The organism is Actinoallomurus acanthiterrae, from assembly GCF_054775715.1.
Map to the genome: position 1 here is coordinate 3,668,743 of NZ_BAAHCO010000001.1, position 907,857 is coordinate 4,576,599.

Consider the following 907,857-nt stretch of genomic DNA (forward strand, 5'->3'; position numbering starts at 1 on the left):
GTAGGCGGGATATAGAAAACGATTGCTGTCGAATGTAGGGACCAGTCACGGATAAGGCAAGAGGGGTGGGGCGGCTTGTTGTCGAGGCTTCCGTCAGGTCGTACCATGATTTAGAAAACGTTTTCTATCGTGTACGGAGGGCTCATGGCCGGCCGAAGCATCCTCGTGTACACCCGGACGACGGCCTACCGGCACGACTCCATCCCCGCGGGCGTCGCGGCCTTCCGCGAGCTGGGCGCGCGACACCGCTTCTCCGTGCACGCAACCGAGGACCCCGCGGCGTTCACCACGGAGCAGCCATCCTGGGACGCGGTCGTCTTCCTCTCCACGAGCGGAGACGTCCTGGAACCGGCGGGACGAGAGGTACTGCGGACGTACGTCGCCGAGGGCGGCGGATTCCTGGGAGTCCATTCGGCCACCTGCACCGAGTACGACTGGCCCGAATACGGCACGCTCCTCGGCGCCCGCTTCGACGGGCATCCGGAGATGCAACCGGGCCTGGTGAGGGTCCTCGACCGGACGCACCCGGCAACCGCCCACCTGCCGGAACGTTGGCACCGCACCGACGAGTGGTACGACTTCCGCGACGGGCCCGCACAGGTGCGAGTGCTGGCGACGATCGACGAGCACACCTACCGCGGCGGTCGCATGGGACCACACCACCCGCTCGTCTGGTGCCGTGAGTACGGCGCCGGCCGTAGCTTCTACACGGCGCTGGGCCACGCCGCGGAAGCCTTCGCGGAGCCGGACTTCCGCGAGCACCTGCTCGGCGCATTGCGCTGGGCCGCCGGCTGGACCACCGACGGGCCCGACGACCGCCCTGCCGTGGCCGACGCCGAGGCGCCGGGTTGAGCGGGGGCTCAGCCGGTGAAACCCGGGTTCGACAACGTCACCGACGTCCGGCTCGCGGTCACCCCGCCTGATCCGAGCACGAACTGATTCCCAGGCTTCAGCCGATCTTGGGGCGTGCTCGTTCGATGATGGCGCCGAAGTCGGTACCGGGCGGCAGTGTGCCGTAGCAGTGTCCCCAATCTCCGCCGAGGCGGGAGGCGCAGAAGGCGTCGGCGACCGCCGGGTGGCCGTGCCGGACCAGCAGGGAGCCCTGCAGCACCAGGGCGAGGCGCTCGACGACCCGCCGGGCGCGCGGCTCGATCGTCGCCACGTCGGTGAGCGAGTCCTTGACCTCGGCGGTGGCGGCGTCCAGCCGCGCGTCGGCGCCCGAGGCGAGGTCGATCTCGGTGAAGAACGCCTCCACCGTCTCCGGCTCCTTGACCATCGCCCGCAGCACGTCGAGGGCGGCGACGTTCCCGGACCCCTCCCAGATCGAGTTGAGGGGCGACTCGCGGAACAGCCGCGGCATGCCGGAGTCCTCGACGTAGCCGTTGCCGCCGAGGCACTCGAGCGCCTCCGCGGCGTGGGCGGGCCAGCGCTTGCAGACCCAGTACTTGCCGACGGCGAGGCCGAGCCGCTTGAACGCGGTCTCGCCGCGGTCGGTGGCCCCGGCCAGGCGGAGCATGAGGACGGTCGCGGCCTCCGACTCGACCGCCAGGTCCGTGAGGACGTTGCGCATCAGCGGCTGGTCGATGAGGTACCGGCCGAACACCTGACGGTGCGCGGCGTGGTGGGTCGCCTGGGCGAGGCCTTCGCGCATTCCGGCGGCCGCGCTGATGACGCAGTCGAGCCGGGTCATGTTGACCATCTCGATGATCGTGCGGACGCCGCGCCCCTCGTCGCCGACGCGCCAGGCGACCGCGTCCTCGTACTCCACCTCGGCGGACGCGTTCGACCGGTTTCCCAGTTTGTCCTTGAGCCGCTGCAGGCGAAGGCCGTTGCGCGTGCCGTCGGGCAGCACCCGGGGCAGCAGGAAACAGGTGAGGCCCTCCGGGGCCTGCGCGAGGACGAGGAACACGTCGCACATCGGCGCGCTGGTGAACCACTTGTGGCCGGTCAGCAGGTACGTGCCGTCGGGCCGGGGTACGGCACGCGTCGTGTTGGCCCTTACGTCGGAGCCGCCCTGCTTCTCCGTCATCGACATTCCGGCGAGGATGCCCTGCTTCTCCAGCGGTGGACGCAGGCCGAAGTCGTACGTGCCGGACGTCAGCAGCGGTTCGTACTGCCGGGCCAGCTCGGACGCGTGGCGCAGCGCCGGTACGGCGGCGTAGGTCATCGAGATGGGACAGCCGTGCCCGGCGTCCACCCGCCAGACGTAGAACTTCGCGGCGCGGGCGACGTGCGCACCGGAGCGTTCGGTCCACGCCCGGGCGTGCAGGCCGTGGCCCACCGCGACGCGCATGAGGTCATGCCAGGCGGGGTGGAACTCGACCTCGTCGACGCGATGGCCGTACCGGTCGTGGGTGCGCAGCACCGGCGGGTGCTCGTTGGCGAGGCGGCCCCACTCGCGCGCCTGCTCCGTGCCCCCCAGCCGGCCGAGCTCGTGGACGGCCTCGGCCGCCCAGCCGCCGCCTTCGCGGAAGAGCCCGTCCAGGAGGGCGGGGTCGTCGGCCACGTCATGGCCGACGAGCGGGGGGACCTGGTTGAAGACCTCATGTGTCGTCATCGACCGCTCCGATGCTGCGCTGGGCGAAGGTGATGAGATGAGCCATCAAGCCGGCCTGCGCGTCCGCCTCGCCGGGAGGATGCGCCTGCGCGTCCGTGCGGCCGGCGGCACGCGGCCGTACGTCCGCGTCGCCGACCGGATATGGCTCGGTGGAACTGCCGGCGCCGACCGCGAGGGGGCCGACGAGGGCCTCGCCGATGGCCCCGACGAGCGCCGCGGCGCTGACCTCGACGTTCTGCTCGGGGAGCTCGCCGGCGGCGATGCCGCGTCCGATGAGCCCGGCGAGGACGGCGGCGTACGCCCGGCGGAAGACCAGGCGCTCGGCGTCGACGGCGGGATCCACCGGCTCGGCGAGGAGCGCGTACGCGATCCGCGGGGCCCGCAGGGCTCGGCCCGCGAACGTCTCGATCACCGCCGCGATGCCCTCCGCCGCCGAGCCCTCCAGCGACGCGGCGCGCGCGAAGGCGTCGACCTCGCGCTGGGAGGCCACCCGGAAGACCTCCGCGACCAGGTCGGCCTTTGCCGGGAAGTGCCGGTAGACGCTGCCGGTCGCGACCCCCGCTCGCCGGGCGACGGCCGCGATCGAGCAGCCGGCGTAGCCGTGCTCGGCGACGACCGCCAGCGCGGCGGCGCGGATGCGGTCCCGGGAGGCGCTGAGCCGGGCCTCGACACGGGGCGTACGGCGGTACGGCACGTAAGAATTGAACCGTAGTTCATTCCTTCAGGGCAAGGGCGGCCGTCGAGAAAGACCGTCGGCGAGGATCGAGCCGCCGGAAGGGACAGGGCCGTCGGGAACGACAGAAAGGCGCGGGATCTCCTCAAGTGAGGGGATCCCGCGCCGTTCGGACCGGCAGGCGAGGGGGGGAGCGGGTGACGCCGTGCCGGTGTCGAGGGGGGTGGGTTACGCCTTGCCGGTGGCCGTGTCGTAACCGGTGCCCGAGTGGCGGTACACGCCGCCCTTGCCCAGTTCCAGGACCTGGAACTTGATCGTGACCGAGTTCGACGCGGTGCCGGAGAGGTCCTGCATCATCTTCTCCGACAGGTCGATGAGCGCCGGCGGGTTGTGCTGCGCGACCGCCCACTCGGCCGGGCCGAAGTCCTCAACGACGCCGATCGCGCTCTTGCCGTTGTAGGTGATCTTCACCTTGGTGCCGAGCGGCCAGTACGGGCTGGCGAGCGTGTGGTACGACATCGGCTTGCCGGAGGCCGTCGACGGGTCCCAGAAGGACGTGGCGGTCGAGACGCCGCCGGGCAGGGCCGCCTTCTTGGCGTCCTTCTTGATGTCCTTCTTGACGCTTACGAACAGCCGGTCCTTGTTCTCCGCGGTGACGCGCTTCTCGGTCTGCGGCGCCTGCTTGGACGCCTGCGCGGTGGAGGGCGCGGCGGCGCTCTGTGCCGAAGATGCCGACTCCGGAGCGGATCCGTAGGCGAGGGCGGTGGTCACGCCGGCGCTGGCCAGGGTGACTCCGGCGGCCGCGGTGGCGATGGCCTTCGTCGAGAACCTGATCATGGGATTCCTTTCGGGGGGCATGGGGGAACTGCGGGATGGGGGAATCCCGGGGCGATGACAGGGGGGATGCGTGGGACCGCCCGGGAAGGGGAGGTCGGCGCGGGCCACGTCGCTCGGCGGCGACGCGGCACGCGCCGACACGGGCGATTACTGGGCGTACTCCGGATAGCCGTAACCCACGACAGAGGAGGTGTTCCGGGTCCGGACCTTCACGGCGTTGTCCGTGTTGCCCTCGACGGTCTGGATGGTGCCGTCGTGGTTGTCCTTGATGACCAGGCCGACGTGGTCGATGGCGTCGACACCGCTGCCGTTCCAGGAGAAGAAGACGACGGCTCCGGGCTTGGGAACGTTGCCCCAGCGGCCCTGAGAGATGAACCACTTGGCGTGGGTCGGGGTGAACGCGTCGCCGCCGATCCCCTTGACGCCGGCTTGGGAGCCGGCCCACGAGACGAACATGTCGCACCAGTTGGCGTTGGCGTAGTCGCCGATGGACCCGCCGTCGCGCGCGACGCCTGCCTTGGCGAACGGCGAGGACATGAACCACTGGTTGAACTTGGTGCCGCCGGCCGCGTTCTCGGTGGTGCCGACCTGGGAGACGGCGAGCTTGAGGACGTCCGTGGCCGAGGGCAGCTTCTTCTGCACCTGCTTCGGTGCGGCGAGGGCGCGCAGCTGGGTGTGCGGGTCGTCGCGCAGGGCAGCGGCTTCGAGCGCCTTACCCGTACTGGGATTGGGTATCTGGGCGACGTGGTGCGCCCCGCTGGGAAGCTGCGCGGACAGCGCCGGCCCTGCGGAGGCCACGGTGAACGCGGCCGCGCCGGCGGCGGCGGTGCCGGCGATGACGCCGGCGAGGGTCTTGCGATCAAAGGTGAAGCGGGGTTTGGCGTGTCGAGGGGACACGGGGGGTACTCCTTCGGCTTCCATGCCGCTTACCGGGTTAGCTGACGGGTTCGGGCGTGGAAGCTGCCCTACGGCACAGGGGATGTGCCGATTCACCCCGGGACTTCTGGTGGGTCCCCGGCTCCGCTAGGTGCGGATTCAGCGGGTCGCCCGCTCACGCGGGCGGCTCGAACAAAGAGACACGTCTGCCGTCATCGGCTAGGGGTAGCGGTGACGGCCGGTATTCAGATCAGGGCGGACTCGCGGACAAGGTTCTGCTCCTTACTTCCAGTACGCCTACCGGGTTAGCTGACGGGTTCGGGCGTGGAAGTCGCCCTACGGCACAGGGGATGTGCCGATTCACCCCGGGACTTCTGGTGGGTCCCCGGCTCCGTGATCTTCACGGACTCGACGTTGCCGCTCTCGCTGCGAATGGATCTACGGGTGCTTCGCGGGAGTGGCGCGATTTGGGATATGAACCGTCTCGGCTCTGTACGGAGGCCCTCGCACGCGTCTTCGCGCCGCGCCATCTGCGCTGGTGGGCCGGCCGGGCCGGCGGATGTTCGGGCGGCGCATGGGGGGCGTCGCCGGACGTAGAGGAACATATCAGACAAATACCGACGTGCCAAATATGGCCACCGGACATTACTCACGTGATCGACGCCACAAAGATCGCCATAAAGATCGATCTGCGCGCCTTATGATCCACTTTACGTTTCCGGTCGAAACAATCTTGAACGACCGCAAAACAACGTGGAATCGCCAGATATCGCAACAGTCGGGTGCCGAAGGGTATTCCGCGCCCCGTCACGATGGGTGACCGCAGGCTCGTCGGGAGGCTCGCCGCACGCGCGGAGCGCCCGGAATCGACAGCAGGCGCGCCGGAGACACCGGAGCGCCGGGAAGGCGTCAGCAGGCGCGCCGGAGGCGCCGCAGCGCTGGGAAGGCATCAGCAGGCTCGCCGTACGTGCCGGAATCGGCAGCAGGCTCGCCGTAAGCGCCGGAGCGCCGGGAAGGCGTCAGCCCGCCGCCGCGACGCGATCGCCACGCGTCAGGATCTCGTGATAGCGCTGCGACGTGATCTCCGCCACCTCCGGCGCGGCGCCCAGCACGGGCGAGACCGCCACCGCCCCGGCCTCCAGGGACTCCTCACGGACCTTGTCCGCGAAGTAGCCCGGGGCCAGGAAGTAGGACGCCACCGCGACTCGCGGCGCGCCCGCGTCGTACAGCATGCGTACGGCCTCGGCAGGGGTGGGACGGGCCGCGGAGGCGTACGCGGGGACGACGGAGTGCCAGCCGCGCCAGGACCGCGCCATCCGGCCGATCGTCGCGTTCGCCGCCGGATCGCTGGAACCGGCGGCGGCGAGCACCAGAGCGGTGTCCGGGTCGGGGCGGACGCCGACGTCGGCGAGCCGTCGCTCCAGGGCCTTCGTCATCAGCGGATGCGGGCCCAGCGTCGCCCCGTAGTGCAGGGTCAGCCGCGGATGGGCGCTATGGGCGTCGCGAAGCGCCCCCGGGATGTCGGTCTTGCTGTGGTACGCCGCGGTGAGCAGCAGAGGGAGCACGACGGCCTCGTCGGCCCCCTCTCCGACGAGACCACCGAGCGCCTGCCCCGGGGCCGGGGGAGCGTGGTCGAGATACGAGGTCACGACCCGCACCCCCGATGAACGGCGAACAAGATCGAGAAGTTCCTCGATCGTCGCCGCCGCACGCGGATCCCGGCTCCCGTGGGCGACCGCGACCAGGGGGATCGCGGAGGTGCTCAGAGGTTGATGCCGCATTCGGTCTTTCCGGTGCCGGCCCAGCGTCCGCTGCGCGGGTCCTCGCCCGGCGCGACCTGCTTGGTGCAGGGCTCGCAGCCGATCGACGGGTACCCGTCGTACTGCAGCGGGTTCACCAGGATGCCGTGCTCCTCGATGTAGTCGTGGAGCTGGGCCTGGGTCCAGCGGGCGAGGGGGTTGACCTTGACCTTCCCGCGCGCGGCGTTCCACTCGACCACGCGCGAACCGCGCCGGTGCGAGGTCTCCTCACGCCGGATGCCGGTGATCCACGCTAGGTACGGCTCGAGCGCGCGGTTCAGCGGCTCGACCTTGCGCAGGTGGCAGCACAGATCCGGGTTCCGGCCGTACAGCCGGGGCCCGAGGTCGCGCTCCTGCTCGGCGACGGTCCGGGAGGAGGTGACGTTGACCACGTTGACCGGGTAGACGGCCTCGACGGCGTCCCGCGTGCCGATCGTCTCGGCGAAGTGATAGCCGGTGTCGACGAACAGCACGTCGATGCCGGGCCGGATCTTCGAGGCGATGTCGACCAGTACGGCGTCCTTCATGGACGACGTGACGCAGATCCGGTCGCCGAAGGTCGCGATCGACCAGCGGACGATCTCCTCGGCGGAGGCCTCCTCCAGCGCGTCGGCGGCCGATTCGACGATGTCGGTCAGGTCGAGCGCCGCCGTGGCGCGCTCGTACAGGAGTGTCATGCCGAGCCCTCCCGTCTAGGAGCGCCCGTGGCGCTGAGCGCGCCGAGCCCGATGAAGCGCAGCTTGAACGCGCGCGTGCACGCCCGGCAGTGCCAGCCGCCGTCGCTCTCGTACGGCTCCAGGTCCTCGTCTCCGCAGTAGGGGCAGTAGAAGGGGACGGCTCTCTCGGTCACTTCAGCTCACCTTCTTCCGCACGCTGCACCCACGTGGCGAAGGACTCGCCGTCGTGCCTGCCCTCCTGGAACCTGCGCAGCACCCTTTCCACGTAGTCGGGCAACTCGTCCGCGGTGGTCTTCAGCCCGCGGATCTTCTTGCCGAACTCCCCGCCGATCGAGCCGCCCAGGTGGACCTGGTAGCCCTCGACCTGGGCGCCGTTCGCGTCGGTGACGAGCTGGCCCTTCAGTCCGATGTCGGCGGTCTGGATGCGCGCGCAGGAGTTCGGGCAGCCGTTGATGTTGATCGTCAGCGGCTCGTCGAAGTCCGGCAGGCGCTGCTCCAGCTCCTCGATCAGGTCCATGCCGCGCTGCTTGGTCTCGACGATGGCGAGCTTGCAAAACTCGATGCCGGTGCAGGCCATCGTCTGACGGCGGAACGTCGACGGGCGGACCCGCAGGTCGTGTGCCTCCAGCTCGGCGGCCAGCGCCTCGGTCCGGTCCTCCGGGACGTCCAGGATGACCATCTTCTGCTCGGTGGTCGTGCGCACCCGTCCGGAGCCGTACTCCTCGGCCAGGTCCGCGATGACGTGCAGCAGGTCGCCGTCGACGCGGCCGACCTTCGGCGCGAAGCCGACGTAGTAGCGGCCGTCGCGCTGCCGGTGGATGCCGACGTGGTCGCGGCGGTCATCCCGGGGCCCTCCGGGCGCCGGTCCGTCCGCCAGCGCGTACCCGAGGTACTCCTTCTCCAGGACTTCACGGAACCGCTCCGGGCCCCAGTCGTTCATCAGGAACTTCAGCCGCGCGCGGTGCCGGAGCCGCCGGTAGCCGTAGTCGCGGAAGATGCCGGCGATGCCCGCCCAGACCTCGTGGGCCTGCTCCGGCCGGATGAACGCTCCCAGCCGCTTGGCGAACATCGGGTTGGTGGACAGGCCGCCGCCCGCCCAGACGTCGTAGCCGACCTCGCCCTTGTCGTTCACCACGCCGACGAACGCGATGTCGTTGATCTCGTGGACCGTGCACTGCGCCGTGCAGCCGGACAGCGCCGACTTGAACTTCCGCGGCAGGTTGGAGAAGTCGGGGCTGCCGATGTACCGGTCGTTGATCTCGCGGATCTGCGGCGTCGCGTCGATGACCTCGTCGGCGTCGATCCCGGCGAGCGGGCAGCCGAGGATGACCCGGGGCGTGTCGCCGCAGGCCTCGGTGGTGTCCAGCCCGACCGACTCCAGGGCCTCCCAGATGGCCGGGACGCTCTCGATCTCGATCCAGTGCAGCTGGATGTTCTGCCGGTCGGTGATGTCCGCCGTGCCGCGGGCGTACTTGGAGGAGACGTCGGCGATCGTGCGCAGCTGGTCGAGGTTCAACTGGCCGCCGTCGATCCGGACGCGCAGCATGAAGTAGCGGTCGTCGAGCTCTTCGGGCTCGAGGACCGCCGTCTTGCCGCCGTCGATGCCGGGCCGGCGCTGCGTGTACAGGCCGAACCAACGGAACCGGCCCCGCAGATCAGCGGGGTCGATCGAGTCGAAGCCGGCCTTGGCGTAGATGTCGATGATGCGACGACGGACGTTCAGCCCGTCGTCGTTCTTCTTGTTCTCTTCGTTCTTGTTGAGCGGTTCGCGATAGCCCAGGGCCCATTGGCCCTCGCCTCGTTTCCGCTGCTGACGGGGTGGCATCGTGCGCGTCCTCCGTGGTGATGGGGGACACGTAGCACGCCGGCAGGTCGCACTGCTGGCTCAACGCTGAGCTAAAGGGGTGACACCGGCATACCGCGCGCCCATGAGGCAGTGGCGGTGATCAGGCGTCAACGACAGATGGCGCTGCCCACACGGAGGTAGTCAACGTGCCGGCGCATCACCAGCAACGGATTCGCAGCAGCCATACACCGATGATGACATGTGGTTCGATGACTGTCCAACTCTGTCCGGAATGCGGACGAACGTCACATTGGCTCGCCGCGGCCTGCTTTGGGCGTGCCGATCTTCCGCGGCGGCGCTGACCCGTCGCGGCCGGTCTCAGCCCTGCCGCAGCCAGTTGACGTCCGGTTCGGTGCCGTCGCCGGACGCGGACCGCTCCTCGGCAGGGGAGGGCTCGGGCGGCAGGTGCTGGCACTCGCACCACGTGCCACCTCGGCACTCGTCGTGCCGCCGCTCGCGGCACGCTTGGCAGATCACCCCTTCATTGTGCCCGCCGCCACCCGCGTACGGCGACGACCGAACGCGGTTCTGTACGCTGGGGCTCGTGGCCGTTGCGATGGACGAACTGCTCAGCGATCTGCGCGAGGAGACGGGCGACCTCGAGCGACTCCTGAAGCCCGGGGCGTGGGACCTGCCCACCCCCGCCGAGGGATGGACCGTACGCGACCAGGTGATCCACCTGGCGTGGTTCGACGATGCGGCCGTACACGCCGTGCGGGATCCCGACGCCTTCCGCGAGGAGGTCCGCGCGCTGGTCGCGGAGGGCTTCGACACGGACCGGATCATCACCGAGCGGCGCGCCATGCCCGGCGACCACGTCCTGGACTGGTTCCGGACGGCCCGCAACCAGATGGTCGGGACCCTGGCGCGCCTGGACTCGAAGGCCCGGATCCCCTGGTACGGCCCTGACATGGGAGCGGTCTCGTTCACCACCGCCCGCCTGATGGAGACCTGGGCGCACGGACAGGACGTGGCCGACGCCGTCGGCGCCGTCCGCGCGCCCACCGACCGGCTCCGCCACATCGCCCAGATCGGCGTGCGGACGCTGCCGTGGAGCTTCACCGTCCACGGCAGGCCGGTCCCACAGGCGCCGGTACGCGTCGAACTCACCCTCCCGAGCGGCGCCCGCTGGGCCGCGGGACCCGAGGACGCCGCCGACCTCGTGCAGGGGCCGGCGCTGGACTTCTGCCTGCTCGTCACGCAGCGGCGGCACCGGGACGACGTGGACCTCACGGTCGCCGGCCCGGTCGCCGGGGAGTGGATGGAGGTCGCGCAGGCGTTCGCCGGGCCGCCCGGCAACGGGCGGCTGCCAGGGCAGTTCGCCTGACATGTGATGATCGTCACAGCTTGTCGGTGCGTCCGTCGCGCGAACCGGGTCATCTGATCGGAGATCCTTCGTTTCTCCGCGAGGGGCGGGGATCCCGGTCTCTCGGGGACCGGGGCGGCCGGCCGAAGGTGATCAGCGAGATGAGCCTCATGCACCACTCTGGGTGCGTAAGCCCCTACTGTAGATCGTCATGACCACCGCCTCCGACGCGCGGACCGGCGTTGCCGAGGCGTCCGTCGTCTCCCGTGCGCGCAGCGCCCTCTGGCAGATCCTCCGGGGCACCGCCGTGTCGGCCTTCCGCTACCGGGTGACCGGCCTGGCCGCGGAGGCGGCGTTCTTCACGCTCCTGTCACTGCCGCCCCTGGCCCTCGGGCTGATCGGCATGATCGGCCATTTCCGGAACGTCCTGGGCGCCGCGACGATCTCCGAGACCCGTGAGTGGGTGCTGGACCGTGCCGAGACGGTGCTCACCGACAAGACCGTGAAGTCCGTGGTCGAGCCCCTCCTCGACGAGGTCCTGCGCGGCGGCAAGGTCGGGATCGTCTCGCTGAGCTTCCTGATCTCCCTGTGGGCCGGGTCCCGGGCGCTCAACGTCTACGTCGACACGATCACCATCGCGCACGGCCTGTCGGGCGTCCGCGGCGTGATCCGGACCCGCCTGCGCGCGTTCTTCCTCTACCTCGCCGGGCTCGGCGTCGGCCTCGTCATCATTCCCGTCCTGGTCGCCGGGCCGACGCTGGTGCTGCACTGGGTCCCGGCCGGCGCCGCGGTCGTGCGCGTTCTCTACTGGCCGATCCTCATCATCGTCGCGATCATCTTCCTCGCGTTGCTCTACCACCTCAGCGTCCCGGTGCGGACGGCGTGGTGGCGCGAGGTCCCGGGCGGGGTCACCGCCCTGGCCATCTGGGCGCTCGGCAGCCTGGTCCTCCGGCTCTACCTGGACGGCTCCACGTCGGCGGTGTCGGTGTACGGGTCGCTGGGGGCGGCCATCGCCGTGCTCGCCTGGCTGTACGTCACCGCGCTCGCCGTCCTGATCGGCGCCGCCCTGAACGCCGAGATCGACAAGCTCTGGCCCGGGGAGTTCACCGCGCGCGCCCGCCTGGAGGACGACGCCTCCGGGAGCTGATCCGCCGCCGTTCGCGGTCGCTCCACCTGTCGCCGACGTGACGTCGGGCACCTCATCGCGCCGAGGGGTGGTCAGGCGTGTGCAAAAGTGGCAACCTAGCGATTGCTTGTTCAGAGCGGGGTTCACCGACGGAGGCTCCCGACATGATCGAATTTCATCCCGTAACACGGCACATCGGCGCCGAGGTGACAGGCCTGGACCTGCGCAAACCACCGTCGGACGAGGAGGTCGCGGAGATCCGCCGGGGCCTGCTCGAGTATCTGGTCCTGTTCTTCCGCGATCAGGAGATCACCGACGAGCAGCACCTGGCGTTCGCCGAGCGGTTCGGCACGCTCAACGAGCCGCCGATGAAGACGTCGGCGAGCGCGATCCACATCCTCGACCAGAAGGATCCCAAGGGCGAGGGCGGGGACTCCTGGCACAGCGACAACACCTTCATGAAGGTGCCTCCGATGGGGTCGCTGCTGCGCGCGGTGCTCCTGCCGGACGTCGGCGGCGACACCAACTGGGCCAACATGTACCTCGCCTACGAGTCGCTGCCGAAGTCGATCCAGCGGCTGTGCGACGAGCTCGAGGCCGAGCACGACCTCACGATGTCGGTGTCCAAGGCCATCGCCAAGGGCCACCAGCTGGACCTGGCCGAGATGCAGCGCAAGTGGCCGCCGGTACGGCACCCGGTCGTGCGCGTCCACCCGGAGACCGGGCGCAAGGCGCTGTTCGTCAACCGCAGCTCGACGACCCGCCTGGTCGGCCTCGATGACCGCGAGAACGAGGCGCTGCTTCCGCTCCTGCAGGACGCCGTCCGCTCACCGGAGTTCCAGGTCCGGCTCAAGTGGCGGGTCGGCACGCTCGCGTTCTGGGACAACCGGCCCACCCAGCACTACGCCGTCGCCGACTACACCCAGCGCCGCAAGATGCACCGCGTCACGATCAACGCGCCGGCCGAGATCGACGACGGTGTGCCCAAGGGGCCCCAGGCGTAGCTCAGGAGCCGATGCGGTCCATCGCGGTCGAGGGCGGCGTGAACGGCTGCGGCGGGGCCGTACGCCGCAGCGCGGGGGACGCCTCGCCGTCGTCCGCGGCCCGCCGCCGGGCGAGTTCGACGAGGGCGCCGGCCTGCGCCACCGGCGCCCAGGCGGCCAGCAGGTTCATGGCGTCGGGCAGGTTCTCGGCGAAGACGTGCTCGACGACGTTCCCGGCGTTGCCCTCGAGCTGCAAGAGGAACTGCAGCGGAGGCTTCTCGCGGGAGTAGACCGCCAGCATGACCGGGGTCGTGGCGAACTCCTCGTCGCCGATCCGGCACCACGCTTCGAAGCCGAGCGCGGCCATCGCGGCGTACACGTCGCCGCCCTGCGGATCGCACGCCGCCATCACCGGGTCCTCGCGCTCCGTCCACTCGCCGTTGACCAGGCACCATGCGGGGACGGGCTCCATCGCGATCACAGCGTCACGTTAGGACGCCGCCGGAGCGCTCGCGAGGACGCCACGCCATGAGGCCCGGAACCGGCACCCGTACGGGGGAAGCCCCCGCCGAGGCGGGGGCTTCCGGGAAAAGGGTGGTGAAGCTGGATCAGCCGGAGACCGGAGCGCCGGTCTTCGGGTCGAGGATCAGCTTGCCCGCACGCGGGTGCCAGAAGTTGAACATGCCCCACAGGCCGCCGGCCCGCTGGTCGAACGACGAGTCACCGATCCGGCCGGTGCCCCAGTTGTCCTCGATGAACTTCAGCACCGAGGTCTGCTCGGTGTAGCTGTGGTCGACGTGGTTGACCTTCGAGTACGGCGAGACGACGAGGAGCGGGAGACGCTGGCTGGGACCGCAGCGGTCCTGGTAGCCGCCGGCCACCTTGGCCTTGCCGCACAGCGCCGTGTCCACCGCGGAGTCCGTCGAGCCATTGAGGATCTTCGGAGCCTTGTGGTCGTACCAGCCGTCGGAGTCGTCGTAGGCGATGACGACCGCCGTGGACTTCCACTCCGGCGACTTCTGCAGCTTGTTGATCGTGCCCGCGATGAACTGCTGCTCGTCGAGCGGGTCGGAGTAGCCGGCGTGGCCGTCCTGGTACTCGGCCGCCTTCAGGAAGCTGACCGCGGGCAGGTTGTGCGCCGCGAGCGCCGAGTCGAAGTCGCTCAGGTCGTACTGGTGGTTGGCCTGGTCGGTCTGGCCGATCGCCGCCACGGAGGTCGGCGGCAGGTGCTTCTCGTTCGCCGTCGACTTGTAGTACTGGAACGGCTCGTGGTGCGGGCTGTAGTCGGTGGCCGCGATGCCGCCGACGTTCTGGTGCGACGCGCCGCAGACGGCGTACCCGTTGGCGTTACCGGTGGGCCGGAAGCCGCCCTGGAACCAACCCCAGCTGACCTTCTTCTTGTTGAGCAGGTCGCCGACGTTCTGCCCGGTCATCACGGCCAGGTTGTTCTTGGACGTGTGGTTCTTGTCGGAGCAGTCGTCGTACGCCGGGTCCGGGTCGTTGATGACCGTGCCGATGCCGTTCTTGTCCGGGGACTGCACGGCGTAGGAGTCGCTGACCTTCTCGTGCTTGACCGGGTCGACGGCGTAGCCGCCGTGGGTCTGGCCGGAGATGAGGTTGAGCGCACCCGGGGTGGAGGGCCCGAAGACGGTGTCCCAGGAGTTGTCGCTCATCGCGTAGTGCTGCGCGTAGTTCCACAGCCCGGTGACGGTGTTGCCGTCGTAGTAGTCCATGACCAGGCCGGGCTCGCCGAACAGCACCGGCTGGCCGGTGCACTTGTCCGTCTCGGTGTTCTGGACGAAGCTGTCCATCTTGCCGCCGTTGACGGCCTTCTGCTCGGCCCCGTACCCGTGGTCCTGGTCGCAGGTCATCGCCTGCTGGGGGGTGAGGCGCTTCGGGTTGTACTGGTTCGGGTTGTGCGTGAGCAGCTTCTTCGTCAGCCCGTCGATCCGAGGCGTGTGCCGAGCGGCGGTGAACTTCGTGCCGTCGGTGTTGGCGGCCTTCGGGTAGGTGCCGAAGTAATGGTCGAACGAGATGTTCTCGTCGAACAGCACGACGACGTGCTTGATCGGCGTGGCCGTGCGGACGGTGGACGCCTCGGCCGCGGTCAGCGAGACGCCCTGGTGCTTGTCGCCGCTCGCCCAGCTCGGTGCCGTGGCGAGCGCGAGCGCTCCGGCCGCGGCCACCGAGCCGGCGATCAACGCCGTCCGGCGGCCCTTCCACTTTCCGGGACCCATCGTGTTGCCTCCTGAAGTTGTGAAACGCCGGTCCTCCAACGGAGTCCCGGTCCAGCCGGGATCCCATCGAGTCGGGTCGACGATCACGCTGACGCTTGGTGACGGCGATGTGAACAGGTCACCATGGCTCGGTCAAGAATCTTTAGCTGATCTTTATCCGATCCCGGGGACCTTTGTCCCTGAAACGGAGTTATCTGCCCTCTTCAGGGCTTCATGCCCCGTACGAGGTCAGCCCAGGAGGGCGCGGGCGAAGAAGTCCGCCGAGTCGCGGACGCCGGGCAGTGCGAAGAAGTAGCCGCCGCCGAACGGCCGGATGTAGTCCGTGAGCGGCTCGTCCTTGAGCCTCCCCTGGACCGCCGCGAACTGTCGGGCGATGTCCTGCTGGTAGGAGGTGAAGATCAGCCCCATGTCGAGGTCGCCGACCGCGTCCACGCCCCGGTCGTAGTTGAAGCCGCGGCGCAGGATCCGGCTGTCGGCGCTCTGTGGCGTCCGGGGGTTCGCCAGCCGGATGTGACTCGTCAGCGGGATGACCTTGCCGATCGGGTCGTCGGTGTAGTGCGGCTCGTCCAGCTCGTGGTTCCCGTCGAGGGGCGCTCCGGTGTCGCGGCTGCGGCCGAACATCTGCTCCTGCTCGGCGAGCCCGACGCGATCCCAGAACTCCACGAGCATCCGGATGAGCCGGATCACGAGGTACGAGCCGCCGGCCGTCCAGGCGGGCTCCGGCGCGCTCCGGCCCTTCCCGGTGGTTCCCGGGGCCGCCCAGACCAGGCTGCTCATCTCGCGCGCGTCCGCGGGGTCGGGATTGGCGATGCCGTCCTTGAACCCCATGAGGTTGCGCGGGGTGCCGCTGGGCCGGGGCGGGCTGGCGAAGCCGTTCATCCGCCACCGCACCTGCATGGCGCCGCGCGTGTGCCGGGCGACGTCGCGCAGCGCGTGCACGACCGTGTCCTCGTCGTCGGCGGACAGTTGCAGGCTGAGGTCGCCGTGGCACCACGCCGACTCGAGCGCGTCGTTGGGGAACGTGGGCATCGCCGTCAGCCCGGGCGGTCTGCGGCCCGCCAGGCCGTACCGGTCGTCGAACAGCGACGCGCCGACGCCGACCGTCATCAGCAGCCCGCCCCCGGGCACGTCGGGCCCGAGCACTCCGGAGTCGGCGGGCGGCGCGGCGATGCCCGGGTCGCCCGGCGTTCCTCCGCCGGTCAGCGCGCGGGCGCGGTCGGTCAGCGTGCGGAACAGCTCGGTCAGCTCGCCGCGGCCGGAGGCGGTGACGTCCATGGACACGACGATGGTCCGCCGTCGCGGCCGCTCGACGATGCCCGCCTGGTGCTCCCCGTGGAACGGCCGCGTCGCCGTCTCGGCGGCTCCATCGGGCAGCGCCGCGCCGGCGGCGGACGGACCCGCCACGACCCCGGCCACACCGGCGGCCAGAGCGCCGCGCAGGAAGGATCGACGGTCGGTCATCGTCACCCGTTTCCCTGGGAGCGCCGCCGTGGGGCGCAGATCGTGGCGATCGAGGCGAGCCGTTCGAGGAGCTCGCCCGCCGTTCCGTTCAGGCGCTCGCGGTCGGCCTGCGAGAGCCGGTCGACGGATGTCCGTCCCTTCAGCGCCGTGGCCATCCGGTCCATCCAGGCATCGACCTCGGCCAGGCCCGGGTAACGGGGGCGCAGCAGCGGGCGGAGCACGCTCACCAGCTCCCGGGTGCCCTCCAGATTGGCCTCGGCCGTGCGGAGCGTGGTGCCGCTGCCCTGGTCCGCCTCGCCGGTGAGCTGGAACTGCAGCGTGTTCTCGAGGATCTCGTGCGCCCGCAGCGGCAGGTCGCCCGGGTCGATGCGCTCGTTCGGGAAGTCGGACCGCAGGGCCCGGACGTCCCGGGCGAGACGGTCCGTGACGCCGGCCAGCGAGGAGGCGGACTCGCCGTGCCACAGGCCGTACTCCACACGGTGGAATCCGGTGAAGCCGGGATCGCGTACTCCGCCGGGCAGTCCTTCCGGGCGGCCGTTGATCTGGCCGTCGAAGTCGCCGAACGTGCCGTACGCCGCCCCGAGGCGTTCGTAGGCCAGGTGCGCGGGGAGCCAGGCGGCGCGCGCCGCGTCGAGGTCGCCGCCGTCGACGGCCGAGCGGAGGGCGTCGGTGCGCTCCACCAGGCGGTCGAGGCCCGTGGTGACGTACGCCTCGTACGAGCGCGTGGGCGCGTAGAGGTCGTTCTGGGAAACGGGGACGATCCCGGGGGTGCCGTTTCCGGAGCCGGTGATCCGGGTCACGGGGCCGGTGACGGGCGCGGCGGGCCCGTCCTCGACGCAGCGGAAGGCGTACGCGCCCGGGCCGAGTGTGATCCGCAGCGTGCGGGTGGTCTTCGGCCCCAGGCCCTCGACCTCGGCGTAGACGGCGCCCGTCGCGGGGTCGACGAGGGTGACGCCGGCCGTGGTGGCGTCGTCGTTGCGCAGCGGCAGCTCCTGCGGGCCCTGTCGCAGCGCGGGCCGGCCCGTACCGCAGCCCGTCATCCCCGCCTCGATCGCGGGCGTGGACGGCGCCCGCGCCGCCGGACGCGCGAGGTCGCCGGCCGCGACGAGCAGCAGCGCCGCGCCGGCGACGAGCGCGGGAGCGTGCATCGAGACTTTCGTCACCATCGTCCTCAGCAAGGGCCTTACCACGGGGGGCGTGCTCCGCCCGCGTCGGCCGGCGGGGGCGATCCGGCGACCTCGGTCGCCGGCGGCGGCGCACGGGAGGACACTGTACGACGCCTGGGGCCGCGTTCTCGCGGGTATCCCCGGGCCCGGACGGGTGTGCGTCGTCGGTTCACCACCCTGTCACCGGCGCGTCACCAGGGCTCTTGGGTTTTCGGGGACGTTAGATCCGGCGGGGAATGGTTAGGTTAGGGTTACCTAATCGGATCGGCGTCGGCCGATCCCCGACGTCATCCGATCGACGGGGGACTCCTTGGCGGACCGCCGCTGCACCCATTGCCCCGGAAGCCACACCGGGGAGCGCCCGTGCCTGGCCAGTGCCACGACGAAGGCGCGCTCGTGGCTGCTCATCGAGCACCCGGGCCCCTGGGCCGAACGGATCGAGGACACCGACCTGCCCGATCCGATCGCCGAGGCGCTGGCGCGGGCCGCGCGGCAGGGCGTGCGTGCCCAGTTCATCCGGGTTTCCGGGCGGCGTCGTGCGACGCCTCCGCTGTGGGTGTTCACCGGGTTCTCCGGCGACACCGCCCCGGACGGCTGGCCCGTGACACCGTGGCTGGAGGGGCGGGAGCTGGCCGATCCGGCGGAGCTGGCAGGCCTGGACCTGGCGTCCGTTGCCGCGGGGCGCGCCCCGGGGTTCGGCGCGCCGGTCGCGGATCCGCTGCTACTGGTCTGCGCCCACGGGCGGCGGAACGCCTGCTGCGCGCGCACCGGAGCGCCGCTGGCCCGCGCCCTCGGCGAGCGCTTCGGCGATCAGGTGTGGGAAACGACACATGTCGGAGGAGACCGCTACGCCGCCAACCTCGTCTGTCTCCCGCATGGCCTTTACTACGGGGACCTGGACGAACAGCGCGCCGTGGCCGCCGCGCGGGCGTACCATCGCGGTGAGGTGACGCTCGACCGCTACCGCGGCCGGGCGGGTCTGCCCGAGCCCGTGCAGGCCGCCGAGCACTTCGTCCGCGCGCACACCGGGATCGTCGCGGTGGCGGGCGTGACGGTGGAGTCCATGATCGCCGACACCGCCGTCGTGCGCGCTGGCCTGGCGCGATACCGCGTCCGGGTCGAGCGGGTGCAGCCCGCCGCGTGCGGCCCGGGATGTTCGGAGAACCTCGCCACGTATGTTAAAAGGGAGGTGGCCCTTCTCAACGGGGCGGCCCTCGTGTAGCCTCTGCGAGGCCCTATTCGTCGTTCCCACGCGGACACGGCGGCTCTCAGGGAACATCACGGCCCTTCAAGACGTTGCAAGGTTTTGCGCGCGTTCTTACTGATATGGCGCCCGTGACCGAAATTTGCTCACCCAGCAAGCTACGAGGTGGTAGTTCTATGGCTCAGGTACGTCGGCAGGCAAACCTCCCCCGTCCCAGCTGGGGCTGGCAGGACGCTGCCGAGTGCCGGGGGGAGGACCTCATCCTGTTCTTCGGCCCTGACGGCGAGCGTCAGCCGGAGCGTGAGATCCGCGAGCGTAAGGCCAAGGCCGTGTGCATGCGCTGCCCCGTGCGCACCGACTGCCTTGACTACGCCGTCTCCCGGCCCGAGAAGTACGGCACTTGGGGCGGTCTGAACGAAGACGAGCGCGCGTCCGAGCGTCGCCGTCGCATGCGTCGCGCCAACGCCGCGTAGCGTTCCCTCCGCTACCCGCGGGTTCGCGACCACGGCCCGAACGCGGGCCGGTCGGCCAGAACGCCGAGCAATCCAGGATTTTTCACCCCCTCATATGGCGGGCGAACCAGTTTTCCGCGAGCCGGGCGACCTCCTCGAGAGCGCCCGGCTCGGCGAACAGGTGGCCCGCACCGGGCACCACGACGATCGCCTTCTCGGCCGACATCCGCGCGGCCGCTCGCTCGTTCAGCGAGAGCACTTCCAGGTCGCGTCCGCCCACGATCAATAGTGTAGGCGCACGTACGACCGCTAGCGCCTCGCCGGCGAGGTCGGGGCGGCCGCCCCGGGACACCACGGCCGCGACGTCGTCCGGGCACTCGGCGGCTGTGACCAGGGCCGCAGCCGCTCCCGTGCTCGCCCCGAACAACCCCACCGGCCGGGTCGCGGCCCAGCCCACGACGGCGGAAAGCCGTCGTGCGAGCAGCGGAATGTCGAAGCGCAAGCGGGCCGTCCGGGTGTCCTCGAGCTCCTCGTCCGGCGTGAGCAGATCGAACAGCAGAGTGCCGAACCCCGCCGTGTTCAGCGCGGCGGCGACCTGCCGGTTGCGCGGGCTGCGGCGGCTGCTGCCGCTGCCGTGCGCGAAGACCACCAGACCGTGTTCGCCGTCGGTCAGGTCCGCTTCGAGCGACACCCCCGCCGCCGGGATCTTCACAGGAGCCTCTGCACGTCTTCGTCGGACAGCTGGTCGAAGTGGACGTACCACTGGCCCACCGCGCGGAACGTCCAGGGGGCGGCCAGCACCACGATCTCGTCCGCGTCGCCGGCCAGCGCCTTGACCGTCTGGGCCGCTCCGACCGGCACGGCGAGCACGAGCCGGGCCGGATCTCCCGCCCGGACCGCGGCGAGCGCGGCACGCGCCGTTCCGCCGGTGGCCAGCCCGTCGTCGACGACCACGACGTCCCGTTCCTTGACGGGCGGCAGCGCTCGGTCTCCCCGGTACGCCGCGATCCGGCGCTGGAGCTCGGCCCGCTCGCGCCCTACCGTCTCCTCCAGATCCCGCTCGGTCAGGCCGACGCGGCGCATGAGGTCGGCGTCGAAGACCGGATCCCCGCCCTCGGCGATCGCGCCGACACCGAGCTCCGGCTGGCTCGGACAGCCGATCTTGCGTGTCACCAGGACCTCGAGCGGCGCTTCCAGGCGCTGCGCGATCTCGCGGGCCACCGGAACGCCGCCGCGCGGCAACGCGAGGACGAGCGGATCGGCCAGCCGCAGAGGCATGATCTGCTCCGCGAGCAACCGTCCGGCCTCCGCCCGGTCGGTGAAGGGCAGCCGTACTCCCTGACGGCTCCAACCCACGATGAACCACCCCGCGCTCGTCAGCGGCCTTTCTCCTTCAAGCCCTACCCCGCGGTGGAGAGGTGCATCCGGCCGTCCGCCGGGTAGGAGTACTTAAAGCACAATCCCCCATTAACCGGACAGATCCGCGTGGCTCTGCCCCCGGAGTGAATCGCGCGAAGGGGGGAGGCGTGTGAGCCGCGCCGAGGGACCGTACGGCGGCAACGTCCCGGCATCCGACCAATGGGGGCACCGCTTCGTCGACCCGATGCTCACGGACCGGACGCTCTCCGTCGACGATCTCGTCGAACCCTCGCACGAGCGGGTGGACACGCTCGTCCGCCGCCTGTTCGCGGTCGGCCTCGGCCTGAACGGCGCACTGGGTCATATCCAGCAGCACGTGGACGAGGAGGGCGCCGTCCGCATGATCCACCAGGCGATCGCCGACCTGGACGAGGCGATCAAGGACTTCCGGAGCGCGGTCCTCGACCTCTGGCCGACGGTCCGGGCCGCTCCCGGTGGCATCCGCTCGAGCGTCGTACGGGCGGTCGAACGCGCCAACGGGCAGGGCGCCGCGTACCCCGTGATCATCTTGAGCGGCGGGACGGACCTCCCGGACCGAGGGATCGCACACCAGGTCGGCGCGGTCCTTCAGGAGATCTTCGACCTGATTCCCGCCGACCGGCTGGGGAACTCGCGGGTGGAGATGGACTCCGACCCCCGCCCACCCGGCCGGCTCACCGTGCACATCGACGTTCCGGGCGCGGACCTGGGCGACGTCGCCGCCCGCCTCGGCACCGCCTCCGGGCCGCGCGTCACCGTCTCCAGCGAGGCCGTCACGGCGCCGGCGTCACGGTCGCACATCCACCTCGAATACCTCGCTCCGGCGCAGTGAATCCGGCGGGGTCCACCACGGACGACCACTGAACGGCCGTCGCACGCGGCTCAGCGGGAGCCGGTGCCGGCCGGGGCGTGCGCGAGGGCGCGGCGGGCGGCGGGGAGGGCGGCCTCCCGGTCCGCGGCGATGAGGCCGATCCGGGTACGGCGGTCGAGGAGGTCCGACTCATCGAGGGCGCCTTCGTGCAGGACCGCCCAGACCAGTTCGGCGCCGATGGTGGCCGAGCCCGGCGCGACGGGTTCCAGCAGCGAGGGGTCCGCCGCCGCGAGCGCGACGACGTCGGGCGCCTCCGCGCCGTAGCGCCCCACCAGGCGCGCCGGCGCGGTCAGCCGGCCGAGCTCCGGACCGGTCGCGGCGCCGATCAACGGCAGGCGGGCCGTACGGCAGGGCCCGGCCGTGAGGCCGCGCTCCTCGATCGCCGCGTCGAGCGCGTCCTCGGCCATCCGGCGGTACGTGGTGAGCTTGCCGCCGACGATCGTGACGACGCCGTTCGCTCCTCTCAGCACGGCGTGCCGCCGCGACAGGTCGGCGGTCCGGCCGCCGGGGCCGTCGAGCAGCGGGCGCAGCCCGGCGTACGCGCCCGCGACGTCGGAGCGGCGCACCGGCACCTCCAGCGCCGAGTCGACGAGGTCGAGGAGGAACCCGATCTCGGCCTCGGTCGGCTGCGGCACGTCCGGGATCGGGCCGTCCGCGGGCTCGTCGGTGAGGCCGACGTAGACCCGGCCGTCGTCCTGCGGCAGGACGAGCGCGAAACGCCCGGACGCCCCCGGCACCGGCAGGTGGAGCCCGGACAGCGGCGCGCCGAGCGCCTCGGCCCGCAGCACGAGGTGGGTGCCGCGGGAGGGGCGCAGCCGTACGCCCTCGGCGAGCCCGCCCGCCCATACCCCGGTCGCGTTGATCACCGCGCGGGCCCGGACGGCGAGCTCCTCCCCGGTCCGCTCGTCCCGGACGTGCGCGCCGTCGCCCTTGAGGGCCAGGGCCCGGCAGCGGGTGACGATCCGCGCGCCGTGCGCGGCGGCCGTCCGCGCGATCGCGGTGACGAGGCGGGCGTCGTCGGTGAGCTGGCCGTCCCAGGACAGGATCCCGCCGCGCAGCCCGTACGAGCGCAGCGCGGGTGCGAGACGCAGCGTCTCGACCGCGGACAGGCGGCGCGGCCGGGGGAGGACCGCCCGGGGCGTGCGCGCGGTCAGCCGGAGCAGGTCGCCGGCCCGTATCCCGGCCATCGCCGCCGCGGCCGAGGAGCCGGAGACCAGGGGCGTGAGCGGCAGCACGAACGGCAGCGCCCGTACGAGGTGCGGCGCGGTGTGCTCCATCAGCACGCCGCGTTCGACCGCGCTCTCGTGGGCCACGCCGACCTGCCCGGAGGCCAGGTAGCGCAGGCCGCCGTGCACGAGCTTCGAACTCCAGCGCGACGTGCCGAAGGCCAGGTCGTGTGCGTCGATCGCGGCCACGGACAGGCCGCGTGACGCGGCGTCGAGGGCGACTCCGGCGCCGGTCGCGCCGAGCCCGACGACCAGGACGTCGACGACCTCGCCCTCGGCGAGCGTCATGAGGTCGTGGGCGCGGCGGGCGGCGTTGAGGGAGGGCGTGGTGGGGGATGTCATGGGGCGAGGTACCTCTCGAGGATCTGCCGCAGCTCCTCGTCGAACGCCTCCGGCGACAGGTTCGGTACGCCGTCGGTGACGATGTGCCCGGACATGGCGAAGGACTGCACGATGAGCAGGACGGCGCGGGCCTGTCGTGCGGGGTCGTCGGCGCGGATGGTCCCGTCACGGTGGCCGGCGCGCAGGGTCTTCTCGAAGGCGCGCAGCATGGCGTCCTGGCTGGTGCCGCGCCGCTGGAGGAGGTAGGGCAGCAGGATCTCGGGGTCCACCTCGAGGATCTTGAGGAACAGCGGGTGCTCGCGGAGCGCCGCGACCCCGGCGACGAGGGCCGCCACCGCGCGGGGGCGGACCGGGCCGCCGTCGTCGGGCGGGACGACGGGGGCGACCACGCCGGCCCACTCGCGGGTCATGAGGTCGGCGACCAGGGTGCGCACGTCCGGCCAGCGCCGGTAGATCGTCATGCGGGACACGCCGGCGCGGCGGGCCACGTCGGTGAGCGTCGTGCGCGTTACCCCCACCGCGAGGACGCAGTCGCGGGCGGCGTCGAGCATCGCGTCCTTCTTGTGACGAATGGACGTCATATGTCACAGTGTAAATCGAGGGAATGTCCGGAAGGAAGGGGAAGAGGCCGTGCCGGCGATGCTGTGGAACGGCTGGGGCGATCCGGAACGGGCCACGCGACTGCCCGACTCCGTCGTCGGGCTGCTGCGCGAGCTGCTCGGCGTCCGGCCGGACCCGGTCCCGCCGGTGCCCCTGAACGACCTGGCGCCGCCCGCGCCGCGCGCCTCCGCACGGGCCGTGGAGGAGATCGTGGGCCCCGACCACGTGTGGACCGACGACGAGTCGCGGATCCGGCACACCCGGGGCAAGTCCACCCCGGACCTGCTGCGCATCCGCGCGGGCGACGCGCGCGACGCCCCGGACGCCGTCGTGCTCCCCGGCGACCACGAGGAGATCCTCGCGGTCCTGGAGCGGTGCTCGCGCGAGCGGATCGCGGTCGTCCCCTTCGGCGGCGGCACGTCGGTCGTCGGCGGGCTCACGGTGGAGGGTGAGTCGTTCGCCGGGGTCATCGCGCTCGACCTGCGCCGCCTGGACCGGCTCACCGCCCTCGACGACGTGTCGCGCACGGCGACGCTGCAGGCCGGCCTGCGCGCCCCGCGCGCCGAGGCGCTGCTCGCCGAGCGGGGTCGCACGCTCGGCCACTACCCCCAGTCCTACGAGTGGGCGACCATCGGCGGGTTCGCCGCGACGCGGTCGTCCGGCCAGGCGTCGGCGGGGTACGGCCGGTTCGACGAGATGGTCGCCGGGCTCACCGTCGCGACGCCGCGCGGCACCCTGACCCTCGGCCGGGCGCCCAAGTCCGCAGCAGGTCCCGACCTGCGCCAGCTCGTGCTCGGCTCCGAGGGCGCCTTCGGCGTCATCACGGACGTGACCGTGCGGGTCCGCCCGCTGCCGGAGGTCCGCCGGTACGAGGGCTGGCGGTTCGCGTCGTTCACGGAGGGCTCCGCCGCCGTACGGGCCCTGGCCCAGGACGGGCCGCTGCCGACCGTGCTCCGGCTGTCCGACGAGACCGAGACGATGATCGGCCTGGCCCGGCCCGACGAGATCGGCGAGGCGAACGGCGACGGCTGCCTGGCCGTCTGCGGGTACGAGGGCGCGGCGGAGGAGGTCGCCGGGCGCAGCGCCGGCGCGCACGCCGTCCTGCGCGCGCACGGCGGGGTGCCGCTGGGCGAGGGCCCGGGGGAGAGCTGGGCCGCCGGGCGGTTCTCCGCGCCGTACCTCCGCGACGCCCTGCTCGACGTGGGCGCCCTCGCCGAGACCCTGGAGACCGCCGGGTTCTGGTCGAACCTGCCCCGGCTCGAGGAGACGGTGCGGCTGACCCTCGCCCGCGAACTCCCATCCTCCCTGGTGATGTGCCACATCTCGCACGTCTACCGCGACGGCGCCTCGCTGTACTTCACCGTGGTCACCGCCCAGGGCGACGAGCCGCTCACCCGGTGGCGGCGGGCCAAGGCCGCCGTCAACGACGCGATCATCGAGGCGGGCGGCACGATCAGCCATCACCACGGCGTCGGCACCGACCACCGCGACCGGCTCGTCGACGAGATCGGACCGCTCGGCGTCGAGATACTCCGGGCGGTCAAGGACCGGATCGACCCGGCGGGGATCCTCAACCCTGGCGTCCTGGTCCCTCCCGCCCGCGGATGACCCGCACGACCCGGGCGCGGGCCCCGGGAGGCACCGGCGACCGCGCGACCCGGGGCGAGTATCGCGGCGTGCCGGTCCGGCGCGGGCCTCATGCCGTGCCGGCGACCCGTCTGGTCCGGTGCGGGCCACACGCCGGGCCGATGAGCCGTACGATCCGGCGGAGGGCCCGCACGCTGCCGGGCCTGCGGGTATCAGGAGAAGGGTGCTGAGGATGCGATCGTTCACCGCCGTGGTGAACCCTGCGGCGGGCGGGGACGCGGCCGCCCGGCTCATCCCCGTCGCGCGGCTGCTGCGCGAGGCCGGCGCGGAGATGACGGTGGAGTACAGCCGCAGCCTCGAGCACGCGGCCGAGCTCGCGCGCACGGCGGCGGACAAGGGCCACGCGGTCATCGCCGCGGGCGGAGACGGCATGGTCGGCGGGCTTGTCGGGGCGCTGGCGGGCACCGACGGCCTTCTCGGCATCCTGCCCGCGGGCCGCGGCAACGACTTCGCGCGCCAGCTCGGCCTGCCCGACGCACCGGACCGGCTCGCCGCGCTGCTGCTGGAGGCCGAGCCCCGGCGGATCGACGCCATCGAGGTGACGTCCCCGGACGGCGCCAAGCGCGTCGTCGCGGGCAGCGTGTACGGCGGGGTCGACTCCGTCGCCAACGCCCATATCAACCGGCTGACCCGGCTGCCCGGCCCGCTCGCGTACTACCTCGGCCCGCTGCGCGCGATCGCCACCTGGCGCCCGGTCTCGTACCGGATCACCGTGGACGGCGAGCTCCACGAGGAACGCGGCTACACGGTCGTCGTCGCCAACTCCGGGTACTACGGCTACGGCCTGCACATCGCGCCCGACGCGGCGGTCGACGACGGGCTGCTCGACATCGTGATCATCCGGCACGCGCCCAAGCGGCTGTTCTTCGCCGTGATGCGGGAGCTCCCGAACGGCACGCATGTGCGCCGCCCGGAGATCGAGGTCCTGCGGGGCCGCGAGGTGGTGATCGAGGCCGACCGGGAGATCCCGTACGGCGCGGACGGCGAGCTGCTCGGCGCGCTCCCGGCGACGGCCCGGGTGCTGCCCGGCGCCCTCAACGTCATCGCCGATCCGGCCTGACACTTGACGTGGGATTTACCGGTCCGAGACGGGGACGGCGGTACGTTCCCCGATGTGATCCGTGATTCGGGGGCGATCACCGTGAAGCACGCGCTGGCCGCGTTGGCGGGCATCGCGGTGGGTCTGCCGGTCCTGGCGACCCTGGCGTCCAGGCAGGACGGGCAGCCCGCCGGAGGGTTGCCCGCCCGATATGTCCCGTGGGCCCGGGTCGGGCACCGCGTCCCGACGGCGTTCCCGGACCGGCGCGCGCCGGAACACCCGCCCGCCCGCACACCCACCCGGTACGGGCCCGCGCGGGCGATGCCGGCCCCCTCGGTCCGGACGACGCTCCGCGGCCTGACGCCGTACCGCCGGCCCGTCCCGAGCACGTACCATGGCCCGGCCGACGACCGAAGCCCGAGCCAGGCCGCTCCGCGCGACGCCGCCCGGACGCCCGTGGAGGAGCTCGTCCGGACGCCGGACCCGAGCGGATCGCCCCCTGGTGAACGCCTGAAGCACCCGGTCGACCTGGAGCTGTCCATCGTCGCGCCGCCGACGGTCCGGCCCGGCGGCCGGTTCTCGTACTCGATCCGCCTGACCAACCACGGGCCCGGAACCCCCGGGCCGATCACGGTGCGCAGCGCCCTGCCGCCGCACCGTACGGACCGGCGCCTGGTTGCCGACCGGCGTCGACGGGTACACCAGCGCGCGGGAGGCCGCTCTCATCGTGCGCCGGCTCGAACCCGGCAGGTCGCTGGCCGCGCGGTTCGACGTCAGGGTGCTGCCGGAGGCCCGCGGCGAGCTCGTCGCGCGGGGCCGGATCGCCGCGATCGGGGGTGCCTCGGACCGCGACCCCGATGACGACGCGGCGCAGGTGTCCACCGTCGTGCGAACCCGCTGAGCCTCGGCGAGCCGCCGGGGAACCGGCGACGGCGGTCGTGCGTCTGACCGGATGACCGACTCGGGTCAAGAGGAGAGCGGAGCACATGCGGACGATCCTGAACGTCATCTGGCTGATCTTTGCCGGGTTCTGGCTGGCGCTCGGCTACTTCCTGGCCGGGATCATCTGCTGCATCCTCATCATCACCATTCCGTTCGGGATCGCGGCGTTCCGGATCGGGGTGTACGCGCTGTGGCCGTTCGGCAAGACGGTGGTGCGGCGCGGCGACGCAGGGGTGATGTCCGCGATCGGCAACGTGATCTGGTTCTTCGTCGCCGGGCTCTGGCTGGCCATCGGCCACGTGCTCACGGGGATCGCCCTGTGCGTCACCATCATCGGCATCCCCCTCGGGCTGGCGAACTTCAAGCTGATCCCGGTGTCGCTGACGCCGCTGGGGCGTGAGATCGTCTCCACCGACGACCCGCGGGCCTTCACGGTGGGCTGACGCGCCCGCACGGGGCCGACCGGGTTCCGTCTCCGCCGGGTGATAAAGATCATCCTCTTCGTCGGCGGTCTGGACAGGCGGTCGGCCGCAGGGACACACTTGGCCCCATGTCAGCCACGCCGTTGCCCAAGCAGGGCGACGTGTTCTTCGACTCCCGGGGATCGGACCGCGCGCTGCGGCTGAGCCGCCACCCCGACGCCGGCGTCGTCGTGCTGAGCCTCTGGAACGGCGGCGTGTGCCAGGGCACCTTCCGGATGCCGGTCGACGAGATCGCCGCGTTCGCGGAGACCCTGCTCAGCGTGGCGCCCGAGGCCAGGCCCCGGTTCCCGCAGACCGGTCAGTACGAGCCGCCCGCCGAACGGCACGAGTCCGGGCCCGGCGGCCCGTACCCGCAGTACGAACCGCCGCCCGCCGAGCGCTATGAGCCCGCGCCCGGCGGCCAGTACGAGCCGCCGGTCGCCGAGCGGTACGAACCGCAGCCCGCGGGCCACTACGAGCCCGGGCAGGGCGTCCAGTACGCGCCGTACGAACCACAGCCGGCGGGCCGGTACGAACCGGAGCCCGCGGGCCGCCGCGGACCGGAGCCGGTGGACGGGTACGGCCAGCCACCCGCCGGCTCACACGAGCCACCCACGATTCCCTGACCCGCCGGCCTCGGGACGGGCGTGACGAGCTGGCCGGAATGTGTCGAACACCGGTCATACAGGGACGGCCGCTGTTACGGTGCCACGGTGTCTCCCTCTTCCCGCGACTCCGCGGCCGATGCCGGGTGGACGTGCCGGGAGCCGGGGACGTACACCTCTCTGCTGCCGCCGGGCACCCGAAGCCTGTCCTGGAGGCGGCCGACGACGCTCTGGCGAGCGCGCAACGACGTGCTGGCGCGCTGGTTCGGCGACCCCACCGACGACGAGCGGGTGCGCTGGGTCGGTGAGCAGCTCGCGCGCGGTGCCGACCCGGAGTTCGCGATCCCGCGCGATGACCCCGACACCTTCTCGTTCATGATCCTCGGTGACACCGGCGAGGGCGACGGTTCGCAGTACGCGGTGGTGCCCGGCTTCGAGAAGATCGGCGCGGGCACCCGCTTCGCGATCATCGCCAGCGACGTGATCTATCCGACGGGGAGCGTGAACGAGTACCCCGCGAAGTTCTTCCGGCCCTACCAGGGCTACGACGCGCCGATCTACGCCGTACCGGGCAACCACGACTGGTACGACGGCCTGGGCGGCTTCATGCGCGTCTTCTGCGGCGCGCCGCCGCTGTCGCCGGACGGGCGGCCGAAGGCGCTGTCGGCCGCGTGGTGGCGGCGGCTGTTCTGGAAGGAGCCGGACGTCGTCGACGAAAAGCTTCTCGCCGCGGGGCAGGCCCTGCGTTCGGCGCCGGAACAGCAGGCGGTGCAGCCGGGCCCGTACTGGGTGATGGACGCCGGGCCGCTGCGCATCGTCGGCATCGACACCGGCATCCTCGGCGGGATCGACGCCGACCAGGGCGCCTGGCTGCGCAGAGTGTCGCAGGGCCCCAGGCCGAAGATCCTCGTCACCGGCAAGCCGCTGTACGTGGACGACGCCCACCATCCCGGCCCGATCGCGGGCGGCGGCACCGTGGACGACATCGTCCGCGACCCGGCCAACAACTACGTCGCCGCGATCGGCGGCGACATTCACAACTACCAGCACTATCCGGTGCGGGTCGGCGACCGCGTCATCGAGTACATCGTCTCGGGCGGCGGAGGCGCGTTCATGCACGCCACCCACACCATCCCGCGGGTGCGGGTGGACGGCGTCACCGAAGACGAGTTCCGCTGCTATCCGCTGCGCGGCGACTGCCTCGCCTTCTACAGCCGGCTGTACGGCAGGCAACTGCGGCTGCGGCGGTTCTTCGAACTGACCGAGGACCAGGCGGCGGCCGTGATCTCCCGGCGGCTCGAGATGCCGCCGAACCGCGCGACCGAGGCGGCGGTGACCTGGCGCGCCAGGATCGTCGCGTCGCTGCTCGGCGTACCGCCGCGCCCGCACCGCCGGTCGCGTCTGCGGCTTCCGGTGCGGCGCATCTACCAGCGGTTCCTCTCACCGGTGTCCGATTCGAACCGCCCGCCGCTGTTCAAGAGCTTCCTGCGTCTCGACGTGACGCCGGAGAGCCTGCGGATCCGCTCTTTCGCCGCCACCGGGTGCCGCGAGCACGAACTCGATCCCCCCGTCGAGGACGAGATAACGATTCACTTCTAGCGATAACGAATCACCGGGAACCTCGGCACCTCCGGGTGCGTCGATCAAAGATGTCCCTTACGGCCGCCCCGAGAACGGCCGTAATCCCCTATCCCAGGAGAACGCCTTAATGAGCAATCCCTATCCCCAGCCCCAGCAGTACCCCGGAGGCGCACCGCAGGGCCAGCCGCAGTACCAGGGTCAGCCCCAGTACCAAGGGCAGCAGCCGCAGTACCAGGGTCAGATGGTCCCCGCCCAGCACGGCGGCGTCGCGCACGGGCAGCACGCGCAGCACGGGCAGCCGGCCCTCATGGGCATCCAGATGAAGCGCCGCAACCCGGTCGGCGTCTGGCTGGGCCTGCCGCTGATCACCCTGGGCATCTACAACCTGGTCTGGTACTACTCGGTCCACGCCGAGTTGGCGAACTTCGACCGCCGCCGTCAGATCAGCGCCGGAATGGCGATCTGCTCGTTGCTGTTCGGGTGGATCACGCTGTACATCTGGCCGCTCATCTCGTGGATCAGCCTCGGCGGGCACATCCGCGAGGCGCAGCGGGCCGCCGGCCTGCAGCCCACCTGCAGTGGTGGCATGGGCTTCCTGCTGGGCCTCATCGGCTTCGGCACGCTGTACTACCAGATCCAGCTGAACAAGGTCATCGACCGGTACAACGGCGCTCCCACCGGCGCACAGGTTCCGCTCGCCGCCTGACCTGAGACGTCCCGGGGCCGGCCGGACCCGGCCCCGGATCGCTTCGACGAACGCTCTCGCCCCGCCGGAACGGCTTGCGGGCATCCGGCCCCCGTCGTGCGCGCCGCCACTCATCCGAAATCGTCGGTGGGTACGGGCAGAATCGACCCATGCGGATCGCAGTGGGCGCGGTGGGGGAGGGCGGTGTCCTGCAGCCCGTCACGGAGGACGGCGCCCTGGCCGGTCCGGCCGAGCCGGTCGCCGACCTCATCTCCGCGATCGCGCAACGCGAGGCCGCTGCGTCCCAGTCGGGCGGAGCGCGGGCTGACGCGGCGAGATCGCCCGGTGGGGCGCCGGGCGACACGACGGCGCCCTCCGGCGGGGCACGGGGTGACGCGGCACCGTCCGGTGGCGTCCGCTGGGTGTGGTCCTCGACCGCCGGCCTCTATCCGAGCCTGGTGAAGGCCGGGGTCCGCGTCGCGCGCTGCCACGACCTCGAACTCACCGAGACGCTCCTGCTGGGGTACGCCGGCCGGTTCGGGGAGCCGCGCTCGGTCGCGGCGTCCCTGGCCCGCCTGCACGGCCTGCCGGTTCCGGACGATCCGGTAGCCGGCGACCACCTACCGACGCTGTTCGACGAGGGCCCCTCCGACGACATCGACGCGATCGTCGCCGTCCACGCCGAGCAGCAGCGCCGGGTCGCCGAGACGGGTCTGCGGATGCTCGTCGCGGCCGAGTCGGCGGGCGCGCTCGTCGCGGCGGAGATGGGCCACGACGGTCTGCCCTGGCGCGCCGACGTCCACGACGCGCTGCTGACCGAGCTGATGGGGCCCCGGCCGGCGCCGGGCCTGCGGCCGCGCGGGCTCCAGCACCTCGCCGACGGGATCGGCGACGCGTTCGGCCGGCGGATCAACCCCGACTCGCCGTCGCAGATCGTCAAGGCCTTCGCGCAGGCGGGCGTGCGGATCCCCTCGACGCGGTCGCACGTGCTCCGGGAGGTCGAGCATCCCGCCGCCCGGCTGCTGCTGGAGTACAAGGAGCTGGCCCGCCTGTACGTCGCGCACGGCTGGGCGTGGGCCGACAGTTGGGTGCGCGACGGCCGGTTCCGCCCGGAGTACGTCGTCGGCGGCGTCGTCTCCGGCCGCTGGGCGACCAACGGCGGAGGAGCGCTGCAGATCCCCAAGGTGCTGCGGCGCGCGGTCGTCGCCGATCCGGGCTGGAGTCTCGTGGTCGCCGACGCCGCCCAGCTCGAGCCGCGCGTGCTCGCCGCGCTCGCCGGGGACCAGGCCCTCGCCGCCGCCGCGGGCGAGAACGACCTCTACTCCGCGCTGGCGGGCGCCTTCGGCGGCGCCCGCGACAAGGCCAAGATCGCGATGCTGTCCGCGATGTACGGCGGCACGAGCGGGGAGGCGCCGCAGCTGCTGGCGGTGATGCGCCGGCGGTTCCCCGCGGCGTACGACTATGTCGAGGCGGCGGCCCGCGCCGGTGAGGCGGGCCGGGTGGTGCGGTCCCGGCTCGGGCGCACCAGCCCGCCGCCGTCGCAGGAGTGGCGCGACCTCGCCGTCCAGGACGGCGGCGGCTCGGCGGTGCGCAGCCGCGGCCGGTTCACCCGCAACTTCGTGGTCCAGGCGAGCGCTGCGGACTGGGCGCTCGTGCTGCTGGCGGCGCTGCGCCGTAGGCTGACCGGCCTCGGCGCCGGCGACGCCTCCCGTGTGCCGCGGCTGGTCTTCTTCCAGCATGACGAGGTGATCGTGCACGCCCCTCAGGAGTTCACTGAGGCGGTGATCGCCGCGGTCCGGGAGTCGGCGGCGGAGGCGCGTCGCCTGGTGTTCGGCGACACACCGGTCCGCTTTCCGATGGAGGCCGTCGCGGTCGAGTGCTACGCGGACGCCAAGTGACCCGTGGCCGACCCGGCCGCCATATCAGTCGTGGATCGGGCTGACCGGGTCCCACGACTTCCGGTGGTTGAGGGCATCGGCGTCCATGTCGGTCGTCTTGTGCCAGGCGTCGCGCACGCCGGCGACCTCATCGGCGTCGAGAACGTCCTCGATCCGGGTGAACCCCTCGGGCGCGCGCTCGGCGATGAGTTCGAGCATCCGGTCCAGCGGCATGTCCCGGCAGGCCAGCACGACCGCGTTGGCCTCGGGCAGCCGGATCTCCTCGTACGAGCGCAGCCCGGCGACCGGGTCGGTCGCGAAGGAGGCCAGCTCGCGGGCGAGGATCCGGGCGTCGAGGATCGCCTGCGAGCCACCGTTGGAACCGACCGGGTACATCGGGTGGGCGGCGTCGCCGGCCAGCGTCACCCGGCCGCGGCTCCAGAACGGCAGCGGGTCGCGGTCGACCATCGGGTAGTCGAGGATCCACTCCGACTTCGCCAGCAGCCCGGGCACGTCGAAACCGTCGACGCGCCAGCCGGCGTAGTGCGGGAGCACGTCCTCCAGCCGGCCCTCGGTCGTCCAGTTCGCCATGGTGCTCTCGGCTTCCGGGTTCGAGGAGACGCGGACCTCGGCCACCCAGTTCACGAGGGCGCGGCCACGCTCGGCCGCCGCCTTGGAGATCGGGTACAGGACCATGCGGCCGGTGCTGTGGGCGCCGACGACCAGCATGGTGTCACCGGTGAGGAACTCGTCGACCTCGGTGACGCCGCGCCACATGCGGATGCCGTTCCACAGGGGGTCGCCCTCGTCCGGGTGCAGCAGCCGTCGGACGGCGGAGAAGATGCCGTCCGCGCCGACCAGCACGTCCGCGCGAAGGGTGACGACGTCCCCGCCGGCGTGGTCGCGCAGCCGCGCGGCGATCCCCTCGGAGTCCTCCTCGCATGACTCGAAGGAGAGCCCGGTCCGTACGGCGTCGTGGCCGAGCCGTTCGCGTACCGCGTCGAGGAGCAGCATCTGCAGCTCGCCGCGGTGGATGGAGTACTGCGGCCAGGCGTACCCGGCGTGGCGGCCGCGCGGATGAACCGCGATCCGGTTGCCGAACCGGTCCATGGTGATCATCTCGCGGGTCCGGATCCCGGTGGCGTCGAGGGCCTTGGCGAGGCCGAGCTCGGTCAGCTCCCGTACGGCGTGCGGCTGCAGGTTGATGCCCACGCCGAGCGGCCCCAGCCGCGGCGCCGCCTCGACGACGCGTACGCCGACGCCGGCCTTGTCCAGCGCGAGTGCGGTCGTCAGACCGGCGATTCCCGCGCCCACGATCAGCACGTCCACGACGGTTCCTCCCATGATGCGTGTTGTCATGAAGGAGCGGGCGGTCGCGTACGCCCCGCCCGGCCGGGGCCGGCCGGACCGGCCCCGGGAGCAGGGTCAGTCTCGCGCGATGCGGACGTCCACCACCGCGGCGCGCCCGGCCTCGAGGGCCTTCAGCGCGCGCCGCAGAGCGGGGATCAGCTCCGCGCGGTCGTCGACGCTCTCGCCGTGCGCGTGGCAGGCGCGGGCCACCGCCGCGAGGTCGGGCGGGCTCTGGAACCGTGTGCCGACCGCGTCGCCTCGCGCCGCCGAGCGCCCCTCGGGGAACAGCTCGAACACCGGGAGTCGGCTCGCCCGGTAGCCGTCGTTGTTGAGCACGACGGTGAGGACGGGCGAGTCCGCCTCGGCGGCCAGGCACAGTGCGGCCGTCGGCACCCCGAACATGAAGCTGCCGTCTCCGACCACGGCCACGACGCGCCGCTCGGGTGAGGCGAGCTTGACGCCGACGGCGCCGGCGAGCCCCCAGCCCAGTCCCGGGCTGCCCGTTCCGGCGAGGGTGCCGGGCATGCTGCGCACCAGGTTCTCGCGCAGCGCCGTCGCGTTGGTGACCGACTCCTCGACGACGATGTCGTCGGCCTGGAGGACCGCGTTCAGCGCCGCGAAGACCTCCGGCGCCTGGATGGGCCCGTCGGTAGTGGCCGTACCGGCCGTGGCGCCGGCGTCCAGGTCCGCGCCGGTCCACTTCGCCGCCGGGTCGACGTCCCGCAGTGCCTCCGCTACCTGGTCGAGCACGGTCGCGCCCTCCGCGGCGACCGCCAGGTCCGCGGGGAAGGACCAGAGCGGCATGTCCTCCCGCAGCGGATCGGCGGCGATCTGGACGATCGTCGCGTCCGGGGCCGGGCGGACGAACTTGGGTATCCACGGCACGTCGCAGTCGGCGACGACGATCAGGTCGGCCTCGGCGACGAGACGCCGGGCGGTCGCCATCGAGCGGACCCGCAGCGGATGTGAGGTGTCGATGTTGACGCAGCCGCTCTCGGGCATGTCGACGACGCGGGCCCCGGTGCGCTCGGCCAGCCGCGTGACGACGGCGAATCCGTCGTGGCGCCGGCCGGTCCGTGCCGTGATGAGCAGCGGCCGCTCCGCCTCCGCCAGCAGGTCCGCGATCCGCCGTACGGTCTCGGCGTCGGCGGCGGGCGGTCCCGGGACAGCGTAGCCGGTGGTCCGCCCCGCCTCCGTGGCCGGCGGGTCCATGAGGACGTCGCGGGAGACCATGAGGTAGGCGGGGCCGGGCAGTCCCCCGCGGGCCACCTGTACGGCGCGGCCGATCGCCCGGGGCAGGACGTCCGGGCGGGTGATCTCCAGCGTCCACTTGGCGTAGCCGCGGACGACACCCGCCTGGTCGGGCACGTCCTGCTGCCAGTGGATCGTGTGCGCACGCCCTCCCGGGGAGTCCGGCTCCTCCCCGTACGGGGTCTTGCCGGCGATGACGATGACGCCCGCCCGGTCGCGCAGCGCGTTGTGCATCATGGCGCCGAGGTTCTGCGTGCCGACGTCGACGTGGACGAAGACGGCCTGGGGACGCCGGGTCACCTGCCAGTATCCGTGCGCGGCGGCGAGGGCCACCGACTCGAACGTGCAGGGAATGATCCGCGGCATCCCGACGCCCGCCTCGGCGAGCGTGATCGCCGCCTCCTGCAGGGGAGCCGAGTCGGTGCCCGGATTCAGGAACAGATGGTCGACGCCGTGCTGGTGGAGGAGCCACAGCAGGTGCTCGGCCGTGGTGGTGGGTCGGAATTCGTCGCTCACGTGGTCTCTCCGCTGGGGGATGTGGGGCTGCGCGAACGGGATGCAGGTCTAGCCTCGTACGAGCCGGCCGACCTCGGCGCGCATATGCACGAACTCCGGCAGTTCCCGGGTGCTGATCTGGTCGCGTTTTGACGGCAGCCCGACCGCCAGGTCGGCGACGATCCGTCCCGGAGCCCGGCTGAGCACGACGACCCGGTCCCCGACGTAGACGCTTTCGTCGATGTCGTGCGTGACCAGCAGGATCGTCATGCCCTCGCTGCGCACCTGCAGGGTGAGGTCCTCCAGGTCCTCACGGGTCTGCGCGTCGACGGAGCCGAACGGCTCGTCCATCAGCAGCAGCGCGGGCCGGTACGCGAGGGCGCGGGCGATCGACACGCGCTGCTGCATCCCGCCGGACAGCTGCCAGGGGTACTTCTGCGCCGCGCCCCCGAGGCCCACCGCCTCGAGCACCCGGAGCGCGGTCGACTGCCGCTCGGCCTTGGACCTGCCGCGCCGGCGCAGCGGCAGCGCGACGTTGTCGCGCACGGTCAGCCAGGGCAGCAGGGAGCGGCTGTAGTCCTGGAAGACGACGGCCAGATTGTCGGGAACATCGTTGATCTGCACGCCGTTCAGCGCGATCCGGCCCTGCGAGGGCTTGATCAGCCCGGCGATGCAGCGCAGCAGCGTGGACTTGCCGCAGCCGGACGGCCCGACGATGCTCACCAGTTCGCCTTGGGAGATCTCGAGGTTCACATCTTCCAGGGCCGTGTGGTCGGCGTAGTAGTGACCGACCTTCTCGATCTCGAGCAAGAGGTTCACCTGGTCCCGGAGTCGTTGGGGGAGGAGTAGGCGGAGGACGTGCCGGCGGCCACGGACACGTCCAGGATGAACGGGCCGTCCTGCCCGAACGCGTGCGACAGCGCCTCGGCGAGGTCCGCGGCCCGGTCGACCCGGCGTCCCGGGCAGCCCAGCCCCGCGGCGACGGACACGAAGTCGATGCCGTGCAGGTCGGTTCCCGGCACTTCGGGGATGTCGATGCGGCGGCCGAGCGCCTTCACGGCCTCGTACGCCTGGTTGTTCAGCACGATGAAGGTGACCGGCGCTCCGTGCCGCGCCGCCGTCCACAGCGCCTGGATCGAGTACATGCTGGAGCCGTCGCCGACCACGCAGACGACCCGCTCGCCCGTCCCGGCCAGGGCCCGGCCGACCGCGACCGGAAGCCCCCAGCCGAGCGCCCCGCTGCCCGTGGTGAGGAATCCTCCGGGCCGGGTGATGGGCAGCCGGTCGTGGAGCACGTCCCGGTGGCTGGGGACCTCCTCCACCAGGACCGCGTCGTCGGGCATGAGCCCGCGCAGGGTCTCGACGACCAGCGCCGGCTCGATCGGATCGGTCACCGGGGGAGCGGCGAGCCGGGGCCGGGCAGGTGGGGCCGGCCGGTCGGCCTTGTCGACGAGTTCGAGCAGGGCGGTGACGCCGGCGTGGATCGTCGTGAGCACGCTCGTCCCCACCGGAGCCCAGGCCGTCTGCGCGGGATCGCAGTCGAGGTGGAACAGTCGTGCGCCGTCCGGCAGGTACGGGCCCTCGGTGTGCACGTGGTACGTGAAGATCGGCGCGCCGATCGAGACGATCACGTCGTACGGTTCGAGGGCGCGGGCGAGCTGGTCGCGTACCGGAGGCAGGAAGCCGCGGAAGAGACGGTGGTCCTCGGGGAAGCCCGACCGGCTGGACAGCGGGCTGATCCACACGGCCGCGCCGGTGCGCTCGGCCAGCCCGATGACGGCGGGCGACGCGCCGTCGTCGTCGACGCCGGCCCCGACGATGATCGCCGGGTTCCGGGCGGCGTTCAGCGCGTCCGCGAGCTCCCGCAGCGCACGGGGGTCGCCGACGAAGCCGGAGTGGACCTCGCGGGGTTCGACCGGGTGCGCGGGACGATCCCAATCATCCTCCGGGACCGAGATGAACACCGGGCCGCGCGGCGGCGTCATCGCCACGTGGTATGCCTCGGCGAACGCCGCCGGGACGTCCTCGGCGCGTTCGGGCTGGCGGCTCCACTTGACGTACGGGCGGGGGAACAGCGCCGGTTCGTCCGCGGACAGGAAGGGACGGGTCGGGAGCATCGCGCGCGACTGCTGCCCCGCGATGACGAGGACCGGCACCCGGTCGCGGTAGGCGTTGAAGACCGCGCCGAGCGCGTGTCCCACACCGCCCGCCGAGTGCAGGCTGACGACGGAGGCGCGGCCGGTGCCCATGGCGTGCCCGGCCGCGGCCGCGACCGCCACGGACTCCTGCAGCCCGAGGACGTAGGTGAAGTCCTCGGGCCAGTCCTGGAACATGCGGAGCTCGGTGGATCCGGGGTTGCCGAACAGCGTCGTCAGGCCGGCCTGCCGGAGGAAGTCGAAGACGGCGTCGCGGACCGTGAACTCAGTCGTGCTCATGCGGTCTCCGTTCTACGAGCCGAGCGGTGCCATGCCAGCGAGCGGCGTTCCACCGCCAGGAGGATCACGTTGAGCAGATAGCCGAGGACGCCGAGCAGGACGATGCTCGCCCACACCGTGGGCAGGTCCGACCGGCTCTGGGCGTCGTTCATCATGTATCCGATGCCGTTGGTGGTCCCGGGCAGCAGCTCGGAGAACACCATCAGGATCAGCGCGAGCGACAGGCTGAGCCGCAGCCCGGCGAAGACCTTGGGCATCGTGGACGGCAAGATGATCTTGAAAAGCCGGGTGGCCGCCGACAGCCTGAACACCCGGGCGGTGGCCAGCTGCAGCTGGTCGACGGAGCGCGCGCCGTCCGCCGTGTTGAGCAGGATCGGCCAGATCGCGCTGAAGATGATCGAGGCGAGCTGCATCGGGGTGCCGAACGTGAACAGCACGACGAACACCGGGGCGAGCGTCGGAGGCGGGATGACGCGGAAGAACTGGAACAGCGGGTCCAGGTAGGCGAACATCCGGTCGGAGCGGCCGAGCAGCAGCCCCAGCGCCACGCCGACGACGGTCGAGGCGGCGAGTCCGATGGCCATCCGGGCGAGACTGGGCAGGATGTTGTCCGTCGCCGCGGACGTCAGGAACAGGTGCGACACCGGCCCGGAGAACCACAGGTCGTACATCTGCTTGACGATCTTCGAGGGCGGCGGGAAGAACACGCTCTTCGCCGAGCGGGTGCCCAGTTCCCAGAGGACGACCACGACGATCAGGGCGAGCCAGCGGTGCAAGGCCCCGGCGAGCACGCCCAGGCCGGGGCGGGCCGGCCGGGGTCCGCGCCGGTGGTGGCAGTGGTGGTACTGCTCATGACCGGCCTCCCGACTGCGCGGCGTGCCAGCGGAACAGCCGCTGCTCGGCCTTGACGAGCAGGGCGTTGATGATCAGGCCGAGGGCACCCGCCCAGACGGTGCCGGCCAGTACGTCCTTCGCGCTGTCCGTCCCGTTCTCCGCCTGGGCGATGAAGATCCCGATGCCCTGGCCGAAGCCCGACAGGATCTCGGTGCCGACCGCGAGTATGAGGGCGACGGCCGCGGCCAGCCGGATGCCCGTCGCGATGAACGGGGCCGCGGCCGGGAGCGAGACCCGCCACATGACGGCCAGCCGGCCGAAGCCGAACGTGCGCAGGGTCTCCTTGGCCACCGGGTCGACGTCCTGCAGACCGTAGATGGTGTTGTACAACACCGGCCAGAGCGAGGCGTACACGATGAGGGTGCCCTCCGTCTTGATCCCCGCGCCCAGGATCAGGCCGACGAGCGGGATGAGCGCGACGGAGGGGATGGGCCGCAGGAACTCCAGGATCGGCCGGAGTGCGACGCCGACGGCGGGAACGCCGCCGATCAGGAGGCCGAGCGGCACTCCGCCGGCGACGGCGATCGCCAGCCCGAGGGCCCATGCCTTGATCGTGCTGAGGAGGTTCGTCTGGAAGTCCGGGTCGCCGGCCAGTCCGACGGCCCGCGCCAGGATGTCGGAGGCGGGCGGGAGATAGGAACGGTCGACGATCCCCGCCCGGCCGAGGATCTCGCTCGCGGACACGAGAATCGCGAGCCCGACGGCCCCGCGCAGCCACCTTCCGCTGCGCGAGAGCCGCCGGGATCGCGGGTTGTGCTCGGTCATACTTCTTTGATCACTTGCCTGAGGGGCTGAAGATGAGGCTCTTGGCGTCGATCTTGCTCTTGAGCAGGCCGTTCGTCTGCATGAGGTCGAGCAGCCGCTGGATGCGCGCCGGGTTGATGTCCGACGCGTAGCCGGGCAGGCTCAGGACGGACGCCGTCTGCGCGTCGACGTGCGCGTACCCCGGGAGCACCGACTCGACCTGCTTGCGGTCGCTCGACGCGAGCTGGTTCCCCTTCTCGAGCGCCCGCTGGAACGCCGCCGCGGTCTTCGGGTACTTCGTCACCCAGTCCTCGGTCGAGAAGTAGCCGCTGACCGGCAGGTCGGTGACCGGGGCGCCACCGGCGTCGAGGACCATCCGCGCGCCGAGCTTGCGCTGCATGTCCGTGCCGAAGGGCTCCGCGGTGAGCGCGACGTCGATCTGGTGCTTCTGCAACGCGGCGCCCATCTGCGGGAACAGGACCTGGACGTAGTGGACCTTCGAGGGGTCGACGTTGTTCGCCTTGAGGACCTCGTTGAAGGTCAGGCTCTGGATGTTGTTGGGAATGTGGACGGCGATCTTCTTGCCCTCAAGGTCCTTCGGCTGCTTGATGGGCGAGTCCTTCGCCACCATCGCCGCCATGAAGCGGGGGGCGGAATCGGCGGCGTCGCTGACGATGCGGATGTTCATCGCATGGGTGGCATACATCTCAATGAACGAGACGTAGTTACCGCCGGCGATGACGTCGACCTGACCGTTCTTCAGAGCCGGCACAGCGTCGGTGCTCTTCGCTACCGGCACCAGCTTTACGTTGAGCCCTTCGGCTTGGAAGAGCTTCTGCTTCACGGCGACATGCAGACCCGCGGAGTCGACCACGGGCAGGGCTGCGACTGTGACGGTCTTCTTCTCAAGGCCACTTCCTGAGGAGGAGGACTTTGAGCCGCCCCCGCAGCCCACGGCAAGGGCGGCGGTGAGAAGAAGACTCGTGAGGAGGGCGGGGCGAGACCCAAACCGTCTCATGGCGCTCCTTTGTAGGAGAAGAGGGGGAAGAGGGAGCGGGGGGGAGCGCGCGGTCAAGCGTCAGTCAACTCGACAAACCGCTTTTTGGCGCGAACAGGGGGGAGGTTACAGCACGAGTCCCTTGATGCGCAGGGGACAGAACCGCTCTTGTTTACGTTGCGTCAAGATTGATTCATCCCGATTTGTCCCATTTGTACCGATCTCACGGTGTTGCGACCCTCGAAGTACCGACTCTGCCCGTCTGGGACCCCGTGCGTGCCGATCCGGGGCGATCGTGACCGGCGTCGGCGGCTCCTGTGGTCGCCAGGCCAGGGCCGGTGTCCAGGCATCCGTGGCGGCCCGTCGCCGGCCCCTTGCGAACGGTGAAATCGCTGTGTTCCATTGCTGAGTGCGATGACTCCTGTCAACTGGCCGTCTAATATCACGCAGCATGAATGGCGAATTACGTTCCGTTAGTGTGGGTCGAACGAGTTTCGGTTACTGTGAGCGGCGGCGAGGTTACTCCGACATCAAACCCCGTTGCAGTATTTGGATCTCTTTGCGAGTGGTCCCCGCTGTGTGCTGCAATGTCGGACGCTGGACGGAAGACGCGATGGACCCCCTTGTCAGCGCCTCCTTTTCTAACCAGCACGGATCCTTACCGTGAGAGGGTGTAAACGCCAAGTGCGGATGCAACCAAACGACGAACCTGGTGATCGCACTCCACTGCCGATGGCGGTGGAGGATGGCGGCATCTCGCCTTCCGGGTCTGCGGGGCCCGGCAGCAGGTTCCGGCTGCGTAACTGGCGCGTGCGACAGCGGTTGATCGCCCTGATCCTGATCCCGACGATCGTCGCGCTCGCCTTCGGTGGACTGCGGATCGCCACCTCCGTCAGCCAGGAGCAGTCGTACAGCAGGGTCGAGCGGCTGGCGGAGCTCGGCAGCCAGATCACCGCTCTCGTTCACGCCCTCAGCAGCGAACGAGACCTGACGGCCGCCTACATCGCGGCCAACCGCGATCCCGGATTGCTCTCGCAGGTGGAGCAGGCGTATCCCAAGGCCGACGCTGCCGCTGTGCAAGTGCGGAAGCTCGCCGACGGCATCAACGCGTCGTACGGCACGCAGGTCGTCGCGAACACCACCCGCATGCGGAACCGGCTCGACACCATCAGCAACCTGCGCCAGAACGCCGCCAAGACCAAGATGCCGGCGTCGTCCGTGATCCTCGTCTACTCCGAGTCGATCCAGGACCTGCTGGCCTTCAACGACGTCATCTCCCAGGGCGTCGCGGACGAGAAGCTGTCCAACTCCGTCCGTGCCCTCGTGGCCCTCTCGCGTGCCAAGGAGCAGGCCTCCGAACAGCGCGCGGTCCTGTACTCGGCCGCGCTGGGCGGCTCCATCGGCGTCAACGACATGACGTCCCTCTCCGCGGCGGTGGCCCGGGAGGACAGCGAGATCGCCTCCTTCCGCGAGGCCGCGACGTTCGAGCAGGCCCAGCTGTACGACGACACCGTCATCGGCCCGCAGGTCGACAACTCGGCCGTGCTCCGGCAGCGGGCGATCTCCCTGGGGCTCGGCGGCAAGGCCGCCAAGCACCTGGACCTCGATCCCCAGACGACCGATGACGCCGGAGAGTGGCTCAAGGCGTCGACCGCGAAGATCGACCTGATGCGTCAGGTCGAGAAGAAGCTCGCCGATCAGGTCATCACGGGCAGCAAGGACCGCCAGGACACCGCCGTGCAGTCGGCGATCATCAACGCCGCCGCGATCGTCATCGTCCTCATCCTGGTCCTGATCGTCACCCTGGTGATGGCGCAGTCCCTCGTCAGCCCGCTCCGCCGGCTCCGCGCCGGCGCGCTGGACGTCGCGAGCCACCGCCTGCCCGAGCTGGTGCGCCGGCTGCGCGACCCGGAGGCCGGCAACGAACCGATCACGGTCGAGCCGATCGCCGTCCAGAGCACCGACGAGATCGGTGAGGTCGCCCGCTCCTTCGACGAGGTCAGCCGCGAGGCCGTACGCCTGGCGTCCAACGAGGCGCTGCTGCGAGGCAACGTCAACGCGATGTTCGTCAACCTCTCCCGCCGCAGCCAGTCGCTGATCGAGCGCCAGCTGCGGCTGATCGAGGACCTGGAGCAGAGCGAGCAGGACTCCGCCCGGCTGGAGGCCCTGTTCAAGCTGGACCACCTCGCGACCCGTATGCGGCGCAACGGTGAGAACCTCCTCGTCCTCGGTGGCCAGGAGCAGACGCGCCGCTGGAACAAGCAGGTCGCGCTGGTCGACATCGTCCGGGCCTCGCTGTCCGAGGTCGAGCAGTACGAACGGGTCACCCTGCGGATCCAGGACGACGTCTCGGTCATCGGCCGGGTCGTCAACGACCTCGTGCACCTGGTGGCCGAGCTGGTGGAGAACTCCACGACGTTCTCCCCGGAGCACACGAAGGTCGCGGTGTCCGGCCACCTGCTCAGCGGCGGCGGCGCGATGCTCCAGATCTCCGACAACGGCGTCGGCATGTCGCCGGAGGAGCTGGAGGAGGCCAACTGGAAGCTGGCCAATCCGCCGACCATCGACGTCTCGATCTCCCGGCGGATGGGCCTGTTCGTGGTCGGCCGGCTGGCACAGCGCCACGGCATCCGGGTGGAGTTGCGCGCTGCCCTCTCAGGCGGTCTCACCGCGTTCGTGATCCTCCCCGCGAACGCCATCCACAACCAGGACGGGGGCCAGCCGAGCCCCCGGCGCCTCGACTCGCCGATGGAGGCGGCCGTCCGGCGGCCGCTCGCGGCCGAAGCGCCCGCCGCACGCGGGCAGCTGTCCCGGGGCCCGGAGCCGGTCGCCGCGGCACCGGTGCCGGACACCCCGTGGGAGCCCGCGCGGAACTTCGCCGAGCAGGAACCCGACACCGCGCCCTTCGAAAGGCAGTCGCCGCGCGCCCCCAGGGAGGCGCCGAGGAACCCGGCCGAGCCGCCCCGGAACCCGTCGGAACCGGTCTGGAGCTCCCGGGAGTCCGCACGGCCGCAGGCGGAGCCGGCGCACGACCAGGCCGAACCGCCGCAGGGATCGCCGCTGCCCAAGCGCAAGCCGGCGAGCACCTCGCCGCCCGGACGGGGCACCGCGCCGTCGGCGCCGGGCCGCTCGGGTCCCCCGGCGGGCGCTCCGCCCGCGGCGCGTCCGGCGCGGCCGCAGAACCCGCCGTTGCCCCCGGCGCGGCAGCCGGCTCGGCCATCGGTGACGGGATCGACACCCGACGCGAGTCGTTTGGGCGACGAGAACGGAGGACGTTCCCCTATCTTCGAGGCAATGCAGTCGGAATGGTTCCAACGCCGCAAGACAGGATCAATGGCCAAGTCTGAGTCGCCTCCTCCTCCGCAGGAATGGTCCTCGCCGGCAGACGAGGGATTCCGTGCGGCGGAGACGGTGCGCGCCCCCGCGGTGGGTGGGAAGACCGCGGCCGGTCTGCCGAAGCGGGTCCCCGGAAACAACCGGATCCCCGGATCGGTAACCTCGGCGAGGCCGGCGCCACCACAGCCTCAGCAATCGGTCCAACAACCGGTCCAGCCGCCCGGCCGGCCTTCCAGCCGCCGGAAGCCGAAACGGTACGGAACCGATTCTCCAGCTTCCAGCAGGGCGTACGCAGGGGTCGCGCCGCGATCCGGCCCGAAGATGATGAACGGGAGAACCAGTGAACAGCCGCCAGGATCTCAGTTGGCTGGTGACCACATTCGTTGAGCGCGTCCCGCGTGTCGCGCACGCGGTCGTGGTGTCATCCGACGGCCTGCCGATGGCGTACTCCGAAGGATTCCCGGCCGACCGCGTCGACCAGCTCGCCGCGATCGCCTCCGGGTTGACCAGCCTCACGGCGGGTGCGGCGCGGATCTTCGAGGGCGGGGCGGTCACCCAGACCCTCGTGGAGATGGAGCGCGGTCTCCTCTTCGTGATGGCTATCAGTGACGGCTCGGTGCTCGGCGTCCTCGCCGCGCCCGACTGCGACATGGGATTGGTGGCCTACGAAATGGCACTGCTCGTCGAGCGCGTCGGTCGGGTGCTGACCCCGGCGTTGCGCGCGGAACCAGGGATCGGTTAAGGGTGGACGGCGGCCGGTACGGGAACCGGGACTTCGGCGCATATAACGGGCCGGGGTCCGGACCGCACCACAACCCGCCGCCGAGGCCGCCTTCGCCGCCCTCGGAGACGGGAGAATCGAGCTCGCTGGTACGGCCGTACGCCGTCACCGGCGGGCGTACCAAGCCACGGTACGACCTGCCCATCGAGGCGTTGATCTCGGCGGCGCCGTACCCCCGCCGGGATATCACCACTCTCACTCCTGAATTCAAAGCCATCATCGATCTATGCCGGAACTGGCGTTCGGTGGCGGAGGTGTCAGCGCTGCTGAGGTTGCCGCTCGGCGTCGCGCGTGTGCTCATCGCTGACATGGCACACGAAGGTCTGGTGCGGGTGCACCAGTCCCCCTTCACCGAGGGACAGCCCGACCTCCAGCTGCTGGAAAGGGTTCTCGTTGGACTTCGCAAGCTCTAGTCCGGGCGGCGCCGTCTCGCCCGGCATGACCTCCGTAAAGATCATTGTCGGAGGCGGCTTCGGCGTCGGGAAGACGACCTTCGTCGGCTCGGTGTCGGAGATCATGCCGCTGACGACCGAGGCCGTGATGACGTCGGCCAGCTCTGGGGTCGACGACCTTTCCGCGACGCCGGACAAGACGACCACCACGGTGGCCATGGACTTCGGCCGGGTGAGCCTCGACCAGGAGCTCATCCTGTACCTGTTCGGCACGCCCGGTCAGCACCGGTTCTGGTTCATGTGGGACGACCTGGTGAAGGGTGCGATCGGCGCGGTCGTGCTCGTCGACACCCGCCGGCTGGCCGACGCCTTCCCGGCGGTCGACTACTTCGAGGAGTCCGGCATGCCGTTCGTCGTCGGCGTCAACGGCTTCGACGGCGTCTACAACCACGGCATCGAGGACGTACGGGAGGCGCTGACGATCGGGCCGCACGTCCCGATCGTCACCTGCGACGCCCGGAACCGCGAGTCGACCAAGGTGACGCTCATCACGCTCGTCGAGCACGCCTTGACCATGCGGGCGAGGGGCGTACCCATCAACCACTGAACCCGGTTCGCCCCCTGATGCCTGCATGTTGCATCATTGTCGGACGTGACTGAAGCTTCGACGTACACCTCCTATGTCGCCATCGGCGACAGCTTCACGGAGGGCCTGGAGGACCCGGCCCCGGCCGCGGGCTACCGCGGCTGGGCCGATCGGCTCGCCGAGCACCTCGCCGCCGAAGGTCCCGGACTCCGCTACGCCAATCTCGCCGTCCGCGGCCGGCTGCTGCGGCAGATCGTCGACGAGCAGGTGCCCTCGGCGGTGGAGCTGCGGCCCGACCTGATCACGTTCGCCGGCGGAGGCAACGACCTGCTCCGGCCCGGCGCCGACCCGGACGCGCTCGCGGCGACGTTCGACGCCGCCGTCCGGCGGTTGCGCGGGACGGGCGCCGAGGTGCTGATCTTCACCGGCTTCGACCCCCGGGGCGTGCCCGTCCTACGCCGCATCCGCGGCAAGGCCGCCATGTTCAACCTGCACCTGCGCGCCATCGCCGATCGCCACGACTGCCGCCTCGTCGACCTGTGGTCGATGCGGCAGCTGCTCGACCCGCGTGCCTGGGCGCAGGACCGCCTCCACCTGTCCCCGGAAGGGCACCGCCGGGTCGCCCTCGCCGCCTGCGAGGCACTGGACGTGCCGGTGACGGGCGACTGGCGCGACCCCTGGCCGCCGGCGCCGCCGGTCGACTGGCTCACCTCCCGCCGGAACGACCTGCAGTGGGCCCGCGCGTACCTCCTGCCGTGGATCCAGCGGCGCCTGCAGGGCCGCTCGTCGGGTGACGAGGTCGCCGCCAAACGGCCGGACCTGCTCCCGCTCTGAGCCGGACCGTATGGCCGGGGTCCCCAGGGCCGCTCCGGGCCCGGCCGTACGGTCGGGGTTCCTGGAGTCGTTCTGCGCGGCCGTACGGGCGGGGCCCCCGGAGTCGTTCTGGGGCGGCTCCCGAACGGACGCGGTTCCGGGCGCCCGCTCCGAGCCGTTGTACGGATCGCCGCGATCGTGGTGATCTTTTAAGCTCTGGCGGTCTTGACGCATGCGTCCGATGATGAGATGACAACGTTGTCGTCTTATTGGACCGAGGGGAAGCATGCGGCCGACCATGAGGGACGTCGCCCGGCGGGCCGGGGTGAGTCTCAAGACGGTGTCCCGCGTCGTCAACGGCGAGGTGGGCGTCCGGCCGGACACCGCGGAGAAGGTGAACGACGCCATCGCCGCGCTGGGGTTCCGCCGTAACGACATCGCGCGGGCCCTGCGCGGCGGGAAACGGACCCGCAGTCTCGGGCTGGTCATCAAGGACGTCGCCAACCCCTTCTACTCGCAGATCGCGCGGGGCGTCGAGGAGGTCGCCCGCGCCCACGACCTGTTCGTGATCTCCGGGTGTTCCGACGAGGACCCCGCCCGCGAGCGGCACCTCATCCGCTCGCTTTGCGAGCGCCGCGTCGACGGGCTGCTCGTGGTGCCGTCCGCCGCCGACCACCGCTACCTGATCCCGGAGCTGAAGATGGGCACCGCGGCGGTGTTCATGGACCGTCCGCCCGAGGAGGCCCTCCAGGCCGACGTCGTCCTCATCGACAACGCCGGGGGAGCGCGGGCCGGCGTCGAACACCTGATCGCGCACGGGCACCGCCGCATCGCCTGCCTCGCCGACCTGCCCGGCATCTTCACCGCCCGCGAACGCCGCCGCGGCTACGACGAGGCCCTCCAGGCGCACGGCATCCCGGTCGACGAGTCACTGGTCCGCCTCGGCCCGCACGACGTGGCCGGGGCGGAGGCCGCGACCGCCGAGCTGCTGGCCCTCGGAGACCCGCCGACCGCCGTGTTCACCGGCAACAACCGGCTGACCATCGGGGCGCTGCGCGCCATCCAGGCCGCCGGTTCCCGGACGGCCCTCGTCGGGTTCGACGACTTCGAGCTGGCCGACATGCTGGCCACGCCCGTGACCGTGGTGGCGCACTACCCGGCCGAGATGGGCCGCCGTGCCGCCGAACTGCTGTGCCGGCGCATGGACGGGGAGGACCTGCCGCCCCAGCGCGTGCTGCTGCCGACCCGCCTGATCGTCCGTGGCTCGGGGGAGTCGCCGCCGCTCTGACCCTAGGGAAGGTGCACCGTTGACCGAACCACTGCTGGAGGCACGAGGCGTCACCAGGCGCTTCGGCCACGTCCAGGCCCTGCGCGGGGCCGCCTTCACCGCGAATCCGGGTGAGGTCGTCGCCCTGATCGGCGACAACGGTGCCGGAAAGAGCACCCTGGTCAAGACGCTGTCCGGCGCGCTGCGACCGGACGCCGGGCAGATCATCCTCGACGGCCGGCCCGTGGAGTTCGCGAGCCCGGTCGACGCGCAGCGGCGCGGCATCGAGACGGTCTACCAGGACCTCGCGCTCGCCCACGACCTCGACGCCGCCGCCAACCTGTTCCTCGGGCGGGAGCTGACCCGCTTCCCGTTGCTGAACCTCCTCGACCGGGGCGCGATGCGCCGGCGGGCGACGGAGGCGTTCGACGAGCTCGGCATCCGGCTGCCGGACATGTCCGCCCCCGTACGGCAGCTCTCCGGCGGGCAGCGCCAGTGCGTCGCGGTGGCACGGGCCGTGGCCTGGGCGTCGAAGGTGGTCTTCATGGACGAGCCGACGGCGGCCCTCGGCGTCGTCCAGCGCAAACAGGTGCTCGACCTGATCCGCCGCGTCCGCGACCGGGGCGTCACCGTGGTGCTGATCAGCCACAACATGCCGGAGGTGCTCGCGGTGGCCGACCGCGTGGAGGTGCTGCGGCTCGGCCGCCGTGTCGCCCGCCTCACCGCCGCCGACACCTCCGTCGAGGAGCTTGTCTCCGCGATGACCGGTGGCTTGGACCAGGGGGAGGCGGCGTGACCGCGAGCGACCCCGACGCAGCGAGCGGAGTGGGCGGTGAGGGACGATCCGCCCGCGGAGCGAGTGAGGAGGGTGAGCGAGCAGTCAGCCCGCGCGACCCCGACGCAGCGAGCGGAGTGGGCGGTGAGGGACGATCCGCCCGCGGAGCGAGTGAGGAGGGTGAGCGAGCAATGAGCACGGCGACGGAGACGTACGACGAGGCCGGGGAGAGCCGCAGGCGGGGCCCGGCGATCCTGCGCAGCAACACGCTGTGGACGCTCGCCGTCCTGGTCGCGCTGTTCGTGTTCTTCGCCGTGCTCAAGCCGGCGGAGTTCGCCACGACCTTCAACATCCGCAACGTTCTCACCGAGTCGGCGATCCTGCTGGTGCTGGCGGTCGGGATGACGTACGTCATCGTGACGGCGGGGATCGACCTGTCCGTCGGCTCGGTCCTGGTGTTCTCGGGGGTCGTGGCGGCCAAGACGATGGTCGCGCTGGGCGGCACGACGGCGGGCTGGGGCGGGATCCTCCTCGGTGCGCTGGCGGGGATCGGGTGCGGCCTCGGCTGGGGGATCGTCAACGGCCTTCTCGTGACCAAGGCCAAGATCCCCTCCCTGATCGCGACGCTCGGCACGCTCGGCGTCTCCCTGGGGCTCGCCCAGGTCATCACCAACGGGAGCGACGTCAACCGGATCCCGGCCAAGCTCTCCAACGTGATCGGGTTCGGCCTCGTCGCCGGCGTGCCGTGGCTGGTCATCATCGCGGGCCTGATCGCGGTCCTGTTCGGCCTGCTGCTCGCCTTCTCCCGGTTCGGGCGGCACACGTACGCGATCGGCTCCAACGCCGAGGCGGCACGGCGCGTCGGCATCAAGGTCGACCGGCACCTGATCAAGGTGTACGCGCTGTCGGGACTCCTGTCCGGAGTGGCGGGGGTGCTGTCCCTGGCGCACTACAGCACGACGACGATCGCCAGCCACACCTCCGACAACCTCGGCGCGATCGCCGCGGTCGTCATCGGCGGGGCGAGCCTGTTCGGCGGCGTCGGCGGGATCGGCGGGACGGTGATCGGCGTCCTGATCCCCGGTGTCCTGCGCAACGGTCTCATCATCCTCGGGGCACAGCGGTTCTGGCTCGACGTGGCGGTCGGAGCCGTACTGGTCGTCGCCGTCTTCTTCGACCAGTTGCGCCGTCGGGCGCGAGAACGCGAATGAGAAGGAGGTACTCGGTGAACAGGTACGTCGTCGTCGCATCGGTGCTCGCGCTGGCCGTGACCGGAGCCTGCGGCTCGGACTCCTCGTCCGGCGGCACGTCGGGCGGAGCCAAGAAGATCACCCTGATCCAGGGCATCGCGAACGAACCGTTCTACATCTCCATGTACTGCGGGGCGAAGGAGGAGGCGGCCAAGGAGGGCGTCCAGCTCAGCGTTCAGGCCCCCGCACAGTGGGACGTCGCCCAGCAGACCCAGGTCGTCACCTCGGTCGCGGCCTCCCGGCCCAAGGCGGTGCTGATCGCGCCGGTCGACAAGGACGCCATGGCCGGGCCGGTCCGGCAGCTCGCCGGCAACGGCAGCAAGGTGATCTTCGTGGACACCGACCTGTCCGACCAGTCCCTTGGCCTGTCCCGGATCTCCTCGGACAACAAGCTCGGCGGGCAGCTGGCCGCCCAGACGCTGGCCAAGCAGATCGGCGACAAGGGCAAGGTGGTCGTGCTTGCTCCTAAGCAGGGCATCGCGACCACCGACGACCGGGTCGCCGGGTTCAAGGAGGAGATCGCCAAGCACCCGAACATCAAGCTCGTCTCGGAGCAGTACCCCGGCGACGAGGCGGGCAAGGCCACCGAGATCATGAACGGCGAGCTGTCCAAGAACCCCGACCTGGCGGGCATCTTCGCGGCGAACCTCGTGACGGGCGAGGGCGCGGGCGCCGCGCTCAAGCAGGCCAAGAAGACCGGTGCCGTGAAGCTGGTCGAGTTCGACGCCAGCCCGAAGCAGGTCGAGGACCTGAAAGCCGGCACGATCCAGGCGCTGATCAGCCAGGAGCCGCTGGACATCGGCCGCCAGGGGATCGACCAGGCCGTCGCCGCCCTGGGCGGCAAGCCGGTCACCAAGCAGATCAAGACCCAGCTCGTGGCGGTCACCAAGGACAACGTCGACCAGCCCGACATCGCCAAGTACCTCTACAAGCAGAGCTGCTGAAACCCGCCGTACCGCTGCGGTCCGTCCGGCGCACCCCGGACGGACCGGGCGGCGCGGCCCGAGGGCCTGTCTCGAAGTCCCCGTAATTTGAGACAGGCCCTCAGCTCGCGGAGTCGAGCAGGGCGACGGCGGCCGGTGTGGGGCTGTGCATCGCGTACGAGCCCATCCGCTGCGTCGTGATGAGCCCGGCCTCGCGGAGCACGGTGGCGTGCTGGCTCGCCGAGGCGTTCGACACGCCGACGCGTGCCGCCAGCTGAGTGGTGGTGCACGCCTCGACGGCGAGCGTCGACAGGATGACGGCCCGGGTACGGCCGATCAGGGCGGCCAGGGAGCCGGTCGCCGCGCGCTCCGACTCGAGCGCGGACCGGGCGAGCTCCCTGGCGATCGGGAACACCAGGATCGGCTGCGGCCCCGGGTCCTTCAGCATGATCGGGTCTTTCCAGCAGAAGTAGGACGGCACGAGGAGCAGTCCGCGCCGTTCCAGGTACACGTCGCGATCGACCGGATACGGCAGTTCGAGGACCGGCTGTCGCCAGCGGGCCTGCGGATGCAGTCCGGTCAGCAACCGGGTGACGCCCGTGTGCCGCAGCGTCCGGCCGCGAGCGGCGAGGTCCGCGTGCACCTGCCGGTCGATCCGCTGGGCGAACGGCGCCACGGCGACCCGGTGGTACTCGCGGATCGCCTCGGTGAGCCGCCGCATGGCCCGCCGTGATCCATCGGCCAACGCCTGAACCGGGCTCGAGAGGCGACGCGCGGATGCCAACCTGGCGATGTCGGCCCGGATCCGCGGCACCGGAGTTGACAGAATCCGCTCCATTCCGTCATCCAGCCCGTTGCCGCCTGGAGTCAGGAAGTCGGGGGAGTAGCCCCGCGGCGGTGCCAGCTCCAAGAGCCAGTGCGCGGACGCCGGGAACCGCGCGCGGACCTGCTGCCGCCACTGGTCGAACACGACGGATCCGTCCTGGTCGGCGAGCTTGTGCAGGCTCAGAAGCACGTCCCACGTCGGGTCGGACCCGGTGGCGAGCCGGGTCCGGCCGATATCGTCGAGAGTGAAGTGAATCCGCAGCATAAGACCCCCGTGTGGCCGCTGTGTCGTCGGGCGATAACTTGACGCCCGCACTTCCGCACCCGGTGCCGACGTGTCCGGATCCGGCCACCGTTTCAGAAAACTTCGAAGCGTTCGACCCGGCCATCCGGCCGCCGCGCCATTCCGAACACCCGCCGGGCTCTCCGATCGCCCGCTTCCGAGGCTATGTCGTCGAAGTGCCCGCGAGAACGGCGCGCAGAAAGGTCGCGAACGTTCCGGGGTCTTCGGCGAAGCCGATATTCGCCGCTCACCGGCGAACTTCTTTCGGCGGAGCCGGGAGCCGCAGGGAAGCCCCTCTGGCCGGGCCGCGAGGAGACGCCTTCCGGGCGGTCAGCCGTACCGTCGGCGGCGGACGGCGTACGCCACCGTGACGGCCGCCAGCAACGGACCCCAGGCGACGAGCGGCAGGTAGCACCCGGCCAGGATCACGGCCTTGGCGCCGTGCGGCATCTCCTGATCGCCGCTCGAGGAGAACCCGAAGACCAACCGCGTCCAGATCAGCATCAGCGCGATCGACCCGAGCGACGCCGGGATGATCGCCGCCAGCGGGTGGACCCGCCTGCCCCGCAGGAACGGCACCCACCGCGGCCAGACCTCGCCCCACGGCCGGACGAGGCCCATGCTGAGGAACGCCACGGTCTCGGACACGGCGGTCAACGCGATGACGTACGGCAGCATGTACCAAGGGCCGTGCCGCGGGTCCATGGAGCCGGTGAACCCCGCCGGAAGGCCGAGCCCGAACAGGATCCGCCAGATCCCCGACGGGAGCGCGCACCACATGGTCGCCTGCGCGGCCCAGTCGGCCCACCGCGGCACCCTGCCTCTGATCCGCGGCCCGGCGGCGGCCGGCACCTCGACGGCGGTCATCGCACGCTCCCGGCGGTCCGGTCCGTGGCGGCGTGCCCGGGCTCGCCCGATCCGGTGGCCAGCATCGCTCCGGCGATCAGAGCCGTGAGCGCGGCGACCAGCGCCAGCTTGATCTTCAACTTTCGGGACATCGCGTACTCCTGCGTCACGGGGTCGGGCCATGCGCTCCACGATCCCGCCCGCCACCTCCCCGGCACCTCCCCCGTACGAGCCACCGGCCTCCCCCGGGAGGAGTGACGCGAGCTCGGGCGGCACGGCGGCTCTTGACCGTCCCGCGTACGCGTGTTCTGTTGTCATTGCTCCCCGAAACCGGAGACGGATCAGCATGGTCGAACACGTCGTGGTCATCGGTGCGGGCCTCTACGGCGCGGCGGTCACCGCCTCGCTGACGCGCAGAGGCGCCCGCGTGACCATCGTCGACGCGGGTGCGCCGGCGGGCGGTACGTCCGGTGCGACGTTCTCGTGGACCAACGCCTGCGGCAAGGAGCCGCGGCTCTACCACGATCTCTGTGTCGCGGGCATGGCGGCCCACCGGAGATCGGCGGCCGAGACGCCGCACGGCGACTGGTACCACGAGGGCGGCAACCTGGAATGGGCCGCCGACGACGCCGGGCGCGCGCGACTGCGGGCGAAGGTCGACGGCGTCCTCGGCTACGGATACGAGGCGCGTTGGCTCAGCCGGGCGGAGACGCTACGCCTCGAACCGGACATCGACCCCGCCCGGCTCCCGGCGGATGGGATCGCCTACTTCCCCCGTGAGGGCTGGATCGAGCCGACCCGCCTGATCGGCCACCTGCTGTCCGGCGCGGTCTCCCACGGCGCCGAGCTGGTGCCCGACGACGCCGTCACCCGATTGGAAGTCACCGCCGGCGTGGTGCACGCCGTCCGGCTCGCCTCCGGGCGACGGCTCTTCGCGGACGCGGTCGTGAACTGCGCGGGGCCGCAGGCCGCCCGGATCGCCGAGCTCGCCGGCCTGGTCCTGCCGATGCGCAACACCAGCGGCGTGCTCGTGTACACCTCGCCGGTCGCGGTCTCGGTGTCCCGGGTCGTCCACGCCCCGCGCGTCCACCTGCGCCCGGACGGCGCCGGACGGCTGCTGCTGCACACCCCCGAGGTCGACGGCGCGGTACGGGCCTCCAGCAGCGTCGAGCTGTCGGCGGTCGACCAGGTGCTGGAGGCGGCGCGTGCGCTCTACCCGGGGATCCGGGCCGCGACCGTGGAGAGCGTCCGAGTCGGCGAACGCCCCATCCCCGCCGACGGCCTGCCCGTACTGGGGCGCGCGGCCGAGCTGCCCAACTTCCACTTCGCGGTCTCGCACAGCGCAGCGACCCTGAGCGTCCACGCCGGCGACCTGGTCGCGGCCGAGGCGCTCGGCGAGGACCGGAGCGACGCCTTGGCCGCGTTCCGGTTCGAGCGGCTGTGACCACCGGAAAGGCCGGGCGGGTCGACGGTGGCCCGCCCGGCCGTACGGCGTGAAGTCACAGCTCCTTGTGGTCGACGTGGTCGAGGTGGACGTCGGCCACCGGACGGTTGGTCGTCACGGTGAAGTCGTCGACGGAGTCGAGCACGAAGGTCGGCGTGTCCGGCGCCTTGTCGATCTTGTCGTGGTGGAAGTCGGCGCGCTTGACATCACGCAGCACGATCGCCGGCCGGGTGTCCTGCTGCTGATATCTGACGTCGACGTTCTCGATGCTCACCTGATCGGCGTGCCGGATGAAGAAGCCGAACGCCGGCAGCGTGCCGAACATGGAGGGCTCGGGGTAGGCGTTCTCCAGCTCGGGCGGGTTCTGGACCGCGTCCCCGGGGGTGAGGCCGCCGACCATGATGTGCCGGACGTCGCTGATCCGTACGTCCTCGATGGGGTGTCCGGGAATGCCGGCGATCGTGGACGGATAGCGGGGGTCGGCGCCCGTGACGGTGACATCGCTGATGCTGACCCGCCGTAGCGTGCCGACCTGGAGATCGGACGGCCCGCGCATGCGGGCGCCCAGCCGGAGGAAGAACGGCATCTGCACGTCGCGCATCGTGATGTTGCTGACCGTGATGTCCTCGAGGTGCCCGCCGTCGACGGTCTCCAGCGCCAGCCCGCGGCAGTTGTCGAACACCACGTTGGAGATGGCGATGTTCTTGAAACCGCCGTTCGCCTCCGTGCCGCACTTGATGCGGCCGGTACGCCCGAACTTTCCTCTCTTGTACGTCCCGTCGTACAGCGTGCCGAGGTCGAACCCGCTGACGAGGCAGTTGTCGATGGTCACGTTCTCGGTGTCCCGGACCTGGTTGAGCGCGTAGGAGCTCTTGAGCACGATCGCGTCGTCGTTGGGCGAGTTGACCATGGTGTTGGAGATCCGGACGTTCTTGCAGCAGTCGATGTCGATGCCGTCGCGGTTGGTGTCGATGACCAGGCCGTCGATCCGGAAGTTGTCCACGCCGGTCGGCAGGATGCAGAAGTGGCCGCCGTTCAGCATGGTGACGTCCTGGATGAGGACGTTCCGGCACAGCTTCAGGGCGATCGCCTTGTTGCCCTGCAGCGGCTGGGACTCCTTGCTGCCTCCGCTCACCAGCCCCTTCCCGTCGATCACGCCGGGGCCGAAGATCGTGACGTTCGTCAGGCCTTCGCCCCAGATCAGGCTGTTGTGCCAGTGGCTGTGGCCGTAGTCCTGGTAGGAGTTGCCGGCGCCGGGCTCGGCCGGGTCGTACCCCTGGGTGGCCGTCGGGGCCGCGGCGAGCAGCGTCGCACCCTGCGCGATGTACAGCGCGACGTTGCTCTTCAGCCGGATCGAGTAGCTGGCATAGGTGCCGGCGGGCAGGTAGACGGTGCCTCCCGGTCCGCCGTCCCGGCGATCGGCCTTGGCCGCCGCGTCGATCGCCCGGTTGATCGCGGGGCTGTCGATCGTGACACCGTCGCCCTTGGCGCCGAATCGCCGGACGTCGAAGACCCGGCTCGGCCCGAAGGGGTCAGGTGGCACGGCGGGACTCGCGGCGGCGGTTCCCTCGGCCATCAGGGGGAGCGCGGCACCGGCCAGGCCCGCCGCGCCCGCGGTGACGATGCCGCGCCGGCTGAATGATCTACCCATGTCATCTCCTTACGCTGATGCCACACAAACAGCAGAGATCCAATGGGTCAATCGCTGAAAACCTTTGCCTGCTCCGATCGGCTCGTCGACCGGCTGATACATCCGATGTATTGCCGGATCCGGCCGTTGGGTTGACAGGGGCCGAGACAGGTCCTCGGCACCGGATCAGCGGTAGTCGATCGTCGTCGCGGCACCGACCGGCCGGGCGGAGACGGTGACCGTCAGCGTGCGACGGGCGTCGTCGTACGACCAGTTCCCCGCCGGCGCCGGTACGCCGTCGACCCTTACGGCCGCCGGCCGGTCCGCGGCGGAGAAGACGACCGTCCACTGCCGCCGCGCCACCTGCCCGGGGAACCGGCCGCGTGCCGGGGCGATGCGCAGGACGTGCTCGCCGCCGTGCTCGGTGTACCGGAGCGCCGTCGTGGCCGAGGGATGGGAGCCGGCCGACCGCCCGTCGTCCTCGTACAGCGCGAACGAGCCGTCGGCGCCTCCGGCGACGTTCACCGTGACCTTGGTCAGCGGGTTCTGCACGTCGTTGGTCACGTTGTCCGTCCGCGTCGGGAGGATGCCGCCCGCCTTGACGAAGACCGGCATCGAGTTCCAGTCGGTCGTGACGTCCCGGGTGGCGGGGCCGCTGTAGGTCTTCCCGGTGAAGTAGTCGGTCCACTGGCCGGGCGGGAACCACACCGACGTCGTCGCGGTGGCGCCGGGCGAGGTCGCCGGCGCCACCAGCACGTCCGGGCCGTAGAGGTACTCCCGGCCCGCCGCGTCATAGGCGCCCTGCTCGCCGGGGTACTCCAGGTACGTGGCCCGGGCGACCGGCACGCCGGTGTCCGCCGCCTCCTGGGACAGCGTGTAGGTGTACGGGACGAGGTTCTCGCGGAGGTTGAGGAACCGCTCCGCCGCGACGCGGGCCTGCTCGCCGTACTGCCACGGCAGCCGGTCGCCGTGGTTGCTGTGCAGCCGCAGGATCGGCTGGAACGCCGCCAACTGCACCCACCGTACGTAGAGGTCGTCGGCGAGCTTCGGACCGCCGTTGTGCCCGCCGATGTCGTGGCTGATCGCCGACAGGCCGGTGGCGGCCGACTCGCCCGGCGTGTACCCGGTCTCGAACCGCAGCGTCTGCCAGTCCGAGGTGGTGTCGCCGGTGAAGTGCAGCGTGGTGCGCTTGTCCGCCCAGGGACCGGTCGGCACCGCCGCCTGGCCGCTGTAGCCGCCGGCCTGCAGGGACCCGTACGCCCGGGAGAAGGCGAACCCGCGTCCGACGTTCTTCGCGGTGTCGGCGGCGTACCGCAGGTTGATCCACGCGTCGGGCGTCACGCCGGGCGTCGAGACCCGGGAGCCCTCACAGCACCAGTCCAGCCACCAGAAGTCCACGCCCTCCCGCTCCATGCGCTGGTGCAGGTCGAAGTAGGCCGCGAGCTGGTCCGGGTCGCCCCAGTCGAACGTGTGGCAGGTCTGCCCCTGCGGCGCGTTACAGCCGGAGGCTGCCAGCTTCCCCTTGGCCGTGGCCTGCGCCTGCGCGAAACTCGGGTCGCCGCTCATGATGCTCGGGTGGATGTTCAGCGTGGCGTGCAGTCCCTGCGCGTGCTCCCAGGCGAAGAACGCCGCCGCGTCGGGGAACTTGCGCCGGTCGATGCTCCAGCCGTTCCAGGTGCTGGGCCACTTGAAGTCCGTGTCGGTGACCAGGACGTCGAGCGGGACGCCTTCGGAGCGGAACTTCGGCAGGATGGTGTTCTGGTAGTCGGCGGCGGTGAAGTCGTAGTACTCCGAGAACCACACGCCGTACGCCCACCGGGGTAGCAGCATCGACGGTCCGGTCAGCGTCTTGAGGTCGGCGAGCCCACGCTTGTAGTCCTGGCCGTACCCGAAGAGGTAGCCGTCCTGGTACGGCTCGCCGCCGTGGCCGGGCCGCGCGTGGACGGTACGGGTCGCGGTGTCGAACATCGCGGATGAAGTGTCGTCGAGCAGGTACCACCCATCGCGGTAGAGCAGGCCGGGCGTGGTCAGCGCGCCCCCGTCCACGCCGTCGAGGCTGCGCCGGTACCCGCCGAGCGGGCTGTGCGCCGGCAGCACCGGGGACCCGGCCGGGGTGACGGCGACGGTGTCGAGGTTGACGTGACAGCTGTCCGCCGTCGGGCAGCCGATCGCGATCGTGTCGGACCCCTTGGTCAGGGTCACCGGGACGGTGGCCGTCGACCAGGTGTCCCAATCGGCCGTCGGCGGCAGGGACGTCGTCGCGGCCGTGCCGCCGTTCACCGCCGTCGAGACCGTTCTCGGCGTCCCGCCGCCGTTGGCGTACCGGATCTGCAGCGCGTACGGCCCGTCGGCGGGGACGTTCCGCACCGCGATCGTGTCGGACGCGCCGGCCCGCTCCAGCCCGGCGACGAAGGCGTCACCGGAGTGGCCGTTGTGGTCGGCGGCACGCGTCGCGCCACCGCCGAGCGTGCCCCCCTCGGCCTCGCACACGGTCCCGTAGTCGCACGGGACCGATGCCGGTGACGGGTACGGCGCGCCGGACGCCGTGAGCGCCAGGCTGTCGAGGTTCACGTTGCCCGAGTCGTTCGCGCCCCGCGAGACGACGAGCCTGTGCCGCCCGGCGGAGAGCTTCACGGCCGGGACGGAGACGAATCCCCAGGTGTTCCAGTCCGCGGTGGTCGGCATCGTGAGCGTCGTCGCGGCGCCGCCGTCGATCGCGGCGCTCAGCGTACGGGTCGTGTTCTGCCCGTCCCCGCCCACGCTGTTGGCGTACCGCAGCCGCAGGTCGTAGGTGCCGGCGGCTGGCACGTCGAGGGTGTAGGCGAGCGAGCCGCCGACGTCCTGGAACCCAGCGGCGAACCCCGTGCCGGTGTACCCGGTGTGGTCCGAGGCGACGGTCACCCCGCCCTCGAGCAGGGCCTGTTCCGCCTCGCAGAGCGTCCCGGCGGCGCAGCGGGCCGACCCGCGGAAGGCCGGATGCGCGGTCACGGTCTGCGCCCCGGTCCTCAGCCGTACGGACACGTTGTCCGCGGTGAAGGGCCCGGAGCCGACCTTGTACCGCAGGGTCAGCCGGCCGGTGTCGATGGTCAACCAGCCGCCCGCGACCTTCTTGCGGTACGGCGTCCGGCCGAAGCCGTCCCGCCCGACCGCGTTGAACGTCGCGGCGTCGGTGAACACGCCGTCGCCCGCGTACTCCATCCGGATCAACGTCGGCGAGAGCACTTCGAAGCGGGCGTCGCCCGACCGGACCGCCTGCCGGTCGGCCCGCCCTCCCGCCGCGGCCGCGGTCGCGGGCGGCGAACCGGCCACGACCAGGCCGGCCAGCCCGGCCAGCGCGACACCGGCTCTGACCGGCTTCGATCGCGGCCCGGCCCGCCGACCCGGGCGGGGAACAGGGATACCGGCGAGGCGCGTGCGGCGGAGGAGGCTCACGCCTGGACTATGAGCGGGATGATCACATTCGTCAATAGGCGATCAAAACCGATCGCCCGGCCCGGCCGTAAGCGGTCAAAAGCGCGTAGGCAGGTCCGGAGTCCAGTCCGCGCGTTCGAGGACATAAACGCGTACGTCTTCGTCATACGGGCCGATGATGTCGTCGTGGTGGCGCATGCCGATCTTGCGCATGATGTTGCCGGAGCCGTGGTTGGCCGGCTGGTAGCGCGCGGCCAGTCGTGCGGCGCCGTGGTCGGTGAACGCCTCGTCACGGATGGCGGTCGCCGCTTCGGTGGCGAGTCCCTGGCCCCAGTGGCGCGGGTCGACCCACCAGCCGATCTCGATCGCGGGCTCGTCCACACCAGGGAGGGGCTCGCGGAGACGGTTGAGCGCGGCGACGCCGATGACCGACTCGTCCTCGGCCTCGCGGAGGATGATGCCGCGCCAGCCGAAGCCGTGCTCCCGCCAGTGGTCCAGGATTTCACCATGTCGGGTGATGGCGCGCTCGGGGGCCCACGGCCGGCCGTCCCCCAGGAAGCGGGTGATCTGCGGATCGGCACTGAGCCGGCGGAGGTCCTTCTCGAAGCGAGGGTCCCAAGGCGGCAGGGTGAGCCGCTCGGTGGTCAGCGTACGCATCGTCCAACCGTAAACGCCGCCACGGTCGTGCTTCATCTGCTTATTGCCCGACTCCTGCGGTGCTTCCTTCCGCGTCGGTGGCCACCACGGACGCGGCCGCGCGTACGAAGGCGGCGATCGCCGGTGAGCGCGCGTCCTGGGGCCAGGCGACGGCCAGTGTGGCGGGCTCGAGGTCGCTGACCGGCCGGTAGACGATGCCGGGCAGCGGGTACCGGCGCGTCACCCAGGTGGGGAGAAAGCAGACGACGCCGCCCAGCTCGATCAGCCTGAAGATCTGTGTCAGGTCCGAGACCGGCTGCTGGGTCCCGGCCACGAGCTCGGACCGTGCCGCCTGGGGCCGCGTACGGTCGGCGGCGTCGTACGGGCGTGCGGGCCCGTCCTCGCCGGCGGGCGTTCCGTCGGGGAGCCTTCGGCCGGCCAGGTCGGCGAGCCGCAGAGACGATCGGGCGGCGAGCGGATCGGTCGCCGCGAGGACGGCCAGCCGGGGTTGGGTCAGTAGCGGCTCGACGTCCAGCCCGCGGTCGTCGAAGGGGCTGACCAGCAGCGCGACGTCGGCTCGTCCGTCGCGCAGCGCCTGTGCCTGTTCTCCCCGTCCGCCGAGCACCAGCTCCACCGCCGACGCCGCTTCCTCGCGCTGGTAGGTGGCGAGGACCCGCGGCAGCAGCCCGGCGTCGTTGTCGGCCTTGAGCGCGAGTCGCAGCAGCGGGGCGGGCCGGCCTGCGTTCCGGGCCCGCCGCTGCCGCGGTGATCGCGTCGAGTGCGGTCCGGGCGTCCCGCAGGAACACGTCGCCGGCCGCCGTCAGCGTCACCTGACGGGTGGTGCGCTCGAGGAGCCGCACGCCCAGCCGGCGCTCCAGCTCCCGGATCGCGCGGGACAGCGGGGGCTGCGCCATGCCCAGCCGCTGGGCCGCGCGTCCGAAGTGAAGCTCTTCCGCGACCGCGACGAAGTACCGGAGCTCCCGAGCCTCCAGGTCATTCATACTCCCAGGGTATCAATGGTGATCGGATCGGTCCTTCAGGTTCGCGCCCCGGCCGGATTGACTGCTCAGTGCCGTTCGCCGGTCCTCGTCGCCCAGCGCGCTGGACCCGGATGCGAACGCCCACTTCTCCTGGAGGTCTGATGATCGTCATCACCACGCCCACCGGCCAGATCGGCCGGCAGGTCCTCGACAACATCCTGGACACGGAAGAGGCGATCCGCGTGATCGCCCGCGATCCCTCCCGCCTGTCCCCGCGGGTGCGCGAACGCGTCGAGGTGGTGCCGGGGTCGCACAACGACCTCGGCGTCCTCACCGAGGCGTTCGCCGGGGCCGGCAGCGTGTTCTGGGTCGTGCCCCCGGACCCGCGCGCCGACAGCGTCGAGGGGCACACCCTGAGCTTCACCCGGCCGTTGTGCGAGGCCGTGACGAGCAGTGGCGTCCGGCGAGTCGTCGGCGTCTCGACCCTGGGCCGCGGTGTGGTGAAGAACGCCGGGCTCCTGTCGGCGGCACTGGCCATGGACGAGCTGATCGAGGCGACGGGCGTGAGCTACCGGGCCCTGCGGATGCCGGGCTTCATGGAGAACATGCTTCACCAGGTCGAGCCGATCAGGAGCCAGGGCGTCTTCTTCCTCGCGATCTCCGGGGACCGCAGGATCCCGACGTGCGCGACCCGCGACATCGCTGCCGTCGCGGCCGAACTGCTGCTCGACGACTCCTGGACCGGGCAGGACGGCGTGCCCGTACTCGGACCGGAGGACCTGTCCCCTGACGACATGGCGAAGATCATGTCGGAGGTGCTGGACCGGCCGGTCCGCTTCCAGCAGGTCCCCGCCGAGGCGTACCAGGCCACTCTCCTGCGGAATGGAGCGAGCGAGGCCTGGGCCCAGGGAATGGCGGACATGTCCGCCGCGATCGATCGGGGCGCCTACAACGCCGAACCGCGCACCCCACGGTCCACCACTCCCACCGGCTTCCGGCAGTGGTGCGAGGAGGTGCTGAAGCCGGCCGTCTCACAGCGGTCGTGACGGTCACCGTGGCCGGGCCGCGGCACCGCCCCACCAGGCTTCATTCAGGGGGCCGGGCGGCGGTGAGGAGGGTCTCGCCCGCCGAGGTACGGGTGTAGAGGACGTATCGGCCGGTTCGATAGGAGCTGACCAGGCCGGCGGACCGGAGGGCGGTCAGGTGCTGGGAGACGGCGCCGGCGGTCATGCCGGTCCGGTGGGCCAGGTGGGTGGTGGAGGCCGGGCCGTCCAGCTCGGCGAGCAGGCGCGCCTTCGACCGGCCGACGACGGCGGCCAGCCGGCCGGGCGTTCTCGCGTCGCGTCGTTCCCAGAGGGTGGCGATGCCGCGCGGCGGATAGCGCAGCGTCGGTTGCCAGTCCGGGCTCGTGATGGAGAACACGCGGGGCCAGACGAACACGGAGGGCACGAGCAGCAGCCCGCGACCGCGCAGGCTCCTGGCGCCGGAGAAGTGCCGGTGCCCGACGTAGAGGGTCTCTTCGTCCCAGGTCACGCTGGGGTCGAGGTCGTCCAGGAGACGCCGTACGCCACCTTCCGCGAGGATCCTGGCCCGGTGGAGGACGTCGCCCTCTAGCAGCGTCCGCATCCGCGGCCAGTAAGGCGCGAGCGCGACGTCCCAGTACGCCTCGATGGTCCGGACGAGATCCTCCAGACCGGCCACCGGGTCGTCGCGCAGGGCGTCGAGCCTCGGCGATCGGGGCGCGTACGGGCCGTCGAGACCCGCGATGACCCGGTCGGGGGAAGTGGCGCGCAGCGCAGCCAGTTCGAGACCGAGGTCGGGGATGGGGGTGGCCGGAGGCGGCGCGACGAACACCGGGATGCGGCGAGGCGGCGATGGGACCAGATCCGTCAGCAGCCGCCGGTCGAGTCCCGTCGCGGCCAGCCTCGGCCGGACCTCGTCGGCCCAGGGCCGGTAGAGGGGGTGTTCGGCCGGGTTCCTGAGCACCCGGACGCTCGCGATCACCTCCCACAACGGCGAGAGGGCGAACCTGGTGTGCGCGAGGTCGCGGGCGGTGAACGTCAGCTCCAGCAAAATGCCGCCCGTCCCTTCCACGGACTGATCGATTTAGCAAATACTAAATTCGTGGAGACGTCGCCCGCACCGGCGCGATGGTCGGCGCATGACGACGACAGATCCGTTCGCACGGCGGACGGCACCTTCCGGAGCCGCTTCGATCCCGTCGGCGACCCGCTCCCGGACCGCTCCCATCCCGTCGGCGAACGGTTCCGGAGCCGTGGACACCGGCGGCCGGACGGCCGGCTACGAGACCGTCTTCCGCGACGAGGGCTTCCGCCGCCTGTTCGAGGCCGCGGCGGTGAGCAGGCTGGGCACGTCCATCGGCTACCTGGCCGTGCCCCTCACCGCCGTGCTCGCCCTGCACGCCTCACCTGGGCAGGTCGGCCTGCTGGCGACCCTCAGCACGCTGGCCTTCCTCCTCATCGGGCTGCCGCGGCGCCTGGACGGACCGCCTGCGCAAGCGGCCGCTGATGATCGCCGCCGATCTGGCCCGCGCCGCGCTGTACGGTTCGGTGCCGGTCGCGTGGCTCCTCCACGTCCTGACCATGCAGCAGTTGTACGCGGTGGTGCTGGCCGCAGGGGTGTCCACCGTCTTCTTCGAGGTCTCCGCCCAGAGCCACCTGCCGCAGGTGGTCGGCCGTCTGCGGCTCGGGCAGGCCAACGCCCACTTGGTGACGCTGGACGCCGTCACGCAGATCGGCGGGCGCAGCGTGGGCGGCTTCCTGGTCGCCCTGGTCTCCGCGCCGGTCGCGATCGGGATCGACGCGGCCACGTACGTGTGGTCGGCGGCGTGCCTACTGCGCATCCGGTGGCCCGAGCCGCGACCCGACCACGCGGGTCCCAGGGCGCTTCGGCGGGAGATTCGTGAGGGCGTCCGCTTCGTGGCCGGTCACCCGGTGCTGCGGCCCATCGCCCTCGCGGGGGCCTGCACCAACCTCGCGATCCAGCTCTGCCAGACCATGCTGCCCGTCGAGTTCGTCCGCCTCGGCCTGCCGGGCGGCGCCATCGGCCTGTTCTTCGCTCTGAGCGGCGTCGGCGTCCTGCTCGGATCCCTGTCCGCCCGCCCGCTCGCCCGCCGTTTCGGGCCCGGCCGGGTGCTGTGGCTGATGGGCCTGGCCGTCGCGCCGTTCGGGGTCCTCATCGCGCTCGTCGACCGGGGCCCGGCGCTCTGGCTCGCCGCCGGAGCGTGGCTGGTCACGACCTTCAAGGTCGGCATCGACAACGTGATCAAGGTGAGCTTCCGGCAGGCCGTCACGCCGGACCGGCTGCTGGGCCGGATGAACGCCACCATGCGGTTCGTGCTGACCGGCGCGCTGGCGCTCGGGGCGGCCCTGGCCGGTCTGCTGGGCGAGTTCGTCGACGTCCGGGCGGCGCTGTGGGTGGGTGCGGCGCTCTTCGCCACGGTGTGGGTGCCGATGTTCTTCTCACCGCTGCGGACGAGGAACGATCTGCCCGCCTGAATGAGGGAGACCCGCGCCGTCAGGCCGCCTCGTCCAGGATCTCTTCGAAGATCTCGTCGACGGCCTCGGCGAGCTCGTCCAGGGCCTCGTCGGGGGCGTCGACGCGGGAGCGCACGAACCTGGCCGCCTCGGTCATCGCCGCCCCGGCCTCGGGGAGCATCCGGTTGAAGAACTGGAAGACGTGCATCTGGCCGGGCCAGACCTGAAGCTCGCAGGAGGCGCCGGCGTCGGTGAGGGCCTCGGCCAGATGCTCCGCCTCGGCGCGCAGCGCCTCGATGCCGCCGACCTGCACGAGGAACGGCGGCAGGTCGAGACCGGCGAGATCGAGCAGGGACAGACGCGGGTCCGACCAGTCCTCGTCGCCGACGTAGAGCCGGCCGAAGTGCTGGGCCAGTTCGGGGCTGATGAAGGGGTCCCGGCATTCCCGGTCGCCCAGCGCCGACAGCTCACAGGTGAGGTCCACCCAGGGCGAGAACAGCACGACGCCGGCCGGGGACGGCAGGCCGAGTCGGCATGCCTCGCCGACGACGGCCGCGGCCAGGTGACCGCCGGAGGAGTCGCCCACGACCACGATCTTGGAGGACGGGATGCCCTGGTCGAGCAGCCACCGGTACGCGTCGAGGCCGTCCTCGAAGGCGGCGGGGAACGGGTGCTCGGGGGCGAGGCGGTAGTCGGGCACCAGGACGGGCAGTCCGGTGTCGGCCGCGAGCCGGCCGGTGATCGCGCGGTGGGTGCTCGGCGAGCCGGAGGCGAACCCTCCGCCGTGCAGGTACAGGATGGCGCCGTCACCGGGCTCGGCCGGGAGGACCCATTCTCCGGGGAGCAGATCGTTCGACTCGTCCGCCAGGTCGTCCAGCTCGACGATGGTCACGGTCGAGTCGGGGCGCAGCAGGCGGGCGCCGGTGTCGAGCGCGGCGCGCAGCAGGGACAGGGCGTAACGCTCCGGCAGGCGGTCGGCGATCGGCCGGAAGCCGAGGCGCAGGGCGCCCGCCAGGGCCACCGCCGGCTCGAGCCGGTGACGCCCGCGCGGGCCGTCTGCGTCCTGCTGGAGATCACTTCGAACACCACCATCGATCTGGTTCACACCGATGATTGGATCGTGCCTCCGCGAGCAGGCCCCCGGTCAGGACCGATCTACCCGCATGCGTACCTGTCCGGGCGTACGTAGGTAGTGCCGGATTCGAAGCGGCAGTGTCAGCCGGCGTCCGTGCTCGCCGGTAGCCACTGGAAGTCGTCGGCCTCGTCGCGGGCCGGGGCGATCCAGCGGAGGTACGGGTCGGCCATGGCGAGCAGGGCGTCGTCGCGGTCTCCGGTGCCGAGCAGGGCGGCCCCGACGAGGAACAGCGAGTTGCGCCGGCCCACCGGGTCCGCCAGCTCGGCCAGGCCGGGGTCGGCGGTCGCGACGAGGCCTGGGGCCTCCGCGAAGACCCATGCCACCGGCCGGTGCGCGGCGGCCTCCCGGAGCTGGGCGGCGAAGGCCGCCCTGGCGTCGGCGCTGAGGTAGCTGAGCAGCGTGGCGGTGAAGACCACGACGGGTTCCCGCCCCGGCAACTCGCCGATCAGCCGGGCGGTGTCGATGGTCGCGTCGCCCGGGACGACGGTCGCGTCCGCGGTCGAGACGGCGAGGTCGATGGCACCGCGCAGGACCGCGAGGTCGTCGGTGTGCTCGGGCCAGACGAACGCCTCCAGCCAGGCCCGGGCATCGGGATCGGCCAGGTCCACCGGATGCCGGTCGATACCCAGCCGGGACGTGATCTCCGGGACCGGCCCGAAGATCTGGCCCGCGGGAACGCCGCCGCCCCGTACCTCGCAGGCGATCGTCACCGGCGAGGCCGCGGCCGAGGATGTCTCCTGGCCGCCGAGACGGTAGCGGTAGCGGTCCAGGAGCAGGTTCAGGCCCGCGCTGGCGCCGGCCTCGACCAGGGCGAGCGGTCCCGGCAGGCGCCGGGACACGTGATCGAGGCCCAGGCGAAGAGCCACGCAGCGGCGGATCTCGTTGGTCTGGGTGGACCTGCTGCGCAGCAGCGTGCCGAGCTCGTCAGGGTGCCCGGCGCAGAACGCGGCGAAGGCCGGCAGGAGCCCGCCGTCGATCGGCCGCCGGCCGCCGTGGACCGGGTAGTAGTCGGCCAGCGCCGAATCGGGGACTGCGGCCAGGAGCAGGTTCACCGCCGCGAACAGCAGGCTGGGCCGTCGCTGCTCGCTGGGGGTGGACATGAGCAGGTCCAGCAGCCCGTCGTCGCCGGCGACGCCCTCGCTCAGCGCCTCGTACACCGGGGAACGGCCACGGCACTGCGTGGCCGCGAAGAACCGGAACAGCCGCCGGAGCCGCTGAACCTCGACGTGCCGGTCGCCTACTGGGCCTGCCACGGCTCGTACCCTACCGCTCCTGTGGATCTTGTCCGGCCGCACGGACAAGATCCACAGGGCACTCCTAGCCGGGCTTGCGGCTGGTGATGATCTCGTCGATCAGGCCGTACTCCCGGGCGTCCTGCGCGGTGAGGTAGCGGTCCCGCTCGATGTCGGCGCGGACCTGCTCGACCGGGCGGCCGGAGTGCCGGGCCAGGATCGTCTCCATCTGCTCGCGCAGCCGGATGATCTCCCTGGCCTGGATCTCCATGTCGCTGGTCTGGCCGTACCCGCCCTCGGTGCTCGGCTGGTGGATGAGGATGCGGGCGTGGGGCAGTGCGGCGCGCTTGCCGGTGGCTCCGGCGGCGAGCAGCACGGCGGCGGTCGAGGCGGCCTGCCCGATGCAGGTCGTCTCGATCTCCGGCTTGATGAACTGCATCGTGTCGTAGATCGCCGTCATGGCGGTGAGGGAACCGCCGGGGGAGTTGATGTAGAGGCTGATGACCCGGTCCGGGTCCATGCCCTCCAGGGCGACCAGCTGCGCGATGACGTCGTTGGCGAGGGTGTCGTCGATGGGCGCGCCGACGAAGACGATCCGCTCCTCGAACAGCTTGTTGTACGGGTTGCTCTCCTTCATCCCGTACGAGGTGCGCTCGACGTAGGACGGCAGGACGTACCGGCCGGTCATGGGGCTGGTCACGGGGCGACACCTCCGGCCTCGAGCGCGCTGGTGACGACGTGGTCGATGAGACCGTATTCGCGGGCCTCCTCGGCGCTGAAGTAGCGGTCGCGGTCGGCGTCGTGCTCGATCTGCTCGTACGGCCGCCCGGTGTGCTCGGCGATCAGCTGCAGGAACCGGTGCTTCATGTGCACGCTCTGTTCCGCCTGGATGCGGATGTCGGAGGCCGTGCCCCGGATGCCGCCGGACGGCTGGTGCATCATGATCCGCGTGTTGCGCAGGGCGTAGCGCTTGCCGCGGGCGCCCGCGGTGAGCAGGAACTGCCCGGCCGAGGCGGCCATGCCGAGGGCGACCGTCGAGACGTCGTTCGGCAGGTACTTCATCACGTCGTACATGGCGAACATCGCGTCCATCGACCCGCCCGGCGAGTTGATGAAGACCTTGATGTCGCGGTCTCCGTCCTCGGCGGCGAGGAGCAGGAGCTGGGAGCACACGCGGTTGGCCAGGTCGTCGTCGATCTCCGCGCCGATGAAGACGATGCGCTGCCCGAGCAGCCGCTGAAACAGCTGCTCGGAGTGAACGTCCTTGGGCAGCTCGGTCACCCGGGCGCGCGGTTCGAGAGTCGGAAAGTCCATCTGCGCCTCCTCGCTGCCGCGCGTGTCCGCCACGCGCGGCCATGTCCACGTACCGGTGCGCTTCCGCCCACGCTCCGGCGCGTTCTGTACAGAATAGCAAGAACGTACAGAATGCTAGAATTGGCGTATGACACGAGAGGTCCCAGTGACGCAGGCCCGGGCCGAACTCGCGGAGCTCGTCAACCGTGTCGGGTACACCGGCGAGCGGATCGTCCTGACCCGGCACGGCAGACCGCTCGCGGCGCTGGTCCCGGTCGAGGACCTCGAGGCGCTCGAGCGCCGGCCCGCGGAGATCGGCTTCACGCTGCCCCTGCCCGCCGAGGCGGAGCCGGCAGGCCCGGAGCAGCTCGAACGCCCCGCCGGTCCGCTGCGCATCGCGGCGGAGCACCGCGACCCCGGCCGCCCCGGCTGGAAACGCTGACCGGGCGCGGGAGAACCTGGCCCCGGCCAGGGGCCGCCGGCCGGTGACACCGGCCTGGCAGGAGCCGTTCGGCGGGAAACGCCGACCCGGCAGGGCCTGTCGATGGCTGCGACCCCCCTCCGACGGGTCGTAAGGTCTACGTCGTGAGCCCCCCACGCCTACCGGAACACCTCGAACCGCTGCTGACGGAAGAGCCCGTCCTCGACGTGTACGCGCACGGCCCCTGGCGTGTGCCCGACGGGTTGTACGACGAGGTGCGCGAGCGCGCCCGCGCGTTCGACGCCGACGAGCGCGCCAGGGCGCTCACCGGCGGGCTCAGCGACTTCTACGCCCCGAACACCTCCGCGGCGGGCGCGGAGCTGTGGTCGTTGCTGACCTTTCTACTCGGCGCGTCGGCGATCCGCGCGGGTTCCCGCGGCGACGTGGACTACGAGCTGCTGGCGCAGTTCCTGGCCAAGCCCGAGTCGCCTGTGCGCGATCCGATCGCCTGGTTCAGCCAGGGCGGCCGGCTGCGGCCGCCCGGCCTGTGGCTGGTCGAGAACGCCGGGGACGACGTCGAGCTGCGGGAGACGATGTTCGCCCTCGCCCGCGAGTCCCTCGACGTGTTCGCCGGCATCACGCCGCTGGACGACCGCCGCCGGGCCCTGATCGCGATCTTCGACCGGCACGCGGAGGACCCCGAGCTGCGGGCGCGCGACCTGACGACGCCGCACGGCGACCTGGAGCGGGCGTGGGCGGCCGACCTGTCGGACGATGCCCTGTCCGTGCTGCCCGAGCTGGCGGGCCCTACGGCGTACCTCGCGTGGGCGTGCTCCGGCTGGATCGCCGCGCACGAGCGCCTGCTCGCGGCGGCTCCCGGCGGAGATCCCCTCGTCACCGCGCTGGCCCGGCTGCTGCTGCAGGCCGATGTGTCCGCCGCGCCCGCCGACCTCGCCTTCGCCGTCGGCGTCGAGCGCTACGAGAGCGTGCAGGAGCGCTTCCAGCACCTGCGCGAGGGCTTCCGTGCCGAGTCGTGGCAGGCGGAGGTGCGCTCCTGGCTGGCCCGCGGCCTCGTCGCGGGTGAGGCGGACGCCTGCCGGGCCTGGCTGGACATGGCACTGCGGATCACCGGGTGCGCGCAGGGGCTGCCCGACAGCGCGGTCAGCCCCAGAGCCGGCTGCCGGTCCGCGGGTTCCAGACGGACCTGCGCCGCCTGTTCCGCGCCCGTACGGTCGTCAACCCGCTCACCGCCGCGTTCGCCGGCACGCCGCCCGCGGAGGAGGCGCGCACCGCCCAGGTGGCGGAGGAGGCCGGCGCCGACCTCGTCGGCCAGCCCGAACTTGCCACCGCGCTCGCCGACGTCCTGCGCACCGGCACGTCCCCACGGCCGGTTCGCGTCCTGTTGAGCGGGCCGGAGGCGACGGGGAAGGGCACGGCCGTCCGCCTGATCGAGCAGCGACTCATCGAGCGCGGGGACGTCCGCGAGGCCATCTGGGTCTCCGACCAGGTGTTCGCCAACCTCCACGTCAGCGACACGATCCTCTACCTCCTCGCCCGCGTCCGCGAGTGCCTCGAGGGACGGCTGCTCGTCATCGAGGGGCTGGACCGCATCCTCGCCCTGGAGCACTGCGGCACCGCGTTCGCCGAGGAGCTGCGCCGCGTCCTCGAACGCCACCAGAAGCTCCACGTCGTCGCGGCGTGCCGGACCGGCGGCGACGGGCGGATCTTCGACGCGAACCCGGCCTTGCACCAGCACTTCCGGGTCGCCCGCACGCGTGAGTTCGGCGAGGACGACTACACCGAGCTGTTCCGGCGCGCCGTCGCCCGGCGCGGCCTGACCGCCGCGCGGGAGACCGCCGCCAACGCGGGGCTCCTGCTCTCCCGCACCCCGCCGCTGCTGAACCTGCGCGGCGCGCGCCTCGTGGAGTACCTCGCCGAGCAGTGCGTGACCGCGGTCACCGCGCGCGGGGAGACGGAGGTCGCCGTCGCGGACCTGCCGCAGCGGGTGATCCCCGGCGGAGCGGCCGACGCCGACCCGATGGCCGAGCTCGACGCGTGCGTCGGCCTGAAGTCGGTGAAGAACGAGGTGCGCCTGCTCGTCGCCGAGGCGGAGGCGGCCCGGATGCGCCGCGAGGCGGGCATGCCGGTCGCCGCCCGGCCACGGCACCTGGTCTTCACCGGCAACTCCGGCACCGGCAAGTCCAAGGTGGCGCGGATCCTCGGCCGGATCTACGCCGACCTCGGCGTCCTGTCGTCGGGGCACCTGGTCGAGGTCGACCGCTCCGACCTCGTCGGCGAGTACGTCAGCGAGAGCGGTCCCCGCGTCCGCCGCGCGGTCGAGCGGGCGCACGGCGGCGTCCTGGCCATCAACGACGCGCACAACCTCATGCCGGGCGAGTCACCGCGTAACCGCGAGGCGATGGACGTCCTGCTCGCGTGCGTGCAGTCCCACCCGGACGACCTCATCGTCGTCCTGTGCGGCCCCGACGGTGCGATGAACGGCCTGCTCAAGAGCGACTCGGAGCTGGCGGCGTTCTTCCCCAAGCAGCTGCGGTTCCCCGACCTCACCGAGGACGAGCTCATCGAGATCTTCCAGGCGAAGGCCGCCGACGCGGGCTTCGCGCTGCGCGAGGGCGTGCTCGACAAGGTCCGCGACCTCGTCCACGCCGGGGCCCGCGACCGGGCCGCAGGGAACGCCCGTCTGATGATCAACCTGCTGGACCGCGCCGTCGCCATGCAGTCCCGGCGCGTCCTCGACGACGGGGTGCTCACCGACGACGAGTCCCTCGACGAGATCTTCGCCGAGGACATCCCCGGCACGCTGGCCGCCGGCGGGCACATCGACCTGCCGGGCGACCCGCTCGCCGAGATCGAACGGCTCATCGGCCTGGACGCCGTCAAGCAGGAGGTGCGCCTGCTCGTCGCGGAGGCCAAGGCCGAGCAGCTCCGCCGCGACGCCGGCATCCCGATTGCCTCGCCCACCCGGCACATGGTCTTCACCGGCAACCCGGGAACGGCCAAGACCACGATGGCCCGCCTCCTGGCCGCCGTGTACGCCAAGCTGGGACTCCTGTCGTCCGGGCACCTGGTCGAGGTGTCCCGCCCCGACCTCGTCGGCGAGTACGTCGGGCAGACCGCGCCGAAGGTCCGCGCGGCGGTGGAGCGGGCGCTGGGCGGCGTGCTGTTCATCGACGAGGCGTACGCCCTGACGCCCGCCGACTCGGGCCGCGACTACGGCCACGAGGCGATCGCCGAGCTGCTCAAGCTGATGGAGGAGCACCGCGCCGACATCGTCGTCATCGTCGCCGGGTACGAAGGGCCGATGCTGCGGTTCCTGGAGTTCAACCCGGGCCTGGCGTCACGGTTCCCGACGGTCCTGCGCTTCCCCGACTACACCGACGACGAGCTCGTCGCGATCTTCGAGGTGATGGCGGCCGACGCGGGCTTCCGGGTGGCCGAGGGCGTGCTCGACGCCGTACGCTCCCGGCTGCGCACGGCGGCCCGCGGCGAGTCGTTCGGCAACGCCCGGCTCATGCGCAACCTCCTCGACCGGGCGATCGCCCTGCAGGCGCAGCGCATCACCGGCCAGGGGGTCACGGACCGCGAGGAGATCCGCCTGCTCCGCCCGGAGGACCTCCCGGAGACCGACGCCCCCAGCGACCGCGACGAACGCCTCGGGCACTACCTGTGACCGGCATGCCGGCGCCCGCTTGCGGGCGGGCGCCGGGGCCCCGGCGCAGCGTCGGGGGCCGGGCCTGCCGCCGCGCCGGGGGCTGAGTCAGGAGTCCACGCAGCAGGACCGCTTGCTCTCCTCGAGATAGTGCGGGTCGTGCCACCAGTACCGCCGGTTGGACGGATGGTCCGGGACGGGCGGCAGCATCCGCCCGGCGGGTGCGGCCGCGGCCGTCGCGGAGGTGGCGAACGGGGCGAGCAGTTCGTCCACGGTGTGCGCCTCGCCGTTGACCATCACCTGCCGGACGTCGGCTGCCTGGGTGATGTCCGTCAGGGGGTCGCCGCCCAGGAACGTGAGGTCGGCGTACATCCCCGGTTTGATCTGTCCGAGGGGTTCGCCGAGGACCTCGCCGGGCACCCGCGTCGCGGTGGTCAGCGCCTCGTACGGGGTGAGGCCGTACTTCACCATGGCCCGGAGGTTCATGTGGGTGCTGACCGCCATGTTGGCGATGGGGGAGTCCGTGCCCGTGATGACCCGCCCGCCGCCCCGGACCATGGCGGCGACCTGCGCGACCTGACGGGCGAGGTTCTGCAGGTTGACGGTCTGGTCGGTGGTCTTGGCCGTCGTCACCGCCGCCTGCAGCGCGGCGTACTCCCACGCCGGGTAGAGCGTCTTCACCCGCCGGTCCGTGACGAGCGAGGTGTCGTCCCGGAAGAGCGCCGAGGCCGCGAACAGCGTCGGCGTCCGGGCCGCGCCCGACGCGTTGAAGATGTCGATGACGTCGGCGTATCCGGTGCCGAGCGCGGTCACCGTGCGGGAGTATCCCAGCCGGTTGGTGGCGCCGATGTGCTCCATGCCGTCGCCGCCGAAGGCGAACGCCGGGTAGTGGTAGTGCGAGGTGGCGGGGACGCCGTGCCGGTGCGCCCACTCGATCACCGTCCGCTGCCATTCGGCGGGCAGCCGCACGTACGCCTTCATGAGGTCGTAGTCGAGCGCGCCGGCGCGCTCGAGTTCGAGGGCGAGCTGGTGGGTGTCGAAGGTCGGGCGCATGAAGTTGTAGAAGATGCGCGGCCCGTCGACCGCCTCGCCAGTGGCGAAGTACCGGGGTGCGACGCGGACGCCGGACTGGAAGGACTCGCGCGCCTCGACCATGTGGTACGCCGGGCTGCCCGGCGAGCGGGTCGTCGTGACGCCCAGCGAGAGCCAGAGCCGGCCCTGGCGGTCACCGTAGGCGTAGCCCTGCATCTCCCGGTGGTTGTGCATGTCGACCAGCCCGGGGATGACCACGGAGTCCCCGGCGTCGAGGATCCGGTCGCCCTGGCCGTGCCCGCGTGACTCGACGGCGACGATGCGGTGGCCCTCGACCACGATGTCCACGTCGCTGCGCAACCGCCGCGCGCTGCCGTCCCACATCCGCCGCGCGCGTACGACCGTGCGGCCCCGTGGCCGCGTGTTCGTCCAGGTCAGCGGGGCCGGGACCGTACGGGTGCGGTGGCCGTCGGCGGAGACGATTCGCAGGCGGCCGTTGCTCAGGTACAGCAGTTCGGAGGAGTCGCCGCTCCAGCTGACGGCGTCGGTGACCTCGTCGGTCACCTGCCGGGGCGTCCCCGACGGCGTGCCGTCGGCGTGGACGTCGACCACCCACAGCACGCTGGCCACGACGAACGCCATCTTCGTGCCGTCCGGCGACCACACCGGTCCGTCGTCGCCGCGCGTCTGGATCGAGCGCCCGGGCAGCGGGTCGACGTACGTGCCGGCCCCGGTACGGCGGTCGACGAGGAGGATCTTGCTCAGGCCCTCGCGGTACCGGGCCGAGTACGGCTTGATCGCCGCCAGGGCGATGACGTTCCCGTCGGCGGACCAGGTCGGGCGGCCCGGCTCGAACGTCGCCGAGTAGACGCGCTGCACGTCCCCGGACGCCACCGCGACCGTGTACAGCGCCCCGGTCTGGTCGAGGAACGCGAGGTGCGTCCCGTCGTGGGACCAGGTGCCCGAGACCGCCGCCGCTCCCGGCAGGTTCGTGAGCCGGCGGTCCTGCCCGGTGTGCAGGTCCCGGATCCAGATGTCGAGCTTGCCGCCCCGGTCCGTCGAGTAGGACAGGTAGCGGCCGTCAGGCGACCAGGCGGGGTCGCACTTCCACCAGTGGTCGCGGGTGAGCGGCCGTGGCGCCTGACCGATCTTCATCGTGTAGATGTCGTTCAGCGCCCGGAACGCGATCTGCCCACCGTCGGGCGACAGCACCGGGCTGCCGATGCCCACGACGGGTTTCGGCGCGGTGGAGTCGAAGTCGCGCCGGCGCCTGCGGTACGACGGGCCGGCGACCGTGACCGGCGCGGTGAAGGCGATGTCGCGCGCCCGCCCGCCGTCGAGGGACCGGCGGCGGATCCCGCCGTCCGCCGTGTAGACGAACTCCTTCGCCGAGGTCCACGACACCCGGAAGGGAAAGACCTCTTCACCGGTCACCAGCGCGTGGCCCGACCGCCACAGCTCGCTGCGGCCGTCCGCGATGAGGGTGTACACGATGTCCGCGCCGTCGGGCGTCCATGCCGGGCCGTGGATCACCTGGCCCGCCGGCACCGTCACGGCCGTACGGCGCGCGCCGGTCGCCACCTCGACGACGTCGATACGGGTGTTCGCGACGACGAACGCGATGCGGGCGCCGTCCGGCGACCACGCCGGTTCGTACTCCTCGTCCGCCGTGTCGGTCACGTGGCTGACGGCCCCGGTGTCGAGCCGAAGCGTGTGGATGCCGTAGCTGCCGGACAGGTCCGAGGAGAACGCGATCCGGGTGCCGTCGGGGGAGAACCGCGGCTCACGGTGGTCGTACGGCCCCTCGGTCAGCCGGTGCGGGCTCGACCCGTCGGCGTCGATCACCCAGATCTCGAAGACGCCGTTGCGGTAGGACTGAAAGGTGAGCCGCCGCCCGTCCGGCGACCACTCCGGCTGCGCGATGTCCATCAGGTCGTCGGTCAGTCGGCGCGCGGGGCCGCCGGCCACCGGAACGGTCCACAGCACGCCGACGAGGTCGATCGCGACGGTCCGTCCGTCGGGCGACACCTGCGCGGCCAGATCCGTGCCCTCCCGCAGCCGCACCCCACGGCCCGTCGGCTCCGCTTCGGGCACCCGGGGCGCGGTGGCGCCCTCCGCCGGGGCCGCGACGTTCACCCCGATGCCCGCGATCGCCGCGGCACCGGCCGCGCCCGTCAGGAGATCCCGCCGTCCGATGCCCGCCATGGGGCTCCCATCCCGGGCAGCCGCCTGCCCGAACGCCGCCGTCCGGGCGCGCCGCATCACACGCACCGGCCGCTGGGGTCACTCTTCCGCCGTCGCGTCACTCAGGTTCGTCAAGGACGCTAATCGCGCGGACGATCACGCGCAGCCGGTGTGTCCGGATTCGGCCAGAGGGCGGGGCTCAGGCGCCAGGCCGACGGAGGTAGTCGAGATAGAGGGGACGCAGCGCCTCGGCGACGTCGCTGTCACCCGAGTGGACCAGCTCGTTGAGCATCGCCGACAGATGGGAGATGTCGGCCTCCGCCTGGTCCAGGTGCCCCGAGGCCGCCTCGGCGGCGGGAATCGACTTCAGCAGCCGCCACAGGAACCCGACGTCGACATGGCGCACCGCGCGCTCGACGGCCCGGTCGTGCAGCTCCTTGGACGACAGCGTCTCCAGCTCCTCCACCATGCCCCTATTCGACCACGCCCCGCCGCCGCCCGCCCCGCCGGTCTCCGGCGGGGCGGGCGACGGTCACCATTTCACGTCGCGGCCGAGCGCGGTCTCCAGTTTCGGAAGGTCGAGGCGGCCACGGGCGACGATCCTGCCCTTGTCGTCGAGCACGTGGTACTCGCAGGTGCGCAACCGGTCCGCCGCGATCCCCACCTCGAACGTCGCGAGCCCGGTGGCGTCGGTCCGCCCCGCCGTCAGCATCGTGCCGTCGCTCCACAGCTCCACGCGCGCCCCCGACCTGCCCGGGACGTACACCGCGCCGATCGCGTGCTCCTGGTCGCCGGGGAAAGCCTGGGGAGTCGTCGCGGTCCAGCCGATGGGCCGCTGGGCGTCGGCGGCGTCGCCCATCCGTACCGCGTACCGGTCCGTGGTGCTGCTGCCGCCCTTCTCGGTGTAGGTGTTCTGGACGACCCGGATCTCGGGTCCGGAGGGGAGTCGTACGGTCGCGACCAGGGCGTCGACGCCGTTGGGGAGCCGGGCCCCCCACCACAACCGGTAGCCGAGCCGGTCGCCGGGCAGCCCGAAGTAGCCGGCCGTGCCGTCCAGGAGCCCGCGGGCCTGCTCCGTGTCGACGTGACCGGTCGCCCGGGCGGCGGCCTTGCCGACCGCGGGCCAGTAGCCCGGGGCGTTCTCCGCGGTCATGGTGTACGGCACGTCCTGCGCGTCGCCGTACCGGCCGTCGATGCGGAACTTGACGCTGACCTGCGCGGGCTGCGCGCCGGGGACGTCGGTGAGCACGGCACCCTGGTCGGCCGGGATCGTGCGCACGACGCGGTACGGGGTGCCGTCCTTGTGGCGTGCGATGGCCGGGGACACCTTGACCTCCGTCATGGTCGGCGGGCCGAGGATCAGGAGCGGGCCGGTACCGCCCGCGAACCAGATGATCGGCTCCGGGTCCAGGGGCACGCTGTCGTCGGCGAAGAGGTTGTCCTCCTTCAGCGCGCGTGGCGCTGCTCCGGACGGGCCGTACAGCACGTCGCCCCGCGCCGACCGCCCGCGTACGGTGACGACCACGGCGATACGGCGCCGTCCGTCGTCCTGCGCGTAGAGAACGTGCACCATGTCGCCGTGAGGGTGACGGCGCAGCGCGTCCTCGCGCAGCGCTCCCAGGAACGCCTTGTCGCCGGCGAGCGAGCCGCGCAGCGGCCAGCGCAGGGCGTCGCCGTGCCGTGCCGACATCGCGCCGACGCGGCCGCCCAGGTGGTCCAGCCCCGCGGGCACGCCGACCGCCAGGACCGCGCTCACCGCCAGGGCCCCGGCGACGACGGCCCGGCGGCGCCGGCGGGCGCGGACGATGCGGCGCGCGGTGGCCGGATAGGGGTCGGGGACGGTGGGGACGCTCTCGGCCCGGGCCGAGAAGGTCGCCCGCAGCTCGTCTTCCAGGTTCGGGCTCATCGGTCCCTCCGGGCGGTCTCGGGTTCGCGCTTCAACGCGACGCGCAGCCGGTCCAGGCCGCGCGAGGTCTGGCTCTTCACGGTGCCGAGCGAGCAGTCCAGGACACGGGCCACCTCCGCCTCCGGCAGGTCCTCGAAGTAGCGAAGGACGAGGATGGAGCGCATCCGCGGCGGCAGGGTCAGGACCGCCGACCACAGCTCGTCCCGCACGTCGTAGGCGGCGTGCGGATCGGCCGCGGGCGGCTCCGGCAGGACGTCCGTCACCTGCTCGGTGACTCTCTTCTTGCGCCATCGGCTGTTGTTGAGGTTGACCAGGATGCGCCGTACGTAGACCTCGGGGGCGTCCGACCGACGGATGCGCGTCCAGTGCCGGTGCGCCCATACGAGGGCCGTCTGCACCAGATCCTCGGCCTGCCCGTGGTCGCCCGTCAGGAGGTACGCCGTCCGCAGGAGGGCGTGCCACCGCGCGGTGACGAACTCCCGGAACTGCTCTTCGGCTTCCGCGTTCACACCACTTCCGACCGCGTGGGGAGGCGGAAAGGTTGAATCACACTCCGGAGAATGATGATCCGAATCGGGTGAATCATCCGCAAAGGTGACGCGAGCAGTGCTTTCTTGCCCCTACGGTAGGTGACCATGAGTAATCAGCCGGAGTACGGACGGGTGGGCGCGCCAGCGTACGCCGACGGGCCGGGATCGTACGACCACGACGTGGCGCCACGGCGGCGGCGGCCCCGCTGGGGGCGGCGCCTGCTGATCGCCTTCCTCGTCCTCCTGCTGCTGCTCGTGGGCGCCTACTTCTACCTGGACTCGCGGCTGCACCGCATCGACGTCTTCGAGGACTACGCCGGGCGACCGGGCGACACGCCGGGGACCAACTGGCTGATCGTCGGCTCCGACAGCCGCGAGGGCCTGTCGGCGTCGCAGCGTAGCGACTTCAAGACCGGCAGGGCTGCGGGCCGCCGGACCGACACGATGATGCTGCTGCACATCGGTGACCACGGCCAGACGCTGGTCAGCCTGCCCCGCGACTCGTACGTCCCGATCCCCGGCCACGGCTCGAACAAGCTCAACGCCGCCTTCGCCTTCGGCGGCCCGAAGCTGCTCGTCCGCACCGTCGAGCAGGCGACGAAGATTCACATCGACCACTACGCGGAGATCGGCTTCGCCGGGTTCGTCGGCATGACCGACGCGGTCGGCGGCGTGAAGATGTGCATCCCCGAGGAGATGAAGGACCACAAGGCGGGCATCGACCTCAAACCGGGCTGCCAGACGCTCAAGGGCGGTCAGGCCCTCGGCTTCGTCCGCAGCCGCGCCTTCGCCCGCGCCGACCTGCAGCGGGTCGAGAACCAGCGGAAGTTCCTCGGTGCGCTGGTGCACAAGGCCACCAGCCCCGGCGTGCTGCTGAACCCCTTCCGGCTCATCCCGTTCGCGCTGCGCTCCACGGACAACTTCGCGATCGACCAGGACGACCACCTGTACAACCTGGTGGGCTTCGCCTGGGCGATGCGCGGCATCACCGGCGGCGACGGCCTGACCACGACGGTCCCGGTCGGCGGCACCGGCTCGGCGCCCGGCGTCGGGGAGTACATCACCTGGGACACCCAGCGCGCCGGGACGCTCTTCCGCGACCTGCGCGAGGACCAGCCCGTCCCGCGGAGCTTCGGCACCCGCTGAGCTCGCCGGGAGCCCGGACCCGGGCTCCCGGCTCACCTCCTGCCGCCGCAGCCCCTTCGGAAACTTTTGCCGTTTCAGGTCACCGCTTTGCGGGGAGTCCCTGCTGGCCGTCCCCATAACTGGGAAGTTACTCCATGTATCTCACGCGATACGGGGAGTGACTCGCGATGAAGAAGACCTTGAAATGGGGGGGACTGGCGTTCCTGGCGTTCTACCTGATCAGCCGCCCGCACAACGCGGCGAACGTCGTGCACGGAGCACTGACCGGCGTCAGCGGCGCGGCGAACTCGCTGTCGACCTTCGTCAGCGACCTGCCGAACAAGTAGTCACGCGGACGGGGCGAGCAGCGCGGCCAACTGGGCCGCGTTGCGCTGTGCGTAGTCTCGGTAGCAGTTGTTCAGAAGCACGTGCGTCGTGTCGGCGTCCTCGGCGAGCCGCCGCAGCCGGGGCGCCCACTCCTTCAGCTCCCGTTCCTCGTACAGGTAGCCGAACCGCTCATAGATGTTCTTGCTGGTCCACTTGTCGGAGTGGCCGTGGAACCGCACGACCGCCAGGCCGGACGTCGCGGCCAGCACCGGCGGGATCGAGCTCGCGTGCCCCTGCGGCATGTCCACGCTGACGTACGGCACGTCGTACCTGCGCAGGAAGTCCAGGGTCTCCTCGCGGTTGCCCTCGCTCATCCAGGTGTGGTTCCGGAACTCCACGCAGACGCGCATCGGCTCGCACCGCCGTTTCGCCTGCAGGATGTACTCCTTGTTCGCCCGCCCGATCGGGAACCACTGCGGGAACTGGAACAGCAGGGCGCCGAGCGGCCCGCCTCGTGCAGCGGCCACAGCGACTCGAGGAACCGCCGCCAGACCTCCTCCGCGACGTCGTCCGGGACGTCCCGCAGGTACAGCGTCTTCTTGTCCGGCACCCGCTCCCGCAGCTCCTTGTACAGCGCGGTCGGCCGGGTGGGGTGCTGGGTGAGCAGGGAGAACGCCTTGACGTTGAACGTGAAGCCCGGCGGGGTGCGGTCACGCCAGTAGCCGACGGTCCGCTCGGCGGGCGGGGCGTAGTACGTCGAGTCGACCTCGACCAGCGGAAATCGCGACGCGTAGAACTTCAGGCGTTCCTCGGCGGTCCTGACGTCCGGCGGGTACCAGTCCGTCTCGAGCAGGGTCTTGTCCGTCCACGACGCGGTGCCGACCAGGATGTCGCCCATGGCTCCACACTAGGATCGCCATCATGTCGATTTATGACGTGGACATCGAGCGCCTTCAGGGCGGGCCCGCCGACCTCGGCCAGTACCGCGGCAAGACCGTGCTCCTCGTGAACGTCGCCTCCAAGTGCGGTCTCACCCCGCAGTACGAGGGACTGCAGCGACTCCAGGAGACCTACGCCGACCGCGGGTTCACCGTGCTGGGCGTGCCCTGCAACCAGTTCGCCGGCCAGGAGCCCGGCACGTCGGAGGAGATCGCCGAGTTCTGCTCGACGACGTACGGCGTCGACTTCCCGCTCACCGAGAAGGTCGACGTCAACGGCGACGACCGGCATCCGCTCTACGCCCAGCTGGTCGGCGTCCCGGACGCCGCCGGCTACACCGGCGACATCCGGTGGAACTTCGAGAAGTTCCTGATCGGCCCCGACGGCGCGGTCGTGGCGCGGTTCGACCCGCGCACCGAGCCGGACACCGACGAGTTCGTCGAGGCGATCGAGAGAAACCTCCCCTGATCCAGGTGGCGGTGTGCGGTCCCAGCGACTGCACCGACGCGGAGCGCGACGCGGCGCATGAGGTCGGCAGGCTGCTGGCCGCGCGCGGCGCGGTCGTGCTGTGCGGCGGATACTCCGGCGTCATGGCGGCGGTCGCCGAGGGCGCCCGCTCCGCCGGCGGCACGGTGGTCGGCGTCCTTTCCCGCGCCGACCGCGAGGGCGCCGCTCCGGGGCTGAGCGCGGCCATCGCCACGGGTATGGGCGAGGCGCGCAACGCCGTCCTGATCGCCTCCGCCGACGCGGTCATCGTCGTCGGCGGCTCGTGGGGGACCCTGTCGGAGCTGGCCCTGGCCATGCGGCGCGGCGACGTTCCCGTCGTGCAACTCGGCGGCTGGCAGGTGCTCGACGAACACGGCGAGCCACTGCCCGGGATCCGGCGTGCCGCGACCCCGGACGAGGCCGTCCGCCTGGCGAGCCGGTAGTCCACCGGAGCGCGATGACGCGCGGGGAGCCGTCCGGCCGACGGATCCGCGGTCTCTGACGCGCGGGGCGTGCGACGGCGCTGGATGAGCGGCGGCTCTGGTCGGGCCGTGTCAGGCCAGGAGCGCTTCGATCCGTGCGACCGAGTCGGGGCCGGCGAGCTCCACCGGCGGCACCGGCCCGTCGGCGAGCCGATCGGCCAGCGCGGAGACCGCCTCCGCGCGGCGGGCGACGTAGTCGACCTCGTCGTCTCCCGGCGGGCGGCCGTCCAGGAGGGTGGCCACCTCCACCAGCGCGAGGTGACCGGCGTCCAGCGCGATCCCGGGGCCGGTGGTGCGGCGCAGCCGTTCGTACGCGGCGACGAGACGCCGCACCGCGGGATGAGACACCTCGAGTGGCACACCGCGGTGCAGCGCCTTAGCGTGCCGCCGGAGAGCGCGGCGGCGCACCGCGCGCAGCACCGCCGCCTGCGCGGGCAGCACCAGTCCGAGCGCGAGACAGGCGACCGCCACGACGGACAGCCAGGCGGGCAGATGGGCGACGACGACCGCGGCGAGCAGGGCGGCGCCACCTGCGGCGAGCACCCCCTCGGGGACCCCCATCCCCTTCTCGGGTTCTTCGGCCGGTAGACGGCGGCCCTCCACCGCCGGCGCGTCGACGAGCGGGCCCGGCCGATGCGGGACGATGACCTGCGACGGCATGATCCGATTATCGACCGGGTCGGCCCTCGTCAAACGGATGCCGGTCCAGCATCCCGGGAGATCCCCGAAACCGAAACGCGTTCTAGTATGGTCCGCCAGTGGAGGTGGCGGACATGGCCAAGTGGACCACCGATGAGATTCCCGACCTCGCCGGGAGACGAGCCGTCGTCACCGGCGCCAACAGCGGCCTCGGCCTGTGCACCGCGCTCGAGCTGGCCCGCCACGGCGCCACCGTGGTCCTCGCCTGCCGAAGCGCCGAACGCGGTCGCGCGGCCCTGGACCGGATTCAGGCGGCCGCACCCGGGTGCGACGTCGTCCTCGGCTCCCTCGACCTGGCGGACCTGGCCTCGGTGCGGGCCTTCGCTGCGGAGCACGGGACGACCGGGCTCGACCTGCTCGTCAACAACGCCGGGGTGATGGCGCTGCCGCGCCGGACCACCGCCGACGGTTTCGAGCTGCAGTTCGGCACCAACCATCTGGGGCACTTCGCCCTCACCGGTCTGCTGCTGCCCGCCCTCCTCGACCGCCCCGGCGCGCGGGTCGTCACCGTCACGAGCATGATGCACTGGCTCGGAAGCCTCGACTTCGACAACCTCGACGGCGAGAGCCGGTACGGGAAGTGGGCGGCCTACTGCCAGTCCAAGCTCGCCAACCTGGTCTTCGCCAAGGAGCTCGACCGCCGCGCCCAGGGGCGCCTGACCAGCGTCGCGGCTCACCCCGGATACGCCGCGACCAACCTGCAGCAGGCCGGGCCCCGCATGAGCGGCAGCCGGATCGACGAGGTGCTCAATGGCCTGGCCAACACGCTCTTCGCCCAGTCCGACGCCGCGGGCGCCCAGCCCATCCTTTACGCGGCGACCGCTCCGGAGGCGCGCGGCGGGCAGTGCTACGGCCCCAGCGGGCCGGGTCAGAGCCGGGGCGCCCCGCGCCGCGTACCGACGCGGCGCAAGGCAGACGATCCCGAACTCGGCCGCCGCCTCTGGGAGGTCTCCGAGAAACGCGCCGGCGTCACCTACGGCGCGCTGAAGCAGGAGTGATCGGCCGGATCAGGAAGTCCCCGGTCAGCCGGCCGCCCGCTCGAGCCACAGGGTGAGGTCGTGCACGCCCATCTCGCCCTGGCGGGCGGCGTCGAGGATCTCCACCGCCTCCGACGGATCGACCTTGGGCAGCGGAACGTCGTTCAGCGCCAGGTAACGCAGGGCGATCAACCAGGCGAAGGTACGGTTGCGCCGGTCCAGCGCCTCGACGCGGAGCAGACCGTGCAGCAAAGCGGCCGCCTTCGCGGCGACCGTAGGATAGACGTCCTGCCCGAGAACGGCACCGGAATGCCGGGCCTCGGCGGCGATCAGTGCGCCGTAGTCGACGACGTGCGGCTCAGCGGGCATCTCCTCGGCGAGGATCAGCATCCGCCGTACGTCCATCGAGGTCACCGGCCCTCCAACTCGTCGAGCCAGTGGCCGTCCCGCTCGAGAACCTCGGCGACGAACCGTGCCGCCGCCGCGCGCTCCGTCTCGATGTCACGGCTGATGAGCGAGGTCACGTAGTCCTGCACGGACTGCCCATGCTCGGCCGCGCGAACCTTGACCTCGTCGAACACGGCATCGGGCACCCGAATGTTCAACTGCTTCACCCTCGCGATGCTAGCGGTTGCTAGCTCGCGGAGACATTATCGAACGGGCAAGCGAAAATCAACTCTGAGTAATCGTGGTACGACTCTACGTCGTCTAGGAGCGCGGTCCGGCGGAGGGGTCCCAGTCGAGGGTGGCGGGGATGGCGCCTTCCATGGTGAGGAGCCAGCGCTTGACCTCGACGCCGGAGCCGCCGCTGTATCCGCCGAGGCCGTCGGTGGCGACCACGCGATGGCAGGGCACGACGATCGGGATCGGGTTGGATCCCATGATCGAGCCGATGGCCCGCGCGGGCACGCCCGTGCCGCTGAGGTCGGCCAGACCGCCGTACGTCACCGTCTCCCCGTACTGCACGCCGGCGTACAGCTTCTCCAGGACCTCGCGCTGGGCGCCGGACGTGTGGCGCCAGTCGATCGGCAGGTCGAAGGCCCGTAGGTCGTCCGTGAAGTAGGCAGCCAGCTGTTCGCGCACCGGCTCCGTGCGCTCCGGGGCGTCGACCAGGGGGAGCCCGGCCCTCAGTTGGGCCCGGGCGCGGGGCGTGTCCCGGAAGGACAGCCCGCTCAGGCCTTCGGCAGTGCAGGCGAAGGCCAGCCGCCCCAGCGGCGTCTCCAGCGTTCCGATCGCGACATCCACCCTTCCTTCCTACCAATCCCCAGGGGCCGACGCTCGCGAGAATCCGACATCGTGGTCGCGCGGAGGGTCGCCCGGCGCCGCGTCCGATCAATGTTGATGCTTCGTCAACTACGGTGGCGGTCGTGACGGAGACGTCGGGTGAGTGGATCGACGCGGCCCGGGCGGCGGAACGGCTGGGGGTCAAGCCGGCCACCTTGTACGCCTATGTCAGCCGTGGAGTGCTGAGGCGGCGGCGCTCGCCGGACGGGCGGCGCAGCCTCTTCGACCCGGCCGAGATCGAGGAACTGGCCCGCAGAGGACGGCCGCGGCGGCCGCCCGGCGCGAGCGAACTGGTCATCGAGTCGCGCGTCACCGCGCTGGGCGACGACCGCCCGTACTACCGGGGACGCGACGCTCTCAGCCTCGCCGGTTCGCACGACTTCGAGGCCGTCGCCGAGTGGCTGTGGACCGGTGAGCCCTCGTCGGCGGGCGGCGAAGCGCGGCGTCCGGGCCCGCAGGCGAGCGGCGACGGGTCGAGTCCGCAGGCGAGCGGCGGCGCGCGGCAACCGAGCCCGCAGGCGGGCGAAGACGGGCCGAGTCCGCAGGCAGGCGGGGACGCGTGGCGGCCGAGTCCGCAGGCGGGTGGAGAGGCGTGGCGGTCGAGTCCGGAGGCGGTCGCGGTCGCGCGGGCGGCCCAGTCCGGCCTGCCGGGAGAGACCCTGCCGCTGGACCGGCTGCAGGTGATCACGACGGCGCTGGCTGCGGCCGACCCGGTACGCCTGGTCTTCGACGGCCCCGCCGTCGTCGCCCTGGGCCGGCGGCTCATCGCCGGGATGGTGGAGTCCCTGCCCGCCGCCCGTGGCGAGACCGACCCGCCGGACGGGGCGTCGATCGCGGCGCGTCTGTGGACGCGCCTCACTCCTCAGGAGCCGCGGCCCGCGGCGGTGCGCGCGCTGAACGCCGCCCTCGTGCTGCTCGCCGACCACGAACTGGCCGCGTCCGCGCTCGCCGCCCGCGTCGCCGCGTCCGTGCGCGCCGATCCGTACGCCGTCGTGACCGCCGGGCTCGGGGCGGCTGGGGGAGGCCTGCACGGTGGCGCCTCGCTCGGGGCGGAGGCGCTCCTCGCCGAGATCTCCACACCCGAGCGGGCCGCGCGGGTGATCGGCGAGCGCCTGCGCCGAGGCGAGGGCGTCCCCGGATTCGGGCATCGCGTCTACCGGCTCCGGGACGGCCGTGCCGGATGCCTGCTCGACCTGGTCCGCGATGCCGCGCCGGGCCACGAGCGGCTCGCCGTCGCCGAGGCGGTGCTGGAAGAGGCGCGCGGTCGCGGGCTCCCCGGCGTGAACGTCGACTTCGCGCTCGCGACGCTCGGCGCCGTGACCGGGATGGGGCACGGAGCGGGAGAGGCGATCTTCGCGGTCGCCCGTACGGCCGGTTGGCTCGCCCACGCCTTGGAGGAGTACGCCCGGGGCACGCCGCTGCGCCCGCGCGCCATCTACACGGGCCGTCCCCGCGACGTGTGACCCCGCCCGCCTCCGCCCGTCACGGGTGCGGGGCCGGTGCCCCCGTGATCCCGCCAGGGTGGCCGTGCGTCTTCGCACGTGCGGAGTCGGTCTTGTGCCGGGTGACCCCGCCGGGGCGGACCCAAGGCGGACCCGGGGAGGGCCTCGCCGCGGGGGCGGGTACGCTCAATGCGTGCGACAGTTCTTTCGGCCTGGTTGGCTCGGACTCCACCTGATCGCCATCGTGCTGATCGGGGTGTTCATGCTGGCCGGCTGGTGGCAGCTGACGCGTGCCCAGGGCGGCAACCTGCAGAGCTGGGCGTACGTCATCGAGTGGCCGATGTTCGCGATCTTCGTGGTCGCGATGTGGGTGCGGATGGTGCGGGACGAGCTGCGCGGCGAGACGAACGCCGACCCGGGCACGGTCACCCCGCCGGGGGCCGCGCCGTCGCGCCGGATCGATGACATCGACTATGGGGACGACGAGGAGCTGGCGGCCTACAACCGCCGCCTCGCCCGGCTGAACGACGAGGCGCCGCGCTGACGGCGCGGGCTTCACGGAGGGACGACCCGTGCAAGGAGCGGTGACCCGCTATCGCGTCATGGCGTACGTGACCGGCGTACTGCTGATCGTGCTGTGCTTCGTCGCGGTGCCGCTGAAACTCTTCGCGCACAACGGGGTGCTGTCGACCGCCGTCGGCATCCCGCACGGCATGGTGTGCTACCCGCTCTACCTGCTGACCACCTTCGACCTCTACCGCCGGGTCCGCTGGCCGCTGAGCAAGATGGTGGTGGTCGTACTGGCCGGGATCATCCCCTTCCTGACCTTCTACGTCGAGCGGCGGATCGTCGCCGAACTGCGTGAGCAGACCGCCCCGGCCCCGAGCACGGACGCCGCCGGGGTCTGATCTTTTTCGATCACCGTCTGGACCGAACGGGTCCGTACGATTATCTTTGACTGCGTCAACTTAAATGTTGAGGTGGTCAATGAAACCCGTCATGCCGTCGGACCGCGTCGCCGCCGTCCGCGCTTTCAACCGCTTCTACACCTCCGTCATCGGCGTGCTGAACGAGGGCCTGCTCCAGACGCCGTACTCGCTCACCGAGGCAAGGGTGATCTTCGAGCTGGCCCGCCGGGACGCCTGCGAGGTCGCCGACCTGCGCCGGTCGCTCGACCTGGACGCCGGTTACCTCAGCCGTATGCTGTCCCGCTTCGAAACCGACGGGCTCATCGTGCGCGGGCGCGCCGAAGACGACGCCCGGCGGCAGCTGGCCCGGCTCACCGAGCGTGGCCGCGAGGCCTTCCAGGACCTGGACGCCCGGTCGGCGGCCCAGATCGAACAGATCCTCTCCGGGCTCGCCGAAGAGGACCAGCGCCGGCTGCTGGGCGCGATGGGCGTGATCGAGGGGCTGCTGGGGGAGCGCCCGCGGTCCGCCTCGTTCGTGCTGCGGCCGCTCGGCCCCGGCGACCTCGGCTGGGTGATCCAGCGGCACGGCGCCCTGTACGCCGCGGAGTACGGCTTCAACGCGTCCTTCGAGACACTCGTCGCCCGCGTCGTCGCCGAGTACGCCGAGAACCACGGACCCGGCGACGACGCGTGGATCGCGGAGATCGACGGCGAGCCGGTCGGGTCGATCTTCTGCGTACGGGAGAGCGAGCGGGTCGCGCGGCTGCGCCTTCTCCTGGTCGAGCCGTCCGCGCGCGGTCATGGTGTGGGCGGCCGGCTCGTCGAGGAGTGCGTCAGGTTCGCCCGGCGGTCGGGGTATGACGAGATCGTCCTGTGGACCCACGACATCCTGGCGGACGCCCGCCGCGTCTATGAGCGTGCCGGTTTCGAACTGGCCGAGGAGGAGCCGTACGACGGCTTCGGGCCCGATGCGAAAGAGCAGACCTGGCGGATGAAACTCTGACACGGCACTGACCCGCGGCGTCGTATGGTTCGCCGCGGGCCAGTGGGACCGTTTCAAGTCGAGAGGGTTTCAGGCGTCAGGTCATCCGTGCTCCCTTCGTGCGTGCCGTGTCGGGCGATGGGTTGCCGGGCCGGCGGTGAAACTCGGGAACACCGCCGGCCCGGCCGGTTCGACGCCGATGCCGTGGGGGCGTACGGCACCCGCGCCGGAGGACTTGGAGGGCCGGGCGCCGCACACTCTCGCCCTGAACGGGTGGGGGGAAATCACCCGTCGGTGTCGTACGGTCATGCCGGCCCTCCTCGAATCGCAGACGATGGGCGGGGCCCGGAGTTCCCCGGCGTTCCCATCACGTGGCGTTGCGATCTCGTTACTGTGAGTACCCGTCATCCATGCGACCGTAAACCGAGGTCAAGCGAGAAATCTGCGCCGGAGCCCGTCGGGCAAAGATCACGTCACCTCGTCGCGGTGGTTCTCAGTGGCCGGCGGCGCGTTCGATGAGGCGCGCGCCGACGTCGGCGACGTCCGTGGCCGTCCAGTCGAGAGCGGGCGCCGCCACGGTGATCTCGGTCCTGGCCAGCCTGGGAATCTCCGTGTCCTGCCATCCGGCGGCGAACCAGATCTTGTCCTCCTCGGCGAGCGCCAGCGCCGCGTTGTTCAGCGCCTGGGCCGGATGCGGCAGCCACAGGCGGAACCGGTGCGTGTGCGGCGGCTCCGGGAACACCCGCGCGCCGGGCAGCGCGGCGAGGGCGGCGGCCATCGTTCCCGCGTGCCGCACGTACTCCGGGACGCGCGGCAGCTCGCGGTCCAGGCCGGTGAGGGCGGTAAGGGCGGCGGGCCACTGCTGGAAGACCTGACCGCCGTGGCGATGCCGCCAGACCCGGGCGTACGAGGCGAGGTCCCGGTCTCCCGCGAGCGCCGCCCCGCTGATCCCGCCGAGCGTCTTGTAGAAGGAGACGTACGTGCTGTCGGCGAGACCGGCGATCTCCGCGAGGGAGTGCCCGAGGTACGGCGCGGACTCCCAGATCCGGGCGCCGTCGAAGTGCACCCGCGCGCCGGCGCCGCGCGTGGCCGCCGCCGCGGCCGTCAGCTCGTCCCAGGTGGGGAGGACGAACCCGGCGTCGCGGAGCGGGAGCTCGAACACGACGGTGCTCACGGGCTCGGCGAGCGCGGTGATCTCCTCGGCCGTGGGGTTGCGGTGCTCGGTCGTCGGCCAGACGCCGCGCAGCCCGCTCAACCACGAGTACGCGTGCCGTTCGTACATCTCCTGATGGCCGAGCGGATGGAGGGCGACCGTCGGGTTCGCGGTGCGATCGGCGCCGTACCGCAGCGCCACCTGCTGGGCCATCGTTCCGGTGGGGAAGAAGACGGCTGCCTCGGTGCCCATGAGCTCGGCGACGCGCTCCTCCAGCGTGGTCACCGGGCCGTCGCCGTAGAAGTCGGGCAGCGCGTCCAGATCCCCGGCCGTCTCCAGGTCGGCGAGCCGCTCCCGCATGGTCGCGGGACGCGCCCCGGAGAGGACCCGGTCGCAGGCTCGCAACGCGGCCATGCGGCGTTCACGTGTGTTCTCGGGCATCGGCGGATCGTCCCATGGCGTCCAGAGTGTGTGCCATCCGATTTCCGCCGGGGCATTGGGCGCGATATTTGACCGATCGATCTAGATATCGCTAGGGTCCACAGGGTGCCGAGAGCTCAGCAGTCGCTGACCATTCGCCCTGAAACCAGAACGATCGATCTGAAAAGATCTGCCTTCGCGGTGCTCGGGGCCGTGCAGGTCACGCTGATCGCGACCATCACTGTGATCACCGTGGCGTTGCCCGCGATCCGGCGGGACCTGCGCCTGGACGACGCGGCGATGGTGCTGGTCACGTCCGCCTACGGCCTGGCGTTCGGAGGTCTGTTGCTCCTGGGCGGGCGGCTGGCGGACGTCTGGGGACGCCGAAGGGTGTTCGTCGTGGGCACGGCGGTGTTCGGCCTCGCCTCGGCCGCCGCCGGCCTGGCCCCCTGGACGGGTCTGCTGGTGCTCGCCCGGTTCGCCCAGGGGATCGGCGCGGCGCTGACGGCGCCGGCGGCGCTGGCACTGGTCGGTACGGTCTTCCCCGAGCCCCGGCGCCGGGCACGGGCCATGGCGATCTGGGGCGTGCTGAGCAGCGCCGGCGCCACCGCCGGGACCGTACTGTCCGGCGTAGTGATCACCTGGGTGCCCTGGCGGTGGGTGTTCGCCGCCCCGGTCGCGGTCTCGGCCGTCGCGGTGGCCGCGGTGTGGAGGCTGTTCCCGGCCGATCGTCCGCCGGCCGAGCGGCGAATCGACTGGCCCGGCGCCACGCTGGCGACCGCCGGTCTCGGCGCGATGATCTACGGGCTGGAGCGCTCCGGCTGGTCGGTCCTGGCAGGCGTCGTGCTCCTCGCACTGTTCGCCCTGGTCGAGCGGCGGTCACCGGCCCCGCTGATGCCCTTGCCGTTCCTACACGGGCGCCTGCTGCCCATGCTCGCCGTCACGCTCTGCGCGGCGTCCATGGCCACGGCGTTCTTCATGCTCTCCCTCCACCTGCAGCAGGTACGCGGCCTGTCGCCGCTGGGGACGTCGGCCGTCTTCCTGCTGCCGGCGCCGGCCCTCCTCGCCTCCGGTCCCGTCGCCGGACGGCTCGTCCCTTCCCTCGGAGCCCGCCGCACCCTGGCGCTGGGACTCGTCACGGCCGCCGCCGGTCTGGTCCTGCTCAGCCTCCTCGACGTGCCGTACGCCGGGCTGATCGTCTTCCCCTTCGGGGCCGGGACGACCTTCTCCGCCGCCCTGCTCGCCGCGATGCACGACGTGCGCGAGGACCAGACCGGCCTGGCGGGCGGCCTGGTGAACACGGCGATGGAGATCGGCCCGCCCATCGGCCTCGCGGTGCTCGTCTCCCTCGCCACCGCCCACTCGCCCGACCCGGCGAGCGGCTACGCGTACGCGCTGCGCGTCGCCGCCGTCGCCCTGCTGACCACCGCGGTGTACGCGGCGCTCCCGCGCCGTACCGAGTAACCGAAGGAGAACACGGAATGTCCGTTCGTTTCACCGGCAAGGTCGCCCTCATCACCGGCGGAGGCTCCGGCATCGGCCGGGCCACCGCCCTCGCGTTCGCCCGGGAGGGCGCGACCGTGGTCGTCGCCGGGCGCCAGGCCGAGCCGCTGGACCAGACCGTGGCGCTGATCGAGGCCGAAGGCGGCCGGGCGAGCGCGGTGCCGGCCGACGTGTCCTCCTCCGAGGACGTCGCCCGGCTCGTCACGACCACCGTCGAACGTCACGGAGGCCTGCACATCGCGTTCAACAACGCGGGAGTCCTCGCGGCCGGACCCCTCGCCGACCTGGACGAGTCCGCCTGGGACCGCCAGCTCGCCGTCAACCTGACCGGCGTGTTCCTCTGCATGAGACACGAGATCGCCCACATGCGCGCCAACGGCGGCGGCGTCATCGTCAACACCGCGTCCAACCTCGGAGCGCACATGCGGCTGCCGTTCCTCGGCGCGTACGCCGCGTCCAAGGCGGCGGTGAGCACGCTGACCCGCGCGGCCGCCAAGGAGTACATCGGGGAGGGCATCCGCATCAACGCCATCAGCCCCGGTCCCATCGAGACGTCCATGTCCCTGCGGCCAGGCGAGACCGAGGCCGACCGCGCCGAACGCCTCAAGAGCGCCCTGCCGATCGGCCGGGCCGGAACCCTCGCCGAGGCCGCCGCCGCGGTGCTCTGGCTCGCCTCACCGGAAGCGGGCTTCACCGTCGGCCACGACCTCGTCCTCGACGGGGGCGCCAGCGCCTGACCCGAAGGGACCTCCGCGGGCTAAGGTCCGACCATGCCCGTCCTGGAGATCTCCGACCTGATCGGCGCATGGGACCCGGTGACCGGAGACCGTGCGCCGATCGTCAAGCGCGACGTCATCGCGCGGCTGCGTGCGGCGGGGCACATGCGTGCCGTGCGGATCGTCGAGCGGATGCCCGCCTCGGGGGAGCTCCTGGAGCCCGCCGCCGTGGACCGGTTGTTCGTGCGCGTCCACACCGAACTGCAGCGGCTCGCAGAGGAGCTGCACATGGCGCGCCGGTTCGCCGAACTGCTGGCGCCGCTGGTCGCCGCCGCGCGCCGGGCCGGAGCCGGTCCGCCGCGGATCGTCGACGTGGGGTGCGGCATCGGGTACGTGACGAGGGCCCTGGCCGCGTCGGGCGAACTCGGCGGCGACGTCGAGCTGGTCGGGGTCGACTTCAACCCCGTCCTCGTCGCCGAGGCCGCCAGGCTCGCCAGGGCCGAGGGACTGACCTGCCGGTTCATCCGCGGTGACGCCTTCGACCTCACCGAGCCGGCGACGCTCTACATCTCCAGCGGAGTCCTGCATCACTTCCCCGCCGAGTCGCTGGCCGGGTTCTTCCAGGCCCAGGATCGGCCGGGCACCGCCGGGTTCGTGCACTACGACATCGCGGCGACCCGCCTGGCTCCGCTCGGGGCACGGGTGTTCCACCGCGCCCGGATGCGCGAGCCGCTGGGCCGGCACGACGGGGTCGCCTCGGCGAAGCGGGCGCACGGCGACCGGGTGCTCCTGGACGCCGCGTCGCGGGCGACCGGGATGCGCGTCTTCCTGTTCGAGCCGATCCGGCACACCAATCCGTTCTGCGCCTCGATGCGGCCCGTCGTCGGGCTGCGCCCCGACCTGGTCGACGAGGTACGGCGCGCGCTCGGCCGGCGGGCACGCGGCCTCGTCGGGGCCGACGGTGTGCGGGAGAGGGACCGTGGCGCGCGGGAGGCGGTCGTGCGGGGGGATGCCGACGACGGCCTTGAGGGGGCCGGCCGGTGATGGGGCTTCCGATTCCGGCCGTCATGGTCCCCGCGCTTCTGGCGGGCCTGGCCGTCGTCGACGGGGCCTTCGCCGGCTTCCGCGCGGCGACGGGGCGTAACGCGCGGATCCACAAGCGGGACTACGCCCTGGCGGCGGCCCGGCGGGGCGCGGCCGTGTCGGTGCCGGGCCTCGCCGTCACCGCCGCCGTGTCGTTGACCGGAGCGGCGGGAGAGGGGCACCGGTACCGGGATCTGGTCGAGGCCGGGACGAGGATGCTCGTCGTGATGGCGCCCTACGCCGCGGTCGTGATCATCTCGCTCGCGGCGTACTGGCTGCTGCCCATGCGGGAGAGCACGTTCGTGATCCTGGTCGGGCTCGGGCCGCTCACCCTCGTCCGCCCCGCCGTGGTGGCGGCGGCGGTGGCGGCCGCCGGCCTCGGCTCCCGGGACTGGCTCATCTGGACGGCGGCCCTCACGGCGGCCGTCGGCGTCCTCGTGGTGGAGCCATGGGTGCACCGCCGCTGGTACCGCGAACCGCTCTGACGCTCACCGGTGGAGCCGGAGTTCGAGCTCCAGCTCATGGCGGATCGGGATGCCGTCCAGGCCGACCTCGGGGATCGACGGCTTCAGCGCGCGCGACCGGGCGACGGCGTCCCGGTGCACGGCGACGAGGTCGAAGCCGTACCGCTGGTAGAAGCGCAGCGCCCGCAGGTTGTCGTTGGTCGTCACCAGCCACAGCCGGGCCGCCCCCGCCGCGCGGGCGGCCCCGGCCACGGCGTCCACGAGCGCGGTGCCCACGCCGGCGCCTTCCCGTACGGAGTCGAGCGTGACGAGCTCACACTCTTGCCCGTCGACCCGGTAGGTGGCCACTCCCGCCCGGTCCCCGTCGAGGTGGGCCATGAAGGCGGGCAGCGCCGTCGTGTCATGGGCGACGCCCCGGCTCACCGAGATCACGCCTCCCCAGCGCTCGGTGAAAACCTCCCGTACCCACGTGACGTCTTCGGCGGTCGACGGCCGTACGGCCGGCCGGTGCCGCTCCGCATGATCGAGAGATGTCATGGCGCCATCCTCACCGTCCGGGCGGCGCTACGTCTCGTCGCGCGGGGGGAGCAGGCCCGTCTCGTACGCGAGGATCGCGGCCTGGACGCGGTTGTCCAGGCCGAGGCGGGTGAGGATGCGGTTGACGCGGCTCTTCACGTTGGCCTGCGTCAGCCCGAGCGCATCGGCGATCTGCAGGTTGGACAGCCCCCGTGCGACGAGGATGAGGACCTCCAGCTCGCGTTCGGTGAGCGCGTCGATGAGTCCGCGATTCCCCGCTGCGGGGGCCGGCGCGCCGGGGAGGAGGCCGAGGGGCAACCCGGCGAACGTCGTGATGAGCCGCTGGGTGACGCTCGGGGCGAGCATGGCCTCGCCGCCGGCGACGACGCGGATCGCGTGCGCGAGCTCGTCGGGCGGGCTGTTCTTCAGCAGGAAGCCGTAGGCGCCGGCGCGCAGCGCGGAGTGCACGTACTCGTCCAGGTCGAAGGTGGTGAGCACGAGCACGCGGGGCGAGGGGTCGGGAGGCGGCCATCCGGTGAGGATCCGGCGGGTGGCCTCGACGCCGGTCATGCCGGGCATGCGGACGTCCATGACCACGACGTCGGGCCGCAGGCGGAACGCCGCGTCGACGGCCTGCCCGCCGTCGGCGGCCTCACCGACGACGCACAGGTCCTCGCGGCGGTCGATGACGGCACGGAGCGCCGCCCGGACCATCTCCTGATCGTCGGCGAGGAGCACCCGGATCGTCATCGGACCCCCTGGCAGGGGAGCGTGGCGTGGACCCGCCACCCGCCGTCCGGTCGCGGACCGGCTTCCAGGGCGCCGTCGAAGGCCAGGACGCGTTCGCGGACGCCCATCAGTCCTCGGCCGGAGCCGGGTACGGGACGGTGGACCGCGGCGGCCGGCCCGTTCTCCACCTCGACGGTCAGCGCGGCGTCGGCGACGCGCAGGCCGACCCGGACGTCGGCGGGCCCGGCGTGCTTGATCACGTTGGTCAGCGCCTCCTGCAGGATCCGGTAGGCCGAGACCTGGACCGCGGGTGGAACCGCGTCGATCGACGGCCCGAGTGTCGCCGCCACGCGGCAGCCGGTCGCCTCCGCCGCCGCGAAGAGCCGGTCGACGTGGCGAAGGGAGGGCTCGGGGCCGGGGTCCTCCCGCTGGGCGGCGAGCAGCCCGAGGATGCGGCGCATCTCGACGAGGGCGACGTCGGCCGTCTCGGCGATGCGCGTCACGCCCCGCACGGCGAGCCGCGGATCGTCCTCCAGCACGTCCTCGGCGGAGCGCGCCTGCACGGCGATCGCGCTGACGTGGTGCGCGACGACGTCGTGGAGGTCGCGGGCGATGCGGGCCCGTTCGGTGACGACGGCCTGCCGCGCGTTGATCTCCTGCTGCGCGCGGAGCCGGTCGCCCTGGTCCCGGAGCCGGCGGGCGTCGAGGTCGATCCGCCGTCCCCCGTACCCGAGAAGCCAGGCGACGGACAGGAACGCGACGAAGGCCGTCGCGGTGTCCGGTTCGAGGGAGTCGAGCCGGAGCGGCCCGGATCGGCCGGTGAGCAGCTCCGTCGTCACCGCGGTGGCGAGGGACAGCAGCGTCCCCGGCACGCTCACCGTCGCCGGGGCCCACCGGGCCAGCGCGAACACGGCGAAGATCAGGAAGTAGGGCCCCGGCGTCTTCCCCGGCACCGGGTCGATCACCTCGAAGAGGACGAAGCCCACGGTCACCGCCGCCAGCACCAGGCGAGGGCGGTGCCGCCGCCAGAACAGCGGGACCGTCTGCAGTCCCCAGAGCGCCAGTCCGGCCGCGCTCGGCGTCGGCGTCCTGCCCAGCAACGTCACCACGTCGAACACGGTGAGCCCGCCGCCGAGCGCGATGTCGGTCAGCCATGGTCTGCCGGTGATCCAGGCGCGCGCACCGCGCAGACCGGCCGTCACGTAAGTCGTCATGTCCGACGGCAACGCTAGGCGATCCGCGCGCTCACGTGCTCATTCCCGGGGCCGCATCCAAAGTTGCGCGGACCGGCGAGAGATCGGTGCCGCGGACGACGCCGAGGGCCCATCGGCTCTCCTACGTTCGAATCGCGTCCCACGAACCCTCCGAACCGACGCCATCCCACGCCGCCTGAAAGGACCGATGAAGAAATGGACGACGACCGGCGTACGACGCCGACATGGATGCGATATTCGCTGCTGGCGCTCGGCACCGCGGCGATGCTGTTCGCGGTCGGCGGCCGTTGGGACATCCCCCTCGCCGCCTGGATCTTCCCCGTCCTGCTGCTGCGGTTCGTCCGCACCGGCCGGGCCTGGTCGGGCGCCATATGGATCCTGCTGGCCAACGTCGCCGCGGCGGTCTTCTGGATATTCGAATCGGATATGGGCTTCAATCCCGTCATCGTCGCGGGAGCGGCCGGACTCGGCACCTTGCAGATGCTGCCGTTCCTTCTCGACCGGCTGCTCGTGGGCCGGTTGCGCCCCTGGATGTCGGTGCTGACGTTTCCGGCGGCGATCGCCGGATCGGAATTCCTCATCACGCTGCTGTCGCCGTTCGGCACGGCCTACGGCTCCCTGACCGTCACCCAGTACGGCGACCTGCCACTGCTCCAGGTCACCTCGATCATCGGGTCGTACGGGATCGGATTCCTGATCGCCTGGTTCGCGAGCGTCGTCAACCGCTTCTGGGAGAGCCCGTCGTGGCGGTCGGCCCGCAGCGGCGTCGCGTACGGGACCGTGCTGTCCGTCGTCATCCTCGGCGGCGGAGCCCGGCTCGCCTTCTCCCCGGGGAACGGCGCGACGGTCCGGATCGCCGGCATCAGCCCCGGCAGGGAGGTGATCGAGGCCCAGCAGGCGGCGATCGGGCGGATCCCCGGCAGCCGCCGCGACGTCGCCGCCGCGCCTCCCTCCGCGGTCGAGCCCGCCATGAAGGCGGTGGAGGACGACCTGCTCGCGGCCACCCGCCGGGAGGCCCAGGCCGGCGCCAAGATCGTGGTCTGGCCCGAAGAGGGGGTCAAGGCGCTCGAGGCCGATGAGCACTCCAGCATCGCGGCGGCGCAGGACGAGGCCCGCAGGTCGAGGATCTATCTCGAGATCGGCCTGGGCGTCTACAGCACGACCGCGCCCGCCTACGGGCGCGACGAGACGGTCTTCATCGGCCCCGACGGAAAGGTCCTGTGGACCTACCAGAAGGCCCATCCGATCACCGGTTCGGAGACGTTCACCCCCGGCGACGGGCGCGTGCCGGTCGTCGACACGCCGTACGGCCGGATCGCGAACGTCATCTGCTACGACGCCGACTTCCCCGACCTGATGCGGGTGCGGGCGGACATCATGCTCGTGCCCTCGCACGACTGGCGGCAGTACGGACGCGCGCACACCGAGAAGGCCGCGCTGCGCGCCATCGAAGGCGGGTACGCACTCGTTCGCCAGGACTCGGAGGGCGTGTCCGCGACCTTCGACCGGCAGGGACGCGTCCTGGCCACCACGGACTACTTCGCCACCGATCAGCAGACGACCGTGGCGTACGTGCCGACGCGCGGCGGAACGACGATCTACGACCTGATCGGCGACGCCTTCGCCTGGCTCTGTCTCATCGCCGTCGCCGCCCTCGCGATCGTCGGCGTCGTCCGTCCCGTACGAGACGGACGGCCCGCTCGTGCCGAGGGTGACCCGCTGCCGGTCACCGCGGACCGGCGACGCGGCGCGACGGCCCCGTACTCCGGTCGGCACTCATAGGCGTCGGCCGACGGTGAGGACGGACGACCAGTGGCGGGTGAGTCGTCCGTCCGGGCGGTCGGCGAGCCGGCGGCGTATCTCGTCGTAGAGGCGGTCGCGGGTGGCCGGCTCCATGGCGATGTGGCCGGAGAAGGTGTTCAGCAGGGCGATGTACTGCTCCACGGTGTAGCGCCGGGCCCAGAGATACCGCCGTGTCGCGGCGACGGTGAAGAGCCCGGACGCCTCGAACTCGGCGGCGAAGGGGTCGGGCTGCTCCTCGGGCCGTGGCGGCGGCCAGGGGGAACCGTCGCCTTCGCCGAGCTCGTCGTAGACCTGCTGGATCTCGGTGAAGAACGGGTCGAAGTCGGCGGGGAAGGCGTGCTCGGCGTTCCATACGGCCAGGTGGCCGCCTCGGGGGAGGACCGCGGCGGCCTGTGCGTACCTGACCTCCGGATCCACCCACTTCCATGCGGTGGCCGCGTAGACGAGGTCGAAACGGGCGCCCGCCGGCGGACTCCAGTCCTCGAACGATGAGGTGACCACCGAGACGCCGGGGAACTCGGCGAGCCGGCGTCGCGCCTCCGCCGCCAGCGCGCCGCCGAGCTCGATCGCGGTGATCTGGAAACCCCTGCGTGCCAGCGGCGGCGTGGCCTTCCCCGGGCCGCACCCGACCTCGAGCAGCCGCGCGAACGGCTCGACACTCGTGAGCGCGAGCAGGTCGGAGTACAGCTCGGCCGGGTAGTCCGGGCGTGCCTGTTCGTACAGGGCGGCGACGCCGTCGAAGGTGGCGCGCAGGCGGTGGCGGGACATGCGTCGATCCTGGCAGTTCCGCCGCGTGCCGTTCTATCACGAGGTCGGCTGCCGTTCTTGAGAGCGAGGGCGCGGCGAGGGGCCGGCGGACGAGGTCCGGCAGAGCAGCCGGCAGCCGAGCGCGAGGGCGGTGACGATGACCGGCACCAGCAGGTGCGCCAGCGCGAACGGCAGCGCGCACGCGGTCAGCAGCATCCCGGCCACGGCGATCCCTCGCGCGCGGCCCCGCAGGAGTTTGACCGCCGCCGCAGTGCCGGACAGATAGACGGCGATGACGAGCGTGGACGGCACGAAGACGATCTGCTGCGTCCCCCAGCCGCACAGCCACGCGAGGACCAGTCCGGCGGCGCCGACCGCGCCGACCGCGCCGACGCCGCCGACGGGAACGTTGTGCCGGTTCACCGCCCCCAAGGGCGCCGGGAGCCAGCGATCGCGGGCAAGCGCGTAGCAGAGCCGGGAGACCGCGGCGACGAAGGCGTTCGTGGTTCCGAGACTGATCACGAGAGCGGCGACGGCCGCCGCCACCCGTGCGCTGACACCGAATCCGTCCTGCAGCAGCGTGCCGATCGCCAGGTGGTCGATGGTGGTGCTGCCGTACGTGCCGGTGGCCACCACCGCGGTGGCGACCGCGAGGTAGAGCAGCGTGACGATCACGAGCGTGGCCCACGTCGCCCGCTTGACGTCGCGTGCCGGGTTCCGGAACTCGCCCACCAGGTGAGCCACCGCCTCCCAGCCGGCGAAGGCGAAGAACAGCACCACGATCGCCGACCCGACGCCGTGCAGACCGTGCGGTGCGAGCGGGTGCAGCCGCGACGCGCTCACGTGGGGGACGGCGGCGACGCTCGCGAGCACCAACACGGCGGCCACTCCGCCGGCGAGTGCCAGTTGCAGAGTGCGCCCGACGCGGGCACCGGCGAGATTCGCCGTGACGGCCGTGGCGAGGATTCCCGCGGCGTACAGGTACGCCCATCCCGCGCTGCTTCCGGCAGGATTGGGCGCGGCGCAACCTCGGGCGCGACATCGCCGTCAATGACCTCGCCCGGCACGCCCGAGTGAGCCATCGCAGCCTGATCCGGCAGTTCCGCGCGCACGCGGATGACCCCACAGCGATGGCTCGCCCGCGAACGGATCTTCCTGGCGCAGGAGCTCCTGGAGACCACGGACCTGCCGATCGACCGCATCGCCAGTCGATCCGGATTCGGGACCGCCGCCACCCTGCGTGCCCAGTTCCAGCGGCACCTCGGCACGTCGCCGTCGGCGTACCGGGCGACGTTCAACCTGAACGAACACGTCGGCTGAACGGCACGAGCGCGCGAGAGCCCGAATGAGCGATCAAGACCCGCTGTCGCAGCGTGTCCGATAGCCTACGGAGCGTGAAGTATTTCAACACCACGGGGCCATGTCTGGCCGACCGGCACTACCTGTTGCCGCCGCAGCCGCGGTTGCCGCAGGCTCGGACGCTCATCGACCAGGGCCGGTTCTTCGTGCTGCACGCGCCCCGTCAGACGGGGAAGACGACCACGCTCGCGGCGCTGGCCGGTCAGCTCACCCGCGAGGGTCGTCACCTCGCGGTGCGTTTCTCGTGCGAGCGGGCCAGGGCGGCGGGCGACGACTACGCGGCGGCCGAGCGGATGGTGCTGCAGGCGATCCGGGAAAGGGCGACCGCCGGCAACGTGCCGGCGGACCAGATGCCTCCGGATCCGTGGCCGGAGACCTCCCCGGGATCGATGCTGCGGCGCGGCCTGGCCGTCTGGGCTGAGCGGTGCCCGCTGCCGCTGGTGCTCTTCTTCGACGAGATCGACGCACTGCGGGGCGACAGCCTGATCAGTGTGCTGAGCCAGCTGCGCGACGGCTACACAGCCCGGCCCGCGCCCTTCCCGCATTCGGTCGTACTGTGCGGGCTGCGGGACGTACGTGAGTACAAGGCGGCCTCGGGAGGAGATCCGGACCGGCTGGGGACCTCGAGCCCGTTCAACATCAAGGCCGCCTCCCTGCGCCTCGACGACTTCACCGTCGATGAAGTGGCCGAGCTCTACGAACAGCACACGTCGGCCACCGGACAGAAGTTCACCGCGTCGGCGGTGCAGCGCGCGTTCGAGGCGAGCCAAGGCCAGCCCTGGCTGGTGAACGCGCTGGCCGACGAGACGATACAGGCGATGGGGATCGCGCCGCCGGAGCCGATCACCGACGCGCACATGGACCAGGCCGTCGAGCGACTGATCGTCACCAGGGCCACCCACCTGGACTCCCTGGTGGCTCGTCTCCACGAGCCGCGCATACAGCGCCTCATCGAACCTCTCATCGCGGGCGAGCTGCCCGACCAGGACGCCACGTACCACGAGGACCTGTCGTACGCACGAGATCTCGGCCTGATCTCCCGGGCTCAACCCGTACAGGTGGCCAACCCCATCTACCAGGAAGTGATCCTCCGCGTCCTGGCTGGGAACACCGAATCGATCGTCACCGCCGAACCGCGCAGCTTCGTCACCGCCGAGGGCCGCCTGGATTTCGGCAGGCTTCTGGAGGAGTTCGTGGTCTTCTGGAAGCTGCACGGGGAGATCCTGTCCAGCCGGGAGACCTACCACGAGGCCGCCTGCCAACTGGTCTTCCTGGGTTTCCTGCACCGCGTCGTCAACGGCGGCGGCTGCATCGACCGCGAGTACGGCGTCGGACGCGGCCGTATCGACGTCGTCGTCCGCTGGCCCTGCACCGACGCGAACGGCGAACCCACCTCGCAGTGGGAGGCCGTCGAACTGAAGGTCCACCACCCCGGCCGCCGCGACCCGCTGCCGGAGGGCCTGACCCAGCTGGACGGCTACCTCGACCGCCTGGGCCTGGACACCGGCACCCTCATCATCTTCGATCGCCGGCCGAACGCCCAGCCCCTGCCGGACCGCACCGCCCTCGGCACCGCCCGCACTCCGACGGGACGTCAGGTGACCCTCCTTCGCGCATGAGCGGGGCGCGGCACGCTTCTAACCTTGACCCCATGTCATCGAACGCCGGGCGGCCTGCGGCCGTCGCAGCCGACTACGCGTGGATCGAGGCCGACGAGGACGCCGGTCTGTTCTCGGCGTACTGTCTGACCCTCGTACGCGGAGTCACGCCGCGGGAGTTCATGGATCGGCTCGGTGCGCGGATCATGTTCGACGCCCTGGAGCTGGCCGAGGAGTTCACCGACCTCTCCTTTCAATACTGGGACGCGCCGCACTACGGCGACGTTCAGTTCATCGGCGCCATGACGGTGGCCGGGGACGGCGGGGACTGGACCCTGGCGCTGGAGGTGAACGGCCATCTGGGCGTGACTCCCTCCGTCGTGACACCGGTCTCGGCGGGGACCCGGCTGGTCTCGCACCGCTACAACGGCGGCAACGCCTTCGGCAGCTTCCACTGGATCGAGGACGGCGACATCCGGCTGGACTTCGAGCCCCTGTTCGCCTACCGCCGGGAGGGCAGCACCCCGGACGCCCTCCTCGAGGACATGACGCAGATCGGCTTCGACCTGGACGAGGACCGGGAGGACATCGGTCCGACCACGACGGCCGCCTTCGCGCTGGCCGAGCGGCTCACCGGAGTCCGCGTGACCCCGGCCATGCTCGACGGTGCCGTCTTCTTGTGCGGCACGGCCGCCGCAGGCTGACGGCGTCCCGGATACTCGATGTCACCGGCGGCGGCAGAAGCCGTTGTCACACGGCAGACCGACTTCGCTCTCCGGGACGCTACGCCTGTGCGGCTGCCTGGCGGAGATGGCGACTGACATCGCCGACGAGGCGGATGCGGACGCGGCGCTCCACGAATCGCCACCGGCCGTCGCGGCGCTCGAAGCGATCCTGATATCGGCCGGCGGCGATGGGTTGCAGCGGCAGATCGGACACCGCTTGCAACACGGTGACGTACGATCGCGCCGTCGCGGTGCCGGCCTCTTCGTCGACCTCGATGGCGAGGTTGGTGGTGACGTGCTGGGTCCGCGGCGTGCCGTCGTCGTAGACGATCACTGTGTCCCGGAACAGTTTCTCGATCTCACCGCGGCCGCTCACCGGTGCCGAGCTTCCCACGAAGGTCGCGTCGGCGAGCAGGCCGTCCAGCCCGGCGAAGTCCCCGTCGTCCACGAGTTCGGCGTAGCGCGCGATCAGGTTCTCGATGGCGCGGTGACTCGACGGGGGATCGGCGGGCATGGTCGGCCTCCAAGGCGAGCGGGGCGAGCCTCAGTATCGCCGGTGGTGTCAGGGTCTCCTGCGGCGACCCGTCACCACGGGTGAGGGCCGTCGTCTCCGAAGAACGTCCCGGTCGGGCCGTCCTCGCCCAGCAGCGCCGCCTGGATCGCCGGTGCCGCGCCCTGGGCGGCCGTACGGAAGCCGGTGTGGTCGTTCAGGTCCGTGGCGCAGTATCCGGGGTTGACCGCGTTGACCTTGATCGGGGTGTCCCCCAGTTCCTTCGCGTAGCACACGGTGATCATGTTCACGGCGGCCTTCGAGGAGTTGTACGCGAGCAGGTTGGCCTCCTTGAACGGCGACTCGGGGTCGCTGTTCAGGGTCAGGGAGCCCAGCTCGCTCGACACGTTGACGATCCGGCCGGCGGGTGCACCGCGCAGCAGCGGCAGCATGGCGTTGGTGACCGTGACGACGCCGAAGACGTTGGTGTCGTACGTGCGGCGCAGCAGGTCGACCGAGGTCTCGCTGGGCGCCACGCGGGTCAGCGACACGCCCGCGTTGTTGACCAGGACGTCCAGCCGGCCGTATTCGGCCTGGATCCACTTGGCGGCGGACTCGACGCTCGCCTGGTCGGTCACGTTCAGGTGGACGAACCGCGCCTCGATCCCTTCGTCGCGCAGCGCGCGCTCGGCGGTCCGGCCGCGCTCCTCGTCGCGTGCGCCGACCAGGACGGTGCCGCCGGCACCACGCGCGATCTCGAATCCGATTCCTTTGTTGGCTCCGGTGATCAGAGAGATGTTCATGGCCACGACCTTGCCGCCGGCCGGGAGCCGCCGGGAGAGACCCGAGGAGGCTGGGATCGCCGGTACCACCTTCGTGGCTCGCCACCAGGCCGTGCGTCGGTGATCCTGGAGAGGTGGACAAGCGAGAACTGGCGGTGTTCCTGCGGGACCGGCGCGCGAAGGTGCGGCCGGAGGACGCCGGGCTGCCCGCCGGCGGACGCCGGCGCACTCCCGGCCTGCGCCGTGAGGAGGTCGCCCGTCTCGCCGGCATCTCGGTCGACTACTACATCCGGATGGAGCAGGGGCGGGGCCCGCGCCCGTCCCGGCAGGTGCTCGGTTCGCTGGCGAGGGCGCTGCTGCTGACCGACGACGAGCGGGCGTACCTGTACCACTTGGCGGACGAGCAGCCGCGCCCGCCGGAGGGGCCTCCGCAGGACGTGCCGCAGGGCGTGCTGCGGATGCTCGATCGGCTGGATGACACGCCGGCGTACGTGATGGACGCCAAGTCCGACATTCTCGCCTGGAACGACCTGGCCGCCGCGCTCATCCGCGACTTCGCGGCGCTGCCTCCGCGCGAGCGCAACGTGATCCGGCGCTTCTGCCGCGACGGCGGTGGGCACGACGAGCGGTTCGTCCGTGACTGCATCGCCGACCTGAGGGCGGCGGTCGCGAAGTACCCCGGAGATCCGGGGATCAGGGAACTCGTCGCCGAGGTGAACGCGGTCCCCGCACTCGCCGCGATGTGGGCCGAGCGCGAGGTGCGGGTTCGCCGCAGCTCCGTCAAGCGGATCGACCATCCCGTCGTGGGCCGCGTCGAGACGCAGGTCGACTACCTGGTCGTACCCGACCGTGACCAGCGGGTCGTCCTGTACACCGCCGCTCCGGGCACGCCGTCGTACGAGGCGCTGCGCCTGCTCAAGGTGGTCGGCCCGCGACGGCTGCCGCCCGAGCGCGCGCACGACCTCCCGGAGACCTTCTCGGCGGTGACGCCGCAGGCGACTCACCGTCTCCCTGAGGTCCCGGTATGACCGGGGGTGCCGAACCGGAGTGGCTCCGCTTGACCTTGACACAGTGACAAGGCTTTCACTGTGGCCGAGGAGGTGGTCCCGATGACCATGCCGGAAGAGGACACGAACACGACGCGAGCTCTCCAGGGGTTGGAGAACAGCGGTTCGTCGGTGCGGATGCGGGCGGCGATGGCGGTCGGTACGACCCCGGACCCGAGGTTCGTCGACAAGCTGATCGAACGATGCGCGATCGAGCCCGAATTCTTCGTGCGCGAGATGCTCACGTGGGCGCTCACCCGCCACCCATCGTCGACGACGGTCCCGAAGCTCATCGATGAACTCCGCTCGGAGCGTGCGCAGGCACGAAGCCAGGCGTTGCACACGCTGTCCAAGATCGGGGATCGGCAGGCGTGGCCGGCGATCACCCGGGCGCTGCTGACCGACGCCGACGACGAGGTGGCGCGGAGCGCGTGGCGGGCAGCGGTCGTACTCGTGCCCGAAGGTGAAGAATCAGAGCTGGCCGGAGTGTTGGCGACGCAGCTCGGGCGCGGCGAGCGTGGGACGCAGTTGAGCCTCAGCCGGGCGCTGATAGCGCTCGGTGAAGCGATCATGCCGACCCTGCGCGCCGCGATGACGGATCTGGACCCTCGCGTGCGTCAGCACGCGATCGCCACGGAACGGCTGTTCCGCGACCCGGATGCCGGATTCGAGCTCGCGATCGAGGAGGCGAAGCGCGTCGTGGCCCTCGGCGCGACCGGCCAGGAGGGGTGATGGGCAGTGTTGATCGGTGATGTGGCACGACGGTCCGGCGTCAGCGCCCGCATGCTCAGGCATTACGAGTCGCTCGGCCTGGTGCGGCCCATGGGCCGTACCGAGGCCGGCTATCGCGCGTACTCCAGCGAGGACATCCGGCGAATCTTCCATATCGAGAGTCTGCGGTCTTTGGGACTGTCGCTGCGTGACGTCGGGTCTGCGCTGGACGATCCCGGCTTCAAGCCCTCGGAGCTCATCGACGACCTCATCCGCCAGACGCGAGAACGCATCGCGGCTGAGACGGAGCTGCTCACGCGACTCCGTCGGATCGATGCCGCGGAACCCGCCGGCTGGGAGGACGTCCTCCAGGTCGTCGCGCTCCTCCACGCCTTGGGGTCGGAGAGCGCCGGGAAGCGCCAGCGCGCGGCTCTATCTTCGGTCGAAGAGGTTCCGGTGCCGGTGGAGGCTCTGGTCGAGGCGGCGTTGAGCGAGACGGACCCGAATGTCGCCGGAGCCCTTCGATGGGCCCTGGCGCAATCGGGCGATGACGGCTTGGCGCTGCTGGCGGAGGGCCTCGGCTCACCAGTGGCCGAGGTGCGCGAACGCGCCGTCCAGTCCATCGCCGAGATTCCGGGCGGTGCGGCGACCGCGCTGCTGCACGACGCCCTCACGAACTCCCACATCGTGGTCCGCAGGCGCGCGGCCCTGGCGCTCGGAGCACGTGGAGTGGCCGACGCGGTTCCGACGCTCACCGACATGATCCTCGAAGAGGCGCACGACGCCGATGCGGCCGATGCGCTGGGCGCGCTGGCGAGTGATCCCGCGTTGGCGGATCAGATCGCCACCAGGCTCGTCGGCTGCCTCGCCGACGGCACCATGGAACCCTCCGCACGCCGACGGCTGACGGAGGCGCTCGCGGACATCCCGGGGATCACGACGTCACGCGCCCTCGTGGACCTGTCACATGACGAAGACCGTGCCGTCGCGCTTACCGCGACCTACATCCTCAAGCTGCGCAACGCACGATAAGAGATTGTCGCTACCGCGCTTCCTCTATCCTGCGGATTTCGCGACTGGAGGTGTGCGTTGAGGGTCGGTGACATCGCGGCGATGCCGTTGCCCCTTGGCGGGTACGGCGGTTGCCAGGTCACGATGGTGGAGGAGAAGAGACTCTCCGTGTGCCTCCTGGCCTGGTACTCGGACGGCGTACCAACTCTGGACGACCTGAGCGCGGCAGGGCCATGGTGGCTCGACCACCACGCACACCAAGGCCGTCCCGCCCATATCTCGATCGACTCATCGGCCCCGCAGCCGCCGGGGCTCACCTGGCTGGGCAAGGTGCCCCTGCACCCTGACACCCCGAACGAGACGTCGTCCTACAGCGGCTGGTCGTACCTGGCCCAGCAGGCCGTCCTGCAGAGAAGGTGGGACCAGCGACTGCCTCCTGAGGCGAAGCAGGCGTACAAGGCCGCGGAGAACCACCTTTCACAGCCAGTGGAGATCGACCTCGGCGAAGGACCAACAGAACGACCGACGGGCACGAACCTTCTCGACCTCCGAGACCACGGATCCGTACGCTGGGCGACCCTGGACGCGCTTCCCCAGCTCACCAAGCTCAGCTGGGAGGGGAAGGAACGCGGCCTGCTCGGCTTCCTCGTCGCCAAGCCCGTCGTCTCGGATCTGTACTGGACGGATCCGCCGACCGCGGTCGACCTCACCGAAACGGCCCTCACCGACCTCTCCTTTCACGGCAGCGCACCGAAATCCCTTCATCTGCCGGCCGGACTGATGCACCTCACCCTGCCGAACGCGCCGACCGAGGTCGTCGCCCAAGACGACGGCCGGTGGATCAGACTGACGACGTCCCAGCCCTTCATCCCGGCCGGGCTCACCGGCGTCCGAGACCTTCGCCTCAACGTCCAGGGGGAGGCCACGCTGACCGGCCTCGAAGAGCTCGCCGATCTGGAGAGCCTGCACATCCGATGGTCGGGACCACCCGGGACGCTCACCGACCCCGAGACCCTGGGCGTGTTCGACCATCTTGAGTCGCTTCAGCTGACGGACGCCTACGGCTTGGAGGACGTCGAAGCCCTTCCCGCGCCGGGTGTCCTCCGCCACTTCACGATCAACGGAGTACGGAAGAGCGTCGCGAAGGACCTCCGCGCCCGCTACCGGAAGTCGGCCACGACCCTCTCCCTACACGGCGCCAAGTCCGACACCTGGCTCGCCGTCAACCTGACCAACCCGTTGCGCGACTGGGTGGACGACGACGAACGCGCGGGCGCCGCCGCCTGCAAAGCCTACGGCGACGCCCTCCGCGGCATCGAGCGGGACTCCGGCACCGCCGAGGCGACGCTCCAAAGACTGGTCGAGAGGCTCAACGCGATCGACGAGCGCCACGGCATCATCGACACCCTGCGGCGCGAGCAGGCCGGCGACGCCTTCATGGACCTGGCCGCTCGAGCCGGCATCCCCGACGCCCGCGCCGCCGACTGGTTCGACGACTGGCGCGATTTCTAGCCGTGCTGACCCGTGAGCACGCCCGATGGCAGCCTGTATCCGAATTTGGCGGTCTTCGCCCGGAACGGCCAGGGGCGCGATTCGCGTGATCGCTCACGGCGAACAGACCTGCGGAAATTTATCGGGACTCTTCTTTCTTGAGTGTGAGTGACTCAAGCTTTGGAGGCCTGATGAGCAAGATCGTCACCCTGCCGGTGCTGCCGCTCGACGACGAGGTCGTACTGCCCGCGATGGTCGTACCGCTCGACCTGTCGGAGAGCGACGTGCGGGCGGCGATCGACGCCGCGCGCGCGACCGCCGTCTCCCGAGGCCCTGGCATCCGGTCGGAGGAGAAGCCGCGAGTGCTGCTGGTGCCCCGGCTGAACGGCAAGTACGCGGCCGTGGGCACGCTCGGCGTCGTCGAGCAGATCGGCACGCTGCCCGGCGGCGGACCCGGCGCTGTCGTCCGTGGTGTCGCCCGCGTCCGCATCGGTTCCGGGACGACCGGTCCCGGCGCGGCCCTGTGGGTCGAGGGGACCGAGGTCGAGGACACCGGTCTCGGCACCCGCGCCGAGGAACTGGCCAAGGAGTACAAGGCGCTCGTCGTCGGGGTGCTGGAGAAGCGCGGCGCCTGGCAGGTCGTCGACATGATCCAGCAGATCGAGGACCCGTCGGTGATGGCCGATCGGGCGGGCTACGCCTCGTACCTCAGCGCCGAGCAGAAGGTGCGCATCCTGGAGACCGCCGACGTGACCGAGCGTCTCGAGCTCACGATCGGCTGGACCCGGGAGCACCTCGCGGAGCTGGACGTCGCCGAGACGATCCGTAAGGACGTCGAGGAGGGCGTGGAGAAGCAGCAGAAGGAGTTCCTGCTCCGCCAGCAGCTCGCCGCGATCCGCAAGGAGCTGAACGAGCTCAACGGCGACCCGTCCTCCGAGGAGGAGGACTACCGGGCCCGCGTCGAGGCGGCCGACCTGCCGGAGAAGGTCCGGGAGGCGGCCCTGAAGGAGGTCGACAAGCTCGAGCGGACCTCCGACCAGTCGCCGGAGGGCGGCTGGATCCGTACGTGGCTGGACACGGTCCTGGACATTCCCTGGAATGAGCGGACCGAGGACGCCTACGACATCGCGGGCGCCCGCCAGATCCTCGACGAGGACCACACGGGGCTCGACGACGTCAAGGAGCGGATCGTGGAGTACCTCGCCGTGCGCAAGCGGCGTGAGGACCGCGGACTCGGCGTGATCGGCGGCCGGCGGTCCGGCGCCGTCCTCGCCCTGGTCGGGCCGCCTGGGGTCGGAAAAACGTCGCTCGGAGAAAGTGTCGCGCGGGCGATGGACCGGAAGTTCGTCCGTGTCGCGCTCGGCGGCGTCCGGGACGAGGCCGAGATCCGCGGTCACCGGCGGACGTACGTCGGCGCGCTTCCCGGCCGTATCGTCCGGGCGATCCGCGAGGCGGGCACGATGAACCCGGTCGTGCTGCTCGACGAGATCGACAAGGTCGGCGCGGACTACCGCGGCGACCCGACGGCGGCGCTGCTGGAGGTGCTGGACCCGGCGCAGAACCACACGTTCCGGGACCACTACCTGGAGGTCGAGCTCGACCTGTCGGACGTGGTCTTCCTCGCCACGGCGAACGCGCTGGAGACCATCCCCGAACCGCTGCTGGACCGCATGGAGCTCGTCTCCCTCGACGGCTACACCGAGGACGAGAAAGTCGCCATCGCGCGCGACCACCTGCTGCGGCGTCAGCTCGACAAGGCGGGCCTGACCGCCGACGAGGTGACGATCGGCGACGACGCGCTGCGGCTGCTCGCCGCCGAGTACACGCGGGAGGCGGGCGTGCGGAGCCTGGAGCGGGGGATCGCCCGGGTCCTGCGCAAGGTCGCGGCGAAGGTCGCGCTGGCGGAGAGGACGCTGCCGGTGACGGTCGGCGCCGACGACCTGCGCGACTACCTCGGCCGTCCGCGCTTCACGCCGGAGACGTCGCTGAACGAGTCCGAGCGGCGTACGGCGGTGCCGGGCGTGGCGACCGGGCTGGCGGTCACCGGAGCGGGCGGCGACGTGCTCTACATCGAGGCGTCGCTGGCCGACAAGGAGACCGGCGACACGGGCGTCACCCTGACCGGCCAGCTCGGCGACGTGATGAAGGAGTCGGCGCGGATCGCGCTGTCGTACCTGCGGTCGCGCGGCGCGGAGCTGGAGCTGCCCGTCGGCGACCTGAAGGAACGCGGCGTGCACGTCCACGTCCCGGCCGGGGCCGTTCCCAAGGACGGGCCGAGCGCGGGCATCACGATGACGACGGCGCTCGCCTCGCTGCTGTCCGGGCGGCTGGTCCGCGCGGACGTGGCGATGACCGGTGAGGTGTCCCTGACCGGGCGGGTCCTGCCCATCGGCGGGGTCAAGCAGAAGCTGCTCGCCGCGCACCGGGCGGGGATCACCACGGTGGTCATCCCGAAGCGCAACGAGCCGGATCTGGACGACGTGCCGGCCGAGGTCCTGGAGCAGCTGACCGTCCACCCGGTCAGCGACGTCCGGGACGTCCTGGACCTGGCGCTGGAGCCGGCCACGACCCGCGACGCCGTGGCCGCCTGACCCAGACAGAGAGAACGCGAACGGCGCCCCTCCGGACCTCCGGAGGGGCGCCGTCTCGTCTCGCGGGTCTTCAGCCCTGCGGCTCGCGGACCTCAGTCCCGCGGCTTGTGGGCCTCAGTCCCGCGGGCTGAGGCGGAAGACTCGCAGCTCTCGTCCTGACCGCTCAACGTACCTGCTGTACGTCGGCCATGTCTGGAGCAGCCGTGGCCAGACCTCGGCGCGCTCGGCGCCCTCCAGCAGCCGCGCGGTGACCGGGACCGTACGGCCCCGGTAGCTGACCTCCGCCTCGGGCCGGTTCAGGAGGTTGGTCGTCCACGCGGGGTGGTTCTCACGCCCGAAGTTGCTGCCGACCACCAAGAAGGAGCCGTCCGCTTCGGGCAGGGAGGCCAGCGGCGTCTGGCGGGGCAGGCCGCTGCGGTGCCCGACGGCCGTCAGCAGGAGGGTCGGCACGACGTACTGCCCCATGAGGAAGCGGCCGCCGGTCAGCCGGTGCACGGCACGGTCCAGCGGCGGTACCACCTTCGGCCCGACCTTCGCGAACCACGCGGATCCGGCCATCCGCGCGACCGGCGCGGTGACCATGGCCTTCATCCTGCTTCGTGGCATGACGGGTCCTGCCTTTCTGTCCGAGGCACTCGGAGTGCCGACGGGGGCTTCATGATCTGCCAGACGGCCGGCCCGGGCGGGGGAGAGGTGCCCGGCCGCGGCGAGCCAGCGCAGGGCGTCCGTCAGGCTCTCCTCCACCGGCCGGAGGGTGAGGCCGAGTGCGTCGACGGCCGGGGTGTCGTCGGAGGGCACGAGCGTGACCATGAACTCCGCGGCGTCCCGGGTCAGCGGGTAGTCGAAGGGGCGTACGCGCTTGACGGCGTCGAGAAGCGAGCCGAGCGCGAGCATGAGCCCCGCGGGGACGGCGAGCCGGCGGCAGCGTACGCCGGTGAGCGCGTCGCATCGGTCCGCCAGCCGCGGCCAGGTCAGGTAGTGCCCGCCGAGGGTGTACCGCCGCGGCCCGTGGCCGGGGGCGATCGCGCGGGTCAGCGCCTCCGCGAGGTCGCGGACGTCGACGAGCGACACGCCGCCGCGAGGCATCGGCCAGACCAGGTCGAGGGCACCGGCCAGTCCCTCCATCATCGCGTCCAGGCGCGGCTGCCGGGGTCCGATCACGCCGCCGGGGTAGAAGATCGTGACGGGCGCGCCGTCGTCCTGCAGGCCGCGCACGTAGCGTTCGGCCGCGACCTTCGACCGGCCGTAGTCGGTCCGTGGGCGCGCCAGTGGGTCGTCCGCCCGGATCACCGGCCCCGCGGGCGGCACGAACACCGCGATGGTGGACACGTGGATCACCGGGTCGAGACCCCGGGCGACCGCGCCGCCGACCACGGTCCGCGTGCCGGCGACGTTGACCTCCATGACGTCCGTACGGGCGTCGGTGACTCCGAGTGCGGCGGCGGCGTGCACGACGGCGTCGCACCCGTCGAGGGCGAGGGCGACGGCTTTCTCGTCGAGCATGTCGCCGGGGTACATCTCCACGGTCTCGGCCTCCACGCCGATCGCGCCGAGGACCTTGGCCGCCCGGCCGGGATCGCGCACCAGCGCCCGTACCTGATGGCCGGCCACGAGCAGGGCACGGATGGCGTACGAGCCGACGAATCCCGATCCGCCTGTGACGAGGACGCGCATGACGTCAAACTAGCGCTTGGTGAGAGACTTCGGTCACGGCGACGTTCGGTGAGACGACTCGGATGGCCGATAAATGTGTGAACTACATCACATAGCGGACGCCGATCGGGACGTCCTTCGTCGCGCAAAGGCGGCCACTGGGAGTGATGGCCTGTCCGGCTGGGTGTGACGGTGGGTCCCGCTCGGGTGCCGCGTGTCCTCACTGGTCAGGCCGCTGATATCAGGCCCTGCTCCGGGTGGATCGGTCCACCGGTCCGATATCGGAGATCAGAAAAATTCGATTCGTACCCGTCCTCCACTTCGCCAAACATGCGCCTCGTGATCTCGGGACAACCCACGGTCACCGCTTCGCTAAGTTCGTAACCCATGTCGTCAGAACAAGTTCGCAGGCCGTCCCCTCGCGCCTCCGTCGTCGACATCGGATTCGGTCCACCGCGTCTGGAGGACGGCCGACACCTGTGGCGTGTCGCCCGCGACTCCGGGACCCTCGACCTCAATTCCCCCTACAGCTACGTGCTCTGGTGCCGGGACTTCGCCGCGACCTCGGTCGTGGCCCGAGCCGAGGACGAGATCTGCGGCTTCATCACCGGGTTCTCCCGGCCCGAGGACCCCGGGACGCTGTTCGTCTGGCAGGTCGCGGTGGACGCCGAATGGCGGGGACGCGGGCTGGCACGCCGGATGCTCGACCACCTGACCGACGGCGGGCCGCGGTTCGTCGAGGCGACGGTGACGCCGGGCAACACCGCGTCGGACCGGCTGTTCGCGTCGTTCGCCCGCGCACGCGGTGTCGCGCTGCGGCGGACGCCTCTCTTGAACGCGGACCTGTTCCCCGGCGACCACGACCCCGAGGTGCTGTACCGAATCGGGCCACTCGACAGCTGAATCCACCAGGAGACGGGTGAGAAACCGCATGAACGTGTTCGAGTCCCTAGAGTCAGAGGTCCGAAGCTACTGCCGGGGATGGCCGACGGTCTTCGAGAAAGCCTCCGGCAGCCACTTGTACGACGAGAACGGCCGTGCCTTCCTCGATTTCTTCGCCGGCGCCGGAACCCTCAATTACGGCCACAACAACCCGGTGATCAAAGAACGGCTCATCACCTATCTCGCCGACGACAACCTTGTGCACAGCCTGGACATGCACACGGTCGCCAAACGCGACTTCCTGGAGACGTTCCAGGAGGTGATCCTCGCGCCGCGCGGCCTCGACTACAAGGTCCAGTTTCCCGGGCCGGCGGGCACCAATGCCGTCGAGGCGGCGCTGAAGCTGGCCCGCAAGTACACCGGCCGGGAGACGATCGTCAGCTTCACCAACGCCTTCCACGGCATGTCGCTCGGGGCGCTCGCGGTCACCGGAAACTCGATGAAGCGCAGCGGGGCCGGCATCCCCTTGAACCACGCCGTCCGCATGCCGTTCGACAACTACCTTGACGGACAGACCCCCGACTTCCTTTTCTTCGAGCGTCTGCTGGGCGACAGCGGAAGCGGCCTGGACACGCCCGCGGCCGTCATCGTCGAGACCGTGCAGGGCGAGGGCGGGCTCAACGCGGCCAGTCCGGAATGGCTCCGCGGACTCGCGGACCTGTGCAAGCGGCAGGACATCCTGCTCATCGTCGACGACATTCAGATGGGCTGCGGCCGGACCGGGCCGTTCTTCAGTTTCGAGGACGCCGGCATCGTCCCGGACATCGTGTGCCTGTCGAAGTCGCTCAGCGGGTACGGCCTGCCGTTCGCCGTCACGCTGCTCCGGCCGGAACTCGACGTGTGGGAGCCGGGCGAGCACAACGGCACCTTCCGCGGGCCGGGACCGGCCTTCGTCACCGCCGCCGCGGCGATGGACTTCTGGACCGACGAGGGCATGGAGAAGCAGACCCTCGCCAAGCGCGACCAGATCGAAGGCGCGCTCAAGAGCATGGCGGCGACCCACCCAGAGCGGATCACCGGCACCCGCGGGCGTGGCATGGCCCAGGGGATCGCCTTCGACGAACCGGAGAACGCCTCGGCCGTGTGCCGCGCGGCGTTCGACCGTGGCCTGCTGATGGAGACCTCCGGCCCGGAGGACGAGGTCGCGAAGCTGCTGCCGCCCCTCACCACGACCGCCGCCGAACTCTCCGAAGGCCTGCAGATCCTGGCCGACTCGGTCGACGCGGTCCTCGTCTGAGCCATCCCCTGATCCACCCGCACGCCCACGGAAGGAGCGGTCCAATGATCGTGCGCACGCTCGAGGAGATCACCGGAACCGAACGCGACGTCGAGGCGCCGACCTGGCGCAGCCGTCGGCTCGTCCTGGCGAAGGAGAAGGTCGGATTCTCGCTGCACGAGACCGTCCTGTACGCAGGCACCGAGACCCGGATGTGGTACGCGAACCACATCGAGGCGGTCTACTGCATCGGCGGTGAGGGCGAGCTCGTCAACGAGGAGACCGGTGACAAGTACCGGCTCGAGCCCGGGACCATGTACCTCCTCGACGGGCACGAGCACCACATCGTCCGCGCCCACACGGATCTGCGCACCGTCTGCGTCTTCAACCCTCCGGTGACGGGCAGAGAGGTGCACGACGAGAACGGCGTCTATCCGCTGATCACCGAAGAGACGTGAGCCGTCGTTGAACCGGAACGACGGAGCCGCCCTCTTCCATCCAGACCCTCGGACCACGCCACGATTGGAATGCAAGCGATGACAGAGCACGCCTGCCCCACCCCCGGCCCGAACGACCAGTACCCCACCCGCCGCGCCAGCGAGCCGGCCCTGCTCTACCGCACCGACCCGGTCGTCCACGGGAACGCCGACGGCCCGATCGACCAGGAGACCCTGGTCGCGTACGAGGCCGACGGCTTCCTGACCGTCGACGAACTGCTCGCCCCGGAAGAGGTCGAGCGTTACCGCGCGGAGCTGCGGCGGCTCGCCGACGACGAGGCCGTCCTGCGCGACGACCGGACGGTCACCGAGCGCGAGTCCGACGAGATCCGGTCGATCTTCGAGGTGCACAAGGTCAGCGACGTGTTCGCCGAGCTCGTCACGGACCCCCGCGTGGTCGGCCGCGCCCGGCAGATCCTCGGGTCGGACGTGTACGTGCACCAGAGCCGGGTGAACTACAAGCCGGGTTTCAAAGGCAAGGACTTCTACTGGCACTCGGACTTCGAGACCTGGCACGCCGAGGACGGCATGCCCCGGATGCGCGCCGTCAGCATCTCGATCGCGCTGACGGAGAACTTCGTCCACAACGGCGGCTTGATGATCATGCCGGGCTCGCACCGGACCTTCGTGTCCTGCGTGGGGGAGACGCCCGCGGATCACTACAAGGAGTCGCTGCGCGGCCAGGAGATCGGGACCCCAGACCCCGACAGCCTGTCGATCCTCGCTGACAAGCACGGCATCGAACTGTTCACCGGGCCCGCCGGTTCGGCGACGATGTTCGACTGCAACTGCATGCACGGGTCGAACGGCAACATCACCCCCTTCCCCCGCTCGAACGTCTTCATCGTGTTCAACAGCGTGGAGAACACCTGCGAGGAGCCCTTCGCCGCTCCGTCGCGACGTCCCGAGTTCATCGCCGCCCGCGACTTCACACCGGTCGGCGTGTAGCCGAAAAACCTCCCCGAACCACGGCCGCCGGCGACGCCCGGCGGCCGTGGCAGCCCCCGAACACTGGAGATGCCCCCCCATGACCTCACGACGCGACTTCCTCCGCAACGCCGCGCTGCTCGCGGGCGCCGCCCCCCTCGCGGCCGCCTGCTCCACCACCGACCCGAAAACGGAACGCTCGGGCGGCGGCACCCTGGCCCGTGCCAAGCAGCAGGGCTACATCCAGGTGGGCTTCGCGAACGAGTCGCCCTACGGCTACACCGACACGAGCGGCAAACTGACCGGGGAGGCCCCCGAACTGGCCCGGGTCGTCTTCAAGGAACTCGGCATCAACGATGTCAAGGGCGTCCAGCTCGACTTCGCCGGCCTCATCGGTGGACTGCAGGCCCGCCGCTTCGACGTCATCGCCGCGGGGATGTTCGTCACGCCGGAGCGGTGCGCGCAGGTCGCCTTCGCCGACCCGGACTACATCGCGACGACCGGGTTCATGGTGCCCAAGGGCAACCCCAAGGGGATCCTGAAGTTCGAGGACGCCGCGAAGAAGAACGTCAAGCTCGGCGTGCTCACCGGCGCCGTCGAAGGCGACTACGCCACGAAGCTCGGGGTGAAGAAGGCCAACGTCAAGACGTTCGCCGACCAGCCGAGCGCCTTCGAAGGGCTCAAGGCCGGCCGGATCGACGCGATCGCGCTCACCCGGATCTCCCTCGTCGACACGCTGAAGAAGCACGCGGGCGCGCCGTACGAGGTCACCCCGTCGTTCATCCCGATGATCGGCGGCAAGCCGCAGTACGGCGCCGGCGCGTTCGCGTTCCGCAAGGCGGACAGCGACCTGCTCTCCGCGTTCAACGGCAAGCTCACCGAACTGAAGCAGAACGGCCGGCTGCTGGGCATCATCCAGCCGTTCGGGTTCAGCAAGGCCGAGCTGCCGGGGTCGCACACCGCCGCCGAACTGTGCAAGGGCTGATCCGGTGTCGCAGATCCTGCACGCCTACCCGCTCCTGCTCAGGGGCGCCTGGATCACGATCCAGCTCACCGTGTACAGCGCCGTGGTCGCGCTCGTGCTCGCCATGGCCTTCGGGGTCATCGGTGCCGAGGGCGGCCGGGTGGCCAGGGCGATCGCCCGGGTGTACGTGGAGTTCTTCCGCGGCTCGGCCACACTCGTCCTGATGTTCTGGCTGTTCTTCGCGTTGCCCCTGGTCGGGTTCCGGTTCCAGCCCATGGCCGCGGGCGTGATCGCCCTGTCCCTGAACTACGGCGCGTACGGTGCGGAGGTCGTACGCGGCGCCATCAGGGCGGTGCCCACCGCGCAGTACGAGGCGACGGTCGCGCTGAACATGCCGACGTACCAGCGGGTCCGCCGGGTCATCCTGCCGCAGGCGGTCGCGCTGATGCTGCCGCCGTTCGGCAACCTGCTGATCGAGCTGCTCAAGGCGACGGCCGTGGTGTCGCTGATCTCGATCACGGACCTCACGTTCCGGGCGCAGCAGCTGCGCGCGGCCACCGGCCAGACGGCATGGGCGTTCGCGGCCGTCCTGGTGCTGTACTTCGTGATGGCGCAGATCCTCCAGCTGCTCGTCCGCTACCTGGAGCGGCGCACCGCCCGCATGCTCGGCCGCCGGCCGCCACGGAAGGCCGTGGCGGCGGTTCCGGTCGTGACCGGAACGGGGGCGGTCCGGTGATCTGGGACTGGAACTTCGCCGGGAAGATCCTGCCCGACCTGCTGAAAGGGCTGCGCGTCACCGTCGAGGCCACGCTTCTGGCCTACGTGCTCGCGCTGGTCCTCGGCCTGGTCTGGGCGGTGCTGCGGCGTTCGGGTGGCCCGGTCGTGGGCCAGATCGTCCGGTGGATCGTGGAGTTCGTGCGCAGCACGCCGCTGCTCGTGCAGCTGTTCTTCCTCTTCTACGTGCTGCCGAGCGCCGGAGTGAAGTTCAGCGCGTTCGTCACCGGCGTCATCGGCCTGGGCCTGCACTACTCGACGTACACCTCCGAGGTGTACCGCGCGGGGATCGACGACGTGCCCCAGGGCCAGTGGGAGGCGGCCACCGCGCTGAACCTGCCGCGCCACCGTCTGTGGTTCGCCGTCGTGCTGCCCCAGGCGATCCGCAAGGTCATCCCGACTCTGGGCAACTATGTGATCGCCATGTTCAAGGACTCGCCCCTGCTGCTGGCGATCACGGTGCCGGAGATGCTGGGCGCGGCGTACGCCGTCGGAACCCACTACTTCCGCTACCTGGAGCCGATCACGATCGCGGGGCTGCTCTTCGTGCTCGTCAGCGTCCTGGCATCCATCCTCACCCGACGCCTGGAGAGGCGCTATGGCAACAACTGACTCCACCCCCGAGGCCGCGCTGCCGCAGAACAACGCGCGCGGCATCCGCTTCGAGAAGGTCGTGAAGCGGTTCGGCGACAACGTCGTCCTGCGTGAGCTGAACTTCGCCGTCGAACCCGGCGAGCGGGTCACGCTCATCGGCCCGAGCGGGTCGGGCAAGACGACGATCCTGCGCCTGCTCATGACCCTCGAGCGGGTCGACGACGGCGTCATCTGGCTGGGCGGCGACTCGCTGTCGCACATGGAGCGCGGTGGCAAGCTGGTGCCCGCCGACGAGAAGCACCTGCGCCGGCTCCGCTCGGAGATCGGCATGGTGTTCCAGCAGTTCAACCTGTTCCCGAACATGTCGGTGCTGCGCAACGTGACCGAGGCGCCGACGCACGTTCTCAAGACGCCGAAACGCGAGGCCGCCGATCGGGCCCGTGAGCTGCTGGAGATGGTCGGCCTGGCGGACAAGGCCGAAGCCCATCCGTCGGAGCTGTCGGGCGGGCAGCAGCAGCGCGTCGCCATCGCCCGCGCGCTCGCCATGCAGCCGAAGGTGCTGCTGCTCGACGAGGTGACCTCGGCGCTGGACCCGGAGCTGGTCGGCGAGGTGCTCGACGTCCTGCGGCAGATCGCGGAGACCACGGACATCACGATGCTGTGCGTCACCCACGAGATGCGCTTCGCCCGTGACGTCTCCAACCGGGTGCTCGTGTTCGACAAGGGGCAGATCGTCGAGGAGGGGACCCCCGAGAAGATCTTCACCGATCCGGATCACCCCCGTACGCAGGAGTTCCTGCGCGCGGTCATCGACCAGTAGGAGTCCGCGGCGCCGCCGTGCACCCCGGCACGGCGGACCCGGTCACGTGACGGACGGGTCTTGCGGAGGTTGGTATTACCTCTTAATGTCATGACAACCGCGTCCCGATAATGGAGCGTTCCAACGGCGCTACCAGGCTCTTGAGTAGCACTCGAGGGTCCGGGCGCCGTACCGCTTCGTCGGCTTCGCGAGTGTCCAACGCGACATCGCCCACCGGGAGGACTCTATGAGAATCGGGCTCGCCGGAGCAGGCCGCATCGGTGCCCGGCACGCCGAGACCCTTGGCGCGCTGCCCTCCGTCGAATCCTTCGTGGTGGCCGATCCGGACGCCGATCGGGCACACCGGATCGCCGGGGAGCACGGGGGGCTCGTCGCCGACTCGGTCGACGCGCTCTTCGACGCCGGCCTGGACGGCCTGGTGATCGCCGCCGCGACGGACGCGCACGCCGAGCTGGTGACCCGTGCCGCGCGGGCGGGCCTGCCGACCTTCTGTGAGAAGCCCCTCGCCCCCGACATTAATGGAACGTTCCAAGTCGTTGAGGCGGTTCGTGCCACCGGGACCCCCGTCCACGTCGGCTTCCAGCGACGGTTCGACGTCGGGCACGTCGCGCTCCGGGACTCCATCGCCGCGGGCCGCCTCGGCCGGCTCCACACCGTACGGTCCTGCACGCTCGACCCCGCTCCGCCGCCCGCCGCCTACGTCCGGGTCTCTGGCGGAATCTTCCGCGACTGCGCGGTCCATGACATCGACGCCGTCCGGTTCGTCACCGGGCGGCAGGTCGTCGAGGTGACGGCGTCCGGAGCGAACAAGGGCGAGGACTACTTCGCCGAGAGCGGCGACGTGGACACCTGCGCCGCGCTCCTCACTCTCGACGACGGCACCCTCGCCATCATCTCCGAGACCCGCTACAACGGCGCCGGGTACGACGTCCGCTTCGAAGCGCTGGGGTCCAAGGACAGCCTCGCCGCGGGCTTCGGCGAGCAGACGCCGCTGACCGCGGTCGACGGCGGATCGGCGGCCGGAGCGCTCGGCGCCGTGCCGTGCCAGGGCTTCCTGGAGCGCTTCGGGCCGGCGTACGAGGCCGAGCTCGCGGCCTTCGCCCGGGTCGTCGCGGGCCAGGCCGACAGCCCGTGCCCGCCGGAAGAGGCGCTCGAGGGGTTCTACGTGGCCGAAGCGTGCGACCGGTCCCGCCGGGAACGCCGCACCGTGACGATCGAGGAGGTCCGGCGATGAGGATCGCGGGGGCGCCCATTTCCTGGGGCGTGTGCGAGGTGCCGGGGTGGGGCCACCAGATGGCCCCGGACCGGGTGCTGGCCGAGATGCGCGACACGGGCCTGGCCGCCACCGAGTTCGGCCCGGACGGGTTCCTGCCGGCCGATCCCGCCGAGCGCGAGGCGCTGCTGGCGTCGTACGGGCTGGCGGCGGTCGGCGGGTTCGTGCCCGTGGTCCTGCACGAGCCCGCGTACGACCCGCTGCCGGAGGTCGAGCGGGCGCTGCGCGGGTTCGGCGACGCGCGGATGCTCGTCCTGGCGGCCGCGACCGGCCAGGACGGGTACGACGAGCGCCCCGCGCTGTCCGCCGGGAACTGGACGACGCTGCTGGCCAACCTCGACCGGATCGCCGCGTACGCCGCCGAGGGCGGGCGCCGTACGGTCCTGCACCCCCACGTGGGCACGATCGTCGAACGGCTGGACGAGGTCGACCGGGTCCTGGCCGGCTCGGAGATTCCACTCTGCCTGGACACCGGCCACCTGCTCATCGGCGGCACCGATCCCCTCGAACTGTCGCGGGCGGCGGCGGACCGCATCGCGCACGTGCATCTCAAGGACGTCGACGCGAACGCCGCCGACCGCGTACGCGCGGGGGAGTCGACCTACACCGAGGCCGTACGCGACGGGCTCTACCGTCCGCTCGGCGCGGGCGACGTCGACACGGCCGGGATCGTGGCGGCGCTCGACCGGGCCGGGTACGACGGCTGGTACGTCCTCGAGCAGGACACGATCCTGGGTGCCGAGCCGGCCGCGGGCGGCGGCCCGGTCGACGACGTCCGGCAGAGCGTCGCCTTCCTCAACGGCCTGAAAAGCGTTGCCGACGTGCAACGTTAAGCCGCCGATCTACGGGGAATGATCGCCCGCGTCAGGATGGGCAAGCCTCCCCCCGGCCCATGTCCGAGATCGGTCGCGGGGGTTGTGCGGTGTTCACTGGGTTCGTCGGTTCTGGGTCCGGGCGTTCAGGCCGTAGGAGCTCGCCTCCAGGCCGGACACGCCGGCCGTCTCCCGGGTGCCGTTGGGTGGGCGTCGTCGCGATGGTGGCGCTCGGCGCCGCCGGCTGTTCCGACGACTCCCACCCGCATCGCGGTGCGACCTCCTCCCAGACGGCCCTGAAACCCGTCGCGGTCGAGGTGCAGGAGGCCGTCGCCAAGGTGTGGCCGGAGGCTCCGCAGATCTGGCCCGGGACCGTGCTCAAGGACCGGCGGATCATCCTCGGCGACGGCGGCCGGGCGCGGCTGATCAGCGTGGACGGCGTGTCGGACCTGAGCACGGCGGATCTGTCGAAGAAGAAGATCGTCATCCCGCACAGCGGCTCGTCCTACGTCACCTGGGACGGGCACCCGACCGTCGTCATGAACGTCGCCGACCCGTCGTACCGGTCGGACGCCGAGATGGCGCAGCAGAGCCTGTCCACGACCCTCTTCTCCGCCGCGACGGACGAGCTCTACCACGCCATGGAACAGAAGTGGAAGGTCCTGAAGAAGGGCAGCGAGCAGCGCGGCACGGAGTACCCGCTCGCCGTCACGCCCCGGCTGTACCGCGCCATGCTCTACAACGACCTGGTCGCGGCCTACCGCGATCCCAGGCAGCGGAACCGGTGGCTCGCCGGGGCGGCGTACTGGCGGTCGAAGTGGCAGAAGGAGTTCCCGGACGAGGCCAAGCGGGCCACCGCGCTCGACATCGGCGAGGGGGCGGCGGGCTACTTCGACGCGGTCGCCACGGCGATGGCGTCGGGAGCCGCTCGGGGCGACCGGGCGCAGATCCGCGAGAAGTCCCAGTTCCGGCAGCTGGACCAGGCGCTCGATCCCGGGCAGGTGACCCTCGACGGGGAGAGCACCTCGCTCGGCGGGATCGCCGGCCTGCTCCTGGACGAGACGCGCAAGGGCTGGAAGCCGGAGATCACCCGGACCCGCCAGACGCCCGTCGACCTGCTGCTCGCGGGCGTCACCCCGCAGGCCGAGCCGCCGTCCGACGCGCTTCGCCGGTCCATCCAGGACATCCTCAGCAAGTTGAACACCGACCTGATCCCACGGCTGAACCCGCTGGTCAGCGCCTACCAGGACAAGGCGCGCCCGCTGCTGCTCATCCCGATGGCCGCGTCCGACGGCGACCTGGACGCCGGCGGCTACTACGTCGCCCACGGCGTCCCGTACGCGATCCTGGCCCGGCTCAACGGGACCTTCCGGCTCCCCAGCGGCACGATCCAGGCGAAAGAGGCGTCCGTGCTCGCGGGCCTGGTCGGCGGCCATCCGTACCTGATCGTCCCCATCGGCGGGGCCGGTGACAAGAGCACGGTGGCGTCCAACCGCGTCCAGCTGAGCAGCGGGACCCTGACCGGATCCTCGCAGGTCACGGCCCGCCGGACGGACGGCCGCGAGGAGTACATCGCCCGCTGACCGCCGCGACCCGTGCGGGGGCGGGTACGAGGCCGCGGGCCGGTTCCGGGCGTCGTACGAGGCCGCGGACCGATGCGCGCTGACCGGCGCGGCCGGACGGTCAGCGCGGCGGCGGGGACGAGCGTGAATCGGATGTGCCGGTCGTCCGGGCGCGGATGTGGCCGATGCCGGACCGGGTGGCCAGCACGACCAGCCGGTCTTCCGGGATCAGCAGGTAGCCGTCTTGCAGGTCCCAGTCGAAGCGGGGCCGGCCACGGCGCCCGAGCGCCAGCACCCGGGCTTCTCCGGGGAGGTTCGCCTCGCGCAGCGGCCGTCCGTCGAGCTCGGAGCCCGCGCCGATCGGCATGTCGGCGATCAGCATCACGCTGCGGCCGACCGGGATCGTCCCGATGACCTGACGTTCCATCATGGCCGCGGCGAAGGCCGGGGCGGCGAGGAAGGACACGCTGCGCGACACCGGGATCTTGAAGTTGCGGTGGACGCGACCCGCCAGGTCGTCGTCGAACAGCCGGAGCACCACCCGCACGTTGTCGCGCAGCGCCCGGGAGCTCAGCCCGGCCTCGAGGTTGGTGATGTCGTCGCTCGTGACGGTGACGACGGAACGGCAGGTGCCGACCCACGCCGTCCGCAGAGTCTCCTCCCGGGTGGCGTCGCCGAAGATGATCGGCAGCCCCAGGCGGCGGGCGAGCGGCACCCCGACGGCGTCCTCGTTCCGCTCGACGCAGACCACCTGGACGCCGAGGTCGTGGAGCTGTGAGACCACCCGGAGGCCGACCTCGCCGAGGCCGACCACCACGACGTGCCCGGTGATCGGATCGCGCAGCCGTTCGAGCGGCCCGGCGAGCCGGGCCCGGACCAGCGCGTCGACGACCGCGGCGGTGATCGCGGGCACCAGCGCGAGGCTGGCGAGCGTGACGATCACCTGGGTCACCTTGGCGGGCGCGCTGAGCGTCGGATCGGGGTTGGCCGCTCCGGCGATGTCGAGCAGGACGAGGTACAGCGAGTAGGTGAAGCCGTGACCGTCTCCGAGGCTGAGCACGGCACTGCCCACGATGATCAGCGCGAGGAGCGCCACGACCACCTGGAGGAGCCGGCGGTTGAGGATCAACCGCACGGTCCGGGCGTACGTCGTCTCCCGCCGGTAGTCGACGGGAGGGCCGGCGAGGGACGTCCGCGACGTGCCGTCGGCGACCGCGAGCACCAGGTTGGCCCGGTCCTGGTCCACCGGCAGCAGGCGGGGGAGCCCGTCCGGGCGGCGGGTGTCGGCGAGCCCGCAGATGAGGTTGCGGACGCGGTCGCTGCGGTGGGCGACGTAGAGGGTGCGGCCCGCCACGCGGACGTGGCTGGGCGGCAGGTCGCCGAGGGCGGCGGCCACGAACGATGGCGCGGCGACCGCGCCATCGGACAGCACGGCGCAGTCGTTGAACAGCGTGCGGATGCGGTTGCCCAGCCCGGTGTTCGACATCCGGATGACCAGCCGGATGTCTGGATTGAGCTCCTGGACGCGCAGCGCGGCGTGGATGTTGCCGACCTCGCTGTTGCTGACGAGGGCGACGGCGCGCGCCGACTCGACGTGCACGGCCCGGAACGTCTCGTCGTCCAGCTCCGCCGCCTCGTGCACCCGCACGCGCGGCAGCCCTGTGATCTTGGGGCCGTGGTTGCGTCTCTTGGACGGCACGATGACGGTGACGTCCTGGAGATAACGCGTCGACAGTTCGTCGGCGAGCCGGTAGGCGAGCGGTGTGTCACCGCAGATGATGAGGCGGCCGCGGAGGGGGCTCCGAAGGCGGGGGACGACGGTCGGCACGCGGTGATCGTAACGTTCCAGGCTCTGACGCCGTGTGTCCGGGCGCACGCAGTGCGGATTCGGGGCGGCGGGGTTGCCCGTCCGGGGTTCGTTCTCTAATGTCCCAAGCAAGCGCTTGTGACGATGATGGGAGCGGTGCGTGCGGCGAGGCATCTGTCTGCTCGAAGAGGTCGAGTTCCACCCGATGAACTCGCGGAAGCCGCTGGAATACCTCAAGTGGCTCACCGCCTACAAGAAGGAGGACGAGGCGCTCGAGCCCGGGCGGCACGTGCTCACCAAGGGCGAGTCGATCCGCTCCCACGACATCGACCTGGTCGGCGCCTTCTACGCGGTCGGCATCACCGGGCACCCGCAGTTCAAGGTCGTCACCCTGTGGGACTGCCACGGCGGCTGGGACGGCGGCTGGCGGCAGATGCTGGAGATCTACACCGGCGTCAAGGAGAACCTCTTCCTGTCCACCATCGACGACCTGCGCTTCACCGCGTTCTCCCGGCCGCTGGGCGCCGTGCCCGGCAGCCCCGCGCTCGCCGACGCGACGGGAGCGGAGTTCTTCGTCCTGGAGAGCGCCCGCGTCCGACCCGGCGCGGCCCTCGACTACCTGGCGGCGGTCCGGGAGGAGCGCGTCCCCCTGCTCGCCGACCACGGCCACCGCCCCGTCGGCCTGTACGAGGTGCTGCTCTGCGACACGGAGGTCGTCACCGTCTGGGCGACCGACCTCGACTCCCACCTCGCGGTGCAGCGCTCGTACGACGCCGCGCTCGGGCTGGACGACGAGATCGACGCCGACGAACGCCTCCTCGCCTGGCGCAAGCGCGCCCGCGAGTTCCTCGACGGCACCTGGCGCGAGACGCTCCTGTCCCCGTACCCCGGCTCCCGCCTCGCGCCCGTCTAGGGGGCGTCCGGTGGACCGACCGAGGCGCGATACGGATCCAGGGTGGCGTTCAGCCACGAAAGCCCCTCCTCGTTGTCGAGCCGTACGGATGCCAGCCCCGATCCGCCGAACGCCTTCTCGTCGCAACGGTCGCCGAAGAACAGGGCGGATCGTTCCGGGAGGTCTCTGCGGGTGGTCCAGATGATGCCGTGTGCGTCCGGCGCGACGGTCCGCAGCCAGCCCGCCCAGTTCCGGGTTCGCCGGAAGGCGCGGTGCTCGCAGTGGATGAGCCATTCGTCCTGGCAGACGGCTGCCAGCGCGCGCGTGCTGGTCAACGTGATCATCCGGAGCTCCTTTGTGACCACGAGGGCGGACAGGTCGCGGTCCCGGACCGCCGCGAACGGCAGGATGCGATGCTCCCGGCGTTCGAAGGGCACGCTCCGCAGGAGGACCTCTGTGATGGCGGTCGACTGCTGGAAGGCCGCGTACATCGTCGGATAGGGATCGTCCTCGGATCCGTCGAAGCGGCCGTGGGCGAACCTCGCGTCGTACGGCTTGAACTCCAGAGGTGACCTCTTCCTGCGGTGGACCCTCCAGAGCACCGTCCGCGGCGGCAGGAGTTCGGCGTGCGGGGGGCCGACGTAGAAGTCGGGAAGTCCCTCGTCCGGCATCTCAGTCATCCTCCATGACGGCCTGCGCGGCGGCGATCAGGTCGTCGTCGTCGACGTCCCCTATCAGCAGCGCGGGCCGCCCGTCGAGCCACGCGTTGTCGCGGAGCCACCAGTCGGCGACGCCCCAGGGATCGGCGTCGGCGCTCAGGAGCCGGTTGACGGTCAGTACGACGTCGTGCGGCGCCCACCGAGAGGAGAACTGGAACGCCGGTAGGACCGTGCCGCGCAGCGGGTCCGGAAGCCGGATGAGCCCGGGAACCTCGGGGTCGCCTCCTTCGGACCGGAGCTCCTCCGGGGTGTGTCCGGGCTCGGCCAGCAGGGCGGTCCTGGCGTCCGCCGCGGATCTGACCGCCGGATGGAGCGCCGCGCGGAGCCGTTCGAACGCGGTATCCCAGTCCAGGGTCGTCGTGCCCGCCGCCCGGTCGCCGTGTGTCCGGATCGCCTGCCGTACCGGGTGTTCGACCGGCAGCCATTGGATGAGACGGTCGATCAGGTCGCGCCGGAGTACCCGTACGTCGAACGCCGAAGGGGCCTCGGCCATCCGATCGGCCAGATCCCGGAGTTCGGCCGCGCGAGTGACACCCACGATCCGGCAGACGTCCGCCCAGTACTCACTGAGCGCGAGGATGATGAGGTCGGATTGCATGTCACAGCCCTTGATGGGTGAAGGCCGCCCAGGCCGACGGGTCGTCGAGCCTCAGCTCCTGGTCGGCGAGGTCTTCGCGCAGCCACGTGGGCATCTCCGCCGGAAACTCGCGTCCGGGGTCGAGCATCCAGCACTGGGCGGCGCGCAGGGCATCGGCGGGGCGCGGGTGGAGGCGCCGCAGATAGAGGTGGAACATGAACGTCAGGGCGGCCGTCCGCAGGTCACCGACCTTCCACCGGGTGGCGATCACCGTGGCGGTGCCCGCGCTCAGGAAGGCCGTGGCGAGGGTGAGAGCCTCGTCATGGTCCTGCTCGGTCGCGTCGCTCTCGCACGCGGAGAGCACGACCAGCGCGCCCGGGGCGTCCGGCGGCCGGCCGCGGCCTGCCGCAGCACGTCGGCGACGGACAGTTCTTCGTAGGGGACCTCTCCCCGGGCCCCGGCGGTGCGCAGCCGAGGAGAGGCCAGTTGCAGGAACGAGGTCGTCGGGGTCGTGCCGGTGCGCGAGTGCACGGCCAGGTGCACCAGCGACGCGCCGAGCCGGTCCCTGGACGGCAGGTGGGCCAGGACCTCCTCCGGAAGCCCGTCTCCGGCGCTGTCCGGCTGCGCCGGGCCGTAGACGCACGCGAGCGGGTAGAACGCCTCGCGCAGGGCGGTGATCTCCTTGTCGGCCCAGAACAGGTCGAGCGTCGGGTCGGCCACCAGGACGGGATCCGCCGTCGGCGGGCGCGGCGTACGGCGGCAGATCTCGATCAGTTCGCGGCCCGAGGCGATGTAGGACAGCGTCGCGAACTCGCAGGCGTATCGCGGCCGTTGGGCGTCCGTGGGCGGCCGCGTACCGGAGGGCGTCCAGGAGTCGGCCGCGTGCCAGGGGATGGTGCCGAGCGTGCCGAGAGGCACGATCGCCAGGCGCGGATCGTGACCCGGACACGCGGAGTGGGACAGCAGGGCACCCATGACGGCCGACCAGGCCCACCGGCACTGGCCGGGCAGGTCGTCCGGAGGCCACGCGCCGGTCTCCGGCGGGACCGGCACGTCCGTGACGACGCCGTCCCGGAGAACGAGGATCCGGTCGACGGCGCGGTCGGCCCCGGGCACGAGGTACACGAGGGCGTCCAGGCCGGCCCGCCGGACGGCGTCCCCGATCGCCGCCGGCTCGGGATCCGGCAGCAACCGGCGGCCTTCCCCTGCCAGCGCGGTGAGCACGCGGTACCGGAGGTCGCTCGGGATCGGGGCGTCCGCCATGCTGGACAACAGCTGATCGACCAGGCCGCGCCGGTGGTCGTCCTCCTCCGCCGGGAAGGTCCAGGCGACGTTCTGCGTGCCGCCGGTGCGCCGCCACTCCATGGCCAGGTCGTGCTCGCCGAGCGAGTCGAGCGTGTCGGGGACGTCGGCCGCCGCGGTGGCGACGCCGAGGACGAGGCCGCGACCGCGTTCGAGGGCCGCCACCGCGTCCGGCAGGTCACCGTCGTCGAGGCACCAGCGCGCCACCCGATGGGCGAAGTCCGCCGCCTGACGCGCCGCCGTGAGACCGTGCTCCGGCCCTGTCTGCAGGATGACGTCCTCCTCGAAGGCGCGCAGCGCCCGTAGTCCCGCGTCGATCGCTCCGCGGCGATCACCGTCCGCGTCACGCGCGCGCAGCGCCTCGGCGAGCCGGGAGAGCACCCGCCCGGAGTAGGCGTGGCGGGATTCGTCGCCGATCGCCGTGTTCGCGGCGGTGAGGTGCCGTATCGCCGTCTCCAGGTCGGCCGGCTCGCCGTACATCTGATAGAGGTCGAGATGAACACCGCCCACCCCGTACCCGATCCGCGCGTCCTCGACGGCGGTGACCTCCTTCGCGGCCTCGGCGGCGGCCGCAAGCCTGGCCCTGCCCTGGGCGAGGAGCTGTGGGTCGTCATCGCTGATCATGGCGCTCAGCAGAAGGCCAAGGCCTCCGAGGAGGGTCATCATCGGCCGGACGGAAGCCATCGTCTCGATTCCGGACGTCTCGACCATGTCGGCCGCCTCGGCCAGCATCTCGGCGGCCGCGCGGACCTCCTCGACGTCGAACCTGTCGCCGCTGATCGCGCGCGTCAGCCGCGCGACGCACAGCCCGTTCAGTAGGTACGGTCTGAGCAGGTGACGTTCGGGCAGTCCGTCCAACACCGCGGTCAGTTCGTCGATGATCTGATCCAGCTCTCGAGGTTCGGTGTCCCCCTGGAGCAGCCGCATGACGGTACTCAGCCCCCGGAGGCCCAGGAGGTCCGCGTTGACCGGGTCCCCGCCTGGCCGGATCCTGTCGCGGACCAGTCGCAGGTAGAACGCGGACGCCTCGGCGTTCTCCAGGCCGCCCCGGCTCAGCCAGTCCTCGCCCAGCGACGCGCCGAGCATGCTGAGCGCGACCGGCCACAGCTGATGGTCTTGGTCGAGCCGCCCGGCAGCCCGCGCCAGCTCCTTGACGGCTCTGTCGTAGTCGTCGGACCGGCCCTGGAAGACGGCGTTCATGAGACCGGCCATCCCCGCCCCGAGATGGTCGGTGGAGGCCAGGTCCGGATCACCGGCGTCCTTGTCCACCATCTGTTCGTAGAGTTCCCGGGCGCCTTCGAGCAGGGCGTGGTTTCCCGAGACCATCCCGTTCAGCGCGGACGTCTCGGCATGACGGCGTAGCGTCTCGTTCCAGAGCGGGTGCCCCCGGAAGGCACGTATCTCGTTCCACGCCCTGCCCAGGAGCTCGCCCTCGAGCGTGATGCCGTCCGCGTCGTACCGGTGGAGCTCGCGAACGCGTGCCAGCTCCGCGGCGAACTCGGTCAGGAGCAGCGGCCTGAGCGGGTGCCCTTCCCCGAGCGACCCGATCGCCTCTTCGATCTCGGCGGCCAGCGCCGCGGCGGGCTCGCCCGCGGTCAGCCGCTGGGTGCAGCGGATCCACTCGATGATGGCCGCGAGTTCGGCGTGGCCGGGAGATGAAGGCGGCATGGCGGCGAGCGCACGTTCGATCAGGTCGGCCATCGAGGGAAGGTCGACGGTGCCGGGACGCTCCTGGAGCGTTTCGGTGAACATGCCGAGCACGTCGAGCAGCGCCAAGGGGCCGCCGCTCAGCTCGTCGGGCAGCGTCTCCTCCATCTCGTGGAGGCTCCGCAGGTGGGACCGGGCACGGGCGAGGTCGGCAGCGGCGTCGTCGGAGGGAAGGTCGGCGAACGCCGGCAGGTCGCGGGTCATCTCCGCGCCGGATCGGGTCGCCGGCGCGCTCACCCGGTAGATCCCCAGCATGCTCAGCATGCCGAGAGCCGCGTGCGCGACCGCGAGCGTCCGCTCGTCCACGCCCACGGCCTGGGTCACCTCGGTCAGCACCGTGATGGCGAAATCGCGGTCGGCGTCCGAGCCGCCGACCGTCAGGTAGCGGACGCAGAGCAGTCCGCCGAGGTCGGCGGTGACGGACGCCCACCTCGGGTCGTCGGGGGACAGGACGGCGCGAGCCTCCATCAGGGCCTCGGCGCCACGGCGCAGCGCGTCGGCGTCGCCCGCCTCCCGGAACCGGCGCTTGCACTCCGTGGCCACCGCGATGAGTTCGTCGGGATCGGCCGTGGCGCCGTCGGCGTCACTGGAACGTCTCTCAGGTTCGGTCATCGTCGCCCGCCTTGCCGGGGATCGAGACGTCGGCGGTCAGTGTCGAGGCGAGCCGGATCCGGTCTCCGTCGTGCAGCGGGGCCGGCACGTCCTTCCTGACCGCGACGTCGTTGCGGTAGGTGTGGTTGGTCGACTCGTGGTCGCGTATCCACGCGTGGCCGTTCGCCCGTACGCCGACGGTCGCGTGCTTGCGGGAGATGTTGAGGTGGCCGGCCAGCTTCTCGGCGTACGGCGACCACAGCGGGTCCCGGCCCAGCCCGACCTGCCGGCGCCCACCTCGACGGCCCAGCCGTCCTCGAACCTCAGGATCAGCGCCGGCGCCGATCCCGGCTCGAGAGAGGCGTCCTCGGCGCTCCGAGCGCCGGGCACCGGCCCGCTCTCGGCGACGGACGGCCCCGGTGCCCGAGCCGGGCCGGCGGCCGTCTCCACGGTCGGGTCGGACGGCGGGGGTTCGTCGGCGATCGGTGCGAACTCGGGCGACATGCACTGGGTGCATCGAGGCGCGCCGTCGTCGTTGACGTGCCCGTACGGGACGCAGCGCTTGCTCATCGCAGCTCCAGCCGTGCTCCGGCGGGGTCCGCGCGGAACGCGCTGACGGTGAGCGTGCTCCCGGCCCGCAGTTCTGGGAGGTCGAACAGCGCCGCGGCGAGGGGATGGACGAAGATGCTGACGATGGCGTTCTGGATGCCGCGTCCGCCGTTGGCCCGGTCCTCGGTGCAGCGCTCGCGGAGGTCCGCCCGGATCTCCTCGGGCACGCGGAGATCCACGCCGTGCTCGCGGGCCACTCTGTCGAGGACGCTCCGCAGCTTCAGCTCGAAGATCCGCGCGGCGGTGGGCGGGTCGATGAAGCCGAAGACGACGATGTTGTCGCCGAACCGGTTGAGCAGTTCAGGTCGGCCGATCTCCCGTACGAAGTGATCGCGGATGCCGTCCCTGACGGTCTCTTCCACGGTCTCGGGAGGATCGTCGGGGAAGACGGCGGGGATCCTTCGTTCCCCCTGACGGTCCTCCGGGTCCGGTCTCAGCATCCCGAGGTTCGAGGTGAAGATCAGGACCGTCTCGGTGAAGTAGGTGGTCTCGCCACGTCCGTCGGTGAGCCTCCCGTCCTCGAGGATCTGCAGGAACTTGTCGAGGATCTTCGGATGGGCCTTCTCCAGTTCGTCGAACAGCACCACCTGGAACGGGTTGGCGCGAACGGCGCCGGTCAGCTCGCCGCCGGCGTCGTGGCCGACGAATCCCGGAGGGGCCCCGATGAGCCGGTCGGCCGAGTGCTCGGCGGAGAACTCGCTCATGTCGAACCGGAGGGGCTGGGAGTTCTCCCCGAAGAGCGCCGCGGACACGGCCTTCGCGAGTTCGGTCTTCCCCGTCCCGGTGGGCCCGGCGAGCAGGAGCACGCCGCGGGGGCCGGACGCGGAGGAGGTGGCCTGGGAGCCCGACAGGCCCAGCGCGGCCGTCTTGAGGATGTCCAGGGTCTTGCTCACCGCCTTGGACTGGCCGAGGACACGTGCCGGGATCAGCGTCTGGGCCTTCCTGACCTGCTCGTGAATGTGACCTTTGCGCCACGGGTTGTCCCTGATCCCGAGCCGGTACACCTGGACCGCGTCGGGGAGGTCGGCGAACGCGATGTCCTGGTCCTCGGCCAGCCGCCGCACCTCGAGCATCGCCTGGAGGGTCATCCCGTCGGCCGCCTCGGCGAACCGGTCGGCCATCGTCGCCGTCGCCTCCTCGTCCGGTGCCCCGTCCACGGGGAAGAAGGAGGTCGTCAGGTGCGCGACGGTCTTACGCTCGCCGAGGTCGGGGAGGGGGATCGGGATGGTGCGCACCTTCTCGCTGCCCGACGTCAGCCACCTCGGCAGGTCGCCGTCGCTCTCACTCACCCAGATCACCGGATTGAACAGCCCGGGCCGCGATCCCGACGGCCCGCTGCCGGGCCCCGCGATCCGCGCCTGCTTGGCGCAGAAGCGGAAGAAGTCGCGCTCGGACTCGGCGAGCTGGGCGGGGTTCTGCACCAGCCGCGCCGCGTCCTCGACGACGAACGCGGCGCGCCCGGCGCTCGGAAGGGTCAGGTTCGCGATCGCGGTCGCCAGCCGCCCCAGCCGGACGTCCCGCTCACCGTCGTCCTTGGCGATCGGCGTGAACGGCGCTCGCTCGGCGGAGCCGAGGATCTTGTCGGCTGCGGCCTCCGCCTCACGGTCGTGCGGAGGATGGACGGTGTAGCCCTGCACCGGGTCGTAGACGACGAGACACGCGTAACCGTCCGGCTTCAGCGCCTCCCACAGCGTCTCGACCAAGGTGGCGAGCAGCGGCTCCGGCTTCGCCTCCGAGGTGAGGGCCGAGCGGTGGATCAGAAAACGGTCCCGTACGTTGCCGGTCAGGACGTAGTGGGAGTGCACCGCCAGCGTGCCGGACAGCTCGCGGGCGAACGAGGGCCAGGCGGCCGGATCGTCGGGGGCGGTCATGGCAGCGGCCTCTGTCTCTCGGCGGGCGGGGTGTTCTGAGTCTTCGGACGCCGCCGGCCGCCGTTCCCCGTGGAGTCCGGTGTGGCGGACGGTTCGGCGGGCTCGTCGACCGGGATCAACGCCAGGTCCGCGCCGCCGTCGGCGATGAGCCGCTCCAGGTCCATGCAGCGCTCCCTCCAGTCGGTGACGTGCCACCGCTGCAGCGAGGGATCGGCCTCTCGCGCGGGGTCCGCGGATTCGAGGTTCGCGGTGCAGGCGAGGTCGTCGTCGACGGACAGCCGCACCCAGTGATCGGTCCAGTCGGGGTGCCGGGCGCGGATCGCCCCGTCCCGCGCCGGGACCGTCGCGTCCACCTCGAACTCCATCGCGGTCAGCGCCGTACGGACCAGGTCGAGCAGGTAGCGGCGCTGTGCGTGCCGCTGCGCGGCCTCCCGGGCCTTCCGCAGCCGGGGCTCCGGGAGATCGTCGAGGGCCCGTCTGCGCGCCACGACCTGACGCAGCGCCGTGCACACCTCGGCCGTCTCGCCGTCGGGCGTGTCGGGGCCGAATCCGCCCTCGATGGACAGGAGCAACTCCTGCGCCCGCTGCGCGTCCAGCACGCCGCGGTTGGCGCTGCGGACCTGTTCCTCCACTTCGAGCACCCACGTGCTCGCCATCCCCGGAGCGCAGGATCGGGACTCGGCCACCGCGTTGAGGATCCGCTCGCGCTCGCGGCGGGTCGCCTCCGGGCGGAGCCGGGCGAGAGCCGCGACAAGCCGCTCCTCGTGGCCCGGACGCTCGGAGGGCACGCCTTCGCGCACCGTCTCCGTTCTGGCGGACGACTCCTCCGCGCCGTTCCGGGCCGCCGCCTCCAGGTCGGCGACGGCCGTCACCACCTTGGGCGGGTGCAGTTCGCGGATCCGCCGCATCGCGTCGTCCTGCCGTTCCCGGTGGACCTGCGCGGTGAGCCGCTCGATCTGGGCGTCGGTCCGCTCGCACCACGCGATGAGCCGGTCCAGGCTCGCCCCGGTGAGATCGGCTGGCGGGGGGACGGGCAGGTCCGGCCGGTCCGGCGGGACCATCTCCCGCAGTGTCTCGAGGCGCGCGTTGCGCCGTACGACCTCCGTGGCCATGCGCTGCCAGAGGCCGGCGGCCTCGCTTTCCTCGACCAGCCGCTCGCGGTCCTCGTCCAGCCGTGCCTTGAGCTCGATCACCCCGTTGACCGCCGCGTCGGCGGCGGTGGCGGCGGCGTTGGCCAGCAGGACCGCGCCGACCGCCGCGCCGAGCACGCTCGCGGCGGTGACGGCGGCGGACAGGGCATGAGTGCCGAGAGCCGCCGCGGCGTGCCCGCCCAGCGCGGCGTGGCCGCCCAGTGCCGCGTGCCCGCCGAGGGTGGTGGCTCCCTGGCCGACCGTCCCGGTGGAGGTGACGGCGAGGTGGTTGATCGCGAAGTACCCGCCCTTGGCCGAGCTCATCTCGTCCGCCCTTCGACGGCGGATTCCGGCCGGGACGCGGCCCGCCAGCGGGCGGCCCGCGTGCGCAGCCGCCACAGGTGGGCGCCCGTCGCGGCGACGGGGAGGACCGGTGGCGCGAACGCCATGCCCGCCGCCAGCGCGGTCAGCGCTCCCGAGATGCCGGCCAGGGCGATCCAGCGGTTCCCGCGCAGCGGATGCGCCAGGAAGGAACCGACCGCGACCAGGTCGTAGGCGAGCGAGTGCTCCGGGTGGTACTCGACGCCGATCCACGCCGCCAGCGGCACCTCGGTCGCGGCGATCACCAGCACGGCGAGGGCGGAGGCCACCCAGCCCGCGGCGATGGCGGCGGGCGAGACGTTCAGGTAGTCGGCGATCGTCATGGCGACGATCGCGACGATCGCCGTGACCAGCACGGCCAGCGCGGCCCACGCGAGCGCCGTCGGACGCTGGTTGCGGTCGAACCACTCCGCCCACGCGTTGATCCGGCGCTCGGCCGCGTACTCCCGCCACCGGCCCAGGAGTTCGTCGGCGTCTCTGAGGGCGGCTGCCTTGAGCAGGAGAGCGGCCAGCATTCCGACGTCGCCGCCCGATGAGGGCAACTCGTCGAACCACGGCACCGGGGCCTGCCGCCCCGCGAGCTCACGAGCGGCCGCGTGCGCCTGGGCGCGCAGGTCGTCGTGGTATCCGCGGCCGGCGCAGGCCAGGACGAGGAGTTCGGCCCGTACGGTCTCCGAGGCGAGGGCGGCGAAGGCCCGGGCGGCGCCGCGGTCGCTCCCCAGCCGGGTCTCGAGGGCCCGCCAGCGCGCCTCATGCGCCCGCCACCGGTCATCGGTCTCGCCGAGCCCGGAGCCGCCGGGGGCGGCGTCCAGCTCGTGCAACAGTCGATGGTGCCAAAGGTCCTCGACGACGTTGCGGGCGATCCCCGGATCGCTGCCGGCGGCCTGCGCGGCCAGCTGCCTGAGACCCGCGGTGGCGACCCATACGCCCCTGTAGTACGGCTTGCCGAACGGGTTCAACCAGCGGATCAGTCGTAGGTGGCGAACGTCGCGCGGGGCGGTGCCGTCGCGGACGTCGGCCAACGTGGCCGCGCGGCCCGGCGGGTGGGCTTCGAGCTCCGGAAACTGCCTGAGCCAGTCGCCGAGCGTGTCGACGTTCGCCCGGGCCCAGGACACCCCCGCCTCCCAGTTACGCGAGAGCGAGGCGGCCAGGGACGCCGGATCGGCGTGGTCGACGCCGCCGAAGCCGATCGTCCGCACCGGAGTGCGAAGCGGCTCGGGTTCGCCAGGTAGCACGGGCGGAACGCCGTCCAGCCACGCGCGCACCTGCTCGGCGCCCCAGCGGTCGTCGGGATTGCGGATCAGCAGGCCGCCGCAAAGCAGGCGGATGCCCGCGTCGGAGATCTCGCTCAGGTCGATCGGCTGCGTCCGCACGTGCCAGCGGGCCCGTGCGGCGTCCACGCGCAGCAGCCGTGTGCCCAGGAACAGCTCGGCGATCACCATGCCGAGTGACCACCAGTCGCCGTCCGGAGAGATCGCCTCAGGTGCCTCCGGAGCGAGGTAGTGCGGCCGGCCGCCGAAGACGCTGGTGAACAGGGCCTCGTCGCCGTCGCCGCGGCGGCTGATCCCGAAGTCGGTGATCGCCGTGTCCAGCGGGTCGAGCCGGCGTACGAGGATGTTCTGCGGGCTGACGTCACGATGCCGGATACCGAGTTCGTGGACCTCCTTCAGCGCCTCGGTGAGCTGCCGCACCACCTCCGTGATCCGGTCGATGGTGAGAGGGCCGTCGCGCTGGAGCAGTTCGCCGAGGTTGCCGCCCTCGACGAACTCGGACAGCTCGTAGGCCGTGCCGTCGTCCAGGACGCCGGTCTCGAAGGGGACGACGATGTGGTGTCCGGTCGCGCGGCGCAGCGCGCTCCACACCTTCTCGATGGACTTCGGCGTGCCCTGGTAGATCTTGAGGAAGTATTGCCGGTCGTCGTCGCCGCGGACGACGTAACCGACGGCCTGACCTCCCGCGCCGCGCGGCTCGACCACGGAGAACCGCTCGTCCAGCGGGCTGGGCAGGCCGTCGGGCGAGGACTGCCGGGCGCCGGCGGGCTCTTCGCGGATCGTCTTCGGCGGATCCAGCCAGGTCTTCTCGACCGCGGGCTGATCGGACAATTCGGCACCACCTTCATCGGTACGGGGTCGCGTGATGCTGCCGCACCGATCGTGGGCGAAGAACCGGTCTAAGAGCACGCCCGTGATTTTTCTCGCGGGTTAAAAGTCGTGAGTAGTGCGAGATGCGAAGTTCGGGCATTCGTCCGCTTACGATCGAGTCCCCCAGCCCCTCAAGATCCCCTTTCGTCACCGGATTCCTTGCGGCACCTGCCGGATGGTCGCGCCGCACGACCGGATTCCGGAATCGCATCCCAGACCGGCCGTGGAACGGCCTTCGGAAACAGAGGTGAGGATGGCGAAGAGCGAATCCATTCGCCCGGTCACGACCGTCGCCCGGGTGACCCGGCGTGACCTGCGGGCGGCGGCGGCCCAGGGCGCCGAGGACGGGCGGCGTGGCCTGCCCGTCCCGCCGGCCAGGCTGGACGAGCTCACCAAGCCACCGATGACCGGCTACCTCGGGGCCGTACGCGCCGCCGCCGACCAGGCGTCGTACGAGCTGCAGGCCGAGCTGCGCAGCAAGAGCACCGGAAAGATCACCGAGATCTACGCCCTCGGTGAGGTGCTCGTCTTCACCCACGACATCCAGCGACGGCCGAGCCCCGGCCACCGCGGCCGGTTCCTCGCGGCCATGACCGCGTGGAGCACGGAGGTGGAGCTCTGCCGTCGGCGCGCGGAGGCGGCCGTGCGCCATGCCGACCAGCTCGCGCAGTGGTACTGGACCCATCTGGTCCGCGAGCACCCTGCCCTCGGCGCGCGCACGGAGGGTGGCCTCGCGAGGGACTGGAGGCCGGCTCCCGTGGAACTCGACCCGGTCTGGGACAAGCCGGACCACCTGTTCTTCCTGAACGTCGACGCCGAGTCCGACCCGATGGCGGCGCGGATGCTGCGCACGATCGAGCGGGCGATGGCGATCCTCACCGAACACCTCTGAGGAAGAAGCCGATGCGAAACCTGTTCCCCCGGACCGCGGCGGCGACCGCCGCGGCGATGGTCGCCCTGGCGGCCGCGGGCTCCTTTGGCTGTGACCCGTACAAGGTGCCCCGCATGACCGCGCCATGCGGCGTCCTGGTCGACGGCTCGGGATCGGGCGCGAACTTCCACCCCGCCCAGCTGCTGACGGAGTACGCCGACGATTTCCTCTTCAAGAACAAGTGCCGCGACGTCGCGTTCGGGCCGATCACCGGCGCGTCGGAGGAGTCCACCTGTGAGATCCCCGCCGTCGACATCGACCCGGACGACCTTCCGCCCGGCGCCGACCGCGGCGCCGTCCGGCGGGGCGCCCGAACCGATGCTGTGAACGCGGCGAGGAAGATGCTCGCCTGCGCGCAGGGCAAGGGCCAGGTCAAAGGGTCCGACGTCATCGGCGGCGTGGCGAGGATCGTCCGGCAACGGCCCGAGGGCAGCGGGACCTACCACGTCCTGGTGGTCAGCGACTTCGCCGCCAGCGACGCCACCACCGACCTCTACACCGCGAATCTCGCCGATCCGGCCGTCCGCGGCGCCCTCGTGCGAAAGGCGGCCGGCCGGATGCAGGACCTGGCGGGCGTCGCGCTCACCACCCGGGGGTTCGGCGCGGGGATCAGCGCGCAGCCCGCCAAGTTCGGGCCGTTCACGCAGTTCTGGACCGAGCTGATCCGGGCCGAGCACGGAGCGGTTCCCCGGTTCACCTGAGGCCACGGTTCAGGGTCCTCAGCCCATCGTCCCCAGTGCCGAGTCCGCTGGACGGCGGCTCGCCGACATCGACCAGGAGCCGTCCATGGCGGGTTCACCGGACACCACGAAGCTCATCTCCAAGGCACGGAAGGAGGGGCGCAAGGCCGGACGTTCCAAGCAGTACGACCCGTGGTCGCTGATGGACGGCGCCGTGGTGCCGTACGTGCGAGAGCTCGAAAGCCGGCGGGATGAGGCGCTCGCCCGGATCGACCTCGCCGAGAACGATGCGGTGGCTAGGGAACGCGTACGGCAGGGCGAGCTTCAGGAACGGGTGGCGGTCACCGCCGAAGAGGCGGCCGCGGTCGAGGACGAGCTGGCGGACGTCCGGCGGTACATGGACGGCTGCAACGCCCAGCTGGACAGGCTGGCGATGCGCGAGGCGCGGATCGGCGACGAGGTCCGGCGGCGTCGCCGCCGGATCCGGCGCGGGGACCCCGACCCGGAGCCGCCGCCGCACCTGCCGCCGGGCTTCGTCTACGAGACCGGCTCGGTGGAGCAGGTGGACGAGTCGTGGCGCAACGCGCTGTGGGAGGGGCCGCACGGCCGTCGCATGAGGCTGCGCACGAAGCTGCTCCTGCTGGGAGTGCTCGCGCTCGTCGAGACGCCCATCACCATCCAGATCTTCCACTACCTCGAGTCGAGTTTCGCCCTCGTGCTGGTCTTCGCGCTGCCGGTGGCCACGCTGATGGTCTTCGTGCCGCACCTGGCGGGCACCCACTTCCGCGGCCGGAAGGCCACCGGTGCCGAAAGGACTCTGCGCTGGCTGCCCCTCGCCCTGATCGTTCCCTGGGCGAGCCTCGCCCTCATCCTGGGATCCCTGCGGCGCAAGGTCCTGCTGGTGACGCCCACCGACGCCCGAGGCCGCCAGTACCCCAGCCTGGTCGGCAACCTGCACCTCAATCCGCTCACGATCACCGTCATGTTCGTGGCCCTGCTCCTTCTGTCAGGCGGGCTGGCCTTCATGCTCGGCCTCGCCGACGACCATCCGCTGGTGGCCGCCTACCACGGGGCCGCCAGGCGGCAGCGAGATCTGCTGGACGGGCTGCGCGGCGACCGCACGCGCCTGGCCGCCGCCCGGCAGAACCTGGAGGGGCACGAGGACCGGCTCACCGCCGCACGCGAACGCGCCGCCAAGCAGCGGGAGATCATCATGCACTCCTACGACGCCGCGATCGCCGCCTATCTGGACGCCGTCGTCCAGGAGATGCGCGACCCGACCATCACCGAGGCCGTCACCGGCTTCCGCGAGCGTGAGGAGGGACGGGCCGAGTGAAGACGACCGCCCGTACGCTGCGCGTCGACCGGTACCACACCCCGGTGACCGCGCTCGGCCCCGGCCGCAGGATGGGGATCTGGTTGCAGGGCTGCCCGCTCGCCTGCCGGGGATGCATGTCCCGGGACACCTGGGACCCGCAGGGCGGTACCGCGATCGCGATCGCGGAGCTGCTCCAGGAGTGGCGGACGGCCGTCATCGCGGGCGTGGACGGGCTGACGGTCTCCGGCGGAGAGCCCCTGACCCAGCCGGCCTGGCCGCGCTGCTGCGCGGCGCGGACGCGATCCGGCGGGCCGCCGGCCGGGACGCGGACCTGCTCGTCTACACCGGGTACGAGCTCGCCGAACTCGATCCGGAGCAGTCGGCCGCTCTGGAGCTCGCCGACGCGGTCATCACCGGCAGGTATGAGGCGAACCGGCCGACGCGCCTGATCTGGCGCGGATCCGCGGGCCAGCGGCTGATTCCGAGGACCGACCTGGGTCACCGCCGCTACGCCCCGTTCCTCGACTACGAGCCGGAACGGACCCCCATCCAGCTCGTGGGGCTGGACGGGGAGCCGGAGATCTGGCTGATCGGCGTTCCGGCTCCGGGCGGCCTGTCCCGGCTGGAACGGATGCTGAGGTCGCTCGGCGCGGTTCCGGGCACCGTCACCTGGCGGGACGGCCGTGGAGCTTCAGGCGTAGACGGGACGCCTCCGCGGTGAGTTCGGCCTCCTCGTCGAGGGGCCAGGCGACCGGCAGGTCGCCGATGATCGACGCGAGCGCATGGTGGTCCCCGGCCGCCCAGGCCAGCCGGGCGAGGCCGAGGTCGGCGGCGATCCGCAGGGGATGGGCGCGGTCCAGCGCCCGGTTGCGGCGGATCCATGAGTAGTGCCGGCTCGCCGGCTCGGCCTGGTAGTCCGCCTCATGACACTCGGCCAGTTCCAGGTGCGTCGCGGCGATCGCGGGGTGATGGGGGAAGAGCGTGCCGGCGGTGACTCGCTCCCGTTGCCGCGCCGCGACCCGCGCGAGTTCCGCGTGGGCACCCTGGACGTCCTTCATGCCGCGGAGCGTCTGCGCGAGCGCCCAGCCGACCTCGTCGAAGATCGGGTCGGTGGGTGCGAACCATGTGCCGCCGGCCAGGAGTTTCTGGATGTGGAGGAGTTCCCGCAGGGCGTCGTCGTCACGTTGGTCGAAGCGCGGGATCTGCGCCGACAGGATCAGGAGCCGCATGGTGTCACGCGCGGAACGCTTCTCGGCGTACCAGATCCAGTCCTCGACCACCGGACGCAGTGCGGCCTCGGCGTCTTCGGGCTCGGCCAGTGCGAGGTGGCAGCGCACCTCGTCGGCGAGTCCGGCGAGATTCCGGCGGGGGCATGCCGGATCCACCTGCCGGAGCAGCGTCAGGGCCTCCCCGCATCGGCCCGACAGGCGCAGGGCGTGGGTGAGCAGGTACAGGTCCTCGTCGTCGGGCAGCACCGGATCGTCGTACAGCCGCTGCGCCAGGCGTACCGCGTGCGTGACGTAGCCGTACTCGCCGAGGGCGAGGGCACAGACCCGCTCACTTCGGCGGAGGCGCCGCCGGCCCGCCGCACCGGGCTCGTCACGGCGCCTGCGGATCGCCTGCCGGACCAGGCGGAGAGCCAGGTCCGGGCGCCCGCTCCTGGCGGCGGTGTCCGCGCGGTTCGACCAGGCCCGCGCGACCCGGGCGTCGGCCGGACCGATTTCGGCGACCGCGAGCCGCTCCGACTCCCCGAACAGGCGCTCGGCGGCGGGCCAGTCGCCGAACATCAGCCATGCCAGCCCGGCCCGGCTGAGCGCGTCGCATGCCTCCGCCCACCGCCCCTGGTCGCGAAGCCGGTCGGCGAACCGGGCGTAGGAGTCCGCCGCCGGCGGGAGATCCTGGCATCCGAGGAGGGAACCGGCCAGCCGGGCCAGCGGTTCGACCGGCACGCCGCCGGCGTACACGTCGTACTCCGCGCGCTCGCGTCGTTCGGCGGTGGATCCGGCCCGTCCGCAGACGCACTGGTCGTACCAGAACCGCCACAGCGTCGCGGCCTGGACGTTCACCGCGTCCTTCGCCACGACGTCCGTCCTGAGCTGCGTCTGGATCAGGAAGTGCGACATCCACTCGGCGTCGCCGCGCAGCTGGTCCGGGCTCAGCGCGAGGATCGGACGGGCCGCCCTGCCCAGGATCGGCGCCAGCCAGGGAGCGAAGAGCGCGCAGATGCCGTGCCGGACCGCCGCCCTCAGCACAGGTCCGACCTCCGGGTCGGACCGGAGCGGAGGCACCTTGATGGGGGCGACCGGCCCGTCGTCGTTGAGTTCGTGGACGGCGGCGAGCACGGCGTCGATCAGGGTCCGCTCGACGGCCGCGAATCCCAGCGGGACGGTGAAGGCGGCGCTGACGAGCAGGCGGGCGCCCCAGGTGGTGTCGACCGAGGCCGGGGCCGGGATCTCGGCGTGACGCGCCTGGAACTCGGTCCAGGCGGTCCAGCCGGCGAGCAGGGCGGCCCCGGCCTTGCCGCCCGTCTGCATCCGGACCCAGCCGTCGCTGCGGCCGGGCATCTCCGTCGGACGCCCCCGTCCGTTCTTCGGCAACTCCACGCGCTCACCGATGTGCTGCAGGGTCACCGACCTGTAGGGGCGCTCCCGGAAAACGGCCTGGGCCGCATGTCCGAGCGCCAATAGCTCTTCATCCACTGGAACCCCTCTGCGCGATTCGACCGGATTGCGGGACAGTTATCCTGTCGAAATAGACGCAGGGGCGGTTCATCTGGTTTTGCGGCGCCCAGGAATAGACCAGGGAACAACCGGAATGCGACCAAGTGCCGGGCCAGGTCCCCTTAGTGTGTCAATTCTGACGTATCGGGGAAATGTGCTAAGCGTCACTCATCTCGCGACTGTCCAGCGGGGACGGCACCGACATCCCGCAGCGCGGTCAGCACCGCCGCGCAGCTGGCGGCGCTCCGCGTCAGGAGATGGACGTCCCACCGGTCGTCGGCCAGCAGCTCTCGTCTGACCGGTTCCCAGAGGTAGGCCAAGGCCGTCTCCGGTGACAGGCCGCCACGACCGGCCCCGAACAGCGGGAGGCAGATGGAGCGCAGTGGCGGGTCGACGGTCGTTCGTTCCGCTCGTGCCAGGACGAAGACGTTGTGCACGGCGCGGATGACCCCGGCAGGTTCGACGTCGTAGTCATTGGTGCGCGGGCGTGGGACGGCGACCGCGGCATGGTAGATCCGTCTGATGTCGCACGACGCCAGCTCCCCGGGAGAGGTCGGCACAACCGTCCCCGGCGTGACCGGCATGCCCTCCCGGTGGTGGTCCGCCAACCAGCTGCGGAGCTCGCGCTGCAGGACGTCGTCGATCACCGCGCCGAGCGGGTCACGGCGCGCCGCCGCGCTCCGCAGGCTGGCCGAGAGCGAGGAGTGGAAGGTCTTCGACATCTCCAGGTAGACGTTCTCGGAGGAGACAAGGACGTCGATGTCCCGTATCGCCTCCACCGGCCTGCGATGGACCGTGACCCGCGGTGCGCGGCCGGCGGCGCCGGGCAGGACCAGGGTCGTGCTGTGCCCCAGCGCGAGTCCGGCCACGGGGGTCTGCTGCGACGAGGGCGGGTGCGGTGCCGCCGCCAGGCCCACGATCCGCTCCGCGATCTGTTCCAGGATGACGACCTCGTGGCTCTTGCGGAACCGTTCGACGCTCACCCCGTACACCTCAGCGGCCCGCTTGCGGCGGTCCTGCGCCGGCCAGTCGCCGGTGCCCGGCGCGACGCCGAAGGTGTAGGCGGCGGCCTCGGCCAGGGTGCCGTCCATTCCCTCCACGATCCGGCCGATGAGCGAGGCGATCGAGGACGGCGCCTCCGGCAGGCCCAGCCCCGCGGCGACCTTCGTCAGCTCGGGCAGGGGAGTGCCGCGGAGTCTGAGCAACCCCTTGACGCGAAGAGCGCGCAACTCCGCGACCACTTCGTCGTGTCGCTCCTCGCCGGAGCGCGGCATGGCGCCTGATGACTGTGACATGTCTCTTACAACTCCGGGACGGCCCGTGACGAACACCGGGCCTCCGGAGACCTCGGCACCGTCGCATCCTGACACCCCACACGCCCACGATTCAGCGGATTCGCCCGGACCGCAACCGGCGAACGCCCTCCACGCGCCCCAGGAGCGCCCCTGCCCTCCTGCTTTGCTCGATGGCGGGACGAGAACGGCGGACGGAGGAGGGCTGTTCGGTGAACGACTTCGGCGCGGATCTCGGCGTCACGCGGCGTCGGCTTCGCGAACGGGGCTGGGCCGTATGGCATGACGCGCCCTTCCCCGCTCGGGGGAGGCCGGACCCGCGGATCGCCGCCGCCGCGCTGACGGAGACGATCAGGAAGGCGTCGTGATGGAGGCGTTCCGGAGAATGGCGCGTAACATCCGGTCCCTCCGGCATCTGGAGGCCTATTCCGTCGTCGCGACCAGCATGGTGATCTCGGTCCTGTCGCTCGTCGACGGCGTGGTCTCCGACGGCCCACGGTGGTCGGTCCTGCTCGCCGCGGTCTGCCTCCTGGTGTATCAGGTCACGCTTCCGAAGACGTCGCCGGCCGAGGGCGGGCTGCTGCGCGACCGGTCGGCCTTCGAAGGCCGACCCTTCGCCGGCCGGCTCGCCACCGCGCAGGAGCTCTGGATCTTCGGCCCGTCCGCCGTCAACGTGCTGAGCCCGCAGACCTGTGACCTCATCGGCGCGACCGTGCTGAGGAGAGCGTCGGGAAGTGTCCGCGTGGTCGTGCTGGACCCGGACGCGGACGAAGCCGTGCGACTCGTCTCCCAGCACCTCGATCGCTCCTCCGAGAGGCAGCTACAGATCTTCTACTCCTGCCTCCTCGCCACGGTCCAACAGCTCCGCCGTCTCGCCGGCAGGCGGTCGACCGGCGGGTTCGAATATCGCCTGCTCGATTTCAATCCCGGGTTCAGCCTGGTGGCCATCGATCCCAGGAGCCGACACGGCGCGATCATCGTCGAGTTCCACGGCTTCCGGAACGAGCAGACGGCGGCTCGAATGCACGTCGAGCTGACACGCGAGATCAGCGAGCACTGGTACTCCTACTGGGGACAGCAGTTCGAGCGGCTCTGGGAGGGCGCCCGCCCTGCTGCCGGTTAGGCACCGGCGAGGCGGTCGACGACGGGGGTGAACGCGTCGAGGTCCGCCTCGTTGTGCAGGACGTAGTAGGAGAGGCCGAGGTCGTCGCGCCACCGGTGGAGGGCGTCGCACACGGCGCTGAGCTCACCGGTGAGCACCTGGGGGGTTCCGGCCTGGGCGGAGGGGTTCGCGGCGCTCCACGCTTCGGGCTCTCGCCCCAGCCCGATCCGCAGCACGGACGTACCGAGCTCGATCGCGTCGAACCGCGAACCCGCGGCGTCCCGGACGATGCCGACCTTCCGGCGGAAGGACTCCGGGCCGCCGTCGGAGGTGTCGGGGCCCGAGCCGTCCGCCCGTACGCGCATGGTGAGGTTGACGACGTCGGCCTCGCGGGCGGCCAGGCGCAGCATCCGGGGCCCGCCGCCGCCGAGGACCAGCGGGGGGTGCGGGCGCTGGACGGGGAGCGGCCGCTGCTCGAGCCCGTCGATCGTGTAGTGCTCGCCGCCGAACGAGAACGGGCCGCCCTGCCAGAGGCCCTTCAGCACGTGGATCGCCTCGGTCAGGCGCGTGATGCGGGCACCGGGAGGGTCGAGCGGCAGGCCGGCGCTCTCGTAGTCCCGGGCCATCCACCCGGTGCCCAGGCCGAGTTCGAGCCGGCCGTCGGACAGCAGGTCGAGCGTTGCCGCCTCCTTGGCCAGGACGGCCGGGTGCCGGAAGTCGTTGGCGAACACCATCGTGCCGACCCGCAGCCGGGTGGTCGCGCACGCGGCGGCGGTCAGCGCGGCGATCGGGGCGAACCGGGGGCCGACGAGATGGTCGGGGACGAGCAGGACGTCGAAGCCGGAGTCCTCCAGCCTGCGGGCCTTGGCCGCCCACGCGGCGGCCGAGTCCGCGTCGCGGATGACGGCGCCGAAACGGAAAGGTCGCTCCACCATCGCAGATTACCAAGCGCTTGCTCGCTATAGCGAGAGCGTCTATGGTCGCGGCAGGACGACGTTCCCGCGCCTGCCGGCCCGAGCGGTCACTCGAGAAGGCGGCGCCCGGCGTCGTCGTCGGCGGTGACGACTCGAGGCGGAGGCGATGGCTGCACCCGTACGGGATGTGACCGAGGACGAGGCCCGCTTCTTCCGCGAGAACGGCTGGGTGCGGCTGCCCGGCCTGGTCGCCCGGGACTTCGTCGAACGGCTCCGGCGGCGGGCGCTCGACCGGCTCGCGGCCCGCCGCGGGACAACGGGCGCCGGCTTCGTCGACCAGGCGTTCGGCCAGGACCGCGACATCGCCGAGCACGACGAGGACTTCGGCGCGCTGGCGACCGCACCGGCCCTCGCCCGCGGCGCGGTGCGCCTGCTGACCGGCGTGGAGCGGGTCCGCCTCCAGGTCACCAACCTTCTCGTCAAAGAGCCGGGGGAGCACGGGCAGACCGTCTACCACCAGGACTTCCCCTGGATGCCGATGGACACGTCCGCGATGCTCACGGTGTGGCTGGCGCTGGCCGACGTGCCCGCCGACATGGGATCCCTGCGGTTCTTCACCGGGTCGCACCGGTACGGCACCCTGGGACGCAGCTTCGTCCGGGAGGGCGACGACGCGCTCACCCGGCACCCCTGGCTACGGGACCTGGAGCTGTCCCCGCCCCTGGACCTCGCGGCCGGCGACGCCACCGTGCACAGCGCCCTGACGATCCACGGCGCGCCGCAGAACCGCCGCGAGGCCCCCCGCCTGTCGTTCACCGCGACCTACTTCGACGCCGCCGCGCTGTACACCGGCACGCCGTACGGCCAGACCGACGGGCTCGGCCTGGAGGTCAACCGGCCGTTCGACCACCCGAAGTTCCCCCTCGTCCCCGTGGAGTGACATGAACACGGTCAACCGGCCGTTCGAAGCGGGAGTGACATGAGCCCGGTGCAGACGGTGCGCGGCCCGGTCGCCGACCCCGGGGCGACGCTCATGCACGAGCACGTCTTCGGGCTGAGCCCGGAGATCCTGTGGAACTGGCCGGACGTCCCCGAGGGCTGGGACCTGGAGGAACGCGCCCGCGAGGCCGCCGAAAAGCTGAACGAGCTGAAGGCCGCCGGCATCGACACGATCGTCGACCTCACCGTGGTCGGCCTCGGCCGGTACGTCCCGGCCGTGCAGAGTGTGGCCGAGCAGACCGACGTCCACATCGTCGCCGCGACCGGCCTGTACACCTACGACGCCCTGCCGCCGTACTTCGGCAACCGCGGGCCGGGCACGCTGTTCGGCGGGCCGGACCGGCTGGCCGAGTTCTTCGTGCGCGACATCACCGACGGCATCGGCCGTACGGGCGTGCGGGCGGGCATGCTCAAGTGCGCCACCGGGCGGCAGGGGATCACGCCCGGCGTGGAGCGGGTCATGCGCGCGGTCGCCGAGGCGCACCGCGCGACGGGCGTCCCGATCACCACGCACAGCGAGTCGGCCACCCGCAACGGGCTCGACCAGCAGAAGCTCCTCGCGGCCGAGGGCGTGGACCTGGACCGCGTGGTCATCGGCCACGCCGGCGACTCCACGGACCTGGCCTACCTGGAGGAGCTCCTCGCGAACGGCTCGTACCTCGGCATGGACCGGTTCGGCATCGAGTTCACGTCCTTCGAGGACCGGGTCGCGACGGTCGCCGCGCTGTGCGAGCGCGGGTACGCGGGGCGGATGGTGCTGTCGCACGACTCGTACTGTTTCAACGACCGCTTCGATCCCGACGTCGTACGGCGGCGGCACCCGAACTACCACCTGCTGCACATCTCCCGGGACGTGCTGCCCGCCCTGCGCGAGCGCGGCGTCACCGAGGAGCAGATCCACCAGATGCTGGTCGACAACCCCCGGCGCATTCTGGGAGGCGGTTCATGAGCACGCCCGAGACGGCGACGGACTTCGACGTCACCGCCGACTGGCACGTCGCCGACCCGTACCCGTTCCTGACCCGCCTGCGGCACGAGCGTCCGGTGTTCTGGAGCGAGCACCTGCGCATGTGGGTCATCACCCGGTACGACGACGTGCGCGACGCGTACCGCGACCACCGGAGATTTTCCTCCATCGGCTCGCTCACCATCTCCCGTACGCTCACCGACCAGGTCAAGGAGTCGCTCGGTGAGCACCGCTCCTTCCTCGACAACTTCGCCGCGAACGTCGACCCGCCGCAGCACACCCGGATCCGCCGGGCGATCTCCCGGGCGTTCACCCCGCGCGCCGTCGCCGGCCTCGGCGACGCGTTCGCGACGCAGGTCGACGCGGTCCTGGACGCCGTCGAGCCGCAGGGGCACGGCGACCTGGTCGCCGACCTCGCGCATCCGCCGTCCGCCCGGCTGACGGCGGCGTTCATCGGCGTGCCGCCCGAGGACGAGGACCAGGTCAAGCAGTGGGTGTATTCCTGGTTCCAGCTGTTCCTGTCCCCGCAGCCGCCCGCCCGCCAGCGGGAACTGGCCCAGGACTTCCTCAAGTACCTCGACTACGTCGACCGGCTCGTCACCGAACGCCGCGCCGAGCCCCGCGACGACTTCGCCGGCCTCATGGCGGAACTCATCGACACCGGCCCGGACGGCCTGTCGCACCGCGAGGTCGTCGAGACCATCAGCGCGCTGCTGCTCGGCGGCAACGACACCGTGCCGAACGGCTTCTGCAACGCCGTCCACCGGATGCAGCGCGACCGCGAGTCCTGGGAGGCGGTCGTCGCCGACCCGGAGCTCATCCCCAACATGATCGAGGAGACGCTCCGCATCGACGGCGCCAGCCTCGGCAGCTTCCGCCGCACCACCGAGGACGTCACCCTGCACGGCGTCACCATCCCGGCGAACGCGGAGGTGTTCCTGCACGCCGACTCGGCGAGCCACGACGAGACGGTGTTCCCCGACCCCGAGCGGTTCGACGTCCGCCGCGCCAACGCCCGCGACCACATGGTGTTCGGCTACGGCATCCACCACTGCGTCGGCGCGGCCCTCGCCCGCCTCGAACTCCACATCGCCCTCGAGCGCCTCACCGCCCGGCTGCCCGGCCTGCGGCTCGCCCCCGGCCAGGAGATCGGCTACCGCAAGAGCCTGGTCGGCCGCGGGCTGCCGCGCCTCCTCGTCGAGTGGTGAACGCGGCGAGGTTCACCGGCCGCGTCGCGCTCATCACGGGCGGCGGGTCGGGCATCGGCCGCGCCGTCGCCGTACGCCTCGCGGCCGAGGGCGCGCGCGTCGCCGTCGCCGACATCCGGTACGACACCGCGCGCGAGACGGCGGAGATCCTGCGACAGGCGGGCGCCACGGCCCTGCCGCTGGCCGCCGACGTCAGCGACGAGGAGGCCGTACGGCGGATGGTCGCCGGCACCGTACGGGAGTTCGGCCGCCTGGACGTCCTGCACAACAACGCCGCGGCCCTCGGCCGCGACGTCTACGGCCGCGACCTCGACCTCATCCACATGGACATCGAGGTCTGGGACCGCACCCTCGCCGTCAGCCTGCGCGGGGCCATGCTGGGCTGCAAGTACGCCGTGCCCGCGATGCGCGACGGCGGCGCGATCGTCAACACGTCGTCGGTGTCGGGCCTGCTCGGCGACACCGACCACGCGGCGTACGGCTCCGCCAAGGCCGCCCTGACCTCTCTCACCCGCTATGTCGCGACCATGTACGGCGCGCGCGGCGTCCGCTGCAACGCCGTCGCCCCCGGCCTCGTCCTGACCGACGTCGCCCGCGCCGTGATGACGCCCGAACGCCTCGCGGAGAAGGCGGCCGAACGCGTCCTGCCCCACCCCGCCGAGCCCGCGGACGTCGCGGCCCTGGTCGCCTTCCTCGCCTCCGACGAGGCCCGCTGCATCACCGGCCAGACCATCGTCATCGACAGCGGCACCACCACACACCGCCCCGAACACGCCATCCGGCAGGCGCGACAGTGAGCCGGTTCGACGTGGGCTGTGTGTGATCACACACCCGCTGAGCGGCTCTGCCGCTGATAAAATCCAGACAGTTCGCGGTTGCGTCTAGGGTTCCGCGACGGCCCCGCCTCGACCATCACAATCAGGGTGCCGTCGGACTGGACCGAGCGGCGCCAGGGCCCGAGACCTTCGGCCTACACCTGACGGGATAAAAACCCTGAGGGGCTTCCATCAGCCTGCCCATCTATCGGCTGGGCCGGACCGCAGGGAGGCCCTTCCATGAACTCCGTCACGCACACACCCGCAGTCCAGGCGGTCCGGTCATGACCGGCCTCGGCGGCATCGCGTTGCTGGGCGCCGCAGGGCTGCTCGCCGGGGTGGTCGGCACCGCGGGCGGCATCACCTCGTTGATCTCCTATCCCGCCCTTCTCGCGGCGGGTCTTCCCGCCCTGTCGGCGAACGTGGCCAACATCGTCGCGGTCGTCGCCTGCTGGCCCGGCTCGGCCCTCGCCTCCCGGCCTGAGCTGGTCGGCCATGGACCATGGCTGCGCCGGTGGGTGCCGCTGTCGGCCCTGGGCGGGGCGGCGGGCTCTCTGCTGCTGCTGTTCACACCGCCGGGCGTCTTCGCCCGCGTCGTGCCGTTCCTGGTGGCCGCCGGTTCGCTGGCGCTGCTCGCCCAGCCTCGGCTCGCCGCCCGGCACCGGCGCGGCAATCCTTCAGGGGCGAGCGGTGCGGTCCTCCCGTTGGGACTGATCACGATGTCGGTGTACGGCGGCTACTTCGGCGCCGGGTCCGGCGTGATGATCCTCGCCCTCCTCCTGATCACCGCCGAGCCCCGTCTGGCCACCGCCAACGCCCTGAAGAACATGCTCATCGGTGGCGCGGCGCTCATCTCCGCCGCCGCCTTCGCCGCTTTCGGCCCCGTCGACTGGACGGCCGTGGCGCCGCTGGGACTGGGCATGTTCGCCGGCTCCACGCTCGGCCCCCGCATCGCCCGCCGCCTCCCGGCCACTCTGCTGCGCTGGCTGGTAGTCCTGATCGGCCTCGGCCTGGCATTGCAGCTATGGATCAAACCGAACGGCTGATCACCTCCAAGAGCGGTAACGACCGCCCACCGCCCCGTGCACGTCATCGGCCAAGCAGTCGAGACCGGACCGAGCGATCACTTAAAGTAAAGAATCAATCACGAAAGCGGAGATCGAGCGGGCCCGGCTCGCGATGGAGCGGTGCATCGCGGAGCAGCACACGGCAGAAGACGAGGAGGCCTCTATGCCCTCAAGGGGGGTCCAAACTCACCCTCCCTGGCAGCCTCCGCGCTTCCTAGCCTTCAGATGTGACCATCACTCTTGAGCTGAACAACGGTGTCGTCATGCCGGCATTGGGCTTCGGTGTGTTTCAATCGCCCCCGGAAGAGACCGCCGCCGCCGTCGAGGTGGCGCTGAAGACCGGCTACCGGCACATCGACACCGCCGCCGCGTACCAGAACGAGCGGGAGGTCGGCGAGGGCATCCGCCGGTCGGGCCTGGACCGCTCGGAGGTCTTCATCGAGACCAAGATCTGGGCCAGCGACTACGGATACGACCAAACCCTGCACGCCTTCGACAAGGCGGCTGGAAAGCTCGGCGTCGAGCAGATCGACCTGCTGATCCTCCACCAGCCCGTGCCGATGCATTTCGACACGACCGTCGCCGCCTATCGGGCGCTCGAGACCCTGCTGGCCGACGGCAAGGTGCGGGCCATCGGCGTCAGCAACTTCATGCCCCACCACCTGGCCGAGCTGATCGAACGCACCGAAGTCGTCCCGGTCGTGAACCAGGTCGAACTGCACCCCTACTTCAGCCAGCCCGCCGTGCAGCACGCCGATGCCCAACACGGCATCCTCACCCAGGCCTGGTCACCGATCGGCGGGATCACGTTCTACCCCGGCTGGGGCGAGGACCGGAAGAGCGTCATGGACGACCCGACCCTGCAGGAGATCGTCCAGCATCGTTGGAAGACTCCGGCTCAGGTCATGCTGCGCTGGCACCTGCAGGAAGGCCGCTCGGCCATCCCGAAGTCCACGAACCCCGCACGCATCGCCGAGAACTTCGCCGTCTTCGACTTCGAGCTCACTGCGGACGAACTCGCCCGCATCGACGGCCTCGACACCGGGGTGCGTGGCGGGCCGGACCCCGACACGGTGGACCAGACCAGCCGCGGGTTGGTCATCCCCGAGGCATGACGCCCGGAGCAAACGCGTCGTCCGCCTCGGCACCGGTCACTTCGCGTCCCTGCGGCACGAGGCGACGGGGACTCCCTCCGCGGCAGCCATGGGGCACCTGCCGCCCGGCCTCCGGCGAGGGAAGCGACGGGCTCGAACGTACAGGCACCCGCTCGCCGCGAGGCGAATGCGTACTTGGCCGTCGCGAGCCTCGCCGAATCTGACATCGTCGCCACACACCAGGAGTCACATTCATGAGCGAACAGAAGACTCGCGCTCTTACCCCTGACGTCGAGATCCCCTTGCTCGGGTTCGGCACGTACTTGATCCCTGATGCCGAGGTCGCGGACGCCGTGGAAGCCGCGCTCGCGGCCGGCTACCGCCATGTCGACACGGCGCAGGCCTATCAGAACGAACGCGGAGTCGGTGACGGACTTCGTCGCGGGATGGCCTCGAACGGTGTGGCCCGTACGGACATGTTCGTCACCACGAAACTGTGGCCCGGCGCCTCGGGCGGGTCCTTCAAGTCACCCGAGAAGGTAGTCCAGTCGCTGGACGAGAGCCTCGAGAAGCTCGGCCTCGACTACGTGGATCTGTACCTGATCCACGCGCCACTCGGTCGTGAGCAGCGCCTCGCGCAGTGGCCGGCACTGGTCGAGCTCCACGAGCACAAGAAAGCACGCGCGATCGGCGTGTCGAACTTCAACGTCGGGCACATCGAGGAACTCGTCGCGGCGGGACTGCCCCTGCCGCACGCGAACCAGATCGAGCTGCACCCGTGGTCGCAGAAACCCGAGCTCGTGAGCTACCTCGACAACAACGGCATCACGCCCATCGCGTACAGCGGCCTGGTGCCGCTCTCGACCTGGCGCACCGCGGCAGGGCACGGGAGCGGCAAGACCGACGCCATGCGCGCCGACGGAGAGCGCGCCGACTCGCCGTTCAAGGCAATGGCGGCGAAGTACGGCGTCACCGAGGCACAAGTGCTGCTGCGGTGGGGCGTGCAGAACGGCTACCCCGTGCTGCCGAAGAGCACCAACCCCCTTCGCGTGCGGGAGAACGCCGACTTGTTCTCGTTCCGCATCGACGACGCCGACATGGCGGCGATCAAGACGATGGACCGTGGCAAGGGCGTCGCGTGGGGCGCCTTCGACCCGACACAGTCGGCATGAGCGGTCTCGCGCAACCCTTATGACCACTGTCGTCGTGCTTCGCCGGATGACCGGTCGGGATCCGCAGGAGCCGTTTCGCTCCTCCACCCCGCTGGAGTTGTTGTTCGACCTGTGTTTCGTGGTCGCGGTCGCGCAGAACGGCGCCCAGCTGCACCACAGCCTGGACAGCGGTGACGTCGGGCCGGGGCTGCTGGGTTATGCCATGGTGTTCTTCGTCATCTGGTGGGCGTGGATGAATTTCGCCTGGTTCGCCGCCGCGTACGACACCGATGACGTTCCTTACCGGCTCCTCACCTTGGTGCAGATCGCGGGTGTGCTGGTGCTCGCCGCCGGGGTTTCGGCCGCGTTCGAGCATTATGATTTCCGCGCCGTCGCGGCCGGTTATCTGTTGATGCGGGTGGCCATGATCGGGCAGTGGCTGCGTGCTGCCCGGGAACACCCATCTGGCCGGCCGCGCCCTCCGCTATGCCATCGGTATCGGCGTGTTGCAGATCTGCTGGATGCTGCGGCTGCTGCTGCCGGTGCCGTGGAACTGGATTTCCCTTGTGATGCTGGTGATCGGTGAACTGTCCGTGCCGGCTTGGGCGGAGTTCCGCGGTTACGCGACGCCGTGGCATCCCGGACATATCAGGGATCGGTTCGGGTGTTTCACGCTGATCGTCCTGGGTGAGGCGGTGGCCTCGGCGATGAGCGCGGTGCAGTCGGCGATCACCGACCATGGATTCTCCGTGTCGTTGCTGCTGTTGGCGTTCGGCGGGTTGTTGCTGATCTTTGGGTTGTGGTGGTCGTATTTCGCTCACGAGGACACCGGTTCGTTGCGGGTGTCCCCGAGCCTGTCGTTTTTGTGGGGCTACGCGCATTACGGGATCTTCGCCGCAGTGGCCGCGCTGGGCGCGGGACTGTCGGCGGCGACCGACTCGGTGGCGCACGCGAGCCACTTGTCGTCGCTGGGCAGCGGCTTCGCGGTGGCGATTCCGGTGACCTGCTATGTGTTGCTCAGCGCCTGGCTGCGCCGCCGGATCTTCCGGCTGCCCGGGCAGATTCTCGCCTCGGTCGTGGTCGGGATGCTCCTGGTGCTCGCCGCTGCGCTGCAGGCGGCGGCGAGTGTGCCACTGGCGGTGGTGGAGATGGGCGTGGTGGTCGTGCTGGTCCTGGCGGCCAACCTGGTGATCATCCACCGTTCCGGCCGGACGGAAAATCGGTGATTCCGCCCTGGAAGTCCACATAGGTCATGGTCGAGGCCCGGATGCCCCGCAGTTGACAACGAACATGAGTTGTCGGCGCATTTGGCTTCGGGCGTCTTCGCGCGGACAGTCCACTGTGGCCTTTAGAAGGTGAGCACTACTCGCCCACGGAGGCTGCCCGTCTCCAGCAGCCGGTGTGCCTCCGTGGCCTGCTCGGCCGGCAGGTTCTGCGCAACGCGAGGAGTGAGCCGGCCTTCCTCGGCCAGCTGACGGAGGCGATCAAGCTTGGCGTGTTCTCGTGCGTACTGCGGCACGAACACGTTCTGCAGCGAGATGCCGCGCTCGTCGGGTACCTGGACGCCCCGGACCGACGAGACCACACGACCACCATCGCCCACCGCGCGGGAGGCGCGTTCGGCGATGCCGGCGGTGTCGACGAGTCCGTCGACACCGCCGGGCACCTCCTCGCGCACCAGTTCCGGGAATTCGTCACCGCGACGCAGCACCACGTCAGCGCCCACGCTCTTCACCAACTGCTCGTCCGTCGCGGCCGCGTCGGCGATCACTCGCAGGCCGTCCGCCTTGGCCAGTTGGACGGCATAGCCGCCGACCGCGCCGGCAGCTCCGGTGATCGCCACGGTGGCGTCGGCGGGAAGATCGAGCAGGTCCAGCGCCATGCGGGCGGTCAGCCCGCTCATCGGCAGCGTGGCGGCCTTGACGTCGGTCATACCTGCCGGAACGCGAACCACCGATTCGGCGGGGATGACGAGGCGCTCCGCGTATGCTCCGTGTGTTCCGGAAATGACCGCGATGGCCATGACGTGCTCGCCCACGGTGAGATCGGTGTCGGCTCCTTCGCCGATCTGCTCGACCACGCCCGCCGCGTCCATTCCCGGGACGTAGGGCGGCTCGGCGTCGGACACGAAGGCCAGTCCCCGGCGCACCAGCGTGTCGACCGGGTTGACCGCCGCCGCGTGGACCCGGATCAGAATCTCGCGCGGCCCGGCGGCAGGAACCGGAAGATCCAGGACCTGCAGCACCTCAGGACCGCCGAACTCGGTCACTCCTATGGCTTTCACGGCAGAGTTACCCCTAAGAATTTGGACGTGCAATTCTGGGCGGCATTCCCGACACTGCCATGTGTGTGACGCCCCGTGACAGCGAGAATGCCACCCCGGGAGCTGAGCAGCCAGGGACGAAATTCTCCCCCTTAGCCCAGTGCGGACGCGACCGCCCTCGCCCCGCTGACGTCGGCGTTTCCACCTGTGCGAAGCTGATGCCATGGCTCGCGAGTCCCAGCGCAACGACCTGGGGGAATTCCTCAGGGCCCGTCGCGCCGACCTCACTCCCGCCGCCGTCGGCCTGCCCGAGGGCCGCGGTCGGCGGGTGCCCGGTCTGCGTCGCGAGGAGGTCGCCGTTCTCGCGGCGATCAGCACGGACTACTACACCCGGCTGGAGCAGGGCCGCATCGAGGCATCGCCTTCGGTTCTCGCCGCTGTCGCCCGGGTGCTGCGCCTGGATGACCACCAGCGCGCCTACATGTACGAGCTCGCGGGCAAGGAGGCCTACCATCCGCCGCGTCGGCGGGCCGCCCGGCTCGGGGTCCAGCCCCAGCTGCAGCGCATGCTCGACGACATGGGGCACACGCCCGCGTGGGCCTTCGGGCCTCGTACCGAGGTCCTCGCCTGGAACGCCATGGGCGCCGCGCTGATCACCGACTTCGGGAGGATCCCGGAGGAACAGCGCTTCTACATGCGGTTGCTGTTCACCGACCCGGCCATGCGCACGTTGTATGCGGATTGGGAAGGGATCACCCGGTTGGGCATCGCGCAGATGCGCCGGCACAATTCCCAGCATCCCGATGATCCACAATTGAACGCGCTCGTGGCGGAGCTCTCCGCCGGCTACCCGGAGTTCCGGCAGTGGTGGGGCGACCACGACGTCGCCACGTGGGACGCGGGCCGCAAGCACCTGCGGCACCCGGTGGTCGGCGATCTGTATCTCGACTGGAGCGTCATGGCCTGGGCCGCCGACCCCGACCAGCAGATCATCGTGTGGACGGCCGAATCCGGGTCGCCCTCCGAGGACGGCTTGCGCCTGCTCGCTTCCTGGGCGGCCGACCCCAGTCGCTCGACCGACAATAGCCCGGCCTGACGCCACGCAGGCCACCGTCGTGACTGTTGTTCATCGCGACTGTCGACCCTGACAGTCGAGCGGCGACCACGCGGTCATCCCGAATTCGATCGGTCGGGAACTTAGCCGATTGTGCAGTAGCCGCACTGCAACGCGTCGTTGTCGATGAACGCCTGCTGCAACGGGTGCAGGTCGCCACCCTTGTCGGCGATGTCCTCGATGGTGGTGACGGACTGACCGCTGACCTGGACCGCCGGCGTCAGGCAGGACACCACCCACCGACCGTCCACATGCACCGTGCACGCACCGCAGTGGCCCTGGTCGCACCCTTTCTTCGTGCCGGTCAGCGCCAGCCGTTCGCGCAGGACGTCGAGCAGCGATTCTCTGGGGTCCAGCTCGAGTTGGACGTCCTGACCGTTGGCAGTGAAGGCCACTGCCGCTGCCGAGTCTTCCGCGGACATGCGTGACCCCTACCTCAGGCCGTTCGCGGTGAGCCGGGTCAGTCGTTGAGCGCTCGGTCGAGTACCAGGCTGTCGGCGGCCTGCCACAGGTGCACGAGCTTGCCGTCGTGGACCGTCCACAGGTGGATGAACCTGATATCCACGGTCTTTTCCGCGTTGGTCACGCCGTGGTAGTGGCCGAGGACGAAGACGTGATCCTCGTTGTCCGCGAAGTACTCCTCCGCCACCGCGTGCAGCGACTCGAACTGCGCACCGAGCGGAGCGAGGAAGTCCTGTCCCACGCTTGCGAAGCCCTGGTACACACCGCCACCCGGGAAGCCGGGCGTGATGTCCCAGACGACGTCCGTGTCCATGACTTCGGCGAGGACCGCCGGGTCGCCCTTGGCTTCGTACATCTTGCGGGCCACGGCGATGTTGGCGGAATCGGTCATGAGAGTGCTCCTTGACGACCTGACGGTGAAGGACGATGACGGGCCGGCATCAGGCCGCGAGGGCAGCCCGGCCGGCCAGGACGATCGTGGCTTGGCGGGCGACGCGGGAGCCCAGGTGCTCGGCGGTGGCGATGTCAGACTTGTGCACCGCCTCGGGGCCGGCGTCCGTGAAGGACTGCGCGGCGGAGCCGGCGAAGTAGCCCAGCCGGTCGAGTTCGTCCTCGCTGCCGGTGGTCGTGGCCCAGCCCGGCAGTAGACCGAGGTTGATCCACTGCATTCCGTGCTGGGCGGCCAAGGTGGCGAAATAGCCCAGGGTCGAGGACTTGTCGCCGCTCTTACCCCCGGAGTTGGTGAAGCCGGCGGCGAGCTTGTCGATCCAGGTCTGGACGGACCAACGCTCGCTGCTGGCTTCGGCGAAGGCGTGGAAGGCGGCGGAGGCCGTGCCCATGTAGGTGGGTGCGCCGAAGATGATCGCGTCGGCGGCGTCCAGTTGCGCCCACTGCTCGTCGGTGATCGTGTCCACTGAGATGGAGACCACGTCGGCACCAGCCTCGACGGCACCTCGCGCCACCGCGTCGGCGATGACAGCGGTGTGGCCGTAGCCGGAGTGGAACGCGATGGCCACGGTAGGACGGGGGTGGCGGACATGCGGTGCTGCTCCTGTCGGAATCTGTGGTGAGAGTCAGGATGTGTCGAACGGTGCCTCGGTGCCGGCGTGGGCCGAGGCGAGGACGCTCCACATCGGTTGGTCCCCGCAGCTGCGATCCCTATCGAACCCGCTACGGGCAGGGCGTGGAAGGGAGAGCTGAAGGGGGGTGCTGACCGTCCCCCCCCAGCCGCACCGCGCAGCGCCCACCCTTGGGCTGTGAATCAACACTGAAAACCGGACTTTTCTCACGTCTCGGCGCGCCAAGATCATGTCGGATCAGGCCGGTCTGATCGCTGGTGGCGATCGCCGGGCGGCTGGCGATCGCCGGGCCCAAGCCAGCCGTGGTTTCGGTGGTCCCCCGTCGCGCATGTCTGCGCTCGTCCTGGTGGGCGGCGCGGCTTCCTCTCCCCGTCCGCCGCCGCAGCTGCTGGTGCTGGGCGCCCGCTGGTACTCCTCATCGGTGACGGGTTCGAGCCAAGTGGTGCCATCGCCGTCGGCGGTGCCTTCGAGCACGGCGAGGTGGCATATGACGTTGTCCTGAACGACGGCGCCTTCAGTCAGGGTCGCGGTAGGAGCTTAAGGGTGGTGGCTCGGACGTTGGCGGCGATCATGGTGCTGACGTAGGTGCCGCCGTAGCGGCCGTATTTGGTGCGGTACGCCGTGTCGATCCGGTCGTTGGCGCCGGGATCGCTTTCTTCGGTGAGGGCGATGTCCTTCTCGATGCCGCCAGCGGTGATGTGGGCTTGGTGCGTGATGCGGGCGGTGCGGTACCAGGCACCCTCGTTACCGCGGTAGGAGCGGATGTAGAGGTCGTCGCCGTCACGGACGACCCAGATGGGCACCGGTGTGCGCGGTGTGCCGTCGTCGCGAACGGGTGCGATCCGCAGCTCGTCCGCCGTGCCGATACGGGCGAGCTCGTCGCTGGTCCATGCGGTCATGACGAATGTCCTTCCCGGGCGTGCTGGTGCGGTGTCGGCAGGTCACAGGCCGGTCATGCGTTCGAGGTGCTCGGGGTAACGGGCCCCTTGGATATCGATCTTGGCGGCGGCGGTGCCGATTCGTTCGAGGTCGTCGGCGCCGAGCTCGACGTCGGCGGCGGCGATGTTCTCCTCCAGACGCGGCATGCGGCGGGTGCCGGGGATAGGGGCGATCCAGGGTTGTTGTGCCAGGAGCCAGGCCAGGGCGATCTGCGCGGGTGTGACGTCCATACTCTTGGCGATGGCGCCGAGGAGGTCGACGAGTGCCTGGTTGGCCTCGCGTGCCTCGGGCGTGAAGCGCGGGATGCTCGCGCGGATGTCCGAGCTGTCGAACGTGGTGCTGGTGTCGACCTTGCCGGTGAGGAATCCCTTGCCGAGCGGGCTGTACGGCACGAAGCCGATGCCGAGCTCTGCCAGAGCCGGCAGGACCTCCTGCTCGGGCTTGCGCCACCACAGGGAGTACTCGCTCTGCACGGCGGTCACGGGCTGGACGGCGTGGGCGCGGCGGATCGTACCGGCGGCCGCCTCGGACATGCCGAAGTGCCGTACCTTGCCCGCCTGGATGAGCTCCCTGACCGTCCCGGCGACGTCCTCGATCGGCACCTGCGGGTCGACGCGGTGCTGGTAGTACAGGTCGATCGCATCGGTGCCGAGGCGCCGCAGCGAGCCGTCGGCGGCCTGCCGGATATGTTCCGGCCGGCTGGACAACCCGGTCTGGTCGCCGTCATCGTCGAAGGCGAATCCGAACTTGGTGGCGATGACGACCTGCTCGCGCACCGGGGCGAGGGCTTCGCCGACCAGTTGCTCGTTGACGTACGGGCCGTATACCTCGGCGGTGTCGAAGAACGTGACGCCGCGCTCCACCGCTGCCCGGATGAGCGCGATCATCTCCTCCCGGCTGCCCGGGTTGGGGCCGTAGCCCTGGCTCATGCCCATGCAGCCCAGGCCGATCGCCGAGACCTCGAGGTCATGTCCGAGGATTCGCTTGTTCATGGTCATCTCCTTCGCTAGGCAGGTGATCGCCCCACCGCTGCCGACACGGTCGGTCGCCGCCGTGGTGGCCTGGTGCACTTCCGTGGCGTCGTCGCACCGCAGCCGTAGCGGCCTGGTGAGTTGTGGTCGGTTCGAGTGCGTACCTCATGTCGTCGTTAGGGGGCCGATCTGAGCAGTCGGCTGGCGGCTGCGGCGGCCAGTGCGGCCGCGGCGGCGATGAGCAGGCTGGTGCGCAGGCCCGGTAGGAAGCCGGCCGGTTGGGCGAGCAGCGCGCCGAAGACGGCGACGGCCAGGGCGCCGCCGACCTGCCGGCTGGTGTTGAACACGCCGCTGGCGACCCCGGCACGGTGGTTCGGGACGGCGCTCAGCAGGACGGCGGTCACCGGTGGCATTACGAGCGGGCCGGCCAGTCCGACCAGGACCATCAGGGCGGCCAGCGCCCAGACCGGTATGGAGGTGGGCGCGAGGGCGAGCATCGCCAGGCCCGCCGCCATGAGGACCAGGCCGGCGGTGACGAGGGCCCGCGCGCCGAGTCTTTCGGCGATGCGCGCGCTGAACGGGGTCAGGGCGGTGCCGGTGAGCATCATCGGCAGGAACGCCGCGCCGGTGGCCAGTGCCGAAAGGCCCCGCGACTGCTGAAGGTAGAGGCTCATCACGAATGGCAGCCCGTAGTAACCGACGACGAACGCGAAGCCGACGACCACGCTGACCGCCACCGTGCGAGAGCGGAACAGGTCGAGGGGCACCATCGGGTGAGCGCCGCGCGCCTGGGCGGTGAGGAAGGCGGCAAGCGCCACGACCGCCACCGCGAACGCGGCGATCACCCGGGGCGCGGCGAAGCCGGCGGCGCCGGCCTCGATCGCGCCGTAGGTCAGGCCGCCCATCGCCAGCACCGCGGTGACCTGGCCGACCCGGTCGAAGGGGACGGGCCGGTGTGGCGAGCGCTCCGTGCGGGCGAGCAGGATCAGGGCCGCCGCGGCGACGGGCAGGTTGATGAAGAAGATCAGCCGCCAGGTGAGCAGGGTCAGCAGGCCGCCCAGGACGGGACCGCAGGAGGAGGCGATGGCGCCGCCCATCGCCCACACCGCGACCGCACGCCCTCGCCGGACCGGGTCCGGGTAGGCGTGGCCGATCAGCGCCATCGAGGAGGGCATCATCACGGCGGCCGCCGCGCCCTGGACGAACCGGGCGGCGACCAGCGCGCCCAGGTTCGGCGCCAGGCCACAGGCCGCCGAGGCGAGTGCGAAGACCATCAGCCCGGTGCCGAAGGCGCGGCGCGCGCCGGCGCGGTCGGTCAACGAGCCGGCGGACAGCAGCAGCGCGGCGAACATCAGCGTGTAGCCGTCGACGACCCACTGCAGCCCGGTGATGCCGCCGCCGACGTCATGCCGGATGGAGGGCAGGGCGACGTTGACGATGACGGCGTCGAGGGTGACGACGAAGAAGCCGAGCACGGCGGCGGCCAGCGCCGCACCGGAAAAGGCTCGGGACCGGGCGGCATCGATAACAGCGGTCGTGGAGACGGTGCGCGGCTTGGACATCATCGGTGATCTCTTCGAAAGGGAGAATGGGCGAACAGGCGGGTTACTCAGGGCTACGACAGCCGCTTGACGGCGGGGCCGAAGCGCGGAGCCAGGACGGGCAGCCGGTCCTCAGCGCCTGGGCATTCCCGAGGAAACCGCAGGTGGGGCGGGTGAGGGAGTCCCTGTCGTCCCGTGTACTGGCAGAACACCCCACGCTGCCCTTGGACTGGCCGGATGGGTCGCCTCCGGCGGCTTCAGCGACCGGGGGACACGGGCCCGGGGTGATCGCAGCGGTTTGTTGCCGGCGTTCTCTGACCTCACCTGGCGCCAGGACGCAGGAGGGCCTTGATGGCGCGGCGTTCGTCCATGGCGCGGTAGCCTTCGGCCGCTTGGTCGAGCGGGAGAGACAGGTCGAAGACCTTGCCCGGGTCGATGGCCCGGTTGCAGATGAGGTCGATCAGCTCGGGCAGGAACCGGCGTACCGGGGCGGGGCCGCCGTGCAGGTGCACGTGGGAGTAGAACAGTTCCTCGCCGGGCAGCTGCACGCTGTGGGCGACGCCGACGTAGCCGACGTGGCCGCCGGGGCGGGTGGAGCGGATGGCCTGCATCATCGACTCCTGAGTGCCGACCGCCTCGATCACCGAGTGCGCTCCCATTCCGCCGGTGAGCTCCTTGACCTTGGCCATGCCCTCATCACCGCGCTCGGTCACGATGTCGGTGGCGCCGAACTCTGTCGCGAGCTTCTGCCGGGATGCGTGCCGGCTCATCGCGATGATCCGCTCGGCGCCCAGCTGCCTGGCTGCCAGCACCGCGAGCAGGCCCACCGCTCCGTCGCCGACCACCGCGACCGTCTTGCCGGGCCCCGCCTGGGCGGCGATCGCACCGAACCAGCCGGTCCCGAGCACGTCGGAGGCAGCGAGCAGGCTGGGGACCAGGTCATCGGAGGGCGTCTTGGGGGTGGCCACCAAGGTGCCGTCCGCGAGCGGCACGCGCAGCAGCTCGGCCTGTGCGCCGCCGGCGCCGACGTACTCGCGGTGGACGCACGAACTCTGGTAGCCGGCCCGGCAGATCTCGCAGGTGTTGTCCGAGGCGAAGAACGAGCCGATGACGAACTGCCCCGGCTCGGCCTGACCCACCTGGTCGCCGACCTCCTCGACGACGCCGACGTACTCGTGCCCCATCGGCGTCGGCTGGGTGACGGGGTTGATGCCGCGGTAGTCCCATAGGTCCGAGCCGCACACGCAGGCGGCCACCGTGCGGATGATCGCGTCGGTCGGGTGAATGATCTTCGGGTCGTCGCGTTGCTCGACGCGCACGTCCCCGGGAGCGAACAGGACAGCTCCACGCATGATGAATCCTTACTTCTCGGTGCTGCAATCTTCAGAGACAGGTCGCCGCGATCTACGATCGTCGGCCCGGTCAGGTGCGGGCGCTGACGCGGGGGCCGGCGTACTCGGCGTCGGTTTCATGGTCGGAGGCTGCTTCAAAATCTCCATCGGGTCTCCTTCATCGGATGTACCGCCGCGCAGGCCACGGGCGTGCGGCGGGGTGGTCAGGCGGCCGGGCCGGCTTCCTCGACGATGCTTTTCAGCTGAGTGACCGCGCTCATGGCGCTGGGCCACCCGGCGTAGAAGGCCAGGTGGGTCAGGGCCTCGACCAGTTCGTCCTTGCTCAGGCCGTTCTTCAGCGCCGTACGCAGGTGGAAGTCGAGCTGATCGGTGCGGTAGAGCGCCGCCAAAGTGGTGACGGTGACCAGGCTGCGGTCGCGCGCCGACAGCCCCGGACGCTCCCACACGTCCCCGAACAGGACCTCATCGGTCAACTCCACCAGCTTGGGAGCGAAATCGCCGAGCAGCGTCCGGGCGCCGGAGGGCTGCGGACTCCCTGTGGTCTCTGTCATCGTCTGTGCCTTTCGGTACGTCGGTCATGGGCTCCGGCGAGACGGGCGGGGCCGCCCGCGCACTTCCGGCACTAGCCAGGAAACCTCTGGAGGCGACAGCGCGGGAGTTCCTGCTGTTCCGTGTACTGACAGAACACCCCACGGCGCCGGAGACCCGCCTAACCTCGGAAGACATGGACAACCGCAGTGAGGTCCGCGAGTTCCTGGCCTCGCGGCGAGCCAAGATCACACCCCGGCAGGCCGGCCTGCCCGCCTACGGCGCCAACCGACGCGTCCCCGGCCTACGCCGCGAAGAAGTCGCCATGCTCGCCGGGGTCAGTGCCGAGTACTACGCCCGCCTGGAACGAGGCAACCTCAGCGGAGTCTCCGAAAGCGTCCTGGAAGCCCTCGCCCGCGCCCTCCAACTGGACGAGGCCGAACGCGCCCACCTGTTCGACCTGGCCCGCACCGCGAACGCCACCCCCCGCACTCGCCGCCACCCGACCCAGCAGAAGATCCGGCCCGGCATCCAGCGACTTCTGGACTCGATGACCGACACGGCCGCGTACGTACGCAACGGGCGCCTGGACATCGTCGCGTCAAACCGGCTCGGCCGCGCCCTGTACGCACCGGTCTTCGACGACCCGGTCCGGCCGGTCAACCTCGCCCGCTTCCGCTTCCTCAACCCCCGCGCCCACGACTTCTACCCAGACTGGGAAGAATCCGCCCACACCACCGTGGCCTTGCTGCGCACCGAAGCAGGCCGCGACCCCTACGACCGCGCCCTGACCGACCTCATCGGCGAACTCGCCACCCGCAGTGCGGAATTCCGCACCCTGTGGGCCGCGCACAACGTCCGCCTGCATCACACCGGCGTCAAGAACTTCCACCACCCCGCCGTCGGTGACCTCACTCTCCCCTTCGAAGCCATGCCCCTGCCCGCCGACCCTGGCCTGACCCTCACCGCCTTCAGCGCCGAACCTGGCACACCCGCCCACGACACGCTCAAGCTCCTCGCCAGCTGGGCCGCCACCTCCGACGAGGCCGTGCCGGCCCACGAGAGCGACCAACGCACCCCGGGCAGCTGATTTGCGCCGACTGAGACGCCGCGCTCAACCACCGTCCGCCGCGGGCGTGAAGCTGGCGGCGATCTGGTCGAGGGTGCGGACGATGGCGACGGTTTCGTCGAGGGGCATGACGGGTGACTCGGTGAGGCCGGCTTCGAGGCAGCGGGCGACCTCCTCGGCCTGGTAGACGTAGCCGTGGCCCGGCAGGTCGACGGTGAAGGTCTCGGGCTCCGCGCCCGGCCGGTGCAGGGTCATGGCCGACGTCACCCAGAACGGTGCGGCGATTTCGACGCGGCCGGTGGTGCCGACGACCGTCGCGGTCTGCGGTGAGTCGGCGAGCAGGCCGCAGTGCAGCAGTGCCACCGCGCCCGAGGTGTAGCCGAGCAGGATGCCGGTGTTGGCGTCGACGCCGGTCGGGGCGCTCGTCGTGACCGCCTGCACGCTGTCGGGCTCGCCGAGCAGCATCCACGCGAAGGACACCGGGTAGATGCCCAGGTCGAGCAGTGCGCCACCGGCGAGTTCGGGCGCCCAGAGCCGGTGCTCCGGGTCGTACTCCGCGGCGAAGGAGAAGTCGGCGTACACCGCCTTCACCTCGCCGATGGCGCCGTCGGCGACCAGCTCGCGCAGCCGGGTGACGATCGGGTTGAACCGCGTCCACATCGCCTCCATGGCGAACAGGCCGCGGTCGCGCGCGAGGGCGACGAGCGCCTCCGCGTCGGCCGCATTCGTGGTGAACGGCTTCTCCACCAGCACCCCGCGACCGGCCTCCAGGCACAGGCGGGCCGCGTCGTAGTGGCCGCTGTGCGGCGTCGCGACGTAGACGACGTCGACCTCGTCGTCGGCGGCGAACTCGGCGTACGACCCGTACGCGTTCGCGATGCCGTAGCGGTCGGCGAACGCCTCGGCGGTGTGCGGGGCGCGCGAGCCGACCGCCGCCACCTTGTGGCCGTGCAGGAGCAGGTCCTCGGTGAACGTGCGCGCGATGCCACCGGTCCCGAGGATTCCCCACCGAATCGTCATGACCGGGATCGTACGGGTCGGCGGCCTGGGCGGGAATCCGCGGGGGCTCGGCCGACCCGGCGCATCGCGCGGGTTCAGGTCAGCCGCGGTCGGTGCATGCGAGGTGGGTTCTGGCCGCCGGTCGGTGCATCGGGCGGGGTTCAGGCCGCCAGCAGCCGGCGCACCGGGGCCGTGAGGAGGGGCTCGGCGAGCCGTACGGCCGGGCGCTCCGGTGCCAGCCGGGCCAGCAGCCAGCCCCAGGCGGCGACGACCAGCGGGCGGAAGTGCTCGGGCGCGCAGTGCGTGGCGTCGCGGACGATCCACACCGTCGTGTGGGGGCGGCGGGCGAGGCCGGTGGTGTCGCCGCGCGGGATGTACTGGTCGTGGGCGCCGTTGGCGGCGAGCAGCGGGGTGGTGCCGGGCCGTTCGGCGAGGCGGCGCAGGGAGAAGCGCTCCAGCAGCTTCGGCACCTCGTCCGGGGCGGGCAGCGCGTCGAGGCCCATGGCGTTCCCGACGATGCCCGCCATGCCGTACGGGAGGTTCAGGACGTCGACGGGCTCGTCGGCGAGACCGGTCGGGCCGCCGATGTCGACCGCGGCGTCGACGTCGCCGAGCATGGCCAGCTTGGCGGCCCAGTGCCCGCCGAAGCTCAGGCCGAGGAAGCCGATCGGCGCCGCGTACGTCTCGCGGAGCGCCGCGACCACTCCGGCGAGGACGCGGTCGCCGTCCCGGTCGAGCGGGACGCGGGACTCGCCGGTGCCGGGCATGTCGAGCGCGGCGACGAGCAGCCCCGTCGCGCGGGCGGTCGTGACGGCCAGCCGGTGCAGTTCGACCTTCCACGTGTCGACGCCGCCGGACAGCACGAGGATCCCGCGCCGCCTGCCATGGTTGCGTTCGAAGAGGTGGACCGGGACCGGGGTGGCGCCGTCGCCGTACGGGACCTCGAGGACCCGCCGCTCGAACCGCACAGGGAAGCGCACCCGGCGGTACGCGGCGAGCTGACGCTCCAGTGCCGCCTGCCGCTCCTCGGTGGCGAGCGAGGGGAACCGCGCGGCGCCCCAGAGCAGCGCGGCGCGCAGCCAGGCGCCGTCGCGTTCGGCGCGCTCGGCGTGGGAGGCCCACACGGGCACCCAGCCGCCAGGCCCGGTGCCCCACATGTCGTGGATGTCGGCGCGTGCCCGCGCGATCAGGTCGCGGGGGATGCCCCATGCGGCGAACTGCGGGGCCCGCTCGTCGAAGGTCGCCTGTGGATCGGCGGGAAAGGTGAACATGCCTCTAGAATGTGAGCAATCCTCAGTATCTGACAACTCGCATTGGACCCCTCATCCAGACGCCACGGAAAAGACCGCGCCAGCTGCGGTCCCAGGAGACCTACACGGCGATCCTCGACGCCGCTGCTCAGGTTTTCGAACGTCTCGGCTACTCCGCGGCGACCACCAACAAGATCGCCGAGCGGGCCGGAGTGTCCATCGGCTCGCTGTACCAGTACTTCCCGAACAAGGACGCCCTCCTGTACGCCCTCGGCGAGCGGCACGTCCACCAGCTCGCCGACCACCTGCTGGCGGTGTTCGCTCGCCTCAGGGAGACCGCTCCGCCGCTGGAGGAGACGGTGCGCACGCTGGTGGGCGCCGTCGCCGACCTGCACGAGATCGACCCGCACACGCACCGGCTGCTGTACGACCAGGCGCCCCGGCCGCCCGAGGCCGCCCACCGGATCCGCGAACTGCAGCTCACGCTCGCCGCGGAGGTGGAGTTCCAGCTGCGCCGACTGGGCACGGGCGGGCCGGACGAGGCCCTGACCGCGCTGCTGCTCGTGCAGGCCATCGACGCGCAGGTGCACGGCGCGGTGCTGGACCCTCCCACCGGGCGTACGCCGGGGGAGTGCGTCGAGGCGATCGTCGTCCTGTGCCTTCGCGCGCTTCGGTGACGGTGTTCCCGGGCAGTTCGCTCATCGGCTGATCGCGGGCTCGGCGGCGGGCTCCCGCGCCGAGCGGAACCTGTGACGTTCCGCCACCGTCAGGGGTAGTGGTAGTCCGTCGACTCGATCGGAGCGAGGCCATGTACCCGGGGACCCCGAATGCCTTCGATCCGGCCCAGGTGCGGCCACGGCGGGCGTGGTTCGTCGTCGCGGCGCTCTGCATCGTCGTCGGCGTCGCGCTCGGCGTGGTGATGCTGGTGTTCGGCATCACCACCGGCGCGGGATCCCGCGACAAGAAGTTCGGTGCCGGTGAGACCGTCACCGTGTCCCTGAAGCCGGACGCCGCCGTTTACGTGCCCGAAGGATCGTACGGCGGTGCGGACTGCCGGGTGGCCTCCGCCTCGGGCCAGGCCGTGTCCGTCACCCGGCCGGGTTACCGGTTCACGACGTCGAGCAACGGCGAGAGCTGGCAGGTGGCGGGCCTCGTCCACGTTTCGGCCGCCGGTGAGTACCGGGTGACGTGCACCGGAGGCGACGGGCGGTACGCGGTCGGCCAGGCCCCGCGGCCGTCCCGGCTCGTCGTCGGGATCCTGTCGTCGATCGGGTTCTTCATGGTCGGCATCTTCAGCGGCGTGGCCACGATCATCGTCGTCGCCGTGCGACGGAACCGTCACCGCACGCGGCTCGCGGCCCGGCCGATGGGCCCGTACGTGCCGTAGCGCGGCGGGCGCGGGAGTTCCTGGGGGCCTGCGGGCCGGGCTCACGATTGGAGCGGTGAGCGGCTCCTCCTCACTGTGCCGATCGCCTCGACTCTTTGTTATAGTTTTTCTATAACAAAGAGTCTGTGCTGGGAGGCGCGGTGATCTTGACTCTTGAGGTGGACGGCGATGTGCCGCTCTACCAGCAGCTACGCGATCGCATCGTGGAGGCGATCGCGGACGGGCGCCTCCACGTCGGGGACTCACTGCCCGCGACGCGGCAACTCGCGGCGGACCTGGGCATCAACATGCACACCGTCAACAAGGCGTACGACCTGCTGCGCCGCGAGGGACTGATCCGCCTCGCCCGGCGTACCGGGGCGGTCGTCATCCGCGACGCCTTCACCGGCCCGCCCCCGGCCGGCGTGGCGGACGAATGGGAGGAGCGGGCCCGCACGCTCCTCGCCGAGGCGGTCGCCAAGGGGCTCGACCCGAGTGACGTCACGGACCGCGTGCAGCGGATTCTCGACGGATTCCCCGCCGGATCGCCCGTCCGGCCGACCACTGAGAGGTAGCGATGACCGGCGTCACACTCTTCCCCGTCCTTCTCATCGGGGTCGTGCACTGGCTGATCCCGTCGCTCGTCCCGCCCACCCTGCCCTTCGGGGTCCGCGTGCCGCTCGACCACGCGCACGCGCCGGTCGTCGACGCCTGGCGGCGTCGCTACCGGGTCGGTACGGCGGTCGCCACCGTCGCCGCGGCGGTCGCCGTCGTCCTGCTGCGCGCCCCGATGGCCGGAACGATCGCCGTCGGCGCGCTCCTCGCGGTCGGGCTGGTCCTGTACCTGGCGGCCCACCGCGCGATCAGGGAGGCGAAGACCTCCGAAGGCTGGTTCACCGGCCGGCGGCAGGTGACGGTCGTCGACACCTCGCTCCGGACCGATCCCGAACGCTACCCATGGCGCTGGGCCCTCCCCTCACTCCTGCTCGCCGCGGTCACGCCCGTGCTCGGAGTCGTCGAATACCCGCGAATGCCCGACCGGCTGCCGACGCACGTCACGATGTCGGGGCACCCGGACCACTTCGCGGACAAGTCGATCGGGACGGTGTTCGGCTCGGTGATCGCCCAGGTCCTGGTGACCGCGTTGGTGGCGGTGATCGCGTGGGCGGCGCTCCGGAGCCGGGCCCGGCTCGACGCAGAGGACCCGCAGGCGGCGACCCGGCATCGGCGGTTCGTCTCCGCGATGGCCCGCGTGATGCTGGCCATGGGCGCCTTCCTGAACCTGACCTTCCTCCTCGTCGCCCTGCAGACCTGGCACCTGGTCGAAGCCGGGCCGGTCGTCGCGGTGGGGGTTCCCACGGCGACGGCGCTCGGCGTGGCGGTGCTGCTGGTCGTCGTCGTCCGCATGGGACAGGGCGGCAGTCGCCTCCGCCTCGGCCCCGCCCGTACCGGCGTCCCCGGCGCCGGCCGCCGTCCGGCACCGGTCAACCAGGACGACGACCGCTTCTACCGGTGGGGACTCGTCTACTACAACCGCGACGACCCGGCGCTGTTCGTGCCGAAGCGGTTCGGCATCGGGTGGACGCTCAACATGGCGCGGCCCCTGTCGTGGGTGCTGCTCGGCGCGACTCTCGTCCTGATCGCCGTCGTCCCCCTCATCGGCGCGTTCACCCGGTGACCCGTCCCGCACTCGATTCATTCCTCCATCGACCCTCTTTCCGAAGGAACGTCCCAATGCCGTCGACCACCATTTCCGGAATCCGTCGTGGCGTCATCGCGCTCACCGTGGCCCTGGCCTGCTCCTCGTGCGGTGGCCAGGGCGGCACCCATCGAGCCACGAGCGTGGCCCACGCCACCGAGACCGGAGATCTGACACGCGACCTCACCTTCACCAGCGGACCCGACACGCTGCCCGCGACGGTCCGGTCGCCCTCCAGTGCGGGCGGGCCGGTCCCCGGTGCACTGATCATCTCGGGCAGCGGGCCGACAAACCGTGACGGCAACGACCCGACGTACCCCCACCTGGACACGAACCGCAACTTCGCGGCGGCGCTTGCAGGCGCGGGTGTCGCCTCGCTCCGTTATGACAAGATCGGCTCCGGCGCCGCCGGGCTCGGTTCCCACGCGGGCGGCAAGGGGATCGACTTCGACCTCTACGCGCAGGAGGCACTGGACGCCTACCGGACTCTCGCGCGCCAACGCGAGGTGGACCGGCGTCGCCTCATCGTGGTGGGTCACAGTGAGGGCGCGCTGTTCGCCCTCTGGCTCGCCGACCGGCTCAGGGGCACGCCGGAGGCGCCCCGGGCACTCGTCCTCGCCGCGCCGCCCGGCCACCGCTACCTCGACGTGCTGTCGCGGCAGCTCACCGAGCAGTACCGCGCGGCGCAGTCGGCGGGCCGGTTGCCGACGGCGACCGCGGCGGCCTACATCCGTGATCTGCGGGTCGTGGTCGGCGCCATCAGGACGACCGGGAAGCCGCCGGCCCATTTCGCGGATCCGGCGTTGGCGTCGCTGTTCACGCCGGTGAACACGGCCTTCCTGGCCCAAGCCGACCGGCAGGATCCGTTCGTCCTGGCACGCCGCCTGCGGCCTGGCCTCCCGGTCCTCGTGCTGCGGGGGACGAAGGACGTCCAGGTGGACGCCTCCGAGGTCCGCCGCCTCATGAACGGTCTCGCCGGCGATCACAGGGCGGAGCGGGCCGATATCCCCGACGCCGACCACGTGTTCAAGGTCGTGACCGGCACGCCGAACCCCGCCACCGACTATCCGGATCCCAACCGACCCTTCGCGCCGCAGGTCGCCCCGCGGTTGACGGCGTTCCTGCGCGGCACGTTCGGCTGAGCGTGAACCCCGGCCGGGAGGGCGAACAGGGTCTTACCCGGCCGGGATCGGCGGGCGCGGTCCCTGCCCGGCCGGGATCGGTCCTCGCCCGGTCGAGCCGGGCGAGGACCGTCCATGGCGTCCTCGTCAGCCCATGCGGGCGATGGACTTGTACTCCAGGTAGGCGGCCAGGCCCTCGGGGCCGAGCTCGCGGCCGACGCCGCTGCCCTTGTATCCGCCGAACGGGGACGACGCCTCGATCATGTACATGTTGACCCCGTACGTGCCGGTGCGGACCTGCCGGGCGATCTCCAGACCGCGGTCGTTGTCGGCCGTCCAGACCGTGCCCGCCAGGCCGTACTCGCTGTCGTTGGCGATCCGCACCGCGTCCGCCTCGTCCTCGTACGGGATGACCGTCAGGACGGGGCCGAAGATCTCCTCGCGGGCGATCCGCATGTCGTTGGTGACGCCCGCGAAGACGGTGGGTGTGACGTACCAGCCGCGGTCGTACGGCCGTCCGGAACCACCGAGCGCGACCTTGGCGCCCTCCTCCTGGCCGGTCCGGATGTAGCCCTCGACCCGTTCCTGCTGGCGCTTGGCGACGAGCGGGCCGATCTCGGTCGCCGGGTCGGCCGGGTCGCCCACCTTCATCCCACGTACGGTCTCGGCGAGCGCGTCGACGACCTCGTCGTAGCGGGTACGGGACGCGAGGATGCGGGTCTGGGCGATGCACGCCTGGCCGTTGTTCATCAGCGACGCCATCTTGAGCCAGCCCATCGTCGCGGCGAGGTCGGCGTCGTCGAGGATGATCGCAGCCGACTTGCCGCCGAGCTCGAGCGTGCAGCGCTTCAGCTGTTCGCCGCAGATCGCACCGATCTTCCGGCCGGCCGCGGTCGACCCGGTGAAGGCGACCTTGTCGACGTCCGGGTGGCGGACGAGGTGCTCTCCGGTCTCCCGCCCGGCGGCGACGATGCTGACCACGCCCTTGGGCACGCCCGCCTCGTTCAGCAGCTCGCCGAGGACGTACCCGTCCAGCGGCGTCTCCGGCGCCGGCTTGATCACGATGGTGCAGCCGGCGATCAGCGCGGGAGCGAGCTTGAGGGCGATGATGAACTGCGGGACGTTCCACGGCACGATCGCGGCGACCACCCCGACCGGCTCGCGGCGGACCGTGACCGGCCCGAACATCCCCGCCCGCTCCTCCTCCCAGGCGAAGCCCTTGCCGAACTCGGCGAAGTAGCCGTAGACGGCGTGGGCCTGCCCGGTCTGGCCGAGCTGGGAGAACGTGATGGGGGAGCCCATCTCGGCGGTGATCAGCTCGGAGAGGTCGCCGAGGCGCTCGGCGTACAGCTCGGTCAGGCGCGCGACGACGGCGGCGCGCTCGGCCGGCGCCATGCGCGGCCAGGGGCCGTGGTCGAACGCCTCCCGCGCCGCCGCGACGGCCCGGTCGATGTCCGCCGGGGTCGCGTCGGGGACCCGGCCGATCACCTCTTCGGTGTGGGGGGAGACGACGTCGATGGTGCCGGTGCCGGCGGGCGCGACCCACTCGCCGCCGATGTAGAGCCGATCGTGTTCACGCATGCCGTACCTCCGGAGGCGGGAGGAGCTTTGACCGAGTGCTTGCTTGGTATCTTCTCCATCCGTTCCGCTCCTGTCCACCGTGGCCCTCGTCACGCCGAAGTCAAGCGTCGCGGCGGCGTAGGAGAAGGTGACCACCGGCACAGGCGGCCACGGCCCAGACCACGAGGATGCCCAGCGCGGTCCACGGCCCGAAGGGGCGATGGGAGATGAACGACTTCTCCGGCTTCACCACCTGCATCATCACCTGCCCGACCTGATCGGGAAGGAACTGCAGGACCGTCCGGATCTTCGGGGCGTTGCCGAGCCCCTGGGAATCGAGGAAGAGCAACGGGATCATGATCCCCAGCGAGAGTGCCGTACTGCGCAGCATGGTCGCCACGCCGATCGCGAAGACGCAGAGCAGCGTCAGATAGACGCATGCGAACACGACCGCGCGCAGTACTCCCGGCTCGCTGAGAGTGGTGCCGTGCTCGCCGAGCACGGCCTGTGACGTGAAGAACGTCACCAGGACGGTGAACAGGGAGAACACCAGGGCCAGTGCCGTCGTGGCCAGCACCTTGGCGCCGTAGAACATGCCCCGGTGTGGCACCGCTGCCAGGGAGGCACGGATCGTGCCGCTCGTGTACTCGGTGCTGACGCACAGTACGCCGAAGACGACGAGAGCGATCTGGCCGAGCGTCAGACTGTAGAAGCCGGTCGTGACGGGGTCGAAGTTGGCGCGTGCCCGCTGGTCCATCAGGTCGAAGCGGGAGCTTATGGCGAGGCAGAAGAGGACGCCGAGCCCCACGCTGAGGATGAAGGTCAGTGCGAGGGTCCAGACCGTGGATCGAACGGTGCGGATCTTGATGAATTCGGCGCCGAGGGCCGCTCGCGCGGAAACCATGTTCACCACTGCGGACCTCCAGCCCGGTAGTCGACGACGTCTCCAGTGAGCCGCATGAACGCCTCCTCCAATGAGGCGGTCTGCGTCGCGACCTCATGCACGATCAATCCCTTGGCGGCGGCGATCTCACCGATCGTCGCGGCCTCGGTCCCGACCGCCTCGAGCGCGCCGTCCGCGGCCTGCGCCACGGTGACGCCGGCCGCGCTGAGCACGTCACGCATCCGCTCCGGCTCGGGCGTCCGGATCCGTACGAACGAGCGGGTGTGGGTGGCCACGAACTGGGCCGCGGTGGTGTCAGCGAGCAGCCGGCCGCGGCCGATCACGACCAGATGCTCGGCGGTCAGCGCCATCTCGCTCATGAGATGACTGGAGACGAAGACCGTTCTGCCCTCGGCCGCCAGCCTCTTCATCAGGTTCCGGATCCACACGATGCCCTCGGGGTCCAGCCCGTTGAGCGGTTCGTCGAAGAGGAGCACCGGCGGGTCGCCGAGGAGCGCCGCGGCGATGCCGAGTCGCTGGGACATGCCGAGGGAGAATCCCTTGGACCGCTTCCGGGCGACGCTCTCCAGCCCGACCATCGCCAGGACCTCCCGAACCCGCGTCTTCGGGATCCGGTTGCTCCGCGCCAGCCACGACAGGTGGTCCTGTGCCCGGCGGCCACGGTGCACGGCCGTGGCCTCGAGCAACGCCCCGACCCACCGCAGCGGTTCGGTCAGCCGGTCGTAGGGCCGCCCGCTGATGAGGACCCGGCCCGCGGCCGGGCGGTCGAGGCCCAGCATCATCCGCATCGTGGTGGACTTCCCGGCGCCGTTCGGCCCGAGAAAGCCGGTCACCTGACCCGGACGGACGGTGAAGGACAGCCGGTCGACCGCGACCGTGTCGCCATATCTCTTGGTGAGGTTCTGCACTTCGATCACGGTCTCGACGCTTCCGTACGGCGGCCCTCCGGCGCTTCGGAGCAGCGGCCGAATCACGGCCTCCTCCGTGGCGCGTACGCCGTGTCCCGGCGAGCGGCGGCATCCGACCACGGGACGAGGGACTCGGGTAGGAGGCGGGGGCGCGTGCGTACGGCAGCGTCCGGAGTGCGGGGATCCGACCACGGGATGAGGGACCCCGGTCGGAGGCGGGCGCGGGCACGGGCCGGTACGGTTCGGGCCGTGCCCGACCTCGATCCACCGCCGGTCTTCCCACGGCGGCTCAGCCGCCGCCGGCTGATCGCCCTCGACGCCGCGGCCGCCGTCGGATCGACGCTGATCCTGCTCGTCGTCGCCCTCGCGCGGCCGGTGGACCTGCCGACGTGGGCGACCTGCCTGCTCGCCGGGGCGCTCGGGCTGCCGGTCGCCGTACGGCGCCTGTGGCCGCTGCCCGTCTTCGGGATCGTGTTCGCGGCGTCCGTGGCGGCGATGTTCCTCGGGATCGGGTGGAACGCCCTGTTCCTCCCCGCGTTCGCGCTGTACATGGTCGCGCTGACCGCGTCCCGGCATCCGCGGGAGCCCACGCTGGTCATCGCGGGGATCAGCGTGTTCGGCGTGCTCGTGGGGACGATGGCCGGGCCCCGCGACGGCAGCGGGATCGCGAACCTGATCCTCACCGGCCCGCCGGTGCTGGGCGGAGCGTGGACGATCGGCCGGGCCGTGCGCGAACGCCGCGCGTACGCCGCACGGGCGGCCGAGCAACTCGCCGAACGCGCCGTCACCGAAGAACGCCTGCGGATCGCGCGGGAGCTGCACGACGTGGTGTCCCACACGCTCAGCCTGATCGGCGTGAAGGCCGGCGTCGCCGGCTACGTTCTGCGGTCCCGTACGCCCGGGGACGAGGACGCCGAGGTACGCGACGCCCTGGACGTCATCGAGACCACGAGCCGGGACGCGCTCGTCGAGATGCGCCATATGCTCGGCATGCTCCGATCGGACGAGGCGTCCCCCGAGTTGCGGCCCGCTCCCGGCCTCGCCGGGCTGCCCGAGCTCCGCGAACGCGCCGCGATGGCCGGCGTCCGCGTCGACCTGACCGTCCACGGCGTGGACGGCCTGCCCGAGGGGATGGGCCGCTCGGTGTACCGGATCGTCCAGGAGGCGGTGACCAACGTCGTCCGGCACGCCGCCCCGGCGCACTGCCGGGTCGTGGTGGAGGGCGACAAGGACGAGGTACGGATCCGGGTGACCGATGACGGGCTGGGGGACCGCGTGCTCCCGGGGACGCCCGGGCACGGCATCATCGGGATGCGGGAACGCGCCCACATGCACGGCGGCACGCTGACGGCCGGACCGCGTCCCGAGGGCGGGTTCGAGGTATCGGCCCGCCTACCCCGCCAGACCTCGCAAGAGGCGCCTGCCCGCCTGCCCCACCACCCCTCGGAGGATCCGTGACCGCCCCTGTCCCGGTCGGCGACGCCCAGCCCGGAGGGCCTGTGACGGCCCCTGTCCCGGTCGGCGACGACCGGTCTCGCCATGTCCCGGAGGGCCTGTGACCGACCCCGTCCGCGTCCTGGTCGCCGACGATCAGGCCCTGCTGCGCGGCAGCTTCCGCGTCCTCGTCGACACCGCCGCGGACCTGACGGCGGTCGGGGAGGCGGGAACCGGCGCGGAGGCCGTCGAGTTCGCCTTCCGCGAGCGGCCGGACGTGGTCCTGATGGACGTCCGCATGCCGGAGATGGACGGTATCGAGGCGACCCGGCGGATCTGCGGCCCGGACGGGCCACCCGGCGTCCGGGTGCTCATCCTCACGACGTTCGACCTGGACGAGTACGTCCACTCCGCGCTGCGCGCGGGGGCCAGCGGCTTCCTGCTGAAGAACACCCCGCCCGCCGACCTGCTCGCGGGCATCCGGGTCATCGCCTCCGGCGACGCGCTGCTCGCGCCCGCCGTGACGCGGCGGCTCATCGCGGAGTTCGCCCGGAGGCCGCTGCCCGCCCGGCAGCCCGCCCGCGAACTGGAGGGACTGACCGGCCGGGAGCGCGAGGTGCTCGCGCTGATCGCGCGCGGCCTGTCCAACGGCGAGATCGCCGAGCATCTGCACCTCAGCCCGGCGACGGTGAAGACGCACATCGGGAACCTGCTCGCCAAGCTCGCCGCCCGCGACCGCGCCCAGCTCGTGATGGTCGCCTACGAGAGCGGACTGGTCACGCCGAACCCGCGCTGACCGCCTCGCCGGGGATCATTCCGACACGCGCCCCCGGTGACGCCTAAAACTCGTGTGACGTGCGATAATAGGGGTCCCTTCAGTCAAATTGTGATGTGCCAGTGGATACCGCCATGCCTAAGTTCCGCCGAGTCGTACACCGTCTCGTTCACCCCCGCATCGTCCCGCCCCATCGACTCGTGGAGAACCCCGAGCAGTGGGAGCGGCTCGCCACCCCTGAGGAGCGAGCGCAGCTGCTCGCCAAGTCCGACTTGGGGAAGGCGGCGTAACGACGGCCGGCCGCCGCTTCCGGGTGAAGCGGCGGCGCGTATCGCCGCATAAAGGACTTATGTCACCAAAGTGATGTCATGCGGCGTGTGCGGTCGGTGTTGTCGGTGGGGCCTGTTAGCTTGCCGGGCATGCCTCGGCTCCTGCACACGTCCGACTGGCACCTCGGCCGGTTCTTCCACCGCGAGGACATGCTCGGAGCGCAGGCGGCGTTCGTCGACCACCTCGTCGAGACGGTCCGGTCCGAGCGGGTCGACTGCGTGCTGGTCTCCGGCGACCTGTACGACCGGGCGCTGCCGCCCGTCGACGCGGTCGCGCTGTGCAACGAGGCGCTGCGGCGGCTGACGGCCGAGAAGGTCCGCGTCGTCGTGATCAGCGGCAACCACGACTCCGCGCGGCGGCTGGGCTTCGGGGCCGACCTGATGGACGCCGCCGGCGTGCACCTGCGCACCGACCCGGAGGCGGTCGGCCGTCCGGTGCTCCTCGACGACGGCACCGCGATCTACGGCATCCCCTACCTCGAGCCCGAGGTGGTCCGGGGCCGGTGGGAGCTGTCCGAGCGCGGCCACGGCGCCGCGCTGACCGAGGCGATGCGCCGGATCCGCGCCGACCTGGCGGAGCGTGGCGGCCGGTCGGTGGTGCTCGCGCACGCCTTCGTCACCGGGGGCGAGGCGAGCGACAGCGAGCGCGACATCGCGATCGGCGGGATCGCCAGCGTGCCGATGGGCGTGTTCGACGGCGTCGACTACGCCGCCCTCGGCCACCTGCACCGCGCACAGCCCCTCTCCGAGAGGGTGCGCTACGCCGGCTCCCCGCTGGCCTACTCCTTCTCCGAGGACGCACACGTCAAGGGCAGCTGGCTGGTCGACCTCGGCGAGACCGTCCACGCCGAGTTCGTCGACGCGCCGGTGCCCCGCCGGATCAAGCGTCTCCGCGGCCGCATCGACGAACTGCTCGCCGATGAGCGGTGGGCGGCGTACGAGGATCACTGGCTGCAGGTGACGCTCACCGACGCCGAGCGCCCCACGGGCGCGATGGACCGCCTGCGCCGCCGCTTCCCGCACGTCCTCGCCCTGGCCTTCGAGCCGGCGGAGACGACGGACACCGGCGAGCGGACCTGGGCGGAGCGCGTCCAGGGCCGCTCCGGCACCGAGATAGCCTGCGACTTCGTCGCGGAGGTGCGTGGCGCGCCGCCGGACGAGGCCGAGCGCGCGCTGCTGGACGAGGCGTTCGAGCACCACCGGCGCGTGGAGGCGGCCCGGTGAGACTTCACCACCTTACGATCACGGCCTTCGGGCCGTTCCCCGGGACCGAGCGGATCGACTTCGACGCGCTGTCCGAGGCCGGCCTGTTCCTCATCAACGGTCCCACCGGCGCCGGGAAGACCAGTGTGCTCGACGCCGTCTGCTTCGCGCTGTACGGCCGGGTGCCGAGCGTCCGCAACGACGCGAAGAACCTCCGCAGCCACCACGCGCCGCCCGACCGTTCGCCGGAGGTCGTCCTGGAGGTGACGATCCGGGGGCGGCGGTTCCGCGTCACCCGGTCGCCGCGCTGGGACCGGCCGAAGCTGCGCGGCACGGGGACGACGGAGGAGAAGGCCAAGGTCCTCTTCCAAGAGCGGCGCGGCGGCGAGTGGGAGGCCCTGTCGACCCGCTTCGAGGAGGCGGGGCAGAAGATCGGTGATCTGCTCGGCATGTCGGCGGAGCAGTTCTGCCAGGTGGTGCTGCTGCCGCAGGGCGACTTCGCGGCGTTCCTGCGCGCCGACGCCGAGAAGCGGCGCGGCGTGCTCGAGCGGCTCTTCGCGACCGAGGCCTTCACCGAGGTCGAGCGGTGGCTACGGGAGAAGCGGCAGGAGACCGGGCGGGAGGCCGACGTGCTGCGCGCCGCCGCCGGGTCCGTCGGCGACCGCGCCGCCGAGGCGGCCGGCGGCGAGCGTCCCGACCTGGACCCCGACGCCCTGGCGGCGTGGGCGGCCGAGCTGTCGGCGCACATGAACGACATCCGTACGGCCGCCGAGGACCGGGTGGCCGCCGCGGCGAGCGTCCTGACGGCGGCACGGGTCGCGGCCGAGCACGGGCGCGCCGTCGCCGACCGGAGGCGGCGCCACGCCGACGCCCACGCCCGGGCGGCGGCGCTGGCCGACGGGGCCGCGGCCCGGGCCGCCGTGGCCGACGCGCTGCGCGCGGCCGAGCGCGCCCGCCGCGTCCTGCCGCTGCTGCACGGCGCCGAGGCCCGCGCCGCCCGCCGTACCGAGGCCGAGAGCGTGGCCGCCCGGCGGCGGGAGGTCGTCGCCCGGTTGGTCTCCGACACCGCCGACGCCGACGTCATGCGCAAGGAGGAGCGGATGCGCCGCGAGGAGGTCGCGGTCCTCGAGCAGCGGCGCGGCGACGAGCACCGGCTGGCCGCGATCGGCCGGGAGCTGAAGGGCGCGGAGTCGGAGGGCGCAGACCTCGACGCGCGCGAGGCCGAGCTGACGCTGTTCCTCACCGACTCCCCGCGCTACCGCGAGACCCTGTCCGCGCGACTGGAGCAGACCCGCGCCCGGCTCGCCGCCCGCCCCGTGGCCGAGGCCGCGGTCGAGGCCGCCGACCGGCGGCTGGAGGCCGCGCTGCGGCGCGACGCGCTGGCGGCGGCGCTCGCGGAGACGGACGAGGAGCACCGCGCCGCGACCGACGCCGCCCAGGCCGCCCGCGACGCCTTCCAGGAGATCCGCCAGGCGAGGCTGGAGGGCATGGCCGCGCGGCTCGCGCACGAGCTGCGGCCCGGCGAGCCCTGCGGGGTCTGCGGCTCCACCGAGCACCCGGCACCCATCACCGCCGGCGGGGAGATCCCGGACGACGACGCGGAGTCGGCCGCCGAGGCCGCGTACGAAAGGACCCAGGACGACCGCGAACGGATCGCCGCGCGCCTCGCCGAGCTACGGGCCGAGCAGTCCGCGGCGGCCAAGGACGCCGGGGACGAGGCCGTCGACGACCTGCGCACCGCCGTCGCCGGCGCACAGGAGGAGCTGACCGCGCTCACAGCCGCCGAGGCCGACGCCGAACGCCTCGAGGAGGACCTCCGGCAGGTCGACGCCGAGTACGAGGAGGCGCGGGACCGGCAGGAGGAGGTCGTGACCGCGCTCGCGGAGAACCGCGCGCGCCGCGTCGCCCTGACCGCCGAGACGCTCCGTCTCCGCACCGGGCTCGACGCGGCCCGCGGCGACGACCCGACCCTGGAGGCCCGCATCCGCCGTCTCGGCGACGAGGCCGACCTGCTCCGTGGCACCGCCACCGCGATCGAACAGCTGAGGGCCGCCGCGGACGACGCCGACACCGCCTGGCGGGAGGCCGCCGACGCCGCCGAGGCCGAGGGCTTCCCCACGGCCGACGCCGTACGCTCCGCCGTCGTCGACGACGCCATGCGCGACGAGCTGACCCGGCAGGCGAAGGCGTACGACGACGAAGAGGCCAGAGTCGCCGCGCTGCTGAACGACGCCGAGCTCGCCGCGGCCGCCGCCGAGCCGCCGCCCGACCTCGACGCCCTCGAGTCGGCGCTGGCCGACGCCGAGCAGGCGCACCAGGCGGTCTCGTCGGCGCGCGACCGCGCCCGGCACCGCCGCGACCGTCTCACCGCGCTCGCCGCCGAGCTGCGGGAACACGCCGGGGCATGGCGCCCCGTCGCCGGCCATCACGAGGTCGTGGCCCGGCTCGCCGCCGTCGCCTCCGGCGACCCGGCGTTGAACACCGCGCGGATGCGGCTGTCGGCGTACGTCCTGGCCGCCCGGCTGGAGCAGGTCGTGGCCGCCGCCAACGAACGGCTCGCCCGCATGTCCTCGGCGCGCTACATCCTCGAGCACACCGTCGAGCGCGCGGCGGGCGAGAAGAGCCGCCACGGCACCGGCGGCCTCGGCCTGCGCGTCATCGACTCCTGGACCGGGCAGCGCCGCGACCCGGCCACCCTGTCCGGCGGGGAGACCTTCATCGCCTCCCTCGCCCTCGCCCTGGGCCTGGCCGACGTCGTGACCGTCGAGGCGGGCGGCGCGGAGATCGGCACACTGTTCGTCGACGAGGGGTTCGGCACGCTCGACGAGGAGACCCTCGACGAGGTGATGGACGTCCTCGACGGCCTGCGCGACGGCGGCCGCGCGGTCGGCATCGTCAGCCACGTCGCCGAGCTGCGCACCCGCATCCCCGCCCAGCTCCGCGTCCGCAAGGCCCGTACGGGCTCGGCCCTCGCCGTGACCGGCGTCGGCACCTGATCACCGATCTCTACCCGATCAACTCATCCCGGCTGAACTCTCAGCCGCCCGCGGATCGCGGCACCTCAGAGCTCGTCATCACTGGGCACCTCAACACGCGCGCTCACGCCCGCACGTTCGAGCTCCTCGACCAAGATCTTGATCATCCGTTCGCGCATCGCCGGCCATATGTAACCCTTGCAATCCACGTAGACCCAGGGGCCGCGAGGCGCGAGACGTACATCCGAAACCCAGTTCGGCGTGTAGAGGTCACCGGCTGCGGCATCCGCCTCCTCACCGCTGAGTTCCCGCCCGTCCTCGGCGACCGCGTAGAAGCGTTGGCCCGCCCGGAAGAGAGCCAGTTTCGCAGCACTCGGATCGGACGAGCCCACGATGATCACTTTCTCGTTCGAGGAGTCACCATCGTGGGCGAACACCGCCGGGTCGACCTCGATTTCCAATGCGATCCTCTCCCAGCCGGCGTGAATCAGGGGCGCTGGGGATGGTGCTCCGCTGAGCGGTCGCGCGCAAGTTGGTGATGATGGCGGTGGACTTGCCGGAGAGAGCGGCGGCGACGTACCGGTCGACGACCGGGAGCCCGGACAATCTGAGGGCCGCCCGCCGGATCCGCAGCTGCCGGGTCGTGGCGGGGATGAACCAGCGCGTCCCCTTCCGGGCCGCCTGCTGCTTGTCGGCGACCACCGGGCGCAGCATCCGTTCGTAGCGTTCCAGCGCGGTCTCGACCGTATCGGCGCGGGACAGGTGTTCGGCCAGGACGTACGCGCCGGTGATGCCCAGGGAGGCCCCCTGACCGGCCAGCAGGGACACCGCGTACGCGGCGTCGCCGATCAGTACGACACGGTCCCGGCTCCAGGTCGGCATCTCGATCTGGGCGACCTGGTCGTAGTACACCTCTTCCGGCGGCGGGCAGGCGGCCAGGGCGCGCGGCACCACCCAGCCGAGCGTCCCGTACTCGCGGCGGACCGCCGCGCGTGGATCGGCCGGCGGCGAGGGGGCGGGCGCGCGGTGCACGGCGAACACCGCCACGCGCCGGTCGTGCAGCCCGTAGAAGCCCATCTGCCGGTCGACGGTGTCGGTCAGGCAGAACTGCCCGGCCACCCGGTCGTGGACGTCCGCGTCGTCGAACGAGTACGCGGCGGTGTGGAACCCCAGGTACCGCAGGAAGTCCCGCTCGGCGCCGAAGACCTGACGGCGGACGGTGGAGTGGATGCCGTCGGCGCCCACCAGCAGATCCGCTTCGATCGTGCCGCCGCCGGCGAGGGTGACCGTGACGCTGTCCGTACGGTTGTCGATGCGGGTGAGCGTGGTGCCGTAGCGCACGTCGACCCGGTCGGGGACGTGTTCGCGCAGAGCGCGCTCCAGGTCGGGGCGCATGATGCTGACCAGCCGCCCGTTCACGATCTTGGCGAACTGCGCGAAGCGCATACGGGAACGCGGACGGCCGTGCTCGTCCCGGTAGGTCATCTCATCGACGTGGTGTCCCAGCTCGCGGATGCGGGGGAGCACGCCCATGGCCTCGGCGGCGTCGTAGCCGGGGCCGAAGAAGTCGATCATGTAGCCCTGGGGGCGCGGGCCGGGAGCCTTGTCCACGACCACGACCTCGGCTCCGAAGGCATCGAGACACTGGGCGAGGGCCAGCCCGGCGATGCCGGCTCCGCAGATGACGACCTTCATGGGATCTCCCTGTCCTCTCGTGCGAACTCGGTGGGCGCGACGAGCCGGCGCAGCACGGCCGTCAGATCCGCGGCGTCCGGGCCTGGGAGGAGCGCGCGGTGCAGCATGATGCCGTCGATCGCGGCGGCCAGCACCGCGGCGGTCGCCTCGGGCGAGGCCACCTTGTGCTCGGCCAGCCGGCCTGCGAACTGCCGCCGGAACTCGGTGACGATCTCGCCCAGCGATCGGCGCAGCTCCTCGTCGCGGCCCGCGGCCAGGTACGTCTCGGCGAACAGCAGCGACGTCGGATCCCGGCCGTCGTAGTCCTCGAGGAAGCCCACCATCATGCCGAGCGCCTCGTCCGGCGTCCGCGCCCCTTCCAGGGCCGGGCCCATCTGCTCGAGAAGACCGCGCACCACGGTCAGAGCCGCCTCGGCCAGCAGCGCCTGCACCGACGCGAAGTGGTAGTGCACCACGCCAGAGGCCACACCGGCCCGCTCGGCCAGCATGCGGGTGCTGACCGCCGCCCAGCCCCGCTCCGCGATCAAGTCGGCCGCCGCCTTCAGCAGCCGCTGCCGCACCTCACGGCCCCGATCCGCAGTCGTACCCATCGCAGCGCACTCCTTGGTCGAACGCCCTGAGCGTTCGTTCTGGACGATCGTCCAAACGATAACATGGCCCGGCGGCCCGGCCACAAGGAGGGCGACTGACATGGCACCGATCGGAGCATCCGGGGACGTTCCACGCTTCTTCCGGCTCAGCGTGGAGGTCGGCGACCTCGACGAGGCGCTCGTCTTCTACGGCCGGCTGTTCGGCATCGAGGGGCGCAGGCAGGCCGGGGCGCGCGCGTACTTCGAGTGCGGACCCGTCACCATCTCCGTACAGGAGGTGCCCCAGCAGGCGCCGCACCCCGCGGCGAAGGCGCTCTACTTCACCGTCGGCGATCTCGAAGCCGTCTTCGGGCGAGCGGAGACGCTGGGGTGCCTGTCGACCGAGCTGGTGCACGACGCGCCCGCCGGCGCGATCGCCGTACGCCCGTGGGGCGAGCGTTCGTTCTACGCTCAGGACCCGTGGGGCAACCCCCTCTGCTTCGTCGAGGAAGGCACCGTTTACCCGGGTTAGCACTCCAGCCGTGGATCGGAAGGTCCCTGGTCTTGGGGCTGTCTGCCGCCGGCGGAAATTCGGGTGGCCTCAGCGCGCCATCTGGGTAGAGTCGGGCGGTGCCTGAGCTGCAGCGGCTGCATGCCGACCACGGCCCGGCGGTCCTGGCCTTCGAACTGGCGAACCGCGCCTACTTCGCTACCTCGATCTCCGACCGCGGCGACGAGTTCTACGACCGGTTCACCGACCTGTACAGCGCCTTGCTGGCCGAGCAGGAGGCCGGCGTCGGCGCCTTCTACGTGCTCGTCGCCGAGGACGGCTCGATCCTCGGCCGGTTCAATCTGCTCTTCGTCGAGGACGGCACCGCCGAGCTCGGCTACCGGGTCGCGCAGCACGTCGCCGGCCGAGGCGTGGCGACCGCGACCGTCCAGGAGCTGTGCCGGCTGGCGGCGGCGCGGCACGGGCTGCGCACACTCAGGGCGGCCACCTCCCGCGAGAACGCCGCGTCCCAGAAGGTGCTGACCAAGGCCGGGTTCGTCCCGACCGGCCCGGCCGACCCGGCGCATCTCGGCGGGAAACCAGGCACCTGGTATCAGCGCGACCTTTCTTCTCGCGTATGACGGCAGCAGTGGAGGCGCCGCGTCGGTCAGCCCGTGTCGTCTCGGCGTGGTCTGAGCGCGGCGGCCACGAACGACGCGACCAGCGGTCGGCGGTCCTGTTCGTTCCAGGCGAGCACGAGGCGGCTGGGCGGTGCGTCGGTAACCGGGACGAGGACCAGGCCGTCCGGGGCCGGTTCGACCAGGGAGCGGGGCAGCACCCCGATCATCCGGCGCATCGTGATCATGTGGAACAGCTGGATTACGTCGGTGACCTCGGGGCCGGTGCCGTCGCCCCCGGGGATCCCTTTCCAGTGCGGCAGCGTCTCACCCTCTAGATCGGACATGTGTATCGAAGCCCGCTGGGCCAGCCGGTGTCCGGATGGGACGACGACCACGCGGCCCTCGGTGACCAGCGTCTCGTGAGCCAGGCCGCCAAGATCGTCGAACGGCGCGTAGAGCAGGCCGACGTCGGCCCGGCCGTCGAGCAGGAAGTCGGTGCGGTCGGCGGGGCCGCTGAACAGGATGTCCACCCGGCGGGCGTCGGGCTCGTGGGCGTATTCGGCCAGGATCCCGGACAGCAGGCCGGCGTCGCCGCCGGGCTTGAGTACGAGCCGCAGGGGGGCCTGGACGTCGCCGGCGTGCCGGGCGTTCCGGACGGCGGCGCTGACCGCGTTGAGCGCGTGCCGCCCGTGTTCCTGCAACGCCTCCCCGGCCGGGGTGAGTTCGACGTGCCGGCTTGAGCGGATGAACAGCGGGACGCCGAGCCGGGTCTCGATCCGCCGGATCGCCTTCGAGAGCGCGGGCTGGGCGATCGAGAGCCGGACGGCGGCCCGGCCGAAGTGCAGCTCGTCGGCGACCGCGATGAAGTACTCGAGCTCGCGGGTCTCCAGTTCAACCATGCCTCCAGGTTATCGCTGAAGATCCAGCCGGTCTTGGACATCAGCGGCGTACGCCCTCGAGAATCGATGCATGATCAATCACACGATGATCGTTTCCTTCGATCAGCCTCTGCCCGAAACCGAGCTCGACCAATACCTCACGGATATCGAACGGGCCATGCTCGACGCCGGTTTCGTGCAGTCGGTCGTGGCCCGGCGTCACATCCCCATCCCCGGCGAGGAGGCCATTCCGGCGCTGATCGCGACCGCGATCGTGCAGATCACCGTGGCCGACATCGACGCGCTGGCGAAGGGGTTCAGCGCGCCCGGCATCCACGAGGTCATCGACCGCTGGCAGTCGCGGCACCCGTACAAGGTCGCCTGGGCGAACCACGAGGCACTGGCATGAGCGACGTCTCCCGAAAGGTGGGACTGGTCACCGGCGCCGGCAGTGGGATCGGCCGCGCGGCGGCGCTGGAGTTCGCCCGCGGTGGTGCGGCGGTCGCCGTGCTCGACGTCGACGAGAGCACGGCGGCCGAGACCACCGAGATGATCAGGAAAGACGGCGGGGAAGCGCTGACCGTCACGGTCGACATCGCCGACGAACGCTCCGTGGAGGCGGCCGTCGAGCGCACGGTCACGGCGTACGGCGGCCTCGACTTCGCCGTGAACAACGCCGGCCTGGCGTCGCACCACCGGCAGCTCGACCAGATGACCCTGGACGAGTTCGAGCGCGTGGTCCACGTCAACCTGGCCGGGACCTTCCTGTGCATGAAGTACGAACTGCCCCTCCTGCGACGGCGCGGCGGCGGCGCGATCGTCAACGTCGCCTCCAACGGCGGCCTGTACGCGATCCCGACCGCCCCCGCCTACGTGGCCGCCAAACACGGCATCGTCGGGCTCACCAAGGTCGCCGCGGTCGACTACGCACCGGACGACATCCGGGTCAACGCCGTCTGCCCCGGCCCGACCCTCACTCCCGGGTTCGAAAGGGTGGCGGCCGGCACCGACATGATCGCGCGGCAGGCGGCGATCACGCCGCTCGGCCGGCTGGCCACGCCGGAGGAGGCCGCGGCGGCGGCGGTGTGGCTCTGCTCGGACGCTGCGTCCTTCGTCACCGGGATCGCGATGTCGGTCGACGGCGGACGGCGGGCATGATCGTCATCGCGGTTGAGGAGCACATGTCCACCGAGGCGTTCCTGTGCGTCGCGCACGGCTTGGACGTCGTGCCGGGCGACGAGACCGAGATGGATCTGATGCGTACGGTGGAACGCCCTGCTGAGCGTCGCGCTCGGCTCGTCGATCTCGATGCCCGGCTGCGGGAGATGGACGCGCTCGGACAGGACATGGCGGTGCTCAGCCTCAATCCGCCCGGGGTCCAGCCCTATCCGGCGGCCGACGCGGTGCCGCTGGCCCAGGCGTTCAACGACGCGCTGGCCGCGATCGTACGGCGGCACCCGGGCCGGTTCGGCGGGCTGGCCACGGTGGCGCCGCAGGATCCGGTCGCCGCGGCCGGCGAGATCGAGCGGGCCATGGGTCCGCTCGGGCTCAACGGCATCATGATCAACTCGCACACCGGCGGACGGTACCTGGACGAGCCGGAGTTCACGCCCCTGCTGGAGGCGGCCGAGGCGAACCGGGCGCCGGTCTACCTGCACCCACGGGCGCCGAGCATGCTCGCCGCCTACCGCGACTACGGGCTGCCCGGGGCGATCTGGGGCTACCAGGCCGAGGCCGGGCTGCACGCCATGCGGCTCATCCTCAGCGGCACGCTGGACCGCCACCCCGGGCTGACCGTCGTGCTCGGGCACCTCGGCGAAGGCATCCCGTACTGGCTGCGGCGGATCGACAACCGGCACGCGTTCGCGACGCGGACGGTCGGGGCGGCCACGCCGATGCCGCGCCTGTCGCTCACGCCGAGCGAGTACTTCCGGCGCAACTTCGTGATCACCACGAGCGGCATCGACGATCCGGACGTGCTCGGGCTGGCCCTGCGCGCGGTCGGCGAGGACAGAATCATGTTCGCGATCGACTACCCGTACGAGGACCCCGAAGCCGCCGTCGCCTTCCTGCGGGACGCGCCGCTGACCGACGACCAGCGGACGGCGATCGGCCACCGCACGGCCGAGCGCGTGTTCGGCATCGCCTAGGCCGGACCATCTCGCCCACTGTGGACACTGGGCCCTTTTCGGTATGCAGGCTTTGCGGTTTGTTTTGGGTCGTCTACTCAGGTGAGAAAATTATCGCCTGAGTAGACGGACCTTAAACAGCGGGCACCCCTGGGGAGTCTGATTCGCCGGATTCACTGGCCCGGCTTTTCCGGCTCGTGCCGTCGATCATTCGGCGCGCCTCGTCGGGATACTTTTGAATCAGTACGTTGAGTCGCGCCAACTCGGCGATGTGCGACACGCCGCCGTACGGTGATGAGCGCAAGGCGGCGTAGAACTCCTCGACTGAACGCATCAGTCGGGTAATGGCGTCCGGTGTGGCGTCGTCGGCCATCGTTCACTCCGGCCTGACGACGTGGATGATCATCGTGACGGCCTTGTCGATCTCCTCGGCCGGGCAGATGGGATCGCCCCACGACCACCACCAGTGCAGTTGCTCTGACGCGTCCGGCATGCACCGGATGATCTCGGCTAGCATCCCGGCGCCCGGAAAGCCGACGCGGATCCGTGTCGGAGCTATCTCCTCCGCCGTGAGACCCGCCACGCCGCACGCCATTGAGAGGCGCCGGCCCAACTCGTGGACGTCTTCCTGACCCTTTGCCACCATCATGATCGCCCTTTCGCGTTGCCGGAATTACCCATCCAGATTGACGTGCGCCGTTTACGCTGTGGAAGCGTTCCGGTCGCCATTCCGGAATCCGAAGACGACGCGGTGATCTCTGGGATCGCGCTGAAGCGATCCTGAATTCGGGCAAAGGAGATAACTCGAATGAACCAGTACTACGCCCCACAAGCCATATGGGGCCGCGAACTACGCCACTACCGCAAGGCCGCCTCCCTCACCCAGGCCCAGCTGGCAGCGAAGATCTTCTGCTCGGAGTCCTTGATCAGCTCCATCGAGACCGGCCAGGCCCCGGCGACCCCCGAGTTCGCCAAGGACGCCGACGAGGCCCTGGAAACCGGCGGCGCACTGTCCCGCACCCTCGACTGGCGCAAGGGCGCCCCCGCCTACCCGGCATGGTTCGTCGACTGGATCCCGGTCGAAGACGGTGCCGTCCAACTCCGCGTCTTCGAGATCGACCTCATACACGGACTACTCCAGACGCCCGACTACGCCCGCGCGCTCCTGGGCGGAGACGAAGCGGCGGTCGAGGCGCGTCTACTGCGGCAGAGCATCCTCGCGCGGGAAAGCCCACCGGCGCTGTACTGCGTCCTCGACGAGAGCGCGCTACGACGAAATATCGGCGGTGGCAAGGTGATGTACGAGCAACTCCAGCACCTCCTCAAGGTCAGCGAACGGGAGAACGTCAGCATCCAGGTCGTTCCGAGCCGGGCCCACCGTGGCGTTCGCGGTCCATTCGCCGTAGCCACCGCGGAGGACGGGAGTGAGACCGCGCAGGCGGACAATGCGTTCGGCGGAGCGGTCTCCACACGGCCGGAAGATCTAGCTACGGTGGTGTCATCGTGGGAATCGATCCGGACCGAAGCCCTGCCCGCGGACATGTCGAGAGACCTGATTCGCAAAGTAGCTGAGGAGCTCTGGAGTACGTGAGCGATCTGGAATGGCGCAAGTCCAGCCGTAGCAACGACACGGGAAGCCAATGTGTCGAGGTGGCCGAGTGGCGCAAGTCCGGCCGTAGCGATGACACGGGAGGCAACTGCGTCGAGGTCGCCGTAACGACCAGCTAACGCGGGTCTTCGGGGTCGGGCAACGCCCGACCCCACTCCTCTTCGAAAACCGCCGCGTCGATCTCCATCGCCACGTATTTCGGGTCGTAGAGGTCGAGGGGTGGGTTGATCGGCCAGTCGCCGGACTCCGTCTTGGTGCCGGGGCCGTCGCCGGTGAGGGCGACCTGGCGGAGCCATCGTCCGTCGGGGCCGAACTCCACCAGGTATCTGGCGCCTTCGTCCTCTTCATCAGGCATGTCGAGGTAGACGCGGTTCCGGCCGATCAGGGCTCCGTAACCGGGCTGGTCCCGGTAGCCGTTCCTCTTGTCGCGTAGCCCGGTGAGCGCCGAATCGAGCGACGGCGCGTCGATGTCGACCTCGTCGAGGGACCACGTCTCCTCCGCCCGTGACACGGCATCCGGGTCGTCGACCACCTCGACCTCGGCGAACGTGTCCACGATCTGTTGCGGCGACGAGGCCCAGATCCACCACCAGAGGCCGCCCATTCCATAGTCGTGCACGACGAGGTGCCGGGATTTGGCGGGCGCGGGCGATTCGGTCACGCCGCCGACGATAGCGATCTCGAGGAAGCAACCCGCACGTTCCCGGACGTGGGCACGGCTCTAGCATCGGTGCTGTTACCCCCCGAGGCCATCCGACCGGCCCGTGCGGAGCGCGACCAAGGAGCCATGACCGCGATGACGACCGACCCGCTGATCCGGCAGGAGTGCGCTGCGACCGTCCTCGGCGGCCCGACCGTCGTCATCGACCTCGGCGGCTTGCGGATCGTCAGCGACCCCACGTTCGACCCGCCCGGTCCGCACGGATACCTCACCAAGACGGCTGGGCCGGTCGCGACGGAGGAGCAGGTCGGCGCCGTCGACCTCGTCCTGGTCAGCCACGAGGCCCACCCGGACAACCTCGACGACCGCGGCCGGGCCTTCGCGCTGTCCGCCCCGCTGGTCCTGACCGGTCCCCGCTCCGCCGGCGCACTCGGCTCCCCGGCCGTCGGCCTTGCCCCCTGGACCAGCCACTCCCTGCCTCGCCCGGACGGCGCCGGCGAGCTGACCGTGCTCGCGGTCCCGGCCGTCCACGGCCCCGAGGACGGCGAACGCGATGCGGACGGCAACGTCAACTGCGAGGTCATCGGCTTCGTTCTGTCAGGACAAGGCCTGCCCACGGTCTACGTCAGCGGCGACAACGCCTCGATCCGTACCGTGGCCGAGATCTCCCGGCGCGTACCGGCTGTCGATGCCGCCGTGTTGCACGCCGGAGCCGCCCGGGTGGCCGCGAAGTTCGACGGACGCCCTCTGTCCCTGGACAGCCGCCGCGCCGCGGCCGCGGCGGCCGTCCTCGGCGTCGACGTGGTCGTCCCTGCCCACTACGACGGCTGGGCCCACTTCTCCGAAGGACGCGACGACCTGGAACTGGCCTTCCACGAGGCAGGCCTCTCCGCCCTGCTCAGCGCCGCCGAGCACGGCTCTTGGACTCCTCTGCGTCGCGGCTGATCCCCGACACCGCCGCCAACGGCCTCCGCGCCGAGATAGAAGATCACGCCGCTTTCATCGCGGCATGATCGGCCGGTTCAGAGCACGCGCCCTGCCCGTCGGACTCGTTGGACGCTCGAATCACCTTCTCCTCAGGGGCGTGGGGTCAGGAGCGTGAAGGCCTGGTCGATGAGGGCGGCGCGGTCCGCGGTGCCGTCTGAGCGCAGCCACTCGCGGGCGACCGCGTCCAGGGCGGCGCCGGCGGCGGCGGTGAGCAGGTCTGCCGTGAAGGCGTCGAGGGGCGCGCCGGGGCGTTCCCGTAGCGCGGTGGCGATCCGGTCGCGGAGTTCGTCGCGTCGCTGGTGCAGCCGCGCACGCAGCGCCGGGGTCGTCTCGATGAGACGCAGGCCGGTCAGCTCTCGCTGGGCGGTGTGGATGCGTGGCTCCCAGTCGCGCAGCACGGTGTGCAGGCATGCCCACGCGTCCTCGTCGCCGGGCCGCGCGCGGATCTCCGCGGCGATCTGCTCGGCGAGGTCGTCGACGTCACCGAACAGCACGTCCTCCTTGGTCGGGAAGTAGCGGAAGAAGCTGCGTCTGGACAGGCCCGCGGCGGCCGCGATGTCCTCCACCGTGGTCCGCTCATAGCCGCGTTCGACGAACAGTCCCAGCGCCAGCTCCGCCAGCTCGGCTCGTACCGCGCGCCGTGTCCGCTCCCGCAACCCCGTCGTCTCCCCACGTGTCATGCACTGAGGATAGGTTATGGCATCACGAGACGAATATGGCACTGAGTGACATATGCTGTGGCTGTCGACGTGCTCGCGGATGTGAGGAGAAGGCCCATGCACGGCAAGACCGTCCTGGTGACCGGGGGTACGGCGGGGATCGGCAAGGAGACCGCCAGGGGCCTGGCCCGACTCGGCGCCAAGGTGATCGTCGTCGGACGAAACCCCGATCGGGCGAAGGACTCCGCCGACGAACTGTCACGGGAGGCGGGCGGCGAGGTCGTGGCGCTCCCCGCGGACCTTTCGGACCTGGCCGGGCTGCGGAGCCTCACCGAGCAGGTCGCCGAGCGGTACGACCGCCTCGACGTCCTGGTCAACAACGCCGGCGGAGTGAACGCCGAACGGCGGCTCACTCGGGACGGCGTCGAGGCCACGTTCGCCGTTAACGTCCTCGCCCCGTACACCCTCACGTGCCTGCTGCTGCCGCTGTTGCGCACGGCGCGCCGGGCGCGCGTGGTCAACCTGACCGGCGGCCTGCCCGACGGGACGATCGACCCGGACAACCTGCAGGGCGAGAAGGTGTTCCTCGGCTGGAGATTCACCCAGTACAACCACACCAAGACGGCGCTGATGGCGATGAGTCACCGGTTCGCCTCGCTGCTGGGGGAGGAGGTGACCGTCAACGTCGCCTACCCGGGGCACGCCTCCACGCCCGGCAACCGAGCCATCCCGATGCGGGCGTTCCCCTACGTCTACCGGCCCGTCGCCCCGCTGGTCAGACTGCTGGGTCCACTACTGCTGTCGGACCTGGCCAAGGCCGCACGCTCCAGCATCCATCTGGCGTCCAGTCCCGAAGTGGAAGGGATCACGGGTGCGTACTTTGACGCCCGTACGCGCCGAGTGCCCTGGCCGGCAGGTGCCCTTGACGCTCGAGGGCAGGAGGCGGTGTGGTCGCTGTGCGGGCGGCTCAGTGGGCTGAGCCCGGTGTGAAGCCCCGGGTTTCCCGGGACTTCACGGGCCGCGACGAGAGTCGTCGGCCGTCAGGCGGTGGCCGTGACGCCGGCCGGTGACCCGAACCAGGCCGCGAGCGCGTCCGCGAGACCCGTACGGTCGGCCGGGCCGTCGTGTGACGCCGCCCAGGCGACGTAGCCGTCGGGGCGTACGAGCACTGCGGCCGGGCCATGAGACGAGCCGCCACGCGCGCGGACCACCCGTACCCGATCGGCGTATCCGTCGGCGGCCGAGTGCAGCCAAGCCGAGCCGGCCAGGTCGAGCAGCGCTCCTCGGCCCTCGCGCAGGAGGGCCTGAGCCGCCCCCGCGTCGTCCGGGTCCAAGGCGGGCATGAACCGGCCGACCAGGGGATGCGCCGGCTCCGGGGCGTAGTCGATGTCCAGGCCGTTGGCCACCTCGACGAAGTGGCGCTTGGCGGTCGGCATCGTCAGCACCTCGGAGAACACCTCGCGCAGGGCGTCCGTCTGCGGGCCGGGGCGCATCAGGGCGACCTGGGCGCGGGTGTTGCGCAGCACGCGTGCCGCGACGGGGTGCCGTTCGGCGGTGTAGGTGTCGAGCAGGCGTTCCGGCGCGTGGCCGCAGGCGACCAGCGCGAGCTTCCAGCCGAGGTTGACCGCGTCCTGCAGGCCGAGGTTGAGGCCCTGGCCGCCGATGGGGGAGTGGACGTGCGCGGCGTCGCCGGCGAGCAGGATGCGGCCGCGCCGGTAGGTCTGCGCGTGGCGGGTGTTGTCGCTGTACCGGATGCCGGTCTCCAGCCGGGTGACGGTCGCCTCTTCGCCGCTCACCCGGCAGATGCTGGCCTGCATCTCTTCCACGGTCATCGGCGTCTCCCGGTCGCCGGGGCCGCCGTCGAACTCGATGGTGGCGACCTCGCCGGGCACCAGTGACAGGTTCAGCAGTCCGCCGGGGCTCCGGAGGGACGAGGTGAGGGCGTCGGGGTCGGAGAGTTCGGCGACGGCGGTGCGCCCGGTCATCGTCGGAGGGGTGCCGGGGAACGCGATGCCGGACCGCTTGCGCACCGTGCTGCGGCCGCCGTCGCACCCGACCAGGTAGGCCGCGTCGAGGGTCGTACCGTCGGCCAGCACGGCGCGTACGCCGGTGCCCTCGTCGGAGACGTCGACCACCTCCTGGCCGGTCCGGATCCGTACGCCGAGCGCGGTGGCGTGGTCGGCGAGGATCTGCTCGAGCACATGCTGCCGGATCATGACGTAGTCGGCCGGGTCTCCCGTCGTGTCCTCCAGCAACGGCAGACCGCTGAAGTGGCCCCGCGTGCGACCTTGCCGGACGGCGCTCACCAGGAGGGCGACGAGGTCGGCGCGGTCCGGTCGGCTGTCGGCCGACAGCCGGTCGAACATCGCCCATTGGGCCGCGAGCAGCGGTTCGGCCAGCCCGCGCAGCGCCAGCGTCTGACTGCTGCGGGTGTTGATCGACCGCAGGCCGAGGCTGCGGGTCCGCCGTTCGGCGCCGTCCGCCGCCTCGAGGACGAGCGGGTCGACGCCCGCCAGTTTCAGCTCCGCGGCCAGCAACAGGCCCGTCGGTCCGCCACCGACCACGATGACATCGGTCACGAGAACGCTCCTTACTTACGGCGTATGCTTACGGCGTAAGTAGAGCACGTACGGTGTAAGTTCTGTCAAGCCGAATGAGGAGGACCAAGAACCGGATGGCACGACGCGAGCCGCTGAACCGCGAGAAGATCCTGGACGCCGCCCTGGCCCTGGCCGCCGAGGAGGGCCTGGACGGGCTGTCCATGCGGAAGCTGGCCAAGTCCCTGGGCGTCGAGGCGATGTCGCTCTACAACCACGTCTCCAACAAGGCCGACATCCTCGACGGCATGGCGGAGCGGGTGTTCGGCGAGATCGACTGTCCCGACCCCGCCCTACCGTGGCCGGACCGGGTGCGCGCCATCGCGTTGAGCATGTACCGCGCGTTCAGCCGCCACCCCGTCGTCCCCCTCGCGCTGGCCAGCGACCAGGCCAACCCGACCTCCGAGACGGCGCTGCGGCCGCTCGACGCCCTCGTCGGCGCCCTGTTCGAGGCCAGCTTCCCTGACGACGACGTACGCCGGATGCTCACCGCCGTCAACAGCGTGATCTTCGGCTCGCTCCTGCTGTCCACCGGCGGGTTCACGGCCGACGACCTCCCCGCCGAGGCCGGTGGCACGCAGGTCGACCTGTTCGCCCGGCGGATCGATCCGGCCCGCCTTCCCCACTTCAGCCGCCTGCTGACGACCCTGCCGGCGGCCGACCCTCAGGTGGACTTCGAGCGCGCCCTGGACGTCCTCATCACGGGCCTCGTCGCGGCAGCGCCCGGCGGCGCCCCGAAATCATCGGCGTGACGCCCGGCCGGTAGACGTCCGTGCGGTTCGGATCGCCGCACACGGCATCGCTCCGCCGGTCATAATCATGATCATGACGCCGCCTGACCAGACGCCCCTCGCAGCGCCACTTCACGCGAGCTACACGGACGCGTGCGCGAGAGTGCGGGAGCTGTGCGTCGAGCATCTGGGCGAGCGCATCGGGACGCAGGTGGCGGCGCTGGCCAAGCCGGCGTTCGGGCTGCGTCCGGTGAAGCCCGGCATCGCGGCGGCAGGACACAGCCGTTGGGGCGGCCCGGCGCTGCTGAACCCCGGCACGCCGTGGCCGGAGTACGAGGGCGTTCCGCTGAGCCTGTACGCGGTGCTGGACGTCGACGCCCTCGGCCCCTGGCTCGGCGACGAGCGCCCACCCGCCGGCGACGGGCTCCTCAACATCTTCTACTGCGATCCGGACATCGAGCGCGGATACGTGCTCGCGGACGCTCCCGGCCTCGACTTCGAGGATCCACGACACTGCCGGATCATCCCCGCGGACCCCGCACGGGCGATCGAGATGGAGGCGCCCGCACCGGCGTCGACCCGCGGCCCTGAGCCGTTCTACGCGGTGCCGGTCGTGACGCTTCCGTCAACACGCGGCGTCAGCTACGACCGGATCCTCGACACGCTGGATTACGGCGGGGAGACGGAAGGGTCCATTTACTACGAGTCGATGCCGGGCTGGATGGTCTCGGACCGGTTCGGTGATGCCTGGACCGAGTTCTGCGAGAAGGAGCAGGGCCTTTACAAATACGAGGACGTGTACTTCTCGCCCGACCAGGCGTTCGGCTGGCCGCACCTGGAGAACGGCTTCGCACTACTGGGTGAGATGTCGCAGGGCGAGCCCTACCGCCACATCATCACTATCGGACATTATGACCTGGGCGACGGCGGCTACCTGCATTTCGTCCTCCCGGCGAACGCCTTCCGCGACGGAGACTACGAGCAGGTCGTCGCCTTGTACGAAGGCTTCTAGACCAGGGCCTTTCTCAGCAGGTCGGTGTCAGATCAGCAGCAGGGTCTTTCCCACGGCGGTGCGGTCTTCGATCGCGGCATGTGCGTCAGCGGCGCGTTCCAGAGGGAAGGTCTGCCCGATGATCGGCCGGATGAGCCCCGCAGCCGTTTGTGCCATCATCCGTTCTGCCCACCGGACCAGATGTGGTCCAAAATCGAAGAGTTGCTCGATGCCTATCACTTCCACGTTCTTGCGGCGTGCCTCCGCGGGATCGATGATCGTGACTTGGCCGCTGGAGGCGCCGTGCACTGAGAAACGCCCGCCGCGGGCCGTCACCTCGAACGCGGCCCGCCCGATCTCGCCGCCGATGCCGTCGAACACAACGTCCGGTCCCGCGCCGCTGGTCGCTTCGAGTACATGCTCGGTCCAGCCTGGTTCGGAGTAGTCGACCACGGCGTCCGCGCCCAGATCCCGGATCAGGTCGAGCTTGCGTGATCCGCGGGCGGCTCCGACGACCCGTGCGCCCGCCGTACGGGCCAACTGCACCAGCAGGCTGCCGACGCCACCGGCCGCCGCTTCTACCAGCACCCACTCACCGGGACGGACCCTGGCACCCTCGGTCAGTCCCTGCGCGGTACTGCCATCGCTGTGCAGCGCGGTGGCCTCCGGCAGACCAAGCCCGTCCGGCACCGGAAACAGGTTCTCAACCGCGGCCACCGCCTGTTCGGCGAAGCCGCCTGTCTCGCCCGTGCCCGCGATGACACGCCGCTCCAACCACATCGGATCCACCTGGGATCCAACCGAGCTCACCCGGCCCGCCACCAGACCGCCCGGAACATAGGGCAGATCCGGCCTGGCATGCCATTTGTCGCTGCCACGCCGGATCTGCGTCTCGACGAATGTCACGCCCGCGACCGCCACCTCGACCACGACCTGGCCTGGCCCGGCCACCGGATCCGGTGCCTGACCCGGCACCAGAACCTCGGGGCCCCCGAACCGTGTCACCTGAACCACCCGCATACCGCTCGCTCCCGTGTTCTGCCGACGCGGACACACAGAGCATGCAATCCAAACTAATGTTGAGGTCAACTGCGAGGCCGTCAGGGACCGGGCGAATCGGAACGGCGGGCGACCCGGCCGTCGCGGGCCAGGCCAGGCGTGCTCCGGCGTGATCTCCGATCGTCAGTGCCGGATGAATCCCTTGAAGACGTCGCCTTCGGTGGACAGGTAGTTGTCGCCGTAGTCGAAGCGGGGGCAGTCGGAGAACATCAGATACCAGTACTTCATCTGTTCCGACCACCAGTAGCCGGAGGTCAGGTCGCCGAGCTTCGGGGGCGTCGTCGTGACGTCCGCGACGATGGTCCAGCCGTTCGCGACGCGGGAGTAGCGCTTCTGGGTGACGTAGTAGTCGTAGGCGCGCTCCCGGTAGACCTCCTTGCCGGTGATCAGCCAGAGGTTGAACGCCGAGTCGACGTACTCCGGGCGTAGCTGGTTGCCCTTGTCCGTGGCCGTACCGGTGCCGTAGTCGTAGCCCTCGGGCAGCAGCGGATAGGTCTTCAGCGCCGACGTCCACGCGTCGAAGTACGCCTCGCCGTCGCGCAGGTGGCCGCTCTGGCCCAGCAGGCCGGCGTAGAAGGCGGTGAGCTCGGAGGTCTCGCGGCCGAGGGACGCGCCGGTCGTCATGTCCGCCTTGTGGAACCACAGGTGACCGCCGTACCGCTCCGCCTCGTGGCGCAGGATCGCGGCGGTGAGCGTGTCGTACCACTGCTTGAGGTCGCGGTCGTGGAACAGGTCCCAGCCGTCCCACAGGTACTCGAAGAACGAGTCGACCGGCGGGTCGACCCGCGAGGAGGTGTCGGTCCAGGCGCCCGTCTCGATGTCGATGCCGCTGCCGACCAGGTCCAGCGGCGAACGCCGGTCGTACACCGCCTTCAGTGCCTTCTTCGCGGCGTTGTAGTAGCGGTCGTCGTGGACGAGGCGGGAGAGGGTGCCGAACTCGGCGATGATCGTCCCGATCTCGGCGAGCACGTTGACGTTGCCGCTGATCTTGCCGGTGTGCGGGTTGACCAGCCGGTACGGCATGCCGGTGGGCGAGGTCGTGAAGCAGGGGAGCAGGATGTCGGCGATCTTCTTGGCGTTGTCGAGGAGGGTCTTCTCGCCGGTGGCCAGGTAGCCCGACAGCAGGCCGCCGACCATGCGGATGTTGGTCTCGAAGACCTGGACGTCCGCGTTGACGCCGGCGAAGTCGAGGTTGTTCCTGATCCATCCGATGCCGTCGGCGAGTTCGTCGTCCAGGCCCATGAGGTAGAGGGTGCCGAGGGCCTCGACGATCGAGAGGCCGACGGGGTGGTTCTTGTCGAAGAACTCGCTGGACCCGCCGCTGACGGGCAGCAACTGGTCGTGGCCCCACGCGTAGCGCTTGTAGGACTGCCAGGCGTGCCGGAGCTCGCTGCGGACGTCGTCCGCGACGGGGTGCCAGTTCCGGGAGGGGCGCGCGGGCGTGGCGGCGCTCGCGACACCGCCGGGAAGGGCCGTCGCGGCCAGGCCGCCGAGGGTGAGGGTGCCGAGGAAGGTTCTGCGGGAGAGGGGGCTGGGGGCTCTCATCGTTCACCGCCTTGGAGGATGACAACGTTGTCGTCGTCCCATCCCTCTTATCACCCTGTGGGGCCTGTGACGACCGCTGTGACCGATGTCGGCCTCTGAGGTGTACGAGCGGCGACGACGCGGCGGTGGCCGATCAGCGGGTGACAGGGTCGGCGACACCTGAGGGCCGGGCGGCGGCTCCGGAAGAGGCGCCGAACGACCCGGCGGCGAGGATGACGAGGAAGGCGAGGACGCCGCCCGCGCCGGCCACCGCGAACGCCGCGTGGACGCCGCCCGCGTCGCTCGCCAGCCCGGCCAGCGCCGCGCCCGCCGAGCTGCCGGCCCCGAACGCCGTCACGAGCCACGCGAACGCCTCCGTCACCGTGCCGCGCGGCGCGAGGTCGTCCACCAGCGTGAACGTGCAGGCCAGCACCGGGGCGAGGAACACCCCGCTGGCCACCGCCAGCACCGGCATGACCGGCATCGCGGGCGCCCAGGCCAGGGGCAGGTAACCGGCCGCGAGCCCCGCCATCAGCAGGACCAGCCGCCGGTACGGCGGACCGGTCCGGGGCCGCAGCCCGTACAGGATCCCGCCGATCAGTGCCCCGGCGGACATGAGCGCGAGCAGGAGCCCGGCGGCGTACGAGGCGTGGCGCGCGTCGGCGTAGGCGACCGCCGCCACGCTGATCACCCCCAGTGACACGCCGACGCACGTCAGTGCGACGATCAAAATCCGTATCCCGGGGGAGCGCAGCGGCCCCGCCCAGTGCCCGCCGCCCGGCTCACCTCTCCACACCCGCGAGGGCCGGGACGTGGTGACCACGAGCGTGCCCGCCATGCCGAGAGCGCCGGTCAGGAGCAGCGCCGCCCCGGTCGAGACGGCGGTGGCGGCGATCACGAGCAGGGGGCCGACCGTGAACAGCAGTTCCTGCGCCGCCGCGTCCAGCGCGTACGCGGCCTGGACCTCGGCGGGGCCGTTCAGGACGGACGGCCACAGCGCCCGGAGCCCGGCCTCGAGGGGCGGCGTGGCGAAGCCGGCCAGGACGACCGCGGCCGTCGCGACCGCCGGTGACCGTACGCCGAACACCGTGAGCAGCGTGAAGCCCGCCGCAGCGGCCATCGCCGCGGAGGCGAGGATGCGCGGCTGGCCGTACCGGTCCATCGCGCGCCCGAGCACGGGCTGACCCGCCGCCATGGCCAGGCCGTACACCGCCGACAGCACCCCGGCCAGCGTGTATCCGCCGCCGTGGCCCCGGGCGAACAGCACGATCGCCAGCGGCCCCATGCCGTTCGGCAGCCGGCCGAGGAGGGTGCCGCCCAGCAGGCGAGCCGCGTACGGCTTCCGCAGGAAGTCGAGATAGGAGCGCATCGAACCCTCGTCATACGTATTACTAATCCGTCCGGTCATACGTATCACTGATCCGCGCGCGGGTCTAATCTTTTGTCGTGTCCAAGAGACCGACCAGCCGAGACGTGGCCCGGGCCGCCGGAGTCTCTCAGTCGACCGTCTCGATCGTGCTGGCCGGAAAGGCCGAGGGCCGGGTCAAGCCCGAGACCCGGCAGGCGGTGCACGAGGCCGCGCGGCGGCTCGGCTACCGCCCCAACCTCGCCGCCCGCAACCTGCGCCTCGGCCGCACCCGTACGGTGCTGCTCGTCGTCCCCACGCTGAGCGGCCCGGTGTTCGGCCCGATCTACGCCGGCGCGGCCGAGGTCGCCGCCGCGCGCGGCTTCGGCGTCGTGCTCCACCCCTGGCCCGACGACGCCGGCCCGGCGCGCAGCCAGGTCGACACGCAGGCCATCGAGGGCGTCCTCGCCTCCTCCATCGTCGGCGGCGTCACCGACTTCGGCGACCTGCCCGTCGTCGTGATGGACAGCGACCCCGCCGACCCGGCGCCGACCATCAACTTCGACGTCGCGGGCGGCATGCGCGCCATCGCCGGGCACCTGGCCGAGCTCGGGCACCGCCGGATCGGCCACCTCGCCGCCGCCGTCGACGCCTGGACCTTCCGCGTACGGGGTGCGGCGCTCGCGGACGCCTTCCCGGGCTCGCTCGTCCGTCGCGCCACACCCATCGATGTGGCCGCCGCACGTCAGACCGCCCTGGAGATGCTCGACCGGCCCGACCGCCCGTCCGCCCTCGTCTGCGACGACGACGTGATCGCCGCCGGCGCGTACAAGGCGGCCCGTGTCCTGGGCCTGGACATCCCCGGCGACCTGTCCGTCACCGGCTTCGACGACGTCCTCCTCGCCACCGCCCTCGAACCCGAGCTGACCACGGTCCGGCTGCCCGCGGAGCAGTTGGGCGCGACCGCCATGACCGCCCTCCTCGAACTCCTCGACGGCCGCCGTCCCGCCGACACCTCGCTCCCCGGCCAACTGATCGTCCGCGCCTCCACCGCTCCGCCGACCTGATCTGGTCTTTTCCGAAAAACCGGCAAGAACGGCTGCGGCCCCGCACTCGGAGCCACTCTTATAGGCTCGCGGGAGTGTTCGACTCGCCTGACTTCGATCTTGCGCCGTACGCCGGTTTCGACATGGAAGAGTTCGTGCGGCGTACCTACTGCAGTTGGCAGGACACCGGCTGGCGGTCGTTGCTCGTACAGTGCTTCACCCACGCGCGGGAGGCGGAGAACCTTCCGCTGCCCGGGGTGTCCGATCTGCATCTTGTGCTCTGCACGGGCGGGGACGCGACGATGCGGATAACCGCCGGCGGGAAAGCGACCCGGCGACGCTGGGTGCCCGGCCGTTTGGAACTCATGATTCCCGGCCACTCGACCATTCGCAGTTACCGCACGATGTCGGCGATGCGCACCATCCAGGTGCACATTCCGAGGGTGACCGTCGACCGGGCCGCGGCTGAGTTGGGAGGTCCGGGACCGGACTTCGAAGCGCTGTCCGCCGTCCTCGGCGCGGGCGACGCGGTCGTCGAACACGTCATACGCGCGTTGCCGGCCCGCGCGGGCGCGGGCGCGAATGACCTGTATGCGGAATCGGCTGCGGCCTTCCTCGCGACACATCTGCTGACTCAAGGCCGAGAGAATCGCATACCGGGTCCCGAGCACACGGCCGTCCGCAAAGGCATCGCGGTCATGCGAGACCGCCTGGCCGATCCGTTGACGCTCGCCGATATCGCCGCCGAAGTGCGGTTGAGCGTGTACCACTTCATCCGCGTGTTCCGCGAAGCCACCGGCGAGACGCCGCACCGGTTTCTCACCCGGCTGCGGATCGAGCAGGCGCGGCGGTTGCTCGCCGGCACCGACCTCACCATCGGGCAGATCGCCGAACGCTGCGGCTTCTCCAGTCCCGGCAGCCTGTCCTCGGCCTTCCTGGCGCACGTCGGCGTCCGGCCGTCGGTGTACCGCAAGATCTCGTCGACAGGTGGGCAATCCGGCGCATGTCCCGAGCCGACCGCGCCGTCCTAGCGTGAGCGAGTGCCGTACACCTTTTCCGTTACCTCGCGTTCTCCGGCGAGCCCCGACGCCGTCTTCACCGTGCTCGTCCATGCGGCCACCTGGCCATCGTGGTCGCCGATCGACGCCGCCGAGATCGAGGGCGGCGGCGACCCCGAAGGCCGGCAGCAGGTCGGCGACACACGAATCTTCCGCACCGGCCGGGCGATCTCCCGGGAACGCATCGTCGAGCTGGTCACCGACCGGCGGTTCGGTTACGAGAACGTGAGCGGTCCGTTCCGCTCCTATCGAGGCACCGTCGAACTCGCCGAGGCGCCGCAGGGCGGCACCGACATCATCTGGTCGGCGACCTTCGAGCCGAAGCTGCCTCTCTCGGGGCCGTTCTGGCGGTGGTACCTGACCCGCTTCATGCAGCGGATGGCCGACGGCCTGGCCGCCTACGCCGACGCGCCGACGGACCGGAACCCGGCCTAGTGTCCGCGAGGTGACCTCGCCGGCGACATCTGCACGCGCCGACGACTAACGCGGCAGATTCTCGAGGTCGACGCTGATCGGGAACGGCACGAGCACGCTGAGCGTGCCGTGGTGGATGCCGGTCAGCGCGTACGTCTTGGTCGCCGGGTCCAGCTCGTACACGTAGACGACCGGGCGCCCGTCGTTCTCCTCCACGCGCCAAAAGTGCACGATCCCCGCCTCCGCGTATCGCGGTGGCTTGAGCTTCCGGTCGCGTTCCTCCGACTCGGGTGAGACGACCTCGACGGCCAGATGCACCTCGTCGGGTGTGTAGAAGGTCCGGTCGAGGTCATCCGCCGCAGCGGAGTCGATGACGAGCACGTCCGGGCAGGGCCGCATCCGGTGCCCGAGCTTGACGTCCATCCGCCATACGGCGCACACGTCGTCCGGCGCCTGGCTGCTGAGCTCGGTCACCAGCGCGTGAAGTGTCCGCTCGTGGAATCGACTCTGGGGCGCGGCGAAGATGAGGGCTCCGTCGATGAGTTCAAGCCGCTCGAAGAAGCCGGGTTCGCCGTTCGGGCCGTCGGAAGGCAACCGGTCCATGTCATCGGCTGTCCATCCCCACGGCGGCGGAGACGGCCAGTGGGCGAGCGCGTCGCGGATACGCCGACGACTTTCCGTGTTCACGCGGATATTCTCCGCGATACGAGGGGCTGTCGTCAGGCGGATCTGGGCGGCGGGGGAGACTGGCGGGCATGACGTATGAGGCCGCCGAGAACAGGTACGAGAGCATTCCCTACCGCCGGACGGGGCGCAGCGGGCTGAAGCTGCCCGCCGTGTCGCTGGGGCTGTGGCACAACTTCGGGGACGACAAGCCCCTGGGCACGCAGCGGGCCATCCTGCGCCGGGCGTTCGACCTGGGCGTGACGCACTTCGACCTCGCCAACAACTATGGTCCTCCGTACGGTTCGGCGGAGACCAACTTCGGGCGGATCTTCCGGGAGGACTTCCGGCCGTACCGCGATGAGATCGTGCTGTCGACCAAGGCGGGCTACGACATGTGGCCCGGCCCGTACGGCGAGTGGGGTTCGCGGAAGTACCTGCTGGCCAGCCTCGACCAGTCGCTGAAGCGCATGGGCGTGGAGTACGTCGACATCTTCTACAGCCACCGGTTCGACCCGGAGACGCCCCTCGAAGAGACGATGGGCGCGCTGGACCACGCGGTGCGGTCGGGCAAGGCGCTGTACGCCGGCATCTCGTCGTACTCGGCGGAGCGCACCGCCGAGGCCGCCGCGATCCTGCGCGACATGGGCACGCCGCTGCTCATCCACCAGCCGTCGTACTCCATGCTCAACCGCTGGATCGAGGGCGGTCTCCTGGACACTCTGGGTCAGGAGGGGGTCGGCTGCATCGCGTTCTCGCCGCTGGCGCAGGGCATGCTGACCGACAAGTACCTGAACGGCATCCCCGAGGGCTCACGGGCCGGCCAGGGCAAGTCGCTGTCCCCGGACCTGCTCACCGACGAGGCCATCAGCCACATCCGCGCGCTCAACGAGATGGCCGAGAAGCGCGGCCAGTCGCTGGCGCAGATGGCGCTCGCCTGGACGCTGCGCGATCAGCGGGTCACGTCCGCGCTGATCGGGGCGAGCAGTGTGGCCCAGCTGGAGGACAGCCTGGGCGCTCTGCGGCGGCTCGACTTCAGCGACGACGAACTGGCCACCATCGACCGCTACGCGGTCGAGGCGGGCATCAACATCTGGGCCGCCTCCAGCGCCCACTGAACTTAGGGCGTGTCCGGTGACCCACCGGACGCGCCCTATGCCGTGATGAGCAGGGTGGCCGCGCCCGCGCCGATGAGCGCGGCCGCCCACACGCGGTCGAGGTTGAACCAGGCGCGGCGCAGGATGGCCAGCCCCACGACCTCGTACACGATGACGGCGATGGTGCCCGCGACGACGAACATGGCGAGCGTGTGCACCCCCGTCACGAAGATCGCCGCCATGACGGCGCTGCCCGCGCCGGAGGTCATGCCGTGGGAGTGCCCGGGCACGGTCACCGCGCCGTGGGTCAGTACGGGCAGCAGCATGAGCCCGGCCCCGTGCGCCGAGGACATGAGGAACGACCAGCAGGCCAGCTGCCAGAGCGTCAGCCGCATGCCCACCCAGCGGAAGTGGCGGCTGGACAGCAGCCGCCACAGGCCGAACCCGACCAGCAGCACGCCGCCGCCGATCGACAGGATCCGGGAGGTCACCACCGATCCGGTGAGCTCGACGACGGCCGCGACCAGGAACACCGACGCGGCGTGCCCGGCGGCGATCGCGGGCAGCGACTGCAGCACGAGCGCCCGGGACCGCTCCTGCAGGCCCCTGGCGACGGCGAACAGCCAGCCCATGCCGGGGTTCAGCCCGTGGAAGGCGCCGAGGGCGACCAGTGCCACGAGCGATCCGTCCTTCATCGTCATGGGTAGCAGTAGGAGTCGGAGGAGGCGTCGCCGCCCTGGAGACGGACCTGGTGCGGGCGCAGCCCGCGGAACGCGTCGCCGTGCGGGAAGAACCGCTCGTCGACGGTGAACTCCGCGCCCGAGTCGAGCTTGGCCGCCCACGCGCCCACGCCGTCGGGGTAGAACTGGTCGTCCCACGAGCCGTACAGCGAGTTCGTGACGTACACGCGCTTGCCGTCGCGGCTGACCTCGACCATCTGCGGGCCGCCGGCGAGCGGCACGTCGGGCGCCGCCGGGTGCGGGGTGCGGCGCGTGATCCCGCCGATGCGCACCGACCCGGCCTCCACCGGGTTGAACGGGTCGGACACGTCGTAGCGCTTGAGCTCGCCGGTGCCCCAGCACGAGACGTACAGGTGGCGGTCGTCCACGGACAGGTCGATGTCGGTGACGAGCGGCGGCACCGCCCCGAACGGCGCGATCACCGGCGGCAGGTCCGCGCCATCCGCGGGCTCGGCCGGGATGGTGATGACCTTGCGGGCCTTGAACTCGCCGTCCTCGCGGTACCAGAGCCAGACCGAGGCGGACAGGTCCTCGACGCTGACGACGACGCCCGCGAAGCCGTACGTCTTGGTCGGGTCGTGGGCCGGCCGCAGCTCGAGGACCATCTGGTGCTCGTCGCCGAGGTCGACCGTCTGGACGTGGCGGCGTTTGCGCAGGTCCCAGAAGTGCAGGGCGTGGCCGTACTTGCGGCCGAGCAGCAGCTCGGCGTTCACGCCGTCCTCGATCATCGAAGGCGTGCCCCACTCGGAGGTGATCATGACGTCGTGCGCGATGTGCCACCAGAAGTCGTACGCGAGGTGCTGCGGCCCGCGGTCGGCCTCCCACGCCCCCTGCACCTCGAACGACGTGTGGTCGAGCACCGCGACACCGCCGGGTCCATCAGCGCCGTTCGCGCCGCCGAGCGCGGAGACGTACAGCCCGTCGGGGCCGCAGTGGACGGTGTGCGGCCGGGAGTAGCCGGCGCGCTCGGCCAGCTCCTCCGGCTCGATGACCTTGACGATCGACGGCTTGAGCGGGTCGTCCTTGACGTCGATGACGTAGATCCGGGAGGAGCGGAGGCCGGGCACGATGAGGTAGCGGCGCTCGACGTGGGGGTGCGGGGCGTTCGGGCACAGGGCGCTGCTGCAGGCGTTCCACCCGAAATGGTGCAGCTCGTCCCCGGTGTAGGGCAGATCCTGCCAGCCGACCACCGAGCCGTACGAGGTGGAGTCCGGGTCGACGTCGACCACGGCGAGGGCGTCGGGGCTCTCGGCCGAGCGGTCGAACGCGACGATGTAGGCGAGCGTCTCGGGCGGAGCGCCCGCCGCTTCGCGGGGGGATGTATAGAAGGTCGGATCCGGTCTCCACAGAGCCATTCCACGCTCCTTCGGACGACGAAGTCGTCACGCACCGTGCAGGCGTCCTTACCCGCCATCCTGCCTGAAAATCCCTATCGACTCAATGGGGAATATGGTGCCGTCATAAACTGCGATTTGTCCTGACTCTCGGACAACTGTTCCGTAAGTGTGCGACGGTGAACTCCATGGCACCGGAACCTCTCCCGCCCCAGGTCCCCGGCGGCGCCGGACCGCGGCCCGAAGACGGGCCGCAGGACGTGTCGCAGGAGCCCGGCTCGGTCTCCATCGACGCGAGCCTCTCACCGGCCGCGAAGAAGATGATCACGGAGGCCCGTTCCCAGCTCGGTTACCACGAGGCCGCCAACGGACACACGAAGTACGGCCAGTGGTACGCCGACCGGCACCACGACCCATCGTTCGCCGACGCCAACTGGTGCGACATGGGCCTGTCCTGGTGCGCGGCGCAGATCGGCGCGGGTTCCGTCGTCGGCGAGTACGCCTACACCCCCTGGCACGCCCAGTGGTTCGCCGATCACAAGCACTGGGGCACCCGACCGCACGCCGGCGACCTGGTCTTCTACGACTGGGACGGCGGCCACTCGATCTCCGGCATCGACCACGTCGGCCTCGTCGAGTCGGTACGGAGCGACGGGCGGATCGTGACGATCGAGTTCAACACGAGCGACGCCGTGATGCGGCGGGTCCGCACCCCCGCGGGCATCGTCGTCGGCTACGGCTCCCCCGACTACCGATCCCTGGAGGACGACATGGCCGAGGTGGTCAGCCTCGGCGCCGGCGCGCAGCAGCAGGTGCCGGCGTCCAATGACATCTCGATCCAGTTCCACACGGAGTACTCCGACACCCACGGTCACCACTCCCCGGACGGTTTCTCGATCACCGCCGGCGCGACGATGTGGGCGGTCTGCGACGCGATCGTCCAGGTGACCGGCCTGCGGGCGAACGACGCGGTCGACATCGCCTGGTCCCGGATGAAGCCGCCCGCCAAGGAGGGCGACCCCTGGACGGTGGCGGACGACGCCTGGCGCACGCCGTTCCGCGCCGCGCCGGACGGGAGCCTGCGGGCGCAGCTCGGCGGCCAGATCGGTCTCAACAAGGACACCCGCCTGCGGCTGCGCGTCTACAACCACAACGCCTACCCGGTCACCGTCGCCTCCGCGCTGGCCAAAGTGGCGTTCCTGAAGTACTAGGGCGGATGAGGTGAGGAGGCACCCGGGTGGCGAACCAGTACCTCCGATGCTGGCACAATCAGCTCGCGTGACCGACCTCGTGCAGCTGCTCACCCCCGAGGGGGAGCGGATCGACCATCCCGGGTATCCGTTCGAGATCAGCGGGGAGGAGGCCCGAGGGCTCTTCCGCGACATGACGCTCGTCCGCCGGTTCGACACCGAGGCGATGGCGCTGCAGCGGCAGGGCGAGCTCGGGCTGTGGGCGCCGCTGCTCGGGCAGGAGGCCGCGCAGATCGGCACGGCCCGCGCGCTGCGCCCGGAGGACTTCGTCTTCCCGAGCTACCGCGAGCACGGCATCGCGTACGTCCGCGGCGTGGCGCCGGCGAACCTCCTGGAGCTGTGGCGATGCGTCTCCTACGGCGGCTGGAACGCCGAGGACCACCGGATGGCCGGGTACGCGCTGGTGATCGGCGCGCAGACGCTGCAAGCCGTCGGCTACGCCATGGGCGTGCAGCGCGACGGGGCGTCGGAGGCCGTGCTGGCCTGTTTCGGCGACGGCGCGACCAGCCAGGGCGACGTCAACGAGGCGTTCGTGTGGGCGGCCGCGCAGAACGCCCCCGTGGTGTTCCTCTGCCAGAACAACCAGTGGGCGATCTCCGCGCCGCTGGAGACGCAGGCCCGCGTGCCCCTCTACCGCCGCGCGGCCGGCTTCGGGTTCCCCGGCGTCCGGGTGGACGGCAACGACGTGTTCGCCAGCCTGGCCGTGGCCCGTACGGCCCTCGACCGGGCGCGGAACGGCGAGGGGCCGACGCTCATCGAGGCCTACACCTACCGGATGAGCGCCCACACGAGCTCCGACGACCCGCGGCGCTACCGGGCCGACGCGGAGCTGGAGGAGTGGCGGCTGAAGGACCCGATCGAGCGGCTCCGGGCGTACCTCACCAAGAACGAACTGGCCGACGACGACTTCTTCGAAGCTTTGGACGCCGAGGCCGACGAACTCGGCCGCCGCGTCCGCGACGAATGCCGGGCGCTGCCCGACCCGGACCCGCGTTCGATGTTCGACCACGTCTACGCGGGCGCGCACGAGCAACTGGCCGAGGAGCGGGACGCGTTCGTGGCCTACCTCGACACGTTCGCCGACTGACGGCCATGATGGGGGGAGGACGACCTCAGGCCGGAGGCCGCCTCATCGATCGACGTGGCGGCTCCGGGAGGGGCGACGCCGACCTACGGCCGGCGTTCGTCTACGATTTCAGGGTCTCGGCATCCGCGGTGGTGAATCAGGCCGACAGCGGCCCGCACCACCGGCATTCCAAGGAGAATCGTTGAGCAGCCCGAGTACCAAAGACAACCTGGATCTCGCCGAGAGCGCGCGGGATCTGGCCGACCGGGCGCCGGCCGGGTCGCTCGAGAAGGCCGCCGCCGGGTCCGTCGCCGTGACCTGCGCGACCACCCGTGACTTCGAGCAGGCCCGCACCGTCCTGGGCGGTCTCGTGCCCGAGGACGTACGGCGTGCGGCGATCGAGCTCCTGGACCGGCTCGCGACAGGCCACCGCTGACCCGCATGTGACGCAGGGGCTGCGGCCGCGCCCGGTGCCGGTCACGGCCGACCGGTGCGGCATGTGACCCACGTCACGCAACCGGGCGCGCGCCTGGTGCGGTCACCGGGGTGTGAGCGCAACGCGAACGGCCCAAGGGGCCGTGGTGCAGGTCCCTGCGGTCGTCGACCTGTCCGTCATCGTCCCCGCCTACAACGAGCGGTTCCGGCTCCGGGCCACGCTCGAGGCGATCAGCGGGTATCTGCGCGCCTCGAACCTGCGCTGGGAGCTGATCGTCATCGACGACGGGTCCCGGGACGGCACGTACCGTGTCGTCGACTCGGCGGCGCGCACCGATCCGCGGATCCGGCTGATCCGGTCCCCGCACAACCGCGGCAAGGGCCACGCCGTACGCCTCGGCGTCGCCGCCTCGCGGGGCGCGCAGGTGTTCTTCTGCGACGCGGATCTGCCGACGCCCATCGATGAGCTCGACCGGTTGCGCTCCCGTCTGCGGGGCGGGGCGGCGGCCGCGATCGGATCGCGGGCGGTGGCCGGTTCCCGGATGGAGGTCCGGCGGCCGCCCGCTCGCGAGATCCTCGCCCGGCTGGGCAACGGAGTGATCCGTACGGTGGCCACACCGGGCATCCGCGACACGCAGTGCGGGTTCAAGCTGTTCGACGGGGACAAGGCGCGGCGCGCGTTCGCGCTGGCGGGCATCGACGGCTGGGGATTCGACGTGGAGATCCTCTACCTCTTCCGTCGTCTGGGCTGGCCGGTCGCCGAAGTGCCGGTGAGGTGGGCGCACCAGAACGGGTCGAAGCTGCGATCCGCCGACTACCTCAGGGCGCTCGCCGACGTGATCCGCGTGCGATGGAGACACGTGAGGACCCCGGGTGAGACGCCGTGACCGTGGGCGGTGACGTCGTCGCGCCGACCGCGGAGGACGCCGAGGCGACGGGCGGGCGCAGGTGGCCGCGACCGGGATGGTTCGTCGCCGTCGGCTATCTGATCGGCGCGTTCTGGGTCTACGGGCGGTTCTGGCCGGGCCTCGGCCATCGGTACCTCACCGACAGCGGACAGGACCAGACCCAGTGGGAGTGGTTCTTCGCCGTCACCGCGCACAACGTCGTGCACCTGCACAACCCGTTCTTCACCACGCTGCTGAACCACCCGCTCGGCGTGAACCTCATGGCCAACACCGCGATGCTCGGCCTGAGCGTTCCGCTGACCCCGGTGACCCTGCTCTTCGGCCCCACGGTCACCTGGGCGCTCATCCTCACCCTGGGCCTGGCGGCGACCGCCACGGCCTGGTACGGGCTGCTCCGCCGCCACGTCGTCGGCTCCTGGCCGCCCGCCGCCCTCGGCGGCGGCTTCGCCGCGTTCGCCCCACCGGTCATCTCGCACGCGAACGCGCATCCCAACCTCGCCGTGCTGTTCGTGATCCCGCTGATCGTCGATCGGCTGATCCGGCTCACCGTCGGTGACGCGGTGGTCCGCGACGGGGCGATCCTCGGGCTGCTCGTGACGTTCCAGCTCCTCCTCGGCGAGGAGCCGCTCCTGCTCGCCGCGACCGGACTGGCGGTCTTCGCCGTCGGATACGGTCTGGCGCGGCCGGACCGGGTCCGGAGCGCCGTCGTTCCCCTGGCGAAAGGGCTCGCCGTCGCGGCCGCGGTGGGCGTGCCGCTGGTGGTGTATCCGCTGTGGTGGCAGTTCACCGGCCCGCAGAGCTACCGGAGCCTCCTGCACGGACCGGCCGGCAACGACGTCCTGGCGCTGACGGGGTTCGCGAGCCGGTCCCTGGCGGGAGACCGGGCCACCGCGGGCCCGCTCTCACTCAACCCGACGGAGGAGAACGCCTTCTTCGGCTGGCCGCTGCTCATCCTCCTCACCGTCCTCATGGTGTGGCTCTGGCGGGTCGCACTCGTACGGGCGCTCACCCTCGTCATCGTCGTGGCCATGGCCTTCTCCCTCGGCCCCGAGATCGTCTTCCACGGTGCGAAGACCGGGCTCATCGGCCCCTGGAAGCTCGTCGCGCAGCTGCCGCTCTACGAGTCGGTGCTGGAGACCCGCTTCACCATGGTCTGCGTGCCCGCCATCGCCGTCCTCCTGGCATTCGCCACCGAGCAGGTGTGCACGCTGGGCGCTCTGGCCCCCTGGCGAGGCGCGCCGCTGCGGCTCGTCTGGGGGGTCGCGCTGGCCGAGGCGCTGCTGCCCATCGCCCCGAAGCCACTGCTCGCCGCCGACCGGCCGGCGACGTCGGCGTTCTTCACGCGCGGCCTCTGGCGCCGGTACGCCGCACCGGGCCGCACCATCGTCACCGTCCCGCTGCCGGACTCCGGCGAGGCCACGGCCATGCACTGGCAGGTCGTGGCCGGTCTGCGCTTCTCGCTCGCGGAGGGCTACTTCCTGGGACCCTGGGGCCCGGACCGGCAGGGCGGCTACGGCGCCGTTCCGCGCCCGACCTCGAGCCTGCTCGCTCGCGTCCGCGACGACCACACCGCCGCCGCGGTGACCCCCGCCGACGTCGGGACCGCCCGGGACGATCTGATCTTCTGGCAGGCGGACGCGGTCGTACTCGGCCAGTGTGACCAGCAGCAGCCGCTGCTGGTCACACTGGACCGGCTGCTCGGTCCGGGAGCGTACGTCGGCGGCGTCTGGGTCTGGGACGTACGCCCGGTCACCCGGCCGAGGACGGGCGGCTGAACGCCGGCCCCGGGTCCGAACGGCTGCCAACGGGTGCCGGTCACGCGGCCGAGGACGCCGTTCGGGCCCCGGAACCGACGCTCGACCTGCCAACGGGTGCCGTTCGCCCGGTAGCGCGGCCGAAGGCGGGCGGTTGAGCGTCGGTCCCGGGCGGCCCGAACGGACGTCGGCGAGTCCGGCGTGTGGCAGCCGGTCACCCCGGGGTGGGCGACGGAGCGCCGTGCCCCGGTCCCGGGGTCGCCGTCCCGGTGGCGGTCGGGCTCGCGGACGGTGTGCCCGTCACGCACGCCGGCGGCGCGGACGCGGGTGAGGCCGTCGACGGTCCGCGCCGATCACATCGGGCCTCGGGGACGGACGGCCAGGTCGGCTGGGCCGTGAGCCGTACCGACGCGGCCAGGTCGCGCAGGCTCGCGTCGCCGCCGAGCCGCGCCAGCGCGGAGGAGTCGCCGACCTCGACGGTGATGCCGCTGCCGTCCAGGAAGGCGACCTTCGTCCGCGACACCGCGGCAGGTCTTCCGCCGATGGTGGCGGTGGTGACGCGTCGTTCGACGGCCGAATACCGGACGCCGACGTCGATCCGCGTCGTGGTGTCGGCCGCCGCGTCGTCGGCGGCGAAGCGGAGCATCAGCACGCGCCCGAAGCGGGCCGGGCCGATCGAGGTGACGACACCGACCAGCCGGTCCTGCGCGCCGAGCGCGTGAGCGGGCACCGTGACCGGCCGCGTGACCGCGTCGTTCGCCCCGGCGCGTACGCTCAGGGCGACCTTCTCCGCGCGGTCGGCGTCGGCCCCGGGTCCCTTGAGCGAGACGAATCCCCAGGCGCCGGGCCGCCATTCCCAGGCCAGCTCGGTCGCGTCCGGACGGATCACTGGGTCCGTCAGGAGCAGGGCGCGATGCCCGTCGACCGGTGTGGCCTGGCGGCCGGAGGGCCGCCAGGCCACACCGGCGCCCTGAGGCGTCCGGCCCTTGGCGTACATCACGACCACCGCGTCCGTGCCCGTGCCGTCGCCGGGGTTCGCCGCCCGGAGCACGATCCGCTGGCGGTAACGGCCCGTCTCGTACGTGTCGGGGGTGAATCCGCCCGCGGAACCGACCCTGAAGGCGCGATGCAGGACATCGAAGCCGTCCCGGCCGGGGGCCGCGGGACGCGGGTCCGTGGGGGCCAGGACCTGAATGAACACGCCCACGGACGCCACCGCGGCGACGACGGCACTCGTGGCCCCGGCCCCGATCGCCGCGTGCCGGATCCGAGCGCGGCGGCGCCCCCCGCGCAGCGCCCTTCGCACGTCCACGCCGGGAGGCGCCTCGGGTCCTGCCGTACGCAGCGGGGCGAGGAGGTGAGCGCCGTCCTGTTCTGGCCGCGTCATCGGTCTCTCCCTCCGAGATCGGCGGTGATCGGTTCGCCGAGCAGCCCGCGCAGCCGCTCCAGGCCGCGCGCCGTCTGGCTCTTGACGTTTCCCTGCGAACAGCCGAGGATCTCGGCGACCTCCGCGACCGGCAGGTCGCATAGGAATCGCAGGACGAGCACCGCGCGCTGCCGCGGCGGCACGCGCTCGAGAGCGGCGTGCACGACGGTGCGCGTCTCGACGTCGGGCCCCGCCGTCGCCGGCAGGCTCGGGGTCTCGTGCGGTGCTCCGGTGAGCCGGACGCGCGCCCACCGCAGGCGTTGCTCGTTGAGGAAGGACCGGATCAGGATCGTCCGGACATACCTGTCCAGGTCATCGGCCTCTCGGGCGCGATGCCAGTGGACGTAGAGCCGGGTGATCGCCGTCTGCAGCACGTCGTCGGCGCGGTGCGCGTCCTTGCACAGTAAGTAGGCGATGCGGTGCAGTTCGGGCAGCCTGGCCGTCACGTACTCCACATAGGCCTCTTCGTCGGCCGCGCGCACCGATCCTCCTCGTTGGCTTCGCCTATGAGACCGGCGCGGGCGCGGTAAAGGTTGCACGGGTTCCGAAGATGGCCGATCGCGGACGGTGCTCCCCCGCGTGCGCCATGAGGAGCGTCGAGGGTCGCGGCGCGCGCCGCCTCGGCTGACACGGCACCCGGGAGACGTCATGCCGGCGCCCGGGAAGCCGTTGCCGTCGTCCGGCCGGAGCACACGGTGTGATCTCGGTAGAATCCCGACTGTGGCCGAGCCGAAGTTCGAGATACAGATGCTGCACGACCGTGTCATGGTGCGCCCGGAGAAGGAGTCGGGAGAGCGCCGCAGCAGCGGAGGCATCGTGATCCCGGCGACCGCGGAGCAGAGCAACCGCCTCGTCTGGGGCGAGGTCTGCGGCGTCGGCCACAACGTCCGCACCGTCAAGGTCGGCGACATGGTCCTGTACCACGACGAGGACCAGTTCCAGGTCGAGGTGCAGGGAGAGTTGTACCTCGTGATGCGCGAGCGCGACGTGCACGCCGTCGCCAACGAGCGCCCCGAGTACGGCACCGGCCTCTACCTGTGACCCCCGCCTCGAAGCGCCCCGATCGTCAGCGCTCGGCGGGGATCGTCCGCAGCCGGTCCGGGTGGCCGGTGATCGACTCGTCGGCCGCCGGCCTCACAGCGGCAGGGTGAACGCCGACAGGCGGGTGTAGACGCCCGGATAGCCCGGGCGGGCGCAGCCGTACGCCCAGGAGGTCAGCCCGGCGAGCCGGCCCTGGAGGATGAGCGGTCCACCGCTGTCGAACTCACAGGTGTCGGCCTTCGGCGAACCCGCGCACACCATGTCCTTCGCGCTGAACGTGTCGCGGCCGTACGCCGCCGAGCACCGCTTGTCCGGGGCGATCGGGATCGTGGCCTCGCGGAGCCGTACGTTGAACAGGTCCCGCTCCGAGGTCGTGCCCCAGCCGAGGACCCGCGCGTCCGTGCCGGGCGGATAGGTGCCATACCGGCCGATGAGCGGCAGCGGCAGGCGGTTCACCGGCCGGGCGAGCGTGAGCACGGCCACGTCGTTGTGCTCGACCGTCTCGCCCTGGAAGGCCGTCTCACGGAAGTCGGGGTGCACCCAGATCTTCGTGATCCGCACCGTCTCGCCGTCCTTCTTCGACAGGTCGGCGCGGCCGAACACGGCGCTCAGCAGGCCCGGAACCTGCTGCAGGAAGCTCACGCAGTGCGCCGCCGTCACGACCTTGTCCGGCGCGACGAGCACACCGCCGCAGAACTGCCCGGAGGGCCGGATGAGGAAGGCCGGCGTACCGATCGCCGCCAGCCACGACGGCGGGGTGGCGAGCGAGCCGCCGACCACCGCGTTCGCCGAGGGGGTCACCAGCCCGGCGCACAGGGCGAGCGCCGACAGGACCACCGCCGCCAAGCGGCGCGGGAACAGGGGCATGGGGGGAGCACCTCCGTCCGGTGCCGTAAAACCTAACGGCATCGGGTCCCGCCGCGCGAGGGGGGCGGGTGATCGGGCGCGCGGCCCGGACTGGTACGGGGGGCTTTGCGACAGGGACTAGTCGTACCTGCGGCTGGTGCGCGAGGAGATGCGTCCCACGAGCTTGCGCGGGGCGAGTCTGCCGAGCCCGACGAGGGTCTTGTACTGCGCGCCGGGGACGCTGACGGTCATGCCGCGCCGGAAGTCGCGCAGCGCGTCGGCGACGACCCGGTCGGCGTCCAGCCAGAACGCCTCGGGGACGGCGGACACGTTGATGTCGGCCCGCTCGTGGAACTCGGTGTGCACGAAGCCCGGGCACAGGGCCATGACGCGCACGCCCGGGACGTCCTGTGCGGCGCCCTCGCTGAACGAGACCACCCACGCCTTCGACGCCCCGTACGTGCTGCGCGCCAAGAACGCCGCCACCGATGCGACGTTGATGACGCCGCCGTGGCCGCGCTCGCGCATCCCTGGCAGAGCGGCGTACGTCAGCCGCAGCACCGCCTCGCAGTGGACCCGGAGCATCGTCAGCTCCTCCTCGAGGGGCACCTGGAGGAACCGCCCCCTGCTCCCGAACCCGGCGTTGTTGACGACCAGGTCGGCGCGGCGGGCGGCCTCCTCGCCCTTGGCGATGCCTTCGTCGGTGGCCAGGTCGGCGACGACGACCTCGGCGTCGCCGTACTCCTCGGCGGCGCGGGCCAGCCGCTCGGCGTCGCGCGCCAGCAGGATCAGGTGGAAGCCGTCGGCGGCGAGCCGGCGGGCGAACGCCGCGCCGATCCCCGCGGTGGCGCCGGTGATGAGGGCGGTGGGCATGATCTCAGGCTACCGATCCCCGCCTCGCACGTGGCGTCAGCGCTGGACCGGCTGGTCCGCGTCCGCTGAGTGTCGCCCGCGAGATCGGGGCCTCGGCCCGGTCGGGACCGCGGACCCGGCTTCCGGCGGGGCCGCGACGCCGGGAAGGCCGGGCAGCCGGAGGCGCATCAGCGCGCCGCCTCCGGGCCGATTCTCCGCGACCACCTCGCCGGCATGGTGCTCGGCGGCGTTCCGGACGATCGCCAGGCCCAGGCCGGACCCGCTGACCGCGCGCGCCGCCGCCGACCGGTAGAAGCGCTCGAAGACGTACGGCAGGTCGCCCGGCTCGATGCCGGGTCCCTCGTCGGCGACGACGAGCTCGCCGTCGCGGAGCACGACCCACACGGTGCCGTCCGGCGGTCCGAACTTCACCGCGTTGTCGAGGAGGTTCGTGACCGCCCGCGCCAGCTCCGGCTCCGCCCCCTCCACGAGCCACGGTTCCAGGTTCACCGAGAACACCGTCGCGGGGGCGCGCAGGCGCACCCGCTCGACGGCATGGTGGACGACCTCGTCGAGCCGTACGGGCTCGCGCCGGCGCGGCGTCTCGTCGTCGCGCGCCAGCTCGACCAGGTCCCCGACCAGGGTGGTCAGCTCCATGAGCTGGGCCTTGACGTCGGCGAGCAGCCGGTCGTGGGTGCCCTGGGGCAGTGGCCGCTCCGGGTGCCGCTGGATCTGGATCAGCAGGTCGATGTTGGTGCGCAGGCTCGTGAGCGGGGTGCGCAGCTCGTGGCCGGCGTCGGAGACCAGCTGCCGCTGCCGCTCGCGGGACCGGTTGAGCGCGGCGAGCATGGCGTTGAAGCTGTGCGCGAGTTCGGCGATCTCCCCGCCACCGGTCACCTCGATCGGCGTGGGGTCCAGGTCCTGCGTACGGGCGATCCGCGCCGCCGCCCGGGTGAGGTTCCGGATGGGCCGCAGCCCGGCTCCGGCGACGGCGAAGCCGGCGGTGGCGGCGAGGGTCACCGCGCCGAGCCCGAAGATGACGGTCCCGAGCTGGAGCCGCAGGACGGTGCGGTCGACGTCGGCCAGGGACCGGGCCAGCACGATGACGTTGCCGTCCGGGGCCCGCGTCGTCACGACCCGCACGTGGACGTCGCCGGAGTAGGCGCTGCGGAGCCGGACCTGAGGCCCCGGGCCGGCCGACACCGCGCGCACGTCGGCGGAGTCGACCGGCACGCGGAGCGTCGTGCCCGGCGGCGTGGTGACCGAGCCGTCGGGCTGGACGATCGCGACGCTGATCCCCAGCGGGGCGAGCAGGTGGGCGTCGTGCCGGTCACCCGGCCGGTCGTCCGGCGAGTGGGCGAACGACTTGGCCTGGCTGATGAGGTTCTGGTCGATCTGGTTGCGCAGCTCGTTCTGCAGCAGCGTGTCGGCGGCGAACGCCACGATGACGATCGCCAGGATGACGGCGCCGGCCGCCAGCAGCGCCACGCGGGTCCGCAGCGACAGCCGGCGCGGGGACGGGACTCTCATCGGAGGGCGTACCCGACTCCCCGGACGGTGTGGATCACCCGGGGCTCGCCGTGCTCTTCGGTCTTGCGCCGCAGATAGCCGATGTAGACGTCGAGGGAGTTGGACGAACGCCCGAAGTCGTACCCCCAGACCTCCTCCAGGATCCGGGAGCGCTCCAGCACGTGGCGCGGGTTGCGCATCATCAGCTCGAGCAGGTCGAACTCCGTCCGCGTGAGTTCGAGCGGCCGCTCGCCGCGGCGGGTCTCCCGGGTGGTCAGGTTCATGGTGAGGTCGCCGAAGCGCAGGACCTCCTCGCGGGCCCCGTCGCCGTCGTCGAATCCGCGCGATCGCCGCAGCAGCGCGCGCAGGCGGGCCAGGAGCTCCTCCAGCTCGAAGGGCTTCGTGAGGTAGTCGTCGGCGCCCGCGTCCAGGCCGGTCACGCGGGCGTCGAGGTCGACGCGGGCGGTGAGCATCAGGATCGGGATGTCGTCTCCGCGCCGCCGCAGCATCCGGCACGCGCCCAGCCCGTCGAGGTTCGGCATCCTCACGTCGAGGATCAGGACGTCGGGCCGGGCGGCGTCGACCGCCTCGAGGGCGCCGATGCCGTCCTCGGCGAGATCGACCTCACAGCCGTTGAACCGCAGCACGCGCTCCAGAGCGGAGCGCACCGCGGGGTCGTCGTCGGCCACCAGGATCCGTGCGGAAGCCACCATGCGTTCAGCCTGGGCAGTCGCCGTGATCCGACCATGAAGCGAATATGAGACCCGCCTGAGATCCCCGACCGGTCACGCGGCGCCGACCTGGCCGGAACCGGCCCGTCACCTTGATCCGATGTCCGGCCGGTGTGACAGTGCGCGCGTTCTGACTGCTCCTGAGATGGGAGATGACCGTGCGCGACAGGATCCGGCCATGGGCCCGCTGGGCGGTGATCCCGGCGTTCGCCCTCGTCGCCGGCCTCACCGCCCCGGCGCATGCGGCGCCGACGGCGAAGGCGACCGGCGAGGACTGTGAGGAACCCGCGGTGAAGGCGGCCAAGGCCGCGACGACCCGGGTTGTGAGAGACGAGGAACCAGAGGAGTGCGGGCCGCTCGCCCCGGGCGAGTGGAAGGCACGACAGGACCTGTCCGGCGGGGCCGGGCTGCCCGAGCAGGCCCTGCTGACGGCGGCCGGCCAGGCCCGCCGGATCCGGTCCGTCGGGCACTGGACCTCCGAGGGGCCCGCGAACATCGGCGGGCGCGTCACGGGCGTCTCCGTCGACCGTACAGGGGCGGTCTTCATCACGGCGGCCAGCGGCGGCGTCTGGAAGAGCACCGACCGGGCCACGACGTTCCGGTCGGTGTGGCCGGACGACTTCCCGCAGGCCACCGGCGCCACGGTCGCCGCCCCGGACGGGTCCGTCTACGTCGGCACCGGCGAGGCGAACCCGGGCGGCGGCTCGCTCACCTACGAAGGCGACGGGATCTACCGGACCACGGACGGCGGCCGTACCTGGAAGAACCTCGGCCTGCGTCACTCGGCCACGATCGGGCGGATCGCCGTCGACCCGAGGAACCCGAAGCGGATCTTCGTGGCGGCCACCGGGTCGCTGTTCCGCCCGGGCGGGGAGCGCGGCGTCTACCGGACCACCGACGGCGGCCGTACGTGGCGGCGCGTGCTGGCCGGGGCGAACGCCTGGACCGGCGCGGTCGACCTGGCGATCGCTCCGGACCGGCCGGACACCGTGTACGCGACGCTCTGGGACCGGCAGCGCACGCCGAGCCTGCGCCGGTACGGCGGGCCGGGTTCGGGGCTGTACCGCTCCACCGACGGCGGCGCGCACTGGACGCGGCTGGAGAACGTCACCAAGCTCACCCCCGGCGACACGACCGGCCTGAAACCCGACCCGAGCTTCAGCCGCTCCGGGGTGGCCGCCGCGCCCGGCGGACGGGTGTACGTCCGCACCGCGACGTGGGGCGCGTACGGCGACGAGAAGGGCTTCTACGTCTCCGACGACGGCGGGAACTCCTTCACCACGGGCGGTGCGCCCGAGGCCGCGCTCGGCTGGTGGGGCGGCGAGGTCTGGGTCGACCCGGCGAACCGGGACCACGTCCTCGTCCCAGGGGAGTTCCTCCGCGAGTCCAAGGACGGCGGCAAGACGTGGGCCAACGACACCGGCACGCACGTCGACCACCACGCGATCGCCTGGGACCCGACCAAGCCGGGCCGGGTCTATGAGGGCAACGACGGCGGCGTCTACCGCTCGGACGCGAACGCGGCGGCCGGCAGCTGGACGCACGCGGCGTACGAGCCGTGGACGCAGTTCTACAGCGTCGCGGTGAGCGCACAGGACCCGACGCGCATCACCGGCGGCGCCCAGGACAACGGGTCGAACCGGACCTGGGGCGGTGACCGCTGGAACTCCTGGTACGACGGCGACGGCGAGCAGAACCTCATCGACCCGCGGAACCAGAACCGCGTCTACGCCTGCTACCAGTACGGGAACTGCGCCCGCTCCCTCGACGGCGGCGACCACACCACCGACCTCACGGTCGCGGCGGCCGAGGACGACCGGTTCAACTGGTTCAGCCCCCTCGAGTTCGCCACCGACGACCCCGACGTCACCTACCTCGGCGGGAACCGGCTCTTCCGGTCGACGGACGGCCTGCACTTCGCGCCGATCAGCCCGGACCTGACCGGCGGGCCCGGCGACGACCCGGTCTACCCGTTCGGCACGCTGACCTCCGTGCAGGCCACCGGCGACCGGATCCTGGCCGGCACCGATGACGGCCGCGTCCAGCTGACCCGCGACGCCGGGCGGACGTGGGCGCCGCTGCTGACCGGGAAGCAGTGGGTGACCCGCGTCCGGTTCGACGGGGCGCGCGTCGTCGTGACCCTGTCCGGATACCGCGCCGGGACCGGCGGCGGAAACGTGCTCACGTCGTCCGACGGCGGCCGGACCTGGAGCGACATCACCGGCAACCTGCCGACGGCTCCGGTCAACGATGTGATCATCGGTCCGCGCGGCGTGCTGGTCGTCGCCACGGACGCCGGCGTGTTCGCGGGCCTCGGGAAGCGCTGGATCCGGCTCGGCAGCCTGCCCCTGGCCGCGGTCACCGACATCGAGTTCAAGGCCGGGAGGCTGTACGCGGCGACCTTCGGCCGCGGCGTCTACAGCATGCGGCTCACCCCGGCACTGCTCCGCCAGGTCGGCTGATCGAAGGAGGAAGTGATCCGATCAATACTTCCGTACCTGGCTGTGTAGGGGCAGAAGTATTGATCAGTCCGGCAATTGGTCCTACCTTTAGGGCAGCTCCTGACCCCTGGAGGGCCGATGCCCCGCTTCTTCCGCCTTCGTACGCCCGGGTCCCGGGTCGTCGCCGAGTCGGCGCGATCCCGGGCCCCGGGCGTACTGCTCCTCACCGCCGGACTGACCGCCCTCGCCGGAGTACTCCCGGCCGGGATGCCCACGGCTCAGGCGGCGTCCCAGGACGTGTACGTCTCCCCGGCAGGCTCGGACCACGCGCCGGGCACGGCCGTACGCCCCGTCCGGACCCTCGAACGCGCCCGTGACCTGGTCCGCTCCCGGCACCTGGCCGGTGACCTGACCGTGCACGTCGCGTCCGGCGTCCAGCGGCTGTCCCGGCCCCTCGAACTCGACGCCCGCGACTCCGGCCGGGACGGCCACCGGATCGTCTGGCAGGGCTCGCCCGGCACCGTGATCAGCGGCGGGCGTCAGGTCACCGGCTGGCGGCCCGGCCCGAACGGCGTCTGGTCCGCGCCCGCCCCGGGCGGGCTCGCCGACACCCGGCAGTTGTACGTCGACGGCGTCCGCGCACAGCGCGCCGGCGGAAAGGTCCCGGTCACCCTCACCGCGACCGCCACCGGATACACGGCGTCGGCCGACACGCTCGCGAAGTGGCGGAATCCCGGGGACGTCGAGTTCGTCTACACCGCCGGCGAGAAGCTCTGGAACGCCGAGCGCTACGGCCTCGGCCAGTGGACCGAGCCGCGCTGCCCGATCGCCTCCGTCTCCGGCACCACGATCACGATGGCCCAGCCGTGCTGGGACAACTCGATGAAGCGGGTCATCTTCCCCGACATCCCCGGCCGTACCGTCAACATGGTCGGGCCCGGCACGCTCACCAACGGCAGCCTGCCCGCGTACGCCGAGAACGCCCTCGAACTGCTCGACCAGCCGGGGGAGTGGTACCTCGACCGCACCCGGCACCGCGTCTACTACAAGCCCCGGGCCGGGCAGGACCTGCGCCGCGCGGACGTCGAAGTGCCGGCGATCGAGAAGCTGGTCGACGCGAACGGCGTCCACGACGTCGCCTTCCGCGGCCTCCAGTTCTCCTACGCGACCTGGCTGACGCCGTCGAGCCCGGAGGGCTTCTCCGAGATCCAGGCCGGCTACACCATCACCGGCGCGACCGGGTACGCCACACAGGGCCTGTGCCAGTTCGTCGCGGGCGGCACCTGCCCGTACGCCTCCTGGACCAAGGAGCCGGGCAACATCTCCGTCACCGGGGAGCGCGTGGAGTTCAGCGACAGCGTCTTCACCCACCTCGGCGCGGCCGGGCTGGAGTTCGGCACCGGCACCAAGGACGCGGTCGTCCGCGGGAACATCTTCACCGACATCTCCGGCAACGGCGTCGAGATCGGTGGGGTCGACAAGCCGCAGGCCGACGACGCCGGCACCACCCGCGGCAACACGGTGGAGGACAACCACCTGTACGGGCTGCCGCGTGAGTTCCACGGCGGCGTGGCCATCATCAACGGCTACAGCCAGCACGACACGATCGCGCACAACCAGATCGACGACGTCGCGTACTCGGCGATCTCGATGGGCTGGGGCGGCTGGCCCGACAAGATCAGCAAACCGGCCACGCCCAACCTCTCCCACGACAACGCGGTGCGCGACAACCTCATCTTCAACTACATGCAGCTGCTCGACGACGGCGGCGGCATCTACACCCAGGGCATCACCGGCACGTCCATCGCCGACGGCGAGAAGGTCACCGGCAACGTCATCCACGACCAGTGGGGACTCGGCAAGAACGTCTACACCGACAACGGCTGCACGTACGAGACGATCGAGGGCAACGTGCTGTACAACGCGGCGTACGCCAACGTCGCCAGCCGGCACACCGACTACCGCGACGCCCTCGGCAACAACGACCCGACGCTCGTCCAGGGCAACTACTGGCAGCAGGGCGACCCGGACAGCGACAACAAGGGCCTGGTCACCCAGGGCAACCACATCCTGTCCGACCCGGCGAAGGCCCCGGCCGACATCGTGAGCAACGCGGGCGTGGAGCCGAAGTACCGCGGCATCCTCGGCGTCCGGGTGCCGACCGCGCCCGAGCCGCCCGGACGGGTCGCCACCTTCGCCGTGGACGGCAAGGTCTACGTCGCCTGGAACCCCGCCTCCGACGGCGCCGCGCCCACCTCGTACACCGCGACGGCGACAGGCGGGAAGAGCGTCACGATCGGCGCCGCCGACTTCCGGCGCACCGGCTACGCCGTCATCGACGGGCTGACGAACGGCACTTCGTACACGGTGACCGTCACCGCCCGGGGCGCCTCGGGCGTCAGCGTGCCCTCGCTGCCGTCCGCAGCGGTCACGCCGGGCCCGGGTGCGGGTGCGCTCGCCGCGGCTCCGACGAGCCTGAAGGCGCGGGCGAGCGCCGACGCGGTCGCGCTGCAGTGGACCCCGCCGACCGTCACCGGTGACACCCCGGTGATCGGCTACACGGTGACCGTCTCCGACGGCCGTACGGTCACGGTGCAGGGCCGCGACACGCTGATCAGCCAGCCGACGGCGAAGGCGCTCCTGCGCGTGGTGAACGGCCTGCAGCCGGGCACGAAGTACACCTTCACCATCGCCGCCGTCACGGCCACCGGTACCGGTGCGCCCGCGTCGGTCACCGCGACGACGCAGAGCGGCTGACAGCGAGACCGTCGAAGGATACGAGGCTCCCTCCTGGATGGCGGAGGGAGCCTCGTCTGTTACGGCCGGGCAGCCGAGTGGTCAACGTCATATGAACATTCCGCTGGGTTCACGGACCTATTTGAAGCGCGGAAGGCGAACCGCAACTTCCCGAACGGCTACAAGCTGTGCATCCAATTCTCCGGGATCCACGGCGAGCCCTGGGCGTCGCGGAGGTCGGCGTCGAGCGGGTGGTCGTCGGGGAGACGTCCCACCGGCCATGGGGGCTCCCCCTCGGGGACAGGGGGCGGCCCTCGGACGGCGTGAGGCGGCAGTCTACTTGCGCACGATCATGTAGGCGTCGCCCTTGTAGTTCTTTTTCGCCCTCGTCGGTGCGACGCCGATGTGGAGCACGGTTTTGTCGGCGACCGTCTTGTTGATCTGAACGGTGCGCGTACCCACCCTTTTTTGGATTTCTGCCCCCCAGATCCACGTGGGCTTGTGGTGCGGCTGGATCACCTCGACGTAGGGATATCCCTTCTTGAACTGCTTGCGGGAGCGGAGGAAGATTTTAGCGGCGTAGACCTTCACTCCCCTCGCATTCACGTAGGCGCACCACGTGGTGCCGCATGGGTTGGCGCTCTCCGTGTGCACCGTGCTCGCGTCCGCCGTACCAGCGGTGAGTGCCAGACCGGCCACCGCGGACGCACCGGCGAGGACCATGGAGAGTTTGCGCATGTTTCTCCCTAGAGGTGATCTTGCGTGACTGGATCACCCTAGGGACGCGAAAGGTCGCGTTACAGAGTCTGCGGGCTCAACGGAAGGTTAGGGCCTGAGGCCCATTCGCGATGCCGCTGAGACCCTGTCAGGCGAGGCAGCGGAGGGCGTTGCGGAGGTCCGCGTCGAGCGGGTGGCCGTCGGGGAGACGGCCTACGGTGGTCTCGACGAACTCCGCCGGGGTCAGCCGGCCCAGGCCGCGGGGCGTGCGCACGACGAGGTCGCCGTCGTCGTCCTCCTCGACCTCGACGTCGGCCTCCTGTTCCTCCAGGGCGAACCGGCCGACCGCGACGCGCCAGGCCGTACGCTCCCGGGCGTCCTCGACCGGCACGTCGACGTCGTCGCCGTGCGTGGCGTACTCGGACGCGTAGTGGAAGGCCTGCAGGCCGACGGGGTACGGCCCGGCCATCGTGGCCAGCGTCCCGTCGCGCCCCAGCGCTCGCATCCGCCGGCGGGTGTCGCCGTTCCGGGTGCGCCACTCGTCCAGCACCTCGGCGACGGGGAGATCGCGCCGGGTGCGGACCGTCCAGTCGTTGAAGTCCACCAGCCCGGTGATGCCGTTCTTCTCCAGGCGGGACCAGAGCCCGTCGAGGCCGTCGTCGAGGCAGGCGTGGTTGTAGTCCTCCTCGCCCGCCAGGTGGGCGAGGACGTCGCGGACCGTCCACCCCTCACAGCGGGACGGCCGCGTCCAGTCCTCTTCGCCCAGACCGCTGAAGAAGCGGTCGAGGCGCTCGGCCTCGGCGTCGAAGATGGTGAACGGGTCGAGATCATCGAGTGTGGTCACGCCCGTCCTCCTGCCCCGGCGACGGCGGAACATTCCACGGTGCCTCAGCGGTGGTAATGGAAGCCGACGCCGTACTTGCCGACCTTGGTGGACCTGCTCACCTTGACGGCGGTGAGGGTGAAGCCTCCGACCGTGACGGACTGCGGGGTCGCCGACGCCGTGAACCTGCGCTCGGCGTGGCCGGTGACGTCGGTGACGACCACCTTCACCCGCCCGGCCTTGAGCGCGCCGGTCTTCACGCGGAGGCCGCCCGCCGTCTTGGCCGTGGCGACCGCCTGCCACCACGACGCCGCCTTGCCGGGGTGCCGCTTGGCGGCCTTGTGGGACGCGGTGGCCTGGGGGGACGGAGACTTCTTCCGGGCGGCGGCCTGTTCGCGCCGCGCCGCACCGGCCGGGTCGCTGCAGCCCGCCAGCAGTCCGAACGCGACGATCAGAGCCGGAAGGCGTACGCCTCCGCGCATTCTTCCTCCTCGTTGAACGACGGGAAAACCTTAGTCGCCGCCGGAGGGTCCCGTGGACCGTCCCGCCCGTACCCGCCCGCGGCCGGTGCGGGGGACCGCTCCGCTCGTACCCGCCCGCGACCAGCGCGGAGGCGCCTGGCGGCGGTACGGGCCACCGCCTAAAGTCGGCAGTGAAGGTGATCGACGCTTTTCCGAGATCCGGAGTGGAGATGCCCTACTACCGAGCCGTCGGGGAGATCCCCCGCAAACGGCACATCCAGTTCCGCAGACCCGATGGCGGGCTGTACGCCGAGGAGTTGATGGGGGAGGAGGGGTTCTCCTCGGACTCCTCGCTGCTCTATCACGTGAATCCGCCCACCGCCATCGTCAAGAGCGAGGGCGTGGACGTTCCGGCCCACGCCACGGGCGTGAGCCCGAACCATCCGCTGCTGCCGCGGCATTTCAAGGCGCACGAGATCAAGGCCGGCGGCGATCCGGTGCTCGGGCGGCGGCTGCTGGCGGCCAACGACGACGTCCGCATCTCGTACGTGGCCGCCGACACGGACGGCGAGCTGTACCGCAACTCGGTCGGGGACGAGTGCGTGTACGTCGAGGCGGGCCGGGCGCGGCTCGAGTCGACGTACGGGGCCCTCGACGTCGGACCCGGCGACTACGTCGTCATCCCGACGGGGACGATCCACCGCTTCGTGCGCACCGAGCCGGCCGAGCCGCTGCGCCTGATGGTCTTCGAGGCGTCGGGGCACATCCGGCCGCCGAAGCGCTACCTCTCGCAGTACGGCCAGTTCCTGGAGCACGCGCCGTACAGCGAGCGCGACCTGCGGGGACCGGCCGAGCCGCTGGTCCAGGAGGGCGAGGACGTGCCCGTGCTCGTCCGCACGCGCGCCGGGCTGTCGCGCCTGACCTACCGGCGCCATCCGCTCGACGTCGTGGGCTGGGACGGCTGCCTCTACCCGTTCGTCTTCAACATCGCCGACTTCGAGCCGATCGTGAAGCGCACGCACGCGCCGCCGCCGGTGCACCAGACGTTCGAGGGCCCGAACTTCGTCATCTGCTCGTTCTGCCCGCGACCGCTCGATTTCGACGACGCGGCCATCCCCATTCCGTATAACCACCACAACGTCGACTCCGACGAGATGATGTTCTACGTGGCCGGGGATTACACGGCGCGCCGTGGCTCGGGAATCGACATCGGGTCGGTGAGCCTGCACCCGTCCGGGTTCACGCACGGGCCGGCGCCGGGCTCCGTCGAAGGGGTGATCGAGGCGGTCCGAAAAGGCCATACGACCACCACCGAAACGGCCGTGATGATCGATACGTTCCGGCCGCTGAACATCGGTGGTGAGGCGCTGTCCGTCGAGGCGTCCGATTACGCCTGGACCTGGGCGCGCTGATCCGCCCGATCCCTGGAGGATCGCCGGAGATGCCGAGGCGGTCGCGGTCCGAACCGACCATTGGCGGCCTTCTCGGCATTTCCGGTCGCCATCGCTAAAACTGTTTACCGAATATCTCGGAAGTAGCGGCTGGAGTTACCGGATCTCATCTGGTGATCGTGTAATTACCGTGTGTGATCGCAGGTGTTCCGGGTAGTAGACGCAACGGATCCGATGGGTCGCCGATAAAGGCGCTTCGAAGGATTCGGACGACGCAGTTCCTGCTACCTCGAAAACGGAGATCTGCATGCGGAAGATGTACGCGCTCGGAACGGGAACGATGGCTCTCGCGGCAGTGGTCGCCACCGGCCTCGCAGCCCACGCGGACAAGAGCGTTCCCGCTCCGGCGGCCGCCGCCCACGGCAAGATGGCGGCCCTGCCCGCCGGGTACCAGATCGTCACCCTTCCCAGCGCGAACGTCCCGAACTTCCAGCGGCGCGTCGTCTTCTGCCCGGCCGGCAAGCACGTCCTCGGGGGTGGCGGTGAGGCGCGGGGCAACGACGCGATCCTGGTCGGCAGCTTCCCGACCGACGACGGCCGCGGCTGGGTCGCCCTCGGCCGGCAGAAGGCCTTCCCGACGGTCGGGATCAGCGTCTACGCGATCTGCGCCTCCTGAGTTCGCCGCGGATCTCCGGTCCTTCGCGGCGCGGTGAAGCGCCGGGATCCGCGTAAGGCGCGACGCCGGCCGCCCGTTCCCCGGGCGGCCGGCGTTCGCGGTCTCCGGGACGGTCGCGTCCGCCTCAGCTCTAAAACGGTTATTGACGACCTTCTAGACATTGGCGAATAGTAGCGCCAGTACCGGCTATCGGGAATCTCGCTATAAATGGGAGTCATTCGTCGACGGGCGCGAAATAATTGAGATACCGCGTGTTATCAAAAATCCGCTCGGGTAGGAGAGGCGATGGATCTGAACGGCCACCGATAAGGCGGCCGTGCGGATCCGGACAATGCAGTTCCTGCTACCCCCCGAACGGAGATCTGCATGCGGAAGACGTACGTGATCGGAACCGGCGTCGCGGCTCTCGCCATGGTGACCGCCACCGGTCTCGCCGCCTACGCCGACAAGGCGAACGTCGCCACGCGGCCGGCCGCCCAGGGCAGAACGGCGGCCGTTCCTCCCGGCTACCAGATGGTCACGCTCCCCAACGCGAACGTCCCCAACTTCCAGCGGCGCACGCTCTACTGCCCGGCCGGTAAGTACGTCCTCGGCGGTGGCGGCGAGGCGCGGGGCAACGGCGCCATCCTGGTCGGCAGCTTCCCGACCGACGACAGCCGGGGCTGGATCGTCCTCGGCCGCCAGATCGGCTACAACGACGTCGGGATCAGCGTCTTCGCGATCTGCGCGTCCTGACGCGGTCGCGGGTCCCCCGGCGGGGAGGCCCACGATCCGCGTGACGTCCGGCGCCGGCCGCCCGTTCCCCGGGTGGCCGGCGCTTCCGTTCCTCAGGCCAGGACGGGCACCGCCGCGAGCAGCGTCCGGGTGTACTCGTGCCGCGGCGACGCGTACAGCTCGTCCACGCCGGCCAGCTCGACCAGCTCGCCGTCGCGCAGCACCGCGACCCGGTCGCTCACCTGGCGGATCACCGCCAGGTCGTGGGACACGAAGACGATGGTCAGGCCGTAGTCCTCCTGCACGTCGCGGAGCAGCTCGAGGATCTGCGCCTGCGTCGAGACGTCGAGCGCGGAGACGGGTTCGTCGCAGACCAGCAGCGTGGGCCGCAGGGACAGCGCCCGCGCGATCCCCATCCGCTGGCGCTGCCCGCCGGAGAACTCATGCGGGTACCGGTCGTGCCGCGCGGGATCCAGGCCGACGCGCTCCATCAGCTCCCGCGCCGTCCGGCGGGCCTCCCCGTCGGGGACGCCCCGCACCCGCAGTGGGTCGGCGATGCTGTCGCCGACCGTGTGCCGGGGGTTCAGCGAGGACATCGGATCCTGGAACACCATCTGCAGGTCGCGCCGGACGGGTCGCAGCCGCTTCTCGGGCAGCCCGGTGAGCTCCCGGCCGTCGAACACGATCCGGCCCGAGGTCGGGGCGAGCAGCCCGACCATCATCCGCACGAGCGTCGTCTTGCCGCTGCCGCTCTCCCCGACGACGCCGAGCGTCTCGCCGCGCCGTACGTCCAAGGACACCCCGTCCACGGCGCGCGCGACGTCGCGGCGCAGCCCCCGGCCCGGCCGGCGGAACTCCCGCGTGAGATCCGTGACCGTCAGCAGGGGCTCGCCGGGCTCGCGGCGGGCGGCCAGGGGCGCGTCGAGGCGGGGGACCGCTTCCAGGAGGGCTCGGGTGTACGGCTGCGCCGGGGCGCGCAGCACCTCGTGCACCGGGCCGCGCTCGACCGCCCGGCCCTGGTGCATGACGAGCACCTCGCCGGCCGACCGCGACACGACGCCGAGGTCGTGCGTGACGAGCAGCAGCGCCATTCCCGTGTCGGCCCGCAGCTCGTCGAGCAGGTCGAGGATCTGCGCCTGCACGGTGACGTCCAGCGCGCTGGTCGGCTCGTCGGCGACCAGGATCTCCGGTTCGCAGGCGAGCGCCATCGCGATGAGGGCTCGCTGCCGCATACCGCCGGAGAACTCGTGCGGGCGCGCTCGGGCCCGCCGCGTGGCGTCGGGGATGCCGACCCGGTCGAGCACCTCCACCGCCCGCGCCCACGCGGCCTTCCGGCCGGCGCCGGAGTGGGCGCGGTACACCTCGGCGATCTGGTCGCCGATCCGGTAGTACGGGTCCAGCGCGGACATCGGATCCTGGAAGATCATCGCGATGCGGCGCCCCCGCACCTCGCGGATCGCCTCATCGTCGAGCGCGTTCACGTCCGCGGGCTCCGGACCGTCCCCGCCGAGGAGGATCCGGCCGGTGACCCGCGCGTCGGTGTTCCGGTGCAGGCCCAGGAGCGCGAGCGCCGTCGTGCTCTTGCCGGACCCGGACTCTCCGACGACGCCCAGCGCGCCGCCGGCGGCCAGGTCGAAGGACATCCCGTCGACGGCGCGGAGCACGCCGTCGCCGGAGGGGAACTCGACGGTCAGATCGCGCACCGACAGGACGGCGTCCCCACTGCCCTCGCCCGTCATGCCGGAACCGCCCTTGGGCCGGCCCCCGCGTACGGCGGCGTCGACGTCCCCACTGCCCTCGCCCGTCATGCCAGGACCACCCTTCGATCGACCGCCGCGTACAGCAGGTCGGCGGCGGTGTTGGCCAGGACGACGGCCAGGCCGGCGGTCAGCGTCAGGCCCGCCACGACCGGCAGGTCGACGTTGTTGGACGACTGGACGATCAGCTGGCCGATGCCGGGCAGCCCGAACAGCGTCTCGGTGAGCATGGCGTTCACCAGGACGACGCCGAACTCCACCGCGTTGATCGAGATCAGCGGCGTCAGCGCGCCGCGCAGCGCGTGCCGCCCGACGACGCGGCGCTCGGGCAGCCCGTACGCGCGGAAGGTGCGGATGTGGTCCTCCGACAGCGTCTCGAGCATGCCGGTTCGCGTCAGCCGCGTGAAGACCGCGGACTGCAGGATGGTGAGCGTCAGCCAGGGCAGAATCAGGTTCTGCGCCCAGGCCACCGGGTCGTCGGTCAGCGGCACGTACACCGGGAAGTCCAGCCACTGCAGCCATCCGCAGAACACCATGAGCAGCAGCAGGCCGGTCACGAACACCGGCGTGCCGAGGCCGCCGAGCACGAAGACGGTGATCAGCCGGTCGGTGAGCCGCTTCTCGCGCAGGGCGGACACCAGCCCGAGAGAGACCCCGGCGATCGTCCAGAGCACGACGGCGCCCGCGGTGAGCGACAGTGAGACCGGGAGCCGCTGGGCGATCAGCGACAGGACGGGCAGGCCGGTCTGGAAGGAGTATCCCAGGCAGGGCGCCGCGCAGTGGGTGACGTCCGGCCCGGAGCTGTAGTCCCGGCCGACGACCAGGCCCTCCAGGAAGTGCCAGTACTGAGTGGTGACCGGCTCGTCGAGGCCGAGCTTGTGGTGGATGACGGCGAGCTGCGCGCCGTCGCAGCCCTTCCCGCAGACGAGGACCGCCGGATCGGCGGGGATGGCGTAGAAGATGCCGTAGACGACGGCCGTCATCACGACCAGCAGCACCACGAGGCTGCCGAGGCGGCGCAGCAGGTAGACGGTCATCGGCGGCCTCGCAGGGACGCCTTCGGATCCAGGGCGGCGCGTATCCCGTCGGCGAGCAGCGTGAACGCCAGCACGGCCGTCAGCAGCGACAGGCCCGGCACCAGCACGTACATCGGATCGGCCCGGAACCAGGTGGTGGCGGTCGACAGCATCTGCCCCCACGAGGAGGTCGGCGGGTGCACGCCCACGCCGAGGAAGGACAGCCCCGCCTCGGAGACCATGTTCCCCGGCAGCAGGATCGCCGCGTACGTGAGGACCTGCGGCAGCGCGCCGGGCAGGATCTCGCGCCGGGCGATCCGCGCCGGTGACGCGCCCGACAACCGCGCGGCGGCGACGTAGTCGCGGGTTTTGAGGGACAGCACCTGCCCGCGGGTCAGCCGGGCCGTGCCGCCCCAGTTGAACAGGCCGATGACCAGCATCAGCAGCGCTGGCCGGGGGAACGACTGCGGCACGATCGCCAGCAGTGCGATCGCGAACATCAGCTGCGGGAACGAGATGGACAGGTCGATCAGCCGACCCAGCGTGGCGTCGGCGAGCCGGCCGCCGAACCCCGCGGCCAGCCCGATCGCCACCCCGAGCAGCAGCTGCACGACCAGCGTCCCGAACGCGACGGTGAAGGAGATCCGGGCGCCGTGCAGCGCACGCGCGAACAGGTCGCGGCCGGTGGTCGGCTCCACGCCCAGCCAGTGGTCCGCGCTCAGGCCGCCCAGGGCACCGCGCGGCACGCCGCCGCGCGCGGAGTCCAGCAGCTGGGTGTGGAACGTCGTCGTGTCCTGGCCCTCCAGCGCGGCCAGCAGCGGGGCGAAGACGGCGGCCAGGATGAGGACGACCGTGACGACGAGGCCGGCCATGGCGGGCCGGTCCGACCGCAGCCGCCGCAGCACCTGACGGGCGCGCGCCGGCGGACCGGACGCGGTGACGTCCGGACCGCCGACCTCCGTGACGAGCTCGGTCACGCCGCCGCCCGCCCGCGGAGGGACGACGGCGATGGCGGCGCGCTCGACCGCGTCTTACGGTGGCCCGTCATTTGACGGACACCATGGCCACGTCGTACGAGCCGCGCCACTGGTCGAGGTAGGTGTTCTTGACGTTCTTGCCGTAGAGCCGCAGGTAGATCGGGTGGAACAGCGGCACCGTGAGCGCCTGGCTCCCCAGCTCGGCGTCGAGGGCGCCCCAGCGGGGTCGGGCCTGGACCGGGTCGGAGATCTTGTTGATCGCGTCGAATTCGGCGTTCACCTTCGGGTCGTCGTACTGCGCGAAGTTGTAGTTGCCGCCGTCCTTGAGGATCTGCCGGCCGTCGAAGATCGGCGCGAGGAACGGCCCGCCGGTCGGCCAGTCCGCGCCCCACCCGGACAGGAAGATGGCCGGCTCGGTGGCCGGCTTGGTCTGCACGGAGCGGTAGCTCGCCTGGTCGTACGCCTTCAGCTTGACCGTGATGCCCGCCTGCTTGAGGGCCTCCTGCACCGCCGTGGCGACGGCGGGCCCGTCCTGATGGGAGTCGCTGTTGCGGTGCCCCAGCGTGATCGTCAGGTTCGACTGCCCCGCCTGGGCCAGCAGCTCCTTCGCCTTCGCCGGGTCGCCCGTGGGCCCGGCGGGGAAGGCGTCGTATGCCTGATAGCCGAAGGCCGCCTGGTCGGGCAGGAACGTCGTCGCCGGCGTCGCGAGTGAGCTGCCGCCGACCGCGTTCACGGCCGACTGGCGGTTGACGGCGTAGGAGATCGCCTGCCGTACGCGGACGTCGTCGAACGGTTTGATCTTCGTGTTGAACGCGATGTAGTTCGTGTAGCCGAACTGGCCGCGCACGGTGCGCTTCTTCAGGTTCGGGTCACCGGAGATCCGGGCCAGCTCGGCCGGGCTCAGGTCGGTGTCCGTGGTGATCGCGTTCGCGTCCTTGCCGGCGCTCGTGCTGAGCCGCTGGTTGATCACCGCCGAGCTGAGGCCGTACGTCGCCTCGATCTTGTCGGGGCAGGCGAGCCGCTGGTCGTCGGCGGTCCGCGACCAGTTCGGGTTGCGGACCAGTGTCAGGCTCTTGTCCTGCACGTGGGTCTGCACCTTGTACGGCCCGCTGGAGATCGGGTGCTTCTCGAACGCGGTGCCGCCGTCCTTGGCCCGGGGCACCGGGGCGAACTGCGTGGCCGTCGCGACGTACGGGAAGTCGCCCTCGGGCTTGCGCAGCTTGAAGATGATCGTCTTGTCGTCGGGCGTCTGGATCGAGTCGAGCTCCTTGCCCTTGTACGGGCCCTGGTAGTCGGCGCCGCCGACCAGCCAGTCGCGCAGGTACGGGATGCCGCCCGTCAGCTCGGGCGCGAAGGAGCGCTCCACGCCCCACTTGACGTCCTTCGAGGTGATGGGCGTCCCGTCCTCGAACTTCAGGCCGTCCCGGAGGTGGTAGGTCCAGGTCTTGGCGTCGTCGCCGGGCTTGCCGATGTCGGTGGCGAGGTCGGGGGCCACGGTGGTGCCCGCCTGGCCGGGCACCCGCTTGCGGGTGGTCAGCGTGCGGAAGACGAGGGATGGGACGGCGCCGCCGCCGGAGGTGTAGATCCGCGCCGGGTCGAAGTGCTCGTCCGTCGCCGAGTCCTGGTCGAGGATGTACAGGGTCCCGCCCTGGCAGTTCTTCGGGTCGAACGCTGCGCCGCCGGAGGACGAGGTCGAGCCGCTGGACGAGCACGCCGACGCGGTGGCCAGAACGGCGGCGGCGGTGAGCAGGACGGGGACTTTTCGCATCATCGGGGGTTCTCATTCCGGGGGAGCGGCGACACCGCCTGCGGTGGCGGGCCTGGGGCAATATATACTTTCTAGGTAGGAAATATGAAGTTCTTTGCCGTGGCGAAGCCTGACAGCCATGTTCCGTCGCGGTCCGATCCATGGTCAACTAGGGGCGTGCCGGATCGCCGGGCGCGGCCGGCACGCGCGCACCCGGTGACCAGGGTGACGTCGGCGAACGGAGCGCGATGAATCCGCGGTGGGAGGCCTGGGACCTGCTGGACGGTGAGTACGACGTCCGCGTGCTGGAGCCGTCCCCGCCCGCCGTGGCGACACCGCCCTGGTACGCCGACGATCCCCTCGAAGGCCCGTACGGCGCCAAGCTGGTCAGCCCCGTGTCCGGGCTCGGCCGCACCTGGGACGACCTGGCCCGGGAGCGCCCCGAGCTGGCGGGCTTCTGCGCGGACCGCTGGCTGGGCGCCTGGCGCCGGCTGGCCCCGCTGCCCCGGGAGTTCGCCGCGACCCGCCGGACGCTGCACGCCCTCGGCGAGCACGTCGTCGCGGCGGCCCGGTACACCGCCAACGGCAAGATCGGCCTGCGGTTCACCCGGGGCGGCTTCGGCACCCCGTTCTTCGGTCCCGACCGGCAGGTCCGCGTGGAGGCTGGCCGGCTGGTCGTCGACGACGCCTCGCATGCCCCGAAGACTCTCGGCGAGGCCGCCGGCCTGGCCGGGATCCCGCTGGGGATGCCCGCGGACGTCTACACGCCCCAGACGCCGGCCGACCCCGACCTGCCGCTCACGGTGAGCCCGCCCGCCGCCGGCGCGCTCGGCGCGTGGTACGGCTTCGCCTGGTCGGTGCTGGAGCAACTGCGCTTCGACGTCCGCCCGCTCGACCCGAGCCGCGTGCAGCTGTGGCCGGAGCACTTCGACGCCGCCCTCGACGCCGGCGACGAGGCCGCCGGACGGCGGGCCTCGTTCGGCGCGTCCCCCGGCGACGGCGAGCATCGGGAGCCGTACCTCTACGTCGCCCCCTGGACGAAGCGGACGGGCGCGTTCTGGAACGACGACGCGTTCGGCGGCGCGTCCCTCCCGTACGGCGCGCTCCTGGCCGCCGACGACCAGCGCGCCACGGCGCTCGGCTTCTTCCATCAGGGACTCGACGCGCTGACGGGCTGACCCGCTCGTGTTTTGTCGGGGTTCGACGCCGTCGGCCCCGTAAGTCCCTGGAACGCGTCATCATCGCGTCCGGACATTGGCATGCCCGGTCAAACGTCCGCTTTGCGGATTAAAGAAAACCGCCGCTTCCACTTCACGGGCCGTCGCGGCGGGTAACCGAATTGCCGGGGCACATTGGGCGGCCTCGGGAGGGACGTTCCCGGCTCGCGGACGCGGGGCATGACGGCCGAACCACGCGTGCGTCCGTACGTGCCCTCCTACGTTACCGGGGGAAAGGAACGGACAATGCGTAACGGAGTCATTGCCGCCGGAGTGCTGGCCTTGGGCCTGCTCGGCTCGGCCTGTGGCGAGGGCAGCAAGACCACGCCGGAATCGCAGGGCGCCGGGGGACCGTACGCCCAGCCGACCAGCCCGGGGGCCTCGCCTCCTGGGGCGTCCCCAACGGAGTCCCCGGCGGCGTCCCCGTCGGTGTCGCCGTCCGAGTCGGCTTCGGCGATGCCGTCCGCGCCCGCCGGCGCCGCGGTCGTGAACGCCAAGAAGACCAGCCTGGGCACGATCCTGGTCGACGGTACGGGCAAGACGCTCTACATGTTCGAGAAGGACAAGGGCCAGGGCGGCAAGTCCCAGTGCACGGGCGCCTGCGCCAAGGAATGGCCGCCGTTCGTCGCCGGCGGCGCGGCCGCGTCGCCCGGCGGATCGCCCGGGGCGTCTCCCAGCGGATCGCCGGGCGGGACGGCCAGCGCGATGCCCGGCGCGTCGCCCAGCGCGGGACCCGGCGTCGACGCGTCCAAGCTGTCGACGACCACGCGGCCCGACGGTTCCAAGCAGGTCGTCTACAACGGCTGGCCGCTGTACTACTACGACCAGGACAAGGCACCGGGCGACATGAAGGGCCAGGGCGTCACGTCGTACGGCGCGCCGTGGTACGTCATCAACGCCACGACCGGCGATCCCATCACCCGGAAGTAACCGTCACCAGCTCGGCAGCTGCGGCATCGTGTCCGGCAGCAGCCACGACCCGCCGGCCAGGAGCGCGGCCACGGCCACCACGCCGAAGCCGAACACCCACAACAGGCCGGGCATCCCGGTCAGGCGGGCCAGCTGGTCGGCGTCCGAGTCGGGCGCGCGGCCCCGGGAGCGCTTGCTCTGCAGCTCCACGACGGGCCGCGCCCCCGCGAGCAGCAGGAACCAGGTGAATGCGTAGGCGAACGCCGCCTGCACGGTGGCCGTTCCGAACCACGACACGGCGAAGACGACCGCGCCGGTCGTGACGACGGACACCACGCCGTACGCGTTGCGGACCATGACGAGGATCGCGGCGAGCAGGACGATGCTCACCCACAGCAGGGCCGTGACATGCCCCACGGCCAGCAGGGCGGCCGCGCCCAGCCCGAGCAGGGGCGGCGTGACGTACCCGGCGAACGCGGTGACGATCATGCCCGGTCCGTACGGCTTGCCGCGGGACACCGTCACGCCCGAGGTGTCGGAGTGGAGCCGGATGCCCTGCAGCTGCCGGCCGGTGACCAGCGCGGCGAACGCGTGCCCGCCCTCGTGCGCGATCGTCACGACGTTGCGGAGGATGTGCCACACCGACCGGATGGATATCGCCACGAGCGCCGCCACGCCGGTGACGGCGACCAGCCACCACGGCGGGTGCGGCTGCGTGCCGACCACCTCATGCCACACGCCGCCGATCGTTGCCGTGTCCACTGCGCCACCTCTCCTCATGACCTGCTCGTCCGTCCCCGCACCGGGTACGACGCGCCGCACCGCGGCCGAGTTTCCGAATCGGGCGAACCCGTATTCTCCCTGGGTGCAGTGAACTGCTGGAATTTGAGTGCGCAGGAATGTTCACGACCTGACTGTGTGTGACGCTATGGTTGCGTTATGAATCTGACGGCGCAGGTGTGGAGGATCAGTCCTCACACTGCTCACCGCAGCTTTCGCCAGGGCACTGGGCCGGTCTTCACCTGGTCGTGTGCCTGCGATTCGGCGCGGGACCGGGTCTACACGGCGGTAGAGGCGCGCACGGCATGACCGGCCTGCGCGCCATCGATGCGTCGTTCGTTGTGCTCGGGCCGTCCGGGATCGCGATCCGTGACCGGCTCAAAAATTTGACGCGGCGGGATGAGGTGGTGCTGCGACTGGCGGGTGACCACCTCGGCTCGCTCGCCTCCCACGATCTGAAGGCACGGTGCGCGGCAGGTCTGGATCATGACACCGACCAGTGGGCGGACCGGAAACGGGCGTTAACCGCCGAATCGTCCTCGCGGTGGGCCGGTTCGATCACCAAGGCCACCCATGACCAGTGGGCGCTGTCATGGCGCAGCCAACTCGCCCACATCCGCAGCCTCGAGGCCGGGATCGCCACGATCACCCACCGCCTGTCCCTGCCGGTCGGCGAGAGGGGCACGAAGCGGTCACCGGGCGGGTACAGCAGTCGGGAAGAGTGGTTCACCAAAACCCGGCGCCTGCGCCTGCTCCAGGACCGGCTCGAACAACAGCGGGCCGACCACCAGGCCGGGCGCGTTCGCGTTGTGCGCGGCGGCAAGAAACTGCTGCGCATCCGGCACAACCTGGACGCCGCCGAGCTCACCAAAGCCGAATGGCGAGAAAAGTGGGAGGCCGCGCGCCGGTTCCTGGCCGCGGATGGCGAGTCAGGCAAGCGGTTCGGGAACGAGACCATCCGCGTCACCCCCGACGGCCAGGTCTCCATCAAGCTTTCGGCACCGTTGGCGCACCTGGCCAACACTTCACACGGCCGGTACGTCCTCACCTCGAAGGTGTCATTCCCGCACCGGGGCGAGCAATGGCGCGATCGCATCAGCGTGAACCGGGCTGTGGCCTACCGCATCCATGAGGACGTCCAGCGCGGGCGCTGGTACCTGACTGCTTCCTGGACCATCCCGCCGGTCAAGACCGTCCCGCTGGAAACCGTCCGGGCCGGTGGGCTGATCGGGGTGGACACCAACGCCGACCACCTGGCCGCCTGGAGACTCGACACCCACGGCAACCCCGTCGGTGAACCCCGCCGATTCGACTATGACCTGACCGGCAACACACGGCACCGCGACGCCCAGGTCCGCCACGCCCTCACCCGCCTCCTGCACTGGACCGCGCGACACAACCTGGCCATCGCAATCGAAGATCTCGACTTCCACACGGAGACGACCCGTGAAAGACACGGGCGACGCAAGCGATTCCGTAATCTGATCTCCGGCATGCCCGTGGCCAAGCTGCGCGCCCAGCTGGTGTCGATGGCGGCCGAACTCGGCATCACGATCGTCGCCGTCGATCCCGCTTACACCTCCAAATGGGGCGCCCAGCACTGGCAGCGCCCCCTCACCACTAATCGACGCCCCGTCACCGGTCATGAGGCGGCGGCGGTGGCGATCGGACGACGCGCCCTGGGACACCCGATCCGGCGACGGACGGCACCGCCCCCTGCTCACCAGAGAGATGAGCAGGAGCATCGGACCGTCCAGGCCCGACCGGACGCCCCAGGACGTAAGGAACCCCGCCCCCACATTCCCGGACCACGACCACGAGCCGTGCCGCCCGGAGGCGGAACGAAAGCGGGGAACCAGGACGCCCAACACCGTTCGGAGCGTCCGACTGAGCGCCCACAACTCGTGCTCAGTCTTTAGGTACGGTAGGGGATCTATGAGCGACCCGTTGATGAGCGTTTATCCCCCGATGGAGCCGGCCACGCTGGTCACCCGCCGGTCCATGCAGTTCCCGTTCGACTCGTCCGGGCTGACGCTGACCCACCTCGGGCGCGGCGCGATCTGGCTGGCGCTGAAGGCCCTCGGCCTCGGGCCGGGCCACCGGATGGCGATGCCCGCCTACCACTGCGGCTCGGAGATCGAGGCGGCCCGCCTGGCGGGCATCGAGGTCATGTTCTACCGGGTGCTGCCCACGCTCGAAGTGGACGTGGAGGACCTGTTCCGGGTGGCGCAGCAGTGCCACGCCACCTACCTGATCTCCTATTACGGCTTCCCGATGCCGCCGATGCCGCAGGGCACGCGCGTCATCGAGGACGCCGCGCACGCGCTGTTCTCCTACGACGGCGGCGCCGCCATCGGCTCGCGCGGCGACGCGGCCATCTTCTGCCCGCGCAAGACCCTGGGCGTCCCGGACGGTGGCGCGGTGCTCATCCGGGGCGGCCACATCGACGCCGAGGGCCGGCCGCCGTGGAAGCGCATGGCCCGCTCGGTCGCCTCCCAGGGCATGGGATGGGCGGCCCAGTCGCGCGCCGGCGTGCTGCGGGCCCCCGCCACGAAGGTGTTCCGCAAGGTCAGCAAGGCCGAGCAGGCGGTGGCGGAGGGCACCCTCACCGAGACGGTCATCGGCGAGTGGAACCTCCAGGTCGCCGACCTGGAGGTCGCCGCCTCCAAGTCCTCCCGCATGACCGAGTGGGCCGTGCACGGCGCGGACGGCGAGAAGATCCGGGAGCACCGGCGCCGCAACTACCAGACCCTGCTGAACGCCCTGCCCGAGGTCTGCCCGCCGCGTTTCCGTGGCCTGCCCGACGGCGTCGCGCCCCTCTACTACCCCGTACGCGTCCCGCAGCGCGACCGGACCATCGCCGAGTTGCAGAAGCGCGGCGTCCGCTCCATCGAGATCTGGCCGGTGCCGCACCCGCTCCTGGACCGCCACCGGTTCGCCGAGCTGGAGCCGCTGCGCCACGAGATGCTCGCGCTCCCCGTCCACCAGGGCCTGTCGACCTGGCACATGGAACAGGTCGCGCACGCCGCCCGCGAGGCCATCGCCGCCGCCCACCAGTAGGCCAGCGGCTTCTCACTGGATGCAGAGCGCGTTGCGGTTCCCGTTCCGGTCGATACAGGGGGGATAGCCCCGGATGCTGAGCTCGGCGCGCGCGTTGGCGCTGCCCAGGAAGGCGATGAAGTTCTTCAGCAGCGAGGAGGACTCCGGAGCGCCCGCCGTGTAGAGGTACTCCACGGTCCAGAACGGATAGCCCTGCGCGATGCTCGTGGCATCGGGAAGCCTGCCGTCGAGCGTCACCACGTGGAACCTCTGCAACCGGGCGGCCTCGGTCTTGGCCGTCGGAGCGTCGGCGTACCCGATCGCGCCCGGCGTCTCGGCGACCTTGTCGATCAGCTCCTGGGTGGTGCGCAGCTCGCACCGGATCGTCGGCGCGTGAAGCGGCGGGCTGCTCTCCCGGCACTCGGTGGAGGACGCCGCGCCCTCCGAGCGTCCGAGCAGCTTGCTCTGGAAGATCTGGCGGCTGCCGGACTCGCCGTCCCGGCCGACGATCCGGATCGGGACGTCCTTGCCGCCGAGCTCGCTCCACCGGTGGTACCGGCCCCGGTAGATGTCCCGGAGCTGCGCGCTGCCCAGGTTGGTGATCCCGGTCGTGTCGGAGAGGATGACGCTGTAGACCACCACCGCGACCGGGTGGCTCCTGAGGTCGATGGCCGGGTGGGTGGTGTCCGGTCCGTCGTTGAGCACGGCGAGCCCGCCGGAGTCCTGCGAGCCGGTGGCCGCCAGGTCGTGCATGCCGGCCCGGCTTCCGGCGAGCTGCAGCTCGATCGACGCCGAACCGCACGCCTTGCGGTACTGGCGGACGATCTCCCGCAGCGGGTCGGAGAAGGCGCTGGAGCCCTCGAGCCGCAGATGGCCGCTCGCGCAGTGCAGCGCCGGGTCGGAGGTGCGCTGATAGTAGTTGGCGAGCACATTGCCGGTCAGCGCCATGGCGAGCACGGCCCCGGCGGCGATGGCGGCCACGGGCCAGCTCAGCCTCCGGCGGCGTTTCTCGTCCTTCACCCAGCCGCTGGTCAGGGAGCCGTCCACGTCGATCTTCTTGCTGATCGTGCCGTCGGCCGAGTCGTCCAGCTCCCGCAGGACCACGACGAGCTTGAAACGCTGCCGGCGCTCCAGTGAAAGGTCGGCCAGCCGGACGCCGTTCCATTGCCGGGTGTCCTCGGCCGGCGCGGAAGACGGGCCGGAAGAGGGGCCCTTGACCAGGCCCGCCAGGCGGTCGGCCAGCAATCGGCGGAGCGTCTTCACATCGGGGTTGCCGTTGCTCGCGGCGGCGTTCCCCGGAATCGTCGAGAAGAATTCCAGCCGGTCCCGTACCGCGTCGTGCAACGGTTCGGTACTCGCGTCGGAGATCCGCGCGTTCCAGATGACGCGGTCCTTGAACGTGAATGACAACGGCCGGACGAAGTCGGACGGCGCGATGTCGTAACCACCGGTGTTGCGCACCCGGATGATGACGATGCTGAGCCGGTCGAAGGTGCGCGCGTACTCCCGCAGGTTCGGATCCGTGACCGTGGACCGGTCGTTCCCGTCGTGCAGCGCGACGGGGCTGAGGCCGATCTTGGAGTTGTAGAGCACCCGGTAGGTGATCCGCCTGCGTCGCACGAGATATCGGTCGAAGAGCGGACTCGTCACGAGCAGGACGATGAGAATTCCCAGGAATGCGTTCTCCTGGCGTTGCGCGATGAGCTCGGCGATTCCCTGAATCATGGCCGGGCATCCCCGCGATCGCCTCCCCCGTTCGAGCGGTGAAATGATGCTAGGGCGCACCATGGCGTACTCCGTCGGGGGACGGGACAATTCACCGACGTTTAACGGGGCCGCCTTCCATGGTCCGAGACCCGTACACTTCGACGGCGATTCGGCTCCCGGCCGGCGCTTCCGTACGGAAAAGGCGCCCGGCGGGTAGGCCCGGCCGAGCGCCTTTCCGAACCACTCGCGGCGACGCGCCCGACCCGATCGGCCGGGCCGTCGCCCCGTGTTCCTCAGACCTTGCGGATGAGCACGATCGGGGTCTGCTCGTCCTCGTTGCCGGCCGGGTTGTCGGACAGGACGTTCTCGACCCACTTGCGGTCGACGCCCTTGGACGCCCCGACGACCCACGCGCCGGTGAGGTGGTTGGCGTCGACGACGCAGACGTGGCAGCCGAGCGCCGCGGACAGGTCCTCCGACAGCTTGTCCGGGCGGCCCGGGCCGAACAGCAGATGGTGGTCGTGCGGCGGAAGCGCCGCCGCCACGTCGTCGATCATCGCGGCGCCGGGGCCCGCGACGCGGTAGAACCAGCCGCGCTTGCCCACCAGCTTGCCGGCCGCGCCCGCGGCGGCGCCGAGGATGACCTTCGTGCGGCCCGCCTCGAGGATCGCGCCCTGCATGCCGGCCGGGCTGTGCAGCGGGCCGATCTTGCCGACGAACTTGCTCAGCTGCTTGGCCATGCCCTCCGGCGTGATCAGCTCCAGCGGGATCATGCGGCCCTGGCCGGCCGACGCCGGGCTCTCCGACAGCGCGAGGATGTCGTCCGGCTGCAGCATGCCCTGCGTGGCCTCCTGGATGATCGGGAGGATGCCGGTGCGCAGCGTGATCATCTTGGTCTTGATCGGGACACGGCGGGCGCCGACCGCGCGCTCGTCGACCGCCGGGATGTTCGGCGCCTTCTCCGGCGGCGTCTCGCCGAAGTGCTGGTGCAGCATCTGCCGGATCTGCTGGTTGCGCGCGTAGATCGACGCGCCGGTCTGCAGGATGTCGCGGGCGCCCGCCGGGTCGCCGGCCTCCAGCCGGAGCGAGGCGAGAAGGGTGTAGTCCGAGGCGTACACCAGGTAGTCGGGGGCGAGCGCGATCAGCTCCGTCTGGTACTTCAGTGCGCGCGGCTTGTCGCCGCGGTCGACCGCCCACTTCGACAGGCGCTTGAGCGCGTGCCGCCGCAGCTGGGAGTCGTTGACCACCGACTCGAGGAGCGTCTCGGCGTCGTCGACCCACCCGCCGTCCTTGAGGACGTCGGCCAGCGTCAGGGCGTACCACGGGATCGTCGGGTACTTCTCACGCGCCTGCCGGACGATCTGCGCGGCCCGGCCGTAGTCGCCACGCCACTTGTAGACCTCGGCCAGCGCCGCCGTCGCGAACCGCGTGTCACCGCCGGCCGCGACGGCCTGCCCGGCGATCTGCTCGGCCTTCCGGTCGTCGCGCTCGTTGGTCAGGACAAGCCAGGACAGCAGGGACAGACCGTCACCGTCGAGATCCGCCCGCTTCTGCTCGAGGAGCTGCTGGGCCTCCTCCGGCTTGCGGAGCCAGATGTCATAGGCGCGGCTGTTCGTGCTCATTGTCAGAACCTCATGCGTCGTCGGCGATCTGCGGGATCGGCCCATCATCGCAGAGTTTCGCGGCGACCGACGCGGCGGTCGCGTGACTCCGAGGTCGTCATAGTGGAGGAGAGATGGGCGAAGCAGGGGGGAATGCGCAGGTTGTATGACCCGGGCTTGTCGCCCGCTCGATACCCTTGGGTCTCGTGGACCTCCTCGATTCATGGCGCGATCTTCCGGCCGCGCAGCAGCCCGACTGGCCCGACCCCGCCCGCGTCCGCGACGTCGCGGACCAGCTGTCCAAGCTCCCGCCGCTCGTGTTCGCGGGCGAGTGCGACCAGCTCAAGGCGCACCTGGCCGCCGTGGCGCGCGGTGAGGCGTTCGTGCTGCAGGGCGGCGACTGCGCCGAGACGTTCTCCGGCGCGACCGCCGACGACGTGCGCAACAAGCTGAAGACCCTGCTGCAGATGGCCGTCGTGCTGACCTATGCCGGGAGCGTCCCGGTCGTCAAGATCGGCCGGATGGCGGGCCAGTTCGCCAAGCCGCGGTCAAAGCCGTCCGAGGTGCGCGACGGCGTCGAGCTGCCCGCATACCGGGGCGACATGGTCAACGGGTTCGACTTCACCCCCGAGGCCCGGGTGCCGAACCCGGAGCGCCTGCTGCGCGCCTACCACGCCGCGGCCGTCACGCTGAACCTCACCCGCGCCTTCACTCAGGGCGGCTACGCCGACCTGCGCCAGGTCCACGCCTGGAACCACGACTTCGTCGCGGAGAGCCCCGCCGGCCAGCGGTACGAACGGCTGGCCGGGGAGATCGACCGGGCCTTGGCGTTCATGCACGCCTGCGGAGCGGACCCGGAGGAGTTCCACCGGGTCGAGGTCTACTCCAGCCACGAGGCGCTCCTGCTGGACTACGAGCGCGCCCTGACCCGCATCGACTCGCGGTCCGGCCTGCCGTACGACGTCTCCGCGCACTTCCTGTGGATCGGCGAGCGCACCCGGCAGCTCGACGGCGCGCACGTGGACTTCATGCGCCACATCCGCAACCCCATCGGCGTCAAGCTCGGGCCGACCACGACCGCCGAGGACGCCCTCGCGCTCATCGACCTGCTCGACCCCGACCGGGAGCCCGGGCGGCTCACGTTCGTCACCCGCATGGGCGCCGAGCGGATCCGCGAACACCTTCCCTCTTTGGTGGAGAAGGTCACCGCGAGTGGCGCCCAGGTCGCCTGGATCTGCGACCCGATGCACGGCAACACCTTCGAGGCGGAGAGCGGGTACAAGACCCGCCGGTTCGACGACGTGATGGACGAGGTCGCCGGCTTCTTCGAGGTGCACCGGGCGCTCGGCACCCACCCGGGCGGCGTGCACATCGAGTTCACCGGCGACGACGTCACCGAGTGTGTCGGTGGCGGCCACGACATCGTCGAGGACGACCTGCACCAGCGGTACGAGACCGCCTGCGACCCCCGGCTCAACCGCGGCCAGGCGCTCGACCTCGCGTTCATGGTCGCCGAGATGTACCGCATCGGGAAGTAGCGCGACTGATCCGCCCCGATCGCACGTCCGCCGGGACGTTCCGCGTCGGGAGGTAGCGAGCCCGGACCGTACGGCCGCCGGGACGTTCCGCATCCGCGAGGTGGCGGGAGCGATCCGTCCGGGGCCGTACGGCCGCCCGGGTCCATCGCATCGGGAAGCCGCGACCCGCCCTGGGGGCGGCGGCCGTCACACGACGCGGACGGCGCCGGCGAACGGGCGGGTCGACAGGTCCGCGACGCGGACGTGGTCGCCGGTGTGCGGCGCGTGGACGAACTTCCCGTCGCCGAGGTACATCCCCATGTGGTGGATGTCGGAGTAGAAGAACACCAGGTCGCCGGGCTCGAGCTGGTCCCGGGAGACGTGGACGCCGGCGTTCCACTGGTCGCCGCCGTAGTGCGGCAGGTTGACGCCGACCTGCTTGTAGGCCCACATGGTCAGGCCGGAGCAGTCGAACCCCCGGCCGGGCGCCGCGCCGCCCCAGACGTACGGCACGCCGAGCTGCGACAGCGCGGCCCGTACGGCGCCGACCGCCTTGCCGGGGCCGCCGGGGATGGTCGGCACCTTCTCGCCCTTGCCGGCGCGCTCGACGGCGTCCTGCAACAGCGGCTTGCGGACCTTCTCCAGGTCGCGCTTGATGGCCGCGCGCTGCCGGGCGAGCTGGACCCTGAGCCGGGCCGCCTGCGCGGCGCGCTCCCGGGCGTCCTGGCCGGTCCACTGGGCGTTCTGAATGGCGTGGGTCAGCTGCCGGATCTCGGTGTCGTCCTGCTGCGTGAAGTAGTGCAGGGTCGCGGCCCGGTCGAGGACGGCGCGCGGGTCGGAGGCGGCGAGGAGGGTCGGCGTGTCGTCGTTGGTGCCGCTCATGTAGCGCATCGCGACGAGCCGGCCGACCTTGTGCTGGATGGCCTTGAGCGCCTGCGCGGCCCGGGCGGAGGTCTGGCCGGCGACGACGGCCGCCCGCTGGGCCTGCTCCAGCCGTACCTTGAGGCCGTTGTACTGCTCGGTGAGCTGCTCCAACTGGTTGTTCAGCTGGTCGGCGCGCTGCCGGAGCGCGTCGATGCGGGTACTGGGCCGGGCGGTGTCCGCCAGCGCGGGCGATGCGAGCCCGGCGACGACGAGGGCCACGGTCACGGCGGTCGTACGGCGGGCCGTGCCCTTCCCGGGATGATGGGGATCGCGGCTGTCCGCGGGGTGCGATGACGCCATCCAGTGCTCCTCTCCTCAGGCCGCCTACCGGGTTAGCTGACGGGTTCGGACGGAAGAGAAGCCCTACCGCGCACCGTCGGTGACGGGCGCGGATTCACCCCGGATGCGAAGGCGGGAAGGTGCCCCGTGGCTCCGCGAGTGGGTCCCCGGTTCCCCGGCGCGTCGGCTGACGCGACGGGCGATTCGGCGGTCCGGCCGTCTCTCGGCCGGTGACGACTCGCTGGAGATTAACGGATAGTGACGGGGCGGCCAACGGGAACATGCGGAGATGGCCCGGGGGATCGGAGGATGGTCACTCTGGGTGATGCGGGGGCTGGTCCTTTGCGCCTAGACGCACACGGTCCCCGCCCCTCCGGATCGGGAGGAAACGGGGACCGGTGTGACGTTCGGACGCGCTCGCTCAGGAGAGGACGGACTCGGACTCGGAGCTGTTCTGGGCCACCGCCGCGTGCAGGGTGTTCCAGAACGCCAGCTCGACGTCCTCCTCCAGCTCCGAGATCTTGCCCCAGAACTCCTTGTCCTCGGCCACCGCGGCGGCCTCGGCGGACAGGACGGGCATGACCATGGTGCCGGCGTCGGCGGCATCCAGGTCGGCCACGCTGACCTCGGCGGGCAGCTCGACCGGCGTGCGGTGGTGCTTGCCGCGCTTGCGGACCCGGACGTTCGGCGCCGCGACGGGCACCTTGACCTTCGACTTGCCGACGGCCAGGGCCACCGTGCCGAACAGGACGACGGCGAGCAGCCCGGTGAGGGCGGCCTGCTGGTCCGGCAGGGAGGTCGGCGCGGGCGCCGGGTCGTGCGACGCGACCGTGTGCGTGTCGACCTGCGCCAGGGGGTCCTGGCCGATCTCCTTGACCGCGGGCGTGGGAGCGGCGTGCTTAGGAGCGTACTTCTGGTCGGTCTGCGCCGTCTGCTGGGCGGTTACGGGGGCGGCCTTCACCTTCACCTTGGAGGGGTAGCCGAACCCGACGACCTGGCTGATGTCCCGGGTGGCGCGCAGCAGCGCGTTGTTGTGGTTGGCCTCGATCGTGTGCAGCGTGTGGCCGTCGACGCGCTCGACGATGCCGACGTGCTCGATGTCGCCGATGCTCTTGCCACCCGACCAGGAGAAGAAGACGATCGCTCCGGGCTCGGCCTTGTGGCCCCAGGCGTGGTGCTTCTTGAACCACTGGGCGTGGTCGGGAGTGGAGGCGAACTGCCCGGTCCAGTCTTCGACGCCGGCCTTGTTGGCAGCCCACGCGAGGAACATGTCACACCAAGGAGCGTCCGTGTAGGAGGAGTCCTTGTCGACGTGCTTGCCGTACCAGTCACCGAATTTCGTGTAACCGTCGGCTTTCTCGTGGTAACCGAGCTGGCCTTTGGCGACCTCGAGCAGTTTCTGACCTATCGAATCCATATCTCCCCTTAGGCCGCCTACCGGGTTAGCTGACGGGTTCGGACCAGAGAGGAGCCCTACCGTGCGTGACGGATTCACCCCGAGGGACAGATGGGTCCCCGGCTCCCGCGCCGCTGGCTGCGTCATCGGGATTAGGCGGTCGGCCTGCAACCCCCTGGTTGGAGGTTGGTCACAGCCCGATCTCGGCGAAATCTAGCCGAACTCTCGCAACAACGGCAACGCGTTCGGAAACGAAAGTCTGGTACCACTTGCTCACCGAGCGTAGCTGCGACTGTTGCCCGCTGGCCGGGCAACGCCCGAAAAGGTGCTCTCACGTGCGGCGGAGCCATCCGTGGCCGTCGCGCGGCGGCGTCGCGAAAAAGTCGAGTGCCGTGCTCGCCACCCCAGAAAAAGTGACGAACACGGCACTCAGGCCGACACTTCCTCAGCGGAAGTCGGGTCGCAGGACGTCGATCCCGCGGGTGTTGTCCGCGACGTAGACGTATCCGTCATGCCAGTACGGCGCCCACGACATGGCGTCCGCGGGCCGGAAGTAGGCCACCTGCTTCGGATGCGCCGGGTCCCGCACGTCGAGGAAGCGGGTGCCCTGCGAGTAGAAGGACTGCACGAGGACGCCGTGGTGCACGGAGAAGTAGTGGGCCGAGCAGTCGTCGGTGTCCGTCCGGCTGCCCTCCTGGCCCGCCACGCTCCAGGTACCGACCGTACGCAGGCGGAAGGGCTTGTCCGGAGTCGACCGCCAGCCCTCGCCCCCGTACGAGCCGCGGAGCGAGGCGATCACCAGCCGGCCGTCGTCGGCGCAGCCGGGGTTGAACGACTCCTCGGTGGCGTAGATGAGGTCGCCGCCGCCCGGTGCCTCGTCGGCGGTCGACCCGACGGGCCGGAACGAGTTGTGCATGAACTTGGACGGCGCCGCGGTCTCGCTGATGCCGCCGCCCGCGTACGGGATCGGGTCCCAGGCGCGGGCCACGCGCATGGTGCGCTGGACGGGGTCCCAGTGCCGTCCCTCGGTCCAGTAGCCGCGGATGCCGCCGCGCCCGGACGCCCACGTCACCCCGGTCGCGTCCACCTGGATGTCGTGGACGTAGTCCGTGGTCCCGTCGTTGCGGCCCAGCTCGATCGGCTGGGCGAACGTGCGCGGATGCCGCGGGTCCCGTACGTCGGTGACCCAGACCGGGCGGCCGCCCCAGTCGGCGGGCATCCAGTCGGCCTTGGCCGGGCCGCCCGTCCAGAGGTACCGGCAGCCGTCGACGCAGCTCGTCGTGTGCCCGGCGGGGATCTTCTCGTACGCGAGCTGCACCGGCTTGGCGGGGTCGGCCAGGCTCACGATGTAGACGCCGGACTCGCCGGTGTGCGTGTTGCCGTTGAAGGCGCGCGGGTCGCGCGCCATGAAGACGAGCTTGCGGTGCGGGTCGGCCTCGGTGTCCTCCGTCTCCCACATGCCCGGCATGGACAGCGTCCCGAGCGCCTTCGGCGCGGCCGGGTCGGTGACGTCATAGGTCTTCAGGCCGAACTGCCCGGAGACGTACATCACCTTCCGGTGCCCGTACGTCAGGAAGCCGAGGGAGATCGCGCCCTTGGCGTCGGGGAGGGTGGCCGCGAGGCGTACTCCCTTCACGGCGCTGGAGGGCGGCAGCGGGGCGGCGTGGATCTGATGTGCGATCACGTCCTGCTGGACGGCGGGCTTGGTCGTCTGGTCCTCGTCGTCGCCGCCGGGTGGGCAGGCGAGGGCGGGGCCGGCCATCGTCACCACGGCGGTGGCCGCGGCCAGGACGGTCAGGGACAGGGTGCGCAGGGTTGTCACATCTCTCCTTGGGTCTGGCGGGGAAGGAGCATGATCCGACCGGGACGCTATACAGCGCCGTGAAGGGGATCAAGGGCTCGGCGCGGCCACCGGGCTCGGCGGCGAGGTGCGCGGCCGGGCGGACGTTCCGCTCATCGTCGCCGTACGGCGATCCGCTTCGCGCTCGGAGCGCGGTCGTTCATCGCATCATTAACCGATCCTGAAGCGGGCCTTAAGCGCCTGTCGCCACGGTTCCCCGGGCGCTTCGCTGGACACCTGACCGCGGTCGTCTCCGAAGAAGGGGAATTCGTGAACAGCAGGATGATCGGCAGAAGGTCGTTCCTCGCGTCCGGCGCCGCCCTCGGCGCCGTAGCGCTCGCGGGGTGCGCCCCCGCCGCCCGTGCCCGGCGGACCTCGGCGACGGCCAGTGGCCTGCCGCTGACCGTCGTGAACCGGACGGGGCGGTACGCCAGCGGGTCGATCTTCATGTACATCGTCGGCGTCGACCCGGCGACCGGGACCCAGGGGCGTGTGACGGCGGACGGCAGGTTCGTGCCCTGCGCGGCGTCGGACAACGGGTCCGGCGGCAACACCGACTACGCGATCCCGCTGAAGGGCTCGGGAGACACCACGGTCGTCCTCCCGAAGATGTCCGGACGGGTCTACTTCTCGCTCGGCGACCACCTGCGGCTGAAGGTCGTCACCGACGGCAACGGCAAACCGGCCCTGCAGTACCCGGCGGGCTGGGTGAAGACCGACCCGAACTACGCGATCCTGCACGACTGGATCGAGTTCACCTACAACGACGCCGGCATGTTCTGCAACACCACGATGGTCGACATGTTCAGCGTCCCGCTCGCCATCCGGCTCGCGGGGGCGCGCACGCAGACCACCGGCACCCTCGTCGACGGCGGCCGCGACAAGATCTTCGCCGCGGTGGCGAAGCAGCCGGAGTTCGCCCGGCTGGTCGCCGGGGACCGGATGCGCGTCATCGCGCCCGGTCACGGCATCGAGGCCGGGCTGTTCCCGGCGGACTACTACGACGCGTACATCAACGAGGTGTGGACCCGGTACCGGGGGACGCCGCTGACGGTCCGGACCGATGCGGGCACGTTCACCGGGAAGGTCGCCGGGGACCGCCTGTCCTTCACCGGCGGAAGCCGGACGCCCGCGTCCATCGCCCGGCCCTCGACCCGCGACGTCCTCTTCTGCGACGGGGCGCTCGCGGCGCCCAACGACGGGGTCACCGGCCCGGTCGCCGCGATCCTCGGCGCGGCGTTCAACCGGTCGACGCTGCTGTCGGACGCGAGCCAGCCGGTCACGGACGACGCCCGGTTCTACCGGGCATCGGTCACCAACCACTACGCGCGGGCGATGCACGAGGCGTCCCGGGACGGCGCGGCGTACGGCTTCGCGTTCGACGACGTGGCCGGCCACGCCTCCTACATCCAGGACAACGCCCCCACCTCGGCAACCGTCACACTTACGCCGTTCTGAGCCGTGTCGTGGTATTAATAATAAAATATGGTTAGTTGTCGGGTTTTTGTGGCCGGAATCGGTCAGCAGTGTCCTGTGGACCGATCCATCCTCGATGCGGGCGCCCGGGAGCGGAGCCGCCGCCATGGCGGCCCACGCCCCGGACCGCCGACGACGACGGGCCATCGCGTCGGCGCAGGCCCCGCCGCCTGTCCCGGCGTCCGCCATGCCCTGACCCTCGGCCGTACGAGGGTCGCCCGGTCCGGCCTCACCGCTCCCCGGTCCGACCCGTCGGGTACGTGTCAGCCCGGACGAGTGGCCGTTCGTCTTCCTGTTGAATCGCGGGGTACGAGTGGGCCGGTGAGGGAGGGGCGACGGTCATGAGCGAGACGACGTCCGGGCGGTACGCCGGCAGGGTCGGCCTGGTGACCGGAGGAGCGTCCGGCATCGGGGCCGCGACCGCCCTCCGCCTGGCGGCGGAGGGCGCGGCGGTGCTGATCGTCGACGTGTCGCCCGACGGCGAGGCCGTCGCGGCCCGCGTCCGGGAGTCCGGCGGCCGGGCGGTGTTCCTGGCAGGCGACGTCAGCCGGGAGGAGACCTGGGAGCGCGCCGCACGGACGGCCGAGGAGTCGTTCGGCGCCGTCGACGTCCTGGTCAGCAACGCGTACGTCGTCGAGGTCGCGCCCGCGCACGCCATGTCCCCCGACTCCTGGCGCCGCCAGATCGACGTGTGCCTGACGGCGGCGTTCCTGGGCGCGCGACGGCTCCTGCCCGGCATCGCCGAGCGCCGCGGCGCCATGGTGATCACCTCGTCGGTGCACGCCCTCGTCGGGCTGCCCGGCCACCCGGCGTACGCGGCGGCCAAGGGCGGCCTCGTCGCGCTGACCCGGCAGCTCGCGGTGGAGTACGGCCCCGAGGCACGCGTCAACTGCGTCATCCCGGGCCCGATCATGACCGCCGCCTGGGACCGCGTCGCCGAGGACGACCGGGCGAGGAGCGTCGAGGCCACCGTGCTCCGGCGGTTCGGCGAGCCGGACGAGGTGGCCGCGGCGATCGCGTACCTCGCCTCGCCGGACGCCTCCTACGTCACCGGCAGCACCCTGACGGTGGACGGCGGCTGGAGCGTTACAAGGGACTCGGCGTGACGCGTGCTGCGGGGCGGGTCGAGCGCCGTGGATCGCTGCCGGGGCTCGGCGTGACGCGTCATACGGGGCGGGCCCGGGGTCGCGGGCGGCGGCCAGGGGCAGGCTCGGCGTTCCGCGTGACGCGCCCCGCCGAACGGGACGGGGGCTGACGTCGTGGCGTCCTACGGCGGCCGTGGGCTGCACGGACAGACCGTCGAGGCCGTCGCCAACATGATCTTCACCGGGGAGTTCGCCGAGGAGGACTGCATCGACATCGCCGGGCTGCAGCACCGGCTCGGCGTGAGCTCGACGGCGCTGCGCGAGGCGCTGAAGGTCCTCGCGGCCAAGGGGCTGATCTCCGCCCGGCCCAAGCGCGGCACGTTCGTCCGGCCCCGGGCGGACTGGAACCTCCTGGACGGCGACGTCATCCGGTGGAAGTTCGCCGCCGGGCCGGACGACGCCTTCCTCGACGACCTCCACGAGATCCGGTGCATCATCGAGCCGAGCGTCGCCGGGCTCGCGGCGCGACGGCGCGACGCCGCGCAGCTCGCGGCCCTGCAGAAGGCCCTGGAACGGATGGACCGGGCGCGCGGGAACGTCGACGCCACGACGGCCGCCGACCTGGAATTCCATAGGGCGCTCCTTGTTACCAGCGGCAACGAGCTGCTGATCCGGATGGACGTCATGATGGGCGCCGGCCTGGCGAGCCGCGACGCGCTCGTGCACAGCGCGGCCGGCACCGCCGACGCCGTGCCGAGCCACCGCGCGGTGCTGGAGGCCATCCGCGCCGAAGACGCCGGCGCCGCCGAGGAGGCCATGCGCGCACTCCTCCTCCAGTCCTGGCGCGACCTGGACCGGGTCCGCGGCGAACCTCACCTGAATACGCGTACGGAACGGAAAGATCGGGGCAGAGAACAGGAATGAAGATCGCCAGGATCGAGACCTTCCTCGTCCCGCCGCGCTGGATGTTCTGCCGCGTCGAGACCGACGACGGCCTCGTCGGCTGGGGCGAACCCGTCGTCGAGGGCCGCGCCGAGGTGGTGCGCACCGCCGTCGACGTGCTCGCGGAGTACCTCATCGGCCAGGACCCGCTGCGGATCGAGGACCACTGGCAGGTGCTGACCAAGGGCGGCTTCTACCGCGGCGGCCCCGTGCTGTCGAGCGCGGTCGCCGGACTCGACCAGGCGCTGTGGGACCTCGCCGGCCGGTACTACGGGGCGCCGGTGCACGCCCTGCTGGGCGGGCCGGTCCGCGACCGGGTCCGCGTCTACGCCTGGGTCGGAGGCGATGAGCCCACGCGGCTCCGCGACGCGCTCGCCGAGCAGGTCGAGGCCGGCTTCACCGCCGTGAAGATGAACGTCTCCGGCCGCCTGTCCCGCGTGCCCACCGCGGCGGAGATCGGCGCGATCGTCGAGCGCGCCGAGATCGCCCGCGACGTGCTGGGCCCCTCACGCGACTTCGCCCTCGACGCGCACGGCCGCGCCACCGTGCCCGCCGCCCGGCGGATCATCGCCGCCGTCGCGCCCCTGCACCCCATGTTCGTGGAGGAACCGGTAGCCCCTGAGTACCTCGCCCGGCTCGGTGACCTGGCGAGCGGCACCACCGTGCCGCTCGCGCTCGGCGAGCGCCTGTACTCCCGCGCCGACTTCCTGCCCGCCCTCCAGGCGGGCCTGTCGATCGCCCAGCCGGACCTCTCGCACGCCGGCGGCATCTCCGAGACCCGGCGCATCGCCGTGCTGGCCGAGACGTTCGACGTGCAGCTCGCGCCGCACTGCCCCCTGGGACCGATCGCGCTGGCCGCCAGCCTGCAGGTCGCGTTCGCGACGCCGAACTTCCTGATCCAGGAACAGAGCGCGGGCATCCACTACAACACGGACGCCGAACTGCTCGACTACGTTCTCGACCGGGCGCCGTTCACGTTCACCGACGGGTACGCCGCACGGAGCGACCTGCCCGGCCTCGGCGTCTCCGTGGACGAGGCCGCGGTCCGCGAGGCCGACCGCCGCCCCCACGCCTGGCGCAACCCGGTATGGCGGCACGACGACGGATCCCTGGCCGAGTGGTGACCGGCATGGCGGACGTGCGGTGGCAACCTGGACCACGTGACGTGCCGCGACGCGTCGCGAGGGAAGGCACGACGGATTGCCGCGATGACGGTCCGCGGCCGGAGGCCGCGGACGGCCGATCGACCGTGGTGAGAGCGTGGGAGGAGCGTCGCCGTGACGCGACGCGGATCCCTGGCCGGGGCCGAGGCTCCGGTGACCGGTGCGGTGAACGCAGGGGAGGAGCGTCGGCGTGACGTGGCGAGGATCCCTGGCCCGGGGGATGGTCCGGTGACCGGCAGCGGTGAATCCAGAGGGGGGACGCCGGCGTGACGCGACGACGGTCCGTGGGCGGGCGCCGCCGGGCGGCCGGCGGTGACGAGGACAGGGGAGGCACCCGGATGGGCGACGACCGGACGATCGAGGTCGTCACGATCGGCGAGACGATGGCCGCCCTGCGCGGCGACGGCCCGCTCCGGCTGGGCGGCCCGCTCACCCTCTCGATCGCCGGCGCGGAGACGAATGTCGCGATCGGCCTGGCGCGCCTCGGGCACCGTGTCCGCTGGGCCGGTGTGGTGGGCGCCGACGAGCTCGGTGAACTGGTCCTGCGCACGCTCCGGGCCGAGGGCGTCGACGTGACGACGGTCCGGTCCGACCCCACGGCGCCGACCGGCCTGCTGCTGCAGGAGCACCGGGTGGCCCACATCACCCGCGTGCACTACTACCGCTCGGGATCGGCCGGATCGGCCCTGCGGGCCGACGACGCGGAGGCGGCGCTCACCGGCGGAGAGCCGGCCCGCGTCCTGCACGTCACCGGCATCACGCCCGCCCTCGGCCCGGACCCCCGGGTCACCGTCGAACGCGCCGTGCGCCGTGCCCGCGAGGCCGGCACCCGGGTGTGTCTCGACGTGAACTACCGCTCCCGCCTGTGGGCGCCCGACCTCGCCGCCCGGGTGCTCGGCGAGCTCCTGCCGTACGCCGACATTCTCATCGCCTCCGACGACGAGCTCCCGCTGGTGGCGGGCGGGGAGACAGGCGAGGAGCGCGCGGTCGGCCTGCTCCTCGACCTCGGGATCGACGAGGTCGTCGTCAAGCACGGCGGCGCGGGCGCGCGGGCCTGGTCGGCCGCGGGCTCCGTACGGCTGCCCGCGCGCACCGTCCCGGTGACCGGCACGGTCGGCGCCGGTGACGCCTTCACCGCCGGTTACCTGTCCGGCGCCCTCGACGGCCTGCCGATCGAGGACCGGCTCGACCGCGCCGTCACCGTGGGAGCCTTCGCCGTGGCCGCCGCCGGCGACTGGGAGGGCCTGCCCACCCGGGACGAACTCGCGCTGCTCGCCGCCCCGGACGGCACCACCGTTCGCTGATCTCCGCTCAGGCGCGTGCGTGGGCGCGGACGGCGTCCTCGATCGGCGTGTCGCCGCCGACGAGTTCGAGCGTCCGCCCGGTCGTGCCGGGGCTGCCGAGCAGCGCGGTGATCACCGCCGCCACGTCGGCGCGGGTCACCGCGCCGCGCGGCACGGACTCCGCCAGCAGCACGCGGCCGGTGGCCGGGCCGTCGGTCAGCCGGCCGGGGCGCAGGATCGTCCAGTCGAGGTCCCGCCCGCGCAGGTCCTCCTCGGCGGCCGTCTTGGCGTTGATGTAGGCGGACCAGACATCGTCGCGGCCCGGCTCCGGGGGCTTGCCGGCGCCCATGGAGGAGATCTGCACGAACCTCCGGACCCCGGCCCGCTGCGCCGCGTCGGCCAGCAGCGCCGACGCGGCGCGGTCGACGGTGTCCTTGCGGGCGGTGCCGCTGCCGGGCCCGGCGCCCGCCGCGAACACCACCGCGTCGGCCTGGTCCAGGTGGACGGCGACGTCCTCCAGGCTCGCGGACTCCAGATCGCAGACGACGGGCGCCGCTCCGGTGGCCGTGACGTCGGCGGCGTGATCCGGGTTGCGGATCAGCCCGACGACGCCGTCGCCACGCGCCGCGAGCAGTCTTTCGAGATGGAGGGCGATCTTCCCGTGCCCTCCCGCGATGACGATTCTCATGCGCCTCACAACGCCCTCGGACGGTGACGATCTTCCCTCGGACGACGGTTCATGCGATCTCCAGCACGATCTTGCCTCGGGTGTGGCCTTCGGCGTTCAGGCGCTGAGCCTCGCCCGCCTCGACGAGCGGGAAGGACTTCGCGACGGTGACGGTCAGCCGTCCGTCGTCGACCAGGCCCGCGAGCGCGGAGAGATCCGTGGGGTCCGGCCGGACGAAGACGTACCGCCCGCCGCGGTCGATGACGGACGGGTCGATGATCGACGCCCAGCGTCCCTTGTCGGTCAGCAGATCGGGGGTGACGTCGATCGCCTCCCCGCCGACCAGGTCCAGGGCGGCGCTCACCCCGCCCGGCGCGAGGCGGCGCACCTCGTCGGCCAGGCCCGGCCCGTACGCGACCGGCTCGGCCCCGAGCTCGCGGAGGCGGTCATGGTTGTGCGGGCTCGCCGTGCCGATGACGCGGGCGCCCTTGGCCCGGGCGATCTGCACGGCGAACGAGCCCACGCCGCCGGCCGCGGCGTGAACGAGCACGATGTCCTCCGGCGTGATCGTCAGAGCCTTCGTGAGCGCCTGGTACGCGGTGAGCCCGGCGAGCGGCAGCCCGGCCGCCTCCGCCCACGACAGGCCCCTCGGCTTGCGGCCCAGCGTGCGCACCGGCGCCGAGACCAGCTCGGCGTACGTCCCGCGCTCGAGGTGGTCCTCACGGACGTAGCCGATGACCTCGTCACCGGGTGAGAACTCGCTGACGGCCGGCCCGACCCGCTCGACCACCCCCGCCAGATCCCATCCCGGGATGATCGGGAAGTGGGTCGGGAAGAGGCCGTCGAGGTACCCCTCCCGGATCTTCCAGTCCACCGGGTTCACCCCGGCCGCCTTCGCCCGTACGAGCACGGAGTCCGGACCGACCTTGGGCTCGGGCACGTCGGTGAGGTCGAGCACCTCGGGCCCGCCGTATCGCTGCATCGTTATCGCTTTCACACCACCACCGTTACCAGAGCCTCGCCGCTCACACCTTCCTTAGTGCCGTGTCGCGCCCGGCAGCGGATGCTTCGGCGGCGTGTCGGTCCAGCCCGCCGTCCGCCACAGCTCGAAATACCGGGTGCTGCCCGGCGTCGCGTGAGGGTTCTTCGGTCCGGGCCGGACCACCACGGCGCGGGTCGCCATGACGAAGTCGCTCGACGGGCGGATGAGGAGCTGCCAGTCCAAGGTCCCGTCCGCAGAGGTGTGCTCCTTCATCGCCACCCCGAGTGCGGGCCTGCCCAGGGGATCGCGCACCTGGCCGAGGCTGCGGACCCCCGGTAGCCCCGCGAGCATTCGGTAGACCGCCGCGCGGAGCGGCGGCGGGAGGATCTGGGGCCCGGGCTCCAGCAGCTTGGCGCCCTCGCGGAACAGGAACGCGTCCGGATGCGCCGGCATGGCGTCGTGGTCGCGCATCCACGTCAGGATCGCCATGCGCAGCCGGGCAGGATCGGTGGGCAGCCGAGCCGGGTCGCCCTCGTAGATGTGGTCCCCGGCGAGCCCGGGTCCGCTCGGGATGTCGGGGACCTGAATGCCGTAGTCCGGGTTCTCATTGGGCCGCGGAGAGCCGTCCGCGCGGTACACGGCCGCGTCGGCGGCGGTGACCGGCCGGAGCTTGACACCCGCCGCCTGACCGCAGACGGAATCTCCGTCACGCGGATCCGTCGGCACCCAGCACTCGGTGGGATAGGCCGCGAACAGCGTGTACCGGTGACCGCGATGGTCGCGGTACAGGCTCTGCCCGGCTTCGCCGAGCGAGTGCCAGAACCGTCCGGTGCTCGGTGCCGTCTCCGCCTCCTCGGCGGCCGCCATCAGCACGGCATGCGCCGGTCCGGACGAGACGTACCGCTGCTTGGGGATGGAGTCGGGCACCAGGAGGTCCCACAGCACGACGGCGACCACCGCGAGTGCGACCACCGGGATCGCCCACCGGCTCGTACGGGCCCGCTGTGACGGGCGGCGCGCGAGCGGCGGTGCCGGCTCCGCGAGGATGCGCCGCAGCAGGGCCTCGGCGCGCGGCGACGCGGCCGTGTCGCCGAGGTCGTTCTCCAGGATCGGGTTGGCTGCCGTCAGCCGGTCGTGCAGGTCGTTCATCGGGACTCCTCCGAGCGCTGGGTCCGTGCGGCGGCCGGAGCAGCGGCGCTCTTCGCGGCTGCGGTGTCGGCGTTGAGCAGGGCGGCCAGCCGTCTGCGGGCGCGGTGGGCCCGCACTTTGAACGCGGTGACCGAGCAGCCGGTCACATATGCGGCGGTGTGCTGGTCGAAGCCCTCCCAGCTCAACAGCAGCAGCGTCTCCCGGTCCCTCGGTGCCAGCTCGGCGAGCGCGGCGCGCAGTCGCACGTCCTCGACGACGCCGGCGGCGTGATCCGGGACCTCCAGCCGACCTGCGGCGAGATGACCCGCGACGCGGCCCGCGAGGCGCGCCTGCCGCCGAGCCGATCGCCGCTGGTTGGCCAGGCAGTTGTGGGCCGTCCGGTACAGCCAGGGCAGCGGATCGTCCGGCAGCCGGCCGATGTGCCGCCACGCGGCGGTGAACGTCTCCGCGACGACGTCCTCCGCGTGGCCCTCCCCGGTCCGGCGAAGCGCGTACGCCAGGATCCGGGCGTGATATCGCCGGAACAGCGCCGTGAACCGATCCGCCTCGTCTTCATCGCTCATCTACGAGATCTCCGCATTCGCCGTTGCCATCCCTCTCTTAGGTCCGGGACACCGGAGGTGGTTACGGCCGATCTCTTCGACGCGAAGACAGGGGCCCGGCGGGGCGGTCAGTGGAACCGGGCGTATCCGGTCAGCGCCAGGAGGAGCAGTGTCGCCGGGCCCAGCACCAGCAGCGCGGTGAGCAGGGCACCGCGGCCGAGCTGGTAGCCGAGGGGGATGAGCCGTTCCGGCCGGCCGCGGCGCGCCAGGGATCACCCCGGTCGGCGACCGCCGGACGCTCGATCGCGGCGCGGTGCTCGGTGATGGCGTACACGGGCTGGTCCTCGGCCTGCCGGTCCCCGGCGGTTCGGCTCTCAGCCTCCTCCGGACCTGTCGGGGTTCTTGCGGCGGGGTGCTCGTCAGCGAGGTCCGTAACCGAATCGGCGGGCACCCGCTCCTGGCGCTGTCCGCCGATCGGAAGGCCGGCCGCCCAGCCGAACAGGTCGGCCAGCGCGGCAGGTGAAGTGTCGAGGCCGGAGGCGAGGTACCGGACCTCGCCCGCCGTGCGTTCGAGCGTGCGGATCGTGTTGCCCAGTCCGAGGCCCTCCAACCAGCCGCGTACGTCCTTGTCGACGCCCTGCCCGACCGACGTCCTGCGCAGGACGTCGGCCTTGGTGACGACCACGGCGATGCGGCGCTGCCGGCCCTGGTCGTCGCGGGAGCGCAGGTCGGTCAGCAGGCGTTGCAGCGTGTCGGCGGGGTCCTCCTCGGAGGTCGCGGTCGACGCGTCCACGAGCAGGCGTTCCTCCCGGGACAGCGCCGGGCGCAGTTCCGGCAGGGCGAACGGGTCGATGACGAACAGCAGCGCCTCGCCGTGGTCGAGGTAACGCAGCCGTTCGACCCGCGTCGCGCCCGTGTGCAGCTCACCGGCCGGGTCGAACAGGTAGAGGATCCGGTGCCCGGCCGGCAGGGCGAGGTCCAGCATGGTCGCCGCGGGCAGCTCGGGCCCGGTCTTGGCCGGACGCCCGCCGCCGTCGAGCTCGGCCAGGGCGTCGGCGTAGGCGCGGGCGTCGCGGGCCTCGGCGAACTCCGCCCGCCCGCCCGCTCCGGCGGCACCGGCACGCAGGGCGCGCACCGCCAGGAACATCAGCGTGGTCTTGCCCGCGGCCGGCCCGCCGACGAACGGCAGCGGCTCGACGCGGGCCCGCCCGATCCGGCCGGGCAGCCGGCGTTCACAGTGCGGGCAGTACGCGCTGAGCCGGAACCGGCCGAGCAGGATCATCGTGGGCAGCCGGGCGCCGCAGCGGCACACGTGGTGCAGCGCGCCCAAGCGGTTCGGGATGAGCCGGAAGTGCCGTGCGTCGCAGCGCGGGCAGGCGTACGCGGGCAGCGCCAGCCGCTGGTAGCAGCCCGGATGGGGGCAGGCCAGCAGAATCCGGCGGTAGGCGGCCCAGAGGCGTTCGACCGTGCCGAGCACGACGACGCAGACCGACCAGCCCACGAGGCCGGCGGCCGCCACCAGGACGGTCACCGCGGCGAACACCAGGCCGGCGACCGCGAGCGGCACGGTCGCCACCAGGACGCCCCCGCACAGTGCCAGCCAGAGCGGGAACAGCGCGAGCCCCTGGGGGAGGGCGAGCATCCGCGCGGTCAGCGTGGTGACGCCCCAGCGCGCCTGCTCGAGGCACCAGGGGACCGTGCCGAACGTCACCGCCCGGGCGTCCCGCCACACCTGACCGAGAAGGTACTGCGGGTACGCCGGATCCCGGGGCCCGGTGGCCGGGCGGGGGACCGGAGAGGGCCCGTCGACGGCGGTGGCCGTCAGGGCCCGCCACGCGACGAGGAAGAACCGGCCGACGCCGGCGCACAGCGCCGCGACCAGCGCCGCGGGGATCGCGAACGGCACGACGAACACGAACTCGGCCCAGACCAGTCCCACCCACAGCAGGAACGCCACGGCGTAGACGACGGGCATGACCTCACGCTCCCCGCCGCCGTGACCCCCGCCACGCCGCGGCCAGCCAGGGGTCGCGGTCGGCGAGCGCCGACTCGATCTGCCGCCGGCCGAACCGCCCGAGCCCGTCCGCCCACTCCTCCAGCGGCGCGGCGGTGACGTTCGCGTCCGCGAGGCGTACGCCGATCTCCGCCAGATCCGCGCGGGCGCGCCGGTCCGGGCCAGCGGCGAGCCAGTGCCGGATCACAGCGTCGCGTACGGCGCCCGGCGCCGCGACGAGCACCCGCGCCCGCGCCGGGGGCGTGCGACCGGCGAGGACCCGTGCGACACCGGCCAGCGCGCGCTCGGCCGGGGGTTCGCCGGGCCGCAGGGCGGTGAGGAACCGGGCGACGTCCTCCTCCGGCCCCGCCCGCAACGCGTCGCCGTAGGCCAGGACGGTCCGCGCGGCGTCGGCCAGGCCGGGCAACCGCTCGTCGATCAGCCGCGCGAGCCGTACCGTCTCCTCGGCCTCGAGCGGTACGGCGTCGAACACCCTGCGCGGCAGGCCGCGCAGGACGGCGAACCGCGGCAGCACCGGCGCGAGCCGTTCGACCAGCCACCGGCACTCGGGCACCGTCGGCGGCTCGCTCCACAGCACACCGAGCAGTTCTTCGAGGTCCGGCAGGCCGTGGGCGTCGAGCGCGATCAGCCCCGCCGTCGCCGACAGGCGGTCCGCGCACGCGGAAAGGACGAGCCCGCCGGTACGGGGAGCGCGGGTCCAGTCCCGATCGCCCAGGGCGGCACACGCCTCCGGCGTCAGCATCGCCCGCCGCACCGCGGCGGGAGCGGACTCCACCCCGGCCACGACTCCGGCGACCATCGCCTCCCGCCAGGCACCGGGAGTGGCCCGAACCGCGGCGGCCACCTCGCCGTCACCCCGGCGCGCGCAGGCGGCCGCCGCCGCGACCACCCCGTCGGCGTCGACCGCGCCCCCGACCCGATCCGCCAGACCGACGACCCCGGCGAGCGTCTCCAGGTCGGGCGCCTCGGCGATCGCCGCCCGGAACTCCTCCGGCAGGCCGCCGCCCAGCCGCAGCGCGGGCAGCCGCCGTGCACCCGGGTCGGCCAGCGCCAGCCGCACGCAGTGCTCGGCGGCCTCCGGCACGGCGTCCGCGAGGGCCGCCGCCAGGTCGAAGCCGAGCGCGGGCAGCACCGGCGGCACGGCCGACCGCACCCAGCCCGGCACGCCCTGATCACGGACGAGCCGCGCGGCCACCCGCTGCTCCGCCGCCGACACGGACGCGTCCCCCCGGCACAACGCCAACAGCGCCGCCGCACCGTCCAGTCGGGAGACCCCGTCCGGACCGCTCTCGTCGCCGATGAGTTCGCCGACGGCGTCGATGCCGTCCAGGTCGCCGGCCCGCCAGCAGTCCGCGATCACCTGCGCGAACCGGCCCGACGCCGCGCCTGGGCGTACGAAGGGTTCGTCGAGGCGGAAGCCGCCCTCCGGGCAGGCGGCCGGGACGGTGCCGACGACGAGGTACGGCGCGGACTCCGGGTCGGCGGTGTAGGTGATGAAGGACAGGCCGGCCGCCAGACCGGCAGGCAGCGAGTACGACAGCACCGCGATCCAGCGGGCGATCAGCTCGGCGTCCTCGGCGACGAGGACCACCCGTCCGTGCCCCGCGACCAGCACGGTCGTCACGGCGTCGAGGACGGCGGCGAGGCGGTCGTGCGCGCGTTCGCCGTCCAGCCACGCGACCAGCGACTCGGGGTCGAACGCCGCGCCGGGCGGCAGCCCGGCCGACGGATCCCAGGCCGGCGCTCCGTCTCGTCCCGACTCCTCCGGGGACGCGCCGCCGAGCGAGGCGTCCCGCAGAGAGGAGTCCCCCAGCGGGGACTCCCGCAAGACAGAGTCCCCCTGCGGAGTGTCCCACAGGGGGGAGTCCCAGAACTCGATCGGCCGCAGGCCCGCCATCTCCTCCGGTGTCGTCACGACGGCCTGCCCGAGGAAGTTGCCGTACCGGCCGGAGTAGTCCCGGCCGGTGTAGCGGCAGCGGGCCAGCACGGCGTACGTGCCCTCGCGCCCGTAGGCGAGCGCGGTGGGAAAGCCCGCCAGCTCGTCGGGGCCGGGAGCGGACGCGGCGCCCGGCGGCGGGTGGTACGTCATGTACGGCGTGACGGCGCGGGCGACGTCCGGCGGCGTGCCCGGACTCATCGCGACGAACTGGAACCCGGACCGGCCGGTCGGGCCCCGGGCGGCCGACGTGTAGGCCAGCCGCCAGATCATCCGCGCGCCCCGTCGAGCATCCCGACCGCGCCCGCGCGTAGTCGGCCACACGCCGGCCGCCGGATCATCCGCGCGCTCCGTCGAGCATCCCGAACTGGTACAGCAGCCACAGCAGGGGGTCCTCGACGCGGTACGGCCGGATGCCGCCCGTACCGACGGCCCCGTCGCGTGGCACGCCGCCGAGCGCGGACACGCCGAACAGGCCGTACTCGGCGTATTCGTGACCGAGGTAGCGGTCCAGTTCGCCGGCCTGCCAGTCGTGCAGCAGCGCCCGGACCTGCTCGTGCACGGCCTCCCGGTCGTCCAGGTCGAGCACGTCCGACCGGTCGCGCTGCCGCTCCAGCGCCCCTTCCAGCGGCAGCGCGTCGATCTTGGTGAGGGCCACGGCGGCGGGCACCGGCAGCCGCCTGCCGTGCGGGACGTCGCGTCCGGCGCGCAGCAGCTCGGTGACCCGGGCGATGACGTTGACGGGATCGCCGTCCGGGTCGCCCTCCCCGCTCTTCAGCTCGAGCGGGTCGACGAGGAAGATGATGGCGTCCGCCGCGGCGAGGTAGCGCAGATGCAGGTCGGTGACGTCACGGCTGCGCAGGTCCTCGCCCGCCGTGTCGAACAGCACGAGCGTCAGGGACATGTCGCGCTGCCGCAGGTGCCGGCGGCGGGTGCGGGTCAGGAGGTACACCAGCGGGTCGCGCGGCGCCGTCACCGCGCTGGCGGTCGCGGCCAGCAGCCGCCGCTCCCCGAACAGCGGCCGGTGGAAGTCGCGCTTGTAGCGCTCGATCGTCCGGTCGTCGCAGGCGACGAGCGAGGTGCCGAGCTCCGCGCCGATCCGGTGGGACAGCTCGTGCAGGAGCACCGCGATGTAGGTGCTCTTGCCGGAGTTCTTCGCGCCCACCAGCGCCACGATCTTGCCGGGCGTCTCGCAGTACGCCGCGGGCAGCGGGTTGTGGCACTCGGGGCACGCGCGCCGGGCCGTCGTCTGGCCGCATTCGGGACAGACGGCGCGCCGGGCCGGCGCCCGGCCGATCCGCAGGCGGGCCGGCTCCGGCGGCGCGAAGACCGGGGGCAGCGACGCGGTCGCCGTGGACCCGGTGTAGGCGGCCAGCCTCTCGTCGAGCCGGGGCGCGCAGCCCGGACCCCGTCCGGGACTGCCCGCGCAGCGGAACGCGATGCGTTCCCGGGCCACCTGCGCGAAGCAGTAGGGACAGGTGATGGACGCCATCAGCTCTCGCGCTCCACTCGGGTCGCCCGCTGCGGAACGCGGCATGGACCGGACGCCGCCGGGCTCGCGTGCTCCGGCCGGACCGCCGCCGGTATGAGAAAGGTGGGGGACGCCATCAGCTCTCGCGCTCCGGTCGGGTCGCGCTTCGCATCAGGCCTCCCCTTCCGGTGTCGCGTCGCGGGTCTCCCATCAGCCCACCTTCAGGTGGCGGACCGGGGGGTCGCGCAGGTCGATTGTGTCGTCTTCGGCGAAGCAGCGCAGCCAGAACGGCCGGGGCAGCCGCGGCAGCGTCACCTCCAGGCGCGCGGGCACGTCCAGGTCCTCCCAGGACATCACGGTCCGTCCGTCGGCGGACCGCTGCGGCATGGGGCCGGACCGGGTGACGAGGAGGAGCCGCCGCAGGCGTACGGGGGCCGCGGCGGTCAGCGTGACGATGAGGGGACCCCGCAGGCGGGGGCGGCGTATCTCGTAGGCGACGGTGGTCCGGCCCGGCACCGCGGTGGTCACGGGCGTGCCGGTGACGCGCCGTCCGTGGGCGGTCGCCGCGGCGGCGACCTCGATGGTGACCGTCTCGTCCGGTGGCGCCGGGAGGCGGACGCCGCCGTGGGCGTCGTAGCCGGCCCGGCCGACGGGCAGCCGCCGCGTCTCGCCGGCGCCGGTCCGCCAGACCACCTCGACCTCGGTGACGTCGGGCGGCCAGTCGAACCCCAGCATGATGACGTCGCCGCGGCGTTCGGCGATGAGCTCGCGCGGGGGCGTCAGGCTCACGTGCTCGCGGTGGGCGCCGACGGTGGCGACGTCGCCGGCGACCGAGACGGCCAGCAGCACGCCCGAGCCCGTCTGGACCGCCAGGCCTCCCGGGGCGGGTTCGGCGCGCAGGATCCGTCCCGCGCGGCGCACCTCGTCCAGCGGGAGCGTCGTGCCGGGCGGCCAGGGCGGCGGTCCGTCCATCGCGACCAGTTCGACCTCGCTGTCGGCCGGTGGGTCGAAGGTGACGACGAGGCGGCCGGACGCGTCGTGTTCGACGCCGAACTCATCGACCGGGTCCGGCCGGGCCGCGGGAGTGGCGGCCGCGTGCACGCCCGCGGTGACGGCCTCCCGGCCGTCGGCGCCGAGATACACGGCGGCGACGCGGTAGTGGTAGGTCGTCCCGTTGCGCGCCGTCTCGTCGCGGAAGCCGGTGCGCGCCGCCGGGACGGGCGTGCCGTCGCGGGTGACGAGGACGCGCACGGCCTCCGGTGGGCAGGACCAGCGTCCCGCTACGACGCCGTCCGCGGCGGTCACGGTGACGTCGGCGGGCTCCGGCCGTACGAGCACCGGCCCGGCGACGGAGGACGCCGACGCGGCCGACCCCCGGGCGGCGAAGACCGCGTAGTAGACCGGGGCGTTCAGCGGGGGCGCGGGGTCGCGGGCGTGCGTCGCCTCGGCGGACAGCCGTTCGCCGTCACCGGGGTGCCGGGGGATCCGGCCGAGGCAGCGGACGACCACGTGCCCGATCTGCCCGACGCGGGACGGCGAGGGCGACCAGGACAGCGCGACGGCGACGCCGTCGACGGCCGCCTCGAGCCGGCTCGGCGCCTGGGGCGGCAGCCCGGCCTGCAGCTCCGCCGCCCCCGGCAGGTCGCCGACCAGCCGCAGCGCGTCGGCGAGCCGCAGCCAGGCCCCGTCGGGATCGGACAGCAGGAGCGAGGCCGCCTCCTGGCGCAGCGCCGTCGCCGCCGCGACCCGCCGTCGTGCCTCGTCCGCGAGGACCTGCGCGTCGCCGGACTGCTCCCCGGCGACCGCGGCCAGCTCGGCGGCGGCCTGCACCTCACCGGCGTCGATGAGGTCCCGCAGCCGCGCGGCGAGTCCGCCCGCCGGGGCGCTCTCCTGCCGCACCGCGAACACCAGGCGGCGCGCGTCGTCGGGGTCCACGCCGAGGTCCTCGACCGCGAACCGCAGCAGCGCCCCCTCCGAGGCCCGCTGCTGGTGGCGTTCGCGCAGCCGGGCCACCACGTCGTAGCGGACCAGGTCCGCGAGCCGGTCGCCGACCTGCCGGACCGCGACCAGGATGGTGTCGGCGTTGGTGCGGTTGCCGTCGTGCGGCCGCCGGCTCCACTGGTCACCGACCCATCGCGCCGAAGGCCGCAGGTCGGGAACCTCCTGGAGGACGCGCCCGGCCTTCGGCTCGCCGGTCAGGAACTCGGGCAGGTGCCGCAGGCCGAGCGCGTCGAGCGCGTCACGGGCGCGGGCATAGCCGGCGTACGGCGGGCCGTCCGGCAGCGGGTCGGGCTCCCGGATCTCGATGCCGGTCTCGCGGGCGACGTCCGCGGCCTCGCCACCGATCTCCCGCAGGTCGGCGGGGGAGAGCATCCGCAGCTCCCCGGCGGCGTCGAGCAGCCGGTCGCGCAGCTCGGCCCGGCGGCGGCCGGCCCGGTCGCCCGCCGCGTCGATCTCGGCGCGCAACGGTGCCAGGTCGCCCACCGCGGCCCGCTCGAACAGCGGCGCGAGGCGGAGATGGTCGCCCTCCAGGCGGTCGACCAGCCGCCGGAACCGCAGCTGGCCGCGGGCCTTGCGCCAGCAGGTGCGCACCTGCTTGACCCGGTCGGCCACCTCGCGGGCGACGATCGGGTCCGGCAGGGCGTACCGCAGGCGCAGGTCGTCGGGCGGCCGGTCACCGGCCGCCCGCGCGGGCTCCAGCACCTCCCGGACATACCGGCGTTCGTCAAAGGCCACTCGTCGAAGACCGTCAGTCGACGCGGATGTGGGCCAGGTCGGTGCGCGACTGGTGCACCTCTTCCTCCGACATGCCGCCGACCCGTACGTCGAGCGTCAGCTCCTCGGCGGTCTCCTTCTCCACCGCCGTGACGTGCAGCAGCCCGGAGGTGTCGAGGGCGAACGTCACCTCGATGGGCCAGCCGGCTTGCCCGCCGGGATCTTCAGCTCACCGTCGGCGATGGGGGTGTTGTGGGCGACCTCCGTCGACTCGGCGCTGCCCGCCTGCTCGACCACGATGATCTTGACGACCGTCTGGTCCTCGTCCACGGTGCCGAACTCCCGCATCTTGCCGCGGGGGAGCGGATCGTTGGCGTGGACGAGGTGGACGACGTGCTCCTGCGCGGTGTCCGGGTCCAGCGCGATCACGCCGAACGCGCGGGAGGCCACCGTCGTGATCTGCCGGGCGGCCATCGCCTCCTGCTCTGCCTCCGACAGGCCGGCCCGGGACGCCAGGTCCAGGGCCTGGGCCGTCTCGCCCTTGGCGAGCAGCTGCCGATAGGTCTCCTCGAAGGCGTACAGCGCGGCGCCCTTGGCGACCGCCAGGTCGGGATCCTGCAGCCGGGGGCTCAGGGCCAGCTCGCCGGCCAGCCGTTGCTGCACGGCGGGCATCTTCGTGGAGCCGCCGACGAGGACGAGGTCGTCGTAGTCGGAGATGCCCTTCTCGGCCGCGGTGGCGAGGGTGCGGCCGGTGATCTCGATACTGCGGTCGAGCAGGTCCTTGGTGATCTCCTCGAACTTCTCGCGGGTGAGCTCGACCGTCGCCACCCGGCCCTCGTGCATGACGCGCACGACGTGCCGGGTGCGCAGCGACAGGGCCTTCTTGGCCTCCTCCGCGTCGTGCCGCAGCTGCTGCTCGGTGTGCTTGTCGTCGAGGGGGTCGCCGACGTCGGGATGCTCCTCGGCGAACCGTTCGGCGAGGTACTCCACGAGCCGCGCGTCCCAGTCGGCGCCGCCGAGCTCGTGGTCGCCGTCGGTGCAGACCACGGCGATGTCACCGCCGCGCAGGGTGATCACCGTGGTGTCGAAGGTGCCGCCGCCGAGGTCGTACACGAGGATCGTGCGGTCCTCGGCGTCGCCGCCCAGCACGCCGTACGTGATGGCGGCGGCGATCGGCTCGGAGATGATGTCGATGACGTTGAGCCCGGCGATGTGGCCCGCCTTGCGGGTGGCGTCGCGCTCGGCGGCCCCGAAGTAGGCCGGCACCGTGACGACGACATCGCGGACCTCCTCGCCCGTCGTCGCCGCCGCGTCGGCGGCCAGCTTGCGCAGGACGAAGGCGGAGATCTCCTCGGGGGAGTGGTCGCGGCCGTGCAGCTCGCGCGGCACCTCATGGCCCATGTCCCGCTTGATCAGGCTCACCACCAGATCGGGGAACAGCACCGCGGTGTCCTTCGCCGGGGCACCCACCACGACGTTGTCGGGGGTCTCGAAGTAGACGACCGACGGCGTGGTGTCGGTGCCCTCCATGTTGCGCAGCACGGCCGGGCGGCCGACGTCGTCGACGCGCGCGATGCACGAGTGGGTCGTGCCCAGGTCGATACCGTAGACAGCCATCTCATTCTCCTCCGACGGGGTCGGCCGCCACCCGGGCGACGATCACCTCGGCACGTCGTGCGATCCGGTCACCACGGACGAAGCCGGCCCGCTGCACCTTCGCGATGGTGCCGTCGAGCTCGGTGTCGTCCACGTCCTCGGTCCCCGCCGGGCGGTGCCGTGCCGGGTCGAACGCCTCCCCGGCCTCGACGGGCATGCGCTCCACCCCGGTGCGGGCGAGCACCTCGGCGAGCTCGTCGGCGATCGCCGCCAGCAGCCGGGGCGTGTGCGCGGAGTCCACCGTCTCGCGCTCGGCCTCCCGCCGGACCAGGTCGTACAGGCGGTACAGCGCCGTGCGCACCGGCTCGAGCGCCGCCTGCAGCTCGCCGTGCCGGAGCCGCTGGTTGTCCTCGTGCAGCCGGTCGATGACGCGCTCGCGATGTGCCGCCCGCTCATGCTCCCGCCCGACCGTCTCGGTCAGCCCGGCCAGCAGGGCGCGGACGTCCTCGAGGGACGTCGGAGCCTGCGGGCAGGACTCACCGGCCGACCGGGAGCCGGGCTCGTCGGCGGTCGGCGCGGATCCGGTCCCGTCGGTGGGGGGATCGGGGTCAACGGGCATGGTCGGGAACCATAACTCTGAGTGAGCAAGGACGCCAGCCCATTGTCTCCATCCCCGGAAGCGGGCACCACCCTTCCGGGGAGTTCGTTGTTTCCGCCCGTCACTTTTCCTCTATCTCGGACCTGGCATTTCCGGGCCGACCTTGCTTTCGTCACGGAGAGTGATATTTACGCCAATGGACGATATATCGCGTGAAAGCGCACTGGAGGCGCCTCAGGGGCTCGGTACTCGGTGCCCGGCGGAATGACGAGCGTGCCCGCTCTCAGCCTGGTTTGACTTCCCATGGCCCCCGAAATACGACAGGAGATAAGGAAGAAGGACGAGACAGAGAGGCCGGTCAGATGCGCCAGCTCAGTGCTCTTGACGCGCAGTTCCTCAACGTCGAGTCGCGGGGGACGGTCGCGCACATCGCGGGCCTGGCGATCCTCGATCCCACCGGAACGCCGGGCGGCCGCCTCACCCTGGACGACCTCATGGAGCTGATGCGCCGGCGCATCCCCATGATCCGGCAGTTCCGCTGGCGGCTGGCCGAGGTGCCCCTCGGGCTCGACCACCCGTACTGGATCGAGGACCCGGACTTCGACCTGGAGTACCACGTCCGCGAGATCGCCCTGCCGCGGCCGGGCGACGACCGGCAGCTCGCCGACCAGGTGGCGCGGCTGCACCAGCGGCCGCTGGACCGCGCCCGCCCGCTGTGGGAGATGTACCTCGTCCAGGGCCTCGACGGTGGACGCATCGCGCTCTACGCGAAGATCCACCACGCCCTCATCGACGGCGTCGCCGCCGCGCAGATCGTCGCGGCCCTGCTGGACCTGGAGCCCGAACCCCGCGAAACGGGGGTCGTCGACGACTGGCGCCCGGAGCGGCCGCCGAGCGCTTGGAGCCTGCTGGCCGGAGCGGCCGCCCGCGCCGCCGTGCATCCCCTGCGCACGACCGGCGGGCTGCTGCGGGCGGTCCCGTACCTCGACACCTTCCCGGTGGTCGGGCGCGTGCCCGGCATCGGCGCCGTGAGCGGCGCGCTGCGCACGGCCGCCCGTACGGGACAGGTCCCTCCTCAGGCGGACCTGAGCGCGCCGCGGACGCCGTTCAACGGGCCGATCACGCGGCACCGGCGGGTCGCGTTCGGCTCCCTGCCGTTGAACGAGGTGAAGAAGGTCCGCCACGCTCTCGGCGTCAGCGTCAACGACGTCGTCATGGCGCTGTGCACGACCGCCCTGCGGCGGTGGCTGACCGACCATGACGCCCTGCCCGACCGGCCGCTCGTCGCCGCCGTCCCCGTCTCCACCCGGGCCCTCGACGACGACACCCACGGCAACCAGGTGTCGGCGATGTTCACGCCGCTGCCCACGCACCTCGCCGATCCCCGGGCACGGGTCGAGGCGATGCGCGACACGATGACGACGGCCAAGCGGCGCCTCGTCGCCACGCCGGAGCGCTGGCTGCAGGAGCTGACCGCCGTGGTGCCCCCGGCGTTCGGCGGCCTGACGGCTTGGGCGCTGCTCCGGCTCGCGCCGTCCGCCATGCCGCCGATCAACCTGGTGATCTCAAACGTCGCCGGGCCGCAGTTCCCGCTGTACCTGTGCCGGGCCGAGGTCCTCGCCTACCACCCGCTGTCGGTGGTCAGCGACCTGAGCGGCGGCCTGAACATCACCGCCTTCTCCTACAACGGCAACCTCGACATCGGCCTCACCGCGTGCCGTGAGATGGTCCCCGACGTGTGGAACCTGATCGGCTACTTCGCCGACGCGCTCGAGGAGCTGAAGGGCCTGTAGTCCCGGTAGCGCCCGCCGCCCGCCGCCCGCCGCCCGCCGACGAACGGCCACCGCGGGCGGCGCGTGCCCGCGAAGGCGATCGACGTCCGCGGCCCCTGTCGGATCGCCGTGCCGTCCGCGGCCCCTACCGGATCGCCGCGCCGGCCTGGCGCTGCCGCTCGGCCATCACGGCCAGCACGTGCTCGACGAGGGCGATCAGCACCTGCTTGCCGGACTCGCGCCGGCGCACGTCACAGAGGATCACCGGGACGCGCGGGTCCAGGTCGAGAGCCGCGCGGATCTCCTCGCTGTCGTACCGGAGCGCGCCGTCGAAGCAGTTGACCCCCACGATGAAGGGGAGCCGCCGCCGTTCGAAGTAGTCGATGGAGGGGAAGGAGTCGGCGAGCCGCCGGGTGTCGGCCAGCACGACCGCGCCCAGCGCGCCGAGCGCGAGCTCGTCCCACATGAACCAGAAACGGTCCTGGCCGGGCGTGCCGAACAGGTACAGGACGAGCCCGTCGCGGATGGTGATGCGACCGAAGTCCATCGCCACCGTCGTCGTGGTCTTGCGCTCAACACCGGAGGTGTCGTCGACGCCGACGCTGCGGTCCGTCAGCTGTTCCTCGGTCCGCAGCGGCTTGATCTCACTGACTGCACCCACCAGGGTCGTCTTGCCGACCCCGAATCCGCCCGCGACGAGGATCTTCACGGCGAGCGGCATGGCGGCAGCGCCCCGCGAGGGGTCAGAGCGCCTGGAGTCCATTGAGCACTTCCTTCAAAACCCGTTCATTGGGAAGACGGTTCTCTGTTTCAGGCCGGCGTACGGCGATCAGCCCAAGGTCCAGCAGGTCCCCCAGAAGGACCCGGACGACTCCCAGGGGGAGCTTGAGCTTCGCCGAGATCTCCGCCACCGAGAGCGGTCGCACGCAGAGGTCGAGAATGGCCACGTGCTCCGGCCCGGCGCTCGGCGGAGCGAACGTCGACGTCGCCGCCGTCGCGATGATCGCGATCAGGTCGAAGCCCTCCCGGGAGGACCTCGTGCGACCGCGCGTCAGTGCGTACGGCCGGACCACGGGCCCGGCCTCGTCGTCGAGCCATTCGCTCATTCAGCCGTCCCGCCTCGTGGACCATCGTCGGGAGGGTGACACCGCCAGGTGCCGGTCGCGTAGTCCTCGCACGGTCACGCGGCCTCACGATTCCACGGCCGAGCGGGGGAGAGTCGACATGTGCTGACCGACGCGCTTGACCAGCATCGCCATCTCGTAGGCGATCATGCCGACGTCCGCGTCCGCGCCCGCGAGCACCGCGAGACAGGCGCCGGACCCGGCCGCCGTGACGAACAGGAACGCGTGGTCCATCTCGACGATCGTCTGGCGGACTCCTCCGCCGCCGAACTGGCGCCCGGCGCTGCGGGCGAGGCTCTGGAAGCTCGCGGCGACCGCCGACAGGTGCTCGGCGTCCTCCCGCGTGAGGCCGGCGGACGAGCCGACCAGCAGGCCGTCACTGGACAACACCACCGCCTGACGCACCTGGGCGACGCGAGTGACGAGGCTGTCCAGCAGCCAGTTGAGTTCCCCCGCAGAACCCGCTGACATCAGATGTCCTCCTCTTCGTGATGGGTGGCGGTCTGCTCGGCGTCCGAGCGGCCGCGCAGCCATCCCTTCTGGATGGAGCTCAGCATGGTGCGGAGCTCCTCGGGCGAACGCTCATTACTCGGGGCATTGTCCAGCGGTTCGACGTCTTCGCGAAGCTGGGGGGCCAGGTTAGCCTGCCGGACCCGCTGCGGCAGCGACGGTTTTGTGCCGGGAGCTGCGGGTTCGGCGGCCGGCTCGGGCGCGGCGGCGGTCTCGGGCCGCGCGGGTTCCGCGGGCTCCTCGGCCGGCTCGAACAGCGAACGGCTCGGCGGCGGCGGAGCCGCGGTGCCCCCGGGCGTCCCGGAGTGGCGGCTCGGCAGCGGCGGGCGGTCGTCGGTCGTGCCGCCGAAGCGGGTCGGCAGGGGCGGGCGGTCGTCGCCCGCGCCGTCGGTGGGAGGCGGCGACCACTGTGTTCCGTAGTCGCTCATTCCCTTGTAGTCGTCCGCCCCGGACTCGTAGGAGTCCGTCTCCCCGCGCGGCTCGTAGGAGGAGCCCGGCGCCGCGTCGTGGCCGCCGAGACCCGCCGCGTACGGGGACGGCCCGGTGCCGTAGGCGTCGACGGGGAAGGATCCGGTGTCGGGACCCGACACGTCGCCGCCCTGGCCCGCGGAGGTCGGCCGTCCGTCGGAGCCGCGGGAGCCGTTGGGGCCGTACGGCTTCGCGTCGTAGGGACCCGCCGGGTAGGTCGACTGCCCGCCGGTGTCGCCGCGGCGCTGCGGCAGCGGCGGCCGGTCGCCCTGCACCGCCTGCATCGGCCCGGTGATCGGGCCCGTGATCGGGCCGGAGTCGGACGGGCCGCCCGGGCGGTTCGGCGCGCCGATGGCGCCGATCGGGACGAGCGCGTCCTCCCCGCGCCGGGTCGCCGCGATCGGGCCCGACCCCAGCTCGGGCCGCTCGTCCCCGCGGGCGACGATCGCGTCGGGCAGCAGCACGATCGCGGTCGTCCCTCCGTACGGGGAGGTGCGGAGCGTGACCTGCACCCGGTGCCGCTGGGCCAGCCGGCCGACGACGAACAGGCCGAGCTGAGCGCTGTTGGAAAGGTCGAACTCCGGCGGGTTCGCCAGCCGCTCGTTCGCGCGGTCGATGCTGGCCTGGTCCATGCTCAGCCCGCGGTCCTCCACCTCGAAGGCGAAGCCGTGCGCCACGACCTGGCCGCTCACCTGGACCGTGGTGTCCGGCGGGGAGAACAGCGTGGCGTTCTCGATGAGCTCGGCCAGCAGGTGGATGAGGTCCGCGACGGCGGGGCCGGCGATCGCCACGCGCGGCATGGTGGCGACGGTGACGCGGGCGTAGTCCTCCACCTCGGCGGCGGCGGCGCGGGCGACGTCGACGGCCGGGACCGGGTTGCGCCAGCCACGGCCGGGCGCCTGCCCGGACAGAATGATCAGGCCTTCCGCGTGACGCCGCATGCGGGTCGCCAGGTGGTCGAGGCGGAACAGGTCGTCCAGCTCGTCGGGCTCGGTGACCCGTCGCTCCATCGAGTCCAGCAGGCTGAGCTGGCGGTGCAGCAGCGCTTGGTTGCGGCGCGCGAGGTTGAGGAAGACCTCGCTGATGCTGCGCCGCAGGCCGGCTTCCTCGACCGCGCCCTGGATCGCGGTCCGGCGGGCGGCGTTGAACGCCTGGCCGACCTGGTCGATCTCCTGGGTGCCGAACTGCAGCGGCGGTGCCTCGGCGGCGACGTCCACGTCTTCACCGCGCCGCAGCCGGCGGATGACGCTCGGCAGCCGCTCGTTGGCCAGATCGAGGGCGGCGCGCCGCAGCCCGGTCAGTTCACGGATGACCGAGCGGCCGACCCACAGGGACAGGACGAGCGAGGCGATGACCGCGACCAGACCGAGGGCGCCGGCCAGCGCCACCCGCAGGATGATCCCGTCGGAGATCGGCTTGGCGCGCTTGGCGGCGGCCGCCGTCGACGAGAGCTCCAGACCGCGCATCCGGGTGATGATGGAGGAGACGGTGGTCTTCCACGTCACGTCCATGCCGGCCAGCGGGTTCGGGGCCGCCTTGGCGGGCATCCCGGGCATCGCGGGCGTGCTCGCCTTGGGCTGGTGCGGCATGTTGTCGGTGAACTTGTTCTCCAGCTGCTGCAGCCGGGAGTACTCGGGCGTCGCGACGATCCGCTGGTAGTAGGCGCGGTCGCTGGGACGCAGGTTGGGGAGGATCTCCTCGTAGAGACTCCGCTGCGTGCCGACGAGCTTGGTGAACTCCACGTGCTCGGGGAACGTCAGGCGCCCGGCGGCGACCGCGCCGGACAGCAGGGCGTCCTCCTGCGACAGCACCTCCCGCGCGCGGCCCAGGGCCACCTGGTTCTCGTTGTCCTTGGTGATGTCCAGGTTGCTCAGCGTCGACAGCGAGGACTGGAGGGCGTTGATGTCCGCGATGCTGTCACTGAAGTCGGCGAACACCTGGTTGCGCTTCATGGAGCCGCTGTCGATCGCCCGCCTCTTGGCCTGCAGGGCGTCCAAGTGCTGGAGCACCTCGCGGGTCCACTGCTTGGCCTGGGTGCTGGCGACCTTCTGCGCGCCGGGGTCGGAGGCCTGCCGCCGGAACAGCTCGGCCTGCCGGTCGGTGACCAGCCGGCCGGACTCCATCGACGCGCGGTCGCCGTCGGCCTTGCTGCCGAGGAAGACCATCGACAGGCGGCGCTCCTGCTGCAGGGCGCTGCCCAGGGCCCCGGATGGATAGCCCAGGTGGTCCTGGATCGTGTTGACGTGCCGCAGGTTCAGGCCATCGCCCAGAGTGATGCTGGCAGCGAACGCCCACAGGGTGCTCAGTGACACCAAGGGGACGATGAGCAGCAAGCTGATCTTGAAGCGGACTGACCGGAAGATGCGGCCGACCCTGGACCGGGACGGCCGCCGGCTGACATCTGATCCCACTCGTCGGTCCTTTGGTTGCACCGCGACAGGCTCGACTTTCAGTGAGGCGGGGGAAACACCGTGTGAACGCGCGAGACTCTACTAGACAACCAGGCGGACACTGGCCGTGTCTGTAAATATCGGGCATCAAACACCCCGGACCTTCAGGGCGAACCATGCCCGACATGGGGCGAATAGTCGCAGGTAGAAGCCGGGTTTTCCGGGCATTGACCTCTGGTCCGCCCGAGAACCGAATTTCGGACGATCGGTGACAAGGGCTCCGCATCCTCCCCGAGCACCCATAGAATCCGCGATCGTGATCCATGACGACCAGCCCCCGGAGACGCTCCCCGTACGTGGACGCTCGCAGCTACCCGGCGGCCGGCACCGCCGGCCGGGCAGCGGCGAACTTCCCCCCGACGCACCGGTCCTGCTCCTGGCGGTTCCCGGCGCGGTCCCGGATGCCGGCAACGAGATCGCGGCGGTCATCCGCACGTCCCGGACCGACATCGACATCCGGGTCGCGCCCATCGCCGGCACCGCGCTCGAGGACGTCCTGAGGGGAGTGCCCGAAGGCCGCTCGGCCGTCGTGGTACCGCTGGTCACCGGCCCGCACCCGCAGACGTACCGCGACATCGACGCCGCGGTCGCGGCGGCCGGCGTCCGGGTAACCGTCACCGACCCGCTCGGTCCCCACCCGCTGCTGGCCGAGGCGCTGCACGTGCGCCTCGCGGACAGCGGCCTGGCGCGGGCCGACCGCATCCGACAGTTCAGCATCGGCGCGTCCGTCGACGGCGTCATCGTCGCCACGGTCGGCGGCGACGAGGCCGCCGTGGAGGCCGATATGACCGCGGTGCTCCTGGCGGCGCGGCTCGCCGTGCCGGTGGTCGCCGCGTCGATCGACGGCCGTCCGACGGTGGCCGAGGCGGTCGGACGACTGCGCGACTCGGGCGGGCAGCGCATCGCCATCGCCCCGTACGTCATCGGGCCCGAGATCGACTTCGAGCGTCTCGCCAAGCTCGCCACCGACGCCGGCCTGGGCTGCGCCGACCCCCTCGGCGCGCACACGTCCGTCGTACGGCTGGTGAACCTGCGGTACGAGGTCGCCCTCGACGAGGCGATGACGTGAGCGCCCGCCCCGTACGCCTGATCGCCCCGTGCGGCACGGCCGCACTCGACGAGGAGCTGACATGAGCTTCATGCCCCGCAAGCGTCTCCTCGGACTCGCCTGCGCCGCGGCACTCGTTCTCACGGCCGCGGGATGCAGCGGCGACTCCAGCGGAGGGCAGGCCGCCCAGCAGGTGCCGCGGCTGAGCGCCCAGCAGGAGATCGGCGCCACCGAAGGCAGGCTGAACCTGGTCATCTGGGCCGGGTACGCCGAGAACGGTTCCAACGACAAGACCGTCGACTGGGTGCGCCCCTTCGAGAAGAAGACCGGGTGCCGGGTCAACGCGAAGGTCGCCGACACCTCCGACTCGATGGTCGCGTTGATGAAGACCGGGCAGTACGACGGCGTCTCGGCCTCCGGTGACGCGTCGCTGCGGCTCGTGTACGGCGGCCTGGTCGCGCCCGTCAACACGAACCTTCTGACGTACTACCGCGACATCCCGTCGTACCTGAAGAACCAGCCGTACAACTCGGTCAAGGGCCAGATGTACGGCACGCCGCACGGCTATGGCGCCAACTACCTCATGTACCGAACGGACAAGATCCCAGGCACGCCCGCGTCCTGGAGCATCGTGTGGGACAAGAACAGCGTGGCGGCCGACCACGTCGTCGCGTACGACTCGCCGATCTACATCGCCGACGCGGCGCTCTACCTCAGGGCCCACCGGCCCGACCTGAAGATCAAAGACGTGTACGAGCTGACGCAGACGCAGTTCGACGCCGCCGTCGACCTGCTGAAGCAGCAGCGCTCCAACGTCAACCAGTACTGGTCGAACTACCTCGACGAGGTCGAGGCGTTCAAGGCGGGTGACAACTACGCCGGGACGGCGTGGCAGGTGACCGCCAACACCGCCAAGACCGAGAAGGCGAAGATCGCGACGACCATTCCGCTGGAGGGCGCCACCGGGTGGTCGGACACCTGGATGGTCGCCGCCCGGGCCCAGCACCCGAACTGCATGTACAAGTGGATGAACTGGATCACATCCCCCAAGGTGCAGGCGGCGGTCGCGCAGTATTTCGGTGAGGCCCCGGCCAACCCCAAGGCCTGCAAATACGCCGCGAAGGGCTTCTGCGGGCAGTTCCGCGTGGGCGACGTCGACTTCTACAACCGCCTTGCGTTCTGGAAGACTCCCGTCGCAGACTGTGGTGATTCTCGCGGAGCGAATTGCGTCGACTACTCCAAGTGGACGCAGATCTGGGCGCAGATCAAGGGATAGATGAACAGATGAACACCGAAGAGCCCGGCGTCTCCGCCGCGGTCACCCTCCGCGCGGTACGCAAGACCTTCGGCGAGGTCACCGCCGTAGACGGCGTTGACCTGGACATTCGCGACGGTGAGTTCTTCGCGATGCTCGGGCCGTCCGGATCGGGCAAGACGACGGTGCTGCGGATGATCGCGGGCTTCGAGACGCCGAGCCGCGGTCAGGTCCTCCTCGGCGGGCGCGACGTCACGAAGCTCGCGCCCTTCGACCGCGACGTCAACACCGTCTTCCAGGACTACGCGCTGTTCCCCCACATGAACGTCCTGGCCAACGTCGAGTACGGCCTGAAGGTCAAGAAGGTCGGCAAGGTGGAGCGCCGCGAGCGCGCCCTGCAGGCGCTGGCCTCCGTCCGTCTCGAAGGCTTCGACAAGCGCAAGCCCGGCCAGTTGTCCGGCGGCCAGCGCCAGCGTGTGGCGCTGGCCCGCGCGCTGGTCAACCGCCCGAAGGTCCTGCTGCTCGATGAGCCGCTCGGCGCCCTGGATCTGAAGCTCCGCGAGGAGATGCAGGTCGAGCTCAAGGCCATCCAACGGGAGGTCGGCATCACCTTCCTGTTCGTCACGCACGACCAGGAGGAGGCGCTGACCATGGCCGACCGGATCGCGGTGTTCAACGCGGGCCGGATCGAGCAGGTCGGGACTCCCGCGGAGGTGTACGAGGAGCCGGCCTCGGCGTTCGTCGCGGGGTTCGTCGGCACGTCGAACCTCATCGAAGGTCAGGCGGCCCAGTCCATACTCGGCCGGCCGGGCGTCTACAGCGTCCGGCCGGAGAAGCTTCGCGTCGAAACGGACCTCGACGCGAAGCTGCCCGAAGGCGAGCACTCCGCGACCGGCACGGTTGCGGAGGTCGTCTACGCGGGGGCGGCCACCCGGTTCGTCGTGGATCTCGACGCTGGTGGCCGGCTGGTGGCACTGCAGCAGAACCTGCAGTCCTCCTCGATGGACGTGCTCAAGCTGCGCGAAGCCCGGGTCAGGCTCGCGTGGCGCCGTGAGCACGAGTTCGCCATCCCCGGTCCGACATGATGCCGGCCGGTCACCGCCCGATCGGCCGTCTCGCCGCGGCGCGTGCGCCGCGGTCTTCCCCCGAGAAACCCCATCTGATCGGAGTATGCATGCTGCGCCCCACGCGCCTCGCGCTCGTCGCGGTGGCCGCCGTTTCCCTCCTCGCCGCCGGCTGCGGCGGCAAGAGCGGCGGCTCGCACCACGGCGGGACCGATGCCGCAGGGTTCACGCCCCCCAAGATCAACGCGCTCTCGGCGCTCGGCAAGCCTGAGGGCCAGGTCAACCTGGTCTCCTGGGCCGGCTACGTCGAGGACGGCTCGAACAACAAGGCCCTCGACTGGGTCCACCCGTTCGAGCAGCAGACCGGCTGCAAGGTCAACAACAAGGTGGCCGGCACGTCGGACGAGATGGTCAGCCTGATGAAGACCGGCCAGTACGACGCGGTGTCCGCCTCGGGCGACGCCTCGCTGCGGCTCATCGCCGCCGGCACGGTCGCCCCGGTCAACACGGGCCTCGTGCCGAACTACGCCGACATCTTCCCGGACCTGAAGAACAAGCCGTGGAACTCCGTCAACGGCAAGATGTACGGCATCCCCCACGGCCGGGGCGCCAACATGCTGATGTACCGGACGGACAAGGTGAAGCCGGTTCCCGACTCCTGGAGCGTGGTCTTCGACCCGAACTCCCCGTACAAGGGCCACATCACCGCCTACGACTCGCCGATCTACATCGCCGACGCGGCGCTCTACCTGAGCACCACCCAGCCGGCACTCGGCATCAAGGACCCGTACGCGCTCGACCAGAAGCAGTTCGACGCCGCGGTGAACCTGCTCAAGGAGCAGAAGAAGATCGTCGGTGAGTACTGGTCGGACGCCACGAAGATCCAGCAGTCGTTCAAGAGCGGCGACACACTCCTCGGCACGAGCTGGCAGGTGATCGCCAACGGCCTGGCGGCCGAGAAGGCCCCGGTCGCGACGGTGCTGCCCAAGGAGGGCGCGACCGGCTGGTCCGACACGTGGATGGTGTCGGCCAAGGCGCAGCACTCGACCTGCGCCTACAAGTGGCTCGACTGGGTGGTCTCCCCGAAGGTGAACGCCCAGATCGCCGAGAGCTGGGGCGAGGCGCCGGCCAACAGCAAGGCGTGCGCGCTGACCAGCGACAAGAATTTCTGCAACACCTATCACGCCGCGGACGCGCCGTACTGGACGAAGGTTCACTACTGGAACACGCCGATCACGCAGTGCCTCGACGGCCGTAAGGACGTCAAGTGCGTGGACTACGCGAAGTGGACCCAGGCCTGGACACAGATCAAGGGCTGATGAGCACCATCACGACGCCCGGTGGGCCGGTTCGCCGGCTCGCCGGGCTGCTTCACCGCCGGCCGTACCTCCGGCTGCCGGCCTGCTGTCCGCGCCGCTGCTGTGGCTCGTGGTCGCCTACCTCGGCTCGTTGGCGGCGCTGTTCGCCGCCGCGTTCTGGACCACGGACGATTTCACCGGCGAGGTGGTCAAGCAGTTCAACCTGGGAAACTTCCAGGAGCTGTGGAGCCAGGGCGTCTACCGGACGATCACGCTGCGCAGCGTGGGCGTCGCCGCGGCGGTCACCGTCGTCGACGGCGTGGTCGCCTTCCCGATGGCCCTTTACATGGCCAAGATCGCCTCACCGCGCGCCCAGCGCTGGCTCGTCATCGCGGTGCTGACACCGCTGTGGGCGAGTTACCTCGTCAAGGCGTACGCCTGGCGGATCATGTTCTCCGGCTCCGGAGTGCTGAACTGGGTTCTCGACCCGTTCGGGATCCACGGCCCGGGGTACGGCCTGCCGGCGACGATCGTCACCTTGGCGTACCTCTGGCTGCCGTACATGATCCTGCCGATCTACGCGGGCCTGGAGCGGCTGCCGAACTCCCTGCTGGACGCCGCCGGCGACCTCGGAGCCGGGACCTTCCGGACGTTCCGTACGGTGATGTGGCCGGTGGCGTTCCCGGCGGTGATCGCCGGATCGATCTTCACCTTCTCGCTGTCGCTCGGCGACTACATCACGGTGAAGATCGTGGGCGGCAAGAGCCAGCTCATCGGCAACGTCGTCTACGACAACATCGGCGCGGCGAACAACCTGCCGTTCGCCGCCGCCGTCGCGACCGTCCCCGTGGTCATCATGGTGATCTACCTGATCGCCGTGCGCCGTACCGGGGCCCTCGACAACCTCTGACCCTCCGCAGCACCAGATTGGGGGAAGCGGTGTTCCGTTCCGGACCGGACTCCGGAGACGCGGCATCGCGAGCCGGATGACGCTTTCGCGGGGAGCCCGCATCGGCCTGCGCGTGGCGATGATCCTCGGGCTCGGTGTGATCTACGTGCCGCTGCTCGTCGTTCTCATCAACTCGTTCAACGCCGACAGGGCGTTCGCCTGGCCGCCCGACCACCTGACAGGCGAGTGGTGGTCGGCGGCGTGGGGCAACGGCGGCGTACGGTCGGCGCTGTGGACGTCGGTCAAGGCCGGCCTGGGCGCCACCGCGGTGGCGCTGGTGCTGGGCACCATGGCGGCGTTCTCCGTGCAGCGCTACCGGTTCTTCGGCCGTGACACGGTGTCGCTGCTGGTCATCCTGCCGATCGCGCTGCCCGGCATCGTCACCGGCATCGCGCTGAACAACGCGTTCCGGACGGTGCTGTCCCCGCTGGGCATCCAGCTCGGGCTGTTCACCGTCGTCATCGGGCACGCGACGTTCTGCGTCGTCACCGTCTACAACAACGTCCTGGCCCGGCTGCGCCGCCTCGGCACCCGCGTCGAGGAGGCGTCGGCCGACCTGGGCGCCGACACGTTCCAGACGTTCCGGTACGTCACGTTCCCGCTGCTGCGCTCGGCGCTGTTCGCCGGCGGGCTGCTCTCGTTCGCGCTGTCCTTCGACGAGATCATCGTGACGACGTTCACCTCCGGTGCGGGCGTGGAAACGCTGCCGATCTGGATCTTCAACAACCTTTTCCGGCCGACCCAGGCACCGATCGTCAACGTCGTGGCCGCCGCCCTCATCGTGCTGTCCGTCGTGCCGGTGTACCTCGCCCAGCGCATCTCCGGGGACACCCGCGGCGTGTAGAACCAGGAAGAACCGCCGCAGTGCGGCGCACCGTCCGCAGGCGGCACCCGGCAAGCAGAACACCAGGAAGGACCGACCGCAGTGAAGCGCACCGTCCGTAACTTCGTGAACGGCTCGCCGGCCGACGCGGCCGACGGCCGTACGGCGGACCTGATCAGCCCCGTCACCGGCGAGGCGTTCGGCACGGCCCCCGTCTCCGGACAGGCCGAGGTCGACGCGGCGTTCGACGCCGCGGCCCGCGCGTTCGAGACCTGGCGCGACACCACGCCCTCCGAACGGCAGCTCGCGCTGCTGCGCGTCGCCGACGCCATCGAGGCCCGCGCCGACGAACTCGTCGCGCTCGAGTCGGAGAACACCGGCAAGCCGATCGGCCTGACGGCGTCGGAGGAGATCCCGCCGATGGTCGACCAGATCCGGTTCTTCGCCGGCGCCGCGCGGATCCTGGAGGGCCGCTCGGCGGGGGAGTACATGGCCGGCCACACCTCCTGGATCCGGCGTGAGCCGATCGGCGTGTGCGCGCAGGTCACGCCGTGGAACTACCCGATGATGATGGCGGTCTGGAAGTTCGCGCCGGCCATTGCCGCGGGCAACACGGTGGTGCTCAAGCCGTCCGACACGACCCCGGTGACGACGGCGCTGATGGCCGAGATCGCCGCCGAGTTCCTGCCGCCGGGCGTGTTCAACGTCGTCTGCGGCGACCGCGACACCGGGCGCCTGCTCGTCGAGCACCCCGTTCCGCAGATGGTGTCGATCACCGGGTCGGTGCGGGCCGGCAGTGAGGTCGCCCACTCGGCCGCCGCCGACCTCAAGCGGGTCCACCTGGAGCTGGGCGGCAAGGCGCCGGTCATCGTGTTCGACGACGCGGACGTCGAGGCCGCGGCCCAGGCGATCGCCGAGGCCGGGTACTTCAACGCCGGCCAGGACTGCACGGCCGCGACCCGCGTGCTGGCGGCTCCCGGCGTCCACGACGACTTCGTCGCCGCCCTGACCGAGCAGGCCGCGCAGACCCGCACGGGCCTGCCCGACGACGAGGACGTCCTGTACGGCCCGCTCAACAACGCCGTCCAGCTCGACCGGGTCGCCGGCTTCATCGACCGCCTGCCCGGCCACGCGTCCGTGACCACCGGCGGGTCCCGCGCCCGCGAGCAGGGCTTCTTCTACGAGCCGACCGTCGTGTCCGGCCTGCGCCAGGACGACGAGGCCGTGCAGGGCGAGATCTTCGGCCCGGTCATCACCGTCCAGCGCTTCTCCGACGAGGACGAGGCCGTCCGCTGGGCCAACGGCGTCAAGTACGGCCTGGCCTCCTCCGTCTGGACGAAGGACCACGGCCGGGCGATGCGCGTGTCGCGGCGGCTCGACTTCGGCTGCGTCTGGATCAACACGCACATCCCGCTGGTCGCCGAGATGCCGCACGGCGGGTTCAAGCACTCCGGGTACGGCAAGGACCTGTCGATGTACGGCTTCGAGGACTACACCCGCGTCAAGCACGTGATGTCCAACATCGAGGCCTGAGCGCCAGGATCCACTACGGCCTGTTCCGCCGATCGGACCTTCGGGCGAGACCGGTGGGACAGGCCGTACCCATGCCGTGCTGTGCGGTGTGATCGTGATCTACATTGTAAAGGCGGGCGGCTTTTACTCCTTGAGCTCGTGCCGCAGCATGCTGTAGACGAACACGTCGCGCCAGGCGCCGCCGCGGAACGTGTACCCGCGCAGCACGCCCTCGCGGGTGAACCCGGCCTTCTGCAGCGCCCACTGCTCGGCGGCGTTCGTGGTCTCGGTGAGCGCCTCGATGCGGTTCACCGTCGTGTGCGCGAACAGGTACCGCACGAGCAGCCGCTGTGCCTCGGTGCCGTAGCCGAGGCCGCGCGCCTCCGGCCGCATGGCGACGCCGATGTTCCAGCAGTACGACCTGGGCGACGTGACCTGCTTGCGCCACGAGACGAACCCGAGCCGCTCATCGCCGCGCAGTGCGATGAGTACTCCGCGGTCGTCCTCCAGCAGGCCGTTCTCCTCCCAGCGTCTCCGGAAGTGCCACTGCTCGAACCAGCCGTGCCAGCCGTGCTCGCCGGTAGCCTCGGGGTCACCCGTGAGTCTCTCGATCACCGCCAGATCGTCCCGGCCCGCCGGCCTCAACCGCAGCTCGCCATCGCCCATGCCCGCAGAGCTTAGGCTCGCGACCGATCGGCAACAATGGTGCCGTTTTCACGGCGAAGACCCTTCCGCCTGAACAGCGCCGTTCCACTGCGCGAGGGAAATGGTGCTGTCCGCACGGCGAAGACACTTCCGTCCGGACAGCACCATTCCGTCCGCTGCTCTCGTCAGCGGCCGGGACTCGGCGGCGCGGGCTCGCGGCCGGGCCTCAGCGGCGGGGGCTCAGCGGCCGGGGCTCAGCGGCCCTTCTCCGGCGCCGGTGCTCTCGATCGCCGTCGCGATCTCGTCGAGCTCCTCGGCGGTCAGTGCCAGGGACGCGGCCGGCAGCCAGCCGTCGATCTGGTCCGGGCGCCGGGCACCGACGATCGCGCCGGTCACCCCGCGCCAGGCGAGGGTCCAGGCCACCGCGACCGAGGCGGTCGATGCGCCGCGCCGCTCCGCGACCGCCGCCAGCGCGTCGGCGAGCGCCAGGTTGGCGTCCAGGTTCGTCGTGAAGTCCGGGTGACGACTACGCCAGTCGTCGTCGGGGAGGCCGGCCGCGCGTTCCCGGGAGAACGCTCCGGTCAGCAGGCCCGACTGCATCGGCGAGTACACGATCACTCCGGTGCCGTGCGCGGCGCACCACTCGATTTCCGGCACGGCGGAGCGGTGGATCGCCGAGAACGGCGGCTGGAGTGAGTCCACGTGCCCGAGCTTCTCGGCGGTCTCCAGCTGCCCGACGTCGTGGTTGGACAGCCCCACAGCGCGTACCTTGCCCGCCGCCTTCAGCTCGAGCATGGTCTGCCAGTACTCCTCGAGGGGAGTCCCGTCCTGCGCCGGCCAGTGCACCTGGTACAGGTCGATGCGCTCGATGCCCAGCCGGCGCAGCGAGTCGTCGACCTCGCGGCGGATGCTGTCCGCCGCTCCGATCCTCCGGGCCTGGGCACCCGGGTCGGCCGGATCCCAGACGTTGCCGCACTTGGTGAAGACGTACGGCCGGTCGCCCTCGGGGATCTCCTTCAAGGCTCGTCCGACGACCTCCTCCGAGTGGCCCAGGCCGTAGATCGCGGCGGTGTCGATCCAGTTGACGCCCTGCTCGACGGCGTACCGGATCGCCGCGACCGACTCGGCGTCGTCCTGCGGTCCCCACGCGAACTTCCAGCCGGATCCGCCGATCGCCCACGCGCCGAAACCGACCCTGCTGAGGTCCATTCCGGTCGAGCCGAGCGGTTGGGTGGAAAGCGCCACGTCCGTTTCCCCTTGTCGTCTCTTCGTCGGCGACATCTCGTAGCGGGGTTCTTGCCCCTTTTCGAGCGCCTCCGGCCGTCAGGCGGCGTCCAGCTCCGCGATCTCCTCGGGGGTGAGCTCCAGCTCGGCCGCCGCGACGGAGTCGCGGATCGTCTCCGGCCGGCTCGACCCGGGGATCGGGATGACGACGGGCGACTTGGCCAGCATCCAGGCGAGGCAGACCCGCTGCGGGCTCACGCCGTGCGCCTCCGCGATCCGCGCGAACGCGCCGTGGGCGGATCCCAGGCCGCCGGCCTTGGAGATGCCGCCGAGCGGGCTCCACGGCAGGAAGGTGATGCCCAGCTCGTCGCACAGCCGCAGCTCCGGCTCGCTGCTGCGGAACGCGGGGGAGAACTGGTTCTGCACCGACGCGAGCCGGCCGCCGAGGATCTCCTGCGCCTGGCGGATCTGGTCCGGGTTCGCGTTGGAGATGCCGGCCAGCCGGATCTTCCCGGCGTCCAGGAGGTCGCGGATCGCGCCCACGGACTCGCCGTACGGGACGGCGGGGTCCGGCCGGTGGAACTGGTACAGGCCGATCGCCTCGACGCCGAGCCGCTTGAGCGACGCCTCGCACGCCTGCTTCAGGTGCTCGGGGGACCCGTCGAGCGTCCACGAGCCGTCGCCGGGACGTACGTGACCGCCCTTGGTCGCGACCAGCACGCCGGACGTGTCGCCGCCGTACGAGGCCAGGGCCTCGGCGACGAGGGACTCGTTGTGCCCCACCTCGTCGGCGCCGATGTGGTACGCGTCGGCCACGTCGATCAGGGTCACGCCCGCGTCGAGGGCCGCGTGGACGGTGGCGACGGAACGGCTCTCGTCGGGCCGTCCCTCGATCGACATGGGCATGGCTCCCAGCCCGATCGCACCGACCTGGACATCGCCGATCCGGCGAGTACGCATGAAGGACCTCCGAGAAATCCTGTGAAGAACGAACGGAACGGTCGGCGCGCCGCGGACACCCTCGCCGAGGGAGAACGGCGCGACGACGGCCCGGTCCCATACCCGCGATCGGCGGGAACGTGCCGGGCCGCTGACCGGTCTCCAGCCTGCTCCGCGAGCGACCAGGTGTCCAACAGAAGAAACCGATGAGATCAAGCAGTTAGAGTGCTCAATTGTGGAACTCCGGCATCTCGAGTACTTCGTGGCCGTGGCCGAGGAGGCGCACTTCACCCGCGCCGCCGAGCGCCTGCACCTCGCCCAGTCGGGGCTGTCGGCGTCGATCCGCGCGCTGGAACGCGAGCTCGCAGCCCCGCTCTTCGTCCGCAGCACCCGCCGCGTCGAACTGACCGAAGCGGGCCGTGCCCTGCTGACCGAGGCCCGCCGCACCCTCGCGAGCGTCGCCGCGGCCCGCAACGCCGTCGCCGCCGTCCAGGGTCTCGTACGCGGCACGCTGTGCGTCGGCACCGAGCAGTGCCTCGGAGTGGTCGACGTCGCCGGGATTCTCGCGCGTTTCCGATCCATGCACCCCGGTGTGGAGATCCGGCTGCGCCAGGCGGGCTCCTCGCACCTGGTCGAAGAGGTCCGCGCCGCGCGCCTGGACCTGGCCTTCGTGGCCATCTCGGGAGACCCGCCGCCCGGCGTCGCCCTGACGTCGCTGACGACCGAGCCGATGATGCTCGTCTGCCATCCCGGCCACCGGCTGGCGGCGTTCGACGCGGTCGACCTGGCGCAACTGGCGGGCGAGGTGTTCGTCGACTTCCACGCCGACTGGGGCGCGCGCCAGATCAGCGACCGGGCGTTCGAGACGGCCGGCCTGCCCAGGCACGTCGCCATGGAGGTCAACGACGTGCACAGCCTGCTCGACTTCGTCCAGCACGATCTCGGCATCGCCCTGGTGCCCCGGCCGATCGCCCACAAACGCAAGAAGAACGTCCGTGTCGTGCCGCTCCGCGAGACCCCGCCGACCTGGCGGGTGTCGGTCGCCGTGCCCACGGACGGCCCCACGAACAACCCGGCCTCCCAGGCCCTCCTCGGCATCGTCGGCGACTCCCTGACCGTTCCCGACGTCACACCCCCGGTCCCCGCCCCGGCGTGAGCGTCCGGTCAGTTCTCCGGATTCCATAGGTCGGCGACACGGTCTGCTTCGCGGCGGCCCTGTTCGCGGCCCGCGTGTGCCGTCGCTTCCCGGATGGACGGGTCGAGCGGGTTGGGGCCCATCGCGCTCTGGGACGCATCGTCCGGGTGGACGACCGACACGGTGGAGCCCCGGTGCCGCAGCTCGGCGACCTCTTCCTTGAGCCCGCCCCAGGGAGGACTCGGGGCTTCGGCGGGCGTAGGGGACAGGATCAGGACGCGCTCGTGGCCCACGACCAGATCGGCGTTCTCGCTGGAGTGGACGCCGCCGTCGACGTACCGGCGACCGTCGATGGAGACGGGCGGCCAGATCCCGGGGACGGCGCAGCTCGCCGCCACGGCGTCGACCAGGTGGACACCGGAGTCAGGGGCGAGAATCCGCCTTTCCCCGGTCTCCGCGTCCACCGTGACAATGGCGATGGGCCGGTCCGGCCAGGCGAACGACGGCAACCGGGAGGCGACGGCGTCCCTGCGGTTCTTCTCCGGGACCGTGGGCACCTCCAGCGCCCAGGCGCCCATGCGGCGACGCATCTCCAGGACGTCCTCCGCGCCCGCCATGATGTCCCCCAGCGTCGCGACGTAAGTGGTCAGGTCCAGTTCCGCGGGGATCTCCCTGGCCTGAAGCGCAGGGTCGACCTGGCGCTGGAACAGGTCTTCCATCGGCAGGCCGCTGCTCACCTGGGCGGTGACGGCGGATCCGGCGGACGTGCCCACGATCAGGTCGGCGTCGAGCACGTCGACACCCGCGTCGGCCAGCCCCGCCAGCACGCCCGTCTCCCAGGCGATGCCCGCCACACCGCCGCCACCGAGTACCAACGCCCGTCGTGTCATGCCCCCATTCTGACGGTTCGCTTCGGCGGCCGGCCCCAGACCTCGTGGGCGGTCTCGACGATGAGGCGGAGTTCGGCGGCCTGCGCCCATCCTTGGCCGGAGCGCGGCGTCAGGCGAGCATCTCGACGAACTCCGCCAGCTGGGTGAGGTTGCGGCACTCGTGCATCGGCACGACCGCGCCGTACGCCGAGGCGGCCGAGTCGCCGGAGTCCCAGTCCGCGGCCGGTTCGGGGTTGAGCCAGTACGCGTGCCGCGCCCGGCCCGCCAGTCGCCGGACCACCTCCAGGTTCAGCGACCCGTAGTTGCTGCGGGCGTCGCCGAGGATCAGCAGAGAGGTCTTCGGTGTGATCGCGTCGCCGTACCGGTCCTCGAAGACGCCGAAGGCGCGCCCGTAGTCGCTGTGCCCGCTCACCCAGACCAGGCGCGCCTCGCGGGTCATCGTCGTCATCGCCTCGACCACGTCGGCGCCCGGGGCGAAGAACCGGGTGATCTCGTCGAGGTCGTCGATGAACGCGAACGCCCGTACCCGGGCGAACTGCTCGCGCAGCGCATAGGTCAGCAGCAGGGTGAAGTGCGCGAAGGAGGAGACGGAGTCGCTGGCGTCGCACAGCACGACGAGTTCCGGTTTGTGGGGGCGGGGCGGCCGGTGGTGCGTGGTCAGGGGGACGCCGCCCGTCGACAGCGACGCGCGTACGGTCCTGCGGAAGTCCAGCCGGCCGCGCCTGCCGTGCCGCCGCCGGGCGGCGAGCCGGGCGGCCAGTCTGCGGGCGAGCGGCTGAACCTCCCGCCGGATCGCCGCCAGGTCCGTACGGGTCGCGCGGAGGAAGTCGACCTGCTCCAGCGGCGGCCGGGCGGCACTGCGCGCGACCTTCTCCGGGCCGTTCTCCTCGGCGAGCCGCCGCCGTACGTCCTCGGTGACGAGCCTCTCGAAACGTTCGATGCGGCGGGTGAACGTCCGGCGGGCGACCTTCTCGTCCAGGCCGCCGCGTTCGGTCAGCACGGCGGCGAGCAGCCCGGCCATCAACGTCTCCGGGGACAGGACCCGCAGCACCTGGTAGGAGAACCACTGCCCGCGGCTGCCGTTCCCGCCCGGCGCGCCAGAGCTGCGGCCGTACGCGCCGACCGCCTCGCGGGCGAAGTCGCGCAGGGCGGCGTCGTCGCCGTCCAGCAGGAGGCGGCTCAGTTCGTCACGCAGCCGCCGCAGCTCGGGATCGTCGTACGCGGGGCGCTCCCGGGCCGTCTCGGGACTGCCGGTCACCGGCGGGAACCACAGGTCGAACAGCGTGTCGAACGCCGCCCGATGCGCCTGCCGCTTGACGAGCGTGGCCGCGTACGCCGCGCGCAGGGACTCGCGATCGGCCAGGTCGATGGCGACCAGGGCGTGTACCGCGTCCAGCCCTTCGGCGAGCGACACCGGCAGGGCGGCCTCGCGCAGTGCGGTGAGGAAGCCCAGATGCCGGTCCAGGAGACCTGGTGTTCTATCGGGCGGCGGCATCGCCGTGGACGACCTCCTTGAGCGCGCGGTCCTGGTCGGAGCGGTGCTTGAGGACGACGCCGAGGGTCGCGGCGATCGTGTCCCCGTCGAGCCGGCCGAGGCCGAGCGCGAGGAGCGTACGGGCCCAGTCGATGGTCTCGGCGATGGACGGCGCCTTCTTGAGCTCGAGCTCGCGCAGGGCCGCCACGACCTGGGCGAGCCGGCGAGGGCCTCGTCGATGCCGGGGACCCGGGCCCGGACGATGTCGCGCTCGCGCTCCGGGGACGGGTAGTCGAGGTGCAGGTAGAGGCAGCGCCGCTTGAGCGCCTCGGACAGCTCCCGGGTCGCGTTGGACGTGAGGACGACGAAGGGCCGGCGCGCCGCCGTGATCGTGCCCAGTTCGGGGATGGTCACCTGGAAGTCGGACAGCACCTCGAGCAGCAGGCCCTCGACCTCGACGTCCGCCTTGTCCGTCTCGTCGATCAGCAGGACGGTGGGGTCGGTGCGCCGGATGGCGGTCAGCAGCGGGCGTTCGAGCAGGAACTCCTCGGTGAAGATGTCGTCGTGGGTGGCGCTCCACGACTGGTCGCCGGCGGCCTGAATGCGCAGCAGCTGTTTCTTGTAGTTCCACTCGTACAGGGCGCGCGGCTCGTCCAGGCCCTCGTAGCACTGGAGCCGTACGAGCCGCGCGTCGGTGATCGCGGCGACGGCCTTGGCCAGCTCCGTCTTCCCCACGCCGGCCGGGCCCTCGACCAGCAGGGGCTTGCCCAGCGCCGCGGCGAGGTAGACGGTCGTCGCGATCGCGTCGTCGGCCAGGTAGTCCACGGCCGCGAGACGTTCGCGGACGTCGGCGGGCGAGGTGAAGGTCATCTGCGCTCCAGGAAACGAACCGAATCGCGTTCGAACCTATCCCATGCACCGCGGAAAACGGATCGACGACCGGACGCGATGCCGGTATGGTGCTGGAACGCCCTGGACTGGGAGGAGGTGAGAGCGATGGACCGTACGACGTTCATGCGCTCCTGCCCCGTCCGGGCGTCGCGGGTCTGACCGGGAGCGCACCGCACCTTCCGGAAGGACTTTCATGACCGATCTGGTCATCCGCCCGCTCGCCCCCGGCGAGGAGCATCTCTTCGAGCAACTCTCCGATCCCGTTCTGGTCGGGGTCGCCGCGTTCGGCCGGTCGTACCGCGCGACGGCCGCCGCGGGCGAGTACCGCCCCGAATGGACCTGGGTCGCCCTGCGCGGCGACACGGTGGTCGCCCGTGCCGCCTGGTGGGGTACGCCGGGCGACGACGAGCCGGTCGCGCTCGACTGGTTCGACCTCACCGACGCCGACGCGGGCGTCGCCCTCCTGCGAGCGGCCCGCGCGGAATCGCTGAAAGCCGAGTACTGCCTGTTCGTCCCGCCGCACGGGCGGGAGCGACCCGAGGTCCGCGCCGCCGTACGGGCCCGCGCCGACGCGGCCGTCGCCGCCGGGATGACCTGGCTCGTGGATCGCTACCGGTACGAGTGGACGACCGCGTGCGGGCTGCCCGAACGCCCCGGCCGCCTGACCTACCGGCCCGAGCCCGACGACTCGGTGATCCTCGACGTGCTGCGCCGGATCCAGCACGGCACCCTCGACGCCCACGCCCGCCGCGCCATCGCCGAACGGGATCTGGACGCCGCCGCGCGCGAGGACCTGGACCTCCTGCGGAGGTTCCCCGCTCCCCGCGAATGGTGGCGACTGGCGTACACGCCCGGCGGCGACCTCGCCGGTTTCGTCGCTCCGACCCGCAACCACACCGCACCGGTCATCGGCCTCGTCGGGGTCGTGCCCGAACAGCGCGGCCACGGATACGGCTACGACCTCCTCGCCGAGGGCACCCATCTCCTGGTCGAACAGGGCGCCGATCGCATCCTGGCCGACACCGACATGACGAACACGCCGATGGCCGCCGCCTTCACCCGGGCCGGCTATCCCGTCACCCAGGAGCGGATCTTCTTCGCTTGACCCTCCGCCGGGCGGTGCGCGACCGTGAAGGTTTCGTGCACCGCCCGGCGAACTCCCTGGAGGACGCGATGCCCGCTCGCATGACGCCGCCATTCCGCGCCGACCACGTCGGCAGCCTGCTACGCCCACCGGAGCTACTCCGGGCCCGCGACGACTTCGCCGCCGGCCGGATCTCCGCCGAGCGGCTACGGTCGGCCGAGGACGAGGCGATCCGCACGGTGGTGAAGATGCAGGAGGACGTGGGCCTGCGGAGCGCCACCGACGGAGAGTTCCGCCGCGCCTCCTGGCACATGGACTTCATCTACCGGCTCGGCGGCATCGACCCGGCATCGGAGAAACTGAAGGTCCACTTCCGCAACGAGTCCGGCGACCTGGAGTTCATGTCCGCCGCGCTGCGCGTGCACGGCAGGGTCCGGCTCGATGAGACGATCTTCGCCGACGACTTCCGCGCCCTGCGGGGCTTCGTCTCCACGAACACGCCCAAGCTCACGATCCCCTCGCCGAGCATGGTCCACTACCGCGGCGGTCCGGCGTCGATCGATCACGAGGTGTACCCGGACACCGAGGGGTTCTGGCGCGACCTGAGCGCCGCCTATGCCGAGGAGGTCCGCCGGCTCGGCGAACTCGGCTGCACCTACCTCCAGTTCGACGACACCAGCCTGGCCTACCTCAACGACCCGGCGCAGCGCGCCCAGATCGCCGCCCGCGGCGACGACGCCGAGCACATGCACCTGCGCTACATCAAGCAGATCAACGCGGCGCTCGCCGGCCGCCCCGAGGGCATGACGGTCACCACGCACATGTGCCGCGGCAACTTCCGCTCCTCCTGGGCGGCCGAGGGCGGATACGACTTCGTCGCCGAGGCGCTCTTCGGCGAACTGGGCGTCGACGGCTTCTTCCTCGAGTACGACGACGCCCGCTCGGGCGGCTTCGAGCCGCTCCGTTTCGTCCCGAAGGGCAAGATGGTCGTCCTGGGCCTGGTGACCACCAAGCGCGGCGAGCTGGAGTCGAAGGACGCCCTGAAACGCCGCATCGAGGAGGCGTCCAAGTACGTCGACGGCGACCAGCTCTGCCTGTCGCCGCAGTGCGGTTTCTCCTCCACCGTCGAGGGCAACGCGCTCACGTACGACCAGCAGGTCGCCAAACTCCGCCTCATCGTCGAAACCGCCCACGAGGTCTGGGGCTAGCGAGCGCTCCGATCGAGGCCGAAATCCTGGTCTTGTCCCGCCAGCCATGGCGCTCATCCACGGAAGGTTCACCGCATTCTCACCGGGTAACTCTTTCTGCTGCCACGGAGACCGACCCTAACCAGGGAGTTCTGATGGATTCCGTGATCGATACGGTGAAAGTGCAGGAACAGGAGTACAGCCAGGGCGAGGAGCGGCCGCTGAGGTCGTACGCGGGCACGCTCGTGACCTATGGCGTGGCCGTGGGCGCGGCCACCGCGATCGCGCGGCTGACCGGGCGGCGGGCGCCCCGGCTCGGCCTGCGGGACATCGCGCTCATGACCGTGACCACCCACAAGCTGTCCCGGAGCCTGTCCAAGGACCCGGTGACGAGCCCCCTGCGAGCACCCTTCACCCGGTACAAGGGCACCGCCGGACCGGCCGAACTCGCCGAAGAGGTGCGCGGCCGAGGCGTCAAGCACGCCATCGGGGAGTTGATCACCTGCCCGTTCTGCATGGCCCAGTGGGTCGGTACGGCGTACGCGGTGGGGATGACCTTCGCGCCCGACGCGACGCGGCTGGCCGGGGCGACGATGACCGCCGTCGCGGGGGCCGACTGGCTCCAGCTCGTCTACGCCCGGCTGCAACGGTCGGCCGAGGGCTGAGAGGCGCGGCGCCGACGTGTTGTCCGAGGCCGCCGTCCCAGGTCCCGTCGGCCGAGGCGCCGGCGTGTTGCCCGTGACCGGCTTTTCGGGCCGGTCCGTTCCAGTACGCCGGGGCGCTGACCTGCCCCGGTAGGGCCGAATCGAGGGGGTTTGGGACGCCCTCGGCGGGTAGGCGGGCAGCATGGACGTTACCTTCCTCAAGTCGCTGTACGACATTCCCGGCCCGTTCGCCTCCGTCTACCTCGACATGCGACGGGCCACGGAGGACGCCGCGAAGGTCATCGAGCTGCGGTGGCGGGCCCTGCACCGCGAACTGGTCGAGCAGGGGACGCCGGCCGCGACCGTTGAGGCGATCGAGCGGGTTGTGGCCGAGGAGAACATCCAGCGCGAATCCGGCACTCTCGCGGTGTTCGCGGCGGACGGCGAGGCCGTCCACTCCGAGGTACTGTCCGGGACACCGCGCGCCGAACTGGCCAGATACGCCCCGTTGCCGCACGTCAAGCCGCTCCTGGCGCAGCGCGGGCACCCGATCGCCTACCTGGTCGCCAGGGTGGACCGGCTCGGCGGGGAGATCACCTGCGTGTCGCGGGGCGGCGATCGCCGCACGATCACGGTCAAGCCCGACGAGGACTTCCCGGTGCGCAAGACCAAGGCCGGCGACATGTTCCGGCAGGACAAGCAGCAGCGGGCCGCCGAGGAGGTCTGGCGGACCAACGCCAAGAAGGTCGCCCACGCGATCGTCGGGGCGGTCGACGACTGCTGTGGCGACATCGTGATCCTCGCCGGCGACGTCCGCGCCCGTACGGCCGTCCAGGAGGAACTGTCCGAACCCGTCCTGTCGCGCGTCGTGGACGCGGGCGGGGCCGGGCCGACGCTGGACGAGGAGATCACCCGCGCCGTCGAGCTCAAGCGGGCCGAACACCTCACCTCCCTGGTCAGCCGGTTCGACGAACAGCTCACTAAGCACGGCCGCGCGGTCGAGGGCATGGAGGGCGTGACCGACGCGCTGCGCAAGGGACAGGTCGCCTGCCTGTTCCTGGAGGACCGGCCGGACTCGTCGATCACCCTGTGGACGGGGCCGCAGGCGACCGATGTGGCGACGTCCGCCGACCGCCTGCGGGAGCTCGGCGTCGCCGACCCCGTTGCGGACCTGGCCGACGCCGCTCTCATCCGGGCGCTCGCCCGCACGGATGGGGAACTGGTGCTCCTGCCACCGGAGTCGCTGCGCGCCGAGTCCGGCGCGGGAGCCCTGCTGCGGTACGCGGACTGAGCGGCGAGGGGGCCACGACCGGATGCCCCCTGTCTCCCGCCGGGTTCAGGCGACAAGCACCATCTGGATGCCGCTGAGAAGGACGGTGACTCTGTGACGGACGCGGTGATCTTTGACGTGGACGGCACGCTCGTCGACACCAACTACCTGCACGCCGTGACGTGGTGGGAGGCGTTCCGCCAGCACGGCCACGGGGTCGACATGGCCGCCGTGCACCGGGCGATCGGGATGGGGTCCGACAAGCTGCTGGACCGGCTCCTGCCCGACGACCGTGACCGTGACGGTGACGACGAGGTCCGTGTGGCGCGCAAGACGCTGTATCGGCTGTTCTGGAGCCGCTTGCGCGCCTTCGACGGCGCGGCGGACCTGCTGCGAGCCTGCGCCTCCCGCGGCCTGAAGGTCGTCCTGGCCAGTTCCGCGGACGGCGACGAGATGGGGGCGCTGCTCGCCGCCCTCGACGCCGACGACGCGATCGCCGCCGTGACGTCCTCGGCCGACGCCGAGCAGAGCAAGCCCGCGCCCGATATCGTGCAGGTCGCCCTCGACCGCGCCGGCGTACGACCCGACCAGGCGGTCTTCGTGGGGGACACGGTCTGGGACGTACGGGCGTGCGAGCGCGCAGGTCTGCCGTGCGTCGGCGTGCTGTCCGGGGGCATCGGCGCGGACGAGCTCCGGGAGGCGGGCGCCGTCGCGATCTATGACGGGACGGCCCACCTGCTGGAGGATCTCGACCGCAGCCCGATCGCGAAGTGATCTCGACGGGGCCGGGTCGCGCCGGGGGGCTTTGATCGCGAAGTCGTCTCGGAGCGGTCGGCTCGGCGCCCGCCCGGCCCGCCGACGGGCGGGCCGGGCGGCGTCGGCGCCTCACGGCAGGAGCGTGTCCAGGAACGTGTTACTGAACACCCGGTGCGGGTCGTAGCCGTTGAGGGTGGCCCGCGCGGCGTCGAAGCCGTCGCCGGCGGCCTGGCCCGCGTTGACGGCGTTGCGGATGGTGGAGGTCAGCATCGTCGTGTCGGTCCAGGCCCCGCCGGTCGTGACCGCCCAGGCCTTGGACCACTCGGGCCGTACGGTCGCGTACGAACCGGTGTAGTTGGAGAAGATCCACTGCTCCATCTCGCGGTAGAACGCGTTGCATTGCGGAGTGCCGGGGATGGTGCCCATGTCGAGCCAGACGCACACGTCCCACTCGGGGTGGTCCGGGCGGGGGCGTACGGATGACAGTTGCGGGGTGACGGCGCCGCTCACCCCGGACTCGGACGGCTGGTCCAGGCCCGTCACGCGGATCTCGATCGGGCCGTTCATCGGGTACTGGCCCTGCGCCTGATAGGCGTTGATCCGCGAGACGTACCGGTTGTAGAACTCGCTGACCACGCGCTGGATGTTGGACCGGGCGGTGAGGACGGCGTAGCCGGCCTCGACGATCCTCAGCGTGGTCGGCTGCACGTACAGCAGGGTGTTCTTCGTCCAGCCCCAGATGTCCCACGTGCCGGTGGTGATCAGTCCCGAGCCGACGATCGCCATCTCGAGGTTCTCGAACGACGGGGTGACCGAGACGTCGCCGCCCACGATCTGCTTGATGTAGTCGGACTGCTGCTGGTTGATGAAGTTCGCGAACGTGTAGTTGTACGGGCTGTCCACCTGCTTCGAGAGGATGGGCTTGGTCGGGCTCAGCGACCACAGCTTGATCCACGGGACGGTCGTGAACGGGAACCAGATCACCTCCATCCGCCCGCACCCGTTCAGCAGGCTCGCGAAGGAGTTCGACCCGGCGGAGGACGGCGCGGCGAAGATGTCCGTCACCTGGATGTCGTACCGGCTCTGGCACCTCAGGCGCTGGTTGGCGCCCACTTCGAGGGTCACCTCGGTGACGAACGCCCGGCCGAGGTGGGCCAGGAACGCCTTCATCGCGGCGTCGGTCCGGCTGAACGTCTGGAGCGTGAACGCGCTTCCGTTCCAGACCACGGCGGTCAGGGACCGGATGAGGTTGCTCAGCGAGCCGTAGCTGGTTCCGGCGAGGCGGCTCTCGCCCTGGGCGGGGATCGCCGAACCGTGCGCGTTGATCGCCAGTACGCCGCCGAGGGTGATGTCGCCGGGAGCGGGGATCGCGGCGAACCCCAGGCCGGCGGTCTCGAGCTTGGCGAGCAGGGCGTCCATCGTGATCCCGGTCTGCGCGGTGACCGCCCCGGAGCCGATGCTGACGGACGTCAGGTGCTGGGTCGTGTCGACGAGGATGACCTTGCTGACGTCGGCGCCGTTCGGCACGAGGATCGGGGACCAGTTGTGCCCCATCCCCTTGGGGCGGACGCGGTAGCCGTTCTGCTGGGCCCAGTTCGCGACGGACACTACCTCGGCGGGGGTGTTCGGCGCGCAGGTCAGGGCGTTCTCGATGGTGATCTCTTCGGACCAGTTCTGGTACGCCTGCCGATAGAGCGGCAGCGGGAAGCCGGGCAGGGTGTCGGCGCGAGCGGGGACGCGGAAGGCGGGAACCCAGGTGAGGGCGGCCGCCCCGGCGGCCGCGAGGAGGCCGCGGCGGGACAGGTGGGAGGACGAATCCATGGGTGCTCCCAGGGGGAGCGGCGGTCCGGTCGGGGGACCGCCGGTGGCAGAACGAAGGCGGCGGGGGCCGGCCGGAGCCTCCCGCCGAGGTGACTGGCCGCGGTAGCGGCCGGAGCCGTCAGTGCACACGAGCGTCAACGCTTGCGCTGGTTATACGGCGGTTCATGCTATTTGGTCAAGCACTTGCTTGGTGCGCGTGCGCCGGGTCGGCGATTAGGCCTGGGTCACCGGGTATGCGTCTGATACAGACGACTTCCAGTGACGGAAAGAAGGTGTGCCCGTCATGCCGAGGGCGCAGATCAAGGACGAGAAGACCTACCAGAAGGTCCGTGAGAGCGGCGCGAGCAAGGAGAAGGCCGCGCGCATCGCGAACGCCGCAGCAGGCCAGGGGAGGAAGACCGTCGCCCGCCGGGGCGGAAAGCACCCGCCCTACGACGACTGGTCCAAGAACGACCTGATGGACAAGGCCCGCCAGATCGGAATCAAGGGCCGCTCCTCGATGACCAAGGATCAGCTCGTCAAGGCGCTGCGCGACCACTGAGAGGGCTCCCACCGGGCCCCGTCTCCGCCGTTACGTCCGGAATCGGCCTTCCAGCGGGCCGTTCGCGGCCGGATGAAGCCGTCATACTCGGCTCGGCATCCGATCGCGACGCTGGGAGGCGGCGGTGGGCGAGGTCAGCCGACGGGGATTCATCGCCGGGACGGCGGGCGCGGTGGCGGCGGGCGTCGTCGCGGGCGAGTCCCTCGCCGAGGGCCGGGCGGACGCGGCCGTACGGCTGCCGGCGCCGGAGCGGTCGGGCATCGACCACATCGTCGTCGTGATGATGGAGAACCGCTCCTTCGATCACTATCTCGGCTGGCTGCCGGGCGCGGACGGCCGGCAGGCCGGGCTGACCTACACCGACCGCGACGGCGCGGCGCACCCGACCCATCACCTGACCGTGCCGCACGGCTGCGGCTTCCACGACCCGGACCACTCGTACGAGGGCGGGCGGGTCGAGTTCAATGAGGGCGCGTGCGACGGCTGGCTGCGGGCCGGCCAGAACGACCTGCTCTCCATCGGCTACTTCCACGCCGAGGACCTGGCGTTCTACGGTCGCGCGGCGCGCGACTGGACCGTCTGCGACCGCTACTTCGCCGCCATGATGGCTCCGACGTTCCCCAACCGGTTCTTCCTGCACGCCGCGCAGACCGACCGGCGTACGACGTCCGTCGAGAAGCTCGCCACCATGCCGACGATCTGGGACCGGCTCGCCGCCAAGGGCCTCAAGGGCCGCTACTACTACAGCGACGTGCCGTACACCGCCCTGTGGGGCACGCGGTATCTCGGCATCAGCCACCCGATCGCGGAGTTCTACGCGGCGGCCGCGACCGGAACGCTCCCGCCGGTCTCCTTCGTCGAGCCCGGCTTCCTCGGCGAGGCGGTGCCCGGCCTGTCCGAGGACGAGCACCCCCTCGCGGACATCCGCCTCGGCCAGCACTTCCTCGGCAAGGTGCACGACGCGGTCGTGAGCAGCCCGAACTGGGCCAGGACGGTGCTGGTCATCACGTACGACGAGTGGGGCGGCTTCTTCGACCACGTCGCCCCGCCCGCCGGCCCCGATCCCAACCCGGACCTCGGCGCGGGCCTGCGCGGCTTCCGGGTGCCCTGCGTGGTCGTCTCGCCGCGGGCCCGGCGCGGCCACGTGGCGCACCGGCTCTACGACCACACCTCGATCCTGAAGATGATCGAGTGGCGGTTCGGCCTGGAGCCCCTGACCGTACGCGACGCCGCGGCGCGCAACCTGGCCGAGGTCCTGGACTTCGAGCAGCGGCCACGGCTGAAGGTCCCGCGGTACGACGTCCCACGCCCGCTCACCTTCGGCTGCATCCTGCCCGATCACGCCCACGCCGGAGAGGACTGGCCCGACCTCGCCTCCCTGGCCCGTCGCCGGGGCTTCGCCACCCGCTGAGGCTCAGGCCGGCGACAGGTCGTAGTCGTCCCGGCGGGCGTGGCGGGTCCGCGCCCAGTACTCGAACGTGAAGCCGGGCCAGATCGTGCGGTTCACCCCGTTCTCGTCGAGGTACCAGCTCACGCAGCCGCCTTCGTTCCACACCGCGCGGCGCAGCCTCCGCTGGAGACGGTCGTTGAACCGCCGCTGGGCGTCGGCGCGGACCTCGATCACGTCCGCCTTCTCCGCCGCGAGCAGGCGCAGGCAGCTCAGCACGTGCTGCACCTGTGACTCGATCATGAAGACGACGGAGTTGTGGCCCAGGCCGGTGTTGGGCCCCAGCAGCATGAAGAAGTTGGGGAAACCGGCGACCGTCACGCCGTGGTGGGCCTCGATGCCGTCCGCCCAGGCGTCCTGGATCTTCAATCCGTCCCGCCCGACGATGTGCTGCTCGGTGAGCGCCTCGGTGACCTTGAAACCGGTGCCGTAAATGATCACGTCGACGTCGTAGGCCGTGCCGCCGGCGGTCACGAGGCCCGTCTCGGTGATCTCCGTGATCCGTTCGGTGACCAGGTCGACATGGGGACGGGTCAGCGCCGGGTAGTAGTCCGAGGACAGCAGGATGCGCTTGCATCCGATCGTGTAGTCGGGGGTGACCTTCGCGCGCAGCTCGGGGTCGTCGATCTGATGCTCGATGTGGCGGCGGGCCATCCGCTCCATCGGGCCCATCAGCCGCGGATCGAGGGTGAAACCGACGGCCCGGGTCTCCAGCAGCCAGTAGATGCCGTCGCGGAAGGCACGCTGCGTCCCCGGCACGTACCGGAAGACGCGCCTGGTCCGTTCGGACAGCACGAAGTCGGGCTTGGGCTGGATCCACGGGGGAGTGCGCTGGAACACGTGCAGCCGGCTCGCCTCGTCGGCCACCCGGGGTACGAACTGGATCGCGGACGCGCCGGTGCCGATCACGGCGACCCGCTTGCCGGTCAGGTCGGCCGACGGGTCCCACTGCGCGGAGTGGAACGCCGTGCCCCGGAACCGCTCCGCTCCGGGGATCTCGGGGAGGGACGGTACGTGCAGGGCGCCGATCGCCGAGACCACGGCCCTCGGCGTCAGCACCTCGCCGGAGGCCAGCGTGACCGTCCAGTGGCCGGCCGCCTCCTCCCACTCCAGGGCCTCGACGGTGCAGCCGAAGCGCAGGTGCGGGGCCAGGTCGTACTTGTCGACGCAGTGGCGCAGGTAGTCCCAGATCTCCTCCTGTGGGGCGAACATCCGCGACCAGTCGGGGTTCAGCTCGAAGGAGAAGGAGTACATGTGCGACGGCACGTCACACGCGCATCCCGGGTACTGGTTGTCGCGCCAGGTGCCCCCGAGATCGTCGGCCTTCTCCAGGATGACGAAGTCGTGGAAGCCCGCCCGCTTGAGCTGGATGGCCATGCCGAGGCCGCCGAACCCGGAGCCGATGATCGCGATCTTCACTGATCCTCCCGGAGCACCGCCCACTCACCTACCGACAGTAAGTTACCAGCGGTAGCTTACCGACGGTAGGTCGTGAGATAGAGTTCACAAGTGATCTCCAACGAGTCCGTCAGGACGCGTCGCCCGAGAATGTCCCGCGCCGACCGCGAGCAGCAGATGCTCGACGTCGCCGAGGAGGTGTTCGCCGAGCGGGGCTACGGCGCCGTCTCGATGGAGGAGATCGCCGAGCGCGTCGGGCTGTCCAAGCCGATGCTGTACGAGTACTTCGGTTCCAAGGAGGGCCTGCTGCTCGGCGTGATCCGGCGGGCCCGCGGCGAGCTCCGGGAGACCACCGAGCAGGCCGTCGGCGCGGCGGTCTCGCCGGAGGAGGTGATGCGGCGCGGCTACGTCGCCTACTTCCGGTTCAACGAGGCCCACCGCCGGGCGTGGCTCGTCCTCCTGCAGGAGCCGGTCCTCATGAGGAGCGCGGCCGAGGAGATCGAGGCGATACGCCGCCAGCAGAGCGAGATGATGGTCGGGCTCCTGGCCGCCCACCTCCCCGACCGCCCCCGCCGGGCCCTCGAGGCGTACGCCGAGAGCATGATCGGCGCCTGCGAGCGCATGGCCCTCTGGCAGGCCCGCAACCGCGAGGTCACCCCCGAAGAGGCCGCCGACCACCTGATGGACCTCACCTGGACCGGCCTCGCCGGCGCGAGCTCCGCCGGGCCGGCGGGCTGACCAATGCGGGCATCGACCCGTGAGAGCTCTGTGTGAACGAGTGATTACCCAAAGTTGACTCGACAGGATTTTCGACTACGGTAAGTCCCGTCCTCGTCACCTTGTGTCCTCGTTCCGTGGAGGGAATGATGCACTCATGGCCGTCCAAGCCCTTGAGGTGCCCGTGGTTCCTAAAGACGATCTACAGGACGCGTTCCGAGAGCTCTGCGGCGCCTTCCCGCGCCATCGGGTGGAGCTCGTCAACGGCCGGATCGTGGTGAGTCCCTTGCCGACCGGGCTGCACAACGACATCGTCTACTGGCTGTTCGCCCAGCTCCTCGCCACCGCTCAGGCGAATGGCTGGAAGATCTGGACTGACATCACACTCTTCTTCGGGCCCCAGCGCGATCGGTACCGGCCGGATCTGACCGTCGTGCCGCCCGAGCCGAAGATGTGGGCGAAAGACCACATCCACGCCGACCAGGTGCTCCTCGTCGTCGAGGTCGTCTCCGAGAGCAGCGTGACCGATGACCACGACGTGAAGCCGCGCCGCTACGCTGCGGGCGGGGTGCCGCTCTGTCTGGTTATCGACGTCTTCGCGCGGAAGGTCCGGCTGCTGTCCCAGCCGAGCGACGACGGCTACCAGCAGGAGACCGACGTCGTCTTGGGCCGTCCGATCGATCTGCCGGAGCCGTGGAAGCTCACCCTCGACACCGCGGCGCTCACCGCCTGATCGGCGCCCCTCCCGGCAGCGTCAGCCGAACGTGCGCCAGGACTGTTCCTGGACGAGTTCACGGCTGCGCCAGCCGATGGGTGTGCGGATCAGCCGGTGGTGGTACCAGCCTCCGCCACGGACGAATCCGGGCTCGGCCGCGGCGATCGTCGACCGTGACGGGGCCAGGGTGTCGGCGAACGACGCGCTGACCCGCGCCTCATCGCCGTCGACTGACATCGTCACCGCTCCGATCAGGTGCTGACGGCCGGGCCAGGCGGCGAGGACCTCGGAAAGCCAGCGCTTGATCGCTTCCCGGTCGCCACGGACGCCGCCCGACGCGGAGAAGTCAATGGTCGCGTCCTCGGTGAAGACCGAGTCGAGCAATGCCCACTCGCCGCCGTCCACGGCGCGCACATAGCGGGCGAGCAACTCGCCGATCTCCAGCCGGTCGGCGATCTCCTGAACATCCACCCCAGGATCATCCATCTCGCCAAACGGACGATCAATACCGAAATCGCCCTACGGTGCGTGATCACTCACGTGCGGAGGGACACTGCCCTCGGCGTTCACTGGGGGAGGCGCGATGCGACGTCGTTCGACGAAGACGATCGGCCATGAGCCCGCCGGAAGGGGCCCGGACGAGCCGCAGGATCCGGCAGCCGGGGAGGAGAGGAGCCCGGAAGACGGGACAGTCGCCGAGGAGACGAGCTCCGGGAAGGGCGCCGTCGCCGGGGAGGAGACGAGCTCTGGAGAAGGCGCCGTCGCCGGGGAGGAGGGGAGCCCGGGAGAAGGGGCCGTCGTCGGGGAGATGGCCGCGATGCCCTGGCAGGCGCACCTCGGAGAGCTGGTCGCCACGAGTCTGGCGGGCATGAGCCGTCGCCTGCCCACGCTGGTCGGCGCGGCGGTCCGCCTCGCCTGGCGGGCGAGCCGGTTCGACACGATCGTGACCGTCCTGCTCAACCTCGCCGCCGGGGTCTTCACCGCGTACGGCCTGCTGGCGACGGCCGGTGTGCTGACGGCTCTGTTCGCCGGCGGTGCGACACCCGACCGAGTGCGGGCGGCCCTGCCGTCACTGGCGCTCGTCGCCGGGGCGGCGGCGCTGCGCTCGGGGCTGCAGGCGGGGGCCGGATGGGCGCAGGCCCGGCTGAAGCCGAAGGTCAACCGCATCGTCGAGACCCGCCTGTTCGAGCTCACCACGCGGGTGGATCTGCCGGCGTTCGACGACACGGACTTCCACGACGCGATGCACCGGGCCCGGCAGCGCGGCCTGTACGAGGCGTCGGCGGTGGTCCAGGAGGCGATCGACATCCTCACCGGCGTCGTCGGGCTGACGGCGGCGGCCGGCGCGCTCGGCGTCCTCCACCCGATGCTCCTGCCCTTGCTGCTGCTCACGGCGGTGCCCGACGGCTGGGCCGCGGCGCGCGTGGCCCGCATGCGCTACCTGACCATCTTCACCCTGTCCCCGCTCCGCCGCCGCAAGTGGGTGCTCGCGGACCTGATGGCCGACCGGGACTCCGCGGCGGAGATCCGGGCCTTCACGATGCGAGGCTTCCTCGGCCGCGAACACGACCACCTCGCCACCGAGGAGTGCGAGGTCCACGTCGCGCTCGCCCGCCGCCAGACGGTCGCGCTGGTGTTCGGTGAGATCGCCGGCGGCGTCGCGAGCGGCGGGGTCTACGTCGCCCTCGGCGCGCTGCTCGCCACCGGAGCCGTGCCCCTCGCCGTCGCGGGCACCGCGGTCCTGGCGATCCGCACCGGCAAGAACTCCCTCGCCTCGCTGCTGTACGCGGTCAACCAGTGCTACGAGTCGGGCCTGTACTTCGCCGACTATCTCGACTTCTGCGCCGAGGCCGAGCGCCGCGTCCCCGAGGAACGCCGGGTGGCGGCACCGGTGACCTTCGACGCCATCACCGCGGAGGACGTCTGGTTCACCTATCCGGGCGCCGACGAGCCGAGCCTGCGCGGGATCTCGGTGCGGATCCGCGCGGGCCAGGTCGTCGCCCTCGTCGGTGAGAACGGCTCGGGCAAGACCACGCTCGCGAAGATCCTCGCGGGCCTGTACCGCCCGGACGACGGTGAGGTGCGCTGGGATGCGACCCGCCTGTCCGAGGTCGACCTCGAACGCCTGCGCGAGAGCATCGCGATGATCCCGCAGGACTACACGCACTGGCCGATGACGGCACGGCACAACATCGCGATGGGCCGCGTTCCCGACGACTCTCTCATCGTCGAGGCGGCGCGGGCCGCCGGCGCGGACGAGGTCATCGAGCCGCTTCCCCACGGATACCGGACGCTGCTCGACCGGCGCTTCAAGGACGGCCACGAGCTGTCGGGCGGGCAGTGGCAGCGCATCGCCGTCGCGCGCGGGTTCTACCGGGACGCCCCTCTGCTCATCTGCGACGAGCCCACCGCCGCCCTGGACGCCCGCGCCGAACACGCCCTGTTCGAGCGGATCCGCGGCCATGCCGACGGCCGTACGGTGCTGCTCATCACCCACCGGCTCGCCAGCGTCCGCCACGCCGACCAGGTCTACGTGCTCGACCGCGGCCGGGTCGTCGAGGAGGGACCGCCCGCGGAGCTCCTCGCGGCGGGCGGCGTCTTCAGCGAGCTGTACGACCTGCAGGCCCAGGCCTACCGGCTGGAGGAGGCTCCGCTCGAGACCGTACGCGCCGTTCGCCGAGCGAGATGAGACGCCGGGTCATGGCGGGAGGTTCGGGTCGTGGCGCGATCCGGCCACCGGCCAACCTTCCGGGCCCATCACCCCTCTCACCAGGTGTAACGCAAGCGCGTGAGAGAGGTGGACCTCATGAAGATCAAGCGGATCGCCGTCACCGGCCTGCTCGCGGGCGCCCTCGGGCTGGGCGGTGCCGCCCTGGCCGGCCCCGCCTCCGCGGACACGGCCCCGAGCCTGCCCGGGCACGCCGAGCAGTTCCCGGTCCTGCAACAGGGGCAGACGAGCGAGGAGGTCCGGGCCCTCCAGTGGCTGCTGAACTGCAAGGGGATCCGGCTCCCCGTCCCCTCGCACTTCGGCCCCCGCACCTACTCCGCCGTACGGACGTACCAGTCCGCGCACCGGCTCCACGCCGACGGTTCCGTCGGGGCGGCCACCTGGACCGACCTGCTGTCCCGGTCGCAGGTCCGGTACGGCGACCGCAACGACTGCGTGAAGGCCGCGCAGGTCCTGCTGAACAAGTACCACCGCCCGTACCACTTCTCGGACCTGCCGATCAGCGGCTACTTCGGCCCGAGCACGCGAAGCGCCCTGCACACGGTGCAGGCGCGCGCCCACGTCACGCCCACCGACACCATCACGGTCACCACGTGGAGCATCCTGCTCTTCCCCGGCGACTGACCTCTAGCGCCGCCGAGCGGGGGGCATGTCCCGTACGACCGCGCGGGTGCCCGGCACCACGAGATCATCACAGCGGCCGCACAGGTTCTTCACATGCCTCGGCCAACATCTCGCGGTATGCGCCACCTCAAGACCTACACCGGTGCACTGCTCACCGTCGGCCTGATCTTCGGGTCGGCCGGCTGCGGCTCGGCGAATGACGGCAAATCGGAGGACGGCTCGCCCAAGGCGGATTGTCCGGCCGACGCCGAGCCGCAGCAACCACGCCAGCAGGGCGGGGCGAAGGTAGCGACCGTGCTCGGCCGCCAGATCTCGGTGTACAAGCACAAGGGCGACGGTGCGGTCTGGAAGACGCTGTCCAGCCCCAACGAGATGGGCGCCACTCCGACGGCAGCCCCCGGGAAACTGCCGATGGCAGGCCCCAAGAACCTTCCGACGGCAGCCCCCGGAAAACTTCCGGCCCTCCACAAGAACCCGAACTACACGGGCTGATCTTCGGACCGCGGACAGCCAGGTCACAGCTTTTAGCGCCGTGCTGTAACCGTCCGTTGGCTTGAAGGCTGCGGACGGAAGGTGATCATGAAAGGAGAAGGTCGTGGTTAATGGTGGAGAATGGGACCGGCGTTCGCTGTTGCGGGGCGCCGCCGTGGTGGCCGGTGCCGCCGCGGCGGCGCCGCTGCTGGGCGGGGCGGCCAGGGCACGAGCCGGCGGCGGTGACGCGGACGCGTTGTTCAAGGCGGGGAAGTTCGAGGAGGCCGGCCGCGCGTATGAGGAGATCCTGAAAACAGATCCCACGAACCTGAACGCGGCCCGCCAGCGCGGCTATGTCGGGCTACTGGCCAACAAGTTCCCCGACGCTGAGAAGTATCTCACGATGGCCCTCAAACTGGCACCCAACGACAAGGAGACCAACGAGCTCCTGGGCGACTGCTACATCCGGCAGGACAAATTCTCCCTCTCCGTACCACGCTGGCAAGCGGCCGGCGACGATGACTACGCCAAATGGTTCGCGGCATTCAGCGGCGAACCGTATCAGATCAAGGGCGACATCGCGCGGGTGCCATTTCAGCAGCTAGACCCGTCTCCGCAGGTAGAGGCCTCGATCAACGGCGGCCCCCCGAAGAACTTCACATTCTATACCGGCGCCTCGAATCTGAGCGTGACCACGTCGGTGGCAAAGGAAGCCGGGCTGACCGCCGTTTACAAGGAAAAGACCGACTTCGAAGGCGAGACCATATGGGTGTACTACGGGGTACTCGACTCCTTCAAGCTGGGCGACATCGAACTGCGCAACGTCCCCGTGGGCTGGTCGTCGACGGAGTCGGGCGAAGATGTCGACACCAACCACAATGGCATGATCGGCACGTGGGTCTTCTACCACTTCCTGACCACCTTCGACTATGCGGGCCGGTCGCTGATCCTGCGCCGCCCGACCCCCGAAGCGGTCCAGAAGGTACGCGCCGCCGCCAAACGGGCGGGCGTCAAGCCCCTGCCGCTGTGGCTGGCTCTTGACCACTTTGTGCACAGCCTCGGCAACATCGCCGGCTCCGGCCCACGGGTGATGGGAATGAACCTCGGCGGAGAAGGCGAAATGGTCGGGGGCATGCCCGGGGCGGTGGCCAAGCAGTTGGGGGTCCGCACCGACTACGACCGCCCGGTCGAGACGTTTGCCCACAGCCACGCGACCACCGCCTACCCCTGCTATCCGAAGGAGATCCGCCTCGGCGATGCCGTCGCCAACGAGGTCTACTGCGAAACGGACCCAAACGCGCAGGTCAACGTGCCCTTCCCCTATGGGACAGGGTTCGACACGACGGGCTGGTTCGCCCACTGCTTCTGGAAGCCCTACAACGTCACCCTCGACTTCACCAACATGAACGTCTACATCGCCTCCGGCAAAGCCACCTGATCGCCACCGGCACGGGGTCATAGGAGCTACCTGCGGCTGCCGGCTCCTACGGGCGAGGGAGTAAGGGCGAGCCGGCCGCTCTTACCTCCTCGCCCGGTGCGTACAAGGTGGTGTCCCGGGCGTCGCAGCAGCCGATGCGCGGCTGGAGCCCGGCGAGTTGCTGATCGAGCCGGGCAGCGAACTCAGCGTCCAGGCACCGCCCGTACGGCCGCGCGCAGCGGGGCGGGCAGCGGCGTCGAGGCGCCGCCGGAGACGGCGACGTAGGTGATGTGGCCCCTCGCCGACACGTCGTCATCGCGCCGGACGACGAATGACACGGCCAGTGAGCTCCGCCCCGCGCCGGTCGGGCGGACCTCGATCGAGACGAGGTCGTCCAGCCGGGGGCCGCGGCGGTGCTCGCAGCCGCTGGCGACCACGACGAGGTCGGCGCCCGCCGCGCGAAGCGCCTGGTAGCCGCCGACGTGCTCGTCAAGCCAGCCGAGGAACGCGTCCTCGAAGTACTCGGAGTACCGGGCGGCGTGGAGCACTCCCTGGGCGTCGCAGTGCCGTGGACGGATCCGGGTGCGGTACACCGACACCGGGACGTCGGCGTCCGCGGGCGGGCTCCGGTGCGTCCAGATCGCGTCGAAGGCGGCCTGGTCGTGGGGGAGCATCCGGCAGTCGGCGATCCGGCCGTCCCGTACGCGGTACAGGCCTACGGTCGACCAGGCGTGCTCCTCTCCGGCGATCGTCGCGGTGCCGTCGGTGAGCGCGGTGATCCATTCGCCGTCGCCGCTGAGCACGTCGCGGGTGTGCATGCGGAAGCTCCGATCGGCGAGCTCCCGGCGCGTGCGGAAGTAGGCGAGCACCGCCTCGACGCCGTGGTAGTCGCCGGCGATCGCGTTGTTCCCGGGCACGTGCCAGGCGATGTCCTCGGTGAGGATCTCCCGCAGCGCCGCGGCGTCGCCTCCGCCGTAGAACGCGTTCTGCGCCGCGTGCAGGCGGTGCAGGAGGGCGACGGCCTGATCCCTGTCCAGCGTCGTTCCCCTTTCGTCAGGGCGTGGCGTACCGCCGGATCCACTCGTACATCGCGACGCCGCTGGCCACACCCGCGTTGATGGAGCGCGTCGAGCCGAACTGGGGGATGTGCAGGACCACGTCGGCGGCCTCGCGCGCCTCCTCCGACAGGCCGGGCCCCTCCTGGCCGAACAGCATGAGGCACGCGCGGGGCACCTCGGCGGTCTGGATCGGCCGGGACCCGGGCAGGTTGTCGATCCCGATGATCGGGAGATCGCGGTCCCCGCACCACGTCACCAGCTCGCTCGTCGTCGGATGGTGACGTACGTGCTGGTACCGGTCGGTGACCATGGCGCCGCGGCGGTTCCAGCGCCGTCGGCCGACGATGTGCACCTCGGCGGCGAGGAACGCGTTGGCGTTCCGGACGACCGCGCCGATGTTGAAGTCGTGCTGCCAGTTCTCGATCGCCACGTGGAACGGGTGCCGGCGGGCGTCGAGGTCGGCGACGATCGCCTCGTTGCTCCAGTAGCGGTATTCGTCGACGACGTTGCGGCGGTCGCCGCCCGCGAGCAGCGACGGGTCGAGCCGCGGGTCCTCGGGCCAGGGCAGCGGGTACGGCCCGACCCCGGGCTCGTGCGAGACGGGCTCCGCCTCGGTGTCGGGATCGGCGGGGTTCTGCGGATGCGCTGCGACGTCGGACGTCATGCGCCCGAGCATAGAAGGTGCCCGGCTCAACCCGTCGCGGCGCCGGCTCGGGAGGACTCAGTCCGTCTCGGCGTGCCTGCTCCGCTGGAACAGCGCGAAGAGCCAGACCAGCGACGGCACCAGGAGCACCAGCCCGACGAGGACCGAGGCCAGCGTGGCGTGCAGGACGGTGGGCTGGGCGGCGGCGTCGGCCACGGTGACGTGCGGCGGCAGGAGGACGGGGTACTGCGCGACCGGCCAGCCCCAGATCACGGCGGAGACGGCGGTGGCGGCGGTGACGCGGGCGATGGCGAACCGCCGGGCGACGAGCAGCGCCAGAGAGGCGACGCCGGCGACCGCGGACAGGACGACGATCGGGAGGGCCCGGCCGGTCAGGCCGTCGTACAGGCCCGGTGCGTCATGGCGGAGGACGAAGATGCCGCCGATCGCGATGCAGCCGGTGACCACCGCGGTGACGATCCCGCGCCGGCGGAAGGCGTCCGCGAGTGCCTCCTCACCGTGCCGGCGGGCGTCGCCGGTGAGGAAGACCGCGGCGAGGTACGCCGTGGCGCCGACGGCCAGCACGCCGCCGAGGATCGAGGTCGGGTTCCACCAGCTGCCGATCAGGTCTCCCCGGGCCAGGCCGACCGGGACGCGTCCGGAGGCCACCGCGCCCGCGACCGTGCCGAGGAAGAAGGGCGTCAGGACGGAGGACAGCGCGAACGCGCCGCCGAACAGTCTCAGCTGCCACAGCTCCGTGCTGGCCTTGCGGAACGCGAACGCCGATCCGCGCGCGATGATGCCGAACGCGATCAGGGTCAGCGGGATGTACAGCGTGGAGGCCACCGACGCGAAGACCGTCGGGAAGCAGGTCCAGAACATCACGATGACGAAGACCAGCCAGACGTGATTGGCCTCCCAGACCGGCCCGATCGCGTGCTCGATGAGGCGGCGCTGGGCGAAGCCGTGCCGCGGCCCGCCCGCCAGCGCGTCCCAGAAGCCCCCGCCGAAGTCGGCGCCGCCCAGCAGCGCGTACATCGTGATCCCTGCCCAGGCCAGGACGAGCAGGGCCTGCGCGGCGGTCATGGGGTGTACTCCTCGGTCCAGCCCTCCTGGGGCGCGGTGACCGGCTGCACCCGCAGCCGGTTCAGGACGTAGCAGGCCGCGACCGTCAGCACGGCGTAGACGGCGAGCACGGAGACGAGCCCGACCCAGAGTCCCGGCGCCGGGTTGACGGCGTCCGCGGTGCGCTGGTGCTGCCAGACGATCCAGGGCTGCCCGGCCCACCTCGGTGGTGACCCAGCCGGCCTCCAGCGCGACGACCGCCGCGCCCCCCGAGATCGCCGCCAGCCGCAGGAACCAGCGGGAACGCGGCAGGTCCCGGTGCCGCCACCACGCGAACGCCAGCCAGGCGCCGAGCAGGACCAGCCCGAACCCGATCGCCACCATCGCCTGGAAGCCGAGGTGGACCGGGTTGACCGGCGGCCGGTCGGCTACCGGCACCTTGTCCAGGCCCTGGACGACCGTGCCGGGCCGGTAGCCGACGAGCAGGGACAGCGCGTCCGGGATATGGACGGCGTACCGCATCCGCCCGTCGACGTACGCGCCGCCGATCGACAGGGGGACGTGCGATCCGGTGTGGTTGAGACCCTCGATCGCGGCGAGCTTGGTCTGCTGGTTGGTCGCCAGGAACCTCGCCATCGCGTCGCCGACCACCACCTGCACGGGCGCGACGATCGCGGCGGCGGTGAACGGCAGCAGGAGACCGATGCGGTGATAACGGTCCCGCCGGCCGCGCAGCATCCCCACGGCGTACACGCTCGCGATGCCGAAGCCGGCGACCATGAAGGCGGCCAGGACCATGTGGAGGACCTGCCGCGGCATGGCGGGATTGAACATCGCCACCCACGGCCGTACGTGGGTGACCTTCCCGTCCACCAGGTCGAAGCCGCGCGGCTGGTTCATCCAGGCGTTCGCCGAGACCACGAAGACCGCCGACAACACTCCCGCCACGCAGACCGGCAGGCCGGCCAGCACGTGCGCGCGCGGCGACGGCCGGTCCCACGCGTACAGGTAGATGCCGACGAAGATCGCCTCGATGAAGAACGCGAATCCCTCCAGGGCGAACGGCAGGCCCAGCACCTGGCCGTACGTGCTCATCAGGCCGGGCCACAGCAGGCCCATCTCGAAGGAGAGGATCGTTCCGGAGACGGCGCCGACCGCGAACAGCACGCCCATGACCTTCGCCCAGCGGTGCGCGAGCCGGATGTAGTCCTCGTCGCCGGTACGGTGCCCCCGCCACTCGGCGAACACGGTGAACGCGGGCATGCCCACCCCGAAGCAGGCGAGGATGATGTGCCAGCCGAGGGAGAACGCCATCTGCTCCCGGGCCGCCAGTAGATCGCCCGGGGTCGCCGCGATCGATGGCAGTGCGAGCATGAGCGGCTCCTCACCTGGTGTCTCGGCTCATCGCCGGCTACGGACCGGCGTCCAGCGGGCCGGGGTCGGCGCGTACGAACACGACATCGGCTTCGTTTACCCAGGCAGAGGGGTCCCACGCACGTTCTCGCGAGTTCCCGGTCGATTCCGGATTCCGTCATAATCGGCGGATGACCGTACGGGCGATCAAGGCCGAGGAGCGCCGGGCGCGCCTCGGGGCACGGCACCACCTGGCGGATCCGGCGGACACCGTCGTCGACGTCACCCGTGCGCTGGTGGCCCTGCACGGCACCGACCCGGCGTCGGTGTACCTCGCGGCGGCGGCCCGGATGCGCGACCCCGACGTCGGCCCCGTCGAGAAGGCGCTGTACGACGATCGCCTGCTGCTGCGGATGCTCGCCATGCGGCGGACCGTCTTCACCGTCCAGGCCGAGTTCGCCCCGGTCGTCCAGGCGGCGTGCTCCAACGATGTGGCACGGCGTGAGCGCAGGAAGACGGTGCAGTTCATCGAGCAGGTGGGGCTGGGGGACGACGCCTGGCTCCGCGAGGTGGAGGAAGCCACCGTCGCCGCGCTGCGGGCTCGCGGCGAGGCGTTCACCGCCGACCTGTCCGCCGACGTCCCGCGGCTCAAGGAACGGATCCTGCTCGGGGAGGGCAAGGCGTACGAGGCCCGGCCGACCATCGCCAACCGGGTCCTGCTCGGCCTGGCCGCCGAGGGCCGGGTCATCCGGGGCCGGCCGCGCGGGTCCTGGACGAGCAGCCAGTTCAGCTGGTCGCCGATCGAGGCGTGGCTGCCCGACGGCCTGCCGGACATCCCCGCGGACGAGGCGCGGGCGGAGCTGATCCGCCGGTGGCTCGCCGCGTACGGACCGGGCACCGCCACCGACCTCAAATGGTGGACCGGCCTCACCCTCACCCAGGTCAGGAAGGCCCTGGCCCGGATCGACGTCGAGAAGGTCGAACTCGGCGGCGAGGACGGATACGTCCTGGCCGACGACGTGGACCCGGTCGACGACCCCGGGCCGTGGGTCGCCCTGCTGCCCGCCCTCGACCCGACGGTCATGGGCTGGGCCGGGCGCGACTGGTACCTCGGAGAGCACGGCCCGCTGCTGTTCGACCGCAACGGCAACGCCGGTCCCACGGTCTGGTGCGACGGGCGGATCGTCGGCGGCTGGGCACAGCGCGCGGACGGCGAGGTCGTCCACCGGCTCCTGGAGGACACCGGTACGGAGGCGGCCTCCGCCGTGGCGGCCGAGGCCGCCCGGCTCACCGCCTGGCTCGGACCGGTCCGCATCGCGCCGCGCGCCCGGGGCCGCTCCGCGGTGGAGGCCGAGCTGGTCGCCTGACCGGGCGGCGATGCGGCGGCCCGGTCCAGGGCCGCGCGGACACGTTCCGCCGAGACGCGGCCGCGGACCCGGGCGCGATGATCCGGGCTGACCGAGGTCGACCAAGAGGCGGCCGACGCCTCCGGTTCAGCCCTCCGGAGGCGCGGGCGCCGTCATGATCCGGCGCCAGACCTCGATGGACGTCTCGGCGGCCCGTGCCAACTGGTCGTCGGGGGAGCGGGAGGCCTGGTAGAAGGTCCGCTCGGTCATCCAGCACAGGGCGCGGGCCAGGGACGTGGCCTCGTGCGGCCCGTCCCCGTCGGGCACGCCCGCACGTGCGAGCACACCCCGCATCGTCGCGGCGAACAGCTCCACGGTCTCGTCCCACGCGGCGCCGATGCCAGAGTGCACGGTGCCGTACTCGACGGCGGCGCGCATCACCGTGCCGTGGTCGCGCCACATCTTCTCGACGCTCTTCACCGCCCGCTTCATGGCGCCGACCGGCGAGGACGCCAGGTCGTCGGCGGTGATCGACGCCTCCTTGCGGATCTCGGCCATCGTGCGGCGGATCAGCGCCGCGAGCACCTCGTGCTTGGAGCCGAAGTAGAAGTACATCGATCCGCGGGAGATGCCGGCTCCCCGGGCGATCGCGTCGACCGTCATCCGCTCCAGGCCGGTCTGTTCGAGAAGCACCTCTGCCGCGTCGAGGAGCGCCTGCTCCCGCCGGTCCCCCTTGCTCGGTGCGCCGGCTCGCCTGCCCATTGTTTCCTCCCTGGCCATCGACGAGGCTACCGTAATCGACATTGTGCAGAAAAAAATCAACGTTATGTAGAGTATGGGTCATGGACAAGACATTCCTGATCACCGGGGTCAGTAGCGGTCTGGGCCGCGCCTTCGCCGCCGGCGCCCTCCAGGCCGGTCACACCGTCGTCGGGACGGTACGCAAGCAGGCCGACGCGGAAGAGTTCGCGGCCCTGAGTCCCGAACGCGCCCGTGCACGCCTCCTCGACGTCACCGACGAGGCCGCGGTCCACTCCGTTGTGGAGGACGTGGAGACCTCCGTCGGCGCCATCGACGTACTGATCGCCAACGCCGGCTACGGCGTGGAGGGAACCTTCGAGGAGACGCCGCCGAGCGAGCTCCGCGCGCAGTTCGAGGTCAACGTGTTCGGCGCCGCCGCGACCGTACGGGCCGTCCTGCCGTACATGCGCGAGCGCCGACGCGGGCACATCCTCGCCGTGACCTCGATGGGCGGCCTGGCAGGCTTCCCCGGCGTCTCGGCGTACTGCGGCAGCAAGTACGCGCTCGAAGGCATCCTCGAAGCGGTCGGCAAGGAGGTCAGCGGGTTCGGCATCCATGTCACCGCCATCGAACCCGGGTCCTTCCGTACCGACTGGGCCGGACGCTCGATGGTCCGCGTGCCACGCAGCGTTCCCGACTACGACGAGGTCTTCAAGCCGATCCGCGCGGCCCGGCAGGCGGCCAGCGGGCACCAGCTCGGCGACCCTGACAAGGCGGCGGCGGCCGTCCTGCGCATCCTCGACGAGCCCGACCCGCCCGCCCACCTGGTGCTCGGCTCCGACGCGTTGCGTCTCGTACGCGCGGCACGAGCGGACCTGGACAAGGACCTGGACGCCTGGGAGGAGCTGTCCCGCACGACCGACTTCCCCGGGCCGTTCACTTCAGGGCGTTCGCGGCGAGGCGCAGATCGGTGAAGGCCCGGTCGAGGTGGGTGTGCAGGTCGTCGGTGCGATCGGCGCCCCACCGGTGGATGGCGGTCGCGTAGGTGTCCATTCCCACCTGGGCGCACAGGGCCGCGAGCGGCTCGGCGACGCCGCGGGCCCGCAGGGCGTCGGTGAGCGCGGCGACCAGGGCCGCGCTCTTGGCCAGCGCCCGTTCCTGCAGGGCCGGTGTGGCGACGATGACCGGCATCCGCCGCTCGGTGACCGGGAGGTTGTGCTCGATCAGCGGCACGGCCTGATGGAACGCGGCCCGTAGGGTGGGCAGCGGTCTGGTGCCGGCCGGCACCGCCGCGACCGCGCCGGTCAGCAGGTCCCGTAGCTGCGCCTCGCCGTCGAAGAAGACCTCGCGCTTGTCGGCGAAGTGGCGGAAGAAGGTCCGCTCGGTGACGCCGGCGCGGGCGGCGATGTCGCCGGTCGTGGTCTTGTCGTAGCCGCGCTCCAGGTACAGGTCGAGCGCGGCCTCCTGCAGCCGCAGCCGCACTGCATCCCCGTTCCGTGGCACGGCCTTGACCCTACCACAAGCGACAGTGACTGACGCTTCTTTGCGTCAGTCACTGTCGCACTGTACTGTCAGTTTCTGACGCAATGAGCGTCAGTAACTGACGAAAAGAAGGCCGCCATGGAACGACGTTTCACCGGCAAGACGGTCGTGGTCACCGGCGCCAGCTCCGGCATCGGCGACGGCATCGCCCGGCGGTTCGCCGCCGAAGGGGCCGACCTCGTCCTCGCCGCGCGGCGCAAGGACCGGCTGGATGCCCTCGCGGCCGAGATCGGTACCCACCGCGCGCTCCCGGTCGCCACCGACGTCACCAGCCAGGACGACGTACAGGCGATGATCGACGCCGCCGCGGCCCGGTTCGGCGGCATCGACGTCCTGGTCTCCAACGCCGGCGTCGGCGTCGGCAAGGAGTTCGCGGAGACCACGCTGGCGGACTGGCGGCTGGTCATGAGCACGGACGTCGACAGCTGCTTCTTCGGCGCGCAGGCGGCGCTGCCGTACCTGAAGGAGAGCCGCGGCAGCATCGTCCAGATCGCCTCCGCCTCCGGCCTCGGCGGAGACCGCCGGCTCACCGCCTACAACGCGGCCAAGGGCGCGGTCGTGAACTTCACCCGCGGGCTCGCCTTCGACCTCGGCCAGTTCGGCATCCGGGTGAACACCGTCGCCCCGTCACTGACCGGACCGGAAGAACTGGCGACGACGTACGCCGACATGATCGAACGCTTCAACCAGCGCCGGGCGCTCGCCGGCTTCAGCACCCCGGCCGATGTCGCCGCCGCGGTCAGCTTCCTGGCCTCGGACGACGCCCGGTTCATCACCGGCGCCATCCTGCCCGTCGACGGCGGCATCACCGCCGGCAGCGGCCAGCCCTCCCTCTTCTGAAAGGCCCTCCCATGCCTGGAACCACCGACGCGCTCGACCCTGAACTCGCCGCCGCGTTCGCCGCGATGCCCAAGGCCGCGAACGGCACCCTGCTCGAGCTCTCCGACATCCCGGGCCTGCGCGCGCAGTTCCGCGCGGCCCGCGCCCAGCTGCCCGCGACCCCGCCGGACCCCCGGGTCACGATCGAAGCCCTGCGCATCCCCCGGGACGACCGGACCGAGCTCGAGGTGGTCCTGTACCGCCCGGCCGGCGCCGAGCACACCCTCCCGGCCCTGGTCTGGTTCCACGCCGGCGCCCAGGTCCTCGGCGACGACGCCCGCGACGACGACGCGTACCACACCGCCCTGGCCCTGGACCTCGACTGCGTCCTGGCCGTCGTCGTCTACCGGCTCGCCCCGGAGACCCCGGCTCCCGGCGCCGCCGAGGACGGCTATCTCGCCTACACCCACCTCGCCGAGCACGCCGCCGAGCACCGGATCGACCCGCACCGGATCGGACTCGCCGGCGCCAGCGGCGGCGGAGCGCCCGCCGCGGCCACCGCGTTCATGGTGCGCGACCGGCACGCTGCGCCGCCGTGCTCGCTGTCCCTGCTCTACCCGATGCTCGACGACCGCCTCGAGACGCCGTCGAGCTCGGAGGCCATCGCCGAGGTCGTCTTCGCCCGCCCGGACATCCGGCTCGCCTGGGCCGCGGTCCTGGGCGACCGGTTGGGCGCGGACGACGTGCACGCGTACTCCGCGCCCGGCCGGGCCACCGACCTCACCGGCCTGCCGGACACCTTCGTCGCCGTCGCCCAGTTCGATCTGCTGCGGGACGAGGGCATCGACTTCGCCCGCCGGCTGATCGCCGCCGGCGTGCCGGTCGACCTGCACCTCTACGCCCGCGCGTTCCACGCCTGGGACCGCTTCGCGGCCACGTCGGCCCTGGCCCGCTCGTTCGAGCAGACCTGGCACACCTTCCTCCGCCGCCACCTGCACGGCTGAGTTAGGAGGCGGCCTGGTCCAGGGCCTTGAGGATGCGCTTCTCCGAGATGGGGTAGGCGGTGCCGAGCTGCTGGGCGAAGAAGCTCACCCGTAGCTCCTCGATCATCCAGCGGACCTGCCGGATCTCGGTGTTGCCCGGCCGAGCGTCGCGGGCCCGGACGTAGGCGGCCTCGACCTGCTGGATCCGCTGCATCCGCTGGCGGTCGCCGTACGGGTCGTCGGGCAGCTTGTCGAGGCGGCGTTCGACGGCCCGCAGGTAGCGGAGGACGTCGGTCAGCCGCCGGCGGCCGGTGGCGGTGACGAAGCCGGGGAAGACCAGCCGGCCCAGCTGCGCCCGTACGTCGGTCAGCGCGGGGATCAGCGTGGGGCTGTTCGTGCTCTTCAGCCGGCGTTCGATCTCGTGCGCGGTGGCCAGGATGCGCTGGACGTGGGCGAGCACGTCGGCGGCGGTGTCGGTGAGGTCGGTCCGTACGTGGTCGGTGAGCCGCCGGAAGCCCGCCTCGTCCCAGGCCGGTCCGCCGCCGTCGGTGATCAGGTGGTCGGCGGCGCAGGCGACGCAGTCGTCCAGCAGGGCTGCGACGCTGCCGTGCGGATTGTGGCTGAGCACCAGTTTGGCCTGGTTGTTCAGTTTGCTCTGCAGGTACTTCACCGGTGAGGGGCTGTTCAGCAGGACGAGCCGGCGGGTGCCGCGCCACATGGCCCGCTGTTGCTCGGCCTCGGTGGCGTACGTGCGCACGGCCACGCTCTCGCCCTCGTCCGTCAGCGCCGGATACGCCTTGACGCGGCCCTGCTCGTACACGCGCGGGAGCGTGCCGACGTCCCAGGTCCGCAGCCCCGTGCGCTCGAGGTCGTCGGCGGCCTTGGACAGTGTCGCCGACACCTTGGGCGCGAGCCGGCGTTTCAGCTGGGCGAGGTCCTTGCCCTCCGCCAGGGTGCGTTTGTGGTCCGTCACCCGGTAGGTGATCTTCAGGTGGTCCGGGACGCGGGACAGGTCCCACGCCTCGCGGGGGACGTCGACGCCGGTCATGGCGCGCAGCTCGCGCTCCAGCGCGTCCAGCATCGGGCCCGACCCCGGCGTGATCCGGGCGAGGACCTCGCGGGCGACGTTCGGCGCGGGGACGAAGTTGACGCGCAGTTGCTTGGGCAGTGACCGGATCAGCTCGGTCACCAGGTCCTGCCGCAGCCCGGGGATCTGCCAGGCGAACTCCTCGCCGCCGACCTGGTTGAGCACCGGCAGCGGGATGTGCACGGTCACGCCGTCGGCGTCCGTGCCCGGCTCGAACTGGTACGACAGCCGGAACCGGTGCCCGTCGGCCTGCCAGGCGTCGGGGTAGTCCTCCTGGGTCACCTCGCCGGCGGCGTCGTTGACCAGCATCGAGGTGGAGAAGTTCAGGAGCTCCGGATCGTCGTGGCGGGCCTTCTTCCACCAGCCGTCGAAGTGCCGGGCCGAGACCACGTCGGACGGGACGCGGCCGTCGTAGAACTCGAACAGCGTCTCGTCGTCCACGACGATGTCCCGGCGCCGCGCCCGGTGCTCGAGCTCCTCGACCTCCTCGAGCAGCCGGCGGTTGTCCTGCAGGAACCGGTGGTGGGAGTCCCAGTCGCCCTCGACCAGGGCGTGGCGGATGAACAGCTCCCGGCACAGCTCGGGGTCGATCTTCGCGTAGTTCACCTTCCGCTGCGCCACGATCGGCACGCCGTACAGCGTCACCTTCTCGTACGCCATCACGGCACCCTGGTTCTTCTCCCAGTGCGGCTCGCTGTGGGTGCGCTTGACGAGGTGGCCGGCGAGCGGCTCGACCCACTCCGGTTCGATCTTGGCGGCGATGCGCGCCCACAGCCGTGAGGTCTCGACCAGCTCCGCGGCCATCACCCAGCGCGGCGGGCGCTTGGCCAGCGCGGAGCCGGGAAAGACGGCGAACCGGGCATTGCGGGCGCCGAGGTATTCGCGGGGACCGCGCCGGGCGTCGTCCTTGCCGCCGGTCTTCTTCTCGGTGTCGAGCAGGCCGATGTGCGACAGCAGGCCGGCCAGCAGCGAGATGTGCACGCGCTGTGGATCGGCGGGCGTGGTGTTCAGCGTGACGCCGAGGTCCTTGCCGACCTGCCGCAGCTGGCCGTGGATGTCCTGCCACTCGCGGATACGCAGGTAGTGGAGGTACTCCTGCTTGCACAGCCGGCGGAACTGGTTGCCGGACAGCTCCTTCTGGCGGTCCCGCAGGTAGTTCCAGAGGTTGACGTACGCCAGGAAGTCCGACTCCTTGTCGGCGAACCGGGCGTGCTGCTGGTCGGCGGCGGCCCGGTTCTCCGCGGGGCGCTCGCGCGGGTCCTGGATGGACAGGGCGGCGGCGATCACCATGACCTCGTGCGCGCAGCCGTTCCGGTCGGCCTCCAGGACCATGCGGGCCAGCCGCGGGTCGACCGGGAGCTGGGCGAGCTTGCGGCCCATCGGCGTCAGCCGGTCGCCGTCCAGTGCGCCGAGCTCCTGCAGGAGGTTCACGCCGTCCTTGACGTTGCGGCGGTCCGGCGGGTCGATGAAGGGGAACTCGAGGATGTCGCCGAGGCCGAGGTCGGTCATCTGCAGGATGACCGAGGCGAGGTTGGTGCGCAGGATCTCCGCGTCGGTGAACTCCGGGCGGGCGAGGAAGTCCTCCTCGGAGTAGAGGCGGATGCAGATGCCCTCGGAGACGCGCCCGCAGCGGCCCTTGCGCTGGTTGGCCGACGCCTGGGACACCGGCTCGATCGGCAGCCGTTGCACCTTCGTACGGTGGCTGTACCGGGAGATGCGGGCCGTGCCCGGGTCGATGACGTACTTGATCCCCGGGACGGTCAGCGACGTCTCCGCGACGTTGGTGGCCAGGACGATGCGCCGGCCGCGGTGCGCCTGGAAGACCCGGTGCTGCTCGGCCGTCGACAGCCGGGCGAACAACGGCAGCACCTCGGTGTTCTTCAGCTTCCGCTTCTCCAGGGCGTCGGCGGTGTCGCGGATCTCCCGCTCGCCCGACAGGAACACCAGGACGTCACCCGGCGCCTCGAGGGCCAGCTCGTCCACGGCGTCGAGGATCGCCTGGACCTGGTCGTCGTCCTCTTCCACCGGGCGATAGCGCACCTCGACCGGGTAGGTGCGGCCGGACACCTCGATGATCGGCGCGTCGTCGAAGTGCTTCGAGAAGCGCTCGGGGTCGATCGTCGCCGAAGTGATGATCACTTTGAGGTCGGGGCGCCTGGGCAGCAGGTGTTTCAGATAGCCGAGGATGAAGTCGATGTTCAGACTGCGCTCGTGCGCCTCGTCGATGATCAGCGTGTCGTAGCGGCGCAGCATCCGGTCCCGGGCGAGCTCCGTCAGCAGGATGCCGTCGGTCATCAGCTTGACCAGGGTGTCCTCACCGGAGTGGTCGGTGAAACGCACCTGGTAGCCGACGGTCTCGCCCAGCTCCGTGCCCAGCTCCTCGGCGATCCGGTCGGCCACCGTACGGGCGGCCAGCCGGCGTGGCTGGGTGTGTCCGATCAGGCCCTTGACGCCCCGGCCGAGCTCCAGGCAGATCTTCGGCAGCTGGGTCGTCTTGCCCGACCCGGTCTCACCGGCGACGATGACCACCTGGTGCTCCGCGATCGCCTTGAGGATCTCGTCCTTCTTCCGGCTGACCGGCAGCGCCTCGGGATAGGTCACCTGCGGCAGCGCCTCGCGGCGCCGCGCGACACGCCTCTCGGCCGCCTCGATCTCCGCGGCGACCTCCGTGAGGATCTTCTCCCGGGCCTCGGCGGCGCGCACCTTGCGCAGCCCGTCGAGACGACGACGCAGCCGATGCCGGTCACGCAGCATCAGCTCGGGCAGGCGGGTATGCAGGTCGGTAATCGAAGATCCCATCGCAAGCGGAAGGATAGGCAGGCGGTCGGACAGGCCACCCACCGGCGTCCACCGTGCCCGATCGGCGGGCCCGGCGCCACTCGATTTCCGTGGCCTCAGGCCGGCGGACGAGCGCGACCGTTCCAACGCTGACTCGTCATGATCTGTTCCGGTTCGCCGGGCGTTAAGCCTCCAGCCAGATGAAGGCGGCGAACCGGCCGGTGCGGCCCTCCCGGCGGTAGGAGTACAGCTCGGGGCTCTCGATGGTGCACCGGTCGTCGTGGCGCACGTCGGTCACACCGGCCGCGGTGAGCTGGGCGGTGATGCCCGCCCTGACGTCGAGCGCGGGGGTGCCCTGGCGGGTGGTCGACCAGGCGGCGGGCAGCACGGCGGCGACCTCGTCACGCAGCTCAGCGGACACCTCGTAGCACGCGCCGCAGGCGTTCGGCCCGATCAGCGCCACCATCCGGGCCGGATCGGCGCCCCGCGCCGCCATCGCCTCGACCAGCGCGGGAACGACCCCGGCGGCCGTGCCCGCGCGTCCCGCGTGGGCGCCGCCGACGAGCCGCGCCTCCGGGTCGGCCACGACCACCGGCGCGCAGTCGGCGACGAGTACCGCCAGCGCCAGGCCCGGCACGTCCGTGTAGACGCCGTCGAGACCGGGCGGATCGTCCCCGAATGGTCCGGTGACGTACCGGACGTCGGGGCTGTGCACCTGGCGCATGTAGACGACCTGCTCGACGCCGAGCTCGGCGGCGGTCTTGGCGCGGTTCTCCCGGACCGCGGCGGGATCGTCCCCGGCCGCACCGCCCAGGTTGCGCGAGTCGTACGGCGCGGCGCTCGTCCCGCCGGACCGGTCGGTGATGACGGCACCCACACCGTCGGCCAGCTGCATCAGGCGCTCCTCCTCACTGCCGGTCCGACGGTACCAAGCGCGTCATCCCCTCGGCCGGGAGTTGACAAATGATCATTTCGGAGGTCTAAAGTACTAGTCCCCTAGATGAATGGAGTGCTAGTTGATCCAGTTCCATCTGGACGCTCGGTCCGGCCTCTCGCCGTACCAGCAGCTGGTCCAGCAGGTGCGCCACGCCCTGCGGCTGGGTCTGCTGCGCGAAGGTGACCGGCTCCCGACCGTCAAGGACGTCGTGGCCCACCTGGCCATCAACCCCAATACCGTGCTCAAGGCCTACCGGGAGCTCGAACACGAGGGCCTGGTCGCCCCGCGCCCGGGCATCGGGACCTTCGTGACCCGAACGCTGGCCGACTCCACGCTGGCCGCCCACGGCCCGCTCCGTAAGGACCTGCGTCGCTGGCTGGCCAAGGCGCGGCTCGCCGGGCTCGACGACGAGAGCATCGAAGCCCTTTTCCTGACCACTTTCCGGGCCGCCGAACAGGAGGACATCGCGTGACCGCCGTCCTCCGGGCCCGGGGACTGGGCAAGAGGTACGGCCGGCGCTGGGCGTTGTCCGACTGCACGGTGGAGATCCCGGCCGGGCACGTGACCGGGCTCGTCGGCCCGAACGGCGCCGGGAAGAGCACGCTGCTCAGCCTCGCCGCGGGCATGCTGGCGCCGACGGCCGGAACGATCGAGGTGTGCGGCGGCCGGCCCGGCGGGGGAGCGGCGCAACTGGCCAAGGTCGGCTTCGTGGCCCAGGACACCCCCACCTACGGCGCGTTGAGCGTCGCCGACCATCTCCGGCTCGGCGCCCGGCTCAATCCGCGGTGGGACGACGCCTTGGCGCGTACACGCATCGAGCGGCTGGGACTGGACCCCGCGCAGCGAGCGGGCAGGCTGTCGGGCGGTCAGCGCGCCCAGCTCGCCCTCACCCTCGGCATCGCCAAACGCCCCGAACTCCTCCTCCTCGACGAGCCGGTCGCGGCCCTCGACCCGCTCGCCCGGCGGGAGTTCCTGCAGGACCTGATGGAGGCCGTCGCCGAGCACGAGCTCAGCGTCGTGCTGTCCTCGCACCTGGTCGCCGACCTCGAACGCGTCTGCGACCACCTCGTCGTGCTCAGCGCGTCGCGCGTCCAGGTGGCCGGCGAGGTCGACGAGCTGCTGGCCGCCCACCACCGGCTCACCGGGCCACGTCGCGACCCCGCCGCCCTTCCCGCGGATCAGCACGTCGTCACCGCCGACCACACCGAACGGCAGACCACCCTGCTCGTGCGCACCGACGCTCCGATCCACGACCCTTCCTGGACGGTGAGCCAGGTCGGTCTGGAAGACCTCGTCCTGGCCTACATGAGCCGGCCCGGCATCGGCCACGACGAGCGTCCCGCCCTGGAGGTGGTCCGGTGATCTGGCTGACCTGGCGTCAGTTCCGAGCCGAGGCGGCGGTGCTGTACGCCGCCCTCGCCGCGCTCGCCGTCCTCCTGCTGGTCACCGGTCCAGGACTGGCACACCTCTATCACTCCGGTCCCGGCGCCTTCCTCGACCGGTTCAGCGGCGACGGCATCGACCAGGCGGTGTACCTGCTCGGTCTGGCGGCCGTTCTCGCGGTGCCGGCCGTCATCGGCGTCTTCTGGGGCGCACCGCTGATCACGCGGGAACTGGACTCCGGCACCCATCGGCTGGTGTGGAACCAGAGCGTCACCCGCACCCGCTGGCTGGCGAGCAAGCTGGCGGTCGTCGGCCTGGCGGCCGTGACCGCCGCGGGGTCGCTCAGCCTCATGACGACCTGGTGGTCCGCGCCGATCACCCGAGCCGCCACCGGCGGGCGCGCGCCGAGATCCTCCGGGCTCACACGCTACTCGGGCCTCCCGGGCCTTGTGAGCGAGCGGTTCTCGCCCATCTCGTTCGCCGCGCACGGTGTCGTCCCGGTCGGGTACGCGGCGTTTGCCTTCACCCTCGGCGTCACCGTCGGAGCCGTCGTCCGCCGTACGCTGCCGGCCATCGCGGCCACGCTCGCCGTCTTCGTCGCCGCACAGGTCGCCGTGCCCTTCTGGATCCGGCCGCACCTCATCACGCCCGCGCGGCTCACCACCGAGATCACGACGGCCAACCTGCGCGGGTTCATGGCCTCCGGGCCCGGTGCGCCGGCCCACGTGACCGTGTCCATCGGCAAGCCAGGCGCATGGATCATCTCCAACCAGACCCTCGATCCGGCCGGCCGCGTCGTCGGCGCCCTGCCCGCATGGGCGACGAACTGCGCGCCACCGCCCGGCCAGCCCGGCACGACGGCGCAGCGGGCGTGCTTCGCCAGGCTCTCCGACCTCGGCTACCGGCAACTCGTGACGTACCAGCCCGCCGATCATTACTGGGCACTCCAGTGGGCCGAGACCGCGACGTTCCTCGCAGCCGCCCTGGCCCTCACCGGGCTCTGCTTCTGGCGGATCCGCCGCCTGACCTGACGAGCACCCGCGCCGGATCGGCCCGGGCGCCGACTACGGCTCCCTGGGCGCTCCGCCCGCCATACGACGGATCGACCACCGGCGCCGACAACGGCTCCCTGGGCGCTTCGTCCTGCCTTCCATCCCGTCGTACGACGGATCGACCCGGGCGCCGACGACGGCTCCCTGGGCGCTTCGTCCTGCCTTCCATCCCGTCGTACGACGGATCGGCCCCCAGCGCCGGCGACGGCTCGCTGGGCGCTCCAACCTGCCCACCATCCCGTCATCTCCTCATCTCGTCATCTCGTCATCCCGAAAGGACGACATCTCATGACCTCTGTCATCAAGCCCGCGCGCACGGCCGAGCGGCACGGCACCGTCGGCGGGACGCCACCCGCCGACGGACGAGACGCGACCGCCGCCGGGCGGCCGGCCGCAGCGGATTGAAGCCGCGTCCGCTCCCGGGTTTGGTCGTTGCCGGATTCCTGGCCCTCGCGGCCTCCGCCTGCTCCGCGCCCGCCCCTTCCGCACCGACGGCCGCGGCGGCATCCGCCTCCGGCGCCGCTTCGGCGTCGCCGGGCGGCAAGCTGTCCCTGCCGAAGCCGACCGGTCCTCACCCGGTCGGCATGACGTCCCTCTATCTGAAGGACACCTCTCGTCCCGATCCCTGGGTCCCTACGGCCAAGGCCAGGGAACTCATGGTCTCCCTGTGGTATCCGGCGAGGTCCCGTACCGGACGGCGGGCTCCGTACGTGACGGCGAAGGAGTCGGAGCTCATCCTGAAAGGGGCGGAGATAACCGGCGTGCCGTCCGACGCGCTGAGCAGGACACGGACCAACGCGTTCAGCGACGCGAAACCGGCAGGACGCGATCGGAGCATGCCCCTCGTGGTGCTCTCCCCGGGCCTGAGCGAGCCCCGCAGCTCGCTCGCGGCCCTCGGCGAGGACCTGGCGAGCAGGGGTTACGTGGCCGTCGGGATCGACCACACGTACGAGAGTCTCGCCACGACGTTCCCCGACGGGCGGGTCACCACGTGCGTGGCGTGCGACGTCCGCAAGGGCCCGGCGTTCGACGAGAAGTTGGCGACGAGCCGGGCGGCCGACGTCTCCTTCGTCCTCGACGAGCTGACCGGGTCGCACCCCAAGTGGAAGGGCGCTTCGCTCATCGACCCGTCCCGGATCGCGATGGCGGGCCACTCGGCGGGAGGCGCGAGCGCCGTCGCCGCGATGCTGAAGGACCGCCGGGTACGCGCCGGGATCGACATGGACGGAACCATGTTGACCACGATCCCGCAGACCGGGCTGTCACGTCCCTTCCTGTTCCTGGGCACTCAGGCGAAGCACAGTCCCGGAGGCGTGGACACCACGTGGGACCGTGACTGGAAACTCCTCACCGGCTGGAGGCGCTGGCTCGTGGTGGCCGGCGCGGAGCACGCGTCCTTCACCGACGATTCGCTGCTGGTGGAGCAGCTCGGCGTCTACCGCAACGCCGCGCTGCCGGGAGCCCGCGCCCTGCAGATCACCCGCACCTACGTCGGTGCCTTCTTCGACCTGCACCTGCGCCACCGATCGCAACCCCTGCTGGACAAGCCGTCACCGGGCTTCCCCGAGGTCAAGATCTGCTCCCCGGACACGAAGACCTGCGGATAGCAGCCTCTTGGTCCGGTTGAGGGAGTGAGTGAGGGGCGCCTTGGCCTCGTCCAGGTCGTCGGCGTACAGGTCGAGGCGGTGCCTCAGCCGGATCCGTGCGCCGCAGCCCAGGCGGCGAGGATCCGGCGCTCCTTGTCGCGCTCGATGCCCTGGCCGCGTTCGGCGGTCCGGTCGGCAGAGACGTTCTCCTCCCGGATCCAGGCCCACGTGTCGCGGACCGTTTCGGCGACGGGACGGCAGCGCAGGCCGGCCCGGAGCGCCTTGTCCGAGGACGGCAGCCAGACGCCCGCCATGTCGGGCCCGTCGGACGCCCACATCGGCAGCTCGGTCCATTCCGCCACGCCCTGCTCGAGCAGGAACGCGTCGTCCGTCCAGACCGGTGCGGCGTCCGAGCCGGTGACGCGGACGCACTCGTCCAGCAGCGCGCCGAGGGTGGTGTTGCCCGGGATCCCGCTCACCAGGAAACGGCCGGTCGCTTCGGCCGCCAGCCGGTCCAGGCCGAACGCCGCGATGTCGCGGGCGTCGATCAGCTGCATCGCCCGGCCGGGGTCGCCGGGCGCGAGGACGGGGCCGCCGGACGCGATCCGCGTCAGCCACCAGGTCAGCCGTGGCACCTGTTCACGCGGCCCCGTGATCAGGCCGGGGTTGAGGATGAGGACCCGGCCGTCGAAGCCGGCCTCGACGGCGCGTTCGCAGCCGGCCTTGAACGCGTTGTACGGGACGTCGGCGTCCGGACCGGCGTCGGGCGGACAGGGGTGCAGCGCGGAGCCCTCGTCCACCCGGCGCTCCGGCCAGTCGGCGTAGGCGTGGACGGACGAGACGAACAGGTAGGCGTCCGCGTGGCCCGACAGTGCTCTCGCCGATCGCCCGGCGACCTGGGGGACGTACCCGCAGGTGTCGATGACGGCGTCCCAGTGCCGCCCTTCGATCAGCCGGCGCAGGTCGTCGTCGTTCTCCCGGTCGCCTCGGACGACCTCGGCGCCCGGCACGTCCGTACCGCTCCGCCCGCGGTTGAAGGTGGTCACCCGATCACCTCGCCGGAGCGCCTCCGAAACGAACGCATGGCCCAGGAACACCGAACCGCCGAGGACGAGAAGTCGCATGATCGCATCCTGTCGGCCGTCGACGGTGTGTCGGCGCGATGTTCTCCCGGGGCGGACGGATTCCGCCACGGGCGAACCCACAGGGCTTCGTCCCGCGCGGGGAGACGGCGCTCTTCTTCGGGAGCGGACGTCCCGGATCTCGGGCTTCCACTGAGCGGAAGGCCGGTCGCGGCCGTGCCGGTGGCGATTGGCAGGGTAGGGACATGGACAAGGTGCTTCCCACGGCGGCGGAGGCGGTGGCGGACATCGGCGACGGCGCGTCGGTCGCGGTCGGCGGGTTCGGGCTGTGCGGCGTTCCGCTCGTCTTGATCGACGCGTTGCTCGAGCGGGGGAGTTCGGGGCTGTCGATCGTCTCGAACAACTGCGGCACCATCGGGCGCGGTCTGGGGCGTCTGCTGGACGCCGGCCGGATCACGCGGGCGATGGGCTCGTACGTCGGAGAGAACAAGGAACTGGCCCGCCGGTACCTGACCGGGCAGATCGAACTCGAGTTGGTGCCGCAGGGCACGCTGTCCGAGCGGCTGCGCGCGGGCGGGTGCGGGATCCCGGCGTTCTACACCCCGGCGGGCGTGGGCACGCTCGTCGCGGAGGGCGGACTGCCGTGGCGGTACGGACCGGACGGCGAGGTCGTGCTGGCCTCCCCGCCGAAGGAGGTCCGCGAGTTCGGCGGCCGCGAGTACATCCTGGAGGAGAGCGTCCGCACCGACTTCGCCCTCGTCCGCGCCGCCCGCGGGGATCGCCACGGCAACCTGGTGTTCGACAAGGCCGCCCGCAACTTCAATCCGCTGTGCGCCATGGCCGCGACGACCGCGATCGCCGAGGTCGAGGAGCTGGTCGACTTCCTCGATCCGGACGAGGTGCACCTGCCGGGCATCTTCGTCCAGCGCGTCGTCGCGTTGACCCCCGAACAGGCCGCCGACAAACCGATCGAGAAGCGCACCGTGACCCGGAGCGTGTGAGAAGGCTGAGCGACCAATGAGCAGGAGTCGACGTTGAGCTGGAGCAGGGATGAGATCGCCGTTCGGGCGGCGGCGGAGCTGACCGACGGGATGTACGTCAACCTGGGCATCGGGTTGCCGACGCTCATCCCCGGGCATCTGCCCGCGGGCGTCGACGTCGTCGTCCACTCGGAGAACGGCGTTCTGGGCGTCGGGCCGTACCCGGCCGAGGACGCGGTCGACCCCGACCTGATCAACGCGGGCAAGGAGACCGTGACGGTCCGGCCCGGGGCGTCCTTCTTCGACTCGGCGTCGTCGTTCGGGATGATCCGCGGCGGGCACGTGGACGTGGCCGTACTCGGCGCCATGCAGGTGTCCGCGCGTGGTGACCTGGCGAACTGGGCCGTCCCCGGGAAAATGATCAAGGGGATGGGCGGTGCGATGGACCTGGTCCACGGCGCCCGCCGGGTGATCGTGGTGATGGAGCACACCGCCAAGGACGGCAGCCCCAAGGTCGTCAAGGAGTGCTCGCTGCCGCTGACGGGCGCGGCGTGCGTGCACCGGATCATCACCGACCTCGGCGTCCTGGACGTCACCCCCGAAGGACTGGTCCTGGTCGAGACCGCGCCGGGCGTGAGCGAGCAGGAGATCCGCGCCCGGACCGAACCACCGATCGGAGCACCCCGATGACCGACCCGAACCCGCCGTACCTCTACCCGCCGTACGGGAGCACGCCGCTGCGGGCGCCGGAGCGGCCACTCGTGATGCCGAAGTACGGACCCGACGCCATCGAGCTGGTCGGCCCGGTCTTCGGCCATGAGGAGCTCGGCCTCCTCGACAACGACCTGACCAAGCAGCACTCCGGCGAGCCGCAGGGCGAGCGGATCATCGTGACCGGCCGGGTCCTCGACTCCGGCGGCCGTCCGGTGCCGAATGCGCTGGTGGAGGTCTGGCAGACCAACGCCGCCGGCCGGTACGTCCACCTCCGCGACCAGCACCCGGCGCCGCTCGACCCGAACTTCACCGGCGCGGGCCGCTGCCTCACCGACGCCGACGGCCGGTACCGCTTCGTCACGATCAAGCCGGGCGCCTACCCGTGGCGGAACCACCACAACGCCTGGCGACCCGCGCACATCCACTTCTCGGTGTTCGGCACGGCGTTCATCCAGCGGCTGATCACCCAGATGTACTTCCCCGGCGACCCGCTCTTCGCCTACGACCCGATCTTCCAGTCGATCCCCGAAGAGAAGGACCGGGAGCGGCTGGTCTCCCGGCTCGACATGGACACGACCGTGCCGGAGTGGGCTCTGGGCTACCAGTGGGACATCGTCCTCGGCGCGACCCCGATGGAGGCGTGATGACCACCCCGTCGCAGACCGTCGGCCCGTTCTTCGGCTACGCCCTTCCGTACGCCGACGGCCCGTACGTCGTCCCGGAGTGGCGCCCGGACGCGATCCGGATCCGGGGCCGGGTCCTGGACGGCGCCGGCGAGCCGCTGCCGGACGCCCTGGTGGAGATCTGGCAGGCCGACGCCGACGGCGGCGTGCCGCGCGGCGGAGGCTCGTGGCGGCGGGCCGGCAACGACTTCTCCGGGTTCGGCCGCTGCGGGACCGACGCGGCCGGGAACTACTGGTTCTCCACGGTGAAGCCGGGCGGCCCGGTCCCGTACATCGCGATGCTGGTCTTCGCCCGGGGCCTGCTCAAACCGGTGGCGACCCGCGTCTACTTCCCCGACGAGCCGGGCAACGCCACGGATCCGGTCCTGTCCGCGGTGCCGCCGGACCGCCGTGACACGCTGGTCGCGGTACGGGAGGGCGACCGGGCCTACCGCTTCGACGTGCACCTGCGCGGGGAACGGGAGACGGTCTTCTTCGAGCGGTACTTCGGCGGCTGACCTGCGGAGGGGAGACGGTGCCCGTGCGCGGTTCTTCGCCGGCCGATGCGGCGTGCACCCGTGAGCGGCGGAGCCCTTCCAGGGGTCCTGCCCCGACCGACCCGACGCGCACCCGTGAGCGGGGGAGCCTTCCTGAAGGCCTTCCTCGCCCGGTCCGATGCGTACCTGTGAACAGAACCAGGAGGCGTCTCCGTTGAGTGGATCCTCGTCCGCCGGGTTGCTGTCGCCGGTCGCCGCCGGCACGGCGGCGGAGGCCGCGACGTCCGATGAGGCGTGGGTGCGCGCCCTGATCGACGCGGAGGCGGCGCTGGCCCGCGCGCAGGCGCGCCTCGGGCTGATCCCGGATGACGTCGCACGGGCCCTCGCCGGTGCCCGGGTCGACCCCGCCGAGCTGGCGGTACGGGCGCGTGGCGCGGGGAATCCGGTGGTGCCGCTGGTCGCGGAGCTGCGGAAGGTGGCGGGCGACCACGTCCATGCCGGTGCGACCAGCCAGGACATCATGGACACGGCCGCCATGCTCGTGGCGTCGCGCGTCTGCGGGACGCTCCTCACGGACCTCGACCGTACGGCCGGCGCCGTCGCCGGCCTGGCCCGGCGGCACCGGGACACTCCGATGGCCGGGCGCACCCTCGGGCAGCAGGCCGTGCCCACCACCTTCGGGCTGCGGGCCGCCGGGTGGCTGGTCGCGGTGGCCGAGGCACGGGACCGACTCGCGGCCGTACGGCTGCCCGCCCAGCTCGGCGGGGCCGCCGGGACCCTCGCGGCGCTCGGCACCACCGAGTTGCTGCCGCTGTTCGCCGAGGAGACCAGGCTGGCCGAACCGGTGCTGCCCTGGCACACGCTGCGCGGGCCCGTCGTCGAACTCGGCGCGTCGCTCGCCCTCGCCGTCGGTGCCCTCGGCAAGATCGCCACCGACGTGGTGCTGCTCGCCCAGACGGAGATCGGCGAGGTCGCCGAACCTGCCGCGCCTGGCCGCGGCGGCTCCTCGGCGATGCCGCACAAGCGCAACCCGGTGCTCGCCACGATGATCCGGTCGGCCGCCTTGCGCGTGCCGGCGTACGCGCAGATCCTCTTCGCCGCGCAGACCGCCGGTCTCGACCGGCCGACGGGAGAGTGGCACGCGGAATGGCAGCCGCTGAACGACTGCCTGCGGCTGGTCGGCGGCGCGGCCGAGACCGCGGCCGAGCTCACCGCCGGGCTGGAGGTCTTCCCCGAACGGATGCGCGCCAACCTGCGGGAGGAGCTCCTCGCCGAGTACGTCGCCGGCCGGCTCGCCGAACGCTACGGCCGCGCGGCCGCGAAAGAGGCGGTCGCGGAGGCGGTCCGCGAGGGGCGGCCACTGGCCGACCTGCTCCCGGGCGACGACCGCGCCGAGCGCGCCGACGATTCCGGAGCGGCCTTCGGCATCGACCTGACGAAGGCCGTCGGCCCCGCGCCCCGGCTGGTGGACCGCGCCCTCGCGGCGTACGCCCGAAAGGAGCCGGAATGAGCGAGCAGCACCCTTGCCGGAGGGGGCGATGCCCAGTGAACGGTCGCCGCGGACGGGGACGGCCGGTGAGTGATCTCCGCGTGGATGGGCGCGTCCGGTGAGCGGCTTCCGCGCGGATGGGGGTACCCGGTGAGCGGCCTGAGTCATCGCTTCGACGGCCCGGACGACGCGCCGGTTCTTGCCCTGGGGTCCTCCCTCGGCACGACGCTCGACCTGTGGGATCCGCAGCTCCCCGCGCTGACCGCGTCCTGGCGCACCCTCCGGTTCGACCTGCCGGGCCATGGCGGATCGCCGGCGATCCACGGCACGGTCGCGGACTTCGCGGACGCGGTCGTCGACCTGCTCGACGGGCTCGGCGTCGGCCGCGTCGCCTACGCCGGGGTCTCGCTGGGCGGGGCCGTCGGCACCGCCCTCGCGCTGCGCCATCCCGACCGGCTGACGAGCCTGGCGCTGTGTTGTACCTCGGCCCGGTTCGGCGATCCCGGTCCCTGGCATGACCGGGCCGCGCGCGTCCGCGCCGAGGGCCTCGAGCCGCTCACCGAGCTGTTCCTGGGCCGCTGGTTCACCGAGGGCTACGCCGGGCCCGGCGTCGACGCCGTACGGGACATGCTGAAGCGGGTCGACCCCGAGGGGTACGCCGCGTGCTGCGACGCGCTCGCCCGCTTCGACGTCCGGGACCTGCTCGGCGACGTACGCGTGCCCGCCCTCGTCGTCGCGGGCGCCGAGGACGTGGCCACGCCGCTCGACCACGCCGAGGTCCTCGCCGGCGGCATCCCCGGCGCCGAGCTCGTCGTGGTACCCGGCGCCCACCTGGCCAACCTCGAGTGCCCACCGCCGGTCACCGAGGCGTTGGTCCGCCACCTGGAGAGGGCGAAGGCGTGAGAGCCGCGACCCCTGGGCCCTCCCGATCCCGCGAAACGATCAGGAATCTCCACGCCACGGAAGGTGAGGACGACATGAGCGATGGGATGAGGGTCCGCAGGGAGGTCCTCGGCGACGCGCACGTCGACCGCGCCCAGGCGCGTACGACGGAGTTCACCGCCGACTTTCAGGACTTCATCACGCGGTACGCGTGGGGGGAGATCTGGACGCGGCCCGGCCTCGACCGGCGCACGCGCAGCTGCGTCACGCTGACCGCCCTGGTCGCCCGCGGCCACTTGGACGAGCTCGCCATGCATGTGCGCGCAGCCGTACGCAACGGTCTCACCACTGACGAGATCAAGGAAGTACTGCTGCAGACCGCGGTATATTGCGGCGTGCCCGCGGCCAACGCGGCTTTCGCCGTGGCTCAGCGGGTTCTCGCGGAGGACGGTCTGATCGCGGAACGTGAGTGATCGATTTCACTTCGTGTTCGCGCAGAGCGTAATCTGTCGCCCACGCTCCGCAATGGCGGGGCGTGATCGAGTTCTCCGATCCCCCCAGGGAACGCGAAGTACGGGAGGTAGGGTCATGGACGTGGCCGACACCGAGCGACGGATCAACCAGGTCCGCAACGACGTCTACGCGATCTACGACCAGCTGACGACCGTCCAGATGACTCAGAACACGCATGGCCGTCAGCTGACGTCGCTCAGCAACACGGCGAGCCGCATCTGGACCACGCAGCAGGAGCACGGCGAGCGGCTGAACCACCTCGACAGCGCCCTCGCGGTGCTGACCGAGAAGGTCGGCGGATTCGAGGGCCGGTTCGGCCAGATCGACGAGCGCTTCGGGCAGATCGATCAGCGGTTCGGGCAGATCGATCAGCGGTTCGGGCAGATCGACGAGCGACTCGCGCGGATGGACGAGCGGTTCGACGAGCACGACGCGAAGCTCGACGAGCAGGGTCGGAAGCTCGACCTGATCATCGAGGCGCTGAACATCCGCCCCAACTGATCGGGCTCTCTGCGCCCCGTGACCCGATGCCGGGCCGCGGGGCGTTGCCTATCGTGGAGGGTGCGGATCGAGGAGGCGGGAGCGATGCCGAGTGTCGAGCGCCCGCCTACGGTGGCGGGCAAGGTGATGGCGATCCTCGAGTCGTTCGCGCCCGGCGGCGTGCGGCTGACCCTCACCGAGATCTGCGGCCGCGCGGGCCTGCCGCTCGCCACGGGGCACCGGCTCGTCCGTGAGCTCACCGACGGCGGCTTTCTCGAGCGCCTGCCCGACGGCTCGTACCGCATCGGCACGCGCCTGTGGCGCATCGGCACCCAGGCCTCGGCGGCGACGACCCTGCGCGAGCTCGCCCTTCCCCACATGGAGGAGCTGTACGCCGCCACCCACGAGAACGTCCAGCTCGCGGTGCTCAGCGGCGACAAGGCGCTGTACCTCGAACGCCTGCGCGGGCCGCGGTCGGTGCCGATCGTGACGCGGGTCGCCGCCGAGCTCCCGCTGCACGCGACCGGGGTGGGCAAGGTGCTGCTCGCGTTCGCCGACGAGGACCTCGCCGAGAAGGTCATCGCGCGGGGGCTTCGGGCGCACACCCGGCACACGGTCACCGACGCCGATCGGCTGCGAGCCTGCCTCGCCGACATCCGGCGGTCCGGGTACGCCGTGACGCGTGAGGAGATGTCCCTCGGCACGTGTTCGGTGGCGGCGCCGCTCCGGGACGCCGACGGGGACGTGTTCGCGGCGCTGTCGCTCGTCGCCCGGCGGAGCGGCGTGGATCTGCGGCGGCTCGTGCCCGTCGTCCTCGCCGCGGCGAACGCCCTGTCCCGGGACGTCGACGCCCACGGCGGTTCCGCTGAGTGGAAGGACTGGGCCTGACGGCCGCGTCGTCGGCAGGAGGATCGTGCTGAGGACGTCGAAAGAGAGTCATCCATGCGTACCCAAGTGGCGATCGCCGGGGCCGGACCGGCCGGACTGCTGCTCTCCCACCTGCTGCGCCTGCGCGGCGTCGACTCGGTGGTGCTGGAGAGCCGCGACCGCGCGTACGCGGAGAAGCGGCAGCGGGCCGGGATGCTGGAGCAGGGCACCGTGGACGTCCTGCGCGGCAGCGGCGTGGGGGAGCGGCTCGACCGGGAAGGACTCACCCACCACGGTCTCGAGCTGCGCTTCGGCGGAGCCGGTCACCGGATCCCGCTGTCCGACCTGACGGGCGGACGGACGGTCACGATCTACGCGCAGACCGAGATCGTCAAGGATCTGATCGCCGCGCGGCTGGCGGCCGGCGGCGACGTCCGCTTCGAGGCCGAGGTCCTGTCGGTCGATCCGGGCGCGCCGTCCGTGACCTACCGGCAGGAGGGCCGGGTCCACACGCTGGAGTGCGACGTCATCGCCGGGTGCGACGGCTTCCACGGCGTCTGCCGCGCGGCCGTGCCCGACTCCACGGTCTACGAGCGGGAGTATCCCTTCGCGTGGCTCGGCATCCTCGCCGACGTCCCGCCCTCCACCGACGAGCTCATCTACGCGTACAGCGAGCGCGGGTTCGCCCTGCACAGCCTGCGCTCACCGAAGCTCAGCAGGCTGTACCTCCAGGTGGACCCGTCGGACGACGTCGCCGCGTGGCCCGACGAACGGATCTGGGCCGAGCTGCGGGCGCGGTTCGCCACCCGTGACGGCTGGGAGCTGCGGGACGGGCCCATCCTCGAGAAGGCGATCACCCCGATGCGCAGCTTCGTGACCGAGCCGATGCGCCACGACCGCCTGTTCCTCGCCGGGGACGCCGCGCACATCGTCCCGCCCACCGGAGCGAAGGGCCTGAACCTCGCGATCTCCGACGTCACCGTCCTCGCCGAGGCGCTGGGCGCCTGGTACGACTCCGGCACGACCGAGCTCCTCGACGCCTACTCCGCCACCTGTCTGCGGCGGATCTGGCGGGCCGAGCACTTCTCGTACTGGATGACGACCCTGCTGCACAAGGATCCCCGCCAGGACGCCTTCGGCCACCGCCTGCAGCTGTCGCACCTGGAGTACGTGGCGGCGTCGAAGGCCGCCGCGACCACGCTCGCCGAGAACTACGTCGGCGCCGCCCCCACGCTCTGACCGATCAGAAGACGCCCTTGGGCGGGGGCGGCGACGGGCGGGCGGTCGCGTCGGTGACCGGTGCCGCCCCGGCCGTGAACCTGGTGACCTCGTCACCGTCCAGCACCCGGGCGGGGAAGGGGTCTCCGGCCGCCTTCCTCGTCAGCTCCCCGACGGACGGCGGCGCGGAGCCGGCGACCACGACCAGGTTGCCGAACCGGCGGCCGCGCAGCACCGCCGGGTCGGCGATGAGACAGAGCTCCGGCAGCACCGACCGCAGCGTCGCCACCTGGCTCCGGGCGAAGGACAGCGGCGCGCCGTCGGCCACGTTCGCGGCGTACCACCCGCCCGGGCGCAGCACCCGCGCCACCGCCGCCGCGAACTCCACGGACGTCAGGTGCGCGGGCGTCCGGCTCCCCGCGTACGCGTCGCCGATCACCAGGTCGAAGGAGCCCTCCGGCACCCGCGCCAGGACGTCCCGGGCGTCGCCGTGCCGGATGCGGATCCGCGTGCCGCGCTCGAGCGGGAGTTCGCGGCGGACGAGGTCGATGAGCGCCGCGTCGACCTCGACCACCTGCTGGGTCGACCGCGGCCGGGTCGCGGCGACGTAGCGCGGCAGGGTCAGCGCCCCGCCGCCCAGGTGCAGCACCCGCAGCGGCCGCCCAGGCGGGGCCGCCAGGTCGACGACGTGACCGAGCCGCCGCACGTACTCGAAGTCGAGGTAGGCGGGGTCGTCGAGGTCCACGTGGGACTGCGGCGCGCCGCCGAGCAGCAGCGTCCAGGCGCGCGGGCGGTCCGGGTCGCGGACGAGCTCCGCGATGCCGGAATCGACCTTCTCCTCCACCCGGTGGGCGCGCTGCCGATGTGCCATCGGCCCACATTAATCGACCTGCGCCTCCACCGAAGATCGCGATACCGTGCGTGCTGCCAGACGCCAACCACGGGCTGCAGAAGCTGGATGTCGCCGAGACCTCGGTGTTACGGTCACCGACCGCCGCTTCAGCGACGTGGTGTTCCGCTACCTGTTCGGGCGGCGTCTCAGGCTCCCCCGCTTCGCGCGAGGGAGCAAGGAGCGCAAGGTCAACTTCTCGGCCGTGAACGACGAAGCCTGTTGGATGGACAAAGCTCCCGGACCCCACCGATTTCTACAGGCGTTCGACGATGGTGACGTTGGCCTGGCCGCCGCCCTCGCACATGGTCTGCAGGCCGTACCGGCCGCCGGTCCGCTCCAGCTCGTGCAGCAGCGTTGTCATCAGCCGGGCGCCGGTGGCGCCGAGCGGGTGGCCGAGCGCGATCGCGCCGCCGTTGGGGTTGGTGATCGCAGGGTCGGCGCCGGTCTCCTTCAGCCAGGCCAGCACGACCGGCGCGAACGCCTCGTTGATCTCGACGACGTCGATGTCGCCGATGGTCATCCCGGCCTTCTTCAGCGCGTACGCGGTGGCGGGGATCGCGGCGGACAGCATCCGGATCGGGTCCTCGCCGCGTACGGACAGGTGGTGGACGCGGGCGCGCGGGGTGAGTCCGTGGTCGCGTACGGCGCGCTCGGAGGCGATGAGCATGGCGGCGGACCCGTCGGAGATCTGCGACGACAGGGCGGCGGTGAGCCGGCCGCCGTCGACGAGGGTCTTCAGGCCCGCCATCTTCTCCAGTGAGGTGTCGCGGCGCGGTCCCTCATCGGCCGTGACGTCGCCGTACGGGGCGATCTCGCGGTCGAACCGGCCTTCGTCGATGGCGCGGATCGCGCGCCGGTGGGACTCCAGGGCGAACGCCTCCATCTGCTCCCTGGTGATGTCCCACCGCTCGGCGATCATCTCGGCGCCCCGGAACTGCGAGACCTCCTGGTCGCCGTACCGCGCCTCCCAGCCCCGCGAGCCGGCGAACGGGCCCGCGAAGCCGAGCTGCACCCCGGCGATCATCGCGTAGGCGATCGGGATCTTCGACATGTTCTGCACGCCGCCCGCGACGACGAGGTCGGCGGTGCCGCTGAGCACGGCCTGGGCGGCGAAGTGCACGGCCTGCTGCGACGATCCGCACTGCCGGTCGACCGTGACGCCCGGCACCTCCTCCGGGAGCCCGGCCGCCAGCCAGCAGGTACGGGCGACGTCCCCGGCCTGCGGCCCGACCGTGTCCACGCAGCCGAAGATCACGTCCTCGACCGCCGCCGGGTCGACGCCGGACCGTTCGACCAGCGCCGTCAGGACGTGCGCGCCGAGGTCGGCCGGGTGGACCTCGGCCAGCCCGCCGTTCCGCCGCCCGACGGGCGTACGGACCGCCTCGACGATGTAGGCCTCCGCCATCACTTGCCTCCTACTCGTGCTGGATCCCCCCGAGGACCATGGCGAGGTACTGCTCGGCGATCTGGTCGGCGGTGAGCCGCCCGCCGCGCTGGTACCAGGTCGCCGCCACCCACACGGTGTCGCGGACGAACCGGTAGACCAGTGCCGTGTCGAGGTCCGAGCGGAACGCGCCCTCGCGGACGCCGCGCTCCAGCAGGGACATCCACATCTCCTCGAACCGCCGCCGCGACTCGATGAGGTATGCGAAGCGGGGGCTCGTCGCCAGGTGCCGAGACTCGTTCTGGTACATCACGACGGCCGGCCGGTGCCGGTCGATGCAGCCGAACGACTCGGCGATGAGGGCCGTCAGGGTCTCGCGCGCCCCGAGCCCCGCGTCGAGCACCCGCTCGTACGCCGCCCACATCTCGTTCAGGAAGGTCGACAGGATCTCGTCGGCCATCGACTCCTTGGAATCGAAGTGGTAGTAGAGGCTGCCGCCGAGGATCCCGGCCGCGTCCGCGACCTCCCGGACGGTGGTGGCGGCGTAGCCGCGGGTGGCGAAGACCTCCGCGGCGGTGGCGAGCAGCTCGGCCCGCCGCTCGGCTCGGGCGGCGGCGGTGCCCTCGGCGTCACGCCGTCGTGGACTCATGGATTCTCTGGATTCCTTACGGGTGCTGACTGGAGACGGAGACGACCTCGCCCGTCAGGTACGACGAGTAGCCGGAGGCCAGGAAGACGATAACGTTGGCCACCTCCCACGGCTCCGCGTACCGGCCGTACGCCTCCTGGCGCGTCAGCTCCGTCAGCAGCTCCTCGCTCGTCACCTTGACCAGGTGCGGGTGCATGGCGAGGCTGGGCGCCACCGCGTTGACCCGCACGCCGTACTCCGCGGCCTCCAACGCTGCGCAGCGGGTCAGCGCCATCACCCCGGCCTTGGCCGCCGCGTAGTGGGACTGCCCGCACTGCGCCCGCCAGCCGATCACCGACGCGTTGTTCACGATCACGCCGTGCCCCTGGGCGCGCATGATCCGCAGGGCGGTTCGTGTGCAGCGCATGGTGCCGTTCAGCGTGACGTCGAGGACGCGCGACCACTGCTCGTCGGTCATGTCCACGAGATCGGCCGTGCCGCCGAGACCCGCGTTGTTGACCGCGACGTCGATCCGGCCGAAGCGCTCGGCGGTGGCGGCGAACAGCCCCCGTACCTGGTCCTCGGAGGTGACGTCGCACGGCAGGGCGGCCACCGCCGCGTCGCCGAACTCCTCGGCCAGCTCGGTCAGCGACTGCCCGAGCCGTCGTTCGTGGGCGTCGCTGATCATCACCCGCGCCCCCTCCTCCAGGCAGCGCCGGGCGGTCGCCCCGCCGATGCCCGCGCCGGCCGCGGCCGTCACGACGACGACGCGGTCACGCAGGAGACCGTGACCGGAGACAGGGATCGCCCGGGTGGAGGGAATGCCGCTCTCGCTCACCTGCGCTACTCTACCAAACAGTTGTTAGAAAGAATCCTGGGGCGGGTGCCATGGACCTTGATCTGTCGGCGGTGGAGCCCTTCCGGGCCGAGGTACGCGACTGGCTGCGCCGCAACGTTCCGGCGGCGCCGCTGCCGTCCCTGGAGACCGAGGAGGGCTTCGACGCCCACCGCGCGTGGGAGGGGACCCTCTCCGCGGCCCGGCTGTCGGTGGTGTCCTGGCCCGAGGCGTACGGCGGGCGGGACGCCTCGCCGCTCGACTGGCTGGTCTTCGAAGAGGAGTACTACGCGGCCGGCGCCCCCGGCCGGGTGAGCCAGAACGGCATCAACCTGCTCGCCCCCACCCTCTTCGCGCACGGCACGCCCGAGCAGCTCGAACGCGTCCTGCCGCGCATGGCCACCGGCGAGGTGATCTGGGCCCAGGCGTGGTCGGAGCCCGGCGCCGGCAGCGACCTGGCCGCGCTGCGGGCGACCGCCACCCGCGTCGACGGCGGCTGGCGGCTGAACGGGCAGAAGACGTGGAGCTCGCGCGCCGCCTTCGCCGACCGGGCGTTCGGGCTGTTCCGCTCCGACCCGGCGGCCGAACGCCACCACGGCCTGACGTACCTGATGTTCCCCCTCGACGCCGACGGCGTGACCGTACGCCCGATCGGGCGGCTGGACGGCAAACCGGCCTTCGCCGAACTGTTCCTCGACGACGTGTTCGTGCCCGACCGGGACGTCATCGGCGAGCCCGGTCAGGGCTGGGCGGTGGCGATGAGCACCGCCGGCAACGAGCGCGGCCTGACCCTGCGCAGCCCCGGCCGGTTCCTCGCCGCCGCCGACCGCCTCGTCGCCCTCTGGCGGGAGCACGGCGCCGACCCGCTGCTGCGCGACCGCGTCGCGGACGTCTGGATTAAGGCCCGCGCCTACCGCCTGAAGGGCTTCGAGACCATCTCACGCACCGACGACGTCGGCGCGGAGGCGAGCGTCAACAAGGTCTTCTGGTCCGAGCTCGACGTCGCGCTCCACGAGACCGCGCTGGACATCCTCGGCGCGGACGGCGAGCTGGACGGCGACTGGCTGGAGGGCTACGTCTTCTCCCTCGCCGGTCCCATCTACGCCGGCACCAACGAGATCCAGCGCAACGTCATCGCCGAGCGCGTCCTCGGCCTGCCCCGGGAGGGCCGGAGAGGCGGATGAGCCTAGGGCGTGTCCGGTGGATCTTCGTCCGGCTGCGCAGCGTCCAGAGTGCGCCTCGCCGCGTTGTCGTCGGTCGGCAGCCAACACCAGGCTGCCTCCCTCCTCCGCCTTGCGAGGCACACTCTGAACGCCGCTCGCTACGAACAAGATCCACCAGACACGCCCTAGGCGTGCGGCGGCGCCTGGACGGGCGGCCGTACGGACGGCGCCGTGCCCGAATCGGCCGGGTGAGGCGCCGATGGCGGCAGGCGGGCCCGGAGTGAAGAGAGGATCGGGATGAAGTTCGTTCTCGACGCCGAGCAGCGGCTGTTCGGCGAGACCCTGCACAAGCTCCTCACCGAGGCCGGCACCCCGGCGCTGATCCGCCGGTGGGCGGCCGGCGACCCGGACCGTACGCTCTGGTCCGCGCTCGGGGAGGCCGGGGTGTTCGCCCTGGCGGTGCCCGAACGCCACGACGGCGCCGGACCGCTCCCCGTCGAGCTCGTCGTCGCGACGCACGAGCTCGGCCGCCACGCGGTCCCCGGCCCGATCGTCGAGACGCTCGCCGCCGCCGCGCTCATCGACACGGCCGGTGACGAGGCGCTCAGCGCCGAATGGCTGCCGAGGATCGCCGCCGGAGAAGCGGTCGTCTCGTTCGCACCGCGACTCCGCCGGGCCCTCGACGCGGACGCCGCCGACCTGATCCTGCTGACCGGCGACGAGGAACTGTGGTCCGCCGCCCCCGACGGAGCGGTCCTGCGATCCCTCGACCCCGCACGGCGGCTGTTCCCGGTCGCCGCACGCGAACGCCTGGCGGCCGGGCCGGCCGTGGCCCGCGCCGCCGCGGCGGCGTACGACCTGGGCGTGCTGGCGTGCTCGGCACAGCTGCTCGGCCTGGGCCGGGCGCTGCTCGACACGACCGTGGAGTACGCGCGGACACGGAAGCAGTTCGGCCGTCCGATCGGGGAGTTCCAGGCGGTCAAGCACCACCTGGCCGACGCCCTGACCGGGCTGGAGTTCGCCCGCCCACTCGCGTACGGCGCCGCCCTGGCCTTCGGCTCGCCGGACTTCACCCGCGACGTGTCGGCGGCCAAGGTCGCGGCCTCCGACGCCGCGTACGCCGCGGCCCGCATCGCACTGCAGGTACACGGCGCGATCGGCTACACCGACGAGTACGACCCGTCCCTGTGGATCCGCAAGGTCCGGGCGCTCCGCTCCGCCTGGGGAACTCTCGCCGAACACCGCGGCCGCGTGCTGGACGCGTGCTCGCACTGAGCAGGCGATGACGCGCGGCATGCCGGATTCAGCCGTCGACGGCCCCGCCCGGCCAGTCCGCCATGGCATCACCGGAGCGGGCCGGGGGACGGTTCATCGTGCCTCCTCGGCTGGAACCAGGGCGGCGGTCGGTGTCTCGGTAGCGGTCATCGGCTGGAACGTGGCGAGGAGCATCAGGAGGACTCCGGCGGCGCACCACGCCCCGATGACCGTCGAGGCTGAGAAGCGCTCGCTGAGCGCACCGGTGACCAGGATGGCGCCGCCCTGGGCGAGCTGAAGCCCGCCGCTCATCACGCCGAACGCCCGGGCCCGGTATTCATGCGGGAGTACCTGCTGGAACAGCCCCTGCGCGGCGGGCAGCAGCAACGACATGGCCATACCGGAGGCGGTGGCCAGGGGCAGTACTCCGGCCAGCGGGGGGTCGAACAGGACGGGGACGAGGGTGAGGGGAGCGAGGACCGCGAGTGGGCGGATCAGCCGGGTCCGGACCCCTGGCCGTAGCAGCCGTGTCAGTACCAGGCCTCCGATGGCGACGCCGAGGGGGTTGGCGGCCATGATGAGGCCCTGGGCGGAGCCACCGTCGTCGAGTTCGGCCGCCCAGGCGGCAGCGAGGCCCTCCGGAACGACCACGAAGGAGGCCACGCCGAAAATGACGAAGGCGATCGTGCGCATCAACGGGTGACCGAATACGAGGGTGTATCCCTGCCGGGTCTCCCGCCACAGGCTGGTGCGGCGGGTGGCCGCGAGCGTCGCAGGGCGAAGCTTGACGTGACGGCGCAGCAGGAACGCCGAACCGGCGAAGGTGACGGCGTTCAGCAGCAGCGCGACGTGCGGGCGGTACCCGGCGACGATCCCTCCGGCGGCATACCCGACCACCTGGGCGAGGTTGAAGATGGTGCTGTTGAAAGCGACGCCGAGCGAGTAGTGGTCGCCCGTCAGGATCTGCGGAAGCTGCGCGGACCGGGCGGCCTCGAACGGCGGGCCGAGCAGCCCGCTGCCGAACAGCAGCACGAGCATGACAGGAATCGGCACACCCGGGATCGCAATCAGCCCGATCAGTACCATCCTGGCCAGATCGCAGGAGATCATCACCGAGCGTGAGGGGTACCGTTCGGCCATCGCCGCGAGCAACGGACCCACGGTGAGCCACGGCAGAAATCCCAGGGCGAAGGTCGCCGCCGAAGCCAGCGCCGACCCGGTGCGATCGAACACGAGCAAAGCCACCGCGGCCTTGCACAGATAGTCCCCGCACCAGGAAAGCACGCTCGCCGTGAAGACCGCGCGGTACTCCACCAGGGCGAACAAACCTCGATATGTCGCCGGCCGGTCTTCGTCAGTCGGGCAACTCATTCAATCTCCGCAGCGCGTCAAAGGCGGCCGACCCCAGCGAAGCCGAGGGCCGGCCGCTGCTACTAATCCGTTAATCACGGCCACTCGGTGACTCTGCGGGTCATTGCGCACCTCCTTTCGTACGAGGACCGCAATCTATCACCAATGAAGGTTATTTTTAGAAGAAAGTCGCCCTGTTCCGCTCCCGATTCCTAAGACCACCGCGGTATGCCGTGGTGCGCGGGCGGCGTACGGGCGACCAAAGCAGGTCAGGCCGGGTAGCTTGACGGTCATGCCGGTGACCGGGGAGACCGATCTGAGGCGGCTGCTGGCCGGGCTGGATCCGGTGCTGCACGACGGGGAGTACGTGTTCGTGACACTGCCCGACCGTGAGACGCCGCCGGGGACCCGGCCGGTCTTCGTCTTCGAGGAGGACGAAGGGCGCACCCTCGTGCTGCCCCGGGCCGAGGCCGAGGAGGCCGGACTCGACGGCGTGTTCCCCAGCGCCTGGATCACCCTGCGCATCCATTCGTCGCTGGAGGCGGTCGGGATGATGGCGGCCATCACCACGGCCCTGGCGGAGGCCGGCATCAGCTGCAACGCCGTCGCGGCCTTCTACCACGACCACCTCTTCGTGCCGTCCGACCGCGCGCGGGACGCGGTCGCCGTGCTCCGAGGCCTGGCCGGATGAGCGTGCCGGAAACCGGACCGGCGGACGCCGCCGAGCACTGCTGTGACACCATGCGGCGACAGCTGGACTGGCGCTGTCATCGGCACACCGACCCGTACGACTGCGCGGACGCCGTCATCGTGTACGTCGCGAAGTTCCGTGAGTACGGGCTGATCATCCACGACGGCGGCAGCTCGTACATCGGCATCGGCTACTGCCCGTGGTGCGGCTCCCGGCTCCCAGAGTCGCAACGGGACCGCTGGTTCGACGAACTCGAGCGGATGGGCATCGACCCCTGGGGGGACGAGGTGCCCGCCGAGTACGAGAACGGCCGCTGGCTCACGGGTTGAGGCTGAGGCATCTGACCAGGGGCCGCGCCGACGGCTCGTGTGACCAGTCGGCGCGCTGAACGCCTGCTACAGCGCTCCGTTCCCCTGGCTGCGCAGCTGGTCGACCGCACGGGCCGGGCCCGCGTTGTCGCGGGAGTGCGTACGCGGGTCCGTGGCGAGCGACGAGGGCTTCCCGATCCGGGCGCGGAGCGCCAGAAGGCCGATGCAAACGACGACCAGTCCCACGATGACAGCGATGACCATGTCGTACCTCCGTGCCTTCGCGATCGCCTCAGGCGATCTCATCCCACCATAGACGACCATGATCGCGGCCCGGTCCCCTCCGGCACCGCCGCCTTTTCCGCCGAGGATCGTCGGTGCGGCTCGGCCCCGTGATCCTCGGCGGTCAGGGCTTCAGACCGGAGGGAAGTCGCGGCGCTTGAGCTTGGCCATCCGGCCGTCCGGGTGGTGCCACACGATGCCCTCCCAGGGGCAGGCGCGCAGCCACGCGGCCAGGCCCGCGTAGTCGCGGGGAACGTCAGGCGGTTCCTCGGCGCCGTGGCGCACCAGCGTGTGGCGGTCGACGTTTTCCGGGTTGCCGTTGATCCGCGGGCCGATCAGCTCGTACGTGCCGGGCTCCCAGTGACCGGTGCCGATGGCCTCGTCGAGGTATCGGTGGTAGCCGGACTGCTCGGCGGGCTCCCAGCCGACCGCGGTGCCCGTCCGCTCGTCCCGCATGATCGCGTCGTAGCCGGGCGGCTCTTTCCGGCCCGCCTTGATCTCGCGGCGCGCCCACCAGCGCTCGCCGTCCCACTGGACACAGGTGCCGTCGTACTTGCGCGTCGGCCGGCCCTCTCCGGCGAACACCCAGCCGCAGTCCGGGTGCGGAGTGCGGGTCACGTACCGCCGATCCCCGTCCCAGTCACGAAGGAAGATCGTCGGCATCTTCTTCATGGCCCTGCTCCTTCCGCTCGAGGCTCGGAGCCGATCTTGCACGAGCGGCAGCGGGCCGGTCGAACGGTTATCGGCGGGCTCAACCGGCCGCGAGACCGCCGAGGCGGGTCATGGCCTCGGTGGCCTGGGCGACGATGCCGTCGATGAGCTCCCGGCAGGACGGGAGGTCGTCGATGACGGCGACGGCCTGGCCGGAGGCCATCACGCCGAGGTCGGGGCGGCCGTCGACCATGGCGGCCTTCAGCAGCATCGGGGTGTTGGCGGCCATCAGCACCTGGGACCAGGACAGGTCCTTGCCGTGCCGCATCGCCAGGCCGTCGCGGACCATCGCCCGCCACGACATCTCCGACACCCGCTTGAACCGGGCGGCGTTGCGCAGGGCCCGGACCAGGCCGGTGACGCGACCGGAGTGCTCCAGGGCGTCGACCAGGTCGGTGCGCAGGACGCGGTGCGGCAGGCCGTCGACCTGCCGGGTGACGACGGTCTCGGCCATGCCGAGGTAGACCCGCTTCACGGCGTCCGGGACCGAACTGTCGGAGGTCAGCAGGAAACGGGTGCCCATCGCCACACCCGCCGCGCCGTACGCGAGCGCGGCGGCCAGGCCCCGGCCGTCGAAGAATCCGCCCGCCGCGATCACCGGGATGTCGACGGAGTCGACGACCTGGGGGAGCAGCAGGGTGGTGGCGACCGGGCCGGTGTGCCCGCCGCCCTCGCCGCCCTGGACGAGGACGGCGTCGGCGCCCCACGCGGCGACCTTCTCGGCGTGCCGGCGCGCCCCCACGGACGGGATCACCACGACGCCGGCGTCCTTCAGCCGGGCGATCAGCTCCGGCTTAGGAGCGAGCGCGAAGGACGCGACCCGTACACCCTCCCTGACGATCAGGTCGATCCGGTCGAGGGCGTCGGTGGCGTCGGCCCGGAGGTTCACCCCGAAGGGGGCCTCGGTGCGCTCCTTCACCTCGTGGATCGCGGTCGCGAGCCCGTCCAGCGTCATCGTGGCCGAGGCGAGGATGCCCAGTCCGCCCGCGTTCGCGACCGCCGACACCAGGCGGGGGCCGGCCACCCAGCCCATGCCGGTCTGCACGACCGGGTGCCGTACACCGGTCAGCTCGGTCAGCGCCGTCCGCACACTCCCACGCCCCTTCCGCCTGTCACACCCGCCGGAGCCGGTCTCATCGCGCCTCCGGAGACCTCCCGTCCGGCGGCTCCCACGTTCCGTTCGTGCGCCGTCGCCGTCGAGCGCCTGCCGAGAGCTGCCGTTCGGACGCCCCTTCCGGTCGCCGTCACCGCCGGGCGCCTGCCGGGATCTGCCGGTCGGACGGTCCTACGCCCCTTCCGCCCGCCGTCACCGTCGAGCGCCTTCCGGGACCTCCCGGTCGCGCAGGCCGTTCGGGTCCAGGACCTCGCGGATGAGCCGCAGCTCCTCGGCGTCCGGTACCCGGGTCGTGCCGACGTACGGCGGGACGACGAGCTCGAACCCGGTGGCCGCGGTCACCTGGTCGACGGTCACGCCGGGGTGGACCGACCGCAGCCGCATCCGGCGGTCCGGCGTCGCGAAGTCGAGCACGGCCAGGTCGGTGACGACGACGCGGATCTCGTGGGCGCCCCGGTCGTGCCCGATGCCGCTGACCATGTCGACCGTCTCGACGAACACCCGGGGGGAGTGCCGGGGGATCCAGTAGCTGGTCGTGTCGCAGCGGGTGTTGCCCGGCGCGCCGCGCACTCCGAGCAGCTGCGCCTTCGGGCGCGCCCAGTCGCCGATGCAGGAGATGTTGGTGTTGCCGAACCGGTCGATCTGGCTCGCGCCGAGCATGACGTGGCGGCGGCCGTTCAGCACGAGCCACAGGTGCTCGCGGAACGGCAGCCAGCCCTCGATCTCCTGTGGCGTCTCGCCGAGCGCGGGGACGTCGCCGGTCAGCAGGCACACCCCGTCGTGGGTGAGCAGACCGGGCTCGAACGTCAGCCGCGCCAGCCGGGCGCCCAGGACCGTGACGGCGCCCCCGATGCCCGCCGCGAGGATCTCGCCGTCGCCTCGGAACGCCTCCGCGCACGCCGTCACGCACACCTCCGCCCTGGTCGCGCTCATCGGACGGGTACCTCCGTCATCGTCGCCGCCGTCACGAGCCCTCCGCGCACGCCTTCTACGCCGCCGGTCAGCGGCTCTCCGCGTACGCCGTCGTGGATGCGTTCGCGGTCGTCGGTGACCGGCTTCCCGTGTCCGTCGCCACGGGCGCTTTCTCCGCCGCTCGCCTCCGGCTCTGCGCGTACGGCCACCGCGCCCGCTCTCGTCGTCTCCGTCACCGGCCCTCCTCTTCGCGCCAGGTGCGGACGGCGGCCTGGTAGGCGGCCTCGTCGCCGGCCAGGAACCGTTCGCGGAACGCCGTCCATGCGGCCGGGTCGCCGGCCGCCTGGACGTACGCCTTCTGGAAGGACTCATCGCGTCCGTGGTCGGGTTCGCAGGCGGTGAAGTGCGCGCCGTTCGGGGTCTCGACGACGCCGGTCACGTGGGACCGGCTGATCAGCAGGCTCTGCACCGGGCCTTCCTTGAGCAGGTCGGCGGTCTCGACGAGGCGTTCGCAGGAGACGTACGTCCGGGGCGCCGCCTTGGCGTACAGGTCGTCGAAGTACGGGTCGGGGCCGAGGTACTGCGCGTTGCCACGGCGGTCGGCGCGGTTCAGGTGGACGAGGGCGACGTCCATTCTCAGCGCGGGCACCGCGATGAGCTCCTCGCCGTCCTCGTACGGGGAGCGGACCGTCCTCAACTCCGGGTTCACCCGCAGGACGTCGGACCCGAGCCCTGCGCGGGTGGGCAGGAACGGCAGCCGGTGCGCGGCGGCGTACAGGCCGAACATGAACATGCCCTCGTCGTACTCGGTGAACGCGATGGCGCCGCGCTGGCGGGCCTGCCGGAAGTGCGGTTCGAGGGGGATCGAGTCGAGGGTCGCGAACGGGGCGATGACGCGGCGGACCTTGCCGTACGCGCAGAGCAGGCCGACGTCGGGGCCGGCGTACGAGACGACGGTCAGGTCGGTGAGGTCCGACCGGCAGATCGCGCGGACCAGCGCCATCGGCTTGCGCCGCGACCCCCATCCGCCGATGCCGACGGTCATGCCCGGTTCGAGGGCGCCGACGACGTCCTCGATCGTCATCTCCTTCACGACCGGCGTCCCTTCTCGTCCGAGGCCGAGACGAAGGCGGCGCGGTGCCGGTCACCGGCGCCCGCCAGGTTGAGCTCGAAGGTGAAGCCCTGCTCGAATCGGTAGCTGCGCTTCGGATCCACCGGGTCGATGCCGTTGAGCGACTCCTTGGCCCGGCGGATGACGTACGGGTCCTTGGCGGCGATGTCGCCGGCGACGTCCAGGGCCTTCTCGCGCAGTCCGGCCGGAGGCACGACCTCGAGCACCGACCCGTGCCGGTGCAGTTCGTCGGCCGTGACGGTGCGGCACGTGTAGACCATCGCCCGCACGAGGTGCTGCGGCACCAGCCGGGCCAGGTGGGTGGCCGCGCCGAGCGCGCCGCGGTCGACCTCGGGGAGGCCGAAGTAGGCGTCCTCGGAGGCCACGACGATGTCGGCGTTGCCGGCCAGGCCGATGCCGCCCCCGAGGCAGAAGCCGTGCACGGCCGCGATGACGGGCACCTCGCACTCGTACACGGCGGCGAACGCCGCGTAGCAGCCGCGGTTGGCGCCGAGCAGCGCGGTGTGCCCCTCGGTGGCCTGCATCTCCTTGATGTCGACGCCCGCGTTGAACCCTCGTCCTTCGGCGCGGAGCACGACGGCGCGGACGTCCGGGTCGCGGCCGGCGGCCAGGACCGTGTCGGCGAGGTCGTGCCAGCCCTGGACGGTCAGCGCGTTGACGGGCGGAACGTCCATGACGATCTCGGCGACGCCCGGGTCGTGAACCGTGGTGGAGATGCCCATGCGCTACCTTTCCACCAAACATTTGTTAGAAGTAACGTAGCAGAGCGAGGAAGGGGGTGCGATGCCGCACACACTCGATCTCAGCGGCAAGGTCGCCGTCGTCACCGGGGGAGTGCGGGGGGTCGGCCTGGGCGTCAGCCGGGCGTTCCTCGACGCGGGCGCCGAGGTCGTCGCCGTCGCGCGCCGCAGGCCGGACGAGCTGCCGCCGGGCCTGGGCTTCGCCTCCCTCGACGTGCGCGACGCCGCCGCCGTACGGGACTTCGTCGAGGGCCTCGACCGGCTCGACGTCGTCGTCAACAACGCGGGCGGCACGCCCTACCTGCCCGTCGCCGACGGCGATCCCCGCACGCACACCAAGATCATCGAGCTGAACCTGATCGCGCCGCTCCTCGTCGCCCGCGCGGCCAACGCGGTCATGCAGCGCGGCGACGGCGGATCGATCATCATGATCGGCAGTGTGAGCGGCGTGCGCCCGTCACCGGGCACGGCGGCGTACGGCGCGGCGAAGGCGGGCCTGGACAACCTCACGCGCAGCCTCGCCGTCGAGTGGGCGCCGAAGGTGCGCGTCAACGCGGTGACCCTCGGGATGGTCCGCACCGAGCGGTCCGGCCTGCACTACGGCGACGAGGCGGGCATCGCCGCCGTCGAGCGGACCGTGCCCCTCGGCCGGCTGGCCGACCCGTACGACGCCGGGGCGGCGTGCGTCTTCCTCGCCTCGGACCTGGCGGGCTACGTGAGCGGCGCCGGCCTGCTGGTGCACGGCGGGGGAGAGCGCCCCGCCTTCCTCGACGCGGCCAACGCGAACCGGGAGGACGGGTGATCGGCAAGGGCGTTCCCCGACGCGGGCGCCGAGGTCGTCGCCGTCACGCGCCGAGGGCCGGACGAGCTGCCGCCGGGCCTGGGGTTCGCCTCCTCGACGCCGCGAACGCGGACCATGACCCTGCGGACCGGGAGAACAGATGATCTGTAAGGACCGTGTCGTCATCGTCACCGGCGCCGGGCGCGGGCTCGGCCGCGCCCACGCCCTGGAGTTCGCCCGGCAGGGGGCCGTGGTCGTGGTGAACGACATCGGGGTCGGCCTCGACGGGTCGGGCGGCTCGACCGGCCCGGCCGACGAGGTCGTCGAAGAGATCCGGGCGCTGGGCGGGGAGGCGGCCGCCGCGCCGTACGACATCGCGACGTCCGGCGGCGCGGAGGCGCTGGTGCGGACCGCCGTCGACGCGTTCGGCCGGCTGGACACGCTCGTCTGCAACGCCGGGTTCCTGCGCGACCGCATGCTCGTCAACCTGTCGGAGGAGGAGTGGGACGCCGTCGCGCGGGTGCACCTCAAAGGGCACTTCCTGCCGCTGAAGCACGCGGGCCTGCACTGGCGGGCCGAGGCCAAGGCGGGTCGTCCGGGGACCGGCCGGGTCGTCACGACCTCCTCGGGCGCCGGATTGCTCGGCAGCGTCGGCCAGGGCAACTACGCGGCGGCGAAGGCGGGCATCGTCGGGCTCACGCTGGTGGCAGCGGCCGAGCTGGGGCGCTACGGCGTACTGGTCAACGCGATCGCGCCCGCCGCCCGTACCCGCATGACCGAGCAGGTGTTCGCCGCGACGATGGCCGCTCCGGGAGGCGGCGGCTTCGACGCGATGGCCCCGGACAACGTCTCCCCGCTCGTCGCCTGGCTCGGGTCGGCGGACTGTGACGTCACCGGCCGGGTGTTCGAGGTCGAGGGCGGCCGCGTCTGCGTGATGGAGGGCTTCCGGCACGGCCCCGCCGTCGACAAGGGGGCACGCTGGGACCCCGCCGAGCTCGGGCCCGTCGTCCACGGCCTGCTGGCCGACGCCGCGCCGCCGGAGCCCGTGTACGGTGCGTGATTTAACCGATTTCTCGCGAGAGTGAGGGCTTTTTCACAGCCTGTACGTCACCGGAGGGAAACATGACTGTCCTATAGTTAGTTAGCACTAAGCAACATTTGTGCTGACGAAGCATAGGAGCGCATCCCCGATGACAACGGGCGCCCACGCGACGGGCCGGGCAGACCACCGCGCCCTCGGGTCCGGGTACAAGTGGATCGCGCTGTCGAACACGACGCTCGGCGTGCTCATGGTCATGATCAATCAGTCGATCGTGCTCATCGCGCTGCCGAACATCTTCGACGGCATCGGCCTCAATCCTCTCGACCCCGGAAACACCAGCTACCTGCTGTGGATGATGATGGGGTTCATGGTCGTCACCGCGGTGCTGGTGGTGTCCTTCGGCCGGCTCGGCGACATGTACGGCCGGGTCCGCATGTACAACCTCGGCTTCGCGGTCTTCACCATCTGCTCGATCCTGCTGTCGGTCACCTGGATGCACGGGTCCACCGCGGCGCTGTGGCTCATCGGCTGGCGGATCGCCCAGGGCATCGGCGGCGCACTGCTGTTCGCCAACTCCACCGCCATCATCACCGACGCCTTCCCGGCCACCCGGCGGGGCATGGCCCTCGGCATCAACGCGATCGCGGCCATCGCCGGATCGTTCATCGGACTCGTCCTCGGCGGCGTCCTCGGGCCGGTGAACTGGCACTACATCTTCCTGGTGTCGGTGCCGTTCGGTGTCTTCGGCACCTTCTGGGCCTTCATCAAACTGCACGACGCCGGGGTGCGGAAGAAGGCCCGGATCGACTGGTGGGGGAACCTGACTTTCGCGATTGGTCTGATTTCTGTTCTCGTTGGCATCACATACGGGATCCAGCCGTACAAAGATCACACCATGGGATGGACCAACCCGTGGGTTCTCACCGCACTGATCGGCGGCGCGCTCGTGCTGTGCGTCTTCGTCTACATCGAGACGAAGATCGCCGAGCCGCTGTTCAACCTGTCGCTCTTCCGGAACCGCACGTTCATGGCGGGCAACCTGGCGAGCCTGCTCACCGCGCTCGGCCGTGGCGGCCTGCAGTTCATGCTGATCATCTGGCTGCAGGGCATCTGGCTGCCCCAGCACGGCTACAGCTTCGAGGACACGCCGTTGTGGGCGGGCATCTACATGATCCCGCTGACCGTCGGCTTCCTGGTGTCCGCGCCGCTGTCCGGACTGCTGTCGGACCGGGTCGGCGTCCGGGCGTTCACCGCGGGCGGCGCCCTCGTCACCGGGCTGAGCTTCCTGCTGCTGCTCGCCGTCCCGGTGAACTTCTCCTACTGGGTGTTCGCCATCCTGTTGGTGATCAACGGCATCGGCTCCGGCATGTTCGCCTCCCCGAACCGCGCCGAGATCATGAACGCCGTCCCGGCCGACCAGCGGGGCGTCGGGGCGGGCATGATCGCCACCTTCCAGAACGCCGCCTCGGTGCTGTCCATCGGCATCTTCTTCAGCCTCATGGTCGCCGGGCTGTCCCACAGCCTGCCGTCCGCGCTGCAGGGCGGCCTGACCGCGCAGGGTGTTCCGGACCAGTCGGCCCAGGCCATCTCGCACCTGCCGCCGATCGCGGTGCTGTTCGCGGCGTTCCTCGGCTACAACCCGATGCGGCAGTTGCTCGGCCCCGAGCTGAACCGGCTGCCCGCCGACCACGCGTCCTACCTCACGGGCCGCAGCTTCTTCCCGCACCTGATCACCCAGCCGTTCCACGACGGCCTGACGATCGCCTTCTGGTTCGCCATCGTGGCCTGTGTCGTCGCCGCGATCGCGTCCCTGCTGACCCAGCGGAGGAGGGCCGCCCGGAAGGCGCCCGAGCGTGAGTCGCTCGGCTCGGAGCTGGCCGGGGTGACCGGGGAGGCCGGCGTGGCGCTCAGCGAGCCCATGGTCCCGCAGATGGTCGCCTCGCATGCGGAGCCGGCGGCTCAGCGGGCCGCGTCGAACGGCCGGACCGGGCCGGTCATCGCCGGATTCGTCCACGACGGGGCTGGCGCACCCGTCGCGGGCGCCGCCGTCACGGTCACCGGCCCCGACGGTCACCAGCTGGGCCGGGCCGCCACCGGGCCGGACGGCCGGTACGCCATCACGGTCACCGCCGGAGACCACCTCGTCATCGTCACCGCGCCCGGCCGCATCCCGCAGGCCGCGACCGTCCTGGTGGCCGAGGCATCGGTCATCCGGGACTTCCCGCTCGTCCCCGACACGGTCCCCCCGACCGGGGAGATGGCCGGCGTCGTGCGATCCCCGCACGGCATCCCCGTCAGCGGGATCACCACCACCGTCACCGACGAGAACGGCGAGGTGGTGGCGACCACGGTCACCGACGAGAACGGCGCATACCGGATCACCGGCCTGGTCGACGGGAGCTACACGCTGGTCGCGGCCGGCCACCGGCCGGTGACGCACACGGTCGAGGTCGCGCCGGGCGCTCCGATCACCGTGCGTGTGACGTTGGGCGACTGACCATGGACGCCGCAGAGACGGAACCCGCGGAGGGGGACGACGTCGTGGACGACTCCGCCGCGATGGCTGGGCGGCTCCGGGTCGCCCTCGTCGACCTCAACCGCGGGCTGCGCAAGGACTGGCCGGCTCAGCTCACCCCGAGCCGCCTGTCCGCGCTCACCACCATCGCCGCGTGCGGCCCGCTCCCCGTGGGGGAGCTCGCCCGGCGGATGGCGGTCAGCACCCCCACCGTCTCCCACATCGTCGACGCGCTGGAGGAGCTCCAGCTGATCGCCCGCCTGCCCGATCCGCGGGATCGCCGGGTGCGCCGGCTGGTCCTCAGCGACGCCGGCGACGAGCTGCTCGACGAGCTCGGCCGGCGCACCACGGGGTTCCTCACCGACCGGATCCGGCGGCTGCCGGCCGACCAGCGGGTGAACCTCGCCGCGGCCCTGCCCGCCCTGGAGACCTTGGCCGCCGCGCCGGACCGGCCGCGCAGCGAAGAAATGGTCGGTCACACCCGGCACCCCTGGGTGCCGGCACCCTGCGACCGGTCCGAGCGACCCACGAAAGAAGATAGGGATGACTGAGAACACGGCGCTCAGCGAGACGCTCACCGTCTTCGGCACGGTGCGGCGTACGGAGGGACCACCGGTGGCCGACGCCGTGGTCACCCTCGCCGACATGGCCGGTCGCAAGATCGGCTCCGCGTACACCGGGATGGACGGGGAGTACCGCCTCAACGTGACCAAGGGCGGCACCTACCTGATCATCGCCTCGGCGCCCGGCCACGAGCCGATCGCCTCGCTGGTCGCGGTGGGGGACGGCACCGTCCGCCACGACATGACGATCGCCGGCGTCGGCGGGCTCATCGGCATCGTCCGGATCTCCGGCACCCGCGAGGTGGTCGCCGACGCCACGATCACCGTCACCGACGTCCAGGGGGACGTGGTCGGAACGGCGCGCAGCACCGACGGCGGCGGCTTCTCCTTCATCAGCCTCCCCGAAGGCAGCTACACCCTCGTCGCCTCGGCCCCCGGGCAGCGGCCGGTGGCCGCCGCGGTGACGGTCCGGCAGGGCACGCAGACCCGGCGGGACCTCGAACTGCTGGCGCGGGGCACGCTGAACGGCGAGGTGTGGCTGCACGACCAGCCGTACGACGGGGCGCGCCTCACCCTGATGGACGAGGCCGGGAGCATCGTGGGAACGGCCGTGAGCGGCGTGCACGGCGAGTTCTCCTTCGGCGACCTCGACCCGGGGACGTACACGCTCGTCGCCGCGGGCCACGGTCCCGCCGCCGTCCCCGTCCAGATCACCGGCGGCCGGTCCGTCGAGTCCGACGTCACCTTGACCGCCTGAAAGGGGCTGCTCCGTGAATTCCGCGAACGTCACCGTCACGGCCCGGATCGTCGCCCCCGGAGGCTGGCCGGTCGAGCACGCGATCCTCACCCTGACCGACGCCACCGGCCGGCAGGCCGCCCGTACCTCGGTCGATTCGACCGGCCGCGCCGCCATCGAGGGCGTCGCGCCGGGCGCCTACACATTGATCGTCTCGGCTGCGGGTCACCAGCCGGAGGCCCGCACCGCGGTCGTCGGCCCGAACGGCCTCGACCTCGCTGACATCGAGCTCACCGGAGCGGGCGGGCGACGGCTCCCCGACCCGGGCGTCTGGGACATCGACCCCGTGCACTCGTCCGTTGAGGTGCGCGCCCGCCACCTCGGCCTGGCCAGCGTCCGCGGGCGGATCGCCGACTTCAGCGGTCACGTGGTCGTCACCGACCCCGTGGAGAACTCCACCGTGGAGGTCACCCTGCGGGCCGCCAGCGTCGACACCGGCAACACCGACCGCGACACGCACCTGCGCAGCAAGGACTTCCTGTACGTCGAGGCGTTCCCCGACATCGTCTTCCGGAGCAAGGGGCTGCGGCAGGTGGCCGACGACCGGTGGGCGATGGACGGCGAGCTGACCATCCGCGGCGTCACCCGCCCGATCACGCTGGACACCACGTACGGCGGCATGGGACCGGACCCGTGGGGCGGCGTACGCTGCGGCTTCCACGCGGTGACGGAGCTCAACCGCGACGAGTTCGCCGTCGACTGGAACCAGGCGGTACGGGTCGGGATCGCCGCGGTCGGCGGCACCCTGCAGGTCGAGCTCGACATCGAGATCGTCCAGCGCTGAGGGGCGGCGGTGGGCAGGAAGTCGTCGAGAGCGTCGGCGACCAGTTCGGGCCGCTCGCGACGGGTCGCCGGGGCACCGTGCCACAGGTCCCGTCGACCGTTTGTACTACAGGGCGTAGTACTGTCTTCGTCCGAAGGCAGAACGAGAAAGGCTGACGCGTGGTCCACGCCCTGGCGGTGTCACTGATCATCGGCGCGCTCGTGCTCGCCGGTCTCGCCCTCGTGACCGCCGCCCTGAACCGCCGGGTCGGCGTGCTGCTGCTCGGCGCGGCCGCCGTGGGAGAGGCCGGCCTGCTCGTCCAGGTCGTCTGGGCGATCGTCCGGCTCGCCGGCGGCGCCCGGCCGACCGGCGGAATGGCGGTCTTCATCGGCTACCTCGCCGGATCACTGGTGATCCTGCCCGTCGCCGCCCTCTGGGGGCTGGGGGAGCGCAGCCGCTGGGGCCCGGTCGTCGTGGCCGCGGGCTTCCTGGTGACCGCCGTCCTGATCGTCCGCATGGAGCAGGTGTGGCATGGCTGAGCGCGAAGACGGCCGCCCCGTGGCGGACGCCGAGCGGCCCACGCGCCGATCCGGGCCGGGACGGGTGCTGATCGCCGTGTACGGCGTGTTCGCCCTCGCCGCCACGTCACGGGCCGGCGTGCAGATCGCCACGCGGTTCCACGAGGCACCGGTCGCCTACCTGCTGTCGGCGTTCGCCGCCGTCGTGTACATCCTGGCCACCGTGACGATCGCCCGCTCGGGCCGTACGTCGCATCGCGTCGCCGTCACCTCCTGCACGATCGAGCTGATCGGCGTGCTCGCGGTCGGCACCTACAGCCTCACCGACCACGCCGCCTTCCCCGACGCGACCGTGTGGTCCGGCTACGGCAGCGGATACGGCTTCGTGCCGCTCGTGCTCCCGGTGCTCGGACTGCTCTGGCTCCGCCGCACCGCCCCGCGCTGAGAGGCCGCGGGCCGGCGGCATGGTGCGCAGGCCGGAAACGGAGATCGCGAGGGACGAGGCGTGAACGCGGCGACCCGCCGTCGACACGGCCTTGGACGCCGCGGCCCAGTTGAGAAGGTCAAGGCGTCCATACTTCGCGCAGCCGCGTGATCTGGCCTTTCGCGACGATGACGATGAAGGGGCGGTACGCGCTCAACTCCGGTGAGGCCCTGACCAGCCTGGCGAGTCGATCGAGGGAGATGCTCACATTCTTGGTGGGGTCGAAGATCCCCAAGAGGATGTTGCTCGTGATCGGCGCACCGGCCGCAACCGAGAGCTTGACCGTCCGCTTGTCCGGGTTGCGGATGTAGTAGTCGTTCGTGAATTCCGTGCCGTCCTCGCGGGCGGCGGTTCGGCCCGCCTCTCCGGTGAGGAATTGAATCGGGTCGATGGTGACGATCCGGGCAGGGGCGTCGACGTTTCTGACGTACGCGTAGTGCTGCCCGTCGGCCAGCGGTGCCGGGGTCGGGCTGGGGATTTTTACTGGTAGGGCTTGGTGTGGTTTGGGGATGAGGAGTTGTTTGAGTGTGGCGGTGAGTTCGGCTTGGGTGCGGGTGAAGTCGGGGGTGGGGGCTTTGAGGGTTGTGGCGAGGTGGGTCAGGTCGGCTTGTCCGCTGGTGGGGGTCTGGTAGCCGACGAACCGGAAGTCCAGGTGGAGTCCGGCGGCGTCGGCTTTGTGTTTGATCGCGTTGTTCATCGCGGTCTGGTCTGAGGTGCAGGCGTCGGTGCCTTGGCCGGTGACCACGATGATGCGGTTACTTCGCGTGCCCCGGAAGGGGTAGTGGCCGGAGAAGTCGTTGATCGCGGCGAGGATCCCGCTTTCCAGCGTGGCCACACCGGTGGGTGCCAGGCGGTGGACCGAACGGTCGATGCGAGCGGCCTGCCCGGTGCCGGCGCCCACGATCTGGGCGGTGTTGCGCGGGTCGCCGCATCGGCCGCCGAACCGGCGCAGGGACAACGCGTCGCCCCCACCGGTGTTCTGCACGGCCGCGCCCACCGCGTCGGCGACCGGACCGGGCGCCTGGGCGGCCGAGGCGTCGATGAGGAACGCGATCCGGTAGTCCGGGATCGCCCCGATCACCCAGAACACCACCGCGCCCACCGCGACCACCACCACAACCACCAGCGCCAGGACCCAACGACGCCGGCCCGCCCGGGGCCGCTGGGCGGCCGCGGTCACGACTTCACCGGGAACGTGGCGCGCAGCCGGGTCAGTGCCCCGTTCATCGCGTTCACCTCCGTGTTGTAAGCAGTCGTGGCCCGGGCAACATAAGCCACTCAAGAGGAAAACGCACAGTAATTAGCCGTATACTGCTATTAGTGTGGCCGGAAATGGCCACCTTGACTGGCCGCTTCTGGCCATATCAATCACCGTATCCGGTTCGTTACCGTGCGTTTTTAGCCCGTGTGGCTAATGTTGTTTATATGAGGGGGCGTATACGGACGTTGGCCGCGTTGGCCGTGGGGCTGGTGGCCGTCACCGGATCGGGTGTTTACCTGGCGCTGGTCGGTCTGGACGCGGCGGACAAACTCGCGAGCGTGTTCGGGCTCTTCGCGGCGCTCTTCGTCGCGATCGCGAGTCTGGGCCTGGCGGTATACGGCCTGTTCGCCGGCCGGCGAGAGGCTCGTGGGGGACCGGTGTCCGCCCACGGCGACCGGTCGGTCGCCGTGGGCGGTGGCGTCAGTGGCATCGTGTCGACCGGAGACGGCGCGATCAACACGATCATCAACATCATCCTCGACATCCCGCGGAAGATTCAGGTCGCGGTGCTGCTGCTCGTCACCGCGGCGCTCCTCACAGAGGGCGGCTGGATCGCCGTTCGGTGGGTCGTGCCGCAGTTCAAGCCGATTTACAAGACGCAGTTCCTCGTCGACGGCACCGCGGGCCTCGGCGCGGACGGCCCGGCGGCCATCGCCGACTCCCTCAAGTCCGCGGTCGCGAACGCCGGAAGCCGCGACGCGCTCGCATTGCGCGCTTTCGGCGGCGAATGCGGAGCCGACGGCAACACCACGCAACTCGTCGGCTTCGGCACGGGAAACGCACCAAAGATCAACAAAGCGGTCGGCCGAATGAGGGTGGGTGGACAGGCCACTCTGGTGCGGGGGATCGTCGAAGCCGCCCAGGACTTCTCCAAGCCCTTCTCTCTCGGCGCCCGGCAGGTCAACCGCATCATCGTGGTCACACGGCACGGTATGGACGCCTGTGACGCCGACACGTCGTACGTCGAGAACGAGATACGAGAGCGCATCGGCTCTGCCCACCTGGGGATCGAGTTTCGGTTGATCGGCTACGAAGTGCCGAAGAGCCAGCGCGACACCCTGCAACGGATCGCCACCGGCGCGAAGGCACCCGAGCCCGCGTACGCCGACTCGGCCGCGCAGCTGAAGGCAATCCTCAACTGGTACGCCAACGTCGAGCCGGTTCTGCGGAACGCCAAGAAGATCGTCGACATCCTCAACCCCGCCGTGAACCTGGTGAACAGCGCCGTCGAGGCGATCGACGACGACCGGCTCGACACCGCGAACCGTGACCTGGGACGGGCTCGGGGAGCGATCGACGACACCGACACGGCGTTCGAAGACCTCCAGGGACGGACCAAGACCCCGGCGGAGCGGGACATCCATGCCCGAGCGGCACGGCTGCGCACCTTGCAGCGTGGTGTGGTCAAGGCCGCTGTCGCCCTGCTGGACGCGGCACGTTCGGGCGCCTCTGAGGAACCGAGGCTCACGGCCTTCCGTCAGGTCGCGACTGCTTACAACACGGAGGTGAACGCGATGAACGGGGCACTGACCCGGCTGCGCGCCACGTTCCCGGTGAAGTCGTGACCGCGGCCGCCCAGCGGCCCCGGGCGGGCCGGCGTCGTTGGGTCCTGGCGCTGGTGGTTGTGGTGGTGGTCGCGGTGGGCGCGGTGGTGTTCTGGGTGATCGGGGCGATCCCGGACTACCGGATCGCGTTCCTCATCGACGCCTCGGCCGCCCAGGCGCCCGGTCCGGTCGCCGACGCGGTGGGCGCGGCCGTGCAGAACACCGGTGGGGGCGACGCGTTGTCCCTGCGCCGGTTCGGCGGCCGATGCGGCGACCCGCGCAACACCGCCCAGATCGTGGGCGCCGGCACCGGGCAGGCCGCTCGCATCGACCGTTCGGTCCACCGCCTGGCACCCACCGGTGTGGCCACGCTGGAAAGCGGGATCCTCGCCGCGATCAACGACTTCTCCGGCCACTACCCCTTCCGGGGCACGCGAAGTAACCGCATCATCGTGGTCACCGGCCAAGGCACCGACGCCTGCACCTCAGACCAGACCGCGATGAACAACGCGATCAAACACAAAGCCGACGCCGCCGGACTCCACCTGGACTTCCGGTTCGTCGGCTACCAGACCCCCACCAGCGGACAAGCCGACCTGACCCACCTCGCCACAACCCTCAAAGCCCCCACCCCCGACTTCACCCGCACCCAAGCCGAACTCACCGCCACACTCAAACAACTCCTCATCCCCAAACCACACCAAGCCCTACCAGTAAAAATCCCAGCGCTCCCCGCCGCCTTCGTCGGTCAATGGGGCGTGCACACCTCCGTCCTGCGGGTCAACCCCGACGGCACCGGTAGGTTCGACTGGAACGCGGGCCCATGCGCCGCGGATCCGGTCGACCATCCGGACGGTCCCATGTGTGAAGGCCACGCGTCCCTTCACGTCACGGCGGCGGCCTCCGCCGTCGAAGTGACGGCCACCTCGGTGTGGTATACGCAGTGGGACGGCCTGGCCCCCGGCTACTTCGACGCCCCCTCCACGCCGAAGCCGGGGCATCTGGCCACACTGCGAACGGTCGCACCAGGAGTCCTCAAGCAGGACGATGACGGCGAGGTCGGAAACCCCTACCTCTGCCGGTCGGACGCGAGCCCGGACTGGAAGACCAGATGCAACGTCTGAGGACGGACACTCGGCCCGGCGTTCGCTCATCGCGCCGCCCGCCGAGCCGTCGTGCCGCGGTCCGGACCTGTTCGCGGCCGAGCCGGGCTTGACGGCTACGGCAGCGGATTCGGCTTCGTACCGCTCGTCCTTCTGGTGCTCGAGCCGCTCCGCCGCGCGCTGAGAGGTCCGGAGCCGGCGGGGTTCCGGAGTCAGTCGTCGCTGGGGAGCCTGGCCTCGCCGGCCTGGCGAACGGCGGTCTCGACGAGCCTGCCGACCTGCGCCGCGGGGACGACGACTCCGGGAGTCCGGAGAGTCCAGCGGAGGAAGGCCTCGACGCTCATGGCGGGGACCTCGCCGAGATAGGGCCTGATGTACACCGGTGTGTCCGGTTCGCTGCGCCAGCTGTCGGCGAGCGGGCCGATGTCCACCGCGTCATAACCGAGGACGTCCAACAGCCGGATTGCCTCTGTCCTGGCCTCCGCGTCGTCGCCGGCGACGGGCAGGGCGCTGCGGTCCGGCGCGCCCGTGGGCCGGGCGAGAGTGAACAGCTGGTGCGGGGTGATGTTGTTGAACGCCTTGACCACCCGGGAGGCCGCGAGGTGGCGCTGCATCAGGGCACTGGAGGTCAGTTCGCCCGCGTCCAGTTCGGCCAAGTGGCCGTCCCGCTCGGGGTAGTAGTTCGCCGTGTCCAGCACCGTCTTGCCGGCCAGGGCTTCGGCGGGGAGGTGTTCGCAGGCCTTCAGCGGGATGGCCGCCACCACCAGGTCCGCGGCGCGTGCCGCTTCTGCCGGCGTGGCCGCGCGGGCACGCTCGCCCAGCTCAGCGGCAAGGTCGGCGAGCGTGTCAGGCCCTCGCGAATTACTGAGAACGACCTCAAGGCCGGCCGCGACGGCCAGGCGGGCGACGGCAGAACCGATCATTCCGCTGCCGATGAGTCCAAGCGTTCGGGACACGTTTTCTCCGTTCGTCGGGTGGATGCCGCGATGAGAGCCGTCGGCGGCAAGGCGGCGCCGGCCGCGCGCGAGTGGCTCGCCTGACAGCGTGGAACCGCCGCGACCGCCCGACCAGGCCCGTGTTCTGCGTACTCACGGCATGATCACCCGCGGCGAACGCGGACGTAGGGTTGTCGCGTGGACGACCGGACCGAGCTGAGCGGGTTCCTCAAGTCACGCCGTGCCCGGCTGCGCCCGGCGGACGTCGGGCTGCGCGACTACGGCGGAGCGCGCCGGGTCGAAGGACTGAGGCGTGAGGAACTGGCCCGGCTGGCGGGCGTCAGCATCGCCCACTACACGCGTCTGGAACAGGGCAACGGCGACAGCGTCTCGGACGAGGTCCTGGACGCCGTCGGCGCGGCACTGCGCCTGGACGCCGACGAACTGGCCTACCTGCACCGGATCGCGCGGCGTCCCCCGCCATGCACGGGGGCGACAGCCTCCGAAGTGCCCGCGAGCTTTCGCCACCTGCTGGAGTCGTTCGTGATGACGCCGGCGCTCGTGGTCGGCCGGCACACCCAGATCGTCGGCTGGAACCGGCTCGCCGTGGCGGTGTTCGGCGACTTCCCCGCGCTGCCGCAGAGCCGCCGTACGCTCTCGCACCTGCTGTTCACCGAGCCCTACCTGCGCGAGCTGCACCGCACCGGTTGGGAACGGGCGGCGCGCGAACACGTGGCTCATCTGCGCGTCCTGCTCGGGCGGTATCGCGGGGACTCCGGACTCGCGGCGCACATCGACCACCTGCGGGACCTGAGCGCGGACTTCGCGCGGATGTGGGCCGAGCACCCGGTCGCGCGGGTCCGGTCCCGTACGTACGTGCTGCACCACCCGATCGTGGGCGAGCTGACCCTGCACGGTGAGCTCATCGCGCTGCCCGACGAGCCGTCGTGCTGCGGGCTGGATCTGTTCGCCGCCGAGCCGGGCTCGGCGTCCGAGCAGGCGCTGCGGAATCTCGCGAGCCGGTGAGCCGGCGCCACCAGCGGCCGAGGGGACCGGGGAGGATCCGGTCGGCGCGCGTGGACTCGGCCGAACGGCTGTACATCGGCGTCACGACGGTAAAGACGCACGTGGCCGGGCTCATGACCAAGACCGGCTGCGCGAACCGCGTGCGCCTGGCGGTCTTCGCCGCCCGCAACGGCCTGACCTGACGGTACCCGCGCGGTGGGCTACAGGCCGTGGGTGCGGCGGAGGCGCCGGGTGCTGATGACGCCCACCGGTACGGGGGCCCAGAAGGTCATGGCCCGGAACAGCAGCACGCCTTCGGCCGCCTGACCGGTCGGGACGTGCGCGGCCGCCAGCGCGGTGATCAGCGCCGCCTCGGTCGACCCGACGCCGGCCGGGGTCGGGATCGCGGCGCCGGCCGTGGCGCCGATCAGGTAGACGGCGAGGAACACGCCGAAGTCCCGGCCGTCCGTCCCGGGGATGGCGAGCAGGCTGGCCACGAACGCGAGCGCGAGCGCGGCGTGTGCGCCGGTCGATGCGACGAGCGTCGCCAGCAGGCAGCGGGGCCGGTGGAGGAGGTGCCGCAGCGACCGGCCGACATCGGTGATCGCGGTGCGCGTCCAGGCCCGGCCGCGTGGCCAGCAGAGCACGATCAGAGCCGCCAGGAGCACCACGCCGCCGGCCGAGGCCACGACCGGCACGATCAGCCCCTCGTGCCGGGCGACGATCCGGTCGAGGCGGATGGTCGGTGCCGCCGGATCGCCCAGGCCGTTCCACACGGCGACGGCCACGGCGACGAGACCGAGCTTCGTCACGCCGCGTACCAGGCCGGCGGCGGCCATCGCCGCCGTCGCCTCGCACACCGGCAGGCCGCGCCGGGTGAGGTACCGGCAGGTGACGGCCGCGGAGCCGAGCCCGCTCGGGGCGAGCCGGTTCGCCGCCGCACCCGCGAACTGCACCGCCGTGACCTCCCACAGCCCGAGCCGCCGGCCGGACACGCCGTCGGCGGCGGCGCGTACGCCGAGCGCCGACGCGAGGTAGTGCAGCGTGGTCAGCGCGGCGATCGCCGGCACGAACGCCCATTGGATCCGGCTCGCGCTGGAGGACACCGCTCCCGCCCAGCCGCCCACGTCGACGTCGTCGACGACGTCGATGTCGGCCAGGCGGGCGCCGACGGCCACCCCGCAGAGCGCCGCGGCGAGGAATCCGGCGACCACCCAGTTGCGCGCCGGGAACCGGGCCACGACCGCCCCGTCGATCCGCTCCACGTCTACGAGGGGCTGCCGCTCGACGAAAGGCTCGGGCGCCCGTCGGCGAGTGAGGATGCGTCGGCTCATGGCCTCAACCTTCCCCGCCGGATGGAGCAGTGGTGAAACACGGGATGAGGGGCGGCTGACGTGATGGGTTCCTCCAGGTCCGCCGGCGGGCGGTGCCGTCACCGACCATGGGGTCGCCGTGGGCGTCTCACTACCCGAATAGTACAACGAGGACCCTGTGGGTGATCATGCGTCTCGTGAAGCCGGTGCTTATGGGGCTCACGGGCCGGAATCATCCCCGTGGGGCGTACGGCCGGACCCCGGGATGAGAAAGGTGAGCGCGGCGCTAACCATGCGTTGAACCGTTGCTGACCCGGGTGTTCCTACGCTGGCGGCCAGCGATTTCGCACATGAGGGGATCCGTGCACCCGCGGAAAAACATACACATGCTCGATGCTCAACTGGTCGGCGGTCACTGGTCGCACCTGGCGCTCGCCGGCTGGGTAACGTTCGGGCCGATACTGTTCGCCGCCCTGCTCGGAACCGGATGGTGGACGGCGCGTCACCGGCGCGCCGCGGCCATGGCCGCGGCGATCTGGGCGCCGGTCGGCGTCATCGCCGCCGTGCTGGTCAACCAGCCGCTCGAGCAGACACCGACCGTACGACTGCCGATCTACGGGGCGGCGCGCACCGCCGCCCTTCCCGAGCCGAGCGACCACATGGCGGTCGCGGTGGCGACCGCGGTCGGCCTGCTGCTCGTCAGCCGGTGGCTCGGGCTGCTGGCCGGAGGGGCCGCCGTGATCATGGCACTGACCTTCGCGATCGGGGGAGTCCCACTGGAGGATCTCGCCGGGGGCGGCGTCGTCGGAGCGACGGTCACACTGATCGGCTTCGTGCTGTTCGAGGGACCGGTGCGGCGTCTCGTCGCGCGGATCCGCCGGACGCGGTTGCGTCCCCTTATCGGACCAGGCGTCACAACAGGCGTCAGACCGGGCGTCAGAACAGGCGTCCGAACGGGAAAGGCGTCTTAATGGGCCTGACCGACGGCCCCTTCGTCGTACTGCTCGGCTTCATCGGGCTGGCCGCGTTCGTGGCATGCGTCATCCTGCTGCCCCGCGTCGCGGGCGGCGGCCCGCGCCAGGTGGCGTCGCGGGCGGGCCTCGTGGTGGGCACCCAGCTCCTCGTCGTCTTCGCGATTCTCGTGGCGGTGAACTCCTCGTTCGGCTTCTTCGGCTCGTGGGCCGACATGCTGGGCACGGACAAGAGCAAGGTGCGGGTCGTCGGCGGCCCGGACCCGAGCTCGTCGCCCGCCGCGGCGTCGCAGCCGTCCCTGCGGCCCTCGTCCGACCCGTTGTCGCGGAGTCTGCCCCCGAAGGAGGGACGCCTCGACGCGGTCGTCTTCCACGGCGCCCGCTCTGGCGTCACCGCCCCGGCGTACGTGTACCTGCCTCCGCAGTACTCCGAGCACGCCTACCGGAATCGGCGCCTGCCCGTCGTGCTGGTCCTGACGGCCGACGTGCGCGCCGCGATCACCCGCCTGCGCCTGCCGTCCGTCGCGGCCGGTCAGATCGCCGGCCGCACCGTGCAGCCGACGGCGTACGTCCTGATGCGCCCGGTCGGCGGCTGCGTCGACGCGCCCGGCGGACAGCAGGCCGACACATTCTTCGCCGAGGACGTGCCGATGGCGGTCGCGGCGTCCTACCGCGTCGCCCGCGACGGCCCCGGATGGGGGGTGATCGGTGACGCGGAAGGCGGCTACTGCGCGGCGAAGCTGGCCCTGGAGGCCGGCGACCGGTTCACGGCGGCGGCCAGCGCCGCCGCCTCGTACGGCGCCCCGCCCGGAGAGCTGTACGGGCACAGCGCGGCGATCCGGTCCGAGAACGACCTGCTCTGGAGACTGAGCCACCGCCCGCCGCCCCCGGCGCACCTCCTCGTCGTCACCGCGGGCGGCGCCACCGGACCGGCGCAGCAGCTCACCGCGCTGGCGAGACCGCCGGTACGCGCCGACTCCCTCACCGTCACCGGCGGTGGCGCGCTCCCGACCTGGCAGCGGGACCTTCCTGCCGTACTGCGATGGCTCAGCGGCCGGCTGAGCCCGGAGAATTGACGTCGATGGGCCTCACGGGCACTCCCTTCATCCTGCTCCTCTGCCTCCTCGCCCTGGCGGCGGTGGTCGGCGTCGTCTGGGTCGCCCCACGCGCGGCGCGCCGGGTCCCGGCGCGCGTCGGCCTGCTGCTCGTCTCCCAGGTCCTCCTCCTCGCCGCCCTGCTCACGGTGTCCAACGCGTACTTCGCCTTTTATGGCTCCTGGGGCGACCTGCTCGGCATGCCCGGCGGGTCAGGGGGAGGCGGCACCGGCGACCCCACCACCGGCCACCACGGCAAATCGGCCGGGGGAGCCCACGGGCCCGCCGCCCAGGACCCGCCGCTCGTCCCGACGCACGACGCGTTCATCGACGGCCACCGGCTGCCCGTCAAGGACGGCCGGCTGGAGGCGGTGACGATCCACGGCGGCCGATCGGGGATCTCCGCCTTGGCCTACGTCTACCTGCCGCCGCAGTACTTCCGGGACAAGACCCGGCACTTCCCGGTGACGCTCGCGCTCACCGGTTACCCCGGCAACGCCCAGAACCTCATCACCCGCCTGCAACTCCCGCAGACCGCCGCCCGCGAGATCGCCGCCCGCCGCCTCAAGCCCATGATCTTCGTCATGATGCGGCCGATGCTCACCCCGCCCCGCGACACCGAGTGCACCGACGTCCCGAAGGGCCCGCTCGCCGAGACGTTCTTCGCACGCGACCTGCCCGCCGCGATCCAGGGCGCGTACCGCACCGTCCCCGGCCCGACAGGCTGGAGCGCGATGGGAGACTCGACCGGCGGATACTGCGCGCTCAAGCTCGCCATGCGTCATTCCGACCGGTTCGCCGCGGCGATCTCCCTGTCGGGCTACTACAAGGCGCTGCGCGACATCACCACCGGCGACCTGTACGGCGGGAGCCCCGCCTACCGGAACGAGAACGACCTGGCCTGGCGCCTCCAGCACCGCGCCGCCCCGCCCATCGACATCCTGGTCACGACCAGCAAGGTGGGGGAGAAGGACTACGCCGCGACACGCCGCTTCGTCACGCTCGTCCACGCCCCGATGCAGGTCTCCTCGATCACCCTCCCCACGGGCGGCCACCACTTCAGCGTCTGGCGCCGCGAACTCACCCCCGCCTTGCGCTGGCTCAGCGGCCGCCTCGGCGTGTGACCCTCCCGCCGGGCGGTATCGCCGCGCGGGTTCCGGCGGGTCGGTGGTCTTGACGATCCGCTCTTGTACGGGGGCGTCATCCCGCTACCGTGCGGCCTATGTTGATCACTGATCAGACGATCGCCGGGCTCCGGGCCGCCGCTGCCGCCGGCGACCTCGACGCCGCGCGTGAGCTGGGCCGGCTGCTGTGCCTGCTGCCCGCCGACCCTGCCGAGCTGGACTTGCCGTATCTGGAGGGTGATCAGACCTGGCCGGAGGAGCGCTGGCTGCGTACGGTCGTGAACGCCCGCCCGCAGGACACGCTCGCCGCGACGTTGCTGGCCGGCTGGTTCAGCAGATCGGCCACGCGCTGGACGGCTGGCTCACCGAGGACAAGGACGTGCTCGCTGCAAAACGGGACGAGGCCGAGCGGCTGTACGCCCGCGTTTTGCGGGCCGACGCCGCCGATCCCACCGCCCGCGCCGGCCTGGCCAGGCTCGCCGAACTGTTCGACGAGAGCCCGTCGGAGCCCGCGCCGGCACCGCGCGAGGAGTACGGCTTCTACCTGGCCGAGGCTGGTTACCAGAGCGGCAGTTCCGGTGGCAGTGCTTATCTCGCGGTCGCTGATCCCGGCGAACTGCGGTGGGCGTTGGATGTCTGGCTGAAGCTGCACGAAGGCTTCTGGACCGAGGAAAGCGGGCTGGGAGGCGCGTGGTTCACCATCACCACCGTCGCCCGTGGCGTTCAGGTGGGCGAGATCGACCTGGAAGGGCACATCGTCGGCGGATCCATCGACTGGAACTCCCTCGCGATCCCGCCACTGCCCGCACCGCCGCTGCCCGCCGGGCACCCCGGCCGACTCGGCGACCTCCTCCACGACCACGGCTACCGCGTGGAAGCACTCTGACCGGCGCCACCGCGCCCGACGAGGGTCTCGTGGTCGGCCGGCCGTCTACCGCGCCATGGCCTGAAGGTCCCAGACGTTGATCCTGCCGTCCCGCCCCGCGCTCAGCGCGACGTGACGTCCGTCGAACACGGCGGTCCGGACCGTCTCGACGCCGCCCTTGTGACCGGACAGCGGATCGCCGACCTGCGTGCCGGTCCGCAGATCCCAGACTCGCACCGTCGCGTCGTCGCCCCCGGTGACCGCGAGGCAGCGGTCGTCGAACGTGGCGGTGTCCAGGGCGCGGATGGTCTCCTCGTGCCCTGCCAAGGGGTCGTGAATCGGATCGTCCTCGGGATCTCCGGTCAGGTCCCACACGTAGATGTCCTGCTCGACCGCCGCCGCCACGACCGGGCCGTCCGCGAGACGTGACAGGGAGAGCGCCGGTACGTCCCCCGCCTCGGTGGAGAACGTCGCCACGTTCTCGCCTCGCGTCAGATCCCACACCGCGACCATCCCGTCGGCCCCGCCCGCTGCCGCCATCGAGAGGCCGTCGCCATGCTTGGCCGTGAGGCCGGCGATGCCGTCGACGTCGTTCGGGAGTTCCGTGAGGGGTTCCTCGGCGGACGGACTCCACACGAGGATCTCCTCCGCGTACTGGGTGGCGGTCACGAACAGTGGCGGCCCCTCGCCCCGTACTTCGGTGATGGCCGCGATGTAGTCGTCATTGAAGTTCGCTCCCCGGATCAGCTCGCCGCGCTCGAGGTCCCAGAAGGCAACACCCTGCTCGTCGCCCCCCGCCGCGAGAACCACGTGCCCGCCGGACACGACCGCGGCCACCGAATCGATGTCGTTCTCGGCATCGGGATACTGCGCGGCCAGCGGGTCCCCGGCGCAGGCGAAGGCCAGGGGCCGGTCCTGCCAAACGTCGCGCAGGGGATCCCAGGTCCACACGCCTCCGTACCGAGAGTCGGCGCAGACGACGAGCGGCCCAGCCGCGGTCTCGACCAAAGTGAAGTCCGTGATCCGGGACCCCGAGGGTACTTCACTACTCAGCATTGCCGATCGCGTACGCATGGTGCGAACGTACCGTCCAAGATCCACATCTGTACGCGCTTCACCGTCCTCTTCGCCCTCATCGACCGAGTCCCGGACCACGAACGGTAGCCACCGAGGGATGGCGAGTCGCCGCGCTTCCCGAACGGGTCTACCCCAGACTGGTCTCCGGAGAAGGCATCGTCCGCGAATTCCTCCTGACCGGACTCACCGTCGAGAAATGGCGCGTGCTGGACGCCTTCGAAGACTCCCGTCTACGAGCTGACACGAATCGGCCTCGTCGGCGGCCGCCATGAATGGGGATACGCCTGCAACCTTAAGAAGCAACGGTTGAAGCCCACGAGGTTGGATCTAGGCTTGTAATTTCCGCTGGCGGTGCAGGAAAGTCAGGTGGTAGCTGAGCCCGCGGCATCGCCTGCGGATTTTCGGCGCTCAGGGATGAATCCGATGCAGAATAGGGCAACAGGAATGATTGCCACGAACGTCAGGAAGACTTCCGCCTTGCCGTTAGGCGAAATCGGATCGAATGCCCATATGCATGCGATGGCGGCCTGAACAAGCGAAGCGAACAGCATTCCGGAAATCTTAGAAATGCTGGCATTGCTGCGACGTGCGGTTCCAGCGCAACTGCATGATATGCGTCCGGTCTTCACCGCACTCAGAGAACGGTAGATTCCGAAAATAAAAAATATCACAGCAGTAAGCAGGCCGACCATAAAGGCGTCAATCCCCATTACGACGAGGGTGGTGATTGTCAATTCTAGGGTCGATAGACAGAGGACGGTGATATGTGCGAATTTCTCGGGAATAACGGCTTCAGAGATCAGTCCTATTGTGGCGGCCTTGCGGCGCCGCAATTTGGCGAGTCCGGTAGATGTGAAGGTCCCAACCAGGTAAGCGCCCGAGAGTGCAGAGATGGCGAGCATTAACGGTCGAACCCAGGAAGCGGTCCGTCGCCTGGTTCGCGGTGAATCCTCGAACCGAACACGATGTGTGTCGTATTGGGATCTAGGTGGCGAAGATGCTCTAGAGAAATCAGTATCCAGGGCGCTTCTGCGATTTCCGCTAGCTTCTTATCCGAGGTAAGTTGAGCAAGGCGCCGAAGATCTTCCCTTGTCTTGCTAGGAAGGTCATGGCGAACTTCATATCGGCCCTCATGTCTATCGAGGACATCTTTGAGGAGGTGTCCTTGCGCTTGCGCAAAAGGATGGTCAGGAGTTAGCACCTCGGCAAACGTGGTGAACTTCACCTCATTGCCCCTTCTTTGGAGTCGTTCACTTGCAGCGGCCGAGACTTACGGTTTCCTCATAGCAGTACTGGCCATTGTATCGACTATAGTAGTAATAGATCCCATAGCAGTTCTCGTGATTCCCGACAGGGCATCCAGTGTACGGTCCACAGTAGTTCCCTTGATAGGACGAGTAGACGGCGGAACACGGATCACCGCAGCCACAAGAAGGGTCGGCAGACGCTCTAGAGGCAAGTGTCTGTACTGCCGGGACCGCCACGGCCAGACTTGCTATGGCACTCTTAATAAAGCGGCGTCTTGGTGTTTCCATGACGCAAATACCTCCTGTGAAATTTAACTCGGCGTGCGATCCAGTGCTGTTGTCTGGCGGCATTTATGCAACATGTTGGCCATTCGACTGATTGCTATCAAAGTAACAGATATGGTCCGTCTCGACCGATCTCTGACCAGATATAGACAAGTCGAGTAATGGCGGCGGGAGCGATGTTAAGCGGGAGACCATGTCTGAGCTGGACGAATACGGTTGGCGAAGCAACTCGCCGAGTACGGTTGGGCCGGTTGAGCTCGCCGGCGCTACGTAAAGATCATGGCGGTCAACGCCCTACGGGACTGCGAACCCGGACGTTCCTTGTTGATGCAGTCGCTGGCCGAAGATGTACGCCAGACCACGTCGGGTTCACCGACGAATGCATGTTCCAGGAACCTAATACGCCCGAGTAGGTCTCGCGAAGCGGCTCCCTACGCTTTGCCTATCCGGTGGGCCCGTCGAAGGGGAGTGCCGGCGCAGGCCAGGACGGGTCGCGTTTCCAGGATGACCAGTCGTCGGCGAAGGGGCCTTGGCGGGATTCGATCAGGGAGACGACCTGCCGACGTGCGGTCTCGACGCACTGGTGGAGTGTGTCGTCGATCAGCCCGAGGCGGCGGGCATGGGCGTATTCGTCCTCGTCCTTCCAGCGGTAGGACGACAGGTCCGCCGTCACGACCAGGTCCATCAGCAGGTCGAAGGTGTCGATGCCGACGGAAATCCGCTGGAAGGGGCGGACGAAGTCGACGTACCAGCCGCCGCAGCGGCCCTCGGCGTCGAAGAACCGGCTGACGCTGAAGTACCGACCGGCTTCGTACCGCCTGAGCAAAGTGGTGTCCCGCCAGACCCACCGGTCCAGTTCCCAGCGGCCGGAGGCCAGGTTGGGGATGGCCTGCTTGCGCACGGCATCGTCGCCGGTGCGCAGCCACTTGATCCAGGTGGTCGGTGCGACCATCTCGACACCGGGCCAGCAGGCGAGCATCAGCACGGTGCCGGTGTCCTGGATCACTCGAAAGGGGGCCGCCGACCACACTTTGCCCCGCAGCACGTCCCGGCAGACCACCGTGGACCCTTGGGGGAACGTCGGCGCCCCGGTCCCGTCGACCGTCACGCTCTTGATGTTCCCACGGCAATACCGCCGGATGTCAGAGACGGATGCCGCGGGGTCAGCGGGGGCAGGAGGAGCCGCGCGGCAGGCGGTACGGGGCAGCGATGCGGTACTTGCCGGGTTCGGGGGCGTACAGGCGGATCCAGTCGCCCGCCTTGGCCAGGCAGCCCGGGCGGCCGTCGAGGACCTTCAGCCAGGGTGACCACGGGACGCGGATGAGTACCGATCCGGCGGTCGTGACGGTGACGTCGAGTTCGTTGTCGAGGGCTTGGTCCACGGTCGCCGGCGGGTCGGCGAGGGGGACGGCGTCGGTTACCCGATACAAGCGCCAGTGTCGGTTCTGCCACACCGGCTTCAGCCAGGGCTGGCCCGCGCCGACGATGCGGGCCTCTTCCTCGGCCTGCCAGTCGGGTTGGGCCGACGGCAGGACGACGTAGCCGACGGCCCATCGGCGTAGCCACGCGTGGTAGGTGTCCGGGGTGAGTGTGCCGTCGTAGAACACGGCGTTGCGCTGCACGTCGGCCTGGCGGTTCCAGCCGCGTGCCAGGTTCACCTCCGAGGCCAGTTCCGAGGCCTCCAGGTGGGTGCGTTCGGGCACGACCTCGACCCGTCCGCGGTCGGCGCGGACCCGGCGCAGTTCGTTCACCAGGCTCGTCGTGTGCCCGACGTTCGCGGCCGTGTTGACGAGGTCGAAGACCGGCCGGACGATCTGCGAGATGACGGTGGCCGCGAACGCGACGTAGAGGATCACCATGCGCCGCCGCATCGCGGCGGCCAGCAGGACCGGGCCCGCGAACAGCAGGGCCATGCGGTCGACGTTGCTGCCCACCTGCGACGGGATGATGAAGGTGAGAACGGTCCCGATCGCGTACACCACCGCGCCCATGCGTACGATCCGCCATTCGCGGGGCGCGTACTTCGCGAGAGCCAGGGAGGCGATGAGCGGTGCGACGACGAGGTACCAGGCGAACGGCTGGACGCCGCTGAAGGGGAAGAACAGCGCGGATCCCGCGACGACCACGGGCGGGCCGGCGGCGACGGCGTACGCCGCCTGGCGGCGTCGCGAGAGGAACAGCGCGGCGGCGACGACTTCCAGGAACAGCCCGGCGACGGGGCTGGCGAGGGTGGCCAGGAGCCCGAGGGTGATGACGGCGGCGGCGCGGAGCGGCCGGGGGCCCCGGGGGACGAACACCACGGTCACGGCGGCCAGCCCGAACAGCAGGCCCACCGCGAAGGTGACGCGGCCGGAGACGGCGTTGCAGGACAGCGAGAACGCGGCCCACAGCGCCGGGGCCAGGGGGCGAGAGATCCCCGAGCGGACGAGCAGCAGGGCGACCAGGGCGGCCGACAGGGTGCCGGCGATCACTGCGGCCGTGCGCACTCCGATGAGCGCCATGAGGTACGGCGCGAGGACGCTGTAGGACGCCGGGTGCATGCCGCCGTACCACGCGAAGTCGTACGCGGAGCCCGGATGGCGGAACGCGAACCTGGTCCAAGCGTACTGTGCGGCGAGGTCTCCGCCGTCCGTCGCGGCGTAGAAGGCCCACAGAAGGTGGAGAATGGCGGCGGCCGCGGTCGCGAGCGCGATCGGATGGGACAGCCATCGCCGGTGGGCGGGCCGTCGGGTGCGTGGAGCGTCGGCGGTAGGTGCCGGCTGTAGCGTGGTGGTCATCGCCCGGCGGCACTCCCCGGATGTGCCTGGTGAGGCTCGTGAGGCTCGGGGGACATTCGGTCAATGATCGGGGATGCGGGGGCGAGGGGCAAATCCGGCGCGCCGAGAGGTGCGAACCTCTCGCATCCGACATAACGGTCGCAGGCGATACTTACCGAATTTCCGAAACATTGCAGCGTCTGGGAACCAAGCCCTAGTGTTTACCGTCGGACCAGCGGATGTGCGCCTCCGACGCGCCACCCAGCGGGCCTTCGGGGCAGTGACGGGAAGGTTGTTTCGTGACGCAGCTTGTCGTGGAGGGCAACGGTACGTCGGTGGCTCTCGATCCACGACGTACCTACCGCGTGGGCCGGGATCCTGGGTCGGAGATCGTCGTCGCCGTCGACGGCGTCTCCCGTTCGCACGCGACCCTGCGATTCGACGCCGGTCAGTGGGTGCTGGAGGACAACGGCAGCGCGAACGGCTCGTACGAGGGCGGTCGCCGGATCCAGCGGGTCGCGGTCGGACCCGGCAGCGAGATCCGGCTCGGCCACCCCGAGCAGGGCGTTCCGCTGACCTTCCGGGCGGGCCAAGCGGCGCCGCCCGGTCCCGGACAGACGCCTGCGGCGGGTACGGGGCGGCCGCAGTCGCCGGCCGACCCGCCCGGTTCCCAGTCGCCGTACCAGCAGGACGCCCCCTGGGGCGCTCAGCCTGCCGGGCCGTCGCAGCCGGGCATCCCCGGTCAGTACCCTCCGTCGACGCCTCAGCGGCCCGCTGCGGCAAGCGGTACCGGGCCGCACGGCTACCCGCCCGCTCCTGAGGTCCCCCAGCAGCCCACGCCCGGTGGCACCGCGCCGTACGGCTACCCGCCGGCGCCGGAGCAGCCCGCGCCCGGTGGCACCGCGCCGCACGGTTATCCGCCCGCGCCGGACGTGTCCCAGCGACCGGCCGCGGCGGGCGGCACGGCCCCGCACGGGTATCCGCCCGCGCCGGAGCCGCCGACCGGTGGCACCGCGCCGCAGGGCTACCCGCCGGCGCCGGCGGCGTACCCCGGTCAGGCCCCGCCGACCGCGGCTCCCGGGGCGCCCGTGCCGCCCCAGCAGCAGCCTTCCCCGTACGGGACCGCGCCGCAGCAGGCGCCCGGGTACGGCGGCGTCCCGACCCAGGTTCCGCCGGGCTCCGGCAGCGGCCCGTATCAGGCTCCACCCGGCTCCGGCAGCGGCCCGTACCAGGCTCCGCCCGGCCCCGGAGGCGTCCCCGCCTGGCAGAGCGCCCCGACGCATCACCCGGGGCAGGGCCCGGCACAGGGCCCGCGCCCGCGGTCGCCGATCGTGCAGACGATGAGCGGTCAGTACCGCGAGCCCGCGCACATCCGGAACCTCGGCGGTTCCAAGGTGGTGCGCATCGGCCGCGGCCCCGAGAACGACATGGTCGTCGCCGACCTCCGCGTCTCGCGCCAGCACGCCGAACTGCGCTCCGCCGGCGGCACGTACGAGATCGTCGACCTGGGCAGCCGAAGCGGCACCTACGTCAACGGCCGGCGGGTCGAGCGCGCGCCGATCGGCCCGCAGGACATCATCGGCATCGGGCCGTCGACGTTCCACCTGGTGGACGACGTCCTCATGGAGTACGTCGACGCCGGAGCGGTCCGGCTCAGCGCCCACGACCTCACCGTCACCGTCGACAAGGGCAAGGTGCTGCTCGACCACGTGACCTTCCCGCTGGGGGAGAAGTGCCTGGTCGCGGTCATCGGCCCCAGTGGCTCGGGCAAGTCGACGCTGCTGCGCGCGCTCACCGGCCTGCGCCCCGCCGACCAGGGCGTGGTGTCGTACGACGGGCGTGACTTGTACCGCGACTACGCCGAGCTGCGCTCCCGCATCGGGCTCGTGCCGCAGGACGACATCCTGCACACGCAGCTCACCGTACGCCGGGCGCTCCTCTACGCCGCCGAGCTGCGGTTCCCGGACGACACCCGGCAGCACGAGCGCAAGGCGCGCGTCGACGAGGTGCTCAAGGAGCTGGGCCTGGACCACCGCCGGGACAACAAGGTCTCGTCGCTGTCCGGTGGTCAGCGCAAGCGCGTCAGCGTCGCCCTCGAGCTGCTCACCAAGCCGTCGCTGCTGTTTCTCGACGAGCCCACCTCCGGCCTCGACCCGGGTCTGGACAAGTCGGTCATGCAGATGCTGCGCGGCCTGGCCGACGACGGCCGTACGGTCGCCGTCGTCACGCACAGCGTCGCGAACCTCGACATCTGCGACCGGCTGCTCGTCATGGCGCCGGGCGGACGGATCGCGTACTTCGGCCCGCCGAAGGAGGCGCTGCCGTTCCTCGGGTTCGACGACTGGGCGGACGTGTTCCAGGCGTTCGACGACCCGTCCATCGACTGGGGCGGCCGCTACCTGCAGTCTCAGGAGCACCAGCGGTACGTCCAGTCGGAGCTGGTCCAGCCGGTCGCGCAGACCGGCCCGGTCGGCGGCAACTTCGAGCAGCCGCCGAAGGCGCAGAGCTGGCCGGAGCAGCTGAGCACGCTGATCCGCCGCTACTGCCGCAGCATCGCCGCCGACCCGATGTTCCTCGGCATCACGGTGCTGCTACCGATCATCATGGGCCTGCTGGCCCGTGCGGTGCCCACCGGCAACCTGCTGGCGCCTCCCGGCAACGACAGCCAGGCCGCGAACCTCCTGCTCATCCTGTGCATCGGCGGATGCCTCACCGGCGCCGCCAACGCGGTGCGCGAACTCGTCAAGGAACGAGCCATCTACCAGCGAGAACGCGCGGTCGGACTGTCCAGATCCGCGTATCTCGCCTCGAAACTGCTCGTGCTCGGCCTGGTCACCATCGCGCAGGGCGTCGTGCTGACCCTGGTGGCCATGCTCGGCGTCAAGACGCACGACAAGGGCGTGATCACGACTCCGTTGGTCGAGCTGGTGCTCGCGATCGCCCTGCTGTCCTTCACCGCGATGACCATGGGCCTGCTGATCTCCGCGCTGGTCAAGACCAGCGAGATGACGATGCCGCTCCTGGTGATGACCACGCTGGTCCAGGTCGTGTTCTGCGGCGCCCTCGTGCACCTCGACGGCAAGCCGGGGCTGGAGCAGGTCTCCTGGCTGGTCCCGGCCCGGTGGGCGCTCGCCGCGATGGCCGGCACGCTCAACGCCGGTGTGCTGATCCCCAGCCGGGGCGACGCGCCGGACCCACTGTGGAAACAGGACACCGGCACGTGGGCGTTCGACATGGGGATCATGGTCGTCCAGGTGGTCGTCCTGACGTTCCTGGTCACGCGGATGCTCCGCCGCCAGGAGCCCGAGGTCATGCGCAAGTAGCGCGCCGCGCGCGAGAGGGGGAACACCGGGCGGTGTTCCCCCTCGGTATCGTTGATCACCACGCCCGACGGCGCTCGAACCTGGAGGTGCCATGGCGTCCGAATCGAGAGAGCCCTGGTCGTCGTCGTCCGCCGACGACGCGCAGGTCCAGCGGCCCCTGACGCTCGACACGTCCGTGCCGCACACGGCGCGCATGTACGACTATCTGCTGGGCGGCAAGGACAACTTCGCCGTCGATCGCGCGGCCGTGGAGAAAGTGCTCGCCGCGATGCCGGACATCGCGCAGAGCATCCGGCTCAGCCGACTGTTCCTGCGCCGCGCGGTCCGCTACGCGGTGCGGCGCGGCATCACCCAGTTCCTCGACGTCGGCACCGGGATCCCGACCGCCGGCAACGTGCACGAGGTCGCCCAGGAGATTCTGCCCGAGGCCCGTGTCGCGTACGTCGACCACGACCCGATCGTGCTGACCCATGCCCGGGCGCTGCTGTCCGACGAGGAGCAGGGACGGGTCACGATCGTCATGGGCGACATGCGCGAGCCGGAGACGATCCTCGCGAATCCCGAGGTGCGGGAGATCATCGACTTCGACCGGCCTGTCGGCCTGATGCTGGTGGCCGTCCTGCACTTCATCCGCGACGACGAGGACCCGTACGGCCTGGTGAAGCGGCTGTGTGACGAGCTGGCGCCCGGCAGCATGCTCATGCTGACGCACGCGACGATGGATCCGGATCCGGAGACCGGCGAGAAGGCCTCCGCAGGCTGGGCCAACGCCTCGTCCACGATGAACATGCGGACCTTCGACGAGATCGCGCGTTTCTTCGACGGGTTCGAGTTCGTCGAGCCGGGCCTGACCGGGCGGTGGAATCCCGACGACGAGCCCATGGAGATCCTGGAGCAGAGCATCAAGAACATCTGGGGATACGGTGCCGTCGCCGTCAAACCGCCCGCCGGACCGGGCGAGGGCGCCGGTCGCTGACCTGGCCCGGAGCCGCCTGCGGTGCGCCGCCGGATCAGAGAGCCCTCCCTGGTGTGCGAGCCGTCCGCGGAGCCGTACCATCATGGGGCCGAAAGGGGATGTGGAATGCCGGAGACGTGGGCGGTTGTCGGTCTGGACAACGGCGGGACCAGCAACAACGCGACAGTGCTGGACGCCGCTGGGAAGTTCCTCGTCGATCGGCTCGTGGAAACACCCAGCCGGGTGCTCGAAGGGCCGGAGGTGGCCGTCGAGGCCCTCGCCGCGGCCCTCACCGGAGTCCTCGAGGTGACGGGCGTCGATCGGGCGCAGGTGCGCGCGGTCGGCCTGGACACCCCCGGACCGGCGAGCGCGACCGGCGTGATCTCCAGCAAGGGCGCCACCAACTTCCCGCAGCCGGAGTGGTGGGGCTTCGACATCCGCACCGCCCTCGAGGAGCGCCTCGGCCTGCCCGTCGTCTACAACAACGACGGCAACGCGGCGGCGCTGTACGCCCACCACGCCCACTTCGGCGCCGACGCCTTCGGGCACTCGTCCATCTCGGCGATCGTGGGCACCGGCCTGGGCGGCGGTGTGATCGAGTCGGGGAAGGTCGTCAAGGGCGCCGCCGGGATGGCCGGCGAGCTCGGGCACGTGAACATCCCGATGGAGGGGCTCCTGCAGGACGCCCAGCCGGTGCCCGCCTGCAACTGCGGCTTCTCCGCCGACGCCGAGAGCGTCGCCTCGCTCACCGGGATCACCAACAACCTGCTGCCGTACTGGCTGAGCCGGTTCCCGGACCACCCGCTGAGCGCCGAGCCGCTCGGCAAGGCGGCGAAGCTCGTGCGCGGGTACGGCGAGAAGGACGACCCCCTCGCCCTCAGGATCTTCGAGCAGCAGGCCATCGCGCTCGGCCGGCTGTTCACGATCGCGGCCAACTTCACCGACCCGAGCGCGTACTTCGTCGGTGGGGGCGTGGTCGAGACCGGGCCGAGGTTCCGCGGGTGGTTCCTGGACAAGGTCCGCGAGCACACGGTGCTGCGGGAGGAACAGGAGCGCGTCGCGGAGTTCGCGCTCGTCCCCGACCTCGACATGGCCGGCGCCCGCGGTGCCGCCATCGCCGCCCGCGACACCCTGCAGGACTAGGACACGCCCTAGGTCACACAGCACGCGGCCGCCCACCGCGACGAAGCGGTGGGCGGCCGGGAAGACCGGTCAGGCGGCGTCCGCGGACGCGCGCCTGCCGAAGAACAGGCCGTCGGCACTGACGCGGCCCGCCCCGACGACCGCGAGGGCCAGGGTGACGGCCGCGAGGGTGAGGACGAGCTCGTAGCCGCCCTTGTCGACGAACAGGCCCTTGTCGACGTGCACGGTCAGGAACGCGCCGACCATGTCGAGGAAGAGCAGCACTCCGGCGATGGGCGTGAGCAGCCCGAGGATCAGCAGGATCCCGGCGCCGAGCTCGACGAACGTGGCGTAGTACGCGGAGAGGGTCGGGGCGGGGACGCCCATCGCCTTGAACGCGTGGCCGGTCGCGGTCAGGCCGTTGGTGTGGAACTTCTGCCAGCCGTGGGCGACGAAGACGACGCCGATCGCGACACGGGCGACGAGCAGGGCCACATCGACCACGGGCGGCGGGATACGGCGGGTCATGAGCGAGGTCCTCCTGAATGCCGGTTTCTTGAGCGTTCAAGAACTTAGCAGCTACTTGAATGCTCAACAACTCGGCTAGAATCGTGCCGGTGAGCGAGACACGATGGCTGAGCCCCGACGAGCAGAGCGCCTGGCGGGCCTACCTGAACGCGCACCGGCTGCTGCTCGACGCGGTCGACGCGCAGCTCCGTCGTGACTCCGGCATGCCGCACGCCTACTACGAGATCCTGGTCCGACTCTCGGACACCCCCGACCGGGCGTTGCGCATGTCCGTGCTCGCCGACGGTCTCCGCGTCTCCGCGAGCCGGCTGTCGCACGCGATCGCGCGGCTGGAGGAGCGCGGCTGGGTGCGCCGGGAGGACTGCCCGACCGACAAGCGCGGTCAGCTCGCCGTCCTCACCGACGAGGGCTTCGCCGCCCTGGCCGCCGCCGCGCCGGGACACGTCGAGGCCGTACGGGGCGCGCTGTTCGACGCGCTCGACCCCGAGCAGGTCCGATGGCTCGGCGCCATCAGCCAGACCCTCGCCGACCACCTCGCCTCACCTGAACACCGGACCGGCTGACCCGGCTCTCGGGATCGGCTGACCCGGCTCTCGGGATCGGCTGACCCGGCCCTCGGTGCGAGACGCGGCGCGGGCTGGACCCGATCAGCGCCCGGCACGACGACGCGAGGTCCCCACGGGAAGGTCACGCGCTCATTCCGGTCGACCGGAGTGATCAGGACCGCTATGTTCCGCGCCGGCCCGGATCGAGGTGCGGAAGCCGCCCGGCGTGGTGGCGTATTCGCGGCGGAAGGCTTTCGCGAAGGCGAACGCGGAGCCGTACCCGACGTCCTTGGCGATCTGCGCGAGGGTCTGGTCGGTGTCGCGCAGCAGCCGGGCGGCGACGGTCATCCGCCAGCGGGTGAGGTACGTCAGCGGCGCCTCCCCGGCGAGCGCGGTGAACCGGCGCGCGAACGCGGCACGGGACAGGCCGGCCACGGTGCCGAGCCGTTCGACGGTCCACGGGTACGCGGGTTCGGCGTGCATGGCGGCGAGTGCCTGGGCGGTCACCGGGTCGGCGAGCGCCGCGGACCAGCCGGAGGCGCCGTCGGACTCACGCAGCCAGGCGCGGAGCATGTACACGAGGAGAGCGTCCACCAGCGATGGGACCACCGCCGCCGCGCCGGACGGCCCTGTCCGCAGTTCCTCGCTGAGCAACGCGACCATCGCCTGCAGGCCGGCGTGACGGCCCGGCAGCGCGGGCAGATGCAGAACCTCGGGCAGATCGCGCAGCAACGGATGCGGCTGCCTGCGCTCCAGCCGATACGCGCCGCACACGATCGTCGAGCGCGGGCCGTGGCCGGGCACCGTCATTCGGCCGTACGGCGCGGAGGCGAACTCCCGTTGCGGCGAGAAGCCGGTGAGCGGCGCCCCGGGCGCGGATTCCAGCGTGTGCGGCAGGCCGCGGCACAGCAGCACGACGTCCCCGGGGCCGAGGTCGACGGGCTCGAATCCCGTGCCTTCGCCGGGCCCCTGCCGGTCCGGCAGCGGGGTCAGCCGGCACGTGCCCTGGAGAACGACGTGGAAGGCGGCGCCGGTGACATGGTCGAAGCGCAGTCCCCAGGGTGCGTCCGCCTGAGTGTGCGCGGCGACTGGCCGCCCGACGCGGATGGCGGTCAGGATGTCCGCGAGTACGTCCACGGTGTGACGGTAACGCGCGAGCCGATGAGACGTACGGACAATGAACAGAGACTTTGAGCCATTATGCGTCTCGACTGCCGTACCTATCGTGGCGTCTGAACGATTGATCGACATCGGAGGAGGAAGACGCGATGAACGTATGGGTCGAAGGCGCCACGGGTAAGGCCGGACGGCGCGTGGTCGAGGCACTGACGGCCGCCGGAGTGCCGGTACGCGCGGCCGGCCGTCATCCCGGCGAGCCGTCGCCCGGAGTGACGCCGGTGCTGTTCGACTGGTACGACGAGACCACCTGGGAGCCGGCGCTGGGAGACGCCGACACTCTGTTCCTCAAGGGCCTGGACAGCAACCCCGAGGCCGATCGGCTCTTCGCCCGGCTGATCGCATCGGCTCCGCGGGCGCGCCGCGTGGTGTTCATGTCCAAAGCCGCCGTCGGACGCACCCTGGCCGACACATCGCGGCGCGCCGCGGAGCTGGCGGTGCAGCGCTCCGGAAGGGCATGGACCATCCTGCGGCCGAACTGGCTGCTGCAGAACTTCGACGAGGACGAGCGGGTGTTCGCCCGGGCGCTCCGCGAGGACGGCGAGCTGTACGCCTCCAGCGGTGACGGCCTGGTCGGTTTCGTCGACGCCCGGGACGTCGCCGCCGCGGCCGTCGCGGTGCTGGCGGAGGACGGCCACGACGGGCGGTGCTACACCATCACCGGCCCGGAGGCGATCACGTTCGGCCGCGTCGCCGAGGTGCTGGCCATGGCCTCCGGCCGCCCGATCCGTCACGTCGAGGCCACGGTGCCGCAACACCGTGCCTACTTCGCCAGGTCGGGCGGTCCCGATGCCTGGATCGATCACATGCTGCACCTGTTCGAGGAGGTCAGGACCGGCGTGTACGCGACCGTCACCGACGACCTTCACCGGCTCACCAGGAACCCGCCTCGCAGCCTGGAAACGTACGCCAAGGAGGTATGGCCCCGGTGACCTGTTCGGGGCCTGTCAGCGGACCGTCACGGGTTCTTGAGGCGCAGCGCGAGGGCGGGGCACATGTCGATCGCCTGGTGGGCCTGCCGGAGCAGCCGGTGCGGTACCGTCTTGCTCTCGACGACCGGGAAGCCGAATTCGTCCAGGCTCACCAGGTCGGGGACCAGGTGCCCGCACAGGCCGTGCCCGGCGCACCGGGCCCAGTCCACCGTCAGCCGCAGCCCGGTGTCCTCGGACTCTTCCGAGGCCGCCTCTTCGCCGTCGATCGGCAGCAGCCCGCGTACCGGCCGGCCGCAGGACCCGTCGGCCAGGTGGACCGCGACGTCCTCCGCGAACACCTCGAGGGCCGAGGCGATGAAGCGTGACGTGCCGTCCGGGTGATGGCAGGCCCCGCGCCCCTTCACGACCTGCATGCCCTGCCGTACGGCCGACAGGGCGTCGGACCGGGAGTCGCCCTCGGCGAGCGCGCGCAGGGACCGGGCGAGGGCGGGCAGCCCGAGGCGGCAGGGGCCGCACTGCCCGGCGGTCTCCAGGCCCATGTAGGCGGCGACCCGGGCGACCTCGCCGAGCGGGCAGACGTCCGGGGCGAGCGGCAGGATGATGCCCGCGCCCAGGCTCGCGCCGGCCTTGGCGATGTCCTCCCGCGACACCAGCGCCCGGTTGGCGGCGGCGGGCGGGAGCCACGCGCCGTGGTAGCCGCCCATCAGGACGCCCTGGCCGACGTCCGCCCGGCACAGGTCGAGCACCTGGAACAGCGGGGTGCCGGCGGGGGCCTCGACGACGACCGGCCGCCCGCTGGATCCCCAGACGGAGAGGAGGACGGTCCCGGGCTCCTCGGCGGTCCCGATGGCCGCGTACAGGTCCGGCCCGAGCTGGGAGAGCAGCGCGAGCTGGGCGAACGTCTCGGCGTTGGACAGCAGGGTGGGCAGCCCGTCCACGCCGCGCTCCGCCGCGCGTACCTTGCGGCCCGGCGGGAGCGCGGGATTGCCGTTGACGCCGTTGACGAGCGCGCCGCCCTCACCGGTGACGAAGCGTTCCGGCAGCCGGACGACGCGGATGAACCCGCCGAGGTTGCTCTCCACGACCGCGCTGCGGATGGACCGGCCGGCCCGGCCGCCGTCCGTCACGCCGATGACCACCTCGCGGGCGCCGAGCGCGAGGGCGGCGAGCATCGCGCCGTCCAGGATGAGGTGCGGGGTGCGGGCCATCAGCAGCTTGTCCTTGGCGCTGGCGGGCTCGCCCTCGGTGGCGTTGACGAGGACCACCGTCTGGGCGTCCTGACGGCGGGCGGCCGAGATCACCGCCTTGACCTTGCGGGCGAAGGGGAAGGCGGCGCCGCCTCGGCCGCGCAGGTCGACCTTCTCCGCCAGCGCGATCAGCTCGCGCACGCTCCGCCGCCGGAACTCCCCGTGGATCTCCCGGTGCGCTGTCTGGTCGATCCGCTGGTGACGGTGGAGTCCGCGGCCGAGGCGCGGCGGCCCCACGTACCGGTAGTCCATCATTTGCGGTCGCCCAGCCACGGCGCGGTCTCCGCGCGCAGCGCCGCCCAGAACTGCTCGTCGGGCAGGTCGCCGCTGTCCGCGGAGCTCTTGGCGTTCGCGTCGACCCGGTCGCGGGGATCGGCGCCGCCGTGGCGCGCTCCGGCGCCGCCGCCCGTCACCCGGCCGTCGCCCCGGACCTTGCGGGCGCGGAGCATGCGCCGGTCCCGGGCCAGGCGCGGCAGCCGGCCCGTCGCGGCGATCAGTACCAGGACGGCGCAGATGATGTAGCTCCACGTGACCCAGGCCTTCGGCGGACGGCCCGCCATCAGACCGTGGATGATCGCCAAGGGCCACATCACGTACGCGAGCGCGTGCACCGTACGCCACATCCACGGCCGCGCGTTGCCGACGAAACGGCCGCGCAGCACCCCGGTGCCGAGGATGACGACCAGCAGGTCGCCCGCGATGGTGCCCAGTCCGACCAGGACGGCTCGTCGCCCGTGGCCGGTGAAGGGCAGGAACGCGTCCAGCACGCCGGCGTGCGCCTCCATGACCTTCAGGACGATGTGCGTGGCGAGGAAACCGACGGCCATCACCGCGGTCGCGCGGTGGGCGCCCTGGGCGAGGATGCGCAGGCCGATCGGCAGGGTCCGCTGCGCGGCGGCCACGCCGGCGACGACCGCGGCGGTCGCGGCCAGAAGCGCGAACACGCCGACGTAGAACTCCAGGAACGCCCGGAGCCGCACGACCAGGGCGGCGCCCTGCGACGTCCGGCCGACCACCAGCACGAAGGCGAGGAGCAGCAGCGTGACCAGCGTCGTCCGGGCGCGGCCGGGTCTTCGGGGGGGACGGTCCCGCACCCCGCGGCGCCGCGCCCCGGTCTCCCGGGGGCCGTGCCGCGGGCCGGCGACCCGCTCAGAGGCTGTCATTGGGGCTCCCGCCGGGCAGGGGGACGTTCGGGACCCGCACGCTCGGCGAACCGGACTTCGGCGTGCCGGAGGGGGAGGGGCTTCCGGACGGTACGGGCGGTGAGGTCGGCATCACGCCGAAGTTGAGCAGCGGGTTGCCCGAGTCGACGCGGACACCGGCGCGCTCGGCGAAGGTCGCCGCCGCCGTCTCGCGCAGGGTCCAGCCGCCGATCTGGAGCCGGTCCAGGCGCATCGGGCCGTCCGCGTCGCTGAGCGCGAAGCGGACCATCCGCTGCGGCGCCTCCCCGCCTCCGCACGGCTGCTCGGTGCCGGTACGGCCGAGGTAGTCGCCGCGCTTCACGAGGCTGCCGTCGCTTACCCGCGTGACGTCGCTGAGCTGGTAGTACTCGCTCGCCAGCCCGTTCGGGTGGATCAGGAGCACGAGTCCGTGCCCGGGCGCGGAGGAGCACAGCCGGTAGATCCGGCCGTCGCCGGCGGCGACGACGCGCCCGTCCCCGCCGTCGAAGCCCGACACGCCCTGGTCCGAGGCGAGGAGGGACCAGGACTGTCCGATGCTCCACGGCAGCATGAGGCCCGTGTCGAGCGGGGTGTCGGCCGCCGCGCTGAACTTCGCCAGCACCGGCCGCTCGGCGTCCGACACGACGGAGGCCGGCGCCTTGTTCAGCAGGGCGGCGAACTCCGGGGTCCCGGCGAGGGCGACCTCCCAGCCGGTCCCCGTCATCTGCGCGAGAAAGACGGATGACTCCGGCATCACCGTCATGTCCGACGGCGGGGGGATCGTCTCGGTGCCGAACGCCCAGTCGTCACGGCGGTCCATCCTGCTCAGCCGCACGATGGGGGTGTTCAGGGTGCTGACGCCGTAGTTACGCCGGGCCGCGGGGCTGCGTTCGGCGAGTACCACCTTCTCCACCTTCCGGCTCAGCTGAGTGGCCGGGCTGACCGGGGTCCGGGACGGTGAGGGATGGGCGGAGACCGTACGGTGCGTGCGCGTGGGCGTCGCGTGGACGCGGCGCCGTTCGGCGACCGGGTGCCGGGCGGACGGCGGCATGACGACCTGCTCGACGATCGCGGCGAGCATCAGCCCCACCGCGATGACGACCACGCTGCCCAGGGCGGAGATCCGGTCGCCCAGTGACGCCACCGGCCTCCGGCGCCGTGGGGGGCCGAGCCGTCCGTGCCTTCGGTGAGTCCTCGGCATCGACCTGCCTCTCCAGAGGACGATCGTTAGGTGATCGAAACCGGATTGCGAGAGGAGTGTAGGGCTTTATGGCCTTTTCGAGCGCTGAAAACGTGAAAAAACGTCACAGGGAAGGTCGGCTTTGCGGAGCGGAATGAGATCGTCACGGCGCGCGCCCGATTCAGCCTCGTTTCCGGCATCGGGCCATTTCAGCGAAGCGGCCCGCGAACCGCCCGATGCGGCCATTCGAGCCGATGGGCGGCTGTGAACTCGTAAGGACGCACCGGACGGTGCCTATTGTCCGGATCCGGCCAGCTTTCCGGACAGTAGGAAATGCGTTGCGGACAGTGCTCAGCCTCGTGCGGGGACGGTCAGCCCGGCGAGGTTCCAACCGGTGAGCCCGACGACGGGCGTCGCGCCCCGGAGGTCCGCGACACGGTAACTCGCCGTCAGAGTAGCGCTCTGGCCCGGCCAGAGGGTGACGTCATTGTCGCTCCAGCGGATCGGCAGGACCTGGTCGTCACCGCCGAGCGCGTGGCCGTCGGACCTGCCCCGGCGTATGTCGGCACGCGTGAACACCGTGGGCACCGGCTTGTTCCCCACGTTGCGGATCGTGACCGTGGTGGTCGCCTCCTCGCCGTTCCGCCGCGTCGACGCGCTCGCCTGGACCTGCGCGGCGGGCAGGCTCCGCAGCCCCGTCAGGTCCGCGTAGCCGTCCGGCGCGAACACCGCGCCGCTGCCCTGGCCGAGGCTCTTGGACCAGTCGATCTGGTCCGCCTTCGTCGACAGCCAGTAGACGTTCCGGCTCACCGTCGCGTCCGGCCGGCTCAGCGTCAGCTCCAGGAAGTACGTCGTGGAGATCCCCGCCGGGACCTTCGGAGTCGCTACCGTCCGTACGTCCTGGCTCGCGAGGGCCGGAACGGCCTGCCGGACCGTCGCCCGTACGGTGCCGTCGAGGTCGATGAACCGCGCGGTCGCCGTAAGGCCGGACTGCGCCGCGTTCGTCAGGTTCGCCACCTTGACCGACTTGTCCGCGTAGTCGTACATGACGTGCACCGGCTCGCCGGCCTTCTTGGCGCCGAAATACACGCCCGGCTGGTCGAAGTCGTAGTTGTACAGGTTCCAGTGCAGCGACGGCCAGGCCTTGTTCAGCATCCAGTAGATGACGCCGGTGCTGGGATTGACCTGGTCCTTCGAATGCCCGAGGTACGCCTCGAACTGCGCCCGAGTGACCTCGTACCCGCCCATCTGGGCGATCTTCTGGTAGGACGCCATGTCGGACCAATGTCCGTAGCGATTCCACAACGGAGTGTTGTACTGCCCCATCCGGGCGGTCTTTGTGTAGCTGTTGTACTTCGGATAGACGTGGTAGATGTCCGGGCCAGAGTCCGGTCCGCCCGCCGTGCTCGGATCCCACACCTTCTGCTGGTCCGCCGCCGTCAGGAACCGGTTGAGCGAGTCCTGGGTCGGCACGGTGTTGCCGGCGCTGGTCTCGGTGTCGTACGCCCAGGCGCTGCCCGCGTTGGTGTAGGTCGGGTCGTTCTGGTCCACCGTCTCGGGCCCGTTCGCCCACCAGTAGCCCGGCGGGACGTAGTTGTACGGGCCCTCCTTCGAGCCCGAGGGGCCGAGCTTCGGTGACGACTTGTACTCCGCGGCCGACACCTGGGGCGTCGGCCAGTCCGCCGCCGCGAACGCCGACAGGTAGATCGCCTCCTTGGCCGCGTCGGGCGCCGCGTCGCTGCCCTGGTAGAAGGTGAAGACGCTCGGGTGGTCGCGCAGCCACTGCGCGACGTGCGTGGCCTGGTTGCCGGCGTTCGCCTTGAGCGCGTCCGGCCACTTGGAGGAGGAGTCCTCCCACCGGTCGCAGCACTGCCAGCCGGGCATGGCCAGGATGCCCTCGCGGTCCATCTGGGCGAACATGTCGTCCGGCGGCAGGTTCCCCTCGAAGCGCAGGGTGTTCAGCCCGAGGTTCTTGACATAGGAGAGCTGGTCGCGGATGTTCCGCGGGTCGTACCGCATGAACATGTCCGGCGACCAGCCGCCACCGCGGATCACCAGGGGCACGCCGTTCACGATGAACTTCCGCGAGCCGTGCGACGCGTGCGTGCCGGCGGTCACCGGCGTCAGCGACGACGTGACGGTACGGATGCCGAAGTCCTCGTCGGTGCGGTCGGAGGCGCGTCCGCCGACGCTCGCGCGCGCCGTCAGGTGGTACAGCGGCTGCGCGCCGAGCTGGTACGGCCACCAGACGGCGGGGTGCGCCAGGTGCAGCGACCGGTGGTCCGCCGGCGTCAGCGTCACCGTCCGGGTCGACCGGGCGGGCACCGTGACGTCCGCCGCCACGGCGACGCGCGTCCCGCCGTGCGTGATCGTCGCGTCCAGCCGCGCCTTCTGCTCCGCGTCGGTGTCGTTGCGCACGTCGGCCTTTATCGTGAGGTCGGAGCTGCTGAGGTTCGCGGCGTTGTGCTGGACGACGTGGACGTTCCGCAGGGAGACCGGCCCGGCCTGGGCGAGCCGCGGCGCGAAGCGCAGACCCGTGTTGGCGTCCGGCGCGGCCGGGTTCCAGTCGAGCTGGCTGTCGGTCAGGTACGTCTTCTTGTCGTTCTTGGCGACGTCGAGCGCGATGGCGTTCTGGCCGTCCCGGACGTACGGCGTGATGTCGTACTCCAGCCGGGAGTAGGCGCCCTGGAGCTGCGACCGGTCGGCGACCTTGGTGCCGTTGACCCACAGGTCCGCCGTGCCGAGGACGCCGTTCATGATGAGGAACGTGCGGCCGTCGCGTCGCGGGTGGACGGTCAGCTGCTCGCGGTACCACCAGTTCACGTTGAACTGGTCGGCGGGGACCTTCGCCAGGTTGTCGGAGTAGAAGACGTTCGGGTAGCGCCCGTTCTCGAGCAGCCCGGCCATCACCGTCTGCGGGCGGCTGATCGGCAGCCAGCCGCCGGTCGCGTAGTCGGGCCGGGAGATCGTCGCCCCGGAGCCGCCCGCGACGGCGGAGGACTGGATCTTCCAGCCGGAGTTCAGCTCGCCGTCCGACGAGGGCGCGGCCGACGTCGCGCTCGGCGCCGCGGCGATGGCCCCGGGCAGCGTGGCGAGGGACTCGGGCGGCGCGGCGCCGGTACGGGCGGCCGCCGAGGCCGGCGTGGCCGCGGCGAGCACCGCGCATGCCGCCAGGACGATCGGATGCCACCTCAGCCTGGACACGGCGCCTCCTGAAGATCTTCGAATCGCATCCGGTAAGTCCCCTGCGAGGGGTAATCGTCAATCTCATTAACAATGGCCGGAAGCGGACAGCGACCCTGATCCGCGGATGTCTCTCCGGGCGGGGTCCGGCCTGAAGTGGGCGCCCCGGCCGCCTACGCCGCCTGTGCCGCGTCCGGGGTCCGGTGGTGCCGGGTCGATGTTCTGCCAGCGTACCCGCAGGGTGCGGGAGGTCCAGGTGCCGGAGATCGGGTGGCGATGGCCGCGAGGCGTGAACGGCGATGAAAGCGGCTTTTCCGCGCGCCCGCTCCAGGGATACGGTCGGGTGGCGCGGCATGGGAGCGCTCCCATGCCTTCTCCCGGTAAACCCGTCATGGAGCCGTCAATGCGACCTCGACGCGTGCTCTCCTCTCTGCTCGCCTTGCTGCTCGGCGTCTGCGGACTCGGCCTCGTCGCTGGCGCGGGCACCGCGTACGCCGCGGTCGGCTGCGGTGTCGACTACGCGAAGAACGACTGGGGCGCGGGCTTCAGCGTCACCATCACCATCCACAACCTCGGCGACGCGCTGAGCGGGTGGACGCTGACCTACGCGTACGCCGGTGACCAGAAGCTCTCCCAGGGCTGGAACGGCACCTGGTCCCAGAGCGGCAAGAACGTCACGGTCACCAACGCGAGCTGGAACGGCGCGCTGGCGACCGGCGCCACCGCCCAGATCGGCGCGAACTTCACCTACAGCGGCGCGAACACCGACCCCGCGTCCTTCGCGATCAACGGGACGACGTGCACGGGCTCCGGCGGCGGCGGCGGGGGAGGCGGCGGTGGTGGAGGCGGGGGCGGGGCGACCGGCCCGGCGCCCGCCCTGCACGTGTCCGGCAACAAACTCGTCAACGCGAGCGGCGCCACCGTACGGCTCCGTGGCGCGAACCGCTCCGGCGGCGAGTTCATGTGCGTCCAGGGCCGTGGCATCTGGGACGGGCCGGTCGACGACGCCTCGATCGACGCCATGGCCGCCTGGAAGATCACGGCGGTTCGCATCCCGCTCAACGAGGAGTGCTGGCTCGGCCTGAGCAACATCGACACCCGGTACGGCGGCACGGCGTACCAGAACGAGGTGAAGGCGTTCGTGTCGCGGCTCGAGAAGCACGGCATCACGCCGATCGTCGAGATGCACTGGAACTACGGCACCTACACCGGCCCGTCGTCAGGGTGCTCGGACGTCCACGCCACCTGCCAGAAGCCGATGCCGGACGCGCAGTACGCCCCGTCGTTCTGGAGCGGTGTGGGAGGCGCCTTCAAGGGCGACGACGCCGTGGTGTTCGACCTGTTCAACGAGCCGTACCCGGAGCGCGCCACCGGCAGCGAGACCTCCGGTTGGACCTGCTGGCGGGACGGCGGGACCTGCTCGGGGATCCCCTACCAGGTGGCCGGCTTCCAGAGCCTCGTGAACGCCGTCCGCGGGGCCGGCGCGACGAACGTCATCCTCGTCGGCGGGCTGGCGTACTCCAACGACCTGACGCAGTGGCTCCAGTACCGGCCGACCGATCCGAAGAACAACCTCGCGGCGTTCGCGCACGTCTACAACTTCAACACCTGCGCGAACACGTCCTGCTACGACAGCCAGTTGGCGCCCGTCGCCGCCAAGGTCCCGCTGACGCTGAGCGAGATCGGCGAGAACGACTGCGGCCACGGTTTCGTCGACACCCTGATGAACTGGGCGGACGCGCACGCCGTCGGCTACCTCGGGTGGACCTGGAACACCTGGGACTGCAGCAGCGGCCCCTCACTCATCAGCTCCTTTGACGGCACCGCCACCGCGTACGGCGCCGGACTCCGGGACCACCTGCGGTCCACCTCTTGAGAGGACCCGCGCGGGCCGGTGACGGTCAGGAGGGACCGGCCCGCGCGCCCCGGAGGAATGTCATGGGACGGACTTCACGAGGGCTGGACCGGTCCGCGTCGCGGAACCGCGGCCGGTCCGCCTCGGAGGAGTTCCATCCGCTGTCGGCCGCGCGCGCCCTTGAGATGGAGTTCCCGGGATCAGGCGCCGAGCGTGGCGGTGATGGTCTCGGAGATCGGCGTGGTCGGGCGGCCGATGAGCGCCTTCAGGTCGCCCGGAGTGTCGGCCAGGGCGCCCGCCACGATGCCGCGGTCGATGTCGACGAGCAGGTCGGCGACCGCGTCGGGCAGGCCCGCGCCGACCAGCGCGGCACGGTGCTCCTCGGAGGAGAGGTTCCGGTAGGCGACCTGCTTCCCCGAGATCCGGGAGATCTCGCCGGCGAGATCGTCGAGGGTCCAGGAGACGTCGCCGGCCAGCTCGTACACCCGGTTGTCGTGGCCGGTCCCGGAGAGCACGGCCACCGCGGCGGCGGCGTAGTCCGCGCGGGTGGCGCTGCCGATCCGCCCCTCGCCGGCGCTGCCGATGACGGCGCCGGTCTCGACGGCCTGGGCGATCGTCGGCACGTACATCTCGCTGTACCAGTTGTTGCGCAGGAGCGTGTACGTCAGCCCCGTCTCGCGGATGATCTCCTCGGTCGCCTTGTGCTCGGCGGCGAGGCCGAGGACGGACGTGTCCGCGTGCGGCGCGCTCGTGTAGACGATGTGCCCGATGCCCGCGCCCTGGGCGGCCTGCACGGCGGCGGCGTGCTGCGGGACGCGGCGGCCGGGCTCGCTGCCGGAGATCAGCAGGAGCCGGGTGCCTCCCTCGAAGGCCGGCCGCAGAGTCTCGGGACGGTCGTAGTCGGCCTCCCGGACGTGCACGCCGCGCGCCGCGAGGCCGGCGGCCTTCTCCGGGCTGCGCACGGCGGCCACGACCTGGTCCGCGGGCACCTTCTCCAGCAGGCCGTCGATCACCAACTGGCCGAGCTGTCCGGTGGCACCGGTAACGATGATCATACGAATCTTCTGCTTCCCTGATCGGGTGGACGTTGGCGCCCAGGTCAAAGTACGCGCTGTACGATAGTGCTAACTTTTTGAAAGTGCAATCCGGCAAGACAGCACCATCGATTCACTCAGTGCGGTCGAGAAGTATGCTGTGCGCCATGGGCAGCCACGCGACCGATACCCCGCCGACCGACGGTGACACCGGCGGGCCGGGATCCGACGGCTTCGCCGGGGTCCTCTTCGACGTGTTCGCGGGCCGGTGCACCTCCCGGGAGGCGCTGGGGCACATCACAGGGCGGTGGGGGATCCTCGCGCTGGGCGCCCTCAGCGAGGGGACGTACCGCTTCAACGCGCTGCGCCGCCGCGTGGACGGAGTGAGCGAGAAGATGCTCGCGCAGACTCTCCAGGCGCTCGAACGCGACGGCTTCGTCCTCCGCAAGGCGGAGCCCACCATCCCGCCCAGGGTCGAGTACAGCCTCACCCCGCTCGGCCGCGAGGCCGCCGAGCGCTTGCTGAACGTCATCGAGTGGCTCGAGGGCAACATGCCCGAGGTCATGGCCGCCCGGGCCCGCTACGACCAGGCCAAGTCCGCCCGGTGACGGTCCCTCGCCGTGGTCATGGCGGCTCGGACACCTGGGCGCGTCTTTTCCGTTATCGCGGAGTCTGATCCACGTCTCCCATACAGAGCGAGCCTTCGTGGAGAGGAGCGGGATGGATGGGGACGTACGGCCGGGCCCCGAGACGGTCGTGGCGGCGCGGGACGGTGACCAGGCTGCGCTGGACTGGCTGATCGCCGGTTACCTGCCGCTGGTCTACAACATCGTCGGGCGCGCGCTGGACGGGCACGCGGACGTGGACGACGTCGTCCAGGAGACGATGTTGCGCGTCGTCCACGGCCTGGAAGGGCTCCGCGATCCGGACGGCTTCCGCTCCTGGCTCGTCGCGATCGCGATGCGTCAGGTCCGCGACCACTGGCGCCGGGGCCGGACCGCGCCCGCCGGCGGCCTGGACGGAATGGACGACGTCGCCGACCCGGGCGCCGACTTCGCGGACCTGACCATCCTGCGGCTCGGCCTGTCGGGGCAGCGCCGGGAGGTCGCCGAGGCCACCCGCTGGCTCGGCCCGGAAGACCGGGAACTCCTGTCGCTGTGGTGGCTCGAAGCCGCCGGCGAGCTCACGAGGGCTGAGCTCGCCGCGGCGCTCGACCTGCCGCCCGCGCACGCCGCCGTCCGCGTACAGCGGATGAAGGCGCAGCTGGAGACGGCCCGCGCCGTCGTGCGCGCGCTCCACGCGACGCCGCGCTGCCCCGGCCTGGCCGAGCTCACCGCGAGCTGGGACGGCGTGCCGGACCCGGTCTGGCGCAAGCGGCTGGCCCGGCACGCCCGCGACTGCACCGCCTGCGGCGCGGGCTGGTCGGGGCTGGTCCCGGCGGAGCGGCTGCTGACCGGCCTGGCCCTCGTGCCCCTGCCGGCCGGTTCGCCCTGTACGGGGCGGCGTCCCCCGGCGGCCACGCCGCACCGACCGGAGGCCATGCCGGGTCTGGTGGAGGCCATGCCGGGTCGAGCGGAGCCCAGGCCGGGTCCGGAGGCCATGCCGGAGCGAGCGGAGGACACGCGGCGGGCGGGTCGGCGTCGGGTTCGACGTCGGCGGGCGGACAGGGCGGCGCCGGCGTTCACGGTGCCGTGGTCCGGGCCGGGCGGCTCGGCCGAGCGGTGGGTCACCTCACCGCCAAACAGGTCGCCGTGGCGGCGGGGGCGGCGGTGGTCGCCGGGGGGACCGCCATTACCGCGGCCGCCTACACCGGGAACGCCCCCACCGAGCGCCCGCCGACGGCCGAGCGCCCGCTCACGGCCGGACCGCAGCCGATTCCGTCCGCCGTGCGCAGCACACCCGCGCACACGCGGAGCGCGCGGCCCACACGGCGGCGCGCGAAGCCCCGGCCGGTGTACGGCAGCGACGTCGACACGGTGGACCGCGCCCCGGCGAAGAACGCGTCCCCAGGCCGGCTACCGGTCCGTGCCGAAGGGCGGCCGCTGGTCTTCTCCGGCAAGTGGGAGCAGCCCTTCCGCGGCTCGCTGGGCGGCCGGTACCTCATGTTCTACCGCGACGACCATCTGACGATCCGGGGACGCGGATACTTCCAGGTCCGCTGGGAGATCGCCTATTTCAACCGGCCGGGCGGGCTCGTCATGCCCACCTGGACCGGCCTCAAGGGGAAGATCTTCCACGTCGCGTCGGGAGGCGGCCGCCGCATGGACGACGCTGTGCCCGGCGCCACGGACCGGCCCCATACCTGGATGGGCCGCCCGGACAAGGGCTACATCACCCTGCCGCCGGGCGCCCAGCAGATGTGGCAGAACGAGTTCTATTACATCGACGGCGAGGTCACCCTCCGCCAGCATGAGCGCGGGGCGGACTACAACCTGGGGATCACCCCCGTGAGCAGGGCGGACGTGGCGGCCGACATCGGCAACGCGCCCGACCCGGCGCACGGCGTCGTACGCCGCGGGCTCGTCCGCGACACCGGCCGCGACGACGCGCCGGTTCCGCAGTACGCCACCCGCGAGGACGTCGTCGGCCCCGACGTGCCACAGCGCTCCCGGCTGACCTGAGCCGCCCGGCGGGGAGACTCTTTGGCTGCGGTCCATCGGCCCGGGGCGGCGAGGACGGGCGCGCCGCCCGGCCGCGGTCTGCGGGGGAGCGCGGCCGGGCGGCGCGGGGTGCGGCCGGTGAGGTCAGGCACCGGGTCTGCCTCACCGGCCGGTCTGCCGGCCCGGTCAGTGGGCGAGGGCCCACCGTACGAGCTCGGTCGAGACGATCTCGGGCTTGCCGGTGTTCTGGGTCGCCGCCGCCGTCAGTACGTCGAGGTGGTGGTAGCCCGGCGCGGTGATCGGCGGAGGATCGATCTCGCCGTTGGACAGGGAGATGCCCGACCCGCCGAGCAGCGTGATGACCGGCCGGGCGGCGATGCCGTCCTTGTGGACGGCGTACTCGCTGATCTCGGGGGAGTCGGACTGGTAGAGGTCGGTGGAGAGCTTGGTCGGGAAGTATCCCTCGGTGAAGTCCAGCGGCGCCTCGGCGAGGCTGCGGGCCAGCTCCCCGATGTCGGTCACCTCCTTGTCCGGGCCGGTGAACGGCGTGCCGTCGGAGGAACGGTAGACCGGGTCGTCGGGCGCGCCGACGCGGTCGTAGTTCCGCCAGGTGTAGAGCGGGCCGGTGCCCGGGATCAGACCGGTGTTCGCCGGGACCGCCTTGCGGTCGGTGCCGACGAGGTTCTTAAGGCCGGACAGCTCGGGGATGCCGATCAGCTGGTTCGGCAGTGGGAAGTTCTTGTCCGCGATCGACCCTCCATCGAAGAAACCGACGCTGGTCTGCAGGAACGCCAGCGGCTGGGAGTTGTTGTCCAGCAGGGCGCCGAGCGCGGCCTCGTTCGTCAGCCGGAAGTCGCGGGCGCTCGGCGAGCCGGAGACGAAGTTCGCCAGGTCCCGCGAGAACAGGAACCGCAGCGTCACGTCGATGTTCGTGTTGGACGGGATGGAGCGGACCAGGTCGGATTCGCCGTGCGGATTCAGCCGGGCGGCCAGGCCCGCGATGCCGAGGAGGTTCATGGTCTCGGGGTTGATGACGACGGGAAGCTGCAGGACGGGCGCCAACTGCCCGGTGTCGAGCGCGGTCTGGGTCTGCGCCGGAGTCTGCCCGGCGGGTGGGATCGCGTTGGCGGGCATGATCTTCGACATGCCGGGTGCGCCCGCCGCGATGGTCGAGTCGAGCGCGAAGTAGCCGGCGCACTGGTCGTACCCGGCGTCGTCGGTGGTCGCCGGGTCGCCGTCGAAGTCCCACTCGGCGAAGAAGCCGGTGAGAAAGCCGCCGAGGGAATGCCCGCCGCAGAACGTCCTCGTCCGGCGGAAGGCCGGGTCGGGCAGTTCGTTGACCATGAGGTCGTACTGGTCGCGTTCGGTCTGGGCCAGGCCGACGTGGGCCAGCCAGGCGACGTCGTCGCCGCTGCGGTACCCGGCGAAGGTCCGGCCGTCGACCTTCTTGTCGCGATAGTAGTAGTCGATCGCGGTGTGGACGTCGCCGGTGGCGAGCCCGGCCTGGACGCCGGTGTGGTCCTCCAGGCAGTTGGACCTGCGGTCGAGCGCCCAGAACTCGATGTGTTTCCCAGCGGCCGCCGCGGCGGCGACCGTGTTGCGGGCGACGCTGTCGAACGCCCCGGCCCCCTCGAAGATGCCGGGCTGGGCGATGAGGACGCGGTCCGCCTTCGAGCGGTCGGCGGGCCCGGACCGGTCGCGCCAGCGCAGGTAGGAGATCCAGTCGCAGGCGGCCGGGTGGGCGCCGACCGAGGCGGGCAGCGGGATGCGGACCGACACGGCCGACTCGGTCACGGACGTGATGGGGGAGGTGGAGGAGACGGGCGTCTCGACCCGCTCCGCCGTCGCGGCCCCGGCGTGCGGCCCTGAGATCACCGGGGGGATCACCAGCGCTGTCAGCGCGATTAACAGGGAGGCGCGCATCGCGTACTTCCTTCCAGCGGGGACAGCTTTACCATGCGGTCAAGCTGAGGAACCGACACGGTAAAGCAGACCGCCGTTAGGGTAAAGCGCCGTGGAGGAGAAAGAATCCGGCCGCGTGCGCCGTACGGAACGAAGCCCCGCCGCCCGGGGTCGGTCGGTCGGGAGAAACAGGCCCACTGACGGCCGCCTCCTCGACGCCGCCCGCGACGTGTTCGCCGAGCGAGGGTTCCAGCGGGCCACGATGAAGGCGATCGCCGACCGCGCGGACTCCACCAAACCCACCCTCTACGCCCACTTCGGCGACAAGGACGCGCTGTACCGCGCCACCGTCGAGCGGGAGGCCGACACCCTCCGGACGTGGGTCACCACCGCCTACGAGTCGGCGACCGCCCTGCCCGTCGAGCAGCAGGTGAACGTCTACGTCATGGCGCTGTTCAACTACGCCACCGCCCACCCGGCCGGCTTCCGGATGCTCTTCGACTCCCATCTCTCCGGCGACGCCACCGTCATCCGCGCCGGCCTGGTCGAGACCATCACGCAGCGCGTCGCCGACCAGATCCGCCGCTACCTCGACCGCCACGATCGGCCCGGCGTCAGCGCCGACCTGCTCGCCGCCATGATGGTCGGGCTCGTGGGCAGAGCCGCCGAGCAAACCCTCCACGACGACCACCTCGACCCGCTCACCGCCGGAGAACTCGCCACCCGCTTCATCCTCGCCGCACTGCGCGGCCTCGACCCCGATCTTCTCGACGCCATCGACGACCGCAGGCCCTAACCTGAGCGGATGACGCCGCCTCAGGAGCTCGCCGATCTGCCGTACGCCGAGGCCCTCTCCGCCTACGACGGGTCCTGGCACGAGGACGAGTACGACACCGTCCACGTCGACGGCCTGACGGTGCCGGAGGCCGACGTCTCCGGCGCCCGCTTCATCGAGTGCGCGGTCACCCGGACGACCTTCGAAGGCGGCCGGTTCCGGCGGGCGCGGCTGATCGATACGTGGTTCCAGGAGACCCGGATCGTCGGCGCCGACTTCGCCGAGAGCAGCTGGCAGGACGTGACGTTCCTCGGCGGTGTGCTCGCAGGGCCCGCGCTGTTCGGCGCCGAGCTGTCGCGCGTCGTGTTCCAGGGCTGCAAGCTCGACTCGCTCAACTTCCGCGACGCCCGGCTGACCGACGTGCGGTTCGACGACTGTCTCCTGCGCGACGTCGACTTCGGCGGCGCCACGCTCCGCCGCGTCACCTTCCCCGGCTCGCGGCTCTCCGGAGTGGACTTCTCACGCGTCACGCTGGAGAAGGTCGACCTGCGCGGCGCCGAGCTCGGCCTGTCCGGTGGAGCGGAGTGCCTGCGCGGCGCCACGATCAGCGCCACGCAGCTCATCGACCTCGCGCCCGCTCTCGCCGAGTCGCTCGGCATCACCGTCAAGTAGTCCGCAACCGAGAGCGCGGCATCACGGTGAGCCTCAGCCGTCGCCCGCGTCCGGCCGGGTGATCGAGGGCACGATCCGGTAGTCGCGCTGGAAGACGAGGTTGTGCAGGTCGGCGGCTGCGATCGCGCGCAGTGTGGGCACCTCGGCGGCGGCCTGACCGTCGTCGAAGACGTTGAGGGGCCACTCGCCCACGGTCGCGCCGCGCAGGTGCGGATGGTGGAAGCTCCGTTCGAAGTGGGCCTCCAGGGTGATCGGCGAGACGCCCGCCGCGCGCTGCTCCGGCCAGGACAGCGTCCAGGAGGCGGTCAGGCCGCCGTCCTCCGTCCGCGTCAGCCCGCTCTCGTCGACCTCGCCCGTGCCCCGCAGCAGGTCCCGGTCGACCTCCTCCAGGACCCGCCGGGCGTACGGGCGGAGCAGCACGACCGTGTCGGCGAACCGTTCCTCCTTCTCCTCCCGCGCCACCACGCCGCCGTGGGTGCCGTCCCGCAGGTCCTCGAAGTGCCGCCGCAGCGCCGGCAGCGTCGTGTTGTCCCCGTGCGCGGTCGATGGCTCGCTCATTCCCCCATTCTGCGCCGGGGGGCGGGTCGGCGCGCGCGCGACCAGAGGGCCGTCCAGCCGCCCGCGCCGAGCCAGGAGGTGGGCACGCGCAGGCCGTGTCCGGCGATCCGGTCCCAGAACGCCTCAGTGTCGGCGCCCAGCTCGCGGGCGACGGGCAGGGCATGCTGCCACGGGCCGTTCTCGTCGAGATGGCCGGGCACGGTGACGGTCCGCGGCGGCGCGACGGAGGTGAGCGCGATCGCCGGCGCACGGCAGGTGATCGTGACCGTGAGGGCGCAGAGCAGCGGCTCGGCCGCCCGGCGGGACACGGCGCGGGCGATCAACGCGTCGTCCCGGCTCGCCAGGAGCCCGATCGCCCGCCGCGTACGGCGGGCCATCAGGTCGAGCGTGTGGGCGTCGGCGATCGCCGGCCGCTTGGCCAATCTGTGCAGCGCCTTCGGGAAGGGCGGGTCACCGAGCAACGGCGCGAGCCGATCGGCGTGCTGCCGCAAGGCCGGATCCGGGGACTCGACCGCGGTTCTCAGCGGGCGAACCCCGGTGGCGGTCCACAGGCGATCGAGGTCGACGGCACCGTCGTCCAGCGCGCGCCGGCAGGCGTCGGCCAGTTGATCCGGGCCCATGCGCCGCAGCTGGACGAGGGCGGCGTCCGGCGTGGTCCGCGCGAGGGCGGCGAACACCCCGATCACCTCCGCGTCGACCCCGTCGTGCCAGGCCCGTTCGGCGAGCGTCTCGAGGACCGGTCCGACCTCCTCGACCAGGCGGGGCCGGGGGCGCCGCCGACCGGCCGGCTCGGGCGGGCTCTCGTCCTGCGGTTCCTCGGCCGCCGCAGGGGTCACGCCGGGGAGCGTGGCGACCCAGTCGCGGAACCGCCGTTCCAGGGGCCAATCCGGAGTCGCGTTGAACCTCGCCGCGATCTCCGTGACCTGCCATCCTCGTACGGCGGGCCGGCGTGGGCTCAGCTCGGCGTTGAGGAGCAGGATCCCGTCCTTGTCGTACAGACCCGCGAGGACGCACCGGCCGGCCTGCGCGTTGTCGCGGTAGTACGGCCCGGCGATGCAGTTCCCCATCCGATCTCTAGCGAGGGGACGCCCCGCTTCAGCGGGGTGGGGAATCGCTTCTATCAACTGCTCCGGCCTCGGCTTGTTGGGCTGATTAACAAGAATCCAGAACTGATAGTCATATCGTATGTGTATGGTGGTCACGTGACTGTGACCAGGAAGATTCGCCGGTTCTGCGATGGTGTGTACGACCTCGGGCTGCACGTGGTGTGGTGCCTGAAGTGCCGCCGTCCGGTCCTCGGTGGGCGGGTCGCGGTCCGGCTGCGTGAGCTGATCGAGGCCAAGGCCGACGAGCGCGGGTGGAAGACCATCGCCCTTGAGGTGATGCCCGACCAGGCGCACCTGTTCGTCGAGCATGACCGGAAGTCGTAGGCGTCTTATGTGGCCAACCAGTTCAAGGGCTTTATCTCCGGAGTCCTGCGAGTGGAGTTCTGGCACCCCTGGAGTCGAAACTGCCGACATTCGTCGTCCTTGGCCGCCTCGGTCAGCGCGGACACGGTGCGTAAGTACATCGAGACCCAACGGGAGCGCCGATGGAAGAAGGGGAGCGAGTGTGATACGTGCCTACAAGTTCCTTCTCCGACCCACCGCTAAGCAGGAAATCTCGCTGCGGGCGATGCTGGCCGACCACTGCTCCTTGTATAACGGTGCGTTGCAGGAGCGCCGTGACGCCTATCGTCATCCGTCGAAGACGAGTATCACGTACGGGCAGCAGTCCGCGCAGCTCAAGGAGATCCGGGCGTTCGACCCGGAGAGGCAAGGCCGCTGGTCCTTCTCCTCTCAGCAGGCGACCTTGCGCCGTCTGGACAAGGCGTTTCAGGCGTTCTTTCGCCGGGTGGAGGCGGGGAAGAAGCCCGGCTATCCCCGCTTCAGGGGCGTGAACTGGTTCGACACCGTGGACTTCCCCAAGGACGGTGATGGCTGCCGCTGGGATTCCACCCCGCACAACCCCGTCACTCGTGTCCGCTTCCAAGGTGTCGGGCACGTTCGGGTGCACCAGCACCGGCCGGTGAAGGGCCGTGTCAAGACCGTGTCCGTCAAGCGCGAGGGCAAGCAGTGGTATGTGATCCTCGCCTGTGATGAGGTACCGGCCGAGCCGCTGCCCGCGACCGGGGTCGTGACCGGTATCGACATGGGCATAGCTCACTTCCTCACCACCAGCGAGGGCGAGCACCAGCCCAATCCCCGGCACGGCAAGCGCAACGCCGACGCCCTGGCCGACGCTCAGCGCGCCCTCAAGGAGTTCCCCCGGTGCAAGCGGGAGGACCGCAGCGCGAAGCACCGCCGGGCTGTGGAGAAGGTCGCCGCGCTGCACCGTGCGGTGCGTCGTCAGCGCACCGACCACGCACACAAAACCGCGCTCGCTTTGGTCCGCGCCTATGACGTGATCGCCCACGAGCGGTTGAGCATCACGAACATGGTCCGTGTGCCCAAGCCGAAGCCCGACCCCGGCAACGCGGGGGCGTTCCTCCCGAACGGCGCTGCCGCCAAGGCCGGGCTGAACAAGAGCATCCATGATGCGGGTTGGGGGGTGTTCCTGGGCATCCTCGCGCACAAGGCTGAAAGCGCCGGTCGCGTGCTGATCCCGGTGGCCCCCCGCAACACCTCCCGCACCTGCCCCGCCTGCGGGCACGTGTCCGGGGAGAACCGCACCACCCAAGAGAAGTTCGAGTGCACCCGGTGCGGACACACCGCCAACGCCGATCGGGTCGGCGCACTCAACGTCGCCATCAGGGCCGGGCTGGTCCTTCCCGAAGTGGCCTGAGCCACCGACAGGAGAAGCCCCCGGATTCATGCGGGGGAGGAGTCACGTAGTCCGACCACTCGGCCGGCCGGCCAGCCAGCGTGGCCAAAGCGTCGATCAGCTCGGTGCACCACATCAGGTCGCCGACCACCTCCACGTTGGCGGGGCCCGTCACACCAGTCCGGCGTGGTGCTCGAGCACGCGTGCCCACAGGTCCAGGATCAGCGCCGGCCTGCGCGGCCGGGCCACCGGCTCGAGGATCTGCCGGAGGTACTGCGCGAGCGCCGAGGGCGGGCCCGCCGGGGTGAGGTCGACTCTCTCTCTGGGGCCTGCAGCGCGAGGACCTGTTCCACCTGCTCCGGGCCGAGGACGTCGCTGGCGGCCGACGCCAGGTGCACGGCGGCCCACCGGACACCCGGCCAACGCGGTTTCGGATCAGGTCCGCGCCACGGGCTCGTCGGGCAGGACCGTCCGGAGCGTGAGCGAGACCCGGCGGGACCGAGGGATCCGGCCGTGCGGGCCCGGGTCGCTCTTGCGCGCCGCGATCGCGTGCCGCCATGCGTACCGGGCCGGCCCGGTCATGACGCACAGGCTTCCCGGCTCCAGCCGTACGGGGATCCGCGTCTCCGCGTCGGGGTCGGTGAACTCCATCGTGACGGCCGACAGCAGGCTGACCGAGACGACGACCGGGCCGAAACACGGCACACAGTCGACGTGGGCGCTGATGCCCTGCCCCGGCAGGTACTCATTGACGATCATCTGGTCGGCCGGCGTCTCCATGTGACCCTCCCCGTGGAGACGCGCGACCAGGGGCAGGGCCCACTCCGGGATCGGCGGCGCGGGTGCCGCCCCGCCGTCGGAGGAGACACCTCGGCGGCCGTAGTCGTAGCGATGGCCGTAGTGCTGGACGCGGCGCCGTAGCTCGCCGGACCACGCGGCCGCGTCGATCCGGGCGGCCAGGCGACCCTGCTCGACCGCGTCCAGCCAGTCGGGAACGTACCGGAGGCCGGGGACGGAGATCATTTCGCCAATCTATTCGATTCCGTCACTCCTCGCCGGGTTCGCGCCGAAGTCAGGCGAGGGCGGCGTCGACGACGGCGCGGGCCTCCTGCTGGACGCGGGTCAGGTGGTCCGGTCCCTTGAAGGACTCGGCGTAGATCTTGTAGACGTCCTCGGTGCCGGACGGGCGGGCGGCGAACCAGGCGTTCTCGGTGCAGACCTTCACGCCGCCGAGCGGGGCGCCGTTGCCGGGGGCGTCGGTGAGCACCGTGGTGATCGGCTCGCCGGCGAGGGTGTCGGCGGTGATCTGCTCGGCGGACAGCTTCTTGAGGACCGCCTTCTCCTCCCGGGACGCGGGCGCGTCGACGCGCGCGTAGGCGGGGTCGCCGTACCGCGCGACGAGTTCGGCGTAGTTCTCGCTGGGGGAGCGGCCGGTGACGGCGGTGATCTCCGACGCCAGCAGGGCCAGGATGATGCCGTCCTTGTCGGTCGTCCACACCGAGCCGTCACGCCGCAGGAACGAGGCGCCCGCGCTCTCCTCGCCGCCGAAGCCGAGCGAGCCGTCCAGCAGGCCGGGGACGAACCACTTGAACCCGACCGGGACCTCGACCAGGCGACGGCCCAGCCCGGCCGCCACCCTGTCGATCATGCTGCTGCTGACGAGGGTCTTGCCGACCCCCGCGTCTCCCGGCCACTCCGGCCGGTTGGCGTACAGGTAGGAGATCGCCACCGCGAGGAAGTGGTTGGGGTTCATCAGCCCGTGGTCCGGCGTGACGATGCCGTGCCGGTCGGCGTCTGCGTCGTTGCCCGTCGAGACCGCGAACTCGTCCTTGCGGGCGATGAGCGAGGCCATCGCGTACGGCGACGAGCAGTCCATCCGGATCTTGCCGTCCCAGTCCAGCGTCATGAACCGCCAGGTCGGGTCGGTGTGCGGGTTGACGACGGTCAGGTCGAGCCGATGACGGTCGGCGATCTCGCCCCAGTACGCCACGCTCGCCCCGCCGAGCGGGTCCGCGCCGATCCGGACCCCGGCCCCCCGGACCGCGTCGAGGTCGAGAACAGAGGGCAGGTCGTCGACGTACGCGCCGAGGAAGTCGTACCGGCCGGTGGTGTCCGCGGCCAGCGCCCGGGTGTACGGGATGCGCCGGACCTCCTTGAGGTCGGCGGCGATCAGGGCGTTCGCCCGGTCCTGGATCCAGGAGGTCGCGTCGGTGTCGGCCGGGCCGCCGCTGGGCGGGTTGTACTTGAAACCGCCGTCCGCCGGAGGGTTGTGCGAGGGCGTCACGACGACGCCGTCCGCGAGACCGGTCGTCCGGCCCCGGTTGTAGGTCAGGATGGCGTGCGAGACCGCGGGCGTCGGCGTGTAGCCGTCCCGGCTGTCGATCAGCACGCGTACGTCGTTGGCGGCGAACACCTCCAGCGCCGACACGCGCGCGGGCTCCGACAGGGCGTGCGTGTCGATCCCCAGGAACAGCGGCCCGTCGACCCCCTGACGCGTCCGGTATTCGCAGATCGCCTGGCTGGTGGCGAGGATGTGCGCCTCGTTGAAGGCGGTGTTCAAGGCTGATCCGCGGTGCCCCGACGTGCCGAACGCCACGCGTTGCTCCACCCGGGAGGGGTCGGGCCGCAAGGTGTAGTACGCCGTCACCAGGCGCGCGACGTCCACCAGGTCTTCCGGCTGCGCGGGCCGCCCCGCACGCTCATGCACCATCGGATACTCCTTGGCCCGCGGGCCGTCGACGACTCCTACGACGCCAGTCTGTCCCAGTGCCGGTGTCGTAATCGAGGCGGCCTGGCGATGACCGGCGGGAACAATCGCCGAGGAGGAGTGGTTGAAGCTTCAACCAACTCAGGAAGGGCGTCATGAACCTGCGACCCACGGTCGACATCCGCCGAGCCGACGAGCGCATGGCCACCAAGATCTCGTGGCTCGATTCGAAGCACTCCTTTTCTTTCGGCCACCACCACGACCCGGCCAACACCCACCACGGGCTCCTGCTCGTCAACAACGACGACGTGGTCAAGCCCGGCACAGGCTTCGAGACGCACCCGCACCGGGACATGGAGATCGTCACGTGGGTGCTCCGCGGCTCGCTGGTCCACCAGGACTCCGAGGGCCACAACGGCGTCATCTACCCGGGCCTGGCGCAGCGCATGAGCGCCGGCACCGGGATCCTGCACTCGGAGAAGAACGACCACCGCGGGCCGGTGGGCGGCGACGAGCCGACCGAGCCCGTGCACTTCGTCCAGATGTGGGTGGTGCCCGACGAGGCCGGGATCCGCCCCGGCTACGAGCAGCTGGAGATCGACGACGAGCTGCTGCGGGGCGGCCTCGTGCCTGTGGCCTCCGGGATGGAGCGCCACGAGGGCGAGACGGCCATCCGCATCAAGAACAGGTACGCGGCCCTGCACGTCGCGCGGCTGCGGGCCGGGGACGGTGTGGAGCTGCCGGACGCCCCGTTCCTGCACCTGTTCGTGCCGCGCGGCAACGTCACCCTCGAAGGCGCGGGCGCGCTGAACGAGGGCGACGCGGTGCGGTTCACCGCGACGGGCGGTCAGCGGGTGACGGCCGCCGAACCGGCGGAGATCCTCGTCTGGGAGATGCACGCCACGGTCGCCGCGTGACCGCGGCCTGCGGGCGCCGCCCGCAGGCCACCAGTGCCGCGTGACGCGGACCGGCGGGCGGTGCCGTAAGGCGCCGCCCGCCTTCGTCTGCCGGATCGCTTGTCCGCAACCGGACATCACGCCGCCATTGACGCGACCGCACCGAGTGAGGATTCTCAAGCAGCCATATCCCGAAGATCGTTCGATATTTCGAACGCATGACCCGGAAGGCCGCTGCCTGTGGTCGGAGCCGCGAGGAGCCGGATGTCCAGGAAGCCCTCTGCCAGGGCGGCGCTCAGGCTGCTGATCGCCCTCGTCACCTGCGCCGCCACGGCCGGCGGACCGCTCACCGCGGCGTCGGCCCGGCCTCGTGTCACGCCGCCGGGGCCCGCGGCGGCGAGCGCGACCGGCGGCGACAGGAGTCTGGACTTCGACGCCGGATGGCGGTTCGCCCTGGTCAACCCCGAGGGCATCACCGACCCGACCGGCGCGTACGCCCACGCCGCCGACCCCGCGTACGACGACTCCTCGTGGCGTCGCGTCGATCTCCCCCATGACTGGAGCATCGAACGTGACCCGACACCGACCGGCGGCACCGACGCCGGCACCGGGTTCCTGCAGGGCGGCCTCGGCTGGTACCGCAAGACGTTCACCCTGCCGCCGTCGATGGCCGGCAAGCGGATCTCCGTCGACTTCGACGGCGTCTACATGGACTCCACCGTCTATCTGAACGGCCGGCAGGTCGCGAACCACCACTACGGCTACACCGGGTTCGCCGCGGACCTGACCGGTTCGGTGCACACGGACGGCAGAACTCCGAACGTCGTCGCGGTGAAGGTCCAGAACCAGCTGCCGAGCAGCCGGTGGTACTCCGGCAGCGGGATCTACCGGGACGTCCACCTCACCGTGACCGACCCGGTGCACGTCGGGCGGCACGGCGTCTTCGTCACCACGCCGGACGTGGAGCACACCATCGGGTCCGGGTACGCGAACGTGCACGTCCGGACCGACGTCGCCGCCGAGGGCGGGGGCACCGCCCGGGTCGCGGTCGTCTCCCGTGTCCAGGACGCCCGGGGCCGTACGGTGGCACGGGCGACCTCGGACCTCACCGTGGGAGACCGGCCGGAGACCGCCACCACGGACCTCCGGGTCGAGCACCCCACCCTCTGGTCGACCGACCGCCCCTACCTGTACTCCCTGCGCACCGACCTGGTCGTCGCCGGCCGTACGGTCGACACCACGACGACCCGTTTCGGGATCCGGTGGTTCCGCTTCGACCCGGACCAGGGCTTCTCGCTCAACGGCCGGTACACCAAGCTGAAGGGCGTCGACCTGCACCACGACGGCGGGGCGCTCGGCGCCGCCGTCACGAAGGACGCGCTGTACCGCCAGATGAGGCTCATGAAGAGCATGGGCGTCAACGCGTTCCGCACCTCGCACAACCCGCCGTCGCCGGAGATGGTGCGGGTCTGCGAGGAACTCGGGATCGTGATGATGGTCGAGGCGTTCGACACCTGGCACACGCCCAAGGTCAAGTACGACTACGGGCGCTTCTTCGACGCCGACAGCGACGCGGACATCACGGAGATGGTGAACGCCGCCAAGAACTCCCCGGCGGTGGTCCTGTGGTCGATCGGCAACGAGATCCCCGACTCGACGTCGGCGGCCGGCGTGCCCATCGCCAAGCGGCTGATCGCGGACATCCGGTCGATCGACACCAGCCGCCCGATCGTCATGGGCTCCGACAAGTACCGCAAGGTGCCGGCCTCCGGGTCCCCGCAGGACCAGATCCTCGGGCTGCTGGACGGACTCGGGCTGAACTACAACACGGCCGGGTCGGTGGACGCGCTGCACGCGCGGTACCCCGGGAAGTTCTTCTTCGAGTCCGAGTCGTCGTCGGAGACCTCGACGCGCGGCGTCTACCAGGACCCCGACCAGCTCAACACCGGCGAGAACTACACACCGGGCCGGCGCGGCGCCTCGTCGTACGACAACAACCTCGCGTCCTGGACGATGAGCGGCGAGTACGGGCTGAAGAAGGACCGTGACCGGCGCTTCTTCGCCGGTGAGTTCCTGTGGTCCGGCATGGACTACATCGGCGAGCCCACGCCGTACAACGTGTTCCCGGTCAAGTCCTCCTTCTTCGGGGCCGTCGACACGGCGGGCTTCCCGAAGGACATGTACTACCTGTTCAAGAGCCAGTGGAGCGACGCGCCGATGGTGCACCTGCTGCCGATGAACTGGACCGACCACAAGCCGGGTGAGCGGGTGCAGGTGTGGGCCTACTCCAACGCCGACACGGTCGAGCTGTTCCTGAACGGCAGGTCGCTGGGCGCGCGGAGCTTCGACCGCAAGACGACGGCGGACGGCAGGGCGTACCTCGAGACGACCGAGGCCACCCACGACGACAAGAACGTCACCTCCGGGCCGTACCCGGGCAGCTACACCAGCCCCACCGGAAGCGCGGGCAAACTCCATCTGACCTGGGACGTTCCCTTCGCGCCCGGACGGCTGACCGCCGTGGCACGGAGCGGCGGCAGGGTCGTGGCCACCGACGAGCTGAGGACGGCCGGGGCGCCGTACACGGTCCGTCTCTCTCCGGACCGCAAGGACCTCGCGGCCGACGGCCGGTCCCTGTCGTACGTCACCGCCGAGGTGGTGGACGCGCGGGGCGTCGTCGTCCCGGGCGCCGAGAACGCGATCCACTTCGCCGTCACCGGAGGGAGCCTGGCGGGCCTGGACAACGGGCGTCAGGAGAGCGCGGAGAACTACAAGGCCCCGACCAGGCGGGCGTGGGCCGGAAAGGCGCTGGCGATCGTACGGGCGGGCGACCAAGCCGGGCGGGTGACGCTCACCGCGACGTCGCCTGGACTGCGTCCGGCGTCGGTGACGATCCAGGCACGTTCCGCCGCGAAGGCCGCCCAGGTCACGGCCGTGCCTGAGGCGGTCACCGCCCCGCCGGAGCGCCCGGCCGCCGGCGGCCCCACGAGCGTGGCGGCGCCGGGGAGCACGACGGCCCCACGGAACCTGACCGCCCCCGAGCTGAGCCCCAGCGCGGACGCGAGCTACTCGGGTGCCCCCGACACGGTCCCCGCCGCGATGCTGGACGGCGTCACGACGTCCGGCGGCTGGTCGAACTACTACGACAAAGCGGCGACGGCCCTGCTGCCGCCGGTCAGCAGGGCACGCCCCGCCGACTGGATCTCGGTGTCCTGGCCGCGGTCCCACCGGTTCGGGACGATCAAGGCGTACTTCACCACCGGCTCCGGGCGCGCCCGGCCCGCCGCGATCGGCGTCACCTACCGGCAGGGCGGGCGGGACGTCCCGGTACGCAACCTGAAGATCGACTGGGCGGACGGGTCGAACCAGCCGACCACGATCACCTTCGACCCGGTGACCGCGCCGAGCGTTCGGCTCGACCTGACGAGCCCGGCGCCCGGCACCACCACGGGTTTCCTCCAGGTGGCGGAGCTCCAGGTCATCGGCGCGGCGGACGGCCCGTGACCGCCGGGCGGTCCACGGCGGGCGGCGACGTGGTGCGGTTCACCGCGACGGGCGGTCAGCGGGTGCATGCCGCGTGACCGCGGCCCGCGGGCGGCCGGGGTGCCGCCCGCAGGCATCGGGGTCAGAGTCGGCGCCCGCCGCCGACCATGGCGAGAGTACGGGCGAGGGAGTCCGCACTCCGGGCCAGCAGCGGCCCGGCGACCGCGAGGATCAGCACGTACGCCGCCGCGAGCGGCCCGAGGCGCGGATTCGTCCCCGCACCGACGGCCAGGCCCGCGACGACGATGCTGAACTCCCCGCGAGGGATCAGCGCCGTTCCGGCGCGCAGTCGGCCGGCCGGGCCCACTCCCGCCCGCCGGGCCGCCACCCACCCGGTCGCGAGCTTGGTGGCCACGCCGGCGACCGCCAGCGCGGCGGCGATGCCGGCGACCGGCGGCAGGTCCGCCGGATCGGTGTGCAGGCCGAAGAACACGAAGAACACCGCCGCGAACAGGTCCCGGAGCGGACTGAGCAACTGCCGGGCGTCATGAGCGAGCGGCCCGGACAGCGCGATGCCGACGAGGAACGCGCCCACGGCGGCCGACACCTGCAGTTGCTGAGCGAGCCCGGCGACCAGGACGGTCAGCCCGAGCACCTTCAGCAGGAGGACCTCCTGGCTGGGGCTCGCGACGAAACGCTGCACGATCTCGCCGTGCCGCAGCGCGACGAACAGGATCGCGCTGATCGTCACCGCGGCGGCCAGCAGGGCGAGCCCGCCGCCGAGCAGCCCCGCCCCCGCGAGCAGCGCCGTGAGGATCGGCAGGTACGCGGCCATCGCCAGGTCCTCGAAGACCAGCACCGACAGCACGCTGGGAGTCTCACGGTTCCCCAGCCGGCCCAGGTCGCCCATCACCTTCGCGGTGATCCCGGAGGACGTGACGTAGGTGATGCCGCCCAGCGCCACCGCCGCCACCGGACCCCAGCCCAGCAGGAGGGCGGCCGCGAAACCGGGAGTGGCGTTCAGCACCAGGTCGGACAGTCCGACGGGGGCGGAGGTCCGCAGGGTGGTCACCAGTTCGTCGGCGGTGTACTCCAGGCCGAGGGTGAACAGCAGGAGGATCACGCCGACCTCGGCGCCGACCGAGACGAACTCCTCGCTGGTCGTCAACGGGAGCACGCCACCGGATCCGAACGCGAGGCCGGCCAGCAGGTACAACGGGATCGGCGAGATGGAGAACCGGACCGCGACCGCGCCGAGCAGCCCGAGGCCCAGGATGATGGCGCCCAGTTCGATCAGTTGGGTGGTCGAGTGCATGGGCGGCTACCCCGTGCCCAGCAGCGTGGCGACGGCCGCGGTGCCGTCGGCGGTGCCGACCACCAGGACGATGTCGTCCGCCCGGAAGACGAAGTCCGGGCGCGGGCTGGCGATCACGTCGCCGCCGCGGACGACCGCCACGATCGACGCGCCGGTCCGGGTACGGGCCCGGGTGTCGCCGAGCGGCCGTCCGTCGTAGGGCGAACCGGCGGTGATCGGGACCTGCTCGCTGACCAGGCCCTCGACGTGGCGGTGCAGCTCGGTCAGCCGTTCGACGGCGCGCGCGGTGCCGAGGAGTTCGGCGGCCGCGCCGGCCTCCTCCGCGGTCAGCACGATCGTCGTGGCGGCGCAGTCGGGGTCGTCCCGGTCGAAGACGACCACGTCGCGGCGGCCACTGTGGTGGGACACGACCCCGAGGCGCCGGCCGCGGGCCGTCGTGAACACGTGCTGCAGGCCGATGCCCGGCAGGGAGGTGCGTTCGATCTCCACGAGAATCCTCTCTCAGGTTCGTCGTGCGGTAACGGATCTCACTGGTTGTAGGCCGCGTGGACCATCGCGAGCACGTTCGCGGTGATCAGTACGGCCAGCGCCGGCAGGCCGAGACTCGTGTCGTCACGGCGGAACATCGCGCCGAACAGCAGCGCACCGCCGGCCAGGAGGACGGCGATGGCGACGAGAAGGTAGGTCACTGTCGTTTCTCCACGTAGGGCGCCGGTGCGGACACCGGCGGTCCGCGGACCGGCGGTATGGCGTCGAAGTCCGCGGACGGAGGCATGGGCGAGGACGGGCGCGCCGTCACGCGGCGAGAGCACCCGTGTTCCGGGGAGTGGACACCCGGATACCCGCCGGCGACCGGCGGTCGGCTCGTGGCCGTCCGGTTACGCCGACGTGGCGGGAACGGCGATCGGGGGAGCCCGGCCGCCCCGCGCCGGCCGGTCACCCGACGGCTTACGGGAAGAAGCCCGGTGCGGCCCACGCCACCAGACGGGCCGCCCCGCGGAGATCGACGTGCCCTTCGGGTCGGCCGCCCTGAGGGGTGCCTTGTCGGCCTGCCGGTGCTCGCCGAGCCGGGGCTGGTGCCGGCCGTGCTCGGCGGCGCCGGCGGCACCCGCCGCCGGCACGGCGGCCACCGTCGAGGTCAGGGGAGCGGCGCCCGGAGCCGAAGAGGAGGTGGCGTCCAGGACGTGGCCGGAACCGAGCAACAGCAGCAGTGAGACGAGGATCGCCGGAACCAGCCGGCGCACCCGCTCACCGAACACCGTCACCCTCCCCTCACCCGTCGACACGAGACACCTCAGCTCGACCCTACCGGCAGCCCGGTGCACCGGGCGAAGATCATGGCTGTGGCCTCATCCTGGCCGTCTCGACGTAACCTCGGAGTAATCTGTCCCCTCAGTTGCCGATGAACGAGGTGCACCGGGATGAGCGTCCTCGCCCCTTTCTCTCACCGGGCGCTCTTGTACCGCGGTGAGCGGGAGTACCTCACCGGCACACTGCCCTTCGTGCGGAGCGGACTCGACGCCGGCGAGCCGGTGGCGGTGGCCGTCCCGGGCCGTCGGCTGGAGCTGTTGCGCGCGCGGCTCGGCGCCGCGGCGCAGCGGGTGCGCTTCGTCGACATGGGCGTGGCCGGACGCAACCCCGGCCGGATCATCCCCAAGGTCCTGCGCGACTTCGCCGACGCGCATCCTGGGCGGCGGGTGCGCATCGTCGGCGAGCCGATCTGGCGCGGCCGTTCGGCGGCGGAGTATCCCGCGTGCGCCCAGCACGAGGCGCTGATCAATCACGCGTTCGCCGGGCGTACGGCCACGATCATGTGCCCGTACGACGCGGAGGAGCTCGACCGGCGGGTGCTGGAGGACGCCGCCCGCACCCACCCGGTCCTCATCGAGCACGGCGCCGAGCGGCCGAGTCCCGACTTCGATCCGGAAAAGATCATTGAGGCGTACAACGACCTGGAGCCGCAGTCGGCGGACGCGGCCGCCCTCGACTTCGACGCCGACGCCCTGGGAGACGTGCGGGTGTTCGCGACGGCCGAGGCCGCCCGGCGCGGTCTCGCGGGCGACCGCCTTCTCGACCTGGAGCTGACCGTCAACGAGCTGGCGGCCAACTCCGTCGTGCACGGAGGCGGCCACGGGACCCTCCGGGTCTGGTCCCGCGCCGGACACGTGGTCTGCGAGATCAGCGACGCCGGACGGCTGCGCGACCCGCTGGCCGGGCGACGCCCGGTCGGCCCGGACGCCCACGGTGGACGCGGCCTGCTGCTGGTCAACCAGATCTCCGACCTGGTCCGCATGTCCCGTACGGCCGACGGCACACGCATCCAGGTCCACTTCGCCGTCGGTTCCTGACCGCCCCGAAATCCGCCGGCGCACGCAGGCCGGCGAGCTCGGCCGGGGGCGCGGGCCCTGCCGTGACGGGCGATCGGGATCGGCTCCCGATCGCCCACCCGGAATCACCTGATCCGGGGCCGCCGGTCGCACCCGGCCGCGCGCAGGCGACCGCGTCGTGCGACTGACGATAAATGCGCCATCGCATTCCGAATCGACCGCAATGCGCGGTCTCTTACTACTGTGCTGGTAACGGACTGTAGCGTCAAGAGTGCAAACGGTAAACAATCGTTCAGCGCCCCCATTCGGCCGAATCCGGGGTGCACCACCCCCGGACCGGCGACATCGCCCCGCAGCCGACGCATCGTCAACGGCGTCGGCGAGAGGCGGTCACCCGTGGGCCGGCCCGCGTCACCGGCCCGCGTCGGTCGCGGGCAGGGCCAGGGCCGTCACTTCTTGTCGCGGCCGATCACCTTGCGGACCACGTCGCGCGTCCGGTCGGCGGCGGAGGCGAACGTGCCGATCAGGATGTTCTTGGTGGCGGACTCCACGCCGGGATGCGGGTGGGTGGGCGCCGCCGCCTCCGCGGCCTTGATCGCCGCGGCGAGGCCGCGCAACTCCGGGCCGCCCATCTCCCGCAGCTTGGTGAACTCCTCGCGTTCCTCGTGCTCGGCGTGGTCGATGACGGACTTGCGGAACTCGGTGAACAGCGGTTCGAAGCCCGCCGCCGAGGTGCCCATCTTCTCCAGGGCCTGCAGGACCCGCTTGCCCTCGTTCTCCTCCTGCAGCCGGGCGTCGATGATCCGGTCGCCGTCCGGGATGACCCGGCGGGCCAGTGGGTGGACGACCTCCTCCTCCGCCGTCTCGTGTACGGCCAGGAAGCGGCAGAGCTTCTCGAACGCCTCCTCGCGGGCATGGCCTCTGCTCTTGTCGACCTCGTCGAAGAGGCGGCGGATCTCCTGGTGCTGGTGGATCAGCAGGTCGATCGCGTCCTTCTCCGGCATCGTCTCAGGTCGCTGACTCATCGCGCGTTCCTTCCCCCTGGTGTCTCCCCGTATGTGCCTATTGCGACATTGCCGGTGCTGACCTGCTTAAACGCTCGTCCGATCGGTGCCGCTCCACCCGGAAAAGGGGGACTCTGCGCGCGGCCACTTTCTTCGATCATGCCGGTGGGACGACCCTGGTTTTGATCAACGATCTCTAGCCTGATCTCCAGAATGGTCACGGACGGTGACGTCCCGTCGCGTGGCCGTCGTTGGAGTCCGGAAGGCGTGCCATGCCTTGCACCAGGAGATACGTCCTCGGAGACCGGTGGCCGTGCCGCCGTGGCTGAGGGCGGCCGGCGCGGCCCTCGTGGCGCTCGCGCTGGCCGACGTGCTGAGCGTGGCGCTCGGCCGGTACGCCCTGCGGCACGGCCTCATCGACTGGCCGGACGTGCGCAAGGCGCACACGCGACCGACCCCGTACCTCGGCGGCGTCGCGATCGCCGTCGGCACGCTGGCCTCGGCCACGGTCGCGATCTCCCATTGGGATCGGCGGATCGCGGCCGTCGTCCTCGCCGGCGTCGTCGTCGCCCTCGTCGGCCTGTTCGACGATCTGCGGCCGGCCCATCCGGCGTTCCGGCTGGTCGTGGAGGGCGTCGCCGCCACGGCGGTGGTCCTGGCCGGGGCGCGCGTCGGCCTCTTCGGGCACTGGCTGGACCCCGTGGTCACGGTGGCGTGGATCGTCGTGCTCACCAACTCCTTCAACCTCCTGGACAACATGGACGGTGCGGCGGCGGCGGTCGCCGTCGGCAGCGCCTGCCCCATCGCCGCGGCGGCCTACCTGGAGGGCCAGGGCGGCCTGGCCCTGCTGCTGATGTCGCTGTCGGCGGCGTGCCTGGGCTTCCTCGTGCACAACTGGGCGCCCGCCCGGATGTTCATGGGCGACTCCGGTTCGCTGTTCATCGGCTTCGTTCTGGCGACGGCCACCGTCCTGGTGCGGGTGCCCGGCGGACCCACGGCCAGGCCGGCGGAGCTCTTGCTGTTCACCTTCGTCGCCACCGTCGACACCTGCCTGGTGGTGATCGCGCGTCCCCGTGCCGGGCTGTCCTGCTTCACGGCCGGCACCGACCACGCGTCCCACCGGTTGCAGGCGATGGGGCTCACCGTCCGCCAGGTCGGCCTGGCCCTGTTCGCTCTCGCGGTCGCGGCGGGGCTGTGCGGGGTCGGCGTGGCCACCGCGTGGTTGCCCGGGGCCGCCACGCTCGCGACGGCGGCCGTCGGGGCCGCCGCGCTGATCGTGCTCCTGTTGAACGTCCCGGTGTACGCCGCCCGGCCCGGCGTGCCGAAGCCCGCCTCCGCCCTCGAGACGGCGGACTCGCCGACGGGGGCTCACCCCATCTCCCCGCCGAAGCTCCGTGTCGTTCCCGACGCGCCGAAAAAGCAGGTGGAAAATGCGCTCGAACAGCATTGACGCCGACCGACCCGCGAGGTGACTCCGAGAATGGACATCAGTTACCAGGAGACCCAAGACCGTCTCGCGAACCGCATCCGCGCCCACAAACTCTTCGGGAACTTCGAGATCGGTGATTGGATCGACGCCTTTCTCGCCCGGAGCCGGCCGCGCCACGTCCTCGACCTCGGGTGCGGGGACGGCAACCACCTCGGGCTCTTCCTGCGGCACGTCGGCGAGGGCGGCACCGTGACCGGGATCGATCGCGATGGCGGACTGATCGAGCGGGCGAGCGGGCGCCATCCGGACGCCGGCAACCTCGCCCTGCACGTCGGGTCGATGGACGACAAGCTGCCGTTCGCCGATGGCTCCTTCGACCTGTGCATGGCGAACTTCTCGATCTACAACGCCCGCGACGCCGACTTCACGCTGCGCGAACTGCACCGGGTCCTGGTGGCCGGCGGCGAACTGGTGATGGTCGGTCCCGCGCCGGGCAACGTCATGGAGCTGTACGAATTCAACGAGAAGGCGACCGGTCGCCGGGTCGACGAGAAGACGCTGCGGCGTACGGAGCGCATCGTCAAGGAATTCCTGCCGTGCTCGTTGCAGATCTTCGGCCGGATCCGGGCGGAAGTCCTCAATTCAGTCCTCACCTTCCCGGATCGGGAGGAGTTTCTCCGCTATTTCTGTTCGACGCTCCTCTATGAGGAGATCGCCGAACGTGAGGGGTACTCGCTCGACGAGCTCAAGGCCTACTGCCCGGCGAGCGGCGAGATGCACGTGTCGAAGGAAATGGTCGCCGTGCTGGCGACGCGATGATCCCGGCGGAAGGCGAGTGGCACATGACCATCGACTGGGCGGACCAGCGGCTCCTCGTGGTCGCTCCCCATCCCGACGACGAGCTCCTGGGCTGCGGCGCGCTCATGAGCCGGGTGAAACGCGCCGGGGGCGAGGTGTTCGTCCTCTTCGTCACCGTGGGCGACACGCGTGACTTCTCGCGGACGGGCCGTTCGACCGGCCTCGAACGCGAGCGGGAGATCGACGACGTCGCGAAGTACGTCAACCTGGACGGTCACCACCTGGCACTGCCGGGTGAGGAGTTCCACCTCAGGCTCGACCAGCTGCCCCAGCAGCGCCTGATCGACCTCATCGAGCGCGACGGCCCGCTCGCCGTCTCCCAGATCCGTCCGTCCGTCGTCCTGATCCCCGAGGCCGGCAGCTACAACCAGGACCACCGGGCCGTCGCCGCCGCGGCGATCACCGCGCTGCGGCCGGGCCCCAGGCGGGACCGTCACCAGCCGGACCTGATCCTCATGTACGAGGAGGTGGCCGACGGCTGGAGCGCCGAGACGGTCTCGCCCCGGAACTTCCACGTCGTCGTCGAGCCGGTCGACCTCGACCGCAAGATCGAGGGGCTCCGCCGCTACACGAGCCAGTGGCGCACGCACCCGAACACGCGGTCGGAGGAGGCGCTCCGCGCGCTCGCCGTGATCCGCGGCGCGCAGTGCGGCGAGCCGCTGGCCGAGGCGTTCCACTGCCTGCGCTGGAAGGGCTGACGCCCCGTCGCGGCAGGTCCATGAATGGACCGGGCACGGACCGTACGGCCTCGGCGGGGCTCAGTGCGGATTGACGGCGAGCAGCTCGCTGAGCAGGTCGTCGAGGCTGACGATGCCGAGGAACGGGTCGCCGGGCGTTGCGACGAGCGCGAGCTGGGCCCGCGCCCGCCGCAGCCGGCTCACGGCGGCCAGCACCGTGGTGCCCGGCGTCAGCGTGGGCAGCGGATAGGTCATGTCCGCGGCGGTCCGGCCGGTGGCCGCGCGGGGGAGGGCGTCGCGTACGTGCAGCAGGCCGAGGATCCCGGCTCGGCCGTCCCGTACGAGCAGGCGGGTGTGGCCGCTCGACGCGGACGCCCGCCGGATCTCCTCGGGGACGGCGTCGGCGGGGACCACCGTCACCTGCTCGGCGGGCACGACCAGGTGGTCGATGCCCGCGTGCCGGGTGGTGATGGCCCGGCCCAGCAGGTCGTGCTCGGCATGGTCGATCAGCCCCAGCCGGCGCGACTCGCCGATCAGGTGGGACAGCCGTTGCGGGTCGGCCGGCGCCTCCCCCTCCTCCCGCGGCCGTACGCCGACGAGCCGGAGCAGGCCGTTGGTCACCCCGTTGAGGGCGGCCAGCAGGGGCCGCGACAGCCGCGCGAACCCGCGGAACGGGACCGCGAGGACCAGAGCGGAACGCTCGGGATGCGCGATCGCCCAGGACTTCGGCGCCATCTCGCCGACGACCATGTGCAGGAAGGTCACCACGCCCAGCGCCAGCGTGAACGCCACCGCGTGCCCGGCCGCCTCGGGAACGCCGACGGCCGCCAGCGGCGCGTCGAGCACGGACTCGAAGGCCGGCTCGGTGACGACGCCCAGCCCCAGCGAGCACATCGTGATGCCCAGCTGAGCCCCGGCCAGCATCAGCGACAGCTCGTCGATCCCGGCGACGGCCGCCCGCGCCGCCGTACCGCCGCGCGCGGCGGCCCGCTCGAGCCGGGGACGTTTCGCGGCGACGAGGGCGAACTCCGAGGCGACGAAGAAGGCGTTGCCGGCCAGCAGCGCGAGCGTGACCAGCGCGGAGGTCAGCGGGTCCACGAGACCTCCCCGTCGGGCGCGGCGGCGGCGACTGGAAGGGCCCGCAGCCGTACGGTCCGGGCGACGCGGCGGCGCACCGCGAGGACCTCGATCTCGGCGCGTCCCGGCGGACCGTACCCGGGGTCGAGCTCCACCTCGATCCGGTCGCCGGCGCGCGGCAGCCGGTGGAGGTGGGTCATGACCAGCCCGCTGAGGCTGTCGTAGGCGACGTCGGCGGGCAGCGCCAACCCCGTCAGGTCGCGGGCCTGCGCGATCCGCGTCGAGGCGTTCAGCACCCAGACCCCCTCGCCGCGCGTCGGGTCCGCCTCCGCGGCGTCGTTCTCGTCGGCGATCTCACCCACGAGCTCCTCGGCGATGTCCTCGAAGGTGAGGATCCCGGCCAGGCCGCCGTACTCGTCGACGACGGCGGCGAACTCCTGACGGGCCTCCCGCATCCGCGCCGTCACCTCATGGACCTCGAGCGTGTCCGGGACGAGCAGCGCCGGGCGCATCATCGTCTCCACCCTGCGGTCCTGGTCGTCGGCGGCGTCGAGGGCGGCGAGCTCGCGGACGCCGACGACGCCGACCACGTCGTCGATGTCGCCTCCCCAGACCGGATAGTCGGTGTGGCCGGCTCTGGCGACGAGGTCGGTCAGCTCTTCCACGGTCGTGGTCCGCGGGACGGCGACGACGTCGGGACGCGGCACCATGACCTCGGCCGCGGTGCGCTCCCGGAAGGTCAGCGCGCGCTGGAGCAGGTCGGACAGGTCCGGCGGCAGGTGGCCCGCGCGCCGGGACTCGCCGATGATGTCGCCGAGCTCCTCCAGGGTCGCGCCATGGTGCAGCTCCTCCACCGGCTCGACGCCGAACAAGCGCACCAGCCGGGCCGCGGTGGTGTCGAACAGCCGGATCACCGGGCCGGCGACGGCCAGGTAGGCGAGCGTCGAGGCGGCCAGGGCCTTGGCGACCGGTTCGGCGCGGGCCAGCGACAGGTTCTTGGGCAGCAGTTCGCCGAGCACCATCTGGATCACGGTCGCCAGCAGGAACCCCGCGACGATCGCGACGCCGTCGGCCCCGCCGCCGGACAGGCCCAGGTGCTCCAGCGCCGGGGCGATCAGCGCGGACATGGCGGGTTCGGCGATGAAGCCGACGATCAGGGCGGTGACCGTGATGCCCAGCTGGGCACCGGACAACATGAACGAGAGCCGGCTCATCACGGTCAGGGCCCGGGCGGCCCGCTTGTCGCCGTGCTCGGCCTCCGCGCTGAGCGCGGCCCGGTCGGCGGAGACGAAGGCGAACTCCTGGGCCACGAAGTAACCGGTCGCGGCCGTCAGCGCCAGGATGGCGACGACGCCGGCCAGGGCGCTCACCACCGTGGTGCCCCCGGACTGGAAGGGTCCGACGCCGCGGACACCACATCCCCCCTCATCGATCGATCCTCAATACGCCAACGACCCGGGTCCGCCCCGATGTTCCCCCGAAGCGATCAACCTCAAGGGAACCTCAAACCTCTTCCCGGAGGTGCTCCGTAGTGGCATCGTCCTGTCCAGGGGACGCGGAGCAGGCAGGACTCGCTCCCGACACGCCGATGTAACGAGCTGGAAACGTGTGTGCCATGTGCTTGACATGACTTCTCGCGCGGTGGCAATTTGAACGATCAAATCGCCACGGTTATGACGGAAACTTCCGAATCCGACGCGAGGGAGAGGCATGAGCGGCCGAAACGCGAACGGAGTCACGATCTCCGATGTCGCCGCGGCCGCCGGTGTCTCGCGCCAAACCGTATCGAACGTACTCAACGCGCCCGCACGGGTGGCGCCCGAGACGGCCGAGCGCGTGCGGCAGGCCATCGAGCTGCTCGGCTACCGTCCGAACCGCGCCGCGCAGAACCTGCGCGAGCGCGCCAGCCGGTGCATCGGACTGAAGATCGCTGCGCCGATCGGCGTGAGCAACTTCCTGGACCGCTTCCTCTACGCCCTCACGTCGGCGGCCGGGGCGGCCGGCTACCACCTCCTGCTGTTCGCCCCGACGGCCGTGGACGAGGAACTCGCCGTGTACGAGGACCTGATCCGCACCGGCACGGTCGACGGCTTCGTGCTGGCGGACGTGTCGGCCAGGGACCGGCGGCTGCCGTGGTTCGCCGAGCGCCGCATCCCCTTCGTCTGCTTCGGCCGGCCCTGGGGACAGGAGAACGGGCCGTACACCTGGGTGGACGTCGACGGGGCGTACGGCATCGAGCAGGCCGTCGACCACCTCGTCGCGCACGGGCATCAACGGATCGCCTATCTCGGCTGGCCGGAGGGCACCGGGTTCGGCGACGAGCGGCGGAAGGGCTGGCTGCGGGCCATGGAACGGCACGGCCTGCCGGCCGACGGCCTGATCGGCGTGTGCGCCGAGGGCGTCGCCGTCGCCGCCGAGGCGGCCGAGCGGCTCATGCGCTCGCCCACGCCGCCGACCGCCTTCGTGTGCGGCAGCGACACCCACGCGGTCGGGGCCAGGCTCGCCGGCGGCCTGGACGCGGACGGCCGCCCGCAGGTCGAGGTCGTCGGCTTCGACGACTCACCGGCCGCGACTTTGATCTCGCCCCGGATGTCGAGCATCCGGCAGCCGCTCGACGAGGTCGCGCACCGCGTCGTCGGCCTGCTCAAGGCCCGGGTCCAGGGCAGTGATTCCCCGCCAGAGGGGGTGATGTTGCGTCCAGAGCTCGTGGCGCGGGAGTTACGAAGACCGACATCCGACCCCTGAAGTGAACAACCCCGAGGATGGAGTACAGGTGGCATCCATATCGAAGATGGCCCGCTGGGCCGTCGTCGCGACGAGCGTCGCGATGATGGCCGCCGCATGCGGCGGTAGCAAGAGCGACGACAAGGGCTCCAAGGACGCCGGTGCGCTGAGCGGCCGCGGGCCGATCACGCTGGCGACCGGTAAGGACACGTCGGGCAACCTGCAGAACCTGGTCAACGCCTGGAACCAGCAGCACCCGAAGGAGCAGGCCCGGATCGTCGAGCTGCCCGAGGACGCGGACGCGCAGCGGCAGCAGATGGTGCAGAACGCCCAGACCAAGTCCAACGCGTACAGCGTGCTGAACCTGGACGTCGTGTGGACGGCGGAGTTCGCCGCCAACCAGTGGGTCTCGCAGCTGCCGAAGACCCAGTTCGACCTGACGAAGTTCCTCCCGTCGGCGACCAAGACCGCCGAGTACCGGAACAACCTGTACGCCGCGCCCTGGAAGACCGACTCCGGGCTGCTCTACTACCGCAAGGACCTGCTCGACAAGGCGGGCATCACGGCGCCGCCGAAGACCTGGGCGGAGATGCAGCAGGACTGCGCCAAGCTCAAGGGCAACAACTGCTACGCCGGCCAGTTCGAGAAGTACGAGGGCCTGACGGTCAACTTCTCCGAGGCCGTCGAGAGCGCGGGCGGCGTGGTCGTCGGCGAGGACGGCAAGCCGAACGTCAACACCCCGCAGGCCAAGCAGGGCCTGAACTTCCTCGTCCAGGGCTTCAAGAGCGGGATGATCCCCAAGGAGGCCATCAGCTACAAGGAGGAGGAGTCCCGCCGCGCGTTCGAGAAGGGCAACCTGGTCTTCCTCCGCAACTGGCCGTACCAGTACGCCCTGTCCAACAAGAAGGGTGACTCCAAGGTCGTCGGCAAGTTCGCCGTCGCCCCGCTGCCCGGTCTGAACGGCCCTGGCTCGCCGACCCTCGGCGGCCACAACCTGGCGATCTCCAAGTTCGCCCAGAACAAGGCCACCGCGCTGGACTTCATCAAGTACCTCACCAGCGAGCAGACCGAGCGCGCCAACCTCATCGCGTCCTCCGAGGCGCCGACCCTGGCCTCGCTGTACGACGACCCGGAGCTGCAGAAGAAGTTCCCGTACCTGCAGACGCTCAAGGCGTCCCTCCAGAACGCCAAGCCCCGGCCGCAGGCCGTGCGGTACGGCGACGTGACGACCGCGATCCAGGAGGCCGCCTACTCGGCCCTCACCGGCAAGTCGACCGCCGACCAGGCGCTGGCCGACCTGCAGACCAAGCTCGGACAGCTGATCACGCCGTAGCGGCGTCCCGTGGCGGGACGCGCGGCGTCCCGCCACGGACCCCTAGGAGGGCTCCATGACCACTACGACCGCCGAACCGGCAGCCGCGGCGCCGGTAAAGCAGAACAAGCGCGACGTCCAAGGCTCGGGTCGCCTGGCCGCCGTGCTGCTTTCGCCGACCTTCCTGGTCCTCGCCCTGGTCGTCGGCTACCCCATCGTCGAGGCGCTTCGCGAGTCGCTGTACCAGAAGAACCAGGGCCTCGACGCCAACGGCTTCGTCGTCAACGGCGACAAGTTCGTCGGCCTCAAGAACTACACCGACATCTTCACCGGCGTGAAGTCCGACGCCTTCTGGAACGCGTTCTGGAACACCACGTTCTTCACCGTCACCAGCGTGATCATCGAGGTCGTGCTCGGCATCGCGATGGCGCTGATCATGCACCGGGCGTTCCGCGGCCGGGCCTTCGTCCGGGCGAGCATCCTCGTGCCCTGGGCGATCCCGACGGCCGTGTCCGCGCTGCTGTGGCGCTGGGTCTTCCAGGCCGACGGCGTGGCCAACGCGATCATCGGCCACCAGATCCTGTGGACCACCGAGGGCTTCCACGCGAAGATCGCCGTCATCATCGCCGACACGTGGAAGACCGCGCCGTTCGTCGGCCTGCTCGCCCTCGCCGGCCTCCAGTTGATCCCCGCCGAGGTGTACGAGGCCGCCAAGGTGGACGGGGCGACCGCGTGGCGCACCTTCATCAAGATCACCCTGCCGCTGATCAAGCCGGTGCTGCTCGTCGCCGTGCTGTTCCGGCTGCTCGACGTGCTGCGGATGTTCGACCTGCCGTTCGTGCTCATCGGCGCGCACAAGGACTCGGTGAACACCCTGTCCATGCTCGCCTACGACGAGGCGAACAACCTGCGGTACGGTCCCGCGGCCGCGTTCGCCACGATCCTGTTCGTTTACGTCGTGGTCATCGCGTACGCCTTCGTGAAGCTGCTCGGCGCCGACATCATCGGTGACGCGCGGTCGCGTAAGTCCTCGACGTCCAAGCGCGCCAAGAAGGGGGCGCGTGCCGCCCGGGAGGTAACGGCATGACCGCCATTTCCACCACGAAGTCGAGGTCCGCCGGACGCGACCCCGTCAGCCTGCGGAAGGTGCTCTCGTACCTCGGCATGATCGTCGTGGCGCTCTACTGTCTGGCGCCGTTCTACTGGATGGTCGTGTCGGCGTTCCGGCGGCCCGAGGACCAGTTCGACAACTCGCCGATCCCCGCCCCGTTCTCGATCAAGAACTTCACGGCGGTGTTCAAGCCCGACGTCGGGTTCGGGCGGGCGCTGCTGAACAGCCTCGTCGTCGCGGGCTCGACGACGGTGCTCACGCTGGTCGTCGGAACGTTCACCGCGTACGCGCTGGCCCGGCTGGACTTCCGGTTCAAGAACATTACGCTCGGCATCATCGTCGCGACGTCGATGTTCCCGACGATCTCCCTGCTCGTCCCGCTGCTGCACCTGTTCACCGACATCAAGTGGATCAACACCTACCAGGCGATGATCCTGCCGAGCCTGTCGTTCGCGCTGCCGCTGGCGGTCTGGAACCTCACCGCGTTCTTCCGGCAGATGCCGTTCGAGCTGGAATACGCGGCGATGGTCGACGGATGCACGCGCGGTCAGGCCTTCCGGAAGATCATCGTTCCGCTCGCGGCACCGGGTGTGTTCACCACCGCGATCATCGCGTTCATCGCCGCGTGGAACGAGTTCATGATCGCGCTGAGCATGGTGAACAAGAAGGAGATGCAGACGGCCACCGTGTCGATCTCCAAGTTCACCGGGGCGTACGGGTTCGACCAGCCGTTCGGCACGCAGATGGCGGCCGGCGTGCTCGTCACCGTGCCGCTCGTCATCGTCGTGCTGATCCTCCAGCGCCGCATCATCGCCGGTCTCACCTCCGGCGGCGTCAAGTAACGCGACGCCGTCCCCTCACCCCCGAAGGGAAACCGTGCACGTCAACGCCCCCTGGTGGCGCAGCGCCGTCATCTACCAGATTTACATTCGCAGCTTCGCCGACGCGAACGGTGACGGGATCGGTGATATCGCCGGAATTCGGTCCCGGTTGCCGTACCTGCGCGACCTTGGCGTCGACGCCGTCTGGATCACGCCGTGGTACCCGTCGCCGATGGCCGACGGCGGGTACGACGTGGCGGACTACACCGATATCGACCCGATGTTCGGGACCCTGGCCGACGCGGACGCCCTGATCGGCGACGCGCACGACCACGGTCTCAAGGTGATCATCGATATCGTTCCCAACCACACCTCCGACCGGCACACCTGGTTCCAGGCCGCGCTCGCGGCCGGCCCGGGCAGCCCCGAGCGCGACCGGTACGTCTTCCGTGCCGGTCGCGGGGCCGACGGCGAGCTGCCGCCGAACGACTGGCGAAGCACGTTCGGCGGCGCCGCCTGGACCCGGGTGCCGGACGGGGAGTGGTACCTCCACCTGTTCGCCCCCGAACAGCCGGACCTGAACTGGGAGAACCCCGAGGTCCGCGCGGAGTTCGAGCGGGTGCTGGCGTTCTGGTTCGACCGCGGCGTCGATGGCTTCCGCATCGACGTCGCGCACGGCCTGATCAAGCAGGACGGCCTGCCGGACCTCGGCGGCGAGGAGGAGGACGTCCTCGAGCCGACCAAGCGTCTCGACCACCCGCACTGGGACCGCGACGGAGTCCACGAGATCTACCGAGGCTGGCGGCGGGTGGCCGACCGTTACGACGGCGACCGCACGTTCGTGGCGGAAGCGTGGGTGGGGAGCCCGGAGCGGCTGGCCCGGTACGTCCGCCCCGACGAGCTGCACACCGCCTTCAACTTCGACTACCTGCGCGCCTCCTGGGACGCCGCGAACCTGCGCTCCGTCATCGACGGGAGCCTGGCCGCCCTGGCCCTGGAGGACGCGCCGGCCACCTGGGTGCTGTCCAATCACGACGTGGTCCGCCACGTCACGCGGTACGGCCGGAACGACACCGGCGGGCGCGGCCCGCAGGGCGACGTCGAGGAGCCCGTCGACCTGGAGCTCGGCACCCGCCGGGCCCGCGCCGCGGCGATGCTCATGCTGGCCCTGCCCGGCGGCGCGTACGTCTACCAGGGGGAGGAACTCGGCCTTCCCGAAGTCGAGGACCTGCCCGAGTCGGCTTTGCAGGACCCGGTTTGGGAACGTTCCGGTCACACATCCCGTGGCCGCGACGGCTGCCGGGTGCCGATTCCGTGGTCCGGTGACGGCGAGCCGTACGGATTCGGCCCCGACGGGAGCACGCCGTGGCTGCCGCAGCCGGAGTCCTGGAAGGGCTACTCCGCCGAGGCGGAGGCCGGCGACCCGGCCTCCATGCTCGAGCTCTACCGGTCCGCGTTGCGGCTCCGGCACGAGCGCGCCGCCCTCGGCGAGGGTGACCTGACCTGGGACGACGACGCTCCGGAGGGTGTGCTGCGGTTCACCCGCGCCCCGGGCTTCGCCTGCGTCGTCAACCTGTCCGGCACGCCGTACCAGCTGTCCGCCGACGCCGAGGTGCTGCTGGCCAGCGGCCCCCTCGACGGCGGCCTGCTGCCCACGGACACCGCCGCCTGGCTGGCCGTCTCCGAATGAGCGGTGGGCGGCCCGCCGACCGGTGGGCCGCCCACCGGAACGGCCGTCCGGCCACGGCCGTGCCGAATCCCATGCACGTCTCGGGGGCCGTACGAGAGGTGATGCTGATGCGAAAACACGTTCTCAGACCCGTCTCCACTGCCACTGCCGCACTGCTCCTGATCGCCGGGACCGTCGCCGCGCGGCCCGCCCCGGTCCGCGCTGCGACGAGCTCCGGCGCGTCGGCCGTTCCGGCCGAACTGTCGGAGACGACCCGGCTGCCGGACCGGCGGTCCGTCGTCGTCGGCGACCGGTTCTACTCGATGTCCACCGAGGACGGGCTCTACCCGGCGGCGGGCTGGCACACGAACGGAGAGATGGGCGGGCTCTGGACCCCGCCGCTGAAACTGCTCGACGGCATCTGGTTCGGCCTGGACGGCGCGTGGCTCGGCAAGCAGGCCGCGGCCGAGCGGTTCACCGCCGGGCACGGCTACACCCGGATCGCCTACCGCGCGGCGGACGGCGTCCAGGCCGAGCGCACGGACGTCGCGCCCGACGGCGTACGGGCCGGGCTCATCGGCATCACCCTCAGCTCCGCGTCCCGCAAGACCGTACGCCTCGACGTGGACGCGCACTCGGAGCTGATGACCGCCTACCCGTGGGGCTGGACGACGCCCGACCAGCAGGCGAACAACCTCCCGGACACCGGCGCGTACGAGAACGGCGGGCTGGTCTTCCGCGAGCAGGGCACCCCGAACGTCCCCAACGCGCCCCGGCACGACTACGCCGCGCTGGTCGCCGCCGACCGCACGCCGGTCGGGCACCAGCTCGGCCCGGACCATCGCGGGCCGCAGGACCCGGCCGTCGTCTGCCCCGCGAGCGGCGACCAGCCCAAGCGCTGTGACGACACGGCGTTCGGCAAGGGCACCGGCGGGCGGCTCTCGTACGACGTGACCGTCCCGGCGGGCGGCAAGGCCACCGTCTGGCTCGCGGTCGCGGGCTCCGACCACGGCATGTCCGAGGCGAACGGCGCGCTGCGCACCGCGCTGAAGAACCCGGCCGGGCTGCTCGCCCGGAAGGTCGCCGCACGCCGCGCCGTCGCCGCGAACACCGTCGTCGACCTGCCCGGCGACCGGCTCCTGCAGCAGAGCGTCGAGTGGAGCAAGCAGAACCTCGCCGACTCCGTGCAGGAGGCCCGCGACCTGCAGATGCGGGTCACCCACGAGGGCAAGGAATTTCCGGCGCCCAAGGGCACCGTCGCCAAGGCCCGCTGGCTCGGCGCCGGCTGGCCGGACTACCCGTGGCTGTTCGGCACCGACGGGGAGTACACCGCCTATGCGACCGTGGCGGCCGGACAGTTCTCCTCGATCGAGGACCACCTGCGGGCCGTCCGTGACACCAGCGACATCGTCAACGACCGCAGCGGCAAGGTGATCCACGAGGTCGTCTCGGACGGCTCGGTCTACTTCGGCGCGAACGGCGAGGCCGGCAACACCGACGAGACCGCGAAGTTCCCCAGCGCGGTCGCGCTGCTGTGGCGCTGGACCGGCGACCGGGCGTTCCTCGACTCGATGTACGACTTCACCAAGCGCAACATGCACTACATCGTGGAGAAGCTCGACGCCGACGGCGACGGCTGGCCCGAAGGGTCCGGCAACGTCGAGCGTGCCGGCATGGGCGTCGAGAAGCTGGACAACGCCGTGTACACCATCCGCGGTCTGCGGGACCTGGCCGACCTGGCCACCGCCGAGGGCGACGGCGCCACCGCCGCCTGGGCGGGCGGGCACGCCGACGCGCTGGAGAAGAAGTTCGAGGGAGCCTGGTGGTACGGCGGCGACACCGCCCAGTACGCCGACTCCATCGACAAGCCCGACGACCCGGCCAACGACAACACGAAGGTCTTCCAGCGGCACTGGATCGGCGTGACCCCGATGGACGCCGAGCTCGTCCGCCCCGGTCAGGTCACCCGTCCGCTCGCCGACGACCCGCACGCCCAGGCGGCGCTGGCCCGGCGCGAGCAGTCCTGCTACACCGGCACGACCGGGCTCTACCACACGGGCACCGGCCCGACCTCGGCCGACGGCGGGAACAAGGGACCGTCCTGTGACGGCGTCGTCTCGTCCGTGCAGAGCGACCGCGAGGTCTTCTCGCTCGGCAACGGGATCATGGCCGTCGCCGAGGGCAACTACGGCCGCCTCGCCCAGCAGCGGACGTACACCACCGACAACGCCCGGATCCAGCTCGACCCGTCGCTGCGGGAGATGCCGGGCGCCATGCCGGAGATCGCGCCGAGCCCCGACTTCGACCCGGCCAACATCGACCGTCCCCTGACCGGACGCTCGATGGTCCTGCAGGCATGGGGCGCGTACGGGAACCTGTGGCCGGTCGTCCACCAGCAGCTCGGCGTCTCCCCGGACATGGGCCGGGCGCGGCTGGAGGTCGTCCCGCAGGTGCCGCCGGGCCAGTCCCGCGTCGCGGGAAGCCACATCCGGGTCGGCGGCGGCACGGTCGACGTCACCGCCGAGGCCGCCGGGAAGTCGCTGCGCACCACCGTGACCGGCCGGGCCGCCAAGGCGAGCCTGCTGATCGGCCAGGTCCTGCCGGGCGGCGCGACGGTCGCGTCGGTGACCCTCGACGGGCGCGCCGTGAAGTACCAGGTCCGCAAGACCGCGCGCGGCACCGAGGTGGTCGCCGACGCCGGATCCGCAGGCGGCACCGCCGTGCTCGCCGTCACTCTCCGCTGAACCCGGGACGCCCCGCCCGGCCTCCCGGGCGGGGCGTCCCCTTCTCTGCTCACCCCGGAGTCACCGTGTCCCAGTCCTCCCTCCACGACCACCTGACCTGCGTGGCCGCGCCCGCCGTCTGGCTCTCCCCGCGCGGCGGGCAGCTGACCGGCGGCGCCGACGGGCTGTACGTCGCCGACCGCCGGGTCCTGTCACGGCTCGTGCTCACGCTCGATGGAGCCGAGCCCGAGCCGGTCGGCGCGACGCCGCTCGGGGCGGACGGCGCGCGGTTCACCGCGAAGCTCGGTGACCTGGCGGTCGAGCGGACCCGTACGGTCGGCCGCGACGGCGGCACCGAGGAGATCCGCGTCCGGAACGACGGAACCGAGCCGGTGACGGTGTCCGTCGCGGTCGAGGCGGCCGCCGACCTGGCCGAGGTCAGCGACGTCAAGGCCTGGCACGCAGGAGAACCGGGCCGGTCGGGCGACGGCGGAAGCCTTCGGCCGGATGAGACGCCGCTGCGCGACGGGACCGCGCACACCGGACCGGACGGCTACGCGGTGCTGCTGACCGGGCGCCTGCGGGCCGAGCCGGCGCTCGCGCCGGGGGAGGAGTTCACGACCACGCTGACCGTACGGGCGACGCCTCCGCCGGTGGAGGGGTTCCGGCCACTGGCGCCTAACACGCCGCCGCCGTGGTCGGCCGCGCCGCTCACCGTACGGTCCGAGGACCGGCGGCTGGACGCGCTGGTCGGCCAGGGGATCGCGGACCTCGGCGCGCTGCTGCTCGCCGACGAGAACGACCTGTACTGCGCGGCCGGCAACCCGTGGTACCTCACGCTGTTCGGCCGGGACTCCCTGTGGACCGCCCGGCTTTCGCTCCCGCTCGGATACGAGCTCGCCGCCGGGACGCTGCGGACCCTGGCCCGGCACCAGGGCGTCCGCCACGACCCGGAGACGGAGGAGGCGCCCGGCAAGATCCCGCACGAGCTGCGGCCCGTGCACGCCGCGGGCTGGCTGCCACCGGTGTACTACGGCACGGTCGACGCCACGCCGCTGTTCGTCACCACGCTCGCGGAGGCGTGGCGGTGGGGGATGCCCGCCGCCGAGGTCGAGGCGCTGCTGCCCGCCGCCGAGCGGGCGCTGGACTGGCTCGAAGGCTTCGGCGACGCCTTCCTGTCCTACACCGGGTCGCCGGACCGGCTCGTCAACCAGGGCTGGAAGGACTCCGTCGACGGCGTCCAGCACGCCGACGGCCGCCTGGCCGAGCCCCCGGTGGCCCTGTCGGAGGTGCAGGCGTACGCCTACCAGGCCGCCATGCTGGGCGCCGACCTGCTCGACGCGTTCGGCAGGCCGGGCGGCGAACGCCGCCGGGAGTGGGCGGCCGCCCTCGCGGAGCGGTTCCGGGCGCGGTTCTGGGTGGACGGGTATCCGGCGATCGCCCTGGACGGCCGAGGCGCGCCGGTGGACGGCCCGGCCTCCAACATGGGGCACCTTCTCGGCACCGGCCTGCTCACCTCGGCCGAGGAGGACCAGGTGGCGCCCCGGCTGGCCGAGCTGGACTCCGGCTGGGGGCTGCGGACACTGGGTACGGCCTCGGCGGGCTTCGACCCGCTGTCGTACCACCTGGGCTCGGTCTGGCCGCACGACACCGTGATCGCCGTACTCGGCCTGGTCCGGGCGGGTCACCACGACGTCGCCGCGAGCCTGGCGCGTGGCCTGATCGCCGCCGCGCCGAGCTTCGACTACCGGCTGCCCGAGCTGTTCGGCGGCCAGGACGCTCCGCCCGGCCACGGCTCTGACGACAGCCGCCGGACGGTCTCCCATTCCGGGCACAGCGGCCCGGCCGGCCGGACGGACGACGGCGAGCCGGTGGGCCCCGTGCCGTACGCCGCGGCATGCAGGCCCCAGGCGTGGGCCGCCGCGGTCTCGCCGGCCCTCGTCACCGCGCTCCTCGGACTGGACGTCGACGTGCCGTCCGGCCGGCTGGCGGTGTCACCGCTGAGTGACTTCGGCGCGCTGTCCGTGAGCAACGTGCGCGTCGGCGACGCGACCCTCTCGGTCGACGTCGACCCGCAGGGCGCCGTGTCGCTCATCGGCGTGCCGCCGGGCCTGACGCTGGAGCTTTGAAGCGGCCTTTGTAAGGAGACCACCGGGCTTCCGGACGCGGGGGAGGGGCGATGAGGATCGCGGTCACCGGGGGCACCGGCCGGATCGGCGGTCGTGTGGCGCGACTGCTGGCCGACGAGGGACGCCACGACATCGTCGCGCTGTCCCGCCGGACCGCGCCGTACGACGACCCGGAGGCGTTGCGCGAGGCGCTGGAGGGGGTCGACACCCTCGTGTTCGTCTCCAGCGACGGCGAAGCCGCCCGGGTCGTCGTCCATCACCACAACGTCCTGGACGCGGCGGTCCGGTGCGGGGTCGGCCACGTCGTGCTGCTCAGCGGCCTCGACGTGGACCTCGACTCGCCGTTCTGCTACGCGTTCACCAACGGCCGTACGGAGCGGATGCTGCGCGCGTCCGGGCGCCCGTACTCCATCGTGCGCGCGGGCCTGTTCACCGAGTTCTTCCTCGGTCTGCTCCGGCAGGTCGCGGTGGACGGTACGGTCGCGCTCCCGGCAGACGACGCTCGCGTGTCGCCGGTCGCCCGGGAGGACGTGGCGCGCTGCCTGGCCGCCCTGGCGCTGCGCGAACCCGCCAACCGGCACTACGACGTGACCGGACCCCAGAGCCTCACGGTCGAGGCGATCGCCGCCACGGCGGGGTACCGGTACTCGGCCACCACGCCGGCCGAGTTCGCCGCCGCGCTGTCGCGCCTCGGCGAGGAGCCGTGGTGGACCTACGCATACACCGGCATGTTCGAATCCGTGCGGCAGGGCCGGTGGGCGACGGCATCGGGCGCGGTCACCGAGCTGACCGGCCGCCCACCGATCTCCCTCCAGGACGTGCTGAGCGCGAATCCTCGCTAGGGAACTCGTCATTCGGGCGTGAATAATAGCGCCATCATTCCTGGCTTTTAATCTGATTCGAATAGGTCCTATTCAGTTCCATTCGAATAGGTTGCCAGAGGAATGTCGAATGCGTTTTGTTCGTGATCGATAACCGGCGGTCCGATGGGGCCGCCGCCCTCGACATGAACGGAGAAACGCATGCTCGGTAAGCACGGCGAGGCCCGTCGCCGCCTGCTGATCGGTGTCGCGATCGCGCTGCCGCTCGCGGCCGCGGCGGGCGGGGCCACCCCGGCCTTCGGCTCATCACACCAGGCGTCCCCGTCGGCCCGGACGGCGTCATCGGCGGTGTCGGTGAACGCGAAAGCGCCGGTCGGCAAGAACAGCTATTACATCAACACGCTGAGCACGAAGACGGCGTACGCGCGTGGGCTGGCGGCCGGCAAGAACGACGCGAAGAGCGGCACCGGCCGGATCGCGATCCTGGACTTCGGCGGCCAGTTGTCCACCGGCAAGGGCACCTTGATCATCGGCCGGAGCACCCACGCGAGCAACGCGCAGATCGCCGCGGTCGCCGAGCAGTTCGCCGCCGGCTACTCCAAGGGCGTCGGCTCGAAAAAGCCGACCCTGACCCTCGGCGTCGGCACCAACAACTCGGTCGGCGTCAGCCGGTCCCTCGGCGTGACGTGGGCGAAGACGGTCGCCACGGCGGCCTCCTGGGCTGGGAAGCACGCGCCGCACACCACCATCGTCGGCGCCAACGACCTGGAACCCGGCTTCGGCGGTGCGAGCGCCGCGGTCGCCTGGGCGAAGGGCTATTCGTCGGTCAAGGGCAGCCGCTACATCAACTTCGGCTCGGCCGACGGATGCCCGCAGGCGAGCGCGAGCGGCGGGGCCTGCGACCATGGCTGGACGCAGGAGACCCTCTGGTACGTGTCGACCGGCGCGCGCGGCGCCTCGGTCACGCCCGAGATCTACTACCCGGCGAACGCCAAGCAGTGGGCGCTGATCAGCAAGTACGGCAAGAACCGCCACAAGAAGCCGCTCGGCATCCCCGGCGCCATGGACCAGTACCCCGGTGGCGGCAACACCGCCGCGCAGGCATGGAGCCAGCTGCGCGCCCAGCTGAAGGCGAACGGCCTGTCCACCACCCTGAATTACGGACTGGAGATCAGGGCCGAGTAGCATGCCCGGCGTCGTGGCCCGGACCGGGCCACGACGCCGCGTGCGTCGCCGCGGCGAAGAGCCGCCAGAGTTAGCGTCGAGTAAACATCATGATCCACTTTTGTGGACATCCCCAGACTCATGATCACGTTCGGGTTACTCTGTCGCGGTGATCTTGTCTCGACTTCGCAAACACAGTCAGGCTCTGGTCGCGCTCGGGGGTGCCGCCGTGTTGACGGCCACCATGACCCAGCCCGCCCACGCCGCAACGCACAAGTCCGGCGCACTCGCCGAGCGGCTCCGGGCCGCCATGGTCGCGCAGAACTTCGGCGACCTCGTGGACACGACCCCGCCCGGATCGGCTCAGGCCCGCGCTCTCGACGCCCAGCCGGAGTCCGAATCGGGCCGGCCGAAGCACGCTCCCGCACTCAGCGCCGCCGCGGCCACGACGATCCACCAGCAGCCGCAGGTCGACATGACCGTCATCGAGCTCGACAAGAAGGGCCGTCCCGTCTCGTCGGGCACGGTCCTGATGAGCCCGAAGTACAAGAACGGCGTCGTCGTCCCGGTGGACAAGAACCTCCGCACCACCGCCGTGCGGTACCGCCTGTGGGACACCGACCAGTGGGACGCCAACAACGGCCAGGGCACGACCGACACCGTCCCGGGCCGCGAGAACGCGCCCATCGACTACATGGAGCCCTACTCGGCGTCGATCGTGAAGCTGATGGTCGGCTTCGGGATCATGCAGCTGGTGGACAAGGGCGCCATCAAGCTGAGCGACACCTACGCCTACAACCCGACGAAGCCCTCCGACCGCTGTGAGGGTGCGACCACCCGGACCATCGGCGAGTACTTCGACCGGATGATCACTATCTCCGACAACGGATCGGCGTGCACGCTCATCAAGGTGATGCACGAGCACGGCGGGGTCGACTGGCTCAACCAGCAGTTCCAGGACCTCGGCCTGGACATGCTCCAGCTGAAGGGCACCGACCCGGCCAACGGCGACTGGTCCCCGCAGATCACGATGTCGTCGCTGGACACCGCCAAGCTGCTGATGCTCATCAACGGCGTCTCCGGCACGGCGTGGACCGCTCCGAACGGCAAGCCGGTCACCAGCGACATCCTCAGCAAGTCCTCCCGCGAGTACTTCATGAAGGAGCTCGGCGACCAGGGCTGGAACAACGTCCTGTCGACGACCAACTACTGCGGCTACAGCTACCCGGCCCAGGGCATGCCGCAGCGGATCGCGGACCGGTGGATCGGCCCCGACGGGACCGTGACGGTCAACAACGACCCGACCGACGGGAAGTACCAGTACCCGGTGAAGCCCTGCCAGGACGCCGGTCAGGTGAGGTTCGCCCACAAGACGGGGCTCACGGCGTTCGCGGCCGGGGACGCGGGCATCGTGCACTCCCTGCCCGGCCAGGCGAAGCGCAACTACGTCATCGTCGCCTTCAGCAACCTCGGCTGGCGCTACCAGGACGCTAACCGGCCGAACCCGGGCGTCCAGCCCGCGGTGAACCGCACCGAGAAGTTCGCCAAGATCGGCCTCGCGATGGACCAGTACGAGGCCTAGAAGTAGCCGACCCGGATACGAGGAAGGGGCCGGATCTCTCCGGCCCCTTTTCGTCATCCGCGCCGGCTTCACCGCCTGCGGCCTCTAGAGTTCCCGGCGCAGCCGGGCCGGGTCGACTTCGGTCACGGCCGTCTTCCCGTCCAGCTCCCAACCCTTCCCGTACGCCGCGGCGAACGCCTCCTCGCCCAGCGCGGCCCGCCCCCGGCGGGTGAGCCCGCGAACCTGCCGATCGGTGCGGTCGTGAGCGCCGCGCAGCCGGGAGGCGGCGCCGAGCAGGACGGCCGACTCGTGATGCCGCCCGTGCGCCTCGGCGAGCGCGGCCGCGGTCACCGCCACCACCGACAGGATCGGCAGGTCCCGGGTCTCCAGCGCCGCCGCGTACGCCTCGTCCAGCGCCTGCTCTGTGCTGGCCAGGTCACCCGTCTCCAGGCAGAGCGAGGCCCGTACGCTGCCGACCAGCGTCCGCGCGTGGTCACGGGGGAACGCGGTGACGCCGTGCAGGCCCCGTTCGGCGTCGTCGAGCAGTTCCCGCGCCCGGTCCAGGTCTCCTGTCCGCACCCGGAAGCCGGCCTCCCGCGCGGCGACCAGGACCAGCATCTCCGGCGAGTTCGCGCGCAGCGCCCGCTCCCGGGCCGAGTCGATCACCGCGATCGCCAGGTCGGTGTCGCCGCGCCGCAGGTGCAGGTCGATCCAGCGCAGGTCCCGGTACACCTCGTCGCGGAGGCTGAGCGAGCCGAACTCGCCGGCCAGCGACCGGGCCTCGCGCAGGTCGGCCAGCGCGCCGTCGAGGTCGTCGTCGTACTGCCGTAGCTGGGCGCGCATCAACAGCGCGGTGGCCTGGCCCCAGCGGTCGCCGGCCTGCCGGAAGCAGGCCAGGGCCGCCTCCACGTCCGTGCGCATCTTGTCGACCTCGCCCGCGTTCTCGGCGAACTCGGCCCGGAACATGCGGGCCAGCCCGGACAGCCACACGTCGTCGCCGTCGGCCAGGCGCTCGATGATCGCGAACGCGGTCTTCTCCTCTTGGAGGAACGCGAGCGCGGGCGCGGTGAGCGCGCCGTACGGGCCCGGCAGCCGCGGATACGCGAGCAGGCCGGCCAGCTCGCGCACCTGCGCCTGGTCGTCCGCGGCCTCCTCGGCGGTCATCGCCGGCCGGGTGCCGACCCGGTTGATCAGGTAGATCGCGTGGGCGCAGTCGCGGTCGGGCGTCGGCTCGCCGCCGGGCACCGCCAGTGCCTCGCCCAGCCAGTAGGCCGCGTCGGGGTGCCGGCCGAACATCTGCCAGTACCAGGTCAGGTTCAGGGCGAGAGCGACCGCGCCGGGGGCGTCGCCGGTGTCGCACCGCCGGCGCAGGGCGGCCAGCGCGTTGTCGTACTCGGCGCTGATGACGCGCATGGCCGCAAGCTGGCCGGGCCCGCGCAGCCGCGGGTCGTACCGGGCCATCAGCTCGGCGAAGTAGCCGGCGGCCAGGTCGCGGACGGTGCCGAGGTCGCCCGCCTCATCCAGGCGGTCGGCGCCGTACTCGCGCAGCGTCTCCAGCATGCGGTAGCGGCCCGGGTCGGGCGCGAGCTGCAGCAGCGACCGGTCGACCAGGCCCGCGAGCAGCTCGGGGATCTCGGCGGCCGGCACCGCGGTGCCGGCGCAGACCGCGGTGGCCGAGGCCGCCGTGACGCCGCCGGGCAGGACCGAGACGCGTTCGGCGACCGTACGCTCGTGCTCGCTCAGCAGCTCCCAGCTCCAGGCGATGACCGCGCGCAGCGTGCGGTGCCGGGGCAGCGCGGTACGGCTGCCCGTGGTGAGCAGCCGGAACCGGTCGGACAGCCCGTCGGCCAGCTCGGGCAGCGACAGCGTCCGCAGCCGGGCCGCGGCCAGCTCCAGCGCCAGCGGCATCCCGTCCAGGCCGCGGACCACCCGCCGGACCTCGGGCAGCGTCGTCTCGTCCACGTCGAAGCCCGGGCGCACGGCCACGGCCCGCTCGGCGAACAGGCGTACCGACGCCGCCCGCCGGGCCTGCCCGACGCCGTCGTCCGGGCCGGGCAGCGCGAGCGGGCCGAGCGGCACGAGCGCCTCGCCGTCGACCGCGAGGGGTTCGCGGCTGGTGGCGAGCACGCGCAGCCCGGAGCATCGGGACAGCAGTGCCACGACCAGGTGGGCGACGGCGTCGATCAGGTGCTCGCAGTTGTCCACCACGAGCAGGCTCTCCCGGCCGCCGAGCCGGCCGACGAGTACGTCCATCTCGTCGCCCTCGAACCGCATCCGGGACTCGAACCTCGCGCCGCGCAGGCCGATCCCGGCGAGCACGGCCGCGCCGACCTTGGCCGGCTCGGTGACCGAGGCGAGGTCGATCATCCAGGCGCCGTCGCGGAACTCGTGCCGGTGGCGGCGGGCGGCCTCGACGGCGAGGCGGGTCTTGCCGGCGCCGCCGGGACCGAGCACGGTGACCAGACGTCCGGTGGCGAGGAGCGTGTCGATCCGGGCGAGGTCGTCGTCGCGGCCGATGAAGCTGGTCAGCGGCGCGGGAAGGTTGGTCTGCGCGGCGTCGGCGGCCGGGGCGGGCCGCTCGGCGCGCAGCAGGCGCAGGTGGCGCTCGCGCAGGGCTGCGCCCGGGTCGGTGCCGAGGACGTCGGCCAGGGTTTCGCGGACCCGCTCGTACCGGGCGAGGGCCTCGGCCTGGCGCCCCTGGGCGGCGAGCGCGTCCATGAGCAGCGCGGCCGCCCGCTCGTGGACGGGGTGCTCGGCGAGCAGGGCGGTCAGGCGGGTGGCGGCCGCGTCGGCACGGCCCAGCGTCAGCTCGGCGTCGGCGAGGTCGGCGACGGCCTCGACCGAGGCGTGGGCCAGCCGGGTCGCGGCGGCGGGCGCCACCGCGGCGACGACCGCGGGCTCGGCGCCGGGACGGTCGCCCCACAGAGCCATGGCCTCACCGAGCACGGCCGCCGCGGCGTTCGGGTCGCCGGCGCGCAGGCGGTCACGCCCGGCGGCGGCGAGCCGCTCGAACCGCAGCGCGTCCACGTCGGCGGCGTCCACGGCCAGCCGGTAGCCGCCCGCGAGCTGCGCGACGTCGCTGGCCGAGCCGAGGGTCCGGCGCAGCCGCGAGACGAGGGCCTGCAGGGCGTGGGCGGGGTCGGCCGGCGGCTCCTCGGCCCAGATCGCGTCGACCAGGACACTCTGCTCGACGGCGCGCCCGCCGGCGAGCGCCAGCCGTACGAACAGAGCCTGCGACCGCGCACCCGGAACGGGCAGGGCGACGCCACCGCGAGACGCCTGAAAGGCGTCGAGCAGCGTGACGCGAAGCCGCGCATCCCCGTCCATCCCCCGATCTTCGCGTGCGCACCCTCGCGTTCCCAAATCACGCAGGGCCCTGGCTTCCCCGGTGTCAGCGCCATGTGCGTCCCCGCGTCAGCGCCATGTGAGCGCCGTGTGAGCGGACCGCGTCAGTCTTTCCGTGCCTCGGACAAGAGGCTTCGAAAGGGGAGTTCTCGTGCATGACGTAGTGATCGTGGGGGCCGGCCCGGTCGGTCTGTTCCTCGCCTGTGAGCTCGGCCTCGCGGGCTGCTCTGTCCTGGTGCTCGAGCGGGAGCCGGAGCTCCGCTCCGAGTGGAAGGCGGACCCGCTTGGGATGCGGGGCCTGTCCGCCTCGTCGGTCGAGGCGTTCTACCGCCGCGGGATGCTGCACCCGCTGCTGACGGCGTCCGGCGTCGACGAAGATCCCGGTACGGACGAGCCGGCGCCCCCTCGCAGCGGGGGCCACTTCGCCGGCATGATGCTCGATCCGGCCAAGGTCGACGTCGCCGCCCTGCCGTTCCGGCTTCCCGGCCCGGCACTGGACGGCGTGCTGACCAGCCTCGAAGTGGTCGAGACGGTGCTGTCCGAGCGCGCTTCCAAGCTCGGCGTGGAGATCCGGCGCGGTGTCACGGTCTCAGCCGTCACGCAGGACGATGAGAGCGTGGTCGCGCACGCCGGCGAGCACGCGTACGCGGCGCGCTGGGTCGTCGGTTGCGATGGCGGACGCAGCGCGGTGCGCGGGCTGGCGGGCTTCGAGTTCGTCGGCACCGAGCCGCAGTTCACCGGCTACACCATGCTCGCCACCGTCGCCGATCCCGAGAAGCTGAGCCCTGGATTCAACCTGACGCCGACGGGCATGTACCTCCGGATGCCCGCGGAAGGGCACATCGGCATGCTGGAGTGCGACGGCGGCGCGTTCGATCGCTCGCAGCAGCCGACTCGCGACCATCTCCAGGCGGTTCTGCGCCGTGTGTCCGGCACCGACGTGACGCTGAGCGACGTCCAGCTCGCCTCGAGCTTCACCGACCGGGCGATGCAGACGACGACCTACCGGCAGGGACGCGTCCTGCTCGCGGGCGACGCCGCTCACATCCACTCGCCCCTTGGCGGGCAGGGGCTCAACACCGGCATCGGCGACGCCATGAACCTGGGGTGGAAGCTCGCGGCGACCGTCCACGGGTACGCGCCGGACGGGCTTCTCGACACCTACACCCGCGAGCGCCATCCGATCGGCGCCCGGGTGCTCGACTGGACACGCGCCCAGTCGGCGGTCATGAGGCCGGACCCGTATGCCCAGGCGCTCCAAGGAGTGATTCGCGACCTCCTCGGGACCCGTGACGGAACGACCTACGTGTTCGACAGGATCTCGGGATCGTCGGTCCGCTACGAACTTGGCAGCGATCAGCCGCTGGTCGGCCGCAACGCCCCGGACCTTCGTCTCGAGGACGGCACTCGCCTCGGCGACCTGATGCAGGACGGGCGAGGCGTCGCGCTCGACTTCAGCGTCGATCGGTCCCTGCAGGGTCCGGCGATGGGCTGGGAGAGCCGGATGCGGTATGCGGCCGGGCCGGCGAGAGACGACCTCGGAGCAGGTGCGGTGCTGGTCCGGCCTGACGGCATAGTCGCCTGGGCAGGTGATCGCCACCCTGACCGTGAGGCGTTCGAGCGGGCCGCCGGCCTTTGGTTCGGCAGCCGACGTTGACACCACGTAACCGATGTGACCTTTCCTTCAACCGAGTTCCAGGAGCGCACATGACGATCACCCTTCGACCGGGCAGCACCGTGATGTTCACCGGCGATTCGATCACCGACTGCCAACGGCTGGAGAGTGAACACGGCCTCGGGTTCGGCTACCCGCTGCGCATCGCCGGCGAGTGGGGACTCCGGCACCCGGATCGGGCCGTGACCTGGCTGAACTCCGGGATCGCGGGCAACAAGGTGATGGACCTCGAAGCCCGCTGGCAGACAGACGTACTCGACGCGCACTCGGACGTGGTGTCGATCCTCGTCGGAGTCAACGACATGGGCTGGCACACGATAGACCCGAACGGGCACGTGATCCCCGCGGAGGAGTTCGAAGCGGGCTATGACCGGCTGCTCGCGCCCCTCGCCGAGGCGGGCACGAAGCTGATCCTCATCGAGCCGTTCCTCCTGCCGATCCACGGCGTCGTCGAGGCCGGCCCCGCGCTCATCGGAGAGGAAGAGCGAAAGGAATGGCGCGCCGACCTGGACCCGAAGATCCAGGTCGTGCGCGAGCTCGCCCGCAGGTACGGCGCGGAACTGCTCGCCGCCGACCGCATGTTCGCCGAGCTCGCCGCGACGACCGAGCCGGAGTACTGGGCCGAGGACGGCGTGCACCCGACGCCGGCCGGTGACGCCGCACTCGCGGAGGCCTGGCTGCGCCTGGTCGAGTGACCGTGCCGGGCGGCTCTGGGCGCGCTCAGCGCGCCGCTGCCGGCCCAGGGCCGTCCTTCGTGCGCCGCCTCGATTGCAAATCGTCGATCTTGGCAGAAGCCGGGCAGGTGGGCGCGAGAGGTTTCAGTGGGTCGCCTGCCGTGCGGCCCGATCCCGGATACCGCCCAGCACGGTGTCGAGCAGTCGGTCGAACTCCGCTGCGGACCCGAAGTCGGCTTGGAGCGGTGCGAGAGCGGCCATTGTCGGGTATGCGGTTGCGTCGATCGCGGGCATATCGGCGGGTCCGTCGAGGCCGCCGCTGAGGACCGCCAGCAGATAGCCGTTGAGAAAGCCGAACAACGCCGTCGGCGCGTCCGCGGCTACCTGGTCGGGCAGTCCGGCCTGGCGCATTGCGTCGACCAGACGTTCCAGAGCGGCCAGGGCCACCGGCGAGGTCTGGGGGCGGGTGGCCAGCAGCGGGAACACCCGAGGGTGCCGGTAGGCCATCTGCCGGTAATCGTGCGCCGTCTGGCGGGCGACCGGTTCCCAACCGTGGGGTGCTCCATCCTCGCCGATCTCCATCTCGGCGATCACGGCCTCGGAGATCGCGTCCAGCAGCGCCGCCTTGCCCTTGATGTGGTGGTAGATCGACATCGGATCGACTCCGAGGTCGTCGGCGAGCCGCCGTACCCCGAAGCCGTCCAGGCCGTCGCGGTCGACGAGCGCGACGGCGGCGGCCGCGATGCGTGTGCGGTCGAGCCCCGCCGAGGTGCCCCGTGTGCGTCTGGCCACGTCCGCTCCTCCCTCTTGCCAAACCTACATCGTAGAATCTATCGTGCCAGGCAAATCTACGGCGTAGGTTTTTAGGGAAGGGAAAGCACTCTGATGACGAAGACACCTCATGCGCGGTCGGCCATCGCAGCGATGTACACGGGCCTTGCGCTCACCGTCATCGCGACGATCGTCCCGTACGTCGACCGTGCCACCACCCACCTGCTGGCCGACCACATCCGGGCCGGCTATCCCACCTACACCCAGACGCGAGTCGACTCAGCCGTCACCGCCTACCTGGTCCTGTTGTCCGTCGTCGGAGCGCTCGGCGTCATCGCCTGGCTCTGGACGACCTGGGCCGTCAAGGCGGGCAAGCGGTGGGCCCGCCCCACCGCGACCGTGATGTTCGTGCTCGGCACGAGCGTCGGGCTGGCCGGGCTGCTCATCAAGGACACCTCCGGCGACACCGGCCTGTCGCCGGCGCTGGGCTGGGCCTGGCGGTCCGTGCCTGGCAGGCCTCCTGGCGGTCACGCTGCTGTGGAGAAGACCGCGGCTGGTGTGACGCCGGCTCCGACGCTCTCGGCACGGATCGACCTGGGGCACGACCACTACGCACTTGGAGGAAGAGACAGTGAAGCGCATCGGCATCATCGGGGTGGGCGAGATCGGCCGGGCCCTGGTGGTGGGCCTGTGTGAGGGAGCCGACAAGTCTCCCGAAGTGTTCCTCTCCCCTCGGGGAGCCGGCACGGCTGCGGAGCTGTCCGAGCGATACGAGGGCGTGCGGGTGTGCGCCGACAACCAGGAGGTGGTGGACCGCTCCGAGCTGGTGATCATCGCCGTACGCCGCCAGGACCGGCACGAGGCACTCGCCGGCTTGAGGGTGGGCGGCGACACGTTGGTGGTCAACGTGATGGCCGGCGTCGGCATCGACGACCTGCGCCGGACGCTGGCCACCGACGCCCCGCTGATACGGGCCATCCCCCTGCCCGCCGTCCGCGAACGCCGCTCCGTCACGGTGACGTGCCCGTCGCACCCAGGGGTGAACTCCCTCTTCGAGCACCTGGGCGGGGTGCTCCCGGTCGAGGACGAGGCGGCCTTCAACGTCTTCTCCGCACTGACGGGAACGCTGACCACCCACCTCTCCTACCTCGCCACGCTCACGTCGTGGGCCGGCGACCACGGCATCGCCTCCGCCGACGCCGACGCCTACGTTCGCGGCCTCTTCCAGGGGATCGGCCGCGCCCTGAGCGACCGGACCCGCTCCCTGCACCAGCTCGCAGCCGACCACGAGACCCCGAACGGAAGCAACGAACGCATCCGCACGACATGGTTCACCCCGGCCAACTCCGAAGCCCTCGGCAAGGCCCTCGATGACCTCCTCGCCGATCTGAACGTGACGTGACCGCCGCCTGTCAGCGGCGGCGCATCCGGGCGATGCCGACGGTCAGCAGCAGGACGACTCCCGCGAGCGCGAGCCCACCCGTGATCAGCGTGATGACGGCGTCGCTGATCCACGCGTGGGAGTTCCGGGGATAGGCCACGGTCCCGTTCGCGCCCGATATCTCCGCCGGGATCGTCTGGTCGAAGGAATGCCGCCCGTTGCCGTCGAGGGTCACCGAGCGTCGTACGGCGCCGTCGCCGGAGACGAACGATCCCGAGGTCGTGTAGCCGCCCTTGCGCCGGCGGGTGCTCCACTCGACCGTGAGGACGCCCCGCACGCCGCCGTGGGTGGCCCGGTAGGCGTCCGCCGTCCGTGTCGCCTCGGCGACCGATCCGAATCCGAGCAGGGAGAGCGGGATGAGGAAGATGACGAGGACGAACAGCGCCGCCGACAGCGACGGGCGGCGGCCGGTCAGACGCCTCAGCTCAGGAGGCTCGGGCGGCATGCTCATGCGGTCTCCGTGAATCACGCCCCAACGCGGTGCCGACCGCGACACCGCCGGGGAGAACGATCGTCTCGCGCCGGCCGGACCGTGCCAGATACGGAAGCGTACGGGCCCCGGCTCAGCCGGGGCCCGTATCGGGTCAGTCGCGCCAGACGCGGCGGCGCCGACCGGTGAGGGGCTCGGTGGAGGCCCAGACGCGGCGCCAGTCGGCGGCCTCGGCCGCCTTCTCGCCCTCGCCCCTGCCCTCGTCCCGTACGGCGCCGGGGCGGGTCGGCTGGGAGCCGCCCGGGATCTCGAGCCGGTCGTCGGCCGCGGCGCGCAGCGCGTCGTACCAGCCCAGGTCCTCCTCGGCCGCCAGCATGTTGACGGCCTTGGCCATCCGGGTGCGGAACGCCCGGACCTCCTCGCCCTCCTCGGGCACGAGTGGGCGGCCGTACCGGACGGTGACGCGCGGCTTGCCCGGCTGCGGCCAGTTGCGCCCGCGGGGCATCGCGGCGTACGAGCCCCGGATCGCGATCGGGACGCACGGGATGCCCTTCGTGACGCACAGCACCGCGGCGCCGAGCTTGAAGGGGTTCATCCAGCCGTCCTCCGACCGGGTGCCCTCCGGGTAGAGCAGCAGGCTCCACCCGTCGTCGACGAGGTCGAGGGCCAGGCTCCGCAGCCGCTTCGAACCGTAGCGCTCGACGGGGAAGGCGTTGAAGAACACCGCCGTCAGCGTCGCGCGCCAGCGTACGTCGAAGAAGTAGTCCGAGGCGGCGCCGACGGCGACGCGGTTGGCGAACCGCTCCGGCAGCGAACCGAGGATCAGCGGCGTGTCCAGGTGGCTGGAGTGGTTCGCCACGAACACCACCGGCCCGCGCACGCCGTCGAGGTACTCCGCGCCCTCGATGACCGGGGTGATCTGCCGCCAGGCGACCGGCTTGAGCAGCCCCTTGCGCAGCACGGACCGGGCCGCGACCGCGGCGGGCGTGCGGGCCCACCCGGTCGGGAAGACCTTCTCCTCGGGCTCGACGACGTGCGGCTCCGCCGAGCGGGGCACGGTCGAACGCCCCCGCCAGTCCCGCCCGTGCCGCAGCAGCCTGATCTCCCGCCGGATGCTCATCGCACGTCCGCCAGCGCCAGCGGAGGGGCGTGGAGGTAGGAGATCGACGGGCTGCCGCCGACGGTGTCCTTGGCCATCTCCAGCGCGTCGGCCAGGGTGGTGGCCGCCCGGAAGCCCATCCGCTGGGTGGTCTTGCGGTTGCCGCCGACGAAGATGACGTCGCCGAGGTGCTGCATCGCGTGCGCCCCCCAGTACCACATGTAGAAGGGGTGGACGCCGTGGTAGGCGTAGCTGTTGCGGTACAGCTGGGTGTACCACGGGTCGGTGGCGAACTGTTCCTCGTACTTCGTCTCCAGGAGCACCGGGTCGGTGCTCTCGGTGAGGATCTCCTCGAAGAAGTCGATGTAGCTCGGGTGATGCACCGGGTGGAACTCGTTCGGCACCGGGTGGTAGAAGATCGCCACGCCGCCCTGCCGGACGATCGGCTTGTTCTTGTACAGGTTGAAGAAGTAGCCGAGCCCGAGCGACATCACCAGGATCGGGTTCATCACCGAGTTGACGTTGTACGGGCAGATGTACGGCAGGCCCCAGATCGCGATGTCGGACTGGCCGTTCACCTCGGTGAGCTGCTGCCGGTGGACGTTCTGCAGCGTCAGCGGGTGCACCTCGGACTGCAGACCGGCGTGCACGCTCGTGACGCCGTACGGCGCGGCCGTCGACTGCCAGATCCGCCGCCGCGTCTTCTTCGGCATCATCTCGTTGGCCCGCTTGACCGCGAGGTAGGTCGCCTGGTCGCGGACGTTCCACTCCCACTCGCGCTTGTTCAGGAAGCCCATCGAGGAGGGGAAGGTCTCGTTGTTGAGCGTCGTCTCGACCGTGAAGACCTTGACGTGCTCGTCGATCAGGCCCTTCATCCGCTCGTACGAGTGGTGCATCGCGGAGTTGGGCGGGTCGTTGAAGGAGTTGGAATGCCGCAGCGTGTGCACGTTGTGGTGGTGGCGCAGGCTGCGGTAGCTCGCCAGGCCGACCGACACCGACTTCGCGCCCCCGCTCATCGCGGTCAGCGTGATGTTGACGTAGACGATGAGATCGCTCTCGGCGGCGCGCCGGTTGATCTCGACGTCCTCCCCGTGGCGGGTCTTGCCCATGTGGAGGAGGTTGTCGCGGTCCTCGGCGTCGTGGTTCTTCAGGTGCTCGGGGAAGAACGCGTGGAACACCCGGTCGCCGACGGTGCGCCGCAGCTCCGCCGGGGTCATCCGGCGGTGCAGGGCGTTGCCCGCGATCAGCTCGACGTCGTCGACGCCCTTGGCCGCCGCCATCTCGAGGACCTGCTCGATGATGCGCTGCCGGACGTCGGGCGTCTGCATGGGCGGCAGCGGCAGCGACAGGTCGTCGAAGACGATCGTCAGCCGCATGCCGGGCCGCAGCAGCTCCGGCAGCGGCTCGGTGCCGTGCGGGTTCAGGAGGGCGTGGCGGATCGCGGCGTCGACGTCGCGGATGCCCGGCAGGGAGTCCGGCGGGTAGATGACCTTGGACCCGAGCGGCAGCCGCTCCAGCCGGAAGCCTTCGCCCTGGTGCATGATGAGCGGTGGCGTCCGCTCATCCACATCGAGTACGAAGCCTGGTCTGCTCACTCGAAAACCTTTCCTTTCAGAACCCTAGCGGGCGAGGTCGAAGGCGACTTTGACGGTACCCAGCCGCCCGGAGTCGGCCGCGTGGTTCAGTGCCTCCCGCCAGCGGGCGAGAGGGTAGGTCGTGCCGACGTAGCCGTCCAGCGGGGCCGAGCCGGCGAGCCGAAGCGCGTCGGCGAAGTCGGCCCCGTCGGAACCGGAGCAGTACGCCCCGACCAGCTCCAGCTCGCGGAACCACAGCGGCGTCAGGTCGACGCCACCGGACGGCATGCCCGACATCACGACGGTACCCCCGGCGCGGGCCAGCCGCAGCGAGGTGTCGAGGCCGCTGGCGCCGCCGGTGCACTCGAAGACGGTGTCGACGCCGCCGAGCAGGAAGTCCGCGCCCATCTCCGGCGTGTGCATCCGCGCGGTGGTGACGCGCCGCAGCGCGCGTACGGCCTTGCGGGGCTCGATGACGGCGGTCGCGCCGAGCGCCTTGGCCTTCTCCTTCTGGTGCCCGTGCTTGGCGATGACGTACACCGCACCGACCTGGGTCAGCTCCCGCAGCGCCAGCAGGGTCAGCAGCCCGACGGTGCCCGCGCCGACGACGACGGCCGTGGAGTTCGGCTCGATCGGCACGCGCCGCACCGAGTGGATCGCGCAGGCGAGGGGCTCGGCGAGGACCGCCCGCTCGTCGGGCAGGTCGTCGGGCACCACGTGCAGCTGGCTCGCGTGCGCGACCATCTGCCGGCTCCAGCCACCGCCGGTGTCGGCGCAGGTGCCGGTCTGGATCCCGGCGGAGATGCGGCCGGCCGTGATGTGGTCGCAGCGGCTCTGCTGCCCGGCGGCGCACCAGCGGCAGGGCTCCATGCCGCGCACCTCGCACGACAGGACCGGGTCGATGACGACGCGGCTGCCCTTCGGGATGCCGGGCAGCTCGTCCAGGGTCCGGCCGACGATCTCGTGGCCGGGCACGAACGGCATCGACGTCATCGGCGACAGGTACGGCGAGGAGTGGCCGGTCAGCAGGCTCAGGTCGGAGCCGCAGATCCCGGTCAGGATCGGCGTCACGCGGGTCCAGCCCTCGCCGGGCAGCTCCGGCGCCTGGCGGTTGACCAGGCGCAGCGGCGCGACGTTCCCGGCGACCATGCCGCTCAGCCGGCTCCCCACGCGGGTGGAGGTCAGCCCCCGGGCGGCCACGAACCGGCCCGGCGAGCGGTGGTACTCGAGCGCGAGGATCATCGGGCGGTCCTCGCTCCCACGGTGTCGATCAGCACGTCGCCCCGTCCACGGGTATGGGCGCCCCACTCGTGGATGCGCCAGTGCTTGCGCTTGGCATGGCGGTACAGCGACGGGTCCGGGTTGACCGCCGCCGGGTTGCCCACGGCCTCCAGCAGCGGCCGGTCGGAGTAGCTGTCCGCGTAGGCGTACGACTGCGACAGGTCCAGGCCGGTCTCCTCGGCGTGGCGGAGCAGCCAGGCGGCGCGCGCCTCGTCGACCAGCGGCGGCGCGTCGAGGTAGCCCGTCAGCACGCCGTCGCGCTCGTGCATGCGGCTCGCGACGACCTCGTCGAACAGCGTCGCGAGCGGCTCGACGAACACGTCGATCGTGCCGGTGATGAGGATCGTCTTGTGGCCGGCCGCGCGGTGCGCCCGGATCTTGCGGACCGCCTCTGGCATGACCCGCTGCAGCACCGCCTCGCCGAGGACGTCGTCGACCAGCGCGCGCAGCTCGGCGACGTCGGCGCCCTGGTAGCGGCGCAGGAAGGCCCGGACGAAGTCGCCCCGGTCGCGCCGCTCGGCCCGCAGGTATTTGGGGAGCGAGCGGGCCAGGTCGGCGAGCTCGCCACCCCACTGCGAACGCGGCGTCGACGACAGCCGCGCCCACAGGTACGACTCGATGAGGTTCGAGGCGATGATCGTGCCCTCGAGGTCGAACACCGCCGCCACGTCGGTGCGCTCGGGCAGCACCGGGTCGGCGCTCTTGCGGCCGCCGCCGCGGCCCTTGGAGAAGCCGCGCATCAGCTCGGTGACGCTGGGGGAGTGCACCTCCTGGAGGTAGTACTCCCAGTCGATGATCGACGGGTCGAAGCCGTACTCCTCGACCCGCTCGGGCGGCACGGTCAGATGCAGCGCGTGCGTGCGGGCGTCGTCGTAGATGACCTCGGCCTTGGTGTAGGCCTGGTACAGGTCGGAGTAGCGGCGCAGGAAGTCCAGGTTGGTCTGCTGCCGGTGCACCGCCGTCATCCAGTCGCGCGTCTTGGCCGAGGCGGGCAGCCGCAGCAGCGCCCGCTCGGCCGCCGAGGTGGCGCGCTCGCCGCTGCTCAGCATCATCTCGACCTGCCGGCTGCCGGGGAAGCGCCACTGCGGCACGCGGATGTGGCCGCGCTCGCCGGCCGGCATCGGGTGCCGCCGGAAGTAGTCGCGGACGTTCTCGTACAGGCCGCGGAAGGACAGCGGGTTGCGCGAGCCGGAGCCGATGTGGAAGTAGCCGGTCTCGCCGCGCTCGGGCGGCGTGGCCGCGACGGCGATGGTGGCGTTGACGACCAGGTCGACCGGGATGATGTCGACGACGCTGTCGGGCAGGCCGGGGAACTCCGGCAGGACGCCGCGCCCGTACGCGATGATCAGCGGGTCGGCCATCTTGTAGCCGTCGATCCAGCCCGGGTACGGGTGGCGCAGCGAGCTCTCCACGATCGCCGGGCGGACGATCGACAGCCGCCGCTCGCCCCACAGCTCCTCGGCGGCGCGCTCGCCCTGGGCCTTGGTGAACGTGTACACGTCGGGCCAGCCGAGGCTCTGCGCCCGCGACCGGCCATAGTCGACGAGCCGGTCGGTCACCCACTCCTGGCGGGCCTCCTCGGCGGCCGCGACCACCGACTGCGGACCGGCCTTGCGGTGTTCGCTCTGCGCCCGAGCCACCGACTTGCGCAGCACCTCGGGCCGCCGCGAGTCGCGCTCGACGTCGGCGCGGGACGCCAGGGCCTCGGCCATCTCGGTGCGCCAGTCCACGGTGTGGTCCAGCCGGGCCTCCGGCACGACGCCCTTGCGGACGCCGGCGACGTAGGCGGTGGAGACGTGGACGACGTGCGGGTCGGCGCCCGACTTGTGGAGCGCCTCGTACAGGGTGACGACGCCGGCGACGTTCGTACGGAACGCCTCGTCGATCGGCGGGTCGAAGGACACCGTCGACGCGCCGTGGATCACCACGTCGATGTCGGCGGGCAGTGTCACCTCGCCGAGATCGCCCTCGATCACGTTGACCCGCTCCGCGGCGATGCGGCGCAGCTCCTCCTCGCCGATCCGCTCGCGCAGCGTGCGGAAGACCGGCTTGCGCAGCAGCCCGTCGAAGCGGCGCTGGGCGGACGTGCCGCCGCGCGGCCGGATCAGCACCGACACGCGCACGCCCGGGTGGGCCGACAGCAGCTTCTCCAGGGTCGCCTGCCCGAGAAAACCGGTGGCGCCGGTCAGCAGGACGTGAGAGTCACCGAGGGACGGGAACTCGTGAGGTCGGTCTGGCGCCATCCGCTGTTCTTCTCCGATCCTGGGCATGAGCCGTCCCGGCCGCAAACTGACAGGGGAAACCCTAACGGTTCACCGGCACCGCTCAAACGGCCGGGCGCGTCACCCGTCGTTCATGTCGCGCACATCTCACCGTGTACGTGTCACCGTCCGGTCTCGGCGATCGGAGGCGGCGAGCGTGTCGTTCATGTCATGCGGATCTCACCGTCCGGTCAGCCTCGGCGGTCCGAGGCGGCGAGCGTGTCGTTCACGTCATGCGGATCTCACCGTCTGGTTTGCCTCGGCGATCGGAGGCGGCGAGCGTGTCGTCCATGTCGTGCGGATCTCACCGTCCGGACCGGCTCAGCGGTCCGAGGCGGTGAGCGCGTCGTTCATCGAACCGGACCGGAACACCTCGACGCGGATCGGCGTGGCGGCGAACCCGGCCTCGCGGATCGCCGCGCTCACGGCCTGGTCGCCCCGGGCCCGCTCGACGAACTGCGGGTCGAGCTCCAGGCGCACGGCGTCACCGAGGTCCCGGACGCGCAGGTCACGGACCGTGCCGCCGAACAGCGCGCGGACGGCCGTCTCGGCCCGCTCGATCCGCGCCAGCCGGGCGGAGGTCACCTCGATGCCGTACGCGACGCGGCTCGCCATGCAGGCCGCGGCCGGCTTGTCCCACACCGGCAGGTCCCAGTGGCGGGCGATGGCGCGCACCGCCGCCTTGTCCAGGCCCAGGTCGGCCAGTGGCGTACGGGCCCCGCGCTCGGCGGCGGCACGGATGCCGGGCCGGAACCCGGCGACCACGTCCGAGGCGTTCGTGCCGGTCGTGATCGTGGCGTACCCCAGGTGGTCGGCGAGAGCGTTCGCGGTGTCGAGCAGGACGCTCTTGCAGAAGTAGCAGCGCTGCGGGCCGTTCTCCCGGTATCCGGGCACCTCCAGCTCGGAGGTCGTCGGCGTGTGGTGGGTCACCCCCAGGTCCGCGCAGAGCTCCCGCGCCGCGTCCAGCTCGGCGGACGGCAGGGAGGGCGAGACCGCGGTGACGGCCGCCACCTGATGGGGGCCGAGCGCGCGGGCCGCCGCCGCGAGTACGACACTGGAGTCCACGCCGCCGGAGAACGCCACGAGCGTTCTGCCGTAGCCTGCCATCTCGGTCAGCAGTTCGTCGGAGAGGACCACCACGTCCACCATGCAACCCCGATCCGTTGAGGAACGACTCTCATGACGGTATCCCAGCCGAACGGCGTAACCGATCTCGGCTTCGCGCGGCTCGACGTCGACCGGGCCGCCCGGACCGGCGACCCGGAGGTGGTGTTCGGCCAGGGCAAGACGCCCGAGCAGATCGTCACCGCCCTTCAGGCGCTGCACGAGGCGCACCCCGAACGCGCCGTGCTCGCCACCCGGCTGTCGGACGAGGCGATCACCGCGTGCCGGGAACGGCTGCCGGCGGCCGAGGTCGACCCCGTCGGCCGTACGGCGATCCTGGGGACGACCGAGACCCGGGGCACCGTCGCGGTCGTCGCCGCGGGCACCTCCGACCTGCCCGTCGTCCGCGAGTGCGCGGCGACCGTGCGCGTCTTCGGAGCCGAGCCCGACGAGATCGTCGACGTCGGCGTGGCCGGCATCCACCGGCTCATGGCCCAGCGTGACCGGATCGCCGATGCCGACGTCGTCGTGGCGATCGCCGGTATGGAGGCCGCCCTGCCCTCGGTCCTCGGCGGGCTCGTCGGCGCGCCCCTGATCGCCGTGCCGACCAGCGTCGGCTACGGCTGGAACCTCGAGGGCGTCACCGCCTGGCTGGCCACGGTGAACAGCTGCGCCCCCGGCATCGTCTCGGTCAACGTCGACAACGGCTTCGGCGCCGGCGTCGCCGCCGCCCGCATCGCCCGCCGCACCGCGAAGGCGGCCGGATGAGGACCGGCCGTCCGCCGATGGGCGAAGGTGAGGGCCACCTGACGCGGGCCGGACGGCCGCCGTCGTACGTCACGCGCGAAGGGAAGGCCGTCCGATGAGGACCCTGTGGGTCGACGCGGGCAACGGCGCGGCGGGCGACATGCTGCTCGCGGCGCTGGTGGACGCCGGTGCCGACCTCGAGGCCGTACGGGCGGGCCTGCGCGGCCTCGCCGTCGAGCCCCTGGACGTCGAGGTGACGCAGGTGCGGCGGCACGGGCTGCGCGCCCGGTATGCCGAGGTCCGGGCCCCGGACAGCGACGTCTCCCGGAACCTCGCCGATGTCACGGCGATCCTCACGGCCGCCGCCCTGCCGGAGGAGGCGAGGGAGTTCGCCTTGGCCGTCTTCCAGCGGCTTGGCCGCGCGGAGGCCCGGGTGCACGGCGTGGACGTCTCGGAGATCCACTTCCACGAGGTCGGGGCGCTCGACGCCATCGCCGACGTCACCGGGTGCGCGCTCGCGCTCCACGACCTCGGCCTGCTCGGCACCGCGACCCGCGTCGTGTCGCCGGTCGCGGCCGGCTCCGGCGTCGTCCGCGCCGCCCACGGGCCGTTGCCCGTCCCGGTCCCCGCCGTCCTCGAACTGCTCACCGAGGCCGGTGCGCCGCTGCGCTCGCATCCCGCCGCCATGGAGCTGTGCACCCCGACGGGCGCCGCGTTGCTCGCCACGCTCGCCACCGGCTGGGGCCCCGCGCCGGACTGCGTCCCGCGCGCCACCGGCACCGGCGCCGGCCGCGCCGACCCCGACGGCCACCCGAACGTCCTGCGCGTGCTGATCGGGGAAGCGGCCGACGCGACCGGCTGGGCGACGGCGGAGATGCGCCGCGTGGACACCACCGTCGACGACCTCGATCCCCGGCTGTGGCCGGACGTGCTGGAGGCCCTGCGCTCGGCCGGAGCCGCCGACGCCTGGTGCTCGCCCGCGCTGATGCGCAAGGGCCGTCCCGGCCAGGTGCTGAGCGTCCTGGCGGACCCGCAGCGGCTCGACGCCGTGTGCCGCGTGATCTTCGAGCAGACGACGACGCTCGGCGTGCGCGTCTCGCCGGTCGAGCGCCGTTCCCTCGACCGCGACGAGATCACCGTGCCGGTCACCGGGGGAGTGACGGTCGGCGTGAAGCGCGGCCTGCTGAACGGCGAGGTCGTGACGGCGCAGCCGGAGTACGACGACGTCCGCGCCGCCGCGGCGGCGACCGGCCGTCCCGTACGGGACGTGCTCGCCGAGGCCGCGCGGCGGGCCGGCGAACGCGATTCCTGACCTCGCGGTGCCCTATTTCGGTCATTTTGTTGGTATGGCCTTTTCTGGGGTGTTTTCTGGATCTGGCCTGATCTCGGCGGCGAAGGCGTTCGGCGAGTGGCGGCGGGTGACGCCGATCGGGTGCTGCGATCCCGGTTGCTCCGAGAAGGGGGAATCGGCGCGCTCTTGAGCAGTTTCGCCCCGTCCATGCGCTGGCGAGCCCCGGTGCTCGAGGCAGATCATCCGGTCGATAAGGAGTTGCGCCTCGACGGGCGCGGGCTCCTTCTCATCCCGTCGTATTTCTGCTGGAGAAAAACCGGTCACGCTCGCCGACTCCGAACTCTGACCTGCGACGTTAAGCCCGAACTGAAAATTGACGCGGTACCGCGCGGACGGCGACAGACCGGTACTGCCGGCCATCAGCGTGCGGCGTCGCCGGCACTCCTCGGCGCGGGGACGGGGCGCCATCCGCGTCCGGTCCGGGTCGTCCAGCGCAGGAACACCAGGGCGAGGACCGCGACCGCGGCGGCCAGCCCGTACATCACGGACGGGCCCGCGCTGAGGACGGCGCCTCCGGCGGCGGTTCCGGCACCGATGCCGATGTAGATCGATGAGGCGTTCAGCGAGACGACGAGCGGGGCCTCCTGGGGAGCGGCGGCGATGAGGCGGTGTTGCTGCGCGGGCGTTTGCGTCCACGTGCTCGCGCCCCACAGCAGCACCAGCATCCCGGCGATCAGCGGGGACGTGACGCCGGTGGCGGCGCTGATACCCAGGGCCGCCAGGGCGACGGCCATGGCGAGGTAGCCGCCGTTCAGCACGCGCGTCGGGCCCCACCGGTCGGTGGCGTAGCCGGAGACGAGGTTGCCGGCGACGGCGCCCGCGCCGTACAGGAACAGCATCAGGATCGTCGCACCCTCGGGCACCCCGACGCTCCGCAGCGCCGGGACGCTGTACGCGTACACGGTGTAGCTCGCCCCCATGCCGAGGACGGTCAGCGGCAGCACCGCCGCGATCGCCAGGCGCAGCAGGGCGAGACGCGTCCGTAGCGGCACTCGCGGTCCGCCCGGCAGCACCGGCATGATCCAGAACACCCCGGCCGCCGCCACCAGGGAGAGCGCGGCCACCAGGCCGAGCGCCGTACGCCAGCCGAGCCAGTGGCCCGCCAGGTCGCCCAGCGGCACCCCGAGTGCGGTGGCGACGGTCAGGCCGCCGACGACCACGGCCAGCGCGCGTGCCCGCAGCTCCGGGCGGACCAGTGCCGCGCTCACCGCCCCGGCTCCGGGCGTGTAGACGGCGGCCCCGGCCGCCGCCAGCACCCGGCTCGCGATCAGCAGGGGCAGGTTCGGTGCGAGCGCCGAGGCCAGGTTGGCGACGCCCAGCACGACGAGAGCCCCGACCAGCAGCATGCGTCGTGGCAGTCGCGCGGTCATGGTGGCCAGCACGGGCGCGAGGACGGCGTACGCGACGGCGAACACCGTGACCGACTGGCCCGCCGCTCCGGTGGACACGTGCAGCGTACGGGCCATGGACGGCAGGAACCCGGCGACGATGAAGGCGTCCGTGCCGACGGCGAAGGTGCCCAGCGCGAGCACGAGCGTCGGGCCCAGGCCGCCCGGCCTCGTCACCTCTGCCGTACGGGGCCGATTCAGGACATTCGACATCCAGATTCTCCCTACAAGTCGGCCCGAGACTGTCTCTCGGGGACTCAGGTCAGCCGTTGACGCGTTCGTGCCAGCGCCGGGCGCGGGCGCCGGCCGACGGAGGCGCCGCCACCATCAGGTCGGCGAGGGTCTGGGAGGCGAGCTCCCGCCGCCACGCCAGCTCCGCCCGGCGCATCGCGACGGAGACGCCACACGCGCGCCGGAAGTCGCTCGCGGGAGCCTCCGCGCCCGCGCCCCGCTGCCGGATCTCCGCGCAGCGGAACGCCTCTTCCGGCCCCTCGATCGCGGACACGACGTCCATGAGCGTGATCTTCTCCGGGGGGCGGGCGAGCCGGAACCCGCCGCGCGCGCCCGCGGTCGAGGTCAGCACGCCCGCCCGGACCAGCGCCTGGAGCCGCTTGTTCAGGTACGCGGGAGGCAGCTCGAACCACGCCGCCAGCTTCGCCGTCGACAGCGGCTCCTCACCGCCGATCCACGCCAGGGCCAGACAGCAGTGCAGCCCCCACTCGACGCCTTCCCCCATCCGCATAATCTGGATGTTACCCGTCCAGGTTGTCTCTGACACTACAAAAGTAGAACCACGTGGCCCTCCGACCGCGTGGAACGCAGCCGTACGAAGCCGGGCCGTGCGGCCCGTAGGCCGCACACGAGTTCGGGTACCACCAGCAGGAGCAGCAGCCAGATCGACGCCCCCCAGCCGCCGGTGACGCTGTGCAGCACACCGAAGGTCAGCGGACCGGACGCGGCGAGGAGATACCCGCCGGACTGGGCCATGCCCGAGAGCCGCGTCGTGATCGCGGCATTGGGTGAGCGCAGGTTGAGGAGCGTGAGGGCGATCGGGAACGCGCTGCCCGTGGCGACCCCGAAGATCGTGATCCAGACCCATCCGGCCTGCGGAGCCAGGAGCAAGCCGCCGAGTCCGATCACCATCAGGGCGACCACCCCGAGGACGAGCGGCCGCTGGTCGCGCAGGCGGGCGGCGACCACCGGTACGACGAAACCGAGAGGGATTCCGATGACGATGATGACCGAGTTCATCATTCCGGCGGTGGCGGGCGCGAACCCGTGATCGTGCATGATCTCGGGAAGCCACGACGTCAGCGTGTAGAACATCAGCGACGTCATGCCCATGAAGACCATCACGGACCACGCCAGCGGCGAGCGCAGCAACGCCCCCTTCTCCGTGGACTTGGAAGCGTGGGCGGCCGGAGGTTCCGGCGAGCGCTTCCGCCCGCGGAGTGCGAGCGGGCCCCACACCAGGGCCGCGATCAGAGACGGGACCGCCCACACGGCCAGGGCCAGTCGCCAGCCGCCCATGTGGTCCAGCGGGACGGCCAGGCCCGCCCCAGCCGCGCCGCCGACCGACAACAGCATCATCGCCAGGCCGGTGAGCGATCCCACGCGGCGGGGGAACACGCGCTTGATGACCGCCGGCACCAGCACGTTGCCCGTGGCCATCCCGGCTCCGGCCAGCACGGTCCCGGTGAACAGCGCCGCCTGGGCGGGGACCACGCGCAGCAGGAGCCCGCTCGTGATCACCATGAGCGCTACGGTGATCGCCGTCTCGGGGCCGATCCGGCGGGCGAGCACGGGGCGAGCGCGGAGAAGATTCCCACGCACAGCTCCGGCAGGGTGGTGAGCACGCTGACCTCGACGCCGGTGAGCCCGAACTCGTCCTGGAGCTCGCCCAGGACCGGGGGGATGCCGGTGATGGCCGCCCGCAGGTTGAGGGTCAGCAGCACCAAGCCGATGAGGGTCCAGATCGCTGTGAAACGAGTGATACGGGGAGCGGAAGTCATTTCGCGGTGCCGAGCGGCACTAACGGCCGCAGCGGGGGCACCGGATGTCGTGTCCGCCCGCGGCGAGTCCCTTACCGCCGATGCCGTAGGGGACCAGGGCCATCTGAAGCCGACCGCAGGCGCAGCGACGCCAGACCACGACGCCCTCGCTGGTGGTGTGCCGGGAAACGATGGTGTTCGTGTCGGTGCGCATGGCAGCAGGATGACCCCGGACGACCGTTGAGGTCTATTGCATGTTTTGCGGGTGATATGTGCAAACTGATTGCATGATTGACCTGCGCCGGCTTCACATGCTCCGCGTGGTGCACCAGCAGGGCACGGTCACCGCGGCCGCCGAGGCACTGCACCTCACCCCGTCGGCGATCTCCCACCACATGCGCGAGCTCGCACGCGAGCTCAAGGTCCCGATCCTGGAACCGCAGGGCCGCGGCGTCCGCCTGACCCCGGCCGGACGCCTGCTCATCGACCACGCCGACGCGCTGCTGGCCCGATGGGAGGAGGCGCAGGCGGACCTGGAGTCCCACCGGGCCGGCATGACCGGACCGCTGCGCATCGCGGGCTTCACCACCGCGATCAGCGGCCTGATCGCCCCTGCGGCCGGGCGGCTTCGGCGCAGCCATCCCGACCTCCTGGTGCAGGTGCGCGAGTGCGACACCGTGCAGAGCATGGACCTGCTCATGGCGGGCAAGGCGGATCTCGCGGTCGTGGAACCCATCGAGGGCGGGCCGCCGCCGGATGACGCACGATTCGAGCAGAGCCCCCTGATGGAGGAGCCGCACATCCTGCTGGTGCCCGCCGACCACCCGCTGGCGCGGGCGGTGTCGGTGCGGCTGGAGGACGCGGCGGCCGAGGACTGGATCGTCGCCGACCCGGGCACCTGCGACCACGCCCAGCGGGTGCGGATGCTGTGCGCGGCGGCCGGGTTCTCACCGCGGATCGTGCACGCCGCCACCCAGTGGCCGGCGATCTGGGCGCTGGTCGGCAACGGGCTGGGCGTCTCGCTGGTCCCGCGCCTGGCCGAGGGCCCGGCGGGCCAGGCGGCGGTCCGGGTGCCGGTGTCGAGCGAGAACATGCCGACCCGGCGGATCCTCACCTGCGTACGCCGGGGCAGCCGGCGGAACCCGCTCATCGACCTCGGGATACGCGCGCTGGAAGAGGCGGTACGCGACCACCAGACCACGGACGACTGGCCCCGATCCGCCTGACGGCCCACCGATCTACGGCCAAGGCATGTCACGTTCGGCGGGGGTGGTTCCGCCTACATCGGTGAAGGCGCCTCTCCAAGCGCCACGTCACCGTCAGGAGGACCACCATGACAACCCGGATCGTCGTACTCGGTGCCGGATACGCGGGACTGCCGGCCGCCCGGCGGCTCATCAACAGGCTCGGCGGCGACGCCGACGTGACCGTGGTGAGCGCGTCGCCGTCGTTCGTCGAACGGCCGCGCCTGCACCAGACGGCCACCGGACAGCGGCTCCGCGAGCTGCCCCTGGCCGGCCTGGTCGGCGAGGCTCGAGGCGGGAGCCTGATCGTCGGCCGGATCGGCGACATCGATCTGGTCGACCGCCGGATCCGCGTCCAGGCACGGGGCGGCGAGCAGACGCTCGGCTACGACGTGCTGGTGTACGCGCTCGGCAGTACCGTCGACGTACGCGCCGTGCCGGGCGTCGCCGCTCACGCGCACACCCTCTCCGACGCCGGGTCCGCGGAACGCCTGAGCGGAGCGCTGGCGACCGCGTCGCCCGGCTCCACCGTCGCGGTGTGCGGCGGCGGGCTGTGCGGCATCGAGATGGCGGCGGAACTGGCCGAGTCCCGTCCCGACCTGCGGGTGCGCCTCGTCTCCCGTACGGAACCCGGGGCGTGGCAGGCCCCGCGGGCACGGCGGTACCTGCGCCGAACCTTCGACCGGCTCGGCGTCGAGGTCCTCGCCGGCGCCGGGATCCGGAAGGTCGCCGAGGACGCGCTCGTGCTGGACGGGGACCGGCGGGTCCCGTACGACCTGTGCGTGTGGGCCGGCGGCTTCACCGTGCCGTCCCTGGCCCAGGACGCCGGGCTCGCCGTGGACGACCAGGGCCGGATCATGGTCGACGAGACGCTGCGGTCCGTGTCCCACCCGGACGTGTACGCCATCGGCGACGCCGCCGCCGTACCCGGCCCCTGGGGCGCGGCACTGGCGTACGGCTGCCGGACCGGAGGCTTCACCGCGCCGTGCGCCGCGGACGCGATCGCCGACCGCCTGGCCGGGAGGACGCCGCGTTCGTTCCGGTTCCGCTACTTCCACGAGTGCGTCAGCCTCGGCCGCCGCGACGCATTCATCCAGTTCCTGCGCGCCGACCAGAACCCGAGCCGATGGGTCCTGACGGGCCGGCTCGCGGTCTGGTACAAGAACATCGTGCTCGATTCCGCGAAGCTGGTGTTCCGGCACCCCGGTCCCTACACGCCGCGCCGTCGTACGGCCGCCCGGCCGGCCGAGCCCGCCCCGCTGGCGTCCTGATGCCGGACGGCCCGACGTCCGGCGACGACGTCTTCGAGGAGCATCGGACGCTGCTGTTCTCGGTGGCGTACCGCATGCTCGGCAGTGTCGCCGCGGCGGAGGACACGCTGCAGGAGGCATGGCTCCGCTGGAGCCGCGTCGACCGGACCACGGTCACCGAGCCCCGTGCCTACCTGGTCAAACTCACCACCCGGGCGGCCATCGACCGGCTGCGCCGAGAGAAGGCCGCCCGCGAGGTGTACGTCGGCACCTGGCTGCCCGAGCCCCTGCTCACCGCCCCGGACGTGGCCGAGGAGGCCGCGCTCGCCGACTCGGTGTCCATGGCGATGCTCGTCGTGCTGGAGACCCTGTCGCCGCTGGAACGCTCGGTGTTCGTCCTGCGGGAGGCGTTCGGCTTCGACCACGCGGAGATCGCCCGCGTCCTGGACCGTTCGGAGGAATCGGTACGGCAGCTCGCGCACCGGGCCCGCCGCCACGTCGAGGCGCGCCGGCCGCGCTTCGAATCCGACCGTCAGGTGCGCCAGCGGGCCACCGAGCGGTTTCTGGAGGCGGCCGTCGGCGGCGACCTGAACGCCCTCATGGAGGTCCTCGCCCCCGACGTGACGCTCTGGTCGGACGGCGGCGGCAAGGTACGCGCGCCGCGCCGCCCGATCGAGGGAGCGGACAAGGTCGCCCGATTCTTCGCGGCGGTCGCGGAGGACGTGCCGCCGGGATCGGAGTTCCGCCTCGTCGAGGCGAACGGAGGACCGGCGGTCCTCGTGCACCTCGCCGGCGTGCCCATCACGGTCGCCGCCGTCGACGTCGCCCCCGACGGCCGGGGGATCAGCGCGATCCACCTGATCGCCGCCCCGGACAAGCTCACGGCGGTCGCCCCCGACACCACCTGACCCGGCATCATCCCGGGGGCCGGGAGCGGCGCTCGTCGTACATCCGGCCGACGATCGATCCGAGGTGGATGACGACCCCCATGGCCACCATCCAGGACAAGATGATCATGATGACGCCGATGGGGCCGTAGCTCTGTTCGTTCGCGACGATCGACGCGGAGAAGAAGTGGGCGGAGAACACCCCCAGCCCCATCCAGCACACGGCCGTGGCCAGGGCGGCGGGAAAGAGAGCGCGCCAGCTCACCGCGCCCATGAGCAGCACCTTCATGCTTCCCCACCAGAAGAGCGTCGCCAGGGCGAAACCGAACAGGCCCTGCAGCACCGGCCCGCCGGCCGGGCCGAGCGTTCGGCCGGCCGTGGCCTGGACGATGGCGTACGCGACCAGCGCCGCGAGCCAGGAGAACTGGGCGGCGACACCCCGCAACCCTCGGCCGGGGACGTCGAAGACCCGCTCGTACCACTGTTGGAGGGTGCCGGCGACGGCCAGCGCCCCGACGACCAGCAGGCAGACGCTCGTGATCGTCAGCGTGCCGGAGCCCGGCCCGTGCTCGAAGAGGGCCGCGACGTCCTGCGCCGCCTCCCGGTTCAACCCCAGCCAGCCCGCGACCACCGCCGCGGCGTCACGACCGGCCGCGGCGGTGACGACGATGAGGAACGGGAAGAAGCACAGGATCGCGAGCGCGGCCAACTGGAACGAGGCGCCATAGAAGTCGACCGCGTTCAGCCGACTCCACAGCCTGCCCGGCTCACCCGCCCTGAGGCGCTGGGCGGCGCCCCGGCCCCGTCGCCGCAGCTCCGAGAGCCGCGCGCGCATCCGCCCCCGCCCGCCACGCGGACCGACCGGCCCCCTCCGGCCCGCCATGTACGCCAGTCTAAGAGCCTAGGAGAAGCGTCAGCGCAGTGGCAGGCTTTCGAGGGTGAACACCGGGCTGGTCAGCGGAGTGCCGTACAGGTAGGTGTCCATCTGGGAGTTGGTCACCAGCAGCCGGTCCCCGCTCACGGCGACGCCGGTGATTGTGTCGGCCCCCGGGTAGGTGCGTTCGGAGACGACGGTGGCCCGGCTGTCGTCGGGGGAAAGCTGCACCGTGGCGACCTCGTTGTTCACAGAACGGGCGATGTACAGGGTGTTTCCTTGCTGCACGATGCCGTCGGCGCTGGTCAGGGGCGGCGCGGCGATCTTGCGGACTTCGCCGGTGGCGAGGGTGAGCCGGTAGAGCGCGCCGCTGTACCAGTAGCCGATGATCACGGACTTGCCGTCGGGGGCGGCGGCGATGCCGTTGCCGTTGGACTGGCCGGCCACGTAGTCCGGCAGGTGGTAGGCCACCTGAAGGGTCCGGTGGGCGCCGGTGGCGGGGGCGTTCACCTCGGCGGCCGAGATCCGGTAGACCACGGCGCGGAAGGAGTCGGTGATGTAGACGTCCCCGTTGGGGGTGACGGCCGCGTCGTTGACGAGGGTCGGCTCGCCCGTGTCGGGGACGGTGTAGCTGGAAACGAGCTTCCCGGTGCTGGTGTAGATGAAGAAGCGTCCGGTGAAGGCGCCGGCGACCAGCAGGCGGTTGCCGGTGACCTTGACCCCGGTGACCTCAGTACGGCCGTCCTGGCCGCCCGGCAGGAACGGTTCGAGCGTCTTCGTCCCGAGACGCCCGCGGTAGACGGTGCCGTCGTCAATGCTGCCGGTGTAGACGTAGTGGTTGTCGGCCGCGACGCTTTCAGGGTAGGCATTGCTGCCGTTGATCGTGATCGTGTAGGCGCTGTCCTCGTGGTCATGGGCCGTCGCGGCAGTGGCGGGAACAGTGAGGGCGGCCAGGGCGGCGGACGTCGCGGTGAGGGTGAGGAGCGCGCGCCGCCAGGTGGCGTGTGCGGTGGTGCGGGTGGACATCGTGAAGCACCTTTCCGGGTGACGGGGAGGGATATAAGAGTCTGTTGACAAGGACTTCCTGCCGCCTGTTCAGGCTGGTCGGCTGCCGTGCGCTCGCCAGCCCGGCTGCGTAAATCCGTGCCGGGTTGAGGGTGTTGCTCGGCGCGGTGGGGCGTGTGATTCAGTCCTCGATCACGGCAGGGGTGGTCGGCGACGACCTGGACGCGTTCCGGTGCCGGGACCCCTTGTCAGCGCAACGCGTCGGCGACCGCGTCGGCCAGGGGCGTGGTCGGTCGTCCGATCAGGCGGCGCAGGTCACCGGAGCCGGTGAACAGCTCGCCGCGGCTCATCCCGAGGTCGGCGTCGGCTAGGGCGTCCGCCACTTCGGCGGGCAGGCCGGCACCGGCCAGCATCCGGGCGAGCTTGCCCGCCGGCAGGTCGGTGTAGGTGATCGGCTTCCCCGCGGCGGTCGAGATCGCCGCGGCGAGCCCGGCCAGGGTGAACGCTTCGTCTCCGCCTAGCTCGTATACCGCGCCGGCGTGGCCTTCGGTGGTCAGCACGACCGCGGCGGCCTCGGCGTAGTCGGCCCGGGACGCGGCACTGATCCTCCCCTGGCCGGCGGCCCCGACGACGGTGCCCTGCTGCAGGACCATGGGCAGCTGGGCGGTGTAGTTCTCCAGGTACGAGCTATTGCGCAGCACCACGCTGGGCACAGCGCGCTCGCGCAGGTACTCCTCGGTGGCACGGTGGGTGGCGGCGAGGATGTGAGTGGCCGTGTCCGCGTGCGACATGCTCGTGTAGGCCACCAGCGACACCCCCGCGGCCAGCGCGGCGTCGATGGCGCGCCGGTGGTTGGCGACCCGCTCGTCCACGGGTATCGAGGCCGAGATCAGCAGCAGCTTGTCCGCTCCTGCGAAGGCTGCCGCGAGGCCGTCCGGGTCGGCGAAGTCGGCCCGGCGCACCACGACACCGCGGTTGGCGAGATCCTTGATCCCGGCGGTGTCCCGGCCGGTCGCGACGACGTCCGAGGCCGGCACCCCGCGCCGCAGCAGCGCCTCGACGGCGAGCCTGCCCAGATGACCGGTCGCTCCGGTCACAACGACTGACATTGACGATCTCCTTTCCGCCACGGCCTCCCGCAGCGTGACGGATCGAAGATGACCTGCTTGCTCTCTTCTGGGAAGTAGCCACTTTCAAGTACGGTGGCCACCCAAAGGAGAGCATTGAGGTGAGCATGTGGAGACTGACCAGGGTGTGACCGAGCCGACAACGTCGTGGGACCCGTACACGCGCGGCTGCCCGTCGCGGGATGTGCTTGACCGGATCGGCGACAAATGGACGGTTCTCGTGCTGGGCGAGCTCGGCAAGCATGGGGTGTGCCGGTACACCCGGCTGCGGAAGCAGCTGGCGGGAGTGAGCGAGAAGATGCTCACCCAGACGCTGCGCGCCCTCGAACGCGACGGCATAGTCCGGCGAACGGTTTACCCGACCGTGCCGGCGCGCGTGGAGTACGCGCTGACTCCGCTCGGCCAGACACTCCGGGAACCTTTGCGGGCGCTCACGGAGTGGTCGACGCGGCATATGGCGGAGGTCCTTGCCGCCCGCGAGGAGTACGACGCCAATGCCGAGCGCGTCAGCTAAGTGCTGATAAACGGTCTGGATCGGCCGGCCGCCTCGGTCAGCGACAAAGCCGGGGCGAAACTCCTGATTATCCGCCTGTTCAACGCGTTCAGCACGCTGAGGATCATGTGGGCCGATTCCGGCTACGACGGCGCGCCGCTGGCCCGCTACGCCAGGGCAGCCGCCGCGATCACCGTCGAAGTCGTCAGGCGCACCAGCCCGTCTAAGAGCGTGCTCGAGAGTTGGCCGGTCAGGCGTGGGGGAATGCGGTGAGCACGTCGAAGTGCCGGATGGCGGGATCTGAGTCGAGCAAGGTGGCGCGGGCCGCCGGCGTGACGTGCTCGCGTTCGTGATCGTCGCCGGCGAAGCGCTTGATGGCGTCGATGGACTCGAACAGGGTCAGGGTTTTGATCCCCACCGATCCGTGGACTTGCCGGGCAAGCAGGTAGGCACCGTGAAAACCGTCGATACCACGGAGGTTCGCTAGGACGTCCGCGTCGAAGACCTGGCGATACTTCTCGGTGGTCTGGGGGCCGCTGGTCCGGGCTTGCCACACTCGAGCGATCATGCCGGGTTCTCTCCTGCGCTGCCGGGGTTGTGGCGGACCAGACGAGTGTCGGCCTGGCCGCGGCGCCGGCGCTTGAAGGTCTTTGCTCAGTTCGGCGCGGCTAGAAGTCGCCGCAGCGCCTGCGGCGTGTGGCCGCATTCGCCGCGAACCGTTCGGGTCAGATGAGCGTGGTCGGCGAAGCCCAGCTCAGCCGCCAGGTCCGCCAGGTTGGTGTGCCCTGCTTCGATCGCGTCCAGGGCGATGTGCACGCGGATGCGGTTGCGGTATCCGGTCAAGGTCATCCCGGTCTGGCGGCGGAAGATGCGGCTGAGGTGGTACGGAGAGCACCCAAGGCGCTGGGCGATGTCCCGCAGCCCGAGCGCGCTCGGGTCATCGGTCAGCAGTTCCCTTGCCGCGTCCACCAACGTCCGCTGCGCGACCGCAGTCGTCGCTCGCCTGGCGGCTTGCTGCATCGGGGCCGGCGTCGCGAGCAGCCGGCCCACCAGCCGGATCGTCATCTCGGCCAGTTCGAAGGAGTCGGTGCACTGGCGTGCCCGGGCGGACAGCAGGCGATGTGCGACGGCGAGATCACCGGTCACCGGAACCGAGGGCTGTACCGGCACCCCTCGAGTCAGTTCGACCATGAAGGCCTCCGACATCACCAGGGCCGTACAGGTGTCCTCCGTCCCCACCCGATGGGCGATGCTCTGCTCCTGGGCAGGCCCGCCGATGTAGGCGACCGTCGGATCCGCCAGGAGCGTGTGGCCGCCGACCCGCGCACGGAACACGCCACGCCGCACGAGCATGAGCTGATGCCCGAGCGGCGTCTCTGGATCGGACCACGACTCGGCCCGGGCACTAATCGTTACCTGCCTGAGCGAAAACCCGTCCCCAGACGCGATCGGTACGACCGTGCGCCCGCAACGACGATACTCGGCCATCCTTCTAAGAGCGCACCACCTGAACGCCCTTGACGACGGTCACCTCGACGCAGTTGCCGCCGTTTTCCCCGCTGCGCGTGGACTTACGCCATCCGGCGCGGCTCAGGTCCATCTTTCCGCCACCACCTTCGTGATGAACTCGACCGACTCCTGCTGTGACATGGTGAAAGTCCGGATGGACTCCCACAAGTTCGAGAGGACCAGGATGTCCTCCCGGCTGCTGGTGACCATGCCACGGACGGCCGTATCCACGTAGGCTACCTCGCCGCCGTCGACGGTGGCGATTACGAATGCACCCATTCGATGCGGATTTGCAGCGGCGGGCACTACCTGGACGGTAATGAGCGGAGATACGCGGGCTACCAGGTGCTCGAGTTGTGCACGCATGATGGCGGCGTCTCCGACCTGGCGGTAGAAGACCATCTCGTCGATGACGCAGCGAAGGGTCGGGGGATTGTCGCGGGAGAGGATCTCTTGCCGCTCCAGTCGCGCAGTCACGGCGGCGTCGTCTCCGTTCAGCAGCGCGCGGGCGTACTCCTCGTGCTGGAGCAAGCCGGGGACGACCGTGTGCTCAAATGAGCGGAGGACGGTGGCCGCGCGCTCCTCTTCGAGCCAGGGGCGGAACCACCCCGGTGGGGTCTCCTCGGTGAGTAGGTCGTAGAGGTCCATGAGGACCCCGGCGGGCAGGCTGAGTGCCTTCTCAACGGAGCCGACGGCCTGGCCTTTGGGGCGGAGCTGGCCGGTCTCGAGGTTGCTCAGCCAGCCTTCGGAGTAATTGACCCGTTGCGCGAGCTGTGCCTGGGTGAGCCCGTCGGCCTGCCGGTAGCGGCGAATCGCCGCGCCCAATTTGAGCAGCGTTGGGCTGGGGGGATTGCCCATTTGATACCTCCACGCCGGAGTTCAGGTTTCTTCGAGAACTCCTCATTCGCCTTCTGGTGTTCGTGCTCCGTATTCGGTCGCGTACGCATTGTAGTCGCTCCGCGTCATTGTGAAGGCTCCAACGAAGACGACGGGAGAACGGCAGATGGCATCCCCCGAAACGACCGAGCTGAGAATTCTCGGAGAAATCGAAATGCCCGCTGCGGCGTCGGAGGTCGGCCGAATGCGGCGGTGGGCGTACGACATGCTCGTCCCGGCCTACGAGGCGGTCGCCGACGACGTCGTACTCCTCGCCTGTGAATTGGCGACGAACGCGATCCGCCATTCCGGCTCCGCCACCGTGACGATCACGCTTGCCGCCGTCGCCGACGGCATTCGCGTCGAAGTGGCGGACGCCGGAGGCGCCGATCGGGTCCCCCGGATCATCGACGCGGGACCGGACGCGACCGGAGGGCGCGGGCTGCACATGGTCGACATCCTCACCGGCGGCCGATGGGGTACCCACAGCAGCGAAGCCGGACGTGTCGTGTGGTGCGAGACGGCCTTCCCAGAGCCGCGCGCCATAGGGGAGGAGCCGAAGGGGTGACGCCGGTCCGTGTCACCAGCCGCGAGTAGCGAGCCTGCCGTCGCATCGTCGCCCGCCGTAGCCCGGTGCGGAGCCGAAGACCGGCACCCCGCACCGAGGCTTCGGGCGGTGGCTCGTGTCAGGCCGGGCCGGGCCGGGTGTAGGTGACCCGGACGTCGAGGAAGGTGGACGCGCCGTAGTCGTGGCCGCGGATGGCGAGCAGATTACAGCGCTCTAGGACGTTCTGCGGAACGGTGACGTCGATGGTGTTGGCGCGGCAGTAGCCGCTGCGGACGGTCTGCAGGAGCCGGCCGTTGAGGTAGACCTGAGCGTCGTTGTCGATGGTGCCCTGGATGCGGATGTCCTGTGCGAAGCGCGGGATGCGGAGCCAGTGCCGCACCAGGATGTCGGTGTTGGGCTGCCACGGGGTCTTGACCGAGGCGTTGAACGGGCAGCCGGTGGTCGTGCCGAAGGCCGCCTGCCCGGTCGGCCATCCGCTGTCGTCGAAGTCCGGATCCTGGAATCCGGGCACGACTCTGGGGGACGACACCTGCAGGTATTTCCAGCCGGTGCTGTTGTAGTCCAGCGCGGTGATGGTCACGCGCTCCGGTGCCGCCGGGGAGGCGGACGCGGCCGTCGGGGCGCCCAGGGCCATCACGGCCAGCAGCACTGGCGGCGCCATCCGGACGAGCCTGCGGATCATCATGATGTGACCTCCTGAGGGTTGTGATGCGACGTGGCTGTCACGCAGAGCAGTCGAGCACTCTTCGCGATCGATTGGTGACTGTAAGTCATTCGCGAGAGTGAGGCAATGCGGCAATCGGCCCGAGGCGTTTTTGCGACCAGCCGAATTAACCCTGCGTAGTTCTGGCTACTGACGGTGACGCGTTATGGAGTGGGTGCCGGGGGCCCGGCGTGACAAGTCGTGACGAACAGGCGCCATTCGTGAAACTTTCAAGGGTCGGTAGGGGCCGGAATTCGCACGTCGTTGGCGATCCTGCATCACGAGAGACCAGGCGTCATGGCTCTCACCTGGCACGGGTGAGCTTTTCGCCGCGCACGCCGCCACAGTCACGATTCGGGTATGAGCAGCGGACCTCAACTACGGAACGCAGTTACCTTGCCCTCAGGAAAAGCTTTTCCTAACTTCGAATACGGGGGAGGGAATCCTCACGAAGGAGGGTAAGGCTATGCCTCGACGAAAAAGAGTCAGGGCGGCGGTAGGAGCCGGATTGACCGCGGTGGCGCTCCCCGCCGCGGCGACGCTGGTCGCGTTGAACACCGCGCACGCGGCGTCCGGCACGCTGTACGTGGCGCCGAACGGCAAAGACAGCGCGGCCGGAACTCAGGCGGACCCGACGACGCTCACCTCGGCGATCACCCGCGTCACCGCCGGTGGGAAGATCTACATCCGCGGCGGAACCTACCGTTACTCGCAGACGGTCACCATCGCGCCGGGCAACAACGGCACCTCGAGCGCCCGCACGGAACTGTCCGCCTACCCAGGTGAGACTCCCGTACTGGACTTCTCGGCCATGAGCGAGGACCCGGCGAACCGCGGGCTTGCCCTGAACGGGTCGTACTGGCACGTCTACGGCATCGTCGTCGAGCACGCCGGTGACAACGGCATCTTCGTCGGCGGCAGTAACAACGTCATCGAGCGCACGGTGACGGCGTTCAACCATGACACGGGGCTGCAGATCTCGCGGGTGGCCTCCAGCACCCCCAAGGACCAATGGCCCTCCAACAACCTCGTCGTGAGCGCGGAGTCGCACGACAACGCCGACTCCGACGGCGAGGACGCCGACGGCTTCGCCGCCAAGCTCACCGCCGGCACCGGGAACGTCTTCCGCTACGACGTGTCCCACAACAACATCGACGACGGCTGGGACCTCTACACCAAGACGGACACCGGAGCCATCGGCCCGGTGACCATCGAGGACTCCCTTTCCTACAACAACGGAACGCTCTCCGATGGCACACAGAACAAGAACGGTGACCGCAACGGCTACAAGCTCGGCGGCGACGATATCAAGGTCAATCACATCGTCCTGCGCGATATCGCCTACCACAACGGCCATCACGGATTCACCTACAACAGCAACCCCGGAACGATGACGGTCTCGAACAACGTCAGCATCGACAACAGCGAGCGCAACTTCTCATTCGACAAGGGCACCTCGGTGTTCCGGACCAACGTCTCGTGCCGCTTTAGCAGCGGCGGGTCGAACGACAAGGCCGTGGGCGACGCCGACAGCTCGAACCAGTTCTGGTCCGGCTCGAACGGATCCGAGTGCTCGTCGTACGCCGGCGCCTTGAACTGGTCCTTCGCCGCGGACGGCCACCTCGTCGTGACCTTCGGCGGCAAAACGATAACGCCGTAACCGACCCCGTCGCCCCGGATTAGCACCCTCAGCCCGACCGTGTGCGCTCTGGAGGGACTGTGCGGGTTTCGGCTCTGTCGCTATTTCGGTGGTAACGGACGACGGTGAGCTCATCCGGGTGCGGGCCCGCAGCCGGGAGATGCCCGTGCCGTGCCCGGGATGTGCTCGCGGTTGAGGTCGGTCGGGACGCCGTCCGGCCTGGAGCGGTGGCGGGTCATCGGCGCCATGGCGAGGCGGTGCGGAGCCCGCCTCGTCAGTGACGGGCGACCGCGCTCGGCGCCGGCTCAGATCGACTTGAGCACTCGGACTCGGTCGGCGACGGCGCGCCGGGCGACGTCGGAGCCGAAAGCGATGGAGTCGAACTCGTGCGGTACGCCGGGGTGCAGGTGGAACTCCACCGGCACCCCGGCGCGACTGAGCTTCATCGCGTAGGCGGTGTCCTCGTCGCGGAAGAGGTCGAGCTGGCCGACCTCGATGTAGGCCGGCGGGAGGCCGGCCGCGTCCTCGAGCCGAGCCGGAGCCGCCGTGGCCGGGACGCCGGGCCCGCCGGCGGCCTCGCCGAGAAGGGCCGGCCACGCGGTGAGGCTGTCGTCGTACGACCACAGCACGTAGGGCGCGATGTGCGGGTCGGGCGTGGTGGTGCGGTCGTCGAGCATCGGCATGAGGAGGATCTGGCGGGCGATCTTCGGGCCGACGCGCTCGTGGGCGAGGATCGTCAGCGCCGCCGCCATGCCGCCTCCGGCGCTGTCGCCCATCACGCCGACCCGGTCGGGGTCGACGCCCAGCTCGGAGGCGTGCTCGTGCAGCCAGCCCAGCGCGGCGTAGGCGTCCTCGAGCGGGGTCGGGAAGGGGTGCTCGGGCGCGCGGCGATACTCGACCGACAGCATCGGCACGCCGCTGGCGGACACGTAGCGGGCGACCGGCCCGTCGAACAGGTCGATGTGGCCGAAGATGTACCCGCCGCCGTGGAGGAACAGCACGGCCGGGCCCGGCGTCGCGCCGTCCTTGACGTACCAGCGCATCTTGATCTGCGCACGGTCGTCCGCGGTCGCGTGGTGCTCGCTGGTCGTCACGTCGGCCGGAATCGGCTGGGCGGTTCCGGCGGCGCCGATGATCGGCTCCCAGATGGCGCGGCGCGCCGCGACATCGCCCACCGCCGGAGGGGTGGCGTCCGCCATCGCGCCGGCCATCGGGGCCAGCGCCTCGGCGATTTCGGGATCCAGGCTCAACGACATGACTGATTTCCCTCTCGCGAGGTGTGGGTCGGCGGCGACGTCAGGCGCCGGGAAGGACGATGACCTTGCCGGACAGCGCGCTCATGGCGGCCCTGGTGTGGAGTGCCGGCAGCTCGGCCAGCGGCACCCGCTCGGCGACGTCGACGCGCAGCTCACCGCGGTCGATCAGTGTCACCAGCCGCGACAGCTGTTCGGCGTCGCTGCGGACGAAGAGGTCGATGCCGCGCACGCCGCGCTCCTCGTCGGTGGGCGCGGGCATCCACACCGTCGTGTTCACGAGGACACCGCCCGGGCGGACCAGGGCGACCAGCGCGGCCAGCTGCGCCGGGTCGATCGGCGCGAGGTTGAGTACGACGTCGACCGGCTCGGTCACCGCCGCGAGCACGTCCGTGGCGGTGTGGTCGATGACCTCATCGGCGCCCGCCGTCCTGACGCGCTCACTACTGCGGGGGCTGGCCGTGGCGATCACGTGGGCACCGGCGTTCTTGGCGAGTTGCACGGCGTAGCCGCCGACCGCTCCGCCCGCGCCGTTGATCAGCACGCGTTGCCCGGCCGTCAGCTTGGCGTGGTCGAACAGCGCCTGCCACGCGGTGAGGCCCACCACCGGCAACGCGGCGGCGTCGGGCAGCGGGATGCTCTTGGGCGCTGGTGTGAGGATCTCGGCCGGCGCGAGGACATACTCCGCGGCCGCGCCGTCTCCCGTCATCGGCAGGAAGCCGATGACGTCGTCACCGACCGCGACGCCGTCCACGCCCTCGCCCAGCGCGTCGATCGTGCCGGCGACGTCGAGGCCGGGGGTATGCGGCAGCTCCACGGGGATGGGACCTTGCATGAAGCCCCCGCGAATGTTGCCATCGACGGAGTTGAACGACGTCGCGGCGACGCGGATCCGGACCTGCCCGGCTCCGGGGACGGGCAGGTCCGTGTCCTCGTAGCGCAGGACGTCGGGGTCGCCGTACTCGTGGAAACGCACTGCCTTCATTTGAGATCTCTCGCTTTCACTTGCATGGGATCTGCTTCGAACTTGAAGCATCTGCCGATCAACCTACATCTGCTTCGAATTTGAAGCAAGTGGCGTGTGACACTCCTAGTCCTCCGGGCTGGCGATGACGACCGTGGGCACAAGCTCGGCGTGTAAACCGGTAAGCCGACCACGCATCACCTGCCCAAGGTCAGGGGGCCGCTGGCGCGAGCCGCTGTCCTTCACTGCGGTTGCGCTGGGGTGCCATCAGCGGGGAGGGCCGAGGACGACGTTGCCGGACAGTTCGGCGGCTTCGGCGAGCAGCTGCGGCGGGATCTCGAAGCCCTCCGGGCGTGGCTCGCGCAGGTCGCGGCCCGCGTGGCGGAACATCTTCTCCAACCCGCCAGGGGTCGCGATGAGCAGCAGGTCGGCCTTCTCGGAGGTGATGCGGTAGCTGTGCGGGATGCCCCGGGGCAGGAAGACGATGCCACCCTCCCGCAGCTCGTGCTGCTCGTCGGCGGCCCATACCAGCGCCGAGCCGGAGAGGAGCAGGAAGACCTCGTCCTCGTTGTTGTGCAGATGCCACGGCGGCGCCTCGCCCTCGCTGACGTCGAAGCGTCCGACGGTCAGCCGCCCATCGGTCGCCTCGGCATCGAGCAGGACGCTGAAGATGCTCCCGCCGATCCACTCGAGCTGCTGCTGGTCCTCCCGCTGAGCGAGGTAAGGGATGCTCATGCTCGGTCCTCGAGGTCCGTGGGCGGCGGCGCCGTCCTCCTGCCGGCGATCCTGCGCCGCATCGCTGCCCGGTCTCCACGTCCTGTGGTGCTCACTCGGGCCCAGCCCTGCCCATTCCGAAGCGCTCAACCGATCTACCCGGCGGATTCGCGACACGGCAAGATGGGTCCAGCCGGGGGAGGAGCTTTGCGTGGGTTTGACGGGACTTGCGGGCAGGCTGGCAGCGGCACGAGCCGATGCGCTGGTGGGCAGGGAGCCGGAGCGGGCGTTGCTCGACCGGATGCTGTCGGGAGCCGCGGACGCTCCGCTCGTGGCGTACGTCCATGGCCCCGGCGGGATCGGCAAGTCCTCGCTGTTGCGCTACGCCGGCCGGCAGGCGGAGCTCGCCGGCCGCGGTGTGGTGCACATCGACGCACGGTTCCTCGACGCGGATCCGCACCGGCTGGAGGAGGCCGCCGCCCTGGCGTGCTCCGAGCCCGGCACTGTCCTGCTCCTTGACTCCTTCGAGCAGTGCCAGCCGCTCGAGCCGTGGCTTCGCGACACCCTCCTGCTCCGGCTCGCCGACGGTGCGGTCGTCGTGATCGCGAGCCGGGTCGCCCCCGATGTCGAGTGGTCGCTGGATCCCGGCTGGGCGCAGCTCTTCGCCGAACTGGCCGTGCGACCGCTCGACCCCGCCCAGTCGGACGCCCTGCTCGCCGCGCGTGGTGTCCCCGCTGAGCAGCGCGGTGCCTACGTCGCCTTCGCCGGGGGCAGCCCGCTCGCCCTCTCACTCGCCGCATCCGTGCCCGCCGCGGCGCCGGGCGCACCGTGGGAGCCCACCGGCGACGTGCTGACGACCCTGGTCGAGCGGCTGGTGGGCGACCTGCCGAGCGCCGCGCACCGACGCGCCCTCGAGGTCGTCGCGCAGGCCTACGTCACGCGCGAGCCGCTGCTGCGCGCGGCGCTGGGTGAGGAGGACACCGCGACGGTGTTCCCCTGGCTGCGTCAGCTGCCCTACGTCGAGGCCACGCCTGAAGGGCTGCATCCGCACGACGCGGTGCGGGCCACACTCGAGGCCGACCTGCGCTGGCGGGATCCCGAGCGCTACGACGACGTACGCGTCCGCGTCTCGGTCGCGTGTCTGCAGGCGGTGCGCTGCGCCTCCGAGGACGATGCACCGCTGCGCGTCGCGGAGTGGATGTTCCTCTTCCGCGACCAGAACGGCATCGATGACCTGTACGACTGGCGGGCGCACCCTCACGTCGAGGACACCCCCCTCCGGCCCGGCGACGTGCCCGACGTACTGCGCATGGCGGAGGAGGCGGAGAGCCCCGCGACCGCGGCTGCGGTCGCGCACTGGGTGCGCCGCCAGCCGGGGGCCTTCCGCGTCTACCGCTACGCGGGCACCTCTGCGCCCGTCGCGTTCATGGCCATGCTGCGGCTGAAGGCACCTCTGCCCGAGGACCGGGCCGAGGACCCGGTGATCGCGGCGCTCTGGAACTACGTGGAGGCGTCCGCTCCCTTGGGTGAGGGCGAGCACCTGGGCATCCGCCGCTTCGCGGTGCAGCCCGGCTGGCACCAGCGGCCCTCGCCTCTCATGGACCTCATCAGCCGGCGCACCATCGCCGAGGAGATGAGGACCCGCGGACGCGCGGTGACCTTCATCGTCTTCGAGGACGCCGAGCGGTGGCGGCGCTACCTCGCCAAGGCCGGGCTGCTGGAGGTCGCGGCAGTGGACGTCGGAGGGCGGGAACAGCACCTCTTCGGCAGGGACTGGCGGCGGCAATCGGTGGACCAGTGGGTGCAGGACAGGGTTCGCGCCGTGGTCGCGCCCGTGGCCGCGTGGACCGGAGCTCCGTCCGCCGGTGGCCCGGGCGACGAGCGCGGCGGTGACCTGCCACGCGCCGCGTTCGAGGAGGGCGTGATCGAGGCGCTGCGTACGTGGCGCGCTCCCCGGGAGTTCGCGACCAGCGTCCTGCTGCACTCACGCCTCGTGCCACACGGTTCAGCCGACCCCGTGGCAGACCTGCGCAGCGCGATCACGACCGCGCTCGACGCGCTGCAGGTCGATCCCGCAGGCGTGAAGGCGCACGACGCGCTCACCGCCACGTACATCGCGGCCTCCCGCACCCACAAGGCCGCAGCCCGACGGCTGGGGGTGCCTTACGGCACTTACCGGCGCCATCTCGCCCTGGCCAAGGAACGGCTCATCGAGCAGCTGCTGCGGCAGATGGCCACGGCGCCCGCGCCGTCCCCGCCGCGCTCGTCACCGGAGGGGTGAGGTCGCGAGGGCGCCGCGACCGGCCGTCCGCGTGGACTGAACCACGTCGTCACGCTCCGCCTTTGCGGCGGCGAGGCGCCGCTGAGCGAGGTGGCGCCGAGCGCATGTGGTCGCGCACCGGCGCCAGCAGGCCGGCGAGGGTCTTGACGTCGTCGCGCGAGAGCGGCTCGAAGAGCAGGCCGCTGACAACCTCGATGTGACCGGGCATCACCTTCGCCAGCAGCGCACGCCCGGCATCGGTGATGGTGACCGTGATGCCCCGCTCGTCATCCGGAGAGGGGGCGCGCACGACCAGGCCCGCCTTCTCGAGCAGACCCGCCTGGTAGGTCAGACCGCTGCGGCTGTAGACGACGCCGTCGGCCAGGTCGGTCATGCGGCGGCTGCCCGTCGGTGAGTCCCCGAGACGGGCCAGCAGCTGGAACTGCACATAGCTCAGATCGCCGACCTCACGCAGCTGTTGCTCGATCGCGTGTCGAAGCAGGCTGGTCACCTCGATGAGATCGAAGTACGCACCGAGCTGCACGGGGTCGAGCAACGGCGGTGGATCAGGCATGACAGAACTCTACTGCTTCGAACTCGAAGGGTTTGGTGTGACGTCGTCTCAAGGAGAGTGGGCCCGGGGCGCGGTGCCGGGGTTGCTCCCGGTCCGTTTCCCCAGACCCCTCGCCGAACCCGCCGTGCGCCTCTCAGCGCAACGGGCTCTCCACGGTCTCTGTCGTCATGTGGGTGCGATCCAGGGGTTGGGGATGGTGTTGCTCCGCCAGCGGTATCGGGTGACCGTGACCTTGGCGATGTCGAACAACTCGGTCCCGTCCGCCGCTGTGATGGGTAGCCACCGCCCGGTGGGGGTGGTGAAGTGGCGTCGGACGTCCTTCCAGCTCCAGTGGTGCCGTGCTTGCAGCATCCGGATCAGCCGCCACCAGACGAACTGGTGGAGTGCGGAGAACCGGTCTTTGGCCACGGCATGCTTGAAGTAGTTGGCCCAGCCGCGCATGATCTGGTTGAGCCTGATCAGCACGGATCCCAGGTCTTGTTGCGATTTCCTGTGGGTCAGGGCACGGATCTTGGCCTTCAACGACCGGATGGGCCGGTCGGTGATGAAGGTATAGACGTGCCATTTATCGGTTCCCCTCTTGCGGCGCCACTGGATGCGGAACCCTAGGAAGTCGAACCCGTCAGCCAGATGCACGATCTGGGTTTTGGCCGGTGAGAGCCGCAATCCCATCGGTTCGAGCACCCCGGCGACGTCCTCGCGCACCGCCTGGGTGTCGAGCTCGGTCCCGTGGACGAGCACGACGAAGTCGTCGGCATAGCGGACTAGCCGCCATGTCGGCCGGCCCTTGCGGCGGCGATACCCGCGCTTACCCTCGCTCGACATCGACCCGCCCGGCTTCCACGGTTCCATCAAGTGCTCATCGAGCACCGACAAAGCGATGTTGGCCAGCAGCGGAGACAGAATGCCGCCCTGCGGCGTCCCGGTCGTGGTGCTCCTGTTCTCGCCGAGCTCGGTCAATATCCCGGCTTTCAAGAATGCCTTGACCAGTGCCAGGACACGTTTGTCCTTGACCCGGACCCTCACACGCTCCATCAGGGCCGCGTGGTCGATCCGGTCGAAGCACGCCTCGATGTCGGCATCCACCACCCATCGGTAGCCTCGGGTGCCGAAATGGTGGATCTCAGCGATCGCGTCCTGAGCACGCCGGTTGGGCCGGAACCCATAGGAGACCGGCTCGAAGTCGGCCTCGAAGATCGGCTCCAGCACGAGTTTCAGCGCAGCCTGCACGACCCGGTCCGCAACCGTCGGAATCCCGAGAGCACGGACCTTCCCCGACCCGCCCGGCTTGGGGATCTTACGTTCCCGCACCGGCAACGGCCGGAACGAACCATCCTTCAGACTGGCCCGCAGTTCGTCCAGGAACCCCGGGACACCGATCCGCTCCTCGACATCGGTGACCGTCAGGCCATCGACACCGGGAGCACGTGCCCCTCGGTTGCCCGCGACCCGGTCGAACGCCACGATCAGCGTCGCCGGGTCATGCACGAAGTTGAACAGGTCATCGAACCGGCGGCCGTGGTCAGCCACCGCCCAACGGTGAAGTTTGGCCTGCATCTCCGATACCCGCGTCCATGACCCCACCGGGGCCGGGTCTTGGGCGCCGTCGTTCGACAGCGCGTCTTTCGGCATTGCAGTCTCCGTCCCTTCTCGAATCCGCTACCGCCCTTCGCCTTGTGACCGGCTCTCCCGGCCTCGGACTACTACGGCGGCTCCGCCCCACCCGGCCCGTTCAGCGGTCGATGCGCCTATCCCCGCCACCAGGCTGGACGCCCGTGACCTGGAGCTGAGACCAGGTGGTTCCCGTGTTCACTGTGATTCGCTCGACGAAGTAGGAGCCCGACTTTGTCCCTGCGGCATCGCCATGAGTACGCCGCAGACCTTCCTCATGGCCTCCCGGTCAGCAACGGCAAGCCGACCCAGGAGTTCCCCACCGGCTCCGCCGACGGGTGCGCACCGCGTCCTGCCCAGATCCACCAGGTTCGAGCAGGCGTCAAGTGGAGGGACGTAACAACGCCGGTTCCTCTCGTACTCCTCTCCATCTCGCTCACCGGACCCGCACCATCTGGTAGTACTGGCACGCCCCGGCTTTGTCAGGGCTGCTCCCACCCTCCCCGCCATCACCCGGATCAGGCTGCCCTCAACTACGCTGACCTGCTGCGACAGGCCACCGGCGGAGGTCTCCCACCTCCACTCGAATCACAGCGCCTCACGGCGCACGCCGTTAGCTGGACAGACCCCTTCTGGATCCCTTGAACCCGGCGTAGGCGTAGGAGCCGTCCCAGCGCTTGAGGACGCCGGAGACCGTGACCTTCTTACCCTTCTTCACCTTCGTCGGGGCGGCCTTGAACTTCGAGATGGAGATGTTCCGCTTGACGGAGATCTGGACCGTCTTCTTGGCGTCGGGGTTGTCGGACTCGTAGTCCGTGGCCTCGACGTCGACGTTCCAGGTGCCCGCTGCGTCGAAGTTGTAGATGTACTCGGAGCCGGTCCACAGACCGGTGCCCGCCTTCTTCAGGACGATGAACCCGGCGCCGCTGCCCTTGACGGGGGTGAGCGTGATCATCTCGGTTGCACTTGATTTCCGAACATGCAGGGAAAGGTCCGGAAGGTCGGGGCAGGTGCGACCGCCGCGAGTCGGCCCTCCATCCGCGTGACGGCTCAGCCCGGGGGCCGACGTGCCGCCCTCCTCCGAACGGAGGAGGGGCCGTACCAACGGAGCGGTCCACCCGGAAAGAAAGTACGAATTCCGCCGCCGCAAGTGCGATGCGGATTTCAGCAGATGTGTGGAAGTCAGGCCGGGCGCTGCTCGCCTACGCTTATCAATCGTTAGCCGGGATTTAATCCCGGTCCGAGAAAATCGCTGCTTGACGGAGTCGTCTGGACATGGACATGGTCACCGCTCGGAACCGGTCAGTGCACGACGAAAATGTTCTCGACCAACGGGAACTCCGTGGCGTATGCGGGCTCTTCGTGACCGGCGTCGCCGTCGTAACGAGTCAGGCGGGAGGTGTACCCGTGGGGGTGACCGTGAATTCATTCACGTCGGTCTCCCTCGACCCGCCCCTGGTCCTCTTCTGCATTCACCACAAGTCGCGGCTGTGGCCCGTGGTCAAGGAGGCGGAGGCCTTCGCCGTCAACATCCTCGCCGAGGACCAGGCGGACGTCTGCCAGGTCTTCGCCACCAAGGAGCACCCGCACTTCTCCATGGTCAGATCCCGCGCCGGCCGTACCGGCACGCCGATTCTCGATGACGCCCTCGGCTACCTCGAGTGCGCACTGCATCGGGTCATCGACGGCGGCGACCATCTGATCGTCATCGGCCGGGTCGTCGATCTCGGTATTCAGCGGGACGGCGGCCCGCTCACATTTTTCAGAAGCGGCCACCTGCGCCTAGAGATATGACCTGACTGCCCGGTGGAAGGAGAGCCGTGATGCGGTTTTCGATTCTCGGACACATGGAAGTCCACGACGGCGTGTCGCTCGTCGACGGCCCGAGTGCCAACAAGGTCCGCACCATATTGGCCACCCTTCTCGTCCGGACGAACACGGTCGTCTCCGTGGACACTCTGATCGAGGAGCTGTGGGGGGAGATCCCGCCGCGGAGCGCCCTGTGCGCACTGCGCGTGTACGTCTCCCAGCTGCGGAAGTTCCTCGCCGCGCACGACGGCACACCGCCGCGCTGCCGGCTCGTCACCCAGCCGCCCGGCTACCGGCTGGAGGTGGACGAAGGCGGTCTCGATGTCATCGACTTCGAGCAGCTCTGCGCAGCCGGCCGCAAGTCGTGGGCGGAGGGCTCGCTCGAACTCGCGGCCAAGTACTACCAGGAGGCCCTGTCCCTGCGGCGCGGGCCGATCCTGGGCGACCTCCGGATGGGGCCGGTGCTGGAGGGCGCGCGGCTACGGCTGGAGGAGACGTGGCTGGCGGCCCTCGAACGGCGCGTCGACGTGGACCTCCAGCAGGGGCGCCACCTCGACCTCGTCGGGGAGCTGCGCGAGCTGGTCAACGAGCATCCGCTCAACGAGCGGCTCGGCGCCCGGCTCATGATCGCGATGTACCGGTCCGGCCGTACCGGAGACGCGCTGCGGGCGTACCGGACCCTGCGGGACTCCCTCATCGAGCAGCTCGGCATCGAGCCCGGCCACGAGCTCCAGCTCGTCCAGCAGGCCGTCCTCGCCGCCGACAACGAGGCGCTCGCCCGGGCGGACCTGTGGACCCTCTGACCCGACTCGGCAATCACCTCCGAACCGGAAGGAAGACGCAATGCCCGTGACGACCGACGCGCACGTCGACCCGCTGAACATCATGCTGTCCGGCTGGTCGTTCATGAAGACCAAGATCCTGCTGGCCGCGATCGAGCTCGACGTGTTCACGCCGCTGTCCAAACGACCGCTGACCGAGCCGGAGCTGCGTGACGAGCTCGGCCTGCACCCGCGTGCCACCCGCGACTTCCTCGACACTCTCGTGGCGATGAACGTCCTGGAGCGGGACGAGGACGACCGCTACCGTGCGACGGCCGACGCCGAGCGGTACCTCGCCCAGGACCAGCGCACCTACCTGGGCAGCTTCCTCGGCATGACGGTGAACTTCCTGTCGCCCGCCTTCGACGGCCTGGTCGACACGCTCCGTACGGGCAAGGCGCACGGGGAGGACGAGAACGGCGAGGTCCCGTTCGCGCAGATCTGGCAGAACCCGATGGCCCTGCAGTTCTTCCTCACCGGCATGGACACGATGAACGGCACCATCGGCCCGGAGCTGGCGAAGGTGTTCGACTGGAGCCGGTACGAGTCGTTCGTCGACTGCGGCGGCGCGCGCGGCAACCTCGCCGCCGCGATCGCGCAGGCGCACCCCCACCTGCGCGGCGGCGTCTTCGACCTGCCGCCGGTCGAGGCGTTCTTCAAGCAGCTCGTGGCGGACCGTCAGGTCGCCGACCGGCTCGTCTTCCACCCGGGCGACTTCTTCGTGGACCCGCTCCCCGAGGCCGACGTCCTCATCTTCGGCAACGCCCTCCACGACTGGTCGGAGGAGCAGCGGAAGGAGCTGATCAAGAAGGCCTTCAACGCCGTACGGCCGGGCGGTGCGCTGCTGGTGTACGACCCCATGCTCGACACCGAGCGGCGGCGCCTGGACAACCTCCTGCTCAGCATGTACATGCTCACGTCGTCCCCTGGGGGCTGTGAGTACACCCCCGACGCCTGCGCGGACTGGATGCGGGAGGCCGGCTTCACGTCGATCACCTCGAAGCCGCTGCCGGCGAAGGAGACGGTGGTCATCGGCCACAAGGCCGCATAGCACCCCCGCCGCCGTCCGGGATCGAGATGCCGCCCCGGACGGCGGCGGCCGTATCGCGGTGGAAGGGCCTCCCGGATGTACCGGGAGGCCCTTCGGCCGTCAGAAGCCGTCCGTCTTCATCCGGTACAGGAGCGTGTCGGCGGCGGCGCGGTACCGGTCGTCCGGCCGCAGGACGTTCTCCCGCAGGCACGCCTCGGTGAGCTTGATCGTGTGCTCGTCCCCGAAGTCGACGGCGTTGTGCAGCAGCCATTCGGCGGATGGCGGCGTGTAGTCCGGGTCGGCCGCCGGAACGGCCGGCCCGCCGCTCGGGAACGTCTCCCACATGGCCGCCGCCGACCGGCGGACGATGTCGTACGCGCCCCGGTGCAGCGAGGGGGGAAGGTGGGGGAGGAAGAGCCGGAGCGCGGAGGGCGCGGTCACCGCGTGGACCAGGGGGATCGACGGCCGCGGCGCCCCCTCGGCGTACCGGCCGGCGGTGGCGGCGGTGAGGGCGCTGATCGAGGCGCCGATGTCCTCCTGGGCGGCCGGGATCAGCAGCAGGCTCTCCGCCGCGACCTTGGGGACCGGGGTGTACCGCGCCGCCCAGTAGCCGAGGCCCTGGGCGAGCTCGCGCAGCTGCAGCCGGCTCGGCTCCTGCGACGCGTCCAGGCTGCGTACGGCGTGGGCCGCGCGAATGAACCCGTGCGTGAGCATCCCGTACATCCCGGGCATCAGGCGCGGCCACCACTCGATGAGGACGTCGGTCCACGGCCGGAGACCCAGCTCGGCGTCGAACATGTCGACCCAGTCCAGGACCCGCCGGAAGTCGCCCAGCGCGCGATGCCACTCGTTCGGGTCGTCGGCGGCGATGGGGGAGCCGCCGTCCGGGGGGTCGAGATAGGCCCGCTGCCGCTTGTTGTCCTCGATCCAGGTGGCCACGATGTCCGCGCAGCCGATCGTCGACAGGGTCTCGGCGACCATGGGCGCGTGGTTCACGAAGCCCGGCCCGAACTCGAAGCCGACCCCGCGAAGCCGGTCGAGCGCGTCGTTGACCGCGTCGTTGTAGGTGACCTTGCTCATCTTGGACCTCCCTGGCTGATCTCCAACAACTTAGCATGCTAACTAAGTTTATGCCAAGGCTCGTGACCAGCAGGGTAAGGTGCGGTTCGCTCCACAGTCAGAGTCCTGTGGAAGGAGCGTGCCGCCCAACCGGGATTTCACCCATGCTTAAACAGGATCCGCGACACTGAGTGAGGCGGCTTCCTCGAGGAACGGAGAGGATTTCCGGTGTCCTGGCTCAAAGGTCGATGGCGAAGTCTGGGCCGTTTTCTCCGTGACGGCATGGTGTTCCTCGGAGCCGGATCCGGACTGACCGCGGTGCCGGCGGTGTACGCGGCCGAGCGGGAAGCGCGCAGGCGGCAGGCGGGCTCTCTCGCGGGGCCTGCGCCGCATCATCCGGAACGGCTTATCCCGGACATTCCGCCTAGCCCCGAGGAGCGAGACATCTGGGCTCAATTCGATCCTGTGGTGGGCTCGGAGACGGATCGTCCAGAGGCTCCGGGTCGGGAGTGAGCCCGATTTCGAACGCGTAGATCACGGCGTGTACGCGATTCCGCAACTGCAGTTTGGTCAGCATGTGCTGAATATGGGATTTCACGGTTCCCTCGCTGAGGGAGAGCCTCCGGGAGATCTCGGCGTTCGTATATCCCTGCACGATCTGCCGTAGGACGTCGAACTCTCGCGGCGTGAGCTCGGACAGCCTGTTCGCCGGGTCCTCGGGCGGCTCCGCGCGCGGCTGCTCACCGGACGCCGCAGGGCCGAACGCCGAGGCCAGGAAGAGGGAATAGCCGGCCGCCATCATGCGGATCGCCGTGCACAGGTGGTCGGTGCTGGACTGTTTGAGCAGCAGCCCCCGTGCGCCTTCATGCTGTGCTCGGAAGAAACGCGCTTCGGGCGCGTCGACGAGGATCAGAACCGCCGGCAGCCCATTGCCGAACGTCCGCGACAATGCACGCATCAACGCGTTCGGCTCGGTCCGCTCGGCCGCGCCGTTGACGATGATGACGTTCGGCCGCAGCATCTCCGTTTTGCGCACCGTGTCCGCGACGTCGGCCGACTCCCCGACGACCTCGAAATCCGGATATTCTCGGAGCGTTGCGACGAGGCCATGTCGGGTGATGATACGATCGTCCGCAACGAGAACGCGAATATCCGACATTTCTGCCCCAGGTTGCTGATCGACACTGGTGAACTCGCACCAAACCGCGATCCGGTTAGTCAACGCGAACGGTGCACTTCCAGGCTGAAGGTAGGCTATAACGCGATTTTTGCTCGTTGCGTGGCCTCATGTGGCCGACAGGGGAGTAATGCGCTTTGTCAGTGCCCAGTCTATGATGATCCGGGCCACTTCCTCAGGCGCCTCGAACTGCGGCACATGCCCGACTCCCTCGAGCTGGTGGTAGGTCCAGTCGGGGCGCACGCCGCGCAGGGAGTCGATGATTTCCGCCGGGACGACGCGATCCCGGGTGCCCCGCATGATGAGGGCCGGACCTCGATTCCGGCGACCATCGCCCGCAGGACCGCCGGCCGCCGGGTGTACTCCATGAGAGAGGCCAGCGCCGGGCCGAACCCGTCCTCGGCGCGGGACAGTGACGCCCGTTCGTGCGCGATGCGGGTGGCGGCGGAGAGCACCTCGGGCGGGATTCGGTCCGGCCGGGCGCAGCCGAGCCTGATGAGGTGCCGCAGCGTGGTGGCCGGCGGACGGTCACGCTGGGTGCGCAGCAGTGCGCTGACGGCGGACGGGCTCTGCAGGATCGTCCGCATCCCCGGGTCGGCCGGTCCCGCGAGGGGTACCCACGGGGCGCTGAGCGCGAGGCCCGCGACCGCGCGCGGACGCGCCGCGGCGACGCGTAGCGCGATGGTGGCGCCCATGGAGTTCCCGACGAGGAGCGCGGGCGGCGTTCCCAGCACGTCCATGAGGCGGCTCACGACGTCCTGGTTCGCTTCGAGCGACGAGTCGCGGCCCGCCAAGCGGGTGCGCCCGAACCCCGGCAGGTCCGGGCAGAGCACGCGGCCGATGCGGGTGAGCCGCGCCCCCACCCGCAGCCAGTTGGCGTGAGAACCACCCAGCCCGTGCAGCAGGATCACGGTCGGTCCGGTGCCGCCGAAGTCGGCCACGTGAACCGGACCGTCGATGTCGACCAGCCAGGAACGCACATCGGCTCCATCCATCGGACCGCCGCCGGGGGCACCGGCGGCGGGATCGGCACGGGGCCGGCGGGGTCAGGCCCAGCGCCGCTCTTTGGAGTACTTCGGGACCCACATCCGGCGGTACATCAGCCGCGCGGGCGCGGGCATCAGCTTGAGGATCGCGTCGGCGTCCTTGTCCGGCGCGCCGTCCAGGAGCCACGGGAAGAACTCCGCCGCGCCCTTGAGGCCGACCAGGTCGCGCATGTCCTTGGCGGTCTCCTGCCACTCGTCGGAGGTCAGCGTGACCGGGACGAGGGGCAGCGCGTCCTTCTCCTCATGGGTCAGGTGCCCGCTGAGCGCGTCGTCCAGCTCGGCGATCGCCTGCGCGAACCGCTCCTGGTCGGCGGTCCCGTCGGCGAGCGCAGCGTCGACCGCGGCCAGCAGCGGATCGATCCGGTCGTGTTCGGCCTCCATGGCGTCCAGGACGCCCAGGTCGTCCGGCTTGTCGCGCAGCCGGGCACGCATCCGGGGCCAGATGCTCTTGTCCTCGTTCGTGTGATGGTTGTGCAGCTGCAGCTTGAACAGGCTCCAGCCGTTCTGAACGGCCCGCCGGCGCTCGGGATCCTCGGCGCTGCGCTGCTCCACCGCGCGCCGCAGGTGTCCCAGGTCTCGCCGGAACGCGTTGTGGCTGACCAGCATCATCGTCATGTCGATGTCGTCAGAGCTCATGGGTTCTTCCCCGTTCGGCTGCGGACCGCTGTCCGCAACTAGATAGCAAGCTACGTAATCAAGCTAGTCCACCACAAGCGGATGTCAAGGGCGGTCGCGGCCCCCGTGCGGCCCCTCCGTATGTCTAATGCGACCTTAACTTCGGCTTTATCGATTTCCCGCACGATGGGCTCGTTAAGATTTCTCGCCGAAGGGAGGGCGTGATGGCGCGAACGCTCATCGTCGCCCGGATGAAACGGGAGAACTCGGACGCCGTACGGCAGGCCTTCGCGGAATCCGACGCCACGGAATTGCCGCATCTTCTCGGTGTCGTCGAGCGCCGTCTCTACCGATTCCACGATCTGTATTTCCACTGCATCGACAGCGACGAGGCGCTCGCCGCGCCGTTGGCCGAGGTGCGCGGCAATCCGCTGTGGACCGGCATCAACGAACGCCTTTCCCCTCTCGTGACCGCCTACGATCCGCCCACCTGGAAGAGCCCGAAAGACGCGATGGCGGAGGAGTTCTACCGCTGGTCCGCGTCCCGGTGAGCGACCGGGTGCCAAGGACGGGAACCAGGAGTCGTCATGACAGTGACCCGCGACACGGAGCCGGTGAACCGGCGTGCGCCGGGGCCGTCGGCCGCCTGGCTGATCGACCGGGTGGACGCGTTGGCCCTGCTCCGGCAGGAGATCTACCTGGGCCCGGAGCCCGGGGCCACCGAACGCCAGCACCGGCGCGGCAAGCTGACGGCCCGCGAGCGCGTCGAGCGGCTGTGCGACCCCGGATCGTTCACCGAGCTGGAGATGTTCCGCCGGCACCGGAGTACCGGATTCGGCCTGGAGAAACGGCGCCCGCACACGGACGGCGTCGTCACCGGATGGGGCACCATCGACGGCCGGAAGGTCTTTGTCTACGCCCACGATTTCCGCATCTTCGGCGGCTCTCTCGGTGAGGCGCACGCGGAGAAGATCCACAAGATCATGGATCTGGCCGAATCCGTGGGCGCGCCGTTGATCGGCCTCAACGACGGCGCCGGGGCGAGAATTCAGGAAGGGGTCACCGCGCTCGCCGGCTATGGCGGAATATTCCGGAGAAACGTCCGGGCCTCCGGAGTCATCCCGCAGATCAGCGTGATGCTCGGGCCGTGCGCCGGAGGCGCTTCCTATTCACCGGCGCTGACCGATTTCGTATTCATGGTGCGCGGCATCTCGTACATGTTCCTCACCGGGCCGGACGTGATCCAGGAGGTCACTGGGGAGGAGATCACGCAGGAGGGCCTAGGTGGCGCCGACGTCCACTCGACCGTGTCGGGCCTGGCGACGTTCGTCCACGACGACGAGGAATCCTGCTTCGAAGGGATCCGCGACCTGCTGTCCCTGCTCCCGCAGAACAACCGCGAGGAAGCGCAGAGCCACCGGCCCGCCGACCCCGTCGACCGGCGGTGCGACGCGCTCACCGAGATCGTCCCCGGGGAGCCGACCAAGCCGTACGACGCCCGCGCGGTCATCACCGAGATCGTTGACGACGGGGAGTTCCTCGAACTGCACGCCGACTGGGCGCGCAACGTCGTCTGCGCCCTCGCGCGGATGGGCGGGCGCACGGTCGGCATCGTGGCGAACCAGCCCGCGGTGCTCGCCGGCGTGCTCGACATCGAGGCCTCCGAGAAGGCCGCCCGCTTCGTACGGACCTGCGACGCCTTCAACATCCCGCTGATCACCCTCGTCGACGTCCCCGGCTTCCTGCCGGGGGTCGAACAGGAGCGCGGTGGGATCATCCGGCACGGCGCGAAGCTGCTGTACGCCTACTGCGAGGCGACGGTGCCGCGCATCCAGGTGATCCTGCGCAAGGCGTACGGCGGGGCGTACATCGTCATGGACTCCCGATCGATCGGCTGCGACCTGTCGTTCGCGTGGCCCACCAACGAGATCGCCGTCATGGGCGCCGAGGGCGCGGCCAACGTCATCCACCGGCGGCGCATCGCGGAGGCCGCCGACCCCGACGCGCTCCGGACGTCCCTGGTCGCCGAGTACAAGGAGCGCCTCATGCACCCGTACTACTCGGCCGAGCGCGGGCTGATCGACGACGTGATCGACCCCCGGGACACCCGGGCGGTCATCTGCCGCGGACTCGAGGTCCTGCGGTCGAAGCGCGAGTCCCTGCCCGTTCGCAAACACGGAAACCAGCCGCTGTGACCGGCGGACCACCGAAGGGAAGATCACTGATGACCACGGGCTGGGCGAAAATCGCCGCCGGTGACGTGACACCCAACCGCCGACGCGGCGGTGACCTGCGGACTCTCCTGAGCCCCGCGACCGTCGAGTCGACCTCCGGGTTCATGGGAGTGCTGACGCTGGACCCGGGCGAGAGCGTCAGCGAGCACTACCACCCCTACTCGGAGGAGTTCGTCTACCTCGCCCGCGGCCACCTGACCATCCGGCTCGACGGCCACCCGGTGCCGGTGTCCGTGGGTGAGGCCGTCTTCATCCCGAAGAACATGCGGCACCGCCTGGAGAACGACGGGGAGTGGCCGGCGCTCGTCGTCTTCCACCTGGGGCCGCTCGCGCCCCGTCCTGAGCTGGGCCACGTCGACACCGAGCCGTACCCCGAGCCCGCCGGAGACGCCCGATGACCGGGCGGCGGGCCGCCATCACCGGCATCGGGGTCGTCGCACCGGGCGGCGTCGGGACGAAGGCGTTCTGGGCGCTGCTCACCGAGGGCATGACCGCCACCCGTACCATCTCGCTGTTCGACCCGGCGGGCTTCCGCTCGCGCATCGCGGCGGAGTGCGACTTCGACCCGGCGGCCGAGGGGTTGTCGGCGGAGCAGATCGAGCGGACCGACCGCTGCGCGCAGTTCGCCGTGGTGTGCGCCCGGGAGGCGATCCAGGACAGCGAGCTCGACCTGGCGGCGGTGGACCCCGGCCGGATCGGCGTCAGCGTCGGCAGCGCGGTCGGCAACACGATCACTCTCGAGCGGGAGTACGTCGTGGTGAGCGACTCGGGCCGCCGGTGGGTGGTCGACCCGGACAAGGCCTCGCCCCACCTGTACCGCGCGCTGATCCCCAGCACGATCGCGACCGAGGTGGCGTGGGAGTGCGGGGCGGAGGGCCCCGCGAGCGTGATCTCGACCGGCTGCACGTCGGGTCTGGACGCCGTCGCGCACGGCGCGCAGCTCATCGAGGAGGGCACCGCCGACGTCGTCGTCGCCGGCGCGACAGACGCCCCGATCTCCCCGATCACGGTGGCGTGCTTCGACGCCATCAAGGCCACCTCGCCCAACAACGACGACCCCAAGCACGCCTCCCGGCCGTTCGACGCGAACCGCGACGGGTTCGTCCTCGGCGAGGGCGCGGCGGTGTTCGTCCTGGAGGACGCGGAGGCGGCGCGGCGGCGCGGGGCGCACGTCTACTGCGAGATCGCCGGGTACGCGCAGCGGAGCAACGCCTACCACATGACCGGCCTGACGCGGCACGGCTCGGAGATGGCCGAGGCCATCCGCGTGGCGATGGACCGGGCCGGCGTGGCGCCGGAGGACGTCGACTACGTCAACGCGCACGGCTCCGGCACCAAGCAGAACGACCGGCACGAGACCGCCGCGGTCAAGACCGCCCTGGGGCCGCGCGCGCACGAGATCCCGATGACCTCGATCAAGTCGATGATCGGGCATTCGCTCGGCGCCATCGGCGCCATCGAGATCGCGGCGTCGGCGCTGGCCATCGAGTACGGCATCGTGCCGCCCACCGCCAACCTCCGCGAGCAGGACCCGGAGCTGGACCTCGACTACGTGCCCCGCGTCGCGCGCCGGCACCGCAGCGACGTCGTGCTCAGCGTGGGCAGCGGGTTCGGCGGGTTCCAGACGGCCATGCTGCTCGCGCGGCCGGAGGCGGTGACCACCGGTGCGTGACCCGGGCGGCCGTGCCCTCGTCACCGGCCTGGCGGCGGTGGCCCCGAACGGCGCCGACACGAGGGAGTTCTGGGCGTCGACGCTGGCCGGGGTGAGCGGGCTGCGGCGGATCAGCCGGTTCAACGCCGAGGACTTCCCCGTACGGATCGCCGGCCTCGTCCCGCTGCGGGACGGCGAGGACTGCGAGCCGCGGCTGAACGTGCAGACCGACCGGTGGACCCAGCTGGCCCTGGTCGCCGGCGACCGGGCGCTCGCCGACGCCGGCCTCGTCCCGGCCGAGCTCCCGGCGTACGACATGGCGGTGATCACCGCGAGTTCTTCGGGCGGGAACGAGTTCGGGCAGCGGGAGATCCAGGCCCTCTGGAGCGAGGGCCCCCGGTCGGTCGGCCCGTTCCAGTCCATCGCGTGGTTCTACGCGGCCACCACCGGACAGCTGTCGATCAAGAACGGGATGAAGGGCCCGTGCGGGGTGCTCGTCACCGAGCAGGCCGGTGGTCTCGACGCCCTCGGGCAGGCCAGGCGCGCGCTGCGGCGCGACGCCGACGTGGTCCTCACCGGGGGCACCGAGGCGCCCGTCGGCCCGTACGCGCTGACCTGCCAGCTGACCTCCGGGCTGCTCAGCACCGTCGACGACCCGGCTCGCGCGTACCTGCCGTTCGACGTCGACGCCTGCGGCCACGTTCCCGGTGAGGGCGGCGCCATCCTCGTCGTCGAGAACGAGCAGCACGCGCGGGCGCGCGGCGCCCGCGTGTACGGCGAGGTCGCCGGGTACGCCGCGACCTTCGACCCGCGGCCCGGCTCCGGCCGGCCGCCCACACTCGCCCGCGCGATCGAGGGCGCGCTCGCCGACGCCGGAGTGGACGCCGCCGACGTCGACGTCGTCTTCGCCGACGGCGCGGGCGTCCCCGACCAGGACCGGCGCGAGGCCGAGGCCCTCACCTCGGTGTTCGGGCCGCGCGGGGTGCCGGTAACGGCGCCCAAGACCCTCTACGGACGCCTCTACGCCGGCGGCCCGCCGCTGGACGTGGTCGCCGCGCTGCTGGCGATCCGGGACGGCGTTATCCCGCCGACCTACGGCGGAACGCGCCTCGCCCCCGGCTGCGACATCGACCTGGTGCGCGAGACCAGGCACGCAACGGTCCGTACGGCCCTGCTCGTGGCCCGCGGATTCGACGGATTCAACGCCGCACTGGTGGTCCGGGCCGCCTGACCGGCCCGGACCCGACTCACCGCGAAGGGATACCGCACATGGCGACGACACCGACACTCACCGAACTCGGTGAACTCGTCCGCGCCTCCACGGGCGTGGAGATCGACATGGGGGAGGTGGAACGCCGGCCGACCGTCACCTTCGAGGAACTCGACGTGGACTCGCTCGGGCTGCTCAGCGTCATCGCCTCGCTCGAGAAACGGTACGGCGTCGCGCTCGGCGTCGACGTCGAGCAGTGCACGACCTTCCCCGACCTGATGACGGCGGTGGAGGAGGCCGTCGCCACCGCGGCCCCCGAGTCCACGGGGCACACCGACAACACGATCGTCATCAACGCGCCGTTCGACCTGGTGTGGGCCATGACGAACGACGTGCCGTCGTGGCCGACGCTGTTCAGCGAGTACGCCGAGGCGACCGTGCTGGAGCGCCGGGGCGACACGCTGCGGTTCCGCCTCTCGATGTACCCCGACGAGAACGGCACGGTCTGGAGCTGGGTCTCCGAGCGGACGCCGAACCGCGCCGGCCGGGCCGTGACCGCCCGCCGGGTGGAGACCGGGCCGTTCGAGTACATGAACATCCGCTGGACCTACCGCGACGTCGAGGACGGCGTCGAGATGCGCTGGGTCCAGGACTTCCACATGAAGCCGGACGCGCCCGTCGACGACGCGCAGATGACCGAGCGGATCAACGTCAACACCACCGTCCAGATGGCCCGGATCAAGGAGATCGTCGAGAAGGCGGCCCGCGACGTCCGGGTGGAGGTCCCGTGACCGGCGGGCAGCAGCCGTTCTTCAGCGTCGTCGCAGGGCGGCCCACCCCCGAGGAACTGGCGGCGCTGACGGCCGCGCTGCTGACGGTCACGCGCCGGGGGCGGGCCGAGCGGTCCGACGCCGTACGGCCCGTCCACTGGCGGCCCCAGGCTCCGCGAAGCGCGTCCTCCTGGCAGCGGCCCCGCGACGACTGGGCCGGCGTCGCGTAGCCGCACCCATCGCACCGAGGAGACGGAAGCACATGGACTTCGAGCTCAAGGGCAAGCACGCGATCCTCACCGGAGGAAGCCGCGGCATCGGGCGGGCGACGGTGCTCGCCCTCGCGCGGCAGGGCGTCACGGTCACCACCTGCCACGTCCGGGACAGCGACGACGTCGGCTCCCTCGCCGACGAGCTCACCGGGCTGGGCGCCGACCACCTCATCGTCCGCTGCGACGTCGCCGAAGAGGCGCAGGTCGAGCGGCTCGTCGACCAGGCGTACGAGCGCTTCGGCCCCGTCGACCTGCTCGTCAACAACGCCGGTGTCATCAGCCACCTGCCGCTGGACCACCTCGGTCCGGAGGAATGGCGGCGGGTGGTCGACACCAACCTCACCGGGATGTACCACACGATCAGGAAGGCGCTGCCGCGGTTCGCGCCGGGGGCGTCGGTCGTGAACATCACCTCGGCCGTCGCGCGGCACGGCATGCCGGCCGCCGCCCACTACGTGGCGTCCAAGGCGGCCGTGATGGGCCTGACCCGCGCGCTGTGCAAGGAGTTCGGTCCGCGCGGCGTCCGGATCAACGCGATCGCGTCCGGCCTGATCGAGACGGACCAGATGGGTGCCGTCAGCGACGAGGGGCGGGCGAAGTACCACGAAATGATCCCTCTGGGGCGCATCGGACGGCCCGAGGAGATCGCCCAGACCGTGCTGTTCCTGGCGAGCGGCGCGGCGTCGTACATCACCGGCGCGACCCTCGACGTCGACGGCGGCATCTAGAAGGGAGATCGGCATGGTGCGCACCGTGCTCAAGATGCGGGTCCGGGAGGGCTGCGAGCAGTCCTTCGAGGAGGTCTGGGCGCAGGCCGCGCCCGACATCAGCCGGTACCCCGGTCACCTCGGCCAGTTCCTCATGCGCGAGCAGGACGAGCCGAGGACCTACGTGATCATGGCGGACTGGGAGAGCGCCCGCCACCTCGACGACTTCGAGCACAGCCCGATCCGGCAGGCGCTCAGCGCGAAGCTGACGCCGTTGCGGGAGTTCGCCCAGAAAACGGTCCTCGACGGTGTGCGCGAGCTCGACGTGCGCGAGCTCGACACCGTCGGCGAGAACGGAAGGAGACGACAGTCATGACCGTCCGCATCATGGTCCACGCGACCATCAAGGAAGAGCACCGGCAGGCCTTCGAGGAGGCCTACCGCCAGGTGACCGCCACCGTCCGCGGCACCCCGGGGCACCTGCGCGACCAGCTGCTGCGGGACACCGACGACCCGGCCCGCTACACCCTCCTGGCCGAGTGGGAGAGCGAGGAGGCCTTCCGCCGCTGGGAAGACGACCCCGTGCACCGGCGGATGGCGGAGCCGATGTACCCCTACTGGGCCGACGGCGGGATCGTCCGCAAGATCTTCGACGTCCGCGCGACGCTCGACAGCCAGCCGGCCTGATCCGTACCCGGAGGGAAGCGATGCCTGGAGCGGGAGCCGATCGGGTGATCGTCGTGGGGGCCGGGATCGCCGGCCTGACGACGGCCATCGCGTTGCGCCGGGAAGGCGTGAAGGCCGAGGTGTTCGAACGGCGCGACGAGCCGAGCCGTCTGCTGACCGGCGGCGGCTTCATGCTCTGGCACAACGCGATCCTCGCGCTGCGCCGGATCGGCCTGGACGGCCGGGTCACCGCCGCGGGCGAACCGATCCGATTCCATGAGTTCCGGTCCGCCGGCGGGCGCCGTCTCGCCCGCTGGCGGATCGACCCGAAGACCGAGAGCTGCGGGGCCCCGGCCATCGCGCTGCGCCGCTCCGCGCTGAACACCATATTGATGGAGGAGGCGGGCGACGGCGTCCACCTCGGCGCCCGCCTCACCTCCTTCGAGCAGGACGACGACGGGGTCACCGCCTACTTCGAGGACGGCCGCAGCGTGCGCGGCGACGTCCTCATCGGCGCGGACGGGCTGCGCTCCACCGTCCGCGGCGCGCTGCGCCGCTGGCACGAGGCGCCGCCGCGTCACGCCGGGTACACCGCCTGGCAGGCCATCACCCGGCTGCCCGGCGAGGACCTGGTCCCGACCGGGACGTTCTTCAACCTGTGGGGCCGGGGCCTGCGCTTCCTGTACTGCCGGCTGAACGAGCACGAGGTCTACTGGGACGCCATCACGAGCGATCGGGTCCGCGACCGGTTCGACACCGTACGGTCCGGGCGGCGGGCCGTCCTCGCCGAGGGGTACCGCGACTGGCCGGCGCCGATCCCGCAGATCATCGAGTCGACCGGCGAGGACGCCATCCTGCCCATCGAGATCTTCGACCGGCCGCCGGGCGAGACCTGGGGCCACGGCCGGGTCACGCTCGTCGGCGACGCCGCGCACCCGATGACCCTCAACCTCAGCCAGGGCGCCGGACAGGGCATCGAGAGCGCGGTCGTCCTCGGCCGGACGCTGGCGGCGGGCGCGGACGACCCGGTCCGCGCGCTGCGGGCGTACGAGGAGGGCCGCCGCGCCCGGACCGCCGACATGGTGAACACCTCCTGGTGGATCGGCGCGATGGGACGCCCGCGCAGTGCGCTGGTGTGCGGCCTGCGCAACGCGTTCATGCGCGCGACCTTCGACACGTTCGCCTTCCGGCAGAGCTACTCGCTGATGCTCGACACGGACTTTTGAGCCGGGAGGACATGGCATGGTGCGCGCCGTACTGATCGGGCTGTTCCTGCTCGGCACCGGATCGCTGGCCGGCGTCCTGCTCGCCGTGGAGATGGCGATGGTGCCGATGCTGTGCGCGCTGCGCGGCGACCGCTGGGTCGAGGTGCACCGCCTGCTGGATCCGGGGTTCGATCCGCTGATGCCCCGGGTGAACCGCGTGGTGCTGGCGCTCGGCGTCGTGCTCGTCGTGGTGGCCGGCCCGGCCCCCGCGCGGGTCGCCTTCGGCCTCGCGGTCGCCGGCATCGTCGGTGTCGCCCTGGTCTCGGAGCTGCGCAACGTGCCGATGAACCGCCGGATCGACGCCTGGGCCGCCGACGGCCTGCCGGACGACTGGCCACGGCTGCGCGAGCGCTGGGCTCGCGCGAACCGCCTCCGGACGCTGTTCGCCGCCGCGGGGTTCGCCGCCGCCGTGTGCGGCGCGGCGTTCGCCTGGACCTGAGGCGTTCCCGGGACGCGGATCGTCGGGGCGCCCGGATATGGGCGTCCGCCGGGACGCGGGGGCCTGGATGTGAGCGTCCGCCGGGACGTGGAGGCCTGGATATGAGCGGCGGCCTGGAGATGAGGAGCCGAACGTGCGCAAGGTGCTGATCGCGAACCGGGGAGAGATCGCCGTACGAGTGGCGCGCGCCTGCCGCGACGCCGGGATCGCCAGTGTCGCGGTGTACGCCGACCAGGACCGCGAGGCCGTCCACCCGCGCCTCGCCGACGAGGCGTACGCGCTGGGCGGGTCCGCCGTCGCCGACACCTACCTGAACATCGAGCGGATCCTGGAGGTCGCCGCCCGCTCCGGAGCGGACGCCGTCCACCCCGGCTACGGCTTCCTCTCCGAGAGCGCCGAGTTCGCCGAGGCGGTCCTCGCCGCCGGGCTGACGTGGATCGGGCCGCCGCCCGCCGCGATGCGCGCTGTGGGGGACAAGCTCGCCGCGCGGGCCCTGGCCGGCCGGGTCGGCGCGCCGATGGTCGCCGGCTCGCCGGACGCCCTCGCCGACCCGGAGGCGGTGGCGGTCTTCGCCCGCGAGCACGGGCTGCCGGTCGCCATCAAGGCGGCCTTCGGCGGCGGCGGACGCGGCCTGAAGGTCGCCTGGACGCTCGAGGAGATCCCAGAGCTGTTCGCCTCGGCCACCCGGGAGGCGGTGACGGCGTTCGGGCGCGCGGAGTGCTTCGTCGAGCGGTACCTCGACCGGCCGCGCCACGTCGAGACCCAGTGCCTGGCCGACGTCCACGGCAACGTCGTCGTCGTGTCCACGCGCGACTGCACCCTGCAGCGGCGGCACCAGAAGCTGGTGGAGGAGGCGCCGGCGCCGTACCTCACCGCCGCGCAGACCGAGCGCCTGTACGCCGCCTCGAAGGCGATCCTGCGGGAGGCGGGCTACGTCGGCGCGGGGACCTGTGAGTTCCTCGTCGGCGCGGACGGCGCGATCAGCTTCCTGGAGGTCAACACCCGGCTCCAGGTCGAGCACCCGGTCAGCGAGGAGGTCACCGGCCTTGACCTCGTACGGGAACAGCTGCGCGTCGCGGCCGGCGAGGAGCTCGGCTACGACGACCCGCCGGTACGCGGGCACGCGATCGAGTTCCGGATCAACGCCGAGGACCCGGGCCGGAACTTCCTGCCCCAGCCAGGCCTCGTGACGCGCTGGGTCCCTCCGTCGGGGCCGGGCGTCCGGGTCGACTCCGGGGCGACGGAGGGCAGCACGGTCCCGCGCGAGTTCGACTCGATGCTCGCCAAGCTCATCGTGTCGGGCCGGGACCGGGCCCAGGCCCTCGAGCGCGCCCGCCGCGCGCTGGCCGAGTTCGAGGTGGACGGCCTGGCGACGGTGCTGCCGTTCCACCGGGCGGTCGCCGGGGAGCCGGCCTTCACCGACGCGCCGTTCCGCGTGCACACGCGCTGGATCGAAGAGGAGTTCGCCGGGCGGATCCCGGCCCGGCCCGCGCCGGACGCCGAGGACCTGCCCGAGCCGCCGGGACGGGAACACCTCACTATCGAGGTGGACGGACGCCGCTTCGAGATCGTCGTCCCCGAGCTCGCCATGGCCGCCGCGCCGGTGGCCGCGCGCCGCCCGCTGCGGAGCGTGGGGCCCCGCGGCGGCGCCACGGTCCGGGCGGTCGGGGCGCCGGCCGGGAACGACCTGCTGAGCCCGATGCAGGGCTCCGTCGTGAAGGTGGCGGTGGCCGAGGGCGACCGCGTCGAGGCGGGCGACCTCGTGCTGGTCATCGAGGCGATGAAGATGGAGCAGCCGGTGCCCGCGCACCGTACCGGCGTCGTCCGTGACCTGGCGGCGACCGCGGGCGACGCCCTGTCCGCCGGCACCCTCATCTGCCGCATCACCGACGAGTGATTCGGGACGAGCGGAGCCGCCGTACCCGCCGGTCGCCGTACCCGCCGGTCGCCGTACCTGCCGGTCGCCGTACCCGCCGGGCGGCGTGGACCAGGGCGGTGGCCGGCCGGGGAACCGGCCGGCCACCGTCACGGTCAGCTGTGCACGGGGGTGTGGCGGCGGGCGGGGGAGAAGGTCTCGACGTTGCCGATGACCCGGCTCAGGTATCCCACGAACTGCTCGATCTCCTCGGGGGAGAAGCCGTCGAGGACGTGCTCGCCGCTCGCGCTGACCACGGCGGACAGCCGTTCGAACGTCTGCCGGCCCGCGTCGGTCATGTCGACGATGGCGGCTCGGCGGTCGGAGCTGGTGCGGCGGCGCACGATCAGGCCCTCGGCCTCCATGCGCGCCAGGTGCCGGGTCAGCGTGGGCCCCTCGACGCCCAGCATGTCGGCGAGCTCCCGCTGGATCAGCGGGCCCTTCGCCTTCAGCGCGAACAGCGCCGTCCAGACGGCGAAGCTCGAACCGGCGGTCGCCAGGTGCTGCTCCATGTAGCCGCGCGCGGCCTTCGCCGCGAAGTTCAGCTGGCGGCCCAGGGTGTGCCTGGCGCCGGTGGCCATGTCTTCGTCGTCTCGCATCTCTCAACTCCCGCGTTAACGCCCGATGTCGATTCTCGTCCATCGCCGCCGGCCCTCGGTACCGGCCTTGACGCGCCCCAACAAACTAGTTAGCTTGCTAAGTAGTTTACCTCAGAAACTCACTCGACGGGAGAACCGCCGTGGTAGCCGGTGAATCCGCGCTGAGCACCGACTCGGCGCGCAGAGCCTCAGAGCCGGGGCCGATGGACGCGAAGGCGTGGATCGGCCTCATCGTCATCCTTCTCGCAGCCTTCATGGAACTGCTGGACGTCAGCGTCGTCAGCGTCGCCATCCCGGCGATCCAGAAGGACATCGACGCGACGTACGCCCAGATCCAGTGGACCCTCGCGGGCTATCAGCTCGCCTTCGCCGCCGGGATGATCACCGGGGGCCGCCTCGGTGACATCTTCGGGCGCAAACGAATGTTCATGACGGGCGTGGTGGCGTTCACCGCGGCGTCGCTGCTGTGCGGGCTGGCGAACAGTCCGGACATGCTCATCGCGTCCCGGGTGATCCAGGGACTCGCGGCGTCCGTGATGTTCCCGCAGGTCCTCGCGATCATGCACGTCTCCTTCCCGGAGGACAAGCGCGCCGCGGTCTTCGGCGCGTTCGGCGCGATGGCCGGCCTCTCCGGCATCGCCGGCCCGCTGCTCGGCGGCGTCCTCGTGGACGCCAACCTCTTCGGCTGGGACTGGCGGACGATCTTCCTCATCAACCTTCCGGTCGGGGTCATCGCGGTGGCGCTCGCGCCCTCGCTCGTCAAGGAGTCGCGCGCGACCGAACGGGTCCGGCTCGACCTGCTCGGCGTGCTGCTCGTCACGGCTGCGGTCGTCCTGCTGGTGTACCCGGTGATCCAGGGCCGCGACGCCGGCTGGCCCGCGTGGACGTGGATCTCCATGGTCGCCTCGATCCCGGTCTTCGTCGCCTTCGTCCTCTGGCAGCAGTTCAGGAAGCGGAGGACCGGCAGCCCGCTGATCGAGTTGCGGCTCTTCCGGCAGCGCGCTTTCAGCGCGGGACTCTTCGTCAGCCTGCTGTTCTGGACCGCGATCGCCTCGGTCTTCCTCGTCCTGACGATCTTCCTGCAGGCGGGGTGGAACTACACGCCGCTGCACACCGGCCTGACCTTCCTCCCGCTCGCCGGCGCCTCGTTCGTCGGCTCCGGGCTCGCCGTACGGCTCGCGCCGAAGATCGGCCGTATGGTCGTCCAGCTCGGCTGCCTGATCTGCATCGCCGGGATCGCGTGGCTCATGGTCACGGTGCACGACAAGACCGCCGACCTCACGACGGGCCGGCTCGCGCCGTCGTTCGTGGTGTTCGGCATCGGGCTCGGCCTGCTGATCGCGACCCTCAACGACCTCATCCTCACCGGCGTGCGCAACGACGACACCGGCTCGGCCACCGGCGTCCTGAACACCGCCGGTCAGGTCGCGGGCGCCGTCGGCGTCGCCGTGATCGGCCTGATCTTCTTCGGTCAGCTCGCGAACCGGTCGGACGAGGCCGTGGCGGCCGGCGTGCCCAAGCTGCGCCAGGAGCTGCAGACGGCAGGCGTGCCCGCGCAGGCGATCGACGGGGTCGTGAGCGGCTTCAAGGTCTGCTACCACGACGTCGCCCACGCCAAGGACCCGACCCAGACCCCGCCGAGCTGCGGAAAGATGGCCGCCGGGCTCGACCCGCAGGCGATGGGCGCCGTACAGGCGTCGGTGGAGAAGGTACGACCGATAGTGCAGCGGCGGGACTTCTCCGACTCCCTCGTGCCGAGCCTGTACTACCAGATGGCGGTGTTCGCCGGGACGTTCCTGCTCGTCTTCTTCCTGCCTCGCCGGACCAGCGGCGAGATGCACGGTCACTGAGAGGGAGGCCGTCCCATGACCGAGACGTACAGCCCGCCGTTCGCGGGCAAGGTCGCGCTGGTCACCGGCGCGAGCAGCGGCATCGGCGCGGCCACCGCGCGGCTGCTCGCGGCGCGCGGTGCCGCCGTGGCCGTCAACTACCACCAGTCGAAGGACCGCGCCGAGGAACTCGCCGAGGAGCTCGTGACGGCGGGCGCCCGGGCGATGGCCGTCCAGGCGGACGTGACCGACGAGGCGCAGACCAGGTCCATGGTGGAGGAGACCGAGGCGCGCCTCGGCCCGCTCGACGTCCTGGTCCTCAACGCCGCGGGCGTCCGCGGCCACGAGGCACGGATCGCGCCGACGGTCGACCTCGCCTGGGAGGACGTCGCCTTCGTCGCGGAACGCCAGCTGAAGGCGATCTTCCATCCGGTCAAGGCGGCGCTGCCCGGGTTCCTCGAACGGGGGAGCGGGTCCATCGTGATGGTGGGGGCCGCGCTGGCCCGCCGCCAGGCCGCCGGCTTCCTCGCGCTGGCGCTCGCCAAGTCCGGCGTCGAGGCGGCGGTCAAGACGCTCGCCCGCGAGGTCGGCCCCCGGGGCATCCGGGTGAACGGAGTGGGCCCGGGACTGATCCTCAGCCCGATCAGCGCGCGGATGCCGGAGGCGGCGCGGCGCGCGGCGGCCGAACGCGCCGCCCTGCGGCGCAACGGCACCCCCGAGGACGTCGCCGAGGTGATCGCCTTCCTGGCGTCGGACCACGCGTCGTACCTCACCGGCGAGTACATGCTCGTCGACGGGGGCACCGCGATGATTCTGAGGCGTCCGGGCGGCCGGTCGGAGGTGAGCGGGGTCCGACACAGTGGCGGGCCCCGGGGGAGGGGCCGGCCGTCCGGGCGGCCGCCGGAGCGGACGAGACGGGTGCCACCGTCGTCCGCGCCGGCGGCGGGGCGAAAAGGCCGGGGCGTGACCGCCCCGGCCTTTTCGTATTTCCCCGTTCCGGAGCTCACCGGAGGGCCACCTATTTCTCCCCTAATCAAGAATTAATCGCTGCTCGCCATGATATGGGCAATGCCGAAACGGGAGCTGCCCATGACCTCCATTTTCGATCAGTTCGAGCGGCGTGAAACGGGATTCGACGACGTCGACAAGACCTCTATCAGCGGCGCCTTTCCGGAATACCTGGAACGCATGGCCACAGATCTGGCCGCCGTCAAACGCGCCCTGCACCGGCTGCTCGACCCCCGGCCCGGGCAGCGGATCCTGGACGTGGGCTGCGGCACCGGCGTGGACGTCCTCGCCGTCGCCGAGCACGTGGGTCCCGACGGCTACGTCGTCGGGATGGACAACAGCACGGTGATGGTCGACGCGGCGCGCAAGCAGGCCGCCGAGCGCGGCCTGCCGGCCGAGTTCGTCGTCGGGGACGCCCACGAGCCCGCCTTCCCGGACGACACCTTCGACAGCACCCGGTCGGAGCGGGTCCTGCAGCACGTGGCCGATCCCTCCCGCGTCGTGGCCGAGCTCGTCCGCGTGACCAAGCCGGGCGGAACGGTGCTGGTCGCGGACCTCGACCACGGCATGTGGGCGCCCGACGCCGAGGACCGGGAGACGACCCGTACCGTCCTGGCGCACTGGTTCGACTACATCGCCAACCCGTGGGTCGCCCGGCAGGGACCCCGGCTCCTCCGGGCCGCCGGCGTCAAGGACGTCCAGGTGACCGTCCTGCCCGTGGTGATGACCGCCCTCGAGGCCGCCGACGCCATGACGGGGCTCGGCCGCGCGGCCAAGCTGCTCGCGGCCGAAGGGGCCATCTCCGCCGAGCAGGCGCAGGCCTGGGACGACGACCTTCGCCGCCGTCAGGAGGAGGGCCTCTTCTTCATGTGCGGCGCGATGCTCGTCGCCTACGGCCGGGTCTGACGCCCCATTTCCGACACAGTCTCAGAAGGGAGATGAGCTCTGGTGTCCGCCAAGACCCATGAGTGCGACGTCGTGATCCTCGGATCGGGCATCGCCGGCTCGATGCTGGGCGCGATCCTGGCCCGGAAGGGGTGGAAGGTCGTCCTCGTCGACGCGGCCACGCACCCGAGGTTCGCGGTCGGCGAGTCGATGATCCCGCAGTTCGCCGCGTTCCTGCAGATCCTCGCGGTCCGCTACGACGTACCGGAGATCGCGGCGCTCTGCGACGTGAAGACGATCAACGAGCAGGTCAGCAACACGTTCGGGGTCAAGCGCCACTTCGGCTTCATGGTGCACCGGCCCGGCGAGGAGCCGGACCCGCGCGAGTCGAACCAGTTCGTCATCCCCAAGACGCTGACCGAGGCCAGCCACCTGTTCCGCCAGGACAGCGACGCGTACATGTTCCGGGTCGCGGCCAAGTACGGCTGTGACACGCGGCAGCAGTGGCGGGCGATGGAGGTCGACTTCGACGACGACGGCGTCACGGTCGTCGGCCAGAACGGCGAGCGGCTCCGGGCCCGGTTCCTGGTCGACGCCAGCGGGTTCCGCTCGCCGCTGGCCGACAAGTTCGACCTGCGCGAGAAGCCGTCCCGGCTGAAGCACCACTCGCGGTCGATGTTCACCCACATGATCGGCGTCACGCCGTTCGACGACGTGAGCGGCCACCCCAGGGCCGAGCGACCGCCCGTGCCCTGGCACGAGGGCACGATGCACCACATGTTCGAGCGCGGCTGGTTCTGGATCATCCCGTTCGACAATTACAAGCTCTCGCGCAATCCGCTGTGCAGCGTCGGCCTGACCTTCGACGAACGGCTCTATCCCAAGCCCGACGACATGACCCCGGAAGAGGAGTTCAATTACTGGCTCGACCGTTTCCCGGCGGTCAAGCGTCAGTTCACGAACGCGCGGCGCGTACGCGAATGGGTGTCGACGCCCCGGCTGCAGTACTCCTCGAAGAAGTCGATCGGCTACCGCTGGTGCCTCATGGCGCATGCCGCGGGATTCATCGACCCGCTCTTCTCCCGCGGCCTGTCGAACACCGCCGAGGTCATCAACTCGCTCGCCTGGCGCCTGCTGGACGCCCTGGAGGACGACGACTTCTCCGTCGAGCGGTTCGAGTTCGTCGAGCACCTCGAGCAGCGGCTGCTCGACTACCACGACGACATCGTCAACTGCTCGTTCATCGGCTTCTCGCACTTCAAGCTGTGGGACGCCGTCTTCCGGGTCTGGGGATTCGCGACGACGCCGGCGACCATGCGGCTCACCCGCGCGCTGATGCGCTACCGGCTCGACGGCGACAACGACGACCACTTCAAGGAGCTCGAGAAGGCCCCGCACACCGGCCTGTGGTGGCCGGAGAGCGACAAGTTCAAGCGCATCATCGACACGACCGTCGAGGTCTGCGAGAAGTACGAGGTCGGCGAGCTCGACGGGGACGCGGCCGCGGACCGGATCTTCTCGATGATCCAGGAGTCCGACATCGTCCCGCATCCGTTCGGCTGGAAGGACCGCGACCAGCGGTACATCTTCCCCTCGCCGCGGCAGATGATCCACTTCATGAGCTGGGCGACCACGGCCGCGCCGCCGGAGATCAAAGAGCTCGGCCGCGACACCCTGCGCGGACTCGCCGCCTCCGCCGTACGCCGCAAGAAACTCCTCTGATCCTCAGCGCTCTTTCCGACCCTCAGCGATTTCCGGCAACCGAAGGAGGAATGGTGGTCGACGCCGCCCTCAGCGAGAAGAACAAGCAGATCGTCCTGACCGCGATGACGCTGCTCACGGGAGAGAACGCCGACAAGCTCGACGAGCTCTTCCACCCCGACTACCGCGACCACAACGCACCGCCCAGCGCCACGCAGGGCAGCAAGCGTGTCCTGGAGGTCGCCGCCCAGGTCCTCAAGACGTTCCCCGACCTCCGATACGAGGTCGAGGCCGCGATCGCCGAGGACGACCTCGTCTCGCTGCGGCTGGTCATGCGCGGCACGCACAAGGGACCGCTCATGGGCATGGGCCTGCCGGCCACCGGCAAGGAGGTCGCGGTCAAGCACCTGCACATGATCCGCGTCGTCGAGGGCCGGATCAGCGACCACTGGGCCGTCCGCGACGACCTCACGATGATGCGCCAGCTGGGCGTCATCCCCGACCCCGCCTGACCTCCCGGGCCGGGCGGCGGGCCGTCGTCCCGCCGCCCGGACCTCTCGCAGACAAGGAGCCAGACCAATGACGTTGGCGCCCCCGAAGCTGGTGATCCGGGACGAGGTCGACCCCGTCCGCTGGATGGGCGAGCAGGGCCGTTTCCTGCTCCGCAAGGAGGACACCGGCGGCCTCTACACCTTCATGGAGATCACCACACCGCCGGACGGCGGCCCGCCGCTGCACATCCACGACACCGAGGACGAGGCCTTCTTCGTGACCGAGGGCAAGTACGAGATCCGGGTCGACGGGGAGCTCCACGTCGCGACGCCCGGCACCCTCGCGTACGGGCCGCGCGGGGTCGCCCACCAGTTCCGCAACATCTCCGACGGCCCCTCGCGGATGCTCGTCATCGTCACGCCCGGCGGGGTCGAGGACTTCTTCATCGGGCTGAGTGAACTGCTGCGCGACGGCCGCCGCCCGGAGTGGGAGGAGATGGTGGCCCACGCCACCAAGCACAACGTACGGGGCTTCCGCCCGATGGGCGGCCCGCCCGCCGGCATTCCGGGCGGCCCGGGTACGGGGGCGCCGGGCGGGCCGGGCGGCGGTCCCGGTGGGCCGAGCGCAGGTGTGCTCGGTGGTCCGGGCGCCAGTGCGCCGGGCGGGGCGGGGCCGGAAACACCTGGCGGCTCGGGGCCGGGAACGCCGGGTGTACGCGGGCCGGTGAGCTGATGGGCGCGACCGTCGGCCTGGACGTCCAGGAGGCGAACAAGGAGCTCGCCCGCCGCTGGTTCCGGGAGGGCTGGGAACGCGGCAACGTGGACGTCGCCGACCAGATCTTCGCCCCGGACCTCCTGCTGCGCGGCCGAAGGGTCGGGCCGGACGGCCCGAAGCGCAGCGTGCGGCACCGGCGGGCGGCCTTCGCCGACATGAGCGTTCACATCGATCTCCAGGTCGCCGAGGGCGACCTGGTGGTCACCCACTTCACGACGCACGCCCGGCACGTGGGCGAGTTCTGCGGCGTGCCGCCCACGGGCCGCGTCGTCACGGCGACCGGCATCGTGATCTGGAAGGTACGGGACGGCCGCGTGGTCGAGGACCGCAACGCCTTCGACCGGTGGGCGGTCGTCTCGCAGATCGACCCCGTCCTGACCTACGCCCGCGCCGACTGACCAGCCCGTCCCGGCCCGCACGGGCGAAGTGCCGGGCTCCGCGTCCCTCTAGGTGAGGTCTGAATGAAAAGCCTTGCTCAGCACTCTGACCTGATCGTCGCGGCCGTGATGGCCGACATCGCCATCGTCCTGATCGCCGGGAGCGTGCTCGGCAGGGTGGCCCGGTACCTCCGGCAGCCGCCGGTGGTCGGAGAGATCGTCGCCGGGATCGCGCTCGGCCCGAGCCTGCTCGGCCTGCTGCCCGGCGACCTGACCCATCGCCTGTTCCCGGTCGCCGCGCGGCCGTTCCTCTCCGCGGTGTCCCAGGTCGGCCTGCTGGTCTTCATGTTCGGGATCGGCTGGGAGTTCGACAAGAAGCTGCTGCGGGGGCGGGGCCGCACCGCCGCGGCGGTGTCGCTCACCTCGATCGTGCTGGCCTTCGCGCTGGGCTTCGGCCTGGCGACGTTGCTGTACCCACACCACTCCCGCTTCGGCGGTCACCACATCTCGTTCGTCGCGTTCGCGCTGTTCATGGGTGCGGCGATGTCGATCACCGCGTTCCCGGTGCTGGCCCGGATCCTGGCCGAGCACCGGATGATGGCGACGTCGGTCGGAGCGCTCGCGCTGGCGAGCGCGGCCGTGGACGACGTGCTGGCGTGGTGCCTGCTCGCCCTGGTCGCGGCGATCGTCACCGCGGGCGGCCCGGGGGACCTGCTGCAGATCGGGCTGCTGGCGACGCTCTACGTGGCCGTCATGGCCCTCGTCGTACGCCCGCTGCTCGCCGCCGTGGTCCGCAGGTGGGCCCGTGACCGGGTGCCGCGCCGGCTGATCATCCTCATCGTCGCCGGCCTGTTCCTGTCGTCGTACGCCACGACGTGGATCGGCATCCACTCGATCTTCGGGGCCTTCGCCTTCGGGTTCATCATGCCGCGCGAGCCGATGAAGGTCCTGCGCGACGGCGTGAAGCAGCCGCTCGACAACGTCAGCATGGTCCTGCTGCCCGTCTTCTTCATCGTCACCGGCCTGGGCGTCGACATCGGCTCCCTCTCCGGATACGGCTACCTCGAGCTCGCGGGCATCATCCTGGTGGCCTGCGCGGGCAAGCTGGTGGGCGCCGCGACGCCCGGCCTGCTGTCGGGGATGCGCTGGCGCGACGCCGGCACCTTGGGTCTGCTGATGAACACGCGGGGCCTGACCGAGCTGGTCATCCTCAACGCCGGGGTGAGCCTCGGGGTCCTCGACCCGAGGATGTTCACGATGATGGTCCTGATGGCGCTGGTGACCACCGCGATGGCCGGCCCGCTCCTGCCGAACGCCCCGCTCCCCGCCGACGCGCCCGTCCCGGTCGGGACGCCGGAGTCGCGCATGGCCGGGAGCGGCGCCCGGGCCTAGACGAATCAACGCCAATTCTGCGGAGGAGACCATGCCATACGCGCGGAGCCGCGACAGGGGCCCGTACGACGTCATCATCCTCGGGTCGGGCATCGCCGGCTCGGTGCTGGGAGCCGTCCTGGCCCGGAACGGCGCGAGCGTGCTGCTCGTCGACGCCGGGGTCCACCCGAGGTTCGCGGTGGGGGAGTCCACCACGCTCTACACGCTGAAGGCGATGCGGCTGCTGGCCGCGCGGTACGGCGTGCCCGAGCTGGAGGCGATCACGTCGTACGAGGACTGCATCGACACGATCGGTCCCACGTCCGGCACGAAACGGCACTTCGGCTTCATGCTGCACCACGAGGGCGAGGAGCCGGACCCGGCCGAGACGAATCAGTTCAGCCCGCCGTCGAAGGCCCTGCAGACGAGCCATCTGCACCGCCAGGACAGCGATTCCTACCTCTTCCACACGGCGATCGGGTACGGCTGTGTGGCGCGGCAGGGGTTCCGGGTGACGGACATCGACCTGGGCGAGGACGAGGTCACGATCACCGGCCCGGGCGGTGAGCGCCACACGGGCCGCTATCTCGTCGACGCCAGCGGCTTCCGGTCGCCGATCGCGGAGAAGCTGGGGCTGCGGGCCGACCCGTCGGCGCTCAAGCACCACTCCCGGTCCCTGTTCACCCACATGCTGGACGTCCGGCCCACGGACGAGTGTCTGAAGATGTCCGCCTCGGACATGCCGCCCATCCCGTGGGTGCAGGGCACGATGCACCATATGTTCGACCGGGGCTGGTTCTGGGTCATCCCGTTCAACAACGACCCGCGCTCGAAGAACCCTCTCGTCAGCGTGGGTCTCACCCTCGACGAGCGGATGTACCCCAAGCCGGACGACATCTCGCCCGAGGAGGACTTCTACCGTCACGCGAGCCGCTTCCCGGCCGTGGAGCGGATCTTCGCCGACGCCCGGACCGTACGGCCCTGGGTGTCCACCGGCCGGCTGCAGTACACCTCGACGCGGACCGTCGGCCACCGCTGGTGCCTGATGTCGCACGCGGCCGGCTTCATCGACCCGTTGTTCTCCCGGGGCCTCACCAACACGATGGAGGTGATCAACTCCCTCACGTGGCGGCTGCTCGCCGCGCTGAAGGACGACGACTTCTCCGTCGAGCGCTTCGAGTACGTCGAGCGGCTCCAGCAGGGCCTCATCAGGCACAACGACGAGCTGGTCAACTGCTCGTTCGTCGGGTTCACCGCGTACGAGCTGTGGAACGCCGTCTACCGGGTGTGGTGCGCCGCCGAGGTGCCCATCAACCTGCGGTTCGACCGCTACATCGAGCGGTTCCAGCGCACCGGCGACGACGACGTCCTGAAGGCGATGGAGGACGTCCCGTACCCGGGCCTGCTCATGCCGGATCTGCACGGGTACGCCGCGCTGTGGCGCGAGATGGTGGACGTCTGCGAGAGCGTCGACCGCGGTGAGCGGGCGGCCGCCGAGGCGGGACGGCACCTGCTGCAGCGGATCACCGGCTCCGGCGCGGTACTGCGCGGCATCGGCATCGAGCGGCCCGAGCGGCGCTTCCTGTTCCCGGACGGGCCCGAGCTGAAGGGCATGGCCCGGTGGCTCGCGGCCGACGCGCCGGCGGAGATGCGCTACCTCACCCGCGGCGTCGACGACCGAGGACGCCCGGTGACCGAGGCCGTGGCCAGGGAGGAACTCGCCATCCCGGGCTGAGGCGGCGGCCGGGGACAAACCCTCGGCCGGGGACGAGCCGGCCGTCCGCAGCGAGGACGCCCATCCTCGGCGGTCCCCGTTGACGGGCCGGACGCGGTCGTACATCGTTACTTTGCTAACTATCTCTACCCCATCGGGAGGGGACATGGACGAGGTGACGATCTGGGTCGACGCGCGCCCGGAGGCCGTCTGGGAGCTCGTGGCCGACATCACCCGCTACGGCGAGTGGAGCCCGGAGAACCAGGGCGGCCGCTGGTCCGGAGACCCCGGCCACGGCGCCCGGTTCACCGGCACGAACCGCAAAGGGATCATGCGCTGGTCGACCCACTGCGAGGTCATCGAGTACGACCGGCCGCACCGCTTCGCCTTCGAGGTGACCGAGTCGCGGATGCGCTGGGGCTACCGGCTCGAGCCGCAGAACGGCGGGACCCGCGTCACCGAGTGGAACACCGCCGTCGGCCGGCCGCCGCTGCCGATCCGGATCGTCGAGGCGACCGGCCTGCTGGGCCGCGACCGCCGGCAGGTGCGGATCGAGGGCATGCGGCAGACGCTTCACAAGATCAAGGACGCGGCGGAGAACGGCCGTGCCCGACCACATGGAGGTTGAGGAGAGACATGAGTGACGAACGGGCGCCCGTACTGATCGTGGGCGGCGGCCTGTCCGGTCTGACGACCGCGCTGTTCCTCGCCTGGCGGGGTGTCCAGCCGATCCTGGTCGAACGCCACCCCGGGCCGTCGTTCCACCCGCGCGCGCACCGGGTCAACGAGCGGACGATGGAGCTCATGCGCGCGGTGCCCGGCCTGGAGGACGCGCTCGTCGAGGCGGGACCGTGGGCGATCGAGGACTTCGCCATGGTGATCGGCGCGACCGTCACCGGGCCGGAGTTCCACCGGATGAACCTCGCGGAGGAGGCCGAGGCCGTCATCGACGGCGGCATCACGCCGGTGCGCGTGAGCAGCGCCGGACAGGACCAGATCGAGCCGGTGCTGCTGAAGTTCGCCAAGGAGCACGGCGCCGACGTACGGTTCGGCACCGAACTGGTCTCCTTCCGGCAGGACGAGGAGGGTGTCTCCGCGGTCGTCCGCGACCGTACGTCCGGCACGGAGACCACCGTCCGCGCGGACTACCTGATCGCCGCCGACGGCCACCGCAGCACGATCCGCGAGGGCCTGGGCATCGGCACCCACGGCGTGGGCACGCTGTCGCACAACATCAACGTCACCTTCGAGTCCGACGCGCTGCCCCGGCTCATGAAGGGCAAGGAGGCGACCCTCTACTACCTGCGCAACCCCAAGTTCACCGGCTCCTACATCGGCACGCACATCCCCGAGCGCGGCAGCGTCTCCTTCGACTACGACCCGGTGAAGGAGTCGCCGGACGGATTCGACGCACAGAAGTGCCTCCAGCGGGTGCGCGCCGCCTTCGGCGTCTGGAACCTCGAGGCCACGATCGTGGAGACCCTGCCGTGGGAGATGGCCTCCCGGGTGGCCGACCGCCTCCGGGACGGGCGGATCTTCATCATCGGCGACGCCGCGCACCAGATGACGCCGCGCGGGCTCGGCGGCCAGACCGCCATGCAGGACGGCTACGACCTCGCCTGGAAACTGGCGGCCGTCCTGCGGAACGAGGCCGGTCCGGGGCTCCTCGACACGTACGAGGAGGAGCGCGCGCCCGTGGCCGAGGTCACCGTCGCCCGTACGGTCGTCAACTACCTCGAACGCCTGGCCCCGCACCGGACCGACATCCCCCGCGACGTCAAGGCCGACAACATCGGCGTCACCATCGGCTACCGGTACCGTTCCCGCGCCATCGTCGCCGAGGAGCCGGACGACGGCCTCCCGACGGAGAACCCCCGCGAGCCGAGCGGCCGTCCGGGGACGCGCGGCGCCCACGTCGTCCTCGAACGCGACGGCGCGCGGCTGTCCACCATCGACCTGTCCGGCGCGGGCTTCGTCCTCCTCGCCGGGCCCGAGGGGGCGGCCTGGACCCAGGCGGCGGGGGACCTCGCCGCCCCGCTCATCGCCCACCGCGTCGGCGCGGACCTGCACGACGTCGAGGGGCGCTGGCAGGAGCGGTACGGCGTCGGCCCGGGCGGCGCGGTGCTGCTGCGCCCGGACGGCTACATCGCCTGGCGCTCGGCCGACGCCGTCGCCGAGCCGAAGGCCGTGCTGGACGGCGTGCTCAGGCGCGTTCTCCAGCGGACCTGACCTCCCACTGACGAGGCCCTTCCCCCGGTGACCGGGGGAAGGGCCTTCTTCGTGGTGCGGACTCAGGCGATGGGGAGCTCGAGGCGCGGCGGCCGCGCGGCGTCGTGGTGCACCCGGTAGTGCGCGACCCGGGGCTCCTCCAGCCCGGCCGGCTTGGCGGTGTGGGGGTTCTTGCCGAGGAGCACGGAGTGGGCGTTGCGAACCGTCAGGCGCAGCCGCGACCCTTCGGCCAGCGTGCGCGTGATGAAGCGGAAGCCGTTCAGGTCCAGATCGAACGGCTCCCCGGGCTCGGCGAAGACGGGCTGCTCGGGCAGGGCGCGGAAGCGCAGCCGCAGCAGGTCCGAGGACAGGAACACCACGGTGCCGTCGCCGCGCACCTCGTGCAGGAGCACCATCAGGTCCGCGTCCGGCACGTCCAGGGTGAGCCGCAGGCTCAGCCGCGGCCGCCCGACCACTCGTACGCGGTCCGTCAGCGGGGCGGTGTGGTAGACGACGCCGTCGTGGCCGAGGTCGGTGGTGAAGACGGCGTTGGTCGGGTCGTGGCCGGAGGAGGTGAGGAACAGGCTGTTGAAGGTGCGCGGGACGGTCGGGACGTCGCGGTGCTCGTCCGGCCGCTTCAGCGTCTCCAGCCGGATCGTGTGATCGTCGGCCGGGTCCGCCGTGAAGGTGTAGTCCGGGCCGGCCTCCGGGTCGGCGCGCAGCGCTCCCGAGTGGAAGACCTCCCCCGAGCCGGTGCCCGGCACGAGGAAGTACGCCCGGCTCGGCCCCGCGACGTCCTCCAGGGAGGCGCCGCCGCGCCACTCCTCGTCACCGGTCTGGAAGTAGACGACGGGGTCGGTCAGCAAGGCCGGCTTCTCGCCGCCCTTCATCGCCCAGGCGTACCACTGGGCGCGCAGCTCCTTCAGGTCCACCGCGGCCTCCGGGCCGAACCGCAGCTCGCCGACGCGGGGCTCGCCGGTCTCGGTGCCGTAGTGGTCCCACGGCCCGATGAGCAGGTGGGAGCGCGCCTTGGTGCCCTCGCTCGCGTGGTCGAGCAGCCGCTGGTGGTGGTATAGCGCGCCGAGCTGCGAGTCGTCGTACATGCCGGTGATCGACAGTACGGACACGTCAGCGCCGCGCAGTGCCTCCTCGGAGGGGATGAGGAACTCCATCCACGGGTTGCCCGGGTAGATCTGGTCCTCCATGCCCTCGTAGGGGTCCGAGGGGAAGCCGAGCTGCTCGCGGATGGCCGCCTCGGACTCGTTCTTGCGCCAGGCGTCGGCCAGCAGGTCGTGCCATGCGCCGGTCTCCCGGAACGCCGACCAGTGCGGTGCGCGGCCGAGCGTCGCCGTGGCGTACACGAGGCCGTACAGCGACGGGATCCCGCCCCGGGGCTGGTCGAGGGCGCCCATCGGAGCGCCGGCCGGCACGATCGTCTTCAGGGACGGGGGCACTTCGCCCAGCACCCGCCACTGGTTCCAGCCGGTGTAGGAGGAACCGTGCATGCCCACCTGGCCGTCGCACCACGCCTGCTGGGCGACCCACTCGATGACGTCGAAACCGTCCTGGCCGTCGCGGATGAAGCCGAAGAACTCTCCTTCGGAGTCGCCGCGCCCCATCGCGTCGACGATGACGAAGGCGAACCCCCGGGACGCGTAGAACACGCCGTCGTCGTGCCGGGAGTCGCTGGTGTACGGGTTGAGCTCCACGATCGCCGGGACCGGCTCGGCCTTCTTCGGCAGGTAGGCGATCCCGCTGAGGAACTGGCCGTCCTCGGTCGGGATCCGCAGCCCGAACGTGAACCGCACGTTTTCGGCATCGGTCGGCGTTCTCCGCGTCATGCTTCGGACGTCCACTCTGATGTCCCTTCCGCTGTACGTGGGTGGCTCTCCGCCCGCGTGTCATGAGGGAGCCGGTCTCGGCCCGTACGGAGCCGGTCGGGGCATGACGGACGTGCGCGGTGACCCGGAAACGCGATTAGCCTACGTAAAATAGACAATTAATACCTCCGTCGGAATGCGGATTGTAGGCCGTATCCCTTTTGGCGAGAGGTAGTACTTTCGGAGTAGTCTTGATCATTACTCGCCGTAACTGCGATCGACTACGCCGTGTCGCCGGACGTCGGTCACGTAATTTTTACCAGGGCGATTGGATGACGTGCGTGTTACAGGACTTCAGGCCGTAACATCAATTACACGTACCGTGTGTATTCGACGCTCTGTAGTATCTCTAAAGCCGCTGGAGGGCGGGCATTTGGTGACTCAGGGTCAGGGATCTGACTCGCCGTGAAGTCCGTGCCCGAGGATGTAACGATCCATTGACAGTGCCTCCGTGGCTATGTTTCCTGACATCAGGCCCAGTCCCATGGCTGGCAATACGGGGGCCAGAGTGTCGGAGGGGATAATGCCGCGGGTCTTGTTGGTGGACGACCGGCCGCTGTCGCTGGCCGGCCTGCGATCGATCTTGATGGGAGAGCGCGATGTCACAGTGGTCGGTGAGGCTTGCGAGGCTGAGGAGGCGCTCAGGCTTACGAAGGCCCTGCGTCCGGAGGTCGTAGTGATCGACGCAGTGTCCTACCAGATCGACGCCGTCGAGCTGGCGGCCGCGATGGCCGACGAATTCGGGGCGGACGTGCCGGGGGTCATGCTGCTCGCGGACACGCCGGACATCCGCCTCATCGAGGCATTCCGGAACGGCGTCCGGGCGCTCCTGCTTAAGAATTCAAGTTCCGACGATCTGGTTGCCGCGCTGCATATGGTCGCGGCGGGATACGTTCTGATGGCCCCGGCCGGAACGTCATGCACCGCCTTTCAGAACACCATGATCGACCTGGACGACACGGCGGTCAAGGCGAAGTTGGCGGGCCTGACGGCTCGGGAGCGCGACGTGCTCGATCTCGTCGCACGTGGCCTCAGTAATTCAGAAATATCCGAAACGCTCTCGGTCAGCGAGAGCACGGTCAAGTCCCATGTGCGCAGCACGCTCGCGAAACTCGGGCTGCGCAACCGCGTACAGTTGGTGATACTCGCCTACCGCCTCGGCCTCGCCCGGCCGCGACAGGCCGCGTTGATCGCCCTCGACGCCGCAGCGGTGGGCTAATTCTCCGTTCGCAAATGAGCCGGTGAGATGGTCGGGCGGGGTGACCGCACTCCGCCCGCCCGGCGATCAGGAGGCGGCCCTTGTGGGCCGGGCCTGCCAGGGTCTCGGATGTCAGACGGTTCGTGCGAAAGGGTTCTTGCCGGGGCGCCGGGCGGGGCGTGAGGGTGCGCACATGGCAAAACAGGAGGTCAGCGGAGACGCACGAGCCGCCGGAGGGCATCCGGAGGGCGGCGCGCTCGGGGTCGAGCGGCGATCCATCGACTTCGTCCCGCCCGAGGAGCGGCACGGGTCGGTGCGGAGTCTGTTCACCGTGTGGTTCGGGGCGAACATGCAGGTGACCACCGCGGTCACGGGCGCGCTCGGAGTGATCCTGGGGCTGCCGCTGCCCTGGGCGATCGTCGCCCTGACCCTCGGCAACCTGCTCGGCGCGATCTTCATGGCGCTGCACTCGGCGCAGGGACCGAAACTCGGCATCCCGCAGATGATCCAGAGCCGTGCGCAGTTCGGGTTCTACGGCGCGATCGTGCCCCTGCTGCTCGTCGTGCTCATGTACGTCGGGTTCTTCGCGACCAGTGCGGTGCTCGGCGGTTCGGCGCTCGCCGGCTGGTGGGGGATCGGCCGGACCCCGGCCACGATCGTCGTCTCGGTGGTCTGCACCGTGCTCGCCGCGTACGGGTACCGGCTGATCCACCAGTACGAGCGGTGGATCAGTCTGATCGCGGCGGCCGGGTTCCTGTACCTGACCTATCGGCTGCTGACCGGGCACCACGTGGGCCGGGTGTGGCACTCCGGCCACGTCGGTGCGGGAACGTTCCTGCTGGTCATGGCGATCGCCGCGACCTGGCAGATCACGTACGCGCCGTACGTCGCCGACTACTCCCGCTACCTTCCGGAGACGACCTCGGTGCGCGCGGCGTTCTGGTGGACCTACGCCGGAAGCGTGATCGGCACCGTGTGGATGATGGCGTTCGGCAGCGTCTGCGCCGCCGTGGCCGCCAAGTCGTTCGAGGGCGGCTCGGTGTCGTTCGTGGTCGGCCTGGCGGATCCGCACTGGGCGTTCTCGCTGATCATCGTGCTGGGCATCGTCGCCGTGAACGTGCTGAACCTCTACGGCATGTTCATGTCGGCGACGACGACCCTGATGGCGCTGCGTCCGATGCGGATGGACGGCGGCGTGCGGCTCGGCTTCATCGTCGTGGCCGCCGTCGTCGGCACGGTCGTCGCGCTCGCGGCGAGCGCCGACTTCCTGCACAACTTCGAGAACTTCATCCTCTTCCTGGCGTACTTCCTGATCCCGTGGACGGCGATCAACCTCGTCGACTTCTACTTCGTCCGCAAGGAGCGGTACGACATCGACGCGATCTTCCGTCCGGACGGCGTGTACGGCGGGGTGAACTGGCGGACCATCGGCGCGTACGTCATCGGCGTCGCCGTCGAGGTGCCGTTCGTCAGCTCCACCTTCTACACCGGACCGTTCGTCAAGCACCTCGGCGGCGCGGACGTCTCGTGGATCATCGGCCTGGTCGTGGCCTCGGTGCTCTACTACGTCTGGATGCGCCCGGTGGCCCGCCGCACCGGCGACGCCGCCTGACAGCGCGTCGCCGGCCGGGGCGTCGTCACCGGGTCAGCGCGGGCGAGGCCTGACCGGCGGGCGCGGCGGCGGTGGCCTGGTCCACGACGGACAGCAGCTCGATCAGGCGTCGGCGATCGCTGTGGGAGAGCGGCGCGAACAGATCCTCGCTGGCCTGCCGCCGGGCCTCGTGCATCCCTTCGCGGACCGCGAGGCCCATGTCGGTGAGGTGAAGGCGGATGGCGCGCCGGTTCTCCGGATCGACGGCACGATGGACCAGCCCGGCCTGCTCGAGCGCGTCGACCACGGTGGTGACCGAGCGGGGAACGACGCCGAGCCGCTCGGCCAGCTCCGTCATCCGCAGCGGCTCCTCGCTACGGGTGATCACCCGTAGCGCACGCTCCTGGGCCGGAGTGAGACCGAGGGGGGCGAGCCGGGACAGCTGGGCCCGCCGGAGGCGCTTGGTCAGCCGCTGGAGCAGATCGGCCAGCTGCGCCGACGACTCCTCTTGATCCATGACTCGATCGTAGCAGGACCAGACTCAAACTGAGTCAAGCTCATTGTGAGTGTTACTCTGTTTTGGTCGGCATTGCCCTCGACCGTGCCGTGGAGGCGCCCGTGAATTTCCCCCTACGCAAGCACGGCCCGCCGTTCCCGGAGCAGTCTGGCCTCGACGGCCCCGGGCCCCGGGCTGCGCGCGAAGGGCCGGCGGCGGACCGGGACGGCGGCGACCGCGAGGATCCGAGCCCGCCCACCGGGGAGGCGGGCCCGTCGGCACGCGTTCCGCTCCGGCGGGTCGTACGCCTGTTCCGGCCCTACCGGTGGAGCCTGGCCTTCGTCGGCCTGCTCGTCCTCACGTCGTCGCTGGTCTCGCTGGTCAACCCGTTCCTGATCCGCCAGGTGATCGACGTCGCCCTGCCGAGGCAACGCGTCGGGCTGCTGGCCGTCCTGGCCATCGGCATGATCGTCATTTCGGTGGCGAACAGCTCGTTCAGCGTCTCGCAGGCGTATGTGTCGACGAAGGTGGGCCAGCGGGTCATGCATGACCTGCGCACCGGTGTGTACGCGCACCTACAGCGCATGTCCCTGGCCTTCTTCACGCGTACGCGCACCGGCGAGGTCCAGTCGCGCATCGCCAACGACATCGGCGGCATGCAGGCGACGGTGACGACGACCGCGACCACGCTGGTGTCCAACCTCACGACCGTCGTCGCGACCGTCATCGCCATGGTGGTCCTGGACTGGCGGCTGACGATCGTCTCGCTGGTCATGATGCCGGTGTTCGTGTGGATGAGCCGCCGGGTCGGCAAGGAACGCCGCCGCATCACCGGCCGGCGGCAGCGGCAGCTCGCCACGCTGGCCTCGATCGTCCAGGAGTCCCTGTCGGTCAGCGGGATCCTGCTCGGGCACACGATGGGCCGCTCGCGGGCGCTCAGCGACTCCTTCGCGGCCGAATCCGCCGTGCTGTCCGATCTCGAGGTGCGCGCGAACATGGCGGGCCGGTGGCGGCAGTCCATCATTCAGATCGTCATGTCCTCCATGCCCGCGGTCATCTACTGGGCGGCCGGCCTCACCGGGCGGAACGGCCACATGCTGATCTCCATCGGGACGCTGGTGGCCTTCACGACCCTGCAACAGAGTCTGTTCCGGCCCACGGTGCAGCTGCTCCAGGTCGGCGTGGACCTGCAGAGCTCACTCGAGTTGTTCGGCCGCATCTTCGAGTACCTCGACCTGCCCGTCGACATCGCCGAACCGCGACACCCCGTGCGCGTGGGCGAGGTCCGCGGCGACGTGCGGCTGCGCGGCGTCGGCTTCCGCTACGCGGAGGCCGAGCGGGAGACGCTGCGCGACATCGACATCACCGTCCCGGCCGGGAGCACCCTCGCGATCGTCGGCGAGACGGGATCCGGGAAGACGACCCTCGGTTACCTGGTCCCGCGCCTGTACGACGTGACCTCGGGCAGCGTGACCATCGACGGCCTTGACGTACGCGACCTGTCCTTCGACACCCTCACCGCGGCGGTGGGCGTCGTCTCACAGGAGACCTATCTCTTCCACGCCTCCGTCGCGGCGAATCTGCGGTTCGCCAAGCCGGACGCGACCGATGAGGAGATCGTCGCGGCGGCCGGCGTCGCGCAGATCCACGAGCACATCGCCGCGCTGCCCGACGGCTACGACACGCTGGTTGGGGAGCGGGGATACCGGTTCTCCGGCGGCGAGAAACAACGACTCGCGATCGCGCGCGCCGTCCTGCGCGACCCGCCCATCCTCGTCCTCGACGAGGCCACCAGCGCCCTCGACACCCAGACCGAGCAGGCCGTGCAGCAGGCGATCGACGCGCTGTCGGCCGGGCGCACCACGATCACCATCGCGCATCGGCTCTCGACCATCAGGGACGCCGACGAGATCGTGGTCCTCGACCGCGGTCGGATCGCCGAGCGCGGCACCCACGAGGAGTTGCTCGCCCTCGGCGGCCGGTACGCCACCCTCGTCGCCCGCGACGCCGACGCCGACCAGGTGATCCGTTCCGCGTGAGGCGGCAGGTCTCGGCAAAGATCTCCGGCAGGTGGGGGCAGCACTATCTCGGCTGGGCGAACCCCTGGTTCGAGATCAACCACTGATGGGCGCGGGCGGGGTGGCCCCCGAGGTCACCCCACCCGCACGACCGAAAGCGGCCGTCCGCCTGTGGCGGACGGCCGGGGGGAAACAGGTCAGGAGGCGGCCCGCTCGGTGAACAGGCCGGGTGCCTGGCCGCGGGCGGCGGCCGCGGCGGCGTCGTCGGTCTCCCGGCGGGCCTGGCGCTCGGCCTCGACCTGCCGTACGTAGTACTCCGTCTCGCGTTTCGCCTTCTCGTCGTCCCAGCCCAGCACCGGCGCCATGAGGCCGGCGACCTCGGCCGCCGCGGCGGCGCCCTGGTCCCACTCCTCGATCGCGGCGCGGGTGCGGCGGCGCAGGACGTCCTCGACGTGCAGCGCGCCTTCGTGGGAGGCGGCGTACACGGCCTCGGCCTTCAGGTAGTCCGCGGCGGCGTCGAGCGGCTCGCCGAGGGCCGGGTCCTGCTCGATCATCTCCAGCAGTTCGTCGACGCACGCGCCGTACCGGTTGAGCAGGTGCTCGACGCGGGCGACGTGCAGGCCGCTGCGCCGGGCGATGCGGTGCCGCTCGTTCCACAGCACCTCGTACCCGACGGCCCCGGTGAGCGGCACCCGGTCGGTGACGGAGGCGGGGACGGTGGTGGGCAGGTCTTCGGCCGCCGCGTCGACGGCGTCCTTGGCCATCACCCGGTAGGTGGTGAACTTGCCGCCGGCGATCACGGTGAGCCCGGGTACGGGCTGCGCGACGGTGTGCTCCCGCGACAGCTTGGTCGTGTCGTCCGCCCCGCCGGACAGCAGGGGACGCAGCCCGGCGTACACGCCCTCGATGTCCTCCGGGGCGATCGGGGTGCGCAGCACCGCGTTGACGTGGTCGAGGATGTAGTCGACGTCGGCCTGACTGGCGGCGGGCTCGTCCTTTTCCAGGTCATAGGGGGTGTCGGTGGTCCCGATGATCCAGTGCCGGCCCCAGGGGATGACGAACAGCACGCTCTTCTCGGTGCGCAGGATCAGGCCGGTGTCGAGCCGGATCCTGTCGCGGGGGACGAGAAGGTGCACGCCCTTGGAAGCGGTGACCCGGGGACCGCCGCGCGCCTCCGCGAACCGGGCGGCGTCGTCGGTCCACACGCCGGTGGCGTTGATGACGTGCCGGGCCCGTACGGTCAGTTCCCGGTCGTTCTCCAGGTCGTGAATCCGTGCGCCGATGACGCGGTCCGCCTCCCGCAGGAAGCCGACGGCGCGGGCCCGCGTCAGCACGGAGGCGCCGTAGCCGGCGGCCGTCCGGGCCAGCGTCATCGTGAAGCGGGCGTCGTCGACCTGTGCGTCGAAGTACTGGATCGCGCCGACGAACGTGTCGCCGCGCAGCGCCGGGGCGATCTTCAGGGCGCCGCGGTGGCTCAGGTGCCGGTGACGGGGCATCGACCGGGCGCCGCCCAGGGTGTCGTACAGGCCGACGCCGGCGCCGACGTAGAAGCGTTCCCACATCCGGTGCTTGAGCGGGAACAGGAACGGCACCGGCTTGACGAGGTGGGGTGCCAGGCGGTTCAGCAGCAGGCCGCGTTCGCGCAGCGCCTCGCGTACGAGGCCGAAGTCGCGCTGTTCGAGGTAGCGCAGGCCGCCGTGGATCAGCTTGCTGGACCGGCTGGACGTCCCGGCCGCCCAGTCCGCGGCCTCCACGAGCGCGACGGACAGGCCACGCGAGACGGCGTCGAGCGCCGCGCCTGCGCCCACGACACCGCCGCCCACGATCAGCACGTCGAACTCGTTCTCCGCCAGGTCGCGCAGGGCCTGCGCGCGGTAGGCCGGTCCGAGGGATACGGCTTTCACGTTCGGGTTCTCCTCCGAGAGAAGGGGGGTCTTAAGGGAGTCGGTGCGGCGGCCGGGGTGGCGCGGGGGGCGCCACCCCGGCCACAGGGGGCTGGGGGATCCGATGGGGGAGGGCGGCGGACGGGGCGATGCCCGGGGGACCGGGGTGCGGGGGCGCACCGCTCCGTCCGCCGCGTTAAGGAGGGGTCAGTCGACGTCGACCCAGTCGAGGGTCCGGGTCACGGCCTTCTTCCAGCCGGCGTAGCCGCGTTCGCGCTGCTCCTCGCTCCAGCGGGGCTCCCAGCGCTCGTCCTCGTTCCAGTTCTGGCGCAGTTCGTCGGTGTTGCGCCAGAACCCGACGGCCAGGCCCGCGGCGTACGCGGCGCCGAGCGCGGTGGTCTCCGCGACGACCGGCTTGGAGACCGGCACGCCGAGGACGTCGGCCTGCAGCTCCATGCACAGGCGGTTGGCGGTGACGCCGCCGTCCACCCGCAGCACGTCGAGCGCCACGCCGGAGTCCTGCCGCATCGCCTCGACGACGTCGCGGCTCTGGTAGCAGATCGCCTCGAGCGTGGCCCGCGCGAGGTGGGCGTTGGTGTTGAAGCGGGACAGCCCGACGATCGCGCCGCGGGCGTCCGAACGCCAGTACGGGGCGAACAGGCCGGAGAACGCGGGCACGAAGTAGACGCCGCCGTTGTCGTCGACCTGCCGGGCCAGCGCCTCGCTCTCGGCGGCACCGGAGATGATGCCGAGCTGGTCGCGCAGCCACTGCACGGCCGAGCCGGTGACCGCGATCGAGCCCTCCAGGGCGTACGTCGGCCGGTCGTTCCCGAACTGGTAGCACACGGTGGTGAGCAGCCCGCTCTTGGAGCGTACGAGCTCGTGGCCGGTGTTGAGCAGCAGGAAGTTGCCGGTGCCGTAGGTGTTCTTCGCCTCGCCGGGGTCGAAACAGACCTGCCCGACGGTCGCCGCCTGCTGGTCGCCCAGGTCGCCGGTCAGCGGTACCTCGCCGCCGAGCGGGCCACGGAGGCGGGTGACGCCGTAGTAGTCCGGGTTGGACGACGGGCGGATCGCGGGCAGCATCTGCCGCGGGATGTTGAAGAACGACAGCAGCTCGTCGTCCCAGTCCAGCGTCTCCAGGTTCATCAGCATGGTGCGGCTGGCGTTGGTGGGATCGGTGACGTGCACGCCGCCGTCGACGCCTCCGGTGAGGTTCCACAGCAGCCACGTGTCGGTGTTGCCGAAGACCGCCTCGCCTTCCTCGGCAGCCTTGCGCACGCCTTCGACGTTCTCGAGGATCCACTGGATCTTGCCACCGGAGAAGTACGTCGCGGGCGGCAGGCCGGCCTTCTGGCGGATCACGTCACCCTGGCCGTTGCGTTCCAGCGCCGACGCGATGCGGTCGGTGCGGGTGTCCTGCCAGACGATGGCGTTGTAGTACGGACGTCCGGTGACGCGGTTCCACACGACCGTGGTCTCGCGCTGGTTGGTGATGCCGAGAGCGGCCAGGTCGGTGGCACTGAGGTTCGCCTGGCGCAGACCGGTGTCGACCACCGCCCGGGTGCGCTCCCAGATCTCGGTCGGGTTGTGCTCCACCCACCCGGGGTTCGGCAGAATCTGCTCGTGTTCGAGCTGGTGCTTGGCCACCTCGTTCCCGCCGTGATCAAAGATCATGAAACGGGTGCTCGTGGTGCCCTGGTCAACCGCTCCGACGAAGTCGGCCATGGATATCGCCTTCCTTCTGTTTCATTCCTACCGTCCGGCCGGGCCGCTGCCGGCGGCCCGGCCGGTCCATCGGGTCAGGCCTTCTCGAGCTCGGCCTCGGACGGGACGCGGCCGGGCTCCGGGGCGTCGTCGGAGGGCAGGAAGCGACCGACGAGCACCTCGTAGAGGCCCGCGCCGAGCACCCCGCCGATGAGCGGGCCGACGATGGGCACCCAGAAGTACAGCCCGCCGTACTGGTCGCGGAACGCGGTGCCGTACCCGGTGAAGAAGGAGGCGAGACGCGGTCCGAGGTCACGCGCCGGGTTGATGGCGTAGCCGGCGTCGGTGCCCCAGGCCATGCCGATGGCGACGACGATCAGGCCGACGATGAACGGGGCGAGGTTGGCCGCGGGGGCGGAGTTGCGCAGGTCCGTCACCGCGAGGATCAGGAACAGCAGGATCGCGGTACCGATGATCTGGTCGCGGAGGGCGCCGCCGGTGTGCACGGGCGCCGCGCCGTTGCCGGGCAGGGTCGAGAAGACGCCCTGGGTCTTGATGGTGTGGCCGGGGTCGAGCTTGGCCAGGACCTCGCTGTAGTTCCAGCGCACGATCAGCGCCGCCACGAACGCGCCGGCCAGCTGGGCCAGCGAGTACGGCAGGACCTTGCGCCAGGAGAACCCCTTGAACACCGCCAGCGCGACGGTCACCGCGGGGTTCAGGTGCGCGCCGCTGATCCGGCCCGCGACGTACACGCCCAGCGTGACGCCGAGGCCCCAGGCCCAGGCGATGCTGTCGTGGTTGCCGATCCCGCCGGCCACGACCTGCGCGACGACGCCGACGCCGAACAGGATAAGGATCAAGGTTCCCGCGAATTCGGCGGCCAGTTCCCCGGCCAGCCCGGGGATCTTGAGTCGCTCTGCCACGTCTCCTCCTAGGGGGCCGGTGCCCCAACTCAGGGACACCGAGAGACACCGTTCGTGAGGGAGGCTGTGAGCTCCCTCACGACTGTCCGGACGCTAAGTCGGCCCGTGAGACCCGGTCAACAGACAGGTGCCGACATTGTCGAACGGTCGTCGAACACTGGCCTGCTCCCGGTACGGCGGCTAGGGTCGGCGGAAGTGATGGATTTCACAAACCGCGTCGGATCACACCCGTTTCACCGTCGAAAGGGCGGTGCGACGGTTGAAAAGTGCCGACATTGTCGAATAAGTGCCGACTTCGCTAGCATGGCCTATGTGCCAGGTCCCGTGCAGTCGATCGAGCGAGCGGCAGCGATCCTCCGCCTCCTTGCCCGCGGCTCCGGGCGCCTCGGAGTCAGCGAGATCGCGGGCTCCCTCGGGCTGGCCCGCGGCACCGCCCACGGCCTCCTGCGGACCCTGCAGGGCGTCGGTTTCGTCGAGCAGGACGAGGAGACCGGCAAGTACCAGCTCGGTGCCGCCCTCCTCCACCTCGGCACCAGCTACCTCGACGTCAACGAGCTCCGCTCTCGCGCGATCAACTGGGCCGACGCCCTCGCCGCCCGCAGCGGCGAGGCCGTCCGGATCGGCACCCCTCTGGACGGCAAGGTCCTCGTCGTGCACCATGTGTTCCGGCCGGACGACACCCTGCAGGCGCTCGACGTCGGCGCGCTCCTCCCGGCGCACGCGACGGCGCTGGGCAAGGTGCTCCTCGCCTACGACGCGAACGTCATGGCGGCCCTGCAGGACACCGATCTCGAACGCTTCTGCCGGCGGACCATCACCCATCCCCGCGAGCTCGCCAGGGCGCTGAGCGAGGTCCGGGAGATGGGCTGGGCCGCCGAGCTGGAGGAGTTCACCGTCGGCGAGGCGGGCCTGGCGGCGCCGATCCGCGGCCAGGGCGGCCTGGTCGTCGGCGCGATGGGCATCTCGGGGCCCGTCGAGCGCCTCTGCGATCCGAGGGGCCGGCCGAAACCGACGCTGGTGACGTACGTGCGCGACGCCGCACGCGCCGTCTCCCGAGACCTTGGGGCCGCCCGATGGTGACCATCACCGACCGCGGCGCCCGGAACTGAGGGCACGATGGTAGAGCGCTATGTGATGTCCGTCGACCAGGGGACGACGTCGACGCGCTGCATCCTGTTCGACCACGGAGGGCGGCTCGTCTCCGTCACCCAGCGTGAGCACAAGCAGCACTTTCCCAAGCCCGGCTGGGTCGAGCACGACGCCATGGAGATCTGGCGCAACCTCGAGCGGATCGCGCCCGAGGCCCTCACCCACGCCGGCGCCACCCCCGAGCAGGTGGCCGCCCTGGGGATCGCGAACCAGCGCGAGACCACGGTGCTGTGGGACCGGCACACCGGCCGGCCCATCGGCCGCGCCGTCGTCTGGCAGGACACCCGCACGGACTCCTTCATCGACGAGCTCGCCGCCCGCCCGGACGCCGACATGGTCCGCGAGCGGTGCGGACTGCCCCTGGCGACGTACTTCTCGGCCCCGCGCGTCCGCTGGCTCCTCGACCACACGCCGGGCCTGCGCGAGCGCGCCGAACGCGGCGACGTGCTGTTCGGCACGATGGAGAGCTGGCTCATCTGGAACCTCACCGGCGGGCCCGAGGGCGGCGTGCACATCACCGACGTCACCAACGCCAGCCGCACCCTCCTGATGAACCTCACCACCCTGGCCTGGGACGACGACCTGCTCGCGTTCTTCGACGTGCCGCGCGCCATGCTGCCCGAGATCCGCCCCTCCACCGAGACGTACGGCCGCGCCACCCGCGTGCTGCCCGGCGTGCGCATCGCCGCCGCGCTCGGCGACCAGCAGGCCGCGCTGTTCGGCCAGACCTGTTTCGCCCCCGGCGAGGCCAAGTGCACGTACGGGACGGGCAGCTTCCTGCTGCTCAACACCGGCACCGAACCGGTCCGCTCCACCCACGGCCTGCTCACGACCGTCGGCTACCAGATCGACAAGGAGCCCGCGGTCTACGCCCTCGAGGGCTCCATCGCCATCACCGGCGCCCTCGTCCAGTGGTTTCGCGACGGCCTCGGACTGATCGCCAGCGCGCCGGAGATCGAGACGCTGGCCCGCACCGTCGAGGACAACGGCGGCTGCTACATCGTGCCCGCCTTCTCCGGCCTGTTCGCGCCGTACTGGCGCAGCGAGGCGCGCGGCATCATCGTCGGCCTGACCTCCTACATCACCAAGGGGCACCTGGCCCGCGCGGTCCTGGAGGCGACCGGCTGGCAGACCCGCGAGGTCGTCGACGCGATGAACGCCGACTCCGGGCTGGCGCTCAAGGCCCTGAAGGTGGACGGCGGCATGACCGCCGACAACCTCCTCATGCAGTTCATCGCGGACGTGCTCGACGTCCCGGTCATCCGTCCCATGGCGGCCGAGACGGTGTCCCTCGGCGCCGCGTACGCCGCCGGGCTCGCCGTCGGCTACTGGGCCGACCTGGAGGGGCTGCGCCGCAACTGGCACCGCGCCGCGCAGTGGCTGCCGGGCATGGACGCCGACCGCCGGGAGACCGAGTACGACTACTGGCGGCGGGCCGTCGAGCGCACCTTCGACTGGATCAAACCCGGCAACAAGTGACCCGGCGGGCCCTCGGCACGAGAGCGTCCGCCGTGGCCCTACGCCGGTGACGGCAGGTCAGTACCAGTGGTGGGCCTGCCACCAGGACCACGCCTGGCAGGGGTCGCCGTAGCGGGAGCCGATGTAGCTCAGGCCCCAGGTGATCTGAGTGATCGCGTTGGTCCGCCAGTCGGACGCGACCGAGGACATCTTCGAGCCGGGCAGCGCCTGGGCGATGCCGTACGCCCCGCTGCCGGGGTTCTCGGCGTGCTCGTTCCAGCCGCTCTCGTGGTTCCACATGGTCAGCAGCGACGGCCAGCAGCGGCCCCAGCCCTTCAGGGCGTTCATCTGCTTGGCGTACTTCTGGTTGTCCGTGGCGCTGGGGTTGGTGCTCATCTTCTTCTTGAACGCCTCCCACTCCCGGCGCTTCCGCTCGGCCGCCGCGCGCTTCTTCGCGTCGCGCTCGGCGGCGAGCTGGGCCTGGTAGGCGCGTTCCCGCGCGGTGGCCTGGGCCTTGGCCATCATCGGGTCCATCGTGTAGCCGCCCAGTTCCCGGGCGAGCTCGTTCGTGGACACGTCCGCCGCGGCGCCGGTGGGCGGCTTGGCCCCCTTGCCGAAGTCGATGTTGGCGACGACGACGACCGCGACGATGACGACGAGGGTCAGGATCGCTCCGGTGCTGCCGGCCACACGTCGCAGGATCCGCAGGGCGCGCGAACCCGTCGGCCGTTCGGGGGTGGGGGTCTTCCGCCGGGACATGGCTCCCAGCTTGCACCAGTCGCGACGTAGGTGACGCCATTTGTGCCGATATTCGGTTGTGACATCTGTGACGCGATCAGGTGACCGGGGTCACGCGCGCCTCCGTAGCGTGCCGGACATCCTCAGGTGACCGGGAAGGCTGCCGGTTCCGCGCGGGTCGGCAGGGCGCCCTGACATCTTCAGGTGACCGGGGAGGCCGCGAGTTCCGCGCGGGTGGGCGGGTCGGCGCCCCGGCGACCGCACGTGATGGCCGACGCCCGGGCCGCCTCCGCGCACACCTCACTGATCACCGACGCCGGGGCGGAGCGGAGCGCCTGGCGGCGGTCGGCCCCGAGCAGCCCGCGCTCGTACAGGCCGGCGAGGACGGTGCTCATGTAGGAGTCGCCGGCGCCGACGGTGTCGACGACCTGCACGGGGTGTGCCCGGCAGGTGGAGCGGCGGGAGGTGGGGCGCGGTGACCAGCGCGCCCTCCGCCCCGAGCGTCACGATCACCACGCTGACGCCCGGCGTTCCCTCGACCAGGTCGGCGGCGAAGCGCCGGGGGCTGACGCCGGGCCGCAGCCACTCCAGGTCGGCATCGCTGATCTTGACGATGTCCGCCGTACGCAGGAGCGACTCGATGCGCGACCGGGCGTCCGGCAGGCGCTCCATGACGTCCGGGCGGCAGTTCGGGTCGTAGCTGACCGTCGCCGTCTCCCGGGCCCGGCGGGCGAGGTCGGCGAGCATCTCGGCGCCCGGCGGCATCACCATGGCGAGCGAGCCGACGTGGAGGGCGGCGACGTCGCCGAGCGGCACGCGGGCCAGTTCCTCCGGGGTCCACTGCCAGTCGGCGGTCCCCTCGAGCCGCAGGTCGTACGACGGCGCCCCGTTCTCCTCGTGGTGGACGAACGCCACCGACGACGGCTCCGCGGCGGACACGACCGCGCCCGCGTCGACCCCGTTCCGTACGAGGTGGGCCCGGAGCGTCCGGCCGAACGGATCCTCGCCGATGCGCGCGATCATCCGGGCCGAAACGCCGAGCCGGGCCAGCCCGACGGCCACGTTGGCCGGGCTGCCGCCGGGCAGCGCCAGGTACGGGCCGCCGGGCTCGTCGGCGACGAGATCGATGATCGCCTCACCGGCGACCGCGACGACGCGGGCGTCAGGGATCACACCACTCTCCTTGGTCGGGGCCGCGGGGCGCGGTCAGGACGCTCCGTTGCCGTTCGAGGCGACGCCGAGGTTGCCCGGTGCCGCTCCTGTCATGATCGCAACTGTCTCGGCCATGTCGACCTCGCCGGGTCGTACGACGGCCACCCGCCGGCCCAGCCGCTGGATGTGGATCCGGTCGGCGACGTCGAAGACGGCGGGCATGTCGTGGCTGATGAGGATGACGGGCAGGCCCCGGTCGCGGACCTGCCGGATCAGCTCCAGCACCATGCCCGACTCCTTGACGCCGAGCGCCGCCGTCGGCTCGTCCATGATGACGACGTGCCGGGCGAACGCCGCGCTGCGCGCGACGGCGACGCCCTGGCGCTGACCGCCGGACAGCGTCTCCACGGCCTGCTTGATGGACTTGATCCCGATCTTGAGGTCCTGCATGTGGCCACTGGCCTCGGTCTGCATCCTCTTGTGATCCAGCATGCGGAACACCGAGCCGAGGACGCCTTTGCGGCGCACCTCACGCCCGAGGAACATGTTGCTCGAGATGTCGAGGGCCGGGGCCACCGCCAGGTCCTGGTAGACCGTCTCGATCCCCGCCCGGCGGGCGTCCGCCGGGCTGTGGAACCGCACGGGCTTGCCGTCCAGCAGGATCCGTCCCTCGTCCGGGACGATCGCGCCGGACAGCGCCTTGATCAGAGTGGACTTCCCGGCGCCGTTGTCGCCGATCACGGCGAGGATCTCGCCGGGCAGCAGCTCGAAGTCGGCGCCGGACAGGGCCGTGACGTGGCCGTACCGCTTGATCAGACCCTGCGCCTCGAACACCGGGCGCACCTCGGTCCCTTCCGTCTGACTCATGCCCGTCCCTTCCTTCGGGCCAGCTGGTCCACGCTCACCGCGACGATGACCAGGATGCCGGTGATGAGGACCTGGTAGATGGACGGCACTCCGGTCAGCTGCAGGCCGTTGCGGATCACGCCGACGATCAGCGCGCCGCACAGGGCGCCGACGATGCTGCCCCGCCCGCCGAAGAGGCTGATCCCGCCCAGCACCACCGCGGTGATGCTGTCGAGGTTGTCGGTCTGCCCGGCCTGCGGGTCGCCGACCGACGTACGGCCGACCAGCAGCAGCGCGGCGACGCCGTAGACGGCCCCGGCGACCGTGTAGACGGTGAGCAGCAGGCGGCGGTCCGGGATGCCGGTGAGGCGGGCGGCCTCGCGGTTGTCGCCGACCGCGTAGACGTGCCGGCCGGCGGCGGTCTGCCGCAGGACGTACCAGGCCACCGCGAACAGCACCAGCATCAGCACCGAGCCGTACGTGACGTCGGTGTTGTACATCGGGAAGGTCTCGCCCAGGAAGGTCAGCGACTTCGGCAGGCCGGTGACCGTCTGGTCCTTCGAGTAGACGTGGGTCAGGGCGAAGGCGATGTTCCACGTGCCCAGGGTCACGATGAACGGCGGCAGCTTCGCCATCGTCACCAGTGCGCCGTTGAGCGCGCCGAACGCCGTGCACACGGCGATGCCGATGAGGATCGCCAGGACGCCGGGCACCCCGCTGCTGACGGCCAGCTTGGTCATGAAGATCGACCCGAGCGCCATCACCGCCCCGTTGGACAGGTCGATGCCGGCGGTCAGGATGATGAGCGTCTGGCCGACCGCGAGCGCCCCGACGACCATGACCTGCTGCACGATCAGCGACAGGTTGGCGCCGGTGAGGAACCGGTCGGTGCGGGCGGCGAAGTAGACGCAGGCCAGCAGGAGCGCGAAGAGCGGTCCCACGGCCGGGAGGGTCAGGAAGTGGGAGACGCGGGACAGCAGGCCGTGCTGCTGCGGCGCCTCGGTGCGATCGGTGGCGGTCGCAGACGACATTCGCTCAGCCCCAGCAGTTCGCCAGGCCGAACTGGACGTCCTTGGAGTCCAAGCCCGGCTGTGCCTTGTTGGTGATCAGGTTGACTCCGGTGTCGGTGTAGCCGCTGGCCTTCTTGCCACTCTTGGCGAAGTCGACCACCGAGTCCACGCCCTGCGAGGCCATCTTCAGCGGGTACTGCTGGGAGGTGGCCGCGATCTGGCCGGACTGGACGGCCTTGACGCCGGTGCATCCGCCGTCGACGGACACGATCATGACGTTCTTCTCTTTGCCGGCCGACTTCAGGGCGGTGTACGCGCCCAGCGCCGCCGGCTCGTTGATCGTGTAGACGAGGTTGATGTCGGGGGACTTCTGCAGGCAGTTCTCCATCGCGGTCTGGCCCTTGGCCTGGTCGCCCTGGGTGTCCTGCTGGCAGACGACGCTCGGGTCGCCCTGCTTGATGCCGAAGCCTTGGAGGAAACCGTTGTGGCGCAGCACGCCGACGGTGATACCCGGCGCCAGGTCCAGCATGGCGATCTTGGCGGGCTTGCTGCCGAAGGAGGCCTTGGCGTACTTGCCGATCAGGATGCCGGCGTTGAGGTTGTTGGTGGCGAACAGCGCGTCGACGGCGCTCTGCGGGTCCGGTGGCGTGTCCAGCGCGATGACCTCGATGCCCTTGGCCTTCGCCTTCTCCAGGCTCGGCACGATGGCCTTGGTGTCGCTCGGGGTGATGAGGATGCCCTTGACGCCCGCCGCGATCATGTTCTCGACGGCCGTGACCTGGCTGGCGTTGTCACCGTCGAACTTGCCGGCCGCGGTCATCAGCTTGACGCCCTTGGCCTGGGCCTCTTTCTGCGCGCCCTCCTTCATCTTGACGAAGAAGGGGTTGGTGTCGGTCTTGGTGATGAGGCCGACAGTGGTCTCACCGCCGGAACTCGAGCCCTTCGCGCCCTTGCCGCAGCCGGCCGCCACGAGGGACAGGGCCGCGATCGCGACGACCACGCCGGTACGGCGACGGCTCGATGTCCAGATGTCGCGCTTCATCTTGATTCCTCCAACCACGCCGTGGACCGGGCCGCGGCAGGTGACTAAGGTTGCCACGAGGTTTCGGAAACGTTTCCCGGAAACGTTTCCAGGAATGTAAGACCTGGGCGTACGGTCTGTCCAGAGCTCCGGCACAATCAGCCGGAGATCGCTATGGGGCGGAGGACGGGGTGGCGATGATTCCAGGTGATGAGCCGCGACGCGGCAAGGTGACCATGCGCGACGTCGCGCAGCGGGCGAACGTCGGGCTCGCGACCGTCTCACGGGTGATCAACGGCAAGCCCGGAGTGGCGGCCGACCTCATCGAGCGAGTCAACGAGGCGGCCAGCGCCCTCGGCTACCGGCACGACGTCACCGCCAGCAGCCTGCGACGGGCCGACCGCCGGACCGCGACGATCGCGCTGGTCCTCGAGGACGTCGCCAACCCGTTCTCCTCGGCCCTGCACCGCGCCGTCGAGGACGCCGCCCGCGCCGAGAACATCCTCGTCCTGACCGGCAGCAGCGACGAGCATCCCGAACGCGAGCACGAGCTCATCGACACCTTCACCCTCCGCCGGGTCGACGGTCTGATCGTCGTCCCCACGGGCGGCACCGACGGCCAGCTGGCCACCGTCCGCCGCCAGGGCACACCGATCGTCTGCGTCGACCGGCTCGTCGAACTCGACCGCGTCGACACCGTCACCGTCGACAACCGGGAGGGCACCCGCGCCGCCGTACGGCGCCTGCTCGACCTCGGCCACCGCCGGATCGCGTACCTGGGCGACATGCGGTCGATCTGGACAGCGCGGGAACGGTACGAGGGCTATCTGGAGGCGCACTCCGGCGCCGGGCAGCCGGTCGACGAACGGCTGGTCCGCCTCGACATCCGCAGCGCCGACGCCGCCGAGCACGCGATCGGCGAGATCTTCACGGCCGTCGACGACCCGCCCACGGCCGTCTTCGCCGCCCAGAACCTCCTGACCATCGGCACCTTCCGGGCCCTGGAGCGCCTGGACCTGCACGGCCGGGTCGCGCTGATCGGCTTCGACGACTTCCCCCTCGCGGACATGCTGCGCCCCGGAGTGTCGGTCGTCTCCCAGGACCCCACCGAGATCGGCCTCATGGCCGCCCGGTTCCTGCTGGGCCGGATCAACGGCGACGATCACCGGCACGCCCGGCACGCCGTCGTCCCGACCGGCTATGTCGCCCGCGGATCGGGCGAGATCCCGCCGCCCCGATGAGAGGACACCACACCGTGAAGAAGACCCTGCTCGCAGAGTTCACCGCCCGCGAGGGAGCGGAGGCCGAGGTCGCCCGCCTGCTGCTGGACTACGCCCGGAAGGTGCGCGAGGAAGACGGCAACCTCGCCTTCGACGTCTACACCAAGGCGTCCAGCCCGCGCGCCTACTGGATCTTCGAGGTGTACCGGGACGAGGACGCCTTCCAGGCGCACCTGAAGGCCCCGTACGGCGGCCCGTTCAACGCCGCACTCGCCCCGCTGATCGAGGAGGACGCCTCGGTGCTGACCTTCCTCAATCCGGTGACCTGACCCCGGCCGGGCCCGCCCCGTTGGCCGGGCCCTGGCCGAATCGCGAGAGTGCGCCGAGGTCGCCTCAGCCCCAGCAGTTGGCGAGGCCGAACTGGACGTCCTTGGAGTCCAAGCCCGGCTGTGCCTTGTTGGTGATCAGGTTGACTCCGGTGTCGGTGTAGCCGCCGGCCTTCTTGCCGCCCTTGGCGAAGTCGACCACCGAGTCCACGCCCTGCGAGGCCATCTTCAGCGGGTATTGCTGTGAGGTGGCCGCGATCTGGCCGGACTGGACGGCCTTGACGCCGGTGCATCCGCCGTCGACCGACACGATCATGACGTTCTTCTCCTTGCCGGCCGCCTTTAGAGCGGTGAACGCGCCGAGCGCGGTCGGTTCGTTGACCGCGTAGACGAGGTTGATGTCCGAGGCCTTCCGCAGGCAGTACTTCATCGCGATCCGCCCACCGGCCGCGTCGCTCAGAGTGTTCTGCCGGCAGACGATCCTCGGGTCGTCCTGCTTCAGCCCGAAGCCCTGCAGGACGCCGTTGTGCCGCAGTGTCCCGACGGTGGAGCCGGGTGTCGAGTCCAGCATGGCGATCTTGGCGGGCTTGCTGCCGAAGGAGGCCTTGGCGTACTTGCCGATCAGGATGCCGGCGTTGAGGTTGTTGGTGGCGAACAGTGCGTCGGCGGCGCTCTGCGGGTCCGGCGGCGTGTCCAGGGCGATGACCACGATGCCCTTTGCCCGCGCCTTCCTGAGGCTGGGCACGATGGCCCTAGCGTCGCTCGGGGTGATGAGGATGCCCTTGACCCCGGCCGCGATCATGTTCTCGACCGCCGTGGCCTGGCTCGGGTTGTCGCCGACGAACTGGCCGGCCGCCGTCATCAGCTTGACGCCCTTGGCCCGGGCCTCCTTCTGGGCCCCCTCCTTCATCTTGACGAAGAAGGGGTTGGTGTCGGTCTTGGTGATGAGGCCGACGGTGATCTCGCCGCCACTGCGGGAGTCCTTACCGCAACCGGCCGCCACGAGGGACAGGACCGCGATGACGACGATCACGCCGGTGCGGCGGTTCGCCGCTGGGATGTCATGCTTCATCGCGCTTCCCCCTATCACCGATCGTAGGCGTCCGGGGCGGCACCGTCCGACCGTGGTACTACGCGCCCGTGCTTCTTTCCGTCCGTGGTCCGACGGCCAGGACCCATTCCGTCCATAGCGTCGGTCTCCGACGACTCGCTGTGCGACGGATGGAGACCGAAGATGAAACGTCGGGGCATCGCGCTGGCCGCCGTGCTGGCCGGGACGGCCGTGGCGGCTGGGGCCCTGCCCGCCGGGGGCACGACCTCGCCTCCGCGGGTTCAACGGGCACTGGACACCCTCACCCGCGGTGACGGCCTGCCTGGCGCCGTCGCCCGGACGACCGACCGCTCAGGGCGGGTCCGCACCTTCGTCAGCGGGGTGGGCGACACCGAGACCCGGAGCCCGATGCCGCGTGACGGGCAGCTGCGGATGGCCAGCAACGTCAAGTCGATGGTCGCGACCGTGCTGCTGCAACTGGCCGGCGAGGGCCGGGTCGCGCTGGACGCGTCGCTCGCGACGTACCTGCCCGGTGTGGTGCCGCCGAGCGCCGGTGACGCGAATGCGATCACCATCCGGCAGTTGCTGCAGCACACCAGCGGTCTGCACGAGTACTCCGACGGCCTCCCGGACCATCAGGCCTTCGCGCCGTTCGTCCACTACGGCCGCGACGACCTGCTGCGGCGTGCCTTCGACCACGGTCCCGACTTCCCGCCCGGGACGAGGTGGAAGTATTCCAACACCGGCTACATCCTGCTCGGGATGGTGATCGAGAAAGTCACCGGTCACCCGTGGCGTGAGGAGGTCACCCGGCGGGTCTTCGATCGGGTGGGGATGCGCGACAGCTACTTCCCCAAGGCCTTCGAGTACGGTCTGCGCGGCGTGCACGCCCACGGCTACCTGCAGCTGCCCGGGGCGGACGGCGCCCCGGTGGCGGCCGACGTCACCCATCTCGACCCGTCGGGCGGGGACGCCAACGGCGACGGCGTTTCCACGCCGGGCGACCTCACCCGCTTCTACGCGGCGCTGTTCGGCGGACGGCTGCTGCCGCCCCGCCTGCTCGCGGAGATGGAGAAGGTCATCGTCACCCCATCGGTGCCGGGCTCGCCGGAGCTCGCCTACGGGCTGGGGGTGGGCCGCTACACGCTGCCCTGCGGGGGATACGCGTGGGGCAACGCCGGCACCACCAAGGGCTTCCAGACGATCTCCGGCCTCACCCTGGACGCCCACGGCAAGGTCGAACGAACCACGACCATCGAGGTCAACTCCACTTTCGGGCCACGGCCCGAGGAGGCGACCCACTTCTTCGACGCTCTGTTCGCCGGACTGTGCTGACCGGATCCAAGGAGAACGGACTGATGATCGAAGTACGGAGACTCACCAAGCGCTATGGGGGCAGGGCCGCGGTCGACGACCTGTCCTTCACGGTCCGGTCCGGAGTGGTCACGGGCTTCCTCGGGCCGAACGGCGCGGGCAAGTCGACCACGATGCGCCTCATCCTCGGGCTGGACCGGCCGAGCGGTGGCCGGGTCACGGTCAACGGGCGACCCTGTCGGGAGCATCCCGCGCCGTTGCGGGAGGTCGGGGCGCTGCTCGAGGCCCGCGCGGTGCACCCTGGACGGTCCGCGCGTAACCATCTGCTGGCCCTGGCCCAGACCCACGGCATCTCCCGCCGGCGGGTGGCCCAGGTGATCGAGCTGGCCGGCCTGCGCGACGTGGCCGACCGGCGGGTCAAGGGATTCTCCCTCGGCATGGGGCAGCGGCTCGGCATCGCCGCCGCGCTGCTCGGCGACCCCGCGGTCCTCGTCCTGGACGAGCCCGTCAACGGTCTGGACCCGGAGGGCGTCCTGTGGATCCGTACCCTTCTGAAGGGCCTCGCGTCCGAGGGCCGGACGGTGCTCGTCTCCTCACACCTGATGAACGAGATGGCCGTGACGGCCGAGGACGTGATCGTGATCGGCCGCGGGCGGCTGATAGCCGCCACGTCGATGGGCGAGCTGACGCGGCGCGCCCATGGCCACGTGCGGGTGGTCTCGCCGGACGCAGGACGCCTGCGCGAACTGCTCGCCGGCCCGGACGCGGAGATCCTCGTGCCGGAGCCCGGGGTGCTGGAGGTGGCCGGGCGACGTGTGAGCGGATCGGCGGGCTGGCCGCCGCCCACGGGCTCACGCTGCATGAGCTGACCCCGCGTTCGGCGACTCTGGAGCAGGTGTTCATGGACCTGACCGGCGCCGATGTCGAGTACGCCGGGAGGGCCGCATGACCGGGACCCGGATCACCTTCCGCCGGGTGGTGCGCGCGGAGTGGACGAAGCTGTGGTCGCTGCGCTCCACCTGGGTGTCGTTCGTCGTGTTCGCGGGCCTGATCGTCTTCTTCGGTCTCGTGCAGAGCCGGCTGACGGCCGGGCACCTGTCGAAGCCGGGCGGGGACCCGGGCCACGACGCGGTCAGTGCGGCCATGAACGGCTACAGCGGCCTCGCGCCGTTCGCCGTCGGAGTGCTGGGCGTGCTGGTCGTCAGCGGGGAGTACGCGACCGGGACGATCCGCGCCACGCTCTCGGCCGTGCCGCGTCGGCTGCCCGTTCTCTGGGCCAAGGTCGTCGTGTTCGGCGCGGCCGTGTTCGGACTGAGCCTCGCCGCGGCGGTCGCGGTCTTTCTCGGATCCCAGTGGTTCTTCCTGTCCGGTACGCGGCTGTCCGCCTCGTTCGCCACGCCGGGCGTCGTCCGGTCGCTGGTCGGCGCGGCGCTGGAAACCTCCCTTCTCGGCGTGCTGAGCGTGGGCCTCGGCGCGCTCGTGCGCTCCACCGCCGGCGGCATCGCCGCGATGGTCGGTCTGCTGCTCCTGCTCCCGGGCCTGGTCCATTTCCTGGCGCGGGATTCCTCGATCGCGGCGTATCTGCCCGCCAACGCGGGCCAGTCCCTGATGTCACTGACCCGCCCGGCCGGCGCGCTGGGCCCCTGGACCGGGCTGGCGGTCCTGTGCTGCTATTCCGCGGCCGTGCTGGGCGCGGCGGCGTTCCTGCTCGTCCGCCGGGACGTCTGAGCAGGATGATGGGTGCCGTGCGCCTGTTCGGTGATCTGACGAAACGGCATCCTCACGCCGTCGACGCAGCCCTGGCCTTCGCGGTCATCCTGCTGGGGCTGCCCAGCATGGTGGGTCCGCACCCGGCGCAGGTCGGCGTGTCCCCCTGGCAGTTGCGGCTGTTCCAGGTGGCGCTGGCGGCACCGCTGATCTGGCGTCGGCGGGCGCCGATGGCGGTGCTGGCCGTGATCGCGGCGGTGGTGGCCGTGCAGTGGACACTGCCGGGCGGCTGGCTCCAGGGCGACATCGCCCTGCCGATCGCGCTGTATGGCGTCGCGGCGGGTACGTCGCGACGCCATCGGGCGATCGCGTCGGCCGTCGTCGCGTCGGTGGGGGTTCTCGTGGCGGTCCGATGGAAGCCGGACGACTGGCCGGCGGCGGTACTGCTGCTGTGGTCGGTCGCAGCGGGCGCGGTCGTCCTCGGCGTCGCCGTCCGGTTCCGCCGCGACCATCTCGCCATGCTCCTGGACCGGGCCGATCGGCTGGCGATCGAACGGGACCAGGAGGCGAGGCTCGCCGCGGCCGCCGAACGGTCGCGCATCGCTCGCGAGATGCACGACATCATCGCGCACAACCTCTCCGTCATGATCGGGCTTGCCGATGGTGCCCGGTACGCCATTCCCAAATCCCCCGGCCACGCCGAGGAGGCGATGGAGAAGGTGTCCGTCACCGGTCGTCAGGCCCTGGGTGAGCTACGCCGGCTGCTCGGCCTGCTGCGCGACGACGACGTGGCGGAACTGGGTCCCCTGCCCGGACTCGGTGACCTCGGCGAGCTGATCGACCGCGTACGGGCCGCCGGGCTGCCCGTCGTCCTCCGGACCGACGGCACCCCAGGGGACCTGCCCGCCGGTGTCCAACTCGCCGTGTACCGGATCGTGCAGGAGGCGCTCACCAACACGATCAAGCATGCCGGTCCGCACGCCACCGCCACCGTACGGCTCCGCTACGACCCGGACGGCGTCACGGTCGACGTCACCGACACCGGCCGTGGCGACGGCCCGGTCGCCGGCCAGGGCCGGGGGATCTCGGGCATGGCCGAGCGTGCCGCCGTCTACGGAGGTGTCGTCGAGTCGGGGCGCGACGCGGACGGCGGGTGGCGGGTTCGTACCCGTCTCGGCACCCGCCGGGTGGAGCTGACGTTCCGATGACGACGGTGCTGATCGTCGACGACCAGGCGCTGCAGCGTATGGGATTCCGCCTCGTCCTGGAGAGCCAGGACGACCTGACCGTCGTCGGAGAGGCGGGGCACGGGTCCGAGGCCGTCCGCATGACCGCCGACCTGGCACCCGACGTCGTCCTGATGGACGTGCGCATGCCCGGTATGGACGGCATCGAGGCCACCCGCCGCATCGTCCGTTCCGGCGGACGGTCGCGCGTCCTCATCCTCACGACGTTCGACCTGGACCGGTACGCGTACGCCGCCCTGCGGGTGGGTGCCAGCGGATTCCTGCTCAAGGACGCCGAGCCCTCCGACCTGCTCTCGGGCATCCGCGCGGTCGCCGCCGGTGACGCCGTGGTCGCACCCGGCCTGACGCGCCGCCTGCTCGAGGCGTTCGCCCCGCACCTGCCGGACCCCGACCGGCCCGAGGACGACGGCGACCCGCGCCTCGCACGCCTCACCGATCGGGAGCGCGAGGTCCTGGTCGCGATCGGGGCCGGCTGGACCAACGCCGAGATCGCCGAACGCCTCCTCCTGGCCGAGTCGACAGTCAAGACCCACATCGGACGCATCTTCGCCAAGATCGGAGTCCGCGACCGGGTTCAGGCGGTCATCTTCGCCTACGACACCGGGCTCGTCCGGCCGGCGTCCGCCGGGTGAGCCCGGACGGAGAACCGGAGGAGGGCGAACGGTCGAGCGATCGCTGGACCGTTCGCGCCGACGTGCAGTCGCCGGAACGGCCACGATGGTGGGCACCCGTTCGGCGAGCGGGTGCCCACCATCGTGGTTCATCTGGGGAGGTTCAGCCGCAGGGGCCGCCGTTGAGGGCGAATCGGGTCGGTGCCGTGTTGGTGCCGCTGTAGGTGCCCTGGAAGCCGAAGCCGATGCTCGCTCCGGGCGCGATGGCGGCGTTGTAGGACACGTTGTGTGCGGTGACGTCGGCACCCGACTGGGTGATGGTGGCGCTCCAGGCGCTGGTGATCTGCTGGTCGCCGGACCATGTCCAGGTGAGGGTCCATCCGTTGACCGGCGTCGTACCCGTGTTCTTGAGGGTGACGGTCGCGGTGAACCCGTTGTTCCAGGTGTTGTGGGTGTAGGTGACTGAACAGGCGGGGCCGGGCGGCGTCGGGGTCGGAGTCGGCGCTCCGGCGGTAAGGCCGAAGAACTGGACGGCCGCGGCCGCCATGCCGCTCATCGGGAGGCTGTGGCCGGCGGCGGAAACGCTGATCGCCTCCACTGGGACGGCGCCGGACGAGTCGGCGAAGCGCTGCCGCGTCCAGCCGGGCTGGGGCGTGTCGGTGGAGGTGGGCGTGGTCGTCTTCCGGTGACCGATCGCCGCACCCCGTCCGCCACCCGGCCCGGCGCGCCGCCACCGCGTGTCAGCTATCTGGTCTTCCGCCTGGAGCGTCGCATCCGGGCCGGTCTGGACGAGGCGTTGGCCCGGCACGGCGTCACGACGACCGAGTACATGGCGCTCAGCGAGCTGCGGGTAAGCGACGGGCCGTCGTCGGCGGACCTGGCGCGCATAGCCTTCGTGACGCCGCAGGCGATGAGCCTGGTCGTCCGGGACCTGGAGCGGCGGGGCCTGATCCGCCGGGAGCCGCACCCGGACGGTGGCAGGGTGCTGCGCACCCGCCTCACCGGCAAGGGGCTGGCCACTCTGCGGCGCTGCGACCGCTCGCTCGACGACATCGAGGCGGTGATGCTGGCGGACGTCGACGACGCGACTCGCAAGGTACTGGCGGAGAGCCTAACGGTGTGCGCGCGGGCCTTGCGACACGAGTCTTAGGCGATCTACAACGTAAAGGCCGGGGCCGATGTGGTCACCGGAAGTCGCGGCTGCGGGTCAGGGTGGCGACGGGGAGGCGCTGCAGGCGGGTGGCGATGAGGTTGGCGGCGCCGTCGTGGCGTTCGAGGCGGCCGTGGATGAGCAGGGCCTGGGCCTGGAAGGCGACGTTGCGGTACCGCTCCCAGATCTGCGGGCGGCACAGGACGTTGAGCATGCCGGTCTCGTCCTCCAGGTTGAAGAAGATCACGCCGTTGGCGGTCCCCGGGCGCTGCCGGTGCGTGACGACCCCGGCGACCAGGATGTTCGTGTCGCCCGGCACGTCCTTCACCGCGCCCAGCGGGACGGCGCCGCGCTCGTTGAGGGCCTCCCTGACGTGCGCGATCGGGTGGGTCTGGGACGTCCCGGTGGCCCACAGGTCGGCGAAGGTCTGCTCGATCATGGTCATCGGGGGCAGCTCGGGCGCGGCGGTGCCCGGCGCGGTGCCGGGCAGGTGGTCCGGGCGGGTGTGGGACAGCGCGCCCGCCGCCCACAGCGCCTCACGGCGGCCGAGCCCGAAGCAGCCGAACGCCCCGGCCGTCGCGAGCGCCTCCAGCGCCGCCGTGGACAGCGGTACCCGGCGCACCAGGTCCTCCAGATCCTCGTACGGCCGCGGCGGCGATCCGCTTCGCGGCGTCCTCGCCGAGGTTCCGTACGGCCGACAGGCCGAGGCGGATCGCGGGCTGCGGCCCGGCGGGGGCGTGCGGGAGATCGCCGGCGGGCGTGTACGGCGCCTCCAGGGTCGCCTGGTCGGGACTGGCGTTGACGTCGACGCCGAGGACTCGTACGCCGTGCCGGCGGGCGTCGCCGAGCAGCGTCTGCGGGCTGTAGAACCCCATCGGCTGGTTGCGCAGCAGCGCGGCGGTGAACGCCGCCGGGTAGTGCCGCTTCAGGTACGCGCTGGCGTACACCAAGTGGGCGAAGCTCTGCGCGTGCGACTCGGGGAACCCGAAGCTGGCGAAGCCGAGGATCTTCTCGTACACATCCTCGGCGATCCCGGCGGGGATGCCGCGCTCGGCCATGCCGTTCAGCAGCCGGTCGCGGAGCCGCTCGATGCGCTCGGGCGCGCGCTTGGCGCTCATCGCCTGCCGCAGCGCGTCGGACTCCGCGGGCGTGAATCCGGCGCAGTCCACGGCGAGCTGCATCATCTGCTCCTGGAACAGCGGCACGCCCATGGTGCGCTCCAGAGCGTTCTTCATCAGCGGGTGCGGGATGTCCGGCGGTTCCTGTCCGTTGCGGCGGCGCAGGTACGGGTGGACCGAGCCGCCCTGGATCGGGCCGGGCCGGATCAGCGCGACCTCCACGACCAGGTCGTAGAACGTCTTGGGCTTGAGCCGGGGGAGCGTCGCCATCTGCGCGCGGGACTCGACCTGGAACACCCCGACCGTGTCGGCGTCGCACAGCATCGCGTACACGTCCAGGTCGTCCGGCGGGATGTTGTGCAGGTCGTAGCGCCGCCCGTGGAACTCGCCCACCAGGTCGAACGTGTCGTGCAGCGCCGCCAGCATGCCCAGGCCGAGCAGGTCGAACTTGACCAGGCCGACGGCGGCGCAGTCGTCCTTGTCCCACTGCAGCACGCTGCGGCCCGGCATCCGCGCCCACTCGACCGGGCAGACCTCGCCGATCGGCCGGTCGCAGATCACCATGCCGCCGGAGTGGATGCCGAGGTGGCGGGGGAGCCGCTGCATCCGGTCGGCCAGCGCGGTGACCGCCTCCGGGATGCCGTCCGGCGGCAAGGGCTCATGGGGGGAGAGCTGGCGGGACCAGGCGTCCTGCTGGCCAGGAGAGAAGCCGAGCGCGCGGGCGGCGTCGCGGACGGCCATCCGCGGCCGGTAGGTGATCACGTTGGCGACCTGGGCGGCCCGGTCGCGCCCGTACTTCTCGTAGACGTGCTGGATGACCTCCTCCCGGCGGCGGTGCTCGATGTCCAGGTCGATGTCGGGCGGCCCGTCCCGGCCGGGGGACAGGAACCGTTCGAACAGCAGGTTGTGCTTCACGGCGTCGACGCCGGTGATGCCCAGCGCGAAGCAGACCGCGGAGTTCGCCGCCGACCCGCGGCCCTGGCACAGGATGTCGTTGTCCCGGCAGAACTCCACGATCTCGTGCACGATCAGGAAGTAGCCGGGGAAGCCGAGCTGCTCGATGACGTTCAGCTCCCGCGCGATCTGCCGGTACGCCCGCGGCGCCTGCCGCTGCGTCCCGTACCGCTCCCGCGCCCCTTCGGCGACGAGATGCCGCAGCCACGTCGCCTCGGTGTGCCCGCCGGGGACGAGCCAGTCCGGCAGGTTCGGCGCCACGAGCTCGAGGTCGAAGACGCAGGAGCGGGCCAGCTCCACCGTCCGCTCCAGCACACCGGGGAACCGGGCGAGCCGCGCCGCCATCTCCTCTCGCGACCGCAGATGCGCGGTGCCGGTCGCGGGCAGCCAGGAGTCCATGTCGTCGAGGCTCCGCCGGGCCCGTACGGCGGCGAGCGCCTGCGCGAGCGGGGCGTCCCTCGGCGCGGCGTAGTGCACGTTGTTCGAGGCCACGACGCCGACGCCGGTACGGAGGGCCAACTCGTACAGGGCGTCGTTGCGCGCGTCGTCGAGGGGCTGGTCGTGGTCGATCAGCTCGGCGAAGACGTTCTCCCGCCCGAACATCTCGATCAGCGCGCGCAGCTCCGCCTCCGAGTCCTCGCCCGCGTGGACCGCGCCCTTGCGGCAGCCGGTGAGGATCACCCAGTGCCCGTCGTGCGCGCTCGCCAGGTCGGCCAGGTCATAGACGGGACGGCCTTTCTCACCCCCGGCGAGCTGAGCCTGGCTGATCGCGGCACTCAGCCGCCCGTACCCTTCGACGTCGCGGGCCAGGACGAGGAGGTGCCGCCCGCCCGGATCGGGCTCGCCCGGAGCGGCGGCGGGCAGGTCGAGGCTCAGCTCCGCGCCGAAGATCGTGCCCACGCCCGTCCCCTTCGCGGCCTCCTTGAGCCGCACGGCCCCGTACATGCCGTCGTGGTCGGTGACGGCCAGCGCCTCCACGCCGAGGCGTACCGCCTCGGCGACCAGCTCTTCCGGGTCGGAGGCGCCGTCGAGGAAGCTGTACGACGAGTGGCAGTGCAGCTCCGCCCATCCCCCCGTACGGCGTGGCAGGCGCACGGGCGGTACGGCCGGTTCCGGCGTGGGGTCGCCCGCGGGCGGACGAGAGCCCCAGGAGAGCCGCCGCTCGAACTCCCGCCACGGGATCTGCGGGTTATCCCAGCCCATAGGAGCTCCACTCAGGCATGGTCGGCCTCGACGTGTTCATGGCGGCCCTCGCGGGCGTCGGCCCTGGGGGGCCTCCTGGCTTCGGGCCGGGTGCTCCCGAGCTGGGCTGCGGCCCTGCGGGCAGGAGGCGCCTTCGGCGGAGGATGCTCCTCGGCCCTCGGACGCTCCGCTCGGGAGCACGCCGGTGCTCAGGCATAGTCGGCCTCGACGTACCAACGGCCGCCTTCGACGATGAGCAGGCGCGCGCCGCCGTCGGCGGTGACGACCTGGAACCGCGCGCGGCGGCGGAACCGCGCCGGGTCCCACCAGCGCTCCCGGGCCGGCCACGGGCCCGCCCACGCGGTCACCGGCAGGACGCGCCCGGCGATCTCGAGCTGGTGGGGCGGGGCCGAGACCGCGCACCGGGCGCTGACCGTGACCGGTGCGCCGTCGGCGCCGGTCACGCGGACGGGCAGCGGGTCGGGGTGGACGACCGCCGGCGCCGGGTTGGGGATCCGCCCGGGCCAGCGCCCCTCCGAGGAGCCCGGTTCGGGCGGGAGGTCGCCGACCGGCACCCGGACGACGCGATCTCCGGGTCCGCGACCGCCTGCGGGGAACGGCCGGGTGATCGCCTGATGGCCGAGCATGGCCTGCACCCGCGCCGCCGCCCGCATGACCCGGTCAGAGAGCGTGACCTGCCCCCACAGCGCCTCCTGCCGCCCCTCGTCGGGCACGAGCTGGTCGGGCAGGAGCCGCAGGAAGGCGATGCCGCCGACGCCCTCCTCGTCGGGGGAGGTCTCCCAGGAGGACAGCTGCCAGCGGACCCGCTCGGCGACGGCGAGGGCCGACAGCGTCCCGTCGTGCCGCCACAGCCGGGACTGCGTACGCCCGTGGGCGTCCGTCACCTCCACGCCGATCCGTACGCAGGTCAGGGCCTCGGCGGCGAGCGCCTCGTGCAGGCGTTCGGCGAGCGCCTTGGCGGCGAAGACGACCTGCTCGGCCGCTGCCGCGGGCGGGTCGAACTCCGTCGTCACGCTCAGGTCCGTGTGCGGCGGACGGGGAGCGGGCGGCCGTGCGTCCAGCCCCCGGGCCAGCCGGTGGGCACGCACCTCGTCGGCGCCGAAGCGGCCCGCCACGTGCCGCGCCGGCAGGGCCGCGAACGCGCCGAGCGTGCGGATGCCGAGCCGGGGCAGCAGGTCGGCGAGCTCCGGCCGGTCGAGGACGGTCACCGGGTACGGCGCGAGGAAGTCCGCGGCCCCGCCCGCCGGCACGATCATGCCGCCGTCCGTGGTGCGCGCGGCCAGTTCGGCGGCGAACAGGCCGTCGGCGATCCCCACGCCGCAGTCGAATCCGTGCTCGACCACGGTGTCCTGGACGTGGATCCGCAGCGACTCCTCCGCCGTCTCGCGGTCGGCGCCGCCGTGGTAGCGGGCCGCGCCCCGCACCGGGATGGCGCAGACGCCGGGGCGTACAACCTCGACCCAGGGGGTGATGGTGGAGACGGCGGCGGCCACCGTCTCGAAGAGCCGCCCCTCGGCGTCGGGATCGCGGTCGCGGACCACCAGGTCGGGACAGTGCCGCTGCGCGTCGCGCAGCCGCTGCCCCCGACGGACGCCCGCGGCACGCGCCGCCGCCGAGCACGCCGCGACCCGGGCCGAGGCGACCACCGCGGCGGGAGTGCCCGCGTCCAGGCCCACCGCCGTGACCGGCCAGTCCGGGCACCACACGACGAGCACGCGCCCCACGGTCACCGGTCCGCCGCCGGGTCCTGGTGGGTCGGGGAGGGGCGTGGCGCTGCCCTCAGCAACGGGTCCGTCGCTGGGGCCTGGTGGGTGGAGGAGGGGCGTGGCGTTCCCCTCAGCCACGGGTCCGTCGCTGGGACCTGGTGAGTCGAGGAGGGACATGACATACCCCTCATCCGGCGACGGCCTCCAGCCGCGCCGGTCCCTCGTGCTCGGCGACGGCGACGGCGCCGTCCGGCCCGGGCAGCCACAGCCAGACCCGCCGCCCGGGCCCGGCGGCACCCCGCCCGGAGACGGCCACGAGCGCCCGGCGTCCGCGCAGGTGCCCGGTGCCGTCCCCGACGCCGGCCCAGTGACTCTCCTCGACGCTCAGCCGCAGGGCAGCGCCCGCCCACGGGCCGGTCGTGACCAGCGCGCACCCGTTGCGCCGCGCCAGCGTGGTGAGCCGCCGTGCCACGTGCGCGGGCGGCTCCTCCGGCGGCCGTACGATGACCATCGCGCAGCCGTCGGTCAGCGCGGCGACCACGTCGGCCCACCGCCGGTCCGGGGCGTCGACGAGCAGGACCCGCATCGGGTCGAGGCCGCCGTCCTCGCCCCCGAACGCCGCGGCGGCGGGGACGTGCGCCTCCGGGAGACCGACGACCGCGCACCACCGGTCCCCGAGCCCGGCCGCCAAAGCGAGGGCCAGAGCGGTCGAGCCGTCCACGCCGGTGACCGTTCCGGGCCGCAGCCCGCCGCCGGGGATCACCGCGCGCAGCGCCGGCAGCACAGGGACCAGGTCAACGCCCCCCAGGGGCGAGAAGCCCTCTGTGACCTGCGACGATAGCTCGCTCACTCACCAATCATCGAACATTTATTCGACTGAAAGCAAGTCGATCGCCGTGGTGTAACGTCGGCTGTGGTCTCTTGATCGGAACGTTCCAGCATCGAAGACGCCATGGTCACAACGGATGCGTCAGTGCCGGGACCGGCGACCGAGCGAGGCGATCAGGAAAGTTCGGGAGCGTCCGGGCTCGCGAAGCGGAACGGCACCCCGAAGTGATCGGCCAGCGCCCGGCCGGTCGTCTGGGCCTCTTCCGCCTCGGGCCACGGCGGCACCTGCCCATTGAAGATCCGTATATCTCCTCCGTGGCGGATCTGAGCGAGCCCTGTTTCCTCCTGCGGTTCTGCGGTGATCGCGGTGAGCACCACGAACCATCCCTGCGTGTCGCCGTCCCATTCCGCCTCGATCGCGACCGGCGGCCGGGGCATCCCCTCGACCTTGGCGATCAACGTGGCCAGGTCGCGGGCGGGCTCCGGGGAGAACTCGATGCGGTCGCCCAGGCTTCGGTATCGATCGGCGACGAGCAGTTGAGCGTCCAGGAGACTCGGCCGGGGTTCGAATCCGGAGTTGAAGATCGCTTTGATGGCCTCGAACCGGCGATCACGCAGCACCAGGGCGTCGACCTGCTCGCGCAGCGTGGCGGGCAGCTCCGCCCACCGGTAGGTCTCCATGGCGGTATTCAATCCTGTCGACGGCGTCGCCGGCGCTCCGGCGCGGCGGGTGGGGGAGGCCCCGACGCCCGGGCGGCCGTGCAAGGAAATCGGCTGGTGGAAATGGGGGCCGTCCGGCAGCATGACCGCATGCTGATCAGGGAGGCCGCTGCGGACGACTGGCCTGCCATCTGGCCGTTCTTCCGTCGCATCGTCGCCGCGGGCGAGACCTTCACCTACCCCGTCGATCTGGGCGAAGCGCAAGGCCGCGAGTGGTGGATCCTGCCGCCGCCGAACCGTACGGTCGTCGCCGTCGACGACGCCGGCGCGGTTCTGGGCACCGCCAAGATGAACAACAACCAGTGGGGCAACGGCTCGCACGTCGCCAGCGCCAGCTACATGGTCGACCCGGTGTATTCCGGGCGCGGCGTCGGCCGGGCGTTGTGCGCGTACACCCTGGAGTGGGCGCGCGCGGCGGGCTTTCGCGCGATGCAGTTCAACGCGGTCGTGGAGACGAACACGCCCGCGGTGGCGTTGTACCGCTCACTCGGCTTCGAGGTCGTCGGAACGGTGCCGCAGGGTTTTCGGCACCCGGCGAACGGATACGTCGGGCTGTACATCATGCACCGCGCGCTATGACGGTCCCGGCCGACCGGGGTCGTCGGCCAGGGTGAGCGTCGCCGGTCGTACGGGAGAATCGACAGCGTTCGTCACCTCGGATCCGTCAGGAAGGACCTCTTCACCGTGCTCGTCGCCCGTTCCGTCGCGCTGTTCATCACCGCCGCGCTCTTCGAGATCGGCGGGGCGTGGCTGGTGTGGCAGGGAGCGCGAGAGCACCGCGGCTGGCTCTGGGCCGGCGCCGGTGTCGTCGCGCTGGGCCTGTACGGGTTCGTGGCCACCTTTCAGCCCGACGCGCACTTCGGGCGCGTTCTCGCCGCGTACGGCGGGGTCTTCGTCGCCGGGTCGTTGGTCTGGGGCGTGGTGGCGGACGGATACCGGCCTGATCGCTTCGACGTCATCGGTGCCCTGATCTGCCTGGCCGGGATGGCCGTCATCATGTACGCCCCCAGGGGCCACTGAAGCCCGGCCACTGAAGCCCGGCCGCCGCGCCCGGCCGCCGCGTCAGGGCGGCGGCCGGGCGCGGGGCTCAGGCGAAGAAGAAGCCGTCGTGCTCGAGGAAGAATCGGTGGCCTGCCCGCCCTGACCATCCGATACGGGAAGGGATCACGGGTCCATCGCGGCGACTGCTTCCGCTTCGCTCGCTGGCGCGGAGATCGGGCGCTGCGGGCCTCGGGCGAGGACGTAGACGAACAGGAGGGCCATGACGGCGACGCCTGCCCACATGGCCTGCTGCCAGCCGTCGACGAAGGATTCCTGGGCGGCACGGACCAGCGCCCGTGCGTGAGAGCCTGCTCCGTTCGCGGCCTCGATGGCGTTGGCGACGCCTTCGCGTGCGGTGTCGGCAGCACCCCGTGGGATGCCGTTGAGCCGGGAGTCGATGGCGTTGCGGTAGCCGGAGGACAGGAGTGCTCCGAGTAGGGCGACGCCGAGCGCGGTGCCGAACTCCCGGGTGACGTCGTTGAGTGCGGACGCGACGCCCTGGTGCTCGCTCGGGAGAGAGCCGGTGATGGCTTCGGTGGAAGGCGTCATCGACAGGCCCATGCCGATGCCCATGGTGAGCATGCCGGGCAGGACGGAGAGGTAGCCGCCGTCAACGGAGACGACGGAGGCCATGAGAGCAAGACCGGCGCCGGCGAGGAGGATTCCTGTCGCCATGGTCGCTTTGGGGCCGACACGCGAAACGAGTCGTGGGGCGAGGCCGGAGGCCGCCATCATCAGCACGGCCATGGGCATGAGCGCCAGTGTGGACAGCAGCCCCGACCAGCCGAGGACGGCCTGGAAGAACGGGAAGAGGACCACGAAGATGCCCGCTTGGACCCCGAAGACCACCAGGAGCGTGATCGAGCCGCCGGCCAGGCCGCGCTCGCCGAACAGGCGCACGTCCAGGAGCGCGGCATCCCGGCGGCGCAGTTCCCAGGTCACGAAGCCGATGGCGGCGATGAGGCCGACGGCGAGGCTGAGCAACGTCGCGGGGGCCGTCCATCCCCGCTCGGGCCCTTCCTGGAGGACGAAGATGAGTCCGACCACCGCGACGATGGAGGTCAGCGCGCCGACGGTGTCGAACGTGTGCCCGGAGGTCTCGCGGGAGTTCGGGACGGAACGCAGCGTCATGATGAGAGCGACGACGCCGAGCGCGACGGGCAGGACGAACAGCCACCGCCAACTCGCCATGTCGACCAGGGCGGCGGAGAGGAACATGCCCAGGATGCCACCTCCGCCGGCCACGCCGGTCCACACGCCGATCGCCCGTCCCCGTTCCTCCTCGGGGAAGGTCGAGGTGATGACGGCGAGAGTGATGGGCATGATCATCGCCGCGCCCACGCCGCTGAACAGGCGTGCGGCGAGCATGACTTCCGCCGAGGGGGCGAGTCCGGCCGTCACGTTGGCGAGGCCGAAGACGGTCAGGCCGGTGAGCAGCGTGGGCTTGCGGCCGAAGCGGTCTCCGACCGCGCCGAGCGGCAACAGGAGTGCGGCCAGGCTCAGGGTGTAGACGTTGATGATCCACAGGATCGTGCTCTGCGAGGCGCCGAAGGCGACGGCGAGGTCCGGCTGGGCGACGTTGAGCCCGGACACCGAGGCGATGACGGCCATCAACGCGATACAGACGGCAGTCAGGATCGTGCGCCGTTGGTGCGCGTCCGGCATACCTTCGCCGGTGGCGCTCCTCGGGTCGACGCTCGCCCGGGCAGGCTGGTTCGTACTCATTTTTCCTCTCAAAAGCACATGAAGGAGGCGGGTAAGAGTCGGCGCTTACTCGGAGACATGGCGCCGAGGGACCCGAACACGGTCTCTGCGACGACCGTACGGCCGCCTTGCAGCTGAGGCATAAGCTGTTGCCTATGACGCAAGAAGATGGCGAGCTGGACGGCCTGGTACGCAAGCGCATCCGCGCTCTGCGCGTGGCGCAGGGCTGGTCCCTGGAGGAGCTGGCCGCACGCGCCAATGTCAGCCAGTCGACGCTCAGCCGTATCGAGAACGGCCGGCGCCGTCTGGCCCTGGACCAGCTCGTCACGCTCGCCCGAGCCCTGGACACTTCCCTGGACCAGTTGGTCGAGACCGCCACGGACGACGTCATCTCCAACCCGATGATCGACGCGGCCCATGGGCTGAGGCGCTGGCCCATGAAGGCGGAGCCCGGCATGACCGTCGTGCGTCAGCGCATGACCGACCCGCCGCCCGACAATCCCTCGCGCATGCGCGCCCACCCCGGCCACGAATGGCTCGTCGTCCTGTCCGGCACCGCGACCCTGCTGCTGGGCAACCGGCGCTTCAGGGTCGAGACCGACCAGGCGGCCGAGTTCCCCACGATGCTCCCGCACGCCATCGGCGCCGAAGGGGGACCGTGCGAGATCCTGGGCATCTTCGACCGCGACGCCCGTCGCGGCCACCAACGCGGAGAAGACTCCGGCAGAACAGGCAGCCCACCACGGTGACCGACGCGGAGAAGACTCCGGTAGAACGAGGTGACCGGCGCCGTTGCCCCGCCGACCGGGAGCGGCTTGCGCTTTCGGCAGCCGAAGAGGTCATCGTCTTGCGCATCGCGCAACCGGACGAGGCACCAGCGCATGCTCGACCTAGCGTGGAGTGCGTGAACCACCCCTCGCCGCACCACGGTGCGCACCCCGGCCACGAGCACGACGCCGTCGATCAGGCGGAGATCCTCGACCTGGACGCGGAAGTGCTCGCCGAGCACATCGCCTCCATCACCGAATGGCTGCCCGTCGACGGTAGCCCGCGCCACATCGTCGATCTGGGGTGCGGCACGGGCGCCGGTACGCTCGCCCTGCTCACGCGCTTCCCCGAGGCGGAGGTGACCGCGGTCGACTCGTCCGCAGGCCACCTGGACCGCCTGCGGGAGAAGGCCGAGGCGGACGGGGTCGCCGACCGGGTACGCATCGTCAAGGCCGATCTCGACGCCGTCTGGCCCGATCTCGGCAGCCCCGAACTCGTGTGGGCATCGGCCTCGATGCACCACATGGCCGATCCCGACCGTACTCTGCGCCAGGTCCACGACATGCTCGCGCCCGGCGGGCTGTTCGCCGTCGTCGAGCTGGCCGGCTTTCCTCGCTTTCTGCCCGAAGACGCCCCGGAGGACGCGCCCGGCCTCGAAGAGCGCTGTCACGCGGCCGGCGACCGCCATCACGCCGAACACCTTCCTCACCGTGGCGCCGACTGGGGTGCCAAGCTGTCCGCCGCCGGATTCACCGTCGAGGACGAACGCACCATCGCCGTGAATCTCGATCGTGCTCATTCCGAGGCCATCGGTCGCTACGCCCTGGCCAGTCTGCGGCGCCTGCGCGGCACCGTCGTCCAGGCGCTCTCCGCCGGCGACCTCGCCGCGCTCGATCGGCTGCTCGACACCGACGGCCCCCACGGCATCCTGCGCCGCGGCGACCTGGCGGTGCGTACCGAGCGCACCGTCTGGGCCGCACGCCGCTGACCACCCCCACGTCACAGGGGCTGCCGAGGCATGTAGACGGCTGGGCCCGCTCGTCAGGGCAGTGCCGTCGTCGCTTCTGGAGTCCTACGGCGACGGCGCGGACAGGTCCTGACGCGCCGGAGGAACGTCGCTCGGGGCGCGGGGGAGGCGGACCGTGAACGTCGTGCCCTCGCCCGGCTCCGACGTGACCGCGACCGTGCCGCCGTGGGCCTCGGCGACGGCGGCCACGATGGACAGGCCGAGCCCGGCCCCGCCGTGTTCGCGGGAGCGGGACCGGTCGGCGCGGTAGAAGCGTTCGAAGACGCGCTCGCACTGGTCCTCGGTGAGGCCGGGGCCGTGGTCGGTCACGGCGATCTCCACCTGGTCGCCGGCGACGCCGATCCGTACCGTGGCCGGGGTGCCCGCGGGCGTGTGCCGCCGTACGTTGGCGAGCAGGTTGTCGAGGACCTGGCGCAGGCGCATCGCGTCGCCGAGCACCACGGCCTCGTCCGTCGTCTCCAGATCGATCGGCCGGCCGGGCTCGACGGCGCGGGTGCCGGCCACGGCGTCGGCCGCGAGCCGGGTCAGGTCGACCGGCTCGCGTTCGAGGGGGCGTCCCTGGTCGAGCCGGGCCAGGAGGAGGAGTTCGTCGACGAGCGATCCCATGCGCTCGGCCTCCGCCTCGATGCGGGCCATCGTCTTGGCCAGGTCGTCGGGGCGTTCGGCCGCCCCGCGGCGGAACAGCTCGGCGTATCCCCGGACGGTCGCGACCGGCGTGCGCAGCTCGTGGGAGGCGTCGGCGATGAACCGCCGCAGCCGTTCCTCGGACGCCTCACGTTCCCGGAACGCCGTCTCGATCTGGCCGAGCATGTCGTTCAGCGCCTGGCCGAGGCGTCCGACCTCGGTGCGCGGCTCGGCGCGCCGTACGCGGCGGGACAGGTCGCCGGCGCCGATCGCGCGCGCCGTGCCGCTGATCTCCTCCAGCGGGCGCAGTCCCCGGCGGATGGCCCTGGCCGCGAGGAGGGCCACCGCGGCCAGGGCGAGGGACGAGACGACGAACTCGACCCTGGCCAGGTGCCTGATCGCGCTGTCGGCGTCCTTGGTGGGAGTGCCGATGAGCAGCATCCGGCCGTTGCGGAGCCGGGAGACGCGGAGCCGCCAGTCGGTCGTGGCGTGCAGGCCGCCGACCTTGTAGATCCGCGCGCCGTCGGGGTTTCGCGTCGTCACGGCCGCGGGGGTGGGGTGCGGCGGCAGCGGCGGCCCGTCCACCGCGGCCAGCGTCTGGACGACGCTGCCGTCCGCCGCGCGGATCTGCATGAAGGACGGGATCGTGCCGCTGGCGGCCAGCGCCTGGGCCACCCATGCACCGTTCGGGCCCACCCATATCGGGTCGGTGCGCGTGCCGAACGCCGCCTCCATCGTCATACCGACCACGTTGAGCTGCCGGTCGGTACGGCGGACGATGTCGTGCCGCAGCGTCGCGAAGCTGCCCACCGCGGCGGCCGCGAGGCCGGCCGCGAGCAGGACGAGCAGGGTGAGGATGAGCCGTCGGCGCAGGGACATCACGACGCCCGGGGCAGGCGCATGACGTACCCGATACGCGGCACCGTGTGGATCAGCGGGGGATCGACGGCGTCGACCTTGCGGCGCAGGTAGCTGATGTAGGTCTGGACGACGCTGTCGTTGCCGCCGAAGTCGTAGTCCCAGACGTGGTCGAGGATCTGCCGCTTCGACAGCACCCGCCCGGCGTTGATGACGAGGTACCGCAGCAGCTTGAACTCGGTCGGCGTGAGCTCTAGCGGCGTGCCGCCCCGGGACACCTGATAGGCGTCCTCGTCGATCTCCAGGTCGGCGAAGCCGAGCCGCGCAGCGGCGGCGCCGGGACGGCTCGTGCGGCGCAGCACGGCGCGGATCCGGGCGATGAGCTCCTCCAGGCTGAACGGCTTGGTGACATAGTCGTCGCCGCCGACGGTCAGTCCGGCGATCTTGTCCTCGGTGGCGTCGCGGGCGGTCAGGAACACCACGGGGGCTTCACAGCCGTCCCGGCGCAGCCGCCGGCAGGTGTCGATCCCGGAGCCGTCCGGCAGCATCACGTCGAGCACGATGAGGTCCGGCCGGAACGCCGTGACCTGGGCGATGGCTTCCGCGCCCGTGCCCGCCACGGCCGGCTCGAATCCCTCGTACCGCAGCGCCGTCGCGACCAGATCGGCGAGGTAGGGCTCGTCGTCGACGACGAGCACCCGGATGGTGGGGTCCGTCACGCAGCCCAGTGTCCCGCGTCGTCCTGTGAGAACGCTGTGAGAACCCTGTGACAGGGAACTCCCAGAACGGGCACACGGCACCCGAAGAGCGGGCTGCTGTCCTGGCCCGCATGGAAAGATTCTCCGGTTTCGTGCTGCGTCACAAGCTCGCCATGACGCTCACCTGGCTCGCGCTCGCCGTCGCGGGTGTGCTCGCGACGGCGCAGATCGGAGGGCGGCTCTCCGCACAGAACACCATGCCGGGCCGGCCCTCGTACGAGACGAACGCGGCGATCGCGCGGACGTACGGCACCGGTGGGAACGGCGACCCCCTCGTGCCGGTGGTCGTCCTGCCCGCGGGGCGGACCGTCGACTCGCCCGGCGTCCGCGCTCAGGTCGGCCGGGCCTTCACGGCGGCGGCCACGGCCGTGCACGGGCGCGCGGTCTCCTACGCCGACACCGGCGACCGGCGTCTCGTCGGGCGCGACGCCCGGACGACCTTCGGCTTCGTGTACACGCCGGCCGGTCAGGGCGGCGGGATGCACGCCTCCGTCCCGACCGGGCCCGTCACGGCGGCGATGCGCGCGGCACTGCCTCCCGGCGCCACCCTCCGCGTCACCGGGATGAGGGCGCTGGAGTCCGGCGGCGGCGGCGGGTCGGGCCGTGGCGTCAGCGTCCTGTCCGAGACGCTCGTCGGCGGGCTGGGCGCGCTCACCGTGCTCGCGTTCGTCTTCGGGTCCCTGCTGGCCCTCGTGCCGCTGCTCATCGCCGCCTGTTCGATCCTGACGTCGTTCCTCGTCGTGTACGGGCTCACGGCGGTCACCGACGTGAGCGTGATCGTCCAGTTCATCGTCGCGCTGATCGGCCTGGGCGTGGCCATCGACTACTCGCTGCTGCTGGTGACACGGTGGCGGGAGGAACAGGCCGCCGGGCATCAGGGCGACGAGGCGGTGCGCCGGGCGATGGCGACGGCCGGGCGCGCCATCGTGTTCAGCGGCGGAGCGGTCGCGATCGGCCTCGTCGCGATGGTCGTCCTCCCGGTGCCGTTCCTGCGCAGCGTCGGCTACGGCGGGATCATCATCCCGGTGGTGAGCGTCGTCGCCGTCCTCACGCTGCTGCCGGTGCTGCTGGCGAGGTACGGGTCGCGGATCGACCGGCCGCAGCTGCGCCGGGGCGGCGGGGCCGGGCGCGGCTGGACCGCCTGGGCGCGCGGCGTCGTCCGGTTCCGGTGGGCGGCGGTCGCGGTCTCCGGCGCCTTCCTCGGCGTCCTCGCCGTCACGGCCCTCGGCCTGCACCTGGGCGACGCCGAGAGCGACGCCCTCGCCTCGACCGGGCCCGCGTACGAGGGCCGGGCAGCCCTGGTACGCGCCGGAGTGCCGACCGGCGCCCTCACCCCGATCGACGTCCTGGTCCCCCGGGGCGGGAACCCGGAGGCGACGGCGGCACGGCTCGCCCGCGTTCCGGGCGTCGTCACGGCGGTCGCCCCGGACACGCCCGCCTGGCGGCGCGGCGGCACGGCCCTGGTCACGGTCGTCCCCGCCGCCGAGGGCGGTTCCGCCGCAGGGAAGGACACGGTCCGCCGCGTCCGCGCCGCGGTGCCCGCCGGCACCGGAGTCGGCGGCACGGCCGCGACCGGCGTCGACTTCGCCGAGGCGGTGTACGGGGCGTTCCCGCTCATGCTCACACTGATCGCGCTGGCGACGTTCGTGCTGCTCGCCCGGGCGTTCCGGTCACTGCTGCTGCCCCTGAAGGCGGTACTGCTCAACCTGCTGTCGCTGGCCGCGATCCTCGGCGCGATGGTCTTGGTCTGGCAGGACGGCTACGGGTCGAAGCCGATCTGGGGGATCGCGGCGACCGGCTCGATCACGGAGTTCGTCCCCGTCATGGTCTTCGCGTTCCTGTACGGCCTGTCCATGGACTACGAGGTCTTCATCCTGGCGCGCATGCGCGAGGAGTACGACCGGACCGGATCGACGCGGGCCGCCGTCGTCGAGGGCATCGGCCGCACCGGACGGCTGGTGACCAGCGCGGCGCTCATCCTCTTCTTCGCCTTCGCCTCACTGGCCTCCGCGCCGATGACGGACCTCAAGGTGTTCGCGACCGGCCTTGGCCTCGGCGTCCTCCTGGACGCGACGGTCATCCGCGCGCTACTGGTACCCGCCCTCGTGTCACTGTTCGGCCGCTGGAACTGGTGGCTGCCCTCCTGGGCGGCCCACGCGCTCCGCGTCCGCCCCACCCCGCTCCCACCCGAACCCGCACCCGAGCCGGTGGCCGCCGGTCGCCCCTGACCGGGTGCTCGGCCGGCTGTCTTCCGCAGGGGGTTTTGACTCACATTTCGTGGCGGTCGCGGTAACGGTCGCCCAGGCCCCGGGGCAAGGCTGCATGTGTTCCCGAAGGCCTTTGCTCTGCTTACGCCGAGTAGGCGGTGGACCGTGCCAGATGTGTACTCAGGGTAAGCAGAGCAAAGGGCCATGGGAGGCGGGGCGGTGAGCGGACAGGTTCGCCTGGTCCGGAGCCGTTCACTCACGAAAATCGAGCCAGAACCCGCAGGGGCGCTCGACACTGCATCCAGCGCCCCGACCGCTTGTCAGGACCGCCCGCCTCTGCCACCCGCTCCAGATCGGTCCTCGTGATGCCGTCGCGAGCTCGTGCGGACCTGCCTCGGAGGACGGCCGAGTCGCCGCCGTACGCCGACTCACTCCAGCGGCGCTCGCCACTGGAGGGAGCTTCCTGTCCTGGGGCCGCTGACACCGCCTGCGGGGGCAGCGGAGCGCCGGCACGTTGCCGAATCCGGCTCAACCGACGGTGGCGCCGCGCAGCGCTAGGACTCAGGGGCCGGCGAGCCTGGTGGCGCTGGGCCTGTGGCCCAGCGCCACCGCGAAGCGCGCCGACTTCCCCCTGCGGCGCTCGCCACCGGAGCGAACGTTCTGGCCGCCCGCCGGGGTCGCGGACGTCTCATCGATCCCTCAACGCAAGATCAGTGGAGCGTCGGCACCTCGCCGCATCCGGCCCACTCGACGGTGACGCCGCGCAGCGTCGAGGCCCAGGGGCCCGCGATCGCGGCGAGCCCGGTGGCGTCCGGGGGCCTACGGCCCAGCCCCACCGCGAAGCGCGCCGCCCCCGGACCCGGCTCGTACGGCCGGGGCCAGGCGTGCGCGTCCGCGATCCCGGCGTCCTCCATCGCGGCGAGCAGTGCCCGGACCCGGCCTCGTACGCGGCCGAGCGTCACGCCGAACTCCTCTGCCGGCGTCTCTCGTACGGTGATGACTGCCCACGCGGCGTGCCGCCGGTGCATCGGCGGAGGCGACAGTAGCCCGGCCGGCAGCTCCCGGTCGGCCCCCGCCTCCTCCAGCATCTCCCAGGCTCGGTACAGCTCCCGCGTCAGGAGATCCCGCCCGCCGTCGCCGACCTGGTCGGTGCACGACCGAACGGGAGCCGTCGGGGTCATGATCCGGACGGCCGCCGGCACCACCGGATCCGGCTCCGGCTGGTCCGGCCCGACCTCCGGCGTGGGCTGGTTGGGTCCGGATCCTGGCGTGGGCTGCTCCGGCCCAGACCCTGATCCCGACTGGTCCGGCCCAGAGCCCGGCGCGGACTGGTCTGGCCCGGGTCCTGGCGCGGACTGGCTTGGCCTGGACCCCGGCCGATCCAGCCCGGATGCCGGCGCAGGCTCGTTTGGTCGGGATCCCGGCTCGGACTGGTTCGGCCGGAGCAGGACCGGGTGCCGCCAGTCCCAGGCGGCCCAGGTGCCGAAGAAGTGGCGGAGCAGGTCGCCCTCCGGGAGGTCCCCCGCCTCCCGGATCGTGCGCGCCGCCAGGATCGTCCAGGCCAGGCCGGGCAGACCGCCGAACGGAGCCGAGTCCAGGCCGCGTGCCTTCGCCCATGCCTTCACCTGCCGGGCGAGCCAGGTGAACCGGTCCCGGTGCCCGCCGACCGCAGCCAGGACGGCGTCGGCGTCGCTGACGGCGCTCAGCGCGATCGCGGACGCCTCGTCCAGTTCCGCGCGGCGCGGCACGGCCTCGGCCGGGGCGACGCTCCCTGCGGCGACCACCATCAGATCAACGTCCAGCCCCGCGTATCGGAACCGGAGGCCGGGCACCCGGGCGCCGGTCACGCGCCGCATCCCGGTCGACTCCGGAAGCGCCGCCGCGACACGTGCCCGGACATCCGCAGGGTCGGGCGCCCCAGGCAGCGTCGCCACCACGTCCAGGTCCGCGCCGGTCAGGGCACAGCCCATGCGCCGGGATCCGACGACCTCGACGACGCCCTCCGCCAGCGCGGCGCGGAGCCGCTCCGAGACCAGCTCCGCCGAGCGCAGCCGGGCCAGCGTGGTGCGCCGGTCGGCTTCGGGCGTGTGGGTCGGGGCGGTGCGTGGGTCGGTCTTGGGCGCGTGGGTCGGCGTGGTGGGCCGGTCGGCTTCGGGCGTGTGGGTCGGGGCGGTGCGGGGGTCGGTCTTGGCCGTCCGGGTCGGGGCGGCACGCGGGGCGGTCTCGGTCGTCGGCACCGGCGCGTTCTCGGGGTGGCGCTTGGGTGACGGTCCCTGCTCGTTCACGAGGGGTGCTTCGTCGTTGAGCCAGTGGATCTCGCCGGTTCCCAGGGCGACGGTCGCCCTGGGGCGCATCGGCTCGTCGGCCCGGCGTGACAGCAGCACGAGTTCGCCGACTCGGGTGGACACGCTACCGAGGCGTGCGTCGAAGCGGGCGATGAGACGTTCCGCGTCGCGTGTCTTTCCCAGGGTCAGGTGCGGGACACTGCCCGCGCCTCGGCAGCGCGGGAACGCGCGCTCCAGCGAGGCGCGCAGATCCGCCCAGGGGGCCGCCCCGGCTGCGGCCGGATCGAGCCAGATCGTCGCGTCGTCCCGGTGGTGGAAGGCGCGGACGCCCTCGAGCCGCGCCGTGAACGGGGCGGTCGCGGCCGCGGCGGCGGACAGCAGGGGCGCCGCCCGGTCGAACTCCGACTCCGGCACGAAGCCGAACATCAGGGTGACGTGCGGCGGCCACCGGTCGAATCGGGGGTCGTGGTCCCGGCGGATCTCCTGGATCGCCAGCCGTACGTCCTCCGGCGGGATCCACACCACCGCCGTCCGCGCTGTCGGCCGTACGTCGGACAGGCCGGAGGACGGCTGCGTCCCGTCGGCGGCGACGTCGACGGCGACGCCGTAGTGGTCGGACGGGAACAGGCCGTCCGGCGTCATCGGGGAGTCTCCGCGAAGACGCGCATCGGTGGCGTGAAGGGCGGAGCCGCTCAGGAACACCCGGTCGAGCCGGGACGCCCGGCCGGAGAGCGACGAGACGGCGGCCAGCGGATTGGCCGCCGGGTCGAAGGTCACGGCCGGGTCGGCGGGGCCGTGGATCTCGGTCCAGGCGTCCCGTACGCCGATTACGCCGGCGAGGGCGGTGTCCCCGTCGTTGAAGTCGCCGAGGAGGACGACGTCTCCGTCCACGCCGGCCAGGACCTCGGCGAGCCGCGCGAGTTCCGACTCGCGCCGGGCGGGGCCGTTCTCGGCGTGGTCGCTGGTCAGATGGGTCGCCGCCACGACGACCGGCCCGGCGGCGGACTCCACGGTGACGGCCGCGACGCCCTTGTGCGGGCCGAGGACGTGCAGGCCCGCCTCGCGTACGGGCAGGCGGCTGAGCACGAGGAGCCCGGTCTCGTCGACGTCGGGCCCCGCCGGATCGGTGCCCAGCGTGTAGCCGGAGCGGACCCAGGGTGCCCGCAGCAGCAGGTCGAGCAGACCGGCCTCGACCTCCTGCAACGCGATGACGTCCGCGTCGGAACGTTCGAGGGACTCCAGCAGCAGCGGCCGGCGGCGGGCGGTGTCGATGCGGTCGGCGTCGTAGCGGTCCCACAGGGTGTTCCACGTCAGCACCCGCAGGTGGGCCGGCGCCGGGCCGGCCGGTACGGGCTCGGCCGGACGCCAGCCCGCGACCGGGTCCCACGCCACCGGTGTCCTGGCGGTGAAGAACGGCGCCCGGAGTCTGCGGGCCTCCCGCACCCGGCCGGCCGGTGACGCGTCGACCCGGTCCACTCCCGCGCGACGGTCCCAGACCACCTCGCCGTCGGCCTCGATGAAGAGGATCCGGTGCCACGGGACGTCGCCGCCCGGCACGAACGCGGGCAGCGGGACGCGCTTGGGCGCGGCCCCACGGACGTTGATCCCCAGCAGGAACCGCGCGGGGTCGAACCGCGGGTCCCAGCGGATCCGGTGGTAGATCTCCTCACTGGTACGCACGGTCGCTCCTGGTGTCCGGGGGGATCGCGTCGTCGATGGCTCCGGCGACGTCGCCGACACCGCCGTCCGGACCGACGTACCAGGTGCGGTGCGCCTCACCGGGATAGGGCGGGGAGAAGCGGCGAAGCTGGGCGGAGAGCACGTCCGCGGGCACCGGGTGATCGCGGCCGGCGTTACGCCGGGTCAGCTGGTCGCCGGGGACCAGCATGACCGCGTGCGTCGTCAGTGCGTCGTGCCGGCGCGCCACGGCGTGGACCAGGGAACGCTGGTGCCGGTTCAGTGCCGTGGCGTCCCAGACGACGGTCGCGCCCTCCGCGAGGAGCGCGCCGAGCCGATGCAGCCCGGCCCGGAGAACCTCCGGGTTGGCCCTCTGGTCCGCGCGAGAGCCGCGGGCCTGGCGCAGGTCGTCGAGCGAGACGACCGCGTCGACGCCCGGAAGACCCGCCGCGAAGGTGCTCTTCCCACTGCCCGACGGCCCCGTCATGACGATGAGCCGGGGGAAGGCGCCGGACCGCCATCGCCAGGTGAGGGCCAGTGCCTCCTCCGGTGTGGCGATCCGGCCCAGCGCGTACGCCTCCCGCGCCTCGGCCCAGCAGCGGTCCGCCGCGTCCTGGCCGATATCGGGGTCGTCGGCGAGCGCCTGGCGCAGGCCGCGCAGCGGCTCCAGGGGCGACTCGGCGAGGAGCCCGGCCTCGTCGGCGTGCAGTTCGGACCAGCCGACCTGCTCGCGCTCCTCGGCGGCCTCGGCATCGTCGCGCCCGGTCAGCACCGCGGCGGCGACCGCGTGCAGCACGCCCACGTCGGCCATGACCGCCAGGCGTCTCAGGCCGGTGCGCCGCGCCTCGTCGGGGAACGGATGGTGCAGGCCGGTATGCAGGCCGACGAGGTCCGCGACCCGGCGGGCGAGGGGGATGCCGAGCGGCTCGGCCAGCCGCGGCATCAGCCGGGCCCGGTCGGTGTCGTGGAGGAGGGCCGCCAGCAGGCCCGCCAGGCGCTCGTCGCCGGAGCGCCCGAGGAGGTCGAGGCGGGCAGACGCGTCGGCGAGCACGGCCTCGGCGTGCTCGACGGCCGTGTCCCGCGCCGCGCGCGAGGCGTCGGACGCGCCAGGGACCGTTCCGGGTGTGTCGACGGTGACCGCAGAGCTGCCGGGACCGGTTTCGGATGTGCCGGGGGCGGTCGCGAAAGCACCGGGGGTGGTTCCGGAGACACTGGGTGCGACGGCGGAGGCATCTGCCAGCCTGGGGGCGGTCGCGGAAGCATCGGGAGCGGTTTCGGAGGCGCCGGGCGCGGCGGTGGACGCGCCGGGGGTCGGCCTGGGGGCGGGCAGGTCGGCTGTCGTCATTCCCACCGCATCGAGGAGGGCCGCCGGCTCCGGAGTCGCCCCCGAACGTGCCTGCCACAGCGCGGCGGCGGGGCCCAGGCCGTTCTCGACGATGGGGCCGAGCATCCAGTGCCGATCCGTGCGCACGTGCTCGCGTCGTACCCACTTGGCGACCCGGCGGGCGAACTCGTCGCGGTGGAAGCCGTCGACGGTGCGGACGACGTAGCCCTCCTGCCGTTCCGTGTCGAGGCGGAGCGCCCGGACGGCCCGCTCGTCGAAGACGCCGCGCCACAGTACGGCGGGGACGGGCAGGCCCAGCCGCCGGGCGAATCGTACGGTGTCGTCCCAGTCCAGGCAGTGGTCGCCGTCCCACACGGAGAAGGCGTAGAACCAGCCCTCCAGGTCCCGGTAGGCGATCGAGTGACGAGCGTAGAGGTTCTCCCCGCACACCCGCGTGCCGTCCGGTATGCGGTGAGCGATCCTCCCGTGCAGCGCCTTGATCCAGGCGCGGGACGGGTGGTGTCCGCTGTCCGTCGAACGGGCGTGCAGCCCGTCCGGGTACATCGTGGTGTTCTCCCCGTCGAGCTTCTCGGTGACGACGACGTCCCGGCCCGCGAAGCCGGACAGGTCGGCGGCGCGTACGTCGTCCGGGCCGACACCCGGCGACCAGGGCAGGTGAGGAGTGCGGGGATAGTGCACTCGCATGATCCGCTCCTGTCGACGACCGATGATTCTCCTGGCCGCGACTTTCCTGGCCGCGACGACCATAGGGGCGGGCGGGTCGGCGAATCCATCGAATTCCCGACGACCCGCGCGTTAGCCGGTCCGTTCGCGGGGGAATGATCGATGACGCGCGCGGCCCTGGATGGGCGGATACCGCGCGATCCGGCCCGACATGTCGGGGGACGGGCACATCCGATGGCCCATGGCCCGTAGACTGCCCGGGTGTCGCTTACCCGGATCACGCTCTCCCGAGTCCCCGCGCCACTGCGCCCGTTGCTGGTCAAGCATCGTGAGCTGGTGAAATTCGCCTTCACCGGCGGCGTCTGCTTTGTGCTGACGGCCGGGGTGAACTACGGGCTGAAGCTGACCGTCATGAAGACGAAGCCCGTGTCGGCGCTCACGATCGCGATCATCGTCGCGACGATCGCGTCGTACCTGATGAACAGCGGCTGGTCCTTCCGCGCTCGCGGGGGCCGCAGCCGCCACGTCGAGGCGGTGCTGTTCTTCGCGGTGAGCGCCCTGGGCGTCGCCGTCAACGACATCCCGCTCTACCTGGCGCGCTACGCGTTCGACCTGCAGTACCCGAACGTCAGCCACGTGGCCCAAGAGGTCTCCGACTTCCTCAGCGGCATGATCATCGGCACCCTGATGGGCATGGCCTTCCGCTGGTGGGCGATGAAGAAGTGGGTGTTCCCGCAGGAGAAGACCGTCGGCGGCACCGTCACGGCGGCGAGCGCCGGGCGTCTGCCCACCCCCGCCGACGAGGAGTCCGAGCTCGTCGCCTGATCCACGCCGCCGAGGTCCGCGCGTTCACCCGGCGGACGCGCGAGGCGGCGGCTGATAGCACCCAACGGCCTGGCCCCACCCAACGGCCTGGCCCCACCCAACGGCCTGGCCCCACGCAACGGCCGCCCAACGGCCTGGTCCTACCAGCGGGGCAGCCCTGCGACCTCGACCGACCAGCGGGTCAGTTCTGCCAGCGCTCCAGGACGGCGTCGACGTCGGCCCGGATCCGCTCCCGTGCGGTCATCCGCGGTACTCCGGACATCAGCAGCGTGTCGTAGCCGGTGTCCTCGTGCCGGATCGACGCGACGACCGCGGCTCTGATCGCCCCATCGTCCAGGGCGCGCCCGGCGGCGGACCGTCCGACGCGCCCGCTGCCGCGCGTCCCGGCATGCCGGGCGATCGCCTCCGCCCGGTCGGCGGGGCACCCGGGGAACATCCGCCTGATCTCGCCGGCCATTCTCGCCTGGAACTCCAGGTCCTCATCGGCGCGCCGTTCACGGTCACGCTCCCGCCGCCGGGCCCGTACGTCCTCGTCGGCGAGGCACTGCTCCTCGGCCAGCTCCAGCGCGGGCTCCTCGACCAGCAGCCCCTGCCGGTCGTACCGCTTGCGCCGCCGGTTGAATCGGACGACGACGGCGGACAGGGTGCTCGCCTTCTTCGCCCGCCGGGTGAGCGCGGCGTCCCCCGAGGGCAGGAAGACCAGGTGATCCATGTCGGCGCAGGTCAGGCAGGTCGACTGGTCGTCCTCCACGATCATGAGGTCGCCGGTGCCGTGACAGACCACGCAGTTCCAGTCCTTGAGCGGCATGACGACCACCAGGTCCGGAGCGCGGTTCTGCCGTTCGATCAGCCGTTCGCGCCTGGCCTCGGACAGGTCGGGGGACAACCAGTGCGTCCGGAACGCCCGCTCGACGGCCTCGTCGCCATCGGAGGTGAACCGTAGCGGCCGGCGATCGCGGGCGGCGGCGACGTACGCGGTCTCGCTCGGCCTCAGCCCCTGGCGCTCCGCCCATGCGCGGAGGGTCGCCAGCGCGGTGGCGAGCTTGTCAGGCCGTACGCTGAGCGCCTCCTCCAGGTCGGCGACGCGCCCCTGACGCCACTCGTCCACCCGCCGGCCGGGCAGCCAGCCCAGTCCGGTCAGGATGTCGATCATGGACACTGACCTGGAGCTCGTGAGGGCGGCCTCGGCCGCGGCGATGACCCGGCGTTCGAGAGCCGAGGCGGGTGCCCGGTTCATGACAGCCAAAAATACTGGACCGGCGTCCGTCAGGCGGGCTGGACCTCCACCGGCACCCCGTTGAGGACGGCGTTGCCCGACAGCGGGTCGAGGGCGAGCGGGTCGGTGAGGGCGTTGGCGTTCGCCCCCGGGTGGGCGGCGGCCACGGACATCCGGGTGCCGGGCAGGCCGTGACCCCACCCGTGGGGCAGGCTGACGACGCCGGGCATGACCTCGCCGGTGACCTCCACCTCGGCCTCGATCGTGCCGCCGGCGCTCGTCACCTTGGCCGTTCCGGCGTCCGTGAGCCCCAGCCGGCGTCGTCGGGGTTGACCTGCAGCGTGCAGCGGTTCGAGCCCCGGACCAGGCCGGGTAGGTTGTGCATCCAGCTGTTGTTCGACCGCAGGTGGCGGCGGCCGATGAGGACCAGGCCCGTACGGCGGCGGGCGAGGCCGTCGCGGAGGCGGCCGGTGTCCTCGGCCAGCGGCGGCGGGCACAGTTCGATCCGGCCGGACCGGGTCCGCAGGACCTCGGGCAGCCGGGGCTTCAGCGGGCCGAGGTCGATGCCGTGCGGTGCGTCCCGCAGCGCCTGGAGGGACAGGCCGCCGGGGATCGCGCCGAAGCCGTCGCCGTACGCTCCGAGGCGCAGCATGAGGTCGAGGCGGCGCAGCGCCGGGGTGTCGCCGGTGAGCAGCGGGCGCAGCTCCGCCGGGTCCCGGCCGTGGACGGGGGAGGACGGGTCGGCGACCGCCTTGCCGAGGAGATGGGCGGTGACCGATTCGTCGGTGTCGGTGTCCTGTCCGGACACGATGCCGATGAGGCGGGACAGGATCGCGCACTCGTCGAGTTCCCCGTCCCGGAGGGGGAGCGCGGGCGGGGAGTATCGCGCGTTGTTGCGCACGGCGAACTCCCCGAACGCGATGTCGTAGTGCGGAGACCGGCTCGGCGGGGGCGGCGGGAGGATGACGTCGGCGTGCCGCGTCGTCTCGCCCAGGTACGGATCGACGCTGACCATGAACTCCAGGCCGTCGAGCGCGTCCCCGAGGCGTTCGCCTCCGGGCGTGGACAGCACCGGGTTGCCGGCCACCGTGATCAGGGCGCGCACCTGGCCCTCGCCGGGGGTGAGGATCTCGTCGGCCAGCGTGGTGGCGGGCAGCTCGCCCTTCACCTCCGGCAGTCCGCGGACGCGGCTGCGCCAGCGGCCGGTCCGGAAGCCGGGTCCGGTGCCCTTGCCCGGGCGGCGGTGCGCGCCGAGGGGGAACATCGCGCCGCCGGGCCGGTCCAGGTTGCCGGTCAGCACGTTGACGACGTCGACCAGCCAGTTGGTGAGCGTGCCGAACTCGGCGGTGCAGGTGCCGATGCGGGCGTAGACGGCGGCGCCGGGGGCGGCGGCGAGCTCGCGGGCCAGCCGCCGGATCTCCTCGGCCGGGACGCCGCAGACATCCGCCACCCGCTCCGGAGCGAAGTCGCGGCTGAGCCGCTCCACGTCCGCCACGCCGTCGACCCCCGGAGTGTCGGCGACCAGCCCCTCGGCGAACAGGGTCTGCACGACGCCGAACAGCAGGTAGGCGTCGGCGCCCGGCCGGATCGGCAGGTGCCGGTCGGCGAGGCGGGCGGTGCGGGTCCGGCGCGGGTCGACGACGACCAGGGTGCCGCCGCGCCGGCGGAGCGCCTTCAGCTTCCCGGGGAAGTCGGCGGCGGTGCACAGACTGCCGTTGGACTCGAGGGGGTTGGCGCCGAGCATCAGCAGGTAGGAGGTGCGGTCCAGGTCCGGCACCGGGATGGCGAGGGGGTCGCCGAACAGCAGCCCGCTCGAGACGTGCTTGGGCATCTGGTCGACGGTGCTCGCGGAGTAGACGTTCGTGCTGCCGAGCGCCCGCGCGAGCGGCCCGGCGTACAGGCCGCCCGCGAGAGTGTGCACGTTGGGGTTGCCGAGGTAGAGGGCGAGCGCCTGGCGGCCGTGGCGTCCGACGACTCCGTCGAGGCCGCGGCGCACCGCCGCGAACGCCTCCTCCCAGCCGACCGTGCGCCAGCCGTCGCCGTCGCGGATCATGGGGGAGCGCAGCCGGTCGGGGTCGTTCTCCAACTCGTCGATGGTCGCGCCCTTGGGGCAGATGAAGCCGTGGCTGAAGACGTCGGCGCGGTCGCCCCGGGCGCCGGTGACCCGGCCATCGGTGATCGTCAGCTCGAGGCCGCAGGTGGCCTCGCACAGGGGGCAGATCCGGTACGCGGTCGTCGTCTCGGGCATCGGCCCTCCACAGCACCTGGGTTGTTTGACGCAACGATAGGACCGTGGTCGCCACAATGGAACCCGATTCGGGTTTCGGTTTCTCCCCGGCCGGCGTCTGGAGCCTGGAACACGGTCAACCGATCGACCACTCCTGCAGAATGTGCGGCTTCGTTACCGAGGGGCCGGGCGGAGGTACCTCACCTGTGGTGCCCGCCAGCGCGGATCGACCAGCCGTACGCCCTCGGGACGGAATCCGGCACGTTCGTAGAGCGTGCGTGCGCGGTCGTTGTCCTCGAACACCCACAGTCGTACGTCCACGCCGGGCATCGCGTCGATCGCGTGCTGGAGCAGGCCGCGCCCCACGCCCGCCCCCGATGCGGCCGGATGGACGTAGAGGGCGGCCAGATAGCCCCCGCCGGGGTGATCGGCGTCGTCGCCGTAGCGGACGAACCCGGCCGGCCGCCCGGTGCCGTCGACGGCGAGCACGGTCGTGAGGCCGGGGCCGCTCAGCCCCGCGGTCAGGTCGGCCGCGACGGTGTCGGCGTCGAGGGCGTCGATCACCTCGTCCGGCACGACGTCTCGATACCCGGCCCGCCACGCCGCCACGAAGATGCCGGCCATCGCGCGCAGGTCCTCGGTGACCGCCTCCCGGCAGGAGATCATTTGACGGCCATCCGGCTCGGCCGGGTGGTCGCGGGCTCCGGCAGCCGCAGCGGGGCCGCGCCAGGGATCACGGATCCCAGGACCGAGCCGGTACGCGCGCCGGTCGCCGACGCGATCGTGCCCTCGATGCCGTGCACGGACAGGTAGCCCAGGAGCCCGAACAGGTATGCCTCCTTCGCCTGGGCCGGCAGGCCGAAGTCCTCGATCGGCCGGACGCGCACCGGCGCCGAGAGCTCGGCGATCCGCCGCATCATGGTCGGGTTGCGCACCCCGCCGCCCGCGACGACGAGTTCGGCCAGCGCGTGTGCCCGGCACGCGTCGGCCACGAGCCTCGCGGTCAGTTCCGTGAGCGTCGCGAGCAGGTCGTCGGTTCCGATGTCGAGCCCGCCGACGGCGTCGCGGACGTAGTCGGCGTGGAAGAGCTCCTTGCCGGTGGACTTGGGCGGTTCGGCGCGGTAGTACGGCTCGGCGAGCAGCCGATCGAGTAGCGCCGCGTGCACCGTGCCCCGTGCCGCCCGCGCACCCCCGGCGTCCATTCGCTCGGCGCCCGCGGTGGCGTCGCTGACGGCGCTGTCCATCAGCGCGTTCGCGGGCCCGAGGTCGTACGCGATCACGTTTCCGCCCGCGTCGCGCACGGTGATGTTGGCGATGCCGCCGAGGTTGAGGGAGCCGCGCCGTACCTCGTCCGACAGCACGAGCAGCGCGTCCAGCGTCGAGGCGAGCGGCGCGCCGTGGCCGCCACGGGTCACGTCGCGCGTACGCAGGTCGGAGACGGTGGTCACGCCGGTCGCCTCGGCGATCCAGGCCGCGGCCCCCAGTTGCAGCGTGCCGAGCGCGTGCGGGCCCTCGACCCAGTGGAAGACGGTCTGCCCGTGGGAGACGATCAGGTCCGCGCTCCCGCCGGTGAGGCGCTCGTTGGCCGCCGCCGCGACCGAGCCGAACAGCCGGCCCAGCTCGGTGTCGAGCCGGCACACCTCTTCCATCGTCGTGGGATGCGGCGGCAGGGCGGCCGCTATCCGGGCCCGGAGCTCGTCCGGGACGGCCTCGCTGTACAGCCCGCGAGGTCGGCAGACGACCTCCTCGCCAATCAGCGAGAAGTCGGCGGCGGCGGCGTCGACCGCGTCATAGGACGTACCACTGATCATGCCGATGACGGTCAGGTCCATCGCGGTCTCCTCAGGTGGTCCTCGGCCGCGGTGAGTACCCGCAGCCACATTCGTTCGGTCGCCCGGGGCGGGCCGCCCGCGTGCAGCCGGTTGGTGATCATCGCGACTCCGGCCCGGTGCCCGGGCAGTACCGCGAACGCGACTCCGGGGAAGCCGGCGTGCCCGACGGCGGGACCAGAGGGAAGGTCCCAGACCCGGAATCCCAGCGCCTGATGAGGGTCGGCGCCGGCCGCGAGGAACTCGGCGACCGTGTCACGCCGGATCGGCCCGTCACCGTCCAGCCGGCTCAGCAGGCCCGTCGCGAACCGCAGGAGGTCGGCGGCCGTCGTGAACAGCCCGGCGTGTCCGGCGACTCCGCCGAACGCGTGGAAAGCGTTGCCGTCGTTCACCTCACCGACCAGCACATGGTCACGCCAGCCGTCGAAGTCGGTGACGGCGCCGTCGACCGGGTACGGGACTCCGGTGCCGATCATGTCCTGTTCGACGGTGTCGCCGTTGGAGCTGGCGGCCACCGGTCCTCCGGGTGCGGGCGTGGCGTAGCGGGTTTCGGTCAGCCCGAAAGCTCGCAGCACCAGCTCGTCCACGGTCGCCGCGAGGTCGCCGCCGACGCGTGCGACGAGCGCGCCGAGCAGGACGAACCCGAGGTCCGAGTAGTGCCGGCCCTCGCCCGGCCCATAGCGGAGCGGCAGGCGGGCGGCGAGCGAGACGGCGTCGTCGCCGCGGGCGCCCTTCAGGTACAGCGGCCACCATTCCCACAGGCCGGCGCGGTGCTCGAGCAGGTCGCGGACGGTGCCGTGCCGGTCGAGTTCCGGCAGGTGGCGGGCGACCGGTGCGTCCAGGGAGACCTCTCCGGCGTCCACCAGCGCCATCAGCGCGGCCGTCGTACCGACGACCTTGCTCACCGACCCGGCGTCCGTTCTCGTGGCCCAGTCCATCTCCACCGGCCCTCCGGCCGCGCCGCGCCGTGCGAGCCCTCCGGCGGCGTAGCGCACCCGGCCGCCTTCGGCGACGGCGACGAGCGCCCCGGGCGGGGCGGCGCTCCCGTCGGGGGACGCCCCCAGCAGGTCGGTGACGACGGTGACCAGCGGGTCAGTGGTGAGCCGGGTAATTTCGGACACGAGGCAGATGTTAATGGTTAACCTATTGTCTGTCATTAAGGTCAACCATTAACGTCTGGGGCAACTCGTTGCTCGGAGGACCTTCCATGACGCCCTTCACTTCGCCCGGCCATAGCGGTATCCGGTTCTGGACCACCTCCATCGCGCTCACCGCCGCCGCCACCGCCATGGCGGCCTGCTCGCCCAGCGGTTCGCAGAACTCCTCGTCCTCATCCGGCGCCTCCACGTTCGTCGTCGCCCGTACGGGCGATGTCGACAAACTCGATCCGCAGCTGGCGACGGCGTTCCAGACCCAGCAGACACTGGGCCTCGTCTACTCCAGGTTGGTGGCGACCAGCCCCACCGGTCAGATCCAGCCCGACCTGGCGACCCAGTGGAAGGTCTCGCCCGACGGGCGGACCGTCGACTTCACCCTTCGTACGGGCGTGACCTGGCAGGACGGTTCGCCATTCACCTCGGGCGACGTCAAAGCGTCGATCGAGCGGATCCTCGACCAGAAGACCGGCGCGGTCGCCCGCTCGAACCTGACCGCGATCGAGAAGGTGGACGCCCCCGACAACGCCACGGTCGTGCTGCACCTGTCACAACCGTCGGCCTCGCTCCTCTACTCGCTGGCGACGGTGAACTCCTCGATCGAGTCCGCCAAGGACATCTCCGCCGGGACGGTCGGCAAGAAGCCCAACGGGACCGGAGCGTTCGCCTGGAACGCCTGGAACCCCGGCCAGCAGGTCGTCCTCACCGGCAACGCGAAGTACTTCGGCGGCGTACCGAAGATCAAGAAACTCGAGTTCCGGGTCATCCCGGACGAGTCGTCGATCCTGTCCGGCATGAAGGCCGGCGCGTTCCAGCTCGGCCTGATCTCCGACCCCGGCGTCGCCCGCCAGGCCGGCAAGTCCAGCACGTACTCGCTGGCCAAACAGCCGGCCCTGTCGTACCACGTCCTGATGCTCAACGGCCGGAAGGGCCCGCTGCGGACCCAGCAGGTGCGGCAGGCCATCAGCTGCGCCATCGACCGTAACCAGGTGGTGCAGACGGCGGCCTACGGCGACGGCACCGTGACCGGCCCCATCACCAGCCCGGCCTTCGCGTACTCGGCGACGGACGGCCTGCCCTGCACGCCGGGCGACGTCGCCAAGGCGCGCTCGATGCTGGCCGCGGCCGGTTACGCGAAGGGCTTCACGCTCAGCACCATCGTCGAGACCGGTGAGTACGCCACCGCCGGCGCCGAGGCCCAGAACCTCCAGGCGCAGCTGTCCAAGATCGGCGTGAACCTGCAGCTGAAGCAGATGTCCACCGGCCCGTACGTGTCGGCGTGGCTCGCGGCGGACTACGACGCCGCCGTCGCGCTGAACGGCGGCTCGTACGACCCGTTCCTGATGTACGGGCGCTACTACACCTCCGGCGGCAGCCTCGCCAAGCCAGCGGGCCTGGACTCCTCGACGCTGTCCGGCCTGCTCGGCCAGGGCAACTCCACCAGCGACGAGGGCAAGCGGCAGCAGACCTTCCGCGACCTCCAGAAGGAGCTGCTGGCCGAGTCCCCGTGGGTGTGGATGTTCCGCTCGGACGACTACTACCTGGTCGGCTCGGGCGTCCACGGCTTCACGCCTCGTCCGGACGAGCTGCTCAGCTCCCTGGCCGGCGCGTCCTGAGAGCGGCGAGCATGCTGAACTGGCGATGGCTGGGGGCCCGGCTCCTGGGCGCCCTGATCACCCTGCTGGGGGTGACGGTGGTCGTCTTCGTCGTCCTGCGCGCCATTCCGGGAAACGCGATCACCGCGTCGCTCGGCGTCGAGTCCGGAACGCTGACCCCCGCGCAGCGGGCCTCGCTCGAGCACTTCTACGGGATCGACAAGCCCTGGTTCGCCCAGCTCTGGGGGTGGATCTCGGGCGTCACGCACGGCGACCTGGGGTTGTCGCTGACCAGCGGCCAGTCCGTCACCGGCCTGGTGGGCAAGGCGCTGCCGGTGACGGTCGAACTCGCCGTGCTGTCCGCGGTGATCGGGACCGCCTTCGGCGTGCTGCTCGGTGTGCTCGCCGGCAACCGGCCGGGACGGGCCTCCGACTCGCTCACCCAGGGCGCGTCCCTGGTCGGGCTGGCGATCCCCGAGTTCGTGCTCGGCACCGCCGTGGTGACGTTCCTCGCCGAGGCGTTCCACTACTTCCCCGACACCGGGACGTTCGTGCCGCTGACCCGCTCGGTGGCGGGGAACATGAGCCAGATCCTCTACCCGTCCCTCGTGCTCGCGGTCGCGTTCGCGGCCAACGTGATGCGCACGACCCGATCGGAGTACGTCGAGATGGCCGAGGCCGACTACGTGCGCACCGCGCGTGGCAAGGGCCTGTCGCCGGGCCGGGTCCGGACCTCGCACATCCTGCGCAACGCCACCATCCCGATCGTCACGCTGACCGGTATCCAGTTCGGCTACCTGCTCGGCGGCACCGTGATCATCGAGCAGATCTTCGCGCTGCCCGGTATGGGACGCCTGCTGTTCACCGCCATCTCCAACCGGGACTACCCGGTGGTGCAGGGCACGGTGCTGGTCATCGCGGTGCTGTTCGTCTTCGTCAACCTGCTCGTCGACCTGCTCTACCGGATCATCGACCCGCGGACACGTGCCGCATGAGTACGGAGGAGGGCGCATGAGTGTCCTGCCCACGGTGGCCGAGCCCGTCGACTCCGCTCCCGCCGTGCCCGGACGGTCGTGGCTGCTCGCCCGGGTCTGGCGGGACCGCAACGGGCGGATCGGCCTGACCGTCATCCTGGTGCTCGCCGTCGTCGCCGTGCTCGGCGCGTTCGGGGTGCTGCCGCACGACCCGATCGCGCAGCACCCGGCCGCCCGGCTGCGGGGTCCGTCCGGCGGCTACTGGTTCGGTACCGACCAGTTCGGCCGGGACGTGGCCGCGCGGGCCGCCGTCGGAATCTGGACGTCGCTGCGGGTCGCGGTCGTCTCGGTGGCGGCCGCGGCCGTGATCGGCTCGATCCTGGGCATCAGCGCCGGCTTCTTCCGCGGTTGGGTGGACCAGGTCGTCAGCCGCTTCGTCGACATTCTCTTCGCCTTCCCCGCGATCCTGCTGGCGCTCGCGGTCGTCAGCGCCCTGGGCAGCGGATGGCAGAACACCGCGATCGCGATCGCCGTCGTGTACACGCCGATCTTCGCCCGGGTGTCACGTGGGCCGACACTCTCCGTCGGCACCTCGGAGTACGTGAAGGCGCAGCGGGTGCTCGGCACGCCACTGCCACGGATCCTCCTCCGCCACGTGCTGCCGAACGTCAGCGCGCCGATCATCGTGCAGGTGACACTGGCGCTGTCCTGGGCGATCCTCACCGAGTCCGCGCTGTCGTTCCTCGGCCTGGGAACACGGCCCCCGACGCCCAGCCTCGGCCTGATGGTCTCCGAGGCCCGCAACACCGTCGCGGACGCGTGGTGGACGCTGACCTTCCCGGCGCTCGCGATCGTCGTCGCGGTGATAGCGCTCAACCTGCTCGGCGACGGTCTGCGCAGCGCACTCGACCCGCGAAGGGACTCTCGCCGATGAGCGAACCGATGCTGGCGGTACGCGGCCTGCACACCGCGATCCGCACCCCGTCCGGGCCGCTGGAGATCCTGCGGGGGATCGACCTCGAGGTCGACCGTGGCGAGACGCTCGCCGTGGTGGGCGAGTCCGGTTCGGGCAAGTCGTTCACCGCGCTGAGCATCGCCGGCCTGCTGCCGAGCGGCGCCTCCGTCACCGATGGTCAGGTCCTCCTGGAGGGCCGGGACCTGGTGGCGCTGCGCGAGGCCGAGCGCCGTGCCGTACGCGGCGCCGAGATCGGCATGGTCTACCAGGATCCGATGACGTCCCTGAACCCGATGATGCGTATCGGCAGACAGGTGACCGAGGGACTGCGGGCGCACGGCTGGTCGAAGGAGGAGGCCCGCGAACGGGCGGTGACCGTGCTCGGCGAGGTCGGCCTGCCGTCGCCGCGGGCGCTGATGAGGCTCTACCCGCACCAGCTCTCCGGCGGCATGCGGCAGCGGGTGCTGATCGCGTGCGCGATCGCGCCCCGGCCCAAGGTGCTGATCGCCGACGAGCCGACCACGGCGCTGGACGTGACGATCCAGCAGCAGATTCTTCAGCTGGTCTCCCGGCTGCGGGACGAGTACGGGCTCGCGGTCGTCTGGATCACCCATGACCTCGGCGTGGTGGCGCGGATCGCCGACCGGGTCGCCGTCGTGTACGCCGGCCGGGGCATCGAGCTGGCCCGTACGCGCGAGCTGTTCGCCACCCCGAACCACCCTTATACCGACGGCCTCCTGCGCTCGCTGCCGACACCCGGCGACCCGCACCAGGAGCCGTTGCCGCAGATCGGCGGCAGCCCGGTCGCGCTGTCCGCGCTCCCGCAGGGGTGCCCGTTCGCGCCGCGCTGCCCCGAACGACAGGATCGCTGCGACACGGAGGAACCTCCCTTGATCGACCGTGGCGGCTCACGAGCCGCATGCTGGGTGCCGCGCGGGGACTGGCGCGCGCCGTCCGCGGAGGTGACCACCCGTGCGTGACCGGGGCGCCTCCGGCGAGATCGCGATCGAGGTCCGCGACGTCGTGAAGCACTACCGCACGCCGGGGCGCGGCGAGGTCCACGCGCTCGACCGGGTGAGCGTGAGCGTCGGACGCGGTCAGGTGCTCGGCGTCGTGGGGGAGAGCGGCTGCGGGAAATCGACGCTCGCGCGACTGCTGACCCGGCTCGAACGGCCGGACTCCGGCAGCGTCGAGATCCTCGGGCAGGCGGATCGACCTCGCCAGGCGACGAGAACTGCGCGAACTGCGGCGCGACGTCCAGCTCGTCTTCCAGGACCCGTACGCCTCCCTCGATCCACGGCAGCGGGTCGGCGCCGCGCTGGCCGAGGTCCTGACGGTGCACCGGCTGCCGTCCGGTACGGGCCGTGTCGCCGAGCTGCTCGAAACGGTCGGGTTGCCGCCGTCGACCGCCGACCGGTACCCCCACCAGCTCTCCGGCGGACAGCGGCAGCGCATCGGGATCGCCCGGGCGCTCGCCGTCCAGCCGCAGATCCTCGTGCTGGACGAACCCGTGTCGGCGCTGGACGTGTCGGTCCGCGCGGAGATCATCAACCTGCTGGCCCGGCTGCGCGGCGAGCTCGGACTGACGTTCGTGTTCATCTCTCACGACCTCGGCATGGTGCGCCATCTCGCCGACCAGATCGCGGTGATGTATCTCGGGAAGATCGTCGAGTACGGACCGTGGGACGTCGTGTCCGACGCCCCGGGGCATCCGTACACCCGGGCGCTGCAGGCGGCGGTGCCGATCGCCGACCCTGGGCTCGACGCTCCGCCGGCCGACCTGGTCGTCACCGGGGAGGTCCCGGACGCCGCCGACCCGCCGTCGGGATGCCGTTTCCACCCGCGATGCCCGCTGTCCGAAGACCGCTGCCGTGGGGCTGAACCGCTCATGCTTCCCGAGTCCGGCGGGCATCGGCTGGCCTGCCACGTCGTGAACAGCGAAACGACGGCCGACGGGGCGGCCCGGTGACCATGACCCCTCGACCGCCTGGTAGGGCCGCCTGAGAGATGTCTCCGACAGAAAGGCCGTTCGTGAACCACTTCGGAATCCGGGTCGCGTCCCCGACCGAGCAGGTCAACACCCGGACCGCCGAACTCGACGCCGTGCCGACGCTCGAGCTCGTCCGCCTGCTCCACGAGGAGGACCGCACCGTCCCCGACGCGGTCGCCGTGGTGCTGCCCCGGCTGGCCGCGCTGGTGGACGACGCGGCGGCGCGGGTCACCGGCGGCGGCCGGGTGCACTACTTCGGCGCGGGGACGTCCGGACGGCTCGGCGTGCTCGACGCGGCCGAACTGCTCCCGACGTTCGGACTGCCCGATGGCGTGGTCATCGCCCATCAGGCCGGTGGCGCCAGGGCGTTGGTCCACGCCGTCGAGAACGCCGAGGACGAGGACCACGGGGCCGACGCCGCCGATGTCACCGGGGCGGACGTGGTGATCGGCCTGACCGCCTCCGGTCGTACGCCCTATGTCGGGGCGGCGCTGACGGCCGCTCGCACCGCCGGGGCGGCCACCGCGCTCATCACCTCGAATCCGAACGCCTCGCTGGCCGAGCTCGCGGACCATCTGCTCGTCGCGGACACCGGCCCGGAGGCGATCATGGGTTCCACCCGGCTCAAGGCCGGCACCGCGCAGAAGCTCATCCTGAACGCGTTCTCGACCGCGCTGATGGTGCGGCTGGGGCACACCTACCGCAACCTGATGGTCGACATGCGGGCGACCAACGCGAAACTGCGCGGACGGACGATGCGGTTGCTCGCGCAGGCCACCGGAGCGGACGACGCCGAATGCGCGGAGGCGCTCGATCTCTGCGGTGACCTGAAGACCGCGCTGGTCTTCCTGCTCGCGCGGCGGCACACGCCGGCGGCGCCCCAGCAATGCCGAGCCGCGCTGGAGATGTCCGGCGGACGGGTCCGGCAGGCGCTGGCGATCCTGAACGTCGACCCCTCGCCCCCGGCCGATCTCCAGGCCTGACCAGGCCGCCGAGGGCGTGCCCCCCGGCGGCCGGATCAGCGGGAACGGGCCTGGAAGGCGTCTTTCGCGGTTCGTGGGAATCACCTCGTATCACACCCGTACGCTTTTCACATGGCCGGAACGGGCCAGTGGCCCGTAAAGGGCGATTCCGGTGATCCGGGTGTCGCCGAAAACGGCCTCTCCAGCGGTCCGTCCGAGTGATGCCCAGCACTTCGCGGTCGGAAGGCGGCCGACCGGCCGCCGGTGGACCATGGCCCGCGTAGACGCCGATGGCGCCGAGGATCTACGGTTTTGACCGAAATTCTGACCAAGATCGAATCCGGGATGACACGGTGGTGTCATGATCGCCCAAGCCGAGCCGCGGGACGCGCCGCGGTCGCGCCTTCTCCTCGTCGAGGACGACGGGGAACTCAGCGAGATGCTCGCCCGGCTCTTCTCCGACGAGGGCTACATCGTCGACGTCGCCCGTGACGGCCAACGCGGCCTGCACCTGGGCCTGAGCCGGTCGTACGACGCGATGATCATTGACCGAGGGCTGCCCGCGATCGACGGCCTCGACCTGCTGGTCCGGCTGCGCCGGCGGGCGGTCGCCACCCCCGTCCTGGTCCTGACCGCGCTCGGCGCCGTCGCGGACCGGGTCGCGGGGCTCGACGCGGGCGCCGAGGACTACCTGATCAAACCGTTCGAGGTCGACGAGCTGCTGGCGCGGGTACGCGCCCTGCACCGCCGTAACCGCGACAGCGCCCAGGTCCTGCCGTTGGGCGACGGCAGGTTCGACCTGACGACCCGGGTCGTGACCCTGCCCGACGGCGGGCAGGTGGCGCTGTCGGGCAGGGAGTACGAGCTGCTGCGGGTGCTGGCGGCGCGCCCCGACCAGGTGCACACCCGCGCCGCGCTGCGCGAACGCGTCTTCGAGGCGGCACAGGCGGAGTCCATCGTCGACACCTACGTCTACTACCTGCGCAACAAGCTCGGCCGCAAAGCCGTGCGCACCGTACGCGGCGTGGGCTACCGGGCGGGTGAACTGTGAGCCGGATCGCGAGTCGGGAGCGGATCGCCGGACCACCGGATGGGGGAGCCGTGACCCGAGCGCCGGACCTCGAGCGCCGTCTGCTGGTCCGCGCCCGGATGGTCATCACCGCGCAGGTCGCCGGCGCGGTCACCCTCGTCATCGCGCTCGTCGGGGTGCTGGTCTACTGCGTGACCATCGACGGCCAGGCCTCGTCCGCGGGGCGGGACCTGGCCGTCGCGGTCGCGCGCGCCGACATCGCCCACCCGCCGCCCTGCATCTGGCTCTTCGAACTGCGGGGCGGCGCCCTGACCGCGTCCCCCGGGGCGCCCACCGACCTGCCCCTGCGCACCGAGCTGCACCGGGTCGCCGCCGACCACCGCCCCCGGACCGGCCGGATCACGGTCGGCGGGCGGGCCTACGTCGTACGGACCGAGTTCCGGGCCGGCGTGGTCCGCCAGGCGCTCATCGACCTGCGCTACCAGGTGGAGGAGCGGCGTCGCCTGTACGTCGCGCTGGCCGCGGCCGAGGCCGCCGGGCTGCTGGCCGCACTGCTCGTGGGTCAGCTGCTCGCCCGCCGGGCGATCGCGCCGCTGGGCGAGGCGCTCGCCCGCCAGCGGAGGTTCGTGGCCGACGCGAGCCATGAGCTGCGCACGCCGCTGACCCAGCTGCACACGCGGGCGCAGCTGCTGGAACGGCGGCTGCGGCCCGACGCCGACCCGTCGGCCCTGGCCGCCGAGGTGAGCCGGATGGTCATCGGGACCCGCCAGCTCAGCGAGGTGATCGACGACCTGCTCCTGTCCGCACAGCTGCGGCAGACGCGCGGGCTGTTCGGCCCGGTCGACCTCGGCGCCATCGCCGACGGCCTGATCACCGCCGAGAGCGCCCGCGCCGAGGCGCGCGAGGTGACCCTGGAAGTACGGCTCCGGGACCTGGGCCCGCACATCGTGCGCGGCGTCGAACCGGCGCTGCGGCGGGTGGTCACCTCACTGGTCGACAACGCCTTCGGCCACACCGCGCCCGGCGGGCACATCACGGTGACGCTCTCCCGTGACGGAGCCATGGTCGGGCTGGAGGTCCGCGACGACGGCGTGGGGCTCGACCCGCGGGACGCCGAGCGGCTGTTCACCCGGTTCGCCCGCGGGGAGCACGGGGCGGGCCGCCGGTTCGGCCTCGGGCTGGCCCTGGTACGCGAGGTCGTCGACGGCCACGGCGGCACGATCGACGTGGACGGCCGTCCCGGCGCGGGCGCGGCCTTCACCGTCCGGCTGCCCGCCGAGCGCACGGCCCCCACCGAGCACGCCAGGATCACCCCGTCTCCGCCTCGACCAGTGGCCGCCCGGCGGTCTCCATCCCGGTGAGCCACAGCACGAGCGCCGCGGCGGCCACGGGGGCCGCGACGATGAGCGCGAGCATGCGCAGCTCCGGCGCCGACGTCAGCAGCAGTGGGCCGAGCATGCCGCCGACCTTGCCGGCCGCCGCGGCCAGGCCGCTGCCGCCCGCGCGCAGGGCGGTCGGATAGACCTCGGTGGAGTACGGCGACAACAAGGCGATCATGCCGCCCGCGCCGGCCAGCAGCGTGACGAGCAGGACGAGGAGGAGTCCCCGGCCGCCCTCGCCGTCGACGCCGAGCACCGGGAACAGCACGAGCACCGCGCCGGTGATCGCCGCGTAGCAGAACATCGTCCGGCGGCTGCCCCATCGCCCGTACAGGTAGGCGGCCAGGGCGGTGTTGGGCACCGCGAAGAGTGAGGAGACGAACAGCAGCGCGCCGGCCGAGGACTTGTCGTCGCCCAGGAACGTCGGCAGGAAGGTGATGAACCCCCAGTTGACGATGCCCCAGCCCAGGCCGTACAGCGTGATGGTGGCCGTGCGCCGACGGAACGGCGGCACGAGCAGCGCGCGGAGCCGGGACCGGAACGACGACCACGCCGGGGGCGTGGCGGGGGCGGTGCCGGCCGGGCGGGTCGTGATCCCGTACCGCGTCATCACCCGCGCGGCCTCCTCGTCCCGGCCGACGGACAGCAGGAACCTCGGCGACTCGGGGATCCAGCGGCTCAGCACGAGCAGGAGCGTGCCGGTGGGCGCGCCGAGCACCCACAGGATCCGCCAGCCGAAGTGGGGGGCCAGCAGGGCGGAGGCGCCGCTGGCCACGAGGTACCCGAGCGCGGCGCCGAGGCCGCTCTGCAGCACGATGAGCCCGCCGCGCCGCCGGGCCGGGATCGACTCGGCCATCAGCGAGTAGACGGTCGGCAGCATGCCGCCCGCCGACGCGCCCATGAAGAAGCACATGACGAGATTCCACCCGAGACTGGGCATGAAACCGCAGATCGAGGTGGCGATGTAGATGACGGAGGAGAGCAGGATCGTCGACCGGCGGCCGAAGACGTCGGCGAGGAACCCCCAGAAGAGGGAGCCGGCGACCGTGCCGGTGATGGCGACGAACGGCAGGGATGCCGCTTCCCGGGTGCTGATCCCGTACTCCTCGGCCATGCCGGGCACCACGAAGCCGAGCGAGGCCGGCTTCATCGTGTCGACGACCAGCCCGACCGTGAGCACCACCACGAGCAGCCAGTGCGCCCGCGTCAGCGCCGCCTCGTCGAGCGAGGCGTACGGGGCGGCGGGAGCGCGCCGCGCGCGGGCGGCCCGCTCCTCCTTCCCCGGCAGCACGCCCCAGACGCACAGGGCCAGTCCCGCCACGATCAGCGTCATGCCGAGCGACATCGTGCGGCCCATCGGCATGCCGGCCATCATGAAGTGGTCGTGCCGGGCCATCACGTAGTCGGGCACGTGCAGGAGTACCCCGGCCGCGACCAGCAGGCAGCCGAACCAGAAGCGTTTCACCACGACCTCCCGGTGACAGGGCAGGCCCCCTCGGCGTTGGCGAAGTGACGCTCGCACAGCCGTTGCCGGCGGGCGTCCCAGACCATGTAGCCGCCGAGGACGAGTTGGACAGCGCTGCGCCACAGGTCCTCCCACCGGTCCCGGACCCGCATGGCCGCGAGCACCGCCGCCCGCCGTACGCCCGGCACCGCCGCGTCGCGGGGGACGAGCAGGCACGGCCCACGGTTGGGAACGGACCGGGTGTGCGCGGCGGAGGTGTGCAGCGTGAAGCGCCGGGCGATCTCGCGCGCCGCGACCCGCATCGTGATCGGGGTCAGGTGCCAGGCCGGGCAGGGCCGGTTCGCGGCGATCCCGAACGGGATGTGGTTGACGTCGCGGGCCGACAGCGTCTCCCAGCGCTCGGGACGGAACTCGCCGGCGTCCTCGAACCCGGCGCGGTGGAACGCCGGATAGTCGAAACACAGCACCGAGCCCGGCGGGATCGTCGTCTCCCCGACCCGCGTCTCCGCGGAGGTGACCCGATGCGCGATCCCGAACAGCGGGTAGAGCCGCAGCGTCTCGTCGATCACCCGGTGGACGTACCGGTCGTCGGCGTCGCGCAGTCGCTCCTGAACGTCCGGGTGCTGCGCGAGGGCCATGAGCAGGTGGGTCATCGCCTCCGACGTCTGCACGATCGCGGTGTTGAAGAAGGTGCCCTGCAGGTACAGCGCCCGCTCGCGCGCCGACAGCCCCTCCGGCAGGGGGTGCCGCACGTCGGCGAGGCGGCGTTCCAGGTAGTCGGTGAGCCGGTGCCGCCGGTCCATGTGCCGCAGCCCGCAGCACTTGAGGGCGGTCACCACGTCGTCGGCGTTGGCGACGATGAGGTCGCGCGCCTCGGGCGGGCAGCGCTCGCCGAACACCACCTCGTAGTAGAACTCCGCCCAGATCGGCATCATCAGGTCGCGGAGCCGTACGGTCGTCATGCCGTCGATGCCGCGCAGGCCCCGCTCCACGCACTGGGCGGTCAGCTCCTCGGCCCGTGCGGTCGGCATGGACAGGAACGCGCGGGTCGTCCGGGCGACCTCCTCGTACCGGGGGCCCGGTTCCAGGTGTTCCTGATGGATGTGCGGGCCGGGCGCCAGCCAGTACCAGAACAGGTCCGACAGGGCGGCGCCCTTGCTGCGGCCGTTCGCCGCCGGGTCGGCGTACACCTGCCGGAACCGCGACACGTCGACGAGGGGACCGGGGACGGTGATCGCCTCGTCGCCGTTGACCCGCGCGAAGATCCACACGCGTAGCGCGACGACCCGGCCCGGCAGCCAGTACGGCAGGCTCAGGACCAGGGCGACCGCCGCGACGGTCACGATCACGGTCGGCATCGGACGAAGCTCCGGTCGAGGTCCCGGACCGACGCGCAGCCGCACTGGACGAGGGCGTGGTCGACCTCGTCGCGGATGCGCTCCAGCACGCCCTTGACGCCCTGCTCGCCCTCAGCCGCCAGGCCCCACACGACCGGCCGGCCGAGCGCGACCGCGCTCGCGCCCAGCGCGAGGGCCTTGAGCACGTCGGTGCCGCGCCGGATGCCGCCGTCCATCAGCACGGGCAGGCCGCCGGCGGCGTCCACGACCTCGGGGAGCACGTCGATCGTCGCGGGCACGGTGTCGAGCTGGCGGCCGCCGTGGTTGGACACCAGCAGCCCGGCGACCCCGGCGTCGACCGCGAGCCGGGCGTCCTCCGCGTGCAGGACGCCCTTGAGCACGATCGGCAGGTCGGTGATCTCCCGCAGCCAGGCGATGTGGTCCCAGGAGATCTCCGGCGACATGGTGATCTGCCGGACGTCGCCGGGGGCATCGCCGATCCGCAGGTTCTCGCAGCGCAGACCGTCCGGCAGGTCGTGGAAGTCGTTGCGGTCGTCGCGTTCGCGCCGACCCAGGGCGGGGGAGTCGACGGTGACGACCAGGGCCGTGCAGCCCGCCGCCTCGGCCCGCCGGACGATGGCCTCGGTGAAGCCGCGGTCGGGCTGGATGTACAGCTGGAACCACAGCTTCGCGCCCGGCGCCTCGGCCGCGATGTCCTCCACCGCCACGGTCGAGGCCATGCTCACGATCATGATGGTGTCGGCGGCGGCCACCGCCCGTACGGTCGCGCGCTCGCCGTCGGGTGCCGCGATCTTGTGGAACGCCGTCGGCGCCACCAGCACCGGCATCGACGCCCGGGTGCCGAGCAGGGTCACGCCGAGCTCGCGCCGCGCACTGCCGCGCAGGATGCGCGGGACGAGCGAGACGCGCCCCAGCGACGCCTCGTTCGCCCGCAGGGTGACCTCGTCGCCCGCACCGCCCGCGAAGTAGTCGTAGTACACGGGGTCCAGGCGCTCGCGCGCCACGGCCTCGTACTCGCGCAGGGTCCGCATCGCTCCGCCCTCAGGCCGGTATCGTCGCGGTCTGCACGGCGAAGAACGCCCGGAGCGGTTCGCGGTGCGTCGTCGGGGAGTCCCACTCGTTCTCGAGGTTCTCGGTGATGTGGTGCGTCGCGACGAGCTCCTCACCGCGGTAGTGCCGCACCACCGGGTGCAGGTAGTGGCCCTCGTCGGCCCGGTCGGCGTCGCTCTGGGCGATGCGGCGGACCGAGATGTCGAAGGGGTCGTGCTTGTCGTGGTCCGGCCCGTACTCCAGGGTGATCCGGTAGTGGTCGGGGAGGTCGACGTGGTCGAACGGCATCTCCTCCAGGTACCGCGCGCCGTCGCCGTCGATCGCGATCACGTCCGCCAGGAAGCCGAACTGCTGCCACAGCGCCGACGTCCGGTTGACGCGCTCGAGCACCGCGTCCGCCAGCGCGTCCGGCGTGACGGAAAGCGCGCGGTGCGGCCACGCGACGCCCTGGTACCTGCTCTCCAGGATCCGGAACAGGGAGCGCGCGCCGTACCGGAACCCGTGGATGAACCCGCTGGTCCCCTTCTTGAAATCACGCGACTGGGTGATCGTCCCCGCGAAGTACAGGCCGGCGACGTTCGCCGACTCCCACGCGGTCGTCAGCGCGGGGAACCGGTCGCGGATCGTCAGCTCGGGACGGCACGTCTCATCGAAGATCGAGGCGTCGAAGCGGAAGCCGGTGCACGCGATCACCCGGTCGTACGGCACGTCCTTGGTGACCTCGTCCGCACGGGCGAAGCTCACGGTCACGAGGTAGCCGTCGTCCCGCTTCTCGATCTTCTTGACGGTCCCGTCGAGGATCGCGTTCTGCGCCTTGAGCTGGTACGTGTCGAGGAAGTTGTTGTTGACGGCCCGCAGGTGCCCGACGAAGTGCGTCTGCCACGCCAGCCGTACGGAGCTGGGCCCCGCGACGTGGATCACCGCGGCCTTCTCGATGAGGTTCTCGGCGGTCTCGAACGCCGAGTTGCCCTTGCCGATGACCAGGACCCGCTGGTCGGTGAACTCCGCCGGGTCGACCGACACGGTCGTGTACAGGTCGGCCGTCTCGATGCCGGGGATCGGCGGGACGTACGGCTGGGAGAAGCCGGTCGCCGCGACGAGGCACCGGGCCCGGTGGACGTCACCGCTCTCGGTGCGCACCTCGAAGCCCTCGTCGTCGCGCGTGACCAACGTGGCCCGGCTGTCGTACGCGACGCGCAGCCCGGTCGCCTTGGCGAAGTCGGCGAGGTAGCGCACCATCTCGTCGGCGGGCGGGAAGAAGCGTTCGCTGTACCGCGTGAACAGCAGCTCGGGGTCGTCGGTCAGCAGGGAGTTCCAGTCCATCCGGAGGTTCAGCTCCGGGTCGGTCCACCCCGTGTGCACCTTGTTGTTGGAGATCAGCGTCCGGTGCCGGGGGAAGGTCTTGAAGAAGGTCCCGGGTGTCGGACCGGCCTCGAGGATCAGATAGTCGCGGCCCGCCTTCTCCAGGAGATATCCGAGCTGGAGTCCCGCCGGACCCGCTCCGAGAACCAGGTAGTCCTTCATCGCGTCCACCTTTTCGATCAGGGTGCGGACGCGGTCAGCATGGGAGCGCGAATCTCAGAGGATTCTCAGAGATCCGATGTGGCGGACGGCCCGACCTCCCCGCTGTCCGCTCCCGGCCACGCGACTGTGGCAGACGTGCCCTTTGCCTGATGCGTTACGAAACTTGGAAGGTTCGTTCCCTTGAATCATTCGTGTTTATGGCGGTAGGTTGGGCGGCATGAGCGCACCCCGTGATCCGGCCACCGCCGATGAGCTGCGCGGTGCCGGCCTGCGGGTGACGGCTGCCCGCGTCGCACTGCTCGAGACCGTCCGGGACGGTGACCACCTCGACGTCGAGGCGCTCGCCTCCGGCGTGCGCGAGCGCGTGGGCCACATCTCGCTTCAAGCGGTGTACGAGGCCCTCCACGCGCTCACCGCGGCGGGACTCGTACGCCGCATCGAACCGCCCGGCAGTCCGGCCCGGTTCGAGGGACGCGTGGGGGACAACCACCACCACATCATCTGCCGGTCGTGCGGTGTCGTCGCCGACGTCGACTGCGCGGTCGGCGAGGCGCCGTGCCTCACCGCGTCCGACGACCACGGCTTCTCGATCGACGAGGCCGAGGTCATCTACTGGGGCCTGTGCTCCGACTGTTCCACCGCCCGTAGTGCCTGAGCATTGTGATCCGACTAGTCCGGAAGGGTTTCCATGACCGAGAACCATGACGCGATCGTCACCGAGTCGAAGACGGAGGAGACCGGAGGCTGTCCGGTCGCGCACGGCCGTGCCCCGCACCCGACGCAGGGCGGCGGCAACCGCCAGTGGTGGCCGGACCGGCTCAACCTGAAGATCCTCGCGAAGAACCCCGCCGTGGCCAACCCCCTCGGCGAGGAGTTCGACTACGCCGAGGCGTTCAAGAGCCTCGACCTGCCGGCCGTGAAGCGGGACATCGCCGAGGTGCTGACCACCTCGCAGGACTGGTGGCCGGCCGACTTCGGTCACTACGGCCCGCTCATCATCCGGATGGCGTGGCACAGCGCGGGCACCTACCGGATCAGCGACGGCCGCGGCGGCGCCGGGGCCGGTCAGCAGCGCTTCGCGCCGCTCAACAGCTGGCCGGACAACGGAAACCTCGACAAGGCGCGCCGCCTGCTGTGGCCGGTCAAGCAGAAGTACGGCCAGAAGATCTCGTGGGCCGACCTGATGATCCTCGCCGGCAACGTCGCCCTGGAGTCGATGGGCTTCAAGACGTTCGGCTTCGGCGGTGGCCGTGCGGACGTCTGGGAGCCCGAGGAGGACGTCTACTGGGGTCCCGAGACCACTTGGCTCGGCGACGAGCGCTACACCGGCGACCGTGAGCTGGAGAACCCTCTGGGCGCGGTCCAGATGGGCCTGATCTACGTCAACCCGGAAGGCCCGAACGGCAACCCGGACCCGCTGGCCGCGGCCCGCGACATCCGTGAGACGTTCCGCCGGATGGCGATGAACGACGAGGAGACGGTCGCCCTGATCGCGGGCGGTCACACCTTCGGCAAGACCCACGGCGCGGGCCCGGCGGACAACGTCGGCGCCGACCCCGAGGCCGCCCCGATCGAGGAGCAGGGCCTGGGCTGGAAGAGCACCTTCGGCACCGGCAAGGGCGGCGACGCGATCACCAGCGGCCTCGAGGTCACGTGGACGCCCACCCCGACCAAGTGGGACAACACCTTCTTCGAGACCCTGTTCGCCTACGAGTGGGAGCTGACCCAGAGCCCCGCCGGCGCGAACCAGTGGACGGCGAAGGACGGCGCCGGCGCGGGCACCATTCCCGACGCCCACGACTCGTCGAAGAGCCACGCGCCGACGATGCTCACGACCGACCTCGCGCTCCGCTTCGACCCGATCTACGAGCCGATCTCGCGGCGCTTCCTGGAGAACCCCGACGAGCTCGCGGACGCGTTCGCCCGGGCGTGGTTCAAGCTGACCCACCGCGACATGGGCCCGGTCGTGCGCTACCTCGGCCCGGAGGTCCCGGCCGAGGTGCTGGTGTGGCAGGACCCGCTGCCGCCGGTGACGCACGAGCTCGTCGACGCCGCGGACATCGCCTCCCTCAAGGCGAAGATCCTCGCCTCGGGCCTGACGGTGTCCCAGCTCGTGTCCACCGCGTGGGCGTCGGCCTCCACCTTCCGCGGCAGCGACAAGCGCGGCGGCGCCAACGGCGCGCGCATCCGCCTCCAGCCGCAGGCCGGGTGGGAGGTCAACGACCCCGACCAGCTGGCGACGGTGCTGAGCGTCCTGGCGAACATCCAGGAGACCTTCAACGCCGGCGGCAAGCAGATCTCGCTCGCCGACCTGATCGTGCTCGCCGGCGGCGCGGCCGTCGAGAAGGCGGCGAAGGACGCCGGCTTCGAGATCGAGGTCCCGTTCACGCCGGGCCGCGCGGACGCGTCGCAGGAGCAGACCGACGTGGAGTCGTTCGCCGCGCTCGAGCCGACCGCCGACGGGTTCCGCAACTACGTCGGGAAGGGCAACCGGCTTCCGGCCGAGTACCTGCTGCTCGACCGGGCCAACCTGCTGACCCTGAGCGCCCCCGAGATGACGGTCCTCGTCGGTGGCCTCCGCGTCCTGGGCGCGAACCACCAGCAGTCGCGGCACGGCGTCCTCACCGCCAACCCCGGCACCCTGACCAACGACTTCTTCGTCAACCTGCTCGACCTGGGCACGACGTGGACGTCGACGTCCGAGGACGCGGCCACGTTCGAGGGCCGCGACGCCACGGGCGAGGTCAAGTGGACCGGCACCCGCGCCGACCTCGTCTTCGGGTCGAACTCCGAGCTGCGCGCGCTCGCGGAGGTCTACGCGAGCGATGACGCCAAGGAGAAGTTCGTGACGGACTTCGTCGCGGCGTGGAACAAGGTGATGAACCTCGACCGGTTCGACCTCGTCTGATCACGTCTGAGTACGACGTCCAGGTCGGCCCCTGTGGCCGACCTGGACGTTCTCATTTTCAGTGAACAGCGCCCGCCGCCCTCCGAACCGCCGCTGACCTGCTCCTCAGCACCGCAGGGGCGCCCGCCCGCAGGCCGCCCGCTCTGGCACGCCCGATGATCAAGGCATGTGTCCCTTAGGAAGGGTTAAGTGCCACACCGCGAACGAGAGAGTTCGCGGCCCTCTAGCTGGGCTAGCGAGGGTATTCACTGCCTGATTCGGAGCGAGCGATTGCCTCTGTCTGAACCGAGAGGGATATTTGACTCCGTGGCCGAACCTTCGATCCGAGTAGCCTGCGAAGCTGACGCACCTACCATCGCACGGCTTCACTTGGCCTCCTACCGTGCAGCCTATCGCGGTCTCCTGCCGCAGTCGCTTCTTGCCGACTACGACATTCGCGAACGTGAGCAGCGATGGAGAGATAGTTTGCGTGAGCCGGCCAATGTAACCATCGTCGCCGAGGACGCAACGCCTTCTGCTGTCACTTTGATCGCTTTCGCTGAGATCGGTCCTTGTAGTGATGCCGATATGGCCGTGAGCACAGGCCAGTTGCGGGCGCTGCACGTTGCCGAGAGGTTTTGGCATCAGGGGATCGGGAGTATGTTGCACAGGTGTGCGATCCAGTCGCTCGCCACCCGAAAGTTCGAAAGCGCTGTTTTGTGGGTGCTGCGAGACAACGTGAGGGCTCGCGCCTTCTATGAGACGGTCGGCTGGACCCGTTATGGCCGTGAGCGTCACCGAGTGATCCGTGGCGCGGATGTGTTCGAAGTTGGCTACCGGATTACAATTAGTGAATAAAAGCGACCTGACACAGTCATCCGCCATCACTCGTTGACGGTCGCATGCAACCGGACACACACCGAACGGCGCCCTGCCCTGTTCGAGCAGCTCGGACGCTGTTTTGTGCCGGTCTTGACCGGTGGGCAGGGGCGGGGTCGAACTGCCGACCTTCCGCTTTTCAGACGGAGGGGGCGTCGGCCCCGCGGGCGGCGATGAGCGGGCCGAGCACGCGGGTGCCGGGGCCGACCCGTCCGCCCGGTCCCGGGAGCTGAGTCGTGTTGTGCACGGTGAGCGGTTCGCCGCAGTGCGCGCACGCAGCCACGGCGTGCGTGTCGTGGCCGCAGTCGAGGTGGTGGATGCGGGCCGGCGGCCCGGCGGGATCGGCGTACCAGCGGTCACCCCACTCCATCAGGGCGAGCAGTACGGGGTACAGCTCCTCGCCCTTGCGCGTCGCGCGGTAGTCGTCGCGCGGCGGATGCTCCTGGTAGCGCTCGCGGACGAGGACACCCTCCTCGACGAGCCGGGCCAGCCGGGCGGCGAGCACCTTCCGCGAGATTCCCAGGTCGCGGGCGAGGTCGTCGAAACGCGTCACACCGGTGATGACGTCACGCATGATCAGCGCCGTCCAGGCGTCACCGAACAGGTCGGTCGCGCGCGCGATCGAGCAGGCCACGTCGGCGAGTCGGGTCCGGGTCACGCCCCGAACCTACACCCCGTGGGTTCCCTAAGGAAATCTGTTAGATTCCTTTAGGGAACTTACTCGGGAGGCGTGGCATGGCGGCACCGCACATCGAACTGGACTCACCCGACGCGATCGACGGACGCCACATCCGGGCGGTCGCCTTTCAGAAGGTGCGCGTGGAGTATGTCCAGCGCGTGCTGGAACGGCACGGTGGAAGGGCGCTGGTCGTCGGCAGCGGCCGGGGCGACCTGGCCGCGGCGCTCGGCGGGCTCGGCTTCGACGTCACCGCCGTCGACCCGTCGCCCTCCGCGACGGCGCTGGCGCGGCAGCGGCACGGCGACCGGATTCGCTGTGAGACGGCCACGGCCGAGGACCTGGGCCACGAGGACGGATCGTTCGACCTCGCCTACTACGCCGACACGTTCGAGATCACGCCGGACCTGGACCGCGTCGTCGGGCATGCTGCCCGGGTCCTGCGGCCCGGCGGTGTGCTGGTGTACGACACGGTCACGCGGACGCTCGTGTCCCGGCTCATCTATCTGGGCGCCTTCCAGGGCGTTCCGCAGACCCGCATCATGCCGCGTGGGCGGTACGCCGCGGCGCGCCTGCGCCCACCGGCCGAGGTGGCCCGCGTGCTCGAGCGCCACGGCCTGCGCGATGAGGACGTCTGCGGTTTCAAACCGACCCGCCCGCGCGACCTCGTCACCGCGGTGCTCGCCCGCCGGCGCGGCCGCATCACCGACGACGACATCGCCGAGGCGTGCCCCTTCGTCCTCGACCCGGACCACCGCCCGGTCGTCACCTACCTGGGGTACGCCCGCAAGCCGTAGGCCGGTGGATCACCACGCGACGCCCGGTGCGTCGCCCTTGCCCTGCCGTTTCCCGGTCGGAACCGGGAACGACGTCGTACGGCCGGTGGTGAGGTCGACGCGGTAGATGCGCCAGCCTTGGGTGTACAGCGCGAACCGGCCGGAACCGTCCAGGGCCAGATCACCCAGGCCATCCGCGCTGTTCCGTAGGTGCGCGAGCGTCCGAGCGGACCCGGCGTCCAAGGGGCGCCGTTCGATGCTCGACCCGGTGAGGACGATCACCGCTCGGTCGTCCGGGGTGACCACTCCGCCGAACGTGTCGGGCAGGTTGGTGACCGGCCGCACCGCCGACGCCAGTTGGCCGTCCGGTTGCGTCGCGTCCAGCGTCTTGAGGGTGTTCCCCGTCCACAGCCACAGGTGACGCCCGTCCTTCGCCCAGCTCAGACCGGTGACCTGCTTCCCGCGATCGCCCCAGTTGCGGACCACGCCCGTGACGATGTCCACGACGACGACGCCACCGGTGGCCATCGAGGTGTAGGCGAGCCGTCGGCCGTCCGGGCTCAGCGCGCACACCAGCCCGCCGTCGGCGGAGTTCGGACCCGCCGTCGGCATCGGTGCGAGGACCTTGCGGGCGGTCCCCGGCCGGCCCTGGTCGTCCAGCCGCACCGTGTAGAAGGCGAAGCCGGCGCCCGGTCCGGTCGTGCCGCCGATGACGAAGGTCCGGTCGTCCGGGGCCGCGGCGACCACCGACCACGAGGAGAAGATCCCCGGCGGCGACTCGATCGTGTGGAGCATCCGCCCGGTCTCCGCGTCGAGTACGACGGCATGCTCGGGGATCCAGGAGGTCGCCTCTTTGGCACTCGGCGGGTCGAACACCGCCTCCGGTCCGGCCGCCGCGACGATGAACTTCGGCGTTCCCGCGGGCCGCAGGGCCGGGTACACGGACAGCTTCGGCACCGCCAGTGGATTCTGCGCCGCCATCGGCGTCGCCGCGCCGGATCGGACCGGCGGTAGCGCCCGTTCGGCGTGGCCACCGCTGCAGCCGGTGAGCGCGAATGCCGCCACGATCACGGATGACACCGAGAGCCGTACGGCCCGGCCATGGGACGTCATCGTTCCGCCTTTCCGTATGGGCGGACGCCTCGCTCGCCCCAAGATCGGATCATCGTCTGTCGCTGCGCGGCGCCGCAAAGACGGTGGGTCCGAATGATCCCGCTTCCGCCGACCGTAAATAGACGCGACCCGGTGGTGTGCGGCCGTTCGGTGTCACGGCGGCGCGTCTGCGGGTGATCTTCACGGGATCGATCTTCCATGCCAAAGTAACGCTATGTCACGTCCTATGCACTTTGTCGGAAGTCTGCCGCCGGACCTGTGCGGCTCCCCGCGCCAGGCCATGCGGTGGATCGCCGACCAGGCCGACGGCCATCGGCTGACCGCCCTGCCCTGCGACCTCGACTCCGACTGGATCGTCGCCTACCTGCGCGACCTCGGCGAACGGCCGGCGTTCGCGCTCAAGCGTCCCGGCGAGTACTCCGGCTACGACGACATGCGCTCGTACGGCGTGCGCCGCGGCCACAAGCTGCGGCCCTCGGACGTGTCGATGAACCGCGAGGACCGGCTCCGGGAGATCCTGGAGGAGTTCCGCGCGCTGCGCGCCGAGGACCCGGCACTCGCCGACGTACGGCTGCAGGTCAGCCTGCCGAACCCGCTCGACCTGGCGATCTTCGTGTTCGAGGGCCGGCCCTGGCGGTCCCTGCGGTACCTGCCGGTGTTCGCGCAGGCGACCGTGGACGAGGTCACCGCGCTGACCCCCGAGGTCGGCCAGGACGTCGTGTGGCATCTGGAGACCCCGTCCGTCCTGGTCGGCATGGACATGGCCAAGCGCCTGCCGGGCGGCCGGTCCCTCGCCGCGCGGCTGCTGGCCCGCCAGGTCGCCGGCCTGCTCGCCCGCCTCCCGGCGGACGCGGAGGTGATCCTGCACCTCTGCTACGGCAACCTCGGGAACACCGAGCTCCTCGCCCCTCGCAACCTCGGCCCGGCCGTCCAGTACCTCAACCTCCTCGCCGCCCGACTCCGCCGTCGCGGCCGTCCGCTGCCGCCGGTCCACCTCCCGGCCGCGTACGGCGCGAACCCCGCGCCCCGGACGGAGGAGTTCTACCGTCCGCTGCGGCGGCTCGACCGCGAGTGGAGGATCATCGCGGGCATCGCCGCCGCGACCGACCCCGGAGGCGGCGTCGAGAGCCTGGGGCTCCTCGAGGCCGCAGCCGACCGCGAGGCGTACGCCGTCGCCACGGCCTGCGGCCTCGGCCGGCACACCGTGGAGCAGGCCGAGAAAGCGGTCGAGGCGATGGCCGCCGCTGCCCCTGCCCGCTGACGGGCGACGGCCCGGGCGCCGTGGATCACGACGGCGCCCGGGCCAGCAGGTCCTCCATCACCGCGAGCTGCGCGTCCGGATGCGTCCGCATCGCCCAGATCACATGCTCGGCACCCAGCGACCGGACCCGGGACAGATCCTCCAGAACCTGATCCACCGATCCGGTCAGCGGCGCCCGCTCGTCGAGCGGCTTGGCGGTGACAGAGCCGTTGACCCGTACGACGACCGGCAACGACGCCGGGTCGCGCCCGGCCTGCTCCGCCGCCCGCCGGAATCCGGCGACCGTCTCGTCGAGCTGCTCCCAGGACATGACGACCGGGTTCAGCCCGAGCCCCAGCCGCGCGGCACGCGCCACCGCGGCCGGGGCGACGGCACCGGCGAGCAGCGGCGGCCCACCCGGCCGTACGGGCTTCGGACCGATCTGGGACTCGGCGATCTCGTAGAACTCCCCGTCGAACCGCACCGGGTCCGGCCCCCACACCGCCCGCATCGCCGCGACGTGCTCCGCGAACCGCGCCCCGCGCCGCTCCGGCGGCACACCCGCCGCCGCGAACTCCTGCCGCATCCACCCCTGCCCGATCCCGACGACCAGCCGCCCGCCACTGAGCACGTCGAGCGTCGCCAGCCGCCGGGCCAGCACGACCGGGCTGTGCAACGGGGCAGGGATCACGCTGGTGCCAAGCCGGATCCCGCTAGTCCGCCCCGCGAGATAGCTGAGCGTCTCCAGCGGGTCATAGACGGTCGCGAACGCCTTCGGCAGCGGTGCCGGCGGCGCGAACCCGCCGTACGAGACCGGCTCCACGACGCGCAACAGCCGCTCGAACGTCCACACCGCCCCGAGCCCGATCCGCTCGGCCTCTTCCGCGAACCGGACGATCGTCCCAGGTGACGCCACCGAGCCGTACGAGGGAAGGTTGAGCCCGAAATCCATGCGCGTTCACCCGGCCGTGAAGAGATCGCTTCCGGCGACGAACCTACCCGCGATGGATGCCGCCGATGCCGTACGCCCTTCCGCGACGCCCGACGCGAACAGTTTCCGTCATCCCTTGATGTAGGCGCGGAGTTGTTCGGCGGTCATGCGGTCGAAGTGGGAAAGCGCGACGCCGAGGAACCGTAGTCGGTCCAGGTCCGCGGTCGCCACGTAGACAGGTCCGTCGCCGTGCCACTCCCATAGCGGGACGCCGTTCAGACTCGAGGTCGGCGACCAGCCCGGAGGCGCGGGAAGGTCGGCGGGGATACGCTGCGCGAATTTCAGACTCATGCTCGCCGCGGCCGGATACTTGCGGATGAGGGAGTCGAGTTGGAGCAACTCGGTGGACGAGGACGGCGGTTTCTCCGTCAATGAGTCGATCGACTTCCGTAGCCGCGAGAGCGAGCGCATGAGCTCTTCTTCGGGAGTCATCACCGACGTTCCTGAATGGAGACGACGTTCTTGATCGCCGCGACGAGTTCGTCGACTTCATCCGGCGTGAGGATCCGCGTCCTGTCGCGGAGGTGAGTGATCGGTCTGCCCCAGGACCACAGCCACCGAAGGGCGCCGTTCTCGTCCGGTCCGCAGGTGACCTGCTCGGACAGGCGGTGGTCCTCGGCGATGATCCATACCGACTCGCCGTACTGTTCCGCGTCGAGGCCGGCCATCCGGCAGGCCTGAGTAAGCCACTTCGCGTAGGCGCGTATCTTTTCGGTCGTCTGATCTTCCATGGCAGCGTTCCTTTCCTGAATGGTGCCCCCAGAATTCCCTTGACCACTTATGATCGGAACGCATTCAAACGCTTGTCACGGCAAGGCAACGGTGTAGCGGCGCAGGGTAATGCGCGCTACGGTCCGGCGAAAGGGGACAAAAATGGGCAGGATGCCGAGCCCGGCGCTGGTCACTCTCGGACGTCAAATCCGGCGATACCGCGACGCGGCCGGGCTGCGTCAGCGCGAGCTGGCCGACCTCCTCGGTTACAGCGAGCCGTGGATGAGCGCCCTGGAGACCGGGCGGCTGCTCCCGAAGGCCGACCAGATCGCGGCCATCGAGGAGGCGCTCCACGTCCCGGCCGGCATCCTCATGGAGGTCTGCAAGCAACTCGACATCGACCCCACGCCCCAGTGGTTCCGCGAGTGGCGCGACGTCGAGACCACCGCCGACGTCCTCAGATGGGTCGAGCTGTCGAACATCCCCGGACTTCTCCAGACGGAGGCTTACGCTGCCGTCCTACTCGGAGGCGACCAGGCAGCCATAGCGGCGCGGATGGAGCGCCAGCAGATTCTGACCAGAGATTCCCCAGTGCCTCCGATGCTGCACTTCGTCCTCGACGAAGCAGTCCTTTATCGATGCGTAGGAGGGGCCAAAATAATGCAGGATCAGTTAATTCATCTCGTCGACTCCGTAGGACCTCGTCTCACGCTTCAGGTTGTACGCTCGGAGACGAACCCGCAATCAGCAGGAGCGTTCATCCTTGCGACCGTGGACGGACGCGACGTGGCGTATCTGGAGACGGCGGTGCGTGGACTCGTTACCAGTACCCGGGAAGATGTCTCCATCCTCTCGGGCGCATGGGAGTCTGTCCGATCGTTCGCCATGTCACAGCACGAGTCAATCGAGTTCATTCGTAGAACAGTGGAGGAACGATGGACCTGATCACTGACTGGCGTAAGTCCAAGCGCAGCGCACAGAACGGCGGCGCGTGCGTAGAGGTCGGCGTGGTGGAGAACGCGGCCAAGTAGTCAGGTCACGGCTCCAGAGTCGGCATCACCACCAGCAGTGGAGGAGCCATGGGTCTGATCACCGGCTGGCGTAAATCCCGTTGCAGTGCCGAGAACGGCGGTGCGTGCGTCGAGGTGGCGGTTTGCTCTGGAGAACGGAGGGGCGATGGGTCTGATCACTGACTGGCGGAAGTCGACGCGCAGCGGAGAGAACGGTGGTGCGTGCGTAGAGGTCGCTGTGGCGGAGAAGGCGGTCAAGTAGTCGGGAGTCAGGTGCCGGCGGCCAGATGGTCTGAGATGAAGTCGCGCCAGATTGCGGTCGCCGTAGGTCTGGTCTCGCTGTGCGTACCGGAGTAGCCGACCAGTTGTTTGTCCTGTGATCCCAGTTGGTCGAACAGGTCCAGTTGGCCGTCCCGAGGGAAGACTTCATCGTCCCACTGGAGGTGGAAGAGGGCGGGGGCGGTGACCCGCCGGGCGTCCTTCGCGACCCGTTCCGGCACGGCCAGGCCCTTGTCCATGGCCGCGCACTGCCGTAGGCCGAACTTCCCGAAGACCACACAGCGAAGCTCGTCGCCCAGGGCGGCCGCGAGGGGAAGACCGAACCGCGTCCCCATGGACATTCCCAGATACCCGAGGCGGGACGTGTCCACGATGCCGAGAGTCCCGAGGGCGTCCACGGTCGCCCGCCATTCCCCGGTCATCCGATCGAGGACGACCTCGATCCCCTCCGCCGCGATGCGCGGCTGATACTCCTCGGCGGCCATCGGGGCGGGAACGCGGTCGCCGTGGTACGGCCCGTCGATCGCCAGTGCCGCGAGGCCGGCCTGGGACGCGAACCATCGGGCACGGCTGACGATCCGTTCGCTTCGCTTGTGCCCGCTGCCCCCGTGCCCCAGCAGGACCAGGGGAGGGGCGGAGACCGAAGGCGGCAGCCACAGCACGCCCGGAACGGTGCCCGCCGCCCGGACGAGCCGAAACGACCGCTCGACGACACCCCCGTCGGCCACCCGGCGTCCGACCCACTCCAGCGCCTCGTACACGAAGGCAATCGAACCAGCCGTGGCCCGAGGGCGCACCTCAGTGTCCGCCTCTGGCCGTGGCATGTCGACGCCGGATCGCAAGCCGGAATGCCGCCCGGCGTTGTCAACGTTTTCGCGGGGCCGTGGCGTGTCAAGGGGAGCAGGCGGAGAGACGGCGAAGGGTGTGGGCGTGCTCCGATCGAGGACACGGGAAACAGAGGAACAGTTCGAAGCTTTCGTGCGGGAGCACGTGAGGCGCCATCTGCGGTTGGCGGTGCTGCTGACGGGAGATTGGCACGCGGCGGAGGATCTCGTACAAACCGCGCTGGTCAAGTTGCACAGGGCGTGGCCGGGTCTGGACACCAAAACACAACCGGACGCGTATTTTCGCCGGATTCTGATCAACCTCCATACGTCATGGTGGCGGACGCGATGGCGCGGGGAGCGGCCGGTCGAGGACATTCCGGATCGGCCGGTCGAGACTGACGGTGAAGACCAGCGGACCTGGGCGGTCGTCCTGAGACAGGCACTGCTGGCCTTGCCGCCGCGGCAGCGCGCCGTGCTGGTATTGCGTTTCTTCGAGGATCTGTCAGAGGCGAAGGTCGCCGAACTGCTGGGGTGTTCGGCGGGGTCGGTGAAGACGCACGCGCACCGGGGAATCCAGAAACTGCGCACGCTGCTCGATGATGAAATCCCCGAGCCGCGAGAAGAACTCATCGATTCGACGGTCAACCGGCCGATGACTCCAACGCGTGATTCCTGATGAAAGAGATTTCCCGGCCAGCGCGGCCGAAGACAGATGAGGAGTCGAGCATGGATCACAAAACGCACGAGATCAGGACGCTGCTCGTCGAGGCGTCCGCCGACGGGCCGGATCCGTCGGCCGAGCTCCGGCTGCTCACCGCCGTGCGGCGCAGGACCCGCCGGCGCAGGGTGCTCGTACCCTCAGTGGCCACCCTCGCCGTGACGGCGGCCGCCACGGTCGCCGCGGTGGCCACGTCCGACGTCGTCGCCACCCCGTCGGCACAGGCACGGATGAATGCCGCCATCACGCGTACTTCGAACATCGGCGGCTACCGCGTCCACGCCGTGGTGAACTACCCGGGAGGCACGGACATCATGGATGGCGTATTCGACGCGGCGCACGGCAACAGCCGGGTGGTGACGCAAGACGGCCACGAGGTCCGTCAGATCGGGTCGCAGACGTACGACAACGCCGTGTTCGGACCCGCGCCGAGCCGGAACGAGTCGAGACTGCTCCAGGAGATGCGGTCGCACGGCAAACGCTGGCTCGCCCTCCCGAAGGTCGAGATTCCCCGTTCGCGGACGCTCGCCCCACACCCCTTCCTCTACCTGACGATGCACGATCCGCAGCGGGCTCTCGAGGCGCTGAGGTCCGCCGCCGGCGTGCGCGATGAGGGCCGCGTCTCCGGCCCCGGATGGACCGGACACCGCTACTCCTTCAGCCTGGTCCGCCCAGGAAAGTCGGAGACCGGCACCGGAACCGTCGACGTCGATCAGCAGGACCGGATCCGCCGCCTGACCCTCGTCGACCACGTCGACGCCTCGGGCAAGAAGTCCGGAGGCCACAGCGGCGACTACCACGATGTGACCGACTTCTCGGACTTCGGCCTGCGGGTGAACGTCACGGCGCCTCCCGCGGACCAGGTCTACCGCGTGCCCGGGCCCCGCTAGCCCACGCCTGCTCAGCTCGTACCGCCTCGGTGATCGCTCGCACCGACCAGGAGTACCCGTGCTCAAAGAGTCACCGACCGCCCCGGATCTGGTCGAGCCGGCAGCCCCGCACTTCGTGAGAGATCTTCCTCGACTGCTGTCCTATGAGCTGAGCGACGGAGAGGTCGCGGAGGTGATCGAACATCTACGGGTGTGCGGGGCTTGCCGCGAAGAACTGGTGGAGGCCGTCGCCGCGGGCTATCCGCCTGAATCAACCCTGCCACGCTGGTTCGCCGCTCCACCGGCGTCGGCCCTCGGCGCGCGCCGGCCGGTCACCCGATCGGCTCGGCGCGCGTCGCGCCGGCAGGCCGTTCACGGGTACAAATGGTGGGTCGTGTTCGCCGTCGTCCTGCTCCTGGTCGTCGCCGAGGTTCTTCACGAGCTTCGCTTCGGTCCTCGGCCACACTGACGGCGTAGCCGGTCCAGCTCTTTCCGCTCACACGCTCAGCGTCACCGTGAAGAAGTACCGCCCCAATCCGATTCACAAATTAAGGGTGGAGATCAGACCGCCGTCGATCAGGATGTCCGTGCCCGTCACGAATGCGGACAGGTCGCTCGCGAGATAGAGAACCGCGTTGGCGATGTCCTCCGGTGCACCCACCGTGCGCAGCGGGGTGCGGTCGGCGATGTGATCACGTTGGTCGTCGTCGGAGAGATTATCCTGCGTCATCCCAGTCAGGATCATTCCGGGGCTCACCGAGTTGACCCGGATGCCGTCCGGGCCGAGCTCGCCCGCGAGCTGCCGCGAAAGGGACAGAATTGCCCCTTTCGTGGCCGTGTAGGCTGGAAATGCGAGGCCGATATGTCCCATCATCGAGGATATCTGAATCATGCTGCCAGGGCAATTCATGTGAGGAACGGCGGACTTGAGCACGTTAAAGTACCCCGTCAGGTTCACCGCCAGCACGCGATCCCAATCCTGACTGCTGGTCGTCGCGAGCGAGTCCGGTGCCATGATGCCGGCCGAGTTGACAACTATGTCGAGGTTCTCGTCGCTCAAGACGCTCTCGATCGCGGCATAGTCCGAAACATCGACTGTTGCGACGTCGATCTCCATGTCTGACGACCGAAAAGCGACGGCCTTCGTTTCCGAGAGGCCTTTTTTGTTGATATCGAGAGCAAGAACTGAAGCACCGGCCTTCGCGAGGATGACGGCAGTCGCCCGTCCGATGCCGGACCCTGCCCCGGTAACCACGGCGCGACGACCGCTGAGGCTGATGACGTCGACGAGGGATTCGTGGACCATCGCAACACTCCTGCTTCGCTACTTGCGACATGACTATCCGTGCCTTCGCGCGAACGGAAACGCCTTCCGTGGCGCTGGGCATGGATCGGCGGCATTGCTGTCGGCGATGAGGCACCCTCGCTCGTTCAACTTGTGGTCGAAGGTGCTCCGGCGCAGACCGCGACCGGTGCCAGGGCTTTCCGCGGTCGGCTCTCCGGTGCGACCATGATGGCAAGGCTAACACAAGATCTTGTTCAAACAAGGACTTGTGGAAACAAGATCCTGTTGTAGATACCTTGTCGCGCGGGGAGGCTCAGATCGAGCGGCGGAAGCCCGTGCGGCCCGTCGAAGTCATCGGGATTGTCATCGTCGGCCTTTCGACGGCCGCGGACGGCTACCGTTCGGGGCGGAGTAGGTCACGGCTTTCGATGAGCAGTTTGCGCAGGGCATTGTGGTTCTTCTTGCCGAGGATCCCGAGTAGCTGTTCGTCGGCTGAGCGTTCGCGCTCGAAGGCTTGTTCGGCCATGCTCCGGCCCTCGCCTGTGAGGTGCAGGCCGACACCGCGGCCCGCTTTCAGGCGGCGTTCGACCAGCCCCATCTTCTCGAGGCGGGCGACGGTCTGGCTGATGGCCTGCTGGGTTCTCGGCTTGCGGCGGGACATCTCGGCGACGGTGATGCCGGGTTCGGCGTAGATGGTCATGAGCATCCCGCTCGACGCCGTGCTGATCGGCAGATCAACGAGCGTGGCTTCGCCCAGAAGTTCGACATACGCCGAAACCTCCCACAACAGGTCGCTGAGCATCGCGCTGGCGGTCCCTGGGGTAGGCAGCGAAGTGGCTGCTGTCTCGTCCTCGCGGGTCATACGTGGACGGTACCGGCCTTGCCAGATCCGATCCGCCTCGACGCGGGCGCGTCGAGGCGGGAGGTCGGGGGGCCGTCCGGATGCCGGGTCGCCCGGCCTGGGGACGCGCGTCTCACCGTGAGCGGGGGAGGGCCTGTACGAGGGTTGCGACCAGCAGGTCCAGGACGATCGGCAGGATGAGCCCGGCGGCGAAGGCGTGCGGGAAGGTGCCGAGGGTGTCGTAGAAGACGACGCCGATGAGGGCGTGGAGATCCCGTGGCGATTACGTGAGAGGTCATGAAACCTGCGCGGCCAGGCCGATCACAGCTGCCGGCGGGTGTTGTGGAAGGCCGCGGCCTGCCAATGGCCGTCGGTCTTGGTCAGCACGAAGGTCTGCACGGATTCGTGGTCCGCGCCGGTGGCGTTCTGGTCGGCGAGCGTCACCACGCCCGAGGTGACCATGATCGCCACATCCGGGCGGACGAACCGTAGCGACTCGGGGCGAGCGGAATCCGCGTCGTCATCCACCAGAACCATCCGGGAGCCGGCCAGCGGGCCTTCGAAGAGTGGTCGATGACCGTCTTCGATGGCCTGTCGGCCCTGTCCGTACTCCCCGGTCCAGGCGACGAAGTCGGCGTCGTCGGTGAACAGCGACGCATAGCCCTTGGCGTCGTTGCGGTTCCAGGCGTCCTGCAGGCCTCGGCCGAGCTCGAGGATCGCCCGGCGTTCAGTCGTCTCATCGAACATGGAATGGACTGTAGGTCGGACATAATTATTATGTCAAACATAATAAGTTGGTCCGACCTACATAGTGGTACCGTGCCAGCATGCCCACGGGATTGCGGGAGCGCTGGAAGCAGGAGGCCCGGCAGGCCATCTCCGGCGTCGCGATGGAGATGTTCGAGGCCAAGGGCTTCGACGAGGTGACGATCGCCCAGGTCGCCGACGCGGCCGGGGTGTCGAAGATGACCGTCACGAACTATTTCCCGCGCAAGGAGGACCTGGTCTTCGACCGCGCTGAGGTGGTCATCCGCAGCCTGGCCGATGCCGTCGCCGCGCGCGCTCCCGGAGAGAGCCTGCTCGCGGCGATCCGCCGTGACTACGCCGAGCGCATCGCGGCGGGCGACGCCACGCTCGGGGTGCCCACCGCGGCGTTCGCCCGGATGGTCCAGAACAGCCACGTGCTCACCGGCCGGGCCCTGGAGATCGCCGATTTGCGCGAGCAGGCGCTCGGCGACGCCATCGCCGCCGAGACCGGCGTGGACGACGCGCGGCAGCGGATCGTGGCGGCCCAGCTGGCGTCGGTTCACCGGGTGCTGTTCGCCGAAGGCGCCAGGCGCAGCCTGGCCGGCCGCACGACGAGATCTTCCAGGTGCTCGCAGCGGAAGCCGACCAAGCCTTCGACCTGCTCGAGCCGTCCCTGGGCGGCTACGGGGTCAGAGCCTGAGCGGACCGCCCGTCAGAGCTCGTCGATCAGTTCGGTGGAGCGGATGACGGCGGCGAGGGCGTCGGGGTCGCCCGTTCGCCGATGGACGTCCAGGCAGGTGTCGGCGAGCTTGATGACATGCTCGTCCCCGTGCCGGACGGCACGGGCGAACACCTCCTCCGCCGAGTCCGGTGCGGTGGGCAGGCTGTGCCTGGGCGCGGGTGCGGCGGGGGTGTACGCGGCGGTCACGGCCGCGCTCGCGGCCCAGGCGGCGTACAGGCTCTCGGCCCACTGGGTGCGTGGCAGCGCGGGCAAGGTGCGGAGCACGGCCGTGGGCGCGGTCGCGGAGTGGACCAGCATGACGGCCGAGCCGTGCGCGTTGGGAAGGTAGTGCATGGTGGCGGCGGTGGTCAGACCGGCCAGCAGATCCCGGGCCTGCTGCGCGTCGGGGGCGGGTCGCAGTGCGGAGAGCGCAGCCGTCCAGCCGGTGAGGTCGGTGAGCTGGCCGAGCCGGTTGTTGATGCCCATCTTGGGCTCGGGGATGCGCGGGACGGCGGCGAGGGCCGCGGTCGGGTCGGCGGTGCCGGAGGGCGCGGTGAATCCCGGGACCTGCTGCCAGCGAGCCGCCCAGTAGCCGAGGGCCTGGCCGAGCTCGGCCAGGAGGGGCCCGTCCTCGTGGTCGAGCAGGGCATGGACCGCGTGGCCGGTACGGATCACTCCATGGGTGGCGCCGGCCGCGATGCCCGGGAGCAGCCGCGGCCACCAGGTCTCCAGCACCGTACGCCAGGGGCGTTCCGTTACCTCGCGCCCGAAGAACGCGAGCCAGTCGCCGAGACGACGTGGGTCTCCCAGCGCCGAACGCCAGTCGTCGGCGGTGATGGGCGAGGAGCCGCGTGGGAGATCGTCCAGTCGGCGTGAGTAGACGTCGAGCCAGCGGTGGACCTGCGGCGCATGCCCGTGCCGGACCATCGCCTCCACCGCCATGGGCCCATGATTGGTGAGCCAGCCTTCGAACTCCGGTCCGGTTCGATGAAGCCGTTCGTAGGCCTCTTCCAGCGTGCCGTTGCCGTCCATGTCCCCGATCGTCGACCACGGGTCCGTCGGTGCGCACCGGCCCAGGGACCGATACGCCCTCGTCCGTCGGACCTACGGCGCTAGGCGGCCGGGCGGCCCGGCTCGGGACCCGGCGGCCTGTACGGGCGTACGTAGGGTCGCGTCATGATCTCAATGTTGACCCGCCTTAGGGCCCGTATTCGGTTGTGATCATCCGGTGGTGTGGGTGAGGTCTGCGATCCAGATCATCGATGCGCGCAGGTGCAGGCCGGCGAGGTAGCTGTCGGGGGTTGTAGCGGGTGGCGATGCCCCGCGACCGGTCGGTCCTCGTGGGTACGGTGTCGCGGGTGATGGTCAAGGACTGCGAACGTGTTCAGACCTCCTGGTTCCGGGCGCGGGCCGAGGCGCTCGGCGGCGAGTCATGGGACGATGGTGCGCTGACCTGGACGGACGGTCCCGACGGTTTGAATCTGATGTTCCCGGGCGAGCTCGACACGTCGGCGGTCCGGCGCGGGGTTCAGGAGGCGCTGGCTCGCGGGCGGCCGTTGGTCGGCGCGTGGCTGAGCACGGGCGTCGATCCGTCGGTGCTGCGGGAGTGCGGATTCGATCGCGGCTGGCCGATCCGGTGGATGGCGGCATCGCTGGCGGCGGTCACCGGCGACGAAGGCGACATGGACGACCGCATCGAGCTCCAGACGGACACGCTCGACTACGACGGCGAGTACGCCGACTACCGTGACCAGCTGGCGTTGGCGCGGCGGGAACCGCGGGTGGCGTGGTACGCGGCCGCATATACGCATCCTGCTTCGTCTGACCGGCCCCGACGGTTCGCCGGACGTGCCTGGTCGTTCTACGACGGCGGCCCGAATGGCGTCGCCGGGGTGTTCGACATGGAGGTCTGGCCACGCTTCCGTCGTCGCGGACTGGGAACCCGCCTGCTGCGGACGGTGTGTTCCGCGGCGCGGCGAGCCGGAGCGGCGCAGGCGGTGTTGAACGCGACGGACGAGGGCCGCCTGCTGTACGGCACGTGCGGGTTCACGCCGATCGGCGAAGGCATCACCTGGTGGCTTCACCTGCGGTAACGCGGCCAGGACCGGCGCGGCCGGGGCATCTTCGGGACCGCCCGTCGCACGCCGTAGGAACGCTCCGAAGATGTCGCGGGGTGTGGTCCCGGATAGATGAGCGCACCGCGAACACCAGGGCCGGTCCCGAGGCGGGCAGACCAGCAAGGTCCGTCTGGCCGCCGACCGCAAATGCCGTCCCCCTGGCCCTCCTGCTGACCGCAGGACAGGCAGGCGACAGCCCGCAGTTCATCCCCGTACTCGGCAAGATCCGGGTACGCGGGCCCGCAGGACATCCTCGAACCCGGCCCGACGCGGTGGCCGGCGACAAGGCGTTATCCGGCTTCCGGTGGCGGTCACCGAGCATTCGATACGCCTCTCCAGGGGCCGTGGGGCGCTCGACGGTCTTCTACGGGCGTGCGTAGGGCCGGGTCATGATCTCCATGTTGTGGCCGTCCGGGTCGTCGAAGTACGCGCCGTGGCCACCGAAAAGGTCGTTGGCCCGGCCGGGTTCGGTGTGGTGGGGGTCGGCGTAGTACGTGACGCCGGCCGCTTCCAAGCGGGCGATCATCTCGGCGAATCGCTCCTCCGGCACGAGGAACGCGTAGTGCTGCGGCTGGACCGGCTCGTCGCGCTTCTCGCAGTAGTCGAGCGTCACGCCGTTGCCGAGGTCGACGGGCAGGAACGGCCCGAACGGCGCGCCGACCTCCAAGCCCAGGATCCCGGCGATGAACTCGGCCGACCGCCGCCGGTCGGTGGCGTAGACGATGGTGTGGTTCAGCTGGACGGTGGTGACGGAGTGGCCGTCCTGGTCATGCGTCATGTGATTCCCCTCCACGTGCTGATTTTCCGGTACCCCGCGGCGACAAACGTCGCGGCCTGGCGACCCTCAGTCGCCCGGAAGGGCCGGTGGCGTCAGTTCAGGGTGGTCCGGGGTGTGGCGCAGGGCGTCGAGGACGACGTTGACGGCCGCCCGCGGCGGTGAGCCGCGGCGGATCGCCGCGGTGATGGTCCGGGTGACCGGGGCGGCGAGGTCGCGGGTGGCGACCCGGTACCGGGGGTCGACGGCCAGGCCGGGCAGCAGGGCGATGGAGAGGCCCGCTTCGACGTGCTGCGTGGTCAGCAGGTAGTTGCTGAAGCGGCACACCACCCGCGGCTCGAACCCGGCCTCGCGGCACAGGCGGGTGGCCAGGTTCGCCATGTAGGACTGGGGCATGTCGAACGCCCACGGCTCGTCCGCGAAGGCGGCCAGGTCGGCCGGGCCGCGGCCCGTGGCGGGGTGGCCGGGCGGCATCACCAGCACGATCGGGTCGGTGGCCAGCGGCACGATGTCGAGGTCGGGTCCCAGCGGCTGCTCGACGAAGTCCGTGGTCGTGATGATCACGTCGACGTCGCCCACGCGCAGGGCGGGCATGCTCTCGTGCGGTTCCAGCTGCAGCAGTTCGACGTCGAGATGCGGGTACGCATCGGCGAGCCGGGTGACCGCCGGGACGGCCAGGCTGTGGATCGCGCTCTGGAACACGCCCAGCCGGACGAGCCCGGACGGTTCCTCGCCGAGGCCGCGCAGCTCCGCTCCGACCGCGGTCATGTGGTCGAGGATCTCCCGGGCACGCCGCGCCAGGATCAGCCCGGCGGGCGTGAGCCGGACCCGCCGCCCGGTGCGTTCCAGCAGCCGCGTGTGCGTCTCGGCCTCCAGCACGGACAACTGCTGGGACACGCTCGACGCGCTCAGGTTCGCGGCTTGGGCGACCGCGCGTACGGTGCCCAGGGTGTCCAGCTGAACCAGCAGCCGAAGCCGCCATGGATTGAACATCACGAGCCCATTGTTGTGCGGTTCTTCCGAACAGGACCGCCGGAATCGTGAGATGGACGTGTCGCTCGGCAGGCTCTTACGGTCGGGGACATGGCTGCTCCGACCTCCGCCCCGTCGTCCACCGAAGCCTTCTGGGCCGACGCCGACCGGCACCTCGTGCGTTACGCCGGTGCCGGCGCGTTCACCCGCGAGATCATCGACCGCGCCGCCGGCAGCTTCCTGTACACCGAGGACGGCCGGAAGATCCTCGACTTCACCTCCGGTCAGATGAGCGCGATCCTCGGCCACTCGCACCCGGAGATCGTCGCCACCGTACGGGAGCAGGTGGCCAGGCTCGACCACCTCTTCAGCGGCATGCTGAGCCGTCCGGTCGTCGACCTCGCCCGGCGGCTGGCCGAGACGCTGCCGCCTCCCCTGGAGAAGGCCCTGCTGCTGACCACCGGCGGCGAGTCGAACGAGGCCGCGATCCGGCTGGCCAAGCTCGTCACCGGCAAGCACGAGATCGTGTCCTTCGCCCGCTCGTGGCACGGCATGACGCAGGCCGCGGCCTCCGCCACGTACAGCGCGGGCCGCAAGGGCTACGGCCCGGCCACCCCGGGCAACTTCGCCATCCCCGTGCCCAGCGCGTACCGGCCCGACTTCACCACCGCCGACGGCGAACTCGACTGGCGGCGGCAACTGGACTTCGGCTTCGAGCTGATCGACGCGCAGTCCGTCGGCAGCCTCGCCGCCTGCATCGTCGAGCCGATCCTCAGCGCGGGCGGGGTCATCGAACCGCCCGAAGGTTACTTCGCCGCGCTACGGGAGAAATGCCATGAGCGCGGCATGCTGCTGATCCTCGACGAGGCCCAGACCGGACTGTGCCGCACCGGCGCCTGGTACGCGTTCCAGCGCGACGGCGTCGTCCCGGACATCCTCACCCTGTCGAAGACCCTCGGCGCGGGACTTCCGCTCGCCGCGGTGCTCACCAGCGCCGAGATCGAGCAGGAGGCCCACGAGCGCGGCTTCCTGTTCTTCACCACCCACGTCGCGGACCCGATGATGGCCGCGGTCGGCAACACCGTGCTCGACGTGCTGACCCGGGACCGGCTGGACGAGCGCGCCGCCGCGCTCGGCGGCCTCCTGCGCGTCGGCCTCGAGGACATCGCGCGGCGGCACCGGGTGGTCGGGGACGTCCGCGGCCGCGGCCTGCTGGCCGGGCTGGAGCTCGTCGCGGACCCCGAGACGCAGCGCGGCTCCGACGAGCTCGGCGCGCTGGTCACCCGGCGCTGCCTGGAGCTCGGCCTGCACATGAACATCGTGCAGCTGCCGGGCATGGGCGGCGTGTTCCGGATCGCGCCGCCGCTGACCGCCACCGAAGCGGAGATCTCCCTCGGCCTGGCCATCCTCGACGAGGCCATCGGCGACGCCACCACCCTCAGCTGACGACTCAGCCGGTCGCGGAGCGCAGCGCCGGCAGGACGTCGCCGGCGAGGCGCTCGGCCTGCGAGCGGGCGTCGTCTTCGGGGAGCATGAAGTTCATCGAGGTGAAGCCGAGCGCGGCCAGTTCGAGGAGGCGGTCGGTGACCGCTGAGACCGAGCCGGTGACCGTTCCCGGAACCGAGGCGGGCCCGTCGATCCAGACGGGCACGTTGTACACGCAGGTGATGTCCGATTGGTCGCGGCCGGCGTCGGCCGCCGCGGCGAGGACGCGGTCGCGCATGCGCACCGCCTCCTGGGGCGGCGCGAACCCGTACGACGGGATCCAGCCGTCGGCGAGCCGTCCGGTCGCGTCGAGGGCCCGCGGGCCGTACGCCGTTCTTGTCCGAGGTGTCGTCGGTTCCACTGCAACAGACGCTGCGGCATCAGCAAACGGCGTTCGCGAACTTCTTCGCCGGCCGCGCCAAATACCCGCGGTTCAAGACCCGCAACTCCCGGCAGACCGCGCACTACACTCGCTCGGCGTTCCGCATGAACAACGGCGAGCTGCACATGGCCAAGACCACCACGCCGCTGAGGTTCGTGTGGTCCTTCGACGACGTCGAGGTGTCCACGCTCAACCCCACCATGGTCGTCATCTCCCGAGATCCGGACGGCCGCTGGTATGTCACGTTCGCCATCGAGACCGACGCCCCCGAGCCCACGGAGACCGCCGGACACATCATCGGTATCGACCTCGGTGTGAAGGACTTCGCGGTCACCTCCGATGGACAGCGGATCGCCGACCCCCGGCATCTGGAGCGCAAGGCCCGCAACCTCGCCCGCTACCAGCGACGTATGGCCCGCTGCCAGTCCGGGAGCATGAACCGGCGTAAGGCCAAGGCGAAGGTCGCCCGCGCTCACCGTAAAGTCCGTAACGCCCGCGCCGACTTCTTGCACCGCACCAGCACCAACCTCGTCCGTCGGGCCGACATCATCGTCATCGAAGACCTCGCGATCAAGAACATGGTCAAGAACCGCGCTCTGGCGCGGGTCATCAGCGATGCGGGGTGGGGGGAGTTCCGCAGGCAGTTGGAGTACAAGGCCGAACGTGCCGGACGGCGCCTGGTCGTGATCGACCGCTGGTACCCCTCCTCCAAGACCTGCTCGGCTTGTGGGCATCTGCTCGCCAGGCTGAGTCTTTCCACCCGGCGCTGGACGTGTCCGGGCTGCCGTACCCGGCATGACCGGGACATCAACGCGGCCAAGAACATCCTTGCGGCTGGTCGAGCCGTAGCCGGGGAGAGCCCTGGTGATGCCTGTGGAGCTGGTGTAAGACGGCAAGGGTCCTCCCTTCCGCCGCCGGCGCTGAAACAGGAAACCCGCGCCGCGAGGCGCCCGGCGTAAGCCGGATCGGCCGCAAGGCCGACGGGACTCCCTCCTCCAGGAGGGTGAGGAAGTCAAAACATCAAGTCGGCCGACCGGGCTACGGTGACGACAGCGCGGTGGTCGCCGAGGCGCGCGGATGTGGTGGGGCGGGCCGTGGATGGGCACTCGGCTCGTCGGCGCCACGAAGCCGGCCGATTCCTGACGGACCCCGTTGGTACGGTGCGCGCCATGGTCGATCACGTATCTCCGCTGCTGAGCCGTATTCGCCAAGACCGTGCGCTCGATGGCCTCATGGACGGGTTCGAGTTCGATCTGAAGGGGGCGGATCACGTCGAGCTCGTGAGGCTCGCGTCGGGCGCGAAGCTGGAGCCGGTCGCGGGGTGCGGCGCGGGGGGCACCTATTTCCTGTGCGGGGACGGCCCCGGAGAGGACCGGCCGGTCCTGTACGCCGACTCCGAGGGGAGCGCCGCCCTCCTGGCCGACGACCTGCGCGGTGCGCTGACCCTCATCGTCGGCCTGCCCACCTGGCACGACTGCCACTTCGACCGCCCCGGAGGTCTTGAGGCGACCATCGCCGAGGCCGAGGAGTTCCACCGGGAGTGGCTGACGTACGAACCGGACTACGACGACGACAGCGCGACGGTCGCCGAGGCGCTCGGCCTCGACCTGCTGCCGCGTCCGGAGCTCATCAGGCGGCTGCACGCCGCCTGGTCGCGGACCGTGCCGGACTACGTCCTCCTCAACGAGTGGGACGGCACGTACGAGCTGTTGTTCTGACGGCGGGGCTCTGATCGGGCGGTGACCGCCAATGATCACGAAGTACGACGGTCCAGGTACTCGATCAGGCGGACCTCGCTGTGTCGAAGGCGGTCCCGCTCCTCGACCGGGAGGGAGGCCAGCGCATCGGTGAGCGTCTCACGGCGTGGTACATGGACCATGGTTCCGGTGTAGACGTGGCAGCCGGAGCACCAGGAGAGCCCGATGCAGCGTTCGTAGAACTCCGATTCGGGCGGGTAGTAGCGGTACCGGTACGAGCGCACGGCCATGTCGCAGGCAGCGCACACCCAACGGTCGCCATCACGGACGAAGCTCGACAGGTCCACCTTGCGCCAGCGCTGCGGACGGTGCCGGCCGTGCGCTCTTCAACTCGCCATAGGGGCCATTGTGCTACGGCGACCGGGTCAGGTGGACGATCCGCTCGCCGGTGCTCAGACGCCCCGTACGACCGCTGAGCCGGAAACCGTTCCGGTCGTAGAGGCGAAGGGCACGGTCGTTACCCTCTCCGGTCCATAGTTGCAGCGACGTGTGGCCCTGGCGGAGCGCCTCCTCGCGTACCGCGTCGAGCAGGAGCTCCCCGATCCGCTTCCCCCAGTGGTCGGGGCGGACGAACACCATGGAGATGTGACACAACCCGGGTACGACTCCGCCCGCGCCGTCCTCCGCCCGGCCCGGCTCGGCCGCCGCCATGCCCACGAGTTCCCCGGCGCGCTCGGCGACGACCACCAGGCCGGCCGGGTCGGCCAGCTTTGTCTGAACCCGCGCGACGCGGTCCGGGCCGGGCGTCTTGCCCCTGGCGGTGTTGGCGAGCCGCCAGACCTCCAGGGCCGCCGGGAGATCACCGGGCCGGGCGAGGCGGGTCGCGGTGGTCATTCGACGGCCACACCGGCGCCGGGCAACGAAGTGATCATCAACCGATCATCCCACCGGCGGCGGTCCCTGCCGCCGCAGGGGAACCGCCGCCGTACGGCTCAGCGGGACAGGACGTGGTCGCGGGCCTCGGCGTAGCGCTCCCGGATGGACGGGACCGCGTCGGCCTCGTACGTCTCCAGGCCCTCGCGCTCCCAGCGCGGCGGCTCGGCCGCTCCGGACAGCGCCCAGGCGGCCTGGGCGGCAGCGCCCTCGGCGACGTACTCGCCGGTGGGCGGGACCAGCACCGGCCGGCCGAAGACGGTCGGCGCGATGCGGCGTACGGCCTCCGAGCGGGCGGCGCCGCCGATGAGCAGCACCCGCTCGACCCGGGCACCCTGGGCGAGGAGTGCGTCGAGGCCGTCGGCGAGGCCGCACAGCATGCCCTCGATCGCCGCCCGTGCCAGGTGGGCCGGCGTGGACGTGGCCAGGCGCAGGCCGTGTACCGAGCCGGTGGCGTCCGGCCGGTTCGGCGTGCGCTCGCCCTCCAGGTACGGCACGAGCACCAGGCCGTCCGCGCCGGGCGGCGCCGACAGCGCCAGGCGGGAGACCTCGTGGTGGTCGACGCCGAGCAGGGCCGCGGCGGCGTCGAGCACGCGGGCGGCGTTCAGCGTGCAGACGAGCGGCAGGAACCGGCCCGTCGCGTCGGCGAACCCGGCGACGTCCCCGGCGGCGTCGGCGGACGCCCGCTCCGCCGCGGTGAACACCGTCCCGGACGTGCCCAGCGACACCACCACGTCGCCCGGCCGGATGCCGAGCCCGAGCGCCGCGCCCATGTTGTCGCCGGTCCCGGCCGACACGAGCGCGCCGGCGGGCGTCCGGCCCGCGGCCTCGGCCGGACCCAGGACGCGCGGCAGCGCCGGGACCCGCCCGAACGCCAGCTCCAGCAGGTCGGGCCGGTACTCCCCGGTCGCGGGGGACCAGTAGCCGGTGCCGGACGCGTCACCCCGGTCGGTGACGAACTCGCCGGTCAGCCGCCACGTGAGGTAGTCGTGCGGCAGGCACACCGACGCCGTACGGGCGGCGGCGTCCGGTTCGTTCCGGGCCAGCCAGCGCAGCTTGGTCACCGTGAACGACGCCACCGGCACGAGGCCGACGGCGTCGGCCCACTCGGCCGGGCCACCGAGCTCGTCGACCAGTTCGCGGGCCGCGTCGGCCGAACGGGTGTCGTTCCACAGCAGCGCGGGCCGTACGACCTCGTCGGCGTCCGACAGGCACACCATGCCGTGCTGCTGCGCCGCGACGCCGATCGCCGCGACGTCGCCCAGGCCGCCCGCGTCCTCGGAGGCCTGCCCGAGGGCGTCCCACCAGGCGGCGGGATCGGCCTCGGTGCCGTCCGGGTGCCGGGCCTGACCGGCGCGTACGACCCGGCCGGTGGCGGCGTCGGCCACCACCACCTTGCACGACTGGGTCGACGAGTCGACCCCGGCCACGAGCGTGCTCATCTCTCGGCTCCAGCCACGAGCCTGCCCATCTCGGCTCCAGCCACGAGCCTGCTCATCCTTCGACCCCCGCCACGAGCGTGCTCATCCTTCGGCTCCGGCCACGAGCCTTCGACTCCAGCCACCGGCGTGCTCATGCTCCGGCCTCCGTCACGAACGTGCTCATCAGCGCCTCCGGGTCACCGGGCGCCGAGGAGGTGCTCGACCGCCAGCTGGTCGAGACGCTCGTAGTGATACCCGCGCTCGGCCGCGGCCTCGACGTCGAAGTCGTCCTCGGCCAGGTGTTCGTACGTCTCGCCGGCCGCGAGGGTCGGCTCGGCGAGCTGGTCGACGCGGGACGCGGCGAGCGCCTCCTGCACCTCCGGGTCGGCGCGGAACGCGCGGGCCCGCTCCTTGAGGATGAGGTAGGTGCGCATGTTCGCGGCGGCGGACGCCCAGACGCCGGAGATGTCCTCCGTACGGGCCGGCTTGTAGTCGAAGTGACGCGGCCCCTCGTACCCGCCGTTCTCCAGCAGGTCGACGAGGAAGAACGCGCTCTTCAGGTCGCCGTGGCCGAACACGAGGTCCTGGTCGTACTTCGGTCCGTGCTGGCCGTTCAGGTCGATGTGGAACAGCTTGCCGTGCCACAGCGCCTGCGCGATGCCGTGCACGAAGTTCATCCCGGCCATCTGCTCGTGCCCGACCTCGGGGTTGAGGCCCACCATGTCCGAGTGCTCCAGCGAGCCGATGAACGCCAGCGCGTGGCCGATCGTGGGCAGCAGGATGTCGCCGCGCGGCTCGTTCGGCTTCGGCTCCAGGGCGAAGCGGATGCCGTAGCCCTTGTCGGTGACGTACGCGGCGAGCAGGTCGATGGCCTCCCGGAACCGGTCGAGCGCCACCCGTACGTCCTTGGCGCCGTCGGACTCGGCGCCCTCGCGCCCGCCCCAGAACACGTACGTCTTCGCGCCCAGCTCGGCGGCCAGGTCGAGGTTGCGCATCACCTTGCGGAGGGCGTAGCGGCGGATGTCGCGGTCGTTGGAGGTGAACGCGCCGTCCTTGAACACCGGGTGGGTGAACAGGTTCGTGGTCGCCATCGGCACCTTGAGACCGGTCTCGTCGAGCGCCGTACGGAACGCCGCGATCGCCTTGTCCCGGTCCGGCTCGACCGCGAGGAGGTCGTCGTCGTGGAACGTCACCCCATAGGCGCCGAGCTCTGCGAGCCGGTGCACCGCCTCCACCGGGTCGAGCGGCGGCCGGGTGGCGTCGCCGAACGGGTCGCGCGCCTGCCAGCCGACGGTCCACAGCCCGAAGGTGAACTTGTCCTCAGGGGTGGGTTCGAACATGTCGTCTCCTCAATTCGTTCAGGCTCTGGACTAATTAAAACCCGCAGGTGCCAAGTGTCAACAGGGGGGATGCTCAATGATTAGTCTGTGAACATGCGCAATGAGATCACGCCCGTCCGGCACGGCACGATGCGCGCCCGCAACCTGGCCGTCGTGCTGGGCGAGATCTCCCGCCGGCAACCGGTGAGCCGCGCCCGCCTCGCCGACGTGACCGGCTTCACCAAGACCACCGTATCCAGTCTCGTCGCCGCGCTGAAGGACGCCGGCCTGGTCCGGGAGGACGGTCCCGTACGCGACGGTGAGCGCGGCCGTCCCGCCACGGCCGTCTCGGTCAACGGCGACCGTGTCGCCGGCCTCGGCCTGGAGGTCAACGTCGACTACCTGGCCGCGTGCGTGCTCGACCTCGGGCGGCGCATCCGGCACCGGCACATCGTCGCCGCCGACAACCGGCGCCGCGACCCCGAGCGCGTCATCGGCGCGCTGACGGCCCTGGCCGAGACGGCGATCGCCGCGGCGGGGGAGCAGGACCTGACGGTCGCCGGCGCGGTGGTCGCGCTGCCGGGCACCCTCGACCGGGCCGGCGGCCGGGTACGGACCGCGCCGAACCTCGGCTGGCGCGACGTCGCCGCCGAGGAACTGCTCACCGCCGGTCTCCCACCGCTCGCGCTGCCCGCCGACCAGGACAACGAGGCGAACCTCGCCGCCCTCGGCGAGCTGTGGTTCGGCGACGGCCCCGACCTCGGCTCGTACGTCCACGTCTCCGGCGAGATCGGTGTCGGCGCGGGCATCGTCGTCGACGGCCGGGTGTTCCGCGGCGCCCACGGCTTCGCCGGCGAACTCGGCCACGTCGTCGTCGACCCGGACGGCCCGCTCTGCGCGTGCGGCGGCCGCGGCTGCCTGGAGCAGATCGCGGGCCAGGAGGCGATCCTGCGGGCCGCGGGCATCCCGGACGTCACGGCCACGTCCACCGCCGGCCCCGACGGTCCGCTCGCCGCCCTCATGGCCCTGCTGCGCGACGGCGACGAACGGGCGCTGTCCGCGGTACGGCGCGCGGGCGAGGCGCTCGGGCAGGCACTCGGCGCGGCCGTCAACCTCCTCGACCCGGACACCATCGTGCTCGGCGGCATCTTCTCCGCGCTCGCCCCCTGGGCGAACCCTGCGGTGGAGGCGGCGCTCGCGCGCGGCACCGGCATCGTCCGCGGCGCGCCTCCCCGGCTGACCGTCTCACGCCTGGGCGGCGACGCCGCCGCCCTGGGCGCAGCAGCCCTCGTCGTCGAACGCGTCATGAACGACCCCGCCCGTCTCCTCGCGACCGGATGAGGCCGACGGTGAAGATCAGTCTCGTTACGAGGTGACCTCGGGGAGGCCGCTGTCAGGTGGGTTTGCTGCCGTCGTTGGTCGCGATGAAGGACAGCTGCTGCCCCGGCTTGCCGGCCGGGCGGCGTACGCCGTTGACGCGGATCTCGACCGCACCGCCATCGCTGAGGGCGACCTGCAGGCGGGGCTGGTCGGCGATGAACGTCTCCCCATGCTCGAAGGTCCGGTTGACCAGGATGTCGGCGTTGCCGGGGGTGCTGACGAAGATGTCGCACTGTTTTCCGGTGACGGTGATCGTCAGCACCGGCGGCCGGGCCGACGACGATGAGCTCGCCGAAGATGACGACGACGCGCCCGCGGAGGCCGCATCGGTCGCACCGGACTTGGTGCGAAGCGCGCCGGCCAAGGCGTAGGCGCCCACGGTCAATAGGGCGAGCGCCACGACCACCGTCGTGACGGCGAGCGTGATGCGCGCGCCGCCGCGGGGGTCACTGCGGTGTCGTGCCATCGCCGGAAGAGTAGCGTGACCTGCACAATCGTGAATAGACCTGGCTCCCGCCGAGAATCGGAAAGCGCCGCCTGACGCGCGTTGACCCCTTGCCTGGCGTGCCCCGGTGCACAGGGGCACGCCAGGCAGACGGGTGCCCTCGCCGTTCGCGGATTGGAGTCCGCAGCCCGCCGAGGAAGTGAAGCCTGCCGGAACATCGGGGTCCCGGCGTTGCCGTACCTCGGAACCCGGGGGAGCCTCAGCATCGGCGACATTGCCCCACCGTTGGAGACGCCGTGTTCCGTTCCCGTATCGCCGCGCTGATCGGCCTCACGCTGGCCGTTCCCCTGGTCGCGTCCGCCCCCGCGAACGCCGCCGCCGGACTTCCCCGCCCGGACCATGTGGTCGTCGTCGTCATGGAGAACCACTCCTACTCCGAGATCGTCGGCAACTCGTCCGCTCCGTACATCACCTCCCTGGCAGGCCAGGGAGCGAACTTCAGCCAGTCCTTCGCGGTGACCCACCCGAGCGAGCCCAACTACCTGGAGCTGTTCTCCGGCTCGACGCAGGGCGTCACCGACGACAGCTGCCCCCACACCTTCTCGGCCGCCAACCTCGGCTCCGAGCTCATCGGCGCCGGCCTCACCTTCACCGGCTACTCCGAGAACATGCCGTCGGACGGCTACACCGGCTGCACGAGCGGCACGTACGCGCGCAAGCACAACCCCTGGGTCAACTTCACGAACGTGCTGGCCGCCGACAACCGCACCTACACCTCATTCCCCACCGACTACAGCACCCTGCCCACGGTCTCCTTCGTCGTGCCGAACCTGTGCGACGACATGCACGACTGCTCCGTCGGCACCGGTGACACCTGGCTGAAGAACAACATCGACGCGTACGCCCAGTGGGCCAAGACGCACAACAGCCTGCTGGTCCTCACCTGGGACGAGGACGACAGCAGCCAGAGCAACCAGATCCCGACCGTCATGGTCGGCGCCGGCGTCACCCCGGGCACCTACAGCGAGCACATCACGCACGACAACGTGCTGCGCACCATCGAGGACTTCTACGGCCTGCCGTACGCCGGCAACAGCGCCGGCGTCAGCCCGATCACCGACGTGTTCGGGGGCGGCGGAGGCCAGAACACCGTCACGGTCACCAACCCCGGCAGCCAGTCGACCAGGAAGGGCGCCGCGGTCTCGCTGCAGGTCCAGGCGGGCGACTCCGCCACCGGCCAGACCCTCACCTACCGGGCCTCCGGCCTCCCGAGCGGCCTGTCCATCAACTCGGCCACCGGTCTGATCACCGGCACGCCCACCACGACCGGCACGAGCACGGTCACCGTCACGGCCACCGACACCACCAACGCCTCCGGCTCGGCCACCTTCACCTGGCGGATCACCAAGCGCTGACCGTCCACCAAGCCGTCGAGTGGAGGTTCTGCCCGAACCTCCACTCAACCGGCCGGAATCAGACCGGTCATCAACGGGTCGGCGCCGGCCTGGCCGACGCGAGAAAAGGACAGCGGGATTGGTGCGGCCGGACGGACGGTGACGCACAGATTCGTCAGGGTTACGGAAACGACGGTCCGGTGGCATGTTTCCGTTTTGTGATCATTCTTGGGGCAACCGGGTGATGGATGGGGTCGTCCTCTCTCTCGCGTGAAGATCACGCGAATCCATCATTCGACCCATAGGTGATTGCTTTGCGACGTATCACCCTCGGCATCCTCAGCGCTTCGGCGGTGATGTGCACGCTCGCAGCCGTGCCGCCCGCGGCGTTGGCCGAAACGGCGGCCCCTGCCGCCTCCCAGGCGAGACTCGACCAGAAAACGCTGAATTTCGACCAGTTCACTGTCTCGTACGACCCGTGGGGAAAGGTAACGGTCGACGGAGTTCTGCGCGGCGATCCGTCCGCGGTCACCGTGCTCCCGCTGACGATCGAGTACTCGGCCGACGGAAAGACCGGCTGGGCTGTCAAGAAGACTGTCAACTCGAGCACGCAGACCAGCGAGTTCAACACCAGCCTCTACTACAACATGTCCGGCTACTGGCGGGCGCGGTTCGCCGGTGACGCGACCTACCAGGCGGCGACCAGCCCGGTGCGCAAGGCCTGGCGCTGGCGGACCGAGATCCACTCGTTCAAGGTCTCGCCGAAGAAGGTCCGCAAGAACAAGTACACGACGGCGAGCGGCCGCCTGATCCGCTGGACCACGCTCACCAAGCACGGCGGCTACGCCGGCCAGAGAGTCCGGATCATCTTCCGGTTCAAGGGCAAGAAGACCTGGTACCACCTCAAGTGGACCAAGACGAACAGCACGGGCTACTTCAAGCAGAAGGTCCACGCGTACGGCAGCGGCTACTACGCCGCGGAATTCGAGGGCGGCAAGGGCACGTTCGGCACCGACTCGGACAACACGCCCTACGTGAAGACGTACGGCATCGGTGGCGGGTCCGTCGCGGCGCAGACGGTTCCCGGTCCGATCGTGAACTGGACGCCGTCCCAGTCCACGGGGGCGGCGCCCGCCACGGCTCCGCTGCTCTCGGCCCGCCGGGACTGATCGGAGACACCCGGCCTCTCGAGGCCGACCGGGCGTCGTCCGTCCACTGCCGTGGACGGGCGGCGCCCGCGTCGTACCGGCCCGACGAGGATCACCGGATCCGCTACGTTGCTCATGAATCGTGAGGGAGACTCATTGCCTCGGCCGGCGAGTGAACGGGAAGGGGGCTCGATGACGATGGACGCGATGGTCCCGGACGGCCTCGACATCGCCACCCCGAACGTGGCCCGCATGTACGACTACTTCCTGGGCGGCAAAGACAACTTCGCGGCCGACCGCGAGGCCGCGAGCCGGATCCTGAAGGTCTTCCCCGACACCCCGGTGGCGGCGCGCGCCAACCGGGACTTCATGCGCCGGGCCGTGCGCCACCTCTCCGCCGCCGGGATCTCCCAGTTCCTCGACATCGGCTCGGGACTGCCGACGCAGGGCAACGTGCACGAGCTCGCCGCGGGCGCGCGCGTCACCTACGTCGACAACGACCCCATGGTGCTCTGCCACGCGCGGGCCCTCCTCGGGGGCGCGTCCGACGTCTCGATCATCCAGGCCGACCTCCGGGACCCCGCGTCGATCCTCGGCCACCGTGACCTGAACCTGGACCTCTCGCGGCCCGTGGCGCTGCTGCTGGTGGCCGTGCTGCACTTCGTCACGGACGACGAGGCGCCGTACGACCTCCTCGCGCGGTTCCGCGACGCGCTGCCCGCCGGCAGCCACGTGGTGATCTCGCACCTGACCACCGAGGGCGTGCCGGAGGAGCGCGTGCGGGCCGGTCGCGCGGCGTACCAGAACGCGACCGCTCCGATCGTGCCCCGCGCGCGCGAGGGCATCCGCCGGTTCTTCGACGGCTTCGAGCTGATCGACCCCGGACTCACCCGCATCGCGGAATGGCGCCCGGACGATCCGAACACGCCACGCTCACACGGTTTCGCCGGCGTCGCCCGCAAGCCCTGACCTGGCCCGCGCGGGTCACTCCGGGTCGTCGAGGCCGTACACCCGGATGGCGTTGCCGGCCAGTACGAGCGCGGCGGTCTCCTCGTCGGGGCAGAGCGCGGCGACGGCGCGGGCGTTGGCCGCGATGCCGGGCACGCCGGGCCAGTCGGTGCCGAAGATGAACCGCCGGCACAGCCGCGCGAAGTCGTACCGCGCGTAATACTCGGGCAGCCGGCGCGGCGGCAGTCCGGACAGCTCGATCCAGACGTTGTCGCGGGACAGCGCGAGGAACGCCGCCGCGTCGTACCACCAGCCGCGGCCACCGTGGGCGAGGACGACGTTCAGCGTCGGGAAGTCGCGCAGCACCGCGTCGAGCAGCACCGGGTCGGCGTAGGAATTGGTGGACCCGGGGAAGCTGCTGGTGCCGCAGTGCACCACGACGGGAACGCCACGGGAGCGGCACACCTCGTACGCCGGGTACAGCGCGCGGTCATCGGCGGCGAAACCGCCGTGCACGGGGTGCAGCTTGAGCGCCACCGCGCCCAGTCCGAGCTGGCGTTCGAGCTCCTCGGCGACGGGAAAGTGGTAGTGCGGGTTGATGTTCGCGATCGCGCGCAGGCGGCGTGGGGCGTGCGCCGTGAGCGCCAGCAGATCCTCGATCGGCTGGATCCCGGTGGTCTTCGGGCTGTACTCGCAGAGCATCAGCGCGATGTCGACGCCTTCGGCGTCGAGGAGTTCGACGAACCTCTCCGGGATCGGCGTGCCGCCGGAGTCGAAGATCCGGTCGAGGACGGCCGCGTCGCCGAACTCGGCGGCCCAGCCTCGCCAGGCGGCCTTGAGCGTCGGCAGCCGGGCCGGATGCGTGTGGGCGTCGACGAGCGGCCGACCATCGAGCACGACGTGTTCCTGCCTTTTTGTCAGCGGGCTCTACAAAGCGTCAATTATGCACCTGGTTTATGTAGAATTAAGTGTGACCGCCCCGCGACCCACGCTGACTCGACGGCACGCCTTGGGCGAGACGAGCGCGCGTTCTCTGCTGCTGACCGTACTGGGGGAGTTCGTCCAGCGGAACCCAGAGCCGGTATGGACCGCGACTCTCGTCGAGGTTCTCGACGAACTCGGCGTCGAGGAGAAGTCCGCGCGGCAGGCCCTGGCCCGTACGGCGGCCGACGGATGGCTCATCTCCGAGCGGGTCGGCCGGAGCGTCCGCTGGTCCCTCACCCCTCCCGGGCTGCAGCTCCTGGCCGAGGGCGCGGAGCGCATCTTCACGTTCGGCACCTCGACCACCCCCTGGGACGGGGTGTGGCTCATCGTCTACGTCTCCGTCCCCGAGTCCAAGCGTCGGCTCCGGCACAAGCTCCGCACGAAGCTGAGCTGGGCAGGCTTCGGCTCGCCCGGCCCGGGGATGTGGATCGCGCCGTCGTCGGTGCGCGAGGCGGAGGCCCGTTCGGTCATCGAGGGCCTCGGCCTGGAGTCCGGCGCCATGTCGTTCACCGCGCGGTTCGCCGGGGTCGGCAGCGAGCGGGCGATGGTCGAGCGGGCGTGGGACCTGGAGGGCGTGGCCGCCCAGTACGAGGCGTTCATCGAGACGTTCAGCGGCCTGCGTCCCGCCTCCCCGGAGTCGATCATGCTGGCGCAGACACGGCTCGTCCACGAGTGGCGGCGGTTCCCGTTCCTGGATCCCCGGCTCCCGTCGGCGCTGCTTCCCTCGGGCTGGATCGGCGACCAGGCCCGCGAGCTGTTCGACGCCCGGCACGGCGAATGGGACGCGGTCGCCCAGCAGCGCTGGCGCTCCCTTGCCGCCGGCTGAACCAGCCGAGGCGCCCCACCGCGCTCGAGCGCCGGTGTCCGTGTCGTCCCGGCGGAAGACAGGGCCCGCGCCCGGTACGGTGGCGGCCGACCGGCCCGCCACCTGACCGTCGGCGACCCGTGGGTCAGGATCGGGTCTCGTCGAGGAGGTCGCGTCCGGCGTCGGCCGGAGCGGCGGCCGGGGGAGCGAGGTCGTCGAGGCGCTCGCGGACGAGGTAGCGCTGGATCTTCCCGGTCGCCGTCGTCGGCAGTGAGTCGACGAAGTGCACCGCGCGCGGCCGTTTGAACGACGCGAGCCCGTCGCGGCAGAACGCGATGATCTCCTCGGCGGTGACGGCGTCGCCGGGCGCCCGGACGACGGCGGCGACGGGCTTGTCCAGGCCGTCGCCGTCCGGCAGCGCGACCACCGCCGCCTGGGCGACGCCGGGGTGCTCCAGCAGCCGCGCCTCGACCTCGCTCGGGGACACCCAGATCCCGCCGGCCTTGATCATGTCGTTGGACCGGCCGAGGAACCGGTACGACCCGTCCTCGTCGCGGACGTAGGTGTCACCGGTGCGCAGCCACTCGCCCTGGAACACCTGCCGGGTCACCGCCGTACGGCACCAGTAGCCGGTGGCGATCGAGTCACCGCGTACGAGCAGGTGACCGGGCGTACCGGGCGGGACGTCGGCGCCCGCGTCGTCGACGACGCGCACGTCGTACCCGGGCACCGGCAGGCCGCTGCTGCCCGGCCGGACCTGGCCCGCGCGGTTGGAGATGAAGATGTGCAGCGCCTCGGTCGCACCGATGCCGTCCAGGATCTCCACGCCGAACCGCTCGGCGAACCTCCGGAAGATCGGCGCCGGCAGCGGCTCACCCGCCGACACCGCCGCGCGGACCGGCGCGAAAGTCTCGGCCGGCAGACCAGCCGCGAGCAGCGCGGCGTAGAAGGTCGGCACGCCGAAGAACAGCGTCGGGCGCTCCCGCTCGACCAGCTCGGCGATCAGCGCCGGAGTCGGGCGGCCCGGCTCCAGCACGGCCGACGCGCCGGCGGCGAGCGGGAAGAAGCAGGCGTTGCCGATGCCGTACGCGAAGAAGAGCTTCGGCACCGACAGGCACCGATCCTCCGGCCGGACGCCGAGCACCTGCGCGCCGTACGTCTCGGCGACGGACCGGATCGAGGCGTGCCGGTGCACGGCGGCCTTCGGCAGGCCGGTCGTCCCGGAGGTGTAGAGCCACAGCGCGCTGGAGTCCGGGTGCGTGTCGTACGGGTCGCCGCCTCCCTCGTCGCCGGCGACCTCGTCGAGCCGGTGGCCTGCCGCCCAGGCGGGCGGGCGCGGCGCGTCGGGGCCGCTGAGGATGAACGCGGCGAGCTCCGGCGCGGACTGCGCGGCCTCCTCGGCGGCCGCGGCGAACTCCGGGCTCGCGGCCAGGACCCGCGCCCGCGAGTCGCGCAGCAGCTCGGCCAGGTCCTTGGCGGTCAGCATCGTGGAGACCGGAACGGGCACCGCGCCGACGCGCATGGTCGCGAGGATCAGCGTGAGCAGGTCCGGGCCGTCGGCCATCGACAGCATGACCCGCTCCTCGGGCCGTACGCCGAGCTCGCGCAGGCCGGAGGCGGTACGGAGGATCCGGCCCAGCACCTGCGCGTAGGTCAGCGTGCCGCCCGGTCCGGTGATCGCGATGCGGTCGCCGTTCCCGGCCTCGACGTGCCGGTCGACGAGATACGTACTGGCGTTGAACACCCGGACTCACGCCCTCGATCAGAGGTGGACGTACTCGTACTCGAACGGCTTGCCGTTGATGCCGTTCCGCGGCGGCTCCAGCCAGCTGGCGATCTTACCGGGCTCGTATACGGGCCGCATGAGGGAAGCGACGAACGCCTTGTCCGTCTCGGTCGGGAGCCAGGCGTCCTTGCGCGCCGCCCACTCCTCGTCCGACAGCGGCTCGCCGCCGGGTGCGACGTTGACCTTCGCGAACGCGCCGACGTACCGGTTGAACCCGCGGTGTGGCAGGTGCAGCCGGTGGGGAAGGCCGGAATCGGCCAGGATGCGGTTCCAGCGCTTCACGCCGCTCTCGCAGTCGGCGATGTACTCGTTGCGCAGGTCGGTGTTGAGCGCGGTCAGCGCCTCCACCTCCACCGAGGACAGCTCGCCGTCCACGACCGCGTCGACGTGCGCGCCGCGGTCGGTGAGCCGGTGGTCGTCCTTGCGGCGCTCCTCCTGCCAGCGGCCCTTGATCCCGGCGGAGAAGTAGTTCGCGACGTTCGTCGACGTCTCGCCGCCGAACAGGTCCAGCGACACCGAGTAGTGGAAGTTCAGGTACTTCTGGATGACGGTGAAGGGGATCGCGCCGTGCGGTCCGGCGTCGTCGGTGTCGTGCTCGACCATGAGCCGCGCGGTGCGGCCCACGACGCGGTCGATGCCGGTGGTGCCCACGAACATGTGGTGGGCCTCTTCCTTCAGCATGAACTCGCACGTGCGCGACAGCGGGTCGAAGCCGCTCTCCTTCAGGGTGCCGAGCTGGTACTTGCCGTCCCGGTCGGTGAAGTAGGTGAACATGAAGAAGGACAGCCAGTCGGGGGTCTCCTCGTTGAACGCGCCGAGGATGCGCGGGGAGTCCTCGCTGCCGGAGTTGCGGCGCAGCAGTTCCTCGGCTTCGGCCCGGCCCTCGCGGCCGAAGTGGGCGTGCAGGAGGTAGACCATGGCCCACAGGTGGCGGCCTTCCTCCACGTTGACCTGGAAGAGGTTGCGCAGGTCGTACAGGCTGGGCGCGGTGTAGCCGAGCCGCCGCTGCTGTTCGACGCTGGCCGGTTCGGTGTCGCCCTGGATGACGATGAGCCGCTGCAGTTCGGCGCGGTACTCCCCGGGGACCTTCTGCCAGGCCGGCTCGCCCTTGTGTTCGCCGAACGCGATGCGCCGGTCGTGGCGCGGCTCGGCGAGGAAGACGCCCCATCGGTAGTCGGCCACGGGCACGTGCCCGAAGTGCGCCCAGCCCTCGCGGCCGACGTTCACGGCGGTGCGCAGGTAGACGTCCTCGGTGGGCAGCTCGGGGCCCATCTCCGCCCACCACTGCCGGAACTTCGGCTGCCATGACTCCAGCGCGCGCTGCAGCCGCCGGTCGTCGGCCAGCCCGACGTTGTTCGGGATCTTCTCCTGGTAGTCGGCGTGCATCTGCCTAGACTCGCTTCCGATCGAAGCTCGCTCGTTTTCCGGTGCCGTACCTGCTGAGGGCCCCGTCGGGGCCGGAGGCGCCCGGCCGGTTGAAGATCCAATTCTGCCAGGCCGAGAGCCGGCCGAAGATCTTGGTCTCGAGGGTCTCCGGCCCGCCGAACCGGAGGTTGGCCTCCAGGCCGGTCAGCGCGTCGGGGCTGAGCGACGCCCGCTCCTCCAGGGCGATGCGGACCTCGTCCTCCCAGTCGATGTCGTCCAGTGCGAGCGTGACCAGGCCGAGGTCCTCCGCCTCGCCGGCCTCGACGCGCCGCCCGCGCGCGTCGCGGATGCGCTCCAGCGCGGCCTCGTCCCCGTGGAACCGGGCGGCGAGGCGGCTCAGCCCGTTCGCCATGGGGTAGGCGCCGAGGTTCGCGTCGGTCACCACGATCTCCGCGGGTTCGAGGAGGTACTGCCGGTCGCAGGCGAGGGCCAGTTCGAGCAGGGGGCCGGCGAAGCAGCCGCCCGGCTCGATGAGCGCGACGAGGCTGCGGCTCGTGACGTCCAGCCGCTTCAGCGTCCGCTTGTAATAATGCCGGATCTCGCCCGCGAGCCAGTCCTTGTCGCTCGTCATCGACTCCTCGTAGGCGAGGACCGCGTCCGTGTCGCCCACGGTCCGGATCGCCCAGGTGCCGCGCTCGGGCTCGTTGACGCGCAGCCACAGGATGAGGTCGTCGAGCTCGCGGGTCATGGCGAGGGGCCAGAAGTCCGCGTCCACGATCGGCGGGACGTCGCCCTCCGGACCGTGCACCGTGATGGTGACCAGGTCGTCCCCGAGTTCGGCGGTGACGTGCCGGTACGCGACGCGGTCGGCGGTGATCTCCGGTTCGAGCATGGGCAGGGGGACGCCGTGCTCGCCGGTGCGCGCGGACCGCGCCGCCGCCTCCCGCGCGCGCTCGCGGACGGTCTCCTCGAACCTGCTGCGCGGGATCGCCTCGTCGACCAGGCCCCACTCGACGGCGGTCCGGCCCTTGAACCCCTCCGCCTTGGCGGCGAACACGTCGGCCCGGTCGCGGCGCACCTTCCGCTTGTCCGTGACCCGGGTCAGCCCGCCCGTGCCCGGCAGCACTCCGAGCAGCGGCACCTCGGGCAGCGACACGGCGGCGGACCGGTCGTCGATCAGGAGGATGTGGTCGCACGCGAGCGCGATCTCGTACCCGCCGCCGGACGCTGTGCCGTTCACGGCCGCGAGGTAGGTCTGCCCGGAGTTCTCGGTGGCGTCCTCGATGCCGCAGCGCGTCTCGTTGGTGAACTTGCAGAAGTTCACCTTCCACGAGTGGTCGGACGCGGCGAGCATGCGGATGTTGGCGCCGGCGCAGAAGACCCGGTCGTCGGCGCTGGTGATCACGACCGCGCGCACCTCTGGGTGCTCGAACCGCAGCCGCTGGACGGCGTCGTACAGTTCGATGTCGACCCCGAGGTCGTAGGAGTTCAGCTTGAGGTCGTAGCCGGGGCGCAGCCCGCCTCGCTCGTCGACCCGCATGACCAAGCGGGCGACCTCGCCGTCGAGCTCGATCCGCCAGTGCCGGTACAGGTCGGGCCGGGTCTGGAACGAGACCGGTCGCTCGGAGTCGGACATGGGCTTCCCTCCCAGCCCATCATTCTAAGTTTCCTTGGCGCAGCGTCCAGGTTTTGTAGAAAAACATGCCGCGCGATCCCCGAGGTTGGGCCCTGAAAATGTCAGTGTTCGAACGTATGATCGAACCATGGCCGAGAACGCGACGCTCGCAAGCCGTACCCGTCCCCAGCTTCCCGCCCCCGAGGTGGCGGCCCTCGCCCTCTCGCTCGCCCACCTGGGCGCCGGTCCGCAGTCCGCCACGGCGCGCCGGGCCCTGCGGCGCCTCTTCGACGACCTCGATCCCGCCGAGGTCGTCGGCACCACCCTCGACACCCTGGCCCGTCCGCTCGACCCCGCGACGGCGCACCGGGCCCGGACCACGGCGGCCGCGATCACCGCGCGGCTCGTCGTCCGCCTGCACTACGTCGACGCCAAGGGCAACGTCACGGTCCGCGAGGTCGAGCCGGTCACCTGCCTCGTGCACCGCGACCACTGGTACCTCGTCGGCTGGTGCCGGCTGCGCCGCCACATCCGCGCGTTCCGCTTCGACCGGATGCTGGCGGTCGAGAGCACCGACATCCCGGCGCGCCCGCACCGCGCGGACCGCTTCCTGCCCTTCCAGCCGCGTTCGTCCCGGACCCGTCCGGACGGGTCCGGGCCGGAGGGCGCCGGGCCCGGCCGGAGCCGGGTCACTCCGCTCCGGACGCGCTGACGCGTGGACCGGCGTGGTCGGCGTCTTCGAGAGGCGCCGACCGCGCTAGGTGTACTGCCCAGGGACGTTGGTCAGCCTGGTGATGGGTGGTTTGCCGTCGGCTGCGGTGTGGGGTCGGTGGTGATTGTAGAAGTGGAGCCAGGCGGGGAGGGCTTTGCGGCGGGCGTGTTCGCTGCTGTAGAAGCGGCCGAGTGCCCAGCCGTCGGCCAGGGTGCGGTGGAAGCGCTCGACCTTGCCGTTGGTCTGCGGCCGGTAGGGCCGGGTCTTCTTCGGCGTGATGCCGAGTTCGATACAGGCGTTGTGCCAGGCGTAGGACTTGTAGGCCGAGCCGTTGTCGGACAGCACCCGCTCGATGTTCACGCCGCGGGCGCTGAACCAGGCCACGGCGTTGCGCAGCACCGCGATGGCGGTGGTGGCCTTCTCATCGTCATGGATCTCGGCGTAGGCCAGGCGTGAGTGATCATCGACGACGGTGTGGACGAAGGCGGTGCCCAGGCGGGGTTCATAGCGGGCGTTACGGGCGCCGGTGCGGTTCGCGGTGGCCTCGCGGTTACGTTCGCCTTGGACCCGGCCGACGTAACGCCACCCGCCCCCATCAGGGATGTTGCCGAACTTCTTCACATCGACGTGCAGCATCGCACCGGGCCGGTCGTGTTCGTAACGCCTGATCGGCTCACCCGTGGCGCGGTCGATATGGGACAGCCGGTTCAGCCGGCAGCGTCGCAGCACGGCATGCACCGTCGAGGACGGCACGCCCAGCCGCCCGCCGATCTGCACGGGACCCAGCCGCTGTTTCCAGCGCAGGTGCACGATCATGCGTACCAGCGGCTGGGGCGTGCGGGAGGGGCTGTGGTGCGGCCGAGATGACCGATCGGCCATCCCAGCGACGCCCTGGTCGCGGTACCGCTGGGCCCATCGTTTGGCGGTTGGCCACGACACGTCGTAACGCTCGGCCGCCCGGGCGATGGGCCAGCCACCATCGACGATCAGACGCGCCAGGCGAAGACGCGCACGAGGCGTCAAAGCGGCGTTAGCGTGGGACACGAAGGCCTCCTGTTGGCGGAGCGGTTCCTAGACAGCTCCACTCCACAACCGGAGGCCTTCACCATCACGCACATTCACACCGTGTCGTCACACAACCTCAACCAACCTGCCTGGGCAGTACAGCTAGGGCGTGTCCGGTGGGTCTTGTTCGTAGCGAGCGGTGTCCAGAGTGTGCCTCGCAAGGCGGAGGAGGGAGGCAGCCTGGTGTTGGCTGCCGACCGACGACAACGCGGCGAGGCGCGCTCTGGACGCCGCGCAGCCGGACGTAGACCCACCGGACACGCCCCAGCCAGCGCGCGGATGCTCGTGTTTCGCCGACGGTCAGGCGTGGATGCGGCGCGTCAGCTTCTTGCCGTCCGTGGCGGCGACGCCGAGACAGGTGACCCCGTGGTCGCCCTGCCTCCACAGCTCCGCGGAGGGGTAGTAGTACGACATCGCGAGCTTGTCGGCCGCCGGATCCCGGTCGAGCCGCGGCTGGACGCGCTTCTCGCATCCGCTCTTCGCCAGTGAGTGCAGTTTCTGGTCGCTCGGCAGGATCAGTCCGCGCAGCGTGAAGACGGCCAGCACCTCGCTGTCGTGCGGCTTGTTGCACGGGACCACCGTGACCTTCGAGGCCGAGGACACGTTGCCGTCGTTGATGCACTGGCCGACGCGCATCTTCTGCACCTTCACGTCATGCGTCGTGGTCGCGGCCGGCGTGGGCTTCGTGCCCAGGCCCGTGGTCGTCTTCGGGGAGCCGGAGCCCTGGTTGAGCGCGAGGCCGATCACCGAGAGCAGCGCCCAGAAGCAGAACAGCGCGATGCCGGCGATCGCCAGCCCGCGACCGCGCTCGCCGCGCTCCTTGATCTGGCGAAGCGCGATCACACCGAGGATCGCTCCCACGAGGGAGATGCACCCGATGAGACCGGTGATGAGGCTGGCGATGGCCAGACCGTTGGTCTTGTTGCTGCCAGGCGGCCGATGGGACGCCGGGCCGGGGCCCGGTGGGCCGTATGGGGAGTCCGGGCCGGATCCCTGCGGAGGGTACGGGCTGTACGCCGGTCCTCCGAAACCGGAATCCGGTGCGGGGTTGGAATTGGGGGGATAGGACATGAGGCGAGAGCTTTCCAGATCCACACCCTCACGGTGATCTTTTTTCCATACGTAACCGTACATTTTTTCAGCTTCACTCGAGAACACCGGCGGCGGGTGAGTGGATCGGTCGTGTGCTCGCCCAGGTGTGGCGCGGGCGGCTCGCCCGGCGTCGCGGGCGACCGTCAGATCGGGCAGGTCACGTGGAAGCCGGAGCGAAGGCCTTGAGGAAGGTGGCCACGGCGGTACGCGCCACCGTGCGCAACTCGCTGTCGGGGACCGGCCGGGTGCCGAGGCGGGAGCGCTTGTCCGCCGGGCCGCCGAGCAGGGCCGAGAACTGCTCGGCTGCGATGAGGGGATCCGTGATGTCGAGCCGGCCGGCCAGCGCGAGACGTGCCAGCCGGTCGGCCAAGGCGTCGGTGACCCGATCCGACACGCCTTGGACGGTGTCGAGCAGATCCGGGAACCGGGGCATCTCCGCGGACAGGAGCCGCCGCAGCGCCCGGGAGCGGTCGTCGCAGTAGCACTCGAGCAGGTGGAATGCGACGTCCTCCAGCAGCGCCCGAAGGTCTCCGCCCTGATCGGCGAGCCGCTCGACCGCCGCGAGGTTCTGCTCCAACGCGCTGGCGGCCAGGGCGGCGAACGTCTCGCGGAGCAGCGTCTCCTTGTCGCCGAAGTGGTTGTACACGGTGGCCTTGGCGACCCCCGCCTCGGCGGCGATCGCGTCCACCCCGGCCTGGGAGTAACCCTCGCGGGCGAAGACCTGGAACGCGGCGTCCAGGATCGCCCGCCGCTTGTCGATGCGCCCCCGCCCGCGCGTGAGGTCCTTCTCCGTCAGGGGCGCCATCTCCGTCATGCCGTGCATCCTACCGAACGGTCGCCTAAACCAGACTGATGAGTCTTCTTTTCTGGGCTCGATTGATTAAGACTGCCGGGTCTTCTAAGTTGGTCTCGTCAGTCTAGTTTCGCGCTGTTTGGAGCGACTCATGACGGAAACGCCGGCTCACGGCCTGGATCCAAGGCTGCGACGGCTGATCGCGGTGATTCTGCTCGGCGGGATGATGGGCATCCTGGACGGCACGATGGTCGCCGTCGGCATCGACCGCCTCACCGTGGCGTTCGACGCCTCGTTGAGCGCGATCGGGTGGGTCTCCACCGGATACCTGCTCGCCCTGACCCTCACGATTCCCGTCACCACCTGGGCCGTCGACCGGTTCGGCGGGCGGCGGCTGTGGCTGGTCGGCCTCCTGGTCTTCCTGGGCGGATCACTGGCGTCCGGGCTGGCCTGGAACGTCGCCAGCTTGATCGTCTTCCGCGTCGTCCAGGGCGTCGGGGCGGGCGTCATCGATCCGCTCGTCCTGATGCTGCTCGCCCGCGCCGCCGGGCCGCACAGGGCGGCGCGGGTGATGGCGCTGATGGCCGGAGTCCTGTCACTCGGCCCCGTGCTCGGTCCGGTCGTCGGCGGGATCGTGCTGCAGGGACTGGGGTGGCGGTGGATGTTCCTCATCAACCTGCCGATCGGACTGGCCGCGTTCCTCGGCGCCCTTCGGTCGGTGCCGCGTGACCCGCCGCGGGAGTCGGCGGCGTCCCGGCTCGACGTCATCGGCGTGGCTCTGATCGCGCCCGGGTTCGCGAGCCTGATGCTCGCCCTGTCACAGGCGGGCGAACGGGCGGCGTTCGCGGTCTGGCCGGTTCTCACCCCGCTGGTGGTCGGCGCCGTCCTCTTGATCGGCTACGCGATCCACGCGCTGTCCGCCCGGCGCACGCCTCCTCTGATCGACCTGAGGTTGTTCACCCGTGGTGGCTTCGCGGCCAGCGTGACCGTCATGGGCCTCACCGGCCTCACGATGTTCTCCGCCCTGTTTGCGCTGCCGTTGTACTACCAGCAGGCACACGGGCACGGCGCGTTGACGGCCGGGCTGCTGGTGGCACCGTTGGGGGTGAGCGCCGCCGTCGCCGCACCAGCGGCGGGCCGGCTCGCCGACCGGTTCGGTGCGCGTGTCGTCGTACGGGCGGGTTCGGTCCTGGCCGTGATCGGTGCTCTCGCCTTCGCGGCGATCGGGGCGCGAACGCAGGATCTGTGGCCGACGCTCGCCGCTCTCGCGGTCGGCGCCGGACTCGGCCTCGTCGGGGCGGCCACGATGGGATCGCTGTACCGCACTCTGCCCCCGGCGCTGGTGCCCCAGGGCAGCTCGGTGCTCTACATGCTGAACCAGCTCGGCGCCTCGATCGGTATCGCGGTCGTCGCGCTCATCGTCCAGACGGCCGGGAAGGCCGACGTGATCCGTGGCCTCCACGGCGTGTACTGGTTCATGACCGCCGCGATCCTGATCATCCTCGCCGGCACCGTCCTGCTTCCCGGACGACTCGGAACACCGCCCACCGTCCCCGAAACGGAGGCGGCCGAGGTCACCCTTCCAAGCGCTTGATATGGAACCACACCCGACCCGGACCCACCTGCGAGGAGATTCATCGTGCGGACCATCGTCATCTCGGGCGGCACGGTCGGAATGCGCCGGACGGGCCAGGTACGTGCTGATCAACCCGGGCATGGTGGCGACGAGCTTCTCCGGCGAGTACGACGCGGCGACGGCGGCTCACGTCGCGATGATGAAGTCCACCCCATCGACGAGCCGCCCGCCGAACCGCTGAGCGCGTTCGTCGAGGACCGACGGATCGGCCTTCGGCCCCCGTTCTTCGACGAGGGTGCGGCGAGGCGGCTCCACGACCTCACACCGAGACTGCTGCCCGGCGGACCGGACACGTTCGCGCGTCTCACCGGGACGTCGGCGGAGAGGCTCGATGACGGCGACGTCACTCCAGCACGCCGGCCGCCCGGAGCGCCTCATGCTCGGTCTCGTCCAGGCCGAGCAGGCCGGTGAGCAGCTCGGCGGTGTGCTCGCCCAGGCGCGGTGCCGGCGTGTGCACGCTTCCCGGCGTGCGGGTGAGCCGCGCGGGCAGCCCCTCATGCAGGAAGGTGCCAGCCGCCGGGTGGGCGAGCGGCACGTAGAACTCCCACGCGCGCAACGCGGCGTCGTGCTCGACGAGCGTACGGCCGTCGCGCACCGGGTAGGCGGGGACGCCGTTGCCCTGCAGGATCTCCGCGACCGCCTCGGCGGGCCGGGACCGCGTCCAGGCGGCGACGTGCTCCTCCAGCGCGGACTCGTCCGCCTTGCGCCCGGTCAGGGTCGCCCAGCCCGGTTCGTCGGGCAGGCCGGCGACGGCCGCCAGGCGGGCGAACTCCTCGTCGGTCCGGACCGCCACGGCCACCCAGGTGCCGTCGCCGAGGCAGGGGAACACCCCGTGCGGGGCCATCCGCGGATGCCGGTCACCGAGCGGCTCGACGGTCTCACCGCGGTCCGCGCGCAGGATCGCGTCGCCCAGGTGCGCGGCGGCGGTCTCCAGCTGGGCCATGTCGACGTGCTGCCCCGCTCCGGTACGGTCCCGTACGGCCAGGGCCGCCAGCGCGGCCAGCGCGGCATGGTGGCCCGCGATGATGTCGGCCAGGCCGTACACCACGCCGACCGGCCGCTCGCCCGGCTCCCCGGTGAGCGCCGTCCAACCCGACAGGGCCGAGACCGCGTCGGCGTAGGAGACGTAGTCGCGCCACGGGCCGGTATGACCCATACCCGACATGCTCACGACGACGATGTCCTCGCGGACCTCCCGCAGCCGGTCGTAGCCGAGCCCGAGCCGGTCGAGCACGCCCGCCGCGAAGTTCTCCACCACGACGTCGCAGTGCGCGGCGAGCCGGAGCACGAGGTCGCGGCCCTCCTGCGTGCGCAGATTGACGGTGACGCTCTTCTTGTTCCGGTTGACGTTGTTGAAGTAGCCGCTCGTGTCGGGGTCGGTCTCGTCGGACCGGGAGAGGTGGAACCCGGGGGAGAAGCGGGTCGGGTCGGGCCGGTGCCGCGACTCGATCTTGACGACCTCCGCGCCGTGGTCGGCGAGGGTCTTGGTGGCGTACGGCCCGGCGAGCACCCAGGTGAGGTCGAGAACCCGGATCCCCTCCAGCGCCCCGCGCCGCGGCTCGACGGGCGCGGCGTCCCGCGCCAGCCGTTCGACGGTCACCGGTGCGGCGGATTCGGTCGGCGCGGTGGCCCGCGGTGCGGCGGTCGCCGGGGTGGCGGGATCGGCGGGTGCGGTGGTCCGCGCCCGCAGTTCGACGGTCGCCGGGGCGGCGGGATCGGCCGGTGCGGCGGTCGCCGGGGTGGCGGGATCGGTGGTCTGCGTCCGCAGTTCGACGGTCGCCGGGGCGGCGGATTCGGCCGGTGCGGTGGCCTGCGCCGGTGCGGCGGTCGCCGGGGTGGCGGGATCGGCGGGTGCGGCGGTCCGCATCCGCTGTTCAGCGGTCGCCGGGGCGGCGGGTTCGAGGGGCGCGGCGGTCCGTTCGGTGGTCGCCGGGACGGCGTGTTCGCCTGGTTCGGGGACGCGCAGCCTGGCCGGCGGGGTCGCGCCGCGGACGCGGGCCGCGAAGCCCGCGTCACGTGCCGCACCCCAGGGCGTCGTGACGTCGATGAAGAAGCCGCGCTCGACCAGTTGGGCGTTGTCCGTCAGCTCCTCCGGGCGCAGCACCGCCGCCCAGGGGAGCCGTCGCGCCTGACCCTCGTGGAAGAGCTGGTCGCGCTTCAGCTCGCCGACGATGCCGGCGAGCCGGTCGAAGATCTCCTCGCGGTGCCGGACGCGGTACACCGGGTCCTGCCACCGTTCGTCGGTCAGGTCGCCCGCCGTGCCGTTCTCGGTGAGCCAGGCGAGCGTGGCGTCCCACATCCGCGGGCTGCCGCCCAGGCCGCCGGCGATGAGGCCGTCCGCCGTCGCGAACAGCGTGTGCGGGGCCAGCGGGTGCGTGCTGCCCGTCCGCTCCGGAACCCGCCCGGTATGGACATAGGTGATCGCGCCGAACTCCAGGCTGGCTGCGACCGAGGCCTGCCCGGAGACGATCACGCGCTGGCCGCCGCCGGCGCGCGTGGCGACCAGGGTCGCGATCGCGGCGTTCAGCCCCGCGAGCTGGTCCGCCTGATCGCCGTACGGGCGCAGCGGCGGGCGGTCCGGCCGGCCGATCAGCGCGAGCATGCCGCCCGCGGCGGCGACGGTGAGGTCGGTCGCCGCCCATTCGGCGGCCGGGCCGTCGTCCCCGTACGGCGCGAGCACGACGTGGACGACCCCTCGCCCGGCGGCCGCCACCAGGTCGGCGGCGACCCGCGTGAGCGGACCGCCCCACGTGCCGTCGAGGATCACGTCGCACTCGGGCGCGAGCGTGAGGGCGTCCTCCGGCCGGACGGAGGACTTCCCTGCCGCCCGGTGCGCGAAGGCGACGGGGTCCGTACGGCGGGCCGGAACGCCGCCGGACGGCTCGACGATCGTGACGTCCGCGCCGAGGCCGACGAGCATGCGCCCGGCGTCCGGCGCGGCGTAGTCGCCTATCTCCAGGACACGGATCACGCGAGCACCTTTCCGAGCGATTCCATCAGCTCATGGGGGAGGGTGTAGGAGCCGACGTGCTGGAGCAGGACGCCGGTGACCCCGAGTCGTTCCAGCCCGGCCATCCGGTCGGCGATCAGCTCCGCGGTCCCGTACAGGCAGAACTCCTCGGCGAACCGCACGGCGTCGGCGTCGCTCACCCACGCGGAGCAGACGTCGACGGCGTGCCCCCAGTCTTCCGCGTGCAACAGGTCGGGACGGACACCGGGGACCCGTCTTGGGACCTGCACCTCGATGCCCGCCGCGGCGAGGGCGGCGCCGCCGCCCTTCTGCGCCATCGCCGCGCACACCGGCTTCAGCGCGGGCGCGTCCCGTTCGAGATCGTCGGTGACGTGGCAGAAGGCGGAGACCGTCACCTCCGGCGGCGTGCCCACCTCCGGCGGCGCGCTCATCCCGGGCGGCGCGCTCATCCCGGGCGGCGTGCCCGTCTCGGGCGGCGTGGCCACCTCCAGCGGCGTGCCCATCTTGGGCGGCGCGCTCATCCCGGGCGGCGCGCTCACCTCGGGCGGCGTGGCCACCTCCGGCGGTGCGCCGTGTCGGCCGACGATGGTCAGGGCGTCCTGGACGCGCGCCACCGAGGCCCCCGCGAGCAGGATCACCCCGTCGCCCAGCTCACCGCCGAGCGCGAGGTTGCGCGGACCGCTGGCCGCGACGTGGACGGGGATCCCCGGGATCGCGTCGCGGAGCCCGGTCACGCCCGCGCGCAGCTCCGCGGTGGTGGACGAGCGGAGGCCGACGGGCTCGACGGAGCTGTTGCCGACGCCGATCCCCAGCACGAAACGGCCCGGCGCGAGCTCGGCGACGGTCCGCGCGGAGGCGGCGACAACGCTCGGATGCCGGGTCACCAGGTTGGTGACCGCCGTCCCGAGGCGGACCCGCTCGGTGCGCAGGGCCGCGCAGGCCAGCGTGGCGTACGGGTCCCGCCACAGGGTCTGGGAGTCGGGCACCCAGACGTCGTCGAAGCCGAGTTCCTCGGCCTGCCGCGCGGCCTCGGCGACCTCGTCGACCGGGCGGCAGGGAGGCAGGCGGATTCCGATGCGCATGTCAGCCCGCCTTGATCATCGTGGTGTCCGCACCGACCGGGCCGATCTTCGCCGAGCCTCCCGGCGAGCCGACGGGCTCCTCCCGTCCGGGCAGCGGCTCCTCGAAGAACCGCCGGTTGTCCAGCCGGTGGTCCGGATCGGCGGCCCGGTCGGCGGAGATCGCCTCCTCCGGGCAGACCTCCGCGCAGGCGCCGCAGTCGATGCACTCGACCGGGTGGATGTAGAGCTTGCGCGCTCCCTCGTAGATGCAGTCGACCGGGCATTCCTCCATGCACGACCGGTCCATGACGTCGACGCACGCCGCGCCGATGACGTAGGCCATCTCATTTCCTCTCTGCGGGGCCGTCCGTGGAGTGCCCGGGGAACAGTTCGGCCTCCGGGTCGATGACGGTGGCGGCGTTGTTGACCGCCGTGGCGACCTCGCCGAAGCCGACCGCGATCAGCCGGACCTTGCCGGGGTAGTCGGTGATGTCGCCCGCGGCGTACACGCGGGGCAGGTTCGTGGCCATGTCGGTGCCGACCGCGATCCGCCGCGACCGGAGTTCGAGGCCCCAGCCGAGCAGCGGCCCGAGATCGGCGGTGAAGCCCAGCGCCGCGATGAGGGTCTGCGCCTTCAGCTCCCGCGTCGTCCCGTCCGGCAGGTGGGTGACCTGAACGGTCTCCAGGCCGCCCGGGCCCGCCGCGGCCGTCACCGCGCTGTTGACGAGGATCTCGACGCCCGCCTCGCGGACGCGTTCGACGGTCGCGGCGTGCGCCCGGAACCGGTCGCGGCGGTGGACGATCGTGACCGAGCGGGCCAGGGGCACCAGGCTGTCGGCCCAGTCGAAGGCGCTGTCCCCGCCGCCCACGATCACGACGTCCTGGTCGGTGTGGTCGGCGAGCCGCCGCACGAAGTAGACGAGCCCCCGCCCGTCGAACTCACGCGCGGCGGGCAACGGCCGCGGGGTGAACGTCCCGATCCCGCCGGTGACGATGACCGCCCCGGCGCGTACGGTCGCGCCCTGGGCGCTGCGGACGACGGGCCGGCGTCGTAGGACAGCTCCACGGCCTGGTGACCGAGCAGGTACTCCGGCCCGTACGGCGCCGCCTGGGCCAGCAGGTTGTCGACGAGGTCACGGCCGCGTACGGAGGGCAGGCCCGCGATGTCGTAGATGGGCTTCTCCGGGTACATGGCGGTGATCTGGCCGCCCGGCTGGGGAAGCACGTCCATGACCGCCACCCGCAGACCGCGGAAACCCGCGTAGTACGCGCCGTACAGACCGGCCGGGCCGGCGCCGACGATCAGGATGTCGACCTCGGTCGGCGGGTTGTCGTCCGTTGGCACCGAGATCTCGGCAAGCGTGCTCATGACAGGTGACGGTAAGGAGGGCGGCGCGCCTCACCAACGGATCCGGTCCGGTGAGCAGGACGCCCGGCTCGCGCGCGGCCCGGCACGGCGAGGAATCGGCGAACCCGGTCCGCTGAGCGGAACGCCCGACTCACGACGGCGCCGTGCCGACGACTCATGAGCCCAGGCGCCGGCGAAGATCCCGCAGGAGTGGATCTCCGACACCCGGGCGAGGGCCTCGGCGGTCTCCTGGTCCGAAGGGCTCGGTTACTTCGGTGGTGGGAGGAGGCGCCGGAGCGCGCTCGTCAAGATCGCGCGCACGTCCAGGCCTGGATCGATGAGCCACTGGACATGCAGCCCGTCGATCAAGCTGTTCATCTGCTGCGCGGCGATACCGCAGTCGACGTCGGAGGAGACCCTGCCCACCGCGATCTCATGGGCGATGGACCGGGCGTAGCGGTCCTCAAGTTGTCGCGATCTCTGGCGAAAGTAGAGGTGTGCCGGGTGGGCCGGGTCCGTGGCCTCGGCCGCCATCGCGGCGTCGAGTCTGACCAGGCCCGGGGACCGATGTTGCCGGAGCACGGCGCTGACCACACGCTCCGCCAGCGACTCGTTGTCGCTTTCCTGACGTGATGCTCGCTCGACATCCCGTTCGTGACGTGCGCGCAGAACCGACACGAGCAGCTCTTCCCGCGTGCCGAAGTAGTGCAGAAGGCCAGGGCGAGTGAGACCGACGCGGGTCGCGATGTCCTCAAGCGACGAGTGACGCAACCCGTTGGCAGCCAGCACTTCGAGGGCCACCTCGAGCACTTCCTGCCGGCGAGCGACTCCCTTGGCGTAGGGGCCGCGCGACGGCGGACGGGGTCCCGCAGAACGCGCGGACAGCCGAGCCCATCGGCGCATCCCGGCCTCGACACACGTCGAGCGGGTGACGCCGTACCGCGCTCCTGGGCCTGTTGGTCGCCGGAATCGTGGCTGTGCCGGCCGTCCCGGCGTCATACGGCCAACCGGCTCCCCACGCCCTCGCGCAGGCTCCGGCTCAGTCGCCGGCACCGACGTTCGCGGCGCCGTACCTAGGCGGCGTGGTGACCGTGGGTCCGCTGGACTGGCGCGCCGGAACGGCCTCCTATTGGCTCCCGAACGTCCCGTATCGGGCGGGCTACCGGGCACAGCTCCACAATCTCTTCGTCAAGATCACGCGTGCTCAGAATGGGCGCTCAGGACGACGCCATCGTGGCCGACCACAGGTCGATCGGCACCGTACGGACGCATCGGCCGTCGCGGTCCAGCAGCCGCCCCATGTGCTTGGACGTGCGCAGGACGACGCAGCGGTCGTGGACGTCCATCCGGGCGATCCGCCCGGACAGATGCGCCTCGAACGCGTACACGTCGGCGAGCCCGCGCAGCCACGCGTCGATGATCAGGTTGTGCGGGCCGGCGTAGATGCCGCAGGAGCGGACCTCCGGTATCCGGGCCAGCGCCTCGGTGGCCTCGCCGGCGCGCTCGGCCGGCACCGAGCCGAAGTAGACCGCCGAGACCGGCCATCCCGAGACCGGCCGCGACAGGTCGCAGCGCAGGTTGACGCGTGAGCCGATGAGGGCGTCCAGGCGCCGCCGTGCCGTCGTCACGCTCGTGCCCGTGCGGGCCGCCAGATCGCCGATCGACATGCGGCCGTCGGTGCCGAGCAGGGACAGCAGCCGCGCGTCCACCTCCTGCCAGGGGCCGGCGGGCCGCTGCCGGGGGTCGGGAGCGGCCTGTTCCATCCGCGCGCGCTGGTCGCGGTCCAGGCTGCGGAGCCGCCAGCGGCTGCCCTCGGCGGGGACCAGCGTCGCCAGGTGCGTGCGGGTCGCCCGTACGCCGGGGACCGTCGAGACGCCGCGGGTGAGGTGGTTCGCCAGCGAGTCGAGGTCCGCCGCCTGCACCGTCACGACGAGGTCCCGGGCGCCGGTGGTGTGCTTGATGGTGACCACCCGCGCGTCGTCCGCCAGTTCGGCCGCCACCCGGTCGGCCGCTCCCGCTTCGGTCTCGATCTCGACGACGCCGGTGACCGCGTGCTTGGCGTCCGTCAGCCGCGGGTAGGCGGTCACCCAGGCCAGCCCGCGCGACTCCAGCCGCCGCCACCGCCGGGAGACCGTCACCGGGTCGACGCCGAGCACCTCGCCGACCAGCCGCCAGGGGGCACGCGGGTGGATCTGCAGCGCGTGCACCAGCTGACGATCGAGTTCGTCCAGCTCAGCGGCGGAATCCTGCGTCCTCATGAGCAGGCATGATGCTGCGTTAACCACCCCGAAATCAACACAATCCTGCGTTGTCACCTCTTCGTCCCCCGATGCGCCGGACAGTCGTGCGATCGGGACGGTCCCGGGCGAACGACACGGAAGGCGACACCCCTGCATATGTTCCACTCCAGTACCAGTGGCCTGCGTGTCGAGCGCGCCCGCCTCATCGACGGCACCGGCGCGGCGCCGGTCGACGACGCCGTCCTGTGCGTCGACGAGACCGGCGTCATCGCGTACGCGGGTCCCGCCGTGGGCGCTCCGGCCGCCGTTCCCGGCGAGCGGGTGATCGACGCCGGCGGCCGTACGGTCCTGCCGGGGTTCATCGACTGCCACGTGCACCTCGGCTTCGCCGCCGGGCGACCGCCGGGCAAGCGCGGCGAGGAGGACCCGGTTCACCTGGTGTTCGACACGGCGGCGCGGCTGCGGATGACGCTCGACGCCGGCGTCACCACCGCCCGCGACCTCGCGGGCCTGCCCGCCGGCTATCGCACCGCCGTCGAGACCGGCCGTGTCGACGGGCCCCGGATCCACACCGCCGTCCGCGTCATCAGCCACACCGGCGGCCACGGCGACGTACGGCTGCCCGACGGCACCGACCTGAGCAGGGGCATGGCGGAGTTCGCCGACTCGGTGGACGAGGTACGGCTCGGCGTCCGGAGGGTGCTCCGGGAGGGTGCCGACCTGATCAAGGTCTGCGCGACCGGCGGCATGGGCAGCCCCTACGACCAGCCCGACGACGAGGAACTGCTGGAGGAGGAGATCCGCGCCGCCGTCGACGAGGCGCGCCGGCACGGCGGGAAGGCCGTCGCCGCGCACGCGCAGGGCACCGCGGGCATCCTCACCGCGCTGCGCGCGGGCGTCACCAGCGTCGAGCACGGCTACGGCCTGGACGACCAGGCCTGCGACCTCGCGGGGGAGAAGGGCGTCTTCGTGGTCCCGACCCTGTCGACGGTGTACGCCGGCATCGACAAGGACGCGATGCCGGACTACCACTACCAGAAGAAGGTCCGCTGGTCGGGCATCACCAAGACCAACATCGCCCGCGCCATCGAACGCGGCCTCCGGTTCGCGATGGGCACCGACGCCGCGGTCGGCCCGCACGGCCGTAACCTCATGGAGCTGAGCTACCTTGTCGACCTCGGCATGACGCCGATGGACGCGATCGTCGCCGGGACCCGAACCGCCGCGGAACTCCTCGGCGTCGGCGACCGGCTGGGGACGCTCGCACCGGGCAAGGTCGCCGACGCCGTGATCTGCACGGGGGATCCGCTCAGCGACATCGGCGTGCTGGGGGAGCCCGCCAACATCCACTACGTGATCCAGCAGGGCGTCGTCCGAAAGGCCCCGCCCACCACTTCTTGATCACCCCTCGGCCGGGAGTCCGCCCGCCCACCGCACCACGCGAGGGAACCCCATGACCCAGAACGTCGCCGCCGTCCCGAAGCGATCAACGCTTCTCGACCGTGCGCTCGGCCGCATCGAATGGGCCGGCAACAAGCTCCCCCACCCCGTCCTGCTGTTCGCCTTCCTCTTCGTGCTGGTCGCGGTCCTGTCCAGCGTCCTGGGCGGTCTGGGCACGACCGTCACGATCCCCGGCACCCACCAGACCAAGACCGTCCAGGGGCTGCTGACCGCCGACGGCGTCGTGTGGCTCCTGCAGAACCTGGTCCAGAACTTCGCCGGCTTCCCGCCCTTCGCGACCGTCATCATGCTGATCATGGCCGTGGGGCTGGCCGAGCGGAGCGGCCTCCTCGAGGTCGCGGTGCGGGCCACGCTCGCGCGCGTCCCCCGCGCGGTCCTGCCGTACGCGCTGGCGATCGTGGCCTGCCAGGCGCACATGATGAGCGACGTCGCGAACATCGTCATCCCGCCGCTCGCCGCGATGGCGTTCAAGGCCGCGGGCCGGCACCCCGTCGCCGGGCTGCTCGGCGGCGTGGCGTGCGTCGGCGCCGGCTACTCGGCGGGCTTCACCGTCGGCTCGCTCGACGCGCTCCTCATCGGCATCACGCAGAAGTCGATCGCGGTCCTGCCCGGCACGTCCGGCATCGAGGTCAACCTCCTCGTCAACTACTTCTTCACCGCCGTCAGCAGCATCGTCCTCGGCCTGCTCGGCGGCTTCCTGATCTCCCGGGTGCTCGAACCACGCCTCGGCGCGTACGAGGAGCCGGACGGGCAGACGGAACAGGCCGGTATCTCCGCCGAGCAGTGGCGCGGGCTGCGCGTCACCGGCATCGTGCTCGCCGCCTACGTCGTGACCGTCCTGACCGCCTGGCTGTGGCCGGGCAGCCCGCTGCGCGGACCGGGAGGCGCGCTGGTGCCGTCCCCGGTGCTGTCCGGGATCGTCACCCTGATCTTCCTGGCCTTCCTCATCTCGGGCCTGACCTACGGCATCGCGTCCGGGACCGTGCGCTCCGCCCAGGACGCCGTCACGATGTCCACCGAGGCCGTCAAGAGCATGGCGGGCTATGTCGTCCTCATCTTCGTCGCGGCCCAGGTCATCGCCCTGTTCAACTGGTCCAACCTCGGTCTCGTACTGGCGGTGAAGGGCGCCGCGCTGCTGAAGTCGATCGGGCTCACCGGCCTCGGCGTCATCGTCCTGTTCATCGCGCTCACCGCGGTGCTGAGCCTGTTCATCGTCTCCGGATCAGCGCTCTGGTCGCTGCTCGCCCCGGTGTTCGTCCCCGCGTTCATGCTGCTGGGGATGAGCCCCGCGCTCAGCCAGGCGGCCTTCCGCGTCGGCGACTCCGCCATGCACATCGTCACGCCCATGAATCCGTACCTGCTGCTGGCCCTGGCCATGCTGCGCGAGTACGAGCCCGAGGCGCGGTTCGGCACGATGATCTCCCGGCTGGCGATCTTCGCCCTGCCATTCTTGGTGGTATGGACCCTGCTGCTCGCCCTCTTCTACACGCTGGGGCTTCCCCTCGGCCCGGGCAGCGGCATCCACCTGCACTGACAATGGTGGTCCGCTGAGCAGGACGATCGGCTGTCCAGGCCGGAACGCGGCTGGAATCCTCGCCGCGTGACAGGAGGGAACGAACATGACCGTACCTGGTGAGGTGCTCGCCGAGGCGGCACGCGCACTGGCCGCCGCCGAGCGGGACCGCGCGGCGATCCCGCCGCCGACCGAGACCTGGCCCGGCCTGGACACGGCCGACGCGTACGAGATCCAGCTGATCAACACGCGGCGGCGGATCGCCGCGGGGGAGACCGTGCGCGGCCACAAGGTCGGGCTCACCTCCGCCGCCATGCAGCAGATGCTCGGCGTCGACCAGCCGGACTACGGCGTGCTGTTCGCGTCGATGTTCACCGAGGACGGCGGCAAGGTGACGGCGGCGGACCTCCTCGCCCCGAAGGCCGAGATCGAGATCGCGTTCGTCCTCCGCGACGAACTGCGAGGACCGGGCGTCACGGTCGACGACGTCCTCGCGGCCACCGACCACCTGCGCGCCGCGATCGAGATCGTCGACAGCCGGGTCGCCGACTGGCGGATCACACTCGCCGACACCGTCGCCGACAACGCCAGCAGCGCCGGCGTCGTACTCTCCGGGCACCGGGTGCCGGTCGGCGACGTGGACCTGGAACGCGTCGAAGGGCGGCTGCTCAAGGGCGGCGAACTCGTCGACCGCGGCCCGGGGTCGGCGGTGCTCGGCAACCCGGCCGCCGCGGTCGCCTGGCTCGCCAACACCCTCGGCGAGCGCGGCGTGTCCCTGGAGCCCGGACACGTGGTGCTCCCCGGCGCCTGCACGCGTGCGGTGGACGTGGTGGCGGGCGACGTCGTGACGGCCGACTTCGACGTCCTCGGCCCGGTCACGGTCACGTTCGGCTGAAACGACCGGCGCGGCGGTCTCAGGCAGATCGCCTTGGGAGCGTGGGCCGGGTCGGCCGCACGGTAGAGGACCCTGCATGAGGTAGAGGTCCCGCACGACCCGTCACCGCCCGATGGTCACGGCGCGAGGACCGGGCGTGAAATCGTCGAATGACTGCTCCCAGCTCGCGTCCGGCCAGTGGTAGGTCACCCGGCCCTCGGCCGGACGGTACTGCGCCGTGTAGATCGTCCCCTGCCCCACCTCATAGGCGGTCTGGTACAGCGGGGGCTGGAGCATCGCCGCGACGTCCGGGCCAGCGGCGCGAACGGCGGCGAGCCGCTCCTGGGTTCGGGTGAACGCCTCCTGGTCCTGCGGTATCGGCAGGTGTTGGTGGTTCGCGGCGCAGGCGTCCGTCGCCTCGATCAGCGGCGTGTCGGGTCCTGCGTACACGGTCGCCGCCCGATCACGGTCGGCGAGGGTGACGTTCTGTGGGATGGCGATGGGGAGTCCGCGCAGCCGGTCGATCGCCTGGTCGACGGTCTCGCACGTCTCGAGCAGGTAGCGCAGCACGATGAGGATGGTGAAACCCGGCCTATGGACGAAGCGTCCGCCGAAGGTGAGCGAGACCGCGAGCCCGGCGTCGTTCATTCCGTCCAGCAGACCCCACCCTGCCTCCTGCATTCCGATGACCGGCCGCAGGAACCGGGACGAGATGATCGTGCCTTCGCATTCATCGGGCGGGAAATCGTAGTTGCGCAGCAGAACGCCCTTGTCGCCGATCTGAGTGCAGCCGGAGAAGAACGGCCGGATGGCGGCGTGGGTGAGATACGTCTCGCCGCCGGGCCGGTCGAGTTGCCCGGCGAGCAGGTCGAGGATCGGCACCAGCTCCGGCATGTGTGTCTCGAACATCGTCCGTGCCCTGGCCGCACCCTCTTCTGCCCGGGCCTCGTCGGTCAGCCAGTCCTCGGCGGTCGGCCACAGCGCCTGCGTGTGCTCGGCCCATCGTCCGTCGCCGCCGTCACCGACCTCAAGCGCCCGGAAGGTCTTCTGCTGTCTGCTCATGAGGCTGTGACTCCCCGTCGTGATAGGCGAGAGACAGCAAGCTAGCGAATTTGCGGATAATTCTCCATATTGACAAATGACATCAATTTTTGATCGCGCTCTGGGACGGTTAAACACAATTTTTCAACCGTCCTGAATCAGGGCTCAATGCCCCCGCCGTACGCCACGGTCGCGATCCCGGGTGACGCCGTCGGTCCGCTGAGCAGGACGATCGGCTTACCTCTGCGGGGACGCGGCTGGAATTCTCGCCCGGTGACAGGGAGGAAACAACCATGACTGTTTCTGGTGAGGTGCCGACCGAGGCGGCGAGGACGCCGGCCGCAGCTGAGCGGGACCGTTTCGCGGTCCCGCCGCTGGTGACCTTCGGCTGACGGGGAGACGCAGATGACGAAGATCTCGGCCGCGATCGTCGGATCCGGCAACATCGGCACCGACCTGCTGTACAAGCTGCTCCGCTCGGACCTGGTCGAGCCGCGTTGGATGATCGGGGTGGACCCCGCCAGCGCGGGGCTGGCGAGAGCCGCCAAGGAGGGCCTCACCACCTCCGCCGAAGGGGTCGACTGGCTGCTCGCGCAGTCGGAGCTGCCCGGCCTCGTGTTCGAGGCGACCTCCGCGTACGTCCACGTCCGGAACGCACCGAGGTACGCCGCCGCCGGCATCCGCGCGATCGACCTGACGCCGGCGGCGCGCGGCCCGTACGTGGTGCCGCCCGCCAACCTGCGCGAGCACCTGGACGCGCCCAACGTCAACATGGTCACCTGCGGCGGACAGGCCACGATCCCGATGGTGCACGCGGTGTCCCGGGTCACGGAGGTCGCGTACGCCGAGATCGTCGCGTCGATCGCCTCCCTGTCGGCCGGCCCGGGCACCCGGCAGAACATCGACGAGTTCACCCGTACGACGTCGCGGGCGATCGAGGTGCTCGGCGGCGCGAAGCGCGGCAAGGCGATCATCATTCTGAACCCGGCGGACCCGCCCGTGCTGATGCGCGACACGGTCTACTGCTCGATCCCCGACGACGCCGACGAGGCCGCGATCACGGCGTCGGTGAAGGAGGTCGCCGCCGAGGTGGCGGGGTACGTACCGGGCTACCGGCTGCTGTCGGACCCCCAGTTCGACGCGGACAGATACGGCAGGCGGGTGGCGATCTTCCTCGAGGTGGAGGGCGCCGGTGACTTCCTGCCGCCGTACGCCGGGAACCTCGACATCATGACGGCCGCCGCCGCGCGCGTCGGCGACGTCCTCGCGGAGCACCTGACGAAGGGACGTGCGTGATGGCGTACGGCGACGGCCTCGACATCCGGGTCACCGACTCGACCCTGCGGGACGGCAGTCACGCCGTCCGGCACCAGTTCACCGAGGAACAGGTCCGCGGCGTCGTGCGCGAACTCGACGCGGCCGGTGTGCCGGTCATCGAGGTGACCCACGGCGACGGGCTCGGCGGCTCGTCCTACGTGTACGGCAGGTCTGGCACCGACGAGCGGGTCCTCATCAAGGCGGCGGTCGCCGAGGCGCGGCAGGCGAAGATCGCCGCGCTGATGCTGCCCGGTGTGGGCACCAAGGACGACATCCGGGCCGTGCACGACCTGGGCGTCTCGGTGATCCGCATCGCCACCCACTGCAGTGAGGCGGACATCTCCGAGCAGCACTTCGGGCTCGCCCGCGAGATGGGCCTGGAGACGGTCGGTTTCCTCATGCTCGCGCACCGCCTCAGCCCGGAGGACCTGGCGAAGCAGGCGCGCACCATGGTCGACGCCGGATGCCAGTGCGTGTACGTCACCGACTCGGCGGGCGCGCTCGTCCTCGACGAGGTGACCGAGCGGGTCGAGGCGATGCTCGCCGAGATCGGCGGGGAGGCGCAGATCGGCTTCCATGGACACCAGAACCTCTCTCTGGCCGTCGCGAACACGATGTTCGCCTTCCGCGCCGGCGCCGTACAGGTCGACGGCTGCACGCGTGGCCTCGGCGCCGGTGCGGGGAACACTCCGACCGAGGCGCTCGTCGCGGTCTGTGAACGGCTCGGCCTGCGCACCGGCATCGACACGTTCGGCATGATGCGAGTCGCGGAGGAGGTCGTCCGGCCGATCATGGACCGCGAGTGCGTCGTCGACCGCCTCTCCCTGGCGATGGGGTACGGCGGTGTCTACTCCTCCTTCATGGGGCACGCGGCTCACGCCGCCGAGCGCTACGGCGTCGACCCGGCCCAGATCCTGCTGCGCTGCGGCGAACGCCGGCTGGTCGGCGGCCAGGAGGACCAGATCACCCAGATCGCCCTCGAACTCGCCGAGGAGAAGGCATGAGGCCCGTGCTGCGGCGCGCCCGCGCCGCCGTCCTCGCCGGTGCCGCACTGGTCCTGGCGGCGTCCTGCACGTCGGGCTCGACCGACGCCGGGGCGGCCAACGCCGGAGCCAAGGGCCCGGTCATCCGCATCGCCGTCGGCGTCGACCCGTCGTACGCGCCGCTCTACCTCGCCGTGGAACGCGGCATGTTCGCCAAGGCCGGGGTGAACGTCCAGCTGATGCAGGTCGAGGGCGGACCGGCCGCCGCCGAGGCCGTGGTCGCCGGCACCGCCCAGATCTCCGCGAACGCCGACTCCACCGCGCTGTCGCTCATGGCCAACAACGCGAACCTGCGCTCGATGGGCGTCTTCCAGTCCTCCGACCGCTACCTCAAGGTCGTCCTGCGCAAGGGCGTCGACTCGCCCAAGCAGATCAAGACGATGGGCTCCATCCAGGGCCTCGGCCTGTACGCCACCCACGCGTACCTGAAGCACAACGGCATCGACCCGAACAGCATCAAGATCGTCAAGGGGTCTCCGCCCGACATGCCCGGCCTGCTGGGGCGCGGCTCGATCGACGGGTACGTCCTGTTCGAGCCGTGGGCGGCCAACGGCGTCAAGGAGGGCGGCCACCTCGCGGGCCGGATCGGCGACTTCGGCGTCGGGTACGTCCAGTGGCTCCTGGCCGACCAGAAGTGGCTGAGCGGCCACGGCGACACGGCCGGCAAGATCTTCAAGGTCGTCGCGGAGGCCGACCAGATCGTGACGAAGGACCCGAAGACCGCCGCCGAGGCGACACAGAAGCAGGTCAAACTGCCCGCCGACACGACCGTCAAGGTCCTCCCCGAGATCAACTTCGCGGGGCGCGGGTTCACCGACGCCGACTACGCCTCCGCCGGCAAGGAGCTGGACTTCCTCCTCGGGCAGAAGCTGATCAAGACCCGGCCCGACCTCAAGACCGTGATGCTCCGCGGCTGGTACGAGAAGTACGTCTCATGACCGGCGATCCCCTGGAAGAGGTCAGCGCCCGCGCCGCACGGCTCCGCGGCCGGACCGAGCGCGTCCGCCTCGGCGAGGTCACGGTCCGGGACCTGTGCCGGTACGCCATCGCGGTCGGCGACGACGAGTACGCCGTCGCCGCCCGCGCGGCGGAGGCGGCGGGCCGTCCGGTCATCGCGCCGCCCATGTTCCTGACCGGCATCCTCAGCTGGGAGGACGGCCCGCCCGAGGACGAGCTGCGACCAGACGGGCTGGGCACGCAGGAGTCACCGTGCACCGAAGGGCTGCCGGTCCGGCAGGTCCACGGCGGGCAGGCCGTACGGCTGCTCGCCCCGGTGCGGGCCGGCATGACCATCCATGCCGAGCGCTCCCTGACCGGCGCGGACCGCAAGCGCGGCAAGGCCGGGGACTTCGTGGTCCTCGGGCTGCGCACCGAGTACTTCGACGAGTCCGGCACCCCACTGGTGGTGTCGGACGAGTCGGTGATCGTGCTGGGAGACGGCGATGGAGCTTGAACCGGGCACGGTGTGCCCGCCGCTGGAGTTCACGCCGACGCGCGTACGGTTGTTCCGCTTCAGCGCGGTGAGCTGGAACTCCCACCGGATCCACTACGACCAGGAGCACGCCCGCACGGAAGGTTTCCCCGACGTCGTGGTGCAGTCGACGCTGCACGGCGAGATGTTCGCCCGCACGGTGCTGCGCTGGGCGGGTCCCGGCGCGGCGCTGCGTCGCGTCGAGTGGCGCAACCGCGCGACCGCGTACGCCGACGTGCCCCTGACCTGCTCGGCGACGGTGAGCACGGTACGGGAGGAAGGCGACGGCCACCTCGTCGAACTCGCCCTCACCGAGACCGCCGCCGACGGCACCGTCTGCGCCACCGGCACCGTCGAGGTGCACATCCCCTGATCGCCCGCCGGGCGCAGAATCGGAGTAGGAAATGACGGAGGACAAGGCCCGACCCACGGTGCTCACCGGTGCCCGGCTCATCGACGGCACCGGCGCGGCGCCGGTCGAGTCGATGGCCGTGGTGGTGGACGACGGCAGATTCACCTACGTCGGGCCGGAGGACTCGAGGCCGCGGGTCGATGGCGCGACGGTCGTCGATCTGGGCGGACGGACGCTGCTGCCGGGGTTCTTCGACTGCCACGTGCACTTCCTCATGAACAGCAACACCGACTTCACCGGGCGGCTGCTGACCAACCGTCCGACGGTCACCGTCTTCGAGCGCGCACAGCAGATGCGGAAGACACTGCACGGCGGCGTCACGACGGCGCGGGACCTCGGCGGCATCGAAGCCGGCTACCGGGACGCCGTGGCGCTCGGCCTGATCGACGGGCCCCGGCTGCACGTCGCGCTCCGGTTGATGAGCCACACCGGCGGGCACGCCGACTTCCGGCTGCCCACGGGTTTCGACCCGTCGCCTCTCGTCGGTCCGGTCAGTGAGCTGGTCGACGATCCGGCGCAGGCACGCCTGGCGACGCGTCGGCTCCTCCGCGACGGCGCCGACGTCATCAAGGTCTGCGCGACCGGTGGCGTGAACAGCCCGAGCGACCAGCCCGAGGACGAGGGCCTGTCCGTGGAGGAGATCGCGGCGGTCGTGGAGGAGACGCGCCGGCACCGCGGCCGGCCGGTCGCCGCGCACGCACAGGGCGCCCAGGGCATCAAGAACGCCTTGCGGGGCGGCGTGTCCAGCATCGAGCACGGATACCTCATCGACGATGAGGGCATCGACCTCATGCTGGAGAGGGGCGCGTTCCTGGTCCCGACCCTGTCGACGTTCCACGTCGCGCGTGAGCACTTCACGCCCGCGGCGTATGAGAAGAAGATGCGGATGGCCGAGGTCGCGATGGAACGGCTGAGTGAGGCGGTCCGGCGTGGCGTACGGGTCGCGCTGGGCACCGACTCGGGTGTCCTCGCGCACGGCCAGAACCTCCGGGAGCTCGGCCACCTGACGAAGCTGGGCCTGTCGCCGCTGGAGGCCATCCGCGCCGGCACGCTGAACGCCGCCCGGCTGCTGGGCCTGGACGAGACGCTCGGCACCGTCGAACCGGGAAAGACCGCCGACCTCGTGGTGTGCGACGGCGACCCGGTCGCCGACATCGACGTACTCGGCGACCCGGCGAACGTCGTCCTGGTGATGCAGGAGGGCCGCCTGGTCAAGCGAACCCTGACCGCGGCCGTACGGTAGCGAACGGTTCAGCTCGGGAACGTGTCCGGGCCGGCCGTGGCCAACGGCGGGTACAGCCACAACGCCTCCCCGGTCGCTTCCGCCGCCTCCTCAGGTCGTCCTACGCCGCGGAGCGCGGTGCCGAGATTCCACAGGGCGGCCGCGAGGTGGCGCTGTGCGGCGCCCGGATTGGCGTCGGCCACCACCCGGTACAGCCGAACGGCCTCCTGCACGGCCGCCAGACATTCCTCGTGCCGCCCCAGAGCGCCGAGTACGCCGGCGAGATTGTCCAGTGATCCGGCGAGACCGGAGGTGAAGACGGCGGGGTTCGACGCCGCGAGCTCGCGGCGGACCCGCACCGCCTCCTGGGCGATCGGCAACGCTTCGGCGTGCCGTCCGGCCCTGTCGAGGTGCACCCCGAGGTTGTCCACCGCGATGCCGAGCTCGCCCTGATAAATAGCGCGGTTGTCGGCGGCGAGTCGCCGATACAGGGAGACCGCTTCCTCTGTGGCCTCGAGCGCCTTCCCGTGATCCCCCAGCTCCGACAGCCGGTTTGCCAGATTGTCGAGCGAACTGGCCAGCGCGGCCCGGTAGGCGTCCGGCTCGTCCCTGGCGAGCCGCCGCCGGATCTGAACCGACTCCTGGGCGGCCTTCAGCGCCTCCACGTGGTGCCCCAGCTCTGACAGCCGATTACCCAGGTTGTTCAGCGATGCCGCGAGGTAGTCACGGTTTCGCCGAGATCCGCCCGCGGCCGACCGCCGGTCGATCCGCACCGCTTCCCGAGAGGGCGCCAATGCCTCCGCGTGCCGTCCCAGCCGGGCCAGCGCGATGCCGAGATTGCCCAACGCCCCCGACAGCTCGACCAGTGCGGCGGGGTTGTGCTCGGCCAGCCGCCGATAGGCGTCGACGGCCCTGCGATCCGCCTCGACGGCGTCGTGATAGAGCCCGGCGTTGGTCAGCCGGGTGCCCAGCTTGGCGAAGGTGCGCGCCTGCTCGGCAGGGCTCTTGGCACGGGCGAGGTGGTGCTCCGCCAGGCGCGTGGTCAAGGCGGCGATGGCAGGATCCAGGTCGACATCGCGTTCGTGCGACAGGCGGGCCTCGATGGTCTCGAGAAGCGACAGGTCGACACCGGGCATCGTGGCGAGAGAGGCCAGGGCGGCACCGCCCGCCTGCAGCACCAGCTCGGGACGGGCGCGAAGCAGGGGATACAGCTGGGTGTCCGCAACATGCGGCCAGCGGCGCGCGGTCTCGATGAGCACCGTCAGCGCGGGCCGCGTCCACGCCGGGGTGCCGTCGGGCGTGAGGAGGCGGACCGCGGCGCCCTCCGCCCAGGGATCGCCGGGGTGGTCGTACGGGTGGCCCGGTGTCGTCAGCGCGATGAAGTCCTCACCTAGGCGATCCGGATACAGCGGTCGCAACACTGCGACGCCGGCTCCGCGCCCGGCCGGGGGCGGATAGCACAGGGCGTGGTCCTTGACGATCTGGCCGGGGTGCTGGGAGGACTCGACCCCGATCCGATGGAGGGCCGCCACGGCATCGTGGTGTGGGAGGCCGCCGGTGAGGGTGGCCGTGTAAACGGCCTGGCCCATCACGTCGGGATTGGTGGTCAGCGGGCCGTCGACCCGGTCGTGCAAGGCCTGCCAATGGACGCGTTCGCGGTTCAGGAGGAACGTCGAGACCGCCACCGGGCCCTCCGGGGCCGGAACGCGCTGGTCGTGGGCCAGTACGGCGGCCAGCGCGGCCATGTGCGCCGCCAGCGCCTGACCGGACTCATCATGTGCCGCGGTCACCTCCGGCACCTCGATGAGGTGACTGTCCGGGATGTTCAGCAACGCGGCGAATCGGTCTCGTGCGATCTCGACCAGCCTCGTCCGCCCCGCCGGACCGGCTTCGACGGGTCCGAGTGCCCGAGAGTCGCTCTCCCACTCCAGATCCGCTTCGATCCGGTGGGCCAGGGTCTGCCACCAGGTCCCGGCCGGCCGGGCGAGCAGCAGCACCCGTACGGTGGCGTCGGCCGGACGGCCGAGATCGGCGAGCAGTCTCAGCAGATCGGTCGAGTCCCAGCGCTCGGCGTAGTCGACGATCACCAACAGCCTGTTCGCCGTCCGAAGGTCCTCCGGCTCGAAGGTGGCGGGCGCCGACGGATCCCGGCGGTGATGCGCGGCGAGAACCGGCCAGCCTTCCTCCTTCCACGCCTCGGCGACGTGCCCGGCCAACCGCGACTTGCCCTGACCGCCCACGCCGTGCACCAGCCGTACGGCCTGCGGCACCGGCCCGTCGCGCCACGCCCGCAGATCGGCCAGCTCGTCGCCGCGGCCGGTGAACGGCACCACGGCGGTCGACGCGCGCAGCAGACGGCTGGGCTGTGCACGCGCCTGCCCCGCCGACGGAACACCCGTCGGCTTCGGCCACCACGACAGGCGATACGGGGCCTCCGCCTCGTACACGACCATGTCGCGGCCCGCCTGGAAGATCGTCCCGAACGGCCCCACCGACGCGTGTTGCACCACGCTCTCGGCGGGTTCGGCCGCGCCCGTCACCGCTCGCCGACGCACGGTCCACCACCGGACCGGTACCCCCGGCCACCCGCTGCGAGCCCTAATGACTCCACCTGGCCAGACCCTTCCGTGATCGCCGGACATCCATCATGCGACACCGGCGGTCCGCTCACCAGACCAGGTCCGGTGCCCGCCCGCGCGCCGGTCCCTACGATCGGGCCGTGTCCTCCCTCATCGGCCGTACGGCGCTCATCACCGGCGGCGCCTCCGGTATCGGGTTCGCCGCCGCGCGCGCCATGACGTCCGCCGGGGCCCGGGTCGCCATCACCTCGCGGGACCCGGAGCGGGCGACGGCATGCGCCGAGCGGATCGGCCCCGAGGCCATCGGGATACGCTGCGACGTCTCCGCCGAGGACCAGGTACGCGCCATGGTCGACGAGGTGGCCGAGCGGCTCGGCGGACCGGACATCGTGGTCACCAGCGCCGGAACCCTGGCCCGGGGCAGCGTCGCCGAACTCGACACCGACGTGCTCCACGCCTGCATGGCCACCAACTTCTACGGCACCTGGTACACCGTGCGGGAGGCGAGCAAGCGGATGACCGCCGCCGGATACGGGCGCATCGTGACGGTGGGATCCGTACTCGGCGTGGTCGGAGCCCCGGAACGCGCCGGCTACGCCGCGTCGAAGGGCGCGGTCGTTCAATTGACCAGGTCCCTGGCGCTGGAGCTGGCCGGTACGGGGGTGACCGCCAACTGCCTGCTTCCCGGGCCGGTGCTGACCGAGATGAACGAGGCGTCCCGCGACGACCCGGTCGCCCTCGCCATGGTGCGCCGGGAGGTGCCGATGGGCCGCTGGGGCGAGACCCACGAGCTGACCGCCGCGCTCCTGCTCCTCGCCGGCGAACACGCCGGCTACCTGACCGGCACCGTGCTGCCGGTGGACGGCGGCTACCTGGCGCACTGACCCCGCCTAGGGTCTGGGCGAGCTGTCCGTGGTGACCGGCGGACCGGCGGTCGCGGCGAGCCGCAGCTTGGTCTCGTCCGCACTGCCGGGCACGGCACTCATGATCACAATCTTGAGCTCGGAGTCACCGTCGGTCAGCACGTCGCAGTCGACGGTGACCGGCCCCACCGAGGGATGCTCGATCGTCTTGTGGTCCTCGCGGTGAGCGGCCACCGTACCGGTCGCCCACAGCTCGGCGAACCGCTGGTTGCCCGCACTCAAGACGCGGATCAGCTCTGCCAGGCGCGTGTCGTGCGGGAACCGGCCGGTGGCGCGGCGCAGGTCGGCCACGACGGCGGCGTCGATGGCATCCCTGTCCCGTTCGCGCACCGGCCACAGCGCGAGGCGAGCCGGACCCCCACCGACCGGGAACCTGTCGCGGGCGAAATTACGCAGCCGCGGTGGCGACGACGAGGGATCGCCCAGCAGCGCGGCCCAACCGCCGTTCCACCAGATCAGCTGCCAGTCCGCCGCGAACACCGCGACCGCGACGTCCCCGAGCCGGGCGAGCACCCGCTGAACGCCGGGCGGGATGTGGTCGGAGATCGCGCCGTCCGCCGGCGGGGCGAGGTGCGCCAGCCGGTACAGATGATCGCGCTCGGCGGTGGACAGCTGCAGGGCGCGTGCCAGAGACGCCACCACCGACGCCGAGGGCGTCGTGGCCCGCCCCTGCTCCAGGCGCACGATGTAGTCGACCGACACGCCGGCGAGTTCGGCGAGCTCCTCACGGCGCAGCCCGGCCGCGCGGCGCGCCCGGCCCACCGGCAGCGCCACGGCCGACGGGGGCAGCCGATCCCGCCAAGCCCGGATCATCGCGCCCAGCCCGGCCCCGGGTGTCGTGGTCATGATGCCCATCTTCCGGCATCCTCCGGAATCGTTGGTGGTACTGCTGCTCCTACCGTTGAGGCGTCCCTGGCCGGACGCCACGGGCGGACCAACAATGACCGTATGACGATCATCTTCATCACCGGAGCGAACAAGGGGCTCGGCCGCGAGACCGCCCGCCGCCTCATCGAACTCGGTCACACCGTGCTCGCCGGAGCCCGCGACCCCGAACGGGGCGCGGAGGCCGCCGCCGCACTCGGCGCGCGCTTCGTCCCCATCGACGTGACCGACGACGCGTCCGTCACCGCCGCGGCCGCGAACGTCGCCGAGCACGAGGGATCGATCGATGTCCTGATCAACAACGCCGGCGTCCACGGCCCGTCCGGCGACCCCAGCGCCCTGACCGGCGCCGACGTCCTCGGCGTCTTCGACGTCAACGTCGCCGGTGCGGTCCGAACGACCAGCGCGTTCCTGCCGCTGCTGCGCCGATCAGCGGATCCGGTCATCATCAACGTCAGCAGCGGAATGGGCTCGCTCGCCTACACCCACGACCCGTCGCGGCCCGAGTCTTCGGTCATCGCGCCGCTCTACACCGCTTCGAAGGCGGCGCTCACGATGCTGACGACCCAATACGCGAAGGCGTTCCCCGACATCCGCGTCAACGCCGCCGATCCCGGCTACACGGCGACCGACCTCAACGGCCACACCGGCCCCCAGACCGTCACCGAAGGCACGGACGCGATCGTCGGCCTGGCGACCGAAAAGCCCGGCGCCGGCTCCGGCCGCTTCGTCGACCGAACCGGCGAGATCACCTGGTCCTGAACCGGGCGGACATGCTCAGTTCGCCGCGAGCCGGTCGAGGAGGAATTCGGCGGTCGCGTCGATGACGTCGTCGAAGTGTCCAGCGGGTCCCGGGTAATGGAACGCGTGTTCGGCGCGCTCGTACTCGAGCAAGATGCAGTCATTGCCAGCTTTTAGCATCGTTTCCCGGAACCGTCGCGCCTGGTCAATGGGCGCAACCTCGTCGTGCGTCCCGTGTTGAATCAGTATCGGCGGATTTCCGGGGCGCACGAACTCGATCGGCGAGTACTCGATCGCCTTTCCTGCGGTGATACCGGCGCCCTGTTCAAGGATTTGTCGTTGCGCTGGCGAGTAGGCGAGCAGATCGACCACAGGGTTGAGAGCCACGACGGCCGCGACGCCCGCCTTGGGCGCCGGAAGGGGCCTGCCAGGGGCGATCAGCGCGGCAACGAGCGCGAGATGACCGCCGGCCGAACTGCCACCCGACGCCAGACGTGACGAATCAAGCCCGCGCGACGCGGCCAATCTCACGAAGTGTTCAACCGCCCGCCGAACGTCGGCGATGCAGTCGTCGATGCTCTCAGCACCCTGACCGATCAGCCGATACCCGGCTGAAACCGCGAGAATGCCGCGCGACGCCAACTGTCGGCAGTGCGGGGCCAGCCCATCGGCCGACCCTTTGCGCAGAGCACCACCGTGGAACATGACGATGCCCGCCACGGGGCGTACGCCTTCGGTCGGCTCGAAGACCAGCATGGGCAGCTCACTGCCGTCGGCGGCTTCATAGATCGTCGAGGACTCGCGACTGGCAGCCATGAGCACACATCCGACCATCTACCGCCCATGCCGGCAATCGAATTGGCGCATGGAGATCCCGGACGTGCGTAGCCTGACTCGTAATGAAGAGGTACGAGGATTTCCTTAGCCGATTGTTATCAGGCTTTACGTGCATGCCCGGCGTTGAGCGCGCGCGTGCTGTCAGTCAGAGGTCGCGGTCTCACGGTCATCCAAGGCTGCCCGCCAACGCGCAACGAACTCGACCGACACCGGACCGTTGATCTCAGGATTCGCCATCTCGAACAAGAAACCTGTCAGGCGGTCTAGATGCCCCTTCTCAAAGCCAACGTCCTCTCGTGCTTCGAGAGCTTCTGCCCATCGGGCACAGTCGTCAGGACTGAGGTCTCCGCTTGCGTAACGGTCCAGCACACGTCGCGCGTCCGACCGGCCTAGTGTGACGAGGTCTTGGCTGCTTTCCCCACCGAAACGGACAAGCGAACGCGCCGCCTGCATAGGTGGAAGTCGTAGCTCAATCAGAGCCTGCAAGGCGGCCGTTCGCTCGGTCCGCTCTTCGTCACTTATCTGGGCCATATTGCCGTAATGATCTAGCTGATGGGTCACCGTTCGCCTGTTGGACATGACTGGCCGGGGGGCACGAATCGACGACATAGGGAACACCAGACCTCTTCGGGCACAGTCAAGCCATCGATCCCGGCCTGTGCAGCCTCCACCACCTGGTCCAGTTCGCGCGGGTCTCGCGTGAAACAGCGTACGGTCCAGGTGTCGTGATCTCCCCACCAGACGGAAAGGCGGAGATGCACCGCTGTCCGGTCGTCGCACCACCACAGGTCGGCCGGCCCGGTCGCCTCGGCAACCTTTGGAGGAAGGAGCTCCTGCACGACCGAAGGTACGGTGAGCCGATCGGTCGTCGCGGTGAGCTGCCGGTGCGGCCAGGACATCACGGCGGCGGCCAGTGCATGGTTTTCAAGGCGCTGCTCAACCGTGCGGTTAATGATCCGATACGGCGCACGGGGCATGGCCATCGCGGTTTGGCCGTCTACCAGTACATCGACAGGCCAGGTCATCGCGCCGTCGAGAATCGGGCTGAACGCCCACCCGCGAGATGTCCAGTGTGCGGTGGCCTCACCCTCCAAGCCGTACTCCATCGGGTTGTGGCCAGGCAACTGAGTCCACAGCCCCCCGTATTGCTTCTCGAAAGCGACCATGGCGGCAACCACGTCAGCCGGAGCGGGACCTTCGTTGTCCTCGTCATCGATGGTGCAGGCCAGGGATTTCACCTGCTCGGCCGACATGGGCTGGTAGGCCCGTTTGCCGTAGGTGGCCAGAAAGCCGCAGACCCGCGCCGAGACGGAAGGATCATCAAGGATGTGTACCGAACCAATCTAATGTCCCCGGAACACCTAGACCCCTGCTTCGAGAGCGTCGGCTCGGCGTCGGAGGTCCGCGGCGATGTGGTCCCAGTCAGGGCCGTGCAGGTAGAGGCTGTCTGCAGCCTCGCGCATCAGAATCGGTTCGTCGGGCCGCTGTAGGAGCACGAGTCGGTATGCCAGGTTGCGAATCCGCACTGGAAGATGACCATCGACCAGGTGCGGAGACAGTTCGCGGAGCATGGCCAGAATCGAGTCGGCGTCGGCGAAGGTCAGCTCCTCGACGAAGTAGTGTTCGCCGTGCTCAAGGTCGCACTCGGGCGTCGGCCGATACTCATCGCCGTAGAGGCACCGAGCGTGTTCCACGAGGGTGGCGTGCATGGGCAGAAGCCTACGGTCACTCGCCCTGAGGCAGCGTGGCTCCCGGGAGCCACCGTGGGAGCCACCGGGACAAACGATCTCGACGCCAGGCGTACGAATCCGATCGTGCTGGTGCGGTGACCGTACAGGTCGGCTGGGTTGCGTGCTCACGCGGCGAGGGCGATGAACCGGTGGATCACGTCCCGGGCGGTGTCCTCGTCGGCCTGTGCCGACTTCGCGATCACCAGCACCAGGACCGGCGGCCGAGCTTGGATCGGACTTGTCGCCGGCGGAAGTGGCAAACGTGGCCATGCAGGCGGTATCTGTGGTGGCATGCATTTTGCCGATCAAGGGGGAGGGCCGTTGCGGGGCTTTGTCGTGTCCCAGACGAATCCACGGGCCTTCCCGACGATCGCTGACGCAGCGAAGGCTTCGGGGCCGCCCGGGGAGCAGCTGCGCCACATCGTCGTGGAGCCGGGCAACTACCGTTCGGACGCCCTCAGATACTGGGGGAACGCGGTGATCACCGCGGCCGGGGGTCCTGGGACGGTCACGGTGAACTGCAACGGGAACTACACGCTGCGGGTCGAGGGCCACGTCACCTTGCGGGGCCTGACGTTGCACAACTGGAACGTCGACGGCAACGTCCTGGAGGCGGTGGGCGGCACCCTGGTCGTCGAACAGTGTGAGTTGGTGAGCAAGTCGAGCCGCGCGATCAGTGTGTGGGATGGAGCCGAGCTCTTCGTCCGGCACAGCCGCGTCCACGGCGGTGGCATCGTCTACTCCGACTCCGCTGGTCTGGTCGAGCACACCGAGGTGTTCAACGCCGATCTGTGCGGGATCGCCATCCGCAACGCGAGCAGGGTCACCGTTCGAGACTGCCGCGTCCAGCGTGCGGGCGAACACGGCATCTGGGTGGCGGAGGGCTCGACACCGCTGATCGAGCGTTGCGAGATCGAGGGCTCCAAGTCCGCGAGCATCCTGGCACAGGGCCATGCCAAGGCCACTGTCCGCGACTCCCGGCTCCGCGCGTCGGGTCAGTGCAGCCTTGTGGTCCGCGACAACGCCTCCGCCACCGCCGAGGAGTGCCTCGTCACCGGATCAGGCGCCGAAGGCGTATGGGTCACGGCCAAGGGAACGCTGACCGCGCGGAGAGTACGCATCGAGGACGGAAGGCGCCACGGTGCGCTGGTGGACGACTTTTCCACGGCCGACTTCGAGGACTGCGACATCATGCAGGCGGTGAACTGCGGGCTGGCCGTGAGCGGTTCGGGAACGGCCAGGTTCATCGGGGGCACGATCACCAAATCCCAGTTCGGCGCGTCGGCCGCGAACGAAGGAGTGCTCACGCTCGACGGAGCCAAGGTGTCGCACAACAAGAGCATCGGCGTCGCGGTGGATCCGGGCGCCAGAGTGGTCCTCCGCGACTGCACCATCATGGGCAACGGGGGTCAGGGCATCGTCACGGCCGACGGCGCACAGGTACGCATGGAACGGGTGAACTCCGAGGCGAACGGCGCCGATGACATCCTCGGAGTCGAAATCGGCGCCCCTGCCGCTTCCAGTACCGACACGACGGCTTCCAGTGTCGCCACGACGGCGGCTCCGCCGGAACCCGGCACCGCCGCCCCGGAGACCGCAGGCACGGCGCCCGAACTCAGCATCGACGAGCTGCTCGCCGAGTTGACCGCGATGGTGGGGTTGGCGGAGGTGAAGCGCGAGATCGGCAAGCTGGTCGGTCTCCTGCGCATCGCCGAACAGCGCAGGCAGGCAGGGCTGCCGGATGGACCGGCCATCGGCCGCCACATGGTCTTCGCCGGCGCCCCTGGCACCGGCAAGACCACGGTCGCCCGGCTGTACGGACGACTGCTCGCCGCTCTCGGCGCGGTCCCCACCGGGCAGTTCACCGAGGTATCGCGCGGGGAACTGGTGGGGCAGGTGCTCGGCGAGACAACGCAGAAGACCACCGCCGTCTTCAAGAAAGCGTTGGGCGGAGTGCTGTTCATCGACGAGGCGTACACCTTGTCCCGCCGGTTCGGCACAGGCACCGACTTCGGACAGGAGGCCATCGACGCGCTCGTCAAACTCATGGAAGACCACCGCGACGAGATCGTCGTCATCGTCGCCGGCTATTCGGCCGAGATGCGCGAATTCTTGGCGGCGAATCCCGGACTGAAGTCGCGTATCTCCCGCACTATCGAATTCGAGAATTACAGCCCGGCCGAGTTGACGAGCATGACCGAGGCGCTCGCCGCGCAATACGGTTTTCGGCTCACCGAGCAGGCGCAGGCGTCGCTTGTCGCGCACTTTCAGCGGGTACGGAGAGACGAGACCTTCGGCAACGGCCGGGAGGCCCGGCGCGTGTTCGAAGCCGCCGTCGAACACCAGGCGCTCCGACTGTCCAGCCAGGACGGTCCTGCGTCGTCGGAGGACCTGACTCTTCTGCTGCCCGAAGACTTCGACGGCGTCGTCGACAACGGCCTGAGTGCCAGGCTGGGTGAGGTCCGCGACGCGGGACAGCTCCAGGCGGTTCTCGACCGGCTCAACGCGATGATCGGCCTGGAGGCGGTCAAGAGCCAGGTCCGGGACACCATCGATCTGATCGCCGCCACTCGGCGCAGGCAGCAGGAGGGCCTGGGCGCCGCACCGATCTCCAGCCATCTGATCTTCTCAGGCCCGCCTGGAACCGGGAAGACCACGGTCGCACGGCTCTACGGGGAGCTCTTGGCCGCTCTCGGCGTACTGGCCCGAGGCCACTTCGTCGAAGCCTCCCGGACCGACCTGGTCGGCCAGTATCTCGGTCACACCACGCAAAAGGCCACCGCCACGTTCAACGAGGCGCGTGGCGGGGTGCTGTTCATCGACGAGGTCTACGCTCTCGCCCGGCAATTCGGCGCGAATGCCGATTTTGGGCAGGAGGCCATCGACACGCTCGTGAAGCTCATGGAAGACCACCGCGAAGAGGTCGTCGTCATCGTCGCCGGATACACCGATGAGATGAACGACTTCCTCGCGGCGAACCCCGGACTCGCGTCGCGCTTCTCCCGGACCATCACCTTCGCCCCGTACGGCCCGGACGAGCTGGTCGATATCTTCATCGGCATCGCGGAGTCCTCCGGTTTCGAAGTTCCCGGCAGTACGCGCTCCGCCATCCACGATCACGTGACCGGTCAGACCGAAAGGTTCGACCAGGGAAACGGCCGCGAGATCCGCAAGCTTTTCGAAGCCGCCCAGACCGCGCACGCGCGCCGTATCGCCCAGCTTGAGCGCGGCGGAACTCAGGCGACCCGCGATCAGCTGCGGATCCTTCTTCCAGCGGACGTCGAGGAAGCTCGCTGAGATCCGCGCCGCCACGGCACCAGCCAACGAGATCTCCTCGCTTTCTCCGGTAGTCGGTCGGTGATGTGGATCCCGTCGGCGACCTGAAGGTGCCAGGAGCAGAGTGATGAAGAGGATGCCGACCGATGACTTTTGGTGGTGCACGCGGTCTTACCCGTGATGGCGACCGAAGAGGAGCAGGTCATGCGGAACCCGGCGTTCGATCGGTTGGAAGCCCTACTGGGTGAATGGACGATGGAGGCGGTGGTCGGCGGGCGGTCGATGGGGATCGCTCACTCGCGGTTCGAGTGGATCGAAGACGCCGCGTTCGTCCGCCAGCACACGTATACCGACCCGGCCGAGGTGCTCGACACGGGCTGGGCGGCTCGCTCGCCCATGCCGGTTACCTCGATCATCGGGCTCGACGACACCCACGACGAGTTCACCATGCTGTACGCCGATGCAAGGGGCGTCTTCCGGGTCTATCGGCTCAACGTGGTCGACGGCGTCTGGCGGATGCACCGGGAGGCACCGGGTTTCAATCAGCGCTTCTCCGCGACTTTCAGCTCCGACGGGAACACGATCTCCGGTGCTTGGGAAGGCTCCTCCGACGCGGTGACCTGGAGCAAGGATTTCGACGTCATATACACGCGCGAGACCTGATCACCCAAGTCGCGCGATGGCGTCAGCCGGGTTGCCGCGCAAAGGCCTGCCGGGCGAGCGGGTGTCCTGCGGGCAGGATGACGGCCTTGTGTTCGCGCTGGGCGGTGGCGATCGCGTCGCCTTGGGGTGTGCCGTGGCGGGCGAAGACGAGGCGCACTCGGCCATCGCCGGAGCCGCGCGGTGCCAGTGGGGTGACGGCGCCGTGGGTGCCGTCGGGCAGGGTGACCCATAGCTGGAAGTCGTCGCGGCGGAAGAAGTCGGCGGATTTGACGGGCCATGGGTAGTGGTGCTCGCCGGCCGCTTTGGGCAGGATGCCCTGGTGGTCGCTCTTGGTGAGCGGGACGCAACTGTTGAACAGCGAATCGGTGTAGCGGGCGACGCTGTCGGCGTCCTTGATCTCCTCGTTGAGGATCTGCTCCGCCTCGTCGTAACCGAGGTCGGCGAGGGCGGGCAGGGTGTTGGGAAAGGCGGTGATCAGCGTCAACGCGTCTCGGCGCAGCCGGTCGACTTTCACCGGGTCGGCGCAGAATTGCGTGCTCCATTCGATGCCGGCCCGGGCGAGGTACATCTGCCAGCCGTTCGCCGAGCGGACCCACAGACTCCCTCCGTGATGCATTTCCCACGGCCCGGGGCCGTAGGGGAGCCTGTCCTCGCCTGAGTCGGCCAGTATCTTGTGGGCCGTCCGTTTGGCCTCAGTGAACCAGTGCGACTCCGTCCGCTGTGGATGGTCGGCGATATAGACGCTCCACGGATGGTCTTCCGATTCGACATGCGTACCTGTAGAGCTTGATCCCGATGTCATGCCACACCTCCTGAGAACAGCGATAACGCATGTACTGCAGGCGTCGGAGATAAACGGGTGGTCTGCAGAGACGGTCGCGCTTCCGGCGGCTCCAGTTATCTGAACCGCATCGTAGCCTCGTCGCTCTTCGCCTCAGTTTCGGACAATGTCAGTGTCCGGCTCTATCATTTCCTGGATATGGCAACGTTCCTCAAATTAAGGTAAGCCGACCCGTGAAGCGCCGTGGCCCGAGGAGTGAATGGGCTATCGTGCCGCGCCGATACCGCGTTTCTCGCGCTCGGCGTCGATGAGCTCGTCGGTGAGTTCCTCCGGGTCGACCGTGTATTCAGGGTCGTAGAGGGCGTCGTGGTCGCGGGTGCTGAGGGGCAGGCCGAGTTCGGCGAGCCGGTCGGCCAGCCGGGTGAAGGCCGTGGGCACGTCATCCTGATACCGGGCCTGTCCGGACGCGCACGCTTCGGCCAGGTTGCGGCCCGTCAGGTTCCGGTACGAGAACTCGGTGTCGAGCTCGATCACGGGCGCAGGGGCGTCCGCCGGCTCGTCGGGGTGCATCCAGTAGCCGACCCAGTGTCCATCCTCACCGAGCTTCGCGACGAACCTGGCGTACTCGCTCATCCGCGCGTAACCGGCGTTGACGGCCTGCATGTCGGGGTCGGCGAGTTCCGTCGCGCTGAGGTAGCTCGTGTCCAGGAACGGGCTGAGCTCTCCCGGTTCCGGGAACGTGACGTCGAGCAGGAGCCGGAAGTCGGAACGGCCCTCCCACTGCGCCACCAGCATCGTGCGCAGGTCGTTCGGGATCGGCCGGCCGCCCAGACGCTCACGGGAGAACTCGGCGAGCCGCTCTTCGTACATGTGGCCTGCCTCGCTGATCGGGTTCAGAGGATCAGGCGACAGTAGCGGCAACCCACGACGAAGTGATCATCGGAGCCGCGTCAGGCCAGGGACTGGAGGGTGCGGGAGATGCCGAGGCTGGCGGTGCGCAGGGCGCCGGTGAAGCGGCCGACGTTCATGCGGCAGGTGGGCGCGGTGATCGACAGTGCTCCCGCGAGCGTGGTGGGGGCGCTGAAGACGGGGACGGCGACGCTCATGTAGCCGAGCCGGGTCTCCTCGACCTCGACGGCCAACCGGTCCTCCCGGACCTTCTCCAGCTGTGTGCGCAGCAGCCCGGGCTGCACCACCGTCTTGCGGGTGAGCGGCCGCAGGCCGTTGCGTACGACCTCCTGGAACAGGGAGGGGGACGCGAACGCGAGGATCACCTTCCCCGTCGCGGTGCAGTACAGCGGGAGCCGCCGGCGATGCGGGACTGCTTGTTCAGACCACGGTGCACGACGAGCTTCTCGACGTACAGCACGTCGAGGCCGTCGTGGATGGCGAAGTGGACGGTCTCCTGCGTGGCGATCAGCAGGTCCTCCATGTACGGGAGGGCGGCCTCGCGCAGGGTCCGCTGCCGGGGCACCCGTTGGCCGATCTCGAAGAGTCGCAGGCCGAGGCGGTAGCGGTTGCCGGCCCGCTCCAGGACCCCCCACTCGAGGAGCTCCTGCGCGAGCCGGTGCACGCTGGCCTTCGCCACCCCGGAGCGCCGTACCAGCTCGGCGAGCGACAGGACGTCGTCCTCCGCGGTGAAGGACTCGATGATCAGGCGCGCCTTGCCGAGAACGGAGTTCATCGTGTCGGCGTCGTTCTGCGGAGTGATCGGAGGTTCGGGAACTGGGCGGGCGAACGGAACCACGGTCATGACGCGAACCTCGCGATCAGATCAGCTATCTCGGAGGGATGAAGTTCCATCAAAGGAACCATGCCGCCTTCGATCACCGCAACGGTCGGGCTGGTAAAACGTGACGACAGCGACTTCAGCTCGGGGAAGCTGAACGGATCGGCCGACGCGCCGACGCACAGCACCGGGCAGCGGACGAGACCGATCCGCTCCTCCATCCGGTACGCGCTGACCGCCTCGTGCCCCTTCTCCATGTCCGTGCCGACGACCAGCGCGTCCCGGACCAGTCTGGTGAACAGGTCCGGCCGGTCCGTGGGGTAGAAGGCCCGCCGGCGCCGCCACAGCTCGGTGAGGTGCGTGCCGTCCGGAGAGATCTCGACATGGTCGATCGCAGGGCGGTGCCGCCGCATCTCGCGGGCGGCGGCGTCGACGTACGGGGTGGACGACAGGACCAGGCGCTCGACGCGGTCCGGCGCCCGCGCCGCCACCTCGATCGCGACGACGCCGCCGGTGTGGTGGCCGGTCAGCGTCGCCCGGTCCAGGCCGAGCGCGTCGAGGAACTCCACGACGGCGGCGGCGTAGGTCTCGATGCGGTGCTCCGCGACCGGCGCCGAGGCGCCGAAGCCGATCGTGTCCATGGCGATCGCGCGGTGCGTCCGGCCGAGGAGGGGGAGCACCTCGCGGTACTCGTCCCAGGAGCGCGGCGTCTGGTGCAGGAGCAGCACGGGCGCCCCGGATCCGCACTCGGCGTAGTGGACCTGCCCGAACGACGTGTCCGCGTAGCCCTTCCGGATTCCCGTCATCGTGCCGCCCCGCCCTTCCTGCCGCCCGCGCCCTTCCGGATTCCGGTCATTACGCCTCCGCGAGGAACGCGAGGCTCAGCGGGTTGTAGCGGCCGGCCTGCTCGTGCTGGGGCCAGTGCCCGCACTCGTTGAAGATCTCCAGTCGCGCGCCGGGGATGGCGTCGGTGATCGCCTGCGCCTCGGGGACGTCGCCGAACGGGTTCTTGTTGCCCCAGACGACGAGCGTGGGGGCGGTGATCCGGGCCATCCGGTCGGGGCGCAGCAGGTTGCGCTCGCGGATCTCCACTTCCTGCAGGGCCAGCAGGTTCGGCAGGTTCTTCTGGAAATCCGGCCGGTGGTAGATGGCGTACCGCGCCTCGGTGAGCTCGTCGCCGAACTCCTCGTCCCATTCGGCCCACAGCAGCCGCAGCCGGTTCCGGGTGAGCTCGATGTCGTCCTCGAGGGACGCGGCGGTCGTCGTCTTCTTCAGGCGCTGCATCACCTCTGGGTTGACCTTGGTGCCGCCCATGCACAGCAGCTGCAGCGACGCGACCCGCTCCGGGTGCTCGCTCGCCGCCCACGCCGACACCCAGCCGCCGAGCGACTCGCCGACCAGGTGCGCGCGCTCGGCGCCGACGGCGTCGAGGTAGCCGATCAGGTGGTCGACGTACGCGGGGATCTCCTGCGGTACGTCCGGCTTGCCGGTGTACCCGTGGCCCAGCATGTCGATCGCGTGGCAGCGGTACTTCCGGGCGTGCTCGGGGATGTTGCGGACGAACGCCTCGAGGTGACCGCTCGTACCGTGCAGGAAGACGACGTGCTCGCCGTCCTCGGGACCGGCCTGCAGCGCCCGGGTCCGGATCCCGCCCGCGTCGACGTAGGTGTGCCGGTAGTCGACGTCGGCCAGCGCGTTCCAGATGCTCATGAAGAGACCTTTCCGTTGTGTTCGGGATCGATGACGGCGACGCCCATGCCGGTGAGCCATTCGGGGATGACCTCGTACGCGAGGCGACGGCCGGGCGCGTGGCCGAGCGCGGCGGCCATGACCAGCCAGGTGCGTACCTCCTGCGCGCCGTTGCCGGCGACCTCTTCGAGGCGTTCGGTGGTGTACGCGGTGACGCGGTGCAGCTCGCCCTTCTCGACCATGGTCAGGAGCTCGTCGTCGAACTCCGGATTGATCGCCGCCTGGGCGGCCCTGATGATCTGACGGCGGCGTGCGTCGTAGTCCTGCCAGTTGTTCCGCCCGTCGAGCCACGCCCGGACCATGAACTCCTCGTCCTCGCCGTCCGGGCTGCGCCAGTCGGGCCAGGGGAGGCGGTGCGACAGACCGCCGGAGCCGATCACGGCGACCCGCCGGTCCCCGGGGAACGCCTCGACGGCCTCCCGGATCGCGTGTCCCAGCGCGTCGCAGCGGGCGAGGGTGGGTAGCGGGGGCGCGAAGACGTTCACGACGATCGGGACGATCCGCACGTCCAGCCCGGCGAGCAGATACTGGATCGCGTGCGACTGACCGTGGTCGATCTGCAGCCGGGCCGAGAACGCGACGTCGAAGCGGCCGCCGTCCACGAGCGTGCCCGCGACGTGCCGGGCCAGCTCCTCGTCGACCGGCTGCGGTCCCTTCGGCGTGCCCGACTCGCCGCTCGCGACACACTCGCCGACCCCGATCGTGAAGCTCGGGATGAGGTCGAGCCAGAACCCGCGGAAGTGGTTCGAACCCACGATGACGACGGTGTCCGGCCGGGCCGCGGCGATCCGGTCGCGGGCGGCGTACAGGGCGTCGCGGAAACGCCCGGCCTCGTCCTTATGGACCGTCTCCTCCCAGTGCGTGTTCATCAGCGTGCTGTGCGACGCGCCGACACCCAGAACGATTTCAGTCACAGTCCCACCTCCGATCGAGTACGGGTGACGGTGTCGACCGCCGTACGGATGAGGTGCCGGGTGAGGCGTTCCATCGCGCGGACGTCGACGATGTTCATGCCGAGGGCGAAGTCGATCTCGAAGGGCGCCTCGGTCACCTTCGGCATGCCGATCCGTACGGTCGGGACGCCCCGGTTGCGCAGGATGTTGGCGTCGGTGGCGCCGCTGTTGCCACGGATCACCTCGTGTTCGCGGCCCTCCAGGGCCTCCCAGGCGGAGATCGCGCTGCGGGACACCCACATGTCCGGATCGGACGCGGTGCCCGGGATGGCCAGGACCATCTCCGACGACAGCTCGACGCCGGGCAGCTCGGCGCGGATCCCCTCGAGCGCGGCGGCGAACTCCCGCTTGGCCTCCATCGGCGTCGTCCGGGGGCTCAGCCGCAGGTCCACCCGCAGGCGGCAGGAGGCCGGGGTGACCGCCGCCATGCGCGGCCGGCCGGCCTCGATCGAGGCGACGATGCCCTGCGGGGCGACCGTGCCCTCGGTGTGCCGTTCGGCGTACTCGGCGAACCAGCGCTCCAGCCGTACGGCGACCTCGCCCGCGCGGGCGATGGCGTTGTCGTACGGCAGCCGGTGGCGCGACCCGACATAGGTGTGGATCCCGCCCACGGTCACCTCGAACCAGGCCAGCCCGACCTCCTCCCAGGAGACCGTCCACCCGGGCTTGGCGATCACCGCGAAGTCCGTCCAGTGCCCCTGTTCCAGGAGAAACGAGCAGCCGGCGCCCTGACCGGTGTTGCGCCGGACGCTGCCGTCCAGCGCGTTCGTGGGCATGCCGCCGGCGCCGAACGCCACCAGCAGGTCCCCGGTCAGCGGCAGCCCCGCCTGGTGGATCGCCTCGGCGGCCATCAGCACGCACACGGCGTGACCCTTCGGGTTGGAGGCGCCGAGCCCGACCACGAGGTCGCCCACGAGGCGGGCGTCGGGCCGCATGTCGGGCCGCAGCTCCGGGCCGGTCCACGGCGCGTCCTCGGCCGCGTCGCCGGTGGTCAGCGTGTCGATCGGCGCGTACAGCATCAGGTCGGGGCCGGTGCCGTCGCCGTGCAACCGCCCCCACGCGTTGGCCTGCCGGTCGTCGAGCGGCTGCGTCGCCGCCGTGATGCCGGCCGCGCCGAGCGTGCCCGCGATGTACTCGGCCAGCGGCCCTTCGCCGCCGGTGGGGCTGGGCTCGTTCACCAGACCGACGATCAGCTCGCGCAGCCGCGCCGTGGTGACGTGCTTCCACGCCGCCGCGACCAGGTCCCGGCGCCGCTCGTCCAGCCCCTCCAATCCGATCACTGGTTGATCCGGTGGACTTGGGTGTTGCTCGTACGGGCGATCCAGCGCCACAAAGGCGGTGCCGCGACCGCGAGAGCCGCGCCGATAATCAGGGTCAGCAGGGTGCGTCGCACAGAAAACTCCTCACTTGGCGCCGGTCTCGGCCCGCTTCTTGGCGGTCTCCTCTTCGGCGAGGGTCCGCCAGGCGGTGAGCGACACGTCGGGGCGGTAGAGCTTCTCCGGCGGCGCGTCGGTCACGTCGACCATCCACGCGTCCTGGCCGGAGAACTGGCCGTGGAACAGCCAGCGGACCGCGCCGAGGTACTTGGCGTAGAAGCCGAGGGTCTTCCAGCCCTCGGTGAAGTTGACCATCACGCCGACGTACTGGTGGTTGTCGGCGTCGACCGGCACGTAGAACTCGTAGTGGATGAACTTCGGGTACGCGATGCGCAGCACGCCGGGCATGGACAGCGAGGCGAAGCCGGGGAATCCCCGGGACTCGATGACCGGGTCGACCTTCTTCGGCTTGCCGGTGTTGCCGAGGTTGAAGGTCTCCTTCGGCGGCTGAATCTTCCACCAGCGCTTGCCGGTCCACCGGCCCACGCCGGGGAAGTCGGCATCCCAGTGCACCTCGTCCTGCACCCGGTAGATCCAGCGCCCCTCGGGGACGATGCGCGTGATGTTCCAGGTGGGCATCGCCTTGAAGAGCCGCCACAGCGACGTCCGGTGCAGGTACTTCGCGTGCCCCTCGTCGAAGCCGTTCTCGCACGCGAACCGCCAGTTCCCGGCCCGCGGCTCGATGCGGCCGCCCATCATGAAGGCGTTGTCGACCAGTTCCTCGGGCAGCTGCGAGTCGATCGGGTGCGGCTCCTCGTCGGCGAGCGGCACGTACACCCACACCATGCCGAGGCGTTCGGCCACCGGATAGGTCTGCACCCGGACCTTGCCGCAGATCCGCGACTGGGGCCCGTCGGTGATGACCGCGCACAGCTCGCCGTCGCCGAGGCGGAACGTCCACCCGTGGTACGGGCAGCTGAGCGTGCCGGGGAACTGCTGGTCGCCGAGCGACAGGGGAACGCCGCGGTGCGGGCAGCGGTCGTGCAGGGCGTGCACCTGTCCGCCGTCGCGGACCAGCGCGATCTTCTCACCGCACACGGTGACCGCGATCGGCTTGCCGGTCACGTGGCTCGACCAGGTGACCGGGTACCAGTACCCGCGGAAGCCCGCAGCGGCGGCGTCGTACTCGGGCCAGGACGACCAGTCCTGTCGTCCGGGCCGCTTGGGCCGTCGTCCCGGCGGGCGGGTGTCCCCGCCCGGGGAAGCGGGCGAGTCGGGCTCGGTCATGGGCCGTCCTCCAGAATGTCCAACTGAGCGATGACGAGATGATCGAACGCCGGGGAGGTCCTGCCTACGGAAACGTCTCGCTGAGCAGACCGGCGCCGTCGGCGCGTCGTCGCGGGTGACGATCCGGCGACGTTCCGGTGAGTGGACCCTCGGTCATGCGGCGTGAGCGCCGCCGACCTTACGGTTCGACGAACTTCGGCCAACGTCGAACCCACACCGGGGGGTTCCCGGCCCACTGCCAGCGAGGTGCTCTTTGCAAGCACGGCACATCCCCTGGCGCGCCCTCGCCGCCGCCATCGCACTGATCACGACCATGTCCGCCTGCGGCGCCGGCACGACCGACTCCGCGGGCGCCGGCGGAAACGCCGCCGGTCCGAAGATCCGCCTCGCGGTCGGCGTCGACCCGTCGTACGCGCCCATCTTCCTCGCCCAGGAGAAAGGGCTGTTCGCCAAGCACGGGGTCAACGTCGACGTCGTGCAGTTCGGCAAGGGCGGCGACGCCGTCGACGCGATCGCCTCCGGCCAGGTGCAGCTGGCCGGGAGCTCGGACACGACGGCGATCGGCACGCTCCAGCAGAATCCCGACCTCCGGGCGCTCCTCGTCTACGAGGCCTCCGGGAAGTACCTGAAGGTCGTCGAGCGCAAGAACATCGGCGACCCGAAACAGATCAAGAAGATGGCGATCGTTCCCGGCCTGTCGGAACTCGCCGCGACGCGGTTCCTCGAGTCCAAGAAGATCGACCCGAAGACCGTCACGTTCGTCACCGCCGACCCGCCGGAGATCCCCGCGCTGCTGCAGAAGGGGAACATCGACGCGTACGTCCTGTGGGAGCCGTGGCCGACCAAGGGCGCGCAGCTCGGCGGGAAGATCGTCGAGAACACGGGAGACTACGGCCTGTCCTACGTCCAGTGGCTCATCACCGGGAACAAGTGGCTGAGCGCCAACCAGAGCGCGGCCGGCAAGGTCGCCGCGGCGATCGACGAGGCCGCCAAGCTGACCGAGAGCGATCCGCAGGCCGCGGCGGAGGCGACGCAGAAGGCCGCGAAGGTGCCGACCGCGCAGACCGTCGCCGCGATCAACGAGATCGACTTCGGGGTCCGCGACATCACCGCCGCCGACCTGAAGGGCTACGAGTCGACCGCCGACTTCTTCCTCCAGACCGGCAAGGTCAAGTCGAAGCCGGACGTGAACGCCGCCGTGATCCAGAACTGGTTCACCCAGCACGCGGGGAAGTGAGGACGCGTTGACCACCGAGATCGATCGAGAGGCCGCCCGCGGCGCGGCCACGCGCATCGACGGCGTGAGCATCAGCTTCGGCGCCTACCACGCCGTCAACGACATCTCCCTGGAGGTCGCCGCCGGGGAGTTCGTGTGCCTGCTCGGCCCGAGCGGGTGCGGCAAGTCGACTCTGCTGTCCGCGCTGGCCGGGTTCACCCCGGCCACGGCCGGCACCGTCTCCGTGGACGGACGAGCCGTCACCGGGCCGTCGCCGGAACGCGGCATGGTCTTCCAGAGCAGCGAAGCGCTCTTCGACTGGCTCACCGTGCGGCAGAACGTCGCGTTCGGCCCGCGCATGCGCGGCATGTCCCGCGCGGAGCAGGCCGCCCTGGCCGACGAGTACCTCGGGCTCGTCGGCCTCCGCAAGTTCGCCGGCAAGTTCCCGGGCCAGCTGTCGGGCGGTATGCGGCAGCGGGTGCAGATCGCCCGGGTCCTGGCGAACCGGCCGCGCATCGTGCTCATGGACGAGCCGTTCGGCGCGCTGGACGCCCAGACCCGGCAGGTCATGCAGGAGGAGATGGACCGCATCTGGCGGGAGTCCGGGTGCACCGTCGTGTTCGTCACCCACGACATCGACGAGGCGATCATCCTCGCCGACCGCATCGCGGTCATGACGGCGGGCCCGGCGGCCTCGATCAAGAACATCTACCGGGTGGACCTGCCCCGGCCCCGCGACGAGACGTCATCGGAGGCGATCGCGCTGCACCAGAAGCTGCGGCAGGACATCGGCCAGGAGGTCCGCGCGGCCCTGCGCGAGCAGGGGCTCGCCACCGGAGAGGAGGACGGGTGACGACCGTCGAGCAGGCGGACACCGCCCCCCGGATCCGGGGCCGGCGATCCGGCGTGGCGTCCGGCCGGATCCGCACCGTCGGCATGTACCTGATCTCCGTCGCCATCGGCGTCGGGGTCTGGCAGCTCGTGGCGATGAAGTACGGCTCCGCGCTCGTCGCCTCGCCGGCGCAGACCGTCAAGGCGGCCAAGGAGCTCGCGTCCGACGGCACGCTGCTGAACTCCGTCATCGCCTCCGGCCGCCGCATCCTCATCGGCTGGGCGCTCGGGCTGGTCGTCGGCGTGCCCGTCGGCCTGCTCATGGGCCGCCTCACGGTGATCCGGCAGCTGCTCGACCCGTACATCGAGTTCTTCCGGTTCATCCCGCCGGTCGCCTTCGTCACCCTGGCGGTGGTGTGGCTCGGCATCGGCGAGTCGTCGAAGGTCGTGCTGATCTTCTACACGTCCGTCTTCATCGTCACGCTGAACACCATCGCCGGCGTGCTGTCGGTCAACGAGTCCAAGCTCCGCGCTGCCACCAGCCTGGGCGCGAGCCGCTGGCAGGTCATGCGGAGCGTCGTGCTGCCCGCCACGGTCCCGCACATCGTCACGGGCGCCCGCCTGGCCATGGGCAACAGCTTCCTGACCATCGTCTCGGCCGAGATCGTGGCGGCACAGGTCGGCCTCGGCGCGCTGATCTGGACGTCCCGGAACTACGGTCGTATCGACTGGGTGTTCGTCGGCATCATCACGCTCGGCATCCTCGGGTTCGTCTTCGACCGGGTGCTGCGCGTCGTATCCTCACGTGTCCTGCGCCGCTATGGGGTGAAACTGTGACCGAAAGCTCCCGAGCACTGATCCTGGATCGGTTCGGAACGCTGCCACGGCTGGTGGAAAGGCCCGTGCCGCCACGCGCGCCGGGCGAGACGCTCGTCCGGGTGCACGCCGCCCAGGTCGGCCACCTCGACCTGAACATCGTGGATGGCCGCTTCGGCATCCTGCCCACGCTGCCGTTCGTCCCGGGCACGAACGCCTGCGGCACGGTCGTCGCGTCGGACGTCCACCCGATCGGCTCGCTGGTCCGGTTGAGCGGTTCCGGGCTCGGGCTGCGCCGCGATGGCGGCTGGGCCGAGCACGCCGTCGTCCCCGACAAGGCCGCCGTCCCCACGCCTGCCGGCACGGACCCCGCTGTCGCCTGCTCCTTCTTCTCGGCGGCGGGTGCCGCCTGGGCGGCCGTGCACGATGTTGCGGCGGTCCGGGAAGGGGAGCGTGTCATCGTGACCGGCGCGGCCGGCGCGGTCGGGTCCGTGGCGGTGCAGCTCGCCGTACGGGCGGGTGCGGAGGTGATCGGCGTCGTCGGCCGGCCGGGCAAGCTTTCCCACGTCCCCGCCCGGGCCAAGGCGATGCTCGCCGGCGACCTGTCGAAGGAGGCGCTGGGCGGTCCGGTCGACGCGCTCGTCGACACCGTCGGGGGGACGCCGCTGACCGCCGCCCTCGCGCTCGTCCGGCCGGGCGGCCGCGCCACCCTGGTCGGCTATTCGGCGGGGCGGGAGTTCACCGTCGACCTGGCGGACTTCCTGCTCGCCGACGTTGCGGTACTGCCAGTCAACCTGATGACGCGCGGCCGCGACCTCGCCGAGGTGGGCGAGCGTCTCCTGGCCGAGATCACCTCCGGAGACCTGAGCCTAAACGTCGAACGCTACGGTCTCGACCGGCTGGGGGAGGCCGTCGAACGCCTGCGCAGTGGCGCGGCGGTCGGCAAGGTCGCCCTGACGGTGACTCCTCCCCCCGGATGAATCCGGGGGGCTTCTCCTGCCGGTGGCTCAGGCCACTTCGGGAAGGACCAGCCCGGCCCTGATGGCGACGTTGAGTGCGCCGACCCGATCGGCGTTGGCGGTGTGTCCGCACCGGGTGCACTCGAACTTCTCTTGGGTGGTGCGGTTCTCCCCGGACACGTGCCCGCAGGCGGGGCAGGTGCGGGAGGTGTTGCGAGGGTCCACCGGGATCAGCACGCGACCGGCGCTTTCAGCCTTGTACGCGAGGATGCCCAGGAACACCCCCCAACCCGCATCATGGATGCTCTTGTTCAGCCCGGCCTTGGCGACGGCGCCGTTCGGGAGGAACGCCCCCGCGTTGCCGGGGTCGGGCTTCGGCTTGGGCACACGGACCATGTTCGTGATGCTCAACCGCTCGTGGGCGATCACGTCATAGGCGCGGACCAAAGCGAGCGCGGTTTTGTGTGCGTGGTCGGTGCGCTGACGACGCACCGCACGGTGCAGCGCGGCGACCTTCTCCACAGCCCGGCGGTGCTTCGCGCTGCGGTCCTCCCGCTTGCACCGGGGGAACTCCTTGAGGGCGCGCTGAGCGTCGGCCAGGGCGTCGGCGTTGCGCTTGCCGTGCCGGGGATTGGGCTGGTGCTCGCCCTCGCTGGTGGTGAGGAAGTGAGCTATGCCCATGTCGATACCGGTCACGACCCCGGTCGCGGGCAGCGGCTCGGCCGGTACCTCATCACAGGCGAGGATCACATACCACTGCTTGCCCTCGCGCTTGACGGACACGGTCTTGACACGGCCCTTCACCGGCCGGTGCTGGTGCACCCGAACGTGCCCGACACCTTGGAAGCGGACACGAGTGACGGGGTTGTGCGGGGTGGAATCCCAGCGGCAGCCATCACCGTCCTTGGGGAAGTCCACGGTGTCGAACCAGTTCACGCCTCTGAAGCGGGGATAGCCGGGTTTCTCTCCCGCCTCCACCCGGCGAAAGAACGCCTGAAACGCCTTGTCCAGACGGCGCAAGGTCGCCTGCTGAGAGGAGAAGGACCAGCGGCCTTGCCTCTCCGGGTCGAACGCCCGGATCTCCTTGAGCTGCGCGGACTGCTGCCCGTACGTGATACTCGTCTTCGACGGATGACGATAGGCGTCACGGCGCTCCTGCAACGCACCGTTGTAGAGGGAGCAGTGATCCCGCAGCATCTCCTCGAGGGCCTGGCGCTGGCGGACAGTGGGGCGCAGGAGGAACTTATACGCGCGGTGCACGCTCGGCCTCCTCCTTCTGCTTCTTCGTCCAGGGCCGTTCCCGCTGGGTGTTGATGTACTTCTCGACCGTGTCCGCGCTGACCGCGCCGACCGAGGCGACCATCCGCGACTTCAGATGCGGGAACTCCTCCCGTAGCACGCGGGAGGTGAAGCCCTTGAACTGGTTCGCCACGTACGACGCCGATGCTTTCGGCTCGTGCTTGACGAACAGCTGCACGTGATCGGGCATCACCTCAGGGTGATGATCTCCCACCCCTTCTCGGCCGCCTTCTGCTCGATCAGCTCACGCAGCCGGACCACGGCCCGGCCACCGAGGACCCGACGGCGGTACTTCGGCCACCACACCACGTGGAGCCCGAGGTCGTACACACCGCCGGAGTACCGGCGAACCTTCCTGGCCACAGTCACGAGAGCGTTATACACGAGGCATACATCTAACCAAGGCCAAAAGTGCAGGTCCGTGCGCGCAGTTGAGGTCAAAGCAGCCCAAAGAAGCGATTCCCCCACGCCTTAAGGGGCGGGTCCCTCGCTAATGAGGACTGACCCACCCTCACCCTTCGCGGTGATGGCGGCCGCCGGGTGGTCTTCCCGCGGGCGGCGCCGTCACCGCTGGGACGCCGATCGCAGGCACGGCTGCTCGCCGAGGCGTGATGTCGGCGGAACGGGGGTTCACCGGAACTCCTGCCGGGTGGCGATCACGCCGCAGCGGCGGTGGCGGCGCGCACGCCGTTCATGCCCGCGGGGCGACGACGGCGTGTCCTCGGCAGCAGACGGTTCCGTCGTCGATGCGCGTCAGCTCTGGCTCGGCGAGAACGTGCCGTGCATCCACCGGGCCGACGCCTGCGCGCTCTCGTACGGGTCGGCGATGTCGGGGCGGTCCACCTCGACCATCAGCCACCCGTCGAAGGCGCCGGGCAGGTTGCTCAGGATGCCGGTCAGGTCGAGCTCGCCACGGCCGGGCTCGGCCCACAGCCCGGCGAGGACGGTCTGCTGGTATCCCCAGTCCTTCTCGCGGCCCTCGGCGGCGACGCTGAGCCGGCAGTCCTTGACGTGCACGAACGGGATCCGCTCGGCGTAGTCCTTGATGAGCGCGCCGACGTCGGCGCCCGCCCAGGCCAGGTGGCCCGTGTCGGGGAGGAAGCCGAGCCGGGACGCCGGCAGGGCGTCGAGGACCGCCCGCGCCTCTTCGTCGGTCTCGATCCACGTGCCGACGTGCGGGTGCAGCGACGGCCGTACGCCCTCGGCGAGCATGGCGTCGCAGATCCGCTCGATCAGCTTCGTCACCGCCTCGACCCGGGACTCGTCCGCGTCGAAGGCCTGCGCGGGATGCAGGACACGTGGCTTCTCCTTGCCCATGGCGAGGCCCAGCCCGATCTCGGTCATGCCGAGTTCGGCGTGCTGCCGGGCGATCGCGGCGGCACTGGCGACGACGTCGTCCTCCTTGCCGTCCCTGCCGTCGGAGCGGCAGACGGCGTAGCCGGGCGCCAGCGTCAGGCCGGCCTCGCCCAGCGCCGCCAGGTATTTCTCCACGGTCCAGTCGGCGGGCACCTCGGCCATGACGGCGTCGAACCCGGCCTGTTTGATCAGTGACAGCCGCTCCTCCGGCGCGGGGGCGAGGGACGGGTCAAGCCATCCGTCAGCGCTGGCCATCCACTGGATCGGGTTGAGCGCGATCCGCGCGCTGGTCGAGCCGTCGGACATGGTGATTCCTTTCTCAGGGGATTTCTCTAGGGCCGGGGCGTGAGTTCGCCGGCGAAGTGGCAGGCGGCACGCTGCCCGGTGGCAGTGGTGGTGAGCTGCGGTTCGACCTCGGCGCAGATCGTCCGGTCGGCGTGCACCAGCGGCCCGATCGGGCATCTGGTGCGGAACCGGCAGCCGGACGGAGGATTGGCGGGGCTCGGCAGGTCACCGGGCAGGACGATGCGCTCGCGCGACCGCGCCGCGACCGTCGGAACCGGCGACGACGACAGCAGTGCGGCGGTGTAGGGGTGCTGCGGAGCGCCGTACACCGCGGCGGCGTCGCCGTACTCGACGATCCGGCCGAGGTACATGACGGCGACGGTGTCGCTGAGGTGACGCACGACCGACAGGTCGTGCGCGATGAACAGGTATCCGAGCCCCAGCTCGTTCTGCAGCCTCCCGAGCAGGTTGATGATCTGCGCCTGGATCGACATGTCCAGCGCGGAGACCGGCTCGTCGAGGATGAGCGTGCGCGGCCGGCGGGCCAGGGCGCGGGCGATGCCGATCCGCTGGCGCTGGCCGCCCGAGAACGCGTGCGGGTAGCGGTCGAGGTGTTCCGCGCGCAGCCCGACCTGCGCCATCAGCTCGCGCGCCGCCCCCTCGCGGTCCCGCCCGCCCACGCCCGTGAGCGCGAGCGCCTCGGCCAGCGACTGCCGGATGGTACGGCGTGGGTTCAGCGACGCGTACGGATCCTGGAACAGGTACTGCACCGACGTCCGGACCCGCGCCAGATCTTGCTCTCGTAGTCTGCTGACGTCGGTGCCGTCGACGAGGATCGATCCGCCCGCGACCGGGGTGATTCCGACGATGCTGCGGGAGAGGGTCGACTTGCCGCAGCCGCTCTCGCCGACGAGCCCGAGCGTACGGCCCGCCCGCACGGACAGGCTCACCCCGTCGACCGCGTACACGGAGGACTCGCGACGGAGCAGCCCGCGCCGCCGCCCGACGTCGACTCTCAGGTCGCGGACCTCGAGCACGACGGTCTCCGCCGCCGGAGGAGCCGTCGGTGACACGGTGTCCGTCGCCTGGTCGTCCGACGCCGGCGCGGGAAGGTCGCGGATGGGCGTCTCGGCGTCTCGATGGGCGACGACGCAGGCCACTTCCTGTCCGGAGTCGCCGATCGGGAGCATCGCCGGCGGTTCCTGCTCGCAGGCCTCCTCGGCGAACCGGCACCGGGGCGCGAAGGGGCAGCCGGCGGGCAGTGCGGCGGGATCCGGCGGCGCGCCGGGGATCGCGGGCAGCGGCCGGCCGAGCCGGTCGTCGTCGAGACGGGGCATGGCCGCCAGCAGCGCAGCGGTGTAGGGGTGCCGTGGATGCTCGAAGACCTGCTCTACCGTGCCCTTCTCCACCGTGCGGCCGCCGTACATCACGACGACTTTCGTGCAGAGTTCGGCCACGACCCCCATGTCATGGGTGATGATCGCGATGGCGATGCCGAGTTCGGTGCTCAGTCTGGCGAGCAGGCGCAGGATCTGTGCCTGGATGGTGACGTCGAGGGCGGTGGTCGGCTCGTCCGCGATCAGCAGGGTGGGGTCGTTGGCCAGGGCGATCGCGATGACGACGCGCTGGCGCATGCCCCCGGAGAACTGGTGCGGATACTGGTCGATCTTCGCCCGGACGTCGGGGATGCCGACCTGCTCGAGGAGCCGTATCGCGCGCTCGCGCGCGGCTTTCCGGCCGGCCCCGTGCACGGTCATGGCCTCGACGATCTGGTCGCCGACCGTCATGACGGGGTTGAGCGCGGCCTGCGGGTCCTGGAAGACCATCGCGACCTTGCTGCCGCGACGGCGTCTCATCTCCTTCTCGGGGAGCGTGAGCAGATCCTCCCCGTCCAGCCGCACCGAGCCCGCGACGACCTCGCCCGGTGGGCGCAGCATGCGCATGATCGAGCGCACCGTCACCGACTTGCCCGATCCGGACTCGCCGACGATGCCCACGACCTCGCCCGGACGGATGTCGAAGGTGACGTCGTTGACGGCCTTGACGCCGCCGTCCTTCAACCGGAACTCGGTGCGCAGGCCCTCGACGCGGAGCAGCGGCGCGTCCTCGGCCGTCGGCGACGCCGGCCGTCCGGCCGCGGCGGGACGAGTGGGAGAGGTCACTGGGGGTTCACCACCGTGAAGTCGGCCGTTGGCGGGGGTCATCGCCGGTTCACCGCCTCGTTGAGCGCGTCCGATACGAGGCCGAAACCGACCGCGAGCAGCAGGATGAGCAGGGCCGGGCCGACGATGTACGTGGACGATTGCGTAATGAATCGCAGGCCGTTGTTGAGCAGGACGCCGAGGGAGGGCGTCGGCGGCTGCACGCCGAGACCGACGATGCTCAGCCCGGCCTCGATGTAGACGCCGACGACCATCCAGACGGCGCCGTTGACGACGATCGCGTCCATCGCGTTCGGCAGGACGTGCCGCAGCAGCAACTGCCACCGTGACACGCCCAGCACGCGAGCGGCGAGGACGTACTCCCGGTTCTGCTGGCTCAGCCACGCGCCACGGGCGAGGCGTCCGGTGCTGGGCAGGCCGGTGATCAGGATCGTGAGGAACAGCGCCGACCAGCCGGGCCGGAGCACGGCGACGAGGCAGATCCCGAGGATCAGGCCCGGGAAGCCGAGGATCACGTCGAGCACGCGCTGCACGGCCGCGCCCAGCCGCTCGGAGATCGCGCCGCTCAGCCCGAGCAGCGTTCCGATCACCATGCAGAGGGGAACCGCGGTGAGGATCAGGCTCAGGTCGATGCGGAGCCCGTAGACGCTGCGGACGAAGATGTCCCGCCCGTACTCGTCGACGCCGAAGATGTGGTCGGCCGACATCCCGGTCAGCGAGGTCCGCCCCTGCCGGTCGTAGCCGCCGGGGAACAGCACGGGCGCGAGCAGCGCGGCGAGCCCCAGGACCAGGAGGATCGCCAGCCCGGTCATGCCCTTCGGCGTGCGGAACGCCGACAGGTAACGGGCCAGGGTGGGATTCAGTCGCCGGCGCGCCTCCGGTACGGCCACGGCCGCGGATGCCGGCTGAACGTCTGCCATGCCTAGTCTCCCAACTTGATCCGCGGGTCCAGCGCAGCCAGGACGATCTCGGTGAGGATCTGGCAGATCACCGCGACGAAGACGACACCGAGGATCAGCACCTGCAGCACGGTGAAGTCGCGCGCCTGCACGCTGGACACGACGAGCTGGCCGAGGCCGTTGCGGTTGAAGATCGCCTCGATGACGACCGCTCCGGCGAGCAGGTTCCCGATCTGGAGGCCCACGGCGACGACCGCGGTGCCGACGCTGTTCCGCAGAACGTGCCGGATGGTGACCCGCGAGGCGGACGCTCCTTTGCTCCTCGCGAGGTCGACGTACTCCTCGTTCCCGGCCGCGCGCATCTCCGTCTGCAGGAGACGGGCGACGGCCGCGGCCGGTCCCAGTGCCAGGGCGAACGCCGGCAGGGTGAGGTACTGGATGCCGATCGCCGGATCGTGCAGGAAGCCGACCTCGCCGCTGACCGGCAGCCAGCGGTTCAGCACGCCGAACACGAGGATCAGCAGCACGCCGATGAGGAACGACGGTACGGCGATGAACAGGCTGCCGGCCAGGTCGAGGGTCGCCCGCGCCCATTGGCGTCCGGTCGACCCGGCCAGCACGCCCAGGACCGTTCCGATCACGATGACCAGCAGCGTCGACAGGACGGCGAGTTCGACGGTGCTCTCGAGACGGTCGCCGATGACGCTCGCGACGCTCCGGTGCAGGAGATAGGACTCGCCGAGGTCCCCTCGGAACAACCCGCTGATCCAGTCCCAGTACTGGACCAGGAGCGGCCGGTCCAGCCCCAACTGCCGCTGGATCGCGGCGATGTTCGCCGCGGTGGGATTCTCACCGGCGAGGGTGACGGCGACGTTCCCCGGCGCCAGGCGAGGCAGCGCGAAGGCGACGACCGAGCCGGCGAACAGCACGAACACCACTGACGGGACCTTGCGGGTCAGGAACCGGATCATCGTCTGCCTACCGTCGCTCGCTCTCTCGTCCGGTCACTTCGACAGCCACGCCCGGCCGATGTCGAGGAAGCCCATCTGCGTCGGGGTGATGCCGTTCACGGCGGCCGTGCGCACCGTGAGGGTGGGTCGGATGATCAGTGGAACCGCGAACGCCTGGTCGTTGAAGTAGGCGTCGTAGTCCTTCAGGGCCTTCTGCTTGTCGGTGTCGGTGGTGGCCTTCGTGACCGCGTCCACGAGGCGGCTGTACTCCGGGTCCTGGAAGTGCGAGAGGTTGCCCTTCGGCAGGAGCTCCGGCCGGTTCAGCACGGCGCTCGCCGGGGACAGGCCGTTGCTGGCCAGCATCAGGAAGGCGGGCGCGCCCATGTCCTGCTTCGCGACCCGCGCGTCGTAGTCGGCCACGGCGAGCGACACGGGCCTGGGGTTCAGCCCGATGGCCGCCAGGTTGTTCTTGACGATCTGGAAGATGCCGGTGGCCTCGGGCGTGTTGAGCGTGACCATGTCGAACGAGGTGTTCTTCACGCCCGCCTGCGCCAGCAGCTGCTTGGCCTTGTCCGGCTGGTAGGTGTACTGCTTGGCCTGCGCGGCGTCATAGCCGACGGTGGACGGCTTCCAGCGCAGGCTGGTCGCCGTGGCCTGGCCGCCCTCGACCTGCTGCACGATGCGGTCGCGGTCGATCGCGTACTGGACCGCCTGCCGTACGGCCTTGTTGTTGAACGGCGGCTTGGTCACGTCGAACGCGAGCGGGATCGCCGAGCCGCCGGACGTCACGAGGGCATAGCCCGGCTGCTTGCTCAGGCTCCTCGAGTCCAGCGCCGCCATGCCGGTGCCGTACTGGACACGCCCGCTGCGGACCGCCGCGGTCATCGCGGTCGGGTCCTTGATGACGTCGAGCTCGATGGCGTTCAGATGGGTGTTCTTGGCGTCGCGGTAGTTCGCGTACTTCTCGAGCAGGACCTTGCCGCCCGGCGTCCACGACTTCCACGTGAAGCGCCCGGTGCCGTCGACGTTCCGGCCCGCCGCGTAGTCGCCGTAGGTGTCCTTGTTCAGGATCGGCATCGTCTCGAACAGGTCGAAGATGTTCGGCAGCGGCTGCTTGAACGTGAGCGCCAGCTCGTAGTCGCCCTTCTTCTCCATGTGGGAGATCTGCTCGGCGATCGACTGGTTCGCCGCGCCGGCCTTCGGGTCCTGGACCTTCTGGATCGTGAAGATGACGTCGTCCGCGGTCAGTTTGCGGCCGCTGTGGAAGGTCACGTCGTCGCGGAGCTTGATGTCCATGCTCTTGGCGTCTTTGCCCAGCGTCCACGACGAGGCCAGGACGCCCTTGGGCTGCCCCGTGCGCGTGTCGATCATGGTCAGCGTCTCCAAGACCGCGTACTCCGCGAGGATGTTGCCGACCGAGGTCTTGAGGAACGAGCCCGGGTCGGCGTCGCTCGACTGCCCGACCACGAGGGTGCCGCCGTCGCGGACGGGGCCGCCTCCGGCCGTGGACTTTCCGACGGCGCCCTGCTGGGCGGCACTACATGCGGCGGACGCGAGAACGGTCGCGCCGGCGACGCCTGCCGCGAACCGGAGCCGCCAGGCTGACGTGGTCAGTGACATCGAAACTCCTCGGGACGTTCAGAGAGGTGGCGGTGAAGTGTCGAAGGGAGGGGTGATCAACGTGGCGGCTGTGCTCGGCGAGGAGGAGTGAGGCGCGTCGTACGGCCTCGGTGGCCGGCCGTCCGGTGTTCGCGCGCTCGTGTCCTTGTGCTTCAGGTTCGTCGCCTACCGGCCGGGCGTATCCCGTCCCGGTCCGCTGAGCGGAACATCGGTCGTGGGTTCGTCCGGCGGGCGGTGTCCCCCTCCGGAAGTTCGGCGTTGTTATGTAGCTGGTGAGCATGGTTCGAGTCACAGACAGCCGCAAGCCGCCGGATTTAGTTTTTTCCACGACATAAACGGTGCGATACTCCGGGCCCCGCCTCGCCATTCCGGCCGATCTCCGGACGCTCTCCCGGCGGTTCACTGACCGGAACGGCGCGCCGTGCCGACCGATACCTGCAGGGTAGGGTCCACGGCCATGCCTCTCGCGTATGGGTTCGTCGACTACGGCGGGCCGGACGTCCAGCGATTCCTCGACATCCCCGTGCCCGAGCCGGAGCGCGGGGAGGTGCTCGTCACCGTCGAGGCCGCCGGCGTCAATCCGGTGGACTGGAAGGTCCGAGCCGGTATGCATCGCACCTTCCTGCCCCTGCGGCTGCCCGCGGTCCTCGGACGCGAGGTCGCCGGCACCGTGGTACGGACCGGGCCCGGGGTCGCCGGGCTCGCCGCCGGTGACCGGGTGTTCAGCAGCACGGTCGGGGGGAGCGGCGGGTACGCCGAGTTCGCGCTCCTGCCGGCGGAGCGGGCGGCGCGGCTGCCGGACGGGGTCTCCGCCACCGACGCGGCGGCGCTGCCGATCGCGGCGGGGACCGCCCACGACGGCCTCGCCGACCTTCGCCTGGCCGGAGGAGAGAAGCTGCTGATCCTCGGCGTCGGCGGCGGGGTCGGCACCGTCGCGGCCCAGCTGGCGGTCATGAGCGGGGTCGCCGTCGTGGGCACCGCGAGCGAGGCGAAGCGCGCGTTCGCCGAGTCCCTCGGCGCCACGCCGGTCGCCTACGACCGCGGCGACGTCGCGCGCCACCTGAAGGATCTGCTTCCGGCGGGCGCCGACGCCGTTCTCGACCTGGTCGGCGGCGACGCGCTCCACGGCGTCGCCGGCGTCATCACCGCCCGGACCCGCGTGCTCACCGTGGCCGACGAGGAGACGCGCGGGCAGTTCGGCGCGCGCCCGCTGACGCGTGTGGGTGACACGGCGACGCTGTCGGCCCTGGCCGGACTCGTGGCCGCCGGCAGGCTGAACCCGTATGTCCACCGGGTGTTCCCCTTCGCCGAGGCGGGCGACGCGCTCGCGCTCGTGGAGTCCGGCCACGCGTCCGGCAAGGTCGTGATCGATGTGACCGGAGGGGCCACCGGCGGACGCCGGTGACCCGCCTCGGATCATGATCGGCCGGTCACGGGAGGAGCTCCTCGACCGTGACCGGCCGATCACGGATCCGCCCGGTGGGATCGGTCACTCCTCGAAACGACCGGCCGGACGCTCGCACGTGCTCTCCATCCGGGTGCCCTGCGCCGGCCCGTCGATCGCGGACAGCACCTCGAGCACATGGAAGGCGAACGCGGCGGTCGCGCGGTGCGGGCCGCCCTCGATCGCGTCGGCCAGGTCCCGGACGCCCAGGCCGCGACGCGCCTGCTCCTTCGTGCCGACGGCGCCGAACAGCTCCACGACCGGCGGGAGGACGGACCAGTCCGCGTCGCCGTGCCGCTTCACCCGGACGTCGCCGTCGAAGTGGTGCGGAGCCGGAAGCGAGAGCGTCCCGGCGGTGCCGTAGATCTCCATCTCGGGCAGGTTGGTGTCCCAGACGTCGAAGCTCATCAGCGTCGTGCCGACGACCCCGGAGTCGAAGCCGAGGACGGCCGAGGCATGGGTCGCCACCTCGACGTCGATGGAGTCCACGGCCCGGTCCGGAGCGGTCACCGTACGCGTCGGAGCGCCGATGCGGGAGGCTCCCGCCACGGACCGGACCGGGCCGAGCAGGTTCACCAGGGCGGCGACGTAGTACGGGCCCATGTCCAGCACCGGGCCGCCGCCCGCCTGGAAGAGGAACCGCGGGTCCGGATGCCACTTCTCGGCCCTGCTGTGCCGGATGAACGCCGAGGCGCCGACGGGCTCGCCGATCAGCCCGTCGTCGAGCGCCCTGCGCGCGGTCTGGCACGCGCTGCCGAGGAAGGTGTCCGGAGCGGAACCGAGGAGGCGCCCACTGGCGTCGGCCGCCGCCATGACCTTCCTCGCGTCGGCGACGGTGGTCGCGATCGGCTTCTCGACGTAGACGTGGTGGCCGGAGTCGAGCGCCCGGATGATCGTGGTCGCGTGGTACGCCGGCGGGGTCAGGTTCACCACGATGTCGACCGAGCCGTCGGCGTAGAGGTCGTCGTCGTTCCCCCACGCCGGGATTCCGTGCCGTCCGGCGGCCTGCTCGGCCCTGGCGGCGTCGACGTCGGCGACGCGGACGATCTCGAGTTCGGGGTAGCGGGCCATGCCGGTGACATAGCGGTCGAAGATGTTGCCGCACCCGAGGATCCCGATGCGGTGGTGCTGGGGCGGTGTCGCCACGTGTCTTCCCTTCCTTGGTGATCTGGAGTGCCGTCGGCCGATCAGGCGACGATGAGCGGGCGCAGGGTGCGGTGCGCGATCGAGAGGCCCTGCTTGACGCGGGTCACGTCGCCGCCCCAGACGGGGTCCTCGTGCTCGACCGACAGCGTTCCGGTGAAGCCGTGCTCGTAGAGCGCGTCGACCACCGCGTCCCAGTCGACCTGGCCGCGGCCGGGCACCCGGTACCGCCACCACCCGACGTCCCAGGGGTTCGGCCGGTCCACGGCCTTGCCGAAGAACCCGTACCGGTTCACCGCGGCGGCGTCGAGCTGGATGTCCTTGGCCTGGGCGTGCACGATGCGCTCGGCGTACGGCGCGATCGTCGTGACCGGGTCGACGCCGATCCAGACGAGATGCGACGGATCCCAGTTGAGGTAGAGCCCGAGCGAGAACATCCACTCCCACAGCTCCGGCGAGTACGCGAGGTTGCCGGGGTACCCGTCGGGGTGCCACCCCTCCATCACGCAGTTCTCGATGATGATCTTTACGTCGCGCTCGCCCGCGTAGTCGACGAGCTCACGGAAGATCGGCTCGGCCTCGGCGAGGTTCTCCCGTACGGGTTTCGTCCAGTCGCGGCCGACGAACGTCCCGACGTACGGCACGCCGAGCGCGGCGGCGGCGTCGATCGTACGGGTGAGGTGGGTCCGGATCTCCGAGCGTCGCGCGGGGTCCGGATGCAGGTTGTTCTCGTAGTACGCCAGCGCGGACAGGGTGAGCCGGTGCTCGGCGAAGCACTTGTGGGTGCGTTCGACGTCCTCGGGACCGAGATTCGCCACCGGGAGGTGCGCCGCCTCGAAGTCGCGTCCGCCGGTGTCCGGCCAGCACGCCACTTCCAGGGCCTCGTATCCCGCGCCGGCGGCCCAGGCGGCGATCTCCTCGAGGGTCAGCTGGGGGAGGCAGGCGGTCAGCATGCCCAGTTTCATACGGTTAGCTCCTTTGTGTCCTTTATGGCCGATGGTTCCACCGAGGTCCACGTGAGGTCGGCATCGGCCCGGAGCACCGCGTCGACCAGCCGCGCGGAGCGGACGCCGTCCGCGGCGGTCGGAAGCCCCTCGGGTCGCGCCGGCCATGGCCGCGTAGGCGTCGTCGACGAACGCGCGGAAGCAGTCGGCGTAGCCCTGCGCGTGCCCCGCCGGCAGGGTGGCCAGGCGGCGCTGCTCGGCCGATCCCTGGTTCGGGTCCCGCACGACGAGCCGGGCGCCCCCGGCGTCGCCGAGCCACACCGACTCCGCGTTCTCCTGGTCGAATACGGCGCTGCCGTGCTCGCCGTCGAGTTCGAACCAGAGCCGGTTCTTGCGGCCGGCGGAGACCTGCGACACCGTGAGCGAGCCCAGGACTCCGTCCGCGGTCCGCAGCAGGATCGTGGCGACGTCCTCGGTCGTGACCGGCCGCAGACCGGCAGCTCCGTTCGCCTCGCCGCGCGCGCCGAAGGTCGCGCCGCTGCCCGCGGGGCGTTCGGGTCTGGTGATGCCGAGCCGTGCCGTCACCTCGTGGAACCGCACTCCGGCCACCCACTCGACGAGGTCGCACCAGTGCGAACCGATGTCGGCGAAGGCGCGTGACGGCCCACCGCTCACGGCGTCGACGCGCCAGTTCGCGGTGGCGGTGTCCAGCATCCAGTCCTGCAGGTAGCTGCCGTGCAGGAGCTGCCAGGCGCCGAACTCTCCGTTCAACCGGCGCGCCCGGATCTCACGGACCAGCGGGTGATAGCGGTACACGAACGGCACGGCCAGCGTCCGGTCCGTCTCCGCGGCGACCGAGGCGAGCCACTGCGCGTCGGCGAGCGACGTCGCGATCGGCTTCTCGCAGATGACGTGCTTGCCGGCCCGCAGCGCCGCCGCTGCCTGGCCGGCGTGCAACGAGTTCGGCGTGCAGATGTGCACCACGTCCACGGCGTCGTCGGCGAGTACGGCGTCGAGGTCCGGATAGCTCACGGGAACGTCCCATTCGCCTGCCAGCGCGGCGGAGCGGCTCGGGGTGGAGCCGACGACGCCGCGTACGGTGGCGCCGACGCTGCGGACGGCAGCCGCATGGACCGAACCGATCATGCCGGCGCCGATGATGACCGCTTGAATGCGCGGGTGCGCCACGTTCAGACCTCCAGGCGGGAGACTTTTCGGGTTTTATGAGCATGATTGAGTGCATTGACAGCCACAAGATGCCGTCTTTAGTTTGATCGCATGCAAAAAGGGGTGAACGCCGCCGCAGATGAGGCTTCGGGTCCTGTGGCGATCGCGCTGCACAAGGTGCTCTGCATGATCGCCTCCGGCGAGGCGACGAGCCGTGCATCGATCGCGCGCCTCACCGGTCTCGCCCGGTCGACCGTCAGCCAGCAGGTGGACGCCCTGATCGACCGCGGGCTCGTCGAGGAGACCGAGTCGAACCAGTCGGTGCGCGGCCGGCCGCCCCGGGCGCTGGCCATCAGCCCGCGCGCCGGCATCATCGCGGTGGCGGACGTGGACGTCGCGGCGACCCAGCTCGCGATCGCCGACCTCAGCGGCACCGTAGTCGCCCGCGAGATCGTCAACCTGCCCGTCGAAGGCGGCCCGGAGGAGCTGCTGGCCGCCGTGACGGCGCGGCTGCGCTCGATGCTCACCGAGCACGGCCACGACTCGGTTCCGGTACGCCACGTCGTCGCCGGACTTCCGGCGCCGGTCGACTTCCACCGAGGGTGCGCGGTACGCCCGCCGATCATGCCCGGCTGGGACGGCTACCCCGTCGGGGACCACCTGCGCCAGCAGTTCGGCGCCCCGGTCACCGTCGACAACGACGTGAACCTGATGGCCCTGGGGGAGGCGACCCAGGAGATGGCCGACACGCCGCTCCTGGTCATCAAGGTCGCCTCGGGCATCGGAGCCGGCATCGTGACGGCGGACGGCTCGGTGCACCGCGGCGCCGACGGCGCGGCCGGCGACATCGGGCATATCCGCGCCTCCACGCGAAGCGACGTCGTCTGCCGGTGCGGCAAGACCGGCTGCCTGGAGGCCGTGGCGAGCTACCGCGCGGTGCTCACGGACCTCGGCATCGACTCCTCCTCGGTCGACGACCGGTTGCACGCCTCGCGCGAGCTGGCCCGGCTGGTGGCCGACAGCGACACCCGGGCCCTGCACCGCATCCGCCAGGCGGCCGCGAACATCGGCGAGGTCGTGGCGATGCTCGTACACACGATCAACCCGCGCATGCTGGTGCTGGGCGGACCGCTGACCGAGCTCCAGGACGAGATCCTGTCCGGGGTCCGCGCCGCGGTGTACGAACAGGCGTTGCCGCTGGCGACGCGCAAGCTCATCATCATCCCGAGCCGGCTCGGCAGCGACGCGGGAATCGTCGGCGCGATCGCTCTGGCGTCCCGGGAGATCTTCAGCCGGTCAGGCGTGGCGCGGCTCCTCGCCGAGGCGTGACCCCGGCAGGGTCGGTGGGCGGGGCGTTCATGGCGGCGGGGGCGGCACACGGGCGTTCATGGCGGCAGGGGCAGCACATGGGCGTTCATGACGGTGGGGCCACGACGGCGTGTCCGCGGCAGCAGACGGTGCCGTCCTCGAGCCGTTCCTCCAGGTCGAGCGTGACCTCACCGGTCGCGTCGTCGACCGCGCATACGGTGCCGGTGACGACGAGACGGTCACCGGGACGGGCGGGCGCGCGGTTCTGCCACCCGAGCGCGCGGACGGCGCCGGGATCGCCGCCGGCGAACGCGGTCGCGGCCCGGTGGAGGAGGCAACCGTGCAACTGCGCCATCACGACAGGGCCGTCCAGCCCCTCGGCACGCGCGAACTCCGCGTCGTAGTGGATACGGTGCGCGTTCCGGGTGACCGCGCCGAACCGCAACAGCCGCACCGCGTCGGGCGCCGCCCGTACGGGAGCGATCTCCGCGTCGGGCGTCGGTGGCCGATGCGGTTCGGGGTCGCCGGTCGACGGAACGGCGTGATCGCCGCGCGTGGGAGCCCCGGGGTTCCGCGCTGGAGTCTGGTGATCTGTCAACGGACGATGAACCTCTCCGTGACCTCGGCGAGAGCGCCGCGCTCCGCCGTGCCGTAGGTCTTCTCGACGGTCAGCAGCAGGAATCCGGTGCCGCGTCCCTTGCGTTCGACCGCCGTGAGCGTGCGCCGTACCTCGATCCGGTCGCCGGGCCGTACGTCGGCGAGCCAGCGCACGTCCTGGCCGCCGGCCATCAGGGAGACGTCCAGTCCGTCGGTGCCCGGGACCTCGTCGCGGTACATCCCGTCCGGGCGGAACTCCTCGTCGTCGGGGCCCGGCGCGCCGCGCAGCAGACTGACGACGTACATCGGGTGGACGACGAAACCGGCGTCATCCGGGTCGACCAGGCGCGGCGAGGTCTCGCCGGCGGCCCTCGCGAACTCCGCGGCCTCGGCGGCCCGTACGACCCCGAGCGATCGGTGCTCGACCCGGCCGATGAGGGCGCGAGCGCGCCGTTCAGCGAGGTCGATGGCTGCGGCCACGGCTTCCAAGCGATACCTCCCGGGTGGCTCCCTGGGGCCGCACGCTACGCACGGCGCCCGTCGCCGGTAAGGTCCGCGGACCGCTCAGCGGACCGACGGGCTTCGGTGGGCGGCCGTCGCGGCGCGAGGATCCCGCCATGGACATCCAGCCGGCGCCCGAGGGGGCGTACGCCGACGCCGACGGCGTGAAGTACCACTATCTGCGCATGGGCGCGGGCAGCCCGACGATCTTCCTGCACGGCGGCGGGCCGGGCTGTACGGCCTGGTCGGACTTTGCCCCCGTCGTCCCGATGTTCGCCCATGACCGCGACTGCTACCTGGTCGACATCCTGCAGTACGGCCGGTCGGAGAAGTGCGTCATCACCGGGCCGATGTGGGACTTCCACGCCGCGAAGACCGTCGCCCTCATGGACGCGCTCGACGTCGCCAGGGCCGACTTCATCTGCAACTCCTGGGGCGGGACGATCGCGCTCAACCTGGCGGCGAAGTACCCCGAGCGGGTGCGCTCACTGGTCGTGACCGGCAGCATGCCGACCTTCTACGGGCCGCTCGCGCCGCTGCCGGAGGGCGCCCGGCGCGGCCGCAACGCCCGCGACGCCTACTACGGTGGCACCGGCCCGTCCTGGGAGAAGATGCGCGAGCTCATGGCGCGGCTCGAGTGGTACGACGCCGACGCCATCCCCGACGAGACCGTCGACCTTCGGTACCGGCAGAGCCTCGACCCGGAGGAGATGGCGCTCGCCGCGGCGTCGGACAACCCGCGCGGCGACTGGCAGGACCTCACCGACGAGCTGGGGCGCATCACGGCCCCGGTGCTGTTCGCCTGGGGGATGTACGACGCGTTCCTCACCCCCGACTATCCGCTGATGCTCGCCCGCATGGTGCCGCGCGGTCACCTGTACGTCATGGACCACGCCTCCCACCACCTGCAGGAGGAGCGGCCGCACGACTTCTACTCGGTCGTCAACGGCTTCCTGAACCAGGACCACGACGGCTGAGAAGAGGCTGAACCTCACAACACCTTCTCGATCTGGCGGCGCACCCTCGAGTCGTGGCTGATCGCCAGCATTTCTCGCAGCGTGCCGGAGGCCGCCCCGCCGGGGACGGCCCCCAGCGCCTGCACCACCGCCGTCGCCACCTGCGGCTCGGGAACGTTCTCCAGGTAGATGACGGTGTCGTACGAGGTACGGGTGAAGATCTCCTTCAGTACGTCCGCCACCCTCGTCCCCTCGGTCAGCGCCATCATCCACACCACCCCGCACGCCGGCCCCAGATTGGCCCGGTCGAGCAGCGCCGAAACCTGCTGCCCATGACGCCGCATCTCGGTCGGCTCGCACTCGGCCAGCCTGCGAAGCGCGAACCTGCCGAACTCCCCCTGCCCCTTCGCCAGCTCGACGCAGGTCTCGCGCCACTTCTGCGACGGCGGGCCCGACAGCGTGGCCAGATGCAGGACGAGATCCACCAGCTCGGGTGCGGGCTTCTCCCCGATCCACTCCCGCAGCCCCGCCGCCCACGCGTCGTCCGGGACGAGCACCGAATCGGGTACCGCCGACGGCGGGCCGTCCAGCAGTGTCAGGTACGACGTCACGCGCCGCGACAACTTGGCCGGACGCGGTCTCTTGGCCGGACCCAGTCTCTCCGCGGCGGTGCGCAACAGCGGCGCCAGTTCCCGGATGTCGTCTTCTCCCAAGCCCTTGAGCGACGACAGGCCGAGCTCCACCAGCAGCTCCTTTTGGAACGGGCCCTGATCAGGGTCGGCGGCCAGCCGCCACAACACCGCCGACTGTTCCGCGGTCCAGCGCAGCCTGCGCCGAATGAGCCGTCCGAACGCGTGGTCCAGACACAGCCAGGTCCGGTCCCAGAACGCCATGCACATCGCCATCGCACGCAGCGACGGATCAGGATCCTTCAGCCTCGCGTCCACCGCGTCCCGGAACCGATGGGACTCCTCCTGGTACTCCGTGCGGTCGCCGATCCGATCGGCACGCTCGTCTGCGGCCTCCCATTCACCGAGGATGTCCACGAGCCACCGGGCATCGTCCAGCGCCGCCATCCGCACCTCGTCGAGCCCATCGGCTCGCCGGACCCTCTTGCTCAGCTCCTCGTAGAACATGCGGCGGATCGTTCCATACTGACCGACACGCCGCCTCAAAAGATCATTTGTTAGGACTTCTGAGGCCGTGCTCGAAGAACTCGCGCAGTGTCCGCGCGGACTCCTCGGTCAGGTCGGACGCCGCGAGTTCGGCCCGGGAGATCCATCGGCAGGCCTCGTGCTCGGCCGAGAGAGTGATCGGGCCACCGTCGTACGGGAGCGCGAAGGTGTACTGCCGCGCCCGGCGGCCGGAACCGGACACGTAGTCGAACGACGCGACGAAGCCGGGGTCGAGCCCGGTCATCGAGGACAGGCCGATCTCCTCGGCGAGTTCGCGGGCGAGCGCGCCGAGGAGTTCCTCGCCGTCCTCGACGCCCCCGGAGGGGAGTTCCTCGATGCCCGGCAGGAAGTCGTCCACGGCGGACCGGCGAAGGATGAGCACGCGGTCGCCGTCGTGGACGACGGCGCCGACCACGAGCTTGCCGATGCCGTCGCGCCGGGCGTCGTCCACCAGCCGCTGAAGATCGATCACCGGGCGAGGCTACCGCGCCGGACATCGCGCCCGCCCGCGGTACGCCACGGGCGTCCTCAGCCGATGAGCTCCGCGCGGAGACGCGTCTTGAGGATCTTGCCGGCGGGGTTGCGCGGGAGCTCGTCCTCGCGGAACCAGAGGTGGGACGGCACCTTGAAGGCCGCGATCCGCTCGCCGAGGAACGCCCGCAGCTCCTCCGGCGTGACGGTCGTCCCGGGCTGGAGGCGGACGACCGCGCCGACCTCCTCGCCGAGCACCTCGTGCGGCACCCCGATGACGGCGACGTCGGCGACGGCCGGGTGCTCGTACATCGCGGCCTCGACCTCGGCGCAGTAGACGTTCTCCCCGCCGCGGATCAGCATGTCCTTGGCCCGGTCGACGATGTAGATGAAGCCCTCCGCGTCGACGCGGGCCAGGTCGCCGGTGTGGAACCAGCCGTCGTGGAAGGACTGGGCGGTGTCCTGTGGCCGGTTCCAGTAGCCCTTGATGACGTTCGGGCCCTTCACCAGCAGCTCGCCGACCTCGCCGATGGGCAGTTCGTCGCCCGCCGGGTCGACGACCTTGACGTCCACCACCGGCACCGGCGGCCCGACGCTGTCGGGATGGGTCAGGTAGTTGATCCCGCTGTTGTAGGCCGTCACCGCCGACGTCTCGGTGAGGCCGTACCCGTTGTTCGGCACCCGTTCCGGGAGGAGCTCCTTGATCTTCTCGACGAGCGCGGGCGGCGCGGGCGCGCCACCGTACGAGATGGTCGCGAGGCTGGAGGTGTCGTACTTGTCGAACTTCGGCGACGTGAGGACCTCCCACGCCATCGTCGGCACGCCGCCGAACCCCGTGACCCGCTCCCGCTCGATGAGCTGCAGCGCGCGCTCGGCGTTCCACTTGTACATGAGCACGACGGTGCCGCCGAGGATCGCGCTGGCCACGAGGATCGCGTGGCAGCCGGTCGCGTGGAACAGCGGCACGTTCAGCAGGGTGACGCGCCGCTGCGGCGCGGACACCTCCTCCAGTGAGCGGCCCGCCCGCAGGCCGGCGGCCATCATCGCGTATCCGAGGCAGAAGGTGTTCCCCGTGATGTTGCGCTGCGTGCCGAGCGCGCCCTTCGGCCGGCCCGTCGTCCCGGACGTGTAGAAGATGGTCGCGTCGTCCTCGGGCTCGATCTCCACCTCGGGGAGCGCCACGTCGGCGGTGACCTCGCCGAGCACCGTCTCGTACGCGTCCGTTCCGGGCGGTGGCGCGCCCTCGGCCCGTACGACGATCGTGGGGATGCCGAGCCCGGGCAGTGTGCCGGCGAGCCGGTCGGCGCGCTCCTTGTCGGCGACGAGCAGCGTCGCGCCGCTGTCGCGCAGGCCGTACTCCAGCTCCGACGCCGTCCACCAGGCGTTGAGCGGGACGACGACGGCGCCGACGGCCGCGGCGCCGAAGAAGGCGATGGACCATTCGGGGAAGTTGCGCATGGCGATCGCGACCCGGTCGCCCTTGCGCACGCCGTACCGCTCGACGAGGCGGCGCGCGAACGTCGCGGCGTGCCGGAAGTGCTCCTCGAAGGTCAGGCGCTCGTCCTCGTAGACGATGAACGGCGCCTCGCCGTGAAACCGGGTGATCTCCAGGACGGACCGCAGCGATGGGGGAGCGTGCTTCCACACGCGAGTCCGGACGCCGCGGATCTCGATCTCGTCCATCTCGAACAGCTGCCCCGGCACGGTCAGCTCGGCCCTGACGTCGTCCAGACTCTTCATCGGCACCTCCGCCCCCGAACCCTACGATCCGAACGTCGTTCTGGACCAGTCCCCGCGCCGCCGGCTCACGCCTTGCGGGCGACGCCCGCCCAGCAGACGGAGCGGGCGGGGTCGTCCCGAAGCGGGCTCGGCGTCTCGTCCGGGCGCCAGAGGGGAGTCCACGCCACGCCCGGCTCGATCAGCTCCAGGTCCGCGAAGAACGCCTCGACCTGCGGGCGCGTCCGCATGTGGGCCGAACTGGAGGTCTTGTAGTTCTCGTCCAGGGCCTGCTGCACCTCGTCGTCGTCCCCGTCGTCGGTGCCGTGCGAGATCGCCAGGTGGCTGCCCGGCGGCAGCGGCTTCATGAGCCGGCGGACCAGGTCGTACGGGTCCTCGGAGTCGGCGACGAAGTGCAGGACCGCCACGAGCATGAGGGCGACGGGCCGGTCGAGGTCCAGCAGCCGGCGCAGCTGCGGGTCGTCCAGGATCGCCTCCGGCTCGCGCAGGTCGTGCCGCACGATCGTGGTCCCGTCGATGCCGTGCAGCATGTCCCGGCCGTGGGCCAGCACGACCGGGTCGTTGTCGACGTAGACGACCCGGGACTCCGGTGCGACGCCCTGCACGATCTCGTGGACCTGGCCGTTGGAGGGCAGTCCGGTGCCGATGTCGAGGAACTGGCGCACGCCCGCCTCGGCCGCGAGGTAGCGGGTGGCTCGGCGCAGGAAGCCGCGGTTCTCCATCGCGGCGTCGCGTGCGCTGGGCAGGGCGGCCATGGTGTTCTCCGCGACGACGCGGTCGGCGGGATAGTGGTCCTTGCCGCCGAGGATGTAGTTGTACACCCGCGCCGGGCTGGGGATATCGGGCCGGAACTCGTCTTGCCGGTCGTCGCTGTCCGTCACGAGATGCCTTTGTCGCCGGTTATGTCGGAGGCGTCGATTTTTCCACGAACGCCCGGGCTCGGCGGGTGGATCCAGGAACTCGCCGCCGAGCACGGACGTCGGGACGGGCGGCCTCGCGGCTCGCCCGCATCACCATCACACGCCTGGCCACGGCTGCCAATGGGATTGCATCCAGCTATGGGATAGCATTGCGCCACGACGCTGACGATGCAAGCCCATGGGTGAATGAAATTGCATCGGCGGTTGATCTTCGGGTCCGTGGAAGACTCTGGGGTCAGCCGCAAGGGAGGTCGAGGTCATGGCGAACGCTGGAGCGAGCGGGCCGACGGCGCTGCGCATCCTTCTCGGATCGGAGCTGCGCCGGCTTCGGGAGAAGGCGGGCGTCACCTCGGTCGCAGCGGCCAAGGCGATCGGCGGATCCGAGTCGAAGATCAGCCGGATGGAGCTCGGCCGCAGCGGTTTCAAGGAGGCGGACGTCGCGATCCTCCTGTCGGTGTACGGGATCACCGACGCGGAGGAGCGCGACCAACTGCTGACCCTCGCCCGCCGGGCCAACCAGCCCGGCTGGTGGCACAGCTACGGCGATGTCCTGCCGTCGTGGTTCCAGTCCTACATCGGCCTGGAGCAGGCGGCGTCCCGCATCCGCACGTACGAGCCGCAGTTCGTCCCCGGCCTGCTGCAGACCGAGGACTACGCCGCGGCCGTCATCTCCCTGGGCGACTTCGCGCCCGAGGAGGTGGACCGCCGGGTCGCGCTGCGGGCCACGCGACAGCGGAAGTTCCGCGACGGCGCGCTGCGGCTGTGGGCCGTGATCGACGAGACCGCGCTGCGGCGGCCCGTCGGCGGGCCCGAGGTGCTCCGCGGCCAGCTGGAGTACCTCATGGCCGCCGCGAAGCATCCGGGGCTCACGCTCCAGGTCACGCCGTTCGCCGCGAGCGCGAAGCACGCCGCACCCGGTGGGTTCACCATCATGCGGTTCGCCGATCCGCAACTGCCCGACGTGGTCTACGTCGAGCAGCTCGGCAACGCGCTCTACCTCGACAAGCGCGAGGACGTCGACCGCTACACCCTCGCCATGGATCGTCTCAGCGTCATCAGCGCCACCCCCGATGAGTCAGTCGACATCATCGGCACGATCCTGGAGGGCATCTGATGCGTAGCGACGACCTGTGGCGAAAGAGCTCCATGAGCACCCCCGAAGGCAACTGCGTCGAGGTCCGCGTCGTGGAGGCGTGTTCCCTCGGCTGACACGCCGTAGCACGGAAGTGGAGCGTCCCGCTACGCTCCGTGTACGGTGCGGGCCGTGGAGAACCTGCGGATAGGCGTGGTCGACATCGCCCACGACGACCAGACCACCAACGATCACCTGTCCTGCTCGGTGTGCACGTGGCGGCTGGGGGTGTCGCCCCGCGAGTACGCGCTGCGCCTCGCCCGCCGCCACGACGAGTCACACCAGAACGGCCCCCGGCGCGCCCGTCCGGGCGCGCCGTAGGGAGGGGTCAGCCGGCCGGTTCGGCGGCGCGCCGGGCCAGGGCGACCAGGTCGTCGGCGCGCAGGCCCGGCCAGCCGTGCACCTGTGCCCGCCACCCGGCGGGCACGGCGGACGCGCCGTACCGCGCGCCCAGGAGGCCGCCGGCGATGGCCGCGACCGTGTCGGTGTCGTTGCCCGCACGCACGGCGGCGATCGCGCCGTCCGAGAGCGTCGCGGTGTGGGTGACGGCGGACCAGGCGGCCTGCAGCGCGGGTACGACGAAGCCGTTCGGGCTGAACCGCTCCGGGGGAGCGGACTCGGCCTCCCGCAGCCACCCCGCCCACAGGTCCCGCCGATCCGCGGGCAGCAGATCCAGGCCCTCGCGGACGCCGTCGACGGTCTCGTCCAGCACTGCCCGCCGTACGCCCGCGCACCACAGCACGCAGGCGTCCCCCGCCAGGTCGTCGAAGTGGGTGAGGGAACTGACCAGCCGCGCGGCCTCCGCCAGCCCCGCCGGGTCGGCGAGGTAGGGCAGCGCCACGACCGCCGTCCGCATCAGCGAACCGTTGCCGGCGGTGCGTCCCGTCTTGCGGTGCAGGTCCGCGGACGCCTCCCGCATCGCCCGGGACAGGCCTCCGGCGCGGGCGGTGGCGGCCAGCACGCCGGACGTCTGCAGCCCGACGTCGCTCGCGCCTTCGTGGAACCACCGCAGGAACCGCTCGGCGATCCCGTCGAGCGCGGCCTCGGACCGCAGGTCGCCGCCTTGCGCGGCGACCTCGGCCACGCAGACCTGCATCTGGGTGTCGTCGCTGTACTCGCCGGGCGCGTACGGGCCCAGCCCGCCGCCGATCATCTCCGGCACGGCCGTGTCCGGCAGCCGCTCGGCGAACTCGTACGGCACGCCGAGCGCGTCTCCGCAGGCCGCGCCGAGCAGCACGCCCGCGGCCCGGTCTCGCTGTTCATTCGTGAGCATCATGAGTAACGACGTTCACGCGATCGCGGTGGTTCCAAGAGCGGAGACCGGTCGCCGCCGCCCGCTCCGGCGCGGGCGGCGGCGACGGCGCGGGCGGCGACGGCCTCTCAGCCCTGCGTGCCGGTCAGCCGCTCCACCTCCCGCGCGTGCGCGTCGGCGTCGGCGCGGGCGGCTCGTGGATTCCACCGGCCGGCCAGCGGCAGCATGAGGACCAGGAAGAGCAGCTCGGCGACGATGCAGATCCACCACCAGGCCTGCCACTGGTGCGGCGCGTCGGCCGCCGCCTTCTTGAGCTCGCCCAGTTCGTGCAGCAGCGTGGGCGGCGGAGCCGTTCCGGCCGGACCTTCTTCGCCGCGGCCAGCACCTCCGGGGCCCGCGTCAGCGTGTCGACGGCGCCGACCACGTACGGGAGGACGAAGTAGGAGACGCACACGACGATCCGCAGGATCCAGCCCCAGATGGCCAGGCCTGTCGCGGTCAGGGCGGGGTTCCGCCGCTCGATCGTCTCCGTGAACGCCGCCATCCAGGGCGTGTACGCCACGCCCAGGCCGACGGCGAGCAGGCTGATGATCCAGATGAGGGTGCCCGCGCTCGTGTGCGGATGGGTCGTCCGGGTCATGAACAGGAACGTCATGACCGCCGCGAGGAGCGTGCCGCCCACGATGAACGGCTTGCGCACCCGAAGGCGGTCCGAGACGACGCCCACGATGACGAGGGCGACCGCGTTCATCGCCCAGTACCAGCTGTTGACGCCGTTGGCCCGCGCGGTCGTGAGACCGAAGTTCGAGGTCAGGTAGATGGTGAAGAACGCGACGGCGGTGTAGTAGATGAGCAGGAAGACGCTGACGCCGAGCGCCGGCGCGAGGACGTCGAGGCGTGCCATCTGCCTCCACGGGTTGCGCAGGTCGGCCTGCTGCTCCGCCGCCTCCGCCCGGGCCTCGACCAGCGCGCGGTCCGCGACGCTCACCATCACCTGGTCGCGGAGCCCGGGCCGCAGCTCCCGCAGCCCGAGCAGCGCGACGGCGAACGCCACCAGCCCGACGACGCCGACGATGTAGTACTGGCTGGACCAGGAGTCGTCGAATCGCGGCAGGGTGCGGTTGGCCACGAAGCTGACGACCAGGCTTCCGATCACCGGTCCGAGCGTCCAGAAGCCCATCGCGGAGGCGCGGCCGATCTGCGGTGAGAAGTCGCGGACCAGCGCGGGGGTGGCCACCAGGCACATGCCCTCGACGAGGCCGGTCAGGATGGTGACGACCGCGAACGTCGCCTTGTTCGGGGCGAGCGGCGTCAGCAGCGTCAGCAGGCCCGTGCCCAGCAGACCGTACGTCACGAGGTTGGCGCGGCCCCACCGGTCGGCGATGCCGGCGGCCAGCGACCCGAAGGCCCCGACCAGGTTCGCGAACACGAGCACGTTCACGTAGTAGAGGAACGACATCTTGAAGTGCGCCAGCATCAGCGGCGCGACGCCGCCCGCGACGTAGAGCTCGTAGTACAGGACGATCGTGACGAACACCGCCGCGGCCAGGTACCGGTAGCGGGCCGCGGTGTCGGGGTACCGGTCCAGCCCGCGCTCCCACAGCCGGTGCGCGGAGAAGCCGTTGGACGGGGTCGTGGTCGGATCGGCGGGGGCCATGGCCACCTCGTTTCCTACAGGCGGACGTGTCGGAGCGTCGTCGCGCTCCGCCCCCGAGGAAGTTTCGGATCCGGGTGAATGAGTGTTCATTCACATTAGGGAAATTAGTACGCTCGGGTAGGTCGGTCGTCAAGACGAGGAGCGGCGCACGTGACCGAATCGGAGCTTCCGCTCGCCGGATCACGAATCCAGCGGCGGCTCGCGTCGGCCGCGATCGACCTTTTCTACCGCCAGGGCGCGCTGGCGACCTCCGTCCGGCAGATCACCGAGGCGTGCGGCATGACGCCCGGCGCGCTGTACAACCACTTCGGTTCAAAGGACGAACTGCTGTACGTCGTCGTGCGCGACATCCACCTGCGGCTGGAGAACGAGGTGACCGCGGCGCATGAGGCCGTCGCGGGCGATCCCCTGGCCGGGCTGCGAGCGATCGTCGGCGTGTACGTGACGCGGCACGCCGACCATCAGGAGACCGCACGGGTCGCCAACCGGGAGTATCACCTGCTCACCGGCGCCTGGTACGACGAGGTCGTCGCGATCCGGCGGCGGCTGCGCGACCGCCTGGCGGACGTCCTGCTGGCGGGCCACAAGTGCGGTGAGTTCCACCTGGTCGGCGGCGACGACCGGACCGCGGCCGTCCTCACCGCGATTCCCATCCTCGACATGTGCGTGCACCTCAGCGAGTGGTTCCACGAGCACCGCCCGCTGGGCCCCGCCGACCTGCGGGACCGCTACGTGGGGCTCGCACTGCGCATGGCCGGCGCCCGGCCCGACTGACCGATCTGGAGGTCTCCATGGCCCGACTTCTCAGCCCGTTCGCCCAGGCCCGGCCGGACGAGCCGGCCCTCATCGACGAGCACGGCGTCACCACCTGGCAGGCGTTCGAGGAGCGGGTCGACCGGCTGGCGGGGGCACTGCGCGGGCTCGGCCTGCGGACGGGCGACACGATCGCGGTCCACTCCGGCAACCGGCGCGAGTACTTCGAGGTGATGGCCGCCGCGACGCACATCGGCCTGCGGTATGTGCTGGTCAACTGGCACTGGACCGCGGACGAGCTCGCGTACGTGCTGGCGGACTCCGGGACCAGGGTCCTGTTCTCCGAGGATCGCTTCGCCGAGGTCGCCGAGACGGCGGCGTCAGAGGCCGACCTGGTGGCGCGGGTCGGCTTCGGAGAAGTCCCCGGCTTCCGGCCGTACGAGGACCTGCTCGCCTCCGGGCCGGACGGCGAGCCCGCGGACCAGGTCCTCGGCTGGCCAATGATCTACACCTCGGGCACGACGGGCCGGCCGAAAGGGGTCAGCCGCAAGCTCACGCAGGCGGGCGCGCCGATCGAGACGATGGCCGTGGCCGCCCCCGGCTACGCCGACGTCCTGCACGTTCCCGAGGGCGGCCGGTCGCTGCTCGTCGGGCCGGTCTACCACTCGGCGCAGTGGCTGTTCTCGTACGTTCTGCTGTTCGCGGGGCGGTCGCTGGTGATGCGGCGCGCGTTCGACGCGGAGGAGACCCTGCGGCTCGTCGAGCGGTACCGGATCACCAACGTGCACTTCGTGCCGACCCAGTTCGTCCGGATGCTGCGCCTGGACGAGGAGACGCGCGCGGCGCATGACCTGTCGAGCCTCGCCGCCGTGTGGCACGGTGCCGCGCCGTGTTCCCCGGAGGTGAAACGCCGGATGATCGACTGGCTGGGTCCGGTCGTCAACGAGTACTACGGCTCGACCGAGGCGTCGGTGAACACCATCGTGACGGCCGAGGAGTGGCTGCGCCGGCCGGGCACGGTCGGGCGGCCGCTGCCCACGGTCGAGACCCACGTCCTGCGCGAGGACGGCACCCCCGCCGAGCCGGGCGAGCCGGGGCAGCTGTGGTTCCGCTACGCGAGCGGCGACGACGTCGAGTACTGGGGAGACCCGGACAAGACCGCCTCGATCCACCGGAACGGCCTGTTCACCACCGGGGACATCGGCTACCTCGACGCCGACGGCTACCTGTTCCTCGCCGACCGCGTCATCGACATGATCATCAGTGGCGGCGTCAACATCTACCCGGCCGAGATCGAAGGCGTGCTCATCACCCATCCGGCGGTCCGCGACGTCGCGGTGTTCGGCGTGCCCGACGAGGAGTACGGCGAGCAGGTCAAGGCGGTGGTCCAGCCGGAGGACGGGCACGCCGCGTCGCCGGAGCTGGCGGAGGAGCTCATCGCCTTCTGCCGCGCGTCGCTGGCCGGCTACAAGGCGCCGCGCTCGGTGGACTTCGTCACCGACCTGCCGCGCACCCCGACCGGGAAGCTCTACAAGCGCCTCATCCGCGAGCCGTACTGGTCCGACCGGGGTACGCGGATCTAGGAGTGCGAATGCCGGCGCGCTAAACGACGCGGCGCCGGTGGGCGCGCTGGCGGCAGGTCGGACCGCAGTAGCGGGGTGGCCGCCCGGTGGCATGGACGCGCAGCCGCGCGCCGCATTCCACGCAGTACCTCGGGGCGGTGGTTTCGTGACCCGGAGGGGAGGGCGCGTCACGGAACGTTTCGACTTTAGTGACGACCGGAGCGCGCAATCCGTCCAGCAGCAGCCGCACCAGTCGTGTGCCGCGTTCCTGGTCTCGGTGTGCTGCACGCAGTGCGACCCCGCCGGCGGCCAGCGCGGACAGATCGTCGACCCGTACGTCGGCGCGTATCGCACCGGCCTGTTTCGCGTCGCGCAGCAAGCGTCCCAGCGCCTCGCGGAACCGCTGCGCCGCGGCGGTCAGCACGGCACGCGGCCAGCCTCGGTCGGCGCTGAGCACATCGCAGACGTGCCGGCGGCCCCCAGACTTCTCGACCACTTCGAGCAGGAACCCGAACAGCGCGTCACCGGGGGCTGCGCGGCCGGCCCACCGATCGGCGGCGGCCACCAGGCCCTCGAGGTGTTCGGCGAGCACCGCCTCGACCAGGATGTCCTTGCTCGGGAAATGCCGGTAGACGGTCCCGGCGCCGACCCCTGCCCGCTCGGCGATCCGGCCGAGTGACACCTCCAGCCCCTCCTCGGCGAACACGCGCATCGCCGTGCGTAGCACGATCTCTCGGTTGCGGCGGGCATCGGCGCGTCCGGCAGGTGCCGCGGCAGATGTCGGCGCAGGTGCTGCTGTCATGTCACGAAATCCTTGTCTGCGGCGGTGAACCGGGTGGAGCATTCCGGATCACGTCAGTATCCCGCACCTCCGGAAAGGGCACCATGACCACCGCGACACCGGCCGACCCCGACTCCCCGATCCTCGTCACCGGCGCCACCGGCAAGCAGGGCGGTGCCACCGCCCGGCGGTTGCTCGCCGGAGGGCGGCCGGTGCGAGCCCTGGTACGCGACCTGACCGCACCCGCCGCTGTCGCGCTGGCCGCGGCGGGCGCCCAGCTCGTACGCGGCGACTTCGACGATCCGGCGAGCCTGCCGCCCGCGTTCGACGGCGCCGTCGCCGTGTTCGGCGTACCGCCCGTGGCCTTCGGACCGGCCGGACCCGAAACAGATCTCGAAGTGGCCCGCGGCCGGGCGCTGATCGACGCCGCGGCCTCGGCGGGGATCGAGCAGGTCGTGTTCAGCACCGTCGCCTCGACGTCGGCCGCGTCGTGGGCCGAGGGCAAGGCGCTGATCGAGCAGTACCTGCGCGACCACATCGCGTTGCCCACCGTGCTGCGCCCGGTCCGGTTCATGACCAACTATCTCAGCGCCGGGGGGATCGGCATCGACGGCATCTCCCACGGCCTACACCGGCACCTCTTCACTCCGCACGAGCCCATGCAGGTCATCGCGCTGGAGGACATCGCCGAGTTCGCCGCGCTCGCGTTCGCGGACCCGGCCCGGTTCGCCGGACGAACCCTGGAACTGGCCGGTGACGAGCCGACCCCGGTCGAGGCCGCCGCCGCGATCAGCGAGGCCACCGGCATTCCGATCCGATACGAGCAGTTCACCGACGGCGAGGTCGCCGCGCTCAGTCCGGCGATCGCCGAGACCAAAAAACGCTGGGAGGCCGGTCACCGCTGGCACGCCGACATCGAGGCGCTGCGGGTCATCCACCCAGGGCTGCGCACCCTCACCGATTGGCTGACCGAATCCGGCGCCGCCGCCATCCGCGCCCATCTCACCGATTCCTGACCCCGAACGAGTGACAGGCGTCCGGGCGGCGACCCGGTGCTTCCCGGACGTCAGCACCAGTGGCGGAGCTCGGCGTCCTCCAGGGCCTGGCGCAGCTCCTCCTGGTCGGCCCGCCAGCCGACCAGATCGTAGTAGCGCTCGGACGGCTCGCGGACGACCGGGACGCCGGGCGCGTGGACGCGCATGGCCTCCGTCAGCGACGACGTGCGGTACTGCCATCCCCGGGCCTCGGCGTGGAAGCTGACGGCGAGCTCCAGCCCGGCCTCCGACGGCCCGCGGTCGAGCCGGCGCAGCCGCTCCCACACGTCCAGCGGCAGGTCGTGCCGGGACACCGCCTCCTCGAGCTCGGCGAGATGCCGCTCGGGTGAGCCCGGCGCCATCGGATGCAGCCGGACCCCGACGCACCGCACCGTGCCCTCGACGAACTCCGTCCGCCGGGAGAACAGCACCAGCGCGCTCACCTCGTCCCAGCCGAACCGGCGAGCCCCGTCCGGCGACGCCACGAGGAAGATCCCGTCCGCGTCGACGGCGAAGGCGATCCAGCCGGTGCGCCGGCCCCGGGCGAGCCGCGCGCCGCCCACTGCGGCCAGGACGACCGACGCGACCGCCAGGCCGAGGGGCGGCGGCACGCGGTCCGGTTGCGCGGCCCGTACGGCCCCGCGGATCCAGAGGACGGACAGCCCGCACACGACAGCCGCGACGACGATCGTCAGGCTCGGCGGGAGACGCCGGTACCTCACGACGTACGGCGCGGGCACGGACCCGACCGGAGGTTCGGTGGCCACCGCGCGTCCCCCCGCCCACGAAACGATGATCGGTCCGGCGCACTGTACTCCGAGAGACCCGAGCGCGCGGGGATCGTCCGGGGTCGGTCAGGCGCCGAGCACCGGGTAGTCGGTGTAGCCGCGGTGGTCACCGCCGTAGAAGGTGGCCGGATCCGCCTCGTTGTACGGGCCGCCCGCCTTGATCCGCTCGGGCAGGTCGGGGTTGGCCAGCCACAGCCGGGCGTGTGAGATCGCGTCGGCCAGGCCCTCCCGCAGCGCGTCGACACCCGTCTCGGGGGACGAGGGCAGCGGCCCCGGCACCGCGTGCGGGTTGAGGATCAGCGCACCCGGCCAGGCGGCCCGGATCGCGCGCGTCGTGTCGCGGTCGCCGACCTCCATCACGTGCACGTAGGCCAGGCCGAGGGGCGCGAGCGCGCGGACCAGCGCCGGATACAGCTCCGCGGTGTCGGACTCGGTGATGCCGTTGACCGCGGCGCCGGGCGACAGCCGGATCCCGACCCGCTCGGGCCCGATCGCGTCGGTGACCGCCCCGGCGACCTCCACCGCGAACCGGATCCGGTTCTCGATCGAACCGCCGTACGCGTCCGTCCGCCGGTTGCTGCCGTCGGCGAGGAACTGATGGATCAGGTAGCCGTTCGCGCCGTGCAGCTCCACCCCGTCGAAGCCCGCCTCGACGGCGTTCCGCGCGGCCGACACGTGGTCCTCGATCGTCTGGGCGATGTCCTCGACGCTCATCTCCCGCGGGGTGGGGTGCTCGAGCATCCCCTCGGGGGTGAACAGCTTCCCGCCGGACGAGACGGCCGAGGGCGCCACCGGCAGCGCGCCGTCCGGGTACAGGACCGGGTGGCCGATCCGGCCCGAGTGCATCACCTGGGCGAAGATCCGGCCGCCCTTCTCGTGGACCGCGTCGGTCACCTTCCGCCAGGCCGCGATCTGCTCGGCGGAGTGCAGACCCGGTGTGTTGATGTAGCCCTGGCCGATCACGCTCGGCTGCGTGCCCTCCGTGATGATCAGTCCGGCGTCCGCACGTTGCGCGTAGTAGTCGGCGGTCAGCTCGGTGACGAGACCGTCGTACGCGCGGCTGCGCGTCATCGGCGCCATGACGAGGCGGTTGGGCAGCTCCAGCGCGCCGACGGCGACCGGCTCGAACAGTTCGTTCATCGCTCTCTTCCTCCGTGAATCAGCTGGTCAGGACGCTACGGTCCGGAGGCGGGGCGGCGAATCAGTAATGTTTCGGTACTCCGCCACGTAGGTTTGTGGGGTGTTGTACGGGCGCGACGCAGAATTCGAACGGCTCACGCGACTGATCGACGACGCTCGGGGGCGACGCCGCAGCGGATCCCTCGTCGTGCGGGGTGAGGCCGGGATCGGCAAGTCGGTGCTGCTCGACCGCGCCGCCGAGGCGGCGGCCGGTCTGCGGGTCCTGCGCGCGACCGGCGTCGAGGCGGAACGCGATCTGGCGTTCGCCGGCCTCCTCCAACTGCTGTGGCCCGTGCAGACGCGGCTGGAGACGCTCCCGGACCCGCAGGCGGACGCGCTGCGGACGGCGTTCGGCTCCGGCGGCTCCGGCGGAGGCGACCGGTTCCTCACCGGGCTCGCGGTGCTCACGCTGCTGGCCGACCTGGCCGAGGACGAGCCCGTGCTCTGTCTCGTCGACGACGCCCAGTGGATCGACCGGGCGAGCGCCGACGCCCTCCTGTTCGCGGCCCGGCGGCTCTCGGCGGAAGGGGTCGTCATGGTGTTCGCCACCCGGGACGACGGATTCGCCGGGCACGGTCTGGCCGAGATCGAGCCCGCCCGGCTGGACCGCGCTGACGCCGCGCGCCTGCTGGCGGAGCGGGAGCTCAGCCCCGAACGCCGCGGCCGGATCCTCGTGGAGGCCGACGGCAACCCGCTCGCCCTCCTGCACCTAGGCGCCGCCAGGCCCGGCGACGGCGGCCACCGGCAGGGGCCCGGGGTCTCCAGGCTCGGCGACAGCGGCCCCGGGCCCCTGCCGGTGGCGGACCGGGTGCTCGCCTCCTTCCGCGCCCAGATCGCCCGGCTGCCCGAGCGCACGCGGCTGATGATGCTCATCGCCGCCGCCGAGGCGCGCGGCCACCTGCCGACGCTGCTCGGCGCGGCGACGTCGCTCGGCGTCGACCTCGGCGACCTCGAACCGGCCGAGCAGGCACGCCTCGTCGAGGTGACCGGGACGACCGTCGCCTTCCGGCACCCACTGATCCGCACCGCCGCCTACCAGGGCACCTCGCTCGCCCGCCGCGTGACCGCCCACCGGGCGCTCGCCGACGCCGCCACCGACCCCGACTGCCGTGCGCGTCACCGCGCCGCCGCGGCGACCGGTCCCGATGAGGACGTCGCGGCCGGCCTCGAAGCGGCCGCTGTACGCGCCCGGGACCGCGCCGCCGGGGCCGTCGCCGCGGCACTGTTCCAGCAGGCCGCCCGGCTCACGCCCGAGACCGGCGGCCAGGCCCGGCGCCTCGTCGAGGCGGCCGGGGCGGCCCTCCTCGCGGGCGGCGCCGACCACGCCGCGGAACTCGCTGTACGGGCCGAGCGCCTCACCGCCGACCCGGCCGCGCTGATCAGGCTGGCGCGGATCCGCGCCGCTGTCGAGTTCGAACGGGGCGATCCCCGGCAGGCGGCCCGCATCCTGGTCGAACAGGCCGCCGAGGACCGGCGGGCGACCGCCATGCTGCGAATGGGCGCCTCATACGCCTGGCTCTCCGGGGACGAGGAGTCGGTACGGGCCGCCGCCGAGCGGTCGGCAGCCATCGGCCGGCGCGACCCGCTGCTCCAGGGCATGGCCCACCTCGTCGACGACGACTTCACCCGCGGCGTCCCCCTCCTCCAGGAGATCCTCACCGACGCGCTCGGCGGGGAAGGGCCGGGTTCCGGGATGGCCGAGGACGACGGTGCGCTGGTGGAGGTGATCCACTGCGCGCTGGTCCTCGGCGACGACGATGCCGCCATCCGGCTGGCGACCGCCGAGGTCGCCCGCTGCAGACGGCGGGGATTGGTCGGCGAGCTCGCGGGCGCGCTGCAGAGACTGGCCCAGGCGCAGGTCCCGGCCGGGCTGTTCCGCGACGCCGAGGCGAACGTCGCCGAGGCCATCACCATCGCCCGCGACACCGGCCGGCCACAGCGGGTCGGCCGACTGGAGACACTGCTGGCCCGCGTCGCCGCGATCCAGGGCGACGAGAAGCGCTGCCGCGCCCTGACCGGAGACGGCGACCCGCTCGGGAGAGACCTCGCGGGCGCGGAGGCCGCCGCGGCCGACTGCGCGCTCGCCCTGCTCGACCTCGGCCTGGGCCGTTACGACGACGCCCTCGACCGGCTGGAGAAGGCACGGCTCGGTCCCGGCCGGTTCACGGCCGTCGTCACATTCTCCGTCCCGGACGAGGTGGAGGCGGCGGTCCGCGCCGGACGACCCGAGCGCGCCGAACCGGTGCTCGGCCGCTTCGAGGCGTGGGCGCGAGCCGGTGACCTGCCGTGGAGCCGGGCGGTCGTCCTCCGCTGCCGCGCGCTCCTCGATGACGACGAGGCCCGGTACGTCGAGGCGCTGCGCCTCCACGACAAGGGCGGACGGCCGTTCGAACGGGCCCGTACTGCGCTGCTGTACGGGGAGTGGCTGCGCCGCGCCCGTCGTCGCTCCGACGCCCGCGGCCCGCTGCGCTCCGCGCTGGAGGTCTTCGAGCGGCTCCGCGCGGTGCCGTGGGCCGAGCGCACCCGGACCGAGCTACGTGCGACGGGCGAGTCCGCCACTGCCGCCCGCCCGGCAGCCGCCGACCTCCTCGAACGACTCACCCCGCAGGAGCTCCAGGTCGTCCGGCTCGCGGCGGAGGGGGCCAGCAGCCGGGACATCGCCGCGCAGCTCTTCCTCAGCCCGCGAACGGTGGAGTACCACCTGTACAAGGCGTATCCGAAGCTCGGCGTCTCCTCCCGCCGCGAACTCGCCCGCCTGGAACTGGCACCCGCGCACTGACGCGCGATGATCGACTACGGCCACCTGCGGGAACGCTTCCAGGCCCGCTGCGACCGACCTACCGGAGGACGGGCGCGCGGAGCCCGATGAGCCGGGTGGCACGGCGCGGCGACGGTGTGGGCGCCGTCCGTCGCGGGGGCGCCCACACCGCCGGTCAGGCCAGGGACGCGTCGAGCGTGATCTTCGTGCCGGCCAGCGCCTTGCTCACCGGGCAGTTGGCCTTCGCTTGCTGAGCGGCGTTCTCGAAGTCCTCGGCGGAGATGCCCGGGACCGACGCGCGTACGGTCAGGTGGATGCCGGTGATGCCCTCACCCGGCTGGAAGGTCACGTCGGCGCGGGTGTCCACGGTCTCCGGCGGCGTGCCGGCCCCGGCGAGGCCGTGGGACAGCGCCATCGAGAAGCAGGTGCTGTGCGCGGCGGCGATGAGTTCCTCCGGGCTGGTCTTGCCCTCCGGCTTCTCCGCGCGGGACGGCCAGTTGACCTCGAACTCCCCGACCTTCGAGGAGTCCAGCGACACCTTGCCCTGCCCGCCCATGAGCGGGCCTTCCCAGTGGGCGTTCGCGGTACGGACGGTGGCCATATGATGCTCCTTCTGGACGTGCGCGGGGCCCGCCGACGAGCGGCGGTACGCCCGGTTCGTGCAAATTCACTGGACGCGGGCCAAGGGCGCCCCGATGATCGAGGACATGTCCGAACCCGTCGTCCCGATCATAGGGGCCGAGCCCGAAGCGCCTGTCGACTACCGCCTCGACACGACCGACACGCTCGGCGGCGTCATCGACGTCCTCGCCCTTCAGCCCTTCACGACGGGCCGGCAGCCGTACGCGAGGGTGAAGCGGCTGGACCGGGTGCGTCCCGACGCGCCCCTGCGCCCGCCGGGCGCGCGGGTGCTGCGCGCCGTCCGCGAGGAGAGCCGCGACGCGCTGCTGGCGTGCGGCGACGGCTGGACGCTCCGGGCAGTCCGCTGGCGCGGCGGGTCGGGCACCGTCGAGGTCACGGCCGTCAGCGACGAACTCGCCGCCGCCGTCGTCGAGCAGTCCGTCCGCGACGCCGTCGAGGCGACATCGGAACCGGACCGCGTCGAGATGGGCTTCTGGCACTCCGGGCCCCACGGGGCGCAACGCCGCAAACGGTCCATCGCCACGACGCCCTGGGCGGAGATCCGCGACAACTACCCGGCCACCACCGCGGGAGCCGTCGACCGGCTCGCGGCCGTACGCGCGGCCGACGTGACCGGCCGCCTCATCCTCCTGCACGGGCCGCCCGGCACCGGCAAGACCACGGCCCTGCGCGCCCTGGCCCGCGAGTGGTCGAAGTGGTGCCAGTTCGACTGCGTCCTCGACCCGGACGAACTGTTCGGCAACCCGGCGTACCTCATGGAGGTCGCCGTGGGGGAGGAGGACGAGGACGAGGAGGACCGCCGCTGGCGGCTGCTCGTCCTCGAGGACTGCGACGAGCTGATCCGCGCCGAGGGGGGAGCGAGCACCGGCCAGGCGCTGTCCCGCCTGCTCAACCTCACCGACGGCCTCGTAGGCCAGGGCCGCGACGTCCTCGTCGCCATCACCACCAACCGGCCCCTGTCCGGCCTGCACCCCGCCGTCGTACGCCCCGGCCGCTGCCTGGCCCAGATCGAGATGGGCCCGCTGTCCCGCGCCGAGGCCGCCGCCTGGCTGGGCACGACGAACGGCGTCCCGGAGAACGCGACCCTCGCGGAGCTGTACGCCATCCGCGACGGCCGCACCGCGGAGACACCGCCCCGGACGTCCGGCACCGGCTTCTACCTCTGAGCCCCGACCGCGTCCGTACGCTGCGGGGGCGTGTGCCGGCGGAAAGAGCGCGCGACCTGAACCCGCCCCGGCCGTGCGGAGAGCCCCACCCAAGGGGCGTCGTCATCGCTGCTCATGGCCGACTCACCCGGTGAACGATTTGAACATGTGCACGTCCTCGTTCCCGCCGGGAATGCCCAGTGTCCGGCCCGTCTCGACATAACCGTGACGCTGGTAGAAGCCGGGGGCTTGGAAAGTGAAGGAGGAGACGGCCATGCGATCGCAACCGCGTCGTCGGGCCTCCGCCTCGGCGGCGAGCAGGATCCGGCCGCCCCAACCGTCCTTGCGGCTGTCCTCGCGCACCCACAGCAGCTCGATGCCGCACAGGCCGCCCCACGTCCAGGCGGCCAACCCGCCGACCAGTTCACCTGTCTCGTCAGTGACCTTGACCGAGAACGCGTCCCGGTCGGCCGCACCTGTGGCGGCCGTGTTGAAGGCGATCAGCTCGTCGGTCAGCCGGTCGACGAGCTCGGCGTCGCGCTCGCCGACACTCAACGTCGGGTCGGAATAATGCTCAGTCACCACGACGCGGAGTATTCCAGCCGACCTCGCCGTCCGCACACGATTAATTACCGCCTCGATCCACATTCGCGGCGGGCCCCAGCAGGGTAGATGCGCCGACGACTACTGGCCTGGGCGTTCGGCTTCGACGATGAGGGTGCCGACGTGATCAAGGTTGGGTGCCGGGGCGACCTGGGCGTGGATGTTCGTGAAGCCGTGCTGGTGGAGGAGTCCGGCCCAGGTGGCAGGCTCATACGCCCAGCGGTAGGCCCACACCTGTCGCCCGGTGAAGCCCGCCGCGTAGATGCCCTGGACGCCGTAGCCGCCCGGGACGGCCGGTGCGTGCGAGAACGTCAGCTTCCCGCCGGGCGCGAGGCGCTCCAAGACCAGAGGGAGCAGTTGCTCGGGGTCGGTGAACCACAGCGCACCCCAGATCGAGTAGATCGCGTCCCAGCGCTGGTCGGTGCCGGCGAGGTAGTCCAGGACGTCACCGTGTACGAACCGGGCGCTGGACAGGTGACTCCAGCGGCGTTTCGCCTGCTCGCATTGGATGGGTGAGATGTCGATTCCGGTGGCGTCGATGCCTTTGGTGGCGAGTGCCGCGACCGCGTTGCCGCGGCCGGAGCCGAGCTCCAACGCGGTGGCGGGCTCGCCAAGCAGTTCCTCGCCAGGGCCGTGCCCTTCGTACTGGGTCCAGCCGAATGCGTGCTTGAGTGCGTCTTCGGGTTCTTCTGCGGCGACGCCGACGGCGTAACGGTCCCAGTAATCGGCGTAGTCGTTGATGGTGGCCATGAGAGCCTTGCGACGAAGGTGACGAGGACCCGCGTCACGGTAACGACTCTCGCTGGCCGCCGACCGGGGTTCAGGGGTTTGCGTCGATCAATGCGGGAAGGGCCGGAGCCTTCCGGCTCCGGCCCTGTCTCCAGATTTGGTCAGTGACAGTCGCTGCCGGGGTAGCAGGGCGTGCACTTGCTGAAGTCGGCCTCCCACAGAGGCCAGTCGATCTCGAACCCGTTGGCCGCGATGACGTGCGCGGTGCGCTCGACCGACCCGTCGTACTTGCGGTCGATCTCCGGGACGTGTTCGAGGAACTTCCCGTCGAAGTACTTGTTGCAGAACTCCCGGTAGTTGACCGTGTCAAGAATGAAGGCGTGGACGGCCGTGTCGACCAGTTCCCCGCATCCGATCTCCAGGTGCTGACCGAACTTCTCCATCGCGGTGATCAGATAGGCGACGGCCTGCCCGAACAGGCGCTCGGCCATGACCTTGTCGAAGGGGTGGTCTCGGATGAGGAGCGCGATCTGCCGGTCCCAGATCTGCGGTGTGACGAAGGATCGTGGGTCCCGCTTCGTGTCGGTCTGCTCGTGGGTTCGGGCCGGTGCTGCGGTCGCCATGAGGGTCTCCCTCGTGGTCGGGAACGATGTGCTGCCATGACACGCCAGTACCGGGTGACGTAGAAGGCGTCTTTGCATGGTGTGGCGATGATTTGCGTGGCATGCAAAGGGTCTGGCCGACGATGTCGGTCGCGGTTACCGTGAGACCGGGGACTATTCGTGCGTGGAGCAGCCGATGAACCCACATGCTCGCCGAGACGCTGGCGCGATTGTGCGGATTACTCGCCACGCCCGGGGCCTGACACTCGCTGAACTCGGCCGCAGGACCGGGTACTCGGCATCGCAGGTCTCCCGCTATGAACGCGGTCTCGCGTCCTTCACCGATACGACGGTGTTACGCCGGTTCGCCGACGCTCTGGCCTTACCCCCGCAGACTTTCGGTCTGCTTCCCAATACGACTGAATGCGTGACCGGCGTTGCGCTTGCGCCTACTGTGGTCGCCGAGCCCGATTGGGAGGACGGTGACGACCCGGTGCGACGTCGAGAGCTTTTCACTGGTGCCGCTGGCCTGGCAGCGATCAGTGTACTCGGACTACCGGGCACATCTCGGGCGGCTCAGAGACCGCATTCGACCGATGGGCTCGAAAATCTGCTGTACGGGCATGGCCCCGCCGATGCCGAGCCGGTTTCGCTGACGACGCTGCGCACCGCTACCACCCGAGTGCGTGGACTCTTTCAAGCTGCGCGCTATGACCAGCTGAACGCAGAACTGCCGCAGCTGATCGCCTCTGCGAGCGCGACGCGCGGTCATCTGGACGGTGAGGAGCGGCTCGTGGCCGATGCGCTGCTCGCTGACGCATATATCGTCGCCTCTGGCTTCATGGTGAAGCTGAATGACGACGAGCTCGCCTGGGCGACCGCCGACCGAGCGGCTCAAGCCGCCGAAAACTCCGGCGACGCGCTTGTCCTTGCCGATGCCCGCCGAAGCGTGGCCACCGTGATGCGTCGAACCGGCCGTCCGGGTCGAGCTCGATCTCTGCTGGTCGAGGCCGCCGACGATATCGCTGCCAGCGCCGGCGCGAGCCCTGAGCAGCTGTCGATGTATGGAACGCTGCTGCAGGTCGCCGCATACACTGCCGCCGTCGACGGCAACCGCGCGGAGGCCGGTGAACTCATCGCAGCCGCCCAGACCGCGGCTGTGAGACTCGGGCATGATGCCAACCATCGGCATACCGCGTTCGGGCCCACGAACGTGACCCTGTATCAGATCAGTATCGCCCAGGTCCTTGGCGACAACGGCACTGCCATCGCCCACGCGAAGACTCTCAATCCGACCGTGATACCCACTGCCGAGCGTCGCGGGCGGTACTGGATCGACGTCGCGCGTTCCTGGCATCAGTGGGGAAAGCCAGAAGCCTGCTACCGCGCGCTGCTAGCCGCCGAACGCGCCGCGCCCGCTGAGGTTCGTTACCGGCCGCCGGTCCGCCGAATGACCCAGCACCTGCTGCGCGCCGACCGGCGTGGGGCACTCCCCGGCCTACGCGCATTCGCGACCCGAGTGGGCATTCCAGCCTGACCGTATTCGGCGCGATGGCGGCCCGGCTCGGCGCCGCAGAGGCTGGGAGCGGTCAGACTGGTGGGGTGCGTTCGTCCGACCTGCCCGTGTCCGTCGCGATTCCCGCGTTGCGTGACGCGCTCGACTCTGTCGGGACCGCCGTGTTGGCCGCGCCGCCGGGGACCGGGAAGACCACGCTCGTGCCGCTCGCCCTCGCCGAGACCGGGCGGAGGGTGATCGTGGCCGAGCCGCGGCGGCTTGCGGCGCGGGCCGCCGCACGCCGGATGGCGTGGATGCTCGGCGAGTCCGTCGGTGAACGCGTCGGCTATGCCATTCGCGGTGAGCGGCGGCCGGGCAGTGCGGTCGAGGTCGTCACCACCGGCGTGCTGCTGCGGCGTCTGCAGCACGACCCCGATGTGCGCGCCGACGTCGTCATCCTCGACGAGTGCCACGAGCGTCACCTGGACGCTGACACCGCGTTCGCGTTCCTCCTCGACGTCCGTACGACGCTGCGTCCCGATCTGGGGCTGGTCGCCGCGTCGGCGACCGCCGACACCGGGCCGTGGGCGGAGCTCATGGGCGGCGCGCCGGTCGTCAGCGCGGACGGTGCCATGCATCCGGTCGAGGTGGTCTGGGCGCCCCCGTCCCGTCCCGTACGCCCGCCGCACGGCCTGGCCGTCGACCCGGCGCTGCTCGACCACGTGGCCTCGACGGTCCGCCGGGCGATGGCTGAGCGGGACGGGGACGTACTGTGCTTCCTGCCCGGTGTGGCCGAGATCGACCGGGTCGCACGCGCTCTCGGTGACCTCCACGTACTGCGGCTGCACGGCCGCGCGCCCGCAGCCGTGCAGGAGGAGGTGCTGCGCGGGCCGGAGGGCGGGCGGCGTGTCGTGCTGGCCACCTCGGTCGCCGAGTCGAGCCTCACCGTGCCGGGCGTGCGTGTCGTCGTGGACGCCGGGTTGTCGCGGGAGCCGCGCACCGACCACGCGCGCGGGCTGGGCGCGCTGACGACCGTACGCGCGTCGCGGGCCGCCGCCGACCAGCGCGCCGGGCGTGCCGGGCGCGAGGCGCCGGGAACGGTGTACCGGTGCTGGACCGAGGCCGAGCACCAGCGGCTCCCCGAGCGTCCCCGGCCGGAGATCGCGCTGGCCGACCTGACCGGGTTCGCGCTGGAGGCGGCCTGCTGGGGCGATCCGGATGCCGCCGGCCTGGCGCTGCTGGACGCCCCACCGCCCGCCGCGATGCGTGCCGCCCGCGAGACCCTGCGGGCGGTCGGTGCCGTCGACGACACCGGTCGCGCCACCGAACGCGGCCGGAGGATGGCCCGCATCGGCGTCCACCCCAGGCTGGCCCGCGCGCTCCTCGACGGCGCCGAGCGCGTCGGTACGCGTGCGGCCGAGGTCGTGGCGGTGCTGGCCGACCAGCAGCGGACCGACGAGGACCTGGTACGGCAGTGGCGCGGCCTGCGAGGCGACCCGCGGTGGCGCGACGAGGCACGCCGGCTGCGGCGCGCGATCCCGGATGCTCCGGAGGCGGGGCCGGACGACGAGACGACGGCGGGCGTTGTCGTTGCCCTCGCGTTTCCCGAGCGGGTCGCCCGGGCCCGCGGCGGCGGATACCTGATGGCGTCCGGCACTGCGGCCGAGCCTTCCAAGGGTTCCGCGCTCGGCGGCTCCGAGTGGCTGGCGATCGCCGTCGCCGACCGGCCCGCGGGCGCTCCGGCCGCGCGGATCCGCCAGGCCGTCCCGATCGACGAGGACGCGGCCCGGGCGGCCGTGGGCGTCACGGCCGAGGACGAGGTCGTCTGGCGGGGCGACGTCGTCGCCCGTCGCGTCGAGCGCCTCGGCGCGATCGAGCTGTCGGCCGTGCCGCTGCCGGACCCCGACCCCGAGCTCGTCCGGGCGGCCCTGCGCGAGGGCCTGCGCCGGGAGGGGCTCGGCCTGCTCACCTGGTCCCGCGAGGCGGAGGCGCTGCGCGCCCGGCTGGCGTTCTGCCATCGCGTCCTCGGCCCGCCGTGGCCGGCGATGGACGACGAGGCGCTGCTCGAGTCCCTCGCCCTCGCGGCCGGCGGCGCGCGGCGGCGGGCCGACCTCGAACGCGCGGACGTGACCGCGCTGCTGCGCGGACTGCTGCCGTGGGAGTGCGCCGCCCGGCTCGACGAGGTCGCCCCCGAACGGATCGCCGTGCCGAGCGGGTCGCGGATCCGGATCGACTACTCCGGCGAGCAGCCGGTGCTCGCCGCGAAGCTGCAGGAGCTGTTCGGGTGGACCGAGACGCCGCGCGTCGCGGGCGTTCCCCTCGTGGTGCACCTGCTGTCGCCCGCGGGGCGGCCCGCCGCGGTCACCGCCGACCTGGCGTCGTTCTGGCGCGAGGGTTACCGGAACGTCCGTGCGGAGCTGCGCGGACGCTACCCACGCCACCCCTGGCCGGAGGACCCGGCCACCGCCGAGCCGACCCGCCGTACGAACGCCCGCCGCCGCTGACCGTATCGCCGCCGCTGGCCGTATACGGCCACATCTTTAGTGGTGGATTAATAGCGCTGGTGAGATTCGCTGCGGATCTCATTTATGTCGGGCCGAATTCGCATTTTCTGATCAGCCGGTATCGCGCGAGGGCGAGTGCCGCTCATTCCGGCGGTTATCATCCGGAACCCGGGAAATGCTCAGGGGAATATCGCACGTGACGTGCGCCTTAGATATCACACAAAATACGGGGCTTTGAAGTCTTGTCGGCCGCGTTCGAAAATATCGTGGATCGCGGGCTTCTCCTTGGCTGGGCGACGGGAGTTGATCACCATAAAACGTGATCCCGAGGATCCGTGGCACGCGCGCATCCGCGACGGGGACGGCACGATCCTGGGGGCCGGGGTGCTGGTGGGCCCGCAGCGCCTGCTCACCTGCGCGCACGTCCTCGGCGCGGGCCAAGCCATCCCTGACCAGGACTTCACCGTGGAGTTTCTCACCCGGCGGACGGAGACGACGGGCAAGGTCGAGCGCTGGGTCCCGAGCCGTGACACGTACGAAAGGGACGTCGCCCTCCTCCTGCTCGAACAGGATCAGCCCGAGCGCTACAGCGCCCGATTGCGCCGGGTTCCGCCCACCGCGGGCGGTCAGGTGCGTGCGAAGGGCTTCCCGCGCCACCCGCACAAGAAAGACGGCCTGTGGGTGGTGGACATGACGGTCGCGGGCGGCGGTGTCGGCCCCCGGAACGAATGGGCGCAGCTGATCGGAGGGAGACCGGAGCCGCCGTCGAAGGGATTCAGCGGCGCGCCCGTCATGTACCGCGCCGAAACCGAGGGCGAAGAGGACGTCGTCGGCATCGTGGCCGCCGGGTTCAAGGACGAGGCGACCGAGGTCTCCTACATGATCCCGGTCGAGACGATCGCGCGGTATCTGCCGGAACTGGACGAGTGGACGGAGGGCGCGACCGCGGTCGATCGGGAGATGGCGCGGGACTCCGATCCGCGCGTACGGGACGTCACGTTCGCCCGGGAGATCACCGACTGGCTCGCGGCGCCGAACAACGTCCGAGTGATCATCACCGGCGGCTGGGAGTCGGAGCGTTTCCAGACGCTGCGCAGCGTGATGGTGTCCTCCGACCGTGAACAGCGGCCGGCCGACGAACTGCTGGCCGAGGCGCCGGACGGCGCGGTTCCCCCGGTCGGCGGTCTCGACCTCGCCGTCGGAGCGTCCGGCAAGACCGTCGAGGACGTCGCGCGGTGCGTTCTCGACCGGCTCGGCATCCGGACCGGCGGCGTCGACCGGGTGCGCAGGGGCGTCCGGCCGATGAAGCTCGTGGTGTACGGCATCGACGACGCCGCCGAACCCGTCCCGCTGGTCGACGGCCTGCTGAGCTCTCTGGCCAAGCAGGGATCCTGCCTGCTTCTCGTCTTCCATCACGCGTCCTCACCCGCCCTCGACCGGGCCCGCGTCCTCGAGTCCGACGCGGCCGCCGACGAACGCCGACGCACGCAGGGGCTTCTCGACCGGCTGATCGTGGGGACGGCCCGACTCGCCACCGAGGAGCGGGAGGCGGCGAAGCTCTGGACGGGCGTCGCGCCACGCGTCGCCGGCGTCCCGGACCCACCGGATCGCGCGGTCGCGCTGCGGCTGGCGCGGCTGGGACATCAGGGGCCGGACGACGGCTGGACGGTACGCGAACTGCTCGATCTCCTCCGGATCGCCGACCACGCGTCGGCGTACGTCCACGACTACCGGCGGATCCTCCGCGAGGCCCTCGCGAAGAGACGGGAGCTCCGGGGGCGGCTCGAGGCGATCAAGGCGAAGGCCGGCGGCAGGGGTCTCGCCGAGAACATCGAGCTCGGGGAGCTCTACGACCGCGCACGCCGCCTTCTCTGGGAGCAGCGGCCGTGCGACCTGACAGAGGCCGAGGCCGCGGTCCGGCGGTACGGAGACGCGGTCCGGCGCGAACGCGCGGACGGAGGCGGGGAGGACGGGCATGAAGTGCCGTGACTGCAGCGGGGAGGGCGGGCATGAAGTGCCGTGACTGCAGCGGGGAGGGCGGGCATGAAGTGCCGTGACTGCGGCGGTCCCATCGACAAGGACGGGTTCTGCGACGACTGCGGACTCCCCGCGGAGGACGGGAGCGCGGCCCCCACGACGGAACGGCCGAACGCGTCCGCACCCCGTGGGTTCAGCCGGCGCCTCTCGCCGATCAGCCGCGAGTCGATCGACCCGCGGAGCCAGGTCCAGCGCGATCCGAGGCCGCCCGAACACGCGCGCCGCTGCGGAGTTCCCGGCTGCACCGGCTGGATCGGGGGCTCGTACGCCGACCAGCCCAGCCTCATCGAGGGGTACTGCCCGAGGTGCCGCACGCCGTACTCCTTCAGCCCGAAGCTCGAGCCCGGTGAGCTGGTCGGCGGCCAGTACCGGGTGGAGGGCTGCCTGGCCCACGGCGGGCTCGGGTGGGTCTACCTGGCGAGAGACACACGTTTGGAAGCCTGGGTGGCCCTCAAAGGGCTGATCAACGTCCATGACGAAGAGGCGGCGGCCATGGCGGTCGAGGAACGCCGCTTCCTCAGGGCGCTCGACCATCCCAACATCGTCCGCATCTTCAACTTCGTCACCCATCCCGATCGGCAGACCGGTGAGGAGACCGGCTACATCGTGATGGAGTACGTCAACGGTGCTCCGCTCCACAAGATCGCCATCGAGGACGGAATCTCCGTGGAACGGCTGATCGACTACGGTCTCGAGATCCTCTCCGCGCTCGGCTATCTCCACGAGTTCGCCGACCGGGACTCGGATCGCCGCGGTCTGCTCTACTGCGACCTGAAGCCGGACAACGTCATCGACACCCAGGAGCGGATCAAGCTCATCGACCTCGGCGCCGTCCGCTGGATCGACGACAGGAAGGCCCCGATCGTCGGACACGAGGACTTCCTGGTCGCCGCCGCGGAGCGAAGTGAGCACGGGCTGACCGTACGGTCCGACCTGTACGCCGTGGGCAAGACCCTGCAGGCCCTGTTCGTGGCAAGCGGCGATCTGCCCGCTTTCGGCGCCAGGTCCTTCCGGCGCGTTCTGGACCGTGCGACCGATCGCGTCTTCGAGCGGCGTTTCGGGTCGGCGGCGGAGATGGCCGAGCAGCTGCGGGGGGTCCTCCGGGAGATCCTCTCGCTGCGGGACGGACAACAGCGCCCCGTGCCCTCTTCGATCTTCGCGCCGACCGCCGCGCTCCTCGACGCCGGGCTCGGGGCGGTGCCTCCGCTGGAGCGCTGGACCGAACCCGGTCAGGCCAGGGGACGGAACGACGGCAGGCCGAATCCGCCGGCGGTCGCGGCCGGACTCCCCGAGCCGCGGAGCGAGCCGGCCTATGGCGCGGCCGATTCTCCGCTGAATGCCGGAGCGGCCGATCCGTACCGGACCGCCGAGTCCGACCCGGTCGATGACAAGGTCGAGAACGAGTTCTCCGTATGCCGGGCACGCATTCAGGCGGGCGACGTCGGCGGCGCGTCGGGGTTCCTCGCGGAAGCGGGCCGGCTGCTCGGCGCCGCCGCGGCGTACGACTGGCGGATGGCCTGGCACCGCGGGCTGCACGCGCTGGCGGTGAACGACGTGGCGGCGGCCGAGCGGGAGTTCGACGCGGTGTACGCCGCTCTGCCGGGCGAGGACGCGCCGAAGCTGGCCCTGGGCTTCTGCGCCGAGCATCGTGGACGACTGCCGGACGCCGAAGCCTTTTACCGCGCCGTATGGCGCCGGGACCGCTCGCAGGCCGGCGCGGCCTTCGGCCTCGCGCGCATCCGGCTCGGCCGAGCCGACCGGGCGGGAGCGGTCGAGATCCTCGACAAGGTGCCCATGACCTCCCGGCACTACTTCGCGGCCCGGATCGCCGCGGTCCGCATCCTCTCCGAGCCCCTCCCGGCCGGCGCGGAGCAGGCAGGGCCCCCCGAAGCGGAGCAGGCAGGGCTTCGCGGGGCGAAGCGGGCGGGGCTTCCCGGGGCGGCAGACCTCCAGGAGGCGGTCCGCCGGCTGCCCGAGCTCCATCTCGCCGGAGAGGACGACAACGGTCCGGCGCGTGCCAGGCTCACCGCCGCCATCCGGGAGACGGTGCTCGAGCTGATGCCCACGCGACGGGAGGAGGCGGCGGACCTGGCCCGGATCGCGCCCGACAGCGTCGGCGCCGACGAGACGCGGCACCGCGTCCTGCTCGAAGGGTCGTACCACGCACTGGCCGAGCAGGCCGGAAACGCCGACGACCGCGGTGTCCTGATCGACCTCGCCAATGAGGTCCGCCCGAAGACGTGGCTATGAGGGGGAGCAGCCGATGAACGCGACATCCGCCTTCACCCTGGAGGTCAGCCAGAACCCCTGCCTGCCTCCGGATGGCGACGAGATGCACGTCATCCTGACGGTCACGGCCGAGGGCCTCGGCGCCTACACGCCGACGGTCGCCGAGGTCATCCTCGTCGACTCCTCCGGCTCGATGGCCGAACGCATCACCAGGACGCCCGCCGCGACGCGCACGAGCGACACGAGGATCGGGACCGCCGGGGATCACCCCAGAACCAAGATCGCCGCGGCGCGGCGGGCGAGCGCCGCCGCCATCGACGCGCTCCGTGACGGGGCACTCTTCGCGATCGTGGCCGGCACCCACCGGGCCGAGATGGTGTATCCGCCGCGGGCCGAACTCGCCGTCGCCACACCGGAGACCAGGGCCGCGGCCAAGAGGGCCGTGACCCGGATGACCGACCACGGTGGAACGGCGATCGGAACCTGGCTGACCCGTGCCCGCGCGCTGTTCGACACCCGGCCGGCGACGATCCGGCACGTCATCCTGCTGACCGACGGCCGCGACGAGAGCGAACGCCGGGCCGACCTCGACGCCGCGCTGACCGCCTGCGAGGGACGGTTCTCCTGCGATGCCCGGGGCATCGGCGACGGCTGGGCGTCGGACGAAGGCGCTGCTCATCGTCGATCGCCTCGGCGGCGCGGCCGACGCCGTACGCGACGGTTCCGAACTCGAAGCCGACTTCCGGGAGATGACCCGGACGGCGATGGGCAAGGCCGTGTCCGACGTGCGCGTCGTCGTACGGACGCTGCCGGACGCGGACGTGCGCCTGATGAAGCAGGTCCAGCCGACCGAGCGTGAGCTCATGGAGCAGAAGAACGTCGTCGACGACCGGACCGTGAGCTTCTCCACCGGTTCCTGGGGCGACGACAGCCGGGACTACCACCTGTGCGTCGGCGCGAATCCGGCCGGGCGCCGGATGGAGCGGGACATCCGGCTGGCCCAGGTCGACCTGGAGATCGACTGGGCGGGCGGGGCGGAGCCGGTACGGCACGGGACACCCGGGCTGGTTCTCGCGCGATGGACGACCGACGCGCTCCTCTCGTCGCGGATCGACCCGAAGGTCGGCCACTTCACCGAGCACGGGGTCCTCCGGGACATGGTGAACGCCGGGATCGACGCGTATGAGTCCGGCGACCTCGAACGGGCGGCCCGGGACCTGGGCCGCGCCGTCAAGCTCGCGTGGGAGCTGAACAACGAGAAGAACCTGCGCCGGCTGGAACACCTCGTGGACATCGTCGACGCCGCGAACGGAATCGTGCGGGTGAAGAAGGAGATCAGCCCCTTCGACCTGGAGAGCGCCCGCCTCGGCACCCATCACTGGAGCAGGAGCCCCGCGTCAGCCGGCTCCGCCTCCGCCGGCTCCGGTGCGGACGGAGACCGGCGGGTGGCGGTCGGACTCACCTGCGAGTGCGGCCGGATCGTACCCCCCGATACCGCCTACTGCCCCAAGTGCGGGGAAAAGTTGGACGCCCGGTGAGCCTCCCGAGCACGTCCCCTGAGACGCCGACCCGGCGGCCCCGGCGCGCGGAAGGGTCCGCGCGTGCGGCGCGGCCGCAGCCCAAGAGCACGACGCGCAGAACCCTCGTGCGGCTGCGGGCCGGCCTGCTCATCGCCACCGCCGCCGTACTCGTCTCCTCGGTCTGGGTGTCCCAGGGTGTGCACGCCACCGTGTCCGCCGTACGCGCCAAGACGGTGCCCGCGATCCTGGAGATCTCCAACGCGCAGGAGGCACTGGCCAAGGCCGACCAGGCGGCCGTCGCCGGCGTTCCCGGCGAGGCGCGGCTCACCACCCTGCCGGCCGGGAAGGACTTCGAGAACGAGATCGAGATCGCGAGCCTGAACCTCAACCAGGCGGCCGAGGACAACGCGGCCGGCGACGACGGCAGCCGTAACCTCCAACTGGCCCAGGGGCTACTCGTCGTCTACACCGACATGATCGGGCAGGCCGAGACCCACTACCGGCAGCGGAACGGCACTCTCGGCGCGACCTATCTCTGGAACGCCTCGCGTCTCCTCCACGAGGAGCCGAACGGGATCCTGGCCGTGCTCGGCACCATGCGGGGTCAGGAGGAGTCGGCGCTGCACGACCAGCTCGCATCCGGTGCGATGAGCGGCTGGGCGGTGGCCGTGTGGGTCGTTCCGCTGCTCGCGCTGTTCACGCTGCTGGCGGTGACCCACGTGTTCCTGCTCCGGCGCTTCCGCCGGACCCTGAACCTCGGAGTCGTCTGTGCCGTCGTGCCAGCGGTCGCCCTGACGGTGCTCACGTCGCTCAGCCTGGTCTCCCGGCATCAGCTCGTCCATGCGACGCACACCGCCCGGGACGTGGTGGCGGCCCGGCAGGCCGGGACACGGGCGGCCGACCGTACCGGACAGGGAGCACTGCGGACGCTGCTCGCCGGTGAGTGCGGCGATCTGACCAAGTGCGGCCCGACGGTCACGCAGGCGCTGAGCGGCTCGTCCGGCGACGCCGGGACCGGCGGCGGCATGCCCGCGTCCACCGATGGCAAGCGGGTCAACGACCGGTTGGCCGCCGCCGCGTCCGGAGGCGTCGGCTGGCTCTGGATCGCCTGTCTGGCCCTGCTCGCCGGCGCGGCCGTGGCCGCCGGTCTCTATCCGCGCATCAACGAGTACAGGTACCAGCGACGATGACACGACCCATGGTGCGGCTGCTCGCCGCGATCCTCATCGGACTGTCGGTGTTCACCGGCTGCGGATCCCTGCACTCGGGCGGCGAGGTCTCGGTCCTGGCGACGTGGACGGGTGCCGAAGAGAAGGCGTTCCGGCAGGTGCTGGACGCCTTCACCGACAAGACCGGCATCCACGTCACCTACCGGGGCACCCGCGCTCCGAATGACGCGCTCCTGTCCAACCTGCAACGCGGCACCCCGCCCGACGTCGCGATCCTGCCGAGCATCGGGCTGCTGACCCAGTACGCCCGCAGCGGCGACCTCCGCCCGCTGGACGGCGTGCTCACCGCGCAGGAGAAGAAGGAGTACGCCCCGGAATGGCTACGGCCGACGGGCGGCAAGACCTACATGGTCCCGATGAAGGTGAACTTCAAGAGCATGATCTGGTACGACCCCGCTCGGCTCTCGAACGCGACGCCGGGGATCTCGAACTGGCCGCCCGCGACCTGGAACGACCTGGTCGCCGACAGCCGCGCCCTCGCCGACCGCGGGACCACCCCGTGGTGCATGGGCATGGGAGACACCCCTTCCTCCGGCTGGCCCGGGACGGACTGGGTCGAGGACATCCTGCTGCACCAGTCCGGCGTCGCCGCCTACCAGGAGTTCGCCGCCGGAACCCTTCCGTGGACGTCGAACGAGGTCGATCGCGCCTGGACCACCTGGGGGCAGATCGTCACAGGGCGGAATCTCGTCCGCGGAGGTACGAAGGCGGCGATGCTGACGGACTTCGGCGACGCCGGCCAGGCGATGTTCGGCGACCCGCCGGGATGCCTCATCGAACACCAGCCCTCATTCATCGTCGGGAACTACCGGCAGGACAAGAAGGCGGGCGGCGGGATCCCGCAGGCCGAGAAGGACTACGACTTCTTCCCGTTCCCGCGGTTCTCCGGGAGCGGCGCGCAGAGGCAGCCGGTGGAGGTCTCCGCCGACCTCGCCGGGATGTTCAACGACACGTCGGGGGCGCGCAAACTCATCCGGTACCTGGCGTCGAGCGAGGCGCAGCGCATCTGGCCCGCGATCGACTACGGCAGCGCCTTCTCGGTGAACGACCAGGTTCCGCCGAGCGTCCACGGCGGTGACCGGATCGCGACCCGCATCGCCGAGATCATGCGCGGCGCCGGCGCGGTGTGCCCCGACGCCGCGGACCTCATGCCGCAGGCGATGAGCGACGCGTTCAACGGCGCGGCGCTGCAGTACCTGGCCGACCCGGGCCGCCTCCACGACCTGCTCACCGAGCTGGACCAGCAACGAACACTGACGCAGCGGACGACGCCTGATGAATGGCTGAAGGTCTCCTGCGTGCCGCGGACGCCCTGAAACGGAAACGGAGCCGGACAATGTCAGAGTGGGTGCGCTTCGACCTCGACGAAGAGGGGACCTCGGTGCTCGTCGAGGTCACCGCCGACGACCCCGGCCTGGAGCGCCTTTCCCGGCGCGGTGACGCCTTCGCCAAGGCGAAGGCGTCGTTCGAGGATTCGCTGGTCGGCGTCCGCGACGCGGCGTCGGCGGCCCTGCGGAGATTTCAGGGCATGGCGGTGCCGCCGGACGAGGTCGAAATCTCCTTCGGCGTGAAACTCAGCGTCGAGGGCACCGCGGTGATCGCCAAGAGCGGTCTCGAGGGCCAGCTCGAAGTCAAGATCAAATGGCAGCGGAAGGAATCGGAGACCGGCCCGGCCTGAGCCGGTCGGGCCACGGCTTGAGGCCCGGAAGCGCCTGTCGAGGTTACGGCTTGCGGCCGAGGCCCGGAGGCGCCGGTCGGGTTACGGCTTGCGGCCGACGCCTCCGTACAGCCAGCGGGTGGCCTCCGGGGCCGGGTCCGCGGGGTCGGGGTGCCAGGCGTCGATGGTGACCAGCCCGGGGTCGACGAGGTCGTACCCGTCGACGAAACGCGCGATCTGCGCGTGCTCGCGGAAGTAGATGGGTGTCGGCGTGGTCGCGTACACCCTCTCGATCTGGTCGACCGCGGCGGCCGACTGGCCGTCCCGGGTGACGTGGGTGAACGTGATGTGGCTGCCGGACGGCAGGGCGTCCCGCAGCGCGCCCATGACGGACGGCCGCTCCTCCTCAGTGAGGAAGTGCACCATGGCGATCAGGAGGACGCCGACCGGCTTGCTGAAGTCGATCAGTTTGGTGGTGTTCGGGTGCTCCAGCACCGAGGCGGGCTCGCGCATGTCGGCGGTCGCCACGGCGGTGTTGTCGTCGCGGGCGAGGAGGGCGCGGCCGTGCACCAGCACGACCGGGTCGTTGTCGACGTAGACGACCCGGGAGTCGGGCGCGATCTGCTGGGCGACCTCGTGGGTGTTGCCCGCGGTGGGCAGTCCGGAGCCGATGTCGATGAACTGCCGGATCCCCTGCCGGGCCATGTACCGGACCGCGCGCCGCAGGAAGGCGCGGTTCTCCCGGGCGAGCTGCCGGATCTCCGGCATCGCCTGGGCGACCCGCTCCACGGCGTCCCGGTCCACCTGGTAGTTGTCCTTACCGTCCAGGTAGTAGTCGTACATCCGCGCGACGCTCGGCTTGCCGGTGTCGATGCCGAGTGACGACGGGTCGACCTGTTCATCCACGAAAGTGGTCTCCATCCCTGCCTGACCGGTATGGCCTCCTAAGCGTAGAGCGAGTTTGTTACGTCCACCGACAAATCGGCATTCGGGCTGACCGTATCGGCGAGTCGCGGTCTCGTGACCGGGTCCGGCCGTAGGCGGCTGTCTCGGAGTGGCCCACGGTAAAGTGGCCGACGTGTTCTTCCCCCGTGTCTAGACACCGCCGCTGACCGCGCCTCGCCCGCTGCGGTCCTTCGGTGTCCCCTGACGCTCACGGCGCGGCTTCCGCGCGCCGTCATTCCGAGGAACATCCCGTGTCTTCGTCAACCCCTTCATACGCCGCCGTCCTGCGCGCTCCGTACGCTCGCCGCACCTTCGGTGCCGCGCTGCTGGGCCGCCTCTCGTACGGCATCGTCCCCCTGTCCCTGACGCTCGCGTCGGCCGGCGCGACCGGCTCGTACGCCACGGCGGGCACCGCCGTCGCCGGGTTCGCACTGGCCGTCTCGGTGCTGTCCCCGGCGCGGGCCCGGCTGATCGACCGGTACGGTCCGCGGCGCGCCCTGCCGCCGATGGCCTTGGCGTACGCGCTGCTGCTGGGCGCGCTGGCCCTCCTCACCGCGCGGCACGGCGTGCCCGCCACCCCGCTCGTGGTCCTGGCGCTCGCGGCCGGAGCGTTCCCGCCTCCGCTCGGCCCGGTCATGCGCACGCTCTGGAGCGACCTGGTGCCCGACCGGCGGCTGCTGCAGCGCGCCTACAGTCTCGACACCGTCGCGGAGGAACTGCTGTACGTCACCGGTCCGCTGCTGGCGGGCCTGATCGCCGCGCTCGCCGGCCCGGCCGCGGGCGTGGCCGTCAGCGCCGGGCTGGTCCTGGCCGGAACCTTCGCTCTCGTCTCCTCTCCGGCCGCCCGTTCCCGGGCCGGCGTGGCCGACGAGGTGGCGGACTCGGTCGAGAACGTCCCCACGCCGAAAGGCTCCTTCGGCGGGCTCGGCCGGCCGGTCGTCCTGTCGGCCGGGATCGGTGCGTGCCTGGGCGCGTTGGGCCTGCTCCTGGTCGCGTTCGCCGCGCGCCGTCACGAGGCGCCCGCGGCCGCGTGGGCCGAGGCCGCGCTCTCCGCCGGCAGCGCGGTCGGCGGCCTCGTGTACGGCTCGCGCTCCTGGCGGGTGCCGGCACGGGTACGGCTGCCGGCGCTGACCGCCGCGCTCGCGGCCTCGCTCGCGGTCGCGGGTGCGGCACCGGACCTGTACGCGCTGGCGGCGGTGGTCGGCGTCGCGGGGCTGTTCGTCGCCCCGGCGCTGACCACGGCGTACCTGCTCGCGGAGGAGTCCGCCGCTCCCGGCGCCCGTACGAGGGCCGGCGCGTGGGTCAACACCGCGTTCAACGCGGGCTCCTCGATCGGCATGGCGGCGGCCGGCCGGTTGATCGGCCCGCTGCCGCTCGAATGGTGCTTCGCGGCCGCGGCGGCGCCGCCCCTGATCCTGGCGCTCCTCGCGTTGACCCGGCGGGCTCGGGCCGAAGAACCGTTCCGGCGGCTCGCCGCCAAGAGCTGACCCGCGGGCGCGCCGGGGGCGCCGACGCGGTGGGCTCGCCCGGAAGAGGGGTGATCTCGGGCGATCACCCCCTTTCGGCGGTGCTCGCGCGGGATCCCGCGTTTTCCAAGCAGCAATTCCTGCGAAGTGGCGAATGCGAGCGGCCTCGGTCTGATCTCATTACGGAATGGGAGGACCACTCAGGGTCACGCCGAGCAGGGAGAGGGGTGTGTGGTGGTCACCGGGTCACGGCCATCGCCACGTCGCAGAACGGATCCGCGCGATCGCGCCCGATATGTCGCGATAAGGCAAGATGAGAGATTCGCCGTACTGAAAGGGAAATCTAGGAGATTAATCGTTCTGATCGTTTCGGTGTTCCTCGGGTGGTATTTCCTGTACGTCGTCGCGGCGGCGTTCGCCCGCGATCTCATGGCGTACCGGCTCGTGGGGAACATCAACGTCGCCCTCGTGTTCGGCGTGCTCCAGTTCGCCTCGGCGTTCGTGCTCGCCTGGCGCTACACCCGGTACGCCCGGCTGGTCCTCGATCCGCTGGCCGCCCAGATCGTCGCCGACGCGGAGGAACGCGTCGGCGAGGCGGTCCGCCGCCGGACGGGGGCCTCGCCCGCGCCGACGCCCCCGGCTGGATCGCCTGTGCCGTACGCCGGCCGCACGCGCCCCTACCTCGGTCCGACGCCTCCGGACGGGATGCACCCGGCCGTATCGCCCGCGTCGTTCGCCGACGGCAGGCGGCCCTACCTCGGTCCGACGCCCCCGGACGGGATGGTGCCGCCGCCTGATCCGGCCGCGCCGCCCGGGGCGGTCTCCCCGCCCTGGCCGGAGACGGCCGGCGGGCCCTGGACGGGAGGCGTGCGATGATCCTCGCCAGTGCGGGCTCCCTCGCGGGAGGCGGCCGGACCATCACGTTCGCCCTGTTCATCGGGCTGGTGTGCATCACCCTCGCCATCACGGTCTGGGCGCGGATGCACACCGACGGGGCCGTCGACTTCTATGCCGGCGGGCGCGTCTTCTCCGGCCCGCAGAACGGCCTGGCGCTCGCGGGCGACTACATGTCCGCGGCGTCCTTCCTCGGCATCGCCGGCATCATCTCGCTGTCCGGCTACGACGGCTTCCTGTACTCCATCGGGTTCCTGGTGGCCTGGCTGCCGGCCCTGCTGATCGTCGAGTTGATGCGCAACACCGGCCGCTTCACCATGGCCGACGTCCTGTCCCAGCGGGTGCGCCGGCAGTCCTCCGTGCGGATCGCCGCGTCGGTGTCCACCGTCACGGTCTCGGTGTTCTACCTCATCGCGCAGATGGTCGGGGCCGGGGCGCTCATCTCCCTGCTGCTCGGGGTGAAACCGGGGTCGACCTTCCTCGGCATGTCCGCCGGCGCGGCCGAGGTCATGACGATCGTCGTCGTCGGCGCGCTGATGATCTGCTACGTCATGTTCGGGGGGATGAAGGGCACCACCTGGGTCCAGATCGTCAAGGCCGCGCTGCTGATGTTCGGCGCGACCCTGATGACGTTCCTGGTCCTCGGCCGCTTCGGCTTCGACCTCAGTCACCTGCTCGGCGCGGCGGCCCGGTCCAGCGGCAAAGGGCACGCCTTCCTCGAACCCGGCCTGAAGTACGGCAAGGAGGTCGCGGGGCATTCCTCCCAGACGCTGTTCAACAAGCTCGACTTCGTGAGTCTGGCCCTCGCCCTCGTCCTCGGCACCGCCGGGCTGCCGCACATCGTCACCCGCTTCTACACGGTGCCGGACGCGCGCGCCGCCCGCACCTCGGTGAACTGGGCGATCGGCCTGGTCGGAGCGTTCTACCTGATGACGATCGCGCTGGGGTTCGGTGCGACCGCGCTGGTCGGACGCGCGCGGATCCTCGCGCACGACCCGGCGGGCAACACGGCGGCGCCGCTGCTCGCCCGCGAGCTCGGCCGGGACGTCGCGGGACGCATCGGCGGGGACATCATGCTGGCGTTCGTCGCCTCGGTGGCGTTCGCGACGATCCTGGCCGTGGTCGCCGGCCTGGTCATGGCCTCGGCCACCTCGCTCGCCCACGACTACTTCGGCAACGTGCTGATGCTGGGCCGGCCCCGGGAACAGCAGGAGGTGGCCGTGGCGCGGTTCGCGGCCTTCCTCATCGGCTCGATCGCCATCCTGCTGGCCGTCTTCGTCAAGAACCTCAACGTCGCGTTCCTGGTGGCGCTCGCCTTCGCCATGGCCGCCTCGGCGAACCTCCCCGCGATCGTGTTCGCCCTGTTCTGGCGGCGGTTCAACGCCGCGGGGATGGTCGCCGGCATCTACGGCGGGCTGGTCAGCGCGATCGTGCTCGTGATCTTTTCCCCGGTGGTGTCGGGGAAGGTCGACCCGGTGACCGGGCAGAGCCTGTCGCTGTTCCCCAAGGGCACCGACTTCCACTGGTTCCCGCTGGAGAATCCAGGTCTGGTGTCCATCCCGGTCGGGTTCCTGTGCGCCGTCGCAGGGACGTTCCTCAGCCGGGAGAAGACCGACCCGGAGGGCTTCGCGGCCCTGTCCGTGCGTTCCCTGACCGGAGCCGGCGCACACTGAGAGGACCGCGTACGGGTGTCCGCCGCCGTCAGGGAAGCAGGCCGCGTTTGTAGGCCTCGCCGACGGCGGCGGCCCGGTCGCGGACGCCGAGCTTGTCGTAGATGTGCAGCAGGTGAGTCTTGACGGTCGCCTCGCTGACGAACAGCCGCCGGGCCACCTCCCGGTTGGTGGTGCCGTCGGCGACGAGGGCGAGCACCTCGCGCTCACGCTTGCTGAGCGCGCCGGGGGAGGGGGCACGGACCCGGCCCATCAGGCGGCCCGCCACCGACGGGGACAGCACCGACTCGCCTCGGTGCGCCGCGCGGACCGCCCGGACCAGCTCCTCACGCGGCGCGTCCTTCAACAGGTAGCCGGTGGCGCCCGCCTCGATCGCGGGCAGCACATCGCTGTCGGTGTCGAAGGTGGTGAGGACGAGGACGCGCACGGCCGGGTGGGTGTCGCGGAGCCGGGCGATCGCCTCCACCCCGCCCATCTCCGGCATGCGCAGGTCCATGAGCACGACGTCGGCGTCGGCGGCCAGCACGATCGCCTCCGCGCCGTTGGCCGCCTCGCCGGTCACCTCGAAGTCCGGATCGCCGGCGAAGACGCCGCGCAGGCCGTCCCGGACGATCGGGTGGTCGTCGACGATCAGCAGACGGATCATGGTTGCGCTCCGGCGGGCAGGGCGGGGACGGTCGCGTTGATCGCGGTGCCCTCGCCGGGACTGCTCTCGATCTCCAGCTTCCCGGCCACCCGGAGCAGCCGCTGCCGCATCGAGGTCAGCCCGAAGCCTCCGTCGTTCCCGGCCGGGTCGAAGCCGGCCCCGTCGTCGCGGACGTCCAGCAGCACCACGTCGTCCAGGTAGGTCAGGGTGAGCCCGACCCGGGAGGCACCGGCGTGCTTGGCGACGTTCGTCAGCGCCTCCTGGGCGACGCGGAACAGCGCGACCTCCACCTCGGGGATCATCGGCTTGGGCTCGCCGGTCGTCTCGACGCCGACGGGGACTCCGGAGGTGCGGGACCAGCGTTCGCTCATCCCGGCGATGGCCTCCGGCAGTCGCGCCTCGTCCAGATGCGGTGGCCGCAGCGCCTCCACCGATCGGCGCGCCTCCGTGAGGTTCTCGCGGGCCAGGGCCTGCGCCTGGTCGGCGTACCGCCGCCACTCGGCGGGGTTCTGCCGCGCGGCCTCCAGCTGGGCGATGATCCCGGTGAAGCCCTGCGCCAGGGTGTCGTGGATCTCGCGGGCCATGCGCTGGCGTTCGTCGAGCACGCCCGCCTCGCGCGCCTGGGTCAGCAGCTGGGCGTGCAGCCCGGCGTTCTCCTCGAGCGCCGCCTCCCGCCGGGCGTTCGCCTCGGCCAGTTGGTCGATGGTCGCCCGCCGCTTCAACTCGAGGGCCAGGAACCCCACGGCGACGGCACCCGTGGCCGCGACGAAGATCAGGTAGATCGGGATCGTGGACGCGTTGAGGTCGTCGAAGCCGCCGACGTAGGTGACGGAGAGGACCGTCGCCGTCGCCATCATGCCGACCAGCTTCCAGCGCCCCTGCAGATAGGCCACCTGCGGATAGCCAGTCCAGGCGAAGAGGCCGAACAGCGGACTGCGCAGGATCATCACCGCGAACAGCACGATCAGGCCGGCGTAGTCAGACGGCCGGCCACGGCCTTGGCGTGGACGCGCCGGGCAGGGCGACGATCAGCAGCCAGACCGCGGCCGTCGCCGTCAGGCCCAGCGTCGTCCAGACCTGGACAGGCGTCTTCGCGTCGCCGATCAGGACGAGGATCGTGGAGACGACGAGTGCCCCGTACGGTACGACCCTGAGCAGGATCGCGTCTCGCCGGTCGAGGCCGTCGGGGCGTTCTCCCATCGTCTGTTACTCCCACCGGAAGAGCTTGGCGGCCACGAGCCCGGCGACGACCGCGTACGCGGCCATTATGGCGAACTGGGCGAGGCGCGGTTCGGTGCCCATCCAGGCGTCCCGCATCGTCTTCAGCGCCGCGCCGAGCGGGGTGTAGTCGCCGACGGCGCGCAGAGCGGCGGGCATCTGCTCACGTGGGATGTACACCCCTCCCAGGAAGAGGCTCGGGAAGAACAGCACCATGCCGATCGCGTTGCCCGCCTTGGCGCTCGGCGCGACGGCGGCGACGACGAGCCCGATCCCGAACAGCGCGCCCATGCCGAGGACGACCGCCGCGAGGAAGGCGGGGAACCGCTCGGGAACGTGCGTGCCGAAGAGCACGCGGGAGGCGACGATCATCATGACGACGGTGGCGATCCCCATGACGACGTAGAGGAGGAGCTGGGCGGCCAGCAGGTAGCCGGGGCGGACCGGGGTCGTGGCCATGCGCCGCAGCACGCCCTTCTCCCGGTACGAGGCGAGCGTGGCGGGCAGGATGGACAGGCCGAGCATCGTCAGCGCGATCCCGACGCCCAGCGCGGCCATGTACTCCGCGGTGGTCTGGCCGCCGAGGCTGTGCTGGGCCTTGTTCGCGCCAGGCATGTACCCGAACCCGAGCAGCAGCGCGAGCGGCAGCACCAGGACCAGCGCCGGCAGGATGATCTCGCGGGTGAAGAGCTTCAGCTCCATGGACGTGAGCTTGGCGAGCATTGGTGTGTCTCCTCGAGGCGAAGGGCGTCAGTTGATGGAGCGGCCGGTCAGGGCGACGAACGCGTCGTCCAGGCTGCTCTGCTCGACCCGCAGGTCGGCGGCGATGATCTGGTTGCGGGCCAGGACCGCGGTGACCGCCTGGAGGAGGCCGTCGGTGCCGGTCACGACGATCTGCCCGCCCGTCTTGGTCACGGTGAGGACCTCGGGCACGTCCTTGAGCAGCCGGTCGTCGAAGGGGACGGAGGGCCGGAACCGTACGCGCTGCTCGGGCGCGACCCGCGAGACCAGCCCGGCGGGCGTGTCGACGGCGACCACCCGGCCGGCGTCGATGACGGCGAGGCGGTCGCAGAGGTGCTCGGCCTCCTCCATGAAGTGGGTGACGAGCACGATCGTGACGCCCCGGTCCCGTACGCCCTCGATCAGCCGCCAGGTGTCGCGCCGCGCCTGCGGGTCCAGGCCGGTGGTGAGCTCGTCCAGGATCGCGACCTTCGGGTCGCCGACGAGCGCGAGGGCGATCGACACCCGCTGCTTCTGTCCCCCCGACAGACGGCGGAAGCGCGTCTCACGCTGGTCGGCGAGCCCGAGCTCCTCGATCAGCCGGTCGGTGTCGGCGGGCCGGGGGTAGAACGAGGCGTACAGCTCGAGGGCCTCACGGACCTTCATCCGGTCCGGCAGTTCGCTCGCCTGGAGCTGGACGCCGAGCCGCTTGGTGAGCTCGGCGCGGTCGCGGCGAGGGTCCAGCCCGAGCACCGACACGGCGCCGCGGTCGGGGGCGCGCAACCCCGCGACGCACTCGACGCTCGTGGTCTTGCCCGCGCCGTTCGGGCCCAGGATGCCGAAGATCTCGCCTTCGTCGACCGCGAAGGACACGTCCTCGACCGCGACCTTCGCTCCGTACCGCTTGTGCAGATTCCTGACGTCGATGACCGGCATGGCCTCTTCCTCGATTCGCGTGGTGACGGATTCGAGAATGGCCCGCGGCGGTGCGCGCGCGGATCGACCGGTCGGGTACGGGCGCGGTGGATCCCGGGCATCAACCGATCGGTCGATGTCCCCGCGTGAGCGTCGCGAAGGCGAGCGCCGCCGCCACGGTCAGGGCGGCGATGACCAGGCCCATCGGCACGGCCGTGTGCGAGCCGGCGACTCCGACGAGCGGCGCGGCGGCCCCGCCGACCACGAACTGCGCCAGGCCGAGCAGTGCGGAGGCGCTCCCGGCGACGGCGGGCGGACGGCCGGTGAGGGCGAGCGCGGTGGCGTTGGGCATGATCAGCCCGATCGCGGCCACGACCAGGAACAGCGCGGGCAGCACTCCCGGCAGCCCGAGGCCGGCGCCGATCGCCACCGGCAGCGCCACGCCACCGGCCAGGGAGACCGCCAGGCCGGCGGCGAGCAGCACCCGCAGGCGGACGCGCGCGGCGAGCCAGCCGCTGACCTGGCCGGCGCCCACGATGCCGAGAGCGTTCACCGCGAAGATCAGGCTGTACGCCTGCGGCGACAGGCCGTAGATGTCCTGGATGACGAACGGCGAGCCGGAGATGTAGGCGAACATCGCCGCGAACGCCAGCCCGCCCGCCAGGGCGTAGCCGACGAAGACGCGATCCGCGCACAACTCCGCGAACGTCCGGAGGGTGGAGCCGAGTCCGCCGGGCCGCCGCCCGGACCGCGGCAGGGTCTCGCGCAGCCCCGCGTACGCGGCGAGGGTCATCAGCGCGCCGATGACCGCGATGAGCACGAACACCCCGCGCCACGACGTGACGCGCAGCAGCTGGCCGCCGATGACGGGGGCCGCGATCGGAGCGACGCCGTTGACCAGCATGAGCAGGGCGAAGAACCGCGCCGCGGCCGGCCCGTCGTACAGGTCGCGGACGACGGCCCGGGCGATGACGATGCCGGCCGCCCCCGCCGCGCCCTGGACCAGGCGCAGGGCGATCAGCGCCGGCACCGTGGGCGCGACGACGCACAGCAGGGAGGCGACCGTGTACAGGGCGACGCCGATGAGGAGGGGCCGGCGCCGACCCCACGTGTCGCTGATCGGCCCGGCGAGCAGCTGGCCGACCGCCAGGCCGACGAGGCAGGCCGTCAGGGTGAGCTGGACGAGCGACGCGCCGGCCGACAGGTCGTGGGTGAGCTTCGGCAGGGCCGGGAGGTACATGTCGATCGACAGGGGCCCGATCGCGGTGAGCGCCCCGAGGATGAAGATCAGCCGGACCCGTCCGGCGCGGGTCGGCGCCGCCTCGATGGTCTCGCTCGCCGTCGCGACCATGTCATCCCTTCTCCTGCCCACGCCACGGTCGGCGCGCGTCCGTTGGGGTAACCGGCCTACGGCCAGGGAGAATTCCCGCCAACCCGGATGAACGGTGCGGTACGCGCGGCCTCCGTGCTCTCGCGAACTCCGCGTCGTGATGCTGGGCGACGCGGAGGCGGAAACGTGGATCAGGAGCGTGGGCGCAGGCCGTCGAGCATGAAGGACAGCAGGAGCTCGGTGTCCTCCGGAGCCCGCTCGCTCGCCACGGACAGCGCGTGGGCGAGCCGGAGCAGGTCACACGGCCGGAGCTCGGGGTGGGCGGTGCCGGCCTGTTGCGCGCGGGCGAGGACGGTCCCGGCGGCCGTCTCGATCTGGTCGTGGCACTGGACGAAGGTGTTCGAGTGCAGGTCGATGACGGCCTTGAGGGTCTGGGCGAGCCCGCGTTTGTTGCGGGAGTACTCCGCGATGGTCAGCATCCAGGCCGTCAGGACTTCGTCCGCGGGGGCGGTCGCGGCCAGCTCGTACGCCCTGTCCGCGAGCTGCTGCATCTCCTCGCGGTAGACGGCCTCCTGCAGGGCCAGACGGGTGGGGAAGTGGCGGTAGAGCGTGCCGATCCCGACGCCGGCGCGGCGGGCGATCTCCTCCAGTGAGGCGTCGGCGCCGTACTCGAGGAACGCGCCCTTGGCCTCGGCGAGGAGCCGCTCGTAGTTACGGCGCGCGTCGGCCCGCATCGGACGCTGCCCGGCGGTCGTCGGCATCGCACCTCCAAAAAGCACAGTTGCGCAACCGGAGGATACCTCCGTATTGTTTGCGGAGGCACCCTCCGGTTAGACCGGCCACTCCCCGACAGCCACTTCGGGGGACGGCCTAACCCTTCCTGCACGAGGAGTCTACGACTCATGTCCCAGCAGACCGTACAGATGGGCGACCCGCCGCTCGACGCAGAGCGGCGGCGACGACACACGCGTCACCCGGGACTGTCGCTCGCCGTCATCGTCGCGTGCCAGCTCATGGTGGTGCTCGACGCGAGCGTCATGTTCGTCGCCCTCCCCAAGATCCAGCACAGCCTGCACTTCTCCGCGACCGGCCTGTCGTGGGTGACCAACGCCTATTCCCTGGCGTTCGGCGGCCTGCTCCTGCTCGGCGGCCGGGCCGGCGACATCCTCGGCCGGCGGCGGACGTTCATCGCCGGCATCGCCGTGTTCACCCTCGCCTCGCTGGCCGGCGGATTCTCCGGCTCCGCCGCCTGGCTGCTCACCTCCCGCGCCGTCCAGGGAGTCGGCGCCGCGCTCGCCGCGCCGAGCGCGCTCGCCCTCATCGCCACCAACTTCGAGGAGGGACCGGAGCGCAACCGGGCGCTCGGGGTCTTCTCGGCCACCTCGTCGGCCGGCGCCTCGATCGGACTCGTCCTCGGCGGCATGCTCACCGACTGGGCGTCGTGGCGCTGGGTCCTGTTCATCAACGTCCCGGTCGGAGCCGTCGTCCTGCTCCTCGCGCCCCGGCTGCTGCGGGAGACCGAACGGCACCGCGGCCGCCTGGACATCGCCGGCGCGGTCGCGGTCGTGGGCGGCATGGTCGCGCTGGTGTACGGCTTCATCCGCGCGGCCGACGCGGGCTGGAGCGACGGAGGCACCCTGGCGGCGTTCGCCGGCGGCGTCCTGCTCCTGGCCGCCTTCCTCGTCGTGGAGACGCGGGTCGAACGGCCCGTCGTGCCGCTGCGGCTGTTCGCCGACCGGGCGCGGTCCGGTTCCTACCTCAACATGCTGCTGCTCGCGGCGGCGATGTTCGGGATGTTCTTCTTCATCGTCCAGTTCCTGCAGAACGTCCTGGGGTTCAGCCCGCTCAGGGCCGGTGTGGCGTTCCTGCCGATGTCCGGACTGCTGTTCGTCATGGCGCGCGTCTCGCCGCGGCTGATCCCGCGCGTCGGGCCGCGGCGGCTCATGCTGATCGGTCTGCCGCTCATCGCGGCCGGCATGCTGTGGCTCACCCGCCTGTCCACGCACAGCGGGTACGCCTCAGGCGTGCTCGGGCCCATGATGCTGTTCGGGCTGGGCGCCGGCCTGGTGTTCCTGCCCATCACCGTCACCATCCTGTCCGGGGTGCGGCGGGAGGACTCCGGCGCCGCCTCCGGCACGCTGCAGACCATGCAGCAGGTCGGCGGCGCGCTCGGCATGGCGGTGCTCGTCTCGGTGTACGGGACCGCGCTCCGGCACGGCGGCCTGACCCACGGGGTGAGCGTCGCGTTCACCGTCGGCACGATCTTCGTGCTGGTCGCGTTGGTGGTCACCGCGGCATTCGTCCGGCAGCGCGCGGCCACCTGATCGCGCCGCGCGTTCGACGGCGCCGCCGGAGGTCCAGGCCCCCGGCGGCGCCTCGCGCCTACAGCCGGACGACCATCTTGCCCGTGTTCTCCCCACGCAGCATGGCAAGGAACGCGTCGACGGCGTGGTCGACGCCATCGAACACCGTCTCCTCGAACTGGATCTTCCCCTCGGCGAGCCAGCCGCCGACCTCGCGGACGAAGTCGCCGAACATCGAGTAGTGGTCGGTGACGATGAAGCCGCGCAGCGTGAGGCGCTTGCCGATCATGAGGGGCAGGTTCCGCGGCCCGGGCTGCGGCTCTTTGACGTTGTACACCGAGATCGCGCCGCAGATCGCGGCCCGGCCGTAGTTGTTGAACGCCCCGATCGCCGCCTCGAGGTGGTCGCCGCCGACGTTGTCGAAGTACACGTCGATGCCGTCGGGGGCCGCCGCGGCGAGCAGCTTGTGGACCGGGCCGGACTTGTAGTTGAAGGCGGCGTCGAAGCCGAGCCGGTCGGTCAGGTAGGCGACCTTCTCGTCCGAGCCGGCGCTGCCGATGACGCGGGAGGCTCCGCGCAGGCGGGCGATCTGGCCGACGAGCGAGCCGACGGCCCCGGCCGCCCCGGAGACGAAGACGGCGTCGCCCTCCTTCATGCCGGCGACGTCGAGCAGTCCCGCGTACGCCGTCAGCCCCGGCATGCCCAGCACGCCGAGGAACGCCGACGCCGGAACGCCGTCGACGGGCGTCACCTTGCGGAACTCCTTCGCGGGGGCCACGGCGTGCTCCCGCCAGGCGAGCTGGTGCAGGACGACGTCGCCCGGCTCCAGATCGGGCGAGCGGGACTCCACCACCTCGCCGATCGCGCCGCCGGTCATGACCTCGTTCAGGCCGAACGGCGGGACGTAGGACTTCACGTCGTTCATCCGCCCGCGCATGTACGGGTCGACGGACATGAAGAGGTTGCGGACGAGCGCCTCGCCGTCACCGGGCGGAGGCAGCTCGGTCTCGACGAGCGCGAAGTCGGTCGGCTCCGGCCAGCCCTGTGGGCGCGATACGAGGTGCACCTCACGCGTCTTCATGGCGGTATGTCTCCTTTGTGGATGAGCGTCTCCTCGCCAACGCTACTCGTGAGTAGGTGAGGGGTGGCCAGGGCGGGTCGGGTTAGCCGCTTCGGGAGTGCAACGTTCCAAAATCGCCCAAACTAGGCGTTAGCTGGGCAAATTGCCGGGTAGGCAGGCGTCACTGCAGCATCGTCCGTCCTCACGACAGGAGGTTCTCACCATGAGCGGCAGGGACGGTACGCGCGTCGCGCGGAGCCTCACCGGGGCCCTATGCCTGCGGCCGGCGGAGAGGCCGCCCGCCCGTACGAGTCGGGACCGGACGCCGGACCGGCCCGATGGGGCCCGGGAAGGGTGAGGACCGATGACCGCACTGATCGCCCTGCCCGCGGTGGCCTTCGTGTTGTTCATGACGATGATCTACGAAGACCGTCTCCTGCCGCGGACGGACTCCCCGCAGGAAGCGTCCGCCCCGGAAGCCGCCGACCTGGCCGCCGCAGGGGACTCCCCGGCCGCGACGAAGCAGGCCGTCCCGGCATTCGCCGGGGACGACACGCGTCCCCCTGTGCGCCACTGCACGGTCCAAGAGGACCGGCTGAGCCGCCCCCGCGTCTACCGACCGGCCGCCGACGCGGCCCCCGAACCGCGCGCCACGACACCCCGGCACGCCGCTCCGAGCCGGAGGCTTCGCATCAAGGGCGTCATCCCGACCCGCTCACACTGAACCGCGCCAGGCCCTGGCAAGGCGCTCAGGGCGCCGCGCGCCCGGGCGTCGTACCGCCCTCCTGCGTCCATCCGCCCGCGGCGAGGATGTGGGAGACGAACAGCCGCGTCGTCGCCGTGGGGGCGGTGCCCGCCACGGCGTGCCACGGGCGGTGCAGGGGAGTGCCGGGCGCGTCCACCACGGCCAGCCTCCCGTCGGCGAGCTCGTCACGTACCGCGTCGCGCGAGACCAGGGCGGTGCCGAGGCCGGCCGCGGCGCCGGCGATGACCGCGCCGTTGGAACCGAGGACGAGTTGCGGCGGGTCCACGTCACGCTCGGAGAGGTAGGCCTCGGCCGTACGACGCGTGCCCGACCCGGGTTCGCGCATCACCCACGGTGTGGTGTCCAGCGCGAACGCGGCGGCGACATCGGGGGACGCCACGACGACCAGGTCGTTCGGGCGGGTCGCCAGGACCGTCGCGGGGAGGTCCGCCGGCGGCCGTCCGCCGAGCACCAGATCGGCCGCGTGCGCCGCCAGGCGATCCCACACCCGGCTGCTCGGGCCGACCTCCAGGGTGAGGTCCACCTCGGGCCACCGGGCGCGGAACGTCGCCAGCAGCGCGGGCAGCACCTGGTCCGCCGCCGTGGTCACGGCCGCGAGCCGCAGCCGTCCGCGCCCGGCGTCCTCGCCGCCGCAGGCCGCCGCGCGGCCCTCCTCGAGGAGCCCGAGGACGCGGCGCGCGTAGTCGGTGTAGATCCGCCCTGCGGGCGTCAGCACCACGCCGCGACCGGCGCGCTCCACCAACGCGACCCCGATGTCGCGCGCGAGCGCGGTGACCGCGGCGGACACCGCCGACTCGGTCACGACGAGTCGTCGCGCGGCCGCGCGCACCGACCCGGTCTCCGCGAGGGCGACGAGCGCCCGCAGTCGTGCCTCTGTCATGCCGAACCCGTATCCGTGAACGCCCGCAGGCGTACATCCGTCGTTTGAGCGATCGCTTCAGTGTCATGCCGGAACTCTTGATGGACAGTACAAGTGTCGTCCCGCACGCTCAAGGTATGACGAACCGATGGTCGGCGGGTGTCATCCCGTACGCGGAGATGGGCTACTGGCAGCCCGACTACGAGCCGGGCCCGAGCGACGTCCTGGCGGCGTTCCGGATCACCCCGCAGCCCGGCGTGCCGCCGGAGGAGGCGGGCGCGGCGGTGGCGGGGGAGTCGTCGACGGCGACGTGGACCGTTGTGTGGACGGACCGCCTCACCAGTTACGAGGAGTACCAGGCGAAGTGCTACCGCGTCGACGCGGTGTCTGGCGCCGAGAACCAGTACATCGCGCACATCGCGTACAAGCTCGACCTGTTCGAGGAGGGCTCGATCGCGAACCTCACCTCCTCGATCATCGGGAACGTCTTCGGGTTCAAGGCGCTGCGGGCGCTGCGCCTGGAGGACATGCGCATCCCGCCGCACTACGTGAAGACCTTCCAGGGGCCGGCGCACGGCATCGTGATGGAGCGGGAGTACCTCGGCAAGTTCGGCCGCCCGCTGCTCGGCGCGACGGTCAAGCCGAAGCTCGGCCTGTCGGCGCGCAACTACGGGCGGGTCGTGTACGAGGCCCTCCGCGGCGGCCTCGACTTCACCAAGGACGACGAGAACATCAACTCCCAGCCGTTCATGCGCTGGCGCGACCGGTTCCTGTACTGCATGGAGGCGGTCGCCAAGGCCCAGGCCGCGACCGGCGAGGTCAAGGGCCACTACCTGAACGTCACCGCCGCGACGATGGAGGACATGTACGAGCGGGCGGAGTTCGCCCGGGACCTCGGCAGCGTCATCGTCATGATCGACCTGACCGTCGGCTACACCGCGATCCAGTCGATGGCCCGGTGGGCGCGGCGCAACGGGATGCTGCTGCACCTGCACCGGGCCGGGCACTCCACGTACACCCGGCAGAAGACCCACGGCGTGAGCTTCCGCGTCATCGCCAAGTGGATGCGGCTCGCCGGCGTCGACCACCTCCACGCCGGCACGGTCGTCGGCAAGCTGGAAGGCGACCCGAACTCCGTGGCCGGCTTCTACGACACCCTGCGCCTCGACCACATCGCCGCCGACCCCGTACGGGGCCTCTACTTCGACCAGGAATGGGCGTCGATGCCGGGCGTGATGCCGGTCGCGTCCGGCGGGATCCACGCCGGGCAGATGCACCAGCTCCTGCACCATCTGGGCGAGGACGTCATCCTGCAGTTCGGCGGCGGCACGATCGGCCACCCGATGGGCATCGCGGCGGGCGCCACCGCGAACCGCGTCGCGCTGGAGGCGATGATCAAGGCGCGCAACGAGGGCCGGCACTTCCTCGCCGAAGGACCCGACATCCTGCGCGCCGCGGCCAAGCGCAGCCGTGAGCTCGACATCGCCCTGTCGACCTGGGGCGACGTCACGTTCGACTTCGAGTCCACCGACACGCCGGACGTCGCTCCGACGCCCACTCTCACGTGAGGACGACCATGCGCATCACGCAGGGCACCTTCTCGTACCTGCCCGACCTGACCGACGGGGAGATCAGCGCGCAGGTCGCGTACGCGCTCGGCAACGGCTGGCCGTGCTCGGTGGAGTTCACCGACGACCCGCATCCCCGCAACGCGTACTGGGAGATGTGGGGGCTGCCGATGTTCGACCTGCGCGACTCGGCCGGCGTGCTGCATGAGATCAACGAATGCCGCCGCGCCTACCCGCACCACTACGTACGGCTGAACGCCTACGACGCCCGCTACGGACGCCAGACGACCGCGCTGTCGTTCATCGTCCAGCGCCCCGCCGTGGAGCCGGGCTTCCGCCTGGACCGTACGGAGACCGCCGACCGGCGGGTGCGCTACCGCGCGCACCCGTACGCACTGGACCGGCCGGCGAGAGGTACCGGGCGCGATGACCGCACGTCTCGGCTTCGGCATGCACGCGACGGGCTCGGACGGGACAGGCGACGCGGGCGATGACCTGGCACTGCCGCATGACGCCCGCGTCGACCTGACGCGGGCGGAGGAGGAGTCGCGGATCGGGCAGGTGCTCGACGCCCTCGACGCGGAGCTGGTCGGGCTGCTCCCGGTCAAGACCCGGATCCGGGAGATCGCGGCCCTGCTGCTCATCGACCGGCTGCGCGCGAGGTTCGGGCTCGGCACCACCCGGCCGAACCTGCACATGTGCTTCACCGGCAGCCCGGGCACCGGCAAGACGACCGTCGCGACACGGCTCGCGGAGCTGCTGCACCGGCTCGGTTACCTGCGGCAGGGCCACCTGGTGGCGGTGACGCGTGACGACCTCGTCGGCCAGTACGTCGGACACACCGCCCCGAAGACCAAGGAGGTGCTCAAACGGGCGATGGGCGGCGTGCTGTTCATCGACGAGGCCTACTACCTCTACCGCGCCGAGAACGAGCGCGACTACGGCCAGGAGTCGATCGAGATCCTGCTGCAGATGATGGAGAACCACCGCGACGACCTCGTCGTCGTCCTCGCCGGCTACCGGGACCGGATGGACTCTTTCTTCACGTCCAACCCCGGGATGAGCTCCCGGATCGCGCACCACATCGACTTCCCCGACTACACCGTGGAAGAACTGGAGGCGATCGGCGCCCTCATGCTGCGCCGCGACGGTTACGTCCTGGCGCCCCGGACGGAGCCGGTGTTCCGCGACTATCTCGAGCGGCGCCGGCGGCGGCCCCGGTTCGCCAACGCGCGCAGCGTCCGCAACGCCCTCGAACGCGCCCGCCTCCGGCATGCCGCCAGGCTGCTCGCCGAAGGCGGCGAGATCGGCCGGGAGGACCTGAGCACACTGCGCCCCGAGGACTTCCTCGCCAGCCAGGTCTTCACCGAGGCGGCGGCCGCCCACCCATGATCCGGCCGATCTCAGGAACAGATCCACGTCGGCGAGAAAGCAGAAACCGGGTGCCGCGACCTATCCTCGCGCTTTCACGCGGGCTCTGGACGATCTGATCGTTTACATGAGAAAAGTGCCTCTGAGCTGGGAGGATCGGGCTTGTCGAGAGTCCTGTCCGCCCATGCTGAAAGGCACTTTTCAGGTGCAGCCTACCGGTCGCCGCCCCAAGATCACGGTGTCTTCGGACGGTAAGGGAATCGTCGGTCAGGCCGGGCTGCTGATGGAGACGTTGCGGGTCACCGGGCTGGATCAGGGCCTGTCACAGGCGCTGGAGCGGTGGCGGCCGTCCCGGGCGGTGCATGACCCGGGCAAGATCATGTGTGATCTGGCGGTGATGCTCGCGTTGGGCGGGGACTGCCTGGCCGACATCGCCATCCTTCGCGCTGCACCGGAGCTGCTCGGGTCGATTCCCTCCGACCCGACGGTATCCCGGCTGGTCAAGACACTGGCCGAGGCCGGGCCCAAAGCGCTGCGGGTGATCCGCAAGGCCCGGCGCGCGGGCGTGGACACTGGCGGGCGAGCGCGCACCCGGCGCCGATGGGGACCTGATCCCGGTGGATCTGGACGCCACGATCGTGATCGCACACTCAGAGAAGGAATCAGCGGCCCCGACCTGGAAGCACACGTTCGGGTTCCATCCGATGACCGCGTTCATCGACCACGGTACCCTCGGGACCGGGGAAGCCGCCGCGATCGTGCTGCGGCGGGGCAACGCCGGGTCCAACACCGCGCAAGACCACATCCAAGCCGGCCGGCTCGCCTTGAATCAGATCCCGGCCCGCCTGCACAAACAGGTGCTCATCCGGACCGATTCCGGCGGCGGCACCCACGACTTCCTGGACTGGGTCACCGCCCGCCGGCTGAAGTACTCCATCGGCTTCGGCCTCACCGAGGAGGTCTGCGCGGCGATCTTGGAGCTGCCCGAGACCGCGTGGACGCCGGCCTATGACGCCGACCGCCGGCCCCGCCACGGCGCGTGGGTGGCCGAGCTGACCGGCCTGCTGGACCTGAGCGACTGGCCCAAGGGCATGCGTGTCATCGTCCGCCGTGAACGCCCTCACCCCGGAGCCCAACTGCGATTCACCGATCTGGGCGGACACCGCTTCACCTGTTTTGTCACCGGAACCCGCCGCGGGCAACTCGCCGACCTGGAACTACGCCACCGCATGCGGGCCCGCTGCGAAGACCGCATCCGGTGCGCCAAAGACACCGGCCTGCGCAACCTTCCCCTGAACGGGGCCGCCCATAACCAGGTCTGGTGCGAGCTGGTCGCCCTGGCCAGCGAGCTGACCGCCTGGGCCCAGATGCTCGCCTTCGGCGATCATCCGGCCCGCCGCTGGGAACCCAAACGCCTGCGCCTGCGCATCTTCCAGGTCGCCGCACGCCTGGCCAAAGGTGGCAGACGTCTGCGGCTCCGCCTCGCCTCCCGCTGGCCCTGGGCTGGCCTGATCACCACCGCCATCGCCCGCCTGCAGATGCTGCCAGCACCCTGACCAGCCTCAACCACCCCGACGACACAGAAAGGACAATCACCCGGGCCCGTGGAACCCCGCCCACCCAGCGCGACAGCTGGGCCTCGCCCCTGACCACGGCCTGAAATCAACAAGCGGCCGGGTCGCTACGCGACCCGGCCAGCCTCACGAAAGATCGAGGCTAACCCTCGGAATCGCGATCCAGCCGAGCATGCTCAGGGACATTGCCGCGAAGCCACAGATGCGTGGTCGCGAAGTTCTCGGCCGGTTCCTCTTCAGCATCCCACCCGACCTCGTCGGCAACAGGAAAATAACCCCCGACGTCATCCCTGACGACGTCATTCACAGCTACAACGAAACGCTTAAGTCGCTGATCATTGACCTGTCTGAATGGACGGATCACGCGATCATTCCGCTAAGCCCTGCCGCTCTGAAAGTTCTTACCGAATGGCGTGCCGAGATCGAACCTCGATTGAAGCTGGGAAGCGGTGATCTCGAACCGCTTAGAGACTGGGCATCGAAACTGCCGGGCGCGACCGCTCGGCTCGCGGGTCTCCTGCATTTGGCGGAGAACCCGAAGAATGGTGTCAGGATGTCCATTCACGAGGTCACGATGCGCCGGGCGGTCGACCTCGCCCGGTACTTCGCCGAGCACACTATGGTCGCCTTCGGGGTGATGCGGGCGCACCCGGCGCTCGATGACGCCCGGTCGGTCCTGGAGTGGATCGGTGAGCGCACCGGGTTCAAGCAGCGCGAGGTTCAGCGGGCGCTGCACCGCCGGTTCGAGACCGTCGATGGCGTCGCCAAGGCGCTTGCCCTCCTGGAGGACCACGGCTATATCGTGACCAATGGAGGAGGTCGAGTGGCTGGCCCCGCGCGGCGGCGCGCACGCTGGGCCGCGGGAGCCGACGAAACGGTGGGTGAGTGCATGTCCTGGGTACCGAGCGTGGCCGCGCGGCTGTTAACCGCCGTTGTCCTGCTGAGTTCTGTGACTGGGTGCGAGGACGGTGCCGAGCGGGGAGCGTCGTCATGCTCGCCGCCCATGCTGACCCTCAAGATCGGCTCCTCGACCCGGCAGCTCGGTAGCTGCGCGGGCCAGTACCAGGATCTGGGGTCCACGACGCTCAAGCCGGGCGGCACCATCACCGCGGACATCCCTCGTTCCCGTCGTCTGGGTGCGCTGGCGTTGCCGCAGAGCAGTGCCCCCGCGGTCGTCGCCATCGTCTCCCGTACGCCTGACGGGCGCCATGAACGATTTCGTGCCATGGCGCCCGGCGCGGCCGTCCTGCTCGTGCGGACTCCGTTCTGCTCGCCGCCCAACTGGGCGGGGACGCCTTCGCCTCCCGGGGATTCGGAGGTGCCATGGGGGCTGTGCCGTGTCCTCCACGTCGACGTCACCGGCGGCTGAGGCGCGGCGTCAGCTCACGAGCAGGCCTTCCAGGTGTTCTTCCACGCGGGGGAGCCGCTCGTCGGGAAGTTCGCCGGCACCGACAGGAGGTTCCCACCGGCGTCGTCGCTCATGTTGACCTGGTTCCAGTTGGGATACTGGTAACCGGGGACGACGTCCCCGTCCTGGTCGTTGGCGATCTCGGTGTCCAGGAATTGGCTGTACTTCGACGAGGGTTGCCGCAAATTCACGTTCTTGTCGTTGACCTGCGATCGTTCGGCGATGGTCTCGGCATATGTTCCGTCGTAATAGTCGTCGGCGGTGCCGAGAGGGATGCCGTTCTGGTCCTTGATGATGCTCCACGGGCCGAGCGTGACCAGCTTGTTGGTGCTCAGGTTGTAGACCTGGAACGCGATGGTGTGACCGATCGGGTCGTAGTAGGTCATCGCCTGGACCTTGTTCCCGGCGGACACTTTCATGTTGGTCACGACCTGCTCGGGGAGGGTCTGGGTCTTGCTCTGGTTCAGCGCCTCCCACCACACGTAGTCATCGTTCGGCCCGGTGCCGCCGAGGTTGTCCACGCCTACCTGCAGGAGTCCCCACTTCGACTCGCCCGAGGTCCAGCCGCCCAGCCCCGACCAGATGTTGTACGACGACTGAGTGGGACATGCCGCGACGAAGGTCGGTTCGTTCCACTGGACGAAGGCCGCGGTGAACGCGGGGCTCCCGGTCGCCCGGATCGCCAGGCCTCCCGACCAGCGTGGGCTGGTCAGCGGCACCGACGCCAGAGCGGTGCCGCCCGCGCGGGACGTCGAGGGAGGTCCAGCGGTCACTCCGGTGTTGCTGCACATCTCGGGCGTGACGTAGTCGATGTGGCGGTGGGGGTAGAGCCGGTTCCACCGTTCGCGCGCCGGACCGCTCGCCGGTCGCGGCGGGAATCCGTAGAGCCGGAGCTGTGAGTCGGTGGCGGCGTGCGGGTCGAATCCGGCCGGCGGCACCACCACTTTCATGCCATTGGCGCCACCGCCGAAGACGCGGACCTTCCCGGAGTCGCTCTGGGCGGCGCTTCGCCGGCCTGCGGCGTCGATGGAGTACGTCTCCCGCACCGAATACTTCTTGCAGTTCGGCGGCGCCACGTCGCCAGACCGGGCACTCGCCGTGGTGGCACCAAGGGCCGACGGTGCGGCCGTGGCAATGAGCGTCGTCGTGACGATGGGGGAGAGCGCGAATAGTTTGGCCGATCTCATCAGTTCCGTGCCCCGTTCGTCGCGTGGTCCCTATGGAGGGACTCATCGCTACGGATCTTCCTCGCCGCATGCCGGACTATCCATCTAATGTCCGCATATGGTCATTTACACAAGGCAAAACTCGTCGTCACTAAGTGCCTGACCAGCGACATTCGGCGGCGCCCGACAGCCAGTGTGTCGAGTGCTCGTCGTGCGGACGGCCGAAGGCGGATCGTCCCGGTATCGGCGGGTATACGGGCGAACCCGGGAACGCGGCCCCCGTCCAGTAGGTGGAGGGCACCTCAGGCGCCGCGCAGCAGGTCGGCGACGGCGGCGATGCCCGCCTCGATCGTGCGGGTGCCGGTGTCGCCGAAGCCGAGGACGAGCTGAGGCGCGGCCGCTACGCCGCCGTGCCGGAGCGCCGCCATGCCGTAGAGTCCGACGGCGCGGTGGCGTGCGTCGTCGACGACGGCCTGCTCGTCCGCGCCGGCGGGCAGGTGGAACACGGCGTGGAAGCCGGCGACCGGCCGATTCCCGGTTAGCCTCGCGCTTTCACACGGGTTGTGCGTGATCTGATCGTTCACATGAGAAAAGTGCCTCTGAGCTGGGAGGATTGGACTTGCTGAGGGCCCTGTCCGCGCCAGTTCGAAAGGCACTTTTCGAGTGCAGTCAACGGGTCGCCGTCCCAAGATCGTGGTCTCTGGGGACGGTAAGGGGTTGGTCTGTCAGGCCGGTGGCCTGATGCTGGTCGAGACGCTGCGCGTCTCCGGCTTGGGCAAGGGCTTGTCGGAAGAGCTGAAGGTTTGGCGGTTGCCGCGGGCGCTGCATGACCCGGGAAAGATCCTCACGGATCTGGCGGTGATGCTCGCACTCGGCGGTGACTGCCTGGCCGATGTCGCGGTGCTGCGCTCATCCCCGGAGATCTTCGGGCCGGTGGCGTCCGATCCGACGATCTCCCGGCTGGTCAGCGCCCTGGCCGCAGCGGGCCCGAAGGCGGTGCGGGCGATCCGGCGGGCCCGCGCGGCGGCGCGGGAACACGTGTGGAAGCTGGCCGGAACCTCCGCGCCCGGTGCCGGCGGTGCGCTGATCCCTTTGGACCTGGACGCGACGATCGTGATCGCGCATTCGGAGAAGGAGTCGGCGGCGCCGACCTGGAAGAAGACGTTTGGGTTCCACCCGTTGTGCTCGTTCATCGACCACGGCCTGGGCGGGACGGGTGAGGGCGCCGTGTTGCATCTTCGCCGGGGCAACGCAGGCTCCAACACGGCCGCCGATCACATCACTGTTGCCCGTGCCGCTCTTCAGCAGATTCCCTCTCGCCTGCACAAACAGGTCCTGATCCGGACAGATTCGGGGGGCACCCGTGAGTTCCTTACCTGGGTCGCCTCCCGCCGTTTGAAGTACTCGATCGGGTTCAACCTGACCGAGGAGATCTGCGAGGCGATCTTGGAACTGCCCAAGGAGGTGTGGCAGGTCGCCTACGACGCCGACGGGCAGGGCCGGGCCGGCGCGTGGGTCGCGGAGCTGACCGGGATGCTCGATTTGACCGGCTGGCCCAAGGGCATGCGCCTCATCGTCCGCAAGGAACGCCCCCACCCCGGCGCGCAGTTGCGGTTCACCGACGTCGACGGCCACCGGTTCACGTGTTTCGTCACCGGTACCCGGCCCGGCGGCGGACGTGGCCAGCTCGCTGACCTGGAACTGCGGCACCGCCGGCGCGCCCGCTGCGAGGACCGGATCCGGGCAGGGAAAGACACCGGGCTGGCCAACCTGCCGTTGCACGGCTTCACCCAGAACCAGGTCTGGCTCGAGCTCGTCGCCCTGGCCGCAGATCTGCTCGCCTGGATGCAGATACTCGCTCTGGATGGCCACCCCGCCCGCAGGTGGGAACCCAAACGACTGCGGCTGCGCCTGTTCCCCGTTGCCGGACGCCTCATCAAGGGCGGCAGACGCCTGCGCCTGCGCCTCACCGACCGCTGGCAGTGGGCCGGTCTGATCGTCTCAGCGATAACCCGCCTGCAGATGCTGCCAGCACCCTGACCACCACCCCGACCGCCCTACCAACAGGAAGGACAACCACCCGGGCCCTGGAACCCCCGCCCACCCGACGCGACAGTCGGGCCCGACCGTTGACCCGGCGCTGGAAAACGACGGTCGGTCGGGCCGCTACGCGACCCAACCGACCTCACGAAACATCGAGGCTATGGCGTGATCTCCAGTGCCATGTGATCATGGCAATCGCCATCCGGCAATTCCGATCTGCCTGAACGTCGATATCAGCGCCCTTTCCGGCCGCAACGTTAGCGAGCTGGCCGAACGCCCCGCATCACCGGACGAACTCGCCGACCGCCGCTTCGCCCGATCGGGCGAACCACAAGCGGCATAGCCCCGACCCGAGCACGGCAGCCGGCGGAACGCGATCCCGCCGGCCGCCGCACGCACCGCCCACACCGTCCCAGCCGAGTCGGTGGTCCGCGTTCCGGGCTGCTGGAGGCGGGCGGCCTCCGGGGGCGGGTCGTGCTCACCTTCTGAGCCACAGCCGGTCGGCGGCGGCAGGGCCGCGAGCGTGGGGGGTTCTGCCAGTACATGGAACAACAGGGACTCCCTCACCCTGCCCCACCTGCGGTTTCCTGGGTCATGCGCAGGCGCCGGGGAAGTACGCCCGTCCCGGCCCGCGCTTCGGCTTCGCCGCCGAGGACCGCGACTTCGTGAACGTACGGCGCGCCGTCAAGGAGCCGTCGCGGTCCTGAGCAGTCCCTCCGTTGTCCCTTGCGAAGAGATCACCGCTGATGTCCGACCCATGCACCGTCTCCACGACCGCTGTTATCGATGCCGCCCGGTCCCGAGCCTTTTCCGGTGCGGCGCTGGCCGCCGCCGTGCTCGGCTTCTTCGTCGTCACCCTCGACGCCGTCATCGTCAACGTCGCCCTGCCCTCCATCCGGCATGACGTCGGCGGCGGCATCACCGGGCTGCAGTGGGTCGTCGACGGCTACACGCTGATGTTCGCCGCGCTGCTGCTGTCCGCCGGCTCGTTGACCGACCGCGCCGGCGCGCGCCGCGCCTTCGGCACCGGGCTGATGGTCTTCGCACTCGCCTCGGCGGCCTGTGGCCTGGCGCCGAACCTGGGCGCGCTGGTCGCCGCCCGGTTCGTCCAGGGCGCGGCGGCCGCCGTGATGATGCCCTCCTCGATGGCGCTGATCGGCCACGCCTACCCGGACCCGGTCCGGCGGGGACGTGCGGTCGCGGTGTGGGCGATGGGCGGCGCCATCGCCTCCTCCTGCGGTCCCGTCCTGGGCGGCCTGCTGACCCTGCTCACCTGGCGGCTGATCTTCTTCATCAACCTGCCCGTCGCCGCGGCGGCCCTGATCCTGCTCGCCCGCACGGAGCGCTCGCCACACCGGCCCGTCCCCTTCGACCGGGTCGGCCAGGTCACCGCGGTGCTGGCGATGGGCGGCCTGACCTACGGCGCGATCGAGGCCGGCGCCGCCGGCTTCGCCGCGCCCCGGGTGATCGCCGCGTTCGCGGTGGCGGTCGTGGCGCTTGCCGCCTTCCTCACCGCCCAGGCGCGCGGCGCTCACCCGATGGTGCCCCTCGACCTGTTCCGCTCTCGCACGGTGGCGGTCAGCGTGGTCGTCGGCTTCGCGTTCGTCGTCGGTTACTACGGGCTGCCATTCGTGATGAGCCTCTACCTTCAGCAGTCGCGGGGCCTTTCGGCACTGGCCACCGGCGCGGCGTTCCTGCCGATGATGCTCACCGGCACCGCCCTGACCCCGTTCAGCGCGCGCATCGCCGAAAGACTCGGCGCGCGGGCCCTCGTCACCGCCGGCCTGGTCCTCATGGCGGCGGGCCTGGCGATGCTCGCCCTCGCGCCCACCTCCATACCGGTCTGGGCGCTGGCCGCCCTGATGGTCCTGGTCGGACTGGCCGGCCCGCTCGTAATGCCACCGGTGACCGCCGTCCTGCTGAGCGCCGTCCCGAACCACCGTGCCGGGGTCGCCAGCGGCGTGTTCAACACCAGCCGGCAGGTCGGCGGCGCCCTGGCCGTCGCCGTCTTCGGCGCGCTGCTCGCCCAACCGGCCGGCTTCCTACCGGGCCTGCGCACCAGCCTGCTCATCGCCGCCGCGGCCGCACTGGCCGCCGCAGCCGCCAGCCGGCTGCTCAGGCCCACCCCCGTCCGTCAGCGGTAGAGCTGTTGGCGGACCAGGGTGTCGAGTCGCTGCCATGCCGGTGATGAGGCGTTGACGGTTCCTTGGATCAGGGCGGGGATGTCGGAGCCGGTGTCCTGCCCTGGCAGGTTGTCGAGGTCGTATCGGTCTCGGGTGGCGTCGGCCATGCGACCTGCCAACTCCGTGATGGAGGGGTCGTCGGGGTCGAGTTCGTAGGCGTGGTCGTAGTCGAGGAAGATCTGCCGTAGTGCCGGATCGGTGAGGAACTGCGCCTGGTCGTGGAGCAGCGCGGTCGCCGTCTCCGGGTGGGTGGCGAAGACGAGGACCCACAGGTCGGCCTGCAGTTCCACCCAGCGGGCGCTGAACCCGAACTCGCGCAGCCGGTCCAGGTGGTCGCTGACTCCAGGGGGCAGCAGGTCGGCGTCGCCGGCCGCGAGACGTCGCAGGCGTTTCTGGGTGCGGCGGAGGCTGCGGATGCGGATCGTGAGGTCGGCGTCGACGTCGTGGAGGGCCTGACGAAGGTCCGCGTCGGGGGCGGCGCGGAGTTCCCGGATGCGGGCGAGGGGCACTCCCGCGTCGGCGAGGGTGCGGATCTTGATGAGGTCGATGGCGTGCCGGGCGGTGTAGCGCCGGTAGCCGGAGGAGTCGCGTTCGGGCTCGGGCAGCAGACCCTTGGCGTGGTAGACCCGGACCGTCTTGATCGTCACACCTGCGTACCGGGCGAGCTGGCCGATGGTGATCACCTGCTCATACTCCCGCACTTGACCTTGCCCTAAGGGCAGGGTCCCAGCATGGAGGCATGGTGAGCATGACCCCGGATCGGGACACTCTGCGCGCATTGGCCGACGAGGGCAACGAAGCGGCCCTGGATCGGCTGGCGGACCTGGCCGACGCCCGCGGCGACCTGGACGAGCTGAACGAACTGCTGGACGAGGGCTGCGAACGGGCGGGGCACCTGCTCACCCGCCGCGCGGTCTCGGCGGGGAACCTGCGCGAGCTGCAGCGGCTGTGGGACGCCGGTTCAGAGGAGGCAGGCGAGGAACTGAACCGAATCCTGTCCACACCGATCGAGCCGGAGGGCTGACAGTGATGATGTAGTTCCGGGATAGGCCGTGCGGAGTCTCATCGAGGGGGCGAGCTCGCACGCTGGCCGTAGAGGTGGACGGTCTGGTCGCGGTATCGGATGTCGCGCAGGTAGCGGTGGCCGATCCGTTCGGCGACGGCTATGGAGCGGGTGTTGCTCGGGAGGATGAGGGAGATCACTTCCTGTGCGCCCAACTCCTTGAGGCAGTAGCTCAGAGAAGTGCGGGCCGCCTCCGTGGCGTAGCCCTTTCCCCAGTGTTCTCGCGCCAGACACCAGCCGACTCCCAGCCCCGGAAACCCGTGCGGCTGCCAGGGCCCGGCGCGCCCTACGAACCGGCCTGTGGCCTTCTCCACCAGCGCCCAGTGGGAGTAGCCGCGGATCTCCCGGTGCCCGATGAACATGGCGAGACTTCGCCAAGCATCAGCGGGTGAGGTGCCGACACTCTCCGCCAGCCCTCCCGCGACCTGCGGGTCGGCCAGCATCGCAGCGTAATCGGCGAAGTCCTCGCCCGTCAGCGGTCGCATCATGAGCCGGTCCGTCTCCAGCACAGTCATGATCGAATTATCCGGCAGAAGGCAGGTATCCGCATCCGATCAACGCCGTCGGCCGATCACTGAGAGCGTGTTGAGCGGGTCGCCAGGGCCCGGTGACGGGCTGGAGTACTAAAAGCCAGACCTTCGGCACCGATTCGCAAGACGTTCGGTCACGGCCGTCTTTTCCTCGACTCTGGTTCATATGACGGCCGTATCGTGCCTCGTCTGATGATGGATCCCAAGACCTCACGGGTCCCGCGTGTTCTCCCAATTCTCACGATCATCGGATTCTGTCTCAGCATCGCGCTCATGGCGCTGGCCGGCCTGTGCCGGTTCCCCGCGACCGTTCCGCCGCTCGACGGCGACGGCCTCTTCCCGCGGCTCCGCTGGACACCCGACTCGGACCTGTGGGTCACGGGCATCCTGTGGACCGCGATGATCAGCGGAGTGGTCAGCCTCACCACCGGGCTGCTGGCCGTACGCCAGGGCTGGCGGCCACGCCCGGGCCGGCTCGTAATCGTCGGACTGCTTGCGATGGCGGTGCTGGTGGTCGCCCCGCCGATGGGGACGACCGACACGATGGACTACGTCGTGTACGGCCGGATGGCGGCACTGGGCTACAACCCGCACGTCATGACACCCCAGCAGTTCCGTGAGAAAGGCGACCCGGTGGGCGCGCTCGCGCCGGAACCGTGGCAGGACATCCCGTCGGTGTACGGACCGCTGGCGACGGCGACCGAATGGGCGGCATCGGAGATGCCGGGCGGCTCGGCGACCTCGACGGTGTTCTGGCTGAAGATCTGGAACGCCCTGGCGTTCCTCGTGGCGGCGCTCGCGCTGGACCGGCTCGCGGGCCCGGACCGGTCGCGGCGGGTCCGCGTCCACCTGCTGTGGACGCTCAACCCGCTCATGTTGTGGGCGCTGATCGGCGGGGCGCACGTCGACGGGCTCGCGGTCGGCTTCGCGGTGGCCGGCCTCGCGATGGCCGGTCCGGCGATCCTCCGAAGCGGCCTGGCCGGCCTGCTACTCGGCGCCGCCGCCGCGGTGAAGGCGCCCTATCTGCTGCTCGGTGCCGGAGCAGCCTGGGCCGTACGACGCGCGCCGCGCTCCCTGCTCGCTCTCGGCGCGGGCGCGACCATCACCCTCGTCGCCGGGTACGCGGTGATCGGCACCGCCGGGATCACGGCGACGACCCGGAGGAGCGAGTCGCCGTCGTGGAACACGCCGTGGCAACTGCTCATCCCGCTCATCGGCCGGCTTCCGTCGTGGCTGTCGCTCGCGTCCCTCGTGCTCGCCGTCGCGGTCGCAACGCTTCTCCTGCGCACCCGCCCGTACGGTCTGGACAAGGGGCCCGCCTGGCTGGGGACCGCGCTGGCGATCTGCACGGCATGGGTCGTCACCACGCCGGTTTACTATCCCTGGTACGAGGCCCTGGTCTTCCCGCTCGTCGCGCTGTACCCGGCAACCCGGCTGGACTGGATCCAGTTGGCCCGCGCCCTGGTCGCGACCCTCGGCTGTCTGCCAGGCGTCGCCTTCCGGCTCGGCGACCCCTGGCTGCGCTCCGCGATGATGCACGGGCCCCTGCCGTACGTGGTGCCCGTCGCGCTCCTCATCCTCGTCCTCGCCCTGGTCGGCGAGGCGGCGCTGCGCCGCACTGCCCGCGACGTTCTCTGACCTCGTTCTTTAGCCATGCCTGCGGCGATCAGGAATCGCCGTCCGCGTGGGCCGGCAGGTGACGGGCGACGGCCTCGTCCGTAACGACGGAGTTGGCCAGGCCGCCGCGCAGCACCGCCTGAATGGCCCGGGCCTTGGAACTGCCGCCCGCCGCCGCGACCACTTCCGGGATCTTACGAAGCTGCTCGGCGGTGATGGCCAAGGTGCGCCGGCTCAGCCACAAGCAGCGACCCGGCAGTTCGGCGGCAGCCTGTTCGAACAGGGTGCGCTGACGGTCCTGGACGCAGTGGTCATGGCACTCGCCGCCGAGCAGGACAACGCCTACGACCTCATGCACAGCCGCCACACCAACCTGCAATGATCAGCGCCTGAAACCCACCCCCCTGGAGGCAGGCCCCGTACATGCGTTTGCTGCTCATTCGCCAGGGCCAGACCCCTTCCAATCTCAAGCACCTCTTGGACACCGCCGCCCCAGGACCCGGGCTGACCCCCTGGGGGAGGAGCAGGCAGCCGCCCTCCCGACGGCGCTGGCGGCGGAGAACATCGGCGCGCTGTACGCGTCGACACTGCTACGCGCACAGCTCACCGCGGCACCGCTGGCCACCTGGACGGGCCTGGGGGTTCGGTACGAGACGGCATCCGAGAACTGTCCGCCGGCGATCTGGAGATGCGAGGCGATGACCAGGCCATCGACACCTACCATGCCACCGCCTTCGCCTGGTCCGCAGGAGACACCGAGCTTCGAATGCCGGGCGGGGAGAACGGCGTGGAAGCCTTGGAACGTTTCGATGCCGTCGTCGCGGAGGCCGTAGGCACAGGAGCGCAGACGGCGGCCATGGTGAGTCACGGCGCTGCGATCCGGATGTGGGTAGCATCCCGGGCAGAGAACATCGACGTTGAGTTCGCGTCCGCTCATGAGTTGAGGAACACCGGTGTCGTCGTCCTCTCAGGCGTTCCCGGCCAGAGCTGGCGGGTCGTTGCCTGGGAAAGCCATTCCCTCGGCCCCGAAGACAACGGTCCTGACGCGAGCGGTCCCGCGGGCGGGCGGCGTGTCGGGGGCGAAGACGGCCGCTGAGGCTCAGGGGCGTAGTGCCGTTGTGGCGGATCGGAGTAGGTGGACGAGGCCGTCGCGTTGGGTGGGGGGCCAGGAGCTGAAGCGGCTGGTCAGGGTGGTGTTGATGGCCTGCTGGAACTGGCCGGTGACCGTTTCGCCCTCGGGGGTGAGGTGGACGCGGGTCACCCGGCGGTCGTCGGGGTCGGGTTGGCGGATTAGCAGGCCGCGTCGCTGAAGCCGGTCGACCAGGCCGGTGATGTTGGTCTTGTCGCAGTGCAGCAGGGTCGCCAGCTCACCGAAGGACGGCTGCAGATGCTGGGCGAAGCAGAGCAGTTGCGCCTGCTGGGGGGTTAGGCCCAGCCGGCGGCTCGCCGTGCTGAACAGGCCGTCGATCTCCATGAAGACGCCGATCAGTGTCTCGACGAGTGCGTCATCGGATGCGGCGGCCATGCCAGGCAGTCTACTACCTGGACAGTTGACACCCTCGACTAAATTAGTCGATGCTATGGACTATCCATAGAGTCGACTAATCGGAGGGGTCATGCATGTCGAGAATCGGGTCGCGATCGTCACCGGCGGATCGCGGGGCATCGGGCGGGCGATCAGCGATCGGCTCGCCGCGGCCGGGATGCGCGTCGTCATCGGCTCTCGCGACGAGGAGGTGGCCGCGCGGGCCGTGGCCCAGATCAGACAAGCGGGCGGGCTGGCCACCGCGGTCCGCGCCGACATCACCCGCCCCGAGGCGGCCACAGAGTTGTTCGACGCCGCCGAGAGCCAGTACGGCCGGGTGGACGTGTGGGTGAACAACGCGGCCACGGCAACCGCCGTGCCGCTGGCCCGCGCCACCGATGACGACTTCGACCAGTATTTGCATGCCAACGTGCGGGCCACGTTCATGGCGCTGCGCGAGGCCGCGCAGCGCATCAGCGACCACGGCCGGATCATCTTGATCTCATCCGCGCTGACCGTCGCCCCGCTGCCGGGCATGGCGCTGCTGGCCGCCGGCAAGGCCGCCGGTGACCAGCTCGCCCGTACGCTGGCCTGGGAGGTGGGCTCCAGATCCGTCACGGTCAACAGCGTCCTGCCCGGCCTGACCCGTACCGACGTCATCGCCACCGTGCCCCCGCAGGTCATCGACGACGCCAAGGCCCGCACACCGCTGGGCCGCCTGGGCGAACCAGCCGACATCGCCGACATCGTCGCCTTCCTGGCCTCCGACGCCGGCCGATGGATCACCGGCCAGACCATCAACGCCGCCGGAGGCATGATCTGAGGAGTTGGCGCCGGGCCAGGGCCGGACGACGCAGTCCCCTACGCCACCCGCCACCGACCACGGAACTTGAGCCAGAACCGAAACTTCGCAGGTCTCGAAACTGGAACCTACGCCCGTCGTCATTTACACCGGCTTCAGGACGCGACCCTGATACGTCCATCAGCGACCTTGCGGCACGCAAGAGCAGATTTACATGTCTCTCACGCACTTCTCAGGTTCCTTATTCATGCTCGGCGCACGGCGGGAGGCCGATCCGGCCTCCCGTCACCCCGAAACGGAAGGGAGTCAGCGACGATGACCGAGCTCGACACAACACCGCCACCCCCTCACCATCGCCCACGCCGAGTGGCCCTTCCGGCGGCGGTGGCCCCGGACCCCAGACGATCACCGAGGACTTCTTCGGCCTGACCACCGACGGCAAGCGGATCGACGACCTGTTCATGATCCACTCACGCGGCGTCGACACGGCCCCCGTGATCGCCGCCGCGAGAGGTCGCGGCGAGCCTGGCTTTCATCCAGTCACTCACCGAGGCCCAGCGGAAGGTCGCGATCATTTCGGCCATGAAGGCGGACGAGGACATGAAGGCGGGCGCCTTCGCCGACAACGCGGTGCAGCAGTACGCAGGCATTCGCGCCACCGCGTTGACCGCGGCCCAGAAGGGGAAGCTCCTCGCGGTCGTCGAAGCGTTCGTGGGACGCGCGAAGGCCGACGTGGCGAAGGTCCGCATGGCGGAGATCCGCAGCCACCTGAACGACACCTACGCGGCCTGGATCGGCGGCACCGGTAACGACGACGCCTTCTACATGCGAATGCACAGCCCGGTCGTCTGGGTCGAGGTCGACTGCCAGGCCGCGGGCCCGCTCGGCGGCGCGTACGGCAAGACACGGGCCGACGGCCCGACCCGAATGCACATCCACTCCGTCATCCGCACGCCCAACGGCAACGACTACGGCAGGGAGCTCCTGAGGCAGCACTACCTGACGTCGCCACACCACCGGTGACTTAGGGATTTGCAGATCAACGCGAGGACACGGGTCGGCCGTTGCGTTCCCGCCCCGTGTCCTCGTCACGTCGCGACGGTGTGAGACCTGGAGCTAGACGGGCTCCTCGCCGATGACGACGGCCACTTCAACGCAGTCGCCGCCACCTTGCCCCTGGGAGCGGCTGCTCGTGCGCCAGGTGGGGACCTCGTTGAGCTGGGACACGGCGTGCTACCTCATTCGTTCTGCTTGATCAATCGCCTCAAGAAGGCGATCGACTCGTTCGGCCCGAGCGCGGTCGCGCTCAGGTACTGGAAGACCCGTCGACGTTCCTCGATCTCCTGCTGGCCCTCGACGTACAGGGATTGCGGCCGGATCTCGCGGTAGACGATGCTCGGATCGTCTTCATAGTCCAGGATCACGAACGAACCGGACAGACCCGGATGCGGGTCAGTGCTCATCGGCAGGATCTGGACGGTGACGTGTTCCAGACGTTCCGTGTCGATCAGCCGCTGGAGTTGCTCAGTCTTGGCCTCTGCGGAGCCGAATGAACGGGTCACGGCACTTTCGTCGATGACGGTCCAGAGGAGCGGTGGCTGGTCGTAGTCCAGAATCCTTTGTCGCTCCATGCGTAGTTGGACCAGTCGCTCGATCTCATGCTCATCCGTCATCAGCCAGCCGCGGTGTAGAGCGCGGGCGTAGGCGGGAGTTTGGAGCAGGCCAGGGACGACCAGCGGTTGGAAGCTGAAGATCTTCGTTGCTTCTGCTTCGAACTCGACGTAGTTGTCCTCCAGAGCACCGTATGCCGTCCACCAACCCCGCTGACGGGCCTCGCGGGTGAGGGTGAACAGCGCCTCGCGTCGGGTCTCATCGGCGACTTCGTAGACATCCAGCAGCGCCTTGATGTCGGAGACGCGTGGCCGGACGGCCAGGGCGCGTTCCAGTCGGTTGACCTTGCCGTCGGCCCACTCCAGCTTGCGCGTCACCTGATCGGCGGTGAGCTCGGCCTCCTCTCGGAGCTTGCGCAACTCGCGAGCGAGGCGGCGTCGTCGGACGGTCGGGCTGTGCCGGGCGTCACCCATCTGTTCGTCGTCCTCTCCCCAGTTTCCGTGGAGTTGGCCGGTCACTGATCGTAGGCCAGTGGTCACGCTGGCCGGACAGTTCTGGAGGAAAACCCCAACTACAAAGACCCAATTGCAATTACACAACGCGTGGAGGATAGTTGAGCGCACCGTATCCAAGGAGCTACTACGAGTAGTGGCCCACTCCCATCCGGGGAGTCCTCCATGACGCAGTACGTGCCGGGCGCACCGAGGGACATCGATCGTGTCCACGTTCAGCCCCTAGGCCCAGCCTGGGTCGAGATTCAGCCGGTACCCGAGGCTGTCGCCGACGTTCGGCGGATGGTTCGCGGGCGGCTTGGGCCCGCCGATCCGGACTTCGTGTACAACGTCGAGTTGGTGGCGTCCGAGCTGGTCACCAACGCCGTCCGGTGCGTCCGAACGCTGGAGGCACCGTCGCTCGGTGTCGAGCCGAGCATCTGGTTCGCCGTTGAGGCGCACGCGCGGTGGGCTCATCTGCGGGTCCGCGATCCCTATCCCGGCGTGCTGCCGACAAAGAAGCAGCCGGATCTCACCGACACGAACGGGCGCGGGATGTTGATCAGCGAGGCCGTGGCCGACCTGGTCTGGGTCGAGGTCGGCGACGTGGACAAGGTGGTCCACGCCGTCCTCGCCAAGCCCGGGGTGACCCTGACCCCGGCCGAGATCGCGGGGTTCGGCCGATGACCGGCCTAAGGCGCGTCCCGGTGATTCCGGGGTTCGCCGTGCAGGAGGACCCGCTGACGGGGGAGTGGGTCGCCGTCTCCGCCTCCGGCAAGTACAAGATCCGCGGTCGCACCCAGCGTGAGCTGGAGGAACGTCGCTGGGCGCTGTACGGCCAGGTGCTGGCCGAGTTCCGGCAGGCCATCGCCGAGACCTGGCCGCGCCCGGCCCCGCCGCAGCGATAAGGCCCCGCACGGTCGTCGCCTGCGAATGGACTCCCTCCGTACGCGACGGAGGGTCGTGGCGAGGACACAGAAGGGAGGTGGGTTCTTGAACGAAGCGGTGTGGCGCAAGGCCGTGCGTCGGTGCGGCGGCTATACCGGCGACGACGGTGAGGCCTGCGTCGAGATCGCCGTCATCGGCATGCCGTGAGTGAAAGGGCGTCCCCCCGAAGGGTAGTCGGGGGGATGCCCCCCACGAGGATAAGGACGATCACTGGTGCACTACCACGCGTACCTGTATCGCGGTCCCGGCGAGGCGATCAAGCCGTTCGATGACGCTCGACGAGCCGGCACTGCGGAATTTCAGACCGCCACCGTTCCGCCCGAGGCGACCAGCGCCTGGCTCGTCCGGCCGGCTCGGCTGATCAAAGGAACCTGGGACGACCCCGTCCGCGCGGTGGCCTGGTTGCAGGCGCAGTACAACGACATCGCCGACTCGCGGATGCACCTCGACCAGCAGCGGGCGGCCCCGACTCTGGAGACGATGGCGGCGAACGCCCTGGACGCGTTGACCCGCGGCAACGACGTGGTCTGGGCCTGGTGGCTTCGAGGCGGCAACTTCATCGACCTGACCGTGGCCTGCTGTCCGAACCGCGACGGTGGTGCGCGTTGCCCGGTCGAGGGTTGGGATCGTCAGCGGTGATCCGGGTGCTTCGCGCCCCTGCACGTCGCGATGAGCTGGGCCATCGTGCTGCGGAAGTGTTCGCGGTCGTCGTCCGCGAGCGGCGAGATGAGATGGCCGAGCTCCGCGCTCACCTCGGCGTGGAAGGCGATCGCGGCCTGGTGGCCGGCGTCGGTCAGAGTCACCTGCAGTGCGCGCCGGTCGCCTGGTACGGGTGACCGCTGGGCGAGGCCGCGTCGTTCGGCCCGGTCCATGAGGCCGGTGAGGGCGGCCTTCTCCACGCCGAAGCACTGGGCGAGTTCGGCCATGCCTCTGGGGCCGTCGAGCAGGACGCACAACAGCCTGGCCTGGACGGGAGTCAGATCGTGGCGTTCGGAGACGCGCGTGTAGAGGGCCTGCACCAGGCCGGTGAGCTGGACAAGTCCGGTCGCGACGTCGATGTGCGTCTCACCCGCGCCGGCGCGCCCCGCATCGGCCGCGCACCCGTGCGCTGCCGTCGCCTCGATGTCTTGCGCCGTCTCGTTCACGGCATTACGGTACATGGCCAAGATAGTTAATGCCGCGTACAGTACGTGCCGTTAACGATCGGCGCCCCGCCGGTCGCGACGGAAGAGGAGGCTCGGGGTGTCTTTCAGCGAAGAGGAGATCGCCTACCTGCGGTCGCAGCGGCTCGCCCGCATCGCGACGGTCGCGACCGACGGCCAGCCGGATGTGGTGCCGGTGGGGTACGAGTTCGACGGGACGTACGTGTACGTGGGCGGCATCGACCCCGCCAAGAGCCGGAAGTTCCGCAACGTGCGGGAGGGGAACGCCCAGGTCGCGCTCGTCATCGACGACCTGCCGTCGGTCGATCCGTGGACGCCGCGCTACCTGCGGATCTACGGCCACGCCCAGCTCGTCGAGCGCCAGGGCCAGTTCGGGCCCGCGACCTATATGCGGATCACCCCCACGATGTCGTGGAGTTCCAACCTCGAGGGACGGCCGTTCACTCACGACCGCGAGATCGACGTCCGTCGCACCGCGCACGACTCGCCTCGCGACACCGCCGGGCGGTAGCGGCGGCGGTCCCACCGAGTCATCGACCACGAAGGACAGGTCACATGAGCTTCGACACGCCCGCTGGAACCCACGGCACCCGCCAGCCTGCAGGGAGGGTGTTCCGCTGGATGAACACGCTGGCCGCCCGGCGCATCCGCCGCAAGGGCGGAAAGATCATGGGCTTCAACGCCCTGATCCTCACGACCGTCGGTGCCAAGAGCGGACTCGAGCGTACGACTCCGGTCGGCTGGTTCCCCGGCGAGGACGGCGGCTGGCTGATCGTGGCGTCGGCGGCCGGAGCGGCGGGGAATCCGGCGTGGTACTACAACCTCGCCGCCCACCCCGACAAGGTTCAGATCGAGGTCGAGGGCCGCAAGATGGCGGTGGCCGCTGAGCAACTCCACGGGACGGAACGCGAAGAGGCCTGGCGGCAGATCACCGCCGCCGCGCCCCGTTTCGCGCAGTATCAGCAGAAGACCGATCGGGAACTGCCGATCATCCGTCTGGTGCCCCGATCGGGCCGGGAGGCATCGCGGGAGTGAAGTCCGTAGCGCGGCGGCTTCAGGTGCTCTGCGCAGCGGCGCGAGCGAGGCTTTCCTCGATCTGCTGGAGCGCCTTGAGGGCGTCGGTCTGCTGGTCGGGGGTCAGGCCGCCGGTGACGTTGCCTTCGAGCTGGGCCCAGATGCGTTCGACGTCCTGGCGCAGGGCCTGGCTGGCGGGGGTGGGTTCGATGATGGTGGCGCGTTTGTCCGTCACGCAGGGGCGGCGGCGGACGAAGCCGGCGTGCTCGAGGCGCTGGATGGTGCGGGTCATGGTGGCGGCGTCGGAGCCGAGCAGGCGCACCAGGTCGGCCTGACGCTGCGGGCCGCGATCCCACAGCTGCATCATGACGAGTTCCTGGCCGACGTGCAGGCCGACGCGGCGTAGGAGCTGGGCGGCGAGCATGCGGTGCAGGCGGGCGACGCGAATGATCGCGTGGTTGAGGACGCCGACCTGGACGGAGGGCGGTAGCGGCTCGTCGGCCGTGTCCTTCGGCGGGCTCATCTGGTTGCTCTCCGTAGCTGCTCGAACAGGTACCAGCCTATCGCGCCGGCCCGGATCGGCATGAGGTCATCGGCCCGCAGGGCCGGTGAGCGCGTTAGCCGCTGGTGACCCAGCTCACAGGAGGTGCCGGGAATGGGCACCCCGCATTTACTTGTTCGAACAGGTAACGGTACGTAATAGTGCCGGAGACGCGATGTCGCGCCGAGCGGCGCCCTCAGAACAAGGAACGTGATCATGCCAACCGCATTCGACTCGTACGAGCTGGACGGCAAGCGCCTGGCCAACCGCATCGTGATGGCTCCGATGACCCGTAGCCGCGCGTACGGCCCCGGCGCGAGCGCGACCGAGCTGATGGCGACCTACTACGCCCAGCGCGCGAGCGCCGGCCTGATCGTCACCGAGGGGATCCAGCCGTCGGCCGTCGGCCAGGGCTACCCCGACACCCCCGGACTGCACTCCGCTGAACAGGTCGCGGCCTGGCAGCAGGTGACCGACGCCGTGCATCGCGAGGGCGGTGTGATCTTCGCGCAGCTCATGCACAGCGGCCGGATCGGCCACCCCAGCCTGCTGCCGGACGGCCTGCACCCGGTCGCCCCCTCCGCCATCGCGGCCAAGGGACAGGTGTTCACCCGCGAGGGTGCCAAGGACTTCGTCGCCCCCAAGGAACTGACCGAGGCCGAGATCGCCCAGACCGTCCGTGACTTCGCCGACGCCGCCCGCAACGCGGTGGCCGCGGGGTTCGACGGAGTGGAACTGCACGGCGCCAACGGCTACCTGATCCAGCAGTTCCTCGCTCCCAACGCCAACCGCCGTACCGACGCCTGGGGCGGCTCGGTCGACGGGCGGATCCGCTTCGCCGTCGAGGTGGCGGCCGCGGTGGCCGAGGCCATCGGCGGCCGGAACGTCGGCCTGCGCATCTCGCCGGGCAACCCCTACAACGACATCGCCGAGGACGACCTGGAGGAGACCTACGGCACCCTCGTGTCGCGGCTCGCCCCGCTGGGTCTGGCCTACCTGCACCTGGTGGAAGGCTCGGACCGCGACCTGACCCGTCGCCTGCGCAAGGACTGGCCCGGCGCGTTCGTCCTCAACCCGTTCACCCACCCCGCCCCGACCGGTCCGGAGGCGCTGGACCTGGTGGAGGACGGCACCGCCGACCTGATCGCCTTCGGCGCGATGTTCCTGGCCAATCCCGACCTTCCCGCCCGCCTCGCGGCCGGCGGCCCGTACAACACCGCCGAACCCGCCGCCTTCTTCGGCGGTGACCACCGCGGCTACACCGACTACCCCACCCTCGCCTGACCGCTGCCTCCTGACGTCTGCCCGGCCGACGGACGGCCGGGGAGACGGTCTGGTCGGCCGGCGGGGTTTCACCCCGGCGATCCACCGGTCGGGGGAGCCGGAATCAGCGGGTACGCGCCTATCGTCCCGGGGGGAAGGCGTCGTCATCCGTCCACCGGCTTCCGGCGGGGCGGCGCCGGCCTCCGTGCCCCGGCCGCGCGGGATGTACTCGCGGTCGCCGGAGCCGCGGGCCGTACCCCGGGGACGTCATCGTGCGTCCTCGACCGGCCGTGGCGCAGTGCTCTCGCCGGCGAGCCGCGAGCGGCCGGGGCACGGTCCCGCACGTCGCCTGCCTCACCTGGAGCTCATGGGACCGGGATGCGAGCCTCGACCGTCGTCCCCCGGCCCGGGGGAGAGCGGACCTCCAGGCTGCCGCCGATGAGCTCGGCGCGCTCGGTCATGCTGCTCAGCCCGTAGCCGCCGCCCAGCCCGTCGCCGGGCGGCGGAACGTCCTCGGGGATGCCCCGTCCGTCGTCCGTGATCCGCAGTGTCGCCACGCCGTCGGTGCGCCGCAGTCGTACGCGGACGCTCGCCGCCCGGGCGTGCTTCACGACGTTCTGCAGGGCCTCCTGGGCGATGCGGTACAGCGCGATCTCGACGTGTTCGGGCAGGCGGCACTCGTCGGCGTCGACGATGACCTCGACCCCGGCGATGGTCCGCGCCAGGCTCGCCAGTCCGTCGGCGAGCCCGAGGTCGTCCAGCACCGGAGGACGCAGGTCGTTGATGGCCGCCCGCGCCTCGTCGAAGGTGAGGTCGGCCAGCTCACGGGCCCGTACGAGTTGCGTGGCGGCGAACTCGGAGGCGTCGACCAGCGCGTCCGCCGCCGCGTCGAGGTGGAACCGCAGGCTGCACAGCCGCTGGGTGATGCCGTCGTGGATGTCGGCGGCCAGCCGACGGCGTTCCGCCTCCTGCGCGGCGACGACCTGCTCGGTGAACCGCTCGTGCGCCCGCTCGCGCGCGGCCAGCCGGCGGTGCAGCCGCGCCTGGTGCACGGCACCGGCGATGAGGCTGCCGATGGAGGTCAGCAGCCGTACGTCCCGGTCGGTGAAGTCGCGGCGCGCGCGGGTGTGCACGTTGAGCACGCCGACCACGCCGCCGGGGCTGCTCGCCATCGGAACGGCCGCCATCGAGGTGAAGTCGTGGCCGCGGAGCTGCGGGAAGTACCGGTAGCGCGGGTCGCGTTCCTTGTCCTCGACGATGACCACGGGTTGCCGCCGGCTCGCCGCCCACCCGGTCACCCCCTCGCCGAGCGGCAGCCGGATCCGGCCCACCTCCTGGTCGAACGGCGGGGTGGCGCCGACGAGCGTGAGCGACCGGTCCGTGTCGTCGAGGACGTGCAGGAAGCACACGTCCGTGGCGGTCGCGGCCACGATGAGGCGGACGACCTTGGCCGCCAGCTGATCCAGCTCCGGCCCGGCCGAGATCGCCTCGACGATGCCGACCAGCAGCGCGTTCTCGCGTTCGAGGTCGGCCAGTCCGAGGCCGTGCCCGGTCACCGGAGGGTCCCTTCGCGCGGGGCGACCCGCCCGGTCACCGGGGGATCCCTTCGCGCGGGGCGATCTGCCGGGTCACTGGAGGACCCCTTCACACAGGGCGGCCCGCCCGGTCATCGGAAGATTCCCTCGCGCAGGGCGACCGCGACCGCGCTGGTCCGGTCGCCGACTTCGAGTTTGCGGAGGATGGCGCGTACGTGGCTCTTCACCGTCTCCTCGCTGAGCACCAGCCGGGCCGCGATCGCGCGGTTGGACAGTCCGGCCACGAGCAGGCCGAGCACCTCGCTCTCCCGCTGAGTGAGGCTCAGGTGCGCGCCGGGCCAGAACTCCCCGGCCTGCAGGCGCGCGGCCGTCGCGACCGCGCGACCGGCCATCGTCGGGTCGACCGTCGTCTGGCCCTCCGCCGCGAGCTCGAGCTGGCGGACCAGGCTCTCGCCGTCGATGGACTTGAGCAGGTACCCGGCCGCGCCGGCGCGCATGGCCTGGAACAGGTACTGCTCGTCGTCGTAGGCGCTGAGCAGTACGACCCGCCGCGCTGGATCGGCCTCGACCAGCCGCCGGCACAGGTCGAGTCCGCTGACGGCCCCGCGCAGGCGAACGTCGGAGACGACGACGTCGGGGTCCAGCGCGGCGACCAGCGACTCGGCGCGGTCGGCGCTGACGGCCTGACCGACGATCCGTACACGGCCGTGGAAGCGCGCCAGGAGCGCCTTGAGACCTTCGAGCACCATCTCGTGGTCGTCGATCACCACGATCCGAAGCGGCCGGTTCCTCTCGCCCATAGGCGAAGCATAGAGAGAAGATGACAAATGGCATATCGAGTCGTAAATCACTCTGTAACCCCCTCGGTCGGGGGAGGATCGGCGTGATATCGCGGCCTACCGTCGGGCCAACACGAGCGAGACGACGGAGGTCGGACCCATGAGGGCACCCGAATCGCGACCGTGCACCGTTCCAGTTCCCGCGGAAATCCGGGAAACGCGATGAACGCGTCCACGAACGAACGCACCGGCCGGTCCGACGCGGATCGGATCGCCGCCGGATTCGACGAGATCGACGCCCAGGCCGTCACGACGATCCGGATGCTCGCCGCCGACGCGGTGCAGGCGGCCGGCAGCGGGCACCCGGGCCTGCCGATGGGCGCCGCCGCACCCGCGTGGGTGCTGTGGTCGAGGTTCCTCCGGCACGACCCGGCCGACCCGGGCTGGCCGGACCGCGACCGCTTCGTGCTGTCCGCCGGGCACGGGTCGATGCTGCTCTACGCTCTGCTGCATCTCTTCGGGTACGACCTGCCGCTGGACGAACTGCGGCGGTTCCGCCGGCGCGGGTCGCGGACGCCGGGGCATCCCGAACACGGGTGTACGCCCGGCGTCGAGGTGACCACCGGCCCGCTCGGCCAGGGACTCGCGAACGCCGTCGGCATGGCCCTCGCCGAGCGCATGCTCGCCGCCCGCCTGAACGTCGACGAGCACACGGTCGTCGGCCACCGTACGTGGGTGCTGGCCGGCGACGGCGACCTGATGGAGGGCATCAGCCACGAGGCGGCCTCCCTCGCCGGCCATCTCGGCCTGGGCCGCCTGATCGTCGTCTACGACGACAACGACGTCACGATCGACGGCCCGGCCCGCAAGACCTGCCGGGACGACGTGCTCGGCCGGTTCGCCGCCTACGGCTGGGCGACGTCGCGCGTACGGGACGGCAACGACGTCGAGGCGGTGGCGCGGGCGCTGGAACGCGCGGCGGCGGACGACACCCGGCCCAGCCTCGTGGCCGTCCGTACGACGATCGGCGACGGCGCGCCGACGCTGGCCGGGTCGAACACCGTGCACGGGCGCCCGCTCGGCGAGACGGAGCTGGCGGCGGCGCGGGCGGCGGCGGGCTGGCCCGCCGAGGCGTTCTTCGTCCCCGAGGCGGTCGCCGCGCGGTGCCGCAGGCTCGCCGCCCGAGGACGGGAGGAACGCCGGGCGTGGGAGCGGCGGCGCGCGGCCTGGATCCAGGCGCATCCCGACGTCGCGGCCGGATGGGACCTGTCGGCGGCTCCGCCACCGCCCGGACGCCTCGAACTCCCCGTCTTCGAGCCGGGCACCGCGATGGCGACGCGCGCGGCGTCCGGCGCGCTGCTCGCGGCGATCGGCCCCGCGTACCCGGGGCTCGTCGGCGGGTCGGCCGACGTGGCGTCCTCCACGAACAGCACCATTCCCGGCGCGGCGGACGTACGGCCCGACGCCTACGGCGGCCGCACTCTGCACTTCGGCATCCGTGAGCACGCCATGGGCGCCACGCTGAACGGGCTCGCCCTGCACGGCGGGCTGCGCCCGTACGGGAGCGCGTTCCTGGTGTTCTCCGACTACATGCGCCCGGCGATACGGATGGCCGCGCTGATGCGGCTCCCCGTCATCTTTATCTTCAGCCATGACTCGGTCGCGGTCGGCGAGGACGGGCCCACCCACCAGCCCGTCGAACAGCTGGAGTCGCTGCGGCTCATCCCCGGCCTGACCGTGCTGCGGCCCGCCGACGCCAACGAGACCGCGGCCTGCTGGCGGGTCGCCCTCCGCAGCACCGGCGGGCCGGTGGCGCTCGTGCTCAGCCGCCAGGACCTGCCCGTGCTGGAGCCGGTACGGGACGACGTGATCGCGCGGTACGGCGCGCGCGTGCTGCGCGATAGCACCTGGCCGCCGGAGGTCGCCCTCGTCGCCTCCGGGTCGGAGGTCGCGCTGGCACTGGCCGCCGCCGAGGAACTCTCCGAGCGCGGTGTCGGCGTACGCGTGCTGTCGGTCCCGTGGCGCGAACGGTTCGAGGAGGCCCTGGAGTCCCACGCCAAGCTCCTGCCGGACTGCCCGGCAGTGTGGGTGGAGGCCGGCGTCCCCCAGGGGTGGCGGGCGCTGGCCCGCCCCGGCGACGCCGTCGTGGGCCTGCGCCGCTTCGGCGTCAGCGCACCCGGCGACGTCGTGTACCGCGAACTCGGATTCAGCGTCCCCGCCGTCGTGGGATCCGCCCTCGCGAAGATCCGCGCCCGAGACGCAGCCGAGGAGGAGACGTGCCGCACAAGCTGACCCGCATCAGGCGCCTTCGCGACGAGCTCCCGGCGGCCCGGCGGCCGGTCATGGTCGCCGTCGCGGGCGACAGCGCGGCCGGCAAGACCACGCTGACCCGAGGGCTGGCCGAGATCCTCGGGCCCGAGCGGGTCACCACGATCGGCGTCGACGACTACCACCGCTACGACCGCCGCGAACGCAAGGGACTGCCGTTCACCGCGCTCCACCCGGAGTGCAACCACATCGAGATCATGGAGCAGCACCTCCAGCTGGTCGCGACGGGCAACCCCATCCTCAAGCCGGTGTACGACCACGGCACCGGCCTGCTGTGCCGCCCCGAGCTGGTCGAACCCCGGGAGTTCGTCATCGTCGAGGGCCTGCTGCCGCTGCACACCCGGCTGACCCGGGCGTGCTTCGACATCGCCATCTACCTCGACCCGCCGGAGCCCGTACGGTACCGCTGGAAGGTCGAGCGGGACACGCAACGGCGCGGCTACACGGTCGAGCAGGTACGCGCCGAGCTGGAGCGGCGGGAACCGGAGTCGGCGGAGTTCATCCGCCCGCAGCGCTCCTTCGCGGACCTCATCGTCCGCTTCTCACCGGCCGACGGCGACCGACGCGGCGCGCCGCTGTCCGCCGACGGGGACCCGCCCGGCACGTCCCTGTCCGCCGACCTGGTCCTGCGTCCCACCATCCCGCACCCGGACCTGAGCGCGGTCCTCGCCGACGACGGACGCGCGATCCAGCTGCGGCTGACCAGGGACGAGGACGGTCGCCCCGTCGACACGCTGCGCATCCACGGGAACGTCCCCGCCGAGGAGAGCCGGATGGTGCGCAAGGCCATCTGGTCGCGTCTCGGCGTGGACGCCGGCGATCCCCCGGAGACCCTGGGCGGACTGGGCGGCGACCTGCACAGCGAACCCCTGGCCGTCACCCAGCTCCTCCTGCTCTACCACCTGGTGACCGCCGCCCGGTGACGGGCTCGGCTCAGCTTCGGTGAGGATCGCGGGCGGCGCTCCAGGGCCTAACGCTGGGAAGTCAGTCGAACCAGACGGCCCTTGTCGAGGATGCTCTGTAGCCCAGGGCCGTCGGCCCGGGTGAACCGGCCGTGCGGCAAGGCCAGGCCGAGCGCCTCGGCGAGGGCTTTGATCTTGAGGTCGACCAAGGCCTCGGCGGCCATTGCGAAATCCGCCGCCGCACGGCGAGCGGCAAGACTCGCGGTCACCGTGAGGAACACGCCGACGAGGGCGGTCGGCCACCAGAGCCACGATATGAGCAGGTAACCGAGAGCCCATGCCACGCGGACGGCCGCACCGGTATAGCCGTCCCAGGCTTTCCGCGTCGGGACCCGGTCGCTCTCGTCGCAGAGCTGCCAGAGCCAGGGCCAAAGGAGGCCCAGCGGAACTCCATATTGAACCTGGACACGCTCCTGAACCAGCCGGAAGCTGTCGCCGATCCGTGTTGCTCGTGTGGGGAGATATCGGTCGCGCACCTGGTAGCCGTCCTTGGCCGCCGCCGCGTCGGCCCGCCGCCGTCGGCGGGTGATGACGGGCCGCATCAGCCGTACCATCCATGGCCGGCGACCGATCCAGAGCAGGCCGATCGCCCGCCCGAGTTCCCCCACGACGAGTGCCGAGGCGGCCGTTGCCAGGCCTCCGACGACGAACAGGATGAGCCGGTGCGTGCCCGAGTGGAGCCAGCCTCGGAACAGCATGTCGAGTCGTCGGGAGATCACCGCGGGGTCCAGGGCGTCGGCCGCTCCCACCGGATGCAACCAGCATGCGGCGAACAGGGTCAGGGTGAACGCGACGCCCGGGAGCGCCAGGAGGCTGACCCACCGGTCGGTGAGCTTGCCCCCGATCCCGGTCAGCAGGCTCTCCACTACGCCTCCGGCGGGAACGCGACAGGGCGCATCGGCTGGTCTTCGATGTGACACCAGGGCTCGGTCGCATCCTCGTTGCGGTCGCGGATGGGGCAGACCCCACGAGGGCACTGGTAGCCGACATCGGTCGGTGTGCTGTCCCAGACGTCCGCGAAGGAGAGCGGCGTGTCACCGCGCCGGGTTCCCGTGTCGTCGAGCATCAGGTTGCGAAAGGACTCCAGGGCCGAGCGGCCCTGCCGGATGGCGTCCACCTCGTCCTCGAGTTCACGACGCCAGCCCATCCGCTCCGCCTGGGCCCGCAGCGTCGGCAGTTGAGCGCAGAATGCGGATTGCGCCTGCGCCGGGGTCCGCGTGGATACCGATGCGGACGAAGCCGGCGTTGGCGCGGACGCGGCCCGGGTCTGCGAGGGGCGGGAGCGGCGGCGGAACAGGAAACCCATGCGGACCATTTTGGACCGTTGCGCGAAAGGCGCCAGCGTTCAGGGGAAGTTCGTCTTTCGTGGCAGGTTCGAACTCAGCATCCGAGATGGACGAAGGGGGCCCACCGGCCGGGGTCTTTGGGGTATTCGGCGCGGAGGCGCTGCTGCGCCGCGTGAAGGGCGAAGGCGGACCGGCCGGCGTCGTATCCAGGTCCATTCCGCAGTTCCTCATAGAAGGCCTCCGCCACTTCGGTTCCGTCCTCGTCCCGTGTCGGCCAGAGCGCGGCGACGACCCGGGAAAAGCCGCGGACGTGCAGCGCGGCTGCCGGATGCAGTGCTTCATCCCATGCGAGCGGGTCGGGCACGGCCATATCGCATGCGGACAGGAAGGCGATCTCCCCGTCGAGTTCCAGGTCGGAAAGCTCGTCGAGTCCAAGCCGGCCGTCACGCAGCACCAGACCATCCTCGTCACCGTGGCAGGCGAAATGGGCCCAGTCGCAGGTGGGCAGAGCCGCTTTGACCCCGGCCAGAGTCGCCCCGTCCTCGGCCAGCCACACGGCGTCCGGAAAACGCGTGGTGACCCGGTGCGCTTCTGCCTCTGCTCCGGGCAGCATCGTCCAGTCGCGCCCATCGTTCCGGCGGCACCTCGTCTCCCGCAATGAGACCGCGAGCACGGCCGGCCTGTGGCCCACCCGCCTGGCCTGGGTCTCGGCGCGCTGCCGCGCGTCCAGGAGCGCGCCCAGACTCGGCGTATAGGAGGAGACGACGTGGTCCATCACCGCCCGGCCATCTTCTCGGTCGTGGTGGCCGGCCAGGTGGAGGGGAATCGCGCTCAGCGCGCCGGTCGGGCACCACCACACCCGGCGGTCCGCGCCGAGGTGTGGCGACAGCGCCTCCAGCAGAGGCGCCGCCGCGGTGTCCCAAAGGCGTCGTGCGACGCCCCGGACGTTCATGCCGCCCTCGCGCAGGCCACCCGCCCACTCCCGGACCTCCTCGGCGTCGAGATCGGGCAGGTGAACCGTGAGCGGATCGTCGCCGGAGAGGACGATCACTGCGCTGCAACCGGAGTCCGCGACGTTGACCACCACGACCGGGCCTGCCACGGCCGCCTGCCGCAGCAGCGCGTAATCCGGCCGGTCATCAAGGCGGTATTCCCGCGCGACCCGGCCCCACTCGGCGGCGAGTGCGGCCCGGGCCGTGACGCGATGATGGGGGGTCAGCACATTCGAGGTCAGGTCCGTTCTCGATGTGATGGCCCCGTAGCCCGGCCGGTCGAGTTCTCGGCGCAATCGGCCGACCCGGGCCGCCACTGACGGCGGCAGGCGGAGCTCCGCGGCCTTTCGCAGAACCCGAGATTGGGACCAGATGACGGTCCGCCCCAGCTCCAGAATTTCGACGGCCCACTCCGCCCGCCCGGCCGCCACCGCGAGTTCAGCGATGACACCCGGCGGCAGAATGGCGTCGGCGAGGACACGTCGGCGATCCATGACGCTCAGACCGATCGACGCGAAACGAACGGTGATGACGATGGACCGCTCCCAGTGCTCGATGGTGCCTTCGACGTCGTCGGCCTTCATGGCCAGATCAGCGCGGACCATTTCGGCCAACTGTGACATCGAGTAGTGCTCGGGGAATGCGTCGGCCCGTTCGAGGAGACCTGGCAGTTCTGCGGCCAGCCATCCGTCACCCCAGTCCGGCCTCCGCAGGAATGCGCGGAAAAGCACCCAGAGGGCATTCGTCTCGATATCGGGAGTAGCGCCTGCATCGCTCATCAGTTCCCGAGCCATCTCCACCGCTTCGTCGAGGTCGGCATCGTCGTCACTGAGCACGTTCCGTTCGCACAACAGGAGGGCGAGCAGCTCGGGGGTGCTGCTCTGGCGAAAATGCGCGATGGCCCGGTCCAGAGTGGCCAGTTGATCGCCACCGCGATGGAATTCCAGTCGGCCGAGGATCTCCGAGGCTTCTGCGGGCACTCGGCGGGCGGCCTGTTGAGCGAGGCCGAAGGCGCGGTCCAGGTCCGTTCCGTCGGGTTTCGGCTCGGACGAGTGGCGTAGGACCAGCATGTGGGCCAACGTCAGGTCGAGGAAGGCCAGCTGGTCCGCGGAGAGCAGCAGAGACGGCCGACGGTGAATCCCTTCCAGGATCCTTATGGCGACGTCGAGGTGAGGCCGCGCGTCCGAACGGACGAATTCGTCAAGGAGGGCATTGGCGAGGACGAAACGACTTTTGGCATGGCCGGGCGGGTAGAAGCGGCTGAACAGACTCGGCTGCTCAAGCCTGGGAATGGCCGCGATGGTGCGCAGCAAACTGTCGGTCAGCTTCGCATCATCGTAGTCGCCCAGGCGGCTTCCGATATCCGCGCGAATCAGCAGACTGAGCGTCAGCTGCGTCCGGTAGGGGCGCTCTGCCATCCGCTCGCTGAGCACGATGATCTCGCGCAGCGCCGCCTCCCGCTGCGTGGGGTCGGCAGAGTTCTCCTGATCGGCGTACCTACCGACCGCGCGGACGTATCGGATAGTGCGCAGAACGCTGTCCACGATCCACGGACCGGCCAGCAGAATGGTCAGCCACGCGATCGCGATTACGACAGCCAGGAAACCGGTGAGCCGGTGATCGGTCAGAACCGTGAAGTATACGAAGCGATCCAATCGCACATGTGACCGCGACGCCCTCCAGAACGCGCCGACGGTCCACGTCGAGAGCGCGGCGACGGGAAACAGCAGGGTCGCGGCTCCGATCCGAACCGGCTCTTCCAGCAGCGCTCTCCAGCCCAGCCTGATGTCTGATGCGCGACCGAAGAGCGTCAATGCCGCGATGACGGCCAGGACGGATGCCACCGCGGGGAGGAGGACCTGCAGGGGGAGCCATCCTGGGCGGAGCCGGATGTACCTGCCGGTCGAGTGGTCCGCGAAGGTGGGGACGCCTCCATGGGTGCCCTGGAAGTAAGTGATCTCCCCGTGAGGGCCCAAATGCTGGCCATCGTGCAGGAATGTCCCGGCGTCATGCCGCGCGCCGACCCGCCACCCCCAGACCGTCAGCGCCACAATCGCCCCCGCCACCGCTGCTCGCACCATCCGGCGACGCATCACTCCGGTTTCCACCGGACTAGTGTGGCCACACCGGATGGTCCTGTCACCGCGGCGACGTGCTCAGCGATGGTGCGCGCGTGATAGCGGAGGGCGACTGTGCTCCTCAACGTAGTGCCATAGCTCGGGCACCGCTCGTGCGATCACTGCCACGGTCGCCGTGGTGAGCAGCCCGCCGGCGCAGATCACCGTTCGGGGGCCGACGATGGAGGCGGTGGCCCCGTGCAGCAGATTTCCGATCTGCGGACCTCCGATGAGGACGACGGTGAGCGATCCCTGGATCCGGCCGCGCATGGCGTCTTCGGTGAGTGCCTGAGAGATGGCGTTGCGGAAGGCGCTCAGCACGCAGTTCACCGCACCGCCGAGGACGAGCGCCGCCACCGCGATCCACAGTTGCGCGGCCAGCCCGAGGACCACGACGGTGACACCCCACGCGGCGGCGGCCGACGCCATGAGGGCGCCATGGCGACCGGCGCGGGTGAACGTACCTGACAACAGGCCGACTGCGACGACGCCGGCCGGGTACGCGGCGTAGAGCAATCCCAGTTCCAGGCCGCCTCCGGCCGGACCTCCGTAGGTGTGCCGGGCCAGCTCCGGGAACAGCGCGACCGGCATGCCGAAGACCATCGCGGCGAGGTCCACCGCCAGCACCGCCACGAGCAACCGGCTCGCGGCCAGGTACCGGAAACCCGCCATCACCTGGCCGATCGCGGAACGCCCCGGGTCACCCGACGATTCAGGGCATGGCGGCAGCGGCGGCAGCTTGACGACGGCCCACACGACGGCCGACAACGCGACGGCGTCGAACAGGTACAGCATGCCGAGCCCGACGATCGGGATCAGGACACCGGCCAGCACCGGTCCGAGGACCGACCCGGCGTAACGGACCATCGAGCTGAGACTGTTCGCCGCCGGGAGCAGCTCGACCGGGACCAGGCGTGGCACCGCGGCGCCCATCGTGGTCGTGATCGCTCCGAAGGTCAGCCCCTGGCAGGCCACCAACGTCATCAAGACCACGACCGAGCGCCCACCCAGCATCGCTTCGATCCACAACGCCGCGTACGTCGACGCGAGGCCGCAGTGGGCGGCCAGCAGCACGCTCCGCCGATCCCGCACATCGGCGACGGCACCGGTCCACAGCGCCGCCACGACCAGCGCGACGAGCGACACTCCGGCGGAGACGCCTACGGCCGCCGACGACCCGGTCACCGTGAACAGCTGCGCCGGTACGGCCACCACGCTGAACGAACCGCCGACCGCGCAGATCGCCGAGGCCGTCCACAGCCGCCGATACGCCGGGATGGCGAGCGGGCGGCGGTCGACCGCGTAGGCGCGCGGCGTCCGGACCCCTGACGTGCTCACCGGTCCGCGTCGCCGCGAGGGCGGGCTGTTTCCAGCGCGACCACGTCCGCGACAACGCAGGCGATGTTGTCCGGGGCGCCGGCGGCGTACGCCCGCCTGATCAGGTCCTCGAGCACCTGCTGGGGGCCGTCCGACCCGGTCAGCACCTCGCGCAGCGACCCGGCCGGTACGACGGTCGACAGTCCGTCGGAGCACAACAGATACCGGTCGCCGGCCATGGCTCCGTGCATCGACAGGTCCGGCCGGGTCTCGCCGGTGCCGGTTAGTGCCCGTACCAGCAGCGAGCGTTGCGGATGAGAGGCCGCCTCCTCCACGGTCAGCCGGCCCTCGTCGATCAGCGACTGCACGTAGGTGTGGTCATGGGTGATCTGGAACAGGCCCCCGTCCCGTACGAGATACGCCCGGGTATCGCCGATGTGCACCAGCGCCAGCCGGGAACCGGACCACAGCAGTGCGGTCAACGTGGTGCCCGTCTCACCCGCCGGGGCCGACGCGACGATCTCTCCGATCGTCCGGTCGGCTTCGTCGACCGCGTCGGCCAGCGCGCCGAGCAGGTCCTCGGCCGGTACGGCCAGGGTCTCCAACGGTTTGAGCGCGTCGACCGCCGCCGCGCTCGCCAGGTCACCGCCCGAACCGCCGACTCCGTCGGCCACCGCCAGCAACCGGGGGCCGGCGTACGCGGTGTCCTGGTTGCTCGTGCGCACCAGTCCCTGCTCCGACCGGGCGGCGTAACGGATCCCGAGCATCGTCGCGGACTCCTCCACGGGACTGCCCCTTCCCGACAGGTAGTCGACGAGGAAGGTGGCCAGCCGCCCGCGGGCGGCGGTATCGGCCAGCACCTGCTCCCAGTAGGCGGCGATCTCTTCGGCCGCGGTGGGGCCGGGCAGTTCGCACACTTGCCGGATCCGCGCCAACGGCATGCCGAGCCGCCGGAGCCAGGCGATCAACCGGGCCTGCTCCAGCTGGGCCGGATCGTAGAACCGGTACCCCGACTCACCGTCGACGGCGGCCGGCCGCAGCAACCCGAGTTCGTCGTACAGCCGCAACGCCTTCGGCGACAGCCCCGCGGCCCGGGCGAACGCCCCGATCGTCAGCAACCGCCTCACCGTTCCTCCTCGTCCCGGCCACCGTGGCCGGTGCCGATGATGCTGCGGCTTCACCCAGGGGAAAGGTCAATAGCGCCGTGCGCGGCGGAGACCACGGGTTCAGCGGTCGTCTGTCGCCGGGGGCGGGAGGAGGGTCTGTGCTTCGGTCAGGACCAGGCGCCGGACCTCGGTCTCCCATCTGGTGAACGCGGCGTCCGCCTCGGCCCAGGTGGCGTGGGGGCCGACATAGAAGCGGTCCAGAGCTCCTCCCAGGAGCGAGAAGACGGCGGCTACGGCCATCGGTACGAGAAAGCCTCCGAAGATGGCCACGACCGTTTGCCAGCCGCCGAATTCGCCGGGAGGCGGGCGGCCGAAGCTCTGCTCGAGGATGGCCGTCAGGGCGAGGAAGAACTGCGGAAGGCCTGCGGACGCGAAGAGGACGAGGACCACCATGAGCTTGAGGCCGGCCTTGTCCGTGTCCACGCCGCCCTTCAGCATCACCGGGGGCACGACGAGGAGCAGAAGAGTCAGGCCGATATATAGAAGGCGGCTTCTCCCAGGCCGATCCGCTCGTCATTCGGAAAGATCAGATGGCAGACCGGGCTGAGGGCCAGGAGCAGCCATACCGCGAGGATCGGCAGGATGACCACGAGCCCGGGATTGTCGTCGTCGGCCGATCGGGCGTCCGTGAGCAGGTCGCGGTAGGACGCTTCGAAGTCGGAGGTCTCGGCCAGGAAGCCGGCCTTCTGACGGGTCAGCGCTTCGCGGAGCCCGTCGGCGTCGAGATCCGGGCAGGCGGTCAGCCTTCGGCGGATGTCCCGCCGGGCCAGTGTCTCGTCGACGGCCAATTCGACGACGTTGTCCGGGGTGTCGATGCCGCCATTCCACGGGCCGTAGGAGCGGCTTGGAGGCGATTCGGAGACCTGCTCGGCCAGGGCGACCTCGACGGTGGCGCGGAGCGCCGCGTGCGGGAAACGGTACCCGTGGCGCGTGGCCACAAGGAGCCCGTGATCGGCCGCGACGGACAGGAACCGCGAGAGCCGCCACGGCACGTGGTACACCGTCGCCAGACCCACCCTGTCGAGTCCGTGCCGCAGGAGCGCCCAGCCGCCCGCCACAGTGAACACCATGAATCCGGCGAAAGCGCCATTTCCTACCCATGCGTTGCCGGGAAGCCCTGAGGCTCCCGTGTACTCGGCGCACCACTGGGCGGACACCGCCCACAAGGGGCCGAGGACGGCGCCGGCTGCCAGACTCCTCAGGACGATTCGCGCCACACCCCGGCGTCGCCCATCTCCGGTGCGGTGAAGCCGGAACTTGACCAGGCCCGCTCCCGTCCCGACCAGGAGCAGCATCGCCGACATCACGGCAGCGGCGGCGGCCGCCCTGCCGAGCGGAGCCTTCGCCACGAGGCAGTACCCGAACGTCACCGGAAAGGAGAGAGCGAGGATGGGCAGCGGCACACGCCATCCAGTGGGAAGGACGTGCGTCCAGCGCCCCACCCAGCGAAGCGCCGGCGAGTCCATCAAGCCGCCGTACACCCGGGTGTACCAGAGCTCGAGAATGAACCAGCCGAAGGCCAGCAACACGTGCGGCGCGACGGAGTAGCGCTTGGCGCTCAGGACGACTCCGGTAACGGCCAGTGTGAAGAAGAGCTGGTACCGGATGTCGGGTGCGTGAACGTCGGCGCCCCGTCGGCGGGCCTCCCCTGGATCGGAGGCGGCCAGCAAGAGGACCGTGTCGAAGTACTCCTGCGATCGGTAATGCATGGCCTTCGCCAGTCCCTGGATCCCGCGGGTCAGTTTCCGGCCGCTGATCGCGGGGCCGGTCGCGGCCGATCGAGGCTTTCGGGGAGGGGGCGGCTTGTCCAGCAGGCCAAGGACATAGGCGCGCAGGACCGTGTACTGCTCGCGAAGGTTCTGCCGGGACTGCGATCCCAACACGGCCATGAGAGTCTCGGGGTCCTCCGAGACGGCGGCGAAGGACAGAACCTCGTCCGCCGACCGCGCGTCCCAGTCACCGGACAGGTCCACTGCGGCGATCATCGACAGCATCAGCGGCGTCGTGCACCATTCTCGGACGCTGGGGTTGTCGGCCAGTAGTTCGGCGACTCCCGAGTACTCGTCGCCGAGGTGGGCCACGGCCTCGTCCAGGAACGTGCCGGTGAGCGGTTCGATCCGCACGGTGCCGACGAACGCCTCGGCGAGCCCGCCGCCGTCGGCGGTCGCCTGCCGGCAGGTCAGGATCATCGGAGTCTCGGGATGGTCATCAAGGTACCGCCCGATCGCCGCGGCCCAGCCGGGCAGGTGGCCGTCGACGACGGAATCCAGGCTTTCCAAGCAGGGAACCACCAGGCCCAGCGTGAGCAGGGTGGACGCCTCCTCGTCGGTGACGTCGAGCCACGTGAGCATCCGGCGCGCCAGCCAGGCGGCCAGGTCCGCCGGTGCCTGCCGATGCGACGGCAGGACGACGGGCACCGGCAACGGACCGTCGGAGCCCAGTAGTTCCTGCATCACCCGCAACAGGAGGACGGACTTTCCGGCACCCTGCTCACCCACGATCAGCATCTGCTGATAGCAGTGCTCGAATGCGGCGAGGGGCGTCGTTCCGGTGGGCAGGGCCCGGGGGCTCTCGTTGCGGACGACGAGTGACAGCGGTACGTCGATCAGCCAGGGCAGCCGCTGCCGCACATTGGCCAGCTGCGGGACGAGCCAGTCTCGCTCGACCCCGGCTGCCATGCGCTTCCGCCTGGCCTCGTACCACCGCGCCGGGACGTCGGGCGTCGCCCGCTGCTCTCGGACGATATGGACGTTCAGGTCACGCCCGGCCTGGTAGACGCGGGCGTTTCCGGATGCTTCAGCGGTTAAGTGGGTGGGGTCTGGTTCACGGGGTTCCTGCGGCGGTGCGGTCATCAGGAGGATTATCGCCCGCAGACGAGATCACGAATCGGTGAAGCGTAGTTTCGGTGACCACCGCGTCAGCCGCAGCCCTCGAACTGGGGGACGGTCGTCGTGACGTTCAGGCCCGTCGAGCCGAACCAGCGTTTGAGCAGGGTGGCGGCGGTGCCGTCCTGGTACATCTCGGTGATCGCCTTGTTGACGTCCTCGCATCCGCCGATGTCCCCGGGGCGCAGGCCGACGCCGTACTTCTCGTCGGAGAAGGGGGCGTTGACGAAGCGGACCTGGTTCCCCCGCTGCGCCGCGAAGCCGGCCAGGATCAGGTCGTCGGTGGAGATGGCGTCGACCGTCCCGGAGGTCAGGTCGTCCAGGCACTGGCCGTACGTGGACGCCGGCACCAGGCGGGCCTGGATCTTGCGCTCCTGCGTGACACGCTGCCAGGAGACGGAGCCGGTGACCTGGCACAGGCGTTTGCCGCGCAGGTCGCGGACGTTCCGTACGGTCGTGTCGGCGCCCCGCACCAGGATGTCCTGGTGGGCGACGTAGTACGGGCCGCCGAAGACGACCTGGGTCTTGCGCTGCTGCGTGATGGAGTAGCTGGCCACGACCATGTCGACGTCGCCGGAGCGCAGCGCCGTCTCGCGCTCGGCGCTGGCCAGCGGCTTGAGCGTCACGTTCTTCGCGCCGAGCCGCTTGGCGATGTCGCGGGCGACGTCGATGTCGAAGCCCTTGTAGTCGCCGTTCCCGTCGCGGAAGCCGAGACCCGGCTGGTCCTTGTTCACGCCGATGACCAGGTGGTCCTTTCCGCTGACCGACGGCGTCTCGCCGCCGGCCACCCCGCAGCCGGCCGCCGCCAGCAGCGTCAGCGCTAGGACACGCCCGAGGGCGATTCGACGTAGTCGCATGTGCTGCGCTCCCTTACCGGTACTCGGACAGCCGCGGCCGGACCCCGGCGAGGATGAGGATGATGAGGAGGACGGCCGCCCCGGGCAGGATGATGTTCCAGCCGCGCAGCCCGTGGTCGCCGGCGCTGATCGCCTTGTCGAAGGCGCGACCGTGCAGGTCCTTGAGGGCGACCAGCGCCGTGTCGTAGTCGCCGAAGTCGCCGGTGCCGGCGTTCAGCTTGGTGGACAGGGCCCCGCGGCGGTCGCCGCCGGTCGCCTGCTGCCGGATGCTCCGGTCGTTCGCCTGGACCTTCTGGTATCCCGACAGCACCTTCCGCAGCGCCTCCTGCTGACCGGGCAGCGTGACGTGGTGGGCCTCGGTGCCGTAGAAACCGAGGAAGTCGCTTCCACCGACCTTCTGGTCCACCTGGGCGTAGTACGTGTCGAGGTTGCCGGCCGGGACATAGAGGATCGTCTGCGACTTGTCCAGGTAGACCTGCTCGTACGTGTCGGCGCGGCCGGGGTCGAGCAGGTACCGGGCCTCGTCCGCGTGGGCGCTGTTGCTGATCGCCCGGGCCCGCGACAGCGCGAGCACCGAGTCGAAGCCGTCTTCCTTGGCCGTGCGCAGGCGTCCCGCCTCGCTCGACAGGAGTGCCACGCTCACCGCGACGAGCACCAGGGTGCCGACGGTGGCCAGGGCGAGGAACGGGTTGACCAGCCGGCGGAACCGCCGGACGAAGTACCACTGCACGCCGAGGAGGACGGCGATGAGCAGCAGGCCCGTGAGCACGACCCAGATGCGCCCGTTGAGCACCGCCGACCGCTTCGCCTCGTACGTCCGGCGGACCTTCGTGCCGTTGTCCAGCGTCAGGTTGTACGCCTTCGGCAGCACGTCCAGCTTCATCAGGTCGGTCGCCTGGCGGTACAGCGCGGTGACGGCGGACGGCGGGGGCCCGGCGGCGTGGTTCGACTGCTCGTCGGTCAGCAGCGCCTGTCCGGCCAGCCGCTCGTAGCGGCCGAGCGCGTCCAGCATCTCCTGCGCGGTGCGCTGCTCCGTCGCGTCCGCGCCCGCCAGCCGCGAGCCCTGCAGCAGCGCGCGGTTCGCCTCGGAGCGGCGCTGCTCGTACGTCCGCAGCGCCGCCGCCCGCCGGTCGGCCAGGCCTTGGTCGCCGCCGATCAGCAGGGCGTCGGCGAGCTGGGCGTCCATGTCGCTGAGCGCGAAGTACAGGTCGCCGGTGGCGACCACCTGCGGGCCGGCGTCGTGCCCGATCACCCGCAGCCCGTCGCGGGCGTCCTGCATGGTCAGCGTCGTGACCAGGAGGACGACGAGCACCGCCAGGGCGCCGACGGCCGCCAGGGCGCGGATGCGTCCCGGAATCGTGCGGATCCGCAGCCGCCCGGGGACCCGTGCCCGCCGTTCCGGGGAGGACGGGGGAGTCGTCGTGATCGTCACCGCAGCCTCCGCAGCGTGATGGTGGTCCAGACGCCCACGTGCACCCGGTCGCCGTCGCGCAGCGGAACCTCCACGTTGACGGGAATGGGAGCGTCGCCCTCGTTGACCGTCGTGCCGTTCGTGGACCCCGGGTCGACCAGCGTCCAGGTGCCGTCGGGCTTGGCGAGAAGCACCGCGTGGGTGTGCGAGACGCCCGGGTCGGCGGGCGTCTCGCTCAGGTCGATCTCCGGCGTGACGCCGCGTGACACGCTCCGCCGCCCGATCCGGACCTGCTCCCCGCTCAGGGGGATGCGCCGCGACGGGCAGTACGGCGGGAAGGAGAAGTCCTCGCCCTCGGTGACGACGCGGTCGTAGTACTCCCGGTCGGCGATGACGACGGCCGCCCAGTCGGTCGCGGGCGGCTCGGGCACGGGGGCCTTGTCGGGCGCCCAGTCCCGCGTGACGGGATCCTCCTCGTCCGGGCCCCCGGCCGCCGGCGCGGGGGCCTGCGGACGCGAGGTGGGGACGGACGGCGCCGTCGTCGCCCGCGGCGTGGGCCGGCCGCCGCCGACCGCGTAGTCGTAGCCGCAGTCCTCACAGAAGCGCCCGGTACGGGGCGTGCCGCAGTCGGGGCACCCTTCTCCCGCCGAGGGTGCCGCCGCGGCGGGGGGCGCCGCGGGCGGGGCGGGCGCCTCGCCGATGCGGGTGCCGCACACGTCGCAGTAGTCGGTGGCGGTCGAGCTGTGCCCGGCCGGACAGGTCGCCATGCTCAGCCCTCGCCCCGGCGCGTCCGTACGGTCTTGGTCGAGCGGGTGTCGAGCGACATCTCATCCGCCTTGTCGACGTCCCTCTTCAGCCGGACGCGGCCGGTCGCCGGGTCGTCGACGTCGACGACCTTCCCGAGCAGACCGGCGATGGCCTCGTTGCCCGACTCGTGGGCCAGCGCGACGGCCCGGCCGAGCCGCGCGGTCGCGGTGTCCAGGTCGCCGTCCTTGCGGGCCTGCAGGCCGACCTGGATGTTCTCGGCGAGCTCGGCCTGGCCGGTGTAGTGCGCGACCTTCGGGTTGATCCGGGTCGACTGGGCCTCGTCGTCGGTCCACTCGGCCAGGACGTTGCCGCTGGCCACCGTCTGGTCGCCGAGCATCAGCTTGACCCACCCGGCCCGCATCTCCCGGCCGACCTCGCCCGCCGGCACCTCGACGCAGATGTGGTAGTCGCGGCTCTCGGCGCCCCACGCGCCGAGCGGGTAGTCACCGGACCGCTCGTCCACGTCGGTACGCCGCCCGGTGAGGTCCTCCACGCTCGGCAGCACCTGCTTGACGAACCGCAGCTTGGCGTTCTGCGGCGTCCACACCCGCAGCGCGACGTCCGCGACGGCCTTGCCCATCGCCGCCTCGGTCATCGCGCGGAAGTCGGCCTCGAGGGCCTCCGGGCTGGCCACCATGTCCAGGCTGCCCAGCAGCGCGGACGCGACCTTCCGCAGCTCGGCGACCTCCCAGTCGGTGCCCACACCCCGGCAGTCGCAGACGAACCGGCCGACGGACGCGGCCACCGCCTGGTCGAGCTGCTCCGGCGTCTCATGCTGGTTCTTGCCGTCGGTCAGCAGGATCGCGTGCCGGATGCCCTCCGGATGCCGGGCGAACAGCCGCCCGGCCAGGCCCAGCCAGGCGCCCATCGCGGTGCCGCCCGTCGCCGTCAACCGGCTCAGCGACGCCTTGGCCTCGGCGCGGGTCTGCGCGTTGGCGGGGACCAGCTCCTCCGCTCGCGGGTACACCATGGTGGCGCGGCTCGATCCGGACACGACCGCGAAGTTCACCCCGTCGCGCAGCGTGTCCACCGCGGCCTGCGCGGCCTTGACCGCCGAGATCATCTTGTTCCGCGGGTAGTCCATCGACCCGGAGGTGTCGATGATGATGACCTCGGCGGCGGACGTCCCGGTGCCGGCGGCGGCGACCGGGCCCCCGGTCGACTCGACCGTGACGATCGCGTGGACCTCCTGGCCACCCTGCGGCAGGTACTTGTTCTGGTCGATCCGGATGCTGAAGTCCGGCTGTTCACTCATTGCGCGTGCTCCTGTGTGAAGGGGATCACCACGACGGTGATGTTGTCGCGCCCTCCGGCGTCCACCGCGAGGCGTACGAGATGCCGCGCCGCGGTCAGCGGATCCGCGGCAGGCATGACGGAGGCCAGCCGCGTCGCTTCCGGGTAGTAGTTCCACAGGCCGTCGCTGCACAGCAGCAGCGTGCCGGGCCCCTCCGGCACGAAGGCCGTGACGTGCTGCTCGATCTCGCCCGCGTCCGCGCCGAGCCAGGCGACGATGGCGTGGGCGTTCGGGTGGACCTGGGCTTCGGCCTCGGTCAGCGCCCCGTGCGCGACCATCTCGGCGGCCCACGAGTCGTCGGCGGTGAGCTGCCGGGAGGCGTCCCCGGCGAGCCAGTACGCGCGGCTGTCCCCGACCCAGCCGACCGTGACGCCGCCCGGTCCGGCGTACGCGGAGACGTACGTGCAGGCGGGCGCGTTGTGCGGCGACTCCGCGAGCGCCGTGACCGCCTCGACGGCCCGGGTCAGCGCCGTACGCGTCGCGGTCTCGGGGTCGTCGCCCGCCGCGAGCCGCTCGGCGAGCGTCTTCAGGCCCGTGTCGGCGCCGGCCTGGGAGGCCGCCTGCGGCAGGGGAGAGGACGACACGCCGTCGCAGACCACCGCGGCGACGCCCTCGCCCGCCACGGTCAGGGCCATCGCGTCCTCGTTGCGGCTGTGCCGCAGGCCCCGGTCGGTGACGCCCGCGGCGCCACCCGCCTCCGTCTCGACGTGGTCGCGGTCACCGGGCCGCAGCACCCCGCACCGCTCGCAGTAGCCGTCCGCGCTGAACGCCGTCGACCCGCACGCCGCGCACGCCGCGCCGGTCACCTCGGGCGCGCCGGTCACCTCGGGCTCCCCGGTCAGGGGCCGGCCGCACGCCTCACAGAACGCCTCGTCGGCGAAGACCTCGCTGCCGCATTTCGGGCAGCTCTCCGATGCGCCCACGGTCAGACCACCGTCAGCGGGCGGACGGCGTTGGCCTGGTCGATCAGGAGGTGCCGCTGGGCCCGGTCGGTGGCCAGCCGGGCGAGCGCCCGGTAGGTCTCCTCCAGCTTGCGGCGCAGCCCCGTCTCCGTGAGCGGCGTGCCCAGCACCGCGCCGGTGCCGTCCCCGGACGCCCGCACCCGGTTGAGGGCCGCCTCCAGCACCTCCAGGGCGAGCAGCCCGTGGCGTCCGGGATCGAGGTTCAGCGCGGCCAGCCGGGCGCCCGCACCGGTCAGGTCGGCCTCGGTGATCTCGGCGGGGCCCCGGCCGCGTACGGCCGTGGCCACGGCGGAGATCTGCGCGGCGATGTGGTGACTGGAGATCCTGGGGACCGAGTCGAGCGCCTGGAGCGCGCCGGCACGGTCGCCGAGCGCGAGCCGCGCCCGGGCCAGTCCGTAGCACGCGGTGACGTACCCGTGGTCGGTGCGCCACACGGTCTCGTGCAGGACCGCCGCGCCCGCCGCGTCGCCGAGCAGCTCACGGCAGTACGCCAGGCCGAGCTTGGGCGCCGCCTCACCCGGCATCAGCGAGTAGAACTCGTCGAACAGGCCCGCCGCCTCCGTGACGTTCCCGGCGGCCAGGACGGCGACCGCGCGGTACCAGCCCACCCGCCAGTCGTCCGGTGGCAGCGCGTCGAGTACCGCGTGCGCTCCCGCCGTGTCGCCCAGCTCGATGCGCACCCGGGCGAGCGTCAGGTCGACCTCCGGCGTACGCGTGGGCGCGCTCGCCAGCGCGTCGGCGAGCCGCTCCGGCTCCAGTGCGGTCAGGCCGGCGAGGAAACCGGCGGCGGCGTCGGAGGAGTCCACGAGCGGCGCCGGCAGCGTCGCCGCGGCGTCCGCTGGGCGGAGCGGCTCGAACACGTCGCCCGCCGTGAACCGCTCCATCCCGAACGTCGTCGACGCGGCCGGGCGCGCCTTGCCGTCCTCGGCGGACAGCACCTCGCGCAGCACCCCGGTGAGCTGGTCCGCCATGTCGGAGGCGTCCTGGAACCGGAACGCCGGGTCGCGGTCGGTGGCGCGGCGCAGCAGCCGGTCGTACGACTCGTGCCTGGCGAGCACCGGCACCTCCTCGCGCGGCGGCAGGCTCGCCTCCCACTTACCGGTGTAGCCCTTGAACGGGAAGCTCAGCACGGCGAGCGTCCGGCCCACGGTGTAGAGGTCGGAGCCGATCGAGGGACCCTCGTCGGCGATCTCGGGCGCCTGGTAGCCGACCGTGCCGTAGATCGCGCCGTCGACGTCGTCGATGCGGCGGACCCCGCCGAGGTCGATGAGCTTGAGCTGCTCCTCGGACTGGATCGCGTTGTCCGGCTTGAAATCGCAGTACAGGACGCCGAGGCCGTGCAGGTAGTCGAAGGCGCGCAGCACCTCGATGCCGTACGCGATCACCTGAGGGAGCGGCAGCGACGCGTCCGGCCCCGCGGCCTCGCGGCGGTCCTTGAGGATGTCCTTCAACGGCCGGCCGCCGACGTACTCCATGACGATGTACCCGGAGCCGTCGTGCTGCACGAAGTTGTAGATCTTGACGATGTTGGGGTGCTCGACCTCTGCGAGGAAGGCGCGCTCGGCCGTCGCCGCGGCCAGCGCGTCGGCGTCACCGGTGTCGAGCAGGCCCTTGAGCACCACCCACCGGTGGCTCACGTTCTCGTCGCGGGCCAGGTAGATCCAGCCGAGGCCGCCGTGCGCGAGGCAGCCGAGCACCTCGTACTGGCCGCCGACCAGGTCGCCCGCCTTCAGCTTCGGCGTGAACGAGAACGCGGTGCCGTCTTTCGGGCAGAACCCCTCCGTACGGCCGGGCCGGTCGCCCCGGGACCGCCCCACCGGCTCGCCGCAGTTGCTGCAGTAGCGCTTGTTCTCCGCGACGACGGGGTTGGCCATGATCGCCGACGCGGGGTCCCGGTACGGTACGCGCGGCACCTCGACCAGGCCCGCCCCGAGCATGCCGCGCCGCCGCGACGACGACCGCGACGACCCGGTGCGTACGCTGCGGCTCGACGTGCTCCCGGTGACGCCCGTCCCACGGCTGGCCCCGGTGACGGGCGCGGACCGGGCCGAGGCCCGGCTCGCCGCGGAGCCCGTGGCCGGGCCCGCCGAAGAGCCGCCGGCCGCCGGCGCCAGCCCGCACACGTCGCAGTAGCCGTCCACGATCGTGCCGCCGCACCCGGAGCGCGCACAGCGGTCATCGGGCGCGGGGGAGGGGGCCGGAACGGCGGCGGACGCCGGTGACGACGCCGCGCCGGATGCCGAGGCCGCGGACGCCGCCGTCGCCGCAGGGGCCGCGGCGGCCATGCCGCAGACGTCGCAGTAGCCGCCTTGGATGGTGCCGGTGCAGCCGGGCTGAACGCACCGGTCGTTCCCCGGAACGGCCGCGGTGGGTGCCATACCGCATACGACGCAGTATCCGTCCTCCACGGTTCCGGAACAGCCGGGCTGAGTGCAGTTCAATTTCGATCTCCGATCGCACGCTGGTACTCCGCCAGCGCGGCGGTGGCGCGCCGCAGGTCGCAGGGGGAGGTCCAGAGCAGGTCGTGGGCCCGCTGGTAGAGGTCTGTCAGCCCGGGGTCCTCCGAGCCTCCGAGCCGCCCGGCCTTCGCCCGGTACGCGTCGAGCCGGCCGCGCAGCTCGTCCCGCCGCTCGAGGAGCCCGGCGATGGTCCGCACGGTCGTCCGCGCCTGCTCGAGGGCGTTCGCCGCCGTCTCCTCGAGCTGAGTCACGCGTTCGGCGAGGTCGGTCCACCGGCCCTGTACGGCGCCGAGCGCGGCCAGCCGGTCGGCCAGCGCCGCCGACGACTCCGGCAGGTCCGGCAGCATGGGCGACGCGATCTTCGCGAGCACCTGCTCGCGCACTCGCAGCGCCTCGTCCTCGGCGGTGCGGATCAGCCCGATGGTCTCCTCGACGCGCCGCAGCCGCACGTCGTACTCGGCCCGGACCCGGACCGCCTCCTCCAGCCGCGACCGCAGCACGCCCAGCGCGGCGTCGACGCCGTCGAAGGCGGCCGGGCGCATCGACAGCGGGTCCGTCCGGACGGTCTCACGCAGCCCGTCGAGGTCGCCCTTGAGCCGGTCGTACTCCGGATCCGGCCCCAGGGAGTCGAGCAGTCCCTCGACCGCACGCGCCGCCTCGGCGACCCGGTCCAGCCGGGTGAGCAGCGCCGACCAGGCCGTGTCCACGTCGGCGATCGACCGGGCAGCCTCCTCGTACAGCGCGGTCATCCGGGTCACCACGGCGTCGAGGGAGAGGCGCTCGGTGGACGGGCCGAGCAGCGTCCGCTTCTCGAGGGGGATCTGCGTGGCCAGCTCGATGGACGGTCCGCGCAGCAGGCGGTCCAGCTCGGCCAGCTCCGCGTCGTCGGGCTTCTTCCGCCGTGCCCGGATCTCCTCGGCCTGCCCGAGCACCCGCCCGTACGCCTCGAACAACCGCCACAGCGACGCCATCCGGTCGCTCAGCTCGTTCCACCGGTCGGCGGTGAGCCCGGTCAGCGGCGCGCCCTTGAGGAGCTTGTACCCCTGCTGCGCCTCGAGTTCGAGCAGCCCGGACGTGATGCGATCCCGCTCATCGCGCAGGCGACCGAGGACACGGTCCACCTCGTCCCGGTTCAACGGCCCCCCGCCCTACTTCTCGCCGCACCGCTCATCCCCAAAAAGAGCGCATGCGAGCAAGTTTGTTCTGTTATCGCCCTTTGTCGGCTGACTAGTTTTCACGAAAGGCCGCACCCTCACAAGCGGTGATGCCGCACTGATACCTTGGCGCCGCCCCGGGGCGGAGGGCCGTCTACCCGTGGGCGGCCAGATAGGAGCGCCAGCCGCCGTACCCGGTGATGTCGACCGCGTCCGGCAGCCCCTCGGGAGCGCAGAGGAACCCGGTGACCTCGCTGCCGTCGGCGAGCTCGACCCGCCCGAGGCCGAGCGGCCGGGGAACGTCCGCGAGCAGGGTGCCGAGACCCTCGGCGGGGAGCTCCCACACCTCCACCTCGATCTCCGCGCCGCCGCCGCCGACGCGGACGAGGCCGGGCTTGGGCGGGCTGGTCGCCAGCGCGTACAGCCGGTAGGCGGCCGCCGTGACGGTGGTCGCGACCAGCCGCGCGCCCCGAGACGTCAGCTCCGGGTTGAGGGGCTGGCCGCTCAGGTGCGCTCCCACCACGGCCAGCCGGGCGGCGGGCCGCGCGGCGAGCAGGGCGGCGATCGCGGCGAGGTGGTCGTCGCTGCCGCCGCGTCCCAGCAGCATGACGCCGAACGGGAGGCCGGCGACGGTCCCGGAGGGGATGGCGACCCCCGCCATGCCGAACAGGTTCGTGGCGTTGGTGAACCGGCCGAGGCGGCTGTTCGCGCCGACGGGATCGGCCGTGACCTGCGCGATCGTGGGATGCCCGGGAGCCGTGGGCAGCAGCAGCGCGTCCGCGTCGCCGAGTTCGGCGAAGGCGTGATCGCGCAGCGACGCCAGCCGTTCCCGGTCGGCGAAGAGCCGGTGGGCCGGGACGTCGCGGGCGGCGCCGATGATGGCGGCGACCGTCGGGTCGAGATCGGGCGCCTCCTTCTCCAGCAGCGCGGTGACGACGTCGCCGACGGCGGTGTACCGCTCGGCGACGAACGCCCCCTGGTAGAGCAGCGCGGCCGCGTCGAGGAAGGGCGCGGGGTCGATGGGCTGCAGCCGAGCGCCTGCGGCCGCGAGGCGGCCGGCGGCGGCCTCGAACGCCTCGGCCCAGCCCGGATCGAGCTCGCCGAGATTCAGGGTCGCCGGAACGGCGACCCGCCACAGGCCGGGCCGCCGGGGCGGCGCGGCGACCGGGCCACCGGCCAGGAAGGACAGCGCGAATTGGGCCTCGTCCAGAGTGCGGGCGAACACTGTGACGCAGTCCAGGCTCCGGCAGGCCGGGACCACCCCTTCGGCGGGCACCAGGCCATAGGTCGGTTTCACCCCGACGACGCCGTTGAAGGCGGCCGGGACCCGCCCGGAACCGGCGGTGTCGGTGCCGAGCGCGAGATCGGCGATGCCGAGGGCGACCGCGACCGCCGAGCCGGAGCTGGACCCGCCCGACACCCGTTCCGGGTCGACGGCGTTGCGGACCACGCCATACGGGCTGCGGGTGCCGACCAGGCCGGTGGCGAACTGGTCGAGGTTGGTGGTGCCGAGGACGATCGCGCCGGCCGCTCGGAGCCGGGCCACCGCGGGCGCGTCCCGATCCGGCAGGTAGGCGTACGAGGGGCAGCCCGCCGTGGTCGGCAGACCGGCCACGTCGATGTTGTTCTTCACCGCGACCACGGCCCCGGCCAGCGGAAGCCGCGGGTCGACCGCCCGGGCCTCCGCCTCCGCCTCCTCGCGGGGCCGCAGGGTGATCCAGATCTCGGGCCGGTCCACCTCCGCGATCCGGTCGTACGCCCGCCTGACCCGCTCCAGCGCGGTCTCACTCACCGTCCGCTCCTCTCAGCATGACGAGCGCCGAACCGGCCTCGACCTGATCGCCCGGCGCGACCAGTACCCGGTCCACCACTCCCGCGGCCGGGGCCAGGACGGTGGACTCCATCTTCATCGCCTCGAGGACGACGAGCCGCTGTCCCTCGGCGACCCGGTCCCCGGGCGCGACGGTCAGCTGCCAGACGCTCGCCGTGAACTCCGCCACGACGACGCTCCCTCCGGGCGGCGGCTCGATGTCCTCGACCGGATCGGCCACGTCGGCCTGGTCACCGCGGGTGAACTCGCCCGCGGCCTCCCACGCGGCGCGCTCGGCGGCGAACGCCCCGGCCTGCCGGGCGCGGAACCGCTCGATCGAGCCGGCGTTCGCCGCCAGGAACCGGTCGTACTCGGCGAGGGAGAACTCGCCCTCCTCGATCTTCAGGTCCAGCCGTCCCACGGCCATGTCGGCGCGCAGCTCCCGGAGCTCATCGGCCGACACCGGGTACCACCGGATGCGGTCGAAGAACCGCAGCAGCCACGGTGCGCCCTCCTCGTAGGGCCCGCGCTGGTGCCAGGGCGACCAGACCTGGGTGGTGCGCCCCACCAGCTGGTAGCCGCCGGGTCCCTCCATCCCGTAGACGCACAGGTACGCCCCGCCGATGCCGACGGAGTTCTCCGCGGTCCAGGTCCGGGCGGGGTTGTACTTGGTCGTGACCAGGCGGTGCCGGGGGTCGAGCGGCGTGGCGACCGGCGCGCCCAGGTAGACGTCGCCCAGGCCGAGGACGAGGTACTCCGCGTCGAACACGATCCGATGGACGTCGTCGACGTCATCGAGCCCGTTGACGCGGCGGATGAACTCGATGTTCCACGGACACCAGGGGGCGTCGTCGCGCACCCCGGCCGTGTACCGGGCGATCGCCTCGCCGGTGGCGGGGTCGTCCCAGGACAGCGGAAGGTGGACGGTCCGGCTCGGCACGACCAGCTCGTCGGTCGCGGGCAGGCTCTCCTCGGCCTCGTGGAGGCTCGTCAGCAGCACGTCCTGGGGGAGCACGGCCGGATCGAGGTGGACCTGGAGCGAGCGGATTCCGGGGGTGAGGTCGACGACCCCGGGCAGGTCGCGGGCCGCGACGGCCTCGGCGAGCGCGTGCACGCGCATCCGCAGTGCCAGGTCCAGCTCCATCGGCCCGTACTCGATGAGCAGGTTGTCGTCGCCGCTGCGCCGGTAGGTGACCTCCGGCCGCCCGGCGGTCCCCGGCGACCGGGCCAGCACGCCGCCGTCGCCGGGTGTTCCCACCGGAGACGAGGCCGGGACGAACCGTACGGTGTCGCCGGGCCTGAGCTGACCGAGCTTCCAGCGTTCGCCGGTGACGACCGTCGCGGGGCAGACGAACCCGCCCAGGGACGGGCCGTCGGGACCCAGAATGACCGGCATGTCGCCGGTGAAGTCCACCGCGCCGACGGCGTACGGGGTGTCGTGGATGTTGGACGGGTGCAGTCCGGCCTCGCCGCCGTCCGGGCGGGCCCACCGCGGTTTCGGCCCGACCAGGCGTACGCCGGTGCGCGCCGAGTTGTGGTGGACCTTCCAGCGTGCGGCGTAGAACTCCCGGATGTCGTCGGCGGTGAAGAACTCCGCGTCCGCGTGCGGCCCCTCGACGACCCCGAGCGCCCACTCGCCGGCGAAGACGGGGCGTTCGGCGGCCGGGACCGGCGCGCCGGGTCGCTCGAGGCCGCCGTGCAGGACGTCTCCGGTCCGCAGCGCGCGTCCGCCGTGGCCACCGAACCCGCCGAGGGTGAAGGTGGCGGCGCTGCCGAGGAACGGCGGAACGTCGACACCGCCGGCGACCAGCAGGTAGGTCCGCATCCCGGCCGAGGGAGCGCCGATGTCCAGGACCGCCCCGGCGGGGACGGTGACCGGCTCCCACCGCGGGACCGTGACGCCGTCCACGGTGACCGCGGCCGGCGCGCCGGTGACGCACACCGTGGTGGCGTGGGAGAACCGGAGGGCCGGCCCTTTCAGCGTGCACTCCAGTCCGGGCGTGCCCGGCGCGTTGCCGACGACGACGTTGCCCAGCCGGAACGACCGGTCGTCCATCGGCCCGGACGGCGGTACGCCCACCTGCCAGTAGCCGGTCCGGCCGGGCCAGTCCTGCACGGTGGTCAGCAGGCCCCCGCGGACCACCTCGATCCGCCGGGAGCCGTCGCGGATCTCCGCCAGCGTCGCGGTGTCGTGGACGGCGGCCGCGACCCTGTCGTCCCGGACGGCCGCGCGCAGCAGGCCGAGATTGGTCTCGACGCCGTCCAGCCGAGTGGCGTCCAGCGCCGCGCGCAGCTTCGCCAGGGCCCGCGCGCGGTCGGCGCCGTGGGCGATCACCTTGGCGAGCATCGGGTCGTAGGAGGTGGTGACCTCGGTGCCGTTCTCGACCCAGGTGTCGACACGGACGTCGTCGGCGAACTCCACCCGGGTCAGCAGGCCGGCGCTCGGCCGGTGGTCCTTGCCGGGGTCCTCGGCGTAGACGCGGACCTCGACGGCGTGACCGCGCGGGCGCGGGGCCCCGGCCCGTACGAGCGACCGGTCGCCCTGGGCGAGCCGCAGCATCCACTCGACCAGGTCGATCCCGTAGATCGCCTCCGTCACCGGGTGTTCGACCTGCAGCCGCGTGTTGACCTCCAGGAAGTAGGGCCGCTCCCGGACCGGGTCGTAGATGAACTCCACGGTGCCCGCCGACCGGTAGCCGACGGAGGCGCACAGCGTCGCGGCGCTGCCGGCCAGCAGGTCGCGCACGCGCGGCGGCAACCCGGGCGCGGGAGCCTCCTCCAGGACCTTCTGGTGGCGGCGTTGCAGGGAGCAGTCCCGGTCGCCGAACGTCAGCACCCGGCCGAGGCCGTCCCCGAACACCTGGACCTCGACGTGGCGGGCGCCGTCCACCAGGCGTTCGAGGAAGACGCCGTCGGTGCCGAACCCGGCCGCGGCGACCCTACGGACGCTCTCCCAGGCCTCGGTGAGCTCGGCCTCGCTCCGGCAGGCCCGCATGCCGATGCCGCCGCCACCGCCGGTCGCCTTCAGCATCACCGGGTAGCCGATCTCGCGGGCGGCGGTGACGGCGGCGTCCAGGTCGGGCAGCAGCCCGGTGCCGGGCAGGAGCGGTACGGACGCCGCCTCGGCCGTCGCCCGCGCGGTGTGCTTGGCGCCGAACAGCTCGATCTGGTGGGGGGACGGCCCGACGAACGCGAGTCCGGCGTCCTCCACCATGCGGGCGAAGGCGGCGTCCTCGGACAGGAACCCGTACCCGGGATGAACGGCGTCGGCGCCGCTGTCGATGGCCGCTCGCAGCACCTTGGCGGCGTCGAGGTAGCTGTCCCGGGCGGGGGCGGCGCCGAGCCGCACCGCGTGGTCGGCGAGGGCGACGTGGGCGGAGCCGCGGTCGGCGTCGGAGTAGACGGCGACGGTGGCCAAGCCCAGCCGCCGCGCCGTGCGGATGATCCGGACGGCGATCTCGCCCCGGTTGGCGACGAGCAGGGTGTCGATCACTGGATCGCCATCCTCACCGGCGTCGGGTCGAACCCGTTGCAGGGGTTGTTGATCTGCGGGCAGTTGGAGACCAGCACGAGGACGTCGGTCTCGGCGCGCAACGTCACCGTGAGGCCGGGCGCGGAGATCCCGTCGACGATCCCCAGCGTCCCGTCCGCCTCGACCGGGACGTTCATGAACCAGTTGATGTTGCTCACCAGGTCCCGCTTGCCGAGGCCGTGACGTGCGCCCTCGGCGAGGAAGTTGTCCACGCAGGCGTGCTGGGACCAGGTGTGGTGGCCGTACCGCAGGGTGTTGGACTCCTTGGAACAGGCGCCGCCGACCGTGTCGTGCCGGCCGCAGGTGTCCTCGGTCACCGTCATCAGCGGGGTGTGCTCGTTGGACATCAGGACGCTCCCCGTGGTGAGGAAGACGCAGCCCTGGGCGTGGACGGTGTCCTGAGCGCTGTAGCGGATCGCCGTGTCGTGGGCGTCGTAGATCAGGCAGTCGACGGCCTGATTGCCGCCCAGGTCGGTGATGGTGAGCGTCCGGCCCGCCGGGACCGTCCCCGACCAGGGGGCGCGGGCGGGGACGACGTCGTCGCGGATGGTCACTGGATCCCCCGGGCGGTGAGGTGGTCAGCGGTGTTGGCGAAGGCGCGCCGGCCCTCGGGCGTGGCGTTCCACAACGGGTCGTCCGGTGACGTCGGCGGGCCGGGCCGGGCGGTCACCTCCAGCGGCGTGCAGACGTACTCGGGACGCGGGTCGATGGGGTGGGCGGCGTTGGCGAGGAGGACGGTGACCGGCATCTCGGCGCGGAGCGTCACGGCGGCCTCGGCCCCGCCCGACCCGGTGAACTCCAGCCGCCCGGTCTCCGGGTCGACCCGGACGCCCTGGAAGAAGGACAGGGACGGGGGGAGGTCGCGGGGTTCCAAGCCGTGCTTGGCGGCCGCCAGCTTGAACAGCTCACGCCCGGCGGGCGAACCGCCCTGCGGCGAGCCGTCGCCGTACCGCTCGGTGTTGCGCCGCAGTGTGGAGACGCCGCACATCGTGTCCACCGGCGCGGTCGAGGAGACGATGGAGGCCAGGACACGGCCCTGGTCGGACAGCAGCAGGTGCCCCTCGCCCGGATAGGCGTTCCACAGCACCTTGACGGTGTCGGCGACGTTCAGCCGCTCCCAGGGACGGTCGGTGACGTAGAGGAGCAGGTGCGCGCAGGCGTCTCCGGCGACGTCGACGAGCCGCAGCTCGGTGCCGCGCGCCAGTGCCTTGTGGGTGTAGTTCCCGCCCGCGACCGTCTCGGCCCAGGTCAGGCCGGAAGGAGGCGGGACCTGGGGCATCGTGTCGGTCTTCGTGCCCTCCTGGGCCCGGGCGTGGGCACGCGCGCCGTACGTCGTCGCTGTCGCCATCGTGTCTCCCGACGTCGAATATCTGTCGTGCGATAGAAATTAGGTGCGCGGTGTTTCTCGGATACGGCCGCCGCGTTTCCGTCCTGTTACCGCCGAGCGCGTGCCACGGGTCGCCGGTCGCCCGGCGGGCGCCGGTCGGTGGCCTCCGGGCGACCGTGCGAGGATTCAGCCGTGAGTGCGCCCCGAAGAGTCGGCCGGCCCCGGGCCGTCGCCACACCCCCGTCCGGACTCACTCCCCGCGAGGAGGTGCTCGCGGCGGCGGCGGAGCTGTTCACCGGGCAGGGGTACGCCGCGACGACGACGCGCGAGGTCGCCGAGCGCGCCGGGATCCGGCAGGCGTCGATCTACCACTACTTCAAGGGCAAGGAGGAGATCCTCGCCGACCTCCTGGAGAGCACGGTCCGTCCGTCGCTGGAGGCCGCCCGCGCCCTCATGGACGCGCCCGCCCCCGCCGAGGCCCGGCTGTGGGCGCTGTGCGTGCGCGACGTTCGCCTGCTGTGCTCGGGGCCCCACAACCTGGGCGTGCTCTACCTGCTCCCGGAGGCGGAGCGGTTCGCGCGCTTCCAGGAGCTGCGCGACGCGCTCAAAGAGGCGTACGCCGGCCTGCTGGCGCGCACCGCCGTCGCGAGCACGCTCACCGAGGACGAGCTGGCTCTGCGCGCCAGGCTGGTCTTCTCCCTGGTGGAGGGCGTCATCCTGATCCGCAGGGACGCCTCCGCCCTCCCGGTCGAACAGGTGGCGGAGGCGACCGCGGACGCCGCGCTACGCGTCGGCGGCGTCCCCGACGACGACCTTCCCCGTCTGCGGGAGCTCGGCCGCCCGCTGCTCTGACCGTCCGGTCCACCATCGGTACGCCGCGCCGAGGGCCACCGCGACGATCAGGAACAGCGCGGTGAACCACTGGAAATACCACCGGCCACTGGCCGGCGCGTACACCGCCTTCCGAGGCCAGGCCAGATTGACGGCCATCCCGACGCCGTAGAGGACGGCCAGGACGTTCACCGGCAACCCCCACCGGCCGAGCGAGAACAGCGGCCTCCCGCGCTCGTCCTCTCCGGCGGGAGCGCCGCCGCGCCAGGCGCCGCGCAGCCGCTGCGCCAGCAGCGGACCCGTGACCATCGCGTACGCGACGTAGAGCAGCACGATGCAGGTCGTGCCGATGGCCAGGAAGGCGTCCGGGGACGCGAAGTTGATCGCCACGATGACCGCCGAAAGCACACCGGTGACCAGCGCGGGGCCGGTCGGCATGCCGGTCCGGGGAGAGATCCGCGCGAGCAGCCGCGAACCGGGCACCACGCCGTCGCGCGCCATCGAGAACAGCATCCGGGTTGCGGCCGTCTGGATGGCCAGGGTCGCGACCGAGATGGCCACCACCACGTCGGCGAGAAGCAACTTGCCGACCCAGTCGCCCAGCCGGCTCGTCAGCACGTACGACAGTCCATCGGTGGCCAGCTTGCCGTCCGTCAGGCTCGGTGCGGCGAGCAGTCCCGCGAGGATGATCAGGCCGCCCAGGACTCCGGCCGCCCCCAGCGCGGTGAGGATGGTGCGGGGCGCGACGGCCCGCGGGCTGCGCGTCTCCTCGCTCATCTCCCCGGCGCTGTCGAAGCCGATCAGCACGTACGCCGCGGCGAAGGCGGCGACCAGCAGCGCGCCGAACGCGCTGCCCGGCACCCCGGTGTGGAAGGTGACGGTCGGCGCGTGCTCGGCGTGCGTGAGCAGCAGCACGACGATCAGGGTCGCCCCGACGATCTCGGCGGTCACGCCGATGACGTTGATCCGGGCGAGGATCTTGATGTCGAGCAGGTTCACGATCGTCGTGCCCGTGAGGAGGATGACGCCGAGGACGGCGGCGTTCCCGGCGCCGTCGGCCGAGACCGGCGACGGGTCATGGCCGACGAGCTGGAACCCCGACCAGATGGCCGGCAGCACCACCTGCAGCGCCAGCGCCGCCGCGGCGACGACCACGATCTGTCCAAGGATCATGATCCAGCCCGCGAACCAGCCGAAGGTGGCGTGACCCAGCCGGCTGGACCACTGATAGATCGCCCCGGAGATCGGGTATCGCGCCGCCAGCTCCGCGAAGCAGAGGGCCACGAGGAACTGCCCGGCCAGGACGACGGGCCAGGTCCAGAAGAACGCGGCCCCGCCGAAGGCGTATCCCAGGCCGAAGAACTGGAAGACGGTGGTCAGCACCGAGATGAAGGAGAAGCCCGCGGCGAACGAGGCGTACCTCCCCATGCTCCGGTGCAGCTGCTGCCGATAACCGAACGCCTGGAGCGTGCCTTCGTCGCCCGGAGGAGGATCGGAGACGGTGGAGGGATCCATGAGTGCCATGCGGGCTCCCGGGGAGTAATTCCTGTCGGTTGACAGATAGATACGGATCGCCCGTTTCCCGCGTGTGTCATGGCTGTGCCCGCGCCGTAAAAAGGTCCTACCGCCGATCGCGCCCGCACCCCGCCGGGAGCCGAGGTCACGAGGTCGCCGGCGTGCGGCTCAGGCGGGCTTGTGGCGCTGGTAGTGGCGCGCGACGCGGGCCCGGTTGCCGCAGCGGGCCGCCGAGCACCACCGGCGGCGCGGATGGGCGGGCAGGAACAGCATCACGCAGTCCTCGGCCTCGCACTCGCGCACCTTGGTGACCTCGGGGTCGGCGACGAGCTCCGCGGCGGCCTCGGCCAGCCAGGCCGCCAGGCGCACCCCGGCGGTACCGCTGCGGCGGCGGGCGGCGATGATCGACGAACCGTCCCAGGCCAACTCGCGGATGGCGGGCGCGGCGCGCTGCGCGTCGTTCAGCGCGTCCAGCGCGGACGCGGGAGGCCGCTCGCCGCGCCGGGCATGGTCGACCGCGACGCCGGCGGCGTCCCGTACGGCGTGCACGGCCGCCACGTCGGCGGCGATCAGGCCCGCGGCCTCGTGCGCGGGCGGATCGGGAAGCCGGTCGGCCTCCAGCTCCAGCCACGCACGCAGGTCGGCGGGGGAGCCGAGCAGGTCCGCGTCGTAGGGTCGCGTGTTGACCAGGTCGAGCGCCAGCGGCTCACCGGTCAGGGGGACGAGATCACTCACGGTTCTAACGGTATATCATTGCAATGATGCGTTAGAGAGGGGTTGTCGTCAAGGCCTGCGACGTCATGCCCACGGCGCGCAAGAAACGGGTCAGTGCGTGCGGTCGCGTTCGAGGAGCAACGCCAGGGTCGGACAGTCCGCCACCGCGCGGCGTGCCAGCGGCAGCAGCCGGTCGGGCAAGGTCCCGATGATCGGGTAGCCCCACTCGTCCAGGTCGATCGTCTCCGGGAGAAGCTCCGCGCACAGGCCGTGCCCCGTGCAGGCGATCGGGTCGACCCTCAGCCGCCACGACACGTTCACCACTCCTCGGGGATCGGCAGGACCGACGGCCACTGGGCGAGCAGGCAACCCTCCGCACGCGTGTGGACTCGCAGGTGCCGTCCGAAGACGCGTAGGGCGCTGGCCGCGAACCGCACGGCGCCGTCCGGGTGACGGCAGGCGCCACGGCCCGCGATGACCGAGAGTCGCCGGTCGAGCCGGCGGTACAGTTCCGTGCTGACCCGGCACGACGCGAGCTTGGCGAAGTCCGCGGCGATCGCCGGCAGCCCGTGGAGGCAGGGGCCGCACTGTCCGGCCGTCTCGGCGGCAAGCCAGGCCAGGACTCGTGCCGACTCGGCCACCCCGCACGCCTGCTCGGGAAGCGCGACCAGGATGCCCGGTCCCAACGCGAGGCCGACGGCCTTGAACGCCGACGGTGTCGTCGGGACGTTCAGCAGTTTCGGCGCCAGCCAGGTGCCGCCGTACCCGCCGGCCAGAACGGCCTGCAGCGGCTCGGACGGGCCGCCGGCCAGCCGCAGGACCTCGCCGACCGGCGTGCCGAGCGGTGCCTCGACCACGCCGGGGCGTGTGACCGCGCCCGACACCGTGAACAGAGCCGTGCCCGGCGCCTCCTGGCTGCCGCACGAGCGGAACCAGTCGGGACCGTACCGTGCGATCAGCGCGATGTGGGCGAACGTCTCGGCGTTGCTGACGAGCGTCGGCCGGCCGCCGACGCCGCGCTCGAAGGGGCGGGGCGGCGCGACGGACGGCCGGGCGTCGCCCGCGTTGATCCAGCGGACCAGAGAGGTCTCCTCGCCGGCGACGTAGCGGGGTGGTACGGCGGTCACCCGTATCGGCACCGGCGCCAGCCGCGCCTGCTCGCGTTCGGAGGCCGCCTGCCGGACCCTGCCCTCCAGGGTGACGGCGCCGCTCCTCCGCTCGGCGTGCACGCATACCACGATCTCGCGTGCGCCGACGGCGCCGGCGGCGAGCGCGGCCCCGTCCAGCACAAGGTGCGGCGCGACCGTCAGCAGCGCGTGGTCCTTGCCACTGGCCGGCTCGCCTTCGGCGGCGTTGACGACCACTACGGCGGACCGTCGTCCGGCCGCCACCGAGCGAAGTTTGCGGCCGGTCGGAAACCCGCCACCGCCCCGGCCGGTCAGCCCGGACTCCTCGACGGCCTGGATCAACGCGGCGCCCGCCGCGGTCAGAGGCGGCGTGCCGTACTGTGCCAGGTGGTCGTCCAGCCCCGCCCGTCGGCCCAACGCGTGATATCCGGCGAGCAGGCGTACGGCGTGCGGGGCCGCCGTTCCGGCGGTCACCGCCCGCCCTCTCTCTCGCCGCCGCCACCGGCCGATGGCGTGGCCCGAGTCGGCCGTGGGCCGGCGTATCGCCGGTCGTCCCCGTGGTGCTCGCGTTCCCGAGCAGCGAGGCGGGCGTGCCGGAGCGCCGGGCCCAGCCGCCGGCCAGCGGTCCGGACACGGTCCAGGCGCCGACGACCAGGGCCGTCACGAGCGTCAGCAGCCCGGTCCCGGCCCGCAGCCCCGCATTGCCCGGCCCCGCGGCGGCCAGCCGCCAGGCCACAGCGGCGAGTGTGACGGCGGCGCAGATCCCGGCGAGCATGAGGAACAGCGAGGACCGGACGTCCGAACCGGTACCGAGCGCGTGCACGATGGCCGCGAGCCAGCAGGCGTACGCCGCCCAGTGCAGCACCTTCCAGCTCCGGTAGCCCATTCTGGTCCGCAGCAGGCTGGTCGCCGTGAGGACGACCATCACGTCGAACGCGACGGTGCCCAGGCCCAGCCAGATCGGCCGGTACGCCGAGCCGAACGGCACGACGACGTCGGTCAGGGAGATCGGCGCGTAGGAGTCGGCGACCGTGGTCGCGATATGCACGGCGAGGAAGCCCAGGCCGGCCAAGGTGAGGTTGCGGTGCAGCCCGGCGAGAACGAAACGGGGCGCTCGCCGACCGCCGACGCGAAGAGCCGACAGCACGCCGAGCGTCAGCACGACCGTGAGGAACAGCAGCGTGACCTCTCCGGTCGCGCGTGTGGCGTACCACAGGAGGTTCATCCTGCCCGCCCTCCCGGCGACCGCCCCTCCACGGACGGGCCGGCCACCCCTCCGACCGCCACGGCGGTCTCATCGGGCCAGCCGCCCAAGGCGAACGGACGCCCGTCGAGACGAACCAGGCGGGCCGGCAGCCGCAGATCGGTCAGCCAGGGGATCGCGACCCAGCCCTTGACCAGGGCCGCGGTCGCGGCGGCGTTGGCATCGACGCAGGTGGCCGCCGCGACGCTGGCCGTACGCCAGCAGGAGGCGGCGGGAACGCCGGTCGCCGGGTCGATGATGTGGTGCAGCCGCTGCTCTCCGCGCCGCCAGCACCGTACGGTCACCGAGGAGGTGGCCAGGCCACCAGTGGTGATCACGACGTCCTGGCCGGAGGTGACCGACCCGTCGTCGCGGTGGTCGTCGGTCACGTGAATCCGCCAGCCGCCGTCAGGCGGCGGCCCGCTGACCGCGATGTCGCCGCCCAGCGAGACGAGCACCCCGCAGCCGGTGTCCGCGAACGCCCGCGCGGCGGCCCGGTCGGCGGCCAGCGCCTTCGCCGTCGCGCCCAGGTCCAGCCGCACGCCGCGGGGCAGCCGCACGAGCTGCCCGTCGAGCCGCACCGTGCGCCAGCCGGCGACCCGTCGCCGCACCAGGCGCGGAGCCGGACCGTCACGGCCGACCTCCGCGATGTCCCGGTCATACCCGGCGGCCACCAGCGCGGCCCCGACGGTGGGGTCCACCACGCCATCGGTCGCCTCGGCCACCTCCAGCGCCCGCTTCAGCGTTCGGGCGAACAAGGCGGACACCTGGACCGGCCGGCTGGCCGCGGCGTTGAGCCGCGACAGCTCCGAGTCGGCGCGGAACCGGTCGCACGCCGCCCCCATCGCCGTGAGCTCGGCGTCGAGGGCGGCCCGCGCCGCGTCGAGTCGCTTCGGGTCGGTGACGAGGAGCCGCGCCGTCGTTCCCCAGATCGGGAAGCTGACCGCGCCCGTCATCACGAGCCACCCGAGGTCGCGTGCGTCGGATGCCGGGCCGGGGCGCTCGGCGGAGCGGCCGGCGCCGTCGTGGGCGGAGTGAGATGGTGACGGTGGGTCCGGTGCGGCCGCGCGGAGGGGGAGGAGCCGGTCGAGTCGGACGGCGAGAAGCTCACGGTCGGCGGCGTGGCCGGCTCCTCCGAGGACGTTGGAGCCGCCGGGCCGACGTGCGGCCGGTCGGCGGCCTGCCCCGGCAGCAGGTTCGCCAGACCGGCCGCCAGCAGGCCGGACAGGACGACGCCGACGCCGACCGCCCGGCGGGTCCAGGCCGTCACCTGGTTCAGGCCGGCGTCGCGCCGGCGTCGACGTGAACGTTCGGGATGCTGCATCGTTCGTTCCCCCTCGACATGCGCTCACGTTCGAGTGTCGTCGGCGGAGTGTTGGAAAGCCGTTCCCGAAGTGTGAAGAAGTCGTTCAACCTCTAGCGGTGCCCGCGGGCGGCCTGCCCGGAGGATGAGGTGTCGACGCCGTGCCAGGCGGCCGCCGCGCCGCTGTGGCCGATGCGCGCCACCTGGACGCCGCTGGCCACCGCACCGACGACCGCGACGATGGCGGCGGCGACGGTCAGGTACCGGCCCCACTGCACGTCCCGCCTGGCCCCGTACCAGCGCACGAAGACCAGGACGGCCAGGCCCAGCCAGAGCAGGGCCGCGAAGGGCAGCAGGCCGTCGGCCATCTCGGTGTGCCGTTCGACGAGCGGCGTCCGCTTGACGTGGGATTCCAGCAGTTCGCCGGTGTGCGTGGCGAGCGGGACCGCGAGAAGGGCCACCGTCGCCACCCCGAGTGCCAGAGAGGCGTACCGCTCGCGGGCGGCGGGCCAGACGGCGACCACGATCGCACCGAGGGCGGCCAGCGGGATGAGGACCACCACCGCGTGGATGATGAGGGGGTGAGCGGGGAGTCCCATGATGGTGGAGGGCATGATGGTCTTTCTGGGAGGTTGACTGCGAGTCGGTTCGCTCTACTCTCGCGGGTCATGGCTGAACAGGGATTAAGGGAAATGTTCAGAAGTCGTTCAGATCGGGCCCACGACCGTACCGTGAGAGCGTGACCGACCTACCGGTGCGGATCCTGATAGTCGAGGACGACCCGGGGATCTCCGCCTCCCTCCAGCGCGGCCTGACCCGCGCCGGATACGACGCGAGCGCCGTGAGCACGGCCGCGGACGCCTTGGCCGCCGAGCCGTACGACGTGGTCCTCCTCGACCTGGGCCTGCCCGACGCCGACGGCACCGAGCTGTGCGGCACGCTCCGGCAGCGGTCCGACAGCGCCATCCTGGTGATCACCGCGCGCGGGGAGGAGCCCGACCGCGTCGCCGCACTGGACGCGGGCGCCGACGACTACATCGTCAAGCCGTTCGGGTTCGCCGAGCTGATGGCGCGGATCCGGGCGGTGCTGCGCCGCAGCAGATTGACCGAGACGTACCTGCTACGGCACGGCCCGCTGAGCATCGACACCCGGACCCGGCGGGTGACGTCCGGGGACACCGAGGTCTCCCTCACCCCGACCGAGTTCGACATTCTCGAGTGTCTCGCCACCGACCCGGGAAGGGTGGTGAGCCGCCAGGAGATCCTCGAGCGCGTGTGGAACACCCACTGGTACGGCCCCACCCGCGTCCTGGACGTCCACATCGCGGCGCTGCGCCGGAAGTTGGGCGACCCGTCGGCGATCCAGACCGTCTACGCCCGGGGTTTCCGGCTCGGGGACCTCGGGTGACCAGCCGGATCCTCGCGGCGTTCCTCGTCCTGACCGGCGGCCTGATCATCGGTGCGCTGCTGCCGCTGGGGTTCGCGATGACCGACCAGCATCGCCGCGACTACCAGACCAGCACGCTCGAGCTCGCCCGCGCGCTCGCGAGCACGGCCGAGGAGGGTCTGGAGGATCGCGACAGCGAGACCAGCCTGCCTCGCCGGCTGGCGACGGTACGCCGCGAGGTCGAGGGCGGCGACCACGCCGTCGTCACCGTGGTCGACCGGAAGAACCGCGTCCTCGTCGGACGCGACAGCGGCCTGTACACGCCCGCCCGCGCCGCCATCGGCCTGCGCGGGCAGACCCGCGTCTCCGATCTCGGCGACCGCCTCCTGGCGATCGTGCCGGTCGGGGTGCAGGACGAGCGGGTGAAGGGCGCCGTGCTGCTGGCCCGGCCGCTCAGCCCGCTGCGGGAGCGGGTCGATTGGCTGTGGATGCGGCTCGGCGTCATCGCGTTCGTGGCCGTGGTCACCGCCGTCGTCCTCGCCATGTATCTGGCCAGGTGGGTCGGCCGCCCACTGCGTCGGCTGGGTGCCGCCGCCGAGGCCCTCGGCGCCGGCGAACTGGCGGCGCGCGCCGATCCGCCGCGTCGCCCACAGGAGGTGCGCGGCCTCGCCGAGCGGTTCAACGTGATGGCCGCCCGCCTCGAGAACCTGATCTACGACAGCCGCGCCGTGCTCGCCGACGTCTCCCACCAGCTCCGTACGCCGCTGGCCGCGCTGCGGTTGCGCATGGAACTGTTCGCCGAGGAGGCCGAGTCCGGCGGGCGCGAGGCGGACGCGGCCGAGTTCGAGGCCGCGCTGGAGGAGCTGGGCCGCCTGGCCCGCATGGTCGACGGGCTCCTCGCCGTGGCCCGGGCGGAGAACACCACGGCGCCCCCGCAGGCGACCCCGGTCGTCGGCCTGCTACAGGAACGCGTGGACGCCTGGAAACCGGTCGCGGCCGAACGAGGCGTCGAACTGTCGCTGAAGCCCGGCGAACCCCTGACCGCGATGCTGGGCCCCGGTCACCTGGAACAGGCGATCGACAACCTGGTCGACAACGCGCTCACCGCGACGCCCAGTGGGGGTCACGTACGGATCGGCACAGGCCGCACCGGTCATCGGGTCCGCGTCACCGTCGCCGACGACGGCCCCGGCATGTCGTCCGAGGCGATGACCGAGGCGTTCCGCAGGTTCCGCACCGGCCGTGCGGGCGGCACCGGCCTGGGCCTTCCCATCGTGCACCGGCTGATCACCGCCGACGGCGGAGAGGTGACGCTGTCCGAAACGTCCGGCGGCGGGCTCACCGTCACTCTGGACCTCCCAGCGACGAGGTGACCCGGCGGCTGCGGCCGGGACGGGCGGTCGACGCCCCGCGTGACAGGACCGCATTCCACTCACCGGAAACCGCGGCCGATCTCCTCGTGGCTCTTCCCCGCATGGGACATCGTTTACGCGAGTCGCCGTAAGCGAAAAGGGGTTTTACCAGGTGCCCCGTTGGCGATCGCTTCGCCGGGTAGGCGTTTTGGTGAGGCCGCGGTGTCCATTGTCATCCGATGCGGAGGTCTGCTCATGATTCCCTTCCTGAGAGGAGCGCTGACGACCGGCGCGTTCACCATCGCTTTCAGCACCCCGGTAAGCGCGGCGCTCATCGCCCCGGCCCTGGCGGCGGGGCCTTCCGCCGCGCCTTCAGCGCAGGTCCCGAATCCGCGGACCCGTACCGACCTGGACCAGTCCATGAAGGGTGAGGCGTTCGCCAACGCCTCCTACCGGCTGTACGCCGACCAGGCTCGGCGAGAAGGACTGCCATCGGTGGCTCGCTTGTTCGACCGCACCGCCAACGTGGAACTGAACGAGCACTTCAAGGAGGAGGCCGCACTCAGCGGCCTGGTGGGCAGCGACAGCGGCAATCTGCGTGCCGCCGAGGCAGGTGAGACCTATGAGTCCCAAACGATGTATCCCGGGTTCGCCCAGCAGGCCAAAACCGACGGGGACGGCAACGCGGCGACCACCTTCTCCGAAATCGCCGACGACGAAGCCGTCCATGGCAAAGCGTTCGGCACCGCGCTGCGCGTGACCGAGTCCAGGCAGGGCAGCGTCCCGGCACCGCCGAAGGTCGATCCGGTGCAGGTCCCCGCCGGACCGGCGATGGTGCACGCCGAGCGCACAAAAGCCAACCTCGACACCGCCATGCATGGCGAGGCCCTCGCCCACGCCAAGTACCGGCTGTACGCCGAGCACGCCAAGAACCCGGCCGTGGCACGGCTGTTCCGCGGCAACGCCGACGTCGAACGGCGCGAGCACTTCGCCGACCAGGCCAAACTCGCCGGGCTCGTCGGAACGACACGCACCAACCTGTCCAAGGCCATCAGCGGCGAGCAGTACGAATCCCGGACCATGTATCCGACCTTCGCCAAGCGCGCCGAGGCGGCGGGCGACAGCGAGCCGGCGACCCGCTTCTCCCACAACGCCGAAGACGAGGCCGGTCACGCCCATGCCTTCCAGCAGGCCCTGAACCGGCTGCCGTAGTCACGCACCGGACCTCGGCGAGTCGATCACCGGCACGCCGGCTTGGGGCATGTCGCAGTCGGGGATGTCACACTTCGGGGGCGGGGACGCTCTTAGGTGGTGATCTGATTGCTCATGGCAGAAGGAACCCACCATGTCCCACAGCCCGCCCGACCCGGTGCCGGAGACGGCCACGCGCGTCTTCGTCGACCACCGGGAGCTGCTGTTCTCCATCGTCTACACGATGCTGGGCAGCGTCGCGGACACCGAGGACGTGCTCCAGGAGACCTGGCTCGCCTGGGACGCCCGTAGCCGCGCGTCTGGCGGAGAGCCGATCGGGAACCCGCGCGCCTACCTCGTACGGGTCGTCGTCAACCGGGCCCTGGCCCGGCGGGAGAGCATCAGCCGCCGCCGGGAGGAGTACGTCGGGCCGTGGCTGCCCGAGCCGCTCGCCACCCCGCCGAGCCCGGACGACGTCGCCGACGGCGCCGTGCGCGGGGAGTCGGTGTCGATGGCGCTGCTCGTGGTGCTGGAGACGCTCTCTCCGCTGGAACGCGCGGTGTTCGTGCTGCACGAGGTGTTCGGCTACTCCCACCCTGAGGTCGCCGGCATCCTGGGCCGCAGCGCCTCGGCGGTCCGGCAGGTGGCGCACCGGGCCCGCGAGCACGTGCACGCGCGCCGTCCCCGGTACGAGGCCGACCCGCTCGTACGGCGGCAGGTGACCGAGCGGTTCGTCGCGGCCGTGGTCGGCGGCGACATCGAGGCACTCATCCGGGTCCTGGCGCCCGACGTGACCCTGTTGGCCGACGGCGGGGGCAAGGCGCGCGCGGCGGGCCCGCGGCCGATCCAGGGCCGCGACAAGATCGCCCGCCTGCTCATCGGCGACGCCGCCCGGCGGCCCATCCCCGACCTCGCGGTCCGCTACGAGCACATCAACGGCGAACCGTCGGCCCTGCTGCTGTCCGGCGACTCGCCCTTCGCGGTCGTCGTCCTCGACCTGACCGCCGACGGCACCCAGGTCCACGGCATCTACACCGTGACCAACCCCGACAAGCTCTCCCACCTCGGCTGAACAGCGGCCCTTGGAGTATTCAGTGTTCACCGCCTACGTTGTCGTCGCCGTAATCGCCATCGCCGCGAACGGTTTCTCGGGCGTCGCCGCCGTCGCTCATTTCAAGCCGATCCTTCCTCCCATGGACAGGGCCGGGGTACCGGTGTCCTGGCTGACGTTCCCGATCGGCACGTTGAAGATCGCGGGTGCCGCGGGCCTGCTGCTCGGCCTCGCCGGTGTGCCGCTGATCGGAGCGGCCGCCGCCATCGGTCTGGTCCTGTTCTTCGTCTGCGCCCTCTACACCCACGTTCGGGCGAGCGACTATTCGCTCCAGTTCGGCCTGGCCAGCGGCTTCCTGGCCCTGGCGGTCGCCGCCTTGGCCCTCGGCCTGGCGAGCGCTCGATAGTTCGTAACTAATACGATATGGTTCGCATGTTTTATGGATTCCACTCGAGAAAGGGATGCGGATGCGCCTACGCGCAGCGGTTGTCGGTGCGGGGATCGCCATCGGTGCGGTTTGCGGGATGAGCGTGCCGGCCCAGGCGGCCGCGCCGCGGACGGGTTCGGCCGCGCAGGCCAAGTGGACCTACGTCGAGTTCTGGGATCGCCAGGGGGACTGCATCGACGCGGGTCAGCAATACGAGCGTGAGGGCTGGAGGTACAAATGCGTGAACGAATGGAACGACCGCGTTGACTGGCCCGGCTGGGACCTTTACATCCTCGAGTAGCCGCGGCCCGCTCACCGCCCCCGGCGCGGCCGGGTCGTCACGCGCCGGGGCGGCGGTAGACGAAGTCGGCCGTCGCGGGCTTCTCGGTGAGTTCCTGGATCAGGTGGTGGTCGGGGGACAGGTGGCAGGCCGGGTCCGTACGGGCCGCGTCTCCGGTCAGCGCGAACGCCTGGCAGCGGCAGCCGCCGAAGTCGACCTCGCGCTGCGGGCAGGTGCGGCACGGCTCGCGCATCCAGGCGGTGCCCCGGTAGGCGTTGAAGGCGGGGGAGTGCTCCCAGATCCAGGCGAGGGAGTGGTCGCGGGCGTTCGGCGGGGACAGGTCCGGCAGTGCGTACGCGACCGGGCAGGGCAGCACGCGACCGTCGGGGGCGATGGTGATCGAGCGGTTCCCCCAGCCGCCCATGCACGGCTTGGCGATGCCCTCGTAGTAGTCCGGCACCACCCAGATCAGCTCGATCGAGGACCGCTCGCGCCAGCGCCGTACGGTCTCCTCGGCGGTGGCGAGCAGCTCCCGGCCCGGCAGGAGCGCCGTCTGGTTGCGCAGCGCCCACCCGTAGAACTGGGTGTTGGCCAGCTCGATCCGTTCGGCGCCCCACGCGATGCCCAGCCGGATGATGGCGTCGAGGTTGGCGAGGTTGTGCCGGTGCAGGACGACGTTGAGGCCGAGCGGCAGGCCGGCGGCCCGTACGACCTCGGCGGCGCGTTCCTTGTCGGCGAACGACCGCCGGCCCGCGATGTGGTCGGAGCCGGCGGCGGTCGCGTCCTGGACGGAGAGCTGGACGCTGTGCAGTCCGGCGTCGGTGAGCTCGCCGAGCCGGGCCGCGTCGAGGCCGACGCCGCTGGTGACGAGCTGGGTGTAGATCCCGGCGCGCTCGGCGGCGGCCGTGATCTCGGTCAGGTCGGGCCGCAGGAGCGGTTCGCCGCCGGAGATGTGGGCGTGCACGATGCCGAGGTCGCCCGCCTCCTCCATAAGGCGGACCCAGGTGGCCGTGTCCAGCTCGGTGGAGCGCCGGACCAGCTCGACCGGGTTGGAACAGTACGGGCAGTGCAGCGGGCACGCGTGGGTGACCTCGGCCAGTAGCGCCCACGGCGGATCGACGACAGCGTTGCCGGCCTCTCGGGGGCTCATCGCACCCACCCCTCGTCGCGTACCCGGCCCAGGAACTCGCCGACGTCGTCGGCGAGCGGCGCGCCGGGGAAGTCCGCCGTCAGTTCCTCGACGATCTGTGCCGTCGTACGGCTGCCGTCGCACAGCCGCAGGATGCGGCCCGCCTCCGGGTTCAGGACGACGACCCGTTCGGGCATCACCAGCAGCTCCTTGTCGCGCACCCGGTCGTGGCGCAGCCTGATCGACGCGGCCAGCGTGGGCCGCCACTCGGTGTTCAACCGCGCTCCACGGCGTCGAGGAGGCTCCACAGCACGTCGCACTTGAAGGACAGGGCGGCGACCGCGCGCTCCTGGTCGGCGCGGGTCCGGGCCCGGTCGAGGACGAGGGCGATGGCCTCCTGGCTGTCGTTACGGCCCTGGGAGATCCGGCCGCGGAAGTACCGCAGCCCGTCCGCGTCGACCCAGGGATAGTGGCGTTCGAACGCCTCGATGCGGACCCGCATGAGGTCGGGGGCGAACAGCTCGGTCAGCGACGACGCGACGGCCTCCAGCGGGGAGCGCAGGCGGCAGAAGTTGACGTAGCCGTCGACGGCGAGGCGTACGCCCGGCAGCACCTCTTCGCCCGACAGCAGCCGGGCCCGCTCCAGGCCGGCCGCCTCGCCGAGGCGCAGCCACCGCTCGATGCCGCCCTCGCCGGGCGCGGTGCCGTCGTGGTCGTGGATGCGGTGGATCCACATGCGCCGCAGCTCGGCCGTTCCCAGCTTGGCCAGGATGAGCGCGTCCTTGATCGGGATGTGCTGCTGGTAGTGGAAGCGATTGAGGATCCAGCGCCGCAGCTCGTCGGGGGTGAGCGTGCCCTCGTGCATCCGCAGGTTGAACGGATGGCGGTGGTGGTAGCGGCGCGCGACGACGTCGCGCAGGCGCTCCTCCAGCTCCGTGGTCGTCCAGGGGGGCAACTCCGTGTCGGCGATGCTCACAGCTCGATCACCGTCCTGTCGGGCGCGACCTCGATGCCCAGGGCCGCCAGCGACGCGTGCGCCGGGGCGGTCGGGTCGACGAGGGGATTGGTGTTGTTGAGGTGGGTGTACAGCTTCCGGTGGGCCCGCAGCCGCGACAGCGGGCCGGCGGTCCAGGTGATCGGCAGGTGCCCCATCTGGGTGGCGGTCCTCTCGGAGACCCCCATCCGGCGGGGCTCGTCGTCGTCCCAGAACGTGCCGTCGACGATGACGCAGTCGGCGGCCGACAGCACCTTGTCGAGGGCCGGCGTCCAGTCGGCCAGGCAGGGCGCGTAGACGGCGGTCCGGTCGCCGTCGGCGAGCACGAGGGCCACCGACCACGCCCCGTCCGCGTCGGCGTCGGCCGCGTAGCGGGGCCGTTTGGCCGAGACGCGCACGGCCTGCACCGACACGGTGCCGCCGAGCCGTACGGGCCGGTCCTCCGGGAGGTCGTGCCAGGTGAGGCGGGTGTAGGGGGCCAGGACGTCATTGAGGCGGAGCCGGTCGCAGAGCGCGCCGGTCACCGCCGGTGTCGCGATGACGTCGACCGACGCGGCCTCGCGGAGCCGGGCCAGTCCCAGGGTGTGGTCGAGTTCCGCGTCGGTGAGGATCACTCCGGCGAGGGGGGTGTCCCGCGAGCCGGGTGCCGGCGTGCCGCAGAACTCGACCTGGTCGGCGATGTCCGGCGTGGCGTTGATGACGAACCATCGGTCGCCGGCGCGGATCGCCGCCGAGGCGTGCCGGCGCCTGCGCTCCGGGTGGGAGCGGGCACCGGCACACCCCGGGCACGCGCAGTTCCACTGAGGCACGCCGCCGCCGGCGGCCGTGCCCAGGATCTGCAGGAGCAAGGGTCTTACCGCGTTGACAGGAAGTACGCGGACGCTTCCATCGACGTCTCGACGACCTCGTAGTCGGGCTTCCTCCAGGTCGTCTGCTCGCTTCCCCGGTGCTTGCCCTTACCGTGGATGTCTGCCATCGTCACCATCCCTTCGATCGCGGCACATCCGTGCCTCCGGCGGACGGCGCCCGCCGGACGTCTCTCATCGAGCGCCTCCGCGGCCCGTGGGGGAGCCCCAGCCCACGTGGATCTCGTCGATGGCGAGCTTCTTGTAGAAGGCCGGTACGCTCTCGGCGGCCCAGGTGCTGTCCACGTCCAGCCTGATGTACCGCGCCGTGGTCGTCGTCGGCAGATCGATGAACCGCACGGCCTTCGCGCTCTCCAGCACTCCGGTCTTGATCGGATCGCCCCAGGTCACGCCGTCATCACTGACGTAGACCCGGTAATCCTTGATGCGAGCGGAGTCCTCCTTGCGGCCGAACGTCTCCCGGTTGTGGGTCGGGGAGTTCTCCCGCTGGTTGATCGCCAGGAAGCGGACCGGGCCGCGCCGCCGCAGGTCGAGGGTGATCGAGACCGGCACGGTGGCGTTGGCATCCCAGTAGTTCAGGTAGCTGCCGTCGGTGAGGTTCGCGGCCGGGTGGCCGTCGGCCGACGCGGTCGCGGTGGCGGTGACGTGCCGGTACAGGCCCTCACGGCCGGCCAGGTCGACGCGGAACACCGTGTCGTACTGATCCCAGTTCGTGATGCCGGAGATGGTCACCCGTCCGTTCGCCTGGGTGAAGGCGAACCGGCGCCCGGTCCGTACGTCGGTCACGCGGACGACGCGGTAGCCGTTGTCGCGGACGGTGAGCGTGTCACCCGACGGCCGGGTCAGGACGTGCAGGTAGTTCCGGAACGGGTTGGCCTTGGCGACCGTGACGGTGCCGTACGCGCCGTCGTTCCAGGCGCCGGGCTGCAGCCCGCCGTACATGTACCCGCCGCCCTCGGTGCCGTGGATCGACTCCCAGATCGGGTCAAGGTATTTGTCGAGGAAGTCGTTGAAGGCCTCTTGCTTGTCCGGGAAGCGCCCGTTCACCATCGCGGTCTCGGCGATCAGGTTCTTGATCGAGGCACCGGCGTTGGTGATGTACCGCCCGACGCTGAGCGGGTAGTCGATGTCGGAGTCGCTGCCGTCGTACCACCACGCGCCCTTCGTGGGCAGCTTGAAATCGGCCTCGGTCAGGCGTGGCATCGGCGTCCAGGTGGCGGCGGGATAGTCGTACGCCGGGGTCATGCCGGTCTTCTGCTCGTTGCTGACCGTGTCCATGATCGGCGTGTCCTCGTTGTTGTTGGACAGCAGCATGTCCGGGCGTTCCTTGCGGATCAGCTCGTACAGGCCGTTCTGCTCCCAGTACTCATTGTCATTGTCGATCCAGAACCCGGACAGGCCCGGGTAGTTGTGCATGACCTCCACGAAGTTGTCCCAGCTGAACTCGCCGAAGCCGGGACGGGTCGTAAGATCAACACTCTTGCCCTTGTAGGCCGAGTAAGCGGCGGAGTCAAGCCACTCGTGACCACTTTCGTCGTGCCACTTCGGATCATCGGTCATGTAGAGGATGACCCGCAGGCCCTTCGCGCGGGCCGCCGTGATGAGTTCGCCGAGGAAGTCGCGCTTGGTGCTGCAGCTGCCGGGGATCTTCGACGGCCAGGGCCGGGAGTAGCCGAGCCGGCTGTGGAAGCTGGCCAGCACCAGGTACGACGCGTGCAGTTTCCTCGCCTCGCGCACCCAGTAGGCCGGGTCCCAGCCGCCGTCGGTGACCGCCTTCTCCCAGGCGGCGCAGTCGGTGTAGCCGGGGCTGGTGCGCATGCCCCAGTGCAGGAACAGCCCGGCGGTGGAGTTGCGCAGCCAGATCTGGCGGGGGTTGTAGAGCTCGGCCCGCGCCGGGGACGTCACGCCCACGGTGAGGGCCAGGGCCAGGACGGCGAGCAGCGCCGCCGCTTTCGAACGCATCGTCTGTCGCTCCCAGGGATGAGCAGTGCCATGGATACTCGGGTTCCGGATCGTGCGGTGGACCGGCCGTCGCGAGGGGCTGCGACGGCCGGTCCACCGGTGGCGGGCTGGATCAGAGGGGATGGGCGCGGATCAGGCGCGTCTCTCCGGGACGGAGGGTCGCGCTGTAGGAGTCCGAGACCGTTCCGGTGGTCTTGCCGGACCACAGGTCGGTGACGGACGCGCTGCTGGAGAAGCCGACCTGCGACCAGTCGACGCTGACGGTGGAGTTGCCGGAGGTCCCGGTGTTGAACAGCGCCACGACGTAGTCGCCGTTCGACTCCTTCTTGCGCCAGACCTGCTTGACACCGCTGTTCACGATCCGGCTCGCAGCGACGCCGTCCTGGTCGACGCCGATCAGCCGGTCGTTGGTCAGCATCGCCTTGTCGGTGCCGTCCAGGTTCGTCAGGTCGGTGCCGAGCAGCAGCGGCGAGGCCGCCATCGCCCACAGCGTGAACATCGACCGGCGCTGGTCGGCGGTCAGACCGGCCTGGTCACCGTTGCCGATCTCCAGGGAGTCCAGGTCGTTCCAGCCGCCCGGCCCGGCGTACTGCTGCCAGGACGCGGCCGTCCCGAACCGGCTCGACACGTGCGACCAGTCCGTCAGCGGGTAGCCGCTGCCGTTGGAACCCGAGCCGCAGTAGCACTCGACGTCGCCCTGGGTGCGCCAGCTGTTGGCCAGCTTCTTCCACGTCGTCGCGTTCGCGATGGGCAGGTTGTTGGACAGCGCGAAGTTGATCGGACGGCCGGTGGCGCGCAGCGCCGTGTCCCACGCCTGGACGTCGGCGACGTCGGCGCTGCCCACTCCGTCGATCTTGAGGTAGTCGACCCCCCACGAGGCGAACTGCTTCGCCCAGGAGTTCACGAACTCCTGAGCGCCCGCCTTGGAGTAGTCGATGTAGTACATGTTCTTGCAGTTGTAGTTCTTCTCCGTCTTGGACGTGTCCGCGATGTCCTTCGCGTGGTACGACGTGCCCTCGATCGGGGTGTTCTTGGTGACGGCGTTCTTGGCGATGCCGGGCGTGACGTAGAAGCCGAACTTCAGCCCCTTGCCGTGCACGTAGTCGGCGAGCGCCTTGATGCCGGACGGGAACTTGGACGTGTCGACGGCCCAGCGGCCGTACGAGTCGACGGTGAAGCCGTTCGAGTCGCACTTCTGCCAGAAGTCGTCGAGGTTGACGTAGACGAAGCCGTGGTCCTTCAGGCCGCTGCTCGCGAGAGCGTCGGCCTGGGCCTTGATCTTCGCCTCGGTCGGCCAGCGGCGGACGAAGCTCCAGCTGCTCCAGCCCATCGCCGGCCGCACCGACTGACCGTTGTCCGACGCGTGCGCCGCGGACGTGGCCCCCGGTACGGCCATCGCGGTGGCCGCCACGGCGAGGGCGCACCCGATGGCGCTCGCTCCGCGAGCGCGGTTCGCGGCGCCCCACGCGCCGTCCTCCCTCGTCTGGTCGCCGCTCCCGGCGCTCCTCAGTCCAGACGACGCGCGCCGCTCACGACGGGCCCGCATCGTCAGCTCCCGCACGACTGGGTCGAGCCGCCGCTGGTGGCGACGCGCAGCGACCCGCCGGAGGTGTTGACGCTGTTCGTCGCGCAGTAGCCGGTGATGCCCTGGAACAGCAGGTCGGAGGGGCTGTCGCCGCCGCGCTGCGCGGTGAAGTGGTCGAAGCTGATCGCGCTGCCGGCGTTGGCGATGACCGCGGGCCGGCCGTTGTCCTTGGCGAACTTGACGGAGCTGTTCACGAACTTGATGTTGTTCGCGTTGTGGATGTACCAGCCGTACGCGGGGCGGGTGCCGATGCTCTTCGGGTTGTAGTCACCGCTGTCGCTGGGGACGCCGGTGCTCATCGTGCCGTTCCCGCCGGGCACCGTCAGGTTGACGCCCGTGAACGTCACGTCGCTGATCTGGTTGCCGCCCGTCTGGCCCCAGATGGTGGGGCTGAAGGACGGGCTGACGCCGGTGCCGGTGATGTTGTCGAACGTGACGCCCGAGATGTGACCGACGCCGGGGCTGTTGCCGCAGCGCTTCCGGGCGCCGACCTTCAGCATGATCGGCGAGTGCACGCCGGTCATGGTGATGTCGCTGTAGTGGACGTCGGAGATGTTCGCGCCGTCCATCGACACCATGCCCAGGCCGGACTTCTCCGCGCCGGTGATGGTGATGTGGGAGAACTGGTAGTCGGTGAAGTCACCGCAGGTCTCCGAGCCGAACATCAGCGCGTTGCAGCACTTGGCCGACAGCTTCGAATCGGTGACGGTGACGTGGCCGCTGGGCAGCTTGGCGCCGAGGGCGTAGTCGCTCTTGAACGGCAGGGCGTCGTCGTTGGCGGAGATGTTCGCGTTGCTGATCGCGACGTTGGTCGTGCTGATGACGTTCCAGCCGTCGCGGTCGCTCGCCGTGTCGATGGTCAGGTGGTCGGACGTGACATGGTCGCAGCCGTTGATGAGCGCCGCGAAGTGGCCGCCGCGCCGCAGCGTGATGCCGCTGAGCGTGAGGTTCGTGCAGCGGGTCAGCGAGATGATCTTGTCTGCCTGGCCGCTCTTCGGGTTGCCGGTGATCAGGTTGCCGCCGCCGTCGATGGTCCCGGAGCCGGTGAACCCGATGTTGGTGAGCTTGTCACCGTAGATCATCGCGTCGTGGAAGTGGCTGTGCCCGAAGTCCTGGTACTTGTCGTTGGAGTTCGACTCGGCCTTGTCGTAGCCGGTCCCGCTCGCGCCCTTGATGGTCGAGCCGGAGTCGAGCTGCAGCGTGACGTTGCTCTTCATGTGGATGGTGTTCGAGGACTTGTACGTCCCCGACGGGAAGCGGACCGTGCCGCCGCCCGCGCTGTTGGCCGCGGTGATGGCCTTGTCGATCGCGGAGCTGTCGTTGGCGCTGCCGTCGCCCTTCGCGCCGTAGTCCTTGACGTTGAAGGTGCCGGCGGCGGCGTGCGTCGCGGCCAGTACGGGCGGCTGCACGAGCCCGAGGACGGCGACCAGCCCGATGGCGGCCGCGAGTGCCTGGACGAGGTGTTTCAGTGGGATCTTCATGCTTCTTTCCGAGAGGAGGCGGGATAGGGGAGCCAGGGCTCAGCGGGCGGCGCCTTCGGTCCGGATGAACTGCTCGTTCATGATCAGGAAGGCGCCCAGGCCGTGGAAGTCGTTGGTCGCGCGGGTCCGGCCGACGTAGTAGGAGTACGAGCCGACGTTCGTGCCGACGGAGATGTCGGTCAGGTTCGTCCGGCCGTCGCTCCCCAGCGAGATCTTCTTCAGCACGCCCTGGTAGGCGCGGTCGGCGACCGTCTTGTAGTGCGCGTCGACGTAGCCCTGCTCCGCGGCCCGCGACAGCGCGAAGGCGAACATGCTCGAGCAGGACGTCTCGGTCCAGTTGCCGGACTGCGAGCCCTTGTCGACGACCTGGAACCAGCGCCCCGTGGCCGGGTCCTGATAGCGCTCGAGACCGGCGGCGAGGTCGCGCAGGATGGTCAGCAGCTGCGGCCTCCGCGCGTTGGTCGCCGGGACGGCGTCGAGCACGTTGACCGTGGCCATCGCGTACCAGCCGATCGCCCGGCACCAGTGCTCCGGCGCCAGGCCGGTCTTGGAGTCCGCCCAGCTCGCCTTCTTGGACTCGTCGTAGGCGTGCCGCAGCAGGCCGTTCGACACCTGCAGGTGGGTGCCGTACGCCACGAGCTGCTTGGTCGCCTCATCGTCGGTGTAGGCGGTGTCGCCGAACTCCTTGCCGTACTCGACGAGGAACGGGTTGACCATGTACGCCCCGTCGGCCCACAGCTGGTGCGCCCGGCTGCTGGACGTCCCGTGCCAGAACGCGCCGTCGGAGTTCCGCGGGTACGTCTTGAGCCGGTTGCGGATCTTCGCGGCGGCGGTCTGGTAACGCGCGTCGCCGGTCTCGTGGTGCAGCAGGACGAGGATCCGGCCAGCCTGCATGCTGTCGAGGTTGTCGAAGCTCTGGCCGATGTTCCCCTTCGAGTCGACGAAGCGGTCCGCCCAGCTCTTGATGTACGACAGGTACTTCGCGTCGTGAGTGCGCTGGTAGACGAGGTACTGGCCGTACAGGTACAGCCCGACCGGGTACGACCAGCCGCCGATCTTGCTCGGGGTGTCCCGCGCGATGGTCGAGTCGACCACCGCCACCGACCAGTCGGTGGCCGCCTTGGCGGCGCGTCCGGGGCGGGCGGCCGTCGCCGGCGTGGTGAGCGCGGTCAGCGCCGCGCAGAACACCGCCGTGAGCGCGACGAAGGGCCGCCCCGATCCCAGAATGCGCTTTCTCGGCCTACGCATAGTCGGATCCCAGCCACATCTCGTCGATGAGCAGCTTCTTGTAGAACTTGGTGGCCGAGGACGCGGCCCACGTGCTGTCGACCTCGAGGCGGACGTAGCGCGCCGAGGAGATGCCGAGGTCGATGAACCGCACGCCGCGGGCGCTGGGCATCGTCCCGGACTTCACCGTCGACCAGGTCTTGCCGTCGGTGCTGGACTGGACCTTGTACGCCTTGATCCGCGCGGAGTCCTCGGTGTCCGACCGCTTGTAGCTCACCGACCACTCGCGCTGGTTGACGCCGAGGTAGGCGACCTTCTTGGCGGAGCCGAGGTCGAGGGTGACGGTCACCGGCAGGGTGCCGTTGTTGTCCCACCACTTCAGGTAGCTGCCGTCGACGAGGTTGTCCGCCGGGTAGCCGCTCTTGGAGGCGCTCGCGGTCGCGGTCACGCCGGAGTAGATGCCGGTCCGGCCGGACGTCTGGACCTTGAAGACGGTGTCGTACGGGTCCCAGTCGCCGATGCCGGTGATGGTCAGGGACCCGCCGGACTGGCTGAAGCTCATCGCCGCGCCGGTGCGCAGGTTCGTGACCCCGGTGACCTTGTAGCCGTTGTCGCGGACCTTCAGCGTGCTCGTCGACGGCTTGGTCAGCACGTGGATGTAGTGCAGATTCGCGTCGGTCTTGCTGATGGTGGTGACGCCGTACGCCCCGTCGTTCCACGAGCCGGGCTGCAGGCCGCCGTACATGTAGCCGCCGCCCTCGGTCCCGTTGATCGAGCTCCAGATCGGGCCGAGGTAGGTGTTGAGGAAGTCGTTGTAGGAGGTCTGGTTCGACGGGAACTTGCCGTTGACCTGCGCCGTCTCGGCCATCAGCGACTTGATGGAGGAGCCCGCGTTGGCGACGAGCCGCCCGACGTTCAGCGCCTTGTCGACCGAGGAGTTGCTGCCGTCGTACCACCAGGCACCGGTCGACGGGAGCTTGTAGCAGGCCTCGGTAAGGCGGGGCGCGGGGGACCAGGTCGCGGCCGGGTAGTCGTACGCCGGGGTCATGCCGGTCTTCTGCTCGTTGCTGACCGTGTCCATGATCGGCGTGTCTTCGTTGTTGTTGGACAGCAGCATGTCCGGCCGGTCCTGGCGGATCTTCTCGTAGAGGCCGTGGTCGATCCAGTACTGGCTGTCGTTGTCGATCCAGAACCCGGCCAGGTCGGGGTAGTTCTGCATGACCTCGACGAAGTTGTCGTAGGAGAACTGCCCGAAGCCGTCGTTGGTCGTGAGGTCGACGGTCTTGCCCTTGTACTTGGAGTACGCGGAGGAGTCGAGCCACTCGTGGCCGCCCTCATCGTGCCACTGCGGGTCGTTGGTCATGTAGAGGATGACCTTCAGGCCCTTGGCCTTCGCGGCGCTGATCAGCTCGCCCAGGAAGTCGCGCTTGGTGGTGCAGCTGCCGGGGATCTTGGACGGCCAGGCACGCGCGTACCCGAGCCGGCTGTGGAACGACGCGAGCACGAGGTACTTCGCGTGCAGCTTCTGGGCCTCGCTCACCCAGTAGTCCGCGCTCCAGCCGCCGTTCGTCACGTCGGACTCCCAGGCGCTGCAACTCGTGTGGGCGGGGCTCGTGCGCAGGCCCCAGTGCAGGAACAGCCCGGCGGTGGAGTTGCGGAGCCAGTCCTGGCGCGGGTTGGTCAGCTCGGCGCGGGCGGGGCCGGCCGTCGTGGTGAGGGTGAGGGCGAGCGCCGCCAGACCGGCGGCCGGCAGGCGAAGTGATCGTCGTCGCATGGGCGGGGTTCTTCCTGGGTGTGGGGGGGCTGCCCGGATGGGCACCGGCGGGGCCGGGGTTGAGGGTGGCGCGCCCCGGCCGGCGGGGCCGGGGTGAGGGTGACCGCGCCCCCGGGCCCCTGGCGCACCGGGGACGCGGTCACGTATTCGGGGGGAGGACTACTTCAGGTCGATCCGGAACACCTTGTCCGAGCCGTCGGCCTGGTTCCCGTTGTTGTCGCAGTTGGTGGTGGACAGCCACAGCGCGTTCTTGCCGGGGATGGTCTCCACGGTCCGCAGCCGGCCGTACGTGTTCACGTAGTAGGCCGCCGGCGTGCCGGTGGTCGTGCCGTCGACCGGGATGCGCCACAGCCGCTGGCCGCGCAGCGCCGCGACGTACAGGGCGCCGTCGGCGTACGTGATGTCGCTGGGCGAGGCGTCGGCCACCGGCCACTGCACCTTCGGGTTGGTCATCCCGGAGGTGCTGCACTTCCCCTCACAGGTCGGCCAGCCGTAGTTCTTGCCCGGCTCGATCAGGTTGACCTCGTCGTACTTGCTGTTGCCGAACTCCGCCTCCCACAGGCGGCCCTGCGGGTCCCAGGTGATGCCCTGCGGGTTGCGGTGCCCGTAGCTGTAGACGAGCGTGCCGAACGGGTTGCCGGGTGCCGGCTTGCCGTCCGTGGTCATCCGCAGGATCTTGCCGTTGAGGGAGCTCTTGTCCTGCGCGAGGTCGGGCGTCTGCGCCTCGCCGGTGGTGGCGTACAGGTAGCCGTCCGGGCCGAACTTCAGCCGCCCGCCGTTGTGGTAGCGGTTCTTCTTGATGCCCTGGACGAGGACCGTGTAGCCGCTCAGCGAGCTGCCGTCGTAGGTCATCCGGACGATCCGGTTGCCCTCCGAGGCCGTGTGCATGAGGTAGACGTAGTGGTCGCTGTTCCAGTTCGGCGAGACCGCGATGCCCAGCAGGCCGCCTTCGCCGTCGGTCGTCATGGCGTTCGGCACGGTGCCGACCTGGGTCTTCGTGCCGCTCTGGGTGAGCTTGAAGACCTTGAAGGAGTCGCGTTCGGTGATCAGCGCCGAGCCGTCCGGCAGCCAGGACATCCCCCAGGGGATCGTCCAGCCGGACGAGACGGTGGTGATGGTCGAGGGCACCCCGCCGCCGGACGAGGACCCCGTCTTCACCGTCACCGCGTTGCTCGCGTCGGAGACGTTGTTGCCCGCGTCCTTCGCCTTCACGGTGAACGTGTAGGAGGTGTTCGCGGCCAGGCCGTTGATCGTCGTGGACGTGGTCTTGACGCCGGTGACGATGGCCGTGCCGCCGCTGTAGACGTCGTAGCCGGTGACGCCCACGTTGTCGGTGGACGCGTCCCAGGCCAGGGAGACGCTGCCGCTCGTCACGCCGGTCGAGCGCAGGTTCGCCGGCGCGGTCGGCGGCTGCGTGTCGTCGGTCGCCGCGGTGGTCACCGTGACGGAGGCGCTGCTGGGCGACACGTTGCCGGCGGCGTCCCGCGCGAACACCGTCAGCCGGTACTGCGTCTTCGGCGTCAGCCCGGTGATGGTCTTGCTCGTCGCGGTGCCGGCGGCCTCGGAGATCTTGTTGCCGTCGTTGTAGATGTCGTAGGCCGCCACGCCGACGTCGTCGGTCGAGGCGTCCCAGGCGAGCGTGATGCTGTCGCTGGTCACTCCGGTCGAGTGGACGTCGCCCGGGGTGGTCGGCGCCTGGGTGTCGCCGCCCGTCCCGCCGTAGACCTGCAGCTCCTGCAGGGAGTAGCCGTAACTGCTGGTGTTCCGGCAGCGCTTCGTGCCGTACACGCGGACGTACCGGCCGCTCGCCTTCAGACCGGTCAGGTCGTCCGTGCCGCCGTCGCCGGAGGTCGTCGAGTAGACGTCCGTCCAGGTGGAGTGGTCGCCGGAGGTCTGCACGCGGTACGCCGTGGCGCACGAGGCGTCCCAGACCAGCTTGACCTCGCTGATCTGCGCGGTCGCGCCGAGGTCGACGTAGATCCACTGCGGGTCGGAGTCGCGTACGCTCGCCCACCGCGTGGAGGTGTCGCCGTCGACGGCGTACTTCGCGGCGTACCCCGATCCGCCTTCCGAGGACGCCGTCGTGGGTTTGTTCTGGCTCAGCAGCACGGGCGCGGCCGCGTGCGCCGAGGAGGTTGCGATCAACAGCCCGGAGCCGAGCGCGCTCGCGCCGAGCCAGGCAAAGGTTTTCTTCATGATCCTGCCGCCGCTCTGCGGAAAGATGGGATCTTTGCTGGAAATGTAACAGCGGTGTTTCCGCTGTCAATGACTTGTTGGATTTTGGTAGATGCAGCTCTACCGCGTGTTCGATTGGCTGTCAGGTGGCCGGGCCGAAGTGTGTCCGGCATGAACGCTTAGGCGGATACATCGGATGTATCCACCTGATGATCGCCCGGCGTGCCCCCGGGTGGAGGCACGCCGGGCGAGCGTGTCAGCCGGTGTACTGGGCGAAGATCTTGGAGTAGGCGTAGGCCGACTGGGACACGCCGCTGCACGAGTCGCCGGCGCTCTCGCCGGAGCCGCACTTGCGGTCGCGGTTGACGGCCCAGAAGGTGAGCCGCGCGATGTGATGGCTCTTCGCGTACGACAGGATCGTCTGGAAGTCGCCGGTGCTCACGGTCTCGTCGGACTCGTCGGTCTTGCCGTTCATCGACGAGATCCCGATGTGGGAGTAGGCGGCCGAGTCGCTGTACCCGTACGCGCTCTTGACGGCGTTCTTCAGCCCGTCCGCGGCGGCCGTCGTGACGCTGCCCATCGAGCCGCTGTGGCTGCCGAAGTCGAACGGCATGATGGTCCAGCCGTCATTGTCGAGCCCGGCCTTGGCGCCCCGGTTGATCAGCGACTTGCCGGTGGAGTCCGGGCCGCTCGGCGTCGTCCCGAACGTGATGTACGTCTTGATCCCGGAGTTCTTCGACTTGACGATCTTCAGCGCGTCGATGACCCGCTGCTGCACCGTCCCGTTGGAGAACTCGGTCGACTCGATGTCGATGTCGATGGCCTTCAGGCCGTAGGCGTCGATCACCTTCTGGTACGCCCCGGCGAGGGCGGAGGCGCTCGAGCAGTGTTCGCCGAGCTTGTTCCCGCTCCAGCCGCCGAACGAGACGACGACGTCGCCGCCCGCGGAGCGGATGGAGTTGATGGCCGTCTTGTCGGAGCCGGTGAGCGAGCGGCTGCCGTCCCACTTCGGGTTGCAGCCGCCGTCCGAGAGGACGAAGGCGAGGGTGAGCCACTTGACGCCGGTCGCGGACAGCACCGAGGCGGGCGCCTGGGGGTTCCCCCAGCCGAGGTACTCGTACGGGGCGACGGCCACGCCGGGGGAGGCGGCGGCCTTCAGGCCCGCGTCGTGGGCGGTGGGAGTGGCGTGGCCGGGCGCGGCGAGGGCCACCTGGGCGGCCGTCACGGCGGCGGCCGCGGCGAGCAGGGTACGCGGGGCGATGGGCACGGTCGGGTCTCCTTTCGCCGACGCGGTACGCGGCCCCCGACGCGCTCCCGGCCGGCAATGTCCGAGTGCGGTCCTTGGTTAGGAAACCTTCCTAACCGACGATTGCCGATGTCACCACCGTCCGACCCATTCCGTCAAGCCCCGCCGCGCGTGTGGCCGGTGTGGGCCACCTGGCAGTCGGACAGGTTTGCTCCGCCGCGATGGGCAGATCCGGCAGTCACGACACACAACATGACTGCGGATCTCTAAGCTGATCAGTGACGTTGGGAACGCACAACGGCCCGGTGGCGTTCACCGGGAGGAGCCGGTAGGGGAGGGGCGACGATGCCGATCACGGATGACGCGATCGAGAAGATCAAGGGAATGATCGTGTCGGGTGAACTGCGGCCCGGCGACCGCCTTCCCAAGGAGGCGGACCTGGCGGCCCAGCTCGGGCTGTCCCGCAACTCCCTGCGGGAGGCCGTACGGGCCCTGTCGCTGGTCAGGATCCTCGACGTCCGGCAGGGCGACGGCACGTACGTCACGAGCCTGGAGCCGAAGGCGCTGCTGGACGGCCTCAGCTTCATCGTCGACCTGCACCACGACAAGACCGTGCTGGAGTTCTTCGAAGTGCGCCGGATCCTCGAGCCGGCGGCCACGGCACTGGCGGCCCAGAAGATCAGCATGGAGGCCATCGACGCCCTGCGCGACCACCTGACCAAGGTCACCGACGAGTCCGCCGTGGAGGACCTTGTCGAGAACGACCTGGAGTTCCACCGCCGCATCGCCGAGGCCGCCGGCAACTCCGTGCTGTACTCCCTCGTCGACACCATGTGCGGCCCGACCATCCGGGCGCGGGTCTGGCGCGGGCTCACCCAGGAGGGCGCGCTGCGGCGCACCCTCGACGAGCACCACGCCATCCTCGACGCGCTGGCCGCCCGGCAGACGGACGTCGCGCGGGCGCTGGCCACGGTGCACGTCGCCGGCGTCGAGCAGTGGCTGCGCAAGGCACTGTGAGCCGCCGCCCGCGATCGGGCGAAGAAATTCGGAAGGCGTTGAACCACGCACCCGGCCGGGCGCGTACACCCTGTCGTCACCGCCGGCACCGGATCTCGGGAGTGATGACGATGGGATTGCTCCGGCACGCGCGCGCCACGGCCCACGCACTGGCGATGGGAGGCCACGCGCTTCCGGACGAGCCGCCGCGTGCGGTGTTCCGCGCGCGATCCGGCCGCCGCCGGGTCTATCGTTGACCATCGCGCTTCCGACCGTCCGGAGAACCCCCGCCATGGCATTTCCCGGAGCGCGCGGCAGGACGAAGGCTCGGACCTGGTTGCGCGCGCTGCGACCGGTGACCGACGCCGACGACGAACTGATCATCGCCGGGCTGTACCGCGAGTACCACGACCCCCTGCTCGCCTTCGTCATCCGGCAGACCGGCGGCGACCGGCAGTGGGCCGAGGACATCGTGCAGGAGACGATGATCCGCGCGTGGCGCAGCCTCGACCAGCTCGACGCCGACGCCGGTAGCCTGATGCCTTGGCTGGCGACGGTCGCTCGCCGTATCGTCATCGACGAGAGGCGCCGCCGGGGAGCGCGGCCCCAAGAGGCGGGCGAGGGATCTCTGGAGAATATCCAGACCCCGGACGGCATGGAGGATCTGCTGCGCGGCGTGGTCGTATCCGAGGCGTTGAAGGCGCTGAGTCCCGCGCACCGTGAGGTGCTCACCGAGACCGTCCTGCGTGACCGCACGGTGAACGAGGCGGCCGAGGTCCTCGGCATCCCGGTCGGCACCGTCAAGTCGCGCGTCTACTACGCGCTTCGCGCGCTGCGCGTCGTACTCGAGGAGAGGGGGGTGACACCGTGACCGAGCGTGGCGAGGAGACCGTTCCACACACCGATGTCGGCGCGTACGCCCTCGGACTGCTCGAGGAGGACGACCGGCGGGCCTTCGAAGCCCACCTGGCCGGATGTCCCGCCTGTTCGGCGGAGGTCGCCGACCTGTCCGGCATGCGGGAGCTGCTGACCGACCTGCGTCCGGAGGCGGAGGAGACCGACCTCGGCGCTGCACGGTGGGAGGCCGACCCGGGCGCGGCGCGGTGGGAGGCCGACTCCGGCGCGGCGTGGGCGGAAGCCGACCTCGGTGCGGCGCGACAGGAGGCCGACCCCGGTCGGGTACGGCCGGATCCGCCCGAGCACCCCGCCGACGTCACGAGTCTGCTCCGCCGGCGCAAAGTGGCCGCGCGCCGCCGCCGCAGGGGCACCGCGATCCTCAGCGCCGCGGCCGGTGTCGCGCTGCTCGCCGGCGGGGTCACCGTCGGCGCCGCCGTCGCCGGACACGGCGGCGGGATGGTGATGACGCACGACCACCGGAACATGCCGGCGGACCTCCTCGGATGGGGCGAGACGCACGACGCCACGAGCCCGCGGACGGGCGTGAGCGGGATCGTGGCGATGGAGAAGAAGGCCTGGGGCACGCACGTCGCCCTGGACCTCGGCAACGTCAAGGGCCCGCTCACCTGCCGGCTCGTCGCGGTCACCAGGTCGGGGCAGCGGCACGTCGTGACCGAGTGGGCCGTACCCCCCAAGGGCTACGGCGTCCTCGGCTCACCCGACCACCTGCAGGTCCACGGAGGCACCGCCGTCCAGCGGGCGGACCTGGCGAGGTTCGACGTGGAGGTGGAGGGCGGCGGCACACTCCTGAGCATCCCGGTGTGAGCGGGGGCCGGCGGCGTCTACCGGGGCCCTACACCGTGGCGGTCCGCGGCTGTTTCCGCGTCTTCATCGCGTGCTGGACGAGGGTCACCAGGACGTCTTTGCAGGACTCCTTGTCGCGGGCGTCGCACAGCATCACCGGGACGTGCTTCCCAAGGTTGAGCGCCATCTCCACCTCGTCCAGCTCGAACCGCCGGGAACCGTCGAAGCAGTTCACGGCGACGATGAACGGGGTGCCCCGCCGCTCGAAGTAGTCGACCGCGGGGAAACAGTCGGAGAGCCGCCGGGTGTCGGCGAGCACGACCGCGCCGAGCGCCCCGATCGCGATCTCGTCCCACATGAACCAGAACCTCTCCTGACCGGGGGTGCCGAAGAGGTAGAGGACGAACTCGTCCTTCATGGTGATGCGCCCGAAGTCCATCGCGACCGTCGTGGTGGCCTTCGCCTCGACGCCGGCCACGTCGTCGATACCCACGCTCTTGTCGGTGAGGAACTCCTCCGTCCGCAGCGGCTTGGTCTCCGAGACACTCGCCACCAGGGTCGTCTTGCCCACGCCGAAGCCGCCCGCGATCACGATCTTGATCGCTTTCGGCAGCCTTCGGCCCCGTCGATCAAAGCGCCTTGAGTCCATCGATCACCGCCAGGTACAGGTCGTCGTCGTCCGCGAGCTCCGCCTCTGTCTGCGGGTCCTCAACGCTGATGAGGGCCTTGGCGAGCAGGTCGCCGAGCAGCACGCGGACGGTGACGGTCGGAAGGTTCAGGTGCCCGGCGATCTCGGCCACCGACATGGGCTCGTCGCAGAGCCGGACGGTGGCCTGATGCTCGGGGTCCAGGCCGAGTTCGGGCCCCACGGGGAGGCCTGTGGCCACCACCATCGTGATGAGATCGAACTTCCCGCGAACCGGCTCCGTGCGGCCGCGGGTCATGACGTACGGACGGACGAGCGGCCCGGCCTGCTCGTCCAGCCATCGGTCGTGCGACTCGCCGTCCATGGGAACCCCCTCGGACTCGGCGGAGGCCAGATCGCTCGGTGTGTCCTCCTGCTCGGACGGATCGTTCGGCATCGTCACGGCACCGGGTCCGCAGAGCGGGACGCGGCCGTTAGGTGATGGCCGAGGCCGGAGGCGAGCATCTCCATCTCGTAGGCGACGAGCCCGATGTCGGCCTGCTCACTGCTGAGCACCGCCAGACAGGCGCCCTGGCCGGCGATGGTGACGAGGAGGTACGCCGATCGCATCTCGACGATCGTCTGCAGCACCGGGCCGCCTTCGAACCGCTCGCCCACGCCCTTCGCCAGGGACTGGATACCGGCCGCCACCGCGGACAGGTGCTCGGCGTCGTCCTGACCGAGGTCCGCCGATGCGGCCATGAGCAGGCCATCGGCGGACAGGACGATCGCGTGCCTGGCCTCATTCACCCGCTTGACCAGGTCGTCGAGCAACCAGGCGAGTTCGGTGGGGGGCTCTGTCTTCTGCGCCACTGCTAGTCCTTCTACGCTTCTTCGTCTGCGGTCGGGTCGGTCGGTCGGCCGGAGTCCGGCTGGGACCTGGCCGCGTCGGCTCTGCCGCGCCGGGTGCCGGCCTGGAGGCCGCTGATCGACCTGCGGACGTTGTCGGCTGACCGGTCGGTGTCGGCGTTCCTGTCCTCGTCCGCCGAGGCTGCGGGGGATCCATCCGTTCGCAGCGGAGGGGCGATGCTCGCCTGCGGAACCCGGATCGGCAGTCCCGAAGGGGTGTGCGACTCCTCCGAGGAGACGGGCGTGGGGGCATCGTCCTCGCCGTCCGATGCCGCCTCGGGGCTGTCGTGCGGCACCGGTGTCAGCGCCGTCACCGGCGCGACCGGCCGTGAGGCACCGGCCGGGTTCGCGGCCGGACGGCGGACGGGCGTCTTGCGTCTTCTCCTGGGCAGGCCGTCGGGGGTGGTGCCGAGGGGCTCGTTCTCGAACTCGGTGCTGGATTCGTCATCGGCCTCGTGAGATTCGTCGGGGGACTGGACGGGAGACGCGGTCGCGACGGCCGTGCCCATGGGCGTCGCCGCAGGCGCACCGACCGCCAAGGGCCGCTTCCGCGCCGCGATCCGCGTCTCTTTCTTCGGTTCCAGATCGTCGGGAGGCGTCTCGACGATCAGCTCCCGCGGAACGAGCACCACGGCGGTCGTCCCGCCGTACGACGAGTGCTTGAGGGTGACGCGCACGTCGTACCGCTCGGCGAGCCGGCCCACTACGTACAGTCCGAGGTGCACCGAACTCGACAGGTTGAACTCGGGAGGATCGCTGACCCGGTCGTTGAGCGACTGCAGCAACTCGTCGGTCAGGCCGAGACCGTGGTCCTCGATCTCGATCACATATCCCCGGGCGACCCGGCGGCCGCTGATCTCCGCCTGCGTGTAGGGCGGTGAGAAGGACACGGCGTTCTCGATGAGCTCGGAGAGGAGGTGAATGATGTCACCGACGGCCCGGCCGGCCAGGGAGACGTCCCCGATCGTGGAGGCGACGGTCACCCGGGTGTAGTCCTCCACCTCGGCCACGGCGGAGCGTACGACGTCGATCATCGGAACCGGGCGCCGCCAGCCCCGGGCAGGAGTCGCCCCGGACAGGACGATGAGGTTCTCGGCGTTGCGTCGCATCCGGGTCGCCAGGTGGTCGACGCGGAACAGCTCCTCCAGGTCCTTCGGATCGTCCTTCCGGCGTTCCATCTCGTCCAGGAGGGTGAGCTGCCGGTGGACGAGGGCCTGGGACCGGCGCGCGAGGCTCAACAGGATGTCGCGGAAGCCGCGGCGCAGCTCGGCCTGCTCGACGGCGGTCCGGATCGCGGTCTCCTGAACCGAGTTGAAGGCGTGTCCGACCTGGCCGATCTCGTCGCTACCGAACGACAGGGGCGGTGCCTCGGTCTCGACATCCACGCTCTCACCGTGGCCGAGCCGCTCCACGACGCGCGGCAGGCGCTCGTCGGCCAGCTCCCGCGCGGCCTTCCGCAGCTTCTCCAGTTGCCGGAGCAGCGCCCGGGTCGTGGTGATGGAGACGATGATCGAGGTGATGACGGCCAGGAGTCCGAGGCCGCCGGCCAGCACGAGCCGGACGACGACGCCGATGCCGATCGGCGTCGCCTGCTTGACGAGCCGGTCGCCGCCGCCGAACACGGCCTTTGACAACTGCCCCAGCGCCGGGTCGGCGGTGGCCTTCCATTGGGCAGCCGTGATCGGCAGCCTCCTGCCTGGCTTGGCCTTTGTTATCAGGAGTGCTTCGACTGCGGTGAAAGCGCGGACCTGTGCTCCATTCGCGGCCAGGTCATACGAGGTCCGGTCGACGGATCCGAGCTCCTCCAACACCTTGTCGAAGGCGTATCTCCGAGCACCGATGACCTGCATGAGCTGCGTGTATTCGGCACTCGTGAAATGTCTGCTCACGAGCAGCCCGGACAGCATCGCGTCCTCTTGGGAGAAGATTTCCCGCGCCCGGTTGAGTTCGACCATCGTCCGGACGTCCTTGGCGAATTCCTTGTCGTCCAGAGTGGCGAGCGAATCGTCGATTTCGAAGATCGCGCTGATGGCGCCGGTGTAGATCGAAGAGGTCGTGGCACGGTCGATCAGGCCCGAGTCGATCGCGGCGCGGGTGGCGCCGAGCCGGTCGAACTGGGTGATGCCCGAGTCGATCGCCTGCCTGAGCGCCCGGCTCTGCGCGAACTTCACATTGTCGCCGCGGGCCAGGTGCTTGAAACGCGCCACGGCCTTGTCGGTACGGGCTCGCTGGGCCTGAAGTGCCGCCTGCTGCTGCGAATGCGGGTCGGCCATCCGGATCAGCGACAGACGGCGCTCCTGTTGGAGTTCGGGCTGCAGCGCATCGAGCGGCTGCGCGACCCCGCTGTTGACCACGGAGACCCAGAGGAGGTTCACCCCCTCGCGCAGCGTCACCCAGGCCGCGAATGCCCAGAGAGCGACCAGTGAGAGTAGCAGGGCCGTGATCTTCGTTCGAAGACGCGAGTTGCGAAAGCGCATTATTCAGGCCCCGGGGGCGAGGAGAATGTCAGTACGGTGTGCATGCGGAATTTCGTGATGTATTTCGAATGTTGGGGGTATCCTGCAGGCCCGTCGTGCGCGTGGGATGCACCGCGTACGCGCCGAACTCTCCGGCGACGTCGGACTCTAGCAATGCGTCGCTTACCAATTCAAGGTGACAACAGGTGAAAAGGGGTGAATTGGTACGATTTGGGTGGATTTTTGGCCCTCAGTAGTTAATTGACAGGAGGGTGAACCGAGCCGCTCGGAGAGGTGAAGCGCCGCCAATGTGGCGGATCGCACAACGCTCAGCGGCAGGTAGAGGTCCTTGTCGTGCCAGAGCGGCGGGTCGTCCGGGCCGACCGGACACCGGCGGAGGTGGTCACGGCCGCGCATGGCGGCCCGTATGCGTGCGGCGTCGAGCCGTGGTTCCGTCTCCGGTCCCCGGCCTATGGTCAGGAGGAGGATCTGGACCGCGTACGCGGTCTCCTCCGCGGTTCCGGTCCAATGGCCCCACGAGCCGTCCGCCCGTTGCGTCGTCAGCACCCATCGGACGGCCCGGTCGACCGCGTCCGCCGACTCCGGCCCGCCGAAGTCGTGGAGCGCGAGCACACAGCAGAAGGTCGCGTAGTAGGGCGAGGCGTGCCACCGATCCTGCCAACTCCCGTCGCCCCGCTGACGGTCGTGCAACCAGGCCGACACCTTGGCGATCGTCGCGGCGTATCGCGAGGCCGGTCCCGGGCCCCCGCGCGCGAGGTACTCCCCGAACGCCTGCAGAACATGGGCGTTCGTCGTGACCGACACGCCGTCTTCGCCCGGCCAGGTGTTGAAATGCGACTCGGTCTCGAACGCCCAGAGCGGATCGGGCGGCCGGGGGACGCCGACGAGCGCGAGGGCGTACAACGCGCCCGCGGTGGTGTCGGCGTCCACCGGAAGTCCGGCCGCCGCCGCAGTCCCTGTCGGGCCGACGGCCGCGGACAGTTCCGCCACGAGGTCGCGCGGCGGGTCGAACGGGACGCCCGCGCGTGCGAGCCCGCTCAGTACCCAGGCGCGTTCGAACACGGTGATGGGCAGTCCGCAGGGCACGGGACCGCCATACCGTCCGACGACCGTCTCGAGGAACCGCCGCGCGGCCGACCCGGTGGTGTCCGACGGCCGGTCACCGAGCCAGGCGGCCGTCGCCGCCGGGGAGGCCCCGATCGCTCCGGTGACCTCGGGTCGTATGGCCGGGTGGCGCCGGGCGGCGTCCCCGGGGGCCTCGAGGACGTGCAGCAGCTTCTGCGGCGGAGGCCGGCCCGAGGCGAGGGCAGCCCGGATCCGGGTGAGGGCCGTGCCGGTCAGTCCGCGGGGCAGGTCCACGCGTTCGGTCTCGCGCCAGGAGATGACACCGTCGTCCAGCTGCGCGTTGATCGAGGCGATCAATGAGGGGACGATCAGCTCGATCGCCGGCAGGTCGGGCAGGTCGACCGCGGTCGACGACTCGCCTTCCCGCGACCAGCGGAACAGCCGGCGCAGTCCGGCGGCCGCGGCGTCGGCGGTCGCGCCGTCCCGGTGCGCCTCACGAAGCAGGGCCTCGGTCGCGCTGAGCGTGGGGACCAAGGCGTAGCCGGGTTCCACGGCACCCCAGCCACCGTCCGCCCGCTGCGTTCGCAGAAGGTGCCGGACCCGATCGGCATGACCGGTAAGCCAGGGGGCCAGGGTCACCAGACGTCCCGTCTCGTACACCGACGCGGAGACCTGCCCCCAGGGTTCGGCGACGAGCCCGGCGATCAGTGTGTCCGCCTCGGATCCGGCGCTGGGGGCGTCCCCGTACATCGGTGGCGGGTCTCCCGGGGTCACTCGGCGCCCCAGTAGTCGGTCATCCCGTAATAGCCCATGCTGTAGCCCAGCTGTCGTCTGAGGTACTCCGCCTCGCGAGGGAAGTCGTCGGCCAGCGCGCCGATGAGCCGGTCGCAACCGGCGACGAGCTCGTCGATCCGCCGGCCGACCTCGTCGCGGCCGACCCCGAGCATCAGGCTGTTCAGATCGCCCCACGCCAGGTCCCGTTCATAGGACGCGAGGTCGTTCACCAGCCGCAGCGCGCGCTGGACCTCTTCGCCGGCGACCGCGAGCTGCCGCAGCCGCTCCGGATCGTCCACGCTCTCGTTGGAGATCCAGTGGGAGACGTTGACGAGGTGGGATCCGAAGTTGTCCGCGTTGGCGAGGTATTCGGCGAAGGTAGGGAGGGCGGATCGATCTCCGTCGGCGTAGGCCGTCTTCCATTCCCATTCGCGTGCGTTCGCGCGCAGGTAGCGGTGCAGAGCGTCGCACCAGGCCGCGGACAGGGCCGGCCATACGGCGCTCGTCTCGAGCTCCGCGCGGATACTCGCGAGGAATCGCTGCAGCGGAACCTCCGTGGCCGGGACGACGCTTTCCGCCACGGTCGAGCATCCGCGGATGATCTCGTCGACCTCCTGCCGGGACGTCGCGACGTAGTCGATGAGCCAGTCGGCGGCAAAGGCCCACAGGGCCGTACGCGTGGCGATCCTCACCTGACCACGGGTCGCCCATGGGGACCCGAACGCGTTGGCGAGGGCGACGCCGCTGAACACCGTCGGGCCGAACGGATCGGGTGGAAACAGTTCCGGATACGCGGCCGCGCAGTCACGTAGATCGCGGAGGCAATCGGTGGCCAACGCGCAGATCCGTCCATGCTCCGCGGCCGTTGCCCGTTCGTCGCGGTTCGCGAGGGGAATCGCCATGCCTACCCTTCTTCGTTCGAAGATCCGTCCGGGCGGTTTCGGGCGTGGTGTGGCCGTCGAGCAGGCCGGGCCCACGCCGTTCGTGCGCTGTCAGAGCAGGCGCAGGGTGAGGTCGACGTCTCGGCGGGGGCGAAGCGTGGGGCCGATCCGGGGCTGGACCGGCACGGGGCTGCAGGAGACGGGCCGGAACCGGCTCAGCATCCCGGCGACGACGAGTTCGGCCTCGGTGTTGAAGGCGTGCATGCCGATGCACTGATGAGGTCCGCCGCCGAAGGGAAAGTACGCGTAGCGGTGCCTTCTGCCGCCGTCCGCGGTCCGGTCGGTGGCGAACCGATCCGGGTCGAATCTGCGCGGCCGCTCCCAGAACTGCTCGAGCCGGTGGGTGAGGAACGGGCTGAGCAGCACGGTATCCCCTGCGTCGATCCGGACTCCGCCCAGTCGCGTAGACCCCACGGCCGTCCTGGGGAACAGCCAGCCCACCGGGTACAGGCGCAGCACTTCCTGGAGTACCTGCCGGGTGTAGGTCAGGCCGGACAGGTGCTCGGCCTGGACCGTGCCACGGCCGACGACCTGGTCGATCTCGTCGTACAGCCGCGCCGCCACCAGCGGGTGGGTGTCGAGGAGCGGCCACAGCCACGTGAGCGCCCCGACCGTCGTCTCCGTGGCTGTGGCGAACATCGCCACGAGGTTGTCGCGGACCCATTGGTCGGTGACCGGTCGGCCGTCGGCGGTCCGGGCCCGGCACAGGGCGGAGAAGAAGTCGGGTGACGCGTCGTCCGAGCGTCGCTGCTCGTGGATCAGAGGTATGAGCACGTCGTCGATCTTCCGCACGGCGTCTTTGAAGGCACGGTCGCCAGGGACCGGGACCGACTCGGGCAGGAAGGGCAGGAGGAACCGGAAAGCCACCGCCTTGGCGACCTGGTCGAAGGCCGGCGCGAGCCGATCGTTGTCCGAGGCGGAGATCTTGTCACCGAAGAACACCGTGAGCACGGTGCGGTTCACGACCCGCGCCATCTCCGGCGTCGCCTTGATGGGGCTTCCGTCCCGCGCCGGTCCGGCCAGCGGCTCGATCGCCTGGTTGACGGCCTCGGCCATTCGCCCGGCCACCGAATGGACGTGCCGGGTCGTGAGGACGGGCTGGAGAGCCTTTCGGCTCAGTTCCCAATCCGGGCCTTCGCCGAGGATGCTGTCGCCGAATAGCCGGTGCAGTGGACGCCAAGCCGTTCCATCGCGATGAAAGTTCGCGGAATCGTCACGCAGGATCTGCTGGACGTGGTCGGGGTGGGTCGCGACGTAGGCCTTGAAGATTCCGAAGTCGACGCGGACGAGCTCGCCCGCGAACCGGCCGATCTTCTCGACCTCTCCCATCGGATCGCGGAGCAGGGCGGGGATGGAGCGATAGAGCCGGACGGTCTGGACCGTGCGTGGCGGATCGGTGCCGATGACGGCGGACATCGATTGCTCACCTGTTCCGGGTCGGGTTCGTGCGGGGAATCCGTGGCCGGTGCTCGATCGGGCCGCTTCCTTCTGACCGATCTGGCAAAGATGCAGTTGGAGAGGGTTTGCGGGACTGTCAAGGCGGTGTGAGAGGTGGGGTGCGGAGGGTCGGTGATCGCTCACGCGGAGTATCGCATAATTAGCCACTTATTGGGAGAAGTGTGATTTAGGAGACATGCGTCCGGTGTTGGTGGCGGTTCCCGGCCCTGACCGGACGGATCCGGTGGCGTGCTGCTGAAGCTCTGGTCACGTGGAGGTGAGGCCGTCGTGACATCGACGCCTCCGCCCGCTCGGGTCCGCGAAAAACTAGATCATTGCCTCGGGTCCGGTCAGACTGGGGCGATGCATGACTTCGATGTACTCGTCCTGAGGACCGGCTGCCCCAGACGATGGTCGTCGGCGCCGGCGTCATCGGCATCGTTGTCTCTCTTGTACGCGCGTGTTGCAGCCGCGGCCTCGGCCGGATCGTCGGCATGCCGGTGAATGAGTTCCTTGGTCAGGAGGTCTGTACCGATGTATGACTTTGACTTTCTTGTGCTCGGCTCCGGCCCGGGAGGCCAGAAGGCGGCCATCGCTGCGGCGAAGTTGGGCAAGCGGGTCGCGATCGTCGAGAAGCGGCACATGGTCGGTGGGGTCTGCATCAATACCGGCACCATTCCGTCGAAGACCCTCCGGGAGGCGGTGCTCTACCTGACGGGGCTCAACCAGCGGGATCTGTACGGGGCGAGCTATCGGGTGAAGGACGAGATCACGGTCGCCGATCTTGGTATGCGTACGCAGCATGTGATCGGGCGAGAGATCCAGGTGATCCGTAGTCAGCTCAGTCGCAACGACGTGACGATGCTGGAGGGGACCGGCCGGTTTCTGGACGAGCACACGATCGGGGTCGGCGACGGGAAGAAGGTCACCGCCGAGAGGATCGTGATCGCGACGGGAACATCGCCGGCCCGTCCGTCCAGTGTGGAGTTCGACGATCGGACGGTGATCGACTCCGACGCGATCCTGCACCTTGACCAGGTGCCCAAGACGCTCGTTGTGGTCGGCGCAGGCGTCATAGGCATTGAGTACGCCTCGATGTTCGCGGCGCTGGGCACCAAGGTGACCGTGGTCGAGCGCCGGGAGCGGATGCTGGAGTTCTGCGACCTGGAGATCGTCGAGGCGCTGAAGTACCACCTGCGGGATCTGGCCGTGACGTTCCGGTTCGGCGAGACCGTCGCCGCGGTCGAGCGACGGCCGCATGGGGCGCTGACCGTGCTGGAGAGCGGGAAGAAGATCCCGGCGAACTGCGTGATGTACTCGGCGGGGCGCCAGGGCAAGACGGCCGAGCTGAATCTGGAAGAGGCGGGCCTCACCGCCGACGAGCGGGGCCGTATCTCGGTCGACGAGTACTTCCGCACCGCCGTGCCGCACATCTATGCGGTCGGCGACGTGATCGGTTTCCCCGCGCTGGCCGCGACCTCGATGGAACAGGGACGGCTGGCGGCCCAGCACGCGTTCGGCGAACCGGTCGCGGACATGCAGGAGCTCCAACCGATCGGCATCTACACGATCCCCGAGATCAGCTTCGTCGGGAAGTCCGAGGACGACCTGACGCGTAAGAAGATTCCGTTCGAGGTCGGCATTTCGCGCTATCGGGAGCTGGCCCGGGGACAGATCATCGGCGACTCGTACGGGATGCTGAAGCTGCTGGTCTCCCCGGACGACCGCCGCCTGCTAGGCGTGCACGTCTTCGGCACCGGTGCGACGGAGCTGGTGCACATCGGCCAGACGGTGATGGGCTGCGGGGGAACGGTCGACTACCTTGTCAACGCGGTGTTCAACTACCCGACCCTGGCCGAGTCCTACAAGGTCGCCGCCTTGGACGCCATGAACAAGATCCGGGCGATCACCGAGCTTACGGCCGAATTGTGACTACGCCGTATTGTCGCTAAGCGTCGATGACCTTCAGCTGCGGAAGTCGGAAGCGCCGGCGCAGTGATGATCGGCATCGATGATGGTCAATGGCGCAGGTGCTCCCTCAGCCACTGCTCGGTGTTGCTGACGTGCAGCAGCGCGGCGGCCTGGCTGAGGGCCGCGTCGCGGGTGGACAGGGCGTTAAAGATCGCCTCATGTTCGGCGAGGGTCCGCCCCGCGGCCTGGGTGTCGACCAGACCGCGCCAGATACGGGCGCGCAACGTGCGGCCGGAGACGCCCTCAAGGAGGGTGAGCAGGATCTCGTTGCCGGTGGCTGAGACGACGGCGCGGTGGAACGCCGCGTCGTGGGCGTTGAGTTGCTCGACGTCTTCGCGTGCCTCGCGCATGGCGTCCAGGTGCCGCTTCACCTCGGCCAGCTGCTCCTCGGAGATCCGGGTGGCGGCCAGCGCGGTGGCGACCGGTTCGAGGAGCCGTCGTACCTCCATGAGGTGCTGGAGGGCGGCCGAGTCGCCCTGCAGCAGTTCGACCGCGCCGCCCAGACCTTCCAGGAGCAGGCTCGGCTGCAGGCTGGTCACATAGGTGCCGGCGCCCCGCCGGACCTCCAGGACCCGCGCGACGGCCAGCGCCTTGACGGCTTCGCGGGCGAGGTTGCGGGAAAGGCCGAGCTGGGCGGCCAGATCCGGTTCCGCCGGCAGTTTCGAGCCCGGTGGCAGCGCTCCGGTGCGGATCAGCTCACGGATCTGCTCAATGGCCTTGTCCGTCAAAGACAACGCGGACTCCCTCCGTGCCCGTTCGCCGCGGGCACGGCCGGCCTGAACAGTCCTTGGGCTCGGAGATCGTCCCAGAGACCTTCGAGGATGTGCTGCCGGTGGCGTTTCACGTTCCGTATGACCTGTTCCGGGTCGCGCATACCGAGGGTGACTTGATGATAGTGGAATGGATGTACGAGAAGGCGATCGCCTCCAGGCGGTCCAGGCCCGTGCGCTCCAAAGGTCGCTGAGACAAACCGTACGGTCCCTAGGCCTGTTCGGTGGGGCGTACGAGGAGTTCGGCGACGGCGACGTGGCGGGGGCGGGTGACGATGAAGGCGATGGTGTCGGCGACGTCCTGGCTCTGCAGCCGCTCGATGTCGCCGAGAGCGGCGGCGATCTGCTGCTGTACGACGTCGGGGTTGTGGGTGCGTAGTTCGGTGTCGACGCTGCCCGGTTCGACGACGGACACGCGGACATGCTGGCGGGTGAGCTCTTGGCGCAGTGCCTCGCTGAATGCGCCGACGCCGAACTTGGTGGCGCTGTAGACCGCCTGCATGGCGTAGGCATTGCGCCCGGAGAGTGAGCCGACGTTGACGATGTCGGCGACCTGACGCGGTTCCTGGGCGGCTGCTTTGGCCAGGTGAGGGATGGCCGCGTGGGCGGTGTACATCAGGCCCATGAGGTTGATGTCGATCATGCGTCGCCAGTCGCCCAGGTCCGCGCCGGGGGCGGGCCCGAGGAGCATGAGGCCGGCGTTGTTGACCAGGGTGTCCAGGCGGCCCAGGCCCTCGACGGTCCGCTCGACCGCTTGCGCGGCGGCCTGGGCGTCGGTGATGTCGGCGGGCACGACCAGGGCCCGCCCGCCGGCGGTGGAGATTTCGGCGGCCAGATCGGTGAGCCGGTCCTCGCGCCGTCCGACCAGGGCCACCGATGCGCCTTCGCGGGCGAGTTCCAGGGCGGTCGCGTGGCCGATGCCGCTGGAGGCTCCGGTGACCAGGGCGACGGTTCCTTCAAGACGAGTCATGGTTCAAACCTTTCGATGAACGGCCACATGGCTGCGGGCCGTACGCGGCAGAGAGATCGACGGCCCTATCGGGAGCCGTACAGGAGCGGAGGGCGCCTTGCGTGAGGCAGCTGGACTCATGCCGTCGGGAGGCGGATGAGCATCTTGCCGGTGTTGGTGCCCTTGAGCATGCCGAGGAATGCCTCGACGGTGTTGTCGATGCCATCGACGATGGTCTCTTCGTACTGGAGGGAACCGTCGTTCAGCCATGCTGCTGCCAACTGGGCGTATTCGGCGGCGAGGTCCTGGTGGTCACCGACGATGAAGCCGCGCAACGCGAGCCGTTTTCCGATCGCCTGGTACAGGTTGTCCGGGCCGGGCGGCGGAGTGGTGGCGTTGTAGACCGAGATCGCGCCGCACAGGGCGATACGGCCGTCGCGGTTCATGGCGTTGATCGCGGCACGCAGGTGGTCGCCGCCGACGTTGTCGAAGTAGACATCGATGCCATCCGGGGCGGCGAGCGCGAGCTGACCGTCGAGGTCGCCGGCCTTGTAGTCGATGGCGGCGTCGTAGCCGAACTCCTCTACCAGCCGCTTGGCCTTGACCGGGCCGCCCGCGGAGCCGATCACCTTGGTCGCACCGAAGTGCTTGGCCACCCGTGCGGCGATGATGCCCACCGCGCCGGCCGCACCGGAGACGAACACCACATCGCCCTCCTTGACGGGAGCGATGCGCTTGAGACCCGCATAGGCGGTGAGAGCGACCATGCCCAGCGCGCCGAGGTACGCCTGCGCGGGGGCGATCGTGGTGTCGAGGACCTGGACGGCAGCGGCATCGACGATCGCGTACTCCCGCCAGCCGAGGAAGTGCAGCACGGTCGCTCCGAGTGGGACGTGGCCGGCGTTGGAGGCGACGACTTCGCCGACCGCCGCGCCCTGCAGCGGCTCGCCGATCTGGAACGGCGGCACGTAGGACTTGACGTCGTTCATGCGACCGCGCATGTACGGGTCGACCGACAGCCAGGTGTTGCGGACCAGGACCTGGCCGGGGGCAGGTTCGCCGACCGGAACGTCGGCTACTGAGAAGTTCGCGGAGGTCGGTTCGCCCACCGGGCGGGAGGCGAGGCGGATCTCGCGGCTTGTTTCAGACATGGCAGTACTCCGGGTGTGAACAGTGTTTGGCGGATGTAGCCCGTCGGACGGGTTATAGGAGGCCGTTGATGACGGCTTCGGCGGCCGGCCGCATCAGGTGTGCCTGGTGTGGTGAGCTTTCGAAGCCGTGCGCCAGGGTCAGGCAGATGTCGGCGGCGTCCTGTGGCCGGTCGGTGCCCGCCTCCTTGAAGATCTCGGTGAGAAGGGTGCGCAGGCGGGCGGTGAAGGCGGTGCAGATGTCGCCGAACAGGCGGGCTCGGGCGTCCAGGAGCTCGGCGACGTGCGGGGAGTCCCTCAGCGCCAGTACGAGGTCGAGCTTGGCGGTGAGGATTCCCAGTGCCCGTTGCTCGGCGGTGGCGTCGGTGCGGGCGGCTGCGGCTTGTGCCGCCTCGAGCGCCCGGCTGTGCAGGCGCTCGGCGAGCAGGCGAAACGCCTCGTCCTTGTTGTGGACGTAGGTGTAGAGGCTTGACCGGGACAGGCCCATACGGTGGGCGATGTCGTCCATCGTGGTCCGGCGCACCCCGTACAGCAGCAAACACTCGTAGGTGGAGTCCAAGACCGCCGAGAGCCGGTCGGCATACATGGTCAGCGCAGCTGCTTGAGCAGTTCGGCGGCGAGCGGGCCGGACGACATCGGGTTCTGGCCGGTGACAAGGCTGCCGTCGATGACCACGTTCGGCGTCCACGGGGCCGCGACCCGCACGTCCGCGCCGATGGCCTTCAGCCGGTCCTCCAGCAGCCAGATCGCCTTGTCGGCCAGGCCGCCCTGTCGTTCCTCCTCGTTGGAGAAAGCGGTGATCTTCCGGCCGGCGAAGGCCGAGGTGCCGTCGGCGCGGTCGGCGGCCAGCAGCGCGGCCGGCGCGTGGCACACCACGCCCAGCGGTTTGCCGGACTCCAACGTCTCCACCAGCAGCCGGCCCGAGGCGGCGTCGACCGCCAAGTCCTCCATCGGCCCGTGACCGCCGGGGTAGAACACCGCCTGGTAGTCGGCCAGGTTGACCTCCTCCAGCTTCAGCGGCGTCACCAGTCCGGCGATCTCGGCCAGTTCGGGGGTGACATCGCGGCCGTCGTTGACCTCCGGCGCGAGGCTGCCCGGGTCGGCGGCCGGGACCACGCCGCCCGGCGTGGCGAAGACGACCTCGTGGCCCGCTTCGGTGAACGCCTTGTACGGAGTAAGGAGTTCCTCGGCCCAGAAGCCGGTCGGATGCTGAGTGCCGTCATTGAGCGTCCAATGGGTCGCACCGGTCACCACGAAAAGAATCTTGGACATCAGGGTCTCCTTGAAATGCGGTGAACCAGCAGCTCGACGTTCCGCGCTCGGATCGTCGATCCGCCGGAACCTCAAGCTAAGACCGGCACTCGCAGCCACAAAATAGACTCTTCAATGTGAGCGATAGAAAATCCAATGGACCGTTGGACCTGACGCAGCTACGGACCTTCCTGGCCGTCTACCGCGCCGGTTCCCTGACCGCCGCCGCCCGGCTCGTCGGTCTCTCCCAGCCGACCGTGACGACCCAGCTGCGCGCTCTGGAAGATCACATGGGCCGCCAACTATTCGAACGACTGCCCCGCGGCGTCATACCCACCCCCGCCGCCGACGACCTGGCAGCCCGACTCGCTGCCCCGATGGACGCCCTGGAAGCGATCGCCGGCGGTGGCACCCCCGATCAGGCGGTGCCCGAGCCACCGGTGCTTCTGGCCGGGCCTGCGGAGTTCCTCGCCGCCACCGTTATCCCCAGCCTTGGCCCGCTGCTGGAGAAGGGAGTCCGGCTCCGCATCACCACCGGCCTGTCAGAGGACCTCCTGGTGGGGCTTCATGCAGGCCGCTACGACCTCGTCGTCTCCACGATCCGCCCTCGCGGCCGCGCCCTGACCTCCGAACCCCTCGCCGACGAGGACTTCGTGCTCATCGCCGCCCCCAACTGGACCGACCAGATCGACCACGACCTCCTCACCTGCGACGGCCCCGCCGCCCTCGCCGACGTCCCCCTCATCTCCTACGCCGACGACCTGCCCATTCTTCGCCGCTACTGGCGACACGTCTTCGGCGCCCGCCTGGTCGCCGAACCCGCACTGGTCATCCCCGACCTCCGGGCCGTCAAGGCGGCCGCCGTCGCAGGTCTCGGCGTCACCGTTCTCCCTCGCTACCTGTGCACCGCCGAACTCGCCAACGGCACGCTCCGGCTCCTCCTCGACCCCGAAGACGCCCCCATCAACACCGGCTTCCTCGCCCAGCGCAGCGGCGCCAAGCCCCTCCACCACGTCGCCCTCGTCCGCGACCACCTTCTCCGGGTGACACACTCATGCTGATCGGCCGCATTTGCGACCGACCTTCGTGGTGTCGGCTTACTGGATCCTCGCGCGTCCGCCAGGGCGCTGCGGCTCGATCGCCCTCGCGGCTTTCACCGTCCGTCGCGGTCGCACCGTAGGGGGCGTGCGGTGTGAAACTTTCGCGGCGCCGCATGGTCGGGAGGAGCGTTCCGGCGAGTGCGGGCACCGCCGAGCAGCGGCTTTCCCGGCTGCCAGGTCACTCCGGCCGGGGGCGCGAACTCTGGCATTGACCCTCTCTCATCTCGGTCGTAATCTCCGAGCGAATCGATTCGCGAACCGGTTCGACATCGTTTGATCCACGCCAACCTCACGCATCGTCGCGCCTTGGCCGCCACCGCCGCCAGGCCGACGGCACCGTACGAGTGGCGCGGCCGTGAGCCCGCTCGATCGCGTCATCCGGGTCGCCCCGGACCGGAGGAAGGTTCGATGAGGATGAGAGGAAGACCGGGTCGTCTGGTGATGGCGGCCGGAATGGTGCTGGCGCTGGTGATTCCGTTGTCAGCGCCCGCACAGGCCGCCACCGAGTCGATGAACGTGAACCTGGCCGCCACGACGCGGCCGTCGACCGGAGTCGGCGAAGGCTTCCTGTACGGCATCAACCAGGACGGCACGCAGCCGCCGGACCAGTATCTGCAGCCGCTCCACCCCAACGCCTACCGCGCCGGCGGGCACGTGAACCGGGCCTGGATCGGGGACGGTTACAAGTACGGCTCCCAGACGCAGACGGACGTCAACACGGTGATCGCGCAGGCCAAGCGCCTCGCCCCGTACAACACCGAGTTCCAGGTACTCGTCACCGACCTGTACGGCCTCGACGGAGGGCAGCCGTCCAACACGGTGTACCCGTGCGACAACGGTGACTGCTCCAACTGGGTGAGCTTCATCGACGCGACAGTGGGCGCGCTCCAGGCGTCGGGACTGAAGTTCGCCTACGACATCGACAACGAGCCGGACATCTCCGTCTTCTGGAAGCGGGGCGTGAACAGTCCCCAGTACTTCCAGATGTGGGACACCGCCTACCGGGAGATCCGGCGCATCGCCCCGAACGCGAAGATCGTAGGGCCCTCACTCGCCTTCACCCCGCTGGGAAACCCGGGGGAGTGGCGGACGTGGCTGGCGCACGTCAAGTCCGCCGGCACGGTGCCGGATGAGATCACCAACCACGACGAGGGTGACGTCGACGACCCGGTGACCGTGGGGCAGGCCATCAACAGCGCGCTGGATTCCGCGGGAATCGCACGCCGACCCCTGTCGGCGAACGAGTATCAGCCTGCGGACCGGCAGACGGCCGGGGTGACGGCCTGGTACCTGGCCCGCTTCGCCCAGTCCGGCTACACCAACGCGATGCGCGGCAACTGGGTCTGCTGCCTGATCCCCAACCTGACCGGGATCGTCGCCGTGAACGGCGGCAGCTTCGCCGCCACCGGCAACTGGTGGGCGTTCCGCACCTACGCCGACCTCACCGGCAATCTGGTGTCGACCTCCGGGCAGGTCGGCAGCACGGCGATCTCCGCCGCCGCCGACAGCGCGAACAAGCGGGCCGTCGCCATCATCGGGGACTCCAACGGATACACCGGCGGCGCCTCGGTGACCTTCAGCGGACTGTCGTCGCTGCCCTGGCTGACCAACAACGGCAGCGTCCACGTCACCGTCTACCGGATCCCGGACCAGTCGCCGCTGAATGCGCGCCAAGTGGTCCTCGATCAGGACATGAGCGCCGCCGGCGGCTCAATCGCGGTGCCCGTCACGTTCCAGGCCTCACACGACGCGTTCGGCATCTACCTGACGCCGGCATCGGGTGGTGGCGGTGGTGGAACCGGCGCTTTCCCGAGTGGCTATCACCAGTTGGTGGTCGGTAGCGGTGGGCTGTGTCTGGATGTGTACGGGAATACGAGTGCCTCGGGTGCTGCGATCGATCAGTGGTCCTGTAATGGGCAGTCGAATCAGCAGTTCCAGTTCGTGCCGGGGTCGAATGGTTTTGGGGAACTGCAGGCGCAGAACTCCGGTCTGGTGGTCGGGGTCGCGAACGGTTCGACGGGGCAGGGGAGTCCGGACGTCGTGCAGCAGGCGCGTAGTGGTGCGGCGAGCACGATGTGGAAGCCGGTCGCCCAGTCCGACGGCTCCTGGTCTTTCCAGAACCAGAACAGCGGGTTGTGCCTGGACGTCTACGGCGCCGGCAGCAACCAGGGCCAGCAGCTGGATCAGTGGCCGTGCAAGAACGCGGCCGGAACCAACCAGGACTTCACCGCGAACTGACGACGGCGGCCTGACCCGGATCTCTCTTCGCCGGCGGGCGGGCACCGACCGCGCGCGTCGTGCCCGCCCGCCGGAGTACGACTCCGTGCGGTGAGCGGAGGGAAACTCTCGTTCGAAATGGAGGTCGAATGTGACCGCGAGTGAAGGCGCGTTCAGACCCGGGGGTGTCCGGCTCGGTGGCCGGGCCGCCGCCGTGGCGACCGTCGCGGTGGCGGCGGTAGTGGCGATGGTCATGGCGCTCGGCGTCGCCGTGCCGGCGGGGGCGGCGACGACGCTGAGGGCTCTGGCCGAGGCGGACGGGCGGTACTTCGGTACCGCGCTGACGGCCGGGGATCTGGGCATCAGCGGCGAGATGAACGTCGCGACGGCGCAGTTCGACATGGTGACCCCCGGCAACGAGATGAAATGGGACACCACCGAGCCGTCGAACGGGAACTACAACTTCGGGCCGGGCGACCAGATCCTCAACTTCGCCCAGTCGCACAACATGCGGGTGCGCGGACACAACCTGGTCTGGCACTCGCAGCTACCGGGCTGGGTGTCCAGCCTGCCCTCCAGCCAGGTCAAGTCGGTGATGGAGTCGCACATCACCACGGAGGCCACGCACTACAAGGGCAAGGTGTACGCCTGGGATGTCGTCAACGAGCCGTTCAATGAGGACGGCAGCCTACGCGCGGATGTGTTCTACAACGCGATGGGCAGCGGGTACATCGCGGACGCGCTGCGCACGGCGCACGCCGCCGACCCGAACGCGAAGCTGTATCTGAACGACTACAACATCGAGGGCGAGAACGCCAAGAGCAACGGGATGTACAACCTGGCGCAGTCGCTGCTGTCCCAGGGCGTGCCACTGGACGGCATCGGACTCGAAAGCCACTTCATCGTCGGGCAGGTCCCCTCCTCGCTGCTGGCCAACATGCAGCGGTTCGCCGCTCTGGGGCTGGACGTCGCGGTCACCGAGCTCGACGACCGTATCCAGCTGCCGGCCTCCGGCTCCGCCTTGGCGCAGCAGGCCACGGACTACGGCACCGTGGTCAAGGACTGCCTGACCGTCTCCCGTTGTGTCGGCGTCTCCCAGTGGGGTGTGGACGACGGGCATTCGTGGATTCCCGGCACCTTCCCCGGCTACGGCGCGGCCACCATGTACGACTCCAACTACCAGCCCAAACCCGCCTACAACGCCACCGTCGCCGCTCTCGGCGGGTCGCCTGGCGGTGGAGGCGGTTCCGGCAGCGGCGAGCTGCACGCGGTGGGTGCGGGAAAGTGCCTCGACGTTCCGAACTCCAGCACCACCGCGGGCACCCAGCCGCGGATCTGGACGTGCGCCGGAACGGGCAACCAGATCTGGACGCACACCGCCGCGAACGAGCTCACCGTCTACAGCGGCGGCACGACCATGTGCCTGGACGCTTACAACAAGCAGACGTCTGCGGGCACGAAGGTCGAGATCTGGCAGTGCAACGGCGGCACCAACCAGCAGTGGCAGGTCAATGCGAACGGCACCGTCACCGGCGTGCAGTCCGGCCTCTGCCTGGATGTGACCGGCGCGTCGACCGCCAACGGCGCCCTGGTCGAGCTGTGGACCTGTAACGGCGGCAGCAACCAGCAATGGACCCTCGGATGACGAGCTGGACGCCGAGGCCGGCCGCCCCGACCGGCAGAGCGGGAGACACTGGGCGGCGCATCCCGCCGCCATGACACCTGAGGCCGTGGCCCGGGCCGGCACCGCGACGCCGGCCCGGGCCGCGGCGCGATGGCGTGTCAGATGCGACCTTGCGCACCGATTCCGTTGAGGACGCGTTCGAGCCCGTGCTGGAAGCGCGCGGCGGGGGATAGGTGTGACATCCGGGACTCCAGTATGGACCGGGTGAACAGCGGATAGGTGCCCGACTCGACGACCTGTCGGACGTAGGGCCCGACGTAATCGCGCTTCCAGGTTTCCGGGTCCAGGCCGGTGCGGCGGGCTTCTTCCTGCCAGCCGATCTCGCGGTGGATCGCGCTGTGGACGTAGTCGTTGAGCATGCCGACGTAACCGGTCACGTCGTCGATGTCGGGGACGAGCCCGTCGAGTGCGGCCAGGGCGAACTCGTGTACGCGCAGTAGCTGAGGGCCGAGGGTGGGGCGGCCGGAGAGCAGTGGGATGAGCCACGGGTGGCGTAGGCCTGCGGTCCGCGTCTGGTGGGCGACCAGGGACAGGTCGGATCGCCAGTCGCTGGAGGGGCGATCGGGGAGCTCGACCTCGCCGATGACCGTGTCGATCATCAGGTCGAACAGGTCGTCGCGCTTGGGCACGTAGCGGTAGAGCGACATGGCGCCGGTGCCGAGTTCGCCGGCGATTCTGCGCATGGTCGTGGCGTCCAGACCCTCGGCGTCGGCGATCTGGACGGCCGTCCGGGTGATCTGGTCCCGGCTGTAGCCGGGGCGCCGTCCGGGCCCGGAGCGCTCCAGACGTTCGGGTCGCATCCAGATGCTCGTCGGCTGGTCGTCGGACATCCGCACGCTCCTTCCATTTGCGTACAGAGTACCTGAATGGGCTATGGTCTCATTTCGAGTACGAGGTACGCGAAAGAAGGTCGAGCCGTGGATTCATCTCTTCGTACGGGTGTGATCGGGGTGATGATCGGAATGATCACTGCCCCGCTTGACGGCATGATGCTCGGGCAGGCCCTGCCGACGATCGTGGGAGATCTCGGCGGTCTGAAGTACTTCTCCTGGGTCGCGACCTCCTACCTGATCTGCATGGCCGCCGCGACGCCGATCTGGGGAAAGCTCGGTGACCTGTACGGGCGAAAGCCCGTTTACATGGCCTCGATCGTGCTGTTCCTGCTGGGCTCGGGGCTGTCGGGGATGTCGCAGGACATGATCCAGCTCATCGGCTTTCGTGCGGTGCAGGGGTTGGGCGCCGGAGGTCTGATGGTGGGTGCCCTGGCGCTCATCGCCGAGCTGGTGCCGCCACGGCACAGTGGCAAGCTCATGGGGCTGTTCGGGACGATGATGCCGATCGCCTTCATCGCCGGCCCCCTCCTCGGAGGCCTGTTCACCGAACAGCTCAACTGGCGCTGGGCGTTCTACGTCAATCTGCCCGTCGGAGCCGTCGCCCTGCTGCTCATCGGCGCAGCCGTACGGCTGCAGCCGCGACGGATCCGCGCCAGGATCGACTACCTGGGAGCGGTGCTGCTGACGACCGCCCTGGCGGCGCTGAGCCTGATCGCGAGCTGGGGCGGCACACAGTACGCCTGGACGTCCGGCCCGATTCTCGCGCTGGCTCTGACCGGAGTGTTGTCGCTGGCCGCGCTGGTGAAGGTGGAACGGCGCGCCATCGAGCCGATCGTGCCCTTGCGGCTGTTCGCCGACCGGAACTTCACTCTCGCCCAGATCGTGCGCTTCCTCGGCGGCGTCGGCATGGTGATCGCGGCCAACTTCCTGCCCCAGTACATGCAACTGGTCCAGGGCGCCTCGCCGATCGTCAGCGGCCTTCTGGTGCTGCCCTCGATGCTGGGCATGGTCGCCGTACTGGTCGGCACCGGCCGGCTGATCAGCCGCACCGGCCGATACCGGATCTATCCGATCCTTGGCGGCGCCACCTTGGCCGTCGGCATGCTCCTGCTGCTCGTGCTCCGGCCGGGCACCAACCCGGTCCTCGCCTCCGGCCTCACCCTGGTCGGGGGCATCGGAGTCGGCCTGCTGACGCAGAGCACCACGATCATCACCGTCAACAGCGCCGAGCCACGAGACATGGGGGCGGCCAGCGGTTCCGTCACCCTCTGGCACACCATGGGCGCGTCGCTGGGCGTGGCCGCGCTCGGCGCCCTGTACACCGACCGGCTGCAGGAAACCCTCGCACAACGCCTCGGCACCCGGACCGCCGATCGGATCGCCACCGGCCGGCTGACGGCACAGGCACTCCAGCAGTACCCGGCGCCCGTGCGCGCGGCGGCCCGCGTCGCCGTCTCCGACGGCATCCACGCCATGGCCACCGGCGCCGCCGTTCTGGGCCTCATCGCCTTCGTCCTGGCCTGGTTCATCCGCGAGGTCCCCTTGCGTGACCGGATGCCCGCCGAACCCGCCACGGCGGCGGCATGAGGACCCGCATGTCGTACGAACGACAGAGCGTGCACGTCCGCATCGTGTTGGACGTCATCTGCGCGCACTCCTAGCTCGGCTACACCCGCTTCACCCGCGCCGCGGACCGCCTCCGCGACGAGGGTGTCCACCCAGACCGAGGACACGTTGTACGCGGCGCTCAAGAAAGCCGCGCATACGAACGGAGAAGACCGTGACCGATAGACCACTGAGACTCGCCGTCATCATCGGCAGCATCCGCGATGGCCGTTTCGGGCCCACCGTGGCCACCTGGTTCGCCGGGGAGGCCGCACGCCGTACCGACAGCGAGGTCGACCTGATCGATCTGGCGGACGTACCGATCGGCGCGGCCGCCCCGTCCGTCTCGCCGCCACCGCAGGTGCTGACGGCCCTGGGCGATCTGACACCGCGGCTCGAAGCGGCCGACGGGTTCGTGATCGTGACCCCTGAGTACAACCACAGCTACCCGGCGGCATTGAAGAACGCGATCGACTGGCACAACGCTCAGTTCCACGCCAAACCGGTGGCATTCGTCTCCTACGGCGGCCTCAGCCGGCGGACTGCGTGCCGTGGAGCATCTGCGCGCGGTCTTCGCCGAACTTCATGCCGTCACCACGAGGGACACGATCAGCTTCCACGGCACGTGGGAGTCCTTCGGCGAGGACGGCGGCCCAAGGACCCGAACGGGCAGGCGATGGCCGCCAAGACGCTGCTCGACCAGCTGACGTGGTGGGCGCGAGTGCTGCGCGACGCCAAGGCCACCACTCCCTACAACGCGTAACGGAAAGGCAGGAACATGACGTCATTGACCGGGAAGACGGCGCTGGTGACCGGCGGGAGCAGGGGCATCGGCCGAGCCATCGCCACCCGGCTCGCGAGGGAGGGGGCTCGGGTCGCCGTGCACTACGGCAGCGACCACACCGCGGCGAAGGACACGGTGTCGGCCATCGAAGCGGCGGGCGGGCAGGCCTTCGCCATCCACGTCGAGCTGGGTGCACCAGGAGACGCCGAAACGCTGTGGGCCGCGTTCGACGCCCACGCCGACGGCCTCGACATCCTGGTCAACAACGCCGGGATCCTCGGTGACCAGGCCGAGATCGACGGCGTGACCAGGGAGGGCTTCGAGCGGCTGTTCGCCGTCAACACCGCGGCCCCGTTCTTCATCACCCGACTTGCCCTGCCGCGGCTGCGCGACGGCGGCCGGATCGTCACGGTCGGCACCATGCTGACACGAGGCCCGGCCATGCCACGGGCCATCGACTACGCCATGTCCAAGGCGGCCCTCGACGTGCTCACCTCGACGCTCGCCAAGCAACTGGGCCCACGCGGCATCACGGTCAACATCGTGGCACCGGGGGTGATCGACACCGACATGCACCAGGGGCGGCTGGTCGGCGAGGCCCTGACGTGGCTGGAGTCCCTGTCGGCGCTGGGCCGGCTGGGCACACCGGAGGATGTCGCCGGCGCGGTGGCGTTCCTGGCCTCCGACGACAGCCGCTACATGACCGGTCACCGCCTGGACGTGTCAGGCGGGACGACCGTATAGCCCGAACGACCGCGCGCTGACCTGTGGGTTGAAAAGTAGGTCTGAACAGCGCTCGCCGTTCTTGTCCAGACCTATCTTGCGTTCCGCCTTCCGACGTCTACGCCACGCCCCCGGCACCCGCGGAGTGGCGGGTGCCGGGGGAGAACAGCGCCGGCCGGACGTCTCCGCTCGTCCGGCCGGCACGATCACAGGGCGAATGGCATGAATGCGGGTTACGGGTTCAGTTCTGGGTCCACTTCTGGTTGCTTGCGCCGTTACAGGTCCCGAGGACCATCAGCGTGCCGTTGGTGGTTCCGGAGTTGTTCGGGCTCAGGCACAGGCCGGACTGCACGCCGGTGACCGTGCCGTCGGCGTTCAGGTTCCACTGCTGGTTGGAGCCGCCGTTGCAGTCCCAGATGAGCACCCGGGTGCCCGCGGACGTGCCTGCGCCCTCGGCGTCCAGGCACTTGGAGCCGTACACCTGCAACTGCTTCGACGAGGTGGACGTCCACTGCTGGTTGGTCCCGCCGTTGCAGTCCCACAACTCGACCTGGGTGCCGTTGTTCTGCGAGACGTTCGGGACGTCCAGGCACCGGTCGGAGGCGGCGTTGACCAGTGTGGACGTCGACCCGCCCGTACCGCCGCCCGAGCCGGGGGTGATCTTGAGGTTGTCGAACTGGGCGGTCTCGCCCTGGCTGGTTCCCAGGCCGACCTGGCCGGCTCCGTAGGTGGAGTCGTTCACCGAGCCGAGGGAGTTGCCGTCGACGGTGGCGGTGATGGTGCCGCCGGAGAAGCCGAGGGCGAGGGTGTGCCACCGGTTCGTGCCGAGTGCGGAGGTCGTGCCGCTGCGCAACGTCGTCCACTGCGCGCTGGTGTTGGAGCGCAGGATCGACCAGGCGCCGGTGTCGCTGACCCGCAGGTAGTAGGCGTTCAGCCCGTTCGGGTCGCCGGTGCTCTGCGAGCCGGCGCGGCCGATGAGTTCGGCGTATCCGGACTTCTCCAGCAGCGCGTCGGAGGAGACGGTGTAGTTGTTCCAGTTGGTGTTGCCCAGCAGCGCGTACGGGTCGGAGATCGGCTTCCACCCGATCGCGGCCTGCGTGCTCGCCTGGCGGACGCACATGCCGGAACGGCCGCCGCCGCAGGCGCTCGCCTCGAACGCGCCCTGCATGTCCATGAGGTACTTCGCCTCGTGGCCGGCGGTGGAGGAGTCGAAGTCGTCGCTGTACGGCAGGTTGAGCGATCCCTGAGCCGGGCCGGCGGCGGTGCCCTTGCCCTGGCCGGTCGTGGTCGTGACGGTGTAGAGGTAACCGGGCTGGACGGTCAGGGAGTAGTTCCCACCGGACGGGGTGATGTCGGCGGAGTGCACGAAGTAGTCGGCCTGGTTGCCGGAGTTGAGGTTGGTCGCCCACACGTGCACCTGGCCGGTGGACAGGCCGCCGGCGACGCTGAAGTTCAGGGTCTGGGCGCTCGTGGCGTCCATCGTCTCGATGATCGTGCTGTAGTCGGTGTTGTTCGTCGACTTCAGCGACACGTAGCTGCCGTTGTTCCGGTTGCCGCCGAGGTAGCCGCTGGAGGAGTCGAGGTACTTCCACCCGGGCGCGGTGAACTGGGTGGTGTGCGCCAGCGCCCAGGTGTCCTTGCCGACCGCGTAGTGCCCCGACCACGGCTGGTTCGCCAGGATCAGCCCCACGGTCGGCCACGGGATGTTCGGCGTGACCGACGCGATCAGGTCCCAGTTGAGGTAGGCGGTCATCTTCCCGTCGATGTAGGACCGGTTGACGCCCCGGGCCAGCGGTGCGGCGCCGCCGTTGTAGTCCTGCGATCCGTTCTCGCTCGACCACAGCGTCTTGCCGGAGTTGATGAAGTTCGACGGCACCGAGCACGAGGTCTGCGCGCTCAGGTATCCGCAGGGGTAGTGCCCGCTCAGGACGTCCACGTCGTTACGGAAGGTGGCGTTGCTCGCGACCTGGTCGGCCCCGACCCAGGCGCCCGGGTACTGGTCACCGACGATGATCTTGACGTTCGAGTAGCCGGCCGAGTTCAGCGCGTTGCGGAGGTTGATCGTCCAGTTGACGTCCCAGAGCTTCTCGTTCTGGGCGGCCGTGAGGTAGTCGATCGACAGGTTGTGCTGCTTGGCGCAGCCCAGCCACGACACCAGATAGTTGATCATGTCGGTGGACAGGAACGAGCCGCCCCCGATCCACCCCGGCGCGCCCCAGGCCAGCCCGACCAGCTTGATGTTGGGATTGCGCGCCTTGGCCTGCTCCATGATCCACCACTCGTAGCCGCGGTCGCAGTTCAGGTCGCCGCGGAAGTGGGAGTGGCTTGGCTCGGCGCCGCTGGTGGAGTTGGTGTCGCCCCCGATCTCCGCCTTCAGGATCTGCAGGGAGGCGCCGTAGCCGGGTTTGAACAGGTAGTCGAGGATCTGGCCGCGCTGCGGCTCGGGGTAGTCGATCAGCAGCCGGCTGTTGCCGCCGCCACCGCTGACCGCGCCGACGCCGTCGAACGTACGGCCGCCCGACGCGCCGTTGACGGTGATCGAGGTGGCCGCCCGGGCCGGCGTCGTCGCAGCGCCCACGACGCCGCTCGCGGCCAGGACGACGCCGACGACCACGATCATTGAGACTCTGAGCCGCCGGAGCAATCGGCTGATTCCTGGCATGGGGATTCGTCCCTTTCTGGGGGTGGTTGGAACGAGTCGGCCGATCAGGTACGCGTCCATTGCTGGTTGCTGCCGCCGTTGCAGGTCCAGATCTCCACGGCGGTGCCGTTCGCGGTGCCCCGGCCGGTGACGTCCAGGCACAGTCCCGCCGGCCCCGACCACGGTGCCGTCGGCGTTCAGGCGCCACTGCTGGTTCGTCCCGCCGTTGCAGGTCCAGATCTCCACCCGGGTTCCCGGGCTGGTGGCGTTGTTCGGCACGTCCAGGCACTTCCCGCCGTACACGGTCAGTTCGTTGCTCGCGTTCAGGGTCCACTGCTGGCCGGCGCCGCCGCCGCAGTCCCAGATCTGCAGGAGGGCGCCGTCGCTCTGGCTGCCGTTGGGCACGTCCAGGCACCGGTTGGATCCGACGCCGCGGAGCACGCCGGTGTCCCCGCCGCCACCGGACGGGGAGCCCGTGCCCGCGTTCGAGATCACGGACTGGGCGCCCGAGGGCCAGGCGCCGTTGCTGACCTGGGTGTTGCCGTAGACCGTGTTTCCGCGGTCGCCGTTGTTGATGTTGGTGCCGCCGTTGCTGTACCAGTTGTTGGTGAGGGTGAGCGTGCCCGTGTTGTTGTTGGCGTTGGCGTTCATCGTCGCCCAGACGCCGCCGGTGCTGGAGAACACGTTGCCCGTGGCGGTGAAGTACCGCGAGCCCTCGTCGAAGTACAGACCGAAGTAGCCGTTGGTCCGCAGGCAGTAGTTGCCGCTGATGCGCCCGTTCGGGTTCGCCGACAGTCCGTAGATGCATCCGCCGTCGTTCATCTGCTGCATGACGTCGTGCACGTAGTTGTCGGTGATCTGGTTGTTCGACGCGGTCGTGGCGGTGCTGTAGCGCGGCTGGTAGTTGTAGAGGCCGCGGTTCGCGTAGTCGTTGCTGCCGCCGGCGTCGTTGGCACCCCAGCCGAATCCGTCCGAGATGCCGGAGTACGGCATGTTGTAGACCTCGTTGTGGGAGATCGTGGCGTTGGTGACGTACGTGGGCAGGAACGAGCTGCTGTCGCGGTAGTCGACGCCGACGTCGTGCACCGTGTTGTAGCTGATCGTGATGTCCCGGTTGATCATCCGCGAGTCGCTGGGGTGGTGCGCGTCGGCCTGCACGCCACCGGCCAGGATGGCGCCGGCCGCGTCACCGCTGAAGGTCGACTTGGTGACGGTGATGGAGCCGGCACCCAGGCCGACGCCGCTGGCGTGGGCGTTGGCGTCGTTGCCGATGCCCATCGCGATCTGGCCCAGGTTGACGAACTGGTCGCCGCTGAAGGCGATGTGGTTGGCGGCCGAGACCTGCACCGCGCCAGGCATCTGGCTCCAGTGCGGCCGGGCGGACTCGAACGCGGTGCAGCCCGAGTTACACGATCCGAACGCCGGCCATGACCAGTTCCCGGCGAGGTAGCCACCGGTCTGCTGGTCCGCGAAGCCCTGGTTGCCGGACGGCCCCAGCCAGCTCGTCCCGGTGAAGGTGATGCCGGAGAAGGAGATGTCGTGGGCGGGGGCGTCGTAGGTGCCGCCGACGTCCAGCAGCGACTGCAGCCTCGGCAACTCCACGTCGGCGCTGCTCATGTTCTGCCCGGACCGCGGAATGTAGTAGAGGGTGCCGGTGCCGGTGTTGAGGTACCACTCGCCGGGTGAGTCGAGGAACTCGTAGGCGTTCTCCACGTAGAGCGGGCCCGCGCGGAACGGGTTGGTGAACGTGTCCCACCCGAAGGTGTTGTTGTTCCAGGCCGGCTGCTGCATCGTGATCTGGTTACCGCCGATGCTCTGCACGGTTACGTACCGGTCGGTCCAGGAACCGATGGCCTCGACCTCGACGCGGTTCTGGTTCGCCAGGTTGTTCAGGTATCCCAGGGCGCTGTTGGAGAAGTGCAGGCCGCTGCTGTTGGCGGTGAAGTCGGAGCGGTTCACCTGGGTACGAGCCCTGGTGGCCGGCGCGCCGTCGACGTAGAGCTGCCGGGTGTCGATCCCGGTTCCCACGCTCGCCTTCCAGATGTTCTTGGACGAGTCGGCCAGGCTCCATCCGGTGACCGCCTGGGCGCCGGTGACCACCGGATGCGCCCCGGAAGCGGCCTGCCAGCTGACGGTGTGACCGCCGGTGCCGGAGTCGGTCGCGGTGAACCGCAATGGCGCGGTCTGCCGGTAGACGCCGTCGGCGAGCTGCACGACGATGTCGCCGGACATCCCGCCGTTCATCGACCGCACCGCCGCCTGCGCGCCCGCCAGTGAGCACGGCGCTGCGGAGGTACAGGCGCTGCCACTGCCCGACGGCGAGGCATAGATCGTCGTGGTGGCCGCCGATGCGGGAGCCGCCGGGGAGATGAGGGTGAATGCCGCGGCCAGTCCGACGGCGGCGGTTCTGGCCGCGGCCGCCCATCTGCGGCGGCCGAACGGGAGTGCGGAAGACATGACGGAATGCCTCTCAGGACGTGGACGGCCCTGCTGGTGGCCGTACGGTTCGACCCTTCGAATCGATTCGCTAGCACCGGTTCGAGCGGATGGTATGACCAGTGATCAAGGGGGTCAATGGCCTTTCATAGGCCTTTCGAACCGATTCGGCGACGCGCAGCGCCCGTTCCCGAGCCAGACGGGGATCAGCCGAAGACGCGGCGCTGGATCTCCCGCCGGTAATCCTCGAGCGTGTTGTCCAGGTGGACGGCGGCGGCGCGGGCGGCCGCGTCCGGGTCGCCGCCGCGGATCGCCTGGTAGATCGCGGCGTGTTCCTCGACCGCCTCCTCAGCGTGGCCGCCGACCGTGCCGTGCAGCCCGATGGCGCTGGATTGGCGCTGCAGGCGGCGGGCCTCGCGGACCGCCGCGACGAGGAACGGGTTGTGCGAGGCGGTGGCGATGCCGAGATGGAAGTCGTCGTCGCCGCGGTCGAACAGCGCGGACTGCCCGGTCGCATGGCCTTCGCGGCAGGTCTCGACGGCGGTCTCGATGGCGCGCAGCTCGGCGGGGGTGGCCCGGGTCGCGGCCAACCGGCTGGCCGCGGTCTCCTGTACCCGGCGGAACTCGAACAGCATGTACACGTGGTCGAGGTCCGTTGGCAGGAAGAAACCCTCCCAGCGCGACGAGCCGAGCATGCCCTCGTCGTCGGCGACGTAGAGCCCGCGGCCTTTCTGCGCGCGTACCCGGCCGATCGCGGAGAGGATCTTGACGGCATCGTGCACGACCGTCCGGCCGGTACCAAGCCGCGCGGCCAGCTCGTTCTCGGTGGGCATGCGGTCACCGGGGCGCAGCCGTAGCTCGGCGATGAGCTCGAGGATCTGTTCGGCCACCAGCTCGTAGCGGGGCCGGTACGCACCGGCTCCCTGCGTGCCGTCCCGTTCTCGCGCGGACCCATCGGCCGACGTCGATACGGGCGTGCCGTCCACCGGGCTGCCTCCTTCGTCGCGATCCACACCGAGAGTATGGCCCATCGCCACACCACTGCGGAGAGCATACATATCCGACAGCCGAGCTCGGCAGATAGATATGACTCATTCTTCCTCCGATCTTTCAGGTCTCGAGGACTCACACGTCAAACGGCTAGGAACATCTCCTACCCGTAACATGCTCGAAAAAATAGGTGTGCTCATCCTCTTGACTGTCAGAGTGTGCGGGCGCTCTCATGGGGCCACGACGAATCGCCAGGTTTGCTGTGATAGGGGGTGATCGGGGTGGCCGTGCGGACCATCTGGGTCATGCGGGGGCTCCCAGATGAGTCGGACACATATCGCCTGCCGTTGCCTGCGAGATCCGGTCGGCGGGCGCCCGTACGTCAGTGGAGCAGCTCATGACAGTGAAGGTTCGCGCCGACGGCGCGAGGACATCGGGCAGGGCCCGCCGGCGCGCCGCGTTCATGGCCCTCGGTGGCGCACTCGTCCTGGCGGCCGCCGCGGCCTGCGGCAGCGGGTCCGGCGGCACCACCGGCGGCGCCCAGGGCGGATTCCGTGAGGCGCCGCAGACCGCCGGTCCGCTGACGGTGTGGGTCGACGCGACACGGCTCGCGGCCGCGAAGCTGTACCAGAAGCAACACCCCGCGGTGAAGATGAACATCGTCACCTACGACGGGGACGCCAACGGCTCGAACTACCTCCAGACCAAGGTGAGCCTGTTCAACCGCACCCGCAAGGGGTGGCCGGACGTCGTCTTCAGCACGCAGAACAACGAGGCCTCCTGGGCGGTGCAGGCGGGCTTCACCGCCCCGCTGAACAAGGGCCTGATCCCGCAGTCGACCCTCTCCGGATGGGCCCCGAACGCCAATGCCCCGTGCACGGTGAACGGCACGCTGTACTGCCTGCGCAACGACCTGTCCCAGACGGTGCTCTGGTACAACGCCCCGCTCATGAAGAAGTGGGGCTACGACGTCCCCAAGACATGGGAGGACTTCGAGGCGCTCGGGCAGAAGGTCGCCACCCAGCACCCCGGCTACCTGGTCGGCTCAGCGGGCGACAGCTTCACCCCGGAGATCTACATGTGGGCCGGCAAATGCGGCGCCAACCAGATCACCGGCCCGCGGTCGATCACCGTCGACACCACCAGCGCGAACTGCACCCGCATGGCGTCGCTGCTGGACACCCTGATCAAGAACCACACCATGACGATGAGCAGCGTGTTCAGCTCCGACTTCGACAAGAACAAGGCCGACAAGATCCTCATGCTGCCCGGCCCGGCATGGTTCGGCGGCGCGCTCTTCCAGAGCACGTTCAAGACCCCCGCCGGCCAGGTCGCGGCCGCCCCGATGCCGCAGTGGTCCGGCGACTCGAACCCCACCGTGGGCAACGTCGGCGGTGGCACCTGGCTGCTGTCGGCGCACAGCGCCCACATCAAGCCGGCCACCGACTTCGTCACCTGGGTGACCACCGCGGACGACTACCAGGGGAAGGTCGCCCCCGGCTATCCCGCGTCCGCGTCCGCCGCCAAGACGTGGCTGACGAACCAGACCTCGTCCCACTACTACGCCAACGACATCTCCGGGCCTCTCCAGGCCGCGGCCGGCCAGGTCTGGTCCGGCTGGGGCTACGGGCAGTTCAGCCAGGAGGCGATCTGGGCGGCCAAGGTCACCCCGGGCGTGACCGCCGGCAAGACCATCGTCTCGCTGCTCCCCGCCTGGAAGACCGCCATCGCGAACTACGCGCAGGCCGACGGGTACAAGGTAGGCCCGTGACCGAGCCTTCCACCACCACCGCCGGCGGTCGGGTCGGGGCACCGCGCGCACGACGCGCGTGGTGGCCCGGCCGGGCCGGCCACGCCTTCGTCGCCCCGTACGTCGTGCTGCTGATCGCGTTCGGCGTCGTCCCGACGGTCTACGCGATCGACTTCGCCTTCACCGACGCCACGGGCCGCTTCGCGGGCCTGGCGAACTTCACCTCCGCGGCGGCCGACTTCCGGTTCGTCCCGGCGATCGGCCACGTGGCGCTGTACCTGCTCTTCTGGCTCGTCGCGCTGGTCGTACTCGTGGTCGGGCTCGCACTGCTGCTGCACGGCCTCACCGCGCGCGCCACCGACCGGACGCTGCGGTTCCTCTACTACATCCCCGGGGCGCTGGCCGGGGCGGCGAGCGTGATGGTCTGGCTGTTCATGCTCGACCCGGCGGTCAGCCCGGCCGGCTTCCTGCTGCGCGCCTTCGGCCTCGGCACCTTCCCCCAGGTCATCGCGCCGGGACACCTGCCCGTCCTGCTCGCCGTCATCGCGTTCTGGACCGGCGCGGGCGGCTGGATCGTCGTCATGTACGGCGCGCTGAACACCATCTCCACCGACGTTCTGGAGGCGGCGCGGATCGACGGGGCCGGGCCCTGGCAGATCGCCCGCCGCATCCAGATCCCGCTGCTGCGCAAGTGGATCGTCTACATGGTGATCCTCGCCTTCGCCGTCGGCACTCAGCTGTTCGTCGAGCCACAGCTGCTGTCGCAGGCGAGCAACGGCGTGGCCGGCCGGGACTACTCGCCGAACCAGCTCTCCTACGACTTCGCCTTCCAGAACAACAACGTGAACACCGCCGCGGCCGTCTCGGTCGAGCTGCTGGTGGTCGGGCTCGTGGTCGCGGGCCTGTTCGTCGCCCGATCGGGGTTCTTCGATGCCGACTGACACCCGGCGGCGTCCCGCCGCGTCCGCCCGAACCGGCGCCGCGCGGGAGGCGGCGAGCCAGGGACGGCCCCGCCGCGCCGCCCGGCCGCCGAACCCGCTCCGCGCCCTCGTACTGGTCGCGTTCCTGCTGTTCTTCTTCGTCCCGGTGCTCTGGCTGGCACTGGCCGCCACCAAGACCGACGCACAGCTGGTCCACGGCGACCCGCTGTCCTTCGGGTCCTGGTCCGCGCTGCGCCACAACTGGGACAAGCTCACGGCGTACCAGGATGACGCGATCTTCCTGTGGCTGCGAAACTCCGCGCTGTACTCGTTCCTCGCCCTCGCGATCACGCTGGCCGTGACGATCCCGGCCGGCTACGCGCTCGCGATGACCGAGTTCCGCGGCCGGCGCACCCTCCTCGTGGCCACCCTCGTCGTGATGCTGATGCCGAACGCGACGCTGGTGGTGCCGCTCTTCCTCGAGATCAACGCGGTGCACCTGGTCGGCTCGATGTGGTCGGTCGTGCTGCCGTACTCGTTCTATCCCTTCGGCGTGTACCTGACCTACATCTACTTCAGCACCGCGTTGCCCAGAGAACTGCTGGCGGCTGCGAAGCTCGACGGCTGCTCGGAGTTCGGCGCGTTCCGGCGCATCGCCCTGCCGCTGGCGGCGCCGGTCGTCGCGCTGGTCGGCTTCTTCGGCTTCGTCGCCAACTGGACCAACTACTTCCTGCCCTACGTTCTGCTGCCGGAGAGCCGCCAGTTCCCCGTTCAGGTCGGTCTCGGAACGCTGCTCGACAACGTCCCCCAGTTCAACCCGACCGCCGGCACGCTCGCGGTCGAGCGGCCCGAGCTCGCCCTGGCGACGCTGCTGGCGATCACACCCGTGCTCGCCGTCTTCGTCTTCTCCCAGCGCTTCCTGGTCGCCGGAATGCTCGCCGGCGCGACAAAGGACTGACCCGAGCGGCGCGGCGGCATGCAGCCCACGCTCGCCGTCGGATGCGGCCGCGCCCTGGATAGGAGAACCCCGGATGCTCCCCGTCATCACGGCCTCGGTACCGGTGCTCGAACCGCCGGGCTGGGCGATCGCGCAGCGCGGCCTGTTCGACCTGCTCGACCACGCCTGGCGCCGATTCGCGCACGACTTCACCGGACCGGACGGACGTCTGCTCTACAACGGCCGGCTCACCTCGCGCGACGGCGTGGACGACTTCTATGAGACGTTCTTCAACTGGCCGCAGCTGTACCTGCTGGGCGGGGCCGATGACCTGCTCGCCGCGTCCGAACGTCACTGGCACGGCGTGACCCGTCAGCTCACCGAGCTGGGCATGCTGCACGAGGAGTACGAGCGGGGCTACGACTGGTTCCACCAGGGCGAGAGCCTGCTGCTGCTCTACTTCCTGTGCATGGCCGCGCCCGATCGCTGGGCGGAACGGGCGCTGCGGTTCGCCGACCTGTACGCCGACCCGGCGCACGGCGACTACGACCCCGAGCACCGCATCATCCGGCGCGCGCACAACGGCAGCGATCCGCGGCGGGAGGGGCTCTTCGACGGCGCGAGCTATCCCTGGCTGCCCAAGGAGGCCGCGATGTACGGCTTCCCACTCGACTGGGTGCTGCCGCCTGGGACCGGCGAACCCGAGCGCGACCGCGACCCGCGGCTCGGCGAGGAGATGCGCCGCCGCATGGGCGTCGGTGACACCGCGGTCAACCTCGCCGCCTCCGGACTCGTCCTCAACGCCTGGATGCTGTCCGGCGAGCCGCGCTACCGGGACTGGATCGCCCAGTACGTCGGCGCGTGGCGCGAGCGCGCGGCCGCGAACGGCGGTGTCATTCCCGACAACGTCGCCCCCGACGGCACGGTCGGCGGTCTGCTGGAGGGCCGCTGGTACGGCGGGCACTACGGCTGGTCCTGGCCGCACGGCTGGTACAGCGTCGGACACGCCGCGATGGTCGCGGCCCTGGCGGGCGCCGCCGCAACCGGCGACGACTCCTTCCTCGACCTCGTACGCCCGGCGCTGGACGAGATGATCGCGCACGGCAAGGTCATGGCCTTCACCGAGGCCGACTCCAGCCTCCGGTCGAAATGGACCGTGCAGCTGGCGGAGGACGTGCACACCCCGACCCTGCACGTGCCGTTCCGGCATGGCGACAAGGGCTGGTTCGACCACAACCCGATGCTGATGGGAGTGCCCACCGCGCTGTGGCACCACTCCGCCTCCGCTGCCGACCGGGAACGCATCGAGCGGCTGCGCGCGGCCTGCGGGTACGACTGGCGTACCGTGCGGTCGTTCCGAAGCAAGGAGGAGGCCGGGCACGAGGAGCCCTGGTTCGCCTTCCTCGCCGGTGACGACCCCGGCTATCCGGAACGGATCCTCGCCGCCGCCCAGGCGCAGGTGCGGCATCGCCTGACCCGCATGGAGCATTACCGCGGCTGGGACGTGCCCGAGGCCGACATCCACCTCTGGCAGCAGTCCAACCCCGTCGTGACCGAGGCGCTGGTCCAGCTGACCTGGGGCGGCCCGCAGGTCATCTACAACGGCGGGCTGCAGCAGGCGCGCGTACGCCACTACGACGCGGACGCCCGCCGCCCCGGCCTGCCGCCGTCGGTGGCGGCCCTCGTCTCCGCCATCGACCCGGACGCGACCGTCGTCGACCTGGTCAACCTCGATCCGCGGGCCACGCGCCGCGTCATCGTCCAGGCCGGGGCGTTCGCCGAGCACACGATCCACACCGTGCGCCACACCGTCTGCCCCGACCCCTCCTGGATCGGCGACCTGTACGACTACGGGCACGGCCGGCCTGCGGTGACGTCCACCGAGACGCAAGTCGGCGGGCCCTGGCTCCTCGTGGAACTGCCCCGCTCGACCCGCGTCCGCCTGACGCTGCGGCTCGACCTGCGCACGCGCCCGCCGTCGTACCGCACCCCGTTCGACGCGCCGGCCGTCGATGACCCGTCACCACGCTCCTCGACACGAGAGGATCCGCGATGACAGGTCCGGCTCGCCGACGGCGCGTCGCCTATGCCGGGCCCCGGCGCCTGACGCTCGGCACCGCCGAGCCCACGTCGTTGCCGGCCGACCACGTCCGCGTCGACGTGGCCTACACCGGGATCTGCGGTACCGACCTGCGCATCTTCCACGGCGACATGGACGACCGAGTGAACCCGCCCCGCGTGATCGGACACGAGATGTCCGGCCGGATCACGCAGGTCGGGTCCGAAGTCCGCGAATGGTGGCCGGGCGACCAGGTGACCGTCATGCCGCTCGTCCGGTGCGGGGGCTGCCCGGCCTGCCGGGCGGGCCATCCGCACCTCTGCCACCGGCTGATCTTCCTCGGCATCGACGCGCCGGGCTCCCTGCAGAACAGCTGGACGGTGCCCGCCTCCGCGCTCGTCCGGCTCCCGCTCGGCGCGCGTCTCGACCACGCCGCCCTCGTCGAGCCCACTGCGGTGGCCGTGCACGGCGTACGGCGTGCGGGCCTGCGGCCGGGCGAGAAGGCGATCGTGGTCGGCGGCGGCCCGATCGGGCTGCTCGTCGCGATCGTCGCCCGCCGGACCGGAGCCGACGTGCTGCTGGTGGAGGCCGACCCGCACCGCACGTCCGTCGCCGAAGAGCTCGGACTGCGCACGCTCGACCCGAGCGGCGACCGCCTCGCCCTGGTGGTCGGGGAGTGGACCGTCGGCGCGGGTGCCGCGGTGGCCTTCGAGGTCTCCGGCCTCGCGGCCGGTGTCGCCACCGCGGTGGACGCGCTGGCCGTCCGCGGTCGCATGCTGCAGGTGGCCGTCCATCCGGTCCCGCGGGAGATCAGTCTGCACCACCTGCTACGGCGGGAGCTGACCCTGCTCGGCGCCTGCTTCTACGATCGGGCGGACTTCGAGACGGCCGTGGGCCTGATCGCCGACGGCGACGTCCCCGCCCAGGCACTGATCTCCCGGATCGAACCGCTCGATCGGGCCGTGCATGCCTTCGAGGCCCTCGATGCCGGTACGGGCGTGCTGAAGGTCCTGGTCGACTGCCGGGCGGACTGAACGGCTGCCCCGGAACCACCGCATCAAGAAGCACCCGTCCCGGACCTCAGTAGTGAACATCCCGGGTTCGTGATGAAGCCGGGCTTGGCGGCCCGGGCGCTCAGTGCGAGGCGGGCGCCAGACCGGTGCTGTTCCGCAGCGAGATCGGCGGAACGAACAGGTGCTGCCTGGGCGGTGCGTCCGGCTCGGCGATGCGTTCGACGAGGAAGTCGACGGCGGTCGCACCCATTTCCACCGCGGGCAGGTCGGCCGCGGTGAGCTGGGGACGGAACTGCTCGGCCCAGTAGCGCGCGGCGACGCCGGCGATGGAGAACTGGGCCGGGATGTCCAGCCCGGCATGCTCGAGTGCCCGCTGGACGCCGGGCAGCGCCGCCTCGTTGACCGTCGCGACCGCGGTCACCTTGGGATGAGCGCGCAGGATCTCCTGGACGCACGCCTCGCCGGCGGACATGTCGTCGGCGCAGCAGAACTCCACCCCTTCGATGCCGCGGCGGGCGACGGCGTCGGCGAAGCCCTCGCGGGCCCGGAGCGCGGGGCCGTAGCCGGACGCGACGAGCTCGGTGGAGCGGTTGATCAGTGCGATGTGCCGGTGCCCGAGGTCGGCCAGATGGTTCACGCATCGGCCGACCAGCGTGGCGTAGTCGACGTCGATCCAGCACATCGCCTGCGGCCGGGCGGTACGGCCGATGGTCACGAACGGCAGCTGCAAAGCTTTCAGTCGCCTGACGCGAGGATCGTCCAGGCGGATCTCCATGAGGATGACACCGTCCACGCGACGCCCGTCGACGATCCGTTCGAAGGAACGGTCGTGGTCGCCGCCGGAGGACGACAGCAGCACGTCCAGATCGGCACGATCGGCGGCCTCCATGACGCCGGCGACGAACTCCAGCTGCATGAAGGTCAGCCGTCCTCGGGCCGGCGGGATGACCAGCCCGAGCGTGCGGTTGCGGCCCTCCCTCAGCGCCCGCGCGGTGGCGTTCGGGCGGTAGCCCAGCTCGTCGATGACCGCCTGGATGCGCTGTCGGGTCGCCTCGGAAACCGTACGTTTGCCGCTGAGCGCATACGACACGGTGCTGCGCGACACTCCAGCGCGTCGGGCGATCTCCCCGATGTTCATCGAGCTCCTTCACGGCGCCGGAGCGACCGGCGCAGGTCGCCGAGCGGCCGGTCTGTTCGACGGGGCCACGAGAATCAGTCGAATCGTTTCGTCGATTTTCTACGGATTGTAGTCATCCATCGGCGTATTGACGAGCAATGCGGCCGGCCGGGCGTCGTGGTCGGTGGCGTCGCGATCGGCCGGCGCCCGCCGATCACCTGGCGCCGGAGCCGTCCGAGAGCCGGAGAGTCCGCGGCTTTGAAAGGCCTGTGAAAGACGATCGGACGGCCGCTCGCCATGGACGGCTTCCTGAGCAGGGGAACGGCGCCCGTACGGCGGCGGCCTGTGGCCGGACGTTGACCTCCCGCGGACTCCGGTCGTAGCATCCGGGCGACTTTCGAATCGATTCGAAACTGTGGAAACCGTTCGCCGGCCACCGCCGGATGGCCGGATCCGCGGTGGCGCCATCCGTAGCAAGCGAGACGACGAAGTGGGAGAGACGATGCGACCAGGACTTCACCTCCGCTGAGGGCGTCCTCGTCGGTCGAGCCGCATCTGCGAACGACGGAGGTACTGATGTTCCCAGTTCCCATCGGCCTGCGGCGGCCGGTCCGGCTGCTGGCCGCGTGCCTGCTGGCCGTGGCGGCGGCCGTGCTCGCCCTCGGCACCCCGGTGGCGGTCAACACCGCGGCGGCGGCCTCGCTCCCGTGCGACATCTACGCCGCAGGGGGCACGCCGTGTGCCACGGCGCACAGTACGACCCGTGCGCTGTTCGCGTCCTACAACGGTCCGCTCTACCAGATCCAGCGCAAGTCCGACCAGAAGTACCTCGACATCGGCCTGCTGTCGGCCGGAGGGGTCGCCGACGCCGCCCCGCAGGTGTCGTTCTGTGCGGGCACGTCGTGCACGATCACGAAGATCTATGACCAGACCGCCAACCACAATGATCTGCCGATCTCCTGGGGCGGCCTCTGGAAGGGGCCCGGGCCCAACGGGGCCGACATCGGCGCGGACGCGATGGCGCTGCCGGTGACAATGGGCGGTCACCCTGCGTACGGGATCAAGTCCACCCAGGGCACCGGTTACCGGGTCGACCACGCCAAAGGCGTGCCCACGGGCTCCCAGCCGGGCAGGCATCTACATGGTGACCTCCTCGAACTACGTGAACCAGTGGTGCTGTTTCGACTACGGCAGCGGCGAGAACTCCCACACCGACACCGGCAACGCGACCATGAACGCGATCGAGTGGGGCACCGCCTGCTGGTTCGGCGGATGCGTCGGGAGCGGCCCGTGGGTGGAGGCCGACCTGGAGAACGGCATGTACCACACCGGCACCGGCTCCAATAAGGATCCGAACAACTCCGGTGTGCACTTCCCGTTCGTCAGCGCCTGGGAGAAGAACAACGGCACCAGCAATTTCACACTGAAATACGGCAATGCCGCCAGCGGCGGGCTGACGACACCGTATTCGGGAGCGCTTCCCAACGGCTATTCACCGATGCGGGTGGACAGCTCGATCCTGCTCGGCACCGGCGGTGACAACAGCAACAGTGGCCAGGGCGAGTTCTTCGAGGGCGCCGTCACCAATGGCTATCCCTCCGACGCGACGGAGAATGCGGTGCAGGCCAGTATCACGGCTGCCGGCTATGGGTCCGGTGGCGGCGGTGGCGGGAGTTTCCCGGGCGGTTATCACCAGTTGGTGATCGGTAACGATGGGCTGTGCCTGGATGTGTACGGGAACACGAGTGCCTCGGGTGCGGCGATTGCTCAGTGGTCTTGTAACGGGCAGTCGAATCAGCAGTTCCAGTTCGTGCCGGGGTCGAATGGTTTTGGGGAGTTGCAGGCGCAGAATTCCGGTCTGGTGGTCGGGGTCGCTGGCGGTTCGACGGGGCAGGGGAGTCCGGACGTCGTGCAGCAGGCGCGTAGTGGTGCGGCGAGCACGATGTGGAAGCCGGTCGCGCAGTCGGACGGTTCGTGGTCTTTCCAGAACCAGAACAGCGGGTTGTGCCTGGACGTCTACGGCGCCGGCAGCAACCAGGGCCAGCAGCTGGACCAGTGGCCGTGCAAGAACGCGGCCGGTACCAACCAGGACTTCACCCCCCGCTGACCACCCGGCCTGACCAGGATCCCCCATTCACCGGCGGCGGGCGTCGGCCTTGATCTGGAGTACACCGGAGCCGACCAGATCGAAACCGCACGCCCGTCGCCGGCCATCCGAGGAGCAGAACATTGCAGACTCCATCCGTTCCCCCGCCGGGCCGTGTGGCGTGTAGACGGCGGTCGCCGGTCGCCACCGCCGTGCGGCTGGTCGCGGTGCTGGCCCTGCTGATCGCCGCCGCACCGGCATGGTCGGCACCGGCATCGGCGGCGGGCGCGAACAACCCCTGTGACATCTACGCCTCCGGCGGCACACCCTGCGTCGCGGCGCACAGCACGGTGCGCGCGCTGTACGGGTCGTACAGCGGCAACCTGTACCAGGTGCGGCGATCGTCGGACAGCACGACGAGGAACATCGGCGTGCGGGCTGCGGGCGGCTTCGCCGACGCCGCGGCGCAGGACTCCTTCTGCGCCGGCACCACCTGCGTCATCACCGTCGTCTACGACCAGTCCGGACACGGCAACGACCTGTGGTACCAGGGATCGAGCGAGGTTCCGGGCTCAAGCCAGAGCAGCCCCGCGAAGGCGACCACCGAGTCGCTGACGGTCGGCGGCGGCAAGGCCTACTCGCTTTACATCAACCCCGGGAACAGCTACTGGCGGGACGGCCACCTGACGGGCGTCCCGACCGGCACCGCGCCCGAGGGCATGTACATGGTGACCAGCGGCACGCACGTCAACGGCGGCTGCTGCTTCGACTACGGCAACAGCGAGACGACCAGGAAAGCCGACGCCGCCGGCGCGATGGATGCGATCAACTTCAGCACCTCCTGCTGGTTCGGCGGCTGCTCCGGCTCCGGCCCCTGGGTCCAGGCGGACCTGGAGTGGGGGCTGTATCCCGGCGGCAGCCAGTCGTGGAACCAGAACCAGCGGGCGTTCACGAACCGGTACGTCACGGCGATGCTGAAGAACAACGGCACGTCGCGGTTCGCGATCAAGGGTGGTGACGCCCAGGCCGGCGGGATGACCACGCTGTGGGACGGCGGCCTGCCGAACGGATACAGCCCGATGAAGAAGCAGGGCGCCATCGTGCTGGGCAGCGGCGGTGACTGCTGCAAACCCGGCGGCGGTGCCAATCTCAGCGCGGGCACCTTTTATGAGGGCGCCATGGTCTCCGGCTATCCGTCCGACGCGACCGAGAACGCGGTGCAGGCGAGCATCACGGCTGCCGGGTACGGGTCCGGTGGTGGCGGTGGCGGGAGTTTTCCGGGCGGTTATCACCAGTTGGCGGTCGGTAACGATGGTCTGTGCCTGGATGTGTACGGCAATACGAGTGCTTCTGGTGCGGCGGTCGATCAGTGGTCTTGTAACGGGCAGAGCAATCAGCAGTTCCAGTTCGTGCCGGGGTCGAATGGTTATGGGGAACTACAGGCGCAGAACTCCGGCTTGGTGGTCGCGGTAGCGGGTGGTTCGACGACGCAGGGGAGTCCGGACATCGTGCAGCAGACCCGTAATGGCGTGGCGAGTTCGATGTGGAAGCCGGTTGCGCAGTCGGACGGTTCGTGGTCGTTCCAGAACCAGAACAGCGGGTTGTGCCTGGACGTCTACGGCGCCGGCAGCAACCAGGGCCAGCAGCTCGACCAGTGGCCGTGCAAGAACGCGGCCGGTTCCAACCAGGACTTCACTCCCAACTGACCACCGGAACCGCCTCATCGTCGAGATATCGAACCCCGGGAGAATAATGAAACCTCTGATCCGACCCCTTCGGATACGGGCGCTGGTCTCGGTGCTGTCGGCCGCCGCCGCGGTCGCGGGGGCCGCCATGCTCGTTCCCCGGCCGGCGCAGGCCGCCGGCACGCTGGGCGCGCAGGCCGCCGCGTCCGGCCGTTACTTCGGTACGGCCGTGGCCGCCGGCAAGCTCGGCGACTCGACGTACTCCACGATCCTGGACCGGGAATTCAACATGATCACCCCGGAGAACGAGATGAAGTGGGACACCACCGAACCGTCCCGCGGCTCGTTCAACTTCGGCCCCGCCGACCAGATCGTGAACCACGCCCAGGCGCACGGGCAGCGCATGCGCGGCCACACGCTCGTCTGGCACTCCCAGCTGCCCGGCTGGGTCAGCGGCATCGGTGACGCCAACACGCTGCGCAGTGTGATGGACAACCACATCACCACCGAGATGACCCACTTCAAGGGCAAGATCTACGCGTGGGACGTGGTGAACGAGGCGTTCGCCGACGGCAGCACCCAGCACCGCAGCTCGGTGTTCCAGAACGTGCTGGGCAACGGCTTCATCGAGGAGGCGTTCCGCACCGCGCGGGCGGCCGACCCGAACGCCAAGCTCTGCTACAACGACTACAACATCGAGAACTGGACCGACGCGAAGACGCAGGGCGTCTACGCCATGGTCAAGGACTTCAAGGCCCGCGGCGTGCCCATCGACTGCGTCGGCTTCCAGAGCCACTTCGGCTCGGGCGGCCCGCCGTCGAGCTTCCAGACCACCCTGTCCAACTTCGCCGCCCTCGGCGTCGACGTCCAGCTGACCGAGCTGGACATCGCGCAGGCGCCGGCGAGCGCCTACTCCAACACCGTCAAGGCCTGCGTGAACATTTCCCGTTGCGCCGGCATCACCGTGTGGGGGATTCGCGACAGCGACTCCTGGCGCTCCGGAGAGAACCCCCTGCTGTTCGACGGCGGCGGCAACAAGAAGCCCGCCTACGACGCGACCCTGTCCGCCCTCGCCGGCGGCGTCCCGTACGGCGGCGACGGTTCGCCCACTCCCACCCCGACGCCGACGCCTCCGGGCAACGGCGGATGCTCGGTGAAGTACGCGATCAGCTCGCAGTGGCCCGGTGGGTTCGGCGCGAACGTCAGCGTGACCAACCTCGGCGATCCGGTCTCGAGCTGGACGCTGACCTGGTCGTTCGGCGCCGGGCAGCAGGTGACGCAGGCGTGGAACGCCGGCGTGACCCAGAACGGGGCGGCCGTGACCGCCAAGAACGTCTCCTACAACGGCTCCCTGGCCACGGGCGGCAGCACGAGCTTCGGGTTCAACGGCTCCTGGAACAGCAGTAGTAATCCGGTGCCCTCGAACTTCGCGCTCAACGGCACCGCCTGCACCGCCGGCTGATCAACCCGACCGCAGGCGCCCCGCCGGCCGGACGTGTGCACGACGCGTCCGGCCGGCGCGCCCAGCCCGGCCACTCGCCCCACCGGCCCCACGTCCCTCGAAGTACTCCGCACCGCCGAAAGGTCCCCCGTCATGCCTTCGCACCAGTTCCAGCTGAGCCGCCGGAGCCTTCTCACCTCCGCCGGCGTCACCGTCCCGCCGGCCTGCTGGGTTTCCGTACCGCCCAGGCCACCACCGGCCCGAGCAGTTACACCGCGACCTGGGCGTCGGTGGATCAGCATCCGCCGGCGCCCGAGTGGTACCAGGACGCCAAGTTCGGCATCTACTACCACTGGGGCGTGTTCAGCGTCCCCGCCTTCGGCAACGAGTGGTACCCGCGGAACATGTACATCGGCGGCTCGGCCGAGAACAACCACCACAAGAGCGTGTACGGGGACCCGTCGGTGTGGCCGTACCACAACTTCATCAACGGTGCCCGCGACAAGGCCGGTAACTGGGTGCAGTTCGCGCCGAAGCTGAAGTCGGCGGGCGGCAACTGGGACCCGAACGCGTGGGCGCAGCTGTTCGCCGATGCCGGCGCCAAGTTCGCCGGCCCGGTGGCCGAGCACCACGACGGCTACTCGATGTGGAACAGCAGCGCCAACGAGTGGAACTCCGTCGCCACCGGGCCCAGGCTCGACCTGCTGCGGCAGCACGCCGACGCCATCCGTGGCAAGGGCCTGAAGCTGTACGTGTCGCTGCACCACGCGTACCACTTCAACGGCTATTACGACCACGTCCCGGCGCAGTCAACGACCACCCTCAAGAAGCTGTACGCCCAGCTCGGCACGGCCGCCGAGAACCAACTCTGGTACGACAAGCTCAAGGAGGTCATCGACGGCTACCAGCCCGACATCATCTACCAGGACTTCGACCTGAACCTGGTGCAGGAGTCGATGCGGCTTCAGTTCCTCGCGTACTACTACAACCAGGCCGTCGCCTGGAACAAGGACGTCGTCGCCACCTACAAGGACGGGTTCGACAACAAGGGCGAGGTCTTCGACTTCGAGCGCGGCGGCCCGGCCGGCATCCAGACCCCCTACTGGGAGACCGACGACAGCGTCTCCAGCTCCAGCTGGTGCTACACCGTCGGCATCGGCTACTACTCGACCAAGGCGATGACGCACGCGCTGATCGACCGGGTCAGCAAGAACGGCACCATGGTCCTCAACATCGCGCCGATGGCCGACGGCACCATCCCGTCCGGGCAGCAGGCGATCCTACAGGGCATGGGGGATTACCTCAAGCGGTTCGGTGAGTCCATCTACGCCACCCGCGCCTGGGCGTCCTTCGGCGAGGGGCCCACCCAGATGGGCGGCGGCTCGTTCACCACACCTCGGGAGGGGACGAGCAAGGACATCCGGTTCACCCGCAGCAAGGACAACACGGTTCTGTACGCCACCGTGATGGGCTGGCCGGGAAGCACGCTGACCATCACGACTCTGAACTCCGGCCAGATCAACCTCAGCAGCCTGACCTCGGTCCAGCTCCTCGACCAGGCCGCCGGCTCGTACGTGAACCTGCCGAACCGCAGCCAGGACGGCTCCGGCCTGAACATCTCGATGCCCTCGTCCAGCGCCCCGTTCAGCGCCCTGGCGTACGTGGTCAAGCTGACCTTCTCCGGCCAGATCCCGGCCCTCGGCTCGGGCACCACCCCGACCGGCTGGGTGAAGATCGCCAACGTGACCAGCGGGCTGGTCCTCGACAGCGGCGGCAACGTCGCCTCCGGGTCGGTGCTCAAACAGTGGGGCTGGGACGGGTCCACCAACCTGCAGTGGCAGCTGGTGGACCTGGGCAGCGGCTACTACCGCATCGTCAACCGCACCAACGGCATGGTGGCCGACAGCGGGGGCAACACCGCCAACGGCGCGAGCTGCCTGCAGGCCGCCTGGAACGGCGGCAACAACCAGCAGTGGCGGCTCAACGGCGTCGGTAACGGCCGCTACCAGATCGTCAACCGCGGCACCGGCACGGCGCTTGACGGCGCGGGCAGTACCGGCAACGGCGCGACGACCGTGCTGTGGACGCCGAACTCCAGCACCAACAACGAATGGACCATCGCCGGGGTCTGAGCACCGCCCGGCCGCGCGGCCCTCGACCACTGCCCGCTTCATCCGTATCCGCGATGACGGAGGTCCTGTCCATGTCCCCAATCCCCATCCGCCGGCGGTCGGCCCGGCCGGTCGCCGCCTCCCTGATGGCCGCGGCGGCGGCGGTGCTCGCCCTCGGCACGCCGGCGGTCACCGGCACCGCGTCCGCGGCATCGCTGCCGTGTGACATCTACGCCGCCGGCGGCACCCCGTGTGTGGCGGCGCACAGCACGACCCGCGCGCTGTACGCCTCCTACAACGGTTCGCTGTACCAGGTACGCCGCTCCTCGGACAACACCACCCGCAACATCGGGGTGCTGTCCGCGGGCGGGGTCGCCGACGCCGCCGCGCAGGACTCGTTCTGTTCCGGTACGAGCTGCGTCATCACGATCATCTACGACCAGTCCGGCCGGGGGAACAACCTGACCCAGGCGCCCGGCGGCGGAGCGGCCGGCGGCCCGGACAACCTCGCCAACGCGACCGCGGCGCCGACCACCGTGGGCGGCCACAAGGCTTACGGCGTGTACGTCGCCGCGGGCACCGGCTACCGCAACAACCGCACGAACGGCATCGCGACCGGAGACCAGGCCGAAGGCGAGTACGCGATCTTCGACGGCACGCACTACAACGGCGGCTGCTGCTTCGACTACGGCAACGCCGAGACCAGCAGCAACGACACCGGCAACGGCCACATGGAGGCCATCTACTTCGGCAACATCAAGGTCTGGGGCTACGGCGCGGGCAACGGCCCCTGGATCATGGCCGACCTGGAGAACGGCCTGTTCTCCGGCGTGAACCAGCATTACAACGCCAATGACCCCACGATCAACTACCGGTACACCACCGCCATCGTCAAGGGCGAGCCGAACCACTGGTCCATCCGAGGCGGCAACGCTCAGTCGGGCGGTCTGTCCACGTTCTACAACGGCGTGCGCCCCAACGTCTCGGGCTACAACCCGATGCACAAGGAGGGCGCCATCATCCTGGGCATCGGCGGCGACAACAGCAAGGGCTCGGCCGGCACCTTTTATGAAGGCGTCATGACCTCCGGTTATCCGTCCGATGCGACGGAGAACGCGGTGCAGGACAGCATTACGGCTGCCGGATACGGGTCTGGAGGCGGCGGTGGTGGCAGCTTCCCGGACGGTTATCGCCAGCTGATGGTCGGTAACGATGGGCTGTGCCTGGATGTGTACGGGAATACGAGTGCCTCGGGTGCTGCGATCGATCAGTGGTCCTGTAATGGGCAGTCGAATCAGCAGTTCCAGTTCGTGCCGGGGTCGAATGGTTTTGGGGAACTGCAGGCGCAGAACTCCGGTCTGGTGGTCGGGGTCGCGAACGGTTCGACGGGGCAGGGGAGTCCGGACGTCGTGCAGCAGGCGCGTAGTGGTGCGGCGAGCACGATGTGGAAGCCGGTCGCCCAGTCCGACGGCTCCTGGTCTTTCCAGAACCAGAACAGCGGGTTGTGCCTGGACGTCTACGGCGCCGGCAGCAACCAGGGCCAGCAGCTCGACCAGTGGCCGTGCAAGAACGCCGCCGGAACCAACCAGGACTTCACCCCCAACTGACCGCGGCGGCCTGTGCGCCCCTGCCCAGAGAATCCCTGCGACATGATCACGGGCACGCACAGGCCCGCGAAGAAGGAGAGGAACGGTGAGACGGTTCATCAAGACGCTCGCCGGCATCGCCGTCGCGGCCGTGGCCGCGACGCTGGCCATGACCACGGCACTCGTGCCGCGAGCGTCGGCGGCGTCCCTGACCCAGGTGTCGAACTTCGGCGCCAACCCCGGCAACATGCAGATGTACGTCTACGTCCCCGGCAGCGCGTCGGCCCACCCGGCCATCCTGGTGGCGATGCACGGCTGCAACGGCTGGGCCCCCGGCTTCTACCAGGGCACCGAGTTCGCCTCGCTGGCCGACAGGTACGGCTTCATCGTCATCTATCCGCAGGCGTCGCACAGCATCAACGGCATGTCGAGCTGCTTCGACGTGTGGTCGGACGCGGCCCTGCACCATGGCGGCGGCAGCGATCCGGTGTCGATCGTCAACATGGTGACCTACGCGGAGCAGCACTACGGCGGCGACCCGCAGCGCGTGTTCGCCACCGGCTTCTCCTCGGGCGCCATGGAGACCAACAACCTGCTCGCGACCTACCCGGACGTCTTCAAAGCCGGCGCGCCGTTCTCCGGCATCCCGTACGGATGCATGGCGGGCGGCGGCATGTGCGGTGACAAGACGCCACAGCAGTGGGGCGACATGGTCCGCAACGCCTACCCGGGCTACACCGGGCCCCGGCCGCGCGTACAGGCGTGGCACGGCACGTCCGACTCCGTGCTGCCCTACTCGATGCTGCAGGAGGAGGTCGACGAGTGGACGAACGTCTTCGGGCTGAGCCAGACGCCCACGTCCACCGACACCCCGCAGTCCGGGTGGACCCGGCGGCGGTTCGCCGACTCGTCCGGCACCGCGGACGTCGAGGCGTACACCATCGCCGGAGCAGGCCATGACCTGCCGCATCCGGGGATGGCCGCCTACGCGATCCACTTCTTCGGCCTGGACGGCAGCGGCGGCGGTGGTGGTGGCGGGACCGGCGGTTCGTCCGCCTGCCGCGTCACCGCGACGGTCAGCTCCTGGTCCGGTGGGATGACCGAGAACATCACGATCGCCAATACGGGCTCCAGCGCGATCAACGGCTGGTCCCTGGCGTTCACGCTTCCGTCCGGGCAGACCATCACCTCGGGGTGGAACGCCACTTACAGCCCCAGCAGCGGCCAGGTCACGGCCACGAACCTGAGCTATAACGCATCCCTGGCACCAGGTGCCTCGACGAACATCGGGTTCCAGGCGAACCAGACCGGCGACGCGGCGGCGCCGACCGCGTTCGCCCTCAACGGCGCCGCCTGCACCGTCGGCTGAACGGATCGCCCCTTGCCCGTGGGGCAAGGGGCGATCCGCCCTACGGGCTGGTGCAGGTGGCGGATAGGGCGGACGGCGTTCCGTTGGCGAGGAAGCCGAACGTGGTCGAGGCGGACGCCTGAAGCGAGCCGTTGTACGAGGCGTTGGTCACGGTCACGGTGGAGCCGCTGGTGCTCACCGTGCCGTTCCAGACCTGGCTGATGGTCTGCCCGCCGCTGAGGTTCCAGCGGACGGTCCATCCGTTGATCGGCGCGTTGCCGGCCGTCACGGTGACCTCACCCTGGTAGCCGCCGGACCAGGAATTGACGGTGCGATAGGTCGCGGTGCAGGCGCCGCCGGGCGGCGTCGGCGTGGGTGTCGGGTCGCCCGGTCCGCCGGGGGGCACGTACGGGCATTTGCTGCGGTACTGCGAGACACCCGAGGAGTCCGCCAGGGCCGGGCAGAGGAACTGCGTGTAGCGAGTGTCGTTGTCGAGAAAGATTTTCAGCCAGGGGATGAGCAGCCGCATCTCAGTGGTGTTCGGGTGTGTGTAGGCCAGGTGGTCGGCGCCCGCGAGTTGGATGAAGACGCTCTGCGTGCCGGCCGGCATGGTGGCGTACAGGCCGTTGAGGTAGGACGGAGTGACCACCGTGTCGTTCTGCCCGCCCATGATCATCGTCGGCACCCGGTCGGTGGACAGGTTCAGGTTCCCCACGGGCGAACCAGGCGCGAGACCGACCGCTGCCTTCAGCGAGGGCCGCTGGAGCGCTGCGAGGAGGGCGCCGGCCCCACCCGCGGAGTGGCCGATCACCGACAACCTGCCGGCGTCGACCCGCTCGTGCACGGGGCTCTTCTGGGTGAGGTAGTCCAGCGCGGCCAGCAGCTCGGTCCCGCGGGCATCGGCGCTGTCGGTACGGCTGTTGGTCTCGACGCCGATGACGACGAACCCGAAGGAGGCCAGCCATGGACCCATCCAGGCCTCTTCGTTGGCGAACAGGGCGGTGTAGCCGGGGACGATCGCGACCGCGCCCCAGGTGCCCAGGCTGGTGTCGGTCGGGTAGTAGATCGTCCCGCCGTTGAAGCCGTTGCCGGGTGGCACGCTGACCTGGGCGGTGGCGAAGGTTCCCCGGCTGGCCGCCACGCTGGACAGGGTGGGGTCCGGGCCCCGCTGGTACGGGTTGCCGGCGGCCGACGCGGGCCAGGTGGCGACCGTCAGCGCGATCACCGCGGCGAGGGCGGCGACTGCGGCGACGGCCCGCCGCAGCAGCCGGTCCGGGGAGCCGGGCCCGGCCCGGCCGGTCGCGGCACCTACCGGTGCCTGATGTTCTGTGGTGCGTTCTGCCATGTGGGGACTACTCCTTCCCTTACTGCGCCGGTGCGGGCACACCGCATCCGGCTGCCTCCCGCCCGCAGGCCCCGTGCCCGACCTCGGCTAGCCCACGGTCCATTTCTGGTTGCTGCCGCCGTTGCAGGGCCAGAGCTCGAGGGGTGTGCCGTTGGTGGTGGAGGCGCCGGTCACGTCGAGGCATAGGCCGGACTGGGTGCCGGTGATGGTGCCGTCGGTGTTGATCTGCCATTGCTGGTTGGCTCCGCCGTTGCAGTCCCAGATCTCGACCTTGGTGCCGGCCGTGGTCTGGTTGTCGTAGGCGTCCAGGCATTTGGCGCCGTTGTAGACGGTGAGCCGGCCGCCCGAGGAGGTCCAGGTCTGGCCAGAGCCGCCGTTGCAGTCCCAGATCTGTGTCTGCGTCCCGTTGGTCTGCGACGCGTTGGGCACGTCCAGGCACCTGCCCGCCCCGACGGCGCGAATCGGCCCGGAGGTGCCCCCGCCTCCACCGGTGGTCCCGCCGGCGACCCTGTACATGACGACGCCGTGCGCGGGGACCGAGGCGCTGATGGTGCCGCTGGTCGTCGACGTGCCTCCGGTCCACAGGTCGGTCAACGTGTAGCCGGAGGATCCGCTCTTGCCGATGGCGGACGCGGTGGTGGAGATGGTCGCGGTCGACCCGGTCTCGTTGAACAGGACGACGGAGACGTCCCCGTTCGCGAGCGGCTTGGCCAGCACGTCATGGCCGCCCGAGGACGACACCTGCGTACCCTGCTTGCCGAGCGAGTCCTGGTCCACCGCGATCACGGCCTTGTTGGTCAAAATCGACAGGGTGGACGAACTGGGGTTGACGACGTTGCTCCCCTCGATCAGCGGGGCTGCCATCTCCGCCCACAGGCTGAACTCGGCCTGGTTCTCGGTCGCGGTCATGCCGTTGCCGATCTCGAGCATGTCCGGGTCGTTCCACGAGCCCGGCCCGGCGTGCGAGGCCAGTCCGACGTTGATGTGGAAGTTGTTCAGCATGCTGGCGAAGTTCGGCTGGATGTCGACGGTGGTGCGCCACAGGTTCGCGACCGGGCCCGCCCAGTTCCAGGGCTGCACGCTGGAGTCCCAGCCGTTGCACATACTGAAGACGATCGAGTGGCCGGTCGCCGAGAGCGCGTCGCGCATCCGCGTGTAGAGGGTCTGGGCGACCTGCTGGTGCGACCGCCCCGAAAAGTCGCCGAACGGGATGTTGCACCAGTCCTCTTTGAGGTAGTCGACTCCCCACGAGGCGAAGAGCCTGGCGTCCTGCTGCTCGTGTCCGTAGCTGCCGGGGTATCCGGCACAGGTCGCGGTGCCGGCGTCCTCGTAGATGCCGAGCTTCAGGCCGAGCGAGTGCACGTAGTTCGCGACGGCGGCGATCCCGTGGGGGAACTTGGTGGAGTCGGCGACCAGGTTCCCGGATCCGTCGCGGCTGTGGGCCATCCAGCAGTCGTCGATGTTGACGTACTGGTAGCCGGCGGCCTGCATGCCGTTGTTGTGCATCGCCTGCGCGGTCTGTTCGACGAGCTGCTCGCTGACGTTGCAGCCGTAGGCGTTCCAGTCGTTCCAGCCCATCGGGGGCGTCAGCGCCAGCCCGTTGCCGAGCGCCGACGCCGGCGGCGCGGACCCCAGCGCGATCACGGGCGCGACCAGGAGGGCCAGCACGGTGGCCAGCCACAACCTGGCCTGCCGGGCGGCCCGGCCGACCGCGGCTCCTGGGCTGGCGTGAGATGTCCGAACCATGGTGAGTCACCTTTCAAAGGACGCGGATCGGTGCGGGTTCGCCGGGGCCATCGGGCGCCGTGCAGGCGAGCGCGGGCACCTCGCCGCCGGACCGGAGCCTCACCACCTGGGACGGAGGCCTCGCCGGTTCCCGCAGTGGAGTCGGTATCTCGAACGTGTGACGGAATGCTGGACGTCGACTCAGGCAGGAGTGTGGGCGGCGGCGCGGGGATGTCAAGTGGCCTGGGCGTCGCTTGTGGCAGGAGGCCGTGGCGGTCCAGGTCAGGAGGGGTGGTGGCCGGAAGGGAGTCTCCTGGCTTTCATCCGCTTTCATGAGCGCGAGATCTGAGGCCGCCGCGCTGCCGACCTTTCGCGCAGCGCCGAACGGTGGCCGTGGCGGGGTGTGCGGGCCCCGATGAAAACCGCGGTGAAAGAACGCCGACGCCCGGGGACGGTCGTTGGACGCGGTTCGGCCCACTCACCAGGGCGAATCGACGGCGCGCGACTTCCCGTCCCCTTCTGTACGGAAGTGTCGGGGAAGCGGCATTGACCTGGTTTCACCCTCGTCGTAGCCTCCGGTCAAATCGATTCCGCGAATCGATTCGACACATCAGCGACACCGCCGAAGAGATGCGGCGACCGGGAACGCGGCCGTCCCATCTCCCACAGTGCGGGAGCGCTGAAGCGCGAAGGGATGAGCCGATGGTGGGCACCGTGTCGCCGAATGTACTGCTGAGGAGCGAGTGATGCGCAGAGCCTTCCGGCTGTGGGCCTGCGTCCTCGCCGCGCTGGTCCTGGCGATCGGCGCCCTGGTCGGCGTCGGCACCGCCTACGCCGAGTCGAACGGCGGTGTGCGCGTCATGCCGCTCGGCGACTCGATCACCGATGGCGCGACGGTGCCCGGCGGGTACCGGATCGGCCTGTGGCAGCGGTTCGTCAACGCCGGCTATCGGGTCGACTTCGTCGGCTCACTGTCCAACGGGCCGGCGAGCCTGGGCGACCACGACCACGAGGGACACTCGGGCTGGCGCATCGACCAGATCGACGCGAACATCGCCGGCTGGCTGCACACCTCCACGCCGCACACCGTCCTGCTGCACATCGGCACCAACGACGTCCTCCAGAACTACGACCTGGCGAACGCACCCGCCCGGCTGTCGGCACTGATCGACCACATCACCGCCAACGTGCCCACCGCCGAGGTCTTCGTCGCCACGATCATCCCGCTCGGAGGCGACTCCAGGGAGGCGAATGTCCGTACGTTCAACGCCGCGATCCCCGGCATCGTCCAGAGCAAAGCCGGCGCGGGCGAGCACGTGCACTTGGTGGACATGCACGCCGCGCTGACCGCCGCCGACCTGGTCGACGGCGTCCACCCCAACGCCACCGGATACGACAAGATGGCCGCCACCTGGTACACCGCCCTGAAGTCGGTCCCGGGGAGCATCGGCGACGCGGGGGGTGGGGGCGCCACCTCCGGGCCGATTCGCGCCGTCGGGGCGGGCAGGTGCCTGGACGTGCCCAACGCGTCGCAGACCAACGGGACGCAGACACAGATCTGGGACTGCAACGGCGGCTCTGGCCAGACCTGGACCTCCTCGGGCGGCCGGCTCACCGTCTACAACGGCGCCAAATGCCTGGACGCCTACGACAACCAGACCACGGCCGGCACCAAGGTCGAGATCTGGGACTGCAACGGCGGAGCCAACCAGCAATGGCAGATCAACACCGACGGCACCATCACCGGCACCCAGTCCGGCCTATGCCTCGACGTGACCGGCGCCTCCACCACCAACGGCACACCCCTCGAGCTCTGGCCCTGCAACGGCGGCAGCAACCAGAAGTGGAGCCAGACCTAGGCGCACCCGCCAGGGACGCCGGTCGACCTGCTGGTACGCGGTTCGCCGCCGATCGCCGACCGGTCGGCATCGGCGGTCGGCGTCCCCCGGATGAAGAAGGAAGACCAGATGAGACCCAAACTTCTCCTCATACCCGTCGTGGCCGCGGTATTCGTCGTCCTGGCGATGGGCGGAGCGGCGCTGGGCAGCGGCCTCGGCAGAACGCCGTCGTCCACGGCTGTCCGCCCCGCGGCGGCGACCGCCGGATGCGGCAAGGCCCCGACGCTGGCGAGCGGTACGCATTCGATTCAGAGCAGCGGTCAGAACCGCAGTTACATCCTGCGGGTTCCCGCCGGCTACGACAACAACCACCCCTACCGGTTGATCTTCGGGTTCCACTGGGTGGGCGGTACCGCGAACGATGTCGATTCGGGCGGTACCGATGGATACAACTGGTCCTACTACGGCCTGCGGCGGCTGGCGGACAACGCGAACAACAGCACGATCTTCGTCGCGCCCCAGGGCATCAACAACGGCTGGGGCAACTCCGGCGGTCAGGACGTGACCTTCGTCGACGACATGCTCCGGCAGCTCGAGGGCGGCCTGTGCGTCGACACGGCGCAGATCTTCTCGAGCGGTTTCAGCTACGGCGGCGCGATGACGTACGCGCTCGCCTGTGCCCGGCCGACCGTCTTCCGCGCGGTCGCGGTCTACTCCGGTGCGAATCTCAGCGGGTGCAGCGGCGGCACGCAGCCCGTCGCCTACATCGGGCTGCACGGCATCAGGGACAACGTACTGAACATCTCTTCCGGGCGGGCGCTGCGTGACACGTTCGTCCGGAACAACGGCTGCACTCCGCAGAACCCGCCCGAGCCGGCGTACGGAAGCCTGACGCATATCGTCACCACCTACTCCGGGTGCCGGACGGGGTATCCGGTCGTGTGGGCGGCGTTCGACGGAGCAGGTCACGACCCCGGGCCGATCGACGGGTGCACCTGCGACGGCTGGCGGACCTGGACCTCCGGAGTGGTCTGGAGTTTCTTCACCCAGTTCCAGGGCGGCGAACCGCCGACCCCCACCCCGACCCCGACCCCCGGGACTTCGACGCTGGTCAACGTCGGCGCCGGCCGGTGCCTGGACGTGCCGAACCTCTCCCAGACCAACGGCACCCAGGTGGAGCTGTGGGACTGCAACGGCGGCGCCAACCAGAAGTGGACCCTCACCTCCTCCAAGCAACTGCAGGTGTACGGCGGTAAGTGCCTGGGCGCCGAGGGGGCCGGTACGTCGTCTGGCACCAGGGCGGTCATCTGGGACTGCAACGGCCAGCCCGACCAGCAGTGGAGCGTGAACGCCGACGGCACCGTCACCGGCGGGCAGTCTGGCCTGTGCCTCGACGCCAACGGCGCCGGGACCGCCAACGGCACACAGATCATCCTGTGGACCTGCAACGGCGGCAGCAACCAGAAATGGACCCAGAACTGACCCCATGACCCCAGGTCACGACCCATACGGAAAGGACGGATCATGCGCGATCACCCTTGGCGGGGCGGCCGCTGGAAAGCGGCCTTCGCCACGACGGCCGTCGCCTGCGCGGCCGTCACCGCCGGCCTGATCACTACCGGTAGTGCCCGGGCCGGCACGCTGTCCGGCACCCTTTATCGCGACCCGAGCTCGCAGGTCGTCCAATGGGTCGAGGCGAACCCGAACGACGCGCGGACTCCTGTCATCCGCGACAAGGTCGCCAGCCAGCCTCAGGCGCGCTGGCTGGCGGCGTTCAATCCCGGCACGGTGGCGTCGGAGGTCTCGGGCGTGGTCAACGCCGCGAACGCCGCGAACCAGATCCCCGTGCTCTCGGTGTACGAGATCCCCAACCGCGACTGCGGCGGCGCGAGCGCCGGCGGCGCCCCCGACTACACCCAGTACCAGCAGTGGATCGGCGGCTTCGCCCAGGGCGCGGGCAACCGGAGGGTCATCGTCATCCTGGAGACCGATGCCCTCGCCCTGCAGACCTGTCTGAGCGGCTCTGAGATCTCAGCCCGTGACCAGGCGATCGCGCGGGCGGTACAGACGATCAAGAACGCCGACCCGAACGCCAAGGTGTATCTCGACGGCGGCCACTCGGCCTGGAACTCCGCCACCGAGCAGGGAAGCCGCCTCAAGGCTGCCGGCATCCAGTATGCCGATGGCTTCTTCACCAACGTGTCGAACTACCAGCCCCTGTCGAACGAGATGGCGTACGGCCGGTCGATCATCTCCTACCTGCAGTCACAAGGCATATCCGGCAAACATCAGATCATCGACACCAGCCGTAACGGCGGTGCCGTCGGCGCCCAAGGCGACTGGTGCGGCGATGACAACACCGACCACCGCATCGGCACCTACCCGACCCTTGACACCGGCGACCAGAACGTCGACGGCTACCTGTGGGTCAAACCGCCGGGCGAAGCCGACGGCTGCGTTTACACGGCCGGAAACTTCGTCCCCGACCTCGCCTACAACCTCGCGAGCACGGCACCCAATCCGCCGTCGTCGGGTGGCAGCGGCTGCGCGGCGACCTACCAGACGGTGAGCTCCTGGCAGGGCGGCTTCCAGGGACAGATCACCGTCACCGCCGGAGCCTCGGCGATCAAAGGCTGGAAGCTCACCATGTCGCTGCCCAATGGTGTCTCGATCGGCCAGCTGTGGAACGGCACACTGACCACCAGCGGATCCACCGCCACCATCACCAACACGTCGTGGAACGGCACGCTCACACCGGGCGCCACCGCCCAGGTCGGTTTCACCGCCACCGGCGCCTCCTCCTCCCTCACTCCCACCTGCACGACATCGTGAAGCGATAGCGCCCAGGGAGGAGGAGATAGACGGTGGCCATTGGTAGGGACGGAAGGCTTTCGAAGCGGTGGCGTGGTGTGGTGGCCGCGGTCGTGACCGCGATCGTGGCTGGTTCCGCGGTCCTGGTCGGTGCGTCCAGGGCGTCGGCGGCGACTGTCGACACGAACACCTGGTATGTGCTGGTGAATCGCAATAGCGGCAAGGCGCTGGACGACTACGGCTTCGCCACGAACGATGGGGCCGCGGTGGTGCAATGGTCGCGCCAAGACGCGGCGAACCAGCAGTGGCGGTTCGTCGATGCGGGTGGTGGTCACTACCGGTTGATGAACCGGAACTCCGGGAAGGTGCTGGACGATTACAACTGGTCGACCACCGCCGGCACGGACATCGTGCAGTGGAGTGATCAGAACGCGGCTAACCAGCAGTTCCAGTTGGTGGATTCGTCGGGCGGCTATGTGCGGCTGATCAACCGTTACAGCGGCATGGCCGTCGACGTGCAGGGCGGCTCCACTGCCGACGGAGGCAAGGTCATCCAGTACACGGACCACGACAGTGCCAATCAGCAGTGGCAACTCGTCCCGGTGGGCAGCGCCTCCGCCCCGTCCCTGCCGTCGACGTTCAAGTGGAGCTCCAGTGGCGTGCTGGCCGCGCCGAAGCCGGACGCGTCGCACGACACCGCGGCGATCAAGGATTTCTCGGTGGTCCGCTACAACAACCAGTGGCTGATCTACGCCTCGGCCGTGGGCCCGAAGTTCGGTTACGGGTTGGAGTTCTTGAAGTTCGGTGACTGGTCACAGGCCGCGTCCGCGCCCCAGACCTACCTGGACGAGGTGTCCCCGATGGGACCGGGCTACCGGGCCGCGCCGGAGCTGTTCTACTTCGCGCCGCAGAAGCTGTGGTACCTGGTTTACCAGAGCCCTCTACCCACGTACTCGACGAGCCCCGACCCCAGCAACCCGGCGTTGTGGTCGGCGCCGCAATACTTCATGACGAGCGAACCGCCGGTCCTGCAACAGAACGGCGGTGGCTGGCTCGACTTCTGGGTCATCTGCGACTCGGCCAACTGCTACCTGTTCTTCGAAGACGACAACGGGCATCTGTACCGCGCGCAGACCAGCATGGCGAACTTCCCCAACGGCTTCGGCAACACGGTCGTCGCCCTGTCGGATCCCAACCGGAACAACCTGTTCGAGGCGTCGAACGTCTACAAGGTCACCGGCACCGACCAGTACCTGCTGATCATTGAGGCGATCGGAGCGCACCGCTATTTCCGGGCCTGGACCTCCACCAGCCTCACCGGAACCTGGACACCCCTGGCCTCGAGCGAGTCCCAGCCGTTCGCGGGCCTCGCCAACGCCACCTTCTCCGGCACACCCTGGACAAACGACATCAGTCACGGCGAGATGGTCCGGGACGGCTACGACCAGAACCTCACCATCAACCCCTGCCATCTGCAGTACGTCTACCAGGGCAGGGACCCTAACTTCAGCGGGGACTACAACTCCATCCCGTGGCGGATGGGACTGCTTACCCAAACCAACTCAACCTGCTGACCGGACCGACCTACTACGTCGTCCTGAATGCGTTCGGCGTATCGACGTCGTACGTGACCATGGCATCGATCGGTCGAGTGGCGATCGGCGCCGGGGTACCGCCGGATGCCGGGCTTTCGTCGCGGCATCCGGCGGTTGCTTCTCATGAGTGCTCAGCGGTTGGTGACCTCGAAGGAGGCCGACCGGTCGGTGGTGGAGCTGTCGCCGGTGTAGACGTCGATGGTGCCGGGCTCGACGACGAATCGGCCGCTGTTGTCGTAGAACCCGACGTCCTGCTTGGTCAGCCGGAAGGTCACGGTTCTGGTCTCGCCGGGTGCGAGTGTGACGCGCTGGAAGCCGCGCAGGCGCCGTACGGGTTGGGAGATGCTCGCGACGGGGTCGTGGATGTAGAGCTGGACGACGTCGTCGCCGCGGACCTTGCCGGTGTTCTTCACCGTCACCGTGGCGGTGACGCTTCCGTTCGCGGGCATGGTCTTGGCGCTGAGCTGTGGCGCGGAGACGTCGAAGGTGGTGTAGCTGAGGCCGTACCCGAAGGGGTAGAGCGGGTCGCAGTAGGGCAGGTCACGGTAGCGGGAGTTGAACATCGACTTCGGGTCGCAGGGGCGTCCGGTCGGTTCGTGGTCGTAGTAGATCGGCACCTGGCCGAGGGTGCGGGGGAACGACACCGGTAGCTTGCCGCCGGGGTCGACCTTTCCGAACAGGACGTCGGCGACGGCGTTGCCGGCCTGCACGCCGGGGAACCATGCCTCGAGGATGGCCGGTGCGGCGGCTGCGACCTTGGACAGTGTGAGCGGGCGGCCGTTGAACAGTACGACGACGAAGGGCTTGCCGGTCGCTTTGATCGCGTCGATGAGCTGCTGTTGTTTGCCGGGCAGGTCGATGTCGCTGCGGGATCCGGCCTCCCCGCTTTGCCCGCGGGCCTCTCCGACGGCCAGGACGACCTGGTCGGCGGCCTTGGCCGCGTTGACGGCCTTGTCGAAGTCGGCGTCGGATCCGCACACGTCGTCGGGGGTGTTGTCCGGCGGGTAGCGGTCGAAGATCTGGCAGGCCTGGGTGAAGGTCGTCTTGGGGTTCTGGGCCTTGATGCCCTCGTAGACCGAGACGGCGTCCTCGTCGCGGCCGGCTCCGGCCCAGGGGCCGAGCACGTCGTGTTTGTCGTCGCCGAGTGGGCCGATTACGGCGGTGCTCTTGGTGGCGTCGAGTGGCAGCGTTCCGCCGTCGTTCTTCAGCAGCACCATCGACCGGGCCGCCGCGGTGCGCGCCGCCGCGACGGCGTCGGGCCGCAGCTGTGCCGCGTCGGCCTTGGACGGGTCGATGTAGGGGTGGTCGAACAGGCCGGCGCGGAACTTCACGCGCAGGATCCGGCGCACGGCGTCGTTGATGCGGCCGATGGAGATCCGGTGCTGGGACAGGAGCTGTTTGCCGTAGTCGCGGATGTTGGTGCTGACCATCTCCGAGTCGGTGCCCGCGTTGAGGGCGAGCGCGGCGGCGTCGGGACCGTCGGCGGCCACGCCGTGGCCGCAGGGGCCCTCGTCCGGTGTCTTCGGCGGGCACGCGCGCAGTTCGGAGATCGCGGTGTAGTCGCTCTCGATGAACCCGTCGAACCCCCACTCGCGCTTGAGGATGTCGGTCTCGGTGTGGGAGTTGGCGCAGCCTGGTGACCCGTTGAGGTCGTTGAACGAGCACATCACCGTGCCCGCGCCAGCCTCGACGGCCGCTTTGAACGGCGGCAGGTAGACGTTGCGCAGCCGCTGTTCGGACATGTCGGTGGTGTTGTAGTCACGGCCGCCTTCGGGCTGGCCGTAGGCGACGAAGTGCTTGGGGCTGGTGACGACCTTGTCCGGCGCGCTGTAGTCCTGGCCTTGGGCGGCCTTGACCCGGGCGGCGGCGAACACCGAACCCAGGTAGGGGTCCTCACCGGCGCCTTCGGCGATCCGTCCCCATCGCGGCTCGCGGGAGACGTCCACCATCGGGCCGTAGATCTGCTTGATGCCGACCGCCGCGCTCTCCCGCGCGCCGAACCGGTCGTCGTCGGCGGCGACGTTCGGGTCGAAGCTGCTCGCCGCGCCCAGCGGGATGGGGAAGACCGTGCGGAATCCGTGGATGGTGTCGAAGGAGAACAGCAGCGGGATGTGCAGCCGCGTCTGCTCGACCGCCACGTGCTGAAGGTGGTCGATCTGCTTGGGGTCGGTCACGCTGTAGACGGTGCCGACGCCTTTGCGGACCTCATCGTCGGTGGCCTGCGAGCCGCCCAGCAGTTCGATCTGCTGCAGCTTCTCATCCAGCGTCATCCGGGACAGCAGGGCGTTCACGCGCGCCTCGACGTTCGCCGCCTGACCTGCGGGTGCCATCGCCGCCGCGTCGTCGGTGCGCGTTCCGGCGAGCGACCCGCCGGAGGTGAGGGGGATCAGCGCCGCGATCGCCGTGGCGATCGCGGCCATCCGTCGTACTCGATGTCGTACTCGGTGCAACTTCATCGCTCCCAGGGGCTCGTGGAGGGCGATCGGATAGAACGTGGCCGCGACCCTTCTTCGGGGACCATTTGCGGGGTTAGCAAGATCGCGGGCACCTCGCGAATCGAATCACGGCAATTTTTGAGTCGTCAAGAGCTTGGTATCGGAACCACTGGACGCCCGTTTCACTCACCGTAACGAGGATTATCGAACGGGAAGCATATTCGTCGGCGACCGACTGTACTGATCGATGAAAAATCGACTCGACGGGCAGGTTCGACCAGGTCGGTGGCGAGGGCGGGTGGTCGATTTGTCGATACAGATCGATCCTTCCGGTACGGAGCGTGTTCTATGGACCTCCAGTGGCTCGATCGGGCACAATGCCAGTCGGATCGATGCCGGAAGGCAGGTGGGATAAGGCTGTCCACCCCTCTCGGTCCCGAGGAAATGGGAAAGGAGATGGCACTCGTTATTTCGAACAATGCTGCGTCGTCGAGAGGACCCGGCGTGAGTCGCACCCGCCTTCATTCCAGGACCCGGTTGCTGTGCCTGCTGGCGCTGTCCGGTGGCCTGATCACGGCGCCCGAGGCAGCCGCCGCGCCGCTGAACCGGGCCATCTCCGGCACCTCGATCGACGACCCGCTGGACGAGGCAGCCGCCGCGCTCACGGTCTGGGACGCCGACGACGTCCGCGGCAACATCACGCTGCCGGACAGAAGCCTCCACGGCGCCCGGGTCTCCTGGAAGTCCACCGATCCCTCGACCGTCACCCCGACCGGCGAGGTACACCGACCCGCCCACGGCGAGCACCCCGCCACCGCGACCCTCACGGCGACCGTCAAGCTCGCGCACCACCAGACCAAGCGGCGCTTCGACCTCACCGTGCGCCCGCTGCCGAAGAGACAACCGCTGAAGGGCTACATCTTCACCTACTTCGCCGGAGAGAAATACGCCGACGGCGAGCAGGTCTACTTCGCCGCCAGCCGCGGCAACGACCCGCTGCACTGGGACGACCTGAACGGCGACAAGCCGACCCTGACCTCCACCATGGGCGAGAAGGGTGTACGCGACCCGTCTATCATCCGCTCCCCTGAGGGAGACAAGTTCTACATCATCGCCACCGACCTGAAGATCAACGGCGGCCAGGGGTGGGACTACGAGACGAGACACGGCAGTAAGTACCTCGAGGTCTGGGAGTCGAACGACCTGGTCCACTGGTCCGCGCAGCGCCACGTGCGGGTTTCCGATGACAACGCCGGTATGACCTGGGCACCCGAGGCGACCTACGACAAGAGGCTCGGCGCCTACGTCGTCTACTGGGCGTCGAACCTTTACAGCGCCGACGATCCGGACCACAAGGGGACCGTTAACACCCGCCTGATGTACGCGACGACCCGAGACTTCCGTACGTTCTCCAAGCCCCGCGTGTGGGAGGACACCGGCGAGAACAGCATCGACGCCACCGTCGTCCGCGACGGGCAGTACTACTACCGCTTCCGCACGGACGACGGCGTCGTCGGATCCTGCACCGCCGACATCGTCCTCGAGCGGTCCAAGTCCCTGACGGCGGTCGACCTCCCTCAGACGAAGCCCCGGAACTGGCAACTGGTGGACGACTGCATCAGAACCCACTTCGGTCTGGGCTGGCTGGAGGGCCCGACGGCCTTCAAGTCGAACACCGAAGACCGTTGGTACGCCTTCATGGACGAGTCCTCCGGCCGCGGATACATACCTTTCACCACCCGTGACCTCGACAGTCCGAGCTGGAGCATCCCGAACGACTACCAGATGCCCACCCGACCCCGGCACGGCACGGTCCTGCCGGTCACCAAGGCCGAACTCGGCCGCTTCCGAGCCGCGTTCCCGCCGGCCGCCTAGACCTTTCGCTGGCGGGGGGACATTTTCGCGGGGTTCATCACCGATCACGATCCCTTCCTCAAGATGCTCGGCTTCAGCCTCGCTGCCGCGGTGTTCTTCGATGCGTTCGCCGTTCGCCTGGCCATCGTCCCGGCCGTCCTGGCGCTGGTGGGCCGTCACGCTTGGTGGCTGCCGCGATGGCTCGACAGAATCCTGCCGAAGGTCGACGTCGAGGGCGCGAGCCCGAATCCGGACCCGGCGGGTGAACCACAGGAAGCTTCGTCGGCGGCGTCATGAAGACATCCTGGGGGAGCGGGCCTGCCCGGTTCGTTGCGTCCATCACGCCGCGCCCCTCCGCGACCCGTTCAGGGCGCGGTGGGAGCGGTAGCGGGCGGCTCACTCCTTGCGGGCGACTCCGCCGACCAGGACGGAGTGCCCTACCGGGATGTCGTCGGGCTCATACGCCAGCGGGCCGTCGGGGCGCCACAGGGACAGCGGGACCAGGCCCGGCTCCACTGGTTTCCAGCCGGTGAAGAACTCCTCGATCTCCTCGCGGGGAAGCAAGGTCGCGCCGAGACTCTCGCGGAAGATTCGCTCGATCTCGCGGTTCGACTGGTCGGCGACCCTGCAAACGTAGCTGAGGAACAGATGGCTGCCGGGCGCGAGCCGGTCGCGGTAGGCGGCGACGATCTTCTTGCGGTCCTCGTCTCCGGGAACGTACTGCAGGACCATGCACATGATCAGGCCGACCGGCCGCCGGAAGTCGATCAGCCGCCGCGTGTCCGGGTGGTCGAGGACACCGTCGATATCGCGCAGGTCCGCGGTGATCACCGCGGTTACCTGGTCTTTGGCGAGGATCGCGCGCCCGTGGGCGAGCACCACGGGGTCGTTGTCAACGTAGACGACCCGTGCGTCCGGCTCGTGGCGCCGGGCGATCTCGTGCACGTTGTCGCGTGTCGGCAGCCCGCTGCCGAGGTCGATGAACTGGTCGATGCCGACCTCGGCCGCCATGAACCGGGTGACTCGTCCCAGGCATGCTCGGATCATCCGGGGCCCCGACATCACGTCCGGGACGGCCTTGACCATCTCATCGACGACCGCGCGGTCGACCGCGAAGTTGTCCTTGCCGCCCAGCAGCCGGTCGTAGACGCGGGCGGGACTGGGCCGGCTGAGGTCGACTTCCTCGGGAACGGCAGAGCCATATCGCTGGAACCACTGCGACGACGCGTCACTGTGCCGACGATCAGCCATGGATGGCAATTTATCCGATCGATCATCTCGGCTGGGAGGCGACGAGAAGGAAGCGAGCACGGCCTTCCTGCGATTCTGCAAGGCTGCCGTGCTCGCTGCTGGAGGCGCTCGGAGAGTCCGGTCCCTCGTCAGCTCCAGGGAGACGCGGTGAGCCAACTGGTGTCCTGGGCCCACGACGACGTGGAGTCCCAGGAGTTGGAGCCGCCATCGCCGGCTACGTAGACCGTGTAGGAGTAGTGGCGGATGTACTTCGTCGGGTAGTTGACGGACTGGAAGGAGTGGCCGACCCCGCTGTTGCCCGAAGTGGGGCAGAAGGTGGCGTCTTGTGCGAACGTGCTGCCGCCGTCGTCGGCGCTCAGGTAGAGCTCAAAGGCGTAGTGGCGCAGGTAGCGGCCGGGGGTGTTCGCGGACTCGAAGGTCAGGCAGGAGGTGTTGGCCAGGCCGGCGCGGACGATCCAGGTGGCATCGGCCTTGTCGGTGGCCGAGCTGGAGGAGTTGATGGCGGAGATGACGACCTTGTTGTCGGCGTCGTCGTGGCGCATGTAGTCGGAGGTGCAGCACGCGGTGGTGGCCTGCAGCGAGACCCGGGAGCCAGGGGTGAGGGTTCCGGTGCCGGTCGAGGCGCTGCTGTAGCCGACGGCGGTGATGTTGGCCTGTACGGCGTTCTCGGTGGCGTCCGAGGGGTAGCCCGAGGTCATGACGCCTTCGTAGAAGGTGCCGGCGGAGCCGTTGCTGTTGTCGCCGCCGATGCCCAGGATGATCGCGCCTTCTTTGTGCATCGGGTTGTATCCGGAGACGTTGGGGCGTACGCCGCTGTAGTAAGTGGACAGGCCGCCCGACTGGGCGTTGCCGCCGCGGATGGCCCACTGGTTCGGGCCGCCCTTGACGATGGCGGTCAGGAACCGGTTGTCGACGGTGGGGTCGCCCGCGTTGTAGCGGGCGTTGAGCCCGGAGAACAGGCCGTTCTCCAGGTCGGCCATGACCCAGGGGCCGTTGCCGCTGCCGTAGCCCCAGCCCTTGCTGTTGCCGAAGTAGATGGCCTCCATGTGGCCGTTGCCGGTGTCGGTGCTGCTGGTCTCGGCGTTGCCGTAGTCGAAGCAGCAGCCGCCGTTGTAGTGCGTGCCGTCCAGGACCGCGTACTCTCCCTCCGGCTGGTCGCCGGTCGCGATGCCCGAGGTGTGGTTGTTCCGGTAGCCGGTGCCGGGGGCCACGTAGACGCCGTACGCCTTGTGGCCGGCGACCGTGACCGGCGCCTCGAAGGCGTTGGCCAGGTTGTCGTTCCCACCCGGGGCGGGCCCGGGCCAGTAGCCCTTCAGCGCCTGGGTGAGGTTATTGCCCTTGCCGGACTCGTCGTAGATGACGGTGATGACGCAACTGGTGTTGGCGCAGAAGGAATCCTGCGCGGCGGCGTTGGCGTATCCGCCGGCGCTCAGCACGCCGATGTCCTTGGTCGTGTTGTCGGAGGCGCGCCTGACCTGGTACAGCGGGCCGTTGTACGCCGCGTACAGGGCGCGGGTGGTGCTGTGCGCGGCAACGCAGGGGGTGCCGCCTGCGGCGTAGATGTCGCACGGCTCCTGGGCGGCGGCCTGCGAGGTGGTGGCCGTGGTAGTGAGCAGGCCGGCGGCGAGCGCGGCGGTGGCACCGGCCGCGGGGAGCGTGCGTCTGACGCGGCGGATCCACGGTCGCTTGATCATGAAGAACTCCTTCACAGGGTGGAGTGTGATGTGAGCGCTCACAATCCGGGGGCCGACCCGGCTGTCACGCGGCCGTTCGGATTAAGCGCCGGGCGGCCTCGGAGCTTGGTGGTCAGGCCTTGCCCTGCAGCCGCCAGATCTGGTTCTTCTTGGTGCTGAGGGCGCTCGCCGGGTCGCAGGTCCACTGGTGGATCAGTGCTCGGGGCGCGGTGGAGACGTCGGAGACGTCGACGCATTTGCCGCTGTGGACGGCGACCAGCTGGTAGTCCTGGCTGTTGCCGAGCGCGCTGACGGAGTTGAGGGTGAACATCTGATTGGTCGCGCCGTTGCAGGTGTACTGGATGACGGCGGTGCCGTCGGCGGTGGAGGCGTCCTTGACGTCCAGGCACTTGCCGCTGAGCTCATCGACCACCGTGTAGGTGTTCGCCCGGCCGGTGACCGGCTTGAGATCGAACATCTGCTGGTAGCCGCCCTCGCAGTTGTACTGCTGGTATTGGGTGAGGTTGGCGGTGCTGAGGTTGGTGTCGTCCAGGCACAGGCCGCTGTTCTCGCTCACCGCGACCGTGGAGATCGTGGTGTTGGCCGGCGGGAGCAACGTGATGGTGTAGCCGTCCTTGGCGTTGGTGAACGGGATGCTGACGGACGCGGCGTTGTTGGCGACCGCGAGGGTGGTGTCGGAGATGGTGGTGGGGCCGGTGACGGCGGCGCCGTTGTTGTAGGGGATGCGCTGGACGACGGCGCGGACCTGGCCGTTCGCCACGACCGAGGTGGTGTTCAGGCCGGTGAGGTTGACGGTGACGTTGCCGGTGTTGCCGTTGCTGCCGAGCAGGATCTTGGCGTTGCCCGCGGTGTTGTCCTTGGTGGCCAGCCCGTCGGTGCCGGTGCCCGGGATGAGGTTGACGATGTTGCCGGTCTGTGAGCCGTAGTAGCGGTACATGAACCACTCGCCGAGCGGCAGGTACTGGCTGCCGGTCTTGGTGAGCAGGTTCGCCTCGTAGTCGTGCAGGTTGGTGCCCGACGCCCAGTTGCCGCGCAGGCCGTCGGCGCCGATCCGTTCGAGGCGGCCGATGTACCAGGCGCCGCCGCCGGGATTCTGCTGGGACAGCGCGGCGTACTCGTTGATCTGGTACGGGCGGGTGTTCGACAGACCCGCTGCGGAAAGGGTGGAGTTGGCGCTGGCCGCGCCCGGGACAGGATCGGCGGGCTCGTCGTGCCAGCTGTAGATGTCCGGGGCGACGTTGTTCGCCTTGACGTAGTTCAGATAGGTCGTCCACCAGGTGTTGGAGGAGGTGGGCTGGCCCGCCATGCTCGGGCCGACGACGAGCTGGCCGGGGAACGCCGCCCGGACACGGGCGTAGAAGCGCGACCACATCTGCAGGTACTGCGCCTGCGAGGCGCCCCAGAACCCTCTACCGTCGGGTTCGTTCCACAGGTCCCACTCGACCGTCATGTTGTTTGCTTTGACGTCATTGATGAGCTGGGTGACGAAGTTGTCGAACAGCGTCCAGTTACCGTTGTCGCCGGGCCAGCCCTGGCTGGTGGTGCCGTCGGCGCCCCACAGGTCGTGTGGCAGCAGCACGAACGTCCCCCCGAGGGCGACGGTGCGCTTGTACTGGGCGAGGGTGGCGTTCCAGCGGGTCTGGTAGTCGGCGAGGCTGGTGGCGTAGCCGCCGCTGTTCAGCTGTGCGCCTCCGGCCCGCATGAAGTGCCACTTGATGTCCTTGAAGAAGTGATCCTGCGGCAGCGACCCGTCCGGGGTCATCCCGTAGATCATGCCCGAGGCGTGGTAAGTGGGGGCGCCTCCGGCGGTGGCGAAGTCGACGGTGACGCTGGTGTCGGCGGCGTGCGACCGACCGGCGGGCAGGAGGATGCCCGTCAGTGAGGCCAGCAGGACGGCGGTGGCGGACAGGGCCCGGTGCCTGCGGCCGCCGTAACGTGCGGGGCGTTCGGGCCGGCCGTCGGTTCGGAATCTTGAGAACACATGTGGCGAGTGCATGCGGCTTTCCCGGGGGTCGGGTGGAGCCCGGGCGTTCGGACGCCCGGGCGTCGGGGCGAGCGCTGGTCCATTCCTCTGCTGTCCGGTGAGCGAACCGTTTCGACTATGCGCGGTCGGGGAGACGTGCACTGGGCATTGAGAGAGGGGGCGGGTGCGTGAGCCGACTTTGGCGAACCGGTTCGCGTAGCGATGAAGGTAGGAGACGTGCCACCGGCTGTCAATGGTCTGCGCAGCCGTTCCCGAAAAGGCCGACTCCAGCTCAGGAAGCTGCGCAGCGACCTTGACCGACTCCCGTTGCGAGTCTACGGTCTCACCATCTTGTCGAACCGGTTCGCTCGCCTATCGCAATCGGATGGCAGCGAAGTAACCGCCCATACACGGATGTCTGCCGCCCCGGCGTTTCCGGCGAGCGCGCCATTGGCGTACGGGCGCGAAGGCCAAGGCACTCAACCAGTGTTCGGCCGACAGGATCAGCCCGGCACGGCGGAGCATGGCGTTCCTTCACGGAAAGCGCGGCGGGGAGGCAGGGGCGGCGCTGGGCCGGGGGGCGGCATCCGCCTGGGGACTTCGAAAAATGTCGGAAGCTGTTCGTTTCTGTGGAGCACAGTAAGACGCAACGAGGGCCTCGTCAACGCTTCGAACCGTTCCGGTCTTGAACTCGGAGGGCCGACACCTTCCCCAGAGACATCCCATGTCGGGCTGCAACGCTAGGGCCGCTTCATCGGGCGCTAGCCGACTTTGTGGAGGAAAATGAGTCACAAGTCTAGACAGACGCAACACCGGTGTTGGTTAATCCATCCAATGTCTCTGAGGCGAAGCGGGACGGGAAGCAGGGCTCTCATGGGCTCCCGGCCCCACCTGTCGAGTCGCCCTGCCGCCTAGTCGAGGGTCGCCGGCTTCGGGCGGCTTCCCACAATCGAACAGGAGGAACCACGTTGCCGGAATCCATCTCCCGCAGATCGGTTCTCGTCGGCATGGCGGTCATCACGGTGGCCGCCGCGGTCGACCCCGTCGCGGTGGCGACGCCCGCGTACGCCGGGACGGCCGACCCCTTGCCGCTTCCCCCCTTGCGGATTCCGCAGACCGACATGGGCGTCGAGCAGCAGCCGGATTCCAAGATCCAGTGGCTGCAGGACGCCAAGTTGGGCATGTTCATCCACTGGGGTGTGTACGCGGGCCCGGCGAAGGGCGAGTGGTGGATGCACAACGCTCCGATCACGCCGAGCGACTACCGGAAGTACGTCACCGACGCCACCAGCGAGCAGTTCACGGCGGACGCCTACGACCCTGCGGCCTGGGCGCAGTTGGCCAAGGACTTCGGGGCGAAGTACGTGACGCTGACCACGCGTCACCACGACGGGTTCGCGCTGTGGCCGCTCAACCACCCCAACAGCTGGAACTCCGGCCAGGCGCCACTGAACCGTGACTTCGTCAAGGACTACGTCGCCGCCGTGCGGAAGGCCGGGCTGAAGGTCGGTCTGTACTACTCGCCGATCAACTGGCGCTACCCCGGCTACTACGACGTCTACGGCACCAACTGCGCCCCGAACCCCTGGAACTACACCACCGATCCGGCGCACAAGGAGAACGCGCGGATCATGAAGACCGAGGTGTACGAGTCCGTCAAGGAACTGGTCACCCGGTACGGCGTGATCGACGACCTGTGGTGGGACGGCGGCTGGATCGCCGAGCAGGGCAGCGACGCCGACGGCGCGTTCTTCTGGGAGCCCGGCCAGTACCGCGCCCCCACCAACCAGTGGCCGGTGGACTCCACCTACGGCGAGACCGACGCGGCGGGCAACCCGCTGGGGCTGATGGGCATGGTGCGCAAGCATCAGCCGGACATCGTGGCCACCTCCCGCTCCGGCTGGATGGGCGACTACGCCAGCGACGAGGGCGGTTCGGTACCCACCGGGGCGATCCGCACCGGCAAGCTCGTCGAGAAGGTCTTCACCGTCGACGGCACCTGGGGCTACAACTCCAGCGCCACCGTCATGAGCTACGGCACCGCCATGAACATCCTGGTCAACTGCTGGGTGCGGAACATGACCGCGATGGTCAACGTCGGCCCCGACCGGCACGGCACCGTCTCGGACGCCCAGGCCGGCCTGCTGCGGCGAATCGGCACCTTCATGACCGCCTGCGGCCGGTCGATCTACGGCACCCGCGGCGGCCCATGGAACCCGGTGGACGGCCAGTACGGGTACACGTACAAGGACAACACCTTCTACATCCACCTGCTGCCCGGCTACAGCGGCACCGGCTTCACCACCCCGCCGACCGGCGACGCCCGGGTCACCCGCGTGTTCGACGTACGCTCGGGAAACAGCCTTTCGTACACCGTCGGCGGCGACGGCCGGGTCACGATCACCGGCATCGACCGCACCACCCACCCCGAGGACAGCGTCGTCGGGGTCACGCTCGACCGGAGCGTGCAGCCGGCCGACATCGCCGCCGGCAAGACGGCGTCGGCCGACAGTGTGGAGAGCTCCAAGGGCAACTACGCCGCCAACGCCGTGGACGGGGCCACCTCCACCCGCTGGTCCGCGAACGACGGCAACACCGGCCACTGGCTTAAGGTCGACCTCGGCTCGGCCCGTTCCCTGACCGGCGCCCGCATCGCCTGGGAGAAGGACAGCACGAACTACCGCTACAAGATCGAGGGCTCAACGGACAACACCGCCTGGACCACGCTGGCCGACCTGACCGCCACCACCAGCACCAGCCAGGTTCAGGTCGCCCTCTTCAGCGCCCAGGCACGGTACGTGCGCGTCACCGTCACCGGGCTCCCGGCCGGTGTGTGGGCGTCCATCCGCAACCTGGAGATCTACGACCGGCCCTTCACCGCGGAGCTGGGCACCTACAAGCTGGTCAACCGCAACAGCGGCAAAGTGATGGACGTCGCCAACGCCTCCACCGCCGACGGCGGCACGATCATCCAATGGCCCTGGAGCGGCGGCACCAACCAGCAGTGGAAGCTGGTGCCGAACGCCGACGGCTCCTACCGGCTCGTCAACGTCCGAAGCGGCAAGGTCCTGGAGAGCCCCGGCGGCTCCGCCCAGGGCGCGAACCTCGACCAGTGGACCGACAGCGGCGGTGACAACCAGTGGTGGAAGCTCGTCCCCTCGACCACGAGCGGCTACTACCGGCTGGTCAACGTCCGCAACGGCTGGTGCGCCGACGTCGCCAACGCCTCCACGGCCGACGGCGCCAACGTCATCCAGTGGCCCACGACCGGCGGCACCAACCAGGACTGGCAGATCCTCGCCCTCTGAACGGCGGCACGCAGGGGCCGTACCGCACGCTGTGCGAAGGTGCCCCTCCCGTGCGGGAACCTGGTCGACTCGACACCGTCGGTTCCGTTGCGGGAGGGGCACCCGGCTCACCTACACGCCGGCGGCCACCAGCTCGCGATCACCGTGGATCACGCAGGCTAGCGCTGCAGTGTCAGCAGACCCGGACGCCATGGCAGTTGGTCGTAGGGGCCGGTGGCGGTTGGGGATTTGCCCTGGTAGAGGAGTTGGAGGTTGCAGGGATCGATGGTCATGGTCTGGTCGGGGTTGCTGCGGACGAGGTCGCCGTGGCTGATGTCGTTGGTCCAGGTGGCTCCGCTGTTGGCCTTGCCCGCGAACGGGTTGCTTTCGCTGGTGGCCTGTGGAGTCCATGAACCGTTCAGGCTGGAGGCGGTGAATGAGCGGAAGTATCGCCCGTTGGCTCCCATCGCCTCAACGATCATCAGGTACTGGTTCTGGCCTTGGACCTTGTAGACCTGGACGGCTTCGAACAGGTTGGCGGTCGAGTCGCTCATCACGGTGGTGTATGAGGAGCCGAAGTTGCCGGGGAAGTTCCCGATCGGCATGCTCGCCCGGTAGATCTTGCCGTTGTCGCCGGCGAAGAACAGGTACATGTTCGAACCGTCGCCGATCAGTGTCTGGTCGATCGGGCCGGTGCCGGAGCCGGAGATGCTTCCGGTGAACAGTGCTTGTGGTGAGGACCAGCCGTTGGGGTTGGTGGGGTCGCTCGACGTCCGGTAGATGAAGGGCCATGCCCCCCATTGGTAGGCCAGGACCCAGATGTTCTTGGGTGCGAAGTAGAACAGTGTGGGTGCCACTGTGGCCTGACTCATCCCGGTCTGGCCGGCGGAGGCCATGTCGGACCAGTTCGTGAAGGGGCTGAAGGCCATCGAGCCGTATGACGATCCGGACACGTTCGAGGCGTAGACCAGGTGTTTGCCGTTGTAGACGACGTTGGTGAAGTCCTTGAGGGAGACCCACCCGTGCTGCGGCGTCGCCAACTGGCCCGTCGACGTCCAGTGGTACGTCGACGGAAGAGAGCACGTGCCGGGCGGCGGGGTCGTGTCCGACAGACCGGTCCACTTCTGGCCGGAACCGCCGTTGCACGTCGAGATGTCCACCGCGGTGCCGTTGGCCGTACCGGTGCCCGTGAGGTCCAGGCACAGCCCGGACTCCACGCCGACCACCGTGCCGTCGGAGTTCACGCGCCACTGCTGGTTGGCACCACCGTTGCAGGTCCAGATCTCCACCCGGGTACCGGCAGCGGTCGCGTGGTTCGGCACATCCAGGCACTTGCTGCCGTACACGGTCAGCTGGCCGCTGGAGGTCGAGGTCCACTGCTGGTTCGCGCCGCCCCAGCAGTCATAGATCTGCAGGTAGGTGCCGTCGGTCTGGCTCTGGCCCGGCACATCCAGGCACCGGTTGGACCCGACGCCGCGCAGGGCACCGGTGACGTCGGCCCGAGCCGGGTCGGCCACCAGCGTGACCGCGAGGGCGACCGCGCCCGCGGCCACCATGGCCAGCGCCGACGTCAGTGCGCGGCGCCCCTGACTGATACGTGCTCTGTACATGGGAACCTCCTCCCGGGTCAACTGTGGGACCACTGCTGGTTGCTGCCGCCCCAGCAGGAGTACAGCTGGATCTGGGTGCCGTTGCCGGTGCCCTGGCCAGAGGCGTCCAGACACAGTCCGGATTGGACGCCGACGATGGTTCCGTCGGAGTTGACGCGCCACTTCTGGTTGTCGCCGCCGTGGCAGGAGTAGATCTGCACCTTGGCGCCGTTGCCGGTGCCGCCTGCGTCCAGGCACTTGTCGCCGTAGACCTTCAACTCGTTGGCGGAGGTGGAGGTCCACTGCTGGTTGCTGTTGCCGTTGCAGTCCCACAGCTGCACCTGGACGCCATCGGCCGTGCTGGCGTTGGGCACGTCCAGACAGCGGCCCGAGGCGACGCCCTTGATCTGTCCGGCGCCGTCGGGCGGCGTGGGGGATGACCCGCCGTTGAGGGCGCCCAGAACAGAGGTGTAGGCGGGTTTCTTGTTGCCGTTGCCGTCGAAGAGGAGCGGGGTGTCGCCGGACCGCCAGGAGTCGCTGTCCCGTACGCCCCAGGTCGTGATGCCGACGCAGCGCGAGACGGCCAGGCAGTCGTTGGTGATGTTGGCGTAGGTCGTGGCCGAGGCGCCCTGGACGTCCAGTTCAGTGAGGGCCACGTCGACGCCCAGGGCGGCGAAGTTTTGTAGGGTGGTGCGGAAGTTGCTGTTGTACGGGTCGCCGCTGTTGAAGTGAGACTGGAAGCCGACACAGTCGATCGGGACGCCGCGGGACTTGAAGTCCTTGACCATGTTGTAGACGCCCTGGGTCTTGGCGGCGTTCCAGTTCTCGATGTTGTAGTCGTTGTAGCAGAGCTTGACGTTCGGGTCGGCCGCCCGGGCGGTGCGGAAGGCGACCTCGATCCAGTCGTTGCCGGTCCGCTGCAGGTTGGAATCGCGCCGGCCCCCGGAGCCGTCGTCGGCGAAGGCCTCGTTCACCACGTCCCAGTAGGCGAGCTTGCCTTTGTAATGGGCCATCACGCCATTGATGTGATTGATCATCGCCTGGCGCAGCGCGCTCCCGCTCAGGCTCTGCATCCAGCCCGGCTGCTGGGAGTGCCAGGCCAGGGTGTGGCCACGGACCCGCATTCCGTGCTGCACCGCCCAGTTGTAGACCTGGTCGCCTGCACTGAAGTTGAACCGGCCCTGCTGCGGCTCGGTCGCGTCGATCTTCATCTCGTTCTCGGGCGTCACCATGCTGAACTCACGGCCCGCGATCGTGGTGTACGCCGAGTCGCCGAGCTTGCCCGCGGAGATGGCAGTGCCGAAGTACCGCCCGCTCTGCGCGGCAGCCGCGCCGAGCGTACTCGCCGCGGCATTCGAAGGAACCGCCACCGCCAGCGCAACGGTCGTCGTCCCGACGACGCCGAGGGCGAGGGTGACCACGGCCCGGCGGAAGCGGCTGACGGATCGCCGGATTCCGGGCGAGGGTCTTTCTTTGGTGCTCACTCCTGAGCCTCCATTACTGAAGCACGGGAAATGCCGGAAACGCGGGGACACCCCCGCGGAATCGACGCCGCGTCCCATCGCCGGGAACGCACACCACCAAGGCGTCGCCAGTTGGTGGGCCTTGCCACGCCTGGCACGCCCAACCGCCTCGGGGACTCAGTGTGAGTAACGTTCAGAAAACGTGTCAAGACTTTCGAAAATATTTCGGATGCTCATCGTGGTCTGCCTACGTCACCTACCTCTTCCAGTGGGCGAGTACGTGCCGAAAGGTTTCGACGATCTCCTGCTGAGCGTGGATCGCCGATGAAAGCTTTCATGACGGCGCTTCACCGGCCAGGTGTATCTGCGCGGATAACACCAGATGAGCCGCAGTCAGCCCCGTCGCGTTTGCGCGATGCGCATCGGGCGCTTGACTTACCTCCCCGGCTCCTATTTGCTCCGCCCCACCACCACCTTCGACCGACCCGCGGAAGAAAGGAGCTCGATCGACCGTCCGGATCGTCAGCGATGACATTCCGCCTACCGTCGATGGAGCAGGGGCGCCTCGCGGGCCACCACGCCTGTGGCGAGCCGGCCCGCGAGATGCGGCGGCTGCAACCGATCGGCATCTACACCGTCCCCGAGATCGGCTTCGTCGGCCGTACCGAGGACCAGCGAGATCTCCCGCCTGTCCGACTGACCGGGTCCGTCAGCTTCGGCGGGCGGAGAACTCCAGGCGCACGTAGTCCACGACCGGCTCGGCCAGCTCCGCCGCGACCGCGTGTACGAACGCCCGATGCTCGGAGGGCGGCAGCCGGTCCAGCTGCGCGCCGAGCACTACGGTGGCGAGGTAGGTCTCGAACTGCTCGCCCGGTTCGAGGCGGGCCGGGTCCGGCACCAGGGCGACCCGGACGTCCGTGAAGCCGGCCCGCTCGAGGCGTCGCCGCGTCTCGTCGGCGTCCGCGAAGTGCCACGTCTCGGGCGTCTCCCCGGTCACCTTCTCCAGCGCGGCCCGCACCCGCGCGACATTGCCCTGCCCGCCGCAGTCGGCGACGAACGGCGCGCCGGGCCGCAGCGACCGCGCGATGTTCGCGAACAGCGCGTCGTGGTCGTGGATCCAGTGGAACGTCGCCACGCTGAACGCCGCGTCGGCCGGCTCGGCGATCGGCAACGGCCGCGTGAGGTCGGCCTGGACGACGTCGACCCGGTCGAGGCGGTCCGCGAGCTTGGCCCGGAGCCGGTCGAGCATCCGCGCCGACCCGTCGACCGAGATGACGCGTCCCTGGGGGAGCCGGTCGAGCAGCTCGGCCGTGTCGCGGCCGGTGCCGCAGCCGGCCTCCAGCACCGTCTCATCGCCCGTGAGCGTCAGCCGACCCAGAGTGCGCCGCCCCCACCGCAGGTGCGGCAGTGGCAGCGCGTCGTACACCGTGGCGTCCCATTCCCGGATCATCACGATCACCCCTTCCAGCGGTCAGCCTAGAAGGGATCTCATAATTTAAGAAGGATCGTCCCATTATGTGGTCCATGCCGCATGAAGGCGGCGCAGGCCCTCGGCGATCAGGTCGGTGGGGATGGCGCCGTAGCCCAGCGCGATCCCCGGGGCGGTCGACGGGGCATCGGCGACCTCCGCCAGCGTCCGCGCCTCGACTCCGGCGGACCGGGCACGTTCGAGGACGGGCGCCGGGTCGCCCGCAGTGAAGGCGCTCACGTGCAGACCCGCGGCGGAGGGCACGAGCTCCAGCCGGTCCGCGAAGTCGCGGAGGAGCGTCGTCGTGAGGAGCTCGTGCCGCCGCTCGTACTCCTGCCGCGTCCGGCGTACGTGCCGGGCGAGCAGCCCCTCGTCGATGAAGCGGGCGAGCGCGGCCTGGGTCGGGACCGGCGCGTGCCAGTCCGTGACGTACTTCGCCGCGCGCAGCGCCGCCTGCAGCGAGGCCGGCGCCACGAGGAACCCGACCCGCAGTCTCGGCACCAGCACCTTGGAGAACGAGCCGACGTAGAGCACGCGTGCCCTGCGGTCGAGGTTCTGCAGCGGTTCGATCGGCCGGCCGCCGAACCGGAACTCGCTGTCGTAGTCGTCCTCGATCACGGCGGCGTCGTGCCGATCCGCCCAGGCCAGCAGCGCCGTACGCCGGGCGAGGGACATCGGCATGCCGAGGGGGTACTGGTGCGACGGCGTGACGTACACGGCGCGCGCGTCGTGGGGGAGGGCGTCCACGCGCAGCCCTTCCGCGTCGACCGGTACGCCGGTGACGCGCAGGCCCAGGGACTGGAACAGCATCCGGGCCGGTGGGTAGCCGGGCGCCTCCACGGCGATGTGGTCGCCGGGGTCGAGCAGCACACGCGCGATGAGGTCGAGCGCCTGCTGGATGCCGCTGGTGACGATGAGGTCGTCCGCGGACGCGCGGACGTCACGGGAGACGCCGATGTGCCGGGCGACGGCCGCACGCAGGTCCGGATGCCCCGCCGGGTCGCCGTACACCGGCTCCGCCGGGCGGCGCAGCTCGCGGGCGGTCAGCCGGCGCCATGCCTCGTACGGGAACAGCCGATGGTCGGGCAGCCCGACCCGGAAGTCGAACCGCGGCCGCCGGTCCAGCCAGCCGGGCCAGGGGGAGACCGAACGCCAGACGGGCCGCGGGCGGAGCGGTGACTCGGCCGGGGCGCTCCGTGACGCCGGGCCCGCGTCGTGGACGAAGGTGCCGGCGCCCACCCGGCTCACCAGGAACCCTTCGGCGGTCAGCCGGTCGTAGGCGACGCTCACCGTGTTGCGGGCGACGCCGAGCCGCCGGGCCAGCTCCCGGGTCGGGGGCAGCGCCTCGCCCACCCGCAACCGGCCGTCGAGGATCGCCTCCCGGAGCTGCCGGTAGATCTGGCCGGTCAGGTCCCCCCGCCCGGTGAGGCTGACATGGAACTCCATATTGGCCCAATGCTATCGGCCCGTTTTGGAACTGGTGCTGAGCCTCTGTCGATCCCTACGCTCGTTCGCATGGACATCCGACCCCTCGACCGGCGTGCCCAGGCGTTCGCCGGGGAGATCATCGCTCAGGTCCGCCCGGAGCGGCTCAGCGTGCCGACCCCGTGCCCGGACTGGACGCTGTACGGCCTGCTCCGCCACATCGTCAGCCAGAACGAGGGCTTCGCCGCCGCCGCGGGAGGAGAGGAGACGCGCCTGTCCCAGTGGCGCGACGGGCGGCTGGACGGCGACCCGCGCGGCGCCTACGAGAGGTCCGCGGCGCTCGTCGACGAGGCGTTCGGCGCGGAGGGCGTCCTCGACCGGAAGTTCAGCCTGCCGGAGGTCCGCGACGGCGGCGGGTTCCCGGCGGCCCTCGCCATCGGCTTCCACCTCGTCGACACCGTCGTGCACGCGTGGGACGTCGCGGCGTCGATCGGGGTGCCGTGGCGGCCCGACGAGGAACTCGTCGCCGCGTCGCTCGCCATCGCGCTCAAGGTGCCGGACGGGCCGGCCGACCGCGGCCCCGGGCTGGCCTTCGAGCGGGCGGTCGACATCTCCGCGGAGACCCCGGACCGGGACCGCCTGCTCGCGCTGCTCGGCCGCTCGCCCGGATGGCGGCCTCCCGCCTAAGGGGGTGTCCGGATCGGGACACGTCAGATACGGACCGGGATGTAACTTGCGAATACGAACAGTAATGTATTGACTACTTTTCGTGTTCACTTCGCTGTTGGGCTGTGCCGTTACGGGCGCGTCCAGATGAACGACGACCTCGCCCGTGCGCTGCAGGAGTTCCGTAAGGTCCTCGCGCTGCCGACCGTGGGGCGCGCCACCCGGAGCGGGGACCTCGCGGAGCTGCGGCGGCTGATCGAGAGCTATCCCGACGAGGCGCGCACGATCCTGTCGGAGGTCGCGGGCGACCCGTCCGGCCCGTGACCCGACTCAGCACGCGGCGGCCTGTCACGGGACTCAGGGCGCGGGCGGATCCGCGACCGGGCGCAGACCGCGGCGGGCCTGTGACCGGCCTCAGGCCGCGGCGCGCCGGGGCCGCGGCGAGCCGGGTCGGGTTCAGGCCGCGGCGGGCCGGTGGCCGGGCTCAGACCGCGGCGGGTCTGCGGAACTCCGCGCGCCAGCGGCGCACCGGCGGGTCCTCGTCGTCGTACAGGTCCTCGATCCGTACGGCGGGCAGGGGGAACGTCTCGATCTCGGCGCGCGTCAGCGGCCAGGGCATCCGGCCGGGGTCGTCGGCCTCCTCCCGGGCGCGGGCGATGACGAGGAGCGTTCCTCCCGGGGCGACCAGGTCGGCGGTGTTGGCGATGGCGCGCTCGCGCGCCTCCGCGCGCAGCACCTGGACCGTGTAGCTCTCCACGACGAGGTCGAACGCCCGCCGCCACTCCGGCGGCGGGACGAGCAGGTCCGCGGCCCGGTAGTGCACGCGGGAGCCCGGGAAACGGTCGCGCGCGTGCGCGACCGCGCTCTCGGCGACGTCGAAGGCGGTCACGTCGTAGCCCAGCCCGGCCAGGTGCTCGGCGTCGTCGCCCAGCCCGCAGCCGACGACCAGGGCGCGGCCGGAGCCCGGTCGCGCCCATGCCCGCAGCATCGGATTGGGCTCCAGGTCGGCCCAGGGCACGATCGCCTCCCCGCGCTGGGCGGCCGCGTACAGCCGCTCGAACCAGCCGGTGGGGTCGCCCTCGGCGATCGACTCGGCGGCCAGCCGCCGCGCGTATGCGCGCTGTTCGTCCACGCTCATCGTGGGGGCCGTCTCCTCAGGGTCGCGGACAGGCGGGGAAGAGCCCGCGCGTACGCCCGCAGTTCGTCCTCGCTCATCTCAGGACTTCGGGCAGGCGGGGAAGAGCCCGCGCGTGCCGGCGGGGGCGCCGGTCGGGTCGGTGAACCGGCAGCCGAAGTCCGGGCGCGCGACCTGCGCGGGGTCGGTGACGGGGTCGCCGGCGGCCGGGGGCCGCCGTGCACCCAGCCGGCCAGGTCGTCCCAGGCCCGCCCGGCCTCGGCCGGGGAGAACTCGCAGTGCTGCGCGGTGCGGATCGCGCGCTGCACCACCAGCCCGGACCGGTGGGTGCGGGCGACCTCCGAGCCGTAGATCTCCTCCATGGAGAACGGCACGAACATGTCGCCCAGGCCGTGCAGGGTGACGACCTTGGCGGCCGGCAGCCCGAAGATCCGCGGGATCTCGGACAGCCGCGCGGAGTGGCGGTCGGCGGGGTCGGCGGGGCGTACCCGCTGCACGGTGGCGTTCACGTCCACCGGGGCGTTCGGGGTGTAGCGCGTACGGGCGTTCGTGGCGACCTGCGAGGGGTCCTGCGCCAGGCCGGTGCCGGTCGCGGGGGCGCCCAGGCTGAACAGGAAGTCCTTCCAGAGGGGGAAGGCCGCCTCGGCGCCGGGCCGGGGTCCGCCCGAGCGGTTCACGACGATCTCGCGGAGTTGCTTGCCGAGGGCGTTGGTGGTGTCCGGTCCGCCCGGCTTCAGCCCACCGAGCCCGAGCGCCTGCTCGATCTTGGGCACGGCGTTCGTCAGGTAGTCGGCGGGCGGGGGATAGGCGCGTACGCCGGCGAGGTCCTGGGCCGTCAGGTTGTAGTCGAGGAAGAAGTCGAAGAGCCGGTTGTCGCCGAGCACTCCGCACATCGGCAGCGCGCCGGAGTAGAAGTGCGGGTACTGCTCGATCGACCGGCCGATGACGTGGCCGCCCATGGACACGCCCGCGATGTAGGTGCGCCTGGGCGGGTGCTCCTGGCGGGCGAACAGGTCGGCCAGGTCGCGCGTGCCGACGACTCCGGTGCGCACGTCGTAGCCGTTGTCGGCGTACGAGGACGCGGCCCAGGCGTAGCCCTCGTCGGCCAGCTTCTCTCGCAGCCCGAAGCTGGGCGGGTCGACGGTCAGCGTCGTGGTCTGGCCGCGGTATCCGTGCGCCCACATGACCAGCTCGCCGTTCCAGTTCGGCGGGACCTCGATGTCGTACGCGGCGTGGTGGAACACGCCCTGGCGCACGGTCGTCGGCCGGCCGCCGACCGTCAGCGGGGCGAGCGCCGGATTGCTGATGGTGTACGGCGGCAGTGGCTGGTCGTCGGGGACCGTCGTCGCGCCCGCGGGCGGCGCGGTGCCGAGCGACAGGGCCACGGCGGCGCCGGTGACGAGGCAGGCGAGCCGGCGAAGGCGCATGGGCGATCTCCTCGCAGAGCCGTTGTGACCAGTGGGGTGCGGTCACGGGGACGGCCGGCGCGCCATCGTCGGCAGGCGCGAGCCGGTCGGAATCCGCACCCTAGAGCCGCGGACGTCCGACGGCAAGATCATTCCGCACTGCGGCCGAGAGCGGCCCTGCTCAGCGCGCGGCGATGTCGCCGGCCACCTACCCGCGGTCAGTGCATGCCGCTGGCCATCATGACGATGAGGATGACCACGTGGGTGATGATCACGAACCCGATGATGAACATGAACACGAACTTCGCGGGCCCGTGCTCGAAGACCTTGCCCTCCTTGAGAGGACGGCGCTGCGCCTCGCGCTTGGCGATCCGCTCGGCGAACTTCTCGTCGTAGGACTTCCTGCGGGGGGCGAGCTCTTCTTCGGTCATCACTTGGTACCCCAATCGTTGGTGCACGATATGATAACCGCAGCGACCGCCGGGAGATTCCATGGACGAACGTGACATAGCCGACCCGCTCGCGCTGGAGCACCAGGTGTGCTTCGCCCTGTCCGTCGCGGCGCGCGGCGTGGTCGCCGTCTACCGGCCGCTGCTCGAGCCCCTCGGCCTCACCCATCCGCAGTACCTCGTGATGCTCGCGCTCTGGCAGCACGCGCCGATGTCGGTCAAGGACCTGAGCCGGCTGCTCCAGCTCGACCCAGGCACCCTGTCTCCGCTGCTCAAGCGCCTGGAGGCCACGGGGTACATCCGGCGCGGCCGCGACGACCGGGACGAGCGGGTGCTGGCGGTCACCCTGACCGCGGAAGGCCGGGCCCTGCGCGCGGAGGCGGAGAAGATCCCGCCGGCCATCGTCGAACGTCTCGGCATGGACATGGCCGAGCTGATGGAGCTCCACCAGTCCCTGACCCGGGTCATCGGCGCTGCTCAGACCGCGATCGCCCGCTCCGCCGCGGAGACGCCCGCCGGCTGAAACCTTTTCGCGTTTCGTGCCGAAGACGATAAGTGCGGGAGGAACCGGACAAGACTGGATAATCGGCGGAACGATCCAACGATTACCGGTCCGCTGAGAAGGGGATCCATGAGCAGCCACGTCGTCATCGCGCCCGACAAGTTCAAAGGGTCGCTGACCGCTCCCCAGGTGGCCGCGCACGTCGCAGCCGGGCTGCGGCGCGTCCATCCGGAGATGCGCCTGACGGCGCTGCCCGTCGCGGACGGCGGCGACGGCACGGTGGACGCCGCCGTGGCCGCCGGGTTCACCCGGCGGCAGGCCGTCGTCAGCGGGCCGACCGGTGAGCGCGTGACGGCGTCGTACGCCGTGCGCGACGAGACGGCCGTCGTCGAGCTGGCCGAGGCGTCCGGACTGCGGGTGCTCCCCGGCGGCGTCCACGCGCCGCTCACCGCGTCCAGCCGTGGCACGGGTGAGCTGATCGCCGCGGCGGTGGCGGGCGGCGCCCGACGCGTCGTCCTCGGCCTCGGCGGGAGCGCCTGCACCGACGGCGGTACGGGTATGGTCGCCGCCCTCGGCGTCCGCCTTCTCGACTCGCACGGTCGGGACCTGCCTCCGGGCGGTGCGGCACTGCGCGACCTGGACGCCGTCGACACCTCCGCCCTCGCCGACCACCTGCGCGGAGCCACGGTCGTCGTGGCGAGCGACGTGGACAGCCCGCTGCTCGGGCGCGACGGCGCGGCACGGGTGTTCGCGCCGCAGAAGGGCGCCGACCCGGACCAGGTCGAGATCCTCGAGGCGGGGCTGGCCCGCCTCGACGCGATCGTCCGCCGGGACCTCGGCATGGTGGTGGCCGGCTACCTCGGGGCGGGGGCGGCCGGCGGCGTCGGGTTCGGCGCGCTGGCGTTCCTGTCCGCCCGGATCGAGCCGGGCATCGCCTACCTGCTGGACCTGCTCGGGTTCGCCGCACACCTCGAAGGCGCGCGCCTCGTCGTCACCGGAGAGGGCTCCCTGGACGCCCAGAGCCTGCGCGGCAAGGCACCGGTCGGCGTGGCACGGGCGGCCGGGCGGGCCGGGGTGCCGGTCGTCGCCGTGTCCGGGCGGCGTGCGCTGACCGACGAGGAGCTCCGCGAGGCGGGGTTCGCCGGCTCGTACGCGCTGACGGACCTCGAACCGGACCCGGCCCGGTGCATGGCGGAGGCGGGCCCGCTGCTCGAACGGCTCTCCGAAGAGATCGCCCGGACCCGCCTCGGTGAGCCGCTCAGCCCCGAGGCGACGGCTTGAGTGTGCCGACACCGGCGGGCCGCTCAGCCGTCCGCGGGTGACGTCCCGAGTTCGCCGACGGGGGAGCCGCTCAGCCGTTCGTGGGTGACGTGCTGAGCGAGCCGACGCCGGCGAGCAGCCGTCCTCGGGTCTCCGGGCCGTCCGCGCGCCACTTCGCGACGTGCACGAGACCCGGCTCGACCAGGTCGAACCCGGCGAACAGCCGCTCGATCTCGACGCGGGAACGGATCACCGCCGGGGCGCTGGCCTTGGCGTAGGCGTTCTCGATGCGCTCGCGCTGCTCCGGGGTGAGCCCCTCGTACGTGCCGGTCGACAGTGCCAGGAAGCTGCCGGGCGGCAGGGCGTCCCGCAGCGTGGCCATCACGGCCTCACCCTCCGGGACGAAGTGCAGGACGGCGATGGCGAGCAGTCCCACCGGCCGGTCGAAGTCGACCAGCCGCTTGACGGCCGGGTCGCCGAGGATCTCGCTCGGGCAGCGGACGTCGGCCTGTACGGTGGCGATCCGGTCGTCGGTGACCCGGAACGCCTGGTTGTGCGCGAAGACGATCGGATCGTTGTCGACGTAGACGACCCGTGCGGCCGGCAGGATCTCCCGCGCCACCTCGTGCACGTTCGGCGAGGTCGGGATGCCGGTTCCGAGGTCGAGGAACTGGTCGATGCCCTGTTCGGCGAGGAAACGCACCGCGCGGACGAGGAAGTCGCGGTTGGCCCGTACGAGCTCCCGCTGTTCGGGATGGGCCTCGACGACCTTCTCGGCCGCCTCACGGTCGGCGGCGAAATTGTCCTTGCCGCCCAGCCAGTAGTCGTACATGCGGGCGGGGGACGGGGTGTGGACGTCGATGACGTCGGGGATCCGTTCCTCCATGATCAGCCAGCCTATGCGCCGACCCGACAAGCGGTCATGAGCCAGGTAAAAACATGGCCACCTTGGGTCAAGACCGTAAGGGCCGCCCTCGCCCGCGAAATGCCGGATCGTTCAGGCGTACGCGTCGACGGCGGAGGCCGGTGCCTGGCGGTCCGTCCAGCCTCGCAGGGTGGTGCTATGAATGGGACATGCGGGCATCTTTCCGGCGATATCGGATGCCGTTCCGTCATCCGTTCGTCGGGCACTCGCCTAACCGTCGCGTCCCACTGCTGAACCCGCGCAGTGCCGCCGGGCAGGTGTTCCTTCTCCAGGTCGTGATCGTGGTCCTGCTGGTCGCGGCCACGGTGACGATGGAGGTGCGTGAGGCAGCGCATGGCGCCCTGAAGCAGGCGCGTCGAGTGTCGCTCGCCACGGCCGTGGCGTTCGCGAAAGCCCCGGGCGTGGTCGAGGCGCTGCGCGGCCCGAACCCTACGGCGGTGCTACAGCCGCGCACCGAAGCGGCCCGCAAGGTAGCGGGCGTGGACTTCATCGTCGTCATGAACACCCAAGGAATCCGCTACACGTTCCCCTACACCAGCGCGATCGGCGGGAAGTTCGTCGGCCACATCCAACCGGCGCTGAAGGGCCACGTCGTCATTGAGGAGGCAGGCGGGCCGCCCGTACCGGTGGGCTGGAAGACCTACGTCCAGGCGGTGGTCCCGGTGACCGATGACAGGGGCGCGGTCGTCGGCCTGGTGTCCGCCGGGCTCACGGTCCAGGCCGTGGCGAGACAGTGGACGCCGCAACTGCCGATCACCCTCGGGAGCGGCGCGGCCGCGCTGGCCGTGGCCGCCGCCGGGACGGCGCTGGTGTCGCGGCGGCTGCGGCGGCAGACGCACGGCCTGGGTCCGGCGGAGATGACGCGGATGTACGAGCATCACGACGCGGTCCTGCACGCGGTGCGAGAAGGCGTGCTGATCACCGATGCCGATGGGCGGCTGGTACTGGCCAACGACGAGGCGAAGCGGCTGTTGGGCCTGCCGGCGGACGCGGAGGGGCGGCATGTGCGGGACCTCGGGCTGCCGGAGCGGATATCGCGCTTGCTGCTGTCGGCGGAGCCGGTCACGGATGAGGTGCATCGGGCGGAGGACCGGTTGCTGGCGGTGAACAAGCGGCCCACATTCCTGAACGGGGCTCCGGGGAGCAGCGTGGTGACGTTGCGGGACACCACGGAACTGGCCGCGGTGACCGGGCGGGCGGAGGTGGCGCGGGAGCGTCTGAAGCTGCTGTACGAGGCGGGGATACGGATTGGGACCACGCTGGACATGGCCCATGAGTCACAGGAACTGGCTCAGGTGGCCGTACCGCAGTTCGCCGACGTCGTCACGGTGGACCTGCTGGACGCGGTGATGCGAGGGGAGGAGCCGACGGCGGACCGGATGCCGCATCTGCGGCGTACGGCGAAGAGCGGCGATCAGGCGACGTCGCCCCTGTGTCCGGTGGGTGAACGGATCACCTACACGTCGGCGGCGCCCCAGATACAAGCGTTGGAGCGAGGCCATGGGGTGCTGAGGGCGGAGTTGCGGCAGGCGCGGGGATGGCAGGAGCAGGCCCCGGAGCGCGCCCGGAGGGCGCTGGAATACGGGTTGCACTCGTTGGTGACCGTGCCGCTGCAGGCGCGGGGCATCCCGCTGGGCGTGGCGAGCTTCTTCCGGGCGGGGGATGCGCCGGCGTTCGAGCAGGAGGACCTGTTGCTGGCGGAGGAGCTGACCGCGCGGGCGGCGGTGGCCATCGACAACGCGCGGCGCTTCACCCGGGAACACGCGATGGCGGTCACGCTGCAGCGGAGTCTGTTGCCGCGAGGACAGCCGGAGCAGGAAGCCCTGGATGTGGCCTGGCGATACCTGCCCGCGAAGGCAGGAGTGGGCGGGGACTGGTTCGACCTCATCCCCTTGCCAGGGGCACGAGTGGCACTGGCGATCGGCGACGTCGTCGGTCACGGACTGCACGCGGCGGTGACGATGGGACGGCTGCGCACCGCCGCGCGCAACTTCGCCGCGCTGGACCTCCCGGTGGACGAGGTCCTCGGGTACCTGGACGACCTGGTCACGCGCATGGACGACGAGGACGGCACCAGCGAGGACACCGAAGGCCACAGAGCGGAGGAGATCACGGGAGCGACGTGCCTGTACGCGATCTACGACCCGGTGACAGGGACGTGCACGATCGCCCGTGCGGGACACCTCGGCCCGGCGGTGGTGTTCCCGGATGGAACAGTCACCTATCCGGACGTGCCGGCATCACCCCCGCTCGGACTCGGTGGCCACCCCTTCGAAACCGTCGAGCTGCGCCTGCCCGAGGGTGCACGACTGGTGCTGTACACCGACGGGCTCGTCGAGGACCGGACCCGCGACATCGACGGCGGGCTGGACGAACTGCGCCGGACATTGGAGCGGACCGAGGGACACAGTCCGGAGGAGACGTGTCAGGTGGTGATCGACGCGGTCGTGCCGACACACCCCACTGACGACATCGCGCTGCTGGTAGCGCGCACCAAGCTGCTCCCGCCCTCGCGCGTGGCCGAATTGGACGTGCCGGCCGACGCCGCAGCGGTCGCCACCGCGCGCGAGCACTTCAGAGAGACATTGCGGGAGTGGGGGCTGGAGAAGGTCGCCTTCACAACCGAACTGATCGTCAGCGAGCTGGTCACGAACGCGATCCGGTACGGATCACCGCCGATCAGGGTGCGGCTGCTCCACGGACGCGGCCTGACCTGCGAGGTGTCGGACGGCAGTAGCACCTCACCACGCCTGCGCCGCGCCGCGACCACGGATGAAGGCGGGCGGGGACTGTTCCTCGTGGCGCAGCTCTCTCAGCGCTGGGGGACGCGGTACACATCCGAGGGCAAGGTCATATGGGCCGAGCAGGCCCTCGACGACGGCGCCCCCACCGCCCCGGGCGGCACCCTGGCCGACGCTCTCCTCGAGCAGTTCGACGATGGCGCCCTATGACCTCCGTAAGAGTCGCCGCGAAGCCCGAAATGCCGGATTGTTCAGGACGTCGACTCTGCCGCGTCGGCGCCGGGCGGCCGGCCGATCGCGACGCCGAACCGGAGGTGGTCGGCGTAGTCCCGGGCCTCGACGATGAGGCCGTCGCGGACCCGCCAGACGAAGACGTTCCGGACGGTGAACCGGCGGCCCGTGGTGGTCACCTCGCCGACGTACGCGAACTCGCCGATGACGACCTCCGGATCCGCGGTCTCGTGCACCACCACGTCGCGCACGCTCATGCGCAGGGAGAGCTCCGCGGCGCCGGCGAAGTGGCGTCGCAGGGCCTCCCGCCCGACCAGCGGTTCGCGTGACGCGGCCATCGGGTGGACGACGACCGCGTCCTCGGCGTACAGGCCGGGCAGCGCGTCCCAGTCGCCGCTCGTGACCCCGGCGATCAGCCGCTCGAACACCTCCCGCGGCGTCACGCGGGCTCCCCGCTGAGGGCGGCGACGAGGGCCGGGAGACCGCCGGTCGCGCGGGCGAGCGCGAGGTGGTCGTGATAGTCGCGCGACTCGACGACCAGGCCGTCGCGGACCCGCAGCACCTGGATGTTGGCCGCCGTGAGCACCTCGCCGTCCGCCGCGATGTCGTAGTCGAACTCCGCGATGACGACCTCCGGATCGGCGGTCTCGTGCACCACCACGTCGCGGACGCCGAACCTCAGGCCCATGCGGTCCGCCCCCGCGAACCGTGCCCGGATGGTCTCCCGGCCCCGCAGGACGGGCGGCGCCGAGGGCCCGTCGGACGGCGCCGGCGGCGCGAACGGCTGGTGGACCACGGCGTCCTCAGCGTACAGGTCGGCCAGGTCGTTCCACCGTCCTTCCGCGATGCCGCGGTTGAGGCGCTCGAAGACGGCGCGCGGAGTGAGCTGTTCGGGCATGCGAGACTCCTGCGAGATCGTACGGAATAATCGGAGTGACGACTCCGGTAAGGATTATCCGGAGCTTCTACTCCGGTTGTCAATGAGGAGGGATCCGATGACGCCACCGAAACGGGCATCCGGCCCGGGCGGCGACCGGCCGCTGCGCGCGGACGCCCTTCGCAACCGCGCCCGGGTCCTGGAGGCCGCCGAGGCCGTCTTCGCCGCCCACGGCACCTCCGTCTCGACCGAGGAGGTGGCCCGGCGGGCGGGCGTCGGCATCGGCACCGTGTTCCGCCACTTCCCGACCAAGGAGGCCCTGCTCGAAGCGGTCTTCATCACCCGGCTCGACCGGCTCGCCGCCGAGGCCGACGCGCTCATGGGCGCGGAGGACCCGGGCGAGGCCTTCTTCGCCTTCTTCGCCCGCGTCGTCGGCCACGCCGCGACCAAGAACGCCGTTACCGCCGCACTGGCGGAGGCCGGAATCGACGTCCGCGAGACCACCGCCGAGACGGGGCGGGAGCTCAGACGCGCGCTCGGCGCACTGCTGCGCCGCGCCCAGGACGCCGGTGCCGTACGGCCCGACATCGGCCTCCCCGAGGTCCTGGCCCTCCTCGTCGGCGCGTCACAGGCCGCCGAGCACGTCGCCGGCGACGACGAGGTACGAGCACGCACCCTCGCCATCGTCTTCGACGGCCTCCGCGCGTCCCCCGATCACACCGGGTAGCGACCGCGTCAGGTCGGAATCAGGACGCGGAGAGGAGCGAGCGAGCGTGATGATGCAGGGGGATGACGCTGTCGAGGTAGTCGCCGCGGTCGGCGCGAAGAAGCATTCGGGTGATCACGAAGAGCTGGGTTCGCGTCCCATCAGAGGTGTCGAGAACGTCGGCGAATCTGTCGTGGACCGTCTCGGCGACGTCAGGTTGCAAAAGACTGTGGCAATACAGCGTGGCGGCGTCGTAGCCGTACGGGGCCCGACCCCACAGTTCCCAGTCCAGCACGGCGAAGTCGGGAGCGGTCAGGTTGGCCCAGTGCAAGTCGCCGTGCGCGGTCGTCCATTGGTCGACCCGGGTATCGATCCGGTCGCCGAAGAAGATACGGAGCCTCCTGGAAACCTGCTCCTGGTCGACCGCGCGTCTGTCGGTGGGAAAGCCGGCGAGGTGATCGAGCCCCCGGCGTAGGTCGCCCCACCAGTCCGCAGACAGGTCGATGCCGTGTCGTAGCTCGGGCGTCGGTGAGCAGGGGCGGGTGGGGATGTAGGTCATCACCTCCGCGCGGAGCGCTTGTCCGTCGTCGGTCCACTCTCGTATGTCGATGACCTCTGGCTTGGTGATGCCGGTGATCTCGACCGCGTCCTTGTTGCCGGTCCACCAATCGCCGCTCGCCCAGGACAGGTGTTCGGTCACCACGCGGAGCCAGCGAACGGGCCCTCCGGTCACAGGGGAGGCGGCGACGCCGATGCTGCGATCGCGCCAACCGAACACCGGCCTGCCGACCAGTTCCAGACCGAAGAGCTCGGCTGCATAACCCAGGGCCGTGCGCATCCACACGCGGTGGTTCTCGTCGGCCTGCTCGGTCATCGTCTGGTGCTGTCGTCGGTGAGGTGCCGCAGGTACAGCTCGGGCTTGGCCATGAAGCGCCGCCAGTGGTCGACGAGCTGAAGCTTCTCCCAGGAGGTCCGGCGGACGCCGTGCTCGCCGAGCTCGAGGATGTCGGCACCGGGCGTCGCAGTGAGGATGGGCGAGTGGCTGGCGCAGATGACCTGGCCACCGATCTTGCCCAAGTGATCGAGGAGGGCGACCAGCCGCAGGCAGGAGGTGAACGACAGCGCCGCCTCCGGCTCGTCCATCAGATACAGGCCCGGTTCGGTGAACATGGCCTCCAGCACGGTGAAGAACCCCTCGCCGTGGCTTTGCTCGGTGAGGGACTCCTCCCAGAATCCGTACATTCCAGAGACGTTCTGGCCGAGGTTGAACAGCGTCTCGGCGCGGAAGAAGAAGCCCTTGCGCCGATGTCGCGGCCCGCGAATCAGGCGCGCACCTTCTGAAGCCAGATCGACGCGGAGTACCTCGCCGAGCGGCGTGTGGGCACTGGTGCTCGCGTACTTCGTGCCCGCCTTACCGCCCTGCGAGCTGATCTTGCACGCATCCGCGATGGCCTCGACGATCGTTGACTTCCCCGACCCGTTCTCTCCAACGAGGAAGGTCACGGGCTCGCGGAATTCCAACCCGTGAGCGTCGATCGCCGCCACGGCGGGAACACTGTACGGCCATCGCGTACGGTCGATCGGCTGGGCCGTCTCGACGCCAAGGCGTTCGACGATCACGGGTCAGATTCCTCTATCGACGGTTGTCGGGCAGTCGGCCTACTTGGGAGGGCGGCTGCTCGGCCTGCATGTCGGCCCGTACGACGGAACGCAGCCGCCTGCGGGGCGGCAATCGCCCTTCGGGCGGCAGGCCGGACTGCAACTCGGACCACACTGCGGGTCACACATCTTCGGTACGCATGGCATCTCGATGGGTGTGAAGTGTTCTTGGAGGTATTCGGTCACCGAGACCATACGCGAGCCGGCCACGATGTCGTGGAGGGTGTTGGCGCGGACGTTGCCGATCGGCAACCAGCGTGCCATCACGCATGGCCACACAGTACCGTCCGGCGCGATCGCGAGGTTACCGCTCGTGCAGGCGCCGCACAGTTGGTCAGGCCCCTGGGGGCGGTCTCGTACTCCGCGTCCGATCTGGCGGAGGTCGTCGTATCCGATGTCGGTCACCCCGAGCTCGGCGAGCATCGCCTCCGCCTGGTGGGTGCGCTGGCCGTCGCGGACGCCGACGATTCCCACTCGCAGCGGGATCTGCCTGCGTATCGCCTCCGCGATGTTGTCACGGGTCCGGGCGTGGCTCGGCCGTCCGGTGATGGCGGTGTGCTCGGCTGGATCGTCGGAGTACCAGGAGGTCGCCAGGCGCACGCCGGGGCGGGTGAAGGTCTCCCACAATGCGGGGGCGACATGCACCAGGTTGCTGAACACCTCGACCTCCAGGCCATGCGCCAGGCCATGGTCGACCAACTCTCGCAATGCGGGATGGAGGGTCGGTTCTCCGCCGATGAACTGCACCATCTGCACGCCGAGGGCGGGCATCTCCTCGATGACACGGTGCCAGTCCAACGTGGTCATCGTGCCGTGCGTACCGGTCGGGCCTGACCCGGCGTAGCAGTGCGTGCACTGCAACTGGCACTGTCCCGTGATTTCTAACCACACGAACCGCATCTGCTTTTGATGCATCTCGATGCTCCTTTCCGAGCTGCTTGTTGGGAACGTTCAGGACGTCCGTCGAGCATCTTTGGGCGTGGGCCGTGCACCAAGAATCGATCTGTCACCTATCTCCGTAGTTCATCGAGCTCGGATGCTGTGAGGGTGATACCTGGCGCGGCGATAGCGACGTGCACCGTCTTGCTGTCGGTGCCGTAAGTGGTCCAGAGCGGAAGAGCCGCGAGGGCGTTGACGATGCCAAGGCCGTATCCGTTCTCTGGCTCTGCGCTCGGGTCGATCGGATTGGGGTCTGGGTCTGTGACGGATAGGCGCACCCACCGCTCGGTACAGAGGACGCCGAGCTTGACGGGCCTGTCGTGGGTCTCCCACTGTTCCACTGCGGCTGCAGCGCGCAAGGCGTTGGTCAGCAGCTCCGAGACGAGGAGGGTGATCGCATAGGTGTGATCGTCGTCGGCGCGCTCGGAGACGACGTCGTGGGCGAAGCGGCGGCCGATGGCGACGGACGCCGCGTGGACGCGAAACGCCATCCAGGAGGGTTCCTGTCGAGCGGGCAGCCCGGCTCGAGATGAAGTGCGGCCGGTGAGAGTCACAGGCTCAGGTATCAAGGGATCGCTCCCTGCCGTAGTCGCGGAGTGAATGTCGTAACGACATGACCACTCTCCGTATCTAGTAGGTCTCGCGAGGATGATGCTTCTGCTCTGAGCATGAACACAACGCCCCGAGGGCTGATGGCCACATGAGGTCATTGATTGCTAACGTTGCGTGGCGGAGAAGAGACTCTGCCTCATGCCCGAGGCTCACAGCCCGACCGTTCGCGGCCGCAAGCTCGCAAGCGAACTCCGCCGTCTCCGCGAACGCGCCGGCCTGACGACCGAGGAGGCCGCGGCCCAGCTCGGCCAGGGCTGGAGCCGTTTCAAAGTCGCGTATATCGAGCGCGCGAAGACCAAGCCGACCACCCAGGCCATCACGGCGATGCTGAATCTGTACGGCGTCGACAGTGCCACCCGCGCGGCGCTCATCGAACTGACCAAGAACGCCTGGCGGCGAGGTTGGTGGACGGATTACTCCGACATCTTCAAAGGCACCTACCTCGCACTCGAGGACGACGCGGCGCGCATCGACGAGTGGAGTCCGCAGCTCATCCCGGGCCTTCTCCAGACCGATGAGTACGCCCGCGAAATCATCCGTGCCGGACAGCGCGGCGACGAAGCCGGCATCGACCGCCGCGTCCGGGCGCGTATGGCGCGCAAAGCCCTGCTGAGCCGTAAGGACCCGCCCGCCCCAATGCTGACCGCGGTTCTGGATGAGGCCGCGCTGCGGCGGCCGATCGGAGGTCCGGACGTCATGCGCGGTCAACTGAATACGCTGCTTGACGTCGTACGGCGGCCGAACGTGACAGTCAGGGTCCTGCCGCTAGAGGTCGGGACGCACGCCGGGCTTGACGGCCCGTTCATCATCCTCGGCTTCCCGGAAGACATCGCGCCGGACGCGGCGTATGCCGGGACCAGGCTCGGTGATGCCTTCGCGGAGAGCGCGGAGACCATACGACGGATTAAGGTGGATTTCGAAAGCCTGAAATCCATGGCGTTGTCTCCGGACGCATCAACGGAGCTCATCGCCGCCATAGCGAAGGAGTAGTTCATTCGCCATGAATCCGGAGAAGGAGCTTTCATGCCTTCCATGGCGCAAGAGCACCCGTAGCGGCGAGGCCACCAACTGTGTCGAAGTGGTCGTCCTCGAATCCTCCGTTGGCAACAGCAGGTAGCCGAGTCGGCCCGAACCCGCCTGCGCACAAAGCCAAGGCGTCGATCCCCCGGTCGTCGGGGAATACGTGATCGCCGAGGCGTTTGCGTGCAGACGGCTACTCAGCCCACCTTTCCTGGGCCGCCGGCTCGCCGCATTGGCGAGCCGACGCGGCCCAAGTTGGTGCGGGCGACCGCGTCAGGACTTGAGGGCCAGTTCGGCGAGGTGGCGGGCGATGCCGTTGACGTCGGTGTCCTGGACGTTGCTGAGCGCGACGACGGCGATGTCGTCGTCGGGCAGGTAGACGTTGCTGGCGTGGTACCCCTCGAGCAGGCCGGGGTGGTAGAGGTACCGGTGTCCGTTCAGCCGGTCGACGAGCCAGCCGAAGGCGTAGCCGCTGGAGGGCGAGTCGAGGCAGCCGCCGGAGGGGCAGTCGACCTGGGACGTGAAGGCCAGCTTCACCGTCGCCGCGGGGGCCACCAGGTTCGCGCCGAACGCGCGGTCCCAGCGGGCCATGTCGTCGACCGTGGTGTAGACGCCGCCCGCGGCGTTGGCCTGTGACCCGTTGATGTGGCCCGCGGGCTTGCCGACGGTGAGGTAGCCCTTGGCCCAGCCGTCGGGCGGGTCGGTCTCGCTGTAGCCGGTGTGCTGGAGTTGCAGCGGGGCCGTGATCTGTTGCTGGAGCACCTCGCCGTACGACCTGCCGGTCAGCTTCTCGATGATCGCTCCGGCGAGGATGTATCCCGAGTTGCTGTACTTCCAGCCGGTGCCGGGCTTGAAATCCAGCGGCTTGTTCACGAACCGGCTGATGATCTCCTTGGTCGTGGTCGGCTGGTCGAGCTTTGTGAAGAAATCTGGCATCTCGGATATATCCGGGATGCCGGAGGTGTGGACGAGGATCTCGCGCACCGTGATCGGGCGCCACGCCGTCGGGCAGGCCTTGATGTAGGTGGGCACGAGGTACGGGCAGACCTTGTCGTCGAGCTTCACCTTGCCCTGGTCCTGCAGCTTCAGCACCAGCATGGCGGTGAACTGCTTGCTCACCGAGGCGATCCGGAAGATCGTGTCCGGACTGTTCGGGATGTTCTTGGCCTCGTCGGCCTTGCCCGCGGGGAAGCGGGCCAGGACCTGGCCGTGCCGGACCACCACGGCCGCGCCGGTGAACTTGCCCTTCTTCGCGAGGCCCTGAAGATAGGAGTTCATCGCCGCGGCGGTGGGGTCACCGGCGGGTGCGGGCGACGTGGCGAGCGGATTCGGGGTGGGGCTCGTCGCGGTCGCGGACGGGACGCCGTTCGCGCTCGGCGGGTGAGCCGCACCTCCGCCGGAGTCGCTGCTGCACGCGGTCGCCGCCGCGAGGACGAGAGCCAGGGCGGCGCCGGATCCGGCCATGTGTAGACGTGCCATGGTCACTCCACGGCCTGTCGGTCGCAATTGTCGAACCTGCCAATGATCACCAGGGGCATGGGACCCCTGAAGGCTATCCGCCGCCGAGGGCAAGATCGCCCGACATGCGCGCCGACGAATGAGCCTTGATTACCCAGGGTAGTGCTCGGTGCAGCGCGGCCGTTTTCGGGGGGACCTTATGCGAGCTATCACGGTGTCCGATTTCGGGGCCGAACCGGAGCTGACCGACCAGCCGGTGCCCGAGCCCGGGCAGGGCGAGATCCTCGTCCGGATGACCGCGGCCGGGCTGAACCCGTTCGACTGGAAGGTCATCGACGGTGCCGTCCCGGACGCGGTGTTCCCCCTGGTCATCGGCACCGACGGGGCGGGCACCGTCGAGCGGGTGGGACCGGGCGTCACCGCCTTCGGGCCGGGCGCCCCGGTGTTCGGGCAGTTCGGCGATCCACGGCGCGGCCGCGGGTCGTACGCCGAACGGGCCATCGCCCGCGTCGACGCCGTCGCCGAGCCGCCGCGGACGATCGCGCTGAGTGAGGCGGCGGCCGTGCCGACCGCCGGGATGACGGCGCTGAACCTCGTCGACCGGATCGGCGACGCGCACCGGCTCCTGATCACGGGAGCGACGGGAGGCGTGGGCACGTTCGCCACGCAACTCGCCGCCGCGCGCGGGATCACGGTCGTCGCCACGGCGTCCGCGAACAAGGCCGACCTGATGCGGGCGCTGGGCGCGGCCGAGATCGTCGACTACCCGGCCGGTCCCGTCGCCGACCAGATCACCTCACCGGTCGACGCCGTGATCGACCTGGTCAACGACACCGAAGGGCTGCGCCGGCTGCTGCCGGCCGTCCGTCCCGGCGGCACGGTGCTCAGCCCGGTCTTCGCGGTGCCCGAGGAGGGGTTCCCCGGGGTGGACGCGGCCAACTTCCTCAGCCAGGCGAGCACCGACCGGCTGGAACGCCTCGCCGAGGAGATCGACGCCGGCCACGTCCGCGTGCTCATCGGCGACACCGTGACCCTGCCCCAGGCGCCCGCCGCCCTCGCCCACAGCAGGACCGGCCGCGCCCGCGGCAAGACCGTCATCGTCATCTGAACCCCCGCGCGCCACGCGGCGGTGTGCCCGCACGGCCGGGGATCGCCGAGCTCGGCGGTTCACACGCCCGCTGCCCCGCCTCGGGCCGGTCGCCCACGCCCGCGGCCCCGTATCGGGCCGGTCGCCGTTTCAGGCACACCGTACGGTCGGGTGAGGCGGTCCGGCCCGGCAGACTGGGCGCATGCGTGCGAGCCGCCTGGTCTCCCTCCTTCTGCTGCTGCAGTCGCGGGGCCGCATGACCGCCCAGGAGCTGGCCGACGAGCTGGAGGTGTCCCTGCGCACCATCTACCGCGACGTCGAGTCCCTGTCGGCGGCGGGCGTGCCGGTGTACGCCGACCGCGGCCCGGCGGGCGGATACCGCCTGCTGGACGGCTACCGCACCCGTCTCACGGGGCTGACCACGGAGGAGGCCGAGTCGCTGTTCCTCACCGGCCTGCCCGGGCCCGCCGCCGAGCTCGGCCTCGGCACGGTCCTCGCGGCGGCCGAGCTGAAGCTGATGGCGGCGCTGCCCCCGCAGCTGGCCGAGCGCGCGGCACGGATCCGCGAGCGCTTCCACCTCGACGCGCCCGGCTGGTTCCACGGCGCGGAGCCCACGCCGTACCTCAACACGGTCGCCGACGCCGTGTGGAAACAGCGCCGCCTGCACATGCGCTATCGCCGCTGGAAGACGCCCACGGACATCACCCGCACCGTCGACCCGCTCGGCCTCGTGCTGAAGGCGGGCAGCTGGTACCTCATCGGCCGGTCGGACGGCGACGAGCGCACCTACCGCGTCGACCGGATCCTCGGGCTGCAGATGCTCGAGGAGGAGTTCGAGCGGCCCGAGGACTTCGACCTCACCGAGTTCTGGCGGTCCTACCTCGAGCGGTTCCGCAGCGGGATGTTCACCGGCGAGGCGGTGGTCCGGTTCTCCCCGGACGGGATGCGGGCCATTCGCCACCTGCTCACCCCGGAGGTGATCCGCGCGGCCCAGCGCAACGCCGGGCCGCCGGACGAGGACGGCTGGGTGCGCACCGTCATCCCCATCGAGTCCGTACGCCACGCCCACACCGATCTGCTGAAGTTCGGCGCCGACGCCGAGGTCCTGGAGCCCCCGGAGCTGCGCGACCGCATCGTCGGATCGGCACGCGCCATCCTCGCCCGCTACGACGCCTGACGCGCCCGCACACGCCGGCCACGGAGACGCGGGTGCGTCAGGACACCGAGGCGGGTTCGGAGCGGAGCTCGTCGTCGCGGCGGGCCTCGCGGGCCTCGCGGTCCGTCATCCCCCAGGCTGTCAGTGCGGCGGCGATCAGGGCCCCGGCGATGAACCACCAGGCGTTCGTGAAGGCGCGGTGGATCGCGCCGTACGTGTGCGGTGTGCCGAGCACGACGACCAGGAGGCTCACCCCGAACACGCTCCCGATCTGCCGGCTCATGTTCGCCACCGCGCTTCCGGTGGCGAACCGGCCGGGAGGGAGCTTCTCGGCGGCGGCGGCCAGGATCGTGGGCAGGGCCAGACCGGTTCCCGCGCCTCCGATGATGAGGCCCGGCAGCATCTCGGCCGCGTAGGCGGGCGTCCGCCCGACGCTCAGGCCCAGGGCGAGAGCGCCGATGCCGCACAGCAGGCAGCCCGCGGCCGTGATCAGACTCGCGGGCAACCGGCCGCTGAGGCGACCCGCCACGGCCGCGGTGAACGGGACCGTCAGCGCCGCGGGCGCGATGGCGAATCCGGTGCGGACGGCCGAGTACTGCCACGTGCCCTGCAGCCACATGATCATGGCCAGCAGGTTGGCGCTGAAGCCGATCGCGAAGAGCACCATCGTCACGTTCGACCAGGCGAACGTGCGAACGGCGAGCAACTGCGGCTCGATCACCGGCGACGGGCGCCGCGCCGAGCGAACCCAGAACCAGGCGAGCAGCAGTACGGCCACCGCCGTCAGGATCGCGATCCGGGCGCCGGGCCAGTCATTGATCTTCACCAGGGCGAGAGACAGGAGCCCGACCGACACGGTGAGCAGTCCGGCGCCCACCAGGTCGGGAAGGTCCGCGGGCGAGCCGTCGCGGGAGGCCGGAACCAGGATGACGGCTGCCAGGGCCGTCGCGAGGCCGATCGGGATGTTCACCTCGAACACCCAGCGCCATGACGCCTCGACCAGCACGCCGCCGAGGACCGGCCCGGCGGCGGCGGCGAGCGCCGAACTCGCCGACCAGATCCGTACGGCGGCGGTTCGGCGTTCCGGCGGGAACGTCGACAGCAGGACGCCGAGGCTCGCGGGGATCAGCGCCGCGGCGCCCGCCGCCTGCAGGACCCGGGACGCCACCAGCATCCAGAAGGACGTCGAGGCCGCGCACGCCTGAGAGGCGAGTGTGAATACCAGGACACCGGCGATGAGACCGCGTTTGCGGCCGTAGCGGTCGGCGAGCCGGCCCAGCGGCACCATGAGCGCGCCGAAGACGATCGCGTACGCGTTGAGCACCCAGGACAGGTCCGCGACCGAGGTCCCGCGGAAGTCGCGGCCGATGTCATTGAAGGCGACGTTCACGATGAACAGGTCGAGGGCCGCCATGAAGGAGGCCAGCGACAGTACGACGAGGAGCAGGCGGAGACGGACCTTGCTCGGGGCGGGTCCGGTCGCGGCACCTGGATCAATCGACATTGGGGCTCCTTGGCCGGCATCGGCGGCCAGGCGTCTCACGTGCCGACCCCGTTGCGCCGAAACCGACATACGGCAGCGTATGGTATCGGCCATACGCTACCGTATGGTTTCCTGGTCCGGCGCCGGGACATGACACGTCCCGCCGGGGAGGCCCACGCCCTCGATGAGGGCCGGCCTCGCCCGGCGGGACGATCGTGGATCAGATCCCCTCGCCGTGGATCAGATTCCTTCGCCCGGCCGCCGGAAGGTGTGGGTGTCATCCGCGGTGGGACCGCCCGCGACCCTGCGGTCCGACGGCTCGGCCGGCGGCACGGTGTGCTCGACCGGCCGGGGCGCCGTCTGCTCGGGCGGGGTGACGGGCACCCGGCCCGTACGGCGCGGGAACGGCTGCGTCGCCTCGATCGGGCCGGGCCGGTCCTCGGGCACCGGCCGCGGCTCCTCCACCGCCGGAGCCTCCTCGACGTACACCTCGCGCTCGGCGAGACGCGCGTCCTTGACCCCGACGACCGCGAGGCGGCCCAGCGCCACCGCGGCGAAGAACACGGCCACCACGCCCAGGCCGGACAGCAAGGCGATCTGCTCGACGACCTGCCGCGTCGTGCCACCGACGGGCGCGCCGAGCCGGTCGCCGGCGGACCACATCACGCTGAGCGGACCACCGACGACGTACCACGCGCCGCCGAGCGCGGCGATCCACGCCCCGGCCGCCGCCGTCGCCCGGTTGGCGCTGACCAGCAGGATCAAACCGCCGATCAGGAGGGCGCAGGCCGGCAGGATCTCCAGCCAGACACGCCCGGACGTGAACGACCACGCCTTGTCCGGCGTGAATGCGAAGTGGAAGTACGGACCCGCCAGTGCGGCCAAGCCGCCCCACAGGCCGAGCAGCACGAGGATCACACCGCTGAGCGCACCCCTGCTGCGAGGTACTCGAAGCATCCCGGTCATGGAAAATCAGCTCCTGAACTCTCGGGCGCCTACGGGTTACCCGGCAAGAAACCTTTCAAGCGCGTCCGTCGCCTGTGCTTTGCGGGGATGTGGGCCGGTATAACGTGCGGAGTCGTCGTCACGATGGGGGGACCGGTGTCAGAGGAAGTCGGGGCCGTTCGACACGACCACGACCTGGAGCTGCTGCGGCGGTACGAACCGATCCTCGCCTACACCAGAGGGGAGCGGTTCTTCCCCGTCGACGCCGAGGCCTACATCGGCTGCTGCAGCCTGTGGCAGGGCGACCAACGCCTCGTCGAGGCCGGGGAGCTCACGGCGGAACACCTCGTCGCGGTGTCCGCCGAGCGTCCGGACACCGCGCTGTCGCTGCTGCTCGTGCAGCGGCCCTTCGACCGGCGTGAGGTCCGCGCCCACCGCGCGGCCCGCGCCAAGCCGCCCATCGCCCGCTCCGGCCGCCTGGCCGCCGTCGGGCTGATCGGGCGGGTCTTCGACGTGGTGATGCGCGCCTCGCTGTTCCTGCGCGGCTCGGTGCCCGGCGGAGTCGCGGCGGCAGCCGCGGACCTGGACGAACGCCACCTGAGCCACGACCGGGCGACCTACTACGGCCGGGTCGTCCGCGAGGGCGGCTACACCGTGCTGCAGTACTGGTTCCTGTACGCGATGAACGACTGGCGGACGACGTTCGCCGGCGTCAACGACCACGAGGGCGACTGGGAGTCGGTCACCGTCTACCTCGCCGAGACGGAGGACGGCGTGCGGCCCGCCTGGGTCGCGGTCTCCGCGCACGACGAACGCGGCGACGACCTGCGCCGCCGCTGGGACGACCCCGACCTGCGAAAAGAAGGGGACCACCCGGTGGTCTTCGTCGGGGCCGGCTCGCACTCCGGCGCGTTCATCCCCGGCCAGTACCTCGTCACCGTGAACCCGGCGCGCCTGAAGCGCTACGTCCGCTGGGTGCAGCGGCTGATGGCGCTGGCATTCCCCTGGTCACGGGGGAAGTCGCAGCACGGCGTCGGCATCCCCTTCATCGACTACGCGCTCGGCGACGGGGAGCGGATCGGCCCCGGCCGGGCCCGTACGTGGCGGACGGTGCCCGTCTCCGACGAGACGCCGTGGGTCCGGGGGTTCCGCGGGCTGTGGGGGCGGGACACCCGGGACTGGGTCGGCGGTGAACGGGCCCCGGCCGGGCCGCGGTACGAGCGCGACGGGCGCGTCCGGGCCCTGTGGGCCGACCCGTTGGGCTGGGCGGGGCTGCAGAAGATCACGCCGAGCCCCGAGGAGGAGCGGCGGGACCTGCGGGCGCGCATCGGCGCACTGGACGAGGAGATCAAGGCGGCCGACGCCGAGATCGAGCAGAGCCGTGCGGAACTGCGCCGGCTCCGTACGACGGCGCTGTCCCTGGCCGGGCACCGCAACACCCGGAACCTCGCCCGCCGGCGCGCGGCCGAGGTGGCCAAGGCCGAGGCCGCCCTGGCCCTGCTCGTCCGCGACCGCACCGAATTGGCGGAGGAGCGCAGCGCCCACGAGGCCACGCTGGCCCGCCCGCCGGCGCCGGAGGCCGCGCAGGCGCACCTGCGCGAGCCTCACCTGCCGTACACGCCGTTCCGGGGGCCCCGCACGAGGTTCCTGCACGCGTGGGCGGCGCTCAGCACCCCGCTGTTCCTGCTGGCACTCGTCGGCGTCTTCGTCCTCCCGCACGAGCCCCACGCGATCCTCATCTCCGCCGTCGTGCTGGTCTTCGTCACGATGGAGGCGTTCGTCCGGCGCAAGCTGCTCTCCTTCGCCACGGTCCTTCTGGTGCTGTCCGGCGGGCTGGCCGTCGCCGTGGGTCTGGGACTGGCGGTGATGTACGGCGGCCGGTACATCCTGCTGGCCCCCTTGGCCGTCGTCGCGGGGGTGCTGCTCGTCGTCAATCTCCGCGAGCTGTTCCACCGCTGAAGAACGCCTCGTCGACCTGCTCGGCCGGCGGCCGGGCCGACGACCGGTTGTCGAGGACCGTGTGCGGCACGACCGGCGGCTCGTCGACCCGAACGCCGGCGAGGAACTGTTCGAACAGCTCCAGCTTTCCGGCGTCCCGCTCCAGGCCCCGGCTCAGCAGCCGCGCGCGGAGCGTCTCGGCGTCGGACCGCACCCACACGAGGTGAACGGGCGGCCCACCCAGTTCCTCGACCAACGCCCGCCAGCGCGCGGCGTCGTGGACCTGGCCGGTGAAAGGGGCGCTCAGCAGCACCGGGCAGCCGTGCGACCGGATCTCCCGAGCCGTCGCCGTCATCCCGGCGTACTCGTGTCCCTTGATGTGCTCGTCGTACCAGGGCCCCTCGCGCTCGCCGTTCGGCCGCCCGGAAGCCCGGAGCGTCGCCGAGACGAACGGCCCGTACATCGTGTCCTTGTCCAGCAGGGCGGGCACCGGCCGCAGCCGGTCGAGCAGCAGCCGCGCCACCGTCGACTTCCCACTCGCGGGCGGGCCCGCCACGATCCACACCTCCGCCGGATCCACATCGCGCATGGCCCGATCCTGCCCTGTCCCGGGGACCGGCCCGTGCCCGGCATGCGACGAGCCTCCCTCCCGGAGCGGGACGGAGGCTCGTACGGGCGCTGCTGACGATCAGGCCCGGCTCATCTGGGTCAGGCTTCTCGTGCGGCGGACGGGGAGGCGATCGCGGTCACCTCGACGCACTCGCCGCCGCTTCCGCCGCTGCGGCTGCTCTTGCGCCACTGCGCCGCTGACAGGTCGGGCGTGTTCATAGGCCCTCCATGATCGACTTGATCAACTTTCGGGACTCCGCCACTGGCAGGGCATGTCCCCTGATCAAGTCGTACCTTACGTGGAAGTCCGCGACCCCGGCCGGGTCTTCCACGACTTGCCCGCGACCTGCGGCTTCGGTGTACGCGAGGTCGGGCCGACCGTCAAAGCGAAGCAAGGTGAAGCTGCCTTCCAGGCCGGCATAGGCGCCCGCGCTGATCGGCACGACCTCGATCATGATGTTGGGGCGTTCGGACGCTTCCAGCAGATGCTGGAGTTGACCACGCATGATGTCCGGACCGCCGACCATGCAATGCAGGGCTCTCTCGTCGAAGGTGGCCCACAGGCGTGGCGGCTTGTCGCGGGCGAGGATCGCCTGACGCTCCATGCGCGAAGCGATGAACCGGTCGACCACGTTCGGCTGCTGTACGGTCAGCAGGATCTCGCGAGCGTACTCTTCGGTCTGAAGCAGGCCGGTGACCAGCAGGAGTCCGAAGACCCGTATCGCGTCCGCTTGGGCTTCGCGCTCGACGAAGTCGGAGAATCCCGGCGGCAGGGCGGCGAGGTGGCGGGTGTCGTTGACCAGCTTCCAAAGCCGGACGAACAGGCCGTTGGTCCTGAAGAACGTGTCCGTGTCCTCGGCGAACTTCTTCGACGGGATGTTCTTGGCGCCTTCGAGCTGACTGATCAGCTGCGGCGTGTATCCGAGCGTCTCGGCGAGCTCGACCTTCGACAGCCCGGCGTCGCTGCGCTATGTCTCCAGCTCAGCGGCGAACGCTCGGATCGTGGGGGACTCGTATGGGTCGCGCTGTGCCACCATGGCCGGCCTCCGGGGGTAAGCCGCGTTGGGTCTCACTGGTCACGTCTGGGTTACGCCGCGGTGGGCCGCGGTTCGTAGCAAAGCGTAACCGGTCATGTGAGCCTGGTCATGCC

General features: G+C 70.9%; 830 protein-coding genes, 14 pseudogenes and 4 riboswitches. Of the genes and pseudogenes, 419 read left to right on the forward strand and 425 right to left on the reverse strand.

Going from position 1 to position 907,857, the window contains the following annotated elements:
• Positions 1-144 precede the first annotated feature (144 nt).
• Positions 145-852 carry a ThuA domain-containing protein gene (locus ACYVF7_RS17840; RefSeq protein WP_460341346.1) on the forward strand — a complete coding sequence of 236 codons (708 nt, stop codon included), beginning with the start codon at positions 145-147 and terminating at the stop codon, positions 850-852.
• A 97-nt stretch (positions 853-949) separates the two neighbouring features.
• Here the strand turns inward: ACYVF7_RS17840 and ACYVF7_RS17845 are convergent, their stop codons facing one another.
• From ACYVF7_RS17845 to ACYVF7_RS17885, 9 genes are all read right to left on the reverse strand, one after another.
• Positions 950-2,557 carry an acyl-CoA dehydrogenase family protein gene (locus tag ACYVF7_RS17845; RefSeq protein WP_460341349.1) on the reverse strand — a complete coding sequence of 536 codons (1,608 nt, stop codon included), beginning with the start codon at positions 2,555-2,557 and terminating at the stop codon, positions 950-952.
• Positions 2,544-3,251 (reverse strand): TetR/AcrR family transcriptional regulator, encoded by a 708-nt coding sequence (locus ACYVF7_RS17850; RefSeq protein ID WP_460341351.1) that lies wholly within the window; start codon positions 3,249-3,251, stop codon positions 2,544-2,546. Before ACYVF7_RS17850 ends, ACYVF7_RS17845 begins: the two co-directional genes overlap by 14 nt.
• A gap of 207 nt (positions 3,252-3,458) precedes the next feature.
• Positions 3,459-4,067 carry an RlpA-like double-psi beta-barrel domain-containing protein gene (locus tag ACYVF7_RS17855; protein WP_460341354.1) on the reverse strand — a complete coding sequence of 203 codons (609 nt, stop codon included), beginning with the start codon at positions 4,065-4,067 and terminating at the stop codon, positions 3,459-3,461.
• 147 nt (positions 4,068-4,214) lie between these two features.
• The gene (locus tag ACYVF7_RS17860) at positions 4,215-4,964 is read right to left on the reverse strand and encodes a CHAP domain-containing protein (RefSeq protein ID WP_460341357.1); all 750 of its coding nucleotides are present in this window, start codon (positions 4,962-4,964) and stop codon (positions 4,215-4,217) included.
• Between the two features lie 12 nt (positions 4,965-4,976).
• A riboswitch (cyclic di-AMP (ydaO/yuaA leader) is annotated at positions 4,977-5,118 on the reverse strand.
• A gap of 105 nt (positions 5,119-5,223) precedes the next feature.
• A riboswitch (cyclic di-AMP (ydaO/yuaA leader) is annotated at positions 5,224-5,367 on the reverse strand.
• A gap of 595 nt (positions 5,368-5,962) precedes the next feature.
• Positions 5,963-6,724, reverse strand: a complete 762-nt coding sequence (locus ACYVF7_RS17865; RefSeq protein WP_460341360.1) for a sirohydrochlorin chelatase — start codon at positions 6,722-6,724, stop codon at positions 5,963-5,965.
• Positions 6,706-7,419 (reverse strand): phosphoadenylyl-sulfate reductase, encoded by a 714-nt coding sequence (locus ACYVF7_RS17870; RefSeq protein WP_460341363.1) that lies wholly within the window; start codon positions 7,417-7,419, stop codon positions 6,706-6,708. Before ACYVF7_RS17870 ends, ACYVF7_RS17865 begins: the two co-directional genes overlap by 19 nt.
• Entirely contained in the window at positions 7,416-7,592 is a 177-nt protein-coding gene (locus ACYVF7_RS17875; protein WP_345433196.1) for a PDDEXK family nuclease, read from the reverse strand. The genes ACYVF7_RS17870 and ACYVF7_RS17875 overlap by 4 nt, the downstream gene beginning before the upstream one ends.
• Positions 7,589-9,244: a nitrite/sulfite reductase gene (locus ACYVF7_RS17880; protein WP_460341368.1), complete on the reverse strand. Its 1,656-nt coding sequence runs from the start codon at positions 9,242-9,244 to the stop codon at positions 7,589-7,591. Before ACYVF7_RS17880 ends, ACYVF7_RS17875 begins: the two co-directional genes overlap by 4 nt.
• 339 nt (positions 9,245-9,583) lie before the next feature.
• Positions 9,584-9,742 carry a hypothetical protein gene (locus tag ACYVF7_RS17885; protein WP_460341371.1) on the reverse strand — a complete coding sequence of 53 codons (159 nt, stop codon included), beginning with the start codon at positions 9,740-9,742 and terminating at the stop codon, positions 9,584-9,586.
• Between the two features lie 67 nt (positions 9,743-9,809).
• Between ACYVF7_RS17885 and ACYVF7_RS17890 the strand changes: the two genes are divergently transcribed.
• The 3 genes from ACYVF7_RS17890 to ACYVF7_RS17900 all read left to right on the forward strand — a co-directional run bounded on the left by ACYVF7_RS17890 (position 9,810) and on the right by ACYVF7_RS17900 (position 12,701).
• Positions 9,810-10,592, forward strand: a complete 783-nt coding sequence (locus ACYVF7_RS17890; RefSeq protein ID WP_460341374.1) for a TIGR03084 family metal-binding protein — start codon at positions 9,810-9,812, stop codon at positions 10,590-10,592.
• Between the two features lie 190 nt (positions 10,593-10,782).
• Complete coding sequence (locus tag ACYVF7_RS17895) at positions 10,783-11,718, forward strand: YihY/virulence factor BrkB family protein (protein WP_460341377.1); 936 nt, start codon at positions 10,783-10,785, stop codon at positions 11,716-11,718.
• 143 nt (positions 11,719-11,861) lie between these two features.
• Positions 11,862-12,701: a TauD/TfdA dioxygenase family protein gene (locus ACYVF7_RS17900; RefSeq protein WP_460341380.1), complete on the forward strand. Its 840-nt coding sequence runs from the start codon at positions 11,862-11,864 to the stop codon at positions 12,699-12,701.
• Position 12,702: 1 nt separating this feature from the next.
• Here ACYVF7_RS17900 and ACYVF7_RS17905 read toward each other — a convergent pair whose 3' ends face one another.
• From ACYVF7_RS17905 to ACYVF7_RS17920, 4 genes are all read right to left on the reverse strand, one after another.
• Complete coding sequence (locus tag ACYVF7_RS17905) at positions 12,703-13,161, reverse strand: hypothetical protein (protein ID WP_460341382.1); 459 nt, start codon at positions 13,159-13,161, stop codon at positions 12,703-12,705.
• 127 nt (positions 13,162-13,288) lie between these two features.
• The gene (locus ACYVF7_RS17910) at positions 13,289-14,917 is read right to left on the reverse strand and encodes a phospholipase C (RefSeq protein WP_460341385.1); all 1,629 of its coding nucleotides are present in this window, start codon (positions 14,915-14,917) and stop codon (positions 13,289-13,291) included.
• Positions 14,918-15,145: 228 nt separating this feature from the next.
• On the reverse strand, positions 15,146-16,378 hold the full coding sequence (gene efeB / locus ACYVF7_RS17915) for an iron uptake transporter deferrochelatase/peroxidase subunit (protein WP_460341388.1): 1,233 nt from the start codon (positions 16,376-16,378) through the stop codon (positions 15,146-15,148).
• Between the two features lie 2 nt (positions 16,379-16,380).
• The gene (locus ACYVF7_RS17920) at positions 16,381-17,544 is read right to left on the reverse strand and encodes an EfeM/EfeO family lipoprotein (RefSeq protein WP_460341391.1); all 1,164 of its coding nucleotides are present in this window, start codon (positions 17,542-17,544) and stop codon (positions 16,381-16,383) included.
• Between the two features lie 310 nt (positions 17,545-17,854).
• On the opposite strand from ACYVF7_RS17920, the gene ACYVF7_RS17925 reads away from it, so the two are divergent.
• Positions 17,855-18,766, forward strand: coding sequence for a sucrase ferredoxin (locus ACYVF7_RS17925; protein WP_460341394.1), 912 nt, complete (start codon positions 17,855-17,857; stop codon positions 18,764-18,766).
• A gap of 158 nt (positions 18,767-18,924) precedes the next feature.
• A complete protein-coding gene (locus ACYVF7_RS17930) occupies positions 18,925-19,221 on the forward strand; it encodes a WhiB family transcriptional regulator (RefSeq protein WP_345433207.1) in 297 nt (98 codons plus the stop codon).
• 82 nt (positions 19,222-19,303) lie between these two features.
• On the opposite strand, the gene ACYVF7_RS17935 is transcribed toward ACYVF7_RS17930, so the two are convergent.
• Together ACYVF7_RS17935 and ACYVF7_RS17940 are read right to left on the reverse strand one after the other, a co-directional pair.
• Positions 19,304-19,912, reverse strand: coding sequence for a dienelactone hydrolase family protein (locus ACYVF7_RS17935; RefSeq protein WP_460341398.1), 609 nt, complete (start codon positions 19,910-19,912; stop codon positions 19,304-19,306).
• The gene (locus ACYVF7_RS17940; RefSeq protein WP_460341401.1) at positions 19,909-20,556 is read right to left on the reverse strand and encodes a phosphoribosyltransferase; all 648 of its coding nucleotides are present in this window, start codon (positions 20,554-20,556) and stop codon (positions 19,909-19,911) included. The genes ACYVF7_RS17935 and ACYVF7_RS17940 overlap by 4 nt, the downstream gene beginning before the upstream one ends.
• 172 nt (positions 20,557-20,728) lie before the next feature.
• On the opposite strand from ACYVF7_RS17940, the gene ACYVF7_RS17945 reads away from it, so the two are divergent.
• The gene (locus ACYVF7_RS17945) at positions 20,729-21,430 is read left to right on the forward strand and encodes a hypothetical protein (protein WP_460341404.1); all 702 of its coding nucleotides are present in this window, start codon (positions 20,729-20,731) and stop codon (positions 21,428-21,430) included.
• A gap of 50 nt (positions 21,431-21,480) precedes the next feature.
• Here ACYVF7_RS17945 and ACYVF7_RS17950 read toward each other — a convergent pair whose 3' ends face one another.
• Both ACYVF7_RS17950 and ACYVF7_RS17955 read right to left on the reverse strand, forming a co-directional pair.
• A complete protein-coding gene (locus tag ACYVF7_RS17950; protein WP_460341407.1) occupies positions 21,481-23,037 on the reverse strand; it encodes a glycerol-3-phosphate dehydrogenase/oxidase in 1,557 nt (518 codons plus the stop codon).
• Positions 23,034-23,618: a TetR/AcrR family transcriptional regulator gene (locus tag ACYVF7_RS17955; RefSeq protein ID WP_460341410.1), complete on the reverse strand. Its 585-nt coding sequence runs from the start codon at positions 23,616-23,618 to the stop codon at positions 23,034-23,036. The genes ACYVF7_RS17950 and ACYVF7_RS17955 overlap by 4 nt, the downstream gene beginning before the upstream one ends.
• A gap of 58 nt (positions 23,619-23,676) precedes the next feature.
• Here ACYVF7_RS17955 and ACYVF7_RS17960 point away from each other — a divergent pair, with 58 nt between their 5' ends.
• From ACYVF7_RS17960 to ACYVF7_RS17995, 8 genes are all read left to right on the forward strand, one after another.
• Positions 23,677-25,245 carry an FAD-binding oxidoreductase gene (locus ACYVF7_RS17960; protein ID WP_460357979.1) on the forward strand — a complete coding sequence of 523 codons (1,569 nt, stop codon included), beginning with the start codon at positions 23,677-23,679 and terminating at the stop codon, positions 25,243-25,245.
• Positions 25,246-25,456: 211 nt separating this feature from the next.
• Entirely contained in the window at positions 25,457-26,344 is an 888-nt protein-coding gene (locus tag ACYVF7_RS17965) for a diacylglycerol/lipid kinase family protein (RefSeq protein ID WP_460341413.1), read from the forward strand.
• A gap of 655 nt (positions 26,345-26,999) precedes the next feature.
• Complete coding sequence (locus ACYVF7_RS17970) at positions 27,000-27,224, forward strand: hypothetical protein (RefSeq protein ID WP_460341416.1); 225 nt, start codon at positions 27,000-27,002, stop codon at positions 27,222-27,224.
• 85 nt (positions 27,225-27,309) lie between these two features.
• On the forward strand, positions 27,310-27,708 hold the full coding sequence (locus tag ACYVF7_RS17975; RefSeq protein ID WP_460341419.1) for a YccF domain-containing protein: 399 nt from the start codon (positions 27,310-27,312) through the stop codon (positions 27,706-27,708).
• Positions 27,709-27,815: 107 nt separating this feature from the next.
• Positions 27,816-28,352, forward strand: a complete 537-nt coding sequence (locus tag ACYVF7_RS17980; protein WP_460341422.1) for a hypothetical protein — start codon at positions 27,816-27,818, stop codon at positions 28,350-28,352.
• 87 nt (positions 28,353-28,439) lie between these two features.
• Positions 28,440-29,930: a metallophosphoesterase family protein gene (locus ACYVF7_RS17985; protein WP_460341425.1), complete on the forward strand. Its 1,491-nt coding sequence runs from the start codon at positions 28,440-28,442 to the stop codon at positions 29,928-29,930.
• A 109-nt stretch (positions 29,931-30,039) separates the two neighbouring features.
• Complete coding sequence (locus ACYVF7_RS17990) at positions 30,040-30,618, forward strand: DUF4234 domain-containing protein (RefSeq protein ID WP_460341428.1); 579 nt, start codon at positions 30,040-30,042, stop codon at positions 30,616-30,618.
• Between the two features lie 149 nt (positions 30,619-30,767).
• The gene (locus ACYVF7_RS17995) at positions 30,768-32,495 is read left to right on the forward strand and encodes a bifunctional 3'-5' exonuclease/DNA polymerase (protein WP_460341431.1); all 1,728 of its coding nucleotides are present in this window, start codon (positions 30,768-30,770) and stop codon (positions 32,493-32,495) included.
• Positions 32,496-32,519: 24 nt separating this feature from the next.
• On the opposite strand, the gene ACYVF7_RS18000 is transcribed toward ACYVF7_RS17995, so the two are convergent.
• The 7 genes from ACYVF7_RS18000 to ACYVF7_RS18030 form a co-directional block, all read right to left on the reverse strand.
• The gene (locus ACYVF7_RS18000) at positions 32,520-33,818 is read right to left on the reverse strand and encodes a flavin-dependent oxidoreductase (RefSeq protein WP_460341434.1); all 1,299 of its coding nucleotides are present in this window, start codon (positions 33,816-33,818) and stop codon (positions 32,520-32,522) included.
• Positions 33,819-33,899: 81 nt separating this feature from the next.
• Positions 33,900-35,591 carry a thiamine pyrophosphate-requiring protein gene (locus tag ACYVF7_RS18005; protein WP_460341437.1) on the reverse strand — a complete coding sequence of 564 codons (1,692 nt, stop codon included), beginning with the start codon at positions 35,589-35,591 and terminating at the stop codon, positions 33,900-33,902.
• Positions 35,592-35,639: 48 nt separating this feature from the next.
• Entirely contained in the window at positions 35,640-36,389 is a 750-nt protein-coding gene (locus tag ACYVF7_RS18010; RefSeq protein ID WP_460341440.1) for an ABC transporter ATP-binding protein, read from the reverse strand.
• Positions 36,386-38,005 carry a benzoylformate decarboxylase gene (gene mdlC, locus ACYVF7_RS18015; protein WP_460341442.1) on the reverse strand — a complete coding sequence of 540 codons (1,620 nt, stop codon included), beginning with the start codon at positions 38,003-38,005 and terminating at the stop codon, positions 36,386-36,388. Before mdlC ends, ACYVF7_RS18010 begins: the two co-directional genes overlap by 4 nt.
• Complete coding sequence (locus tag ACYVF7_RS18020; protein WP_460341445.1) at positions 38,002-38,796, reverse strand: ABC transporter permease; 795 nt, start codon at positions 38,794-38,796, stop codon at positions 38,002-38,004. The genes mdlC and ACYVF7_RS18020 overlap by 4 nt, the downstream gene beginning before the upstream one ends.
• Before the next feature lie 58 nt (positions 38,797-38,854).
• Positions 38,855-39,664 (reverse strand): ABC transporter permease, encoded by an 810-nt coding sequence (locus tag ACYVF7_RS18025; RefSeq protein WP_460341448.1) that lies wholly within the window; start codon positions 39,662-39,664, stop codon positions 38,855-38,857.
• A gap of 10 nt (positions 39,665-39,674) precedes the next feature.
• The gene (locus ACYVF7_RS18030) at positions 39,675-40,661 is read right to left on the reverse strand and encodes an ABC transporter substrate-binding protein (RefSeq protein WP_460341451.1); all 987 of its coding nucleotides are present in this window, start codon (positions 40,659-40,661) and stop codon (positions 39,675-39,677) included.
• A 711-nt stretch (positions 40,662-41,372) separates the two neighbouring features.
• On the opposite strand from ACYVF7_RS18030, the gene ACYVF7_RS18035 reads away from it, so the two are divergent.
• From ACYVF7_RS18035 to ACYVF7_RS18075, 9 genes are all read left to right on the forward strand, one after another.
• On the forward strand, positions 41,373-44,363 hold the full coding sequence (locus ACYVF7_RS18035; RefSeq protein ID WP_460341454.1) for a sensor histidine kinase: 2,991 nt from the start codon (positions 41,373-41,375) through the stop codon (positions 44,361-44,363).
• On the forward strand, positions 44,347-44,718 hold the full coding sequence (locus ACYVF7_RS18040) for a roadblock/LC7 domain-containing protein (protein ID WP_360895227.1): 372 nt from the start codon (positions 44,347-44,349) through the stop codon (positions 44,716-44,718). The genes ACYVF7_RS18035 and ACYVF7_RS18040 overlap by 17 nt, the downstream gene beginning before the upstream one ends.
• Before the next feature lie 2 nt (positions 44,719-44,720).
• Complete coding sequence (locus ACYVF7_RS18045; RefSeq protein ID WP_460341458.1) at positions 44,721-45,170, forward strand: DUF742 domain-containing protein; 450 nt, start codon at positions 44,721-44,723, stop codon at positions 45,168-45,170.
• Between the two features lie 25 nt (positions 45,171-45,195).
• Positions 45,196-45,756, forward strand: coding sequence for a GTP-binding protein (locus tag ACYVF7_RS18050; RefSeq protein ID WP_460341460.1), 561 nt, complete (start codon positions 45,196-45,198; stop codon positions 45,754-45,756).
• Positions 45,757-45,801: 45 nt separating this feature from the next.
• On the forward strand, positions 45,802-46,569 hold the full coding sequence (locus ACYVF7_RS18055) for an SGNH/GDSL hydrolase family protein (RefSeq protein ID WP_460341462.1): 768 nt from the start codon (positions 45,802-45,804) through the stop codon (positions 46,567-46,569).
• A gap of 265 nt (positions 46,570-46,834) precedes the next feature.
• Positions 46,835-47,836 carry a LacI family DNA-binding transcriptional regulator gene (locus tag ACYVF7_RS18060; protein ID WP_460341464.1) on the forward strand — a complete coding sequence of 334 codons (1,002 nt, stop codon included), beginning with the start codon at positions 46,835-46,837 and terminating at the stop codon, positions 47,834-47,836.
• A 19-nt stretch (positions 47,837-47,855) separates the two neighbouring features.
• Positions 47,856-48,611 (forward strand): ATP-binding cassette domain-containing protein, encoded by a 756-nt coding sequence (locus ACYVF7_RS18065; RefSeq protein WP_460341467.1) that lies wholly within the window; start codon positions 47,856-47,858, stop codon positions 48,609-48,611.
• Between the two features lie 170 nt (positions 48,612-48,781).
• A complete protein-coding gene (locus ACYVF7_RS18070; protein WP_460341470.1) occupies positions 48,782-49,801 on the forward strand; it encodes an ABC transporter permease in 1,020 nt (339 codons plus the stop codon).
• Between the two features lie 14 nt (positions 49,802-49,815).
• A complete protein-coding gene (locus ACYVF7_RS18075) occupies positions 49,816-50,784 on the forward strand; it encodes an ABC transporter substrate-binding protein (protein WP_460341473.1) in 969 nt (322 codons plus the stop codon).
• Between the two features lie 100 nt (positions 50,785-50,884).
• On the opposite strand, the gene ACYVF7_RS18080 is transcribed toward ACYVF7_RS18075, so the two are convergent.
• The 3 genes from ACYVF7_RS18080 to ACYVF7_RS18090 all read right to left on the reverse strand — a co-directional run bounded on the left by ACYVF7_RS18080 (position 50,885) and on the right by ACYVF7_RS18090 (position 52,869).
• Complete coding sequence (locus ACYVF7_RS18080) at positions 50,885-51,853, reverse strand: ArsR/SmtB family transcription factor (RefSeq protein WP_460341476.1); 969 nt, start codon at positions 51,851-51,853, stop codon at positions 50,885-50,887.
• A gap of 348 nt (positions 51,854-52,201) precedes the next feature.
• Positions 52,202-52,738, reverse strand: a complete 537-nt coding sequence (locus ACYVF7_RS18085; RefSeq protein ID WP_460341479.1) for a hypothetical protein — start codon at positions 52,736-52,738, stop codon at positions 52,202-52,204.
• Positions 52,735-52,869 carry a hypothetical protein gene (locus ACYVF7_RS18090; RefSeq protein ID WP_460341482.1) on the reverse strand — a complete coding sequence of 45 codons (135 nt, stop codon included), beginning with the start codon at positions 52,867-52,869 and terminating at the stop codon, positions 52,735-52,737. Before ACYVF7_RS18090 ends, ACYVF7_RS18085 begins: the two co-directional genes overlap by 4 nt.
• A gap of 194 nt (positions 52,870-53,063) precedes the next feature.
• Here ACYVF7_RS18090 and ACYVF7_RS18095 point away from each other — a divergent pair, with 194 nt between their 5' ends.
• On the forward strand, positions 53,064-54,161 hold the full coding sequence (locus ACYVF7_RS18095; RefSeq protein ID WP_460341485.1) for an NAD(P)/FAD-dependent oxidoreductase: 1,098 nt from the start codon (positions 53,064-53,066) through the stop codon (positions 54,159-54,161).
• A gap of 55 nt (positions 54,162-54,216) precedes the next feature.
• On the opposite strand, the gene ACYVF7_RS18100 is transcribed toward ACYVF7_RS18095, so the two are convergent.
• The 5 genes and pseudogenes from ACYVF7_RS18100 to ACYVF7_RS18120 form a co-directional block, all read right to left on the reverse strand.
• Positions 54,217-55,812, reverse strand: a complete 1,596-nt coding sequence (locus ACYVF7_RS18100) for a rhamnogalacturonidase (protein ID WP_460341487.1) — start codon at positions 55,810-55,812, stop codon at positions 54,217-54,219.
• 165 nt (positions 55,813-55,977) lie between these two features.
• Positions 55,978-59,223 (reverse strand): TIM-barrel domain-containing protein, encoded by a 3,246-nt coding sequence (locus ACYVF7_RS18105; RefSeq protein WP_460341490.1) that lies wholly within the window; start codon positions 59,221-59,223, stop codon positions 55,978-55,980.
• Between the two features lie 75 nt (positions 59,224-59,298).
• On the reverse strand, positions 59,299-59,859 hold the full coding sequence (locus tag ACYVF7_RS18110) for a GNAT family N-acetyltransferase (protein WP_460341493.1): 561 nt from the start codon (positions 59,857-59,859) through the stop codon (positions 59,299-59,301).
• Between the two features lie 40 nt (positions 59,860-59,899).
• Entirely contained in the window at positions 59,900-60,562 is a 663-nt protein-coding gene (locus tag ACYVF7_RS18115) for a LysR family substrate-binding domain-containing protein (RefSeq protein ID WP_460357980.1), read from the reverse strand.
• A gap of 145 nt (positions 60,563-60,707) precedes the next feature.
• Positions 60,708-60,839, reverse strand: a pseudogene (locus ACYVF7_RS18120) (LysR family transcriptional regulator); the annotation flags it as partial.
• A 140-nt stretch (positions 60,840-60,979) separates the two neighbouring features.
• Between ACYVF7_RS18120 and ACYVF7_RS18125 the strand changes: the two are divergent.
• Positions 60,980-61,864 carry an NAD(P)H-binding protein gene (locus ACYVF7_RS18125; protein WP_460341496.1) on the forward strand — a complete coding sequence of 295 codons (885 nt, stop codon included), beginning with the start codon at positions 60,980-60,982 and terminating at the stop codon, positions 61,862-61,864.
• 40 nt (positions 61,865-61,904) lie between these two features.
• Here ACYVF7_RS18125 and ACYVF7_RS18130 read toward each other — a convergent pair whose 3' ends face one another.
• Complete coding sequence (locus ACYVF7_RS18130) at positions 61,905-62,912, reverse strand: ArsR/SmtB family transcription factor (RefSeq protein WP_460341499.1); 1,008 nt, start codon at positions 62,910-62,912, stop codon at positions 61,905-61,907.
• 434 nt (positions 62,913-63,346) lie between these two features.
• On the opposite strand from ACYVF7_RS18130, the gene ACYVF7_RS18135 reads away from it, so the two are divergent.
• On the forward strand, positions 63,347-64,336 hold the full coding sequence (locus tag ACYVF7_RS18135) for an MFS transporter (RefSeq protein WP_460341502.1): 990 nt from the start codon (positions 63,347-63,349) through the stop codon (positions 64,334-64,336).
• 19 nt (positions 64,337-64,355) lie between these two features.
• On the opposite strand, the gene ACYVF7_RS18140 is transcribed toward ACYVF7_RS18135, so the two are convergent.
• The 4 genes from ACYVF7_RS18140 to ACYVF7_RS18155 all read right to left on the reverse strand — a co-directional run bounded on the left by ACYVF7_RS18140 (position 64,356) and on the right by ACYVF7_RS18155 (position 67,996).
• The gene (locus tag ACYVF7_RS18140) at positions 64,356-65,420 is read right to left on the reverse strand and encodes an alpha/beta hydrolase (RefSeq protein ID WP_460341505.1); all 1,065 of its coding nucleotides are present in this window, start codon (positions 65,418-65,420) and stop codon (positions 64,356-64,358) included.
• A 110-nt stretch (positions 65,421-65,530) separates the two neighbouring features.
• Positions 65,531-66,703, reverse strand: a complete 1,173-nt coding sequence (locus ACYVF7_RS18145) for a DUF2332 domain-containing protein (protein ID WP_460341507.1) — start codon at positions 66,701-66,703, stop codon at positions 65,531-65,533.
• Between the two features lie 64 nt (positions 66,704-66,767).
• Positions 66,768-67,370: an ATP-dependent Clp protease proteolytic subunit gene (locus ACYVF7_RS18150; protein ID WP_460357983.1), complete on the reverse strand. Its 603-nt coding sequence runs from the start codon at positions 67,368-67,370 to the stop codon at positions 66,768-66,770.
• An 8-nt stretch (positions 67,371-67,378) separates the two neighbouring features.
• A complete protein-coding gene (locus ACYVF7_RS18155; RefSeq protein ID WP_460341510.1) occupies positions 67,379-67,996 on the reverse strand; it encodes a ClpP family protease in 618 nt (205 codons plus the stop codon).
• 127 nt (positions 67,997-68,123) lie between these two features.
• Here ACYVF7_RS18155 and ACYVF7_RS18160 point away from each other — a divergent pair, with 127 nt between their 5' ends.
• From ACYVF7_RS18160 to ACYVF7_RS18170, 3 genes are all read left to right on the forward strand, one after another.
• Complete coding sequence (locus tag ACYVF7_RS18160; protein ID WP_460341513.1) at positions 68,124-68,417, forward strand: type II toxin-antitoxin system Phd/YefM family antitoxin; 294 nt, start codon at positions 68,124-68,126, stop codon at positions 68,415-68,417.
• Between the two features lie 143 nt (positions 68,418-68,560).
• Positions 68,561-69,802 (forward strand): hypothetical protein, encoded by a 1,242-nt coding sequence (locus ACYVF7_RS18165; protein WP_460341516.1) that lies wholly within the window; start codon positions 68,561-68,563, stop codon positions 69,800-69,802.
• Positions 69,803-70,536: 734 nt separating this feature from the next.
• Entirely contained in the window at positions 70,537-72,087 is a 1,551-nt protein-coding gene (locus ACYVF7_RS18170; RefSeq protein ID WP_460357986.1) for an AAA family ATPase, read from the forward strand.
• An 87-nt stretch (positions 72,088-72,174) separates the two neighbouring features.
• Here the strand turns inward: ACYVF7_RS18170 and ACYVF7_RS18175 are convergent, their stop codons facing one another.
• From ACYVF7_RS18175 to ACYVF7_RS18190, 4 genes are all read right to left on the reverse strand, one after another.
• Positions 72,175-75,303: an amidohydrolase family protein gene (locus ACYVF7_RS18175; RefSeq protein ID WP_460341519.1), complete on the reverse strand. Its 3,129-nt coding sequence runs from the start codon at positions 75,301-75,303 to the stop codon at positions 72,175-72,177.
• Positions 75,304-75,481: 178 nt separating this feature from the next.
• Positions 75,482-75,751, reverse strand: a complete 270-nt coding sequence (locus ACYVF7_RS18180; protein ID WP_460341522.1) for a hypothetical protein — start codon at positions 75,749-75,751, stop codon at positions 75,482-75,484.
• Between the two features lie 63 nt (positions 75,752-75,814).
• Entirely contained in the window at positions 75,815-77,188 is a 1,374-nt protein-coding gene (locus ACYVF7_RS18185) for a hypothetical protein (RefSeq protein ID WP_460341524.1), read from the reverse strand.
• Positions 77,185-77,697 carry a SigE family RNA polymerase sigma factor gene (locus ACYVF7_RS18190; protein ID WP_460341527.1) on the reverse strand — a complete coding sequence of 171 codons (513 nt, stop codon included), beginning with the start codon at positions 77,695-77,697 and terminating at the stop codon, positions 77,185-77,187. The genes ACYVF7_RS18185 and ACYVF7_RS18190 overlap by 4 nt, the downstream gene beginning before the upstream one ends.
• A gap of 126 nt (positions 77,698-77,823) precedes the next feature.
• Here ACYVF7_RS18190 and ACYVF7_RS18195 point away from each other — a divergent pair, with 126 nt between their 5' ends.
• The gene (locus ACYVF7_RS18195) at positions 77,824-78,864 is read left to right on the forward strand and encodes an LCP family protein (RefSeq protein WP_460341530.1); all 1,041 of its coding nucleotides are present in this window, start codon (positions 77,824-77,826) and stop codon (positions 78,862-78,864) included.
• A gap of 167 nt (positions 78,865-79,031) precedes the next feature.
• Positions 79,032-79,190: a hypothetical protein gene (locus ACYVF7_RS18200; protein WP_345433267.1), complete on the forward strand. Its 159-nt coding sequence runs from the start codon at positions 79,032-79,034 to the stop codon at positions 79,188-79,190.
• Here ACYVF7_RS18200 and ACYVF7_RS18205 read toward each other — a convergent pair whose 3' ends face one another.
• Both ACYVF7_RS18205 and ACYVF7_RS18210 read right to left on the reverse strand, forming a co-directional pair.
• Positions 79,191-79,634: a DUF72 domain-containing protein gene (locus tag ACYVF7_RS18205; RefSeq protein ID WP_460357989.1), complete on the reverse strand. Its 444-nt coding sequence runs from the start codon at positions 79,632-79,634 to the stop codon at positions 79,191-79,193.
• A complete protein-coding gene (locus tag ACYVF7_RS18210; protein WP_460341533.1) occupies positions 79,541-80,068 on the reverse strand; it encodes a DUF72 domain-containing protein in 528 nt (175 codons plus the stop codon). Before ACYVF7_RS18210 ends, ACYVF7_RS18205 begins: the two co-directional genes overlap by 94 nt.
• Before the next feature lie 23 nt (positions 80,069-80,091).
• Here ACYVF7_RS18210 and ACYVF7_RS18215 point away from each other — a divergent pair, with 23 nt between their 5' ends.
• Together ACYVF7_RS18215 and ACYVF7_RS18220 are read left to right on the forward strand one after the other, a co-directional pair.
• A complete protein-coding gene (locus ACYVF7_RS18215) occupies positions 80,092-80,577 on the forward strand; it encodes a glutathione peroxidase (protein ID WP_460341535.1) in 486 nt (161 codons plus the stop codon).
• 5 nt (positions 80,578-80,582) lie between these two features.
• Positions 80,583-81,038 carry a TIGR00725 family protein gene (locus tag ACYVF7_RS18220; protein WP_460341537.1) on the forward strand — a complete coding sequence of 152 codons (456 nt, stop codon included), beginning with the start codon at positions 80,583-80,585 and terminating at the stop codon, positions 81,036-81,038.
• 111 nt (positions 81,039-81,149) lie between these two features.
• Here the strand turns inward: ACYVF7_RS18220 and ACYVF7_RS18225 are convergent, their stop codons facing one another.
• Positions 81,150-81,737 (reverse strand): hypothetical protein, encoded by a 588-nt coding sequence (locus ACYVF7_RS18225; protein ID WP_460341540.1) that lies wholly within the window; start codon positions 81,735-81,737, stop codon positions 81,150-81,152.
• A gap of 113 nt (positions 81,738-81,850) precedes the next feature.
• Here ACYVF7_RS18225 and ACYVF7_RS18230 point away from each other — a divergent pair, with 113 nt between their 5' ends.
• A complete protein-coding gene (locus ACYVF7_RS18230) occupies positions 81,851-82,774 on the forward strand; it encodes an oxidoreductase (RefSeq protein WP_460341543.1) in 924 nt (307 codons plus the stop codon).
• 24 nt (positions 82,775-82,798) lie between these two features.
• Here the strand turns inward: ACYVF7_RS18230 and ACYVF7_RS18235 are convergent, their stop codons facing one another.
• From ACYVF7_RS18235 to ACYVF7_RS18245, 3 genes are all read right to left on the reverse strand, one after another.
• Positions 82,799-83,167 carry a hypothetical protein gene (locus ACYVF7_RS18235; protein ID WP_460341546.1) on the reverse strand — a complete coding sequence of 123 codons (369 nt, stop codon included), beginning with the start codon at positions 83,165-83,167 and terminating at the stop codon, positions 82,799-82,801.
• Entirely contained in the window at positions 83,164-83,367 is a 204-nt protein-coding gene (locus ACYVF7_RS18240) for a hypothetical protein (protein ID WP_460341549.1), read from the reverse strand. The genes ACYVF7_RS18235 and ACYVF7_RS18240 overlap by 4 nt, the downstream gene beginning before the upstream one ends.
• 94 nt (positions 83,368-83,461) lie before the next feature.
• Positions 83,462-83,998, reverse strand: coding sequence for a methylated-DNA--[protein]-cysteine S-methyltransferase (locus ACYVF7_RS18245; protein ID WP_460341552.1), 537 nt, complete (start codon positions 83,996-83,998; stop codon positions 83,462-83,464).
• Between the two features lie 122 nt (positions 83,999-84,120).
• Between ACYVF7_RS18245 and ACYVF7_RS18250 the strand changes: the two genes are divergently transcribed.
• The 4 genes from ACYVF7_RS18250 (at position 84,121) to ACYVF7_RS18265 (ending at position 87,390) form a co-directional block, all read left to right on the forward strand.
• Positions 84,121-85,500, forward strand: a complete 1,380-nt coding sequence (locus ACYVF7_RS18250) for a citrate/2-methylcitrate synthase (protein WP_460341555.1) — start codon at positions 84,121-84,123, stop codon at positions 85,498-85,500.
• A gap of 172 nt (positions 85,501-85,672) precedes the next feature.
• Entirely contained in the window at positions 85,673-86,023 is a 351-nt protein-coding gene (locus ACYVF7_RS18255) for a hypothetical protein (protein WP_433173566.1), read from the forward strand.
• A 40-nt stretch (positions 86,024-86,063) separates the two neighbouring features.
• On the forward strand, positions 86,064-86,387 hold the full coding sequence (locus tag ACYVF7_RS18260; protein ID WP_460341558.1) for a DUF3817 domain-containing protein: 324 nt from the start codon (positions 86,064-86,066) through the stop codon (positions 86,385-86,387).
• Positions 86,388-86,466: 79 nt separating this feature from the next.
• A complete protein-coding gene (locus ACYVF7_RS18265; RefSeq protein WP_460341561.1) occupies positions 86,467-87,390 on the forward strand; it encodes a bifunctional helix-turn-helix transcriptional regulator/GNAT family N-acetyltransferase in 924 nt (307 codons plus the stop codon).
• Between the two features lie 472 nt (positions 87,391-87,862).
• Here the strand turns inward: ACYVF7_RS18265 and ACYVF7_RS18270 are convergent, their stop codons facing one another.
• Positions 87,863-88,963 (reverse strand): threonine aldolase family protein, encoded by a 1,101-nt coding sequence (locus tag ACYVF7_RS18270; protein ID WP_460341564.1) that lies wholly within the window; start codon positions 88,961-88,963, stop codon positions 87,863-87,865.
• 105 nt (positions 88,964-89,068) lie between these two features.
• Between ACYVF7_RS18270 and ACYVF7_RS18275 the strand changes: the two genes are divergently transcribed.
• The 4 genes from ACYVF7_RS18275 to ACYVF7_RS18290 are packed head-to-tail and all read left to right on the forward strand — an operon-like array spanning position 89,069 to position 92,729.
• Entirely contained in the window at positions 89,069-90,406 is a 1,338-nt protein-coding gene (locus tag ACYVF7_RS18275) for an MFS transporter (RefSeq protein ID WP_460341567.1), read from the forward strand.
• 17 nt (positions 90,407-90,423) lie between these two features.
• Positions 90,424-91,182, forward strand: coding sequence for an SDR family NAD(P)-dependent oxidoreductase (locus ACYVF7_RS18280; RefSeq protein ID WP_460341570.1), 759 nt, complete (start codon positions 90,424-90,426; stop codon positions 91,180-91,182).
• Positions 91,183-91,215: 33 nt separating this feature from the next.
• A complete protein-coding gene (locus tag ACYVF7_RS18285; protein WP_460341573.1) occupies positions 91,216-92,205 on the forward strand; it encodes a class I SAM-dependent methyltransferase in 990 nt (329 codons plus the stop codon).
• Positions 92,205-92,729, forward strand: coding sequence for a hypothetical protein (locus ACYVF7_RS18290; protein WP_460341576.1), 525 nt, complete (start codon positions 92,205-92,207; stop codon positions 92,727-92,729). Before ACYVF7_RS18285 ends, ACYVF7_RS18290 begins: the two co-directional genes overlap by 1 nt.
• A 3-nt stretch (positions 92,730-92,732) precedes the next feature.
• Here ACYVF7_RS18290 and ACYVF7_RS18295 read toward each other — a convergent pair whose 3' ends face one another.
• The 3 genes from ACYVF7_RS18295 to ACYVF7_RS18305 are packed head-to-tail and all read right to left on the reverse strand — an operon-like array spanning position 92,733 to position 95,167.
• Positions 92,733-93,245 (reverse strand): GNAT family N-acetyltransferase, encoded by a 513-nt coding sequence (locus ACYVF7_RS18295; protein ID WP_460341578.1) that lies wholly within the window; start codon positions 93,243-93,245, stop codon positions 92,733-92,735.
• A 27-nt stretch (positions 93,246-93,272) separates the two neighbouring features.
• Positions 93,273-93,974: a response regulator gene (locus ACYVF7_RS18300; RefSeq protein ID WP_460341581.1), complete on the reverse strand. Its 702-nt coding sequence runs from the start codon at positions 93,972-93,974 to the stop codon at positions 93,273-93,275.
• Positions 93,971-95,167, reverse strand: coding sequence for a sensor histidine kinase (locus ACYVF7_RS18305; RefSeq protein WP_460341584.1), 1,197 nt, complete (start codon positions 95,165-95,167; stop codon positions 93,971-93,973). Before ACYVF7_RS18305 ends, ACYVF7_RS18300 begins: the two co-directional genes overlap by 4 nt.
• 195 nt (positions 95,168-95,362) lie before the next feature.
• Between ACYVF7_RS18305 and ACYVF7_RS18310 the strand changes: the two genes are divergently transcribed.
• On the forward strand, positions 95,363-96,949 hold the full coding sequence (locus ACYVF7_RS18310) for a nitrilase-related carbon-nitrogen hydrolase (RefSeq protein ID WP_460341587.1): 1,587 nt from the start codon (positions 95,363-95,365) through the stop codon (positions 96,947-96,949).
• Here the strand turns inward: ACYVF7_RS18310 and ACYVF7_RS18315 are convergent.
• Both ACYVF7_RS18315 and ACYVF7_RS18320 read right to left on the reverse strand, forming a co-directional pair.
• Positions 96,944-97,738 carry a class I SAM-dependent methyltransferase gene (locus ACYVF7_RS18315; protein ID WP_460341590.1) on the reverse strand — a complete coding sequence of 265 codons (795 nt, stop codon included), beginning with the start codon at positions 97,736-97,738 and terminating at the stop codon, positions 96,944-96,946. The two genes, ACYVF7_RS18310 and ACYVF7_RS18315, sit on opposite strands and share 6 nt — an antisense overlap.
• 36 nt (positions 97,739-97,774) lie before the next feature.
• Positions 97,775-98,698 carry an APC family permease gene (locus tag ACYVF7_RS18320; protein WP_460357991.1) on the reverse strand — a complete coding sequence of 308 codons (924 nt, stop codon included), beginning with the start codon at positions 98,696-98,698 and terminating at the stop codon, positions 97,775-97,777.
• A gap of 135 nt (positions 98,699-98,833) precedes the next feature.
• Here ACYVF7_RS18320 and ACYVF7_RS18325 point away from each other — a divergent pair, with 135 nt between their 5' ends.
• The 3 genes from ACYVF7_RS18325 (at position 98,834) to ACYVF7_RS18335 (ending at position 101,378) form a co-directional block, all read left to right on the forward strand.
• On the forward strand, positions 98,834-99,037 hold the full coding sequence (locus ACYVF7_RS18325; protein WP_460341593.1) for a helix-turn-helix domain-containing protein: 204 nt from the start codon (positions 98,834-98,836) through the stop codon (positions 99,035-99,037).
• Positions 99,038-99,111: 74 nt separating this feature from the next.
• Positions 99,112-100,695, forward strand: a complete 1,584-nt coding sequence (locus tag ACYVF7_RS18330; protein ID WP_460341596.1) for an ATP-binding protein — start codon at positions 99,112-99,114, stop codon at positions 100,693-100,695.
• Positions 100,696-100,727: 32 nt separating this feature from the next.
• The gene (locus ACYVF7_RS18335) at positions 100,728-101,378 is read left to right on the forward strand and encodes a DUF6461 domain-containing protein (protein ID WP_460341599.1); all 651 of its coding nucleotides are present in this window, start codon (positions 100,728-100,730) and stop codon (positions 101,376-101,378) included.
• A 79-nt stretch (positions 101,379-101,457) separates the two neighbouring features.
• Here ACYVF7_RS18335 and ACYVF7_RS18340 read toward each other — a convergent pair whose 3' ends face one another.
• Together ACYVF7_RS18340 and ACYVF7_RS18345 are read right to left on the reverse strand one after the other, a co-directional pair.
• Positions 101,458-101,913, reverse strand: a complete 456-nt coding sequence (locus ACYVF7_RS18340) for a nuclear transport factor 2 family protein (RefSeq protein ID WP_460341601.1) — start codon at positions 101,911-101,913, stop codon at positions 101,458-101,460.
• A gap of 71 nt (positions 101,914-101,984) precedes the next feature.
• Positions 101,985-102,692: an SDR family oxidoreductase gene (locus tag ACYVF7_RS18345; protein ID WP_460341604.1), complete on the reverse strand. Its 708-nt coding sequence runs from the start codon at positions 102,690-102,692 to the stop codon at positions 101,985-101,987.
• 113 nt (positions 102,693-102,805) lie between these two features.
• Here ACYVF7_RS18345 and ACYVF7_RS18350 point away from each other — a divergent pair, with 113 nt between their 5' ends.
• The 5 genes from ACYVF7_RS18350 to lon all read left to right on the forward strand — a co-directional run bounded on the left by ACYVF7_RS18350 (position 102,806) and on the right by lon (position 109,521).
• On the forward strand, positions 102,806-103,699 hold the full coding sequence (locus tag ACYVF7_RS18350) for a helix-turn-helix transcriptional regulator (RefSeq protein WP_460341606.1): 894 nt from the start codon (positions 102,806-102,808) through the stop codon (positions 103,697-103,699).
• Positions 103,700-103,780: 81 nt separating this feature from the next.
• Positions 103,781-104,449: a HEAT repeat domain-containing protein gene (locus ACYVF7_RS18355; RefSeq protein WP_460341609.1), complete on the forward strand. Its 669-nt coding sequence runs from the start codon at positions 103,781-103,783 to the stop codon at positions 104,447-104,449.
• Positions 104,450-104,455: 6 nt separating this feature from the next.
• A complete protein-coding gene (locus tag ACYVF7_RS18360; protein ID WP_460341612.1) occupies positions 104,456-105,460 on the forward strand; it encodes a MerR family transcriptional regulator in 1,005 nt (334 codons plus the stop codon).
• A gap of 81 nt (positions 105,461-105,541) precedes the next feature.
• Positions 105,542-106,951, forward strand: coding sequence for a hypothetical protein (locus tag ACYVF7_RS18365; RefSeq protein WP_460341616.1), 1,410 nt, complete (start codon positions 105,542-105,544; stop codon positions 106,949-106,951).
• A 170-nt stretch (positions 106,952-107,121) separates the two neighbouring features.
• Positions 107,122-109,521, forward strand: coding sequence for an endopeptidase La (lon, locus tag ACYVF7_RS18370; protein ID WP_460341618.1), 2,400 nt, complete (start codon positions 107,122-107,124; stop codon positions 109,519-109,521).
• A gap of 114 nt (positions 109,522-109,635) precedes the next feature.
• Here the strand turns inward: lon and ACYVF7_RS18375 are convergent, their stop codons facing one another.
• Positions 109,636-111,195 carry a nitroreductase family deazaflavin-dependent oxidoreductase gene (locus ACYVF7_RS18375; protein ID WP_460341621.1) on the reverse strand — a complete coding sequence of 520 codons (1,560 nt, stop codon included), beginning with the start codon at positions 111,193-111,195 and terminating at the stop codon, positions 109,636-109,638.
• Between the two features lie 366 nt (positions 111,196-111,561).
• Between ACYVF7_RS18375 and ectA the strand changes: the two genes are divergently transcribed.
• The 11 genes from ectA to ACYVF7_RS18430 all read left to right on the forward strand — a co-directional run bounded on the left by ectA (position 111,562) and on the right by ACYVF7_RS18430 (position 121,576).
• Positions 111,562-112,077 carry a diaminobutyrate acetyltransferase gene (ectA, locus tag ACYVF7_RS18380; protein WP_460341624.1) on the forward strand — a complete coding sequence of 172 codons (516 nt, stop codon included), beginning with the start codon at positions 111,562-111,564 and terminating at the stop codon, positions 112,075-112,077.
• Positions 112,078-112,105: 28 nt separating this feature from the next.
• Complete coding sequence (ectB, locus tag ACYVF7_RS18385) at positions 112,106-113,353, forward strand: diaminobutyrate--2-oxoglutarate transaminase (protein WP_460341627.1); 1,248 nt, start codon at positions 112,106-112,108, stop codon at positions 113,351-113,353.
• A 44-nt stretch (positions 113,354-113,397) separates the two neighbouring features.
• The gene (locus ACYVF7_RS18390) at positions 113,398-113,790 is read left to right on the forward strand and encodes an ectoine synthase (RefSeq protein WP_460341630.1); all 393 of its coding nucleotides are present in this window, start codon (positions 113,398-113,400) and stop codon (positions 113,788-113,790) included.
• Positions 113,791-113,868: 78 nt separating this feature from the next.
• Positions 113,869-114,777 carry an ectoine hydroxylase gene (gene thpD / locus ACYVF7_RS18395; RefSeq protein ID WP_460341633.1) on the forward strand — a complete coding sequence of 303 codons (909 nt, stop codon included), beginning with the start codon at positions 113,869-113,871 and terminating at the stop codon, positions 114,775-114,777.
• Positions 114,778-114,856: 79 nt separating this feature from the next.
• Positions 114,857-115,741, forward strand: a complete 885-nt coding sequence (gene ehuB / locus ACYVF7_RS18400) for an ectoine/hydroxyectoine ABC transporter substrate-binding protein EhuB (protein WP_460341636.1) — start codon at positions 114,857-114,859, stop codon at positions 115,739-115,741.
• Between the two features lie 4 nt (positions 115,742-115,745).
• The gene (ehuC, locus tag ACYVF7_RS18405) at positions 115,746-116,456 is read left to right on the forward strand and encodes an ectoine/hydroxyectoine ABC transporter permease subunit EhuC (protein WP_460341638.1); all 711 of its coding nucleotides are present in this window, start codon (positions 115,746-115,748) and stop codon (positions 116,454-116,456) included.
• Entirely contained in the window at positions 116,453-117,106 is a 654-nt protein-coding gene (ehuD, locus tag ACYVF7_RS18410) for an ectoine/hydroxyectoine ABC transporter permease subunit EhuD (RefSeq protein WP_460341641.1), read from the forward strand. The genes ehuC and ehuD overlap by 4 nt, the downstream gene beginning before the upstream one ends.
• Positions 117,093-117,908 (forward strand): ectoine/hydroxyectoine ABC transporter ATP-binding protein EhuA, encoded by an 816-nt coding sequence (gene ehuA, locus ACYVF7_RS18415; protein ID WP_460341644.1) that lies wholly within the window; start codon positions 117,093-117,095, stop codon positions 117,906-117,908. The genes ehuD and ehuA overlap by 14 nt, the downstream gene beginning before the upstream one ends.
• A gap of 226 nt (positions 117,909-118,134) precedes the next feature.
• Positions 118,135-119,142, forward strand: a complete 1,008-nt coding sequence (locus ACYVF7_RS18420; protein ID WP_460341647.1) for a Gfo/Idh/MocA family protein — start codon at positions 118,135-118,137, stop codon at positions 119,140-119,142.
• Positions 119,139-120,014 (forward strand): TIM barrel protein, encoded by an 876-nt coding sequence (locus tag ACYVF7_RS18425; protein ID WP_460341650.1) that lies wholly within the window; start codon positions 119,139-119,141, stop codon positions 120,012-120,014. The genes ACYVF7_RS18420 and ACYVF7_RS18425 overlap by 4 nt, the downstream gene beginning before the upstream one ends.
• Before the next feature lie 185 nt (positions 120,015-120,199).
• Complete coding sequence (locus ACYVF7_RS18430; protein WP_460341653.1) at positions 120,200-121,576, forward strand: hypothetical protein; 1,377 nt, start codon at positions 120,200-120,202, stop codon at positions 121,574-121,576.
• A gap of 100 nt (positions 121,577-121,676) precedes the next feature.
• Here ACYVF7_RS18430 and ACYVF7_RS18435 read toward each other — a convergent pair whose 3' ends face one another.
• Entirely contained in the window at positions 121,677-123,383 is a 1,707-nt protein-coding gene (locus tag ACYVF7_RS18435) for an NAD-binding protein (protein WP_460341656.1), read from the reverse strand.
• A 139-nt stretch (positions 123,384-123,522) separates the two neighbouring features.
• Here ACYVF7_RS18435 and ACYVF7_RS18440 point away from each other — a divergent pair, with 139 nt between their 5' ends.
• Entirely contained in the window at positions 123,523-124,275 is a 753-nt protein-coding gene (locus ACYVF7_RS18440) for a hypothetical protein (RefSeq protein ID WP_460341659.1), read from the forward strand.
• Here the strand turns inward: ACYVF7_RS18440 and ACYVF7_RS18445 are convergent.
• Genes ACYVF7_RS18445 through ACYVF7_RS18480 form a run of 8 tightly spaced genes read right to left on the reverse strand, consistent with a single transcriptional unit; the run spans position 124,272 to position 135,243 of the window.
• A complete protein-coding gene (locus tag ACYVF7_RS18445; protein WP_460341662.1) occupies positions 124,272-124,925 on the reverse strand; it encodes an RES family NAD+ phosphorylase in 654 nt (217 codons plus the stop codon). The genes ACYVF7_RS18440 and ACYVF7_RS18445 overlap by 4 nt on opposite strands.
• Position 124,926: 1 nt before the next feature.
• Entirely contained in the window at positions 124,927-125,571 is a 645-nt protein-coding gene (locus ACYVF7_RS18450; protein ID WP_460341665.1) for a hypothetical protein, read from the reverse strand.
• 1 nt (position 125,572) lies between these two features.
• On the reverse strand, positions 125,573-125,914 hold the full coding sequence (locus tag ACYVF7_RS18455; protein WP_460341668.1) for a CHAT domain-containing protein: 342 nt from the start codon (positions 125,912-125,914) through the stop codon (positions 125,573-125,575).
• On the reverse strand, positions 125,839-129,171 hold the full coding sequence (locus ACYVF7_RS18460; protein WP_460341671.1) for a CHAT domain-containing protein: 3,333 nt from the start codon (positions 129,169-129,171) through the stop codon (positions 125,839-125,841). The genes ACYVF7_RS18455 and ACYVF7_RS18460 overlap by 76 nt, the downstream gene beginning before the upstream one ends.
• The gene (locus tag ACYVF7_RS18465; RefSeq protein ID WP_460341674.1) at positions 129,158-129,667 is read right to left on the reverse strand and encodes an FHA domain-containing protein; all 510 of its coding nucleotides are present in this window, start codon (positions 129,665-129,667) and stop codon (positions 129,158-129,160) included. The genes ACYVF7_RS18460 and ACYVF7_RS18465 overlap by 14 nt, the downstream gene beginning before the upstream one ends.
• Before the next feature lie 49 nt (positions 129,668-129,716).
• Positions 129,717-131,630 (reverse strand): AAA family ATPase, encoded by a 1,914-nt coding sequence (locus tag ACYVF7_RS18470; RefSeq protein WP_460341677.1) that lies wholly within the window; start codon positions 131,628-131,630, stop codon positions 129,717-129,719.
• Positions 131,627-133,084 carry a hypothetical protein gene (locus ACYVF7_RS18475; RefSeq protein ID WP_460341679.1) on the reverse strand — a complete coding sequence of 486 codons (1,458 nt, stop codon included), beginning with the start codon at positions 133,082-133,084 and terminating at the stop codon, positions 131,627-131,629. The genes ACYVF7_RS18470 and ACYVF7_RS18475 overlap by 4 nt, the downstream gene beginning before the upstream one ends.
• Positions 133,081-135,243 (reverse strand): protein kinase domain-containing protein, encoded by a 2,163-nt coding sequence (locus ACYVF7_RS18480; protein ID WP_460341682.1) that lies wholly within the window; start codon positions 135,241-135,243, stop codon positions 133,081-133,083. The genes ACYVF7_RS18475 and ACYVF7_RS18480 overlap by 4 nt, the downstream gene beginning before the upstream one ends.
• A 292-nt stretch (positions 135,244-135,535) precedes the next feature.
• Here ACYVF7_RS18480 and ACYVF7_RS18485 point away from each other — a divergent pair, with 292 nt between their 5' ends.
• The 5 genes and pseudogenes from ACYVF7_RS18485 (at position 135,536) to ACYVF7_RS18505 (ending at position 138,932) form a co-directional block, all read left to right on the forward strand.
• Positions 135,536-136,174 (forward strand): hypothetical protein, encoded by a 639-nt coding sequence (locus ACYVF7_RS18485; RefSeq protein ID WP_460341685.1) that lies wholly within the window; start codon positions 135,536-135,538, stop codon positions 136,172-136,174.
• A gap of 11 nt (positions 136,175-136,185) precedes the next feature.
• Complete coding sequence (locus ACYVF7_RS18490; RefSeq protein ID WP_460341688.1) at positions 136,186-136,914, forward strand: hypothetical protein; 729 nt, start codon at positions 136,186-136,188, stop codon at positions 136,912-136,914.
• Positions 136,915-136,999: 85 nt separating this feature from the next.
• Positions 137,000-138,229, forward strand: coding sequence for a hypothetical protein (locus ACYVF7_RS18495; RefSeq protein ID WP_460341691.1), 1,230 nt, complete (start codon positions 137,000-137,002; stop codon positions 138,227-138,229).
• Positions 138,230-138,300: 71 nt separating this feature from the next.
• Positions 138,301-138,507, forward strand: a pseudogene (locus tag ACYVF7_RS18500) (4Fe-4S cluster-binding domain-containing protein); the annotation flags it as partial.
• The gene (locus ACYVF7_RS18505; RefSeq protein WP_460341694.1) at positions 138,411-138,932 is read left to right on the forward strand and encodes a 4Fe-4S cluster-binding domain-containing protein; all 522 of its coding nucleotides are present in this window, start codon (positions 138,411-138,413) and stop codon (positions 138,930-138,932) included. The pseudogene ACYVF7_RS18500 and the gene ACYVF7_RS18505, both read left to right, overlap by 97 nt.
• Here the strand turns inward: ACYVF7_RS18505 and ACYVF7_RS18510 are convergent.
• Together ACYVF7_RS18510 and ACYVF7_RS18515 are read right to left on the reverse strand one after the other, a co-directional pair.
• On the reverse strand, positions 138,877-140,910 hold the full coding sequence (locus ACYVF7_RS18510) for a hypothetical protein (RefSeq protein ID WP_460341697.1): 2,034 nt from the start codon (positions 140,908-140,910) through the stop codon (positions 138,877-138,879). The genes ACYVF7_RS18505 and ACYVF7_RS18510 overlap by 56 nt on opposite strands.
• A gap of 185 nt (positions 140,911-141,095) precedes the next feature.
• The gene (locus tag ACYVF7_RS18515) at positions 141,096-142,226 is read right to left on the reverse strand and encodes a macro domain-containing protein (RefSeq protein WP_460341700.1); all 1,131 of its coding nucleotides are present in this window, start codon (positions 142,224-142,226) and stop codon (positions 141,096-141,098) included.
• Positions 142,227-142,435: 209 nt separating this feature from the next.
• Here ACYVF7_RS18515 and ACYVF7_RS18520 point away from each other — a divergent pair, with 209 nt between their 5' ends.
• Both ACYVF7_RS18520 and ACYVF7_RS18525 read left to right on the forward strand, forming a co-directional pair.
• Positions 142,436-142,591 (forward strand): hypothetical protein, encoded by a 156-nt coding sequence (locus ACYVF7_RS18520; RefSeq protein WP_460341703.1) that lies wholly within the window; start codon positions 142,436-142,438, stop codon positions 142,589-142,591.
• A 17-nt stretch (positions 142,592-142,608) separates the two neighbouring features.
• A complete protein-coding gene (locus ACYVF7_RS18525) occupies positions 142,609-143,346 on the forward strand; it encodes a hypothetical protein (protein WP_460341706.1) in 738 nt (245 codons plus the stop codon).
• On the opposite strand, the gene ACYVF7_RS18530 is transcribed toward ACYVF7_RS18525, so the two are convergent.
• A complete protein-coding gene (locus tag ACYVF7_RS18530) occupies positions 143,343-144,260 on the reverse strand; it encodes a TIGR03621 family F420-dependent LLM class oxidoreductase (protein WP_460341709.1) in 918 nt (305 codons plus the stop codon). The two genes, ACYVF7_RS18525 and ACYVF7_RS18530, sit on opposite strands and share 4 nt — an antisense overlap.
• Positions 144,261-144,405: 145 nt before the next feature.
• Here ACYVF7_RS18530 and ACYVF7_RS18535 point away from each other — a divergent pair, with 145 nt between their 5' ends.
• The 8 genes and pseudogenes from ACYVF7_RS18535 (at position 144,406) to ACYVF7_RS18570 (ending at position 152,766) form a co-directional block, all read left to right on the forward strand.
• Entirely contained in the window at positions 144,406-145,179 is a 774-nt protein-coding gene (locus ACYVF7_RS18535) for a phytanoyl-CoA dioxygenase family protein (RefSeq protein ID WP_460341712.1), read from the forward strand.
• 39 nt (positions 145,180-145,218) lie between these two features.
• Complete coding sequence (locus ACYVF7_RS18540; RefSeq protein WP_460341714.1) at positions 145,219-146,187, forward strand: phosphotriesterase family protein; 969 nt, start codon at positions 145,219-145,221, stop codon at positions 146,185-146,187.
• On the forward strand, positions 146,184-147,413 hold the full coding sequence (locus tag ACYVF7_RS18545) for a cytochrome P450 (protein WP_460341717.1): 1,230 nt from the start codon (positions 146,184-146,186) through the stop codon (positions 147,411-147,413). The genes ACYVF7_RS18540 and ACYVF7_RS18545 overlap by 4 nt, the downstream gene beginning before the upstream one ends.
• Positions 147,410-148,210 (forward strand): SDR family NAD(P)-dependent oxidoreductase, encoded by an 801-nt coding sequence (locus tag ACYVF7_RS18550; RefSeq protein ID WP_460341719.1) that lies wholly within the window; start codon positions 147,410-147,412, stop codon positions 148,208-148,210. The genes ACYVF7_RS18545 and ACYVF7_RS18550 overlap by 4 nt, the downstream gene beginning before the upstream one ends.
• A 302-nt stretch (positions 148,211-148,512) precedes the next feature.
• Positions 148,513-149,274 (forward strand): sulfite exporter TauE/SafE family protein, encoded by a 762-nt coding sequence (locus tag ACYVF7_RS18555; RefSeq protein ID WP_460341722.1) that lies wholly within the window; start codon positions 148,513-148,515, stop codon positions 149,272-149,274.
• A gap of 254 nt (positions 149,275-149,528) precedes the next feature.
• Positions 149,529-150,410, forward strand: coding sequence for an aldo/keto reductase (locus ACYVF7_RS18560; RefSeq protein ID WP_460357993.1), 882 nt, complete (start codon positions 149,529-149,531; stop codon positions 150,408-150,410).
• A 233-nt stretch (positions 150,411-150,643) separates the two neighbouring features.
• Complete coding sequence (locus tag ACYVF7_RS18565; RefSeq protein ID WP_460341725.1) at positions 150,644-151,561, forward strand: aldo/keto reductase family protein; 918 nt, start codon at positions 150,644-150,646, stop codon at positions 151,559-151,561.
• Between the two features lie 46 nt (positions 151,562-151,607).
• A pseudogene (locus tag ACYVF7_RS18570) lies at positions 151,608-152,766 on the forward strand (low temperature requirement protein A).
• A gap of 122 nt (positions 152,767-152,888) precedes the next feature.
• On the opposite strand, the gene ACYVF7_RS18575 reads toward ACYVF7_RS18570, so the two are convergent.
• Positions 152,889-153,824, reverse strand: a complete 936-nt coding sequence (locus ACYVF7_RS18575) for an NADP-dependent oxidoreductase (RefSeq protein ID WP_460341728.1) — start codon at positions 153,822-153,824, stop codon at positions 152,889-152,891.
• Positions 153,825-154,026: 202 nt separating this feature from the next.
• Between ACYVF7_RS18575 and ACYVF7_RS18580 the strand changes: the two genes are divergently transcribed.
• On the forward strand, positions 154,027-154,899 hold the full coding sequence (locus ACYVF7_RS18580; RefSeq protein ID WP_460341731.1) for a helix-turn-helix domain-containing protein: 873 nt from the start codon (positions 154,027-154,029) through the stop codon (positions 154,897-154,899).
• A gap of 101 nt (positions 154,900-155,000) precedes the next feature.
• Here the strand turns inward: ACYVF7_RS18580 and ACYVF7_RS18585 are convergent, their stop codons facing one another.
• The 8 genes from ACYVF7_RS18585 to ACYVF7_RS18620 form a co-directional block, all read right to left on the reverse strand.
• Positions 155,001-155,339: a (2Fe-2S)-binding protein gene (locus ACYVF7_RS18585; RefSeq protein ID WP_460341733.1), complete on the reverse strand. Its 339-nt coding sequence runs from the start codon at positions 155,337-155,339 to the stop codon at positions 155,001-155,003.
• Positions 155,340-155,377: 38 nt separating this feature from the next.
• Entirely contained in the window at positions 155,378-155,770 is a 393-nt protein-coding gene (locus ACYVF7_RS18590) for a nuclear transport factor 2 family protein (RefSeq protein ID WP_460341736.1), read from the reverse strand.
• Between the two features lie 49 nt (positions 155,771-155,819).
• Positions 155,820-156,395 (reverse strand): flavodoxin family protein, encoded by a 576-nt coding sequence (locus ACYVF7_RS18595; protein ID WP_460341739.1) that lies wholly within the window; start codon positions 156,393-156,395, stop codon positions 155,820-155,822.
• 581 nt (positions 156,396-156,976) lie between these two features.
• A complete protein-coding gene (locus ACYVF7_RS18600) occupies positions 156,977-157,357 on the reverse strand; it encodes a DUF2255 family protein (protein ID WP_460341742.1) in 381 nt (126 codons plus the stop codon).
• 42 nt (positions 157,358-157,399) lie between these two features.
• Complete coding sequence (locus tag ACYVF7_RS18605; protein ID WP_460341745.1) at positions 157,400-158,389, reverse strand: aldo/keto reductase; 990 nt, start codon at positions 158,387-158,389, stop codon at positions 157,400-157,402.
• A 155-nt stretch (positions 158,390-158,544) separates the two neighbouring features.
• Complete coding sequence (locus ACYVF7_RS18610) at positions 158,545-159,933, reverse strand: DHA2 family efflux MFS transporter permease subunit (RefSeq protein ID WP_460341748.1); 1,389 nt, start codon at positions 159,931-159,933, stop codon at positions 158,545-158,547.
• Positions 159,934-160,229: 296 nt separating this feature from the next.
• Positions 160,230-161,261 carry a zinc-dependent alcohol dehydrogenase family protein gene (locus tag ACYVF7_RS18615; protein ID WP_460341751.1) on the reverse strand — a complete coding sequence of 344 codons (1,032 nt, stop codon included), beginning with the start codon at positions 161,259-161,261 and terminating at the stop codon, positions 160,230-160,232.
• A gap of 203 nt (positions 161,262-161,464) precedes the next feature.
• Positions 161,465-161,812, reverse strand: coding sequence for a carboxymuconolactone decarboxylase family protein (locus tag ACYVF7_RS18620; RefSeq protein WP_460341754.1), 348 nt, complete (start codon positions 161,810-161,812; stop codon positions 161,465-161,467).
• A gap of 173 nt (positions 161,813-161,985) precedes the next feature.
• Here ACYVF7_RS18620 and ACYVF7_RS18625 point away from each other — a divergent pair, with 173 nt between their 5' ends.
• Entirely contained in the window at positions 161,986-162,879 is an 894-nt protein-coding gene (locus ACYVF7_RS18625; RefSeq protein WP_460341756.1) for a helix-turn-helix transcriptional regulator, read from the forward strand.
• Between the two features lie 24 nt (positions 162,880-162,903).
• On the opposite strand, the gene ACYVF7_RS18630 is transcribed toward ACYVF7_RS18625, so the two are convergent.
• Positions 162,904-163,878 carry a Gfo/Idh/MocA family protein gene (locus tag ACYVF7_RS18630; RefSeq protein ID WP_460341759.1) on the reverse strand — a complete coding sequence of 325 codons (975 nt, stop codon included), beginning with the start codon at positions 163,876-163,878 and terminating at the stop codon, positions 162,904-162,906.
• 140 nt (positions 163,879-164,018) lie between these two features.
• Positions 164,019-165,128 (reverse strand): alpha/beta hydrolase, encoded by a 1,110-nt coding sequence (locus tag ACYVF7_RS18635; protein ID WP_460341763.1) that lies wholly within the window; start codon positions 165,126-165,128, stop codon positions 164,019-164,021.
• 11 nt (positions 165,129-165,139) lie between these two features.
• Here ACYVF7_RS18635 and ACYVF7_RS18640 point away from each other — a divergent pair, with 11 nt between their 5' ends.
• From ACYVF7_RS18640 to ACYVF7_RS18660, 5 genes are all read left to right on the forward strand, one after another.
• A complete protein-coding gene (locus tag ACYVF7_RS18640; protein WP_460341766.1) occupies positions 165,140-165,784 on the forward strand; it encodes a TetR/AcrR family transcriptional regulator in 645 nt (214 codons plus the stop codon).
• A 131-nt stretch (positions 165,785-165,915) separates the two neighbouring features.
• Positions 165,916-166,494, forward strand: a complete 579-nt coding sequence (locus tag ACYVF7_RS18645; protein WP_460341769.1) for a hypothetical protein — start codon at positions 165,916-165,918, stop codon at positions 166,492-166,494.
• A gap of 140 nt (positions 166,495-166,634) precedes the next feature.
• The gene (locus ACYVF7_RS18650; RefSeq protein WP_460341772.1) at positions 166,635-167,048 is read left to right on the forward strand and encodes a GntR family transcriptional regulator; all 414 of its coding nucleotides are present in this window, start codon (positions 166,635-166,637) and stop codon (positions 167,046-167,048) included.
• Positions 167,049-167,050: 2 nt separating this feature from the next.
• Positions 167,051-168,151: a DUF1648 domain-containing protein gene (locus tag ACYVF7_RS18655; RefSeq protein ID WP_460341775.1), complete on the forward strand. Its 1,101-nt coding sequence runs from the start codon at positions 167,051-167,053 to the stop codon at positions 168,149-168,151.
• 56 nt (positions 168,152-168,207) lie between these two features.
• Positions 168,208-169,314 carry an alpha/beta hydrolase family protein gene (locus tag ACYVF7_RS18660; RefSeq protein WP_460341778.1) on the forward strand — a complete coding sequence of 369 codons (1,107 nt, stop codon included), beginning with the start codon at positions 168,208-168,210 and terminating at the stop codon, positions 169,312-169,314.
• Between the two features lie 126 nt (positions 169,315-169,440).
• Here ACYVF7_RS18660 and ACYVF7_RS18665 read toward each other — a convergent pair whose 3' ends face one another.
• The 3 genes from ACYVF7_RS18665 to ACYVF7_RS18675 all read right to left on the reverse strand — a co-directional run bounded on the left by ACYVF7_RS18665 (position 169,441) and on the right by ACYVF7_RS18675 (position 172,674).
• On the reverse strand, positions 169,441-170,874 hold the full coding sequence (locus ACYVF7_RS18665; protein WP_460341781.1) for an aldehyde dehydrogenase: 1,434 nt from the start codon (positions 170,872-170,874) through the stop codon (positions 169,441-169,443).
• A gap of 100 nt (positions 170,875-170,974) precedes the next feature.
• Positions 170,975-171,757 carry an ABC transporter permease subunit gene (locus ACYVF7_RS18670; protein ID WP_460357996.1) on the reverse strand — a complete coding sequence of 261 codons (783 nt, stop codon included), beginning with the start codon at positions 171,755-171,757 and terminating at the stop codon, positions 170,975-170,977.
• Between the two features lie 2 nt (positions 171,758-171,759).
• Positions 171,760-172,674 (reverse strand): ABC transporter ATP-binding protein, encoded by a 915-nt coding sequence (locus ACYVF7_RS18675; protein WP_460341784.1) that lies wholly within the window; start codon positions 172,672-172,674, stop codon positions 171,760-171,762.
• Positions 172,675-172,914: 240 nt separating this feature from the next.
• Between ACYVF7_RS18675 and ACYVF7_RS18680 the strand changes: the two genes are divergently transcribed.
• The 4 genes from ACYVF7_RS18680 (at position 172,915) to ACYVF7_RS18695 (ending at position 179,402) form a co-directional block, all read left to right on the forward strand.
• The gene (locus ACYVF7_RS18680; RefSeq protein WP_460341786.1) at positions 172,915-174,123 is read left to right on the forward strand and encodes a sensor histidine kinase; all 1,209 of its coding nucleotides are present in this window, start codon (positions 172,915-172,917) and stop codon (positions 174,121-174,123) included.
• 97 nt (positions 174,124-174,220) lie between these two features.
• A complete protein-coding gene (locus ACYVF7_RS18685; protein WP_460341789.1) occupies positions 174,221-174,895 on the forward strand; it encodes a response regulator in 675 nt (224 codons plus the stop codon).
• Positions 174,896-175,293: 398 nt separating this feature from the next.
• Positions 175,294-176,427: an exonuclease SbcCD subunit D gene (locus ACYVF7_RS18690; RefSeq protein ID WP_460341792.1), complete on the forward strand. Its 1,134-nt coding sequence runs from the start codon at positions 175,294-175,296 to the stop codon at positions 176,425-176,427.
• A complete protein-coding gene (locus ACYVF7_RS18695; RefSeq protein WP_460341795.1) occupies positions 176,424-179,402 on the forward strand; it encodes an AAA family ATPase in 2,979 nt (992 codons plus the stop codon). The genes ACYVF7_RS18690 and ACYVF7_RS18695 overlap by 4 nt, the downstream gene beginning before the upstream one ends.
• Positions 179,403-179,467: 65 nt before the next feature.
• On the opposite strand, the gene ACYVF7_RS18700 is transcribed toward ACYVF7_RS18695, so the two are convergent.
• Genes ACYVF7_RS18700 through ACYVF7_RS18710 form a run of 3 tightly spaced genes read right to left on the reverse strand, consistent with a single transcriptional unit; the run spans position 179,468 to position 181,666 of the window.
• On the reverse strand, positions 179,468-179,842 hold the full coding sequence (locus ACYVF7_RS18700; protein ID WP_460341798.1) for a hypothetical protein: 375 nt from the start codon (positions 179,840-179,842) through the stop codon (positions 179,468-179,470).
• The gene (locus ACYVF7_RS18705; protein ID WP_460341801.1) at positions 179,799-181,076 is read right to left on the reverse strand and encodes an FAD-dependent monooxygenase; all 1,278 of its coding nucleotides are present in this window, start codon (positions 181,074-181,076) and stop codon (positions 179,799-179,801) included. The genes ACYVF7_RS18700 and ACYVF7_RS18705 overlap by 44 nt, the downstream gene beginning before the upstream one ends.
• Positions 181,073-181,666, reverse strand: a complete 594-nt coding sequence (locus ACYVF7_RS18710; protein WP_460341804.1) for a TetR/AcrR family transcriptional regulator — start codon at positions 181,664-181,666, stop codon at positions 181,073-181,075. The genes ACYVF7_RS18705 and ACYVF7_RS18710 overlap by 4 nt, the downstream gene beginning before the upstream one ends.
• Positions 181,667-181,766: 100 nt before the next feature.
• Between ACYVF7_RS18710 and ACYVF7_RS18715 the strand changes: the two genes are divergently transcribed.
• Both ACYVF7_RS18715 and ACYVF7_RS18720 read left to right on the forward strand, forming a co-directional pair.
• Positions 181,767-182,177: a VOC family protein gene (locus tag ACYVF7_RS18715; protein WP_460341807.1), complete on the forward strand. Its 411-nt coding sequence runs from the start codon at positions 181,767-181,769 to the stop codon at positions 182,175-182,177.
• A gap of 98 nt (positions 182,178-182,275) precedes the next feature.
• Positions 182,276-182,776, forward strand: a complete 501-nt coding sequence (locus ACYVF7_RS18720; protein ID WP_460341810.1) for a GNAT family N-acetyltransferase — start codon at positions 182,276-182,278, stop codon at positions 182,774-182,776.
• 26 nt (positions 182,777-182,802) lie between these two features.
• Here the strand turns inward: ACYVF7_RS18720 and ACYVF7_RS18725 are convergent, their stop codons facing one another.
• On the reverse strand, positions 182,803-183,654 hold the full coding sequence (locus ACYVF7_RS18725; protein WP_460341813.1) for a LysR family transcriptional regulator: 852 nt from the start codon (positions 183,652-183,654) through the stop codon (positions 182,803-182,805).
• 70 nt (positions 183,655-183,724) lie between these two features.
• Between ACYVF7_RS18725 and ACYVF7_RS18730 the strand changes: the two genes are divergently transcribed.
• The 3 genes from ACYVF7_RS18730 to ACYVF7_RS18740 are packed head-to-tail and all read left to right on the forward strand — an operon-like array spanning position 183,725 to position 185,783.
• The gene (locus ACYVF7_RS18730) at positions 183,725-184,042 is read left to right on the forward strand and encodes a hypothetical protein (protein WP_460341816.1); all 318 of its coding nucleotides are present in this window, start codon (positions 183,725-183,727) and stop codon (positions 184,040-184,042) included.
• The gene (locus ACYVF7_RS18735; protein WP_460341818.1) at positions 184,039-184,791 is read left to right on the forward strand and encodes an SDR family NAD(P)-dependent oxidoreductase; all 753 of its coding nucleotides are present in this window, start codon (positions 184,039-184,041) and stop codon (positions 184,789-184,791) included. The genes ACYVF7_RS18730 and ACYVF7_RS18735 overlap by 4 nt, the downstream gene beginning before the upstream one ends.
• On the forward strand, positions 184,788-185,783 hold the full coding sequence (locus tag ACYVF7_RS18740; RefSeq protein ID WP_460341820.1) for an amidohydrolase family protein: 996 nt from the start codon (positions 184,788-184,790) through the stop codon (positions 185,781-185,783). Before ACYVF7_RS18735 ends, ACYVF7_RS18740 begins: the two co-directional genes overlap by 4 nt.
• 112 nt (positions 185,784-185,895) lie before the next feature.
• On the opposite strand, the gene ACYVF7_RS18745 is transcribed toward ACYVF7_RS18740, so the two are convergent.
• Positions 185,896-186,135, reverse strand: coding sequence for a hypothetical protein (locus ACYVF7_RS18745; RefSeq protein WP_460341823.1), 240 nt, complete (start codon positions 186,133-186,135; stop codon positions 185,896-185,898).
• Between the two features lie 243 nt (positions 186,136-186,378).
• On the opposite strand from ACYVF7_RS18745, the gene ACYVF7_RS18750 reads away from it, so the two are divergent.
• Genes ACYVF7_RS18750 through ACYVF7_RS18760 form a run of 3 tightly spaced genes read left to right on the forward strand, consistent with a single transcriptional unit; the run spans position 186,379 to position 187,490 of the window.
• A complete protein-coding gene (locus tag ACYVF7_RS18750) occupies positions 186,379-186,546 on the forward strand; it encodes a hypothetical protein (protein ID WP_460341826.1) in 168 nt (55 codons plus the stop codon).
• A 24-nt stretch (positions 186,547-186,570) separates the two neighbouring features.
• Positions 186,571-187,353 carry a helix-turn-helix domain-containing protein gene (locus tag ACYVF7_RS18755; protein WP_460341829.1) on the forward strand — a complete coding sequence of 261 codons (783 nt, stop codon included), beginning with the start codon at positions 186,571-186,573 and terminating at the stop codon, positions 187,351-187,353.
• The gene (locus ACYVF7_RS18760; RefSeq protein ID WP_460341832.1) at positions 187,350-187,490 is read left to right on the forward strand and encodes a DUF397 domain-containing protein; all 141 of its coding nucleotides are present in this window, start codon (positions 187,350-187,352) and stop codon (positions 187,488-187,490) included. Before ACYVF7_RS18755 ends, ACYVF7_RS18760 begins: the two co-directional genes overlap by 4 nt.
• Here the strand turns inward: ACYVF7_RS18760 and ACYVF7_RS18765 are convergent.
• On the reverse strand, positions 187,487-188,032 hold the full coding sequence (locus ACYVF7_RS18765) for a hypothetical protein (RefSeq protein WP_460341835.1): 546 nt from the start codon (positions 188,030-188,032) through the stop codon (positions 187,487-187,489). The genes ACYVF7_RS18760 and ACYVF7_RS18765 overlap by 4 nt on opposite strands.
• 126 nt (positions 188,033-188,158) lie before the next feature.
• Here ACYVF7_RS18765 and ACYVF7_RS18770 point away from each other — a divergent pair, with 126 nt between their 5' ends.
• Entirely contained in the window at positions 188,159-188,977 is an 819-nt protein-coding gene (locus tag ACYVF7_RS18770; protein WP_460341838.1) for an MBL fold metallo-hydrolase, read from the forward strand.
• 131 nt (positions 188,978-189,108) lie between these two features.
• Here the strand turns inward: ACYVF7_RS18770 and ACYVF7_RS18775 are convergent, their stop codons facing one another.
• Positions 189,109-189,699 (reverse strand): TetR family transcriptional regulator, encoded by a 591-nt coding sequence (locus ACYVF7_RS18775; protein ID WP_460341841.1) that lies wholly within the window; start codon positions 189,697-189,699, stop codon positions 189,109-189,111.
• A 96-nt stretch (positions 189,700-189,795) separates the two neighbouring features.
• Between ACYVF7_RS18775 and ACYVF7_RS18780 the strand changes: the two genes are divergently transcribed.
• Positions 189,796-190,668 (forward strand): SDR family NAD(P)-dependent oxidoreductase, encoded by an 873-nt coding sequence (locus ACYVF7_RS18780; protein WP_460341844.1) that lies wholly within the window; start codon positions 189,796-189,798, stop codon positions 190,666-190,668.
• Positions 190,669-190,718: 50 nt separating this feature from the next.
• Here the strand turns inward: ACYVF7_RS18780 and ACYVF7_RS18785 are convergent, their stop codons facing one another.
• Positions 190,719-192,257: an FAD-dependent monooxygenase gene (locus ACYVF7_RS18785; RefSeq protein WP_460341847.1), complete on the reverse strand. Its 1,539-nt coding sequence runs from the start codon at positions 192,255-192,257 to the stop codon at positions 190,719-190,721.
• A 95-nt stretch (positions 192,258-192,352) separates the two neighbouring features.
• On the opposite strand from ACYVF7_RS18785, the gene ACYVF7_RS18790 reads away from it, so the two are divergent.
• Both ACYVF7_RS18790 and ACYVF7_RS18795 read left to right on the forward strand, forming a co-directional pair.
• Positions 192,353-193,027, forward strand: a complete 675-nt coding sequence (locus ACYVF7_RS18790; protein ID WP_460341850.1) for a TetR family transcriptional regulator — start codon at positions 192,353-192,355, stop codon at positions 193,025-193,027.
• Positions 193,028-193,100: 73 nt separating this feature from the next.
• Positions 193,101-194,018 carry a DUF1963 domain-containing protein gene (locus ACYVF7_RS18795; RefSeq protein WP_460341854.1) on the forward strand — a complete coding sequence of 306 codons (918 nt, stop codon included), beginning with the start codon at positions 193,101-193,103 and terminating at the stop codon, positions 194,016-194,018.
• Between the two features lie 27 nt (positions 194,019-194,045).
• Here the strand turns inward: ACYVF7_RS18795 and ACYVF7_RS18800 are convergent, their stop codons facing one another.
• The 3 genes from ACYVF7_RS18800 to ACYVF7_RS18810 form a co-directional block, all read right to left on the reverse strand.
• Entirely contained in the window at positions 194,046-195,017 is a 972-nt protein-coding gene (locus ACYVF7_RS18800) for a zinc-binding dehydrogenase (RefSeq protein ID WP_460341857.1), read from the reverse strand.
• Between the two features lie 162 nt (positions 195,018-195,179).
• On the reverse strand, positions 195,180-196,601 hold the full coding sequence (locus tag ACYVF7_RS18805) for a glycoside hydrolase family 47 protein (RefSeq protein WP_460341860.1): 1,422 nt from the start codon (positions 196,599-196,601) through the stop codon (positions 195,180-195,182).
• Between the two features lie 133 nt (positions 196,602-196,734).
• Positions 196,735-197,949: an MFS transporter gene (locus ACYVF7_RS18810; protein WP_460341863.1), complete on the reverse strand. Its 1,215-nt coding sequence runs from the start codon at positions 197,947-197,949 to the stop codon at positions 196,735-196,737.
• A 77-nt stretch (positions 197,950-198,026) separates the two neighbouring features.
• Between ACYVF7_RS18810 and ACYVF7_RS18815 the strand changes: the two genes are divergently transcribed.
• The 3 genes from ACYVF7_RS18815 to ACYVF7_RS18825 all read left to right on the forward strand — a co-directional run bounded on the left by ACYVF7_RS18815 (position 198,027) and on the right by ACYVF7_RS18825 (position 200,464).
• Positions 198,027-198,992: a LacI family DNA-binding transcriptional regulator gene (locus tag ACYVF7_RS18815; RefSeq protein WP_460341865.1), complete on the forward strand. Its 966-nt coding sequence runs from the start codon at positions 198,027-198,029 to the stop codon at positions 198,990-198,992.
• A 74-nt stretch (positions 198,993-199,066) separates the two neighbouring features.
• Positions 199,067-200,002, forward strand: coding sequence for a helix-turn-helix domain-containing protein (locus ACYVF7_RS18820; protein ID WP_460341868.1), 936 nt, complete (start codon positions 199,067-199,069; stop codon positions 200,000-200,002).
• A gap of 9 nt (positions 200,003-200,011) precedes the next feature.
• Positions 200,012-200,464, forward strand: a complete 453-nt coding sequence (locus tag ACYVF7_RS18825) for an SRPBCC family protein (RefSeq protein WP_460341871.1) — start codon at positions 200,012-200,014, stop codon at positions 200,462-200,464.
• 45 nt (positions 200,465-200,509) lie between these two features.
• On the opposite strand, the gene ACYVF7_RS18830 is transcribed toward ACYVF7_RS18825, so the two are convergent.
• Positions 200,510-201,130, reverse strand: coding sequence for a Uma2 family endonuclease (locus ACYVF7_RS18830; protein ID WP_460341874.1), 621 nt, complete (start codon positions 201,128-201,130; stop codon positions 200,510-200,512).
• Between the two features lie 68 nt (positions 201,131-201,198).
• Here ACYVF7_RS18830 and mgrA point away from each other — a divergent pair, with 68 nt between their 5' ends.
• On the forward strand, positions 201,199-202,224 hold the full coding sequence (gene mgrA, locus ACYVF7_RS18835) for an L-glyceraldehyde 3-phosphate reductase (RefSeq protein ID WP_460341877.1): 1,026 nt from the start codon (positions 201,199-201,201) through the stop codon (positions 202,222-202,224).
• Between the two features lie 35 nt (positions 202,225-202,259).
• Here the strand turns inward: mgrA and ACYVF7_RS18840 are convergent, their stop codons facing one another.
• On the reverse strand, positions 202,260-202,898 hold the full coding sequence (locus ACYVF7_RS18840) for a hypothetical protein (RefSeq protein ID WP_460357998.1): 639 nt from the start codon (positions 202,896-202,898) through the stop codon (positions 202,260-202,262).
• Positions 202,899-202,900: 2 nt separating this feature from the next.
• On the reverse strand, positions 202,901-204,298 hold the full coding sequence (locus tag ACYVF7_RS18845) for a selenium-binding family protein (RefSeq protein ID WP_460341880.1): 1,398 nt from the start codon (positions 204,296-204,298) through the stop codon (positions 202,901-202,903).
• Between the two features lie 167 nt (positions 204,299-204,465).
• Here ACYVF7_RS18845 and ACYVF7_RS18850 point away from each other — a divergent pair, with 167 nt between their 5' ends.
• From ACYVF7_RS18850 to ACYVF7_RS18870, 5 genes are all read left to right on the forward strand, one after another.
• Positions 204,466-205,488: a CHAP domain-containing protein gene (locus ACYVF7_RS18850; protein ID WP_460341883.1), complete on the forward strand. Its 1,023-nt coding sequence runs from the start codon at positions 204,466-204,468 to the stop codon at positions 205,486-205,488.
• 67 nt (positions 205,489-205,555) lie between these two features.
• Positions 205,556-206,614 carry a pyruvate dehydrogenase (acetyl-transferring) E1 component subunit alpha gene (gene pdhA, locus ACYVF7_RS18855; protein ID WP_460341886.1) on the forward strand — a complete coding sequence of 353 codons (1,059 nt, stop codon included), beginning with the start codon at positions 205,556-205,558 and terminating at the stop codon, positions 206,612-206,614.
• A 181-nt stretch (positions 206,615-206,795) separates the two neighbouring features.
• Positions 206,796-207,029, forward strand: a complete 234-nt coding sequence (locus tag ACYVF7_RS18860; RefSeq protein WP_345442303.1) for a hypothetical protein — start codon at positions 206,796-206,798, stop codon at positions 207,027-207,029.
• 145 nt (positions 207,030-207,174) lie between these two features.
• Positions 207,175-207,915, forward strand: a complete 741-nt coding sequence (locus tag ACYVF7_RS18865) for a dolichyl-phosphate beta-glucosyltransferase (RefSeq protein WP_460341889.1) — start codon at positions 207,175-207,177, stop codon at positions 207,913-207,915.
• Complete coding sequence (locus tag ACYVF7_RS18870) at positions 207,912-209,711, forward strand: hypothetical protein (protein ID WP_460341892.1); 1,800 nt, start codon at positions 207,912-207,914, stop codon at positions 209,709-209,711. The genes ACYVF7_RS18865 and ACYVF7_RS18870 overlap by 4 nt, the downstream gene beginning before the upstream one ends.
• A 193-nt stretch (positions 209,712-209,904) precedes the next feature.
• On the opposite strand, the gene ACYVF7_RS18875 is transcribed toward ACYVF7_RS18870, so the two are convergent.
• The gene (locus ACYVF7_RS18875; protein ID WP_460341895.1) at positions 209,905-211,077 is read right to left on the reverse strand and encodes a hypothetical protein; all 1,173 of its coding nucleotides are present in this window, start codon (positions 211,075-211,077) and stop codon (positions 209,905-209,907) included.
• Positions 211,074-211,598, reverse strand: a complete 525-nt coding sequence (locus ACYVF7_RS18880) for a SigE family RNA polymerase sigma factor (protein WP_460341898.1) — start codon at positions 211,596-211,598, stop codon at positions 211,074-211,076. The genes ACYVF7_RS18875 and ACYVF7_RS18880 overlap by 4 nt, the downstream gene beginning before the upstream one ends.
• 238 nt (positions 211,599-211,836) lie before the next feature.
• Between ACYVF7_RS18880 and ACYVF7_RS18885 the strand changes: the two genes are divergently transcribed.
• Positions 211,837-212,157, forward strand: coding sequence for a GroES family chaperonin (locus ACYVF7_RS18885; protein WP_460341901.1), 321 nt, complete (start codon positions 211,837-211,839; stop codon positions 212,155-212,157).
• A gap of 93 nt (positions 212,158-212,250) precedes the next feature.
• Here the strand turns inward: ACYVF7_RS18885 and ACYVF7_RS18890 are convergent, their stop codons facing one another.
• The 4 genes from ACYVF7_RS18890 to ACYVF7_RS18905 all read right to left on the reverse strand — a co-directional run bounded on the left by ACYVF7_RS18890 (position 212,251) and on the right by ACYVF7_RS18905 (position 216,077).
• Positions 212,251-213,024, reverse strand: a complete 774-nt coding sequence (locus ACYVF7_RS18890) for a S1 family peptidase (RefSeq protein WP_460341904.1) — start codon at positions 213,022-213,024, stop codon at positions 212,251-212,253.
• Positions 213,025-213,141: 117 nt separating this feature from the next.
• The gene (locus ACYVF7_RS18895) at positions 213,142-213,876 is read right to left on the reverse strand and encodes an SDR family NAD(P)-dependent oxidoreductase (RefSeq protein ID WP_460341907.1); all 735 of its coding nucleotides are present in this window, start codon (positions 213,874-213,876) and stop codon (positions 213,142-213,144) included.
• A 36-nt stretch (positions 213,877-213,912) separates the two neighbouring features.
• Positions 213,913-215,385 carry a sensor histidine kinase gene (locus ACYVF7_RS18900; protein ID WP_460341910.1) on the reverse strand — a complete coding sequence of 491 codons (1,473 nt, stop codon included), beginning with the start codon at positions 215,383-215,385 and terminating at the stop codon, positions 213,913-213,915.
• A complete protein-coding gene (locus ACYVF7_RS18905) occupies positions 215,382-216,077 on the reverse strand; it encodes a response regulator transcription factor (protein WP_460341914.1) in 696 nt (231 codons plus the stop codon). Before ACYVF7_RS18905 ends, ACYVF7_RS18900 begins: the two co-directional genes overlap by 4 nt.
• A gap of 176 nt (positions 216,078-216,253) precedes the next feature.
• Between ACYVF7_RS18905 and ACYVF7_RS18910 the strand changes: the two genes are divergently transcribed.
• Entirely contained in the window at positions 216,254-218,557 is a 2,304-nt protein-coding gene (locus tag ACYVF7_RS18910; protein ID WP_460341917.1) for a WD40/YVTN/BNR-like repeat-containing protein, read from the forward strand.
• A 117-nt stretch (positions 218,558-218,674) separates the two neighbouring features.
• Complete coding sequence (locus ACYVF7_RS18915) at positions 218,675-221,293, forward strand: right-handed parallel beta-helix repeat-containing protein (RefSeq protein ID WP_460341920.1); 2,619 nt, start codon at positions 218,675-218,677, stop codon at positions 221,291-221,293.
• A gap of 315 nt (positions 221,294-221,608) precedes the next feature.
• Here ACYVF7_RS18915 and ACYVF7_RS18920 read toward each other — a convergent pair whose 3' ends face one another.
• The 3 genes from ACYVF7_RS18920 to ACYVF7_RS18930 form a co-directional block, all read right to left on the reverse strand.
• Positions 221,609-222,010 (reverse strand): hypothetical protein, encoded by a 402-nt coding sequence (locus ACYVF7_RS18920; RefSeq protein WP_460341923.1) that lies wholly within the window; start codon positions 222,008-222,010, stop codon positions 221,609-221,611.
• Between the two features lie 127 nt (positions 222,011-222,137).
• Positions 222,138-222,833, reverse strand: coding sequence for a maleylpyruvate isomerase family mycothiol-dependent enzyme (locus tag ACYVF7_RS18925; protein ID WP_460341925.1), 696 nt, complete (start codon positions 222,831-222,833; stop codon positions 222,138-222,140).
• A 44-nt stretch (positions 222,834-222,877) separates the two neighbouring features.
• Complete coding sequence (locus ACYVF7_RS18930; RefSeq protein ID WP_460341927.1) at positions 222,878-223,294, reverse strand: hypothetical protein; 417 nt, start codon at positions 223,292-223,294, stop codon at positions 222,878-222,880.
• A 209-nt stretch (positions 223,295-223,503) separates the two neighbouring features.
• Here ACYVF7_RS18930 and ACYVF7_RS18935 point away from each other — a divergent pair, with 209 nt between their 5' ends.
• The 3 genes from ACYVF7_RS18935 (at position 223,504) to ACYVF7_RS18945 (ending at position 226,075) form a co-directional block, all read left to right on the forward strand.
• Entirely contained in the window at positions 223,504-224,685 is a 1,182-nt protein-coding gene (locus tag ACYVF7_RS18935; RefSeq protein WP_460341929.1) for a cupin domain-containing protein, read from the forward strand.
• Positions 224,686-224,971: 286 nt separating this feature from the next.
• On the forward strand, positions 224,972-225,340 hold the full coding sequence (locus ACYVF7_RS18940; RefSeq protein ID WP_460341932.1) for a hypothetical protein: 369 nt from the start codon (positions 224,972-224,974) through the stop codon (positions 225,338-225,340).
• 366 nt (positions 225,341-225,706) lie between these two features.
• Entirely contained in the window at positions 225,707-226,075 is a 369-nt protein-coding gene (locus tag ACYVF7_RS18945) for a hypothetical protein (RefSeq protein WP_460341935.1), read from the forward strand.
• A gap of 92 nt (positions 226,076-226,167) precedes the next feature.
• Here ACYVF7_RS18945 and ACYVF7_RS18950 read toward each other — a convergent pair whose 3' ends face one another.
• The 4 genes from ACYVF7_RS18950 to ACYVF7_RS18965 all read right to left on the reverse strand — a co-directional run bounded on the left by ACYVF7_RS18950 (position 226,168) and on the right by ACYVF7_RS18965 (position 231,575).
• On the reverse strand, positions 226,168-227,793 hold the full coding sequence (locus tag ACYVF7_RS18950; RefSeq protein ID WP_460358001.1) for an ABC transporter ATP-binding protein: 1,626 nt from the start codon (positions 227,791-227,793) through the stop codon (positions 226,168-226,170).
• Between the two features lie 65 nt (positions 227,794-227,858).
• Positions 227,859-228,848, reverse strand: coding sequence for an ABC transporter permease (locus tag ACYVF7_RS18955; protein ID WP_460341938.1), 990 nt, complete (start codon positions 228,846-228,848; stop codon positions 227,859-227,861).
• Positions 228,845-229,804 carry an ABC transporter permease gene (locus ACYVF7_RS18960; RefSeq protein WP_460341941.1) on the reverse strand — a complete coding sequence of 320 codons (960 nt, stop codon included), beginning with the start codon at positions 229,802-229,804 and terminating at the stop codon, positions 228,845-228,847. Before ACYVF7_RS18960 ends, ACYVF7_RS18955 begins: the two co-directional genes overlap by 4 nt.
• A gap of 67 nt (positions 229,805-229,871) precedes the next feature.
• Entirely contained in the window at positions 229,872-231,575 is a 1,704-nt protein-coding gene (locus ACYVF7_RS18965; RefSeq protein WP_460341944.1) for an ABC transporter substrate-binding protein, read from the reverse strand.
• Between the two features lie 224 nt (positions 231,576-231,799).
• On the opposite strand from ACYVF7_RS18965, the gene ACYVF7_RS18970 reads away from it, so the two are divergent.
• Positions 231,800-232,729, forward strand: a complete 930-nt coding sequence (locus tag ACYVF7_RS18970) for a hypothetical protein (RefSeq protein WP_460341947.1) — start codon at positions 231,800-231,802, stop codon at positions 232,727-232,729.
• A 285-nt stretch (positions 232,730-233,014) separates the two neighbouring features.
• The gene (locus ACYVF7_RS18975) at positions 233,015-233,698 is read left to right on the forward strand and encodes a COG4315 family predicted lipoprotein (protein ID WP_460341950.1); all 684 of its coding nucleotides are present in this window, start codon (positions 233,015-233,017) and stop codon (positions 233,696-233,698) included.
• Positions 233,699-233,701: 3 nt separating this feature from the next.
• Here ACYVF7_RS18975 and ACYVF7_RS18980 read toward each other — a convergent pair whose 3' ends face one another.
• On the reverse strand, positions 233,702-234,439 hold the full coding sequence (locus ACYVF7_RS18980; protein WP_460341952.1) for a M50 family metallopeptidase: 738 nt from the start codon (positions 234,437-234,439) through the stop codon (positions 233,702-233,704).
• Between the two features lie 323 nt (positions 234,440-234,762).
• Between ACYVF7_RS18980 and ACYVF7_RS18985 the strand changes: the two genes are divergently transcribed.
• The gene (locus ACYVF7_RS18985) at positions 234,763-236,376 is read left to right on the forward strand and encodes a nuclease/transposase family protein (RefSeq protein WP_460341954.1); all 1,614 of its coding nucleotides are present in this window, start codon (positions 234,763-234,765) and stop codon (positions 236,374-236,376) included.
• A gap of 16 nt (positions 236,377-236,392) precedes the next feature.
• Positions 236,393-237,517: a DegT/DnrJ/EryC1/StrS family aminotransferase gene (locus tag ACYVF7_RS18990; RefSeq protein ID WP_460341957.1), complete on the forward strand. Its 1,125-nt coding sequence runs from the start codon at positions 236,393-236,395 to the stop codon at positions 237,515-237,517.
• A 12-nt stretch (positions 237,518-237,529) separates the two neighbouring features.
• Here ACYVF7_RS18990 and ACYVF7_RS18995 read toward each other — a convergent pair whose 3' ends face one another.
• A complete protein-coding gene (locus ACYVF7_RS18995; protein WP_460341960.1) occupies positions 237,530-239,221 on the reverse strand; it encodes a substrate-binding domain-containing protein in 1,692 nt (563 codons plus the stop codon).
• 275 nt (positions 239,222-239,496) lie between these two features.
• Positions 239,497-240,825, reverse strand: a complete 1,329-nt coding sequence (locus tag ACYVF7_RS19000) for a tetratricopeptide repeat protein (RefSeq protein ID WP_460341963.1) — start codon at positions 240,823-240,825, stop codon at positions 239,497-239,499.
• A 185-nt stretch (positions 240,826-241,010) separates the two neighbouring features.
• Between ACYVF7_RS19000 and ACYVF7_RS19005 the strand changes: the two genes are divergently transcribed.
• Positions 241,011-242,342, forward strand: coding sequence for a class II 3-deoxy-7-phosphoheptulonate synthase (locus ACYVF7_RS19005; RefSeq protein WP_460341966.1), 1,332 nt, complete (start codon positions 241,011-241,013; stop codon positions 242,340-242,342).
• A 186-nt stretch (positions 242,343-242,528) separates the two neighbouring features.
• Here the strand turns inward: ACYVF7_RS19005 and ACYVF7_RS19010 are convergent, their stop codons facing one another.
• The 3 genes from ACYVF7_RS19010 to ACYVF7_RS19020 form a co-directional block, all read right to left on the reverse strand.
• Positions 242,529-243,545 carry a C40 family peptidase gene (locus tag ACYVF7_RS19010; RefSeq protein ID WP_460341969.1) on the reverse strand — a complete coding sequence of 339 codons (1,017 nt, stop codon included), beginning with the start codon at positions 243,543-243,545 and terminating at the stop codon, positions 242,529-242,531.
• Positions 243,546-243,549: 4 nt separating this feature from the next.
• Positions 243,550-243,744, reverse strand: a riboswitch (cyclic di-AMP (ydaO/yuaA leader).
• 201 nt (positions 243,745-243,945) lie between these two features.
• Complete coding sequence (locus ACYVF7_RS19015) at positions 243,946-244,941, reverse strand: CHAP domain-containing protein (protein WP_460341972.1); 996 nt, start codon at positions 244,939-244,941, stop codon at positions 243,946-243,948.
• Positions 244,940-245,089, reverse strand: a riboswitch (cyclic di-AMP (ydaO/yuaA leader). Its footprint overlaps the gene before it by 2 nt.
• Before the next feature lie 276 nt (positions 245,090-245,365).
• On the reverse strand, positions 245,366-246,742 hold the full coding sequence (locus ACYVF7_RS19020; RefSeq protein WP_460341975.1) for an LVIVD repeat-containing protein: 1,377 nt from the start codon (positions 246,740-246,742) through the stop codon (positions 245,366-245,368).
• Positions 246,743-247,042: 300 nt separating this feature from the next.
• Between ACYVF7_RS19020 and ACYVF7_RS19025 the strand changes: the two genes are divergently transcribed.
• The 5 genes from ACYVF7_RS19025 to ACYVF7_RS19045 all read left to right on the forward strand — a co-directional run bounded on the left by ACYVF7_RS19025 (position 247,043) and on the right by ACYVF7_RS19045 (position 252,730).
• The gene (locus tag ACYVF7_RS19025) at positions 247,043-248,218 is read left to right on the forward strand and encodes a glycoside hydrolase family 64 protein (RefSeq protein WP_460358004.1); all 1,176 of its coding nucleotides are present in this window, start codon (positions 247,043-247,045) and stop codon (positions 248,216-248,218) included.
• A 359-nt stretch (positions 248,219-248,577) separates the two neighbouring features.
• On the forward strand, positions 248,578-249,342 hold the full coding sequence (locus tag ACYVF7_RS19030) for an SDR family NAD(P)-dependent oxidoreductase (RefSeq protein ID WP_460341978.1): 765 nt from the start codon (positions 248,578-248,580) through the stop codon (positions 249,340-249,342).
• Between the two features lie 153 nt (positions 249,343-249,495).
• On the forward strand, positions 249,496-250,245 hold the full coding sequence (locus ACYVF7_RS19035) for a FadR/GntR family transcriptional regulator (protein ID WP_460341982.1): 750 nt from the start codon (positions 249,496-249,498) through the stop codon (positions 250,243-250,245).
• Positions 250,242-251,387 (forward strand): galactonate dehydratase, encoded by a 1,146-nt coding sequence (gene dgoD / locus ACYVF7_RS19040; RefSeq protein ID WP_460341985.1) that lies wholly within the window; start codon positions 250,242-250,244, stop codon positions 251,385-251,387. Before ACYVF7_RS19035 ends, dgoD begins: the two co-directional genes overlap by 4 nt.
• A 305-nt stretch (positions 251,388-251,692) precedes the next feature.
• Complete coding sequence (locus ACYVF7_RS19045) at positions 251,693-252,730, forward strand: sugar kinase (protein WP_460341988.1); 1,038 nt, start codon at positions 251,693-251,695, stop codon at positions 252,728-252,730.
• A gap of 7 nt (positions 252,731-252,737) precedes the next feature.
• Here the strand turns inward: ACYVF7_RS19045 and ACYVF7_RS19050 are convergent, their stop codons facing one another.
• From ACYVF7_RS19050 to ACYVF7_RS19100, 11 genes are all read right to left on the reverse strand, one after another.
• Complete coding sequence (locus ACYVF7_RS19050) at positions 252,738-253,397, reverse strand: SDR family oxidoreductase (RefSeq protein WP_460341991.1); 660 nt, start codon at positions 253,395-253,397, stop codon at positions 252,738-252,740.
• 49 nt (positions 253,398-253,446) lie between these two features.
• On the reverse strand, positions 253,447-254,373 hold the full coding sequence (locus ACYVF7_RS19055; protein WP_460341994.1) for an NADP-dependent oxidoreductase: 927 nt from the start codon (positions 254,371-254,373) through the stop codon (positions 253,447-253,449).
• Positions 254,374-254,412: 39 nt separating this feature from the next.
• Positions 254,413-255,507, reverse strand: a complete 1,095-nt coding sequence (locus ACYVF7_RS19060; protein ID WP_460341997.1) for a CU044_5270 family protein — start codon at positions 255,505-255,507, stop codon at positions 254,413-254,415.
• Positions 255,504-256,070, reverse strand: coding sequence for an RNA polymerase sigma factor (locus ACYVF7_RS19065; RefSeq protein ID WP_460342000.1), 567 nt, complete (start codon positions 256,068-256,070; stop codon positions 255,504-255,506). The genes ACYVF7_RS19060 and ACYVF7_RS19065 overlap by 4 nt, the downstream gene beginning before the upstream one ends.
• Positions 256,071-256,200: 130 nt before the next feature.
• Positions 256,201-258,024 carry a TRAFAC clade GTPase domain-containing protein gene (locus ACYVF7_RS19070; RefSeq protein ID WP_460342003.1) on the reverse strand — a complete coding sequence of 608 codons (1,824 nt, stop codon included), beginning with the start codon at positions 258,022-258,024 and terminating at the stop codon, positions 256,201-256,203.
• Between the two features lie 4 nt (positions 258,025-258,028).
• Positions 258,029-260,272: a GAP1-N2 domain-containing protein gene (locus ACYVF7_RS19075; protein WP_460342006.1), complete on the reverse strand. Its 2,244-nt coding sequence runs from the start codon at positions 260,270-260,272 to the stop codon at positions 258,029-258,031.
• A gap of 64 nt (positions 260,273-260,336) precedes the next feature.
• Positions 260,337-261,491, reverse strand: coding sequence for a TRAFAC clade GTPase domain-containing protein (locus tag ACYVF7_RS19080; RefSeq protein ID WP_460342009.1), 1,155 nt, complete (start codon positions 261,489-261,491; stop codon positions 260,337-260,339).
• A 189-nt stretch (positions 261,492-261,680) separates the two neighbouring features.
• Positions 261,681-264,206 carry a hypothetical protein gene (locus ACYVF7_RS19085; RefSeq protein ID WP_460342012.1) on the reverse strand — a complete coding sequence of 842 codons (2,526 nt, stop codon included), beginning with the start codon at positions 264,204-264,206 and terminating at the stop codon, positions 261,681-261,683.
• Positions 264,207-264,219: 13 nt separating this feature from the next.
• Positions 264,220-264,375, reverse strand: coding sequence for a hypothetical protein (locus ACYVF7_RS19090; protein WP_460342015.1), 156 nt, complete (start codon positions 264,373-264,375; stop codon positions 264,220-264,222).
• Positions 264,372-265,802, reverse strand: coding sequence for an Hsp70 family protein (locus ACYVF7_RS19095; RefSeq protein WP_460342018.1), 1,431 nt, complete (start codon positions 265,800-265,802; stop codon positions 264,372-264,374). The genes ACYVF7_RS19090 and ACYVF7_RS19095 overlap by 4 nt, the downstream gene beginning before the upstream one ends.
• A gap of 1 nt (position 265,803) precedes the next feature.
• Complete coding sequence (locus ACYVF7_RS19100; protein ID WP_460342021.1) at positions 265,804-266,400, reverse strand: nucleotide exchange factor GrpE; 597 nt, start codon at positions 266,398-266,400, stop codon at positions 265,804-265,806.
• 341 nt (positions 266,401-266,741) lie between these two features.
• Between ACYVF7_RS19100 and ACYVF7_RS19105 the strand changes: the two genes are divergently transcribed.
• Positions 266,742-268,172, forward strand: a complete 1,431-nt coding sequence (locus tag ACYVF7_RS19105) for a WS/DGAT/MGAT family O-acyltransferase (protein WP_460342024.1) — start codon at positions 266,742-266,744, stop codon at positions 268,170-268,172.
• Between the two features lie 124 nt (positions 268,173-268,296).
• On the opposite strand, the gene ACYVF7_RS19110 is transcribed toward ACYVF7_RS19105, so the two are convergent.
• From ACYVF7_RS19110 to ACYVF7_RS19125, 4 genes are all read right to left on the reverse strand, one after another.
• Positions 268,297-268,914, reverse strand: a complete 618-nt coding sequence (locus tag ACYVF7_RS19110; protein ID WP_460342027.1) for a GTP-binding protein — start codon at positions 268,912-268,914, stop codon at positions 268,297-268,299.
• Positions 268,895-269,257, reverse strand: coding sequence for a DUF742 domain-containing protein (locus ACYVF7_RS19115; protein WP_360876756.1), 363 nt, complete (start codon positions 269,255-269,257; stop codon positions 268,895-268,897). The genes ACYVF7_RS19110 and ACYVF7_RS19115 overlap by 20 nt, the downstream gene beginning before the upstream one ends.
• 84 nt (positions 269,258-269,341) lie before the next feature.
• Complete coding sequence (locus tag ACYVF7_RS19120; RefSeq protein ID WP_345432238.1) at positions 269,342-269,746, reverse strand: roadblock/LC7 domain-containing protein; 405 nt, start codon at positions 269,744-269,746, stop codon at positions 269,342-269,344.
• Positions 269,746-272,565 (reverse strand): sensor histidine kinase, encoded by a 2,820-nt coding sequence (locus ACYVF7_RS19125; protein WP_460342031.1) that lies wholly within the window; start codon positions 272,563-272,565, stop codon positions 269,746-269,748. Before ACYVF7_RS19125 ends, ACYVF7_RS19120 begins: the two co-directional genes overlap by 1 nt.
• A gap of 394 nt (positions 272,566-272,959) precedes the next feature.
• On the opposite strand from ACYVF7_RS19125, the gene ACYVF7_RS19130 reads away from it, so the two are divergent.
• From ACYVF7_RS19130 to ACYVF7_RS19160, 7 genes are all read left to right on the forward strand, one after another.
• On the forward strand, positions 272,960-273,772 hold the full coding sequence (locus ACYVF7_RS19130) for a sirohydrochlorin chelatase (protein WP_460342034.1): 813 nt from the start codon (positions 272,960-272,962) through the stop codon (positions 273,770-273,772).
• 61 nt (positions 273,773-273,833) lie between these two features.
• Entirely contained in the window at positions 273,834-275,027 is a 1,194-nt protein-coding gene (locus ACYVF7_RS19135) for an extracellular solute-binding protein (protein WP_460342037.1), read from the forward strand.
• Positions 275,028-275,035: 8 nt separating this feature from the next.
• Positions 275,036-276,091: an ABC transporter ATP-binding protein gene (locus ACYVF7_RS19140; RefSeq protein ID WP_460342039.1), complete on the forward strand. Its 1,056-nt coding sequence runs from the start codon at positions 275,036-275,038 to the stop codon at positions 276,089-276,091.
• 89 nt (positions 276,092-276,180) lie between these two features.
• On the forward strand, positions 276,181-277,389 hold the full coding sequence (locus ACYVF7_RS19145) for an ABC transporter substrate-binding protein (RefSeq protein ID WP_460342042.1): 1,209 nt from the start codon (positions 276,181-276,183) through the stop codon (positions 277,387-277,389).
• A gap of 109 nt (positions 277,390-277,498) precedes the next feature.
• Positions 277,499-278,278, forward strand: coding sequence for an ABC transporter permease (locus ACYVF7_RS19150; RefSeq protein ID WP_460342045.1), 780 nt, complete (start codon positions 277,499-277,501; stop codon positions 278,276-278,278).
• A 76-nt stretch (positions 278,279-278,354) separates the two neighbouring features.
• Entirely contained in the window at positions 278,355-279,161 is an 807-nt protein-coding gene (locus ACYVF7_RS19155) for an ABC transporter permease (protein WP_460342048.1), read from the forward strand.
• 81 nt (positions 279,162-279,242) lie between these two features.
• A complete protein-coding gene (locus ACYVF7_RS19160) occupies positions 279,243-280,673 on the forward strand; it encodes a gamma-aminobutyraldehyde dehydrogenase (protein WP_460342051.1) in 1,431 nt (476 codons plus the stop codon).
• A 123-nt stretch (positions 280,674-280,796) separates the two neighbouring features.
• On the opposite strand, the gene ACYVF7_RS19165 is transcribed toward ACYVF7_RS19160, so the two are convergent.
• The 3 genes from ACYVF7_RS19165 to ACYVF7_RS19175 form a co-directional block, all read right to left on the reverse strand.
• Complete coding sequence (locus ACYVF7_RS19165) at positions 280,797-281,318, reverse strand: GNAT family N-acetyltransferase (protein WP_460342054.1); 522 nt, start codon at positions 281,316-281,318, stop codon at positions 280,797-280,799.
• Positions 281,319-281,537: 219 nt separating this feature from the next.
• On the reverse strand, positions 281,538-282,542 hold the full coding sequence (locus ACYVF7_RS19170) for an aldo/keto reductase (RefSeq protein ID WP_460342057.1): 1,005 nt from the start codon (positions 282,540-282,542) through the stop codon (positions 281,538-281,540).
• Positions 282,543-282,620: 78 nt separating this feature from the next.
• On the reverse strand, positions 282,621-283,481 hold the full coding sequence (locus ACYVF7_RS19175; RefSeq protein WP_460342060.1) for an aldo/keto reductase: 861 nt from the start codon (positions 283,479-283,481) through the stop codon (positions 282,621-282,623).
• Positions 283,482-283,695: 214 nt separating this feature from the next.
• On the opposite strand from ACYVF7_RS19175, the gene ACYVF7_RS19180 reads away from it, so the two are divergent.
• Complete coding sequence (locus tag ACYVF7_RS19180; RefSeq protein WP_460342063.1) at positions 283,696-284,616, forward strand: LysR family transcriptional regulator; 921 nt, start codon at positions 283,696-283,698, stop codon at positions 284,614-284,616.
• An 8-nt stretch (positions 284,617-284,624) separates the two neighbouring features.
• Here the strand turns inward: ACYVF7_RS19180 and ACYVF7_RS19185 are convergent, their stop codons facing one another.
• Together ACYVF7_RS19185 and ACYVF7_RS19190 are read right to left on the reverse strand one after the other, a co-directional pair.
• Entirely contained in the window at positions 284,625-285,485 is an 861-nt protein-coding gene (locus tag ACYVF7_RS19185; protein WP_460342066.1) for a patatin-like phospholipase family protein, read from the reverse strand.
• Positions 285,486-285,594: 109 nt separating this feature from the next.
• On the reverse strand, positions 285,595-287,829 hold the full coding sequence (locus tag ACYVF7_RS19190; protein ID WP_460342069.1) for a VWA domain-containing protein: 2,235 nt from the start codon (positions 287,827-287,829) through the stop codon (positions 285,595-285,597).
• Positions 287,830-288,043: 214 nt separating this feature from the next.
• Here ACYVF7_RS19190 and ACYVF7_RS19195 point away from each other — a divergent pair, with 214 nt between their 5' ends.
• The 5 genes from ACYVF7_RS19195 (at position 288,044) to ACYVF7_RS19215 (ending at position 292,809) form a co-directional block, all read left to right on the forward strand.
• Positions 288,044-288,955 (forward strand): GNAT family N-acetyltransferase, encoded by a 912-nt coding sequence (locus ACYVF7_RS19195; protein ID WP_460342072.1) that lies wholly within the window; start codon positions 288,044-288,046, stop codon positions 288,953-288,955.
• Positions 288,952-290,142, forward strand: coding sequence for a 5-methyltetrahydropteroyltriglutamate--homocysteine S-methyltransferase (locus ACYVF7_RS19200; RefSeq protein ID WP_460342075.1), 1,191 nt, complete (start codon positions 288,952-288,954; stop codon positions 290,140-290,142). Before ACYVF7_RS19195 ends, ACYVF7_RS19200 begins: the two co-directional genes overlap by 4 nt.
• Positions 290,143-290,276: 134 nt before the next feature.
• Positions 290,277-290,786: a DUF1360 domain-containing protein gene (locus tag ACYVF7_RS19205; RefSeq protein WP_460342077.1), complete on the forward strand. Its 510-nt coding sequence runs from the start codon at positions 290,277-290,279 to the stop codon at positions 290,784-290,786.
• A gap of 181 nt (positions 290,787-290,967) precedes the next feature.
• Positions 290,968-292,056 (forward strand): baeRF2 domain-containing protein, encoded by a 1,089-nt coding sequence (locus ACYVF7_RS19210; RefSeq protein WP_460342080.1) that lies wholly within the window; start codon positions 290,968-290,970, stop codon positions 292,054-292,056.
• Between the two features lie 93 nt (positions 292,057-292,149).
• Positions 292,150-292,809, forward strand: coding sequence for an HAD family hydrolase (locus ACYVF7_RS19215; RefSeq protein WP_460342083.1), 660 nt, complete (start codon positions 292,150-292,152; stop codon positions 292,807-292,809).
• 111 nt (positions 292,810-292,920) lie between these two features.
• On the opposite strand, the gene ACYVF7_RS19220 is transcribed toward ACYVF7_RS19215, so the two are convergent.
• Positions 292,921-294,612, reverse strand: coding sequence for a cholesterol oxidase substrate-binding domain-containing protein (locus ACYVF7_RS19220; protein ID WP_460342086.1), 1,692 nt, complete (start codon positions 294,610-294,612; stop codon positions 292,921-292,923).
• A 283-nt stretch (positions 294,613-294,895) separates the two neighbouring features.
• Between ACYVF7_RS19220 and ACYVF7_RS19225 the strand changes: the two genes are divergently transcribed.
• Positions 294,896-295,153 carry a DUF7218 family protein gene (locus ACYVF7_RS19225; protein ID WP_460342089.1) on the forward strand — a complete coding sequence of 86 codons (258 nt, stop codon included), beginning with the start codon at positions 294,896-294,898 and terminating at the stop codon, positions 295,151-295,153.
• A 124-nt stretch (positions 295,154-295,277) separates the two neighbouring features.
• Positions 295,278-296,564 carry an alkaline phosphatase family protein gene (locus tag ACYVF7_RS19230; protein ID WP_460342092.1) on the forward strand — a complete coding sequence of 429 codons (1,287 nt, stop codon included), beginning with the start codon at positions 295,278-295,280 and terminating at the stop codon, positions 296,562-296,564.
• Positions 296,565-296,567: 3 nt separating this feature from the next.
• Here the strand turns inward: ACYVF7_RS19230 and ACYVF7_RS19235 are convergent, their stop codons facing one another.
• On the reverse strand, positions 296,568-298,019 hold the full coding sequence (locus ACYVF7_RS19235) for a flavin-containing monooxygenase (RefSeq protein WP_460342095.1): 1,452 nt from the start codon (positions 298,017-298,019) through the stop codon (positions 296,568-296,570).
• A 90-nt stretch (positions 298,020-298,109) separates the two neighbouring features.
• Between ACYVF7_RS19235 and ACYVF7_RS19240 the strand changes: the two genes are divergently transcribed.
• Together ACYVF7_RS19240 and ACYVF7_RS19245 are read left to right on the forward strand one after the other, a co-directional pair.
• On the forward strand, positions 298,110-298,736 hold the full coding sequence (locus tag ACYVF7_RS19240; RefSeq protein ID WP_460342097.1) for a TetR/AcrR family transcriptional regulator: 627 nt from the start codon (positions 298,110-298,112) through the stop codon (positions 298,734-298,736).
• A gap of 136 nt (positions 298,737-298,872) precedes the next feature.
• Positions 298,873-299,448, forward strand: coding sequence for a Uma2 family endonuclease (locus ACYVF7_RS19245; protein WP_460342100.1), 576 nt, complete (start codon positions 298,873-298,875; stop codon positions 299,446-299,448).
• Positions 299,449-299,469: 21 nt separating this feature from the next.
• On the opposite strand, the gene ACYVF7_RS19250 is transcribed toward ACYVF7_RS19245, so the two are convergent.
• Positions 299,470-299,901 carry a nuclear transport factor 2 family protein gene (locus ACYVF7_RS19250; RefSeq protein ID WP_460342103.1) on the reverse strand — a complete coding sequence of 144 codons (432 nt, stop codon included), beginning with the start codon at positions 299,899-299,901 and terminating at the stop codon, positions 299,470-299,472.
• A gap of 112 nt (positions 299,902-300,013) precedes the next feature.
• Here ACYVF7_RS19250 and ACYVF7_RS19255 point away from each other — a divergent pair, with 112 nt between their 5' ends.
• From ACYVF7_RS19255 to ACYVF7_RS19270, 4 genes are all read left to right on the forward strand, one after another.
• Positions 300,014-302,119, forward strand: a complete 2,106-nt coding sequence (locus ACYVF7_RS19255; RefSeq protein ID WP_460342106.1) for an ABC transporter ATP-binding protein — start codon at positions 300,014-300,016, stop codon at positions 302,117-302,119.
• A gap of 117 nt (positions 302,120-302,236) precedes the next feature.
• The gene (locus tag ACYVF7_RS19260; RefSeq protein ID WP_460342109.1) at positions 302,237-302,782 is read left to right on the forward strand and encodes a peptidoglycan-binding domain-containing protein; all 546 of its coding nucleotides are present in this window, start codon (positions 302,237-302,239) and stop codon (positions 302,780-302,782) included.
• A gap of 117 nt (positions 302,783-302,899) precedes the next feature.
• Complete coding sequence (locus ACYVF7_RS19265) at positions 302,900-303,274, forward strand: hypothetical protein (RefSeq protein ID WP_460342112.1); 375 nt, start codon at positions 302,900-302,902, stop codon at positions 303,272-303,274.
• Between the two features lie 103 nt (positions 303,275-303,377).
• Positions 303,378-304,691 carry an aspartyl protease family protein gene (locus ACYVF7_RS19270; protein ID WP_460342115.1) on the forward strand — a complete coding sequence of 438 codons (1,314 nt, stop codon included), beginning with the start codon at positions 303,378-303,380 and terminating at the stop codon, positions 304,689-304,691.
• Between the two features lie 182 nt (positions 304,692-304,873).
• Here the strand turns inward: ACYVF7_RS19270 and ACYVF7_RS19275 are convergent, their stop codons facing one another.
• Genes ACYVF7_RS19275 through ACYVF7_RS19285 form a run of 3 tightly spaced genes read right to left on the reverse strand, consistent with a single transcriptional unit; the run spans position 304,874 to position 308,810 of the window.
• Positions 304,874-305,779, reverse strand: coding sequence for a nuclear transport factor 2 family protein (locus tag ACYVF7_RS19275; RefSeq protein WP_460342118.1), 906 nt, complete (start codon positions 305,777-305,779; stop codon positions 304,874-304,876).
• The gene (locus ACYVF7_RS19280; RefSeq protein ID WP_460342121.1) at positions 305,724-306,392 is read right to left on the reverse strand and encodes a TrmH family RNA methyltransferase; all 669 of its coding nucleotides are present in this window, start codon (positions 306,390-306,392) and stop codon (positions 305,724-305,726) included. The genes ACYVF7_RS19275 and ACYVF7_RS19280 overlap by 56 nt, the downstream gene beginning before the upstream one ends.
• Positions 306,393-306,449: 57 nt before the next feature.
• Complete coding sequence (locus ACYVF7_RS19285) at positions 306,450-308,810, reverse strand: cytochrome ubiquinol oxidase subunit I (protein WP_460342124.1); 2,361 nt, start codon at positions 308,808-308,810, stop codon at positions 306,450-306,452.
• A 170-nt stretch (positions 308,811-308,980) separates the two neighbouring features.
• Between ACYVF7_RS19285 and ACYVF7_RS19290 the strand changes: the two genes are divergently transcribed.
• Positions 308,981-310,156 (forward strand): winged helix DNA-binding domain-containing protein, encoded by a 1,176-nt coding sequence (locus tag ACYVF7_RS19290; RefSeq protein ID WP_460342127.1) that lies wholly within the window; start codon positions 308,981-308,983, stop codon positions 310,154-310,156.
• Positions 310,157-310,282: 126 nt separating this feature from the next.
• Here the strand turns inward: ACYVF7_RS19290 and ACYVF7_RS19295 are convergent, their stop codons facing one another.
• Entirely contained in the window at positions 310,283-310,897 is a 615-nt protein-coding gene (locus tag ACYVF7_RS19295; RefSeq protein WP_460342130.1) for a TetR/AcrR family transcriptional regulator, read from the reverse strand.
• A gap of 80 nt (positions 310,898-310,977) precedes the next feature.
• Here ACYVF7_RS19295 and ACYVF7_RS19300 point away from each other — a divergent pair, with 80 nt between their 5' ends.
• The gene (locus tag ACYVF7_RS19300; protein ID WP_460342133.1) at positions 310,978-311,850 is read left to right on the forward strand and encodes an oxidoreductase; all 873 of its coding nucleotides are present in this window, start codon (positions 310,978-310,980) and stop codon (positions 311,848-311,850) included.
• On the opposite strand, the gene ACYVF7_RS19305 is transcribed toward ACYVF7_RS19300, so the two are convergent.
• Positions 311,813-312,379: a TetR/AcrR family transcriptional regulator gene (locus ACYVF7_RS19305; protein WP_460342136.1), complete on the reverse strand. Its 567-nt coding sequence runs from the start codon at positions 312,377-312,379 to the stop codon at positions 311,813-311,815. The genes ACYVF7_RS19300 and ACYVF7_RS19305 overlap by 38 nt on opposite strands.
• A 117-nt stretch (positions 312,380-312,496) precedes the next feature.
• Here ACYVF7_RS19305 and budC point away from each other — a divergent pair, with 117 nt between their 5' ends.
• Both budC and ACYVF7_RS19315 read left to right on the forward strand, forming a co-directional pair.
• On the forward strand, positions 312,497-313,258 hold the full coding sequence (budC, locus tag ACYVF7_RS19310; protein ID WP_460342139.1) for a meso-2,3-butanediol dehydrogenase: 762 nt from the start codon (positions 312,497-312,499) through the stop codon (positions 313,256-313,258).
• An 11-nt stretch (positions 313,259-313,269) separates the two neighbouring features.
• The gene (locus tag ACYVF7_RS19315) at positions 313,270-314,241 is read left to right on the forward strand and encodes an alpha/beta hydrolase fold domain-containing protein (RefSeq protein WP_460342142.1); all 972 of its coding nucleotides are present in this window, start codon (positions 313,270-313,272) and stop codon (positions 314,239-314,241) included.
• Between the two features lies 1 nt (position 314,242).
• On the opposite strand, the gene hrpA is transcribed toward ACYVF7_RS19315, so the two are convergent.
• On the reverse strand, positions 314,243-318,106 hold the full coding sequence (hrpA, locus tag ACYVF7_RS19320; RefSeq protein WP_460342145.1) for an ATP-dependent RNA helicase HrpA: 3,864 nt from the start codon (positions 318,104-318,106) through the stop codon (positions 314,243-314,245).
• Between the two features lie 163 nt (positions 318,107-318,269).
• A complete protein-coding gene (gene pgeF / locus ACYVF7_RS19325; protein ID WP_460342147.1) occupies positions 318,270-318,980 on the reverse strand; it encodes a peptidoglycan editing factor PgeF in 711 nt (236 codons plus the stop codon).
• A 121-nt stretch (positions 318,981-319,101) separates the two neighbouring features.
• Between pgeF and ACYVF7_RS19330 the strand changes: the two genes are divergently transcribed.
• From ACYVF7_RS19330 to ACYVF7_RS19345, 4 genes are all read left to right on the forward strand, one after another.
• Positions 319,102-319,494: a GntR family transcriptional regulator gene (locus ACYVF7_RS19330; RefSeq protein WP_460342150.1), complete on the forward strand. Its 393-nt coding sequence runs from the start codon at positions 319,102-319,104 to the stop codon at positions 319,492-319,494.
• Positions 319,491-320,384, forward strand: coding sequence for an ABC transporter ATP-binding protein (locus ACYVF7_RS19335; protein ID WP_460342153.1), 894 nt, complete (start codon positions 319,491-319,493; stop codon positions 320,382-320,384). Before ACYVF7_RS19330 ends, ACYVF7_RS19335 begins: the two co-directional genes overlap by 4 nt.
• A complete protein-coding gene (locus ACYVF7_RS19340; RefSeq protein ID WP_460342156.1) occupies positions 320,381-321,436 on the forward strand; it encodes an ABC-2 transporter permease in 1,056 nt (351 codons plus the stop codon). The genes ACYVF7_RS19335 and ACYVF7_RS19340 overlap by 4 nt, the downstream gene beginning before the upstream one ends.
• A gap of 446 nt (positions 321,437-321,882) precedes the next feature.
• Positions 321,883-323,064, forward strand: a complete 1,182-nt coding sequence (locus tag ACYVF7_RS19345) for an alpha/beta hydrolase family protein (protein WP_460342158.1) — start codon at positions 321,883-321,885, stop codon at positions 323,062-323,064.
• An 83-nt stretch (positions 323,065-323,147) separates the two neighbouring features.
• On the opposite strand, the gene ACYVF7_RS19350 is transcribed toward ACYVF7_RS19345, so the two are convergent.
• Positions 323,148-324,167, reverse strand: a complete 1,020-nt coding sequence (locus ACYVF7_RS19350) for an NAD-dependent epimerase/dehydratase family protein (protein WP_460342161.1) — start codon at positions 324,165-324,167, stop codon at positions 323,148-323,150.
• A gap of 203 nt (positions 324,168-324,370) precedes the next feature.
• Between ACYVF7_RS19350 and ACYVF7_RS19355 the strand changes: the two genes are divergently transcribed.
• The 9 genes and pseudogenes from ACYVF7_RS19355 to ACYVF7_RS19395 all read left to right on the forward strand — a co-directional run bounded on the left by ACYVF7_RS19355 (position 324,371) and on the right by ACYVF7_RS19395 (position 332,448).
• On the forward strand, positions 324,371-325,126 hold the full coding sequence (locus tag ACYVF7_RS19355; RefSeq protein WP_460342164.1) for a CoA transferase subunit A: 756 nt from the start codon (positions 324,371-324,373) through the stop codon (positions 325,124-325,126).
• Between the two features lie 33 nt (positions 325,127-325,159).
• A complete protein-coding gene (locus ACYVF7_RS19360; protein WP_460342167.1) occupies positions 325,160-325,795 on the forward strand; it encodes a CoA transferase subunit B in 636 nt (211 codons plus the stop codon).
• Positions 325,792-326,463 (forward strand): protocatechuate 3,4-dioxygenase subunit beta, encoded by a 672-nt coding sequence (pcaH, locus tag ACYVF7_RS19365; protein ID WP_460342170.1) that lies wholly within the window; start codon positions 325,792-325,794, stop codon positions 326,461-326,463. Before ACYVF7_RS19360 ends, pcaH begins: the two co-directional genes overlap by 4 nt.
• A complete protein-coding gene (gene pcaG / locus ACYVF7_RS19370) occupies positions 326,463-326,999 on the forward strand; it encodes a protocatechuate 3,4-dioxygenase subunit alpha (RefSeq protein ID WP_460342173.1) in 537 nt (178 codons plus the stop codon). Before pcaH ends, pcaG begins: the two co-directional genes overlap by 1 nt.
• A 193-nt stretch (positions 327,000-327,192) precedes the next feature.
• Positions 327,193-328,488 (forward strand): lyase family protein, encoded by a 1,296-nt coding sequence (locus ACYVF7_RS19375; protein WP_460342176.1) that lies wholly within the window; start codon positions 327,193-327,195, stop codon positions 328,486-328,488.
• A gap of 84 nt (positions 328,489-328,572) precedes the next feature.
• Positions 328,573-329,822: pseudogene (gene pcaDC / locus ACYVF7_RS19380) on the forward strand (bifunctional 3-oxoadipate enol-lactonase/4-carboxymuconolactone decarboxylase PcaDC).
• Positions 329,823-329,943: 121 nt separating this feature from the next.
• Complete coding sequence (locus ACYVF7_RS19385) at positions 329,944-330,363, forward strand: hypothetical protein (RefSeq protein WP_460342179.1); 420 nt, start codon at positions 329,944-329,946, stop codon at positions 330,361-330,363.
• Positions 330,364-330,447: 84 nt separating this feature from the next.
• On the forward strand, positions 330,448-331,230 hold the full coding sequence (locus tag ACYVF7_RS19390; protein ID WP_460342182.1) for an IclR family transcriptional regulator: 783 nt from the start codon (positions 330,448-330,450) through the stop codon (positions 331,228-331,230).
• Positions 331,231-331,284: 54 nt separating this feature from the next.
• Complete coding sequence (locus ACYVF7_RS19395) at positions 331,285-332,448, forward strand: 4-hydroxybenzoate 3-monooxygenase (RefSeq protein ID WP_460342185.1); 1,164 nt, start codon at positions 331,285-331,287, stop codon at positions 332,446-332,448.
• 4 nt (positions 332,449-332,452) lie between these two features.
• On the opposite strand, the gene ACYVF7_RS19400 is transcribed toward ACYVF7_RS19395, so the two are convergent.
• From ACYVF7_RS19400 to ACYVF7_RS19415, 4 genes are all read right to left on the reverse strand, one after another.
• A complete protein-coding gene (locus ACYVF7_RS19400) occupies positions 332,453-333,298 on the reverse strand; it encodes a spermidine synthase (protein ID WP_460342188.1) in 846 nt (281 codons plus the stop codon).
• 274 nt (positions 333,299-333,572) lie between these two features.
• Positions 333,573-334,724 (reverse strand): acetyl-CoA C-acetyltransferase, encoded by a 1,152-nt coding sequence (locus ACYVF7_RS19405; RefSeq protein WP_460342191.1) that lies wholly within the window; start codon positions 334,722-334,724, stop codon positions 333,573-333,575.
• A 10-nt stretch (positions 334,725-334,734) separates the two neighbouring features.
• Positions 334,735-335,352, reverse strand: a complete 618-nt coding sequence (locus ACYVF7_RS19410) for a TetR family transcriptional regulator (RefSeq protein ID WP_460342194.1) — start codon at positions 335,350-335,352, stop codon at positions 334,735-334,737.
• A gap of 16 nt (positions 335,353-335,368) precedes the next feature.
• A complete protein-coding gene (locus ACYVF7_RS19415; RefSeq protein WP_460342197.1) occupies positions 335,369-336,169 on the reverse strand; it encodes an SDR family oxidoreductase in 801 nt (266 codons plus the stop codon).
• Positions 336,170-336,219: 50 nt separating this feature from the next.
• Here ACYVF7_RS19415 and ACYVF7_RS19420 point away from each other — a divergent pair, with 50 nt between their 5' ends.
• Entirely contained in the window at positions 336,220-337,350 is a 1,131-nt protein-coding gene (locus ACYVF7_RS19420; protein WP_460342200.1) for an acyl-CoA dehydrogenase family protein, read from the forward strand.
• 276 nt (positions 337,351-337,626) lie between these two features.
• Entirely contained in the window at positions 337,627-338,604 is a 978-nt protein-coding gene (locus tag ACYVF7_RS19425) for an acyl-CoA dehydrogenase family protein (RefSeq protein WP_460342203.1), read from the forward strand.
• A gap of 93 nt (positions 338,605-338,697) precedes the next feature.
• Here the strand turns inward: ACYVF7_RS19425 and ACYVF7_RS19430 are convergent, their stop codons facing one another.
• A complete protein-coding gene (locus tag ACYVF7_RS19430; RefSeq protein WP_460342206.1) occupies positions 338,698-339,954 on the reverse strand; it encodes an MFS transporter in 1,257 nt (418 codons plus the stop codon).
• A 271-nt stretch (positions 339,955-340,225) separates the two neighbouring features.
• Here ACYVF7_RS19430 and ACYVF7_RS19435 point away from each other — a divergent pair, with 271 nt between their 5' ends.
• Together ACYVF7_RS19435 and ACYVF7_RS19440 are read left to right on the forward strand one after the other, a co-directional pair.
• Positions 340,226-340,624, forward strand: a complete 399-nt coding sequence (locus ACYVF7_RS19435; RefSeq protein ID WP_460342208.1) for an ACT domain-containing protein — start codon at positions 340,226-340,228, stop codon at positions 340,622-340,624.
• Positions 340,621-340,953 carry a DUF6980 family protein gene (locus ACYVF7_RS19440; protein WP_460342211.1) on the forward strand — a complete coding sequence of 111 codons (333 nt, stop codon included), beginning with the start codon at positions 340,621-340,623 and terminating at the stop codon, positions 340,951-340,953. Before ACYVF7_RS19435 ends, ACYVF7_RS19440 begins: the two co-directional genes overlap by 4 nt.
• A 66-nt stretch (positions 340,954-341,019) precedes the next feature.
• Here the strand turns inward: ACYVF7_RS19440 and ACYVF7_RS19445 are convergent, their stop codons facing one another.
• From ACYVF7_RS19445 to ACYVF7_RS19475, 7 genes are all read right to left on the reverse strand, one after another.
• A complete protein-coding gene (locus tag ACYVF7_RS19445) occupies positions 341,020-341,196 on the reverse strand; it encodes a hypothetical protein (protein WP_460342214.1) in 177 nt (58 codons plus the stop codon).
• A gap of 150 nt (positions 341,197-341,346) precedes the next feature.
• Positions 341,347-341,886: an RNA ligase 1 family protein gene (locus ACYVF7_RS19450; protein WP_460342217.1), complete on the reverse strand. Its 540-nt coding sequence runs from the start codon at positions 341,884-341,886 to the stop codon at positions 341,347-341,349.
• A gap of 79 nt (positions 341,887-341,965) precedes the next feature.
• Positions 341,966-343,015, reverse strand: coding sequence for an NAD(P)H-dependent flavin oxidoreductase (locus ACYVF7_RS19455; protein ID WP_460342220.1), 1,050 nt, complete (start codon positions 343,013-343,015; stop codon positions 341,966-341,968).
• Positions 343,016-343,231: 216 nt separating this feature from the next.
• The gene (locus ACYVF7_RS19460; protein WP_460342223.1) at positions 343,232-343,972 is read right to left on the reverse strand and encodes a CoA-transferase subunit beta; all 741 of its coding nucleotides are present in this window, start codon (positions 343,970-343,972) and stop codon (positions 343,232-343,234) included.
• The gene (locus tag ACYVF7_RS19465) at positions 343,969-344,187 is read right to left on the reverse strand and encodes a hypothetical protein (protein WP_460342225.1); all 219 of its coding nucleotides are present in this window, start codon (positions 344,185-344,187) and stop codon (positions 343,969-343,971) included. Before ACYVF7_RS19465 ends, ACYVF7_RS19460 begins: the two co-directional genes overlap by 4 nt.
• A complete protein-coding gene (locus tag ACYVF7_RS19470) occupies positions 344,184-345,035 on the reverse strand; it encodes a CoA transferase subunit A (protein WP_460358006.1) in 852 nt (283 codons plus the stop codon). Before ACYVF7_RS19470 ends, ACYVF7_RS19465 begins: the two co-directional genes overlap by 4 nt.
• A gap of 5 nt (positions 345,036-345,040) precedes the next feature.
• Positions 345,041-345,805, reverse strand: coding sequence for an enoyl-CoA hydratase family protein (locus ACYVF7_RS19475; protein ID WP_460342228.1), 765 nt, complete (start codon positions 345,803-345,805; stop codon positions 345,041-345,043).
• A gap of 61 nt (positions 345,806-345,866) precedes the next feature.
• Here ACYVF7_RS19475 and ACYVF7_RS19480 point away from each other — a divergent pair, with 61 nt between their 5' ends.
• The 8 genes from ACYVF7_RS19480 (at position 345,867) to ACYVF7_RS19515 (ending at position 353,246) form a co-directional block, all read left to right on the forward strand.
• The gene (locus tag ACYVF7_RS19480; RefSeq protein WP_460342230.1) at positions 345,867-346,625 is read left to right on the forward strand and encodes an SDR family oxidoreductase; all 759 of its coding nucleotides are present in this window, start codon (positions 345,867-345,869) and stop codon (positions 346,623-346,625) included.
• Positions 346,626-346,764: 139 nt separating this feature from the next.
• Positions 346,765-347,664, forward strand: coding sequence for an SDR family oxidoreductase (locus ACYVF7_RS19485; protein ID WP_460342233.1), 900 nt, complete (start codon positions 346,765-346,767; stop codon positions 347,662-347,664).
• Between the two features lie 130 nt (positions 347,665-347,794).
• On the forward strand, positions 347,795-350,143 hold the full coding sequence (locus tag ACYVF7_RS19490) for an MFS transporter (RefSeq protein ID WP_460342236.1): 2,349 nt from the start codon (positions 347,795-347,797) through the stop codon (positions 350,141-350,143).
• 2 nt (positions 350,144-350,145) lie between these two features.
• The gene (locus ACYVF7_RS19495; protein ID WP_460342239.1) at positions 350,146-350,712 is read left to right on the forward strand and encodes a MarR family winged helix-turn-helix transcriptional regulator; all 567 of its coding nucleotides are present in this window, start codon (positions 350,146-350,148) and stop codon (positions 350,710-350,712) included.
• Positions 350,705-351,481 (forward strand): MSCRAMM family protein, encoded by a 777-nt coding sequence (locus tag ACYVF7_RS19500; RefSeq protein ID WP_460342242.1) that lies wholly within the window; start codon positions 350,705-350,707, stop codon positions 351,479-351,481. Before ACYVF7_RS19495 ends, ACYVF7_RS19500 begins: the two co-directional genes overlap by 8 nt.
• Positions 351,482-351,494: 13 nt before the next feature.
• Positions 351,495-352,304, forward strand: coding sequence for a YceI family protein (locus ACYVF7_RS19505; RefSeq protein WP_460342245.1), 810 nt, complete (start codon positions 351,495-351,497; stop codon positions 352,302-352,304).
• A gap of 158 nt (positions 352,305-352,462) precedes the next feature.
• Positions 352,463-352,822, forward strand: coding sequence for a hypothetical protein (locus tag ACYVF7_RS19510; protein ID WP_460342248.1), 360 nt, complete (start codon positions 352,463-352,465; stop codon positions 352,820-352,822).
• Positions 352,815-353,246 (forward strand): hypothetical protein, encoded by a 432-nt coding sequence (locus tag ACYVF7_RS19515; RefSeq protein WP_460342251.1) that lies wholly within the window; start codon positions 352,815-352,817, stop codon positions 353,244-353,246. Before ACYVF7_RS19510 ends, ACYVF7_RS19515 begins: the two co-directional genes overlap by 8 nt.
• Before the next feature lie 118 nt (positions 353,247-353,364).
• Here ACYVF7_RS19515 and ACYVF7_RS19520 read toward each other — a convergent pair whose 3' ends face one another.
• Complete coding sequence (locus tag ACYVF7_RS19520; protein WP_460342254.1) at positions 353,365-354,465, reverse strand: hypothetical protein; 1,101 nt, start codon at positions 354,463-354,465, stop codon at positions 353,365-353,367.
• Between the two features lie 140 nt (positions 354,466-354,605).
• On the opposite strand from ACYVF7_RS19520, the gene ACYVF7_RS19525 reads away from it, so the two are divergent.
• Positions 354,606-356,111, forward strand: coding sequence for an MCP four helix bundle domain-containing protein (locus ACYVF7_RS19525; protein WP_460342257.1), 1,506 nt, complete (start codon positions 354,606-354,608; stop codon positions 356,109-356,111).
• Complete coding sequence (locus tag ACYVF7_RS19530) at positions 356,108-357,214, forward strand: hypothetical protein (protein ID WP_460342260.1); 1,107 nt, start codon at positions 356,108-356,110, stop codon at positions 357,212-357,214. Before ACYVF7_RS19525 ends, ACYVF7_RS19530 begins: the two co-directional genes overlap by 4 nt.
• Before the next feature lie 191 nt (positions 357,215-357,405).
• Here the strand turns inward: ACYVF7_RS19530 and ACYVF7_RS19535 are convergent, their stop codons facing one another.
• The gene (locus ACYVF7_RS19535) at positions 357,406-358,149 is read right to left on the reverse strand and encodes an NADPH-dependent F420 reductase (protein ID WP_460342262.1); all 744 of its coding nucleotides are present in this window, start codon (positions 358,147-358,149) and stop codon (positions 357,406-357,408) included.
• Positions 358,150-358,326: 177 nt separating this feature from the next.
• Here ACYVF7_RS19535 and ACYVF7_RS19540 point away from each other — a divergent pair, with 177 nt between their 5' ends.
• Positions 358,327-359,154, forward strand: a complete 828-nt coding sequence (locus tag ACYVF7_RS19540; protein ID WP_460342265.1) for a helix-turn-helix domain-containing protein — start codon at positions 358,327-358,329, stop codon at positions 359,152-359,154.
• 50 nt (positions 359,155-359,204) lie between these two features.
• On the forward strand, positions 359,205-359,336 hold the full coding sequence (locus ACYVF7_RS19545) for a response regulator transcription factor (protein ID WP_460342268.1): 132 nt from the start codon (positions 359,205-359,207) through the stop codon (positions 359,334-359,336).
• Positions 359,337-359,354: 18 nt separating this feature from the next.
• Here ACYVF7_RS19545 and ACYVF7_RS19550 read toward each other — a convergent pair whose 3' ends face one another.
• Positions 359,355-360,467, reverse strand: coding sequence for a lysylphosphatidylglycerol synthase transmembrane domain-containing protein (locus ACYVF7_RS19550; protein ID WP_460342271.1), 1,113 nt, complete (start codon positions 360,465-360,467; stop codon positions 359,355-359,357).
• 365 nt (positions 360,468-360,832) lie between these two features.
• On the opposite strand from ACYVF7_RS19550, the gene ACYVF7_RS19555 reads away from it, so the two are divergent.
• From ACYVF7_RS19555 to ACYVF7_RS19570, 4 genes are all read left to right on the forward strand, one after another.
• Complete coding sequence (locus ACYVF7_RS19555; RefSeq protein WP_460342274.1) at positions 360,833-361,417, forward strand: hypothetical protein; 585 nt, start codon at positions 360,833-360,835, stop codon at positions 361,415-361,417.
• Complete coding sequence (locus tag ACYVF7_RS19560) at positions 361,417-362,493, forward strand: alpha/beta hydrolase (protein ID WP_460342277.1); 1,077 nt, start codon at positions 361,417-361,419, stop codon at positions 362,491-362,493. The genes ACYVF7_RS19555 and ACYVF7_RS19560 overlap by 1 nt, the downstream gene beginning before the upstream one ends.
• 5 nt (positions 362,494-362,498) lie before the next feature.
• Complete coding sequence (locus ACYVF7_RS19565; RefSeq protein WP_460342280.1) at positions 362,499-363,635, forward strand: alpha/beta hydrolase; 1,137 nt, start codon at positions 362,499-362,501, stop codon at positions 363,633-363,635.
• 379 nt (positions 363,636-364,014) lie between these two features.
• A complete protein-coding gene (locus tag ACYVF7_RS19570) occupies positions 364,015-364,521 on the forward strand; it encodes a hypothetical protein (RefSeq protein ID WP_460342283.1) in 507 nt (168 codons plus the stop codon).
• Positions 364,522-364,566: 45 nt separating this feature from the next.
• On the opposite strand, the gene ACYVF7_RS19575 is transcribed toward ACYVF7_RS19570, so the two are convergent.
• From ACYVF7_RS19575 to ACYVF7_RS19590, 4 genes are all read right to left on the reverse strand, one after another.
• The gene (locus tag ACYVF7_RS19575) at positions 364,567-365,556 is read right to left on the reverse strand and encodes a WD40 repeat domain-containing protein (RefSeq protein WP_460342286.1); all 990 of its coding nucleotides are present in this window, start codon (positions 365,554-365,556) and stop codon (positions 364,567-364,569) included.
• Positions 365,557-365,939: 383 nt separating this feature from the next.
• Positions 365,940-366,479: a MauE/DoxX family redox-associated membrane protein gene (locus tag ACYVF7_RS19580; RefSeq protein WP_460342289.1), complete on the reverse strand. Its 540-nt coding sequence runs from the start codon at positions 366,477-366,479 to the stop codon at positions 365,940-365,942.
• A 1,072-nt stretch (positions 366,480-367,551) separates the two neighbouring features.
• Positions 367,552-368,217 (reverse strand): DUF402 domain-containing protein, encoded by a 666-nt coding sequence (locus ACYVF7_RS19585; protein ID WP_460342292.1) that lies wholly within the window; start codon positions 368,215-368,217, stop codon positions 367,552-367,554.
• A gap of 55 nt (positions 368,218-368,272) precedes the next feature.
• The gene (locus ACYVF7_RS19590; RefSeq protein ID WP_460342295.1) at positions 368,273-369,886 is read right to left on the reverse strand and encodes an MFS transporter; all 1,614 of its coding nucleotides are present in this window, start codon (positions 369,884-369,886) and stop codon (positions 368,273-368,275) included.
• Between the two features lie 278 nt (positions 369,887-370,164).
• On the opposite strand from ACYVF7_RS19590, the gene ACYVF7_RS19595 reads away from it, so the two are divergent.
• The 3 genes from ACYVF7_RS19595 (at position 370,165) to ACYVF7_RS19605 (ending at position 375,286) form a co-directional block, all read left to right on the forward strand.
• The gene (locus tag ACYVF7_RS19595; protein ID WP_460342298.1) at positions 370,165-373,188 is read left to right on the forward strand and encodes an FHA domain-containing protein; all 3,024 of its coding nucleotides are present in this window, start codon (positions 370,165-370,167) and stop codon (positions 373,186-373,188) included.
• A gap of 91 nt (positions 373,189-373,279) precedes the next feature.
• Positions 373,280-374,164 carry an SAM-dependent methyltransferase gene (locus tag ACYVF7_RS19600; protein ID WP_460342301.1) on the forward strand — a complete coding sequence of 295 codons (885 nt, stop codon included), beginning with the start codon at positions 373,280-373,282 and terminating at the stop codon, positions 374,162-374,164.
• A 105-nt stretch (positions 374,165-374,269) separates the two neighbouring features.
• Complete coding sequence (locus ACYVF7_RS19605) at positions 374,270-375,286, forward strand: ROK family protein (protein WP_460342304.1); 1,017 nt, start codon at positions 374,270-374,272, stop codon at positions 375,284-375,286.
• A gap of 69 nt (positions 375,287-375,355) precedes the next feature.
• Here the strand turns inward: ACYVF7_RS19605 and ACYVF7_RS19610 are convergent, their stop codons facing one another.
• Complete coding sequence (locus ACYVF7_RS19610) at positions 375,356-375,793, reverse strand: DoxX family protein (protein ID WP_460342307.1); 438 nt, start codon at positions 375,791-375,793, stop codon at positions 375,356-375,358.
• A gap of 89 nt (positions 375,794-375,882) precedes the next feature.
• Between ACYVF7_RS19610 and ACYVF7_RS19615 the strand changes: the two genes are divergently transcribed.
• Positions 375,883-376,356 carry a MarR family winged helix-turn-helix transcriptional regulator gene (locus tag ACYVF7_RS19615; protein ID WP_460342310.1) on the forward strand — a complete coding sequence of 158 codons (474 nt, stop codon included), beginning with the start codon at positions 375,883-375,885 and terminating at the stop codon, positions 376,354-376,356.
• Between the two features lie 132 nt (positions 376,357-376,488).
• Here ACYVF7_RS19615 and ACYVF7_RS19620 read toward each other — a convergent pair whose 3' ends face one another.
• Positions 376,489-377,475: an AraC family transcriptional regulator gene (locus ACYVF7_RS19620; RefSeq protein ID WP_460342313.1), complete on the reverse strand. Its 987-nt coding sequence runs from the start codon at positions 377,473-377,475 to the stop codon at positions 376,489-376,491.
• A 131-nt stretch (positions 377,476-377,606) separates the two neighbouring features.
• Between ACYVF7_RS19620 and ACYVF7_RS19625 the strand changes: the two genes are divergently transcribed.
• The gene (locus tag ACYVF7_RS19625; protein ID WP_460342316.1) at positions 377,607-378,446 is read left to right on the forward strand and encodes an NAD(P)H-binding protein; all 840 of its coding nucleotides are present in this window, start codon (positions 377,607-377,609) and stop codon (positions 378,444-378,446) included.
• 26 nt (positions 378,447-378,472) lie between these two features.
• Here ACYVF7_RS19625 and ACYVF7_RS19630 read toward each other — a convergent pair whose 3' ends face one another.
• The 4 genes from ACYVF7_RS19630 to ACYVF7_RS19645 form a co-directional block, all read right to left on the reverse strand.
• On the reverse strand, positions 378,473-379,948 hold the full coding sequence (locus ACYVF7_RS19630) for an NADH-ubiquinone oxidoreductase-F iron-sulfur binding region domain-containing protein (RefSeq protein WP_460342319.1): 1,476 nt from the start codon (positions 379,946-379,948) through the stop codon (positions 378,473-378,475).
• A complete protein-coding gene (locus ACYVF7_RS19635) occupies positions 379,945-380,856 on the reverse strand; it encodes a hypothetical protein (RefSeq protein ID WP_460342322.1) in 912 nt (303 codons plus the stop codon). The genes ACYVF7_RS19630 and ACYVF7_RS19635 overlap by 4 nt, the downstream gene beginning before the upstream one ends.
• A complete protein-coding gene (locus ACYVF7_RS19640) occupies positions 380,843-381,997 on the reverse strand; it encodes a M23 family metallopeptidase (protein WP_460342325.1) in 1,155 nt (384 codons plus the stop codon). The genes ACYVF7_RS19635 and ACYVF7_RS19640 overlap by 14 nt, the downstream gene beginning before the upstream one ends.
• Before the next feature lie 387 nt (positions 381,998-382,384).
• Positions 382,385-385,237, reverse strand: a complete 2,853-nt coding sequence (locus ACYVF7_RS19645) for a glycoside hydrolase family 2 protein (protein ID WP_460342328.1) — start codon at positions 385,235-385,237, stop codon at positions 382,385-382,387.
• Between the two features lie 382 nt (positions 385,238-385,619).
• Here ACYVF7_RS19645 and ACYVF7_RS19650 point away from each other — a divergent pair, with 382 nt between their 5' ends.
• Positions 385,620-387,092 carry a cellulose binding domain-containing protein gene (locus ACYVF7_RS19650; protein ID WP_460342331.1) on the forward strand — a complete coding sequence of 491 codons (1,473 nt, stop codon included), beginning with the start codon at positions 385,620-385,622 and terminating at the stop codon, positions 387,090-387,092.
• A 179-nt stretch (positions 387,093-387,271) separates the two neighbouring features.
• Here ACYVF7_RS19650 and ACYVF7_RS19655 read toward each other — a convergent pair whose 3' ends face one another.
• Positions 387,272-388,126 carry an SDR family oxidoreductase gene (locus ACYVF7_RS19655; RefSeq protein ID WP_460342334.1) on the reverse strand — a complete coding sequence of 285 codons (855 nt, stop codon included), beginning with the start codon at positions 388,124-388,126 and terminating at the stop codon, positions 387,272-387,274.
• Between the two features lie 146 nt (positions 388,127-388,272).
• Between ACYVF7_RS19655 and ACYVF7_RS19660 the strand changes: the two genes are divergently transcribed.
• The 3 genes from ACYVF7_RS19660 (at position 388,273) to ACYVF7_RS19670 (ending at position 390,726) form a co-directional block, all read left to right on the forward strand.
• Complete coding sequence (locus tag ACYVF7_RS19660; protein ID WP_460342336.1) at positions 388,273-388,713, forward strand: winged helix-turn-helix transcriptional regulator; 441 nt, start codon at positions 388,273-388,275, stop codon at positions 388,711-388,713.
• Between the two features lie 112 nt (positions 388,714-388,825).
• A complete protein-coding gene (locus ACYVF7_RS19665; RefSeq protein ID WP_460342339.1) occupies positions 388,826-390,232 on the forward strand; it encodes an RNA polymerase sigma factor in 1,407 nt (468 codons plus the stop codon).
• Positions 390,208-390,726, forward strand: a complete 519-nt coding sequence (locus ACYVF7_RS19670; RefSeq protein WP_460342342.1) for a hypothetical protein — start codon at positions 390,208-390,210, stop codon at positions 390,724-390,726. The genes ACYVF7_RS19665 and ACYVF7_RS19670 overlap by 25 nt, the downstream gene beginning before the upstream one ends.
• Before the next feature lie 165 nt (positions 390,727-390,891).
• On the opposite strand, the gene ACYVF7_RS19675 is transcribed toward ACYVF7_RS19670, so the two are convergent.
• Complete coding sequence (locus ACYVF7_RS19675; RefSeq protein WP_460342345.1) at positions 390,892-392,628, reverse strand: hypothetical protein; 1,737 nt, start codon at positions 392,626-392,628, stop codon at positions 390,892-390,894.
• Between the two features lie 91 nt (positions 392,629-392,719).
• Here ACYVF7_RS19675 and ACYVF7_RS19680 point away from each other — a divergent pair, with 91 nt between their 5' ends.
• Both ACYVF7_RS19680 and ACYVF7_RS19685 read left to right on the forward strand, forming a co-directional pair.
• The gene (locus ACYVF7_RS19680; RefSeq protein WP_460342348.1) at positions 392,720-393,403 is read left to right on the forward strand and encodes a TetR/AcrR family transcriptional regulator; all 684 of its coding nucleotides are present in this window, start codon (positions 392,720-392,722) and stop codon (positions 393,401-393,403) included.
• 9 nt (positions 393,404-393,412) lie between these two features.
• Positions 393,413-394,054, forward strand: a complete 642-nt coding sequence (locus tag ACYVF7_RS19685; RefSeq protein ID WP_460342351.1) for a pentapeptide repeat-containing protein — start codon at positions 393,413-393,415, stop codon at positions 394,052-394,054.
• A gap of 33 nt (positions 394,055-394,087) precedes the next feature.
• Here ACYVF7_RS19685 and ACYVF7_RS19690 read toward each other — a convergent pair whose 3' ends face one another.
• Positions 394,088-394,612, reverse strand: coding sequence for a hypothetical protein (locus ACYVF7_RS19690; RefSeq protein WP_460342354.1), 525 nt, complete (start codon positions 394,610-394,612; stop codon positions 394,088-394,090).
• Entirely contained in the window at positions 394,609-395,679 is a 1,071-nt protein-coding gene (locus tag ACYVF7_RS19695) for a hypothetical protein (protein ID WP_460342357.1), read from the reverse strand. Before ACYVF7_RS19695 ends, ACYVF7_RS19690 begins: the two co-directional genes overlap by 4 nt.
• A 135-nt stretch (positions 395,680-395,814) precedes the next feature.
• On the opposite strand from ACYVF7_RS19695, the gene ACYVF7_RS19700 reads away from it, so the two are divergent.
• Positions 395,815-396,042 carry an IS200/IS605 family transposase gene (locus ACYVF7_RS19700; protein ID WP_460342359.1) on the forward strand — a complete coding sequence of 76 codons (228 nt, stop codon included), beginning with the start codon at positions 395,815-395,817 and terminating at the stop codon, positions 396,040-396,042.
• A 181-nt stretch (positions 396,043-396,223) separates the two neighbouring features.
• The gene (locus tag ACYVF7_RS19705) at positions 396,224-397,435 is read left to right on the forward strand and encodes an RNA-guided endonuclease InsQ/TnpB family protein (protein WP_460342361.1); all 1,212 of its coding nucleotides are present in this window, start codon (positions 396,224-396,226) and stop codon (positions 397,433-397,435) included.
• 414 nt (positions 397,436-397,849) lie between these two features.
• Here the strand turns inward: ACYVF7_RS19705 and ACYVF7_RS19710 are convergent, their stop codons facing one another.
• Both ACYVF7_RS19710 and pgm read right to left on the reverse strand, forming a co-directional pair.
• Complete coding sequence (locus tag ACYVF7_RS19710; RefSeq protein ID WP_460342364.1) at positions 397,850-398,437, reverse strand: alpha-ketoglutarate-dependent dioxygenase AlkB; 588 nt, start codon at positions 398,435-398,437, stop codon at positions 397,850-397,852.
• Positions 398,438-398,486: 49 nt separating this feature from the next.
• The gene (gene pgm, locus ACYVF7_RS19715; RefSeq protein WP_460342367.1) at positions 398,487-400,124 is read right to left on the reverse strand and encodes a phosphoglucomutase (alpha-D-glucose-1,6-bisphosphate-dependent); all 1,638 of its coding nucleotides are present in this window, start codon (positions 400,122-400,124) and stop codon (positions 398,487-398,489) included.
• Positions 400,125-400,276: 152 nt separating this feature from the next.
• Between pgm and ACYVF7_RS19720 the strand changes: the two genes are divergently transcribed.
• Both ACYVF7_RS19720 and ACYVF7_RS19725 read left to right on the forward strand, forming a co-directional pair.
• On the forward strand, positions 400,277-401,038 hold the full coding sequence (locus ACYVF7_RS19720) for a pirin family protein (RefSeq protein ID WP_460342370.1): 762 nt from the start codon (positions 400,277-400,279) through the stop codon (positions 401,036-401,038).
• Positions 401,039-401,281: 243 nt separating this feature from the next.
• Positions 401,282-404,521, forward strand: a complete 3,240-nt coding sequence (locus ACYVF7_RS19725) for a glycoside hydrolase family 2 TIM barrel-domain containing protein (protein WP_460342372.1) — start codon at positions 401,282-401,284, stop codon at positions 404,519-404,521.
• A gap of 121 nt (positions 404,522-404,642) precedes the next feature.
• Here the strand turns inward: ACYVF7_RS19725 and ACYVF7_RS19730 are convergent, their stop codons facing one another.
• The 4 genes from ACYVF7_RS19730 to ACYVF7_RS19745 form a co-directional block, all read right to left on the reverse strand.
• Positions 404,643-405,815 (reverse strand): cation:proton antiporter, encoded by a 1,173-nt coding sequence (locus ACYVF7_RS19730; RefSeq protein WP_460342374.1) that lies wholly within the window; start codon positions 405,813-405,815, stop codon positions 404,643-404,645.
• Between the two features lie 6 nt (positions 405,816-405,821).
• Positions 405,822-406,304: a cation:proton antiporter regulatory subunit gene (locus tag ACYVF7_RS19735; RefSeq protein WP_460342376.1), complete on the reverse strand. Its 483-nt coding sequence runs from the start codon at positions 406,302-406,304 to the stop codon at positions 405,822-405,824.
• Positions 406,305-406,342: 38 nt separating this feature from the next.
• The gene (locus ACYVF7_RS19740) at positions 406,343-406,504 is read right to left on the reverse strand and encodes a hypothetical protein (RefSeq protein WP_460342378.1); all 162 of its coding nucleotides are present in this window, start codon (positions 406,502-406,504) and stop codon (positions 406,343-406,345) included.
• Positions 406,505-406,693: 189 nt separating this feature from the next.
• A complete protein-coding gene (locus ACYVF7_RS19745) occupies positions 406,694-407,101 on the reverse strand; it encodes a hypothetical protein (RefSeq protein ID WP_460342380.1) in 408 nt (135 codons plus the stop codon).
• A gap of 135 nt (positions 407,102-407,236) precedes the next feature.
• Here ACYVF7_RS19745 and ACYVF7_RS19750 point away from each other — a divergent pair, with 135 nt between their 5' ends.
• Entirely contained in the window at positions 407,237-408,163 is a 927-nt protein-coding gene (locus ACYVF7_RS19750) for an anti-sigma factor RsbA family regulatory protein (RefSeq protein WP_460342382.1), read from the forward strand.
• A gap of 428 nt (positions 408,164-408,591) precedes the next feature.
• On the opposite strand, the gene ACYVF7_RS19755 is transcribed toward ACYVF7_RS19750, so the two are convergent.
• Positions 408,592-409,167, reverse strand: a complete 576-nt coding sequence (locus tag ACYVF7_RS19755) for a hemerythrin domain-containing protein (RefSeq protein WP_460342385.1) — start codon at positions 409,165-409,167, stop codon at positions 408,592-408,594.
• 286 nt (positions 409,168-409,453) lie between these two features.
• On the opposite strand from ACYVF7_RS19755, the gene ACYVF7_RS19760 reads away from it, so the two are divergent.
• From ACYVF7_RS19760 to ACYVF7_RS19770, 3 genes are read left to right on the forward strand one after another with little or no spacing between them, the layout of a single operon-like run.
• Complete coding sequence (locus tag ACYVF7_RS19760; RefSeq protein WP_460342388.1) at positions 409,454-410,596, forward strand: MraY family glycosyltransferase; 1,143 nt, start codon at positions 409,454-409,456, stop codon at positions 410,594-410,596.
• 30 nt (positions 410,597-410,626) lie between these two features.
• Entirely contained in the window at positions 410,627-411,394 is a 768-nt protein-coding gene (locus ACYVF7_RS19765) for a class I SAM-dependent methyltransferase (RefSeq protein ID WP_460342391.1), read from the forward strand.
• 23 nt (positions 411,395-411,417) lie between these two features.
• Positions 411,418-412,131 (forward strand): PIG-L deacetylase family protein, encoded by a 714-nt coding sequence (locus ACYVF7_RS19770; protein WP_460342394.1) that lies wholly within the window; start codon positions 411,418-411,420, stop codon positions 412,129-412,131.
• A gap of 60 nt (positions 412,132-412,191) precedes the next feature.
• Here ACYVF7_RS19770 and ACYVF7_RS19775 read toward each other — a convergent pair whose 3' ends face one another.
• Together ACYVF7_RS19775 and ACYVF7_RS19780 are read right to left on the reverse strand one after the other, a co-directional pair.
• Complete coding sequence (locus ACYVF7_RS19775) at positions 412,192-413,208, reverse strand: hemolysin family protein (RefSeq protein WP_460342397.1); 1,017 nt, start codon at positions 413,206-413,208, stop codon at positions 412,192-412,194.
• Positions 413,196-414,557: a hemolysin family protein gene (locus ACYVF7_RS19780; protein ID WP_460342400.1), complete on the reverse strand. Its 1,362-nt coding sequence runs from the start codon at positions 414,555-414,557 to the stop codon at positions 413,196-413,198. The genes ACYVF7_RS19775 and ACYVF7_RS19780 overlap by 13 nt, the downstream gene beginning before the upstream one ends.
• Before the next feature lie 340 nt (positions 414,558-414,897).
• Between ACYVF7_RS19780 and ACYVF7_RS19785 the strand changes: the two genes are divergently transcribed.
• The 10 genes from ACYVF7_RS19785 (at position 414,898) to ACYVF7_RS19830 (ending at position 429,243) form a co-directional block, all read left to right on the forward strand.
• The gene (locus tag ACYVF7_RS19785) at positions 414,898-415,932 is read left to right on the forward strand and encodes a LacI family DNA-binding transcriptional regulator (RefSeq protein ID WP_460342403.1); all 1,035 of its coding nucleotides are present in this window, start codon (positions 414,898-414,900) and stop codon (positions 415,930-415,932) included.
• Between the two features lie 28 nt (positions 415,933-415,960).
• Positions 415,961-417,244, forward strand: a complete 1,284-nt coding sequence (locus ACYVF7_RS19790; protein WP_460342406.1) for an ABC transporter substrate-binding protein — start codon at positions 415,961-415,963, stop codon at positions 417,242-417,244.
• Positions 417,245-417,299: 55 nt separating this feature from the next.
• Entirely contained in the window at positions 417,300-418,310 is a 1,011-nt protein-coding gene (locus ACYVF7_RS19795) for a carbohydrate ABC transporter permease (protein ID WP_460342409.1), read from the forward strand.
• Complete coding sequence (locus tag ACYVF7_RS19800) at positions 418,307-419,176, forward strand: carbohydrate ABC transporter permease (RefSeq protein WP_460342412.1); 870 nt, start codon at positions 418,307-418,309, stop codon at positions 419,174-419,176. The genes ACYVF7_RS19795 and ACYVF7_RS19800 overlap by 4 nt, the downstream gene beginning before the upstream one ends.
• A 34-nt stretch (positions 419,177-419,210) precedes the next feature.
• Positions 419,211-420,845: a glycoside hydrolase family 13 protein gene (locus tag ACYVF7_RS19805; protein WP_460342415.1), complete on the forward strand. Its 1,635-nt coding sequence runs from the start codon at positions 419,211-419,213 to the stop codon at positions 420,843-420,845.
• A gap of 107 nt (positions 420,846-420,952) precedes the next feature.
• Entirely contained in the window at positions 420,953-423,568 is a 2,616-nt protein-coding gene (locus ACYVF7_RS19810) for a glucosidase family protein (RefSeq protein WP_460342418.1), read from the forward strand.
• Positions 423,569-423,633: 65 nt separating this feature from the next.
• Positions 423,634-425,676 carry a glycogen debranching N-terminal domain-containing protein gene (locus ACYVF7_RS19815; protein WP_460342421.1) on the forward strand — a complete coding sequence of 681 codons (2,043 nt, stop codon included), beginning with the start codon at positions 423,634-423,636 and terminating at the stop codon, positions 425,674-425,676.
• A gap of 50 nt (positions 425,677-425,726) precedes the next feature.
• Positions 425,727-426,518: an NAD(P)H-binding protein gene (locus ACYVF7_RS19820; protein ID WP_460342424.1), complete on the forward strand. Its 792-nt coding sequence runs from the start codon at positions 425,727-425,729 to the stop codon at positions 426,516-426,518.
• Between the two features lie 180 nt (positions 426,519-426,698).
• Positions 426,699-427,682, forward strand: coding sequence for a hypothetical protein (locus tag ACYVF7_RS19825; RefSeq protein WP_460342427.1), 984 nt, complete (start codon positions 426,699-426,701; stop codon positions 427,680-427,682).
• 208 nt (positions 427,683-427,890) lie between these two features.
• A complete protein-coding gene (locus ACYVF7_RS19830) occupies positions 427,891-429,243 on the forward strand; it encodes a serine hydrolase (protein WP_460342430.1) in 1,353 nt (450 codons plus the stop codon).
• Positions 429,244-429,327: 84 nt separating this feature from the next.
• On the opposite strand, the gene ACYVF7_RS19835 is transcribed toward ACYVF7_RS19830, so the two are convergent.
• Positions 429,328-432,549, reverse strand: a complete 3,222-nt coding sequence (locus ACYVF7_RS19835) for a BTAD domain-containing putative transcriptional regulator (protein WP_460342433.1) — start codon at positions 432,547-432,549, stop codon at positions 429,328-429,330.
• A 169-nt stretch (positions 432,550-432,718) separates the two neighbouring features.
• Between ACYVF7_RS19835 and ACYVF7_RS19840 the strand changes: the two genes are divergently transcribed.
• Together ACYVF7_RS19840 and ACYVF7_RS19845 are read left to right on the forward strand one after the other, a co-directional pair.
• A complete protein-coding gene (locus ACYVF7_RS19840) occupies positions 432,719-434,224 on the forward strand; it encodes an FAD-dependent monooxygenase (protein WP_460342436.1) in 1,506 nt (501 codons plus the stop codon).
• Between the two features lie 50 nt (positions 434,225-434,274).
• Complete coding sequence (locus tag ACYVF7_RS19845; protein ID WP_460342439.1) at positions 434,275-434,937, forward strand: SGNH/GDSL hydrolase family protein; 663 nt, start codon at positions 434,275-434,277, stop codon at positions 434,935-434,937.
• Between the two features lie 123 nt (positions 434,938-435,060).
• On the opposite strand, the gene ACYVF7_RS19850 is transcribed toward ACYVF7_RS19845, so the two are convergent.
• Complete coding sequence (locus ACYVF7_RS19850; protein ID WP_460342442.1) at positions 435,061-435,708, reverse strand: TetR/AcrR family transcriptional regulator; 648 nt, start codon at positions 435,706-435,708, stop codon at positions 435,061-435,063.
• Positions 435,709-435,840: 132 nt separating this feature from the next.
• On the opposite strand from ACYVF7_RS19850, the gene ACYVF7_RS19855 reads away from it, so the two are divergent.
• Together ACYVF7_RS19855 and ACYVF7_RS19860 are read left to right on the forward strand one after the other, a co-directional pair.
• Entirely contained in the window at positions 435,841-436,383 is a 543-nt protein-coding gene (locus tag ACYVF7_RS19855; protein ID WP_460342445.1) for a hypothetical protein, read from the forward strand.
• Entirely contained in the window at positions 436,319-437,089 is a 771-nt protein-coding gene (locus tag ACYVF7_RS19860; RefSeq protein ID WP_460342448.1) for an NAD(P)-binding domain-containing protein, read from the forward strand. Before ACYVF7_RS19855 ends, ACYVF7_RS19860 begins: the two co-directional genes overlap by 65 nt.
• Positions 437,090-437,099: 10 nt before the next feature.
• Here ACYVF7_RS19860 and ACYVF7_RS19865 read toward each other — a convergent pair whose 3' ends face one another.
• From ACYVF7_RS19865 to larE, 6 genes are all read right to left on the reverse strand, one after another.
• Entirely contained in the window at positions 437,100-437,579 is a 480-nt protein-coding gene (locus tag ACYVF7_RS19865; protein ID WP_460342451.1) for a hypothetical protein, read from the reverse strand.
• Positions 437,580-437,712: 133 nt separating this feature from the next.
• Complete coding sequence (locus ACYVF7_RS19870; RefSeq protein WP_460342454.1) at positions 437,713-438,678, reverse strand: lysophospholipid acyltransferase family protein; 966 nt, start codon at positions 438,676-438,678, stop codon at positions 437,713-437,715.
• Positions 438,675-440,252 carry an NPN-dependent hydroxyacid isomerase, LarAH14/15/16 family gene (gene larAH, locus ACYVF7_RS19875; protein ID WP_460342457.1) on the reverse strand — a complete coding sequence of 526 codons (1,578 nt, stop codon included), beginning with the start codon at positions 440,250-440,252 and terminating at the stop codon, positions 438,675-438,677. Before larAH ends, ACYVF7_RS19870 begins: the two co-directional genes overlap by 4 nt.
• A 24-nt stretch (positions 440,253-440,276) precedes the next feature.
• Positions 440,277-441,473, reverse strand: a complete 1,197-nt coding sequence (locus tag ACYVF7_RS19880) for a zinc-dependent alcohol dehydrogenase (RefSeq protein WP_460342460.1) — start codon at positions 441,471-441,473, stop codon at positions 440,277-440,279.
• Positions 441,470-443,755, reverse strand: a complete 2,286-nt coding sequence (locus ACYVF7_RS19885; RefSeq protein ID WP_460342463.1) for an HAD-IB family hydrolase — start codon at positions 443,753-443,755, stop codon at positions 441,470-441,472. Before ACYVF7_RS19885 ends, ACYVF7_RS19880 begins: the two co-directional genes overlap by 4 nt.
• Positions 443,756-444,094: 339 nt before the next feature.
• Entirely contained in the window at positions 444,095-444,922 is an 828-nt protein-coding gene (larE, locus tag ACYVF7_RS19890) for an ATP-dependent sacrificial sulfur transferase LarE (RefSeq protein WP_460342466.1), read from the reverse strand.
• 30 nt (positions 444,923-444,952) lie between these two features.
• On the opposite strand from larE, the gene larB reads away from it, so the two are divergent.
• Together larB and larC are read left to right on the forward strand one after the other, a co-directional pair.
• Positions 444,953-445,645, forward strand: coding sequence for a nickel pincer cofactor biosynthesis protein LarB (gene larB / locus ACYVF7_RS19895; RefSeq protein ID WP_460342469.1), 693 nt, complete (start codon positions 444,953-444,955; stop codon positions 445,643-445,645).
• A 94-nt stretch (positions 445,646-445,739) separates the two neighbouring features.
• Complete coding sequence (gene larC, locus ACYVF7_RS19900) at positions 445,740-446,936, forward strand: nickel pincer cofactor biosynthesis protein LarC (RefSeq protein WP_460342472.1); 1,197 nt, start codon at positions 445,740-445,742, stop codon at positions 446,934-446,936.
• A 21-nt stretch (positions 446,937-446,957) separates the two neighbouring features.
• On the opposite strand, the gene ACYVF7_RS19905 is transcribed toward larC, so the two are convergent.
• The 6 genes from ACYVF7_RS19905 to ACYVF7_RS19930 all read right to left on the reverse strand — a co-directional run bounded on the left by ACYVF7_RS19905 (position 446,958) and on the right by ACYVF7_RS19930 (position 450,568).
• Positions 446,958-447,335 carry a hypothetical protein gene (locus ACYVF7_RS19905; protein WP_460342475.1) on the reverse strand — a complete coding sequence of 126 codons (378 nt, stop codon included), beginning with the start codon at positions 447,333-447,335 and terminating at the stop codon, positions 446,958-446,960.
• Positions 447,335-448,576 carry an MFS transporter gene (locus ACYVF7_RS19910; protein ID WP_460342478.1) on the reverse strand — a complete coding sequence of 414 codons (1,242 nt, stop codon included), beginning with the start codon at positions 448,574-448,576 and terminating at the stop codon, positions 447,335-447,337. The genes ACYVF7_RS19905 and ACYVF7_RS19910 overlap by 1 nt, the downstream gene beginning before the upstream one ends.
• 49 nt (positions 448,577-448,625) lie before the next feature.
• Positions 448,626-449,105 carry an RrF2 family transcriptional regulator gene (locus ACYVF7_RS19915; RefSeq protein WP_460342481.1) on the reverse strand — a complete coding sequence of 160 codons (480 nt, stop codon included), beginning with the start codon at positions 449,103-449,105 and terminating at the stop codon, positions 448,626-448,628.
• 35 nt (positions 449,106-449,140) lie between these two features.
• Positions 449,141-450,118 (reverse strand): MFS transporter, encoded by a 978-nt coding sequence (locus ACYVF7_RS19920; protein WP_460342484.1) that lies wholly within the window; start codon positions 450,116-450,118, stop codon positions 449,141-449,143.
• Between the two features lie 5 nt (positions 450,119-450,123).
• Entirely contained in the window at positions 450,124-450,321 is a 198-nt protein-coding gene (locus ACYVF7_RS19925) for a hypothetical protein (RefSeq protein ID WP_460342487.1), read from the reverse strand.
• Between the two features lie 73 nt (positions 450,322-450,394).
• On the reverse strand, positions 450,395-450,568 hold the full coding sequence (locus tag ACYVF7_RS19930) for a hypothetical protein (protein ID WP_460342490.1): 174 nt from the start codon (positions 450,566-450,568) through the stop codon (positions 450,395-450,397).
• Between the two features lie 73 nt (positions 450,569-450,641).
• Between ACYVF7_RS19930 and ACYVF7_RS19935 the strand changes: the two genes are divergently transcribed.
• The 3 genes from ACYVF7_RS19935 (at position 450,642) to ACYVF7_RS19945 (ending at position 453,756) form a co-directional block, all read left to right on the forward strand.
• The gene (locus tag ACYVF7_RS19935; RefSeq protein ID WP_460342493.1) at positions 450,642-451,580 is read left to right on the forward strand and encodes a LysR family transcriptional regulator; all 939 of its coding nucleotides are present in this window, start codon (positions 450,642-450,644) and stop codon (positions 451,578-451,580) included.
• Between the two features lie 107 nt (positions 451,581-451,687).
• Positions 451,688-452,869: an NAD(P)/FAD-dependent oxidoreductase gene (locus ACYVF7_RS19940; RefSeq protein ID WP_460342498.1), complete on the forward strand. Its 1,182-nt coding sequence runs from the start codon at positions 451,688-451,690 to the stop codon at positions 452,867-452,869.
• A complete protein-coding gene (locus ACYVF7_RS19945; RefSeq protein WP_460342501.1) occupies positions 452,869-453,756 on the forward strand; it encodes an RNA polymerase sigma-70 factor in 888 nt (295 codons plus the stop codon). The genes ACYVF7_RS19940 and ACYVF7_RS19945 overlap by 1 nt, the downstream gene beginning before the upstream one ends.
• Positions 453,757-453,763: 7 nt before the next feature.
• Here ACYVF7_RS19945 and ACYVF7_RS19950 read toward each other — a convergent pair whose 3' ends face one another.
• The 3 genes from ACYVF7_RS19950 to ACYVF7_RS19960 form a co-directional block, all read right to left on the reverse strand.
• Complete coding sequence (locus ACYVF7_RS19950; protein ID WP_460342504.1) at positions 453,764-454,618, reverse strand: YhjD/YihY/BrkB family envelope integrity protein; 855 nt, start codon at positions 454,616-454,618, stop codon at positions 453,764-453,766.
• Between the two features lie 30 nt (positions 454,619-454,648).
• A complete protein-coding gene (locus ACYVF7_RS19955) occupies positions 454,649-455,635 on the reverse strand; it encodes an SMP-30/gluconolactonase/LRE family protein (protein WP_460342507.1) in 987 nt (328 codons plus the stop codon).
• A gap of 227 nt (positions 455,636-455,862) precedes the next feature.
• Positions 455,863-456,723 carry an SDR family oxidoreductase gene (locus tag ACYVF7_RS19960; RefSeq protein ID WP_460342510.1) on the reverse strand — a complete coding sequence of 287 codons (861 nt, stop codon included), beginning with the start codon at positions 456,721-456,723 and terminating at the stop codon, positions 455,863-455,865.
• 127 nt (positions 456,724-456,850) lie between these two features.
• Between ACYVF7_RS19960 and ACYVF7_RS19965 the strand changes: the two genes are divergently transcribed.
• Complete coding sequence (locus ACYVF7_RS19965) at positions 456,851-457,255, forward strand: winged helix-turn-helix transcriptional regulator (RefSeq protein WP_460342513.1); 405 nt, start codon at positions 456,851-456,853, stop codon at positions 457,253-457,255.
• Positions 457,256-457,507 carry a hypothetical protein gene (locus tag ACYVF7_RS19970; protein WP_460342516.1) on the forward strand — a complete coding sequence of 84 codons (252 nt, stop codon included), beginning with the start codon at positions 457,256-457,258 and terminating at the stop codon, positions 457,505-457,507.
• On the opposite strand, the gene ACYVF7_RS19975 is transcribed toward ACYVF7_RS19970, so the two are convergent.
• From ACYVF7_RS19975 to ACYVF7_RS19990, 4 genes are all read right to left on the reverse strand, one after another.
• Complete coding sequence (locus tag ACYVF7_RS19975; RefSeq protein ID WP_460342519.1) at positions 457,485-457,802, reverse strand: hypothetical protein; 318 nt, start codon at positions 457,800-457,802, stop codon at positions 457,485-457,487. The genes ACYVF7_RS19970 and ACYVF7_RS19975 overlap by 23 nt on opposite strands.
• A gap of 86 nt (positions 457,803-457,888) precedes the next feature.
• Positions 457,889-458,587, reverse strand: coding sequence for a helix-turn-helix transcriptional regulator (locus ACYVF7_RS19980; RefSeq protein ID WP_460342522.1), 699 nt, complete (start codon positions 458,585-458,587; stop codon positions 457,889-457,891).
• 139 nt (positions 458,588-458,726) lie between these two features.
• Positions 458,727-458,834, reverse strand: coding sequence for a DUF397 domain-containing protein (locus tag ACYVF7_RS19985; protein ID WP_460342525.1), 108 nt, complete (start codon positions 458,832-458,834; stop codon positions 458,727-458,729).
• Positions 458,825-459,601 (reverse strand): helix-turn-helix domain-containing protein, encoded by a 777-nt coding sequence (locus ACYVF7_RS19990; RefSeq protein WP_460342528.1) that lies wholly within the window; start codon positions 459,599-459,601, stop codon positions 458,825-458,827. The genes ACYVF7_RS19985 and ACYVF7_RS19990 overlap by 10 nt, the downstream gene beginning before the upstream one ends.
• Positions 459,602-459,746: 145 nt before the next feature.
• On the opposite strand from ACYVF7_RS19990, the gene ACYVF7_RS19995 reads away from it, so the two are divergent.
• Positions 459,747-460,187, forward strand: coding sequence for an ATP-binding protein (locus tag ACYVF7_RS19995; protein ID WP_460342531.1), 441 nt, complete (start codon positions 459,747-459,749; stop codon positions 460,185-460,187).
• 118 nt (positions 460,188-460,305) lie between these two features.
• Here the strand turns inward: ACYVF7_RS19995 and ACYVF7_RS20000 are convergent, their stop codons facing one another.
• Positions 460,306-460,872, reverse strand: coding sequence for a hypothetical protein (locus ACYVF7_RS20000; protein ID WP_460342534.1), 567 nt, complete (start codon positions 460,870-460,872; stop codon positions 460,306-460,308).
• Between the two features lie 526 nt (positions 460,873-461,398).
• Here ACYVF7_RS20000 and ACYVF7_RS20005 point away from each other — a divergent pair.
• Positions 461,399-462,550 carry a hypothetical protein gene (locus tag ACYVF7_RS20005; protein WP_460342537.1) on the forward strand — a complete coding sequence of 384 codons (1,152 nt, stop codon included), beginning with the start codon at positions 461,399-461,401 and terminating at the stop codon, positions 462,548-462,550.
• Positions 462,551-462,834: 284 nt separating this feature from the next.
• On the opposite strand, the gene ACYVF7_RS20010 is transcribed toward ACYVF7_RS20005, so the two are convergent.
• The 3 genes from ACYVF7_RS20010 to ACYVF7_RS20020 all read right to left on the reverse strand — a co-directional run bounded on the left by ACYVF7_RS20010 (position 462,835) and on the right by ACYVF7_RS20020 (position 465,481).
• Entirely contained in the window at positions 462,835-463,785 is a 951-nt protein-coding gene (locus ACYVF7_RS20010) for an alpha/beta hydrolase (RefSeq protein WP_460342540.1), read from the reverse strand.
• Between the two features lie 40 nt (positions 463,786-463,825).
• Positions 463,826-464,767 carry an NADP-dependent oxidoreductase gene (locus ACYVF7_RS20015; protein ID WP_460342543.1) on the reverse strand — a complete coding sequence of 314 codons (942 nt, stop codon included), beginning with the start codon at positions 464,765-464,767 and terminating at the stop codon, positions 463,826-463,828.
• A gap of 246 nt (positions 464,768-465,013) precedes the next feature.
• Positions 465,014-465,481, reverse strand: a complete 468-nt coding sequence (locus ACYVF7_RS20020) for a cupin domain-containing protein (RefSeq protein ID WP_460342546.1) — start codon at positions 465,479-465,481, stop codon at positions 465,014-465,016.
• A 190-nt stretch (positions 465,482-465,671) separates the two neighbouring features.
• On the opposite strand from ACYVF7_RS20020, the gene ACYVF7_RS20025 reads away from it, so the two are divergent.
• Positions 465,672-467,741, forward strand: a complete 2,070-nt coding sequence (locus tag ACYVF7_RS20025) for an ATP-binding protein (protein WP_460342549.1) — start codon at positions 465,672-465,674, stop codon at positions 467,739-467,741.
• Between the two features lie 49 nt (positions 467,742-467,790).
• On the opposite strand, the gene ACYVF7_RS20030 is transcribed toward ACYVF7_RS20025, so the two are convergent.
• From ACYVF7_RS20030 to ACYVF7_RS20040, 3 genes are all read right to left on the reverse strand, one after another.
• The gene (locus tag ACYVF7_RS20030) at positions 467,791-468,294 is read right to left on the reverse strand and encodes a MarR family winged helix-turn-helix transcriptional regulator (RefSeq protein WP_460342552.1); all 504 of its coding nucleotides are present in this window, start codon (positions 468,292-468,294) and stop codon (positions 467,791-467,793) included.
• A gap of 165 nt (positions 468,295-468,459) precedes the next feature.
• Positions 468,460-469,926 carry a group II intron reverse transcriptase/maturase gene (gene ltrA / locus ACYVF7_RS20035; protein ID WP_460342555.1) on the reverse strand — a complete coding sequence of 489 codons (1,467 nt, stop codon included), beginning with the start codon at positions 469,924-469,926 and terminating at the stop codon, positions 468,460-468,462.
• 592 nt (positions 469,927-470,518) lie between these two features.
• Complete coding sequence (locus tag ACYVF7_RS20040) at positions 470,519-470,860, reverse strand: hypothetical protein (RefSeq protein WP_460342558.1); 342 nt, start codon at positions 470,858-470,860, stop codon at positions 470,519-470,521.
• A gap of 326 nt (positions 470,861-471,186) precedes the next feature.
• Between ACYVF7_RS20040 and ACYVF7_RS20045 the strand changes: the two genes are divergently transcribed.
• The 3 genes from ACYVF7_RS20045 to ACYVF7_RS20055 are packed head-to-tail and all read left to right on the forward strand — an operon-like array spanning position 471,187 to position 473,586.
• Positions 471,187-471,699, forward strand: coding sequence for a flavin reductase family protein (locus ACYVF7_RS20045; RefSeq protein ID WP_460358008.1), 513 nt, complete (start codon positions 471,187-471,189; stop codon positions 471,697-471,699).
• A 29-nt stretch (positions 471,700-471,728) separates the two neighbouring features.
• Positions 471,729-472,517 carry an AfsR/SARP family transcriptional regulator gene (locus ACYVF7_RS20050; protein ID WP_460342561.1) on the forward strand — a complete coding sequence of 263 codons (789 nt, stop codon included), beginning with the start codon at positions 471,729-471,731 and terminating at the stop codon, positions 472,515-472,517.
• Between the two features lie 40 nt (positions 472,518-472,557).
• Positions 472,558-473,586 (forward strand): methyltransferase, encoded by a 1,029-nt coding sequence (locus ACYVF7_RS20055; protein WP_460342564.1) that lies wholly within the window; start codon positions 472,558-472,560, stop codon positions 473,584-473,586.
• A gap of 99 nt (positions 473,587-473,685) precedes the next feature.
• Here the strand turns inward: ACYVF7_RS20055 and ACYVF7_RS20060 are convergent, their stop codons facing one another.
• On the reverse strand, positions 473,686-474,645 hold the full coding sequence (locus ACYVF7_RS20060) for a hypothetical protein (RefSeq protein WP_460342567.1): 960 nt from the start codon (positions 474,643-474,645) through the stop codon (positions 473,686-473,688).
• 261 nt (positions 474,646-474,906) lie between these two features.
• Here ACYVF7_RS20060 and ACYVF7_RS20065 point away from each other — a divergent pair, with 261 nt between their 5' ends.
• On the forward strand, positions 474,907-475,137 hold the full coding sequence (locus ACYVF7_RS20065) for a DUF6059 family protein (protein ID WP_460358011.1): 231 nt from the start codon (positions 474,907-474,909) through the stop codon (positions 475,135-475,137).
• Here the strand turns inward: ACYVF7_RS20065 and ACYVF7_RS20070 are convergent.
• The 4 genes and pseudogenes from ACYVF7_RS20070 to ACYVF7_RS20085 form a co-directional block, all read right to left on the reverse strand.
• The gene (locus ACYVF7_RS20070) at positions 475,049-475,783 is read right to left on the reverse strand and encodes a response regulator transcription factor (protein ID WP_460342570.1); all 735 of its coding nucleotides are present in this window, start codon (positions 475,781-475,783) and stop codon (positions 475,049-475,051) included. The genes ACYVF7_RS20065 and ACYVF7_RS20070 overlap by 89 nt on opposite strands.
• 126 nt (positions 475,784-475,909) lie before the next feature.
• Positions 475,910-476,287 carry an alpha/beta fold hydrolase gene (locus ACYVF7_RS20075; protein WP_460358013.1) on the reverse strand — a complete coding sequence of 126 codons (378 nt, stop codon included), beginning with the start codon at positions 476,285-476,287 and terminating at the stop codon, positions 475,910-475,912.
• Positions 476,227-476,796: pseudogene (locus ACYVF7_RS20080) on the reverse strand (alpha/beta fold hydrolase); the annotation flags it as partial. The gene ACYVF7_RS20075 and the pseudogene ACYVF7_RS20080, both read right to left, overlap by 61 nt.
• 51 nt (positions 476,797-476,847) lie before the next feature.
• Entirely contained in the window at positions 476,848-477,483 is a 636-nt protein-coding gene (locus ACYVF7_RS20085; RefSeq protein ID WP_460342573.1) for a hemerythrin domain-containing protein, read from the reverse strand.
• 203 nt (positions 477,484-477,686) lie between these two features.
• Between ACYVF7_RS20085 and ACYVF7_RS20090 the strand changes: the two genes are divergently transcribed.
• The 13 genes from ACYVF7_RS20090 to ACYVF7_RS20150 all read left to right on the forward strand — a co-directional run bounded on the left by ACYVF7_RS20090 (position 477,687) and on the right by ACYVF7_RS20150 (position 488,573).
• Positions 477,687-478,013, forward strand: a complete 327-nt coding sequence (locus ACYVF7_RS20090) for a TcmI family type II polyketide cyclase (RefSeq protein WP_460342576.1) — start codon at positions 477,687-477,689, stop codon at positions 478,011-478,013.
• Positions 478,014-478,049: 36 nt separating this feature from the next.
• On the forward strand, positions 478,050-479,657 hold the full coding sequence (locus tag ACYVF7_RS20095) for an acyl-CoA carboxylase subunit beta (RefSeq protein ID WP_460342579.1): 1,608 nt from the start codon (positions 478,050-478,052) through the stop codon (positions 479,655-479,657).
• A gap of 29 nt (positions 479,658-479,686) precedes the next feature.
• A complete protein-coding gene (locus ACYVF7_RS20100; RefSeq protein ID WP_460342582.1) occupies positions 479,687-480,094 on the forward strand; it encodes a cupin domain-containing protein in 408 nt (135 codons plus the stop codon).
• Complete coding sequence (locus ACYVF7_RS20105) at positions 480,091-481,368, forward strand: beta-ketoacyl-[acyl-carrier-protein] synthase family protein (protein ID WP_460342585.1); 1,278 nt, start codon at positions 480,091-480,093, stop codon at positions 481,366-481,368. Before ACYVF7_RS20100 ends, ACYVF7_RS20105 begins: the two co-directional genes overlap by 4 nt.
• On the forward strand, positions 481,361-482,578 hold the full coding sequence (locus ACYVF7_RS20110; protein ID WP_460342588.1) for a ketosynthase chain-length factor: 1,218 nt from the start codon (positions 481,361-481,363) through the stop codon (positions 482,576-482,578). Before ACYVF7_RS20105 ends, ACYVF7_RS20110 begins: the two co-directional genes overlap by 8 nt.
• 38 nt (positions 482,579-482,616) lie before the next feature.
• Entirely contained in the window at positions 482,617-483,348 is a 732-nt protein-coding gene (locus ACYVF7_RS20115; protein WP_460342591.1) for an SRPBCC family protein, read from the forward strand.
• Complete coding sequence (locus tag ACYVF7_RS20120) at positions 483,345-483,557, forward strand: acyl-CoA carboxylase epsilon subunit (RefSeq protein WP_460342594.1); 213 nt, start codon at positions 483,345-483,347, stop codon at positions 483,555-483,557. Before ACYVF7_RS20115 ends, ACYVF7_RS20120 begins: the two co-directional genes overlap by 4 nt.
• 32 nt (positions 483,558-483,589) lie before the next feature.
• Positions 483,590-484,327, forward strand: a complete 738-nt coding sequence (locus tag ACYVF7_RS20125; RefSeq protein WP_460342596.1) for an SDR family NAD(P)-dependent oxidoreductase — start codon at positions 483,590-483,592, stop codon at positions 484,325-484,327.
• A gap of 13 nt (positions 484,328-484,340) precedes the next feature.
• Positions 484,341-484,682, forward strand: a complete 342-nt coding sequence (locus ACYVF7_RS20130) for an antibiotic biosynthesis monooxygenase family protein (RefSeq protein WP_460342599.1) — start codon at positions 484,341-484,343, stop codon at positions 484,680-484,682.
• Positions 484,679-484,993: an antibiotic biosynthesis monooxygenase family protein gene (locus ACYVF7_RS20135; RefSeq protein ID WP_460342602.1), complete on the forward strand. Its 315-nt coding sequence runs from the start codon at positions 484,679-484,681 to the stop codon at positions 484,991-484,993. The genes ACYVF7_RS20130 and ACYVF7_RS20135 overlap by 4 nt, the downstream gene beginning before the upstream one ends.
• A 20-nt stretch (positions 484,994-485,013) precedes the next feature.
• A complete protein-coding gene (locus ACYVF7_RS20140) occupies positions 485,014-486,198 on the forward strand; it encodes an FAD-dependent oxidoreductase (protein WP_460342604.1) in 1,185 nt (394 codons plus the stop codon).
• 16 nt (positions 486,199-486,214) lie between these two features.
• Entirely contained in the window at positions 486,215-486,676 is a 462-nt protein-coding gene (locus ACYVF7_RS20145; RefSeq protein ID WP_460342607.1) for an anthrone oxygenase family protein, read from the forward strand.
• A gap of 133 nt (positions 486,677-486,809) precedes the next feature.
• The gene (locus ACYVF7_RS20150) at positions 486,810-488,573 is read left to right on the forward strand and encodes an acetyl/propionyl/methylcrotonyl-CoA carboxylase subunit alpha (RefSeq protein ID WP_460342611.1); all 1,764 of its coding nucleotides are present in this window, start codon (positions 486,810-486,812) and stop codon (positions 488,571-488,573) included.
• 134 nt (positions 488,574-488,707) lie between these two features.
• Here ACYVF7_RS20150 and ACYVF7_RS20155 read toward each other — a convergent pair whose 3' ends face one another.
• Complete coding sequence (locus ACYVF7_RS20155; protein ID WP_460342614.1) at positions 488,708-489,190, reverse strand: MarR family winged helix-turn-helix transcriptional regulator; 483 nt, start codon at positions 489,188-489,190, stop codon at positions 488,708-488,710.
• 140 nt (positions 489,191-489,330) lie between these two features.
• On the opposite strand from ACYVF7_RS20155, the gene ACYVF7_RS20160 reads away from it, so the two are divergent.
• The 11 genes from ACYVF7_RS20160 to ACYVF7_RS20210 all read left to right on the forward strand — a co-directional run bounded on the left by ACYVF7_RS20160 (position 489,331) and on the right by ACYVF7_RS20210 (position 501,570).
• A complete protein-coding gene (locus ACYVF7_RS20160) occupies positions 489,331-491,040 on the forward strand; it encodes an MFS transporter (RefSeq protein WP_460342616.1) in 1,710 nt (569 codons plus the stop codon).
• A gap of 15 nt (positions 491,041-491,055) precedes the next feature.
• Positions 491,056-492,063, forward strand: a complete 1,008-nt coding sequence (locus ACYVF7_RS20165) for an SDR family NAD(P)-dependent oxidoreductase (protein ID WP_460342619.1) — start codon at positions 491,056-491,058, stop codon at positions 492,061-492,063.
• A 45-nt stretch (positions 492,064-492,108) separates the two neighbouring features.
• The gene (locus ACYVF7_RS20170) at positions 492,109-492,933 is read left to right on the forward strand and encodes a methyltransferase domain-containing protein (protein ID WP_460342622.1); all 825 of its coding nucleotides are present in this window, start codon (positions 492,109-492,111) and stop codon (positions 492,931-492,933) included.
• A gap of 42 nt (positions 492,934-492,975) precedes the next feature.
• Complete coding sequence (locus ACYVF7_RS20175; protein ID WP_460342624.1) at positions 492,976-494,634, forward strand: NAD(P)/FAD-dependent oxidoreductase; 1,659 nt, start codon at positions 492,976-492,978, stop codon at positions 494,632-494,634.
• A gap of 50 nt (positions 494,635-494,684) precedes the next feature.
• A complete protein-coding gene (locus tag ACYVF7_RS20180; RefSeq protein ID WP_460342628.1) occupies positions 494,685-495,125 on the forward strand; it encodes an ester cyclase in 441 nt (146 codons plus the stop codon).
• 67 nt (positions 495,126-495,192) lie between these two features.
• Positions 495,193-495,837 carry a cupin domain-containing protein gene (locus ACYVF7_RS20185; protein WP_460342631.1) on the forward strand — a complete coding sequence of 215 codons (645 nt, stop codon included), beginning with the start codon at positions 495,193-495,195 and terminating at the stop codon, positions 495,835-495,837.
• The gene (locus ACYVF7_RS20190; protein ID WP_460342634.1) at positions 495,837-496,277 is read left to right on the forward strand and encodes an ester cyclase; all 441 of its coding nucleotides are present in this window, start codon (positions 495,837-495,839) and stop codon (positions 496,275-496,277) included. Before ACYVF7_RS20185 ends, ACYVF7_RS20190 begins: the two co-directional genes overlap by 1 nt.
• A gap of 63 nt (positions 496,278-496,340) precedes the next feature.
• On the forward strand, positions 496,341-497,648 hold the full coding sequence (locus tag ACYVF7_RS20195) for a cation:proton antiporter domain-containing protein (protein WP_460342637.1): 1,308 nt from the start codon (positions 496,341-496,343) through the stop codon (positions 497,646-497,648).
• Between the two features lie 31 nt (positions 497,649-497,679).
• A complete protein-coding gene (locus ACYVF7_RS20200; protein ID WP_460342640.1) occupies positions 497,680-499,362 on the forward strand; it encodes an NAD(P)/FAD-dependent oxidoreductase in 1,683 nt (560 codons plus the stop codon).
• Positions 499,363-499,507: 145 nt separating this feature from the next.
• Positions 499,508-499,969, forward strand: a complete 462-nt coding sequence (locus ACYVF7_RS20205) for an SRPBCC family protein (RefSeq protein WP_460342643.1) — start codon at positions 499,508-499,510, stop codon at positions 499,967-499,969.
• An 8-nt stretch (positions 499,970-499,977) separates the two neighbouring features.
• Positions 499,978-501,570, forward strand: a complete 1,593-nt coding sequence (locus ACYVF7_RS20210) for an FAD-dependent monooxygenase (RefSeq protein WP_460342646.1) — start codon at positions 499,978-499,980, stop codon at positions 501,568-501,570.
• Between the two features lie 62 nt (positions 501,571-501,632).
• Here the strand turns inward: ACYVF7_RS20210 and ACYVF7_RS20215 are convergent, their stop codons facing one another.
• Entirely contained in the window at positions 501,633-503,357 is a 1,725-nt protein-coding gene (locus ACYVF7_RS20215) for a CocE/NonD family hydrolase (protein ID WP_460342649.1), read from the reverse strand.
• A gap of 595 nt (positions 503,358-503,952) precedes the next feature.
• On the opposite strand from ACYVF7_RS20215, the gene ACYVF7_RS20220 reads away from it, so the two are divergent.
• Complete coding sequence (locus ACYVF7_RS20220; RefSeq protein WP_460342652.1) at positions 503,953-504,648, forward strand: LuxR C-terminal-related transcriptional regulator; 696 nt, start codon at positions 503,953-503,955, stop codon at positions 504,646-504,648.
• A 172-nt stretch (positions 504,649-504,820) separates the two neighbouring features.
• The gene (locus ACYVF7_RS20225) at positions 504,821-506,239 is read left to right on the forward strand and encodes a purine-cytosine permease family protein (RefSeq protein ID WP_460342655.1); all 1,419 of its coding nucleotides are present in this window, start codon (positions 504,821-504,823) and stop codon (positions 506,237-506,239) included.
• Between the two features lie 25 nt (positions 506,240-506,264).
• Here the strand turns inward: ACYVF7_RS20225 and ACYVF7_RS20230 are convergent, their stop codons facing one another.
• Positions 506,265-506,735 carry a MarR family winged helix-turn-helix transcriptional regulator gene (locus tag ACYVF7_RS20230; RefSeq protein WP_460342658.1) on the reverse strand — a complete coding sequence of 157 codons (471 nt, stop codon included), beginning with the start codon at positions 506,733-506,735 and terminating at the stop codon, positions 506,265-506,267.
• Between the two features lie 101 nt (positions 506,736-506,836).
• Here ACYVF7_RS20230 and ACYVF7_RS20235 point away from each other — a divergent pair, with 101 nt between their 5' ends.
• Positions 506,837-508,753, forward strand: a complete 1,917-nt coding sequence (locus ACYVF7_RS20235; protein WP_460342661.1) for an ABC transporter ATP-binding protein — start codon at positions 506,837-506,839, stop codon at positions 508,751-508,753.
• 176 nt (positions 508,754-508,929) lie between these two features.
• Here the strand turns inward: ACYVF7_RS20235 and ACYVF7_RS20240 are convergent, their stop codons facing one another.
• From ACYVF7_RS20240 to ACYVF7_RS20250, 3 genes are all read right to left on the reverse strand, one after another.
• The gene (locus ACYVF7_RS20240; protein ID WP_460342664.1) at positions 508,930-510,636 is read right to left on the reverse strand and encodes a glycerol-3-phosphate dehydrogenase/oxidase; all 1,707 of its coding nucleotides are present in this window, start codon (positions 510,634-510,636) and stop codon (positions 508,930-508,932) included.
• A gap of 186 nt (positions 510,637-510,822) precedes the next feature.
• Positions 510,823-512,340, reverse strand: a complete 1,518-nt coding sequence (gene glpK / locus ACYVF7_RS20245; protein ID WP_460342667.1) for a glycerol kinase GlpK — start codon at positions 512,338-512,340, stop codon at positions 510,823-510,825.
• Positions 512,341-512,414: 74 nt separating this feature from the next.
• Positions 512,415-513,242 carry an MIP/aquaporin family protein gene (locus tag ACYVF7_RS20250; protein ID WP_460342670.1) on the reverse strand — a complete coding sequence of 276 codons (828 nt, stop codon included), beginning with the start codon at positions 513,240-513,242 and terminating at the stop codon, positions 512,415-512,417.
• 312 nt (positions 513,243-513,554) lie between these two features.
• On the opposite strand from ACYVF7_RS20250, the gene ACYVF7_RS20255 reads away from it, so the two are divergent.
• The gene (locus tag ACYVF7_RS20255) at positions 513,555-514,322 is read left to right on the forward strand and encodes an IclR family transcriptional regulator (protein WP_460342673.1); all 768 of its coding nucleotides are present in this window, start codon (positions 513,555-513,557) and stop codon (positions 514,320-514,322) included.
• Between the two features lie 36 nt (positions 514,323-514,358).
• On the forward strand, positions 514,359-515,870 hold the full coding sequence (gene glpK, locus ACYVF7_RS20260) for a glycerol kinase GlpK (protein ID WP_460342675.1): 1,512 nt from the start codon (positions 514,359-514,361) through the stop codon (positions 515,868-515,870).
• Between the two features lie 57 nt (positions 515,871-515,927).
• Here the strand turns inward: glpK (ACYVF7_RS20260) and ACYVF7_RS20265 are convergent, their stop codons facing one another.
• The 6 genes from ACYVF7_RS20265 to ACYVF7_RS20290 form a co-directional block, all read right to left on the reverse strand.
• Positions 515,928-516,608 carry an aggregation-promoting factor C-terminal-like domain-containing protein gene (locus ACYVF7_RS20265; RefSeq protein WP_460342677.1) on the reverse strand — a complete coding sequence of 227 codons (681 nt, stop codon included), beginning with the start codon at positions 516,606-516,608 and terminating at the stop codon, positions 515,928-515,930.
• A 179-nt stretch (positions 516,609-516,787) separates the two neighbouring features.
• Positions 516,788-516,982, reverse strand: coding sequence for a hypothetical protein (locus ACYVF7_RS20270; protein WP_460342680.1), 195 nt, complete (start codon positions 516,980-516,982; stop codon positions 516,788-516,790).
• Positions 516,888-517,760: a carbohydrate kinase family protein gene (locus ACYVF7_RS20275; protein WP_460342683.1), complete on the reverse strand. Its 873-nt coding sequence runs from the start codon at positions 517,758-517,760 to the stop codon at positions 516,888-516,890. Before ACYVF7_RS20275 ends, ACYVF7_RS20270 begins: the two co-directional genes overlap by 95 nt.
• Before the next feature lie 33 nt (positions 517,761-517,793).
• A complete protein-coding gene (locus tag ACYVF7_RS20280; protein WP_460342686.1) occupies positions 517,794-518,606 on the reverse strand; it encodes an ATP-binding cassette domain-containing protein in 813 nt (270 codons plus the stop codon).
• Positions 518,603-519,616, reverse strand: a complete 1,014-nt coding sequence (locus ACYVF7_RS20285) for an ABC transporter permease (protein ID WP_460342689.1) — start codon at positions 519,614-519,616, stop codon at positions 518,603-518,605. The genes ACYVF7_RS20280 and ACYVF7_RS20285 overlap by 4 nt, the downstream gene beginning before the upstream one ends.
• Before the next feature lie 4 nt (positions 519,617-519,620).
• Complete coding sequence (locus tag ACYVF7_RS20290; protein ID WP_460342692.1) at positions 519,621-520,637, reverse strand: substrate-binding domain-containing protein; 1,017 nt, start codon at positions 520,635-520,637, stop codon at positions 519,621-519,623.
• A 176-nt stretch (positions 520,638-520,813) separates the two neighbouring features.
• On the opposite strand from ACYVF7_RS20290, the gene ACYVF7_RS20295 reads away from it, so the two are divergent.
• Complete coding sequence (locus tag ACYVF7_RS20295; protein WP_460358016.1) at positions 520,814-521,857, forward strand: LacI family DNA-binding transcriptional regulator; 1,044 nt, start codon at positions 520,814-520,816, stop codon at positions 521,855-521,857.
• Between the two features lie 14 nt (positions 521,858-521,871).
• Positions 521,872-522,165 (forward strand): putative quinol monooxygenase, encoded by a 294-nt coding sequence (locus ACYVF7_RS20300; RefSeq protein ID WP_460342695.1) that lies wholly within the window; start codon positions 521,872-521,874, stop codon positions 522,163-522,165.
• A gap of 64 nt (positions 522,166-522,229) precedes the next feature.
• Here the strand turns inward: ACYVF7_RS20300 and ACYVF7_RS20305 are convergent, their stop codons facing one another.
• Positions 522,230-523,234, reverse strand: a complete 1,005-nt coding sequence (locus ACYVF7_RS20305) for a substrate-binding domain-containing protein (RefSeq protein WP_460342698.1) — start codon at positions 523,232-523,234, stop codon at positions 522,230-522,232.
• Positions 523,235-523,396: 162 nt separating this feature from the next.
• On the opposite strand from ACYVF7_RS20305, the gene ACYVF7_RS20310 reads away from it, so the two are divergent.
• From ACYVF7_RS20310 to ACYVF7_RS20330, 5 genes are all read left to right on the forward strand, one after another.
• Positions 523,397-524,548: a serine hydrolase domain-containing protein gene (locus ACYVF7_RS20310; protein ID WP_460342701.1), complete on the forward strand. Its 1,152-nt coding sequence runs from the start codon at positions 523,397-523,399 to the stop codon at positions 524,546-524,548.
• A gap of 23 nt (positions 524,549-524,571) precedes the next feature.
• Positions 524,572-525,396 (forward strand): ABC transporter ATP-binding protein, encoded by an 825-nt coding sequence (locus tag ACYVF7_RS20315; protein WP_460342704.1) that lies wholly within the window; start codon positions 524,572-524,574, stop codon positions 525,394-525,396.
• Positions 525,397-525,472: 76 nt separating this feature from the next.
• Positions 525,473-526,255 carry an ABC transporter permease subunit gene (locus tag ACYVF7_RS20320; protein WP_460342707.1) on the forward strand — a complete coding sequence of 261 codons (783 nt, stop codon included), beginning with the start codon at positions 525,473-525,475 and terminating at the stop codon, positions 526,253-526,255.
• 17 nt (positions 526,256-526,272) lie between these two features.
• Entirely contained in the window at positions 526,273-527,442 is a 1,170-nt protein-coding gene (locus ACYVF7_RS20325) for a sensor histidine kinase (RefSeq protein WP_460342710.1), read from the forward strand.
• On the forward strand, positions 527,439-528,113 hold the full coding sequence (locus ACYVF7_RS20330) for a response regulator (protein WP_460342713.1): 675 nt from the start codon (positions 527,439-527,441) through the stop codon (positions 528,111-528,113). Before ACYVF7_RS20325 ends, ACYVF7_RS20330 begins: the two co-directional genes overlap by 4 nt.
• 142 nt (positions 528,114-528,255) lie before the next feature.
• Here ACYVF7_RS20330 and ACYVF7_RS20335 read toward each other — a convergent pair whose 3' ends face one another.
• On the reverse strand, positions 528,256-528,648 hold the full coding sequence (locus ACYVF7_RS20335; protein ID WP_460342716.1) for a cellulose binding domain-containing protein: 393 nt from the start codon (positions 528,646-528,648) through the stop codon (positions 528,256-528,258).
• A gap of 129 nt (positions 528,649-528,777) precedes the next feature.
• On the opposite strand from ACYVF7_RS20335, the gene ACYVF7_RS20340 reads away from it, so the two are divergent.
• Positions 528,778-529,242 carry a MarR family winged helix-turn-helix transcriptional regulator gene (locus tag ACYVF7_RS20340; RefSeq protein ID WP_460342719.1) on the forward strand — a complete coding sequence of 155 codons (465 nt, stop codon included), beginning with the start codon at positions 528,778-528,780 and terminating at the stop codon, positions 529,240-529,242.
• Positions 529,243-529,276: 34 nt separating this feature from the next.
• On the opposite strand, the gene ACYVF7_RS20345 is transcribed toward ACYVF7_RS20340, so the two are convergent.
• From ACYVF7_RS20345 to ACYVF7_RS20365, 5 genes and pseudogenes are all read right to left on the reverse strand, one after another.
• On the reverse strand, positions 529,277-529,687 hold the full coding sequence (locus ACYVF7_RS20345) for an OB-fold nucleic acid binding domain-containing protein (RefSeq protein WP_460358019.1): 411 nt from the start codon (positions 529,685-529,687) through the stop codon (positions 529,277-529,279).
• Between the two features lie 147 nt (positions 529,688-529,834).
• Positions 529,835-532,517, reverse strand: a pseudogene (locus ACYVF7_RS20350) (error-prone DNA polymerase); the annotation flags it as partial.
• Positions 532,518-532,705: 188 nt separating this feature from the next.
• Positions 532,706-534,247, reverse strand: a complete 1,542-nt coding sequence (locus tag ACYVF7_RS20355) for a DNA polymerase Y family protein (RefSeq protein WP_460342722.1) — start codon at positions 534,245-534,247, stop codon at positions 532,706-532,708.
• Positions 534,248-534,410: 163 nt separating this feature from the next.
• Complete coding sequence (locus ACYVF7_RS20360) at positions 534,411-535,073, reverse strand: hypothetical protein (RefSeq protein ID WP_460342725.1); 663 nt, start codon at positions 535,071-535,073, stop codon at positions 534,411-534,413.
• A gap of 152 nt (positions 535,074-535,225) precedes the next feature.
• Entirely contained in the window at positions 535,226-535,732 is a 507-nt protein-coding gene (locus ACYVF7_RS20365; protein ID WP_460342728.1) for a hypothetical protein, read from the reverse strand.
• Positions 535,733-535,861: 129 nt separating this feature from the next.
• Here ACYVF7_RS20365 and ACYVF7_RS20370 point away from each other — a divergent pair, with 129 nt between their 5' ends.
• Positions 535,862-536,350, forward strand: a complete 489-nt coding sequence (locus ACYVF7_RS20370; protein WP_460342731.1) for a GNAT family N-acetyltransferase — start codon at positions 535,862-535,864, stop codon at positions 536,348-536,350.
• A gap of 105 nt (positions 536,351-536,455) precedes the next feature.
• A complete protein-coding gene (locus ACYVF7_RS20375; RefSeq protein ID WP_460342734.1) occupies positions 536,456-536,791 on the forward strand; it encodes a YnfA family protein in 336 nt (111 codons plus the stop codon).
• Between the two features lie 144 nt (positions 536,792-536,935).
• On the opposite strand, the gene ACYVF7_RS20380 is transcribed toward ACYVF7_RS20375, so the two are convergent.
• Positions 536,936-538,537, reverse strand: a complete 1,602-nt coding sequence (locus ACYVF7_RS20380) for an MFS transporter (RefSeq protein WP_460342737.1) — start codon at positions 538,535-538,537, stop codon at positions 536,936-536,938.
• A gap of 134 nt (positions 538,538-538,671) precedes the next feature.
• Here ACYVF7_RS20380 and ACYVF7_RS20385 point away from each other — a divergent pair, with 134 nt between their 5' ends.
• Positions 538,672-539,265, forward strand: coding sequence for a helix-turn-helix domain-containing protein (locus ACYVF7_RS20385; protein ID WP_460342740.1), 594 nt, complete (start codon positions 538,672-538,674; stop codon positions 539,263-539,265).
• 155 nt (positions 539,266-539,420) lie between these two features.
• Positions 539,421-540,272: a class I SAM-dependent methyltransferase gene (locus ACYVF7_RS20390; protein WP_460342743.1), complete on the forward strand. Its 852-nt coding sequence runs from the start codon at positions 539,421-539,423 to the stop codon at positions 540,270-540,272.
• 84 nt (positions 540,273-540,356) lie between these two features.
• Here ACYVF7_RS20390 and ACYVF7_RS20395 read toward each other — a convergent pair whose 3' ends face one another.
• The gene (locus tag ACYVF7_RS20395) at positions 540,357-541,814 is read right to left on the reverse strand and encodes a sensor histidine kinase (RefSeq protein WP_460342746.1); all 1,458 of its coding nucleotides are present in this window, start codon (positions 541,812-541,814) and stop codon (positions 540,357-540,359) included.
• A complete protein-coding gene (locus ACYVF7_RS20400; RefSeq protein ID WP_460342749.1) occupies positions 541,814-542,512 on the reverse strand; it encodes a response regulator transcription factor in 699 nt (232 codons plus the stop codon). Before ACYVF7_RS20400 ends, ACYVF7_RS20395 begins: the two co-directional genes overlap by 1 nt.
• 110 nt (positions 542,513-542,622) lie before the next feature.
• Between ACYVF7_RS20400 and ACYVF7_RS20405 the strand changes: the two genes are divergently transcribed.
• Positions 542,623-544,779: an MMPL family transporter gene (locus ACYVF7_RS20405; RefSeq protein ID WP_460342752.1), complete on the forward strand. Its 2,157-nt coding sequence runs from the start codon at positions 542,623-542,625 to the stop codon at positions 544,777-544,779.
• Positions 544,780-545,468: 689 nt separating this feature from the next.
• Here the strand turns inward: ACYVF7_RS20405 and ACYVF7_RS20410 are convergent.
• On the reverse strand, positions 545,469-548,723 hold the full coding sequence (locus ACYVF7_RS20410) for a poly(A) polymerase (RefSeq protein ID WP_460342755.1): 3,255 nt from the start codon (positions 548,721-548,723) through the stop codon (positions 545,469-545,471).
• Positions 548,710-550,749 carry an RNA ligase family protein gene (locus tag ACYVF7_RS20415; protein ID WP_460342758.1) on the reverse strand — a complete coding sequence of 680 codons (2,040 nt, stop codon included), beginning with the start codon at positions 550,747-550,749 and terminating at the stop codon, positions 548,710-548,712. The genes ACYVF7_RS20410 and ACYVF7_RS20415 overlap by 14 nt, the downstream gene beginning before the upstream one ends.
• Before the next feature lie 240 nt (positions 550,750-550,989).
• Here ACYVF7_RS20415 and ACYVF7_RS20420 point away from each other — a divergent pair, with 240 nt between their 5' ends.
• Positions 550,990-551,553, forward strand: a complete 564-nt coding sequence (locus ACYVF7_RS20420) for a GtrA family protein (RefSeq protein WP_460342761.1) — start codon at positions 550,990-550,992, stop codon at positions 551,551-551,553.
• Positions 551,554-551,734: 181 nt separating this feature from the next.
• Here ACYVF7_RS20420 and ACYVF7_RS20425 read toward each other — a convergent pair whose 3' ends face one another.
• From ACYVF7_RS20425 to ACYVF7_RS20450, 6 genes are all read right to left on the reverse strand, one after another.
• Entirely contained in the window at positions 551,735-552,790 is a 1,056-nt protein-coding gene (locus ACYVF7_RS20425; protein ID WP_460342764.1) for a DUF2293 domain-containing protein, read from the reverse strand.
• Positions 552,791-552,819: 29 nt separating this feature from the next.
• Positions 552,820-553,053: a molybdopterin dinucleotide binding domain-containing protein gene (locus tag ACYVF7_RS20430; RefSeq protein ID WP_460342767.1), complete on the reverse strand. Its 234-nt coding sequence runs from the start codon at positions 553,051-553,053 to the stop codon at positions 552,820-552,822.
• On the reverse strand, positions 553,050-555,017 hold the full coding sequence (locus tag ACYVF7_RS20435) for a molybdopterin-dependent oxidoreductase (RefSeq protein ID WP_460342770.1): 1,968 nt from the start codon (positions 555,015-555,017) through the stop codon (positions 553,050-553,052). Before ACYVF7_RS20435 ends, ACYVF7_RS20430 begins: the two co-directional genes overlap by 4 nt.
• A gap of 153 nt (positions 555,018-555,170) precedes the next feature.
• Positions 555,171-555,662 (reverse strand): GNAT family N-acetyltransferase, encoded by a 492-nt coding sequence (locus ACYVF7_RS20440; protein ID WP_460342773.1) that lies wholly within the window; start codon positions 555,660-555,662, stop codon positions 555,171-555,173.
• Positions 555,659-556,828, reverse strand: a complete 1,170-nt coding sequence (locus tag ACYVF7_RS20445; protein ID WP_460342776.1) for an anhydro-N-acetylmuramic acid kinase — start codon at positions 556,826-556,828, stop codon at positions 555,659-555,661. The genes ACYVF7_RS20440 and ACYVF7_RS20445 overlap by 4 nt, the downstream gene beginning before the upstream one ends.
• On the reverse strand, positions 556,819-557,946 hold the full coding sequence (locus tag ACYVF7_RS20450) for a serine hydrolase domain-containing protein (protein ID WP_460342779.1): 1,128 nt from the start codon (positions 557,944-557,946) through the stop codon (positions 556,819-556,821). Before ACYVF7_RS20450 ends, ACYVF7_RS20445 begins: the two co-directional genes overlap by 10 nt.
• A gap of 86 nt (positions 557,947-558,032) precedes the next feature.
• Between ACYVF7_RS20450 and ACYVF7_RS20455 the strand changes: the two genes are divergently transcribed.
• The 8 genes from ACYVF7_RS20455 to ACYVF7_RS20490 all read left to right on the forward strand — a co-directional run bounded on the left by ACYVF7_RS20455 (position 558,033) and on the right by ACYVF7_RS20490 (position 566,846).
• Positions 558,033-559,595 carry an ABC transporter substrate-binding protein gene (locus tag ACYVF7_RS20455; protein ID WP_460342782.1) on the forward strand — a complete coding sequence of 521 codons (1,563 nt, stop codon included), beginning with the start codon at positions 558,033-558,035 and terminating at the stop codon, positions 559,593-559,595.
• A gap of 11 nt (positions 559,596-559,606) precedes the next feature.
• The gene (locus ACYVF7_RS20460) at positions 559,607-560,569 is read left to right on the forward strand and encodes an ABC transporter permease (protein WP_460342785.1); all 963 of its coding nucleotides are present in this window, start codon (positions 559,607-559,609) and stop codon (positions 560,567-560,569) included.
• 16 nt (positions 560,570-560,585) lie between these two features.
• Positions 560,586-561,482 (forward strand): ABC transporter permease, encoded by an 897-nt coding sequence (locus tag ACYVF7_RS20465; protein ID WP_460342788.1) that lies wholly within the window; start codon positions 560,586-560,588, stop codon positions 561,480-561,482.
• Entirely contained in the window at positions 561,479-562,483 is a 1,005-nt protein-coding gene (locus tag ACYVF7_RS20470) for an ABC transporter ATP-binding protein (RefSeq protein ID WP_460342791.1), read from the forward strand. Before ACYVF7_RS20465 ends, ACYVF7_RS20470 begins: the two co-directional genes overlap by 4 nt.
• A 263-nt stretch (positions 562,484-562,746) precedes the next feature.
• Positions 562,747-563,472 (forward strand): oligopeptide/dipeptide ABC transporter ATP-binding protein, encoded by a 726-nt coding sequence (locus ACYVF7_RS20475; protein WP_460358022.1) that lies wholly within the window; start codon positions 562,747-562,749, stop codon positions 563,470-563,472.
• 62 nt (positions 563,473-563,534) lie between these two features.
• Positions 563,535-564,476 (forward strand): N-acetylmuramic acid 6-phosphate etherase, encoded by a 942-nt coding sequence (locus tag ACYVF7_RS20480; protein WP_460342794.1) that lies wholly within the window; start codon positions 563,535-563,537, stop codon positions 564,474-564,476.
• Between the two features lie 340 nt (positions 564,477-564,816).
• On the forward strand, positions 564,817-565,506 hold the full coding sequence (locus tag ACYVF7_RS20485; RefSeq protein ID WP_460342797.1) for a response regulator transcription factor: 690 nt from the start codon (positions 564,817-564,819) through the stop codon (positions 565,504-565,506).
• Between the two features lie 50 nt (positions 565,507-565,556).
• Positions 565,557-566,846, forward strand: a complete 1,290-nt coding sequence (locus ACYVF7_RS20490) for a sensor histidine kinase (RefSeq protein WP_460342800.1) — start codon at positions 565,557-565,559, stop codon at positions 566,844-566,846.
• Here ACYVF7_RS20490 and ACYVF7_RS20495 read toward each other — a convergent pair.
• The 4 genes from ACYVF7_RS20495 to ACYVF7_RS20510 are packed head-to-tail and all read right to left on the reverse strand — an operon-like array spanning position 566,794 to position 572,261.
• Positions 566,794-568,329 carry an MFS transporter gene (locus tag ACYVF7_RS20495; protein WP_460342803.1) on the reverse strand — a complete coding sequence of 512 codons (1,536 nt, stop codon included), beginning with the start codon at positions 568,327-568,329 and terminating at the stop codon, positions 566,794-566,796. The two genes, ACYVF7_RS20490 and ACYVF7_RS20495, sit on opposite strands and share 53 nt — an antisense overlap.
• On the reverse strand, positions 568,326-569,687 hold the full coding sequence (locus ACYVF7_RS20500; protein ID WP_460342806.1) for a cytochrome P450: 1,362 nt from the start codon (positions 569,685-569,687) through the stop codon (positions 568,326-568,328). The genes ACYVF7_RS20495 and ACYVF7_RS20500 overlap by 4 nt, the downstream gene beginning before the upstream one ends.
• Positions 569,675-570,718: an alpha-hydroxy acid oxidase gene (locus ACYVF7_RS20505; RefSeq protein WP_460342809.1), complete on the reverse strand. Its 1,044-nt coding sequence runs from the start codon at positions 570,716-570,718 to the stop codon at positions 569,675-569,677. Before ACYVF7_RS20505 ends, ACYVF7_RS20500 begins: the two co-directional genes overlap by 13 nt.
• 10 nt (positions 570,719-570,728) lie before the next feature.
• The gene (locus ACYVF7_RS20510; RefSeq protein ID WP_460342812.1) at positions 570,729-572,261 is read right to left on the reverse strand and encodes an NAD(P)-binding domain-containing protein; all 1,533 of its coding nucleotides are present in this window, start codon (positions 572,259-572,261) and stop codon (positions 570,729-570,731) included.
• A gap of 217 nt (positions 572,262-572,478) precedes the next feature.
• On the opposite strand from ACYVF7_RS20510, the gene ACYVF7_RS20515 reads away from it, so the two are divergent.
• The 3 genes from ACYVF7_RS20515 to ACYVF7_RS20525 all read left to right on the forward strand — a co-directional run bounded on the left by ACYVF7_RS20515 (position 572,479) and on the right by ACYVF7_RS20525 (position 576,006).
• Positions 572,479-572,916 carry a Fur family transcriptional regulator gene (locus tag ACYVF7_RS20515; protein ID WP_460342815.1) on the forward strand — a complete coding sequence of 146 codons (438 nt, stop codon included), beginning with the start codon at positions 572,479-572,481 and terminating at the stop codon, positions 572,914-572,916.
• A gap of 33 nt (positions 572,917-572,949) precedes the next feature.
• Positions 572,950-575,169 carry a catalase/peroxidase HPI gene (katG, locus tag ACYVF7_RS20520; protein ID WP_460342818.1) on the forward strand — a complete coding sequence of 740 codons (2,220 nt, stop codon included), beginning with the start codon at positions 572,950-572,952 and terminating at the stop codon, positions 575,167-575,169.
• 369 nt (positions 575,170-575,538) lie between these two features.
• Positions 575,539-576,006, forward strand: a complete 468-nt coding sequence (locus ACYVF7_RS20525; protein WP_460342821.1) for a GNAT family N-acetyltransferase — start codon at positions 575,539-575,541, stop codon at positions 576,004-576,006.
• A 160-nt stretch (positions 576,007-576,166) separates the two neighbouring features.
• Here the strand turns inward: ACYVF7_RS20525 and ACYVF7_RS20530 are convergent, their stop codons facing one another.
• Entirely contained in the window at positions 576,167-576,685 is a 519-nt protein-coding gene (locus ACYVF7_RS20530; RefSeq protein ID WP_460342824.1) for a winged helix-turn-helix transcriptional regulator, read from the reverse strand.
• Between the two features lie 77 nt (positions 576,686-576,762).
• On the opposite strand from ACYVF7_RS20530, the gene ACYVF7_RS20535 reads away from it, so the two are divergent.
• On the forward strand, positions 576,763-577,500 hold the full coding sequence (locus ACYVF7_RS20535) for a class I SAM-dependent methyltransferase (RefSeq protein WP_460342828.1): 738 nt from the start codon (positions 576,763-576,765) through the stop codon (positions 577,498-577,500).
• A gap of 9 nt (positions 577,501-577,509) precedes the next feature.
• On the opposite strand, the gene ACYVF7_RS20540 is transcribed toward ACYVF7_RS20535, so the two are convergent.
• On the reverse strand, positions 577,510-578,592 hold the full coding sequence (locus ACYVF7_RS20540; protein WP_460342831.1) for a hypothetical protein: 1,083 nt from the start codon (positions 578,590-578,592) through the stop codon (positions 577,510-577,512).
• Between the two features lie 226 nt (positions 578,593-578,818).
• Here ACYVF7_RS20540 and ACYVF7_RS20545 point away from each other — a divergent pair, with 226 nt between their 5' ends.
• The gene (locus ACYVF7_RS20545) at positions 578,819-579,853 is read left to right on the forward strand and encodes a hypothetical protein (RefSeq protein ID WP_460342834.1); all 1,035 of its coding nucleotides are present in this window, start codon (positions 578,819-578,821) and stop codon (positions 579,851-579,853) included.
• A gap of 25 nt (positions 579,854-579,878) precedes the next feature.
• Here ACYVF7_RS20545 and ACYVF7_RS20550 read toward each other — a convergent pair whose 3' ends face one another.
• The 3 genes from ACYVF7_RS20550 to ACYVF7_RS20560 all read right to left on the reverse strand — a co-directional run bounded on the left by ACYVF7_RS20550 (position 579,879) and on the right by ACYVF7_RS20560 (position 581,554).
• Positions 579,879-580,784, reverse strand: a complete 906-nt coding sequence (locus ACYVF7_RS20550) for a TIGR03619 family F420-dependent LLM class oxidoreductase (protein WP_460342836.1) — start codon at positions 580,782-580,784, stop codon at positions 579,879-579,881.
• Between the two features lie 108 nt (positions 580,785-580,892).
• Positions 580,893-581,255 carry a hypothetical protein gene (locus ACYVF7_RS20555; protein ID WP_460342838.1) on the reverse strand — a complete coding sequence of 121 codons (363 nt, stop codon included), beginning with the start codon at positions 581,253-581,255 and terminating at the stop codon, positions 580,893-580,895.
• Positions 581,255-581,554, reverse strand: coding sequence for a hypothetical protein (locus tag ACYVF7_RS20560; protein ID WP_460342841.1), 300 nt, complete (start codon positions 581,552-581,554; stop codon positions 581,255-581,257). The genes ACYVF7_RS20555 and ACYVF7_RS20560 overlap by 1 nt, the downstream gene beginning before the upstream one ends.
• Positions 581,555-581,696: 142 nt before the next feature.
• Between ACYVF7_RS20560 and ACYVF7_RS20565 the strand changes: the two genes are divergently transcribed.
• The 4 genes from ACYVF7_RS20565 to ACYVF7_RS20580 are packed head-to-tail and all read left to right on the forward strand — an operon-like array spanning position 581,697 to position 582,806.
• Complete coding sequence (locus tag ACYVF7_RS20565; RefSeq protein WP_460342844.1) at positions 581,697-582,479, forward strand: helix-turn-helix domain-containing protein; 783 nt, start codon at positions 581,697-581,699, stop codon at positions 582,477-582,479.
• Positions 582,470-582,565 carry a DUF397 domain-containing protein gene (locus ACYVF7_RS20570; protein ID WP_460342847.1) on the forward strand — a complete coding sequence of 32 codons (96 nt, stop codon included), beginning with the start codon at positions 582,470-582,472 and terminating at the stop codon, positions 582,563-582,565. Before ACYVF7_RS20565 ends, ACYVF7_RS20570 begins: the two co-directional genes overlap by 10 nt.
• Before the next feature lie 48 nt (positions 582,566-582,613).
• Positions 582,614-582,727, forward strand: coding sequence for a DUF397 domain-containing protein (locus ACYVF7_RS20575; RefSeq protein WP_460342850.1), 114 nt, complete (start codon positions 582,614-582,616; stop codon positions 582,725-582,727).
• Positions 582,711-582,806 (forward strand): DUF397 domain-containing protein, encoded by a 96-nt coding sequence (locus tag ACYVF7_RS20580; RefSeq protein WP_460342853.1) that lies wholly within the window; start codon positions 582,711-582,713, stop codon positions 582,804-582,806. Before ACYVF7_RS20575 ends, ACYVF7_RS20580 begins: the two co-directional genes overlap by 17 nt.
• A gap of 7 nt (positions 582,807-582,813) precedes the next feature.
• Here ACYVF7_RS20580 and ACYVF7_RS20585 read toward each other — a convergent pair whose 3' ends face one another.
• Positions 582,814-583,584, reverse strand: a complete 771-nt coding sequence (locus ACYVF7_RS20585; protein WP_460342856.1) for a dienelactone hydrolase family protein — start codon at positions 583,582-583,584, stop codon at positions 582,814-582,816.
• 61 nt (positions 583,585-583,645) lie between these two features.
• Here ACYVF7_RS20585 and ACYVF7_RS20590 point away from each other — a divergent pair, with 61 nt between their 5' ends.
• The 3 genes from ACYVF7_RS20590 to ACYVF7_RS20600 are packed head-to-tail and all read left to right on the forward strand — an operon-like array spanning position 583,646 to position 585,706.
• Complete coding sequence (locus tag ACYVF7_RS20590; protein WP_460342859.1) at positions 583,646-584,326, forward strand: SigE family RNA polymerase sigma factor; 681 nt, start codon at positions 583,646-583,648, stop codon at positions 584,324-584,326.
• A 50-nt stretch (positions 584,327-584,376) separates the two neighbouring features.
• A complete protein-coding gene (locus ACYVF7_RS20595; protein WP_460342862.1) occupies positions 584,377-585,258 on the forward strand; it encodes a hypothetical protein in 882 nt (293 codons plus the stop codon).
• Between the two features lie 58 nt (positions 585,259-585,316).
• Positions 585,317-585,706 carry a hypothetical protein gene (locus ACYVF7_RS20600; protein WP_460342865.1) on the forward strand — a complete coding sequence of 130 codons (390 nt, stop codon included), beginning with the start codon at positions 585,317-585,319 and terminating at the stop codon, positions 585,704-585,706.
• A gap of 72 nt (positions 585,707-585,778) precedes the next feature.
• On the opposite strand, the gene ACYVF7_RS20605 is transcribed toward ACYVF7_RS20600, so the two are convergent.
• From ACYVF7_RS20605 to ACYVF7_RS20615, 3 genes are all read right to left on the reverse strand, one after another.
• Positions 585,779-586,543, reverse strand: coding sequence for an SDR family NAD(P)-dependent oxidoreductase (locus ACYVF7_RS20605; protein ID WP_460342868.1), 765 nt, complete (start codon positions 586,541-586,543; stop codon positions 585,779-585,781).
• Between the two features lie 373 nt (positions 586,544-586,916).
• The gene (locus tag ACYVF7_RS20610; protein WP_460342871.1) at positions 586,917-587,384 is read right to left on the reverse strand and encodes a MarR family winged helix-turn-helix transcriptional regulator; all 468 of its coding nucleotides are present in this window, start codon (positions 587,382-587,384) and stop codon (positions 586,917-586,919) included.
• Positions 587,385-587,684: 300 nt separating this feature from the next.
• Positions 587,685-588,110, reverse strand: a complete 426-nt coding sequence (locus ACYVF7_RS20615) for an SgcJ/EcaC family oxidoreductase (RefSeq protein WP_460342874.1) — start codon at positions 588,108-588,110, stop codon at positions 587,685-587,687.
• 149 nt (positions 588,111-588,259) lie between these two features.
• On the opposite strand from ACYVF7_RS20615, the pseudogene ACYVF7_RS20620 reads away from it, so the two are divergent.
• Positions 588,260-588,313: pseudogene (locus ACYVF7_RS20620) on the forward strand (hypothetical protein); the annotation flags it as partial.
• 509 nt (positions 588,314-588,822) lie between these two features.
• Here ACYVF7_RS20620 and ACYVF7_RS20625 read toward each other — a convergent pair.
• A complete protein-coding gene (locus tag ACYVF7_RS20625) occupies positions 588,823-589,863 on the reverse strand; it encodes a questin oxidase family protein (protein ID WP_460342877.1) in 1,041 nt (346 codons plus the stop codon).
• 650 nt (positions 589,864-590,513) lie between these two features.
• Between ACYVF7_RS20625 and ACYVF7_RS20630 the strand changes: the two genes are divergently transcribed.
• A complete protein-coding gene (locus tag ACYVF7_RS20630; protein WP_460358025.1) occupies positions 590,514-590,924 on the forward strand; it encodes a GNAT family N-acetyltransferase in 411 nt (136 codons plus the stop codon).
• A gap of 118 nt (positions 590,925-591,042) precedes the next feature.
• A pseudogene (locus ACYVF7_RS20635) lies at positions 591,043-591,244 on the forward strand (IS5/IS1182 family transposase); the annotation flags it as partial.
• Between the two features lie 68 nt (positions 591,245-591,312).
• On the opposite strand, the gene ACYVF7_RS20640 reads toward ACYVF7_RS20635, so the two are convergent.
• The gene (locus tag ACYVF7_RS20640) at positions 591,313-591,726 is read right to left on the reverse strand and encodes a VOC family protein (protein ID WP_460342880.1); all 414 of its coding nucleotides are present in this window, start codon (positions 591,724-591,726) and stop codon (positions 591,313-591,315) included.
• A gap of 66 nt (positions 591,727-591,792) precedes the next feature.
• The gene (locus tag ACYVF7_RS20645; RefSeq protein ID WP_460358028.1) at positions 591,793-592,716 is read right to left on the reverse strand and encodes a LysR family transcriptional regulator; all 924 of its coding nucleotides are present in this window, start codon (positions 592,714-592,716) and stop codon (positions 591,793-591,795) included.
• A 90-nt stretch (positions 592,717-592,806) separates the two neighbouring features.
• Between ACYVF7_RS20645 and ACYVF7_RS20650 the strand changes: the two genes are divergently transcribed.
• Positions 592,807-594,141, forward strand: coding sequence for an aspartate aminotransferase family protein (locus ACYVF7_RS20650; RefSeq protein WP_460342883.1), 1,335 nt, complete (start codon positions 592,807-592,809; stop codon positions 594,139-594,141).
• Positions 594,142-594,145: 4 nt separating this feature from the next.
• On the opposite strand, the gene ACYVF7_RS20655 is transcribed toward ACYVF7_RS20650, so the two are convergent.
• On the reverse strand, positions 594,146-594,541 hold the full coding sequence (locus ACYVF7_RS20655) for an LLM class flavin-dependent oxidoreductase (protein WP_460342886.1): 396 nt from the start codon (positions 594,539-594,541) through the stop codon (positions 594,146-594,148).
• Here ACYVF7_RS20655 and ACYVF7_RS20660 point away from each other — a divergent pair.
• Together ACYVF7_RS20660 and ACYVF7_RS20665 are read left to right on the forward strand one after the other, a co-directional pair.
• Positions 594,514-595,521, forward strand: a pseudogene (locus tag ACYVF7_RS20660) (RNA-guided endonuclease InsQ/TnpB family protein); the annotation flags it as partial. The gene ACYVF7_RS20655 and the pseudogene ACYVF7_RS20660 overlap by 28 nt on opposite strands.
• A 210-nt stretch (positions 595,522-595,731) precedes the next feature.
• The gene (locus ACYVF7_RS20665; RefSeq protein ID WP_460342889.1) at positions 595,732-596,280 is read left to right on the forward strand and encodes a hypothetical protein; all 549 of its coding nucleotides are present in this window, start codon (positions 595,732-595,734) and stop codon (positions 596,278-596,280) included.
• A gap of 35 nt (positions 596,281-596,315) precedes the next feature.
• Here the strand turns inward: ACYVF7_RS20665 and ACYVF7_RS20670 are convergent, their stop codons facing one another.
• From ACYVF7_RS20670 to xylA, 4 genes are all read right to left on the reverse strand, one after another.
• Positions 596,316-596,549 (reverse strand): hypothetical protein, encoded by a 234-nt coding sequence (locus ACYVF7_RS20670; RefSeq protein WP_460342891.1) that lies wholly within the window; start codon positions 596,547-596,549, stop codon positions 596,316-596,318.
• A gap of 121 nt (positions 596,550-596,670) precedes the next feature.
• A complete protein-coding gene (locus ACYVF7_RS20675; protein ID WP_460342893.1) occupies positions 596,671-597,153 on the reverse strand; it encodes a GNAT family N-acetyltransferase in 483 nt (160 codons plus the stop codon).
• Positions 597,154-597,251: 98 nt separating this feature from the next.
• Positions 597,252-598,634, reverse strand: a complete 1,383-nt coding sequence (gene xylB, locus ACYVF7_RS20680; protein ID WP_460342896.1) for a xylulokinase — start codon at positions 598,632-598,634, stop codon at positions 597,252-597,254.
• Positions 598,635-598,810: 176 nt separating this feature from the next.
• Positions 598,811-599,953 carry a xylose isomerase gene (gene xylA, locus ACYVF7_RS20685; RefSeq protein WP_460342899.1) on the reverse strand — a complete coding sequence of 381 codons (1,143 nt, stop codon included), beginning with the start codon at positions 599,951-599,953 and terminating at the stop codon, positions 598,811-598,813.
• A 93-nt stretch (positions 599,954-600,046) separates the two neighbouring features.
• Between xylA and ACYVF7_RS20690 the strand changes: the two genes are divergently transcribed.
• Positions 600,047-601,273, forward strand: coding sequence for an ROK family protein (locus ACYVF7_RS20690; RefSeq protein ID WP_460342902.1), 1,227 nt, complete (start codon positions 600,047-600,049; stop codon positions 601,271-601,273).
• Positions 601,274-601,325: 52 nt separating this feature from the next.
• On the opposite strand, the gene ACYVF7_RS20695 is transcribed toward ACYVF7_RS20690, so the two are convergent.
• Positions 601,326-601,778: a hypothetical protein gene (locus ACYVF7_RS20695; RefSeq protein WP_460342905.1), complete on the reverse strand. Its 453-nt coding sequence runs from the start codon at positions 601,776-601,778 to the stop codon at positions 601,326-601,328.
• Between the two features lie 275 nt (positions 601,779-602,053).
• Here ACYVF7_RS20695 and ACYVF7_RS20700 point away from each other — a divergent pair, with 275 nt between their 5' ends.
• The 3 genes from ACYVF7_RS20700 (at position 602,054) to ACYVF7_RS20710 (ending at position 605,268) form a co-directional block, all read left to right on the forward strand.
• Positions 602,054-603,172: an alkaline phosphatase family protein gene (locus tag ACYVF7_RS20700; protein WP_460342908.1), complete on the forward strand. Its 1,119-nt coding sequence runs from the start codon at positions 602,054-602,056 to the stop codon at positions 603,170-603,172.
• A 293-nt stretch (positions 603,173-603,465) separates the two neighbouring features.
• Complete coding sequence (locus tag ACYVF7_RS20705; RefSeq protein WP_460342911.1) at positions 603,466-604,320, forward strand: hypothetical protein; 855 nt, start codon at positions 603,466-603,468, stop codon at positions 604,318-604,320.
• A 171-nt stretch (positions 604,321-604,491) separates the two neighbouring features.
• Positions 604,492-605,268: an SAM-dependent methyltransferase gene (locus ACYVF7_RS20710; protein ID WP_460342914.1), complete on the forward strand. Its 777-nt coding sequence runs from the start codon at positions 604,492-604,494 to the stop codon at positions 605,266-605,268.
• Positions 605,269-605,283: 15 nt separating this feature from the next.
• Here the strand turns inward: ACYVF7_RS20710 and ACYVF7_RS20715 are convergent, their stop codons facing one another.
• Positions 605,284-606,144, reverse strand: a complete 861-nt coding sequence (locus ACYVF7_RS20715; RefSeq protein WP_460342917.1) for an amidohydrolase family protein — start codon at positions 606,142-606,144, stop codon at positions 605,284-605,286.
• Between the two features lie 73 nt (positions 606,145-606,217).
• Between ACYVF7_RS20715 and ACYVF7_RS20720 the strand changes: the two genes are divergently transcribed.
• On the forward strand, positions 606,218-607,057 hold the full coding sequence (locus ACYVF7_RS20720) for a PaaX family transcriptional regulator (protein WP_460342920.1): 840 nt from the start codon (positions 606,218-606,220) through the stop codon (positions 607,055-607,057).
• A 124-nt stretch (positions 607,058-607,181) separates the two neighbouring features.
• Here ACYVF7_RS20720 and ACYVF7_RS20725 read toward each other — a convergent pair whose 3' ends face one another.
• From ACYVF7_RS20725 to boxC, 3 genes are read right to left on the reverse strand one after another with little or no spacing between them, the layout of a single operon-like run.
• A complete protein-coding gene (locus ACYVF7_RS20725) occupies positions 607,182-608,780 on the reverse strand; it encodes a benzoate-CoA ligase family protein (protein WP_460342923.1) in 1,599 nt (532 codons plus the stop codon).
• Positions 608,781-608,798: 18 nt separating this feature from the next.
• Complete coding sequence (gene boxB, locus ACYVF7_RS20730) at positions 608,799-610,208, reverse strand: benzoyl-CoA 2,3-epoxidase subunit BoxB (RefSeq protein WP_460342926.1); 1,410 nt, start codon at positions 610,206-610,208, stop codon at positions 608,799-608,801.
• 4 nt (positions 610,209-610,212) lie between these two features.
• Entirely contained in the window at positions 610,213-611,823 is a 1,611-nt protein-coding gene (gene boxC, locus ACYVF7_RS20735) for a 2,3-epoxybenzoyl-CoA dihydrolase (RefSeq protein WP_460342929.1), read from the reverse strand.
• A gap of 127 nt (positions 611,824-611,950) precedes the next feature.
• On the opposite strand from boxC, the gene ACYVF7_RS20740 reads away from it, so the two are divergent.
• The gene (locus ACYVF7_RS20740) at positions 611,951-612,514 is read left to right on the forward strand and encodes a helix-turn-helix transcriptional regulator (RefSeq protein ID WP_460342932.1); all 564 of its coding nucleotides are present in this window, start codon (positions 611,951-611,953) and stop codon (positions 612,512-612,514) included.
• A 45-nt stretch (positions 612,515-612,559) separates the two neighbouring features.
• On the opposite strand, the gene ACYVF7_RS20745 is transcribed toward ACYVF7_RS20740, so the two are convergent.
• From ACYVF7_RS20745 to ACYVF7_RS20755, 3 genes are all read right to left on the reverse strand, one after another.
• Positions 612,560-613,558, reverse strand: a complete 999-nt coding sequence (locus ACYVF7_RS20745; protein ID WP_460342935.1) for an IS481 family transposase — start codon at positions 613,556-613,558, stop codon at positions 612,560-612,562.
• A gap of 321 nt (positions 613,559-613,879) precedes the next feature.
• Positions 613,880-614,650 carry a DUF4190 domain-containing protein gene (locus ACYVF7_RS20750; protein WP_460342938.1) on the reverse strand — a complete coding sequence of 257 codons (771 nt, stop codon included), beginning with the start codon at positions 614,648-614,650 and terminating at the stop codon, positions 613,880-613,882.
• A 178-nt stretch (positions 614,651-614,828) separates the two neighbouring features.
• Complete coding sequence (locus ACYVF7_RS20755) at positions 614,829-615,485, reverse strand: TetR/AcrR family transcriptional regulator (protein ID WP_460342941.1); 657 nt, start codon at positions 615,483-615,485, stop codon at positions 614,829-614,831.
• A 130-nt stretch (positions 615,486-615,615) separates the two neighbouring features.
• On the opposite strand from ACYVF7_RS20755, the gene ACYVF7_RS20760 reads away from it, so the two are divergent.
• Positions 615,616-617,058 carry a DHA2 family efflux MFS transporter permease subunit gene (locus ACYVF7_RS20760; protein ID WP_460342944.1) on the forward strand — a complete coding sequence of 481 codons (1,443 nt, stop codon included), beginning with the start codon at positions 615,616-615,618 and terminating at the stop codon, positions 617,056-617,058.
• 168 nt (positions 617,059-617,226) lie between these two features.
• Here ACYVF7_RS20760 and ACYVF7_RS20765 read toward each other — a convergent pair whose 3' ends face one another.
• The 8 genes from ACYVF7_RS20765 to ACYVF7_RS20800 form a co-directional block, all read right to left on the reverse strand.
• Positions 617,227-617,355, reverse strand: a complete 129-nt coding sequence (locus ACYVF7_RS20765) for a hypothetical protein (RefSeq protein ID WP_460342947.1) — start codon at positions 617,353-617,355, stop codon at positions 617,227-617,229.
• Positions 617,356-617,443: 88 nt separating this feature from the next.
• Entirely contained in the window at positions 617,444-620,071 is a 2,628-nt protein-coding gene (locus ACYVF7_RS20770) for a CaiB/BaiF CoA-transferase family protein (RefSeq protein WP_460342950.1), read from the reverse strand.
• Positions 620,068-621,153: an LLM class flavin-dependent oxidoreductase gene (locus ACYVF7_RS20775; RefSeq protein WP_460342953.1), complete on the reverse strand. Its 1,086-nt coding sequence runs from the start codon at positions 621,151-621,153 to the stop codon at positions 620,068-620,070. The genes ACYVF7_RS20770 and ACYVF7_RS20775 overlap by 4 nt, the downstream gene beginning before the upstream one ends.
• 1 nt (position 621,154) lies before the next feature.
• Positions 621,155-621,475 (reverse strand): ferredoxin, encoded by a 321-nt coding sequence (fdxA, locus tag ACYVF7_RS20780; protein ID WP_460342956.1) that lies wholly within the window; start codon positions 621,473-621,475, stop codon positions 621,155-621,157.
• Between the two features lies 1 nt (position 621,476).
• On the reverse strand, positions 621,477-622,112 hold the full coding sequence (locus ACYVF7_RS20785; RefSeq protein WP_460358030.1) for an NAD(P)/FAD-dependent oxidoreductase: 636 nt from the start codon (positions 622,110-622,112) through the stop codon (positions 621,477-621,479).
• On the reverse strand, positions 622,004-622,501 hold the full coding sequence (locus tag ACYVF7_RS20790; RefSeq protein ID WP_460342959.1) for an NAD(P)/FAD-dependent oxidoreductase: 498 nt from the start codon (positions 622,499-622,501) through the stop codon (positions 622,004-622,006). The genes ACYVF7_RS20785 and ACYVF7_RS20790 overlap by 109 nt, the downstream gene beginning before the upstream one ends.
• Before the next feature lie 246 nt (positions 622,502-622,747).
• The gene (locus ACYVF7_RS20795; RefSeq protein ID WP_460342962.1) at positions 622,748-623,290 is read right to left on the reverse strand and encodes a TetR/AcrR family transcriptional regulator; all 543 of its coding nucleotides are present in this window, start codon (positions 623,288-623,290) and stop codon (positions 622,748-622,750) included.
• Between the two features lie 407 nt (positions 623,291-623,697).
• Positions 623,698-624,738 (reverse strand): Lrp/AsnC family transcriptional regulator, encoded by a 1,041-nt coding sequence (locus ACYVF7_RS20800; protein ID WP_460342965.1) that lies wholly within the window; start codon positions 624,736-624,738, stop codon positions 623,698-623,700.
• Positions 624,739-624,876: 138 nt separating this feature from the next.
• On the opposite strand from ACYVF7_RS20800, the gene ACYVF7_RS20805 reads away from it, so the two are divergent.
• The 3 genes from ACYVF7_RS20805 to ACYVF7_RS20815 all read left to right on the forward strand — a co-directional run bounded on the left by ACYVF7_RS20805 (position 624,877) and on the right by ACYVF7_RS20815 (position 628,589).
• Positions 624,877-626,121 carry a metal-dependent hydrolase family protein gene (locus tag ACYVF7_RS20805; protein WP_460342968.1) on the forward strand — a complete coding sequence of 415 codons (1,245 nt, stop codon included), beginning with the start codon at positions 624,877-624,879 and terminating at the stop codon, positions 626,119-626,121.
• 52 nt (positions 626,122-626,173) lie between these two features.
• Positions 626,174-627,715, forward strand: coding sequence for an AbgT family transporter (locus ACYVF7_RS20810; RefSeq protein ID WP_460342971.1), 1,542 nt, complete (start codon positions 626,174-626,176; stop codon positions 627,713-627,715).
• A gap of 85 nt (positions 627,716-627,800) precedes the next feature.
• On the forward strand, positions 627,801-628,589 hold the full coding sequence (locus ACYVF7_RS20815) for a 2-keto-4-pentenoate hydratase (RefSeq protein ID WP_433172632.1): 789 nt from the start codon (positions 627,801-627,803) through the stop codon (positions 628,587-628,589).
• A 102-nt stretch (positions 628,590-628,691) separates the two neighbouring features.
• On the opposite strand, the gene ACYVF7_RS20820 is transcribed toward ACYVF7_RS20815, so the two are convergent.
• Positions 628,692-629,630 (reverse strand): C45 family autoproteolytic acyltransferase/hydolase, encoded by a 939-nt coding sequence (locus tag ACYVF7_RS20820; RefSeq protein WP_460342975.1) that lies wholly within the window; start codon positions 629,628-629,630, stop codon positions 628,692-628,694.
• 384 nt (positions 629,631-630,014) lie between these two features.
• Here ACYVF7_RS20820 and ACYVF7_RS20825 point away from each other — a divergent pair, with 384 nt between their 5' ends.
• From ACYVF7_RS20825 to ACYVF7_RS20850, 6 genes are read left to right on the forward strand one after another with little or no spacing between them, the layout of a single operon-like run.
• Complete coding sequence (locus tag ACYVF7_RS20825; RefSeq protein ID WP_460342978.1) at positions 630,015-630,905, forward strand: acetaldehyde dehydrogenase (acetylating); 891 nt, start codon at positions 630,015-630,017, stop codon at positions 630,903-630,905.
• Complete coding sequence (gene dmpG / locus ACYVF7_RS20830; RefSeq protein ID WP_460342981.1) at positions 630,905-631,930, forward strand: 4-hydroxy-2-oxovalerate aldolase; 1,026 nt, start codon at positions 630,905-630,907, stop codon at positions 631,928-631,930. Before ACYVF7_RS20825 ends, dmpG begins: the two co-directional genes overlap by 1 nt.
• A complete protein-coding gene (locus tag ACYVF7_RS20835; protein WP_460342984.1) occupies positions 631,927-632,907 on the forward strand; it encodes an ABC transporter substrate-binding protein in 981 nt (326 codons plus the stop codon). Before dmpG ends, ACYVF7_RS20835 begins: the two co-directional genes overlap by 4 nt.
• Positions 632,904-633,422, forward strand: a complete 519-nt coding sequence (locus tag ACYVF7_RS20840; RefSeq protein WP_460342987.1) for an FAS1-like dehydratase domain-containing protein — start codon at positions 632,904-632,906, stop codon at positions 633,420-633,422. The genes ACYVF7_RS20835 and ACYVF7_RS20840 overlap by 4 nt, the downstream gene beginning before the upstream one ends.
• Positions 633,412-633,813: a hotdog family protein gene (locus ACYVF7_RS20845; protein WP_460342990.1), complete on the forward strand. Its 402-nt coding sequence runs from the start codon at positions 633,412-633,414 to the stop codon at positions 633,811-633,813. The genes ACYVF7_RS20840 and ACYVF7_RS20845 overlap by 11 nt, the downstream gene beginning before the upstream one ends.
• Positions 633,814-633,844: 31 nt before the next feature.
• Positions 633,845-635,095: a metal-dependent hydrolase family protein gene (locus ACYVF7_RS20850; RefSeq protein ID WP_460342993.1), complete on the forward strand. Its 1,251-nt coding sequence runs from the start codon at positions 633,845-633,847 to the stop codon at positions 635,093-635,095.
• An 8-nt stretch (positions 635,096-635,103) separates the two neighbouring features.
• Here ACYVF7_RS20850 and ACYVF7_RS20855 read toward each other — a convergent pair whose 3' ends face one another.
• On the reverse strand, positions 635,104-637,629 hold the full coding sequence (locus ACYVF7_RS20855; RefSeq protein WP_460342996.1) for a tetratricopeptide repeat protein: 2,526 nt from the start codon (positions 637,627-637,629) through the stop codon (positions 635,104-635,106).
• A gap of 164 nt (positions 637,630-637,793) precedes the next feature.
• Between ACYVF7_RS20855 and ACYVF7_RS20860 the strand changes: the two genes are divergently transcribed.
• Positions 637,794-638,537, forward strand: a complete 744-nt coding sequence (locus ACYVF7_RS20860) for an SDR family NAD(P)-dependent oxidoreductase (RefSeq protein WP_460342999.1) — start codon at positions 637,794-637,796, stop codon at positions 638,535-638,537.
• Between the two features lie 6 nt (positions 638,538-638,543).
• Here ACYVF7_RS20860 and ACYVF7_RS20865 read toward each other — a convergent pair whose 3' ends face one another.
• Complete coding sequence (locus ACYVF7_RS20865) at positions 638,544-639,422, reverse strand: helix-turn-helix domain-containing protein (RefSeq protein WP_460343002.1); 879 nt, start codon at positions 639,420-639,422, stop codon at positions 638,544-638,546.
• A gap of 102 nt (positions 639,423-639,524) precedes the next feature.
• On the opposite strand from ACYVF7_RS20865, the gene ACYVF7_RS20870 reads away from it, so the two are divergent.
• Positions 639,525-640,223: an SDR family NAD(P)-dependent oxidoreductase gene (locus tag ACYVF7_RS20870; protein WP_460343005.1), complete on the forward strand. Its 699-nt coding sequence runs from the start codon at positions 639,525-639,527 to the stop codon at positions 640,221-640,223.
• A gap of 15 nt (positions 640,224-640,238) precedes the next feature.
• Here ACYVF7_RS20870 and ACYVF7_RS20875 read toward each other — a convergent pair whose 3' ends face one another.
• From ACYVF7_RS20875 to ACYVF7_RS20890, 4 genes are all read right to left on the reverse strand, one after another.
• A complete protein-coding gene (locus ACYVF7_RS20875; RefSeq protein WP_460343008.1) occupies positions 640,239-641,018 on the reverse strand; it encodes an alpha/beta hydrolase in 780 nt (259 codons plus the stop codon).
• Positions 641,019-641,596: 578 nt separating this feature from the next.
• Positions 641,597-642,292, reverse strand: coding sequence for a hypothetical protein (locus ACYVF7_RS20880; RefSeq protein ID WP_460343011.1), 696 nt, complete (start codon positions 642,290-642,292; stop codon positions 641,597-641,599).
• Positions 642,293-642,400: 108 nt separating this feature from the next.
• Complete coding sequence (locus ACYVF7_RS20885; protein ID WP_460343014.1) at positions 642,401-642,748, reverse strand: hypothetical protein; 348 nt, start codon at positions 642,746-642,748, stop codon at positions 642,401-642,403.
• Between the two features lie 146 nt (positions 642,749-642,894).
• Entirely contained in the window at positions 642,895-643,029 is a 135-nt protein-coding gene (locus ACYVF7_RS20890; protein WP_460343017.1) for a hypothetical protein, read from the reverse strand.
• 76 nt (positions 643,030-643,105) lie between these two features.
• On the opposite strand from ACYVF7_RS20890, the gene ACYVF7_RS20895 reads away from it, so the two are divergent.
• Together ACYVF7_RS20895 and ACYVF7_RS20900 are read left to right on the forward strand one after the other, a co-directional pair.
• Entirely contained in the window at positions 643,106-646,066 is a 2,961-nt protein-coding gene (locus tag ACYVF7_RS20895) for an AAA family ATPase (RefSeq protein WP_460343020.1), read from the forward strand.
• A gap of 183 nt (positions 646,067-646,249) precedes the next feature.
• On the forward strand, positions 646,250-646,708 hold the full coding sequence (locus ACYVF7_RS20900) for a hypothetical protein (protein WP_460343023.1): 459 nt from the start codon (positions 646,250-646,252) through the stop codon (positions 646,706-646,708).
• 22 nt (positions 646,709-646,730) lie between these two features.
• On the opposite strand, the gene ACYVF7_RS20905 is transcribed toward ACYVF7_RS20900, so the two are convergent.
• From ACYVF7_RS20905 to ACYVF7_RS20945, 9 genes are all read right to left on the reverse strand, one after another.
• Positions 646,731-647,510: a DUF6424 family protein gene (locus ACYVF7_RS20905; RefSeq protein WP_460343026.1), complete on the reverse strand. Its 780-nt coding sequence runs from the start codon at positions 647,508-647,510 to the stop codon at positions 646,731-646,733.
• Between the two features lie 243 nt (positions 647,511-647,753).
• Positions 647,754-648,359: a hypothetical protein gene (locus ACYVF7_RS20910; protein ID WP_460343029.1), complete on the reverse strand. Its 606-nt coding sequence runs from the start codon at positions 648,357-648,359 to the stop codon at positions 647,754-647,756.
• Positions 648,360-648,439: 80 nt separating this feature from the next.
• Positions 648,440-648,763 carry an IclR family transcriptional regulator domain-containing protein gene (locus ACYVF7_RS20915; RefSeq protein WP_460343032.1) on the reverse strand — a complete coding sequence of 108 codons (324 nt, stop codon included), beginning with the start codon at positions 648,761-648,763 and terminating at the stop codon, positions 648,440-648,442.
• Entirely contained in the window at positions 648,760-649,242 is a 483-nt protein-coding gene (locus ACYVF7_RS20920; RefSeq protein ID WP_460343035.1) for an IclR family transcriptional regulator, read from the reverse strand. Before ACYVF7_RS20920 ends, ACYVF7_RS20915 begins: the two co-directional genes overlap by 4 nt.
• On the reverse strand, positions 649,239-650,024 hold the full coding sequence (locus ACYVF7_RS20925; RefSeq protein WP_460343038.1) for an alpha/beta fold hydrolase: 786 nt from the start codon (positions 650,022-650,024) through the stop codon (positions 649,239-649,241). The genes ACYVF7_RS20920 and ACYVF7_RS20925 overlap by 4 nt, the downstream gene beginning before the upstream one ends.
• Before the next feature lie 49 nt (positions 650,025-650,073).
• Positions 650,074-650,928, reverse strand: coding sequence for an alpha/beta fold hydrolase (locus ACYVF7_RS20930; RefSeq protein ID WP_460343041.1), 855 nt, complete (start codon positions 650,926-650,928; stop codon positions 650,074-650,076).
• The gene (locus ACYVF7_RS20935) at positions 650,925-651,881 is read right to left on the reverse strand and encodes a DODA-type extradiol aromatic ring-opening family dioxygenase (RefSeq protein ID WP_460343045.1); all 957 of its coding nucleotides are present in this window, start codon (positions 651,879-651,881) and stop codon (positions 650,925-650,927) included. Before ACYVF7_RS20935 ends, ACYVF7_RS20930 begins: the two co-directional genes overlap by 4 nt.
• The gene (locus ACYVF7_RS20940; protein ID WP_460343048.1) at positions 651,878-653,200 is read right to left on the reverse strand and encodes a M20 family metallopeptidase; all 1,323 of its coding nucleotides are present in this window, start codon (positions 653,198-653,200) and stop codon (positions 651,878-651,880) included. The genes ACYVF7_RS20935 and ACYVF7_RS20940 overlap by 4 nt, the downstream gene beginning before the upstream one ends.
• 123 nt (positions 653,201-653,323) lie before the next feature.
• Positions 653,324-654,523 carry an aromatic ring-hydroxylating oxygenase subunit alpha gene (locus ACYVF7_RS20945; RefSeq protein WP_460343051.1) on the reverse strand — a complete coding sequence of 400 codons (1,200 nt, stop codon included), beginning with the start codon at positions 654,521-654,523 and terminating at the stop codon, positions 653,324-653,326.
• Between the two features lie 253 nt (positions 654,524-654,776).
• Here ACYVF7_RS20945 and ACYVF7_RS20950 point away from each other — a divergent pair, with 253 nt between their 5' ends.
• Genes ACYVF7_RS20950 through ACYVF7_RS20965 form a run of 4 tightly spaced genes read left to right on the forward strand, consistent with a single transcriptional unit; the run spans position 654,777 to position 658,366 of the window.
• Positions 654,777-655,760, forward strand: a complete 984-nt coding sequence (locus ACYVF7_RS20950; protein ID WP_460343054.1) for an ABC transporter substrate-binding protein — start codon at positions 654,777-654,779, stop codon at positions 655,758-655,760.
• 7 nt (positions 655,761-655,767) lie between these two features.
• Positions 655,768-656,592 carry an ABC transporter ATP-binding protein gene (locus ACYVF7_RS20955; RefSeq protein WP_460343057.1) on the forward strand — a complete coding sequence of 275 codons (825 nt, stop codon included), beginning with the start codon at positions 655,768-655,770 and terminating at the stop codon, positions 656,590-656,592.
• Entirely contained in the window at positions 656,589-657,407 is an 819-nt protein-coding gene (locus tag ACYVF7_RS20960; protein ID WP_460343060.1) for an ABC transporter permease, read from the forward strand. Before ACYVF7_RS20955 ends, ACYVF7_RS20960 begins: the two co-directional genes overlap by 4 nt.
• Positions 657,404-658,366 carry a quinone oxidoreductase family protein gene (locus ACYVF7_RS20965; protein WP_460343062.1) on the forward strand — a complete coding sequence of 321 codons (963 nt, stop codon included), beginning with the start codon at positions 657,404-657,406 and terminating at the stop codon, positions 658,364-658,366. Before ACYVF7_RS20960 ends, ACYVF7_RS20965 begins: the two co-directional genes overlap by 4 nt.
• Positions 658,367-658,393: 27 nt before the next feature.
• On the opposite strand, the gene ACYVF7_RS20970 is transcribed toward ACYVF7_RS20965, so the two are convergent.
• The 7 genes and pseudogenes from ACYVF7_RS20970 to ACYVF7_RS21000 all read right to left on the reverse strand — a co-directional run bounded on the left by ACYVF7_RS20970 (position 658,394) and on the right by ACYVF7_RS21000 (position 666,916).
• A complete protein-coding gene (locus tag ACYVF7_RS20970; protein WP_460343065.1) occupies positions 658,394-659,605 on the reverse strand; it encodes an RNA-guided endonuclease InsQ/TnpB family protein in 1,212 nt (403 codons plus the stop codon).
• Positions 659,589-660,112: pseudogene (gene tnpA / locus ACYVF7_RS20975) on the reverse strand (IS200/IS605 family transposase). Before tnpA ends, ACYVF7_RS20970 begins: the two are co-directional and overlap by 17 nt.
• A 285-nt stretch (positions 660,113-660,397) precedes the next feature.
• Positions 660,398-661,306 carry a sugar phosphate isomerase/epimerase family protein gene (locus ACYVF7_RS20980; RefSeq protein WP_460343068.1) on the reverse strand — a complete coding sequence of 303 codons (909 nt, stop codon included), beginning with the start codon at positions 661,304-661,306 and terminating at the stop codon, positions 660,398-660,400.
• A gap of 26 nt (positions 661,307-661,332) precedes the next feature.
• The gene (locus ACYVF7_RS20985; protein WP_460343071.1) at positions 661,333-663,447 is read right to left on the reverse strand and encodes a dipeptide ABC transporter ATP-binding protein; all 2,115 of its coding nucleotides are present in this window, start codon (positions 663,445-663,447) and stop codon (positions 661,333-661,335) included.
• Between the two features lie 38 nt (positions 663,448-663,485).
• On the reverse strand, positions 663,486-664,367 hold the full coding sequence (locus ACYVF7_RS20990) for an ABC transporter permease (protein ID WP_460343074.1): 882 nt from the start codon (positions 664,365-664,367) through the stop codon (positions 663,486-663,488).
• A 2-nt stretch (positions 664,368-664,369) separates the two neighbouring features.
• Positions 664,370-665,317 (reverse strand): ABC transporter permease, encoded by a 948-nt coding sequence (locus ACYVF7_RS20995; protein WP_460343077.1) that lies wholly within the window; start codon positions 665,315-665,317, stop codon positions 664,370-664,372.
• 33 nt (positions 665,318-665,350) lie between these two features.
• Complete coding sequence (locus ACYVF7_RS21000; protein WP_460343080.1) at positions 665,351-666,916, reverse strand: ABC transporter substrate-binding protein; 1,566 nt, start codon at positions 666,914-666,916, stop codon at positions 665,351-665,353.
• A gap of 457 nt (positions 666,917-667,373) precedes the next feature.
• Here ACYVF7_RS21000 and ACYVF7_RS21005 point away from each other — a divergent pair, with 457 nt between their 5' ends.
• Complete coding sequence (locus tag ACYVF7_RS21005; protein ID WP_460343083.1) at positions 667,374-668,321, forward strand: NADP-dependent oxidoreductase; 948 nt, start codon at positions 667,374-667,376, stop codon at positions 668,319-668,321.
• Positions 668,322-668,405: 84 nt separating this feature from the next.
• Here the strand turns inward: ACYVF7_RS21005 and ACYVF7_RS21010 are convergent, their stop codons facing one another.
• Positions 668,406-669,506, reverse strand: a complete 1,101-nt coding sequence (locus ACYVF7_RS21010; RefSeq protein ID WP_460343086.1) for a Gfo/Idh/MocA family protein — start codon at positions 669,504-669,506, stop codon at positions 668,406-668,408.
• A gap of 41 nt (positions 669,507-669,547) precedes the next feature.
• Positions 669,548-671,635 carry a TIM barrel protein gene (locus tag ACYVF7_RS21015; protein ID WP_460343089.1) on the reverse strand — a complete coding sequence of 696 codons (2,088 nt, stop codon included), beginning with the start codon at positions 671,633-671,635 and terminating at the stop codon, positions 669,548-669,550.
• Between the two features lie 90 nt (positions 671,636-671,725).
• Between ACYVF7_RS21015 and ACYVF7_RS21020 the strand changes: the two genes are divergently transcribed.
• On the forward strand, positions 671,726-672,943 hold the full coding sequence (locus tag ACYVF7_RS21020) for an ROK family protein (protein ID WP_460343092.1): 1,218 nt from the start codon (positions 671,726-671,728) through the stop codon (positions 672,941-672,943).
• A gap of 85 nt (positions 672,944-673,028) precedes the next feature.
• Here ACYVF7_RS21020 and ACYVF7_RS21025 read toward each other — a convergent pair whose 3' ends face one another.
• On the reverse strand, positions 673,029-673,520 hold the full coding sequence (locus ACYVF7_RS21025) for a hotdog family protein (protein ID WP_460343095.1): 492 nt from the start codon (positions 673,518-673,520) through the stop codon (positions 673,029-673,031).
• Positions 673,517-673,999 (reverse strand): FAS1-like dehydratase domain-containing protein, encoded by a 483-nt coding sequence (locus tag ACYVF7_RS21030; protein ID WP_460343098.1) that lies wholly within the window; start codon positions 673,997-673,999, stop codon positions 673,517-673,519. Before ACYVF7_RS21030 ends, ACYVF7_RS21025 begins: the two co-directional genes overlap by 4 nt.
• A 137-nt stretch (positions 674,000-674,136) precedes the next feature.
• Between ACYVF7_RS21030 and ACYVF7_RS21035 the strand changes: the two genes are divergently transcribed.
• Positions 674,137-674,997: an alpha/beta fold hydrolase gene (locus tag ACYVF7_RS21035; RefSeq protein WP_460343101.1), complete on the forward strand. Its 861-nt coding sequence runs from the start codon at positions 674,137-674,139 to the stop codon at positions 674,995-674,997.
• A 14-nt stretch (positions 674,998-675,011) separates the two neighbouring features.
• Here the strand turns inward: ACYVF7_RS21035 and ACYVF7_RS21040 are convergent, their stop codons facing one another.
• The 4 genes from ACYVF7_RS21040 to ACYVF7_RS21055 form a co-directional block, all read right to left on the reverse strand.
• A complete protein-coding gene (locus ACYVF7_RS21040; RefSeq protein ID WP_460343104.1) occupies positions 675,012-676,112 on the reverse strand; it encodes a hypothetical protein in 1,101 nt (366 codons plus the stop codon).
• Between the two features lie 43 nt (positions 676,113-676,155).
• A complete protein-coding gene (locus tag ACYVF7_RS21045; protein ID WP_460343107.1) occupies positions 676,156-676,623 on the reverse strand; it encodes an NUDIX domain-containing protein in 468 nt (155 codons plus the stop codon).
• Positions 676,624-676,679: 56 nt separating this feature from the next.
• Complete coding sequence (locus ACYVF7_RS21050; protein WP_460343110.1) at positions 676,680-678,362, reverse strand: class I adenylate-forming enzyme family protein; 1,683 nt, start codon at positions 678,360-678,362, stop codon at positions 676,680-676,682.
• A gap of 65 nt (positions 678,363-678,427) precedes the next feature.
• The gene (locus ACYVF7_RS21055; RefSeq protein WP_460343113.1) at positions 678,428-679,240 is read right to left on the reverse strand and encodes an SAM-dependent methyltransferase; all 813 of its coding nucleotides are present in this window, start codon (positions 679,238-679,240) and stop codon (positions 678,428-678,430) included.
• A 298-nt stretch (positions 679,241-679,538) separates the two neighbouring features.
• On the opposite strand from ACYVF7_RS21055, the gene ACYVF7_RS21060 reads away from it, so the two are divergent.
• The 3 genes from ACYVF7_RS21060 to ACYVF7_RS21070 are packed head-to-tail and all read left to right on the forward strand — an operon-like array spanning position 679,539 to position 680,732.
• Entirely contained in the window at positions 679,539-680,393 is an 855-nt protein-coding gene (locus ACYVF7_RS21060) for a helix-turn-helix domain-containing protein (protein WP_460343116.1), read from the forward strand.
• Positions 680,393-680,488, forward strand: coding sequence for a DUF397 domain-containing protein (locus ACYVF7_RS21065; protein WP_460343119.1), 96 nt, complete (start codon positions 680,393-680,395; stop codon positions 680,486-680,488). Before ACYVF7_RS21060 ends, ACYVF7_RS21065 begins: the two co-directional genes overlap by 1 nt.
• A gap of 55 nt (positions 680,489-680,543) precedes the next feature.
• Positions 680,544-680,732: a hypothetical protein gene (locus tag ACYVF7_RS21070; protein ID WP_460343122.1), complete on the forward strand. Its 189-nt coding sequence runs from the start codon at positions 680,544-680,546 to the stop codon at positions 680,730-680,732.
• A gap of 7 nt (positions 680,733-680,739) precedes the next feature.
• Here the strand turns inward: ACYVF7_RS21070 and ACYVF7_RS21075 are convergent, their stop codons facing one another.
• Positions 680,740-681,687, reverse strand: coding sequence for an ADP-ribosylglycohydrolase family protein (locus ACYVF7_RS21075; protein WP_460343125.1), 948 nt, complete (start codon positions 681,685-681,687; stop codon positions 680,740-680,742).
• A 121-nt stretch (positions 681,688-681,808) separates the two neighbouring features.
• Positions 681,809-683,320, reverse strand: a complete 1,512-nt coding sequence (locus tag ACYVF7_RS21080) for an MFS transporter (RefSeq protein WP_460343128.1) — start codon at positions 683,318-683,320, stop codon at positions 681,809-681,811.
• 150 nt (positions 683,321-683,470) lie between these two features.
• On the opposite strand from ACYVF7_RS21080, the gene ACYVF7_RS21085 reads away from it, so the two are divergent.
• Together ACYVF7_RS21085 and ACYVF7_RS21090 are read left to right on the forward strand one after the other, a co-directional pair.
• Complete coding sequence (locus ACYVF7_RS21085; protein WP_460343131.1) at positions 683,471-684,094, forward strand: TetR family transcriptional regulator; 624 nt, start codon at positions 683,471-683,473, stop codon at positions 684,092-684,094.
• A 17-nt stretch (positions 684,095-684,111) separates the two neighbouring features.
• Complete coding sequence (locus tag ACYVF7_RS21090) at positions 684,112-685,656, forward strand: AMP-binding protein (RefSeq protein WP_460343134.1); 1,545 nt, start codon at positions 684,112-684,114, stop codon at positions 685,654-685,656.
• 19 nt (positions 685,657-685,675) lie between these two features.
• On the opposite strand, the gene ACYVF7_RS21095 is transcribed toward ACYVF7_RS21090, so the two are convergent.
• Positions 685,676-686,437, reverse strand: a complete 762-nt coding sequence (locus ACYVF7_RS21095; RefSeq protein ID WP_460343137.1) for a TetR/AcrR family transcriptional regulator — start codon at positions 686,435-686,437, stop codon at positions 685,676-685,678.
• A gap of 83 nt (positions 686,438-686,520) precedes the next feature.
• Here ACYVF7_RS21095 and ACYVF7_RS21100 point away from each other — a divergent pair, with 83 nt between their 5' ends.
• Positions 686,521-687,432, forward strand: coding sequence for an NmrA/HSCARG family protein (locus ACYVF7_RS21100; protein WP_460343140.1), 912 nt, complete (start codon positions 686,521-686,523; stop codon positions 687,430-687,432).
• Positions 687,433-687,482: 50 nt separating this feature from the next.
• Here ACYVF7_RS21100 and ACYVF7_RS21105 read toward each other — a convergent pair whose 3' ends face one another.
• Positions 687,483-688,217, reverse strand: coding sequence for a hypothetical protein (locus ACYVF7_RS21105; RefSeq protein WP_460343143.1), 735 nt, complete (start codon positions 688,215-688,217; stop codon positions 687,483-687,485).
• 87 nt (positions 688,218-688,304) lie between these two features.
• Positions 688,305-689,378 carry an alkene reductase gene (locus ACYVF7_RS21110; protein WP_460343146.1) on the reverse strand — a complete coding sequence of 358 codons (1,074 nt, stop codon included), beginning with the start codon at positions 689,376-689,378 and terminating at the stop codon, positions 688,305-688,307.
• Positions 689,379-689,478: 100 nt separating this feature from the next.
• Between ACYVF7_RS21110 and ACYVF7_RS21115 the strand changes: the two genes are divergently transcribed.
• Positions 689,479-692,196, forward strand: coding sequence for an AAA family ATPase (locus tag ACYVF7_RS21115; RefSeq protein WP_460343149.1), 2,718 nt, complete (start codon positions 689,479-689,481; stop codon positions 692,194-692,196).
• Positions 692,197-692,350: 154 nt separating this feature from the next.
• On the opposite strand, the gene ACYVF7_RS21120 is transcribed toward ACYVF7_RS21115, so the two are convergent.
• A complete protein-coding gene (locus ACYVF7_RS21120; RefSeq protein ID WP_360885892.1) occupies positions 692,351-692,776 on the reverse strand; it encodes an OsmC family protein in 426 nt (141 codons plus the stop codon).
• A 106-nt stretch (positions 692,777-692,882) separates the two neighbouring features.
• On the opposite strand from ACYVF7_RS21120, the gene ACYVF7_RS21125 reads away from it, so the two are divergent.
• Positions 692,883-693,983: a DUF5925 domain-containing protein gene (locus ACYVF7_RS21125; protein WP_460343153.1), complete on the forward strand. Its 1,101-nt coding sequence runs from the start codon at positions 692,883-692,885 to the stop codon at positions 693,981-693,983.
• A gap of 123 nt (positions 693,984-694,106) precedes the next feature.
• On the opposite strand, the gene ACYVF7_RS21130 is transcribed toward ACYVF7_RS21125, so the two are convergent.
• The 3 genes from ACYVF7_RS21130 to ACYVF7_RS21140 all read right to left on the reverse strand — a co-directional run bounded on the left by ACYVF7_RS21130 (position 694,107) and on the right by ACYVF7_RS21140 (position 695,917).
• Positions 694,107-694,547: a GNAT family N-acetyltransferase gene (locus ACYVF7_RS21130; RefSeq protein ID WP_460343156.1), complete on the reverse strand. Its 441-nt coding sequence runs from the start codon at positions 694,545-694,547 to the stop codon at positions 694,107-694,109.
• A gap of 99 nt (positions 694,548-694,646) precedes the next feature.
• The gene (locus tag ACYVF7_RS21135; protein ID WP_460343159.1) at positions 694,647-695,315 is read right to left on the reverse strand and encodes a class I SAM-dependent methyltransferase; all 669 of its coding nucleotides are present in this window, start codon (positions 695,313-695,315) and stop codon (positions 694,647-694,649) included.
• Between the two features lie 140 nt (positions 695,316-695,455).
• On the reverse strand, positions 695,456-695,917 hold the full coding sequence (locus ACYVF7_RS21140) for a glycine-rich domain-containing protein (RefSeq protein ID WP_460343162.1): 462 nt from the start codon (positions 695,915-695,917) through the stop codon (positions 695,456-695,458).
• A gap of 163 nt (positions 695,918-696,080) precedes the next feature.
• Here ACYVF7_RS21140 and ACYVF7_RS21145 point away from each other — a divergent pair, with 163 nt between their 5' ends.
• The 9 genes from ACYVF7_RS21145 (at position 696,081) to ACYVF7_RS21185 (ending at position 708,588) form a co-directional block, all read left to right on the forward strand.
• The gene (locus tag ACYVF7_RS21145) at positions 696,081-697,433 is read left to right on the forward strand and encodes a helix-turn-helix domain-containing protein (RefSeq protein ID WP_460343165.1); all 1,353 of its coding nucleotides are present in this window, start codon (positions 696,081-696,083) and stop codon (positions 697,431-697,433) included.
• Positions 697,434-697,498: 65 nt separating this feature from the next.
• Positions 697,499-699,895, forward strand: coding sequence for an ATP-dependent helicase HrpB (hrpB, locus tag ACYVF7_RS21150; RefSeq protein ID WP_460343168.1), 2,397 nt, complete (start codon positions 697,499-697,501; stop codon positions 699,893-699,895).
• Positions 699,896-700,198: 303 nt separating this feature from the next.
• A complete protein-coding gene (locus ACYVF7_RS21155) occupies positions 700,199-701,884 on the forward strand; it encodes a S1 family peptidase (RefSeq protein ID WP_460343171.1) in 1,686 nt (561 codons plus the stop codon).
• 54 nt (positions 701,885-701,938) lie between these two features.
• Entirely contained in the window at positions 701,939-704,182 is a 2,244-nt protein-coding gene (locus ACYVF7_RS21160; RefSeq protein WP_460343174.1) for a serine/threonine-protein kinase, read from the forward strand.
• A gap of 13 nt (positions 704,183-704,195) precedes the next feature.
• Complete coding sequence (locus ACYVF7_RS21165; RefSeq protein WP_460343177.1) at positions 704,196-705,020, forward strand: VWA domain-containing protein; 825 nt, start codon at positions 704,196-704,198, stop codon at positions 705,018-705,020.
• On the forward strand, positions 704,938-705,699 hold the full coding sequence (locus ACYVF7_RS21170; RefSeq protein WP_460343179.1) for a hypothetical protein: 762 nt from the start codon (positions 704,938-704,940) through the stop codon (positions 705,697-705,699). The genes ACYVF7_RS21165 and ACYVF7_RS21170 overlap by 83 nt, the downstream gene beginning before the upstream one ends.
• Positions 705,696-706,871: a hypothetical protein gene (locus tag ACYVF7_RS21175; RefSeq protein ID WP_460343182.1), complete on the forward strand. Its 1,176-nt coding sequence runs from the start codon at positions 705,696-705,698 to the stop codon at positions 706,869-706,871. Before ACYVF7_RS21170 ends, ACYVF7_RS21175 begins: the two co-directional genes overlap by 4 nt.
• A complete protein-coding gene (locus ACYVF7_RS21180) occupies positions 706,868-708,226 on the forward strand; it encodes an ABC transporter substrate-binding protein (RefSeq protein ID WP_460343185.1) in 1,359 nt (452 codons plus the stop codon). Before ACYVF7_RS21175 ends, ACYVF7_RS21180 begins: the two co-directional genes overlap by 4 nt.
• A gap of 20 nt (positions 708,227-708,246) precedes the next feature.
• Positions 708,247-708,588: a CU044_2847 family protein gene (locus ACYVF7_RS21185; protein WP_460343188.1), complete on the forward strand. Its 342-nt coding sequence runs from the start codon at positions 708,247-708,249 to the stop codon at positions 708,586-708,588.
• An 81-nt stretch (positions 708,589-708,669) separates the two neighbouring features.
• Here the strand turns inward: ACYVF7_RS21185 and ACYVF7_RS21190 are convergent, their stop codons facing one another.
• A complete protein-coding gene (locus ACYVF7_RS21190) occupies positions 708,670-709,473 on the reverse strand; it encodes an SAM-dependent methyltransferase (RefSeq protein ID WP_460343191.1) in 804 nt (267 codons plus the stop codon).
• A 290-nt stretch (positions 709,474-709,763) separates the two neighbouring features.
• Between ACYVF7_RS21190 and ACYVF7_RS21195 the strand changes: the two genes are divergently transcribed.
• From ACYVF7_RS21195 to ACYVF7_RS21205, 3 genes are all read left to right on the forward strand, one after another.
• Positions 709,764-710,999: an MFS transporter gene (locus ACYVF7_RS21195; RefSeq protein ID WP_460343194.1), complete on the forward strand. Its 1,236-nt coding sequence runs from the start codon at positions 709,764-709,766 to the stop codon at positions 710,997-710,999.
• Positions 711,000-711,212: 213 nt separating this feature from the next.
• Entirely contained in the window at positions 711,213-711,854 is a 642-nt protein-coding gene (locus ACYVF7_RS21200; RefSeq protein ID WP_460358032.1) for a DUF485 domain-containing protein, read from the forward strand.
• Positions 711,851-713,545, forward strand: a complete 1,695-nt coding sequence (locus tag ACYVF7_RS21205; protein WP_460343197.1) for a solute symporter family protein — start codon at positions 711,851-711,853, stop codon at positions 713,543-713,545. Before ACYVF7_RS21200 ends, ACYVF7_RS21205 begins: the two co-directional genes overlap by 4 nt.
• A 28-nt stretch (positions 713,546-713,573) precedes the next feature.
• Here the strand turns inward: ACYVF7_RS21205 and ACYVF7_RS21210 are convergent, their stop codons facing one another.
• The 7 genes from ACYVF7_RS21210 to ACYVF7_RS21240 all read right to left on the reverse strand — a co-directional run bounded on the left by ACYVF7_RS21210 (position 713,574) and on the right by ACYVF7_RS21240 (position 719,132).
• The gene (locus ACYVF7_RS21210) at positions 713,574-714,188 is read right to left on the reverse strand and encodes a response regulator (RefSeq protein WP_460343200.1); all 615 of its coding nucleotides are present in this window, start codon (positions 714,186-714,188) and stop codon (positions 713,574-713,576) included.
• On the reverse strand, positions 714,185-715,150 hold the full coding sequence (locus ACYVF7_RS21215; RefSeq protein WP_460343203.1) for a sensor histidine kinase: 966 nt from the start codon (positions 715,148-715,150) through the stop codon (positions 714,185-714,187). The genes ACYVF7_RS21210 and ACYVF7_RS21215 overlap by 4 nt, the downstream gene beginning before the upstream one ends.
• A 16-nt stretch (positions 715,151-715,166) precedes the next feature.
• Positions 715,167-715,388, reverse strand: a complete 222-nt coding sequence (locus tag ACYVF7_RS21220; protein WP_460343206.1) for a hypothetical protein — start codon at positions 715,386-715,388, stop codon at positions 715,167-715,169.
• A gap of 6 nt (positions 715,389-715,394) precedes the next feature.
• On the reverse strand, positions 715,395-716,129 hold the full coding sequence (locus ACYVF7_RS21225; protein ID WP_460343209.1) for an ABC transporter permease: 735 nt from the start codon (positions 716,127-716,129) through the stop codon (positions 715,395-715,397).
• Between the two features lie 27 nt (positions 716,130-716,156).
• Positions 716,157-717,062: an ABC transporter ATP-binding protein gene (locus ACYVF7_RS21230; protein ID WP_460343212.1), complete on the reverse strand. Its 906-nt coding sequence runs from the start codon at positions 717,060-717,062 to the stop codon at positions 716,157-716,159.
• Between the two features lie 100 nt (positions 717,063-717,162).
• Positions 717,163-718,392: a multidrug effflux MFS transporter gene (locus ACYVF7_RS21235; RefSeq protein WP_460343215.1), complete on the reverse strand. Its 1,230-nt coding sequence runs from the start codon at positions 718,390-718,392 to the stop codon at positions 717,163-717,165.
• A gap of 170 nt (positions 718,393-718,562) precedes the next feature.
• Positions 718,563-719,132, reverse strand: coding sequence for a TetR/AcrR family transcriptional regulator (locus ACYVF7_RS21240; protein ID WP_460343218.1), 570 nt, complete (start codon positions 719,130-719,132; stop codon positions 718,563-718,565).
• Between the two features lie 141 nt (positions 719,133-719,273).
• Here ACYVF7_RS21240 and ACYVF7_RS21245 point away from each other — a divergent pair, with 141 nt between their 5' ends.
• A complete protein-coding gene (locus tag ACYVF7_RS21245; protein WP_460343221.1) occupies positions 719,274-720,695 on the forward strand; it encodes an MFS transporter in 1,422 nt (473 codons plus the stop codon).
• Between the two features lie 58 nt (positions 720,696-720,753).
• On the opposite strand, the gene ACYVF7_RS21250 is transcribed toward ACYVF7_RS21245, so the two are convergent.
• Entirely contained in the window at positions 720,754-721,755 is a 1,002-nt protein-coding gene (locus ACYVF7_RS21250) for an NADP-dependent oxidoreductase (protein WP_460343224.1), read from the reverse strand.
• 343 nt (positions 721,756-722,098) lie between these two features.
• On the opposite strand from ACYVF7_RS21250, the gene ACYVF7_RS21255 reads away from it, so the two are divergent.
• Complete coding sequence (locus ACYVF7_RS21255; RefSeq protein ID WP_460343227.1) at positions 722,099-722,458, forward strand: hypothetical protein; 360 nt, start codon at positions 722,099-722,101, stop codon at positions 722,456-722,458.
• Positions 722,459-722,483: 25 nt separating this feature from the next.
• Here ACYVF7_RS21255 and ACYVF7_RS21260 read toward each other — a convergent pair whose 3' ends face one another.
• Complete coding sequence (locus ACYVF7_RS21260) at positions 722,484-723,380, reverse strand: LysR family transcriptional regulator (protein ID WP_460343230.1); 897 nt, start codon at positions 723,378-723,380, stop codon at positions 722,484-722,486.
• Between the two features lie 116 nt (positions 723,381-723,496).
• Between ACYVF7_RS21260 and ACYVF7_RS21265 the strand changes: the two genes are divergently transcribed.
• From ACYVF7_RS21265 to ACYVF7_RS21285, 5 genes and pseudogenes are all read left to right on the forward strand, one after another.
• Entirely contained in the window at positions 723,497-724,927 is a 1,431-nt protein-coding gene (locus ACYVF7_RS21265; protein ID WP_460343233.1) for a form I ribulose bisphosphate carboxylase large subunit, read from the forward strand.
• A gap of 8 nt (positions 724,928-724,935) precedes the next feature.
• Positions 724,936-725,421: a ribulose bisphosphate carboxylase small subunit gene (locus ACYVF7_RS21270; protein ID WP_460343235.1), complete on the forward strand. Its 486-nt coding sequence runs from the start codon at positions 724,936-724,938 to the stop codon at positions 725,419-725,421.
• Positions 725,354-726,319, forward strand: a complete 966-nt coding sequence (gene cbbX, locus ACYVF7_RS21275; RefSeq protein ID WP_460343238.1) for a CbbX protein — start codon at positions 725,354-725,356, stop codon at positions 726,317-726,319. The genes ACYVF7_RS21270 and cbbX overlap by 68 nt, the downstream gene beginning before the upstream one ends.
• 163 nt (positions 726,320-726,482) lie before the next feature.
• Positions 726,483-727,854, forward strand: a pseudogene (locus tag ACYVF7_RS21280) (IS1380 family transposase).
• A 100-nt stretch (positions 727,855-727,954) separates the two neighbouring features.
• Complete coding sequence (locus ACYVF7_RS21285; protein WP_460358033.1) at positions 727,955-729,241, forward strand: DUF3987 domain-containing protein; 1,287 nt, start codon at positions 727,955-727,957, stop codon at positions 729,239-729,241.
• A 14-nt stretch (positions 729,242-729,255) separates the two neighbouring features.
• Here ACYVF7_RS21285 and ACYVF7_RS21290 read toward each other — a convergent pair whose 3' ends face one another.
• Both ACYVF7_RS21290 and ACYVF7_RS21295 read right to left on the reverse strand, forming a co-directional pair.
• On the reverse strand, positions 729,256-730,326 hold the full coding sequence (locus ACYVF7_RS21290) for a hypothetical protein (RefSeq protein ID WP_460343241.1): 1,071 nt from the start codon (positions 730,324-730,326) through the stop codon (positions 729,256-729,258).
• 422 nt (positions 730,327-730,748) lie between these two features.
• Positions 730,749-731,030 (reverse strand): hypothetical protein, encoded by a 282-nt coding sequence (locus tag ACYVF7_RS21295; RefSeq protein ID WP_460343244.1) that lies wholly within the window; start codon positions 731,028-731,030, stop codon positions 730,749-730,751.
• Positions 731,031-731,109: 79 nt separating this feature from the next.
• On the opposite strand from ACYVF7_RS21295, the gene ACYVF7_RS21300 reads away from it, so the two are divergent.
• Both ACYVF7_RS21300 and ACYVF7_RS21305 read left to right on the forward strand, forming a co-directional pair.
• Positions 731,110-732,486: an IS1380 family transposase gene (locus ACYVF7_RS21300; RefSeq protein WP_460343247.1), complete on the forward strand. Its 1,377-nt coding sequence runs from the start codon at positions 731,110-731,112 to the stop codon at positions 732,484-732,486.
• Between the two features lie 749 nt (positions 732,487-733,235).
• Positions 733,236-734,633, forward strand: a complete 1,398-nt coding sequence (locus ACYVF7_RS21305; RefSeq protein ID WP_460343250.1) for a DHA2 family efflux MFS transporter permease subunit — start codon at positions 733,236-733,238, stop codon at positions 734,631-734,633.
• Here the strand turns inward: ACYVF7_RS21305 and ACYVF7_RS21310 are convergent.
• On the reverse strand, positions 734,624-735,373 hold the full coding sequence (locus ACYVF7_RS21310) for a MerR family transcriptional regulator (RefSeq protein ID WP_460343253.1): 750 nt from the start codon (positions 735,371-735,373) through the stop codon (positions 734,624-734,626). The genes ACYVF7_RS21305 and ACYVF7_RS21310 overlap by 10 nt on opposite strands.
• A gap of 38 nt (positions 735,374-735,411) precedes the next feature.
• On the opposite strand from ACYVF7_RS21310, the gene ACYVF7_RS21315 reads away from it, so the two are divergent.
• Positions 735,412-735,696 (forward strand): hypothetical protein, encoded by a 285-nt coding sequence (locus ACYVF7_RS21315; protein WP_460343255.1) that lies wholly within the window; start codon positions 735,412-735,414, stop codon positions 735,694-735,696.
• A 38-nt stretch (positions 735,697-735,734) separates the two neighbouring features.
• On the opposite strand, the gene ACYVF7_RS21320 is transcribed toward ACYVF7_RS21315, so the two are convergent.
• Positions 735,735-736,250, reverse strand: coding sequence for a GNAT family N-acetyltransferase (locus ACYVF7_RS21320; RefSeq protein ID WP_460343257.1), 516 nt, complete (start codon positions 736,248-736,250; stop codon positions 735,735-735,737).
• A 288-nt stretch (positions 736,251-736,538) separates the two neighbouring features.
• On the opposite strand from ACYVF7_RS21320, the gene mptB reads away from it, so the two are divergent.
• Complete coding sequence (gene mptB / locus ACYVF7_RS21325) at positions 736,539-737,903, forward strand: polyprenol phosphomannose-dependent alpha 1,6 mannosyltransferase MptB (RefSeq protein ID WP_460343260.1); 1,365 nt, start codon at positions 736,539-736,541, stop codon at positions 737,901-737,903.
• 28 nt (positions 737,904-737,931) lie between these two features.
• Here mptB and ACYVF7_RS21330 read toward each other — a convergent pair whose 3' ends face one another.
• The gene (locus ACYVF7_RS21330) at positions 737,932-738,240 is read right to left on the reverse strand and encodes a sugar-binding domain-containing protein (protein ID WP_460343263.1); all 309 of its coding nucleotides are present in this window, start codon (positions 738,238-738,240) and stop codon (positions 737,932-737,934) included.
• Between the two features lie 205 nt (positions 738,241-738,445).
• Here ACYVF7_RS21330 and ACYVF7_RS21335 point away from each other — a divergent pair.
• Positions 738,446-738,978, forward strand: a pseudogene (locus tag ACYVF7_RS21335) (histidine phosphatase family protein).
• Between the two features lie 3 nt (positions 738,979-738,981).
• On the opposite strand, the gene ACYVF7_RS21340 reads toward ACYVF7_RS21335, so the two are convergent.
• Positions 738,982-739,407, reverse strand: a complete 426-nt coding sequence (locus ACYVF7_RS21340) for a MarR family winged helix-turn-helix transcriptional regulator (protein ID WP_460343266.1) — start codon at positions 739,405-739,407, stop codon at positions 738,982-738,984.
• Between the two features lie 91 nt (positions 739,408-739,498).
• Between ACYVF7_RS21340 and ACYVF7_RS21345 the strand changes: the two genes are divergently transcribed.
• Positions 739,499-740,230 (forward strand): SDR family NAD(P)-dependent oxidoreductase, encoded by a 732-nt coding sequence (locus ACYVF7_RS21345; RefSeq protein ID WP_460343269.1) that lies wholly within the window; start codon positions 739,499-739,501, stop codon positions 740,228-740,230.
• Positions 740,231-740,731: 501 nt separating this feature from the next.
• Positions 740,732-741,232 (forward strand): annotated as a pseudogene (locus ACYVF7_RS21350) (DUF3500 domain-containing protein); the annotation flags it as partial.
• A 93-nt stretch (positions 741,233-741,325) separates the two neighbouring features.
• Here the strand turns inward: ACYVF7_RS21350 and ACYVF7_RS21355 are convergent.
• Both ACYVF7_RS21355 and ACYVF7_RS21360 read right to left on the reverse strand, forming a co-directional pair.
• Entirely contained in the window at positions 741,326-741,436 is a 111-nt protein-coding gene (locus ACYVF7_RS21355; RefSeq protein WP_460343272.1) for a DUF397 domain-containing protein, read from the reverse strand.
• Positions 741,437-741,447: 11 nt separating this feature from the next.
• Positions 741,448-742,338, reverse strand: a complete 891-nt coding sequence (locus tag ACYVF7_RS21360; protein WP_460343275.1) for a helix-turn-helix domain-containing protein — start codon at positions 742,336-742,338, stop codon at positions 741,448-741,450.
• Positions 742,339-742,497: 159 nt separating this feature from the next.
• On the opposite strand from ACYVF7_RS21360, the gene ACYVF7_RS21365 reads away from it, so the two are divergent.
• The 3 genes from ACYVF7_RS21365 to ACYVF7_RS21375 all read left to right on the forward strand — a co-directional run bounded on the left by ACYVF7_RS21365 (position 742,498) and on the right by ACYVF7_RS21375 (position 743,898).
• Positions 742,498-742,998 carry an ATP-binding protein gene (locus ACYVF7_RS21365; RefSeq protein ID WP_460343278.1) on the forward strand — a complete coding sequence of 167 codons (501 nt, stop codon included), beginning with the start codon at positions 742,498-742,500 and terminating at the stop codon, positions 742,996-742,998.
• The gene (locus tag ACYVF7_RS21370; protein WP_460343281.1) at positions 742,995-743,219 is read left to right on the forward strand and encodes a hypothetical protein; all 225 of its coding nucleotides are present in this window, start codon (positions 742,995-742,997) and stop codon (positions 743,217-743,219) included. Before ACYVF7_RS21365 ends, ACYVF7_RS21370 begins: the two co-directional genes overlap by 4 nt.
• Before the next feature lie 253 nt (positions 743,220-743,472).
• Positions 743,473-743,898 carry a hypothetical protein gene (locus tag ACYVF7_RS21375; protein ID WP_460343284.1) on the forward strand — a complete coding sequence of 142 codons (426 nt, stop codon included), beginning with the start codon at positions 743,473-743,475 and terminating at the stop codon, positions 743,896-743,898.
• Here the strand turns inward: ACYVF7_RS21375 and ACYVF7_RS21380 are convergent.
• The gene (locus ACYVF7_RS21380; RefSeq protein ID WP_460343287.1) at positions 743,889-744,404 is read right to left on the reverse strand and encodes a MarR family winged helix-turn-helix transcriptional regulator; all 516 of its coding nucleotides are present in this window, start codon (positions 744,402-744,404) and stop codon (positions 743,889-743,891) included. The genes ACYVF7_RS21375 and ACYVF7_RS21380 overlap by 10 nt on opposite strands.
• A gap of 97 nt (positions 744,405-744,501) precedes the next feature.
• Here ACYVF7_RS21380 and ACYVF7_RS21385 point away from each other — a divergent pair, with 97 nt between their 5' ends.
• Together ACYVF7_RS21385 and ACYVF7_RS21390 are read left to right on the forward strand one after the other, a co-directional pair.
• Positions 744,502-744,933 (forward strand): PPOX class F420-dependent oxidoreductase, encoded by a 432-nt coding sequence (locus ACYVF7_RS21385; RefSeq protein ID WP_460343290.1) that lies wholly within the window; start codon positions 744,502-744,504, stop codon positions 744,931-744,933.
• 44 nt (positions 744,934-744,977) lie between these two features.
• On the forward strand, positions 744,978-745,457 hold the full coding sequence (locus ACYVF7_RS21390) for a nitroreductase/quinone reductase family protein (protein WP_460343293.1): 480 nt from the start codon (positions 744,978-744,980) through the stop codon (positions 745,455-745,457).
• A 19-nt stretch (positions 745,458-745,476) separates the two neighbouring features.
• On the opposite strand, the gene ACYVF7_RS21395 is transcribed toward ACYVF7_RS21390, so the two are convergent.
• The gene (locus ACYVF7_RS21395; protein WP_460343295.1) at positions 745,477-745,959 is read right to left on the reverse strand and encodes a MarR family winged helix-turn-helix transcriptional regulator; all 483 of its coding nucleotides are present in this window, start codon (positions 745,957-745,959) and stop codon (positions 745,477-745,479) included.
• Positions 745,960-746,193: 234 nt separating this feature from the next.
• Here ACYVF7_RS21395 and ACYVF7_RS21400 point away from each other — a divergent pair, with 234 nt between their 5' ends.
• Positions 746,194-747,261 (forward strand): alkene reductase, encoded by a 1,068-nt coding sequence (locus tag ACYVF7_RS21400; RefSeq protein WP_460343298.1) that lies wholly within the window; start codon positions 746,194-746,196, stop codon positions 747,259-747,261.
• 344 nt (positions 747,262-747,605) lie between these two features.
• Here the strand turns inward: ACYVF7_RS21400 and ACYVF7_RS21405 are convergent, their stop codons facing one another.
• Positions 747,606-748,796, reverse strand: a complete 1,191-nt coding sequence (locus ACYVF7_RS21405) for a GAF domain-containing sensor histidine kinase (RefSeq protein WP_460343301.1) — start codon at positions 748,794-748,796, stop codon at positions 747,606-747,608.
• A 110-nt stretch (positions 748,797-748,906) separates the two neighbouring features.
• Entirely contained in the window at positions 748,907-749,575 is a 669-nt protein-coding gene (locus ACYVF7_RS21410; protein ID WP_460343304.1) for a response regulator, read from the reverse strand.
• Positions 749,576-749,776: 201 nt separating this feature from the next.
• Between ACYVF7_RS21410 and tkt the strand changes: the two genes are divergently transcribed.
• Complete coding sequence (gene tkt / locus ACYVF7_RS21415; RefSeq protein WP_460343307.1) at positions 749,777-751,846, forward strand: transketolase; 2,070 nt, start codon at positions 749,777-749,779, stop codon at positions 751,844-751,846.
• Complete coding sequence (locus ACYVF7_RS21420; RefSeq protein WP_460343310.1) at positions 751,831-752,805, forward strand: phosphoribulokinase; 975 nt, start codon at positions 751,831-751,833, stop codon at positions 752,803-752,805. Before tkt ends, ACYVF7_RS21420 begins: the two co-directional genes overlap by 16 nt.
• Positions 752,806-752,852: 47 nt before the next feature.
• Here the strand turns inward: ACYVF7_RS21420 and ACYVF7_RS21425 are convergent, their stop codons facing one another.
• The 18 genes from ACYVF7_RS21425 to ACYVF7_RS21510 form a co-directional block, all read right to left on the reverse strand.
• Complete coding sequence (locus tag ACYVF7_RS21425) at positions 752,853-753,710, reverse strand: hypothetical protein (RefSeq protein WP_460343313.1); 858 nt, start codon at positions 753,708-753,710, stop codon at positions 752,853-752,855.
• The gene (locus tag ACYVF7_RS21430; RefSeq protein ID WP_460343317.1) at positions 753,710-754,150 is read right to left on the reverse strand and encodes a hypothetical protein; all 441 of its coding nucleotides are present in this window, start codon (positions 754,148-754,150) and stop codon (positions 753,710-753,712) included. Before ACYVF7_RS21430 ends, ACYVF7_RS21425 begins: the two co-directional genes overlap by 1 nt.
• Positions 754,151-754,224: 74 nt before the next feature.
• Entirely contained in the window at positions 754,225-757,230 is a 3,006-nt protein-coding gene (locus tag ACYVF7_RS21435) for a CHAT domain-containing protein (protein ID WP_460343320.1), read from the reverse strand.
• A 48-nt stretch (positions 757,231-757,278) separates the two neighbouring features.
• Positions 757,279-758,577 carry an MFS transporter gene (locus tag ACYVF7_RS21440; protein WP_460343322.1) on the reverse strand — a complete coding sequence of 433 codons (1,299 nt, stop codon included), beginning with the start codon at positions 758,575-758,577 and terminating at the stop codon, positions 757,279-757,281.
• Complete coding sequence (locus ACYVF7_RS21445; RefSeq protein ID WP_460343324.1) at positions 758,574-759,683, reverse strand: MerR family transcriptional regulator; 1,110 nt, start codon at positions 759,681-759,683, stop codon at positions 758,574-758,576. The genes ACYVF7_RS21440 and ACYVF7_RS21445 overlap by 4 nt, the downstream gene beginning before the upstream one ends.
• Positions 759,684-759,782: 99 nt before the next feature.
• Positions 759,783-760,172: a hypothetical protein gene (locus ACYVF7_RS21450; protein ID WP_460343327.1), complete on the reverse strand. Its 390-nt coding sequence runs from the start codon at positions 760,170-760,172 to the stop codon at positions 759,783-759,785.
• Positions 760,173-760,189: 17 nt separating this feature from the next.
• Positions 760,190-762,574, reverse strand: coding sequence for an NACHT domain-containing protein (locus tag ACYVF7_RS21455; RefSeq protein ID WP_460343330.1), 2,385 nt, complete (start codon positions 762,572-762,574; stop codon positions 760,190-760,192).
• A 65-nt stretch (positions 762,575-762,639) separates the two neighbouring features.
• A complete protein-coding gene (locus ACYVF7_RS21460; RefSeq protein WP_460343333.1) occupies positions 762,640-763,464 on the reverse strand; it encodes a glutamate ABC transporter substrate-binding protein in 825 nt (274 codons plus the stop codon).
• A gap of 13 nt (positions 763,465-763,477) precedes the next feature.
• Entirely contained in the window at positions 763,478-764,896 is a 1,419-nt protein-coding gene (locus ACYVF7_RS21465) for a hypothetical protein (protein ID WP_460343336.1), read from the reverse strand.
• Positions 764,893-765,642 (reverse strand): FHA domain-containing protein, encoded by a 750-nt coding sequence (locus tag ACYVF7_RS21470; protein WP_460343339.1) that lies wholly within the window; start codon positions 765,640-765,642, stop codon positions 764,893-764,895. Before ACYVF7_RS21470 ends, ACYVF7_RS21465 begins: the two co-directional genes overlap by 4 nt.
• Positions 765,643-765,644: 2 nt before the next feature.
• Positions 765,645-766,937, reverse strand: coding sequence for a vWA domain-containing protein (locus tag ACYVF7_RS21475; RefSeq protein ID WP_460343342.1), 1,293 nt, complete (start codon positions 766,935-766,937; stop codon positions 765,645-765,647).
• On the reverse strand, positions 766,934-767,899 hold the full coding sequence (locus ACYVF7_RS21480) for a PP2C family serine/threonine-protein phosphatase (protein WP_460343345.1): 966 nt from the start codon (positions 767,897-767,899) through the stop codon (positions 766,934-766,936). Before ACYVF7_RS21480 ends, ACYVF7_RS21475 begins: the two co-directional genes overlap by 4 nt.
• Before the next feature lie 2 nt (positions 767,900-767,901).
• Positions 767,902-769,875 (reverse strand): serine/threonine-protein kinase, encoded by a 1,974-nt coding sequence (locus ACYVF7_RS21485; protein ID WP_460358034.1) that lies wholly within the window; start codon positions 769,873-769,875, stop codon positions 767,902-767,904.
• Positions 769,876-770,375: 500 nt separating this feature from the next.
• On the reverse strand, positions 770,376-771,533 hold the full coding sequence (locus ACYVF7_RS21490; RefSeq protein WP_460343348.1) for a hypothetical protein: 1,158 nt from the start codon (positions 771,531-771,533) through the stop codon (positions 770,376-770,378).
• A gap of 172 nt (positions 771,534-771,705) precedes the next feature.
• Complete coding sequence (gene atzF, locus ACYVF7_RS21495; RefSeq protein ID WP_460343351.1) at positions 771,706-773,343, reverse strand: allophanate hydrolase; 1,638 nt, start codon at positions 773,341-773,343, stop codon at positions 771,706-771,708.
• On the reverse strand, positions 773,336-776,854 hold the full coding sequence (locus tag ACYVF7_RS21500; protein ID WP_460343354.1) for a 5-oxoprolinase/urea amidolyase family protein: 3,519 nt from the start codon (positions 776,852-776,854) through the stop codon (positions 773,336-773,338). Before ACYVF7_RS21500 ends, atzF begins: the two co-directional genes overlap by 8 nt.
• Complete coding sequence (locus ACYVF7_RS21505) at positions 776,851-777,447, reverse strand: urea amidolyase associated protein UAAP2 (RefSeq protein WP_460343357.1); 597 nt, start codon at positions 777,445-777,447, stop codon at positions 776,851-776,853. Before ACYVF7_RS21505 ends, ACYVF7_RS21500 begins: the two co-directional genes overlap by 4 nt.
• Positions 777,444-778,241, reverse strand: coding sequence for an urea amidolyase associated protein UAAP1 (locus ACYVF7_RS21510; RefSeq protein ID WP_460343360.1), 798 nt, complete (start codon positions 778,239-778,241; stop codon positions 777,444-777,446). Before ACYVF7_RS21510 ends, ACYVF7_RS21505 begins: the two co-directional genes overlap by 4 nt.
• A 171-nt stretch (positions 778,242-778,412) precedes the next feature.
• On the opposite strand from ACYVF7_RS21510, the gene ACYVF7_RS21515 reads away from it, so the two are divergent.
• On the forward strand, positions 778,413-779,072 hold the full coding sequence (locus tag ACYVF7_RS21515) for a TetR/AcrR family transcriptional regulator (RefSeq protein ID WP_460343363.1): 660 nt from the start codon (positions 778,413-778,415) through the stop codon (positions 779,070-779,072).
• Here ACYVF7_RS21515 and ACYVF7_RS21520 read toward each other — a convergent pair.
• The 4 genes from ACYVF7_RS21520 to ACYVF7_RS21535 form a co-directional block, all read right to left on the reverse strand.
• The gene (locus ACYVF7_RS21520; protein WP_460343366.1) at positions 779,004-780,575 is read right to left on the reverse strand and encodes an amino acid permease; all 1,572 of its coding nucleotides are present in this window, start codon (positions 780,573-780,575) and stop codon (positions 779,004-779,006) included. The genes ACYVF7_RS21515 and ACYVF7_RS21520 overlap by 69 nt on opposite strands.
• 159 nt (positions 780,576-780,734) lie before the next feature.
• Positions 780,735-781,301, reverse strand: a complete 567-nt coding sequence (locus tag ACYVF7_RS21525; protein WP_460343369.1) for a CGNR zinc finger domain-containing protein — start codon at positions 781,299-781,301, stop codon at positions 780,735-780,737.
• 90 nt (positions 781,302-781,391) lie between these two features.
• On the reverse strand, positions 781,392-781,595 hold the full coding sequence (locus ACYVF7_RS21530; protein WP_460343372.1) for a ferredoxin: 204 nt from the start codon (positions 781,593-781,595) through the stop codon (positions 781,392-781,394).
• A 2-nt stretch (positions 781,596-781,597) separates the two neighbouring features.
• Positions 781,598-782,881: an NADH-ubiquinone oxidoreductase-F iron-sulfur binding region domain-containing protein gene (locus tag ACYVF7_RS21535; RefSeq protein ID WP_460343375.1), complete on the reverse strand. Its 1,284-nt coding sequence runs from the start codon at positions 782,879-782,881 to the stop codon at positions 781,598-781,600.
• A gap of 83 nt (positions 782,882-782,964) precedes the next feature.
• Here ACYVF7_RS21535 and ACYVF7_RS21540 point away from each other — a divergent pair, with 83 nt between their 5' ends.
• Positions 782,965-783,288, forward strand: a complete 324-nt coding sequence (locus ACYVF7_RS21540; protein WP_460343378.1) for a hypothetical protein — start codon at positions 782,965-782,967, stop codon at positions 783,286-783,288.
• A 340-nt stretch (positions 783,289-783,628) separates the two neighbouring features.
• Here ACYVF7_RS21540 and ACYVF7_RS21545 read toward each other — a convergent pair whose 3' ends face one another.
• From ACYVF7_RS21545 to ACYVF7_RS21555, 3 genes are all read right to left on the reverse strand, one after another.
• Positions 783,629-784,606 carry an FAD:protein FMN transferase gene (locus ACYVF7_RS21545; protein ID WP_460343381.1) on the reverse strand — a complete coding sequence of 326 codons (978 nt, stop codon included), beginning with the start codon at positions 784,604-784,606 and terminating at the stop codon, positions 783,629-783,631.
• Positions 784,606-784,974: a hypothetical protein gene (locus tag ACYVF7_RS21550; protein WP_460343384.1), complete on the reverse strand. Its 369-nt coding sequence runs from the start codon at positions 784,972-784,974 to the stop codon at positions 784,606-784,608. Before ACYVF7_RS21550 ends, ACYVF7_RS21545 begins: the two co-directional genes overlap by 1 nt.
• A gap of 92 nt (positions 784,975-785,066) precedes the next feature.
• Entirely contained in the window at positions 785,067-785,567 is a 501-nt protein-coding gene (locus tag ACYVF7_RS21555) for a DUF2231 domain-containing protein (protein ID WP_460343387.1), read from the reverse strand.
• A gap of 125 nt (positions 785,568-785,692) precedes the next feature.
• On the opposite strand from ACYVF7_RS21555, the gene ACYVF7_RS21560 reads away from it, so the two are divergent.
• The 6 genes from ACYVF7_RS21560 (at position 785,693) to ACYVF7_RS21585 (ending at position 790,662) form a co-directional block, all read left to right on the forward strand.
• Positions 785,693-786,361 carry a response regulator transcription factor gene (locus tag ACYVF7_RS21560; RefSeq protein ID WP_460343390.1) on the forward strand — a complete coding sequence of 223 codons (669 nt, stop codon included), beginning with the start codon at positions 785,693-785,695 and terminating at the stop codon, positions 786,359-786,361.
• Complete coding sequence (locus ACYVF7_RS21565) at positions 786,358-787,713, forward strand: sensor histidine kinase (protein ID WP_460343394.1); 1,356 nt, start codon at positions 786,358-786,360, stop codon at positions 787,711-787,713. The genes ACYVF7_RS21560 and ACYVF7_RS21565 overlap by 4 nt, the downstream gene beginning before the upstream one ends.
• A 234-nt stretch (positions 787,714-787,947) precedes the next feature.
• Entirely contained in the window at positions 787,948-788,904 is a 957-nt protein-coding gene (locus tag ACYVF7_RS21570) for a ferritin family protein (RefSeq protein ID WP_460343397.1), read from the forward strand.
• A gap of 133 nt (positions 788,905-789,037) precedes the next feature.
• Positions 789,038-789,955 carry an RNA polymerase sigma factor SigJ gene (gene sigJ / locus ACYVF7_RS21575; protein ID WP_460343400.1) on the forward strand — a complete coding sequence of 306 codons (918 nt, stop codon included), beginning with the start codon at positions 789,038-789,040 and terminating at the stop codon, positions 789,953-789,955.
• 22 nt (positions 789,956-789,977) lie between these two features.
• Positions 789,978-790,340, forward strand: a complete 363-nt coding sequence (locus ACYVF7_RS21580) for a DoxX family protein (RefSeq protein ID WP_460343403.1) — start codon at positions 789,978-789,980, stop codon at positions 790,338-790,340.
• A gap of 118 nt (positions 790,341-790,458) precedes the next feature.
• Entirely contained in the window at positions 790,459-790,662 is a 204-nt protein-coding gene (locus ACYVF7_RS21585; protein ID WP_460343406.1) for a hypothetical protein, read from the forward strand.
• A 37-nt stretch (positions 790,663-790,699) separates the two neighbouring features.
• Here the strand turns inward: ACYVF7_RS21585 and pqqE are convergent, their stop codons facing one another.
• The 12 genes from pqqE to ACYVF7_RS21645 all read right to left on the reverse strand — a co-directional run bounded on the left by pqqE (position 790,700) and on the right by ACYVF7_RS21645 (position 805,101).
• Complete coding sequence (gene pqqE / locus ACYVF7_RS21590) at positions 790,700-791,791, reverse strand: pyrroloquinoline quinone biosynthesis protein PqqE (RefSeq protein ID WP_460343409.1); 1,092 nt, start codon at positions 791,789-791,791, stop codon at positions 790,700-790,702.
• Positions 791,788-792,048 carry a pyrroloquinoline quinone biosynthesis peptide chaperone PqqD gene (pqqD, locus tag ACYVF7_RS21595; protein WP_460343412.1) on the reverse strand — a complete coding sequence of 87 codons (261 nt, stop codon included), beginning with the start codon at positions 792,046-792,048 and terminating at the stop codon, positions 791,788-791,790. Before pqqD ends, pqqE begins: the two co-directional genes overlap by 4 nt.
• Entirely contained in the window at positions 792,045-792,746 is a 702-nt protein-coding gene (gene pqqC, locus ACYVF7_RS21600; RefSeq protein ID WP_460343415.1) for a pyrroloquinoline-quinone synthase PqqC, read from the reverse strand. Before pqqC ends, pqqD begins: the two co-directional genes overlap by 4 nt.
• Entirely contained in the window at positions 792,743-793,612 is an 870-nt protein-coding gene (gene pqqB, locus ACYVF7_RS21605; protein WP_460343418.1) for a pyrroloquinoline quinone biosynthesis protein PqqB, read from the reverse strand. The genes pqqC and pqqB overlap by 4 nt, the downstream gene beginning before the upstream one ends.
• Before the next feature lie 5 nt (positions 793,613-793,617).
• The gene (locus ACYVF7_RS21610; RefSeq protein ID WP_460343421.1) at positions 793,618-793,740 is read right to left on the reverse strand and encodes a hypothetical protein; all 123 of its coding nucleotides are present in this window, start codon (positions 793,738-793,740) and stop codon (positions 793,618-793,620) included.
• 64 nt (positions 793,741-793,804) lie between these two features.
• Positions 793,805-795,592, reverse strand: a complete 1,788-nt coding sequence (locus ACYVF7_RS21615) for an alpha-L-fucosidase (protein ID WP_460343424.1) — start codon at positions 795,590-795,592, stop codon at positions 793,805-793,807.
• Between the two features lie 112 nt (positions 795,593-795,704).
• Positions 795,705-797,138: a glycoside hydrolase family 27 protein gene (locus tag ACYVF7_RS21620; protein ID WP_460343427.1), complete on the reverse strand. Its 1,434-nt coding sequence runs from the start codon at positions 797,136-797,138 to the stop codon at positions 795,705-795,707.
• 2 nt (positions 797,139-797,140) lie between these two features.
• A complete protein-coding gene (locus tag ACYVF7_RS21625; RefSeq protein ID WP_460343430.1) occupies positions 797,141-798,658 on the reverse strand; it encodes a glycoside hydrolase family 28 protein in 1,518 nt (505 codons plus the stop codon).
• Between the two features lie 39 nt (positions 798,659-798,697).
• Positions 798,698-799,906 (reverse strand): glycoside hydrolase family 88/105 protein, encoded by a 1,209-nt coding sequence (locus ACYVF7_RS21630; RefSeq protein WP_460343433.1) that lies wholly within the window; start codon positions 799,904-799,906, stop codon positions 798,698-798,700.
• A complete protein-coding gene (locus ACYVF7_RS21635) occupies positions 799,899-801,659 on the reverse strand; it encodes an alpha-L-fucosidase (RefSeq protein WP_460343436.1) in 1,761 nt (586 codons plus the stop codon). The genes ACYVF7_RS21630 and ACYVF7_RS21635 overlap by 8 nt, the downstream gene beginning before the upstream one ends.
• A gap of 159 nt (positions 801,660-801,818) precedes the next feature.
• The gene (locus tag ACYVF7_RS21640; RefSeq protein WP_460343439.1) at positions 801,819-803,855 is read right to left on the reverse strand and encodes a PQQ-dependent sugar dehydrogenase; all 2,037 of its coding nucleotides are present in this window, start codon (positions 803,853-803,855) and stop codon (positions 801,819-801,821) included.
• A 235-nt stretch (positions 803,856-804,090) separates the two neighbouring features.
• Positions 804,091-805,101 (reverse strand): chitinase, encoded by a 1,011-nt coding sequence (locus ACYVF7_RS21645; protein ID WP_460343442.1) that lies wholly within the window; start codon positions 805,099-805,101, stop codon positions 804,091-804,093.
• A 324-nt stretch (positions 805,102-805,425) separates the two neighbouring features.
• On the opposite strand from ACYVF7_RS21645, the gene ACYVF7_RS21650 reads away from it, so the two are divergent.
• The 3 genes from ACYVF7_RS21650 to ACYVF7_RS21660 all read left to right on the forward strand — a co-directional run bounded on the left by ACYVF7_RS21650 (position 805,426) and on the right by ACYVF7_RS21660 (position 807,798).
• Positions 805,426-806,097 carry a FadR/GntR family transcriptional regulator gene (locus ACYVF7_RS21650; RefSeq protein ID WP_460343445.1) on the forward strand — a complete coding sequence of 224 codons (672 nt, stop codon included), beginning with the start codon at positions 805,426-805,428 and terminating at the stop codon, positions 806,095-806,097.
• Between the two features lie 271 nt (positions 806,098-806,368).
• Positions 806,369-806,947, forward strand: coding sequence for a sigma-70 family RNA polymerase sigma factor (locus tag ACYVF7_RS21655; protein WP_460343448.1), 579 nt, complete (start codon positions 806,369-806,371; stop codon positions 806,945-806,947).
• Complete coding sequence (locus ACYVF7_RS21660; RefSeq protein ID WP_460343451.1) at positions 806,944-807,798, forward strand: anti-sigma factor family protein; 855 nt, start codon at positions 806,944-806,946, stop codon at positions 807,796-807,798. Before ACYVF7_RS21655 ends, ACYVF7_RS21660 begins: the two co-directional genes overlap by 4 nt.
• Before the next feature lie 28 nt (positions 807,799-807,826).
• Here the strand turns inward: ACYVF7_RS21660 and ACYVF7_RS21665 are convergent, their stop codons facing one another.
• From ACYVF7_RS21665 to ACYVF7_RS21695, 7 genes are all read right to left on the reverse strand, one after another.
• A complete protein-coding gene (locus tag ACYVF7_RS21665; protein WP_460343454.1) occupies positions 807,827-808,426 on the reverse strand; it encodes a GTP-binding protein in 600 nt (199 codons plus the stop codon).
• Positions 808,407-808,859 (reverse strand): DUF742 domain-containing protein, encoded by a 453-nt coding sequence (locus ACYVF7_RS21670; RefSeq protein ID WP_460358037.1) that lies wholly within the window; start codon positions 808,857-808,859, stop codon positions 808,407-808,409. The genes ACYVF7_RS21665 and ACYVF7_RS21670 overlap by 20 nt, the downstream gene beginning before the upstream one ends.
• A 2-nt stretch (positions 808,860-808,861) precedes the next feature.
• Entirely contained in the window at positions 808,862-809,275 is a 414-nt protein-coding gene (locus ACYVF7_RS21675; protein WP_460343457.1) for a roadblock/LC7 domain-containing protein, read from the reverse strand.
• An 11-nt stretch (positions 809,276-809,286) separates the two neighbouring features.
• Complete coding sequence (locus ACYVF7_RS21680; RefSeq protein WP_460343460.1) at positions 809,287-811,704, reverse strand: sensor histidine kinase; 2,418 nt, start codon at positions 811,702-811,704, stop codon at positions 809,287-809,289.
• A 246-nt stretch (positions 811,705-811,950) separates the two neighbouring features.
• Positions 811,951-813,603: a prenyltransferase/squalene oxidase repeat-containing protein gene (locus ACYVF7_RS21685; RefSeq protein WP_460343463.1), complete on the reverse strand. Its 1,653-nt coding sequence runs from the start codon at positions 813,601-813,603 to the stop codon at positions 811,951-811,953.
• 20 nt (positions 813,604-813,623) lie between these two features.
• Entirely contained in the window at positions 813,624-814,529 is a 906-nt protein-coding gene (locus ACYVF7_RS21690) for a terpene synthase family protein (protein ID WP_460343466.1), read from the reverse strand.
• A 90-nt stretch (positions 814,530-814,619) separates the two neighbouring features.
• On the reverse strand, positions 814,620-815,984 hold the full coding sequence (locus ACYVF7_RS21695; protein WP_460343469.1) for a cytochrome P450: 1,365 nt from the start codon (positions 815,982-815,984) through the stop codon (positions 814,620-814,622).
• A 555-nt stretch (positions 815,985-816,539) separates the two neighbouring features.
• Between ACYVF7_RS21695 and sthA the strand changes: the two genes are divergently transcribed.
• Positions 816,540-817,937 carry a Si-specific NAD(P)(+) transhydrogenase gene (sthA, locus tag ACYVF7_RS21700; protein ID WP_460343472.1) on the forward strand — a complete coding sequence of 466 codons (1,398 nt, stop codon included), beginning with the start codon at positions 816,540-816,542 and terminating at the stop codon, positions 817,935-817,937.
• A gap of 86 nt (positions 817,938-818,023) precedes the next feature.
• Here sthA and ACYVF7_RS21705 read toward each other — a convergent pair whose 3' ends face one another.
• From ACYVF7_RS21705 to ACYVF7_RS21725, 5 genes are all read right to left on the reverse strand, one after another.
• Positions 818,024-818,710 carry a FadR/GntR family transcriptional regulator gene (locus ACYVF7_RS21705; RefSeq protein ID WP_460343475.1) on the reverse strand — a complete coding sequence of 229 codons (687 nt, stop codon included), beginning with the start codon at positions 818,708-818,710 and terminating at the stop codon, positions 818,024-818,026.
• Positions 818,711-818,957: 247 nt separating this feature from the next.
• The gene (locus ACYVF7_RS21710; RefSeq protein WP_460343478.1) at positions 818,958-819,716 is read right to left on the reverse strand and encodes an SDR family NAD(P)-dependent oxidoreductase; all 759 of its coding nucleotides are present in this window, start codon (positions 819,714-819,716) and stop codon (positions 818,958-818,960) included.
• A 116-nt stretch (positions 819,717-819,832) separates the two neighbouring features.
• Positions 819,833-820,846: an NADP-dependent oxidoreductase gene (locus tag ACYVF7_RS21715; RefSeq protein WP_460343481.1), complete on the reverse strand. Its 1,014-nt coding sequence runs from the start codon at positions 820,844-820,846 to the stop codon at positions 819,833-819,835.
• Between the two features lie 52 nt (positions 820,847-820,898).
• Complete coding sequence (locus tag ACYVF7_RS21720; RefSeq protein ID WP_460343484.1) at positions 820,899-821,429, reverse strand: TetR/AcrR family transcriptional regulator; 531 nt, start codon at positions 821,427-821,429, stop codon at positions 820,899-820,901.
• Between the two features lie 2 nt (positions 821,430-821,431).
• A complete protein-coding gene (locus ACYVF7_RS21725) occupies positions 821,432-822,115 on the reverse strand; it encodes a type 1 glutamine amidotransferase domain-containing protein (RefSeq protein WP_460343487.1) in 684 nt (227 codons plus the stop codon).
• Between the two features lie 116 nt (positions 822,116-822,231).
• Here ACYVF7_RS21725 and ACYVF7_RS21730 point away from each other — a divergent pair, with 116 nt between their 5' ends.
• From ACYVF7_RS21730 to ACYVF7_RS21740, 3 genes are all read left to right on the forward strand, one after another.
• Positions 822,232-823,155, forward strand: a complete 924-nt coding sequence (locus tag ACYVF7_RS21730; protein WP_460343491.1) for a LysR family transcriptional regulator — start codon at positions 822,232-822,234, stop codon at positions 823,153-823,155.
• A 453-nt stretch (positions 823,156-823,608) separates the two neighbouring features.
• Positions 823,609-825,432 (forward strand): RICIN domain-containing protein, encoded by a 1,824-nt coding sequence (locus tag ACYVF7_RS21735; protein WP_460343494.1) that lies wholly within the window; start codon positions 823,609-823,611, stop codon positions 825,430-825,432.
• Positions 825,433-825,562: 130 nt separating this feature from the next.
• Positions 825,563-827,056, forward strand: a complete 1,494-nt coding sequence (locus tag ACYVF7_RS21740; RefSeq protein WP_460343497.1) for an endo-1,4-beta-xylanase — start codon at positions 825,563-825,565, stop codon at positions 827,054-827,056.
• Positions 827,057-827,193: 137 nt separating this feature from the next.
• Here ACYVF7_RS21740 and ACYVF7_RS21745 read toward each other — a convergent pair whose 3' ends face one another.
• Complete coding sequence (locus ACYVF7_RS21745) at positions 827,194-827,925, reverse strand: TetR/AcrR family transcriptional regulator (RefSeq protein WP_460343500.1); 732 nt, start codon at positions 827,923-827,925, stop codon at positions 827,194-827,196.
• Between the two features lie 87 nt (positions 827,926-828,012).
• On the opposite strand from ACYVF7_RS21745, the gene ACYVF7_RS21750 reads away from it, so the two are divergent.
• From ACYVF7_RS21750 to ACYVF7_RS21760, 3 genes are all read left to right on the forward strand, one after another.
• On the forward strand, positions 828,013-829,515 hold the full coding sequence (locus tag ACYVF7_RS21750) for an MDR family MFS transporter (protein ID WP_460343502.1): 1,503 nt from the start codon (positions 828,013-828,015) through the stop codon (positions 829,513-829,515).
• Positions 829,516-829,708: 193 nt separating this feature from the next.
• Positions 829,709-830,296: an NADPH-dependent FMN reductase gene (locus tag ACYVF7_RS21755; protein WP_460343504.1), complete on the forward strand. Its 588-nt coding sequence runs from the start codon at positions 829,709-829,711 to the stop codon at positions 830,294-830,296.
• A gap of 15 nt (positions 830,297-830,311) precedes the next feature.
• A complete protein-coding gene (locus ACYVF7_RS21760) occupies positions 830,312-831,061 on the forward strand; it encodes an SDR family NAD(P)-dependent oxidoreductase (RefSeq protein ID WP_460343507.1) in 750 nt (249 codons plus the stop codon).
• A gap of 220 nt (positions 831,062-831,281) precedes the next feature.
• On the opposite strand, the gene ACYVF7_RS21765 is transcribed toward ACYVF7_RS21760, so the two are convergent.
• Entirely contained in the window at positions 831,282-836,138 is a 4,857-nt protein-coding gene (locus ACYVF7_RS21765; protein WP_460343510.1) for a ricin-type beta-trefoil lectin domain protein, read from the reverse strand.
• 185 nt (positions 836,139-836,323) lie between these two features.
• Positions 836,324-837,130: a FadR/GntR family transcriptional regulator gene (locus ACYVF7_RS21770; RefSeq protein WP_460343513.1), complete on the reverse strand. Its 807-nt coding sequence runs from the start codon at positions 837,128-837,130 to the stop codon at positions 836,324-836,326.
• 374 nt (positions 837,131-837,504) lie between these two features.
• Between ACYVF7_RS21770 and ACYVF7_RS21775 the strand changes: the two genes are divergently transcribed.
• The 5 genes from ACYVF7_RS21775 (at position 837,505) to ACYVF7_RS21795 (ending at position 843,807) form a co-directional block, all read left to right on the forward strand.
• Positions 837,505-838,878, forward strand: a complete 1,374-nt coding sequence (locus ACYVF7_RS21775; RefSeq protein ID WP_460343516.1) for an ABC transporter substrate-binding protein — start codon at positions 837,505-837,507, stop codon at positions 838,876-838,878.
• The gene (locus tag ACYVF7_RS21780) at positions 838,875-839,798 is read left to right on the forward strand and encodes a carbohydrate ABC transporter permease (RefSeq protein ID WP_460343519.1); all 924 of its coding nucleotides are present in this window, start codon (positions 838,875-838,877) and stop codon (positions 839,796-839,798) included. Before ACYVF7_RS21775 ends, ACYVF7_RS21780 begins: the two co-directional genes overlap by 4 nt.
• Positions 839,788-840,735, forward strand: coding sequence for a carbohydrate ABC transporter permease (locus ACYVF7_RS21785; RefSeq protein WP_460343522.1), 948 nt, complete (start codon positions 839,788-839,790; stop codon positions 840,733-840,735). The genes ACYVF7_RS21780 and ACYVF7_RS21785 overlap by 11 nt, the downstream gene beginning before the upstream one ends.
• A 73-nt stretch (positions 840,736-840,808) precedes the next feature.
• Positions 840,809-842,770 carry a hypothetical protein gene (locus ACYVF7_RS21790; RefSeq protein ID WP_460343525.1) on the forward strand — a complete coding sequence of 654 codons (1,962 nt, stop codon included), beginning with the start codon at positions 840,809-840,811 and terminating at the stop codon, positions 842,768-842,770.
• Positions 842,767-843,807: a zinc-dependent alcohol dehydrogenase gene (locus ACYVF7_RS21795; protein WP_460343528.1), complete on the forward strand. Its 1,041-nt coding sequence runs from the start codon at positions 842,767-842,769 to the stop codon at positions 843,805-843,807. The genes ACYVF7_RS21790 and ACYVF7_RS21795 overlap by 4 nt, the downstream gene beginning before the upstream one ends.
• 100 nt (positions 843,808-843,907) lie before the next feature.
• On the opposite strand, the gene ACYVF7_RS21800 is transcribed toward ACYVF7_RS21795, so the two are convergent.
• Complete coding sequence (locus tag ACYVF7_RS21800; RefSeq protein WP_460343531.1) at positions 843,908-844,924, reverse strand: LacI family DNA-binding transcriptional regulator; 1,017 nt, start codon at positions 844,922-844,924, stop codon at positions 843,908-843,910.
• A gap of 555 nt (positions 844,925-845,479) precedes the next feature.
• Between ACYVF7_RS21800 and ACYVF7_RS21805 the strand changes: the two are divergent.
• The 7 genes and pseudogenes from ACYVF7_RS21805 to ACYVF7_RS21835 form a co-directional block, all read left to right on the forward strand.
• A pseudogene (locus tag ACYVF7_RS21805) lies at positions 845,480-846,001 on the forward strand (arabinofuranosidase catalytic domain-containing protein); the annotation flags it as partial.
• Between the two features lie 43 nt (positions 846,002-846,044).
• Positions 846,045-847,010: an arabinofuranosidase catalytic domain-containing protein gene (locus ACYVF7_RS21810; protein WP_460343533.1), complete on the forward strand. Its 966-nt coding sequence runs from the start codon at positions 846,045-846,047 to the stop codon at positions 847,008-847,010.
• A 122-nt stretch (positions 847,011-847,132) separates the two neighbouring features.
• Positions 847,133-848,695, forward strand: coding sequence for an arabinofuranosidase catalytic domain-containing protein (locus tag ACYVF7_RS21815; RefSeq protein ID WP_460343536.1), 1,563 nt, complete (start codon positions 847,133-847,135; stop codon positions 848,693-848,695).
• A gap of 46 nt (positions 848,696-848,741) precedes the next feature.
• The gene (locus tag ACYVF7_RS21820) at positions 848,742-850,136 is read left to right on the forward strand and encodes an endo-1,4-beta-xylanase (RefSeq protein ID WP_460343538.1); all 1,395 of its coding nucleotides are present in this window, start codon (positions 848,742-848,744) and stop codon (positions 850,134-850,136) included.
• Positions 850,137-850,171: 35 nt separating this feature from the next.
• Positions 850,172-852,247, forward strand: a complete 2,076-nt coding sequence (locus tag ACYVF7_RS21825; RefSeq protein ID WP_460343540.1) for an alpha-L-fucosidase — start codon at positions 850,172-850,174, stop codon at positions 852,245-852,247.
• Between the two features lie 71 nt (positions 852,248-852,318).
• On the forward strand, positions 852,319-853,833 hold the full coding sequence (locus ACYVF7_RS21830; RefSeq protein WP_460343543.1) for an arabinofuranosidase catalytic domain-containing protein: 1,515 nt from the start codon (positions 852,319-852,321) through the stop codon (positions 853,831-853,833).
• A gap of 85 nt (positions 853,834-853,918) precedes the next feature.
• The gene (locus ACYVF7_RS21835) at positions 853,919-855,181 is read left to right on the forward strand and encodes an extracellular catalytic domain type 1 short-chain-length polyhydroxyalkanoate depolymerase (protein WP_460343546.1); all 1,263 of its coding nucleotides are present in this window, start codon (positions 853,919-853,921) and stop codon (positions 855,179-855,181) included.
• A gap of 40 nt (positions 855,182-855,221) precedes the next feature.
• On the opposite strand, the gene ACYVF7_RS21840 is transcribed toward ACYVF7_RS21835, so the two are convergent.
• Positions 855,222-856,505 (reverse strand): poly(ethylene terephthalate) hydrolase family protein, encoded by a 1,284-nt coding sequence (locus ACYVF7_RS21840; protein WP_460343549.1) that lies wholly within the window; start codon positions 856,503-856,505, stop codon positions 855,222-855,224.
• Positions 856,506-856,592: 87 nt separating this feature from the next.
• Positions 856,593-858,251: a glycoside hydrolase family 27 protein gene (locus ACYVF7_RS21845; protein ID WP_460343552.1), complete on the reverse strand. Its 1,659-nt coding sequence runs from the start codon at positions 858,249-858,251 to the stop codon at positions 856,593-856,595.
• 725 nt (positions 858,252-858,976) lie between these two features.
• On the opposite strand from ACYVF7_RS21845, the gene ACYVF7_RS21850 reads away from it, so the two are divergent.
• The 4 genes from ACYVF7_RS21850 (at position 858,977) to ACYVF7_RS21865 (ending at position 864,453) form a co-directional block, all read left to right on the forward strand.
• Entirely contained in the window at positions 858,977-860,089 is a 1,113-nt protein-coding gene (locus tag ACYVF7_RS21850; RefSeq protein ID WP_460343555.1) for a ricin-type beta-trefoil lectin domain protein, read from the forward strand.
• A gap of 108 nt (positions 860,090-860,197) precedes the next feature.
• Positions 860,198-861,550: a ricin-type beta-trefoil lectin domain protein gene (locus ACYVF7_RS21855; protein ID WP_460343558.1), complete on the forward strand. Its 1,353-nt coding sequence runs from the start codon at positions 860,198-860,200 to the stop codon at positions 861,548-861,550.
• Positions 861,551-861,592: 42 nt separating this feature from the next.
• Complete coding sequence (locus ACYVF7_RS21860) at positions 861,593-862,900, forward strand: glycoside hydrolase family 6 protein (RefSeq protein ID WP_460343561.1); 1,308 nt, start codon at positions 861,593-861,595, stop codon at positions 862,898-862,900.
• A 92-nt stretch (positions 862,901-862,992) separates the two neighbouring features.
• Entirely contained in the window at positions 862,993-864,453 is a 1,461-nt protein-coding gene (locus ACYVF7_RS21865) for a non-reducing end alpha-L-arabinofuranosidase family hydrolase (RefSeq protein ID WP_460343564.1), read from the forward strand.
• Between the two features lie 152 nt (positions 864,454-864,605).
• Here the strand turns inward: ACYVF7_RS21865 and bglX are convergent, their stop codons facing one another.
• Positions 864,606-866,894 (reverse strand): beta-glucosidase BglX, encoded by a 2,289-nt coding sequence (gene bglX, locus ACYVF7_RS21870; protein WP_460343567.1) that lies wholly within the window; start codon positions 866,892-866,894, stop codon positions 864,606-864,608.
• 519 nt (positions 866,895-867,413) lie between these two features.
• Here bglX and ACYVF7_RS21875 point away from each other — a divergent pair.
• Both ACYVF7_RS21875 and ACYVF7_RS21880 read left to right on the forward strand, forming a co-directional pair.
• Positions 867,414-868,784 (forward strand): immunoglobulin-like domain-containing protein, encoded by a 1,371-nt coding sequence (locus ACYVF7_RS21875; protein WP_460343570.1) that lies wholly within the window; start codon positions 867,414-867,416, stop codon positions 868,782-868,784.
• Between the two features lie 63 nt (positions 868,785-868,847).
• Positions 868,848-869,060 (forward strand): hypothetical protein, encoded by a 213-nt coding sequence (locus ACYVF7_RS21880; RefSeq protein ID WP_460343573.1) that lies wholly within the window; start codon positions 868,848-868,850, stop codon positions 869,058-869,060.
• A gap of 99 nt (positions 869,061-869,159) precedes the next feature.
• On the opposite strand, the gene ACYVF7_RS21885 is transcribed toward ACYVF7_RS21880, so the two are convergent.
• The 3 genes from ACYVF7_RS21885 to ACYVF7_RS21895 all read right to left on the reverse strand — a co-directional run bounded on the left by ACYVF7_RS21885 (position 869,160) and on the right by ACYVF7_RS21895 (position 873,704).
• Positions 869,160-870,014, reverse strand: coding sequence for an SAM-dependent methyltransferase (locus tag ACYVF7_RS21885; protein ID WP_460343576.1), 855 nt, complete (start codon positions 870,012-870,014; stop codon positions 869,160-869,162).
• Positions 870,015-870,142: 128 nt separating this feature from the next.
• Complete coding sequence (locus ACYVF7_RS21890) at positions 870,143-871,708, reverse strand: alpha-L-arabinofuranosidase B (protein ID WP_460343579.1); 1,566 nt, start codon at positions 871,706-871,708, stop codon at positions 870,143-870,145.
• Between the two features lie 112 nt (positions 871,709-871,820).
• A complete protein-coding gene (locus ACYVF7_RS21895; protein WP_460343582.1) occupies positions 871,821-873,704 on the reverse strand; it encodes an RICIN domain-containing protein in 1,884 nt (627 codons plus the stop codon).
• A 935-nt stretch (positions 873,705-874,639) separates the two neighbouring features.
• Between ACYVF7_RS21895 and ACYVF7_RS21900 the strand changes: the two genes are divergently transcribed.
• On the forward strand, positions 874,640-876,979 hold the full coding sequence (locus tag ACYVF7_RS21900) for an alpha-L-fucosidase (RefSeq protein ID WP_460343585.1): 2,340 nt from the start codon (positions 874,640-874,642) through the stop codon (positions 876,977-876,979).
• A gap of 158 nt (positions 876,980-877,137) precedes the next feature.
• Here ACYVF7_RS21900 and ACYVF7_RS21905 read toward each other — a convergent pair whose 3' ends face one another.
• From ACYVF7_RS21905 to pdxR, 4 genes are all read right to left on the reverse strand, one after another.
• Complete coding sequence (locus ACYVF7_RS21905) at positions 877,138-878,568, reverse strand: non-reducing end alpha-L-arabinofuranosidase family hydrolase (protein ID WP_460343588.1); 1,431 nt, start codon at positions 878,566-878,568, stop codon at positions 877,138-877,140.
• Positions 878,569-878,585: 17 nt separating this feature from the next.
• On the reverse strand, positions 878,586-880,031 hold the full coding sequence (locus ACYVF7_RS21910) for an endo-1,4-beta-xylanase (protein ID WP_460343591.1): 1,446 nt from the start codon (positions 880,029-880,031) through the stop codon (positions 878,586-878,588).
• A gap of 688 nt (positions 880,032-880,719) precedes the next feature.
• Complete coding sequence (locus tag ACYVF7_RS21915) at positions 880,720-881,460, reverse strand: class I SAM-dependent methyltransferase (protein ID WP_460358039.1); 741 nt, start codon at positions 881,458-881,460, stop codon at positions 880,720-880,722.
• A 63-nt stretch (positions 881,461-881,523) separates the two neighbouring features.
• Positions 881,524-882,924 carry a MocR-like pyridoxine biosynthesis transcription factor PdxR gene (gene pdxR, locus ACYVF7_RS21920; RefSeq protein ID WP_460343594.1) on the reverse strand — a complete coding sequence of 467 codons (1,401 nt, stop codon included), beginning with the start codon at positions 882,922-882,924 and terminating at the stop codon, positions 881,524-881,526.
• A gap of 69 nt (positions 882,925-882,993) precedes the next feature.
• On the opposite strand from pdxR, the gene ACYVF7_RS21925 reads away from it, so the two are divergent.
• Positions 882,994-883,590, forward strand: a complete 597-nt coding sequence (locus ACYVF7_RS21925) for a TIGR03086 family metal-binding protein (protein ID WP_460343597.1) — start codon at positions 882,994-882,996, stop codon at positions 883,588-883,590.
• Between the two features lie 126 nt (positions 883,591-883,716).
• Positions 883,717-883,893, forward strand: coding sequence for a hypothetical protein (locus ACYVF7_RS21930; protein ID WP_460343600.1), 177 nt, complete (start codon positions 883,717-883,719; stop codon positions 883,891-883,893).
• Between the two features lie 160 nt (positions 883,894-884,053).
• Here ACYVF7_RS21930 and ACYVF7_RS21935 read toward each other — a convergent pair whose 3' ends face one another.
• The 3 genes from ACYVF7_RS21935 to ACYVF7_RS21945 all read right to left on the reverse strand — a co-directional run bounded on the left by ACYVF7_RS21935 (position 884,054) and on the right by ACYVF7_RS21945 (position 886,541).
• Complete coding sequence (locus ACYVF7_RS21935) at positions 884,054-884,707, reverse strand: class I SAM-dependent methyltransferase (RefSeq protein WP_460343603.1); 654 nt, start codon at positions 884,705-884,707, stop codon at positions 884,054-884,056.
• Positions 884,704-886,131, reverse strand: coding sequence for a hypothetical protein (locus ACYVF7_RS21940; RefSeq protein WP_460343606.1), 1,428 nt, complete (start codon positions 886,129-886,131; stop codon positions 884,704-884,706). Before ACYVF7_RS21940 ends, ACYVF7_RS21935 begins: the two co-directional genes overlap by 4 nt.
• 197 nt (positions 886,132-886,328) lie before the next feature.
• Positions 886,329-886,541 carry a hypothetical protein gene (locus ACYVF7_RS21945; protein WP_460343609.1) on the reverse strand — a complete coding sequence of 71 codons (213 nt, stop codon included), beginning with the start codon at positions 886,539-886,541 and terminating at the stop codon, positions 886,329-886,331.
• Positions 886,542-886,602: 61 nt separating this feature from the next.
• Between ACYVF7_RS21945 and ACYVF7_RS21950 the strand changes: the two genes are divergently transcribed.
• Positions 886,603-887,082, forward strand: a complete 480-nt coding sequence (locus tag ACYVF7_RS21950) for a MarR family winged helix-turn-helix transcriptional regulator (RefSeq protein WP_460343612.1) — start codon at positions 886,603-886,605, stop codon at positions 887,080-887,082.
• A 108-nt stretch (positions 887,083-887,190) separates the two neighbouring features.
• Positions 887,191-888,342 carry a glycerate kinase gene (locus ACYVF7_RS21955; RefSeq protein ID WP_460343615.1) on the forward strand — a complete coding sequence of 384 codons (1,152 nt, stop codon included), beginning with the start codon at positions 887,191-887,193 and terminating at the stop codon, positions 888,340-888,342.
• Between the two features lie 70 nt (positions 888,343-888,412).
• On the opposite strand, the gene ACYVF7_RS21960 is transcribed toward ACYVF7_RS21955, so the two are convergent.
• Positions 888,413-889,207, reverse strand: coding sequence for an SAM-dependent methyltransferase (locus tag ACYVF7_RS21960; RefSeq protein ID WP_460343618.1), 795 nt, complete (start codon positions 889,205-889,207; stop codon positions 888,413-888,415).
• A 188-nt stretch (positions 889,208-889,395) separates the two neighbouring features.
• Between ACYVF7_RS21960 and ACYVF7_RS21965 the strand changes: the two genes are divergently transcribed.
• On the forward strand, positions 889,396-892,197 hold the full coding sequence (locus ACYVF7_RS21965; protein WP_460343621.1) for a SpoIIE family protein phosphatase: 2,802 nt from the start codon (positions 889,396-889,398) through the stop codon (positions 892,195-892,197).
• Between the two features lie 41 nt (positions 892,198-892,238).
• Here the strand turns inward: ACYVF7_RS21965 and ACYVF7_RS21970 are convergent, their stop codons facing one another.
• Together ACYVF7_RS21970 and ACYVF7_RS21975 are read right to left on the reverse strand one after the other, a co-directional pair.
• Positions 892,239-892,661, reverse strand: a complete 423-nt coding sequence (locus ACYVF7_RS21970; protein ID WP_460343624.1) for a nuclear transport factor 2 family protein — start codon at positions 892,659-892,661, stop codon at positions 892,239-892,241.
• Complete coding sequence (locus tag ACYVF7_RS21975) at positions 892,658-893,116, reverse strand: nuclear transport factor 2 family protein (protein WP_460343627.1); 459 nt, start codon at positions 893,114-893,116, stop codon at positions 892,658-892,660. Before ACYVF7_RS21975 ends, ACYVF7_RS21970 begins: the two co-directional genes overlap by 4 nt.
• 97 nt (positions 893,117-893,213) lie before the next feature.
• On the opposite strand from ACYVF7_RS21975, the gene ACYVF7_RS21980 reads away from it, so the two are divergent.
• A complete protein-coding gene (locus tag ACYVF7_RS21980) occupies positions 893,214-893,822 on the forward strand; it encodes a TetR/AcrR family transcriptional regulator (protein WP_460343630.1) in 609 nt (202 codons plus the stop codon).
• A 19-nt stretch (positions 893,823-893,841) separates the two neighbouring features.
• On the opposite strand, the gene ACYVF7_RS21985 is transcribed toward ACYVF7_RS21980, so the two are convergent.
• From ACYVF7_RS21985 to ACYVF7_RS22000, 4 genes are all read right to left on the reverse strand, one after another.
• Entirely contained in the window at positions 893,842-894,675 is an 834-nt protein-coding gene (locus tag ACYVF7_RS21985) for an aminoglycoside phosphotransferase (protein ID WP_460343633.1), read from the reverse strand.
• Positions 894,672-895,421 (reverse strand): AAA family ATPase, encoded by a 750-nt coding sequence (locus ACYVF7_RS21990; RefSeq protein WP_460343636.1) that lies wholly within the window; start codon positions 895,419-895,421, stop codon positions 894,672-894,674. The genes ACYVF7_RS21985 and ACYVF7_RS21990 overlap by 4 nt, the downstream gene beginning before the upstream one ends.
• A 39-nt stretch (positions 895,422-895,460) precedes the next feature.
• Positions 895,461-896,375, reverse strand: a complete 915-nt coding sequence (locus ACYVF7_RS21995; RefSeq protein WP_460343638.1) for a radical SAM protein — start codon at positions 896,373-896,375, stop codon at positions 895,461-895,463.
• A 95-nt stretch (positions 896,376-896,470) separates the two neighbouring features.
• Positions 896,471-896,890 carry an ATP-binding protein gene (locus tag ACYVF7_RS22000; protein ID WP_460343641.1) on the reverse strand — a complete coding sequence of 140 codons (420 nt, stop codon included), beginning with the start codon at positions 896,888-896,890 and terminating at the stop codon, positions 896,471-896,473.
• Positions 896,891-897,149: 259 nt separating this feature from the next.
• Between ACYVF7_RS22000 and ACYVF7_RS22005 the strand changes: the two genes are divergently transcribed.
• Both ACYVF7_RS22005 and ACYVF7_RS22010 read left to right on the forward strand, forming a co-directional pair.
• Complete coding sequence (locus ACYVF7_RS22005; RefSeq protein ID WP_460343644.1) at positions 897,150-898,001, forward strand: helix-turn-helix domain-containing protein; 852 nt, start codon at positions 897,150-897,152, stop codon at positions 897,999-898,001.
• Positions 898,002-898,011: 10 nt separating this feature from the next.
• A complete protein-coding gene (locus tag ACYVF7_RS22010; protein ID WP_460343647.1) occupies positions 898,012-898,128 on the forward strand; it encodes a DUF397 domain-containing protein in 117 nt (38 codons plus the stop codon).
• Between the two features lie 176 nt (positions 898,129-898,304).
• Here the strand turns inward: ACYVF7_RS22010 and ACYVF7_RS22015 are convergent, their stop codons facing one another.
• A complete protein-coding gene (locus ACYVF7_RS22015) occupies positions 898,305-899,510 on the reverse strand; it encodes a serine hydrolase domain-containing protein (protein ID WP_460343650.1) in 1,206 nt (401 codons plus the stop codon).
• Between the two features lie 193 nt (positions 899,511-899,703).
• Here ACYVF7_RS22015 and ACYVF7_RS22020 point away from each other — a divergent pair, with 193 nt between their 5' ends.
• Both ACYVF7_RS22020 and ACYVF7_RS22025 read left to right on the forward strand, forming a co-directional pair.
• The gene (locus ACYVF7_RS22020) at positions 899,704-900,597 is read left to right on the forward strand and encodes an NADP-dependent oxidoreductase (protein WP_460343653.1); all 894 of its coding nucleotides are present in this window, start codon (positions 899,704-899,706) and stop codon (positions 900,595-900,597) included.
• Between the two features lie 181 nt (positions 900,598-900,778).
• Positions 900,779-901,753: a helix-turn-helix transcriptional regulator gene (locus ACYVF7_RS22025; protein WP_460343656.1), complete on the forward strand. Its 975-nt coding sequence runs from the start codon at positions 900,779-900,781 to the stop codon at positions 901,751-901,753.
• A gap of 37 nt (positions 901,754-901,790) precedes the next feature.
• Here ACYVF7_RS22025 and ACYVF7_RS22030 read toward each other — a convergent pair whose 3' ends face one another.
• Both ACYVF7_RS22030 and ACYVF7_RS22035 read right to left on the reverse strand, forming a co-directional pair.
• On the reverse strand, positions 901,791-903,236 hold the full coding sequence (locus tag ACYVF7_RS22030; protein WP_460343659.1) for an MFS transporter: 1,446 nt from the start codon (positions 903,234-903,236) through the stop codon (positions 901,791-901,793).
• A 219-nt stretch (positions 903,237-903,455) separates the two neighbouring features.
• Entirely contained in the window at positions 903,456-904,172 is a 717-nt protein-coding gene (locus ACYVF7_RS22035) for a hypothetical protein (protein ID WP_460343662.1), read from the reverse strand.
• A gap of 144 nt (positions 904,173-904,316) precedes the next feature.
• Here ACYVF7_RS22035 and ACYVF7_RS22040 point away from each other — a divergent pair, with 144 nt between their 5' ends.
• Positions 904,317-906,119, forward strand: a complete 1,803-nt coding sequence (locus ACYVF7_RS22040; protein ID WP_460343664.1) for a hypothetical protein — start codon at positions 904,317-904,319, stop codon at positions 906,117-906,119.
• On the opposite strand, the gene ACYVF7_RS22045 is transcribed toward ACYVF7_RS22040, so the two are convergent.
• The 3 genes from ACYVF7_RS22045 to ACYVF7_RS22055 form a co-directional block, all read right to left on the reverse strand.
• Positions 906,091-906,687: an AAA family ATPase gene (locus tag ACYVF7_RS22045; protein WP_460343667.1), complete on the reverse strand. Its 597-nt coding sequence runs from the start codon at positions 906,685-906,687 to the stop codon at positions 906,091-906,093. The genes ACYVF7_RS22040 and ACYVF7_RS22045 overlap by 29 nt on opposite strands.
• A gap of 119 nt (positions 906,688-906,806) precedes the next feature.
• Entirely contained in the window at positions 906,807-906,926 is a 120-nt protein-coding gene (locus ACYVF7_RS22050; RefSeq protein ID WP_460343670.1) for a DUF397 domain-containing protein, read from the reverse strand.
• Complete coding sequence (locus tag ACYVF7_RS22055) at positions 906,923-907,660, reverse strand: DUF5753 domain-containing protein (protein WP_460358041.1); 738 nt, start codon at positions 907,658-907,660, stop codon at positions 906,923-906,925. Before ACYVF7_RS22055 ends, ACYVF7_RS22050 begins: the two co-directional genes overlap by 4 nt.
• Positions 907,661-907,857 lie beyond the last annotated feature (197 nt).

What these genes read in the sequence shown, in the direction of transcription:
- ACYVF7_RS21635 (WP_460343436.1), bottom strand. Translation starts at nt 801,659, where the DNA reads ATGCGACGACGATCACTTCGCCTGCCGGCCGCCGGTCTGGCGGCGCTC.
- ACYVF7_RS19110 (WP_460342027.1), bottom strand. Translation starts at nt 268,914, where the DNA reads ATGGACTCCAGGCGCTCTGACCCCTCGCGGGGCGCTGCCGCCATGCCG.
- ACYVF7_RS18780 (WP_460341844.1), top strand. Translation starts at nt 189,796, where the DNA reads ATGCACGGCAAGACCGTCCTGGTGACCGGGGGTACGGCGGGGATCGGC.
- ACYVF7_RS21135 (WP_460343159.1), bottom strand. Translation starts at nt 695,315, where the DNA reads ATGGCCACCATCAACGACTACGCCGATTACTGGGACCGTTACGCCGTC.
- ACYVF7_RS19980 (WP_460342522.1), bottom strand. Translation starts at nt 458,587, where the DNA reads ATGCTCGTGCGGCGTGGCGTGTTCCGTGCGCGGGTCGGCGGCCACACG.
- ACYVF7_RS19990 (WP_460342528.1), bottom strand. Translation starts at nt 459,601, where the DNA reads ATGGGCAATCCCCCCAGCCCAACGCTGCTCAAATTGGGCGCGGCGATT.
- ACYVF7_RS21315 (WP_460343255.1), top strand. Translation starts at nt 735,412, where the DNA reads ATGGTGAGCATGACCCCGGATCGGGACACTCTGCGCGCATTGGCCGAC.
- xylA (WP_460342899.1), bottom strand. Translation starts at nt 599,953, where the DNA reads ATGTTCGAACCCACCCCTGAGGACAAGTTCACCTTCGGGCTGTGGACC.
- ACYVF7_RS17900 (WP_460341380.1), top strand. Translation starts at nt 11,862, where the DNA reads ATGATCGAATTTCATCCCGTAACACGGCACATCGGCGCCGAGGTGACA.
- ACYVF7_RS20205 (WP_460342643.1), top strand. Translation starts at nt 499,508, where the DNA reads ATGGACGAGGTGACGATCTGGGTCGACGCGCGCCCGGAGGCCGTCTGG.
- ACYVF7_RS19060 (WP_460341997.1), bottom strand. Translation starts at nt 255,507, where the DNA reads ATGAACGACCTGCACGACCGGCTGACGGCAGCCAACCCGATCCTGGAG.
- ACYVF7_RS19770 (WP_460342394.1), top strand. Translation starts at nt 411,418, where the DNA reads ATGACCATCGACTGGGCGGACCAGCGGCTCCTCGTGGTCGCTCCCCAT.
- ACYVF7_RS18800 (WP_460341857.1), bottom strand. Translation starts at nt 195,017, where the DNA reads ATGCGGGTGGTTCAGGTGACACGGTTCGGGGGCCCCGAGGTTCTGGTG.
- ACYVF7_RS18475 (WP_460341679.1), bottom strand. Translation starts at nt 133,084, where the DNA reads ATGAGCTCGGCCAAGGGCGGGTACTTCGCGATCAACCACCTCGCCGTC.
- ACYVF7_RS19155 (WP_460342048.1), top strand. Translation starts at nt 278,355, where the DNA reads ATGACGCTTTCGCGGGGAGCCCGCATCGGCCTGCGCGTGGCGATGATC.
- ACYVF7_RS20980 (WP_460343068.1), bottom strand. Translation starts at nt 661,306, where the DNA reads ATGTCCGACGGCTCGACCAGCGCGCGGATCGCGCTCAACCCGATCCAG.
- ACYVF7_RS21570 (WP_460343397.1), top strand. Translation starts at nt 787,948, where the DNA reads ATGATTCCCTTCCTGAGAGGAGCGCTGACGACCGGCGCGTTCACCATC.
- ACYVF7_RS20435 (WP_460342770.1), bottom strand. Translation starts at nt 555,017, where the DNA reads ATGCCCGAGACGACGACCGCGTACCGGATCTGCCCCCTGTGCGAGGCC.
- ACYVF7_RS19445 (WP_460342214.1), bottom strand. Translation starts at nt 341,196, where the DNA reads ATGGTCATCGCTGTCATCGTGGGACTGGTCGTCGTTTGCATCGGCCTT.
- ACYVF7_RS20650 (WP_460342883.1), top strand. Translation starts at nt 592,807, where the DNA reads ATGGCTGCTCCGACCTCCGCCCCGTCGTCCACCGAAGCCTTCTGGGCC.
- ACYVF7_RS21650 (WP_460343445.1), top strand. Translation starts at nt 805,426, where the DNA reads ATGCCGATCACGGATGACGCGATCGAGAAGATCAAGGGAATGATCGTG.
- ACYVF7_RS21945 (WP_460343609.1), bottom strand. Translation starts at nt 886,541, where the DNA reads ATGACCGAAGAAGAGCTCGCCCCCCGCAGGAAGTCCTACGACGAGAAG.
- ACYVF7_RS20880 (WP_460343011.1), bottom strand. Translation starts at nt 642,292, where the DNA reads ATGTCGGCCGAGCAGGTGAAATCCCTGGCCTGCACCATCGATGACGAG.
- ACYVF7_RS20405 (WP_460342752.1), top strand. Translation starts at nt 542,623, where the DNA reads ATGGAAAGATTCTCCGGTTTCGTGCTGCGTCACAAGCTCGCCATGACG.
- ACYVF7_RS19070 (WP_460342003.1), bottom strand. Translation starts at nt 258,024, where the DNA reads ATGCCCGTCGTCTACGCCGTGGCGTTCCTGCTGTGGGTGGGACTGGTC.
- ACYVF7_RS21210 (WP_460343200.1), bottom strand. Translation starts at nt 714,188, where the DNA reads ATGATCCGTCTGCTGATCGTCGACGACCACCCGATCGTCCGGGACGGC.
- ACYVF7_RS19555 (WP_460342274.1), top strand. Translation starts at nt 360,833, where the DNA reads ATGCTCGATGCTCAACTGGTCGGCGGTCACTGGTCGCACCTGGCGCTC.
- ACYVF7_RS18465 (WP_460341674.1), bottom strand. Translation starts at nt 129,667, where the DNA reads ATGCACCCAGTGCATGTCGCCCGAGTTCGCACCGATCGCCGACGAACC.
- ACYVF7_RS21110 (WP_460343146.1), bottom strand. Translation starts at nt 689,378, where the DNA reads ATGAACGAACTGTTCGAGCCGGTCGCCGTCGGCGCGCTGGAGCTGCCC.
- ACYVF7_RS18890 (WP_460341904.1), bottom strand. Translation starts at nt 213,024, where the DNA reads ATGCCCCTGTTCCCGCGCCGCTTGGCGGCGGTGGTCCTGTCGGCGCTC.
- ACYVF7_RS20995 (WP_460343077.1), bottom strand. Translation starts at nt 665,317, where the DNA reads ATGATCCGGTTCCTGACCCGCAAGGTCCCGTCAGTGGTGTTCGTGCTG.
- ACYVF7_RS18645 (WP_460341769.1), top strand. Translation starts at nt 165,916, where the DNA reads ATGTACCCGGGGACCCCGAATGCCTTCGATCCGGCCCAGGTGCGGCCA.
- ACYVF7_RS21220 (WP_460343206.1), bottom strand. Translation starts at nt 715,388, where the DNA reads ATGGGAGAACGCCCCGACGGCCTCGACCGGCGAGACGCGATCCTGCTC.
- ACYVF7_RS21120 (WP_360885892.1), bottom strand. Translation starts at nt 692,776, where the DNA reads ATGGCCACCGTCCGTACCGCGAACGCCCACTGGGAAGGCCCGCTCATG.
- ACYVF7_RS21830 (WP_460343543.1), top strand. Translation starts at nt 852,319, where the DNA reads ATGTCCCCAATCCCCATCCGCCGGCGGTCGGCCCGGCCGGTCGCCGCC.
- ACYVF7_RS18355 (WP_460341609.1), top strand. Translation starts at nt 103,781, where the DNA reads ATGACCATGCCGGAAGAGGACACGAACACGACGCGAGCTCTCCAGGGG.
- pdxR (WP_460343594.1), bottom strand. Translation starts at nt 882,924, where the DNA reads ATGGAGTTCCATGTCAGCCTCACCGGGCGGGGGGACCTGACCGGCCAG.
- sigJ (WP_460343400.1), top strand. Translation starts at nt 789,038, where the DNA reads ATGTCCCACAGCCCGCCCGACCCGGTGCCGGAGACGGCCACGCGCGTC.
- ACYVF7_RS18875 (WP_460341895.1), bottom strand. Translation starts at nt 211,077, where the DNA reads ATGACGCGGCCAGAACAGGACGGCGCTCACCTCCTCGCCCCGCTGCGT.
- ACYVF7_RS19425 (WP_460342203.1), top strand. Translation starts at nt 337,627, where the DNA reads ATGAAGTTCGTTCTCGACGCCGAGCAGCGGCTGTTCGGCGAGACCCTG.
- ACYVF7_RS18810 (WP_460341863.1), bottom strand. Translation starts at nt 197,949, where the DNA reads ATGCGCTCCTATCTCGACTTCCTGCGGAAGCCGTACGCGGCTCGCCTG.
- ACYVF7_RS21765 (WP_460343510.1), bottom strand. Translation starts at nt 836,138, where the DNA reads ATGTCTTCCGCACTCCCGTTCGGCCGCCGCAGATGGGCGGCCGCGGCC.
- ACYVF7_RS20195 (WP_460342637.1), top strand. Translation starts at nt 496,341, where the DNA reads ATGAAAAGCCTTGCTCAGCACTCTGACCTGATCGTCGCGGCCGTGATG.
- ACYVF7_RS20875 (WP_460343008.1), bottom strand. Translation starts at nt 641,018, where the DNA reads ATGGCTGCCAGTCGCGAGTCCTCGACGATCTATGAAGCCGCCGACGGC.
- ACYVF7_RS19390 (WP_460342182.1), top strand. Translation starts at nt 330,448, where the DNA reads ATGCCGAGTGTCGAGCGCCCGCCTACGGTGGCGGGCAAGGTGATGGCG.
- ACYVF7_RS20185 (WP_460342631.1), top strand. Translation starts at nt 495,193, where the DNA reads ATGACGTTGGCGCCCCCGAAGCTGGTGATCCGGGACGAGGTCGACCCC.
- ACYVF7_RS20100 (WP_460342582.1), top strand. Translation starts at nt 479,687, where the DNA reads ATGACCACGGGCTGGGCGAAAATCGCCGCCGGTGACGTGACACCCAAC.
- ACYVF7_RS20040 (WP_460342558.1), bottom strand. Translation starts at nt 470,860, where the DNA reads ATGATCACGCTCACCCCCGTCAAGGGCAGCGGCGCCGGGTTCATCGTC.
- ACYVF7_RS20465 (WP_460342788.1), top strand. Translation starts at nt 560,586, where the DNA reads ATGAGTGTCCTGCCCACGGTGGCCGAGCCCGTCGACTCCGCTCCCGCC.
- ACYVF7_RS21745 (WP_460343500.1), bottom strand. Translation starts at nt 827,925, where the DNA reads ATGTCCGACGACCAGCCGACGAGCATCTGGATGCGACCCGAACGTCTG.
- ACYVF7_RS20285 (WP_460342689.1), bottom strand. Translation starts at nt 519,616, where the DNA reads ATGTCGTCTGCGACCGCCACCGATCGCACCGAGGCGCCGCAGCAGCAC.
- ACYVF7_RS20155 (WP_460342614.1), bottom strand. Translation starts at nt 489,190, where the DNA reads ATGCGAGACGACGAAGACATGGCCACCGGCGCCAGGCACACCCTGGGC.
- ACYVF7_RS18150 (WP_460357983.1), bottom strand. Translation starts at nt 67,370, where the DNA reads ATGACCGGCCGGTACGTCCTGCCGTCCTACGTCGAGCGCACCTCGTAC.
- ACYVF7_RS17950 (WP_460341407.1), bottom strand. Translation starts at nt 23,037, where the DNA reads ATGACATCCCCCACCACGCCCTCCCTCAACGCCGCCCGCCGCGCCCAC.
- ACYVF7_RS20790 (WP_460342959.1), bottom strand. Translation starts at nt 622,501, where the DNA reads ATGAGCACGCTTGCCGAGATCTCGGTGCCAACGGACGACAACCCGCCG.
- ACYVF7_RS17965 (WP_460341413.1), top strand. Translation starts at nt 25,457, where the DNA reads ATGCGATCGTTCACCGCCGTGGTGAACCCTGCGGCGGGCGGGGACGCG.
- ACYVF7_RS21050 (WP_460343110.1), bottom strand. Translation starts at nt 678,362, where the DNA reads ATGAAGAGTCTGGACGACGTCAGGGCCGAGCTGACCGTGCCGGGGCAG.
- ACYVF7_RS21940 (WP_460343606.1), bottom strand. Translation starts at nt 886,131, where the DNA reads ATGCGCCTTCGCCGGCTCGCCTGCCTCGTCACCGGCGCCGCCGTGGCC.
- ACYVF7_RS18290 (WP_460341576.1), top strand. Translation starts at nt 92,205, where the DNA reads ATGGGGCTTCCGATTCCGGCCGTCATGGTCCCCGCGCTTCTGGCGGGC.
- ACYVF7_RS18090 (WP_460341482.1), bottom strand. Translation starts at nt 52,869, where the DNA reads ATGTCCCGAAAGTTGAAGATCAAGCTGGCGCTGGTCGCCGCGCTCACG.
- ACYVF7_RS20290 (WP_460342692.1), bottom strand. Translation starts at nt 520,637, where the DNA reads ATGAAGCGCGACATCTGGACATCGAGCCGTCGCCGTACCGGCGTGGTC.
- ACYVF7_RS19490 (WP_460342236.1), top strand. Translation starts at nt 347,795, where the DNA reads ATGACAACGGGCGCCCACGCGACGGGCCGGGCAGACCACCGCGCCCTC.
- ACYVF7_RS21855 (WP_460343558.1), top strand. Translation starts at nt 860,198, where the DNA reads ATGAGACCCAAACTTCTCCTCATACCCGTCGTGGCCGCGGTATTCGTC.
- ACYVF7_RS18445 (WP_460341662.1), bottom strand. Translation starts at nt 124,925, where the DNA reads ATGCCGGACGAGGGACTTCCCGACTTCTACGTCGGCCCCCCGCACGCC.
- ACYVF7_RS20090 (WP_460342576.1), top strand. Translation starts at nt 477,687, where the DNA reads ATGGCGCGAACGCTCATCGTCGCCCGGATGAAACGGGAGAACTCGGAC.
- ACYVF7_RS18110 (WP_460341493.1), bottom strand. Translation starts at nt 59,859, where the DNA reads ATGCGTACGCTGACCACCGAGCGGCTCACCCTGCCGCCTTGGGACCCT.
- ACYVF7_RS21665 (WP_460343454.1), bottom strand. Translation starts at nt 808,426, where the DNA reads ATGGACTCAAGGCGCTTTGATCGACGGGGCCGAAGGCTGCCGAAAGCG.
- ACYVF7_RS18265 (WP_460341561.1), top strand. Translation starts at nt 86,467, where the DNA reads ATGAAACCCGTCATGCCGTCGGACCGCGTCGCCGCCGTCCGCGCTTTC.
- ACYVF7_RS18365 (WP_460341616.1), top strand. Translation starts at nt 105,542, where the DNA reads ATGCCGTTGCCCCTTGGCGGGTACGGCGGTTGCCAGGTCACGATGGTG.
- ACYVF7_RS18460 (WP_460341671.1), bottom strand. Translation starts at nt 129,171, where the DNA reads ATGACCGAACCTGAGAGACGTTCCAGTGACGCCGACGGCGCCACGGCC.
- ACYVF7_RS19800 (WP_460342412.1), top strand. Translation starts at nt 418,307, where the DNA reads ATGACCGCCATTTCCACCACGAAGTCGAGGTCCGCCGGACGCGACCCC.
- ACYVF7_RS17865 (WP_460341360.1), bottom strand. Translation starts at nt 6,724, where the DNA reads ATGCGGCATCAACCTCTGAGCACCTCCGCGATCCCCCTGGTCGCGGTC.
- ACYVF7_RS20510 (WP_460342812.1), bottom strand. Translation starts at nt 572,261, where the DNA reads ATGAAGGACTACCTGGTTCTCGGAGCGGGTCCGGCGGGACTCCAGCTC.
- ACYVF7_RS21925 (WP_460343597.1), top strand. Translation starts at nt 882,994, where the DNA reads ATGGACATCCGACCCCTCGACCGGCGTGCCCAGGCGTTCGCCGGGGAG.
- ACYVF7_RS21995 (WP_460343638.1), bottom strand. Translation starts at nt 896,375, where the DNA reads ATGCATCAAAAGCAGATGCGGTTCGTGTGGTTAGAAATCACGGGACAG.
- ACYVF7_RS21240 (WP_460343218.1), bottom strand. Translation starts at nt 719,132, where the DNA reads ATGCCGACGACCGCCGGGCAGCGTCCGATGCGGGCCGACGCGCGCCGT.
- ACYVF7_RS20280 (WP_460342686.1), bottom strand. Translation starts at nt 518,606, where the DNA reads ATGAGTCAGACGGAAGGGACCGAGGTGCGCCCGGTGTTCGAGGCGCAG.
- ACYVF7_RS19145 (WP_460342042.1), top strand. Translation starts at nt 276,181, where the DNA reads ATGCTGCGCCCCACGCGCCTCGCGCTCGTCGCGGTGGCCGCCGTTTCC.
- ACYVF7_RS19675 (WP_460342345.1), bottom strand. Translation starts at nt 392,628, where the DNA reads ATGCGCGCCTCCCTGTTAATCGCGCTGACAGCGCTGGTGATCCCCCCG.
- ACYVF7_RS20885 (WP_460343014.1), bottom strand. Translation starts at nt 642,748, where the DNA reads ATGCACGCCACCCTCGTGGAACACGCTCGGTGCCTCTACGGCGATGAG.
- bglX (WP_460343567.1), bottom strand. Translation starts at nt 866,894, where the DNA reads ATGGCCGCGATCGCCACGGCGATCGCGGCGCTGATCCCCCTCACCTCC.
- ACYVF7_RS18690 (WP_460341792.1), top strand. Translation starts at nt 175,294, where the DNA reads ATGCCTCGGCTCCTGCACACGTCCGACTGGCACCTCGGCCGGTTCTTC.
- ACYVF7_RS18035 (WP_460341454.1), top strand. Translation starts at nt 41,373, where the DNA reads ATGGCGGTGGAGGATGGCGGCATCTCGCCTTCCGGGTCTGCGGGGCCC.
- ACYVF7_RS20265 (WP_460342677.1), bottom strand. Translation starts at nt 516,608, where the DNA reads ATGTCCCGGCGGAAGACCCCCACCCCCGAACGGCCGACGGGTTCGCGC.
- mdlC (WP_460341442.1), bottom strand. Translation starts at nt 38,005, where the DNA reads ATGAGCACGACTGAGTTCACGGTCCGCGACGCCGTCTTCGACTTCCTC.
- ACYVF7_RS19500 (WP_460342242.1), top strand. Translation starts at nt 350,705, where the DNA reads ATGACTGAGAACACGGCGCTCAGCGAGACGCTCACCGTCTTCGGCACG.
- ACYVF7_RS17845 (WP_460341349.1), bottom strand. Translation starts at nt 2,557, where the DNA reads ATGACGACACATGAGGTCTTCAACCAGGTCCCCCCGCTCGTCGGCCAT.
- ACYVF7_RS17840 (WP_460341346.1), top strand. Translation starts at nt 145, where the DNA reads ATGGCCGGCCGAAGCATCCTCGTGTACACCCGGACGACGGCCTACCGG.
- ACYVF7_RS18730 (WP_460341816.1), top strand. Translation starts at nt 183,725, where the DNA reads ATGATCAATCACACGATGATCGTTTCCTTCGATCAGCCTCTGCCCGAA.
- ACYVF7_RS20775 (WP_460342953.1), bottom strand. Translation starts at nt 621,153, where the DNA reads ATGCGCATCGGAATCCGCCTGCCTCCCTGCCGCCCGGTCGACGAGGTC.
- ACYVF7_RS21160 (WP_460343174.1), top strand. Translation starts at nt 701,939, where the DNA reads ATGAAGTGCCGTGACTGCGGCGGTCCCATCGACAAGGACGGGTTCTGC.
- ACYVF7_RS20065 (WP_460358011.1), top strand. Translation starts at nt 474,907, where the DNA reads ATGGTGTTCCTCGGAGCCGGATCCGGACTGACCGCGGTGCCGGCGGTG.
- ACYVF7_RS21140 (WP_460343162.1), bottom strand. Translation starts at nt 695,917, where the DNA reads ATGGCGACCGCAGCACCGGCCCGAACCCACGAGCAGACCGACACGAAG.
- ACYVF7_RS19050 (WP_460341991.1), bottom strand. Translation starts at nt 253,397, where the DNA reads ATGAGAATCGTCATCGCGGGAGGGCACGGGAAGATCGCCCTCCATCTC.
- ACYVF7_RS21880 (WP_460343573.1), top strand. Translation starts at nt 868,848, where the DNA reads ATGCTCGGCTTCAGCCTCGCTGCCGCGGTGTTCTTCGATGCGTTCGCC.
- ACYVF7_RS22000 (WP_460343641.1), bottom strand. Translation starts at nt 896,890, where the DNA reads ATGGCGTTTCGCGTCCACGCGGCGTCCGTCGCCATCGGCCGCCGCTTC.
- ACYVF7_RS19400 (WP_460342188.1), bottom strand. Translation starts at nt 333,298, where the DNA reads ATGGCACATCGGCAGCGCGCCCACCGGGTGGAGGAGAAGGTCGATTCC.
- ACYVF7_RS18920 (WP_460341923.1), bottom strand. Translation starts at nt 222,010, where the DNA reads ATGCGCAAACTCTCCATGGTCCTCGCCGGTGCGTCCGCGGTGGCCGGT.
- ACYVF7_RS18970 (WP_460341947.1), top strand. Translation starts at nt 231,800, where the DNA reads ATGAATCCGCGGTGGGAGGCCTGGGACCTGCTGGACGGTGAGTACGAC.
- tkt (WP_460343307.1), top strand. Translation starts at nt 749,777, where the DNA reads ATGAACGCGTCCACGAACGAACGCACCGGCCGGTCCGACGCGGATCGG.
- ACYVF7_RS17895 (WP_460341377.1), top strand. Translation starts at nt 10,783, where the DNA reads ATGACCACCGCCTCCGACGCGCGGACCGGCGTTGCCGAGGCGTCCGTC.
- ACYVF7_RS19975 (WP_460342519.1), bottom strand. Translation starts at nt 457,802, where the DNA reads ATGATCGCTCGAGTGTGGCAAGCCCGGACCAGCGGCCCCCAGACCACC.
- ACYVF7_RS20045 (WP_460358008.1), top strand. Translation starts at nt 471,187, where the DNA reads ATGGTCACCGCTCGGAACCGGTCAGTGCACGACGAAAATGTTCTCGAC.
- ACYVF7_RS20170 (WP_460342622.1), top strand. Translation starts at nt 492,109, where the DNA reads ATGACCTCCATTTTCGATCAGTTCGAGCGGCGTGAAACGGGATTCGAC.
- ACYVF7_RS20310 (WP_460342701.1), top strand. Translation starts at nt 523,397, where the DNA reads ATGAAACGTCGGGGCATCGCGCTGGCCGCCGTGCTGGCCGGGACGGCC.
- ACYVF7_RS19910 (WP_460342478.1), bottom strand. Translation starts at nt 448,576, where the DNA reads ATGTCGAATGTCCTGAATCGGCCCCGTACGGCAGAGGTGACGAGGCCG.
- ACYVF7_RS19265 (WP_460342112.1), top strand. Translation starts at nt 302,900, where the DNA reads ATGCGCCACCTCAAGACCTACACCGGTGCACTGCTCACCGTCGGCCTG.
- ACYVF7_RS18315 (WP_460341590.1), bottom strand. Translation starts at nt 97,738, where the DNA reads ATGTCCCGCCACCGCCTGCGCGCCACCTTCGACGGCGTCGCCGCCCTG.
- ACYVF7_RS20535 (WP_460342828.1), top strand. Translation starts at nt 576,763, where the DNA reads ATGGCGGCACCGCACATCGAACTGGACTCACCCGACGCGATCGACGGA.
- ACYVF7_RS20640 (WP_460342880.1), bottom strand. Translation starts at nt 591,726, where the DNA reads ATGACGCATGACCAGGACGGCCACTCCGTCACCACCGTCCAGCTGAAC.
- ACYVF7_RS18565 (WP_460341725.1), top strand. Translation starts at nt 150,644, where the DNA reads ATGAGCGAACAGAAGACTCGCGCTCTTACCCCTGACGTCGAGATCCCC.
- ACYVF7_RS18995 (WP_460341960.1), bottom strand. Translation starts at nt 239,221, where the DNA reads ATGATTCAGGGAATCGCCGAGCTCATCGCGCAACGCCAGGAGAACGCA.
- ACYVF7_RS21460 (WP_460343333.1), bottom strand. Translation starts at nt 763,464, where the DNA reads ATGCGACTACGTCGAATCGCCCTCGGGCGTGTCCTAGCGCTGACGCTG.
- ACYVF7_RS19725 (WP_460342372.1), top strand. Translation starts at nt 401,282, where the DNA reads ATGTCCAGGAAGCCCTCTGCCAGGGCGGCGCTCAGGCTGCTGATCGCC.
- ACYVF7_RS18895 (WP_460341907.1), bottom strand. Translation starts at nt 213,876, where the DNA reads ATGCCCACCGCCCTCATCACCGGCGCCACCGCGGGGATCGGCGCGGCG.
- ACYVF7_RS19255 (WP_460342106.1), top strand. Translation starts at nt 300,014, where the DNA reads ATGCGACGTCGTTCGACGAAGACGATCGGCCATGAGCCCGCCGGAAGG.
- ACYVF7_RS19355 (WP_460342164.1), top strand. Translation starts at nt 324,371, where the DNA reads ATGGACAAGGTGCTTCCCACGGCGGCGGAGGCGGTGGCGGACATCGGC.
- ACYVF7_RS18845 (WP_460341880.1), bottom strand. Translation starts at nt 204,298, where the DNA reads ATGGCTCTGTGGAGACCGGATCCGACCTTCTATACATCCCCCCGCGAA.
- ACYVF7_RS20905 (WP_460343026.1), bottom strand. Translation starts at nt 647,510, where the DNA reads ATGACATCGGGATCAAGCTCTACAGGTACGCATGTCGAATCGGAAGAC.
- ACYVF7_RS17920 (WP_460341391.1), bottom strand. Translation starts at nt 17,544, where the DNA reads ATGGTGACGAAAGTCTCGATGCACGCTCCCGCGCTCGTCGCCGGCGCG.
- ACYVF7_RS19315 (WP_460342142.1), top strand. Translation starts at nt 313,270, where the DNA reads ATGCCTGGAACCACCGACGCGCTCGACCCTGAACTCGCCGCCGCGTTC.
- ACYVF7_RS20675 (WP_460342893.1), bottom strand. Translation starts at nt 597,153, where the DNA reads ATGACCACCGCGACCCGCCTCGCCCGGCCCGGTGATCTCCCGGCGGCC.
- ACYVF7_RS20630 (WP_460358025.1), top strand. Translation starts at nt 590,514, where the DNA reads ATGGACGACCGCATCGAGCTCCAGACGGACACGCTCGACTACGACGGC.
- ACYVF7_RS20415 (WP_460342758.1), bottom strand. Translation starts at nt 550,749, where the DNA reads ATGCGAGTGCACTATCCCCGCACTCCTCACCTGCCCTGGTCGCCGGGT.
- ACYVF7_RS20610 (WP_460342871.1), bottom strand. Translation starts at nt 587,384, where the DNA reads ATGACCCGCGAGGACGAGACAGCAGCCACTTCGCTGCCTACCCCAGGG.
- ACYVF7_RS22005 (WP_460343644.1), top strand. Translation starts at nt 897,150, where the DNA reads ATGCCCGAGGCTCACAGCCCGACCGTTCGCGGCCGCAAGCTCGCAAGC.
- ACYVF7_RS19075 (WP_460342006.1), bottom strand. Translation starts at nt 260,272, where the DNA reads ATGATCTGGCGGCTGGCCTACACGTCGGCCGCCCGGGGCCCGACCGGC.
- ACYVF7_RS21710 (WP_460343478.1), bottom strand. Translation starts at nt 819,716, where the DNA reads ATGACTCGTCTTGAAGGAACCGTCGCCCTGGTCACCGGAGCCTCCAGC.
- ACYVF7_RS18665 (WP_460341781.1), bottom strand. Translation starts at nt 170,874, where the DNA reads ATGCGTGAACACGATCGGCTCTACATCGGCGGCGAGTGGGTCGCGCCC.
- ltrA (WP_460342555.1), bottom strand. Translation starts at nt 469,926, where the DNA reads ATGCCGAAAGACGCGCTGTCGAACGACGGCGCCCAAGACCCGGCCCCG.
- ACYVF7_RS19785 (WP_460342403.1), top strand. Translation starts at nt 414,898, where the DNA reads ATGAGCGGCCGAAACGCGAACGGAGTCACGATCTCCGATGTCGCCGCG.
- ACYVF7_RS18990 (WP_460341957.1), top strand. Translation starts at nt 236,393, where the DNA reads ATGAGCGACCCGTTGATGAGCGTTTATCCCCCGATGGAGCCGGCCACG.
- ACYVF7_RS20315 (WP_460342704.1), top strand. Translation starts at nt 524,572, where the DNA reads ATGATCGAAGTACGGAGACTCACCAAGCGCTATGGGGGCAGGGCCGCG.
- ectB (WP_460341627.1), top strand. Translation starts at nt 112,106, where the DNA reads ATGAACGTGTTCGAGTCCCTAGAGTCAGAGGTCCGAAGCTACTGCCGG.
- ACYVF7_RS20815 (WP_433172632.1), top strand. Translation starts at nt 627,801, where the DNA reads ATGACCGTACCTGGTGAGGTGCTCGCCGAGGCGGCACGCGCACTGGCC.
- ACYVF7_RS18340 (WP_460341601.1), bottom strand. Translation starts at nt 101,913, where the DNA reads ATGCCCGCCGATCCCCCGTCGAGTCACCGCGCCATCGAGAACCTGATC.
- ACYVF7_RS20500 (WP_460342806.1), bottom strand. Translation starts at nt 569,687, where the DNA reads ATGCCGACCGTGATCGTGACCGTCGCGGCGGTCGCCCTGGTCCTGAGC.
- ACYVF7_RS19885 (WP_460342463.1), bottom strand. Translation starts at nt 443,755, where the DNA reads ATGGCGCCAGACCGACCTCACGAGTTCCCGTCCCTCGGTGACTCTCAC.
- ACYVF7_RS21720 (WP_460343484.1), bottom strand. Translation starts at nt 821,429, where the DNA reads ATGTATGCCGACCGGCTCTCGGCGGTCTTGGACTCCACCTACGAGTGT.
- ACYVF7_RS21960 (WP_460343618.1), bottom strand. Translation starts at nt 889,207, where the DNA reads ATGGAGGAACGGATCCCCGACGTCATCGACGTCCACACCCCGTCCCCC.
- ACYVF7_RS20805 (WP_460342968.1), top strand. Translation starts at nt 624,877, where the DNA reads ATGTTCCACTCCAGTACCAGTGGCCTGCGTGTCGAGCGCGCCCGCCTC.
- ACYVF7_RS20645 (WP_460358028.1), bottom strand. Translation starts at nt 592,716, where the DNA reads ATGTTCAATCCATGGCGGCTTCGGCTGCTGGTTCAGCTGGACACCCTG.
- ACYVF7_RS19880 (WP_460342460.1), bottom strand. Translation starts at nt 441,473, where the DNA reads ATGATCCTCGCGCTCGAGTACCACCGCTCGCCGGGCCGGTTCGTGGCC.
- ACYVF7_RS20365 (WP_460342728.1), bottom strand. Translation starts at nt 535,732, where the DNA reads ATGGAGACCTACCGGTGGGCGGAGCTGCCCGCCACGCTGCGCGAGCAG.
- ACYVF7_RS21000 (WP_460343080.1), bottom strand. Translation starts at nt 666,916, where the DNA reads ATGTCACTGACCACGTCAGCCTGGCGGCTCCGGTTCGCGGCAGGCGTC.
- ACYVF7_RS19865 (WP_460342451.1), bottom strand. Translation starts at nt 437,579, where the DNA reads ATGAGCATGCCGCCCGAGCCTCCTGAGCTGAGGCGTCTGACCGGCCGC.
- ACYVF7_RS20000 (WP_460342534.1), bottom strand. Translation starts at nt 460,872, where the DNA reads ATGATGATCCGCAGGCTCGTCCGGATGGCGCCGCCAGTGCTGCTGGCC.
- ACYVF7_RS21400 (WP_460343298.1), top strand. Translation starts at nt 746,194, where the DNA reads ATGCCAACCGCATTCGACTCGTACGAGCTGGACGGCAAGCGCCTGGCC.
- ACYVF7_RS20440 (WP_460342773.1), bottom strand. Translation starts at nt 555,662, where the DNA reads ATGATCTCCTGCCGGGAGGCGGTCACCGAGGACCTGCGCGCGATGGCC.
- ACYVF7_RS21410 (WP_460343304.1), bottom strand. Translation starts at nt 749,575, where the DNA reads ATGGGCGAGAGGAACCGGCCGCTTCGGATCGTGGTGATCGACGACCAC.
- ACYVF7_RS21555 (WP_460343387.1), bottom strand. Translation starts at nt 785,567, where the DNA reads ATGCCCTCCACCATCATGGGACTCCCCGCTCACCCCCTCATCATCCAC.
- ACYVF7_RS17975 (WP_460341419.1), top strand. Translation starts at nt 27,310, where the DNA reads ATGCGGACGATCCTGAACGTCATCTGGCTGATCTTTGCCGGGTTCTGG.
- ACYVF7_RS19475 (WP_460342228.1), bottom strand. Translation starts at nt 345,805, where the DNA reads ATGGGCATCTCCACCACGGTTCACGACCCGGGCGTCGCCGAGATCGTC.
- glpK (WP_460342667.1), bottom strand. Translation starts at nt 512,340, where the DNA reads ATGGCCGACTTCGTCGGAGCGGTTGACCAGGGCACCACGAGCACCCGT.
- ACYVF7_RS19610 (WP_460342307.1), bottom strand. Translation starts at nt 375,793, where the DNA reads ATGACCCGCCGTATCCCGCCGCCCGTGGTCGATGTGGCCCTGCTCGTC.
- hrpA (WP_460342145.1), bottom strand. Translation starts at nt 318,106, where the DNA reads ATGGGATCTTCGATTACCGACCTGCATACCCGCCTGCCCGAGCTGATG.
- ACYVF7_RS19695 (WP_460342357.1), bottom strand. Translation starts at nt 395,679, where the DNA reads ATGGGGAACTGCATCGCCGGGCCGTACTACCGCGACAACGCGCAGGCC.
- pgeF (WP_460342147.1), bottom strand. Translation starts at nt 318,980, where the DNA reads ATGCAGCTGGCCGACGGTGTGGGTGCCGTCATCACCGACCGGTCCGGC.
- ACYVF7_RS20590 (WP_460342859.1), top strand. Translation starts at nt 583,646, where the DNA reads ATGTCGACGCCGGATCGCAAGCCGGAATGCCGCCCGGCGTTGTCAACG.
- ACYVF7_RS18660 (WP_460341778.1), top strand. Translation starts at nt 168,208, where the DNA reads ATGCCGTCGACCACCATTTCCGGAATCCGTCGTGGCGTCATCGCGCTC.
- ACYVF7_RS18180 (WP_460341522.1), bottom strand. Translation starts at nt 75,751, where the DNA reads ATGGTGGAGGAGCTGGAGACGCTGTCGTCCAAGGAGCTGCACGACCGG.
- ACYVF7_RS18030 (WP_460341451.1), bottom strand. Translation starts at nt 40,661, where the DNA reads ATGAGACGGTTTGGGTCTCGCCCCGCCCTCCTCACGAGTCTTCTTCTC.
- ACYVF7_RS19845 (WP_460342439.1), top strand. Translation starts at nt 434,275, where the DNA reads ATGACGATCACCCTTCGACCGGGCAGCACCGTGATGTTCACCGGCGAT.
- ACYVF7_RS21775 (WP_460343516.1), top strand. Translation starts at nt 837,505, where the DNA reads ATGACAGTGAAGGTTCGCGCCGACGGCGCGAGGACATCGGGCAGGGCC.
- ACYVF7_RS19295 (WP_460342130.1), bottom strand. Translation starts at nt 310,897, where the DNA reads ATGGGCAGGCGAGCCGGCGCACCGAGCAAGGGGGACCGGCGGGAGCAG.
- ectA (WP_460341624.1), top strand. Translation starts at nt 111,562, where the DNA reads ATGTCGTCAGAACAAGTTCGCAGGCCGTCCCCTCGCGCCTCCGTCGTC.
- ACYVF7_RS21585 (WP_460343406.1), top strand. Translation starts at nt 790,459, where the DNA reads ATGAGCGTGCCGGCCCAGGCGGCCGCGCCGCGGACGGGTTCGGCCGCG.
- ACYVF7_RS18725 (WP_460341813.1), bottom strand. Translation starts at nt 183,654, where the DNA reads ATGGTTGAACTGGAGACCCGCGAGCTCGAGTACTTCATCGCGGTCGCC.
- mptB (WP_460343260.1), top strand. Translation starts at nt 736,539, where the DNA reads ATGGCGCTGGCCGGCCTGTGCCGGTTCCCCGCGACCGTTCCGCCGCTC.
- larE (WP_460342466.1), bottom strand. Translation starts at nt 444,922, where the DNA reads ATGGTGGACGTGGTGGTCCTCTCCGACGAACTGCTGACCGAGATGGCA.
- ACYVF7_RS18635 (WP_460341763.1), bottom strand. Translation starts at nt 165,128, where the DNA reads ATGTTCACCTTTCCCGCCGATCCACAGGCGACCTTCGACGAGCGGGCC.
- ACYVF7_RS20130 (WP_460342599.1), top strand. Translation starts at nt 484,341, where the DNA reads ATGGTGCGCACCGTGCTCAAGATGCGGGTCCGGGAGGGCTGCGAGCAG.
- ACYVF7_RS19655 (WP_460342334.1), bottom strand. Translation starts at nt 388,126, where the DNA reads ATGATCATCGTTACCGGTGCCACCGGACAGCTCGGCCAGTTGGTGATC.
- ACYVF7_RS19945 (WP_460342501.1), top strand. Translation starts at nt 452,869, where the DNA reads ATGCCGGACGGCCCGACGTCCGGCGACGACGTCTTCGAGGAGCATCGG.
- ACYVF7_RS20050 (WP_460342561.1), top strand. Translation starts at nt 471,729, where the DNA reads ATGCGGTTTTCGATTCTCGGACACATGGAAGTCCACGACGGCGTGTCG.
- ACYVF7_RS19930 (WP_460342490.1), bottom strand. Translation starts at nt 450,568, where the DNA reads ATGCGCACCGACACGAACACCATCGTTTCCCGGCACACCACCAGCGAG.
- ACYVF7_RS21690 (WP_460343466.1), bottom strand. Translation starts at nt 814,529, where the DNA reads ATGGCGATTCCCCTCGCGAACCGCGACGAACGGGCAACGGCCGCGGAG.
- ACYVF7_RS18060 (WP_460341464.1), top strand. Translation starts at nt 46,835, where the DNA reads ATGCGGCCGACCATGAGGGACGTCGCCCGGCGGGCCGGGGTGAGTCTC.
- pqqE (WP_460343409.1), bottom strand. Translation starts at nt 791,791, where the DNA reads ATGAGCCCCCGAGAGGCCGGCAACGCTGTCGTCGATCCGCCGTGGGCG.
- ACYVF7_RS19350 (WP_460342161.1), bottom strand. Translation starts at nt 324,167, where the DNA reads ATGCGACTTCTCGTCCTCGGCGGTTCGGTGTTCCTGGGCCATGCGTTC.
- ACYVF7_RS19195 (WP_460342072.1), top strand. Translation starts at nt 288,044, where the DNA reads ATGACCGATCTGGTCATCCGCCCGCTCGCCCCCGGCGAGGAGCATCTC.
- ACYVF7_RS20070 (WP_460342570.1), bottom strand. Translation starts at nt 475,783, where the DNA reads ATGTCGGATATTCGCGTTCTCGTTGCGGACGATCGTATCATCACCCGA.
- ACYVF7_RS19290 (WP_460342127.1), top strand. Translation starts at nt 308,981, where the DNA reads ATGACCGTACGGGCGATCAAGGCCGAGGAGCGCCGGGCGCGCCTCGGG.
- ACYVF7_RS20565 (WP_460342844.1), top strand. Translation starts at nt 581,697, where the DNA reads ATGGGCAGGATGCCGAGCCCGGCGCTGGTCACTCTCGGACGTCAAATC.
- ACYVF7_RS21250 (WP_460343224.1), bottom strand. Translation starts at nt 721,755, where the DNA reads ATGAAGACGCGTGAGGTGCACCTCGTATCGCGCCCACAGGGCTGGCCG.
- ACYVF7_RS21965 (WP_460343621.1), top strand. Translation starts at nt 889,396, where the DNA reads ATGCGGGCATCTTTCCGGCGATATCGGATGCCGTTCCGTCATCCGTTC.
- ACYVF7_RS19650 (WP_460342331.1), top strand. Translation starts at nt 385,620, where the DNA reads ATGCGACCTCGACGCGTGCTCTCCTCTCTGCTCGCCTTGCTGCTCGGC.
- ACYVF7_RS19660 (WP_460342336.1), top strand. Translation starts at nt 388,273, where the DNA reads ATGGGCAGCCACGCGACCGATACCCCGCCGACCGACGGTGACACCGGC.
- ACYVF7_RS19625 (WP_460342316.1), top strand. Translation starts at nt 377,607, where the DNA reads ATGAACGTATGGGTCGAAGGCGCCACGGGTAAGGCCGGACGGCGCGTG.
- ACYVF7_RS21095 (WP_460343137.1), bottom strand. Translation starts at nt 686,437, where the DNA reads ATGACAGCAGCACCTGCGCCGACATCTGCCGCGGCACCTGCCGGACGC.
- ACYVF7_RS19470 (WP_460358006.1), bottom strand. Translation starts at nt 345,035, where the DNA reads ATGACGATCGAGGACGTCGTCGGCGCCCTCGAACCGGGCATGACCGTC.
- ACYVF7_RS18515 (WP_460341700.1), bottom strand. Translation starts at nt 142,226, where the DNA reads ATGTCACAGTCATCAGGCGCCATGCCGCGCTCCGGCGAGGAGCGACAC.
- ACYVF7_RS20335 (WP_460342716.1), bottom strand. Translation starts at nt 528,648, where the DNA reads ATGAGCGGCATGGCGGCCGCGGCCGTCCAGTTCTTCGGCCTTACCGCC.
- ACYVF7_RS18930 (WP_460341927.1), bottom strand. Translation starts at nt 223,294, where the DNA reads ATGCGCGGAGGCGTACGCCTTCCGGCTCTGATCGTCGCGTTCGGACTG.
- ACYVF7_RS19165 (WP_460342054.1), bottom strand. Translation starts at nt 281,318, where the DNA reads ATGGGCGATGGCGAGCTGCGGTTGAGGCCGGCGGGCCGGGACGATCTG.
- ACYVF7_RS18715 (WP_460341807.1), top strand. Translation starts at nt 181,767, where the DNA reads ATGGCACCGATCGGAGCATCCGGGGACGTTCCACGCTTCTTCCGGCTC.
- boxB (WP_460342926.1), bottom strand. Translation starts at nt 610,208, where the DNA reads ATGCACGCCGACTACCAGGAGAAGATCCCGAACAACGTCGGGCTGGCC.
- ACYVF7_RS21100 (WP_460343140.1), top strand. Translation starts at nt 686,521, where the DNA reads ATGACCACCGCGACACCGGCCGACCCCGACTCCCCGATCCTCGTCACC.
- ACYVF7_RS20320 (WP_460342707.1), top strand. Translation starts at nt 525,473, where the DNA reads ATGACCGGGACCCGGATCACCTTCCGCCGGGTGGTGCGCGCGGAGTGG.
- ACYVF7_RS18705 (WP_460341801.1), bottom strand. Translation starts at nt 181,076, where the DNA reads ATGAAGGTCGTCATCTGCGGAGCCGGCATCGCCGGGCTGGCCCTCGCC.
- ACYVF7_RS20345 (WP_460358019.1), bottom strand. Translation starts at nt 529,687, where the DNA reads ATGACCATGATCGAGCAGACCTTCGCCGACCTGTGGGCCACCGGGACG.
- ACYVF7_RS22035 (WP_460343662.1), bottom strand. Translation starts at nt 904,172, where the DNA reads ATGCTTCGAGTACCTCGCAGCAGGGGTGCGCTCAGCGGTGTGATCCTC.
- ACYVF7_RS18025 (WP_460341448.1), bottom strand. Translation starts at nt 39,664, where the DNA reads ATGACCGAGCACAACCCGCGATCCCGGCGGCTCTCGCGCAGCGGAAGG.
- ACYVF7_RS20695 (WP_460342905.1), bottom strand. Translation starts at nt 601,778, where the DNA reads ATGGCACGACACCGCAGTGACCCCCGCGGCGGCGCGCGCATCACGCTC.
- ACYVF7_RS17930 (WP_345433207.1), top strand. Translation starts at nt 18,925, where the DNA reads ATGGCTCAGGTACGTCGGCAGGCAAACCTCCCCCGTCCCAGCTGGGGC.
- ACYVF7_RS19095 (WP_460342018.1), bottom strand. Translation starts at nt 265,802, where the DNA reads ATGGCTGTCTACGGTATCGACCTGGGCACGACCCACTCGTGCATCGCG.
- ACYVF7_RS19835 (WP_460342433.1), bottom strand. Translation starts at nt 432,549, where the DNA reads ATGGACGGGGATGCGCGGCTTCGCGTCACGCTGCTCGACGCCTTTCAG.
- ACYVF7_RS20925 (WP_460343038.1), bottom strand. Translation starts at nt 650,024, where the DNA reads ATGACGGGAATCCGGAAGGGCTACGCGGACACGTCGTTCGGGCAGGTC.
- ACYVF7_RS21695 (WP_460343469.1), bottom strand. Translation starts at nt 815,984, where the DNA reads ATGTCCGCCGTCATCGGCACCGATCCGCCACGCACGGTCCAGACCGTC.
- ACYVF7_RS21520 (WP_460343366.1), bottom strand. Translation starts at nt 780,575, where the DNA reads ATGGCACTCATGGATCCCTCCACCGTCTCCGATCCTCCTCCGGGCGAC.
- ACYVF7_RS20850 (WP_460342993.1), top strand. Translation starts at nt 633,845, where the DNA reads ATGACGGAGGACAAGGCCCGACCCACGGTGCTCACCGGTGCCCGGCTC.
- ACYVF7_RS20455 (WP_460342782.1), top strand. Translation starts at nt 558,033, where the DNA reads ATGACGCCCTTCACTTCGCCCGGCCATAGCGGTATCCGGTTCTGGACC.
- ACYVF7_RS19940 (WP_460342498.1), top strand. Translation starts at nt 451,688, where the DNA reads ATGACAACCCGGATCGTCGTACTCGGTGCCGGATACGCGGGACTGCCG.
- ehuB (WP_460341636.1), top strand. Translation starts at nt 114,857, where the DNA reads ATGACCTCACGACGCGACTTCCTCCGCAACGCCGCGCTGCTCGCGGGC.
- ACYVF7_RS19630 (WP_460342319.1), bottom strand. Translation starts at nt 379,948, where the DNA reads ATGATGGACTACCGGTACGTGGGGCCGCCGCGCCTCGGCCGCGGACTC.
- ACYVF7_RS18495 (WP_460341691.1), top strand. Translation starts at nt 137,000, where the DNA reads ATGGCGGGTTCACCGGACACCACGAAGCTCATCTCCAAGGCACGGAAG.
- ACYVF7_RS21725 (WP_460343487.1), bottom strand. Translation starts at nt 822,115, where the DNA reads ATGTCCAAGATTCTTTTCGTGGTGACCGGTGCGACCCATTGGACGCTC.
- ACYVF7_RS18600 (WP_460341742.1), bottom strand. Translation starts at nt 157,357, where the DNA reads ATGACCGCATGGACCAGCGACGAGCTCGCCCGTATCGGCACGGCGGAC.
- ACYVF7_RS20930 (WP_460343041.1), bottom strand. Translation starts at nt 650,928, where the DNA reads ATGAGCATCTGGAACGCGCTGGCCGACGTCGACTACCGGCACACCTAC.
- thpD (WP_460341633.1), top strand. Translation starts at nt 113,869, where the DNA reads ATGACAGAGCACGCCTGCCCCACCCCCGGCCCGAACGACCAGTACCCC.
- ACYVF7_RS19690 (WP_460342354.1), bottom strand. Translation starts at nt 394,612, where the DNA reads ATGAGCGAGCCATCGACCGCGCACGGGGACAACACGACGCTGCCGGCG.
- ACYVF7_RS18540 (WP_460341714.1), top strand. Translation starts at nt 145,219, where the DNA reads ATGAGCCCGGTGCAGACGGTGCGCGGCCCGGTCGCCGACCCCGGGGCG.
- ACYVF7_RS22015 (WP_460343650.1), bottom strand. Translation starts at nt 899,510, where the DNA reads ATGGCACGTCTACACATGGCCGGATCCGGCGCCGCCCTGGCTCTCGTC.
- ACYVF7_RS21040 (WP_460343104.1), bottom strand. Translation starts at nt 676,112, where the DNA reads ATGTTCTACGAGGAGCTGAGCAAGAGGGTCCGGCGAGCCGATGGGCTC.
- ACYVF7_RS19485 (WP_460342233.1), top strand. Translation starts at nt 346,765, where the DNA reads ATGATCTGTAAGGACCGTGTCGTCATCGTCACCGGCGCCGGGCGCGGG.
- boxC (WP_460342929.1), bottom strand. Translation starts at nt 611,823, where the DNA reads ATGTCCGACTCCGAGCGACCGGTCTCGTTCCAGACCCGGCCCGACCTG.
- ACYVF7_RS18965 (WP_460341944.1), bottom strand. Translation starts at nt 231,575, where the DNA reads ATGATGCGAAAAGTCCCCGTCCTGCTCACCGCCGCCGCCGTTCTGGCC.
- ACYVF7_RS20380 (WP_460342737.1), bottom strand. Translation starts at nt 538,537, where the DNA reads ATGAGTACGAACCAGCCTGCCCGGGCGAGCGTCGACCCGAGGAGCGCC.
- ACYVF7_RS21510 (WP_460343360.1), bottom strand. Translation starts at nt 778,241, where the DNA reads ATGGCGACAGCGACGACGTACGGCGCGCGTGCCCACGCCCGGGCCCAG.
- ACYVF7_RS21975 (WP_460343627.1), bottom strand. Translation starts at nt 893,116, where the DNA reads ATGCCCGAACAGCTCACTCCGCGCGCCGTCTTCGAGCGCCTCAACCGC.
- ACYVF7_RS19105 (WP_460342024.1), top strand. Translation starts at nt 266,742, where the DNA reads ATGCGCCAGCTCAGTGCTCTTGACGCGCAGTTCCTCAACGTCGAGTCG.
- ACYVF7_RS21475 (WP_460343342.1), bottom strand. Translation starts at nt 766,937, where the DNA reads ATGAGTGAACAGCCGGACTTCAGCATCCGGATCGACCAGAACAAGTAC.
- ACYVF7_RS18975 (WP_460341950.1), top strand. Translation starts at nt 233,015, where the DNA reads ATGCGTAACGGAGTCATTGCCGCCGGAGTGCTGGCCTTGGGCCTGCTC.
- ACYVF7_RS21935 (WP_460343603.1), bottom strand. Translation starts at nt 884,707, where the DNA reads ATGAGCGTGGACGAACAGCGCGCATACGCGCGGCGGCTGGCCGCCGAG.
- ACYVF7_RS20445 (WP_460342776.1), bottom strand. Translation starts at nt 556,828, where the DNA reads ATGGACCTGACCGTCATCGGCATGATCAGTGGTACGTCCTATGACGCG.
- ACYVF7_RS18945 (WP_460341935.1), top strand. Translation starts at nt 225,707, where the DNA reads ATGCGGAAGACGTACGTGATCGGAACCGGCGTCGCGGCTCTCGCCATG.
- ACYVF7_RS20370 (WP_460342731.1), top strand. Translation starts at nt 535,862, where the DNA reads ATGCTGATCAGGGAGGCCGCTGCGGACGACTGGCCTGCCATCTGGCCG.
- ACYVF7_RS19755 (WP_460342385.1), bottom strand. Translation starts at nt 409,167, where the DNA reads ATGAGTCAGCGACCTGAGACGATGCCGGAGAAGGACGCGATCGACCTG.
- ACYVF7_RS18175 (WP_460341519.1), bottom strand. Translation starts at nt 75,303, where the DNA reads ATGGCGGGCATCGGACGGCGGGATCTCCTGACGGGCGCGGCCGGTGCC.
- ACYVF7_RS21060 (WP_460343116.1), top strand. Translation starts at nt 679,539, where the DNA reads ATGGCGAACGCTGGAGCGAGCGGGCCGACGGCGCTGCGCATCCTTCTC.
- ACYVF7_RS21685 (WP_460343463.1), bottom strand. Translation starts at nt 813,603, where the DNA reads ATGTACGGGGACGCCCCCAGCGCCGGATCCGAGGCGGACACACTGATC.
- ACYVF7_RS20085 (WP_460342573.1), bottom strand. Translation starts at nt 477,483, where the DNA reads ATGAGCTCTGACGACATCGACATGACGATGATGCTGGTCAGCCACAAC.
- ACYVF7_RS18905 (WP_460341914.1), bottom strand. Translation starts at nt 216,077, where the DNA reads ATGGTGGCTTCCGCACGGATCCTGGTGGCCGACGACGACCCCGCGGTG.
- ACYVF7_RS19960 (WP_460342510.1), bottom strand. Translation starts at nt 456,723, where the DNA reads ATGTCAGTCGTTGTGACCGGAGCGACCGGTCATCTGGGCAGGCTCGCC.
- ACYVF7_RS19710 (WP_460342364.1), bottom strand. Translation starts at nt 398,437, where the DNA reads ATGATCTCCGTCCCCGGCCTCCGGTACGTTCCCGACTGGCTGGACGCG.
- ACYVF7_RS21260 (WP_460343230.1), bottom strand. Translation starts at nt 723,380, where the DNA reads ATGACAGAGGCACGACTGCGGGCGCTCGTCGCCCTCGCGGAGACCGGG.
- ACYVF7_RS19480 (WP_460342230.1), top strand. Translation starts at nt 345,867, where the DNA reads ATGCCGCACACACTCGATCTCAGCGGCAAGGTCGCCGTCGTCACCGGG.
- ACYVF7_RS18210 (WP_460341533.1), bottom strand. Translation starts at nt 80,068, where the DNA reads ATGGGCGACATCCTGGTCGGCACCGCGTCGTGGACGGACAAGACCCTG.
- dgoD (WP_460341985.1), top strand. Translation starts at nt 250,242, where the DNA reads ATGAAGATCGCCAGGATCGAGACCTTCCTCGTCCCGCCGCGCTGGATG.
- ACYVF7_RS19430 (WP_460342206.1), bottom strand. Translation starts at nt 339,954, where the DNA reads ATGAGTTGCCCGACTGACGAAGACCGGCCGGCGACATATCGAGGTTTG.
- ACYVF7_RS21760 (WP_460343507.1), top strand. Translation starts at nt 830,312, where the DNA reads ATGACGTCATTGACCGGGAAGACGGCGCTGGTGACCGGCGGGAGCAGG.
- ACYVF7_RS22025 (WP_460343656.1), top strand. Translation starts at nt 900,779, where the DNA reads ATGCGTGCGAGCCGCCTGGTCTCCCTCCTTCTGCTGCTGCAGTCGCGG.
- ACYVF7_RS19955 (WP_460342507.1), bottom strand. Translation starts at nt 455,635, where the DNA reads ATGTCCACCCGCACCACCGCACACGCCACCTGGCGGCGCGCGCTCCTC.
- larC (WP_460342472.1), top strand. Translation starts at nt 445,740, where the DNA reads ATGAGGACCCTGTGGGTCGACGCGGGCAACGGCGCGGCGGGCGACATG.
- ACYVF7_RS19120 (WP_345432238.1), bottom strand. Translation starts at nt 269,746, where the DNA reads ATGTCAGCGGGTTCTGCGGGGGAACTCAACTGGCTGCTGGACAGCCTC.
- ACYVF7_RS20945 (WP_460343051.1), bottom strand. Translation starts at nt 654,523, where the DNA reads ATGACCGAGCCCGACTCGCCCGCTTCCCCGGGCGGGGACACCCGCCCG.
- ACYVF7_RS18185 (WP_460341524.1), bottom strand. Translation starts at nt 77,188, where the DNA reads ATGAGCCCGAACCTGGAAGACGAGCTGCGGGCGACCTTCTCGGCCCGG.
- ACYVF7_RS18755 (WP_460341829.1), top strand. Translation starts at nt 186,571, where the DNA reads ATGAACCAGTACTACGCCCCACAAGCCATATGGGGCCGCGAACTACGC.
- ACYVF7_RS19950 (WP_460342504.1), bottom strand. Translation starts at nt 454,618, where the DNA reads ATGGCGGGCCGGAGGGGGCCGGTCGGTCCGCGTGGCGGGCGGGGGCGG.
- ACYVF7_RS20135 (WP_460342602.1), top strand. Translation starts at nt 484,679, where the DNA reads ATGACCGTCCGCATCATGGTCCACGCGACCATCAAGGAAGAGCACCGG.
- ACYVF7_RS20095 (WP_460342579.1), top strand. Translation starts at nt 478,050, where the DNA reads ATGACAGTGACCCGCGACACGGAGCCGGTGAACCGGCGTGCGCCGGGG.
- ACYVF7_RS19245 (WP_460342100.1), top strand. Translation starts at nt 298,873, where the DNA reads ATGGCCGTCCAAGCCCTTGAGGTGCCCGTGGTTCCTAAAGACGATCTA.
- ACYVF7_RS21225 (WP_460343209.1), bottom strand. Translation starts at nt 716,129, where the DNA reads ATGCTCGCCAAGCTCACGTCCATGGAGCTGAAGCTCTTCACCCGCGAG.
- ACYVF7_RS19590 (WP_460342295.1), bottom strand. Translation starts at nt 369,886, where the DNA reads ATGACCACCACGCTACAGCCGGCACCTACCGCCGACGCTCCACGCACC.
- ACYVF7_RS20295 (WP_460358016.1), top strand. Translation starts at nt 520,814, where the DNA reads ATGATTCCAGGTGATGAGCCGCGACGCGGCAAGGTGACCATGCGCGAC.
- ACYVF7_RS19795 (WP_460342409.1), top strand. Translation starts at nt 417,300, where the DNA reads ATGACCACTACGACCGCCGAACCGGCAGCCGCGGCGCCGGTAAAGCAG.
- ACYVF7_RS19185 (WP_460342066.1), bottom strand. Translation starts at nt 285,485, where the DNA reads ATGACACGACGGGCGTTGGTACTCGGTGGCGGCGGTGTGGCGGGCATC.
- ACYVF7_RS21950 (WP_460343612.1), top strand. Translation starts at nt 886,603, where the DNA reads ATGGACGAACGTGACATAGCCGACCCGCTCGCGCTGGAGCACCAGGTG.
- ACYVF7_RS18625 (WP_460341756.1), top strand. Translation starts at nt 161,986, where the DNA reads ATGGACAACCGCAGTGAGGTCCGCGAGTTCCTGGCCTCGCGGCGAGCC.
- ACYVF7_RS19220 (WP_460342086.1), bottom strand. Translation starts at nt 294,612, where the DNA reads ATGGATTCGTCCTCCCACCTGTCCCGCCGCGGCCTCCTCGCGGCCGCC.
- ACYVF7_RS19190 (WP_460342069.1), bottom strand. Translation starts at nt 287,829, where the DNA reads ATGACCTTCACCTCGCCCGCCGACGTCCGCGAACGTCTCGCGGCCGTG.
- ACYVF7_RS19575 (WP_460342286.1), bottom strand. Translation starts at nt 365,556, where the DNA reads ATGCTGAGTAGTGAAGTACCCTCGGGGTCCCGGATCACGGACTTCACT.
- ACYVF7_RS19665 (WP_460342339.1), top strand. Translation starts at nt 388,826, where the DNA reads ATGGATGGGGACGTACGGCCGGGCCCCGAGACGGTCGTGGCGGCGCGG.
- ACYVF7_RS19175 (WP_460342060.1), bottom strand. Translation starts at nt 283,481, where the DNA reads ATGCGTACTCGCCGGATCGGCGATGTCCAGGTCGGTGCGATCGGGCTG.
- ACYVF7_RS18735 (WP_460341818.1), top strand. Translation starts at nt 184,039, where the DNA reads ATGAGCGACGTCTCCCGAAAGGTGGGACTGGTCACCGGCGCCGGCAGT.
- ACYVF7_RS17990 (WP_460341428.1), top strand. Translation starts at nt 30,040, where the DNA reads ATGAGCAATCCCTATCCCCAGCCCCAGCAGTACCCCGGAGGCGCACCG.
- ACYVF7_RS19010 (WP_460341969.1), bottom strand. Translation starts at nt 243,545, where the DNA reads ATGGCGTCATCGCACCCCGCGGACAGCCGCGATCCCCATCATCCCGGG.
- ACYVF7_RS21955 (WP_460343615.1), top strand. Translation starts at nt 887,191, where the DNA reads ATGAGCAGCCACGTCGTCATCGCGCCCGACAAGTTCAAAGGGTCGCTG.
- ACYVF7_RS17910 (WP_460341385.1), bottom strand. Translation starts at nt 14,917, where the DNA reads ATGGGTCCCGGAAAGTGGAAGGGCCGCCGGACGGCGTTGATCGCCGGC.
- ACYVF7_RS21165 (WP_460343177.1), top strand. Translation starts at nt 704,196, where the DNA reads ATGAACGCGACATCCGCCTTCACCCTGGAGGTCAGCCAGAACCCCTGC.
- ACYVF7_RS21820 (WP_460343538.1), top strand. Translation starts at nt 848,742, where the DNA reads ATGAAACCTCTGATCCGACCCCTTCGGATACGGGCGCTGGTCTCGGTG.
- ACYVF7_RS20515 (WP_460342815.1), top strand. Translation starts at nt 572,479, where the DNA reads ATGAGCGCACCCCGTGATCCGGCCACCGCCGATGAGCTGCGCGGTGCC.
- ACYVF7_RS19600 (WP_460342301.1), top strand. Translation starts at nt 373,280, where the DNA reads ATGGCGTCCGAATCGAGAGAGCCCTGGTCGTCGTCGTCCGCCGACGAC.
- ACYVF7_RS20550 (WP_460342836.1), bottom strand. Translation starts at nt 580,784, where the DNA reads ATGGATTTCGGGCTCAACCTTCCCTCGTACGGCTCGGTGGCGTCACCT.
- ACYVF7_RS20230 (WP_460342658.1), bottom strand. Translation starts at nt 506,735, where the DNA reads ATGGATCAAGAGGAGTCGTCGGCGCAGCTGGCCGATCTGCTCCAGCGG.
- ACYVF7_RS18615 (WP_460341751.1), bottom strand. Translation starts at nt 161,261, where the DNA reads ATGCGTGGAGCTGTCCTGTTCGCTCCCGGGGACGTGCGCGTCGAGCAA.
- ACYVF7_RS20395 (WP_460342746.1), bottom strand. Translation starts at nt 541,814, where the DNA reads ATGTCCCTGCGCCGACGGCTCATCCTCACCCTGCTCGTCCTGCTCGCG.
- ACYVF7_RS20545 (WP_460342834.1), top strand. Translation starts at nt 578,819, where the DNA reads ATGCACTTTGTCGGAAGTCTGCCGCCGGACCTGTGCGGCTCCCCGCGC.
- xylB (WP_460342896.1), bottom strand. Translation starts at nt 598,634, where the DNA reads ATGAGCACGCTCGTGGCCGGGGTCGACTCGTCGACCCAGTCGTGCAAG.
- ACYVF7_RS20020 (WP_460342546.1), bottom strand. Translation starts at nt 465,481, where the DNA reads ATGAGCATCCCTTACCTCGCTCAGCGGGAGGACCAGCAGCAGCTCGAG.
- ACYVF7_RS18270 (WP_460341564.1), bottom strand. Translation starts at nt 88,963, where the DNA reads ATGCCCGAGAACACACGTGAACGCCGCATGGCCGCGTTGCGAGCCTGC.
- ACYVF7_RS20225 (WP_460342655.1), top strand. Translation starts at nt 504,821, where the DNA reads ATGGCAAAACAGGAGGTCAGCGGAGACGCACGAGCCGCCGGAGGGCAT.
- ACYVF7_RS18230 (WP_460341543.1), top strand. Translation starts at nt 81,851, where the DNA reads ATGGCCAAGTGGACCACCGATGAGATTCCCGACCTCGCCGGGAGACGA.
- ACYVF7_RS19285 (WP_460342124.1), bottom strand. Translation starts at nt 308,810, where the DNA reads ATGCTCGCACTGCCATCGATCGCGGCGACCCCGGGCGATCTACTGGCG.
- ACYVF7_RS18985 (WP_460341954.1), top strand. Translation starts at nt 234,763, where the DNA reads ATGACCGGCCTGCGCGCCATCGATGCGTCGTTCGTTGTGCTCGGGCCG.
- ACYVF7_RS18955 (WP_460341938.1), bottom strand. Translation starts at nt 228,848, where the DNA reads ATGACCGTCTACCTGCTGCGCCGCCTCGGCAGCCTCGTGGTGCTGCTG.
- ACYVF7_RS19905 (WP_460342475.1), bottom strand. Translation starts at nt 447,335, where the DNA reads ATGGCCGGCAGTACCGGTCTGTCGCCGTCCGCGCGGTACCGCGTCAAT.
- ACYVF7_RS20755 (WP_460342941.1), bottom strand. Translation starts at nt 615,485, where the DNA reads ATGACGGAGATGGCGCCCCTGACGGAGAAGGACCTCACGCGCGGGCGG.
- ACYVF7_RS21980 (WP_460343630.1), top strand. Translation starts at nt 893,214, where the DNA reads ATGACGCCACCGAAACGGGCATCCGGCCCGGGCGGCGACCGGCCGCTG.
- ACYVF7_RS21020 (WP_460343092.1), top strand. Translation starts at nt 671,726, where the DNA reads ATGCAAAAAGGGGTGAACGCCGCCGCAGATGAGGCTTCGGGTCCTGTG.
- ACYVF7_RS20670 (WP_460342891.1), bottom strand. Translation starts at nt 596,549, where the DNA reads ATGGCCGTGCGCTCGTACCGGTACCGCTACTACCCGCCCGAATCGGAG.
- ACYVF7_RS19550 (WP_460342271.1), bottom strand. Translation starts at nt 360,467, where the DNA reads ATGAGCCGACGCATCCTCACTCGCCGACGGGCGCCCGAGCCTTTCGTC.
- ACYVF7_RS20835 (WP_460342984.1), top strand. Translation starts at nt 631,927, where the DNA reads ATGAGGCCCGTGCTGCGGCGCGCCCGCGCCGCCGTCCTCGCCGGTGCC.
- ACYVF7_RS18610 (WP_460341748.1), bottom strand. Translation starts at nt 159,933, where the DNA reads ATGATGTCCAAGCCGCGCACCGTCTCCACGACCGCTGTTATCGATGCC.
- ACYVF7_RS20470 (WP_460342791.1), top strand. Translation starts at nt 561,479, where the DNA reads ATGAGCGAACCGATGCTGGCGGTACGCGGCCTGCACACCGCGATCCGC.
- ACYVF7_RS21005 (WP_460343083.1), top strand. Translation starts at nt 667,374, where the DNA reads ATGCCTCTCGCGTATGGGTTCGTCGACTACGGCGGGCCGGACGTCCAG.
- ACYVF7_RS19720 (WP_460342370.1), top strand. Translation starts at nt 400,277, where the DNA reads ATGAACCTGCGACCCACGGTCGACATCCGCCGAGCCGACGAGCGCATG.
- ACYVF7_RS18300 (WP_460341581.1), bottom strand. Translation starts at nt 93,974, where the DNA reads ATGACGATCCGGGTGCTCCTCGCCGACGATCAGGAGATGGTCCGGGCG.
- ACYVF7_RS20505 (WP_460342809.1), bottom strand. Translation starts at nt 570,718, where the DNA reads ATGCGGACCCTGCGCGAGTACGAGGCCGTGGCGCGCGAGCGCCTGGAC.
- ACYVF7_RS19565 (WP_460342280.1), top strand. Translation starts at nt 362,499, where the DNA reads ATGGGCCTCACGGGCACTCCCTTCATCCTGCTCCTCTGCCTCCTCGCC.
- ACYVF7_RS20595 (WP_460342862.1), top strand. Translation starts at nt 584,377, where the DNA reads ATGGATCACAAAACGCACGAGATCAGGACGCTGCTCGTCGAGGCGTCC.
- ACYVF7_RS18085 (WP_460341479.1), bottom strand. Translation starts at nt 52,738, where the DNA reads ATGACCGCCGTCGAGGTGCCGGCCGCCGCCGGGCCGCGGATCAGAGGC.
- ACYVF7_RS17955 (WP_460341410.1), bottom strand. Translation starts at nt 23,618, where the DNA reads ATGACGTCCATTCGTCACAAGAAGGACGCGATGCTCGACGCCGCCCGC.
- ACYVF7_RS20990 (WP_460343074.1), bottom strand. Translation starts at nt 664,367, where the DNA reads ATGGCAGACGTTCAGCCGGCATCCGCGGCCGTGGCCGTACCGGAGGCG.
- ACYVF7_RS18050 (WP_460341460.1), top strand. Translation starts at nt 45,196, where the DNA reads ATGACCTCCGTAAAGATCATTGTCGGAGGCGGCTTCGGCGTCGGGAAG.
- ACYVF7_RS20845 (WP_460342990.1), top strand. Translation starts at nt 633,412, where the DNA reads ATGGAGCTTGAACCGGGCACGGTGTGCCCGCCGCTGGAGTTCACGCCG.
- ACYVF7_RS19985 (WP_460342525.1), bottom strand. Translation starts at nt 458,834, where the DNA reads ATGGACCTGAGCCGCGCCGGATGGCGTAAGTCCACGCGCAGCGGGGAA.
- dmpG (WP_460342981.1), top strand. Translation starts at nt 630,905, where the DNA reads ATGGCGTACGGCGACGGCCTCGACATCCGGGTCACCGACTCGACCCTG.
- ACYVF7_RS18485 (WP_460341685.1), top strand. Translation starts at nt 135,536, where the DNA reads ATGGCGAAGAGCGAATCCATTCGCCCGGTCACGACCGTCGCCCGGGTG.
- ACYVF7_RS19015 (WP_460341972.1), bottom strand. Translation starts at nt 244,941, where the DNA reads ATGGATTCGATAGGTCAGAAACTGCTCGAGGTCGCCAAAGGCCAGCTC.
- ACYVF7_RS20015 (WP_460342543.1), bottom strand. Translation starts at nt 464,767, where the DNA reads ATGAAGGCAGTGCGTTTCCACGAGTACGGCGACCCCGACGTCCTGCGC.
- ACYVF7_RS20825 (WP_460342978.1), top strand. Translation starts at nt 630,015, where the DNA reads ATGACGAAGATCTCGGCCGCGATCGTCGGATCCGGCAACATCGGCACC.
- ACYVF7_RS18470 (WP_460341677.1), bottom strand. Translation starts at nt 131,630, where the DNA reads ATGACCGCCCCCGACGATCCGGCCGCCTGGCCCTCGTTCGCCCGCGAG.
- ACYVF7_RS21180 (WP_460343185.1), top strand. Translation starts at nt 706,868, where the DNA reads ATGACACGACCCATGGTGCGGCTGCTCGCCGCGATCCTCATCGGACTG.
- ACYVF7_RS20570 (WP_460342847.1), top strand. Translation starts at nt 582,470, where the DNA reads ATGGACCTGATCACTGACTGGCGTAAGTCCAAGCGCAGCGCACAGAAC.
- ACYVF7_RS21185 (WP_460343188.1), top strand. Translation starts at nt 708,247, where the DNA reads ATGTCAGAGTGGGTGCGCTTCGACCTCGACGAAGAGGGGACCTCGGTG.
- ACYVF7_RS19030 (WP_460341978.1), top strand. Translation starts at nt 248,578, where the DNA reads ATGAGCGAGACGACGTCCGGGCGGTACGCCGGCAGGGTCGGCCTGGTG.
- katG (WP_460342818.1), top strand. Translation starts at nt 572,950, where the DNA reads ATGACCGAGAACCATGACGCGATCGTCACCGAGTCGAAGACGGAGGAG.
- ACYVF7_RS21715 (WP_460343481.1), bottom strand. Translation starts at nt 820,846, where the DNA reads ATGTCTGAAACAAGCCGCGAGATCCGCCTCGCCTCCCGCCCGGTGGGC.
- fdxA (WP_460342956.1), bottom strand. Translation starts at nt 621,475, where the DNA reads ATGGCCTACGTCATCGGCGCGGCGTGCGTCGACGTCATGGACCGGTCG.
- ACYVF7_RS18535 (WP_460341712.1), top strand. Translation starts at nt 144,406, where the DNA reads ATGGCTGCACCCGTACGGGATGTGACCGAGGACGAGGCCCGCTTCTTC.
- ACYVF7_RS19450 (WP_460342217.1), bottom strand. Translation starts at nt 341,886, where the DNA reads ATGAAGAAGATGCCGACGATCTTCCTTCGTGACTGGGACGGGGATCGG.
- ACYVF7_RS21035 (WP_460343101.1), top strand. Translation starts at nt 674,137, where the DNA reads ATGGACATCCAGCCGGCGCCCGAGGGGGCGTACGCCGACGCCGACGGC.
- ACYVF7_RS20270 (WP_460342680.1), bottom strand. Translation starts at nt 516,982, where the DNA reads ATGAGCACCGTCCTCGCCGGCCTGTACGAGCGCGGGCTGCTCGGGGCC.
- pcaH (WP_460342170.1), top strand. Translation starts at nt 325,792, where the DNA reads ATGACCGACCCGAACCCGCCGTACCTCTACCCGCCGTACGGGAGCACG.
- ACYVF7_RS21455 (WP_460343330.1), bottom strand. Translation starts at nt 762,574, where the DNA reads ATGACCGCACCGCCGCAGGAACCCCGTGAACCAGACCCCACCCACTTA.
- ACYVF7_RS20665 (WP_460342889.1), top strand. Translation starts at nt 595,732, where the DNA reads ATGGTCGATCACGTATCTCCGCTGCTGAGCCGTATTCGCCAAGACCGT.
- ACYVF7_RS21265 (WP_460343233.1), top strand. Translation starts at nt 723,497, where the DNA reads ATGACGAACCGATGGTCGGCGGGTGTCATCCCGTACGCGGAGATGGGC.
- ACYVF7_RS18155 (WP_460341510.1), bottom strand. Translation starts at nt 67,996, where the DNA reads ATGGACTTTCCGACTCTCGAACCGCGCGCCCGGGTGACCGAGCTGCCC.
- ACYVF7_RS21905 (WP_460343588.1), bottom strand. Translation starts at nt 878,568, where the DNA reads ATGTACAGAGCACGTATCAGTCAGGGGCGCCGCGCACTGACGTCGGCG.
- ACYVF7_RS19825 (WP_460342427.1), top strand. Translation starts at nt 426,699, where the DNA reads ATGCTCGGTAAGCACGGCGAGGCCCGTCGCCGCCTGCTGATCGGTGTC.
- ACYVF7_RS20840 (WP_460342987.1), top strand. Translation starts at nt 632,904, where the DNA reads ATGACCGGCGATCCCCTGGAAGAGGTCAGCGCCCGCGCCGCACGGCTC.
- ACYVF7_RS19080 (WP_460342009.1), bottom strand. Translation starts at nt 261,491, where the DNA reads ATGGCGTCCATCACCTGTCCCTACTGCTTCGCGCAGGTGGCCCGGGAA.
- ACYVF7_RS18745 (WP_460341823.1), bottom strand. Translation starts at nt 186,135, where the DNA reads ATGGCCGACGACGCCACACCGGACGCCATTACCCGACTGATGCGTTCA.
- ACYVF7_RS21390 (WP_460343293.1), top strand. Translation starts at nt 744,978, where the DNA reads ATGAGCTTCGACACGCCCGCTGGAACCCACGGCACCCGCCAGCCTGCA.
- ACYVF7_RS20330 (WP_460342713.1), top strand. Translation starts at nt 527,439, where the DNA reads ATGACGACGGTGCTGATCGTCGACGACCAGGCGCTGCAGCGTATGGGA.
- ACYVF7_RS19560 (WP_460342277.1), top strand. Translation starts at nt 361,417, where the DNA reads ATGGGCCTGACCGACGGCCCCTTCGTCGTACTGCTCGGCTTCATCGGG.
- ACYVF7_RS18100 (WP_460341487.1), bottom strand. Translation starts at nt 55,812, where the DNA reads ATGGGTAGATCATTCAGCCGGCGCGGCATCGTCACCGCGGGCGCGGCG.
- ACYVF7_RS21065 (WP_460343119.1), top strand. Translation starts at nt 680,393, where the DNA reads ATGCGTAGCGACGACCTGTGGCGAAAGAGCTCCATGAGCACCCCCGAA.
- ACYVF7_RS18295 (WP_460341578.1), bottom strand. Translation starts at nt 93,245, where the DNA reads ATGACATCTCTCGATCATGCGGAGCGGCACCGGCCGGCCGTACGGCCG.
- ACYVF7_RS21800 (WP_460343531.1), bottom strand. Translation starts at nt 844,924, where the DNA reads ATGAACATCGGGGAGATCGCCCGACGCGCTGGAGTGTCGCGCAGCACC.
- ACYVF7_RS21610 (WP_460343421.1), bottom strand. Translation starts at nt 793,740, where the DNA reads ATGGCAGACATCCACGGTAAGGGCAAGCACCGGGGAAGCGAGCAGACG.
- ACYVF7_RS19750 (WP_460342382.1), top strand. Translation starts at nt 407,237, where the DNA reads ATGAGCGTCCTCGCCCCTTTCTCTCACCGGGCGCTCTTGTACCGCGGT.
- ACYVF7_RS18530 (WP_460341709.1), bottom strand. Translation starts at nt 144,260, where the DNA reads ATGGTGGAGCGACCTTTCCGTTTCGGCGCCGTCATCCGCGACGCGGAC.
- ACYVF7_RS18390 (WP_460341630.1), top strand. Translation starts at nt 113,398, where the DNA reads ATGATCGTGCGCACGCTCGAGGAGATCACCGGAACCGAACGCGACGTC.
- ACYVF7_RS18310 (WP_460341587.1), top strand. Translation starts at nt 95,363, where the DNA reads ATGGACGACGACCGGCGTACGACGCCGACATGGATGCGATATTCGCTG.
- ACYVF7_RS20810 (WP_460342971.1), top strand. Translation starts at nt 626,174, where the DNA reads ATGACCCAGAACGTCGCCGCCGTCCCGAAGCGATCAACGCTTCTCGAC.
- ACYVF7_RS21470 (WP_460343339.1), bottom strand. Translation starts at nt 765,642, where the DNA reads ATGGCGACCTGTCCGGCCGGGCACAGCTCGACCGCCACCGACTACTGC.
- ACYVF7_RS21485 (WP_460358034.1), bottom strand. Translation starts at nt 769,875, where the DNA reads ATGCTCGGGGCGGGCCTGGTCGAGGTGCCGCGCGTACCGTACCGGGAC.
- ACYVF7_RS20060 (WP_460342567.1), bottom strand. Translation starts at nt 474,645, where the DNA reads ATGAGCAAGGTCACCTACAACGACGCGGTCAACGACGCGCTCGACCGG.
- ACYVF7_RS20540 (WP_460342831.1), bottom strand. Translation starts at nt 578,592, where the DNA reads ATGACGTCCCATGGCCGGGCCGTACGGCTCTCGGTGTCATCCGTGATC.
- ACYVF7_RS21320 (WP_460343257.1), bottom strand. Translation starts at nt 736,250, where the DNA reads ATGACTGTGCTGGAGACGGACCGGCTCATGATGCGACCGCTGACGGGC.
- ACYVF7_RS20220 (WP_460342652.1), top strand. Translation starts at nt 503,953, where the DNA reads ATGCCGCGGGTCTTGTTGGTGGACGACCGGCCGCTGTCGCTGGCCGGC.
- ACYVF7_RS20820 (WP_460342975.1), bottom strand. Translation starts at nt 629,630, where the DNA reads ATGAGCAGACAGCAGAAGACCTTCCGGGCGCTTGAGGTCGGTGACGGC.
- larB (WP_460342469.1), top strand. Translation starts at nt 444,953, where the DNA reads ATGACGGTATCCCAGCCGAACGGCGTAACCGATCTCGGCTTCGCGCGG.
- ACYVF7_RS18805 (WP_460341860.1), bottom strand. Translation starts at nt 196,601, where the DNA reads ATGAGAGCCCCCAGCCCCCTCTCCCGCAGAACCTTCCTCGGCACCCTC.
- ACYVF7_RS21430 (WP_460343317.1), bottom strand. Translation starts at nt 754,150, where the DNA reads ATGGGTTTCCTGTTCCGCCGCCGCTCCCGCCCCTCGCAGACCCGGGCC.
- ACYVF7_RS21345 (WP_460343269.1), top strand. Translation starts at nt 739,499, where the DNA reads ATGCATGTCGAGAATCGGGTCGCGATCGTCACCGGCGGATCGCGGGGC.
- ACYVF7_RS18170 (WP_460357986.1), top strand. Translation starts at nt 70,537, where the DNA reads ATGCCGGTCGCCGCCCGGCCACGGCACCTGGTCTTCACCGGCAACTCC.
- ACYVF7_RS18225 (WP_460341540.1), bottom strand. Translation starts at nt 81,737, where the DNA reads ATGCCGTCGCAGGTCATCGTCCCGCATCGGCCGGGCCCGCTCGTCGAC.
- ACYVF7_RS19135 (WP_460342037.1), top strand. Translation starts at nt 273,834, where the DNA reads ATGAGCTTCATGCCCCGCAAGCGTCTCCTCGGACTCGCCTGCGCCGCG.
- glpK (WP_460342675.1), top strand. Translation starts at nt 514,359, where the DNA reads ATGGTAGAGCGCTATGTGATGTCCGTCGACCAGGGGACGACGTCGACG.
- ACYVF7_RS21620 (WP_460343427.1), bottom strand. Translation starts at nt 797,138, where the DNA reads ATGCGGGCCCGTCGTGAGCGGCGCGCGTCGTCTGGACTGAGGAGCGCC.
- ACYVF7_RS18915 (WP_460341920.1), top strand. Translation starts at nt 218,675, where the DNA reads ATGCCCCGCTTCTTCCGCCTTCGTACGCCCGGGTCCCGGGTCGTCGCC.
- ACYVF7_RS21670 (WP_460358037.1), bottom strand. Translation starts at nt 808,859, where the DNA reads ATGCCGAACGATCCGTCCGAGCAGGAGGACACACCGAGCGATCTGGCC.
- ACYVF7_RS18305 (WP_460341584.1), bottom strand. Translation starts at nt 95,167, where the DNA reads ATGACGACTTACGTGACGGCCGGTCTGCGCGGTGCGCGCGCCTGGATC.
- ACYVF7_RS20180 (WP_460342628.1), top strand. Translation starts at nt 494,685, where the DNA reads ATGGTGGTCGACGCCGCCCTCAGCGAGAAGAACAAGCAGATCGTCCTG.
- ACYVF7_RS22045 (WP_460343667.1), bottom strand. Translation starts at nt 906,687, where the DNA reads ATGCGCGATGTGGATCCGGCGGAGGTGTGGATCGTGGCGGGCCCGCCC.
- ACYVF7_RS18655 (WP_460341775.1), top strand. Translation starts at nt 167,051, where the DNA reads ATGACCGGCGTCACACTCTTCCCCGTCCTTCTCATCGGGGTCGTGCAC.
- ACYVF7_RS19065 (WP_460342000.1), bottom strand. Translation starts at nt 256,070, where the DNA reads ATGAGCGATGAAGACGAGGCGGATCGGTTCACGGCGCTGTTCCGGCGA.
- ACYVF7_RS18900 (WP_460341910.1), bottom strand. Translation starts at nt 215,385, where the DNA reads ATGAGAGTCCCGTCCCCGCGCCGGCTGTCGCTGCGGACCCGCGTGGCG.
- ACYVF7_RS19440 (WP_460342211.1), top strand. Translation starts at nt 340,621, where the DNA reads ATGAGCGTGCCGGAAACCGGACCGGCGGACGCCGCCGAGCACTGCTGT.
- ACYVF7_RS18775 (WP_460341841.1), bottom strand. Translation starts at nt 189,699, where the DNA reads ATGACACGTGGGGAGACGACGGGGTTGCGGGAGCGGACACGGCGCGCG.
- ACYVF7_RS20460 (WP_460342785.1), top strand. Translation starts at nt 559,607, where the DNA reads ATGCTGAACTGGCGATGGCTGGGGGCCCGGCTCCTGGGCGCCCTGATC.
- ACYVF7_RS19405 (WP_460342191.1), bottom strand. Translation starts at nt 334,724, where the DNA reads ATGGCGGAGGCCTACATCGTCGAGGCGGTCCGTACGCCCGTCGGGCGG.
- ACYVF7_RS20210 (WP_460342646.1), top strand. Translation starts at nt 499,978, where the DNA reads ATGAGTGACGAACGGGCGCCCGTACTGATCGTGGGCGGCGGCCTGTCC.
- ACYVF7_RS18285 (WP_460341573.1), top strand. Translation starts at nt 91,216, where the DNA reads ATGCCCGTCCTGGAGATCTCCGACCTGATCGGCGCATGGGACCCGGTG.
- ACYVF7_RS20740 (WP_460342932.1), top strand. Translation starts at nt 611,951, where the DNA reads ATGGCCGAGAACGCGACGCTCGCAAGCCGTACCCGTCCCCAGCTTCCC.
- ACYVF7_RS20140 (WP_460342604.1), top strand. Translation starts at nt 485,014, where the DNA reads ATGCCTGGAGCGGGAGCCGATCGGGTGATCGTCGTGGGGGCCGGGATC.
- ACYVF7_RS20580 (WP_460342853.1), top strand. Translation starts at nt 582,711, where the DNA reads ATGGGTCTGATCACTGACTGGCGGAAGTCGACGCGCAGCGGAGAGAAC.
- ACYVF7_RS19100 (WP_460342021.1), bottom strand. Translation starts at nt 266,400, where the DNA reads ATGCCCGTTGACCCCGATCCCCCCACCGACGGGACCGGATCCGCGCCG.
- ACYVF7_RS19140 (WP_460342039.1), top strand. Translation starts at nt 275,036, where the DNA reads ATGAACACCGAAGAGCCCGGCGTCTCCGCCGCGGTCACCCTCCGCGCG.
- ACYVF7_RS17870 (WP_460341363.1), bottom strand. Translation starts at nt 7,419, where the DNA reads ATGACACTCCTGTACGAGCGCGCCACGGCGGCGCTCGACCTGACCGAC.
- ACYVF7_RS20030 (WP_460342552.1), bottom strand. Translation starts at nt 468,294, where the DNA reads ATGCCTGATCCACCGCCGTTGCTCGACCCCGTGCAGCTCGGTGCGTAC.
- ACYVF7_RS20055 (WP_460342564.1), top strand. Translation starts at nt 472,558, where the DNA reads ATGCCCGTGACGACCGACGCGCACGTCGACCCGCTGAACATCATGCTG.
- ACYVF7_RS20910 (WP_460343029.1), bottom strand. Translation starts at nt 648,359, where the DNA reads ATGTACGAAGAGCGGCTCGCCGAGTTCTCCCGTGAGCGTCTGGGCGGC.
- ACYVF7_RS18200 (WP_345433267.1), top strand. Translation starts at nt 79,032, where the DNA reads ATGAAGAAGACCTTGAAATGGGGGGGACTGGCGTTCCTGGCGTTCTAC.
- ACYVF7_RS18135 (WP_460341502.1), top strand. Translation starts at nt 63,347, where the DNA reads ATGATCGCCGCCGATCTGGCCCGCGCCGCGCTGTACGGTTCGGTGCCG.
- ACYVF7_RS20605 (WP_460342868.1), bottom strand. Translation starts at nt 586,543, where the DNA reads ATGGTCCACGAATCCCTCGTCGACGTCATCAGCCTCAGCGGTCGTCGC.
- ACYVF7_RS21370 (WP_460343281.1), top strand. Translation starts at nt 742,995, where the DNA reads ATGACCGGCCTAAGGCGCGTCCCGGTGATTCCGGGGTTCGCCGTGCAG.
- ACYVF7_RS19685 (WP_460342351.1), top strand. Translation starts at nt 393,413, where the DNA reads ATGACGCCGCCTCAGGAGCTCGCCGATCTGCCGTACGCCGAGGCCCTC.
- ACYVF7_RS21640 (WP_460343439.1), bottom strand. Translation starts at nt 803,855, where the DNA reads ATGAAGAAAACCTTTGCCTGGCTCGGCGCGAGCGCGCTCGGCTCCGGG.
- ACYVF7_RS20115 (WP_460342591.1), top strand. Translation starts at nt 482,617, where the DNA reads ATGGCGACGACACCGACACTCACCGAACTCGGTGAACTCGTCCGCGCC.
- ACYVF7_RS21545 (WP_460343381.1), bottom strand. Translation starts at nt 784,606, where the DNA reads ATGACGGGCGCGGTCAGCTTCCCGATCTGGGGAACGACGGCGCGGCTC.
- ACYVF7_RS18450 (WP_460341665.1), bottom strand. Translation starts at nt 125,571, where the DNA reads ATGCAATCCGACCTCATCATCCTCGCGCTCAGTGAGTACTGGGCGGAC.
- ACYVF7_RS20560 (WP_460342841.1), bottom strand. Translation starts at nt 581,554, where the DNA reads ATGGAAGATCAGACGACCGAAAAGATACGCGCCTACGCGAAGTGGCTT.
- ACYVF7_RS20425 (WP_460342764.1), bottom strand. Translation starts at nt 552,790, where the DNA reads ATGAACCGGGCACCCGCCTCGGCTCTCGAACGCCGGGTCATCGCCGCG.
- ACYVF7_RS20750 (WP_460342938.1), bottom strand. Translation starts at nt 614,650, where the DNA reads ATGTCCTATCCCCCCAATTCCAACCCCGCACCGGATTCCGGTTTCGGA.
- ACYVF7_RS20615 (WP_460342874.1), bottom strand. Translation starts at nt 588,110, where the DNA reads ATGTTCGATGAGACGACTGAACGCCGGGCGATCCTCGAGCTCGGCCGA.
- ACYVF7_RS21365 (WP_460343278.1), top strand. Translation starts at nt 742,498, where the DNA reads ATGACGCAGTACGTGCCGGGCGCACCGAGGGACATCGATCGTGTCCAC.
- ACYVF7_RS21235 (WP_460343215.1), bottom strand. Translation starts at nt 718,392, where the DNA reads ATGGTCGCGACGGCGAGCGAGACCATCGAGGCGGCGCCGACCCGCGCC.
- ACYVF7_RS20555 (WP_460342838.1), bottom strand. Translation starts at nt 581,255, where the DNA reads ATGACTCCCGAAGAAGAGCTCATGCGCTCGCTCTCGCGGCTACGGAAG.
- ACYVF7_RS18555 (WP_460341722.1), top strand. Translation starts at nt 148,513, where the DNA reads ATGACCGGCCTCGGCGGCATCGCGTTGCTGGGCGCCGCAGGGCTGCTC.
- ACYVF7_RS20900 (WP_460343023.1), top strand. Translation starts at nt 646,250, where the DNA reads ATGCGGAACCCGGCGTTCGATCGGTTGGAAGCCCTACTGGGTGAATGG.
- ACYVF7_RS19420 (WP_460342200.1), top strand. Translation starts at nt 336,220, where the DNA reads ATGGACCTTGATCTGTCGGCGGTGGAGCCCTTCCGGGCCGAGGTACGC.
- ACYVF7_RS19810 (WP_460342418.1), top strand. Translation starts at nt 420,953, where the DNA reads ATGCGAAAACACGTTCTCAGACCCGTCTCCACTGCCACTGCCGCACTG.
- ACYVF7_RS19935 (WP_460342493.1), top strand. Translation starts at nt 450,642, where the DNA reads ATGATTGACCTGCGCCGGCTTCACATGCTCCGCGTGGTGCACCAGCAG.
- ACYVF7_RS19115 (WP_360876756.1), bottom strand. Translation starts at nt 269,257, where the DNA reads ATGAGCGAATGGCTCGACGACGAGGCCGGGCCCGTGGTCCGGCCGTAC.
- ACYVF7_RS20710 (WP_460342914.1), top strand. Translation starts at nt 604,492, where the DNA reads ATGACGATGGACGCGATGGTCCCGGACGGCCTCGACATCGCCACCCCG.
- ACYVF7_RS18670 (WP_460357996.1), bottom strand. Translation starts at nt 171,757, where the DNA reads ATGGTTTCCGCGCGAGCGGCCCTCGGCGCCGAATTCATCAAGATCCGC.
- ACYVF7_RS21930 (WP_460343600.1), top strand. Translation starts at nt 883,717, where the DNA reads ATGAACGACGACCTCGCCCGTGCGCTGCAGGAGTTCCGTAAGGTCCTC.
- ACYVF7_RS20165 (WP_460342619.1), top strand. Translation starts at nt 491,056, where the DNA reads ATGACCGAGACGTACAGCCCGCCGTTCGCGGGCAAGGTCGCGCTGGTC.
- ACYVF7_RS21845 (WP_460343552.1), bottom strand. Translation starts at nt 858,251, where the DNA reads ATGGTTCGGACATCTCACGCCAGCCCAGGAGCCGCGGTCGGCCGGGCC.
- ACYVF7_RS21615 (WP_460343424.1), bottom strand. Translation starts at nt 795,592, where the DNA reads ATGCGTTCGAAAGCGGCGGCGCTGCTCGCCGTCCTGGCCCTGGCCCTC.
- ACYVF7_RS21075 (WP_460343125.1), bottom strand. Translation starts at nt 681,687, where the DNA reads ATGATGCTCACGAATGAACAGCGAGACCGGGCCGCGGGCGTGCTGCTC.
- ACYVF7_RS19820 (WP_460342424.1), top strand. Translation starts at nt 425,727, where the DNA reads ATGAGGATCGCGGTCACCGGGGGCACCGGCCGGATCGGCGGTCGTGTG.
- ACYVF7_RS20105 (WP_460342585.1), top strand. Translation starts at nt 480,091, where the DNA reads ATGACCGGGCGGCGGGCCGCCATCACCGGCATCGGGGTCGTCGCACCG.
- budC (WP_460342139.1), top strand. Translation starts at nt 312,497, where the DNA reads ATGGAACGACGTTTCACCGGCAAGACGGTCGTGGTCACCGGCGCCAGC.
- ACYVF7_RS17960 (WP_460357979.1), top strand. Translation starts at nt 23,677, where the DNA reads ATGCTGTGGAACGGCTGGGGCGATCCGGAACGGGCCACGCGACTGCCC.
- ACYVF7_RS20145 (WP_460342607.1), top strand. Translation starts at nt 486,215, where the DNA reads ATGGTGCGCGCCGTACTGATCGGGCTGTTCCTGCTCGGCACCGGATCG.
- ACYVF7_RS21915 (WP_460358039.1), bottom strand. Translation starts at nt 881,460, where the DNA reads ATGATCCGGGAATGGGACGCCACGGTGTACGACGCGCTGCCACTGCCG.
- ACYVF7_RS20625 (WP_460342877.1), bottom strand. Translation starts at nt 589,863, where the DNA reads ATGGACGGCAACGGCACGCTGGAAGAGGCCTACGAACGGCTTCATCGA.
- ACYVF7_RS18840 (WP_460357998.1), bottom strand. Translation starts at nt 202,898, where the DNA reads ATGAAGGACGGATCGCTCGTGGCACTGGTCGCCCTCGGCGCCTTCCAC.
- ACYVF7_RS21090 (WP_460343134.1), top strand. Translation starts at nt 684,112, where the DNA reads ATGGCCCGACTTCTCAGCCCGTTCGCCCAGGCCCGGCCGGACGAGCCG.
- ACYVF7_RS21795 (WP_460343528.1), top strand. Translation starts at nt 842,767, where the DNA reads ATGACAGGTCCGGCTCGCCGACGGCGCGTCGCCTATGCCGGGCCCCGG.
- ACYVF7_RS21785 (WP_460343522.1), top strand. Translation starts at nt 839,788, where the DNA reads ATGCCGACTGACACCCGGCGGCGTCCCGCCGCGTCCGCCCGAACCGGC.
- ACYVF7_RS18375 (WP_460341621.1), bottom strand. Translation starts at nt 111,195, where the DNA reads ATGCGCGTCCTCGTCACAGGCGGATCGGGATTCGTCGGCTCGTACGCC.
- ACYVF7_RS21735 (WP_460343494.1), top strand. Translation starts at nt 823,609, where the DNA reads ATGAGAGGAAGACCGGGTCGTCTGGTGATGGCGGCCGGAATGGTGCTG.
- ACYVF7_RS21625 (WP_460343430.1), bottom strand. Translation starts at nt 798,658, where the DNA reads ATGAAGATCCCACTGAAACACCTCGTCCAGGCACTCGCGGCCGCCATC.
- ACYVF7_RS18740 (WP_460341820.1), top strand. Translation starts at nt 184,788, where the DNA reads ATGATCGTCATCGCGGTTGAGGAGCACATGTCCACCGAGGCGTTCCTG.
- ACYVF7_RS19205 (WP_460342077.1), top strand. Translation starts at nt 290,277, where the DNA reads ATGGATTCCGTGATCGATACGGTGAAAGTGCAGGAACAGGAGTACAGC.
- ACYVF7_RS21655 (WP_460343448.1), top strand. Translation starts at nt 806,369, where the DNA reads ATGGCATTTCCCGGAGCGCGCGGCAGGACGAAGGCTCGGACCTGGTTG.
- ACYVF7_RS19515 (WP_460342251.1), top strand. Translation starts at nt 352,815, where the DNA reads ATGGCTGAGCGCGAAGACGGCCGCCCCGTGGCGGACGCCGAGCGGCCC.
- ACYVF7_RS18080 (WP_460341476.1), bottom strand. Translation starts at nt 51,853, where the DNA reads ATGCTGCGGATTCACTTCACTCTCGACGATATCGGCCGGACCCGGCTC.
- ACYVF7_RS19920 (WP_460342484.1), bottom strand. Translation starts at nt 450,118, where the DNA reads ATGGTGATCACGAGCGGGCTCCTGCTGCGCGTGGTCCCCGCCCAGGCG.
- ACYVF7_RS18935 (WP_460341929.1), top strand. Translation starts at nt 223,504, where the DNA reads ATGCCCTACTACCGAGCCGTCGGGGAGATCCCCCGCAAACGGCACATC.
- ACYVF7_RS18195 (WP_460341530.1), top strand. Translation starts at nt 77,824, where the DNA reads ATGAGTAATCAGCCGGAGTACGGACGGGTGGGCGCGCCAGCGTACGCC.
- ACYVF7_RS18950 (WP_460358001.1), bottom strand. Translation starts at nt 227,793, where the DNA reads ATGACGGGCGAGGGCAGTGGGGACGCCGTCCTGTCGGTGCGCGATCTG.
- ACYVF7_RS18425 (WP_460341650.1), top strand. Translation starts at nt 119,139, where the DNA reads ATGAGGATCGCGGGGGCGCCCATTTCCTGGGGCGTGTGCGAGGTGCCG.
- ACYVF7_RS18215 (WP_460341535.1), top strand. Translation starts at nt 80,092, where the DNA reads ATGTCGATTTATGACGTGGACATCGAGCGCCTTCAGGGCGGGCCCGCC.
- ACYVF7_RS18580 (WP_460341731.1), top strand. Translation starts at nt 154,027, where the DNA reads ATGGCTCGCGAGTCCCAGCGCAACGACCTGGGGGAATTCCTCAGGGCC.
- ACYVF7_RS21205 (WP_460343197.1), top strand. Translation starts at nt 711,851, where the DNA reads ATGATCCTCGCCAGTGCGGGCTCCCTCGCGGGAGGCGGCCGGACCATC.
- ACYVF7_RS18585 (WP_460341733.1), bottom strand. Translation starts at nt 155,339, where the DNA reads ATGTCCGCGGAAGACTCGGCAGCGGCAGTGGCCTTCACTGCCAACGGT.
- ACYVF7_RS18095 (WP_460341485.1), top strand. Translation starts at nt 53,064, where the DNA reads ATGGTCGAACACGTCGTGGTCATCGGTGCGGGCCTCTACGGCGCGGCG.
- ACYVF7_RS19435 (WP_460342208.1), top strand. Translation starts at nt 340,226, where the DNA reads ATGCCGGTGACCGGGGAGACCGATCTGAGGCGGCTGCTGGCCGGGCTG.
- ACYVF7_RS17980 (WP_460341422.1), top strand. Translation starts at nt 27,816, where the DNA reads ATGTCAGCCACGCCGTTGCCCAAGCAGGGCGACGTGTTCTTCGACTCC.
- ACYVF7_RS19765 (WP_460342391.1), top strand. Translation starts at nt 410,627, where the DNA reads ATGGACATCAGTTACCAGGAGACCCAAGACCGTCTCGCGAACCGCATC.
- pgm (WP_460342367.1), bottom strand. Translation starts at nt 400,124, where the DNA reads ATGGTGCATGAGCGTGCGGGGCGGCCCGCGCAGCCGGAAGACCTGGTG.
- ACYVF7_RS18000 (WP_460341434.1), bottom strand. Translation starts at nt 33,818, where the DNA reads ATGGGAGGAACCGTCGTGGACGTGCTGATCGTGGGCGCGGGAATCGCC.
- ACYVF7_RS18630 (WP_460341759.1), bottom strand. Translation starts at nt 163,878, where the DNA reads ATGACGATTCGGTGGGGAATCCTCGGGACCGGTGGCATCGCGCGCACG.
- ACYVF7_RS21885 (WP_460343576.1), bottom strand. Translation starts at nt 870,014, where the DNA reads ATGGCTGATCGTCGGCACAGTGACGCGTCGTCGCAGTGGTTCCAGCGA.
- ACYVF7_RS19605 (WP_460342304.1), top strand. Translation starts at nt 374,270, where the DNA reads ATGCCGGAGACGTGGGCGGTTGTCGGTCTGGACAACGGCGGGACCAGC.
- ACYVF7_RS21305 (WP_460343250.1), top strand. Translation starts at nt 733,236, where the DNA reads ATGTCCGACCCATGCACCGTCTCCACGACCGCTGTTATCGATGCCGCC.
- ACYVF7_RS20920 (WP_460343035.1), bottom strand. Translation starts at nt 649,242, where the DNA reads ATGACCGTGGTTCCGTTCGCCCGCCCAGTTCCCGAACCTCCGATCACT.
- ACYVF7_RS19870 (WP_460342454.1), bottom strand. Translation starts at nt 438,678, where the DNA reads ATGAGCATCCGGCGGGAGATCAGGCTGCTGCGGCACGGGCGGGACTGG.
- ACYVF7_RS18125 (WP_460341496.1), top strand. Translation starts at nt 60,980, where the DNA reads ATGATCGTCATCACCACGCCCACCGGCCAGATCGGCCGGCAGGTCCTC.
- ACYVF7_RS18420 (WP_460341647.1), top strand. Translation starts at nt 118,135, where the DNA reads ATGAGAATCGGGCTCGCCGGAGCAGGCCGCATCGGTGCCCGGCACGCC.
- ACYVF7_RS19915 (WP_460342481.1), bottom strand. Translation starts at nt 449,105, where the DNA reads ATGCGGATGGGGGAAGGCGTCGAGTGGGGGCTGCACTGCTGTCTGGCC.
- ACYVF7_RS19730 (WP_460342374.1), bottom strand. Translation starts at nt 405,815, where the DNA reads ATGCACTCGACCACCCAACTGATCGAACTGGGCGCCATCATCCTGGGC.
- ACYVF7_RS21395 (WP_460343295.1), bottom strand. Translation starts at nt 745,959, where the DNA reads ATGAGCCCGCCGAAGGACACGGCCGACGAGCCGCTACCGCCCTCCGTC.
- ACYVF7_RS21245 (WP_460343221.1), top strand. Translation starts at nt 719,274, where the DNA reads ATGTCCCAGCAGACCGTACAGATGGGCGACCCGCCGCTCGACGCAGAG.
- ACYVF7_RS18545 (WP_460341717.1), top strand. Translation starts at nt 146,184, where the DNA reads ATGAGCACGCCCGAGACGGCGACGGACTTCGACGTCACCGCCGACTGG.
- ACYVF7_RS22030 (WP_460343659.1), bottom strand. Translation starts at nt 903,236, where the DNA reads ATGTCGATTGATCCAGGTGCCGCGACCGGACCCGCCCCGAGCAAGGTC.
- ACYVF7_RS18940 (WP_460341932.1), top strand. Translation starts at nt 224,972, where the DNA reads ATGCGGAAGATGTACGCGCTCGGAACGGGAACGATGGCTCTCGCGGCA.
- ACYVF7_RS19670 (WP_460342342.1), top strand. Translation starts at nt 390,208, where the DNA reads ATGTTCTACCGCGACGACCATCTGACGATCCGGGGACGCGGATACTTC.
- ehuA (WP_460341644.1), top strand. Translation starts at nt 117,093, where the DNA reads ATGGCAACAACTGACTCCACCCCCGAGGCCGCGCTGCCGCAGAACAAC.
- ACYVF7_RS19410 (WP_460342194.1), bottom strand. Translation starts at nt 335,352, where the DNA reads ATGAGTCCACGACGGCGTGACGCCGAGGGCACCGCCGCCGCCCGAGCC.
- ACYVF7_RS20760 (WP_460342944.1), top strand. Translation starts at nt 615,616, where the DNA reads ATGACGGAAACGCCGGCTCACGGCCTGGATCCAAGGCTGCGACGGCTG.
- ACYVF7_RS21895 (WP_460343582.1), bottom strand. Translation starts at nt 873,704, where the DNA reads ATGCACTCGCCACATGTGTTCTCAAGATTCCGAACCGACGGCCGGCCC.
- ACYVF7_RS19995 (WP_460342531.1), top strand. Translation starts at nt 459,747, where the DNA reads ATGGCATCCCCCGAAACGACCGAGCTGAGAATTCTCGGAGAAATCGAA.
- ACYVF7_RS19300 (WP_460342133.1), top strand. Translation starts at nt 310,978, where the DNA reads ATGGACAAGACATTCCTGATCACCGGGGTCAGTAGCGGTCTGGGCCGC.
- ACYVF7_RS20200 (WP_460342640.1), top strand. Translation starts at nt 497,680, where the DNA reads ATGCCATACGCGCGGAGCCGCGACAGGGGCCCGTACGACGTCATCATC.
- ACYVF7_RS17995 (WP_460341431.1), top strand. Translation starts at nt 30,768, where the DNA reads ATGCGGATCGCAGTGGGCGCGGTGGGGGAGGGCGGTGTCCTGCAGCCC.
- ACYVF7_RS21840 (WP_460343549.1), bottom strand. Translation starts at nt 856,505, where the DNA reads ATGGCAGAACGCACCACAGAACATCAGGCACCGGTAGGTGCCGCGACC.
- ACYVF7_RS20190 (WP_460342634.1), top strand. Translation starts at nt 495,837, where the DNA reads ATGGGCGCGACCGTCGGCCTGGACGTCCAGGAGGCGAACAAGGAGCTC.
- ACYVF7_RS21270 (WP_460343235.1), top strand. Translation starts at nt 724,936, where the DNA reads ATGCGCATCACGCAGGGCACCTTCTCGTACCTGCCCGACCTGACCGAC.
- ACYVF7_RS19495 (WP_460342239.1), top strand. Translation starts at nt 350,146, where the DNA reads ATGGACGCCGCAGAGACGGAACCCGCGGAGGGGGACGACGTCGTGGAC.
- ACYVF7_RS18525 (WP_460341706.1), top strand. Translation starts at nt 142,609, where the DNA reads ATGGCGCGTAACATCCGGTCCCTCCGGCATCTGGAGGCCTATTCCGTC.
- ACYVF7_RS20870 (WP_460343005.1), top strand. Translation starts at nt 639,525, where the DNA reads ATGACGATCATCTTCATCACCGGAGCGAACAAGGGGCTCGGCCGCGAG.
- ACYVF7_RS21550 (WP_460343384.1), bottom strand. Translation starts at nt 784,974, where the DNA reads ATGCAGCATCCCGAACGTTCACGTCGACGCCGGCGCGACGCCGGCCTG.
- ACYVF7_RS20690 (WP_460342902.1), top strand. Translation starts at nt 600,047, where the DNA reads ATGCGCAATGAGATCACGCCCGTCCGGCACGGCACGATGCGCGCCCGC.
- ACYVF7_RS21125 (WP_460343153.1), top strand. Translation starts at nt 692,883, where the DNA reads ATGTCCGAACCCGTCGTCCCGATCATAGGGGCCGAGCCCGAAGCGCCT.
- ACYVF7_RS21790 (WP_460343525.1), top strand. Translation starts at nt 840,809, where the DNA reads ATGCTCCCCGTCATCACGGCCTCGGTACCGGTGCTCGAACCGCCGGGC.
- ACYVF7_RS20575 (WP_460342850.1), top strand. Translation starts at nt 582,614, where the DNA reads ATGGGTCTGATCACCGGCTGGCGTAAATCCCGTTGCAGTGCCGAGAAC.
- ACYVF7_RS22010 (WP_460343647.1), top strand. Translation starts at nt 898,012, where the DNA reads ATGAATCCGGAGAAGGAGCTTTCATGCCTTCCATGGCGCAAGAGCACC.
- pcaG (WP_460342173.1), top strand. Translation starts at nt 326,463, where the DNA reads ATGACCACCCCGTCGCAGACCGTCGGCCCGTTCTTCGGCTACGCCCTT.
- mgrA (WP_460341877.1), top strand. Translation starts at nt 201,199, where the DNA reads ATGACGTATGAGGCCGCCGAGAACAGGTACGAGAGCATTCCCTACCGC.
- ACYVF7_RS18070 (WP_460341470.1), top strand. Translation starts at nt 48,782, where the DNA reads ATGAGCACGGCGACGGAGACGTACGACGAGGCCGGGGAGAGCCGCAGG.
- ACYVF7_RS18490 (WP_460341688.1), top strand. Translation starts at nt 136,186, where the DNA reads ATGCGAAACCTGTTCCCCCGGACCGCGGCGGCGACCGCCGCGGCGATG.
- ACYVF7_RS19260 (WP_460342109.1), top strand. Translation starts at nt 302,237, where the DNA reads ATGAAGATCAAGCGGATCGCCGTCACCGGCCTGCTCGCGGGCGCCCTC.
- ACYVF7_RS18345 (WP_460341604.1), bottom strand. Translation starts at nt 102,692, where the DNA reads ATGAACATCTCTCTGATCACCGGAGCCAACAAAGGAATCGGATTCGAG.
- ACYVF7_RS22050 (WP_460343670.1), bottom strand. Translation starts at nt 906,926, where the DNA reads ATGAACACGCCCGACCTGTCAGCGGCGCAGTGGCGCAAGAGCAGCCGC.
- efeB (WP_460341388.1), bottom strand. Translation starts at nt 16,378, where the DNA reads ATGACCGACCGTCGATCCTTCCTGCGCGGCGCTCTGGCCGCCGGTGTG.
- ACYVF7_RS21985 (WP_460343633.1), bottom strand. Translation starts at nt 894,675, where the DNA reads ATGACCGAGCAGGCCGACGAGAACCACCGCGTGTGGATGCGCACGGCC.
- ACYVF7_RS20800 (WP_460342965.1), bottom strand. Translation starts at nt 624,738, where the DNA reads ATGAGGACGCAGGATTCCGCCGCTGAGCTGGACGAACTCGATCGTCAG.
- ACYVF7_RS18710 (WP_460341804.1), bottom strand. Translation starts at nt 181,666, where the DNA reads ATGGGTACGACTGCGGATCGGGGCCGTGAGGTGCGGCAGCGGCTGCTG.
- ACYVF7_RS20865 (WP_460343002.1), bottom strand. Translation starts at nt 639,422, where the DNA reads ATGACCACGACACCCGGGGCCGGGCTGGGCGCGATGATCCGGGCTTGG.
- ACYVF7_RS20010 (WP_460342540.1), bottom strand. Translation starts at nt 463,785, where the DNA reads ATGTCGTTGAGCCTGGATCCCGAAATCGCCGAGGCGCTGGCCCCGATG.
- cbbX (WP_460343238.1), top strand. Translation starts at nt 725,354, where the DNA reads ATGACCGCACGTCTCGGCTTCGGCATGCACGCGACGGGCTCGGACGGG.
- ACYVF7_RS20385 (WP_460342740.1), top strand. Translation starts at nt 538,672, where the DNA reads ATGACGCAAGAAGATGGCGAGCTGGACGGCCTGGTACGCAAGCGCATC.
- ACYVF7_RS21890 (WP_460343579.1), bottom strand. Translation starts at nt 871,708, where the DNA reads ATGATCAAGCGACCGTGGATCCGCCGCGTCAGACGCACGCTCCCCGCG.
- ACYVF7_RS18790 (WP_460341850.1), top strand. Translation starts at nt 192,353, where the DNA reads ATGGCACGACGCGAGCCGCTGAACCGCGAGAAGATCCTGGACGCCGCC.
- ACYVF7_RS18280 (WP_460341570.1), top strand. Translation starts at nt 90,424, where the DNA reads ATGTCCGTTCGTTTCACCGGCAAGGTCGCCCTCATCACCGGCGGAGGC.
- ACYVF7_RS19280 (WP_460342121.1), bottom strand. Translation starts at nt 306,392, where the DNA reads ATGACGTCCGACGTCGCAGCGCATCCGCAGAACCCCGCCGATCCCGAC.
- ACYVF7_RS20485 (WP_460342797.1), top strand. Translation starts at nt 564,817, where the DNA reads ATGATCGCCCAAGCCGAGCCGCGGGACGCGCCGCGGTCGCGCCTTCTC.
- ACYVF7_RS18590 (WP_460341736.1), bottom strand. Translation starts at nt 155,770, where the DNA reads ATGACCGATTCCGCCAACATCGCCGTGGCCCGCAAGATGTACGAAGCC.
- ACYVF7_RS19210 (WP_460342080.1), top strand. Translation starts at nt 290,968, where the DNA reads ATGGACGTTACCTTCCTCAAGTCGCTGTACGACATTCCCGGCCCGTTC.
- ACYVF7_RS19225 (WP_460342089.1), top strand. Translation starts at nt 294,896, where the DNA reads ATGCCGAGGGCGCAGATCAAGGACGAGAAGACCTACCAGAAGGTCCGT.
- ACYVF7_RS18770 (WP_460341838.1), top strand. Translation starts at nt 188,159, where the DNA reads ATGACCGCGATGACGACCGACCCGCTGATCCGGCAGGAGTGCGCTGCG.
- ACYVF7_RS19580 (WP_460342289.1), bottom strand. Translation starts at nt 366,479, where the DNA reads ATGCTCGCCATCTCTGCACTCTCGGGCGCTTACCTGGTTGGGACCTTC.
- ACYVF7_RS19855 (WP_460342445.1), top strand. Translation starts at nt 435,841, where the DNA reads ATGTACACGGGCCTTGCGCTCACCGTCATCGCGACGATCGTCCCGTAC.
- ACYVF7_RS17880 (WP_460341368.1), bottom strand. Translation starts at nt 9,244, where the DNA reads ATGCCACCCCGTCAGCAGCGGAAACGAGGCGAGGGCCAATGGGCCCTG.
- ACYVF7_RS21255 (WP_460343227.1), top strand. Translation starts at nt 722,099, where the DNA reads ATGACCGCACTGATCGCCCTGCCCGCGGTGGCCTTCGTGTTGTTCATG.
- ACYVF7_RS20305 (WP_460342698.1), bottom strand. Translation starts at nt 523,234, where the DNA reads ATGAAGCATGACATCCCAGCGGCGAACCGCCGCACCGGCGTGATCGTC.
- ACYVF7_RS21080 (WP_460343128.1), bottom strand. Translation starts at nt 683,320, where the DNA reads ATGGCCCCCGCCGATCCGACCACGACCCCGTCCAACGGCTTCTCCGCG.
- ACYVF7_RS18605 (WP_460341745.1), bottom strand. Translation starts at nt 158,389, where the DNA reads ATGAACAAGCGAATCCTCGGACATGACCTCGAGGTCTCGGCGATCGGC.
- ACYVF7_RS18620 (WP_460341754.1), bottom strand. Translation starts at nt 161,812, where the DNA reads ATGACAGAGACCACAGGGAGTCCGCAGCCCTCCGGCGCCCGGACGCTG.
- ACYVF7_RS21850 (WP_460343555.1), top strand. Translation starts at nt 858,977, where the DNA reads ATGCGCAGAGCCTTCCGGCTGTGGGCCTGCGTCCTCGCCGCGCTGGTC.
- ACYVF7_RS21340 (WP_460343266.1), bottom strand. Translation starts at nt 739,407, where the DNA reads ATGGCCGCCGCATCCGATGACGCACTCGTCGAGACACTGATCGGCGTC.
- ACYVF7_RS19395 (WP_460342185.1), top strand. Translation starts at nt 331,285, where the DNA reads ATGCGTACCCAAGTGGCGATCGCCGGGGCCGGACCGGCCGGACTGCTG.
- ACYVF7_RS17855 (WP_460341354.1), bottom strand. Translation starts at nt 4,067, where the DNA reads ATGATCAGGTTCTCGACGAAGGCCATCGCCACCGCGGCCGCCGGAGTC.
- ACYVF7_RS19000 (WP_460341963.1), bottom strand. Translation starts at nt 240,825, where the DNA reads ATGAGCACGAACAGCCGCGCCTATGACATCTGGCTCCGCAAGCCGGAG.
- ACYVF7_RS18335 (WP_460341599.1), top strand. Translation starts at nt 100,728, where the DNA reads ATGTCATCGAACGCCGGGCGGCCTGCGGCCGTCGCAGCCGACTACGCG.
- ACYVF7_RS18850 (WP_460341883.1), top strand. Translation starts at nt 204,466, where the DNA reads ATGGCACCGGAACCTCTCCCGCCCCAGGTCCCCGGCGGCGCCGGACCG.
- ACYVF7_RS21630 (WP_460343433.1), bottom strand. Translation starts at nt 799,906, where the DNA reads ATGCGTAGGCCGAGAAAGCGCATTCTGGGATCGGGGCGGCCCTTCGTC.
- ACYVF7_RS19635 (WP_460342322.1), bottom strand. Translation starts at nt 380,856, where the DNA reads ATGACAGCCTCTGAGCGGGTCGCCGGCCCGCGGCACGGCCCCCGGGAG.
- ACYVF7_RS21230 (WP_460343212.1), bottom strand. Translation starts at nt 717,062, where the DNA reads ATGCCGGTCATCGACGTCAGGAATCTGCACAAGCGGTACGGAGCGAAG.
- ACYVF7_RS19460 (WP_460342223.1), bottom strand. Translation starts at nt 343,972, where the DNA reads ATGAGCGCGACCAGGGCGGAGGTGTGCGTGACGGCGTGCGCGGAGGCG.
- ACYVF7_RS21860 (WP_460343561.1), top strand. Translation starts at nt 861,593, where the DNA reads ATGCGCGATCACCCTTGGCGGGGCGGCCGCTGGAAAGCGGCCTTCGCC.
- ACYVF7_RS19025 (WP_460358004.1), top strand. Translation starts at nt 247,043, where the DNA reads ATGATCGGCAGAAGGTCGTTCCTCGCGTCCGGCGCCGCCCTCGGCGCC.
- sthA (WP_460343472.1), top strand. Translation starts at nt 816,540, where the DNA reads ATGTATGACTTTGACTTTCTTGTGCTCGGCTCCGGCCCGGGAGGCCAG.
- ACYVF7_RS20125 (WP_460342596.1), top strand. Translation starts at nt 483,590, where the DNA reads ATGGACTTCGAGCTCAAGGGCAAGCACGCGATCCTCACCGGAGGAAGC.
- ACYVF7_RS18160 (WP_460341513.1), top strand. Translation starts at nt 68,124, where the DNA reads ATGACACGAGAGGTCCCAGTGACGCAGGCCCGGGCCGAACTCGCGGAG.
- ACYVF7_RS21810 (WP_460343533.1), top strand. Translation starts at nt 846,045, where the DNA reads ATGGTGACCTCCTCGAACTACGTGAACCAGTGGTGCTGTTTCGACTAC.
- ACYVF7_RS18795 (WP_460341854.1), top strand. Translation starts at nt 193,101, where the DNA reads ATGACGCCGCCTGACCAGACGCCCCTCGCAGCGCCACTTCACGCGAGC.
- lon (WP_460341618.1), top strand. Translation starts at nt 107,122, where the DNA reads ATGAGCAAGATCGTCACCCTGCCGGTGCTGCCGCTCGACGACGAGGTC.
- ACYVF7_RS18325 (WP_460341593.1), top strand. Translation starts at nt 98,834, where the DNA reads ATGACCCCACAGCGATGGCTCGCCCGCGAACGGATCTTCCTGGCGCAG.